654 protein-coding genes, 5 tRNA genes, 1 other RNA gene, 5 pseudogenes and 1 riboswitch are annotated in these 649465 nt (G+C 64.2%); of the genes and pseudogenes, 322 read left to right on the top strand and 343 right to left on the bottom strand.

The window, feature by feature from the left end; translation table 11 throughout:
- Positions 1–100: 100 nt before the first annotated feature.
- The 4 genes from K5R33_RS08155 to K5R33_RS08140 all read left to right on the top strand — a co-directional run bounded on the left by K5R33_RS08155 (position 101) and on the right by K5R33_RS08140 (position 5318).
- A protein-coding gene (locus K5R33_RS08155) for an IS3 family transposase (RefSeq protein ID WP_220748499.1) occupies positions 101–1215 on the top strand; the annotation gives its coding sequence in 2 pieces (ribosomal slippage) (positions 101–356 and positions 356–1215; 1116 coding nt in all).
- Between the two features lie 485 nt (positions 1216–1700).
- Positions 1701–2123, top strand: coding sequence for a DUF1489 family protein (locus K5R33_RS08150; RefSeq protein WP_220748498.1), 423 nt, complete (start codon positions 1701–1703; stop codon positions 2121–2123).
- Positions 2124–2332: 209 nt separating this feature from the next.
- On the top strand, positions 2333–4846 hold the full coding sequence (locus K5R33_RS08145) for a GcvT family protein (protein WP_220748497.1): 2514 nt from the start codon (positions 2333–2335) through the stop codon (positions 4844–4846).
- Positions 4839–5318 carry a hypothetical protein gene (locus tag K5R33_RS08140; protein WP_220748496.1) on the top strand — a complete coding sequence of 160 codons (480 nt, stop codon included), beginning with the start codon at positions 4839–4841 and terminating at the stop codon, positions 5316–5318. Before K5R33_RS08145 ends, K5R33_RS08140 begins: the two co-directional genes overlap by 8 nt.
- On the opposite strand, the gene K5R33_RS08135 is transcribed toward K5R33_RS08140, so the two are convergent.
- Positions 5306–6265: a DUF2125 domain-containing protein gene (locus K5R33_RS08135; RefSeq protein ID WP_220748495.1), complete on the bottom strand. Its 960-nt coding sequence runs from the start codon at positions 6263–6265 to the stop codon at positions 5306–5308. The genes K5R33_RS08140 and K5R33_RS08135 overlap by 13 nt on opposite strands.
- Positions 6266–6332: 67 nt before the next feature.
- Between K5R33_RS08135 and K5R33_RS08130 the strand changes: the two genes are divergently transcribed.
- The 3 genes from K5R33_RS08130 to K5R33_RS08120 all read left to right on the top strand — a co-directional run bounded on the left by K5R33_RS08130 (position 6333) and on the right by K5R33_RS08120 (position 10688).
- Positions 6333–6875, top strand: a complete 543-nt coding sequence (locus K5R33_RS08130; protein ID WP_220748494.1) for a gamma-glutamylcyclotransferase — start codon at positions 6333–6335, stop codon at positions 6873–6875.
- A 78-nt stretch (positions 6876–6953) separates the two neighbouring features.
- On the top strand, positions 6954–8147 hold the full coding sequence (locus K5R33_RS08125; protein ID WP_220748493.1) for a biopolymer transporter ExbB: 1194 nt from the start codon (positions 6954–6956) through the stop codon (positions 8145–8147).
- Entirely contained in the window at positions 8148–10688 is a 2541-nt protein-coding gene (locus tag K5R33_RS08120) for a peptidoglycan -binding protein (protein ID WP_220748492.1), read from the top strand. It begins immediately after the preceding gene.
- A 28-nt stretch (positions 10689–10716) separates the two neighbouring features.
- On the opposite strand, the gene K5R33_RS08115 is transcribed toward K5R33_RS08120, so the two are convergent.
- The 4 genes from K5R33_RS08115 to K5R33_RS08100 form a co-directional block, all read right to left on the bottom strand.
- On the bottom strand, positions 10717–11565 hold the full coding sequence (locus tag K5R33_RS08115; protein ID WP_255576232.1) for an extensin-like domain-containing protein: 849 nt from the start codon (positions 11563–11565) through the stop codon (positions 10717–10719).
- Positions 11562–12467 (bottom strand): prephenate/arogenate dehydrogenase family protein, encoded by a 906-nt coding sequence (locus tag K5R33_RS08110; protein WP_255576231.1) that lies wholly within the window; start codon positions 12465–12467, stop codon positions 11562–11564. Before K5R33_RS08110 ends, K5R33_RS08115 begins: the two co-directional genes overlap by 4 nt.
- Entirely contained in the window at positions 12464–13546 is a 1083-nt protein-coding gene (gene hisC / locus K5R33_RS08105) for a histidinol-phosphate transaminase (protein ID WP_220748490.1), read from the bottom strand. The genes K5R33_RS08110 and hisC overlap by 4 nt, the downstream gene beginning before the upstream one ends.
- Positions 13547–13617: 71 nt before the next feature.
- Entirely contained in the window at positions 13618–15807 is a 2190-nt protein-coding gene (locus tag K5R33_RS08100) for a primosomal protein N' (RefSeq protein ID WP_220748489.1), read from the bottom strand.
- 83 nt (positions 15808–15890) lie between these two features.
- On the opposite strand from K5R33_RS08100, the gene K5R33_RS08095 reads away from it, so the two are divergent.
- The gene (locus tag K5R33_RS08095; protein WP_255576230.1) at positions 15891–16250 is read left to right on the top strand and encodes a hypothetical protein; all 360 of its coding nucleotides are present in this window, start codon (positions 15891–15893) and stop codon (positions 16248–16250) included.
- Here the strand turns inward: K5R33_RS08095 and K5R33_RS08090 are convergent.
- Positions 16247–16879 carry a LysE family translocator gene (locus K5R33_RS08090; RefSeq protein ID WP_220748488.1) on the bottom strand — a complete coding sequence of 211 codons (633 nt, stop codon included), beginning with the start codon at positions 16877–16879 and terminating at the stop codon, positions 16247–16249. The two genes, K5R33_RS08095 and K5R33_RS08090, sit on opposite strands and share 4 nt — an antisense overlap.
- 108 nt (positions 16880–16987) lie before the next feature.
- Between K5R33_RS08090 and fsa the strand changes: the two genes are divergently transcribed.
- The 3 genes from fsa to K5R33_RS08075 all read left to right on the top strand — a co-directional run bounded on the left by fsa (position 16988) and on the right by K5R33_RS08075 (position 19419).
- Positions 16988–17641 (top strand): fructose-6-phosphate aldolase, encoded by a 654-nt coding sequence (gene fsa / locus K5R33_RS08085; RefSeq protein ID WP_220748487.1) that lies wholly within the window; start codon positions 16988–16990, stop codon positions 17639–17641.
- Between the two features lie 149 nt (positions 17642–17790).
- The gene (locus K5R33_RS08080; RefSeq protein ID WP_220748486.1) at positions 17791–18489 is read left to right on the top strand and encodes a DUF484 family protein; all 699 of its coding nucleotides are present in this window, start codon (positions 17791–17793) and stop codon (positions 18487–18489) included.
- Positions 18490–18492: 3 nt separating this feature from the next.
- The gene (locus K5R33_RS08075) at positions 18493–19419 is read left to right on the top strand and encodes a tyrosine recombinase XerC (protein ID WP_220748485.1); all 927 of its coding nucleotides are present in this window, start codon (positions 18493–18495) and stop codon (positions 19417–19419) included.
- Between the two features lie 119 nt (positions 19420–19538).
- Here the strand turns inward: K5R33_RS08075 and K5R33_RS08070 are convergent, their stop codons facing one another.
- The 3 genes from K5R33_RS08070 to gloB form a co-directional block, all read right to left on the bottom strand.
- On the bottom strand, positions 19539–20462 hold the full coding sequence (locus K5R33_RS08070) for a M23 family metallopeptidase (RefSeq protein WP_220748484.1): 924 nt from the start codon (positions 20460–20462) through the stop codon (positions 19539–19541).
- 106 nt (positions 20463–20568) lie between these two features.
- A complete protein-coding gene (gene clpA, locus K5R33_RS08065; protein ID WP_220748540.1) occupies positions 20569–22902 on the bottom strand; it encodes an ATP-dependent Clp protease ATP-binding subunit ClpA in 2334 nt (777 codons plus the stop codon).
- A gap of 150 nt (positions 22903–23052) precedes the next feature.
- Positions 23053–23808 carry a hydroxyacylglutathione hydrolase gene (gene gloB, locus K5R33_RS08060; RefSeq protein ID WP_373314150.1) on the bottom strand — a complete coding sequence of 252 codons (756 nt, stop codon included), beginning with the start codon at positions 23806–23808 and terminating at the stop codon, positions 23053–23055.
- Positions 23809–23915: 107 nt separating this feature from the next.
- Here gloB and K5R33_RS08055 point away from each other — a divergent pair, with 107 nt between their 5' ends.
- From K5R33_RS08055 to K5R33_RS08020, 8 genes are all read left to right on the top strand, one after another.
- A complete protein-coding gene (locus K5R33_RS08055; RefSeq protein ID WP_220748539.1) occupies positions 23916–24668 on the top strand; it encodes a class I SAM-dependent methyltransferase in 753 nt (250 codons plus the stop codon).
- A gap of 315 nt (positions 24669–24983) precedes the next feature.
- Complete coding sequence (locus tag K5R33_RS08050) at positions 24984–25544, top strand: F0F1 ATP synthase subunit delta (RefSeq protein ID WP_220748482.1); 561 nt, start codon at positions 24984–24986, stop codon at positions 25542–25544.
- Complete coding sequence (atpA, locus tag K5R33_RS08045) at positions 25544–27082, top strand: F0F1 ATP synthase subunit alpha (RefSeq protein ID WP_220748481.1); 1539 nt, start codon at positions 25544–25546, stop codon at positions 27080–27082. The genes K5R33_RS08050 and atpA overlap by 1 nt, the downstream gene beginning before the upstream one ends.
- A 9-nt stretch (positions 27083–27091) precedes the next feature.
- A complete protein-coding gene (locus tag K5R33_RS08040; protein WP_220748480.1) occupies positions 27092–27964 on the top strand; it encodes a F0F1 ATP synthase subunit gamma in 873 nt (290 codons plus the stop codon).
- 19 nt (positions 27965–27983) lie between these two features.
- Complete coding sequence (gene atpD / locus K5R33_RS08035; protein ID WP_220748479.1) at positions 27984–29408, top strand: F0F1 ATP synthase subunit beta; 1425 nt, start codon at positions 27984–27986, stop codon at positions 29406–29408.
- Positions 29408–29803: a F0F1 ATP synthase subunit epsilon gene (locus K5R33_RS08030; RefSeq protein ID WP_220748478.1), complete on the top strand. Its 396-nt coding sequence runs from the start codon at positions 29408–29410 to the stop codon at positions 29801–29803. The genes atpD and K5R33_RS08030 overlap by 1 nt, the downstream gene beginning before the upstream one ends.
- A gap of 147 nt (positions 29804–29950) precedes the next feature.
- Positions 29951–30301, top strand: coding sequence for an H-type lectin domain-containing protein (locus K5R33_RS08025; protein ID WP_220748477.1), 351 nt, complete (start codon positions 29951–29953; stop codon positions 30299–30301).
- 56 nt (positions 30302–30357) lie between these two features.
- Positions 30358–31341, top strand: a complete 984-nt coding sequence (locus K5R33_RS08020) for a type I glyceraldehyde-3-phosphate dehydrogenase (protein WP_220748476.1) — start codon at positions 30358–30360, stop codon at positions 31339–31341.
- On the opposite strand, the gene K5R33_RS08015 is transcribed toward K5R33_RS08020, so the two are convergent.
- From K5R33_RS08015 to K5R33_RS07960, 12 genes and pseudogenes are all read right to left on the bottom strand, one after another.
- Positions 31325–33220, bottom strand: a complete 1896-nt coding sequence (locus tag K5R33_RS08015) for a beta-galactosidase (protein ID WP_220748475.1) — start codon at positions 33218–33220, stop codon at positions 31325–31327. The genes K5R33_RS08020 and K5R33_RS08015 overlap by 17 nt on opposite strands.
- Positions 33217–34077: an SMP-30/gluconolactonase/LRE family protein gene (locus K5R33_RS08010; protein ID WP_220748474.1), complete on the bottom strand. Its 861-nt coding sequence runs from the start codon at positions 34075–34077 to the stop codon at positions 33217–33219. The genes K5R33_RS08015 and K5R33_RS08010 overlap by 4 nt, the downstream gene beginning before the upstream one ends.
- Positions 34074–34685, bottom strand: a complete 612-nt coding sequence (locus K5R33_RS08005) for a 2-dehydro-3-deoxy-6-phosphogalactonate aldolase (RefSeq protein WP_220748473.1) — start codon at positions 34683–34685, stop codon at positions 34074–34076. The genes K5R33_RS08010 and K5R33_RS08005 overlap by 4 nt, the downstream gene beginning before the upstream one ends.
- Positions 34682–35563 (bottom strand): 2-dehydro-3-deoxygalactonokinase, encoded by an 882-nt coding sequence (locus K5R33_RS08000; protein WP_220748472.1) that lies wholly within the window; start codon positions 35561–35563, stop codon positions 34682–34684. Before K5R33_RS08000 ends, K5R33_RS08005 begins: the two co-directional genes overlap by 4 nt.
- Before the next feature lies 1 nt (position 35564).
- Positions 35565–36332, bottom strand: coding sequence for an SDR family NAD(P)-dependent oxidoreductase (locus K5R33_RS07995; protein WP_220748471.1), 768 nt, complete (start codon positions 36330–36332; stop codon positions 35565–35567).
- A gap of 190 nt (positions 36333–36522) precedes the next feature.
- Positions 36523–38568: an alpha-galactosidase gene (locus tag K5R33_RS07990; RefSeq protein WP_255576246.1), complete on the bottom strand. Its 2046-nt coding sequence runs from the start codon at positions 38566–38568 to the stop codon at positions 36523–36525.
- Positions 38569–38731: 163 nt separating this feature from the next.
- Entirely contained in the window at positions 38732–39580 is an 849-nt protein-coding gene (locus K5R33_RS07985) for a carbohydrate ABC transporter permease (RefSeq protein WP_220748469.1), read from the bottom strand.
- Between the two features lie 3 nt (positions 39581–39583).
- The gene (locus K5R33_RS07980; protein ID WP_220748468.1) at positions 39584–39946 is read right to left on the bottom strand and encodes an MmcQ/YjbR family DNA-binding protein; all 363 of its coding nucleotides are present in this window, start codon (positions 39944–39946) and stop codon (positions 39584–39586) included.
- Positions 39943–40329: a hypothetical protein gene (locus K5R33_RS07975; protein ID WP_220748467.1), complete on the bottom strand. Its 387-nt coding sequence runs from the start codon at positions 40327–40329 to the stop codon at positions 39943–39945. Before K5R33_RS07975 ends, K5R33_RS07980 begins: the two co-directional genes overlap by 4 nt.
- Positions 40330–40337: 8 nt before the next feature.
- On the bottom strand, positions 40338–41276 hold the full coding sequence (locus K5R33_RS07970; protein WP_220748466.1) for a carbohydrate ABC transporter permease: 939 nt from the start codon (positions 41274–41276) through the stop codon (positions 40338–40340).
- Positions 41277–41331: 55 nt separating this feature from the next.
- The gene (locus tag K5R33_RS07965; RefSeq protein WP_220748465.1) at positions 41332–41790 is read right to left on the bottom strand and encodes a hypothetical protein; all 459 of its coding nucleotides are present in this window, start codon (positions 41788–41790) and stop codon (positions 41332–41334) included.
- A 156-nt stretch (positions 41791–41946) separates the two neighbouring features.
- Positions 41947–42120 (bottom strand): annotated as a pseudogene (locus K5R33_RS07960) (carbohydrate ABC transporter substrate-binding protein); the annotation flags it as partial.
- Between K5R33_RS07960 and K5R33_RS07955 the strand changes: the two are divergent.
- From K5R33_RS07955 to K5R33_RS07930, 6 genes are all read left to right on the top strand, one after another.
- Positions 42119–42838: an IclR family transcriptional regulator gene (locus K5R33_RS07955; RefSeq protein WP_255576229.1), complete on the top strand. Its 720-nt coding sequence runs from the start codon at positions 42119–42121 to the stop codon at positions 42836–42838. The pseudogene K5R33_RS07960 and the gene K5R33_RS07955 overlap by 2 nt on opposite strands.
- 2 nt (positions 42839–42840) lie before the next feature.
- Positions 42841–43896 carry an ABC transporter ATP-binding protein gene (locus tag K5R33_RS07950; RefSeq protein WP_220748463.1) on the top strand — a complete coding sequence of 352 codons (1056 nt, stop codon included), beginning with the start codon at positions 42841–42843 and terminating at the stop codon, positions 43894–43896.
- A gap of 98 nt (positions 43897–43994) precedes the next feature.
- Complete coding sequence (locus tag K5R33_RS07945) at positions 43995–44756, top strand: DeoR/GlpR family DNA-binding transcription regulator (protein ID WP_220748462.1); 762 nt, start codon at positions 43995–43997, stop codon at positions 44754–44756.
- 114 nt (positions 44757–44870) lie between these two features.
- Complete coding sequence (locus K5R33_RS07940; RefSeq protein WP_220748461.1) at positions 44871–45449, top strand: TRAP transporter small permease; 579 nt, start codon at positions 44871–44873, stop codon at positions 45447–45449.
- A gap of 139 nt (positions 45450–45588) precedes the next feature.
- Entirely contained in the window at positions 45589–46881 is a 1293-nt protein-coding gene (locus K5R33_RS07935) for a TRAP transporter large permease (RefSeq protein WP_220748460.1), read from the top strand.
- A 29-nt stretch (positions 46882–46910) separates the two neighbouring features.
- Entirely contained in the window at positions 46911–47978 is a 1068-nt protein-coding gene (locus K5R33_RS07930) for a TRAP transporter substrate-binding protein (protein WP_220748459.1), read from the top strand.
- 48 nt (positions 47979–48026) lie between these two features.
- On the opposite strand, the gene K5R33_RS07925 is transcribed toward K5R33_RS07930, so the two are convergent.
- Both K5R33_RS07925 and K5R33_RS07920 read right to left on the bottom strand, forming a co-directional pair.
- On the bottom strand, positions 48027–49592 hold the full coding sequence (locus K5R33_RS07925; RefSeq protein ID WP_220748458.1) for a methyl-accepting chemotaxis protein: 1566 nt from the start codon (positions 49590–49592) through the stop codon (positions 48027–48029).
- 108 nt (positions 49593–49700) lie between these two features.
- Complete coding sequence (locus K5R33_RS07920) at positions 49701–50168, bottom strand: tetratricopeptide repeat protein (RefSeq protein WP_220748457.1); 468 nt, start codon at positions 50166–50168, stop codon at positions 49701–49703.
- A 21-nt stretch (positions 50169–50189) separates the two neighbouring features.
- Between K5R33_RS07920 and K5R33_RS07915 the strand changes: the two genes are divergently transcribed.
- The 8 genes from K5R33_RS07915 (at position 50190) to K5R33_RS07880 (ending at position 59161) form a co-directional block, all read left to right on the top strand.
- A complete protein-coding gene (locus K5R33_RS07915; RefSeq protein WP_220748456.1) occupies positions 50190–51452 on the top strand; it encodes a cytochrome-c peroxidase in 1263 nt (420 codons plus the stop codon).
- Positions 51449–52291, top strand: a complete 843-nt coding sequence (locus tag K5R33_RS07910) for a PfkB family carbohydrate kinase (protein WP_220748455.1) — start codon at positions 51449–51451, stop codon at positions 52289–52291. The genes K5R33_RS07915 and K5R33_RS07910 overlap by 4 nt, the downstream gene beginning before the upstream one ends.
- On the top strand, positions 52288–53322 hold the full coding sequence (locus K5R33_RS07905) for a tagatose 1,6-diphosphate aldolase (protein WP_220748454.1): 1035 nt from the start codon (positions 52288–52290) through the stop codon (positions 53320–53322). Before K5R33_RS07910 ends, K5R33_RS07905 begins: the two co-directional genes overlap by 4 nt.
- Positions 53319–54644 carry an L-fucose/L-arabinose isomerase family protein gene (locus K5R33_RS07900; RefSeq protein ID WP_220748453.1) on the top strand — a complete coding sequence of 442 codons (1326 nt, stop codon included), beginning with the start codon at positions 53319–53321 and terminating at the stop codon, positions 54642–54644. The genes K5R33_RS07905 and K5R33_RS07900 overlap by 4 nt, the downstream gene beginning before the upstream one ends.
- Positions 54641–55735 carry a Gfo/Idh/MocA family protein gene (locus K5R33_RS07895; RefSeq protein ID WP_220748452.1) on the top strand — a complete coding sequence of 365 codons (1095 nt, stop codon included), beginning with the start codon at positions 54641–54643 and terminating at the stop codon, positions 55733–55735. Before K5R33_RS07900 ends, K5R33_RS07895 begins: the two co-directional genes overlap by 4 nt.
- Before the next feature lie 112 nt (positions 55736–55847).
- Positions 55848–56750, top strand: coding sequence for a hydroxyacid dehydrogenase (locus K5R33_RS07890; protein WP_220748451.1), 903 nt, complete (start codon positions 55848–55850; stop codon positions 56748–56750).
- A 2-nt stretch (positions 56751–56752) separates the two neighbouring features.
- Positions 56753–57712, top strand: a complete 960-nt coding sequence (locus K5R33_RS07885; protein WP_220748450.1) for an aldose epimerase family protein — start codon at positions 56753–56755, stop codon at positions 57710–57712.
- A 3-nt stretch (positions 57713–57715) separates the two neighbouring features.
- Positions 57716–59161 (top strand): NAD-dependent succinate-semialdehyde dehydrogenase, encoded by a 1446-nt coding sequence (locus K5R33_RS07880; protein ID WP_220748449.1) that lies wholly within the window; start codon positions 57716–57718, stop codon positions 59159–59161.
- Positions 59162–59223: 62 nt separating this feature from the next.
- Here the strand turns inward: K5R33_RS07880 and K5R33_RS07875 are convergent, their stop codons facing one another.
- Together K5R33_RS07875 and K5R33_RS07870 are read right to left on the bottom strand one after the other, a co-directional pair.
- The gene (locus tag K5R33_RS07875; protein WP_220748448.1) at positions 59224–59817 is read right to left on the bottom strand and encodes a rhomboid family intramembrane serine protease; all 594 of its coding nucleotides are present in this window, start codon (positions 59815–59817) and stop codon (positions 59224–59226) included.
- Between the two features lie 275 nt (positions 59818–60092).
- Complete coding sequence (locus K5R33_RS07870; RefSeq protein WP_220748447.1) at positions 60093–60548, bottom strand: hypothetical protein; 456 nt, start codon at positions 60546–60548, stop codon at positions 60093–60095.
- A 93-nt stretch (positions 60549–60641) separates the two neighbouring features.
- Between K5R33_RS07870 and K5R33_RS07865 the strand changes: the two genes are divergently transcribed.
- The 3 genes from K5R33_RS07865 to K5R33_RS07855 all read left to right on the top strand — a co-directional run bounded on the left by K5R33_RS07865 (position 60642) and on the right by K5R33_RS07855 (position 63130).
- Entirely contained in the window at positions 60642–61094 is a 453-nt protein-coding gene (locus K5R33_RS07865) for a MarR family winged helix-turn-helix transcriptional regulator (RefSeq protein ID WP_220748446.1), read from the top strand.
- Between the two features lie 86 nt (positions 61095–61180).
- Positions 61181–62167, top strand: a complete 987-nt coding sequence (locus K5R33_RS07860; protein WP_220748445.1) for a Gfo/Idh/MocA family protein — start codon at positions 61181–61183, stop codon at positions 62165–62167.
- A gap of 264 nt (positions 62168–62431) precedes the next feature.
- Positions 62432–63130 (top strand): NAD(P)-dependent oxidoreductase, encoded by a 699-nt coding sequence (locus tag K5R33_RS07855; protein WP_255576225.1) that lies wholly within the window; start codon positions 62432–62434, stop codon positions 63128–63130.
- A gap of 281 nt (positions 63131–63411) precedes the next feature.
- Here the strand turns inward: K5R33_RS07855 and K5R33_RS07850 are convergent, their stop codons facing one another.
- Positions 63412–63804: a VOC family protein gene (locus K5R33_RS07850; protein ID WP_220748444.1), complete on the bottom strand. Its 393-nt coding sequence runs from the start codon at positions 63802–63804 to the stop codon at positions 63412–63414.
- Between the two features lie 36 nt (positions 63805–63840).
- Here K5R33_RS07850 and K5R33_RS07845 point away from each other — a divergent pair, with 36 nt between their 5' ends.
- Positions 63841–64635 carry an HTD2 family dehydratase gene (locus tag K5R33_RS07845; RefSeq protein WP_220748443.1) on the top strand — a complete coding sequence of 265 codons (795 nt, stop codon included), beginning with the start codon at positions 63841–63843 and terminating at the stop codon, positions 64633–64635.
- Positions 64636–64971: 336 nt separating this feature from the next.
- Here K5R33_RS07845 and K5R33_RS07840 read toward each other — a convergent pair whose 3' ends face one another.
- Genes K5R33_RS07840 through K5R33_RS07830 form a run of 3 tightly spaced genes read right to left on the bottom strand, consistent with a single transcriptional unit; the run spans position 64972 to position 67687 of the window.
- The gene (locus K5R33_RS07840; RefSeq protein WP_220748442.1) at positions 64972–66156 is read right to left on the bottom strand and encodes an amino acid aminotransferase; all 1185 of its coding nucleotides are present in this window, start codon (positions 66154–66156) and stop codon (positions 64972–64974) included.
- Positions 66156–67028: a 3-mercaptopyruvate sulfurtransferase gene (sseA, locus tag K5R33_RS07835; protein ID WP_220748441.1), complete on the bottom strand. Its 873-nt coding sequence runs from the start codon at positions 67026–67028 to the stop codon at positions 66156–66158. The genes K5R33_RS07840 and sseA overlap by 1 nt, the downstream gene beginning before the upstream one ends.
- Positions 67025–67687, bottom strand: coding sequence for an MOSC domain-containing protein (locus K5R33_RS07830; protein ID WP_220748440.1), 663 nt, complete (start codon positions 67685–67687; stop codon positions 67025–67027). Before K5R33_RS07830 ends, sseA begins: the two co-directional genes overlap by 4 nt.
- Positions 67688–67908: 221 nt before the next feature.
- On the opposite strand from K5R33_RS07830, the gene K5R33_RS07825 reads away from it, so the two are divergent.
- The gene (locus K5R33_RS07825; RefSeq protein ID WP_220748439.1) at positions 67909–68541 is read left to right on the top strand and encodes a 50S ribosomal protein L25/general stress protein Ctc; all 633 of its coding nucleotides are present in this window, start codon (positions 67909–67911) and stop codon (positions 68539–68541) included.
- Between the two features lie 131 nt (positions 68542–68672).
- On the opposite strand, the gene K5R33_RS07820 is transcribed toward K5R33_RS07825, so the two are convergent.
- Positions 68673–68873, bottom strand: a complete 201-nt coding sequence (locus K5R33_RS07820; RefSeq protein ID WP_220748438.1) for a hypothetical protein — start codon at positions 68871–68873, stop codon at positions 68673–68675.
- Positions 68874–69049: 176 nt separating this feature from the next.
- Between K5R33_RS07820 and K5R33_RS07815 the strand changes: the two genes are divergently transcribed.
- A complete protein-coding gene (locus K5R33_RS07815; protein WP_220748437.1) occupies positions 69050–69982 on the top strand; it encodes a LysR family transcriptional regulator in 933 nt (310 codons plus the stop codon).
- A 283-nt stretch (positions 69983–70265) separates the two neighbouring features.
- On the opposite strand, the gene K5R33_RS07810 is transcribed toward K5R33_RS07815, so the two are convergent.
- From K5R33_RS07810 to lgt, 5 genes are all read right to left on the bottom strand, one after another.
- Positions 70266–70799 carry an NADPH-dependent FMN reductase gene (locus tag K5R33_RS07810; protein ID WP_220748436.1) on the bottom strand — a complete coding sequence of 178 codons (534 nt, stop codon included), beginning with the start codon at positions 70797–70799 and terminating at the stop codon, positions 70266–70268.
- Positions 70800–70878: 79 nt separating this feature from the next.
- Entirely contained in the window at positions 70879–71001 is a 123-nt protein-coding gene (locus tag K5R33_RS19030) for a hypothetical protein (protein ID WP_255576221.1), read from the bottom strand.
- A gap of 209 nt (positions 71002–71210) precedes the next feature.
- A complete protein-coding gene (pgeF, locus tag K5R33_RS07805) occupies positions 71211–71957 on the bottom strand; it encodes a peptidoglycan editing factor PgeF (RefSeq protein ID WP_220748435.1) in 747 nt (248 codons plus the stop codon).
- Positions 71954–73030 (bottom strand): class I SAM-dependent methyltransferase, encoded by a 1077-nt coding sequence (locus K5R33_RS07800; RefSeq protein ID WP_255576220.1) that lies wholly within the window; start codon positions 73028–73030, stop codon positions 71954–71956. Before K5R33_RS07800 ends, pgeF begins: the two co-directional genes overlap by 4 nt.
- Positions 73027–73929 carry a prolipoprotein diacylglyceryl transferase gene (gene lgt, locus K5R33_RS07795; protein ID WP_220748434.1) on the bottom strand — a complete coding sequence of 301 codons (903 nt, stop codon included), beginning with the start codon at positions 73927–73929 and terminating at the stop codon, positions 73027–73029. Before lgt ends, K5R33_RS07800 begins: the two co-directional genes overlap by 4 nt.
- Before the next feature lie 92 nt (positions 73930–74021).
- Between lgt and K5R33_RS07790 the strand changes: the two genes are divergently transcribed.
- A complete protein-coding gene (locus K5R33_RS07790; RefSeq protein ID WP_220748433.1) occupies positions 74022–74261 on the top strand; it encodes an accessory factor UbiK family protein in 240 nt (79 codons plus the stop codon).
- 114 nt (positions 74262–74375) lie between these two features.
- Here the strand turns inward: K5R33_RS07790 and K5R33_RS07785 are convergent, their stop codons facing one another.
- The 9 genes from K5R33_RS07785 to K5R33_RS07745 all read right to left on the bottom strand — a co-directional run bounded on the left by K5R33_RS07785 (position 74376) and on the right by K5R33_RS07745 (position 81885).
- Positions 74376–75410, bottom strand: coding sequence for a threonine aldolase family protein (locus K5R33_RS07785; protein ID WP_308442979.1), 1035 nt, complete (start codon positions 75408–75410; stop codon positions 74376–74378).
- 5 nt (positions 75411–75415) lie between these two features.
- Positions 75416–75895, bottom strand: coding sequence for a YcgN family cysteine cluster protein (locus K5R33_RS07780; protein WP_220748432.1), 480 nt, complete (start codon positions 75893–75895; stop codon positions 75416–75418).
- Positions 75888–76811 (bottom strand): bifunctional riboflavin kinase/FAD synthetase, encoded by a 924-nt coding sequence (locus K5R33_RS07775; RefSeq protein ID WP_220748431.1) that lies wholly within the window; start codon positions 76809–76811, stop codon positions 75888–75890. Before K5R33_RS07775 ends, K5R33_RS07780 begins: the two co-directional genes overlap by 8 nt.
- Positions 76812–76882: 71 nt before the next feature.
- Positions 76883–77326, bottom strand: coding sequence for a MaoC family dehydratase (locus K5R33_RS07770; protein ID WP_220748430.1), 444 nt, complete (start codon positions 77324–77326; stop codon positions 76883–76885).
- A 107-nt stretch (positions 77327–77433) separates the two neighbouring features.
- Entirely contained in the window at positions 77434–78312 is an 879-nt protein-coding gene (locus tag K5R33_RS07765) for an HAD family hydrolase (RefSeq protein ID WP_220748429.1), read from the bottom strand.
- Positions 78313–78505: 193 nt separating this feature from the next.
- Positions 78506–79282 (bottom strand): Hint domain-containing protein, encoded by a 777-nt coding sequence (locus K5R33_RS07760; RefSeq protein WP_220748428.1) that lies wholly within the window; start codon positions 79280–79282, stop codon positions 78506–78508.
- Positions 79283–79430: 148 nt separating this feature from the next.
- Positions 79431–80177: an esterase/lipase family protein gene (locus K5R33_RS07755; RefSeq protein WP_220748427.1), complete on the bottom strand. Its 747-nt coding sequence runs from the start codon at positions 80175–80177 to the stop codon at positions 79431–79433.
- 48 nt (positions 80178–80225) lie between these two features.
- Positions 80226–81083, bottom strand: a complete 858-nt coding sequence (locus K5R33_RS07750; RefSeq protein WP_220748426.1) for a DMT family transporter — start codon at positions 81081–81083, stop codon at positions 80226–80228.
- Between the two features lie 139 nt (positions 81084–81222).
- Positions 81223–81885, bottom strand: coding sequence for a DUF2161 domain-containing phosphodiesterase (locus K5R33_RS07745; RefSeq protein ID WP_220748425.1), 663 nt, complete (start codon positions 81883–81885; stop codon positions 81223–81225).
- Positions 81886–82033: 148 nt separating this feature from the next.
- Here K5R33_RS07745 and K5R33_RS07740 point away from each other — a divergent pair, with 148 nt between their 5' ends.
- Both K5R33_RS07740 and K5R33_RS07735 read left to right on the top strand, forming a co-directional pair.
- Positions 82034–82954, top strand: a complete 921-nt coding sequence (locus K5R33_RS07740) for a manganese-dependent inorganic pyrophosphatase (protein WP_220748424.1) — start codon at positions 82034–82036, stop codon at positions 82952–82954.
- A gap of 85 nt (positions 82955–83039) precedes the next feature.
- A complete protein-coding gene (locus K5R33_RS07735) occupies positions 83040–83807 on the top strand; it encodes a metallophosphoesterase family protein (protein ID WP_220748423.1) in 768 nt (255 codons plus the stop codon).
- Between the two features lie 11 nt (positions 83808–83818).
- Here the strand turns inward: K5R33_RS07735 and K5R33_RS07730 are convergent, their stop codons facing one another.
- The gene (locus K5R33_RS07730) at positions 83819–84319 is read right to left on the bottom strand and encodes an Lrp/AsnC family transcriptional regulator (RefSeq protein ID WP_220748422.1); all 501 of its coding nucleotides are present in this window, start codon (positions 84317–84319) and stop codon (positions 83819–83821) included.
- Between the two features lie 195 nt (positions 84320–84514).
- Between K5R33_RS07730 and trxB the strand changes: the two genes are divergently transcribed.
- The 4 genes from trxB (at position 84515) to K5R33_RS07710 (ending at position 88788) form a co-directional block, all read left to right on the top strand.
- Positions 84515–85528: a thioredoxin-disulfide reductase gene (trxB, locus tag K5R33_RS07725; RefSeq protein WP_220748421.1), complete on the top strand. Its 1014-nt coding sequence runs from the start codon at positions 84515–84517 to the stop codon at positions 85526–85528.
- A gap of 35 nt (positions 85529–85563) precedes the next feature.
- The gene (locus K5R33_RS07720; RefSeq protein WP_220748420.1) at positions 85564–85986 is read left to right on the top strand and encodes a hypothetical protein; all 423 of its coding nucleotides are present in this window, start codon (positions 85564–85566) and stop codon (positions 85984–85986) included.
- 146 nt (positions 85987–86132) lie between these two features.
- On the top strand, positions 86133–88208 hold the full coding sequence (locus tag K5R33_RS07715) for a bifunctional sulfate adenylyltransferase/adenylylsulfate kinase (RefSeq protein ID WP_220748419.1): 2076 nt from the start codon (positions 86133–86135) through the stop codon (positions 88206–88208).
- Between the two features lie 211 nt (positions 88209–88419).
- Positions 88420–88788, top strand: a complete 369-nt coding sequence (locus K5R33_RS07710) for a response regulator (RefSeq protein ID WP_220748418.1) — start codon at positions 88420–88422, stop codon at positions 88786–88788.
- 26 nt (positions 88789–88814) lie between these two features.
- Here K5R33_RS07710 and K5R33_RS07705 read toward each other — a convergent pair whose 3' ends face one another.
- Both K5R33_RS07705 and K5R33_RS07700 read right to left on the bottom strand, forming a co-directional pair.
- Complete coding sequence (locus K5R33_RS07705; protein ID WP_220748417.1) at positions 88815–89048, bottom strand: DUF1150 family protein; 234 nt, start codon at positions 89046–89048, stop codon at positions 88815–88817.
- Positions 89045–89488: an Hsp20 family protein gene (locus K5R33_RS07700; protein ID WP_220748416.1), complete on the bottom strand. Its 444-nt coding sequence runs from the start codon at positions 89486–89488 to the stop codon at positions 89045–89047. Before K5R33_RS07700 ends, K5R33_RS07705 begins: the two co-directional genes overlap by 4 nt.
- A 186-nt stretch (positions 89489–89674) precedes the next feature.
- Here K5R33_RS07700 and K5R33_RS07695 point away from each other — a divergent pair, with 186 nt between their 5' ends.
- The 4 genes from K5R33_RS07695 (at position 89675) to trmB (ending at position 92402) form a co-directional block, all read left to right on the top strand.
- On the top strand, positions 89675–89896 hold the full coding sequence (locus K5R33_RS07695) for a YdcH family protein (protein WP_220748415.1): 222 nt from the start codon (positions 89675–89677) through the stop codon (positions 89894–89896).
- Positions 89897–89909: 13 nt separating this feature from the next.
- A complete protein-coding gene (gene purE, locus K5R33_RS07690) occupies positions 89910–90395 on the top strand; it encodes a 5-(carboxyamino)imidazole ribonucleotide mutase (RefSeq protein ID WP_220748414.1) in 486 nt (161 codons plus the stop codon).
- A gap of 64 nt (positions 90396–90459) precedes the next feature.
- Positions 90460–91524 (top strand): 5-(carboxyamino)imidazole ribonucleotide synthase, encoded by a 1065-nt coding sequence (locus K5R33_RS07685; protein WP_220748413.1) that lies wholly within the window; start codon positions 90460–90462, stop codon positions 91522–91524.
- 188 nt (positions 91525–91712) lie between these two features.
- Positions 91713–92402: a tRNA (guanine(46)-N(7))-methyltransferase TrmB gene (gene trmB, locus K5R33_RS07680; RefSeq protein WP_220748412.1), complete on the top strand. Its 690-nt coding sequence runs from the start codon at positions 91713–91715 to the stop codon at positions 92400–92402.
- Between the two features lie 41 nt (positions 92403–92443).
- Here the strand turns inward: trmB and K5R33_RS07675 are convergent, their stop codons facing one another.
- Positions 92444–93496: an MBL fold metallo-hydrolase gene (locus K5R33_RS07675; RefSeq protein WP_220748411.1), complete on the bottom strand. Its 1053-nt coding sequence runs from the start codon at positions 93494–93496 to the stop codon at positions 92444–92446.
- A 115-nt stretch (positions 93497–93611) separates the two neighbouring features.
- Here K5R33_RS07675 and aroA point away from each other — a divergent pair, with 115 nt between their 5' ends.
- From aroA to trpB, 12 genes are all read left to right on the top strand, one after another.
- Positions 93612–94958 (top strand): 3-phosphoshikimate 1-carboxyvinyltransferase, encoded by a 1347-nt coding sequence (aroA, locus tag K5R33_RS07670; protein WP_220748410.1) that lies wholly within the window; start codon positions 93612–93614, stop codon positions 94956–94958.
- Between the two features lie 48 nt (positions 94959–95006).
- A complete protein-coding gene (locus tag K5R33_RS07665) occupies positions 95007–95624 on the top strand; it encodes a (d)CMP kinase (protein ID WP_220748409.1) in 618 nt (205 codons plus the stop codon).
- Positions 95625–95725: 101 nt separating this feature from the next.
- On the top strand, positions 95726–96325 hold the full coding sequence (locus K5R33_RS07660; protein WP_255576217.1) for a polysaccharide deacetylase family protein: 600 nt from the start codon (positions 95726–95728) through the stop codon (positions 96323–96325).
- Positions 96326–96364: 39 nt separating this feature from the next.
- A complete protein-coding gene (locus tag K5R33_RS07655) occupies positions 96365–97567 on the top strand; it encodes a DUF2130 domain-containing protein (protein WP_220748408.1) in 1203 nt (400 codons plus the stop codon).
- Complete coding sequence (locus K5R33_RS07650; protein WP_220748407.1) at positions 97564–98256, top strand: dienelactone hydrolase family protein; 693 nt, start codon at positions 97564–97566, stop codon at positions 98254–98256. The genes K5R33_RS07655 and K5R33_RS07650 overlap by 4 nt, the downstream gene beginning before the upstream one ends.
- Before the next feature lie 34 nt (positions 98257–98290).
- Positions 98291–98512, top strand: coding sequence for an N-(5'-phosphoribosyl)anthranilate isomerase (locus K5R33_RS07645; protein ID WP_220748406.1), 222 nt, complete (start codon positions 98291–98293; stop codon positions 98510–98512).
- 96 nt (positions 98513–98608) lie between these two features.
- Positions 98609–100423: a 30S ribosomal protein S1 gene (gene rpsA / locus K5R33_RS07640; RefSeq protein ID WP_255576245.1), complete on the top strand. Its 1815-nt coding sequence runs from the start codon at positions 98609–98611 to the stop codon at positions 100421–100423.
- Positions 100424–100469: 46 nt separating this feature from the next.
- Complete coding sequence (locus K5R33_RS07635; protein ID WP_220748404.1) at positions 100470–101513, top strand: hypothetical protein; 1044 nt, start codon at positions 100470–100472, stop codon at positions 101511–101513.
- A 220-nt stretch (positions 101514–101733) separates the two neighbouring features.
- The gene (gene ihfB, locus K5R33_RS07630) at positions 101734–102018 is read left to right on the top strand and encodes an integration host factor subunit beta (protein WP_220748403.1); all 285 of its coding nucleotides are present in this window, start codon (positions 101734–101736) and stop codon (positions 102016–102018) included.
- A gap of 65 nt (positions 102019–102083) precedes the next feature.
- Positions 102084–102428 carry a lipopolysaccharide assembly protein LapA domain-containing protein gene (locus tag K5R33_RS07625; protein WP_220748402.1) on the top strand — a complete coding sequence of 115 codons (345 nt, stop codon included), beginning with the start codon at positions 102084–102086 and terminating at the stop codon, positions 102426–102428.
- Position 102429: 1 nt separating this feature from the next.
- Positions 102430–103086, top strand: coding sequence for a phosphoribosylanthranilate isomerase (locus K5R33_RS07620; RefSeq protein ID WP_220748401.1), 657 nt, complete (start codon positions 102430–102432; stop codon positions 103084–103086).
- Between the two features lie 95 nt (positions 103087–103181).
- Positions 103182–104414 carry a tryptophan synthase subunit beta gene (gene trpB / locus K5R33_RS07615; protein WP_220748400.1) on the top strand — a complete coding sequence of 411 codons (1233 nt, stop codon included), beginning with the start codon at positions 103182–103184 and terminating at the stop codon, positions 104412–104414.
- 39 nt (positions 104415–104453) lie between these two features.
- Here the strand turns inward: trpB and K5R33_RS07610 are convergent, their stop codons facing one another.
- The 8 genes from K5R33_RS07610 to K5R33_RS07575 all read right to left on the bottom strand — a co-directional run bounded on the left by K5R33_RS07610 (position 104454) and on the right by K5R33_RS07575 (position 112262).
- Entirely contained in the window at positions 104454–105062 is a 609-nt protein-coding gene (locus K5R33_RS07610; protein ID WP_220748399.1) for a GNAT family N-acetyltransferase, read from the bottom strand.
- Between the two features lie 464 nt (positions 105063–105526).
- Positions 105527–105910 carry a DUF2237 family protein gene (locus K5R33_RS07605; protein ID WP_220748398.1) on the bottom strand — a complete coding sequence of 128 codons (384 nt, stop codon included), beginning with the start codon at positions 105908–105910 and terminating at the stop codon, positions 105527–105529.
- Between the two features lie 150 nt (positions 105911–106060).
- The gene (locus tag K5R33_RS07600) at positions 106061–107224 is read right to left on the bottom strand and encodes a serine hydrolase domain-containing protein (RefSeq protein WP_220748397.1); all 1164 of its coding nucleotides are present in this window, start codon (positions 107222–107224) and stop codon (positions 106061–106063) included.
- 134 nt (positions 107225–107358) lie between these two features.
- Positions 107359–108393 (bottom strand): DUF2332 domain-containing protein, encoded by a 1035-nt coding sequence (locus K5R33_RS07595; RefSeq protein WP_220748396.1) that lies wholly within the window; start codon positions 108391–108393, stop codon positions 107359–107361.
- Positions 108390–109106 (bottom strand): aminoacyl-tRNA hydrolase, encoded by a 717-nt coding sequence (gene pth, locus K5R33_RS07590; protein ID WP_220748395.1) that lies wholly within the window; start codon positions 109104–109106, stop codon positions 108390–108392. Before pth ends, K5R33_RS07595 begins: the two co-directional genes overlap by 4 nt.
- 61 nt (positions 109107–109167) lie before the next feature.
- Positions 109168–109758, bottom strand: a complete 591-nt coding sequence (locus tag K5R33_RS07585; protein ID WP_220748394.1) for an NUDIX hydrolase — start codon at positions 109756–109758, stop codon at positions 109168–109170.
- Positions 109759–109810: 52 nt separating this feature from the next.
- Positions 109811–110398: an NUDIX domain-containing protein gene (locus tag K5R33_RS07580; protein WP_255576213.1), complete on the bottom strand. Its 588-nt coding sequence runs from the start codon at positions 110396–110398 to the stop codon at positions 109811–109813.
- A 52-nt stretch (positions 110399–110450) separates the two neighbouring features.
- Positions 110451–112262 carry a M3 family oligoendopeptidase gene (locus K5R33_RS07575; RefSeq protein ID WP_220748392.1) on the bottom strand — a complete coding sequence of 604 codons (1812 nt, stop codon included), beginning with the start codon at positions 112260–112262 and terminating at the stop codon, positions 110451–110453.
- A 246-nt stretch (positions 112263–112508) separates the two neighbouring features.
- On the opposite strand from K5R33_RS07575, the gene K5R33_RS07570 reads away from it, so the two are divergent.
- The gene (locus tag K5R33_RS07570) at positions 112509–112943 is read left to right on the top strand and encodes a universal stress protein (protein WP_220748391.1); all 435 of its coding nucleotides are present in this window, start codon (positions 112509–112511) and stop codon (positions 112941–112943) included.
- 113 nt (positions 112944–113056) lie between these two features.
- Positions 113057–113332 carry a helix-turn-helix domain-containing protein gene (locus tag K5R33_RS07565; RefSeq protein WP_220748390.1) on the top strand — a complete coding sequence of 92 codons (276 nt, stop codon included), beginning with the start codon at positions 113057–113059 and terminating at the stop codon, positions 113330–113332.
- Positions 113333–113373: 41 nt separating this feature from the next.
- Here the strand turns inward: K5R33_RS07565 and K5R33_RS07560 are convergent, their stop codons facing one another.
- Complete coding sequence (locus K5R33_RS07560) at positions 113374–113730, bottom strand: DUF6525 family protein (protein WP_255588432.1); 357 nt, start codon at positions 113728–113730, stop codon at positions 113374–113376.
- A gap of 42 nt (positions 113731–113772) precedes the next feature.
- Positions 113773–114486 carry a CAF17-like 4Fe-4S cluster assembly/insertion protein YgfZ gene (gene ygfZ, locus K5R33_RS07555; protein WP_220748389.1) on the bottom strand — a complete coding sequence of 238 codons (714 nt, stop codon included), beginning with the start codon at positions 114484–114486 and terminating at the stop codon, positions 113773–113775.
- A gap of 101 nt (positions 114487–114587) precedes the next feature.
- On the opposite strand from ygfZ, the gene K5R33_RS07550 reads away from it, so the two are divergent.
- On the top strand, positions 114588–115811 hold the full coding sequence (locus K5R33_RS07550) for a pyridoxal-phosphate-dependent aminotransferase family protein (RefSeq protein WP_220748388.1): 1224 nt from the start codon (positions 114588–114590) through the stop codon (positions 115809–115811).
- Between the two features lie 578 nt (positions 115812–116389).
- Here the strand turns inward: K5R33_RS07550 and K5R33_RS07545 are convergent.
- From K5R33_RS07545 to K5R33_RS07505, 9 genes are all read right to left on the bottom strand, one after another.
- Positions 116390–116629 carry a hypothetical protein gene (locus K5R33_RS07545; protein ID WP_220748387.1) on the bottom strand — a complete coding sequence of 80 codons (240 nt, stop codon included), beginning with the start codon at positions 116627–116629 and terminating at the stop codon, positions 116390–116392.
- A 56-nt stretch (positions 116630–116685) separates the two neighbouring features.
- A complete protein-coding gene (locus tag K5R33_RS07540; RefSeq protein WP_220748386.1) occupies positions 116686–117789 on the bottom strand; it encodes a pyridoxal phosphate-dependent aminotransferase in 1104 nt (367 codons plus the stop codon).
- Positions 117790–118281: 492 nt separating this feature from the next.
- Entirely contained in the window at positions 118282–119217 is a 936-nt protein-coding gene (locus K5R33_RS07535) for a 2-hydroxyacid dehydrogenase (RefSeq protein WP_220748385.1), read from the bottom strand.
- Positions 119214–119624, bottom strand: coding sequence for a VOC family protein (locus K5R33_RS07530; protein ID WP_220748384.1), 411 nt, complete (start codon positions 119622–119624; stop codon positions 119214–119216). The genes K5R33_RS07535 and K5R33_RS07530 overlap by 4 nt, the downstream gene beginning before the upstream one ends.
- A gap of 842 nt (positions 119625–120466) precedes the next feature.
- Positions 120467–120973, bottom strand: a complete 507-nt coding sequence (locus K5R33_RS07525; RefSeq protein ID WP_255588431.1) for a methylated-DNA--[protein]-cysteine S-methyltransferase — start codon at positions 120971–120973, stop codon at positions 120467–120469.
- Complete coding sequence (locus K5R33_RS07520; protein WP_220748383.1) at positions 120970–121914, bottom strand: 2-hydroxyacid dehydrogenase; 945 nt, start codon at positions 121912–121914, stop codon at positions 120970–120972. Before K5R33_RS07520 ends, K5R33_RS07525 begins: the two co-directional genes overlap by 4 nt.
- Positions 121914–122252, bottom strand: coding sequence for a tRNA-binding protein (locus tag K5R33_RS07515; RefSeq protein ID WP_220748382.1), 339 nt, complete (start codon positions 122250–122252; stop codon positions 121914–121916). Before K5R33_RS07515 ends, K5R33_RS07520 begins: the two co-directional genes overlap by 1 nt.
- Entirely contained in the window at positions 122249–123040 is a 792-nt protein-coding gene (gene proC / locus K5R33_RS07510; protein WP_220748381.1) for a pyrroline-5-carboxylate reductase, read from the bottom strand. The genes K5R33_RS07515 and proC overlap by 4 nt, the downstream gene beginning before the upstream one ends.
- Before the next feature lie 82 nt (positions 123041–123122).
- Positions 123123–123629, bottom strand: coding sequence for a type III secretion system chaperone family protein (locus tag K5R33_RS07505; protein WP_220748380.1), 507 nt, complete (start codon positions 123627–123629; stop codon positions 123123–123125).
- 225 nt (positions 123630–123854) lie between these two features.
- Here K5R33_RS07505 and K5R33_RS07500 point away from each other — a divergent pair, with 225 nt between their 5' ends.
- The 3 genes from K5R33_RS07500 to K5R33_RS07490 all read left to right on the top strand — a co-directional run bounded on the left by K5R33_RS07500 (position 123855) and on the right by K5R33_RS07490 (position 126026).
- A complete protein-coding gene (locus tag K5R33_RS07500) occupies positions 123855–124499 on the top strand; it encodes a DUF3047 domain-containing protein (protein WP_220748379.1) in 645 nt (214 codons plus the stop codon).
- A 73-nt stretch (positions 124500–124572) separates the two neighbouring features.
- A complete protein-coding gene (locus K5R33_RS07495) occupies positions 124573–125334 on the top strand; it encodes an SDR family NAD(P)-dependent oxidoreductase (RefSeq protein WP_220748378.1) in 762 nt (253 codons plus the stop codon).
- Positions 125331–126026 carry a GNAT family N-acetyltransferase gene (locus K5R33_RS07490; RefSeq protein WP_255576209.1) on the top strand — a complete coding sequence of 232 codons (696 nt, stop codon included), beginning with the start codon at positions 125331–125333 and terminating at the stop codon, positions 126024–126026. Before K5R33_RS07495 ends, K5R33_RS07490 begins: the two co-directional genes overlap by 4 nt.
- Here K5R33_RS07490 and K5R33_RS07485 read toward each other — a convergent pair.
- Positions 126014–126715, bottom strand: coding sequence for a response regulator (locus tag K5R33_RS07485; protein ID WP_220748377.1), 702 nt, complete (start codon positions 126713–126715; stop codon positions 126014–126016). The genes K5R33_RS07490 and K5R33_RS07485 overlap by 13 nt on opposite strands.
- A gap of 130 nt (positions 126716–126845) precedes the next feature.
- On the opposite strand from K5R33_RS07485, the gene mce reads away from it, so the two are divergent.
- Both mce and K5R33_RS07475 read left to right on the top strand, forming a co-directional pair.
- Positions 126846–127250: a methylmalonyl-CoA epimerase gene (gene mce, locus K5R33_RS07480; protein WP_220748376.1), complete on the top strand. Its 405-nt coding sequence runs from the start codon at positions 126846–126848 to the stop codon at positions 127248–127250.
- Positions 127250–127531 carry a DUF1467 family protein gene (locus tag K5R33_RS07475; protein ID WP_220748375.1) on the top strand — a complete coding sequence of 94 codons (282 nt, stop codon included), beginning with the start codon at positions 127250–127252 and terminating at the stop codon, positions 127529–127531. Before mce ends, K5R33_RS07475 begins: the two co-directional genes overlap by 1 nt.
- 15 nt (positions 127532–127546) lie before the next feature.
- Here the strand turns inward: K5R33_RS07475 and K5R33_RS07470 are convergent, their stop codons facing one another.
- Both K5R33_RS07470 and K5R33_RS07465 read right to left on the bottom strand, forming a co-directional pair.
- Positions 127547–128239, bottom strand: a complete 693-nt coding sequence (locus K5R33_RS07470; RefSeq protein ID WP_220748374.1) for an EI24 domain-containing protein — start codon at positions 128237–128239, stop codon at positions 127547–127549.
- Positions 128236–128829: a nitroreductase family protein gene (locus K5R33_RS07465; RefSeq protein WP_220748373.1), complete on the bottom strand. Its 594-nt coding sequence runs from the start codon at positions 128827–128829 to the stop codon at positions 128236–128238. The genes K5R33_RS07470 and K5R33_RS07465 overlap by 4 nt, the downstream gene beginning before the upstream one ends.
- A 96-nt stretch (positions 128830–128925) precedes the next feature.
- Between K5R33_RS07465 and K5R33_RS07460 the strand changes: the two genes are divergently transcribed.
- The gene (locus K5R33_RS07460) at positions 128926–129330 is read left to right on the top strand and encodes a VOC family protein (protein ID WP_220748372.1); all 405 of its coding nucleotides are present in this window, start codon (positions 128926–128928) and stop codon (positions 129328–129330) included.
- A gap of 45 nt (positions 129331–129375) precedes the next feature.
- Here the strand turns inward: K5R33_RS07460 and K5R33_RS07455 are convergent, their stop codons facing one another.
- The 4 genes from K5R33_RS07455 to tldD all read right to left on the bottom strand — a co-directional run bounded on the left by K5R33_RS07455 (position 129376) and on the right by tldD (position 135787).
- Positions 129376–129966 (bottom strand): GNAT family N-acetyltransferase, encoded by a 591-nt coding sequence (locus tag K5R33_RS07455; RefSeq protein ID WP_220748371.1) that lies wholly within the window; start codon positions 129964–129966, stop codon positions 129376–129378.
- A complete protein-coding gene (topA, locus tag K5R33_RS07450; RefSeq protein WP_220748370.1) occupies positions 129963–132722 on the bottom strand; it encodes a type I DNA topoisomerase in 2760 nt (919 codons plus the stop codon). The genes K5R33_RS07455 and topA overlap by 4 nt, the downstream gene beginning before the upstream one ends.
- 400 nt (positions 132723–133122) lie before the next feature.
- Positions 133123–134319 carry a DNA-processing protein DprA gene (dprA, locus tag K5R33_RS07445; RefSeq protein ID WP_220748369.1) on the bottom strand — a complete coding sequence of 399 codons (1197 nt, stop codon included), beginning with the start codon at positions 134317–134319 and terminating at the stop codon, positions 133123–133125.
- A gap of 46 nt (positions 134320–134365) precedes the next feature.
- Complete coding sequence (gene tldD / locus K5R33_RS07440) at positions 134366–135787, bottom strand: metalloprotease TldD (RefSeq protein WP_220748368.1); 1422 nt, start codon at positions 135785–135787, stop codon at positions 134366–134368.
- Between the two features lie 351 nt (positions 135788–136138).
- On the opposite strand from tldD, the gene coxB reads away from it, so the two are divergent.
- The 11 genes from coxB to K5R33_RS07385 all read left to right on the top strand — a co-directional run bounded on the left by coxB (position 136139) and on the right by K5R33_RS07385 (position 146103).
- The gene (gene coxB, locus K5R33_RS07435; RefSeq protein ID WP_373314146.1) at positions 136139–137068 is read left to right on the top strand and encodes a cytochrome c oxidase subunit II; all 930 of its coding nucleotides are present in this window, start codon (positions 136139–136141) and stop codon (positions 137066–137068) included.
- Between the two features lie 6 nt (positions 137069–137074).
- Entirely contained in the window at positions 137075–138007 is a 933-nt protein-coding gene (gene cyoE / locus K5R33_RS07430; protein WP_220748367.1) for a heme o synthase, read from the top strand.
- Entirely contained in the window at positions 138007–138201 is a 195-nt protein-coding gene (locus K5R33_RS07425) for a cytochrome c oxidase system small membrane protein (protein WP_255576208.1), read from the top strand. The genes cyoE and K5R33_RS07425 overlap by 1 nt, the downstream gene beginning before the upstream one ends.
- A complete protein-coding gene (locus K5R33_RS07420) occupies positions 138198–138788 on the top strand; it encodes a cytochrome c oxidase assembly protein (protein ID WP_220748366.1) in 591 nt (196 codons plus the stop codon). The genes K5R33_RS07425 and K5R33_RS07420 overlap by 4 nt, the downstream gene beginning before the upstream one ends.
- 13 nt (positions 138789–138801) lie before the next feature.
- The gene (locus K5R33_RS07415; RefSeq protein WP_220748365.1) at positions 138802–139602 is read left to right on the top strand and encodes a cytochrome c oxidase subunit 3; all 801 of its coding nucleotides are present in this window, start codon (positions 138802–138804) and stop codon (positions 139600–139602) included.
- Between the two features lie 76 nt (positions 139603–139678).
- Positions 139679–140368, top strand: a complete 690-nt coding sequence (locus tag K5R33_RS07410; protein WP_220748364.1) for an SURF1 family protein — start codon at positions 139679–139681, stop codon at positions 140366–140368.
- Positions 140369–140394: 26 nt separating this feature from the next.
- The gene (thrC, locus tag K5R33_RS07405; RefSeq protein WP_220748363.1) at positions 140395–141780 is read left to right on the top strand and encodes a threonine synthase; all 1386 of its coding nucleotides are present in this window, start codon (positions 140395–140397) and stop codon (positions 141778–141780) included.
- Positions 141777–143036: a M16 family metallopeptidase gene (locus tag K5R33_RS07400; RefSeq protein WP_220748362.1), complete on the top strand. Its 1260-nt coding sequence runs from the start codon at positions 141777–141779 to the stop codon at positions 143034–143036. The genes thrC and K5R33_RS07400 overlap by 4 nt, the downstream gene beginning before the upstream one ends.
- A complete protein-coding gene (locus K5R33_RS07395) occupies positions 143036–143617 on the top strand; it encodes a GNAT family N-acetyltransferase (RefSeq protein ID WP_220748361.1) in 582 nt (193 codons plus the stop codon). The genes K5R33_RS07400 and K5R33_RS07395 overlap by 1 nt, the downstream gene beginning before the upstream one ends.
- Positions 143618–143860: 243 nt before the next feature.
- On the top strand, positions 143861–144688 hold the full coding sequence (locus K5R33_RS07390; protein ID WP_220748360.1) for an MBL fold metallo-hydrolase: 828 nt from the start codon (positions 143861–143863) through the stop codon (positions 144686–144688).
- The gene (locus K5R33_RS07385) at positions 144685–146103 is read left to right on the top strand and encodes an FAD-binding oxidoreductase (RefSeq protein WP_220748359.1); all 1419 of its coding nucleotides are present in this window, start codon (positions 144685–144687) and stop codon (positions 146101–146103) included. The genes K5R33_RS07390 and K5R33_RS07385 overlap by 4 nt, the downstream gene beginning before the upstream one ends.
- Before the next feature lie 448 nt (positions 146104–146551).
- On the opposite strand, the gene K5R33_RS07380 is transcribed toward K5R33_RS07385, so the two are convergent.
- From K5R33_RS07380 to K5R33_RS07370, 3 genes are read right to left on the bottom strand one after another with little or no spacing between them, the layout of a single operon-like run.
- Positions 146552–147088 carry an adenine phosphoribosyltransferase gene (locus K5R33_RS07380; protein WP_220748358.1) on the bottom strand — a complete coding sequence of 179 codons (537 nt, stop codon included), beginning with the start codon at positions 147086–147088 and terminating at the stop codon, positions 146552–146554.
- A 1-nt stretch (position 147089) separates the two neighbouring features.
- Positions 147090–147761: a DUF2927 domain-containing protein gene (locus tag K5R33_RS07375; protein WP_220748357.1), complete on the bottom strand. Its 672-nt coding sequence runs from the start codon at positions 147759–147761 to the stop codon at positions 147090–147092.
- The gene (locus K5R33_RS07370) at positions 147758–148615 is read right to left on the bottom strand and encodes an S-methyl-5'-thioadenosine phosphorylase (protein ID WP_220748356.1); all 858 of its coding nucleotides are present in this window, start codon (positions 148613–148615) and stop codon (positions 147758–147760) included. Before K5R33_RS07370 ends, K5R33_RS07375 begins: the two co-directional genes overlap by 4 nt.
- A 428-nt stretch (positions 148616–149043) precedes the next feature.
- Between K5R33_RS07370 and K5R33_RS07365 the strand changes: the two genes are divergently transcribed.
- Positions 149044–150642, top strand: a complete 1599-nt coding sequence (locus tag K5R33_RS07365; RefSeq protein ID WP_255576202.1) for a SulP family inorganic anion transporter — start codon at positions 149044–149046, stop codon at positions 150640–150642.
- Between the two features lie 142 nt (positions 150643–150784).
- Positions 150785–151081 carry a peptidase gene (locus K5R33_RS07360; RefSeq protein WP_255576201.1) on the top strand — a complete coding sequence of 99 codons (297 nt, stop codon included), beginning with the start codon at positions 150785–150787 and terminating at the stop codon, positions 151079–151081.
- 308 nt (positions 151082–151389) lie between these two features.
- Here K5R33_RS07360 and K5R33_RS07355 read toward each other — a convergent pair whose 3' ends face one another.
- Complete coding sequence (locus tag K5R33_RS07355; RefSeq protein WP_220748354.1) at positions 151390–151995, bottom strand: flavin reductase family protein; 606 nt, start codon at positions 151993–151995, stop codon at positions 151390–151392.
- A gap of 192 nt (positions 151996–152187) precedes the next feature.
- Between K5R33_RS07355 and K5R33_RS07350 the strand changes: the two genes are divergently transcribed.
- Both K5R33_RS07350 and K5R33_RS07345 read left to right on the top strand, forming a co-directional pair.
- On the top strand, positions 152188–152694 hold the full coding sequence (locus K5R33_RS07350; protein ID WP_220748353.1) for a GNAT family N-acetyltransferase: 507 nt from the start codon (positions 152188–152190) through the stop codon (positions 152692–152694).
- The gene (locus K5R33_RS07345) at positions 152691–153446 is read left to right on the top strand and encodes an EcsC family protein (protein ID WP_220748352.1); all 756 of its coding nucleotides are present in this window, start codon (positions 152691–152693) and stop codon (positions 153444–153446) included. The genes K5R33_RS07350 and K5R33_RS07345 overlap by 4 nt, the downstream gene beginning before the upstream one ends.
- A 3-nt stretch (positions 153447–153449) precedes the next feature.
- Here the strand turns inward: K5R33_RS07345 and K5R33_RS07340 are convergent.
- A pseudogene (locus K5R33_RS07340) lies at positions 153450–153776 on the bottom strand (DUF4440 domain-containing protein); the annotation flags it as partial.
- Between the two features lie 54 nt (positions 153777–153830).
- A pseudogene (locus K5R33_RS07335) lies at positions 153831–154136 on the bottom strand (ArsR/SmtB family transcription factor); the annotation flags it as partial.
- A 203-nt stretch (positions 154137–154339) separates the two neighbouring features.
- Between K5R33_RS07335 and K5R33_RS07330 the strand changes: the two are divergent.
- The 6 genes from K5R33_RS07330 (at position 154340) to K5R33_RS07305 (ending at position 157862) form a co-directional block, all read left to right on the top strand.
- Positions 154340–154699: an AtpZ/AtpI family protein gene (locus K5R33_RS07330; protein WP_220748351.1), complete on the top strand. Its 360-nt coding sequence runs from the start codon at positions 154340–154342 to the stop codon at positions 154697–154699.
- Entirely contained in the window at positions 154692–155447 is a 756-nt protein-coding gene (locus K5R33_RS07325) for a F0F1 ATP synthase subunit A (RefSeq protein WP_220748350.1), read from the top strand. The genes K5R33_RS07330 and K5R33_RS07325 overlap by 8 nt, the downstream gene beginning before the upstream one ends.
- Positions 155448–155534: 87 nt before the next feature.
- Entirely contained in the window at positions 155535–155771 is a 237-nt protein-coding gene (locus K5R33_RS07320) for a F0F1 ATP synthase subunit C (protein WP_220748349.1), read from the top strand.
- Between the two features lie 95 nt (positions 155772–155866).
- Positions 155867–156415, top strand: coding sequence for a F0F1 ATP synthase subunit B' (locus K5R33_RS07315; RefSeq protein ID WP_220748348.1), 549 nt, complete (start codon positions 155867–155869; stop codon positions 156413–156415).
- 3 nt (positions 156416–156418) lie between these two features.
- Positions 156419–156970 carry a F0F1 ATP synthase subunit B gene (locus K5R33_RS07310; RefSeq protein ID WP_220748347.1) on the top strand — a complete coding sequence of 184 codons (552 nt, stop codon included), beginning with the start codon at positions 156419–156421 and terminating at the stop codon, positions 156968–156970.
- 79 nt (positions 156971–157049) lie between these two features.
- The gene (locus K5R33_RS07305; RefSeq protein WP_220748346.1) at positions 157050–157862 is read left to right on the top strand and encodes a hormone-sensitive lipase; all 813 of its coding nucleotides are present in this window, start codon (positions 157050–157052) and stop codon (positions 157860–157862) included.
- 389 nt (positions 157863–158251) lie between these two features.
- Here the strand turns inward: K5R33_RS07305 and hrpB are convergent, their stop codons facing one another.
- Positions 158252–160591: an ATP-dependent helicase HrpB gene (gene hrpB, locus K5R33_RS07300; RefSeq protein WP_220748345.1), complete on the bottom strand. Its 2340-nt coding sequence runs from the start codon at positions 160589–160591 to the stop codon at positions 158252–158254.
- Positions 160588–161313, bottom strand: coding sequence for a DUF3108 domain-containing protein (locus tag K5R33_RS07295; protein ID WP_220748344.1), 726 nt, complete (start codon positions 161311–161313; stop codon positions 160588–160590). Before K5R33_RS07295 ends, hrpB begins: the two co-directional genes overlap by 4 nt.
- A 161-nt stretch (positions 161314–161474) precedes the next feature.
- Between K5R33_RS07295 and meaB the strand changes: the two genes are divergently transcribed.
- Positions 161475–162455: a methylmalonyl Co-A mutase-associated GTPase MeaB gene (meaB, locus tag K5R33_RS07290; protein WP_220748343.1), complete on the top strand. Its 981-nt coding sequence runs from the start codon at positions 161475–161477 to the stop codon at positions 162453–162455.
- Positions 162456–162547: 92 nt separating this feature from the next.
- A complete protein-coding gene (gene rpmB / locus K5R33_RS07285) occupies positions 162548–162850 on the top strand; it encodes a 50S ribosomal protein L28 (protein WP_220748342.1) in 303 nt (100 codons plus the stop codon).
- Between the two features lie 148 nt (positions 162851–162998).
- Here rpmB and K5R33_RS07280 read toward each other — a convergent pair whose 3' ends face one another.
- Positions 162999–163193, bottom strand: coding sequence for a hypothetical protein (locus K5R33_RS07280; RefSeq protein WP_220748341.1), 195 nt, complete (start codon positions 163191–163193; stop codon positions 162999–163001).
- Between the two features lie 55 nt (positions 163194–163248).
- Positions 163249–163950, bottom strand: coding sequence for an NAD-dependent deacylase (locus tag K5R33_RS07275; RefSeq protein WP_220748340.1), 702 nt, complete (start codon positions 163948–163950; stop codon positions 163249–163251).
- Between the two features lie 83 nt (positions 163951–164033).
- On the opposite strand from K5R33_RS07275, the gene K5R33_RS07270 reads away from it, so the two are divergent.
- Positions 164034–164444, top strand: coding sequence for a low molecular weight protein-tyrosine-phosphatase (locus K5R33_RS07270; protein ID WP_220748339.1), 411 nt, complete (start codon positions 164034–164036; stop codon positions 164442–164444).
- A gap of 75 nt (positions 164445–164519) precedes the next feature.
- Here the strand turns inward: K5R33_RS07270 and K5R33_RS07265 are convergent, their stop codons facing one another.
- From K5R33_RS07265 to K5R33_RS07250, 4 genes are all read right to left on the bottom strand, one after another.
- Entirely contained in the window at positions 164520–164870 is a 351-nt protein-coding gene (locus K5R33_RS07265) for a hypothetical protein (RefSeq protein ID WP_220748338.1), read from the bottom strand.
- Positions 164871–164958: 88 nt separating this feature from the next.
- Entirely contained in the window at positions 164959–166260 is a 1302-nt protein-coding gene (locus K5R33_RS07260; protein ID WP_220748337.1) for a DEAD/DEAH box helicase, read from the bottom strand.
- A gap of 210 nt (positions 166261–166470) precedes the next feature.
- Positions 166471–166824 carry a response regulator gene (locus K5R33_RS07255; protein ID WP_220748336.1) on the bottom strand — a complete coding sequence of 118 codons (354 nt, stop codon included), beginning with the start codon at positions 166822–166824 and terminating at the stop codon, positions 166471–166473.
- Positions 166821–168563 (bottom strand): CHASE domain-containing protein, encoded by a 1743-nt coding sequence (locus K5R33_RS07250; protein ID WP_220748335.1) that lies wholly within the window; start codon positions 168561–168563, stop codon positions 166821–166823. The genes K5R33_RS07255 and K5R33_RS07250 overlap by 4 nt, the downstream gene beginning before the upstream one ends.
- Positions 168564–168774: 211 nt before the next feature.
- Here K5R33_RS07250 and lepA point away from each other — a divergent pair, with 211 nt between their 5' ends.
- Both lepA and K5R33_RS07240 read left to right on the top strand, forming a co-directional pair.
- The gene (lepA, locus tag K5R33_RS07245; RefSeq protein ID WP_220748334.1) at positions 168775–170589 is read left to right on the top strand and encodes a translation elongation factor 4; all 1815 of its coding nucleotides are present in this window, start codon (positions 168775–168777) and stop codon (positions 170587–170589) included.
- Positions 170590–170795: 206 nt separating this feature from the next.
- Positions 170796–171272 (top strand): pyridoxamine 5'-phosphate oxidase family protein, encoded by a 477-nt coding sequence (locus K5R33_RS07240; protein ID WP_220748333.1) that lies wholly within the window; start codon positions 170796–170798, stop codon positions 171270–171272.
- Positions 171273–171519: 247 nt separating this feature from the next.
- Here K5R33_RS07240 and K5R33_RS07235 read toward each other — a convergent pair whose 3' ends face one another.
- Positions 171520–171945, bottom strand: coding sequence for a VOC family protein (locus tag K5R33_RS07235; RefSeq protein ID WP_220748332.1), 426 nt, complete (start codon positions 171943–171945; stop codon positions 171520–171522).
- A gap of 142 nt (positions 171946–172087) precedes the next feature.
- Between K5R33_RS07235 and K5R33_RS07230 the strand changes: the two genes are divergently transcribed.
- Entirely contained in the window at positions 172088–174106 is a 2019-nt protein-coding gene (locus tag K5R33_RS07230; protein WP_220748331.1) for a M3 family metallopeptidase, read from the top strand.
- A 30-nt stretch (positions 174107–174136) separates the two neighbouring features.
- Here K5R33_RS07230 and K5R33_RS07225 read toward each other — a convergent pair whose 3' ends face one another.
- Positions 174137–174289, bottom strand: a complete 153-nt coding sequence (locus K5R33_RS07225; protein WP_220748330.1) for a hypothetical protein — start codon at positions 174287–174289, stop codon at positions 174137–174139.
- Between the two features lie 90 nt (positions 174290–174379).
- Between K5R33_RS07225 and K5R33_RS07220 the strand changes: the two genes are divergently transcribed.
- Positions 174380–175228, top strand: a complete 849-nt coding sequence (locus tag K5R33_RS07220; RefSeq protein ID WP_220748329.1) for an inositol monophosphatase family protein — start codon at positions 174380–174382, stop codon at positions 175226–175228.
- Positions 175229–175285: 57 nt separating this feature from the next.
- On the opposite strand, the gene K5R33_RS07215 is transcribed toward K5R33_RS07220, so the two are convergent.
- The gene (locus K5R33_RS07215) at positions 175286–175789 is read right to left on the bottom strand and encodes an SH3 domain-containing protein (protein ID WP_220748328.1); all 504 of its coding nucleotides are present in this window, start codon (positions 175787–175789) and stop codon (positions 175286–175288) included.
- A 126-nt stretch (positions 175790–175915) separates the two neighbouring features.
- Between K5R33_RS07215 and K5R33_RS07210 the strand changes: the two genes are divergently transcribed.
- The 4 genes from K5R33_RS07210 (at position 175916) to K5R33_RS07195 (ending at position 177912) form a co-directional block, all read left to right on the top strand.
- Positions 175916–176902 carry a 2-hydroxyacid dehydrogenase gene (locus K5R33_RS07210; RefSeq protein WP_220748327.1) on the top strand — a complete coding sequence of 329 codons (987 nt, stop codon included), beginning with the start codon at positions 175916–175918 and terminating at the stop codon, positions 176900–176902.
- 173 nt (positions 176903–177075) lie between these two features.
- Positions 177076–177396, top strand: coding sequence for a hypothetical protein (locus K5R33_RS07205; protein ID WP_220748326.1), 321 nt, complete (start codon positions 177076–177078; stop codon positions 177394–177396).
- A 7-nt stretch (positions 177397–177403) separates the two neighbouring features.
- Positions 177404–177730, top strand: a complete 327-nt coding sequence (locus tag K5R33_RS19225) for an RES domain-containing protein (protein ID WP_373314149.1) — start codon at positions 177404–177406, stop codon at positions 177728–177730.
- Positions 177670–177912: an RES family NAD+ phosphorylase gene (locus tag K5R33_RS07195; protein ID WP_255576196.1), complete on the top strand. Its 243-nt coding sequence runs from the start codon at positions 177670–177672 to the stop codon at positions 177910–177912. Before K5R33_RS19225 ends, K5R33_RS07195 begins: the two co-directional genes overlap by 61 nt.
- A gap of 36 nt (positions 177913–177948) precedes the next feature.
- On the opposite strand, the gene K5R33_RS07190 is transcribed toward K5R33_RS07195, so the two are convergent.
- Positions 177949–178767, bottom strand: a complete 819-nt coding sequence (locus K5R33_RS07190; protein WP_220748323.1) for a sulfotransferase family protein — start codon at positions 178765–178767, stop codon at positions 177949–177951.
- A 117-nt stretch (positions 178768–178884) separates the two neighbouring features.
- On the opposite strand from K5R33_RS07190, the gene K5R33_RS07185 reads away from it, so the two are divergent.
- The 11 genes from K5R33_RS07185 to K5R33_RS07135 all read left to right on the top strand — a co-directional run bounded on the left by K5R33_RS07185 (position 178885) and on the right by K5R33_RS07135 (position 189996).
- The gene (locus K5R33_RS07185; protein WP_220748322.1) at positions 178885–180462 is read left to right on the top strand and encodes a DUF5928 domain-containing protein; all 1578 of its coding nucleotides are present in this window, start codon (positions 178885–178887) and stop codon (positions 180460–180462) included.
- A gap of 123 nt (positions 180463–180585) precedes the next feature.
- A complete protein-coding gene (locus K5R33_RS07180) occupies positions 180586–180963 on the top strand; it encodes a histidine triad nucleotide-binding protein (RefSeq protein WP_220748321.1) in 378 nt (125 codons plus the stop codon).
- A gap of 697 nt (positions 180964–181660) precedes the next feature.
- Positions 181661–182365: a DUF3750 domain-containing protein gene (locus tag K5R33_RS07175; protein ID WP_220748320.1), complete on the top strand. Its 705-nt coding sequence runs from the start codon at positions 181661–181663 to the stop codon at positions 182363–182365.
- 378 nt (positions 182366–182743) lie between these two features.
- Entirely contained in the window at positions 182744–182959 is a 216-nt protein-coding gene (locus K5R33_RS07170) for a DUF6732 family protein (protein ID WP_220748319.1), read from the top strand.
- Entirely contained in the window at positions 182956–184164 is a 1209-nt protein-coding gene (locus K5R33_RS07165; protein WP_220748318.1) for a sirohydrochlorin chelatase, read from the top strand. Before K5R33_RS07170 ends, K5R33_RS07165 begins: the two co-directional genes overlap by 4 nt.
- Positions 184165–184228: 64 nt before the next feature.
- Positions 184229–184861: a precorrin-8X methylmutase gene (locus K5R33_RS07160; protein WP_220748317.1), complete on the top strand. Its 633-nt coding sequence runs from the start codon at positions 184229–184231 to the stop codon at positions 184859–184861.
- Between the two features lie 108 nt (positions 184862–184969).
- On the top strand, positions 184970–186175 hold the full coding sequence (cbiE, locus tag K5R33_RS07155) for a precorrin-6y C5,15-methyltransferase (decarboxylating) subunit CbiE (RefSeq protein WP_220748316.1): 1206 nt from the start codon (positions 184970–184972) through the stop codon (positions 186173–186175).
- A complete protein-coding gene (cobI, locus tag K5R33_RS07150) occupies positions 186172–186873 on the top strand; it encodes a precorrin-2 C(20)-methyltransferase (RefSeq protein WP_220748315.1) in 702 nt (233 codons plus the stop codon). Before cbiE ends, cobI begins: the two co-directional genes overlap by 4 nt.
- Positions 186864–188666: a precorrin-3B C(17)-methyltransferase gene (gene cobJ, locus K5R33_RS07145; protein ID WP_220748314.1), complete on the top strand. Its 1803-nt coding sequence runs from the start codon at positions 186864–186866 to the stop codon at positions 188664–188666. The genes cobI and cobJ overlap by 10 nt, the downstream gene beginning before the upstream one ends.
- A gap of 91 nt (positions 188667–188757) precedes the next feature.
- Entirely contained in the window at positions 188758–189525 is a 768-nt protein-coding gene (gene cobM / locus K5R33_RS07140; RefSeq protein ID WP_220748313.1) for a precorrin-4 C(11)-methyltransferase, read from the top strand.
- A gap of 96 nt (positions 189526–189621) precedes the next feature.
- Entirely contained in the window at positions 189622–189996 is a 375-nt protein-coding gene (locus tag K5R33_RS07135; protein ID WP_220748312.1) for a hypothetical protein, read from the top strand.
- A gap of 138 nt (positions 189997–190134) precedes the next feature.
- Here the strand turns inward: K5R33_RS07135 and K5R33_RS07130 are convergent, their stop codons facing one another.
- Positions 190135–190941 carry a M15 family metallopeptidase gene (locus tag K5R33_RS07130; protein WP_220748311.1) on the bottom strand — a complete coding sequence of 269 codons (807 nt, stop codon included), beginning with the start codon at positions 190939–190941 and terminating at the stop codon, positions 190135–190137.
- A 67-nt stretch (positions 190942–191008) separates the two neighbouring features.
- On the opposite strand from K5R33_RS07130, the gene K5R33_RS07125 reads away from it, so the two are divergent.
- The gene (locus K5R33_RS07125; protein ID WP_220748310.1) at positions 191009–191863 is read left to right on the top strand and encodes a D-amino-acid transaminase; all 855 of its coding nucleotides are present in this window, start codon (positions 191009–191011) and stop codon (positions 191861–191863) included.
- A gap of 15 nt (positions 191864–191878) precedes the next feature.
- On the opposite strand, the gene K5R33_RS07120 is transcribed toward K5R33_RS07125, so the two are convergent.
- From K5R33_RS07120 to K5R33_RS07110, 3 genes are all read right to left on the bottom strand, one after another.
- Positions 191879–192145: a hypothetical protein gene (locus K5R33_RS07120; protein ID WP_220748309.1), complete on the bottom strand. Its 267-nt coding sequence runs from the start codon at positions 192143–192145 to the stop codon at positions 191879–191881.
- Positions 192142–192474: a hypothetical protein gene (locus K5R33_RS07115; protein ID WP_220748308.1), complete on the bottom strand. Its 333-nt coding sequence runs from the start codon at positions 192472–192474 to the stop codon at positions 192142–192144. The genes K5R33_RS07120 and K5R33_RS07115 overlap by 4 nt, the downstream gene beginning before the upstream one ends.
- 99 nt (positions 192475–192573) lie before the next feature.
- Entirely contained in the window at positions 192574–192894 is a 321-nt protein-coding gene (locus K5R33_RS07110) for a DUF1244 domain-containing protein (protein WP_220748527.1), read from the bottom strand.
- 358 nt (positions 192895–193252) lie between these two features.
- On the opposite strand from K5R33_RS07110, the gene pyk reads away from it, so the two are divergent.
- The 6 genes from pyk (at position 193253) to pheS (ending at position 197870) form a co-directional block, all read left to right on the top strand.
- On the top strand, positions 193253–194698 hold the full coding sequence (gene pyk, locus K5R33_RS07105) for a pyruvate kinase (protein WP_220748307.1): 1446 nt from the start codon (positions 193253–193255) through the stop codon (positions 194696–194698).
- Between the two features lies 1 nt (position 194699).
- Positions 194700–195011 (top strand): hypothetical protein, encoded by a 312-nt coding sequence (locus K5R33_RS07100; protein ID WP_220748306.1) that lies wholly within the window; start codon positions 194700–194702, stop codon positions 195009–195011.
- A 376-nt stretch (positions 195012–195387) separates the two neighbouring features.
- Entirely contained in the window at positions 195388–195588 is a 201-nt protein-coding gene (rpmI, locus tag K5R33_RS07095) for a 50S ribosomal protein L35 (protein ID WP_220748305.1), read from the top strand.
- A 15-nt stretch (positions 195589–195603) separates the two neighbouring features.
- Complete coding sequence (gene rplT, locus K5R33_RS07090) at positions 195604–195963, top strand: 50S ribosomal protein L20 (RefSeq protein ID WP_220748304.1); 360 nt, start codon at positions 195604–195606, stop codon at positions 195961–195963.
- A gap of 125 nt (positions 195964–196088) precedes the next feature.
- A complete protein-coding gene (locus K5R33_RS07085; RefSeq protein WP_220748303.1) occupies positions 196089–196760 on the top strand; it encodes an SGNH/GDSL hydrolase family protein in 672 nt (223 codons plus the stop codon).
- Between the two features lie 45 nt (positions 196761–196805).
- Positions 196806–197870, top strand: a complete 1065-nt coding sequence (pheS, locus tag K5R33_RS07080) for a phenylalanine--tRNA ligase subunit alpha (RefSeq protein WP_220748302.1) — start codon at positions 196806–196808, stop codon at positions 197868–197870.
- A gap of 688 nt (positions 197871–198558) precedes the next feature.
- Here the strand turns inward: pheS and K5R33_RS07075 are convergent.
- From K5R33_RS07075 to K5R33_RS07025, 11 genes are all read right to left on the bottom strand, one after another.
- Positions 198559–199794, bottom strand: a complete 1236-nt coding sequence (locus K5R33_RS07075; protein WP_220748301.1) for a lytic murein transglycosylase — start codon at positions 199792–199794, stop codon at positions 198559–198561.
- A gap of 2 nt (positions 199795–199796) precedes the next feature.
- Positions 199797–202025 carry a ribonuclease R gene (rnr, locus tag K5R33_RS07070; protein WP_220748300.1) on the bottom strand — a complete coding sequence of 743 codons (2229 nt, stop codon included), beginning with the start codon at positions 202023–202025 and terminating at the stop codon, positions 199797–199799.
- 48 nt (positions 202026–202073) lie between these two features.
- Positions 202074–203102: a DNA recombination protein RmuC gene (locus tag K5R33_RS07065; RefSeq protein WP_220748299.1), complete on the bottom strand. Its 1029-nt coding sequence runs from the start codon at positions 203100–203102 to the stop codon at positions 202074–202076.
- A complete protein-coding gene (gene mutL / locus K5R33_RS07060; protein ID WP_220748298.1) occupies positions 203099–204916 on the bottom strand; it encodes a DNA mismatch repair endonuclease MutL in 1818 nt (605 codons plus the stop codon). Before mutL ends, K5R33_RS07065 begins: the two co-directional genes overlap by 4 nt.
- 50 nt (positions 204917–204966) lie before the next feature.
- Entirely contained in the window at positions 204967–206289 is a 1323-nt protein-coding gene (locus K5R33_RS07055; RefSeq protein ID WP_220748297.1) for a M16 family metallopeptidase, read from the bottom strand.
- Entirely contained in the window at positions 206286–207605 is a 1320-nt protein-coding gene (locus K5R33_RS07050; protein WP_220748526.1) for a M16 family metallopeptidase, read from the bottom strand. The genes K5R33_RS07055 and K5R33_RS07050 overlap by 4 nt, the downstream gene beginning before the upstream one ends.
- Before the next feature lie 228 nt (positions 207606–207833).
- Positions 207834–208346 (bottom strand): DUF3035 domain-containing protein, encoded by a 513-nt coding sequence (locus K5R33_RS07045; protein ID WP_220748296.1) that lies wholly within the window; start codon positions 208344–208346, stop codon positions 207834–207836.
- A gap of 59 nt (positions 208347–208405) precedes the next feature.
- A complete protein-coding gene (lspA, locus tag K5R33_RS07040; protein ID WP_220748295.1) occupies positions 208406–208876 on the bottom strand; it encodes a signal peptidase II in 471 nt (156 codons plus the stop codon).
- Positions 208876–210450: a bifunctional phosphoribosylaminoimidazolecarboxamide formyltransferase/IMP cyclohydrolase gene (gene purH / locus K5R33_RS07035; RefSeq protein WP_220748294.1), complete on the bottom strand. Its 1575-nt coding sequence runs from the start codon at positions 210448–210450 to the stop codon at positions 208876–208878. Before purH ends, lspA begins: the two co-directional genes overlap by 1 nt.
- 26 nt (positions 210451–210476) lie before the next feature.
- A complete protein-coding gene (locus K5R33_RS07030; RefSeq protein WP_220748293.1) occupies positions 210477–212201 on the bottom strand; it encodes a heparinase II/III family protein in 1725 nt (574 codons plus the stop codon).
- Between the two features lie 97 nt (positions 212202–212298).
- Positions 212299–213564 (bottom strand): RsmB/NOP family class I SAM-dependent RNA methyltransferase, encoded by a 1266-nt coding sequence (locus K5R33_RS07025; RefSeq protein WP_220748292.1) that lies wholly within the window; start codon positions 213562–213564, stop codon positions 212299–212301.
- Between the two features lie 70 nt (positions 213565–213634).
- Here K5R33_RS07025 and K5R33_RS07020 point away from each other — a divergent pair, with 70 nt between their 5' ends.
- On the top strand, positions 213635–213925 hold the full coding sequence (locus tag K5R33_RS07020; protein WP_255576192.1) for a DUF1674 domain-containing protein: 291 nt from the start codon (positions 213635–213637) through the stop codon (positions 213923–213925).
- Between the two features lie 88 nt (positions 213926–214013).
- On the opposite strand, the gene K5R33_RS07015 is transcribed toward K5R33_RS07020, so the two are convergent.
- Together K5R33_RS07015 and dapB are read right to left on the bottom strand one after the other, a co-directional pair.
- Positions 214014–214358, bottom strand: coding sequence for a dihydrodipicolinate reductase (locus tag K5R33_RS07015; protein ID WP_220748291.1), 345 nt, complete (start codon positions 214356–214358; stop codon positions 214014–214016).
- A 39-nt stretch (positions 214359–214397) separates the two neighbouring features.
- Positions 214398–215219, bottom strand: coding sequence for a 4-hydroxy-tetrahydrodipicolinate reductase (gene dapB, locus K5R33_RS07010; RefSeq protein WP_220748290.1), 822 nt, complete (start codon positions 215217–215219; stop codon positions 214398–214400).
- Between the two features lie 116 nt (positions 215220–215335).
- On the opposite strand from dapB, the gene rbfA reads away from it, so the two are divergent.
- The 6 genes from rbfA to K5R33_RS06980 all read left to right on the top strand — a co-directional run bounded on the left by rbfA (position 215336) and on the right by K5R33_RS06980 (position 219511).
- The gene (gene rbfA / locus K5R33_RS07005; RefSeq protein WP_220748289.1) at positions 215336–215770 is read left to right on the top strand and encodes a 30S ribosome-binding factor RbfA; all 435 of its coding nucleotides are present in this window, start codon (positions 215336–215338) and stop codon (positions 215768–215770) included.
- Positions 215767–216498, top strand: a complete 732-nt coding sequence (locus tag K5R33_RS07000) for a phosphodiester glycosidase family protein (RefSeq protein WP_255576191.1) — start codon at positions 215767–215769, stop codon at positions 216496–216498. Before rbfA ends, K5R33_RS07000 begins: the two co-directional genes overlap by 4 nt.
- Complete coding sequence (truB, locus tag K5R33_RS06995) at positions 216491–217390, top strand: tRNA pseudouridine(55) synthase TruB (protein ID WP_220748288.1); 900 nt, start codon at positions 216491–216493, stop codon at positions 217388–217390. The genes K5R33_RS07000 and truB overlap by 8 nt, the downstream gene beginning before the upstream one ends.
- A gap of 178 nt (positions 217391–217568) precedes the next feature.
- Positions 217569–218060, top strand: a complete 492-nt coding sequence (locus K5R33_RS06990) for a hypothetical protein (protein ID WP_220748287.1) — start codon at positions 217569–217571, stop codon at positions 218058–218060.
- A 60-nt stretch (positions 218061–218120) separates the two neighbouring features.
- Positions 218121–218645, top strand: coding sequence for a DUF1643 domain-containing protein (locus K5R33_RS06985; protein WP_220748286.1), 525 nt, complete (start codon positions 218121–218123; stop codon positions 218643–218645).
- Complete coding sequence (locus K5R33_RS06980; RefSeq protein WP_220748285.1) at positions 218636–219511, top strand: alpha/beta fold hydrolase; 876 nt, start codon at positions 218636–218638, stop codon at positions 219509–219511. Before K5R33_RS06985 ends, K5R33_RS06980 begins: the two co-directional genes overlap by 10 nt.
- Positions 219512–219845: 334 nt before the next feature.
- On the opposite strand, the gene K5R33_RS06975 is transcribed toward K5R33_RS06980, so the two are convergent.
- The gene (locus K5R33_RS06975; RefSeq protein ID WP_220748284.1) at positions 219846–221003 is read right to left on the bottom strand and encodes a calcium-binding protein; all 1158 of its coding nucleotides are present in this window, start codon (positions 221001–221003) and stop codon (positions 219846–219848) included.
- Positions 221004–221261: 258 nt separating this feature from the next.
- On the opposite strand from K5R33_RS06975, the gene rpsO reads away from it, so the two are divergent.
- On the top strand, positions 221262–221531 hold the full coding sequence (rpsO, locus tag K5R33_RS06970) for a 30S ribosomal protein S15 (RefSeq protein ID WP_220748283.1): 270 nt from the start codon (positions 221262–221264) through the stop codon (positions 221529–221531).
- Between the two features lie 33 nt (positions 221532–221564).
- Here the strand turns inward: rpsO and K5R33_RS06965 are convergent, their stop codons facing one another.
- The gene (locus tag K5R33_RS06965) at positions 221565–222791 is read right to left on the bottom strand and encodes a Hint domain-containing protein (RefSeq protein ID WP_220748282.1); all 1227 of its coding nucleotides are present in this window, start codon (positions 222789–222791) and stop codon (positions 221565–221567) included.
- Between the two features lie 246 nt (positions 222792–223037).
- Here K5R33_RS06965 and pnp point away from each other — a divergent pair, with 246 nt between their 5' ends.
- Entirely contained in the window at positions 223038–225170 is a 2133-nt protein-coding gene (gene pnp / locus K5R33_RS06960) for a polyribonucleotide nucleotidyltransferase (RefSeq protein WP_220748281.1), read from the top strand.
- A 1207-nt stretch (positions 225171–226377) separates the two neighbouring features.
- Positions 226378–226824 carry a large conductance mechanosensitive channel protein MscL gene (gene mscL / locus K5R33_RS06955; protein WP_220748280.1) on the top strand — a complete coding sequence of 149 codons (447 nt, stop codon included), beginning with the start codon at positions 226378–226380 and terminating at the stop codon, positions 226822–226824.
- Between the two features lie 64 nt (positions 226825–226888).
- Here the strand turns inward: mscL and ald are convergent, their stop codons facing one another.
- Entirely contained in the window at positions 226889–228010 is a 1122-nt protein-coding gene (gene ald / locus K5R33_RS06950; protein WP_220748279.1) for an alanine dehydrogenase, read from the bottom strand.
- A 144-nt stretch (positions 228011–228154) separates the two neighbouring features.
- Between ald and K5R33_RS06945 the strand changes: the two genes are divergently transcribed.
- Positions 228155–228619: an Lrp/AsnC family transcriptional regulator gene (locus K5R33_RS06945; RefSeq protein ID WP_255576188.1), complete on the top strand. Its 465-nt coding sequence runs from the start codon at positions 228155–228157 to the stop codon at positions 228617–228619.
- Here K5R33_RS06945 and K5R33_RS06940 read toward each other — a convergent pair.
- Entirely contained in the window at positions 228616–228939 is a 324-nt protein-coding gene (locus tag K5R33_RS06940) for an AzlD domain-containing protein (protein WP_220748278.1), read from the bottom strand. The genes K5R33_RS06945 and K5R33_RS06940 overlap by 4 nt on opposite strands.
- Positions 228936–229637, bottom strand: a complete 702-nt coding sequence (locus K5R33_RS06935; RefSeq protein ID WP_220748277.1) for an AzlC family ABC transporter permease — start codon at positions 229635–229637, stop codon at positions 228936–228938. The genes K5R33_RS06940 and K5R33_RS06935 overlap by 4 nt, the downstream gene beginning before the upstream one ends.
- Before the next feature lie 64 nt (positions 229638–229701).
- Between K5R33_RS06935 and K5R33_RS06930 the strand changes: the two genes are divergently transcribed.
- The 4 genes from K5R33_RS06930 to K5R33_RS06915 are packed head-to-tail and all read left to right on the top strand — an operon-like array spanning position 229702 to position 233646.
- Positions 229702–230529, top strand: a complete 828-nt coding sequence (locus K5R33_RS06930; RefSeq protein ID WP_220748276.1) for a formate dehydrogenase accessory sulfurtransferase FdhD — start codon at positions 229702–229704, stop codon at positions 230527–230529.
- An 11-nt stretch (positions 230530–230540) separates the two neighbouring features.
- The gene (mobA, locus tag K5R33_RS06925) at positions 230541–231140 is read left to right on the top strand and encodes a molybdenum cofactor guanylyltransferase MobA (protein ID WP_220748522.1); all 600 of its coding nucleotides are present in this window, start codon (positions 230541–230543) and stop codon (positions 231138–231140) included.
- A complete protein-coding gene (mobB, locus tag K5R33_RS06920) occupies positions 231137–231613 on the top strand; it encodes a molybdopterin-guanine dinucleotide biosynthesis protein B (protein WP_220748275.1) in 477 nt (158 codons plus the stop codon). The genes mobA and mobB overlap by 4 nt, the downstream gene beginning before the upstream one ends.
- Positions 231601–233646: a molybdopterin-binding protein gene (locus tag K5R33_RS06915; RefSeq protein WP_220748274.1), complete on the top strand. Its 2046-nt coding sequence runs from the start codon at positions 231601–231603 to the stop codon at positions 233644–233646. Before mobB ends, K5R33_RS06915 begins: the two co-directional genes overlap by 13 nt.
- Positions 233647–233692: 46 nt before the next feature.
- Here K5R33_RS06915 and K5R33_RS06910 read toward each other — a convergent pair whose 3' ends face one another.
- From K5R33_RS06910 to irrA, 3 genes are all read right to left on the bottom strand, one after another.
- Entirely contained in the window at positions 233693–234580 is an 888-nt protein-coding gene (locus tag K5R33_RS06910; protein ID WP_220748273.1) for an NAD(P)-dependent oxidoreductase, read from the bottom strand.
- Positions 234581–234602: 22 nt separating this feature from the next.
- The gene (locus K5R33_RS06905; RefSeq protein ID WP_220748272.1) at positions 234603–235355 is read right to left on the bottom strand and encodes an SDR family NAD(P)-dependent oxidoreductase; all 753 of its coding nucleotides are present in this window, start codon (positions 235353–235355) and stop codon (positions 234603–234605) included.
- 75 nt (positions 235356–235430) lie between these two features.
- Positions 235431–235859: an iron response transcriptional regulator IrrA gene (gene irrA, locus K5R33_RS06900; RefSeq protein ID WP_220748271.1), complete on the bottom strand. Its 429-nt coding sequence runs from the start codon at positions 235857–235859 to the stop codon at positions 235431–235433.
- 150 nt (positions 235860–236009) lie between these two features.
- On the opposite strand from irrA, the gene fabA reads away from it, so the two are divergent.
- From fabA to K5R33_RS06860, 8 genes are all read left to right on the top strand, one after another.
- Positions 236010–236519, top strand: a complete 510-nt coding sequence (fabA, locus tag K5R33_RS06895) for a bifunctional 3-hydroxydecanoyl-ACP dehydratase/trans-2-decenoyl-ACP isomerase (protein WP_220748270.1) — start codon at positions 236010–236012, stop codon at positions 236517–236519.
- Between the two features lie 31 nt (positions 236520–236550).
- The gene (gene fabB / locus K5R33_RS06890; protein ID WP_220748521.1) at positions 236551–237780 is read left to right on the top strand and encodes a beta-ketoacyl-ACP synthase I; all 1230 of its coding nucleotides are present in this window, start codon (positions 236551–236553) and stop codon (positions 237778–237780) included.
- Between the two features lie 25 nt (positions 237781–237805).
- Positions 237806–238456 carry a pyridoxamine 5'-phosphate oxidase family protein gene (locus K5R33_RS06885; protein WP_220748269.1) on the top strand — a complete coding sequence of 217 codons (651 nt, stop codon included), beginning with the start codon at positions 237806–237808 and terminating at the stop codon, positions 238454–238456.
- A gap of 76 nt (positions 238457–238532) precedes the next feature.
- A complete protein-coding gene (locus K5R33_RS06880; protein ID WP_305067751.1) occupies positions 238533–239306 on the top strand; it encodes an enoyl-ACP reductase FabI in 774 nt (257 codons plus the stop codon).
- Between the two features lie 176 nt (positions 239307–239482).
- Positions 239483–239923: a hypothetical protein gene (locus tag K5R33_RS06875; protein ID WP_220748267.1), complete on the top strand. Its 441-nt coding sequence runs from the start codon at positions 239483–239485 to the stop codon at positions 239921–239923.
- Positions 239924–239974: 51 nt separating this feature from the next.
- Complete coding sequence (locus K5R33_RS06870; protein WP_220748266.1) at positions 239975–240661, top strand: haloacid dehalogenase type II; 687 nt, start codon at positions 239975–239977, stop codon at positions 240659–240661.
- Positions 240661–241485, top strand: coding sequence for an alpha/beta fold hydrolase (locus K5R33_RS06865; protein WP_220748265.1), 825 nt, complete (start codon positions 240661–240663; stop codon positions 241483–241485). The genes K5R33_RS06870 and K5R33_RS06865 overlap by 1 nt, the downstream gene beginning before the upstream one ends.
- A complete protein-coding gene (locus tag K5R33_RS06860) occupies positions 241467–242417 on the top strand; it encodes a threonine ammonia-lyase (RefSeq protein WP_220748264.1) in 951 nt (316 codons plus the stop codon). Before K5R33_RS06865 ends, K5R33_RS06860 begins: the two co-directional genes overlap by 19 nt.
- A gap of 629 nt (positions 242418–243046) precedes the next feature.
- Here the strand turns inward: K5R33_RS06860 and K5R33_RS06855 are convergent.
- The 4 genes from K5R33_RS06855 to pobA form a co-directional block, all read right to left on the bottom strand.
- Positions 243047–244255, bottom strand: coding sequence for a TCR/Tet family MFS transporter (locus K5R33_RS06855; RefSeq protein WP_220748263.1), 1209 nt, complete (start codon positions 244253–244255; stop codon positions 243047–243049).
- A gap of 48 nt (positions 244256–244303) precedes the next feature.
- Positions 244304–245620, bottom strand: a complete 1317-nt coding sequence (locus tag K5R33_RS06850) for a lyase family protein (protein WP_220748262.1) — start codon at positions 245618–245620, stop codon at positions 244304–244306.
- 100 nt (positions 245621–245720) lie between these two features.
- Positions 245721–246521: a 3-oxoadipate enol-lactonase gene (pcaD, locus tag K5R33_RS06845; protein WP_220748261.1), complete on the bottom strand. Its 801-nt coding sequence runs from the start codon at positions 246519–246521 to the stop codon at positions 245721–245723.
- Positions 246518–247687: a 4-hydroxybenzoate 3-monooxygenase gene (pobA, locus tag K5R33_RS06840; RefSeq protein WP_220748260.1), complete on the bottom strand. Its 1170-nt coding sequence runs from the start codon at positions 247685–247687 to the stop codon at positions 246518–246520. The genes pcaD and pobA overlap by 4 nt, the downstream gene beginning before the upstream one ends.
- A 160-nt stretch (positions 247688–247847) precedes the next feature.
- On the opposite strand from pobA, the gene K5R33_RS06835 reads away from it, so the two are divergent.
- The 4 genes from K5R33_RS06835 (at position 247848) to K5R33_RS06820 (ending at position 251325) form a co-directional block, all read left to right on the top strand.
- Positions 247848–248921 (top strand): alcohol dehydrogenase catalytic domain-containing protein, encoded by a 1074-nt coding sequence (locus K5R33_RS06835; protein ID WP_220748259.1) that lies wholly within the window; start codon positions 247848–247850, stop codon positions 248919–248921.
- A 52-nt stretch (positions 248922–248973) separates the two neighbouring features.
- On the top strand, positions 248974–250191 hold the full coding sequence (locus tag K5R33_RS06830; RefSeq protein WP_220748258.1) for a mandelate racemase/muconate lactonizing enzyme family protein: 1218 nt from the start codon (positions 248974–248976) through the stop codon (positions 250189–250191).
- 303 nt (positions 250192–250494) lie between these two features.
- Entirely contained in the window at positions 250495–250962 is a 468-nt protein-coding gene (gene queF / locus K5R33_RS06825; protein ID WP_220748257.1) for a preQ(1) synthase, read from the top strand.
- A 48-nt stretch (positions 250963–251010) separates the two neighbouring features.
- Positions 251011–251325: a pentapeptide repeat-containing protein gene (locus tag K5R33_RS06820; RefSeq protein ID WP_220748256.1), complete on the top strand. Its 315-nt coding sequence runs from the start codon at positions 251011–251013 to the stop codon at positions 251323–251325.
- 302 nt (positions 251326–251627) lie between these two features.
- Here the strand turns inward: K5R33_RS06820 and K5R33_RS06815 are convergent, their stop codons facing one another.
- The gene (locus K5R33_RS06815) at positions 251628–253052 is read right to left on the bottom strand and encodes a DEAD/DEAH box helicase (protein ID WP_220748255.1); all 1425 of its coding nucleotides are present in this window, start codon (positions 253050–253052) and stop codon (positions 251628–251630) included.
- A 360-nt stretch (positions 253053–253412) separates the two neighbouring features.
- Here K5R33_RS06815 and K5R33_RS06810 point away from each other — a divergent pair.
- Positions 253413–254729: pseudogene (locus K5R33_RS06810) on the top strand (esterase-like activity of phytase family protein).
- Between the two features lie 111 nt (positions 254730–254840).
- Here K5R33_RS06810 and K5R33_RS06805 read toward each other — a convergent pair.
- The 5 genes from K5R33_RS06805 to clpS all read right to left on the bottom strand — a co-directional run bounded on the left by K5R33_RS06805 (position 254841) and on the right by clpS (position 260481).
- Positions 254841–255218, bottom strand: a complete 378-nt coding sequence (locus tag K5R33_RS06805; RefSeq protein ID WP_220748254.1) for a hypothetical protein — start codon at positions 255216–255218, stop codon at positions 254841–254843.
- 46 nt (positions 255219–255264) lie between these two features.
- Positions 255265–256887 carry a peptide chain release factor 3 gene (locus tag K5R33_RS06800; protein ID WP_220748520.1) on the bottom strand — a complete coding sequence of 541 codons (1623 nt, stop codon included), beginning with the start codon at positions 256885–256887 and terminating at the stop codon, positions 255265–255267.
- Positions 256888–258343: 1456 nt separating this feature from the next.
- On the bottom strand, positions 258344–259156 hold the full coding sequence (locus tag K5R33_RS06795) for an SDR family NAD(P)-dependent oxidoreductase (RefSeq protein WP_220748253.1): 813 nt from the start codon (positions 259154–259156) through the stop codon (positions 258344–258346).
- Positions 259153–260136: a class I SAM-dependent methyltransferase gene (locus K5R33_RS06790; protein WP_220748252.1), complete on the bottom strand. Its 984-nt coding sequence runs from the start codon at positions 260134–260136 to the stop codon at positions 259153–259155. The genes K5R33_RS06795 and K5R33_RS06790 overlap by 4 nt, the downstream gene beginning before the upstream one ends.
- Before the next feature lie 21 nt (positions 260137–260157).
- Positions 260158–260481, bottom strand: coding sequence for an ATP-dependent Clp protease adapter ClpS (clpS, locus tag K5R33_RS06785; RefSeq protein ID WP_255576242.1), 324 nt, complete (start codon positions 260479–260481; stop codon positions 260158–260160).
- 126 nt (positions 260482–260607) lie between these two features.
- Here clpS and K5R33_RS06780 point away from each other — a divergent pair, with 126 nt between their 5' ends.
- Positions 260608–261306, top strand: coding sequence for an HAD family hydrolase (locus tag K5R33_RS06780; RefSeq protein WP_220748250.1), 699 nt, complete (start codon positions 260608–260610; stop codon positions 261304–261306).
- Positions 261307–261704: 398 nt separating this feature from the next.
- Here K5R33_RS06780 and serS read toward each other — a convergent pair whose 3' ends face one another.
- Positions 261705–262997, bottom strand: a complete 1293-nt coding sequence (serS, locus tag K5R33_RS06775; RefSeq protein WP_220748249.1) for a serine--tRNA ligase — start codon at positions 262995–262997, stop codon at positions 261705–261707.
- A 160-nt stretch (positions 262998–263157) separates the two neighbouring features.
- Between serS and yajC the strand changes: the two genes are divergently transcribed.
- The 3 genes from yajC to secF are packed head-to-tail and all read left to right on the top strand — an operon-like array spanning position 263158 to position 266115.
- Positions 263158–263478 carry a preprotein translocase subunit YajC gene (yajC, locus tag K5R33_RS06770; RefSeq protein ID WP_220748248.1) on the top strand — a complete coding sequence of 107 codons (321 nt, stop codon included), beginning with the start codon at positions 263158–263160 and terminating at the stop codon, positions 263476–263478.
- Positions 263479–263481: 3 nt separating this feature from the next.
- Complete coding sequence (gene secD, locus K5R33_RS06765) at positions 263482–265146, top strand: protein translocase subunit SecD (RefSeq protein ID WP_220748247.1); 1665 nt, start codon at positions 263482–263484, stop codon at positions 265144–265146.
- A 3-nt stretch (positions 265147–265149) separates the two neighbouring features.
- Positions 265150–266115 carry a protein translocase subunit SecF gene (gene secF / locus K5R33_RS06760; protein WP_220748246.1) on the top strand — a complete coding sequence of 322 codons (966 nt, stop codon included), beginning with the start codon at positions 265150–265152 and terminating at the stop codon, positions 266113–266115.
- Positions 266116–266125: 10 nt separating this feature from the next.
- On the opposite strand, the gene K5R33_RS06755 is transcribed toward secF, so the two are convergent.
- Positions 266126–266629 carry a hypothetical protein gene (locus tag K5R33_RS06755; RefSeq protein ID WP_220748245.1) on the bottom strand — a complete coding sequence of 168 codons (504 nt, stop codon included), beginning with the start codon at positions 266627–266629 and terminating at the stop codon, positions 266126–266128.
- 141 nt (positions 266630–266770) lie between these two features.
- Between K5R33_RS06755 and K5R33_RS06750 the strand changes: the two genes are divergently transcribed.
- A complete protein-coding gene (locus K5R33_RS06750) occupies positions 266771–267535 on the top strand; it encodes a sulfite exporter TauE/SafE family protein (RefSeq protein WP_220748244.1) in 765 nt (254 codons plus the stop codon).
- On the top strand, positions 267532–267891 hold the full coding sequence (locus K5R33_RS06745; RefSeq protein ID WP_220748243.1) for an Mth938-like domain-containing protein: 360 nt from the start codon (positions 267532–267534) through the stop codon (positions 267889–267891). The genes K5R33_RS06750 and K5R33_RS06745 overlap by 4 nt, the downstream gene beginning before the upstream one ends.
- Positions 267892–267918: 27 nt before the next feature.
- Here K5R33_RS06745 and K5R33_RS06740 read toward each other — a convergent pair whose 3' ends face one another.
- Positions 267919–268401, bottom strand: coding sequence for a hypothetical protein (locus K5R33_RS06740; protein ID WP_220748543.1), 483 nt, complete (start codon positions 268399–268401; stop codon positions 267919–267921).
- Positions 268402–268618: 217 nt separating this feature from the next.
- Complete coding sequence (locus K5R33_RS06735) at positions 268619–269053, bottom strand: VOC family protein (protein WP_220748242.1); 435 nt, start codon at positions 269051–269053, stop codon at positions 268619–268621.
- 744 nt (positions 269054–269797) lie between these two features.
- Here K5R33_RS06735 and thyX point away from each other — a divergent pair.
- A complete protein-coding gene (gene thyX, locus K5R33_RS06730; RefSeq protein ID WP_220748241.1) occupies positions 269798–270715 on the top strand; it encodes an FAD-dependent thymidylate synthase in 918 nt (305 codons plus the stop codon).
- 588 nt (positions 270716–271303) lie between these two features.
- On the opposite strand, the gene K5R33_RS06725 is transcribed toward thyX, so the two are convergent.
- The gene (locus tag K5R33_RS06725) at positions 271304–273688 is read right to left on the bottom strand and encodes a midas domain-containing protein (RefSeq protein ID WP_444542929.1); all 2385 of its coding nucleotides are present in this window, start codon (positions 273686–273688) and stop codon (positions 271304–271306) included.
- A gap of 138 nt (positions 273689–273826) precedes the next feature.
- Between K5R33_RS06725 and K5R33_RS06720 the strand changes: the two genes are divergently transcribed.
- The 6 genes from K5R33_RS06720 to K5R33_RS06695 all read left to right on the top strand — a co-directional run bounded on the left by K5R33_RS06720 (position 273827) and on the right by K5R33_RS06695 (position 280607).
- Positions 273827–274540, top strand: a complete 714-nt coding sequence (locus tag K5R33_RS06720) for a thiamine diphosphokinase (protein ID WP_220748239.1) — start codon at positions 273827–273829, stop codon at positions 274538–274540.
- A gap of 32 nt (positions 274541–274572) precedes the next feature.
- On the top strand, positions 274573–275361 hold the full coding sequence (rpiA, locus tag K5R33_RS06715; protein ID WP_220748238.1) for a ribose-5-phosphate isomerase RpiA: 789 nt from the start codon (positions 274573–274575) through the stop codon (positions 275359–275361).
- Positions 275362–275437: 76 nt separating this feature from the next.
- Positions 275438–276796 (top strand): glutathione-disulfide reductase, encoded by a 1359-nt coding sequence (gene gorA / locus K5R33_RS06710; RefSeq protein ID WP_220748237.1) that lies wholly within the window; start codon positions 275438–275440, stop codon positions 276794–276796.
- Positions 276797–276863: 67 nt separating this feature from the next.
- Positions 276864–278051, top strand: a complete 1188-nt coding sequence (gene hflK / locus K5R33_RS06705; protein WP_220748236.1) for an FtsH protease activity modulator HflK — start codon at positions 276864–276866, stop codon at positions 278049–278051.
- Positions 278051–278926, top strand: a complete 876-nt coding sequence (gene hflC / locus K5R33_RS06700) for a protease modulator HflC (protein WP_220748235.1) — start codon at positions 278051–278053, stop codon at positions 278924–278926. The genes hflK and hflC overlap by 1 nt, the downstream gene beginning before the upstream one ends.
- Positions 278927–279221: 295 nt before the next feature.
- Entirely contained in the window at positions 279222–280607 is a 1386-nt protein-coding gene (locus K5R33_RS06695) for a Do family serine endopeptidase (protein WP_255576240.1), read from the top strand.
- 55 nt (positions 280608–280662) lie between these two features.
- Here K5R33_RS06695 and K5R33_RS06690 read toward each other — a convergent pair whose 3' ends face one another.
- Both K5R33_RS06690 and K5R33_RS06685 read right to left on the bottom strand, forming a co-directional pair.
- Positions 280663–281397 (bottom strand): acetyltransferase domain-containing protein, encoded by a 735-nt coding sequence (locus K5R33_RS06690; protein WP_220748233.1) that lies wholly within the window; start codon positions 281395–281397, stop codon positions 280663–280665.
- The gene (locus K5R33_RS06685) at positions 281394–281906 is read right to left on the bottom strand and encodes a peptidoglycan-binding domain-containing protein (protein WP_220748232.1); all 513 of its coding nucleotides are present in this window, start codon (positions 281904–281906) and stop codon (positions 281394–281396) included. The genes K5R33_RS06690 and K5R33_RS06685 overlap by 4 nt, the downstream gene beginning before the upstream one ends.
- Positions 281907–282092: 186 nt before the next feature.
- Here K5R33_RS06685 and K5R33_RS06680 point away from each other — a divergent pair, with 186 nt between their 5' ends.
- The 3 genes from K5R33_RS06680 to K5R33_RS06670 all read left to right on the top strand — a co-directional run bounded on the left by K5R33_RS06680 (position 282093) and on the right by K5R33_RS06670 (position 283620).
- Entirely contained in the window at positions 282093–282416 is a 324-nt protein-coding gene (locus K5R33_RS06680; protein WP_220748231.1) for a 2Fe-2S iron-sulfur cluster-binding protein, read from the top strand.
- Between the two features lie 128 nt (positions 282417–282544).
- Entirely contained in the window at positions 282545–283228 is a 684-nt protein-coding gene (locus K5R33_RS06675) for an FG-GAP repeat domain-containing protein (protein WP_255576181.1), read from the top strand.
- Positions 283219–283620, top strand: coding sequence for a hypothetical protein (locus tag K5R33_RS06670; protein ID WP_220748230.1), 402 nt, complete (start codon positions 283219–283221; stop codon positions 283618–283620). Before K5R33_RS06675 ends, K5R33_RS06670 begins: the two co-directional genes overlap by 10 nt.
- Positions 283621–285377: 1757 nt before the next feature.
- Here the strand turns inward: K5R33_RS06670 and K5R33_RS06665 are convergent.
- The 3 genes from K5R33_RS06665 to K5R33_RS06655 all read right to left on the bottom strand — a co-directional run bounded on the left by K5R33_RS06665 (position 285378) and on the right by K5R33_RS06655 (position 287978).
- Positions 285378–285710, bottom strand: a complete 333-nt coding sequence (locus K5R33_RS06665; protein WP_220748229.1) for a hypothetical protein — start codon at positions 285708–285710, stop codon at positions 285378–285380.
- Between the two features lie 412 nt (positions 285711–286122).
- Positions 286123–287382: a phosphoribosylamine--glycine ligase gene (gene purD, locus K5R33_RS06660; RefSeq protein WP_220748228.1), complete on the bottom strand. Its 1260-nt coding sequence runs from the start codon at positions 287380–287382 to the stop codon at positions 286123–286125.
- Positions 287383–287411: 29 nt separating this feature from the next.
- Positions 287412–287978 carry a P-loop NTPase family protein gene (locus K5R33_RS06655; protein WP_220748227.1) on the bottom strand — a complete coding sequence of 189 codons (567 nt, stop codon included), beginning with the start codon at positions 287976–287978 and terminating at the stop codon, positions 287412–287414.
- A 159-nt stretch (positions 287979–288137) separates the two neighbouring features.
- Between K5R33_RS06655 and xseA the strand changes: the two genes are divergently transcribed.
- Positions 288138–289763 (top strand): exodeoxyribonuclease VII large subunit, encoded by a 1626-nt coding sequence (gene xseA / locus K5R33_RS06650; protein WP_220748226.1) that lies wholly within the window; start codon positions 288138–288140, stop codon positions 289761–289763.
- A 329-nt stretch (positions 289764–290092) separates the two neighbouring features.
- Here the strand turns inward: xseA and K5R33_RS06645 are convergent, their stop codons facing one another.
- The 3 genes from K5R33_RS06645 to K5R33_RS06635 all read right to left on the bottom strand — a co-directional run bounded on the left by K5R33_RS06645 (position 290093) and on the right by K5R33_RS06635 (position 292572).
- Positions 290093–290500 carry a hypothetical protein gene (locus K5R33_RS06645; RefSeq protein WP_220748225.1) on the bottom strand — a complete coding sequence of 136 codons (408 nt, stop codon included), beginning with the start codon at positions 290498–290500 and terminating at the stop codon, positions 290093–290095.
- Positions 290491–291561: an alkane 1-monooxygenase gene (locus K5R33_RS06640; protein ID WP_255588429.1), complete on the bottom strand. Its 1071-nt coding sequence runs from the start codon at positions 291559–291561 to the stop codon at positions 290491–290493. The genes K5R33_RS06645 and K5R33_RS06640 overlap by 10 nt, the downstream gene beginning before the upstream one ends.
- A 123-nt stretch (positions 291562–291684) precedes the next feature.
- The gene (locus K5R33_RS06635) at positions 291685–292572 is read right to left on the bottom strand and encodes a lytic transglycosylase domain-containing protein (RefSeq protein ID WP_220748223.1); all 888 of its coding nucleotides are present in this window, start codon (positions 292570–292572) and stop codon (positions 291685–291687) included.
- A 191-nt stretch (positions 292573–292763) separates the two neighbouring features.
- On the opposite strand from K5R33_RS06635, the gene ftsY reads away from it, so the two are divergent.
- The 4 genes from ftsY to K5R33_RS06615 all read left to right on the top strand — a co-directional run bounded on the left by ftsY (position 292764) and on the right by K5R33_RS06615 (position 296168).
- The gene (ftsY, locus tag K5R33_RS06630; RefSeq protein WP_220748222.1) at positions 292764–293996 is read left to right on the top strand and encodes a signal recognition particle-docking protein FtsY; all 1233 of its coding nucleotides are present in this window, start codon (positions 292764–292766) and stop codon (positions 293994–293996) included.
- A 120-nt stretch (positions 293997–294116) separates the two neighbouring features.
- On the top strand, positions 294117–294548 hold the full coding sequence (locus tag K5R33_RS06625) for a hypothetical protein (protein ID WP_220748221.1): 432 nt from the start codon (positions 294117–294119) through the stop codon (positions 294546–294548).
- Positions 294545–295435 (top strand): EamA family transporter, encoded by an 891-nt coding sequence (locus K5R33_RS06620; protein WP_373314145.1) that lies wholly within the window; start codon positions 294545–294547, stop codon positions 295433–295435. The genes K5R33_RS06625 and K5R33_RS06620 overlap by 4 nt, the downstream gene beginning before the upstream one ends.
- 34 nt (positions 295436–295469) lie before the next feature.
- A complete protein-coding gene (locus K5R33_RS06615; RefSeq protein ID WP_220748220.1) occupies positions 295470–296168 on the top strand; it encodes an inner membrane-spanning protein YciB in 699 nt (232 codons plus the stop codon).
- Positions 296169–296174: 6 nt separating this feature from the next.
- Here the strand turns inward: K5R33_RS06615 and K5R33_RS06610 are convergent, their stop codons facing one another.
- Together K5R33_RS06610 and K5R33_RS06605 are read right to left on the bottom strand one after the other, a co-directional pair.
- Positions 296175–297089 (bottom strand): glycosyltransferase, encoded by a 915-nt coding sequence (locus K5R33_RS06610; protein ID WP_220748219.1) that lies wholly within the window; start codon positions 297087–297089, stop codon positions 296175–296177.
- A gap of 17 nt (positions 297090–297106) precedes the next feature.
- Positions 297107–298408, bottom strand: coding sequence for a pseudouridine synthase (locus K5R33_RS06605; RefSeq protein WP_220748218.1), 1302 nt, complete (start codon positions 298406–298408; stop codon positions 297107–297109).
- Positions 298409–298482: 74 nt separating this feature from the next.
- On the opposite strand from K5R33_RS06605, the gene K5R33_RS06600 reads away from it, so the two are divergent.
- On the top strand, positions 298483–298929 hold the full coding sequence (locus tag K5R33_RS06600; RefSeq protein WP_220748217.1) for a nucleoside deaminase: 447 nt from the start codon (positions 298483–298485) through the stop codon (positions 298927–298929).
- A gap of 704 nt (positions 298930–299633) precedes the next feature.
- On the opposite strand, the gene K5R33_RS06595 is transcribed toward K5R33_RS06600, so the two are convergent.
- The 4 genes from K5R33_RS06595 to K5R33_RS06580 all read right to left on the bottom strand — a co-directional run bounded on the left by K5R33_RS06595 (position 299634) and on the right by K5R33_RS06580 (position 302385).
- Positions 299634–299843: a hypothetical protein gene (locus tag K5R33_RS06595; RefSeq protein ID WP_220748216.1), complete on the bottom strand. Its 210-nt coding sequence runs from the start codon at positions 299841–299843 to the stop codon at positions 299634–299636.
- Between the two features lie 428 nt (positions 299844–300271).
- Complete coding sequence (locus K5R33_RS06590) at positions 300272–301252, bottom strand: P1 family peptidase (RefSeq protein WP_220748215.1); 981 nt, start codon at positions 301250–301252, stop codon at positions 300272–300274.
- Between the two features lie 10 nt (positions 301253–301262).
- On the bottom strand, positions 301263–301577 hold the full coding sequence (locus K5R33_RS06585; RefSeq protein ID WP_220748214.1) for a hypothetical protein: 315 nt from the start codon (positions 301575–301577) through the stop codon (positions 301263–301265).
- Positions 301578–301644: 67 nt separating this feature from the next.
- Positions 301645–302385 (bottom strand): SDR family oxidoreductase, encoded by a 741-nt coding sequence (locus K5R33_RS06580; protein ID WP_220748213.1) that lies wholly within the window; start codon positions 302383–302385, stop codon positions 301645–301647.
- A gap of 122 nt (positions 302386–302507) precedes the next feature.
- On the opposite strand from K5R33_RS06580, the gene K5R33_RS06575 reads away from it, so the two are divergent.
- The gene (locus K5R33_RS06575) at positions 302508–302873 is read left to right on the top strand and encodes a nuclear transport factor 2 family protein (protein ID WP_220748212.1); all 366 of its coding nucleotides are present in this window, start codon (positions 302508–302510) and stop codon (positions 302871–302873) included.
- Positions 302874–303017: 144 nt separating this feature from the next.
- Here K5R33_RS06575 and K5R33_RS06570 read toward each other — a convergent pair whose 3' ends face one another.
- From K5R33_RS06570 to K5R33_RS06550, 5 genes are all read right to left on the bottom strand, one after another.
- The gene (locus K5R33_RS06570) at positions 303018–304448 is read right to left on the bottom strand and encodes an aldehyde dehydrogenase family protein (protein ID WP_255576176.1); all 1431 of its coding nucleotides are present in this window, start codon (positions 304446–304448) and stop codon (positions 303018–303020) included.
- A 69-nt stretch (positions 304449–304517) separates the two neighbouring features.
- The gene (locus K5R33_RS06565) at positions 304518–306134 is read right to left on the bottom strand and encodes an ABC transporter ATP-binding protein (RefSeq protein ID WP_220748210.1); all 1617 of its coding nucleotides are present in this window, start codon (positions 306132–306134) and stop codon (positions 304518–304520) included.
- Positions 306131–306934 carry an ABC transporter permease gene (locus K5R33_RS06560; protein ID WP_373314144.1) on the bottom strand — a complete coding sequence of 268 codons (804 nt, stop codon included), beginning with the start codon at positions 306932–306934 and terminating at the stop codon, positions 306131–306133. Before K5R33_RS06560 ends, K5R33_RS06565 begins: the two co-directional genes overlap by 4 nt.
- Before the next feature lie 8 nt (positions 306935–306942).
- On the bottom strand, positions 306943–307884 hold the full coding sequence (locus K5R33_RS06555) for an ABC transporter permease (RefSeq protein WP_220748208.1): 942 nt from the start codon (positions 307882–307884) through the stop codon (positions 306943–306945).
- A 46-nt stretch (positions 307885–307930) separates the two neighbouring features.
- Positions 307931–308452: a DUF1569 domain-containing protein gene (locus tag K5R33_RS06550; RefSeq protein WP_220748207.1), complete on the bottom strand. Its 522-nt coding sequence runs from the start codon at positions 308450–308452 to the stop codon at positions 307931–307933.
- Between the two features lie 118 nt (positions 308453–308570).
- Here K5R33_RS06550 and K5R33_RS06545 point away from each other — a divergent pair, with 118 nt between their 5' ends.
- Positions 308571–310718, top strand: a complete 2148-nt coding sequence (locus K5R33_RS06545) for an esterase-like activity of phytase family protein (protein WP_220748206.1) — start codon at positions 308571–308573, stop codon at positions 310716–310718.
- A gap of 649 nt (positions 310719–311367) precedes the next feature.
- On the opposite strand, the gene K5R33_RS06540 is transcribed toward K5R33_RS06545, so the two are convergent.
- Together K5R33_RS06540 and K5R33_RS06535 are read right to left on the bottom strand one after the other, a co-directional pair.
- On the bottom strand, positions 311368–313896 hold the full coding sequence (locus K5R33_RS06540; RefSeq protein ID WP_220748205.1) for an ABC transporter permease: 2529 nt from the start codon (positions 313894–313896) through the stop codon (positions 311368–311370).
- 142 nt (positions 313897–314038) lie between these two features.
- Positions 314039–314731, bottom strand: coding sequence for an ABC transporter ATP-binding protein (locus K5R33_RS06535; protein ID WP_373314143.1), 693 nt, complete (start codon positions 314729–314731; stop codon positions 314039–314041).
- Positions 314732–314741: 10 nt separating this feature from the next.
- Between K5R33_RS06535 and K5R33_RS06530 the strand changes: the two genes are divergently transcribed.
- The gene (locus K5R33_RS06530; RefSeq protein ID WP_220748203.1) at positions 314742–315428 is read left to right on the top strand and encodes an arylesterase; all 687 of its coding nucleotides are present in this window, start codon (positions 314742–314744) and stop codon (positions 315426–315428) included.
- Positions 315429–315603: 175 nt separating this feature from the next.
- Here the strand turns inward: K5R33_RS06530 and K5R33_RS06525 are convergent, their stop codons facing one another.
- Complete coding sequence (locus tag K5R33_RS06525) at positions 315604–315936, bottom strand: hypothetical protein (protein WP_220748202.1); 333 nt, start codon at positions 315934–315936, stop codon at positions 315604–315606.
- Between the two features lie 448 nt (positions 315937–316384).
- Here K5R33_RS06525 and glpK point away from each other — a divergent pair, with 448 nt between their 5' ends.
- Positions 316385–317863, top strand: coding sequence for a glycerol kinase GlpK (gene glpK, locus K5R33_RS06520; RefSeq protein ID WP_220748201.1), 1479 nt, complete (start codon positions 316385–316387; stop codon positions 317861–317863).
- Positions 317864–317959: 96 nt separating this feature from the next.
- Here the strand turns inward: glpK and K5R33_RS06515 are convergent, their stop codons facing one another.
- The 3 genes from K5R33_RS06515 to K5R33_RS06505 all read right to left on the bottom strand — a co-directional run bounded on the left by K5R33_RS06515 (position 317960) and on the right by K5R33_RS06505 (position 321278).
- Entirely contained in the window at positions 317960–319099 is a 1140-nt protein-coding gene (locus K5R33_RS06515; RefSeq protein WP_220748200.1) for an alpha-hydroxy acid oxidase, read from the bottom strand.
- 89 nt (positions 319100–319188) lie between these two features.
- Positions 319189–320178 carry an NAD(P)H-quinone oxidoreductase gene (locus K5R33_RS06510; protein WP_373314142.1) on the bottom strand — a complete coding sequence of 330 codons (990 nt, stop codon included), beginning with the start codon at positions 320176–320178 and terminating at the stop codon, positions 319189–319191.
- A gap of 413 nt (positions 320179–320591) precedes the next feature.
- Positions 320592–321278, bottom strand: a complete 687-nt coding sequence (locus K5R33_RS06505; protein ID WP_220748199.1) for a COQ9 family protein — start codon at positions 321276–321278, stop codon at positions 320592–320594.
- A gap of 113 nt (positions 321279–321391) precedes the next feature.
- On the opposite strand from K5R33_RS06505, the gene rpsU reads away from it, so the two are divergent.
- Positions 321392–321598 carry a 30S ribosomal protein S21 gene (rpsU, locus tag K5R33_RS06500; protein ID WP_220748198.1) on the top strand — a complete coding sequence of 69 codons (207 nt, stop codon included), beginning with the start codon at positions 321392–321394 and terminating at the stop codon, positions 321596–321598.
- A 152-nt stretch (positions 321599–321750) separates the two neighbouring features.
- Here rpsU and K5R33_RS06495 read toward each other — a convergent pair whose 3' ends face one another.
- The 6 genes from K5R33_RS06495 to K5R33_RS06470 all read right to left on the bottom strand — a co-directional run bounded on the left by K5R33_RS06495 (position 321751) and on the right by K5R33_RS06470 (position 327471).
- Positions 321751–323175, bottom strand: a complete 1425-nt coding sequence (locus K5R33_RS06495; RefSeq protein ID WP_220748197.1) for an MFS transporter — start codon at positions 323173–323175, stop codon at positions 321751–321753.
- 122 nt (positions 323176–323297) lie between these two features.
- Positions 323298–323924, bottom strand: a complete 627-nt coding sequence (locus tag K5R33_RS06490; protein ID WP_220748196.1) for a hypothetical protein — start codon at positions 323922–323924, stop codon at positions 323298–323300.
- Positions 323925–323928: 4 nt separating this feature from the next.
- Positions 323929–324066, bottom strand: a complete 138-nt coding sequence (locus tag K5R33_RS06485; protein WP_220748195.1) for an aa3-type cytochrome c oxidase subunit IV — start codon at positions 324064–324066, stop codon at positions 323929–323931.
- Between the two features lie 102 nt (positions 324067–324168).
- Positions 324169–324633: a hypothetical protein gene (locus tag K5R33_RS06480; RefSeq protein ID WP_220748194.1), complete on the bottom strand. Its 465-nt coding sequence runs from the start codon at positions 324631–324633 to the stop codon at positions 324169–324171.
- A gap of 46 nt (positions 324634–324679) precedes the next feature.
- Positions 324680–325732, bottom strand: coding sequence for an MBL fold metallo-hydrolase (locus K5R33_RS06475; protein ID WP_220748193.1), 1053 nt, complete (start codon positions 325730–325732; stop codon positions 324680–324682).
- A 68-nt stretch (positions 325733–325800) separates the two neighbouring features.
- Positions 325801–327471: an acyl-CoA dehydrogenase family protein gene (locus K5R33_RS06470; RefSeq protein ID WP_220748192.1), complete on the bottom strand. Its 1671-nt coding sequence runs from the start codon at positions 327469–327471 to the stop codon at positions 325801–325803.
- Positions 327472–327544: 73 nt separating this feature from the next.
- Between K5R33_RS06470 and K5R33_RS06465 the strand changes: the two genes are divergently transcribed.
- On the top strand, positions 327545–328510 hold the full coding sequence (locus tag K5R33_RS06465; protein WP_220748516.1) for an L-threonylcarbamoyladenylate synthase: 966 nt from the start codon (positions 327545–327547) through the stop codon (positions 328508–328510).
- A gap of 7 nt (positions 328511–328517) precedes the next feature.
- Here the strand turns inward: K5R33_RS06465 and K5R33_RS06460 are convergent, their stop codons facing one another.
- Positions 328518–329042 carry a YqgE/AlgH family protein gene (locus K5R33_RS06460; RefSeq protein WP_220748191.1) on the bottom strand — a complete coding sequence of 175 codons (525 nt, stop codon included), beginning with the start codon at positions 329040–329042 and terminating at the stop codon, positions 328518–328520.
- 195 nt (positions 329043–329237) lie between these two features.
- Here K5R33_RS06460 and K5R33_RS06455 point away from each other — a divergent pair, with 195 nt between their 5' ends.
- Positions 329238–330080 (top strand): protein-disulfide reductase DsbD domain-containing protein, encoded by an 843-nt coding sequence (locus K5R33_RS06455; RefSeq protein ID WP_220748190.1) that lies wholly within the window; start codon positions 329238–329240, stop codon positions 330078–330080.
- An 87-nt stretch (positions 330081–330167) separates the two neighbouring features.
- The gene (locus tag K5R33_RS06450; protein ID WP_220748189.1) at positions 330168–330308 is read left to right on the top strand and encodes a hypothetical protein; all 141 of its coding nucleotides are present in this window, start codon (positions 330168–330170) and stop codon (positions 330306–330308) included.
- Between the two features lie 8 nt (positions 330309–330316).
- Here the strand turns inward: K5R33_RS06450 and K5R33_RS06445 are convergent, their stop codons facing one another.
- The 4 genes from K5R33_RS06445 to K5R33_RS06430 all read right to left on the bottom strand — a co-directional run bounded on the left by K5R33_RS06445 (position 330317) and on the right by K5R33_RS06430 (position 334328).
- Positions 330317–330775, bottom strand: coding sequence for an NUDIX hydrolase (locus K5R33_RS06445; RefSeq protein WP_220748188.1), 459 nt, complete (start codon positions 330773–330775; stop codon positions 330317–330319).
- Positions 330776–330886: 111 nt separating this feature from the next.
- Positions 330887–331546, bottom strand: coding sequence for a phosphoglycolate phosphatase (gph, locus tag K5R33_RS06440; protein ID WP_220748187.1), 660 nt, complete (start codon positions 331544–331546; stop codon positions 330887–330889).
- 107 nt (positions 331547–331653) lie between these two features.
- Positions 331654–333870 (bottom strand): xanthine dehydrogenase family protein molybdopterin-binding subunit, encoded by a 2217-nt coding sequence (locus K5R33_RS06435; protein ID WP_220748186.1) that lies wholly within the window; start codon positions 333868–333870, stop codon positions 331654–331656.
- Entirely contained in the window at positions 333870–334328 is a 459-nt protein-coding gene (locus tag K5R33_RS06430; protein ID WP_220748185.1) for a (2Fe-2S)-binding protein, read from the bottom strand. Before K5R33_RS06430 ends, K5R33_RS06435 begins: the two co-directional genes overlap by 1 nt.
- 206 nt (positions 334329–334534) lie before the next feature.
- Here K5R33_RS06430 and K5R33_RS06425 point away from each other — a divergent pair, with 206 nt between their 5' ends.
- The 4 genes from K5R33_RS06425 (at position 334535) to glpD (ending at position 338812) form a co-directional block, all read left to right on the top strand.
- On the top strand, positions 334535–335302 hold the full coding sequence (locus tag K5R33_RS06425; RefSeq protein ID WP_373314141.1) for a bifunctional allantoicase/(S)-ureidoglycine aminohydrolase: 768 nt from the start codon (positions 334535–334537) through the stop codon (positions 335300–335302).
- Between the two features lie 46 nt (positions 335303–335348).
- Positions 335349–335702: a hydroxyisourate hydrolase gene (uraH, locus tag K5R33_RS06420; protein WP_220748183.1), complete on the top strand. Its 354-nt coding sequence runs from the start codon at positions 335349–335351 to the stop codon at positions 335700–335702.
- A gap of 108 nt (positions 335703–335810) precedes the next feature.
- On the top strand, positions 335811–337037 hold the full coding sequence (locus K5R33_RS06415; RefSeq protein ID WP_220748182.1) for a urate hydroxylase PuuD: 1227 nt from the start codon (positions 335811–335813) through the stop codon (positions 337035–337037).
- 206 nt (positions 337038–337243) lie between these two features.
- Positions 337244–338812 carry a glycerol-3-phosphate dehydrogenase gene (gene glpD, locus K5R33_RS06410; protein ID WP_220748181.1) on the top strand — a complete coding sequence of 523 codons (1569 nt, stop codon included), beginning with the start codon at positions 337244–337246 and terminating at the stop codon, positions 338810–338812.
- A 72-nt stretch (positions 338813–338884) separates the two neighbouring features.
- On the opposite strand, the gene K5R33_RS06405 is transcribed toward glpD, so the two are convergent.
- On the bottom strand, positions 338885–339766 hold the full coding sequence (locus tag K5R33_RS06405; RefSeq protein WP_220748180.1) for a sugar kinase: 882 nt from the start codon (positions 339764–339766) through the stop codon (positions 338885–338887).
- A 155-nt stretch (positions 339767–339921) separates the two neighbouring features.
- On the opposite strand from K5R33_RS06405, the gene K5R33_RS06400 reads away from it, so the two are divergent.
- The 6 genes from K5R33_RS06400 to pcaG are packed head-to-tail and all read left to right on the top strand — an operon-like array spanning position 339922 to position 343540.
- The gene (locus K5R33_RS06400; RefSeq protein ID WP_220748179.1) at positions 339922–340572 is read left to right on the top strand and encodes an SGNH/GDSL hydrolase family protein; all 651 of its coding nucleotides are present in this window, start codon (positions 339922–339924) and stop codon (positions 340570–340572) included.
- Positions 340566–341003, top strand: a complete 438-nt coding sequence (locus tag K5R33_RS06395; RefSeq protein ID WP_220748178.1) for an RbsD/FucU family protein — start codon at positions 340566–340568, stop codon at positions 341001–341003. The genes K5R33_RS06400 and K5R33_RS06395 overlap by 7 nt, the downstream gene beginning before the upstream one ends.
- Positions 341003–341926, top strand: coding sequence for a ribokinase (locus K5R33_RS06390; protein WP_220748177.1), 924 nt, complete (start codon positions 341003–341005; stop codon positions 341924–341926). The genes K5R33_RS06395 and K5R33_RS06390 overlap by 1 nt, the downstream gene beginning before the upstream one ends.
- The gene (gene pcaC, locus K5R33_RS06385) at positions 341923–342303 is read left to right on the top strand and encodes a 4-carboxymuconolactone decarboxylase (protein WP_220748176.1); all 381 of its coding nucleotides are present in this window, start codon (positions 341923–341925) and stop codon (positions 342301–342303) included. Before K5R33_RS06390 ends, pcaC begins: the two co-directional genes overlap by 4 nt.
- Positions 342300–343004 carry a protocatechuate 3,4-dioxygenase subunit beta gene (gene pcaH, locus K5R33_RS06380; protein ID WP_220748175.1) on the top strand — a complete coding sequence of 235 codons (705 nt, stop codon included), beginning with the start codon at positions 342300–342302 and terminating at the stop codon, positions 343002–343004. The genes pcaC and pcaH overlap by 4 nt, the downstream gene beginning before the upstream one ends.
- Complete coding sequence (gene pcaG, locus K5R33_RS06375; RefSeq protein WP_220748174.1) at positions 343001–343540, top strand: protocatechuate 3,4-dioxygenase subunit alpha; 540 nt, start codon at positions 343001–343003, stop codon at positions 343538–343540. The genes pcaH and pcaG overlap by 4 nt, the downstream gene beginning before the upstream one ends.
- 36 nt (positions 343541–343576) lie before the next feature.
- Here the strand turns inward: pcaG and ccoS are convergent, their stop codons facing one another.
- Genes ccoS through ccoG form a run of 4 tightly spaced genes read right to left on the bottom strand, consistent with a single transcriptional unit; the run spans position 343577 to position 347827 of the window.
- Positions 343577–343735 carry a cbb3-type cytochrome oxidase assembly protein CcoS gene (gene ccoS / locus K5R33_RS06370; protein WP_220748173.1) on the bottom strand — a complete coding sequence of 53 codons (159 nt, stop codon included), beginning with the start codon at positions 343733–343735 and terminating at the stop codon, positions 343577–343579.
- A complete protein-coding gene (locus K5R33_RS06365) occupies positions 343732–345840 on the bottom strand; it encodes a heavy metal translocating P-type ATPase (RefSeq protein WP_220748172.1) in 2109 nt (702 codons plus the stop codon). Before K5R33_RS06365 ends, ccoS begins: the two co-directional genes overlap by 4 nt.
- Positions 345837–346286 carry a FixH family protein gene (locus tag K5R33_RS06360; protein ID WP_220748171.1) on the bottom strand — a complete coding sequence of 150 codons (450 nt, stop codon included), beginning with the start codon at positions 346284–346286 and terminating at the stop codon, positions 345837–345839. Before K5R33_RS06360 ends, K5R33_RS06365 begins: the two co-directional genes overlap by 4 nt.
- Positions 346283–347827 carry a cytochrome c oxidase accessory protein CcoG gene (gene ccoG, locus K5R33_RS06355; protein WP_220748170.1) on the bottom strand — a complete coding sequence of 515 codons (1545 nt, stop codon included), beginning with the start codon at positions 347825–347827 and terminating at the stop codon, positions 346283–346285. The genes K5R33_RS06360 and ccoG overlap by 4 nt, the downstream gene beginning before the upstream one ends.
- Positions 347828–347987: 160 nt before the next feature.
- On the opposite strand from ccoG, the gene K5R33_RS06350 reads away from it, so the two are divergent.
- The gene (locus K5R33_RS06350; RefSeq protein ID WP_220748169.1) at positions 347988–348524 is read left to right on the top strand and encodes a CBS domain-containing protein; all 537 of its coding nucleotides are present in this window, start codon (positions 347988–347990) and stop codon (positions 348522–348524) included.
- A 301-nt stretch (positions 348525–348825) separates the two neighbouring features.
- Here K5R33_RS06350 and ccoP read toward each other — a convergent pair whose 3' ends face one another.
- Genes ccoP through ccoN form a run of 4 tightly spaced genes read right to left on the bottom strand, consistent with a single transcriptional unit; the run spans position 348826 to position 352307 of the window.
- Positions 348826–349713, bottom strand: a complete 888-nt coding sequence (gene ccoP / locus K5R33_RS06345; protein WP_220748168.1) for a cytochrome-c oxidase, cbb3-type subunit III — start codon at positions 349711–349713, stop codon at positions 348826–348828.
- Positions 349710–349931: a cbb3-type cytochrome c oxidase subunit 3 gene (locus tag K5R33_RS06340; RefSeq protein WP_220748167.1), complete on the bottom strand. Its 222-nt coding sequence runs from the start codon at positions 349929–349931 to the stop codon at positions 349710–349712. Before K5R33_RS06340 ends, ccoP begins: the two co-directional genes overlap by 4 nt.
- Before the next feature lie 15 nt (positions 349932–349946).
- On the bottom strand, positions 349947–350708 hold the full coding sequence (ccoO, locus tag K5R33_RS06335) for a cytochrome-c oxidase, cbb3-type subunit II (RefSeq protein WP_220748166.1): 762 nt from the start codon (positions 350706–350708) through the stop codon (positions 349947–349949).
- Between the two features lie 6 nt (positions 350709–350714).
- Positions 350715–352307, bottom strand: a complete 1593-nt coding sequence (gene ccoN / locus K5R33_RS06330; RefSeq protein ID WP_220748165.1) for a cytochrome-c oxidase, cbb3-type subunit I — start codon at positions 352305–352307, stop codon at positions 350715–350717.
- Positions 352308–352482: 175 nt separating this feature from the next.
- Here ccoN and K5R33_RS06325 point away from each other — a divergent pair, with 175 nt between their 5' ends.
- Positions 352483–352932, top strand: coding sequence for a hypothetical protein (locus tag K5R33_RS06325; protein ID WP_220748164.1), 450 nt, complete (start codon positions 352483–352485; stop codon positions 352930–352932).
- Here the strand turns inward: K5R33_RS06325 and fnrL are convergent.
- Positions 352929–353675, bottom strand: coding sequence for a transcriptional regulator FnrL (fnrL, locus tag K5R33_RS06320; protein ID WP_220748515.1), 747 nt, complete (start codon positions 353673–353675; stop codon positions 352929–352931). The genes K5R33_RS06325 and fnrL overlap by 4 nt on opposite strands.
- A gap of 69 nt (positions 353676–353744) precedes the next feature.
- Between fnrL and hemN the strand changes: the two genes are divergently transcribed.
- Positions 353745–355091: an oxygen-independent coproporphyrinogen III oxidase gene (hemN, locus tag K5R33_RS06315; protein ID WP_220748163.1), complete on the top strand. Its 1347-nt coding sequence runs from the start codon at positions 353745–353747 to the stop codon at positions 355089–355091.
- A 48-nt stretch (positions 355092–355139) separates the two neighbouring features.
- On the opposite strand, the gene K5R33_RS06310 is transcribed toward hemN, so the two are convergent.
- Together K5R33_RS06310 and K5R33_RS06305 are read right to left on the bottom strand one after the other, a co-directional pair.
- A complete protein-coding gene (locus tag K5R33_RS06310) occupies positions 355140–357626 on the bottom strand; it encodes a response regulator (protein ID WP_220748162.1) in 2487 nt (828 codons plus the stop codon).
- Between the two features lie 69 nt (positions 357627–357695).
- Positions 357696–358175, bottom strand: coding sequence for a putative pterin-binding protein (locus K5R33_RS06305; protein WP_220748161.1), 480 nt, complete (start codon positions 358173–358175; stop codon positions 357696–357698).
- A gap of 138 nt (positions 358176–358313) precedes the next feature.
- Between K5R33_RS06305 and K5R33_RS06300 the strand changes: the two genes are divergently transcribed.
- On the top strand, positions 358314–358925 hold the full coding sequence (locus K5R33_RS06300) for a response regulator transcription factor (protein WP_220748160.1): 612 nt from the start codon (positions 358314–358316) through the stop codon (positions 358923–358925).
- Positions 358926–358950: 25 nt separating this feature from the next.
- Here K5R33_RS06300 and K5R33_RS06295 read toward each other — a convergent pair whose 3' ends face one another.
- Positions 358951–360120 carry a BaiN/RdsA family NAD(P)/FAD-dependent oxidoreductase gene (locus tag K5R33_RS06295; RefSeq protein WP_220748159.1) on the bottom strand — a complete coding sequence of 390 codons (1170 nt, stop codon included), beginning with the start codon at positions 360118–360120 and terminating at the stop codon, positions 358951–358953.
- Positions 360121–360297: 177 nt separating this feature from the next.
- Here K5R33_RS06295 and K5R33_RS06290 point away from each other — a divergent pair, with 177 nt between their 5' ends.
- The 4 genes from K5R33_RS06290 (at position 360298) to K5R33_RS06275 (ending at position 363501) form a co-directional block, all read left to right on the top strand.
- Positions 360298–360759, top strand: a complete 462-nt coding sequence (locus K5R33_RS06290) for a YtoQ family protein (protein WP_220748158.1) — start codon at positions 360298–360300, stop codon at positions 360757–360759.
- 75 nt (positions 360760–360834) lie between these two features.
- Positions 360835–361653 carry a UDP-2,3-diacylglucosamine diphosphatase gene (locus K5R33_RS06285; protein WP_220748157.1) on the top strand — a complete coding sequence of 273 codons (819 nt, stop codon included), beginning with the start codon at positions 360835–360837 and terminating at the stop codon, positions 361651–361653.
- Positions 361650–362870 (top strand): BtaA family protein, encoded by a 1221-nt coding sequence (locus K5R33_RS06280; RefSeq protein ID WP_220748156.1) that lies wholly within the window; start codon positions 361650–361652, stop codon positions 362868–362870. The genes K5R33_RS06285 and K5R33_RS06280 overlap by 4 nt, the downstream gene beginning before the upstream one ends.
- Positions 362871–362874: 4 nt before the next feature.
- Positions 362875–363501, top strand: a complete 627-nt coding sequence (locus tag K5R33_RS06275; protein ID WP_220748155.1) for a class I SAM-dependent methyltransferase — start codon at positions 362875–362877, stop codon at positions 363499–363501.
- Here the strand turns inward: K5R33_RS06275 and hglS are convergent.
- Positions 363498–364886, bottom strand: a complete 1389-nt coding sequence (gene hglS / locus K5R33_RS06270; RefSeq protein WP_220748154.1) for a 2-oxoadipate dioxygenase/decarboxylase HglS — start codon at positions 364884–364886, stop codon at positions 363498–363500. The two genes, K5R33_RS06275 and hglS, sit on opposite strands and share 4 nt — an antisense overlap.
- A 136-nt stretch (positions 364887–365022) precedes the next feature.
- A riboswitch (TPP riboswitch) is annotated at positions 365023–365129 on the top strand.
- Positions 365130–365217: 88 nt separating this feature from the next.
- Between hglS and K5R33_RS06265 the strand changes: the two genes are divergently transcribed.
- From K5R33_RS06265 to K5R33_RS06225, 9 genes are read left to right on the top strand one after another with little or no spacing between them, the layout of a single operon-like run.
- Positions 365218–366213 (top strand): FAD-dependent oxidoreductase, encoded by a 996-nt coding sequence (locus K5R33_RS06265; protein ID WP_220748153.1) that lies wholly within the window; start codon positions 365218–365220, stop codon positions 366211–366213.
- Positions 366194–366394, top strand: a complete 201-nt coding sequence (thiS, locus tag K5R33_RS06260) for a sulfur carrier protein ThiS (RefSeq protein WP_220748152.1) — start codon at positions 366194–366196, stop codon at positions 366392–366394. The genes K5R33_RS06265 and thiS overlap by 20 nt, the downstream gene beginning before the upstream one ends.
- Before the next feature lie 4 nt (positions 366395–366398).
- On the top strand, positions 366399–367175 hold the full coding sequence (locus K5R33_RS06255) for a thiazole synthase (protein ID WP_220748151.1): 777 nt from the start codon (positions 366399–366401) through the stop codon (positions 367173–367175).
- Positions 367172–367774 carry a thiamine phosphate synthase gene (locus tag K5R33_RS06250; RefSeq protein WP_220748150.1) on the top strand — a complete coding sequence of 201 codons (603 nt, stop codon included), beginning with the start codon at positions 367172–367174 and terminating at the stop codon, positions 367772–367774. Before K5R33_RS06255 ends, K5R33_RS06250 begins: the two co-directional genes overlap by 4 nt.
- On the top strand, positions 367771–368775 hold the full coding sequence (locus K5R33_RS06245; protein WP_220748149.1) for a HesA/MoeB/ThiF family protein: 1005 nt from the start codon (positions 367771–367773) through the stop codon (positions 368773–368775). Before K5R33_RS06250 ends, K5R33_RS06245 begins: the two co-directional genes overlap by 4 nt.
- The gene (locus K5R33_RS06240) at positions 368772–369713 is read left to right on the top strand and encodes an ABC transporter substrate-binding protein (RefSeq protein ID WP_220748148.1); all 942 of its coding nucleotides are present in this window, start codon (positions 368772–368774) and stop codon (positions 369711–369713) included. The genes K5R33_RS06245 and K5R33_RS06240 overlap by 4 nt, the downstream gene beginning before the upstream one ends.
- The gene (locus K5R33_RS06235) at positions 369710–370393 is read left to right on the top strand and encodes a TenA family protein (protein ID WP_220748147.1); all 684 of its coding nucleotides are present in this window, start codon (positions 369710–369712) and stop codon (positions 370391–370393) included. Before K5R33_RS06240 ends, K5R33_RS06235 begins: the two co-directional genes overlap by 4 nt.
- A complete protein-coding gene (locus K5R33_RS06230; protein WP_220748146.1) occupies positions 370390–371118 on the top strand; it encodes an ABC transporter ATP-binding protein in 729 nt (242 codons plus the stop codon). Before K5R33_RS06235 ends, K5R33_RS06230 begins: the two co-directional genes overlap by 4 nt.
- On the top strand, positions 371115–371858 hold the full coding sequence (locus tag K5R33_RS06225) for an ABC transporter permease (RefSeq protein WP_220748145.1): 744 nt from the start codon (positions 371115–371117) through the stop codon (positions 371856–371858). Before K5R33_RS06230 ends, K5R33_RS06225 begins: the two co-directional genes overlap by 4 nt.
- 15 nt (positions 371859–371873) lie before the next feature.
- Here K5R33_RS06225 and K5R33_RS06220 read toward each other — a convergent pair whose 3' ends face one another.
- Positions 371874–372557, bottom strand: a complete 684-nt coding sequence (locus K5R33_RS06220) for a D-lyxose/D-mannose family sugar isomerase (protein ID WP_220748144.1) — start codon at positions 372555–372557, stop codon at positions 371874–371876.
- Positions 372558–373079: 522 nt separating this feature from the next.
- On the opposite strand from K5R33_RS06220, the gene K5R33_RS06215 reads away from it, so the two are divergent.
- The gene (locus K5R33_RS06215) at positions 373080–374066 is read left to right on the top strand and encodes a sterol desaturase family protein (RefSeq protein ID WP_220748143.1); all 987 of its coding nucleotides are present in this window, start codon (positions 373080–373082) and stop codon (positions 374064–374066) included.
- Between the two features lie 68 nt (positions 374067–374134).
- Here K5R33_RS06215 and K5R33_RS06210 read toward each other — a convergent pair whose 3' ends face one another.
- The 3 genes from K5R33_RS06210 to K5R33_RS06200 form a co-directional block, all read right to left on the bottom strand.
- Positions 374135–374731: a hypothetical protein gene (locus K5R33_RS06210; protein WP_220748142.1), complete on the bottom strand. Its 597-nt coding sequence runs from the start codon at positions 374729–374731 to the stop codon at positions 374135–374137.
- A 129-nt stretch (positions 374732–374860) separates the two neighbouring features.
- Entirely contained in the window at positions 374861–376390 is a 1530-nt protein-coding gene (locus tag K5R33_RS06205) for a cryptochrome/photolyase family protein (protein WP_220748141.1), read from the bottom strand.
- Positions 376384–377034: an SDR family NAD(P)-dependent oxidoreductase gene (locus K5R33_RS06200; RefSeq protein ID WP_220748140.1), complete on the bottom strand. Its 651-nt coding sequence runs from the start codon at positions 377032–377034 to the stop codon at positions 376384–376386. Before K5R33_RS06200 ends, K5R33_RS06205 begins: the two co-directional genes overlap by 7 nt.
- Before the next feature lie 87 nt (positions 377035–377121).
- Between K5R33_RS06200 and K5R33_RS06195 the strand changes: the two genes are divergently transcribed.
- From K5R33_RS06195 to K5R33_RS06150, 10 genes are all read left to right on the top strand, one after another.
- On the top strand, positions 377122–377919 hold the full coding sequence (locus K5R33_RS06195; RefSeq protein ID WP_220748139.1) for a helix-turn-helix transcriptional regulator: 798 nt from the start codon (positions 377122–377124) through the stop codon (positions 377917–377919).
- 343 nt (positions 377920–378262) lie between these two features.
- Positions 378263–379825: a 2-isopropylmalate synthase gene (locus tag K5R33_RS06190; RefSeq protein ID WP_220748138.1), complete on the top strand. Its 1563-nt coding sequence runs from the start codon at positions 378263–378265 to the stop codon at positions 379823–379825.
- An 894-nt stretch (positions 379826–380719) separates the two neighbouring features.
- Positions 380720–381379: an REP-associated tyrosine transposase gene (locus K5R33_RS06185; RefSeq protein ID WP_220748137.1), complete on the top strand. Its 660-nt coding sequence runs from the start codon at positions 380720–380722 to the stop codon at positions 381377–381379.
- A 122-nt stretch (positions 381380–381501) separates the two neighbouring features.
- Positions 381502–382539 (top strand): rod shape-determining protein, encoded by a 1038-nt coding sequence (locus K5R33_RS06180; RefSeq protein WP_220748136.1) that lies wholly within the window; start codon positions 381502–381504, stop codon positions 382537–382539.
- A gap of 36 nt (positions 382540–382575) precedes the next feature.
- A complete protein-coding gene (mreC, locus tag K5R33_RS06175) occupies positions 382576–383487 on the top strand; it encodes a rod shape-determining protein MreC (RefSeq protein ID WP_220748135.1) in 912 nt (303 codons plus the stop codon).
- 3 nt (positions 383488–383490) lie between these two features.
- Positions 383491–384018 (top strand): rod shape-determining protein MreD, encoded by a 528-nt coding sequence (locus tag K5R33_RS06170; RefSeq protein ID WP_220748134.1) that lies wholly within the window; start codon positions 383491–383493, stop codon positions 384016–384018.
- Positions 384019–384059: 41 nt separating this feature from the next.
- Entirely contained in the window at positions 384060–386000 is a 1941-nt protein-coding gene (mrdA, locus tag K5R33_RS06165) for a penicillin-binding protein 2 (RefSeq protein WP_220748133.1), read from the top strand.
- Between the two features lie 9 nt (positions 386001–386009).
- Complete coding sequence (gene rodA, locus K5R33_RS06160) at positions 386010–387176, top strand: rod shape-determining protein RodA (protein ID WP_220748132.1); 1167 nt, start codon at positions 386010–386012, stop codon at positions 387174–387176.
- Between the two features lie 117 nt (positions 387177–387293).
- Positions 387294–388211 carry a ring-cleaving dioxygenase gene (locus K5R33_RS06155; protein ID WP_220748131.1) on the top strand — a complete coding sequence of 306 codons (918 nt, stop codon included), beginning with the start codon at positions 387294–387296 and terminating at the stop codon, positions 388209–388211.
- On the top strand, positions 388208–388801 hold the full coding sequence (locus K5R33_RS06150; protein ID WP_255576166.1) for an alpha/beta hydrolase: 594 nt from the start codon (positions 388208–388210) through the stop codon (positions 388799–388801). Before K5R33_RS06155 ends, K5R33_RS06150 begins: the two co-directional genes overlap by 4 nt.
- A 66-nt stretch (positions 388802–388867) precedes the next feature.
- Here K5R33_RS06150 and K5R33_RS06145 read toward each other — a convergent pair whose 3' ends face one another.
- Entirely contained in the window at positions 388868–389650 is a 783-nt protein-coding gene (locus K5R33_RS06145; protein ID WP_220748130.1) for a Bax inhibitor-1/YccA family protein, read from the bottom strand.
- A 253-nt stretch (positions 389651–389903) separates the two neighbouring features.
- Between K5R33_RS06145 and K5R33_RS06140 the strand changes: the two genes are divergently transcribed.
- Positions 389904–390797: a LysR family transcriptional regulator gene (locus tag K5R33_RS06140; protein WP_220748129.1), complete on the top strand. Its 894-nt coding sequence runs from the start codon at positions 389904–389906 to the stop codon at positions 390795–390797.
- On the opposite strand, the gene K5R33_RS06135 is transcribed toward K5R33_RS06140, so the two are convergent.
- Positions 390754–391713 (bottom strand): NADPH:quinone oxidoreductase family protein, encoded by a 960-nt coding sequence (locus tag K5R33_RS06135; RefSeq protein ID WP_220748128.1) that lies wholly within the window; start codon positions 391711–391713, stop codon positions 390754–390756. The two genes, K5R33_RS06140 and K5R33_RS06135, sit on opposite strands and share 44 nt — an antisense overlap.
- Positions 391714–392005: 292 nt before the next feature.
- Between K5R33_RS06135 and K5R33_RS06130 the strand changes: the two genes are divergently transcribed.
- The 3 genes from K5R33_RS06130 (at position 392006) to K5R33_RS06120 (ending at position 394555) form a co-directional block, all read left to right on the top strand.
- A complete protein-coding gene (locus K5R33_RS06130) occupies positions 392006–392365 on the top strand; it encodes a helix-turn-helix domain-containing protein (RefSeq protein ID WP_220748127.1) in 360 nt (119 codons plus the stop codon).
- A gap of 86 nt (positions 392366–392451) precedes the next feature.
- A complete protein-coding gene (gene hisN, locus K5R33_RS06125; protein WP_220748126.1) occupies positions 392452–393240 on the top strand; it encodes a histidinol-phosphatase in 789 nt (262 codons plus the stop codon).
- Entirely contained in the window at positions 393233–394555 is a 1323-nt protein-coding gene (locus K5R33_RS06120) for an 8-oxoguanine deaminase (RefSeq protein WP_220748125.1), read from the top strand. Before hisN ends, K5R33_RS06120 begins: the two co-directional genes overlap by 8 nt.
- 65 nt (positions 394556–394620) lie before the next feature.
- Here the strand turns inward: K5R33_RS06120 and K5R33_RS06115 are convergent, their stop codons facing one another.
- A complete protein-coding gene (locus K5R33_RS06115) occupies positions 394621–395232 on the bottom strand; it encodes a thymidine kinase (RefSeq protein ID WP_220748124.1) in 612 nt (203 codons plus the stop codon).
- Between the two features lie 270 nt (positions 395233–395502).
- Between K5R33_RS06115 and K5R33_RS06110 the strand changes: the two genes are divergently transcribed.
- Positions 395503–395973, top strand: coding sequence for a hypothetical protein (locus K5R33_RS06110; protein WP_220748123.1), 471 nt, complete (start codon positions 395503–395505; stop codon positions 395971–395973).
- A 19-nt stretch (positions 395974–395992) separates the two neighbouring features.
- Here K5R33_RS06110 and K5R33_RS06105 read toward each other — a convergent pair whose 3' ends face one another.
- The 3 genes from K5R33_RS06105 to carB form a co-directional block, all read right to left on the bottom strand.
- Positions 395993–397114, bottom strand: a complete 1122-nt coding sequence (locus K5R33_RS06105; protein WP_220748122.1) for a beta-ketoacyl-ACP synthase III — start codon at positions 397112–397114, stop codon at positions 395993–395995.
- A 60-nt stretch (positions 397115–397174) separates the two neighbouring features.
- Positions 397175–397714 (bottom strand): DUF2726 domain-containing protein, encoded by a 540-nt coding sequence (locus K5R33_RS06100; RefSeq protein WP_220748121.1) that lies wholly within the window; start codon positions 397712–397714, stop codon positions 397175–397177.
- Positions 397715–397855: 141 nt separating this feature from the next.
- Positions 397856–401173: a carbamoyl-phosphate synthase large subunit gene (carB, locus tag K5R33_RS06095; RefSeq protein ID WP_220748120.1), complete on the bottom strand. Its 3318-nt coding sequence runs from the start codon at positions 401171–401173 to the stop codon at positions 397856–397858.
- A 284-nt stretch (positions 401174–401457) separates the two neighbouring features.
- On the opposite strand from carB, the gene K5R33_RS06090 reads away from it, so the two are divergent.
- From K5R33_RS06090 to K5R33_RS06075, 4 genes are all read left to right on the top strand, one after another.
- Complete coding sequence (locus tag K5R33_RS06090; protein ID WP_220748119.1) at positions 401458–402138, top strand: HAD family hydrolase; 681 nt, start codon at positions 401458–401460, stop codon at positions 402136–402138.
- A 79-nt stretch (positions 402139–402217) separates the two neighbouring features.
- Positions 402218–403990, top strand: a complete 1773-nt coding sequence (gene aspS, locus K5R33_RS06085) for an aspartate--tRNA ligase (protein ID WP_220748118.1) — start codon at positions 402218–402220, stop codon at positions 403988–403990.
- 175 nt (positions 403991–404165) lie between these two features.
- A complete protein-coding gene (locus K5R33_RS06080; RefSeq protein ID WP_220748117.1) occupies positions 404166–405521 on the top strand; it encodes a DUF1800 domain-containing protein in 1356 nt (451 codons plus the stop codon).
- Between the two features lie 4 nt (positions 405522–405525).
- Positions 405526–406695: a DUF1501 domain-containing protein gene (locus K5R33_RS06075; protein ID WP_220748116.1), complete on the top strand. Its 1170-nt coding sequence runs from the start codon at positions 405526–405528 to the stop codon at positions 406693–406695.
- A gap of 51 nt (positions 406696–406746) precedes the next feature.
- On the opposite strand, the gene K5R33_RS06070 is transcribed toward K5R33_RS06075, so the two are convergent.
- The 8 genes from K5R33_RS06070 to gatC all read right to left on the bottom strand — a co-directional run bounded on the left by K5R33_RS06070 (position 406747) and on the right by gatC (position 411867).
- Positions 406747–407244 (bottom strand): GNAT family N-acetyltransferase, encoded by a 498-nt coding sequence (locus tag K5R33_RS06070; RefSeq protein WP_220748115.1) that lies wholly within the window; start codon positions 407242–407244, stop codon positions 406747–406749.
- Between the two features lie 116 nt (positions 407245–407360).
- On the bottom strand, positions 407361–407528 hold the full coding sequence (gene rpmG, locus K5R33_RS06065) for a 50S ribosomal protein L33 (RefSeq protein WP_011454349.1): 168 nt from the start codon (positions 407526–407528) through the stop codon (positions 407361–407363).
- 113 nt (positions 407529–407641) lie between these two features.
- Positions 407642–408055 (bottom strand): hypothetical protein, encoded by a 414-nt coding sequence (locus K5R33_RS06060; RefSeq protein ID WP_220748114.1) that lies wholly within the window; start codon positions 408053–408055, stop codon positions 407642–407644.
- Between the two features lie 109 nt (positions 408056–408164).
- Positions 408165–408540: RNase P RNA component class A (gene rnpB / locus K5R33_RS06055), an RNA gene on the bottom strand.
- A gap of 31 nt (positions 408541–408571) precedes the next feature.
- Positions 408572–409180, bottom strand: coding sequence for an N-acetylmuramoyl-L-alanine amidase (locus K5R33_RS06050; RefSeq protein ID WP_255576164.1), 609 nt, complete (start codon positions 409178–409180; stop codon positions 408572–408574).
- A 61-nt stretch (positions 409181–409241) separates the two neighbouring features.
- Positions 409242–410063, bottom strand: coding sequence for a hypothetical protein (locus K5R33_RS06045; RefSeq protein WP_220748112.1), 822 nt, complete (start codon positions 410061–410063; stop codon positions 409242–409244).
- A 32-nt stretch (positions 410064–410095) separates the two neighbouring features.
- Positions 410096–411580, bottom strand: a complete 1485-nt coding sequence (gene gatA, locus K5R33_RS06040) for an Asp-tRNA(Asn)/Glu-tRNA(Gln) amidotransferase subunit GatA (RefSeq protein WP_220748111.1) — start codon at positions 411578–411580, stop codon at positions 410096–410098.
- Positions 411580–411867 carry an Asp-tRNA(Asn)/Glu-tRNA(Gln) amidotransferase subunit GatC gene (gene gatC / locus K5R33_RS06035; protein ID WP_220748110.1) on the bottom strand — a complete coding sequence of 96 codons (288 nt, stop codon included), beginning with the start codon at positions 411865–411867 and terminating at the stop codon, positions 411580–411582. The genes gatA and gatC overlap by 1 nt, the downstream gene beginning before the upstream one ends.
- Before the next feature lie 131 nt (positions 411868–411998).
- Here gatC and K5R33_RS06030 point away from each other — a divergent pair.
- Positions 411999–412072 (top strand) — tRNA-Gly (locus K5R33_RS06030).
- A gap of 6 nt (positions 412073–412078) precedes the next feature.
- Here K5R33_RS06030 and K5R33_RS06025 read toward each other — a convergent pair.
- Positions 412079–412243 (bottom strand): hypothetical protein, encoded by a 165-nt coding sequence (locus tag K5R33_RS06025; RefSeq protein ID WP_220748109.1) that lies wholly within the window; start codon positions 412241–412243, stop codon positions 412079–412081.
- Between the two features lie 120 nt (positions 412244–412363).
- Between K5R33_RS06025 and K5R33_RS06020 the strand changes: the two genes are divergently transcribed.
- On the top strand, positions 412364–414145 hold the full coding sequence (locus K5R33_RS06020) for an ABC transporter transmembrane domain-containing protein (RefSeq protein WP_220748108.1): 1782 nt from the start codon (positions 412364–412366) through the stop codon (positions 414143–414145).
- Positions 414146–414285: 140 nt separating this feature from the next.
- Positions 414286–416166: an acyl-CoA synthetase gene (locus tag K5R33_RS06015; protein WP_220748107.1), complete on the top strand. Its 1881-nt coding sequence runs from the start codon at positions 414286–414288 to the stop codon at positions 416164–416166.
- 228 nt (positions 416167–416394) lie between these two features.
- Here the strand turns inward: K5R33_RS06015 and K5R33_RS06010 are convergent, their stop codons facing one another.
- Entirely contained in the window at positions 416395–416604 is a 210-nt protein-coding gene (locus K5R33_RS06010) for a cold-shock protein (protein WP_220748106.1), read from the bottom strand.
- Between the two features lie 166 nt (positions 416605–416770).
- Between K5R33_RS06010 and K5R33_RS06005 the strand changes: the two genes are divergently transcribed.
- A complete protein-coding gene (locus K5R33_RS06005; protein WP_308442978.1) occupies positions 416771–417106 on the top strand; it encodes an arsenate reductase family protein in 336 nt (111 codons plus the stop codon).
- Between the two features lie 97 nt (positions 417107–417203).
- Here the strand turns inward: K5R33_RS06005 and K5R33_RS06000 are convergent, their stop codons facing one another.
- Positions 417204–420263 carry a hypothetical protein gene (locus K5R33_RS06000; RefSeq protein WP_220748105.1) on the bottom strand — a complete coding sequence of 1020 codons (3060 nt, stop codon included), beginning with the start codon at positions 420261–420263 and terminating at the stop codon, positions 417204–417206.
- A gap of 161 nt (positions 420264–420424) precedes the next feature.
- Between K5R33_RS06000 and K5R33_RS05995 the strand changes: the two genes are divergently transcribed.
- A complete protein-coding gene (locus tag K5R33_RS05995; protein ID WP_220748104.1) occupies positions 420425–421111 on the top strand; it encodes an SIMPL domain-containing protein in 687 nt (228 codons plus the stop codon).
- 144 nt (positions 421112–421255) lie between these two features.
- On the opposite strand, the gene K5R33_RS05990 is transcribed toward K5R33_RS05995, so the two are convergent.
- Entirely contained in the window at positions 421256–422563 is a 1308-nt protein-coding gene (locus K5R33_RS05990; protein WP_220748103.1) for an O-acetylhomoserine aminocarboxypropyltransferase/cysteine synthase family protein, read from the bottom strand.
- 151 nt (positions 422564–422714) lie between these two features.
- Between K5R33_RS05990 and K5R33_RS05985 the strand changes: the two genes are divergently transcribed.
- Together K5R33_RS05985 and K5R33_RS05980 are read left to right on the top strand one after the other, a co-directional pair.
- Positions 422715–423092: an NADH:ubiquinone oxidoreductase subunit NDUFA12 gene (locus tag K5R33_RS05985; protein WP_220748102.1), complete on the top strand. Its 378-nt coding sequence runs from the start codon at positions 422715–422717 to the stop codon at positions 423090–423092.
- Positions 423092–423463, top strand: coding sequence for a DUF2155 domain-containing protein (locus tag K5R33_RS05980; RefSeq protein ID WP_220748101.1), 372 nt, complete (start codon positions 423092–423094; stop codon positions 423461–423463). Before K5R33_RS05985 ends, K5R33_RS05980 begins: the two co-directional genes overlap by 1 nt.
- Here the strand turns inward: K5R33_RS05980 and aat are convergent.
- The 11 genes from aat to K5R33_RS05925 form a co-directional block, all read right to left on the bottom strand.
- Entirely contained in the window at positions 423456–424118 is a 663-nt protein-coding gene (aat, locus tag K5R33_RS05975; RefSeq protein ID WP_220748100.1) for a leucyl/phenylalanyl-tRNA--protein transferase, read from the bottom strand. The two genes, K5R33_RS05980 and aat, sit on opposite strands and share 8 nt — an antisense overlap.
- A gap of 48 nt (positions 424119–424166) precedes the next feature.
- The gene (locus tag K5R33_RS05970; protein ID WP_220748099.1) at positions 424167–424586 is read right to left on the bottom strand and encodes a hypothetical protein; all 420 of its coding nucleotides are present in this window, start codon (positions 424584–424586) and stop codon (positions 424167–424169) included.
- A gap of 84 nt (positions 424587–424670) precedes the next feature.
- On the bottom strand, positions 424671–426017 hold the full coding sequence (accC, locus tag K5R33_RS05965; protein WP_220748098.1) for an acetyl-CoA carboxylase biotin carboxylase subunit: 1347 nt from the start codon (positions 426015–426017) through the stop codon (positions 424671–424673).
- A gap of 5 nt (positions 426018–426022) precedes the next feature.
- A complete protein-coding gene (gene accB / locus K5R33_RS05960) occupies positions 426023–426517 on the bottom strand; it encodes an acetyl-CoA carboxylase biotin carboxyl carrier protein (RefSeq protein ID WP_220748097.1) in 495 nt (164 codons plus the stop codon).
- A 113-nt stretch (positions 426518–426630) separates the two neighbouring features.
- The gene (locus tag K5R33_RS05955) at positions 426631–427125 is read right to left on the bottom strand and encodes a hypothetical protein (protein ID WP_220748096.1); all 495 of its coding nucleotides are present in this window, start codon (positions 427123–427125) and stop codon (positions 426631–426633) included.
- A 106-nt stretch (positions 427126–427231) separates the two neighbouring features.
- On the bottom strand, positions 427232–429148 hold the full coding sequence (acs, locus tag K5R33_RS05950; protein WP_373314148.1) for an acetate--CoA ligase: 1917 nt from the start codon (positions 429146–429148) through the stop codon (positions 427232–427234).
- A gap of 123 nt (positions 429149–429271) precedes the next feature.
- The gene (locus K5R33_RS05945; protein ID WP_220748095.1) at positions 429272–430027 is read right to left on the bottom strand and encodes an ABC transporter ATP-binding protein; all 756 of its coding nucleotides are present in this window, start codon (positions 430025–430027) and stop codon (positions 429272–429274) included.
- A 157-nt stretch (positions 430028–430184) separates the two neighbouring features.
- The gene (locus K5R33_RS05940) at positions 430185–430946 is read right to left on the bottom strand and encodes an ABC transporter ATP-binding protein (RefSeq protein WP_220748094.1); all 762 of its coding nucleotides are present in this window, start codon (positions 430944–430946) and stop codon (positions 430185–430187) included.
- A 6-nt stretch (positions 430947–430952) separates the two neighbouring features.
- The gene (locus tag K5R33_RS05935) at positions 430953–432224 is read right to left on the bottom strand and encodes a branched-chain amino acid ABC transporter permease (protein ID WP_220748093.1); all 1272 of its coding nucleotides are present in this window, start codon (positions 432222–432224) and stop codon (positions 430953–430955) included.
- Between the two features lie 4 nt (positions 432225–432228).
- Positions 432229–433260, bottom strand: coding sequence for a branched-chain amino acid ABC transporter permease (locus K5R33_RS05930; protein ID WP_220748092.1), 1032 nt, complete (start codon positions 433258–433260; stop codon positions 432229–432231).
- Between the two features lie 142 nt (positions 433261–433402).
- Positions 433403–434779, bottom strand: a complete 1377-nt coding sequence (locus K5R33_RS05925) for a substrate-binding protein (RefSeq protein WP_220748091.1) — start codon at positions 434777–434779, stop codon at positions 433403–433405.
- 255 nt (positions 434780–435034) lie between these two features.
- Here K5R33_RS05925 and K5R33_RS05920 point away from each other — a divergent pair, with 255 nt between their 5' ends.
- The 8 genes from K5R33_RS05920 to K5R33_RS05890 all read left to right on the top strand — a co-directional run bounded on the left by K5R33_RS05920 (position 435035) and on the right by K5R33_RS05890 (position 443735).
- A complete protein-coding gene (locus tag K5R33_RS05920) occupies positions 435035–436336 on the top strand; it encodes a short-chain fatty acyl-CoA regulator family protein (protein ID WP_220748090.1) in 1302 nt (433 codons plus the stop codon).
- A gap of 79 nt (positions 436337–436415) precedes the next feature.
- Positions 436416–436841, top strand: coding sequence for a response regulator transcription factor (locus K5R33_RS05915; protein WP_220748089.1), 426 nt, complete (start codon positions 436416–436418; stop codon positions 436839–436841).
- The gene (locus K5R33_RS05910) at positions 436842–437117 is read left to right on the top strand and encodes a hypothetical protein (RefSeq protein WP_220748088.1); all 276 of its coding nucleotides are present in this window, start codon (positions 436842–436844) and stop codon (positions 437115–437117) included.
- 46 nt (positions 437118–437163) lie between these two features.
- Positions 437164–439842 carry an ATP-binding protein gene (locus tag K5R33_RS05905; RefSeq protein WP_220748511.1) on the top strand — a complete coding sequence of 893 codons (2679 nt, stop codon included), beginning with the start codon at positions 437164–437166 and terminating at the stop codon, positions 439840–439842.
- Positions 439843–439995: 153 nt separating this feature from the next.
- Positions 439996–441237: a FliM/FliN family flagellar motor switch protein gene (locus tag K5R33_RS05900; protein WP_220748087.1), complete on the top strand. Its 1242-nt coding sequence runs from the start codon at positions 439996–439998 to the stop codon at positions 441235–441237.
- 452 nt (positions 441238–441689) lie between these two features.
- Positions 441690–441824 carry an RSP_7527 family protein gene (locus K5R33_RS19025; RefSeq protein WP_255576160.1) on the top strand — a complete coding sequence of 45 codons (135 nt, stop codon included), beginning with the start codon at positions 441690–441692 and terminating at the stop codon, positions 441822–441824.
- A 169-nt stretch (positions 441825–441993) separates the two neighbouring features.
- Positions 441994–443196 (top strand): RSP_2647 family RNA methyltransferase, encoded by a 1203-nt coding sequence (locus K5R33_RS05895; RefSeq protein ID WP_220748086.1) that lies wholly within the window; start codon positions 441994–441996, stop codon positions 443194–443196.
- Entirely contained in the window at positions 443193–443735 is a 543-nt protein-coding gene (locus K5R33_RS05890; RefSeq protein WP_220748085.1) for an RSP_2648 family PIN domain-containing protein, read from the top strand. The genes K5R33_RS05895 and K5R33_RS05890 overlap by 4 nt, the downstream gene beginning before the upstream one ends.
- 33 nt (positions 443736–443768) lie before the next feature.
- Here the strand turns inward: K5R33_RS05890 and K5R33_RS05885 are convergent, their stop codons facing one another.
- A complete protein-coding gene (locus tag K5R33_RS05885; protein ID WP_373314138.1) occupies positions 443769–446252 on the bottom strand; it encodes a penicillin acylase family protein in 2484 nt (827 codons plus the stop codon).
- A gap of 72 nt (positions 446253–446324) precedes the next feature.
- Here K5R33_RS05885 and K5R33_RS05880 point away from each other — a divergent pair, with 72 nt between their 5' ends.
- Both K5R33_RS05880 and K5R33_RS05875 read left to right on the top strand, forming a co-directional pair.
- Positions 446325–447200 (top strand): NAD(P)-dependent oxidoreductase, encoded by an 876-nt coding sequence (locus K5R33_RS05880; RefSeq protein WP_220748084.1) that lies wholly within the window; start codon positions 446325–446327, stop codon positions 447198–447200.
- 117 nt (positions 447201–447317) lie between these two features.
- The gene (locus K5R33_RS05875) at positions 447318–447689 is read left to right on the top strand and encodes a BrnA antitoxin family protein (protein WP_220748083.1); all 372 of its coding nucleotides are present in this window, start codon (positions 447318–447320) and stop codon (positions 447687–447689) included.
- Positions 447690–447878: 189 nt separating this feature from the next.
- Here the strand turns inward: K5R33_RS05875 and K5R33_RS05870 are convergent, their stop codons facing one another.
- The 16 genes from K5R33_RS05870 to K5R33_RS05795 all read right to left on the bottom strand — a co-directional run bounded on the left by K5R33_RS05870 (position 447879) and on the right by K5R33_RS05795 (position 460441).
- Positions 447879–448565 (bottom strand): hypothetical protein, encoded by a 687-nt coding sequence (locus K5R33_RS05870; protein WP_220748082.1) that lies wholly within the window; start codon positions 448563–448565, stop codon positions 447879–447881.
- A gap of 469 nt (positions 448566–449034) precedes the next feature.
- A complete protein-coding gene (locus tag K5R33_RS05865) occupies positions 449035–450027 on the bottom strand; it encodes an ABC transporter substrate-binding protein (RefSeq protein WP_220748081.1) in 993 nt (330 codons plus the stop codon).
- Positions 450028–450063: 36 nt separating this feature from the next.
- Positions 450064–451026 (bottom strand): ABC transporter permease, encoded by a 963-nt coding sequence (locus K5R33_RS05860; RefSeq protein ID WP_220748080.1) that lies wholly within the window; start codon positions 451024–451026, stop codon positions 450064–450066.
- 115 nt (positions 451027–451141) lie between these two features.
- Positions 451142–452059, bottom strand: a complete 918-nt coding sequence (locus K5R33_RS05855; RefSeq protein WP_255576236.1) for an ABC transporter permease — start codon at positions 452057–452059, stop codon at positions 451142–451144.
- 358 nt (positions 452060–452417) lie between these two features.
- Positions 452418–452852 carry a GNAT family N-acetyltransferase gene (locus tag K5R33_RS05850; RefSeq protein ID WP_220748078.1) on the bottom strand — a complete coding sequence of 145 codons (435 nt, stop codon included), beginning with the start codon at positions 452850–452852 and terminating at the stop codon, positions 452418–452420.
- On the bottom strand, positions 452849–453010 hold the full coding sequence (locus tag K5R33_RS05845; RefSeq protein ID WP_220748077.1) for a hypothetical protein: 162 nt from the start codon (positions 453008–453010) through the stop codon (positions 452849–452851). Before K5R33_RS05845 ends, K5R33_RS05850 begins: the two co-directional genes overlap by 4 nt.
- Complete coding sequence (locus tag K5R33_RS05840; RefSeq protein ID WP_220748076.1) at positions 453007–453834, bottom strand: ABC transporter ATP-binding protein; 828 nt, start codon at positions 453832–453834, stop codon at positions 453007–453009. Before K5R33_RS05840 ends, K5R33_RS05845 begins: the two co-directional genes overlap by 4 nt.
- A gap of 130 nt (positions 453835–453964) precedes the next feature.
- Positions 453965–454354 carry a hypothetical protein gene (locus K5R33_RS05835; protein ID WP_220748075.1) on the bottom strand — a complete coding sequence of 130 codons (390 nt, stop codon included), beginning with the start codon at positions 454352–454354 and terminating at the stop codon, positions 453965–453967.
- Between the two features lie 320 nt (positions 454355–454674).
- Positions 454675–455301 (bottom strand): hypothetical protein, encoded by a 627-nt coding sequence (locus tag K5R33_RS05830; protein WP_220748074.1) that lies wholly within the window; start codon positions 455299–455301, stop codon positions 454675–454677.
- A gap of 130 nt (positions 455302–455431) precedes the next feature.
- Entirely contained in the window at positions 455432–456895 is a 1464-nt protein-coding gene (hydA, locus tag K5R33_RS05825; RefSeq protein WP_220748073.1) for a dihydropyrimidinase, read from the bottom strand.
- Positions 456895–457101 carry a hypothetical protein gene (locus K5R33_RS05820; protein ID WP_220748072.1) on the bottom strand — a complete coding sequence of 69 codons (207 nt, stop codon included), beginning with the start codon at positions 457099–457101 and terminating at the stop codon, positions 456895–456897. The genes hydA and K5R33_RS05820 overlap by 1 nt, the downstream gene beginning before the upstream one ends.
- Before the next feature lie 27 nt (positions 457102–457128).
- Entirely contained in the window at positions 457129–457761 is a 633-nt protein-coding gene (locus tag K5R33_RS05815) for a LysE family translocator (RefSeq protein WP_220748071.1), read from the bottom strand.
- Positions 457758–458003, bottom strand: a complete 246-nt coding sequence (locus tag K5R33_RS05810; protein WP_220748070.1) for a hypothetical protein — start codon at positions 458001–458003, stop codon at positions 457758–457760. Before K5R33_RS05810 ends, K5R33_RS05815 begins: the two co-directional genes overlap by 4 nt.
- Before the next feature lie 4 nt (positions 458004–458007).
- Positions 458008–458748 carry a class II aldolase/adducin family protein gene (locus K5R33_RS05805; RefSeq protein ID WP_220748069.1) on the bottom strand — a complete coding sequence of 247 codons (741 nt, stop codon included), beginning with the start codon at positions 458746–458748 and terminating at the stop codon, positions 458008–458010.
- A 60-nt stretch (positions 458749–458808) separates the two neighbouring features.
- Positions 458809–459090: a GIY-YIG nuclease family protein gene (locus K5R33_RS05800; protein ID WP_220748068.1), complete on the bottom strand. Its 282-nt coding sequence runs from the start codon at positions 459088–459090 to the stop codon at positions 458809–458811.
- A 97-nt stretch (positions 459091–459187) separates the two neighbouring features.
- Positions 459188–460441 carry a Zn-dependent hydrolase gene (locus tag K5R33_RS05795; protein WP_220748067.1) on the bottom strand — a complete coding sequence of 418 codons (1254 nt, stop codon included), beginning with the start codon at positions 460439–460441 and terminating at the stop codon, positions 459188–459190.
- Between the two features lie 147 nt (positions 460442–460588).
- Here K5R33_RS05795 and K5R33_RS05790 point away from each other — a divergent pair, with 147 nt between their 5' ends.
- On the top strand, positions 460589–461230 hold the full coding sequence (locus tag K5R33_RS05790) for a TetR family transcriptional regulator C-terminal domain-containing protein (protein ID WP_220748066.1): 642 nt from the start codon (positions 460589–460591) through the stop codon (positions 461228–461230).
- A gap of 119 nt (positions 461231–461349) precedes the next feature.
- Here K5R33_RS05790 and K5R33_RS05785 read toward each other — a convergent pair whose 3' ends face one another.
- Positions 461350–462699: a hypothetical protein gene (locus K5R33_RS05785; RefSeq protein WP_220748065.1), complete on the bottom strand. Its 1350-nt coding sequence runs from the start codon at positions 462697–462699 to the stop codon at positions 461350–461352.
- A 26-nt stretch (positions 462700–462725) separates the two neighbouring features.
- Between K5R33_RS05785 and K5R33_RS05780 the strand changes: the two genes are divergently transcribed.
- Entirely contained in the window at positions 462726–462977 is a 252-nt protein-coding gene (locus K5R33_RS05780) for a hypothetical protein (protein WP_220748064.1), read from the top strand.
- A gap of 63 nt (positions 462978–463040) precedes the next feature.
- On the opposite strand, the gene preA is transcribed toward K5R33_RS05780, so the two are convergent.
- The 11 genes from preA to K5R33_RS05725 form a co-directional block, all read right to left on the bottom strand.
- Positions 463041–464345 (bottom strand): NAD-dependent dihydropyrimidine dehydrogenase subunit PreA, encoded by a 1305-nt coding sequence (gene preA / locus K5R33_RS05775; RefSeq protein ID WP_220748063.1) that lies wholly within the window; start codon positions 464343–464345, stop codon positions 463041–463043.
- Positions 464333–464932 (bottom strand): hypothetical protein, encoded by a 600-nt coding sequence (locus tag K5R33_RS05770; protein WP_220748062.1) that lies wholly within the window; start codon positions 464930–464932, stop codon positions 464333–464335. The genes preA and K5R33_RS05770 overlap by 13 nt, the downstream gene beginning before the upstream one ends.
- A 123-nt stretch (positions 464933–465055) precedes the next feature.
- Positions 465056–466378, bottom strand: a complete 1323-nt coding sequence (locus K5R33_RS05765; RefSeq protein ID WP_220748061.1) for an NAD(P)-dependent oxidoreductase — start codon at positions 466376–466378, stop codon at positions 465056–465058.
- 247 nt (positions 466379–466625) lie between these two features.
- Positions 466626–469682, bottom strand: a complete 3057-nt coding sequence (locus K5R33_RS05760; RefSeq protein ID WP_220748060.1) for an alpha-mannosidase — start codon at positions 469680–469682, stop codon at positions 466626–466628.
- Positions 469683–469898: 216 nt separating this feature from the next.
- Entirely contained in the window at positions 469899–471623 is a 1725-nt protein-coding gene (locus tag K5R33_RS05755; RefSeq protein WP_220748059.1) for an ABC transporter ATP-binding protein, read from the bottom strand.
- Positions 471624–471821: 198 nt separating this feature from the next.
- Positions 471822–472772 (bottom strand): ABC transporter permease, encoded by a 951-nt coding sequence (locus K5R33_RS05750; RefSeq protein WP_220748058.1) that lies wholly within the window; start codon positions 472770–472772, stop codon positions 471822–471824.
- A gap of 594 nt (positions 472773–473366) precedes the next feature.
- Positions 473367–474377, bottom strand: a complete 1011-nt coding sequence (locus K5R33_RS05745) for an ABC transporter permease (RefSeq protein ID WP_220748057.1) — start codon at positions 474375–474377, stop codon at positions 473367–473369.
- Between the two features lie 16 nt (positions 474378–474393).
- Positions 474394–474876, bottom strand: a complete 483-nt coding sequence (locus K5R33_RS05740; RefSeq protein ID WP_220748056.1) for a hypothetical protein — start codon at positions 474874–474876, stop codon at positions 474394–474396.
- Between the two features lie 87 nt (positions 474877–474963).
- On the bottom strand, positions 474964–476691 hold the full coding sequence (locus tag K5R33_RS05735) for an ABC transporter substrate-binding protein (RefSeq protein WP_220748055.1): 1728 nt from the start codon (positions 476689–476691) through the stop codon (positions 474964–474966).
- Positions 476692–476712: 21 nt separating this feature from the next.
- On the bottom strand, positions 476713–477390 hold the full coding sequence (locus K5R33_RS05730; RefSeq protein WP_220748054.1) for an MBL fold metallo-hydrolase: 678 nt from the start codon (positions 477388–477390) through the stop codon (positions 476713–476715).
- A complete protein-coding gene (locus K5R33_RS05725) occupies positions 477390–478211 on the bottom strand; it encodes a phytanoyl-CoA dioxygenase family protein (RefSeq protein WP_220748053.1) in 822 nt (273 codons plus the stop codon). The genes K5R33_RS05730 and K5R33_RS05725 overlap by 1 nt, the downstream gene beginning before the upstream one ends.
- 132 nt (positions 478212–478343) lie before the next feature.
- Here K5R33_RS05725 and K5R33_RS05720 point away from each other — a divergent pair, with 132 nt between their 5' ends.
- From K5R33_RS05720 to K5R33_RS05710, 3 genes are read left to right on the top strand one after another with little or no spacing between them, the layout of a single operon-like run.
- Positions 478344–479195, top strand: coding sequence for an AraC family transcriptional regulator (locus tag K5R33_RS05720; RefSeq protein WP_220748052.1), 852 nt, complete (start codon positions 478344–478346; stop codon positions 479193–479195).
- A 47-nt stretch (positions 479196–479242) separates the two neighbouring features.
- Positions 479243–479533 (top strand): DUF1330 domain-containing protein, encoded by a 291-nt coding sequence (locus tag K5R33_RS05715; RefSeq protein ID WP_220748051.1) that lies wholly within the window; start codon positions 479243–479245, stop codon positions 479531–479533.
- A 45-nt stretch (positions 479534–479578) separates the two neighbouring features.
- Positions 479579–480202: a helix-turn-helix domain-containing protein gene (locus tag K5R33_RS05710; protein ID WP_220748050.1), complete on the top strand. Its 624-nt coding sequence runs from the start codon at positions 479579–479581 to the stop codon at positions 480200–480202.
- Positions 480203–480218: 16 nt separating this feature from the next.
- Here K5R33_RS05710 and K5R33_RS05705 read toward each other — a convergent pair whose 3' ends face one another.
- The 5 genes from K5R33_RS05705 to K5R33_RS05685 all read right to left on the bottom strand — a co-directional run bounded on the left by K5R33_RS05705 (position 480219) and on the right by K5R33_RS05685 (position 483546).
- On the bottom strand, positions 480219–480596 hold the full coding sequence (locus K5R33_RS05705) for a hypothetical protein (protein WP_220748049.1): 378 nt from the start codon (positions 480594–480596) through the stop codon (positions 480219–480221).
- Complete coding sequence (locus K5R33_RS05700; protein WP_220748048.1) at positions 480593–480940, bottom strand: hypothetical protein; 348 nt, start codon at positions 480938–480940, stop codon at positions 480593–480595. The genes K5R33_RS05705 and K5R33_RS05700 overlap by 4 nt, the downstream gene beginning before the upstream one ends.
- Before the next feature lie 76 nt (positions 480941–481016).
- On the bottom strand, positions 481017–482030 hold the full coding sequence (locus tag K5R33_RS05695) for a patatin-like phospholipase family protein (protein WP_220748047.1): 1014 nt from the start codon (positions 482028–482030) through the stop codon (positions 481017–481019).
- Positions 482027–482773: an arsenical resistance protein ArsH gene (gene arsH / locus K5R33_RS05690; protein WP_220748046.1), complete on the bottom strand. Its 747-nt coding sequence runs from the start codon at positions 482771–482773 to the stop codon at positions 482027–482029. The genes K5R33_RS05695 and arsH overlap by 4 nt, the downstream gene beginning before the upstream one ends.
- The gene (locus K5R33_RS05685; RefSeq protein WP_220748045.1) at positions 482758–483546 is read right to left on the bottom strand and encodes a 3-hydroxybutyrate dehydrogenase; all 789 of its coding nucleotides are present in this window, start codon (positions 483544–483546) and stop codon (positions 482758–482760) included. The genes arsH and K5R33_RS05685 overlap by 16 nt, the downstream gene beginning before the upstream one ends.
- Before the next feature lie 274 nt (positions 483547–483820).
- Between K5R33_RS05685 and K5R33_RS05680 the strand changes: the two genes are divergently transcribed.
- On the top strand, positions 483821–485659 hold the full coding sequence (locus K5R33_RS05680) for an extracellular solute-binding protein (protein WP_220748044.1): 1839 nt from the start codon (positions 483821–483823) through the stop codon (positions 485657–485659).
- 19 nt (positions 485660–485678) lie between these two features.
- Here K5R33_RS05680 and K5R33_RS05675 read toward each other — a convergent pair whose 3' ends face one another.
- A complete protein-coding gene (locus K5R33_RS05675; protein ID WP_220748043.1) occupies positions 485679–485960 on the bottom strand; it encodes a DUF3572 domain-containing protein in 282 nt (93 codons plus the stop codon).
- A gap of 104 nt (positions 485961–486064) precedes the next feature.
- On the opposite strand from K5R33_RS05675, the gene K5R33_RS05670 reads away from it, so the two are divergent.
- Complete coding sequence (locus K5R33_RS05670; protein WP_220748042.1) at positions 486065–487462, top strand: diguanylate cyclase; 1398 nt, start codon at positions 486065–486067, stop codon at positions 487460–487462.
- A gap of 80 nt (positions 487463–487542) precedes the next feature.
- Here the strand turns inward: K5R33_RS05670 and K5R33_RS05665 are convergent, their stop codons facing one another.
- Genes K5R33_RS05665 through K5R33_RS05650 form a run of 4 tightly spaced genes read right to left on the bottom strand, consistent with a single transcriptional unit; the run spans position 487543 to position 489471 of the window.
- On the bottom strand, positions 487543–488007 hold the full coding sequence (locus K5R33_RS05665) for a periplasmic heavy metal sensor (RefSeq protein ID WP_220748041.1): 465 nt from the start codon (positions 488005–488007) through the stop codon (positions 487543–487545).
- 16 nt (positions 488008–488023) lie between these two features.
- Complete coding sequence (locus K5R33_RS05660; protein WP_220748040.1) at positions 488024–488353, bottom strand: hypothetical protein; 330 nt, start codon at positions 488351–488353, stop codon at positions 488024–488026.
- A 17-nt stretch (positions 488354–488370) separates the two neighbouring features.
- Entirely contained in the window at positions 488371–488934 is a 564-nt protein-coding gene (locus tag K5R33_RS05655; protein ID WP_220748039.1) for a sigma-70 family RNA polymerase sigma factor, read from the bottom strand.
- 45 nt (positions 488935–488979) lie between these two features.
- Complete coding sequence (locus K5R33_RS05650) at positions 488980–489471, bottom strand: EF-hand domain-containing protein (RefSeq protein ID WP_220748038.1); 492 nt, start codon at positions 489469–489471, stop codon at positions 488980–488982.
- A gap of 211 nt (positions 489472–489682) precedes the next feature.
- Here K5R33_RS05650 and K5R33_RS05645 point away from each other — a divergent pair, with 211 nt between their 5' ends.
- Together K5R33_RS05645 and K5R33_RS05640 are read left to right on the top strand one after the other, a co-directional pair.
- On the top strand, positions 489683–490090 hold the full coding sequence (locus K5R33_RS05645; protein WP_220748037.1) for a DUF983 domain-containing protein: 408 nt from the start codon (positions 489683–489685) through the stop codon (positions 490088–490090).
- Positions 490087–490746 carry an NUDIX domain-containing protein gene (locus tag K5R33_RS05640; RefSeq protein WP_255576156.1) on the top strand — a complete coding sequence of 220 codons (660 nt, stop codon included), beginning with the start codon at positions 490087–490089 and terminating at the stop codon, positions 490744–490746. Before K5R33_RS05645 ends, K5R33_RS05640 begins: the two co-directional genes overlap by 4 nt.
- A 6-nt stretch (positions 490747–490752) precedes the next feature.
- Here the strand turns inward: K5R33_RS05640 and K5R33_RS05635 are convergent, their stop codons facing one another.
- Entirely contained in the window at positions 490753–491652 is a 900-nt protein-coding gene (locus K5R33_RS05635) for a DMT family transporter (protein ID WP_220748035.1), read from the bottom strand.
- A gap of 261 nt (positions 491653–491913) precedes the next feature.
- Here K5R33_RS05635 and K5R33_RS05630 point away from each other — a divergent pair, with 261 nt between their 5' ends.
- Positions 491914–492360: a hypothetical protein gene (locus K5R33_RS05630; protein WP_220748034.1), complete on the top strand. Its 447-nt coding sequence runs from the start codon at positions 491914–491916 to the stop codon at positions 492358–492360.
- Positions 492361–492455: 95 nt separating this feature from the next.
- The gene (locus K5R33_RS05625) at positions 492456–494744 is read left to right on the top strand and encodes an NADP-dependent malic enzyme (protein WP_220748033.1); all 2289 of its coding nucleotides are present in this window, start codon (positions 492456–492458) and stop codon (positions 494742–494744) included.
- A gap of 57 nt (positions 494745–494801) precedes the next feature.
- On the opposite strand, the gene K5R33_RS05620 is transcribed toward K5R33_RS05625, so the two are convergent.
- Positions 494802–495017: a hypervirulence associated TUDOR domain-containing protein gene (locus K5R33_RS05620; RefSeq protein ID WP_220748032.1), complete on the bottom strand. Its 216-nt coding sequence runs from the start codon at positions 495015–495017 to the stop codon at positions 494802–494804.
- 60 nt (positions 495018–495077) lie between these two features.
- Positions 495078–496073, bottom strand: a complete 996-nt coding sequence (locus tag K5R33_RS05615) for an ester cyclase (protein WP_220748031.1) — start codon at positions 496071–496073, stop codon at positions 495078–495080.
- 85 nt (positions 496074–496158) lie between these two features.
- Between K5R33_RS05615 and K5R33_RS05610 the strand changes: the two genes are divergently transcribed.
- Positions 496159–497208 carry an ABC transporter ATP-binding protein gene (locus K5R33_RS05610; RefSeq protein WP_220748030.1) on the top strand — a complete coding sequence of 350 codons (1050 nt, stop codon included), beginning with the start codon at positions 496159–496161 and terminating at the stop codon, positions 497206–497208.
- Between the two features lie 37 nt (positions 497209–497245).
- On the opposite strand, the gene K5R33_RS05605 is transcribed toward K5R33_RS05610, so the two are convergent.
- Positions 497246–497731 carry a fasciclin domain-containing protein gene (locus K5R33_RS05605; RefSeq protein WP_220748029.1) on the bottom strand — a complete coding sequence of 162 codons (486 nt, stop codon included), beginning with the start codon at positions 497729–497731 and terminating at the stop codon, positions 497246–497248.
- 229 nt (positions 497732–497960) lie between these two features.
- Here K5R33_RS05605 and K5R33_RS05600 point away from each other — a divergent pair, with 229 nt between their 5' ends.
- Entirely contained in the window at positions 497961–498485 is a 525-nt protein-coding gene (locus tag K5R33_RS05600) for an ester cyclase (RefSeq protein WP_220748028.1), read from the top strand.
- A 186-nt stretch (positions 498486–498671) separates the two neighbouring features.
- Positions 498672–499877 (top strand): aminotransferase-like domain-containing protein, encoded by a 1206-nt coding sequence (locus tag K5R33_RS05595; protein ID WP_255576155.1) that lies wholly within the window; start codon positions 498672–498674, stop codon positions 499875–499877.
- Here the strand turns inward: K5R33_RS05595 and K5R33_RS05590 are convergent.
- A complete protein-coding gene (locus K5R33_RS05590; RefSeq protein ID WP_220748027.1) occupies positions 499857–500072 on the bottom strand; it encodes a hypothetical protein in 216 nt (71 codons plus the stop codon). The two genes, K5R33_RS05595 and K5R33_RS05590, sit on opposite strands and share 21 nt — an antisense overlap.
- 78 nt (positions 500073–500150) lie before the next feature.
- Here K5R33_RS05590 and K5R33_RS05585 point away from each other — a divergent pair, with 78 nt between their 5' ends.
- Positions 500151–500426, top strand: a complete 276-nt coding sequence (locus K5R33_RS05585) for a DUF2312 domain-containing protein (RefSeq protein WP_220748026.1) — start codon at positions 500151–500153, stop codon at positions 500424–500426.
- A 41-nt stretch (positions 500427–500467) separates the two neighbouring features.
- On the opposite strand, the gene K5R33_RS05580 is transcribed toward K5R33_RS05585, so the two are convergent.
- Entirely contained in the window at positions 500468–501334 is an 867-nt protein-coding gene (locus K5R33_RS05580) for a hypothetical protein (RefSeq protein WP_220748025.1), read from the bottom strand.
- A 175-nt stretch (positions 501335–501509) separates the two neighbouring features.
- Here K5R33_RS05580 and K5R33_RS05575 point away from each other — a divergent pair.
- Positions 501510–501582: transfer RNA gene (locus tag K5R33_RS05575), tRNA-Thr, on the top strand.
- A 324-nt stretch (positions 501583–501906) separates the two neighbouring features.
- Positions 501907–504345, top strand: a complete 2439-nt coding sequence (locus tag K5R33_RS19155) for a calcium-binding protein (protein WP_220748024.1) — start codon at positions 501907–501909, stop codon at positions 504343–504345.
- 71 nt (positions 504346–504416) lie between these two features.
- On the opposite strand, the gene K5R33_RS05565 is transcribed toward K5R33_RS19155, so the two are convergent.
- Entirely contained in the window at positions 504417–505610 is a 1194-nt protein-coding gene (locus tag K5R33_RS05565) for an alpha-D-ribose 1-methylphosphonate 5-triphosphate diphosphatase (protein ID WP_373314136.1), read from the bottom strand.
- Here K5R33_RS05565 and K5R33_RS05560 point away from each other — a divergent pair.
- Positions 505609–506280 (top strand): DUF1045 domain-containing protein, encoded by a 672-nt coding sequence (locus K5R33_RS05560; protein ID WP_220748023.1) that lies wholly within the window; start codon positions 505609–505611, stop codon positions 506278–506280. The genes K5R33_RS05565 and K5R33_RS05560 overlap by 2 nt on opposite strands.
- Here the strand turns inward: K5R33_RS05560 and phnN are convergent.
- The 13 genes from phnN to phnC form a co-directional block, all read right to left on the bottom strand.
- A complete protein-coding gene (phnN, locus tag K5R33_RS05555) occupies positions 506262–506807 on the bottom strand; it encodes a phosphonate metabolism protein/1,5-bisphosphokinase (PRPP-forming) PhnN (RefSeq protein WP_220748022.1) in 546 nt (181 codons plus the stop codon). The genes K5R33_RS05560 and phnN overlap by 19 nt on opposite strands.
- Positions 506804–507487, bottom strand: a complete 684-nt coding sequence (phnL, locus tag K5R33_RS05550) for a phosphonate C-P lyase system protein PhnL (RefSeq protein ID WP_220748021.1) — start codon at positions 507485–507487, stop codon at positions 506804–506806. Before phnL ends, phnN begins: the two co-directional genes overlap by 4 nt.
- A gap of 3 nt (positions 507488–507490) precedes the next feature.
- Complete coding sequence (gene phnK / locus K5R33_RS05545) at positions 507491–508300, bottom strand: phosphonate C-P lyase system protein PhnK (protein ID WP_220748507.1); 810 nt, start codon at positions 508298–508300, stop codon at positions 507491–507493.
- A gap of 760 nt (positions 508301–509060) precedes the next feature.
- On the bottom strand, positions 509061–509918 hold the full coding sequence (locus K5R33_RS05540; RefSeq protein ID WP_220748020.1) for an alpha-D-ribose 1-methylphosphonate 5-phosphate C-P-lyase PhnJ: 858 nt from the start codon (positions 509916–509918) through the stop codon (positions 509061–509063).
- Positions 509915–510514 carry an HAD-IA family hydrolase gene (locus K5R33_RS05535; RefSeq protein WP_220748019.1) on the bottom strand — a complete coding sequence of 200 codons (600 nt, stop codon included), beginning with the start codon at positions 510512–510514 and terminating at the stop codon, positions 509915–509917. Before K5R33_RS05535 ends, K5R33_RS05540 begins: the two co-directional genes overlap by 4 nt.
- Entirely contained in the window at positions 510514–511602 is a 1089-nt protein-coding gene (locus K5R33_RS05530) for a carbon-phosphorus lyase complex subunit (RefSeq protein WP_220748018.1), read from the bottom strand. Before K5R33_RS05530 ends, K5R33_RS05535 begins: the two co-directional genes overlap by 1 nt.
- Positions 511602–512165: a phosphonate C-P lyase system protein PhnH gene (gene phnH / locus K5R33_RS05525; RefSeq protein ID WP_220748017.1), complete on the bottom strand. Its 564-nt coding sequence runs from the start codon at positions 512163–512165 to the stop codon at positions 511602–511604. Before phnH ends, K5R33_RS05530 begins: the two co-directional genes overlap by 1 nt.
- On the bottom strand, positions 512165–512620 hold the full coding sequence (phnG, locus tag K5R33_RS05520) for a phosphonate C-P lyase system protein PhnG (RefSeq protein WP_220748016.1): 456 nt from the start codon (positions 512618–512620) through the stop codon (positions 512165–512167). Before phnG ends, phnH begins: the two co-directional genes overlap by 1 nt.
- A 177-nt stretch (positions 512621–512797) precedes the next feature.
- Positions 512798–513415, bottom strand: a complete 618-nt coding sequence (locus tag K5R33_RS05515) for an LbetaH domain-containing protein (protein ID WP_220748015.1) — start codon at positions 513413–513415, stop codon at positions 512798–512800.
- Positions 513415–514728, bottom strand: coding sequence for a phosphonate ABC transporter, permease protein PhnE (phnE, locus tag K5R33_RS05510; RefSeq protein ID WP_220748014.1), 1314 nt, complete (start codon positions 514726–514728; stop codon positions 513415–513417). The genes K5R33_RS05515 and phnE (K5R33_RS05510) overlap by 1 nt, the downstream gene beginning before the upstream one ends.
- Positions 514725–515600 (bottom strand): phosphonate ABC transporter, permease protein PhnE, encoded by an 876-nt coding sequence (phnE, locus tag K5R33_RS05505; protein ID WP_220748013.1) that lies wholly within the window; start codon positions 515598–515600, stop codon positions 514725–514727. Before phnE (K5R33_RS05505) ends, phnE (K5R33_RS05510) begins: the two co-directional genes overlap by 4 nt.
- 120 nt (positions 515601–515720) lie before the next feature.
- Positions 515721–516638 (bottom strand): phosphonate ABC transporter substrate-binding protein, encoded by a 918-nt coding sequence (gene phnD, locus K5R33_RS05500; protein ID WP_220748012.1) that lies wholly within the window; start codon positions 516636–516638, stop codon positions 515721–515723.
- Positions 516639–516728: 90 nt separating this feature from the next.
- Positions 516729–517529: a phosphonate ABC transporter ATP-binding protein gene (phnC, locus tag K5R33_RS05495; protein WP_220748011.1), complete on the bottom strand. Its 801-nt coding sequence runs from the start codon at positions 517527–517529 to the stop codon at positions 516729–516731.
- Between the two features lie 272 nt (positions 517530–517801).
- On the opposite strand from phnC, the gene K5R33_RS05490 reads away from it, so the two are divergent.
- Entirely contained in the window at positions 517802–518053 is a 252-nt protein-coding gene (locus tag K5R33_RS05490) for a hypothetical protein (protein WP_220748010.1), read from the top strand.
- A gap of 12 nt (positions 518054–518065) precedes the next feature.
- On the opposite strand, the gene K5R33_RS19010 is transcribed toward K5R33_RS05490, so the two are convergent.
- The 3 genes from K5R33_RS19010 to K5R33_RS05480 are packed head-to-tail and all read right to left on the bottom strand — an operon-like array spanning position 518066 to position 519907.
- Entirely contained in the window at positions 518066–518152 is an 87-nt protein-coding gene (locus tag K5R33_RS19010; protein WP_255576234.1) for a DUF1826 domain-containing protein, read from the bottom strand.
- The gene (locus tag K5R33_RS05485; RefSeq protein ID WP_255576150.1) at positions 518130–518699 is read right to left on the bottom strand and encodes a DUF1826 domain-containing protein; all 570 of its coding nucleotides are present in this window, start codon (positions 518697–518699) and stop codon (positions 518130–518132) included. The genes K5R33_RS19010 and K5R33_RS05485 overlap by 23 nt, the downstream gene beginning before the upstream one ends.
- Positions 518696–519907, bottom strand: coding sequence for a GTP-binding protein (locus K5R33_RS05480; protein WP_220748009.1), 1212 nt, complete (start codon positions 519905–519907; stop codon positions 518696–518698). Before K5R33_RS05480 ends, K5R33_RS05485 begins: the two co-directional genes overlap by 4 nt.
- Before the next feature lie 104 nt (positions 519908–520011).
- Here K5R33_RS05480 and K5R33_RS05475 point away from each other — a divergent pair, with 104 nt between their 5' ends.
- A complete protein-coding gene (locus K5R33_RS05475; protein WP_220748008.1) occupies positions 520012–520446 on the top strand; it encodes an RrF2 family transcriptional regulator in 435 nt (144 codons plus the stop codon).
- A gap of 153 nt (positions 520447–520599) precedes the next feature.
- Here the strand turns inward: K5R33_RS05475 and K5R33_RS05470 are convergent.
- Positions 520600–520683, bottom strand: a tRNA-Tyr gene (locus tag K5R33_RS05470).
- 109 nt (positions 520684–520792) lie between these two features.
- Between K5R33_RS05470 and rlmB the strand changes: the two genes are divergently transcribed.
- From rlmB to K5R33_RS05455, 3 genes are all read left to right on the top strand, one after another.
- The gene (rlmB, locus tag K5R33_RS05465; protein ID WP_220748007.1) at positions 520793–521581 is read left to right on the top strand and encodes a 23S rRNA (guanosine(2251)-2'-O)-methyltransferase RlmB; all 789 of its coding nucleotides are present in this window, start codon (positions 520793–520795) and stop codon (positions 521579–521581) included.
- Positions 521574–521861, top strand: coding sequence for a hypothetical protein (locus K5R33_RS05460; RefSeq protein ID WP_220748006.1), 288 nt, complete (start codon positions 521574–521576; stop codon positions 521859–521861). Before rlmB ends, K5R33_RS05460 begins: the two co-directional genes overlap by 8 nt.
- 340 nt (positions 521862–522201) lie before the next feature.
- On the top strand, positions 522202–522675 hold the full coding sequence (locus K5R33_RS05455; RefSeq protein ID WP_220748005.1) for a CoA-binding protein: 474 nt from the start codon (positions 522202–522204) through the stop codon (positions 522673–522675).
- A 189-nt stretch (positions 522676–522864) separates the two neighbouring features.
- On the opposite strand, the gene K5R33_RS05450 is transcribed toward K5R33_RS05455, so the two are convergent.
- Together K5R33_RS05450 and hisF are read right to left on the bottom strand one after the other, a co-directional pair.
- Positions 522865–523182, bottom strand: coding sequence for a phosphoribosyl-ATP diphosphatase (locus K5R33_RS05450; protein WP_220748004.1), 318 nt, complete (start codon positions 523180–523182; stop codon positions 522865–522867).
- A gap of 2 nt (positions 523183–523184) precedes the next feature.
- Entirely contained in the window at positions 523185–523946 is a 762-nt protein-coding gene (gene hisF / locus K5R33_RS05445; RefSeq protein WP_220748003.1) for an imidazole glycerol phosphate synthase subunit HisF, read from the bottom strand.
- 896 nt (positions 523947–524842) lie between these two features.
- Between hisF and K5R33_RS05440 the strand changes: the two genes are divergently transcribed.
- Positions 524843–525283 (top strand): DUF302 domain-containing protein, encoded by a 441-nt coding sequence (locus K5R33_RS05440; RefSeq protein WP_220748002.1) that lies wholly within the window; start codon positions 524843–524845, stop codon positions 525281–525283.
- A 373-nt stretch (positions 525284–525656) separates the two neighbouring features.
- Here K5R33_RS05440 and K5R33_RS05435 read toward each other — a convergent pair whose 3' ends face one another.
- Both K5R33_RS05435 and hisA read right to left on the bottom strand, forming a co-directional pair.
- The gene (locus K5R33_RS05435; protein ID WP_220748001.1) at positions 525657–525899 is read right to left on the bottom strand and encodes a hypothetical protein; all 243 of its coding nucleotides are present in this window, start codon (positions 525897–525899) and stop codon (positions 525657–525659) included.
- A 17-nt stretch (positions 525900–525916) separates the two neighbouring features.
- On the bottom strand, positions 525917–526636 hold the full coding sequence (hisA, locus tag K5R33_RS05430; RefSeq protein ID WP_220748000.1) for a 1-(5-phosphoribosyl)-5-[(5-phosphoribosylamino)methylideneamino]imidazole-4-carboxamide isomerase: 720 nt from the start codon (positions 526634–526636) through the stop codon (positions 525917–525919).
- Between the two features lie 215 nt (positions 526637–526851).
- Between hisA and K5R33_RS05425 the strand changes: the two genes are divergently transcribed.
- Positions 526852–527238 (top strand): DUF2147 domain-containing protein, encoded by a 387-nt coding sequence (locus K5R33_RS05425; RefSeq protein ID WP_220747999.1) that lies wholly within the window; start codon positions 526852–526854, stop codon positions 527236–527238.
- A gap of 89 nt (positions 527239–527327) precedes the next feature.
- Here K5R33_RS05425 and hisH read toward each other — a convergent pair whose 3' ends face one another.
- The 3 genes from hisH to K5R33_RS05410 form a co-directional block, all read right to left on the bottom strand.
- Entirely contained in the window at positions 527328–527966 is a 639-nt protein-coding gene (gene hisH, locus K5R33_RS05420; RefSeq protein WP_220747998.1) for an imidazole glycerol phosphate synthase subunit HisH, read from the bottom strand.
- A gap of 1 nt (position 527967) precedes the next feature.
- Positions 527968–528555: an imidazoleglycerol-phosphate dehydratase HisB gene (gene hisB / locus K5R33_RS05415; protein ID WP_220747997.1), complete on the bottom strand. Its 588-nt coding sequence runs from the start codon at positions 528553–528555 to the stop codon at positions 527968–527970.
- 166 nt (positions 528556–528721) lie between these two features.
- Positions 528722–528796: transfer RNA gene (locus K5R33_RS05410), tRNA-Gly, on the bottom strand.
- Between the two features lie 195 nt (positions 528797–528991).
- Here K5R33_RS05410 and K5R33_RS05405 point away from each other — a divergent pair.
- Positions 528992–529447 carry a VOC family protein gene (locus K5R33_RS05405; RefSeq protein WP_220747996.1) on the top strand — a complete coding sequence of 152 codons (456 nt, stop codon included), beginning with the start codon at positions 528992–528994 and terminating at the stop codon, positions 529445–529447.
- A gap of 52 nt (positions 529448–529499) precedes the next feature.
- Here the strand turns inward: K5R33_RS05405 and K5R33_RS05400 are convergent, their stop codons facing one another.
- Together K5R33_RS05400 and K5R33_RS05395 are read right to left on the bottom strand one after the other, a co-directional pair.
- Positions 529500–530249, bottom strand: coding sequence for a hypothetical protein (locus K5R33_RS05400; RefSeq protein ID WP_220747995.1), 750 nt, complete (start codon positions 530247–530249; stop codon positions 529500–529502).
- A 163-nt stretch (positions 530250–530412) separates the two neighbouring features.
- The gene (locus K5R33_RS05395) at positions 530413–533853 is read right to left on the bottom strand and encodes a pyruvate carboxylase (protein ID WP_220747994.1); all 3441 of its coding nucleotides are present in this window, start codon (positions 533851–533853) and stop codon (positions 530413–530415) included.
- A 220-nt stretch (positions 533854–534073) separates the two neighbouring features.
- Between K5R33_RS05395 and K5R33_RS05390 the strand changes: the two genes are divergently transcribed.
- The gene (locus tag K5R33_RS05390) at positions 534074–534445 is read left to right on the top strand and encodes a hypothetical protein (protein ID WP_220747993.1); all 372 of its coding nucleotides are present in this window, start codon (positions 534074–534076) and stop codon (positions 534443–534445) included.
- A gap of 139 nt (positions 534446–534584) precedes the next feature.
- Positions 534585–537008 (top strand): ATP-dependent helicase, encoded by a 2424-nt coding sequence (locus tag K5R33_RS05385; protein WP_220747992.1) that lies wholly within the window; start codon positions 534585–534587, stop codon positions 537006–537008.
- A 90-nt stretch (positions 537009–537098) separates the two neighbouring features.
- Here K5R33_RS05385 and K5R33_RS05380 read toward each other — a convergent pair whose 3' ends face one another.
- Together K5R33_RS05380 and K5R33_RS05375 are read right to left on the bottom strand one after the other, a co-directional pair.
- Positions 537099–538346 (bottom strand): Hsp70 family protein, encoded by a 1248-nt coding sequence (locus tag K5R33_RS05380; protein ID WP_220747991.1) that lies wholly within the window; start codon positions 538344–538346, stop codon positions 537099–537101.
- 487 nt (positions 538347–538833) lie between these two features.
- Positions 538834–539052: a DUF1127 domain-containing protein gene (locus tag K5R33_RS05375; protein ID WP_220747990.1), complete on the bottom strand. Its 219-nt coding sequence runs from the start codon at positions 539050–539052 to the stop codon at positions 538834–538836.
- Between the two features lie 450 nt (positions 539053–539502).
- Here K5R33_RS05375 and K5R33_RS05370 point away from each other — a divergent pair, with 450 nt between their 5' ends.
- From K5R33_RS05370 to murD, 14 genes are all read left to right on the top strand, one after another.
- Positions 539503–540582 carry an Mrp/NBP35 family ATP-binding protein gene (locus tag K5R33_RS05370; RefSeq protein ID WP_220747989.1) on the top strand — a complete coding sequence of 360 codons (1080 nt, stop codon included), beginning with the start codon at positions 539503–539505 and terminating at the stop codon, positions 540580–540582.
- An 835-nt stretch (positions 540583–541417) separates the two neighbouring features.
- Positions 541418–541924, top strand: a complete 507-nt coding sequence (locus K5R33_RS05365) for a division/cell wall cluster transcriptional repressor MraZ (RefSeq protein WP_220747988.1) — start codon at positions 541418–541420, stop codon at positions 541922–541924.
- Positions 541924–542904, top strand: a complete 981-nt coding sequence (gene rsmH / locus K5R33_RS05360) for a 16S rRNA (cytosine(1402)-N(4))-methyltransferase RsmH (protein ID WP_220747987.1) — start codon at positions 541924–541926, stop codon at positions 542902–542904. The genes K5R33_RS05365 and rsmH overlap by 1 nt, the downstream gene beginning before the upstream one ends.
- Positions 542905–543339, top strand: a complete 435-nt coding sequence (ftsL, locus tag K5R33_RS05355; protein ID WP_220747986.1) for a cell division protein FtsL — start codon at positions 542905–542907, stop codon at positions 543337–543339.
- A complete protein-coding gene (locus K5R33_RS05350) occupies positions 543336–545132 on the top strand; it encodes a peptidoglycan D,D-transpeptidase FtsI family protein (protein WP_220747985.1) in 1797 nt (598 codons plus the stop codon). Before ftsL ends, K5R33_RS05350 begins: the two co-directional genes overlap by 4 nt.
- A 51-nt stretch (positions 545133–545183) precedes the next feature.
- Entirely contained in the window at positions 545184–546635 is a 1452-nt protein-coding gene (locus K5R33_RS05345) for a UDP-N-acetylmuramoyl-L-alanyl-D-glutamate--2,6-diaminopimelate ligase (protein ID WP_255576146.1), read from the top strand.
- A gap of 64 nt (positions 546636–546699) precedes the next feature.
- Complete coding sequence (locus K5R33_RS05340) at positions 546700–548079, top strand: UDP-N-acetylmuramoyl-tripeptide--D-alanyl-D-alanine ligase (RefSeq protein ID WP_220747984.1); 1380 nt, start codon at positions 546700–546702, stop codon at positions 548077–548079.
- Between the two features lie 8 nt (positions 548080–548087).
- Positions 548088–549173, top strand: coding sequence for a phospho-N-acetylmuramoyl-pentapeptide-transferase (mraY, locus tag K5R33_RS05335; protein WP_220747983.1), 1086 nt, complete (start codon positions 548088–548090; stop codon positions 549171–549173).
- A 58-nt stretch (positions 549174–549231) separates the two neighbouring features.
- On the top strand, positions 549232–549612 hold the full coding sequence (locus tag K5R33_RS05330) for an ACT domain-containing protein (protein ID WP_220747982.1): 381 nt from the start codon (positions 549232–549234) through the stop codon (positions 549610–549612).
- Positions 549613–549688: 76 nt separating this feature from the next.
- Positions 549689–550300 carry an AAA family ATPase gene (locus K5R33_RS05325; RefSeq protein WP_220747981.1) on the top strand — a complete coding sequence of 204 codons (612 nt, stop codon included), beginning with the start codon at positions 549689–549691 and terminating at the stop codon, positions 550298–550300.
- A gap of 40 nt (positions 550301–550340) precedes the next feature.
- Complete coding sequence (locus tag K5R33_RS05320; protein ID WP_220747980.1) at positions 550341–550994, top strand: SDR family NAD(P)-dependent oxidoreductase; 654 nt, start codon at positions 550341–550343, stop codon at positions 550992–550994.
- Positions 550988–551512, top strand: a complete 525-nt coding sequence (locus K5R33_RS05315) for a DUF1697 domain-containing protein (RefSeq protein ID WP_220747979.1) — start codon at positions 550988–550990, stop codon at positions 551510–551512. Before K5R33_RS05320 ends, K5R33_RS05315 begins: the two co-directional genes overlap by 7 nt.
- A 54-nt stretch (positions 551513–551566) precedes the next feature.
- Positions 551567–551779: a hypothetical protein gene (locus K5R33_RS05310; protein WP_220747978.1), complete on the top strand. Its 213-nt coding sequence runs from the start codon at positions 551567–551569 to the stop codon at positions 551777–551779.
- The gene (gene murD / locus K5R33_RS05305) at positions 551776–553164 is read left to right on the top strand and encodes a UDP-N-acetylmuramoyl-L-alanine--D-glutamate ligase (RefSeq protein WP_220747977.1); all 1389 of its coding nucleotides are present in this window, start codon (positions 551776–551778) and stop codon (positions 553162–553164) included. Before K5R33_RS05310 ends, murD begins: the two co-directional genes overlap by 4 nt.
- Before the next feature lie 126 nt (positions 553165–553290).
- Here murD and K5R33_RS05300 read toward each other — a convergent pair whose 3' ends face one another.
- The 4 genes from K5R33_RS05300 to K5R33_RS05285 form a co-directional block, all read right to left on the bottom strand.
- Complete coding sequence (locus K5R33_RS05300; RefSeq protein ID WP_220747976.1) at positions 553291–553785, bottom strand: hypothetical protein; 495 nt, start codon at positions 553783–553785, stop codon at positions 553291–553293.
- A 108-nt stretch (positions 553786–553893) separates the two neighbouring features.
- Entirely contained in the window at positions 553894–554604 is a 711-nt protein-coding gene (locus tag K5R33_RS05295; protein WP_220747975.1) for a DUF502 domain-containing protein, read from the bottom strand.
- A 321-nt stretch (positions 554605–554925) separates the two neighbouring features.
- Complete coding sequence (locus K5R33_RS05290) at positions 554926–555798, bottom strand: PfkB family carbohydrate kinase (RefSeq protein ID WP_220747974.1); 873 nt, start codon at positions 555796–555798, stop codon at positions 554926–554928.
- A gap of 347 nt (positions 555799–556145) precedes the next feature.
- Positions 556146–556841 (bottom strand): M48 family metallopeptidase, encoded by a 696-nt coding sequence (locus K5R33_RS05285; RefSeq protein WP_220747973.1) that lies wholly within the window; start codon positions 556839–556841, stop codon positions 556146–556148.
- A gap of 139 nt (positions 556842–556980) precedes the next feature.
- Here K5R33_RS05285 and K5R33_RS05280 point away from each other — a divergent pair, with 139 nt between their 5' ends.
- From K5R33_RS05280 to K5R33_RS05270, 3 genes are read left to right on the top strand one after another with little or no spacing between them, the layout of a single operon-like run.
- Positions 556981–557337, top strand: coding sequence for a hypothetical protein (locus K5R33_RS05280; protein ID WP_220747972.1), 357 nt, complete (start codon positions 556981–556983; stop codon positions 557335–557337).
- Positions 557334–557951 (top strand): TetR/AcrR family transcriptional regulator, encoded by a 618-nt coding sequence (locus K5R33_RS05275; protein ID WP_220747971.1) that lies wholly within the window; start codon positions 557334–557336, stop codon positions 557949–557951. The genes K5R33_RS05280 and K5R33_RS05275 overlap by 4 nt, the downstream gene beginning before the upstream one ends.
- Positions 557944–558375 (top strand): hypothetical protein, encoded by a 432-nt coding sequence (locus K5R33_RS05270; RefSeq protein WP_220747970.1) that lies wholly within the window; start codon positions 557944–557946, stop codon positions 558373–558375. Before K5R33_RS05275 ends, K5R33_RS05270 begins: the two co-directional genes overlap by 8 nt.
- Positions 558376–558432: 57 nt before the next feature.
- On the opposite strand, the gene K5R33_RS05265 is transcribed toward K5R33_RS05270, so the two are convergent.
- The 4 genes from K5R33_RS05265 to K5R33_RS05250 form a co-directional block, all read right to left on the bottom strand.
- Positions 558433–559617 carry a vWA domain-containing protein gene (locus K5R33_RS05265; protein WP_220747969.1) on the bottom strand — a complete coding sequence of 395 codons (1185 nt, stop codon included), beginning with the start codon at positions 559615–559617 and terminating at the stop codon, positions 558433–558435.
- A 2-nt stretch (positions 559618–559619) separates the two neighbouring features.
- Complete coding sequence (locus tag K5R33_RS05260) at positions 559620–559781, bottom strand: hypothetical protein (protein WP_220747968.1); 162 nt, start codon at positions 559779–559781, stop codon at positions 559620–559622.
- A gap of 170 nt (positions 559782–559951) precedes the next feature.
- Positions 559952–561322 carry a DUF2927 domain-containing protein gene (locus K5R33_RS05255; RefSeq protein WP_220747967.1) on the bottom strand — a complete coding sequence of 457 codons (1371 nt, stop codon included), beginning with the start codon at positions 561320–561322 and terminating at the stop codon, positions 559952–559954.
- On the bottom strand, positions 561322–561780 hold the full coding sequence (locus K5R33_RS05250; RefSeq protein WP_220747966.1) for a GNAT family N-acetyltransferase: 459 nt from the start codon (positions 561778–561780) through the stop codon (positions 561322–561324). Before K5R33_RS05250 ends, K5R33_RS05255 begins: the two co-directional genes overlap by 1 nt.
- A gap of 263 nt (positions 561781–562043) precedes the next feature.
- Here K5R33_RS05250 and panB point away from each other — a divergent pair, with 263 nt between their 5' ends.
- The gene (panB, locus tag K5R33_RS05245) at positions 562044–562868 is read left to right on the top strand and encodes a 3-methyl-2-oxobutanoate hydroxymethyltransferase (protein ID WP_220747965.1); all 825 of its coding nucleotides are present in this window, start codon (positions 562044–562046) and stop codon (positions 562866–562868) included.
- 180 nt (positions 562869–563048) lie between these two features.
- Here the strand turns inward: panB and K5R33_RS05240 are convergent, their stop codons facing one another.
- Together K5R33_RS05240 and K5R33_RS05235 are read right to left on the bottom strand one after the other, a co-directional pair.
- Positions 563049–563672, bottom strand: coding sequence for an FkbM family methyltransferase (locus tag K5R33_RS05240; protein ID WP_220747964.1), 624 nt, complete (start codon positions 563670–563672; stop codon positions 563049–563051).
- Positions 563673–563822: 150 nt separating this feature from the next.
- Complete coding sequence (locus K5R33_RS05235; RefSeq protein ID WP_220747963.1) at positions 563823–564662, bottom strand: AAA family ATPase; 840 nt, start codon at positions 564660–564662, stop codon at positions 563823–563825.
- A gap of 185 nt (positions 564663–564847) precedes the next feature.
- Between K5R33_RS05235 and dksA the strand changes: the two genes are divergently transcribed.
- Entirely contained in the window at positions 564848–565270 is a 423-nt protein-coding gene (dksA, locus tag K5R33_RS05230; protein WP_220747962.1) for an RNA polymerase-binding protein DksA, read from the top strand.
- A gap of 121 nt (positions 565271–565391) precedes the next feature.
- Positions 565392–566546, top strand: coding sequence for an FAD-dependent monooxygenase (locus tag K5R33_RS05225; RefSeq protein ID WP_255588422.1), 1155 nt, complete (start codon positions 565392–565394; stop codon positions 566544–566546).
- A 174-nt stretch (positions 566547–566720) separates the two neighbouring features.
- Here the strand turns inward: K5R33_RS05225 and K5R33_RS05220 are convergent, their stop codons facing one another.
- The 3 genes from K5R33_RS05220 to K5R33_RS05210 all read right to left on the bottom strand — a co-directional run bounded on the left by K5R33_RS05220 (position 566721) and on the right by K5R33_RS05210 (position 570490).
- Positions 566721–567689 carry a cupin domain-containing protein gene (locus tag K5R33_RS05220; RefSeq protein ID WP_220747961.1) on the bottom strand — a complete coding sequence of 323 codons (969 nt, stop codon included), beginning with the start codon at positions 567687–567689 and terminating at the stop codon, positions 566721–566723.
- Between the two features lie 106 nt (positions 567690–567795).
- Positions 567796–569124, bottom strand: a complete 1329-nt coding sequence (gene hisD, locus K5R33_RS05215; protein WP_220747960.1) for a histidinol dehydrogenase — start codon at positions 569122–569124, stop codon at positions 567796–567798.
- 337 nt (positions 569125–569461) lie between these two features.
- The gene (locus K5R33_RS05210) at positions 569462–570490 is read right to left on the bottom strand and encodes a LacI family DNA-binding transcriptional regulator (RefSeq protein WP_220747959.1); all 1029 of its coding nucleotides are present in this window, start codon (positions 570488–570490) and stop codon (positions 569462–569464) included.
- 102 nt (positions 570491–570592) lie between these two features.
- On the opposite strand from K5R33_RS05210, the gene hisD (K5R33_RS05205) reads away from it, so the two are divergent.
- From hisD (K5R33_RS05205) to comE, 4 genes are read left to right on the top strand one after another with little or no spacing between them, the layout of a single operon-like run.
- Positions 570593–571900 carry a histidinol dehydrogenase gene (gene hisD / locus K5R33_RS05205; RefSeq protein ID WP_220747958.1) on the top strand — a complete coding sequence of 436 codons (1308 nt, stop codon included), beginning with the start codon at positions 570593–570595 and terminating at the stop codon, positions 571898–571900.
- On the top strand, positions 571897–572856 hold the full coding sequence (locus tag K5R33_RS05200; RefSeq protein ID WP_220747957.1) for an alcohol dehydrogenase catalytic domain-containing protein: 960 nt from the start codon (positions 571897–571899) through the stop codon (positions 572854–572856). The genes hisD (K5R33_RS05205) and K5R33_RS05200 overlap by 4 nt, the downstream gene beginning before the upstream one ends.
- Positions 572857–572870: 14 nt before the next feature.
- Complete coding sequence (comD, locus tag K5R33_RS05195; protein ID WP_220747956.1) at positions 572871–573377, top strand: sulfopyruvate decarboxylase subunit alpha; 507 nt, start codon at positions 572871–572873, stop codon at positions 573375–573377.
- Positions 573374–573928 carry a sulfopyruvate decarboxylase subunit beta gene (gene comE, locus K5R33_RS05190; RefSeq protein ID WP_220747955.1) on the top strand — a complete coding sequence of 185 codons (555 nt, stop codon included), beginning with the start codon at positions 573374–573376 and terminating at the stop codon, positions 573926–573928. Before comD ends, comE begins: the two co-directional genes overlap by 4 nt.
- A 92-nt stretch (positions 573929–574020) precedes the next feature.
- Here comE and K5R33_RS05185 read toward each other — a convergent pair whose 3' ends face one another.
- From K5R33_RS05185 to K5R33_RS05165, 5 genes are all read right to left on the bottom strand, one after another.
- A complete protein-coding gene (locus tag K5R33_RS05185) occupies positions 574021–575217 on the bottom strand; it encodes a flavin monoamine oxidase family protein (RefSeq protein ID WP_255576233.1) in 1197 nt (398 codons plus the stop codon).
- Positions 575218–575391: 174 nt separating this feature from the next.
- Positions 575392–575967, bottom strand: a complete 576-nt coding sequence (locus K5R33_RS05180) for a nucleoside/nucleotide kinase family protein (protein WP_220747953.1) — start codon at positions 575965–575967, stop codon at positions 575392–575394.
- Positions 575964–576731, bottom strand: coding sequence for an ATP-binding cassette domain-containing protein (locus K5R33_RS05175; protein ID WP_220747952.1), 768 nt, complete (start codon positions 576729–576731; stop codon positions 575964–575966). Before K5R33_RS05175 ends, K5R33_RS05180 begins: the two co-directional genes overlap by 4 nt.
- Positions 576728–577807 carry an ABC transporter permease gene (locus tag K5R33_RS05170; RefSeq protein WP_220747951.1) on the bottom strand — a complete coding sequence of 360 codons (1080 nt, stop codon included), beginning with the start codon at positions 577805–577807 and terminating at the stop codon, positions 576728–576730. The genes K5R33_RS05175 and K5R33_RS05170 overlap by 4 nt, the downstream gene beginning before the upstream one ends.
- A gap of 209 nt (positions 577808–578016) precedes the next feature.
- Positions 578017–579036, bottom strand: coding sequence for a sugar ABC transporter substrate-binding protein (locus K5R33_RS05165; protein WP_220747950.1), 1020 nt, complete (start codon positions 579034–579036; stop codon positions 578017–578019).
- Between the two features lie 161 nt (positions 579037–579197).
- Between K5R33_RS05165 and K5R33_RS05160 the strand changes: the two genes are divergently transcribed.
- On the top strand, positions 579198–580379 hold the full coding sequence (locus tag K5R33_RS05160; protein WP_220747949.1) for an ROK family transcriptional regulator: 1182 nt from the start codon (positions 579198–579200) through the stop codon (positions 580377–580379).
- Between the two features lie 21 nt (positions 580380–580400).
- Here K5R33_RS05160 and K5R33_RS05155 read toward each other — a convergent pair whose 3' ends face one another.
- Positions 580401–581270, bottom strand: a complete 870-nt coding sequence (locus tag K5R33_RS05155) for an amidohydrolase family protein (protein WP_220747948.1) — start codon at positions 581268–581270, stop codon at positions 580401–580403.
- A gap of 119 nt (positions 581271–581389) precedes the next feature.
- Here K5R33_RS05155 and K5R33_RS05150 point away from each other — a divergent pair, with 119 nt between their 5' ends.
- Positions 581390–582148: an HpcH/HpaI aldolase family protein gene (locus K5R33_RS05150; RefSeq protein WP_220747947.1), complete on the top strand. Its 759-nt coding sequence runs from the start codon at positions 581390–581392 to the stop codon at positions 582146–582148.
- A gap of 103 nt (positions 582149–582251) precedes the next feature.
- Here K5R33_RS05150 and K5R33_RS05145 read toward each other — a convergent pair whose 3' ends face one another.
- A complete protein-coding gene (locus tag K5R33_RS05145; protein ID WP_220748504.1) occupies positions 582252–583838 on the bottom strand; it encodes a chloride channel protein in 1587 nt (528 codons plus the stop codon).
- Between the two features lie 147 nt (positions 583839–583985).
- On the opposite strand from K5R33_RS05145, the gene K5R33_RS05140 reads away from it, so the two are divergent.
- Entirely contained in the window at positions 583986–585359 is a 1374-nt protein-coding gene (locus K5R33_RS05140; RefSeq protein ID WP_220747946.1) for an FAD-binding oxidoreductase, read from the top strand.
- Positions 585360–585875: 516 nt separating this feature from the next.
- On the opposite strand, the gene K5R33_RS05135 is transcribed toward K5R33_RS05140, so the two are convergent.
- From K5R33_RS05135 to cobS, 5 genes are all read right to left on the bottom strand, one after another.
- Entirely contained in the window at positions 585876–586217 is a 342-nt protein-coding gene (locus tag K5R33_RS05135) for a DUF427 domain-containing protein (RefSeq protein ID WP_220747945.1), read from the bottom strand.
- Positions 586218–586274: 57 nt separating this feature from the next.
- The gene (locus K5R33_RS05130; protein ID WP_220747944.1) at positions 586275–588056 is read right to left on the bottom strand and encodes an aminopeptidase P family protein; all 1782 of its coding nucleotides are present in this window, start codon (positions 588054–588056) and stop codon (positions 586275–586277) included.
- A gap of 413 nt (positions 588057–588469) precedes the next feature.
- The gene (gene cobT, locus K5R33_RS05125; RefSeq protein ID WP_255576141.1) at positions 588470–590356 is read right to left on the bottom strand and encodes a cobaltochelatase subunit CobT; all 1887 of its coding nucleotides are present in this window, start codon (positions 590354–590356) and stop codon (positions 588470–588472) included.
- A 561-nt stretch (positions 590357–590917) separates the two neighbouring features.
- On the bottom strand, positions 590918–591274 hold the full coding sequence (locus K5R33_RS05120) for a hypothetical protein (RefSeq protein ID WP_220747943.1): 357 nt from the start codon (positions 591272–591274) through the stop codon (positions 590918–590920).
- Positions 591275–591452: 178 nt separating this feature from the next.
- Entirely contained in the window at positions 591453–592439 is a 987-nt protein-coding gene (gene cobS, locus K5R33_RS05115; protein WP_220747942.1) for a cobaltochelatase subunit CobS, read from the bottom strand.
- A 145-nt stretch (positions 592440–592584) separates the two neighbouring features.
- Between cobS and K5R33_RS05110 the strand changes: the two genes are divergently transcribed.
- Positions 592585–593712: a T6SS phospholipase effector Tle1-like catalytic domain-containing protein gene (locus tag K5R33_RS05110; RefSeq protein WP_220747941.1), complete on the top strand. Its 1128-nt coding sequence runs from the start codon at positions 592585–592587 to the stop codon at positions 593710–593712.
- Positions 593713–593733: 21 nt separating this feature from the next.
- Here K5R33_RS05110 and K5R33_RS05105 read toward each other — a convergent pair whose 3' ends face one another.
- The 3 genes from K5R33_RS05105 to K5R33_RS05095 form a co-directional block, all read right to left on the bottom strand.
- Complete coding sequence (locus K5R33_RS05105; RefSeq protein WP_220747940.1) at positions 593734–595044, bottom strand: PepSY-associated TM helix domain-containing protein; 1311 nt, start codon at positions 595042–595044, stop codon at positions 593734–593736.
- 149 nt (positions 595045–595193) lie between these two features.
- A complete protein-coding gene (locus tag K5R33_RS05100) occupies positions 595194–595553 on the bottom strand; it encodes a hypothetical protein (RefSeq protein WP_220747939.1) in 360 nt (119 codons plus the stop codon).
- Positions 595554–595603: 50 nt separating this feature from the next.
- Positions 595604–596215, bottom strand: coding sequence for a J domain-containing protein (locus K5R33_RS05095; protein WP_220747938.1), 612 nt, complete (start codon positions 596213–596215; stop codon positions 595604–595606).
- An 81-nt stretch (positions 596216–596296) separates the two neighbouring features.
- Between K5R33_RS05095 and K5R33_RS05090 the strand changes: the two genes are divergently transcribed.
- On the top strand, positions 596297–596557 hold the full coding sequence (locus K5R33_RS05090) for a BolA family protein (RefSeq protein WP_220747937.1): 261 nt from the start codon (positions 596297–596299) through the stop codon (positions 596555–596557).
- Positions 596558–596615: 58 nt separating this feature from the next.
- Here the strand turns inward: K5R33_RS05090 and K5R33_RS05085 are convergent, their stop codons facing one another.
- The 4 genes from K5R33_RS05085 to K5R33_RS05070 all read right to left on the bottom strand — a co-directional run bounded on the left by K5R33_RS05085 (position 596616) and on the right by K5R33_RS05070 (position 601264).
- Positions 596616–597041, bottom strand: a complete 426-nt coding sequence (locus K5R33_RS05085; RefSeq protein WP_220747936.1) for a DUF4177 domain-containing protein — start codon at positions 597039–597041, stop codon at positions 596616–596618.
- A gap of 339 nt (positions 597042–597380) precedes the next feature.
- Entirely contained in the window at positions 597381–599114 is a 1734-nt protein-coding gene (locus K5R33_RS05080) for an alpha/beta fold hydrolase (protein ID WP_220747935.1), read from the bottom strand.
- Between the two features lie 59 nt (positions 599115–599173).
- The gene (locus tag K5R33_RS05075) at positions 599174–599467 is read right to left on the bottom strand and encodes a hypothetical protein (RefSeq protein WP_220747934.1); all 294 of its coding nucleotides are present in this window, start codon (positions 599465–599467) and stop codon (positions 599174–599176) included.
- 189 nt (positions 599468–599656) lie between these two features.
- Complete coding sequence (locus tag K5R33_RS05070; RefSeq protein WP_220747933.1) at positions 599657–601264, bottom strand: helix-turn-helix domain-containing protein; 1608 nt, start codon at positions 601262–601264, stop codon at positions 599657–599659.
- 142 nt (positions 601265–601406) lie between these two features.
- On the opposite strand from K5R33_RS05070, the gene K5R33_RS05065 reads away from it, so the two are divergent.
- A complete protein-coding gene (locus tag K5R33_RS05065) occupies positions 601407–601577 on the top strand; it encodes a hypothetical protein (protein ID WP_220747932.1) in 171 nt (56 codons plus the stop codon).
- Between the two features lie 58 nt (positions 601578–601635).
- Here the strand turns inward: K5R33_RS05065 and gatB are convergent, their stop codons facing one another.
- A complete protein-coding gene (gatB, locus tag K5R33_RS05060) occupies positions 601636–603156 on the bottom strand; it encodes an Asp-tRNA(Asn)/Glu-tRNA(Gln) amidotransferase subunit GatB (RefSeq protein WP_220747931.1) in 1521 nt (506 codons plus the stop codon).
- A 249-nt stretch (positions 603157–603405) separates the two neighbouring features.
- Here gatB and K5R33_RS05055 point away from each other — a divergent pair, with 249 nt between their 5' ends.
- Positions 603406–604296 (top strand): transglycosylase SLT domain-containing protein, encoded by an 891-nt coding sequence (locus K5R33_RS05055; RefSeq protein WP_255576139.1) that lies wholly within the window; start codon positions 603406–603408, stop codon positions 604294–604296.
- Between the two features lie 850 nt (positions 604297–605146).
- Here the strand turns inward: K5R33_RS05055 and K5R33_RS05050 are convergent.
- The 5 genes from K5R33_RS05050 to K5R33_RS05030 all read right to left on the bottom strand — a co-directional run bounded on the left by K5R33_RS05050 (position 605147) and on the right by K5R33_RS05030 (position 611130).
- Positions 605147–606076, bottom strand: a complete 930-nt coding sequence (locus tag K5R33_RS05050) for an AEC family transporter (RefSeq protein WP_220747930.1) — start codon at positions 606074–606076, stop codon at positions 605147–605149.
- Between the two features lie 613 nt (positions 606077–606689).
- A complete protein-coding gene (locus K5R33_RS05045) occupies positions 606690–607490 on the bottom strand; it encodes an MBL fold metallo-hydrolase (RefSeq protein ID WP_220747929.1) in 801 nt (266 codons plus the stop codon).
- Between the two features lie 449 nt (positions 607491–607939).
- Complete coding sequence (locus tag K5R33_RS05040) at positions 607940–608599, bottom strand: DUF2268 domain-containing putative Zn-dependent protease (RefSeq protein ID WP_220747928.1); 660 nt, start codon at positions 608597–608599, stop codon at positions 607940–607942.
- Positions 608596–610374, bottom strand: coding sequence for an SLC13 family permease (locus tag K5R33_RS05035; RefSeq protein ID WP_220747927.1), 1779 nt, complete (start codon positions 610372–610374; stop codon positions 608596–608598). Before K5R33_RS05035 ends, K5R33_RS05040 begins: the two co-directional genes overlap by 4 nt.
- Positions 610375–610659: 285 nt before the next feature.
- Positions 610660–611130 (bottom strand): hypothetical protein, encoded by a 471-nt coding sequence (locus K5R33_RS05030; protein ID WP_220747926.1) that lies wholly within the window; start codon positions 611128–611130, stop codon positions 610660–610662.
- 244 nt (positions 611131–611374) lie between these two features.
- On the opposite strand from K5R33_RS05030, the gene K5R33_RS05025 reads away from it, so the two are divergent.
- Positions 611375–612118, top strand: coding sequence for a YebC/PmpR family DNA-binding transcriptional regulator (locus tag K5R33_RS05025; protein ID WP_220747925.1), 744 nt, complete (start codon positions 611375–611377; stop codon positions 612116–612118).
- 652 nt (positions 612119–612770) lie between these two features.
- On the opposite strand, the gene K5R33_RS05020 is transcribed toward K5R33_RS05025, so the two are convergent.
- Entirely contained in the window at positions 612771–613649 is an 879-nt protein-coding gene (locus K5R33_RS05020; protein ID WP_220747924.1) for an ArgP/LysG family DNA-binding transcriptional regulator, read from the bottom strand.
- A 68-nt stretch (positions 613650–613717) separates the two neighbouring features.
- Between K5R33_RS05020 and K5R33_RS05015 the strand changes: the two genes are divergently transcribed.
- From K5R33_RS05015 to K5R33_RS05005, 3 genes are all read left to right on the top strand, one after another.
- On the top strand, positions 613718–614311 hold the full coding sequence (locus tag K5R33_RS05015) for a LysE/ArgO family amino acid transporter (RefSeq protein WP_220747923.1): 594 nt from the start codon (positions 613718–613720) through the stop codon (positions 614309–614311).
- A gap of 69 nt (positions 614312–614380) precedes the next feature.
- Positions 614381–615277 (top strand): DMT family transporter, encoded by an 897-nt coding sequence (locus tag K5R33_RS05010; RefSeq protein WP_255576137.1) that lies wholly within the window; start codon positions 614381–614383, stop codon positions 615275–615277.
- Between the two features lie 78 nt (positions 615278–615355).
- Complete coding sequence (locus K5R33_RS05005; protein WP_220747922.1) at positions 615356–616003, top strand: thermonuclease family protein; 648 nt, start codon at positions 615356–615358, stop codon at positions 616001–616003.
- 52 nt (positions 616004–616055) lie between these two features.
- On the opposite strand, the gene K5R33_RS05000 is transcribed toward K5R33_RS05005, so the two are convergent.
- Positions 616056–617432, bottom strand: coding sequence for a helix-turn-helix transcriptional regulator (locus K5R33_RS05000; protein WP_220747921.1), 1377 nt, complete (start codon positions 617430–617432; stop codon positions 616056–616058).
- A 51-nt stretch (positions 617433–617483) separates the two neighbouring features.
- Entirely contained in the window at positions 617484–618698 is a 1215-nt protein-coding gene (locus K5R33_RS04995) for a multidrug effflux MFS transporter (protein WP_220747920.1), read from the bottom strand.
- Between the two features lie 217 nt (positions 618699–618915).
- Between K5R33_RS04995 and K5R33_RS04990 the strand changes: the two genes are divergently transcribed.
- From K5R33_RS04990 to K5R33_RS04955, 9 genes are all read left to right on the top strand, one after another.
- Positions 618916–620448, top strand: coding sequence for an acyl-CoA carboxylase subunit beta (locus K5R33_RS04990; protein ID WP_220747919.1), 1533 nt, complete (start codon positions 618916–618918; stop codon positions 620446–620448).
- Between the two features lie 5 nt (positions 620449–620453).
- Complete coding sequence (locus K5R33_RS04985; RefSeq protein ID WP_220747918.1) at positions 620454–620819, top strand: hypothetical protein; 366 nt, start codon at positions 620454–620456, stop codon at positions 620817–620819.
- Positions 620816–621247 carry a DUF6497 family protein gene (locus tag K5R33_RS04980; RefSeq protein ID WP_220747917.1) on the top strand — a complete coding sequence of 144 codons (432 nt, stop codon included), beginning with the start codon at positions 620816–620818 and terminating at the stop codon, positions 621245–621247. The genes K5R33_RS04985 and K5R33_RS04980 overlap by 4 nt, the downstream gene beginning before the upstream one ends.
- 118 nt (positions 621248–621365) lie before the next feature.
- Positions 621366–621494 (top strand): lipoprotein, encoded by a 129-nt coding sequence (locus K5R33_RS19005; protein ID WP_255576136.1) that lies wholly within the window; start codon positions 621366–621368, stop codon positions 621492–621494.
- A gap of 234 nt (positions 621495–621728) precedes the next feature.
- Positions 621729–621875, top strand: coding sequence for a hypothetical protein (locus K5R33_RS04975; RefSeq protein ID WP_220747916.1), 147 nt, complete (start codon positions 621729–621731; stop codon positions 621873–621875).
- A gap of 135 nt (positions 621876–622010) precedes the next feature.
- Complete coding sequence (locus tag K5R33_RS04970; protein ID WP_220747915.1) at positions 622011–622403, top strand: hypothetical protein; 393 nt, start codon at positions 622011–622013, stop codon at positions 622401–622403.
- 511 nt (positions 622404–622914) lie between these two features.
- Entirely contained in the window at positions 622915–623109 is a 195-nt protein-coding gene (locus tag K5R33_RS04965) for a hypothetical protein (RefSeq protein ID WP_220747914.1), read from the top strand.
- 116 nt (positions 623110–623225) lie between these two features.
- Positions 623226–625244, top strand: coding sequence for an acetyl-CoA carboxylase biotin carboxylase subunit (locus tag K5R33_RS04960; protein WP_220747913.1), 2019 nt, complete (start codon positions 623226–623228; stop codon positions 625242–625244).
- Positions 625245–625248: 4 nt separating this feature from the next.
- On the top strand, positions 625249–626034 hold the full coding sequence (locus K5R33_RS04955; protein ID WP_220747912.1) for a hypothetical protein: 786 nt from the start codon (positions 625249–625251) through the stop codon (positions 626032–626034).
- Positions 626035–626314: 280 nt separating this feature from the next.
- Here K5R33_RS04955 and K5R33_RS04950 read toward each other — a convergent pair whose 3' ends face one another.
- Positions 626315–626773, bottom strand: a complete 459-nt coding sequence (locus tag K5R33_RS04950) for a DUF4174 domain-containing protein (RefSeq protein ID WP_220747911.1) — start codon at positions 626771–626773, stop codon at positions 626315–626317.
- A gap of 168 nt (positions 626774–626941) precedes the next feature.
- Between K5R33_RS04950 and K5R33_RS04945 the strand changes: the two genes are divergently transcribed.
- From K5R33_RS04945 to K5R33_RS04935, 3 genes are all read left to right on the top strand, one after another.
- Positions 626942–627892: a hypothetical protein gene (locus tag K5R33_RS04945; RefSeq protein ID WP_220747910.1), complete on the top strand. Its 951-nt coding sequence runs from the start codon at positions 626942–626944 to the stop codon at positions 627890–627892.
- Complete coding sequence (scpA, locus tag K5R33_RS04940; RefSeq protein ID WP_220747909.1) at positions 627846–629984, top strand: methylmalonyl-CoA mutase; 2139 nt, start codon at positions 627846–627848, stop codon at positions 629982–629984. The genes K5R33_RS04945 and scpA overlap by 47 nt, the downstream gene beginning before the upstream one ends.
- A gap of 436 nt (positions 629985–630420) precedes the next feature.
- Positions 630421–630495: transfer RNA gene (locus K5R33_RS04935), tRNA-Gln, on the top strand.
- Between the two features lie 624 nt (positions 630496–631119).
- On the opposite strand, the gene K5R33_RS04930 is transcribed toward K5R33_RS04935, so the two are convergent.
- A complete protein-coding gene (locus K5R33_RS04930) occupies positions 631120–631881 on the bottom strand; it encodes an IclR family transcriptional regulator domain-containing protein (protein WP_220747908.1) in 762 nt (253 codons plus the stop codon).
- Between the two features lie 115 nt (positions 631882–631996).
- On the opposite strand from K5R33_RS04930, the gene K5R33_RS04925 reads away from it, so the two are divergent.
- Positions 631997–632830, top strand: a complete 834-nt coding sequence (locus K5R33_RS04925) for a 3-oxoadipate:acetyl-CoA acetyltransferase (protein ID WP_220747907.1) — start codon at positions 631997–631999, stop codon at positions 632828–632830.
- 551 nt (positions 632831–633381) lie between these two features.
- On the opposite strand, the gene K5R33_RS04920 is transcribed toward K5R33_RS04925, so the two are convergent.
- The 8 genes from K5R33_RS04920 to K5R33_RS04885 all read right to left on the bottom strand — a co-directional run bounded on the left by K5R33_RS04920 (position 633382) and on the right by K5R33_RS04885 (position 641834).
- A complete protein-coding gene (locus K5R33_RS04920) occupies positions 633382–634224 on the bottom strand; it encodes an intradiol ring-cleavage dioxygenase (RefSeq protein ID WP_220747906.1) in 843 nt (280 codons plus the stop codon).
- A gap of 13 nt (positions 634225–634237) precedes the next feature.
- Positions 634238–635995, bottom strand: coding sequence for an FAD-dependent oxidoreductase (locus K5R33_RS04915; protein WP_220747905.1), 1758 nt, complete (start codon positions 635993–635995; stop codon positions 634238–634240).
- Positions 635996–636025: 30 nt separating this feature from the next.
- A complete protein-coding gene (locus K5R33_RS04910) occupies positions 636026–637102 on the bottom strand; it encodes a branched-chain amino acid ABC transporter permease (RefSeq protein ID WP_220747904.1) in 1077 nt (358 codons plus the stop codon).
- Positions 637102–637965 carry a branched-chain amino acid ABC transporter permease gene (locus K5R33_RS04905; RefSeq protein ID WP_220747903.1) on the bottom strand — a complete coding sequence of 288 codons (864 nt, stop codon included), beginning with the start codon at positions 637963–637965 and terminating at the stop codon, positions 637102–637104. Before K5R33_RS04905 ends, K5R33_RS04910 begins: the two co-directional genes overlap by 1 nt.
- Positions 637962–638669, bottom strand: coding sequence for an ABC transporter ATP-binding protein (locus K5R33_RS04900; protein ID WP_220747902.1), 708 nt, complete (start codon positions 638667–638669; stop codon positions 637962–637964). The genes K5R33_RS04905 and K5R33_RS04900 overlap by 4 nt, the downstream gene beginning before the upstream one ends.
- Positions 638666–639385 (bottom strand): ABC transporter ATP-binding protein, encoded by a 720-nt coding sequence (locus tag K5R33_RS04895; RefSeq protein ID WP_220747901.1) that lies wholly within the window; start codon positions 639383–639385, stop codon positions 638666–638668. The genes K5R33_RS04900 and K5R33_RS04895 overlap by 4 nt, the downstream gene beginning before the upstream one ends.
- An 80-nt stretch (positions 639386–639465) precedes the next feature.
- On the bottom strand, positions 639466–640743 hold the full coding sequence (locus K5R33_RS04890) for an ABC transporter substrate-binding protein (protein WP_220747900.1): 1278 nt from the start codon (positions 640741–640743) through the stop codon (positions 639466–639468).
- Positions 640744–640772: 29 nt separating this feature from the next.
- A complete protein-coding gene (locus K5R33_RS04885; RefSeq protein WP_220747899.1) occupies positions 640773–641834 on the bottom strand; it encodes a maleylacetate reductase in 1062 nt (353 codons plus the stop codon).
- An 87-nt stretch (positions 641835–641921) separates the two neighbouring features.
- Here K5R33_RS04885 and K5R33_RS04880 point away from each other — a divergent pair, with 87 nt between their 5' ends.
- From K5R33_RS04880 to K5R33_RS04870, 3 genes are all read left to right on the top strand, one after another.
- Entirely contained in the window at positions 641922–642872 is a 951-nt protein-coding gene (locus K5R33_RS04880) for a LysR family transcriptional regulator (RefSeq protein ID WP_220747898.1), read from the top strand.
- Between the two features lie 257 nt (positions 642873–643129).
- Positions 643130–643570, top strand: coding sequence for a heme oxygenase-like domain-containing protein (locus K5R33_RS04875; protein ID WP_220747897.1), 441 nt, complete (start codon positions 643130–643132; stop codon positions 643568–643570).
- Positions 643563–646145 carry an HWE histidine kinase domain-containing protein gene (locus K5R33_RS04870; RefSeq protein WP_220747896.1) on the top strand — a complete coding sequence of 861 codons (2583 nt, stop codon included), beginning with the start codon at positions 643563–643565 and terminating at the stop codon, positions 646143–646145. Before K5R33_RS04875 ends, K5R33_RS04870 begins: the two co-directional genes overlap by 8 nt.
- A gap of 249 nt (positions 646146–646394) precedes the next feature.
- On the opposite strand, the gene K5R33_RS04865 is transcribed toward K5R33_RS04870, so the two are convergent.
- The 3 genes and pseudogenes from K5R33_RS04865 to K5R33_RS04855 form a co-directional block, all read right to left on the bottom strand.
- Complete coding sequence (locus tag K5R33_RS04865) at positions 646395–647774, bottom strand: DUF3179 domain-containing (seleno)protein (RefSeq protein WP_255576132.1); 1380 nt, start codon at positions 647772–647774, stop codon at positions 646395–646397.
- Positions 647775–648077: 303 nt separating this feature from the next.
- The gene (locus K5R33_RS04860) at positions 648078–648368 is read right to left on the bottom strand and encodes a hypothetical protein (RefSeq protein ID WP_220747895.1); all 291 of its coding nucleotides are present in this window, start codon (positions 648366–648368) and stop codon (positions 648078–648080) included.
- Between the two features lie 457 nt (positions 648369–648825).
- Positions 648826–649303, bottom strand: a pseudogene (locus K5R33_RS04855) (integrase core domain-containing protein); the annotation flags it as partial.
- Positions 649304–649465: the final 162 nt, after the last annotated feature.

The following is a 649465-nucleotide window of genomic DNA, read 5'->3' as shown; positions in this document are numbered from 1 at the left end:
AGAACGGGGCATAATGACCGTGCCGACAGGGACGGGGAACTCATCGCCTAACCTGTCAGGCACATTGAGGTTAGCCTGTTCTCCAACTGAAGAGCAGACGATGAAGGGAAGCCGTTTCAGCGAAGAACAGATAATTGGCATCTTGAAAGAGCATCAAGCTGGGCTTGGCGCGAAAGAGCTATGCCGCAAGCATGGGATCAGCGATGCGACTTTCTACGAGTGGCGGTCGAAGTATGGCGGCATGGAGATTTCAGATGCGCGTCGTTTTAAGACGCTGGAAAGCGAAAACGCCAAACTGAAGAAGATGCTGCCCGAGCAGATCATGGACGTGGCGACGCTGAAAGAGATGCTCGGAAAAAACTTCTGAGGCCCGGTTCGAGGAAGAATGCCGTGGACTGGGCGATGAAGACCAAGGGCTACAATCAGAAACGGGCATGTTCCTTGGCCGGGATCGATCCGCGTGTTTTTCGGCGAAGGTCGAAGCGCCCCGCCGACACGGAATTGCGGGCCAGGATGAAGGAACTGGCGTCCGAGCGGCGACGGTTCGGATATCGCCGTCTGCATATCCTACTGAAGCGCGAGGGATGGCACATGAACTGGAAGAAGCTGTACCGGCTCTACCGCGAAGAAGGGCTAGCCGTTCGTAAACGGGGCGGACGCAAACGCGCAGTCGGCACCAGGACGCCTATGGCGATCCCGCAGGGGTCGAACCAGCGATGGTCACTCGACTTCATGTCGGATGCATTGGAGGATGGTCGCCGGTTCCGGGTTTTGAACGTGATCGATGACTTCAGCCGGGAATGCCTGGCCGCTGTGGTGGACACATCCATCGGAGGCGCGCGTGTTGCCCGTGAGCTGGATCGCATCGCAGAACTCCGTGGCTATCCCTGCATGGTGGTCTCGGACAACGGCACAGAACTGACGAGCAACGCGATGCTGAAGTGGCAGCAAGACCGCAAGGTTGGTTGGCATTACATCGCACCAGGCAAGCCCATGCAAAACGGTCGGGTGGAAAGCTTCAACGGACGGATGCGAGAGGAATGCCTAAACGAACACCTGTTCCCGTCTCTGCACCATGCCTGCCGCATGATCGCGGCATGGCGCGCCGACTACAATCACAACCGGCCTCACTCCAGCCTCGCTGGCCTGACGCCATTCGAATATGCTAACCGGTCGAAGGAAGACCAAAACCTGAACAGAGCTAACCTAAATTAGCGGACGCCAAGGGGAGCAGGTCATAGAAGCTGCGCTCCAGATGCAAATACCCTGCCCGAACACTTGTTCCCGTCTCGTGGTCTGTTGGGCTCGGACCAATGACGCCTACAATATACGCCCATGATTGCGACATGCGCGCTGATGACACTCACCACCGCCCACCTTCCAGCAGCGACGGGCTCACCCCGTGAAATGATCAGCAACGGTCAAGCGAGAACCACCCTGAACAGAGCTAACGAAAAGAGGAGCAGGTCATTCGTGGACCTCAGGCGGACCTATTCATCATTCTGGAGAGCAATGCCCGACGGCGAAGACCATGACGTACAATTGCTCCTTGTTTGGCCAGACTGGTCCGTTCAGGTTCGCGCACCACGACCTTTGCGGTCCACTGACCTATCGGGAAAACCGTCGCAGGTGCGGCACACAAGCCGTGCTTGCGCATGACCGTGACCTCACTACATATAGTAGGCCGTAGGGGGACAGTCATGATTAACCTCATAAAGCTCAGTGTTGGATCTGAAACCGTGGAGGCAATGACGGCTTGGCAGGCGCGTCGCGTGGCGCAGGGTCCAGATGGCTTACCCCGCCATGTGACGCGTATGTGGCCCAAGCGAGCGTCAGAGATCCTTGCCGGGGGGTCCATGTATTGGGTGGTCAAAGGCGTTATTCAGGCCCGGCAACCCATTCTGCGCCTTGATGAGGTGGAGGGAGCCGATGGCATCATGCGCTGCGGTATCGTCCTTGCGCCTGGTCCTATTGCGGTGGTGCCAACGCCCAAGCGTCCCTTTCAAGGGTGGCGCTATCTGAAGCCCGAAGACGCGCCAGCGGATCGAGATGCCAACGCGGAGGCTGATACGCCTCTGCCCGCTGAGATTTCCTTGGCCCTTGCCGAGATCGGCGTCCTTTAGGGGCGGGCGCTGGCTGTCCAGTTAAAATGTACATCCCAGCTTAAACCTGTCCCGCGGCTTTTGCTGTGAGGATTAATGGCGACTTCGGCCAACGGGTTTGGTGCCCCGGCACAGCGCTGTCGCAATCCGTCTGAACTTGGTCGTGTGCGGGGGCCTTTCGGGCGCGTCTTGGGGCAGAAAGGATCCGCAACATATGCGGAGGCTTTCCCATGAAAACCCATGTCAAAGCCCTGATCGTCGGCGGTGGGGCCGTCGGAACCAGCATCGCGTACCACCTGGCCCGGGCCGGTTGGTCCGACGTGATGCTGCTGGAACGCGATGAATTGACGTCCGGCTCCACCTGGCATGCGGCGGGGCTGCTTCCGCTCTTTAACATGGGCTACGCCACGAGCCATATCCACGACTACTCTGTTAAGTTTTACAAGACGTTGGAGGAAGAAACCGGCCTCAACGCGGGCTTTAGCGTCGTGGGCAACCTCCGCATGGCCCAGACCCAGGCGCGGATGGACGAGTATATGCTCTATGCCTCCACCGCTGAGACGGTCGGCATCCCCTACGAATGGCTGTCGGCCAAGGACATCAAAGACCGCTATCCGCTGGTCCATACTGACGACCTAATCGGGGCAATCTATCACCCCACGGACGGCTATATTAATCCTGCCGACGTGACGATGGCGATGGCAAAGGGGGCTCGCCAGCGCGGTGTCACCATCGAGCGCAAATGGCAGGTCGACGGCTTTGAGTGGCGGGGCGATCATTGGGACGTTCATTGTACCAAAATGGTGGAGAAGGGTGGCAACCTGTTCGCCAGCGATGAGCGGATCGTCATCCACGCCGAACATGTTGTCACCGCCACGGGCAACCATGCGCCCCGTACCGCGCGGCTCTTGAACATCAAGACGCCTGCGATCGTCGTCGAACACCAATACATCGTGACCGAACCGGATCCGGCACTGGTCGCATGGCGCAAGGAGAACGGCGAACACCCCGTTCTGCGCGATGCTGACGCCCGATGGTATGTGCGCGAAGAACGCGGTGGTTGGATCCTGGGGCCATACGAGGATAACGCCCCCGCTCGGTTCCAATATGGCGTCCCCGACAGTTTCCGCGCCGACCTGTACCCGCTCGATTTGGAGCGGATCGAGACGGAGTACATGTCGTTCATCCATCGCCTTCCGTCGTCGGAAACCGTGGGGCTTAAGGACGACTACAACGGCCCAATCTGTTACACGCCAGATGGCAACCCCCTGGTGGGCCCCGCACCTGGCCTGCGCAATATGTGGCTGGCGGAGGGGTTCAGTTTCGGCATCACCGCGGCAGGAGGCACCGGCTATTACCTGGCTCAGATGATGGTCGAGGGCGAGGCCGAGATTGACATGGCCGCGCTCGACCCCAAGCGCTACGATGGCAACTGGATGACCACCGAATACGCGGCCCGCAAGAACGAGGAATGCTATTCCCACGTCTTCATCCTGCACCACCCCGACGAAGAACGCGAAGCCTGCCGCCCCCTGCGCACCGCGCCCGCCTATGACATGCAGAAAGCCGAGGGGGCACAATTCGGCCAGGTCAATGGCTGGGAACGTCCCAACTACTATGGCCCCAAGGATGCGCCGTCGAATTTCGACCATGACAGCCGGTCGTTCCGCCGGGGCAGCTGGTGGCAATACGCAGAGGACGAGGCCAAGGCCATCCGCGAAACAGCGGGCCTGATCGACGCCACCGCCTTCACCAAACACAAGTTATACGGCCCCGGCGCTGTGGACTTCCTCGACTGGTTTACCTGCAACAAGCTGCCCAAGGTCGGGCGTATCAACCTGACCTATGCGCTGACCGGCGCTGGCACCACGCGTACCGAATACACGATTGTTCGGGACACCCACTACGAGTTCTACCTCGTCTCCGCAGGGGCGTGGTCAGCCTATGACGCGGACTACCTGCGCAAAGCCATGGAGGATTGGACCGCCGCGAAGAATGATCCTACACAATGGATCATCGTCGAAGATGTGACGACGAAGTATGGCGTTTTCGCCCTCGCAGGTCCCAAGTCCCGTGACATCCTTGCAGAGTTGATCCGCGACCCACAGCCGGACACTGCCCTGTCGAACAAGCGGTTCCCGTGGCTCTCTGCCCGGGATATCGAGTTGAAGATGTGCCCGGTCAAAGCCATCCGCGTGGCCTACACCGGCGAGTTGGGATGGGAGCTGCACCACCCCATCGAGATGCAGCGTTACCTGTGGAACGAGCTGACCGCAGCAGGGGCCAAACACGGCATGAAGCTGGTCGGTGCCCGTGCCCAGAACTGGCTTCGACAAGAGAAATCCTACCGCGCCTTCGGCACCGAACTTGGCCGCGATGCGACGCCGCTGGAGGCAGGGTTGGATCGGTTCGTTGACCTATCCAAGGATTTCCACGGCAAGGCAGCGATGGAAGCCCTGGGCATTCGCTCCAAATGCGTGACCCTGTTGATCGACGGGCCGTCCGATGCCGACCCCTGGGGGCGCGAGGCGCTATATGATGGGGATGAAAAGGTCGGACGCCTTACCTCCGGTGGCTATTCCGTGGCCTTCGGGCGCAGCATCGGTATGGCCTACGTCCGCCCCGACTTGGCGGTGCCGGGCACAAAGCTAAGTGTTCGGATGCAATGCCAGCTTTGGGAGTGCGAAGTGACCGAGGACAGCCCCTACGATCCGACAAACGCCCGCATCCGACAGGATGGCTAAGACCAAAGCGGTCGCCGTGCTGGCGTTGCTGGGTGTGGTGTCTGCCTGGCTGCTGGTCCCCTGGAAAACGCCCAGCTTGCGCATCTCCGGCGATGGCGCGCCGGGTGTCGAGGCGGCGATGCCAGGTCAGATCGATGTATCTGTCGGAGACCTTGACGTTGTGCTGCTACGGCGCGCGGAGAACTTGCGTCATATGGAGGATGTTGCGCGCCTGTGCCGGGGGCGCTGTGACGCGGCGCTGACGTCCTTGTATGAGCTCCGCCCGGGTGGTGGGCGCAAAATCTTGGTGTTTGACTTGGCGCAGATCGGTGGTGCGCAGGCGCTTGATCGCGGGGCGCCCTTGCCCGACCCGATAGCCGCTTGCTTGGCAGATCGGATTGCGCAGGAGGCGACCGGGATTTACCGGCGTGTTTCCAATGCCTCCTGTGTGCCAACGCAGCGCTGGCTGCCGGTTTTGCCCTACGGGTTGTAGGGCGCCGGAAGGCGGGGCAGGGCGGCGAGCGGGATCGTCCCAAACAGCATCTGGCCACCCCGGAGCGTCAGGGGAACGCGCGCCACGCCATTGTCTTCCAAACCGGTCAAGCCCCCGGCCAACAGGGCTACCTGGCCCGCAGGCAGACCGGCCTGGGCCAAGACGGGCAAAAGCCCTTGCCAGCCGACAAGGTCGACGACCAGATCGCCTTCTGGAAAGCCGGAAGGTCCAATCCGGATATCCCCACCCGCATCGACGCGGATATCGTCCCACCGCACGTAGCTATGGCGGATCTTCAAGCTCACCAATCGTCCCCCCTCCGCTGGGGGCCTGTCCCAAGTCGCCGTCACATCCACCGCCGCATCGTCAATTCGGTCCGGTAGCCCGGCTGGGAAAGACGCCTGCTCCAGGGCCATTCCGGCAAGCGACACGGCAAGGTCGTAGCTGAACGGCTCTGCCGCTGTCCTCAGCGCAAGCTGTCCCCGGTCCAAGGCCAGGTCACCATCCGCGCTGGCCACGGATAGGCCCGTTCCGACAACGGTCAAGCGTTCCACGTCCGGCTGGGACGACAGGGACAAGCTCGCCGAGGCCCGAAGGTCGTCTGCGCTGATAGCCAGGGGCGCACCGGGGGTGGTGACTGTCGCGGTCGTGGCTGGCACCACGATGATGTCGTTGGGGCGATAGCTGAGCGCGAACACCTGCAGGAACGGCATCGCCACCCCCCACAGGCCATCCGGCGTGGTCACGTCCACCTCGGTAAACTGCGTGTCGAACCTGTTGGGAAAGCCAGACACCGACGTGTCGCCCACGGTGACCCGCCATCCCTGGTCGCGGGCTTGATCCAAGCCGGCCGCGATGCCGCGATCGAGAGAGTAGGCCCCCAAAAGCCACCAGCCCCCCCAGAGGATCGCCGCCACCAGCGACAGGATCGTCAGCAATCTCAGCATTCTCGCCCCTTTCCCCGCACGTTTGACCCGTTTATCCCGTGGCGACCGGGGCAGGGAAGGTGGCACCATGGGCAAAGACGACGCACTTTGGGTTTTCGGCTATGGTTCGCTTGTCTGGAACCCAGGCATCGAGGTCGCTGAAACGCGCCTTGCCCGCTTGTCCGGCTTCCGCCGCCGGTTCTGCATGTTGTCCATTCACCATCGCGGATCCGAGGATGACCCGGGCCTCGTCCTTGCGCTGGAGGCCCATGCGGGCGCGACCTGCACCGGCCTGGCCATCCGGGCGGCCAAACCGGATGAAGCGCTGGAGGAGTTGCGTGCGCGGGAGTTGATCTCTTCGGCCTACTACGAAGCGGAGGTGTCCTTGTCCGACGATGGCGGCGCGGCTCTGCCCGCTTTGGCCTATGTGATCGACACCAACCACCGTCAGTACGTGCCCGACATGACCTTGGAGCAGCAGGCCCAGGTGATTGCCCGTGCCCACGGCGGGCGCGGTCCAAACCACGAATATCTGTCGCGAACGGCCCATGGATTGAACGGATTGGGCATCGGTGATGCGGATCTCGACTGGCTGGTCGCGCGTGTGCAACAGATACGATCCGAGGATTGACAGATGCTTGTGACGCAAAGGGGGCCAAGCTACCGTCGGATCCGTTGAAACGAGGACCCGCTGGCGGGTCGGGGGCAGATGGCACAGGCACAGCTTGAACACGGGACGCAGTTTTCTCAGCCCATCCGACAAATTGTGTACATGCTTGCGGTCTTGGCCGCCGTCGGGGCTGGCGTCTGGTTCGCTTATCCCAGCGTCTCTCCGATCTTTTCGGCCAACCCTTGGTTAAACGGCACAATCGTTGGCGTGTTCATTCTGGGCATTCTGGCGTGCTTCGCCCAGGTGTTTCAGCTGTTCAGCTCCGTCAGCTGGATCGAGGGGTTTGCCGAACAACGTCCCGGCCATGACATCACACGCCCGCCCGGCTTGCTGGCGCCCCTGGCGTCGTTGCTGCGGTCGCGATCCAAGCGCAGCCAGATTTCGGCCTCTTCCTCGCGGTCGATCCTCGATTCCGTGGGCGCCCGGATGGAAGAGGCGCGGGACATCACCCGCTACATCGTCAATACGCTGATATTCCTGGGGCTTTTGGGCACCTTCTGGGGTTTGGCCACCACGGTCCCCGCCGTGGTCGACACCATCCGCAGCTTGAACCCTGGCGATGATGAGGGCGGCGTGGCGGTGTTTGCGCGCCTCATTGGTGGTCTCGAAAGCCAGCTTGCGGGCATGGGCACGGCCTTTGCGTCGTCCCTTTTGGGGCTCGCGGGCTCTCTCGTCGTGGGCCTGTTGGAGTTGTTCGCAGGGCATGGACAGAACCGCTTTTACCGGGAGATGGAGGACTGGCTGTCGTCGATCACGCGCGTGGGTCTTGTTGGCGATAGCGGCGAAGAGACGATCGACCAATACTCCCTCGCGGCGGTTCTGGATCACATGAACTACCAGATGGAGAGCCTTCAGGACATGTTCCAAAAGGCAGAGGCCGGGCGTCTTGCCGCCGACGCCAAGCTGTCCACCCTATCGGAGGCGGTCACCGCGATGGCCCACCGCCTCGACGATGGTGGAGGATCCGTGGCGGCTTTGAACCGCGTGGCCGAGGGGCAGGAGCATATCGTGAGCGTGCTGCGCGGCAGCGCCGGGGGCGGCGATGGCCTGGATGCCGAAAGCCGGATGCGCTTGCGGTCCATCGATGTTCAACTCCTGCGCGTGTTTGAGGAAATGCAGCAGGGTCGCCAGGCTGCGTCCGATGATTTGCGGGGCGACATCGGTGCTTTGACGCGGGCCATACGTCAGCTGAACCGACATGTGGCCGCTGCGGGTCCCGAGGGGGACGGCTAAGTGGCGCTCGCCCGCAGGTCTGGCCAGCGGTTCACGGCGAACGTGTGGCCCGGCTTTGTGGACGCCATGACGGCGCTGCTTCTCGTGCTGATGTTTGTCCTGTCGATCTTCATGATCGTGCAGTTCATCCTGTCGGAGCGGATCAGCTCCCAGGACGCAGAATTGCAGGACCTGGGATCGCAGTTAAACGACCTGGCCCGCTCCTTGGGGTTGGAGCAGCGGCGCGTCGAAGCGCTGGAACAAGACGTCGCGACCCTAGGCGCCGACCGCGACCGCCAGGCCGCTCTGGTGGCCAACCTTTCAGCGCAGCGGGACGATCTGACCGCCCGGGTGGCCAGTTTCGAAGAGCAGGTCGCGGGCCTCTTGGCCGAGCGGGATCGCTTGACCGGTGCCCTGTCGGAGACCGAAGACGCGCGCTCTGCCCTGGCCGCGCAACTTGAAACGACGCAAGGCGAGCTGACCCGCATCATCGATGAGCGAGAGGCCCTGCAACTGGCTTTGGCCAGCGCGCGGGACGAAATAGATGCCAGCTCCGAACAGGCCCGCTTGGCAGCCGCCCGCGCCGATGCCGTCGAAGCGCTGGTCGCCGATTTGCGCGCCGACGCGGAGGCGCAAGAGGCGACCCTTGCGGACACATTGGCCGCCCTCACGGCCCAACAAGCCGCTGCCGAAGACCTGTCTCGGGACGTGACCGCGTTGACGGCCTCACTGGACGAAACGGAGGCCGCACGGCTCGCGGAACTGGCCGCTGCCGAGGCCCTGCGCGCGCGGCTTGCAGAGACGGAAACGGCGCTCACCGACGAAGAAGCCGCGCGTCTGGCCGAGGCGGCGGCGGCCCAGGCGCTCCGCGAGCGTTTGGCCAATGCGGACGCCGAGCTTTCGGCCATGACCCTCGCGCTGGAAGAACAGCGCCGCGCGGCTGAGGAAACGCTCACCCTCCTGGCTGCGACACAGGCCGCTGAGGACGATCTGGAGGCGCGCTTGCTGCAAGCCCTTGCGGATCTGGACACGGCCCAGGGGCAGGCCGACGACCTCGACATGCAATTGGCCCAGACCCTTGCGGCGCTGGCCACGACCCGAGACGACGCCGATGTGACAGCGGCCGCCCTGCGGACCCGCGTGGCGGAGTTGGAGGCGGCGCTCTCGGCCAGCGGAATCGAGGCCGCGTCCGCCGCCGCCGTGCAAGCCGAACTGCAATCGCGTTTGAACGCGACGCTGGCCGACCTCGTGGCCACGGAAGGCGAAGTGCGGGATTTGGACGCGCAACTGGCCGCCACACTCGCTGCCTTGGAAGACCGGGACGGCGTAGCGCAAACAACCGAGGCGAGCCTGCGTGCCCGCGTCACGGAGTTGGAAGCGGCCTTGGCCGCACGTGGCGAAGACGTGGCCGACGCAGAGGTGCGCCGCGCGGAACTGCAAACGCGTTTGACCGCCGCACTCGCCGACCTGACCGGGGCGCAGGGCCGCATCGACGATCTTGATGCGCGGCTGTCCGAAACGCTCAGCGCTTTGGCAAATGCTCGGGAAGAGGCGGACACCGTGGCCGCCGACCTGCGCGCCCGTGTGGCCCAGTTGGAGGCGACCGTCTCGGCCCGTGGCACAAGCATCGCCGATGCGGAGGCGGTCCGGGCTGAGCTACAGGAACGCCTGAACGCCGCACTGGCCGCCCGCTCCGATGCCAGCCAGACGGAGCGGGACCTGCGTGACAGCTTGGCTCAGGCCCTGGCGGCGCGATTGGCCGCCGAGTCGGACGCGACCGATGCCCTTTCGGCTGCTGAAAGGTCCGATCTGTTGCTGCGACAGGCCCGTGCCGAGGCGGCCAATGTCTCCGAGGAGCGCGCAGAGGCCCTTCGGCAGGCGGCGCTGCTGAATGAACAGGTGGTTGAGCTGCGAACACAACTGGCCAGTTTGCAAGAGGTTTTGAATGCCTCCCGCGCCTCTGACGCCGCGCAAGATGTTCGGATTGAAACCCTCACCAGCGATCTGAACGCAGCCCTCGCCCGCGTGGCTCAGGAACAGAAAGCCCGCGCGGATTTGGAAGCGGCTGAGCGGGCAAGGCTCCAGGCAGAAGCTCAACAATTGGAGCGCTTCAAGTCGGAGTTTTTCGGCCAGTTGCGTGATGTGTTGGCCGGTCGCGACGGCGTTGAAGTCGTGGGCGACCGCTTCGTTTTCTCATCCGAAGTTCTCTTCGACACCGGCGAGGTGACGCTCAAGCCCGAAGGTCAACGGCAGATCCGGCAGGTGGCGGAGGTGATCCTAGACGTCGCTGATCAGATCCCGGATGGGCTCGATTGGATTCTGCGCGTGGATGGACACACGGACAATCAGCCGCTGCTCGGCTTTGGGAAGTATTCCAACAACTGGGAGCTGAGCCAGGGGCGGGCGCTCTCGGTCGTGCAATACATGATCGACACGCTGGGAGTGCCGCCGTTTCGTTTGGCGGCAACGGGCTTTGGCGAATATCGCCCCGTGGATGCCGCCAATACGCCCCAGGCCCGCCAGCGCAATCGCCGGATCGAGTTGAAGCTGACCGAACGCTAGACGGACTTTCGTCCGCCTGCGCCGTCGATCAGCGGCAGAAACTGCCACTGCGATACCGTGCGGTGTCGAAGTGGAAGTGATCTTGGTGAAAACGGTCACCATCCGGGCCCAGGACGGTGCCAAACGGCCCACAAGCCCGTCGGTGCAATTCGCGCAAGATGCGGCCTTCGGCCCCGCGTCCCCAATCGCGTAGAACCGAAATCTCTGTGCCATTGGCCAGTTGGATGCCGCTTATGTCGATCGCCCGGCCTTTGCCGTGTTCGCTGATCTTGGCGCCTGGCTGATTGTTGCGCGTGCGACAGGCATAGCCCGCCGCGACGCGGAGGGCGACGGCGCCGCCGCCCCGGTTGCCGACTACCGGCAGAACGCCGTTGCGGACCCAATCGTCCAGCGCTTGCGCGGTCCCGCAGTCCATGCGCGCCGCACGGCTGAGTGCGACGCCCGAGACGGCGGTGATGCGCACAGCTTCGGGAATGCCGCAGGCGCCAGCGCCGGGCACGGGATCAATGCGTGCCCCTTGGATCGAAGACCGCCCGCAGAGGCCGCCACCACCCGCGCTCTGCCGTGGACGAGAGGCGGCGGCCAGGACCACCTCTGCGTTGCGTGTGACGGGTCGGTCGGACCTTTGGACGAGGCCATCGCTGTCGATGATCGTCGTCTCCGCTCGCAGCGCGGACATCATCGCAAGCGTATCGCGCCGCGCGGGGCTCAGCCGCTCAAACGGACGGGTGGAGCGGGTCACCGCCGTGAGATCGGGGGTTTGGATGCGTCCCTCTGGCACCAGCTCTACGATGTCGGGCGCGGGTCGGGGCACGGGACGCATTTCGGCTTGGGCCGGCCCAACCATCAGCGTCAGGATCAATAACCACCGCATCATGTCCGACCTCGCCCAAAATCCGGGGCGTCCGTATCTTGCCCCGCTTCGATAATACCCCGGCGGATCGCGCGGGTGCGTGTGAAATAGTCTTCCAACATGGCTCCGTCCGCGGTTCGGATGGCCCGTTGCAGGGCAAATAATTCTTCGGTGAACCGTCCAAGGATCTCCAACGTTGCCTCCTTGTTGTTCAAGAAGACATCCCGCCACATGACCGGGTCGCTGGCGGCGATCCGCGTAAAGTCTCGGAAGCCCGCAGCGGAGTACTTGATGACTTCGCTATCGGTTACCCGTCGCAGGTCATCGGCCACGCCCACCATGGTATAGGCAATCAGGTGGGGCGCATGGCTGGTGACGCCGAGGACGAGGTCGTGGTGGTCTGGGGCCATGTGATCGACGTTGGACCCCATGGCTTGCCAGAGCCGGGTCAGCCGATCTGTCGCATCCTCTGAGGCGCCCACGGGCGTCAGCAAGCACCACCGATTGTCGAAGAGCGTCGGAAACCCCGCATCGGGGCCAGAATGTTCGGTGCCTGCAACGGGGTGGCCCGGAATGAAATGGACGCCGTCCGGCAAATGCGGTGCCACCGCGTCGATCACCGACTGCTTCACGGATCCGACGTCACTGATCGTGGCGCCGGGGGCCAAGTGCGGCCCGATCTCTGCGGCGACGGGGGCCATCGCGCCAACCGGCACACAGAGGATAACCAAGTCCGCGCCCTTGACCGCTTCGGCGGCGGTCTCCGTCACGCGGTCACAGAGGCCCCGGTCCAACGCCTTGGACCGTGTTTCGCGAGACCGGGCGTGGCCCACGACCTCGCCCGCCAAACCGTCGCGCTTCACGCGCAACCCGATGGAGCCCGCGATCAGACCCAACCCGATGAGGGCAATGCGCTCGTAGATCATGCCGCCCGCCATGTGCCCAATGCGTCCAGCAGGCGTGTCGTTCCGGCGTCGTCGCCAACGGTCATGCGCAGGCAATGGGGTAGGCCATAGGCCGCCACATGCCGCACGATGATGCCCTGGGACTTGAGGAAGGCGTCGCAGGCAAGCGCCTCGTCCTCATCGGCAAAGCGCGCCAGCACGAAGTTCGCCTCCGACCTGTCGCAGCCGAGACCCAGATCGCGCAGCCCGTCGATCAGCCGTGTCCGCTGGGTTGTGTTATCCGCCAGGCAGCGGTCCACGAAGGCGCGATCCGCCATGGCGGCCTCGGCCGCAGCCAGCGCCACGTTGGACAGGTTGAAGGGACCGCGCAGGCGGTTGAGCACGTCGATCACCTCTTGCGGGCCATAGCCCCAACCCACGCGCATACCGCCCAGGCCGTACATCTTAGAAAAGGTCCGCGTCACAAAGACGTTCTGTCGCGCGCCCGCCAGGCCCAAGCCACCGTCGAAATCCTCAACGTATTCGGCATAGGCACCGTCCATCACCAGCAGGCATCCGTCCGGCAGCCCATCGGCCAATCGCACGACGTCCTGGCCGCCCAGGAAGGTGCCGGTCGGGTTCGCGGGGTTGGCAATGAAGACCAGTTTGGTTCGTTCTGTCGCGGCGGCCAGCATGGCGTCCACATCCACGGTGCGGTTCCGCTCCCCCACGGCCACCGGTGCACCGCCCGCCGCGCGTGTGCTGATCGGATACATCAGGAAGCCATATTCCGGGTGCAGCACCTCGTCGCCTGGCCCCACATAGGCTTGGCACAGCCAGTGGATAATCTCATCGGAGCCGACGCCGCAGATGATGCGCTCTGCCTCCACACCGTGGACTTCGGCGATCTTGGCGCGCAGGCCTGCGTGGTCGGTGTTCGGGTAAAGGTGCATGGCTGCCGCTGCCTCAGCCGCCGCCGCCTGGGCCGAGGCAGGGGCGCCATGGGGGTTTTCGTTCGACGACAGTTTCAGCACGTCCGAATGGCCCGCCACTTTCGACGCCCCACCCTGGTATAGTGCGATGTCCAAGATCCCCGGTTGGGGCTGCGGTGCGGATTGCATGTCTGTGGTCCCCTTGTGGTCGGCGACGTTCTATCGGGGCCACGGAGGACGGGCAATCCCGCCCGCCTGCGTCACAGGAAGCTCTGCGGATCGATATCGATGCTGAGCCGAGTGCTTTTGGGGACGGGAACCTGTGCGACCCAGGCCGCCAACGCGGATTGCAGGGGCGACTGGCGCGGGGCCTTGACCAGCAGTCGGACGCGATGGCGCCCCCGGATGCGGCTGATCGGGGCCGGGGCGGGGCCATAGACCTCTGCGCCCGCATCCGCCAAGACGCTCGACGCCCGTGCCAGCGCATTGCCGAGGTCAAAGGCCACCTGTGCTTCGGGATCGGAAATCACGATCCCCGCCATGCGGCCATAGGGCGGCACGCCAGCGGCTCGGCGTTCGGCGGCCTCGGCTGACCAGAACCCCTCCTCGTCGCCCGACAGAATTGCGCGGATCACCGGATGATCCGGCTGATAGGTTTGGAGCAGGGCAAGCCCCGGCGCCTCGGCCCGGCCCGCGCGCCCCGAGACCTGGCGCATCAGTTGGAACGTCCGCTCCGCGGCGCGCAGGTCACTGCCTTGCAGGCCCAGGTCCGCGTCGATCACACCCACCAGGGTCAAGAGTGGGAAGTTGTGCCCCTTCGCCACCAGTTGCGTGCCCACGATGATATCCGCGCCCCCGGCGGCGATCTCCTCCACCTGGGCCTTGAGCGCGCGGGCCGAGCCGAACAGATCCGACGACAGGATCGCCAGTCGCGCTTCGGGGAAAAGCCCCGCGACTTCTTCGGCCATCCGCTCCACGCCGGGGCCGACCGGGGCCAGCTTACCCTCCACCCCGCAGGAGGGGCAGGCGTCGGGCATGGGCGCGGTCTCACCGCACTGGTGGCACATCAGCCGCTTGAGGAAGCGGTGCTCCACCGTCCGGGCGTCGCATTGATGGCAGGCGATCTGCTGGCCGCAGGCCCTACACAGCGTCACAGGTGCATAGCCCCGGCGATTCAGGAAGATCAGCGATTGTTCCCCGTCGATCAGCCGCTGCTCCATGGCCCGCTTCAACGTCGGAGAGATCCAGCGCCCGCCCGGCACGTCTTCGCTACGCATGTCGATGGTCGCCAGCTTCGGCAAGATCGACGCGCCAAAGCGGGACGTCAGGTCGACGCGGCTGTACTTTCCTGCCTCGACATTGGCCCAGGTCTCCAGCGAGGGCGTGGCCGAGGCCAGCACCACCTGTGCCCCCTCGCAAGAGGCCCGCAAGACGGACATGTCACGGGCCGAATACAGAACCCCGTCCTCTTGCTTGTAGGAGGTGTCGTGTTCCTCATCCACGACGATCAGGCCAAGGTCGCGGAAGGGTAGAAACAAAGACGACCTCGCACCTACGATCAGCCGCGCCTGCCCCTCGGCCGCCTTACGCCAGGTGCGGCGACGTTCGGCCTGGGTCACGCCGGAGTGCCATTCTGCGGGTCGCGCCCCGAAACGCGCCTCGACCCGCTTCAGGAACTCCGCCGTCAGCGCGATTTCTGGCAGCAGGACCAGCGCTTGCCGCCCGCGCGCCAGACATTCGGCCACAGCCTCCAGGTAGACCTCTGTCTTGCCCGAGCCGGTGACACCCTTGAGCAAGGTCGTGCCGTATTGCCCCGTTGCGACCGAGGTGCGGAGAGCGTCCGCAGCCACCTGTTGATCAGGTGCGAGGGGTTTGCCCGCGCGGGCCGGATCAAGCGGCGGGAAGTCGGCGTCGCGGGGCACGTCCTGTTCCAGGACTGCGCCCGAGGCGATCAGTCCTTTGACCACGCCGGTCGACACACCCGCGCGGTCCGCCAGTTCTGACTGAGCAAACACATCCGTTGGGCGGTCGCGCAGGACCTCCAGTACCTTATCGCGGGCCGCCGTTTTGCGGTCCGCTTGCCCCGTGCCCAGACCGTAGACCTTGCGCTTGCCGGGAGGGTCGCCCAGGCCCGGCGTGCGCATGGCAAGCCGCAGCATCGCCACCATGGGGGTCAAGGTATAGGCGCCCGCCCGTTCCAGAAAATCGCGAAACGGTTGCGCCATAGGGGGCACGTCGAGGATGCGCGCGATAGGGCGTAGTTTTTCGACCGGCCAATCGCCCGCTGCCTCGCCCCAAACCACGCCCAAGACCAAACGGGGGCCCAGGGGGACCTGAACGAAGTCGCCCTCACTCACGCCACCCTGAGGCGCGCGGTAGTCGAGCGCGCGGTCCAGCGGTTGGGTGGTCAGCACGGCGACCGGGCTGCCTGGGGGGAAGAAGCGGGTCATGCTCTCCATATCGCGTGCCCCGCCCGGTCTTGCCAGGGGGCAGGGGCCTGTTACCGTCAGGAGAGTCTTTGGAGGTTGCCCGTATGTTCAGATCGTTTTGCGCCGCCCTTGCCCTGGGCCTTGCCGTCTTGGTGATGCCCGACCCCGCAGCCGCCCAGGGATGTTCCGAAATCAAGTTCCAACGCGGGTCCTTCTCGGGTGAGGTCTCGGGCCGCGTGTCGGAACGTCAGCCGGTCTGTTTCACCTTCGGCTCCGGCGCCGGGCAGCAGGCGCGGCTCCAGGTCTTCGGATCGCAAAACGTCTGCTTCAACGTCCGTGGCGTAGCCGATTGCCGGGACGATTTTACCTTTCGCACCCGGCGGCAAACTTACGTCGTGGACGTGAACCAACTGTTCGTCGGGCCAGGGTTCGAGACCTTTACCCTGCGGCTGACGATCCGTTAGGCCGTCGTGCGCCGCGTCAAGGCGGTGGCCGCGCCCATGGCCATGAGCGCCGCGCCGCCAAGCCGCCCCATGGCGCGCAGAACCGAGGGGCGCCGCAGCCCGTCGCGTAGGCGCGCGGCCAATAGCGCGTAGGCCAGTGCATTCAGGGTGGCCAGGCCCACGAAGGTGGCGATCAGGATCGCGAACTGGGGACCGAGCGCCGCGTTGGGGTCGATGAACTGCGGGACAAAGGCGATGAAGAACACAATGCTCTTGGGGTTGAGGGCCGTGACGACGGCGGCATGGCCAAAGACCGCGCGGGGCGTCACCTCACCTTCGGTTGCAACCTCGCCCAAGGTCATGGCGCCCGCGCTGCGCCACAGCTTCCACCCCATCCAGACCAAGTAGGCCGCGCCGATCCACTTCAGCACAGTGAACAGAGTGGCCGAGGCCAGGACCAATGCACCCAACCCGGCCAGCGACGCCCCCATGGCAACCGCATCCCCGAGCGCCACGCCGCCCGCCGAGGCAACCGCCACGCGCCGCCCCTGGCTGAGCGCATAGCTCATCACCAAAAGGATGGTAGGGCCGGGGATCATCAGGAGTGCCACCGATGCGGCGACGAAGGTCAGCCAAACTGTCATATCCATGGGGTGGTCCTTACTCGGTGTTAGCGTTAACTACTGCTCGAACGTCAATTCAGGTTTCACGGAACCTGAGCTAGGGACCAGCAAAACCCCAAACCCACCGAGGACGCCATGAAATTCTTCGTAGATACCGCCGATGTCGATGCCATCCGGGAGCTGAACGACCTGGCCATGGTCGATGGGGTCACCACGAACCCGTCCCTCATCCTCAAGTCCGGTCGCGATATCATCGAGGCCACTAAGGAAATCTGCGACATGGTCGAGGGGCCGGTGTCGGCCGAGGTCGTGGCCACTGACTTCGATCAAATGCTGAAAGAGGGGGAGCACCTCGCCACCATCGCCCCAAATGTCTGCGTCAAGGTTCCCTTGACCTGGGCCGGGCTCAAGACCTGCAAGATCTTGTCCGATAACGGCACCAAGGTGAACGTCACCCTGTGTTTTTCCGCGAACCAGGCGTTGTTGGCGGCCAAGGCCGGCGCGACGTTCATTTCGCCCTTCATCGGTCGGCTGGATGACATCAACATCGACGGCATGGACCTGATCCAGGATATCCGCACCATCTACGACAACTACGATATGGACACGGAGATCCTCGCCGCGTCCATCCGGTCGCCCAATCACATGAAGGACGCTGCGCTGATCGGCGCCGATGTGGCCACCGCGCCCCCGGCGGTCATCAAGGCCATGGTGAACCACCCTCTGACGGCAAGCGGCCTCGCGCAATTCGTCAAAGATGCCGAGACGGCCGGTATTAAGATCGTCTGAAGAGGCGGCGGCGCCTCCCCCTTTCTGGGAGGCGCCCGTGCCACACCGGCTTTGAAATCTCGAGTCGGTTGGACTTTCTCTCCTGCTTTCCTCGCTTTGCATGGTATTGCGGCAAAAACCACGGCACAGACCGGAGCAGAGCAGGCCCTATGACCGATAAGACCGCGCAAGCGGTCGCGCAGGATTGGCGCGACCGTATTCTTACCGACCCAGACGTTGTGTTGGACGACCGTGACCTGATGCGCGCCCTCATTGCGGGCAACGAGCGGCAGATGGGCCAGAACATCGTCGACCTTCGTGGAATTGCGATGCAGCGCCTGGAAACGCGGCTGGATCGTTTGGAAGATACCCATCGCAGTGTCATCGCCGCAGCCTATGAGAACCTGGCTGGCACCAATCAAATCAATCGGTGCGTGCTGCGGTTGCTGGATTGCGATACCTTCGGGGAAGTTCTCGATCTGCTCGGGACCGATCTGGCCGATATCCTCCGCGTGGAGCGGGTCCGCCTGATTCTGGAAAGCGCCCAGCCGTCTGAGCCGCCCCATGCGGCGGTTTCGGTCGTGCCTGAAGGGTTTGTCGAAGGCTACGTGACCCATGGCCGGTCTGTGCCCGTACGCCAAGTGACCCTGCGCCAATGCGCTCCGGCCTCTGATCAGGTGTTTGGCGCCGATGCGGATTGGATTCGGTCCGAGGCCCTGCTGCGGTTGGACCTTGGCCAAGGCCGTATGCCAGCGCTGTTGGCCTTTGGCGCCGAAGATCCCCATCAGTTCCGTCCCAACCAGGGCACTGAACTTCTGGCGTTCTTCACCGGTGTGTTTGAGCGTCTGGCCCGCAAGCACCTGGGCTGACCCATGTCGCTAGAGATCAGCCCCGCGGCCAGGGACGTCCTTTCAGCGTGGTGCGATCATCTACGAGCCTTAGATGGCGCTGCGGAAAACACATTGGCCGCCTATGGGCGAGACGTGACCGGCTTTCTGGCATTCATGGCTGCCCACCGCGGTGGGCCCATGGGGCTGGCTGATATCGGTCGCTTGGCCACATCCGACATGCGGGCCTGGCTGGCATCGGAACGTCTGCGCGGGACAGCTGCGCGGTCGGTCGCGCGGCGCCTCTCAGCGGTCAAATCCTTCATTCGGTGGCTGTCCGAGCGGGAAGGGTTCGATCCCACGGCGGTCTTGTCCACACGGGCGCCCAAATTTCGCAAACCCTTGCCGCGCCCGCTTGCCAAGGACGCCGCGAAGGAGCTGATCGACGCGGTGTCGATCCAACACACGACACCTTGGATTGCGGCACGGGATGTGGCGGTTGTCACGGTTCTTTATGGCTGCGGCTTGCGGATTTCCGAAGGGTTGGGGCTGACAGGGGCAGATGCACCCCTTCCAGAGAGCCTGCGCATCAAGGGCAAGGGGGGAAAGGAACGGGTGGTTCCTGTCTTGCCCATCGCGCGGCAAGCCGTGGACCGCTACGTCAGGGCCTGCCCCTTTGATCTGGTCCCCGACGCGCCGTTGTTTCGAGGCGCGCGCGGCGGCGGCTTGAGCCCGACGCTCGTGTCCGGCGTGGTGGCGCGGGCGCGTATGCAGTTGGGTTTGCCGTCCACCACGACGCCCCATGCCCTTCGGCACAGCTTTGCGACCCATCTCTTAGAAGCCGGGGGTGACCTACGCGCCATTCAAGAACTGCTGGGTCACGCGTCGTTGTCGACAACCCAGGCCTATACGGCGGTGGATACAGCCCATCTCATGGCGACATACTCCAAGGCGCATCCACACGGCAGGTAACGGCGTTTGAGGTAGCAAGCGGCGGTGCTCGCTGGTTGGGATCTCACTGGGTGATACGGACTTGCCGAAGATACAGGCCAGACTGTGCCTCGGACGGGTTGGCGTTCGCCGCCTGCCAGTTAACCGCCAATCGGAATCTCTGTCTCGATCCGGTCGATGACAGCCCCGTCTCGCGTCAGAACCGCCGTCCCGCGATAGCTGCCGGCGGGCCATTCGGCCCCCCTCAGGCGTCGACCAGCTGCGCGGAAAAGCTCCGCCTGTGTCCGGTCCAACGTCGCATCGTGGCTAAACACGTCTTCCCCCTCCGGCCCGAAGATCCGCAGCGAAACGACGTCGCCTGTACGTCCGCCGAAAAGCGCGGCCCAAACCACGAGCGCGGGTGCATCGGGCGGCAACCGTTGGGCGTCGGCCGTTCCGGCTTTGACGGCGCCGAATGTGGGCACGTCATCTGCCAGCCCGACCGATAGGAATCCGCCCGGTTCGTAAGGCGGCGACTCGCGCCAGAGATTTTCGACGAATGGATCCACCACGACCCCGTCCTGCCGAACGGTCACATGGACATGGGGGAACTGGGTCGCACCCGATATGCCCATGAGGCCGATGGCCTGACCGGTGACGACCTGGTCTCCGACGGCCACGGAGACGGAACCCTTGGCCAGGTGGCACAGCTGTGTGGACCATCCGTTTCCGTGATCAATTGCAACGCCGTTGCCGCATTCGCGGTTTGCGACTTCGGAACGGTCGGCGATGATGCGGTCTGCCATGCCATCGCGAATGCCGCGTATCACGCCGTCTGCCGGGGCGAGCACGGCGACGCCTTCGGCCATCGCTTCAAGGTCGGCGACGCGGAAGTCGGTGCCCCTATGGCCATCGTATGAGAGGGGGCCGCCCGTGTAGTCGCGTGCGCCTGGCCCCGGGTCCGCATCGACGTATTGCTGGATGAAGCAGTCTTCGCCCAGCGTGCAGTTCAACGGCATCTCAAGCGCGATGGTCTGGGCCTGCGCGGGGACGGAGAGGAATGCCAGAGCAAGGAGGAACCGCATGTCAGAGAGACCCTCCTGGGAATACGTGCGAAGTTGATCGCGCCACAGTTGAGGCATGGCGACCAGCGACGTGCAAAAGGGGCCCCAGAGGGCCCCAATCGTTGTGTTACTCTGCAGTCAGAAGCGGCGGCTTCTTGTTGCTGATCTTAGGTGCCGCAGGCTCCTCAATCCGCAACTCTAGCTCGCCACCTTTGACGCCAACCTTGACCACACCACCCTTGGCCAGCTTCCCGAACAGCAGTTCTTCGGCCAACGGCTTTTTGACGTGTTCCTGGATGACCCGCCCCAGGGGGCGTGCCCCCATCTTGTCGTCGTAGCCCTTGTCCGCGACCCATTCCGCCGCCGCGCGCGTCAACTCGATGGTCACGCCACGGTCCAGAAGCTGGGCCTCAAGCTGCAGCACGAACTTTTCGACGACTTGCAGGATCGTTTCTTTGGGCAGCGGTCCGAAGCTGATGATCGCGTCCAGCCGGTTTCTGAATTCCGGCGTGAACGTGCGCTCGATTGCCGCCGTGTCCTCGCCTTCGCGCCGGTCACGGCCAAAGCCAATAGCGGCTTTCGCCATGTCGGACGCGCCTGCATTGGACGTCATGATTAAGACCACGTTGCGGAAGTCCACCGCACGCCCGTTGTGATCCGTCAGCTTGCCGTGATCCATCACCTGCAACAGAATGTTGAAGACATCCGGGTGGGCCTTTTCGATCTCATCGAGCAGCAACACGCAGTGCGGGTGCTGATCCACGCCATCGGTCAATAGACCACCCTGGTCAAAGCCGACGTAGCCCGGAGGCGCCCCGATCAGGCGGCTGACGGCGTGCTTCTCCATGTATTCAGACATGTCGAAGCGCAGCATTTCCACACCGAGCGTATCCGCCAATTGCTTTGCGACCTCGGTTTTACCAACGCCCGTGGGACCGGCGAACAGGTAGTTCCCAATCGGCTTTTCAGGTTCCCGCAGGCCAGCGCGCGCCAGCTTGATGGCCGACGACAGCGCCTCGATGGCCGCATCTTGGCCGAACACGACCCGCTTGAGCGACCCTTCCAGGTCGCGCAGAACCTCCGCGTCGTCTTTCGAGACGTTCTTCGGCGGGATCCGAGCGATCTTCGCCACCACGGCCTCGATTTCTTTGACGCCGATGGTTTTGCGCCGCTTGGATTCAGCGACGAGCGCCTGGGCCGCCCCCGCTTCGTCAATGACGTCGATGGCTTTGTCCGGCAGCTTCCGATCGTTCACGTAACGCGCGGACAGTTCAACAGCCGTCTTGATGGCGTCCGCGGTATACTTGATCGAGTGATGCTCTTCGAAGCGGTCTTTAAGACCTTTCAAGATCTTCACCGTGTCTTCGACCGACGGCTCATTCACGTCGATTTTCTGGAACCGGCGGCTGAGCGCGCGGTCCTTTTCGAAGTGCTGACGGAACTCTTTATAGGTCGTCGACCCCATAGTGCGCAGCTTGCCACCCTGCAGGGCAGGCTTCAGCAGGTTGGACGCATCCATCGCACCGCCAGAGGTGGCGCCAGCCCCGATCACAGTGTGGATCTCGTCGATGAACAAAACGGCGTCTGGGTGATCCTCCAACTCGGTCACAACCGCCTTGAGCCGTTCTTCGAAGTCACCGCGATAGCGTGTGCCGGCCAGCAATGCGCCCATGTCCAGCGAGTAGATCGTCGCGCCGGAGAGCACGTCTGGGACCTCTCCCTGAACGATCTTGAATGCCAGGCCTTCCGCGATGGCTGTTTTGCCCACACCCGGGTCCCCGACCAACAACGGGTTGTTCTTTCGGCGGCGGCAGAGGACCTGGATCGCGCGCTCCACCTCGTGCTCGCGACCGATCAGCGGGTCTACGTCACCCTTGGCCGACTTTTTGTTCAGATCGACACAATACTTCGCCAGGGCGCTTTCGCGGTTCTCGGATGGGTTCGGGCCTTCGGATCCGCCGGAGGCCTGCTCAGCCTCTTCGTCGGCGCCCTGCACCGGACGTGCCTCACCGAATTCCGGATCCTTAGCCACACCATGTGCGATGAAGTTCACGGCGTCGTACCGGGTCATGTCCTGCTCTTGCAGGAAGTAAGCCGCATTCGATTCACGTTCGGCGAAAATCGCCACCAGGACGTTGGCGCCGGTGACTTCGGTTCGCCCCGAAGACTGGACGTGGATGGCCGCACGCTGGATGACGCGCTGGAACGCGGCGGTTGGGACCGCCTCGGACCCTTCAACATCGGTCACGAGTGTCGACAAATCGTCTTCGATAAACTCCTCAACCGTTTGGCGGAGTTCGTCGAGGTTTACGCCGCAGGCTTGCATCACGCGCGCGGCGTCGGGCTCCTCAATCAACACGAGCAGCAAGTGTTCCAAGGTCGCCAACTCGTGACGGCGCGCATTGGCCTGCGCCAGCGCGGCATGGATGGCCTGTTCAAGGGTATTCGAGAACGAGGGCATGGTGTTCTCCTTCAGCCGTCGGCGGGTCATGGGAGTATGCCCCGCGTCCTCTTAAGTTTTGGTTGTCGTCGGGCGGGCTTCAAGCCTTTTCTTTTGCGAGGTCAGACCATGTGACGGGGAAGTGATGCGCATTTGTCGTCATTTGCGCGATCAAAAGGCGTCCTTTGCACGGCGCGCCGCAGCAAACGTCGCAACGTCATCCAGCCCAACCGTATTGGTCGCTGATTTGATCGCAGGCACATGGGCCCGCAGGAAGGGGTTGGTTTGTCTTTCGGTAGAGAGCGGGGCCGGTACCGATGGTGTGCCCGCGCCCACCAACCGTTTCGTCGCCTCAAGCCGAGAAATAAGGGCCTTATTGTCTGGTTCAAGGGTAGCCGCGAAAGCGAGATTGGTCACGGTATACTCATGACCGGAGGCAATCAGCGTCTCATCTGGTAGAGTCCCGAAGCGACCGAGGCTGCGGTGCATCTGCTCCGCCGTGCCCTCAAATAAGCGCCCGCATCCACCGACCATGAGGCTGTCGCCCGTGAACGCGATTCCGTCAAAGATGTAGGCAATATGACCAATCGTGTGGCCGGAGACGTCCCAGATTTGACCCGTCACGCCGCCCAGCGTCACAGTGTCGCCGTCGTGCAGCGCATGGTCCAAAGGCGGCAATCTGTGCGCATCTTGCGCGTGGCCCCAGACCTTTGCACCGGTCGCCGCGACGAGATCGGCCACACCATCCACATGGTCCGGGTGGTGATGGGTCAGTAGGACATCCGTGATCGTCCAACCGCGATCCGCCGCAGTTTCCAGATGTGGGGCAGCACGCGCGCAGTCGACGCAGGCGACGTGATCGCCTGACCGGAAAATGTATCCGTAATTGTCGAGCAAATCGGGAAAGCGATCCCGAAGCATCGGGATCACGATCAGGGACTCAATGATAGGGTTTGGGGTCAGGGGGGCCATGGCATTCCTTCGTTTCCGAGGTAAGCATGGCACGAACCTGTCCTGGAGCAATCGCGAAATCCATGCATCTTGATGTGCTCGACCTGCGCCACTTCTATTACCGGACTCGCCTGGGGCGTGCTGCACAGAAGGCGGTGCGCGACAAATTGGTGGAGTTATGGCCCGAGGCGCAGGGGCAGACGGTCGTTGGATTTGGCTTTGCCGTCCCGCTGCTACGCCCTTTCTTGCGGGATGCGCGGCGCGTCATCGGGTTGATGCCCGCGCCGCAAGGGGTGATGCATTGGCCGGCGGGCATGGCCAACGTCTCGGTATTGTCCGAGGAAACGCTGTGGCCTCTGGAAACAGGCGTGGCCGATAAACTTGTCGTTCTGCACGGGTTAGAGACGTCGGAGAATCCGACCGCTTTGTTGGACGAATGCGCGAGGGTCTTGGGCCCCGGCGGTCGGGCGATATTCATTGTGCCGAACCGGTCGGGTCTCTGGGCGCGTCGTGACGGCACGCCGTTTGGGTTCGGGCGGCCCTATTCCCTTCGCCAGCTAGAAGCCCAGGTGGCTGACGCCGGTCTGATCCCGGAGCGGCACGCTGCCGCGCTCTTTGCGCCGCCGAGCGCCTGGAAGTTTTGGTTGCGAGTTGGGGGATGGGTGGAACGCCTTGGACAGCGGCTGTCGCGGTCCGGTGGCGGAGGTGTCATTCTCTTGGAGGTCTCCAAACAGGTCCCCGCGCGGCCCAGGACCGGTCTTGCGGAGCGTGTCCGGCGACCTTTGCGTGTTCTTGAAGGCACACCGGAGCCCACTGCAGCGGGTCGCCATCCGTAGGACGCACCCTACGACCAAAGTCGCAAGGGCGTGCCGCGCCTGGAATCTATCTTAGCATTAGACGGTCATTCACGGCGCTTTCGGCAGGCGCTGTCCTGATTCTCTGAGCGCTCCGCGCGCCCCCGCACCATGTTAGCGCTGCGCTGCGGCGATGGCGCGCAGGCCGTCTGAAACCCCCAGTTGCGAGGTTGTTGCAGGGTGAAGGACCCTCTGCTAGAGGGAGCGCGATTTCGTGATCGGGTCCTCTCCGGGCCAGGTCGAAAGGGGGGGTGCTGGGTTCAAGTCTGCACCCGAACGACTGTCGAAAGGGTGGACGTGTCCGAACCAGCTTCGATTTCGATGGGGATCGCTGAGCGCTATGCGCAGGCGGTCTTCGACATCAGCCGCGAAGGTGGCGATCTCAAGACTCTGGCGACCGATGTCTCCGCGTTGGAGGAGGCGATCAAAGCCTCACCCGACCTGCGGGATGTTCTTACATCGCCGGTCCTAACGCGAGATGAACAAGGACGTGCCATTGCGGCCGTCGCCGATAAGATGGGGCTGAGCGGGACGGTCAAGAACGTCCTCTCGCTGATGGCCTCCAAGCGGCGCTTGTTCGTGACGCCGCAAATGGTCGCCGCCCTGCAAGACATGCTTGCAGAGGAGAAAGGCGAAGTCACCGCCGAGGTGCGCACCGCCAAAGCCCTGACCAAGGGCCAATCCGACAAGCTGGCCAAGGTCCTGAAGGCTTCGACCGGCAAAGACGTAAACTTAGATGTGACTGTTGATGAGGCGTTGATCGGTGGCCTCGTCGTGAAGGTCGGTTCGCAAATGATCGATACCTCGATCCGCGCGAAACTCAACGCACTCCAGACTACGATGAAAGAGGTCCGCTAATGGCGATCCAGGCTGCCGAGATTTCGGCGATCCTCAAAGATCAGATCAAGAACTTCGGCCAAGAGGCCGAGGTGGCCGAGGTCGGTCGCGTGCTGTCCGTCGGTGACGGTATTGCCCGCGTCTACGGCCTGGACAACGTCCAAGCCGGTGAGATGGTCGAATTCCCCGGCGGCATTCAGGGCATGGCCCTGAACCTGGAAAACGACAACGTCGGTGTCGTGATCTTCGGCTCTGACCGGGACATCAAAGAAGGCGACACCGTCAAGCGCACCAACTCCATCGTGGACGTGCCCGCCGGTGACGAACTGCTGGGCCGCGTTGTCGATGGTCTGGGCAACCCGCTGGACGGCAAGGGCCCGATCAACGCTTCCAAGCGTCTGGTCGCCGACGTCAAAGCGCCGGGCATCATCCCGCGGAAATCGGTGCACGAACCCATGGCCACCGGCCTCAAGGCCGTGGACGCCATGATCCCGATTGGCCGTGGTCAGCGCGAGCTCATCATCGGGGACCGCCAGACCGGTAAAACTGCCGTGGCCCTGGACGCGATCCTGAACCAGAAGTCCTACAACGACGCCGCCGGCGACGATGAGAGCAAGAAGCTCTACTGCATCTACGTGGCCGTGGGTCAGAAGCGCTCCACCGTGGCACAGCTGGTGAAGCGTCTCGAAGAGAGCGGCGCCATCGACTACTCCATCGTCGTGGCCGCCACCGCCTCCGAGCCTGCGCCCATGCAGTTCCTGGCCCCCTACGCCGCGACCGCCATGGCCGAGCACTTCCGTGATAACGGCCGCCACGCCCTGATCGTGTACGATGACCTGTCCAAGCAGGCCGTGTCCTACCGTCAGATGTCGCTGCTGCTGCGCCGTCCGCCCGGACGCGAAGCCTACCCCGGCGACGTTTTCTACCTCCACTCGCGCCTGCTGGAGCGGTCGGCCAAGCTGGGCGACGACTATGGCAACGGCTCGCTGACGGCGCTGCCGATCATCGAAACCCAGGGCGGCGACGTGTCGGCGTTTATCCCGACCAACGTGATCTCGATCACCGACGGTCAGATCTTCCTGGAAACCGAGCTGTTCTACCAGGGCATCCGCCCCGCCGTGAACACCGGTCTGTCGGTGTCGCGCGTTGGCTCCTCGGCCCAGACTAAGGCCATGTCCTCGGTTGCTGGCCCCGTTAAGCTGTCGCTGGCCCAGTACCGTGAGATGGCGGCCTTCGCGCAGTTCGGGTCCGACCTGGATGCCTCCACCCAGCAGTTGCTGAACCGGGGTGCCCGCCTGACCGAGCTGATGAAACAGCCCCAGTACTCGCCGCTGACCAACGCCGAGATCGTCTGCGTCATCTTCGCGGGCACCAACGGCTACTTGGACAAGGTCGACGTCAAGGACGTGGGTCGTTGGGAAACCGGTCTGCTGTCGCATCTGCGCTCCAAGAACGCGGACTTGCTGGCCGACATCTCGGACAACGACCGTAAGGTGAAAGGCGAGCTGGCCGACAAGATCAAAGCGGCCCTCGACGATTACGCCAAGACGTTCGCATAAGGCTGTCCGATGCCCAGTCTGAAGGACCTCAAAAATCGGATCGAGAGCGTCAAGTCGACGCGCAAGATCACAAAGGCCATGCAGATGGTGGCCGCCGCGAAACTGCGGCGGGCACAGGATGCGGCCGAGGCGTCGCGCCCCTACACGGAACGGTTCAACGCCGTTCTGGGTGGGCTCGCCGCATCGGTTGGCAACAGCGAAACCGCCCCCCGGCTTTTGTCGGGGACCGGGTCCGATCAAGTTCAGCTCTTGATCGTGATGACGTCCGAACGGGGCCTCTGCGGGGGCTTCAACGCCAATATCTCCAAGCTGGCCAAGCAGCGGGCGGAAGAGCTGATCGCGGCGGGTAAAACCGTCAAAATCCTCACCGTCGGCAAAAAGGGCCGCGAGGCGATGAAGCGGGAATACGGCGATTACTTCGTCGGTCACGTGGACCTGAGCGATGTGAAGCGGATCGGCTACGGCAATGCCGCAGCCATCGCCGCCGACGCGCTCAAGCAGTTCGACGCGGGTGATTTCGACGTGGCGACGATTTTCTTCGCCAAGTTCCAGTCGGTCATCAGTCAGATCCCCACGGCGCAACAGATCATCCCGGCCAGCTTCGAGACCGAAGACGACGCCGAGACCGCGCTCTACGACTACGAGCCCAGCGAAGAGGCGATCCTCGCCGACTTGCTGCCCCGTGGCGTGGCGACGCAGATCTTTTCGGCGCTGCTGGAAAACGCGGCCTCGGAGCAGGGCGCGCGGATGTCGGCGATGGACAACGCCACGCGTAATGCGGGCGAGATGATCGACAAGCTGACGATCGAGTACAACCGCTCGCGTCAGGCCGTCATCACCAACGAGCTGATCGAAATCATTTCGGGCGCCGAGGCGCTCTGAGAAACCGGAGACACACGACATGGCTAACGCAGTCGGAAAAATTACACAGGTGATCGGCGCCGTTGTCGACGTTCAGTTCGACGATGCCCTGCCCGAGATCCTCAACGCCCTGGAAACGGACAACAACGGCAACCGCCTGGTCCTGGAAGTGGCGCAGCACCTGGGCGAGAACACCGTCCGGGCCATCGCCATGGACTCGACCGAAGGTCTGGTCCGCGGCCAGTCGGTCAGCGACACCGGCGGTCCCATCACCATCCCGGTGGGCAACGCCACCCTGGGCCGCATCCTGAACGTCGTGGGTGAGCCCGTGGACGAAGGCGCGCCGGTCAACGCCGACGAAAAGCGCCCGATCCACGCCGATGCGCCCGAATTCCAGGCCCAGTCGACCGAGTCGGCGGTTCTGGAAACCGGCATCAAGGTCATCGACCTGCTGGCCCCTTACGCCAAGGGCGGTAAGATCGGCCTGTTTGGTGGTGCCGGCGTGGGCAAGACGGTTCTCATCATGGAACTGATCAACAACATCGCAAAGGTGCACTCGGGCTTCTCCGTGTTCGCCGGTGTTGGGGAGCGGACCCGCGAGGGCAACGACCTCTACCACGAGATGATCGAATCCGGCGTGATCGTGCCCGACAACCTGTCGGACTCGAAAGTGTCGCTGGTCTACGGTCAGATGAACGAGCCTCCCGGAGCGCGGATGCGCGTCGCCCTGACCGGCCTGACCCTGGCCGAGCAGTTCCGCGACCAGTCGGGCACGGACGTTCTGTTCTTCGTCGACAACATCTTCCGCTTCACGCAGGCGGGTTCCGAGGTGTCGGCGCTTCTGGGTCGTATTCCTTCGGCTGTGGGCTATCAGCCGACGCTGGCCACCGACATGGGCGCCATGCAAGAGCGGATCACCTCGACCAAGTCGGGTTCGATCACCTCGGTGCAGGCCGTCTACGTGCCTGCGGATGACTTGACCGACCCCGCGCCGGCCACGTCCTTCGCCCACCTCGACGCCACGACCGTTCTGTCGCGCGCCATCTCCGAGCTGGGCATCTACCCGGCTGTGGACCCGCTCGACTCGACGTCGCGCCTGCTGGACCCCGCCGTCATCGGCGAAGAGCACTATCAGGTGGCTCGCGACGTCCAGGGGATCCTCCAGCGCTACAAGTCGCTGCAGGACATCATCGCGATCCTGGGCATGGACGAACTGTCGGAAGAAGATAAGCTCACCGTGGCCCGCGCCCGCAAGATCCAGCGCTTCCTGTCGCAGCCGTTCGACGTGGCGAAGGTCTTCACCGGCTCCGACGGTGTTCAGGTGCCCCTGGCCGAGACCGTTGCCTCGTTCAAGGCCGTGGTTGCCGGTGAATACGATCACCTGCCCGAGGGTGCCTTCTACATGGTTGGCGGCATCGATGAGGTGAAGGCCAAGGCCGAGAAGATGGCGGCTGAGGCAGCCTGATGCAGGTCGAACTCGTCTCACCCGAGCGGCGGCTGGCGTCCTATGACGACGCCAAGGCCGTCCGCATCCCCGGCGCGGACGGGGATATGACCGCGATGGCCGACCACGCGCCGACCATCACCTCGTTGCGCCCTGGCGTGCTGACCATAGAAACCGCCTCGGGCGAGGAAAGCTATGCCGTGACCGGGGGCTTCGCCGAGATCGGTGCCGGTGTCAGCGTTCTGGCCGAGCGGGCGCTGCCCGTGTCCGAGGTCTCGCAAGAGACCTTCGACGGCTGGGTCGCCGAAGCGACGGAGGCCCAGACCAACGCACCTGACGATGCCATCGAATCTGCAGCTAAGCTGGTGGCCGACATGGTGGCCCTGGGCGGCGAAATCGGTTTGAACGCCAAGTAACAGACCCACTGACGGGCCAACGCCAGTCAGACACACACCGTTTCGAAGGCCCTGGGATTGTCCTGGGGCCTTTGCTTTTCTATGGTCTGACGAGGGGTTGACCCGCCTGGGGCCGGTCCCTCGCACCTGGGGGGAGACGGGGGCACCATGCGCAAGCTGACAAACCACGCTATCGGGATCCAGCAAGGCTCCAGGGTGATCTTTTCCGACTTTGAAGACGGCGGAGAGATGTGGACCGGTCGCGGCCCGCGTGAGGCCCGCGTCCGCATCGAGTTCCCAGAGGCCTTCAAGACGACGCCGGTCATCATGACAGCCCTGGCAATGTTCGACATGGATGATTCCAGCAATCAACGCGCCGATCTCAGCCATAGCCGTGTTTCGCCCGAAGGGTTCGATCTGGTCTTTCGCACCTGGGGGGACAGTCGGGTCGCCCGCGTTCGGGCCGATTGGACCGCCATCGGAGAGGCCGTGGGCGAAGACGAATGGGGTTTGTACTGATACGCATCCGCCTTTGACATCGCCCGGCGCGGCCCTCCCTATGGCCGCAGGAGGGCATGTCCATGAAGGTCTTTATCAATGGCTTTGGCCGCATTGGTCGGTCGATCCTTCGAGCCCACCTTGCGGGTGCTGGACCAGAGCTTGAGATCGTGGGCATCAACGATATCGCCCCGCTGGAGACCTGCGCTTACCTGTTCAAATACGACAGTGTCTTTGGGCCCTGGAATGACCCCGTCCATGCCGGGGACGAAGTGCTGCATATTGGCGACCGTGCGATCCCGTTTCGCCGGACACCTGATTTGCGGAGCCTGTCCCTAGGCGGTGTGGACCTGGTCATGGAATGCACCGGCCGCACCGAAAACCGCCCCGAGGCGGAGCGGGGGCTGCTGGCCGGGGCGGGCAAGGTCTTGATGTCCGGGCCGTCCGCTGTGGCGGATGCCACTATCGTACTGGGCGCCAATGAGGCCACGTTGTCCCCCGATCATCGCGTTGTCTCCAACGCGTCTTGTACGACGAACGCCGTGGCGCCTTTGCTCGCGGTGTTGGATGCGGCCTTTGGGATCGTCTCTGGCACGATGACGACGATCCACTGCTATACCGGTAGTCAACCGACGGTGGACATGCCCATGGGCAACGCACTGGCGCGCAGCCGGGCAGCAGCGCTGTCCATGGTGCCCACAACGACAAGCGCAGGGCGCCTCGCGGACCAGGTCTTGCCCCATCTGGCGGGCCGCGTGCCCTGTCAATCGGTGCGCGTGCCCGTGGCGAGCGTCTCTGCGGTGGATTTGGCGTTCCTACCGAAGAGGACGGCCACGTCCGATGAGGTCAACCGGGCCATCGCGCAGGCCGGTGGAGTAATCGGCGTGGAACCCGCGCCTGTCGTCTCGTCTGACCTGCGCGGTCGACCGGAAAGCCTGATCCAAATGCCCGCTGAGACCCGGGTGGCCGAGGGTGGCTTGATCCGAGTCTTTGGCTGGTATGACAACGAATGGGGCTTCGCCAACCGGATGATAGACTTGGGTCTTAGGATGGCCGGTTAAGCCTTAAGACCCCCGCAGGCGGCAGGCTGTGCCCGTCATAGTCTTGCGCCTGCGCCCCATAGTTGAAAACGAAGCGCTCGGTCGCGGTGTCCCGGACCCGCAGGCCTTCGGGCAGATCCATAGTCTCAAGACCAGCTTCCCGCGCCAGTTCCCCAAGCAGACGACGCGCTGCGATCTTATCGGGCCAGGCCGCCAGATGGAGCCGGTTGCCATCGCGCAACAGCAGCGGCGTGCCCTCGTCGGTGACGTCGACCACCTGGGCATCGGTCTCCAGATGCTCCAGCCATTTTACGATGCGCCCTCCGCCGGGCAGGGGGCGCGGCAGGTCGGCGGGAAAGCTTTCCTCCATGACCGAGGTTGCCGCCAGCCCCGGCAGGTCTGGCCCCAGCGGTAATTTGGTCGTCAACTCCGCCGTCTTGAGGTCCGTGCGTGGCCCGGTCAACACGCGTCCTTTGGCCGTGGCAATCGCCCTGCGCAACGGCTCCGCCAGGGTCAGCAGGCCAGGGACGAGGGTCAGGGCGTAGCCATCCAAAGTTGGGGTGTCGGGCGGCAAGATGTCCACCGACAGCCCAAGCGCCCGCAACGCCCGATACATATCGAGGCACAGCCCGAAGTAGTCGAAGTCAGCGCCCTGGGGCTGCACCTCCCAGGCCCATTGCGACGCATAGTCGAAGATCAGCGCCACGGGGGCTTGCACAGGGGCGGTGTCCGGTGCCTCCGCCACCTCCTGCGCAACCTGGGCGGCCTCGTGAAACCCTTGGGCCGGAGTGCTGTCGGGCCGCAGCAAGCCCGCGTGCTGCTGTTCCTGCGCAAAGGGGGCCTGTCGCCAGCGGAACCAAGCCACCGTTTCGGCGCCATGTGCGAAGGCCTCCCAGGACCACAGCCGCACCATGCCAGGCAGCGGCGCGGGGTTCCAAGGGGCCCAGTTCACCGGGCCGGGCTGTTGCTCCATGATCCACCAGCGCCCGCGCCCCACGGCGCGATAGAGATCATGGTGAAAGGCCTGAAAATCTGGGTCCCCCTGCCGCAGATAGGCCCCGCGGTCCCCATCGGGCACGCGGTCCAGCAGAAAGCCCATGGGATAGCTGTCCCATGTGGCGATCTCCATATCGGCGCCGACTGCGTAGTGGTCAAACTCCAGCACGCGGCCCATGTAATTGTGCGAGATGGGCGCGTCGGAATGGGCCCGAATCGCGTCGACTTGCGCCCGGTTCCAGGCAACGACCTCGTCACTGGCAAACCGGCGGAAGGCCAGGAGATGGCTCGGGTTCGGCTCGGTCACTGTCAGGTTCGGCAGGTCGATCTGGTCGAAATCCGAATAGGTCATGGACCAGAACACATTACCCCAGGCAGCGTTCAGGTCATCCGTGGTCTGATACCTTCGCCGCAGCCACGCGCGAAACGCCAGGCGCGCCGCCTCCGAATAGCTGAGCGTGGTGTCGTGGCAGCCGTATTCATTGTCGGTCTGCCATGCGCTGACGCGGGCGCCGTAGCGTTCGGACATAAGGCCGGCCATCCGCGCGGCGTCCTCGCGATAGCCCCGGTGACTAAAGCAATAGTGCCTGCGGGATCCAAAGCCCCGGGGCCGTCCCTCGGCATCCACGGCCAACATGTCCGGGTACCGGTCGAGCATCCAGCGTGGCGGTGTGGCGGAGGGGGTGCCCATGACGATGCGTAGCCCCGCATCTGTCAGCACATCGACCGCACGGTCCAGCCAGCCCCAGTCATAGGCGCCCGGTGCGGGCTCTAGCCGGGACCAAGCGAACTCCCCGATGCGCACCCAGGTCAGACCCAGATCGACCATGCGGGCGGCGTCTTCCGGCCATTGTGTTTCGGGCCAATGTTCTGGGTAGTAGCAGGTGCCCAGCGTCCGCTTCACAGCACGACCCTGTGTTCGCGCTGACCCGTCACGCCGGGCACGGCCACCCAGGTGAGGCCCGCGCCCGGTTGGTGGGCGCGCGTTGCATCGTCCAGGCCGTCATGGGCGGAGGTGACGAACATGCGGTCCAGATCGGGACCCCCAAACGCGGGGCAGGTGGTTCGCGTGGCGCCGCAGGTGACCTCGCCCAGGAAGGTCCCATCCGGGGCATGGCAGGCAACGCGCCCTGCGCCCCACTGCGCGACCCAGACATTGCCCTGGGCATCGCAAACGGCTCCATCCGGGTTGAGACCAACGCCGGAGAAGTCCACGAAAACCTCTGCCTTTCCCGAAGGCCAGCCCGCGCGGTCGATGTGCTGTTTCCAGAGAATGCCCGTCCCCGTGTCCGCGAAATAGGCCCACATGCCATCGGGCGAGAAACAGGTGGCGTTGGGGATCGTGACATCCTGATAGAGCTTCCGCACCTCGCCCCGGAAATAGCGATAGATGGCGCCCGCCGCCTCCTCGGCGTTCCAACCCATGGTGCCAATCCAAAACCCGCCCACCGGGTCGGCTCGCCCATCGTTGGAGCGCGTGATGGGTGACTCGGCCTCCAGGTCCAGGAGTTTTTCCCGCGCGCCGGTTGCGATCTCGAACCGCCAGAAGCCGCTCTCTCCGGCGACGAAGAGCGTGTCCCGGTCGATCCAACCCGCCGCGCTGACCGCTTCGTCCCAGGACCAGTCCTGTTGCCCGTCGTCCGTACGGGTCAGCAGCTTTCGATCCAGAATGTCGAACCAGAACAACTGATTGCGCTCAGGATGCCAGAGCGGGCCCTCGCCCAGGGCGCAGGCGCGTGCGTCAAAGACGAGGGCGCTCATCGTGTCCCGACCGCTGCGTCGTAGGCGGCAACGATGGTGCGCGCGCGGGTCGCGATCTCAGCGATGCTGATGCCGGGCGTGTAGCAGGCCGTGCCGAGGCCAAAGCCGTCGGCCCCTGCGGCCAGCCAATCGCCAAAATTGTCAGGCCCTGCGCCGCCGACGGCATAGACCTGACAGCCGGGCGGCAGGATGGCACGCATCGCTTTCAGCCCGCCGGGTCCGGCCATGGCGCCGGGAAACAGTTTCAGCCCGGTGGCCCCAGCCTTGAGCGCGGCGAAGGCCTCGGACGGGGTGAAAACGCCGGGCCAGCTTTCCAGACCCAATTCCCCTGTCTTGCCAATCACTTCGGGGTCCGTGTTGGGCGAGACGACGATGCGTCCGCCCGCCTCGGCGACCGCCTGGACCTCCGCCACAGTCAGGACGGTGCCCGCTCCGATGGTTGCTTGGTTTCCGTGCGCATCAACCATGGCGGCGATGGAGCGCAGGGGCTCGGGCGAGTTCAGGGGGACCTCAATCGTTGTAATCCCGGCCTCAATCAGGGCGGCGCAGGCGGGGGCGGCGTCATCGGGCGTAATGCCCCGCAGGATGGCGATCAGGGGACGGGTCATGGCAGGTCCTTTGCTGTGGCGAGGCCCTTGAGCGTCATCTCATCCGCAGGCAGCAAGCGGGGCGCGACCCCTTGGGATTTCAGTGCGGCATCATAGGCTTGCGTCGTGCGGGGCGAGCCGGTGATGACGACATCGCGGCCCAACCACCAGGGGCGGGTGGCGGCTAACTCAGCGCCGATCAACAGGCCCGACAGGACGCTGCGGCCCATGGTGGCGGTTTGGCCGTGCAGGAGGTCTGCGGCGCGCAGTTCGAACAGGCGCGCGGCCAGGGTTTCAGGGCGGGACAGGGCGTCGGAGACGGCGTCGATGAAAGGGCCTTCGTCCCACCCGTCGCCGTCCAGGGAATGACGCAAAACGGTCTGACCGGTGATCGTGGCGAACAATTCTCCGGTCATGACCGTGCGAAAACTGACGACCTCTCCAGCGCTGAGGTGGACCCATTTGGTATGGGTGCCCGGCAGGCAGGCGACCCCGTCGAAATCGGGTAGGGTGGCCAGGATACCCGCGATTTGCGTTTCCTCCCCGCGCATGACATCTGCGTGGGGTTTCAATTGCTTGAGACCCGGCACGATGCGGACATCGAGACGCGGATCGCTTGTCTTCACCTGGGTCAGCCCGGTCCCCATCGGAGCGCAGGGCACCGCAGCATAGCGCGCCTCGGCCCAGCCTTGCCGCGCCCCAACCATGCCGCAGGCTAAAACCGGTGTCGGCCCCGCAAGCCAATCGTCGATCAGGCCCAGAAGGGTCGGTTCGAACATCTCTTGGGTCAGGCTGTTCATGCCGGTCCCGGCTTCGCGCCTGTCTTGGACGACCTCGCCCTGCATCAGGGTGGCCCGCAGGGTCGAGGTGCCCCAATCGACTGCAATCCAACGGCTCATATCAGCCTGTTACCACGACACCGCCGTCCACCACCATGGCCTGCCCGGTCATCATGCGGGAAGCCTCGGAGGACAGGAAAAGCGTAGGGTTCACAATGTCTTCGGGTTGAAGCGTGTCCTTGAGGCATTGGCGGTCCAGGTGGGCGGCGAGGCTGTCGGGGTCGGCCCATTTGTCGAGCTGCTTTTGGGTCAGCACCCAACCGGGGGCGAGCGCGTTGACACGGATTTTGTCCGGTCCGAACTCACGGGCCAGGGAGCGGGTCATGCCGTTGATGCCGGAGTTGGCGGAGGTGTAGATCGCATAGCCCGCGTTCCCCATCATATAGCTGATGGAAGAGAAGTTCACGATATGGCCGTAACCGGCTGTTTTCATGCCATGAATGGCGTGTTGGCAGGCGAAGAAATAGGCCTTGAGGTTGATGGCGATGGACCACTCCCAAAAGGCTTCGTCCACGTCGAGTGTGGCGTGGCGCTGATCGTTGGCGGCATTGTTGATGAGGCGAGTGATGGGTCCGTGGGCCGCCGCCGCCTCGTCCATGGCTGCGCGCAGGGCGGCGATGTCGGTGATATCGCCTTGGATGAAAAGCGGTGTGTTTCCCGTGCGGTCCGAGACCTCTGTGACGAAGGCACTGGCGTCTGAGCGACCGATGAAGGCGACACGGGCCCCTTGGCGCAGGAAGCCTTCGGTCAGGTTCGCGCCGATGCCGGAGCCGCCCCCGGTGATGAAAACGGAGGCGTCGCGGAGGTCAGGATAGGTGGGATCTGTCATCGGAGACTCCGTGGGTGATGGCGGGGTGATCCTTGGGGGATATGGGTCATACGCGATGGGCGCACGATTTGGCGCTGACGCTGGATGTTCGGTGCGGAGCGAGGGGCCAGCCCCTCGCGCTCCCCGGAGGTACTTGAGGACCCGTGATGGGCAGGACGCGCGTTAACCTTAATATTGGGTAAAGGCAGGGTCACAGGCGGCGGCCCTCCACCACCCACATGGTGTCGGGATAGGTCCAGGGCAGGGTCAGTCCGTGGTGCATTAGGTAGGCGCCCGAGACCTCGATGGCCTGTTCCTTGAGGACCTGGTGGCCCCGGCTGAGGGCGGGGGCATTGGTGCGGTTGAGGAGTTCGATCCGGTACGTCGCCTCTGGGTCCAGGGCCGTCAGCCGCAAGGGGCGCGGCGCGATCTGGACCGAGGTGGCGGCCTTGCCAGCGAAGACGACGAAGCGGCTGCCGTCGCGGTCCTGCTGTTGTTCGGCCAGGACGGCGGGATCCGGGCTGTCGAGGCGCAGGATATCCGCCTCGGTCATCCAATCGCGGTTGCGTTTCCACCAGGCGGTGACCTCCGTGAGGACCGCCGTCTCCCGGTCGTCGAGTTCCCTCGGGTCCATTTCGAACCCCATGTGGCGTTGGGCGGCGACCCAAGCGCGGAAAGAGATGTCGAGGACACGGCCAGAGGTGTGGCAGCGTCGGGGGCCCACGTGGCTGCCGGTGACGGCGAGGGGCAGGAAGAGCGCCGCGTCGTGCTGAATGCGGAGGCGTTCGAGCGCGTCGTTGCTGTCGGAGAGCCAGACCCGTTGGGTGCGCTTGAGGATGCCCATGTCGATGCGCCCGCCGCCCGAGGCGCAGCTTTCGATTTCCACGTTCGGGAAGTCGGCGCGCAGCCGGTCGATCAGCGCATAGGAGCCACGGGTCTGGTCCGCATCCGGCATGGGCAGCACGCGGTTGTGGTCCCATTTGATGTAGTCGATCGGATGGGCGGAGAGGACCGCCGCCATGCGGTCGTAGATGAAATCGCGGACCTCGGGCAGGGCCATGTTCAGGGCCTTTTGCTGGCGGCCCAGGGTCTGATCCTCCCCGCCCAGGGCCCAATCGGGGTGGGCGCGGTGGATGTCGCTGTCGGGGTTGATCATCTCCGGCTCGAACCAAATGCCGAAGGTCATCCCCTCGCCGTGGACATGGTCGATCAGGGGGCCCAGGCCATCGGGGTATTTCCTCGGGTCGACCTCCCAATCGGACAGGCTGCGGGTGTCGTCGTCCCGCTGACCGAACCAGCCGTCATCCAGGACGAAGCGTTCGGCGCCAAGGGCGGCAGCGCGGCTGGCGATGTCCTTCAGAACCTCCAGCTTGTGATCGAAGTAGACCGCTTCCCAGCAGTTGTAGTGGACCGGGCGGGGGTGGGCCGCCCCGCGGGGCCAGGTGACGATGCGGTCGCGGGTGTGGCGCTGGAACGCCACGGCGCAGCCGTTGAGACCGGTCTGGGAGTAGGTGGCGTAGAGCGTGGCGCTTTCAAACCGCGTGGCCGGTTTCGTCTCCATCCGAGCGGAATGGCCCCATTGGATCTGACGGCGCCCGTCGGGCAATTCCTCGGCGATCATCTTGTGGCCGCCGGACCAACCGTAGTGGAAGCCGTAGCATTCGCCCTGGGTGTTGGTGGCGCCAAAGGAGGGGATCAGCAGGCCCGGGAAATGTTCGTGCCCGGTGCGGCCCGTGCGGTTCTCGCGGTAGCGAATGCCCGGCGACCAGGCGGTGCGGTTGAGCTGGAACTCCCCGCACCAGCGGCCCGAGACGTCAATCATCTCGGCCGATTGCTGGGGGGCTGGCAGGACGGGCGCGGCCAGCCAGTGCAGGTGGACGGGGCGCGTGGCCTGGAGGATGGTCTTGGCGGTGATGATCCGGGTGGATGGATCGGTCGTGAAGCGGAAGGTCAGGGTAATGCCCGCCTCCGCATCGGCATAGGTGAGCGCCAGGCCGTCGGTGGTATCCTCAGACTGGTAGCAGAATTTCGGCAGCAGAGGTGTGCTGTCGTGGTCCCGCAGGATCAGGCCGGGCTGGCCGGGGAATGTGCGGGCCGCCTCGGGGCAGAGGCTGAGGTCCGGGTTCTCGTCCAGCATCCCGCCGGTGACGTCGATGGCATGGGCCGCGTGCAGGGTGTCGAGGTTCGCGGTCTGGGGTAGGGGGGCGCCCCAATAGATAACCTGTGGCAGGCGATCCCCCATCGCGGCCAGCACCATGGTTTGGCGCCCGCCGGTCTCGGGGTGCCAATCGTCCAGTCGCCAGGTCCGGACGTCGGGGGGCGCCTTGGTTGCGCGGGCCGCCAAGGGGAGCGCCGACGCAGATGCCGCGTCGGTGTCGAGGGGTGAGGACATCGGTGGGGTCCCAGTCTGGAGGGTTGTCTTACTTGACGGCGCCCAGCGTGAGGCCCGCGATGAAGTGCTTTTGCATCAGAAAGAACATGGCCACCGGCGGCAGGGCGGCGACGATGCTGCCTGCGCTCATCAGGTGATAGGCGGCGCGATACTCCGAGTTGAAGGAGGTGATGCCTGCGGTCACCGGCTGGCTGTCGGGGCCCTGGGTCAGGACGATGGCCCAGAAGAAGTCGTTCCAGATGAAGGTGAATATCAGCACCGCTAGGGCGGCGATGGCGGGCTTCATCAGGGGCATGACGACGAACCAGAAGATGCGCCATTCGGCGACGCCCTCGACCCGCGCGGCCTCGATCAGGGGATAGGGTAGGGCGCGGATGAAGTTGCGCATGAAGAGCGTACAGAACCCGGTTTGGAACGCGATGTGGAAGAGGATCAGCCCGGTCTTCGTGTCGTAGAGGTTCAGGTCGATGGTGAAATCGCGCACGGGCACCATCAGGATTTGGAAGGGCACGAAGTTGCCTGCGATGAACATGAAGAAGATCAGCAGGTTGCCCTTGAATTTATACACGCCGAGGGCAAAGCCCGTCATACAGGACAGGGCGACGGTGCCGATCACGGTCGGAATGGTGATGACCAAGCTGTTGAGCAAATAGCGCGGCATGTCGCTCTCGAAGAAGACCTTGCCGTAGTTCTCGAACAGGTTGAAGGACGAGGGCATGCCCCAGTAGTTGCCGTTGGTGAAATCAGCATCGGGCTTGATCGAAAAGATCATCACCGCGATCAGGGGCAGCAACCAGAGGATGAGCGCCAAGGGCAGGATCGCCTGATAGGTGATTTGCCACTGTCGGGAGGATTTTTCGATGGGGGTGGGGAACATCGTCTAAGTCTCCTGTGGTGGCAGGGTGGCTTGGACCTTTTTGGTCAGGCCGGCGCGAATGGTATCGTAGGAGACGGCGATGCGGTGCGCGGCCTCCTCCGGGTCGAGGTCGGCCAAGTCCAACCGGACCCAAGCGCCCCGGAAATAGGCGGGTTTTCGGGCGGTCCCGGTCTCGATAAGCATCTTGGCCATTTCACCGTCCGCGCATCGAACGACAGCATGGTCGTCGTTGGTGGCACGCGTGTCGGTATGGCCGAAACAGGCGAACATCTTTCCGCCGATCTTCCAGGCGTCCAGTTCTCCGGGGCCTGACAGAACGGCGCCGGGGTGCCGGGCGCAGAGGATGTCGAATTCAGTGCGGGTCATGGAAGCTTGCCGATGCTCCGAGCCAATGCCCGACAATAGCGGGCATCATCCATCATGACCTCATAAGACTCCGGCTTACCGATCGGCTGTTTTGAATAGGCTACCGCGTAGTCCTTCATCTTCGCCATCACTTCGGCCTGGGTCCGGGTGGTTCGCCTCATGCCGCTTTCTATAAAGCCCATGAGCGCAAGGTTTATCTGCGGGTTATGACGGTCCGGTTCGTTTATCACTTCGCCCGCAAGGACGAGCATCATCAGGCCGCCGCATCTGTCCGTCCCGAAGGTGCCTTCGCGGACCGGCAGATCGCGCGTAATCGGCGCGGTCACGTCGAGCAGATCCCCGAATGCGGGCCCTGCGATAGCGAGCAGGGGTAGGAGGAGCATAGATCGCATCACCGTGCCACCTTTTCGTCGCGGTACATGGACCACAGGAAATAAGCGATAAACACCAGCATTATGAGGAACAGAACAACCGCGATGGCCGCGCCGTAGCCCATGCGGAAGCCGAACTCGGCCAGGGCCTTTTCGAACATGTAGAAGGACAGGACCCTGGTGGAGCCGAAGGGGCCTCCGTTCGTCATGATTGAGATGAGGTCGAACGACCGCAAAGCGCCGATGATCGTGACGACGAAGGCGATGAAGGTCGCGGGCTTCAACTGCGGGATGATGACGTACCAGAGCATCTTGTGCCCCTTAGCCCCATCGAGGCGGGCCGCTTCGACCTGTTCTGGGTCCACGGCGTTGAGGCCCGTGAGATAGAGGATCATGCAATAGGCCGTCTGGGGCCAGAGACCGGCGGCGATGATGCCATAGGTCGCCATCGTCGGGTCGCCCAGGATGTTGACGGGTCCCAGGCCAAAGACACCCAGGAAGGCGTTCAGCAGCCCTTCTTTCGGCAGGTAGAACCACGAGAACACTAGGCCCACGACCACCTGGCTGATGACGAAGGGGAAGAAGAACAGCGACTTATACAGCCGGATCCCCACCACCGTCTGGTTCAAGAACAGGGCGATGCCCAGCCCCATGGGGATCGCTAGCAGATAGAGCAGCAGCCATTTGGCGTTGTTCCAAAAGCTGATCTCAAAGGCGCGGTCGGTCATCAACTCTTGGTAGTTGGCGAGGCCGATGTAGGTCGCTTCGCCGAGGCCATCCCAGCGGTAGAGCGAGATGTTGAACGACTGAAAGATCGGAATGATGACGTAGAACGCAAAGAACAGCAGGCCCGGCGCCAAAAACAGCCAGGGGGTCACCGCGATCTCATTGCGGCGGTACCAACCACGCGTGTCGCCGGAGGACGATGTCGTCGGGACGGCCGGGGATACGTTGGTCATCGGGCGAACTCCTTCAGCGGGGACCGTCGGGTGGATTGGGGCACGTCACCACGCCTCAGCAGTCGGTCCGCATGGCGGTGAGGGCCGCCTGCGATCCGGTGAGATGGATGGGTCGGGTTTCAGTCGGCATGTAAAAGCTGGCCGTGGCCCCGGCGGCCAAGGCATCCAGGACGTCGCCGGGTATGTCGACTTGGTCGAGGATGCGCTGACCGGTGCGGGCGTCGTCCGCGCCGCGGCCTTCCAGCCGCCACCGGCGCCCGTCGACGGACACATCAACCGTGCCGCGCTGCCCTGCTGCTACGGGGTAGGGGCTGGTGACGCGGAGGCGGGTTTGCCCCTCGGCGCAGGTCAAAACGAAAAAACCCTCTTCGGGGGACTCGCACGGGCCGAGCCCGGCTGCCCCCGCCGTACCCCACCAAAGCGCGCCATCCCGGCAGGTGCCCTGCACGTCCTGGGCGGCCGCAAAGGTCGCGGCGGTCACAAGCGGAAGGGCAATCGCGGTGGCGCGGATCATGCGGGTGGTCCTTTCCAGGCACATGCGGCGATGGCCTATGGACGGCCCAGCGCGCGAATGGGTCAGTGGGTAGGGCGGAGAGGCCCCCGCCCTACAAAGGGTATCCCGGCCCCACCGGGACGGGGTTTCCCGCCGCCCCGATGGGACCAGGCAAGGTCAGTTGGCGTAGATACGCTGACGCGCCTGTTCCAAGCGGCCCAGGATGTCGTCCAGGTTGTCGGGGAACACCATGAATTCCTGGAGACCTTCCATCCCCAGCGCCGCCATTTCCGCCGGGAAGTCCCGGTCGAAGAACTGCGCGATGCCGCCCGGGGCATTCTCGGACAGCATGCGGCCCGTGCGCTTTTCCGAGTTGTTGGAGACCGCGCCGTTCCCGAAGGCCACGCTCTATCGCTTGCTCCAGACGCTGACGAATCAAGGCATGCTGATGGTGGACCCGGACCGGGGCACCTATGCCCCCGGTATGAGGCTGGTTCGCATGGCCCATGCGGCCTGGGCGCAATCTAGTCTGGCGCCCATCGCGCGGGGGCATTTGGACGACCTCAGCCGCATCGTTGGGGAAACGGTGCATCTTGCGCAGCTGGATGGCGCGTCGGTGCTTTATGTCGACAAGCGGAACGCAGCCTCGCCCGTGCCGATGTATTCGGACGCTGGAAAGATCGGTCCGGCCTATTGCACGGGGGTTGGCAAGGCCATGCTGGCTTGGCTACCGGAAGAGGACTTGGCGCCCGTTTTGGCCCAGCAAAGTTGGCACCGGTTCACCGATACGACGCTGACCTCACCCGAGGGGATGCGCGCGGAGCTTGCCGAGATCCGGGCCGCTGGCCATGCCTTCGACCGGGAAGAACACGAGCCCGGCATCCATTGCATTGCCATGCCGGTGTTGTCGTCCAGCGGTCGCGTCCAGGGGGCCGTGTCGGTGACCTCCTCGACTGTGCGGGGCAGCCTGGCGGACATGGAAAAACATCTGCCGCATCTGCGCGATGCGGTCATCAAAATCGCCGGCGACCTGAGGGACTGGCGCTTTCCGGACAAGAGAGAGGGATAGGAATGGCAGGCGTTGAGCTTTCGAGCGTCATCAAACGGTACGGTGACGTGCAGGTCGTGCATGGGGTCAATCTGGACATCAAAGAAGGCGAGTTCTGCGTGTTCGTGGGGCCATCGGGCTGCGGGAAGTCCACGCTGTTGCGGATGATCGCTGGCCTGGAAGAAACCACCGAGGGCCAGATCACCATCGGCGCCCGCGATGTTACGCGCGAAGACCCGTCCCAGCGGGGTGTGGCGATGGTGTTTCAGACCTATGCGCTCTACCCCCATATGACCGTGAAGGAGAACATGGGATTTGGCCTGAAGATGAACGGGCATCCCAAGACTGAGATCGACCAGAAGGTGGCCGAGGCCAGCCGCATCCTGAAGCTGGACACCTACCTGAAGCGCAAGCCTGCTGCGCTGTCGGGGGGGCAGCGCCAGCGTGTCGCCATCGGGCGGGCAATTGTACGGGGGCCAGAGGTGTTCCTGTTCGACGAACCGCTCTCGAACCTGGACGCCGAGTTGCGGGTCGAGATGCGAGTCGAAATCGCGCGTCTCCATAAGGAAATCGGCGCGACGATGATCTATGTGACCCACGATCAGGTCGAGGCCATGACCATGGCCGACAAGATCGTGGTGCTGCGCGACGGGCGCATCGAACAGGTGGGCGCGCCGCTGGAGTTGTACCGCAACCCAGACAATCGGTTTGTGGCGGGGTTCATCGGGTCCCCGTCTATGAACTTCCTGGCGGGCACCGTGCGAGATGGCGCGGTGCATGTGCCAGCCCTGGGGACGAGCGTCACGCCGACCGTTTCGCTGCCTTCAGACGGCAGCGATGTCATCGTCGGCATGCGGCCGGAGCATCTGACGCTGGTGCCCGGTGGCGCCCTGAGCGTGGATCTGACCGAAGCGCTGGGGGGCGTCAGTTATGCCTATCTGTCGGCGCCCTCGGGCGAAAAGATGATCGTGGAGGAGCGCGGGGACGAGCGGTCCTCCGAAGGGGATACCGTCGGCGTCGCGATTGAGCCGCAGCGCATCATGGTCTTCGATGCTGGGACGGAGTTGCGGATCCGCTAGGCCTGCGCTGACCCACTCATCCGAAAGGCCGCGCGCATTGGGGCCTTTCGTTTCTTTCGAAATGCTGTCAGATTGTTGCCCAACGGGGGAGTTGGGCGATGCTGACTCAGCGCCAGCAGAAAATTTTATCGCTGATCGAAGAGACATCGCGCGTGCGGGTCGAAGACCTCTCCGCGCGTTTCGCAACCTCGCCCCAGACCATTCGCAAGGATCTGCAGGTCTTGGCGGAACTGCACCACATCGTGCGGTTCCACGGTGGCGCCACCCTGGTCGGTGGGGCCGAATATGCGACGCCCGCCGAGCGGGAGACCGAGGCGCTACCAGCGAAGATCGCTATCGGTGCGGCAGTGGCCGCACGCCTGCCGCCGACGGGGGCCGTTTTCCTGAACGCGGGCACGACGACGGCCCAAGTCGCCCGCCATCTTACCCGTGCCCAGCACCTGCGCGTCGTCGTCGACAACGTCGATCTAGCATCGGAAATAAGGGTTTTTCAGGGGCTTGAGGTTGTCGTTCCCGGGGGTGCCGTGCGCCGCAGCGATGGTGCGATCCTCGGGGCGGAGGCCGTGGACTACGTGCGCCAGTTCCGCCCTGACCACGCGGTGATCGGCGCGGCGGCTGTGGCCGAAGACGGTGTTTTGTTGGACTACGACCTGGGCGAAGTGCAGGTCTGTCGCGCGATGATGGAGGGCGCGCGCCACATCATCCTGGCCGTGGATCCGGGCAAGTTCAGCCGCACGGCCCCGTGCCGCTTTGGACATCTGTCGAGCATCCACACCCTTGTGACGGCGGGACCGCTGCCGCCCTGGGTCGCGCCGCTTTGCGCATCCTGTGAGGTGGAGCTGGTCATCGCCACGTCATGAAGGATCTGTAGTTCATTCTTGACAGGTGGTTTCGGTTCCGCCCAAATCGAAAACAACGCGCGCCGTTTCGAAAGCATCGCTTTCCACTGCGGAGTCCGCGTGAGGGGAGGAATAATGGCCTGGCACGTCACAGCGGCGAACCTGCTGGCGAAGATCAATGCGCCCGTTCTGACGGCTGGGCGCGCGCTGGGCATCGTCTGCATGGCACTGATGGTCGTCTTCATCCTGATCCAAGTGTTTTGGCGCTATGTCCTGTCCAACCCGCTGCCCTGGCCCGAGGAGGCGGCGCGGTTTCTCATGCTTTGGCTGATGGTCGTGGCGCCGACCGCTTTGCGGCGTGGCGGGTTTGTCGCCATCGACATGATCCAACTGGCCTTGCCCCGATTTGTGGGTGGTGTGCTGACGCTATGTCTGTTGCTTCTGTCGCTGTTGGTGCTGATCGTGGCCGCGCAAATTGGGTGGTCCGAGGTGACGGGCTTCTCGGGCCGGTTCAAGACCTCGTCCTTGTATTACCCGACCCTCGACGGGTGGGAGAAGATGCCCCGCAGTTGGATGATGGCGTCGCTCCTGGTGGGCATTGTCATGATGGTCTCCGTCACCCTTGAGCTGATCCTCCGGCAGATCGCGACACTCGCCGGGCGCGGAGGGGATTTGGCGGAGATCCCCATGGCCTCGACGGTGGGGGCGGAGTGATGGGCGGCGCTGTTGTCTGCCACGGTACGCTGGGGGGCGAGCGGAGCGTCATGAGTATTTTGCGACCCGTGATGGGGGGAGGGGCGCGCGGCTGTTTGACGGTGCGAGTTAACCTTAATGCAGGGGTTCGGGGGCAGTTATGCTAGTTTGGTTTCTGCCCCTTTTTCTGATTTTCCTGATGGTTGGGCTGCCGGTCTTTTTTGCCCTGCTCGCTGCGCCCGGGATCTTGCTGTGGCTGAACGGGCAGGGGAAGGACCTCGTCCTGCTTTACCGCAATACCTACAACGGGATGGACAGTTTTCCGTTGATGGCGATCCCGTTCTTCATGTTGGCGGGGGAGATGATGAACCGGGGCGGGATTACCCTGCGTCTGGTGGAGTTTGCCCAGGCCTGCGTCGGGCATTTTCGCGCAGGGCTGGCGCAGGTGAATATTCTGTCGTCCATGCTGTTCGCGGGGCTGTCCGGGTCGGCGGTGGCCGATACCTCCGCGCTGGGGTCCATGTTGATCCCGGCGATGGAGAAAGAGGGGTATACCCGTCGGTTCGCGGCCGCGGTGACCGCAGCATCCTCGGTGATCGGGCCGATCATTCCGCCATCGGGGATCATGATCATCTACGCCTATGTCATGGAGCAATCGGTCGCCGCCCTGTTCCTGGCCGGGATTGTGCCGGGGGTTCTTGTGGGCCTTGGCCTGATGACAGTCACCAACCTTGTGGCGCGGCGAAATCCGGACGCAATGCCGGCCCTGAAGCGTCGGGCGACCTGGCCCGAGAAGGGGCAAGCCTCGCTCAAGGCGTTCTTCCCGTTGCTCACGCCGGTCATCATCCTTGGGGGTATTCTGGGCGGTATCTTCACGCCGACCGAAGCCTCCGCCGTGGCGGTGGCCTATGCGGCCGTGGTCTCGATCTTTATCCTGCGGGAGATGTCCGTGAAGGACCTGCCCGATGTCCTCGGCAAGGCGGCGCTGATTTCATCGGTCGTCTTGCTGCTGGTCGGGGCGGCGCTGGCCTTCAAAACGGTCGTGGCGCTGAGCCACGCGCCGGAGACCCTGGCGGCCTTTATCCTATCGCTGTCCGAGAACCCGCTGGTCTTGCTGCTGCTGATCAACTTGCTTCTGTTTATCGTCGGTATGTTCCTGGATGCGGGCCCCGCGATTATCATCCTGGGGCCGATCTTGGGGCCTATCTTCACCTCGCTGGGGGTCGATCCGGTTCATTTCGCGATCATCATGTCGGTGAACCTGACCGTGGGGCTAGCGACGCCGCCCATGGGGTTGGTGCTGTTTGTGGCCTCGTCTGTCAGTGGGGAGCGGGTCGAGACCATCGCTAAGGCGATCCTGCCATTCCTGGCCGTGGAGATCTTTGTGATTTTCCTGATCACCTACGTGCCCGCCATCTCACTGGCGGTGCCCAGGTTCTTCGGCTTCTTATAAATCACCGGTCCAATAGGGAGAGAGACCAAATGAAACTCAAGTCACTGCTGACGTCCGTCGCCTTGGCCGCGAGCCTGGCGCTGCCCAGCGTTGCCGCCGCCGATGGGCACACGATCAACATTCGGGCCACGGCCAACTCCAACGAAAACGACGAGGACTATGACGGTCTGGTTGTTTTCAAGAACTACGTCGAGAATGCCTCGAACGGGGCGATTTCGGTCGAGCTGTTCATCGGGACGCAGCTGTGCGGCAATGGGGCCGAGTGTTTGCAGGGCGTGGCCGATGGGTCTATCGATGTCTTCGTGACGACCTCGGGCGGGGCTGCTGGCATCTTTCCCTACGTGCAGATTTTTGACCTGCCTTACCTGATGGCCGATGACCGGATCGCCGAGGAAGTCCTGAGCGGGACCAACCTTGTGTCCGAATTGCGTGCGAAGGCGCTTGAGGACTCGGGCGACACGATCCGCATTATGACGGTGGGCAACACTGGTGGGTGGCGTAACTTTGCAAACACCCAGCGGCCCGTCGAGAACCCGGAGGACCTGGCTGGTCTGAAGATCCGTACCGTCGTCGCCGACCTGCCGCAGGAGTTGGTGCGCGCGCTTGGGGCCTCGCCCACGCCGATCCCCTGGCCGGAGCTGTTCACCTCGTTTCAGACGGGCGTGGTCGAAGGGTCCAAGAACGGGATCACCGACATCATGGGGATGAAGTTCCCGGATGCCGGGCTGCAGTATGTGACGCTGGATGGGCACGCATATATGGCGGCGATCTGGGTGATGAACAATCAGAAGTTCCAAGAGATGGACGACGACATGAAGCGCGTCATCGTGGACGGCTTCTCAGCTTTGCAGCAGGCGACCTTTGCCTCGCCCAAGCGCAAGTCGATCCAGGCCTATGAAGAGTTCGTCGCCGGTGGCGGTAATCTCTATGTGCCGACGCCGGATCAAAAGGCTGCGTTCCAAGAGGCCGCTGCGCCGGTTTACGATTGGTTTGCCGAGAACGTGGACGGGGGCGAAGAGATGCTGGCCACCTTCCGCGCGGCCATCGCCGAGGCCGAGGCAGAGATCAACGCCCGCCGGGATGCTGATCTGAACTGACGCTCTGGTGCGCACGGACCCAGTCTTAGGGTGCGCCATATGTTTCGCTCAGGCGGCCTGCGTGTCGTCTGAGCGGTTTGCCTCACAGGTTTGGTCCCCTTCGGCTGTGCCGTCCAACTCGAAGTCTTCGACGAGGTCGGTCAAGCCGTGCGTGGCCCGTGCCAGGCTTCGCGACAGGGTGACGCCCTGTTCGGCCGCATCGACGTTTTCCTGCATGGATCGAGACATCGCCCCCATGGTTTCCTCAATGGCCCCAAAGCGCGCCGCTTGGTCTTCGTTGCCGGAGATCATGGCCCCGAACACGGCGCGTATCTCCGACAGGCTGGTTTGGAGCTTGTCCAAGACCTGCCGGGTCTCGTCCGTGCGGCGGCGGCCTTCGGCGACTTCTAGGGCGTTTTCTGAAACCAGCGCGCGGATATCCTCGGCCCCCGTGGTTACGCGGGTGGCCAGGGACCGCACCTCCGTGGCGACAACGGCAAATCCGCGACCTGCCTCCCCGGCGCGGGCGGCTTCGACCGCCGCGTTCAGGGATAAAAGGTGCGTCTGGTGGGCAATCGTGTCGATTAGCTCGGTCAGCTTTTGCACCGACGCGCTGCCCCGTTCGATGCGCGCCATCGTGTCTGTGATGTGGGCCATGCCCTGGCCCGCGTCCACGGCCTCCGCCCCTATGGTGTCGAGGACGGTCTGCGCCTCCCCTGCGGCGGCGCGGTTGCCGTCGAGCCTGTCTCGCAACCCAACCACTTCGTCCATGAGCACCGTCAGATGGGCCTTTTCCTCAGCGGCGCGCCCTTGGAGAGCCTGGGCTTGGTCGTCCAGGGCGTTCGCCGCGCGCATCACCTGTGCCGCCGCGTCCCGGATGCGCGACAGGACCACGGCCATGGCATTGATCGAGGTCGAGATATTGTCTTGCAGCGCCTTGAAATCGCCTGTGAAGACTCCTTCCATGCGGGTCGTCAGGCGGCCATGCGCCAGACCATCCAGAGCCATCATCGCGGCCTGGAGCCCCCGCTCCAAGGTTTCCATCAGGGCGTTCAGATCCCCGCTGATGGCTGCCAGGGCGGGGTCGGAAAACTGGTCGTCCACCCGTTGGGACAGGTCACCGTTCTGGGCGCCGCGCAGCACGGCCCCCAGACCATCGCGCAGGCGTGCTTCGAGCGTGGCGCGGGCATCGTTGCGTTGCGATTGGTCCAGGTGGTTGAAGGCGTGCAGCATGGCCATCAACTCCTCGTTCATGGCCCGCAGGAAAGCATCGGCCCCTTCGAACCCAATGCCCAAGAACCGCGACGTCCGGTTCAGGAGGGATGCCAGCATGAGCGTTTGGAGTTGCTGATGCCGTTTCGAAAAATCGTGAAAGGTCAAACCTTCCCGGGTCAAATCCTCGGCAAGGGACTGTCGTTTGGTCGGCAGATGGGGATCGTCGGGATGCAGAAAGGCATGCTCCAGCCGTTGACGCGTGCGTTCCACGATCGGGGCCGCCACCTGATCCGGCGTCTCGCCGCTGGCCTGGGACAGCACCTGGCGAATGTTCGCGTCCAGATCCAAGCAGCACAGGCGCCAGACATCCTGCGCCGTGCGGGGTGGCCTTGGGCGTTCGAATGCAAGGGGCGGAGACATGGGCCAAACTCGGGTCAGGACAGGGCATCTGACCCATACCCCGCAGACCTGAACAGCCCGTTAAAACCAACCAATCCGTCCGCCCGGTCAGCGGCTGGCGTTTCGACGCTAGCGGAACGGATACATCCAGACCTTGTAGTCTCCGATCAAATCATGGGCCTTGGCGATTTCCTCGGGGGTCATTTTCTTGACCACCTCTTCTTGGCTGATCGCGGCGTCGGGATCGCCGCCAATGGCCGACAGGGCATACCACATATAGGCCCGCACCAAGTCCGGGGCGGGCATGCCCAGCCCGACCTCATAGTACCAGCCGACGCCCGATTGAGCGCCCGGATGCCCCTTCATCGCCGAGCGGAGGTACCATTCAAACGCGCGGATCTCGTCCTTTTCGACGCCGAGGCCCAGGGCGTACATGACGCCGATCAGCTCCTCCGCGTCGGCATTGCCGGACCTTGCGGCAGGCCAGAACGCCGCCAGGGCCTCTTCAAAGCGACCGGCTTCCATCAGGTCGCGTCCATCTTCGATGTCCGCCGCCGCAGGGCTGGCCAACGCGGCCACAAGCGCAAGGTATTTCATGGTATCCTCCTGGGCGCGACCATGGCCGGGGCCCCCCTGGCGGCGCAAGAGGTGCCGTTCCATCCCTTCGATGATGCGCGGGCGCGCATTGGCCAATTGCTGTTCTACGATCCCATCCTGTCGGGAAATCAGAACATCTCCTGCGCGACCTGCCATCACCATGAGACCTTTTCTGCCGACGGGCTGAGCCTTGGCATCGGAGAGGGCGGACGCGGGATCGGGCCAAAGCGCGTGGTGGGCGAGGGCTTGGATGTGATCCGAAAGCGTGTGCCGCGCAACGCGCCGGGCTTGTGGAACATCGGAGCAAAGGAGTTCACGACCTATTTCCATGACGGACGGGTCAGCCATGGCGAGAACTATGGCAACGGCTATGTCACGCCCGCCGAGGAATGGCTGCCCGAAGGGTTGCCCAACCTTTTGGCCGTGCAGGCGATCTTTCCACTGACCGCGCAGTTCGAGATGGCCGGGAACACGGGCGAGAACGAGGTGATTGGCGCAGTGCAGGACCGGATCGACCTGGGCTGGCCGATCCTGGCTAAGCGGGTGCGAACCATCCCGGCCTACGGCGAGGCATTGGCGGCTTCCTTCGATCTGCCCTCGACCGAGGATGTCACGATCACCCATATCGCCATCGCGCTGGCGGATTTCATGAACAGCGAGTGGCGCAGCTTCGACAGCCCCTATGATCTGTGGCTTGCGGGGGAGGGGGAACTGACGCCCGCCCAGGCCCGCGGGCATGACCTCTTCTTTGGTGCGGGGGGGTGCGCGACCTGTCACGGCGGGCCGTTGTTCACCGACCACGGGTTCCACGCCCTTGCCCTGCCGCCCTTTGGCCCTGGCCGCACGCGGCGGTTCGACCCAATCCCCCGCGATGTGGGCCGCATGGCGGAGACGGACGACCTGGAGGACGCCTACCGCTTCCGCACGCCCAGCTTGCGCAACGTGACCCTGACCGGGCCATGGGGGCACAACGGGGCCTATCCGACGTTGGAGGGGATCATCCGGCACCATGCCGATCCCTTGGCCGCCCTAGACGTATGGACGCCCGACCTGGCGCGCCTGCCTAAGGCGCCGGCTGTGGAGGCCATCGACTTCGTGATCCAGAGCGATGCGCGAGAGATGGCCCGGGTGCGCGCCACTGTCGACATCGCGCCTGTGGCCCTGACAGACGGTGATGTGGCTGATCTGGTGGCGTTTCTCGGCGCACTGGAAGGCGGCGACAGCAAATACGGGCGCCTCGGCGTGCCTGACGCCGTCCCAAGCGGATTGGAGGTCGAGCGGTGACACGGCTGGTTGTCGCGGGCATCGCGGTCATGGACTACGTCCAGCGGGTCGCGGCGCTGCCGGTGGGAGAGGGCAAGCATCGCTCGACCTCGTTTGAGCGGATCGGTGGGGGATGCGCCGCTAACGCCGCTGTGGGCGCCGCCAGATTGGGGGCAGAGGTGACGCTGATCACGCGGCTGGGTGTCGATGCCACGGGCGACGAATTGGCCGCCATGCTGATGGCGCGGGGCGTGCGGCCCGCCTTTGCGCGCGGGGGGCGGACCCCGCTGAGTTCGGTCATGGTGGACCCGGCGGGCGAGCGGATGATCGTGAACTTTCCGGGCGATGGCCTGCCGTCGGACCCGCCAGCTGTGCCGCCTTGTGACGCGGCTTTGGTGGATTGCCGATGGCCGGAGGCCGCCGAGGCCGTGCTCAGGGCCGCGCAGCACGCGGCGGTGCCCGGTGTTCTCGACGGAGAGAAATACACGCCCGACCCCCTGGCGGCCCTTGCCACCCATGTGGTGTTCAGCGCGCCCGGGTTGCGGGACTTCAGTGGGATCGACGCCTTGCCTAAAGCCCTGGCCGAGGCCGCCAAACGCTTGCCTGGATTAGTCGCCTATACCAATGGGCCAGATGGCGTTCACTGGGCCCATGGCCCGCAGATTGCCGCCGTTCCTGTCACAGCCGTCGATACCTTAGGGGCCGGGGATCTGTGGCACGGGGCCTTCGCGCTGGCCCTCGGGCGTGGCCGGGACCTCATCGCCGCATCCACATTTGCCAACCGGGCCGCCGCGCTGAAATGCACGCGGGCGGGCGGTTGGGACGCCTATCCTACAGATACCGAACTGGAGACCCCATGACCCTCTCGCTGACGCCCGGCAAACAGCTGGGCTTCCGCCGCATGTCCGACGCGGCTGGCCGCTTCAAGATGACCGCCGTGGATCAGCGCCCGCCGATCAAGGGACCCATCGCCGCCGCCCATGGGGGCGAGGCCCCGTGGGAGAAGGTGGCAGAGGTCAAGACCGCGCTGATGGAGGCTTTGCAGCCGTCCTCCACCGCAATGCTGCTGGACCCCCATTACGCGATCCCCCACGGGTGGCAGGCGTTCGACCCACGCAAGGGTCTGATCGTGACGTTGGAGGACTCGCTGTTTCGGGACACGGGTCAGGGGCGCTTCTCAGCCGAGATCGACGATTGGTCCGTGGGCAAGATCAAGCGGATGGGTGGCGATGCGGTGAAGGTGCTGGCCTGGTTCCGGCCCGATATCTCGGAAGAGGTGCGCGTGGCGCAGGAAGATTTCGTCAAGCGGACCGGGGATTTATGCGCAGCCCTCGACATCCCGTTCCTGTTCGAACTGCTGGTGCATCCCGTGGAGAACGATGCGGAGCAGACCTCCGAGTACACGGAGATGGCGACCAAGCATTCGGACCACGTGCTGCGGTCGGTCGAGCACTTTGCGGGTGCGGACTACGGCGTGGACGTCTTCAAGCTGGAAAGCCCCGTGCCCGCCAAAGGCATCACGGGCGGCGATAGGGCCGTGCAGGACCTGTTCGATGAGATGGGGAGGCTGGCCGCGCGGCCTTGGGTGATGCTGTCGGCGGGGGCTGGTAAGGGCGATTTCAAGACGGTTTTGGACTACGCCTATGCCGCTGGCGCGTCTGGGTATTTGGCGGGGCGGGCGATCTGGCTCGATGCGTTCAACGCCTGGCCGGATATGGAGGCGATGAAGGCCGGATTGGTTCAGGAGTCGATGCCCTACATGGCGGAATTGAACGCGCTGACGGACGCCAAGGCGACGCCTTGGCACGCCCATCCGGCTTATGGCGGTGCGGGTCTGGCCTTTGTCGATCCCTCTGCCGGGTTCCGCCATGGCTACGGGGACATCCTATGAAGGTGGGGATCCTGCCGCTGGCGCGGCCCACGTTCGACGTGCCCTTCGCCGAGGAAAAGCTGGCCGCGATGCTGTGGGCGTTGGACGCCTCGGGGCATGAGATCATTGGGCCGCGCGACCTGCTGATGGGGCCGGACGAGGGGGCATTGGAGGTTGTTGCGGGAGCGGATATCCTGTTGATATTACAGGTGACCTTCACCGATGCGGCCTTTGCCACCCGTGCTGCCATGGGTTTTGAGGGACCCGTCGCCATCTGGGCCGTGCCGGAGCCTCGGCTGGGCGGGCGGCTTCGCCTGAATGCCTTCTGCGGCCTCAATCTGTTGTCCCACGCTTTGGGCCTGAACGACCGGCGGTTCACCTGGGCCTATGGCGATAGCGTCGACTTAGACACGCTGTTGACCGGAGCGCCGGTGGAGCCTCGGGTTGGGGTGCCGTCTGAGGCGGCGCCCGTTGCGATCCGGCGGGACCTGCGGATCGGGCGGATTGGGGAGCGGCCCGAGGGGTTCCACACCTGCGACTATGATGGGCCTGCGTTGCAGGCGCTGACGGGGGCTCGGGTGACGGAGCTTGCGCTGCCTGATCTGTTTGCCCGTGCGCGGGCCTTGCCCGACGCGGAGGTCGCGCCCTACGCCGCCAAGGCCGCCGATCTGGGCGGGCTGGCCGATCTGGACGCCGGAGAATTGGACCGGTCGCTGCGCCTTGCGGGCGCGCTGGATGGGCTTAAGGCGGAGCGTGGGTTCGACGCAATGGCCATTCGCTGCTGGCCGGAGACCTTTACCGAATATGGGGGCGCGGTCTGTGGTCCGGTATCGATGCTGGGGGAGGCGCGCACCCCCTGCGCCTGTGAGGTAGACGTCTACGGCGCGGTGACCCAGGCGATCTTGCAGGATGTGGCGGACGCGCCGGTGTTCCTGGCGGATTTGGTGGATATGGATGCCGAGACGGGCGTTGTCTGGCACTGTGGTCAGGCGCCTGCGTCCATGGCCGCAAGCGCGCCGGGGGCGACGGTGCACACGAACCGTAAGCAGGCGCTTTTGTTGGAGTTTCCGCTGAAGGCGGGGCGCGTGACGCTCTTCCGTTTGAGCCAGGCCTACGGCCAGGCTCAGGCCGTCATCGCGACCGGTGAGGTGCTGGACCGACCCATGGCGTTTACCGGCACGAGCGGCGTGGTGCGGTTCGACCGAGGGGCCGAGGCCGTCTGCAAGGACGTCATGGCCAGCGGGTTGGAGCATCACATGGCGCTGGTCTACGGCGACCATGCCGAGGCGCTGCGCGGGGTCGCGGCGGGTCTGGGCATCCCGGTTCTGGAGCTAGGCGCATGATCCGATACGGTTTGATCGGGGCTGGCATGATGGGCCAGGAACATATTCGCAATATCAACCTGTTGGACGGCGCGGCGGTGACCGCCGTGGCCGACCCGGACGAGGGGATGCGGGCGCTCTCCTTGGCCACCGCCCAGGGCGGGACGGGCTATGCCACCACCTCCGAGATGCTGCGCGACGCCGACTGCGATGTCTATTTGGTGGCCGCGCCCAACGACCTCCATGCGGGGATCCTGCAGGACCTGATGGCGACCGAGAAGCCGATCCTGGTGGAGAAGCCGCTGGCCACCACGACCGCCGACTGCCGCGATCTGCTGTCCATGTCGCGGGGGCGCCTGGCGCCTATTTGGGTGGCTATGGAGTACCGGTATATGCCGCCGATTCAAAGGCTTATGCAGGCAATCGACCAGGGGGCGACGGGTGATCCGCGCATGATATCCATCCGGGAGCATCGCTTTCCCTTCCTGCCCAAGGTGGACGATTGGAATCGCTTCAACGCGCGGACGGGGGGGACGCTGGTCGAGAAGTGTTGCCATTTCTGGGACTTGATGCGGCTGATCCTGAAGTCCGATCCGGTGCGGGTCTATGCGAGTGCAGGTGTCGACGTCAATCATCGCGACGAACGCTATGCGGGCGGCATCCCGGACATCGTGGACAATGCCTATGTCGTCGTCGATTTCGCCAATGGTACCAGGGGGATGCTGGACCTGTGTATGTTCGCCGAAGGCTCCCACTGGCAAGAGTTCGTGGCCGTGACAGGGCCGCGGGCGCGGTGCGATGCTTTGATCCCTGGGCCTGCGCGCTTTGCGCCGGACGGGGCCCCGCGCGAGGCGGAGTTCGTGACGTCTGTGCGGGCGCTCAAGGAGGAAGTGCGGGAGGTGGTGCATACCCCGCCCGAGTTGTTGATCGCGGGGGATCACCACGGCTCGACCTTCTATCAACATGAGCGATTTCTGAGGCTTGTGCGCGATGGCAAGGGTGTGCCCGAGGTCACCTTGGAGGACGGATATTGGTCCGTGATGGTGGGCGAGGCGGCGGAGGAATCCGCGCGCTCGGGCCAGGCGATCTCGTTGGTTGGGCGGGGGCCATGAGCGTTTTGGACCTAGCCGTGGGATGGGGGCGTCGCTGCGTACACCTTCCGTGCACCCCCTGTGCAGACGCCGATGGCGCCGACCCATGCGCGCGAGACCGGAGACTGGTGCGATGATCCTGATCACAGAGTTCATGGATGAGGCTTGGGTCGATTGGCTTCGGGCGCGGGCCGAGGTGACCTATGCGCCGGACCTGCCGGATCGACCGGACGCGTTGATGACGATGGTTCAAACCGCCAGGGCGCTGATCGTGCGCAACCGGACGCAGGTGCGCGGGGACCTGCTGGGCGCCGGGTTCACCTGCGTCGGACGGTTGGGCGTGGGCCTCGACAACATCGACATGGAGGGCTGTGCCGCGCGGGGGATCGAGGTCTACCCAGCGGTGGGCGCCAATACGCTATCGGTTGCGGAATACGTCGTGACGACCGCCGCCGTGCTGTTACGCGGGGCCTATATGATGCGCGCCGAGATGGAAGCCGGGGCCTGGCCGCGCGGACCTGCGGGGCAGGGGCGAGAGATCGCGGGCAAGGTGCTGGGTCTGCTCGGCTATGGCGAGATCGCCCGCAAGACTGGCGCGCTGGGCCGGGCGCTGGGGATGGAGGTGATCGCCGCTGACCCCTATGCCAAGGACTTCGAGGGCGCGCGCGCGGTGTCTGTCGATGAGGTCATAGCGCAGGCCGATGTGGTCTCGCTGCACGTTCCCTTGACCGAAGAGACGCGCGACCTGATCGACGGCGCGGCACTGGCGCGGATGAAACCCGGTGCCATCCTGGTGAACGCGGCGCGGGGCGGCGTGGTGGACGAAGGGGCGGTCTGCGACGCGCTCCGCTCGGGCCACCTGGGCGGCGCGGCGCTGGATACCTTCGCGACGGAACCGCTGGGGGCCGCGCACCCCTTCGCGGGCGTGCCCAACCTGATCCTGACCCCCCACATCGGCGGCGTGACAGCTGAGGCCAACGCGCGGGTGTCAGAGATGACGGCCCGTCGGGTGGCGGCGCATCTGGGGCTAGAGTGACCATGGACCTGAACCGATATGTCATCTCGGGCCACGGGCTAACCGCGACGTTTACCGACTGGGGCGCCTCGCTGGTCGATCTGCGCCTGGAAGGTCATGCCCCGCCCCTGGTGCTGGGGTTGGAGCAGTTGGAGGGCTACGCTGCGGGTCACGCCAGCTATATGGGTGCGATGGTCGGGCGCTGTGCCAATCGGATGGCGCAGGGGCGGTTCACCTTGGACGGCCAGGTCCACCAGCTGGATCGGAACTTCCTGGACAAACACCACCTGCATGGGGGCAGCGCGGGGATCGGCAAACGCGTCTGGCGGGTGGTGGAGCAGGGTGACGACGAGATCGCGTTCCAGATCGACCTAGCCGACGGCGAGATGGGGTACCCCGGTGCGATGCACCTTGAGGCGCGGTTTCGCTGCGGTCCAGAGGCGACGCTGCGGATCGACTATCACGCGCGGGCCGACGCGGCGACGCTGTGCAATATCGCCCACCACTCCTATTGGTGTCTGGATGATAGCGGCAGCGTTGCGGACCACATTCTGACCGTGGCGGCGGATCGCTATACGCCCGTGGACGCGGAGTTGATCCCGGTCGGCGTGGCCCCCGTTGACGGCACGGCGTTCGATTTCCGCGGCGGGCAGGCGCTGCCTGGGGACGGGTTGCTGGACCACAACCTGTGTCTGTCGGACGGGCGGGAGGCCTTGCGGCAGGTGGGTGTTCTGCGCTCCCGCGTGAGCGGGGTGGCCATGGCCATCTGCACAACGGAGCCGGGCTTGCAGGTTTATGACGGGGCCAAGCTGTCCCCGCCCGTGCCGGGGTTGGACGGGCGGCGCTACGGCGCACATGCCGGGGTCGCGCTGGAACCCCAGGTCTGGCCCGATGCGCCCAATCACGACGATTTCCCGGAGGCGACGCTGCGACCGGGCGAGACCTATCATCAGATCACAACCTTCTCGTTTTCAAAGGACTAAACCATGGCATTCCAGACCTGGATGAAAGAGGCCAACCTGATCGGCGGCGCCTGGGTGGGGGCAGACAGTGGCAAGACCATCGATGTGACCAACCCCGTGGATGGCGCGGTGATCGGCACGGTTCCTGGCGGTGGCACCGCCGAGACGGAGCGGGCGATTGCCGCCGCCGCCGAGGCCTTCTCGGCGTTCCGGGATATGTCGCTGATGGAGCGCTGCGGCCTGCTGTGGAAGCTGCACGATGCGCTGATGGACAACCAGAAAGACCTGGCGGAGCTGCTGACTGTCGAGATGGGCAAGCCCCTAGCCGAGAGCATGGGTGAGATCGCCATCGGTGCGCAATATGTCCGTTGGTTCGCGGAGGAGGCGCGCCGTGCCAAGGGGGAGATCGTGCCCGCCGGGGTGAACGGGCGGCGCATTCTGGTGACCAAGCATGCCATTGGCGTGGTGGGGATGGTGACGCCCTGGAACTTTCCGTCGTCCATGTTGGCGCGCAAGGTGGCGCCAGCCCTGGCCGTGGGCTGTACAGTGGTGGCCAAGCCCGCAACGGCCACGCCCTATAGCGGGTTGGCCTGGGGCGCCTTGGCCGAGGAGGTCGGCTATCCGGCTGGTGTGGTCAATGTGGTCACGGGCTCCGCACGGGAAATCGCGGGCGCGATGATGGCCGCGCCAGAGGTGCGCAAGATCACGTTTACCGGGTCCACCGAAGTGGGCAAGGAGCTGATCCGGCAGTCGGCGGATACGGTCAAGAAGGTCTCCATGGAGTTGGGCGGCAATGCGCCCTTTGTGGTGTTCGACGATGCGGATTTGGACGCTGCGGTCGAGGGGGCCATGGTGTCCAAGTTCCGCAATGCGGGCCAGACATGTGTCTGCGCGAACCGGATCTATGTGCAGGCGGCGGTGCATGACGCGTTTGTCGCGAAGCTGGTGGAGAAGACCCGTGCGCTCAAGGTCGGCGACGGTTTGGAAAGCGGCGTCGAACAGGGGCCGATGATCGACATGGATGCGGTCGAGAAGGTGGAGGAGTTCGTGGCAGATGCCCGCGCCCAAGGCGGCGAGATCGTCACAGGCGGCGCGCGGCATAGCAATGGCGGGACCTTCTTTGAGCCGACGGTGGTCACCGGCGCGACCCAGGCGATGAAGTTCGCCACGGAGGAGATCTTCGGCCCGTTGGCGCCCGTGTTTAGGTTCGAGACCGAGGCGGAGGCCATCGCCATGGCCAATGACACGGTCTACGGGCTGGCCTGCTACGCCTACACCAAGGATTTGGGGCGGGCGTTCCGCCTGAACGAGGGGCTGCAATACGGGATGATCGGGATCAACTCCGGCCTGATCACCACGGTGGAGGCGCCTTTTGGCGGTGTGAAGGATAGCGGTCTCGGGAAAGAAGGCGGATCCCAAGGGCTAGAGGATTACCTAGAGACGAAATATGTCTGCATCGACGGCATTTGAGGGGGGCAAACTTTTCGTTGAAAAGTTTGGCAAAAGTCTTCGCTGAAGACTTTTGTCCCCGATCAAGGACGGCGTCTGGGGGTGAGGGTGTCCACCTGCGTGCGCAGGACGAAGGCTGCCACGACCCCGGCGACGGCCCCGAACAAATGCGCCTCCCAGGAGATGCCGGGCTGGCCTGGCACCACGCCCCAAACCATCGCCCCGTAGGTGAGCCCAACGCCAAGGGCTACGGCCAAGGGGACGGGCGCGCGGTCCACCGCGCCCCGGGCCACCAAAAAGCCGAACCATCCAAAGATAAGGCCCGATGCGCCGATGTGGATCGCGGCGCTGCCCAGAAGCCAAACCAGCGCGCCACCCAGCCCGACGATGATACCATTGACCGCGAGCAGGGCCCGCGTGCCCGTCACGGCTAGCAGGCCGCCCATCACGACAAGCGGGGGCGTGTTCGCCGCCAGATGGCCGAAACTCCCGTGGAGAAGCGGCATGCCAAGGATCCCGTCCAAGCCATAGCTCGATCTGGGGACGAGGCCGAAGGCGCGGTTGAGGCTGTAGCCGGTGATCCAATTGACGATCTGCAGCGCCCAAAGGACGCCTACGAAAAAGCCTAAGAGCAGGAGGCGTTTCAGGTATGGGCGGACAAACCGGCGAAGTTGCATGGTCGGAGCCTAATGCGCCGGTAACGGATGTCGAGAGGCACGGGCGGCATGGGCCAACGCGGGGCACTGGAGACTTGGGAGGCTATATGGTTTGCCAAGGGGGGCCGTCCCACACTTCGTCCCGACTGGGTTCATGGCACGTCTGTTCGCTGCGGACTGCGTCAATACCCGCCCGGACGGCGGACATTCACCCTGTCTTTGGCGGCATAATTGCCCGGCGGTCCCAATGCCTTTCCGATGCCTGGATGTTCGGAAACCTTTTCCAAGGCACAGCGCTACGAACTCCCATTGGCGGGCCCTCGACGACCGGTGGCATAGGCCCAAAGGCTGAGCACGACAGCCGCCGTCGATACGATGGTCATGACCGTTCCGGGAAAGACCTTCACGAACCCGCCGAGGTCCATGAACACGAAGTAGCCGACATCCGTGACCCAGCCGACAATGGCGGTCATGAAGATCCCGACCGCCGACCCGCGCCAAACGAAGACCGCGCCGAGCGTCGTAAACGTGCCGATCCAGAGCAGGTTGAACCCATGCTGGTTGAGGACGGCGCCGACGGCTGGGTGGTAGTCTAAGACCAGGAAAGCAGGGTCGACCCCGTCGGCGATGGCCGCCACGGCCGCGCTTGTCCCGTTGAGTATCGTCATGATGCCCGCAAACATATGCACAAGGCCCCAAACGACCCACAGCACCGCGGCGATCTTGAGGGCAAGCGACTGTTGGTTGGCCATGGGAGCCCCCTCTGCGATACGAGAGCGGGCAAGCGACCGCTTATTGTGGATGAAGTCCACTATTTACTATTGGTAGACAAAGTCAACAGAATTATGCAGGCACAAGACACCGAGTTGGCCCTTTTGATTGATCGCTTCATGCGGCGCATTCACTTTGGGCTCCAATCGAAGTCCCATGATTTCGACACGCAGAACGTGGGTCCTGGCGGGGGCATCGTGCTGTTGACGCTTGCGGACATGGGCCAGGTTGGTTTGCAGGACCTGACCCGCCGGGTAGCGCGGGACAAATCGCAGATGACCCGGACCATCCGGTCGTTAGAGGGCAAGGGCCTGGTCTGTCGCAGCCCCTCCGCGCAGGACGCCCGCGTCACGCTTGTGTCGCTGACGCCAGAGGGGAAAGACGTGGTTCGCGCCCTCCAGGCGGCTGTGGCCGAGACCATCAGTGAGATCCTGACCCCGATCACACCGTCGGAGGAGGCGACGCTGAAGGATCTTCTGACACGCGCTTTGGCAGAGGCCAGCGACGCGGTCCGTGGTCGCGACTGAAGGGCCACGCGCGCGCAGTCCAGGGTTGACGCCCGACCGCCCGCCGACAACCGTCCGGGGACGGGAGTTGAATGGAGGATGCCCCCATGAGTGATCCGATCCGCTGGGGCGTGCTGGGCGCGTCGAACTTTGCGCGCAAGGACATGGCTCCCGCGATCCACGCCGCCCGTGGGCATGTCCTTGCAGCGCTGGCCACGCGCTCCCCCCAGAAGGCGGAGCCCTTCGCGGCCATCGCGCCTGGTTTGCGCGTCCATGTCGACTATGACGCCCTTTTGGCGGACCCCGAGATCGACGCCGTCTATGTCCCCTTGCCCCACACGATGCATGTGGACTGGGGGATCAAGGCGCTGGAGGCCGGCAAACACGTGCTGGTGGAAAAGCCCGTCGCCATGTCCGAGGCCGAGATCGCGCCCCTGATCGCCGCACGGGATCGGACCGGGCTGCAGGCCGCTGAGGCCTATATGATCGTGCATCATCCCCAATGGGCCTTGGTCCGCGACCTGCTGTCGGACGGCGCCATCGGGCGGCTGCGCCATGTGGAGGGCGTGTTCACCTACGACAATTCGGCGGATCCGGGAAACATCCGCAACGCGGCGGCCATGGGGGGCGGTGCGCTGCCGGATATCGGGGTCTATACCTATGGTTGCACGCGCTGGGCCACTGGGGCGGAGCCTGATGCGATCACCCATGCGGACATCGAGTGGGAGAACGGCTGCGATGTCCTGGCCCGCGTTTCGGCCCGTTTTCCGGGGTTTACGGCCCATTGGGTCAATTCCATGCGGCTGTTGCCCGAGCAATTCATGCTGTTCCACGGCGAGGCTGGGCTGATCCGCTTGGCGACGCCCTTCAATGCGGCGCGCTTTGGGGAGGCCTCGGTCGACTGGCGCGGGCGCGACGGGATCACCCATCGGCGCAGCTGGCCGGGCCTGGATCAGTATGTTTTGCAGGTCGAGGCCTTTGGGGCGGCCATTCGTGGTGAGGCGCCGTTCCCGTGGACCCTCGAAAACGCGGCGGGCACCCAGAGGGTGATTGATATGGCCTATGCGGCCGCCGGAGGACGCCCGGCTGTGTGATCGGGTTGCTCTCTGTCATAGGGTGCGTGGTCGGTGGCGTCAGGGAGCAGGAGCATAGGCTGAGCCGCCGTGGTACGCCCCGTTGGTGGCCCGAAAGCCAGCGGTAAGCCATGGCGCTTCGTACGGTCGAGGATCCGTTTGCCCATCCGTCTGGGTTGATCTCCTGTTGGCACACGACCCGCGCATTGGCGGCGGGCGGCGGGCAGCGGGAACCCTTTGGCCTGCCCTCGGTTGGGTTTGTCCCATGTCCAAGCGGAGATCCCCATGTCGAAGTCGCTTTTGATTTATGGTGCAGAGGGTGCCACGGGCTCCAGGTTGGTCGATCTGGCGCTGGAGCGGGGGCATTGCGTCCGTGCGGCCCATACGCCCGGTCCCCCTCCCGACAGGTCCCATCCGAACCTGGAATGGGTGGCTGCCGATCTTATGGCGCCCGAGGGCTTGGCCCATCAGATGGATGGTCTTGATGCGGTGTTGAACGCGGTTGGCATTGATGCGGGCGTTAAGACGGCGGTTTGTCCGCCGAAACTGCACACGGAAGGCACGTTAAACCTGATCCTCGCCATGCGCGCGGCCTCGGTGGATCGCTTGGTGACCATTTCTGCCAGTTTCGTGGAAACCTTGGACCGGGGGCCGATCTGGTTTCGAGCCGCCGCTGCCACGGGGCTGCGCGCGATCTTCGATCAAATGGCGGAGATGGAGCGCCTGTTGCGGGCGACCGAGACGCTCCGGTGGACGGCGGTGCGACCGGGGTGGCTGCTGGATGAAGCGATGTCAGGGGATTATCAGACGTTCGAGCGGGTGATCCCACCCTCGCTGATCCGTACCCGTACCGGAGATTTGGCGGCCTTCATGCTGCGCTGCGTCGAGGAGGACCTTCACGTGCGCGAAACGCCTGCCATAGCGCGGGCGGAGGACCCCTCCAAGAGCGGCCCGGACGCGGTGTTGCGTGAAATGATCGGCTGACGGGGCGTCTGGACGCCGTTCGGTGTGACCCCGTTGAGGGGGCCGGGTCGGGCGATGGGAGCTAGGTGAAGCTCTGTGGCGCCCGAGCGCTTGTGTGCCTTGGCCGGGGCGGCCTGTTGCTGTGGCCCGATGGGGGCGTGTCGAGGCCTGGGCGTCCTGACCGTCTTTGGGTGCCTTTATTATCTATCGTCGCACGGACAGCCGATTGGGTCTGAGGCGGAATGACGGTGCGCCGCTGTGGCGTGGGGTTATTGGCCCGAGGGTGGGCCGGACCCTCGCTGTCAGACCCGGTTGGCGATCTCGATCAGATTTCCGTCGGGGTCCCGCAGATAGATCGACAGGATCGGCCCCGTGGCGCCGGTCCGGGGCACGGGACCTTCCTCGATGGGAACGCCTTCGTCGGCCAGGTGGGTTTGCCAGTCCGACAGGGGCGCGTCCGACAAGAAGCACATGTCGGCGGTGCCGGGACCGGGGTGCGCCGCATGGGGCCGAAACTCCGCCCCCGCAGCGTGCAGGTTGATCTTTTGCGACCCGAAGCTCAGCGCCAACCGGGTGGTGCCATCGGCGGGGCGGAACACTTCGCGCCGCGTGCCCAACACCCGATCGTACCAAGCGGCAGTGGCCTCCGGGTCGGCAACGGTCAGAACCAAGTGGTCGAGGGCGTCGATCTTCATCTTGCGCTTTCCTCTGGGCTGGGAAACGGTGATGCCATGTCTCCGCCCCCTATGCGCGTCGTCAAGGATGTCTTGGATCCGGCCCGGTCCGCTGCCTGCGCGGCTGTCCTTGGGCGGCCCGTCCCGAACGACGTTCTGCCGCCGTTCTGGCACCACCTTCACTTTTGGGATGTCAGCCCGCCAGATGCCCTGGGGCGCGATGGCCATCCGGCCCAGGGCAAGAGCTTGGTTCCCGACGTGGGCCTGCCCCGCCGCATGTGGGCGGGCGGGACCGTGTACTGGGTCGCGCCGCTGCATCTGGGGCGCCCTGCGGAGCGGCAAACGCGGTTGGGGCCAGTGCAACAGAAGAAGGGGCGAAGCGGTCCCTTGGCGTTGGTGTGTCTGCACCACGAGGTTTGGCAAGACGGGCGCCTGTGTCTGCGCGAACGGCAGGATCTGGTCTATCGCCCAGATCCGGCGCCGGACAGCCCGGCGCCCGCCCCACCCCGAGCGGCGCGCGCCCCGGTGGAGCGCGTGCAGGTCTTCGATGACATGACCTTGCTGCGGTATTCCGCGCTGACGATGAACGGACATCGCATCCATTGGGACAAAGGCTATGCCACCGGGGTCGAAGGCCACCGGGGCCTCGTGGTGCATGGGCCGTTGCTGGCAGAGGGGCTGATCGCGCTGGCGGAGGCGGAACTGGGCCCATTGGCCCATGTGAGCTACCGCGCGACGGCCCCCGCCGTGGTGGGGGAGACGGTGACGTTTTGCCTGGACGGGACCCGGGCTTGGGTGCGTGGGGCGGCGGGTGAAGCCTATATGACCGCGGAGGTGCGCGCCCGGGGGTAGGGGCGCGGGGTCGGCGTTTGTGCGCAGGTGTCCTGGACCGATTGCTGTGTTTTGGCGGCTTTCATCGACGGGCGATGTTGGGACCTTGGCCCTGTGCAGAAGCGGCCGTCTGCTCTGCGCTTGCCAAGGGCAGGCGACGCGCGATATGCCTTTTCACCCGAGCCGAGACGTCTGAGATCGGAGGCGGGCATGGGGCTTGTTCCGAACCCTGAGGCTAGGCGGCAGGTGTGTGCCCGTCAAGCTAGGGAGACGACCCCACCCGGCCTAGCGCAGAGGCACGTCAACGAAGCCCGTCCGGGGCAAGGCGCCCGGCCCACCGCGCGACAGTCCCGGCCCCTAGACCCCAGCCGCGACGATGGCATCCGCCAAAATCGGAACGGTCTGTGCGTTCAGCCCGGCGATGTTGAGGCGGGAGTCGCCCACCATATACACGCCGTGATCGCGGCGCATGGCCTCCACTTGCTCGGGCGTTGCGCCCAAGCGGGAGAACATGCCCCGATGCGCGGCCAGGAACCCGAAGCGATCCGAGCCGACCCGGTCTCGGAGTGCTGTGGCCAGTGCCTCGCGCAGGCCCAGCATGCCCAGGCGCACCTCCTCCAACTCGGCGGCCCAATCGGCGCGGAGGGTGTCATCGGTCAAGATCATGGTGACCACCCGCGCGCCGTGGTCGGGCGGAAAGCTGAAGTTTAACCGGTTGAGCGAGGCCATGGCCCCTTGGGTGACCTTCAGGTGGTCCGCGGACGGTGCCATGGCCATCAACAGACCAGTGCGTTCCCGGTAGATGCCGAAATTCTTGGAGCAGGAGGCCGCGATGATCGCCTCGGGCACGGATTGAAGGATCAGCCGGGTGGCTTCGGCGTCCGCCTCCAACCCGTCGCCAAAGCCCTGGTAGGCGATGTCGACGAAGGGCACCGCGCCCCGGTCGGCCAAGAGATCAGCGATGGTGCGCCATTGGTCCAAGGTCAGGTTGGCGCCCGTCGGGTTGTGGCAGCAGCCGTGCAGGATGACCGCATCGCCAGCGGCGACCCCGGCCAAATCCTCGACCATCCCGTCGAAATCCACGCCGCGGGTGTCATCGTCGAAATAGCGGTAGCTGGCGGTGGGCATCCCCAGGTAGCCCACGATGGCTGGGTGGTTCGGCCAGGTGGGGTTTGACATCCAAACGCGGGCCTCGGGCGTGGCCAGGCGGATCAACTCCAACCCTTGGCGGATGGCGCCGGTGCCGCCGGGCGTGGCGACGGCGGCCAGCCGTCCTTCAGGGCGCGCGTCGCCCAGCACAAGGTCCGACAGAGCATCCGCGTAGGCGGGATCCCCGGCCAGACCTGTATAGGCTTTGGTGTCCTGTTCCTCGACCAGCTGACGTTCGGCGGCCTTAACGGCACGCATGACCGGGGTCAGACCGCTCGCATCCTTATAGACGCCCACACCCAGGTCGATCTTGCCGGGGCGGGGATCTTCCCGGAAGGCGGCCATCAAGGCGAGGATCTTGTCAGGGGCTTGCGGGGTCAGGGCGGTCAGCATCAGGCCTCTCCGGTCTCGATCTTCAGGTCGGGGTACATGCCCCATTCAGCCCAGGAGCCATCGTAGAGCGCGTGGTCCTTATGCCCCAAACGCGCCAAAGCCAAGTTCAAGATCGCCGCTGTTACCCCCGACCCGCAGGAGGTGATCACGGGCTTATCCAGCTCAATTCCGGCGGCATCGAAGGCCGCGCGCAGCCCGGTGGCGTCTTTCATGGTGTGATCGGGGTTCAGCACCTCGGCGAAGGGCAGGTTGCGCGACTTGGGGATGTGCCCGGCCCGCAGACCTGGACGAGGCTCCTCCACCTCGCCCCGAAACCGGGTGGCCGCGCGGGCATCCAGCACTTGGGTATGGCCCAGCTTCGCGGTCTGCGCGACTTCGGTGACGTCCTTCATCAGGTGGGGCTGGGGGGCAGGGGTCATGTGCCGGTCACGGATCTGGGGCAGTTCGGACGTGACCTCGCGCCCTTCGGCCACCCATTTGGGCAAACCGCCGTCCAGCACCGCCGCCCGTTGTCCGAACAGCCGGAACAACCACCACAGGCGCGCAGCCGAAAACAGCCCCGCCGTGTCATAGATCACCACGGTATGCCCATCGCCCACACCCAGGCGACGCATCCGGGACATGAACTTTTCCAGGGGCGGCGCCATATGGGGCAGGGCCGAGCGTCCGTCGCTCACGTCATCGAGCGCGATGAACCGCGCGCCCGGAATATGGGCCTCGCCGTATTCAACCAGGGGGTCGCGGCCGGTATCGGGCATGTGCCAGGACGCATCAATCAGGCGCAAATCCGGGGAGGTCAGCCGCGTGGCCACCCAATCGGTCGAGACCAGCGTGGCTGGATCGTCCCCCACCACCGGTGTCAAATCACTCATACCTCTGCCTCCTTCCGGGCATGCCGTTCGGCGAAGACCCCGCGCCAACTGGGGTCGAGCGCCGCCAGATGGGCCAGCGCGGCCTCGTCATCGCCCGCCTGCTTGGGGTCGAACAGGGCACGGGCCACGCGGTTCACGGTCCATTCGGGATGGGGCCGCTCTAAAACGGTGACCGCGTCCCCAACCGCGACCGAGCCTCCCTCGATGACCCTGAGATACCAGCCCGTCCGCCGTGTCTTGCGTACGCGGTAGGCCATCGTGTCCTCGCCCACATGGGCCGAAAGCTTCCAACAGGGTTGCCGTCCCTGGCTGACAGCCACGGTCGCCGTGCCCAGGCGCCAGACGTCGCCGATGCTCACCTCTGTTTCGGTCCAATCGGGGAGGGAGATGTTTTCACCAAACCCACTGGGGGTGAACCGCGCGTTGGGACCCAAATCCTCGATCCAGCGCGGATAGTGGACCGCCGGATAGACGTGGATCGCCTTGCCCGTGCCGCCATGGACCCGCAGGTCTGCCTGGGCATCGCCCACAAGGCCGGTTGCGCCCACGGCCACACGACCCGGCGCCGCGACTTTGGCGATGGCCGATGGGGCCTTGCCCGGCCACAGGTTCTGGACCTGCCCCAAGTAGAGGCCTGCGATATGGGTTGTGTCGCTCACGCCATTGTCCCCCATTGCCCCGGACACACGGGGCCATCCGTTCCGATTAGACCCGCGACAGCGACGTTGCAACGCACCCGGTTCTGGAAAGCCGCGACACCGGGGCGCAACGGGGCGAAAACAGGGTTGCCACGGGGGCGACACCCTCCTATCAGGCGCCCTTCAACCGCAGGCGGACACCCTTGGAGGCCGCCTCAAACGATTCTGATTGGAGAACTGACATGGCTGGTGAGATTCCAGATCTCGTTGCTCATGCACGGACGGGGACGGGCAAGGGGGCCGCTCGTCAAGCACGCCGCGAAGGCATGGTGCCCGGCGTGGTCTATGGCGGTGGCGCCGACCCGATGCCCATCCAGGTGCCATTCAACGACCTGCTGAAAAAGCTGAAGGCCGGGCGGTTCCGCTCCACCCTTTGGAACCTGAAGATCGACGGCCAGGAAGACGTGCGCGTCATCTGCCGCGATGTTCAGCGTGACGTGGTCAAGGACCTGCCCACCCACCTGGACCTGATGCGCCTGCGCCGCACGTCCAAGGTGAACCTGTTCATCCCCGTGGTCTTCGAAGGCATCGAAGGTGCCCCCGGCGACAAAAAGGGCGGTGTTCTGACCGTCGTGCGCCCCGAAGTCGAACTGCGCGTGACAGCCGGTGAGATCCCCGAGCAGATCACTGTCGATTGCTCCAAGATCGAGATCGGCGACACGATCACCATCTCGGATGTGGATCTGCCGTCGGGCGCGAAGCCGACCATCGACCGCGATTTCGTTCTGGCCAACATGCAGGCCCCGTCGGGTCTGTCCGCCTCGTCCGATGACGAGGGCGAAGGCGAAGACGGCGAAGCCGCCGCCGAAGGCTGATCACGCAGCCCGGTTCGGGCAGGCGATGAGATGAAAATTGGGGCGCGAGGCCGAAAGGTCTCGCGCCCCTTTGCATTCGGGACCCGTGTGCACATGGTCGGTCCCGACTGTCAGGCAGATGTCTGGGTCGATCAGTCGTCGGAAGTGACCGAGCGGACGGCGGCGGATCCGCCTTTGACGACCAACTTACCCGCGCCGACCCCCGTTTTGACGACCGTCCGCGTGGCGAAGAGGCCCGCATCGACCGTGTTGTCGACCACTTGTTCGGTGGAGCAGGCCGAGAGCGTGGCGACGGCAACCACCAGGGCCACGGCAGTTTTCTTCGAGATCATGGCAGATCCTTTCGTGACGCGCTGCCCTGGCTGCGGTCCCTCCCTGGTGCGCAGCGCGGCACATTTGGGGGCCGGAGCGGTCCTGCCGCTCTGTTGGTGGAGCGATACGGCAGTCTCTTGCATTCGCATAACGAATAAGAATTGCATTTCAGGTGAGTATCTCTGATACATTTGCCATGGACATCACCCTGATCCGCACCTTTCTGGCCGTCTCGGACACGGGCAGTTTCGTCGCCGCATCCGCCCGCCTATTCGTAACGCAATCGGCGGTCAGCCTGCGCATCCAGCGGCTGGAGGACAGCCTGGGCCAAACGCTGTTCACACGCTCCAAGGCAGGGGTGGCGATGACGCCCGCTGGGACGGCCTTTGAACGCTATGCCATCAGCCTGTTGAAACTGTGGGAGGAAGCGCGCCAGCAAGTGGCCCTGCCCGAGGGCTATGCCCGGAGCCTGTCGATCGGCGCGCAGTATTCCCTTTGGCCGCGCCTTGGCTTTGGATGGTTTGACAGGCTGCGAGCAGCTGCGCCCGACCTTGCCCTGCGGGGCGAGATTGGCATGCCGGATCGGCTGACGCGGTTTCTGATCGAGGGCGTTATTCAGGCGTCCTTGACGTATATGCCCCAAACCCGTCCCGGTCTGACCGTGACGCCGGTGATGGAGGACGAGCTGATCCTCGTATCTTCGTTCGTGGCAGCTGATCCCGCAGCAGTTGCCGAGGCCTATGTGTTCATGGACTGGGGGCCGGAGTTCACCCAGGCCCATGCCACTGGCCTGCCCGAGTTGACCCGTGGTGGCATCACCCTGGGTCTGGGCGCCTTGGCGGTGGAGTATGTGTTGGGCCGTCGGGCCGCGGCCTACCTGCCAGCCCGGTCTGTTCAATCTTTCTTGGACCAGGGCAAGCTGTATCTGGTGCCAGACGCGCCCCGGTTTGCCTATCCCATCTGGCTTGTGATCCGAGATGATATGGACGCGGACCTGGCCAACCTTGCCCGGACCACCCTGTCGGATGTGGCGGGGCGGACAGAGGCGGCCCAAGGGGTCGTGATGGAGGCCCTGGCGGAGTTAAGCGCTTTTGAGGGTGTGCCGCTTTTGGGGGATTTGCCGGAGTGAACGCGGGCGTGGAGCGACCGGTCTCCTTGTGTTCAAGTGGTCCTTGGTGGTCCATCTGTTGGCGGAGAGCCGTCGTCTGTCGATGAGGATACTTCAGGCCTGCGCGTTCTGTGTGCGGGGCCTCACGAACGCCCAGCGCCGACGATGGCGTTGGCCGACCGACTGCACTCCGCTTCGGAGCGTGGTGCGGCCTTCGCTGCGCCAGTCCGCGCCTGTGCCAAGCGCGGTCCCGCGCCCCAAGGCCATTGCAACGGGTTTGTACCTGGGACGCAGGGGCGAGGCCTTAGCCCGTTGCGCGGGCTTTCAACGCCTCCATCAGCGCGGCGAGGGCTTTGGCGTTGATCTCATTGGTCAGGCGGCCCTCGTCATCGAACTGCTGCGCGGCGGCGCCCACCAGAACCTCTGGTCCGGCTAAGGCGTCGGCGCGGAACGGGGCCATGCACGCGCGGAGCATGGTTTGCGCTCGCTCTCCGCCCGAGCGACCGGCGGTGGCCGATACGATGGCGACAGGCTTGTCGGTCCAAACACCGCCTTTCACGCGGCTCACCCAGTCCAGGGCGTTCTTCAGCACGCCGGACGGGCCTTTGTTGTACTCAGGGGTTGCGATGATGATGGCAGGCGCGGCGGCAATTTGCTCGCCCAGGCGGGTCACGCCCCCCGGCAGACCGTCAGCCTCTTCGACATCGCCATCATAGAGAGGAAGGCGCAGATCGCCTTCGACGAGGGGGGCATCGTAGAGGCGCGCGGCCTCCCGCAGAAGTACGCGGTTGAGAGAGCCCGCCCGGAGAGAGCCGCAGAGGCCCAAAACATGTGTCATGTGACGTCCTTCCAAACTGTCTTGGGTCAAGACATAGGAAGGGCTGCATCAAGGAACAGGCCCAAGTTGGGCCATAGGGTCAGGCGCTGGCAGCGGTCTTGATCGGTGCCGGGGAGGCTTTGGCCGTCCGGGTCCAGCACATGACGTGGGTCTCGGTGCGGGTGGCTTCGATGGTGCGGTCGATCCAGGTCTTGCGGGCCATTGGGTGTCTCCGTGTCTCGGTTAACCCTGGTATCGACGGCCAGGCGGGCGAGGACACGGCAAGACGAGGGCCATTCAGCGAAGCCTTCGCGGCGCCCCTGCATCGGAAATGCGGCTGGTTTGGGGCGCGCTGACTGGTGCGACGCGGGGCGTGTTGGGGTTCTCAGTGTTGGATCAGGCGCCAAGCGGTCTGCCACCGGCGGTCGCGGATCAAAGGCGGATGGCCGCGATCAGCCGTCCGTAGTCCGCCTCGCCCGCGTGGGTCGTGCGGCGGTAGGAGTAGAAGCGCGCTGGGTCTGAATAGGTGCAATGCCCCGTCCATTCCGCCTGGACACCGGCCCCGCGCAACCGCCGCAGCCCGTAGCCGATCAGGTCGAACTGATACCGTCCGTTGGCGCCCTGGGCGAAATGGTCCCGCGCCTCGGGGTCCTTGGCCATGAAGGTATCCAGAAACTCAGGCCCCACTTCATAGGCGCGCTGGCTGATGGAGGGCCCGATGGCCGCGCGAATCTGGCTCCGGTCGGCGCCGCGGGCTTCCATTTCGTCCACCGTTGCCTCCAACACGCCACCCAGGGCGCCCTTCCAGCCTGCGTGGGCGGCACCGATCACACGGTTGACGGGGTCGTGGAACAGGACGGGCTGACAATCTGCGGTCAAGATCGTCAGGACCTCTCCGGGCTGAGCCGAGACCATGGCATCCGCTTGGGGACGTGGGTCGGGCAGGGGACCATCCACCGCGATTGCCGTGGCCGAATGCACCTGATGGACGGCGCGCAGCGGGCCGCCCATGGCCTCGGCCACGCGGGCCCGGTTGGTTGCCACGGCTTCCGCCTGGTCGGAGGACCCCACACCGCAATTCAGGCCTGCGAAAATCCCAGAGGAGGCCCCCCCTTTACGGGTAAAGAACCCATGGGCCACGTCACCCAGCATGTTGGAGCGGAGGATTTCCAGCGTCATCGGTCTTTGGCGTCCTGGGCTGTCTCGGGGGCATAGAGGCCGGGCGGCATGGCGGCCCCTGGGGGCATCAGAGCCATGACTTTGAACAGGTCACCCATCTCGGCAGGGTGGGTCAAGCGCCGATGGGCCGCCACGTGCGACTCAAGCGCTGCTCCGGTTAAGGAACGGGCCAGCGCCTGGGCGCGCGCCGTGATGCCGAGACGTTCCAGGAAGACGCCCTGTCGGGTCAGCTCCGAGGGGTTGGCCGCTGCCTGGGCCACGGCCTCGAAATCCACATGGGCGGTCAAATCTGCTTGTCCGGGATTGGCCAGGGGATCCTCCGGCTGGTGCGCGCGCAGGGCTTGCAGCGTGTCGCCCTGGGACCGCCAGTGGCCGTAGTCGATCAGCAATGCGGCCCCACCGCGCGCCACCCGCGCGCTCAACGTGGAGATCACCGGGGGCAGGCCGGGGCACCGTTCCACGAGGGTGCCATCGGCGACCGAATGGGTGTCCAGTTCCGGCACCGGCATCGCGGGCCCGAGGGCAAAGGCCAGTGCGTCGTCTTGCACCGTCACCAGACGCTCGCGCCAGCTTGCCACGTCGCGAACATGCTGCCGGATGGGCAGGGCGTCCAGAAACTCATTGGCGACGGCGAAGGTCGGGAGGTCAGGCAGGGTTCCCACCGTATCGTGCCATTGCGGAGCATAGTCCGCCAAGGTTTTGGCCTGGACTGCGCGCAGGGTTGGCGACGCCTCCACCAGATGGATCTGGGCGGCGGCGTGAAAGCCGGGGACGCCCCGCGTGGCGCGCAACATGTCGGCCATACAGGTGCCGCGCCCGGGTCCCAGTTCCACCAGGGCAAAGGGGGCGGGGCTACCTTGTGTCATCCAGGTTTGCGCCAAGCACAGGCCCAGCAGTTCACCAAACATCTGGCTGATCTCGGGTGCCGTGGTGAAGTCGCCCGAGGCCCCAAGGGGATCGCGTGTGGCGTAATACCCGAACGTGGGGTGCAACAGGCATTCGGCCATGTAGTCCGCCACCGTCAGGGGGCCTGTGGTGGCGATCCGCTGTTTGATCTGCGCGCGGAGAGTCACGCCCGGGCCTTGGGCCGGGGCCGGACCAGAACGGCCAGCACCACCAGGCCGCCCACGACCACCATTGGCAGGGACAGGATCTGTCCCATGGTCAGCCCCCAGTCACCGCCTAGGCGCACCACGTGTCCCCAGGGGTTATCTGGTGTGATGTACTGAGCATCCGCTTGGCGCACGCCCTCGACAAAGGTGCGCGCCAGGCCGTAGCCCGCGACAAACAGGCCAAAGATCAAACCGGGTCGCTTTAGCCCGCCGCGCAGCGCGACCACCCAGAGAAGCACCAGCAGAACAGCCCCCTCAAGCACCGCTTCATAGAGCTGACTGGGGTGGCGGGCGCAGAATTCACCCACATTGGTGCAAGCCTGGGCGGCGGCCCCAGGAAAGATGACGCCCCAGGGGAGGTCCGTCGGACGGCCCCAGAGTTCCGCGTTGATGAAGTTTGCCACACGCCCAAGGCCCAGCCCCAGGGGCGCCACCAGCCCGGCGATGTCCAGAATGGACGGCACCGAAATACCGTGGCGCTTGGCGTAGAGGCCGACGGCGATGGCTGTGCCCAGGGCGCCCCCGTGGAACGCCATGCCACCCTGCCAAACGGCGAGGATCTCGCCCGGGTTCTCCAGGTAGTACCCCGGCTGATAGAAGAGGACGTAGCCCAAGCGCCCGCCTAGGACGATACCCAGGACAACCCAGGTCATAACATCTTCTATCTGGGCGCGGGTCATGGGGCTTTTGTTGCCGGGCCAGAGCGTCACCCGGGAAATCGCCCAGCGTCCCATGAGCCAACCGCCGATGATCCCCGCGATATACGCGAGGGCGTACCAGCGCAGGGTAAAGACAAAGACACCCAAGTCGATGCTGAAGATATCGGGTGAGATATCGGGAAAGGGAATTGCGAACACCATGGCGTTGCTTTGCCCCGCCACCCGGGGTCGGTCAACCTTGTCGCTGCGCCCGGAACGGCCCATATGAGGACCAGCCACCCAGGAGACATCGCATGCAGACCCGAAACCGTATCATGGACGACCTCAGCCAGTTGATGACCAACGCCATGGGCGTGGCCCAGGGGGCTCGGACCGAGGCGGAGACGGCGATGAAATCCATGCTGGATCGCTGGATGGCAGACCGTGATTTCGTCACGCGCGAGGAGTTCGATGCCGTCCGTGCCATGGCTCAGAAAGCCCGGGAAGAGAATGAGACGCTCAAGGCCCGCATCGAGGCGCTGGAGGCGAAGTAAACGCCGCGCCCGCTCGATCGGGGCGCGACGACCTATGATTGGGGCGCTGGAAAACTTTTCCAGAAAAGTTTTCGCACCCGGCTGACCCCATAGGACGTTGACCGGCTGGCGGTGTCAGCCCGCCACCATCTCAAGCAGCCGGTCCACCTCTGCATCCGTCTTTGTGAAATCACAGACCAGACGGCACAGCGGACGCTCCGCGTCATCTAGGATATAATACTGGGCCTCCGCTTGCGCGCGCGCGTGGGCTGCGCGGTCCAAGCGGGCGAAGATCATGTTTGCTTGCGGCGTCCACACCAGATCGGCGCCAATGTTGCGTAACCCCGAGGCCAAACGTTGGCCAGCGCGGTTTGCCGCCGCGGCGTTTCGCAGCCAGAGATCGTCCTCCAAATAGGCGCGCATCTGGACCGACAGATACCGGTGTTTGGACCACAGCTGCGCAGCGCGTTTGCGGCGCAGCTCCAACTCCCAGCCCCGCGCCGGGTCGCGCAGCACGACGGCTTCGACCGCCATACACCCGTTTTTGGTGCCGCCGAAGCTGACCATGTTGAAGCCGCGGACCATGTCCGCCGCAGAGCACTCCAAAGCCGCGCAGGCATTGGCGAACCGGGCGCCGTCCAAGTGGCACGGGAGCCCCGCCTCGTGGGCGAGCGTGGTGAGCGCATCCAATTCGGCAAGGGAATAGAGCGTCCCCGCTTCGGTGACATTCGTCAGGCTCAGCGCACCCCGCTGCACCCCATGGACGCCCTTTTTGCCCACGGGGGCCATGGCGGCGGCCAGGGTGTCCGGCGTCATTTTACCGTCCTGTCCCTCGACAAGGGTCAGCTTTGCGCCGCCTGTGTAGAACTCGGGCGCGCCGCATTCGTCTTCCTCGATATGGGAAATGCGATGGGCGAAGATAGTCTGCCAAGGCTGCACCATGCCAGCGAGTGCCAGCGCATTGGCGCCTGTGCCGGTGGCCACCAGCAGGACCTCTGCTTCGGGCCAGTGAAACAGCGCGCGCAACCGGTCGCGCACGTCGTCCATCCAGGGGTCCGCACCGTAAGGCATGGCCGCGCCGGTGTTCGCCTCGACCATGGCTTGCATGATCGGCGCGGCGACCGGCCCGGTGTTGTCTGAGGCAAAGTTCAGGTTCAGGGGCTGGTCCATGGCTGTCACGCGCCTCCGGTGGGTTCCTCGATCAGGAAATCCTCCCAATCCTCCTCCCGCACGTCGGTTTCCGACACGGTTTCATCCATCAGGGACGCGCCCGCGGTGTGGGGCGACATGGGGTCGCCGGTCAGCAGCGGGTGCCAGTGGGGCAGCGGGCGCCCCTCGTAGAGGCGGCGATAGGCGCAGGTGTCGGGGAAGAAGTAGACTACCTCGGGCAGGGTTGTCGGTGTCAGGACGATGCACTCGGGGACGAACTCCAACCGGCGGGTGTAATTGGCGCAGCGGCAGGTGGAATCGTCGAAGAGGCGGCAGGCGATGCGGGTCAGGGCGACGGCGCCCGTCTCTTCGTCCTCCAGCTTGTTGAGGCAGCATTTGCCGCAGCCGTCGCACAGCGCCTCCCACTCCTTCCGGTTGAGCGTGTCCAGGGGGCGGTCCCAAAAGCGGTCGCGGAGTCCCGTGCGGTCGATGGGATCCTCAGCCATCGAGCGCGGCCAGGATCCGGCGCGCCTCGGCGCTGTCGGCATCCATTTGCAGAATCAGGGGGTCGAGGCCGTCGAAGGTCATCTCAGGCCGCAGGAAGTCCACCAAGGCCACGGAGAGCGTGGCGCCGTACAGATCCCCTGAGAAATCGAAGAGGAACGTCTCTAGGTTCGGGGTGTTTTCGCCAAACATGGGCCGCACACCCAGGGAGGCGACCCCGTGATAGGTGCCCGCGTGGGGGCCATCGGTCACGTCCACCAGCACCGCATAGACCCCAAGACGGGGCAGGTGCAGGCCGTCGAGCGCCATATTGGCGGTGGGGTAGCCGAGCGTCCGGCCCCGCTTTTCGCCGTGAATCACCGGCCCCTCGATCCGATGCCAATGCCCGAGCATCTTGGCGGCATCGCGGGGGCGCCCCTCGGTCAGGGCGCGCCGGATGGCGGTCGAGGAGACGGGCGTCGCCCCGCCCATCAGCGGCGCGACCGAGACGTCGAAGCCCAGCGCGGCCCCCCCTTCGCGGAGCGTATCGACCGTGCCCGCGCGCCCTTTGCCAAAGCAGAAGTCGGCGCCCACGACCACATGGCGGAGGCCCAGACCCTTGGCCAAGACCTCCTCCATGAAGGCATCGGGCGACAGGGGGGCGATGTCTGGGAACGGCAGGTCGAACAGCACCTCGACCCCCAGCTTGTCCAACCGGTTGGCCCGGGCAACTGGGGACATCAGGCGGAACGGCGGGGCGTTGGGCGCAAACACTTCGCGCGGGTGCGGGGTGAACGTAACGATGCCCAGGGGGCCACGGCCTCGGGCCATGTCCATCACGTGTTGGTGGCCCAGGTGGACCCCGTCGAAATTGCCAATGGCGGCCGACGCCTGGCGCGCATCGGCGGGTATCCTGTGGTGATCTCGGAAAATCCGCATGGCGCCGGGCTAACGCGCCCGGTTCAGCCACGCAAGCGTCCCGTCAGTGCAGCGGGACGCTGGCAAGTGTCTCAGTCGAACTTGCGCGACGGAGCTAGGACGACGGCTTCGCCCTTCAGGACCTTCTTGCCGTCGATTTCGCAGTGGGTTTCCATGGTCACGCGGCGCTTGGCAATGTCCATGTCCGTCACGGTCACCACGGCCTGCACCATGTCGCCCGGACGCACGGGCGCCAGGAACTTGAGCGTTTGACCCAGGTAAACGGTGCCATGGCCCGGCAGCTGCTCACCAATCACCGCCGAGATCAATCCGGCGGTCAGCATCCCATGGGCAATGCGGCCCTCAAAGATGGTGTCCTGGGCGTAATCGTCGTCCAGGTGCACCGGATTGTGGTCCGTCGAAACCTCGGCAAACATCTCAATGTCGCGGTCCGTCACGATTTTTCGCAGGGAGCGGCTCATGCCGATCTCGATATCTTCGATGCAGATCGTGCCGCGGGGCATGTTGTCGAGCATGGTCCTGACCTCCGACGCTGGGATGACTGGCAGATAGCCTAGTTGCTGCGTTGCGGCAAGTCTGCGCGTAACAAAAATACGCGGTACGCGACCAAAGTGCGATAATGTTACCGCAGAGAGCCGATCACATAGGTGGGGACGATCCCAGTTTCCGCCACATAGGCGTCTAATTTGGCTGGATCTGGGCTGCCTAGGGGCGGTGTTCCGGTTTCCCGTGCCCCCAGTCCGCCAGAGATGAACAACAAATCCAGGTCTTCGCCCATGGCACCAGCCGCATCCGTCGCGGGGCCGTCACCGATGGCGAGGATTCGCTCCCCCACGTTGGGGTCAATGGCGGCCAGGCGCCGACGGGCCAAGTCGTAGATGGGGGGGTGGGGCTTGCCGAAGTAGAGGCTCTCGCCCCCCATCTCGGTGTAGAGCTGCGCCAAGGCCCCGGCACACCATTCCCGGACACCGCCCCGATCCACGACGATGTCGGGGTTGGCGCAGAGCAGCTTCAGGCCCTTGGTTTTCGCGGCCAAGAACTCGGGTCGAAGAGCGGATGGGTCCGCCTGCGGGTCGAACGGGCCGGTGCAAACGATCCCCTCTGCTTCGTCTAGGGGAACGGTAGTGATGGCCAAAGGGTCGTCCAGGATGGCGGGCGGCGTGAAAAAGCCGCCATCGCCTTCGCCCCGGTAGCCGATATGCCAGACCTTTTGGCCGACGATTCCCCGATACATGGCCAGACGGGCCGAATCCCCCGAAGTGGCGATGTCATCATAGGCGTCGGGGGCGACGCCGAAGTCCTTCAGTTGGTCGGCAACGCCTGCACGTGGGCGCGGAGAGTTCGTGACCAGGATAACCCGTCCCCCCGCAGCACGATAGGCGGCGAGGGCTTCGTTGGCGCCAGGATAGACGCGCACGCCGTCGTGGACGCAGCCCCAGAGATCGACGAAAAGGGCGTCGTAGGCGGCGGAAATGTCCGCCAGGGCATCAATGATCTGCATCGGATGAAAACCTTTCGGGGCGCGGGATGGCTTAGGCGTTACCTACACACTGCTGGCCCCAGGTCCAGCCAGCGCCGCGCCCGTCGGACGGCATCGCGCCGCCTTCCACCATAAAACGGGGGCGGCCCATGGCAGACAGCCGCCCCCAGAGGCTGGGCGCCCTGACCCAGCCGACCAGTCGTCGCGCGACCGGTCAGAGCCCGTACATCGACAGCCCTTGGGCTTCGGACAGGCTCAGATAAGGAATGCGCGGGGCACCAAAGCCCGCCCCATGGGTCAAATGGGGAAACAGCCGCGCCATGTCCGAGAGGACTACGCGGGTCAGGCTGTTGGTGATGGTCCGGGCCGGATGATAGGTCTCGACCGCCATGCCCGAGACCAGGACCGCTTCCTGGCCGGAGCAGGCGATCCCGTAGACGGCGACTTCGCCCGGGGGCTGCACCGCGACCACGTTCATCCCGTCTTCGAAAGCGGCGAGCGGGGCGAAGGCCTGCCGCGCGCCCACGAGGGGTTTGCAGCGGTCGCTGTCGATCAGGATCTGGGCGTGCGCGCCCAGCAAGGTGTCCGCCTTCGGTCCCTGGCCCCCAAAGGCACGGGCCGCGACCCGGTAAAACAGCGGGCGCCTGTCCGAAATGCTTGGATAGCTGCGCGCTCCGATCCAATCGATTTGCGTCGACCCGCCCCCGGCGGTCATCACGCGGTCCCCTGGAATAAGGTCTTCAACGGCAATCGGGCCCCGTGGGCTCTGCAGCATGGCGCCGCGGGCCAAACAGGACACAACGCCCTCGATTTCGGGAGTGTCCGGCAGGCGCCGCGTATCCCAAATCGCTGAGCCACGGTCATTGATCCAAGCCAGGTCGTAGGCCGCTGTTTCCCGTTGGGGGGTGCCGAAACGGCCTTCGTGGGTTTCGACCATTGGGTCGAGAGCGGACCGGAAAGAGGCAGAGGGCAGACGCTGATACGCGGTCATGTCGCAGATGTCCTGGCAGTTGCGGCCCCCACCGCTAGCTCGAATATCGCGCGTCTGATGCAATCCGATCAACGTCTCTGAACGAAACAATCGGTTTCTGGGCAGTATTAGCGGGTTGCGGAAAACGCGCCGAACCGTCCGGGTCCGATCAATCGGCCAGATCTCCAAGCACGTCGATCATGTCCAGATCGGGGTCGAAACGCCCCTGGCGAAGGAATGTCAGCACCTGACCGACCACGAGGGGGCTGTTCATCAGAAAGGTATGGGTCAAGGGCAGTGTCAGGTGGGCGTCCATCCCGTCCACCCGGGTCGACGCGACGGAGACCTTGCCGTCGTCGGGACCCGGTAGCAGCCGCGAATAGACCGGATTGAGGCTGCGATCCCCGGCTATGATGCCAACGCCGGGCCAGACGGGTCCCAACCGGCTGGGCAACCCGTCCGTCCCAAGCTGCGCGCCCGCTGGGCCGTTGATCCAGTCGAACGGGGCGAGGCCAGCTAGGGTGTTCACCAGTTCAGACCCTTGGTTTGGCGGTGCCAGCATCACAGTCCGACCTAGGCGCGCCAGGAGGTCGGGCGGCGGCGCGTTGGCCATCCACTGCCGCATGAGGATGCCGCCCATGGAGTGCGTCACCACGTGGATCTTAGGTGCATCCACAGGGCACGCCGCGATGGCCTCTGGCACGGCGGTTGCGGCCAGCGTCTCGATCGGTGCAGCGGTGCTGTCGTAGTCGCTGTTGACAGTGGCATAGCCTTCGGCGGCCAGGGCCTCCTCCATCACAAGAAACGAAACCTCTGTCCGTGCCAAACCATGGAGCAGCACCACACAGTCAGCTGGGGGTGCAGCGGCTGCAAACGTCGCCTTGGCGATCAATACAATGGGAAGGATCCAACGCATATCGCACCCTATCGTGCCTGGCCGGTGAGGCCCATCCAGGACATCGCGTCAGGATCGTGGCGCGTCCAACGGCTTGCGCCTGGATGGCCAGGGAAGCGTCGCCAGCGCGATCCCCGCGAGGACGAGCACCGCTGCGGCCAGGCTCCGGGCGGAGGGGACCTCCGCCAAGATCGCGGCGCCCGCCGCGATGGCGATCACCGGCACCGACAGTTGGGCAAGGCCAGCGGTCGCGCTGCCCATGCTGGGCAGAACGCGGAACAGCATCGCATAGCCCAGGCCAGAGGCGATGGCGCCGGACACTATGGCCATGGCAAAGCCGAAGGGCGTGATGGCCGCCCCGATCCAGATGGGCAGGGCAAGGGTGAAGAGCCCGGCAGCCAACAGAAAGTTGCTGGCGGTCCCCGCAAGGGGGCGCGGCTCAAACCGCCCGGCGAGTGTATAGAAGGCCCAGCCGAGCCCGGCGACGATCATCAGAGCCGCATCAATGGGGTCGATTGTGACTGCCGCCCCAGGCCAAAGTAGCCATGCGAGACCGCCCAACGCCACGCCCATACCGGCGACCTGTTTGACGGACGTGCCCTCTCCCCGCGCCAGTCCGATTGCAAAGAGGCCCAGTTGCACCGTGGCAAACAGGATGAGCGCGCCGACCCCGGCGTCCAGCGTTCGATACGCCAGGCTGAACCCGATGAGGTAGGTCACGAGGGCCAGGGCGGCTCCCCAACGGCGGGGGCCCGTCCATGTCATGCCCCTCCGCGCGGCCAGGATGGCCAGGACCAAGGCGCCCGCGCCCACACGGATCGCGGCGAAGGCCAATGGGTCCATGCCGTCCAACACGCCTGCCCGGGTCAAAAGGGAATTGGCGGCGAGGAAACACATGGCGAGGGCGGAGAGGGCTATCAAACGCATGGCGACTGACTGACGGGGCCGCGCGCCCTTGTCGAGGTGCCATCCGCCCCGTCCGCGCAACTGTGATCGCAGTATCAGGGAGCAGGTGCCGCGCGTGTGCCGCGCCGGGCAGGGGGCGGTGCGCCCGGCCCGGTGGTTCCTAAGCCGGTGTCTTCGTCTGTTGCGCGGCCGCGTGGCCGAGGTGTGTGACTGCGTAGACCCCGGGTCTGACCCGCTCAAACCAGCCGTAGTGGTTGTCGCGCATGATTTGGGTGGCCCGTGTCACGCCCGTGGCATCGCGGGCGTGGGATCCTTTGCAGGCCCCATGTTCCGCCAGATGCTGCGCAAGGGCGAGGGCGTCTTGCCGGTAAGCCGTCATCAACCCATCCCGGGTCGCACCCCCCTGTGCCGGGTCGCCCCGTCGCGCCGCAAATTCACGCAGCAACCGCTCCTTCGGTTTGCGCAGCAGGCGGGGCTGAAACGGACCGGGGTCACAGTGAACGGTCACGGCGCCGGTGTCGGGGCGCACAGTGAGAACCCCCAGTCCCAAACGACGGGCCAGTTTCAGGTTAGCCTTCAGCGCCGCATAGGCCCGCCGTCCCTGTCCATCGGGGACCGCCAGATAGACATGGGGCGTGACAGCCTGCCGGTCGATACCCTGGTGGATGAGCGTGAGCGAGAAGCCCGTCTTCAACTCGACGATCACGGGCGGGTCGTCGCCCCGACAGGCAACCACATCGGCTGCCCCGATTTCGCCCTTCACCTCGTAGCCTTGGTTCACAAGAAAGGCCTTGATGGGCGGATAGAGATCGGTTTCGCGCATGGTCTGCAGACTACGGCGCCGCATGGCCCGCGCAAGGGGCGCCGTTGCTGCAATGCAGCATTGCCGGGGGTGCGCTCCTCGGGCAGGTGACATTCCCGGGTCGGCGCGCTATGGCCGCCGCGACCTTATTGCAGAATGGACGACCCCCATGACGACGCTTGTTTTTGGCCACAAATCCCCTGACACCGATTCCACCGGCAGCCCCATCGCCTGGGCGTGGTACCTGTCGGAGGTCGTGGGCACACCGGCCAAGCCGGTCCTGCTGGGCACGGCGAACACCGAAGCCGCTTTTATGGTGGAGCGCTGGGGGCTCGACATGCCCGAGATCGTGGCCGACGTCACCGACGGCCAGGCCTGCGTGGTCGTGGACACCAACAATCCTGCCGAACTGCCCGACAATATCGCCAACGCCGACGTCCAGCAGATCATCGACCACCACAAGCTGACCGGTGGTCTGGAAACCAAAGGCCCGATCGACATCACGATCCGTCCGCTGGCCTGCACCGCGACGATCATGGCCGATATGATGGGCCAGAGCCTGTCGGCGGCACCCGATGGCATCAAGGGCGCCATGCTGACCTGCATCCTGTCCGATACGTTGGAGTTCCGCTCCCCCACCACGACGGACCACGACCGGGCCGTGGCGGAGCGCCTCGCCGAGGACCTGGGCGTGTCCATCCCGGAGCTGGCCGAGGCCATGTTTGCCGCCAAATCCGACGTCTCGGCCTTCTCCGAAGCGGAGTTGCTGCGGATGGATTCCAAGGAATACGCCGTGGAGGGCACCGCCTTCCGCGTGTCGGTCCTGGAGACGACCTCGCCCGCGACCGTCCTCGACCGTAAGGCCGCGCTGATGGAGGCGATGCCGACTGTCGCGTCCGAAGATGGCGTGGCCCAGGTCCTGCTGTTCGTTGTCGACATCCTGAACGAAGAGGCCACGCTGTTGGTCCCCAACGATCTGGTGAAGACGGTCGCTGAGAAGAGCTTTGGCGCCGAGGTCTCCGGCGATGACGTTGTCCTGCCGGGTATCGTGAGCCGTAAGAAGCAGATCATCCCCGCGCTCAAACTGTGATGGTGGCGCGGGGCCATGTGCCCCGCCGTCCCCTTCCGGCCCGTCGTCCCTTGACCCAGGGGCGCGGCCCAGTCTTGACTGAGGTATGGATCTCGACCTGCCCAGCCGCATTGCCGTCCTCGCCGACATTCATGGAAACGCGGACGCGTTGCGGGCGGTTCTGTCTGATATCGACAGCCACGGGGCTGGCTTGATTGTGAACCTCGGGGACCAGTTCTCTGGTCCCTTGGCGGCGCGGGAGACGGCTGCAATCTTGCGGTCCACCGGTGGTGTCTGTCTGCGAGGCAACCATGACCGGTGGCTGGTGGAGCAAGCGCCCGAGGAGATGGGCGCATCGGATCGCGCGGCTTACGATCAACTGACCCCGGACGATTTGGAGTGGCTGCGCGCGCTGCCGAGCAATTGCGAGATGGGCGGCGAAATCTTCGCGTGCCATGCTACCCCCGGCGACGACCTGACGTATTGGATGCACCGTGTCGAAGGGGATGGCACCGTCGGGCCCCGGTCTTTGGCTGAGGTAGATGCCTTGGCCGGTGCCGAGCGCGCGCCACTGCTGCTGTGTGGTCACTCGCACCTGGCCGGAGAGGTGATCCTGTCCGACGGGCGCCGCATCCTTAACCCTGGTAGCGTCGGGCTGCCCGCCTACGACGATGACGTGCCGGTGTATCATGTGATGGAAGCGGGAGCTCCGGATGCGCGCTACATGATCCTAGATCGAACCGAGTTTGGGTGGGACGTGACCTGGCGGGTGGTCCCCTATGACGCCAGTCGGATGATCGCGATGGCCCAGGACCAGGGCCGCCTGGATTGGGCCCATGCCTTGGCGACGGGGTACATGCCTGACCGACCGTGATGACCCTTGGGTCAGGCCTCTTGGGCGAGGCGGGTTTCCAAGACGTCGAACGGCACGCCCGGAATGTCTTTGGCCCCCCGGATGACCAGGGATGTCTTGACGCTGGCCACATTGTCCGCGGCAGTGAGGTCGCCTGTCAGGAACGACTGGAACGTCGACAGATCGGGCGCCACGCACTTCAGGATAAAGTCGATCTCACCGTTCAACATGTGACACTCCCGGACGAGGGACCAGGCCCGGCAGCGGTCCTCAAAGGCCGAAAGATCGACCTCAGCCTGGCGGTGGAGCGAGACCATGGCGAAGACTTGCACTTCAAATCCCAAGGCCCGCGCATCCACGTCGGCGTGATAGCCTTGGATATATCCCGCCTCTTCCAGGGCACGCACGCGCCGCAGGCAGGGGGGCGCGCTGATGCCGACCCGGCGGGCCAATTCGACATTGGTCATACGCCCGTCCGCTTGCAATTCCGCAAGGATTTGTCGGTCGATGGGGTCGAGCTTGGTGGTGGGCATGGGCGTTCCGCAGCGCAATGAGACGTGCGGGTTGTTTCACACGGGCGCAGGGTAGGCGCAAGATTATTTCGCGCAATATCTTTTCAATTGCGCAAAAACTGTCAGGAAAACGTGACAGGCTGCTGAATCGAACGGGGGGTTTTCACGGGCGGGTCACAGGTCCTATATGCAGCGTCCAGGCAAGAGGTGGCCCCCATGTCAGATACACAGCATTCGAAGGTTCTTATCATCGGCTCCGGTCCGGCGGGCTATACGGCGGCGGTCTATGCCAGCCGTGCCATGCTGGAGCCGGTCTTGATTCAGGGCATCCAGCCGGGTGGGCAATTGACCATCACCACTGAGGTCGAGAATTGGCCCGGCGACACCGAAGTTCAGGGGCCCGACCTGATGGTGCGCATGGAAGAGCACGCCCGCGCCGTCGGAACGGAAATCATCGGCGATCATATCGCATCCCTGGACCTGTCGCAGCGCCCGTTCACGGCGACGTCGGACAGTGGCAAGACCTACACCGCCGATGCGCTGATCCTGGCGACGGGGGCGCAGGCCAAATGGCTTGGGCTTCCCTCAGAGGAACATTTCAAGGGGTTCGGGGTGTCGGCCTGTGCGACCTGTGACGGGTTCTTTTACCGGGGTAAGGACGTGGCGGTGGTCGGCGGCGGCAACACGGCCGTGGAAGAGGCGCTGTTCCTGACGAATTTCGCGAGCAAGGTCACCCTGATCCATCGTCGCGACAGCCTGCGCGCGGAAAAGATCCTCCAGGACCGGCTGTTTAAGAACCCCAAGGTCGAGGTGATCTGGGATCACGAGGTCGATGAGGTCCTGGGCGCGGACACGCCCCGGGGCGTCGAGGGTCTGCGGCTCAAGCATCGCGAAACGGGTGAGACGCGGGAAATTGCCGTCCACGGGTTCTTTGTGGCGATCGGCCATGCGCCCGCCTCGGGATTGGTTGCCGATTGGCTGGAGCTGCACAACGGCGGGTATGTGAAGACCGCCCCCGATTCGACGGCCACCTCCATCCCAGGTGTTTTCGCGGCCGGCGACCTGACCGACCACATCTATCGCCAGGCTGTCACCAGCGCGGGCATGGGCTGCATGGCGGCGCTGGAAGCGGAGCGGTTCTTGGCTGAGCACGGACAGGATGGTGGGCCGGAGCAGGACCAGACTGCACCGCTGGGCTATGGTGCGCCGGTGGACGAGCCCGCCGAATAGGGTCTTCCATCCGCCGTCTTGTCGGAGTCTTTCGGTTGGCGGCGTCCTTCCTTTGGTGTGCTGTCATCGCGCGGTCGCGGGACGTGGCCCTTCCGCTTGAGGTGCGCCGTGGGGCCGGGCAGGGTGGGGGCGATCTTGTCCTATTGGAGACCCCCATGCGCCTGCTGACGTTGCTTGCCGTTGTTCCCTTTGTGTTGGCTGCCTGCGGGGCGCCCGCTCCAACCGGGGGTGGGCGGGCACCGGCGGCCATTGCGGCTGGGTCCGGCGTTTGCCCCGATCCCGATCCGGTGCGCGACGGGCCTTTGGTAGATGCGATTAGAACGGGGTCGGTTGGCCCGATTGATGCCACGCTGGCCCGGAACCCTAGCGACGCTCGCGCAGTGGCGGCGAAGGCCGTTGTGGATGGGCGTACATCGGCGGACCCGAACCAACTGGCGTGTTTCGCGCCTTATTTCTGACAGGGCGACACTCTAGGCGACCCGCGAAAGGTCATTGGTTTCCCCAGCGGGAGTATGACCATTTCATGTCTCTCAAAGTTTGTTCTTCCGTGAACAGTTATCTTGCGATACGCGTTCACCCGTGAACAAACTTTGAGTCGACCGCAATGGCCCGTGCATCCGAAACAGACATGACCGAAGGGGATGAGACCCTCTTCCGCATGCTTCGGCAGCTCGATCTGGCACCTGCGGCGACCCAGCGCGCCATTGCCGCCGCCGTGGGCGTGTCCCTCGGACGGCTGAACACGCTCCTGCGTGCAGCGACGGAAGCGGGGCTCATCAAGGTCGATACGCGCCAGGGGCCAGACCGGCGCCAGCGCTTTTCGTATGTTCTCACCCCACGCGGCGCGTCGGAAAAGAACCGGCTCACCGACATCTTTCTTGCGCGGAAACTTGCGGAATATGACGCGCTCCACGAAGAGCTGACTGGAACGAACTCCGGTCTTGCTCCCCTAAAGTTCAGGGCAAAACTGATGAACACAAATCTTTCTCCCATCCCCGAATTGTATGTCAGCTATGAGAGTGCGCAGAAGCTGAAGACCGAAGCTGCCGATCTGGTCAGCTGGGATCTGACGCCGCGCCAGATTTGCGATCTGGAGCTTTTGATGAACGGGGGCTTTAACCCGCTCAAGGGCTTCCTCGGCAAAGAAGACTACGAGAGCGTCGTTGAGACCATGCGCTTGGCCGATGGTCAGCTATGGCCCATGCCCATCACCCTGGACGTGAACGAAGCCTTCGCCAAAGGCGTGGAAGAGGGGCAGGACATCGCCCTGCGCGACCAGGAAGGGGTGATCCTGGCCATTCTGTCGATCACATCGAAATACACGCCCAACAAGGCCCGCGAGGCCGAGATGGTCTTTGGCGCCGATGATCTGGCCCACCCCGCAGTCAACTACCTGCACAACACGGCAGGTGATATCTATCTGGGTGGCGCGATCACCGGCATTCAGCCGCCGATGCACTACGACTTCCGCGCGCGGCGCGATACGCCGAATGAGCTGCGCGCCTACTTCCGCAAGATGGGCTGGCGCCGGGTTGTGGCGTTCCAGACCCGCAACCCGCTGCACCGTGCCCACCAGGAACTGACCTTCCGCGCCGCGCGTGAGGCCCAGGCCAACCTGCTGATCCACCCCGTTGTGGGCATGACCAAGCCGGGCGATGTGGACCACTTCACGCGCGTGCGCTGCTATGAGGCGGTGCTGGACAAATACCAGCCATCGACCACGACCATGTCGCTTCTGAACTTGGCGATGCGCATGGCCGGTCCGCGCGAAGCGGTGTGGCACGGTATCATCCGTCGCAACCATGGCTGTACCCACATGATTGTTGGCCGCGACCACGCGGGTCCCGGCAAGAACTCCGCCGGGGAAGACTTCTACGGCCCCTATGACGCCCAGGAGCTCTTCCGCGCCCATCAGGACGACATTGGCATCGAGATGGTCGACTTCAAACACATGGTCTATGTGCAGGAGCGGGCCCAGTATGAGCCGAACGACGAAATCGCAGACCGCGACAGCGTCACGATCCTTAACATCTCGGGCACGGAACTGCGCCGCCGCTTGCGTGAAGGCCTAGAGATTCCCGAGTGGTTCTCCTTCCCGGAGGTCGTGACGGAGTTGCGCCGCACGTCGCCGCCCCGGTCCAAGCAAGGGTTCACCGTTTTCTTCACCGGTCTGTCCGGCTCCGGTAAGTCCACCATCGCGAACGCCATCATGGTCAAGCTGATGGAGATGGGCGGCCGTCCCGTCACGCTGCTGGATGGGGACATCGTGCGAAAGCACCTGTCGTCGGAGCTGACCTTCAGCAAAGAACACCGCGACATCAACATTCGCCGCATCGGCTATGTAGCCAGCGAGATCACCAAGAACGGCGGCATCGCCATCTGTGCGCCGATTGCGCCCTACACGGCCACGCGCCGCGCCGCTCGGGAGATGATCGAGGATTACGGCGCCTTCGTGGAGGTTCATGTGGCCACCTCGCTGGAGGAATGTGAGCGTCGGGACCGGAAAGGGCTCTATAAGCTGGCGCGCGAAGGGAAGATCAAGGAATTCACCGGGATCTCGGACCCCTACGAAGAGCCCGCATCCCCCGAATTGCGCGTGGATACCGAAGGCGCGGAAGTCGATAGCTGCGCGCAGCAGGTGCTTCTGAAGCTTGAGGCCATGGGTCTCATCTCCGGCTGACATCGACCGGAAAAGGTTGACGCTATTCGAGGGGGCAGTTCGCAGGGACTGCCCCCTTTTCCATTTTGCAAAGGCGCTTCCTCAGTCCCGTGGCGTTCCAAACGGATCCCTCTGGCCCTACCATGGGTTGAGTGAGAACGGGTCTCACTCGCCGCACGGGGTTCGCCCGAAATCGGCGTCAGACCGGAGCGAAAGGGAGACGAACAGCCCAATGTTATCGGACCTGAACATTTTGATCGTCGAGGATGAAGCGCTCGTCGCGATGGATCTGTCGATGATTGTCGAGGAAATGGGCGCCGCCGTCGCAGGCAAGTGCAGCACCGTCGAAGAGGCGATGACGCTTATCGACAAGGGTATCGATGCCGCGATCCTTGACGTGGAACTGGACGATGACTTGGTCTTTCCCGTCGCAGACCGTCTGATCAAGGCCGGGACGTCGGTCGTGTTTCACACCGGGCGGTGTGGTCCCGAGACCATCAAGGCCCGTTACGGCGATGACATTCCCGTTCTCGTCAAACCGACCTACGACCACATGATCGTGACGGCCCTGCAGGCGGTGAAGCGGCGCAAACTGCACTAAGGGCGCCGCATTGGGCGCCCTTGGGGTTAGTGAACGCTAACCGGTGTCAAAGAATTCTCCCGCGCGAGGGCGAAGGCCGTCCGGCGGTCGCTGGCCAAGGCAACCTGCTCTCCATCGGGCCGACAGACCGCATAAATCGCATCGAGATCATTTAGCTCTGCTTCTTCCTGCACCCGTTCCGGCAGGTCCTCGGTGGCGACCTTGCGGACATAGACGAGGGACGGAAACTTGGCGGTTGGGTCGGACGCGGCGCGGATCATTGGCTGTCTCCTTTAGGGTCGGGGCGACCGGGGCCGCTCGAAATACGGATCGTTTGAACAACGTTTTCCGGGGTGGATCGGTTCAAATCGACGTGCAGAAGGCCGTTTTCCATCGAAGCCCCAGCGACTTCGACGCCATCGGCCAAGACAAACGCACGCTGGAATTGCCGCGAGGCGATCCCGCGATGCAGGTAGACCCGATCACTGTCATCGTGGGATTTCCCGCGAATAACCAGTTGCCGATCCTCTAGGGTGATCGACAGGTCCTGTTCGGCGAAGCCTGCGACGGCGAGGGTGATCCGAAACCCGGACGCGCCGGTTTGTTCGATGTTATACGGAGGATACCCTTCGTTTCCGGTGCGCGCCGTGCGTTCGACCAGACGCTCCAACTCATCAAAGCCGAGCAGATAAGGGTGAGTGCCAAAGCCAAGTTTGCTCATGTGTCGGGTCCTTCTTGAAGCGATCCGAAAGGTCACGGCCCAAAAGCGGCACCGTTTCTCAGATACAAAAATGGGGAGCGCACGGGTCGGGCGCAAGGGCCCTGGCGGCGACGGTGTTCGCAAACCCTTTGAAACCGCGTTGGCGAGTGTTAGGGAAGCCACGCGTTCACGATCCAAGGCCGCCCCATGACCCAGCCCCCGCAGGAGATGACCCAGCAGGACATGCTGCGCGTCCGGCTGGAAGTCCTGCGGCAAGACCACCGCGACTTGGACACCGCCATCAGCGCAATCGAAGAAAGCCGCAACCCGGACATGCTGGCTGTGAAACGGTTGAAAAAGCAAAAACTCCTGCTCAAGGACCGGATCGCCCGGATTGAGGATGAGTTGACCCCAGATATCATCGCTTAGCAGGGGTTTCGAAATGACCCAGACACCACCCGTGGGCATCATCATGGGCTCCACGTCCGACTGGCCGACCATGCGCGAGGCGGCGGATATCCTGGAGGCCCTGGACGTCCCCTATGAGACGGCCATCGTCTCGGCCCACCGCACGCCCGACCGTCTCTGGGACTATGGGCGCAGCGCGGTTGATCGTGGCTTGAAGGCGATCATCGCGGGGGCCGGTGGCGCGGCGCATTTGCCTGGGATGATGGCCTCCAAAACCCGTGTGCCGGTGATCGGTGTGCCGGTCCAGACTAAGGCGTTGTCGGGCGTGGACAGCCTTTACTCCATTGTCCAAATGCCGCGCGGCTTTCCGGTGGCAACCATGGCCATCGGCGCGGCCGGGGCCGCCAACGCCGGGTTGATGGCGGCGGCGATCCTGGCCAACGGTGACGCGGCGCTTGCCAAACGGCTCGACGACTGGCGCGCGGCCCTCTCTGCCTCGATCCCAGACCGCCCAGACTGAACGCGTCGTCCCGATCGTCGTTCCCCGGTGTCCTTGGCGCCGCAATTATCCTCTGAGGTTTTCCATGATCGCACCGCTTCCCACAGGGTCCACCATCGGCATTCTCGGCGGAGGGCAGCTGGGGCGCATGCTCGCCATGGCTGCGGCGCGCCTGGGCTATCACACCCATATCTATGAGCCAGGTGACGCACCCGCGGCCCAGGTCGCGACCGCCTGGACCAAGGCCGACTATGGCGATGGCGCAGCTCTCGCCGCCTTCGCTGGCGCGGTCGATGTCATCACCTACGAGTTTGAGAACATCCCAGCGACGACCCTTGATCTGCTCGATGTCAGCCAGTCCATTCGACCCGGGCGCCAGGCACTCAGCGTCAGCCAAGACCGACTAACCGAAAAGACGTTCCTCGAATCCATTGGCTTGACCGTCGCTCCCTATCGCGATGTCCCCGACGCGGGGGCCTTGGTGGCCGCCCTCGTCGATCTGGGGACACCGGCAATCCTCAAGACCCGGCGGCTCGGCTACGATGGCAAGGGACAGGTCCGCATCGATGATAGCGCCAGCGCTGGGGCGGCGTTTGACGCCATGTCCGGTGCAGACGCGATCCTCGAAGGCGTCGTGCCGTTTTCGCGCGAAGTCTCGGTGATCGTGGCCCGTGGCCAGGACGGCGAAACAGTCTGTTTCGATCCGGGAGAAAACGTCCACAGCGGCGGCATCCTGCGAACAACCACCGTGCCCGCCGCCCTTTCGGCGGCCCAACGCACGGACGCCGCGCTGCTGGCTGGTCGCATTGCCAATGCCCTGGACTATGTGGGCGTGCTCGGCGTCGAGTTGTTCGTGACCGACGCGGGTTTGGTGGTCAATGAGATCGCCCCCCGCGTGCATAATTCCGGTCACTGGACACAGGCCGGATGCGCCGTTGATCAGTTCGAACAACATATTCGCGCGGTCGTAGGCCTCCCCCTGGGCGACGGGCGGCGCATCGCCGATGTCGTGATGGAGAACCTGATCGGCGACGACGTGGATCGCCTGCCCGACCTGCTGCGCGCGCCGGACACCCAGGTGCATCTCTACGGCAAGTCCGAGGTCCGCGCTGGCCGTAAGATGGGGCATGCGAACCGCATCGTGCGCTAGCGACGTCTCCCCGCGCGCGAACCGGTCGTATCACCTCGTGCGCCCATTTCGATGTTCCCCAAATATGCAGTCGCGCTCCAGCGGCCCCGAGCGCCTTCGTACCCGTATCTCGCCCCCAACACCCACGATCATCAAACGATGCCGGTTCTGACTTCACCCTGGCGGCGATTGTCGGTAACGCAGCCGCCATGACCGATAGACCCCATCGCAACTTCTATGGCCGCCGAAAGGGCAAGCAGCTCAAAGCGTCCCATGAGCGCTATATGAGCGAGGATCTGGCCGCTCTGTCCCCAGGTCCCGTGAGTTGGGAAGAAAACCCCGAGCGCCTGCCCCTGGACCTCGACCGGCTCTTTGGCGGACGCGATGTCTGGTTGGAGGTAGGCTTCGGCGGGGGCGAGCATCTGATCCACCAGGCCGTCTGCAACCCAGACGTGGGGATCATCGGGGCAGAACCCTACATCAACGGTGTGGCGATGTTGCTGGGTAAGCTTCGGCAATCGGGGGCCACGAACCTGCGCATTCATCCCGGCGATGCCAGGGATCTGTTCGACGTTCTACCGCCCAGCTCCCTGTCGCGGGCGTTTTTGCTCTACCCCGACCCCTGGCCAAAGGCACGCCACCACCGTCGCCGGTTTGTGACGCCAGAACATCTGGAGCCATTGGCTCGGTGCTTGAAGCCCGGCGCTATTTTCCGGGTGGCCACGGATATCGAGGATTACGTACGCCAGACCCTCGAAGAAGTGCCGCGGGCGGGCTTCACCCGCGTGGACCACGATATAGCGACGCCTTGGGCGGATTGGACGCGCACCCGGTATGAGGCCAAGGCGCTGCGCGAGCGGCGCGCGCCGAACTACGTCACGTTTACGCGAAACGGCTGAGCAGACTATTCAACGAATAGTCTTGCTGGACGGTCTTCCGATCACCGCGGCACGTTCCAGGTGGCACCGGGGGGCAGGGCGCGGAACACGTCGAGGGGTAGATCTTCGGCGGCCAGCGCGGCAGAGAGGCGCGCGGGCGGTTCGTCCCGCGCTTCGTTCGTCAATTGAAACGTCCCCCAATGGTGGGCCAGGCCCCATTTGGCGCCGCTGGCGATCAACCCGGCCACGGCCTCCTCTGGGTTCTGGTGCTGATCACGCATGAACCAGCGGGGGGCATAGGCGCCGATGGGCAAGATTGCCAAGCGGTAGGGACCGTGGGCAGCGGCGGCGGTGTAGGGGCGGCCCTGGTCGTAGCCCGTGTCACCGATGTGCAGGATCTTTCCGGCTGGCGTCTCCAAAACAAAAGATGCCCAAAGCGCCATGGACCGGTCCCGCGTGCCCCGCGCCGACCAGTGGTGGCAGGGCAACAGCCTCACCCGCAGGTCTGGTAGCTCCAGAACCTCGCCCCAATCGCCTGCGCGTGCGTCGATGCCAGGGATCTCATCGCGCAACAGGGCGTCGTTGCCCAAGGGCGTCAGGACGGGCATCGCAAAGCGGTCGTGCAGCCGGCGCAGGGTCGCCACGTCAAGATGGTCGTAGTGGTTGTGGCTGATCAGGACGGCATCGATGGGCGGCAAGGCGTCAAAGGCCACCCCTGGGGCGGTTACCCTGGCTGGACCCGCGAACGAAAAGGGGCTGGCACGCTGGGACCAGACGGGGTCCGTCAAGAGATTCAGACCAGCGACTTGGATCAGCACGCTGGCGTGCCCGATCATCGTCACTTGGAGGTCCGAGACCCGCTCGCTGGGGGCCGTTTGGGTGATGCCGACGCTATCGGGCCAATCGGCGCGGTCCCCGCCCAGTTGCCATTTCAGCAGATCGCCAAACCCCTTGGGGTCGGTGCCCCCTGGGTTGAAAAAGCGGGTTCCGTCGAAATGGTCGGACGGCGGGCCGGAGTAATAGGGGTTTGCGGATCCGGTGCGTTGAATGGCACAGGCAGCGGCGCCCAAAAGGCCCGTCAGACCGGCAATGGATAGGAAGCGTCTGCGTTTCATTCCACGCCACATAGGGTGGTTGCACTGCCGCGCCCAGGGGGAAGGCAGCGGTTGGGTCTGGACGCAGCGGCGGGCGGGGGCTAGGCCGTGGCCGCGATACGCCGAGGAGACCGCCATGAGCCATGGACCCAGCCGCCCCCTGACCGCCCGCGCCGCCGGGCCCCTCCGGGGTGAGGCCAACGTGCCGGGCGACAAGTCGATTTCCCACCGGGCCTTGATCTTGGGGGCGATGGCAGAGGGTGAGACGCGCGTCACCGGCTTGCTCGAAGGCCAGGACGTTTTGGACACCGGGCGGGCCATGCGCGCCTTCGGCGCCCAGGTCGACAAGCAGGGCGATACCTGGGTCGTGCAGGGTGTCGGCGTCGGTGGGCTGATGGAACCGGAAGATCTGATCGACTGCGGCAATTCTGGCACCGGCGTGCGCCTCTTGATGGGCGCGGCGGCAACCCATGGGTTTTCCGTGACTTACACCGGGGATGCCTCGCTGCGGAAGCGGCCCATGGCGCGGGTCACGGACCCTTTGGCGCTGTTCGGGGCGCAGGCCTATGGCCGCTCCGGCGGGCGCTTGCCCATGACGGTCGTCGGGGCCTCTGAGCCGGTGCCTGTGCGCTACGCGACGCCCGTTCCTTCCGCCCAGGTGAAATCGGCGGTCTTGCTGGCGGGCCTGAACGCCCCGGGCGAGACGGTCGTGATCGAGCGGGAGGCGACCCGGGACCATAGTGAGCGGATGCTCACGGGGTTCGGTGCCGAGGTCTCGGTCGAGCAAACGGCCGAGGGCCGGGTTATCACTCTGCAGGGGCAGCCGACCCTCCGACCACAGGCGATCGTCGTGCCCCGGGATCCATCCTCGGCGGCTTTTCCCGTCTGCGCGGCGCTGATCGTCCCAGGCTCCGACGTGCTTGTGCCCAACATTGGCCTGAACCCCACCCGCGCGGGTCTGTTTGAGACCCTGCGCGATATGGGCGCCGATCTGACCTATGAAAACCCGCGCGAAGAGGGCGGGGAGCCGGTGGCCGACCTGCGTGCGCGCTTCTCGCCCAACTTGCGGGGGATCGAGGTGCCGCCGGAGCGCGCCGCCTCCATGATCGACGAATATCCGATCCTCTCGGTGGTTGCCTCCCAAGCCGAAGGAACCACCGTCATGCGCGGTGTCGCCGAATTGCGCGTGAAGGAATGTGATCGCATCGATGCCATGGCCACGGGTCTGCGCGCTTGCGGGATCGACGTCCGCGACGGCGACGATTGGTGGGAGGTCGATGGCCGCGGCCCCGGTGGTCTGCGCGGTGGGGCGACGGTTGCGATTCATCTCGACCACCGCATCGCCATGTCCTTCCTGGTGGCGGGTATGGCGTCGGCCGAGGCCATTACCGTTGACGACGCCGGTCCGATTGCCACGTCCTTTCCGATCTTTGAGGATCTGATGGGATCGCTGGGCGCGCAGTTCGACAGCGTCGCCGACTGAGACCGGAGCGCCAGCCACCGGGTTGGCGAACAACAGAGAGGCACCGAGATGGGATTTGTCGTGGCAATCGACGGGCCGGCAGCGGCGGGCAAGGGCACGATCAGTCGGGCCGTTGCCGACCACTTCGGGTTTCAGCACCTCGATACGGGTTTGCTGTACCGGGCCGTTGGCGCACGCGTTCAGGCCGGTGAAGACCCCATCGCCGCCGCGCGGACATTGACCCCCAACGATTTGGAGCGACCGGACCTGCGCACACCCGAGATCGCCGCCGCCGCAAGCCGTGTGGCGACGGACCCTGCGTTGCGGGAGGCCCTGGTGGCGTTTCAGCGGAGCTTTTGCGCGCTGCCCCAGGGTGCAGTTCTGGATGGACGCGACATTTGCACCGTGATTTGCCCCGATGCCGAGGTGAAGTTCTATGTGACAGCGGCCCCAGAGGTTCGCGCGGAACGGCGCTTTGCGGAGCTGTCTGGCAAGGGGATGGCGGTGACCCAGGCCCAGGTGCTAGAGGATGTGCTGGCCCGCGATGCCCGTGACATGTGCCGCGCGGACGCGCCCCTTGTGGCCGCGCCGGATGCGACAATCCTCGACACTTCCGACATGTCCATCGCCGAGGCCGTCGCGTCCGCCATTGCCGTGGTCGACAAGGTGCGCGCACCGTCATCATAAGGCGGTTGCCGCCGGGTGGCGCCTGTCACCTCACCGTTTTGTGGTTTCCCTCAGTACAGGTTGGCTCCTAGCCTTTGGCGCAACAGCCAAGAGGTGCGCCCATGTTGTCCAAATCCCCGATCACCCGGAGTTTCCAAGGGGCATCTCTGGTCCGATCCCGGCGCTCCGTCTGGGCATGTGCGGCGGCGCTTCTTCTGGCGTGTCAGCTGCTCGCTGCGCCCGCTGGGGCGCAGGACGCACCGCCCGTGGTCGATATGACCCTGACCCGCATGGAGACCGTCCTGACGCGGCTGGATCCTGCGTTGGAACGTGCAGGCGGAGCCTTTCGGATGACGGTGGAGGATGTTCCCGTCCTGGTCATTACCGATCCGACCGCCGACCGGATGCGGGCCATGGTCCCTATCCGCTCCGCAGAAGGGCTGAAACCCGAGGACCTGACGCGAATGATGCAGGCCAATTTCGACAGCGCTCTGGACGCACGCTATGCCGTGGCAGAGGGGCGCGTTTGGGCCGTCTTCATCCATCCGCTCTCTCCCTTGCGAGACGATCAACTGGTGTCGGGCATCGGTCAGACGGTGAACACGGCGCTCAGCTATGGAACGCTGTTTTCGTCGGGCGCCGGGCAATTTGGGCGCGGCGACAGTCAAAAAGCCCAGCGGGAGTTGTTGGAGCGCCTGCAACGCCAGGGCCGCGACATCTGATTGGTTGAAGCGGGAAGGCCGTCGGGGCACGGTCGCGCCATGACCGATCCGAAAATCACCTGCCCCTCTTGTTCTGCTGAAATCGCGCTGACCGAATCGTTGGCGGGACCCCTACTTGCCCAGACCCGGCGGGAGGCTGCGGCCCGCCAGCAGGCCGCGCTTGCCGACCAGAAGGCGGCAATCGAAGCCGCAGCGACCCAGGCCGCCGAAGCCGCCCAGGCCGCGCGCTTGGCCGAAATCCAAGAGGCCGCGCAGGCCCGCGAGGCGGAGGTTGCGGCCCTCCAATCCCGCGCCAAGGCCCAGGAGGCCAAGCTGGCCGAAGCGCAAAAGGCCCAGGCCGCCGCTCTGGCACGGGAAGCGCTCCTCGCCGAGCGGGAACGGGAAATGGACCTGACGATTCAAAAGCAAGTCGCCGCACAGACGGAGGCTGCGCGCCAGAAACTGCGCGTCCAAGCTGAGGCGCTTGCCGCAGAACGATTGGCGGCGGAACAGGAAAAAGCGCAGTTGATCCTGGCAGAGAAGGACCAGAAATTGCTGGGCCTCACCCGTCAGATAGAGGTGCTCCAAAGAAAGCTTGAACAGGGCAGCCAACAACAACAGGGCGAGGCGGCGGAAGTCGTCCTGGAGCACCACTTGGCCCGCGCCTTTCCCATGGATTCCGTCGAAGAGGTGCCCAAGGGCATTCGCGGCGCCGATTGCCTTTTGCGAGTCGGCATGGCGGGCACCATCCTGTGGGAATCAAAGCGTACGGCCAATTGGTCGGCGGCATGGCTGCCGAAACTCCGCGATGACATGCGTGCGGCGGGGGCTGATCTCTGCGTCCTTGTGTCGGACGTGCGGCCCGACGGGGTCGAAACCTTTGCCCATCTCGATGGCGTTTGGGTCGCGGCGCCGCGCTATGCGGTTCCCCTGGCCCATGTGCTGCGCGATGGTCTGATGCGCGTGGCCGAGGCCCGCGGTGTGCGAGAGGGGCAGGCGACCAAGACCGAAATGCTCTATGATTACCTGACGGATGGTCGGTTCCGCGCGCGCTTAGAGGCAGCGGTCGAGCCATTCCGCGCCCTGGAGGAGGCCCTGGCCAAGGAAAAGCGGCACATGACCGCCCAATGGGCCGCGCGGGAGAAGCAGCTGGAAAAGGCACAGATTGCCATGGCCGGGATGTATGGCGACATCCGTGGGATCGCTGGCGGTGCGGTCGCTCAAATCGAGGCGTTTGAGCCGGACCTTTTGGACGGCGCATGATGGGGGCTGCCTATGCCTATCGGTCGGGCGCGGATACCCTGGTCGGCTATCGCGCCCGTCCGAAGATACCTAACGGTGCGGGTCTTCTGATCGCGCCCGCCTTTGCGGGCTTGCGGGATTTTGAGATGGCCCAGGCGGAGGCTTGGGCCGCCCGTGACTATGAGGTTTTGGCCGTGGATTACTACGGTGACGGATGGTGGACCGATCGGGCAGAGGCAGCTTGGGCACGGCTGCAAGAGGTTCAGGCGGACCGCGCGACGTTCTGCGCCCGGATGCAAGCGGTAGAGGCCGAGGTTCGGGGGGGTCCGCGTCGCGTCGGCGCGTTTGGGTTTTCTTTGGGCGGCAAGGCCGTGCTCGATTTGGCACGGTCGGGCGGTGCGGATGCGGTTGCGTCCCTCCATGGGCTCTACGACCCGCCGGGCACGCCCAATTACAGGATGCCGCCTGTCCTGCTGTGCCACGGGTGGGATGATCCGCTGGCCACGCCAGAGCAGTTCGCAGAGATGACGCGGGAGTTGGACGCCCATTGTGATGACTGGCATGCGCTCACCTCTGGCGGCACCGGTCATGCCTTTACCAATCCGGGATCGCAGGCAGACGGGCAACCGAACGCGGACTACGCTGCGCGATCCGCCCAAAGGGCCTGGGCTGCGACGGAGCGGTTCTTGGCGGAGCATTTGCGGGGTTAACCGGGCCTTTACCATCGGGTGGCAGGAACTGGGGATGCAAACGCATTTAGATCCGGAACGGGTGTTGGGCCGAATGTTTTCCACCGGCAAGGTCGCTAAGGGCGGTGTGTTCCATCGCGCCGTGCGGGACGTGGACCGCCTCGTGGGGCGGGACCGCTTTCTGATGGAGTTGGACCGGCGCGGGTTTCAGTGTTTGGAGAATGGCGGACAGTTTGTAGTGTTCTGCAACCGGGAGCCCGTCCGCCGGATTCGGTAGTGCCCGTGGGACGCTGGCGGAGCGCCGGTGGACCGGCGCTCGGTCGCGGGTGGACCCGCGACGCCGCCCGTTGCAAACCACGCGCAATTCCGTCATATGGCGCGCGTCACCCGACAGCGCGCTGCATTTCCGGATTCGACCGGATCGCTTTCGCTTTCACCCGACCAATCTAAGACCGGCGGAGACAACCGCACGGCCAGTCAAACCGAACCAAAGGAAACACACAGCCACATGGCTCAAAATGCATCCATGGAGGAGTTCGAGGCCCTCCTGAACGAAAGCCTCGAAATCGACACGCCCACCGAAGGGTCGGTCGTCAAGGGTAAGGTCATCGCCATCGAGGCGGGCCAAGCCATCATCGACGTCGGCTATAAGATGGAAGGCCGTGTCGAACTCAAAGAATTCGCGAATCCCGGCGAAGCCCCCGAGATCGAAGTTGGCGATGAGGTCGAAGTCTACCTCCGCAACGTCGAAAACGCCCGCGGCGAAGCTGTCATCTCGCGCGAAATGGCCCGCCGTGAGGCCGCATGGGACCGCCTGGAAGAAGCCTATGGCAAGGAAGAGCGCGTCGAGGGCGCCATCTTCGGCCGCGTCAAGGGTGGCTTCACGGTCGACCTCGGCGGTGCTGTGGCCTTCCTGCCCGGCTCTCAGGTTGACGTGCGCCCCGTGCGCGACGCGGGTCCCTTGATGGGCCTCAAGCAGCCGTTCCAGATCCTGAAGATGGACCGTCGCCGCGGCAACATCGTTGTCTCGCGCCGCGCCATCCTGGAGGAGAGCCGTGCCGAGCAGCGTGCCGAGGTCATCGGCAACCTGGCCGAAGGTCAGACCGTCGACGGCGTCGTCAAGAACATCACCGAGTACGGCGCCTTCGTCGACCTGGGTGGCGTTGACGGCTTGCTGCACGTCACCGACATGGCCTGGCGCCGCGTCAACGACCCGCGCGAGATCCTGTCGATCGGCGAGACCGTCAAGGTCCAGGTCATCAAGATCAACAAAGACACGCACCGCATCAGCCTGGGCATGAAGCAGCTCCAGGACGATCCGTGGGACACGGTCATCGCCAAGTATCCGCTGGATTCGGTGCACCAGGGCCGCGTCACGAATATCACCGACTACGGTGCCTTCGTGGAGCTGGAAGCTGGCGTCGAAGGCCTGGTCCACGTCTCCGAAATGTCCTGGACGAAGAAGAACGTCCATCCGGGCAAGATCGTGTCCACCTCGCAAGAGGTTGAGGTCATGGTCCTGGAGATCGACACCGCCAAGCGCCGCGTGTCGCTGGGTCTCAAGCAGACCATGCGCAACCCGTGGGAAGTCTTTGCCGAGACGCACCCCGAGGGCACGCAGGTCGAGGGCGAGGTCAAGAACATCACCGAATTCGGTCTGTTCGTGGGTCTGCCCGGCGACATCGACGGCATGGTCCACCTGTCGGATCTGACCTGGGAAGGCCGTGGCGAGGACGTCATCGGCGACTACCGCAAAGGCGACATCGTCAAGGCGGTCGTGTCCGAGGTCGACACCGACAAGGAGCGCATCAGCTTGTCCATCAAGGCGGCTGACGGCGACCCCTATGCTGAAGCCATCGGCGGCGTGAAGCGCGGCTCGATCATCACCGTTGAGGTCACCAAGATCGAAGATGGTGGCATCGAAGTCGAGTACGAGGGCATGAAGTCCTTCATTCGCCGCTCCGACCTGGCCCGCGACCGTCAAGACCAGCGCCCCGAGCGCTTTGGCGTTGGCGACAAGCTGGACGTGCGCGTCACCAACGTGGATGCTAAGTCGCGTCGCTTGGGTCTGTCGATTAAAGCACGTGAGATCGCCGAAGAGAAAGAGGCCGTGCAGCAGTATGGCTCCTCCGACTCCGGTGCGTCGCTCGGCGATATCTTGGGCGCCGCGCTCAAGGGCGACGAGTGATCCAAGATCTGATCGACTAAGAAGATGGGCCCTGCGGGGCCCATTTTTGTTCGTAGGAGAGAACCTTGGCGCGCCAGTTCATTCTTCATATCGGGACGACCAAGACTGGGACGACCAGTTTGCAGCGGGCCTCCGCGCTGCAAATACCGATGGTGCCGATTGGGTCTATCCGGATACGGGGCGCTTCGGGGGCGGCGCACACCACAATTTGGCCTACGCCCTATCGGACCATCTGAAGGCGCGGGGAGCTTTCAAACCGGAACATGGCGGCTGGGATGCGCTTTGGTCTGAGCTTGAAGAGACAGAAGGGTGCGTTGTTCTGTCCAGCGAAGCTTTCGCGAAGCTGTCCGCCGATGAGGTTGCGGACCTGGCCCGCATCTTGGAAGGGCATCACGTCCAAATACACCTATGCCTACGCCGGCATGATGGACGGCTGCACAGCTCATATCTGCAACGGGCTAAGTTCGGGCGGATCACGTTCGACCCAGACTTGGACATTCTCCTCGGTTGGTTGCAGGACGATTGGGAACGTCCGACTTTTGAGCATGCGACGATCTATCGAAGCTGGGTGGTCTGCTTTGGTGCATCGAGTATTGTGGTCACCGATTACGACCGCCTGACCGCTGGTCTCGTGCCACATTTCTGGGCGGCTCATGGTCTCGCTCCGGTTCAGGTGCCGGATTTGCCGCGGGCCAATACGGCACCAACGCTTCGGTCGCTCGTGGCGGTTTGGTACCTCAAAGAGTGCGCGCAGCAACAGCTGGGGCACGACGTGGTGATATCGGCTCACATCGCGGCAAAGATCTCTGGCCTGTACCGAGACCGACCCGACGTTGTTCCGGCCTACAAGCTGTTCGGCTATGGGACCGCCTGCGCGATCTGGGATGAGATGGCGCAAGACCGCGCCGCCCTGGTTGATCTCTTGGGGCCGGGGGTGGTCGTGCCCCGCGCCCCGCTCCGGAGCGACTACGCCCAGGCAATCACGGATCCTAAGGCCCTGTTGGCGCAGATGTCTGCAGATGATCGGCGGGAAATCGACTCGATTTGCCGCCACGTGGTGCGCGGTCACCGGCGCGCGAAGGCGGGTTGAGACACTCAAATCGGCCTCGCGACCGTCCGTAAGTGCCACGAGACCGCTCAGATGATGCTATTTCGGCCACGCGTCTCGTACTTTGATGGGGTTAGACCCACTTTCTAAGGGGCTGACCGGTCCTGGGCCATTTCCGAAGTGTAAGAAAGAGTCTATACGACAAAAAGACCTGCAAAGAGTGTCCGCCGAGAAGTCGCGCGAAAGGCAGGAGAGGGGAAAGATGATCCGTTCGGAATTGATACAGAAGGTCGCGGAGGAGAACCCGCACCTTTACCAACGGGATGTCGAGAAAATCGTGAATACGATCTTTGACGAGATCGTAGAAGCCCTGGCCGCCGGGAACCGTGTGGAACTGCGCGGCTTCGGAGCGTTTTCCGTCAAACACCGCGAGGCACGCGTGGGCCGCAACCCGCGCACCGGCGAATCCGTGAGCGTCGAAGAAAAACACGTGCCGTTCTTTAAGGCTGGCAAACTGCTGCGGGACCGGCTGAACGGCAAGGAGTGAGCGCGCGACCTTGGTGGTGCGCAAGCTCACTGGACAGCGGCGAACGGGGGCGGTAACTCGAGATCATGGCTTTCATACGATATATCTTCCTCGGCCTGGTGGCGATTGTTCTGCTTGTGCTGTCCCTTGCCAATCGGTCTGAGGTGACCCTGCGCCTGTTGCCGCAGGACCTTGGGCTTCAGTTTGACGCTGACTGGGTGATCACCCTGCCGCTGTTTGTTGTGATCTTCCTGTCGGTTGGCCTTGGTCTGATGGTCGGGTTTACTTGGGAATGGCTGCGGGAACACAAGCACCGCGCAGAGGCCAACGCCCAGCGGGCTGCAAAAGAAAAGCTTGAGAAGAAGCTCGCCAAATCCGAGGCTGCCGCGCCGCAGGATGACGTCCTCGCGATCTTGGAAACCGCCCGCTAACATGCTGCGTGTCAATCGGCCCGGCGGCGGGGTGCGGGTCAAGATCTGCGGTCTGCGGACCCTTGCTGATGTTGACGCCACGGCCAAGGCTGGTGCGGCCTATATGGGCCTTGTATTCTTCCCGAAATCGCCGCGGCACGTGGATATCGACTTGGCGCGGACGCTCGCCATGGCGGCGCCGGTGGGGTTGGCCAAGGTTGCTTTGCTCGTGAACCCTGACGACGAGACGCTCGATCACGTTTTGGACCAAGTGCCGCTGGATATGATCCAGCTTCACGGCAGCGAAACGCCCGAGCGTCTGGCCGAGGTGCGCGCTCGGTCCGGCTTGCCAGTCATGAAGGCGGTGGGCATCCGAACGGCCGAAGACCTTGCTCAATTGGACCAGTTCGATGGCGTTGCGGATCAAGTCCTGGTCGATGCCAAGCCGCCCGCAGGCAGCGACCGACCCGGTGGCAATGGCGTCGGCTTCGATTGGACCTTGATCGCGGATCGTGAATGGAAGGGGCCGTGGATGCTCTCTGGCGGTCTCACGCCCGAGAATCTCGCCCAAGCCATCGCCCAAACGGGTGCGCGCCAAGTGGATGCCTCCTCCAGCCTGGAGGTGGTCAAGGGCGTCAAGGACGCGGCCAAGATCGCCGCCTTCTGCGCGGCGGCCTGATCGTCGGTGCGACCAGGTTTCGCGGGCCTGGCCCGCTTGTCCGTCTCGCAACGACAAGCTAGGCAGGAGCACCGTCCACACCAAAGGTCAGACAGATGCCCGACGACTTGCTGAATAGCTTCACGACCGGTCCGGATGAAAACGGGCGCTTTGGCGATTTCGGAGGGCGCTTCGTCTCTGAAACGCTGATGCCGCTGATCCTGGAGTTGGAGCGGCAGTACGAGCATGCCAAGACCGACGACAGCTTTTGGGCCGAGATGCACGATCTCTGGACCCACTACGTCGGTCGTCCATCGCCTTTGTACTTTGCGGAGCGTCTGACCGAGCGTTTGGGCGGCGCAAAGATCTATCTCAAGCGGGATGAGCTCAACCACACTGGCGCCCATAAGATCAATAACGTGCTGGGTCAGATCATTCTGGCGCGACGGATGGGGAAGACCCGGATCATCGCCGAGACCGGGGCGGGGCAGCACGGCGTTGCAACGGCCACGGTCTGCGCCAAGTTCGGTTTGAAGTGCGTGGTCTACATGGGCGCCCACGACGTGGAACGTCAAAGCCCGAACGTGTTCCGCATGAAGCTGCTGGGCGCCGAGGTGGTTCCAGTGACCTCGGGCCGAGGAACCCTGAAAGACGCGATGAACGACGCGTTGCGCGATTGGGTCACCAACGTGGACGAGACGTTCTATTGCATCGGGACGGTGGCTGGCCCGCATCCCTATCCGGCCATGGTCCGCGATTTCCAAGCCATCATTGGCAAGGAAGCCAAGGAACAGATGCAAGCCGCCGAAGGGCGTTTGCCCGACACGATTATCGCCGCCATCGGTGGTGGTTCGAACGCCATGGGCCTGTTTTATCCGTTCCTGGACGACAACGACGTGGCCATCATTGGCGTCGAAGCGGGTGGTAAGGGCGTGAATGACCGGATGGAGCATTGCGCCTCGCTCACCGGCGGTCGTCCAGGCGTGCTTCACGGCAACCGGACGTACCTGCTGCAAGACGAGGACGGGCAGATCTTGGAAGGGCATTCCATCAGCGCCGGCCTCGACTATCCCGGCATTGGGCCGGAGCATTCGTGGCTGCATGATATCGGACGGGCGCAATATGTCTCGATCACTGACGTGGAAGCCTTGGAGGCGTTCCAACTCTGCTGCGAGATGGAGGGCATCATCCCAGCCCTAGAGCCTTCCCACGCCCTGGCCCATGTCATGAAGATCGCGCCAGACCTGCCCAAGGATCATATCATCTGCATGAACATGTGCGGACGGGGCGACAAAGACATCTTTACCGCAGCCCGTGCCCTTGGCTGGGAGATGGGCGACGTCCTATAAAGTGGGCAGACCTGCGGTCACCCGCAGGTCCATCGCCGGTCAACCGGCGATGCCCCCACGCTCTGGCATATATGGGACGTGTGGGGCGGCTGTCTGGGGTAGGGTGCCATCGGCCCTCGGGTCAGGCACGACCTCGATTTCCTGACGCGTCGCTACGAAGCCCGAGCGCATGTAAAACGGGAGGGCGATCGGGCTGTCGAAGGTGCAGGTGTGCACCGTGATCTCCGGGACATCGCGGGCAAATCCATGGTGAAGCGCAGCGCGCATCATGGCCCGCCCGAGCCCTCGGCCCTGGACCGCTTCCGTCAGGCCAAAGAAGGCCAATTCGCAAGTGCCGCCGGTGCGAAAATCCAGTTCAACCAGCCCTTCGGCCTGTCCGTCCCTTTCCAGGACACGGATTTCCACCCTTTCGTCCGTCAGGATCTCCCTCAAGGCGCTGTCATCCAATTTCAGGCGCGAGAACCAGAGCCAGTCCAACGCGCCGACGCGTGTGAACAGATCCCGGTACCAGTCCACATCCGGAGCGCGCATTTGCCGAAGCGGGACGTCAGGGGGCGGGGGCGCCAGGGTCGGGCGGGGCATGTGCAGATGGGTCACAACCGCCGCCACGTGGCCCGATGCGATGGGATGAAAACCAGATTTCAACACGTGGACATCCTCCTGCGCGGCACCTTGGGATTGCTTCGGCCAATTCTGAGGAACCTGCAAGGATGGTTAGACCTCTCCACATGAGCAGTCGGTAAGTGGGCACTCTTAGGATGCCGGCCCATGCAGGGTTTGCTTAGTGTCCTGTGCAGGGAGTTGGTCTCAGCTATGCTGCATATGACCTCGGTTTCGCGCCGATGGTTCACTTTGGGCCGCGAGCCGAGTCCCTCCAGCGGGTACCCTCAACTCTTTGGGTCCGCAGAGGGCATCGTCACCGTTCGCAGGTCGTTGGTGCTTCCCCCGGCCTCTGTCTGTCTCGCCACAGTTCGCCCTCAGTGTCAGATCGGCGCGCCCCTTTCGCAACGCCCGACCTCAGAGGTTTTCTTCCTTGGAAACAGGTCAGCCGTGCTTGCCTCAGCGCCAGTCTCTGACCCCGATACCAAAGCAAGAACCAAACAGGGGACGCCTCAGTCCACCCGGTACAGGTCGAGCACGTCTCGCGGGACAACATCCAGGGCACGCTGATGGGTCGCCGCGAAATGGACTTGCGGCGCGACGCCTTCCTCATGGGCTTGCAGGAACCGTGCCGCACAGAGGCACCAGCGGTCCCCTGGTTTCAGGCCCGGAAAGCGAAACTCTGGCCGAGGCGTGCTGAGATCGTTGCCCAAGTACTTTGAGTGCGCTAGGAATTCAGCCGTCATAACGGCGCAGACAGTATGTTGCCCTGTATCCATCGGGCCGGTGTTACAGCACCCATCGCGGAAAAAGCCGGTCATCGGCTCCGTGGAACAGCTTTCCAACGGCGCGCCGTCTACATTCAAGGCCTTAAAGCTTCCGGCGGGGGTGGTCATTGGCAGTCCTCCTATGTGCCAAAGGCTAGGCTGCGCGGCCTAAAATACCAGGGCCGACACCCCCTTGTTTTCGCGTTTCTGCTTGGCCCCTTGGGCGGCTGCCCAACCCCATCGGCCGAAACCCCTAGAGCATCCAAGCAGAAGGGAAGCCTAGCCCGCAGGTTGCTGCCGCGCCGCGATGGCGCGGAACATCGCCACCATGGACGCGGTTATGCCAGGCCCACTGAACGCCCGATCGGCGGCGTTGACGGCAATCACTGTCTGCCGTCCACGGTCGATATAAAGGTACTGACCATAGACACCGCGCCCCATGACTTCGCCTAGGGCGGCGTCGGCGGGCACCCACCACTGATAGCCATATTTGATCCGACCCGGCGCGGTTTTGGCCGAGGGCGTGATGCTGGCGTCGACCCAGGCTTCGGGGACGATCTGACGACCTTCCATGATGCCGCCTTGCTCCACCAAAAGCCCCAACCGCGCGTAGTCCCGTGTGCGCATGTTCAACCCACCCAGGACAAAGGCCACGCCCTCGCCATCGGTCAAATAGGTGACTGGCCCCATGCCCGCCGGGCCCATAAGGCGGTCGGCCATTAAGTCGGCGATGCGCTGACCGGTGACGCCGCGCAGCACCATGCCCAGAACGTGGGTATCCATGGACACGTATTTCCAGGCGGCCCCCGGCTCCCTGTCTCGCGCGGTCAGGGCTGCGGTGAAGTCATCCAACCCACCGCCCAAGGCGATCACGCGGCCCATGCGATTGATGTCGCTGTCGGGGTCCGCGTAGTTCTCATCAAACTCTACGCCGCTTTCCATTTGGAGAACGTCTTGCACCGTCACGCCGTCATAGGCCGATCCGGCCAAATCGGGCGCGTGCAAGACGACGAGGTCATCCAAGGACAGCTTGCCTTCGGCCACGATTTGCCCCGTCAGAAGGGACAGCGCCGATTTCGCCACCGACCAACTGATGCGCATATCGTTGGCATCCGTCCCTTGGTGGTAGCTTTCATGGGTGATTTTCCCATCGTGAAGCACGACCAATCCGGTGATGCGGCGGGCGTCGATCCAGTCGTCGGCCCCGTCGGGAAGCGGGATGGATGGACCTTCGGGCAGCGTTGCCCCCTCCTTGGCGATCACGGGCGCCGTCAGGAAGGCGTCGCCCATATTGCTGAAGTTCGAGACGATCTTGTCCTGGTCAAACAGCGTGTGGACCGTCCATAGGCGCTGCAGTTCCTGACGGTAGACGCCCACCACACCTGCGGCCAAGGCAAGCAAGGCCAATAAGCCGACCCCTAGTCGCTTGCCCCAAACCGCCATCTCTGCCTCTTGTGTGTTTTTCGCACCCAACCACGTCACAACGGGTCCGTCCAGACAGCCGTAGGGTTAAATGGGCATCCTGGGCTCAAGATGGCGGGACGATAGGGGCCTGAATGTCTGGCCGAGACGCAGGTCTACTCCAGGCGCCACTGCATCCAGCGCCCGTGGAAATCGACCCGTCCGGCATCCAGTGTCAGATCGCCGGGCCATAGCCGCAGGGTGAGCCGTGCCCCCGGTGGCGTATGGTCCGTCTCCATGGCGAACCATGCCAGGGGCGTCTCGTCCGTCGCTGCCGCGCCCGCGGCCTCGATGGCCATCCGCGCGGTCTTGTCCGTATCGGGGGGGAAATATTGCCAAGCCACAGTGTGATAGATCAACCGACATGTGCCTGGTACGGTGGGACGTTGCAGACGCGCCGTGATCCAATCCCCCGCGTCACCTGCGTCCACTGGGTTCGGGGCCAAGGCCAGGGCCGCGTCCATCCGGGCCAGGCGATCCGGTTGATCTGGCCAAAGGTACGCGCGCAGCCGCAGGCCATCGCGCGCCGGATGCAGGGGGCGCAGATCGACGCCGTGCCGAGCGGAGACCACCGGCGTGCCCTCTGGGGGCATCGGCCCGTCCCAATCTGGCGTCAGGTCAAAGGGCGCGTCATCGGGACCATACCGGTGCCCGGGCAGGGTCAAGCCGAACCGGTCCCAGTTCAGGTTCAGCCCTGCTGACGCGCCAAGCTCCATCATGTCCAACGGATAGCCGAACCGGTGGTGAAGCCATTGGCCAACGGCGCGCAGCGCGATGGACCGCCGTAGCTCATTCGTTTGCGGCGCGCTTGCCAGCCAGTCGTCCAGGAAGGTGTAATCCGTGTCCAGAGCCTCCCGGACCGCTTGCCACAACCTGTCATCCGAGACTTGGTTGGGCGGATAGACCGCGCGGAGCTCCGCGTGACCCTGTAAAACAAGCGCATGGAGACCGCCCGCCAACCGCAGGGGCAGACTGGCCCCAGCGGGCGAGACGTCGCCCTCCCAGGCAAACAGGCGGGCGGCGATTGCCCCGTCATCTGGCGTGAGCCGGTCGCCCAGCATCCCCATCAACTGTCCCATGAACGGGGAGCCCAGGTCCTCGCAGGCGCGCCCCTGGCGGTGGAACGCGGCGGTTAACGGCGCGGCAGTCATCGGAACTTGGCCGCCAAGCGTTGGAGGGGCGAGAGCGTCTCCTCGGGTGTCTGGGTCGTGTCCGTCTTTGTCGTGTCTGTCTTTGGGGCGCGGTCCGCCGCCGGTGGGGCAGGGTGGTCTGGCGCGGAGGCCTTCGATGATCGGGGCGGGGCCGTGCGTTGGGCCACCGCGTTCATGAACCGCCCACTGTCCCCCGCCGCCAGATGCGGTGCGCCGTCTGACAGCCCACGCAGCAGATCGTCCAGCATAGGCCCCTCGGCCTTGGCAAAATCCGACAGGACATACCCCGATACCCGGTCCTTATGGCCAGGGTGCCCAACACCCAACCGGACGCGCCCGTAGTCCGGCCCCAGGTGCTGATGGATGGACCGGAGGCCGTTGTGGCCCGCGTGGCCGCCACCGTGTTTGACCTTTAGGCGTCCAGGGGCCAGATCCAATTCATCATGGAACACGGTGACCGCACCCGGGGATAGTTTGTGAAAACGCATGGCCTCGCCCACGGATTGGCCGCTGAGGTTCATGAAGGTCGAGGGCTTCAGCAACCAGACCTTGGTGCTGCCGAAACGGACTTCGCTCAGCTGGCCCTGGAATTTGCTCCGCCAGGGGCCACCGCCGTGGTCGTCGGCAATGCGGTCCAAGGCCATGAAGCCGATGTTGTGACGGTTGCCCGCGTATTTTGTGCCGGGATTACCCAGGCCGACCCAAAGCTGCATCACGCGCCCTCCTGTCCGGGGACAGACTAACGCCGCGACGCGGCAATGGCGAGTGGCCGGCCTAATCCGCTGGCAGCAGACCTGCTTCGCGGAGGGCCGTGTGCTGGATCAGAAACACGGTCTTGCCGTCGCGGATGCGGCCATCGCTGATCATGCGCAGGGCTTCGGCCAGCGGGATATGGAGCACTTCGATGTCCTCGCCTTCCGCCTCCAGGCCACCGCCGCGGCCGATGGGCGCGTCTTTGCGGTACGTCCCGGTAAAGCACGCGTTATAGGCCAGCGCGGAGGCGGGCGCCGCGATCAGGTCCGTGACGTGGGTCAACGACTCCGCTGCGTAGCCCGTCTCTTCCAGAAGTTCCGCATGCATCCGCTCCGTCGCGCCCGCACCGTCAAGAACACCGGCCGGCACTTCGATAAACATCGGATCGGCGCCGATCAGATGGACCGGCAGGCGAAACTGACGGGTCAGCAGCACCGTTCCCGCGTCGGGATCATACAGCAGACAGCAGGCTCCGTTGCCGCGGTCGTAGACCTCGCGCGTCTGCTCGGACCATGTGCCGTCCCGGCGGCGCAGGGCGAACCGGTGGCGCGTTAGGATGCCATAGTCCTCAGACAGAACATCGGTCGATATGGGGCGGACGGTGTCAGACATGGGCTATCCTCGGTCGCTGCGCCCAACGCGTTGCCGGTGATGGGCCTGCCTGTCAATCCGCCGGGGCGATCAACCGCCGAAGGGCCAGCTCCTGTATCAGGACGACCGTTTTCGCGTCACGGATGCGGCCATCGCGGACCTGGGCCAGCGCGTCGTCGAATGGCATGTGGATGACCTCGATATCCTCCCCCTCGGTGGCATCGCCTCCGCCCGCGCCGACCTGGTTGTCCCGGCGATAGGTTCCGACAAAGCACGCTAGGTATTCCGTCACGGAGCCGGGCGATGTGATGAGGTCGGTCACATGTTCCAACGGGCCAACGGTATAGCCCGTTTCTTCCATCAATTCAGCGCGCATCCTGTCTGCCGGGGCGGCGCCATCCAACAGGCCCGCAGGGACTTCGATCAGATAGGGATCTTGACCGCTCACCTGCATCGGCAAACGGAACTGCCGGGTCAGCAAAAGCGTGTCGGCCTGCGTATCGTGCAACAAGCAGGCCGCGCCATGCCCCCGGTCATAGACCTCTCGCGTTTGGTCGTCCCAGGTGCCGTCCCGCCGCCGCAGGGAAAAGCGATGGCGGGTCAGGGTGCCCCAATTGTCCGATAGGACATCAGCGGCGATCGAACGAAACGTATCAGACACGAGCGGCACCCAGGTGTGGGGACAAGGGGTTTCCTACCAAGGACTTAGGGGCCTAGTCCTCCATGGCTTCAAGCTGATCGATGAACCCTTCGATCATGCTCAACCCCTTGTCCCAAAACGCGGGGTCCGAGGCATCCAGCCCGAAGGGCGCCAGCAGCTCTTTGTGGTGCTTGGAGCCACCCGCCCGCAGCATGTCGAAATACTTGTCTTGGAAGCCCTCCGGCTGATCCTCATAGGCCGCGTAGAGCGCGTTCACCAACCCGTCCCCGAAGGCATAGGCATAGACGTAGAACGGCGAATGGACGAAATGCGGGATATAGGCCCAGAAGTGCTCGTAGCCGTCCATGAACTCGAACACCGGGCCCAGGCTTTCCGCTTGCACCGACATCCACAGGGCGTCGATATCCTCGGGTGTGAGTTCTCCGTCGCGGCGTGCGGCATGCAGCTTGCACTCGAAATCGTAGAAGGCGATCTGGCGCACGACCGTGTTGATCATGTCCTCAACCTTGCCCGCCAGAAGGACTTTGCGCTGCGCGTCGTCGGTGGCAGCCTCCAGCATGGCGCGGAAGGTCAGCATCTCGCCGAAGACGGACGCGGTCTCCGCCAGGGTCAGGGGCGTCGAGGAGAGCATCTCCCCCTGTCCGGCAGCGAGAACTTGGTGCACGCCGTGGCCCAATTCATGGGCTAATGTCATGACATCGCGGGGTTTTCCCAAGTAGTTGAGCATCACGTAGGGATGCACCGTGGTCACGGTTGGGTGGGCAAAGGCGCCGGGGGCCTTGCCGGGTTTCACCTCCGCATCGATCCAACCCTTGTCAAAGAACGGCTCCGCGATCTTGGCCATCTCGGGCGAGAAACCGGCGTAGGCATCCATAACCGTGCTGCGCGCTTCGTCCCAGCCCACAAGGCGCGTGTCCTCCATGGGAAGGGGGGCGTTGCGGTCCCAGACCTGCAGGGTGTCGAGACCCAGCCACTTGGCTTTCAGCTTGTAATATCTGTGACTTAGGCGCGGGTAGGCGGCGACCACGGCGTTGCGCAGGGCCTCCACCACCTCCGGCTCCACATGGTTCGCCAGGTGGCGGCTGGCTTGCGGGGAGGGCAGTCCGCGCCAGCGGTCCCCGATTTCCTTCTCCTTGGCGAGGGTGTTGTGTACTCGCGAGAAGGTTCTGATATTCTTACCAAAAACATCCGCCAGCGCGCGGGCGCTCGCTTCGCGCTTGGCGCGATCCTGGTCGGTGAGCAGGTTGAGGGTCGCCTCGATTCCGAGGGTTTCGCCATCCACGTCAAAGGTCAGACCGGCGATGGTTTCGTCGAACAATTTGTTCCAGGCCGAGGCGCCGACGACCGAGGTGTCATGCAGGTATTTCTCAAGCTCGTCAGACAGTTGGTAGGGCTTCATCGCCCGCATCCGGTCAAGCGCGGGCCGGTAGCGCGCCAGATCCGCATTTGCGCCCATGGCGGCCTCATAGGTTTCGTCCGGTATCCTATTGAATTCCAGTCCGAAAAACACGAGTGGCGTGGTGATCGTCGTGATCTTGTCCTGCATGTCGGACATGAACTTCGCCCGCTCACCATTGGTCGTTTGCTGGTAATAGCGCAGGCCCGCAAAGGACATGATGCGGCCCGCGATCTCGTCGATCTTTTCGTTCCGCTCGATCGCGCGCAGCATCTCGCTTGCGCTCAGATCCGCCAGTTTTCCTTCGTAATCAGCCGCATAGGCGGCGCATTCGCCCTCCAGCCACTCCAGATCCCGCAGCAGCTCCGGCGCATCCTCGGCGGTGTAGAGATCGTCCAGGTTCCATTCGGGCAGGTTTCCCAGGGGCTCTCCCCCGGCGGTGGCATTGGCGTCGCGAAGAAGGGTCATCGGTGGGGCCTCGTGTCTGGTGTCGGACCATAGCTAGGCATCCCGGTGGCCGGGGGCAAATCGTTTGGTGCGGCGATCCGATGGGTGACGGGCGGGTGATCCCGGTCGGATCTGTGTCATCCCCAAAATTCGCACCAAACCTCGATACGGATGTCATCTTGGTGCATCGAAATCTCACTTTGATCCCGGTCAAGGCATCGCCCCAGACGGCATGGCAAGATCAGCGGACAGACAGGAGGACCCGATATGTTCAAGAATATCACCGTTGCCGTCGATGGGTCGGACCATGCCCGCCATGCTCTGTCGGTGGCCTGCGATTTGGCACAGCAATACCATGGGCAGTTACATCTGATCCACGCGCCCGAGGTTTCATCCACTGGTTTGGCCGTCGGCTCTGGCGCCATCGAGATCGCTCCGACGCAGGAGGCGATTCAGGCGGCTGGTGCCGACGTGATGGCAGCCGCGGCAACGCAGGTGCGGGCCGCCGGGTTGGAACCGGCCAGCGAGACGGTGCGCTACGGTCGCCCGTCGGCCGAGGTCTGCGGCTTGGCCGATGAGACGGGCTCCGACCTGATCGTGACGGGGCGGCGCGGGATGAGCTCCGTGCAGGGGCTGGTTCTCGGCAGCACGTCCCAACGCATTGCCCATGATGCGCCCTGTGCGGTCTTGACCGTAAAATAACCGCCGGGCTGGAGATCGTGACAGAACGGGTTTAGGGCACGACAGGGGCCTTTCGGTCCCATCGGCACGCCCCCCAAATGGTATGGCGTGCCGTCCAGAACAGGAGGCGTGCCATGACCGAGACAAATGTCCTTGCCGAGCGGGTCAAAACAATCCGCAAGGCGCGCAAGATCGGGCGCCCGAAGCTGTCGAAGCTGGTCGGCGTGACTGAGCGTCAAGTGACGCGCATCGAGACCGGTCAGATGCCTGTCTTGCCCGAGGCGCTGGCCCTGCGCCTCTCTGATGCCTTGCAGGTCCCGGTTCAGGCCCTGACCGGGGACGTGCCGTTGACGGATGCGGATCTGACCGAGGCCCCCGTCTCAACCTGCACGAGCGGTTGCTGCGGTTAGGGCGCCGCCTGCGCGGGGTCTTTGGTCGCTTTGGGTGGCCGTTACGGTGTGGCCGTATTGGCCTCTGGGTGGGTCTGTCCCCAGACTCGCGTGGCGTCTTTGGCGATCAGGCGCCGTTGCATGGCGTCCAATTCCGCCAGGGCCAGATCGCGGTCTCCGGTCCGGGTGAGCGCCCGGTCATAGGCGGTACAGACTGACTTGACGCCCCAAGGCAGCACAGCCGAGGCGACCCAGGTCCGCAAATGGGGCGGCAGCCGATCATAGTCGGACATGAGGTTCCCGCCGCGCTGTTTGCGCCGCAGGGACGTTGTACCAAGGTTGCGCGCCATGTCCCGACCTTTCGCCATGCCCGGCCCAATCACGTTGCCGGTGCGTGCGATGTTATAATATATCGGCATTCTGGGGCGCAACCGACATATGCCGCAACGGAAGCCGTTTTGTCAGGCGTCGCGGGTCAGGGGGCCTTGGGGTGTTTCCATACCCTCCGCCCGGTCAAAGCGGAGGTAGGCGAGCGCGCGGTCCCCGGCGCAGGTGTGGATCACACCGGCGGGTTTGCCCCCCGACGTGATCTCCGCCCCTTCGGTGACGGGGCCAGCAACCCGGGCAAGGCCCTTTCGCAGGGTGGTTTTATGGTGCATCCGCGCGACGATTTCTTGGCCGACGTAGCAGCCCTTCTTGAAATCCACGCCGCCAAGCCGCTCGAATCCCATTTCCAGGATGTAGCTTTCTCCGTGGATCAATTCGCGGCCCGTTTCGGGGATCAGGTTGTCCACGCGCACCGCATCCCAATCGACGCCGCCATCGCCGGATCCGCCGTAGTGGCGCCAGCCCATGCCGGGGCGTGGGTCGGCCAACGCTCCCGCGGGCGGCTCGCCCAAGCCCCGCCCGACCGTCAGCCTCGCGTCCGCGATGTCGACCTTGGCGCGGAGCCGATACATGGTCAGCCGTTGGGCGGTCGCCTGTGCCAAGTCGGTGGCCACATCCAGATATGTTGCCTCAGCGTCCTGCCAGGTCAGGAAGTCAGCCAAATACTTGCCCTGCGGCGTCAGCAGCGCCGCATAGCCCAGGCCATGGGCGGGAACATTGGCTGTCAGCAAGCCATCGAGGAACGTCGCGCGATCGGCGCCGGAGATGCGGAGGACGGTGCGTGTCATGTCCCCTCACATAAGGATGTGTGATGCCATGCCAAGCCCAGATTGACCGGCGTCTTTGGCAGGGCTACCTCCCAAAGGTCCCCAATCGACAGGAGCAGACCATGCGCGACGCGACCCCGGCCCCCGCCTGCTTGGCCAACGGCCCCCATGTTCTGTCGATCCCAGGGCCGTCGATCATGCCGGATCGGGTTCTGCGCGCCATGCATCGGCCCTCGCCGAACATTTATGAGGGTGAGTTGGTGGATCTAACCCACTCGCTGATCCCGGATCTGAAGGCGGTGGCGCGGACGGACCACAATGCCACGATCTACATTGGGAATGGCCATGCGGTGTGGGAGGCCTCCTTGGCCAACACCCACGCCCGGGGCGACCTGGTGTTGGTGCCGCGCACGGGCACCTTTGCCGATGGGTGGGCCGAGATGGCCCGGGGCCTGGGTCTGCGGGTCGAGACGTTGGATTTCGGCAACCGCGTCGCCATGGATCCCGCGGCCATCGGGCAGCGGTTGCGCGACGATACGGCCCACGAAATCACCTCGGTCCTCGTGGTGCAGGTGGATACCTCGTCGTCCGTGTTAACGGATATCGCGGCCATCCGGGCCGAGATGGACGCCGCCGGACACCCGGCGCTGCTGATGGCGGATTGCATGGCCTCCATGGGGTGCGATGTCTTCGAGATGGATGCCTGGGGTGTCGATGTGGCTATTGCCGGGTGCCAAAAGGGGCTGATGACGCCAGCGGGGGTGAGTTTCGTCTTCTATAACGACAAGGCCGACCGCGCGCGGGAGCGGGCCGACTGCGTTACCGGCTATTGGGATTGGCGACCTCGGACCAAGCCGGACATCTACTTCAAGTATTTCTACGGGACCGGGCCGACGCATCATCTCTATGGTCTGCGCGAGGCGTTGGACATGCTGGTCCACGAAGAGGGGGTGGAGGCCGCCTGGGCCCGGCATGGCCTTCTGGCTGAGGCGCTTTGGGCTGCGTGTGACCAGTGGGAAGCGCCCGGCGGGTTGGAGCTAAACGTTCGGGATCGGGCCCACCGCAGTCATGCCGTGACCGCCGTCCGCTTGCCAGAGCGGGGGACGGCCCTGCGGAATTGGTGCAGCGACTCCTTTGGTCTGACGCTGGGGATTGGCATCGGGATGGCCCCGCTGGGTACGCTCGAATGGGATGGCTTTTTCCGCGTGGGCCACATGGGTCACGTCAGCGGGCACACGATGATGGGCACCCTGGGCGGCATCGAAGCGGCTTTGGCGGCCTTGGATATTCCCCATGGTCGAGGTGGCTTGGCTGCGGCAGCTCAGGTCCTTGCGGGGAAGGTCTAAGGGGCGCAAGACACGGTTTGGTCAGGGGTGTGCGGCTATCGAAGGCCCGTTGTTTGGCCTGACGACGTGGCTTGATTTTGGATGGGGCGATGCTCCATTTGGCTAGGGTGCTTGAGCGAATGCTGTCTGACTGGCCTTTGCCTGTCACGCAAAGTGCGCGGAAGTCTTTTCTGTCGTTTTCTCAGAGGGTGAATGGCACGACTGACCTGCGGGTCGCTCGTCGGTGTCTGCTGGCGTTTGAACTGCGCGGGATCCGTGACTGGGGTCGGAGGGGGCTCTGCCCCCGCGCCTGCGGCGCCCCCCGGAGTATTTTTGCCGAGAAGAAAAGAATTTAAGTCAAAGTGTTCGTACTTTGATAGGCCTCTTGGGGGACGTAGCGCCTAGCTGCCGTGGGACCGGGCAGGTGTTCGATGGGGCCGGGGACGCCGTTTTAAGGGGTTGAGGCGAGACCAGGATGAAGGGCGGGACGTCAATGTCTCGCCTGGGGCGGTTCCTCCCGTGAGAGAAGCTCGGCTTAAGCGTGCTGGGTCTGGGGGACGGGGCGACTGGGCAGGGTGCGGCGCCAGTGTCAACTCGCTCTATTTGCGTCGAGCGCGGTCCAAAGCGGCTGCCACGCGGGCATCCCAATCGGCTTCGACGCGGGCGCGGTGCAAGCCCAAGCGTTTGATGCCGTAATGCAGGCAGGCGCACACAATCAGCGCCATGGGATAGCCCCAGAGACCCCAGATCATGACCAGCCCGGACACCAGGACCAGATAGGCCATCCAGAGGAAAGCTTCGGTGTAATCCTCGACTTGGCCGAACTTGTCATCGCGCATGGGCTGGCTCCGTTGTTGCTCCCCATCACCTTAGCGCGGGAATTGTCCCTGCAAAGTTAAGATAACGCCCGTGCGAGCGCCTGCGGCAAAGCCCCGCGCAAGCGGGCCATGTCAGCGTCCGTGCCGCAACCGATCCGAATGCACCGATCCAGGGGGGCGACGCCGGGCATCCGCACGAAAATGCCGTCGTCGATCAGGGCGGCCAGGACCTTGCGCGCAAAGGCCCCGTCTTGTCCGCAGTCCACTGTGACGAAGTTGGTCGCGGAGGGCAGGGGGCGGAGGCCGTTTGCCTCGGCGATATCGCGGATGGCTTTGCGCGATTCGTCAACCAGGTTGACGACCTGAGACAGCCAGTCGCGATCGGTCAGGGCGGCGCGGGCCCCTGCCTGGGCGATCCGCCCGACGCCAAAGTGATTGCGCACACGGTCGAAGGCCGCGATCAGGTCGGGGTGACCGATGGCATACCCCACGCGCAGGCCCGCCAAGCCATGGGCCTTGGAGAACGTGCGCATACGGATCACCCGGGGGTCATCCGGGGAGATGGGCGGGATGGCCGAGGGGGGCGCCAGGTCGGCATAGGCCTCGTCCAGACACAGCAGGCAGCCCGTGGGCAGGCGGTCGAGCATGTCCGTGATCGTCGCGCCGGTGTGGTGGCTGCCCATGGGGTTGTCGGGATTGGCGAGGTAGATCACCTTCGCGCCGGTCTGGCGTGCCTTGGCCAGAAGAGCATCTGGGTCTTCGGCATCGCCTGAGTAGGGGACGGTATGGAGTGTGCCGCCGTACCCGGTCACATGGTAGTTGAAAGTCGGATAGGCCCCAGCGGATGTGACGACCGCGTCGCCCGGCGCGACAAGCAATCGCACGAGAGAGCCAAGCAACCCGTCAATGCCTTCGCCCAGCACGATGTTCGCCATGGCGACGCCGTGGTGCTGGGCCAGGTCTGCGCGGAGGTCGAAGCCTTCGGGGTCGCCGTACATCCAAGCGTCGCGGGCAGCGGCCTCCATGGCGGCGATGGCCAGGGGAGAGGGGCCGAAGACGCTTTCGTTGGCGCCGAGGCGGGCGGCGAATGGGGCACCGCGCTGGCGTTCCTGCGCCTCCGGGCCAACGAAAGGGACGGTAGCGGGCAGGCTTTGGGCCAATGGCGTCAGGCGGTGGGACATGGAGGTGTCTCTGGGTCGGGAAGGGGGCCGGGGCGTGCTACACGCGCGGGGGTGCGGCTGTCGAGGGCGGAGGGGGCGCCGCCCCCGCGCCTTTGGCGCCCCCCCGGAGGTATTTGGGCCGAGAAGAAGGGCGAAGTTTTAGATAAATTGTTTGGATTGGTTTGGGGGGCTTGGGGTTTGGTTTCTTTCGAGGCAGGCGGGCTTGGCGGTGTTGCTTTCGCCAGGGGGGCAGAGGGTGGGGGTCTGGACTTAAGCGGGGTTGGGTTACGATGGGTCGGTTAGGGGGCGACCTAGGGCTACGTTGGGCACCTGTGGGGGAGGTGCTCGGTTCTGGCGGTCAGCAGTGTGGAGCGTGGGCGCTTTCCGTAGCGGTTTTGGAGACTACGCAGCGGTTGGTTCCTCGGCCCAGCGTGCAGGGTATATCGCTGCGCAAGTTTGGGCCTCACCTTCGCGATGACCACACATTCGGGTGGCGGGGCCGGTTGCCACGCCTCAGGTCAGGGCTTCCGTTCGGTCCACGAGATGGGGCAGGGGCGCGCCTGCTTCGGCGCAGCGGATGATCTCTGCCAGGGTATGGACCGCCGTCGGGGCGCGGGTGGCGGAGGCGATGTGCGGGGTGACTGTCACGTTCGGGTGGTGCCAGTAGGGGTGGTCCTCGGGCAGAGGTTCAACGCGGAAGGCGTCCAGCGTCGCGTGGCCCAGGTGACCGTCGAGCGCGGCCAGAAGAGCGTCATCGTCCACAAGCGCGCCGCGGCCAGGGTTCAGAAGGACCGCGCCCTTGGGCATGAGGGACAGGCGATCTGCGTTCAACAGGTTCTCGGTGGTGCGGGTGTGTGGTGTCAGTAGCACGGTGATCTGGCCCTCAGACAGGGCTTTGCGCAGGCCCTCCTCACCGGTGAGGGAGCGGACGCCGGGGATGTCCTTGGCACTGCGTGACCAGCCCGTGACAGGAAACCCAAGCGCCGTGAGCGCGCGTGCGGCTGCGCTGCCCAATGTGCCCAGGCCTAGAATGGTGACCGGACGGTCGCTGGCCAAGGGCGGCGGGGTGTTGTCCCAGGGGGCGCCATGAATATGGGCGTCCATGCCAAGATGGTGGCGGAGCACATGGCCCGTCACCCATTCGACCATGCCCTGGGTCAGGCTGGGGTCGACCATACGGGTTAGGGGCGCGGTTAGGGTGCGGTTGCCTTCGATCTCTTCGACGCCGGCCCAGAGGTTCAGCACCGCCTTCAGGCCCGTGTAGGGCGTGAAATCCTGGAGCGCGGCGTTCGGCGCGTAGATCACATAGTCGATCTGAGCCGGGTCATGGGGCGCCTCGAACAGGTCAATGGTGTGGGCGATCCCGGCGGCGTCGAGCGCGGCGGGCAGCAGGTCCCGGTAGTCGTCCCAGCGTTCGGGGCGAGCAGCGAAAAGAATGCGTGTGGTCATGTGGCAAAGGCCTGTGAGAGATCGCGCATCCCCTTGATCTCGATGGGATTGCCCGAGGGATCGAGGAAGAACATGGTGGCTTGCTCGCCCGGCTGCCCCTCGAACCGGAGGGACGGGGCGATGACGAACACCTGTCCCGAAGCCGAGAGCCTGTCGGCCAGGGCGCGCCACTCCTCCATGGGCAGCAGGGCGCCGAAATGGGGCATGGGCACCATGTGATCCCCAACCTTGCCGGTTGAACGGTGATCGAAGGCGGGGCCCAGGTGGAGGCTGATCTGGTGGCCGAAGAAGTTGAAATCGACCCAGGTGTCGGTGCTGCGCCCTTCGGTGCAGCCGAGCAGGTCGCCGTAGAAGGTGCGGGCCTCATCCAGATCGCGGATGTTGAAGGCGAGGTGAAAGATGCTCATGGGCCGGGTCTAGCCCGGGCGGGCGCGCTTGGGAAATGGGGATCGGTGATGGTTGGGATCACGGATCAATGCCTGTGCTGTGCTTTGGGGGGCACCGGTCAGCGGGTGTTTGTCACCGCGTTGGGTAGAGACTGGCTATCCGATGCCCAGGACGACGGGCTGTGCGTTTGGTGTTCAGGGTCAGGCTCTATGCGTCCTAGGGGCTCCGCTTGGGCTTAACGCGTGGTTCAGGCCGAGCAGGAGGATCTGCCCATATCTGTTCTGTTTCACCGTGGCCCAATGCAGCATCAATCCTTGTCCCGCCGTTTCCCCGCGTCGAGGGCCGTCGGGTCGTGAGGGTCATCATTCGTGTGGTCCCGAAACGGCCTGTGGCCGTGGGCGCGCTTCAAAGTGTGCCGGACAGCCGACAGTCGGCGCAAAGGAGGATGGTCCCTTTTGTAGTGGGCGCGCCATGACCTCCCCGCGCACAGGAGACCAGACGAGCGACCGTAAAGGTGTGGGGAAAGCCTATTCGGCGATACTCAAGGTCGGTAGTCTGATCGCAGACTTGAGCGTCCACAGCGGCGCTTTTCGCGTGGGACATCACGCCCGACCTTTCTGTTCAGATAAGGACTGGAGCATCCGGTCAAACTGCAAATCCCTGTATGAGCAGCGTCACAAGGTCGGGTCGATGTTCGCTGCACACCAGAACGGGCGACGCATCTCGGGCTGTGACCGTCGTGGCGCTGGCACCTTCGACTTGTCCAGTGAATGAGGCCTGCCCCAAGGCCCTGCTTCGATCGCGATGACTTCATGGGGCCGCACGCGGAGTAGCTTCGTTCGGCTCGTCTTTGCGATCTGCGTCACAGCAGTTTGGGCTGTTCGGCCCCAAGCGCATGTCCCTCGATCCGGAGGAGCGCGCGTTTGGTGGCAAGGCCGCCGCTGAAGCCGCCGATCCCACCATCCGCTGCGATGACGCGGTGGCAGGGGATGACGATGGGCAGCGGGTTCTGACCATTGGCCATGCCGACCGCGCGGGTGGCTTTGGGGGCTCCGATGGCCCGGGCGATGGCGCCGTAGCTTGTGGTCGTCCCGAAAGGGATCTGCGTGAGTGCCTGCCAGACGCGGCGTTGAAACGCGGACCCATCCGGCGCGAGCCTCAGATCGAAGGTGCGGCGCTCGCCCCGCAGATAGCCCGTCAGTTGGGCGCAGGCCGCCTGGAGGCGGTGGGGGTCTTTGATCCAGTCTGCATCGGGGGCTTGCGCTGTGCCTTCTGTTGGGAGGCGTATGTGCGTCAGCCCGGCCTCGGTCCCTGCGATCAGCAGTGGGCCGTACGGGCCGTCCATCCGGGCGAAGACCGTCGGCGTCACACCGGATTCGGAGGCTCGCGCCGCTCGGCGATGGCCACCACATTGGCAAGGGCCATGCGGCCCATATCCTCCCGCACCTCCAGGGCTGCCGTGCCCAGGTGCGGCAGCAGGGTGACGGTGTCGAGCGCGCGCAGGGCCTCGGGGACGTGGGGTTCCTGCTCGTAGACGTCGAGGCCCGCGCCGCCGATCTGACGGGCTTGCAGCGCCGCAATCAACGCCGTCTCATCCACCACGTCGCCGCGCGCGATGTTCACCAGGATGGCGTGGGGCTGCATGGCGGCCAGGGCCTGGGCGTCGATGATGTGGACCGTTTCCGGCGTGGCGGGCACGGCGACCACGACCATATCGGCGGCGGCACAGACCTCGGCCACGGAGGGCAGTTGCCGCGCGCCTGCAATGTCCTTGGTCGAGCGGTTGTGGAACACCACCTCCATCCCGAACCCGTGGTGGCAGCGGTGGGCGATGGCCTGTCCGATGCGGCCCATGCCGATCACGCCCAGCGTCTTGCCCGAGACATGCATCCCCAACATCTGGATGGGGTGCCAGCCCTGCCACTCGCCTGCGCGGACGAGGCGCTCGCCCTCTCCGGCGCGGCGGGCGGTCATCAAGATCAAGGTCAGTGCGATGTCAGCGGTCGCGTCCGTGACGGCGCCAGGGGTATTGGTGACTGCCAGTCCGGCAGCACGGGCCGCATCAACGGCGATGTGGTTGTAGCCCACCCCGAAATTCGCGAGGCCCTTGGCGCGGATCGGACCGGTGAAGGCTTCGGAGGTGAAGGCATCGCCCAGCGTGGGCAGAATAACGTCGTAGTCCGCCAGGGCGGCACGGCATTCGGCCAGGTCCATGGGCTGGGTCGTGTCGCGGCAGGTGACGTCGAACCGGTCGCGCGCGGCATCCATCACGCTGTCGGGCAGCGCGCGGGAGATCAGGAGCCGGTCCATCAGTGCATCCGCCCCCCATCGGGAACGTCTGAGTCCGGGGCCAGTAGAACCACCTCTCCGTCCTTGTCGGGCAGGCCGAGGACCAGGACTTCGGACATGAATTTGCCGATTTGGCGCGGGGGGAAGTTGACCACTGCGACCACCTGTTTGCCGATCAAGGTTTCGGGGGCGTAATGGGCGGTCACCTGGGCCGAGGTCTTGCGTTCCCCGATCTCACCGCCGAAGTCGATCCACATCTTGATCGCAGGCTTGCGGGCCTCGGGGTAGGGCTCGGCCCGGGTGACGCGCCCGACGCGGATGTCGACCTTCAGGAAGTCATCGAAGTCGATATTGCTCATGCCCGCAACTCCCTGGAGCGGTCGGTGGCGGCTTTGACTGTCCGGGCCAGGAGGTCAGGCAGGTCTGGCATCAAAACCTCCAGCCCCGCCTGGGTGGTGCCGTTGGGAGAGGTGACGTTGATGCGCAGTTGCGCCGGGTCCTCGCCGGTCATGGCCAATTCGCCTGCGCCCGCGACCGTGGCGCGGGCAAGGCGCAAGGCCAAGTCGGGGGCGAGGCCCTGGGCCTCACCGGCGGCGGCCATCGCCTCGATCAGGTGGAAGACATAGGCCGGGCCAGAGCCGGACAGGCCCGTGACCGCGTCCATCTGGTCTTCGTGGTCCAGGCGCACGACCTCGCCCACCGCCGAGAGGAGCGCCTGGGCCAAATCCAGGTCGGCGGCTGTGGCGGCGTCGTTCCCGACGATAGCGGTGATCCCACGCCCCACGGCGGCAGGCGTGTTGGGCATGGCCCGGACCAAACGGATGTCGCCCAGGGCCGTCTCATAGGCGGTGATCGGGGTGCCCGCCGCAACGGTTACGAAGAGCGTGTCGGACAGCGCGCGCAGACGGGGCAGGGCCTCGGTCATCATCTGGGGTTTCACGGCGATCAGGGTGACGGCGGGGGCCGGTGGCAGATCGGTGTTCAGCGCCACGCCGGTGCCGCGCAGCCAGTCTGACGGCGCCGGGTCTAGAACCGTGACCGCCGAGGCCGCAACGCCCCGATCCAGCCACCCGGCCAACATGGCAGACCCCATCTTGCCGCATCCCAACAGGACGAGGCCGTTTGCGTTGATCGTCTCTAGGTCCATGACTGCCTCCCTTGCGGGCGCACCGTAGTGGATGGGCGCGGCGCCGGAAAGCCGGTCCGGTGTGTCGCGGGCGGCAGCGCCATCAGGCGTGGCCGTAGGCCTCGGCGATTGCGACTTGCATGGCATCGGCGGGCGCGCGCCCACCCCAGCACACCAGCTGAAACGCGGGGTAGAAGCGTTCTCCGGCCAGGATCGCCTCGGCCACCATATGATTGATCTGATCGACCTGGGCGCAGGCCCCTCCGGCCAGAACCAACCCATAGCGGTAGACCATCATCTTTTGCTGTGGCCAGAAGGCAAAAGCCCCCGCCCAGCATTGATCATTTGCCAGGTTCAGAACCTCATAGAGGCCAGGCAGCGCCTCTGCGGGCGGCTCCATCTCAAAGCAGCAGACCATGCGTAGGGTCTCATCCACTTCGGACCAAGCGAGGGTGACCGAATAGCTGCGCCACTGGCCTTCGACGACCATGGCGATTTGATCCTCGCCCACACGGTCAAAGTCCCATTCGTGGCTTTGGGCGACGGTCTCGACCAAATCAATGGGGTGCAAATCGCCCGTGTCTGAGAATTGCTGCCTCTGGTGGAGCATGTCTTGCCCTTCCGCTCGTTCGCTAGGACTTGTTTGGCGGCCGATCCCTATGCGGACCAACCACACGTCCCTACCAGATATGGTGGCGGTCCTGCTGTAACCTGTAAAGGGGACAGTTTCGGTTACCCACAAGTTTCATGCGCCCTTTGAGCGGTGATCGTAGGGAGGGGTCGCCTCACACCCATGTGACGCCACCGTGACCGTGACAGCGGCTATAGCCGATCCATGACCAGATTTCTTTCGGCCGCCGTTGCCGCCTGCCTCACCCTGACCACTCCCGCCCTGGCCGCACCGCTGTCCTTCGATGGCAGTTGGCGCGAACAAGGCTTTTTGCGTCTGACATCCAACGACTACGTTCAGCAGGGCGGTCGCTTGCAAGTGACCTCCGATGGGACGGTGTCGCTGCTGTGGAAGGCGGTGCCCGATGCGCTCCGCCAGGCAACGCAAGCGTCCTGGTCGTGGTCCGTCAGCGAGAGCGTCCCCGCGACGGATTTGCGCCGGAAGGGCGGCGATGACAGGAACCTGGCCGTCTATTTCGCGTGGACCGATGCGGCCACGGCGGCCAGCGCAAATCCCAATCGGGCGGGGCGTCTGCTGCGCAACGCCAATACGCGGGTCTTGGTCTATGTCTGGGGGGACGATGATCGGCGGGGCACCGTCCAACAGAGCCCCTACCTGCCTGGGCTGCGCACCATCGTTTTGCGGTCAGCTGGCACAGGGCAGCACAGTGAACGTATCGATTTGGCCGCCGATTACGCCCGAGCCTTCGGGGGGGCGCCCCAGGTCCTCGTCGGCGTCGGCGTCTCGGCTGACAGTGACGACACCGACACCCGCATTCGGGCATCGATTACGGCGCCGGACCTGCGCTGAGCGCTGCGCCGGGCCTTGACGGACACCGGACAAGGGCACAACCCTCTGCCCCGTTCTAGGACGGGAGAAGCAGATGGACCTGAACGGATGTCATGCCGCGATCACGGGGGGGGCTGGGGGCCTGGGCGCCGCCGTCGCCCGCCATGTGGCTGCGGCTGGGGGGCATGTGGCGATCCTCGATCTGGATGAGGCGCGGGGGGCGGCCCTGGCCAATGAGCTTGGTGGGACCTTCCATGCGTTGGACGTGACGGACGCTGGTGCCTGCGCGGAGGTCTTGGGGACGGTGGCTCAGGGCGGACGTCTCGATTTGATGGTGAACTGTGCAGGCATCGCTCCGGGGGCTAAGACGGTTGGAAAATCGGGTGCCCATGATCCGGGATTGTTTGTCAAAACCGTTGCCATCAACCTGACCGGCACCTTTAACTGCGCCTCGGCCGCTGCGGCGCTGATGGCCGCGCAGGACGGGCGTGGGCCAGACGGGGAGCGTGGCGTGATCGTCAATACGGCCTCGGTCGCTGCCTATGAAGGCCAGGTCGGGCAGGTGGCCTACGCGGCCTCCAAAGGGGGGGTCGCGGGGATGACCCTGCCGATGGCGCGCGACCTTGCGGGGTTGGGCATCCGTGTCGTCGCGGTTGCGCCGGGGTTGTTCCTGACGCCCATGTTGGAGGGGCTTCCGCAGGAGGTGCAAGACAGCCTGGGCGCCCAGGTGCCCTATCCGTCGCGGTTGGGTCACCCTCAGGAATTCGCGTCCTTGGTGGGCCATATCGCGGCGAATCCCATGCTGAACGGTGAGGTCATCCGGTTGGACGGAGCGATCCGCATGGCCCCGCGGTGACCAAGCATCGCGACCTTCGGGATTGGTGCCCGGTGACGTTTCACATGCCGGTGTCGATGGAAGGGCGGTTTGCCCGGTTGGAGCGTTTGTCGCTCGACGCCCATGCCGAAGCGCTGCACGCCGCCAATGACGTCGACACGGGCATGTGGCGGTTTCTGCCCTACGGACCGTTCCTTTCCCTGGGGTCGTATCGTGGATGGGTGGCCGCCGCCGCCGTGTCCGAGGACCCGGTGTTCTATGCGATCCGGGGGCCGCAGGGGTGGTCCGGCGTGGCTTCCTATTTGCGCCTCGACGGCGACAACGGCGTGATCGAGATCGGCCATATCGCTTTTTCCGCCGGGTTGCAGCGGACGCCTGCCGCCACCGAGGCGATCCACCTGATGATCGACCATGCCTTTGCTTGTGGGGCCCGCCGGGTCGAGTGGAAGTGCAATGCTGCCAATGCCGCCAGTCGCCGCGCGGCAGAACGATATGGCTTTGGCTACGAGGGGACGTTTCGCCAGCACATGGTCGTCAAAGGGGCCAATCGGGACACGGCTTGGTTCTCGATCCTGGATGGGGACTGGCCAGGGCTGCGCGCGGCCCATCGGGCCTGGCTGTCGCCAGAGACCTTTGATGGGGCCGGTCAGCAGCGGCGCAGTCTGGCGCAGATGGTTGCCGAGGTGCGGGCGGGCGCAGGTCAAACGACCTGACGGGTTTCCCGCAAGCGATCCGCGATCAAGGCCTGTAGCTTGGGACGTGTCTCATCGGTTTCGGTCTGCGCCAAGCCACGGCTTTGGGCCAAAAGCTCTGGGTCGTGGCAGGTTCGCGCCAGACCTTGCAGGAAGTTGGCCACGTAATCCGTCCCGACATTCGGATCCTCCAACACCCGTTCCGCGTAGACCAGATCCTCGCAGAGGGCCAAGCGGTCCGGCGAGATCACATCGGAGCCGACCGGGCGCAGGCCATTGGGCCAGTGATCCCTTGGCAGATGGCGCAAGATGAGGGTCTGGAAGGCCGCTAGGCTTTCGATCGGTTTCGGCAGAAAGCCATCGGCCCCCGCCGCGAGGCAGGACTGCTCCGCCTCGGCACGGGGCTGGCCGGAGGTTCCAAGGATCACGAGGGGGCGGCGTTTGGCCGTCGCCAGATCTTCGATCAACGACAGGCCAGGGCCATCGGGCAGGCCGAGGTCGATGATTGCCACGCCGGGTTGATAGAGGCCCAGGTGGCGGCGCGCGCTGGCCAAGCAATCGGCCCGTCGGATGCGGGCGCCGGATCGCAGCGCCAAAAGGCGAACCGCCTCAGACGCGAAACGGCTGTCTTCGATTAACAAAACGGTGGTGCCCAAAAGGGGGCGTTGCGCAGTGGGCGCCGGACGGGCGGTCAGGTCGAGGTCATCCATCGAATCTCTCCTCTCATCTGCCTCCACACTGCGCGACCATCCCTAATCAATCGTAAACGCGGCGGCCTGACGCCTTGCGAGCGTGCGGCACTGCGGCGATAAGGCGCCAACTTTGCAGGAGGCCCGCCCAATGATCGGAAGATTGAACCACGTCGCCATCGCCGTCCCGGATCTGGAGGCCGCGGCCGCGCAATACCGCGACACCCTGGGTGCGAAGGTCAATGCGCCCCAGCACGAACCGGACCATGGCGTCACGGTGGTGTTCATCGAACTGCCCAACACCAAGGTCGAACTGCTCTACCCGCTGGGCGATAACAGCCCCATCGCCGGGTTCTTGGAAAAGAACCCCTCGGGCGGCATCCATCACATCTGCTACGAGGTGGACGACATCCTGGCCGCGCGGGATCAGTTGCAGGCGTCCGGGGCCCGCGTCTTGGGAACGGGGGAGCCAAAAATCGGCGCCCACGGCAAGCCGGTTCTGTTTCTGCACCCAAAAGACTTCACCGGGACCCTGGTCGAGTTGGAGCAAGTCTAGTGGGCGTCTTCTCGGCCATTGTCGTCTTTATGATGATCTGGGCGATGGTGTTTCTGATCGGTCTTCAGATCGGGCAGGACACCCAAGGCGACCGTGGGTCGGTGACCCACGGCACCCATGCCTCGACCCCGGCCAAGCCCATCGGTGTCTATCGCCGCATCGGTTGGGCCACGGCGATCACCTTCGTTCTGTGGGCGCCATTGGTCTGGTTCATCGTCTCGGGCCAGCTCACCATCGACGATCTGCGTCGTTTGACGGGGCGCGAGGTGGTCGGCGGGTGACGCCGAGCGCGCGGGTTAAGACCGCGCGCCGCTGAGCCTGTGGAACAAGTGGGTGAACGTCGCAGCCCCCAGGATCGGCACCAACAGGTTTACAACCGGAACCGAGAGCGGGATCGCCATAAGCACCCCCGTTGCCCAGATCGCCCCCCTGTGGCGGCGACGAAATGCCTTGGCCTCGGCCAGGGGCAGGCGGCGCGCCGCGCTCATCTGCGCGTATTCCCGCCCGAGCAGCAGCCCGTTCACGCCCCAGAAGATGAAGAGCGCGAGCGGCGCCAAAACCACATAGGCCAAGAGCGCCAGAAGGTTCACGCCTACCACCAGGCCCAGGAACGCGGCGGTATCGCGCAGCATTTCCCCAACAGGCTGGCGGCGCGCAGGGGGCAGGCCCGGATAGTGGCGATCCTCGACCGCTTCGGCGATCCGGTCCAGGAACAGCCCCGTGAAAGCCGAGGCGACGGGCACCATCAAAAAGACCGACAACAAGAGGCTCACGGGGATCAGGGCCAGGCCTGCGGCATCGTCCAGCCATCCGATCTCGCCCAGCCAAGGCAGCGTGACCGTCGGCCCGATCAGCCATTGCACCCCCCAGATCAGCAAAAGCGAGAACGCCAAAAGGATCCCTGCGGACAGCCCCACGCCGCGCAGCAGCACCCCGCGAAAACGCTGGTCGCTCATCTGGCCCACGGCCTTGAGGGCATCGTCTATCATGCGTCGATCCAAGTGGTTTTGGCGGCCATGTCAGGGCGGGGACGGTCGCTGGGGATGGGGCCTTCGGTCCCCAGGACCATGAAGCCCGCGACCCATTCGGTCGGGGCGAGCGACAGCCCCTCGGTCAGGAATGCGCGATCCGTGGCCATCCATCCAGACAGCCAGTTCGCGCCCCAGCCCGCGGCCATGGCGGCTGTCACCAATGTCATGCACACCGCGCCCGCCGACAGGGTTTGTTCCACGTCTGGGATCTTATCGGAGGCGACTGGGGCGGCAATGACCGCCACCATCACAGGCGCCGTTCGGAACATGGCCTGGGCCTTCTCCAGCTTGTCCTGGTCACGGCCTTGGGCGGTCCCCAGGCGCGTGGTGAGGTCGGCCAGCCGGGTGAGCGCCCCGCCTTCCAGGACCATCAGGCGCCAAGGTTCCAGCTTGCCATGGTCCGGCACACGGAGCGCCGTGGCCAGCAGTGGCTCTAACGCGGCACGGTCCGGTGCGGGATGCATCAGGGTCTTGGCCGGGCGGGACCGGCGTGCGGCCAGGAACGCCTGGACGTCGGGGCGGGGGGAAAGGGGCGCGATATCCGTCATGGGGACCATGTCGCAATGGCACGCGTCACAATCAAGCTTGGCAGAGGCCTCGGGGCCGATAAGGTGCCGTCACGCGTCCCCGTAGGAGTCCTCACAATGCAGATCGACAGTCTTCACCACGCAGGCCTCTCCGTGTCCGATTTCGACGCGGCGGTCGCCTGGTGGGGCACGCATTTCGGGTTCACGCTGCTGGCGGAATGGGGCGATGACGGCCTGCGCATGGGGTTGATCGGCAAGAACGGTATCCATGTGGAACTGTTCTGCGCCCAGGGCGCTGCACCTGGGCCCGATGAGGCCAAGGGTGTCGGGCAAAGTATGGGTCAGCGCGGCTGGAAACACTTGGCCTTCGCGGTTCCCGACCTAGCGGCGGCTACGGAAGACCTGCGCGCCGCAGGGGTCCCCGTTCTGGTGGAGCCTGTGCGCGATGCGCCTCCGGGCTATAGCTATGCGTTCTTCCGAGACCCCGATGGCAATCATGTGGAGCTTGTGGAATTGCCGTAAGCCCCGGGGGCAGGCGCCCCAATTTTCTAGAAAATTGGTCCCCGCTCAGCGGGTGACGCAGGCCTCCATGCGGGTGGCTGATCGAAAGCCGAAGATTGGCGCCAAAATCCCAAGGTCTGAGGTGCCGCAGGGCACGAAGCCCGACCGCTCATAAAGGGCGCGCGCCCTTGGGTTGCTGTCGATCACGTCAAGCCGGACGCGGGTGAGACCCTTGGCGGCGGCGAGGTCTTTAACCGCCGACAGAAGGCGCGTCCCCAGTCCACGGCCACGCTGTGTCGCGTCTACGCAAAGCCCGTCCATCAAGAGGGTGTCTGGCGCCACGGGCCGGTCCAACACTGACAGAAGCGGCGCGCGCCAGAGCGCCCCGAGCTGACCGTAATGGCGCGCCAGATCCCCCCAGCCCCCGCCGGTCAACGCCCCCTCGGCGGTTTTGAAACCGGCCAATCCCACCAAACGCCCGCCATCAGTTGCACCAAGGGCAAAGGCTGGATCCAAGCAGTCGGCGAAAAAGGCCTCGGCCCGATTGGTGGGTCCGAGGGTGCGCGCCAGCTTGGCACCAAACGCCTGCCAATAGAGCCGCGCCGCGGTTGACCGCTCCGCCTTTGGAAACCCGGGGGCGAGGCGCACCTGGGTCATTCTTCTGATTTGGCGACGGCGGCTTTGGCCGTCTTGCTCGCGGGCTTTTTGGCTGCTGGTTTCTTCGCCGGGGCCTTCTTGGCCGCTGGCTTCTTTGCCGGAGCCTTTTTGGCCGCTGGTTTGCGCGTGGTCTTCTTCCCGGATTTGGCGGCCCGTTCGGCAATCAACTCCACCGCCTGCTCCATGGTCAGCGCTTCGGGGGGCGTGTCCTTGGGGATCGTGGCGTTGATCTTGTCCCATTTGACATAGGGGCCATAGCGCCCCTCCATCACGTTGACGGGGCCGCCGTTCTCCGGATGTTCTCCCAGCTCCTTCAGGGGCTTAGCCGCGGTCCGACCGCGCCCACGGGGATTGGCGCGCTTGTCGGCCAAGACCTCAACCGCGCGGTTCATGCCGATGGTGAACACTTCCTCCTCATCGGGGAGATTGGCATAGACCGGCTTGGCGTCGTCTGGGCCCTTGTGCATCACGTAAGGCCCGTAGCGGCCCAGGTTTGTTTCGATGGGCTGGCCATCCTCGGGGTGAGTGCCCACGAGGCGGGGCAGCGACAGCAGTTGCATTGCGCGGTCGAAGTCGATGATGTCCGGGGTCCAGGACTTCGGCAGGCTGGAGCGTTTGGGTTTCTTGTTCTCTTCGGTCGCCTCGCCCAGTTGGACATATGGTCCGAAGCGGCCCGACTTGAGCCAGACCTCTAGCCCGGACTCGGGCTCTACCCCCAGCATCCGCTCATCGCCCGATTGCTCACCTTCCATGCCCGGTGGACCGAACGGACGGGTGTAGCGGCATTCGGGGTAGTTGGAACAGCCGATGAATGCCCCACCCGACCGGGCCGTCCGCATCGATAGCCGCCCAGCCTCGCACTTGGGGCAGAGCCTGCGGTCCTTGCCATCCTCCCGCTCTGGGAAGAGATGCGGCTCCAGCACTTCGTTGATCTTTTCGAGAACGTCCGTGATCCGAAGCTCGGCTGTCTCATCCACAGCGGCCTTGAAGTCGCGCCAGAAGCGGTCGAGCACATCCTTGTAGTTCGCATCGCCCGCCGAGACCTGGTCCAGCTCGTCCTCCAACCCGGCGGTGAAATCGTAGCCCACATAGCGGCGGAAGTAATTCGACAGGAACACAGTCACCAGACGGCCCTGGTCCTTCGGGATCAGGCGGTTGCCGTCCTTTTCCACGTACCCACGGTCGACAATCGTGCCCAGGATCGAGGCATAGGTTGAGGGTCGGCCGATCCCCAACTCCTCCATGCGCTTCACAAGGGTCGCCTCTGTGTAGCGGGGGGGCGGCTGGGTAAAACTCTGCTGCCCAAGGACGGCGCCATCCTCTGACAGGCGCGCGTTCTTGGCGGCGCCACCGTCGTCCACCAGCGCATCTCCGGCATCGGCGGTCAGCTTGTCGTAGTCGGGGCGCAGGCCGTTGGTATGGCGCTTGGCCGCATCCCCTTGATGGATTGCGGGCAGACGACGGTCGTCGCCGCTGCTGCTATCGTCATCGTCGCGGCCCTCGGTATAGACCTTCATGAAGCCGTCAAAGACAACGACCTGACCGTTGGCGCGCAACTCGACCTGGCCATCAGCGCTGCCCACGGTGACGACGGTCCGTTCCAGTTTGGCGGCGGACATCTGGCTGGCCAAGGTCCGCTTCCAGATCAGATCATAGAGCTTCTTCTGATCCCCATCGAGCCGCAGATCATCGGCCGCTTTGGCCATGTCCGTGGGGCGGATACACTCGTGTGCCTCTTGCGCGTTCTTGGCCTTATTCTTGTAGAGGCGCGGACTGTCGGGGACGTAGCTGTCGCCATATCGGTCCTTGATTGCGTCGCGCGCGGCGTGAACGGCCTCGGGCGCCATGTCGATGCCGTCGGTCCGCATGTAGGTGATGTGACCCGCTTCATAGAGCCGCTGAGCCGTGCCCATGGCGGCTTTGGCGCCCATGCCAAACTTGCGGCTGGCCTCCTGTTGCAAGGTCGAGGTCATGAAGGGGGGCGAGGGGTTGCGGCTGGCTGGCTTGGCTTCGACCCCGGTGACGGTCAGGTCGCGGCTGGCCACCGCTTGGACTGCCAGTTCCGCGGCCGTTGCGTCCTTGAAGGTGAACCGTTCCACCTTGTCGCCCGCCAGCCCCACAAGCCTGGCCTCGAACGTCTGGCCTCGGGGCGTTTCCAGCAGGGCGCGGACCGTCCAGTATTCTTGGGGATCGAAGGCTTCGATCTCCATCTCCCGTTCCACCACGAGGCGGAGAGACACGGATTGCACCCGCCCCGCCGACCGTGACCCGGGCAGCTTGCGCCAGAGGACGGGCGAGAGGGTGAAGCCCACCAGGTAGTCGAGCGCGCGGCGCGCGAGATAGGCCTCCACCAGAGGGGTGTCGATGTCGCGAGGGTTGGCGATGGCGTCCTGCACGGCCTTCTTGGTGATCGCGTTGAACGCCACGCGGCGGATCGGCATATCTTTCTTGATGCCGCGCCGTGCCCGGAGCGTTTCTTGCAGGTGCCAGCTGATCGCCTCGCCCTCGCGGTCGGGGTCGGTGGCGAGGATCAGATTGGGATCATCGGCGAGGGCGTCGGCAATGTCCTTGATGCGCTTCTTCGAGTCGCTGGGCACCTCCCAGGTCATCGCGAACCCCTCTTCCGGGTCGACGGAGCCGTCCTTGCCCACCAGGTCCCGGACGTGGCCGTAGCTGGCCAATACGGTGTAGTCCTTGCCCAAATAGCCGTTGATTGTCTTGGCCTTAGCCGGGGATTCGACGACGACGACGGGCATGTGCTGTGACCTCGGGGCGGTTTTTGTTTGGCGCGTGTCGGGGGCCGGTCTGGTGGCCCCCGCGGGCCGCAAAACATGTGGCGACGTCCGCGTCAATGTCAACGTCGGCGGTCACGATAGGCGTTATTTCACAGCCCATCGCGGCCTGTGCCCTTGGTTTGGGCGCCATTCGAATAGGCTGGCCGCATCACATTTCGGTCGCGCGGCGCGGCGTTTGAGGACGTGGGAGCGGTCCCGGTTCGCAGCCTCCGTCATGGGGAGGCGCGAGTACGCGTCCGGGACTTTGGGTGCGCTGAAGTGGTTCATGTCCGAGCGGTGTTCACTCGCTTTCCTGATACGCCACAAACGCCTTGTAGGCGGGCGATGTAAGCTCCTTGCACGGTCCAGCCTGATGGGTCTCTCACACCTTGACGAGGCCACCACCAGGTTTGCGGGCCACGCAGCCAGACAATTCCAATTCAGACAGGTGAGCAGCCACGCTTTGGGTGGGGGCGGGGCCATCCTGCAGCAGATCGCGCATCAACTGATCTTCGGGCACAGGCACTGGGGACAGCAGATCGAGGATCCTCTTTCGCAAATTGGGATCCGCGTCCGGGGAGGCCGAGGGCGCCCCATGTGCGGTTTGGGAGGTGTCGGGCAGGGCAGGCTCAGCGGTCGGCTCAGGGTCGAGCCCCTCCAACGCCTCCAGGATGTCGTCCGCGTCACGGACCAGGGTGGCCCCGTCCCGCAGCAAAAGGTTGCAACCTGAAGCGCGGCCATCGAGAGGATGGCCAGGCACGGCCAGCACCTCCCGCCCTTGGTCCAGGGCGTCCCGTGCGGTGATCATGGAGCCCGAGCGCGCCGCCGCCTCCACTACGACGACGGCCATGGATAGGCCGGAAACGATGCGGTTGCGGCGGGGGAAATCCCGCGCCTGTGGCGAAAGACCGAAAGGCCGTTCGGACAGCGCGCAGCCCTGCTCCGCGATCTTGGCTGCGAGTTCGGTATTTTCCGCCGGGTAGACCTGATCCAGGCCGCCCGCATGGACGGCCACCGTACCGCCCTCCAGGGCGGCGGAGTGGGCGACGGCATCGACCCCGCGCGCCAGACCGGACACGACAACGACGCCAGCATCGGCCAAATCGCGGCCCAGGGCGCGGGCCATGCGCAAGGCGAGCGAAGAGGCGTTGCGCGTCCCGACAATGGCGACGCTCCGCCGCCCTAGCATGGCCGTCTGGCCCTGCGCCCAAAGGACGGGCGGCGCGTCGGCCACATCGGCGAGCCGGGCGGGGTAGCCCGGTGCCCCCAGGGTCAGTAGTTTCGCATCGGTGCGTCTGGCCGCGGTGATCTCTCGACGGATATCGGCCTCTGATGCGGGTTGGTACTTGGTATCGCCTGCATTGGCTGCGACGGCGGGCAGGGCGGCCAACGCCGCCACAGCAGTGCCGTGTTCCGCGATCAGCCGACGGAAGGTCGCAGGACCAACACGCCTGGACCGAGACAGCCGCAGCCGGGCGAACAATTCGTCTTGCGTGGGGGGGGCGTCAAACAGCGGCAGTGGCGCCTCTGCCCAGCCGTCGCCTTCGCGCACCAATTCGTCGGGAATCGCATACTCCATATCCCGGAGGATGGCGCGCTGGGCGTTGAGAAAGGGTTAACGCCGATTACGCGGCAGAGCCGCCGACGGTGAGTCCCCCAATCAAAAGCGTAGGTTGGCCCACGCCGACCGGCACCCATTGTCCTTGCTTGCCGCAATTGCCCATGCCGGGGTCCAAGGACATGTCATTGCCAACTGCGCGGATGTTGGTCAGCGCCGTGGCACCATCACCGATGAGTGTGGCACCCTTGACTGGGGCGCCGATCTTACCGTCCTGGACACGGTAGGCTTCGGTGCAACTAAACACGAATTTGCCGTTAGTGATGTCCACTTGGCCGCCGCCAAACCCCACGGCATAGATGCCATCCTTGACGTCCGCGACGATGTCGCCCGGGGACACATCACCGCCCAACATGTAGGTGTTTGTCATGCGCGGCATGGGGATATGGGCATAGCTTTCGCGCCGCCCGTTCCCGGTGGGTGATACGCCCATGAGGCGCGCGTTCTGCCTGTCTTGCATGTATCCGACCAGGATGCCGTCTTCGATCAGCGTGTTTTTGGCCGAGGGGGTGCCTTCGTCATCCACGGTGATCGAGCCGCGCCGATCCGGTAGGGTGCCATCGTCCAAAACCGTGACCCCCGGGGCGGCAACACGCTGTCCCATGAGACCGGCAAAGGCCGATTGACCTTTGCGGTTGAAGTCCCCCTCCAGCCCGTGGCCCACGGCTTCGTGGAGCAGAATGCCTGGCCAGCCGTTTCCGAGGGCCACGTCCATGACGCCCGCAGGAGCCGGGACCGCCGCGAGGTTCACGACGGCCACGCGCAATGCCTCGCGGGCGACACCCTGCCAATGGTCTCGGGTCATGAGGGAAGTCAGCCCGATGCGCCCGCCGCCGCCCGCGCTGCCGGACTCGCGGCGGCCGTTTTCTTCTACGATGACAGAGACATTCAGGCGGACCATTGGCCGGGTGTCTGCCACGGATTGGCCATCCTCGCGCAGGATCTCAACCTCCTGGAGGGAGGCGGCCATGGACGCGGTGACCTGCACCACGCGGCTGTCCAAATCGCGGACAAAGGCGTCGATTTCCTTCAGCGTATCGAGCTTGACCGAAAACGCATGGCCCGCGATTGGATCGCTGTCGGTGTAGAGTTTGCGGTTCGTGCCAGCCGGGGCGTCGGCCATGGTGCCGCCGCCGTCGCCCACGGCCAGGCGTGCGGTTTCGGCGGCCCGGCGCAGGGCCTGCTCACTGATTTCGGTGGAATGGGCGTAGCCGGCGGTTTCCCCGCGAACGGCGCGCAATCCGAACCCTTCGGAGGCATCGTAGCTGGCCGTTTTCACGCGCCCGTCGTCGAACACGATCATTTCAGACCGGCGCCGTTCCAAGAACAACTCCCCGTCGTCGGCCCCTGCGAGTGTGTCGCGCAAGACGCTCAAGGCCCCATCGCGGTCCAGGGCGGTTTCGAACGGTCGGAAAGGGGCGTCTGTCATGGGACCTCCTGCTAGCGCTACCTGACTAGATAGGGCGCGCAGCGCGATTTGCCGAGGGGGGATGTTGGCGCGTTTTCTGGAGGAGGCTGCGGGGGCGTTTGGCCAAATTGCTTGCCTTTAGACCAAAGTCGAAAGGTCTGTGGCAAAAGGGGAAATTGACCTTTGACCTCCGTATGCTGCGGCATACAAATCCGCTGGTTGAGGTGCGACACGTGGCCCTGAAGCCGCCTCGCCCCCTTGCACAGAACCCTCAGAATATGGTGATAGGCGCCAAAGTTCGGACCCGCGGGGGATTCTGTCCATGATCTGGATCAAGTTCACCGCAACGATCGCAAGCCAGGAATGACCGCAATGACCATGCCAAAACCCTCCGCGCTTCTGCTCGCCGGTGTGACGGCGCTGGGGGCCATGCCCGCCGCCGCCCAAGACGTGACGCAAGCCTTGCGGGATCTGCCCGTGATCGGCACGCCCCAGGCCGGTGGCTTGGGGTTCCAGCCGGCAGCGACGTCGCTCGCGGCTGACCTGCAGTGGTTGGACGGGTTTCTGCTGGTCATCATCACGGTTATCGCGCTGTTCGTGACCGGTCTGCTGGCCTGGGTGATCCTGCGCTACAACAACAAAGCCAACAAAGAGCCTGCTCAGTTCACGCATAACTCTCCGTTGGAGGTGACGTGGACGGTTGTTCCGATCCTGATCCTGGTGGGTATTGGCGCGTTCTCGCTGCCGGTTCTGTTCGATCAGCAGCGTATCCCCGAGGGCGACGTCGTGGTCAAAGTCTCCGGCTTCCAGTGGGCCTGGGAATATGAGTACCCCGACGAGGACATCACCTTCAGCAGCTACATGATCGGTGCGCCCGGCTCTGCGACGGCTGAATTGCTGACGGATGAGGAGCAAGAGACCCTCGCCTTTGTCGACAACGCCATGTCGCCCAGCACCGCCCTGCAGTTGGAGCGTGCTGGCTACTCCGAGGACCTGTTCCGCCTGGCCACCGACACGTCGATCGTTGTCCCGGTTGGCAAGACGATCGTGATGCAGGTGACCGCGCTCGACGTGATCCATTCCTGGACGATCCCCGCCTTCGGCGTGAAGCAGGACGGCATCCCGGGTCGCCTGGCACAGTTGTGGTTCGAAGCCGATCAGGAAGGTGTCTACTTCGGCCAGTGCTCCGAGCTGTGCGGCATTGCCCACGCCTACATGCCGATCACGGTTAAAGTCGTCTCTGAGGAGGTCTATGCGGCCTGGCTCGAAGAGATGAAAACCGGCGACATGGTGACCTGGTAAGTCGCTTTGACTGACGCCAGCCTCCATATCGCGCGCCCTGAGGGTGCGACGGACGAAGCCAGCCTTCGCGACTATTGGCAGCTGCTGAAGCCACGGCTGATGTCGCTGTCGATCTTCACGGCGCTGGTCGGCCTGTTGGTCGCGCCGGGGCCGCAGCACCCTATCCTCGCCGCTACGTCGATCCTCTGGATTGCCATCGGTGCGGGGGCATCGGGCGCTCTGAACATGTGGTTCGACGCCGATATTGATCGCGTGATGAAGCGCACCCGGAAGCGCCCGATCCCGTCGGGCCGCGTCGCCCCCGGCGATGCCTTAGCACTGGGTTTGTTCCTGGCGGGACTGTCGGTGGTCATGCTCGGGCTGACCGCGAATTGGGTGGCGGCGTTCTGGCTGGCCTTCACGATCTTCTTTTATGCCGTCATCTATTCCATGTGGCTCAAGCGGACGACGTCGTGGAATACGGTCGTTGGTGGCTTGGCGGGCGCCTTCCCTCCGATGATTGGCTGGGCCGCTGCGACGGGGTCCACGCCTCTGGAGGCTTGGTTGCTCGTCGCGATCATCTTCATGTGGACGCCGCCCCATTTCTGGGCCTTGGCGCTGTTCGTGAAGCTGGACTACCATGATGCGCGCATCCCGATGCTGACGGTTACGCACGGCCGGGCAGAGACTCGCAAACAAGCGCTGATCTATGCAGTCGGACTCGCTATCGTGTCGATCTATGCCGCGACAACGGCCCTGGGTGGGCCGCTGACGCTGGCTGTGGTGATGGTGCTGAACGGCGTGTTCGTGAAAGGCGCCTATGACATGTGGCGCCGGACGGATGCGGACTCGGACAATCACGCCGTCGAAAAGGGGCTGTTCAAGTGGTCCTTGCTGTATCTCTTTGCGCATTTCTCGGTCTTTGTGATCGAGGCTGCGCTGCCGTTTGGGGGCTGGTGATGCATCGCGATCACGAAGTTCACTTGCGGCGGAAGGGACGCAACTTTGGTGTCCTGGGTGTGTTGTTGGCATTCATCGTCATCGTGTTCGGCGTGACGGTCGCCAAAATTCAGACAGGTGGGTTCTCGGAAGGCTTTGATCATGTTGCACGCCCGGCCCTCGTGCCGAGCGGCGCGGAGGAGGCGAACGAATGAAGACCTGGTGGCGCAATCTGACGGACAATGGGCGCGTGATCGCAATGACCGGCGCGACGGTCATCGGTATGGGGTCGCTCGGCTGGGCCTCGGTGCCCCTCTATGACCTTTTCTGCCGCGTGACGGGATATGGCGGCACCACTTCCCAGGCGGAGGCCGGGTCAGATGTGGTCCTGGATCAAACCGTCCTCGTCCGCTTCGATGCCTCCCGGGAGCGGGGGATGCCGTGGGAGTTTTCGCCCGTCCAAAACCAGATGCGCGTGCGGATCGGTGAGACGAACCTGGCGTTTTACGAAGCCCACAATCCGACGGATAAGCCCGTGGCGGGTACAGCCAGCTTTAATGTTGCGCCTTTCGCAGCCGGGGCGCATTTCGTGAAAATCGACTGTTTCTGCTTTGAAGAGCAGATCCTTCAACCGGGCGAGACCGTGTCAATGCCCGTCACGTTCTTCGTCGACCCGGAGATCGTGGAAGACCCCGAAGCCAAGGGCATCCCCGAGATTACTCTGTCCTACACGTTCCACGTGATGGACTTGCCCGAAGACTATGCCGCGCTGGACACCGGCGCCCTGACGACGACCAACTGAGAGGGACCACCCCATGGCCCATGCCAAGAACCACGACTATCATATACTTCCGCCCTCGATCTGGCCGTTTGTCGGGTCCGTTTGCGGGTTCTTCATGCTTATTGGGGCGGTCCTGTGGATGAAGGGGTCGGGCCCCTGGATGTTCGCCGCGGGCTTCGTGGGCGTTCTGGGCGTCATGTTCGCCTGGTGGGCCGACGTGGTGAAGGAATCCAACGCGGGTGATCACACGCCCGTCGTGCGCATCGGCCTGCGCTACGGTTTCATCTTTTTCATCATCTCCGAGGTGATGTTCTTTGCGGCGTGGTTCTGGTCGTTCTTCAAGCACGCCATCTACCCAATGGGCCCCGACAGCCCGACCATCGATGGTGTCTGGCCGCCCGTGGGGATCGAGACCTTTGACCCCTGGCACTTGCCCTTGATCAACACGCTGATCCTGCTGTGCTCCGGTGCCGCCGCGACCTGGGCTCACCATGCGCTGGTCCATGAAAACAACCGCCAAGACATGAAGTGGGGTCTGATCCTTGCCATTGGTCTCGGCGTGATCTTCACCGGGTTCCAGGCGTACGAATACAGCCACGCAGCCTTTGGCTTCTCCGGCAACATCTACGGCGCGAACTTCTTCATGGCGACTGGCTTCCACGGTCTTCACGTTCTGATCGGCACCGTCTTCTTGGCCGTTTGCCTGATCCGACTGCAGGCCGGACACTTCACGCCGGAGAAGCACATCGGGTTCGAAGCCGCCGCTTGGTACTGGCACTTCGTCGACGTTGTGTGGCTGTTCCTCTTCGCGGCTGTCTACGTCTGGGGCGGCTAACCCTCGGGTTCCGAGTCACTCGCAAGCATTGGGGCGGCACGATCCTTCGTGCCGTCTTTCCTTTTGGAGGTATGACATGCGCCTGATCCTACCCGCCGCTTTTGGTTTGTTGGGGTTTGCCGTTCTTGTCGCCTTGGGCCTCTGGCAGATGGATCGTCTCGCCTGGAAAGAGACGCTGCTCAACAACATCGAGGCCCGGGCAGGGGCCACGCCGGTGGCCGTGCCGGAGATGCCCGATCCGGAGGCTGATGCCTTCCGCGCCGTCCGCCTGGAGGGAACCGTGCTCGGACCGGCCTTTACCGTCTTTGGCACCTGGCGTGTGGCGGGGGCCGGTGTTCGATTGGTCGTGCCCGTAGAGACGGATGGTCGGGTGCTGTTGGTCGACCTGGGCGTGACCGCGTGGCAACCCGGCACGCCGGTCAGGGCCGCAGGCGCGCGCGCCCCGGATGTGGGGACGGCCCTTACGGTCGAAGGTCATCTTCTCTGGCCAACGGAGGAGGCCTGCGGGGCAGAGCCTGATCCGGAAACCGGAGACTGGTGTGGCCGCGATGTGGAGGCCTTCGCGCGTCTAGCCGAGACCGACCCGGTCTTAGTGGTGGCCGCACAGACCGATCCGCCCTTGCCACAGATCACGGCCGTGCCCGTGTCGACCGAGGGGATCCCCAACAACCATTTGGGCTATGCCATTCAATGGTTCGGCCTGGCGTTGGTGTGGCTGGGGATGACACTCTTCTTTCTGTGGCGTATCAGACGCCGCACGGCCTGAGACGGCCCACCTCTGAGAGGCAAAACATGCGCTATATCTCCACCCGCGGCACGGCGCCAACGCTCGGGTTCGAAGACACGATGCTGGCGGGTTTGGCCCGCGACGGCGGCCTCTATGTGCCAGAGGCCGTGCCGACACTGTCCCATAGTGACATCGCCGCGATGGCTGGATTGCCGTACGAAGAGGTCGCGCTGCGCGTGATGCGGCCTTTCGTGTCCGAAGCCTTTCACGAAGACGATTTCGCCGCGATGATCGCCCGCGCCTATGCGGGCTTTGGCCATGACGCGCGGGCACCTCTGGTGCAACTTGGGCCAAACCATCACCTGCTGGAGCTGTTCCACGGGCCGACATTGGCCTTCAAAGACTTCGCCATGCAGCTGATCGGGCAGATGTTCGAACACACCCTGACCAAGCGCGGTGACCGGGTGACCATCGTCGGTGCCACGTCCGGTGACACGGGTAGCGCGGCCATGGAGGCGTTTCGCGGGCTGGACGCCGTGGATGTGTTCATCCTCTACCCCCACGGGCGCGTATCCGAGGTCCAGCGTCGGCAGATGACGACCCCGACCGAGGCTAACGTCCACGCCATGGCGGTCACCGGCCATTTCGACGATTGTCAGGCCCGCGTGAAGGACATGTTCAACCACTTTGATTTCCGAGATCGCGTCGGCTTGGCGGGCGTGAACTCGATCAACTTCGCACGGGTGCTGGCGCAGGTTGTGTATTACTTCACCGCGGCAACGGCCCTGGGCGCGCCGCACCGCCCCATCAGCTTCACCGTGCCGACCGGCAACTTTGGCGACATCTTCGCGGGCCATATCGCCAAGCGTATGGGCTTGCCGATTGAGCGCCTGATCGTGGCGACGAACCAGAACGACATTCTGCATCGCTGCTTGACCACGGGGGCCTATCAACCTGATGCGGTCTCCCCCTCGATTTCTCCGTCCATGGATATTCAGGTCAGCAGCAACTTTGAGCGGGCGCTGCACCTGGCCTATGGCGGCGATGGTGCGGCTATTGCGCAGTTGATGGACGAACTGAAGGCCGGTGGTTTCACGGTCAGCCAGGGCGCCTTGCAGGCCTTGCGGGAGATCTATGCCTCGGGCCGCGTGTCGGAGGAGGAGACCTCCGCCACTATCCAGGACACGCTGGCGCGGACGGGTGAGTTGCTCTGCCCCCATACGGCGGTGGGTGTTCGCGTGGCCGAGGCGCAGGTTGGCCCCGAGCCTATGGTGACCCTGGCGACGGCCCACCCGGCCAAGTTCCCCGATGCGGTCGAAGCGGCCACGGGCATCCGCCCCGCGCTGCCGCCCCGCATGGCCGATCTGTTTGAACGCAACGAACGGGTCGCCCGCGTCGACAACGACCTGAGCGCGATCGAAGCACTGATTGACGAGAGGCGCGCTGCATGAGCGTTCAGATCACGCGCCTTGCCAATGGGTTTCGCATCGTCACCGAACACATGCCTGGCCTGCAGTCGGCAAGTGTGGGCATTTGGGTTGGTGCAGGCGGGCGTCACGAGGCGCCGGAGCAGAATGGCATTGCTCACTTCCTAGAGCATATGGCCTTCAAGGGGACCGAGCGGCGAAGCGCGCTGCAAATCGCCGAACAGATCGAGGACGTGGGCGGCTATATCAACGCCTATACCTCCCGCGAGGTGACGGCCTATTACGCGCGCGTCTTGCGCGATGACGTGCCGTTGGCCGTGGATCTGATCTCTGACATCGTGCTCAACCCGGTGTTTGACGCCCGGGAAATCGAGGTCGAGCGTGGCGTGATCTTGCAAGAGATCGGCCAGGCCATGGATACGCCCGACGACATCATCTTTGATTGGTTGCAGGAAGCCGCTTACCCGGAGCAGCCGATGGGTCGCACGATCCTAGGCCCATCAGAACGCGTTCAGGCCTTTGATCGCAACGACCTGACGCGGTTCGTACAGCAGAACTATGGCCCGGGGCAGATGATCTTATCGGCGGCGGGTGCCGTGGATCATGACCATATCGTGCGCTTGGCCGAGGCGATCTTTGCCGATCTGCCCGCCGTCAGCCAATCGTCGCCCGAACGGGGCGTCTATCGCGGGGGCGAAGCGCGCCACGTCAAAGACTTGGAGCAGGCCCATGTGGCCCTGGGCTTCGCTCAGCCTGGCTATCGCGACGATGATATCTACACGGCGCAGATTTATGCTGGTGTGATGGGCGGGGGCATGTCCTCGCGCTTGTTCCAAGAGGCGCGCGAGAAACGCGGCCTATGTTACACGATCTTTGCGAGTGTCGGCGCCTATGCCGATACAGGTCTTTTGACCGTTTACGCGGGCACCGCCGAGGCCGATGTGGCCGATCTCTCCTGCCTGACGATCGACGAGTTGAAGCGCTCTGCCGAGGATATGACCGAGGCGGAAGTGGCCCGCGCCCGGGCGCAAATGAAGTCGGGCATGCTCATGGGCCTTGAGTCGCCGTCATCACGGGCCGAACGTTTGGCACGCGTGGTGGCCATCTGGGACCGTGTGCCGCCGTTGGAAGAGGTCGTGGCGCGGATTGACGCCGTCGATGCCTCCGCCGTGCGCGCCCATGCGGAACACCTGACCGAGGCCGCGCCGGCACTTGCCCTCTACGGCCCCGTTTCCAGCGCCCCCGACGCGGACACCCTGCGTGCCAGGCTGGCTGCGTGATGCTGGCTGGCTTTCGTAGGCCGAAGATCCACACGGACCGGATGGAACTGAGGCTGCCCCAGCACGGAGATTATCGCGCTTGGGTCAGCCTGCGCGACGCCTCAGCCGAGTTTCTCCAACCCTGGGAGCCGGAGTGGGCTGCCGATCACCTGGGCCGCAAGTCGTTCACAAATCGCGTATATTGGGCGCAGCGCAGCCAAACCCAGGGCTCGGCCTTGGCGTTGTTTCTGATCCGAAAGGCCGACGGGGCGCTGTTGGGGGCCATCACGTTGGACAACATCCGCCGGGGTCCCGCGCAATCTGCTACCTTGGGCTATTGGATCGGCCTTCCCCATGCCCGTCAGGGCTACATGCGGGAGGCGATTGTCGCGCTGTCCCACCATGCGTTCAACCGGATGGACCTGAGCCGTCTTGAGGCCGCATGCCTGGAGGAAAACACGGCCTCGCGCGGGTTGTTGGAACGATCCGGTTTCAAATACGAAGGCGTGGCCCAGAGTTACCTGCAAATCGCGGGCCGTTGGCGGAACCACGTGCTCTACGCGATGTTGCGGTCTGACCGCCGAGGCCGGGTCGAAGGGTAGGCCCCGCTCGAGCGCCGCCCTGGGCCGCGACCCGGTCACGCTGACGTCCGGCGGATTCATGGCTCCGTTCCGGTGCCCCTCATGCCGATTTGCGCGCGCCCAGCACAGGGCGGAACACGCCGCGATGGCCCATAGGCCCGGGCCGCAAACATCGGGTCACCGCATCCCGGAACGCACTTTCTACGTCACATCCAAGACAAGCCACCCGCGCGCCCTACGTGCCTTACCAACGGAGGGAGTGCCATGAAGACAATTGTCGCCCTGATCGTCCTAACCCTGCTGCCCACGGTTGCCTGGGCGCAAGACCGTCGGCCCAGCCATTGCATCGCGGTCGCCGAGGCGCCTGGGATCGGCTACCTCCACCGTGCGAGTTATGGCGCGCCCCTGCCTGACGCGTTCACGGTCCGGCTCAGTTTCATCGACCATGCCATGTTCATGTTGGAAACCGCAGGTGGTCTGCGCGCGGTGACGGATTACGCGGGCTTCATTGGCGCCACCTCTGTGCCGGATGTGGTCACCATGAACCGCGCCCACATCACCCATTGGGATCCCACGCCCGACCCCGCTATCCCCCATGTCCTGCCCGGCTGGTCCGAGCGCGTGGGAGAGCCCGCAAATCACTACCTGGATCTGGGCGAGATGCTGGTGCGCTCCGTTTCGACCGATATCCGCACCTCCGTTGGCAACGGCGTGGAGCGGAACGGCAACTCCATTTTCGTGTTTGAGGTCGGCGGCCTGTGCATCGGTCATCTCGGGCACCTCCACCATGAACCGACCGAGGCGCAATATGCGGCCTTGGGCCGGTTGGATGTTGTCATGGCCCCTGTGGACGGCGGTTTGACCTTGGACTTAGACACGATGACCAAGGTGTTGACCCGGCTCCGCTCCTCGGTGGTCTTGCCGATGCATTGGTGGGGCGAGGGAACCTTGCAGCGGTTCTTGGCGGGCATGTCCGGGACCTTCGCTGTCGACCGGCGGCAGTCGTCGCACATCGAGGTCTCCTTGCGCACACTGCCGGATCGGCCCACTATTGTGGTGCTGCGACCCTCTTTCTTGACGGATCCCCAATGACATACCAGCCTGCGACCGGCGCCTTTGCCGATAGCCTGCGAGCCGACCTGCCGCAGGCGGTCTTTCGCCCCCTAGACCCGCGTTATACCGAAGAGCCGCGCGGTCGCTGGGCAGGCTCCGGCGGGCTTCTCCTGGCCCCCAGTACCACCGCCGAAGTCGCGCGGATCGTCCAGGCCGCAGGCGCCGCTGGGGTGCCGATCGTGCCCTATGGCGGGGGGACGGGTCTGGTCGGTGGGCAGGTGTCCGGTGACCTCTCAGACCCGATTATCCTGTCCCTTGAGCGGATGTCACAGATCCGTTCGGTCGATCCGGTCGAGAACGCCATGGTGGCCGAAGCGGGCGTTATCCTCCAGTGGGTGCAGGAGGCCGCCGAACAAGCCAACCGCTTGTTCCCCCTGTCGATTGCCGCCCAGGGCTCCGCGCGCATCGGCGGTGTGTTGTCGACCAATGCGGGCGGCGTCAACGTTTTGCGCTACGGAAACGCGCGTGATCTCTGCCTGGGGTTAGAGGCGGTCTTGCCGGATGGATCCATTCTCAACGGGCTCAGCCCCCTGCGCAAAAACAACACCGGATATGACCTGCGGCACTTGCTGATCGGGGCGGAAGGCACGTTGGGCATCATCACGGCGGCAACCCTGAAGCTGGTGCCGCGTCCCGCGCGAACGGGGGCGGCGATGATGGTCGTGCGCGACCCCGCGGCGGCGTTGGACCTGCTGAACCTGGCGCGGGACAGGATCGGAGAGGGCGTCTCGGCCTTTGAATTGATCGGTGGCATGGGGCTTGGTTTTCTGGCGGAAACCATGCCCGAGGTGCGCCTTCCCCTCGGACAGCCAGATTGGTCCGTTCTGATCGACCTTGGTCTTGGCGCGTCGGGCGACCCGCAGCAAGCGCTGGAGGGCCTGTTCGAAGCAGCTGCCGAACGTGATTTGGTACACGACGGCGCAATCGCACAATCGGAACAGCAACGTGCCGATTTCTGGCGCGTGCGGGAGTCCATTCCAGCGGCCAACCGCAAGATCGGCGCCGTCAGCAGCCACGATATCTCCGTCCCCATTGCGGCAATCCCGCGCTTTATCGCGGAAGGTCCGGCCGCGATTGCCGCCATTGGAAGCTTTCGGATCAATTGCTTTGGTCACGTGGGGGATGGGAATCTGCACTACAACGTCTTCCCGATCCCAGGTCGCAGTCGCGCCGACCACGAGGGGGATCGCGATGCCATCAAGCGTGCGGTCCATGATCTCGTGCATGCCCATGGTGGGTCCGTCAGTGCCGAGCACGGCGTTGGCCGTCTCAAGGTCGCCGATCTGGAGCGCTATGTCGACCCGACGAAGCTTACGGCCATGCGGGCCATTAAGGCGGCCTTAGACCCAAAGGGTGTGATGAACCCAGGCGCGGTTTTGCGCCACCACGGTTAGCTTAAGCGAAAGGGCGGCTTTGAAGACAGACCGTGCGGCTTTGAGCGATTGCTGCAAGGCCTCCAATATCTCATTCCGCATCGTGCCAACGTTCGGGGCACCACGCCCCTTACGCTAACAGATGATTAAGGTTAACGCGCCGCACCTTCATCTTTCGATGTTCCAAAAATATGCAAGATCGGACCGGCACTAACCGCAGGGGCGAGAAGGTAAGATCGCACCCGAACATACAAGATCGGCTGAGAAACGAACCCAACCGCCCAGACAAGCACCACAAGAGAGGGTGCGCCCTGCCGGGGGAAAGGCAGGGCGCTGGGGGAATGGGTGGCGGTCTGCAACGCCACATCTCACCGTAGCGACTCAAAGGTTACCAAAGCGTTTACGCACCACGGCCGTCCCGGCCTGCAGGCAAAAAAGTTCAGTGCCAGACTCGCCCAGCGGCAAGGACTCAGGCCCCGTCAAAGGCGCAAAGCGTATGGATCGGTACTCCCAGCTCCGACAGGGCCGCTTGGCCCCCAAGCTCTGGCAGGTCGACCACAAAGGCGCAGCCGATCACCTCGCATCCCAGCCGTTCCAACAGCGCGATACCGGCTTTGGCCGTCCCGCCCGTCGCCAAGAGATCATCGACCAGCAACACCCGCGCCCCTGGCGCCAGGGCATCTTGATGGATCTCGACGGTCGCTTGGCCGTATTCCAACACATAGTCCTGCGCGAAGGTCGGCCCGGGCAGCTTTCCCTTTTTGCGGATCGGCACGAAACCGGTCCCTAATTGGTGGGCAACCGCCCCGCCCAGGATAAAGCCCCGCGCCTCAAGCCCCGCGACGGCGTCGATGTGCAGGCCGGCGAAAGGCGCCAGCAATTGGTCAATGCACAACCGCATCCCCCGCGCGTCCGCGAACAGGGTCGTGACATCGCGGAACATGATTCCGGCATGGGGAAAATCGGGTATCGTGCGGATGTAGTCGCGCACGGTCTTGTGCTCCATCTTAGCTGTCCTCTTCGATTTGGGGCCCGTAATGGCGGCGAACGACCATGGCGTCTTGTCCCCGCAATCGCACCACGGAATTGCTTGTCTCAGAAAAGACCGACCGGTGATACGCAGGTCCGCTGATGTCCGTCATCAGTCCAAGCGCCTGGGTGATCTCCTCCAAGAGGATCGAGGCGATCTCACGCCGCCGCGCCTGGGCACTGACGGCAATGAGGGCTTCCTTGATTTCGCTGTCGCGGGCGCGCAGGGCGACGCGGCCGAGGGGCAGGACGTTCCCGTCCAGGGCAGGGACACCGGTGTCAGCCATGACTTGCCCCGGTGCGGTGGCGACCACATGGATGGCGATATCGGCGGCATCCGTTGCGACCCGTTGCAGGCGAACGCCCGCCTCCAGCGCGTTGATCTGATCCAGCGCCGCATCCAGGCCCGCCTCATAGAGCGCCCGGCGGTAGGGCACCAAGACGTCGGTCACGGACACCAGGGCGACGGTGACGCTGTCACGTTTATGGGCAGGCCAATAGAGCAGTGGTTTCCGACAATCGCCCCCAGGGGACGCCGCGCAGGCGATGGCGCGATAGAAGTCATCATCCGACAGCGGTCCCTCCGCCTCGATGAATTCTTGGGCCATGGCTGGGGCCGTTAGCAGAACCAGCGCTGCCGCAAGTTTCACAGCACACGGCCCGCGATGGTGCGCAAACGGTCCACCACCACGGGATCGCGCGCGTCTGTGGCCGTCATGATGGCGTAGTCCAGCGCGGTGGCGCAGCCGGTGGTGCACTCATGTGTCACCAGACCGGGCAGGGCGGCTACCAAGGCCGCTGCCTTGGCCACATTGCCATGGAGAGTCTCGATGATGTCAGTGATTTGCACGTTCCCATGGTCCGGGTGCCAACTGTCGTAGTCGGTCACCATGGCGACAGTGGCGTAGTGTAGCTCGGCCTCCCGGGCCAGCTTGGCCTCCGGCATATTGGTCATGCCGATCACATCGCAGCCCCACTGCCGATAGACATGGGATTCCGCCTTGGACGAGAACTGCGGTCCCTCCATGGCCAGATAGGTCCCGCCTTCATGGACCTTTGCCCCGGCTTGGCGCGCGGCCTCCGCGCAGGCCTTGGCGAGGACAGCGCAAACCGGGTCGGCGACGGAGACATGGGCCACAAGCCCGCTGTCGAAGAACGTTTTGTCCCGGGCAAAGGTCCGGTCGATGAATTGGTCCACCACCACGAAGTCGCCCGGAGCCATCTCTTCCCGGAATGAGCCGACCGCGGAGACGGAGACCAGGTGGGTGACGCCAAGCATCTTCATGGCGGCCACATTCGCGCGGTACGGAACCGTAGAGGGCGTGTGTTTATGGCCCCGGCCGTGGCGCGGCAGAAAGGCCACGCGCGTTCCCGATAGGGTGCCCACCAGCACGTCATCGGACGGCGCGCCCCAGGGTGTGTCGACCGAGGTCCAGGTCGCCTCTTCCAACCCGTCCACTTGATACAGGCCGGAGCCTCCGATGATGCCGATCACTGGATCCATGGGTGCCCCCCTCCGTAACTCCCGCGGACATTAGCATGGGGTCCATCGGGTGCTAGCAGCTTTCGCCGACAATTGCCTGACATGGGGTATGCGTTGCACCGGTGCCAAGGGCGGTGAACCCTTGTCGTCGGGGACAGGGATGGGGGCGTTCAAATGATGCGCGCGGTGTCTTCGCGCGAAGCTTGCGGTTTGGCGATGGGTGGCACCGTGTCGCCATCAATGGCGAAGACTGAGGTGCCCGACCCATGGCCTGAGGGATAAGCGTCCGAGACTTTGTCCGCCGGACAGCCAGACAGGGCTGATCTACGACAATGCCCTCGGTCGCTGCCTCCCTCCGAAGGCGCAACGCGGCCGTCTGCCCCTGTCCATGGGCGTGCGACAATGCTAGGGGCCACCCAACCCTCCTGTCCGATCCGAGAGTCGCTGCCGTGAACAGTTCCCCATTGGCGAGCTTCGCCACCCTATTTGACAAGCCCGATTTGCGCGTGGCCCCGACCGATCCGTTGACGCCCAGCCGCTTTCGGGTGGAGATCCTCGCCGGTCTGACCGTCGCTTTGGCCCTGGTGCCCGAAGCCGTTGCCTTTGCCTTCGTCGCGGGCGTGAACCCCTTGGTGGGCCTTTATGCGGCCTTCCTGGTGGGGCTCATCACCGCGCTGATCGGCGGTCGGCCTGGGATGATTTCGGGCGCGACGGGCGCTCTGGCCGTGGTGATGGTGGCGCTGGTGGCGCAGCACGGCGTCGAATACCTGTTTGCAACTGTAGTCCTCATGGGCCTCTTGCAGATTTTCGCGGGCATTATGCGCTGGGGCAAGTTCATCCGCCTCGTGCCGCACCCGGTGATGCTGGGCTTTGTGAACGGCCTCGCCATCGTGATCTTCCTGGCGCAGCTGACCCAATTCCGCACGCCCGACGGGGCATGGTTGCCGCTGGGCGATATCGCCCTGATGCTCGGGCTGGTGGCCGTGACCATGTCGGTCATCTGGGGGCTGCCCAAACTGACGAATGTGGTGCCCGCGCCCCTGGCGGGTATCGCGGTGACCGCGTTTATTGTGATCGCCTTCGGCCTGCCGACCCCCACTGTGGGCGACATGGCCTCCATCGCGGGCGGTCTGCCGACCTTCCATATTCCGATGGTCCCGCTCACCTATGAGACACTGACGATCATCCTGCCCTATGCCCTCATCCTGGCTGCCATCGGCCTGATCGAGAGCCTTCTGACCCTGAACCTCGTGGGCGAGATCACGGGTCAGCGCGGCGGCGCCAGCCAGGAATGCATCGCCCAGGGCGCGGCCAACACGGTGACCGGCTTCTTTGGCGGCATGGGCGGCTGCGCCATGATCGGGCAATCCATGATCAACGTGAAATCGGGCGGGCGCACACGGATCTCCGGCATCTCGGCGGCGCTCTTCCTGCTGGCCTTTATCGTGGTCGCCGCCCCCTTGATCGAACGGATCCCCCTGGCTGCGCTGGTTGGCGTGATGTTCATGGTCGTGATCGGGACCTTTGCCTGGAACTCGCTTAAGATCCTGTTCAAGGTCCCGCGGATCGACGCCGTGGTCATCATTCTGGTGACGGTCGTGACCGTGATGACCGACCTCGCCATTGCCGTGGTCGTAGGTGTCATTGTCTCGGCCCTGGCCTACGCTTGGCAGAACGCCACGCGGATCAGCGCCAAGACCTATGAAACGCCCGAGGGTGCGCGTGTGTACCAGGTCAACGGCCCGCTGTTCTTTGGCTCTGCCTCTGGGTTTATCGAGCTGTTTGATCCCAAGTCCGACCCCGCAGTGGTGATCGTGGATTTCGCCGAGAGCCGGGTTGCCGACCAATCGGCGCTCCAGGCGATTGAAGCCCTGGCCGCGAAGTACGAGGCGGCGGGCAAGACGATCCAACTGCGTCACCTGAGCCGGGATTGCCACAGCCTGCTGACCAAAGCGGGGCACCTGATGGTCGATAGCGACGATGATCCCGATTACGCGATCGCTGCCAACTACGGGGTGCGGACCGGTATTCTGGAAGGCGGTCACTGACCCCACGCGGCGGCGGGCTAGCCCGGCACTACGGCGCGCTGAGCTTGCGTGATAGTCCGGCGCGGTATAGCGATGGGGTGACGGGTGGCAGTGAGGACCCGTCCCCCCACATCGTTGTTCTACCGGAGAGGAGGTGCGCGCCGTGCTGCGTCGTCCCCGTCCTTCCGCCGACCGCCTGACCACCGCGCTTGTGTTCTGGTTGGCCGCGCGGGAGCAATCCTTCAAATGGCTCGCGCTGCTTTTGGGCATCGCGTCGACCGTGGCCATCGTTCAGAACTGGCATCCCTGGCCCATGGTGTTCGGCCTGCCGTTCTGTGTGATTTGGATCTTTTACGCGTGGCTGCATTCGGAGCGGCAGTTGAAGTACGTGAACGTCCTGTTCACGGCGCTTTACGTCTATGGGTTGCTGCGGTGGCTGCTGGTTGATGCAGCCGGGTAAAGAGCGGTTTGGGCTGATGGCATCCCGGTCTGTTTCGCTGCCAGCGCGGTGCCGCTGTCAGGGTCTTGCATCGGCTGATTTGCCCGTTGCCGAAGTCTTATGGACGCAGGCTTCACGCGTGCCTTGATCGCGCACGAAGATGCCCGGCTGGATGCGCATCTGCCCTGCAAGCGTTCGATTTCCACAGGCTGTCTTCATTTGCCCGGCAAAGGTCCCTAGCCAACGACGCGCGCTCCTGCCGTATCGGGATCGCCCCATTCAGGATACGCGCGCCGCTGAGCGTCTGCCCAGATCATGCAGCAGTTGCCCTAACTGTCGTCAGGGCGGGTCAACTGAAACACCTCTCGCACAACCGAGTAGTCGCGGTAGCCGCCCCGCGCCAAACTCTGGAACGTCGTCACGTCAAACCGCCCATCCACAATACAATCGTCCCGTATGTGAACCCCGGTGACCTCACCAAAGACCGCCACATTGGCCTGCCCTGGCAGGGCGACCAGCTGAGTCAGCTTGCACTCAAGGGTGGCTGGCGCATCGGCCACCCGGGGACAGTCGATGGTGTCGCAGGCCGCTTTCGCCACGCCCGCAACCGCGAATTCGTCGGTGCCCGCGGGATGGGCCGCTGAGGTCGCGTTCATTCTGTCCCGGGCGGCGTATTCGACCAGACTGATCGAAAAGACGCCGGTTTCGCGGATCTGGGCAACGCTGTCCTTTGTGCCGTCGCGATCCTCTTTGGCGGAGGTCGAGGCGAACATCACCTGGGGCGGAACGTAGGCCACGGCATTGAAGAAGCTATAGGGGGCCAGGTTGTCCCCAAGCGCGCCCCGCGTTCCCACCCAGGCAATGGGCCGGGGCGAGACGATGGCGTTGAAGGGGTTATGGGGCAGGCCGTGGCCGTCCTCGGGGCGGTAGAACATGGGGGACCTCGTGTTTCCTGCCCCATCCCTAGGCAATGCCGCGCGACACGAAAACCCCGCCCGACGGATCGCAGATGCGCAAGCAAGCGCGACCACCTACGCGCGCGCCTTGGCGGCTGGGGTGCCATGGCCCGCTCCCCGCATAGAAACCCGGGCTGGTGCCCCCGGCCCGCGTCGGCCAAAACCAGTGCCATGGAGTTGATGCGCGAAACCCCCGAGGATGGCTGGCTGGTCGAAGCTCTGTTCGACACCTGCTTTGCGCCCGGACGCACAGCGCTGTCGTCCTATCGGCTACGCGATGATGTGCCGCCCGCGCGGGACCTTTGTCTTTTGGCGCGGGGCGATATGGGCGAAGTCGCGGGTGCCATCCGGTTTTGGCCCGTGCGTGTGGGCGGACGTTGGGACGCTATGCTGCTTGGCCCCGTTGCCGTCCACCCCACCCACCAGGGGGAGGGGCTGGGCGCCTTCCTGATCCAATCTGGCTTGGACCGGGCCGCCGTGGCGGGGGTGGAACGTGTCCTGTTGGTGGGCGATGCCCCCTATTACGCACGATTTGGCTTTGACCGTTTGACCGATGTGGCAATGCCCCCGCCAACAAACCCGGACCGCATCCTGGGCACGTGGGATTGGACGGGGGTGACGGGCGCAGTGACCCGGGCCTTGCCAGAGCCATCGCCCGTCCCCACATCAATTTCATGAGAGATCACCGCACAGAACAAGTCTTTCCCCCCCTGGATCGGGAGGCTGAACTGGACCGCCTGGCCGAGCAAATGCGCACGGCCTCCGGGACTGGGATGCAGCTTTTGAACCTGGTGGGGACCCGCGCTGAGAGCCTGCTGGACATGTTGCCGGACCCTGTGCGCGCAGGCCTCGACAAGGCGACGGCGGCCGCGTTGGAGCAATCCTTCAACGCCGCAGCCTATTCCAGGGGCCGGGTCAAAGACACCTCCGATTGGCTGACGCGCGCGGTCACCATCGGAACAGGGGCGGCGGGTGGCGTTGGCGGATTCCCGTCCGCCCTGGCGGAATTGCCGGTGACAACGACCGTGATCCTGCGCGCCATCCAGGGCATCGCCGACGAACATGGGTTCGACCCAGCCAAGCCCGAGGTCCGCGCCGCCTGTCTGCGGGTGTTTGCCGCTGCCGGGCCGCTGGACGATGACGACGGGACGGATATCACCTTCATCACCATGCGCCTGACCCTGACGGGCGGAACGATCCAAGGGTTGATCGCCAAGATCGCGCCCCGCTTGGCGATCCCGCTTGGGCAGAAACTGGCAGCCCAGGCCGTGCCCATTGTCGGCGCGGCCGCAGGCGCGGCGACGAATTACATCTACACGAGCTATTACCAAGACATGGCACGGGTGCAGTTCGGCCTGATGCGCCTTGCCGAGCAGGAGGGCGAGGCGTTGGAGACGCTCAGCCACGACCTGCAAAGGCGTCTGCTGTAGGGATCAGCGGGCAGGGGTATCCTGGCTGAACAGATTGACCCAGCCATCCGCTTCGGCCCGCCAGAGAGAGGAGACCCACATCTCTTCAGCCGCATCACCGCCCATCCGGGTGAACCTCGCCCGATAAGTCAACAGGGCCAGGGCAGGGGCCAGGGGCATCGCCTGCGCCCGGTCGATTGCAAACTCTGCGATCGTCGGCCCGTTGGCCAACTGGCCTGTGTGGGCAGCGCGATCCGCCGGGCCATCGGTGTAGACCCCCAGAAAGCTTGGATGCAGCGCTGCTTCGTCAGCGGCGGCATCCCCCGTTTGCAGGGCGCGCCAGACATCGGTTTCCGCCGCGACCAACGCCGCCAATAGACCATCGCCCATGTTGGTCGCAAAGGCGTCGAGCAACCCCTCCAAGGCATCCAGGTCCGGGCCGTCGAATTGGCCAAAGGCCTGCATCCAGACCGAGGCATCACGCAGGGCGTCCGGCTCCAACTTGCACCAGACGACACGGCCCCGCTTTTCGCGGGTGATGAGGCCCGCCTTGTCTAGGGCGCCCAAGTGCTTCGAGATTGCGGCCAGCGAGATGTCGAAGGCGCTGGCCACATCCGTCACCGCCATGTCGTCTTCGAGCAGGAGGGCCAGGATCCGCCGCCGGGTTGGGTCCGCCAAGGCAGCGAAAACGATATCGAGCGTGTCAGCCATGGCGCGTCCGATGCCTCGCCTGGGCGGACGGGGTCAAGAACGTTCAACCGATGCGTTGAATCTCAGGACAGGGGCGCATCTGCGAAAATGATAGCGGAAACAGGCCGCAAGATATTGATATATAGTGCAGAATACAAATGCTGCACCTGCGTTGACACCTTCGCCCCCACTTCGTAGACCCTGCTCGACTTTCGGGGGGCTCCATGGCCGACGATCCTGACCGCGACCCAATCCGTGCCCTAGAGGCACGCATCGCCGCGGCCAAAGGACCGGAGCCAGAGGATAAATCTCCCGATGATCGGTATTCGCAGGCCTCCCTGGCTTGGCGCATGGTGATCGAGATGGTGGCGGGGGTCGGGATCGGCTTTCTCATCGGATACGGGGCCGACGCCGTTCTGGGGACAGCGCCTTGGCTGATGCTGGTCTTTACCCTGCTTGGCTTTGCTGCCGGGGTGAAAACGATGATCGCCTCCGCGAAGGAGGCACAGGGCAAGGTCGATGCTGCGGCCGCGCTGAACGAACCGGGCGCTGGCGCGCCGAGAGAGAGGAACAAAGATGGCTGAACCCTCCGAAACCGGCGGCCTCTCCTTCCACCCGATGGACCAGTTCATCGTCAAGCCGCTGTTCGGCGACGCCGGTGGCGCCGTTGGCATGTTGACGATCACGAACGCCACCTTCTGGATGGCCCTGGCGGCGGTCTGTGTGGTCCTGCTGTTCGTCATGGGCACGCGTAGCCGCGCCATGATCCCGTCGCGCAGCCAGTCGATTGCCGAACTGGCCTATGGCTTCGTCTACAAGATGGTCGAGGACGTGACCGGTAAGGATGGGGTCAAGTACTTCCCGTACATCTTCACGCTGTTCCTGTTCATCTTGTTCTCGAACATGCTGGCGCTGATCCCCATGTCGTTCTCGCCCACCAGCCACATCGCCGTCACGGCGGTCATGGGCTTCGGTGTGTTCTTCGCGGTCACCATCATCGGCTTCGTCAAGAACGGTGCGAGCTTCCTGTCGCTCTTCTGGGTATCATCCGCCCCCCTGATCCTGCGCCCCATCCTGGCCGTGATCGAAGTCATCTCGTACTTCGTCCGTCCCGTCAGCCACTCCGTGCGTTTGGCCGGTGCGATCACCGCGGGCCACGCCGTTATGAAGGTGTTCGCGGGCTTTGCCGCCGTGACGCTGGTCGCCCCCTTCACCATCGGCGCCATGGTCGCGATCTACGCGCTGGAGCTGCTGGTGGCGGGCATTCAGGCCTACGTCTTCGCGATCCTCACCTGTGTCTACCTCAAGGACGCGCTGCACCCCCATCACTGACGCAAGCCAGATCCGGCACGCGTCTTGTAGGGGCCACCTGACGGCCCCGCATCAAACGACCAACTTCCAATCGTAAGGAGATATCCCATGGAAGGTAACATCGGCGAATTGGGCCAGTTCATCGGCGCTGGCATCGCGGCTCTCGGTTCCGGCCTGGCGGCCGTCGGCGTGGGCAACGTGGCTGGCAACTTCCTGGCTGGCGCCCTGCGCAACCCCTCCGCCGCTGGCGGCCAGACGGCGACCCTGTTCATCGGCATCGCCTTCGCCGAAGCCCTGGGCATCTTCTCGTTCCTGGTGGCTCTGCTGCTGATGTTCGCCGTCTAAGGCGAACACGACGATCCTTACGCGCGGTGGAAGGCCCAGTGCCTTCCACCCTGTGAGACCGCGGCGCCTTTCGCCGCACAAGACCGAGGGACTCCATGGCAGATGTCGTGACCGAAACCGCTAGCGCCTGTGTCAACGAACTCGGGCATGCAGTTGGAATGCCGCAGCTTTGCGGTGACTGGTTTCTGAACCAGATCTTCTGGCTGCTGGTGACTCTGGCCGTGATCTACCTGGTCCTGACCAAGGTCGCCCTGCCGCGCATCGGGGCCGTTCTGGCCGAACGAAGCGGCACCATATCCAACGATCTCGCAGCCGCCGAGGACCTGAACCGTCAGGCCGCTGAGGCCGAGACGGCCTATAACCAGGCACTGGCAGAGGCCCGCGCCGAAGCGCAGCGCATCTCGGGCGAGACTCGCGCCGCGATCAAGGCGGACCTGGATGCCGCCATTGCCAAGGCCGACGAAGAGATCGCCGCCAAGACCGCCGAAAGCGAAGCCCAGATCGCAGAGATCCAGGCCAATGCCGCGACCAGCGTGGCCCAGGTGGCCCGCGACATCGCCGCCGATATCGTCACCGCCGTCGGCGGGACGCCGGACCAAGCCGCGATCGACGCCGCTGTTGACACCCGCGTGAAGGGGAACTGATCCATGCGTTACGCTCTGCCACTTATGCTGATCGGCACCCCCGCGTTGGCCGCCTCCGGTCCGTTCTTCAGCTTGGCGAACACCGACTTCATCGTCACCGTCGCCTTCCTGCTGTTCATCGGGATCCTGCTGTACCTCAAGGTGCCGGGGATGCTCAGCAAGATGTTGGACGACCGCGCCGAAGGCATCCGCAACGATCTGGACGAAGCCCGCGCCCTGCGGGAGGAGGCCCAGACCCTGCTCGCCTCCTATGAGCGGAAGACCCGCGAAGCCCGCGACCAGGCCGCCGAGATCGTCGCCGCCGCCAAGGCCGAGGCCGAAGCTGCGAACGTCCAAGCCCGTGCTGACCTAGAAGACAGCGTGGCCCGTCGTTTGGCCGCAGCAACGGACCAAATCGACAGCGCCCGCGCCGCCGCAGTCCGCGACGTCCGCGACCAGGCCATTGCGGTGGCATCTGCCGTAGCGGCCGAGGTTGTGGCCAAGCAGATGTCTGCAACCGACGCCAACAAGCTGATCGACGATGCCATTGGCACGGTCGAGACGAAGCTTCACTGACGAACACACCGCATGCGGTTGACAGGGCGCTCCTCCGGGGCGCCCTTTGTCGTTTCAGGCTGCACAAGCGGGGGACGGCATGGACGGGTGGCAGAACATGGATCGAGGCGCTCTGGACGACGCCTACGCCAATGCGGACTACATTCCGGACGCAGCCAGCTTTCCGCCCCGTTGGGCTTCGGATGCCGCAGCGTTCCGGGCGGCGGTGCCTGGGAAACTTGACGTCCCTTATGCGGAGGGGTCTGGCGCGGCATTTGATCTGTTCCACCCCGCCGTGCCCCCCCAAGGGCTGATGGTATTTGTTCATGGGGGCTACTGGCGTCGCTTTGGCAAGTCAGACTGGTCCCACTTCGCGGCAGGGGGCTTGGCGGCTGGTCTTGCTGTCGCCGTTGTCGGCTATCCCCTTGCTCCGACGGTCCGAATTGCAGAGATCACGCGCCATGTGCGTAGCGCCGTGGAGGCTGCGGCGACGCGGGTTGGGGGGTCAATCCATCTGACCGGGCACAGTGCCGGGGGCCATTTGGTCGCCCGCCTTCTGATGGCGGATGCCAAGCCGAACTGCACCGACCGGATCGCGACCTGTGTGCCGATCAGTCCGGTGGCCGATCTACGCCCGCTGGTGCGGCAAACGATGAACGAAGACCTCCGATTGGATGCGGCGAGTGCGGACAGCGAAAGCCCTGTGCTGGCTCAGCCCGTGCTGCGGGCACGTGCCGCCGTCTATGTGGGGGCGGAAGAACGCCCCAGCTTTCTGTGGCAGGCCCAGGCCCTTGGCGAGGCGTGGTCCATACCCGTGCATCAGGTGGCTGAGCGTCACCACTTCAACGTGATTGATGATTTGCGGTCACCGGACACATCCCTGATGGCTGCTGTTTTGGGATCGGCGGGGTAAGGTCCAAACGCGATGGCTCGGGCTGTCATTTCCTTTGCTCCGGGTTGGCCCTCCGAGAAGCCCGTGGTGCCGTCTTCCCACGAGTGACAGCGACGCGGCTCCTCCGTAGGCCGACCCCAACTTCGGCTTGCCGGTCGATCCAGAGGATGCATTGCGCGGTGGCGACCTCAGACTGGTGCCGGATCACATGCGCCGTGGTTCACCCCAGCAAGGTGCAGAGCCAGAGCACCGCCCCGATCCGCGTCCAGAGATGGGGCAACCGCAGCTCTCACCCTGAGCCCATGGTACCTCTCACCACATGGCCGCCAATCCCCGTTTCTTCCGAGGAGAGCGACATTCGACTCGGACCAAATACATCCCAAATCACCCGAACCCGAACACCGCGTAGGTCACGTCCCACGAGGTTTCGCCCGCACTGTCGGCGCTGCTGTCGTCGGGTCCTCCGGCCAAGGGTGCCGCGGATATTGCGCCCGCATATCGCGCCGCACCTCGCCGTAGGACCCCGCCCAAAAGCCGGGCAAGTCCTGCGTGATCGCAACGGGTCTCTGGGCGGGCGATAATAACTCGAGCCGTAGGGGTGTTTCGCCAACCATCGGGTGCTGTGTTTCGCCTAGGATCTCCTGCAAGCGTAGGGAAATGGTGGGCGTCTCATGGCCATAGTCGATGGGCACCTTCCGGCCAAGCGGCGTGACATAGTGGGGTGGTGCCAGCCGATCCAAACGTTGCCCATCTTCCCACCCGAGCCAAGCGAGCAACGCCTCGGTTGGGTCGAGGCGCCCGAGGCTTGCCGCATCCCGAACCCCAGGGAGAAAGGGCAGCAACCACGCCTGCGCCGTGCGCTCCAGGCCCGCGTCCGAGACATCGCGCAGCCCCGCTGCCGCGATCCGCATCCGAAGCAGTCGCGCGCGTTTCGTCCAGTCTAGGCAGCCAATTCCCAGGGCTCGAACCCCGTCCAGGGCCGCCAGCGCCACGGCATCGGCGGGGGCCTCGGGCCAGGCCCGGTCGTCCAAAGCGATGGCACCCAGACGCTCTTGCCGACGGGTCTCCACCCGCCTGTGTCGCTCCGACCAGGTGCAGACCTCGACCCAAGCGATCCGCGCGCCATGAACCGCGCGCACCTCCGCCTCGCTGATGGGCAGGGCCCGCCGCACCCGCGCCTCCGTCCGGTCCCCATCCAGGTCGCAGGCCACGATCAAGCGCGCCCCTGACAGCGGGTCGCCCTTGTCCATCCGTGCGCCCTTTCCCCCCGACAGCAGCCACCGAGGCGCGTCGCCCGGGCGGCGCAACCCGATGCGATCTGGGTAAGCGAGGGCCAACCGCTGGGCATTCGACAGGTCCGGCCCGCCTTCGTACCGCCTCAACCGCTTCGCTTCCGCCCGCGCTTCCGCCGAAGGGGTGCGCAGGGCGTCCGACAGGTCGACCGATCCAGGGGTGGGCCGCGCGGCGAGAAGACCCGCCAGGGTCGCCGAGCCGCGCCCCCCGCACAGAACCATATGCCCTAACCGCGGATGCAACGGCAGCCGTGCCAAGGCCCTCCCATGGTCCGTCAAGCGCCCCCCGTCCAGCGCACCCAGGGAGGTCAACAACGCCCGCGCCTCGGCCAATGTCGCGTCTGGCGGCGCGGTCAAGAACGGCAGGTCATCGGACCCCCAGGCCGCCAGTTCGAGGGCCAATCCCGATAGATCCGCGCTGGCGATCTCCGGGTCGGGGAAGGCGTGCATCCCGCCCTCCTGGCCGCGGGTCCAATTGGCATAGGCCACGCCGGCGGCCACCCGGCCCGCGCGCCCGGCCCGTTGCGTAGCCTCGGCCCGGGTCACCCGTTCGGTGACCAGGCGCGACATCCCAGAGGTTGGGTCGAAGCGCGCCCGCCGGGCGAGGCCACCGTCGACGACGGCCCGGATCCCTTCGATGGTGAGCGAGGTCTCGGCGATGGAGGTGGCCAGCACGACCCGGCGCCCGGACCCCGGTTCAATGGCGCGTCGCTGCTCAGCAAAGGGCATGGCGCCATAAAGCGGTCGGACCTCCGCCCCGCAGCCGTCCAGCAAGGGCAAGCACCTGTGGATTTCGCCCTCGCCGGGCAGGAAGGCCAATACATCGCCGCCCTGATCCTCCAACGCGGTCCGGACCAATCCGGCCACCTGCGCCTCGAACCGCTGACCCTCCGGAGGGGGGCGGTCGCGCCATTTCCGCTCCACCGGATAGGCCCGGCCCGCGCTTGTCACCACTGGCGCGTCCAACAGGTTGGCCACTGGCTCCGCGTCCAAGGTCGCCGACATGACCAGCACCCGCAAATCTGGGCGTAGGGCCTGCCGGGCCTCCCAGGTCAGGGCCAAGCCGAGGTCTGCGTTCAGGGATCGTTCATGGAATTCGTCAAAGATCACCGCCCCCACACCGGGCAGCTCCGGGTCGTCTTGCACCATGCGGGTCAAGATGCCTTCGGTCACAACCTCGATCCGCGTGGCACGGGACACCTCCGAGGCGCCGCGCATGCGAAACCCGACGGTTTGGCCGACCGGTTCACCCAGGGTTTCGGCCATGCGCATGGCGGCGGCGCGGGTGGCCAGGCGGCGCGGCTCCAACAGGATGATCTTGCCGTCAATGTCGGACAGCAGGGCCAAGGGCACCCGCGTGGTCTTCCCGGCGCCCGGCGGTGCCTGCAGAACGGCCACACCCTGGGAGGCCAGGGCCGCGCGCAACTCTGGCAGGACGTCTTCAATGGGCAGTGTCATTTTCGGCGCAGCACCGCGTTGCCCAATTTGGTGGAGGACCGGATCTCGCTGATTTGCACCTGGCCCGCACCGATGGGCGCATAGGTAAACGTCAGGACGACCGTGGGCCGCTCGGCCAGTTCTTCGGCGGAATAGCCGCGCAACCGACGGTATTCGCCCGTGCAGGTGATCGTCCCATCCGATGCGGCGCGGGCCGCGCCCAGCGACATGCGCGACACGTGGCGCCCGTCAAAAAGTTCGTACCGCTGGCCGCAGGCGTTGCCAGGGGCGACAGGCTGCAGGATCGCATAAAGCGCCGTCAGAGGGTCGATGACGCCTCTCTGGGCGGTCGGGTCGATATCGTAGGGCCGTGGCGGGCGCGGCGGGTCAAAGGTCACGCTGGACGGTGTTGTCCCCCGAAAGCGCGTGACCGAGCCTGTGCGTTCGCCGTCGTCATCCTCCCGCTCTCGATACACGGAAGAGGTATAGCGCCCGCCGGAGACGCGGCCCTCGGCGCTGCCTTCAAAGGCGTATTTGACCAGCGATCCCACCAACCCGGTCGCCTTTGCAGCGGCTGAGACGGAATAGGACCCGCCAGAGGTGCGCCCGCGGATGGCGATGGTCCCGCCGGTCACGCCCCGCAGTGACAGCGCATATTGCGCATCCAGGCTTTGCGCGGCAGCGGGTAAGGCCGTGGCTAGTGCAAGCGCAACGGCGGACATCAGCAGGGATAGGCGGGGCATGGGCGACCTCGGGCACGGGGGACACTGGCATCGGTCATAGGGCATTCCGGCCCCGTATGCATCGCCGACGTGATGGGCCTGCGAAGCGCCGCCGGTGGGGACGGCGTATTGGACCTTTCACACCTTGCATTGGCTGCGGTGGGGGGGCATCCCTCTGGCCCATGACGGACGACCCGCTCCATGCCCCGCTCCTTGCCGGTGACCGCCGGGCCCTGGCCCGCGCTATCACCTTGGTCGAAAGCACACGTGCCGATCACCGCTCGCGCGCGGCGGGCCTGTTGGACGGCTTGCGGGGGGCAGGGCGCTCGGCCTTGCGCATTGGGCTATCGGGAACGCCTGGGGTCGGCAAGTCGACCTTTATCGAGTCCTTTGGCACCTATTTGACGGGGCGGGGCCTGCGCGTGGCGGTCCTGGCCGTGGATCCATCATCGACGCGGACCGGGGGATCCATTCTGGGGGATAAAACCCGGATGGAGCGGTTGAGCCGCGACCCCAATGCCTTCATCCGGCCTTCGCCCTCGGCCAGCCACCTGGGCGGCGTGGCCCGCCGCTCCCGCGAGGCTGTGGCCATCTGCGAGGCGGCTGGGTTCGACGTCGTCCTGATAGAGACGGTGGGCGTTGGCCAGTCCGAGACCATGGTCGCTCAGATGTGTGACCTGTTTATTCTCCTGCTCGCTCCGGCAGGCGGGGATGAGTTGCAGGGCGTCAAACGCGGCATCATGGAGATCGCGGATCTGATCCTTGTGAACAAGGCCGATGGCGACTTGCGGCCCGCAGCCCTGCGGACGGTCGCCGACTACGCGGGCGCCCTGCGCCTGTTGCGCAAGCGGCCCCAGGACCCGGAGGGCTTTCCCAAGGCCATGCCGGTGTCTGCCCTGCACGAAGATGGTTTGGCCGCTGCCTGGTCCGAGATGCAGGACCTGGCTGCTTGGCGGCGGGACGCGGGCCATTGGGCTGCGAATCGTGCTGACCAGGCGGCCCATTGGTTCGAGGCACAGGTGCGTGAGGGCTTGCTTGCGCGCTTGGACCAAGATGCCAGGGCCCGGTCGCACATGGCGACACTGGCCCGAGCCGTCGCCGCGGGCACACGCGCCCCCGAAGCTGCCGCTGCTGAGATGCTGGAATCGCTGCGCAGCCCTTGACGCCCCCCGCGCCGTCCCTTATGCGAGCGCGACCGCGGGGCCGTTTTCGGCCCTGCACTTTATTTTGCAACCCTTCAACCCGAGGTCCCGCCATGTCGCGCGTCTGCGAACTCACCGGAAAAGGCCCGATGACGGGCAACAACGTCAGCCACGCGAATAACAAGACCCGCCGTCGCTTTCTGCCCAACCTGAACGACGTCACGTTGCAGTCCGAGGCCCTGGGCCGCAGCTTCAAACTGCGGATCTCCGCCGCGGCCCTGCGCACGGTCGACCATCGTGGCGGGCTTGACGCCTTCCTCGCCAAGGCCAAGGACGCAGAGCTGTCCGCCAAGGCACTGAAGATCAAGAAGGACATCGCCAAGACGTCTGACGCGCCGGCCGCATTGGAAGCATAAGGTGTCGAACGATCGGTAACCCGATGCGGGATGCCGACAGCTATTAAGGCCCTGCCATCCGGCGGGGCCTTTTGATTTGGTCACCAGCAGATGACGCAAGCAACGGGCGCGATGCGCCCGTCCGTCGGGGGTGACCCCCGACCCCGGCTTAGCCGTTGGAGGTGATCTCGTCGGCCTTCTCCTTGACGGCGTCCACATCAGCCTTCGCGGTCTCGGCTGCAATGCCTTCGCCCAACCCGCCGGTGGGTCTGTCCTGTTCCGCAGCCGTATGGGCCGCGCGCAGCATGTAGAGCGTCCCGCCCAGCAGAAGCAGCAAGAGAACAATTACGGGAATGGTGGCCATGGCGAAAATCCTTCCAAGTGCGGTCATACGAGTCTGTCGACACCTAGACGTTAGCTCATCTACGGCCTTTGCCCAGGCCATGTGATAAAACCTCTTCGACCCAGGCGGGAACGGTCTCACTGGCGGGTCCTGGGCGGACATCGTCAAAGATCGCGCCCGACGGCTCCAGCGTCAGTTCCACGGTCCTTGCCCCCACGTGCCGCGCCATATCCACGAAGCCTGCGGCTGGATACACAGTGCCCGACGTACCAATACTGACAAACAGATCCGCCGCCGCCAGCGCGTCTTCGATCCGGTCCATGTGATACGGAATTTCGCCGAACCAAACCACGTCAGGTCGTGTCGCGGGCTTGGCGCATGCGGGGCAGAGGTCCTCAGGCGACATCTCGTCAGGCGCCTGCCACCGGTGACCGCAGGCATGGCATAGGGCCTGGGACAACTCTCCGTGCATGTGGATCACGTTCCGCGCGCCCGCCCGCTCCAGCAGATCATCGACGTTCTGGGTCACCAGCGTCACGCCCCCATGGGTCGATAACCGCGCCAAGGCACGATGGGCGTCACCCGGCACAGCGCCCCGCATGTTTGCCCGTCGCGCGTTGTAGAACCCATGGACCAGCGCCGGGTTGCGGGCAAAGCCTTGGGGGGTCGCGACCTCTTCCAGGTCATAGCGCGTCCACAGACCGTCCTTGTCCCGAAAGGTTCCAAGACCCTGTTCCGCGCTCAGGCCAGCGCCCGATAGAATAACCACCCGCTCCATGGGCGGAGTGTGGCGGTCCCGGCTCCCTATGGCCAGCCCTCCGCTCTGCGGTTAGCGTCGCAGGACACACCTTCGGAGGTCCTGTGCGCATTCTTTTTGTCTGTCTTGGGAATATTTGCCGGTCTCCAGCGGCGGAGGGTATCTTGCGCGCCCACACGCCCGATCTGCAGATCGACAGCGCCGGGACAGGCGCCTGGCATGTCGGCGATCCGCCCTATGCCCCGATGCAGCGGGCCTTGAAGGCCAGGGGGTATGACGTATCCGCCCAACGGGCGCGCCAGATCCAGACGGATGATCTGCAGCGGTTTGACCGTGTCCTTGCCATGGACGCCTCCGTCCTGGCCGATCTACGGGCGCTTCGGAATGGATCCCGGGCCGAGCTGTTCGGTGTGGCCTGCGGTTTGGGCCAGGTGGATGTTCCCGACCCGTATTATACGGGCGATTATGAGACGTGTTTGGATCTGATCGAGCGCGGTTGCGCCCGGCTCGCCTGACCCAGTCCAGCCGTTTGGATCTCCGGCGTGCGCCCGAGATCGCGGGGTATGCGCGCAGTCAGGCCAGCGAGGCGCTTATCGACAGGCCCGCTCCGCCACGGCGACGAAGCGTTTGTAGCGGGGCCAAAACCGTTCATCCGCAGGGCGGTCCGATTGCCGCGTTACCTGCGCCAAGTGCGGGTCGCGGAAGAACTTGACGGCGCGCGCGCGCTCCCGCCGGGTCAGTGTTTGGTTGGCCGTCGCTTGGACACAACCGCATAGCGACCGACTGGCCGCCCGACGGTCCGCCTTGAGGCAGGCCGCCTGCACCGGTCCTGTGGCGTAGGGACGGGACTGGGTGACATCCCCACCGCGCCCGCCGCCGCCGCCACAGGCGGACAACGCCAGCACGGCTGCCAGCGCCAAGGATAGTTTGATCGGGGTCATCTGCTCTGCCTCCGGTCATTATGTTTTGCCGTAGGATGCCAGAGCGGCGCGACCGGATCAATGACCCGCGCGCCTTCCCCGAAAGGTGTCAGGCGGACTTGCGCGGTCTGCGCCGACGGTTGCCGCTCCCAGGCCGCTGTCCGCCAGGCTTTGGTCCTCCGGGTTTGTTGGCTTGGGGGCGTCCACCGCCGCCAGACCGCTGACCGCCGCCGCGACGACCACCGCCGCCGCCCCGCTTGGGCTTGGCTTCTTCCTGGCTGGGCGACCAACGACGGCCAGAGGCCACGGGGATCTCGCGTTTCAGGATGCGTTCGATGTCCTTCAACTCGCCCATTTCATCGGGTGCGCAGAGCGTGATGGCCGCGCCTTCGCGCCCCGCGCGGGCGGTGCGGCCGATGCGGTGCACATAAGTTTCCGGCACATTGGGCAATTCGTAGTTATAGACGTGTTTCACCACAGGAATATCCAGCCCCCGCGCCGCAACGTCCGTGGCCACCATCACGGGCGCCTGGCCGCTGGCAAAGGCCTCCAGCGCGCGCATCCGCTGGCCCTGGCTGCGGTTCCCGTGGACGGCCACGGCCTCCACCCCGGCCTTGGTCAACTGCTTGGCCAACCGGTCGGAGCCGTGCTTGGTCCGCGCGAACACCAGGGCCGCCTCTCCGGCATGGCCGCGCAGCAGGTCCAGCAGAAGGCCGGGTTTCTCCGCCTTTGCGATGAAGTGGATCGATTGTTCGATCTTGTCCGCCGTCGTGCCAGAGGTCGCGACCTGCACCCGCACCGGGCGATCCAGATAGGTGGCGGCCAACCCCTCCATATCCTTCGGCATCGTCGCCGAGAAGAGCATCGTCTGTCGCGCCTCGGGCAGCTTCGCCGCGATCTTCCGCAGGTCGTGGATAAAGCCCATGTCCAGCATCTGGTCCGCCTCATCCAGAACCAGGAACTGCGTCGCCGTCAGCGAAACGGCCCCCCGGTCCATGAGGTCGAGCAACCGGCCTGGCGTCGCCACCAACAGGTCGACACCGCGCTCCAGGCGCTTGATCTGCGGGTTGATGCCAACGCCACCGACGACCCGCGCGACCTTCAGGTGTGAGTTGCCGATGAAGCCGTCGAGGCTCTCGGCGATTTGGTTCACCAACTCTCGCGTGGGGGCCAGGATCAGGGCGCGCGCGGCACGCTTTTCTGGTCGCACGTCGCCCGTCAGCAAATGCTGAACCAGCGGCAGACCAAAGGCCGCCGTCTTGCCCGTGCCCGTTTGGGCCAGGCCCAGCACGTCGCGCCCTTCGAGCGCGGGGGGAATGGCCTGACGCTGGATGGGGGTCGGGTCTTTGATGCCCATGGTGTCCAGGGCTGTGATGAGGCGGGGCTTCAGCCCCAACATGTCGAAGTCCATGAAATATCCTAATGCGCCCCTAGGGCGCCCGAGGCGCGCGACAACGGCGCGCGCAGGTTGGGGTCACAGGGCGGTATGCCCTGCGCCTCCCCGGCGTGATCCTTGGGAAAGCACGCCCGCCCGACGATGTGGCACGTCCCTCGTGGACGACCGGCTCACGCGGCCCGTGGGGCAGGGTCTAGCCCCAAGTGGCGCCGCGGCGCAGCATTGTCAACGGTCCGTTTCAAGCTCCGCCAACCATTGGGCCAGTTTTTCTCTCTGGACGGGCTTGCCCACCGCGGGCGCCCCCCGAAAGGCCGCAGGCCATTGGGTCGCGTCATAACCGGACGTGACCGCGAAGGGCACTTGATCCGCAGTTAGTCGAACGGCAACGGCTTCGGAGGTGTGACTGCCAAGGTTGATGTCCAATATCGCCACGTCGCAGGCTTGATGCTCTAGGCTCTCTAACGCGTCAGACAGGGTCGTGAACGGGCCCAACACACTGTGCCCCAAGTCATCCAACTCCTCGGCCAAATCCATCGCGACCAGCACGTCGTCTTCGACAACAAGGATGCGCTTGGTCACTCTGCGTTCGCTTCTCGGCTGGCCGTCCCTTCTGACTGTAGCACGTTCTCGGCCGGGCAGGACAGGTGCCATTCAAAGCCGATAACGTCATAGCTTGTCCGAATATCCCCGAGCAGCATCGCCCGGACCATCATACTGGTGACCTTGGATCCGAACCCTTTGCGCGAGGGGGCTTTGACCGCCGGTCCGTCGCGTTCCAGCCAAGACATGGCAAAGGTGCCGCCTTGGGTTTCGGGGGCACTGAAGGTCCAGCTTATGGTGACCTTGCCCGTGTCGTTGGACAACGCGCCGTATTTGATCGCATTCGTCGCCAACTCATGGAGCGCCATGCCTAACGTCTGCGCCGTTTTCGGCCCTAGACCGAAGGACGGGCCAGAGACCGAGATCCGCTGTCCCAGCAGTTCTTCCAAGTGCGACAGTTGCGAATGCACCAGGTCATGGATCTCGATCCGTTTCCAGCCGCTGCGGACCAGAAGATCCTGGTTGGCCGACAGCGCCCCCAGCCTTTGCGAAAACGCCTTGGAGAAAGTCGCCGGGTCCCCTCGACTGGTTTGACGGGCAATGGCCTGAACCACGCTCAGCAGGTTCTTGGAGCGGTGGTTCACCTCTCCCATCAGCAGTTCGATCTGAGCATGGCTATCCTTGAGAACCGCCGCCGCCGCGCGACTTTCACGGGCGCGGGCCGCTTGCGCCCAGGCTAGCGATGTCAGCAACAGAGACACCAGCAAGCCGCCCAACAGAACGGCCAGGTCCGTGCGCCGCCGTGCCAATTCCTCAAACCTCGGCGTCGATGCGAGGTTTAGGACCCATGTCTGACCATACAGGCTGAGCCGTGTCTCCGATATATACGAAGAGCTCTGTGGGGCAAATTCGGCGGACTGGTACAATAGGCTGTCTTCGACCGGTTGGCTCGCATCAGAGAGCGAGACATCCACAAAGTTCGCCGCGCTATTTTCCGTCCCTTGTAGGACCGACCCCAGCAGATCCCCCATGCGAAAGGCGCCGACCACAACGCCCATCGCGGCGTCGGACCGGGCCCGTAGGGTCGAAAGAGCCTTGCCTGGCCGATAGACCGGGACGACCAACAAGACGCCGGGCTGAACGTCGCCGGTCCCCTCGCCAAAGGCGGCTTCTTGGACAAGTTTAATGCTTTGTGTGAGCGTCGGCAGGCCCGTCTGGACGGCGCGCTGCACGGCGGCGCTGCGATTGGCTTCGGACGAGATGTCAAAGCCGATGGCCCGCTCATTCCGATTTGTCATCGGATCCATATAGGCAATGGCGGTGTAGAGTTCGCGGTCTCCGGGGGGGACGATCGTATAATTTGGCCAATCGGTTGCGCGCACCTTCGCCTGAAACGCATCCCGTTCCGCCGGACCCCTTAGGATCCTGTTGAAGCTGACGCCCTGCGTTCCGGGGTAGTTTTCCTCTAACCCGACGGCGCGCACAAAGGTCGACCAATCCTGCCGAGATATATCTTCGCCGGTCCGGAAGAGGGCCGATCCCGCCCGCAGAAATTGCGCATAGGCCCGCAGGGTTGCGACGAGATCGCGGTGCACGACATCGCCCGCGCGCTCAAACATCACCTGGCCTTGTTCAAGGCTGCGAGCATGTTCGAAGCGATAGGCGGCCAGGGTCGCCGACATGGAAAGGACAAAAACCAGGACAACGATCCAGATGTCGCGCCGCAGAACAAGCCGCGGCATCAGCCCGTGCCCTCGACGTGTGTCATCAGAAGCCATGGCCCCCGGATCCTTCGCAAGTGATGTGCAACTTATACGTGTAAATTGAGGTCCGACAATACATTTTACGGTCGCCTTCCCCGGTTCTGGCGGAGGCACGAGCGGCGCTGACCGCCAGTTTGCGGGGTTCCGCGACATGAGCACCCCTTTCCGCGCCCCCGCCTGCGGTATATCTCCGGCCAAACGCTCGTATCCTAAGGCCGCGCAATCCATGACCGACCTGTCCCGCATTCGGAACTTTTCCATCGTCGCCCATATCGACCATGGCAAATCGACCCTCGCCGACCGTCTCATCCAGGAGACGAACACGGTGGCAAGCCGCGACATGAAGGAACAGCTGCTCGATAGCATGGATATCGAGCGGGAGCGCGGGATCACGATCAAAGCCAACACCGTTCGGATCGAGTTTACCGCCGAGGACGGTCAGGACTATGTGCTGAACTTGATCGACACCCCCGGTCACGTGGATTTCGCCTATGAAGTGTCCCGGTCCATGCGCGCGGTCGAGGGATCGCTCTTGGTCGTCGACAGCACCCAAGGCGTCGAGGCGCAGACCCTCGCCAACGTCTATCAGGCTATCGACGCCGACCACGAAATCGTCCCTGTTCTCAACAAGATCGACTTGCCCGCGTCCGAGCCGGAGCGCGTGGCCGAGCAGATCGAGGACGTCATCGGCATCGACGCGACCGATGCCCTGCTGGTCTCCGCCAAAACGGGCGAGGGGATCCGCGAGACGTTGCAAGCCATCGTCGACAAACTGCCCGCCCCCGCGGGCGACCCCGACGCGCCGCTCAAGGCCATGCTGGTGGACAGCTGGTACGACGCCTACCTCGGCGTGATCGTCTTGATCCGGGTCGTGGACGGCAAGCTGAAGAAAGGCGAGCGCGTCAAGTTCCTGTCCAACGGCACCGTCCATCACGTGGACCGCATCGGCGTGTTCCGCCCCGCCATGACCGCCGTGGACGAGTTGGGCCCGGGCGAAATCGGCTTCCTGACGGCCTCCATTAAACAGGTGCGCGACACCCGCGTGGGCGACACGATCACCCACGAAAAGGGCGGCACCACAGATGCGCTGCCCGGCTTCGCCCCGTCCCAGCCGGTGGTGTTCTGCGGCCTCTTCCCGGTGGATAGCGCCCAATTCGAGGACCTTCGGGATGCCATCGAAAAACTCGCCCTCAACGACGCGTCCTTCAGCCATGAGGTCGAAAGCTCCGCCGCGCTGGGGTTCGGCTTCCGCTGCGGTTTCCTCGGGCTTCTGCACCTGGAGGTCATCCGCGACCGGTTGGAGCGTGAGTATGATATCGACCTGATCACAACTGCCCCCTCCGTCGTCTATCACATCCACATGCGCACCAAGGAGGGGGAGGCGCCCGAGATCATCGAACTCCACAATCCCGCCGACATGCCCGACCTGACCCATGTCGACCACGTGGAGGAGCCGCGCATCAAAGCCACGATCCTCGTGCCCGATGAATACCTGGGCGACGTTCTCAAGCTGTGCCAGGATCGCCGGGGCATCCAACTGGACCTCACCTACGCCGGCCCCCGCGCCATGGTTGTGTACGATCTGCCCCTCAATGAAGTTGTTTTCGATTTCTACGATAGGTTGAAATCCGTAACGAAGGGTTACGCCTCCTTCGATTACCAGATGATCGGCTACCGCGAAGACTACTTGGTCAAAATGCAGGTCCTCGTGAACGAAGAGCCTGTGGACGCGCTCTCCATGATGGTCCACCGCGACCGCGCCGAAACCCGGGGCCGCGCCATGGTCGAAAAGCTCAAGGAGCTGATCCCCCGCCACATGTTCAAAATCCCGATCCAAGCGGCGATTGGTGGCCGCGTCGTGGCGCGAGAGACCTTGTCGGCCATGCGCAAAGACGTGACGGCCAAGTGCTACGGCGGTGACGCGACCCGGAAGAAGAAACTGCTGGAAAAGCAGAAGGCCGGTAAGAAGAAGATGCGCCAGTTTGGGAAGGTAGAGATCCCGCAGTCGGCGTTTATCAACGCACTCAAAATGGATGGCTGACGGTCCCACTGCGCGCTGACGAGGGTAGGGTCCGCAAGGCTTACCGGCAGACGCCTACGACCGTGGTGTGCGCGTGTGGACGGTGGCCTCACAGGCCGTCGCCTATCACCGGCTGCCTTCCCGCGCGATCACATAAACCAACAAGACCGGAACCACTTCGCGCCTGTCCACGTTGCCATCGTAACGCAACTGGACAGGAGGGCTGCATGACCCCGCAAGAACTCGAAGCCAAGTTCTGGAAACATCTCGCCAAAGACCATACCGTTTTTCTGGCGACTGAGGGCGCCTTGCCGCGCCCCATGCACGCGGCGTTCGAAGACAATGCATCGCCCATTTGGTTCTTCACGACCTATGATACCGACATCGGGCAGGTGCTGAAATCCGGCCCGCGTGCCGCGACGATGACCTTTGTTGCTAAGGGCCACGACTTTTGGGCGTCTGCCAGTGGGACACTCACGCTCGACAATGACCACGATGTCATTGAACGGTTGTGGAATGCTCAGGTGGCCGCTTGGTATGACGGCAAGCATGATCCCAATTTGGCGCTCGGACGCTACGATCTGCGCGAAGCCCAACTATGGGAAGACGGATCGTCAATCGTGACCGGCATCAAGGCGTTGCTCGGTCAGGATCCGGCGGAAGAGGTGGCTGACAAAACCGCTCACGTGCGCCTCGCCGGTTAGTGCGCATTGGGTCAGGGGCGTCGGCAACGTCAATGAGACGTCCCAACGGCGATGATCCAAAGCCGCTTATCGCACGGCAATGGCCTATGGAAAAACCCGATAGCGACTTCGGGCCCCGGCCATGCCACGCCATCGGCTCGCGATTGTCGGACGCCCCGTCTTAACACGGTATCCCGATGGGCGTGCGTAAGGCACATCCGCTTGTCCGCCCGGCCGCTTCTGTGGGCGGGCTACAACGACATAGCAATCAGCCGACGGCTCCATTCACCTCCACCAAATTCCCCGACGGGTCCTCCACGTAGACGTGTCGCAACCCGGGGATGGCGAACTCGCCTGTCACCGAATGCCGGATCCCCGCCGCACGCAGCCGGGCGATCACCGCGTCTAGGTCGTCCACCTGAATGGCCACATGCCCGCCAATCGACGGGTTGAAGGCCAGCCCGTTCTTTTCCGCGAACGTCTCATCCGGCGCGATCAGGTGCAGGCCGGAATGGCTGTCGCGCCCGTCCGCCATCAGAGCCAGCTTGTCCGGGGCGCCCGGTAAATACCCGCGCGACGCCGGGAACACCCAATCGGCCTGCTGCATCCCAAGGATCGTTCCATAGAAGGCGGCGGTGGCGCGGACGTCGCGGGCCTCCAGGTTGACGTGGTGAATGCTCCAGTTGGTGGACATGGCTGGCTCCTGACATGTGTTCGTGCTCGGCCATGAAATCAGACGATCCGCCCTCCGCATATACATCCGACGGGGATCCCCCCGAGATCACCCGTGGATCACCCCTCAACGACACCCTACATCTGGACGAAAGGAGACACCCATGACCAACCCGCTGCTCACTGATTGGACCGCCCCTTTCGCCCTGCCACCCTTCGCCGAGATCAGCGACGAGGACTTTGGCCCCGCGATGGAGCACGCGATGGAGGAGGGGCGCCGAGCCATTGCAGCGATTGCGGATAATCCCGACACGCCGACATTTGAGAACACCATCGACGCATTGGAACGGGCTGACGCGTTGCTCGACCGGGTGGCTGGCGTATTCTACAACCTAGCGGGCGCGGACAGCACCCCTGCGCGGGAGGCATTGCAGCGCGATCTCGCCCCCAAACTGTCGGCCTATAGCTCGGAAATTACGAACAATTCCAAATTGTTCGCCCGTGTCGAAGATCTCTGGGACCGGCGCGACACCCTCGACCTGACGGACGAACAAGCCCGTGTTCTGATGCTGACTCGCCGCAGTTTTGTGCGCGCGGGGGCCGCGTTGGAAGGCGCGGACGCCACGCGGCTGACCGAGGTCAAAGCCCGCCTCGCCACGCTCGGCACATCGTTTGCGCAGAACCTGCTCTCGGATGAACGCGATTGGTTCATGGATCTGAGCGAAGAGGACCTCGACGGCCTGCCCACGTTCGTCAAAGACGCCGCCCGCGCCGCCGGGGCGGAGCGGGACAGGCCCGGTCCTGTCGTGACGCTCAACCGCTCTCTGATCGTGCCGTTCCTGCAGTTTTCGCCCCGCCGTGACCTGCGGGAAAAAGCCTACGAGGCTTGGACGGCGCGGGGCGCAAACGGGGGCGAGACGGACAATCGCGACATCGCGGCGGAGGTGCTGCGCTTACGGGCGGAGCGGGCGACGTTGCTCGGCTACGACACCTTCGCGGCGTATAAGTTAGAGACCGAGATGGCCGGCACCCCTGAGGCCGTGCGCGACTTGCTGATGAAGGTCTGGCATCCCGCCCGTACAGCTGCCCTCGCCGACGCGGAACATTTGGCCCGCATGGCGCGGGAGGACGGAATCGTTGGTCCGTTGGAGCCATGGGATTGGCGCTACTACGCGGAAAAGCGGCGACTTGCCTTGCACGATTTGGACGAAGCGGAGCTGAAGCCGTACTTCCAATTGGATCGCATGATCGAGGCGCAGTTCGCCACGGCAAACCGGTTGTTTGGTTTGGAGTTTTCGCCCCTCGACGGGCCATTCTACCACCCGGACGTGCGCGGCTGGGAGGTGACGCGCAACGGCGAGCATGTGGCTGTCTTCCTGGGGGACTACTTCGCCCGGTCCTCCAAACGGTCTGGCGCCTGGTGCAGTGCGATGCGGTCCCAATCAAAGCTGGACGGGGACATCCGCCCGATCGTCGTGAACGTCTGCAACTTCGCAAAAGGGGACCCGGCGCTTCTGTCCTACGATGATGCGCGAACACTTTTTCATGAGTTCGGCCATGCGCTCCACCAGATGCTGTCCAACGTCACCTATCAGTCGGTGAGCGGGACCAGCGTTGCGCGGGATTTCGTGGAGCTACCCTCTCAGTTGTACGAACACTGGTTGGAGGTGCCGGAGGTCTTGGCCGAGTTCGCGACCCACGCGGACACCGGCGAGGCCATGCCCGATGCGTTGCGCGACCGACTGCTGCGGGCCTCGACCTACGACATGGGCTTTGCGACCGTGGAATACGTGGCCAGTGCTCTGGTCGATCTGGCGTTCCACGATGGACCGGCGCCCGCTGATCCCATGCAGAAACAGGCGGAAGTGTTGGAAACCATTGGGATGCCCCGCGCCATCCGTATGCGCCACGCCACGCCCCACTTTGCCCATGTGTTCACGGGCGACGGCTATTCCTCTGGCTACTACAGCTATATGTGGTCAGAGGTCATGGATGCCGATGCCTTCGCGGCCTTTGAGGAGGTCGGGGATGCCTTCGATCCTGCGCTGGCCCGTCGGTTGGAAGAAAACATCCTGTCGACCGGTGGGTCACGTGACGCGACAGCGCTTTATACGGCGTTCCGGGGGCGGTTGCCCGGTGTCGATGCGCTTCTGAAGGGGCGTGGCCTCGATACGGCGGCGTGACCGCCTTGCGCGACGGGGGGCGGGGCAGCCTTAGGCTGCGTCCGCCGTCCCGTCGTTGGCCGGGGTGCGCGCAGGATGCGCCACTTTGGTGGGAGCCTGCGGTTTCATGTCATCCAAACCGCCGCCGAGTAGGTCGATCAGCGTTGTGAAATCTATGTAACGGACCTCTGGAATCCTTGTCATGGCAATCTCCTTCGGGTGAATGATGCGCAATCTAAGGTCGGGCGCGCGCCCGCCAAAGACTGGAAAACCCTACTGCGCAAGGATCCGCCGATGCCCCTGACCCCAGACCAGACGCGCGCGTTGATCGACGCTGTACGCGATGTGGCCGCGACCGAAATCCTGCCGCGCTTTCGCAACCTAGGCGACGGTGACATCGACGCCAAAACCACCTTCGATGACTTGGTGACGGTTGCCGACCGCGCGGCCGAGGACGCCTTGACCGCGCGCATCCACGAGATCCTGCCGGGCGACACCGTCGTGGGGGAGGAGGCCGTGAGCGCCGACCCCAGCCTGCTGGCAACGGTTGGCACCGGGCGCGTGACCGTCATCGACCCCATCGACGGCACTTGGAACTTCGCCCATGGGCTGGCCAATTACGGTGTGATCCTGTCGGTGGTCGAGGATGGGGTGACCCAATGGGGCCTTCTCTATGATCCGAGCTTTGATGATTGGGTCGAAGCGCATCTCGGCCAAGGCGCGACCTACGTGCGAAACGGCAAAGCCCGACCCTTGGCGATCAGTCAGGCGGAGGCACCGCTTTCCGCCCTGCGCGGGAGCGTGGGGTTCTATCTCTACCCGGAGCGGCACCAGCCCGCCCTTGCTGCCACGACCCACCGTTTCCGGCGCGCGAGTTCCTTAGGCGCCAGTCTGCACGAATATCGGATGCAGGCCCTGGGGGGCGTGGATTTCTGCCTGAATGGCAAGTTGAACGTTTGGGACCACGGCGCGGGTGTCCTGATCCTGCAAGAGGCCGGGGCCGTGGCGCGTCTTCTGGATGGGTCGGCCTATGCGCCGACTTTGACCGAAGGCTACCTGCTGACCGCGCGGACGGAGGCCATGTGGCAGGCGCTGGCCGATGTCTTCAACGACGCGTTGGCGGCGTCGGCGCCCCCGGAGTGACGCCCGGACGCGCAGGAGGTGGCGGGACCGTCCGCCGCCTCGTGACCCCGCCCTTGGTCAGTCGCGCACCTCGCCCTGTGCCACGCCCCACAGGCCCGAGGTCTGGGCCCAGCCCTCAACCCCATCAACGGACAGCTTGCACCAGCCGTTGGCGCATTCATCCAGCCAGGCCACCACGCCACCTTGCAGGCGCGCCCGCATGGCGCCGCCCGTGGCGGGCTGGCGATAGAGGACGGTCTCTTCGCCCTCCACCAGAACCGTGCGGTTCCCCGACAGCAGCGAGTAATGCATCCAGCCGCCGGCGCCTTCACGGTCTTGCACGCGCCGCCAGTGGCCATATTCGGCGACGATCCGCAGGGGCATATGCCGCCGGGTAAAGACCCAGTCGATGCGATGGGTGCTGGAGGGGCCGCGCCGGGCATAGCCCTCGGCGGCCTTCATGGACACATACCGCGGCAGGGGCAGGTTTGTGACCGGCCCCCGGTCCTCTGCCATCGCCACCTTCGGCGCACTCAGCGCCAGTCCCGCGACCAACACCGCGCTCAAAATCCGTCCTATCATGGAAGCCTGCTCGCCCCTCTTGGTTTTGCCTGATGTGCCAACTACGATGCGGGGTCTGACGCCCCTTGCGCTTGGCGTTACCATGCCATCACTATCTGCCGAGGACCAAGGGGGAGGGGCCAACCCGTGCCAACGAGCCGTCTGAGTGTTGTCGTCACGCGACGCTTGCCCGAACCTGTGGAGACGCGGATGCGCGAGTTGTTCGACGTCCGCCTCTCCGACAGCGAACACCCCATGTCGCGGGCGGATCTGGCCGATGCCATGGCCGAGGCCGATATCCTGGTGCCCACGATCACCGATGTCATCGACGCGCCTTTGCTCGGGGGGGCCGGGCCGCGACTGAAGCTCATCGCGAATTACGGGGCAGGCATCGACCATATCGACGTCAGCACCGCGAGGCAGCGTGGGATCCTGGTGTCCAACACGCCTGGCGTCCTGACCGAGGACACGGCGGACATGACCATGGCGCTGATCCTGTCCACGGCCCGTCGCATGGGTGAGGGCATCGCGCAGATGCAGTCCGAGGGCTGGTCTGGTTGGGCGCCGGAGGCGTTGTTGGGGATGCGTCTGCGCGGCAAGCGCCTCGGGATCCTCGGCATGGGGCGTATCGGTCAGGCCCTGGCGTCCCGTGCGCGGGCCTTTGGCATGTCTGTGCACTACCACAACCGGCGCCGCCTTCATGAGGGGTTGGAGGCGCCGTTGGAGGCGACCTTTTGGGACAGCCTCGATCAGATGCTCGCCCGCGTCGATGTGTTGTCGGTCAACGCTCCCCACACGCCTGCAACGTTTCACCTGTTGAACGCGCGTCGGCTCAAGCTGCTGAAACGGACCGCCATTGTGGTGAACACCTCTCGGGGGGAGGTTATCGACGAAAACGCCCTCACGCGGATGCTGCGGGCGGGGGATCTGGCTGGCGCAGGCCTGGACGTCTACGAACGGGGGCGCGGGGTGAACCCGCGTCTGCGCGACCTGCCGAACGTGGTGCTGCTCCCCCATATGGGCAGTGCCACGCGCGAGGCCCGACTGGAGATGGGGGAGCGCGTCTTGGTCAATATGCGCACCTTCGCGGACGGGCATAGGCCACCGGACCAAGTGGTTCCGTCCATGCTCTGACCCAGAGAGGTGCCCAGCCACCTCCGTGAAATCGCACAGTTGTGCGCATTTCTGTCGCTTTCGTGCGGTGTTTCCCTTCTGCAACCGTATTGTGACAGCCTACGTCAAACACAAGAAGCGTAAGGCGTCATTTGACTTGACCCATTCCATTTCCTGAGGCTGGGCAGCCGCCGATGATCGAGGTTGGCCCCATCGGCCATGCTCCGTCGGCTCCGAACAGTGATCAACGGCTCGAGCTGCCGTTTGTCTACAACGGCGCGGGTCATGTCGTGACAGTACCGACAAAGTCCGCCGAGGCCTTTGCCCGCGCGTTCATCGCGGTTCTCATCGACCTCCAAGGCAGTTTTCCACGCATTGAAGACGCCATTAATTGGATCAATACGGTACCTCTGCCGGGGTATGGCGATGATACAGCGCGTGATTTGTTAGAGCAGGGCAGGGGGCGTAGCGTCCTGAATTATCTTGACGCATTCCGCCGAGGCGCCCACGCCTGACGATGCTGTGTGCCATCGCGACCCTGTGTATCGGGGGCTTGGCATTAAGTATCAAAACGAGCCTTATTCTGCTGAGGGCGCACGCAAGTACGGGGGACGTTTCAATCGCCCCGGGGTGCCTGCCCTTTATCCGTGTACCTCTGCCGAAGCGGTCATCGCCGAGGTCCGCCAAGCGGGGCCACTGGAGCCGACTGTGTTCGTTCAGTTTACCTCGCAGATCGAGGGCTTGTTGGACCTGACGGACGTCGAGGTCCGGGGCCGCTGTCCGTCTCCATGCAGGACTTGGCCGATCCAAACTGGCGGCGGCAGATGGACGACGGGTTGCCAGTCTTGACCCAGCGTTTGGCCGATTGGGCGATAAAGCAGGGCTATCATGGCCTGCGCGTGAACAGCTTTGCCCCGGACGCGGCGCCCGATGGGATGAACATCGTGCTCTATCGCTGGCAGGCGGGACGGACGATCACCCTCTGCGATACTCAGGGTCTGTTAGGGGCGAAGACCTTGCCAACGACCTAGATACCGCGCCGCTGACCCCCGTGGGCGGCCATGTCCTCAATCGCCCAGTTTCGCGTGTAACTCGTGCAAGTCGACCTCACCCAGCGGCATCTTGTTGTCAGGGTTGTCGAAGTCGTACCGGAACAGTTTGAAGTCCTTGTGATAGACCTCCCACATAAGATGCATGGAGAGGTCGTCGAAGTAGTCGGACACCGGGTGCGCCCGCTTCGGTCCGTGGCCCTCGCTTTCATTAAAGCGCGGCACTGCCGACAGATCCACGGGAACAGGCGTCTCAATCCGATCCAGGACGTCCTGCATCCCCTGGTTGAATTGCTCCGTGAACATCACGTGGTCGTAGCGCCCACCGTTCGCGATGAAGGTCCCCACGTGCCCCGACATGGCCGACCAATGGATGTCCGGGTCCATGGGCCGCCGCCAGCGGATCGTATCCCGCGCAAACAGAAGAAACCGGCGGAATGAGGCGATCTGATCGAAGTCGAACCCATCCTCGGGGGAGCCGACCTGGACCCCGTACTTCTGCATCAGCATCGGCACCATATTGCCGCGATATCGTTTGCCGTTGCGTTGGATGCCCGCAATCTTGTCAAAGAAGGACGACAGGATTCGCGTGTAGGGATTGCGCACGCAGGTAAAAGCATAGGACCGATGGGCCTTGGCATTCGCCGATATCAAGGGCTGGCTTTCTTCCTGCGCCCACTTGTGCAGCCCGGTGGTCGAGTCGTGGATATCACCGTCGAAGAACCGACCATGGTCGGAATAATACATGATCTGCCCAATGGATGAGCATGCGCACTTGGGGACCACGCGATAGACGACGCTCTCGCTTTCGGTCATCCATGTTCCTGGAAACCCCATCGTTCCTCTTTCATAACCAACCGGCCACAATCAAAGCCCGATTGCTTGGTTTCTTCAACGGGGCTAGGCCGCTATTGCGGTGCGGATGTGACTTAAAAAGGGATTTCCCCAGGGACCATGGCTAAAATCGCCTTCATCCTTCTATGTCACAAGGATCCCGCCGCGATCGTTCGTCAGGCCAATGGGCTGACGGCTGCGGGAGACTGCGTTGCGATCCACTTCGATGCGCGGGCCCCCCGCGAGGCCCTTGCCGCGATTGAGGCTGGCACACGGGACAATCCCAACGTCGTTTTGGTGACGCGCCGCGTGCGATGTGGCTGGGGCGAGTGGTCCCTGGTCCGCGCGACCTTAGCGGCAGTGCGTGCGGCCTTTGCCGCCTTCCCCGATGCCACGCATTTCTACATGGTCTCGGGCGATTGCCGCCCGATCAAATCGTCTGACCATGCCCATGCCTTTCTAGACGCCCGCGACGTCGACTACATCGAAAGCTTTGATTTCTTCACGTCCGATTGGATCAAGACGGGCATGAAGGAAGATCGGCTGATCTACCGCCACATCGTGAACGAGCGCGGCCGCAAATGGCTGTTCTATACGCTGTTGGACCTGCAAAAGCGCCTGGGCCTGTCCAGGGCGATCCCGGCAGATATCGACGTCCAGATCGGGTCCCAATGGTGGTGCCTGCGCCGGACGACCATCGAAAAGATCCTCGCGTTCTGCGCGAAGCGGCGCGATGTCTTGCGGTTCTTTTCGACCACCTGGATCCCGGACGAGACGTTTTTCCAAACGCTCGTCCGACACCTGGTGCCCCGCCCACAGATCGACCCGCGCACGCTGACGTTTCTGATGTTTACCGACTACGGGATGCCAGCGACCTTCTATAACGATCACTACGACCTCCTGGTGTCACAGGACTTTCTGTTCGCGCGGAAGATCTCGCCCGAGGCAGCGGATCTGAAGGATCGGCTGGAAAGCCTTTGGACGTCCGGGCAGACCGACTTTCCCGTGGCGGGGGATGGGCGCAAGCTCTTCTCGTTTCTGACCCAGCGTGGGCGCGAGGGGCGTCGGTTTGCGGCCCGCATATGGGATCAACAGGGCGCGCTGGGGCGAGACCTGGAGTTGGTCGTCTTGGTTTGCAAAAAGTACCACGTCGCCAAGCGGTTAACCGAGGCGCTGCGTCACCACGGCGTGATTCCGGCAATCGACTATGTCTTCGATGAGGAAGGGATCGACCTGCCAAACCTGGGTGGGATCGAAAACCGCCGCGCGAAACGCCACCGCCATCGGCGCGCTTTGCTGCGACTGCTGTTCCGCCAGTTGCAGACGGATCGGCTTGCGATCTGTCTGGACCCGGCAAACCTGGACCTGTTGCAGGACCTGTCCGGGGATCGGGTCCGCCTGAAGACGGTGATCATCGATTGCGACTACGACGCAGCCTATCTGGAGGGGCATGCCGCCCGGATCGGATTGATCGGCGCCGAGACGCCCCGCAACACCATCGACCGCTTGATCCCGACAGTCGCCCAGGACTTCGCGGGGGAGATTCAGCGGATCCGGGACGCCGATCTGCCCGTGCTCTTTCGCCTCCACCAGGCGGCCTCTGTGGACGTCAACGCGCAGACCCTGGCGGCTGCCTTGGAATGCCCGCCAGACGTCGCGCAGCACTTGGCCGAGACGCCCTACCTCTTTGCCGACTGACGACGTCGCCTTGGGCGCAGGAGGGTAACCCGTTGCCCGTGGCGCGTCGGTTCCAGCCGAAGGCGGGGTTCACCCCGTGGCCCCGTTCGAGATAGTCTCCGCCGGACGGCAGCAGGAGGTTCTATGCCCTACACCTACGACGACCAAAATGTCTTTGCGAAGATCCTGCGTGGCGAGATCCCCAATGACACCGTGCTGGAGACGGAGCACACTTTGGCCTTCCGAGACATCACGCCCCAAGCGCCGGTGCATGTGCTTGTGATCCCCAAGGGGTCCTATGTGACCTATGATCATTTTTGTGCCGAGGCCTCCGCCGAAGAGATTGTGGATTTCGCCCGCGCCTGCTCGAAAATCTGCTCAGACCAAGGGATCGCCGCCGACGCCTCACCCGGGTTCCGTGCCCTGACCAACGCCGGGGAGCACGCCGTCCAAGAGGTGCCCCACTTCCACATGCACATCCTTGGCGGTCGTCCCCTCGGTCGGATCCTGTCGCCGACCTAGGGCGCGTCGGTTGCAACCTTGGCTTAGGTGGCTGCGTCCGATCCATCCGTAGGGTGGTCGTTTGGGCCGAGGGTTTCCCGAACGTGTCGTTAGCCGATGCTTGGCGATCATAGGGCCGCGATGCTCAATGTCTCGGCACGGGTCTGACGGGGTCCGCGATCACGGTGCAGGTGCGTCCACACCTCAGCGACACGGTTGAGTATGCTGCCAGTGGACACCCGATGGGGGCTGCTCCCGACTTGATGCGCCGTGAGCGTTCCGTGGTCTTTACCAAAAGCGAAGCTAGCAATGGCGGTTCAAACTGACGCCGTCAATGAACCCACGCCGTGTGACGCTAAGATTTCGCAATTCGATGACGTCAGCTCGCCTTTGCCAATAGAACCCCGGCTTGTCGCCCTTTGGTGGAGGTTCGAAAGACGCTAATCCGGCCGATCTTGCCTACAACTTGCCGTGCCTTTCTGCGGCACGGTGCCCGACGCCCGTAAGGTAACTAGCGGATTGCGCTCATACTCCCTGATGGACCGACCTGCGCCCTACTGGCTATGGGCGAGCAGTCCTAAGCACATCTGTCATTCTGCAACTGGATGCAGGCCGCAGTGCTTGCAGCCCATCGCCCGCCCCTTATCTTGAGAACATGGTTTTGCGTCTGCTTCGTTGGGGTGGCGCCCTGTTTGGTCTCACATTCGCGCTCCCTTTAATGATCTCACTGGCGTGGTGGTCCCTCCAGGACCGGCCCGGCAGCTGGCGGTCGGCGGATTGGGGCTCCTCCGGACTTCTACCGCCCGCCGCCGACGTCCCCGAGGCGGCACTCTACGTCATGGCCGCGCGCACCGGCGGGACCAAGGGGGCCGTCTCCGTGCATTCCTGGGTTGTCTTTAAGGGCAGCGGAGACGCGAACTGGACCCGTGCCGAGGTCGTCGGCTGGGGGCAGCCCGTCCGGATCAACGCCTACGCTGCAGATGCCCGATGGTATTCCAATGATCCCTATGTCATCGGCAGGGTGTCCGGCCCGCTAGTGGATAGCCTCCTGCCAGACCTCCGGCGCGTCATCGACACCTACCCCTGGGGCGAGCGTGGCGATTACGTCATCTGGCCCGGTCCCAACTCCAACACCTTTGTTGCCCATATCCTGCGGCAACTGCCCGAGATCGGTCTGACCCTGCCGCCCCATGCCGTGGGTCGGGCTTGGACCGGTCCAGGTGCAACGGCTGTGGTCGATGGCGGTGGGGATGTTCACTTCGGCTATTCCGGTATGGTCGGCCTTTCCGTGGGCCCGCGCACTGGATTTGAAGTCCACCTCCTCGGACAAAGCTTCGGCGTCGACGTGCTGCGCCCGGCCTTGAAGCTGCCCGGTATCGGTCGGGTATCGGTGTGGTCAGAGAAAGGAGATGCGCAGAGCTAGGAACGCTCGCCCAGACCGGGATGAACGGTCCGCGTCGTCGGTATCGACGCAGGGAATTACTGCGGCGATCACCTAGAGTTGCGCGACGGCAATTTGGTCCCACAGGCCGCACACCAAACTGCGTCGATTGCGCGCGGATGGCCGCTGCGGTGCCGAGCGTCCCTTGTCTGCATCGCTGACCAAGCCTGGCACGGCACCAAAACGCCAATGGGAATCCCATTGCGCCCACCCGATCAGACGGATACCCACGGCAAGGACGACGCCCCCGTGGGGGCCGGACAGGTGGCCGTTGTGGCGCTGACCCAGATCGGGGGCGCGGGGCGGCATCGTCTCTGACCCGGCATCTCCGGGGGCGGCCCCTGCGACGAGGACCGCCCGATGCGTTTTATCCCTTTGCTGCTGCTCGCCGCCCCGGCGCATGCCCACCCGGGTCACCTCGGGACTGTTGGCGCGCATGACCACTGGGTCCTGGGGATCGGCCTCGGTGTGATCGTCGGGGCTGCGGTTGCGGGCTGGCTTAAGGGCGGCAAGACCGATGAGGAATCGGACGAACAGGTGGAAGAGGCGTCTGATACGCCGGAGCCTGCGGCATGAGTGCGCCCAAGACAGGCGTGATGATCTGCGGTCACGGGAGCCGGTCGCAATCCGCCGTCGATGAGTTCGCCCAACTGGCCGAAAAACTGCCCGCCCTGCTGCCCCAGGATTGGCTGGTCGACTACGGATATCTGGAGTTCGCGAACCCCGTGATCCGCGACGGTCTCGACCGCCTGCGCGAGGCGGGATGCGAGCGCATTCTGGCCGTGCCCGGCATGTTGTTCGCCGCGATGCACGCCAAAAACGACATTCCGACCGTGCTCAACACCTACGCCACGACCCACGGCCTGGCCGTCAGCTATGGGCGAGAGTTGGGCGTAGACCCCAAGATGATCGCCGCCGCCGCCGCCCGGATCGAAGCCGCCGTGGCCGAAGCCGACGCGCAGGACGTGGTGGCCCGGCATGACACCTGTCTGGTGGTGATCGGGCGCGGTGCCTCCGACCCGGACGCCAATGGGAACGTCGCCAAGATCGCGCGGATGCTGCACGAGGGGCTCGGCTTCGGGTGGTGCGAGGTCGGCTACTCTGGCGTGACCTTCCCGCTGGTGGAGCCCTGCCTGACCCATGCGGCCAAGCTGGGCTATAAGCGGATCGTTGTGTTCCCGTATTTCCTGTTTTCGGGGATCTTAATCGACCGGATCTATGGCTTCACCGATCGCGTCGCTGCGGCCAATCCAGACATTGCCTTCGTCAAGGCGGGTTATCTAGGCGACCACCCCAAGGTGTTGGAGACGTTTGCCGAACGCATCAAAGAACAGGCGAGCGGCGCGCCCATTCCAAATTGCGGCACCTGTGCCTATCGGGAGCAGGTGCTGGCCACGGCCGATGGGCGCCATGTGCATATCAAGCCCGAGGACCGCGCCGGGCATCCCGCCTTTGCCGATATCCCGCCGCCGACCTGCGTGCTGTGCAAATACCGGACCGCTGTCCTTGGGTTTGAATCCGAGGTCGGCGCCATCCAAGAAAGCCATCACCACCATGTGGAAGGGCAGGGCGCCAGCGCCCCTGGCTCTAACGTGGCCGATTGTACCCTGTGCGACACCTTCTGCACGGGCCTGTGTCGGTTGGAGGCGCAGCACGACCACCACCACCATCATCACCATCACGGCGATGACCATCACCACCACGAGCACCACCATCCCGTATATCCCCACGCGGACCACCCGCACGGGCCAGAATCCGCGCGTCCGAAGGCCAAGGCATGACCGTCCATTCCATGGCAATGCGTGAAAGCAGCGGCATAAAAGCTGTGAATGCGGTCGCCCACCCATGAGGCCTTACGAGAAAGACCCTGCGGCAATCTACGCCGCTTCTTTCGCGACGGTTCGCGCCGAAGCGGCGTTGGACCGGTTCCCCCAAGATGTGGCGGAACTGGCCGTCCGTGTCATTCACGCCTGCGGTATGGTGGAGATCGCGGATCGCTTGGCCTTCGCCACCGATGTGGCGCATTCGGCCATCGCCGCCCTGCAAACGGGGGCGCCTGTCTATGCGGATTGTGAGATGGTGGCCTCGGGCATCACCCGCCGCTTGTTGCCTGAGGCGACCGAGATCCGATGCACCCTGAACGACCCGCGCACCCCCGATCTGGCGCGTGACTTGGGCACGACCCGCTCTGCCGCAGCGGTCGATCTGTGGGACACGGACGGGGCCGTTATCGCCATCGGCAATGCCCCGACTGCGCTGTTCCGGCTGCTTGAACGGCTCGACGGTGGCGCAGCGCGACCAGCGGCGATCCTGGCGTTTCCGGTGGGGTTCGTGGGCGCCGCCGAAAGCAAAGCCGAACTGGCAGAGCGTCCGCGCCAGACCCCATTCCTGACCCTGCGCGGGCGTCGTGGTGGCAGCGCCATGGCCTCGGCGGCTGTGAACGCCTTGGGCATTCTGTCCGCCGGAGGGGTGCAATGAGCGTGCATCTTCGCGCTACTTGTTGCCCGGCGCCGTGTCAGTGCGCGTTTTTCGTGTATGACCCAGATCATCCCTGGATCACCCCGCTATCCGACAAAGGATGCGGCCATGGCTGATACGCCCTGGCTCCATATCGTCGGGATTGGGGAAGACGGCCTCGACGGGTTGACCCCCGCTGCCCGCACCGTTGTCGAGACAGCCGAGGTCATCGTCGGCGGCGACCGTCACCATACCCTGTCGGACAGTGTCACGGCGGACCGTCTGGCTTGGCCCAGTCCCTTCGACGCGCTGATCGACACGCTGCAGGACCTGCGCGGCCGCCGTGTCGTCGTCCTGGCCACGGGCGATCCGCTTTGGTTCAGCGTGGGCGCGCGGATCGGGCGCGCCATCGACCCCACAGGCATTGCTTACCACCCGCAGCTGTCGGCGTTTCAGCTGGCGGCGGCGCGGATGGGGTGGTCCATGGCCGACCTGGAAACGCTCACCGTCCATGGGCGACCGGTCGAGCAGATGATCGCGTTTATCCAGCCCGATGCGCGCCTGCTGATCCTGACGACGGGGGCGGAGACGCCCGCTCAGATCGCGCGCTTTTTGTCGGATCGGGGCTTTGGCGCCTCGCGCATGACGGTGCTGGCCAATATGGGCGGGTCGGAGGAGCTGCGCTTCGACGGCGTGGCAAGCACTTGGAATCATACGGTTCCGGCGTTTAACACCCTGGCGGTTGACTGTATCGCCGCCCCGGATGCGGCGCTGCTGCCACGGGTGCCGGGCCTGGCCGATGATCTGTTCCGTTCCGACGGAACCATGACCAAGCGAGAGGTCCGGGCCGCCACCCTGGCCAAGCTGATGCCCATGCGTGGGGCGCTTTTGTGGGACATCGGGACGGGCTCCGGCTCGGTGGCGATCGAGTGGATGCGGGCCGCCCGGTCTGCCCGTGCCATCGGGATTGAGCCGCGCCCGGACCGTCGCGCCATGGCCGCCGAGAATGCCCTTGCGCTGGGGGCGCCACGGCTCGACTTGCGCGAAGGCAGGGTGCCCGAAGCGCTAGAGGATCTACCCGCGCCCGATGCCGTCTTCATCGGTGGCGGATTGTCCGAGGCGACCTTCGTTGCCGCATGGGCCGCCCTGCGCCCGTTGGGGCGGCTGGTGGCCAATGCCGTGACGTTGGAGTCGGAGCTGATCCTGCTCGCGCTGCACGCCAAATACGGCGGCGACTTGGTGCGTCTGTCGGTAGAACGGGCCGAGCCGGTCGGGCGGTATCGCGGGTGGCGCCCGTCCATGGCCGTGACGCAGTGGAGCCTGGTCAAACGATGAGCGGAACCCTGTTTGGCGTCGGCCTCGGTCCCGGGGACCCTGGTCTGATCACGCGCCGTGCGGCCGCGTTGATTGAGAATGCGTCAGTTGTCGCTTACCCGTCGCTTGCTGGCGGAGACAGCTTTGCGCGTGCCATCGCCGCCGACCTGATCCCGCCCACCGCGCGGGAAATCCGTATGGATGTTCCAATGTCCCGCGACCGGGCGCCTGCCCAGGCAGCCTATGACGCGGGCGCGGAGGAAATCTCGGAAGCCCTTGAAAACGGACAGGATGTTGTCTGCCTCTGCGAGGGCGATCCGTTTTTCTATGGCTCCTTCATGTATCTCTTTGCCCGCCTGCGCAGCCGGTTTCCGGTGAAGGTCGTGCCGGGGGTTACCTCGCTGACGGCCTGTGCCGCCCGTGCTGCGCTGCCATTGACCGCCCGCAACGAGGTTCTGACCGTACTGCCCGGCCCGTTGCCGGACGCCGATTTGCGGGACCACATCGCGCGCGCCGATACACTCATCCTCATGAAGGTCGGGCGCCATCTGGCGCGCCTGCGGGCATTGCTGACCGATGCCGGACTTCTTCCCATGGCCACCTATGTCGAACGTGCTACGCTGGGCGCGGAACGGGTGCTGCCCCTGTCCGAAGCGCCTGATGACGCGCCCTATTTCTCCATGATTCTGATCGCGAAGGGGGCCGACCCGTGGCTCTGACACCTATCGTTCTGGCGCTGAATGCCGTCGGTGAACCCACCGCCCGCCGCGTGGCTGAGGCGCTTGGCTGCCCGCTCCACGGGAGGGTCGACCGGACCAATGCTGAGATCACGTTTGAGAACGCCCTGGATCGCGCGCGCGACCTGTTTGCTGCGGGTCACGCGGTGATTGGTGTCTGTGCTTCGGGGATCTTGATCCGTGCCGTGGCCCCCCTGCTGGCGGATAAGACGAGTGAGCCGCCGGTGCTCTCTGTCTCCGACGACGGCGCGGTGGTCGTGCCTCTGCTGGGCGGGCATCGCGGGGCAAACCGTCTGGCGCGTCAGGTGGCGGACGCGCTCGGCGGAACGACAGCCGTGACAACGGCGGGCGACGTGGCTTTGGGAGTGGCTCTGGATGAGCCGCCGCGGGGCTATGCGCTTGCCAACCCCGAAGACGCAAAGCCGGTGATGGCGGCGCTGTTGTCTGGCGGCGGGGCACGGCAAACGGGCGAGGCGCTATTCGACTTGCCCGATGGGGATGCGGTAGAGATTGCCGTGACCGAAGCGCCGGAGCAGGGTGGGTCGGCCAAGCTGGTCTATCACCCCCAACGCTATGCACTCGGGGTTGGTTGCGCTCGGAATGCGAGTCCCGAAGAACTCTGGGAGAATGTGTCCCAGGTCCTGGCGGACGCACGCGTTGCGCCCGGTGCCATCGCCTCGATCAACACGCTGGACCTGAAGCTGGATGAACCCGCGATGAACGCCCTGGCGGCGCGCCTCGGCCGCCCCTTGCGGGCGTTCTCGGCGGAGGACCTGGCCGGGATTGAGGTGCCCAACCCCTCGGATGTGGTGCGCGATGAGGTGGGGACGCCCTCCGTTTCCGAGGCGTCGGCCCTGGCGGCGTCTGGCGGTGTGATCGTCGAGGCAAAGCGCAAAACTCCGAACACGACCGCCGCCTTGGCACGGGCCGAGGCGCCGATCACAACGCTTAAGGGACGGGCCAGGGGCCGCGTGTCCATCGTCTCGCTGGGTCCTGGCCAAGCGACCTGGCGGTCGCCCGAAGCCAGCCGTTTGGTCCAGCAGGCCGATGAGTTGGTCGGCTACGGTCTCTATATCGATCTGCTGGGCCCACTGGCCGCGGGCAAGCCCCGCACGGACTTCCCCCTGGGGGGCGAGGAGGACCGCTGTCGCCATGCCCTGGAAAGCGCGGCCCAGGGCCGTAACGTCGCGCTGATCTGTTCGGGCGACGCGGGCATCTATGCCATGGGCGCCCTGGTCTATGAGTTGCTGTCCCGGGACCCCGCCGATCCCTCGGCTGTCAGCGATGGGGCGCGCCGGGTGGAGGTGATCTCGAACCCTGGGATCAGTGCCTTGCAGGCCGCTGCCGCCCGCGCCGGGGCCCCGCTGGGCCACGATTTTTGCGCCATATCCCTGTCGGACCTGCTGACGCCGCGAGAGGATATCATCCGGCGTCTCCATGCCGCCGCCCAGGGAGACTTTGTGATTGCCTTCTACAACCCGGTGTCCAAACGCCGCCGGACGCTCCTGGCGGAGGCCCGGGACATTCTGTTGCAACACCGTCCCGCTGACACCCCCGTCCTGTTGGCGAGTTCGCTGGGCCGTCCCGAGGAAAGCCTCCGCTACCGTCGGCTGGATGCCCTGCAGGTGGATGAGGTGGATATGCTCACGACTGTTCTCATCGGCTCCTCCCACACGCGACTGTTGGAGACAGGGGACGGCACGCGGATGTTCACGCCCCGTGGGTATGCCCGCAAGATGGCGGGTGGGGATCTGGCGTCGGAGGGTGCACTATGAGTATTTTTCGACCCGTGATGGGAGGGTGTGGTGTCCCCCCGTCGGCCTTGGTCGCTTGGGCTTGCGGTCGGCTGTTTAGGAGGATCGCGCCATGACCGTTCATTTCATCGGCGCGGGGCCGGGTGACCCGGAGCTTTTGACCCTGAAAGCACAGCGATTGATCCGGTCTTGTCCGGTCTGCCTTTATGCCGGGTCTTTGGTGCCCGAAGCCGTTGTGGCCGAAGCGCCAGAGGGCGCGCGGGTTCTGGACACCGCGCCGATGACCCTGGAAGACACCCACGGAGAGATCGTGGCCGCCCATGGCCGCGGTGAGGATGTGGCACGGGTCCATTCGGGCGACCCGTCGCTTTATGGCGCGATTGCGGAACAGATCCGGCTGTTGAAACGGGACGGCATTCCCTATGACATCACGCCGGGTGTCCCGGCCTATGCGGCGGCGGCCGCGGCCCTGGGGCAGGAGCTGACGATCCCGGAGGTGGCGCAATCCATCATCCTGACGCGAGTCAGTATGAAGTCCACCTCCATGCCCGCCAACGAGACACTAGAGAACTTCGCCCGGACGGGGGCCACGCTTGCTATCCACCTGGGCGTGCGGGCGCTGCGGGAGATTGAGCGCGTTTTGATCCCCCATTACGGCCCGGACTGTCCCGTTGTGGTCGCCTACCGAGTCGGGTGGCCGGACGAGGCGTTTCTGCGGGGGACGCTGACGGATATCCGCGCCAAGGTCCGTGACGAAAAGATCACGCGTACGGCGCTGATTATGGTCGGACCTGCCTTGGGCAATATCCAGGATTTCAAGGACAGCGCGCTCTATGATCCGGCCATGCCCCATGTTCTGCGCCCCCGCGTAAAGGTCTGATCAGCGGGGCTGCGACCTTGATATTCGTTGACTCTTAACCAGTCCCCTTCATCTTTGGAGCATCTCGCGATTCCCGTTACGGTTGCAGGGGGTTCCATGGCTGATACAGACCGACACTTTCTTCCCAAGGATGTGCGTGAGGGGCTCTTGGTCGCTCAGAAACGGGCCCGCCGGACGTCGGGCGGTAAGTTGCGGGTCCATGTGGGCGACACCTGGTATCCGATCCGATCCTACGACGAGACCGGGTTCGATGTTGGCCTGGACGTGGCGCCCAAGCTGCGGGGTTTGGTTGAGATCCATGAGGGGTCGCGCATTTTGCGGACCGTTCTGATCGTCGCAGCGGAGCCGTCTGGCGATGTGATGCATTATGACTTCAAACGGGCAACTGCCGCCCGTGACACGCCGCCTTTGGACTATCCGTCCGACACGACCGAGCCGGTCGGCTACCTGCCTGCGGGATCGGCGACGTGAGCTAGAGCATGTCTGGGAGGGCTCTCGGTTGGTGGGCTGCCATCGCCTCGGGGTCACGCTGGTCTGACCATGCTACCTACGTTGAACCGTGCTGGCGGGTTGGAGGGGTTGGCCTGTCCGAGGGCCCCCGAACCCCTGCTAAACGCCCGGCGCGACAGAGTAATAGGCCGCTTTCTCCCCGCTCAACCGGGCCCACATCTGGTCGCCTTTGGAAAAGTGCCACCATTCCGTGGGGTTGTTGACGAACCCTGCCTCCACCATCAGCCAGTAGAGCAGACGGCGATTGGCGCGGGCTTCGCGGGCGGAAAAGGCCAGGCCGGATGGCTCCTCCTCGAAGTAATCCGTGTTGGAGGCCTCTGACACGTCGTCGAAAATCGTGCCCATGAACAACTCCGCCCCGTGGCGGTAGCGGATCGTCAGATCGACCGCCGCGCCTGTGGCATGGGGGGGCGGCGACAACGGGTCGGGTGGCCCGGCACTGCCCCGCGCCCAGTACTTTTCGACCTCCGTGGCGATGCGCTCCGCCGTCCAGGTCGGGTGCAGATCCCTCAGGTGACGAGGCATCCAATGGTCGTGAAAGTGGTTCTGGACCGCGATGGGCCGCCAGGCATCAAACACCCAAAGTTCCAGGTCGTAGGGGGCCAATCGCCCATTCACAGTGCTGAGCGCCGCGATCAGCGGCTGCCGCAACAGCAGGTCAGGCACCGCCCCCTCCGCACGTCCATGGTAAGGCGCCGTCCGAGGTGAGAAATAGGCGTTCTCGCCGGCGATCCCGTGGCTTCGGACGTCCGCCATCGGGTCGGCGCCTCGGGAGTCATCCAGGTCAATGGGGTGGTCGCGGTAGCCGAGCCGCCGGGGCCCATCGCGCGCCACCTCGGCGGCCAAAGGACGGGCGCGCAAGGCCGCAAGGGGGCCTTCGGTCAGGGGCAGGGGGTCGCAGGTCATCCCGCGCAGCCTTGACCGACCCGCGCCCACCCCGCAAGAGGGGGCGAACGACCGACAGGAGGCCCCCATGCGCACAGTCTACGTGAACGGAGAATATCTGCCCGAAGATCAGGCCAAGATCTCCGTGTTCGACCGAGGGTTCCTGTTTGCCGATGGCGTCTATGAGGTAACCTCGGTTCTGGACGGAAAGCTCATAGATTTCGCGGGCCATGCGGCGCGGCTTCAAAGGTCCCTGTCGGAACTTGAGATGGCCTCACCGGTCACGTCCGAAGAGTTGCTGGCGATCCATAAGGAACTGGTCGCCCGCAACGAGCTGACCGAGGGTTTGGTCTATCTGCAGGTGACGCGCGGGGCCGCTGACCGGGATTTCCTGTATCCCGACGAGGATACCGCGCCTACCATCGTGCTGTTCACACAGGCCAAGCCGGGTCTGGCCGACGCACCGGCCGCGAAGCGCGGGATCAAGGTGATTTCCATCCCGGATCGCCGTTGGGGGCGGCGGGATATTAAAACGGTGCAGCTTCTGTACCCCTCCATGGGCAAGATGATGGCCAAGGCCGCCGGAGCCGATGACGCTTGGATGGTGGAAGACGGCGCTGTGACGGAGGGGACCTCCAACAACGCCTATATCGTCAAAGGCAACACGATCATCACGCGCCACTTGGGTGAAGAGATCCTCCACGGTATCACCCGCGCCGCCGTTCTGCGTATGGCGGCGGAGTCGCAAATGAAGGTCGAAGAACGCTCCTTCACCATGGAGGAGGCGATGGACGCGGACGAAGCCTTTGTCACCTCCGCCTCGACTTTCGTGATGCCGGTGGTTGAGATCGACGGCGCGCAGATCGGGACCGGCGCGCCTGGAAAAGTGGCCGCCCGTTTGCGCGAGATCTACCTGGACGAGAGCCTCAAAGCGGCGGTCTGATTGGGTCAGGTCCCATCAGCGGGTCGGGGGATCCCATCGTAGGATGGTCTTGACCCGCTGGCGGGTGGTCAGCCGCTGCGGGCCAAAGTCCAGGGCGCGTCCTTGCAGTTGGAGGTGCAGGGCCGCAATTTGCCGAGTCGACAGGCGATCCGCCTCCACGGCGCTAAACCCCAGCCGATCCAATCTGTTCTGGACCGATGCGACCAGTTGCGCGTTCGGGGCCGCGACCGAAGGTCCCGCGACCAAGGTGGCGACGATCGCAAGTGCCAGCGCCCGTCTCATTGCAACACCCGGGTCACAGCCCGCTGCAGGGGGCCCCGTCGTAACGTGCCTGCCACGAGCCGTCGGACATCGCCGACGGAGCGGTCGGAGTGCAGCAGGTGGTTGATTTGGGCCAGTTGCACCGTGGACAACTGCCGCACATCCACATTTCGGAAGCCGAGCGCCGGGAGTTGCCGCGCGACGTTTGCCTGCATCGGGCTCAGGCCGGGCGCGCCGACCTGGGCAAGGGTCAAAACGGCGGGTCCCCTTTCGGGCCCGGCGGTCACGGGGGTGGTGACCAACCCAAGGGTCAGTCCAAGGGCAAAGGTGTGGACGATAACAGAGTTCATAGCCAATCCTCCTTATTCGCCCATGCTACGGGTCCGGCGCCAGGGCGGCGACACACGTTTTCTCACGGCTCCGACACTGGCGGCCAACCGCTGCGCGCCTTAGCTATCGGACCCTTCGCCAACGTTTTCAGCGAAGGCGCGGGAGAATGCGGCGGCTTGCTCTGGTGTTGCTTCGGTCTGATACCGGGCTTTCCATTCGGACATGGGCATCCCGTAGAACGTCTCACGCGTTTCGTCCTTGGTCATGGCGATCCCATGCTCAGCGGCGGCTTCGCCGTACCAGCGGGACAGACAGTTCCGGCAGAAGCCTGCCAGGTTCATCAGGTCGATGTTCTGGGCATCGGGGCGGTCTTCGATCAGGTGCTGCCGCAGACGGCGAAACGCGGCGGCCTCGATCTCGATGCGGGTTTGGTCATCCATGTCAGCCATCCTGGGCCTCCTTCGTCGCGGCGTTGAAATGGGGTGGCCGCTTGGCCTGTGATCACAGATGCGCGTCTTGTGCGCGTTGATCAAGAGCAGGCTAGGGCCTGGTACAACGCCCGTACCAGGCCGACCCACCGGTGAGAGGCCGGTTTGGTCCGCCGCGACCTCTGCACATGACCGCAGAAGTACCAATCGCCTGAGATTCGCACTGTGCGACGGCACATCGAATCGTATATGCGCCAGGATAAGGACATTATGACGCTTTTCTTGCCCATGGGCTGTTGCCCCACTGGCCCCCAAAGGGCAGTACTGCGAGCGCTAACATTTCGCATCCTGCCAAAAGGACGAGCCCTCCATGAGACGCCACCGCAACGTCAAGATCGTCGCCACCTTAGGCCCGGCATCGAATGACTACGACATGATCCGGTCCCTTTTCGAGGCGGGGGCGGATGTCTTTCGGCTCAACATGTCCCACGGGGATCACGACGACATTCGCGCCCGTCACAACATCATTCGCGACATCGAACGGGACACGGGACGCCCGATCTGCATCTTGGCGGACCTTCAGGGGCCCAAGCTGCGCTGCGGCGTGTTCAAGGGTGATGAGGCAACCATCGAAGAGGGCGCGCCATTCCGTTTCGACCTGGACGCGGCACCGGGCGACGGCACCCGAGTTCAACTGCCCCATAAAGAGATTTTTGCCGCGTTGGAGCCTGGCAAGACGCTCTTGGTGAACGACGGCAAGCTGCGCCTTCGGGTCGACGCCTGCGGTCCCGATTTCGCCGATTGCACGGTTGTGACCGGGGGCACGATCTCCAACCGCAAAGGGGTCAACGTGCCGGATGTGGTGCTGCCGTTGGCGGCCCTGTCGGAAAAGGACCGCACAGACTTGGAGTTTGTCTGCGATTTGGGTGTCGATTGGCTGGCGCTGTCGTTCGTACAACGGGCCGCCGATGTGGAAGAGGCCCGGGACTTGGCGAGGGGCCGCGCGGCCATCCTGTCCAAGATCGAAAAGCCCGCGGCTGTGGATGCCTTTGACGACATCCTCGCGGTCTCGGACGGGATCATGGTGGCGCGGGGCGATTTGGGCGTCGAATGCCCTGTGCAATCGGTTCCCCCGATCCAAAAGCGTCTGACCCGCAAATGCCGGGCCGCCGCAAAGCCCGTGATCGTCGCAACCCAGATGCTGGAAAGCATGATCGACAGTCCGATGCCCACCCGCGCGGAGGTCTCGGACGTGGCCACCGCCATCTACGAGGGCACCGATGCCATCATGTTATCGGCGGAATCGGCAGCGGGATCGTTTCCGTTGCAAGCCGTTCAGACAATGAACAACGTGGCCGAGGCCGTCGAGAGCGACAAAACCTATCGCGAAATCATTGAGGCCTCGCGCGCCTCGCACCTGTCCACGACGGCCGACGGTATCGTCGCTGCCGCCCGCGAAATCGCGGAAACGACCGATGTTCAGGCCATTTGCGTGTTCTCCCATTCGGGGTCGACTGCCTTGAAGGTTGCGCGGGAACGCCCCCGCGTGCCAATTATCGCGCTGACGCCGATCACGGGGACGGCGCGGCGCATGGTGCTGTCTTGGGGAGTGCATATGGTGGAAACGCAATCGGTCGAACGGTTTAAGTTCGCGGTCGTCTCCGCCGTGCGTGCGGCCAAAGCCGCCGGGTTCGCCGAGGCGTCCGATCAGGTCGTGGTGACGGCGGGCATTCCGTTCAATGTCGCCGGGTCCACCAACATCTTGCGCGTGGCCCCCTGTGATGAGCGTTTGATCTTCGGATCAGAGGTCGACTGACATGGAGACGGTCGCCGGTTGGTGGGCTGCGGTGCAGGCATGGTGGGCGGCGGTCCCACCGGTGCCGCCCCTTGGCTTGCCTGCCCCCGGCGACCCCGACGTCCTGATCGTGATCGGCACGGTCGTCTTGGCAGTGGGCATGATGGGGTTCGTGTCTGGCTGGGTCGAGCGGCGGGTGAGTTGGGCCTCGGTGTTCGCGTTGCTTTTGGCAGCGGCGCTCTTTGTCTGGGTGTGGGAGCCGAACCGAGAGGAGTTTGGCTGGATTTCCATCCCTGAGGCTTTCGTGGAGATGGTCGCGCGCGTGATTCGCTAAGGCAGTGCGCGCGCGGGCTTCCCTGAGAAACCATTATCGGAAGACTCGACAGGTTGGGCGCAGCGTAACGCTTTGCATCAGGCGGCTCTCGTTGGCTTGGCTCTCCGTGGTTTCGCCGGTGGTTCCCAACCCGTCGCCCTTCGGGTCATTACACGCCAGGAGATAGCATTTCCGGCGGCTCGGCTGATACCATGGCCCACCGGCCGACTGGCCTGGCGCTTGTTCGGCCTCGGCCCCCGCACACTCGTGGCGCCCGGCAACCCGTGGTGTCCCGCCCCCTTGCCAATGGGCAGCCCTGGGTCTAAACGGCGCGCTCGATATGACCGCAGGTCCGGCGATTGGGATGCCGAGGCCCGCGCGTAGAAGGAGACATGAAATGCCCAAGATGAAGACGAAGTCGAGCGCCAAGAAGCGCTTCAAAGTGACCGCGAGTGGCAAAGTCCTCGCCGGTCAGGCCGGGAAGCGCCACGGCATGATCAAGCGCCACAAGAAGTTCATCCGTGATGCCCGTGGCACCACGACCCTGTCCGCCCCTGACGCCAAGATCGTCAAGGGCTTCATGCCCTACGACCGCTAATCAGGAGGATCAGACATGAGCCGCGTAACCTCCGGTAAGGTCACCCACGCCCGCCACAAGAAGGTCCTGAAGGCCGCCAAAGGCTACTACGGTCGCCGGTCCACGACCTTTAAGGTCGCCCGCCAGGCCGTCGACAAGGCCAACCAATACGCCACCCGCGACCGTAAGAACCGCAAGCGGAACTTCCGCGCCTTGTGGATCCAGCGGATCAACGCCGCTGTCCGTGCCCACGACGCCGAGATGACGTATTCGCGCTTCATCAACGCCCTGTCCAAGGCTGGCATCGAAGTGGACCGCAAGGTTCTGGCCGATCTCGCCGTGCATGAGCCCGAAGCCTTCGCTGCCATCGTCGAGCAGGCCAAGGCGGCCGCGTAATCGGCACAGCATTGTTACGGATTTGGGGAAGGGGCCTTTCGGGGCCCCTTTTTCGTATGTGTCCACATCTTCCCATGGAACGCGGTGGCTCCGGCCTACGTTAAAGGGGAAACCCGGAGACCTCCATGCGCTTAGCCCTTTGTGCCGTCCTCGCCCTAGCCGCCTGCGCCCCGTCTGCGGATGGTGAGAATGCCATCCTCGCCATCGGTGACAGCATCATGGCTTGGAACGGCGGGCAGGGGATCCCCGAAGTCGCGGGGGAGGTCCTTGGCCGCCCGGTGACAGATGCGTCGCAATCCTTGGCGCAAGTCACCAATCCGAGCGCGACGGCGGGGGCCCTGGGTTTCGACATCACCCGTCAATTCGGCGGGTCCGGCTGGGATTGGGTGATCCTGACCGGCGGAGGAAACGACATCCGCGACGATTGCGCGACACCGCGCGCGGCGGCCACCCGCGATGGTCTGATCGGACCGGATCTGCGAGGGGACATCCCCAGCTTGATTGCCCGCATCCGCCAAACCGGCGCGCGCGTTCTCTTCATTGGCTATTATGACGGGGCCGATGCCTCGCCGACGGGCTTCACGCCGTGCCAACCGGAGTTCACCATTATGAATGAACGCTTCACACGTCTCGCGGCGGCGGACCCGGGGGTCGAGTTTCTGGATGCAGGTGATGTGATCGACCCCAGTGACATTGGTCTGTACGCGGGCGATTTGGTCCACCCGTCGCCCCGTGGGTCCGCGCTGATCGGTCGAGCGGTTGCGGCTCGTATCCAGGCCGTGGAGGCCGCGCAGTAGCCAGGGGTGGTTGCGTGGGCGCGCCGGTCACGTTAACCCGCCGCCATGGATGATCTTCGCGACAAATACCTCCGCCAGATTGGGGACGCCGCCGATGAGGCCGCCCTGGAACAGGTGCGCCTCGCCGCCGTTGGCAAAAAGGGCGAGGTTGCCCTTAAGATGCGCGAGTTGGGCAAGATGACCCCGGAGGAGCGGCAGGTCGCGGGACCCGCGCTGAACGCTCTTAAGACCGAGATTAATTCAGCCCTTGCGGCGCGGAAGGTCGCTCTGGAAGACGCCGCGCTCGACGCGCGCTTGCGTGAGGAATGGCTGGACGTCACGCTGCCCACACGCGCGCGGCGCCCGGGCTCGATCCACCCCATCAGCCAGGTCACCGAGGAAGTCACCGCGATCTTTGCCGACATGGGCTTCTCGGTCGCCGAGGGACCGCAGATCGAAACCGACTGGTACAACTTCGACGCCCTAAACATCCCGGGTCACCACCCGGCGCGGGCAGAGATGGACACGTTCTACATGGCCCGGGCCGAGGGCGACAATCGCCCGCCCCACGTGCTGCGGACCCATACAAGCCCGGTGCAGATCAAAGCCATGGAGGCCCAGGGTGCGCCCCTGCGCGCAATTTGCCCGGGCCGGGTGTATCGCGCCGACTACGACCAGACCCACACGCCGATGTTCAATCAGGTGGAGGGGATCGCCATTGACCGCGACATCTCCATGGCGAACCTCAAATGGTGCCTGGAGGAATTCTGCCGCGCGTTCTTTGAGGTCGATGAGATTGAGCTGCGGTTCCGTGCGTCCCACTTCCCGTTCACCGAGCCCTCAGCCGAGGTCGATATCCGGTGTTCGTGGGAGGGTGGCACCCTCAAGCTCGGCGAGGGTGACGATTGGCTTGAGATTTTGGGATCGGGCATGATCCATCCCAAAGTTCTGGCCGCCGGTGGGATCGATGCGTCTGAATGGCAGGGCTTTGCCTTCGGCATGGGGATCGACCGGATCGCCATGTTGAAGTATGGCATTCCCGATCTGCGGGCGTTCTTTGACAGCGACTTACGGTGGTTGCGCCACTACGGGTTCAGCGCGTTGCAGGCACCCACGCGGCACGCGGGGTAAACCGCCAACACGGCAGGGTGGCTGCGTGCCGCATGCTGCGCGCAGCTTTGGATGACCCGGCATGGATTTCGTTTGAGTTCGGGCGCCGGAAGGAGGTTGGTTCTGGCCTCCTACAGTGCTTTCTTGCGCTTCTGTTACCGGGTCACCGACAGGCAGGACGGAGCCAGGGGCGCGGTGTGGCCCGCGCGAAGCCGTGGTGCCCGGCAGATGGTGGCTTTGGAAGGTCTTGTGCTGAGAAATTGAGGTTCAATCGAGCGCAGGCCCTAGAGAACAGGTGCGCGCTACGGCGGCGTCTTGTGATGCTCTGCTAGACCAGACAACGGAGCCTCTGTCCGTGGACAATGGCCGTATTCAAGACCACCCCGAGGTGGCGGCGACGCCGTACTGTCGTAGCTTGCGCCGTCTGAGGTGCGACGCGTTCAATTGCCTGCAAACCCCCTTACGACCCGCCTTGGCGAGAGCGCGGTTGTAACCGAAGGATCCAGCCGACATGTCCAGTGGACCCGGGGCCATGGGATTAGGCCGACACAGAGTGGTGGGCCAGCTACTTGCACTCGGTTTGTCTAACGACGTTTTCCCCGGGGACGTCGCTCACACCGCAAGCAAATACGCTGCGGGGCACGACGCCAAGAACGCTAGCCATCCACGGATCTGCTCGACCCCTTGGACAGGATCCTTGCGAAAAACCCTAGCGCAGCCCCCGCAGGAGCGCCGGGTTCGCATAGCCGTCGGGGATCTGGCCCGTCGCCTGCTGGTATTGCTGGATCGCCTCCAGGGTTAGGGGACCGACCAGGCCGTCGAACTTCTTTGGATCGAACCCTTTGGCGGCGAGCAAACGTTGCATCTCCACCCGCTCGGCGAATGTCAGGGCACGATCGCCCTCGGGCCACCCGCCTTGGATCGGCGGGCCGCCCGCCAAGCGATCCGCCAGATGCCCAACCCCGATCACATAGGCATCGGCGGTGTTGTAGCTCTCGAGGACGCGGAAATTCGGGTAGGTCGCAAAGGCCGCCCCGGTATGGCCCCCGGGCACGCGGATCGAGACCCCGTCGCCGGGCGGCAGAGACCCGCCGCCCACGGGCCGAACGCCAAGCGCCGCCCAAGCCTCGGCGGTTTTCGTCACCAACTCGCCCGTCAGGCGATAGTCGAAGCCATCAGGCAGGCGGACCTCAACCCCCCAGGGCTGGCCCGTCGTCCAACCGAAGTGCGCCAAGTAGGCCCCCGTTGAAGCAAGCGCATCGAGCGGGTCATCGCCCCAGATATCGCGCCGTCCGTTATCGTCCCAATCCTGGGCATGGGCCAGATAGGAGGTCGGCAGGAATTGCGTGTGCCCCATCGCCCCCGCCCAACTGCCGCGCAGGGTGGCTGGGGCCGCCTCGCGCGCCTCCACGATTTGGAGCACGGCCAGCAGCTCACCTTCCCAAAGGTCCGCACGCCGTCCATCAAAGGCGAGGGTGGCGATGGATTGGATCGTGGGCGTGTTGCCGCGTACTGCGCCATAGCTGCTCTCCAGGCCCCAAATCGCCACAATGATTTCTTTGGGCACGCCGTAGCGGGCTTCGATCCGGTCCAACTGCTGCCCATACCGCGCCAGGGCCGCCTGACCGTTGCGCACGCGCGCGGCGCTGACGGCGGTGTCTAGGTATTCCCAGATGGTCTTGGTGAACTCCGACTGATTGCGGTCCAGGCGGACGATGTCTGGTTGATAGCTTACGTTCGCCAGAGCGCGGTCATAGGTGTCGTCCGAAATGCCGGCGGCCAGGGCGCGGGGGCGGAAGGCGGTCAACCAAGCGGCCATGTCGCTGACCGGAGGCGTGGCCGTGCGGGCCACCGGGCGGTCCGAGCTTTGTGGAGCGTCTGCCCCGCTCGCCATAGGCCAGAGGGCCAGAGAGGCGCCCAAGATACCTGCGATGACCCGTCCCATGCCTATCTCCGCTTGCGAGGTGCCTTACGCAAGTTGCGTTTCTTGAACCCAACCTTGCCCGTCTTGGCTGGTCGCCGTGCGGTACGGCGCAAGGGCTCGCCCTCGATGCCCAGCAATTCCACCACGAGGCCGCCGGTGACCGGCGCGGCCTCTGCCAGACGCACTGTGACCCGCTGGCCAAGGCCAATTTCGATCCCGCTGTCTGTCCCGGTCAAGGTCTGTGCGTCGCGGTCGTGGCGAAAGAACTCAGCCCCCAAAGACCGCACGGGGATCAGGCCATCGGCGCCCGTGTCGTCCAGCCGCACGAAGGCGCCGAAGCTTTGAACGCCTGAGATCCGGCCTGTGACCTCGGCCCCGATGCGGTCTGCCAGAAACGCGGCGAGGTAGCGGTCATTGGTGTCCCGCTCCGCCACCATGGACCGCCGCTCCGCCTCCGAGATTGCCTTGGCCGTGGCCTCCAGATGCTCCAGATCCCATGGGCTCAGACCGTCGTCGCCCCAGCCGTGGGCCGTGATGAGCGCACGGTGGACAATGAGGTCGGCATACCGGCGGATCGGGGAGGTGAAATGCCCGTAGGCCCGCAAGGCCAGGCCAAAATGGCCCAGATTTTGCGGCGCGTAATAGGCTTGCGTCATGGCCCGGAGGGTAGACATGGAAATCAGTTCCGACAGGTCCGTCTCCGCTGCCGCGTGGAGCAACCCATTGAGCAGCGCGGGCCGCATCACCTGGCCTTTGGGCAGGGAGAAGCCGCTGGCTTTCGCCGTCTCCCGCAGGCTGTCCAGCTTGTCCTCGGGCGGTTCTTCGTGGACACGATAGAGCAGGGGGGTCCGTCGGCGCTCCAACTCCTCGGCGGCTGCGACATTGGCGAGGATCATGAACTCCTCGATCAGGCGGTGGGCGTCCAGGCGATCTTTGAACGCGACGGAGGTGACCTCGCCCGCGTCCGACAGGGCGATCTTGCGCTCCGGCAAGTCCAGGTCCAAGGGCGCGCGCCGGGTACGGGCTTCTTTCAGGGCGCCATAAGCGGCATAGAGCGCACGGAGTGTCCCCAGGTGCGGCGCTGTCCGCTCCGTTGGTGCGCCGTCTATGGCGGCCTGGACCTCCTCGTAGTGGAGCGCCGCTGGTGACCGCATCAGTCCCCGGTGAAACGCCTGGCTGCGCTTTTCCCCCTCGGCGTCGATCACGATGCGCACGGCGATGCAGGCCCGCTCCACCCCTTCGTGCAGGGAACACAGGTCACCAGACAGCGCATCGGGCAGCATCGGCACAACGCGGTCAGGGAAATAGGTTGAATTCCCCCGCTCCCGCGCCTCGCGGTCCAGGGCGGAGCTGGGGCGCACATAGGCCGCCACATCGGCAATGGCCACCCACAGGACATGGCCGCCGGGGTTCGACGGATCGTCGTCGGGCGCGGCGCAACAGGCGTCGTCGTGGTCACGTGCGTCGGAGGGATCGATAGTGATCAGCGGCAAGTCCCGCAGATCGGTGCGGTTGCCCAACGTCGGGGGCTGCGCCGCCTCCGCCTCGGCGACAGCCTCCTCGGGGAAGGCATCGCGCAACCCGTGCTGGTGGATCGCAATCAGGCTGACCGCCTTGGCCGCGCCGGGATCGCCCAGGCGCGTGACGATCTTGGCGCGGGGCAAGCCCATGCGGGTGCGGCCCCTGCCGACCTCTGCCTCGACCAATTCGCCGTCGCGGGCGCCGCCGGTATCGCCCGCGCCGATCACCCATTCCCGGTCAACGCCTTTGTCCACGGGCAGCAGGCGCCCGCCTTCGGTCCCCACCCGAAACACCCCGATGGTCCGACGCGGACCCGTGCCGATGCGGCGGATCAGGCGCCCCTCGTGGGTGTGGTCCTCACCCTCGACCTCGGTCAAGCGCACCAGCAGACGGTCAGCGGGGCCGATATCCGGGTCACCGTCCTTAGGGATATACAGGATCCGCGGCTCCGGCCCGTCACCCTTCCAATCGGCAGGTGCCAGGAAGAGGTCCCCGTCGGCATCAACCCCCGCAGGTTTCAGGATCGACACGGGCGGCAAGCGGTTCGGGTCTTCGTAAGACCGCTTGCGCTTGGTCAGGTGGCCTTCCTCCTCCAACTCCTTCAGCAGACGCTTGAGGTCGATCCGCGCGGCGCCCTTGATCCCGAAGGCCTTGGCAATGTCGCGTTTGGAGGTGAGGGCCGGGTTGTCGGCGATCCATTGCAGGACCGCACCCTTGGTGGGGATACTCATGGCAGGGGATCTAGCACGGGCTGGGGCGGTCGGACAGGGCTGCGCGGGTCAGCCGCGCCGGATCACGGGGGCGAGGCGGGGTTTTGGCGCCTCGGGCGTGGCGAAGTCGAAGGCGTCCAACCGGTCCGCCCGTTTGCCCGCCCGTTCCGCGGCTGTGGCGATGCCCTCCACGTCCCGGCGGGCCTGATCGAAGTGGGTCTCCAGCTTGCCCGCGCGCTGTACGATCAACTCCACATCGCGGTGCAGCGCCGCCAACGCTTGGCGGATCTCACCGGCCTGTTCGCGCATCCGGTGGTCCTTCAGGACCGCGCGCAGGGTGTTCAGCGTGGCCATGCAGGTGGTGGGCGAGACGATCCAGATGCGGGCCGCGAACCCCTCGCGCACCACATCGCCATGGTTGGCGTGCAGTTCCGCATAGATCGCCTCGGAGGGCAGGAACAGACAGGCGCCCTCGGCCGTCTCCCCCGGCAGGATGTAGCGGTCGGCGACGGCGCGGATATGGGTGCGGATGGAGGCGCGAAAGGCGGTGCGCGTGGCCTGGCAAGGATCGGCCAGCATCGCCTCATAGGATTCAAGCGGGAATTTCGCGTCGATCACAAGGGGTCCGGGCGGATCTGGCATGTGGATCAGGCAGTCGGCCCGGCGTCCGTTGGACAGCGTTGCCTGCCAAGTGAAGGCATCGGGCGGCAAGGCTTTGGACAGGATGTCCTGCAATTGGATCTCGCCAAAAGCGCCGCGCGTTTGCTTGTTGGACAGGATATCTTGCAAGCCCAGGACATCGCCAGACAGCGCCTCGATCTTGGCCTGTGCGGCGTCGATGGTGGCCAGGCGGTGGTGCAGCGCGCCCAGGGTCTGCGCCGTGCGCGTGGCGCTATCGGTGAGGGCGGCGCCCATGGTCCCTTCGCTGCGGGCCTGGGCGTCGGCCAACGCAGCCAGCCCGCCGGTCAACTGCGCCTGGGTCCGGGTCAGATCCCGGATGCGCGCCGAGACCAAGAGGAGGAGCACGACCAGGACCAGCACGACGGCGCCCCCAACGGCACCGGCCAGGACCATCGGATCAGACAGATCGAGGGTCATGTGCGCCCGAACAGCCGTTCGATATCCGCCAGTTTCAGCGTCACATAGGTGGGGCGCCCGTGGTTGCATTGGCCGGAGTGGGGCGTGGCCTCCATCTCGCGCAGCAGGGCGTTCATCTCGGGCGCGGACATGCGGCGGCCCGATCGGACGGACCCATGGCAGGACATGCGCGACAGGATGGCGTCGATCTTGGACTGTAACGATAGGGGATCGGCGTCTTCGTCGTCTTCCAACTCTTCGATGATATCGGCGATCAGGGCCTTTGCGCTGACCTGCCCCAGGATTGCCGGGGTTTCCCGCACGGCGAGTGTTCCAGGGCCAAACGGCTCCAACGCGAGGCCGAGGCGCGCCAGGTCCAGGGACAGCAGACGGTCGGCCATGGCACCCACCTCGACCACTTCGGGGATCAACAGGGCCTGCGCCGTGACGCCCCGGTCGCGCATCTGCGCCTTGAGACGTTCATAGACCAGCCGCTCGTGGGCCGCGTGTTGATCGACAAGGACAAGGCCGTCGGAGGTTTGGGCCAAGATGTAGTTCTCATGGAGCTGCGCGCGCGCGGCACCCAGGTACCCCTCTGGCGCCGTCTGCGGGGCATCCTGGACGGGCGGGGTCGCCTCGACCACGTCTTCGACCCGGGCAGAGGCTTCGGCAAGGCCGGGCATTTGCGCCGTATAGGCCGCCGTCCGCGCGCCCAGGCTGGGGCGGTCCATCTGATAGACTGGTGCCGCCGGACGCTCCGGTGTGAGCGCGCCCAAGGTGGCGGTGCCCACAGTTGTTGAGGACCGATGCCCGGCCTCGGCCAAGGCATGGCGCAGGCCCGACACGATCAGCCCCCGCACCACGCCCGCATCGCGAAACCGAACCTCTGTCTTGGCGGGGTGGACGTTGCAATCCACCTTGGTTGGATCGCAAGTCAGGAACAGCGCCGCGACGGCATGGCGGTCCTTGGCCAGAACGTCTGCGTAGGCCCCGCGTAAAGCCCCGGTCAACATCCGGTCTCGAACCGGGCGTCCATTGACGAACAGATATTGATGCACCGCGTTGCCACGGCTGTACGTCGGTAACGCGGCCAGACCAGTCAGGCGAATGCCTTCCCGCTCCGCATCGAGGGACATGGCGTTGTCGGTGAAATCCCGTCCCAGCACGCGGGCCAGCCGGTCGATCAAGTTGGCAGCCCCATCGGCGCGAAACAGCACCCGGTCCCCGCCGTCCGACACATCGCGCAGGGTGAACGCCACAGCCGGTTCCGCCATGGCCAACCGGCGGAGGGTGTCGGTGACGGCCATCGTCTCGGAGCGTTCCGATTTCAGGAACTTCAACCGGGCCGGGGTTGCGTGGAAGAGATCGCGCAACTCGACAACGGTGCCCTGGCGGAGGGCGGCGGGTCGCGGCGGGTCTTGTCGGCCACCGGAGACGCGCAGCTCCATGGCGCCGTCGCTGCCAAGCGCGCGGCTGGTCAGCGTCAGGCGCCCCACGGCCCCCAGGGAGGGCAGCGCCTCCCCCCGAAACCCGAAAGTGTGGATGTTGAGCAGATCCTCGCCAGAGGTTTTAGAGGTCGCGTGTCGGGACAGGGCCAGGGGCAGATCATCGGCCGCGATGCCATGGCCATCGTCTGTCACGCGGATCAACGTGCGGCCACCATCGGCGATGTCGACGACGATCCGTGTCGCTTGGGCGTCGATGGCGTTCTCGACCAGCTCCTTCACGGCACTGGCGGGCCGTTCGATCACCTCACCTGCGGCGATGCGATTGACGGCGCTCTCGTCCAACTGTCGGATGCGCGGAGGGGATATGTTGCGGTCGGCGGCGCCCATGCCGCAAGGGATAGCATGGGCGCCGCGATGGGGGAAGTCGGAAGCCGTGCCTAGAAGGCCCCCGTCTCCAGGCCGATGGGCTGTCCCACGACGACGAAATGGAGGTCTTCTGGCTGCAGCAAACGCTCCGCCACGCGACGGACATCGTCTGGCGTGACCGCCATCACTTTGTCGTTGCGCGTCGCGATATAGTCGATGGGTAACTCCTGCGCCTGCATCCCCACAAGGATCCCGGCAATCGTCCCATTGCCGTCGAATCGTAGCGGATAAGCCCCGGTCAGATAGGTCTTCGCGGCCTCCAACCGATCCTCCGCAACGCCATTGGCGGCCACGTCCGCCCAAATGTCGCGGACGATTTGCACCGCCTCGGCGGTTTTGTCGTTCGTCGACGAAAACTGGCCCATGTGTTGCGCGGCCAAATCGCGGGGGACCAGGAAGCTGCCGATGCCATAGGTCAGGCCCCGTTCCTCGCGCACTTCGGTCATCAGCTTGGATTGAAACCCGCCACCTCCCAGGATGTGGTTCATCACATAAGCTGCAAAGAAGTCATCGTCGTCGCGGGCGATCCCTTCGTGACCAAACAGAACGACCGATTGTGGCGAGGGGTAGTCAACCACGGTCACGCCGCCGTCGAGGGTATAGTCGGCCTCCGACGCGTTGGGCACGCCTGTGGCGGGGAGGTCACCAAGCAACTCATCCAGCAGCGGACCCAATTCAGCGGCGCTGATGTCGCCGGTGACACCAACGTACACCCGATCCCGCGTAAGCACTGTGCCATGGGCGGCCTGGATATCTTCTCGGGTCAGGGCGGTCACGCTCTCCAAGGTGCCCTCTAGGGCAGAACCATAGGGATGCTCCCCGAAGGCCAAGCGCGCCATGGTGGCCGAGGCGATTTCCTCCGGGTCACGGGCGTCCTGTTCGATCCCGGCCAAGACCTGGTCGCGAACCCGGTCGAGCGCGGTTTGATCAAAGGTGGGGGCCACCAGGGCGTCTCGCAATAGGGCCATGGAGGCATCGCGGTTATCGGTCAGGACCTCAGCGCTGATCGACACGCTATCGTTGAAGGCCTCAAAGCTGAACCGCGCGGCCAGCCCCTCGGCGGCCTCCGCAAAGGCGCGAGCGTCCATATCAGCCGCGCCCTCTTCCAACAGACCCATCATCAGATTGGTTGCGCCGCGCTTGCCGGGTGCATCCAGGTTCGCACCCCCCTCAAAACGGATATCGAGCGCCACGAAGGGGATGGAGCGTTCTTCGACCAGCCAAGCCGTGATGCCCCCGGGCGAGGTCACCTCTTGAATCTCAACGGCGGCGATCGCCCGAACGGGCAGAACGGCAAGGGCCGCGACCACGCAGGCACGCAATAGGATGGTCATTGGGTGGCCTCCTCAGCCTCAGGGCGCATCAGGTAGCCGGTGACGGACTGGCGCATATCGAACACCTGTCGGGCGGCGGCGATGATATCGTCTTCGGTCACGGCATCCAAAACGTCGGGCCAAGCCTGGACGTCCTCGACGGTAAGGCCGCTTGTCAGCGCAACGCCATATCCGCGCGCCCGGCCTTGTAGGCTGTCACGACCGTAGATCTCCGCGGCGCGGACCTGGGTCTTGATCCGTTCCAGCTGGGCATCGTCGATACCGTTGTCGAGGACCGATTGGATCATCCGGTCCATATCCGCCTCGGCCTGTTCTAGGCTGCGCCCCGGCACCGGCAGCACGACAACCCCGAACGTCGTGTCATCCAGCGAGGTGCCGGAATAGAACGCCGACGTATAGAGCGCGACACCTTCGTCCTGCTCCAACGTGCGGCCCATGATTGAGGTTTGCGAGGATCCCCCCAGGACCTGGGCTAAGATCGTCAAGGCGGCTGCGGTCTCCTGGGCGCCTGCGTCCCGTTCGGGGGCCAGATAGGTGCGGATCACATAGGGGTTCGACACCCGATCATCGGCCAGCGTCAGGCGGCGCGGCGCGATCTGCGGCGGCTCAGATGGGCGCACGCGGTCGGGCAGGCTGTCAGACGGGGCGATGGGGCCGTAATGCTCAAGCGCCAGGGCCTCGACCTCCGCCGGATCGACATCGCCCGCCACGATCAGCGTCGCGTTGTTGGGTGCATAGAAGACGTCATAGAAGTCGAGCGCATCTTGCAGCGTCAGTTGCTCAATCTCATGCTGCCAGCCAATGATCGGAATGCGGTACGGGTGGTTCAGATACTGAAGCGCGGCGCGCTGTTCCTGAAACTGGCCGCCCGGGCTGCTGTCAGTGCGCTGGGCGCGTTCCTCAAGAACCACGTCCCGCTCGGTCAGCATGTCCTCATTGTCGAGAACCAGGTCCCGCATCCGGTCCGCCTCAAGCTCCATCATCAGGCCCAGGCGATCCGAGGCGACGCGCTGGAAGTAGCCGGTGTAGTCGAACGAGGTGAAGGCATTGTTCGACCCGCCTTGGGCAGCAACGATGTCCCCCAGTTCACCGGGTTCCAGATCGTCCGTGCCTTTGAACATCAGGTGTTCGAGGAAGTGCGCGATACCGGACTTTCCAGGCGGCTCATCGGCGGCGCCGACGTTGTACCAAACCATATGGACGACGACGGGCGCCCGGTTGTCTTCGATGACGACGGCGTTCATCCCGTTGGGCAGGGTGAATGTTGTCACGGTATCGTCGCCAGACGCCGCCCAAAGGGGCGATGCGACGGCCATGATCGCGGCGGCAAGGGGGGCTAAGCGCAAAGAAACCTCCGGGGTGTTGGCGGTCAAGTTATCCCAGAAGATATGAGCGATCCGCGGAAATCAAACGGCAGCTGAGGTCGCAATCACGCCTTTGTCAGTCAAATGGGCTGCTTGAGGGCGCAAACCCAAGCACAAACACCAACGTGGGAGTCCTCGTTTGCGCGTGTCGCAGCCATCGACCGAAGACGCCCCGCGGTCTTAATTCAGCGTTTCGGGGTCCGGCGGGGCCGCGACGGTCCGAACGCCGGCCCGGCGCAACCGCTCCAACTCCGCGTGTTGGTCCAGCGATTGTTCGCGGTAGGCTTTGAAATAAACATTTACGTTGAACAGCCGTTCCAACAGGCGGCCATCGCGCTTGCGGCGGAACTCCAGGTCTTCGGCGGCCAATTGCTCCCGGATGGTGGGCGCGACGCCGTAGCGCGAGACCGTGGCGACCAGCGCGCCGTCCGCGCGGGCCCCCCGAGCTGCATCGCCGCCCAGGGCGGCGATTGCCTCCGCCTGGGGTTGGGGATCGGTCCGGTTCACGCCGCCCGGGGTGGGCGTCGGTAGGGCTGCCAGATTGGGCGGGGTTTCCAGCGGACGGGTCGGCAGAATAGCGAACTCATCGGGCGTGCGGTCCGCAGACCGAACATGCATCAACGTCGGGTTTTCCCGCTCACAGGCCACCAGCGTCAGCGCCGCGACCAAGCTCAGCCCAATCCGTCCGATCATCGTCTCTCGCCCCCTCGGCGTCATCCTTCCGTCCCGTCTACCGCAGCCTGTGGCCAGCGTCACGGGGTGTTCTTCGGGGCTTGCGGCTCCCCCCAGATGACGAGGCCGAAGGCCCCGGCAAAAATGAAAACGTCCGCGATATTGAAGGCAAATGGATTTTGGACGCCGCAGCAGGACATGTTCAAGAAATCCGCTACCGCGCCATAGACAACCCTATCGAGCGCATTGCCCAAGGCGCCACCGATCACAAGACCCGCCGCCACGAAGGAAATCGGTCGGTCGAACTTGCGCGCCCAGACGATCAACACCACCGAAATCGCGAGCGCCAGACCCACCAAGGCCCATCGCGCGCCCGCGCCCGAGAATAGGCCGAAGTTGATCCCTTCGTTCCAGCCCATGCGAAACGTCAGCAAGGGCGGCACAACCGGGATCACAAGGACTTCTTTTAGGTTCATCCAATGCACGACGATCAGCTTTGACAGCTGGTCGATGGCAAAGGCCAACAGCGCGGTGATCCCGAGCGCGCGCATCAGTGGCGGAAGTGCCGCATGCCGGTGAAGACCATCGCCAGGCCGGCCTCATCGGCGGCGGCGATGACCTCTTCGTCGCGCATGGAACCACCCGGCTGGATCACGCAGGTCGCGCCCGCCTCTGCTGCCGCCAGCAACCCGTCGGCGAAGGGGAAGAAGGCGTCGGAGGCCACGGCAGACCCGACCGCCGCGCTTTGGTCCAGGCCCAGGACCTCGGCCACATCCAGTGCTTTGCGCGCCGCAATTCGGCTGCTGTCCACGCGGCTCATCTGACCGGCCCCGATACCCACCGTGGCGCCATCCTTGGCGTAGATGATCGCGTTCGACTTGACGTGTTTGGCCACCGTCCAGGCCAGGCGCAGGTCGGCCATCTGGGCCTCGGTCGGTGCCAGCTTGGTGACCACGCGCAGGTCGCTGTCGGCCACGTGGCCCGTGTCGTGGTCTTGGGCCAGCCAGCCGCCAGCCACCTGTTTCATCATCCGCCGCGGGCTGCGCGGGTCGGGCAGGGTCCCCGTCGTCAGCAGGCGCAGGTTCTTTTTGGCGGCGAAGACGGCGCGGGCGGCGTCAGTGGCTTCGGGGGCGATGACCACCTCGGTAAAGATCCCGGTCATCAGCTTGGCCGTCTCTTCGTCCAGCGTGCCGTTCAGCGCGACGATTCCGCCGAAGGCTGAGGTGCGGTCGCAGTCAAAGGCACGTTGGTACGCCTCGGCCAGGGTCGCGCCCGTCGCCACGCCACAAGGGTTCGCATGTTTGATAATGGCGACGGCGGGCGTGTTCGAGAACTCCGCCACCAATTCCACGGCGGCGTCGGTGTCGTTGATGTTGTTGTAGCTTAGCGCTTTGCCCTGGTGCTGGGTCGCCGTTGCGACCCCCGCACGGTCGGAGCCATCGGCGTAGAAGGCCGCCGCTTGGTGCGGATTTTCGCCGTAGCGCATTTCTTGTACCAACCGCCCAGCGGCGGCGACGCGCCGGGGGGTATCTTCGAACCGCGCCATCCAAGTGGCCACTGCGGCGTCATAGGCGGCGGTGCGCCCATAGGCGATGGCGGACTGGCGCTGACGGAAGGCTAGGGTGGTGGCCCCGTCATTGGCGTCCAGTTCCGCAAACAGCGCGGCGTAATCCTCGGGGTCGGTGATGACGCAGGTGAAAGCCTGGTTTTTGGCCCCGGCGCGGATCATGGCCGGGCCACCGATATCTATGTTCTCGATGCAGGTCGCCTCATCGGCACCGGAGGCCACGGTCGCTTCGAATGGGTACAGGTTCACCACCAGCAGATCGATGCCGCCGATGCCATGATCTTCCATGGCCGCGGCGTGGTCAGGATTATCCCGTAGCGCCAGCAGGCCGCCATGGACTTTGGGGTGCAGCGTCTTGACCCGACCGTCCATCATCTCAGGGAAGCCCGTGACATCGGCCACGTCGATGACCTCCAGGCCAGCGTCCCGCAGGGCCTTGGCCGATCCGCCGGTGGACAGCAATTCGACCCCCCGTGCGGCCAGGGCCTGTCCCAAGTCGATCAGGCCCCCTTTGTCGGAAACGGAAATCAGGGCGCGCTTGAGGGGCACGTGGGTCATGGGCGGGGTCGTCCTTTGGCAGCCAGTCAGATCCGTTCCGCGGCCGAGGGAGGCAGGTCCGTCGCCTCCTGCGCGCGCGTCAGGGTCCAGTCGATGGTCGCGGCATATTTCACAATGCGGTCGGATAAAACCACCTGTTGTGCAGGACGCGGGTTCAAGCGCCCTGGTTCCAGATGCACGGAGCGGTCAAGTTGCAAGTCCACCTCACGTCCGGGACGGAACACCCAGACCTCGCCCGACGGCAAACTGATGGACACGGCCCGCCCGCCCAAGTCGATTTCGGCCTGGCTGTCGGCGTGCAAGTGAAAGCGCACCTGAAACGGCACGCCCTGTAGGTGCGCAGCGGTCATGGCATCCTCGAAGCGCTCTTTGTCGGCGGCACTCACCGCGCGGAGCGCGTCCTCCCCCTCCAGCAGCCGTCCATCGGTCGATAGGTTCAACCGGCGCAGATGGGTCAGGCCGAAACTGGGGGCATAGCCGTCATGGCTTAACAGTAAGGTCGAGGCCCGGCGCGAGGCGCTGCGCTGCCACTGGACCCGCCGTGGCGTCTGGATCATCGGCGCAATCCGGCGCCCACCGTCTGACAAGAGCGCCCCAATGCGGGCCGAGGAATGCCCCTCGATAGAGACCGTCGAATGGGACGCCGTGGCCCGTCCGGCCCGATGCCAATCCGGCCCAAAAGCACCGCCGGGCCCGCAATTGACGATCACGGGGCAATTCCCTGACGTGAGCTCAAACGCCAAGGTCGACGCATGGGCGGAACCGGAGACAGGCCCCGTCGGCGGCGCCTCTGCATCGACGATCAATGTCGTGCGCCCGTGCTGAACCGGGACATAGCCCATGGCGAGGCCGCTGTCGTTGCGATCCCGGATGCCGCTGTTGACCAGGGTGCGGTCCAGGCGGCCGATGCGGCCCCGCCCGCCACCATGAAACCGCGCCAGCCCACCGTCGGCGTGGCGCAGGGCGCGCAACGTCGGAATCGCGCGCCCTTGCGCTGCGGTCAGGTCCTCCGGGACCGCCCGGTCTCGACCGCGCAGGGCGGTGATGGCCCACCCCAGCAGGGTCGCGACCTCCAACAGGGCTTCGGGGTTGCGAGAGGCGATGCCACCGTCGGGGCCAATGTCGTCCGCCATGGCGCGGGTCAGGGCCGCCGTCGCGTCCGCTTCCAGGTCTCCCAATCCCTCTAACGTGAGACCCGCGTATAGCAGGCCCGTCAGAGCCTCCATCCGCGGCAATCCAGTGGGGGCATCTCTCCAATGGCGGCGCAGCAGGCCTGCTTGGTTGTAGATTGCATCAAAGACTTTGGATTGGTCGGAGGCTGGCATGCTGCGAAGCAACTCGGGCGCATGACTGATCCAGCGCAGCAAACGCCGCCCGGTCAAGGCAGGTGGCCAGCCTGGGCCCGTGCCACGCCCGTAGCGTCGTGCCCAATCCACCACCGCCGCGCGGCCCATGTCGGCGGCAGCGCGATCCCCGACGGCCATCACGTCATCCAGCCAGCCAAAGCCATGCAACTGCATCTCGAAGGGCACCGACGGCGCGGCGATGTCCCAAGGCGAGGTCTCGGGCGCCTCGACCAATTGACCCGCGAAATGCCACAGACCCCCTAAGATCTGCGTGCCGCGCCGGGGCGAGCCGCTGCCCCGTGGCTCCGGGTACCAAACGAGGGATCGGCGCCCGTGGCGGGGTCGCGCGCGCATCACGCGCAGGCGCGTTGCCCATTTCTCGCGGAACCCGCGATCGCTTGCCATCCTCTGCCCTCCAGGTCTGTCCCGACCTTTTCGCGGCAGACTACGCCCAAGGCGCGCGCCTGTCACCGTCCGGTTGCCGGGCGCGGGTGCTGACTGGTCAGGCCGCCTTGGTGAGCAACGCCATGTAGAACCCGTCGAGACCGCCACGATCCGGCCAAAGGTCCGGCAAGAGACGTAGGCCGTGGGGGCTTTGCGTCTCCGGTGGCAGGCCATATGCGGCGGGGTCCAACGCCGTTGCGCGCAAATCTGGATGGCGTTTCAGGGCTGCGGTGATCTGGTGCTCCCCCTCAACGGGCAGCAGCGAACAGGTGCAAAAGACCAGACGCCCACCGGGTGCCAGCATCGTGAGGGCGCGGTCCAGCAGGTGAAACTGCATTCTGGTCAGCGCTTCCACGTCCCGCGCCTCCCGCAGGTGAGGCAAATCTGGATGGCGCCGGATGGTACCGGTCGCCGTGCAGGGCGCGTCGAGCAGGATGGCATCAAAGGGGGCGGGCGGTGTCCAGTTCATGGCGTCGGCCGTCACGACGGTAGCTGAAAGGCCCGTGCGCGTCAGGTTTTCCGCCACGCGTTTCAGGCGCGCCTCTGAGACGTCGAGGGCTGTGACCTCCGCGCCTGCTGCGGCCAATTGCATGGTTTTGCCACCTGGCGCAGCGCAGAGGTCCAGAACGCGCTGCCCCGCAACATCGCCCAGCAACCGCACAGGAACGGCCGCCGCCGCGTCCTGAACCCACCAGGTCCCCTCCGCGTAGCCCGGCAGGGCGCTGACCTGTCCACCATCCAGGCGCAGGGTGCCCGTCGGCAAGGTCACACCATCTGGCGCCAGTCCGCCTGGTTTGACCGACAGATCCAAGGGCGCAGGCGTTAGGTGGGCGGCTTCGATCGCCTCCAACCGGTCGCGCCCCCAGGCTTTGGCCAGCGGTTTGCGCAACCAGGCTGGCAGGGCCGGTGGGGGCAGGGCGGTCCATTCGGCCTCCGCCCCACCCAAGCCACGCAGGACGGCATTGACAAGCCCCGCTTGTTTGACCGTGCGCGGCGTGGCGCGGGCCAGGGCAACGGCATCGTTGACCACGCCATGGGGGGCGGCCCCATCCACGAAGATCTCGACCACGGCCAATCGCAAGATGTCACGGATGCGCGCTGCGGGTTGTCGTTGCATCCGCGCCTTGAGCAGGGCGTCTGCGCGCCCCATGTGCCGCAACACCAGGCCCGCCAAGCGTAAGGCGCGCGCCGCAGGGGCGCCCGTCAGGCCCGAGGCGCCGTCGCCCAACATGCGGCCATCCCGCAGGACATGGGCCAACAGACGCAGGGCGCCCCGGCGCGCGGCGAGGCTTTCGGGCAGATCCCGGGCGGGACGGTCTTCCATGTCGCAGGTTCCTTGTCCGACAGGGGGATGGGCGTATATGGAAAGCCAAGACGCGGCAAGGAGGACCGACATGGCCGAACGCATGACCGTAGATCCCGAAGGCTTGCCCCAGGCGAACCCGGATGCGCCAGCGTGCCCCACGGGCAACCGCCGGGCCGAAGTGCCGGTGACGCCTTTGTCCGCCGAAGCAGAAGCCGCGCGCCGGGCCGCTCTGCCAGAGGTCGCGCGCCGAGCGCTGGAAGAGGCCGACGCCCGCAAGGCCGCCGATCTGAGCCTGCCGACGGAACTTGGTGGTCGCGATGGGCCGGAGCCGGTGCGCTATGGCGACTGGGAACTCAAAGGGATTGCCATCGACTTCTAGGGTGTCGTCGGGCGATCCCCGTGCCGTGCGCCATTGCATATTGGGGTATCGCAGCCATTCAAGCCGGGGTCGGACCCCGACCTAGCCATCAACGGATGCGTAGGTCCGCCGTATCGCCAGCCCCCTGGTCCGCGGTGAAGCGGACGGTGGCACCCTGTATCTCGACCGTCTGACAATTGCGCGGAAAGTCCCGCACAGCCGTGTCCAGGGTCCGGCAAAAGAACCGGCCCTGCCAATCCCAAGTGCCAGTGACGCGCAATCCGAAGCCGCGCCCAGCGATGCTGCCATCTGGTCCCACACGGAGGGAGACGCCATCCCCCGCAAGCGTCTTGCCCTGAACGAGGGACAGAAATCCGTCCCGTGTGGTCACGGGTTCGAACGCCAAGGCCGGTAGGGGGGCAACGAGCGCGACGAGGAGAGCAAGCTGTTTCATGATCCTGATACGCAGAAGGTGCCGCACCGGATCACTCGTTTAACGCAACCCGAGCACGTCCAGCATGTCGAAGGCGCCCGGGCCCTTGCCCTGACCCCAAAGCGCCGCCTTGAGCGCGCCGCGCGCGAACACGGACCTGTCGGAGGCTTGGTGGCGGAGGGTGATCCGCTCCCCGTCGGCGGCGAAGATCACGTCATGGTCGCCGACCACATCGCCGCCGCGCAGAGCATGGAAGCCGATAGACCCTCGGGTCCGGGCGCCGGTGATCCCGTCCCGGGCGCGGTCCGCCACCGTATCTAGATCGACACCACGACCTGCGGCAGCGGCTTCGCCCAGCATCAGCGCCGTGCCCGAGGGCGCGTCGACCTTGTGGCGGTGGTGGGTTTCGACCACCTCAATGTCGTAGTCATCGTCCAGGGCGGCGGCCACTTGCCGCACAATCTGGGTCAGCAAATTCACGCCCAGCGACATGTTCCCGGCCCGCACAATCGTCGTCTCTTGCGCGGCGCGGTCGAGGGCGGCGATGTCGTCTGCCGTCATGCCCGTCGTACCCACGACATGCACGGCGCCCGTCTGGGCGGTGACCTTGGACATGGCCAGCGTCGCAGTAGGCGTGGTGAAGTCGATCACGGCCTGGGCCTTCGCCACCACGTCCAGCGCCTGATCGGTCACGGGCACCCCCGACGCGGCGCCGCCCAAAGCCTCACCCAGGTCGCGTCCAGCCCAGGGGTGCCCGGGTGCTTCGGTCACGCCGATGATATGGGCGCTGTCCGATGCCGTGATGACATCGATCAACATGCGCCCCATGCGGCCAGAGCCTCCCATGATGACGATGCCGGTGCTGTCTGTCGTTTGGGTCATGGGGCCTCCGATCCGTTTGGTCCCGTCTTGGGCATTTCCACGCCCGCGCGCAACGGCTTCGCTTGCACTAAGCCGCCGTCGGCCTTATCTGCGGGGCCTTCGCACAGGAGGTCCCCATGGCACGATCCCAATCCGATGGCGGGCGCGGCCCCTCGCAGCGGCAATTGCGCGTGGGCGAATTGATCCGGCGCACCCTGTCCGACGTTCTCATCCGGGGCGAAATCCACGACCCGGATCTGCAGGCTATGTCGATCACGGTGGGTGAGGTGACTGTCACACGGGACCTCAAAATCGCGACCTGCTGGGTGCTGCCCTTGGGTGGAAAGGGCAAGGACGACACGATCGCCGCGCTGACCCGCAATAAGGGCGCGCTCCGCCGGGCCGTGACCAAGGATATGGCCCTCAAGGTGGCGCCGGACCTGCGGTTTCGCATCGACGAGACCTTCGACCGGATGGATGCCACCCGCGCGCTTTTTGCGGATGAGCGGGTCCGTCGCGATGTGGAGGCGCCCGACCGGGACGGTAAAGACGAGGGCGGAGGCCCTGCGTGATCCGCATCGTCCTGGCGGCTGCGGCGATCTTTCTGGCCATGGTCGGCGCAGGCCAGGCTTGCGAAACGGTGTCGCACCGGGATCGTAGCTTTACCGTCTGCATGGCTGATCTGGCGAGCCAGAGGGTCTCGGTTCGCCTGTCTGATGATCAAGGCGCGGTGCTGGGATCGTTTGTCGCCCTGGAGCGGGATGTGCAGGCGCCCATCGCGTTCGCCATGAACGGCGGCATGTACCACCCCGACCGCGCGCCCGTCGGTCTGTACGTCGAAGATGGCGCGACGGTATCACCCCTCGTCACGAAAGCGGGGCCTGGAAATTTTGGCATGCTGCCCAACGGCGTCTTTTGCGTGGCGCCATCGCGCGCCCGCGTGATTGAGAGCCGTGCCTTCGCCACCGATCCGCCCGTCTGCACCCATGCCACGCAATCCGGTCCCATGCTGGTGATCGCTGGCGCGCTGCATCCCCGCTTTATCGCCGATAGCCCCTACTTGAACATCCGCAACGGCGTCGGCGCTACGCCTGATGGCCAGACCGTCTTTTTCGTGATTTCGGATGAGCCGGTGAGCTTCCACGAGATGGCAACGCTGTTTCGGGACAATCTGGGCGTGCGTGACGCGCTCTATCTGGACGGGCGCGTCTCGCGTCTTTATGCGCCCGCGCTCGGACGCAATGACGGGGGGCGGCGCATGGGGCCGATCCTTCTGGTGACGGAGACAGTCGATGGGTAGACGCAAAAAGGGGCGCCCGGTCCACGGGTGGGTGATTGTGGATAAGCCCGCAGGCATCGGATCGACCCAAGTGGTGGGCAAGGTTCGGTGGGCCTTTGACGCGCAAAAGGCGGGCCATGCCGGGACTCTGGACCCCGACGCAACGGGCGTTTTGGCCGTGGCCCTGGGTGAGGCGACCAAGACGGTGCCCTATGTCACCGACGCGCTGAAGGAATACCGGTTTCGGGTGACCTGGGGGGCGGAAACCTCGACCGACGACGCCTCGGGTGAGGTGCTGCGGACCACCGATCTGCGCCCTGACCGGACCGCCCTGGAGGGCGCCTTGACCGCCTTTCGCGGTCAAATCGAACAGATCCCCCCCCAGGTCAGCGCGGTGAAGGTCGAGGGCGAGCGGGCCTACGACTTGGCCCGTGAGGGTGTTGAGATGGATTTGGTTGCCCGGCCACTCTGGGTTGAGCGGCTGGACATCATCGACTGCGATAGCGACGGCGCCGAGTTGGAGATGGTCTGCGGCAAGGGCGGATATGTGCGATCCATTGCCCGTGATTTGGGCCGCGCGCTCGGGTGTTTGGGCTATGTGGCGTGGCTGCGGCGGACCTGGTCCGGCCCCTTCGACGCCGCCGCCGGTCTGTCCCTGGACACCCTTGAAAGCCTCGCGCGGACGCCCGAACTGGACGCCCATCTTCACCCGTTGGAGCTTGGCCTGAACGACTTGCCCGCCTTGCCTGTCACGGAACTGGCTGCCGCCCGCCTCCGCAATGGAAATCCAGCCGATGTGCTTGCCGGTGCGGAGTTCGGAGAGACTTGCTGGGCCGCGCATCAAGGCCGTGCGGTGGCGATTGGGACCTATCGTGCCGGTCAGTTGCAGCCGTCCAAGGTGTTCCAGACCTGAAACATTGCCCGGGGCCTTTGAGGACCTTTGGCAGGTGATTGTTACAGTTTTTCACGGAAATGGGGCCCTCGGGATCGGGGCCTTAACCTGCGCGTGAGGGGGGCTGCCCCAAGCAGGTCTTTAGCGGCTATCACCGTGCCAAGCACATCGCACAACACGCCGCTAAGGACCTGATCCCATGACACATTCCACCAAACACACCGCCTGGACGCTGCTGATTGCGGGCGCGCTGGCCACCATAGCCTTCGACCTGTTCGGCCAAGGCCTGTCCCCTCTCTTTGGCTTCGCCAAGCTCGCGCCGGTCGGATTGGCCACAGGCACCGTCAAATCGGTGTTCGGCGTCGCGCCCAAGGGCATCGGGGACGTCGTCCACATCCTGACTGGGATGATCGCCTATCCGCTGGGTTACTTCCTGGTGGCGCGTCCCCTGGCCGCCAAGTTCACGCCTTGGTTGCACTGGTCCCTCGTGTCCGTGGCCTATGGCGTTGGTCTCTGGGTCTTTGCCCTGTATTTCGTCGCCCATCTGATCGCCGGGAACGCGCCGTTCCTCGGCTTCTCCGGGATCACCTGGGTCGCGCTCTGGGGGCATGTGCTCTTTGCTGTGGTCGCCGCCGCGGTGATCGAACGCAATCTGCCCCGTACCGTCCAGACTACCCCGGCCCTTGCCTGATCCGTGACCAAACAGATCCGCCCCGTTGCACAGCGGGGCGGGCTTCGGCATGTCTGGCCCATGCTGATGCGAACCCACACGAAGGGCGATGCGCCCTCAACGGCCACCTACAGCGACGATGAGATCTATCGCTACGACCTGACCCGCACCTGGGATGCGTCCGGGGGGCGGGTCGCTTTCGTGATGCTCAACCCGTCTACGGCGACGGAACTGTCCAATGACCCAACCGTTGAACGCTGCGAACGCCGCGCGCGCGCTCTGGGATTCGGTGCCTTTCGTGTCGTGAACATCTTTGCCTATCGCGCCACGGACCCGCGCGACATGCGCGCCCATCCGGAGCCTGTCGGGGGCGCGGCCAATGACCGTGCCATCCGGGATGCCGCGCTCTGGGCGCAACGTGTCGTCTGCGCCTGGGGCACCCATGGCGCCCATCTTGATCGGGGCCCGTCCGTCGAGCGCATGTTGCGCGCCACTGGCGTGCCGTTGCACCATTTGGGCCTATCGAAGGCCGGGCATCCCAAACACCCGCTCTACATTGGGTATGCCGTACAGCCGCAGCCATGGGAGGCGCATCCATGCAATTGACCCAGCAGGACATCATCGCGGACGACGGGACACGGTTGGCGGTGCGGACGGTTGGGTCAGGACCACCCTTGGTCCTGCTCCATGGCTTTCCAGAGAACCACCGGTGCTGGTTGCCCGTGCTGCCCCCGCTTGCGGAACGATTTACCTGTATCCTGCCCGACCTTCGAGGCTACGGGGAGAGCGATGCACCGCCCGACGACCTGGGCCATACGGTCTATTCCAAGCGGCGGATGGCGCGGGATCTGATCTGCATTCTGGATCAGCTTGGCCATCCGACGGCTGATGTGGTCGGCCATGATCGCGGTGCGCGTTTGGCCTATCGCTTTGCGCTGGACCACCCGTCGCGTCTGGGGAAGCTAGCCATTCTCGAAGTTGTTCCGACCCTGGCTTTTTGGGAGTCCTGGTCCGCCGATCTCGCACATAAGGCCTATCATTGGAACTTTCTCGCCCAACCGGCCCCGCTGCCGGAGCGCATGATCGGGGCTGATCCGAGGGCCTATGTGGATTGGACCTTGGAGGGGTGGACCTTGCGGAAGTCCTTGGACGTTTTCGCGGATGACGCGTTGGAGAGTTATCGCGCTCAGGCGGAGAACCCTGCGCAGCTCGCGGCGATGTGTGCCGATTATCGCGCGGGATACCATACGGACCGCGCAATCGATGCCGAGGATCGCGCGGCTGGGCGAAAGATCGCGGCCCCGCTTCTGTTCATTTGGGCGCGGAGTGGGTTTCCCGCCTCGACGGGGGATCCGGCTGCGGTTTGGCGGGACTGGGCCGTGAACGTGTCAGATTATGCTGTGGAGTGCGGTCATTTCGCAATGGAAGAGGCGCCTGAGCAGGTCTCCGCCGCCCTTGCGGAGTTCCTCTAAGCGCTGATTCGGTTGGCAGGGGCCTTGATGCAACGCCCCCATATTTCCCCGGTTGGTTCTTTACGGATTTGGGCGCGGCACTTGGCGACAGGCTTGCGATCGTGTGCTGGGCTGAATGGGTGCCCCGCCGTGCGTATACGGCGGTAAGACGTCGGATGGGCAGGTGGCAGTGTTATGGAACTGCTGATCATGGGGTCCATACGAGCACTGCGCTTGGTACGGGTTGTTTGATCAAACCTGTGACGGGCGTGTTTACGGGCGCCTTCATGCTGTCGAGTGACTGGACACCAGCCATTTTCCAGCAGCCCCGACGCGCGGATATGGCGCCGCCCGGTTAAGACGCACGTATGAGATGAACGTCGTTATCGGTAAGGGTGAGGCCAGCCTCCAGCCGCGCGACCACAGCACCATTAAGCAAGAGGTCGGTTCCATCATCGGACGCGATCACCTCTAGGGATGGGGGAACGCCGGGTTCCAGTTCATAGGCAGCATCGTAGATGATCTCGATGGCATCTTCGGACCGGTCGAAGTCTGTGATCGTCGGCGCGTCTTCGAACTGCGCCGGGTCCGTAATATCTGAGCCAAAGGCGCCCGCGCTCGGCGCGCGGAAGAGGAAGGTGTCTTGTCCCTCGCCCCCCGTGAGGCGGTCGCCAGTCCCCCCCGCTAAGGTGTCATCCCCGCGCCCACCGAGGAGCGTATCGCCCTGATCTGCATCGCCTGCTCCAGGCTGGTCGGACTGGGTGCCGTCCAACAGATCGTTGCCATCATTCCCTTGGAGTAGATCCGTCCCGTAGCCGCCAAACAGACGGTCATCGCCATCGCCACCGGCGAGGGTATCATCGCCATCGCCACCAACGAGGAGGTCTTGCCCCGTCCCACCATCGAGCGAGTCGTTCCCCCACCCACCGTGGAGGATGTCGTTGCCGCCATCCCCCTTGAGCGTATCATCCCCGAGGTCACCGTAGAGGCCATCTCTTCCGGAGCGACCCTCTAAGAGATCGTCGCCATCATTCCCGATCATGAGGTCCTGGGCAGCGCCCCCCACCAGCGTGTCGTCACCGCCGTTCCCGAACATGGCGTCCGAGGTATGGAGAATGGCCGCTCCTTCGGCGCCGTTGATCATATCCGTGAGGTGCGCCCCCGCGACTTGGTCCTTGATCAATGGTGCCGGACCCGGGTCGTCGGACCCGGCGCCAGTGGCCGGATTGGACATTTGAGGCTGCGTTTCGGACCGAACTTCGGCGGTTAAGGTGTCCGGTTCGGGGCGCGGATCGTCCGTGCCGGCTTGTTCTGATGCGACTTCGCTCTGTGTTGCCTCAGGATCCGAGGCATTCTCCAACGCCTCTGTGAGGGGGGAGGAGCGCTCCGCCTCATCTTGGTCCGTGTCCTCAGTCCCGGAGCGGTTCGCCTGTTCTTCGTCTTGGTCAGACGCAGGTTCAATGAGGAGGAGACCAGAGGCGGCCAAGCCAAGAAGACCGGCAATCAGCAGCATGGAGGCGCCCCTTCCCAGTAAGGCCCGCCGAACCATCAAAACTTGAACGGACCAAGAACATCGCCGCTTACGCTAGCATTTCCCGGCCTTCGAAGAAACGACCGTTCGGTAAACTGGTTAACGCGTGCAGAGCGCCAGTGGCGTGAGTTTATCCTTTTCAAATCCGCGGGAGCGGTGTACGCGATCCCTTCTCCGAGGGTTTGCTGGACGACATCCCGGCTTGCGCCTCATTGACTAGACTTTTGATAGGAGCCCCCGATGTCGATCACTGTCGAAGAAAAGAACCGCCTCATGAAGGAATTCGCCACGAAAGAAGGCGATACCGGATCCCCAGAGGTGCAAGTCGCGATCCTGACGTCGCGTATCAGCACGCTGACGGAGCACTTCAAGACGCACAAGAAAGACAACCACTCGCGCCGTGGTCTGCTCAAGCTGGTGGCGCAGCGCCGCAAGCTGTTGGACTACACGCGTGGTAAGGACGAGCAGCGCTATCAGGACCTGATCAAGCGTCTTGGCATCCGCCGCTAATCGCGCCTTAACCGATGTTTTGCCGAAGGCCGCCTAAACTGGGCGGCCTTTTGCCGTTTGATCGGTAGGCCCCCAGTCTGGCCCCGCGGGCCTCAGGGCGGACCGCGGTAATTGGCGCACCTGAGCAGGCGTTAGTAGGGGCCTTGCCGGGCAGGGATGGGTGAGCGCGCCCTCTGGCAAGATCCGCCGGAGACCCCGCCGCATGGCGCCGCTGCATCGGGCGGTGACATAGTTTCCTGGATGAAAGCTCTCGGTTGGGGCCCCTTCGGACAGCACGATTTCATGGCTGTCAAACACCAGTTGAATGTAGGTGACGTGTCGTCTGCCAGACATCACGCGCACACCTGGGCGATCCACCAAAGCCTTTGCCGGGGCCAAGTATTCCCGGCCCGACGGGTCCGACAAAAGCATGCGGTGCTGGGGTGACACAATGAGGCGGCGGTTGGGTCGGGCGGGCCCGAGGCTGCCGGGTTTAAATTCGATGGGCAGGTGTTTGAGGCGGTCGCCCGTTCGAAAATCAACATTGCGCCGCAGAATGGCGCGGAGCGGTTTTGCGCCCGCGTCCCGTGTGCAGACAAGGTCCCCGGGCCGCAGCGACTCGACCGGACGGTCACCGGACGGGGTGGAGATCAGGGTTCCTGGCGTAAAACAGGGCACGAAGACTTCCCTGTAGACATAGCTATCCGTCTCTTCATCGTATTGGTAGGAATAGCCCGCGCCCGCGTCGTCTTGCACGGCATCGCCGTCAACCTCTCCGACTTTCGTGGTGCCAGGAAATCCTGGCTGGCTGCTCACCTGTTCGGCCGAGGTGGACATGTTGAAGACGATGAAGTCACCCGTGTTCGGGTTCACCAGCGCGATTGACTCAGACGGGCTCCCCGAATTGCCTTCGGTTAAGAAATTGGAGCTTACGCCGCCCGCGCCCGTTTCTTGGCCGCCTTCCGACGACTCCTGTTGCCAGTCCTTTTCAGCGCCAGAGACTTCGTTGATGATGTAAAGGGTCTCGCCGGGTTGCAGGACCGTCCCTTGGGGGAACGTATGGTACAGGCCGTCTTGGGCGGCATCGGGGGCGCCCACGCCGGTGCTGTCTGACCAGACCTGCCAGCCTGAGACATCAATCGCGCTGGTGCCATCATTGGTGAAGGAGACGAATTCATCCTCCTGGGTGGCCTGGCCATCCCCGTCGGTGTCGAATTCGGGGCCACCGTCGTTATCCGGATAGATCTGATCGAACCGGACATTCTGGAGACGCGCTACCATGGTCAGACCCTTTCCGGTCATCCTCGTTTTTGCGGCCTGACTATGACGCAAGGGTATGAAGAACCGACTAATGCCACCCAGGTCCAAGCTGCTTCCCATCGGGCGGCTGTTCGGGTATGGCGACCGCATCTGAGACGTGGCGCCCTGACCCCGGCGCCGTGCAAGAGGATTGGGGTCGGCGGCAATGGGGCCGCCATATGCACGGGGATCCCGGAGGGCCGGGCCGCTCCCCAGACAGGATGACATATGTTCCAGACAGTTAAGAAAGAAATGGAGTGGGGGCACGATACCCTCACCCTGGAAACGGGTAAGATCGCCCGTCAGGCCGACGGCTGCGTCATCGCCACCTATGGCGAGACCTCCGTGATGGCCGCCGTGACCTATGCCAAGGCACCGAAGCCGGGCCAGGACTTCTTCCCCCTGACCGTTCACTACAATGAGAAGTATTATGCGGCCGGCAAGATCCCCGGTGGTTTCTTCAAGCGCGAGGCGCGTCCGACCGAGAAAGAGACGCTGACCAGCCGTCTGATCGACCGCCCGATCCGCCCGCTGTTCGTCGAGGGCTTCAAGAACGAAGTGCTGGTGATCTGCACGGTTCTGTCCCACGACCTGGAAAATGACCCCGATGTCGTCGCGATGATCGCGGCCTCTGCCGCGCTGACGATCTCCGGCGCACCCTTCATGGGGCCGATTGCCGGGGCGCGCGTGGGGTTTGTGGATGGCGAATACATCCTCAACCCCTCCGTCGACGACATGCAGGACCTGCGCAGCGACCCCGAGCAGCGGCTCGACCTGGTCGTCGCAGGCACCAAGGATGCCGTGATGATGGTCGAATCCGAGGCCTATGAGCTGTCCGAAGCGGAGATGCTGGGCGCGGTGAAGTTTGGCCACGACCAAATGCAGCCCGTGTTGGACCTGATCATCTCGCTGGCCGAAGAGGCCGCGAAAGAGCCCATGGACTTCCAGGCGCCCGACTACAGCGCCATCCTGGCCCGCGTGACGGATCTGGGCGAGCAGAAGATGCGCGACGCCTACGCCATCACCGACAAGCAGGAGCGGACCAGCGCCGTCGCCGCCGTCAAGGAGGCCATCAAGGCCGAACTGTCGGAAGAAGAGTTGGAAGACTCCAACCTGGGCACGGCCCTGAAAAAGCTGGAATCCAAGGTTCTGCGCGGCGATGTCGTCAAGAACGGCAAGCGGATCGACGGCCGTGCGCTGGACACCGTGCGCCCCATTGTGTCGGAAACCGGCCTGCTGCCCCGCACTCATGGCTCCGCGCTGTTCACCCGTGGCGAGACCCAAGGTCTGGTCGTGACCACCCTGGGCACAGGCGATGATGAGCAGTTCATCGACGCGCTGCATGGCAACTTCAAATCGAACTTCCTGCTGCACTACAACTTCCCGCCCTACTCGGTCGGTGAAGTGGGTCGCTTCGGACCTCCGGGTCGCCGCGAAATCGGTCACGGCAAGCTGGCCTGGCGCGCGTTGCAGGCGGTTCTGCCTTCGGCGACGGACTTCCCCTACACGGTGCGTCTGGTGTCCGAGATCACGGAATCCAACGGCTCCTCGTCCATGGCGACCGTCTGCGGCGGCTCTCTGTCGATGATGGATGCGGGCGTGCCTCTCAAGGCGCCGGTCGCTGGCGTGGCCATGGGCCTCGTGCTGGAAGACGATGGCGACTACGCGGTCCTGACCGACATCCTGGGCGACGAAGATCACCTGGGCGACATGGACTTCAAGGTGGCTGGCACCGAGGCGGGCATCACCTCGCTCCAGATGGACATCAAGGTCGCGGGTATCACGCCCGAGATCATGGAGAAGGCCCTGGATCAGGCGAAAGCCGGTCGCGTTCACATCCTGGGCGAGATGGCCAAGGCCCTGACCTCCGCTAATGAGTTCAGCCAGCACGCGCCGCGTATCGAGACGATGCAGATCCCGACCGACAAGATCCGTGAAGTGATCGGCTCGGGCGGGAAGGTCATCCGCGAGATCGTGGAAACCTCGGGCGCCAAGGTCGACATCAACGACGACGGTATCATCAAGATTGCCTCGGCCAATGGTGAAGCCATCCAGAAGGCCTATGACATGATCCACTCGATCGTGGCCGAGCCGGAAGAGGGCAAGATCTACAAGGGCAAGGTCGTGAAGATCGTCGATTTCGGCGCCTTCGTGAACTTCTTCGGCAAGCGTGACGGTCTGGTCCACGTGTCCCAGATCGAGAACCGCCGCCTCAATCACCCCTCGGACGTCCTGAAAGAGGGCCAAGAGGTTTGGGTCAAACTGCTGGGCTTCGATGACCGTGGCAAAGTGCGGCTCGCCATGAAGATGGTTGACCAGGAAACCGGTCAGGAAGCCGTCAAGGAAGCCTCCGAAGACTAAGTGCGTCGGCTCGCTACGGCGAGGCCTGCACAGAACCCCCGGTCACTTGGCCGGGGGTTTTTGCGTCTTGGGGCACGTGATGGAGAGATATCTTGTCTTTTCGGCGCTCGTTGAACTGGTGATGTGTAGGACGCCACTTGGTTGGTCAGAGCGACGTGTTAATGGCAATTCTTGCCGGTCAGATGTGCGCTGCTCGCGCGGACGTGGCTTTTGATCTTTGGCTTGCCCGGTCCGTCCTTTCTTTGCTGTGGGCGACAGGTGTTCGTCGAGCAAAGACGCTACCTCGCTCAGTCACTTGGGGTAGTCACTGAGTGTTGAGGTCACTCAGGTAGGTATACTTTCTCTAGCCTTTTGACGATCAGCGTATGCTTCTGTGGGTCTATACGGCCTTAGTTTCGAGTGTTGATTTCAACGAGGATCCTCCAAGCCAAGTAATGCCGGTGGTCTTCGTTTCCTCGTCCTACTTGAGCACAATTATACCGGTGCGCTCCGTCCCGTTGCCGCTGGCAATGGTCCGTGGCCGTCCACGGGCGCACATGATGACCCTGACATCCCGTGTGATGCTCTTGCGTTAGATTGACGTCTTAGCGACCCGCGCAAGGCACGTCCGATTAGCGCCACTGAGGATGGCCGGAACAGGAAACTCGCGGCCATCTGTGACGGCGTCCAACACGAAATCGAGGCCCGGGCGTTCTGCTGCATCACTATGGGCCTATTGGTTCTCAGAGCCCCTTTTCCGGCCGCCGGACGTTCTCTTGCAATTCCTTTTCGCAATAGTGACGCCTATTCGTCTGCTCCATCTGGCACGTTTGTGTTAAACGGCGCCGGTCTAATCATCATAAGGCAGGCTAGAAATACGATGGTCGTAATAACAGGCAACATACCGCCTGTTATACATGTAGTGTTCTTCGAGTTCCTTTATTTCCGTATTAACGTTCTAGAAAGACTTCATTGGTATTCTGCGACAATGGATGATCGCATGGCTGTACGATTAATGTTGTGGGCGCTGCTGTTTTTGGCGTCGGTTCTTGCTGTGTCAGCGGCCACCACTCTGGGGTATCTCCCGCTATGATGGGTCGGAGGGGGAGCGCATCGCCCGCCCAGGTGCGCTCATAAAGTTGGTGACAAATTGATGTTTTCTGGCACGCTTGATCCCGGGCGCCGCAAAAATGCGTGCTCAGGTGACTTGGGACGTCAGGAAAACAGTATGATAAATGAATTCAAGGACTTCATTGCCAAAGGCAATGTCATGGATATGGCCGTTGGTATCATCGTGGGGGCGGCCTTCACAGCGATCGTGACCTCGCTCGTGGGTGACATCATCAACCCGATCATTGCGCTATTTACGGGGGGAATTGACTTCTCTGGCTGGTTCTACGAACTCGATTTCGATCCGGACCAGAGCTACGCGTCGATTGATGCAGCCACCGAGGCGGGCGTCCCGATCTTTGCGATTGGGAACTTTCTGATGGCCGTCATAAACTTCCTCATCATCGCGTGGGTTGTGTTCCTGCTGGTCAAGATGGTGAACCGTGTCAAAGCCGCCGCCGAAAAGCCGGAGGAGGTTGCGCCTGAGGTGCCCTCAGGCCCTTCGGAGTTGGATGTCTTGCTCGAAATTCGCGACAGCTTAAGGGCAAACGGGTCCTCAAACTAACACGAACTGGCCCGCAAGGATCACCTGCGGGCCAGCGCGACGCCAACGTGGGGACCGAGGCTCGTTAGGCCGCGTTCAGCACCGCCATGGGGTCCACGGCGTCCAGGCCGAGGGCTTCGCCAACGGCTGCATACGTGAGTTTGCCGCTGTGGACGTTCAGTCCGGCACGCAGATGCGGATCGGCCAGGCACGCCTCGCGCCAGCCCTTGTCTGCGATGTCCAGCATGAACGGCAGGGTCGCATTGCCGAGCGCAATCGTCGACGTCCGCGCTACGGCGCCGGGCATGTTCGCAACGCAGTAGTGCATGATCCCGTCGACGTCGTAGATCGGATCCTGGTGGGTGGTGGCCCGAGAGGTCTCAAAGCACCCACCTTGGTCAATGGCCACGTCAACGATTGCGGCCCCGGGCTTCATGTACTGTAGCTGCTCGCGCTTGACGAGCTTGGGCGCTGCGGCACCGGGGATAAGAACGGCGCCGATCACCATGTCGGCCTGCACGACCATTTCGGCCGTGTTTCCCGCGCTCGCATAACGCGTGCGGAAGACCGATCCGAAGGCGTCGTCCAGATACCGAAGCCGCGTGAGGGATCTGTCCAGAACGGTCACATTGGCCCCCATACCGGCGGCAATGCGCGCCGCATGGGTGCCTACGACACCACCACCGATCACGACGACCTCGGCTGGGCCGACGCCCGGCACGCCGCCGAGCAGAACACCCCGCCCGCCGTTTGCTTTCTGGAGCGTATAGGCGCCGACTTGTGGGGCCAAGCGACCGGCGACCTCGGACATTGGGGCCAGCAAGGGCAGGCCGCCGCGCGGGTCTGTGACGGTTTCATAGGCAATGCAGGTTGCGCCGGAGGCCAGCAAATCATGGGTCTGGTCCGGGTCGGGCGCCAGGTGCAGGTAGGTGAACAGGATCTGCCCGTCGCGCAGCATCGCGCGTTCGACGGCCTGTGGCTCCTTAACCTTTACGATCATGTCGGCTGTGGCAAAGACCTCGGCAGCCGTATCCACGAGGCGTGCGCCGACGGCCTCGTATTCAGCGTCTTCAAACCCGGAACCCGCACCGGCGCCCCGCTCGATCACGACCTGATGGCCATGGCCAATGGCTTCCATGGCGGCGGATGGCGTCATCCCAACGCGGAATTCCTGTGGTTTGATTTCTTTCGGGCAGCCGATGAGCATGACGCGATCTCCCTGATGTGCGTGACTTGCGTTGATCCGATGTATAGGGGGAGCGCGGTGAAAAGGTTTCGTGATCTTTGTCGCTGTGATACGGTTATCCGCGAAAGTTTGGCGCTACTGATAAATTTGACGGGAAATTTTTGCGTGACTGACGGAATTGATGAGACTGACGCCCGGCTGCTCCGACTCGTCCAGCGGGATGCGACGCTATCGGCGGCACAGCTGTCTGAGGCGGTGAATCTGTCGCCGTCGGCTTGTCATCGACGGGTGCAACGGCTGCAGTCAATGGGCGTGATCTCGGGTCATGTGGCGCTGTTGGATCCCAGGCGCGTCGGGCGCCCGACAACCGTGTTTGTTGAGATCAGCCTCGCGACTCAGGCGGATGAGGTCCTGGACGCCTTTGAGGCCGCCGTGGCGCGCATCCCGGACGTGTTGGAATGCCATCTGATGACCGGAGCCTATGACTACCTGCTCAAGGTGGTTGCCCGGGACAGTGAGGATTTCGCGATGATCCATAGGCGCCATTTGGCCAGTTTGCCCGGCGTGGCAAAACTACAATCGTCGTTTGCGCTCAAGACCGTGTTCAAAACCACGGCCCTGCCGGTCTAGGCCACAAGCCAGGCGCCTAGTCCAAAGGTGATCCCGCCCGCGAGGACAGACTGGATCGTGTCTTTGCGCCAGACGCCCACCGCCAAGGCGACGACCGCCGCCGTCAGTCGGACGGGATCGATTTCCCCGTCTGTTGCGCTGGGCCAAACAACCAAAGGCGTAACAAGACCTGGCAGGACCGCGACACCGGTGTAGCGGAGGTGACGCAGGACCGCAGGCGGCAGGGCGCGGTTGCCGATAAGCCCCAGGAACGAAAAGCGGATCGCGTATGTCCCGATCCCGAGAAGGACAATGGTCGTCCAGATGGCACCATCGCTCATGCCCGTCGCTCCACTTCTGCGCCAACGGCCATGGCGAGGCCCGCCGCTATGATAAGGCCCAGGTTCCAGGGCACCCAGGCCAACAAAAGCGCGCCCAGCACCGACACGAACGCCGCCGCCACATGGGCCCTGGTCTTGAGCATTGGACCCACCAACGCCAGGAACGCCAGGGGAAGGGCGAAGTCCAGCGACCAGCTTTCGGGAAACTGCGCGCCCAAGGCAGCCCCGGCCCAGGTTCCCGCCACCCAACCAGGAAAGACCGGCACAGCGACGCCCCCCAGGTAGGCGACCTTGTCGCGCACGTCCCAGTGGGGTGCATCCTCATAGGCCGATTGCGCCAGCGCATAGACCTGATCGACCAGCAAATACGCGATCAAGCACCGTTGCCATACGGGCGCTGGACCCAGATGCGGGGCTAAGGGTGCCGAATACATCATCATCCGCAAGTTCACCGCGAGCGCTGACAGCACAACGATGGCCATGGGCGTGTGCTCGACGATTAGTTGCACGGCGGTAAACTGGGACGCCCCCGCGATCACCAGGGTCGAGAAGGCCATCACTTGCGCCAGCGACAGGCCGGCTTCGCTTCCCAGAACGCCGAACAGCGCGCCAAATGGGACGATCACAATCAGAAAGGGCAGTCCCTGGATCGTGCCGCGAACAAAGGGGGATTTGGTCCGTTGTGACGCTGTGACCATGCCTTGCATCCCCTTGCCGCTCCAGACACTCTGGGCCCTAACGTCCTGGCGCTGAGGTTCGCAAGTGTCTACCGAAATCCCTCCCACTTTGCAGGTGATCCCCGATCCGGGCGCGCCGCGCCTGACGCGCCCCGTGGTGGGCCACGATCAGACCGGTGCCGCCGTCGATCTGCGCGTGGTGGAGGAACGACCGCTGACCATTTACCTCAATGCGCGCGAGATCGTGACCGCCATGACGATTGGCGATCACCCCCGGTGGCTGGCCTTGGGGTTTCTCGTGAACCAGGGGATGGTGCGCGCCTCTGATCGCGTGACGGGCATCGATTACGACGAAGAGCTTGAGGTCGTTGTGGTCCGCACCGAAGTCGAAACGGACCACGAAGCAAAGCTGTCTCGGGCCACGCGCACCTCTGGCTGTGCCGTCGGCACGGTCTTTGGCGACATGATGGAAGGGTTGGAGGGGCTGACACTGCCTCCGACGCCCCTGCGCGTGTCCGACCTGCGCAGCCTGTCAGCGGCGATCAACCGCACGCCCAGCCTCTATCTGGAGGCCGGGGCCATCCACGGCACCTGCCTGTGTCAGGGCCCAGACCCCCTGGCGTATTTCGAGGACGTGGGTCGCCACAACGCCGTCGACAAATTGGCGGGTTGGATGCGCTCCAATGGGATCGCGGCGGACGACAAGACGCTTTACACGACGGGGCGCCTCACGTCCGAGATGGTGATTAAATGCGCGCTGATGGGCATCCCCTGCTTGGTCAGCCGCTCGGGCTTCACCGCCTGGGGGGTAGAGATCGCGCGCCAGGTTGGTCTTACGGTTATCGGGCGCATGAAGGGCAGCCGGTTCATCTGCCTGAGCGGCGAGGACCGTATCGTTTGGGATGAGGAATAGCACAAATGGCGATGATCCAACCCCATGGTGTGATCCTCGCGGGTGGCCTTGCGCGCCGCATGGGCGGGGGCGACAAGGGCCGGTTAATGATCGGGGGGCAGCCCTTGATCGCGCGGGTGATCGACCGGTTGGCGCCGCAGGTGGACGCCATGGCGCTGAACGCCAACGGCGATGCCGCCCGCTGGGATGACCTGGCTTTGCCCGTCCTGCCCGATACGGTGCGCGACCACCCCGGGCCCCTGGCGGGCGTTCTGGCCGGTCTCGATTGGGCCGCAGAAATGGGCTGCCCCCATATCGTGACGGCTGCGGCAGATACGCCGTTCCTGCCGCCTGATCTTGTGCCGTGCCTCTTGGCGGCGGCTGGCCCGTCCGGTCTGGCCCTTGCCGCGACACGGCAGGACGGTCAGACCTGGCCGCAGCCGACCTTTGGGCTCTGGCCGACTGCCCTGCGCGATGATTTGCGGGCGGCCTTGGGGCAGGGTGTGCGCAAAGTGCTCCACTGGACCGACCGCCATGGGGCCGGGTTGGCTATCTTCCCGACCGAGCCGCTGGACCCGTTCTTCAACGTCAACACGCCCGAAGACTTGGCCCGGGCGGAGGCGTTGGCATGAAGGTCATCGGCGTGATCGGGCGGAAGAACGCGGGCAAGACGACCCTGACGGAACGGCTGGTGCGCGAACTGGTGGACCGGGGCCTGACCGTCACGACGCTCAAACGATCCCACCACGGGCTCGACCTTGAGGTGCCGGGCACGGACAGCCATCGTCACCGCCTGGCCGGGGCGCGGCAAACCGTGCTGGCCTCCGATGCGCGGCTCGCGGTGATGGAGGAGACGCCCAGGCCTTTGACGCTAGACCAGATCCTGACGCGGATCGCGCCCTGTGACATGGTCGTCGCCGAGGGTTGGAAGGCCGGTACCCATCCCCGGATCGAAGCCTGGCGCAGCGCCTGCACGGAGCCGCCGCTCTGTCTGTCGGACCCGACGATTGCGGCCTTTGCCTCCGACACGCCTCACCAGGTGGTGCCGCCGTCGTTTGACCTGAACGATATCCAGGCCCTCGCGGATTTCGTATGTTCGATCTGATCCTCGTGGCCGATTGGTCCGCAGCCGCCAAACCGACCGGCCCGACCCCGCGAAAGGATGCCATCTGGGTGTGCGCGGACCTCAACGGCGCGCAGACCACCACCTATTTCCCGACACGGGCCAAAGCCCTGGCGCATATCGACGGCTGGCTAGGGCAGGGGCATCGCACGTTGTTGGGCTTTGACTTTGCCTTTGGGTATCCCGCTGGGTTTGCCCAGGCCTTGACGGGCGGCGACAGCGCGCTGGATGTCTGGGATTGGCTGTCGGCGCGGGTCGAGGACGGGCCTGACAACGGAAACAATCGCTACGATGTGGCCCAGGACATCAATAGTTTGTTCCCGGGGGTTGGTCCGTTTTGGGGTCGGCCCGCGACCCTAGATTTGCCAGACCTGCCGCCCACCGACCGTGCGCGGGCTGACCACGGGCTGCCCGGGCGGCGCGCGGTGGAGGACGTGGTGCCCGGGGCCAAACCGCTCTGGCAATTGGCCTATGCGGGGGCCGTCGGCTCGCAGTCCCTCGTGGGCTTGGCGGCCCTGTCCAAACTGCGGGCACGCTGGGGGGAGGATTTGCAGGTCTGGCCGCACCAATCGGGGTGGCAAGTGCCAGAGGCGCGGATCACGCTGGCAGAGATCTACCCCAGTCTTTGGCCCGTCGCGTCTGCTCCCATAAAGGATCAGGGCCAGGTTATCGCGACGGCCCGTGCCCTGCGCCGCGCCACGCCGGAGTGGTTTACAGGCCCCGGTGCACAACCCGACGCCCCCCGCATCGCGCGGGAGGAAGGCTGGATTCTCGGCGTCCAAGCGGCGGGGGATTGCTATGCGCTGCCGCCCGGCGTCCATTGGACAAGCGTGGAGGATGCTCTGGCCACCTTGCGCGAGGCCAGCCCCTGTCGGGTGGGGGTCGAAGAGGTCCCGTTGGACCAAGCCACCGGTCGGATCTTGGCCGCACCGGTAACGGCAGCACGGTCTCACCCGCCGGCGGCCAATGCTGCCGTGGACGGATGGGCCTTTGCCCACGGGACGCTTGCGCCCGGTCCAGTGCCGATTGCGCCTGGTCGCGCGGCTGCTGCAACGACGCGGGCCGCGCCTGTGCCCCCCGGTCATGCCCTCCGCATCTTCACGGGCGCGGCCTTGCCGCCGGGGGTGGATACCGTCGCCCTGCAAGAAGACGCCTCGGCCACAGCCGAAGGTCTGCACCTGCGCGCCCTGCCCAAGCCCGGGGCCAACACCCGCCCCGAAGCCGAGGATATCGCCACAGGTGATCCGATCCTGCCAGAAGGCCGTCGTCTGCGCCCCACAGATACGGCCTTGGCGATCGCAGCGGGGCTGGGACGCGTGTCGGTGCGTGAACGTCTGCGGGTCGGCGTGCTGTCGACCGGGGACGAGATCATCGCGCCCGGTGCCGCTGGCGGGGGCATTCACGACGTGAACCGGCCCATGCTGCTGGCGATGTTGGATGCCTGGGGCCTTGAGGCCGTGGATTTGGGCCACGTCCCCGACGACGCCTCCGTGCTGCGCGCCACGCTAGATGGCTCGGACGTGGCGGCCATCCTGACCTCGGGCGGCGCCAGCGCAGGGGATGAAGACCACCTGTCGAGGCTGCTGACCACCGAAGGCAGCGTCCAGCACTGGCGCATCGCGATCAAACCGGGGCGACCGCTGGCGCTCGGGCAGTGGAAGGGCCGTCAGATCTTTGGCCTGCCGGGGAACCCCGTTGCCGCCTTTACCTGCGCGGCCCTATTTGCGCGGCCCGCGTTGTTGCAAATGGCTGGGGCAGGGTGGCAGGTCCCACCGGGGCGTGATGTCCCCGCTGCCTTCTCAAAACGCAAGAAACCTGGCCGGACCGAAGTCTTGCGCGCCCGCCTGAGGGATGGCCACGCGGAGGTCTTCGCTTCTGAGGGGTCGGGCCGTGTGTCCGGTCTGAGCTGGGCCGAAGGCTTCGTCCTGTTACCCGATGGCGCCGCCGAGATCACGCCCGGCACGCCCGTGCGCTACATCCCGTTCCAGGACCTCGGGTTGGGGACGGTCGGATAGGATCGGGTGCCCGGATGAAAGATCACTCCCAAGACCCCGCCTGCCGTCAGCCGCGTTCGATCCCGTTGGACCGCGCCACATAGTCCACCAAATGCGGCACATAATCCTCCGGCCCATCTCCGCCGGTGTTCACAGCCAGGGCGTAGGAGTTGCGGATGGCGCCGCTGATCGGGTTCGCGACCCCAACACCGCCGGCCATGGCTGCCAAATAGGTCATGTCCTTCAGCGCATTGGTCAGCGTGAACTTATGGGCCTCGACATTGCCCTCAACCGCATAGCCCATGAACGTCTGGTAGAACCCGCAATCCATGCGGCTGCCCCGGATTACGCTGTCGAAGGTGTCAGTGCCCAGGCCCGTCTTCTCGGCCAGCGCCAGCGCCTCGGCATACAGGGCGCCGTAGCCCATGGCGAGGAAGTTGTTGAGAAGTTTCATTTTATGGCCCGCCGCAGGGCCGCCCACGTGGGCGATGGGGCCAGCCCAGGTTTTCAGGATCGGCTCCACACGGGCGAACACCTCCGGCGTCGCGCCAACCATGGCGGCCAATTCGCCCGCTTCGGCCTGCACAGGCGTGCCGCCCAGGGGCGCGTCGCACCATCCGATCCCCTTTTCCCCGAGGCGGTCCGCCAGGACGGACGAGGACATCGGGTTGGAGGTGGAGCAATCGATGACGACCCCACCCTCTGCCATGTGCTCTTCGAGGACGGCAACGATGCCTTCCACTTGGGGGGAGCCCGGGGCGCAGATGTGCACCACGTCTGAGGTTTGGGCGAGGGTTGCCAAGTCTGCGGCCTCGGTCGCACCCTTCTCAACGAGATCCTTGACCGGAGCCCGGTTGCGATGGGCGATCACGGTCAGCGGATACCCCGCCGCCAGGATGTTCGCCGCCATGCCGTGCCCCATCAGGCCCACGCCCACAAATCCGATCTTATCCATGTTTTTCCCTCCCCGAACCGGCTCAGATGGAGCCGGCCTCCACCATGTAGTTGTTGGCCGTGCACATCATCGCATCGTCTGACGCCAGGAACAGAACCATCCGGGCCACATGCACCGGATCGATGAGATCTGGCAGGCATTGTCGCGCGCGGTGTTTCTCGATGGATTCTTCGGTCACCCAAAGCTCCTTCTGGCGGTCGGTCATGATCCATCCCGGGACAACGGTGTTCACCCGAATGCGGTCGCCGCCCAAGTCGCGCGCCATGGTGCGGGTCAACCCGTGGACCGCTGCTTTGGCAGTGGCATAGGCCGGAAAGCCGCCACCCGCTTCCCACCAGGAGTTGGAGCCCATGTTGATGATCGACCCGCCGCCCTGACCGGCCATGCCGGGGGCCACGGCCTGGATTGCAAAGAACATATGCCGCAGGTTCGTGGCCTGCCGCTCATCCCAATAATCTGGCGTCACGTCGCGCCAATCGTGGCGGTCGTCGCGTGCTGCATTGTTGATCAGCACATCCGCCGGGCCGAGGGCCGTGCTCAAAGCGTCGAAGCCCGCGCGCAGGGCGTCAATGTCGCGCAAATCGCAGGTGTGATGGACGACACCCGGGAACCGCGCGGCCATGGCGGCCCCGCCAGCCGCGTCAATGTCCAGAAAACCCACGCGCGCGCCTTGGTCGGCAAAGGCGGCAACGATCTCAGCGCCGATTCCCGAGGCGCCGCCCGTCATGAAGACCGTCTTGCCCTTCAGGCTTGGATAGGTGGCAAAGTTAGGCATGGGACCTCCGACTGCTGCGTGTCAGGGCTTATCCCCAGAACACGGTCGGTCAAGGCCGCCGCAAACAAAATGACGTCAGCGCTTGGGGCGCAGGCGGATCACCACGTCAACCTTAGCGATTTCCATCCCCTCAGGGGCCTCGGGCAGGTTGGTGATTTCAAGGGGTGCCGTCCCCGCGTCGGTCAACCGGGCGTCGTCTTCCCAGTAGAAGTGCGGGTGATCATCCAGGCGCGTGTCAAAGTAGGAGCCGGTTCCATCAACCGTGATTTCCTGAACCAATCCCGCGTCGGAAAACGTCCGTAACGTATTGTAGACCGTCGCCAAAGACACCTTGTCGCCAGTCATGCGCGCGGCGTCGTGCAGCCATTCCGCCGTAACGTGGCGGTCATGGCCATCGCCCATCAACAAAGCGGCCAGGGCCACGCGCTGTCGCGTTGGGCGCACGGATGCGCCGAGCAACCAGGCTTCGCCGCGGGATCGGGCCGTATCTGAGATGGTCGTCATCACCTCCAATATAGGGTTGTCCCCCAAAGGGTTTCAATCGGATTCGCATATTTGTCGTTGCGGTGGCTTATCTGACGACAAAGGTCACGCAGGGTTGCAGGGCTGTAACCTGGGCATTAGACCACGCCAAATCTTTCGACCGGGGGACCCATGGGCCAATATCCAACCAGCTTTGATCGCGACGACCTGCTGAAATGCGCCCGTGGGGAGCTGTTCGGCCCGGGCAACGCTCAGCTGCCCGAACCCCCCATGCTGATGATGGATCGCATCACCGAGATCAGCGGTGACGGCGGCGCCCACGGCAAGGGTCATGTGCTGGCCGAATTCGGTATCACGCCGGACCTTTGGTTCTTCGACTGTCACTTCCCGGGTAACCCAATCATGCCTGGTTGCCTGGGCTTGGACGGCTTGTGGCAATTGACTGGCTTCAACCTGGGGTGGCGCGGCTGGACGGGGCGCGGCTATGCCCTGGGGGTCGGAGATGTCAAGCTGACCGGTATGGTGCGGCCGGATCGTAAGATGCTGACCTATAAGATCGACTTCACCAAGGCCATTCAGACCCGCCGCCTGACCATGGGGGTCGCCGACGGTATCGTGGAGGCCGACGGAGAGGTCATCTATCAAGTCAAAGACATGAAGGTCGCCCTCAGCGAAAGCTGAGCCGCCGCCAAGTAGGGAAGCTAAAGACATGTTGCGTCGCGTCGTCGTCACAGGGATCGGGATCGTCTCGCCCATCGGAAATACACCGGATGAGGTGGAGGCGAGCCTGCGCGCCGGTAAGTCGGGAATTACCTTTTCCGACAGCTACGCGGAACATGGCTTTCGCAGCCAAGTTCATGGCGTGCCCGACATCGACGTGGCCGAGCATATCGACAAGCGGCAACTGCGCTTCATGGGGCCGGGTGCGGCGTATAATTACATCGCCATGGAACGGGCCATCGCGGATTCCGGCCTGACCGACTCCGAAGTGTCGAACGAACGCACCGGCCTTGTCATGGGGTCGGGCGGCCCGTCGACCTCGAACTTCTTCACGGCCTTCGACACCGTCATCAACAAGGGCAGCCCGAAACGCATGGGCCCCTTCATGGTGACGCGCTGCATGTCGTCCACAAACTCCGCCTGCTTGGCCACGCCGTTTGGCATCAAGGGTGTGAACTATTCGATCACCTCGGCTTGTACGACCTCGCTGCACTGCATGGGCAACGGCGTGGAACAGATCCAGTTCGGCAAGCAGGACATCGTCTTCGCTGGCGGTGGGGAAGAGGTGGATTGGACCCTGTCCTGTCTGTTCGACGCCATGGGCGCCATGTCGTCCAAGTACAATGACGCGCCCGAGACGGCCTCGCGTCCCTACGACAAAACCCGTGATGGCTTTGTTATCGCGGGCGGTGCGGGTGTGGTCGTCCTGGAGGAGCGGGAGCGCGCCATCGCCCGGGGCGCCACGATCTATGGTGAGGTCACCGGCTACGGCGCAACATCCGATGGGGCCGACATGGTCGCCCCCTCGGGTGAGGGTGGCGAACGGGCGATGCGCCTGGCGCTCAGCCAACTGCCTGAGGACCGCAGCATTGGCTACGTCAACGCCCATGGCACGTCGACGCCCGTGGGCGACATCAAAGAGATCGTTGCTCTGCGCAACATCTTCGGCGAAGGCAACACGCCCCCCGTCGGGTCCACCAAGTCCATGACGGGCCACAGCCTCGGCGCCACCGGCGTGCAGGAGGCGATATATTCGATGATCATGATGAACAAAGGGTTCATCGCCCCGTCGATCAATGTGACCGAGTTGGACCCGGAATTGTCCCCGGCTGAAATCAACACCGAGCTGACCGAGGGCGCAGAGATCGACTCGATCCTGTCGAACTCTTTTGGCTTTGGGGGGACGAACGGGACGGTGATCATCTCCAAACATCGCGCGTAACGCGCAGGCAAAACCGGGGGCGCCGATGACCAAGCCCGAGATATCGCCCGATCATGTAATCGGTAATCTCACTTCGCTGCGGTCTCTCTACGGAGAGGTGCGCGGCGTTGCGGGCGAGAAGGTCATCGGCACCCTGGACCCCCATGCGCGCGATTTTATCCGTCGCGCGCCGTTCCTGTGCCTGGGAACGCGCGATGCCTCGGGCAAATCCGACGTCAGCCCCCGGGGCGACCCGCCTGGATTTGTGCGGGTGTTGGACGACACCACGTTGGCCATACCAGATCGCCCCGGCAACAATCGGTTGGACAGTCTGGAGAATATCCTCTCCGATCCCCATGTGGGTGTGCTGTTCATCGTTCCGGGCTTCGACGAGACGTTGCGCGTCAACGGAACGGCCCAATTGGTCACTGACCCCGAGGTTCTGGGGCCTATGGCGGTGAACGGCCGCGTCCCGACCTTGGCGATCCTGGTGACAGTGACTTCGGTGTTTTTCCACTGCGCCAAAGCCTTCCGCCGGTCGCGGCTGTGGGATGTCGACGCCCAGCAGGATCGATCAGAGATGCCGTCTCTTTTGGCCATGGTGCGGGAGCAGACGACGGGCGCCAAGGTCACCTCTGAGGAAGATCGCGACCTGCGCGCCGCCATAGAAGAAAGCTACCGCCGCTCGATGTATTGAGGGGTGTCGCCCCCGTGACAGCAGGGCGTCGCCGTGGCATGGACGGCGTGACGTAGAAGAAGGCAGTCCCATGGATATGAACGGAAAGCGCGGTCTCATCATGGGTGTGGCCAACAACCGGTCCATTGCCTGGGGAATTGCCCAGGCCTTGGCGGGTGCCGGGGCCGAACTCGCCTTTACGTACCAAGGCGAGGCGTTCGGTAAGCGGGTCGCGCCACTGGCCGAAAGCCTGGGGGTCAAGACCCTGTTGGACGTGGATGTCTCCGACGATGCCTCGCTCGACGCGGCCTTTGAGACACTGGCCGAGGGCGGCAAGCTGGACTTCGTGATCCACGCCATCGCCTTTTCCGACAAAGAGGAACTGACCGGTCGCTTCGTCGATACGACCCGCGCGAACTTTAAGAACTCGCTCGATATTTCCTGCTATTCCCTCGTCGAGGTCGCCAGGCGCGCCAAACCCCTGATGACTGAGGGAGGGTCGATCATTACGCTGACCTTCCAAGGCGCACGGCAGGTCACCCCGTTCTACAACGTGATGGGTGTGGCAAAGGCGGCCCTAGAGGCAGCGGTTCGGTATCTCGCGTCTGACCTGGGACCCGACGGTATTCGGGTTAACGCGATCTCACCCGGCCCGATGAAGACCCTGGCCGGGGCTGTTATTGGCGGCGCGCGTAAGACGCTGAAGCATGCCGAGCAGAACGCCCCGCTCCGCGCCAACGCAACCCTCGAGGCGGTGGGCGGCACGGCGTTGTACCTCTGCTCCGACGCCGGAGCGCGCACGACAGGTGAAGTGATTCACGTGGATGGCGGATATCACGTCATGGGCATGCCGCATCCCGATAACCTCTGACGGGGCGTCGGCAAAGATCTGCCCGCCAATGGCATCAATCGGCAGGGCTTTGCCCAATTGTGCGCGACCGGTGCCCAAAAGCAGGGATTTGACGGGTTTGCGGCCCTTGGTTTGTCTAAATCTCTCCGGGTCTTTTGGTCATACTTACGCATGGTTAACGTCTTGAGGATCCGGTCATGCTCCGTCCTATCCACATCTTTCTGAGCGATGAGGCTGGCGCCGTCTCGTTCGATTGGGTGGTGCTGACGGCTGTTCTCGTGGCGACGGGGCTGAGCGTGATGGGCACGATCCGGGATGGCATCGAGACAGCCAGCGCGTCGACGGCCAGCGTCTTGCAGGGCCACCTTGTGCGCACCGCGTTTGAGAGCGATCTCTGCTCCGGCGGGATTACCGCGCTCCAAGCCCGGGAAGATCGGCGCCGCGCCGCCGGGGGAACGGACCATATCTCTGTGCGACACTGGCTGGCCGTCCAAACCGGTGGGTTGGACGATAACTCGCTGATCCTAGAGTATCACAAGCTCGCCAAGAACCTGCCGCGCGGGGATGGCGGTTGGTCACGGGATCGGACCATCATGACGGCCCTGGAATGCGAGATGGTTCTACGCGGACTGGACTAACGCTCCGACCCCTGCGACGGTCCCGCCGAGACCCGCAAGAGGACCGGCGCCATGCCCATCGACACCTGCATTTTCGACGCCTACGGCACATTGTTCGATGTCACCGCCGCCGCGCGGGAGGCCGCGGCCGAGGACGGGTTCGAAGCGCTGGCGGACACCTGGCAAACCGTGGCCCGTGACTGGCGGGAAAAGCAGCTCCAGTACACCTGGCTCCGCGCGGTGACCGGTGAACACGTGGATTTCTGGCAGGTGACCGGCGATGGCCTGGATTGGGCGTTGGAGGCCGCTGACCTGAGCGATCCGAAACTGCGCGACCGGCTCATGCAGCTTTATTGGGACCTGACCGCCTACCCAGAGGTGCCCGATATGCTGGGCGCGTTGAAGGACGCCCATAAGGCCACGGGGATCTTGTCCAACGGCTCGCCCGAGATGCTGCAAGGCGCCGTGACCTCCGCCGGGATCGGACGGCTGCTGGACCATGTGCTGTCTGTCGAAAGCGTTGGCGTCTTCAAGCCGTCGTCTAAGGTCTATGACATGGTTTCGCGTGCATTCGCTTGTGAGGCAGGGAACGTCTTGTTCGTGTCCTCCAATGGCTGGGATGCCGCCGCGGCGAAGGGCTATGGCTTCACGACGGTCTGGGTCAATCGCCAGGGTCTGCCCATGGACCGGCTGGACCACCGCCCCGACCATGTCTTGCCCGATCTCAGCAGTCTTCCAGCCCTCGTAGGGAGCCTCTGATGCCCGAGTTCAAGACCTCCGACAACCTGCGCCTGTGGTACGCGGATGAGGGCGACGGCCCCGTGATCCTGTGTCTGGCCGGATTGACGCGGAACTCCACGGATTTTGACTATGTGTTGCCCTATCTTTTGGGCGAACACCGGGTGATCCGATTGGACTATCGGGGACGCGGTAAATCCCAGCGGGCGCCCGATTGGCGCAGCTACACCATCCCGACCGAGGCGCGGGATGTGCTGGAACTGCTGGCGCATCTGGGTCTGGATCAGGTGGCGATCCTGGGCACCTCGCGCGGCGGGCTGATCGCCATGTCCTTGGCGCTTATGGCCAAGGCCAAGCTGTCGGGTGTGGCGCTGGTCGATATCGGGCCGGAGATCGCCGAGGACGGGCTGGAGGCGATCAAGGACTACATCGGCAACCCCCCCGAGGCTGCCACATATGCGGAGGCTGCCCTAGAACGCGCAACCCTCATGGCTGGGTTCGAAGGCGTCCCACCCGAGCGTTGGGAGGAAGAGGTCCGCAAGCACTACCGCGACACCGGCGAGGGGTTGGCGCTGACCTACGATGCCAAGCTGCGGGACGCGGTGCTGGAGGCGGGGGCGCAGCCGGTGCCCGACCTCTGGCCGCTGTTCGACGCCATGGCCGGTCTGCCCCTGGCCTGTATCCGGGGCGCCAATTCTGATCTGCTGACAGAGGCGACGCTGGCCGAGATGTCGCGCCGCAGGCCCGATATGATCGTGGCCAATGTACCGGGTCGGGGGCACGTGCCCTTCCTGGACGAGCCGGACGCTCTGGAGGCTTTGAACGAATGGACGATGCTGATCTGACCGCCCCCACACGCGACGATATCGAGGCCGCGGCGGACCGTCTGCGCGGACATGCCGTGCGCACGCCCCTCTTGAACGCACCATCCCTGGATGCGGAGGTGGGGCGCCGCATTTGGGTCAAGGCGGAGTGCCTGCAAAAGACCGGCAGCTTCAAGTTTCGCGGGGCCTACAACGCCGTGAGCCAGGCGGGCAGCGAGATCCTGGCCTACTCTTCGGGGAACCATGCCCAGGGCGTGGCCCTCGCCGCGCGCCTGTTGGGACGGCGGGCGGTCATCGTGATGCCGTCGGACGCACCTTCGGTGAAGATCCAGAACACACGGTCTTACGGGGCGGAGGTGGTTCTGTATGACCGTGCGACCGAAGACCGCGAGGAGATCGGCGCACGACTCCTGTCGGAGCGCGGGGGGGCCCTGATCCGGCCCTACGATGATGCCCGGGTCATCGCTGGGCAAGGGACCTGCGGCCTAGAGATCGCGGAGGCGCTTCCAGAGGGCGTGACGGAGGTTCTCGTCTGCTGCGGTGGCGGCGGCTTGAGCGCTGGGATGGCGCTTGCCCTCGATGGGCACGCCCGCGTGCGCACCGTGGAGCCCTCCGGCTTCGACGATGTGGCCCGGTCCCTGGTGGCTGGGCACCCGGTCGAGAACGCGGCGCGGACAGGGTCTCTGTGCGATGCGATCCTGACGCCGATGCCGGGCAAGCTGACGTTTCCAATTCTCAGCCGTTTGGCTGGCCCGGGCATGGTTGTCACCGACGCCGAGGCCCTGCGCGCCATGGCGCTGGCCTGGCGGCATCTGCGGATCGTGTTGGAGCCTGGCGGGGCCGTCGCACTTGCCGCGGCGCTGTTCCATCACGATGGCGATGTGGTCGCCGTGGCCAGCGGCGGGAATGTGGATGGGGATCTATTCGTTCAGGCTTTAGACGCGGCGGCGTAGGTCCGAGGCGCCGATGTCAGTGCGTGTGATGCGGACCGAAAAGGGCCTTTGACGCAATGGTCGGTCGGCCTTCGCCAGACATCTTCGCACCATTGCGAAACTCGCGGACTTAGCCTGCGTCTCAACGCGTTTGCGTCACAGTCAAACCTCAAGAGCTCCGGCCCATGTCGGAGGGCCGGTTCGCTAGGCCTGTCCGCCGTCTGGCCTGCATTGCGCCCCGCGTGGATGCTCCGGTTTGCCGTGCGCGGGCACGATGCGCTCCCTTACTCGCCTTGAACGAAGGGGTCGCCCAGCCATGGCCGCAACCACGAAACTTGGTCGGGACACGTACGCGAAATGGCATGGGGCATTCCTGAATCTTCCGCACCTGTGATGGTTGTGGAGCGCATCTGAACAGAGTTGCCGCACGCCGCACGTACCGTGTCAGTGACGACGACACGTGCTCGCAAGACCTGTCTGTCAGCCAGGGGTGGTCGTATCACATCCCTGAGCCAAAACGGGGGCGACGCACGCGACGGGGCAGTCCCTAGCCTCCTCCGCGTTGTCACCGCAAAGGCCGGACCTTAGGTCCATGGCCTCGGACCAAAACCGCCTCGCGCGGGCCGCGACCTAGACCACCCGTGGGGGCCTCACGCCTTGGCGCGGCCGTACAACAGGAAGCTCACACTCATCAGCAGTGCCGCGACGAGGAATGGCGCTCCGGGCATATCCGCGCCACCCGTGGTCGCGCGATTGAAGACTTGGGTCATGATCAGAGGCGACACGATGGCCGCAACGGCGGTGATCGAGGCCAACAGGCCTTGCAACTCTCCCTGTTGGTCATCGGATGCGATGCGGCTGGTCACCCCTTGGATCGCCGGCGCGACGACCGCGCCTAGGGCCGAAAACGGTGTCAGCGCCAGCATAAGCCACCCGTGGGGTACAAAAGCGACGCACAGAAGGACGACAGCGTTATAGGGCAGGAACCAGGCCAACGTCCGCCGTTCCCCAAGACGGGGGATCACGAGGCGGATCAACCCCCCTTGGACCACGACCATCGACACCCCGTAGACGGCGAGAGAGATACCAACCATCCGCTCATCCCAGCCAAAGGCCGCCTGGGTGAAATAGGCCCAGATCGCCGGATAGACCCAGTTGGCGACTTGGTAAAAGAACCAGACGCCGAGCAGCAGGCCCACACCAGGCAGGGCTCGGACGGCCAGAAGACCGCCCAAAGGATTGGCGCGGCGCCAGTCGAAAGCACGTTTGCGGCGCAGGGTCTCGGGCAGAACGATCAATCCAAACAAGAGGTTGGCGCCGGACAAAACGGCTGCGGCCCAGAACGGGGCCCGCGCGCCCCATTCCGCCAGCAGACCGCCCATGGCTGGGCCAAGCACGAAGCCCAGCCCAAACCCCGCAGACACTAAACCGAAGTTCTGGGCCTTCTTTTCCGGCGGGGAGATATCGGCCATGAAAGCCGTGGCTGTGGACATCGTTGCAGCCGCGATCCCCGCAATGATCCGTCCGATGAGAAGCAGCCAGATCGTGTGGGCATAGGCCATGAGGATGTAGTCGAGAAAGATCACCGCCATGGACAACAGCAGCACCGGGCGGCGCCCGAACCGATCAGACAGGTTGCCGATGGTGGGCGAAAACAGGAACTGCATCAGCGCATAGATCGACCCGAGCACCCCACCCCAAAGCGCAGCCTCTGATAGGCTAACACCTTGAACTTCCTCCAGAAGAGCGGGCATCACCGGGAGGATGAGACCGATGCCCATAGCCTCGATCATCACGGTGATCAGAATGAAGAGGATGGGGCCGCGCGTGTCGGTCGGGGTCTGGGCGGTGGTGGTCATCGGCGGACCCTATGCCAAACAATGACCACTGGCGAGGGATGGAAACCCCTACTCGGTCCCGCGCACACGGGCGGCAAAGCGACGGGCCAGATCGGGGGCCTCGCCCCACTGACGGTTCGGGCGGAACGCGTCGGGATCAACCCCTGCCAAATCCAGCAGAGAGACCCCGGTGGCACGCACCTGTGCCGTCCAGGCTTTGACCTGGGCCTGGGCCTCGGGCCGCGGCATGGTCTGCGCCAAGGCGAAGGTGACGGCTTCGGCATGGATCAACCCCGAAGGGTCCTCGCCGCCCGGGAACGCTGCGGGTGATCCGAGGGTGATCCCGGTATGATCTGGGTCCGACGTCTCACGGAGCAGCGTCAGGGACCGCGCCGTGGCCGCCAAGAGCGGCGGGAGCGAGAGCCATTCCGTAAACCAAGCCGCGCCATCCCGGGCATCCGCCGCAGGGATCATCGACAGGGCTGCTGCGTGGCCCGCCCCATGGGCCGCCAGAGCCCGAACCACCGACGGGGCCACGGGGTTCGCTTTCTGGGGCATGGTGGACGAGGCCCCTCCGGCGTCGAGGCGCACCGTACCATCGCGCGTCAACAGTAGCAGATCGCCCGCCATCTTGGCCGCCGCTTGCAGCAGCCGGTTACACCAGGCCGAAAGCGCCTGGATATGCGCCCGGTCCGCATGGGGGCTGTGCCCCGGATTGCGCAGCCCCAAGGCCTTGGCCAGCTCCGCTCGGATCGCTGGACCCTCCGGGCCCATGGCGGACAGCGTGCCCGCCGCGCCGTTCAAGGTCACCATGAGGACCGCCTCGCGCAGGGGGGCAAGATCGTCCCGCACCGACAAGAGGCCTGTCCCCCAACTGGCCACCTGCGCGCCCAGGGTCGTGACCGTCGCCGGTTGCCCATAGGTGCGTGCGACCATGGGGGTCTCGGCCCAGGCCGTGGCCAAGTCGGCCAGGGCGATCAACAGCGCGTCCAGCCGCGTTTCGATGAGCGTCAGGACCTGGCGCAGGCGCAGGGCCAGACCGGTGTCGATGATGTCTTGGGACGTGGCGCCCCAATGGAGGTATTGGGTGAACTCCGGCGCCTGTGCCTCTTTGCGGAAAGCGGCGACCAGGGCGGGAACACAGACGCCGTTCTGCGCCGTCGCGGGTGCCAGACCAGCGGGGTCGATCTGCACCTCCATCGCGGCGCGATGCAGGTAGGCGGCGGCGTCCGCGGGGATCATCCCCGCGTCACCTTGGACCTTGGCCAAGGTGCCCTCGACAATCAGCATGGCGCGGACGGCTGCGGTGTCGGAAAACAGGCGCGCCACCTCTGCGTCGGCAAAGAGGTCACGGAGAAGAGGGCTATCTTGGGGCGCGATGGTCATGGGCGGCGTCCTAAGGCCCGGCGGTTGCAGCGCAGCGTCGTGCAGGGCGTCATGGTGGGAGCGAGGCCGGAGGTCGCGGGTTGGCGGCGGCGATGTGGGATCATGGCAGTTGGCCGGTTTCTGTCAGAAAGGTCGTCAGCGCCTGCGCATAGGCGTTCGGTGCTTCGACACATGGCAGGTGGCCTGTGCGCCGGAGGATTTGGAACCGGCTGCCCGGGATCAGATCGACGGTTTCGCGCACCAGATCCGCCGGAGTGGCGCCATCATCCGATCCGGCTAGGCCCAGGGTCGGCAGACGGAGGGCCGCCGTCGGCGTATAGAAATCCGTCCCCGCAATGGCGGCACAGCATCCCAGATAGCCCTCTTCCGGCGTCTCCAGGAACCGTGCCCGCCAGGCTGCCAGGTCTGGGCCTTTGCGGAAGCTGGGGCTGAACCATCGGGCCATGACGTCATCGGCAATCGAGGCCAAGCCGCCCGTGCGGATCGCGTCGATCCGGCGCTGCCACAGGGTGGGCGTACCGATTTTGGCGGCCGTGTTGGACAGGACCAGGGCGCGCACCAGATCAGGCCGTTTGACCGCCAGCCCCTGGGCGACCATGCCGCCGATGGACAGGCCAATAAAGGTGCTGTCGGTGATCTCTGCGTGGTCCAGAACAGTCGCGGCATCGCTGACCAGCGTGCCCATGGCATAGGGCGCAGGCGGCACCTCTGACCGACCATGCCCGCGCATATCATACCGAAGAACCCGCAGGCCCCTCGGCAGGTTGTCCAGCACGGCGTCCCAAAGGTGAAGGTCAGTGCCCAGTGAGTTCGCAAGGACCAGCGCAGGCCCGGTGGGTGGCCCCTCCAGACGCAGGTACAGGCGGGTCCCGTCGGCAGCGGTGGCGTGGTCCGTGGTCAAAACGGCAACCCAACGTAGTTTTCTGCCATTGCCGTCTGCGCGGCAGTGGAGTGTTCGAGGTAGTCGATCTCCGCCTCCTGCATGGCCAGATGGAACGCGGCGTTATCGTCCGGGAACCGATGCATGAGCGTCGTGAACCACCAGCTAAAGCGCGTCGCCTTCCAGACGCGAGCCAGGGCGCGGGCGGAATAGGCGTCGATGCCTTCGGGCGTGCCCGCGTAGTGTTGGATCAGACCTTCGGACAGGTAGTGCACGTCCGAGACGGCGAGGTTTAAGCCCTTAGCCCCCGTGGGCGGAACGATATGAGCCGCATCCCCCACGAGACACAGGCGTCCCCACCGCATGGGCTCCGCCACGAAAGACCGCAGGGGCGCGATGCTCTTCTCGATGGTGGGGCCAATCTCCATGGCCTCGGCCACGTCGGCAGGTAGGCGACGCCGCAACTCGTCCCAGAAGGCCGTGTCGCTCCACTTTTCCAGGGGGTCGTCCACCGGCGCCTGGATATAGTACCGGCTGAGCCGGTCATTGCGCATGGAGGCCAGGGCAAAGCCCCGCTCGTGATTGGCGTAAATTAGTTCGTCGGCCGCGGGCCGGGTCCGACTGAGCACACCCAACCACCCAAAGGGATAGACCCGTTCGACCGTGCGCAGGACCGACGGCGGGATTGTGCGGCGCGAGACCCCGTGGAACCCATCGCAGCCTGCGATCCAGTCGCAGTCGATGCGATGCGTCGCGCCGTTCAATTCATAGGTGACATGTGGTGTGTCACTGTCCACGTCCTGCAACGTAACGCCATCCACCCCATGGATCACGGTCCCCCCCATGGCATCGCGCGCGGCATAGAGATCGGCGGTCACTTCGGTCTGGCCATAGACCATCACGTCCTTGCCGGTCAGTGCGTTGAAATCCACGCGAAAGCCACGGTTGCGCGCAGCCACATAGGTGCCACTGTGGGGGAACCCGTCGCGCGCCATGCGTGACCCGACATCTGCGTCGCGCAGCATTTGTACGGTTCCCCCCTCCAGAACGCCGGCGCGGATCCGGCCCAGGACGTACTCTCGGCTGCGGCGTTCCAGAACCACCGTCTCAATGCCAGCCCGGTGTAGCACTTGGCTGAGCAAAAGCCCCGATGGCCCACCGCCGATGATGCAAACCTGTGTGCGCATGTGGCCTCCCCCCTGGCGCGACTGTGACCTGGGCGCACAGGGTCGGCAAGCGATCACACGGCTGCGGGTGGCGCAAATTTTCAAGAAAATTTGGGCCCTGTCGCAAACGGAGGGTTGCTTGACCCGCGCGCGCGCCAAGCTGACCCCAAGAGGAGACCCCATGAGACAGATCAGCGCCGCCGTGTGCCGCCGTTTTGGCGCGCCTTTGACCATCGAGACCCTCTCCCTATCGGCGCCGCGGGCGGGGGAAATCCACGTGGATATCGACGCCGTGGCGATCTGCCATTCGGACATTACGCTGGCCGATGGTGGCTGGGGCGGGGATCTTCCCGCTGTCTATGGGCATGAGGCCGTTGGGCGGGTCACAGCCTTGGGGGAGGGCGTGCGGGATCTGGCGTTGGGCGCGCGCGTTCTGGTGACCTTGATCCGCGCCTGTGGAAGCTGTCCGACATGTGCGGGGGGCGCGCCGACCCAATGCGCCGCGCCCTCGGCTGCGGCTCCGCTGCGGGATGCCCAGGGAGAGCCGGTCGTGGCGGCGCTCAACTGCGGCGCCTTTGCCGAAGCGGTTTGCGTGGATCGCAGCCAGGTGGCGCCAATCCCCGACACGATCGCACCCGAGGCAGCCTGCGTTCTGTCCTGCGGCGTGGTCACGGGGCTCGGCGCGGCGGTGAACACGGCGAAGGTGCGCCCCGGGGACTGGTGCGTCGTGATCGGCGCGGGGGGTGTCGGGTTGAACACGATCCAGGGCGCGCGCTTGGCGGGGGCCGCCCGTATCGTGGCGGTCGATGTGAGCGACGCTAAACTGGCGGGCGCGCTGGCCTTTGGCGCCACGGATGTCCTGCGCGCCTCCGAAGACGGGCGCGCGGCGATGTTGGCGCTTGGGCGCTTGGCGGACCATGTCTTTGTCACGGTGGGCGCGGGGCCTGTGATTGACGGGGCGCTCGACTGGCTGGCGCCCCACGGGACGGCCTATCTGGTCGGGATGCCCCATTCGGGCACCGTTGGTCATTTCGACCCGGTCTCAGCCAGTTATTACGGCCAGGGGATGCGCGGCACGCGGATGGGCGATGTCGTTCTTGCGCGGGATATTCCCTGGCTGCTCGACTTGCATTCCCAGGGGCGGCTGGAGCTGGAGACGCTCGTTTCCGGCACCTATCCGCTGGAGGCGATCAACGACGCCATTGCGGCCACGCGCGCGGGGCAGGGACGGCGGAACGTGGTGGTGATGGAATGAAGACACGGGCCCAACCCAGTCGCGATGCGTCCCGCCCGGAGAGGTGGCGTCCATGAAACTTGCGGATTTGGAGGTCTTTGTCGTGGCGCCCCCTGCGCCGGGGTGGGGCGGGCGCTATTGGATCATCCCAAAGCTGACCACCACCTGCGGGATCGTGGGCTACGGTGAGTGCTATGCCAGCGCCGTCGGGCCGGAGGCCATGCGCGCGGTCATCGGGGATGTCTTTGCGCGCCACATGTTGGGGGAGAGCGCGGAGAACATCGAGTTGATGGGACGGCGTGTCTGGGCCTCGGGCTTTACGGATCGACCGGATCCGACGGTCTGGGGTGCGTTCTCGGGGCTGGAAATCGCCTGTTGGGACATTTTGGGCAAGGCGCGGGAGAGGCCGGTCTGGGCCCTCCTGGGCGGGCGGATGAACGACCGGCTGCGGGCCTATACGTACCTCTACCCTGAGCCCGGGATGGGCGATGGGTTTTGGACGTCGCCCGAGATGGCCGCCGAGGTCGCGGCGCGGCGCGTGGCCGAGGGTTGGACGGCGCTCAAGTTCGACCCTGCGGGGCCCTATACGATCCGGGGCGGGCACCAGCCCGCGCGCTCCGATATTGCGTTGTCGGTCGCGTTTTGTGCGGCGCTGCGCCGGGCCGTCGGGGATGGGGCGGATCTGCTGTTTGGGACCCACGGGCAGCTCACCCCAGCAGGTGCCATCCGGTTGGGGCAGGCCATCGCGGCCTATGACCCGCTGTGGTTTGAGGAACCCGTCCCACCGGGCAACCCCCATGCCATGGCCGAGGTGGCGCGCGCGGTCCCGGTGCCCGTCGCCACGGGAGAGCGGCTCTGCGGTCTGTCGGAGTTTGCGACGCACTTACGTCTGGGGGCGGCGGCGATTTTGCAACCGGCCCTTGGCCGCGCCGGTGGTCTGTTGGAGGGGCGCAAGATCGCGGCCTTGGCCCAAGGGTTTGGGGCCCAGGTGGCGCCCCATCTCTATGCCGGGCCGGTGGAGTTTGCCGCCAACGTCGCGCTGGGGGCGACCCTTCCGAACCTCCTGATGGTCGAAGCCATCGAGACGCCGTTCCACCACGCCCTAGGCGGGGGACCACGTGTTGAGGGCGGCTTTGTCGTCCCACCCGAGGCGCCGGGCCTTGGGATCACATTCGACGAGGACCTGGCGCGTGCCAATCCCTATACGGGCAATCGGCTCCATCTGGAGAGCCAGGAGGCGCCCTGCGACTATGCCCGGGGCAATGCCTTTACCGGCGGTGCGTCGGATTAACGGCTGGCGTGGTCGCATCTGGTTTGTGTGGCCCACTTTGGAAATATACAACGCGATGCGGGGCTACGGGCGCGCCTGCCTCTGCCCGAACGGCATTTTGTGGCTGCGGTGTCGCGGCGGTCTTTGTAGACGGCAAAGGCGAAACTCTGACGTGCGAGGCCCGCGTCGGTCTGTCTTATAGCGGCATAACTGTTAGCGGGGCGCCCCAATCCGATCCGACATTTGGTTTAGGCCCGCCGCGACGACCTGTGCCCTTGGCCCTGGGCGGTGCTCCGGCTAGGCGCGATCGAAACGGAGGCTTCCATGACCGATCAGACGATTTATTCCAATCTCACCCAGCTTGGCGGTCAGACCGAATTACCGACCTCGCCCGAGACCGCCGAACTGGAGCGGGTGCAAAACCCCCAGGCTGACGTCGCCTATTGCGTGCGCTTCGTGGCGCCGGAGTTCACCTCGCTGTGCCCCATGACGGGTCAGCCCGATTTCGCCCATCTGGTCATCGACTATGTGCCCGGTGATTGGCTGGTGGAATCGAAGTCGCTGAAGCTGTTCTTAGGCTCCTTCCGCAACCATGGCTCTTTCCACGAGGATTGCACGCTCAAGGTTGCGCGGCGTCTGGTCGACCTGTTGTCGCCCGCATGGTTGCGCATCGGGGGCTATTGGTACCCGCGCGGAGGGATCCCCATTGACGTCTTCTATCAGACTGGTCCGGCGCCCGAGGGCGTCTGGATCCCTGAGCAAGGTGTCGCCCCTTACCGCGGACGGGGGTGAGCGGGCGGCGCATCCGTGCTAGGCTTCGGTAACTGCACGGAGGGGCCCATGGACCTGCATCACGTCACCGAATGTCTAGACGTCAATGACGCCGACCTGTCGCAATCGGTGTTCAACAACACGAACCTTGCCTCGGCGCGATTTAACCAGATGGAATTCTCCGGGGCGCGGTTCAACGACAGCAATATGACGGGGTGGCTGATCACCGATACGAACCTGTCGGGCGCCATCATTCGGGACGGGAACCTGTCGGGGGTTGAGATATCCGACTGTCGGTTGACCGGGGCCACCGTCGACGGCATCGCTATCGAGACGCTGTTGGAGGTCTATCGCCGCAGCTTGGGTCAGGGCGATCCGTCGTAAGGCTCCTGCTGATTTGCGGGGGGTGTTTTGGGTGGTGTGCGCCCGGATTGTTAGCCGAGCGCAGGGTATTCAGGGCCTAAGAGGATTGGTGCGATCCGTCGTGAATGCCGCGCGTTATGACTCCAAACCCGTTGGATCATTCGGCGCGGGCTCGGCACGTTGTTAGACGGCTCAGGGACTTCTCAAATTCCCAAAGGCATGCTGTCTCTCGAAACCGTCAAGACGTCACACCTGGGTTCAACCTAGTTGCGTGCACTCCACCCGTCCGCCAGCGCTCCGGCCTGCATAGCCCCGTAGCTGGGTCAAGCCGTCTCGGCGCGGCGTTCCTCAAAGCTCATCTCGATGAAGCTCGGCACGTGATCGCCCAGCCCCACGACGCGGGGACCCGGATCGCTCCGCCCACGGCCACCACGGGGGCGGGGTTCGGCGGGGGCGCGGTCGGTTCGCGTGTCGTCCTTAGCCTCTGGCGGGCGGGTGCGGCTGCGCGTGCGGGAGCGGCTGGACTTGCGCTCCTCCGCTTCTGGCGCGGCCTCCACGTCGGATTTGCGGGACGGCGGGGACCAAGGGTTTTCCCCCTTCGGGATCTCTGCCTTCACAAGACTTTGGATCGCGGAGAGATACTTCTCGTCGGCGGGCACCGCGATGGTGTAGGCCGTCCCAAGTTTGCCCGCACGCCCGGTGCGACCGATACGGTGGACATAGTCCTCCGCATGGCTGGGCACGTCGTAGTTGAACACATGGCTCACGTTTGGAATGTCGAGACCCCGCGCCGCCACGTCGGAGGCCACGAGGAACTGGAGCGAGCCGTCGCGAAACCCGTCAAGCGTCCGCATCCGGTGGCTTTGGTCGAGATCCCCATGGATAGGTTCGGCGTTATAGCCGTGCTTTTTGAGCGACTTGGCGACGATGTCCACGTCCACCTTGCGATTACAGAAGATAATGGCGTTCTTCAGCTTTGACGCTGCACCGTCCTCCAGCGCCATGTCCCGGTCAACGATGGCGCGCAGGATGTGGCGCTTGTCCTTGGCGGTCATGTCCCGACGCTTTGGCGCGTGTTCGACCAGGACCTGCGTGATCGTGTCGGAGGTGGAGTTCTGGCGCGCCACCTCGATCTTTTCGGGGGCCGACAGGAACTTGTTGGTGATCCGCTCGATCTCCGGCGCCATGGTCGCGCTGAAGAACAGAGTCTGACGGGTGAATGGCGTGAGTTCGAAAATGCGTTCGATATCGGGGATGAACCCCATGTCGAGCATCCGGTCGGCCTCATCCACGACCATGATTTCCACCCCGGTCAGCAGCAGCTTTCCGCGTTCGAAATGATCCAGCAGGCGGCCTGGTGTTGCGATCAGAACATCGACACCCCGGTCGATCAACTGGTCCTGTTCTTTGAAGGACACCCCGCCGATCAGCAGGGCCTTCTTCAGGCGGCTGCCCTTGGCGTAGTTGTCAAAGTTCTCGGCCACCTGGGCCGCCAATTCGCGCGTGGGGGCCAGAACGAGCGAGCGGGGCATCCTGGCGCGCGCACGGCCCTTGGCCAGGCGTGTAATCATCGGAAGCGTGAAGCTGGCCGTCTTGCCGGTTCCCGTCTGGGCGATTCCCAGCACGTCGCGGCCTTCTAGCGCTGGCGGAATGGCGCCCGCCTGGATTGGCGTTGGCGTTGTGTACCCTGTGGCCTCGATGGCCTTGAGAACCTTCGGATCAAGGTTCAGATCAGAAAAACTGGTCATATGCGTCCTGTTTGGCGCATTGGGCCCCATTGCCCGAAGCGCATGAAAGGTGGGACGCCCTGTCCATGCGCCCCGCGAAACGTCGATACTGCGACCTTTGCAGTTGCGGCGTAGGTAACAAAGTGACCGCGGCGGGTCAATCTGGGGCCATTTTGCACTTTGGTGCCGTCCTACGCGGGCGATTTGGGAGGGACTTTCGATCGTCGCGCCGCGTCCGGGGGCTGACGGTTTGATGACCCGCCCGAACGGGGTGTGTCCCCTGGAAGCCCCCGTCACGCAGCCGTTGTCGGACCGTCGCCGAGGCGTTGCATCTGGAGGGCAGGTTAATCCGGTCACACGCCCGTACCGGAAGGATACGCCATGCTCCGCTCAATGCTTTGCCTCTTGCTGTTCGGCTCCACCGCTTTGCACGCCCAAGACATGGTGCCAGCAACTCTGGCGGGTCACGCCTATGTGCCCGCCCATACCATGGCCGCGCCACCTGCGGATGCGCCCCGGGACCTTTGGGTTTCGGGCAAGTTCACTATGCCCAGCGGGCGGAACGACGTCCCCGGCTCCTGGCGGCGGCCGACCGGGGTGAACCTGCCGATGGTCGGGCAGCCGTTCCAGGGGATCTCTGCCTACGCGGCGGATCGAGCCAAGGATGGCGCGATTTACGGGCTGATCGACAATGGCTTTGGCTCCAAGGTCAACAGCCCCGACGCGATGTTGAGTTTTGTGCGCCTGGCGCCTGATTTCGAGACAGGCGTCGTCGACGTGCTAGACCGGATCTGGCTCCGTGATCCAGACCGGGTCGTGCCTTTCCGTCTGTCCTATGATGATAGCGCCGCGCGGTATCTGACCGGTGGCGATTTCGATTTAGAGAGCCTGCAGATCGTGGGCGACACCGTCTGGATCGGCGAAGAGTTCGGGCCGTACCTGTTGTCGGCCACGTTGGAGGGTCGGATCACCGGGTTGTACCCCACGATCTTCGAGGAAAAGGAGCTTCGCTCGCCCGACCATCCGCGGGTCCGGGCCGGGGCGGTTGCAGGCGTCGATTTCACCGTCCCCCGCTCCGGCGGCTATGAGGGAATGGCGCTGGCGCCTGCAGGCGACCGCCTTTGGGCGATGCTGGAAAAGCCGTTGATGGCCGAGGACGGCGCGCCTGAGGGGGCGTTTTTGCGCGTGCTGGCCTTTGACCCGGTGGCGCGGGATTAGACGGGCGAAAGCTTCAAGTTTGCCCTTACCGAAGGCGCGGTCGCGATTGGCGACTTCAACTTTATCGATGACACCCGTGCCTTGGTGATTGAACGGGACGGCGGGCAGGGCGACCCTAGCCTCGCCTGCGCGGAGGGCGAGACGGAGGGATGTTTCCGTCTCCCCGCTCGGGTCAAGCGCGTGACCGTGATCGACACCGCGCAGATCGACGCGGAGGGTTTCGTTGCGCGGTTGCGGCAAATTGATCTGATGGATATCGCGGATCCCGACGGGGTGGCGCGTTTGCCCACGGATGGCGAGGTGGCCGAAGACCGGTTCACGTTTCCTTTCGTCACCATCGAGAGCGTCATTCGCGACGGGGCAGACCACATTGTGGTGGGCAATGATAACAACCTGCCGTTTTCGGCGGGACGGCGTCTGAACATGGCGGACAACAATGAGATGATCCGTCTGTACGTGCCTGAATTGCTGGCCGACTAAAGCCTGCGGCGGGCAATTGGGGCAAACCGCTGCCTGCGCTGGTCGTCTCGGTGTGATGGGGACGATTGCGGCCCGCTCGTCGGACCAAGGGCGCGCGCTGGCTGGCGCGCGTCAGTCTGCGTCCGTGTCCTGGGCGCGGGCCACGAGCACCGCGAAGGCCTCGTCCATATCGGCGGCCTCGGCGATGGCTGCGGCCATGTTCGGCGCAGCTGAAAGGTCTAACAGGGGGTCGATCAAGACATCCGCGCCGTCCAACGCTGCGCCAGACCGAAGCGCCGACAGCGCGAGGTCCGGGTGGTGGGCGATCAGGCTGTCCATCAGGGCGCCGGTCCAAGCGTCTGGCGTCTCGGTCGACGCGTCAACGGTGCCCAGATACGCCATGTAGCGCGCCAGGAAACGGTCCATGGGCAGGTCCCCCGGGGGCAGCGCGTCGGTCCCCTCTGGCAGGCCAAGCGCCTCCGCCACAAGCGCGCGGGGGATCATGAGCATTGGGCCGACACGGAAGCCCGGTCGCGTCCGTCAGCCATCGTCGGGATCACACCATCATCTCCTTGGTCGCGCTGAGCGTGACGTCGGGGTGGTCGCGTTCAATCCGGTCGATGTCCCATTGCAGGCGCGTCAGGAAGACGGGATCGCCGTCGTTGTCATGGGCGATGTGCTGGCCGTTCTTGGCGATAACGGCATCCACCGCGTCCTTGGGGCCAGACACCCAGCGGGCAGAGGTGAACTGCGACGCGTCGAAGCGGACGGGCAGGCCGTATTCCAACTCAATCCGGCTGGCGAGCACTTCGAATTGGAGCGCGCCCACAACGCCCACGATAAAACCCGAGCCGATGGCGGGCTTGAACACTTTGGCCGCGCCTTCCTCGGCGAATTGCATCAGCGCCTTTTCCAGGTGCTTGGCCTTCATGGGGTCGCCCGCGCGCACGCCTTGCAGCAGTTCGGGCGCGAAGCTAGGGATGCCGGTGAAGCGCAGCGCCTCGCCCTCGGTCAGCGCATCCCCGATGCGCAACTGCCCGTGGTTTGGGATGCCAATGATGTCGCCCGCCCAGGCTTCCTCGGCCAATTCGCGGTCGGCGGCTAGGAAGAGGACGGGGTTTGAGATCGCCATGGGCTTTTTCGAGCGCACATGGGTCAGCTTCATGCCCCGTTCGAAATGGCCCGAGGCGAGGCGGACAAACGCCACGCGGTCGCGGTGCTTGGGGTCCATGTTGGCCTGAACCTTGAAGACAAAGCCCGCGACCTTCTTTTCGTCCGCCGATACCTGGCGGGGTTCGGCGCGTTGGGGCTGCGGCTCCGGCCCGAATTCCGCGATGCCGGACATGAGTTCCTGTACCCCGAAGGAGTTGATGGCGCTACCGAACCAGATGGGCGTCAGCGACCCTTCGAGGAAGGCGGCGGGGTCCATGGGGGGGAGCAACTCGCGCGCCATTTCCAGGTCTTCGCGCAGTTTTTCCAGCAGGTCGGCCGGCACATGTTCGGCCAGTTTCGGGTCGTCCAACCCGCTGATCGACACGGTTTCGGCGACTTTGTTCCGGTCGGCCCGGTCCATCAGTTCCAACCGGTCGTGGAGCACGTCGTAGCAGCCGATGAAATCGCGCCCCACGCCAATGGGCCAAGAGGCGGGGGTGACGTCGATGGCCAGGTTTTCCTGGATCTCGTCGATGATCTCGAAGGTGTCGCGGCTTTCGCGGTCCATCTTGTTACAGAAGGTCAGGATCGGCAGGTCGCGCATCCGGCAGACCTCGAACAGCTTCTGCGTCTGGCTCTCCACACCCTTGGCCCCATCGATCACCATCACGGCGGCATCCACCGCCGTCAGCGTGCGGTAGGTGTCTTCGGAGAAATCCGAATGGCCGGGCGTATCCACCAGGTTGAAGCGGTATTCCCGGTCCCCCTTATGAAAGTCGAAGGACATGGCCGAGGCAGAGACGGAGATCCCGCGATCCTGCTCCATCTTCATGAAGTCGGACCGGGTGCGCCGCGCCTCGCCCTTGGCGCGGACTTGGCCCGCCATTTGGATCGCGCCACCGTACAGCAGGAACTTCTCCGTCAGTGTGGTCTTGCCCGCGTCGGGGTGACTGATGATGGCAAAGGTCCGGCGACGCCCGATTTCAGGCGGCAGGTCGGGGCGGTTGGTTTGGGGCGCGTCCAGCATGGCGCGGATATAGGCGGGCTGTGGGCCGCCCGCAATCACGGGCTGTGGTCTTATGGCGGGACGATCCGGCTGGTCTTGGGCGTTAACGGGATGTTTGGGGACGGTGCCTAGGCTGGGGCGGTAGGGTTGTGTTGGAGGATGAGATGGGTCCATTTCGGTATCAGGCGCGCGCGATTGAATGGACCGTCGTTCAGGTGGCGACTGCGGTGTCGCGGGGTCGCGCGGCGCCGTCAGGCGGGCGGGTCACGCGGCGGCCCGGGCGGTTTTGACGATTGGGTTTTGGCTTGGTGTGACACCAGCTGCGTGAGCGATGGGCGGTCGAGAGCGATTTTCGGTCCGGTGCTGGGCCTCGAATGGGTTGGCCGGGGCCACGTATCGTTTGGCTCGTGTCCTGCGGGCGTGCGGTCCCTGCGGTCTTGGACTCGACTGAGAGATATAGCGCGGTCGGGGCGCGGAGAGCGCCGTACATGCATTGATTCTCGGCAGGTTTGTCCTGACGCGCGTAAGCGGTGAAAGGTGGTGCTGGATGCGATGCCTCTGATAGGTTTAATGTCAGAGGCCGACCGCAGGGCTTTGGCGGCAATGCTTGGCGCTCACTAAGATGCAACGTCATGTTGAGCAGGGCGGCAAAACGGAGACCGATTTGCACTCAAGGGCCGGGGTTTCGCAGTGTTTGGCGGATTTGGCATGCCAACCCTTGCGACCTGTCCCTTTGATCGTGGCTTTTGCCTGGGTCCAAGTGACTGAGGGACCGACAGGCGGAACTTGATGGTCTCGGTCAGAACGAACTGCTTCGTCAGAGTGTGCTGGATTGACCGGTCGGGATGGAAATCGCTAAACTACACGACCTGCGCGACTTCCGTCGAGGCTTTGGTTGTCCCATTCGGCGTAAGTGTGAATGCGCATCGATGAGTTTTTGGAAGGCTAGTCGGCAGCGGGCATGTGGCTTAGCCGAGCCGCAGGCAGCCCTCAGTCGAAGCCGCGACGGTGTGTTGACGCAGCGACGACTGGATCTGAACAGGCGCCTCCGCGTCTCGGTGACTGGTCTTGAGAGCCGCTACAGAGCATGGTACCGCGCTCGGTTCACGGTGCGTCGTCTCGTATCGGTTGTTCGGTAGGCTGTGCGGTAGCAGGTGCACTGGGCTGTTTTTACGCATTGTTGGTCTGCTTCGCCTGACTCGAGGTGTGCCGGTCGCAGGATGGCTGGACGCAAAGTCCCTTCAAAGCAGGTCACGCTGCGGAAATGGCGCGGGGAGCATCGGTCGACCCGCTATGCGCGACCCGAGTTTTGCGCGTGTCTATGTCATAGCGCGTGCGATGTCCTGTACCCGGCCAGGTCTGTCGTGGTCCGTTTCCGTGGTCATCGAAATCTCGCCAGCGACGCACGCATCACACGCATGGAGCGCCGTCCGTAAACCGAGACGCGAAAGGCGTCAAAAGAAGCGGCAGTCGCGCCCTAATGGGTCGGCTCGACGACGGGGTCGATCAAGGTGCGGCCTCCGTCGACGGTCACGATCTGCCCGATCATGAAGGCCGACGCCTCTGACGCCAAATACTGTACGGTCTCGGCCAACTCGTTGGGACCGGCGATGCGCCCCATGGGCGTGGCATCGACAATCTGCTGTCGCAAGCCGCCGTCCTCGCTCAGCCGCGACATGAGATTGGCGGACATCACCGACCCCACGGCGAGCCCGTTCACACGGATGCGCTGGGCGGCGAGGGACACTGCTAAGGACCGTGTGGCCTGGTCTAGGGCGGCGGCGCTGATGGAGTAGGCCAGCAACTCGGGCTGGGTCCGCCGCCCGGCGATGGACCCCACGTTGACGATAGACCCGATGATCCCCTCGGTGCGTTTGTCTTCCTCTGCCTGATGGATCATCCGCTTGGCCACGGCCTGGCTCAGGCGAAGGGGCGTCATCAGGTTTTGCTCCAACAGAGTGCTGACGCTGGTGTCTTCGGTGTCGAGCGGATCCGTCACCATGATCTGGCGCGAGGCATTGACCAGAATGTCCACCCGGTCAAAGGCATCAATGGTGGCCGACAACAGGTTGGCGACCGTCAGTCTTTCCCGGAGATCCCCGGCAAAGTAGCGGATCGCCCCTGCCTCGGCGTTCTTGGCCTCACCAATTTCCGCCTCAAGCCGATCCTCGTCGCGGTCCGCGAACATGACGTTGGCGCCCTGGTTGACGAAATGGCGGGCGATGGCCAGTCCCACGCCATTGGCCGCCCCGGTTACGATCGCAGTCTTACCAGCAATGCTCAAGGTCATGTGGGTCTCCGCTTGGGACGAGTGGCCTCGATGACTTTGTAGCCCCCTTGGTCGGCGCGGACCATGGTGTCTCCAAAGCTCTCTGCCAGAGTGGCTTCGTAGGGCAGGTGGCGGTTCGCTACCATGATCAACCGTCCCCGTGGCGTGAGCAGGCGCGAGGCGACCTGCACAAAGGACCGACCCAATGCCGGGTCGGCTTTGCGCCCCGTGTGGAAGGGTGGGTTCATGACCACGGCATCGTAAGGCCCGCCCTCCCACCGGGTGGCATCGGCCCAATGGAATCGGGCGCGGGGGTCGGCCACATTGACCCGCGCACAGTCCAGCGCCAGGGCCTCGGCCTCGACCAGGGTCACCTCCGTAACCGCGCTCTGCGCCAGGATGTGTGACGAGAGATAGCCCCAACCGGCCCCCAAGTCACAAACCCGACCCGAGAGTGCGTCCAGATGGGCGACCAGTAAGGCCGAGCCTGGATCCACGCCATCGGCAGAAAACACACCTGGCGCCGTGCGAAAGCCATCCACATCACGGGGCAGGGCACGCCAATCGTCTGGCAGCGTTTGGGGTGCCGTGATCTGGAAACACTTGCCATGGGCCTTGGAAAAGACCTCACCGACTTGGGTGATCCCCCGCAGCCGTTTCAGCAAGGAGTCGATGCCGTCGGCCTTGGCCCCATCCACGATGATCGGCCCGCCCGCACCAACAGCTGCCGCTGCTTGGGCCAAGAGGTCATGGGTGAGTGCCTTGGCCCGCGTGGCGAAGACAACGGCCGCCTCCGCTGGTCCATCGATTTCGGACGCCATGGGGAGTCCACGGCTGGCAAGGGCATCGTGGTCGGGTTTGAAGCCATGGACGGCGATCACCTCATCCGAGGGCAGACCGCTCAGATCGATGTCCGCCGGGGGACGCAGCAGCAGGACGCGACCACGCTCTGGCAGGGCAACGACCCCGCTCGCCAAGGCGAGGGATAGACGGGATGACATGGGGGCCGGGTCGGAGGAGGCCTACTCCTCCTTCTCCATCGTACACTGGAGGGGATGCTGGTTGCGCCGGGCGTAATCCATCACCTGGGCCACCTTGGTCTCCGCGATCTCGTGGCTGAAGACACCCACGACGGCCAAACCCTTTTTGTGGACCGTCAACATGATCTCGACCGCCTGGCTGTGGCCGATCCCGAAGAACCGTTCCAGGACCATGACGACAAACTCCATCGGGGTGTAGTCGTCGTTCAGCAGCATCACCTTATACAATGGGGGTTTAGCTGTCTTCGGCTTCACCTTCGTTGCGACCGAGGTGTCGCCATCCCCGCCGTCTGGGGTGTCGACCATGAGGGTGATGTCGAAAGCGTCTTGATCCGTGCGGCGCATGGGCGAGATCCGAGCGTTAGCGGTTGATGACTTGAGACCGCTTCATATAGGCCCATTACCGTGCCTAGGGAAGAGGGTCTGTCGCCGATGCCGGATGGGGTCACCACTATCGCCTTCGATGCCGATGACACGCTTTGGCACACCGAGACCTATTTTCGGCTGACACAGGACCGGTTCGCCGATTTGCTGCGTGACCATGCGGATCCCGATCACTTGATGGAGCGGCTATTGGCCGCGGAACGTCGCAACCTGGGTCACTACGGCTTTGGCGTGAAGGGCTTCGTGTTGTCCATGGTCGAAACGGCAATCGAGGTGACGGAGGGGCGCGTGCCCGCGTCCACGATTTCGCGCTTGCTCGATGAGGGGCGGGAGATGTTGCGCCACCCGATCGACTTGCTTCCCGGCGCCGAAGACACCGTGCGGAGTTTGGCACAAACCCATCGGCTCGTTCTCATCACCAAGGGTGATCTTTTGGATCAAGAGCGCAAGCTGGCCGAAAGCGGGCTCGGCGATCTCTTCGATGGTATTGAGATCGTGAGCGACAAGGTATCGCAAACCTATACCCGGGCCTTCGATGTTCACGGGGATGGCGCGGCGCGGGGCCTTATGGTCGGGAATTCCCTGAAGTCCGATGTCATTCCGGCCTTGGAGGCGGGGGCCTGGGGCGTTTTCTGTCCTTCGGAGATCGAATGGGCGCTAGAGGCCGCGCCCGCGCCCCTGTCTGCCTCCCGATACCGACGGATTGAGACCCTAGCCGATCTTCCGAGCCTTCTCACGTCTCTCTAGGTGGTCGGTGGGAAGGGGCGTCTTAGGGCACGCCCCACCGAACCAAAGCGCGCTCCACACTGGCCCTGCCAACGTCAGAAGAACGCCCGTCCCCGAGACAATGTCTAAGAATCCAAGGCTTTAAGCCAAGAACCCTCGTAACGCCGGACGACCTGGGGTTGACCCGCCCGCAAAAGCGCGTCCACTGACTCTATTGGCCCTCACCACTCCAGCACGGTCCCAAAGCACTACCCTCGCCCCCCATTCGATGTTCCCCAAATATGCGGGGGAGTCGCCGTTGGGCGACGGGGGCAAAGCCCCCAAACACCGGTATCTTCGGTCGATAAGCCCAAATCGTGGTCGAGCGGCCCCGTCGGGGGTCCGGGGGGCGTCCCCCGGCCTCCCCCCTGGGTGCGCCCTCAGGCGAGCACGCCACCTGCGGTAATGGTCAGTTTGCCCCCCAGCCAGGGGCCCAAAACCTCCGGCAGAACCACCGACCCATCCGCTTGCTGACCGTTCTCAAGGACGGCAATCAGGCACCGCCCAACGGCGAGGCCGGAGCCATTGAGCGTGTGGACGAACTCCGGCTTGCCGCCGCCCGCGGGTTTGAAGCGTGCGTTCATGCGACGGGCTTGGAAATCGCCGGTTGTCGAACAGGAGGAAATCTCGCGGTAGGTATTCTGCCCCGGCAGCCAGACCTCGATGTCGTGGGTGCGCCGTGCGCCAAAGCCCATGTCCCCGGTGCAGAGCACGACCGTGCGGTAAGGCAGGCCCAGCGCTTCCAGGATGCCCTCGGCGCAGCGCGTCATGCGATCCAGTTCGGCGCGGCTGTGGTCGGGGTGCGTGACCGAGACCATTTCCACCTTTTCAAACTGGTGTTGGCGCAGCATCCCCGCCGTGTCGCGGCCCGCCGACCCGGCCTCAGACCGGAAACAGAGCGTGTGGGCCGTCATCCGGCGGGGCAGGGTGGCCTCGTCCAGGACATCGCCCGCGACCGAATAGGTCAGCGTCACCTCGGACGTGGGGATCAGCCAATAGCCTTCCCGCGTCAAAAAGCTGTCGTCGCCGAACTTCGGCAGCTTATCGGTGCCCAGCATCGCATCATCGCGGACCAAAACGGGGGTCATATGTTCCACCAGCCCGTTCTCGCCCGTGTGCGTGTCCAGCATGAACTGCGCCAGCGCGCGATGGACCCGCGCGATGGCGCCGCGCAACAGCACGAAGCGGGACCCCGATAGCTTTGCTGCCGTCTCGAAATCCATGCCGGGCACGACGCCTGGGATCTCGAAATGCTCCACCGGTTTGAAGTCAAATGCGCGAGGCGTGCCCCAGCGGTCGATCTCGACGTTGTCAGCCTCATCCGCGCCATCGGGCACGTCTGCATCCGGCAGGTTCGGGATCCCCAGCAGCGCGTCGCGCAGGGCGGCGTCCTTGTCGCGGGCCTCGTCCTCTAGGCGCGCAATCTCGGCTTTTTTGTCAGCAACGAGGGCGCGCAAGCGTTCAAACTCGGCCTCGTCACCTTTGGCCTTTGCGGCGCCCACCTGTTTGGAGGCGGCATTACGCTCTGCCAGGGCGGCCTCGGCCGCGGTGATGCAGGCGCGGCGGGCGCTGTCCAGGGCCAACAGATCGGACGACATCGGCGACAGGCCCCGGCGCGCCAGGGCGGCGTCAAATGCCTCTGGGGTGTCACGGATCGTGCGAATATCGTGCATGGGACCTGTCCTTCGTCTGCGTCCAGCGCCCCCTTACCCCGTGTGCGGTCTTGGGGCCAGGGCTTGCCGCGCGCCCTTGCACCCCCCATTTGCCGACATTAGGGTCGCGCCCGACATTGGGCAGGCTGACCCGACCCAAGAAACACGACAGGGACTACATATGTTCGCAACCCCCGCTTACGCCCAATCCGCCGGTGACGCGATGGCTGGATTTGGCCAATTCATTCCGCTCATTCTGATATTTGCGATCATGTATTTCTTGCTGATCCGGCCCCAGCAGAAGAAGGTCAAAGAGCATAAAGCCATGGTCGAGGCCCTGCGCCGGGGCGATCAGGTCATCACCCAAGGCGGGCTGATCGGGAAGGTCTCCAAGGTCAAGGAAGACGGCGAGCTGGAGGTCGAGATTGCCGAAGGCGTCAAGGTCCGCGTCGTGCGGTCGACCATCGCCCAGGTCGTGTCCAAGACCGAACCGGCGGGCTGACCCATGCTTCAGATCGCGCTCTGGAAGCGTCTGTCGATCCTTCTGGTTTGCGTGATCGGCCTGTCGCTGGCCGCGCCGAACCTGTTTTATGGCCCGGTAGAGCGGCACAACGATGCGATCACCGCCATTGAGCGGGGCGCGATCGAGACCCCCGAATTAACCGAAGCATTGGCCGGTTGGCCGGAGTTTTTGCCGTCGGGCCTTGTGAACCTGGGGCTGGATCTGCGCGGTGGTGCGCACCTGTTGGCCGAGGTTCAGTTGCAGGATGTCTATGCCGGTCGCATCGACGGGTATTGGCCCGAGGTGCGCGACGCGCTGCGCGGCGTGCGCGATCAGGTGGGCACCATCCGCCGCCAGGACAGCGCGCCCGACGCCTTGCGCGTGCGCATTTCGAACCCCGAGGGGATGCAGGTTGCGGTCAATACCGTGCGCGCCATTGCCCAACCCATCGTGTCGCTGTCAGGCGTGGGCCAGACCGACATTGATGTCTCGGGCGCTGGCGACATTCTGACGGTCACCCTGTCAGAGGCCGAGCGCGCCGCCACCGACGACCGCACGATGCAGCAATCGCTGGAAATCATCCGCCGCCGCGTCGATGAGGCTGGCACCCGAGAGCCGACAATCCAGCGTCAGGGGACGGATCGGATCTTGATCCAGGTGCCGGGCATCGGCTCCGCTCAGGAGTTGAAGGAGCTGATCGGCACCACCGCGCGCCTGACCTTCCACCCCGTGATCCAGAGTTCCGTCGCAGCAGACACGCGCCCAGACGCCGATCAATTGGTGCACCCCACCATGGATGAGCCGCTGCGGTACGTCCTGCTGGAGCGCTCGCCCGTGGTGACGGGCGATGATCTGGTCGACAGCCAGCCGGGGTTTGACCAGAACGGGCTGCCCGCCGTCACATTCCGGTTCAACCCCTCGGGTGCCCGTAAATTCGGGGTCTACACGGCTGAAAACATCGGATCGCCCTTCGCAATTGTCTTGGACGAAGAGGTCGTCACCGACCCCGTCATCCGGGATGCCATCACCGGCGGTTCGGGCCAGATTACCGGCAACTTCGGCGTGGAGGAGGCCAATCGCTTGTCGATCCTGCTGCGCGCGGGGGCCTTGCCCGCCGAGATGGTGTTCCTGGAAGAACGCACCATCGGGCCTGAGTTGGGCCAAGACAGCATTGATGCGGGCCAGATTGCCTCGCTCGTGGCGATGGCCGCCGTCGTTGTCTTCATGGTGCTCAGCTACGGGTTGTTTGGCGCCTTCGCGACCGTCGCGCTGGGCATCAACGTTGCGCTGATCTTTGGGGTTCTGTCGTTGATTGGCGGTACGTTGACGTTGCCGGGCATCGCGGGGATTGTTTTGACCATCGGTATGGCCGTGGACGCCAACGTCCTGGTGTTCGAGCGGATCCGAGAAGAATTGAAAACCGCCCGTGGTCCAGCCCGCGCCATCGAGTTGGGGTACGAAAAGGCCCTGTCGGCCATTATTGACGCCAATATCACCACGTTCATCGTCGCTGTGATCCTGTTCACGCTCGGCTCTGGCCCGGTGCGCGGGTTTGCCGTCACCCTGGGTATCGGCATCCTGACGTCGGTGTTCACGGCGATTTTCGTCACCCGCCTGCTGATCGTGTTCTGGTTCGAACGCCGTCGCCCCAAAACGATCGAGGTCTGAGCCATGCGTCTGCGTCTCGTCCCCCAGGACACCGCCTGGGATTTCATGCGCTACCGGAAGTTCACGCTGGGCGCATCGGTGGTGGCCATCGTGCTGTCCCTGGTGGCTTGGCTGGTGTTGGGTCTGAACTTCGGGATCGATTTCCTGGGGGGGACAACGATCCGCACGGAGAGCGTGCAAGCGGTCGATGTGGGGGCGTATCGCGATGCGCTGTCGCCCCTGGGGCTTGGGGATGTGACCATCACCGAAGTCTTCGATCCCACCTTCGCCGCAGACCAAAACGTGGCACAGGTCCGGATTCAAGCGCAGGACGGCACCGGCTCCGTCTCGCCGGAGGTGATATCTTTGGTGCAGGGCGCGCTGACGGCCCTCGATCCCTCCCTGACCTTTGCGTCGGTGGAATCCGTCGGGCCCAAGGTCTCGGGTGAGTTGATCACGACGGCGATCATCGCCTTGGCGGCGGCTATCGGGGCCATGCTGGTCTATATCTGGTTGCGGTTCGAATGGCAGTTCGCCGTGGGCGCGGTCGCGGCCCTGGTCCATGACATTATCCTGACCATCGGCATCTTTAGCTTGCTTCAGATCCGGTTCGATCAGGCGACCATCGCGGCGTTGCTGACGGTGTTGGGCTATTCGATCAACGACACTGTGGTGATCTTCGACCGCCTGCGGGAGAACTTGATCAAGTTTAAGAAAACGCCGCTGATCGAGGTTATGAACCGGTCGGTCAACGAAACGCTCAGCCGGACGTTGATGACCTCCGGCACGACACTTTTGGCGCTGATCGCGCTGATCGTCCTGGGCGGGGATGTCATCCGTGGGTTCGTCTTCGCGATCCTCTGGGGCGTAATCGTCGGAACCTACTCGTCCGTCTATGTGGCGAAGAACGTCGTGCTGCTGTTGGGCGTGGACCGCGATCCCCAGTCGCCGTCAAAGGCGGGCACGCAATCGGGATCCTCCGAGGCGTGATGTTGTTCGGTCAGGGCCCGTTCACCGCGACGAGGCCCTGGTCCCAGCCGAGATCCGCCAGGATGGGGGCCACACTGGCCTCATCATATTCGGTCTGTCCCGGTCGTGCCCGGACGCGGTCCGCATAGACGCGCCCGATGGAAAACGTCATGTCGTTGAGCATCCCATATTCTTCGTCGGTGCTAGCTTCGGGCGTCATCTGCTCAACGAGGACATTTACCATGCCTTCAAGAACGTCCAGGTCCGGGTTTTCGAGGCTGCTGAAGCCGGCGTAAAGCTGACTATAGGTTGGCTCGTCGTAGGGGGTGTAATTGGCCATCGCAGTGGCCCAGGTTTCGCCAACCATGCCTTGGGTGCCCATTTGCGTTTCGACAGCGCGGTTCACGTCGCTGACGCCCTCGCTCAGCGCGCCTGCAGTTGCCGCCGCCGCCGCCGCTGCTACGGACAGCAGGACCACGTAGTCGACGGTCACGGCACCATCTTCGGAACGGAGGAAGGGTAAGAACTTGGGCATCGGCTCAGGTCTCGTGTACACGGGTCAGACCCGAGCGGTATGGCGCAAGACTGCGGCGGAGGATGGGCGCAAATGGGGAATGAGGATCACCGATGCGCGACAGATTAAATCAGATCACTGCATTTGTTTCTGAGCGTCGCGGTGCCCGCTGACATCCTAGAGCAGACAGGTTTGGATTTTGCAGGAGTCCTCCTCCTGTGTGGCGCGGCAGCCCTTGCGGGGTTTGTCCGTGGCTTTTCCGGCTTTGGATCGGCGCTGATTTACATCCCCCTAGCCGCGAGCGTTCTGCCCCCCATCTGGGTTCTGATCACCCTCACGGTCATGGACATGCTTGGGCCGCTACCGACGGTCCCCCGCGCCCTGCGTGATGGCACGCCGCGCCAGGTGTTGGCCCTGGGTGCCGTGGCCGCCCTGTTCCTGCTGCCTGGGCTTTGGCTGTTGGACATCGTGGGGCAAGACGGGTTCCGCTGGTTGGTGTCCGGCGTCTGTTTTGCGACCGTGGGCCTGCTGCTTGCGGGATGGCGCTGGCGGGGCGGGCTTGGGCCCGGTGTGATCGGGGTGAGCGGGGCACTGTCTGGCTTTCTCGGCGGAGTGACGGGCCTGTCGGGCCCGCCGGTCATCCTGACCTATATGGCGGCGCCGCTGCCAGTCGCGGTCATTCGGGCGAATATCCTGGTCTATCTGGTGCTTTGGGATGTCATCTTACTGACGGTCCTGGCGCTCCAAGGTCAGTTGCAGGTGGCGCCTCTGGCCCTTGGCGCTTTACTCATCTTGCCCTATCTGACCGCCAACTTGGTCGGCGCCCGCCTCTTCGATCCGAAACGGGAGGGGCCTTACAGGGCTGCCGCCTACGTCATCATCGCCACCGTCGCCCTGACGACCCTGCCGATCTGGAGCTTGCCATGAACCTGACCGAAGTGACCTTTGACGACGCCCGTCCGTTTGACGGCTACGGTCCAGGCTTCTTCCGTATCGGTGGGGAGGTGGTCCAAGGGGGGCTGATCCTCCACCCTGGCGGGATGATGCCTTGGCAGGGCTATGGCGACGCCGACGCATTGGTGGGTTTGGCCGGTGTGGTCGATGTGGTGTTTGTCGGAACGGGCCCAGATATCGCCCACGTCCCGGCGGATTTGCGCGCCGCCGTAGAAGGCGCGGGACTGGGCTTGGAGGTCATGAACACACCAGCCGCCTGCCGCACCTACAATGTGCTTGTGGGCGAAGGCCGCCGCGTCGCAGCCGCTGTTCTGCCGCTCCTGTCCTAGCGCGGGTCGCCCACCGCTCGTGCCCGGTTACCCGCCCGTAAGCGCGCTTGGATCGTATCCCATGTCGCTGCTGATGCGCGTCAGTTCGGTCTCGTCAAATGTTGTCCCCGTGTCCCTGACACCGCCAGCGTTCAGGTAAGCCACGTCGACTGCAGCGCTGAAATCCGCGACCTGACCAACGATTTCCGCGTCCGTGGTATCGGTGATTTGGTCGTTTAGGGCATTCGAGTAGGCCGCGATTTGCGCCAAGTCGGTCGAGGACAGCTGCGACATGGACGTCATCAAGCTGTCGTACTGCGCCCCGTCATGTGGAGTATAGCCAAAGCCGCCTTGGATCCGTGCGATGATCGACGGTGCGTTCAACCGGTCATCAATCCGGTTCACCTGGGTTTGCAGAGTCTCACCCATCAGGCCCATTGTCGCCAGAACCAAGCCGGTCACCGCCGCCGTCAACACGACCCAGTCCACGGTGACAGCGCCCGCTTCGTCACGCAGGAAAGCTCGGACCATAGGGAGACCCTTTCGATTAGCACGGATCCCTATGTCGGCGGAACATGTGGCGCAAATGGGGCAGGGACTGCGCCCCTGACACCCAATCCCGTGAACAATCGAACCAATTTGGAGGTAGTCTTGTCGCCTCGGGGTCAGATCTCCGGACCGCTCGCCTGAGGTCTAGCGAAGGACGCCGACACGTGCTTGGCAGCTTAGTCTGTTAACCTTTCGCCCGTCACCAATGGCCGGTGTTCTCCATGCTCGCCCAGGGCTCCTGCGCAGGCTTGGCATCCCCCTTCTGCAAAAGCTCTATCGAAATGTTATCAGGGGACCGGACGAACGCCATGTGCCCGTCGCGCGGCGGCCGGTTGATCGTGACGCCATTGTCCATGAGCATCTGGCAAGTCTCGTAGATGTCATCCACCGTATAGGCCAGATGCCCGAAATGACGACTGTCCGCCGGCAGCGCGTCGTCCCCATCCCAATTGTACGTCAGTTCAACATCTGCGTGCCCATCGGCCTGATCCGGTGGGCAGAGGAATACGAGTGTGAACCGACCCCGCTCGTTCTCGGACCGGCGCCGTTCCACCAAGCCCAACATTTTGTAGAAGGCGAGGGAGGCATCCAAGTCTTTCACGCGGACCATGGTGTGGAGGTAGGTGATGGGCATCTGTTTCTCCTTAGGTGCTATGCGGGACACTAGCGTCGCCTTGGGGCACCTCAACCCTGGCCCCGCCATCGCGATGGCTGCCCGCCAGAGGACCGCGACCCATGTGCGCCGCTCGGTCGACGTCACGTTTTCGCCCGGCTGGAGAGTGACTTGATCCTTCGATTTGGTGGGCCGGGGCTAAGTCAGATTTGCGTCACGCTAAGCGGTCCGTGCGCAATCCTGCAGCCCTTGGACCGATCGTAATCCATTTCTCCACCAGCGGACGCCAAGAACGCTATTTTGGTCCAAGAGTTCCATCCCGGCGGATTAACGCCCGCGACCCTGCGCTTAACGGCCATCGTCCCGTTGCGTGAATGTGTCATAGGTATTCGACTACTAGGCGTTGGTCATCTCCAAGCAGCGTTTTCCTAATAGCGGTGGGCGCTTTGGAACGGTGGAACTCAAGCGAACGGACTCGGGTCCAACACGAGATTGGATAAAGAACCTCGGTGTCTGGGTCTTCGCGCGTCAACGGGCATGCATCAACATGCTTGGATGCGGCAGGCGTTTAGCCAAGGACCTTCCCAACACCCGAATACCAAGTCTGTTCGACCTGACCTTCTGGTTTCTCGGAAGGTACGCACGTTTCGTTCGAAAGATCAGGGACTGCGTGATCTCCCACACCGCAGCCCGACCAGATGTTGCACCCACCCGCTTGAACGGTCCAACATGTGGCCAACCGCGAATCCCACACTCCGAGGCCCTATGCCCCTGACTCCTGCCCAACAGGCCGAGATCGATGCCCAACGCGCTCGGTCCAACGAAACCCGGCGCGCAACTGTTCCAGGGATAGAGTCACATCTCTACACCGCGCATCCTGTACTCGATCACGGGTTCATTCGCGTCATCGACTACATGGGCGACGACTCTGCCATCACGCAGGCGGCGCGGGTCAGCTACGGACGTGGCACCAAGGCGGTCTCCAATGATGAGGGGCTTATCCGGTATCTGATGCGGCACTGGCACTCGACCCCGTTCGAGATGTGCGAGATCAAGCTGCATGTGAAGCTGCCGGTATTTGTCGCACGCCAATGGATCCGCCATCGCACGGCAAACGTGAATGAATACTCCGCCCGCTACTCGATCTTGGATCGCGAATTCTACATCCCCGCGCCCGACGATCTGGCGGCACAGTCCGTTGTGAACAACCAAGGGCGGGGCGAAGCACTTACTGGTGACGAGGCCCAGCGCGTTCTCGACTGGTTGCGCGACGACAGCACCCGGGCCTACGACCATTACGAAGCGATGATCTCCCAGGATGGCCAGCAGGGTCTTGCGCGGGAACTGGCCCGGATGAACCTGCCTGCCAACATTTACACGCAGTGGTACTGGAAGGTGGACCTCCATAATCTGTTTCATTTCCTCCGCCTGCGCGCCGACGCCCACGCCCAGATGGAGATAAGGGTCTACGCTGAGACTCTTTGCCAAATCGTTAAGGATTGGGTTCCCTTTGCCTATTCGGCGTTCGAGGACTATCGCCTTGGCGGCGCGCAGCTCTCCGCGCGCGGGGTCGACTGCGTTCGCCGCATGCTCGCCGGGCAGGAGGTCACACAAGAGACCTCGGGTATGAGCAAGGGCGAATGGAGAGAGTTCATGGACGTCGTGCGCGCGGGTGAAGCCTGACATCCTGGCAGCCCTGGTCACGTGATCCGCGTTTCGGTTGCGAAACCAACGAATGCGCTCACGGGATACGCTTTGAACCGGGACCGCTGTCCCTGATGGGCCGTCTTTACGTGCTGTTCGGTCAGATAGAACTGCTTGAGTGGCTTCTGGGCGGTCGCAGTGTCACGCTCCGGAGCACCGCGCCGTTTGGTCAAAGGTAACCATCGTTAAAAGACGGAGCGGGCTGACCAGCACAAGACACGGTGCCGCGTTTGGTGCGGTTCGTCACTCTGGGGATAAAGGGTGAAACGTCGGTAACGCTAAGCCCTACGCCCGTTGTCCGCCGCACCGCTTTCCCGCAGTGTACTGCGCCAAGCGTGCACGCATCTGGTTAAGTACGTCGTGACGTTTGTTGCTTGCCGCAGCGAACGACGATGTAGCGTCTTCGACGCAAACCCCCGCGACACTTTCGTGCAATCGGACACCTATGTGCATCTTTGCCAGTGCGTTCGAATTGATCCGAGGTCTCTTGCTGACCGTCTCGGCTATGGAGTGCATACGGGCCTGCGAGTAGATCTCGCAGGCCCGTATGCATTCATTGGGGCGACACTATCCCACCCGTCGCTCCGCCTGGCGACGGAACCGTGAGTCCGTGCCCAACGTGAACGTCCCGCGGCTCACTTTCCGCAGAGTACCTTCCCGAAGGAGTTGGCCGAACCCGCGCAGACCGTCCTCTCGGCTCAGATCGTCCACGGCCTCAGCCGCCAGGTGCAACAGCCGGGGGCGGGAGAACTTGTCTTCTCCCATAACGGTCGCGGAGTAAACGGCAGCCGCTTCCAAGACATCCGCGAGGTCAGTCGCCCCCACGTCCTGTGCGAATTGCTCAAAGTCGTCGCCCATGTCTGGCGTCTGGCGCCGGGGGGGTGCTTTGGCTTCGATCTCGCGGTCCATGTCAGCGACGCGCGGGGCCCGACGGGGCGCCACCGGTGCGGGAGCTTCCTGTGGGGCCTGTGCCGCCTCCGCAATCCGTTGCTCCGACACGAGCACCAGTGGAGCGTTCCGTTCCGGTCGCGCGGTTTTGACAGGCTCTTCAGACTTCGTGGCGCGCCGCGGACGGACCGTGCTGGCCAAGTCGGCACGATAGGCGCCCGAGTCATCGACCTTGACCGTTTCCATCGTGTCATCGGCGCGACGTGCGGCGACGGCCGCCTTGAGGTGCGAGATGTTGGCGTGGCGGCGAGAGGTGTCTTCGCCGGACAAACGGCTGTCGGTGGCCGCGAACAACCTCTCAAGGTCCTCGGGGTCCGCATCGGTCGCCGCCGCTGGCGTTTCTTCACCGGCGTCCTCGACAGCGGTCTGCACCTCTTCGAAAGCCGCATCTGTGGGCTCGGCCTCCGCATCCGTTGCCGGTTCTGTCACCGCGTCCTTTTCGTCGACGTGGGCCGTCTCGTCGTCGTCGGGCGCATCGAATGACGGTGCTGGAGCAGGGGCCTCTGCGGGGGTGTCATCCAGTTCTTCCACGGCTCGGATCGCGGCCAGTTCGGCCATCAGGTCGTCATCGCCCATCGAGGCGCTGGCCGCGGCGGGCGCGAGAACCTCGTCGATGTCGTCTTCGACGTTGGCGCCCGTCGCATCCCGTCCGAGTTCCGCTTCAATCGCGGCCAATTCGGCCATCAGGTCGGCCTCTTCGTCATCGCCGAGGTTCAGGTCGGACGCGGTGGGGCCGTCGGAGGCAGCAGGAGCGGACGCGTCCACGGCCGCAGCTTCGGCAGTGTCTTGGCTTGGTACGTTTTGCGGCGGCTGATCTGCGCTCATCGCACCGTCCGGAGCCGAAGGTGCCGTCGGTGCAGGTCTGTCAGCGGCAAGAGATGCAGCGGCTTCGGCGGCGGCCTCTGCGGCAGCCGCGGCGCGACGAACTTTGCGAACGCGGATGCGGCGGCGAGGGCGTTCACTGCTTGCGTCTTTGGCTGGCACATCGTCCGAACCGACTGTGACATCCTCCGATCCATCGTTGGATTGTTCTTCGATCTTGGCGGATTCGGCGGGTATGCTGGCTTCGTCTTGGTCCGACCGGCGACGCGCCGTGTGAGCGACGGCCTGAGCCAGTGTTTCGACTGTGTTCTTCGGCGTAGGCTCAGCCGCAACCGCCGCAACCGCCGCATCCATGGAGACTTCAGCGGCACCGCTGTCCGCGACTGCATCGCCAACCCGAAGGAGTTCGTCCGCATCTTCGTCTGCGGAGCCGTCCGCCTGTAGCTCAGCGTCACCCTCGATATCGTCGCTCGCGTCAGTCAGGTTCACCGTCGCGATTGTCTCTTCGGCTGTCTCGAAGGATGCCTCCAACGTGTCCTGGAGCCGTTCGATCAGACCCTCGTCCTCGGCATGCTGATCTTCGGAGTAAGGCGAGGAAAACGCTTCCTCTTCGGCCACCGCATTGCGGATCCGTGCGAGTTTCGCCGCGGCGCTTTGATCAAGTGCGGTGTCTTCGGCAGGGGCATCGCCCTCGGCCGCAGCCTCTATTTCGGGCGAGACCTCCGCAACGCCCACATCCGGGACCGCCGGCAGTTCATCTGATGCCGCCTCGCCAACAGGGAGATCCGCTTCGTCCACCTGCGTGGCCACCTCCGCCGGAACGTCTTCGTCTGTTACTGCAACGGCTGCGTCGACAACCGGATCAGCAACGGGCTCGGCGTCGCTTTCGATGGGTTGCGCGATCACGTCTGGCGCGGCTGGGGTTGCCGCAGCGGGGCGCAGGCGGACGCCACTGTCGTCGCCCTCGGCCTCCACCGCGGACTGGGTCTTCGCCTCGGCAATCTGACGGAGCATCGCCATGTCGGGCGTTGGTGGCTCCGCCCCAAAATAGCGGTCTTGGGCTGCCAGATCGCGGAAGTACTCCGCGATGTCCGTCATTGTGGAGAACGGATCGTCGAACCCTTCGAGCGTGCACGAAAAGGTTCCGTAAGCGACCGTCAGTATCTTGTTTGCAGGCACCATGGTTGTCACCACTTCCTTCTCGGACCGAAAAACTGTTTCACTTCGCATCCGAAGAAACAAAACGATTCGAGTCAAATCGTGCCCAGTTCGGGACCATTTGACGAATTCCGAGACGGATTTTTGCCAGAATCGACGTCAATGCCAAGTTCCCTTCCTCATAATGGCCCAGGTTCAGCGGATCGCCAAACTCCGGAAACGCTGGTCGGTGGGGCGGGGGTTAGCACGGGTGTCCTTGCCAGAGCCTTAACGCTTGCTCCGCGCATAGTGGCCGTTGATGGAGGGGCGAATGACCTTCTGGCGCAGGATATCGTCCCTGATCGGTTGGTTGGGGACCTCGATAGCGCGTCTGCGGAGGCGCGCACGGCCTTCGCGGAGGTGACCCACCATATCGCGGAGCAAGACAGCACGGATTTTGCCAAAGCGCTGCGCACGAGCGAGGCGCCTTGGGTGATCGGCGTTGGGTTTCTTGGTCGGCGGGTGGACCATTTCCTCGCGTGCCTCAGCGAAATGGCCCGCCGTCCGGCGTGCCCACAGGTGATTTTGCTGGGTGAGGTGGATTGCCTCTGTCTGCTGCCGCGCCGCGTCACTTTGGACATCCCGATAGGCAGTCGCGTGTCGCTCTGGCCGCTCGGGCAGGCGCGTGGGCGAAGTCTGGGGCTACGCTGGCCCGTGGATGGCCTGGTGTTTGAGCCAGCGGGGCAGGTCGGTACCTCGAATCGCAGTGTTGCGCCAGAGGTGACCATAGACATGGAGGGGGGGCCGGTTGCGTTGATCTTGGCCTCCGACAACTTAGAGGCGATGCTGCACGGGCTTAAAATCGACCCTCGCCCGGTGTCGTCCGACGTCCTATAACGACGGGGCGGAGCGTCAGGAGGACCCAGCGGATGCCATCACGACTGAACCCTATCGACATGGCGAAATACGTCTCGGCGCGTCGGGCACTGGACTATGTCGAAGACGGGATGCGGATTGGCTTGGGAACGGGCTCGACCGCCGCATGGATGGTCCGCTGCCTTGGCGAGATGGTGCGCGAGGATGGCTTTCGCATCACGGGCGTGCCCACCTCGACGCGCACAGCCCACCTTGCCCGCGAGGTCGGCGTGCCCATCGCCTCGCTGGAAGACGTGAAATGGCTGGACCTGACCATTGACGGGGCGGATGAATTCGACCCCGATCTGAACCTGATCAAAGGCGGCGGCGGCGCTTTGTTGCAGGAAAAGATCGTCGCGACCGCGTCCGATATGATGGTCGTGATCACCGATGCGTCCAAGAATGTCGACACCCTTGGCGCCTTCCCGCTCCCGGTGGAGGTGATCCCCTTTGGCTGGCAGACGACCAAGGCCCTGATTGAGGAAAGCCTGATCGGTATGGATGTGGGAGGGCGGTCGGTGACGCTGCGGCTCAACCGCGACGCCCCCTATCGCACTGACGAGGGCAATTTGATCCTGGACCTGCACCTGCGGCGTATCGGGAACCCGCGACAGCTCAGCCTGGTCCTCAACCAGATGCCGGGCGTCGTGGAGAATGGGTTGTTCCTAGATATTTGCGATGTGGTGGTGGTCGGTGCCTCTGATGGATCGGTCGAGGTCCGGGACATCAACAACGGGACCGTGGTGACCGAACAGGTCGATATGCAGGACGACGATAACATCTTCGTCAGAGTGTCGGAGTAAACCACGGCCTGCGACATTGCGGCTGCGGCGGGCAACCACTAGGTCTGGCGTCAAGATCGACGCAGGAGCCTAGGCCATGGAATTCGACTACGACCTTTTCGTCATCGGCGGTGGCTCCGGCGGGGTGCGGGCGGCACGTTTGACGGCCTTGGGCGGCCAGAGGGTCGCCCTTGCCGAGGAAAGTCGGATGGGCGGCACCTGCGTGATCCGGGGCTGTGTGCCCAAGAAGCTCATGGTCTTTGCGTCAGAGTACCCGGGCGCGATCCAGCAAGCGACCCAATACGGATGGGATGCGCAGGTTGGCGCCTTCGACTGGACCGCGTTCAAGGACCACCTCAACAGTGAGTTGTCGCGCCTCGAAGGGGCCTATGAAGGCAATGCCGAGAAGGCTGGCGTCGAGATCTTTAAACAGCGGGCCAAGGTCGCGGATGCACATACGGTGGAATTGGCCGACGGCACGCGCAAGACGGCCAAACATATCCTGATCGCGGTGGGTGGGCGACCCAGCCGACCCGATATGCCGGGGGCTGACCTGGGCCTGGTATCGGATGATTTGTTTGATCTGCCGCAGTTGCCGAAGAAGATGTTGATCGTTGGCGCGGGCTATATCGGCTGCGAATTTGCCTGTGTGTTCAACGGCTTGGGGGTGGATGTCCAGATGTTCATCCGAAAAGCCCAGATCCTGCGCGGCTTTGATGATGAGGCGCGTGGGCACGTGGCAGATTGCATGCAGCAACGTGGTGTTACGCTTCACACGGGCTGCGCGCCGACGGCCATCGAAAAGCGTGGTGACCGGATTTGGGTCAAGGGCTCCAATGGGCACGAGGACGAATTTGACGCCTTGCTGTGGGCCACCGGTCGGACGCCGAACACGGCGGGGCTGGGCTTGGAGGACGTGGGGGTCAAGCTCAACCGTCGCGGCGCCATCGAGGTCGATGAGTATGGTCAAACGGCCGTTCCGTCGATCTATGCTTTGGGCGATGTCATCGGTCGCGTTGAGCTGACACCGGTCGCGATCCGGGAGGCCATCGCGTTCCACGAGACGGTGTTCAAGGGCAACCGGACCAAGATGGATTACGACCTGATCCCGTCCGCGACCTTTACGCAGCCAGAGATGGGCACCGTGGGCCTGACCGAAGAACAAGCCGAAGAACAGGAACCGACCCTGGTCTATGCGACAGCCTTCCGCCCCATGCAGAGCGCTTTTGCAGGTGGTGCGGAACGGGTTCTGTTCAAAATGCTCGTCTCGAAGGACACCGATAAGGTTCTCGGGGTCCATATCGTCGGCCCATCGGCTGCCGAGATGATTCAATTCGTCGCCGTCGCCCTCAAGATGGGCGCGACCAAGGCTGATTTCGACCGGACATGCGCCGTTCACCCCGCGATGGCCGAGGAAATGGTGACGATGAAGGACCCCGTGCGCGTCCTCGCTTGAAGTCCCCGGTTTCCGGGCCAATCTTACAAACAGCAAGACAAGACCTAATACGGAAGGGACTTTCCTGATGGCAGGAACAGGCGGCCCCTGGGGGGGCGGTGGCAACTCCGGTGGCGGACGAGGGTCGAATGACGGCCCCGATCGTGGCTCAGATCGACCGAATGGCGGGCGTAGACCCGGACAGCCGGGCGGACCGAATATTCCAGAAATCGACGATTTGGTGCGCAAGGGCCAGGATCAGTTGCGCGTGCTCATGGGTGGCCGCGGCGGGGGACCCCGTCGGCCAAACGGCGGCAACGGAGGCGGCGGTGGCGGGTTCGAACTGAACCGCACCACGCTTATCGTGGGTCTTTTGGCCGCGCTCGGTCTCTGGATCTATGCGTCGGTCTACACGGTGCGTCCGGAAGAACGGTCGGTGGAACTGTTCCTTGGCGACTTCCAGGGCTCCATCGGGCAGCCGGGTCTGAACTTCGCGCCGTGGCCTGTGGTCACTGCCGAGGTCATCCCGGTGTCTACGGAACGGACGGTGGACATTGGCGTGAACCGCGGAAACCGCCAGGAACAGGGTCTGATGCTGACCGGCGACGAGAACGTCGTCGACATCGACTTCCAGGTGGCGTGGAACATCTCGGACCCGTCCGAATTCCTCTTCAATCTGCGCGATCCGGAGCAATCCATCCGCGCCGTGTCCGAGTCGGCCATGCGGGAAATCGTTGCGCGGTCTCAGCTAGCACCGATCTTGAACCGGGACCGGGGCGTCATCGCCGATGAACTCCGCGAACTGATCCAGTCGACGCTCAACAGCTACAACGCCGGGGTGAACATCATCCGTGTCAACTTCGACCGCGCCGACCCGCCGGAGCAGGTGATCGACGCCTTCCGCGAAGTGCAAGCGGCGGAGCAGCAGCGAGACCGTCTCCAGTCGGAGGCCGATGCCTATGCCAACCGCGTCCTCGCAGGCGCGCGCGGTGAAGCCGCCCAGCTTCTGGAGGAAGCCGAAGGCTACCGCGCCCGTGTAGTCAACGAAGCCGAAGGTGAAGCCAGCCGCTTTACCGCCGTTCTTCAGGAATATGCCAATGCGCCCGACGTGACGCGTCGACGTTTGTACCTCGAAACCATGGAACAGGTGCTGGGCGACGTCGACAAGATCATCGTGGATGACGGCATCGGCGGGGCCGGTGGCCAGGGCATCGTTCCCTATCTGCCGCTCAATGAATTGCGCGGCGGGCGCACCACCCAAGGGGGGACGAACTGATGAAACGCTCTGCTTTTCTTCTACCCATCGCAGCCCTTGCAGTCCTGCTGCTGTTCTCGTCGATTTTCGTCGTGGACGAACGTCAAAAGGCGCTGGTGCTGCAATTCGGGCGCGTCGTCTCGGTTAAGGAAGATCCCGGTCTGGCCTTCAAACTGCCGCTGATCCAGGACGTCGTTTTCTACGATGACCGCATTCTCAGCCGCGATGTGGACCCGATCGAAGTCACGCCGTCCGATGACCGCCGTCTGGTCGTGGATGCCTTCGCACGGTACCGCATCATCGAGGTTGAGCGCTTTCGGGAAGCGGTCGGTGTTGGCGGGATCGCCCTTGCGGAATCGCGCCTGGACTCGATCTTGCGGTCCGAGTTGCGGGAGGTTCTGGGGTCGGTGTCCTCCAACGAGATCCTCTCCGAGGACCGTGCGGCGCTGATGATGCGCATCGCGACCGGTGCCCGGGCCGAGGCCCTCGCCCTCGGGTTGCAAGTCATTGACGTCCGCTTGAAGCGGACCGACCTGCCGCCGCAAAACCTGGACGCCACCTTCGCGCGGATGCGCGCCGAGCGGGAGCGGGAAGCCGCGGACGAAATCGCGCGCGGTGAAGAAGCGGCCCAACGGATCCGGGCGCAGGCCGACCGGACGGTGGTCGAACTTACCTCCGAGGCGGGTCGCGAAGCGGAGATCGTGCGTGGTGAGGCAGATGCCCGCCGGAACGCGATCTTTGCCGGTGCCTTTGGCGAGGACCCAGAGTTCTTTGAATTCTACCGGTCCATGACCGCCTATACCCGGGCGCTACAGGGACAGAATTCGACCCTGGTGCTGTCGCCGGATTCGGAGTTCTTCGACTACCTGCGCACCGACCAAGTCACCGCAGACTGATCTGCGAAAACACACTGAGGAAGGCCGGCCCATTGGGTCGGCCTTTCGCGTTCTGCGCGACGGGGGTTGGCGCCGTTCCCGCGCGGCCCTACCTTCTTGGTCAGAAATGCATCACGCCCATGTGATGCCTCGGCGCGTTGTCTCACTGAAGTCTGGTGCAGATATGCAACGCAGAGGCCGCGCTCGCATGCTGCGCGTTCACAGCACCAAGGAGGTATGTGTGTACACATCTTTACAGTCCAACCGGCCAGTCGCCGCCCTGCGCGCGCTGACGGCCTTTGCCCTCGGGCTCGTGATGCTCGTGGTGTCCAGCTTGGCCGCCGCGGCGCAGGGACGCCCTGATAGTTTTGCCGATCTCGTCGATCAAGTGTCTGGCTCCGTGGTGAATATCACCACGAACACCTCTGTCGCTGTCAGCGACCGGGGGCCAAACCGGGGCAACCCGCTGGAAGACTTCTTTGAGGAATTCCGCGACCGCAACAACCCCGGCCAGCGGGAGCGTCCGCGCCGTCGCGGCAGCGCGCTCGGTTCTGGCTTCGTGATTTCTGAAGACGGCTACATCGTGACGAACAATCACGTCATCGAAAACGCCGACGAGATCCTGATCGAATTCTTCTCGGGCAATGAACTGCCCGCAGAGATCGTCGGAACCGACCCCGACACCGACATCGCCTTGCTGAAGGTGGAGAGTGATAGCCCCCTGGAGTTCGTCCCCTTCGGCAACAGCAGCGCCATGCGCACGGGCGATTGGGTGATGGCCATGGGCAACCCCTTGGGTCAGGGCTTTTCGGTCAGCGCCGGTATCGTGTCGTCCACGGGGCGCAACCTGCAGGGCGTCTACGACGACTTCATCCAGACCGACGCCGCCATCAACCGGGGCAACTCGGGCGGTCCGTTGTTTAACCTCGACGGTGAGGTGATCGGCGTGAACACCGCGATCCTGTCGCCCAACGGTGGCTCCATCGGGATCGGGTTCGCCATGGCGTCCAACGTGGTTACGAATGTCGTCGATCAGTTGCAGGAGTTCGGCGAAACCCGCCGTGGCTGGCTGGGTGTTCGCATCCAAGACGTGGACCCGGAACTGGCCGAAGCCTTGGGTCTGGCAAACGCCAACGGCGCGCTGGTCACCGATGTGCCCGATGGGCCGGCCAAGGACGCTGGGATCCTGCCGCGCGATGTTATCCTGACGTTTGACGGCGTCGCCATCGAGGATACGGGCCAACTGATCCGCGTGGTCGGAAACGCACCAGTGAACAAGGCCGTTCGCGTGATCGTCTTCCGCGATGGTGGTGAGGAGACTGTCCTCGTCACCCTTGGCCGCCGCGAAGAGGCGAACACGCCCCGTCCGGCCTCGGCCCAGGTGCCCCAGGGTCCGGCGCAGTCGGATCTTATGGGGATGACCGTCTCGAACCTGACAGACGAGTTGCGGGCGCAACTTGGTCTGGATGGGGATGCTTCGGGTGTTGTGGTCTCTGACATCGATGCCGATAGCTCGGCTTACGATAAGGGCCTGCGCGCCGGTGATCTGATCGAGGAAGCGGGCCAGGTCCGGGTCCGGACCGTGGCCGAACTGGAAGACCGTTTGGACGAAGCCCGTGACGCTGGACAGAAGAGCTTTCTGTTGCTGATCCGTCGCGGCGGCGACCCTCGGTTCGTGGCGCTGTCCCTCGACGAGGAGTGATATCCGACCCATGTCGGACCGCGGGCGCCTTCGGGCGCCCGTTTTCGTTTGGCTGTTACAGTCGCGCGGTGATCCAGGCTCCGGCCAGGATCAGGCCCAGAAGAACCGGCTGATGGATCAGATAGATCGCCAGCGAATGCTGACCCGGCCAAGCAAGCCACCGCGCCCAGCGGCCCGGCCTGCGCGGCACGGTCGCGAGGCGGTCCCATAGCCCAAGGCGGCCCCCTAAGTTGCCAACCGCGACCCCCAGGAGGAGCGGCGCCACCCAGGGCACCAGCGGCTCATAGTCCATCATCGCAGGGATGCCCTGACCGAGACCCGTCCAAAGCCACCAGGAGCCATCCAGGGCGGGCAGGTGTAGGCCCGGTCCCCACCACAGGATGAGACCGCCTAGGGCGGCTAGCACCCACCAAGGCAGGCGGAGGCAGGCGAGACCGATCAACGAACTGGCCGCGATGGAATGCAGAATGCCGAACCGTACCCAAAAGGCGGGCACCGCCACATAGGTCGCCACCGAGACCGTCGCCGCCGCCGCCACGAGCCACGCGAAGCGACGCCAGAAAGCGCCCCAGCGAATGCCGGAGCCATGGGCGAGCCATAGGCTGAGCCCCGCGAGAAATAGAAACCCGCCCGCGATGCCACGGGCCGACAGATCCCAGAGCCCTCCAAAGGTCGTGCCCGGAGGGACAAGGCCCAAAACCTCGAAGTCGCGCCCGAAATGAAAGGCCGCCATCGCAGCAAGGGCAGCCGTTCGCGCCCAGTCGATCACCAAAAGACGCGGCCTGCTCATAGGTCGCGCCCCAATGCGATCAGGCCCAGCGATTTGGCCGCATCCGTCGATAAGGTCCCGCTTTCCAATCCGCTCGGCGCCTGGAACGCCTGGACGGCGGTGCGCGTCGGCACATCGTAAAAGCCGTTGATCTCCCCGCCATAGAGGCCGCGCACTTTGAGCGCCCGCTGGATCTGCGCCACGAAATCCGGGTCCCTGTCGCGCAGGGCGCAAGGCGTCTCGAACCAGGTTTCTTCGCGCGGTGTCACAATGCGTGTGGAGGTCACGGTGCGAAAGCGTGCGGGGCTCAGGACGGTGCCATCGGGGGCGACAACGGCGCCCGACTCCAGTTGCTGCTGCGTGACCGTCTCGATCACCGCTGGCGTGATGCCCCGCGCGTAGCAAGCCCCTGGTACGGGATCCAGCGGGCCGAAGGACTGTCGCACCTCGTCCACGGTCGCACCGGTACAGCCGGCCACCGAGACGGCGACCAGGGCAAGCGCCAGCCGGGGGACGGAGGGGTGGTTCATATGGCCCCTGTTCAATGCATTACGGGTGCGGTCCGTAACCGCTCCGACCCTACCGCAGCGGGCCAGGGTCTCAACCGCCGGGGCCGTGGGGAGGCCCCGCGGGCGCCCATCTGCATACGAACCGTTGCACGGAGGCCACCGCCAGACTAACTCACCCCAAAGACAGCCCATCGGAGACCTAAGCATATGGCCAAGATCACCTACATCGAGCATGGCGGAACCGAACACGTGGTCGAGGTCGCCACAGGGCTGACCGTGATGGAAGGGGCCCGTGACAATAACATTCCAGGGATCGAGGCCGATTGCGGTGGGGCCTGTGCCTGCTCGACCTGCCATGTCTACGTGGACCCGGCCTGGACGGACAAACTGCCCGCGAAAGACGCGATGGAAGAGGACATGCTCGACTTCGCGTACCAGCCGGACCCGGAGCGGTCGCGATTGACGTGCCAGTTGAAGGTGACGGACGCGCTGGATGGTTTGGTTGTCCAAATGCCCGAGAAACAGATTTGACGTCCCCGGGGGCGCCGCGCGGCCTGTTGCACGCCTGGAGGCGTCGCGTTCGCGGCGCGGTTGCTGGCGTCGCGCTGGTGGCCGCTGTCCCTGCTGCCGCATGTGTATCGCTCTCAGACAACGCGGCCTTGCCCGGATCCCTCACACGAGATGACAGCGGCACTCGGGGCGCTTGGTACGAAGATCCGACACGCGCCTATGGCCACGACATCATGGGCGAGGTTCAGGACGCGGAAACCCTGCGTGCGGTCGTCGACGGAGAGACCTGTACCGTGGTCGAGGCCGCTGCGGGCGAGGGCTTTGTGTTTGAGGACATTGCGCCACGGCTGTCAGACGTTGATGGCGACGGCATCCCCGAGGTGATCGCGGTCCGCTCCTCGTTTTCCTTGGGCGGGCAATTGATCATCTACCGAGCCGAGGGCGCCGAACTCGTGCCCCTTGCCGCGACGCCCCATATCGGACGCCGGAACCGCTGGCTGGCCCCCGCCGCCTGGGGCGACCTGGACGGAGATGGCGCCTGGGAGGTGGCCTATGTCGACCGCCCGCACCTGGCGAAAACCCTCCGGGTCTGGCGCTTTGGCCGCTCCGGCTTGATCGAAGTGGCAACGGCCGCAGGGGTGACGAACCATCGAATTGGCGAGCCGTTCATTTCGGGCGGTTTGCGCCAGTGCGAGGATGGGCCGGAGATCATTCTGGCGTCCGCCGATTGGACGCGCTTGTTGGCGGCACGTGTCACGGGCGGCGCCGTGCGGCTGTTTGACCTCGGCCCCTGGAGCCGCGCATCAGCCGGTCGCGCCTTGTCGTGCGGCTGATCCTCATCACCGCACTGGCGACGGTCTGGGCGGCAGACGCTCTGGCTCAGCAGCCGCTGAGCGCCGAGGTCTTGTTGGACAGGCTGGTGGGTGGCTCTGCCGTGTTCACGCGCGCCCCGGACGGCGGCTACATCGGACGAGAGTACTTCCCCTCCCGCAACCGCAGCTTTTGGGAAGGCGCGGACGGCACGTGTTCCGAGGGCCGCGTGACCATCGAAGGTCAGGCGCTCTGTTTTCGGTACGAGGGTGCGCCGGACGAAGCCCACTGCTGGGTGCCTTTCGTGGACGGGGACCGGATGGCGTACACCTCCACCACGACGGAGGAGGTCCAGTGGATTACCCCCGTTCCCGATTTGCCGTTCGATTGTGTTGACGGAAATCTGACGTCTTAACCTGTGTTCGCTGTGGTTTCGGTGCCAGGGGCGACCCGGGTCGGGGCAGGGGTCTGGACCTGGGGGCGTCCGGTCGTTTGCCAAAGGTCCTGTGCAGAAATGGTCGTCTTTCCGACGTACCGAACCAGACAAAACGGGCCATTTACCTTACGTCATTAGGTGCGCGACCATCGCCGCTTCCACGAGATAAACCGTTGGAATGTCTCGGAGGTGATTATCTCAAAGCCGTCAATGCGCCTCTGGGTTTTTCAACTGGTCATGTGTTTTGGAGTCGTTCCAAGAGGACACCGATACGGTCGTGCGGAGACTTGTGGTATCCCACCGATTTTAAAAGCGTCGCAGGGCAAGGCCCCAGTGTCGGCAGGCCGATTGGCTTAGGTGAGGTCGCTGCCCTTATGGCCAGAAATCGGATCCTGCTTAGTGCAGCCCTCACGTCTCGGGACCATGCTGTCGGTTCGGGCTGCAAATCTTGAGACCATACCGAAAGCGACGACAAACGATCTTGGCGCGCAAAGAGTCGACCTAATCGTGACGAAGGCAGTCACGCCAGCCACGCGATCCGTGGTCTCCCAGTGCAAACGGCTTGGTCTGGCATCAGCTACTGAGCGGCCCGTGGCGCGAGGGATGGGAGGCGCCTTGTGGTAAAGCAAGGCAATCGCGCTGTCTTGCTGTCAAGGAAGCCGTCCGGCCCGGGCGCAACCAGGAAGAAACGCTATGCCGCTATTGTTCCTGTAAGGGAGGTCTGAAGCCGAGACGCTAGTTTTAGTGCGGGGCAAATTGCAATCCCACCAAGAATACGCCGAACACATGTCAGGCCCAAAGCCGGGTTGGGCCGCCCAGGAAGGACTTGAAAGTAGCGGTCGTCGTCAAACAAGCCGTCCACAGTATGTCATCGACAGACAGAGAACTATGGCCTGGCCTTCGCAAAGAACGGTTCATTAAGGGACGGGCTCGGGCGATGGGTACTCCACGTGACCCATCAAGCTGCTCTCACCTTGTATCGCGCCGGCCCATGCGATGACGCGAACAGACGTCCATATCCCATTGTTCCTAAGAGATACCCGAACCCGCATGACGTGATCCGGGCCGGTTTGGTCGGTGGTGTTCGGAGATGCCCAGCACCTCAGCGGATCCGCCTAGAGGGAACGTACTTCTACCGCCAAGGCTATGGCTATCGACTTGCCTCTGCGTTCACTTTGTCTGACACCTCGCGTGCCGATCTACGCATCAACTTGCATCAATGCCGCCTGGCCAGAGCTCCTCTCGGGCGGCTGGGCTGTCCTCAAGGTCATAGAGCCACGAGCGCTTCGATATCGGCCCTCCCTAACGTTCCAGTATAGAGCGAGCTAATGCGTGAGGTTCAGGTCATAGTCCGAATCCTTTCCTAGGTCAGGCTTACAGGACCGATAACGACTACCGGCTGGTATGCCCGCCGCGCCTCGGCGTGTCGCTACGTGTAGGAGCTAGGCCATCTGAGCGCCGCGTAAAAGGATCGGCGGTAGGCTAGTGTGATGTGAGATCGCCCTCCCCATAGGTCTGACGAGTGGCAAAAGCCTAACCACCTTGTGAAACATGCGCGCGTCAGCGCCCTACCTACTCCCCCACAAAAGCACCCCCCGCCCGAGCGCTCAGGCTCGAAGGCGGGGGGTGCTCGTGCCGCAACGCACCTCGGAGAGAGGGGGGAGAGACCGGGGAGGGTGGCGCGGCATCACTCCGACCAGGCGGGGGGATACCCGGCCGGAGCAGTCGTTCAAGGATCAGTCGTCGTCGCGGCTCTCCTCGGCGAAGCGGGCAAAGATGTCCGTGGCGATGGTGTTCTTGCCGACCACCGTCGCGCCGTTCAGGCCGCGCCGGTCGTTGGCGTTGTCCTCGGTCGCGTTGAAGATCGCGAAGGCCTCACCAAGCGAGCCGGACCGGGTCGAGACGGTGACGGTCGCGTCGCCGCTGGGCAGCTTCGAGCGGTCGTTGGCGCGGTCGATGTCCTGGTTGAAGTGAGCGATGGCCCCGGCGGCGCCCGCGGGCACTTGGGCGGAGGCGGCTCCGGCGATGGAAGCGGCGGCGACGATGGCGGAGAGGATGAGCGTTTTCATAGTGTTAGTCCTTATGTGAGTGGCCCAGTTAGCGTTGCGGCGGGCCTGCGTGGGTTGCGGTGTGCTGGGCTGTTGCCCTGCTGATGGGATTGATATGCGGGAGGGCGGCCTGGCATTCAACAAACGGACGCGTGAGAACGACGCGATAAGCGTGCATCTGCGCGCATATCTCTCCCCCAACCGCACGGCCCTCACGGGCGCGCGACGGCAGCTCACCAAACCGCGACAATTCCCCTAAAATCCGACACGAAACCCGCACCCCAGCCGCCCCCCACCCCGAGCAACAGCCACCCGCCCCAGCTTCTTCTCGGCAAAAATACTCCCAGCCCCATAGCCCCACCAAAGCGCAGCAGGCGAGATCCGGGTGCCCGCAAGCGACCCCAGGTCCAAACCCAATATCGGGAGATTGGTCTTAGCTGAGCGCGCGCCAGCCGATGTCTCGGCGGCAGAACCCTTCGGGCCAGTCAATCTGATCGACCATGCCATAGGCGGCGCGATGGGCCTCTGATAAGCTGCTTCCACGGGCTGTCACGCCCAAGACGCGGCCACCGGAGGCGACCATTTGGCCGTTCTCGCGCGCCGTGCCTGCGTGGAACACCATATGGCGGCTGTCAGCGGGCAGCTCGGTCAAGCCACCAATGACCGATCCCTTGGCGTAGGGCCCTGGGTACCCGTCGGCGGCGAGTACCACGCAGAGCGCGTGGTCCTCGGCCCAATGGACCTGCGCCTCAGCCAGGCGGCCCTCGGCCGTGGCCAGTAGAAGATCCAACACCTGTCCCCCAAGGCGCATCATTAGGCACTGGCACTCTGGGTCGCCAAAGCGGACGTTGTATTCCACGAGGCTGGGTTGGCCGTTGTCGATCATCAGCCCCACAAATAGAACGCCGCGAAACGGCGTGCCCCGACGGACCATTTCGGCCATGGTGGGGCGCACGATGTCGTTAAGGGCGCGGGCCTCGACCTCGCGCGTCATCACCGGTGCGGGTGAGTAAGCGCCCATGCCGCCTGTGTTCGGGCCGGTGTCGCCGTCGCCCACACGTTTGTGGTCCTGCGCGGTTCCGATTGGCAGCACCGTCTCGCCGTCCACGAGGCAAAAGAACGAGGCCTCCTCGCCTGATAGGAAAGCCTCGATCACGACCTCGGCGCGTCCGTGCGCTCCGTCGAAAATATCTGACAGTGCGGCCTCGGCGGCGTCCCCTGTCTCGGCGACGGTGACGCCTTTACCTGCAGCGAGGCCATCCGCCTTGATAACGATTGGGAGCGGTTGATCGGCCAGGTATTCGCGCGCGGCGTACAGGGTATCGAACCGACCATAGGCCGCCGTCGGGGCGCCAACGGCGGCGCAGACTTCCTTGGTGAAGCCTTTGGAAGCCTCTAGCCGAGCCGCGGCCTCGGAGGGGCCGAAAACGGCGATGCCGGCCCCAGACAGCCTATCGGCCACCCCGGCGGCCAGGGGCGCTTCGGGCCCAACGATCACAAAGTCGATGCTTTCTGCGCAGGCCCATTCCGTGACTGCGGCCCCATCTAGGATGTCCAGATCGGCGCATTCCGCAATCTGGGCGATCCCGGCGTTTCCAGGGGCCACGATCAATCGGTCGCATTTGGGGTTTTGCAGAACCGCCCAGGCCAAGGCGTGCTCGCGTCCGCCCGATCCGAGGATGAGAATGTTCATGGCTGGCCCCCTGTCTGTCGCGGCGGGGTTTACGGAACCGCCGCGTCACAGACAAGTCGCGCCATATCCGCGCGCGACCGCAACACGGCCACTGGGACGGTTGGTCCATGGGCGTCGATCTCGGTCAGGAAGCGCGGCGCGTGGTCCCTGTCGAAATTCCAGACGTAGCTGAGGAAGGCTAGATCGGGCAGCGGCTCCGGGCAGCCATCCGCCATGGCAGGTCGCACACGCCCGTAATGGCGCAGGACGCGACCAGCCAATTGCCACAGGGCCCGGGCGCGGGGGATGCGGACCCAGAGGATCAAATCCGCCCGTGGCACGCGCAGGTCAAAGCTCGACGGGCTGCTGCCATCGATGATCCAACGGTCCCGCGCGGCCAAATCTTGGATGAGCACCCTCTGTTCGGCCTTGGGGCGCAGGTGCCAGCCGGGCAGCCAGATCACGTCCCTGTCCAAGGCATAGTGGGGCAGCTTGAACTGCTCGGACAGGCGCAAGGCCAGTGTCGTCTTGCCACCGCCGGAGCGGCCCACGATCATCACGCGGCGGGCGGTCCGCAGCCGCAAAGCCGCTTGGGATGGGGTCACATAGCAAGGCATGGCGCTGACTAGCGCGGTCGGCGTGCGTGGCCCAGGGCTGATGCGCAGGCGCAGGTCCGTCGGCGCGTTTTGACACGGTTCACCCCGAAGGGGGGTCAACCCTTCGGATGGGATCGCAGGGTGGTTTTCGCCACCGCCGTCCGTAGATAGGATCTCACCATGGATGATTTGATCGACGACGGTCCCGCCCCGCGCGGACGCAACGAGGCGGAATACACAGTGTCCGAGATTTCGGGCGCGGTGAAACGCACGTTGGAAGGCACCTTTGGCCGGATCCGCGTGCGTGGCGAGGTCGGGCGCATCTTTCGAGCCCGGTCAGGGCATCTGTATTACGACGTGAAGGATGACCGGAACGTTTTGGCCTGCACCACCTGGAAGGGTCAGATCAGCAGCCTCTCGGTGCAGCCCGAGGAAGGGATGGAGGTTATCGTCACGGGGCGCCTGTCCGGCTTTGGTGCGCAATCCAAGTACAATTTGAACGTGGACGCCATGGAGGTTGCTGGCGCCGGTGCCTTGATGGCGATGCTGGAGAAGCGCCGCACCCAACTGGCCGCTGAGGGTCTGTTTGAGGCCTCGCGCAAAGTGCCTCTTCCGTTCTTGCCGAACGTCATCGGCGTGGTCACCTCGCCCCAAGGGGCTGTCATCCGCGATATTCTACACCGCTTGTCCGACCGGTTCCCGCGAAATGTCCTGATCTGGCCCGTGGCCGTGCAGGGGCGGGCCTGTGCGCCCGAAGTTGCCAATGCGATCCGGGGGTTCAATGCCTTGCCGCCGAATGGGCCGATCCCCAGACCCGATCTGCTTATCGTTGCGCGCGGTGGTGGGTCCATCGAGGATCTTTGGGGCTTCAACGAGGAGGCCGTCGTACGGGCCACCGCAGATAGTCGCATCCCGTTGATCTCAGCCGTTGGGCACGAGACAGATACCACCTTGATCGATTTCGCGTCCGATCACCGGGCGCCGACGCCCACTGCCGCCGCCGAGCGCGCGGTGCCGGTCCGGTCTGAGTTGATCGCGACCGTTCGCGCCCTGGGACAGCGCCAAACCCGCGCCGCAGACGCCCTGGTCCGCGCGCGGCGGCAACGCTTGGCGGATCTCTCGCGGGGTCTGCCCCGGCCCGAGGTCCTGGTGCAGCGCCCCCGCACACGTGTCGAGGCCTTGGCCGGTCGTCTACCACTTGCTCTGACGGCGCGGGTTGCGCGGGCGCGGGCAGAGATCGCACAGCTTGATCGGGGTTTGACCTTGGGGGAGCGTCTGGGCGCGGCGCGGCAACGGCTGTCTCTGCTTTCGGGGCGGCTGGACTTGGCGCTGCAGGCCCAGAGGCGCCGAGACGCCGCGCGGGTTTCAGCGACAGCCGGGGCCTTCGACCGGCTTGCGGCGCGGGGCTTTCCCCAGCCCCGACGGGATTTGGACCGCCTGGTCAGACGCCTTACGCCCGAGGCCCTTTCCCGGCGCGCCCTCCGCGATGGGGACAGGTTGGAGGCGATCCTGCGACGGCTGTCGGTGGTCGCCACGACGCGCCAATCGGCTTTGACCGCGCGGCTGACCGCGCTGGATCGGTTGCGCGAGTCCCTGGGGTACGAACGCACCTTGGAGCGCGGCTTTGCCGTTGTCTGGGCCGGAGATCGCGTTGTGACCGATCCCGCAGCGGCGCGGGCGGCCCGCCAGGTTTCGCTGCAATTCGCGGGGGACGGTCGGGTCGATGCGGTGACCGCCGGTGGGACGGCTCCGAGCCGTAAGCGCGTGGCAGGGGCCAAGGACGATGATCAGGGGCAGCTGTTTTGAGGACAGCGATTGCGCGTGGTCACTCTGGGGAGAAGAGAGGCGCCTCCAAGGGTCAGCTGTTGGCTGGATGTCGTGGCATGAAAGGCGCGAGGTAGTTGGGGAACCCAATCTAGCCATCGGTGGCGCAGGGCATGTGGGGGATCACCTTATGTGCAAGATGGACGTTGGGCCGCTCATATGTGGATCAAGTCGAGACACAACGCGTGACCGTTCCAAGTGATCCGTCGTAGGTGAAAGGGCTTCAAACGATGCATCCGGTTGCGCTGTACCTGCCCGAGTGACCCCGCTTCACGCGGGATCCGCCCGCTCAGCAACGCATGCGGCGACCTTCAGACCCCGAGGTCCGGCAGGGGGCAATCGATCGGCTCCGCATCGACGTCGGAGGTCACCAGATCTTCGGACGGGGGATCCCCGACAACACGGGCGTGGAAGCCTCCGCCCGGCATTTCGATAAAGTGCCAGCACTGGGGCGCCGGGTCGCTATCGTAGACGAAGCAGATGTTTCCTTCGGCATTGGCAAACCAAATGCCGCGTTGGCACTGACCGCCTTCAAAGGCCCAAATGACGCGCTTGTCGGTAAAGTATTGTTCGGACCCAAAGGGTTCTCCGTAGCGGTCGAAGTAGAAGGTCTTGCCGTGGACCATCTGCTCGAACTCCTGGGGGGTGACCACCCGCTCGGCCGCGGCGGTCAGGGGCCAGGCCATGAGGGCTGCGGTGGCGAGGGCTGTCAGGCGCATGTCAGATCTCCTTCGCTTTCACCCTCGCCGGGGCGCGGCGTCCTGTCTACCCCTTGGCCCAGGGCATCCACCCGAGGGTTCATCATCCGCCGCCACCACCAGGGCCAAAGCGCAAAGGTGACCATAACCGGTAAGGAGTAGGGCAATTGCGGCTGCCCGTCCTCGATGCGCAAAGCCTCAAAGCCCCGGGACGGATGGGCGTGATGGTCGGAATGGCGGGGCGCGTGCAGGGTCAGCAGATTGGTGACGACGTGGGGAGCGTTCCAGGAATGCTGCGGTCCCACCGGCTCCCACCGGTCGCCCTGTCGCGCGCGGCGCATCCCGTAGTGGAGCACATAATCGGTCACCAGCAATTGGCTTTGGGCCAGCAGGCAGAGGGCGACATAAGCGCCCACACCGCTCCAATCGAGCAGGGCCCAGGCCAGGAACAGGCACCACAGCCCGCCGCCCACATAGGCCCAATAGGGGTTTCGCCGATCATAGGCCGAGCGCCCCCGCTGTCGTTGCCTGGACTTCTCCAGGGCGAGCCCTTTCCAAAAGGAGAAGTGCCACGCGCGAAAACAGAACCGCCACCAGCTTTCGTTGTAACGGGCGGTATTCGGGTCCTCTGGCGTGGCCACAAGGCGGTGATGCAGACCAGGATGCGCCGTGGTCTGATGACCGAACAGCAGGGTGATGTACGTCCACCGCCCCAGGGCTCTGCGCGTTTTGCCGGAGGCGTGGATCAACTCATGGGCGTTTGAGTTCATGATCTGGCCAAAGAACAGCCCCGACGCCGCGAAATACGCCAGCCAGTTCAGCCACGGCCCCCCTTGGGCCAGTGCCCAAACGGCGACCGCGAGCAGCGGAAAATGCACGACTGCCAGGCCAACGGTGAGGTGGCGGGCCTGACGCTCGGTTGGGGCGCGCTCGCCCGCGGGGAGGATATGATCGAGGCACGCCACCACGATGGCCATCCAGATGAAGCTGGCCAGGTCCCAGACACCGCCCCAGACGGCGCCCGCCAGCAGAAGCAGGATCGACAGGCCCAAGGCGGCCAGATAGGCGAAGATCGGCGGCATCGCAGGCTCCCGTGATGCGGTTGAGCGGACTTGGAGCATCTAACCACAGCATCAGGCAAAACCATGGCAGACAGGGTGCCGCAGGGGCCGAAGGCCCATTCGTCGCACCCCGTCACGACGGTTTCAGTTGCGATAGGCCCGGCAGCTACACCCCGCGTCCGAGATTGCCCCGCACAGCCGCATGGCCTCGCGCCGACTGTCCGCGCCGATCCGTACCGCGAGGATTGAGGTGCGCGTGCCCCGTCGGGCTTGGGGGACAAGCTCCAACCGTGTGGCAGGCGCGGCCCGGCGGCAGGCGCGGCTCAGCCGGTCGTAGGCTGCGCGCGCCGCGGTTGCATTCAATCCATAGGCAACCTGAACACCCCAGGGCGAAAACCGTGGCGGCGGTGGCTGCGATGGGCGCAGGGGCGTCACCCGCCGTTTCGCGGCCATGGCAACACATGCCGTCAGGAACGGTGTCTCGCCGTCCAGGGCGAAATCGGCATCCTCCGGGGGCGCGTCCCGCCAGGTCTCGGCGGTGTGGCCCGTAATGATGCGCACATAGTCGATCGTCTCTCGCGCAAGTCCCCCGGTTCTGGCTTGCCAGCCTTCAGCCCGCCGCTCACCGCCGTTATAGCCGATGGCGGCCATCCCGAGCGAGCCGTAGCGCCGCGTCATTTCCCCAAGGTATTCAGCAGACCGCGCGATGGCTTCGGCTGGGTTGAACGGGTCGCTCAGCTTGCGCAACCGCGCCGTGCTGTCGATGAATTGCGCGATGCCCTTCGCGTTCGCAGGACTGACCGCGTTGGGGTCAAACCGGCTTTCCTGCCAGAGCAGACGGGCAAAGAACGCCGGGGGCAAGCCGTGTTGGCGGGCCTCGGCGTCGATCTGGGTGCAGACGTCTTCGGCAAAATGCGCCGCCCGAATGCAATGGCGCGGCGCGTCCACGCCGTCGGAACACGAAATCTGCGGCGGGGGATCGGCGCGCAAAGGCAACGCGAACACACACAAAATAAGGAGAAGACGCACCATTCCAGGACGGTCGGCTTTGGGCTGCACCCTGTCAAGGCATGGGCGCGGCAACGGCTCGTTTCCACTGGGCTGTTTTCCATGGGGCAGTGACACTTGGGGGTTTGGGGCGCCACCGGGGCGTCTGGCGACAATCGCCAGCGGTCTTTCGCCCCGGCCCCTGCCGTATTAGGTGGAGGCAAAGGGGGTGCGCGATGTCGTTCTTCAAAAAGCTCAAGGATCGCCTGACGCGGTCATCCTCCAAGTTGGAACAGGGCCTCGATGCCATTGTCGAGGACGGCGCCGATGTGTCGCCGCAGGGCGAAGACGTCCCGGCGCCCGCGCCGCAGCCGTCCCCTGCGCCCACAGACACCGCGCGCCCCGCGCCCCAGGAACCGGCCGCCGTCCAGACAGAGGTGCCAGCGCCGCCGCCAGTCCCGGTGCCACCGCCCGCCGCCACGCCACCGCAGGCCCCTGCCCCCACCGCTCCGCCGGTCCCGCCGACGCCGTCGGACCCCACCCCGCCCGAGAAGACGACAAACCGGGAGGCCCCGGCAAAGCCAGGGCTGCTCGGGCGGTTGATGGGCCGTTCCGCGGCTGCCCCCGCCGCGCCGCGCCGGGTTCTGGACGATGAGATGCTGGAGCAGTTGGAGGAATTGCTCATTGCCTCCGACATGGGGGTGGAGACGGCGCTGCGCGTCACCGCCAACTTGGCCGAGGGGCGCATGGGCCGCCGTCTATCTGTGCCGGATATCAAGGAGCTTCTGGCGTCTGAGGTCGCCCGCATCATGGAGCCCGTGGCCCGGCCAATGCCTTTGATGCCCAAGCGGCCCCAGGTGGTTCTGGTCGTGGGTGTGAACGGGTCCGGGAAGACCACGACGATCGGTAAGCTGGCCAGTCAGTTCCGCGCTGCCGGTAAATCGGTGGTCATCGCCGCCGGGGATACGTTTCGTGCGGCGGCCGTGGAGCAATTGCAGGTCTGGGGGGAGCGGGCCGGCGTGCCGGTCATGACCGCGCCCGAAGGCACAGACCCGGCCAGCCTGGCCTTTGATGCGATCTCCAAGGCGGAGCAGGACGGCGCAGACCTTTTGTTGATCGACACGGCAGGGCGCCTCCAGAACCGCGCGGACCTCATGGAAGAACTGGCCAAGATCGTCCGCGTCATCCGCAAAAAGGACCCGAGCGCGCCCCACAACACGCTCTTGGTGCTCGACGCAACGACCGGGCAAAACGCCCTGAGCCAAGTTGAGACCTTTCAAAAGCTGGCCGATGTCTCTGGTCTGGTCATGACGAAACTCGACGGCACCGCCAAGGGCGGTGTTCTGGTCGCCCTGGCCGACCGGTTCGGCCTGCCGATCCATGCCATTGGGGTTGGCGAGCAAATCGACGATCTGGACGCGTTTGATCCCGAAGAATTTGCCGCCGCTCTGGTGGGGGCTGGGACGTGATCTGGTCGGTTCCGGACCTTGACCGTTCCTTGCGCGTCGGCGTGGCACCATGAGTATTTTGGGACCCGTGATGGGGCTTGGCGGGCGCAGCACCATCGGGGGCCAAAGGGTGGTCAGCGTATGAGCGGGAGCCGGGTTGTTTTGGGACCCGATTTGTTTCCCTTGGCCAACGCTGAGCGGGACGCGTTTCTCCAGGCTGCCGGTGTTTTGCCCCGCGACGATTGTCCGGCGGGGTTTTCCGGGCATTCGGCCCTTTGGGCGCGGGACCGGGATCTGCTTGTGGGACAGGCGGCCCTTGTTGTGCTGACCGACGATACCCTGCGGCCCCGCTTATTGCCGCGGGGCATGAAGGATGTGCCTGTAGCCGCGATTGATGCCTTGGCCGTGCGCGCCGAGTACCGCGAAACCGGCCTGGAGGAACGGATGGTCCGACAACTGGTTCGGGAGTTCGCGGCTGGGTCGGAGGCGCTGATCTTCGTGGGCGCGGCCCATGCGCCTGTGCTGGCCTCAACCCTTGCGGCGACGGATCCGGTGGACCGATTGCTCTCGTGACCTGGGTTTCCGCCATCGAGGGGACCGAAACGGGGCACACGGTTGCCCTGTTGCTCGCCCTGTCGGCGGCCTTTTTGCATGCTTTGTTCGGGGCGCTCCAGAAGGGGCGCTACGATCCCTGGACGTCGCGGACGATCATTGACTGCGGGTTGCTTGTCTTGTCGGCTCCCATAGCGTTGCTGATGGTGCCTTGGCCACCGCTTGACCTGTGGTGGGTCTTTGCCGGGATGGTCGTGATCCATTTCATCTACAAGGTGTTGATGGGGCTGACCTATGAGCGGGGAGCTTACACCGTCGTCTACCCGGTCGTGCGCGGCACAGGGCCCCTGTTCACGGTCATTGGCGCGGGCCTGATCTTTGGAGAGCGATTTACCGTAGTCCAATGGGCCGGGGTCGGTCTGTTACTGGCGGGTCTGTTTGGACTGTCGGCCTACAATATGGCTAAGATTACCGTCGCGCGCGATAGGCTCGCCTCGGCCCTTGGCTGGGCGGTGGTCGCGGGGCTGTCGGTTGCCGTCTACACCACTTGGGACGCTTGGGGCATCCGCGCGGTGGAGAACCCGTTCACCTTCCTGGCGTGGTTCTTTTTTCTGACGGCTTTCGATTTTCCCGTGATCGCACTGGCCCGGGGCAAACTGCGGGCGCCCGATGCCGATATGATCCGGCTGGGGCTGGTCGGTGCGATCATTGCGTTCGGGTCGTTTGGCTCGGTCATGTTGGCCACACGGCTCGACAGCGTCGGGGAGGCCGCGATCTTGCGGGAGACCTCGACGGTTTTTGCCGCGTTGATCGGTTGGGTCTGGCTCAAGGAAACGGTTGGTCCCCGTCGCATTGCCCTGATGTCGCTTATCGCTTTGGGCGCGGTGGTGGTGGAAATGGGCGGCTGAGGTTGTTACCTGCGACCGAGCGAGGAGACACGCCATGGCCGAAAAGACGATATCCCCTTGGGTCAAAACCGCCTTGGAGCTGGGGCCCGTCCTGGGGTTCTTTGCTGCCTACCTTTGGGTGAAGGATGACACCTTTGTGGTGGGCGGTGTGGAATACGACGGCTTCATCGCTGTCACAGCGCTTTTCGTGCCCGTTCTATTGCTATCCATCGGGATCCTGTGGCGCCTGACCGGGAAACTCAGCCCTATGCAGGTGCTGACGGCTGTGTTGGTGATCGTGTTCGGCGGGCTGACCGTGTGGTTGAACGACGAACGGTTCCTCAAGATCAAACCGACCATCATCAATCTGTTGCTGGGCGGTGTTCTGTTTGTAGGTCTGTGGCGCGGGCGCAGTCTCTTGTCGATGGTGCTGTCAGAGGCGATGCCCATGGACGACGCGGGCTGGACCATCCTGACACGCCGCACGGCTTGGTACTTCGTGGCCTCCGCCGTGGCGAACGAACTGGTTTGGCGCACACAATCGACCGAGGTCTGGGTGACGTTTGAGACGTTCTTTCTACCCGGGTCCATGTTTGCCTTCTTCATCAGCCAAGCGGGTCTGATCCAGCGCCATGCGTTGGAGGATGACGACGAAGATGACGACGATTGGGACGATGACGACGACGACGAGGATTGGGACGAAGACGATTTGATGGACGTTGATGGGTCCGGGGATCGGCTCAAAGGGCGCTAGGGCGTCCTACACACGTCCCAGACGCGCCGCGGTTTCCAGTGCCAGGCCGCCCAACCGGTCTTGGCGCCAAATGCCCAGGCGGGCGAGGGCGGGGCGGCGCCAAGCTGGTGTCTCGCGCCAGGTGGTGAAGGCTTCCAGTAGAGCGGCGCTGTCCGGCGTCAGATCAGTTTGTCCGCGCAAAGCCGCGATGTTTCGGTCCAGCCAGTCCGAGAGCCGACCATCCGCAATCATGGCGAGCCGCTCCAGCTTTGCCCGCAGACCGGCGCGTGTGCCCACTTGGTTCTCACTGTGCTGTCGGTAGAGCACGCTGGGTCGTTCTTCGAAGACAACCTGCGCACCCGCGCCGAGCATAATCTGCGCAGTCCACCAATCGTGGTGCGGGACCTGGGCCTCTAGCGCCGCCGGGACAGCGCGGCGCAGGATCGCCGTGGCCGCGTGATTGGCGACCATCGTGTGGCCGGGCAGGGGGTTCTGAACCAGCGTGTTGCCAAAGGTGACCGGTCTGGCCAACGCTGCGGAGGCCGCGCCACGGGTCCCATCGGCCAAAAGCAATTGATAGCGCGTGGCGTAGAACACCGGCGTCATCGCCTCGCAGGCCGCCGCCGCCCGGGCCAGCCGGTCGGGCAGCCAGACGTCGTCCTGATCGCACCAAGCCACAGCCGCGTTCTTGGGCAAATCGGCGTCTCGCAGCAGGGTCAGGAAGTTCATGGCTCCGCCGCGACAGGGGCCTGCGCGCAGGCTGACGCGGCTGGGATAGGCCTCGGCGAAGCGACGCAGGATCTCCGGGCTGTTGTCGTCGGATCCATCGTCGCTGACATGCAGGGACCAGGCGTCATGGTTTTGCCCCGTGATCGAGGCCAGTTGCGCGGGCAGGTGGGCGGCACCGTTGTGGACACCCATGAGGATGGCGATATGGCCCATGGCCTGCGGCAGCCGGGTCAGCGGTCGCCGCGTGGCGGCTTCGTGTAGGGTTTGCCCGCCTTAGGCTTGGCCTTGGCGATGCCGCGTCCGCGCTGCCCGCCTTTGCGCAGGGAGACAGACGTATCCGCGCGCTGGGCGGCTTTGCGCTCCGACTTGGTCATCTTGGTCTTGCGAGGCTCCTCGGCGCGCTCCTCCCGTCCCTTTGGTCGGTCGTCGCGTTGGACGCGCGATGGTCTACGGTCGGGGCGCGTGTCTGATGCGTCGACTTCTGCGCCACGGGGCGGGCGTCCACCCGCGCGCGGGCCCGCGCCGCGCTTTGGGCCACGGTCCGCGCGGTCGGGTCGGTCGCCGCCGGTGGCCATCGGCCCCCTCGGCTTTGGGCCACGGGCGCGCTGCGGTCCGTCGCCTTTCGGACCTGGTGCGCCCGGGCGGCCCCTTGGGCCGCGATCCTGCGCGGCACCGTCCCGCCGCGGTTTGCCTGGACCGCGCTGGCCTCGCGGGTCACTGCGCTGGGGCTTGCGCGGTTTCTTGTCCTCAGACCCTGGCTCCGCCTCTCGACGCGCATCGGCGAACGCGCCGTCATGGAGCGTGCCCAGTTGATCCCGAAGGATGCGGGGTTTCACCTCTTCGACCTCACCCACGGGCAAGGTGCCCAGTTGGAACGGCCCGTAGCTGACCCGGATCAGTCGGTTCACATAGAGACCAACGGCCTCGGCGGCGCGGCGGATCTCTCGGTTGCGGCCCTCGCGCAGGCCAACGGTCAGCCAGGCATTGGCGCCCTGCTGGCGGTCGAAGGTGACCTGCATACCCTGGAACTGTTCGCCGTCGATCTCGATCCCATCGCGCAAGCGTTGCAAGGCGGCCTCATCGGGCGTGCCATTCACGCGCACCCGGTAGCGGCGCAGCCAGCCTGTCTCGGGCAGTTCCAGCCGCCGTTTCAAGCCGCCGTCGTTCGTCAACAGCAGCAATCCTTCCGACGTGAGGTCAAGCCGCCCCACCGACAGCACGCGCCCCAGGCGCCCCCGCAAGGCGTCGAACACCGTTTCGCGGCCCTTTTCGTCCCGCTCCGTGGTCACCAGGCCTGCGGGCTTGTGGTACAGCCAAACGCGCGCGGCCTCGGCCTTGGGCAGGGGTTTGGCGTCGACAGTCACTTGATCCCCTGCACCAACCGTCGTTGCCGGGCTGGAAATCGTGCGACCGTTCACCATGACCCGCAGGTCGGCGATCATCTGTTCCGCGTCACGGCGCGAGGCGAGGCCCGCGCGCGCGATCACCTTGGCGAGCCGGTCGCCGCTCGGGGTGTCTGGGGTATCAGTCATGGCCGGGGTCTAGCGCGGGCAGCGCCATTGTGAAAGCGGCTTGCGCGTCGCGCCCCCCGGCGGGCAGATAGGCCATGTTTCGATCCTTTATGCCCCAGGCCCTCATCCAGGCCCGCGCCGCCGCTGCCCGGGGCGAAGTCCCCGTGGGGGCCGTGGTGTCCCGAGGCGCGACCATCTTGGCCGAGGCGGGGAACAGAACCCGAGAATTATCCGATCCCACGGCCCACGCGGAAATCCTGGCGATCCGCGCGGCCTGCGCCCGTTTGGGCTCAGAACGTCTGATCGGATGTGCCCTCTGGGTCACCCTGGAGCCGTGCGCCATGTGTGCCCAAGCCATTGCCCACGCGCGCCTGGCACGCCTTCATTTCGGTGCGTTGGACCCGAAGTCTGGCGGTGTGTTGCATGGGGCACGGGTTTTTGAGCATACGCAAACCCATCACCGACCAGAGGTCTATGATGGGTTAGAGGGGGACGCTTGCGCCGAGCTGTTACGGGAGTTTTTTGCCGAACGGCGGGGGTGAAGGCCCGGATGTGGCGCACGGGTATTGGTCTGAGGGACCTGTGTGTTGAGCTTGCGCGCGCGACCCCGAGATCAGGCTGTGGTCGTATTCCCATGGCCTCGCTATGTCGTCCGCCCCGTCTCATTCCACTCTGAAGATGCGCGGCGGTACGTACCGATGGTGGCGGATCGTCGATGTGGGCGCACTCTGTGACCGTCACCGTGACTACCGTCCGCACTGGCGTAAGGCTTACCGACTTAGCGTCGGGCCTGCTGTGCCAGCTGCCTCATCAATTGGCTGGGGGAGGGCGTTCTGCGATACCTCACAGGAGCCAACCGAGACGGGCAGAGGTGTGTGACCGCACGTATGGTTGCCGTTGCGACTTAGATCGGCGGTCGGTGCCAGGCTCTCCATCTTCTCTGAGGCGGCGGTGGTTGGATGCGCGGCGGACACCAAGGGCGCCGGTCCGTGCTCCGCTTTCCCAAATAGGAGGGCGTCGCGCGCCATCGTGGCGGTGAGGTTGGGCGAGGCCATCTGTGCGGCGGCTGGGCCGCCGAGACACCCCACGGTCAGGCAAAACAGATACAGGCACTTCATGGGGCGCGTCCTCCGATCCTAGCAATCGGAACCCAACGCGCCCACATGGTCTTTGGTTCACCGTCCTGCAGAATCGCAAACGGACCCAGATTGGGGCCCGTCCGTGAGTGCGCCAGATGTGGCTTGGCTCAGTTGTCGCTCTCGGCGGCGATACTCGCCAGGATGGCCTGAGCGCGGGGCGAGTGGACGGGTTTGCCCCGGTCGCCCTTGGTTGTCAGCAGGGTCTGTGCAGTGCCAGTGGCCGCAGACTCGGCTCCGAAGGCGGCGGGGGCGATCCCGCCAACCAGGGGTGCGGAGAGAGCGGCGACCAGCAGCGCGGATTTCAACATGGCAGTCATGGCATATCCTTTCAGCTTCGGTTGCCGTCTATGGTGTTCGAAAACACCGGTGGTGCCGACGCCACAGCGGCGCCGGTAGGGGGTGGACGCTTCCCGAGGGAGGCGCAAATCGTCAGATCGGGCCCGGATGACGCGCCTTATGGCGGGGGGATGCCGGGGGGCTAAGCAGGCCGGGCTGCTTGGCGTTGAGAGGGATATGCGCCTTTCCGTCGTCACACTCAATGCACTTGGTTGTGAGTGCGTGTCGATTTTCGTGCGCCATTGCACAATCGACCGACCCCGCCGCACCGCCTTCACGGACGCGCGAGGCGCGACGGTTTATATTTGCGCGCAGGCGCAGAGATAGCGGTGACGAATGCGCAACTTCGGGAGCCTGCTTAGACGCCACCTGAGCGTGTCGCCCTTGGTACAGGCCAGAGCCCTGTGCCCTATGACGCGAACCGTTCCTGCCAACTGGGCAATATACCCCCCGCAGAGGCCGCATGGACGCCACGCGCAATGGCACGTGCCAGACAACAGGCCGCCGCATGGCCCAATGGCACCGCACCCCAGGCGGGATCCGGTAGCGGTCGCGCGCCCGTGGCTGCGGCAAAGACCAAGTCTCCGTCCAAGGGCGTATGGCTTGGCTGAATGGCCCGCGCCATGCCGTCGTGGGCCGCTATGGCAAGGCGCGTCGCTTGGGCCTGGGTCAAGGCGGCATCGGTCGCGACGATGGCGATGGTAGTCGCCTCGCGCGGGCCTGCCGCGCCGCTGGGTTCCCAATCCGGCGCCAGGTAACCGGGCGCACGCCCGCCCGCTTCAGCCGCCAGTTCCCAGGGCGCGGCAAAAAACCTGCCCGCATCGTCGCAGACCCGTCCGATGGCGTTCACCGCGACCAGTGCGCCTACGGTGATGCCGTTGCTCAACACGCAACTGGCCGATCCCAGCCCCCCGCGTAGGTCCATAGTCGTGGCGCCCAGGCCGGCCCCGGTGCTGCCAAGGGCAAAGGACGGCTGTGCGGCCTCAAGCGCGCGCCGTCCGATCTGGGCATAGGGGTTGCTGTCCCAGGTCTTGTCACCGCCGTTCAGCAAGTCGAACAGGATCGCCGCTGGGACGATTGGCACCCGTTGGTCGCCCACGGGAAACCCTCGTCCGGCAGCGCGCAATCCATCGGCCACACCCGACGCGGCGTCCAAGCCAAAGGCCGACCCGCCCGAAAGCACCAGGGCATCAACCTCTTGCACGGTTTTGTCTGGGGCCAGCAAGTCCGTCTCGCGCGTACCTGGCGCCCCGCCCATGACGTGGACCCCCGCCACGAAGGGGGCGTCCCCGATCAAGACGGTGGCCCCCGACATCAGAGCCGTGTCGTCCGCATTACCGACGCGCAGGCCTGCCACATCGGTGATCAAGTTGCGCGGCCCTGGCTTCATGCCCGTGACCTCATGCGCGGGTGACCTGCCCGACGTAGCGACCGATGCTGCGCAACCGGGCGTCGCCTTCGAACCGGCCAGTGATCAACGCCCCCGGGAGCACCAGGATCACGGCGTCTAGGCGCGCCTCGGCGGCGATCTCGGCGGCCGTATCGGGGTCGAAATATCCCCGGAGGCGCTTGGCGTGCGGTGCAGCGATCACCTCCACATGGTCCAGATCGGGGGTCAGCCCCGTCCGCTCCGCCGCATCCAACAAATGGGCAAAGGCCAATTGCTGCGAGGCGAAGGGCCCCGCTAGGACGTCGATATCCGCTTCCAATCGCATGATTATCCCTCCGATTCGACGGCTGTCCTTTCGGTATGTCTGCCACAAACGGGCCGCGCCGTCCCAGTCAGATGCACCGCCCGCCGTCCACCTCCAGCCCCACGCCCGTGATCATGGAGGCCGCGTCCGAGCAGAGGAAACACGCCGCCTCGCCCATGTCTTGCGGTGTGGAGAAACGCCCTAGGGGGATCGTGGAGAGGAAAGCGGCGCGCCGCTCCGGTGTGTCTTCGCCCATGAAGCTCGACAACAGGGGCGTCTCTCCGGCGACGGGGTTGAGACAGTTCACGCGGACCCCAGCGGGCGCCAATTCCACGGCCATGGCTTTGGTCGCCGTGATCATCCAGCCCTTGGAGGCGTTGTACCAGTTCAGGTTCGGGCGGGGCGAGACACCGGCGGTGGACGCCACATTCAGAATTGCCCCCGATCCGGCGGATTTCATGACCGGAACAACGTGCCGCGCGGACAGGTAGACGGACTTGGCATTCACCGAGAGAACGCGGTCGAACTCATCCTCGCTGACTTCCTCCATGGGTTGCGGCAGATGTGTGATGCCCGCGTTGTTCACCAAGATGTCGATGCGGCCCCAGGCATCCAGAGCCTGAGCGGTCAGCGCTGCCCAATCGCTATCGCGGGCAACATCCATCTGTGCCGCATGGCCGCCGACCTGTGCGGCGACCTCAGCGGCGCCATCGCCGTTCAAATCTGCGACCAGGACCTGGGCGCCTTCGCGGGCAAAGACCTCCACGATCCCCTTGCCAAAGCCCGATGCGCCGCCCGTCACGATGGCGGTTTTCCCGGTCAACCCCATGGTCTCCCCCCTCAAGTGTCGGGGACAGGATGGCCAGGGGAGGCGGCGGGAACCAGCTTTATTTCCCGGTCGACGGTGCGAATCGTGGTAGCTTCGTCTCACAACCAGTGTGGGAGGATCCGATGACCCTGAAAGACGTTGCCGATACGCTCGTCGCCAGTTGCCGCGAAGGCCGCGAGGCCGAGACTCTAATGACCCTATACGCGCCCGATGCCGTGAGCGTTGAGGCCGTCGACTTTGGCAACGGGCGCGAGGCGAAGGGGATCGACGCCATCAAAGGCAAGCACGCTTGGTGGGAGTCCGCCTTTGAGGTGTTGGAGGCAGAGGTTTCGGACCCCATGCTGCACGGCGATGATCGGTTTGCGGTGACCTTTTCCGTGAAGTCACGCAACAAAGAGACCGATGCGATCGAGGACATGTTCGAGGTCGCCGTCTACCATGTGGCCGACGGAAAGATCGTGCGCGAGGAGTTCTTTTACGCGTCCTAGTCATGGCTGCAGGGTCACCGAGCGGTCGCTCGGATCAAGGGCGGCGTTCGGATATGGCGCCGGTTCTTATGGGTTGTGGGCGCAAAGTGGCAGGGGCTCGGTCATAGCCCCCATACAATCGGCATGGGTCCTTCGCCGGCCCGACTACCCGTGCCGCGCCGCGACGGTCTTCGTCTGGCTGAACCCATAGAGCGCCTCGAACCCCTTTTCGCGCCCGTGTCCTGATTTGCCGACGCCTCCGAAGGGAAGCTCAACGCCGCCCCCCGCGCCGTAATTGTTGATGAAGACCTGACCAGCCTTCAGGTCGCGGGCGAGGCGCATTTGCCGTGCGCCGTCGCGGGTCCAAACGCCCGCCACCAGGCCGTAATCCGTCCCGTTGGCGATTGCGATGGCCTCCGCCTCGTCCTCGAACGGAAGGATCACCTGGACGGGGCCGAAAACCTCCTGTTGGGCGAGGGGATGGTCCGGTCTCGCTCCGGTCAGGAGGGTTGGCGCGACGTAATGGCCACCGGTGCCGACAACCTGGCCCTGGGCGACGACCGTCAGGTCACCGGCTTGATCCAGAAATCCTTCGATGATGGCTTTTTGACGGGCTGAGATGACTGGCCCCACGTCCAAATCCTCCACCGCTGGCCCAACCCGGAGCGCGCGATACCGGTCGGCCATGCGGGCGGTCACCTCTTCCAGGACACCGCGCTGCACCAAAATGCGAGACGCCGCCGAGCAGGTCTGTCCGGCGTTTTGGATGCCCGCGTTGACAAGGAACGGCAGCGCATCGTCCAGGTCGCTGTCATCGAACACGATCTGGGGGGACTTGCCGCCCAACTCCAAGGTCACAGGAACCACGTTTTCAGCCGCCGCCGCCTGCACCCGCGCGCCCGTGGCCACGGACCCGGTAAAGCTGATGTGGTGCACATCGGGATGGCCCGCCAGGGCGGCGCCGGCCTCCGACCCCAAGCCCGGAACCACGTTCAGCGCGCCGGGGGGCACCCCCGCCTCCTCAGCGATCCGCGCAAAGGCGAGCGCGGTCAGGCAGGCTTCCTCGGCGGGTTTCAGCACGCAGGCGTTGCCCATGGCGAGCGCCGCGCCCACGGAGCGCCCGATGATCTGCATCGGATAGTTCCAGGGGACGATATGGCCGGTGACGCCGTGGGGTTGGCGCATCGTGTAAACGGTGTACCCGTCCAGATAGGGGATCGTCTGGCCATGCACTTTGTCGGCGGCCCCGCCGTAGAACTCCAGATACCGGGCAAGGGCGAGGGCATCGGCGCGGGCCTGCCGCAGGGGCTTGCCCACATCCATGGCCTCCATCCTGGCCAAATCCTCCACCTGCGCCTCGACCATGTGGCCCATGCGCGCCAGCAGACGGCCTCGCTCTGCGGCAGCCATCCGGCCCCAGGGACCCGCCAAAGCAGCCTGGGCTGCGGTGACGGCGGCGTCGATGTCAGCGGCGCGGCCCCGCGCGATGGCGCCAACGGTCTCCCCGGTCGATGGGTCTTCCATGGGAAGCGTGTCCGTGGGGCGGCACCAAGTGCCCCCGATTAGCATCTCCGATGTGTCGAATGTCACTGCCATGTCCCGTCCTCCTGCCTGGGTCTTTGGTGGCATGGCCAGGAGGGCGGGACCAGGGGCGTCTTGGGTGCGTTAGCCGGTCGCCGCGGGCGTATTCCGCGCGGCCAACCACTCTGCGGGGATCCGTGGGGCGGCGTCGATCAGGCGCCGGGTATAGGCTGCCGCCGGGGCCTCGAAGACCTTATCAATGGCGCCCTGTTCGACGATCCGTCCGCCTTGCATCACTAGAACCCGGTCACAGATGGCCCGGACAACCGTCAGGTCGTGGCTGATAAACAGATAGGACAGCCCCAAACGGTCTTGCAGCTCCGAGAGGAGGGCCAAGACCTGCGCCCGGACACGCACGTCCAGCGCGCTGACCGCTTCATCGAGCACCAGGACTTGGGGCTTCGTGATTAGCGCACGCGCAATGGCGATCCGTTGCCGTTGACCGCCGGAGAACTCGTGGGGGTATTTCTCCAGATCGGCGGTGGTCAGCCCGACCTCCGTCAAGGCGCGGGCGGCCTGGGCATCGGCGTCGCGCGGTTTGCCCGTCAGATGGAAGGGTTCCTGCACGATCCGGCGAACGGTCCAACGGGGATTGAAACTGCCGTAGGGATCCTGGAATACGACCGATATCCGGGCCCTCTGGCGTCTCGTCATGGACTGCCCGCCTGGCGTTCCGTCAAATGTGACGGAGCCGCCCTGCAAAGGTTCCAACCCTAGGAGTGCACGGGTTAGCGTAGACTTACCACAGCCCGATTCACCCACGAGGCCCAGGCTTTCCCCCCGGTGCAATGTGAAGGACACGCCGTCTACCGCCGTGACGGCCCCATAGGTGCGCCGCAGGTCCCGGGCCTCCAAGATCGCCGTGCCATCGGGGGGGCGCGGGGTATGGGGCGGGGGACGCGACGCCGCCAGCAGGGCCGCCGTATAGGGATGCCGGTGCCCCCGAAACAGCGCCTCCGTCCGGTCGCTTTCGACAATGCAGCCGCGTTCCATCACCGCGACATGGTCCGCCATGCCTGCAACCACGCCAAGATCATGGGTGATCAGCAACAGGGCCATGCCCTCATCATCCACAAGGCTGCGCAACAGGGATAGGATCTCGGCCTGCGTTGTCACATCCAGCGCGGTCGTCGGCTCATCGGCGATCAACAGGCGCGGTCGGCGCGCGATGGCCATGGCGATACACACGCGCTGCCGCTGTCCGCCGGACAGCTCGTGCGGATAGCGGTCCAATGGCACGTGGGACAGACCCACGCGGTCCAGGCGGTCGCGGGCGATCCGTGCAGCCTCCGCCCGGCGGATGCCACACAGGCGCAGGGGCTCCGCCACCTGTGCGCCGATGGTGTGCACGGGGTTGAGGGCGGTCATCGGCTCCTGAAAGATCATTGCGATGTCGTCCCCGCGCAGACCCAGCCAGGCGCGTTCGGACAGCGTGAGCAAATCGGACCCGTCAAACAGGGCCTGCCCTGTGGTCGTTGAACCCCCTGGCAACAATCCCATCAGCGCCAGCGCCGTCATGGATTTGCCCGACCCGCTCTCCCCCACGAGCGCGGTGACGGCGCCCGGTTGGATGGCCAGGTCGATCTCGTTCAGAATCGGCGCCCCATGGATGGCAAGCGATAGCTTGCGTACCGTGATGAGCGGTGGGGCAGCCAACTGTCGTGGCGGGCCGTCGTTGCCAATTGGATCAGTTTGGCTCATGGAGCCCGCCGTCTCAGGCGAGGGTCCAAGTGGTCTCGCAGGCCATCGCCCAGCAGGTTCAGCCCCAGCACCATACCGACGATGGTTAGGCCCGGTAGAACGGCCAGCTGCGGCTCCGTGTAGATCATGGTTTGCGCGTCCGCCAACATCCGGCCCCAGCTTGCCGTGGGCGGCTGCGCCCCAAGCCCCACGTAGGACAGCGCGGCCTCCGCCAGGATACCCAGGGAGAACTGGATCGTGGCCTGAACGATCAGCAGATTGGTGATATTGGGCAGAACGTGCTCCGTGCTGATGCGGGCTTTGCCTTTCCCGGCCACCCGGGCCGCCATCACATAGTCAAGCGTCCAGATCGGCAGCGCCGCGCCCCGGGCCACGCGCGCAAAGACTGGGATATTGAAAATGCCAATGGCCAGGATGGCGTTGACCGCGCTCGGGCCGAAGACGGCGGTGATGAGGATCGCGATGACGAGCGAGGGAAAAGCAAAGATCAGGTCGTTGCCGCGCATGATCACGTCGTCCAGCCACGTCCCCCGTGCCGCTGCCGCCCAGAGCCCGAGGGGCACGCCCAGACCAAGGCCGATCCCAACAGCCACCAGCGCCACCGCAATGGAGGTTCGCGCGCCCTCCATCAACATGGACAGCATGTCACGGCCAAAGTGGTCGGTGCCCAAGGGGTGAGCCGGGGACGGAGGCAACAGGCGCGCCGCAATGTCCAAGCGCGCCACGTCATGGGGCACCCAGACGAGCGACAGCAGCGCCGCCCCCGCGAAGAGGGCCGTCAAGACGGCCCCGATGAGCATCCCGCCCCTCACCTGCGGCGCAGCCTTGGATCAGCAAGCAGATAGGTGAGTTCCACCAAGAACGTCACGCAGATCACGGCAAACACCAGCAGCATAGTGACTGACTGGACGACGATCAGATCCCGTTGCGTGATCCCTTGGAAGATCAAGCGCCCCAACCCCGGCAGGAAGAACACGTTCTCGATGATGATCGCGCCCGCCAGCAGAAAGCTGAACTGCAGCCCCAGGATGGTCAGAACGGGAATGGCCGCGTTTCGCAACGCGTGCCTGACAACCGTCGCGCGCTGCGACAGCCCCTTGGCCCGCGCCGTGCGGATATAGTCCTGATCCAGGGTGTCCAAGACAGCGGACCGCAACACGCGCGCCAGGATCGAGGCTTGGGGCAGGGCCAGGGCAATGGCGGGCAGGGTTAAGGCCTTGATCGCAGCCAGTGGGTCGGACCACCCCGGAAACCCGCCCGCCGAGACCCAGCGAAGTTTGACGGCAAACACCAGCACCAGCAGCATGGCGAACCAAAAGTTGGGGATCGCGATGCCCAACTGCGTCGCCCCCATCATCCCCCAATCCGCCGCGCCCCCACGGCGGCTGGCTGCGATCAGGCCTATGGGCACCGCAAGAACAACGGATAGGATCAGAGCATAGACCGCCAGAGGCGCCGACACCCCGATCCGGTCGACCACAAGGTCGGCCACGGGCACGCGGTAGGTATAGGATTGGCCGAAATCTCCGGCGAGCATGCCCTTGACCCAGGTGAGGTATCTCTGGCCCAAACTGCCCTCCAGCCCAAGGTCCGCGCGGAGGGCTGCGATGGTGTCTGGCTGGGCGTTCAGTCCCAACATGAACGCCGCCGGATCACCGGGTACGGCCTGCAGCATCAGAAAAATGACCATGCTCGCCACCACAAGCGACACGGAAAGGGACAGGATCCTGGATAGGAGGGAGCGCACCATGCTCGTACGCTAGCGGGGCGGAGGAATGGGCGAAAGACCGGGGCCGTCAGGTGCTGCGCATCTCATCCAAATGATCGTGGATGTGCATCGCATGGGCTTTGGCATATTGCGCCTTGTCCAGGGCGCCAAAGGCAAAGTGCGGGGCAGGGGCTTCGTCATGGGCGTCAAAGGCCCGAAGGCTCCGGATCAGACGGTCACGGGCCATGTCTGCCGTATTGGCCTCCACAACCTCCCCGGGGATCACGTCTGCGGTGTCGTGGGACATGGCCCCGCGCGCCTGAAAGGCCGCAAACGCCAAGGGGCCCACCGTATGGCGAAACACCGCCGACCTCAGGTCTGGATAGCCCGTCATCGAGAACTCGACGCCTTGGGCGAGGTGGTCGAAGGTTCGCGCCAAGCTCCAACTGCTGCTGGGCGCGAAGGCGTCCAAAGGGGTGTCCTGCAACCTGTCTATGATCGCGGATAGGTCCAGGTGCGGATGGTCCCTTGGTCGAACGACGTAGGCTGCCGCTCCGGTCAGGGTGGCGCATCCAATGGCTGTAAAGATCAGGGCGTCGCGTCGTTTCATGCCACATCCTAGCAGCGCGGCGCTTTTGGGCAAAGCCTGTCATGGAACCGTTACAGGACCGTCATTGCCAAGTCATGGCGTGGGCAGATTGCCGCGGCAGACTTACGAGGGGTACAGCATGTTCCGCACTTTGATGGTGAGCGTCAGCGCCGTCGCCTTAGCCACCGTGGCCCAGGCCGAAGGCTTCAACCGGATCGCCAGCTTCGCAGTGACCGACAACCTGCCGGAGGGCACGGATATCGCGACCGAGACGGCGCCGGAAATCATCGCCGCATCGGGTGATACACTCGTGTATACCGATAGCCCGCTGGAAGCGCTGGGCTTTATCGACATCTCGGACCCCGCCAACCCGCAGCCCCTGGGCGTCATGCCGCTGGAAGGCGAGCCGACCTCCGTCGCCGTTGCTGGCGGCTTTGCCCTGGCGGGTGTGAATACTTCCGAAAGCTTCACCAACCCGTCGGGCTACTTGGTTGAGGTGAACATCGCCGATCAGACTGAGGTGGATCGCTGCGACCTGCCGGGCCAGCCCGATGCGGTGGCCGTCGCCCCCGATCAATCGTTCTTGGCCGTGGCAATTGAGAACGAGCGCGATGAGGACCTGAACGACGGGATCATCCCCCAGATGCCCGCCGGATCGGTTGTGATGGTCGATCTGACCTCCGAGGGCTTGCTGGAGTGCGACAGCCTGCGCGTGGCCGACATCACGGGTCTGGCCGAGGTCGCCCCTTCGGACCCGGAGCCTGAATTCGTCGCCATCAACGGCGAAGGCGAGGTCGTGGTGACTCTACAGGAAAACAATCACATGGTGGTGCTGTCCTCCGCCGGGGAGGTCCTGTCCCATTTCTCGGCTGGGTCCGTAGACCTGGAGGGGATCGACGCCACCGATGAACGCGGCGCGCTTCTGTTCACCGAAAGTCAGACGGCCCGTCTGCGGGAGCCGGATGCCGTCACATGGATCGACGACACCCATTTCGCCACCGCCAACGAAGGTGATTACGAAGGCGGCTCGCGCGGATGGACGATCTTCTCGCAGGAGGGCGACGTCATCTGGGACAGCGGCACCTCCTTCGAACATGCCATCGTTCAGATCGGCCACTACCCTGACAAACGCTCCGATGCGAAAGGCGTCGAGCCGGAGAGCGTGGCCTTCGCGACCGTCGGAGGCACGCCCATGGTTTTCGTGGGCTCCGAGCGTGGGTCGATCGTCGGCGTCTATGATGTGACCGATCCGACGGCTCCCGTTCTGACCCAGCTGTTGCCCTCGGGCGTTGGGCCCGAAGGCTACGCTGTGCTGGCAGACCGTGGTTTGCTGGTGACCGCGAACGAAGGCGACCTGATCGAAGACGGCGGTGCCCGCGCCCATGTCATGATCTACCAGATGCAGGACGGCCCCGTCGTCTATCCCCACCTGACGTCTGAGGGTGCGGAGGCGTTGATCGGTTGGGGCGCCTTGTCCGGAATGGTGGCCCAGGATGGCCTGCTCTATGCCGTCTCCGACAGTTTTTATGGCTACCAGCCGCGGATCTTCACCATCGACCCGAGCCAAACACCCGCGCGCATTGTCGCAGCCACGGATGTCACCCGTGCTGGGCGGCCTGCGCAGAAGCTGGACTTGGAAGGCATCGCCACCGATGGGGAGGGCGGATTCTGGTTGGCCTCTGAGGGGCGGACGGACCGGGTCATTCCCCATGCGCTTTATCACGTGACGGCTGAGGGGGAGATCGAGGCAGAGATCCCGCTGCCCGCAGAGCTGCTGTCGGTCGAACGCCGCTTTGGGATGGAAGGTGTGACCCGCGTCGGTGACACCCTTTGGATCGCGATCCAGCGGGAATGGCAGGACGATCCCAAGGGCATGGTGAAGCTGGTGAGCTATAACCTGGAGACCGAGGAATGGGGCGCCGTCCACTACCCGACCGAGGCCGCCGAGACCGGCTGGGTCGGCCTGTCGGAGATCGTGGCCCACGAAGGGTTCCTGTATCTGATCGAGCGGGACAACCAGATCGGCCAGGCCGCGAAGGTCAAGCAGATCACCCGCGTGGCCCTGGACGGGCTGACCCCCGCGCCGCTGGGCGGTGACTTGCCGGTCGTAGAGAAGGAGGTCGTGCGCGACTTGCTCGACGATCTGACCTCCACCGGTGGCTACGTCCTGGACAAGGTCGAGGGCCTGGCGATTACCGAGGATGGTACCGCCTATGTCGTGACCGACAATGACGGCGTCGACGACCATTCCGGCGAGACGATGTTGTTCACCGTCCCGCTGAACTGACTTTCATCACCAAGACTATTTAAGGTCTTCATTACACTCATCCCTCTCACGGCTCGGCGTCTTCCCCACGTCGGGCCGTTTTTTCGTGGGGCCTCGTCCAACGTGGCCGTTGTCCTCGGTCGACACCCCCGGCGTCGGTTTTGCGGGTGAAGCGGCGCGTGCTTTGATGGACGCGCAGGGGCATGGAACCGGGGCCGGGGCGGTCGGGACCAGCCAATAGCGCAGGTTTGGCGTGTCTGATCTGCTGCGAAAACCATCCGGCGTTTTGGATGCGTGGATCGGTCCAAGAACCTGGCGATATCATGTGCCGGGACAAAAAGACCTCGCGACGTGAGGAGCACCCTGCGGAGTGGCTTGCTGCGCCTGAGGTCAGATAAACGAAGTCCATGTCCGCTTGGCTGCGACCTTTCGGTTTGTGCACGCTTATGGTGAGTTTGGGTGTTTGCGGGTGGCCCGGCAGTAGGGCCTGGTTCCATGGAACTCTCGGACATCTCACCCAGAAACATCGGCTCCGGAGGGGCCGCCCGGACTCAAGCGGTCGGCACAATGCGTTGGCGCGACGGATCGCACAGACCGCAGAGGGTGCTTCTGGCCGTTCAGACACGCCGCCGGGCGACGTCACCCGCCCCTCCGAAGTCTGATCGAACCTCTAGTCTTGGGACCTGAGCACCCGCGCGGGGCGGGCGGCGAGGGGGCGCCAGGCGAAGGCCAAGCCGGCAAGCAAGGTCGCCAGCGCGCCGCCAACCACGATGACAAGGGCCGACAGAGGCTCGAAGGCATAGGGCGCGTCCATGACGAAGGTCAGAACGCCCCAACCCGCCAGAGCTCCGCCGATGATGGCAACGATGCCCGCCGCTGCGCCCAAAAGCGCGGATCGGATCGCAAAACTGGTCAAGATCGTGCGCCGTGTGGCCCCCAGGGTCTTGAGCACAGAGGCTTCGAACACACGCCCCCGCTCGCCCGCCGCTGCGGCCCCAATCAGGACCACAAAGCCGGTCAACAGGGTCGCCCCAGCCCCCCAGGATGTGGCGGCGGCGAGGGCCGATAGCGCCTCGGTCACCAAATCAATGGCATCGCGCACCCGTACTGCCGTGATGTTCGGCGCATCGCCCGCCACATCGCGCAGGATCTGGGCCTCGGCCTCTGGGGTGGCGTAGACCGTGGACAACCAGGTGTGGGGCGCGCCCCGCAGGGCGGCTTCGTTGAAGACCATCACGAAGCCAATCCCGCCGGTGGAAAAATCCACCTCTCGGAAGGAGGTAACGGTGGCGGTAAGGTCACGGCCTAGGATGTTCATGGTGACCTCATCACCGATCTCAACCCCAAGCTCGTCGGCTTCCTCCTGGGCGAAGCTCACCTGGGGCGGGCCGTCGTAGCCCTCCGGCCACCAAGTGCCGCCGGTGATGCGCGTGCCCTCCGGCAGGCTATCGGCAAAGCTGATGCGACGGTCGCCGCGCGTGACCCAATGGTCAAAGTCGGCGGCTGGACGTCCCGCCAAGGTCTGTACGACGCCGCCCAGCATGGGGGCCGCGTCTACGCGACTGACGGCGGGGTCGTTTTCAACCCGATCCAGGAAGCCCGGCAGTTGGTCCGGCTGAATGTCCACAAAGAAATAGGAGGGCGCCACTTGGGGCAGATCCCGATCAATGGCCGCGCGCATGTTTGCGTCGATCTGCCCAACCGCCGCGAGGACGGTCAAACCCAGCCCGAGGGAGAGGACGACCGCGGTCGCCTCGCCACCCGGCCCGCCGACGGCGCCCAAGGCCAGGCGCAGCGATGGGGTGCCACGGGCGGTTCCGGTGCGGGCCAATCGTCGGGAGAGCGCCCGCACGCCCCAAGCGGCCAGCACCAGGATACCGAGGGCCACCAGGATCGCCCCGGCGGCGTAAAGCGCCAGAAGCGGGATGCCCGACAAAAGCGCTGACGCCCCGATCAGAATCACTGCGGAAGCAGCAAGGGCCGCAACGTAGCGTTTCCGTGGCCACCCGCGCGCGGGACCGGAGGCGTCCCGGAACAGTGATGCGGCGCGCACCTGTTCCGTACGAGCCAGGGGCCAAAGCGTGAAGATCAGAGCGGTCAGGGCGCCATAGAGCGCGGCCTCTGCCAATGGGCCGCCGTGGATGCCGAATGCCACGGGCACAGGCAGCTGGGTGGAAATGAACGGGGCGGCCAGCAGGGGGATTATGGCGCCGAGGACCAATCCGATGGCCACGCCCACCGCCGCGAGGACCCCGATTTGCATCAAATAGGCCGCGAAGATCGTGCGGCCCTCGGCCCCGATAGTCTTAAGGGTGGCGATCACGGGGGTCTTGCGATCCAGATAGGCGCGCACCGCCGCAGAGACTCCGACGCCCCCCACGGCCAGTCCGGCCAATCCGACCAACACCAGGAAGCTGCCGATCCGGTCTACAAACCGCGCGACCTGCGGGGAGGCATTACGCCGATCCCGCCACCGGGCCCCTGCGTCGGCGAAGGCAGTCTCCACCTGAACCTCAAGCGCGTCGAGTTGGGCGTCGGTCGTCTCGGGAGGCAGGGTGAGGCGATAATCGGTCTCGAACAGGCTGCCGGAACTGAGCAAGCCGGATCCATCCAGAGCCTCGGTCCGCACCAGAGTGCGCGGTCCCAGGCCGAACCCTGCTGCCCCGGCGTCGGGTTCCCGTATCAGCCGAGCCGTGATGGTGAAGGCCTTGGTCCCGAGCCAGAGAGAGTCGCCCATCTCTAGTCCCAGGCGATCCGCCAGAACCGGGTGCACGACCACGCTGTCCCCTGCGAGCGCTTCGGCCAGGGGAATGTCCGGCTCCAACGCCACGGCGCCTGTGAGCGGATAAAGGGCGTCGACGGCCTTAACCTGGGTCAGGGCGCGGTCGGCGTCTGGCCCCTGTGCCGTTGCCGCCATGGAGCGGAAATCGACCGCTGCCGAAACCTCGGTGGCAAAGCTGCGCAACAGGTCGAGTTCCTGGTCCGTGGCGAAGCGGTAACTAAACTCAACCTCCGCATCGCCACCCAGGATCACACGGCCCTCGCGTTGCAAGCCTTCGGTGATGGAAACACGCACGGAGCCCACGGCGGCAATGGCGGCCACGCCAAGGGCTAGACAGGCGAGGAAGATGCGAAACCCGGCCAGGCCCCCACGCAACTCCCGCGTGGCAATTCGGGCCGCTTGGGACAGCCAGGTCATTGCAATGCCCCTTGGTTTCGAACGGCCTGCGCCGTCCGACCGGGGGCGCGGCCCTGCCGGGCCGCGCCGGCACCAGGGTCATAGATCGCTGGGCAAGCGGGAAGGTCCGTCTTGGCATATTTTTGGAACATCGAAGCAGGGATCATTCCGCTGCCTCTGCCGTCCGGCGCGTTTCGCTGTCGAGGCGACCGTCCACAAGGCGGATCGTGCGGTCGCAGCGCGCGGCAAGGTCTAGGGAGTGCGTCACCAGAACCAGCGTCGCGCCATGGCGGTCGCGCAGGCCGAACAGCAGGTCCATGATGGCTTCGCCCGTGGATTGGTCCAGGTTACCCGTCGGTTCGTCTGCCAAGAGAATATCTGGGCGCGGCGCGGCGGCTCGGGCCAGGGCCACGCGTTGCTGCTCGCCGCCGGACATCTGGGCGGGGTAGTGGCCGATGCGATGGCCCAATCCCACGGCCTCCAACTCTGCCGCAGCGCGGTCAAAAGCGTCGCTGTCCCCGGCCAGCTCCAGCGGTGTGGCGACATTTTCGAGGGCCGTCATCGTGGGGATCAGGTGGAAGGATTGAAAGACGACCCCCATATGTCCTCGGCGGAAGCGGGCGAGGGCATCCTCATCCATCTCAGTCAGATCGCGGCCCAAGGCCTCGACGGCCCCGGATGTTGCGCGCTCCAGCCCGCCCATGAGCATGAGGAGAGACGACTTGCCACTGCCCGACGGCCCCACCAACCCGACGGTTTCCCGTTCCGTCACCTCCAAAGAGATCCCGTGCAGGATGTCGACAATGCCCGCGTTGCCCTGGAGGGACAGCGATACATCGCGCAAGGATAGGACCATCGGAGACCTCATGTGTCGATTGCGTCCCCTTGGATATGGGGCGAGGTCGAAACTGAACAAGGCGGTTCAGGTCGTGGTTTTGACCCTGGTCACGATGGGGACAGCGCAAGCCGAGACCATCAAGGTCGTTGCACTGGGCGACTCTCTCACGGCAGGATATGGGCTCCCGCAGGGAGATGGGTTTGTGCCCCAATTGCAGGCCTGGTTGACCGAAGAGGGCGTAGATGCCGAGATCGTGAATGCCGGTGTTTCGGGCGACACAACCGCTGGCGGCCTTGCGCGTCTGGACTGGTCTTTGGATCCCGACGTGGACGCGATGATTGTTGCCCTGGGGGGCAACGATCTGTTGCGCGGCATTCCTCCGGAATCGAGCCGCGAAAACCTCGAGGCCATTCTCACGCAAGTGAGCGGCGCGCGTGGATTGCCCGTTCTTTTGATCGGGTTGGAGGCGCCGGGAAACTACGGGCCCGACTATAAGGCCGCGTTTGATGGGATGTACCCGGCGCTTGCCACGCAATTTGACGCGCTCCTTGAGCAGAACTTTTTGGCGCCGCTTGTGATTGACGGGGATCTCGCTGCTGCGCGGGCGCGGTTCATGCAAGCGGACGGCATCCATCCGAATAAGGAGGGCGTTGCTCAAATCGTGGCGGCCTTTGGTCCCCGGGTGGCAGAATTGGTTGCTCGGGCCGAGCCCTAACAACCTTTCTACCCCCCCCCCACCAAAACACCCCCCGCCCGAGCGCTCTGGCTCGAAGGCGGGGGGTGCCCGTGCCGCAACGCACCTCGGAGAGAGGGGGGAGAGACCGGGGAGGGTGGCGCGGCATCACTCCGACCAGGCGGGGGGATACCCGGCCGGAGCAGTTAGCGAAAAATCAGTCGTCGTCGCGGCTCTCCTCGGCGAAGCGGGCGAAGATGTCCGTCGCGATGGCGTTCTGGCCGACGACGGTCGCGCCGTTCAGCCCGCGCCGGTCGTTGGCGTTGTCCTCGGTCGCGTTGAAGATCGCGAAGGCCTCACCCAAGGACCCCGAGCGGGTCGAGACGGTGACGGTCGCATCGCCGCTGGGCAGCTTCGAGCGGTCGTTGGCGCGGTCGATGTCCTGGTTGAAGTGAGCGATGGCCCCGGCGGCGCCTGCGGGCACTTGGGCGGAGGCGGCTCCGGCGATGGAAGCGGCGGCGACGATGGCGGAGAGGATGAGCGTTTTCATAGTGTTAGTCCTTATGTGAGCGGCCCAGTTAGCGTTGCGGCGGGCCGGAGTGGGTTGCGGTGTGCTGGGCTGTTGCCCTGCTGATGGGATTGATATGCGGGAGCGTGGTCTGACATTCAACAAACGGACGCGTGAGGATGACGCGATAAGCGTGCGCCCACGCACATACCTCTCCCCCAACCGCACGGCCCTCACGGGCGCGCGACGGCAGCTCACCAAACCGCGACAATTCCCCTAAAATCCGACACGAAACCCGCGCCCCACCCCGAGCCACAACCACCCGGCCCCCAGCTTCTTCTCGGCAAAAATACTCCCAGCCCCATAGCCCCACCAAAGCGCAGCAGGCGAGATCCGGGGGATTCCATCAGAACCGCGCAATATCGAACGCGCGCACTTGCTCGTTTGTCTCAGTTCGGCCAAACCAAAGACCAAGGACGGGAGGCAAAAAATGACTCATATACTTGCGATCGACCAGGGAACGACATCGAGCCGCGCCATTCTTTTCGACAAGGCCATGCGGATCTCAGCGACGCGACAGAAGGAGTTTACCCAGCACTTCCCCGACAGTGGATGGGTGGAGCATGAAGTCGATGAGATCTGGGCTAGCGTCTTGGAGACCTGCCGGGGTGTCCTGGCCGATATGCAGCTTGCGACGTCATCGGTCGCCGCAATTGGGATCACGAACCAGCGGGAGACGACGATCATTTGGGATCGCCGGACGGGTGAGGCCCTGCATCGTGCGATCGTCTGGCAGGATCGGCGAACCGCCGCCTTTTGCGACGACCTTAAGGCGGCGGGACATGAGGAATTGGTTACGGCGCGAACGGGCTTGCTGCTTGATCCCTACTTTTCAGGCACAAAGCTGCGGTGGCTCCTGGATAATGTGGCCGGTGCGCGCGATTTGGCGCGGGAGGGTCATCTCCTTTTTGGAACGGTGGACAGCTATCTTATCTGGAAGCTGACGGACGGGCGGTCCCATGTGACCGACGCGACGAATGCCGCCCGAACCATGCTTTACAATATCCACGATGGTTGCTGGGACGCAGAGATTTGCGATCTTCTCGACATTCCCATGGGGATCCTTCCACAGGTCCTGGATTGTGCTGCTGACTTTGGGACCACGCAGGTGTTTGGCGGTGAGATCCCAATTCGCGGGGTTGCGGGGGATCAGCAAGCCGCAACGGTCGGGCAGGCCTGTTTCCAACGTGGGATGCTGAAATCGACCTACGGGACGGGCTGCTTTGCGCTGCTGAACACGGGCGACACTGCTGTGACGTCCCAGAATCGGTTGTTGGGTACGATTGCCTATCAGTTGAATGGCAAGCCTACCTATGCGCTCGAAGGATCGATCTTTATCGCCGGGGCGGTTGTGCAATGGCTGCGCGATGGGCTTGGGATCATTGATGCGGCGCCCGATACACAGGCCTTGGCCGATCAGGCGGATCCCACACAAAGGCTCTATTTGGTCCCAGCTTTCACAGGGCTTGGGGCGCCCTATTGGGACGCGACGGCGCGAGGAGCGATCTATGGCCTCACCCGCGGGTCTGGCCCGGCGGAGTTTGCACGCGCCGCGTTGGAGTCCGTCGGATATCAGACACGCGACCTTTTGGAGGCCATGGCTGCGGATATGGGTGGCTTGGGAGAGACGGTCCTCCGGGTGGACGGGGGTATGAGCGCCTCCGATTGGTCCATGCAATTCTTGGCAGATATCCTGGGCGCACCGGTGGATCGACCAGAGGTCTTGGAGACGACGGCTCTTGGGGCGGCGTGGTTGGCAGGGATGCAATCGGGGGTCTATCCAGACCAAGATGCCTTCTCTAAAGGTTGGGCCCTAGAGCGCCGGTTCGAAGCGCAGATGTCCGCTCAAGAGCGCGAGGCGCGCTACGAGGGCTGGTCAGATGCCATTCGGCGCACCCTGACGCGTTGAGCGGGGCCTCCGGCTGAGCCGGAGGCGGCGCGCGGGTTCACCCGCGCGGTCCCCGGTGCCTCCGCATACTACGCCAGGCTAAAGCCCGTCGACGCTTTAGCGGATCAGACGTCCAGGAAGGTCCGCAAGCGATGCGGCCCCAATCTGCGTCATGTTTGAGATCATATCTGCGCGCAACATGTGGACGAGATGATCGACCCCCCGCCGTCCAAAGGCCGCGAGCGCGAAATACCACGCTTTGCCAAGGAAGACGAAATCCGCGCCCAGGGCCAGAGCCCGAAGAATGTCGAGCCCGCCCTGAATACCAGAACAGTAATAGACCGGCACCCGCCCGGACACCGCCTGGACCACGGCGGGCAAGCAATCGATCGCGGCTGGGCCGCCCTCGAATTGGCGGCCAGAGTGGTTTGATACCCAAATCGCATCGACGCCCATGCCGATGAGACGGTCGGCGTCGTCGGGTTCCGCCACGCCTTTCACGATGAGCGGCCCGCCCCATTCCGCCCGCAGTGCCGCGATATAGGCGTCGTCCGGGAAGCCCCGGATCAATCGGCCCGCGTGGACGAAGGCATCTTTGCCCTTAGCCTGCGGTCCATAGCTGTTGGGGAACTTCATGGTGGGTTGGCCGTGTTTCAAGATGCCGAGTGCCCAGGTCGGCCGAGCCATGATCGACGCGATGATCTTTGGTGTCATGACCGGCGGCATCGAGACATGGGCCCGGCGCTGTCGCTCTCGGCGGCTTTCGCCCGGGACATCGACGGTCACGACGAGCGCTTTCCAGCCTGCCGCTTTGATCCGGGCCAACATGTCGCGGCGCACCTCTGGGTCGCGGACGGGGTAGTGTTGAAACCACCCCATATCCCCCGCGATGGGGCCGGTATCCTCGGGCGTGGCGGCGGCGACCGTGGATTGTCCGTAGGGCATCCGATGGGTGGCTGCGGCGGCAGCCAGGGTGCGCTCCGCGTCTGGCCACAACAGGCCCGCCATGCCCACGGGGGCCACACCAAACGGTTGCGGGTATGTGGTGCCCAGGGTCGTCCGGCTCAGATCCGGCGTGAACTCCCCGCGTAGGATGGCGGGCATGAACTGAACCGCATCCATCTGTGTGCGATTGAGCGAGACGCCCTTTTCGGTCCCGGTCCCGCTGTCGAGGTATTCGAAGGCAAAATGCGGCATCCGGCTTTTGGCCTTCCGCCGCAGGTCAGACAGCGCGGGGTGGGTGACGTCTAAATCCATGTCAGGGGCCTTCGCTGGGGATGCCGGGCGGGCGAGGGATCCTCCCTCGCGCTCCCTGGCGATATTTATGGAACATCGAAAAGGGGAGGTTAGCGCACCTTGAGGGTTATTTTGCCGATATGGTCCCCCGCTTCCATGCGTGCATGGGCCGCGGCGGCTTCCGTAAGGGGGAAGGTCTGATCCATCACCGGTGCAATTGTGCCTGCGTCATAGAGTGGCCATACCTTGGCGCGCAGCGCCTCGGCGATCCGGGCCTTGGCGAGGTCCGATTGGGGGCGCAGGGTGGAGCCGGTGATCGTCAGGCGGCGAACCATGAGGGGCGCGAAGTTCACGGCCACCTTTGGGCCTTGGAGGAACGCGATCTGGAGCAGGCGTCCATCCTCGGCCAGAGCCTTGAGGTTGCGCGGCAAGTAGTCACCGCCAACCATGTCGAGGATCACATCCGCGCCGCCTTCGGCCTTGAGACGGGCGACGAAGTCTTCGTCCCGGTAGTTGATGGCTTCGGCGCCGAGGTCTGCACAGGCTGCGACCTTTGCCGCGCTGCCCGCCGTGGCAAAGACGCGGGCCCCCATGGTGCGGGCCATTTGGATGGCGGTCGTGCCGATGCCGCTGCTGCCGCCGTGGACGAGGAAGCGCTCACCAGCCCGCAGGCCGCCGCGGTCGAAGACGTTGCTCCAAACCGTGAAGGCCGTCTCGCAGAGAGCTGCGGCCTGGGCCATGGTATAGCCACGGGGCACCGCCAGGGCGTGATCGGCGCAGGTCACGGCGTATTCTGCATAGCCGCCACCGGGGAGGAGCGCGCAGACGTGGTCGCCGACGGCCCAGCGACTGACGCCCGGGCCAACGGCAGCGACGGTGCCCGCGCACTCCAAGCCAGGCAGGTCAGAGGCGCCCTTGGGCGGGTCATAGGCGCCCGCCCGTTGTAACGCGTCGGGCCGGTTGACGCCCGCGTGGTCGATGGCGATTAGGATTTGGCCCGCGCCTGGTTGAGGTACGGGGCGGGTCGTTGGGGTCAGGACATCGGGTCCACCGGGCGCAGAGATTTCGATTGCGGTCATCGTGTCGGGCAGGTCGGCCATGGGTCCCCTCGGTGGTCACTGTTGCGGCACCCTAGTCGGGACCTTGGGCGAGGACTAGGCCTGGGGCGGGGATCACCTTGTACACATCGCGAAGGTCTCTGATCTGATCTTCGCGTTCTGGCGGCCGCGCGAGGCCTTTGTGAGGACCGATGCACCTATTCCTGTGGCGTCGCACGCGCACTAGTTCTTGGTGGCTAACGACTTTGATGGGTCGGCTGAGCCTTGCTGTCCTGGTCGCGCACGAAGGACGGCGGAGGGCCGTGGGCTTTAGAGAATGCCAATCGTGCAAGTGGTCTAGAAGCTTATACTTCTGCCACATCTGCGCGTGGTGCTGATAGCTGGGGTCACCGATCTGCTCGTGGCGCGGCACGCGTTCACTACGGTCACCACTCTGCGCGACGGTCGTTCGGTCACTATGAAGGATCTCGCCAAAGGCCGGGCAGATCACCGCGCGGCGCCTTGGCTGGGGCGCGGACCCGGTCGAGCAGCATGTTTGGGCCAGCCATCAAACGGCTAAGGACGGGGGACTTGCGGGCTTGGGCCTTTAGCTTTTCGATCTGCATCACATTGTCGATGCGCCGATCGAGAAAGTCCCAGGTCTCCCGGTAGTCTTCAGATTGATCGCCGAGCCAATAGAGCACCGTTGCCGAATACACCCCCGACAGGGTGAGGCGCTTCGTGTACCAGTTCACGTCCACGGAAGTATCCCCGAGGCTGTCCCAGATGGCATCGGCCGTCCCCCAAAGCGCGCGGGTGCCGTCGGCGGCGTGGATGGGCAGGGCGAATAGCGTCACGCCCCGGCGCACCGCCTCTTTGTCCTCTTCCGCGATTTCCAGCCGAACCCGGATGGCTCGGGCCACGCGGTCTCGGTAGCGCATCTCCGTCAGGTCTTCGGCTTGCAGGTGCTCCATCATCCGGTCGTCGCCTCGGCGGTGGAAGGCGAGGGCCAAATCGACCTCCCCTCGGGGGAAGGCGGCACGGGCTTGGGCGGGTGTGACCTCCGCGTCGGCCACAGCGGCACGGAAGGTGGCCGCAGACCAGCCGTCGAACGGAACATGGGTCAGTGCCGCGTCAATCAGGCAGTCTTTGAGGTCTGGCATGTCGCGCTCTCCTGTGGGTCGGTCGCTGGACAAGATAGGGGTGTGGGGATATACGGCCAACTCCTGCACGGATTTATCCGACAACTCCAACTTAGAAAGGTGGTGAAAACCACATGCAGGTCAGCGTTCGCGACAACAACGTCGATCAGGCCCTCCGGGCCCTGAAAAAGAAGCTGCAGCGCGAAGGTGTGTTTCGTGAGATAAAGCTCAAGCAGCATTTCGAGAAACCCTCCGAGAAGAAGGCGCGGCAGAAAGCCGAAGCGATTCGGCGCGCCCGCAAGCTCGCGCGGAAAAAGGCACAACGCGAAGGGATGATGTAAGACCCTTCGACGGCTTTGCGCCGTTTCAAGCCCCCGGTGCGGTGTCGCACCGGGGGCTTTCTTTTGGGGCGCGCCTGTGGATTGGACCCTGCAGAACCGGGCTTCAGCGGTCCATCCTGGCGCCCATACGCTAGGCGGGGGAGCGGTGACGTCTACGGTGCAGGGGCCGGGCGCACCGTTGCCAAGGCGATGACGGCTGACATCACGGCCAGGGCGACCCCCGCCCAAGCGGCGAGCGCGAAGGCCATCAGGAGGTCGGCTTGCAAGAGAACGATGCCCAATAGGGCCGTGGCAAGCAGCCCGCCGATCCGACTGATCGCGTTGTTGATCCCCGAGGCGACGCCCGCATACCGCTCCCCCGCAGAGTTGAGGACTGCCGCCGTGAGCGGCGCGACCGACAGGGACATCCCCAGGGCGAGGGCCAGAAGCCCGGGCAGAACATGCAGCGTATAACGGACGTTCTGGCTAGGCATTTGGGCAAATGCGAAGAACCCAAGGGCGACGAAGCTCGCGCCAACAACCAGCAAGGGCCGCGTGCCGAACCTGTCCGCCAAAGGCCCCCCGGTGAGCCGGGAGAGGACGGCTAGGACAGCCGGAAATGGCAGGATGGCCGCTCCTGCTGCGGTGGCAGAAAACCCAAGACCTTGGATCAAGACATAGGGCAGCAGCACCATGAGGCCGCCGAGGGCCGCGTACAGAAATAGGGTAAAGGCGGTCAGGCCGGAGAAGCTGACGTTCTGGAACAGTCTGAGCGGTGTCATGGCGCGGTCACCCAGCCGGGCTTCGACCGCCAGAAAGGCCGATAGCAGCGCCATGCCGACCGCCAGGGCCGCCGTCACCAGACCCGAAGGGCCCAGGTCGGGCAGGGCGATCAACCCCCAGATCAAGGCGAAGAGGCCCGCCGACACCAAGATCGCACCCCATAGATCCAGGGGCGCACATGTTTCCGGGGCGCTCAGGCTCTCGCGGACGGTGTCCCGTGCGATCCACCAGGCCACCAGGGCCAGTGGTGTCACGGCGACGAAGGCCCAGCGCCAGCCAACAGTGTCGACGATCACACCGCCGACCACCGGCGCCACGGCCCCAGCGGCGGCCCCGACACCCGCCCAAGTGCCGATGGCGCGTCCCCGGTCAGGTCCGTGAAACGCGTCGGCGATGATGGCCAGGGATGTGGGCGCGATCATTGCGGCAGCGACCCCCTCCAGGGCGCGGGCTGCCAGCAGGAAGGGAAAGCTCCAGGCGACAGCACAGAGCAGGCAAGAGGCGGCAAACAGCAGCAGACCGGCCTGAAAGACGCGCTTGCGCCCCCTGTGATCGCCAAGCGCCCCGCCCAGCAAAACCAGCGCGCCCAAAGGCAAAAGATAGGCATTTACGATCCATTGGGCGCCGGTCGCACCGACGTCGAAATCGGCCTGCATTTGCGGCAGGCCCACATTGATGATGGAGCCAAGCACAAACGCGAGGCTGGATCCCAGGATCGTCGCGGTCAGCGTGCCACGCGGATCATAGTGGTCGGATGTTTTGACGGGACCTGAGCCAGGGGCCTCTGGGCAGGGGGGCGGGAGAGTGGCGGACATGGTTCCTCCGCGGACGACACTCCCTTTGCCATAGCATGGGACGGCTCAAAAAGGAGCGTCCCATGGGCCAGGGTCACCGTTGCGGGCGAGACCTTTTCTACAGCGCAGTCACATGAGAACGGCTAGGTAGCTTCTCTCACGAACCCATCGTCGGTGATCGCCTTGACCCGTGGCCGTTCTGGCGAATGGGCGTCCACGGTGTCGTCAAATATCTTGCGCTCCGTCACGCCCGGGACGGCGGCAAAACTGCGCATGACGTTATCTGGAAACCACGATTGGCGCACTTGGGTGTACCCGAGCTCCCGCAGAATGCCGGAAACGGAAACCCCGCAAGTCGCCTTGGAGGCTGGCCCATGGGCCTGGACGAGGGACAGCGCGCGCTCGGCCTGCTCAGGCGTCACGGTCAGGTCTTGGATGACAACGTGGTAGGTCGGCCGCGCATGGTAGTCCGTGTAGAACTCCAGCATCGTCGGGGTGATGCCATAGAGCACATCGCCCCGCTCCGGCACGGTGGGGTGATGCCACGTGCCCGCCGGGTCAAACAGCACGCGCTGGCTGCCGGAGACCATCAGAGCCGAATGGCCCCCATCGCCGGAGCGATTGTTGATCGCTGTAATCAGCGTCAGCTTGGCGGGGCCGGGCGCCGCATAGGCCCGGCGCTCCACCTCTTCCAGCGGATCGTAGATGGCCTCCGCTCCGCAGGCCACCAAAAGCGGTACGAGAAGCATGACCGCCAAGGCGCGCAGCATGGGATCAGGTCCGGAAGATCGCCAACAGAACCAGGATCGCGATGATGACAATGGTCGTCCACTTGGCAAAGGCGACGAAGCCGTCGAATGTCTTCTCTTGCTCAGTGATGTCCATGCTGCCGATCTTGTGCTCTTCCGCCATGGGTCTGGTCCTTCGTCTCGGTGTCTGTTGGCGCCGTCCTTAGCCTGCGCGACCGTCCCTGTCACGGGGGTGCGGCGCATTGCGCAGACGTCCTTTGGTCGCCTAGTCCTCCGCCGCGTCTTCGTTCTCGGCCTCTGTCTCAAGCGCACGGGCCAGGCGAAAGCCGATGCGCAGCGGCTCTGGCTGGTCTGGAGGTTTCGAGACGGCGCGCAGCATCACGTTCAATTGGCTCACATGGAGCAATTGCAGACACTGCTGCCCCTGCATGTCCTGGCCCGTAAAGGTCACGATGTCCGGGGCGCTGAAGCCAATGCCCTGGATCCGCAGCACCCCTGCCGCGCCGCCCGTAAAGGCCATGGCGGCATCTTGGTCGTCGCTCAGGTTTTCCTCAAAGGCCTTCAGATACAGGACCACCCGTTGATAGGCCCATTCAGCGGCGCTTTTGGTTTGGGGTGGGCGTTTGGCGATGGCTTCGGGGACGTCGGGCGCGGGGGTGCAGCCTTCGGGCCTCAATTCGGTCGCGCGGGCCAAATCGGCAGGCGCGACGGGAGTGGGATCTGTTGTCATGGTCGAAGCGTAAGGCGCCGTTTCCATCCGGGCCAGTCCCCATGTGTCACGATCTTTGGAACACCCAAACGCCGTCGTCCCGGGTCTCGCGGCGAGCACGTCCGGTCAGATGAAGATGCTGAAGATGCGCGATGGCTTCGAAGAACGCCAAGCCATAGAGCCCGCCCTCGACCTTTCGCTTAAAGAGCGGAGCGAAACACTCACCGCCTGTCCGGGGCGTCTCCAAATGTGCCTCCAGGCGATTCAGTGCCGTCACATGGTTTCGCTTAAGGGACGCCAGCCGCGTCGGCAGCCCTCGGTACGGTAACTTGTGCCCTGGCAACACCAGGTGATCGCCGCGGGCAAGCGGTGCCAGACGATCACAGGCCGCCAGCCAATCGCCCACCGGATCTGCATTCGTTTCGGTCGGGTAGAGGCCCAGGTTTGGCGAAATGCCCGGCAAAAGTTGATCGCCTCCGATGACCAGGGGGCCGTCAGCCTCGAACAAAACCGCATGTTCTGCGGCGTGCCCGTCCCCCCGCGCCACATGCCACCGGCGGCCGCCCAGGGTGATGTCGTCACCCGCGCGCAGGCGCGTGAAGCCAACCGGCAGGGGCGCAACCATATCGGCGAAGTTGAAGGGCCGTTCTGTCGCGCGTTTGGCCAGAACCTCTGGGTCCATACCCCAGCGACGGCAGTAGTCGAGCGTTTCGGCGGTGGGCAACGGTTGCTCGTCCAGGCGGAGCATCCGCGCCATCAGCCAAGCCGTCCGCGTGGTTAAAAGCTCTGCGCCATCGGCCTGGAACCATCCGGCCAAACCGATGTGATCGGGGTGGTGGTGGGTGACCAGAACGCGGGTGATCGGGTCGCCCCCAAGGGGCCCGGCCTTCAACATCTCGAAAATGGCGCGGGTCCTGCGGGTGTCGAACCCGGTATCGACCAAAGCCCACCCGGCGCCGTCGCGCAGGAAATAGACGTTCACGTGGTCCAAGGCCATCGGCAGGGGCAGCCGCGCCCAGAGGACCCCATCGGCCACTTTGGTGACCTGCCCCTCGAGCGGGGCGGTGTCCCAGGGGAACTGCAACCCGGCGTAGCCGTCGGGAATTTCGGTGTCCGTCATCGGGGTCCCCTTCGTCTGTGCCCCGCAGATACGGTGTCCTGCGAGGCGGGGCCAGGGGAGGCGGGCGCTCAGGCCGCGATCACCTCGTCGGAGACCGCATAGAGCTCCTCCGCACCCGTCCGGGCCTTTGCCATCTCAGCCAGGGCTTCGGGCAACAGGCGCGCCACGGCAAAGCGGGCCAGGGGCGCGCGATCGGGGTCGGCGGCTGCGGCGCGTAGGTGGTGCGCCGCGCCCAGAACGCGGGCAAAGGCTGCCAGATAAGACACCGCGCCCGCGAAGCGGTCCTGCATGTCTTGCGCCAACATCCAGTCTGTGAGGTCCCGCAGATCGGCGACGGCGGCGCGCAGCCCTTCGTGGTCCGTCTGCCCCAGGTCGTCGAGCACAGCGAAAGCAGCCGCGCCACCGTCCATCAGTTTGCGACCGACCAGATCCATGGCCTGGATCCCATTGGTGCCCTCATAGATCGTCGTCACCCGCACGTCGCGCAAATATTGTGCGGCGCCCGTTTCTTCGACGAAGCCCATGCCGCCGTGCACCTGTATGCCCTCGGAGGCCACTTTGATGCCCGTGTCTGTTCCATAGGCCTTGGCGATGGGCGTCAGAAACGCACCGCGCGCCGCCCAATCGGCGTCACCCGTCGCCTTCGCCATGTCCAAAGCCACTGCGCAATCCATGGCAATGGTGCGGGCCACGAAGGTCTCGGCCTTCATCCCGAGCACCATGCGACGCACGTCCGCATGGTCCAGGATCGTGCCAGCCCCGCGCGGCGTTGCGCCCTGCTTGCGGCCTTGGGCATAGGCCACGGCGTGTTGCATCGCGGCTTCGGCGATGGCGAGGCCTTGGATGCCCACGCCCAGGCGGGCGTTGTTCATCATCGTAAACATAGCGGCCATACCGCGGTGCGGCTCCCCGACCAGCCACCCGGTGGCGCCATCATACTGCATCACAGCGGTGGGTGAGCCGTGCAGGCCCAGCTTATGCTCCAGCGACACGACTTTGAGGCTGTTGGCGACGCCTGCGCTGCCGTCGGCCTGTGGAAGGCGCTTGGGCACCATGAACAGGCTGATCCCTTTGGTGCCCGGTGCCGCGTCGGGCAGGCGGGCGAGGACAAGGTGACAGACGTTGTCGGTGAAATCGTTGTCGCCCCAGGAGATGTAGATCTTCTGACCCGTGACGGCATAGGTGCCATCGCCATTGGGTTCGGCCTTGGTCCGCAACGCGCCCACATCCGACCCTGCCTGGGGCTCCGTCAGGTTCATGGTGCCGCACCATTCGCCAGAGATGAGCTTGGGCAGGTAGAGCGCCTTAATCTCGTCCGAGGCATGGGCCTCCAGCGCTTCGATCTGGCCTTGGGTCATCAGGGGGTTCAGCTGGATCGCAAGGCAGGCCGATCCGATCATCTCGTTGACGGCCATGGTCAGTGTGATCGGCAGCCCCATGCCGCCGTTCTCGGCCTCGGCTGACATGCCGAGCCAGCCCCCCTCCGCGATGGCGCCGAAGCCCTCCGCGAAGCCGGGCGAGGTGCGCACAATCCCGTTTTCCAGCCTTGCCGGATTTAGGTCACCCACGCGATTGAGGGGGGCCAGGACCTCTTCGCACATGCGGCCCGCTTCGGTCAGGATGGCCTCCACCGTCTCTGGCGTGGCGTCGGCAAAGGTCTCGGTGGCGGCAACGCGGTCGAAGCCCACGACATGGTCGAGGACGAAGCGCACTTCGGAAACAGGGGCGCGATATGGCATGGAGGACCTCCCAATCTTGACGCAGGCCGCCTATACGTCCCGCACTCCGGCGGAAACTAAGGGCACGGCCCCGATGGCAGCAACAGGAACACAGCGTCACACCAGGCACCTGCGTCCGCCCGAGGGTGTGGCGGAGGCTGCGACGCTGCTGCGCGCGGGTGGTTTGGTCGCCTTTCCGACCGAGACTGTCTACGGGCTGGGCGCCGATGCGACGGACGGGCGCGCGGTGGCCGCGATCTACGAGGCCAAGGGGCGGCCGAGTTTCAACCCGCTGATCGTCCACGTGCCAAACCGTGAGGCTCTATCCGGTCTGGTGCGCTTTGGTCCCGAGGCCCATCTGTTGGCGGAGCGGTTTTGGCCAGGGCCTCTCACCCTCGTGTTGCCTTTGGCCGACAACAGCGCGTTGTCGCCCCTTGTCACGGCTGGGTTGCCCACGGTTGCGGTTCGCGTACCAGCCGCGCCCTTGGCCCAGGAACTGCTTCGGATGGTGGGGCGGCCCGTTGCGGCGCCCTCGGCGAACCCATCGGGTCGGATCAGCCCGTCCCGCGCGGACCATGTTTTGGAGGGTCTTGCGGGGCGCATTGACGCCGTTTTGAACGGTGGGCCCTGCGCGGTCGGCCTTGAGTCGACCATTGTACGCCCGGACCCGGCTGTTCTCTTGCGGGATGGCGGGCTTGCGCGGGAAGATCTGGAAGCCGTGCTTGGCCGCGCTGTCGCAGAGGACACCACGCCGGGACGTGTGCAGGCCCCGGGACAATTGGCATCCCACTACGCGCCATCGGTGTCGCTGCGCATGGGCGTTGCGGCCAGCCAAGCAAATGCGTCCGTTCACGTGGGCTTCGGCGCGGACAAAGGCGATGTGACCCTGTCAGTCAGCGGGGATCTTATCGAGGCTGCCGCAAACCTGTTCCAAGTCCTGCATCAAGCAGATGCCATGGCGACAGCGCGCGGGACCGGGATCACCGTGTCTGACATTCCGAATCTGGGGCTGGGGCGGGCCATAAATGATCGGCTGCGACGGGCGTCGGCGCCACGGTAAGGCGCCCTTAGGCGTGGCCTGCGAGGCCGGACAGGCCAGACGGGGCGATTCCCATCCCCTCCATCGCGCGGCTCCAACGCTCACCAGACGGCTGGTCGAAAATCATGTTGGCCCGCGCGTTCATCGTCAGCCAGCTGCCATCCTGGACCTCTTGCTCCAGCGCGCCCTCGCCCCAACCGCAGTATCCCATGGCGACAAAGGCGCGCTTTGGCCCTCTGCCGCAGCCAAGATCTTGGATCGCGGCCTCGTGGGGCGTCATGCGCACGTCGTCGGCGATCACCATTGTTTGATGCGCAAGGCGGTAGTCACTTGAATGTAGGACAAACGGGCGTTCGATATCCGATGGTCCGCCGGCATGGATCGGCACCCCAATCGCAACATTGGGCGTGGCCAGCCCGCTCTCACGAAGCAGGCGCCGCAAGGTCATGTTCGTTGCAGGCCGATTGATCAGCAAACCCATGGCACCAGTGGCCGAATGCGCGCAGACAAGGATCACCCCCTTACGGAAGGCGGCTTCCGTAACGGTTGGCATTGCGACAAGAAACTTGCCTGCCAAGGAGGAGGATGATCTGTCTACCCGCATAGTCATACCATATGTCAAACGGCGGGTTGGCACAACGGCAGCGCAGAAATCCTACCTGCGCGTGTGCGGGGTAGGGGCCGTGATCGCGTGGATTTGTCGCGAGCGTGATTTCCGTTGCTGCCTTCTTTGGCATACCTATTCCCCATGAACAATCCTTTCGCTCGTCCATCCGCGCGCTACCCAGCGTTGATCCGGTCCCTTGGCGCCCTTGTCGTCGCTTGCGCCCTTGGCGCGGCCGGTTCGGTCGAGGCGCAGTCAATCGGGTCCGTGGAGGAGGTCGTCTCCGTCGAGATCCGGCCCGGATGGCGGAGCGATGACGGCACCCACATCGCCGGGCTCCATTTCAGGCTGCGGCCTGGGTGGCGGACCTATTGGCGGACGGCTGGTGCGGGCGGAATCGCGCCGCAGTTCGATTGGTCCGGGTCTGCCGGTGTAGACTCCGTCCACACGCTTTGGCCAACACCGCGGGTCTTCTACAAGGATGGTTTGCAATCCATTGGATATGATGAGGATTTCGTCGTTCCGTTGGTGATTGACGGCAGTGGGGCCGACGCCTCCATGCGCCTGGAAGGTCGGCTTGCGATCGGCGTTTGTGCGGACATTTGCGTGCCGGCCCATGTGACCGTGGGGCGTGATCTTGGCGACGCGGAGACGCCTGATCCCGCCATAGCGATGGCCTTAGATGACCGTCCACGAAAGGTCGGACACGCGGCAAACTGCTATCTTCGACCCACACCAAACGGTACTGCCTTGACCGGGCATATCGACGTTCCAGCGCTGGGTGGGCGGGAAGCTGTTGTTTTCGAAACCGGGAATGACCACCACTGGGTCACTGATGCAACCGTGCAACGCCAGGGAGAGCGGCTCACGGCAACTTCCGAAGTGATGGTCGGTGGCGGAGAGCGGGTTTCGCTGGATTTGAACGCCGTGCGCATCACAATCATTGGCGCATCTCATGCGCTCGAACTCGCGGGATGCGAGCAATGAAATATCAGCAAAGTCTTGCCTGCGCCGCTTTGCCCCTTGCCGAATGCCATTTGGCGCGCCACCTTCCTCGCGACGAAGGAGAATTCTATGGCTGGAAAGCGTGGACCGTTGGAAAAGCTTGTCGACGTCGTGACGGATAAACTGTCTGAGGCGCTCGGCGCGTTGGCCCCTCGTCCGGATGCGATCCCTATTCCGGTTCGCAATGATCCACGGGATCGTCGCCGCTAGGGACCGTCCTAAGCGATCCGCTTGAGCATGGCACCCGCAACGGGTGCCTTTTTGGGTTTGCGGACAAGCTGTTTCAGCAGGCTTGCCAGTTCAGGTTCATCCACAAGATCGGCGGCCTGATCCACAAAGAACCACTTTCGTGTTCTCTCCGACTTTTCCTTCCAATCGGATTTCATCTGTTCGACGATCATGGGATAGACGTCCACTTCGCAGGGCACGGTCGATCCATCGCCGAGGCCTTTGTCATAGCGATACGTGCCAAACACGTCCTTCGCGATGTGACCTTTCACGCCCGCTTCTTCCAAGGCCTCAATGGCTGCAGCAGCCCAAGGCGCCACGCCTTTCATTGTCCATCCCTTGGGCACGATCCAGCGGCCCGTGTCGCGGGATGTGACCATAAGAACTTGGACGGAGTCGCCTTTCCAGCGCAGTGGCATGGCTGCGATCTGTTGTCTCACCGATGTCATTGTCTGTCTGCGTCCGATCAAAACCAGGTCAGATCGACCTGCTTGCTATGAAATATAATATTGCTCGGCGTTTGAGTATGCCTGAAACGCGGCGAATGTGCAAATTCACCCTTACAATTCAGTGACAATTTGGCTGAACTCCGCGAGCGTTGCGAACCGCGCAAGTGGCGCGTCCCCCTCGATGGATCCATTCGCATAGCCGCACTCCACATGGACATAAGCGACGTTCGCGGCACTGGCCGTCCGATGGTCGGTGACGGAGTCCCCCACGTAGAGCGCGGCGTCAGGGGGACAGGTCATCTGGTCCAGCGTCGCCAGGAGCGGGGCAGGATCAGGCTTGCGCACCGGAAGGCTATCGCCGCCGATGACGGCTTCGAATGGTCCAAGTTTGAGTGCGTTGAGCAGGGTCATCGTCGGTGCCATGGGTTTGTTCGTGCACAGCCCGAGGCGCAGTCCCTTGGACCTCAAGGCCGCCAAGAGGTCATGGGCGCCGTCGAACACAACCGTTCCGGTCATGGGATCCGCGTCGTAGATGGTCCGAAACGCGTGGACCGCGCCGTCATCCATCGGTTGCCCCGCCCACCGCAGGGCGCGTTCCACCAGCTTTGGAACCCCGTTCCCGACGAACCCGGTCACCGTTTCAAGATCGGGAGCGGGTAGGCCACGGTCGATCATCATGAGTGACACCGCCCGATGCAGACTCGGCGCGCTGTCGATCAGCGTCCCATCCAAATCGAAAACAACGGCGCGGCGACCGTGCAAAGGCGTCATGGCGTTCATCCTAATGGCGCAGCGCGATTGCGCTTAGGCTGGCCACTAGCGCCCATGGGGGTCGGGTTCAACGGCGGGGCGCCTCCGGGCACTCCGCCCATGGCGCCTCAGGCAAAGCGGAGGGTTTTCGCGAAGGGCATTTCCCGCAACCGCGTGCCGGTGGCCGCGAAAATCGCGTTGGCAAGGGCCGGGGCGGCTGGGGGCAAGCCCGGCTCCCCCGCGCCGCGGATCGGTCCGCCTGACTCCAACACGCGGACCTCTACTTTGGGCGTTTGCCAGATCCTGAGGCTTTCGTAGTCGTGGAAGTTCGTCTGATCCGTTGACCCGTCGGTCAGTGTGATCTCCGACGAGATCGCGTGACCAAGCCCAAACAGCGCCCCGCCCGAAAGCTGAGCCTCAATGTTCACCGGGTCGAGGACGCGTCCGACCTCTGCCGCGATCCAGAGCTTATCAATGACGATCCCGCCGTCCGTGTCCCGCACCTCACAAATCTGCGCCACCGGGACGCCGAAGGAGTAGACGAAGGCGACCCCACGGGCCCCGGCGGGCCCTGCCCAATTTGCCATATCGGCGACGGTTTCCAGGACCTTGCGCGACGGATCGTCATGCAGCAGGCGCAAGCGCTCCTCCACCGGGTCCGCGCCAGCGGCATGGATCAACTCATCGAGGAAGCACTCATGGAAGAAACCGTTGTGGGATGCACCGACCGACCGCCAACTGCTGACGGGGACCATTGCGCGAACCCGGTATCCGGTGACGCGACGGTCCGGGATCGCGTAGGGCGCATCCCAAGCGGCGGCCACGATGGCAACGTCTGGCCCGAAACTCGGCATGCCTGCGCGCCCCAATTGGCTTTCGGCGACGGATTGGGCCGCGATGGAGAGGTCCAGACTGCGGACACGTTTGTCTTGGACAGTGCCATGCCCACGGGCCAGGGCCATGGGGCGTAGGAACCCATGGGTCATGTCCTGTTCCCGGGACCAGGTCAGGCGGATGGGTCTGCCCGGCCGTTGGACCGCAATCTCAGCGGCCTGGCGCACCCATTCATCCTCTAGGCGGTGACCAAAACTGCCCCCGGCGGGCAGGGCGTGGACCGTCACAACCTCGGCGTCTTGCCCCGTGATCCGGGCCACGGCCTGGGCCACAAACCGGGGCGCCTGGGTTGCCGTCCAGACCTCGGTCCGTTCCGGTTGGTAAAGAACCGTGGCGTTTGCAGGCTCCAACGGCGCGTGGTGCAGGAAGGGGACACGATATTCGGCCGTCACCGGCGCACCGGGCGCGGTCTCCACGTTGCCGTCATCGGCAAAGCGGCTGTCGCGATTGTCGTCTGTCATCGCGTCGGCGTGGGTTTGCCAAAGCGCGTCGGTGTCCGGCCCTCCGCCGTCCCATTCGACTTCAATCGCGCGCGCCGCCTCCATCGCCCGCCAGTCGTTGTCCGCCAGGACAGCGGCCCCATCGGTGATGGCGACGACGGCCTCAACCCCGCGCATCGCCTCTGCCGCGCGGGTGTCCATGCGACGCAAGCCACCGCCCCGCACCGGGTTCGTGACCACGGTGGCATGGATCATGTTCGGTAGTGTCAAATCGACGCCATATCGGAACGTCCCCGTCGATTTGGGAACGATATCTGTACGTTGATGCTTGCGTCCCAGGCGGACCCACTGCTCAGGCGCCCGCAAGGGAACATCTTGGACCACAGGCGTATCGCGCAGCGCTTCGATTAGATCGGAGTAGGCCCGTGTGCTGCCGTCCGGGCCGATGACCTGGCCATCTTCGGTGCGGAGCTGATCCACCGCCACACCCATCTCGCCGGCGGCAGCGGCCTTGAGGGTCTCGCGGGCAGAGGCACCTGCCGCGCGCAACCGCTCATAGGTATCTGGCACCGTGGTCGAGCCGCCGGTGAGGTGCAGCCCGATCAGTTTGCCCGCAACATCCGACGCACTCCGCCCTGTTTGCGCAAGCCAACGGCTGTCCCAGGCCGCCAAGGGCATCCCTTCTGCGGCCACCTTTCCGTTGTAGTAGACCGGGCTGGCCGGGCCGGGATCCAACTGCACCTTGGCCGGATCGACGTCTAATTCTTCGGCGAGCAGGTGGGCTTGGATCGACGCCGCCCCCTGACCGACGTCGGCCCTGGGGGTGATCAACGTGATCCCCTCCGCCGAGATCATCACATACGGCGTCAGAACGGTGGACCCGCTCGGTAGCGTGGCGCGCAAAGGGTTCTCCGGCGTCCGTCGATAGAGATACGTCCCGAACGCTATGCCGCCGCCGAGCGCCGCCGCGCCGACCAGAAACCCCCGTCTTGCGATTTTGCCCGCGCCCATCACGAGTCCTCCGATTGGCTTGCCCGGCGAATGGCCGCCCGGATCCGCGGATAGGTCGCGCAGCGGCACAGGTTGCCTGACATGGCGTCATCGATTTCCGCATCCGTCGGATTGGGCACCTCGGCCAGAAGGCTGGCGGCCTGCATGATCTGGCCAGACTGGCAGTAGCCGCATTGCGCCACCTGTTCGACGATCCAGGCCGTCTGCACCGGGTGGGGCGCCTCGGGCGTTCCCAGGCCTTCGATTGTGGTGATTGCGGCGCCAACGGCATCGGCTGCGGCGATCTGACAGGATCGAACGGCCACGCCGTCCAGGTGAACGGTGCAAGCACCACACTGGCCAATGCCGCACCCATACTTCGGCCCGTGGATGCCCAGCACATCCCGGAGGACCCACAGGAGCGGCATCTCGTCTTCCACATCAAGGTCATGCTGTCGGCTATTCACGGTCAGTCGCATGTCACTCTCCGGTCGGGATGGTGTCTTTCACCAGCATTGACCTTAGGAGTTAAGGAACCGGGCGTAGAAAAGCAGTCCATCGCCGCCCTTGTGGCGCAACGTCACCTTGTGGTTCGGTGCCACTGACACGGCGCACCGCGCCCCGTTCGACGATTTGGAGGTCACCGATGACAGGCCCTGGCGGTCTTCCCCCCCAGAGTGCGCTGATGTCCCAACGCGCCGTCTTTACCGAAGCCTATGCCGTCATTCCTGGCGCGTGCATGACCGATATCGTCACTTCCGCTCTGCCCGGTTGGCGGGACATGCGCATGTGGATCCTCGCGCGTCCGATGACTGGGTTTGCGGAGACGTTCTCCCACTATTTGGTCGAGGTCGCGGCGGGTGGCGGCAGTTCCCAGCCAGAGGTGGACGGAGCAGCCCAAGGGATCCTCTATGTCGTGTCCGGAGAGGTTGCCCTGACCCTAGATGGGGCGGAGCATGTCCTGGAAGCCGGGGGATATGCGTATCTCGCGCCTGGGGCCGATTGGCACCTCGCCGCGCAATCCGATGCGCGCTTACATTGGATCCGGAAGCGGTGGACCCCAGCCGTAGGCGTCGCGCCACCGACGTCTTTCGTGACCCAGGAGGCCCTTGGCACAACCGTTGCCATGCCGGACACGGATGGGCGATGGGCCACCACCCGGTTTGTGGACCCGGCAGATATGGCCCACGACTGCCATGTGAACATCGTCACGTTTGAACCGGGTGGAACCATTCCCTTCGAAGAAACCCATGTGATGGAGCACGGCCTGTTCGTCCTGGAAGGGAAGGCTGTCTACCGTCTCAATCGGGATTGGGTTGAGGTCGAAGCGGGTGATTTCATGTGGCTGCGCGCCTTTTGCCCCCAGGCGTGCTATGCCGGTGGCCCGAGCCGGTTCCGGTACCTGCTCTATAAGGACGTGAACCGGCACGCGTGTTTGACGCTGGGGGGCTAGCCCCCCAGACCCCCCAGAGTATTTTCGCCGAGAAGAAGGAGCGACCATGGCCGGATACCTGACAACGCATGTGCTAGATACGGCGCGGGGCAAGCCCGCGGCGGGGCTGTCGATCTCTTTGTATCGGGTCTCTGGGAACAGCCATCGCAAGATCGCGGAGGCCGTGACGAACGGCGATGGGCGGACCGATGCTCCGATCTTGGGGCAGGACGGGTTCAAGCCGGGCACCTATGAGCTTGTGTTTTTTGCAGGCGATTGGCTGCGCCGGGAAGGGCTGGTGTCTGGGGACGTGCTCTTTTTGGACCAAGTCCCCATTCGGTTTGGGTTGGACGAGGATAACCACTACCACGTGCCCCTTTTGATCAGCCCGTTCGGGTATTCGACCTATCGCGGCAGCTAGACGTTTCGGGCAGATTGTCGCGGCAGGTGCGATCAGGGCGCGGGCCGGGGTTTACCTATCCACTGGCCCGTGGAACGGTCCAGCCGCCATCGTGTCAGGATATGAGCCATGTACGATTTCGCCATTTTCTGGGACTGGATCGAATTCGCCATCCGCTGGACCCATGTCATTACCGCCATCGCTTGGATCGGTTCGTCGTTCTATTTCATCGCATTGGACCTGGGCCTGAACCGGGAGATCCCCGGACCCGCTGATGGGGAAGAGTGGCAGGTCCACGGCGGCGGTTTTTACCACGTCCAAAAGTACCTCGTGGCGCCCGAGGCGATGCCGGATCATCTGACCTGGTTTAAATGGGAGAGTTACGCGACCTGGCTGTCGGGGGCCGCGCTGCTGGCTGTAGTCTATTGGGCTGGGGCGGAGATGTTCCTGCTGGATCCGCAAAAGGCGGATTTGGCAATTTGGCAGGGCATTGGCCTTTCGACTGCCTTTTTGGCGATCGGTTGGGTGGGCTATGACGCGCTGTGTAGGTCCCCCCTGAAGGAGCAACCAACCCTGGTAATGCTTGTCCTTTTCGCGGGAATTGTGATCGCGAGTTGGGCCCTCAACCAAGTCTTCACGGGGCGCGCGGCGCTTTTGCACCTGGGGGCGATGACCGCCACGATCATGTCGGCTAATGTCTTCTTCGTCATCATGCCGAACCAGAGGATCGTCGTGGCCGATCTGAAGGCCGGTCGCACGCCCGACGCGCGATACGGCAAGATCGCCAAACTGCGGTCCACGCATAACAACTATCTGACGCTACCGGTCATCTTCTTGATGCTGTCCAACCACTATCCGTTGGCCTTCGGAACGGATGCGGCTTGGATGATCGCGGCGCTGGTGTTTCTGATGGGTGTCACAATTCGGCATTTCTTCAACACTATGCACATGCGCAAACCGCGACCGTGGTGGACCCTAGGCGCGACGGCAGTGATCTTTGTGCTGCTCATGTGGCTGTCCACGGCACCGCTGTTCGATACCTACGAAGAGGCCGAGGCCCGCGATCTGACACCGACCGAGCAGCGATTTGCCCAAGCTGAAGGGTTCGACGGGGCGGCCAGCATCGTGCAGGGCAATTGCTCCATGTGCCATGCGCGGGAGCCGGTCTGGGGGACCCTGCGCTGGGCTCCGAAGGGGGTTCATCTGGAGACAGAAGCGGACATCGCCAAGAACGCCCGCCGGATATACACCCAGGCCGGGGTGAGCCATGCCATGCCCCCGGCGATCATCGGACGATTGGCCCCGGAGGATCAGGCAACCCTGGTGCGCTGGTACCGCGCGGCTCAAGGCGGCTGAAACGGTAGGGACCGGTTTAAACGGACAGTTTTAGTCGAATTGTCCCCGCTTCTCCTTGGCAAAAATACTCTGACGCAACGACCCCGCTGGCTGCGACGTCGCCCTTAGGCGCGCCGTTCCGTCACACGCTCACACCAAAGAGAACCGTTGAACGCGCAAAAAGGAAAGTGTAGATGTTCGCTTGCGTTCGTTTTGAGGAGGCGATCATGCGCGAGACCTACGATTTGTTCGTGATCGGCGGCGGCATCAATGGCTGCGGCATCGCGCGGGATGCGTCGGGGCGCGGCCTGACGGTCGGGCTGGCCGAAATGGGGGACCTTGCGGGGGCCACGTCTTCCTCCTCCACCAAGTTGTTCCACGGAGGCCTCAGGTATCTGGAATACTGGGAGGTTCGCCTGGTCCGCGAGGCGCTTCAGGAACGGGATGTCTTGCTGCAAAACATGCCGCATATCAGCTGGCCCATGCGATTTGTGCTGCCCCTGTCTCCCGACATGCGGTTCGAAGGGGGGACGCCCACGTCAAAGCTCCTCGGGGTGATGATGCCCTGGCTGCGGGGGCGTCGGCCCAACTGGCTGATCCGCCTGGGCCTGGCCATGTATGATGGGCTGGCCAAATCGAAATATCTTCCGGGGACGCGCACCATCAGCTTGCGCGGCACGCCGGAGGGCGCTCCGCTGGAGGATCGCTTCGCGAAGGCTTTCGAATACTCCGATGCCTGGGTCGAAGACAGCCGGTTGGTGGTCTTGAATGCCCGGGACGCCGCGCAGCGGGGGGCCGACGTCCATGTGCGCACGCGCGTCGTGAGCGCCGAACGGGATGGCGACACCTGGCTGATCACCCTGCAGGGGGAACGGACGGGACAGGTGCGTGCGAAGATGCTCGTGAATGCGGCGGGTCCTTGGGTGGGCGACGTTATTCGCGGAGTGGTCCGGTCCAATGCGCGCGAGGGGGTTCGTCTGGTACGCGGATCTCATATCGTGACGCGGAAGCTGTTTGACCATGACAAGTGCTATTTCTTCCAAGGGGCAGATGGGCGCATCATCTTCGCGATCCCCTATGAGACCGACTTCACGTTGATCGGGACAACGGATGCGGAGCACGACGATCCCCACAACGCCCCCGTCTGCACGCCTGAAGAACAGCAATACTTGCTCGACTTTGCCAACGGCTACTTCAAGCAGGATCTGACTGGTGAGGATGTGGTCTGGACCTATTCTGGCGTGCGGCCTTTGTACGATGACGGGGCCAGTTCAGCGACAGCCGCAACGCGGGACTATGTCCTCAAGGTCGAGGCGGCGGGCGCGCCAGTTCTCAATATCTTTGGCGGTAAGATCACGACCTACCGGCGGTTGGCGGAAAGCGCGTTGGAGAAGATCGCCGAACATTTGCCAACGCGAACGGGGCCCTGGACCCATGATGCGCCCTTGCCCGGCGGGGATTTTCCCGTCGACGGCGTGGCGGAGCAGGTCGAGGCCCTGCGCACAGCCTATCCCTTCCTGTCCGAGCGCTGGGCCCTGCGTCTCGTCCGGGCCTACGGGACCGACGCAACCACGTTTTTGGACGGGGCCCAAAGCGCCGAGGATCTGGGGCCAGCCTTTGGCGCGACCTTGACGGGCGCAGAAGTCGCCTGGTTGATGGACATGGAATGGGCACGGACGGCTGAGGATGTGCTCTGGCGCCGGTCCAAGTTGGGCCTCCGTCTCGATGCGGATCAGATCGCGGCATTGGACGCTTGGATGTCGGCGCGCTGGGACGGTGCCAAAGCTGCGGAGTGATGTGTGCCTATCCTGTGTGAATGGCGTACAGTTGCTGGCCTAGCCGCGTAGCGTTCCCGCCGGGCCAGGCCGTCAGACGCCTGCTGGGATAATCGCGCCCGGGTATTGCACCACTTTGGCGGCCATTCCATGGCCCGCGCGCAGCGCATCCTGCTCCGTCCCTCCCGACAACAGCGTCGCCAAGTACGCTCCGTTGAAGCTGTCCCCCGCACTGGTCGTATCGACAACCTTTGGGGCCGGAGGGCACCCGCCCGGCGCGGTGCCGTCCAGTGCCAGCGGCCCAGCTTCGCCCCGTTTCAGCGCGCCGGTTCGGCAGCCCGCTGCCGCGAGGCGGGCCAGGGCCGACCCTTCATCATCGCCGAACAGCACCTGCATATCCTCAAGCGAGGGCAGGGCGATGTCCGTGACGCGCCAAATCGCGGCCACGCAATCGGCAGCGGTCTCCACATCTTCCCAAAGCGCTGCGCGGTAATTGCTGTCAAAGGCCACGCGCCCCGGCGCGGCGGCGAGGGCCTCGATCAAGGTGGCGCGGTCTTCCGGCGACAGGATCGCCAGGGTGATCCCGGATAGGAACAGAATTGCATGGTCGCTTTGGGCAAGTGATGCGGCGACCTGTGGCACCATGGCGCGCGCGGCTGACGCGGCGCGCCAGTAATGGAACGACCGCTCGCCCTTGGGATCAGTCGTCACGGAATAGAGGCCGATCTGACGCTCGGGGGTCCGATGGATCAGACCCGTACCGATCCCCTCCGCCTTTGCCGCGAGAAGCAGACCGTCCGACAGGGGATCCTCACCAATCGCAGTGGCATAATCGACGCGCAGCTGCGGGGTGGTCCGCCGGGCATAGACCGCTGTATTATAGGTATCGCCAGCGAAGCCCAGGGCGAACCCCTCTGCGCTGCGCCGCAACTCCCCCATGACTTCGCCGATACACATCAGGCCGTTCAGCGTCATTCCCGTCCCCCTTGGTATCTCCGGCGCACAATGACAGGCCGCGCCACCACTGCAACCACACAACGCCAATCGACCCTTGCCCAAGGCGCCCATCCGTTAGAGGCTTCGGCCCAACACAGGCCCGACCCAGGGCCATATCTCGGCAGGGAGGCCGGATGTCTTCGATCCTCGTTTTTGGCGATAGCAATTCCCACGGCACCATGCCCCTGCCGCGGTTGGGCGCCCTGGACCGTTATGCGCCCGATGTGCGCTGGCCGACTGTCATGGCGCAAATCCTTGGCGCCGACGTCGTCACCGAAGGACACCCGGGTCGCACGACCGTCCATGATGATCCCATCGACGGCGCTCACAAGAATGGCCACGCCGCGCTGCCCGCGCTGTTGGAAAGCCACAGACCGCTGGATCTGGTCGTGGTGATGTTGGGGACGAACGACTGCAAGGCGCGCTTTGGCCTTCGCGGCTGGGACATTGCCGCAGGGGTTGGGCGCCTTGCCCAGACGATCCAGGCCTCCACCGCAGGTCCGGGCGGCGGCCCGCCGGATGTCTTTCTGGTTGCGCCGGTGCCGGTCGAAGAATCCGGTGTACTGGCCGAGATGTTCCAAGGTGGGCCTGCGCGGTCCCGCGCGATTGCACCCGCCTTGCGGGCCGAGGCGGAGCGTCTGCGCTGCGGCTTTTTCGATGCGGGACGCATCTGCGCCGTGGACCCGGTGGATGGTGTTCATTTGACCGCCGAGGGGCACGGCGCCTTAGGCCGCGCCATGGCCGAGGCGGTGCGCGCCCATTTGCAGGAGGGAACGGGATGCTAAAGGGACTGGACCCGCGCCTTGGGGCCGACGTGCTCCACGCATTGCGCGCCATGGGCCATGGCGACACGCTGGTGGTCGCCGATACCAACTTCCCGGCGCGGTCGGTCGCCGCCGAAACCGTGGTCGGCGTGCCCCTCACGATGGAGAACCTGACCACCGCCGAAGCCGTTGAGGCGATCCTGTCGGTCTTTCCCCTGGATACCTTCGAGGGGGCCCCGGTGGCTCGTATGGAAGTGGTCGATGCGCCCGACACCCTGGCAGAGGCCCAGCAGGAGGTCGCCGATCTGCTCGACGGGACGATGGAAGGGGTGGAACGGTTCGCCTTCTACGAGCGGGCCAAGGCCGCCTATGCCGTCATCCAAACCGGCGAGCGTCGGTTCTATGGCTGTGTCATCCTGCGCAAGGGTGTCATCGGACCAGAGGAATTGTGATGTCGGAGGTCGTCATTCTAGGGGTCTTCGTGGCCGACGCGGCCTTTCGGGCGGATCGGATGCCCGTCATGGGCGAGACGATCCTTGGTCGCGGGTTTGCTCTGGGTCCCGGTGGGAAGGGCTCGAACCAAGCCGTCGCGGCGGGTCGGGCAGGGGCCAAAGTGTCCTTCGTGTCCAAGATTGGTGAGGATACATTCGGCCAGATGGCGCTGGATCTCTGGGCCGAGGCGGGGGTCGCTCCGGCGGTGACCCAAGGCGGCGACACGGGCGCGGCCTTTATCTTTTTGGACGCGGCGACGGGTGACAACGCCATCATCGTCGCCCCAGGGGTCGCGGGCACTCTGTCGGCCCAGGACATTGAAGCGCGCGCCGATCTGATCTCGCAAGCGAAGGTCTTTGTGACCCAGTTGGAACAACCCATGGAGGCCGCCCTGCGCGCGTTGGAACTGGCGCGCGGGGGCGGTGCGGCGACGATCCTGAACCCCGCTCCGGCGGCGGAATTGCCGGAGGGTATGTTGGCGCTGTGTGACTACGTGACCCCAAACGAGACCGAGGCCGAGGCGCTGACCGGCGTGGCTGTGACTGATTTGGCCAGCGCACGGCGGGCGGGTGATGCGCTCTTGCAAGCCGGTGTCGCGCGGGCCGCCGTTCTGACCCTGGGGGCCGACGGCGTGTTGTTCCATGGGGCGGACCGCTCGGTCCATGTCCCGGCGATCACTGTCGGACCCGTGGCCGAAACCGTCGGGGCGGGCGATGCGTTTAACGGCGGTTTCGCCACTGCGCTCGCGGAAGGGCGCGACCCGGTCGAGGCGGCGCGGTTCGGCTGTGCCGTCGCGGGTCTCTCGGTCACGCGTCCTGGGGCCGCCGCTTCGATGCCCAACCGTGCTGAGGTCGAGGTCGCTCTGGCGGAGGCGTCCAAATGACGGATCGACAGACAACCGGTATGGCCGTGCGTCGCCGCGTCCTGGGCGACGCCCATGTGGACCAGGCCGAGGCGGCGCGGGACCCATTGGACGATGCATTCCAGACGCTCATCACCGAAGGGGCCTGGGGCACGGTCTGGGCCTCAGACGCGATCACCCTGCGGGAGCGGTCGATGCTGACCCTCGCACTGCTCGCCGCCACGGGCAATTTTGAGGAGATCCCCATGCATGTGCGGGCCACGGCGCGCACCGGCGCCTCGCCCCAGGATATCGCCGAGGCGTTCCAACATGTGGCGATTTACGCCGGTGTGCCCCGGGCCAACCGCGCGTTGAAGCTGGCGCGCCAAACCCTGGCCGAGATGGAAGATCAGCGATGACCCTACGACCGCGCGACATGAGTGGGCACCCGCCTGCCATCGCGCCTGCCTATCGGTCCAGCCGGTTACGTGGGCCGACCCAGGCGCCGATTGCCATTCCGGCAACCCCGACCGAGACGACGGGGCCGGTGTTTGGCCATGGCGTGCTGGGCCCATTGGACGGGGACCTGATCCGAAACTTCGCTGCGCCTGGGCAGATGGCCATTGGCCAGCGCACCATTGTCCATGGGCGCGTGACAGACGAGGCGGGGCGCGCCGTGCCCAACACCCTGGTCGAAGTGTGGCAGGCCAATGCCGGTGGACGCTATCGTCACGCGAAGGAGGGGTACTTGGCCCCGCTCGACCCGAACTTCGGCGGCTGTGGCCGTGTGATGACCGACGATCAGGGCCGCTATCGTTTTGAGACCGTCAAACCAGGGGCCTATCCCTGGCCCAACGGCGGCAATGACTGGCGACCGGCCCATATCCATTTTTCAGTCTTCGGCAGCGGCTTTGGCCAGCGGCTCATCACTCAGATGTATTTCGAAGGGGACCCGCTCGTCGCACGGTGCCCCATTGCCCAGTCCATCCCTGCGGGCGGTGCAGAGCGGCTGGTCGCGCCCCTCGACTGGGAGGAGACGGTTCCCATGGATGCCCGCGCCTACCGTTTCGATATCATCCTGCGCGGGCCGTTAGCGACCCCGTTCGAGGCCACGCCATGACCCAGCGTGAAAGCCCCTCACAAACGGCGGGCCCCTATGTCCACATTGGGTTGATGCCGAACCACGCCGGGTTGCCGGGCCTCTACGATGGCGATTTGGGCGCCGGGCCGATCATGGCCGAGGGACAACCCGTAACCCTTCGAGGGCGGATCCTGGACGGCGAGGGCGCCAGCGTGACCGATGCCGTGTTGGAGGTCTGGCAGGCCGATGGCACCGGCACCCCTGGCATCTGGGCACGGCGGTCCACCGATGGTCCCGATGGCGACTGGGTGCTGGACACGGTGCGCCCCGGCCCCATGCGGTTTGATGGCGGGTGGATGGCACCCCACATCGCCCTGTGGATCGTCGCGCGTGGGATTAACCTGGGTCTCCAAACCCGGATCTACTTCCCCGAGGACGATCACAGCGCGGACGCGGTCCTGGCGCAGGTGCCGCCTGGGCGCAGACGGACCCTCATGGCCGTCCCCGACGCCGACGGGTACCGGTTCGACATCCATCTCCAGGGACCGGATGAGACGGTTTTCCTGAACATATAGGCCCCGGACCGAGGCGGCGCAGGCCCCTATGGCACCCTAGGCCTCGTCCCCAGTGTCGAGATCCTCCAGCAGGATACGCGCGGCGTCACCCTCCAGGTCTTCGTATTGCCTGTCGCGCAACGTCCAAAGGCAGGCCAAAAGGCCCAAGCCCCCCAAGATGAGGGACACCGGGATCAGGATCACAAGGACGTTCATGGGCGGGCTCCTCTCAGACGAAGGGCGTTCAGGACCACCAGGATCGACGAGGTGGACATAGCGACCGCTGCCATCAGCGGGCTGGCAAATCCTGCCAGGGCGAGGGGCACACTGATCGCGTTATAGGTCGCCGCCAGCCCAAAGTTTTGCAGCATCCGGCGTCTGGCCTGCCGCGCGATGTGCAGCGCCTCACCGACCATGCGCAGATCTCCCCCCAGCAGCACCGCGTCGGAGGCCGCGCGTGCCGCATCAAGGGCCGAGGCGGGCGCCATGGACACATGGGCCGCCGCTAAGGCGCCCGCGTCGTTCAGACCATCGCCGACCATCAGAACCCGTTGCCCCTGGCGGGCGCGTTCCTCCAGCAGGGCCATTTTGTCGCTCGGGCTGGTCTCGGCCCGCCAGTCATCAATCTGCAGCGATGTCGCGACCGTATGAACCGCCGCAGGGCGGTCCCCTGACAGCAACGTCACGGGCAGGCCAGCCTGTCGCGCCTGGGCGATGAGGGCGGCGGCGCCGGGGCGCAGGGTCTCTTCGGGGGACAGCGGGATCGAAGGGCGCCCGGGTAGCAAGAGTTCGGTTCCCGATGGGCCTTTGCCCAGGCGCACCGATTTGCCCCGCCATGTGCCGCGCACACCCTCCCCAGCGACTTCGGAGAGATCGGACAGCCCTGCGGGCTCAGTGCCCCTCAGCGCCAGGGACACCGCCCGCGATACGGGGTGGTCGGAGGCTTGGGCCAGCGCCAATGCGACCGACGCGGCGTCCGGGTCAAGGTGTTCCAGGCGCAGGGCGCCGGTGGTCAGGGTCCCGGTCTTGTCCAAGACGATGGCATCGACCTCGGCCAGACGTTCCAGCGCGGTCGAAGATTTGAGCAGAACGCCCCCTTTGAACAGTTTTCCCGAGGCCGCGACCGAGACGGCGGGGACCGCCAGACCCAAGGCACAGGGGCAGGTGATGATGAGCGTGGCCACCGCCACCAGCAGCGCCTTGTGGGCATCGCCCGTGGCCAGCAGCCAGCCCAGGAACCCAGCGGCGGCCAGGCCATGGACCAGAGGCGCGTAGATCCGGGCCGCACGGTCGGCCAGGGCCACGTGACGGTTGCGAGCCCCTTCGGCGACGGAGACGGCGGCGGCCATGCGGCGCAGGCTGGTGTCCTCGCCCACCGCTGTCGCGCGTAGGATCAGGGGCGCGGTGAGGACCGTCTCACCGGCGGCCACCGTGGTTCCGGGCGCCGCGGCGACGGGGAGGCTTTCGCCGGTCAGCAAGCTGCGATCCAGGTCGGAGCGGCCCTCGATCACCTCGGCGTCGACGGGGACGCGCGTGCCCGGAAGCACGCGGATCAGGTCGCCGATGGTCAGTTGTGCCGTGGGGACGTCGATTGCTCCAGCTTCGGTCACCAGGGTGGCGCGCGGCACCTCCAGCGCGGTCAGCGACGCGGCGGCGGACCGAGCGGCGCGCCGCGTCCGGTGGTCCAGATAGCGCCCGATCAACAGGAACAGCGTCAGGGACAGGGCCGCGTCGAACCAAGCGTCGGGGCCATGGATCCACGTCTCATGCAGGGACATGCCCAGGGCCAGCAGGATCGCCAGGCTGATGGGGACGTCCATATTGACCCGCATGACCCGCAGCGCCGACAGGGCGGAGGCGAAGAAGGGGCGCGCGGCATAGACCACGGCGGGGATGGCAATGATCGCACTGATCCAATGGAACAAATCGCGGGTCGCTTCGCTTGCGCCCGACCAGATCGCGACCGAGAGGATCATGACGTTCATCATCGCAAAGGCCGCGACACCGATGCGTGTCAGCAGGGCGCGGCCCTCGGGGTCGGTCTTGGGGGCCAGGGCGTCGGCGTGCAGCTCCGCCGCCTCGAACCCGGCGGCCTTCAAGGCGTCGATCAAGGTCTGCGTCGGCGGCAGATGCCCCGTCACCCGCACTTGCTTGTCGCCTAGGTTCACCCGTGCGGCGGCCACTCCTGGCAGGTCCGCCAATGTCGCCTCGACGGACCCAATGCAGCGGGCGCACCGCATGCCGGGGACGGAGAGGATCAGGCTGGTGACCTCTGGCTGCGCGGCGGCTGCGGGGCCGGTCGGGTCGGCCAGGGCGGTCATCGGACGACCCTCACCTTGAGACGCTTACGGAACCGGTCCGTTCCGCGTGTGGCGACCAGGCGAAGGTCCCAGTTTCCGGGCTCCAGGTCTGCATGGGCGTGCCAAGTGTCGCCGTCGAACCACCACACGGGGTGCTGGTCATCGGCGACATTCGTGGCCCGCCCGAGGATGCCGCCAAGTTCCACATCCGTGATCGGCGCGCCTGAGCGGTCGCGCAGATCCAATTGTAGATCAGTGCCTTGCAAGGATACGGTCGCCGTCCAGCCCAGGGCCTCCTGCGCGGCGCGGTCGCGGTCGAAGGCTTGGCTGGCGACGTAGCTGTTCTTGGTCTCCAAGCCCGGGAAGGTATGCACGGCGTTGTAGGCGAGGGTCAGGTTGACGGTGATGATCGTGCCAAAGCCCAGGACGAACATGCCGAGGACTTTGCGTCCGGTGAGTACGGTCATTGGGCGGCCTCCTTGCCGAAGAATAGGGTGTCGGAATGGGCGCGTTCGGCTGAGACGATGTCTTCGACCCAGAAGCGCAGATCGGTGCGGTCGGTCCCGGCTGCCGCATCCTGGGGACGGGCTGAGACATAGACGCGTTGCAACAGCGTGCTGTCGGCGGGAACCGGCACCACGAGATTATCCCGCCCTTCCAGTGCGATACGCAGTGTCTCATCGGCGCGGAGGGACAGATGGAAGTCCCGCGGTTCGCCGTGCTTGTTGCGCAGCCGGATGTCATAGGCGTTGCGGATGGTGCCGTCCGACAGGGTCACGAACTGCGGGTTCCGCACGGGGGCGACGGTCATGTCGATCTCGGGGCGGATGAACAGAGCCACGACCAATCCCACGCCCACGAGGGCCCAGAGGGTCGTGTAGACCAGCGTGCGGCGGCGGAAGATATGGCGCCAAGCGGGCTGCGGCTGCCAGGTCGGCGGGGTCGCATTTGCGGGCGCGCCTGCGGTAAGCCCCCCGTACACCCCCTGTGCAGACGCCACATCCGATGCCGCCAGGGCCATGACGCCGCCATCGGCGACCAGGGGCTGCGCGGCAGCGGCGCCCGACGGCACCTCTGGCGGACGGTCTGACAGGGCCAGGTAGTCGATCAAGCCGCGCGGCTTGCCGATCTTGTCCATGACATCGTCACAGGCGTCGATACAGAGCGCGCAGGTGATACAGGCCATCTGTTGCCCGTCCCGAATGTCGATGCCCATGGGGCAGACGTTCACGCAGGCCATGCAATCGATGCAATCGCCGGTCTGGTTTTCGTGTTTCTTGCCGCGCGGCTCTCCGCGCCAATCGCGGTAGCCGACGGTCAACGTGCCATCGTCGACCATGGCGCCTTGGATGCGGGGCCAGGGGCACATGTAGATGCAGACCTGCTCGCGCGCGATGCCGCCCAGCAGGATGGTGGTGAAGGTCAGGATCGCGATGGTGGTATAGGCGACCGGATGGGCCGAGCCCGACAAGAGATCCCGTGCGAGGCTGGGGGCATCGGCAAAGTAAAAGACCCAGGCGCCGCCGGTGGCCAAGCCGATCACGGCCCAGGCAGCGTATTTGGTTATGCGCAGGCGGATCTTGCGCGCGTCCCATTTGGCTTTCCACAGGCGAACACGGGCGTTGCGGTCTCCCTCGATCCAGCGTTCCACCAGAATGAAGAGGTCTGTCCAGACGGTCTGGGGGCAGGTGTAGCCACACCAGACCCGGCCCAGGGCCGAGGTGAAGAGGAACAGACCCAGGCCCGCCATGATCAGCAAGCCCGCGACGAAGTAGAATTCGTGGGGCCAGATCTCGATCCAGAAGAAGTAGAAGCGGCGCCCGGCCAAGTCCACGAGGACGGCCTGATCTGGCAGGTTCGGCCCCCGATCCCAGCGGATCCAGGGGATGAGGTAATAGATGCCCAGGGTCAGGGCCATGATCCACCATTTCAAGCGGCGGAACGTGCCGGAGACGCGGCGGGGAAAGATGGGTTCCCGGGCGGCAAAGAGAGGGGGCGTATCGGTCATTGTGTCCTCTGGAGCGCATGCAGGCCGAGGGAGGGCCGCATGGCCCCCTGCCTAATCTCTGGGCGGCGAGTGGACTTTGATCTGCGTCAACGGCCGCGGCTTTTGACGCTGCGACAATTGCGCCTAGGTCAAATGGGGCAGCCGACGAAGGAGTATGCCCATGGCCGAGACCAAGCGCGCAGGCGGACGTCTGATGGACCGCCCGGAATATCGCAGCAAGCCCAGACCTTTGACGCGCCCGCCGGAGACCACCGTGACCGACGCGGTCGCGGCCATGTCGGATAAGAACTACGGCTGTGTCATCATCGTGGACGGGGCCGACAAGGTCACGGGCGTGGTGACGGAACGGGACATCATGAACAAGGTCGTGGGCCGGGGCCTGGACCCGAAGACGACCCCGCTGTCCGAGATCATGACCGCTGAGCCGCGCCTGGCGCGGGAGGACGACGATATGCTCGACTGGCTGCGGATCATGTCCAATGAGCGGTTCCGCCGCCTGCCGGTGGTGGATGGGGAGGGCCGCATCAAGGCCGTGTTCACCCAAGGCGATTTCGTCAGCTACACTTGGCCGGATCTGATGGGCCAGATGGGGTCGATCCTGAAGGCGCAGGCCATTGGGAACTTCCACTATCTGCTGATCGGTGGCGGCATCTTGATCTATGTGCTGGCCATGATCGTGGTCTTCATGGCGATCTGAGGCGGGGCCTCGTCCGGCGTGTCCGCCGTCCTCGGGGGGAGCGCGTGCCGTTTTGGTATCCTCCCAGGGGGCCGTGCGTGGGCCGTTTGGGGCTGTCATCCTCGGGCTTGACCCGAGGCTCTTTCCGTCGTTTGCCCCTGTGCCCGCATCGGAGTGTCCCTCGGTCTCGGCCCGGCGATAGGCCGCAAAGACAAACGGCGCCCCAAAATAGGGGCGCCGTTCGGGCCGGGGGTCCCTCAACACCCCAGCCTGGGGCCGGTCGTGCGGGCGTCTGTCACCCTAAGACCGGATCCCGTGAGAGTCATTCGCCGACGGGTCGTTCGCCGCCGCCGAGGCCGTGGACATATGCGGACACCGCGCGCACCTGCGCCTCACCCAGCCGCTCGCCCCAGGGGGGCATGACACCGAAACGGGCATTCGCGATGGTCTCGGTCAGGGCCTCATCGCTGCTGCCATAGAGCCAGATCGCATCGGTCAGGTTGGGTGCGCCGACCGTGCGGTCGCCCAGCCCGTTGTCCGCATGGCAGGACGCGCAATTGTCGAGGTACAGCTCCGATCCGGTCGCGGCGAGGGTGGTGTCATGCTCCAACCCGCCCAGGGCCTGCACATGGGCCACGAGGGCTGCGATCTCTTCCCGCTCCAGCATGTCACCAAAGGCGGGCATCTCGGACCAGCGGGCGTCTGGATCGTCTTCGTTGCGAATCCCGTGGCGGACGGTGTCGGCAATGTCGGTGATCTGACCGCCCCAGAGCCAATCGTCGTCCAGCAGGTTCGGGTAGCCCGCCGCCTGCACCCCCGCCGCGCCCGCGCCGTGGCACTGAGAGCAGTTGTTGGCAAAGACCGAGGCCCCGGCCGAGACGGCGAAACGGTGGAGCGGCTCATTCTCTTCGAGGACCGCGAGGTCGATGGAGACCAGGCTGTCACGCAACTCGGCGTTGGACAGGTTCACGGCCTCGATGTCGGCGGCCACGTCGCCCCGGGTCGACCAGCCGAGCACGCCAGAGGTCGCGCCCGAGACCAGCGGCCAGGCCGGGAACAGGATCGTGTAGATCACGCCCCAGACGATGGTCGCGTAGAAGGTCCACAGCCACCAGCGGGGCAGGGGGGTGTTGAGTTCTTCGATGCCGTCCCAGGTGTGGCCCGTCGTCTCGGTGCCGGTGGCGTCGTCGATACGCTTCTCGTCGCTCATTTGGTGTCCTCCGGCAGAGGGGCGCAGGTGCAAGCGGGGCAGGCACAGGGGGCGGTCATGGGCGTGGCCCGTTCGCGCAGGGGCACCTGGGCCGCATCCGCATGGAGCGGGCCGGAGCCTGGGCGGAACACGAAGATCGCCGCGCCGATGAAGAAGGAGAACAGCGCAAGCAGCGCCCAGCTGTCGGCGAATTCGCGGAGGATGGAATAGAGGTCCATGGGGTCTCTCCCGTGTCAGCGGCTGGCGTCAGGCTCGAAGGTGGAGAAATCCACCATCGTGCCGAGGATCTGGAGGTAGGCCACCAGCGCGTCCATTTCTGTCAGGGCGGGCAGGCCGTCGAAGTTGCGGACCTGCGCGCCGGGATAACGTTCCAGCAAGCCGTCGATGTCCCCGAAGGGGTCGACCTGGACGCGGATGTCACTGGCGGCGGCCTCGATCATCTCGTCGGTGTAGGGCACGCCGACGAAGGCATGGGTCGAGACGGTCGCTTCGATCATCGAGGTGTCGAGCGCTGTATCCGCCAGGAAAGCATATTTGGGCATGACGCTTTCGGGCACGACGCTTTGGGGGTCGATCAGGTGATCCACATGCCATTCGTCGCTGTAGCGCCCGCCCACGCGCGCCAGGTCTGGCCCCGTGCGTTTGGAGCCCCACTGGAACGGGTGGTCGTACATGCTCTCGGCTGCCAGGGAATAATGGCCGTAGCGCTCCACCTCATCACGCATGGGACGGATCATCTGACTGTGGCAGACGTAGCAGCCTTCGCGGATGTAGATGTCCCGTCCCGCCAGCTCTAGCGGGGAGTAGGGGCGCACGCCTTCCACTTCCTCGATGGTGTTTTCCAGCCAGAACAGCGGGGCGATTTCCACGATGCCCCCGATGGAGACCACCAAGAGGGAGGACACCATCAGGAGGGTCGCATTGCGTTCGAACCGCTGGTGAAAGGTGGGTTTGTCGTCCGCAGTCGGTGCGGGGGTCTGTGTTGTATCGGTCATATCAGATCACTCCGCAGGGGTGGCGATGGCCACGGTCTTAGGGGCGCGGATGGTCATCCACATGTTCCAGACCATCACGATGGCACCGGCGAGGTAGAGAACCCCGCCCAAACCGCGCACCACATACATGGGCAGCTTGGCCTCGACGGTGTCGGCGAAGGAGTTCACCAGGAAGCCATTGGCATCCACTTCGCGCCACATCAGGCCTTCCATGATGCCGGTGACCCACATGGAGGCGGCGTAGAAGACGATCCCGATTGTCGCGAGCCAGAAGTGCAGGTTGATCGCGGGCACCGAGTACATCTCCTTCCGGCCCCAAAGCTTGGGTGTCAGGAAGTAGAGCGCGCCGAATGTAATCAGCCCGTTCCAGCCGAGCGCACCGGAATGCACGTGGCCAATGGTCCAGTCGGTATAGTGCGACAGCGAGTTGACCGCGCGGATCGACATCATCGGGCCCTCGAAGGTCGACATGCCGTAGAAGGCCAGCGAGGCGACGAACATCCGGATGATTGGGTCGGTGCGGATCTTGTCCCAAGCGCCTTCCAGCGTCATCAGGCCGTTGATCATGCCGCCCCAGCTGGGCATCCAGAGCACGATCGAGAACACCATGCCCAGGGTCGAGGCCCAGTCAGGCAGCGCGGTGTAGTGCAGGTGGTGCGGACCGGCCCAGATGTACAGGAAGATCAGCGCCCAGAAGTGGATGATCGACAGTTTGTAGGAATAGACGGGGCGGTTCGCCTGCTTGGGGACGAAGTAGTACATCATCCCCAGGAAGCCCGCCGTCAGGAAGAAGCCCACGGCGTTGTGGCCGTACCACCATTGGGTCATGGCGTCTTGCACGCCGGCAAAGACCTGGACCGATTTGGAGCCGAGCAACGAGACCGGGATCGACAAGTTGTTGACGATATGCAGCATCGCGACGGTCACGATGAAGGCCAGGAAGAACCAGTTGGCCACATAGATGTGGCGCTCTTTGCGGTTCAGGATCGTGCCCATGAACACGGCCAAATAGGCGACCCAAACGATCGTCAGCCAGATGTCCACGTACCACTCGGGTTCAGCGTATTCCTTGGACTGGGTCGCGCCCAGCAGGTAGCCCGTGGCCGCCAGCACGATGAACAGGTTGTAGCCCCAGAAGACGAACCAAGCGAGGTTGCCGCCCCAGAGGCGTGCCGCCGAGGTGCGTTGCACGATGTAGAACGACGTCGCGATCAGGGCGTTGCCCCCGAAGGCAAAAATCACGGCAGATGTATGCAGCGGGCGGAGCCGACCGAAGTTCGTAAAGGGTTGTCCCCAATCGAAGTTCAGCGCGGGAAACGCCAGTTGGAACGCGATGAACGTCCCTGCCAGGAAGCCCACGACCCCCCACATGGCCGTGGCGATCACGCCGTAGCGAATGGGGCCGTCCATATATCCCGTGGGCGTGGCCAGAACGGGGGCGTCCTGTTCCATGCCCTTTAGGGTCCATAGGAACATGCCCCCGGCCACGACCATGATGATCGCGGCATGTACCTTATACGCAAGGTCGTGTCCCAAGCTGGCCAAGAGCGCCGCCGCGAAGGCGACCAGGCCGAGGGTCACGAGTTTTAGATAATCCATCGCGGTCGTCCTCCGTCCGTGGCGGACGGCGGAATCGTGCCGTCCTTCGAATGGCGGTCTAGGCGGCAGCGGGGGGCAGGGCCTTGATTTGGGTCAAATGGCGCGCTTGGCCTGGCCTGCGGGTGCCCTTATCACCGGTCTATCGCCCTTATGGGGGACCTGCGGAGGGATGCGGATGGACAAAGATTTGGCCGTGGCGCTCCGGCATCTGTCGGCGGTGATGGACCCGCTCGATGGGCCTTGGGCCATCTTTGGGGGCGCGGCGATGGTGCTGTGGGGGGGCGAGCCAGGGCCGCCCCGAGACGTCGACGTCCTCACCACCGTGGGTGTGGCCGAGCATTTGCAGCGGGCCCTCGACACTCCCAATGTCGCGGGGTCTGGGTCGGGGCGGTTTCGGTCGCAAAGGCTGCTGCGACCCGCGCTCGGGCCCGTGATGGTGGAAGTGATGGCCGGGCTGCAGGTCAAAACCGCCGAGGGGTGGCGCGACGTGCCCATTCCAGCGACCAGTGCCGTGGAGAGCGCGGGGACATCGGTCCATGTCGCGCGGCGCGCCGAGTTGGTCGCCATGTTCGAGGCTATGGGACGCCCGAAAGACCTGCGCCGGGTGCGCCTGTTGCGGGCTTAGCTGAGGAAGGTCCCATCCTCGTCATCGCCCGCTTCGGTCAAGAGCGCGGCCAAGTCGTGGCACGCGATGCCGCGCGTGCCGTCCAACTCGATCACACCGGCCTTGCGCAGGGCGGTCATCTGGCGGCTAACGGTTTCGATGGTCAGGCCCAGATAGCTGGCCATGGCATCGCGGGTCAGCGGCAGTTGGGCGCGCAGGGGGGCTGCGTCGTTGGACGCGCGGCGCAGGATGATCGCCAAAAGCGTTGCCACCTTTTCCCGCGCTGTCTTGCGGCCCAGCAGGACCATCCATTCCCGTGCGGCGTCCAATTCGTCCAGCGACATCTCCAGCAGCCGCCGCGAGACGTTGGGCGTATCGGCCAGCATCACCTCGAAAGCACCGCGCTTGAACATGCACAGCGTCACATCCGTGGCCGCCGTCACCTCATAGGCGGCCATGCGCCGCCCGGGGCGCCCTAAGAAATCGGAGGGCATCAACAGGCCCACCATCTGCGTGCGACCGTCCTCCAGGGTGCGCGTGAGGCTGGCGCAGCCGGTCACCAGAGAGGCGACAAAGGGCAATTCGTCCCCTTCCATCGCGATGACATCGCCCGCCTTCCAAGACCGGTAGGTCTTCATCTCGGCGAGACGATCTAGCTCCTCCCCCTCGCAGGACGCGCAAACGGCGCGGTGGCGGATCGGGCAGGAGTCACAGGCGTCAGTGGCCAGGGCGGCGGAGGCAATGGCGAGCGATGAAACGGTCATCGTCAAAACGTCGCACGTCGCTTGACCTGCATCAAGGCGCCTTTGACCCCGGTGCGGCAGGTTGCCGCCATGACAGATCATGCCTTCCTCCGCCGTCACGGCCTGTTTGAGGCCCGCGCGCCACGCTACACCAGCTATCCCCCCGCGCCGCATTTCAGCGACGGCGTGGGCGCGGAGACGCTCTCATCCTGGTTGTCCCAGATGGGGCCCGATCAAGCGCTTTCGCTCTATGTGCATATCCCATTTTGCCGACGCCTTTGCTGGTTCTGCGCGTGTCGCACCCAGGGCACAAAGTCCGACGCACCGCTGCAGCCCTATGTGGATGCCTTGCTGGCAGAGGCTGCCCTGATCGCCGAGCAGGTGTCGGGCGCTGGGCGGGTGACGACGCTCCATTTGGGTGGGGGGACGCCGACGATTCTGCCGCCCCACTTGATGAAAGCCGTGTTCGACGGGATTCGGTCCCTGTTTCGGTTGGCCCCGGATGCAGAGATTTCGGTTGAGGTTGATCCGACCGTCCTGGACGAGGATCGCCTGGACGCCATGGCCGAGGGCGGCGTGACCCGGGCCAGCATCGGCGTCCAGGACTTTGCCGAAGGCGTGCAGGAGGCCATTGGCCGCCCCCAGAGTATCGCCCAAACGGCCTTTGCCGTGGATGGCCTCCGCCAGCGGGGGATCGAGGCCATCAACTTCGATCTGCTCTATGGCTTGCCCCTGCAAACCAGTCGGAGCCTGGCCGAGACCCTGGAGCAGGCCATTGATCTGGCGCCCGACCGGATTGCCTTGTTCGGCTACGCCCATGTGCCCTGGGCGTCCAAACGCCAGGTTATGATTCGCGAAAGCGACCTGCCGGACGGGCCGATGCGGCTTGACCTGTTCAACCAAGCGGCGGCGCGGTTTGGCGCGGCGGGCTTCGCGCCCGTTGGGATCGACCATTTCGCCAAGCCGGAGGATCCCCTGGCGGTCGCCGCGCGCACCGGGCGGCTGCGGCGGTCGTTCCAGGGGTATACCACCGATGTGGCCCCGGCACTGATTGGCATGGGGGCCTCGGCCATCAGCTGCTTGCCCCAGGGCTATGCCCAGAATGCGGTGCGCACCGCCGATTGGCAGGATCGGGCGCGCCAGGGGCGTTTGGCCACGGTGCGCGGCCATACTTTGTCCCGCAGCGATCGTCTGGAGGCAGCCGTTATTGAGGCGCTGCTGTGCGATTTCACCATCGATCCCGCCCGCTTTGGGTTGGAGGTGCGGGGCGCCACGGCGGCGATCACGCGGTTGGTCCAGGCCTGGCCAGAGGCGGTCGAGGTCAGCGCCGATGGGGTTCTGTCCGTGTCGGACAAAGCGCGGCCGCTGGTTCGTATGATGGCCATGACCCTGGACGCCTATAGCCGTCCCGCAGGGCGCCACAGCGTCGCCATCTGACCGGGCGAGGGTTGCCTACGTCGTAGGTATAGCCCTTTGCCGAGGACCCTACGGCTGGACCGGATCGCTTGGTCCGACCGAAGCCGCCATGGCGGCGACGTCCACATCGCGCTGGGCCAAGAGGGCTGCGCTGGTGATGGCCGATCCGTCCTGTTCGGCCTCGGCCAAAAGATCGACGAGGCCCACGGCCCCCAGCATGGCAGCGGCGCCTTTCGCGCGGTGCGCGCGGTCCGTGATGGGCTCGCCCGCGTCCTTGGCGGCGATCAGTGCATCAATCTCGGACGAGAGCGTTGTAATGGTGCGATGGACTTGGGCGGGTCCGAGCACCTTTGCCAGATCGGCGATGACCTCGTGCATGTCTTCGGGCGGTCTGGAGAGCGGCATCGGTGCCTCCCCGATGTCCGCAAGAAGGGTCGCGAGCGTGGAGAGCCGGATCGGTTTTGTCTCAAACCCGTCGGCGCCTGCGGCTGTCGCCTTGGCGCTGAACTCTTCTTGGCCATGGGCCGTCAGGGCGACGATCCGGCTTTGGGCGTTTGGCCCATCGCCCTGTCGGACCTGTCGAATGACGCTCAGGCCGTTGGGTCCGGGCATGTTGATGTCCATCAAGATCAAGTCATAGGGCGCCGCGGCCAGCCGATCCAAGGCGTCCAGCCCATCGCAGGCCTCGGTGACGCGGTGGCCCAGATTGGTCAGCATCGCGCGCAGGATGGTCCGGTTGATCTCGTTATCCTCCACCAGGAGGACGTCGCGGGTCGGTGTGTCCATCTCGGGGGAGGTCCGCGACACCAACGGCGCGGTCTGCGCCCGGTCTAGCGCGAGGCTGAGCGTAAAGGAGGTGCCCAGATCGAGGGTGCTTGCCACGGTCAGATCACCGCCCATTTGGCGGGCCAACCGGCGGGCAATGGCCAGCCCGAGGCCGTCCCCCCGCGTCTGCCGCCCCTGTGCCTGGGCGAGAGAGACGAAGTCGTCGAAGATCCGCTCTTGATCGGCGGGGGCAATGCCAGATCCCGTGTCATGGACCGAAATCGCCAGGACGGTCGGGTCGTTTGGCGCGAGGGTCGCTTGCAAGATCACCGCGCCTTCGTCGGTGAATTTCACGGCATTCCCGCCCAGGTTCACCAGGATCTGCCGGATGCGCGCCGCATCCCCCATGAACCAGCCGTCGACGTCCGGGGCGATGTCCACGTCGATGGAGAGGCTCTTTTCCACGGCCAATGGGGCCAGAACCTCTGCCACGCCCGTCAGCAGACGCGTCACGTCGAATGGCGCCGTGTCGAGGTGCAGGCTCTCGGTTTCGATTCGGGTGATATCGAGGGCGTCGTTCACCCGTTCCAGCAACAACTCCCCCGATGCGTTGGCCACATCCACGAAACGCGATTGGGTCGCGCTCAGGTCCGTGGTGCGCAAGAGGTCCAAAACCCCAAGCACGCCGTTCAGGGGGGTCCGCATCTCGTGGCTCATGACGGCGAGAAACCGGGACTTGGCTGTATCCGTGCGCAGGGCGCGGTCCCGGGCATCTATCAGCCGTTGTTGCGCTTGTTGTTGCAGGGTCATATCGCGGATGTAGGCGATATATTCGGCGCCATCCCGCGCCTCGACTTGGGTCAGTTTCAGTTCCGCGGGAAAGGGCTCGCCCGTGGCGCGTCGGGCCTTGAGGGCTTCGGCCGTGGTGGGGCGCGACGCAAGTTCCGCCAGACCTGCCGCGCCGATCCCACAGGCGGGGATTTGGGCCACGAACAAGGTGGAGAGGACGGGCCGTCCGATCACGCCGGAGCGGTCGTGGCCGAACATGCGTTCCGCCGCCGAATTGAAGGCGACGATGCGCCCATCTGCATCCGTGGTGACGATAGCGTCCATCGATGCCTCGATGGTGGATTGCAGCCGGCGGGATGATCGGCTGACGGCGGCATCGCGGTCTTGTGCCACGCGCAGCAGGCGGCTGAGCAGGATGACCAGGATTGCCAGCCCCACCAAGAGAACCCCGGCAATCGCGCCGGTCAGGGTCAGGGACCGCAAGACCCGGTCGCGCGATTGCTCGGTCCGTTCAGAGGAAATGGCCACCCCTTGCAGCGCGACGTCCCGCGCAAGGGGGCGCGCCTCGGCGACCAATTCGGTGAGCTGACGAATGTTTGCCTCGGTCAGGGCCCCCGGGGCATCCGCAGCCTCGACGAGCCGATTGCCGATGGCGGCCAGGTCCGACATCGCTTGGTCATCGCCGTCGCCATCGAGGAGGCGCCCAAATGTTCCGGCCCGCACGATTTCCAGGCGACTGAGTGCGATGTCGATCCGCAACCGCAACGCCTCGTCGCTGGGGGCGCCCGTGGCTTGGCGCCGGGCGAGCGCCGCATCGAGCTTTGCAAATTCGGCATCCAGTTGGGAAATGCTCCAGGGGGTGACGTCCCCCTGGGCCACGGCTAGCTCGCTCAGGTGACTTGGCAGATAGGTCAGAATGGCGCCCATGAAGATCGCAAGGCAGCCAAGCGCCGTGGCGACGGCAAGACGATACCGTTCGATGGTGGTCGCGCGCCGTCCCATCTTGCCCCTTCTGCCATGGGTTCTGAGCCACCATTTACGGTAAGCCGGTCCGACCGCCGGGTCGAGGGCCTATGGCAAGTGGCGGATTTCGCTGACCTGCCAGATGCTGCGGGCGTAGATTGTCTCGGTCTGGTAGTCCTGTGACGCGTCAAAAGGATAGATCAACCAATAGGGACCCTTATCGCGCACCGGCATGGGGGCGCCGTCGCGCCGTGAGGCCAGGATCGGGACCTCTTCTTCCAGCTCGGCGATGGGAATGGTCACCGCGTAATCGTTAAGCGCTACGAGTTTGACCGCCCCCGCATCGATCCCCTGCGCCTTGAGCAACGCGAGGAGCGATACGCCCGAATAGGTTGCGACCCCGTCTGTCCAAATCGTCGACGTTGTCACGGCCTGCTGTGTCATATCGTCCAGCTCGGCGAGCGTTACCGATGTCCCTTTCCCGTTGCCGTCGATGACCCGAAGATCTTGTGCAACCCCAGCGCCAGCAAGGCAGCAACACAAGACAAAGGCGTGCACCATCGAGACAGTGATGCGGGAAAGGGACATGGTAGATCCTGTGAGTGATCTTGGGATGGAGGTAGAATATTCCCCATGTGCGATCCACGGGCATAGGGTTAGAACCATATCCGAAGGGATAGGTTTTCCCACCGCTTCCTTAACGTCATTTCCTGCCGGAGGGCCCCAATGCCCCATGTGCTGATAGCTGATGACCACGACCTGGTGCGCGACACGATTGCCGCCTACCTGTCGGCGATCGACGATTTTCGCGTCACGACAGCCGGGGACGTGCCCGGCGCGCTGGACGTGCTGGGGCGCTTGGATCCCGTGGATCTGGCGCTTCTCGACTACCACATGCCCGGCATGAACGGTCTGGAAGGGTTGGAGCGGATCAAACGCAAGCATCCCGCCGTGCCCGTTGCTCTGGTCTCGGGCGTTGCCAGCAGGGACGTGGCAACCAAAGCCTTGGAACTGGGCGCGGATGGTTTCATCCCAAAGTCCATGCCCGCCCCCTCCATGGTCAATGCGGTGCGCTTTGTCTTGGCCGGGGAAAAGTACCTGCCGGTGGACATGGCCTCGTCCGCGCCGGCGCAAGCGCCAGCCTTTCCAAGCCTGTCGCGGCGCGAACTACAGACGCTGACCCATTTGGCCAAGGGCCTGTCCAACAAGGAAATCGCCCGCGCGATGGACGTCCAGGAGGTGACCGTCAAGCTGCACGTGCGCAACGTCATGTCCAAGCTGGGGGTTACGAACCGAACGCAGGCGGCGCTGGCGGCGCGGGACCGACAGATCCTGTAGTGTTGGCCCATTCGGGCGCGTCGCGTTAGCCCCGTGCCGCCGCGATGGCCTGTCCCGCGGCCACGCCCGAGGCCCAGGCCCATTGGAAGTTGTAGCCGCCGAGCCAGCCGGTCACGTCAACCGCTTCGCCGATGGAATAGAGGCCGGGCACTTTCCGCGCCTCCATGGTTTTCGAGGACAGATCCGCCGTGTCGATCCCGCCTGCCGTCACTTCTGCCTTGGCATAGCCCTCGGTGCCCGTGGGGTGCAGCGTCAGATCGGTCAGGTTGGCGGCGGCGGCATCCAGCGCGGCGTCCGACAGATTGGCCAGCTCCGTGGTCAGACCGATGCGGGCGTCCATGGCGTCGGCCAGACGTTTCGGCAAGTGTTCCGAGAGGGCAGCCTTGATATGCGCCCGTGGCATCCGTCTCCGGGCGGCTCGCAGGGCCTGGGCCGCGTCCGGCCAAAGGTTAAGGGAAACCGGCTGTCCGGGATGCCAATAGGAGGATGCTTGCAACACGGCCGGGCCTGACAGCCCCCGGTGCGTAAAAAGCGCGGCCTCTTCAAAGGACACCCCCGCCGTCGTCGCCACGGCGGGGCAGGCCACGCCGGACATGGTCTGAAACGGCATCTCGGCTGGGTCCAGGGTCAGCGGCACCAGGGCCGGTCGCGGCGCGACGACCCCCAGGCCGAACCGCTCCGCGATATCATAGGCGATCCCTGTTGCGCCCATCTTCGGGATAGACGGCCCGCCCGTCGCAATGACAAGCGCCCGCGCCCGCGCGCCAGCGACGTGGAAGGCGCCGTCTGCGTGGCCGATCTCTCCGATCTGGGTCCCGAGCCGGATGTCCACACCGCCCGCCGCGCATTCAGCCAGCAGCATCGCGACGATCTGTTTGGCGGAGCCGTCGCAGAACAATTGCCCCAGGGTTTTTTCGTGCCACGCGATGCCATGCCGCTCCACCAGATCCAGGAAGTCCCATTGGGTGTAGCGGCTTAGCGCGGATTTCGCGAAGTGGGGGTTGTCGGACAGAAAGCAGCCCGCCTCGACGCCCATATTGGTGAAGTTGCACCGCCCGCCGCCGGAGATCAGGATCTTTTTTCCCGGCTTGTCCGCATGGTCGATCACCAGCACGCGGGCACCCGCCTGGCCCGCCGTTGCCGCAGCCATGAGGCCCGCGCCGCCCGCGCCGAGAATGATCGCATCATAGTCCATGGCCGTCGCTTAGACCGTTTCCCCGGTCGCGGGAAACGCGGAATCGCCGCACACCTGCGGCAAAGAGCACCGAGCGACCTACCGCCGCCTAGCGCCCGGCACGAGGCTGGCAAGACTTGCGCCGCAACGGTCCGCGCGGCACTCCGGTCGCCAAAGCTGCATGTGGAGGACCTCCCAATGACCCTATCCGTTTACCTGTCTGGCGAAATCCATACCAATTGGCGGGAAGAGATCATGGAGGGCTGCCGCGCCGCTGGCTTGGACGTGGCGTTTACGGGCCCCGTCACCGATCACGCGGCGTCCGATGACTGCGGCGTGGCGATCATGGGGGCCGAGGCGGACAAGTTTTGGCACGACCACAAGAGCGCCAAACTGAATGCGATCCGCACCCGTAAAGGGCTGGCCGATGCAGATATCGTCGTCGTCCGCTTTGGCGAGAAGTATAAGCAGTGGAACGCGGCGTTTGACGCGGGGCAGGCGGCGGCGTTGGGACGGTCTTTGATCGTGATGCACTGCCTCGAGCATCAACACGCCCTCAAGGAAGTGGACGCCGCAGCCTTGGCCGTGGTCGAGACGGCGCAGCAGGTCGTGCAATGCCTAACATATGTGCAGCGCGGGACCCTGCCGTCGACAGAGTAGCGCCCGGACCGCCCTTCGTCATCACGCTGATACAATGGCGGCCTAAGCGCCCCGTCTAAGGTAGGCTGCGGGGCGATGGCGGTGACGGATCGGACGATCTTTCTCTCTGATATCCACTTGGGAACCCGAGGATGTCAGGCCGCGCTTCTGGCGGATTTCCTGGAGCGCCATGAGTGTGACACGCTCTACCTCGTGGGCGATATCTTCGACGGGTGGCGGTTGCGCCGGGGCTGGCATTGGCCGCCGGACCACAACAAGGTCGTGGAGTTGCTGCTGGAAAAGTCGCGGAAGGGCACCCGCGTGGTCTTTATCCCCGGCAACCACGATGAGGTGATGCGCGGCTACTTCGGGATGCACTTTGGCGGCATCGAGGTGGTGCCCCACGCCGATTTCATCTCGGCCAAGGGGGAGCGATTTCTAGTCACCCATGGCGATGAGTTCGACGCCGTCGTGGCCAACGCTAAGTGGCTGGCACACCTGGGCGACCGCGCCTACGCCATGTTGATCTGGCTGAACCCTCGGATCAACGCCGTTCGTCGGCTGTGGTCTCCGCGCTACTGGTCGCTGTCCAAATGGGCCAAGCATCAGGTGAAACACGCCGTCAACTTCATCAGCAAATACGAAGACGTGCTGTCCGAAGACGCCCGCCAACGGGGCTACGATGGGGTCATCTGTGGCCATATCCACCACGCGGCCCTGCGGACCATTGGCGATATTCGCTATGTGAACACCGGCGACTGGGTCGAAAGCTGCACGGCGATTGTCGAATCCCAGGATGGGGATCTGCGCTTGGTCGATTGGGAAGCGCGTCGCAATCGACACCGCTTGGTTCAGCGCCGTGCGCGCCGCGCCAACGCCCCCCGCCGCCAAACCCCTCAGACGGAACAGATATGACCGCCCCAACAAAAGAGATGATCGCCGATGCGGTCTTCGAAAACCGCCCGCCGTCGCGCGAGACGATCCTGGATCGGCTGTTTGCCTCCATGTTCTCGGGCCTGGTCTATCCGCAGATTTGGGAGGATCCGGTGTGCGATATGCGCGCCCTGGATCTGGACGGCACGGATGACGTGGTCTGTATCGCGTCTGGGGGCTGCAACGTGATGTCCTATCTGACGCGCGGCCCGGCCTCGGTCACGGCGGTCGATCTGTCGCCCTGGCATGTGCAGCTCAATCGGCTCAAACTGGCAGCGGTGCAGCATGTGCCGGATCACCGGACGTTCTATGACCTGTTCGGGCATGCGGACCGGTCCGAGAATACGGATGTTCTTGACCGTTACATTCTGCCCCATCTGGATGCCGAGGCCCAAGCGTTTTGGAATGGGCGCGCGCCTTTGGGCCGCCGTAAGGGGCTATTTGCGCGCGGCTTCTACCGGTTTGGCGCCTTGGGCAGCTTTATCGGTGTGATCCACGGCATATGCCGCCTGGCCCGGGTGAACCTGCGAGAGGTCTTGGCGGCGCGCACCCTTGCCGAGCAAGCGGCCTTTTTCGACGCTCGGATCGCCCCTTTGATCGACAGCGCACCCGTGCGCTTGGTCGTGCGGCGGCGCGCGGCGCTGTTCGGGCTGGGCATCCCGCCTGCACAATATGACAAGCTGGCGGCGGATGCGGGGGGCGATGTCCTGCCCGTCCTGAAGGCGCGCGCCCGCAAGTTGTTTTGCGATTTCCCGATCGCGGAGAACTACTTTGTTTGGCAGGCGGTGAACCGGGCCTACAAGGCCGACGGAACCGGTCCCGTGCCGCCTTATCTGGAGGCGCAGCATTTCGCCGCCGTGCGGGCCGCCGCGCACCGGGTGGTCGTGCACAACCGCTCCGTCACCGATGTCTTGGCGGACGCCGATGCGCGGTCCAAGTCGATATTTATCCTGCTGGACGCCCAGGATTGGATGACGGACGCGCAGTTGAACGCGCTCTGGGATCAGATCACGCGCACGGCGCGGCCCGGGGCGCGGGTGCTGTTCCGCACGGGCGGGCGCGATGACATTTTGCCTGGGCGGGTCGCGTCGGCGGTTTTGGATCGCTGGGCCTATGATGCCACGGCCTCGGCGGAGGCCTTCGCGACGGACCGGTCCGCGATCTACGGCGGTGTCCATCTGTATCGGTTGAAGGGGTAGGGGCATGGCCGAGCGGGCGGACCACGGCGCGTTGATGGACGAGACCTATCGTTATCAGCGGCTGATCTATGATGTGACGCGGAAGTACTACCTGCTGGGGCGGGACCATTTGATTGAGGGGCTGGACCTCTCGCCGGGGCAGACGGTGTTGGAGGTTGGCTGCGGCACGGGGCGCAACCTGTTGGCCATGGGGCGGCGCTATCCCCAGGCGCGGCTGTTCGGTTTGGATATCTCTGAGCAAATGCTGACGACCGCGCGCGCAAAGCTGGGGCAGGGGGCGGTGTTGGCCCGTGGCGATGCCTGTGCCTTCGCCCCCGAGGTCCTGTTTGGCGTCGATGGCTTCGACCGGATCGTCCTCTCCTACAGTCTATCCATGATCCCGGATTGGCGCGGGGCTTTGGCCGAGGCGCGGCGTCACCTGGCGCCGGGCGGGCAGGTGCATATCGTGGATTTTGGCGATCAGGCGGACCTGCCCCTGTGGTTCAAACGGGGTCTGCGCCATTGGCTGGCGCGGTTCCATGTCGCGCCCCGGGATGGGTTGGGCGAAAGCGTCGCCGCGGTCGGGGCGGCCAGTGTCCACCGTACGTTGTATCGCGGCTACGCCAGCTATGCCGTTGTAGCGCGGGCCTAGGCGGCTGCACCTGCCTTGCGAAGTTGATCGAGGCACGCGCGGAGGGATCGCTCCTGGATCGCGGCGTAGAGGACGAATTCATCGGCCACTGGGCGTCCAAGCGCCGCCTCGAAGGTATCCTGGCTGGAGGCCGCCTGGGCCGTGTCCCGCGCTTCGTCGCCCAGGTTTGACTGAAAGATGCCCGCCGCGCTGACGGGCAAGAAATCTTCGTAGATCACGGGGCTGAGCCGGAGCGCACCGGCATCCAACAGAGCCGCCAGGTCCAGGCTGTCTGGCATATTGTCCGTCTCGCCAAGGGTATATTTGAAGTACGCCAAATCAGCGTCGTGCATCGCGTGCCAATCGTCTGGAAAGGCCCGGAAAGCGGACTTGAGGGCGTCTTCGTAGGCATCGGCGTTCGAGCCATCGGGCGCGGGCAGGATCGAAGCGCGCGCCTCTGCCAGAAGGCGGTCATAGAGCGCGCGGCCCTTGGGCGTCAGGGCCGCGCCGCGCTGCTCAATCTCACCAAAGCGCGCGGTGTGATGGCCGGCCACCCAAGTGCCATCGGCGGAGGGGAAACGAACCTCTTCGTCCAGGGCCTTGAACGCGGTCTGCCGCAGCAGGATGGGGCAAGCCCGCCTGGGGGGACCTTCGACCACGGCCTTGGCGGGCAAACCGGCTGAGACCATCGCCGATTGCGCCGCGTCAATGTCCAGCGTGCGGGGGGTCAGATGGTTGATGTGGGGGCCCTTGAACGACACGACGTCGGCAATCAGCCGGTGGGCGGCGATCAGTTCGGAAAAGGTATCGGCGTCCAGGCAGGCGTCGGCGTGCCACCGGAAGGTCTCTAGCACTTCTGACACGAAGGTTTCCGCCTCCCGGGGCGTCAGACCGCCTTGGGTTTCGGCCCGCTCCGTCAGGGCAAGGGCGCCGGGGGTGAAAATCTCGCGCGCGGCCAACGCCGCTTCGGCCCGGGCGCGCAAGTTCGGGTCTTCGATCAACTCCAGCCGCAGGAGCGAGGTGAACACCCGGAACGGATTGGCGGCCAAATCTTCGCGCGCGATGGGGCGAAAGGCGGTCGAATGCACGGGCACGGAGGCGACGGAAAGGTCGTAGTAGCCCACGGGCTCCATCCCCATCACGGCGAATACGCGTCCCATCATCGCCAGCTCCGCCGCCGTCCCTAGGCGGATCGCGCCATGGCGTTCCTGACTGATCCGGGCGGTATCTTCGCCCGGGGTCAGGGCTAGCCTCTGGGCCACGTCCGAGGCGAGGACATCGCCATTGATCGACGTGACAAGGTCAACGAGCGTGCCGTAGGCCGGGACCTCGGACCGATACATCTCCGACATGGCTGCTGAGAACGCGGCGCGGATGGCATTGGGCGATTGCATGGCGTCTGGCATGGGATCTCCGGGACGGGGACGGTGGGGCGGACAGCCTGATGCTTTGACGATAGGCCCGAAGGCAGCCCAGGGACAGTGGGTGTTTTTTGAGACTGGAAATCTCATCTTGCCGCAGGGGCAGTGGCTCGCTATGTCAGGGTCACCGTCGGGGTGCTCTGACCACAGGGCTGAGAGGTGTAAGCGCATCAACCCGTCAAACCTGATCCGGGCAATGCCGGCGTAGGGAACGGGAAGCCAGACTTGGCCCGTCTTCTGCCATCCGCTTGCCCCCAAGCCGGAGGCGCGTGGGCGTGGGACGAGAGTGCTATACTAACCGTGGCGATTGGGCCCAATGAAACCGGTGACGGTTATCGGGGCCGGTGTCGCGGGTCTCTGTGTTGCGACCGAGTTGACGGCGCGGGGGGTTCCCGTCCGCATCATAGACCGGGCCAAGCCGCCCTCACCCAAGGCATGTTCTTGGTGGGCGGGTGGCATGCTGGCCCCCTGGTGCGAACGGGAAAGCGCGGAGGAGGAGGTCATCCGCTTTGGGCAGGAGGCCTTTGGTTGGTGGCAACGGCACACCGATTGCGTGCGCCAAGAGGGGTCGCTGGTGGTCGCGCTGGGCCGCGACCGGCAGGAGTTGGCACGATTTGGCCGCCGCACCTCCGGCTATCAGGAGGTCGACCGCGCCACTCTGCGCGAGATGGAGCCTGATGCGGCGGCTGTCCATGGCGGCCTGTTCTTTCCTGACGAAGCCCATTTGTCCCCCCGCGATGCCCTGGCGTCGCTGGTGGACGGCCTAGAGGCTGCGGGCGTCGTCTTTGAGGAACGCGAGGTCGCGACGCCGGAGCCGGATGGTCCAGACCTGACAATTGATTGCCGGGGTCTCGCCGCCAAGGACCGTTTGGACGATCTGCGCGGCGTGCGCGGTGAAATGGTGGTCCTGCGCTGTCCCGATGTCTCGTTTCGCCGTCCCATCCGCATGTTGCATCCGCGCATTCCCATCTACCTCGTGCCCCGGGGGGAAGGGGTGTTCATGCTGGGCGCCACGATGATCGAAACCTCCAGCCGGGCGGGCGTGACGGCGCGGTCACTGTTGGAGCTGTTGTCGGCGGCCTATGCGCTCAACCCCGCCTTTGGCGAGGCGGAGATCTTAGAGATCGGCGTCGATGTGCGCCCCGCCTTTGCCGATAACCTGCCGCGCATTCGGCGGAAGGGGAATGTGATCCGGGCGAACGGGCTCTATCGCCATGGCTTCCTGCTGGCGCCGTCGTTGGCGCGAATGGTGGCCGATCTTGTGCAACACGACATCCAACCGGAGTTCAGCGATGACCAAGCTTACGCTTAACGGCGAGGCCACAACCAGCCGCAGTGCCACGCTGGCCCAGGCCATTGAGGAATTCGGCTTTGCGGGTGCGACCGTCGCGACGGCGGTCAACGGTGCCTTTGTGCCTGCGGCGGCCCGGGCCGAGACCATGTTAAGCGACGGTGATCAGGTGGAAATCCTGGCGCCGATGCAGGGGGGGTAGGCCGATGGAGCGGAGCTTTTACGGAACCACCCTGGCGTCGCCGCTGATGCTGGGCACGGCGGGGTACCCGTCGCCTGCGACGCTGACGGCGGCGTTCCAGGCTTCTGGCGCCAGTGTGGCGACGGTGTCCCTGCGCCGTGAAAGTGGCGCGGCCCGGGAGGGTCAGGATTTCTGGGCGATGATCCAGGCGCTGGACGTGAAAGTCCTGCCCAACACGGCGGGCTGCCACACGGTCAAGGAGGCCGTCACCACAGCCCATATGGCGCGCGAGGTTTTCGGCACGCCCTGGATCAAGCTGGAGGTGATCGGCGATGACGACACCTTGCAACCCAATGTCTTTGACCTGGTCGAGGCCGCCCGTGTCCTCAGCGCCGACGGCTTCCAGGTCTTTCCCTATACCACCGACGATCTGGTGGTGGCCGACCGCCTGCTAGAGGCGGGCTGCGAGGTTCTAATGCCCTGGGGCGCGCCCATTGGGTCGGGTCGTGGCTTGAACAATCCCTTTGCGCTGCGGGCAATGCGGGCGCATTTCCCAGACGTGCCCCTCGTGGTGGATGCGGGTATTGGCCTGCCGTCCCATGCGGCGGCGGCGATGGAGTTGGGCTATGACGCGGTGTTGCTCAACACCGCCGTGTCCAAGGCGGGCGACCCGGCGATGATGGCGCGGGCTTTTGCCGATGCGGTGCGCGCGGGCGCCGCCGCCCATGCCGCCGACCCGATGGAGCCGCGCGATATGGCGGCCCCCTCGACCCCCGTTCTGGGCAAGGCGTTCCTGTCATGACGCTGGACCGGTTCTATCCGATTTTCGACAACGCCGCCTGGTTGGAGCGGCTGGTGCCCTTGGGGATCAAGTTGGTTCAGTTGCGCGTCAAAGACCGTGGGTCCGACGAAATCCTGGCCGAGGTTCGTGCGGCTCAGGCGGTTTGCGCGCGCCACGGTTGCCAGTTGATTGTCAATGACCACTGGCAGGCGGCGTTGGAGGCTGGGTGCGATTTCGTTCACCTGGGCCAAGAGGACTTGGACACGGCCGACGTGCCCGCCCTGCGGGCCGCAGGCGTCCGGTTGGGGATTAGCACCCACGACTCCGCCGAGTTGCAGCGGGCACTGGATCTGTCACCCGACTATGTGGCCCTGGGGCCGGTCTACGCGACGATCCTCAAAAAGATGAAGTGGCGCCCCCAGGGGATTGATCGTTTGGCCACGTGGAAGGCGCGGATTGGTGAGATCCCCTTGGTGGCCATCGGTGGCATGACCGTGGATCGGTCGGCTGGGGCCTTTGAGAAGGGCGCCGACATCGTGTCGGTTGTCACCGATATCACCCTGTCCGACGACCCGGAGGCGCAGGTGCGCCGCTGGATCGCCGCCACGCGCGCGCCATGACCGATCGCTACGCCCGTCAAATCGTGCTGCCCGAGGTGGGCGCGGCGGGGCAGGCGGCCCTTGGCGCGGCCCATGTGGTGATTGTCGGCGCCGGGGGGCTGGGCTGTCCGGCGGCGCAGTACCTTGTTGGCGCGGGTGTGGGGACGGTGACGCTCGTGGATGGGGACACCGTGTCCGAGAGCAATCTGCACCGGCAAATCCTATTCAGCGAGGCCGATGTTGGGCAGCCGAAGGTCACGGCTGCTGCCAGGCGTCTGGGTGCGGCCAATGGAGCGTGCCGTTTGATGCCATTGGCCGCCCCGCTCACACCAGCGGTGGCCCCGGATTTGGTCGCCTCGGCGGATGTGGTCCTCGATTGTGCCGACAGTTTCGCGGTCAGCTATATCCTGTCCGATGCCTGTCGCGCGGCGGACACGCCTTTGATCAGCGCCTCGGCGCTGGGCACGTCGGGCTATGTCGGCGGGTTCTGCGCAGGGGCGCCGTCCTTGCGCGCGATCTTCCCGGATTTGCCCACATCCGGCGCGACCTGTGCCACGGCTGGCGTTCTGGGGCCCGTCGTCGGGATCTTGGGCGCGATGCAGGCGCAGATGGCGCTGGCGGTCTTGCTCGGGACGGACCCGAGCCCCTTGGGCCAGTTGACGCGGTTCGACGGGCTCACCCTGCGCAGCAGCGGCTTTTCCTTCCTTGGCGCGCCGGAGCCGTCCCAACCCCTCCGCTTCCTGGACCCCTCAGCCATCGCACCCGGCGATTTCGTGGCCGACCTGCGCAGCTTGGCCGAGAGCCCCGCACCTGTCGTCCCCAATGCCCATCGCACCACTGCCGAAGCCTTTGCCTCCGGCAGCGCACCGACGCCCGCCCCCGATCAGCGCGCCGTTCTCACCTGTCGCAGTGGCCTACGGGCTTGGCGCGCGGCCACGGCTCTGCGGTCGCATTGGGCTGGTGACATCGTTCTCGTCGCCATGGGCGACGCCCCCAATCCTCAGATCACGGAGACCCCATGAAACATCTTTCCCCCCTTGTCGGCGCCGCGCTGACCCTGGCCACACCCGCCTTTGCCCAAGATGAGATGACCGTCCTGTTGGATTGGTTCGTGAACCCCGACCACGGCCCGCTGATCGTTGCCGATGAGTTGGGCTACTTCGAAGAGGCTGGGTTGGACGTCACCTTGATCGCGCCCGCTGATCCCTCTGATCCGCCCAAACTGGCGGCGGCGGGGCAGGCGGATTTGGCGATCTCCTATCAGCCGCAGCTTCACCTTCAGGTCCACGAAGGCCTGCCGCTGACGCGTGTGGGCACCTTGGTCGCCACCCCGCTCAGCTGCCTGTTGGTTCTGGCCGACGGGCCGATTGAGACGCCCGCCGACCTGAGCGGCAAGAAGATCGGCTTTTCGGTCTCCGGCGTCGAAGAGGCGCTGCTGGGCACCGTTCTCAAGACCCACGGCGTCGCCCTAGACGAGGTGGAGCTTGTGAACGTGAACTGGTCCCTGTCGCCCTCGCTGATGTCGGGTCAGGTGGATGCGGTCATCGGCGCCTATCGGAATTTCGAGCTGAACCAGATGGATATCGAAGGTGTGGAAGGCAAATGCTTCTACATCGAAGAGGAGGGCGTGCCCGCCTATGACGAGCTGATCTATGTGGCGAACCCCGATCTGATGGATGCTGACAAGGTCGAGCGGTTTCTGGTCGCCACCGAGCGGGCCACCCAGTACATCGTCAACAACCCCGAAGCCTCGTGGGAGCTGTTCGCAGCCACCTCGGCGGAGCTGCAGGACGAGTTGAACGCCCGGGCCTGGGTCGACACGATCCCTCGGTTCGCCCTGCGTCCCATGGCGCTGGACGCGCGCCGCTATCACGCCTTTGAGACGTTCCTGTTTGAGGCGGGCCTCGTGCCCGAGGTGAAGCCGGTGAGCGACATGACCATGGTTCTGGGCGCCCAATGAGCGGCGCCTACGGCAGCACGTTCGCCACATGGCGTGCCGGGGCGGAGGCGCCCTGGCAGGCCTATACGCATCACGCGTTTGTCGAGGGGCTGCGCGACGGATCGCTGCCCCGGTCTGCGTTCCTGGCCTATCTGGTGCAGGACTATGTGTTCCTGCGCCATTTCTCGCGGGCCTGGGCGCTGGCGCTGATGAAGTCGGACACGCTGGAGGAAATGCGCACGGCGGCGACGACCGTGGATGCCTTGGTCAACCATGAGATGGGACTGCACGTCGAAACCTGCGCGCGGCACGGCATCTCAGAGGCGGAACTGTTCGCGGCGGAGGAACTGGCCCCGAACCTGGCCTACACTCGGTACGTGCTGGACGCGGGCGTCTCAGGCGACTTCCTGGATCTGATGGCGGCGCTGGCGCCCTGTGTGCTGGGCTATGGCGAGATCGGCGCGCGGTTGGCGGCGGAAAAGGCGCCGGACACGCCCTATGGCGAGTGGATCGCCACCTACGCCGATGCGGAGTACCAGGGTGTTTGCGAGGCCGTGGGTCAGATGATCGACGGCGCAATCGCCCACAGGTTGGGGGACGCACCAGAGGCATCCCCCCGCTGGTCCCGTTTGCAGGCCCATTTCACCCGCGCCACCCAGCTAGAGGTGGACTTCTGGCAGATGGGGCTGGACGCCGCGTGACGGCCCCTCCGGCCATTTCCTTTGACGGCAGCCTGCGTCTGGGCGAGGCGCAGGTGTTTTTCGGCGTGTCCTTCACGCTGCCTGCCGGGGCTTGGTCCTGTGTGTTGGGGGCGTCCGGCGTTGGCAAATCCTCGGTCCTGCGGTTGATCGCGGGGCTGCTGCCCGAGGGGCGCTTCGACGGGCGGATCACGACCTCCGATGGGGCACCCTTGGACGGTCGCGTGGCGTTGATGGCCCAGAGCGATTTGCTGATGCCTTGGCTGGATGTCCGCCAGAACGTGACCCTTGGCGCCCGCCTGCGCGGCACGCCCGTGGACGTGACCCGGCGGGATCGATTGATCGACCGCGTCGGGCTGACCGCCCATGCCCACAAGAAACCCGGCGCCCTGTCGGGCGGGATGCGTCAACGGGTGGCGCTGGCCCGCACGTTGATGGAGGATACGCCGGTCGTGTTGCTGGATGAGCCATTCTCGGCGCTGGACGCCCGCACGCGAAACGAGATGCAGGACCTGGCCGCGCAGCTGTTGCGCGGGCGCACCGTCCTGTTGGTGACCCATGATCCCGCCGAGGCCGCGCGGCTGGGCGAGCATATCCTTGTGATGGAGGCCTCGGGCGCGACGGCGGTCGCCCCGGCGCCTGGGCAGGGGCCCCATCCGGTTGACGCGCCAGCAACCATCGCCGTGCAGATGCAATTGTTCGACCGCCTTCGGGGGATCCCCGCATGAGCCGGGCGGTCGATATCTTTGTGGCGACGGTCGTTGGCCTTGGCCTGTGGCAGGGGGCGGTCTGGCTGCTGGCACCGCCGCCTTTCATCTTGCCCCCGCCGCTGAAGGTGTTTGAGACGCTGGTGTCCAGTCGCGTGTTGCTTGCCGAAAATGCCTGGGTGACGGTTCTGGAGGTGCTGATTGGGCTTGCCCTCGGCGTCGTGCTGGGATCGGCCACGGCCATTGGCCTCGCCATGTCCGATTGGGCGCGCAAGGTGACCATGCCGATGCTGGTCTTTTCCCAGGCGATCCCGGTCTTTGCCATCGCGCCGCTGCTGACGCTGTGGTTCGGCTACGGGCTGGGCTCCAAGATCGTGATGACCCTGCTGATCATCTACTTTCCTGTAACGTCGTCGTTCTACGACGGGCTGTCGCGCACGGATCGCGGGGCGCTGGATCTGGCGCGCAGTATGAACGCCACGCCCTGGCGCACCCTTTGGCACCTGCGCGTGCCCCTGGCGCTGCCGTCGCTGTCTTCCGGCCTGCGCATGGCCGCCGTTTATGCGCCCATCGGGGCGGTGATCGGCGAATGGGTGGGGGCCTCGCGGGGGCTTGGGTATCTGATGCTATTGGCCAATGGCCGGGCCAAGACGGACCTGATGTTCGCCAGTTTGCTTGTCCTGGCGGTCTTTACGATCCTGCTGCACGCGGCAGTAAACCGCCTGGCGGACCGGATTGATCGCTATGCCACGGGCGCTTGAGCCCTCCGCCGCCGATCAGAGCAAGGTTGCGTAATCGCTGACCAATAGATGGGTCGGGGCCTCGTCCTCTTCGATCTGGGCAAAGCGGCCAATGGGGTCGCGGAAGACGTTGTCTGTTTCATCGTCATTGACCGTCGAGACCTCTCCGATCAGCACGTCGCCGCCTTCGCCCCAAAAGGCGTGCCAATCGCCTGGACGCAAGGTGACGCTTTCACCGGGGGCGAAGGTCAGTTTTTCGCCGGGGGCGTAGTCGCGCAGGATGCCGTCGCACATCACTTGGCCACCGCGATCCTCGGCAAAGCCACCCGCGTCGTCGGAGCCGTAGAGTTCCACCACTAAGGTTGCCCCGCCCCGGTTGATGATATCCTCGGCTTTGATCACATGGGTATGCATCGGCGACAGCTGATCCTGCCGCGAAATCAGGAGCTTTTCGGCATAGCACATGCCGCCCCCTGCGGTCAGATCCCCCAGTAGGCCGTTGCGGAGGGTAAACAGGAACAGGCCCATCTTGTCGAAATCGCCCGCGCCGTAATCGGTGATGTCCCACCCACAGCGCGCGTCGATGACGTGGCGGGCCTGGGGGGCGCGGGTGCGGAAGTCGTCGGGCGACCAATGGGCAAAGGGCGGCAGGGCGAAGCCATGGGATTGGATCATTTCATCTGCCTGCGCCATGATGGCGTTGATCTCGGATCGTTTCATCCCTGTCTCCCCTGTGCGTGGACGGTCGCCTTTGAAGGCGTGCAACTGCGTGTCGTCAAAGGCAAGCCCCTCGCGCTGGCCGTCGGTCTTAGCTGTTGGACTTGGGTGGCCATTGACCGGAGTCCTATGCCCTCGGCCTCTCTGTCAGCGACGTCGCCAACGCGCTGAGTCTTGCGGGCTTGTTTGGCGTCGGTGACGACCAGAAAGGCAAGCAGGACCTCCGGCAGGGGAAGCGCAAAGGAAGTAGCGCGGTTGCGGCCAGCGTCAGAATGACAAGTGGTTGGGAGAAAGCGGGTGTATGGACTTTGTGCCCGCCTGGTCGTTAATCCAGGTTCCTTCAGCTCGGCCAGGACAGCCCGCTCGTAGAGGGCTTTATCCAGGCGTGATCGCCTGGATAAGGCCAAAACACCTGCGGCCTGACAAATCCAGGCGCTCTTCTGCCTGCGAGACCCTGATTAAGGTTTCCCCCGAGCAGACTGATCTGCCAGGCTTAGTCCATTGCCCAAGCGAGAGGACCGCGCCATGTCCGATGCCCCGCTCAAAGGTTGGAGCCACGTCCCCAACGTCCCATTGACCGTGTCGCCCATCTTCCAATGGCCGCCGCGGCCTGGTCATATCCTGTCATGGATCTGGTCGTCTTGGTTTCTGATCACCGAACGGTTGATTGTGGTCGTCATCGCCTTGATCTCGTTCCAGTGGTTCCAGCCGCCCCTGCAGGACACGCAAACCTGGGCCATTGGCTGGGTTGCCGAGATGTGGGTGCGGAACATGATCCTGATGATCGCAGTCGCCGGCGGTCTGCATCTGTATTTCTACACGTTCACGAAACAGGGCCAGCGGCTGAAGTATGACCCGCGGCCTTTGATGAAGACTGGCCGACAATTCACCTTAGGCGGGCAAATCCGAGATAACATGTTTTGGACATTGGCCAGCGGGGTGACGGTCTGGACGGCCTATGAGTGTCTCCTGTTCTGGGCGCTGGCCAATGGGTACGCGCCGATGCTGACGTGGGCGGCGAATCCCGTTTGGTTCGTGGCGCTGTTCCTGCTGATCCCCATTTGGGAAAGCTTCTACTTCTACTGGATCCACAGATTCCTGCACATCCCGTTCTTTTATAAGCACGTTCACGCGCTGCATCACCGAAACATCAACGTCGGTCCCTGGTCCGGTTTGTCGATGCACCCGGTGGAGCATCTGATCTTTCTGGGGTCCGTGCTGGTGCACTTTGTGGTGGCCGCCCACCCGGTCCATATCCTGTTCCACCTGCAGTATTACGCGTTAACGGCGGCCACGACCCACACCGGGTTCGAGGGGCTTTTGGTCAAGGATGAGACCCGGTTGCGGCTGGGCACGTTCCACCATCAGATGCACCACCGCTATTTTGAGTGTAACTATGGCTCGCTCGAACTGCCTTGGGACAAGTGGTTCGGCTCTTTCCACGACGGGACGCAGGCGGCGGACGACCGGATCCGTGAGCGGCGGAAGACGTTCACGAATGGGCGGACGTGAAAACGGCGCCTCCATGTGGGGCGCCGGGATCTTGGGGATGGATGTGGACCGACAGAGGAGGCCGCGCGTCAATCGTCGGGGAGGTTTGCCGAAATCTCCGCCCACATGGCCGACAGGACGGGCCGGGGCTGAATATCGATAATGGGCACATCCGCGTCGAGCAGTGCGTCCAGTGTCAGAAGTTGCTGACGGGGGTCAGCGCGGTTCTCCCGCAGCAGGGCCATCAACGGCTGCCCCTGTTCGTCGGTGATTACAAGATCGGCCACCAAGCCAGCCAAGGGATCGCCCTCTGGCGTTGCTTCGGCCGAGGTCAGAAAGGCGTTCAGCGCCACACCGCAGTGGAGCGAACAGGTCGGGGCCTCTGCCTCCAAACGATCCACGATCCAATTGTAGAGTTTGACGTCGCGGCTGGTCATCAAGGGTTTCACCCGGACGGTGCCTTCGGTGATATCCGCTTTGACGGCGCCGCCCTTGCGCGGGCGTCCGATGTTCGTGAGGGACTTCGCCCGCTCCACGGCGGATTTGGCACCGGCCCACTCGTTGGCCCAGGACCCCGACCCGCGCAGCCCGTCATTGGGGGGGACAAGCGGGTCGACAGGATCAGGGTTACCCGAGGCAGGCTGGAGCCGCGCGGCGGCCTTGGAAAGGAGACGGTCGAACTTCATGGCAGATCCCTCGGCTGGGCTGTTTCGAACAAATTGATCGAAGCCCGCGGCGGAAATGCGGCGCAGGGACGGAAATTACGCGTTTCTTTTTGAGAGAGACCAAGGAATTTGCGGCGCGCTTCAGGCGCCTCAGATCCGTTCTCCGGCCTCCATCCGGGCCAAAAGCTTGTCGCCATCTGCGATGACCGTCTCCCTTCGGTCGTCGTCCATCCTGTCCCAAGTTCGGTACATTTGAGCCATGCGCGGGTTTTTTTCGAACCGTCCTCGGTGGCGATCCAGGAAGTGCCAATAGAGCAAATTGAACGGGCAGGCGCCTTCGCCGGTTTTCGTTGAAACCGAATAGCTGCATGAATTGCAGTAGTTGGACATCTTGTTGATGTAATTGCCACCGGAGACATAAGGCTTGGAGCCGACGACGCCCCCGTCCGCCCATTGTGACATTCCGATGACGTTTGGCGCCTCGACCCATTCGTAGGCGTCGGCATAGACTGCCAGGTACCATTCATGGACCTGATGGGCGGCGACCCCCGCCAGGAGGGCAAAGTTTCCGGTAACCATCAGCCTTTGGATATGGTGGGCATAGGCGTGGTCCATGGTGCCCGTCACGGCCTCGGACACGCAGGTCATGTCGGTCTCGCCCGTCCAATAGAACTCTGGCAGGGTGCGGCTGTGCTCCAGCACATTTTGCTGCGTGTAGTCAGGCCCCTGTAGGAAGTAGATCCCACGAATGAACTCCCGCCATCCGATGATCTGCCGGATGAAGCCCTCGACGGCGTTCAGCGGTGCCTTACCGTCCTTCCAGGCCTGTTCGGCGGCGTCGCAGACCTCCCTCCAGCCCAAAAGCCCGGCATTGATGTAGAACGACAAATGCGCGTGGAACATGAAGGGTTCGCCCAGGACCATGGCATCCTGAAAGTCGCCAAAGGTCGGCAGGTTCTTGTTGATGAACTGCGCGAGCGCATGGCGTGCCTGCGTCACATCCGTGGCCCAGGTAAAGTCGTCCAGCGACCCGTAGCGATTGCCAAAGCGGGTCCGGACAAGTTCCAACACCTCTGTGACTGTCTCGTCAGGTGTGAACGCCCGGGGGGGCGTGACGTCTAATCCGCTCTTGGGCGGTTTGCGGTTGTCGTGGTCATAGTTCCACTTGCCCCCGGCGGGCTTGTCCCCCTCCATCAGCAGGCCCGTCTTGCGGCGCATCTCGCGATAGAACCACTCCATCCGCAGCTCTTTGCGGCCCTCGGCCCAGGCCTCGAACTCTCTGTGGCTGGCCAAGAAGCGGTCATCGGGAAACATATGAACGGGCAGGGGGGCCTCTTCGAGCGCGGCGATCAGGCGGAACTCCCCCGGTTCCGTGGCAAGGACTTCGGTGGCGCCCGTCGCCTCGGCAGCGCGTAGAAGCTCACCCACAATGGATTGGCTATTCTCCGGGTCGTCCAACTTGGTGTAGCGGACCGTCCAGCCCGCCTCTGCCAGTCGCGCCGCGTGTTTGCGCATGGCTGAAAACAGAAAGGCAATCTTCTTGGGATGATGGGGGACGTAATCGGCTTCGGCCTGGACCTCCGCCATGACAACCGTATCCGTGTTCGGATCCCCCTCGCGCAAAGCGCTCAGGCCGTCGGACAGTTGATCGCCCAGCACAAGGATCAGACGTCCTACCACGGGATTTCCTCTCCGGCGTAGTCAAAGAACCCCCCGGAGTGTTCCGGTGTCAGGCGCCCCAAGACATCGATCAGGTTCGCGGCCGCTTGGTCGGCGGAGACCTTCTTTGCCTTGTAGCCTTCGGTAAACGGGGTCTCGACCGTTCCAGGGTGCAGGGCGACCACGACGGCACCTTTGCGTTTGCGACCGATTTCAATGGCCGCCCCATGGGTGATTTGGTTGGCTGCCGCTTTCGCCGCCCGGTAGCTGTACCACCCCCCCATGCGGTTGTCGCCGATGCTGCCCACCCGCGCGGTCAGGACGCCAACACGCGCCGTCTCCGACAACTTCGGGGCAAGCGCGCGCAAGATCAGCGCGGGACCGATCGCGTTCACAGCAAAGGTCTGGGCCATGGCGTGCGCATCAATGGCATCCAGGGTTTTTTCCGGCGCCTGTCCCTCCGGCGCGAGGATCCCTGTCGCCACAAAGGCCAGGTCTACGGGCGCGACGACGGGGTCCAGTGCCGCAGCAACCGAGTCTGGGTCTGTCACGTCCAGCCCGGTCTGCGACCGACTGATTTCCGTGAGACAGTGGGTTTGGCTCAGGGTTCGCGCGATGGCCGCGCCGATCCCCCCTGACGCACCGATGATGAGCGCATGTTTCATTCGCAGGCAGTTAGACGCCACCTTCGGCCCTTCAAGTCAGGAATGCCTCTCTAGTCCTGGCCCACGTCTTTGCCTATGGTACCGGTCGTGCGTAACGAATGTGATAATATCCTGGCCGATTGGCCCGATCCTACCGCCCCCGAGGGGGCATTGACCCTGTTGTCCGATTTGCTTGCCTGCCGCAGTATCGATGCCGCGTGGGGGCGGTTCGTGACCGCGATGGGCGCCCGTGGCTTTGTTCGAATGTCTTACGGAAACTCGCGCCTGCGGGCCAAGGAAAGCGGCTGGGATCGCCGCAACTCCATCATCCTGCATCACGGTCCGCAGGCGTTCTTCGACGCCTACATTGATGGTGAGTTGTTCATTCACAACCCAATCTTCCACTGGGTCCGTGATCGCAGCGGCTTTGCCACATGGGAACAGGCGCGTGCTGCGTTTTCGGATAAGCTGACCCCAGAACTGGAAAAAATTCGCGCTCTGGAGGCCAAATACGGCGGCGAGGCTGGCTTTACCGGTAGCCTTAGTGGCCTCGTCCCCGGTCTGGAGGGCGGCATTGGCCTCAACCTCCGCCCTGGCGTTGATGAGGCCGGGGCCCAGGCCATTTGGGCCTCCCATGGGGCAGAGCTTGAAACTGCCGCGCGCGCGCTCCACCTTCGTATCTCGTCTCTCCCGCGCTCTGGGGCGACTCAACGGCTGACTACACGCCAACGGGAATGTCTGGAATGGGCCGCCCGGGGCAAACGGACTCGCGACATTGCCGCCATCATGGACCTGAGCGTGCCCACCGTGGAGAAGCACATGCGCTTGGCACGTGAGGCGCTCGATTCAGACTCAACCGCCCAAGCGGTGCATGAGGCGCAGACCCGCAACCTCTTGATGGTTTGACACCACCCTTTGGTGGTGGCGCCTCAGTCTGTCGTTTCGATGTTCCAAAAATATGCAGATGCATCCGACACGGACTGCGCGCCCGCTGATTGATGGCATGACGGTCATCTCGGGGGTCCGGGGGGCGTCCCCCGGCCGCCTCACACCGGGTCCGGGCGAAAACACATCGTCGTTCGACAGATTCCCACTTTCCCCGCCCCTGCGAAACCCGTATCGTCTCGGTCATGACGCTGATCCTAACCCTGGACCTTCTTCTTAGCCGCTCCTGAGCGTGCCATTCGGCGCGACCGCTCGGGAGAGGTGCAGCGCCGACAGAAGACACCCAGACATCCAGGATAGAGCCATGACTTCCGACAAAAACCGCGTCGTTATCTTCGACACCACCCTGCGCGATGGGGAGCAATCCCCCGGCGCCACCATGACCCATGACGAAAAGTTGGAGATCGCCTCCATGCTGGATGAGATGGGCGTGGACATCATCGAGGCGGGCTTTCCCATCGCCTCCGAAGGCGATTTCGCCGCCGTGTCCGAGATCGCTCGGGCCGCGCAATCGGCCACGATTTGTGGCCTGGCGCGCGCCAATTTGAAAGACATTGACCGCTGTTGGGAGGCGGTGAAACACGCCAAATCGCCCCGCATCCATACCTTCATCGGCACCTCGCCCCTGCATCGCGCCATCCCCAATCTGACTATGGATGAGATGGCCGACCGGATCCACGACACGGTCACCCATGCTCGGAACCTCTGCGACAATGTCCAATGGTCGCCCATGGATGCGACCCGGACGGAGTGGGAGTATTTGGCCCGCGTGGTCGAGATCGCGATCAAGGCAGGCGCCACCACGATCAACATCCCGGACACTGTCGGCTACACCGCGCCCAACGAAAGCGCCGAGCTGATCCGTCGTCTCATCGCCGAAGTGCCGGGCGCCGAGGACGTCATCTTTGCCACCCACTGCCACAATGATCTGGGCATGGCGACGGCCAACTCCCTTGCCGCGGTCGAGGGCGGTGCGCGGCAGATAGAATGCACAATCAATGGGTTGGGGGAACGCGCGGGCAACACGGCCCTGGAGGAGGTCGTGATGGCCCTCAAGGTCCGCCACGACATCATACCGTTCACAACCGGCATCGACGCCACCAAGCTGATGGCGATCTCGCGCCGGGTCAGCGCCGTGTCGGGCTTTGTGGTTCAGCCGAACAAGGCCATCGTCGGCAAGAACGCCTTCGCCCATGAGTCCGGGATCCACCAAGACGGGATGCTGAAGAACGCCGAAACCTTCGAGATCATGCGCCCCGAGGATGTGGGCCTCACCGAAACGTCGCTGGTCATGGGTAAGCACTCGGGTCGTGCGGCCCTGCGCTCCAAACTGGCGGAGTTGGGGTATGACGTGGACGGCAACCAACTGGCCGACGTCTTCGTGCGGTTCAAAGCCCTGGCCGACCGTAAGAAAGAGGTTTTCGACGACGATCTGATCGCCCTGATGCAGGACGAGGAACGCTCTGGCGAGGATCGGATCAAGGTCGGAACCCTGCGCGTGGTCTGCGGTACCGGTGGCCCGGCGGAGGCTGCGCTGACGCTGACGATTGACGGGGATGCCGTCTCGGCTGAGGCGACGGGCGATGGCCCGGTGGATGCAGCCTTCAATGCCGTGAAGACGCTGGTCGATCACCGGGCGCGTCTGCAACTCTACCAGGTGTCTGCCGTGACCGAAGGGACGGATGCCCAGGCCACCGTGACGGTTCGGATGGAGGAGGAGGGGCGCATCGTCTCGGGCCAATCCGCCGACACCGATACGGTCGTGGCCAGTGTGCGGGCTTATGTGAACGCGCTCAACCGTCTGATGGTGCGCCGAGAGAAGGCGGGGACCGACGCGCGCGAGATCAGCTATAAGGATGTGGGGTAGCCTGCCGAACCCATCGCGAGCCGTCGCTATGCGACGTCGTTGAGGGGCCGCCCTCCTCGTTTGATCGGCTTCCCATTGGGTCATCAGGCGGCGGTTTGAGGTTCTGAGCCTCGACAGGCCGGTAACGGCGTGTTCGGCATTTGGCATTCGGCTGCGGCTAGCTGGCGTCGCGCCTGAGCGTATCCCTTCGGATCTGCGGCAGTGTTCTGCTGAGCTTCGATCAAGTAAGAGAGGTCATTGAGACTTGTCAGGCGCTCCCGCGTGCTTCCGAAGATAAGGAGACGGGTGAATGGACCCCCGTGAGCCATGCCACGGCCTAGGACTCGTTGGACAAGCGTTTCTATGCTTTGCGGCCCTCTGAAGAGGAGGCAATGCAACTCGCAGAGTGCATCCCCGACCGCTATCGAGAGGAGGTGCGTGGGCTGTTGGCGCGGAATGATGCGGGTCGTCAGAACCCGGTTGGTCTTCGAGGTCTTGTTTGGGGGCCGAATTCTGAGCGGCTGCTTTGGCTCGGCCCAAGTCCTTTCCTATAGGAGCAGATCGTTAGAGAGTTCGCCCACCGCCTCGGCGTACATGGGATACGGCGATGCGCAGCCCCGCTGATGCGCGACGCGGCTCGCCCAAAGTGGACCCACTTCAGTGTATGCATTGTGGGGCTGGCTCTGGGTCTTCTCCGAGGTTTTCTGATCATTTGTGGGGTGCTTGCCGCTTTGATCACGCTTGGCGTCATCGGCGCCGTACTGGGAATTTGACGACATGCGTTGCCGTCACGGGGCCGCAGAGATCACTTTTGTCGGCGGGATGTATGGCTCCCAATGTATCGGTCGCCTTAGTGAGCCGGGGATGCTCTCGCCCTTCACGCTTCGTTAACTATCTTGGCGGCAGGATCAGGGCATGCCCGATTACTGCCGCCCCACGATTCCCGCTAGCACGATCTTTATCACGGCCCACCTCTTGGACCGTGCATCCGACCTGCTGGTCCGGCACGTTGACATCTTGCGCGAGGCCGTGCGCAGCGTCCGCGCCGATCGGCCCTTCGAGATTGAGGCCTGGGTCACGTTGCCCGATCACTTCCACGCGGTCTGGCGACTGCCAGGGCGGGATGCCGATTGCTCGGCCCATATGGCCTCGATTAAGGCACGGTTCCAGGAAGGCTTGCTTCGGGCAGGGATGCACCCTTCGCTCACGCCTACCCCGCCCCCAGGCGACGTTGCACTTTGGCAAGACGACTTCCGAGAATACCGTGTTCGCGACGAGCTCGATCTCGGGCGGTTGATCAGCTACTGTAACCTCAATCCCGTGAAACATGGGCTTGTGGCTGATCCATTCGATTGGCCCCATTCATCGATCCATCGCGATATGCGTGTGAGCCTTCGGGCCGGTCTCGCGGCGGCAAACCGGTTAGACCCAGCACGGCGGCGCATCCTCGGGCCTGCCGAAGCTCTGTCGCGCGACCATCCCTTAACCGATCCAATTCGCCCTGGGAGGGACCGCCGACCACAGACGCACATGCCCACCTCGGCCCGTGCAAACGCACCCGTTGGCCCCGCGTGATCAGCAAAATGCGGCCTACTAACCCAAAGGCCGCCCTTGTCCCCGACCGCCTCGGCCCGTTACACGCCTAGAAACCCCTGGCAGCGGGACTCGCCGGGGCGAGTACGGTTTGGGGAATGCGCATGTCTATCTTCGGAAGCCTGTTCAGTAAGGACATGGCCATCGACCTCGGCACGGCGAACACGCTGGTCTACGTCAAGGGCAAGGGTGTCGTTCTGAACGAGCCTTCGGTTGTGGCCTATCACATGAAGGCTGGCAGCAAGGAAGTGCTGGCCGTGGGCGAAGATGCGAAGTTGATGTTGGGCCGCACGCCGGGCAGCATCGAAGCCATCCGCCCCATGCGCGAAGGGGTTATTGCCGACTTCGACACAGCCGAAGAGATGATTAAGCATTTCATTCGTAAGGTGCATAAGCGCTCGACCTTTACCAAGCCCAAGATCATCGTCTGCGTGCCCCACGGCGCGACGCCTGTCGAAAAGCGCGCGATCCGTCAGTCGGTTCTGGGCGCGGGGGCGCGCAAGGCGGGCCTGATCGCCGAGCCTATTGCGGCGGCCATCGGTGCGGGGATGCCGATCACGGATCCCACGGGCTCCATGGTGGTCGACATCGGCGGTGGTACGACCGAGGTTGCGGTGATGTCCCTGGCGGATATCGTCTATGCGCGCTCGATCCGCGTGGGTGGCGACCGGATGGATGAGGCGCTGATCAGCTATCTGCGCCGTCACCAGAACCTGCTGGTGGGCGAGGCCACGGCGGAGCGCATCAAGAAAGAAATCGGAACCGCGCGGATGCCCGAGGACGGGCGTGGCGAAGTCATGCGGATCCGGGGGCGCGACCTGTTGAACGGCGTTCCGAAAGAAACCGAGATTAGCCAAGCCCAAGTGGCCGAGGCCCTGGCCGAGCCGGTCCAGCAGATTTGTGAGGGTGTCATGACCGCCCTTGAATCCACGCCGCCCGATCTGGCTGCCGACATTGTCGACCGGGGTGTCATGCTGACCGGGGGCGGGGCGCTTTTGGGTGAGTTGGACCTCGCGTTGCGGGAACAAACGGGACTTGCGATTTCGGTTGCCGACGAGAGCCTGAACTGTGTGGCCCTCGGAACGGGGAAGGCCTTGGAATTCGAGCGGCAGTTGAGCCACGTGATCGACTACGAAAGCTAGACCCGCAGCCCGCGACCGGCGGCAGGATAGGGAGCCATGGCGCGTAACCAGTCAACGGACGAGATCTATCAGCGCCCGCTGCGACGGCTCGTGCTGGTGATCCTGTGCGTTTTTCTGATCGGACTTGCCCTGTTGTGGCGGATCGATAACCCCCGTGCGGAACGTATTCGGGCCGCCCTGGTGGACCGGGTGGTGCCGTCATTCGAGTGGGCGCTGGCCCCCGTCACCTGGGCTGGGCGCTTGATCGAAGACTTCGAGGGCTACGCCAGGGTCTACGAGCAAAACCAGGACTTGCGGCGCGAGTTGCAGCAAATGACCGCCTGGAGAGAAGCCGCCATTCAGTTGGAGCAGGAGAACGCTCGCCTGCGCGATCTCAACAAGGTGCGTCTGTCACCGGATCTCACGTATATCTCGGGCGTCGTGTTGACCGATTCCGGGTCGCCGTTTCGTCGCTCGGTCCTGCTCAACATCGGGTCCGATGATGGCATCCAGGATGGCTGGGCGGCCATGGATGGTCTGGGTCTCGTCGGGCGGATCGCCGGCGTTGGCGCCCGCACCTCTCGCGTGATCCTGCTGACCGATGGCAACAGCCGCATTCCCGTCACCATCCAGCCGTCCGGAAAGCGCGCGATCTTGGCTGGCGATACGACGGCGACCCCGGCCTTGGAGTTCGTGGAAAACCCAGAGGATGTCCGCGCCGGGGACCGGATCGTGACCTCGGGTGACGGCGGTGTGTTTCCGGCTGATTTGTTGGTGGGGCAGGTGGTCCGCTCGGTGAATGGGCAGTTGCGGGTTCGCTTGGCCGCAGAGACCGGCCGGTTGGAGTACCTGCGCGTCCTCCGTACCCGCGAAGCCGCCCGGATCGACGACACCGGCGCCTTGATCGCTCCACCCGCCGGGCCGGTACAAGGGCCGCCGGCCCCGGGTGACCTGGCGCAGGACGGCTAGGCCATGGCGCTGCGCACGATCTGGACCTATCGGCTGCTGTTTGTGGTGATCTCTTTCGTCTTGCTGTTCTTCGCGCTTTTGCCGTTCAGCACGGGCGAGGGCCGTTTGCCTGCGCCTGATTTGATGATGTGCCTGGTCTTTGCGTGGATCTTGCGGCGTCCCGACTACGTGCCCCTGTGGCTCTTGGTGCCGCTTTTGTTGCTGGATGATGCCTTGCTGATGCGCCCCTTGGGGGTCTGGACGCTGGTGGTGATGTTGGCGTCGGAGTACCTGCGCCGCCGGGTGGACCATACGCAGGCCCAGACCTTCTGGTCTGAGATGGTCCTTGTCAGCGGCTTGATTGCGGGCACCTTCCTGGCCAATCACGTGGTGCTTTTGCTGCTTCTCGCCGAAACGGCGCCCATTTTGGGACAGGTCTTGCATGCCACCGCGACGATTGTGTTTTACCCGCTGACCGTCCTATTCTCACAACTGGTCGGCGTGCGGCGGCTTGCCCCAGGGGAGTTGGACTCACTGGGCACCCGCGCTTAACTGCGCCGCGATCCAGCACTGCCAAGCCTCTGGGGATCACCATGAAGCGCAATGCCGAAGAACAACGCCTGTCGACTCGACACATCACCCGCCGGGCCTTGATCCTGGGCGGGGCACAGGCGGCGTTTGGGGCCTTGCTGGTGGGCCGCATGAACCATCTACAGGTCGATCAGGCCGATGAGTTCCTTTTGTTGGCCGAGGAAAATCGCATCAAGGTACGCCTGTTGGCACCGGCCCGGGGTGTGATCTATGACCGCCACGGGCGTATTCTGGCGGGCAACGAACAGATCTACCGCGTGTCGATGATCCGCGAGGATGCCGATGACGTGGATGAGGTCGTGACCCATCTGCGTGGTCTTGTGCGCTTGGACGAAGACACGTTGCAGCGCGCCCTGCGGGAAATGGACCGGCGCCCCCATCAGGCGGTGACCATCGCGGACCGCCTGTCGTGGGAAGAGCTGTCCACGATCGCCGTGAATGTCCCCTCCCTGCCGGGCGTCACCCCCGAAGTGGGGCTGAGCCGGGTCTACCCCCTTGGCCGCGACTATGCCCATGTGATCGGCTACGTGGGCCGCGTGTCAGACCGTGACCTTGAGAACGAGGAAGACCGGGATCCGCTGCTCCAAACGCCCCAGTTTCAGATTGGAAAGATCGGGGCCGAGCGGTCTTTGGAGCATGTCCTGCGCGGCAAGGCTGGGTCGCGCCGCGTTGAACAGAACGCCGCTGGTCGCATCATGCGAGAGCTTGGGCGCACGCCCGGTCAGTCGGGTAAGGATGTGCAACTGACCATCGACGCGGGCCTGCAGAACTTCACCCAGGCGCGTTTGGGGTTGGAAAGCGCGTCGACCGTGGTGATGGATGTCCGCAATGGTGACGTCTTGGCCGCCGTCTCCTCGCCCAGCTACGATCCCAACCTTTTCGTCACAGGGATCAGCGTTCCGGACTACGCCGAACTGCGGGACAACGATCACCGACCACTACACAACAAGATCGTCCAGGGGCTGTATCCGCCGGGCTCGACGTTCAAGATGATCACGCTGCTCGCCGCGCTAGAGGCCGGAGAGGTCAGCCCGAGCGAGACCTTTTATTGCCCCGGACATCTGACGGTCTCGAACCGTCGGTTCCATTGCTGGAAGCGCGGTGGCCACGGGTGGGTCGATGCCGCCAAGAGCCTGCGGGAAAGCTGCGACGTCTATTACTACGAACTCGCCCAGAAGGCGGGGATCGACCGTATTTCAGAGATGGCCCGACGTCTTGGCTTGGGCGCGGCTCATCCCCTGGAGATGACCTCCGTCTCGGAAGGCTTGGTGCCGGACCGCGATTGGAAGCGCACGCGTCGGGGTGAGGAATGGGTCGTGGGGGACAGCCTGAACGCCTCCATCGGGCAGGGCTTCGTCCTGGCCTCGCCGTTGCAATTGGCGGTGATGACGGCGCGCCTGGCCTCGGGCCTCAGCATCTCTCCCCGCTTGGTTCGGTCGGTCGATGGACAGGCGCGTCCTTCGGGCGTGAACGGCCCGCTTGGGATCAACCGCAGCTTGCTCGATCTGGTGCGAGACGGCATGTACCAGGTGAACAATTCCCGGGGTGGAACCGCGCGGGGGTCTCGGTTCGACATGGCCGGGATGAAATGGGCCGGAAAGACCGGCACTAGCCAGGTTCGCAACATCACCGCGGCAGAGCGGGCGCGGGGCGTGTTCCGCAACGAAGACCTGCCGTGGAACCGGCGGGACCATGCGCTCTACGTTGGATACGCGCCCTATGATGACCCGCGGTACGCGATCTCCGTGGTGGTCGAACACGGCGGCGGCGGGTCCAAGGCGGCCGCGCCCATTGCGCGCGATGTGATGCTCTATGCACTGTCAGGGGGCATTCCGCCGCTTGACGCCTATCCTCGCGGTCAACGTGGTCAGGCAGAGGCGCTGCTGTCGTCGCTCAACCTGAACCCGGAACTGGGGCAGGGTCCCGGCTCGTCCGAGGCGTAGGGGCGCGGCATGAGTTATCTAGAGTATAACGTCGCCCGCGTCCCCCAAGGGCTTCAAAAGGTGCTGGCGATGAACTGGGCCTTGGTCCTGTTGATCGCTGCGACGGCTGGGATCGGGTTCATCGTTCTATACTCCGTCGCGGGCGGCGATTGGCGCTGGGCGGAGCCGCAGATGTACCGCTTCGGCCTGGGATTGGGCGTCATGTTCGTGGCCGCGATGATCCCCATCTGGTTTTGGCGAAACGTCTCGGCCATGGCTTACGGCCTGACACTGGTGCTGTTGCTGGCGGTGGAGTTCGTGGGCAGCACTGGCGGCGGGGCGCAGCGATGGATCGACCTGGGGTTCATGCGCTTGCAACCGTCGGAGCTCATGAAGGTCTCGCTGGTTCTGATGCTGGCGGCCTATTACGACTGGCTTCCGCCGTCGCGGGTCAGCCGTCCCCAGTGGGTTCTGGTGCCCGTCGTGATCATTCTGGTGCCGGTCTTCCTGGTGCTCAAACAGCCCGACCTGGGGACCTCTATCCTCTTGGTGACGGGGGGCGGGGCGGTGATGTTCCTGGCTGGCGTGCATTGGGCTTACTTCGCAACGGTGATTGCCGGTGCGGTGGGCCTTGTCACGGCTGTCTTGCAATCGCGAGGGACGGATTGGCAACTGATCAAGGACTACCAGTACCGCCGGATCGATACTTTCCTGAACCCGGAGACAGATCCCCTGGGCGCGGGCTATCACATCACCCAGTCGAAGATCGCCCTGGGCTCCGGTGGTTGGACGGGGAAGGGCTTCATGCAGGGCACGCAGGCGCGGCTGAACTTTTTGCCCGAAAAGCATACTGACTTCATCTTCACGACCCTGGCCGAGGAGTTCGGGTTCATCGGTGCGCTGTCCCTGCTGGTTCTCTATCTGCTGATCATCGCGTTCTGCGTCGTGTCCGCTTTGCGGATGAAGGATCGCTTTGCGGCGCTTGTCACCTTGGGCATCGCGGTCGCGTTCTTCCTGTTCTTTGCAGTGAACATGTCGATGGTCATGGGCTTGGCCCCGGTTGTCGGTGTGCCGCTGCCCTTGGTCAGCTACGGTGGGTCGGCGATGCTGGTCCTGATGCTGGCCTTCGGCATCGTGCAATCGGCCCATGTGCACCGGCCCCGCGCTGCGGGCGAAGGCCGCCTGCTCCGACGCTAACCAAGGCAGGGGAGGGGGCTTTGCGTCCCTGAACCAATGCTGTGCGCGGATCGGCCTATCACAGGGCACGCGCTCCCCTATCTGTGCGTTAGAGCAACGTAACAGGAGGGCATCGCAATGTCCGACAAGCATATCACCGGCCTGCACCACGTCACCGCGATCAGCGGTCCGCCCCAGGCCAACGTGGACTTTTTCACTAAGCTGTTGGATCAGCGCCTGGTCAAGAAGACCGTCAACTTTGACGATCCGGGAACCTATCACCTCTACTATGGAAACGAGACCGCAGACCCGGGGACGATTCTGACGTTCTTCCCCTTTGTCGGCGCGGCCCGTGGGCGGCCCGGCTATGGTCTCGCATCGGCCTATGGGTATTCGGTTGGCGCTTCGGTCTTCGATCACTGGGTGGGTGAGGTGCGCGCCAAGGGGGCGCAGGTCTCCGCCCCGGAGGAACGGTTTGGCCAGTCGGTGGTCACCGTGACGGACCCGGACGGCGCGTCTGTCGAACTGGTGGCGGAGCCTGGCGACCATTCTCCGGCGGAAGGCGGGTTCCATTCCACGACGCTGTGGCTTGATGACCTTGGGCCGACGCAGCGGCTCTTGGTGGATCACATGGGCTACGCCGAAGTGGGGCATGACACTGGAGCGGGCCAGGAGCGGTTGCGCCTGCAAGCGCCAGGTCAAGCGCGGGGCACCGTCGTCGACCTCTACCGTCGCGACGGGGCGCCCAGGGGCGTTCAAGGGGCTGGGTCCATTCACCATGTGGCGTTCCGCGCCCTCGATGATGCGGACCAGTTGGATTGGCGGGACCGGATGTTGGCGGCAGGTATGCAGGTGACGCCGGTGATTGATCGTCAGTACTTCAACGCGATCTACTTCCAAACGCCGGGCGGGATCCTGTTCGAGATTGCCACCGATCCACCGGGGTTCACCCGGGACGAACCGCTGGAAACCTTGGGGCAGGCGCTCAAACTGCCCGAGAAGTACGAGCCCATACGCGACCGGATCGAGCAGGTCTTGCCGGGACTCCAGGCGTGAAAGGGGTAGTTCTCATCCACGGTCGGGGCGGCAGTGGGCGCGATATGCGCTCCCTGCTGGCCCCGCTGGGCCTGTCAGACGCAGCTTTGGCCACGCCAGAGGCGCCCGGACACTCTTGGTGGCCCACAAGTTTTCTGGCGCCCACATCCGAGATGGAGCCACACGTCGAGGTGGGCCTTTCCGCCATTGAGGCGGCTGTGACCGGGTTGGATTTGCCCCGGTCCGACATCGCTCTCATCGGGTTCAGCCAGGGCGCGTGTCTCGCCCTGGAGTACACGGCCCGTCGGGGCAAAGGATTGGGCGCGGCGGTTGGGCTGTCCGGCGGGCTAGTGGGCACAGCCGACGGGTCGGGACAGATCTGGGGCTACCCGGACAAACTGTTTGACTATGACACGGATCTGACCGGTGTCCCGGTGCTGGTTACCTGCCATACGCAAGACCCGCATATTCCCCTGGTGCGGGCCGAGGCGAGCGCGCGGGTCCTGACGGCACTCGGCGCAGGGGCCGAGATGATGATCCATCCAGGGCCAGGGCATCAGCCCATGCCCGAGGGGATCGCGGCAGCGCGACGCATGCTTGGAACGGCGTGAAAGACCCCACCAAAACGCAAAAGGGCCGCCCATGTGGGCGGCCCTTCCGTCTGGAATGGGGCGCGATTACTCGCGGGTGCCGGACAGCGAGAGCAGCATCATGAACATGTTGATGAAGTTCAGATACAGGCTCAGCGCGCCCATAATGGCGGCTTTGCCCAGCCACTCGGTATCGCCGTGGGCGGCATGGGCGACGTATTCCGTCTTGATCCGCTGCGTGTCGTAGGCGGTCAGGCCAGCGAAGATCAGCACACCGATGGCGGAGATCGCGAAGGCCAAGCCCGACGACTGCAAGAAGATGTTGACGACCATCGCCACGATCAGACCGATCAGACCCATCATGAGGAAGGTCCCCATGGCGGACAGGTCTTTGTTGGTCGTGTAGCCGTACAGAGACAGCGACGCGAAGGCGATTGCCGTGATCAGGAAGATCTGCGCGATCGACGTGCCGGTGTAGACCAGGAAGATCGACGAGATCGACAGACCCATGACGCCGGCAAAGGCGTAGAAGGTCAGCTGCGCCGCGGCGGCGGACATCTTGTTGATCATCGCGGACAGGCCAAAGACGAAGGCCAGCGGGGCCAGCATCACAAGCCACTTCAACGGCGAGGCATAAAGCGCGTAGCCCAGTTGGGTCAGATAGGTATCGGCATTCAGCTGCGCGACGGCAGCCGATGGATCAGCCGTGACGGCCAGACCGGAAATGGCCCAGGCGGCAGCAAAGGTGATGAGCATGCCCACGGACATCGTGCCGTAGACCTTGTTCATGTGGGCGCGAAGGCCCTGATCGATCTCCTCCGCGCGGGCGCCGGAGATTGAACCGGTCCGCAGGGCGTCGAATTGTGCCATGGAACTCCTCCAAAGGTGACAAGGCGGGGGCCGACGGCATGCCGACCCTCTCGACGTCAAATATCGGCAGCCCGGGCCTGTAATTCAAGTTGGCATTATGGCCGAAACAGCGGGTTTCGATTGATTTTCCCTATTGATCGGCGGGGACATCCCTATGGCCCTCGTCATTTCAAACCGTGAGGTCAGCCATTAGACATTTCAATTTTCTGAATGCGGGGCCGACTGATACCCTTTGCGGCGAAAGGAGATGTCCATGGCCAGGAATCTAGACCTCACGGCGCTGCGGGCCTTTGCGACCGTAGCTTCGACGGGCGGCGTTACGCGGGCGGCGGCTTTGCTGAACTTGACGCAATCTGCGGTGTCCATGCAGGTGAAGCGCCTGGAGGAGGCCCTCGATGCCACGCTCCTCAACCGCACCAGCCGGGGGATGCAACTGACCCCCCAGGGGGAGCAGGTGCTGGGCTATGCGCGACGGCTCCTGACGCTCAACGATGAGCTGTTGGACCGGATGAAGGAAACCGCGCCCGAGGGAGAGATCCGCCTTGGGGTGCCCCACGACATCGTGCCGCGCTGTATCCCCGACGTGTTGCGCGCCTTTGCCGCAGATTATCCCCGTGTTCGGATCACCCTGATTTCCTCGGTCACGTCTGCCCTGCACGATATGTATGCGGCTGGCGAATGCGACGTCATGCTCGGCACCGAGGCAGCGTGCCGCGATGGCGGTGTGGAACTTGTCCGCCTGCCGCTCATCTGGGTCGGCGCCGCGGATGGGCGCGCCTGGCAGCAGCGCCCGCTGCGGCTGGCCTTTGAGGAGCATTGCGTCTTTCGAACCGCCGCGCAGGCGGCCCTGGACCGCGCCGACATCCCGTGGGAGTTGGCCATGTCCGCCAAATCGAGCCGCGCCGTCGACGCCACCGTGGCCGCTGATCTGGCCTGCCATGTTGTGATTGATGGCTTCGATACCTGGGAGCTGCGCCCCGTTGGCCACGGGTGCACCTTGCCCGAGATCGGCGACGTGGCGGTGACCCTATATGCCAACACCACGACGCGGGATCCGGCGCGCGATCACCTGCTAGAGCTTTTGCGGCAGTCCTACAGCAACGTCAGGGCGCAACGACGACCTTCCCTGTCGATCGTCGGGACCTGAGCAGCTCCAGCGCCTCATCGGCCTTGTCCAAGGCCAAGACATGACTGACGTGTGGGCGCAGGCCGCCCGCACCATACATCGCAAACAGCGCCGCCAAGCTGTCGGTGACAACCTTGGGATCGAATTTCAGGTATCCCCCCCAATAGACCCCCATGACGTCGATGTTCTTCACCATCAGGTGGTTGGCTTTGATCTGAGGCACAGTGCCGCTAGCAAAGCCGATCACGATGATGCGCCCGCCTGGGTTGGTGGCGCGAAAGGCCGCATCGAAGGCATCGCCCCCAACTGCGTCATAGACGACGTCTGCCCCGCCCAAGGCCTTCACTTGCTCTCGCAGGTCGGGCGCCCCGGCGTCGATCAGATGGGTGGCGCCGTGGTCCTTGGCGATTTGGAGTTTTTCCGGCCCACGGGCCACTGCGATGACCTCGGCCCCCATGTTCGCGCCCAATTCGACGGCTGTCAGCCCAACGCCGCCAGCCGCTCCCAGGACCAACAAGCGCTCTCCGGGTTGGAGACGGGCTTTGTGGGCCAAGGCGACGTGGCTGGTGCCGTAGGCCACAATGAAGCCTGCGGCGACGGTGGATGGCATGCTGTCGGGCACGGCAACGCACCGATCCGCTGGAAAACAGCCAATCTCGGCCAGACCACCCTGACCGCCAAACACGGCCACCCGCTGACCAATAGCGGGTGCGGACACCCCATCCCCTTGGGCGATGACCTTCCCGCAGACCTCTAAGCCCGGCGTAAACGGCGCCTCGGGCGTATCTTGATAGGTGCCCTTTACCATGAGCAAATCGGCAAAGTTTAAACCGCAGGCTTCAATCTGAATTTGAACTTGGCCCGGTCCGGGACTCGGCACTGTGAGGTCTTTGAAAACTGGGATGTCCCCGCGTGTTTCCACTTGCCAGCCCTTCATGGAGCCCTCCTGTGTATCGTGCGAAAGCGGTTTCACATTCCCTAGGTTGTTGTCAAACGGCGTCGTAACGGCGATAGCGTGTGTCCGAGTAAGTCCATGGAACGGAAGTATATTTTAGGTTGTATGGTGGGCAGGCTTTGCACCAAATAAGAGATTGATGGCTGGTAGGGTAGATTTGTGCAAAGGTGCCTCAACCACTGCGTGCAATGCGCCGAAGCCTCTTCTGATCTAATTATACCATCGAAGGGCCGAAATTATCGTTGGCCACCAGAACGAAGTGAAGGGAAACGCCGTGAAGCATCCGGTGGACGTGCACGTAGGGAAGCGGATCCGACACCGCCGATGGATGGTGGGGACAACGCAACAACAGCTTGCCGAAGCGGTGGGCATCAAGTTTCAGCAGATCCAGAAATATGAGACGGGGACCAATCGCGTGTCGGCCTCTCGCCTCTGGGATATTGCCCAGGCGCTTGAGGTGAATGTCGCCCATTTCTTCGAGGGGCTTGAAAACGGCGAGACGGACGCCTCCACCGAAGATTTCCTGACCGATAAGGAAGCGATGGAGCTCATCCGCAGCTACTACACCCTCCCGGAAAACCAACGCCGGCGGTTGTTTGACTTGGCACGTGTGTTGTCCGAGGGCGTGCGCTAACCAACGACGACGCTTGACGGCCCTCTGACCGGTGTGCAACCCGATGATGAGCCGCTGCCTCTTTGATTGTGCGCCTCGGAGGTTCCATGCTCGCCCGTCCTGATATCCTCGCCCTCCAGGCGCTAGCCCGCCGTCTTGCGGATGCCGCGCGGGTCGAGACGCTCAAACACTTCCGGGCACCGCTGGACGTCGTTAGCAAAACGACGGATTTCGACCCTGTCACCATCGCAGACCGCGACGCCGAAGCCGCCATGCGCGCGCTTTTGGCCGAGGTGCGGCCCGAGGACGGCATTCTGGGCGAAGAGATGGGCGCCACCGCCGGGACCAGCGGTTTGACCTGGGTCTTGGACCCGATTGATGGGACCCGCGCCTATATCAGCGGCACACCCACTTGGGGGGTCTTGATTGCCGTGCAGGATCAGACCGGACCCATTTTGGGCCTGATTGACCAGCCGTTTACCGGCGAACGGTTCGAGGGTGGCCCCGACGGTGCGATCTGGTCTCGGGGCGAGGATCGCCGCGACCTGGCCGTGCGCTCAACGACGGACCTAGCCAGCGCGACGCTGCTCACCACCTTTCCAGAAGTGGGCACCCCGGTCCAGGGGGCGGCGTTTCGACGTGTTTCCGCGGCCTGCCAGCTGACGCGCTACGGCTTGGACTGCTACGGCTATGCCCTGTTGGCAGCAGGTCAGGTGGATCTTGTCATCGAGGCGGGCCTGCAACCCTACGATGTGGCCGGACCAATCGCTGTCATCCAAGCCGCCGGCGGGCTGGCAACCACATGGGAGGGCGCCCCGGCCCATAACGGCGGCACGATGCTCGCGGCGGCGACGCCAGCCTTACACGCTGCGGCGATGAAGTTGCTCAATGCCTGACACGCTGCTGCGTGGGGGATTGGTCTGGGGACCAGAGGGCGCCACCGAAGCGGACGTGCTGATCCGTGGCGGTGAGATCGCGGAGGTTGGCGCCGATCTCAAGCCGCAGGGTGCTGCGACCGTGGAGGCGACGGGGTGTCTCATCACCCCCGGCCTCGTGAATACCCACCACCATCTGTATCAGACCCTGACACGCGCGGTGCCCGAGGGCCAGAATGCCCCGCTCTTCGGCTGGCTTAAGGCGCTCTACCCGATTTGGGCGCAGTTCACGCCGGACCACATGCATGTCGCTACGCAATTGGGTCTGGCGGAATTGGCCCTGTCGGGGTGCACCACGTCCTCCGACCATCTCTATCTGTTCCCCAACGGCGCGCGCTTGGAAGACACCATCCATGCGGCTGCCGAGGTGGGCCTGCGGTTTCACCCAACGCGTGGGGGGATGTCCGTCGGTCAGAGCAAGGGCGGCTTGCCCCCCGATTACCTGGTCGAGTCCGAGGCGGCTATCCTCGAAGACTGTGTGCGTGTCGTCGATAGCTTTCACGATCCAGCACCGGGCTCCATGTGCCGTGTCGGCCTGGCCCCATGCTCGCCGTTTTCGGTGAGCCAGGACCTGATGCGCGAAACGGCGGTCCTGGCGCGGGACAAAGGGGTGCGTCTCCATACGCATCTGGCCGAGGACGCCGACGACGTGACCTTCAGTCAGGAGGTCTTTGGCTGCCGTCCGGGTCAATATGCTGCTGACCTTGGTTGGGTGGGCGAGGACGTCTGGCATGCCCATTGCGTGAAACTGGACCCGTCCGAAATCGACCTCTTCGCCCGCACGGGGACCGGTGTCGCCCATTGCCCCTGTTCGAACTGTCGGCTGGGCTCGGGTATCGCACCGCTCCGCGCGATGTTGGACGAAGGCGTGCCGGTCGGTTTGGGCGTGGACGGCTCAGCCTCGAACGACCAAGCCAGCCTGATTGACGAAGCGCGCCAGGCCATGTTGCTGCAGCGCGTTGCCTTAGGAGGCGACGCCATGACCGGTGCCGAGGCGCTGCGCGTGGCGACCGAGGGGGGCGCGCGGGTTTTGGGCCGCGACGACATTGGCGTCATCGCCCCGGGATACCGGGCAGACTTGGCGGTCTGGGACATGTCCGGGATCGATGCGGCGGGCAGTTGGGACCGCACGGCGCTGCTGTTCGCGGGGCCGCGCCGGGTGCGGGATTTGTTCGTGGAGGGGCGGCGTGTCGTGGATGGTGGGCATCTGACGACCATCGACCTGCCGCGATTGATTGCCCGGGCCGAGGCTTTGGTGACCGCGCTGAAGGTCTAAGCGCCACATTGGGACACACGCCGTGAAAGGGCTGGCTGGCGGTCCAGCCCATGATGGGGGCGTCGCTAGGCTTTGGGCCCGAGCGAAGCCTCTGGCACCCGGTCTCCGATCGCTTCGCGAAAGTGCTTGCGACAGAGCGAGACATATCGGTCGTTGCCCCCAACCTCGACCTGGGCGCCGTCGGTCAACGCCCGTCCCTCGCCGTCCACACGAATCACCATTGTCGCCTTGCGCCCACAGTGACAGATCGTGCGGACCTCTCGCATTTCATCGGCCAGGGCCAAAAGCGCGGCGGATCCCGGAAACAACTCGCCGCGAAAATCCACCCGCAGCCCATAGGCCATGACGGGCACCCCCAGGTCGTCCACAGCCCGCGCCAGTTGCCAGACCTGGTCCCGCGACAACCATTGGGCCTCGTCCACCAACACGCAGTGGCACGGACCCGCCCGCAACCGGGCTGCGATCATCGCAAACAGGTCGCTCTCGGCGTCGTAGGTGTCGGCCTCCGCCTCGATCCCGATGCGACTGGCAATGCGCGCCCGGCCCGCGCGGTCGTCAAACGTCGCGGTCAGCAGGTAGGTCTGCATATCCCGTTCGATGTAGTTATAGGACGCCTGCAAGAGCAGCGTGCTCTTACCCGCGTTCATGGTCGAATAGTGAAAGTACAGCTTGGCCATGGCGCCGGTCCTGCCCGCAGATGACCGAAAAGAAAAGACCCCACGCCTGCGCCAAAGCATGGGGCCCCGTAGCGGTCGACGGGGCCATCTTTGGGTGTGGCGCCCCGGGGGTCCGGGTCCGTGACCGATCAAAAGGACGTCACCGATTGCGGCGCTGCCCCGTGATGCGCCCGTCTCTAAGGCATCCTGTCACCGAAGCGTCATGGGAAACCGCGCTCTGCTTTCCCCCAACCACGGGACAGTGCTAAAGTTGACGTAGGGGGACCCTAGATGACCCGCAACATTAATTCCTACTTGAAGCAACATACCGAAGCCTTGGTAAAGGACGTCGGAGTCCAGGCGGCTTGCACGGTGACGGGCAAGTCTAAGGCGACCTTAGGGCGCTATTATTCGGACCACGATGAACACCGGGAACGGTTCATGCCCGTTGACGCGGTGGCCCGGTTGGAAGGCGCGGCGAAGTATCCGCATGTGACCCATGCTCTGGCGGAACTGGCTGGACTGACGCTCGATGCTGGCCCCGGACGCGTCACCGAGGGCGGGCCAGGTGCCGTAAGTCACGACATTGCGCTTATATCTGAACGGTTTGCGATGCTGATGAACGCCTACGCCAGCGCCATTTCTAACAATGTGATCACACCTGCCGAGGCACGCGGCCTGCTGTCAGAGACCATGGAGCTTCAGAAAGTCCTGGTGGACATGAAGATGCATTTGCAGATCGAAGTCCGTCGGACAGAATAGTCGCTGCGTCGCTCGCCCGTCAGACCCGTCGCGTGACAAGGACCGACCCGACCGAGTAGCCCGCACCAAACGAACAGATCAGGCCACGATCCCCGTCCACAAGATCGGCGGAGTGCTTCGCGAAAGCGATGATCGACCCGGCGGACGAGGTGTTGGCATAATCCTGAAGGATGTTCGGCTGCTCCTCGGGGGACGGCACGCGCCCCAGCACCTTTTTGCCGATGAAATCGTTCATGGATTTGTTGGCTTGGTGGAGCCACAGGCGGCTCAGGTCATCGGCGCCGACCCCCTCGTCGGCCATGTGGCCCGCGATATGGGCAGAGACCATGGGCAGCACTTCTTTGAACACCTTGCGCCCGTTCTGCATGAATTGCATGTCGCGCCGGTCCTCCATGGCGTCCCGCGTGCGCCGTAGGAAGCCGTCTTTGTTGCGGATATTGTTCGAAAACCGCGTTGCGCACCGCGTGCTGTCAATGGTGAAGCGCGGACCCTCGGCCAAGTCCTCCGGCTCCAGGATGACGGCGGTGCAGACATCCCCAAAGATGAAGTGACAATCGCGGTCACGCCACTCCAGGTGGGCGGAGCAGATCTCCGGGTTGACGACCAACGCCCTACGGATCGAGCCGGAGCGGATCATATCCGCCGCCGCTTGAATCCCGAAGGTGGCCGACGAACAGGCCACGTTCATGTCGAAAGCGAATCCGCCCGCACCCAGTAAGGTCTGAACCTCGATTGCGATGGCTGGGTAGGCCCGTTCGTGGTTAGACGCCGCGCAGATCACTGCGTCGATGTCTTCGGGCGCGACACCCGCCATGGCCAGGGCCTCGGTCGCCGCGGCCACGGCCATCTCGGCCATCTGGCTCGGGGCGTCATCGGCGCGTTCGGGCAGGCGGGGAAACATCCGCGTGGGATCCAGAACGCCCGACTTGTTCAGCACATGGCGTTGCTCGATCCCGCTGGCTGATGTGATGAAATCGGCGCTGGAATGGGGGATCGGCTTTTGCTCACCGGCGGCGATGGCCGCAGCATTCCGCGTGTTCTCCAGATCGGCGAAGGCGTTGAAGGCCGCCACCAACTCATCGTTGGTGATAACCTCGCTGGGGGTGAAGACACCCGTTCCGGTAATGGCGACCTGCGTCATGGACATCTCTCTGGGCGTTGCGCGCGGTGGACACGGGTGTGCCGGGCGCCCTAGCGCAGGTCAACCACCCGACCGGCGTCCTTGCCGCCACGTTCTTGTTTCCGCCGGGCCAGAAGTTCCCTGAAGAAGCGCCAGCTTCGCCTCGATGGTGATCTTGTCATCGTCCCACTGTGCCAACCCGTGCAGGATCAGCAGTGGCAAGCCAGCGCGCTCAAACATTTGTGCCTTCAGCCGCAATTGTCCCCGTTCGGCGCGGGACATCGCCGCTTGGGGGGCATGGTCCAACGCCAGGACCGGCCGCGCGGCACGGTCGAGCAACAGAACATCGACCCGCGCGTGGGCCAGCGCGCTACGCGCCCCGGTGGCGCGGCCCGCGAGGCGCCCGTCAAGCACGCTGAACACAGCCCCCATCGCAACCGACGGCGCCACATGCAGACCGTGCCGATGCGCCAGGTCCGACACATGGGTAAAGACCCGCTCACGGATCTCGGCCCCTTTCATATGGGAGAACGCAGCGTCTTGGTCCGGCGCGCTCCGCCGGAGGGGCAAGAACGAGAGCAAGGAAGAGAGCGGCGTCTTCGCCGGGAAACCATCTGTCATCGGTGCCATCCTAACCGTGTGTGAACGCCCCAAACCTGGGGGGGCAACACGGCAGGGACGAAACCGCCACGGGGTTGCAGCATGGCCTCCCCGTGGCATTCGTCGACAATTTGACTCAAATGCTGCGGCGTCCTGCGCAGGTTACTGCAGTGATCTCACTTCCACGTCGCCCTCATCGCGGGCTTGCATGGCCAAGGCGGCGGCATGGGCCCCTGACAACGTGGTGAAGTAAGGGATGCGATCCATCAGCGCGACACTGCGCATGGAGCGGCTGTCCTCCACGGCCTGCGCGCCTTCGGTGGTGTTCATCACCAAGGACACCTCGCCATCCTTCATCACGTCCACGACCGTGCGCCCGCCCTCATAGGCTTTGTTCACATGCCGCGTCTCGATCCCGTAGCGCGCCAAGTATTCCGCCGTGCCAGAGGTCGCGAGGATCTTGAAGCCCATGGAGGTTAGCAGACCGGCCGTTTCGACCAGTTGTGGCCCCTTGTCCGCGTCTTTGATCGACAAAAAGACGGTTCCGCCATCCGGCAGCGTCACGCCCGCGCCAAGCTGCGCCTTGAGGAAGGCGCGGGCAAAGCTGCGGTCCCAGCCCATCACTTCGCCGGTGGAGCGCATCTCCGGCCCCAGCAGCGTGTCCACACCTGGGAACCGCGCGAAGGGCAACACGGCCTCTTTGACGCTGAACCAGGGCGTGTCCGGGTGCGACAGCATCATGGTGTCGCCCATGGGAACGTGGGCGATGGCGGCGTCGGCGGGGTAGGGGTCGCGCAGGGGGAAGTTCGACAGCGGCTCCCCAGCCATCAGCCGCGCGGCGATGGAGGCGATGGCCGAGTCGACGGCCTTGGCCACGAAGGGCACGGTCCGCGACGCGCGGGGGTTCACTTCGATCAGGTAGACCTTTTCGTCCTTCACCGCGAACTGCACATTCATCAGGCCAACGACGCGCAGCGCGCGGGCCAGGGCTTCGGTCTGGCGACGGATCTCTCCGATGACATCCACGGACAGGGAATGGGGCGGCAAGCAGCAGGCGCTATCGCCGGAGTGGACGCCGGCCTCTTCGATGTGCTGCATGATGCCCGCTACATGAACGGCTTCACCGTCGGACAGCGCGTCCACATCCACCTCGATGGCGCCAGACAGGTAGCTGTCGAGCAGGACGGGGCTGTCGCCGGACACGACCACGGCGTCGCGGATGTAACGCTCCAGCTGGGCCATATCGCGCACGATCTCCATCGCGCGCCCGCCTAAGACGTAGGACGGTCGGATCACGAGCGGGAACCCGATCTCGGCGGCGCGCAACCGGGCCTCTTCGTCGGAATGGGCGATGGCGTTGACCGGCTGTAGCAGGTCCAGACGCTCGACCAGTTGCTTAAACCGGTCACGGTCCTCCGCCAGGTCGATGGCGTCGGGCGTCGTGCCCAGGATCGGAATGCCCGCATCGTGCAGAGCGTTGGCCAGCTTCAGCGGCGTCTGTCCGCCGAACTGAACGATCACGCCATGGAGCGTTCCGTTGGCTTGTTCTGCGCGCAGGATCTCCAGCACATGCTCCAACGTGAGCGGCTCAAAGTAGAGGCGGTCCGAGGTGTCGTAATCCGTGCTGACCGTCTCGGGGTTACAATTGACCATGATGGTCTCGTACCCCTGATCGCTCAGCGCAAAGCAGGCATGGCAGCAGCAATAGTCGAACTCGATCCCTTGACCGATCCGGTTTGGTCCACCGCCTAGGATCACGACCTTCTTGGCGTCTGTCGGACGGCTCTCGCATTCCGCCTCGCCCATGACGGGCGCCTCGTAGGTGGAATACATGTAGGGCGTCTGGGCCTCGAACTCGGCGGCGCAGGTGTCGATCCGTTTGAATTGTGCAACCACGCCCAGGTTTTGACGTGCCCGGCGGACGTTGTCTTCGGTGCGGCCCGTCAACTTGGCGAGACGTGCATCGGTGAAGCCAAATTGTTTGAGGCGTCTAAGTCCAGCTTCCTCAATCGGCAGGCCATCTGCCTGAACCTCGGCTTCCAAGTCTATGATTTCACGGATCCGATCCAAGAACCACGAATCAAACATCGTGACCGCGTGAATATCGCTATTAGACAAGCCTTGACGCATGGCCTGGGCAACAACACGCAGCCGGTCAGGCGTCTGTCGACCGAGCGCCGCGCGGATGGCGGCAGGGTCATCAGGAAGTTCGATTTCGTCAAACCCGGTCAGACCCGTTTCCATGGAGGCGAGCGCCTTTTGCACGCTTTCGTGGAAGGTTCGTCCGATGGCCATAGCTTCGCCCACCGACTTCATCGCCGTGGTGAGCAGCGGCTCGGCACCCGGGAACTTCTCAAAGGCGAAGCGCGGGATCTTAGTCACGACATAGTCGATGGACGGCTCGAACGAGGCGGGGGTGACCCCGGTGATGTCGTTGTCCAACTCGTCCAGCGTAAAGCCCACGGCCAGCTTGGCGGCGATCTTTGCAATCGGGAAACCCGTCGCCTTGGAGGCCAAAGCCGAGGACCGTGAAACCCGCGGGTTCATCTCGATCACCACCATGCGGCCATCGGCTGGGTTCACGGCCCATTGGACGTTCGAACCGCCGGTCTCCACCCCGATCTCCCGTAGGACGTTGATCGAGTGGGTCCGCATGATTTGGTATTCTTTGTCCGTCAGCGTCAGCGCCGGGGCCACGGTGATGGAATCGCCCGTATGCACGCCCATGGGGTCCACGTTTTCGATGGAACAGACGATGATCGCATTGTCCGCTTTGTCGCGGACGACCTCCATCTCGTATTCCTTCCAGCCGAGCAGGCTTTCATCCACGAGGATCTGCGCAACCGGTGAAGCCTCCAACCCGGTGCGGCAGATCGCTTCGTAGTCGGCGCGATTATAGGCCACGCCACCGCCAGTGCCGCCCAGTGTAAAGGCGGGCCGGATGATCGCGGGCAGGCCCACATGCTCTAGCGCGTCCATGGCATTTTTCATGCCCGCCGCAATGTCATACTTCCCGTCAACCTTGGGCGCGTCCACGATCAGCGCCTTGGGGTTCTCGATGCCCAGGCGGTCCATGGCTTCGCGGAACAATTTGCGGTCCTCGGCCATTTCGATGGCATCCCGCTTGGCGCCGATCAGCTCCACGTCGAACTTTTCGAGGACGCCCATGTCGTCCAGCGCCAAAGAGGTGTTCAGGCCCGTTTGTCCGCCCATCGTCGGCAACAGAGCGTCAGGCCGTTCCTTCTCGATGATCTTGGCGACGACCTCGGGCGTGATCGGCTCGATGTAGGTCGCATCGGCGAGGCCCGGATCGGTCATGATCGTCGCGGGGTTCGAATTGACCAGGATAACGCGATAGCCTTCTTCGCGCAGGGCCTTACAGGCTTGCGCGCCAGAGTAGTCGAATTCGCAGGCCTGTCCGATGACGATTGGCCCCGCCCCGATGATCATGATCGACTTGATATCGTCCCGTTTGGGCATGGTCCGGACCCCCTGCAGCGCGCCAAATTGGCCGCCTTATAGGCGGGCGACAGGTGGGCACAACCCCACGGCGCATGCAAAGCGAGCCGCCCTGTGGAATCCGGGTCCGATTGGTTGGGGCGTTGGGATGGAACCCTATGGGCTTCAGCGCGTTGACCCACGGTCGGCACGCGATGTCGCGTCGCCCGACCGCGAAACTCGACCCGCTTACTTTACGGCGGCCCACGCCCGGCTATCTCCGGCGAGACGGCCAATCTCGATGCAAAGACAGAAAGCGACTCGCGATGACCTGCAAAGCCCTTTTGTTCGGTGCCATCGGCACCTTGGCCGAAACCTCTGAACTGCAACGCCGGGCCTTCAATCTGGCGTTCATCGCCCATGACCTGGATTGGGTGTGGGAGCCTCAAACGTATTACCGCATGTTGCACACGCCCGGAGGCGCGGCGCGGATCGCCCGTTACGCCGATGACGCGGGCCAAACCGTGGATGCGGCGGCGGTCCACCAGTCCAAGCAGGCGAACTTCGAGGCGTTGGTGCGGCGCCTGGGCGTAGAACCTCGGCCCGGTGTCGAGGAGGTTATCTCCCACTGCCGTGAAACGGGCATCGCCCTCGGGCTCTGCACGACGACGTCCCGTGCCCAAGTAGAACTGATCCTCGAAAATCTGTCGCCCAAGGTGTCTCGGCAGGCGTTCGACTGGGTTGGCGACCGCTCCATGGTGGCCCGTGGTAAGCCGTCGCCCGACATCTATGAAGCTGCGTTGTTGGCCTTGAGCGTCGAGGCGTCCGATGCGATTGCGATTGAGGACACGCCTGAAAGTGCCGAGGCCGCACTCGCGGCGGGTCTGCAGGTCATTGGGGTGCCCGGCGTGGCAGCCCGCGACCGCGCCTTCCCAGAGGGCGTCCGCGTGGTCGACCGTGCGGACGCGGCGCTGGACCTGCCCCGTGAGGCCTTCGCCGCCGAGTGACGCGGCCCCGGGGTTGACTTCGGGCACGGGTCACGCTCAACCGGCGCGACCCGTTTTTGGCCCCCCGGAGGACCCGCCCATGCACGCCTTTCGCACCCACACCTGCGCCGGTTTGACCAAAGACGATGTCGGTCAGACCATCCGCTTGTCAGGCTGGGTTCACCGGATCCGTGACCATGGTGGCGTGCTGTTTATCGACCTGCGCGACCACTACGGTATGACGCAGCTTTTGTGCGACCCGGACAGCCCCGTCTTCCAAGACGTCGAAAAAGTCCGGGCGGAGTGGTGCATCCGGATCGACGGCACCGTGAAGGCCCGCGACGCGGACCTTGTGAACCCAAAGATCCCAACGGGTGAAGTCGAAGTCTTTATCCGCGACATGGAAGTGCTCGGCAGCGCCTCCGAATTACCGCTGCAGGTCTTTGGCGATCAGGAGTACCCGGAAGAGACGCGGCTGCGATATCGGTTCCTGGATCTGCGGCGGGATGCGATGCAGCAGAACATGATCCTGCGGTCCAACGTGGTAAGATCGATCCGTAACCGTATGTGGGATCAGGGTTTCAACGAATTCCAGACGCCGATCATCACGGCCTCCAGCCCCGAAGGCGCGCGCGACTTCGTCGTGCCCTCGCGCCTGCATCCCGGCAAGGTCTACGCGCTGCCCCAAGCACCGCAGCAGTTCAAACAGCTTCTGATGGTGTCTGGGTTCGATAAGTACTTTCAGATCGCCCCCTGCTTCCGCGACGAAGATCCCCGTGCGGACCGGTCGCCGACGGACTTCTACCAGCTCGACATGGAGATGAGCTTCGTACGGCAAGAGGATGTATTCGCTGCGATTCAGCCCGTCGTTCAGGGTCTCTTCGAAGAGTTTGGCAAGGGCCGTAAGGTCGACACCGACTGGCCCTTGATCTCTTACCGCGATGCGGCGCTCAAGTACGGAACGGACAAGCCCGACCTGCGCAACCCAATCGAAATGCAGGTGGTCAGCGAGCATTTCCGCGGCTCTGGCTTTGCGATCTTTGCGAACCTCCTGGAACAAGACGGCACCGAGATCCGCGCCATCCCGGCGCCCACGGGGGGCAGCCGAAAGTTCTGCGACCGGATGAACAAGTTTGCCCAGGGCGAAGGGCTGCCTGGGATGGGTTACATCTTCTGGCGCGAAGGGTCAGAAGGCATGGAGGCCGCAGGGCCGCTAGCCAAGAACATCGGCCCAGAGCGGACCGAAGCCATCCGGCAGCAGCTGGACCTGGGCGTCGGCGATGCGGCGTTCTTCCTGGGCGGCAAACCCTCCACTTTCGAGGCGGTCGCGGGGCGCGCGCGGACGGTTATCGGCGAGGAACTGGGCCTGACGGACAAGGATCGCTTCGCCTTCGCTTGGATCGTGGACTTCCCCATGTATGAGCGCGACGACGAGGGGCAGCTGGACTTCAGCCACAATCCTTTCTCCATGCCCCAAGGCGGCATGGACGCGTTGGAAGGCGACCCGGAAGATGTCCTCGGCTACCAGTACGACCTGGCCTGTAATGGCTATGAGTTGATCTCTGGCGCCATTCGGAACCACCGGCCTGAGATCATGTTCAAGGCGTTTGAACTGGCGGGTTATGGTCGCGATGAGGTCGAGAAGCGGTTCGGCGGGATGGTCAAAGCGTTCCAATATGGCGCCCCGCCCCACGGTGGCTGTGCCGCTGGGATCGACCGGATCGTCATGCTCCTGGCCGATGAGGCGAACATCCGCGAGGTCATCCTCTTCCCCATGAACCAGCGGGCCGAGGATCTGATGATGGGCGCGCCATCGGAGCCGGTGTCCGGGCAGTTGTTGGAACTGGGCCTGCGCGTGGTGCCGAAGGACTGATCTCTTCGGCTGCGCGCCGCGCGGGCTTTGGTGCTGATCCGACGGGCAATGCCATGCGTGCGCTGGCATTGTGCGCCGATGCGCCACGCGGGACCTCGCCGACCACCGACTTGCCCCTACCGCTGCGCGGCCTTCGTGCCTAGGTTTTGCATGAAGGTTCGTAGCGGAGACGCCCATGACCCTAAGTCCCACCCTGGCTGCCGTGCGCTTTGGCACTGGATTGTCGCCCCAGGTGCCGGCCCCGCGCGGCGCATCCGACATGCTCGACCGCCTTGCTGGACCGGATCACATGGCCCAGCGGTTCCCCCAGCCGGGCTGGGATGTGCGGGTTGCGGGCGTCATGCAGTGGATCCGGCTGCGGCAGAACCGCAAGAATGGGGATGCTGCGGTCGACGCGTTTCGGGAGCATGCCCGCGTGTTCAACGCCGGATACCATGCGGATCTCGCGCGTATCGTTGCCCGGGCGGCGCGGACCGAGGACGGCTTCCGCGAGCGCTTGGCCTGGTTCTGGGCGGATCACTTTACGGTTTCTGAGGGGCAGGGACGTCTGCGTAAGACCATCTCTGGCTATACCGAGGACGCGGTTCGTCCGTATATTACGGGCCGGTTTGGTGACCTTCTTGTGTCCGCCGTGATGCATCCGGCCATGGTGTCTTACCTGGACCAAGACCGCTCCGTCGGTCCCGGCTCCCGCCGGGGGCAGCGCGGAGGAGGGCTCAATGAGAACCTCGCCCGCGAGGTGCTAGAACTGCACACGCTGGGGGTTGGCGGCAGCTATACCCAATCGGATGTGCGCCAATTGGCCGAGCTTCTGACCGGGCTGACGGTGACCAAAGAGGGGCTTCCCCACTTTCAGCCAAACTCTGCGGAACCGGGGGCAGAGATCGTGCTGGGCCGCTCCTATGGGCAGGAAAGGGCGGCGGACAGCGGGGCCATCGTGCGGGTCTTGCAGGATCTGGCGGTTCACCCCGACACGGCCCGGCACCTATCGGCGAAGCTGGCCCGGCACTTCCTGGCGGATACACCGCCCGATGGCTTGGTTCAGGCCATGGCCGTGCGCTGGATTGCCACGGATGGCGATCTGCTGTCCGTCTATGGGGTGCTGTTGGATCATCCGGTCTCGGCGGAGCCGACCCTGCGGAAGGTTCGCCGACCACTCGAATTTGTCGCCGCTGCGACGCGGGCGCTCGGCCCCGTTGATCGCTTGCCGGAGCAGGGGAACCGTCTGATCCGGACGATGCTCATCAACCCCATGCGCTTGATGGGGCAGCCCTTGCAGCGGGCGCCAGGGCCCGACGGCTGGCCCGAGGCGGCCGAGGCTTGGGTGACGCCCCAGACCCTCGCCGCGCGCATTCAGTGGGGCATGGATCTGGCCGGGCGGTGGCCGAACCTGCCGGACCCGCGCGCTTTCGTAGACACAGCCTTGGCGGATCTGGCCTCGCCCCGCACGCGGTTTGCCGCCCAGGCCGCCGAAGACCGGCGCTCCGGAATCGGTCTGATCCTGTCTTCGCCCGAGTTTCAACGGAGGTAGTGCCATGGCGCTGACCCTTGATCGACGCAGGTTTCTGTCCACGCTTGGCTGTTCGCTCGCGGCCTCTCCCTTCGTGACGCCCATGGCCTTTGCCGATATGCCGTCGGACAATCGCTTGGTGGTTGTGATCCTCCGGGGGGCGATGGACGGGCTGGATGCCCTCCAACCCTATGGGGATCCTGACTTGGTGCGTCTGCGACCTGGGTTCGATACGGGACCGGCGGGCGGGGCCTTGGACCTGACGGGGTTTCACGCTTTGGCGCCTGGGCTTGCGGATCTGATGCCGCTTTGGCGGGCGGGTCAGTTGGGCTTTGCCCAGGCGGTGAGCACCCCGTACCGGGGGCGCCGCAGCCATTTTGACGGACAAGACATTCTGGAGGCTGGAACCGCCGGAGAGGTGCCGCCCTTGAGCGGTCGCGACGGCTGGCTCAACCGGCTGCTGGCAGGGCTGCCCCAGGCGACGGGGCGCACGGCCTTTGCCATCGGTCGGGATGATATGCTGTTGCTGCGCGGGGAGGCGCCCGCATCCAGTTGGGCCCCGGACGCGGCCCTGGATCTGACGCAGGCGACGCGGGATCTGTTGCTGCATGTATACCACGATGACCCCCTGTTTCGCGAAACGGCGGAGGAGGCCCTGCTCCTCTCGGCGGATGGTCCTGACAAACGCAAGGAGGGGCAGGACAAGGTCGAGGCGCTGTTCACCTTCGCGGCCAAGCAATTGTCCGGCAGCGCCCGGATCGCCGCGCTGTCGATTCCCGGTTGGGATTCCCATCGCAATCAAGCCAATCAGTTGCGCCGCCCCTATGGACGCCTGGCGGCGGGCATTCTGCGCCTGCAGGCTGATCTCGGGCCGGTCTGGGACAGGACGACTGTCCTGGCCATGACCGAGTTTGGACGCACAGCGGCTGAGAACGGCACGCGCGGGACGGACCACGGGACCGGCGGAACGTTGGTGGTGGCTGGCGGCGCCGTGCGTGGCGGGCAGGTCTGGGGCCAATGGCCCGGGTTGGCTGAGGCCGACCTGCTGGACCGCCGGGATTTGATGCCCACGGGGGATGTGCGCAGCTATGCGGCCTGGGCAATGCGCGGCCTGTTCGGGCTGGACGCGGCGTTCCTCACGTCCACGGTCTTCCCCAGCGTTGAAATGGGACCTGACCCCGGCCTGTTGGCCTGAGGTCCGGGCCAGTCTGACATGACTCGCACGCGGGGAGGCCAGGCCTGCGCGTCACAGGTCCAAGGTCATCCGCACCGAAGGGAAGACGACGCCGTCGGCTAAGGGGACGTCAACGGCCTCTATGGTTTGAAACCCCAGCGCGCCGTAGAACGGAACCGCCGTGCGGGTCGATAGACACTCCAGCCGTCGCAGGCCCATTTGCCGCGCCGTCCCGATGGCGTGGTCCATCACGCGGCGCGCATATCCGCGCCGCAGGTGGTCGGGATGCGCCGCAACATGCCTTATGTGGCCCAAACCGGGCGTCGCGGTTGCCTGACCACCCGGCGCCCAAAGCGTAAACCCTCCGGCGGCGCGCGCTTCGGCCCCCTCCATGACCGCGTAATAGGTGCCGCTGGCCAAGAGGGCCGGTTGCGCGCGCACGATACGGGGCAAAGCGGTGACCAGGACCGAAGGCGGGTAATCCGCCGCCAGCAGTCGGGGGTAGGACGCGGCAAGCAGTGTTTCGACCGCGGGTAGGTCCGTGATCGTTGTGGGGCGTAGCTCTGGCATCTGGGACTCCTTAAAACCGGGCAGGGCCAGACGGACGGCGCGACCACGAAAAAGGGCCGCAGCGAATGTCTCGCGCGGCCCTGATCACTAGGCTGGTAAGGTGCGTAAGCCTGGGCTTACTTGATCTTACCTTCCTTGTATTCGACATGCTTCCGCGCAACGGGGTCGTATTTGCGTACGACCATCTTCTCGGTCATGGTCCGAGCGTTCTTTTTGGTTACGTAGAAGTGGCCTGTGCCAGCCGAGGAATTCAGCCGGATCTTAATCGTGGTGGGCTTCGCCATCGGGTGTCTCCTGCGCCGCAAGGCTGCGCCTGGCGCGCCGCCGTCACTAAATCGAAGTCGCCTTTTATGCGCTGAGCATCTGCTGTCAAGCCGCTGACGGCGCCTGAATGGCCCTAGGGATGCGGAGCCCTGTCGGCGTCGGCCCAAGACAGCTTCATTAGGACTCCATGGCCGCCTTGATCGGGGCGGAAACAGACACTCGCCGCGCCCAAACCGTCGGACAAGTAGTCCAAACCGACCTCTGCGCGTCCCGTCTGACCGCATTGCGCCTGGGCGAAAGCACAAGCCACCGCGGGTCGGTCCTTATGGCGCCAAAGGCTGTCGAGTTTTAGGCCGCTGAGTGTGGCCGGATCGTCGAACCCCAAGTCCGTGCTCAATCGCGCGCTGAACGTTGCGATTCGACCATCCGGTGTCACGAAGCCCAGACGATCCTCGCTCCGGGCGACACCACGGATGGCGCGTTCAGACGAAGACAGCGGTCTGGGCGCCTGATGGATGTCTGGTTCGTTTAGGTCTCGATCTTCCATGCAGCATCCCCCAACACCAAAGATGGTAGGCCGCCGTGAGTCGAAGCAAATTCTTTCTGGCGAAAGTGAATGATAACCTGCCTTTGCAGCGGGGTTTCGCCCATTTGGCGCGTGCGGGGGGCCTGTAAGCGGGATTCTGTTCCCCGGGGCATGCCCGGTTCGACGACCATTCCTCTCGGCCACGAATCGCTTCGGGGCCTCTAGCTGCCAACCCGGACCCCTGCGGCAAAGCACCGGAGCATTCCGAAGAATGCGGTGGGTCCCTATTCGGCATTGCTCCCGGTGGGGCTTGCCATGCGGGCGCTGTTGCCAGCCCCCCGGTGGGCTCTTACCCCACCGTTTCACCATCACCCTGCGTGCAGGGCTGTCTGTTCTCTGTGGCGCTATCCGTCGGGTTGCCCCGCCCGGGCGTTACCCGGCACCGTTGCTTTGTGGAGTCCCGACTTTCCTCGGATGCATGCACCCGCGGCCGTCCGGCCCCCCGCCGGTCGCGCCTAGTCGCTCGGCCGGGTGGCGTCAACGGGTGGGATAGGTCTCTGCTAGCCATCGCGCGATGCCAGCATCCTGCGCATCGCAGGGCCCGGTGGCCCAAGGTCGAAAGCGGAGCCGGAACGCGCTGAGCAGCGTTTGGTCATCAACTTCCGCCGTCCACCCAGCAGATCGGAGATGGGCAGCAAACGTACCCGCTGATCCTTCGGGGAGTGTCGATGGCGGCCAGATCGACAACCCGCGCAGCGCCAGCCGTCGCCAGTCAAATCTGGTCCCTGGGTCGATTTTGCGCCCCGGCGCGCAGTCGGAATGGCCGATCACGCCCTTTGGGTCGATGCCATGGCGGGCCATCAGATCCCGTAACAGGTCCTCCAGAGCGTCCATCTGCGGCTCCGGGAAAGGGGCCACGCCCGTATTCGACAGCTCGATCCCGATGGAGCGGGAGTTGACGTCGTCGCTCTCCCCCCACCGCCCGCGCCCTGCGTGCCAGGCGCGATCGCTGTCTTGGACCAACTGAGTGAGCTCTCCGCCCTCGTCGATCACATAGTGGCAGGACACTTGGGCTTCGGGCGAACACAGGGTCTGAATGGCGGGACCTGCGCCGCCCTCCATCGCCGTATAGTGCAGGACGATCAAGTCAGGGGCCGTGTATCCGCTCCGCCGTGGACCGCAGTTCGGACTTGGGATTTGGCGCACCCTATTGGTTGCGCACGAGGCTGCGGAAGGTCGCCGGATCCCAGCCGCAGGCATTGCCGTCCCCGTCGGGGTCCAGGTTCAAACGATCCCGTTCCGGCCCCCCGGCGGACAGGAACTCTTCCTGGGCAACATCGGCGGTGCGATAGCCTTGGCACCGTTGCTCCGACCGGCGGTTGGATGCCAGTGCCGGTCGCCGGTAGCTGCCGGAGGCGCCCACGGGTTTGGCCCGTTCCAACGCGTAGGCAATAATGTTGGGCCCGTTGTCGTTGGGACGCTGCAATTCCGTGGGGCGGACAAGCTGATATTGTTGTCGCGCGGCATTCACGCGGGCGGCGTCGTCTTCGATGGTCCGCTGGGCCGACACAACGCCAAAGTCTTGTTCTTGGCTTAGGCCAGGATTGTCGCGGCTCAGGTCAACGGCGGCGGTCGTCGTCGGTGCGGGCGCGGGCACAGGCGCGGCGCTGGGCAGCGGAGCAGGGGCTGGCAAGGTCGTGGTCGTAGTCGCAGCCGTAGGCAAGGGCGCCGGGGCCGGGGGCTGTGGAGCTTGGGTCGGGGCCCCCAGGACTTGCCGCGTCTCATTGGCCAATTGCTGCGCCTCCGAGACGGGCGCGGGCGCCGGGGCGCTCTCCGCTGCTGGGGTGGCTGGGGGCCGCACGGTCTGCGGCGCGCGCACACCGGTCCGCAACTCCGCTTCTCGGCGCTGGGCGTATTGATCGGGCGTGTCGAACCCCGCGCCCCGCGGGCCACTTTCGGGGATCGCGGGTTCACAGGCAGCCAGGGCCAGGAGGGCAATGGCAGGGACAAACGTGGATCGTGCTCGCATGGGGGGCCTCTTGTCGGACGCTCCCGTCGGGCTTACCACCATTTGGCGGGCTTCGCTACGAAGCCAGCGCGGTCCTCAAGGCATTGTGCAACATTCAGTAACGAACCCTCTTCCCAGGGTTTGCCGATCAGTTGCAGGCCCATGGGCAAACCGCGCTTGTCTTGGCCCGCTGGAACGGCGATCCCCGGCAAGCCCGCCAGGTTCACGGTCACGGTAAAGACGTCGTTCAGGTACATCTGAATCGGGTCCGCATCGGTCATCGCACCCAGTTCAAACGCAGATGACGGCGTCGCGGGCGTCAGGATCGCATCGACCCCTGCCGCGAAGACATCTTCGAAGTCTTTCTTGATCAGCGTCCGTACCTTGCGCGCCCGGTTGTAGTAGGCGTCGTAGAACCCAGCCGACAGAACATAGGTCCCGACCATAACGCGGCGCTGGACCTCGGGCCCAAACCCTTCGGCGCGGGTCTTTTCGTACATTTCGGTGATGCCGTCGCCCTGAGACAGCTTGGCCCGATGTCCGAACCGCACCCCGTCGTAGCGCGCCAGGTTCGACGACGCCTCGGCGGGCGCGATCACGTAATAGGCGGGCAGGGCGTATTTGGTGTGGGGCAGGGAAATGTCGCGGATTTCCGCCCCCGCGTCACGCAGCATTTCGGTGCCGTCGCGCCACAGCGCCTCGATCTCTTCGGGCATGCCATCCATGCGGTATTCGCGAGGGATGCCGATGACTTGGCCCTTGATGTCGCCGGTGAGCATGGCCTCGAAGTCGGGCACCGGTAGATCGGCAGAGGTGCTGTCCTTGAGATCATGCCCGGACATGGCGCCGAGGAAGATCGCCGCATCGCGCACGCTGCGGGTCATGGGACCGGCTTGGTCCAGCGAAGAGGCAAAGGCCACCACGCCCCAGCGGGAACACCGCCCGTAGGTCGGCTTGATCCCGGTGATCCCTGTGAAAGCCGCAGGTTGACGGATCGACCCGCCCGTATCCGTTCCCAAAGCCCCCAGACACAAGTTCGCCGCTACGGCCGAGGCCGACCCGCCGGAGGACCCGCCAGGCGTCAGCGCCGCGTCTGAATTGCCCGCGCGCCAGGGGTTCACGGCATTGCCGTAGACGCTTGTCTCGTTGGACGAGCCCATGGCGAACTCATCCATGTTGAGCTTGCCCAGCATGACAGCACCCGCCGTGAACAGCTTGTCCGTGATCGTGCTTTCGTATTCGGGCTTGAACCCGTCCAGGATGCCGGACGCCGCCTGGGAGGCGACCCCTTTGGTGCAGAACAGGTCCTTCACCCCGATGGGGATGCCGCACATATCCGGGGCATCGCCCTGCGCGATGCGGGCATCGGCGGCCTTGGCCTGCTCCAACGCGATCTCGGGCGTGTGGTGGACGAATGCGTTCAGGGCGCCAGCGCCTTGGATCGCCTCCAGATGTGCCTCGGTCAGGGCTGTGGCGGTGGTCTCGCCCGCGCGCAGTGCATCACGGGCCTCGGCGATGGTCAGATCGGTCAGGGACATTATTCAACCACCTTCGGGACGGCAAAGAACCCTTCGCGGGCTTCGGGGGCGTTGGCCAAGGCGGCCTGGGGCTGGTTGCCGTCGGTGACAACATCTTCGCGCCGCTTTAGCCGCTGGGGCGTGACGGACACCATTGGCTCTACACCGTTCACGTCGACCTCTTGCAACTGCTCGATGAACCCGAGGATGGCGTTGAACTCACCGGCCAGGGGCTCCAACCGGTCTTCGGGCACGGCGATCCGAGCCAGTTTCGCAACCTTGCGCGCAGTTTCGCGGTCGATGGACATGGGGCCTCCGGGGTGGGTGTCGCCGGGCGGTCTATCGGGCCGGGGGGCGGGGTTCAATATCTGCACGAGTGGATCCGCGCGAAAGGGGGCTTGCACCTCGCCCATGCGCCGCGATATTGGACAAGCAGAGCGCGGGCGTTGTGTAGTGGTAAGACCTTAGCCTTCCAAGCTAATGACGCGGGTTCGATTCCCGCCGCCCGCTCCAAACCTTTCAGATCCCGATGGTTCCCCGCAGGATCGGCAGTGCAAAGGCCGCGCCGATGCCGACGATGGCGCCAATGGCCGCCCGCACCCAAAGCTTCACGCCTTGGGGCACGACGGCGGCCAGAACCGTGCAGACGATGCCGTAAAAGATCAGTGGTATCAGATCGATCATGTGATGCCCCCCGCTGACACGCTGGCCGCTGACCCGGCCCTGCGTCAATACCTCAGACCTTGGTCACCTTGCGTCTGAGGCCCCGCGCGGATACGCCGTTTGGCGAACGACGGAGGGCCCATGGTCGAGATCGCCAAGGAAGCGGACCGCGAGGGGTCTAAGAAAATCGGCAGTCTGCGGGCGCTTGTCCCGTTCTTCCGCCCCCATGCGGCCATGGTGTTCGCTGCCCTGGGTGCGTTGATCCTGACGGCTGTCGTGTCTTTGGTGCTGCCTCTGGCGGTGCGCCGCGTCGTCGATGGCTTTCAAACCGGGGCGGAGGCCCTGCTGGACCAGTACTTTGTCGCCGCATTGGCGATTGCTGGTTTGCTCGCTGTGGGCACCGGTCTGCGTTATTATCTTGTGACGCGATTGGGGGAGCGGGTCGTGGCCGACATCCGCAAGGCCGTCTTCGACCGCATGATCCGCATGTCGCCCAACTTCTACGATGGTATTCTGACCGGTGAGGTGCTGAGCCGGATCACGACGGACACCACCCTGCTGCTGTCCGTGATCGGGTCTTCGGTCTCCGTGGCCTTGCGGAACATTCTAATCTTCGTGGGCGGCCTGGGTCTGATGCTCTGGACCACGCCCAAGCTGTCGGGGATGGTCCTGTTGATCGTCCCAGCCGTTATCATTCCAATCATCGTCCTGGGCCGACGCCTGCGCAAACTCAGCCGAGAAAACCAGGATTGGATCGCTGAATCCTCGGGCCGGGCGTCAGAATGGTTGCTCAGCGCCCAGACGGTGCAGGCTTACACCTTCGAGTCCGAGGCCGCCGGGCGGTTTGACGAGGTGACCGAAAAGAGCTTCCGCTCGGCCAAGACGCGCATTCGCGTGCGGGCGATCATGACGTTCATCGTTATTTCGCTGGTCTTCGCGGGGATCGTGGGCGTTCTGTGGATCGGTGCCCGGGATGTGCGCGCCGAGGTGATGACCATCGGTGAGCTGATCCAATTCCTGATCTACGCGATCATGGTGGCCGGGGCCGTCGCGGCCCTGTCGGAGATTTGGGGCGAATTGCAGCGCGCCGCCGGGGCGACCGAGCGCCTCGTCGAATTGCTCGACGTGCGCGACGACGTGACAGATCCGGACCAACCTTTGCCGCTCCCCCAGACCGAAGACATCGTCTTTGACGGGGTCACCTTCCGCTACCCCACGCGGCCCGAAATGGCCGCCCTGGATGATGTGACGCTGCACGTCAAACCGGGCGAAACGGTCGCGTTAGTCGGGCCGTCTGGTGCGGGGAAATCGACCATGATCCAGATGCTGCAGCGGTTCTATGATCCCGACGGCGGGCGGATCACCCTAGGCGGCACGGATCTGCGGGATCTGGAGCGGGAGGCCTTCCGCGCCCGTATGGCTCTGGTCCCCCAGGATCCAGTGATCTTTGCGGCTTCGGCTCGGGACAACATCCGCTTCGGCAACCCGGAGGCGACCGATGCCCAGGTTGAGGCGGCGGCGCGCGCGGCGGCGGCCCATGACTTCCTTTCGGCCTTGCCGCAAGGGTACGACACCTATGTGGGCGAACGGGGAGTGATGCTGTCTGGCGGCCAGAAACAGCGTATCGCCATCGCCCGGGCCATTTTGCGGGATGCGCCAATCCTCCTGCTGGATGAGGCGACGAGCGCCCTGGACGCCGAGAGTGAGCGCGCCGTGCAAGATGCGGTGGCCCGCTTGGCCGAGGGACGCACGACGATCATCGTTGCGCACCGCCTTGCGACCGTGAAGCAGGCGGACCGGATCATCGTCATGCAGGACGGGCGCATCGCCGCCGAGGGCACCCACGACCAATTGGTGGCCCAGGGTGGCCTCTACGCGCGCCTTGCGCGGCTGCAATTCACCGATGGTTTGGCCGCCGAGTAAGCCCTGCGCTAGAACTTTGACGCCACGTATCAAGGCCATTCCGCCGTAGCGTCCCGCTTGTGTTCCCCGCGCCCGGCGCCCATTTTGGACCGACTGAGCCGCGGAATGGGAGCCGTGGCCAATTCCCCGGGGAGGACTTCATGGCGTTCGCAAATAAGCAGGACATTCTCGACATTGAGGCGGCGGAGCCGTGGGAGGCTGTTCAGCCTGCCCGGACGGTTTATGAGCTTCTGTCGCGGACTGCGGAACGCCACGGCGACCGTCCCGCGATCTCGTATCAGTTGTTTTCTGGGCCGACCGATCCCGCTGAGACGCTCACCTGGCGGCAATTCAAGGACCAGGTCACCCAGGCCGCGAACCTCTTCCGCTCGCTGGGTGTGGGCGAGGGCGAGACTGTCGCCTACGTGCTGCCCAATTGCACGGAGACGGCGAGCGTCTTGCTCGGCGCGACCGTTGCGGGCATCGCGAACCCCATCAATCCGCTGTTGGAACCCGAACAGATCGGCGCGATCTTACGGGAGACGAACGCCAAGGTCGTGGTGACCCTGCGCCCGTTCCCCAAGACGGATGTGGCGCAGAAAGTCGCCGCCGCCGTTGCCTTGGCCCCAGACGTGGAAACGGTGTTGGAGGTGGATCTGCACCGGTACCTGACCGGTGTGAAGAAACTGATCGTACCGTTGATCCGACCCAAGAACCCGGTCAACCACAAGGCGCGTGTGCTGTCTTTTACCAAAGAGGCCGCGAAGCAGCCCACCACGCTTGCCTTCCCCGATGGACCCAGCAACCGAGTGGCCGCCTATTTCCACACGGGTGGCACGACCGGGATGCCGAAGGTCGCCCAGCATACCTATGAGGGCATGATCTATAACGGCTGGGTTGGCCACCGTCTGTTGTTCACGGAACAGGATGTGGTGATCTGCCCGCTGCCCCTGTTCCACGTCTTTGCGTGCCACGTGATCCTGATGGCAATGGTCGCGTCAGGTGCCCATGTGGTCTTCCCCACGCCGCAGGGGTACCGCGGGGACGGCGTGTTCGACAACTTCTGGAAACTGATTGAGCGGTGGAAGGTGACCTTTGTGATCACCGTGCCCACCGCCATGTCGGCCCTGATGCAGCGCCCTGTGGATGCGGATGTGTCGTCGGTTAAAACGGCGTTCTCGGGGTCTTCGCCGCTGCCGGTGGAGCTGTTCAAGCGCTTTGAGCGAGAGACGGGCGTGACGGTGGTCGAGGGCTACGGCCTGACCGAGGCAACCTGCTTGGTGTCGTGCAACCCGGTCGAGGGCGAGAAGAAGATCGGCTCCGTCGGCATTCCGTTTATGCACACGGAGGTGAAGATCCTGATGTCGAAGGGCAACGGGCCCGAGGAATGTGCCGTCGATGAGGTGGGGGAGATCTGTATATCGAACCCCGGTGTTTTCGCCGGATCGACCTATACCGAAGCCGATAAAAACCACGACCTGTTCCACTATGAGCGCTATCTGCGGACCGGCGATCTGGGTCGGATCGATGCCGATGGCTATCTGTGGATTACGGGCCGCGCCAAAGACCTGATCATTCGGGGCGGTCACAACATTGACCCCGCCGAGATCGAGGAGGCCCTGGCCGGACACCCGGCGGTGGCCATGGCGGGCGCGATTGGACAACCGGATGCCTTCGCTGGCGAATTGCCCTGTGCCTATGTGGAACTTGTCGCTGGGGCAGAGGTGACGACCGACGATCTGCTGGCCCATTGCACCACCCATGTGCACGAGCGTGCGGCCCGTCCCAAGCATATCGAAATCCTGGACGAACTGCCGAAGACTGCCGTTGGGAAGGTCTTCAAGCCGGATCTCCGCAAGCGTGCGATCACGCGGATTTACGACAAAGCTCTGGCGGACGCCGGCTTGGCGGTGCGCGTCGCGTCCGTCGAGGAAGACAAGAAGCGCGGTCTGGTGGCAAAGCTAGAAAAAACAGGCGACGTGGCCGACGGTGATGTCACCGCGACCATGGGCAACTACACGCGGCCCTGGGATTGGGCATAACGTAAATGTGGTGTGCTGTCCCTCACCGGACAGCCCGCCGTCTTGTGCCCAAAGTGCGTGAAGTGACGCGCACCGTTCGCCGCGACCGGTGGCTGGCCCAAATCGGGTTGGCTGCGGTCGGCGTTGGCTGAGGCCCAGGCGTTTTAGGTATCCGACGACAGGTAGGCGTGCTTGGCCGCCCGAGCGGCCAAACCAATGCATCCATATTGCAGGATTGCGCTGTGCGCCTTAGTCCAGAGCGACCAGATCCGACGCGGAGGAGCGACCGTCGCGGCCTTCGCGCAGTTCATACTCAACCTTTTGGTTGTCGCGCAGTCCGGTCAATCCGGCACGCTCAACCGCAGAAATATGGACGAAAATGTCCTTGCCGCCGTCGTCTGGGGCGATAAAGCCGTAGCCTTTGGTGGTGTTAAACCATTTCACGGTGCCAGTGGCCATAACCGTGTCTCCTTACGTGGGTCGTCCCGCCCGCAAGATCGCGGCGGAGTGGTGTACGTTCCCCCTAAGGCGGAGACCTGCATGACAACGAACACATCTACGCAGCTATAGTCAGCAATCGAAAGGTCAAGGGGAACCGATGCACGCGACAGAGGACGGCGAACAAATGATCATAGTGAATGGTTTGAAGGCATGTGACACCTGCCGAAAGGTTGTGCGAACCCTGTCGGAAGCGGGTCATTCCGTGCAATTGAGGGACTTTCGGGAGGCACCGCCGTCGCGAGCCGAGATCACGGCGTGGTCCGAAAAATTCGGGGCGGCTCTGCTGAACACGCGGTCCACGACCTGGCGCGGGCTGTCGGTCGAGGACCGTGGCAGTGATCCGGTGGACCTCATGGTGGCCCATCCCACGCTCATCAAACGTCCGGTGATCTCAGGGGAGGGCGTGCTGTTGCACGGCTGGACTGATGCGACGCGCTCCGCCCTTGGTCTGACGACGTGAGCGTTTCGCAGCACTTTATGGCGTCTGAGCATATCTTGAACTGATACGGCGTGGGCCCAACGGCCCGGCCTGTTGCCCTGTCTTCCCTGGCCTCGGGTTAGGCGCGCGGCAGGCGCAGCACCACGTTTCGTCCGCCACGTTGATAGCTGAGCTGGCCGTCGCCGATGGCGGTTACGCGCCCACGGTCCAAGCGGTCCCCCACCTCGACTTTAACATAACGGCCGTTTGCAAGGCGGACGAGCGCCCGGCGCGCATCGGGACGGCCATACACCCCAATCAGATTGATGCGATTGAGGCGCAGGACGTTTCGTTCGGTGGCCGCCCGGGCCACGCTGCCCCCGGCCGATCTCGTCGTCTGCTGCCCCCGGTCGACTGTCCGCGCGGGTGGGGTGGAGGTGGATGCGGCTGCCTCGGTCGCGGCGGCGGCGCGCTCTCGCCGGGCTGTGACGATCCGCGCCGCTTCGCGCTCAACGGAACGCGGCCGGGTGCGGGGCCGCTCCGAGGCGCCGAGCGCCAATTCGGAGACCGGACCTGTGTCGGCTTCCTCTGTTGGGGCTTCGGTTGTTGCCGCTGCTGCCGCCGCAGTGGCAGCTTCGACTTCGCTGTTGGCGAGCGAGGCAGCCGCGGCTTGCTGCGCCGCCGTGACGGCAGCCGAGGCTTCTTCAGCCGCAGCAATGGCCGCCGCCGCTGCCGTGGCCGCCGCGATGACGGACGCGGGTCGTTCTGTCGGGCGGGTTCTCCGCAGTTCCGCAATCAGAACCCCATTGTTCTGGGCGCGTTCGAAAAGTTCTGCCGCGTCATCCGGGCGTTGCACCGGGCGGGTGCGCCGCAGCACCTGCTGCGCAGCCTCCTCCTCGGGGGTCAATGCGGCTGGAGCGTCCGTTTCCGCACCGTCGGCCTGCGCGTCGAGGGCAACGTCGTCGGTCGCTTCCGTCTCGCCGCCAGGACGGGGCAGGGGCACCACGACAGGGCGGCCCAGAACTACAGTAAACCCGCCGGGGGCCAAGGTCCCCTCGGGTGTGGCCGTCACAAGACCCAAGGCGGCGTCGCGATTGCCTGCCTCGGCGGCGGGCGGAGGGTTGATCTGGGCTGCCGGCGCATCGGTGCTGGGCAAAGCTGCTGGCAGAAGGACCGGATCCCCGGCTGCCAGGTCAGGGTCGATGGCCGCCACGACAACATCGTCTGCCGACGCCTCGATTGCGGGCGGTGCGATGACCTCCGGCGCCGTAAAGAGCCCGTCTGCCTCAAAGGCTTCGGTAAAGACGGCGGGCGTCGTGTCCGCATTTGGCGCCGCGTCAAGGGCAGGCGCTTGGGCCAGGTCCGGTACGATCTCTGGCAGCAGTTGATCTTCGGATTGAGGCCCGGGCGCGAAACCTGGCGGGGCGGCCTCGGGGGCGCGACCCAGGATTGGCACCGGCGCGGAGCTTGGCGCTGGGCCGAGGATCTCGGGCCCAGCGGCTTCTGCGGCATCGCTCTGGGGCAGCAGGAGGGCCAAATCCACCTCGGCCGCCTCATCCGAGACCGGCGCTTGTGTGTCCACCGCAGCGGGAACCTCGATCGTGGCCGGTGCCTGGACCGTCTCTTCAGGGGCGATTGTCTCAGCCTCTGCCACGACTTGATCGGGGGCGGCGTCTTCCAGGTTCGCAGACGGCGCGTCCGACCGTCCTAGGCCCAACAAGAATGACCCAAGCCCAACCAAGACGAGGGTGGCCAAAAGGCCAAGCGTTAGGGTGAGACCCAGCTTGGCCGAAGACTTCGGCGGAGCGGCGGCCTGTTCCCGGGCCAATCCGGGCAAGGCGAGCGCCTGGGCCTCCGCCTGACGGGCAAGATCTTCCTCGGTGGGTTCAGACTTCGCTTTGGCCTGGGCCTGGGCGGCTTTCAAACGGGCTGCGATGACGCCCAAACGCCCGGCTGGTATGGTTTTGGCCAGCTTGGGCAGCACTCTCGGCTTGCCGGGCGAAACCTCCGGGTCCGCTGAGACCTCCGGCTGGGGGCTCGCGGGAGTTACGGCTGACGTCGCCTGCGCGAGCACCTCCGGGTCGGCGACCTCAGCGGGGGGAGATACCGGTGCGGCTGGTCCAACGGGGCGCCGGGGTGCGGGCGTTTCACCCGGGACGGGCGTTGCCGTGAACGGCGGCGGATCTTTGGGGGTCTTGGCCTTTGCGGGCTTGGCTTTGCGCGGCTTTGGCTTGGCTGGCGTCGGTGGCGCAGCCGGTGGTTTTGCCCGTTTGGTGTCCGCCGCGCCGGGCGGGGTCAAACGGGGGACGACGCGCGCAAGACGTTCCCCGCTTGGTGCGGGGGCCAAGGTGTCGTCCGGCTTCGACGTGCGGCGGCTTGTAAAGCCTGGGGATACGAGGGGCGGGTCGCCCACCGGCTTGGTGTCCTTCGCGGACGGAGATGCAGCGGGTTCCTTCGCCTCGACGGGTGTGGGCGCAGGGGCAGCCGTCTTTCGCGCGGGACCTTCGGGGGGCGCCGTTGTGATGGGCGCCCGCTTACGCGCCGTGAACACCGGCGTGTCGTCGGCTGGGGCCTCTGGCTGCTCTGGCGGCTGCTCCTCCGCAGGGGGTTCGGGCACAACGGTGAGGGGAGGCGCTGGTGCGGCGGTCTCCAACGGCGGTGCTTTGTTAATCTTGAACCCGTCCGTGAGGTCCAGATCGAGCGAGGCCGAGCCTAGAATCTCCGTGGCGAGACCTGTCCGTCCAAAGTTGGGAATGCCGGGATAGGCGGGGTCCGATGGGTTCGCCACAACGGCCACCGGACGGAAGCCATAATCCGCGGCGAAGGTCTCCGCTTCAAGCAGCGTTTCCAGTGCCACGACAGCCACTTGGAGCCGGTCGCCGCGTTGGATGTAGTCAAACGTGAGGTCTTCCACCGGATAGGGCGTGCGCCCCTTAAGCAGGCTGCGGATCGTCTCTTCGGGGCGGCGGTCGTCCCGTTCGAGGGAGGTATAGAGCAGTTGGCTGTCCGGCAGGATCAGGATCGATGTGAAATCCTCGCCCACCCGTGCAACGGCCACATCGCGCAAGGCTGACAGGCGTGCGACCATGTCGTCTCGGTCCAGACGCACGGTGCCCTCTCGCCACCAGGCGCCCTCAGGCGCGCGGCTCAGGACGGTGATCCCGTCCAAGGAAAGGTCCAGAGCGATCTGCGGTGTCATCCTCAAGGGCCCTAGCATGGGAGTATTCGCCCGGCGAGGCCAGCCCGCCCGGAGTCCCTAGCATAAGGCAAGACCCCGCTTATGCAAAGATTTACAAGATGACGCACCCGCCGGGTCCAATAGGATGGATGGGTCGTTTTCCACCCTATGCGGAGTTTGCAATGCGCGCCCTCTTCCTTTGCCTCGCCCTTCTCGGGGCAACCCCTGCCGTGTCTGAGCCCACCGCAGCCCGCCTCCAGGTTCAGGGCCAGGGCACGGTCGAGGTCGTCCCCGATATGGCAACCGTCACCTTGGCCGTCGTGCGAGAGGCCCAGGCTGCGGGGGATGCCATGGCCGCCTTGGCCGAGGCTACGGAGGCGGTTTTGGGTCAAGTCACGGCCCAGGGCATCGCGTCGCGAGATGTGCAGACGGGGCAGCTGTCGCTCCAACCGCGCTGGGATCACAGCGAAAATCGACAGGCGCCTCGGATCCTTGGCTATGTGGCGCGGTCTACGCTCCGGGTGCGCGTTCGGGGTCTCGACAAGGTTGGCCCACTGCTTGACGCAGCCGTGGCCGACGGGGCGAACGGGCTGGAACAGCTAAGTTTCAGTGTGTCAGACCCGCGCCCGGGCGAAGATGCGGCGCGCGCCGACGCCGTGGCCGATGCCCTAGCCAAGGCCGCGATCTACGCGGAGGCTGCGGGTCTGGACGTTGGTCGGATCGTCTCGCTCAGCGAGGGGCATGTGCCCGTGGCCCCCGGTCCCGTCATGATGGAGATGGCCGCGGCACGGTCAATGCCCATCGCGCCGGGAGAGGTGACTCAGTCGGTTACCGTGACCCTGATCGTCGAAATGGTGGCGCCCGATTGACTTGGGCACGCCGTTTGAGATCGGTTTGACCTTTGGCAGGGGGAGCGCCGGGGGCCAGCCCCCGGACCCCCGGCATATTTTTGGAACATCGAAGGGAGGGGCCACGACCGGGGCGATGATACTCCCCTGGTCGTGGTGCGGCCTTTATTCGGCGGCCATTTGGGGCGCAGCTTTTGCCAGGGCTTGGTCCAGATCGGCGATCAGGTCATCGGCATCCTCAATTCCGATGGAGACACGGACCACATCGGGGCCTGCGCCCGCCGCTTCCTGTTGTTCCGGTGACAGCTGGCGGTGCGTGGTGCTTGCCGAATGGATGCAGAGCGAGCGCGTGTCGCCGAGGTTGGCCACGTGGCTAAAGATTTCCACGTTGTCGATGAACTTGACGCAGGCGTCGTAGCCACCCTTCAAGCGGAACGTGAACAGCCCGCCCGCACCTTTGGGGCAGACCGTTTTCGCAAGCGTGTTGTAGGGCGACGACGGCAGGCCGGCATAGGTCACCTGGGCCACGGCGGGGTGTCCTTCGAGCCAGCTTGCCACCTTTTCGGCGTTGGCCACGTGCCGCTCCATCCGCAGGGACAGGGTTTCGCAGCCCATCAACGTGTAGTGCGCCGCTTGCGGGTTCATGGTCATCCCAAGGTCGCGCAGGCCGATGGCGATGCCGTGGAAGGTGAAGGCGAGGCCGCCGAATGTCTCGTGGAACTTGAGGCCGTGGTAGGCGGGCTCCGCCTGGCTGAGCGACGGAAACTTGTCGGAGGCGGACCAATCGAACTTGCCCGAATCGACCACACAGCCGCCGGTCACGGTGCCATTGCCTGTGAGATACTTGGTGGTCGAATGCACGACGAGCGTCGCGCCGTGTTCGATGGGCCGCACTAGGTAGGGGGTCGCGGTGGTGTTGTCGATGATCAGCGGCACGCCCGCCGCATCGGCAACATCGGCGATGGCGCGCACGTCCATGATCCAACCGCCGGGGTTGGCGATGGCCTCCCCAAAAACGGCGCGGGTGTTGTCGTCGATGGCCTCTGCCACGGCTTTGGGATCGTCGAAATCGACGAACTTCGCCGACCAGCCGAAACGTTTAATCGTCTGGCTGAATTGCGTGACCGTTCCCCCATAGAGGCGGGTCGAGGCCACCACGTTGCAGCCAGGCTGCATCAGCGGGAACAGCGCCATGATCTGGGCGGCGTGGCCTGAAGAGCAGCAGACGGCGCCGACGCCGCCTTCCAACGTCGCGATCCGTTCCTGCAAGACGGCGACCGTCGGGTTGGTCAGGCGCGAGTAGATGTAGCCGACCTCTTGCAGGTTGAAGAGGGCCGCGGCGTGTTCGGCGTCACGAAACACGAAGGCCGTCGATTGATAGATCGGTGTTTGCCGGGCGCCGGTGGCCGGATCGGGGCGCGCGCCCGCGTGGATTTGGAGGGTGTCAAAGCCGTATTGGCGTGTTTCGGTCATTTCGGTGTCTCCCATGCCTGTCGGGACGCAGGATACAGACCGCCGCCGGGAACGGCTAGGGGCCGCTTGTCCCAGAACGGACCGTAAGCCACCTTGACCGCCGGGTCCTGCGGTGTAGGGAAGGGGCAACGACCGCGCGGAGGATGAAGCCATGGCCAGCCTGCTGAAACGTCTCGTGACCTGGTGGGACGGCGACTCCGTCGGCACCCGGCTCTTCACGTCGCGCCATGGCACCAAGGTGGGCGAGGACGAGCAGGGCAATGTGTTTTACCGCAACGGCGACGACAGCCGTCGTTGGGTGATCTACAACGGTCAGAATGACAGCACGCGGGTTGGACCCGAATGGTACGGCTGGCTGCACCACACCTTTGCCAAGCCGCCGACCGAAGACCCCATTGCCCATAAGACCTGGGAAAAGCCCCATCAGCCGAACCTGACGGGGACCGCCGACGCGTTCATGCGCCAGGGGTCGCTGCGGCGGGCGGACGTCAAGCCCGCCACCGACTACGAGGCGTGGAGCCCCGAGTAATGCTCAGTCGGGCGGCCCTGCTGCTGTGCTTGGCCTTTGCGACCGGCGCGCAGGCCCAGGCCGTTCGGACCGGGGCGGGCCCCGGTGCGGTATTGCGGACGTTGGACAAGACCTCGGGCGAGGTTGTCGATGTCGAAATGGCCATTGGGCAGACGATGGCCTATGGCCCGTTGCAAGTGACACTGCATGATTGCCGATACCCGGCCAACAACCCGTCGGGCGATGCCTTTGCGCTGGTTCAGGTCGTGGATGCGCGCGCGATCCAGGAATTGTTCGCAGGCTGGATGGTGGCGTCTTCGCCCGCGTTGAACGCGCTTGAACATCGTCGGTATGACGTCTGGGTTCTGCGCTGCCTGACCTCGCTCAACTAGGCGCACTGGCCTCTGGCGGCTGCCGTAGAGTGTCGAGGACGTCCTGCGCTGACGGCAGGTCAAAAGGCATCCGCGCGCTTTTGCTGAGCGCCTTACGAAGTTTGCGGTGATAGGACGCGCGCGGGATCTCCACGGCCCCGAGGGAGGCCAAGTGATCGGTCAAAAACTGCGTGTCGAACAACTCATATCCAGCCTGCCGCAATGTCGCGATGAGGTATGCGAGGGCAACTTTGGAGGCATCCCGACGACGGGAAAACATGGATTCGCCAAAGAACGCGGAGCCCATGGCGACGCCGTAGACGCCGCCAACCAGCGCCTCACCATCCCAAAGCTCAACCGAATGGGCGAAGCCCAGACGGTGCAGCTGTCCATAGAGGCCCGCAATGGGGGCGCTGATCCAGGTTTCGTCCCGCTCGGCGCAGCCGGCGATGACCCGGTCGAAGGCTTGGTCCAGGGTCACCAAGTACCGGTCTTGCCGAATGGTTTTGGCCAAGCTGCGTGACAGGCGGAAGCCATCCAGCGGCAGCACGCCCCGCAGTTTTGGATCGACCCAAAAAATATCTGGGTCGTCGCGATCTTCGGCCATGGGGAACACGCCGCTGGCATAGGCCATAAGCAGGGTCTCGGCGGATATCTCTGACGTGTCGCGCGGCATGGGGCGAAGGTAAATCCCACCCCGGCCCGAGGAAAGGCTAGATTGGCGTCAGCAGCCCTTTGCCCGGGCAATCCGTGACATGGCGTCGATCTTCGCTTGGCCGTCCAGGGCATCATTGGCCACATTGGCGCCCGTTTGACCGATCAGACTGCCCGCCTGACCACCGACCACGCGACCGGCCAGCATCGCGCCTAATCCGGCGGCGCGCACGTTTCCGGCGTTCCCCGCATAGAGCCGTTGCAGGCGGGTTTGCTCCGCCGTGACACTAGCACAGTTGGCGCCGCCGAACCGAGCCACCGATTGGTCATAGGCGGCTGCGACGGTCGGGTCACGATAGAGGCTGCTGCCCGTCGGGATGCCCAGGGCCTGGGCTTGCGTGGCCGCGGCGGTGTTGGTCGCCGGGGTTGAGACGCAGGCAGAGGCGGCAACAGCCACCCCAGCCGCTGCCAAAATACGAAGTCCGAACATGGATCCCCCCAGAAGTCTTTGGTTCTGGGGGTTTAGCCCATGCGTGACGCCTTGGGACCCCCCTGAACAGAGGGGGCGCAGACCTTAGCCGAGGTTCGTTTCCAACCACTTTTCCAGCCAGTGGATCGTGTAATCTCCGGTCTGGATGTCCGGCTCCGCCAAAAGCGCGTCGAACAGCGGGATCGTGGTGTCCACGCCATCCACGATCAACTCCCCCAGGCTGCGGTGCAGGCGCGCCAAGGCTTCGGGCCGGTCCCGACCATGGACGATCAGCTTGCCGATGAGCGAGTCGTAATAGGGCGGAATGCGGTAGCCATCGTAGAGCGCGCTATCCATGCGTACCCCTAGGCCGCCCGGCGCATGGTACTGGGTGATCGTGCCAGGCGAGGGCGAGAAGCTTGGCAGCTTTTCCGCGTTGATCCGGACCTCGATGGCATGGCCGTTGATCTTGAGGTCGTCTTGGCCGAACGACATGGGCAGACCGGCGGCCACGCGGATCTGTTCGCGCACCAGATCGACGCCAAAGATCGCCTCCGTGACAGGGTGTTCCACCTGAAGGCGGGTGTTCATCTCGATGAAAAAGAACTCACCGTTTTCATAGAGGAACTCGATCGTCCCGGCGCCAGCATACCCGATGCGCGCGACAGCTTCGGCGCAGGTTTTGCCAATCTCGGCCCGCATCGCGGGCGTGATGCAGGGGCCTGGCGCCTCTTCAAAGACCTTCTGGTGCCGCCGTTGCAGCGAGCAATCGCGCTCGCCCAGGTGGACCGCGCCACCGCGTCCGTCGCCAAAGACCTGTACTTCGATGTGCCGGGGCGTGCCCAGGTACTTCTCGATGTAGACTTCGTCGTTGCCGAAGGCAGCCTTGGCCTCGGATCGCGCCGTGCGGAAGGCCGTCTCCAGGTCGTCCGCCGTCTTGGCTAGCTTCATGCCACGCCCGCCGCCGCCTGCGGTGGCCTTGACGATGACAGGATAGCCCGCCTCGTCCGAGACCGCGCGCGCCGTCTCCATGTCGGGGACACCACCGTCGGAGCCAGGGACGCAGGGCACGCCCAGTTCTTTCATGGTGTCCTTGGCGGTGATCTTGTCGCCCATAATGCGGATGTGTTCCGCCGACGGACCAATGAACTTGATGTCGTGGTCTTCGAGAACCTGCACGAAGGCCGCGTTCTCCGACAGGAAGCCATAGCCCGGGTGAACCGCCTCGGCGCCGGTGATCTCGCAGGCGGAGATGATGGCCGGGACGTTCAGGTAACTCTGGGTGCCGGGGGCCGGGCCGATACAAATGCTTTCATCGGCCATGCGCACGTGCATGGCGTCCGCGTCGGCTGTGGAATGCACGGCCACCGTGGCCACGCCCATCTCACGGGCGGCCCGCACCACGCGCAATGCGATTTCGCCGCGGTTGGCGATCAGGATTTTCTTGAACATGGCGCCTACCCCAGGATGACCAGGGGGGCCCCGAACTCGACGGGGGCACCGTCTTCCACAAGGATGCGCTTCACCGTGCCCGCGCGGGGGCTCGGGATCTGGTTCATGGTCTTCATGGCTTCGACGATCAGCAGCGTTTGCCCCTCGGACACCGTGTCACCGACCGAAATGAACGCGCCCGCACCCGGCTCTGGCGACAGATAGGCCGTGCCGACCATGGGGGATGTGACCGCGCCGGGATCTTGGGCGGGGTCCTCGGACACTGCCTGGGGTGCTGGCGTCGGGGCAGCTGGTGCCGCCGGGGCGCTTGCCGGGGCAGGGGCCACATGCTGAACGGCGGCCACCGGCGCGGGGGGCGGGGTCTGGCGGGACACGCGGACATTCAGACTGTCGTCATCGCCGTACTCGCGCTTGACCTCTAGCTCGGTCAGATCATTCTCGCGCAGCAATTCGGCCAGGGCCTTGATAAAGGCGACGTCGCTGTCGTGGGATTGTGTCATGCCGTCCTCGTTGCGATTTTGGCTCGGCTTATCCCAGGACCGACGCGAGGGAAAGCGTTTCGCGCCCGGTCACAGCCGGCACGGTCCGTCCCATGGACCGATAGGCGCCGACGTCAGACGGTCCGTTTATAGGCCTGGGGCGCCTGGCCGTCTTCCAGATCGCGGACTTTCCCGACTTCGTTGGTGAGCGCGGGGATCGCCTCCAGCGGGACGGGGATGCGGGACAAAAGCTCTTGGGTGATGAGCCGCTGCTGGGCGGCTTGGGCATACCGCCGGGCATCATCTTCGTTCAGATCAGGGCGAAAGGCGATGTCCAGATGGTCGGCAGTCTGGGGGCTGTCCACGCTGGTCTTGCCGTCCGAGCCTGGTCGCCCGCTCGAGGGTGCGTTGCTCGCCCGGCTGGCCGTGACCGGTGCGATTTGGCTGTTCGTTTGCGTGGTTTCCGCTGCGCTAGAGCCGCCGGACGCGTTGGCTGCGCCAGAAGGTTGCGCATCTGACGTGGTCTGATCCTCGGCACCTGTGCTGGCCTGAGACGTGTTTTGACCGCCTGGTCCTTGGTTTGAAAGCTGCGCCGCTTGCACCGGCCCGATGGCAGAAATCAACGACATGTCGTTCCTCCGTGCTACCACACCCCCGCATAAAAATACCGCGGCGAAAGAGTGTTCGCCACGGTTTTTGGTCTCTGGTCTTAACGACGCGTTAAGGAAGGTTACCTCAGGCGCGGTTCATTCGGTTTTCGATCAGATCGTCGACAACGCTTGGATCGGCCAGCGTAGAGGTATCGCCCAAGGCACCGAAATCGTCTTCGGCGATTTTGCGCAGGATGCGGCGCATGATCTTGCCCGACCGTGTCTTAGGCAGCCCCGGGGCCCATTGGATCAGGTCTGGCTTGGCGATGGGGCCAATTTCCGAGCGCACCCAGGTCTCTAGCTCTTTGCGCAACTCGGGCGTCGGCTCCACGCCGCCCATCAAGGTGACATAGGCATAGATCCCCTGGCCCTTGATATCGTGGGGGTAGCCCACGACGGCGGCCTCGGCGACGGTTGCATGGGCGACGAGCGCGGATTCCACTTCGGCCGTGCCCATACGGTGGCCCGAGACGTTAATCACGTCGTCGACCCGGCCCGTGATCCAATAGTAACCATCGGCATCCCGGCGGCAGCCGTCGCCTGTGAAGTAGTAGTTCTTATAGTCAGAGAAGTAGGTCTTTTCGAACCTCTCGTGATCTCCCCAGACCGTTCGCATCTGCGCCGGCCAGCTGTCTTTCATGCAGAGCACGCCTTCGGTTGCAGTCTCTGTGATCTCTTCGCCGCTGGTGGGTTCTAGCACCACGGGCTGCACACCGAAGAACGGCAATGTCGCGCTGCCGGGTTTGGTCGGGGTCGCGCCGGGCAGGGGGGTCAGCAGATGGCCGCCCGTCTCGGTTTGCCACCAGGTGTCGACGATGGGGCAGCGACCGCCGCCGACCACATCGTTGTACCAATTCCAGGCCTCTGGATTGATCGGCTCGCCCACGGTGCCAAGGATACGCACCGAGGACAGATCATATTTGGTGACCCATTCGTCCCCCTGGCCCATCAGGGCGCGAATGGCCGTGGGGGCTGTGTAGAACTGGGCCACTTTGTGCTTTTCGCAAACGGCCCAGAACCGGCCCGCATCGGGGTAGGTGGGTACGCCTTCGAACATCAGGGTCGTGGCCCCATTGGCCAGCGGCCCATAGACGATGTAGCTGTGGCCCGTGACCCAGCCGACATCGGCTGTGCACCAGAACACGTCTCCGTCCTTATAATCGAAGGTGTATTGGTGGGTCATGGAGGCATAGACGAGATACCCGCCGGTGGTATGCACCACGCCCTTCGGCATCCCTGTCGAGCCCGACGTATAGAGGATGAACAGCGGGTCTTCGGCGTTCATTTCCTCTGGTGGGCAATCGTTGGAAATGCCGTCCTCCGCCTCATGGAGCCAGACATCGCCTTGGGGCCGCATCGCCACCTCTTGGCCCGTCCGCTTCACGATCAGGCATTGCACGCTGTCGTCGCAATGCAGCAGCGCTTGGTTGACGTTGTCCTTGAGGTTCGTGACCCGCCCGCCGCGCGGGGCGCCATCGGCTGTGATCACAACCTTGGCCTCGGACCCGTTCACCCGGGCGGCCAGGGCATCGGCCGAGAACCCCGCGAAGACGATGGAATGGATTGCGCCGATCCGCGCGCAGGCCAGCATCGCGTAGGCCGCTTGGGGGATCATGGGCAAATACAGGACAACACGGTCGCCCTTGGTGACACCCATGCCCTTGAGGACGTTGGCCATCTTGCAGACATGGGCATGGAGTTGTTGGTAGCTGATATGCTGGGCCTCTTCGGAGGCGTCGTCCGGTTCCCAGATGATTGCGGTCTGGGTGCCCCGGTCCTTCAGGTGCCGGTCGATGCAATTGGCCGCGACATTCAGAGTGCCGTCCTCGAACCACTTGATGTCGACGTTGCCCGGCGCAAAGGACGTATTCTTGACCTTCGTAAAGGGTTTGATCCAATCGACGCGCTGGCCATGCTCGGCCCAGAACGCCTCCGGGTCTTCGATGGAGGCCTTGTACATCGCATCATAGGTGGCGCGGTCGGCATGGGCCCCGGCGGCCATTTCGTCTGACGGCGGATAGATCGGATCTTTGTCGTCCAGCATGGGCTCTCCCTCTCGGTCGCTCACGGGCGGCCCCTCCTCGGGCCGACCCGCTGTCACTGTGGCACGGTCGTGCGTAGCTTGTCAGATCGCCAGGTATTCCGCACGTAGACCTTCGTCGGCCAGAACCTCGGCAGCGGTCCCGTCGAAGACCACGCCGCCCGTGTCCAGGATCACGGCCCGGTCGGACAACTCAAGCGCGCGCACGGCGTTTTGTTCCACGATAATCGTGGTCATCCCAAGCTTTTTGATCTCGATCAGAGTCTTCTCGATTTCGTCGACGATGACCGGGGCCAGGCCCTCATAGGGTTCATCCAGCAGCAGAACCTTGACGTCGCGGGCAAGCGCACGGGCGATGGCCAGCATCTGCTGTTCGCCGCCAGATAGGGTCACGCCCTCCTGCTTGCGGCGTTCGCCCAAGCGGGGGAACAACTCATACAGCCGCTCGATGGACCAGCCGATGGGCGGGGCGATCTGGGCCAGCTTGAGGTTTTCCTCGACGGTCAGGCCGGGGATGATCCGCCGATCTTCTGGCACGAGGCCCAAACCCGCGCGGCTGGCGGCATGGGCTTCCATCGTGTGGAGCGGCTGGTGATCCAGCCAGATCTCGCCCTTTTTCAACTCCGGGTCGCCGACCCGCGCGCAGGTCCGCAGGGTCGAGGTCTTGCCCGCGCCGTTGCGGCCCAGGAGCGCGAGGATCTCGCCCTCGTGGACGTTAAAGCTGACGCCTTGGACGATGTAGCTTTCGCCATAGTAGGCGTGGATGTCGTGGACACTGAAATAGGCGGGGGCCGTGGTGGCCTGGTTCGCGTGGCGGGTGAAGTCTGGTTTGACGTTCATCTGTCGGGTCCTCCCCGGGGTTTGTCTGTCGCGCGCCCCGGGCTTGACCCGGGGCCTCTGCCCGAAGGCGCGGCGAATGTGTCTGGCGGGGCCCCGGCGCAGGGCCGGGGCGGGGTCTCTCCGGAGGGCGGGGGGCACCCCGCCGCTCCGGTGGGTGTCAGTGGCCGGAGCTTTCGCCCAGATAGGCTTCGCGGACCTTGGGGTGGCCCTTGATGTTGTCGGGCGTGTCCTCGACCAGGGGCGTGCCCTGGGCCAGCACCGTGATCCGTTCCGACAGGCTGAACACGACGTGCATGTCATGCTCGATGATTGCGATGGTGATCGGACGGCTTTCCTTGATCTGCTGGAGCAGTTCGATGGTGTTGTTGGTATCCGCCCGGGCCATGCCCGCCGTTGGCTCATCGAGCAGCAGCAGCCGAGGCTCCTGCGCCAAACACATGCCGATCTCCAACCGGCGCTTGTCACCCCGGGACATGGAAGCCGCGTGCATGTGACGCTTATCGGCCATGTTCATGTCTTCGAGCATGTGCTCGGCCCGGTCCACGATCTCCGCATCGCCCAGCAGCGATTTGTAGCCGTGCAAGGCGAACGCGCCGTCCCGCTTGGCCAGGCACGGGATCATCATGTTTTCCATCACCGTCAGATCGCCAAAGATCTCGGGTGTTTGGAACACACGGCTGATGCCCATCTGGTTGATCTCGTGGGGCTTGCGCCCCAGGACCGATTGCCCCTCGAAACTGACCGATCCGGTGTCGGGGATCAGCTTGCCCACCAGACAGTTCAGCAGCGTGGACTTGCCCGCCCCGTTGGGCCCGATGATTGCGTGGACGGTGCCTTCGGCGACGCTCAGGTTGACGTTGCCCAGGGCCTGCAAGCCGCCGAAGCGCTTGCCAACGTTTTTGACTTCAAGAATGCCCATGGTCGTTCACTCCCCGGGTTGCGATTGAGAGGCGGCGGCATCGTCGCCCTTTTTGCGGCGGAACATGGAGGCCAGCTTTTGACCGCCCTGCACCAGTCCACCGGGCAGGAAGATGACCACGGCCATGAACAGGATGCCCAGCGTCAGGTGCCAGCCCTTGCCCACGAAGGGGTAGACGATGGTCACCAGAACATCGGTCAGCCAGTCGGGGGCGAAGGCGAACCAACCCTCCAGCGTGGTCTTGTTGATGGTCGAGACGATGTTCTCCATGTACTTGATGAAGCCCGCGCCCAGCACTGGCCCGATCAGGGTGCCCGCGCCGCCGAGGATGGTCATCAGCACCACTTCACCGGAGGCTGTCCAGAACATCCGTTCTGCGCCGACCTGGGTGTCCATGGCCACCAGCAGACCACCGGCCAGACCCGCGTACATCCCCGAGATGACGAAGGCCGCCAGGGTGTAGGGCTTGGGCGAAATGCCGGTGTAGTTCAGGCGGTTCTGGTTCGACTTCACAGCCCGCAACATCATGCCGAAGGGCGAGCGGAAGATGCGGATCGACAGGTAGAAGGCGACCAACATGGCGATGGCGGCGATGTAGTAGCCTGCGTTGAAGGTGAAGAGCCATGCGCCGACCTGCATCTCATAGCTGGCGCCCATTTCGAGGCCGAAGAGGTTCGCGCGCGGCGTCTCTCCCTGGGCCAAGGCGCCGTCGAGAATGCGGGGGTCGAAGTACTTGAGCTGCAAGCCCGTCTCACCGCCCGTGATGGGGGTCAGGACCGAGTAGGCCAGGGCAAAGGACATCATCGCGAAGGCCAGCGTCAGGATCGAGAAGTAGATCCCCGAGCGCCGCAGCGAGATCCATCCCACCAGCAGCGAGAAGAGGCCAGCGACCGCGACGGACACGATGATCGACGGGATCACGTTCAGGGTCAGCAGCTTCATGGACCAGATGCCCGCGTAGGACCCGACACCCAGGAAGGCGGCGTGACCAAAGGACAGATATCCGGTCAGGCCAAACAGGATGTTAAAGCCGATGGCGAAGATCCCAAAGATCACGAAGCGCTGCATCAGGTCCGGGTAGCCAGCGTTGAACTGCGCCATGGCCGAGCCTTCGGGGAAGGGGTTCAGGATGAAGGGCGCCAGCAGGGTCAGCACGGCCACGAGGACAACCAGCGAGGCATCCTTGCCCGTCAGTCCCAGGAACCCAGCCGATTTCGCTTTTGGCGCGGCGGAGGTGGCGGGGCGCACGGCCCCTGTGTTGGATGTTTGGTCGGTCATTGGATTAGTCCTCCATCACGCCTTTGCGGCCCATCAGGCCACGGGGACGGGTCAGCAGCACGACGATGGCCACGAGGTAGATGACGATTTGGTTGATGCCGGGCAGGATCTCTAGGACCTGGGTCATGGAGGCGAAGGCCTCGACGATGCCGAGCAGGAAGCCAGCCAGAACGGCGCCGGGCAAGCTGCCCATGCCGCCCACAACGACCACCACGAAGCTGAGGACTAGGAAGTCCATCCCCATGTGGTAGTTGGGCGAGTTGATCGGCGTATACATCACGCCAGCCAGGCCCGCGACAGCGGCGGCGATGCCGAACATCATGGTGAAACGCTTGTCGATGTCGATCCCCAGCAGGGTCACCGTCTCGCGGTCAGCCATCCCGGCGCGCACGACCATCCCGAAGGTGGTGAACTGCAAGAAGGCGAAGACTGCGGCGATGATCACGGCGGCAAAGAAGAAGTACACCAGACGCCAGTAGGGATAGACGATGGAGCCCGCGTCAAAGCCGATCATTGCACCGAAGTCGAAGGATCCGATGAAGGCATCGGGTGCAGGCGTCGGGATCGGGTTGGCGCCATAGAAGTACTTGATGATCTCTTGCAGCACGATGGCCAGGCCAAAGGTCACCAGGATCTGGTCCGCATGGGGGCGCTTGTAGAAGTGCTTGATCAGCCCGCGCTCCATGATGACGCCAATGGCGATCATCACGGGGATGGCCATGAGCAGCGACAGCGGCACGGCCCAGTCGATCACTGCGGCGCCCGCGCTTTCGCCCAGGATTTCGTAGATATAGGGCACATCGACTTTCAGCGGGTTCCCCAGAAAGTCTTTCTGGGTTTCGTCGATGACCGTATGGCTCAGTTGCAGTAGGCGGCTGAAGGTGACCGCACAGAAGGCGCCCAGCATGAACAAGGCCCCGTGGGCGAAGTTCACGACACCCAGCGTGCCGAAGATCAGGGTCAGCCCCAGGGCGATCAGGGCATAGGCAGAGCCCTTGTCCAGCCCGTTTAGGATTTGAAGGATTATGGCGTCCATGACGTGCCCCCGGCGCGGCTAGTGGAACAGAAGGAGAGAAGCCACCGCCCAGGGGGGCGACGGTCGAACGGAAGTTGGTATGGCATTGGGACTTGGCGTGGACCGGCGCCATCTGGGCGCCGGTCCGAAGTCACTCAGGCGATTAGGCGCCTGGGTTGCACTCGCCCAGGGACCCACCGGCAAACTGCGGGTGGTCGGGGGCGTAGGTGACTTGGTCGGCTGGGGTGACCTCGACGATTTCGACCAGGTCGAACTCGTTCTCGGGGTTCTCCTTGCCGCGCACCACGACCACGTCCTTGAAGCACTGGTGGTCTGCCGCACGATAGAGGGTCGGGCCGTTGCCGAGACCGTCGAACTCGAAATCGGCCAGGGCTTCGTCCACGGCGCAGGGGTTGAACGACCCCGCACGCGTCACGGCGTCGGCATACAGCAGCGTCTGCACGTAGCAGGTGTGCGCCGCCTGGGACGGCGGGAAGCCGTACTTGGTGCCGAAGGACTGCACGAAGGCGTTGGTGCCCGAGTAGCGCGCGCCCAGCTGGTTCTCCAACTTCCAGTCCCAGTTCTGGGAGCCGAGGATCCCGGCAATGTTCTCACCGGCACCGCGGGCCATCAGCTCGGAGTAGAGCGGCACGACGATTTCGAACTGCTTGCCAGCCACTTCGCGGGCGCGCAGGCCGAACTGAACGGCGTTGGTCAGCGAGTTGACCATGTTGCCACCGTAGTGGTTCAGAACCAGAACGTCGGCTTCGGACTGCAGAACCGGCGCGATGTAGGACGAGAAGTCCGTCTGCGTCAGCGGCGTCTTGACCGAGTTGACGGTCGTCCAGCCCATGGCTTCCGTCGAGGAGCGGACGGCCTCTTCGGTGGTGTAGCCCCAGTTGTAGTCGGCGGTCAGGTGATACGCCTTCCGGTCGTTGCCGTACTGGGCCGCCAGGATGGGGGCCAGTGCCGCGCCGGACATGTAGGAGTTGAAGAAGTGGCGGAAGCCGTTGGCTTTACGGTCCTTACCGGTCGTGTCGTTGGAGTGGGTCAGACCGGCCATGAAGATGATGCCAGCCTCTTGGCAGAGCGCCTGCACAGCCACGGCCACACCCGAGGACGAGCCACCGGAGACCATGACGGCACCGTCTTTTTCGATCATCGAGCGGGCCGACGCGCGGGCGGCGTCCGACTTGGTCTGCGTGTCGCCGGTGACGAACTGGACCTTCTTGCCCAGGATCCCGGTGCCTTCCAGCGCCTTCGACGAGAAGGTGGACAGCATGCCGCCGTCGCCTTCGCCGTTCAGATGCTCAACGGCCAGTTCAAAGGCGCGCAGCTCGTCCGCGCCCTCGTCCGCATAGGGACCCGACTGCGGCACGTTGAAGCCAAGCGTGACCGTGTCGCCGGTGGGCGCATTGGTGAAACCGCTGTGGCCATCGGCCCAAACGCGGCTGGTGAAGATGGTCGGGGTTGCAAGGCCGGCCCCCGCGACGGCACCCGTCTTGAGCACACCACGACGGGTGAAGTTCGATTTGGTCATTCAGACCTCCCTTTTGAATGCTCCGCCCGGCCCCCTCCCTGGGGCGGCGGTCGTCCGCCGACGTGTTCCCGCACGTTGACAGACGCTGACACTATCGGCGGCGACCTGAAAATGACTCAATAACGCTTTGTGTCTGCGAGACCTTTTTTGTAAACAAAATGACATCTCGGGGTGTCTGCCTGTAAACTCGTTTGCGCGCGGATGCGGCAATTCGGATTTTGCGGGCGCAGCAAGTTAGTGCAAACAGGGGGTTGTATGGCCAAATCAGGATCCACCGGCTCCCGCATTCGGGAACGCCGTCTGGCGCTGGGCATCCGTCAGGCCCATCTGGCCGACCAAGTTGGCATATCTGCGTCGTACCTCAACCTGATCGAACACGACAAGCGACCCATCGGCGGTCGCTTGCTTGGGCGTTTGGCTGAGTCCCTGTCCGTCGATCAATCCGCCTTGTCATCGGAGGTGAGCGAGGGCCTGCTCGACGCGCTCCGGGGGGCCGGGGCGGCCCATGACCTGGATGCGGAGGCCCTGGGCACAGCCGCCGATCTGGCCCGCCGCAACCCGGGATGGGCGCGTGTGATCGTGCGACAGGGCGAGACCATCGAGGCCCAGGCCCGCACGATTGAGGCCCTGGCGGATCGCTTGACCCACGACCCGGCCCTGGCGGAGGCGATGCACGAATTGCTGTCGACGGTCTCGGTTGTGCGTTCCACGGCCTCCATCCTCGCCCAGACGCCCGAGATCGACGCCAATTGGATGGGTCGGTTCCACGCCAACTTGGATGCGGACAGTCGTCGGCTGGCCGATGGGGCCGAGGCGGTTGTCAGCTATCTCGACAGTGCGGTCGCGGGGGGCGGTGATCACCTGACACCCGCTGAGGTCGTCGCCCGTTTTCTCGATGCGAACCAACATTCCTTCGATGCGGTCGAGGAGCAGGGGGCAGCGGCTATTCCCGATCTGGTGGCGGATTTGACCGATCCGAGGGCGCGGCGGCTGGCGACGGCCATTCTGGAGGCCGACGCCCAAGACGCCAAGCGTTTGCCCCGCGACGTAGTGGAGGCGGCCACCGGGCCCGATGACCTTTTGGCTGTGGCAGGCGGCGATGCCGCGCTCGTGTTGCGCAGATTGGGCGTGATCGATCCGGCGCGCGGGTTGGTGGTGACAGATGCGGCGGGGGCCTTGCTGCGTCGAAAACCCGTGGAGGGGTTTCCTCTACCCATCGTCGGGGCCGGATGCCCCCTCTGGCCGTTGTACCAGGCCCTGTCCCAGCCGGGGCGGGCCATTGTGCAGACCATCGAAATGCCCGACGGGGCCCAATGGGTCGCCCATGCGGTCGCGGCGCCCAGCGCGGTCACCCGCTTTGATGGGGTGCAGACATTGCGCGCGACCATGCTTCTGGCTCGGGCGGCCCGGCCTGGGGTGGCCTTTCCCGTGGGGCCGGGGTGCCGGGTTTGCCCCCGCAAGGATTGCGTCGCCCGGCGGGAGCCATCGGTTCTGCCGGGGGCAGAGCAAATGGAGGGGGCGGGATCTATGACCAAGGTCCCGCAGCAAGCCCTGTGAATGTCCCTGCGAAGGTCTGGACAAGGGCCGTCCAGAGGCGGACTATAGGCCATCGCCGTGACCGGAGGGGAGGCCGGCCATGACACATGATGTAGCATCCAGCGCGGAACCGGCCGCCGACACACCGCGCCGCGTCCTATTGATTGAGGACGAGGCCAACATCGCAACCGCCATTGCGTTTATTTTGCAACGGGAAGGCTGGCGCGTCTCGACCCATTCCGACGGCGCCACCGCGTTGGAGGCCGTGGATCGCCACGCCCCAGATGTGGTTGTCCTGGATGTGATGCTGCCGGGTAAATCGGGGTTCGATATTCTGGGCGCCATACGGGATGGGCGGCGGCCAGACCTGCCGGTCCTGATGTTGACCGCCAAGGGACAGACCAAAGATCGCGAGCGGGCGGAGGCCCTGGGGGCGAGCCGCTTCATGACCAAGCCGTTCTCTAATCGCGATTTGGTCGATGCCATCGACGCGCTGGCCACGGCGCGCGCCTCCGCCGGAGAGTAGATGGACACGCGCCCGACCCTTGCCGCATCGGCGGCCCAGCGGCGGGCGTGGCGGCGGTCTCGGCTGCGGGATGCGGCCCTGTTGCTGCCGGTGTTTGGCGCAGCGCTTTTAATCCTACCCGACCTGGTTCTGTCTGGCTCGGACGCTGCCGAGGGGGCAAGCTGGTCGTGGTTGGTCTATTTGTTCGCCGCCTGGGCCGGTTTGGTCGTCCTCTCGGCGACGATCTCCGTCCTGTCACAGCGGTTGGAGGCGTCCGGCAACGATCCAGAGCCATGACCTGCGGCCCACAGTCGCGTCGCAAGGTCACGGGGCAGAGATGCCGCTGACGCTCAATCTTCTGGCGGCGGGATGCCTCGCCTATGTGGTGGTGCTGTTCATCGTGGCCTTCGTGTCCGAACGCTCCGCCGAGAAGGGGCGGCTTACGCTCATGCGTGGGCCGATGATCTACACTCTGTCGTTGTCGATCTACTGCACCGCTTGGACGTTCTATGGCGCCGTCGGGTACGCCGCCCGGTCCGGGTTGGAGTTCATGACGATTTACCTAGGCCCGACCCTGGTCTTCATCGGATGGTGGTGGCTGCTGCGCCGCCTCGTCCACATCGGACGGGCGGAGCGGATCACATCCATCGCGGACATGATTTCCAGCCGGTATGGCAAGTCAAACAGTCTCGCGATCCTTGTGACCATCCTCGCCGTCGTCGGAACGACGCCCTACATCGCGCTGCAATTGCAATCGGTCACGCTCAGCTTTGCGGTGTTCGCGGCGCCGGGCACCATGGCGGAAGATCTGACAAGCCTCGCCTTTTGGGTCGCGGCGGGCCTTGCCGTGTTTACCATCCTCTTTGGAACACGCCGTCTTGACGCTGGAGAGCGGCATCACGGGATTGTCGGTGCCATCGCGGTGGAGGCCGTGGTCAAGCTGATCGCGTTATGTGCGGTCGGCATCTTTGTGGTCTGGGGGCTCAACGACGGTCCCTTGGCCATGGGCCGCGCCATTGAGGCATCGCCCATCGCGGATTGGACGGGCGCACCGGGACGCTGGGCAGGTCTCATCATGGTCTCCGGCGCCGCGGTGATCTGCCTGCCCCGCATGTTCCAGGTTCTCGTCGTCGAAAACACCGATGAGCGTCACCTGCGCACGGCGTCTTGGGCGTTCCCCCTCTACTTGCTGGCCATGTGCGTCTTTGTGGTGCCCATCGCCGTCACCGGTCTGGAGCGTATGCCCGAAGGGTCGAACCCCGACCTTTTCGTTCTGACACTCCCCCTGGCCGAGGGCTGGGACGGTTTGGCGATGCTGGCCTTTCTGGGCGGGTTTTCCTCGGCCACGTCTATGGTGATCGTCGCAGCGGTGGCCCTGGCGACGATGCTCTCGAACCACATCGTGATGCCCCTGTGGCTCGCCACCCAAGACGAAGGCCGGGCGACGATTTCGGGCGACGTGCGCACGGTGATCCTGCGCGCGCGGAGAGCCTCGATCCTGGTGGTTCTGGCCCTTGGCTACCTCTACTACCTGACGACCGGCGGGACGGAGGCGCTGGCCTCCATCGGGTTGATTTCCTTTGTGGGGGTGGTCCAGGTTCTGCCGGCATTGGTCTTCGGCCTGTTTTGGAAAGGCGCCACCCGCACGGGCGCCGTGGCTGGCATTCTGACGGGCTTCGCGCTTTGGGCCTGGGCAATGCTTTTGCCGGTGTTTGCAGGGATCCCTTGGGTCGACGGTCTTTTGAGCGAGGGGCCGTTCGGGGCGTCATGGCTCAGACCGGAGGCAATGTTCGGGGTCTCTGGCGACCCGCTCCTTTCGGCCCTTCTGGTCTCGCTTGGGCTGAATTGCCTCGCCTTCTGCACCGCGTCGCTGCTCAGCTACCCCAGCCCGATGGAACAGCTTCAAGCCCCGCGCTTCATCCAAGTGTTTGACCGCGCCGCCGCACCGCGCAGCCGTCCGGGCGGGCAAGCTGGCGCGGAGGAGCTACTCGTCATGGCCCAGCGGATTTTGGGCGCGTCAGAGGCCCAACGCTTTTTCGCCATCGAGGCGCGCGAGCAGGGCAGGGCGGGGGATTTGCCCGATCCGACCCCCGACTTGATCGAACGGTTAGAACGGCGCCTAGCGGGATCCGTTGGTGCCGCCACGGCCAACGCTATGGTCGGGGGGATCACAGGTGCATCGGCCGTCTCGGTCGAGGATCTGATGGCCGTGGCCGACGAGACGGCCCAGATCATGGAGTATTCCGCCCGTTTGGAGAGCAACCAGGCAGAGTTGCGCCGCACCGCGCGGGAGTTGCGGGAGGCAAACGATAAGCTAACGGCGCTGGCCGTTCAAAAGGATGCGTTTCTCAGCCAGGTGAGCCACGAGCTGCGCACGCCCATGACGTCGATCCGCGCGTTTTCCGAGATTTTGCGCGGCGGCACCCTCGATCCAGAGGAGTCGGAGCGCTACGCCGACATCATCCTGGACGAGAGCAAGCGCCTCACCCGCCTGTTGGATGATTTGTTGGACCTGAGCGTTTTGGAAAACGGCCAGGTTATGCTGAACGCGGCCGAAGTCCGTCTGCAAGACCTGTTGGACCGGGCCGCGACCGCCTCCACGTCATCACCGGGCGTGACGTTGCAGATCCTCCGCGACGCGGGAAGTGAAGACATGTCGGTGATGACCGACCCCGACCGTCTCAGCCAGGTTTTCATCAACTTGATTACAAACGCCGCGAAGTATTGCGATGCGGCGGACCCGCAGTTGCGGGTGATCGTGACTCACACCGATGCGGAGGTTGTGGTCGACTTTATCGACAATGGCTCAGGTATCTCGCCCAGAGATCGCGCCGTGATCTTCGAGAAGTTCGCCCGGCTCAGCGACCAATCCAGCGCGGGCAGCGCAGGTCTCGGTCTCGCGATCTGTCGCGAGGTGATGGCGCGCCTCGGTGGCAGCATCGACTACCTTCCCGGTCAGGGTGGCGCGGCGTTTCGGGTCAAGCTGCCCGTTGCCCCAGATATGGTTGCTGCGGCGGAGTAGGCCGGATCCTGGACAATCAGTCTGCAGCTTCGCGTCCATGGCGAAACGCCCATGCTGCTTCTGGGCAATCCGCGTCGGGGAGGGCCCGCTGGGAAGGCTTTGTTAACCCGATTGCGCCACAACGTCACCGTCACTCCCAACGTGCTGAGCGTTATGCCCACCGATTCTTCCTCGTCCATCCTGCGGCAGTTGGCCGGTCTTCCGGCGCCAGAGACGCCTGCGGAAACGCCGGGATCTCCAGCGTTGGAGCGGGCGATGACCACTGCGGCGTTGCGTGTCGCCGATGCGGTTCCGGCCCTGGGTCTGTCTGTCCGTGCAAGGGCTTCGACGATAGCGTCCGCCGAGGCCGCGTTCGACGGTTTGCCCGACCAAGCCCTTTGCCTGATGGTCGACCCCCCGTTGATACAGAATCAGGCGAGCGCGTCATCGGATCATCGGGCGGCTACCACGGGCACGCTGGTCTTGGACAGCGGCCTGATAGACAGCTTGATTGAGGTTCAAACCATCGGTCGGATCGACGGCCCGGCGCGTCCCGGACGCCGTCCCACGCGCATCGATGCGGCCCTCGTTCAACCTTTCGCGCAGGAGTGGGTGGATCAGATCGGCGCGCTATTGCCCCGCGATCACTACGGCGCCCGACCGGGGCGATTGCGGACGGGTACGTTCTTGGCGGGTCCCGGCTCGCTGCCGATGGTTCTGACGGCCAGCAGTTACCTGCGGATCGAAGTGTCGCTCTCGCTCGCGAACGGAGACCGAGAGGCGAAGGGCATTCTGATCCTGCCAGATATCGGGCCGGAGGTGTCGGATGATAGTGGGGATGCTCTGCCTTCCGTTGATCCCGCCTGGACAGCCCAGATGACGGCCGTGGCCCAGGCCGCGCCCGTCCGTTTAGACGCGCTCCTCCCAAAGATCCGGGTCTCACTGGCCGATCTGGTGGCGTTGAAGCCGGGGGATGTCATAGACCTAGAGCCTTCAGCGCTGGACGATCTGTCGTTGGTCTCGGGCTCGTCTGGCTTGGGTCGTCCCGGTCGGCGGCGTATGCCCCATGGTGTGACTCTTCGCGGTAAGCTGGGTCAATTGAACGGGGAGCGGGCCATTCGCATCATCGAAGGGCCAAACGATCCGCCCCTGACAGATACAGCCGAGATGACTGCGCTCCCCAGCATGGGAGGGCAGGCAAGCGCGGCGGTGCCCATGGCTACGGGAACTCCGTCCGTTGGTACTCCAGAGGTGTTGGGCGCTGCCGCCATTCAGGACCCGTTGCAGGCGCTGACCCAAGAAGCAAAGGCCCTCGCCACCCACCCGCAACCTGCCCTTGGGGTCGAGGATGCAGCGGCGCCTCTGCCGTCTTTGGATGATCTGCCGCCACTGCCCGAGTTGCCCGAGTTGCCTTAGGCCCTTCGGCTAGCATCACGGGACGAGGTGAAAGCGGGGTGCCAAGGGGCGCCGCTCGCTGTCCTAAAGTGCTTCATGCCGGTTCGTCCGACCGTATGATCTAAGCGGTGACGACACGTCCCAAGCCGTCTGCAGGGCTTTACTAATCGCCAGGCAACACAGGGGCTTAGGGGCGGCGCCACTGCCTCCGGCCACCGCCGTCGAACTGGAGCTGGCGTATTTGGAACCCATGCCCCAGGCGTGCGGAGATCCTTGGCCAGTCACTGCCTTGCGACGTCCCTCGCGACAAGCCCACGACCCTGAGCCCCTCGGGGGCCGCCCTTGCACAGGCCGCAGGGCGGGGTTTCTGCGGCTGCATTGGTCATTCTGCGACTGCATCATTAAGTTGAAGCCAATCGAAAAGCGCAGTTTGAGCGCCCGAGTGGCGCCCATGACACAGACCGGAGATCGTCATGTTTCACCACGCAAACGTCGAAATGATGCAAATCGAGACCCAAGCCCGTGCGTTGCGCGCCGCCCACACCCGGCGTTTCCTCAAGGGCCTTTTCGCGCGCCTGCGCGGCACGGCGGTGCCTGCAAACGTCTGACGCCTCCTCCGTCAGACCGGCTGGCGTTGGCGCAGTTCGCGTCGACGCCCCAGCCCGTGCTTGGGCGCGTACCCGTCCAGGGCGCGGCGAGACCGCCACACCACCTTCCCTTCGGTGCCCCGGCGCTGCACGCATTGATCCCAGGGGCACGCGGGGGTAGGGGCGGTCCATGACCGAGACCCCATCGACCCGTCCCACCATCAGGTTGAAGCCCAAGGCCGACGCAAGGCGCCTGCGCCATGGAATGCCCTGGGTCTATACCGACGACATCGTTACCGACCGTCGCACCCGTGGGATCGCCCCCGGAACCATCGCCGTGCTGCAGGATGCGGAACGGGCCGACATTGGTCTGGCGGCGGTTAACCTGTCCTCACGGATTGGCGCGCGTCTCTTGGACCGAAACGCTGAGGTCGAAGTGGATGCCGATTGGATCCTTCAAAAGCTGCGGGTCGCCTTGGCGCACCGGGATCGGCTGTACGATGCGCCCTTTTACCGATTGATCCATGCGGAGGCGGACGGGCTGCCTGGCGTCGTCATTGACCGCTTTGGCGACGTGGCTGTCTTGCAGCCCAACGCCGCTTGGGCCGACCTCCGGGCTGAGGCGTTTGCCGATGGCCTTATTGCGCTCGGAATATGCCATGTGCTTCTGAACGCCAGCGGTCGGGCGCGGAGCGCGGAGGGCTTGAGCGCGGAGTCGCGGTGGTTGCGGGGCGGTGTGGACGCGCCCGTGCCAGTCACAATGAACGGCGCCATTTACTTGGCGGACCTGACGGGCGGACAAAAGACGGGCCTGTTCTATGACCAGCGGCCCAACCACGGCTTCGTTGGCGGTTTGTGCCGTGGCGCCCGTGTCCTCGATGTGTTCAGCCATGTGGGGGGCTTTGCCCTTGCCGCGCTGGCCGGAGGGGCCAGTGCCGCGACAGCCGTGGATGGATCGGCATCGGCGCTGGCCCTGGCCGAGGCGGGGGCCGCGCGCATGGGATGCGCTGATCGGTTCACCACGAGACAGGGGGACGCGTTCGATACGCTGACCGCCCTTGCGGCAGAGGGTGCGCGTTTTGATGTGGTCATCGCAGATCCGCCCGCCTTCGCGCCGGCCAAGCCCGCGCTGACGGCGGGGCTGCGCGCCTATGAGCGGGTGGCCCGCCTTGCCGCGGCTCTGGTGGAGCCGGGCGGTTACCTAACCCTGTGTTCTTGCAGCCACGCGGCGGAGGTGGGGAAGTTCCACGCCGCCTGTGCGCGCGGGATCGGGCGGGCCGGACGCAGCGGGCAACTGATCCGAACGGGCTTCGCGGGACCGGATCACCCGGTGCATCCCCAGTTGTCCGAGAGCGGATACCTCAAAGCTTTGACCTTCCGTTTGATGCCGTGAAGGTCTTTCTGGACGCCTGCGTTCTGTACCCCACGGTCCTGCGGGAAATTCTGATGGGCTGTGCGGGGGTCGGTCTGTATCAGCCGCTCTGGTCGCCTCGCGTGCTGGAGGAATGGGCGCGGGCGGCGCGCAAGATCCCCGACGGCGAAGCCATTGCCCGTGGAGAGATCGCGCTGCTACGCGCCGGGTGGCCTGCGGCAGAGGTGCGGCCCAGGTCCACGACAGAGGCGCGCCTATGGCTGCCCGACCCGAACGACATCCATGTTCTGGCCGCTGCGTCCGATGGCGGGGCGGACCGGCTGGTGACGCTCAACATCCGCGATTTCCCGCGCGCCGATGTGGCCGCCGAGGGGATTGTGCTGCAACCGCCAGACGGATTTTTGATGGATCTGTGGATCGCGCAGCCCGAGGCGGTGCGCCATGTGGTCGAAGGCGTGCGACGGACGGCCGAAGACCTGTCCCAGGTCGACACGCCCCTGCGTCCTCTGTTGAAGCGCACGAAGCTGCCGCGCCTGGGCAAGGCCCTCACATCAGACTGATATATTCTGCGGCGGACTGGCCGTCAGGCGGGGTCACCCCGGCGTCCCGGCCTCTGTCGCCGGCACAAGCGTCGTGACACCAACGGCGCCCGCTCGGGCCAGTGCGGGATCCAGGGTCATCGGAATGTATTCACCCCTCCGCCATAGCTCGCCCAGGTCGTCGTAGTGGCGTGACAGCGGGTGGCCGGACTGTCCAGTTGACGTGATGAAGACGCTGCTTTCAGGGTCCGCGAAGTCATAGACGCCGCGATAGGTCGCTGCATGGACATTGGCAAAGGGCGTGGGCATCTCGCCGGAGGTTTTGCCCCGTTGCAAGGTGTTGTCGCCGCCCGAAGTAGATTGACGGATGTTCACCACGGCCCCCAGGAACGGCACCTCGCCCAAGACGGGATGGTCGTGCTGCGCTTCGTGCGCGTCGCCCCAGCGCCAGGCTTCCACGCGATTCCCGTAGGTTTCGGATAAGTATTGCAGCGCGTCGTCCAGGGCGAGGCGGGCGATATCGGTGCAGGTTTCGATCACCGAAGATTGCACCACGTCGCACCACCCGGCGGCGCCGCCGATATTGCGGTACACACGTTCGATAAAGAGCGGCTCCAGGTGAGTGTATTCGTCGGCGAGGGGGCCGACGTCATCGCGGATCAGGCGATCCTGCAAGGCCCGCATCCACGCCGCATAGATCAGCGGCTCCGGCAGGTGTTCCGACATCTCCCCGTTCCACGCCGCCAGCAGTTGCAGCGCCGTTTGCCGTCTGCGCTCCGGTGTGCCCGGCGGGGCCGCCTCCCCGGTAAACCACAGATCGGCCCCAACCAGTGGCAACAAGGCCCGCGCAGCGTTTGAGACGGCGTCGAGTTGCGCCTCGATCAGGCTTTCGCGCGTGTGAACCCCCCGGTTCTTCATGAGGCGCTCCATCCGCTGGACCCGTTGGCTGTCGCCCCAATGAAAGCTGATATGGCCCGGAAAGGGTCTGTCGATGATCTTGTTGTTGGTATTGCCCAGCAGGCCGCTCGGCGGGTCCAGCCAAACGGGATTGTCGGCAAAGGGGCGCAGCCCCCGCCACCGGTTGTCCTCGACCCAGCCGGGGGCCGGGATGCGACCCTGGCTTTGGTGCGTTGCGGCGCGGCTCGGCTGTCGCCCCATGAGTTGCATCGCAATGCGCGTGCCATCGGCCACGGTCAGGTTCTGCGCCGGAGCGATGTAATGCCGCGCGGCGGCGATCGCCTCTTCCAGCGTCTGCGCCCGCATCAGCTCCAGCCCGGTCCGAAGGGATGTGTCGTCGGGCGACAGACCCGTCCAGGAAAGCGCCGCGACGTGGCCCGGTGGCGTCACTGCGCCGAGGTCGAACTGGCTGCCGGTCAGGACGGGCCCATTGACCGTTCGCCGCAGGGTCAGCGTGACCGGGGGCGCGTCCTTGATCGTGACGATGACCCGCTCCGTCTCAAACGGGGCAAAACCATCCGGCGTGCGATATTCCTCGGGGTTTTCTGGGTTGAGCTGTTCAATCAAAACGTCCTGGTCGTCCAGATAGCTGGACGTCAGCCCCCAGCCGAGGGTCTGGCTCCGCCCGGCGAGGATCACGGGGATGCCTGGAATCGTTCCCCCGATCACACCGCCCGTCGCCAATTCAAGGCGCGCCAGATACCACAGCGTCGGCGCCGACAGACCCAAATGCGGATCATTCGCCAACAAGGCACCGCCGCCCGCGGCGTGATCGGCGGCCACTGCGAAAGCGTTGGAAGCACCGGATAGGCCCCGAGCTGGCACAGGCCACAGATTGGGGCGCTCCGCCCGGGCGAAGTGTGTCGGTTGCAGCGTTGGAAACAGATCGCCTGCCGACGCGAGGTCGACCACACCGTCCCCTGGTACATCGGGGTGAAGGTCCGCCAGCCGATCAGCCTCAAGGAGCAGTGAGGCCCGCGCGCGCAACACGTCCTCGCCCACATGGCCGCTGAGTTGCAGGGCCATCAGTTTGACCAGGGCGATGCTGTCGGCGGGTTGCCAGGGCGCGATCTGCGGCGGGAAGAGAAAGAATTCCGGCGCGCCGCGCCCGCTGGCATCCCGGTTGACCACGTCGATCCGGGCATTCACCCCGGCGGCATAGGCATCTAACATGGCGCGCGTCTCTGGATCCTGTGCGGCAACGCTTGCGGTTGCAGCCCGGTACAGGCCCAACCGGCGCAACAACTCATCCGTGCGCAGCGTGCGCTGACCAAAGACCTCCGACAGCCGCCCCTGCGCCGTGCGCCGCAGCAGCGTCATTTGCCACAGCCGATCCTGCGCATGGGCGTAGCCCAGCCCGAAGAAAACGTCCGCGTCGCTCTCTCCGAAGACGTGGGGCACATTGAAGGTGTTGCGGACGATCTCCACCGGGCTTTCTAGGCCGCGCACCTCGGTCGTCTGATCGTAGTCCGGCAAGGAGCGGGAGGTCAGCCAAAGCACCCCAGCCATGGTCAAGGCCAGTAGCAGCAGCGTCATCGACACGACGCGAAATGACCACCGAAACACTTGCTGCACCCGCATGCCCCCTGTTGACCCCATGGCCTCGGGCAGCATCTAACCGTGGGCACGATTGGATGCAAAGGGAGGGGGCAGATGGCTTCTTTGGCATTTCTGGGTTTGGGCGTCATGGGCGGCCCAATGGCGGGTCATCTGGCGTCTGCCGGCCACGACGTGGCGGTTTACAACCGAACCAAGGCCAAAGCCGATCAATGGGTTGAAGCCCATGGAGGACGGGCGGGCGATACCCCACGCGCCGCCGCCGAAGGGGCTGACATGGTCATGGCCTGCGTCGGCAACGATGACGATCTCAGGTCGGTCTGTTTGGGCGAGGACGGCGCGTTTGCCGGAATGGGGGCGGGGAGCGTTTTCGTTGACCACACGACCGTGAGCGCCGAGGTGACGCGCGAGTTGGCGGCGGCTGCGGCAGAGCATGGGATCGCTTATGTGGACGCGCCGGTTTCGGGCGGACAGGCCGGGGCGGAGAATGGCCAGCTTGTCATCATGTGCGGTGGAACAGCGGCCGATTATCAACGGGTTGAGCCAGTTATGGCGGCCTATGCGAAGCTCTCTAAGCTGATGGGCGAAGTGGGCGCAGGCCAGTTGACGAAGATGGTCAACCAGATCTGTATTGCCGGCCTTTTACAGGGGCTTAGCGAGGGGATGGCCTTTGCGCAGAAGGCTGGTTTGGACGGAGAGGCCGTGGTCGATGTGATCCAGGGCGGGGCGGCTGGATCTTGGCAGATGGTGAACCGGCATAAGACGATGCTGGCCGGGAAGTACGAACATGGGTTCGCGGTGGACTGGATGCGCAAGGATCTGGGTATCTGTCTGAAAGAAGGCGAGAATATCGGAGCGCCGCTGCCGGGAACCGCTTTGATCGACCAGTTCTACAAGGACGTGCAGGCCATGGGGGGCGGGCGTTGGGACACATCGTCGCTTATGGCGCGGCTGGTGAAACTGGCCCAGTGATCCGCGTATGATCTGTGGGTGACGGCGGTATGATCCTGGTCGGACGTGCCGCCGTTAACCCTTTGGTCACTGCTCGCCCGGAGGGTGCCGCCCTCGGATAGGTTCGGAGGGGCGGGAATGGCCACCAAGAAACAAGCACAGGCGGAGCTGTTCGCCATCATGGACCGGTTCCAATGGGACCTGGCCCACCGCGCGACGCGCGAGGGGATGATCCCCGACGAATGGCGTAAGGTCTGGCAGGACCGGGGCAGTCGCAAACGCAAGGTCAGCCTCTGGGTCGACGAGGACGTCTACCGGCTGTTCAAGTCGATGGGCGCAGGCATGGGGCCCCGGATGAACCAAGTGCTCGGCGCCTTCGTCCGCGCGCGGCTGGCCGGGATGTTGGAGGGCGAGGACTTGTCCGAGCGCTACCGCGAGGAGTGGATGGGGAAGGCCAAGCCGTCGGTCGCGGAGGCCATTGCGATGTATGAGAAGACTTTGGGGAAGTGAGGGGGGGGGGAGCTTCAAAGGGCTAGGTTGTGTTGACGAAGATCGACTTTGCGGACCTTCCTGACTTTCGCCGCAGCGGCGCCTATAATGGCTTAGGTGAGAGTGCCCCGTCAAATACCATGGTTTGAGTCCTAACCTGCACATTCCAATTTAGGATAAGTGGAGTGTGTAGCACTGCGCATAATACGTTCAGAGACTCTCCGCATTGCGTTTTTTTGGTGCGGTGAAGCTTCTAATAAGTTCGCGATGTGCAATGCTCGTCGCTGACATTTGTAGTCCATCTGCAACCATTGCTTGAATGGTTTCTGATGCGCCATCACCTGCGTAGAGGAGGAAGGAAACAACCTGTCCATCGCCCGGAGCCGAAGTTTCGATACAGGCTACAACGTATTCGGCTGCTTCCCCATTAAGCTCCTGACGGCCACCTTCTTCGAAACAAAAGCCGAAGCGGTTGACATTGAAAATGCCACGGGGACGACATGCGAAGCGAGGACTCAGGTCGGACCCAACCTGCTCGCCGTCGGAATATGCCCTTATGGTCAGCTCAAAGCCTTTTGTCTCTGCAGGTACCGTAAACGGTCCCGGACCTTCGTATTGACGAAGACCGCAGAATACTTCGCCTTTTTCCAGGCTAGCCCAGTTGAGGAGCGCCATGATGGTTGTGCCGATACCAGGCAGAAAATCAGTTAGCGTTTCAAGTCGCTCTTGGCTTGCGCCGCCAGAAACGGTGCACATCGACGACACAGTGAAAGCATCAGCGACCTCAATCGTTACGAAACCAAAATGTGGTGTGTTACGTGCCGAATAGACATCTGCGACAGCTGCAAACGGCAGAATGGCAGCGAATAGAGACGACGAAACGATCCTCAATTTCATAAGCGCAAGCTCCATTTAAAATTAGTGTTATCTCTGGTTAAAACGTGGAACACAGAGTCGAGATGTCTTCCATTCTGGTCTTCAGCGACTTGGATTACTCCGAGCAGAGCTGGTCCCACGAATAATCGCCATTGCACTGGAGCAGGCGGACTACAGGATACACAGTATCAACCGATGCTTGTGTTGCAAGATATATCTTGCGCCAGAAACGGTCGTTTTTTATCACTTGAGACCCACGCAACGAAATCGTTGAAAGATTTTGTGGCACAAACCCTTGGCAGAATTACCATTGCTTTTGTTAGGTTTTTGACCAAACGCCGAATAACGTACGTTGGGGCGCAGCGCAGCATCCATCAATGTGGGCTCTCAGCGGACCTTCGCTGCAAGGCTCATGATTGACTGTCTTCGGGATGAACACGAAGAAGAAGGGCGCCGCTAAGGGCGCCCCGCTATCGTTCAAATGCGCGCGCTACTTCAAAGCCGCATCCGTAATCACCGACGTCCAGGCGCCTTCGGGCTGGGCCGTAATCACAGGGTCCGATCCGCCAGCCAGCAGCGTATCCACCGTGCGCTGGAAATCGGCCTCGTCCAAAGACCCGTCGGAGCCTGCCGTCAGTTTGGCGATTTCGCCCATCATGCGGACCTGGTGGGCCTCGGTCTGGGCGCCGGTCTCATCGTACTCCAACACGATCTCGGCGGCTTCCTGGGGGTTGGCCTCGGCGTATTTCCAGCCCTCCATGGAGGCGCGGACGAAGCGGGTCATTTTGTCGACGAAGACCGGATCTTCGAGGTTTTCTTCCAGCACGTAGATGCCGTCTTCCAGGGTGGCGACGCCCATGTCCTCATACTTGAAGGTCACGAGTTCATCCTCGGAGACGCCCGCGTCCAGCACTTGGCCGAACTCGTTGTAGGTCATGGTCGAGATGCAATCGGCCTGGCGTTGCAGCAGGGGATCGACGTTGAAGCCCTGTTTCAACACGGTCACGCCATCCTCTCCGCCGTCGGTCGAGATCCCTTCTTGGGACATCCAGGACAGGAAGGGGAACTCGTTGCCGAAGAACCAAACGCCGATGGTCTTGCCCTTGAAGTCCTGGGGGCCGGTGATGCCCGTGTCCTTCCAGCAGGTCAGCATCAGGCCCGAGGATTTGAACGGCTGGGCGATGTTGACGACCGGCAAGCCCTTTTCCCGCGCCGACAGGGCGGAGGGCATCCAGTTGAGCATGGCGTCCGCGCCACCCCCGGCCAGCACCTGGGGCGGTGCGATATCGGGGCCGCCCGGCAGGATGGTCATGTCCAGGTCCTCGCCTTCGTAGAACCCCTTTTCGAGCGCGACGTAGTAGCCCGCGAACTGGGCCTGGGTCACCCACTGGAGCTGAAGCGTCACGGTATTGGCGTGGCCATCGGCCAGCGCACCCCCCGTCATGGCGAGCGCGAGGGCGGCGGAGGTGATGTATGTCTTCATGTGGTCTCTCTCTGTTGGTCTTGGGGTGGCGTGGGTTTAGCCCCGCGCGCGTTGTGATGGATGCCAGAAGGTTAGGTGTTTCTCCAATGCGGCGATCAGCCCGTATGACAGGCTCCCGGCTAAGGCGGCTGTCACGATGGAGGCCCAGACCATGGGCAGGTTCAAGCGGCCCACCTCGGTCGAGATGCGGAAGCCGAGCCCAACTGTGGGGCTGCCGAAGAATTCCGCCACAATGGCGCCGATGAGGGCGAGTGTCGTGGCGATTTTGAGTCCGTTGAAGATGAAGGGCAGGGCGGCTTGCAGTTTGAGATAGCGGAGGTCCTGGCCTGGCGTGGCGCCATAGGTGCGCATCAGGTCGCGCTGCATGGCCGTGGTATCGGCCAGGCCCGCCACGGTGTTCACAAGCATGGGGAAAAAGACCATGACCACGACGACGGCGGCCTTGCTCTCCCACCCGAAGCCGAACCACATCACGAGGATGGGCGCCGTGCCCACGATGGGAAGGGCGGCGACGAAGTTGCCCACGGGCAGCAACCCTCTGCGCAGAACATCCGAGCGGGCGACCAGCAGCCCAGTGGCGATGCCTGCTCCGCAGCCGATCAACCATCCTGTGAGAGCGCCCTTTACCACGGTCTGCACAAAGTCAGCCCAGAGCGTCGGGAGGTTTGCCGCCAAGGTTACGGCGATCTGCGTTGGTGCCGGGAGGATGACCGTCGGGACCGCGTAAAGCCGGACCGTGATCTCCCACAGGATTAAGAGGGTCAGGCCAAAGATCACAGGCGCCAACCATCTGCCTGCGGTGGTGCGGGCAATCCAGGTGTTTCCGGCCCAACAGACCGCCCATGTGATCAGGATGGCGATTGCGGGAAGCCCGCCCAGGATCCCTGCGAAGAGCGCGGCCACGAGGCCCGCGCCCCAGAGCCAGAGCGGCGCAATCCGACGCAAACGAGCGAGAAGCTCGCCAAGTTGGGAGGGATGCGTCTGCCTTTGGTCTGTCATGGCCGTGCCCACGGTAACAGGGGGTTGGTCCGCGCGCTGGCCTGTGACGGGTCCGGTCCCGCGCCAATACCAAAGGGGGACCAACCCGAGGACTTGCGTGGCCCTAACCTTGATTTCATCGCGCCAACCCCATGCGTTTGAGCGTAACCCGTTCCAGCAAAGCAATCACCGCAACCAGCCCGGCGGCGACGATTGCAGCACCGAAAAGGGCGGACCAGATTTGAATTGTTTGGCCGTAGTAGCTGCCCGCGAGAAGTCGGGCGCCGAGACCACGGACGGCGCCCGTGGGCAGCTCTCCGATGATGGCTCCGACGAGGGCCGCGGCCACGGCAATCTTGAGGGACGCGAAGAGGTAGGGCAGCGATGACGGTAAGCGCAGGCTAACCAGTGTGCGCAGTGCGCTGGCATTCCATGTGCGCATGAGATCAAGATCGGCTGGCGTGGGCGCGCGCAACCCCTTCACCATGCCGACGGTCACGGGAAAGAACGACAGATAGGCCGAAATGATCGCCTTGGGGACAAGACCCTGAATGCCAACGGAGTTCAGGACCACGATAATCATCGGTGCAATCGCAAGGATTGGGATCGTTTGAGAGGCGATGGCCCAGGGCATGACGCTCAGGTCCATCACGCGGCTGTAGACGATGCCAACCGCCAAAAGAATGCCCGCCAAAGAGCCAATCGCAAACCCTAGCAGGGTCGGGCCGAGGGTGATGCCCGCGTGGAACACCAAGGAGCGTTTGGAGGTGATTTTCTTCTCGACCGTCGTATCCCAAAGCTCCGCTACCACCTGGTGGGGCGCGGGCAGCCGGGGTCGATCTTGTGTAAAGGCGCCAGAGAGCGCTGCGGCGGGATGGGCGATGACGACCGACAGCCCGGCCATATCGCGACGCTCGGCGGCCGTAGTCGACAGCGTGGCCCCCGCCCGTTCCGCATCGAGGGCTGATTGCGCGGCGTTCATCGGTATGCAGGCCGCATACCAAATCCCCGCGACTGCGGCGATCACCAGGAGCACCGGCCACAGCGCGTGTATGCCCCGCGAAACCGCGCGCCCCAATCGTGTGGATCGGATCGATGTCTTTGGTATTTCGAGCGCAGGCGTGTCCGTCATCCGACCCTCGCTGCGCCGCTGGGCTGGCCGGTGCGCCGGAGTATTTGGTGACCCGTGATGGGCAAAGCCCGCGTTAACCTTAACGCGCGCCTTTGGGCTTTGGCGGATCTGATCATCACGGGTCCTGAAATACTCAAACACGACCGCGATGGCAGCGCTGCGTTTACGATTTTTTTACCACTGTTGGGCCAGACTATCGCCACGGTACAGGCTGGAGAGCCGATGACCGTGACCCGTGATGCGGGGGGCCATGTACCCCCCGTATCCTTTCCCACGCCAGTCATCGATGCCACTCCATGCGCATTTCAGGAATACCATCGTCACCCGCGATGTCGCGCTGTGTGACCGTGAACCCTTCGCGCGCATAGAACCTATGGGCCGCTACGTTTGGGGCGTGGGTATTTAGGCTCAACTGGTCGCGACCCTGCTTTGCCCGGTCCATCAGCGCTTTGCCCGTTCCCAGACCCGGTCGGCCGGTATAAAGGCCGTGGATATGGGCGGTGGCGGCATCGAGGGACAGGTATCCCAGGAAGTCGTTCTCCATTTCCGCCACATAGGCTTCGCGCTGCGGCAGGCCCTGGCGCAAAATGGTCTCCAGGGTCTCCAGCGTCGGTCCCGCTGGCATCCAGTCAGAGGCATCGAGCCACTGGCGCACGATTGCCGCACAGGCGGGGGCATCGTCGGCGATGGCGCGTCGGATCCGGGGCATCGTCATTGGCGCACCCGCCGCACGATCCGGGCCACGGACAGGAGCAGCACAAACAGCGCGATGGCGCCAACGATAGGCCCGTCCAGGCCCGGAACCGCGCCTAGCACCACCGCGACCGCGCAGACGATACCCAGCAGGTCGCCCATATGTGGGGCCAGCTTCATGCCGCCTGCATCCCGTCGCGCAAGCCTTCGCGAACGCGGTGCGCTATGGCCAGGAATTCGGGTGTATCGCGAATGTCCAGGGGGCGGTGCCGGGGCAGGGGGCTGTCGATGACATCGGTGATCCGCCCTGGCCGCGGCGACATGACGACGATCTTGGTCGATAGGTAGACCGCTTCGGGGATCGAATGGGTCACGAAGAGCGTCGTTTTGGAGGTCCGCGCCCAGAGCGCCAGGAGTTCCTCGTTCAGGCGGTCGCGGACGATTTCATCCAGCGCGCCGAAGGGCTCATCCATCAGCAGGATGGGCGCATCGAAGGCCAGGGCCCGGGCGATGGAGGCCCGTTGCTGCATGCCGCCGGACAGCTGCCAGGGATACTTGTTCGCGAATTTGTCCAACTCGACCAGAGCCAGAACCTCGTCGCGGCGGTGCGCGCGCTCTGCCCGGGGGATGCCCATGATTTCAAGCGGGAGGGTGACGTTCTTGCCGATGGTGCGCCAGGGGTAGAGCCCGGCGGCTTGGAAAACATAGCCATACTTGCGCGCGCGTCGGGCCGCGTCGGGCGACATGCCGCTGACGGTCAGTGTGCCGCCCGTGGGCGTCTCAAGGGCCGCGACGCAGCGCAGAAACGTGGTCTTGCCGCAGCCTGAGGGGCCGATAAAGCTGACAAACTCGCCATCCGGGATATCGAGGGAGACGTCGCGCAGCGCATGGACTGGGCCGTCTCCGGTTTGGAAGGTCAGATCGAGGTTGTGGGCGGAGATGGCAGGTGCTGACAAGCGGCTTGCTCCTGGTGGGGTCTCTCGAATGACGCAAATTTTGACCATATGATCAAGAGGGCAGGCGGGTCTGAGGGCCGCAGGCGCCGCACATCTTCGGGGAGGGATGAATTCCTAGGCGGTGTTTGTGTGGGAGGCGGTCGCGGGTGCTTGCTCCTGTGCGCGCACGCGCGAGGCCCTACCGGAGGCGCAGGCGCCCCGTGCAGAGAGCCCAGAGGAGCGCGACCACGCTGCCGCCGCCGACTTGGATCAGGTAGCGGAGGACAGATAGGCCGTCGCGGTAGGCCAGGGCGGCTTCGACCAGCGCAGCGGCCGGGATCAAGAAGGCGAGCGTCGCCAAAGCGCCGGAGCGCAGCGGTCCGAGAGCGGCGGTTCGTGTCAGAACGCTGCGGACGAGGGGTGTGCCAACGAAAGCGAAGACCGCCGCGAAGGGGGTCGCGACGGGGAGCAACCACCAGAGGCTGACGGCGACCTTATGGGCGGCGGCTGCGAGGGAGCCTGTCTCCGGGTAGGTGACCGTCCCGTAGACGAGGAGGGCGTTGGTATAGGTTAGGAGAGCGAGGTGCATATGCAGCGTCATGAGTGAAGGTTAGGCTGAGTAGTAGGCCTGGCCAGAGCAAAGCACTATAGGGGCCTCTTTACGGTTTGGTCTGAAAGCTGAAAATGTTCACTCGTCGATATGCGAGTGCCCGACATATCCAAAGCGCATTTGATCGCACATTTTTGGGTCCAGTGCACCGAGATTTTCGAGGTATGGTAGAACATGTCGGAGACGGCGTTTGACGATCATGGCTGGCGCGCGCTGGTTGGCAACACGACGCTCGACCGCCAGATCGGTCATAGGTAAAACGGCGTGATGGGCGTAGTGAAGCCCGCGGACGGAACATGCTAAGCGCGTTGTCGTGTGCGCCGCCGTCTTTTTAAGCTGACTATTGCGGCTACTCCGGACAGAGCTAACAAGACTGAACCGGGAGTTGGTACTGGCGCAATGGTTCTGACGGTAATTGTATCATTGTTTACAAGAGTCACCTTCCGTGTAACGTTTGGAAATATACCGATATCAGAGAATGATTGGCCGGTGATCGAGAATGCCGAAGATATTTCGTCACCGGAAGTGTAGGCGGCCGGTAGGCGAATGACGCTGGATCCACGAGGGAAGGAGGATTGGTTGGTTTTCGAAATTGCGAACAATCCTCCAGTAGAAACAAATACTGCCCTGCCACCGTCCCCAAAAACTAGATCGTCAATATCAAAGATTTCATCCGAAAACGCTAGTCCGGAGGTCGCCCCGCCAACCGGAGATACCAGGATTCTGGCTTGATCTGGAAAGATCGCGTTACCCGAAAAAATGCCGCCGAAAACCATAAGACCGGTTGTGTCGAGTGATCCGGACACCGTTCCGTAGATGCCAGTTGGGAGCTCTTCAATTTCAACCAATACGGCCGAACTGGCGACACCTGGCAGACCAAGTGCACAAAGAACAGTCGTCGCTAAAATTACGCAATTCCGTATCATCGCAAGCTCTCCTTTGGCTTACTAAGAAGCTAGATGCAGTTACCTGTCGCTCAAGAGCACTTGTTTTTGCAACGCAAAGTGCAGTTTGTGGTTTTAGCACTAAAGCTCTGTAGTAGCTTCAGAAAACTTACTATATACCAGCCGGAATATTCAACGGATCGCGCTCGATCTTCCTCGGTGTATTCAACGCCTTCCACTTCGACAGCGCCTTCGCAGCACTCGCGTTGGGCGGGCGCTTGATGAATTTGCCGCGCCCGGGTTGGGGCTGGCTGTTCTGGCCGTGGGCCCAGATGACGTCGCCACGAGAAAGCGTGAAGCGGGGCGCTGCTTTCAACTCCATGCCTTCGAAGACGTTGTAGTCGATGATCGATTTCTGCGTCGCCACCGACACCGTGCGGTGGATAGACGGGTCCCAGACGACCACGTCCGCGTGTCCGCCCACGGCGATGCCGCCCTTCATCGGATAGATGTTGAGGATCTTGGCGATGTTGGTTGAGGTCACGGCCACGAACTCTTCCGGGGTGAGGCGGCCCGTTTCCACGCCCTTCGTCCAGAGCATGGCCATCCGTTCCTCTAGCCCGCCGGTGCCGTTGGGGATCATGGCGAAGTTGTCCACGCCCATGCGCTTCTGCTCGTCGGTGAAGGCGGCGTGGTCGGTCGCGACGACCTGCAGAGACCCTGCGGCGAGGCCGTTCCACAGCCCGTTCTGGTGGTCTTTGGACCGGAAGGGCGGGGACATGACGCGGCGGGCGGCGTACTGCCAGTCCTTGTTAAAGTACTCGGATTCATCGAGCGTCAGGTGCTGGATCAGGGGCTCTCCGTAGACGCGCATCCCCTTTTGGCGGGCCCGGCGGATGGCCTCGTGGGCTTGTTCGCAGGAGACGTGGACGATGTAGAGCGGACAGCCCGCCGCGTCCGCGATCATGATGGCCCGGTTGGCGGCCTCGCCCTCGACCTCGGGCGGGCGGCTGTAGGCGTGGCCCTCGGGGCCGGTGATGCCTTCGGCCAGGTATTTCTGCTGCAACTCCTGCACGATGTCGCCGTTCTCGGCATGGACGAGGGGCAGGGCGCCCAGTTCCGCGCAGCGCTTGAAGGAGGCGAACATCTCATCGTCCTCGATCATCAGCGCACCCTTATAGGCCATGAAGTGCTTGAAGGTGTTGATCCCCCGCTCCTGCACGACTTTTTGCATCTCGTCGAAGATGGACTCGGACCAGCCGGTAATCGCCATGTGGTAGGAGATATCGGTGCAGATCTGGTCTTTGGATTTGCGGTCCCAATCGTCGATGGCGTTCAGGAGCGAGCCGTCCTCGCCGGGCAGGCAGAAGTCCACCAGCATCGTGGTGCCACCGGCGGCGGCGGCGAAGGTACCGGACTCGAAGGTTTCGGCGGCGGTTGTGCCCATGAAGGGCATCTCCAGGTGCGTATGGGGGTCGATGCCGCCGGGGATGACGTAGGCGTCAGAGGCGTCGATGACCTCGTCCCCGGTCAGGTTCTCGCCAATCTCGGCGATATGTTCGCCCTCGATCAGGACATCGGCCTTCCACTGGCGGTCGGCGGTGACGATGGTGCCGTTTTTGATGACTTTGGACATTAGGCGTCTCCCGTGCCGAGTTTGATGGTGAGCGTTCGCGCGGATGTGTCGAAATCGGTGTCTTCGACCGTATACCCTTGACCCGCAAGACGGGCCTCCACGTCTTCGTCCATCCCGCCGTCGGCGAATTGAACGACGTAGGCGTCAGCGGCGGCGTCGCTGTCCGGTCCTTCGAAGATCACCTGAACGATTGTCTTTTCGGTCATGGAACGCTCCCGGATGGTGGTGCTGGGTTACAGGCGTGTGGTGGCGAGGCGCAGGCCGAAGCCCACGAAGATGACCCCGGTCAGCCCTCGGATCCAGCGTTGGACACGGGGCGCGCGGGCGGCTTGGGTCATTGTGCCAAGGGCCAGGACCATGGCGGCGAACCAGAGGGCGTTGATTGCGGCATGGAGCGTCACCAGGATCAGTGCGGGCAGGGCGTGGGTGGCGGCATCGGGTATGAATTGCGGAAAGGCCGCCAGGTAGAAGATCGCCACCTTGGGGTTCAGCGCATTGGTCAGGAAGCCCTCGGTAAAGGCCGTCAGCAGATCCCGGCGGCGCTTGGCTGGCGGGACGCTCGGTGTCGGACCGGTGTCAGCCCAAACGGACCAAAGGGCGCGCAGCCCGATCCAGGTCAGATAGGCCGCCCCCGCCAGTTTGAGCGCGGTGAAGGCCCAGGCCGATTGCGCCAGCAGGACCGACAGGCCCAGGATCGCCAGCGCCCCATGCAGATAGAAGGCCGCGATGAACCCCGCCACATTCGCGAACCCCGCCGCGCGCCCCGAGTTCGGGACGGTCTTTGCCACGAGGACCCCATTCGGTCCCGGAGAAATGACGAGCAAGCTGGCGATCAGCGCGAAGGAGAGCAGGGTTTCCAGGGTCATATGCAGTACTGAGTTCCGGCTGGATTGAGCACAGGGTAAACCGTGCCACCCGCGACGAAGCCGTAGCAGTTCTCCCAAACGCGCACGTCGGAGGGCAACACGCCACTTGGCAGCAGTTGGCGCACAGCGAAGGGGATCGGGGCGTCGGTGGTCACGTAGCGGTCGGGGTCCGCCACGGGGTTGCGCAGGGACTGGGCGCAGGCCGCGAGGGCGATCAGGGCTCCGACGAGGAGGAAGCGCATGGGGTTACTCCGCATAGCTGGGGTCTTCGGCGTCGAGGATACGGCACATCTCGGTGAAATGCGCCACCTCGGCCTCCTTGTAGACCTCCCATCCGGCGGCTGTCGCCTCGGCCAAAGCATCGTCCATGACGGCCAGCGGTTGACCGCTGGAATAGGCCAGGATCATCGTTCGCGCAGCCCGCTCCAGATGATAGAGCGCGTCCCAGGCCTCCGCCACGGTGTCGCCCAGGACGGTGACGCCATGGTTGCCCATCAGAACGGCCCTGTGGCGGCCGATGGTCTGGGCAATGCGCTCGCCTTCCTCCGCCCCGTGGGCGATGCCGCCGAAGCTGAGGTCATAGGCCAGGCGGTTGTAAAACCGCGCCGTGGTCTGATCGATGGGGCGAAGGGTCGGGTCCTTCAACGCGGCCAGCGCCGTGGCGTAGGGCGGATGCATGTGCAGCGCCACACGGGCCTGGGGTAGGTGGCGGTGCAGGGCGGAGTGGATCGCCCAGGCCGAGGGATCTGGCGCGTCTGGTCGGTCCATGGTGGCGGGGTCGTCGGCGTCGACCTCGATCAGATCCGAGGCGCGCACGCGGGAAAAGTGTACCCATCGCGGATTGACCAGGAATCTGCGCCCGTCGTCGGAGGTCGCGGCTGAGAAGTGATTGGCGACACCTTCGCACCACCCCTCCCGCGCGGCGAGGCGTAGGCAGGCGGCCAGGTCGATGCGGATCTGCATCTCCGCCGGCGGTTGGGTCAGCATGGTGCGACCATGGTGGCGACTGGGTGTCCCCGCCCCGGCCTTGCGCCGGGGCCCGTCCGGTCACGCTTGCCAAAGATGGGAGAGGTCCTCCCACTGGGGGTTCTTCGCCATGATGAGTTGGTTTTTCCAAGCACGCCGCCACCTCTTGAGGGCGCGTTCGCGGCGCAGGCCTGGCGCAAAGGCGCCATGTTCTTCCCACCAAACGAGTTGGTTGATGTTGTAACGTTGGGAGTGTTCGGACAGCCCGGCCCGATGCTGAGCAAGCCGCGCCCCGAGGTCGGTTGTCCGCCCGATGTAGAGCGCGCCATTCGGGCGAGAGGCCAGGATATAGACGTAGTACATCCCGAGAGACTGCGCCCGGCTTGGTTTCCAAACGGTAAATGCACGACTGCTTTGCAGGCGGGGCCCCGGCGCAAGGCCGGGGCGGGGTGGGCTTGGGTCACGCGACCACCTCGGCCGTTTCGACCACGGCATGGAGCAGAACGTCCGTTCCCGCCTGGGCCCATTCCTTGGTAATCTCCTCCGCTTCGTTGTGGGACAGGCCATCGACGCAGGGACACATGATCATCGCTGTGGGCGCAAGACGGTTGATCCAGCAGGCATCGTGCCCTGCGCCCGAGATGATGTCCATGTGGCTATAGCCCAGCCGTTCTGCGGCGGTGCGGACGGCGGTGACGCAACCGTCATCGAAAGTCACGGGGTCAAAACCGCCGACCTTCTCAAAGGCAATCTCCAGCCCCATGGCATCGACGATGGCCTGGCCTTCGGTCCGCAACCGGGCTTCCATGTCCTCGATCACCGACAGGTCCGGTGACCGGAAGTCGACGGTGAACACCGCCTTGCCCGGGATCACATTGCGGGAGTTTGGGAAGACGTCGATATGACCCGCCGCGCCCACGGCATGGGGGGCATGGCTGAGTGCAATCTCTTCGACCTTCTCCAGGATGCGCGCCATGGCGAGCCCCGCGTTCTTGCGCATGGGCATGGGGGTGGAGCCAGTGTGACTTTCCTTGCCGGTCACGGTCACCTGGGTCCAGGACAGACCCTGGCCGTGGGTGACGACACCGATATCGCGCCCCTCCGCCTCCAAGATCGGGCCTTGTTCGATGTGTAGCTCGAACATCGCATGCATCTTGCGGGCGCCGACCTCCTCGTCGCCGCGCCAACCGATGCGGTCCAACTCATCGCCGAAGCGTTTGCCCTCGGCGTCCACCTTGTCCTCGGCCCAGTCCTGGGTGTGGATGCCCGCAAACACGCCAGACGCCAGCATGGCGGGGGCGAAGCGGGTGCCTTCCTCGTTCGTCCAATTGGTGACGACGATGGGGTGCTTCGTGCGAATGCCCAAATCGTTGAGCGTGCGGATCAATTCGAGCCCGCCGAGCACGCCCAGAACGCCATCGTATTTGCCACCCGTGGGCTGCGTGTCGAGGTGGCTGCCCACGTAGACGGGCAGGGCGTCCGGGTCTTCGCCCGCCCGCGTCGCAAACATATTCCCAATCTTGTCGACGCCCATTGTCATCCCAGCCGCCTCGCACCAGGATTGAAACAGCGCCCGACCCTCGGCATCGGCATCGGTCAAGGTCTGACGATTGTTGCCGCCCGCCACGCCGGGTCCGATCTTGGCCATGTCCATCAGACTGTCCCACAGGCGGTCGGGATCGATGCGGAGGTTCTGACCTGCGGTGGCTGACATGGTGGCTCCCGTTATATTTGACCGTCTGGTAAAAGGGACGCTACCACGGGTCCAAGGCCAGTCAACCGGCGCTTGCGTCTGGCGGGTCGCTGGCACCAAATGCTTAAGGATGTGGCACCGTTTGTCCTGTCCGCCGGAGGAGTGCGCATGGCAAATGACGAGGGGCCAACCCGTATTCAGGTCAAAAACCGGGGGCTGATCTTGGAAGCTGGCTTGGATGTCTTTTCGACCGATGGGTTTCGCGGCGCCACGCTGGACGGGATCGCCAAGGCGGCTGGATTGTCCAAACCGAATGTCCTCTATTACTTCGGCTCGAAGGAGGCGATCTACCGCGCCTTGCTCGATACGTTGTTGGACACCTGGCTCGACCCGTTGCGCGCGCTCGACCCCGAGGGGGAGCCCTTGGAGGAATTCTTGGGCTACGTCCGCCGGAAGCTGGTTTTGGCGCGGGACTTCCCCCGTGAAAGCCGCCTATTCGCCGGGGAGATCCTGCGCGGTGCGCCGTTGATGGCCGACGCGCTCGCGGGGGATCTGAGGCAACTGGTTGATGCGCGCTGCGAGGTGATCCGTGCCTGGATGACATCGGGGCGATTGGCCCCCTCCGACCCGCACCATCTGGTTTTTTCGGTTTGGGCGCTGACCCAGCACTACGCCGATTTCGAAGTTCAGGTGGCGGCCGTTTTGGGACCCGAACGGGACCGCTGGGCCGAGGCGGAGGCGCATCTGGTCGAACACTTTCGGCGGGTGTTGGTGATGAGGCGCGTATCTCACAATGACCGCAGTCCTTAGCGCGACTTCTGGGGGGCGCTTCTCTATCACGCGATCTCGCGGTTGCGACAGGCGTTTCCTTCTCCAATGGCCGAGGTGTTTTCTCCCCGGCCACGCCAAGATGCATTGCGTTCGACGGCTTAGCCAAAGATCAAATCTGAAGCGTTAGGAGCGTTCGCGACGTCGAAATCTGTCCGTACGATTCCAAGAAAATGGTCGTCCACATCTCGGACCTTCGCAAATCTTATTTCGAAGAGACCATCGCTGCCCGGCGCGGCATTGGTAATGCGGCCGGTCATAACATAGTTCTCTTCGACCGTCAGATCGGCGGTTACGGCGTGGAAGCCGTACGACACTAGGGTGCCAGGACTATAGGCACCGGCCGCGACGGTGTATTCATCGCGAACCTCACGCCCCACGCTGAAGCTGTTTGTAGTCGTTGTTGCACCTCCAATACCGCCTTCGATTTTTATTTCTGAACCAAGCGAAAGGACGCCTTCAAGACCTGCGGTGGCAGAAATGCTCTTCGAGAGTGAGACGTTCCAGTTGAACTCCTTACTCGTGGTGGTGGTTTGATCTTCCCTCAAGACCCAGGTTGTCTTTGCGGAGCCGTTTCCGACTAAAACCCTAGCGGATTGGGATGTCGGAAGGATTTCTGAGGGACTGATGCCAATGACCCTTTCCGCCCGACCGGTGTTTGCGTCGAAATTCGGATGGTCCGTATCCCAAGTGTACGTTAACGTCGAATAGGTATCCTTTATACCGTCGCCGTTGAGGTCAAACCTACCATTAAACCTGCTTGTATTTAGGTCGTCTTTGATCTCGATGCCGGGTTGTGTAATGCTGAACGGTACGAACTTGGCCTCTCCTGCGTAATGTCGAAAATTGCTGGTCTGAAATTCCCTGGCAAATGGCAGGTACGCTTCGCTTGTGATCGGCGTGGAACCCCATGACGAGGCCTGGCCTTCTCCAAACTCGGTTTGCACCGTATCGCCGTCTTGAACACTGCTGAGCTTTTCTAAGTCTTCTTCAGATACCTTGCCTTCGATCCGGGCTTCGATCTCCGCGCCGAAGTCGCCAACGGAATCCCTATCAAAGGCTTCATAAAACGCTGCTTCGGCCAATTCTTCGATGACCGTGTCGCGCAGGGTGTCGCCGGTCAGGGCGCTGTCCAGTACGATCTTACCGTCCTTTGTGGCGACGCCGTTCAGCTTCATGCCATCGGTCGTCCGCAGATCGTCCACGAGGGAGATGTCCGCAGCCTCGCCGAGAAGGTCCACCGCCTCTGCCGCCGACTGAAGGTCGGTCTCCAGGACGCGGTTGATCAAATCGCCGGTCGTGGAGAAAGTTTGGATCTGCGCCTCGCTCAGGCGGGTCATGTCGATGCCACGTGCCGCCAGGGCCGAAGCGAAGGCCTGCGGAATGGACGCAGGGGCGGTGTTGAACTCGAACGCGTCTTCTTGTGCAAAGGCGAAACTGTCTAAAGCCAAGGTACTGTTCCTTTCGAGAGTGATACATGACCGACGCGCTGGCCGCGCCGGTGTTGCAAGGACCTAACGACTGCATGCATTGCCGCAACGGGCCGTGCCCGGTCCGGCAAGCCATTGCGAAGTTAAAGAAAAATTTGTGGCGAAAGCTTGCGAACCTGCGTTCGGGAGGCGCTAAGGCATTGAAAAACTGCAACCGATTGCAGCGGTATTCGTCCGACACCCATCGGAAACCTGGTCCCAGCACGCAAAACGCCGCCAGTCTTCGCTATGAAGACTGACGGCGCTTGACGGATTATGGGCGGATCGCCGCGATCTGCGCCGTTTGATCGGTTGTCTGTCGCCTATTCGGCAGCCACTTTTGTCGCCGGGTTGTTGGGATGCGTGGTCCAATCGGCAGGCTCGGCCTCGACCACTTTGCCGGTGCGGGGGTCGACCGTGCCGGGGGCGAGGCGTTCCATCGTGATGCAATTGTCCACCGGGCAGACATCCACACAGAGGTTGCAGGCCACGCATTCGGCGTCGATGACTTCGAACGTGCGGTCGGCGGACATGCTGATGGCTTGGTGGGAGGTGTCTTCGCAGGCGGCGTAGCAGCGGCCGCATTTGATGCAATCGTCCTGGCTGATGCGGGCCTTGGTGACATAGTTGAGGTTCAGGTACTGCCAGTCGGTCACGTTGGGCACGGCGCGCCCTACCAAGTCATCGATGGTCATGCCTTTTTCGTCCAAGTAGCGCGACAGGCCCGCCGTCATCTCTTTGATGATGCCAAAGCCGTAGGTCATAGCCGCCGTGCAGACCTGTACGTTGCCCGCGCCCAGGGTCATGAACTCCGCCGCGTCGCGCCAGGTGGTGACGCCGCCGATGCCGCTGATGGGCAGGCCATGGGTCTCGGGGTTGCGGGCGATTTCGGAGACCATGGACAGGGCGATGGGTTTGACGGCGGGGCCGCAATAGCCGCCGTGGCTGCCCTTGCCGTCGATTGTGGGCTCGGGGGCGAAGTCGTCCAGATCCACGCTGGTGATGGAGTTGATCGTGTTGATCAAGCTGACCGCATCGGCGCCGCCCCGTTTGGCGGCGGCGGCAGGTTTGCGGATGTCAGTGATGTTGGGCGTCAGCTTCACGATGACGGGCATCCGGCTGTATTGTTTGCACCAGCGGGTGACCATCTCGATGTACTCGGGCACCTGGCCCACCGCGCTGCCCATGCCCCGCTCGCTCATGCCATGGGGGCAGCCGAAGTTCAGTTCGATGCCGTCGGCGCCCGTCTCCTCGACCCGGGGCAGGATGGCGCGCCAGGCGTCTTCCTCGCAGGGCACCATGATCGAGGCGACTAGGGCGCGGTCGGGGTAGTCGCGCTTGACCGCTTTCATCTCATCGAGGTTAGTTTGCAACGGGCGGTCGGTGATCAATTCGATGTTGTTGAGCCCCAGCAGGCGGCGGTCGGCGCCATAGATCGCGCCGTAGCGGGGGCCGTTGACGTTGACCACGGGTGGGCCTTCGGCACCGAGCGTCTTCCAAACGACACCGCCCCAACCGGCCTCGAACGCGCGGCGGACGTTGTATTCCTTATCGGTCGGCGGCGCAGAGGCCAGCCAGAAGGGGTTGGGGCTCTTGATGCCTACGAAATCGGTCGTCAGATCGGCCATGGCTGTGCCTCCAGGGTTCGGTGTGATGGGCGTGGCGTGGAGTGTGTAAGCGGCGCTCGGGACAGCGCGGCGGCGAGTGTTGCGGCGTCCGGCGGTTCTGTGTCGAGGCGCAGGCGCGGGATGTTCTCGGGCAGGCAAATGCGCAGCAGATCCGCGAGGGTCTGGACCTCGGGCGGAAGACGGCGCGGCACCTTGACCAGTGTCACCCAGGGCGCCGCCAGGGCCAGTAGCAGCCCGCCCGGTTCGCCGGTCGTCCAGGTGGCGGCCACCGCGCCTGCCGTGATCAGCGCGGCCCCCGTACAGCGGGCGGGGGCGACCCAGGCGGCGGGTTCGAGCGGTGGGAGCAGCAGCAGGTCCGAGGCGCGGGACAGGTCCAAAAGCCAGTCTTCGGTGCGCCGCCCCTTAGCCAGTGTGTCGAGCCTCTGGGCCGGGTGGACCTGGCGCGGGACAAGACCGCTGGATTGGACCGCTGTCAGCATCTCGGCCAGCAGGCCCACATAGGCCAGGCGCCCGTCCCGGTCACCGCTGTGATCGGGGAGGCCAAAGGCGGCCTCGATCCGGGTCAGGGGGTCGGTCGGCGCCGCCAACTCAGGCCCACACGCGGGTTGGGGGGGGCGCGTCAGGTGCTTCGACCTCGGACAGGACCCGCCGCGCGTCGTAGGGTCGGGTCTGGGTGCCCAAGGAGCGCGCGCCGATATGTGGGGCGATGCTCACGCGGTCAGCGCGGAATGAATGTCCATGGCCGCATCGCGTCCTTCGGCTACGGCGGTCACCGTCAGGTCCTCGCCGCCCGAGGCACAATCCCCTCCGGCCCAGACCTTATCGAGCGAGGTACGACCCGCCCCGGTGACGGCAATCTTGCCGCCGTCCAGGTCCAACCCTTCGACCGCCTCCAGCTTTTGGCCGATGGCGCGGAATAGTTGATCGGCGCGCAGGGTCACGGTTTCCCCGGTCTGGGACATATCCGGGTTCAGATAGGCGAGCTCGACCTCCCGCAACTGGCCCTCACCGTGCAGGGCCACGGGCGCCACGTTGAACATCAGGCGGACGCCGTGGCTTGCGGCCAGGTCCTGCTCAAAGCGGCTGGCTGGCATCCGGTCGCGTCCTCGGCGATAGGCAATGGTGACCGTCTCGGCCCCGAGCAGTTTGGATTGGACGGCGGCATCCACGGCGGTCATACCGCCGCCCACAACGACAACGTGTCGGCCCACGGGCAGCTGGGTCAGGTCGGCCTGCTGGCGTAGAGAGGCGATGAAGTCCACGGCATTGGCCGCGCCGGTCATCTCTTCGCCTTCCAAGCCCAGGGCGCCCACGCCGCCAAGCCCAATGCCCAGGAAGACAGCATCATATTTCTCGCGCAGGTCGGGCAGGGTGAGACCGTTTCCCAGGCCCTGGCCGGTCACAAGCGTAATGCCCCCGATGGACAGCAGCCAATCGACTTCCGCCTGTGCAAAGCCTCCGGGCGTCTTGTAGGCCGCGATCCCGTATTCGTTCAGCCCGCCGGGCTTCGTCTTGCTGTCATAGAGCGTGACCGTATGGCCCAGCATCGCCAAGCGGTGCGCACAGGCCAGCCCCGCCGGACCCGCGCCAATGACGGCCACGGTCTTGTCCGTCGCGGGTGCACGGGTGTAGGGGTGCCCGCCTTCGGCCATCAGCGCGTCCGTGGCATAGCGTTGCAGGCGCCCGATCTGCACGGGTTTGCCCTCTGCCGCCTCGCGGACACAGGCCTCCTCGCAGAGGGTTTCGGTCGGGCAGACACGGGCGCACATGCCACCCAGGATGTTTTGATCGAAGATTGTTTTGCCCGCTGCCTCGGGCATGCCCGTTTGGATCTGTCGGATGAAAAGCGGGATGTCGATGTCGGTCGGACAGGCCGTGATGCAGGGCGCGTCGTGGCAGAAGTAGCACCGGTCAGCGGCCACCGTTGCCTCATGGGCGTCATAGGCCGGATGCAGGTCGGCGAAATTTTCGGCCAGGTCCTCGGGGCCCAGGCGTCCCGCACGGATTCCGTCCAGGCGCATCGCTTCGGTCATGGCTGTCTCCCTGCGGGTCAGATGGCTGTCTCAAGCCGCTAGCTTGCCACGATGGTATTTTTTATCAACTGGTAAAATTTGAGCGGTTTGAAAACGGGGGAATGGGGGTTCCTGGGGTCAAGATATGGCCACTCGCTGTCCGTGGCGACCGCGCAGTTTGGCGCGGTTCAGCGGGGATTGGCCCTGGCGTGAGTGGCGGCTATGCCGCCCGCCTAAAGGCGCGCACCACCCCGAAGACGTGGCCCTCTTATGGCCTGATGCGCAGGGTCACAATCTCCCACGGCGTCACATCCAGGTAGAGCACCCGCTCATCATGGGTCACGGACGCGACCGTGACCTCATGGAAGTCGCAGATCTCCGCCGACCCGATGCCACCGGGGATCGTCACGCGGACCGGCCCCCGCCCGCCTTGGGCCTCGTAGAGCCGCAGGATCATCCCATCGCCGTCTTCCGCGCGCTTCCACGTGCGCAGGGTGACATTGGGCACGTCGACCGAGGGTGGACTGGGCAGCGCCCGTCCATCACCGCGCCAGAGCCGCAATGGATGGTTGAGATCATAGGCTTCCGCCTCCACCCCATCGCTGCGGTCGCCGATGTGCGGCAGCAGAGCATAGGTGAACACATGGCGGCCCTGATCGGCAGTGGGGTCCGGCTCCGTCGAGGATTTGATCAACGACAACCGCATCACCCCGTCGCGCACGTCGTAGCCGTATTTGCAATCGTTCAGCAGCGCCACGCCGTAGCCGCGTTCCGCCATATCGGCCCATTTGTGGCCCGCGACCTCGAACCGGGCGGCATCAAAGGGGGTGTTGGCATGGGTGACGCGGGGGATCGTGCCCCATTGGATGTCATAGAGCGCATGGCTGGAGTGGACGGCCACGGGAAACGCCACCTTGAGGAGGATATGGGTCTCGCGCCAGTCGACCTCCGTCTCGAAGTCAATGCGTTTGGACCCGGCGCGCAGCACGATACGCTGGTGTATGCGGCTGTTGCGCAAAACCCGGGTGGTGTGGACGACGGCGCGCAGCGGCCCGGTTTCCACGAGCGAGACGGCGGCGGTTGTGCCTTCGGGCTCCAACCGATCCTCGAAGAAGGGGTCGATGTCCCATGCATCCCAACTGACGGGCCGGTCCTCATAGAGTTGCAGGGCATTGCCCTTGCATCCTTCGGTCAGGACCTCGCGCTGGGCTTCCTTGTCGAAGACGCGAGAGAGCGCGCCAAAGGCGTCGATCTCGACGCGGATGAGATCGTTTTCCAAGACCGCGGTGACGCCATCGCTTTGGCCGGTCACCTGTGGCGGCACCGGGCTGTTGCCGATTACGCGGGCCTCGTAAGGCGCCATGGCAGGCAAATGAACAAGGGTGCCACCTTCAACTGCTTGGCCCTCCAAGTCGACGGCCCAGGCATTTGGCACCACCACAAAGCGGTCGCAGGGCAGTGGCGCGGTGTTCAGGGCCACCGGCGTCTCGCCTTGGCCCGCGAGGACTTTGCAGGCGTCACGGGTGGCGGTCTCCGCGGCTTCGCGGACGGCGGCGAAATCGGTACGCGCCTGGGTGAAGACCTCCGTGATCGAGGTGCCCGTTAGGATGTCGTGGAACTGATTGAGGCAGAGCAGCTCCCACGCCGCGCCCAGATCGGGCGTCAGCCCCGCCATGGCCGACAGCGCCTCCGCCTCATGCAGAGCGGTTTCGGCCTGTCGGTTGGCGCGCTTGATCCAGCCTTGGCTGGTCAAGACACCGCGATGGCCCTCCATGTAGTGCTCCCCCCGCCAGATGGGCAGATCGGCGGCCTGGGTCTCCAGCGCTTCGAAGGTTTCGCGCACGGTCCCCATGCGCAGGCGTGGCATCCCCGGCATTTCGGCATAGGCCTGGGCGGCCCAGATCAGATCCTCCTTCGGCCCGCCGCCGCCATCGCCGTAGCCATAGCAGATGGGCAGCGTGTCGATCTTGTCCTTGGTCGTTGATTTCGTCCAGGTCCCCATGACCTCCGGCGCTGAGAGGTCGGATTTGTAGTTGGTGGGGAAGGGCAAATGCTTCACCACGCGGGGGGTGGTCAGCACATGGGCCAAAACGCGGGTGCCGTCCCGGCCTTCCCACCAATGGGTCGAGGCGGGCAGGCGGTTCGTTTGGTTCCAGTTCAGCTTATTGGTGCAGAACCATTGCAGGCCCGCGTGTTTCATCAACTGCGGGATTGTCCAGGGAAACCCGAAGGTGTCAGGCAGCCAGAGCACAGGCGTTTCCACCGGCCCAAACCGATCCCGGAAGTATTTGCGGCCCAGCATCAATTGCCGGACCAGCGCCTCCGGGCCGGGGATGTTGAGGTCCGGCTCCACCCACATGCCGCCCATGACTTCCCACCGGCCCTCGGCCACCCGCTGGCGGATGCGCTCAAAAATGTCGGGATAGTCCTGTTCGGTATAGGCATAGAGCTGCGGCTGCGAATGGCTGAAGCGGAAGTCGGGGTAGCTGTCCATCAGCCTCAGGGCATTGGCATAGGTGCGCCCGTTCTTGCGGCGGATTTGCTCAATCGGCCAGAGGTAGGCCACGTCCATATGGGCATGGCCTATGCCGATCAGGGTCACGTCCAGGGGGGCACCGGCACGGGCGATCCCGTCGCGCAAACTGTCCATGGCACGGGGCAGGCTGTCGTAGAAGGCATCGCCCATGGGGTCGCGGGTGTCGAGCGTGACAAAGGCCGCGTCCAGGGCGTTCAACAGGCGGTGCCGCTCCGGCCGGTCATCGGACAGGACACCCACCGATTGGCAGGCCGCCGTCGCCAACGCGATGAAGGCCTCGGTCTCTGGGTGACGCTCGACGATCTGACAGCGCCCGATGTAGGGCTTCGCCCCGCTATCCCGGCTCGGCGGCCAGCCCACAAGGCCCGTCCACCCGTGCAGCGCGATGTCCCAAGTATCGGCTCCGTCGGGTAGGGGGACCATGTGGTGATGTCGGTCGGCTGACCCGATGGCGGCGCCATTTACGTAGACCAGCGCCTCCGGGTGGCCAAAGATGTCGCCCATGTTGCCCAATGGCAGGTGCAGCGCTGTGTGCGCGGGGTCGAAGTCGGTTGGCCGCTCAGCCCGGCTGCGCATCAGGAAATTCAGCTCGCATCGGCCCCAATAGCTGTCTGGTGCCACCTCTGGCCAATGGTCGAAGGGGCCATCAAGTGGTGGCGGCGTCTCAGCATCGGCCAGTTCCGCCAGACGAAAGGGCACCAGTGGGACGCGGCGGCGAAAGGCCATGGGCGCGATCAGGCCCAAGCGCTGGGCGATCTTTTCCTGTGTCAGGCGGAAGCTGTGGTTCATGGTTGGTCGTTTCGTGGGTCTGGGGCGCGGTCCTGTTGCGACGTGACCCCCATGGTCGGCGGTCTGAAACCGAAACGGGGGGCACCGGCCACCTGAAGGAGGCACTGACCCTTCGGTCAGGGGCTCTTGCATGGGGGCAGAGGGCTGCGCAGGTCTGTGGGGGGTCTCTTCGGTGGCTCTCTATCTTCTGTCGCTAGGCGGCCGTGGGGCCGGTGGTCATTCGGTCTGCAAATCGAACCCAGGCACATTGCCCCGAAACTGGGCGGCGGCAGCCTGGGCCTCATGCTCAAGCGCCTCAGGGGTCCAATCGTCTGATCCCCAGGGACGGTTCAGGTCCGGCCAGGGGATCGAGTCGATCAACAGCCGGGTATAGGGATGGCGCGGGTCCCCGATGACCTGTCCGGGTGGTCCCGCCTCGACCACGCGGCCCTTGTAGAGGACCATCACGAAGTCGCTGACGTGATAGGCCGTGGCCAGGTCGTGGGTGATATACAAGATCGAGATGCCGTGTTTGTCCTTTAGGTCGTAGATGTTCGACAGGATCGTCGCGCGCAGGCTGGCATCGACCATGGACACCGGCTCATCCGCGATCAGCAACTTGGGGCTCAGCATCAGGGCGCGGGCCACGATCAACCGCTGCCGTTGGCCGCCAGACAATTGGTGCGGATAGCGTGGCAAGACCAGGTCCGGGTCCAGTCCCACGGCGGCGCAGGCGTCCTCCATGGCGCGCTGGGTATGGGCCTTGCCCTCGGACAGGCCGAAGCGTCTGAAGGGAAACGACAGGGCATGCGACACCCGGTAGAACGGGTTGAAGCAGCCATATGGGTCCTGGAATACGGCCTGCACATTCTTGCGGAAATCCAGGCTATCGGCGGCGCCCATGCCATAGACGTCCCGTCCTTCATAGAGGACCCGCCCAGTGGTGGGCGGGTTAAAGCCCAGCATTACCCCGCCCATGGTCGATTTTCCGGACCCCGACTGTCCGACAATCGAGATGATCTGCGGCGTGTCCCCCTGCAAAGCGAAAGACATGGGATGTAGCGCCGTGACGGTGCCATAGGTCTTTGAGACGCCATCGAACCGCAACAGCGGCTCCCGGCTGCTGCGCCGGGGCGCGGGGGCGCTGCGGTCCGGGTTGAGAAAGCTTTCTCCGCCGACCAAGGGGACTGAGCGGATCAGGTCTTGGGTATAGGGGTGCTTGGGTGCGTCGATGATCTGGGCGACGGTGCCGTGTTCGACCAATTCGCCGTCCTTCAAAACGGCCAGTTCATCGACCGATTGGGCCATCAACCCCATGTCATGGCCGATCAGAATAAGGCCCGATCCAATCTTACGCTGGATGTCGTTGAGCGTCTGCATGACCTGCCGCTGAGTGACCACGTCAAGCGCACTGGTCGGCTCGTCGGCGATGATAAGGTCGGGGTCGAGCAGGATGCCCAGGGCAATGCACACCCGTTGCTTCATTCCGCCCGACAGCTCATGGGGATACAGGTTGCCCGTATGGGCCGGCAAACCAACCGAGGCGAGCGCAGCCGCTGATCGGGCCTTGAGCGTGCCACGGGGCAGGGCACCTTCGTGGGCGATAACGGCATCCCACATCTGCGGCTCCACCCGCATCACGGGGTTCAGCGAATTCATTGCGCCCTGGGGGATATAGGCCACGCGGCTGAGGCGCGTGCGGCGCATCTCTTCCTCAGAGAGGGCCAGCACGTCCGTTCCGGCAAGGTCAATGGTGCCGTTGGACACCCGGCCCGGTTCCGCCAGCATTCGCATGATAGCGAGCGCCGTCGTCGTCTTGCCGGATCCGCTTTCTCCGATGAAACCGACACGGCGTCCGGCCTGGATCGTGAGAGAGAGCGCCTTGACTGCCTGCACGACGCCTTGGGGTGTCGGAAAATCGATCGAGAGGTCACGCAACGTGAGAACAGGGGTGTCAGGCATTGGGACCTCCGACGGCAAACTTTTCAGAGAAAAGTTTGGAAAAAGTCTTCGCTGAAGACTTTTGGCACCAGGCCTCGCGCCGGTGGCGTGTAGGACGGATGCCGGGACAGGTTTCGGGCGCGCGTCGTCGCGCGGTGGCCCGTGTCTGCTCTGCAGGGCTTACGACATGCGACTGGACACCTTCGGGACGGCCAGGCATCAGCTCAACTTCCTCAGCCGTGGGTTGGACACTTCATCCAACCCGAGATTGATCAGCAGCAGCCCGATAAACATCACACCCAGCAACAGCGTCGGCAGCCCCCACCACCACCACAGGTTTTGGATCAGCGCGCCTGCGTTGATGGCCTCATAGATTGTGCGCCCGAGCGTTGGGATGCGTTGCGGCCCCAAGCCTAGCACCTCCAGGCCGACGGCTGTCACAATGGCCGTTGTGACCGAGGCGATGAAGGACCCGAAAAGGTAGGGCACCAGATTGGGCATCATCTCTCGGAACATGATGTGGGGCACGGAGGCCCCGGACAGCTGCGCCATCTGCACGTAGCCGGATCGTTTCATCGACAACACCTGGGCGCGGATCAAACGCGTTGGCGATTGCCAGACAAAGCCCGCGATCAGCAGTGCCATCATCGTCAAGGAGACATCCCCAAACGCCGATTGAAACACCACGAGGATCAGGAGCGGGGGGATCGTGATCATTACGTCTGACAGCACGCGGATCGTGTCGTCCACGCGCCCGCCGACGAACCCGGCCGTGAACCCCAAGACGATCCCCGTCGTCATGCCAATCAAAGAGGCGAGTAATCCCACGAACAGGGAGTTTGGCGCCCCCATAATGATCAGCGCGAGCATATCGCGACCGGAGCCATCGGTGCCCAATGGGTTAATCCAGGTGCCCTCTTGCCGGCGCAGGTTCTCAAACCCCACCGGTGGCAGCTTCAGGGTGTTGGAGCCCGTAAAGACCAGATCCAGGTTCCAAAACAGGCGTCCTAGGAGGCCAATGGCCACGATCCCAAGAAGCAGGCCAAGGCCCCAGAACAGTTTTGGGTTCATCCATGGGCTGTCGAAGCGGCGAAGGCGGCGGGTCTGACGGCGGTCGGCGCGGCTCGGCGGAGTGCGTCCGCTTTGCGCCTCGGACGAGGTGCGCGTCATGGCATGCCTCCTGATTGTCTCGGGGCAGTCGGCGCGGTGTCCTGCGACGGGTGTTGGCCGTGCCTGGCCCGTTGCGTCTGATCTCTAGAGACAGCGTGCCTGGCGGAGAGTGTGGTTCCTGCTGTCAGGCACAGTCCGGGCGATTTCGTGAGGCACGTCGCACATCTGTCCTGTCGACCAATCCCCTGTCGGGATCGTCCGATGGGACGCCGCACAGACTTAAGGGAGGTCGGTCGAAACCCACTTACGCGAGGCCCGTCGAACCATGATCGGCGCGCGTTTGAGATGGCGATCCAGCCTGAGTTTCGCTGGTGGTCCGACGTTCTTGGTAATCCGCTCGGATGCTCGGCATATCCGCACTGGGGCCGCACTTTCCTTTTAGCGTTAAGCTGTATTGGCGGGGGGGAAGCCCACCCAGGGTTTAGTTGCAGCGGGGGTATCTTACGCGAAGTGCTGGGCGCAGGCGGGAGCGAGATTTTCGACGATTTCGATTGTGGGTCATGGTTGGGAGATAAACCACCACTTGGGCGCCGACTTGAGCCGCCACACCCATGGCTCCGGGCCCCACCGCCGTGGTGCGTTCTATGATCCCAGTCAGGCGCTGTCATGGCGGATCCTCGGGTCTATGAACGGATAGAGCAGGTCCACCAGAAAGACGCTGATCGCGGTCATCAGGATAATGACAAAGCTGACGCCCTGAATGACGGGGAAGTCCTGGTTCAGGATCGCGTCGTAGAGCAGCTTGCCCATCCCGTTGTACGCAAAGATCCGCTCCACCAGGACCTGTCCCGCCACCAACAGGCCGATCTTGAGCGCGAAGGCCGTGATCTGGGGCAGGATCGCGTTGCGGATCATGTAGCGGTACAGGACGTAGCGGGGACGTAGGCCCTTGGCCTCCGCCAGCTTGACGTAGTCTTCGCCCTGCACGGTGATCATCAGGCCCCGCATGCCCAGGGCCCAGAAGCCAAAGGTGACGATCACGATGCTGAGCGCGGGCAGAAACCCGTGGTGCAAGACTGACAGAATGAAATCCAAAGACCAGCCGGGCTCGACCGTCAGGCCATAGGCGCCGGTGAGGGGGAACCACCGCAGCTTCGCCGCGAAGACCCACATCAGCAGCAGGCCCGACAGGATCGGTGGGATGGACGTAAAGACCATGGCCGCTGGGATGGCCACGCGGACCAGCTTGGGCGACCGGTCCCAAACCATGAGCGCACCGAGAAGGTTGCCAATGAGGAAGGTTATCACCAACGACAGGATCATCAGGCCCAGCGTCCAGGGGAGTGCGGCCGCGATCAGGGAGGAGACGGGCGTCGGGAAAGAGGCTGTCGAGAGGCCGAAGTCGAAGCGTAGGACATTCCCGATGTAGCTGAGGTATTGCCAGATCAGCGGCCCGTCGATCCCCATTGAGGCGCGCAACTGAGCGAGGATTTCGTCCGAATTGGCGACCGTTCCCGCGCCAGAGGCCATGCGGCCCAGGGCGATCTCGGCGGGGTCCACGGGCGACAGGCGCGGGATGATCCAAATGAGGGTCGCGGCGATGAGCACCGTCAGGACCAAGGTGATGAGCCGGTTCTTGAGATAGGCCGCAGGGATCACGGGCATGGCGGGTCTCCTGTAGCTAGACCTGGGAAGCGGCCAGGACGGTCTTGAGATAGATCTCGGGGGACGGGCGAGGGGTCATCATCGTGTCCCGCCAGGCGCGGGTTTCGGCATCAATGACGGCCAGTTCCCAGACGCAGCCGATGGTGCCCCGGTCTTGAACGTCTGAGGGCCGACCATCGAACCGTTGCCTGTGTACGGCGTGGCAGAGGATTGAGCCCTCCTCCCACCAATGGACCGCCAGGGTGACGCCCTCGGTGCCCCGGTGGATGATGGCAAAGCCAAGGCTGGCGTCGGACCCCGTGGCCTTCAATTTGGCCAGGACATCATCCCGAATGAACGTCCGTGCCGTGCCGAAGTCCGCTTGTGTGATGCCCTGATCAGCCGTGGCGATGCCATAGAGTTTCACGCGCAACGCCCGGATGGACCACACTCCATGGCGCGACAGGTCCCGTGGGGCATAGGTCGCGTCGGAAGGGGCTGGCCTGGTCACTGCATCCATCTTGGTGATTTCCCGAGAACGAGCGCTGGTGGCGAGCCCCACCCTACGAAGCGTCTCGTAGGGCAGGGGGTGCCGCACCTGAGCCGATCACTCGACCTTGGTCAGGCCATGGACGATCTGATGACCCGTGTTCCACCAAAAGAAGGGGTGGTTGTAATAGTTGTCGTTGGTCGGCCAACCCTCCCAATAGGTGGTGTTGAAGGGGATCAGCTTCGCCGCCTGCACCAGGGGGATAAACGGCATCTCCTCGGCCAGATGGCCGTAGGCCTGACCGACCAAGTCGACGATCTGTGGATCGCCCAGGGGCAGCGAGGCCATCTCGTCCACGGCCGCCGAATAGGCCTCTGCTGCCGCACCATCCCAGCGGGCGGTGTTGTTGAAGCCGGGCGAGCGTTCGCCCACGGGCACCACGTCCTTGACCGTGTAGCGGCCCATGGAGGCCCAGGGTTCGTTCACCGATCCGCAGGACAGCCAGCTGTAGGACATCTCATAGGCGCCGAAGGGCAGCACTTCGCCCCAGAAGACGCCGTTCTCGACCGGAACCGACCGGGCATCGATGCCCGCGCGCTGCAATTGTTCGACCACCACGTCGATGGTGCGGGTGTATTCGGTCGAGGCGGAGTTGACGTGGATCTCCACAGACAGGGTTTCACCGTCCTTGGTGTAGTAATCGCCGTCCCGGGTCCAACCGGCCCCCTCGATCAGGGCTTGGGCCGCGTCCACATCCGCCGTCATGGGCAGTTCACCGCCCGCGGCGATGGCCGCTTGGATAAAAGGCTGCATGGCGCCGTACTGGGCGAACATCGTGCGCGATGGCTCGGTCGTGCCCTCATAGGCGACGTTCACGATCTGGCTGCGGTCGATGATATGGGCCACCGCGCGGCGCATGGCCGGGTCGTCCCATGGGGCGACAGTCGTGTTGATCTCGAGCTGCCGTGCGCAGGGGTCGGCGGCGGCATAGGGATAGTCCTCGTACCAAGCGATCACGGCGGCGTTTTGGGCACGCACGGCCTCAAATGTACCGACCGAGACGTTCTGTGCGGCGTCCAGGTCGTTGCCCGCGATCAACTGTGCGCGGCTTTCTTCGCCGCCCGTCTCCAGGAAGATGACGCGCTGTGGCTCCGGCAGGTCCATGAACCCCGTTTTGGCGCCCCACCAATCGTCATTGCGGTCCCAGATGGCGCGGTTGGTTGCGGCCGAGGTGAAGGTGTAGGGGCCGGTTCCGATGGGTTCGGGGAAGGTAAAGGTGGCGGCGTCCTGCCCGGCCCAGATGTGTTCCGGCATGATGAGGTAGCTGCCGAAGATCCGAATGCCGAAGTTCTCGACCATGAAGCGGGGGTTGGGCGCCTGGAGCGTGACCGAGACCGTTAGGTCATCGACCTTTTCGACCGAGGCCACCTGGGAGCGGATGGCCGAGGCCTCGCGGGCCGTGATTTCTTCGTTTTCCAGCGCGAGGTTGATTGAAAAGACGACGTCGTCGGCATTGAACGCCTCGCCATCGGACCACTCCACACCGTCGCGGAGGGAGATGGTGAAGGCGCTGCTGTCATCGTTGCCCTCGAACCCAATGGCCAGCCAAGGGTCCAACTCACCGGTGTTGTAGTCGAGGATGAACAACGGCTCCCACATGACTTGGTGGCCGCCATGCATCCGGCGCACGCCCGTCCCATCGGTCAACCAATTGAAGTTGGTCGGGTCCGTTATGGTGCGGTCCAGATCGAAGATCACCGTGTCCTCGCGCGCCACGTCTTGGGCCAGCGCGGTCCCGGTCATCAGCGCCAGCGTCGCCGTCCCGGTGATGAGGTGCTTGAACATGAGGTTTCTCCCTAGTCGGTCTTATCTTTTGTGATCGAGGACGAGGACGCGCGTGTGCCCCGTCAGATCATTGGCCGCGATCTCGGCGTGGGGCCCGAAGGCGAATTCCACATCCCTTGAATTGAAGTAGGGCAGGAAGTCCGTGATCCACTGAATATTAGCCGGTCTATAGGCCAAAGTCCTGAAATGTATGGGAATGACCAGCTTGGGGGCGGTCATATGGATCATCCGCATGAGATCGGGCAAAGCAATCGTTGGCGATCCGCCGGTCAGCGCGCAGAGGACATCCACGCCTTCGAAAAAGGCGATCTGTTCGTCGGTCAGCGCGTTGCCCACATCGCCCATGTGCGCGATTTTGATCCCGTCGAGCGTAAAACGATACATGGCGTTTTGATTTGCCACGCCGCGGGGGTGATGCTCCCATTCTTCGGCGGCGATGGCCTGGACGGTTAACCCGCCCACTTCGGCCGTGCCCTTGCCGTCGCCTGCGATGTCTAGCGTGTTGCAGGTCACCGGATGTCCCGCGATCAGGTCACTGCGGCAATGGGCGTCGTCATCGTCGGACGAGGTCAGGACAATATCGGCGGCCTCTGTGATGGCTGGATACCCCAATACATCTGGCGTGAAGGGGTCGGTCATCACGGACGTCTGCTTGCCTTCGAACAGCAGCGCTGCTTGCCCGAACCACGTCACCCGCATCAGTTGTTGCCCACCACATGGGGGGATCCGGTCGCCGTGATATCGTCATTCGCTGGCCGAGGGTGGGTGCGCCAGGCCCCGGCGGAGCCACGGCAGAGCAGGGCCTCGACACCTCTGGCCCAGGTTGGGTCCGTTGTCTGAACGCTCGGCGGGCAATAGCGCAGGGTCAGACCACAGCGCCGCCGGTTGCTCAGGTTTGGTCGCGACCCGTGGACAAGCATATCTGCGTGCAGCGACACCTGACCCGCGCGCAATGCATTCGTGACGGGGGCGCCTAAACGGGTCGTATCGGCGGTTTCTTTGTGAAAGACCGCCTCCTCCCCCGACGCTTTTACCGCGAGCGCGCCCTTATCGTGGCTGCCGGGAATGAACCGCATGGCGGCGTTTTCGGCGTCCGCATCGTCAATGGCCAACCAGACCGTCACGGTGCGCGCCGGGCTAAGGGCCCAGAACGACGCGTCTTGGTGCCAGGGCACGGCCTTTGGGTCACCGGGCTGTTTGCAGAGGATGGCCGAAGCCCAGCAGAGGATATCTGGCCCGATGATGTCCTGCACCAGATCCAGAATGCGCGGCTCGGTCGCCAGATCATAGAGCCCACGCAGGCGCGCCTGATAGCAGTTGATGCCATAGGCGCCGTCCCGTCCCATCGCAGCCATCAGACGGTCCGCATAGGTCCGGATTGTCTCGATCTCTGACCCATCAAAGACGTCGAACGGCGCGATAAATCCGTCCCGGTTATAGGCATCGATATGGTCTTGGGACAGGACCTCGGGGCGGTGGTCCACGGGCGAAAAGGTCAGATCTGTTGGTGTATCGAGCATGTTCCCCTCCCAAGGACACGCGTTGAAGCTAGCAGGTGGCTGGTGGTCGCGCGCTCGGCAGAATTGACATTTTCTTGTCCTAAATTGACATTCAGCTTGTTCCTTGGGCGCAGATGATAAGAAGGCAGCAGGATGGAATCTGAGACGTTTTTCATCGACGATTACATCGCGCCCAACGAAACCCACCATGTGGCCCGCAAAACGCTGCCCGCTCGGTTTCCGTCCTTGGCCCACCGTCACGATTACCACGAGGTGATGTTGATCGAGGCCGGGCGCACGGCCCATTGGGTGAACGGGGCATCGCAAGATCTTGAGGCGGGGGACCTGTTGTGCATTCGCCCGAACGATACCCATGCCTTGCGGGCCAGCCGGGCAGGGGGCTGCACGATCGTGAACGTGATGTTTCGCAGCGAGATCGCGGATCATGTGGCCGCCCGTTACGCACCCGATGTCTCTGGACGCTTCTTTTGGCGGGAAGCACGGCTGCCCGCCCAATACCACCTGTCGGGCACGCGGCGGCAAGATGCCTTGCGCTTGCTACAGGATCTGCGCGCTGGCCCACGCAGTCTGGTTCGGATCGAAGAGTTCCTCCTGGCGCTGGTAAACCGCGTCGTCTTCGCCCCCGACAGGCTGCAGGGCGGGGCGCCGCCTTGGTTGATTGCCGCCTGTGCGGCCGCCCAAACGGAAGCCGTCTACCGGATTGGCGCGGCTGGATTGGTGGCGGCGGCGGGGCGCAGCCATGAACATGTGTGCCGCGCCATGAGGCGCCACTTGGGCACGACACCCTCGGCTTATGTGAACGGCATCCGCATGGAGCAGGCCGCGCGGATGTTGGATGTGACCGATTTGGCCATTCCCGACGTTGCAGAGGCCCTGGGAATCGAGAACCTCAGTCACTTCTATCGGCTGTTTGGTCAGCAATATGGAACGACACCGCGGCTCTATCGCAAACGCCACCAGAAGGATCCGTTTCGACAGGATTGACCCCCTGCGGTGCGCGCCGCAGGATCTGAAGAGCGAGAGGAGAGCCCATGCCCAAAGCCTATTGGATCGCCCATGTGACCGTCACCGACCCGGATCCCTATGCGCTCTACGCAAAGGGTGCGACCGAGGTCTTTGCTGCCCATGGCGCCCGGGTTCTGGCCCGTGGCGGTCGGATCGAAGCCTTGGAGGGCGACAGCCGTCCCCGCAATGTGGTGATCGAATTCGACAGCATGGACGCGGCTTTAGCGTGTTATCATTCGCCGGAGTATCAGGCGGCGCGCGCCCATCGGATCGGGGCAGGGGACGCGCAGATCATGATCCTTGAGGGCAGTGATTGACTGCGACCCTTGAAGCCCCTGGGGACCCCTCCTAAGCTGCTTCCCATGTCTACTCCGCAAGAGCCGAACATCATTCGCCTGGCCCGCGAAACAGGCGAAACCATCCAGGCTGAGCCCCTGGACCTTGGTCCGCGCGTGCGGGACCTGCGCAAGGCGCGGGGCTGGACGTTGGAACAGGCGGCGCAACAGGCGGGATTGGCCCGATCCACCCTGTCCAAGATCGAGAATGGGCAGATGTCGCCCACCTTCGACGCCCTCAAGAAGCTGGCCACAGGTTTGGAGATCAGTGTTCCGCAATTGTTCACGCCGCCCAAGCGCGATCAGATCATGGGCCGCCGGACGATCACGCGGCGGGGCGAAGGGCAGGCCCACGCGACCACCACCTACGAGCATGAGCTTTTGGCGGGCGCCATGACCACCAAACGTATGCTCCCCTATCGCGCCCGCGTGCGGGCCCGCGCCTTCGAGGAATTCGACGGTTGGGTGCGCCACGACGGGGAGGAGTTTCTCTTGGTGCTGACCGGTACGATCCGGTTGTTCACTGAATTTTACGAACCCGTCGAGATGGTTCGAGGTGACAGCGCGTATTACGATGCCTCGATGGGACACAACGTTGTCAGCACATCACCCGAGGATGCAACCATCCTCTGGGTGACCAGCTTGGGGTGACGCGCACGACGTGCCTTTAACCGTCCGGGTAAAGCCGCCCACCATCTAGGGGGATCAAGGCAGCCGGTTGGATGGACCCGGCCCGTCCGAGCACCGCATGAATAGCATCGTGGTGGGCGCGCGCCTTCGCCCGCTCAACACCCAAGTGTCGGGACAAATGGGTCAGTCTTTGGCGATAGACATGCTGATACTGCCAGAGTTGGTTCACCGACAGGGCGACCTGCCCTTGGCCCGGGTGCTCCACGAGCCGGATGGGGCTGTCGCCAGGACCTTCAGCGCCGCTCTGCCCGTCTAACCAGAACGTCTTGGGGGCGTAGTCCGGCAGCCGGAGTGGGTCGTGGGCCAGAGCCGCGGTCGGCAGCGCCACCGCCAAAAGCAAAAGGTATTTCGTCATCCGGTCCTCCCCATGGGTCTGTCCGCTTGGTCATCGTCGCCGAAACGGGCGTCATCCGCTAGGGGGTCTTCGCCTTCGGGCACGTAGCGTTGCGATTGTTTGATGGCGGCATCGTCGTGTTGCGGGGCGGCATAGGCATCGGCTGGCATCGGGCCGGCCAAGAAAGCCCTGACCGCCGTTTGGGCATCGGCAAGGTCCATGCCTTCTGCCTGCGCAACGCGTGTGGCCAAAACATCGATCCGACCGTCCGCTTCGGCCAAGTGGGCGTCGGTGAGGCCTGGGAATTCCGTCATCAGCCCGTCGCGAAACGGGGTCCAGTCTTTGGCGAAGTCAGCTTGGCTCATGGCGTCTCTCCTGCGATTGGTTCACAGGCGAAACGCAGTCCTGCCTTCTGCGGTTCCGACACCGCGACCGCAGCGATCAGTCGAACATTTGCTGGAGGTCCACGCTGGACTGCACGCCGATCTGATCGAAGTCGCGATCCAGGAAGGCCTTCGCGGCATCGCGTCCTGCCGCCCGCAACTGATGGATCACGGCGGCATTTGGCACGGTTTTTGTGGCCACGCTCAACTGTCTCATCAGACGGTCGTCCGCGATCATATGGACAAGCACATCTTTCATGGCGCCGTCCGGCATGGTTCCACCACGGACCAGGCGTTGAACGAAGGCGATGGCCCGCAGCTCCCGCAGCAGGGATGTGTTGAAGCTGATCTCGTTGATTCGGTTCTGAATGTCGCGGGCCGTTACCGGCAGTTCTGGCCGCTCCAATGGATTGATGTTCACGATGACGATGTCGCGCGGCAGCGCCGGATCGAACAGCGGAAAGAGCGCCGGATTGCCCGTGTAGCCCCCGTCCCAATAATGTTCCCCGTCAATTTCAACCGCAGGGAAAAGCGTCGGGAGGCAGGCCGAGGCGAGGATCGCGTCAGGTGTGATGTCATCCCGTGTGAACAGCTTGATCTTGCCCGTCCGCACGTTGGTGGCGCCCACGTGGAAATCCGGCCCCGCATCTGAACAAATGGTTTCGAACGACATGTCCTCTACGATTTTGCGCAGGGACTTTTGCGCCGTGTCCGGCATGGCATAGGGGGAGACCGCGCGCGTCAGCATGTCGATGGTCTGATAGGCGGGCGACCACTCGATGGCTTGGCTGACGGCCAGGGGAGAAGCGGAGGCGAACCAGGGGGTCCACGTCGGGTCTGTCACCGCGCCGACCTTGGTCCAGACCTTCTCCAACGTTTCCCGAGCCAGATCCCGCGACCCGCGGGCCAAGCCGCACTTGAGTGCAGCCCCGTTCAGGGCCCCAGCAGAGGTTCCGCTGATGCCCGCGATTTCCAGCCGTTCATCGGACAGGATCTGATCGAGGACTCCCCAGGTAAACGCGCCATGGGCGCCGCCGCCTTGGAGGGCCAGGTTGATGCGTTTGACGCTCATGTTTTTGTCTCCGACCCGACGGCGTCCGATGTGTTGACGCGTTTGGACAGCGCGGCGTGGCTCTCCACGCGTTCTGCGTATCGGTCCAAAAGCTGCGGTTTCAGATCCCGCGTGAGCCATGTGAACCGGACCAGTTCCTCCATCACGTCGACGATCCGGTCATAATAGGGCGACGGTTTCATGCGGTCATCTTGGCCAAATTCCGCCCACGCCTTGGGGACGGAGGATTGGTTCGGGATCGTCAGCAGCCGCATCCACCGGCCCAGGATGCGTAATTGGTTGACCGTATTGAAACTTTGCGAACCGCCGCAGACCTGCATCACGGCCAACGTCTTGCCCTGGGTTGGTCGAACCCCTCCCAAGGACAGCGGCACCCAGTCGATCTGCGCCTTCATGATCCCGGTCATCGCTCCATGGCGTTCCGGGCTGCTCCAGACCATGCCTTCGCACCATGTCACCAGATCGCGCAACTCGGCGACCTTAGGATGGTCGGCGTCGGTCTCATCGGGCAGCGGCAGATCCCTTGGGTCGAACATGCGCGTGTCCGCTCCGAGATGCCTCAGGATACGCGCTGCTTCCTCGGCGGCGAGCCGCGAAAATGATCGCTTGCGCACAGATCCATAGAGCAACAGGATGCGTGGCGCGTGCTCGGATTGCACTGGATTTGCCAATGTCTGTGGATCGAACGATGGCAGACGGTCGCGGTCTAGCCCGGGCAGATCGTCGGTCACACCGCTGTCCATCCACCGTCCACGCTGAGCGTGGTGCCCGTGATCTGGGCCGCGTGGTCGGAACACAGGAACAGCGCCGTGCCACCCAGTTGATCGGTCGTGGCGAACTCCTTCGACGGCTGCCGTGTCAGCAAGACGTCCCGGATCGCGGTCTCGCGGTCCATGTCGTATTTCTCCATGGTTTCCGGGATTTGTGCTTCGACCAACGGGGTCAGCACGTAGCCAGGACAGATCGCGTTGGCGGTGATGGGTTCCTGCGCGGTTTCCAGTGCTACGACCTTAGTCATGCCGACGATCCCGTGTTTGGCCGCCACATAGGCCGACTTGTACGGAGAGGCGCGCAACCCGTGGGCCGAGGCGATGTTGATCACGCGACCCCAGCCTGACTCTCGCATCATGGGCAGCGCGGCGGCGGTCGTGTGAAAAGCTGAACTTAGGTTGATGGCAATGATGGCGTCCCATTTGCCGGCTGGGAACTCTTCGATGCCGGCCACGTGTTGAATGCCAGCGTTGTTCACGAGGATATCGCAGGTGCCCGCGTCCTCGATCAGGCGGCGGGCCTCGTCGCCTTTGGAGAGGTCTGCCCCGATGTAGCGGACCTCGACACCATGGGCCTTTGACATTTCCTCGGCGAGGGCGTGGTCCTCTTTGCGGTCTGTGTAGGAGTTCAGGACGACGTTCAGGCCCGCGCCCGCAAAGCTGCGCGCGATGCCCAACCCGATGCCCGAGTTTGAGCCGGTGATTACGGCGGTCTTACCAGCGGGCGGCGGGGCGAGTTGGGACATGTGTCGTCTCCTGAGGTGTCTTCGTCTTGGCAACTATAGGTGCTGCACCTGCAAAGAAAACCGCTTGCCCAGACGCCGCAGCGCCAAAAAAAACGCCCGCACAAGGCGGGCGTTAAGTCATTGAGGCAGGTTTCATACAGGCAAGAAACCTATCGAGCAGTGCCCTCGTTATAGACGTTTACGTCACGAAGGCCAAGAGAAAGTTTTGATTGGTGCGCGTGTGATCGATAGGGTTTGACGCAAATATACAGGCACTTCGAGGACAGTCAGCCCCATGAGACAGCATCGTTTCGACCCACGACCTGCGCGTCATTTTCTCTCCGGGATGGCCGTTGCTTTGGCTGCGGCTATGGTGCCCAGCCTTACCATCGCACAAAGCCATGGAATCGCACTCTACGGCGAGCCGGCACTGCCCGAGGACTTCACACATCTGCCCCACGTGAACCCCGACGCGCCCAAAGGTGGCACCTTTGCAGATGGCCAGGTTGGGAGCTTCGACAGCCTAAATCCCCATATTTTACAAGGACGTGTGCCCTGGCAGCTGCGGTTTTTGGTCTACGAGTCCTTGATGGGGCGCAGCTATGGAGAGCCGTTCACGCTCTATGGGTTGCTCGCCAACTCTGTCGAGGTGAACGACGCCCAAACCCAGGTCACTTACCAACTTAACCCAGCCGCGCGCTTCTCTGACGGGACTCCGGTTACGCCCGAGGACGTGATCTGGTCCTTCAATATTCTCGGCCAGCCGGGCGCCCACGGGCGGTATCGGACGGCCTTTTCTAAGGTAACGGAACTGGTTCAGGTGGGCGAATTCGGGGTGCGCTTCACAATTGACGCACCGGATCGTGAACTTCTGATGTCGCTCGGCCTGCGGCCAATCATGAAAAAAGCGCAGTGGGCCGCCGATGAATCGGCCTTTTTCCGCTCCGGTCTAGAGGTGATTCCCATCACGACCGCGCCTTACGTGATTACCGATGTGGACGCCGGTCGATTCGTGGAATTGTCGCGAGATCCTGACTATTGGGGCGCCGATATTCCGTTTCGGCGGGGCACGATGAACGTCGACACCATTCGGATGGAGTTCTTCGGCGACGCAACGGCCCATTTTGAAGCCTTCAAGGCCGGGTTGTTGTCCACCAAGCGGGAAACCAACGCCGCCCGCTGGGAACGGGACTACGACTTTCCGGCTGTTCGCGCGGGGGACGTCACGCTCTCAGCTATCCCCCACCAACGGCCCAGCGGCATGCGGGGCTTGGTGATGAACACGCGGCGGGCTTTGTTTGCGGACTGGCGCGTGCGTGAGGCGATGATCCAGGCGTTCAACTTCGAATATATCAATGGTGTTGTGAACGGCACGCCCCAGCCGCGCATCACGTCTTACTTCTCAAATTCCCCCCTTGGCATGCTGCCCGGAGCCGCCGAGGGGCGCGTGGCAGACGTCTTGGCGCCCTACGCCCCGGATCTTCTGCCGGGGGCTATTGATGGGTATGTCCTGCCCGAAACCAATGGTCGGGCGGCAAACCGCCGGGGTCTGCGGGCCGCAACGGCGTTGCTCGATGAGGCAGGGTACACCGTCGACAATGGCCAGTTGGTTGGTCCGGAGGGGCCGGTAGTGTTTGAGATCTTGTTGCCCAATGGGGCGTCCGAGATGGCAACCATCGCGGACATCTATGTGGAGGCCCTGAAGCGTCTGGGCATGACCGTCACCGTGGCCAGCGTCGATGACGCCCAGTTTAAGGAACGCCAGGCGGCCTATGATTTCGACATGATCTGGTACACCTGGGGCCTGTCGCTCAGCCCGGGGAACGAGCAGCGCGGCTATTGGGGGATCGACGGTGTCGAGACCCCTGGAACCCGCAACCTGATGGGGGCCGACAATCCGGCGATCGAGGGCATGATTTCGGCCATGTTGGGGGCAGGCAGCCAAGATGACTATATCGCCGCGGTCCGCGGTTTAGACCGCGTTCTCACCTCTGGCCGCTATGTCGTGCCGATCTGGCATACGCCGGTCAGCTGGCTCGCGCATGATGCTCGGTTAACCTTTCCGCAGGATCGGTTGCCGATCTACGGCGATTGGATCGGGTTTCAGCCCGACATTTGGTGGTTTGAGCAGTAAGTCGCCGGTGTCCCGCCGCTTACGTCCAATTGGGGATATCGCCCCCAGGCAGGGCCGCGCGGGCCGCCAGAAACATCTCATGGGACAGGCGCTGCTGGGCGCAGACGCCTTGGACCCAATCATCTGACATCATGATGAAATCCATGACGGCGGCCAGGAACACCGGGTCACCAGCCGCCGCGCGGATCTGATCTCGGTCGGCGCCGGTGGAGGATTGGAACGTATCCATAAGATCTTCGGCGATAAGCCATTCCAGCGCGCCCAGCGCCACGATTTCGGCGCGATCCTGCGTCATGCTCATTTTGCCCCCTCAGTCGAAACCATTTGTTAACCTTCATCCGACCATAACGTTTTTGACCGAGAGGTTAATTCTCCAGGTCTCTGACATCATGAGAAAGGCACTCCATGGCAGGCCGCATCCTGATCGTTGACGACGTCGCCACGAACCGGATCGTGATGAAGGTCAAATTGAACGCGGCCCGATACGATGTTGTCACGGCAGGATCAGGTCAGGAAGCGTTGGATGTGGCGCGCGCTGGCGGGATCGATATCATCATTATGGACATGATGATGCCAAACCTGACCGGGGCCGAGACCTGTGCGCGTCTGCGTGCAGACCCTGCCACGGCCACCGTCCCAGTGATTCTGGTGACGGCCAGCGATGATACGGATGCCCGGATGGAGGGGCTGTCGGCGGGCGCCGATGATTTCCTGTCGAAGCCAGTGGATGAGATTGCCCTCTTGGCTCGGGTGCGGAGCCTGCTGCGAACCCGTGAGGAGGAGCGGACGTACGAAGAACATGGCGGCGCCCTGCTAGGGATGGGGTTCGCGGAAGCGGGTGGGCAGACACCATTCGAAGGCCAATCCCCCGCGCCAGCCGATGGGCAAATTGCCTTGATCGCCGACAGCACGTCAAACTGGCTTTTGCGGCAAAGGGATCGGCTGCGGCCCTTGTTTCGCGAACGGGTCGCGGTCATGGGCCGAGATGCTGCGCTGGCTTTGGATCGGGAGTCCGCGCCGGACCTCTTCCTGATCGATGCGGATTTCGGAGCACCCAACGCAGGGTTGCGCCTGTTGTCGGAGTTGCGGTCCCGCAACGCGACCCGCCATGCCGCGCTGATCGTGATCCTGCCCGCAGGCGACAGCGAACGGGCGGCGACCGCATTGGACCTTGGCGCGTCCGATGTTGCCTATCAGCCGTTCCCGGTCGACGAAATCGCCATGCGGATCCGTACACAGCTGTCGCGCAAGAAACGTGCGGACAGGATGCGCGATACCTTGGAGACCGGGCTGCGTCTGGCGGTCATCGACCCCCTGACAGGTCTGCACAACCGCCGCTATGGGCTGCACCACTTGGATCGCGTCGCGACCCGCTGCCGCGCCCAAGGCATCCGCGCGGGGATCATTTTGATGGACCTCGATCATTTCAAAGCCGTGAATGATACGCACGGGCACTTGGTGGGTGACAAGGTCCTGTCCCTTGCGGCCAAGGCGCTTAAGGACAACCTGCGCAATGAGGATCTGGTCTGCCGCATCGGCGGAGAGGAGTTCCTGGCCGTCCTGCCCGACTCCGATATCGAGAAAGTGCGTGCGGTGGCGGAACGGTTGCGCGGCGCGGTGGAGGCTTTGGATGTCCGACTTGAAGATGGCGGACCGCTGACGGTGACCATGTCGCTTGGCGTCGCCATGTTGTCCGACCGAGAGGACGCCCCGGCCCATGCCCTCGCCGTCGTTGATCGTGCGCTCTATGCCGCGAAGGATGCTGGCCGCAATCGCGTGGAATTGGCCGAGTCCTTTGACTGAGGTTCCTTGGCTGCTGACGGGCGATGTTTCCAGGTGGCTCAAAGGGGCCGTCAATCATCTCCGCGAGACATGGATCGATTCTACGGTCGGCCTCTGCGTCCAATGGCGTCGCGCAGGGCATCGGCCAGGGCGGCACGTTCCGCTGGTGTCAGGTCCCCGATAATTGTCGCCAGCGCGACGGACCCGCGCGCGGTCAGGTCTGCTTGTGTCTCCCGCAGGCGCGCAAAGGCGGCGCTCAACTCCTCGGGATCGAAGGGGTCGGCTTCCAGGGCCGTGACAACCGCCTCCCGACTGAGACGCAGGCGCGTGCGGCCTTCTCTCAAGATTGGATCGTTTCGCAAACGCGTCCGTAACGCGTCCCGTCGCGGTTCATCCAAGGCGCGCGCAAAGGCCTGAATTTCCGGCGGACCACCGCGGCCGAACCCACCGCCCCGGCGGTCCTTGGGCGAGGACACGATTAGGGCGCCCACAATCGCCGCGATGACAACCGCGTTCAACGCCAGCGACAGGCCAAGCCCGATTTTCACACCGCGAGACATTTTCATGGCCAATCCTTGTGGTTCATAGCCACCCCTCCCAGGTGCTGCCGTACACATCATCAAACAGGTCTTCGGCACCTGACACCTGCTGGTCGACCGTAACCCCTGGCACCGTTCCGAGAACCCAATCCGGTTGTGCCACGCCCAGCCACAGCCCACAGGCCGCGGCCATCGGCACACCAAGGGCACCGCCCCAGCCAGCCGGGCCGACCCGCCGTGTGAGGCGACGGTACCAAGGCGTCGGCATCGGGCGCGGCGCGTCGGCCAAAAGGCGCGACCGCAGGTCTTGGCCCAGCGGTTCCGCGTCTTCGGCCAATTGGGCAAGCAAGGCGTCGATCTCTCGGTCGTCCATTGGGCGCATCCCCTTTGTCATATGTCCTGGCCCTCGGTCAGTGTGGCGGTCAGTTGACGTTTGCCCCGTGCGATCAGGCTTTCGACCGCCTCCACGCCCGTGCCCATCATCGCCGCGATATCCGGGTTGGAGTACCCTTCGATATGGCGCAGGACTACCGCTTGCCGCTGTCGTGGGGGCAGGCTGTCTAGGGCGCGGACCAGGGCAGCGCGGCGGTCGCCCTCGATCAAACGTGCTTCGATCCCGGGCGTTCCGTCGGGCACTTCGGTCGCATCGTCCATGGGGGCCGCGCGCTTGGCCCGTCGTTTGCGGTCAATGGCGAGGTTGGAGGCTACGCGTCCCATCCATGTGGACAGGCGCGCGGTCCCATTGGCATCCCATTCGTCCGCCTTTCGCCAGAGCCTTAGGAAGGTTTCTTGCACGATGTCCTCCGCCTCAGCCCGGTCGCCACCCGTCAAGCGCAGGCAAAAGGCCAACAGGCGCGGGCCTAGGCGATCCACCAGGGTGGCGGCAGCGGCGGCATCGCCAGCCGCCGCGCGGGACAGCAGGGCGCCCTCGTCTTGTGGTGTGTCACCCGTCACGGGGTCCCCGCTGGTTGGTATCGGCCTCGGCTCAAACACGCAGGCTTAGCGGCGCGCGCCCCGCGTTGGCATGGCGTCCCATTCGGCTTTGCTCAGGCTGCCATTGTTGTCCGCATCGGCCCGTTCAAACAACCTGTCCGGTCCGCCGCGACCGCCCCTGCGACCGCCACGGTCCTTGCGATGGGCCTCAAGCTCCTCTCGGCTGATTTCGCCGTCTGTATTGGTGTCCAAACGCGCCAACATGCGGTCTGCGCGGCTTTCGGCCCGGGCGGCGAGTTCGGCCCGGCTCAGCGCGCCGTTCCCGTCCGTGTCGATCTGAGCAAAACGCTCTGCGCCGCGTGTCCGCATGTGGATCCGGACTTCGTCTGGTGTGACCGCGCCGTCACCATTGGCGTCGATCTGTTCAAAGGTCGGGCGCGCGCTCTCGGGACCGCCACGGGCCTCAACCACCGTGGACAGGGACAGCACGGCCCCCGCACCAATCAAGCCAAGCAAAAGCGTCTGTCGCACCGATACGGGTATGGATGTTTTGGTCATCGTGATCTCCAAGGTCTGACGGGCCGCTTCCGTGCGAGCCGTTCCCCAGTTGCACGTCCGGTCGTCGGCAATCCGTCGCGGACTGCGAAAAAAACGTCATTGGCTGGATTTCGCTTGCCGCGCCAACCTGTCATCTGGCGGTGAAGAAACGGTCGGAATAGGCGTCGAAACTGTAACGACCTATAGACACCCCATTTCATAGGAGCTTGATATGGATCAGGTCGCCGAGATCGACGCCCCCGCCCATGCCTTAGATGAGCGGCAACTTAAAACATCTATGCTCCGGGGGTGGCGCCGGCGCTGCCCGAGTTGCGGATCCGGCCCGATGATGCAAGGATATCTGAAGGTTCGGACGTCTTGCCCGGTCTGCGGGGAGGAGCTGCACCACCATCGCGCCGATGACGGTCCCCCCTATCTGACCTTGCTGATCGTGGGGCATATCATTGGTCCCGCAATGCTCTGGTTTTTTGTGAAGTATGAGCCGGATCCTTACAGCTTCATGGCGATTTTCATGGTGGCAGCGACGGCGATGTCCCTGTGGTTTTTGCCGCGCCTCAAGGGACTGATCGTCGGGATCCAATGGGCCACGCGTATGCACGGCTTTGGACGGGACGAGTGAACGAAACCCCGAAGGACAAGACAGCCCTGCGCGACGCCGCATCGATCATTTTGCTGCGCGACGGGTCCGCAGGCCCCTGCGTTTTGATGGGACAGCGGGGCGCAGAGGCGGCTTTTATGCCCAACAAGTTCGTCTTTCCGGGCGGCGCGGTGGACCAAAGCGATGGCGATGTGTCGTTCGCGCGGCCCCTGCGCCCGGACGTGGGCCAAGCCCTGGCTGGTCAGAGCACGCGCACGCCCGAGGCTCTGGCTGCGGCCGCGCTCCGTGAGCTCGCGGAGGAGACGGGCCAGGTGATCGGAATCCCCTCTGAGGGGGCCGCCCCGTGGCCTGGCTTCGCGGGCTACGGTCCCGACGGCGATCCCTTAACCTTTGTCTTCCGGGCGATCACGCCGCCCGGACGCCCGAGGCGGTTCGACGCCCGGTTCTTTCTGGCACCGGCGAGCGCCGTGGTGACGGAATTGGACGATTTCTCTGCCGCCGAAGATGAACTCAGCCACCTTCAATGGGTCCCACTGGCAGAAGCGCGGGCCCTAGACATGCCCTTTATCACAGAGGTGGTGCTCGCCGAGGTTGCCGCCATTGCCGAAGGGCGTGACGTCCCGGGCGTGCCGTTCTTCGACAATTCCGGGGACACATCCGTCTTCCGGCGGCTCTAGCGCGGTCTAAGCCTCCAACAGGATTAGCCCAACCACGCTGAGGCCAACGAGGGTGATGCCCGTCAGTTCTCGCCGCGTCTGCCGTTCTTGCAAGAGCAGTCCGGAGATCAGCATGGACAGGAGCAGTTCGATTTGCCCGACGGCGTTCACCAGTGAGGCTGTCTGCAACGTGTAGGCCGTGAACCACCCCAGTGATCCAAGCAAAGACGTCACACCCACAAGGGACGTACTGCGCCATCTTTGAAAGACCGCGATCAGCCCCGCGCGATCCCGCCAAGCCAACCATGCGGCCAGCAGCACCGTCTGAAACAGGGTGACACAGCAGAGCGTCATGGCCGCGCGCACCAGTGGCAGATCCGTTTCGACCAGCAGCGACGCGCCCCGATAGCTGACGGCAGACACGGAAAACAGGGCACCGGCCGCAAGCCCCAAGAGAGACGCCACGTTGAACGGGTTGCCCCGCAAACCGCCCCCCTCGGGCAGCGACAGCAGGAGAACGCCCGCAAAGCCCACGGCCATGGCCCCAAGGGCCAGCCAGGTGACCGTTTCGCCCAACATCAAAAACCCGGTCACCACCGTCAACAGGACTGCCGTCTTGGAAAACGCGATGCCGACAGCGAAGTTGCGGCGCGCAAAAAGCGCTACCACGCAGACCGTCGCCAAGATCTGTGCCGTGCCCCCAACGATGGCGTAGCCCGCGAAGCCGTCACCGAGCGAGGGCAGTGCGGTGTCCCCGGTGAACGCCCAAGCGGCGAGGCCGACGGCGATGGGGACGGGCGCGTAGACAAACCGCGCAAAGGTTGCGGCTACGGGGCTCAACCCTCCGGTGGATAGCCGCTTTTGCAGGTAGAACCGGATGGCTTGGGCAGAGGCGGCGAAGAGCGTGGCGAAGATCCAAAGGGCCATCTGATCCCAGTGACACGCCCGTGCCGCGCTGACCAGTCCGTGTCGGTGGATTGGCCCCGTTCGCAGATCAGTCCAGCAGGTTCGTGAGGACTGTCTTCATCCGCTCAACCAAATGTGGCAAAACTGCCTTAATTTCGCCGCAAACCAGTGCGAATTGTGACGCAATTCTGCCGAGGTTCTGCCCGAATGCCCAACGTCCCGCGCTCGTTTCCATTGGATCGTCCGCTGTCTGTCCTGCGATACCTCCCGAAACTGAGGCCGATGCGCCATGTTTTTGAGACGTCTTCCCGGGTGGAGACGATCAGCATGGCCATGGGGCTATCCGCATTGACGCTGGCCCTTGGGGTCACCGTTGCTCAGGCGACGCTTTCGCCCGTCTTTATGACTGCCGATGCGCTGCGCCGGGCCGTCGTGGCCGCCGACTTTGATGGGTCGCTCTGCCCAGATGGCTGGGCGGCGGACCATGCGCAGGTGCTCGGCCTGTCGGAGGCGGAAGTCAGCGCCTGGTATCTGCGTGACAGCTTTACCCTGTCGGATCGAGAGGTGATCGCGGGCGTAGGGTTCTTCCTGTCCAACGCCTCAGACTTTCGGAACGTGGAAGGCACTGCGTTGACGCGCAACCAGATCCTGTTGTGCATCGCCGAAGGCCGCCGCCTGACACAGCCGCTGTCCGACCTGCTGCCACCCCACTTGCGGAGCGGCATCTAAGATCTCAGCCATGGCGCCTTAAGTGCGGTGTCGTGTCTGGTATCGGGTATTCGTTTAAGGTTAAACAATCCCCGTCAGAGCTTGCGGAGGATGCCATGGCCGACCGGTCCGACGACCCTAAGAATGCGGCGCGTCAGGCTGCGCTTGACTATCACCGATATCCCCAGCCCGGTAAGCTGGAGATCCGTGCCACAAAGCCCTTGGCGAACGGAAGGGACTTGGCGCGGGCCTATAGCCCCGGCGTGGCCGATGCCTATACGGTGATCCGGGATGATCCGACCGTTGCCGCTGACTACACAGCGCGGGGAAACCTCGTTGCCGTGGTATCGAACGGAACGGCGGTTTTGGGCCTTGGCAACATCGGGGCCTTGGCGTCCAAACCCGTGATGGAGGGTAAGGCCGTCCTCTTTAAGAAGTTCGCCAATATCGACTGCTTCGACATCGAATTGGACGAAACCGATCCCGAACGCCTGGCCGACATCGTCTGTGCCCTGGAGCCCACGTTCGGCGCCATCAACCTCGAAGATATCAAGGCGCCCGATTGTTTTGTGGTGGAGCGCCTGTGCCGCGAACGGATGAACATCCCGGTCTTCCATGACGACCAGCACGGCACCGCCATCGTCGTTGGGGCGGCCGCGCTGAACGCCTTGCGGTTGACGGGGCGAGATTGGGCCGACGTCAAGGTCGTCTCGACGGGTGGGGGCGCCGCTGGGATCGCCTGCCTCAACATGCTGGTGACCTTGGGGATCAAGCGCGAGAACGTGTTCCTCTGCGACCTTCACGGTCTGGTCCATGAGGGGCGAGAGGCCGACATGACCCCGCAGAAGGCCGCCTTCGCACAGCCAGGCGGTCCGCGGGGGCTGGGTCAGGTCATCGACGGTGCCGACCTGTTTCTTGGGCTGTCTGGACCGAACGTTCTGACACCGGAGATGGTGGCGAGAATGGCGGGGAAGCCCATCATTTTTGCGCTGGCCAATCCCAACCCAGAAATTGACTACGCACTGGCCCGGTCCACGGCCCCCGACGCGATCATTGCCACGGGCCGCAGCGATCATCCCAATCAGGTGAACAACGTCCTGTGCTTTCCGTTCATCTTTCGCGGGGCCTTGGACGTGGGCGCGACGGAAATCAACGAAGCGATGAAGGTCGGATGTGTCGAAGGCATCGCCGCCCTGGCCCGCGCCACAACCTCTGCCGAGGCCGCCGCAGCCTACCAGGAAGAGCAGCTCACTTTTGGGCCGGATTACCTGATCCCAAAGCCGTTTGATCCGCGTCTGATGGGGGTTGTGGCGACCGCCGTGGCCAAGGCCGCCATGGAGTCCGGCGTGGCCCGTCGCCCGATCCCTGATCTGGAGGTCTACAAGGCCAATCTCGACGCCTCTGTCTTTAAGTCGTCGATGATTATGCGACCGGTCTTCGCCGCCGCAGCACAGGCAGAGCGGCGCATTGTCTTTGCGGAAGGGGAGGATGAACGGGTCTTACGCGCGGCCCAGGCCATGATGGAGGAGACCACGGATCTGCCCATCCTGATCGGTCGGCCCGACGTGATCGCAACCCGTGCGGCGCGGGCGGGCCTGACATTGGAGCCGGGGCGAAGCGTCGAGATCGTGAACCCGGAAAACGACCCGCGCTACCGCGACTATTGGGAGACGTACCACGGTCTCATGGCGAGGCGCGGCATGGCGCCCGACCTGGCCCGCGCGGTCATGCGGACCAATTCCACGGCCATTGGGGCCGTGATGGTGCAGCGCGGCGAGGCGGACTCGCTGATTTGCGGGACCTTTGGTCAGTTTCTCTGGCACCTCAACTACATCACCCAGGTCCTAGGCCAGGACGGGCTGCACCCGGTTGGCGCGCTCAGCCTGATTATCCTCGAAGATGGTCCGCTGTTTGTCGCCGACACCCATGTCCACGCCCAGCCAACGCCCGATCAAGTCGCGGAAACGGTCATCGCTTGCGCCCGACATGTGCGCCGGTTTGGGATCGAACCGAAGATCGCGCTCTGTTCGGCGTCGCAGTTCGGGAACCTCGAGTCTGCGTCGGGTCAAACCATGCGGGCGGCGCTGGCGAAGTTGGACGCCATGGACCTGGATTTCCAATATGAAGGCGAGATGAATGTGGATGCCGCCTTGGACGCGGATCTCCGCGCGCGCTTTTTGCCGTGTTCGCGCATGGACGGGGCTGCGAATGTCCTCGTCTTCGCGTCTACCGATGCAGCAGGCGCCACGCGCAACATCCTTAAGGCGCGGGCAGGCGGGTTAGAGGTGGGGCCCTTGCTCATGGGAATGGGGAACAAGGCCCATATCGTCACGCCCTCGATCACGGCGCGCGGCTTGCTGAACATCTCGGCTTTGGCGGGAACGCCGGTCGCCCATTACGGCTAGCGGTGCCCTGTCGGGGCCAATTTGGCGCCCGGCCGGCTGACCTGCTGGATCGTCCCGTTACGCCTTCTCGACCTCTGAGGCGAGTTTCAACACGCCGTCGCCATCGTCTTGTTCGATGTACAGCGCGGGGTCGTCCTCGGACCCATCGCGTGTGACCTCGCTGCCTTGCAGCTTCCGGGTGATCTTTTGGGTATAGGTCTTTTCAACCTTACCTTCCCCGGTGCCGTTGCCCCAGTCCCACTTCACTTTGTCGCCGACGCTATAGCTGGCCATTGGGAGTCTCCTGTCAGATGAACTGTTAGGAGAACCGGACAGATGCTCAGGGGTTCCCGATCATAGGGTTCGGCGCGGGGTGCCCGTCAGGTGGGCGAGACGGGCGAATACGTCCACGCCCATCTGTGACAACAGCCCAATCGTGTCGTTTGGCAGCCAGTTCTCCGCGATCCGCATGGCGTCGTTGAAGCGGTAGAAATCCATCACCCGGAAGATCATGCTGCGCCCGGTGGCTGGCACGCCAAAGTAATCTGCGCCGGAATGGGTGATGGCCACGTCGCCTCCGGTCACGGCAAACGGACCATCCGACAGGCGAATGAAATGACCAGCGCCCAAGGCGCCTGGGAACGCCCGGCGATAGGGGATCTGGTGATGGGCGCGGAAGCCATCGACCCCACGGCACGCGCCAATGTTGCCACCCGCCCAATACATGAAGTCCGGGTCCCAATGGGACATGTCGATGGAGGCGATGTCCTTGCCGTCAAAGGTGTTTAACCCGCCGTGCATGACCAGCACACGATCCAGCGCGCCCAGTTCTGGGCTGGCGCGCAGGCGGACGCCTTGGCCGCCCTTCGGTGCGGGCCACAAGCCAGGCGTGCCGAGGGGCTGCGCCATGGGCCAGCACCCCGTCTGCTGCATCAGTCCAGCAATGTCCCACAGCATCCAAGAGGCTTGGATGCGCCCGTCGACAATGTGGTGTGCCTCTCCGTAGGCCAGTTGCACCACGCCACCGGTCGGGGGGATGCCGCAGAACGGTGCGCGGAAGGTGCCCACATAACTGCCGCAGCAGGCGACCATGCGGTCGGGGCGGCTCTCGGTCCAGCGGGTGTCCGGGAGATTGGGACCGGCCAGAAAGATATCGTCCCGACGCTCTATATCCGGCAAAGCCGCGTGCAGCGCGCGCCAGACGTCAGCGACTCCGGACCCGCTGCGGCGGCCGAATGGCGCTGCCACATCTGCCCAAGCCTTGGGCGAAAGGGCGTCTAAATCACCGTTGGTCAGTCGTTCCAGCGTCGACAGGGCGTCTTGACGCTCCTGATCCGTGTATCCGGTCATCTTTGCCTGCTTGCATAGGTATGCATAACGCTTGCCGCAGACGGCTTGGGCTGTCTAGGGTGAAGAAACGAACAGAGGGGTCCCCATGGCGGACATTCAGCTAAAGCAGGTGACCAAGCGCTGGGGCGATTTCGTCGGGGTGCAGGAGTTCGACCTGAACATCGCAGATCGGGAATTTCTCGTCCTGCTGGGGCCATCGGGCTGCGGCAAGACGACGACCATGCGGATGATCGCGGGGCTAGAGGATCCGACCTCGGGCGATATCGTGATTGGCGGCACGCGGGTCAACGATCTGGATCCGAAAGACCGCGATGTGGCCATGGTCTTCCAGAGCTACGGTCTCTACCCGAACATGAACGTGTGGGAAAACATTCGCTTTCCCCTCAAGGTTCGTGGCGTCCCCGAAGAAGAGCACGAGGAGCGGGTCCGCCGTGCCTCCGCCATGGTCGAATTGGACGATTTCCTGCACCGCAAGCCTGCGGCCCTGTCTGGTGGACAGCGTCAGAGGGTTGCCTTGGCCCGCGCCATCGTACGGACGCCTAAGGTGTTCCTCATGGACGAGCCGCTGTCCAACCTGGACGCCAAGCTGCGGGTCAGCACGCGCGCCCAGATCAAAAACCTGTCGCACGAACTGCAAGTGACCACGATCTACGTGACCCATGACCAGATCGAAGCCATGACGCTCGCGGATCGGGTGGTCGTCATGAAGAAAGGCATTGTGCAACAGGTTGGGACACCCACGGAAATCTATGATCGCCCCGCCAACACCTTCGTCGCGGGGTTCATCGGAAGCCCGGCCATGAACCTGATGGAAGGGGAAGTGATCGACGGCACGTTCGAGGCCGATGGCGTGTCTATCCCAGGGTTCAGCGGTGTGAAGGGGCCGGTGACCTGCGGCTTCCGCGCCGAGGACGCCACCGTCGCGCCTGAAGGCAGCGGAGAGGTGCGCGCGCCGGTCTATTCCATGGAACTGCTTGGGGATTCGACCATGGTGACCGTTCGGGCAGGCGGGGCCTTGGTCGCTGTAAAGGCCGCAAAGGATTTCCGGACCGAGATAAAGGCGCCATTCGCGGCATCCGTGCCGGCCTCGATCTGCCACCTGTTCGATACGTCCAGTGGTGACCGGATCGCCTGAGGGTGCGGAGGGGACCGAAGGCCCCCTCCGACGGGTCTTAGCTGGCGTCGGGCAGCAGAACCGAGTCGATCACGTGGATCACGCCGTTGGAGGCTTCGATGTCTGCGGTCACGACGTTTGCGCCGTTGACGGTCACGCCGCCCTCGGTGCCAATCGTCAGGGTCATGTCATTGGCGGTGGCCGCTTCCATGCCGTCGGTCAGGTCACCGGACATCACTGCGCCTGGCACGACGTGGTAGCTCAGGATCTGAACCAGTTGGTCCTGGTTGGCCGGCTCCAGCAGGCTCTCGACGGTGCCCTCGGGCAGGGCGGCGAAGGCCTCATCGGTCGGGGCAAAGACGGTCAGCGGGCCATCGCCCTTCAGCGTCTCGACCAGACCACCGGCTTCGGCGGCGGCCAGCAGGGTGCTGAAGCTGCCTGCTGCGGCGGCGGTGTCGACGATGTCCTTGCCGTAGGAGCCCGCGAAGGCGGGGAAGGCGAAGGTAGCCGTGGCGGCGACAGCGACGAAGGTTCTGCGTAGCATAGAAAGTCTCCTCTCTGGGTCATCCGGCTCATTGGCCGATGCGAGGCAGATAGGGGCGGGTTGGGCGATAAACAGACGCGGATTTTCGCCGTCGCGACAGGCTGCCGCGTTGATCCAATCATTGCTGGCGCTAAGCCACGCAGCTCGCAGAAGTCCAATGGAATTAATGTGTTGAGCAAAGGGGCGCGCACCGCTACCGCGCCCGGACCGTGACAGGAAAGGATAGAATATGAAAGGCTCTCGCCCCGAACAGGCCGTGTTGACGCGTGATACGGACATGTCTCAGACCGAGGCCACGCGCGCCGTCATCGAAGGCATGGTGGACGGCCTCAACGACCACCGCATTGCCGATATCGGAGAGTTCTTCTCCGAAGGGTTTGGCTGGTACGGCAACACTGGATGCGGCCGGAAGGATGGGCTGCGCGCGTTCCAAGAGAATTGGCAGAAGCCCTTCCAAGCGGCCTTCGGTGACAAGACCTGCGTGGATGAGGCGCGGCTCTATATGGGGGAATGGGCGGCGGCCTTCGGGCGCCAAGAGGCCACGCACCACGGCCCCTTCATGGGGATTCCAGCCACCGGAAAGCGAGTGGAAATCCGGTACATGGATTTCTGGAAGGTCGTGGACGGCAAGATCGTCGACAATTGGGTCATGGTCGACTTTCCCCATGTGCTGGCCCAGCTTGGTGTGGATGTCTTCAACGGTGAAGGATGGGAAGCCTTTGATCGTGGCGAGAAGGTCCCGCCCGCACCTTGAGTGGGCGCCCGGGTGGGCAGCGACCGGAGAAGGCATGGCTGAGTGCCCTTGGGGATGCGGCGCCGGACAGTGATCAACCGAGGCGATCGATCACGTCTAAGGTGTTTTCGATCACAACACGGGCGTCTCGTGAAATATTAGGTCCGTATTATTGACCTATAATGGGTCAATGATACGGACCTATTTATGACTCAGGACACCCGCTTCATGCCCCGTATCGCGCGCCGGATGGCCGGCGCCCAAGCCTCCGAGATTCGCGAGCTGCTCAAGCTTGCAGAGGCGCCGGGCGTCATCAGTTTTGGCGGCGGGATCCCGGACCCCGCGCTTTTTCCAGTACAAGAGATGTCGCAGGCCCTAACCGATGTGTTGGCCGATCCGGTTACCGGCCCTCAAGCGTTGCAGTATTCCGTCAGCGAAGGGGACCCAGCCTTGCGGGCCTGGATTGCCGCCTATCTGACGGACTCAGGCGCACCTTGCACGGCTGACAACATCTTGGTGACCACGGGCGCGCAACAGGCGCTCGACTTCCTCGGACGCCTGTTAATCGACCGTGGGGACACCGTCCTGACCCAATGGCCCACCTATCTCGGAGCGCTCCAGGCGTTTGCGCCCAATGGACCACGCTACGGCGATCTGGGTGGAGCGAACTGGATGGCACAGGGGGCAGGGGCAGACCCGACAGCCTTTGCTTACGTCGTGCCAGATTTTGCCAATCCGACGGGCGCAACAATGGACGCCGTTGCGCGGGAACGCCTGTTGGACCTGGCCCACGCCCGCGACCTTCCGGTGATCGAAGACAGCCCCTACGCCGCGCTGCGCTTCGAAGGGCAACCGGAACGGAGCCTGCTCGCCCGTGATATTGACCGTGTGGGCCGCATCGACGCCAGCCGTGTGATCCAGCTTGGCTCATTCTCCAAGATCCTGTCGCCCGGTCTGCGAGTCGGTTGGGTCGCGGCGTCGCAGGAGATCATTGGTCGGCTCGTACTGATGAAGCAGGCCGCCGACCTGAACGCGTCTCGGCTGACGCAGATGGCGGTGCTGCGCGTGGCGGAACGGGGCATGACTGCGCGGATTGATCGGGCCTGCCAAAGCTATCGCCAGAAGCGGGATGCCATGATGGATGCGCTGTCGCGCCATATGCCAGAAGGGGTCACATGGAACCGGCCCGACGGTGGTATGTTTCTTTGGCTGACGCTGCCGACCTGGGCCGATGCCGCCGCGATCTTGCCACGGGCGATCGAGGCGGGTGTGGCCTACGTCCCGGGCGCAGCCTTCTATCCAGACCGCAGCACGGCGAATTGCCTTCGGCTTAGCTATTCCTTGCCCTCGCCGGAGGCCATTGAGACGGGCATCGCCCGACTGGGCGCGGTGTTAGCCCAGGAAAAGCCCTAGTACGACGGCCATGAGGCCGATGGTCGACACGCCCAGGGCTGCGAGGTTCAGAGGCACGAGTTTGCGCAGTCGCGCCTCCATCGCCTCGCCGGTCAGGCCAGCGCGCTTGGCGCCCGCCGCCACAACGATGCAATAGACCAAGCCGCCGAGCCCCGTCAGCGTCAGCAGAACGCCAGCCCCCACCAATATCGTCATTCCGTCCCATCCGTCCGTTGCGCCAATCGCCCCTGGGCGCTACCCAAGTCGTTCAAGCGAGGCAAGAGGAGCAGGATCATGGCAGAGTTGAAAGTCGTCGAAGACGGGCCGGCCGACACCTATAAGGTGACCGCTGACGAGCTGCGGCAGTTCATCGAACGGGTTGAACGGCTGGAGCAGGAAAAGAAGGACATCGCCGAGCAGGTCAAAGAGGTCATGGCCGAGGCCAAGGGGCGCGGCTACGACACCAAAATCATGCGCAAGATCATCGCGTTGCGCAAACGCGAGGCGGACGACATCGCCGAAGAAGAGGCGATCCTCGACATGTACAAAGAAGCGCTCGGCATGTCCTAAGGCGCCGTCGGGCGGGGGGTGCCCCGCCCAGCCCCCAGGGGTCACGGCACGAGGAAGGTCACGTCCCCACGGGCGCGAATGATCGCCAGGTCCTGTTCATAAAGCGAGGTCAACATCGCGATCAGGTCCTGGGACCATCCCGGCAGTGCAATTTCTTCGTCCACCTTCGTCTCGTCGACGTATTTACCCAGGAAAGCGGTCACGACCTTGCGCCACATCGACAACGTGGGCGTCGGATTGTCCCGTAGATAGGTCTGCAGGCGTTTGAACCCGGCCTCGGTCATGATTTCCTTCAGGATCATCTCATCCCCGCTGTGTTCCAGGTCGATCCCGCTGATGGCGCGCAGGATGTCAGGCCAGATCAGGGGCAGGTCTTCGTTGCACCAGACCACCAAGGGCACCTCGGGGCAGGCGCCCCGGATCCGCTCGATCACGTCAGACCACCGCATCTGCGCCACGTCTTGCCCCGAAATGAACGGGGTGAAATCGTCGACCGACGAAGCCTCGAAGAGGGCCGGAATGAAGGTGGCTGGATTGCGTATGCCCAGGAAGAAGCGGCTCTCATGGCCGGGAAACAGATCGCGCAATGCCGCTGCCTTGGGCCCGGCGTCGTCGTACATGGTGTCGCCAGCCAGAACCCGCGCATAGGCGCCCAGAAACCCCTCATGGCTGAGGATCAAGCGCGCCGCTTCCGCACCATCGGTGATTTCACCGGCCAGATCCTTGGGCGCGCCCGGAAGCAGCGTTTTCTGGTTCGCTTGGAGGGCTTTGCGGAGCGCGGGGCGTGATTTGCCCGGCGGGGGGATCAACACGCCTTGCTCCCGCAAAAACTTGGTGTCCCCTTGCAGGGCGCCCAGGATGCGATCCTCGTCCGTGCAATGGGCGCCCAGATGAATAGCGATCTCCAATGGCCTGCCCTCGGTCTTTCTTGTCGTTGGGAAAACGATAGCCCTGGGTGCTGGCACAGGCAAACCCGAAAGCGGCGGGCCATAAGACGACCGGTCGCGCAACACTGGATGTGCCGTGCGGCGCATTTTGTCGTTGTCTTTCGCCGCCAAGGCTGGCAGCAGGCGTAGGCGGTCCGCCGGTATAGCTCAGCTGGTAGAGCACGTGATTTGTAATCTCGGGGTCGGGGGTTCGAGTCCCTCTGCCGGCACCGCGTTTCCCTGACAGTATCGTCCTTTTGCCGCTGCTGCCTTCATGTGTGGCGAACGGATTGGGTGTTCCAGGTCGTCTCATATGTCTGCCCGGCGGCGCATTTGTGGTGCCACAAGCGGGGGGCAGCTGCGACAATCTGTAGGGTGCATGTGTTTTGACATGGTGGGGTATATCCCGTGTGGTCTTTAATAATTGAACCTAAAAGACTTTAGGAAATTAGGTCCGGATCGGAACTGATATTTCCAAGTCCTTCGCTCCAGCGCCCTCTTGTTTTCGACCGGTACAATTTTAGGTGCCTTAGAGTGGTTATTGGAGTGCTGCGATGTCGACATCTCTCTTCTATGGCTTTCAGTTTCAGCGGCCTGCTCTTATTGGAGAGCTATCCTTTGGCCGAATTGTAGGCGTTCAAAATACGAATGGAACGTTTACGGTTGTCTATGAAACCACACGGGGTCCCACGAATATCGGATCGGGTGTCGCGCAAGACACGAGCGGAACGTCCTTGGCTGTTGCGATCTTGGACGCTTTCGGACAGCCCATACTCGTCAATGGCCTCGCAAATACGACGGAGCAATTCGGAAATCAGTGGGATCCATCGCTGATCGCAACGGCTGATGGCGGTGCGGCCTTGGCCTATGTGTCGCGCGATGCGACCGGTGACCTGGGCGTCATCGTCGAAAAGCGAGACGCCTCCGGGGTATTGGTCTTCAACTCAGTGCGGATTGATGGCGTTACAAACGAAAGTTCGCCAGATCTTTCGGAGTTCAATAACGGTAACCTGTTGGTCACCTATAAGATCGAGAATGCGTTCGGTCAGACAGAGCTCTACTCTCGATTTGTGTTCCCGAATGGCAGCCAGTCGAGCCGGATTATCGTTGACAATCACATCGACAGCGCGTCCGAGATTTCCACAGATACGCTCCTCAATGGGCGGATTGCCGTCGGGTATGTTGACGCGGGTGGCACCACTGGCCGGGTCACACTCATTAACGACAACGGGTTTGGGGCGGGTTCTTTCGTATTCGCGAACGGGCTGACGCCGATTACGGATGTTTCCGTGGCGGCCCTCTCAGACGGTGGCTATGTCGTTGCTTGGATTGAACAGCATGCGACGGGTCCGCAGGCGTTCTTCGGTCGTTATGATGCGTTCGGGAATGTCGCTCAGGGCCGCGTTGCCCTCAGCTCATCTGGTCATCTTCCCATCGACGTCGAAGTCATCGGAAAGGACGCCGGCGGGTTTTCCGTTCAGGTCACCGAGCTAGACCCGACGGATGGGGACCTTTCCTATCTGGTGACAGATTTTGACGCAGCGGGGCGCTTCTTTTCGGGTATGGGCGGGGGAATCCTGTCCAATTTTCCGCCCAGTCTTTTGTTGACGAACGACGACCGAGTGATTTCTCTCTTCAACCGTGACTCCGGTAGTGATGCGGAGTTCATCGGGGTGGTCAGTTCAAATCGCGAGGTCGTCTTCGGGACGAATGGATCTGACGTCCTGTTCGCGGACGAGTTCGGAACGAGTCGTCCCCTGCCTATCTTTGCCGATGGTGGAAATGACACGCTGTATACTCTGGGTGTGCGGGCCAGTGTCTTTGACGGTGGGACTGGCATCGACACCATCGACTATTCCTTTGCCAATGAATCCGTTCGATTGCTGTCCTCTGGCGCCATCCATTTGGATAACTTCTTCCAAACCGTGGACCAGTTGATCGGCAACGGGTTTACACCAACTGTAGAGAGGATCGTCGGAGATACCGTCGATGATTACGGAGGCGCTATTCGGGACAACACCGTCGATGGTGAGAATTCCGCGGCGTCGCGGTTTGATGTAAACCTCACCACCGGTGATTTGAACGTAACGCTCCTGGCGGCGCCGACGCAGCCGACGATTAGCTTTGAGATCGTGAACTTTAACGTGGTCCTTGGGACGGCGAATGACGATGTTATTCGAGGGTCGCTTGGCGCTGATACGCTCAGCGGGGATTATGGCAACGATAGGCTCGAAGGGGGCAGCGGAAATGACCTGCTCCTTGGGGGCGGTCTGGCCGACACGCTGCACGGCAACCTTGGCAACGATACGCTCGATGGTGGGACCAACTTCGACACCGTTCTCTACACCGGCGTTTCGGCAGGGGTCACGGTCAACCTGGAGAATGGGTTCGCAATCGGAGGCGCCGGGACAGACGTCATCACCAACGTCGAACACGTGTTTGGGTCGGGTGCGGCAGACGAGATCTTCGGCACGCGCGCCCATGGCAACCGGCTGGAAGGGTCGTTGGGCAATGACTCGGTCTATGGCCTTGAAGGGAAAGACACGCTGCTCGGCGGTGATGGAAACGACAAGCTCTATGGCGGGGCGGATGGCGATGTCCTGATTGGGGGGGCGAACAACGACACGCTCGACGGAGGGCTTGGTCGTGATCTTCTCACGGGCGGCGCCGGGGCCGATACGTTTGTCTTGCTCGAAGCCAGCCACACGGGGGTCGGACGGTTCCGGCGTGATGAAATCCGCGACTTCAATCGTGCTGAAGGTGACGTCATCGACATCTCGACCGTGGACGCGAATGTGTACCTGTCGGGAAATCAGACGTTTAGCTATGCTGGAACGTCATTCGGAGGGGTTGGCGGGCAGATGATCCTCAACGACTATGTCTTCAGCGGTCAGGATGTGACCATCGCGTCCTTCGACGTGCATGGTGATGGCGTCGCGGATGGTCAGATCTATGTTGTCGGCGGAGCCAACATTAGCGATTTCATCCTCTAGGGCGCTTACCCCGCTTTAGGCGGTAGACGTCATGCGGATCCGTTAGAAAGGCCGTGGCATGACGTCTGGGATTAGGCGACCTTAGCCCCTCGGCTCCAGACACCGCGTAGCAGGGGCGTGTCGCCGATCTGGCGCACGCGCAGCACGTCACCGCGCAGACCGGTCGATAAGGCGCCCCTGTCCGTCAGGCCCGCTGCCTTTGAGGGGGCGCTGGTCACCGTCGCGATGGCGCGGGGTAAGTCCGACCAGAGATCCGCCAGGCGGAAGGCCGACAACAGCAGGGCCGAGGGCACGTAATCAGACGAGACGATGTCCAGCAGGTCCGCCCGCGCCAGGTCTTCGGCGGCCACATTGCCGGAATGGGACCCGCCTCGGATCAGGTTCGGCGCCCCCATCATCACAGCGATCCCGTGGTCGCGGCAGGCCTGGGCGGCCTCGACGGTCGTCGGAAATTCAGCAAAGCCCACGCCGTTGCGATGCGACGTCGCCACATGCTCGGCCGTGGTATCATCGTGGCTTGCCAACACAGCCCCCAAACGTCCCGCCTCGGCGACAGCGCCGACCTCATGCTTGGCGCCATAGCGTTTTTGGAGGTCCAGAAGGTTGGCGACGTGTTCGGCAAAATCCGCGTCGCTCATCCCCCGCTTTTTCGACACATAGGTCTTAAGCGCGGTCAGGTCGCGAAATTGTCTTTGGCCGGGCGTGTGGTCCATCAGGCTGACGATCCCCACGCGATCATCGGGGCCGAAGGTGGCCAATTCGTCTAGCAGTGTTTCCGAGCAGATTTCTGCGCGTAGGTGCAGGAAGTGGCTGATCTTGAACATGCCAGCGGCGCGCGCGGCGAGCATTTCATCCGCCAGCTTGCGCCCATAATCGATGTAGCGGCCCTTGCCACTGTGGATGGAGCCGACGCGCATCGCGTCGAACACGGTCGTGATCCCGGTGGAGGCCAGTTCCGCGTCATGGGCGATCAGGGCGGGCAGGTGGGGCCAATCCACATCCGGTCTTGGCTCGATGTGGCGCTCGACGTTGTCCGTATGAAGCTCCACCAGGCCCGGCAAAACGTAGTCCCCGCCGCAATCGACGGCGCCATCGGGTCCGTCCGGGCCTTCGGTCAATTCCGTGATGACACCGGCTTCGATGGTCAGGCTGCCCGTCATCACACGGTCAGGCAGAACCAGTTGAGCATTGGTGAGGCAGAGATTGTCTGACATGTCATTGTCACAGGCGGCTGCCAAAGACGCGGCGGAAAAAGGGGAATTCATGTCATACGCTCGCTTTGCTGTCTATTTCGTGCCGCCCGATGGGCCTCTGGCGGAGTTCGGCGCCGCTTGGTTGGGGTGGGACGTTGTGCGGGGCCAAACGATCACCCAGCCAGACATCCCGGGTTTGAGCGATATCACAGCGACACCGCGAAAATATGGTCTGCATGGGACGTTGAAGCCACCTTTCCGCCTCGCCGAAGGGTGCGACCCAGCCGCGTTGGAACAAGCGGTCGCCGACCTGGCCCGGGGCCTGGCGCCGGCCACCTGCGATGGGCTTGCGTTGACCACCCTCGGGTCGTTCCTTGCCCTGACGCCCCATGGGGATGGCGCCGGTCTGGCCCGGGTCGCCGCGGCCTGCGTCACGGGGCTGGACGACTTTCGCGCCGCGCCGGACGAGGCCGAGCTGGCCCGCCGCCGCAGCGCGGGATTGAGCGATCGGCAAGAGGCGCTGTTGACCGCCTGGGGCTATCCCTACGTCTTGGAGGAATTCCGCTTTCACTTGACCCTGTCCGGGCGCTTGCCCGAGGCCGACCTGGCGCGATGGGCGCAGACGTTGCGCGGCCATATGCCCGAACTGCCGGAGCCCTTCCCCATAGATCAGATCGCGCTCTGCGGGGAACGGCCGGATGGTCGGTTCGAATTGATCCATCGCTACGCCCTCGCCGGTTGAAGCAGCGCCACGGCCCGCGCGACCGTTTCGTCCAACGGGCCATCATTGGACAGGTGCACCACATCCAACCCCAGCGGCAATGGAGTATTGGCCTGGGCCAAGCGCTTGGCGATATCGCTCGCCGTCTCGCGCCCCCGTGCGCTGAGCCTTTGCGCCAGCGTCTCGGGCGAGGCGGTGATGTTCAGCACCATGAACCTAGGAAACGTGCGCGCGCCTTGCCCTAGCGCCCTGCGCGAGAAGTTGATCAAGCAGTCCGTCCCTGCGGTGAGATGATCATGGACCGAGCGTGGGATACCATAGTGCAGGCCATGGGCCGCCCAATGCACGGCGAACGCGCCGTCGTTTGCCCGCGCCAGAAAGGTATCCGTCGGGACAGCGTCGTATGCCTCGCCGCCCAGGCCGCTGGCGCGCGTGATCACACGCCGAACAAGATGCAAGTCGGGGAGGGCGCGCGCCACCCCTGCCATCACGCTGTCCTTGCCCACGCCTGACGGGCCGACCACGGCGATGACGCGCGCCCCCGTCATGCGGCGAGGCCGGTGGTGAAACGGCTCACGTCGATTTCCCGGTCGCAGACCCGATTGCGCGCGGCCTCGTCATGGAAAATGCCGATGATCGCGGCGCCCCGGGCCTTGGCGGCTTCGATCAAGCCCAGGACGACCTCTCGGTTGGCGGCGTCCAGGCTGGCCGTTGGCTCATCCAGCAGAATCGCCGGATAGGGATGGGCAAACCCCCGCGCGATGTTCACCCGCTGCTGCTCGCCCCCGGAAAAGGTCGTGGGGGACAGGGGCCAGAGGCGCTCCGGGATGTTCAGGGTGTGCAAAAGCTCTTGCGCCCGCGCGCCCGCATCGGCGCCGGAGACCCCAACGGCGCGCAGGGGCTCGGCCACGACGTCCAGGGTCGACACCCGGGGCACGACGCGGAGGAATTGGCTGACATAGCCCAGAACATCGCGACGCAGGGCGATGATTTCACGGGGCTCGGCCTTGGTGAGGTCGAGATCCCCGATCCAAAGCTCTCCGGCTTGGCTGAGGTAATTGCCGTAGATCATGCGCATCAGCGTTGATTTTCCCGCGCCCGATGCGCCTGTCAGCGCCACGCATTCCCCCGGTGCGACCGACAGGGACACATCGGTCAGAACATCGATGACGGCGCTGCCTTGGTTGTGCAGGGTGAAGGTCTTGGAGACTTTCCGAAGCTCGATCATGGTCTATACCTGCAAAACGGAGCTGACGAGAAGTTGGCTATAGGCATGTTGCGGGTCGTCCAGCACCTGATCCGTCAGGCCCGCCTCGACCACGCGGCCCGATTTCATCACCATCAGGCGATCGGCCAGCAGGCGCACCACCGCCAGATCGTGGGTGACGATAATCGCCGACAGGCCCATGTCGCGAACCAAGCCCCGGACCAAGTCCAAGAGACGCGCCTGGACGGAGACGTCCAACCCGCCCGTGGGCTCATCCATGAAGACCAGACGTGGACCCGTCACCAGATTGCGCGCGATTTGCAGCCGTTGCTGCATCCCCCCGGAGAAGGTCGTGGGCCGGTCGTCGATGCGGGCCGGGTCGATTTCGACACGGTCCAACCAGTCGGTGGCCTGGGCGCGGATATCGCCGTAATGGCGGGCGCCCACGGCCATCAGACGTTCCCCCACATTTCCGCCCGCGCTGACACCCATCCGCAGCCCGTCCCTGGCATGTTGGTGGACGAAGGCCCAGTCGGTGCGTCCCAGCATACGCCGCTCCGGCTCGGACATGGTGACCGTATCGCGGGGACCGTCGGCGCGGGTCTCAAAGATGACCTGCCCAGTATCTGGCGCGATGTGACCAGCCATGCAGTTGAGGAGGGTTGATTTCCCGGATCCGCTTTCGCCGACAATGCCCATCACCTCTCCGGGGTAGAGGTCGAAGGAGATGTCGGTGCATCCGATATGGCTGCCGTACCGCTTGCTTAGCTCACGGACCGACAGAAGCGGCGTCGCCTGCGCTGGATTGGTGGCCGTGCTGGTGATCTGGTCCATGGCGGTCATTGGATCCCTCCGGCGAGCGGGGCGGCGTTGGGCGTCGGGGTGGAGCGCGCCTTCAGCGGGTAATGGCTTCGTGGCGCCTTTGGTGTCGGGCGTATCGGTTCCGTCACGGCTCCTACGACCACCCGCGAAACTGGTCTCGGGGACGGGCTGCGCCAGGCTGGGCCAAAGCCTGCTTTCAGGGGATGGGCGCTGTCCCAGGGCAAGACCCCGCCGTCCTGGCGCGTTATGCCTTTGCAATCGCCATCTGCGGTCACGCTATCCGGTTCCTGGGGCAGGACACGTGCGCAGCGCCTTGCCGCGACGTGAGTCCTGCTGACGACATACGACCCGGGTGTCAGCCAGCAGGGCAGATCTGATGCCCTGTCCTGTCCATTGTTCAAGCGCGCGTCTCGGTGACGGCTGTCAAACTGCTCCGGGGCCTCGCCCGCCAAGCCCTCAACCATTGCCCGTCCTCCGCCCGTGACCCGTGCGATGCGCTGGCGTTCCTCGGTGAAACCATCCTTCGCCCAGGTGTGGGGGGCTTCAAACCGCGTGGCGCCCTCACGCGATTGGTCTGGGTCATGGGGCGACGGCGCGATATCGGCTTTGGGGGCGATACCCATCGCCCCAAGACCGACCTTCGCCTGGGTGACGTTATATGGAGCGGACCCGTCGGCGACATGCCGCTCCGCAGTGCCATGAGAGGGGATCGACCTGCTTGGGCGTCGGCTCACAGACGCATCGTCAGCGGCGCCGACTGTCACGCTCAGAGTCATGCTGCATCCTGCCCGCGATGGCCTGCCGCTTGCCGTGCCGTACAGAAGTCGGTGTCGGAACAGACGAACATCCGCCCGCCCGCATCATCCACGATCACCTCATCCAGATAGCTGTCCGTCGCCCCGCATAGGCCACAGCACTGGTCCGCCTTGGAGGCTTCGAACGGGTGGTCCTCAAAATCCAGACTGACGACCTGGGTATAGGGGGGCAGGGCATAGATCCGTTGTTCCCGTCCGGCGCCGAACAGTTGGATTGCCGCCATCTCGCCCAGCTTGGGGTTGTCGAACTTCGGGATGGGCGACGGATCCATGACATAGCGGCCCTCAACCCGCACCGGATAGGCATAGGAGGTGGCGATATGGCCATGGCGGCTGATGTCTTCGTAGAGCTTCACATGCATCAACCCGTATTCCTCCAGGCTGTGCATTTTGCGCGTCTCGCTTTCGCGGGGCTCTAGGAAGCGCAGGGGTTCGGGGATGGGAACCTGATACACAAGGATCTGGCCCTCGCGCAGGGGGACTTCTGGGATCCGGTGGCGGGTTTGAATGACAGTGGCCTCATCGGTCGCCGTCGTGGTGGCGACGCCGGCCGTCCGCTCAAAGAAGGACCGGATCGAGACCGCGTTGGTCGTGTCATCCGCGCCCTGGTCGATCACCTTCAAGGTGTCTTCGGGGGTCAGCACCGCGGCAGAGACCTGTACCCCGCCGGTGCCCCAGCCATAGGGCATTGGCATTTCCCGCGAGGCAAAGGGCACCTGATACCCGGGGATTGCCAGACCTTTCAGGATCGCCCGGCGGATCATGCGTTTGGTCTGTTCGTCGAGATACGCGAAGTTATAGGCCTGGTCGGTCATAGCAGCCCCCGCTCAACGAGTGCCGTCTCCAGCGCCTCAGCGCCCGTGAAATGGATGGCATCCAGTCCCGCCGCCCGTGCGCCCAGGCAATTGTGCAGCCCGTCGTCGATGAAGACGCAGCTTTCGGGCCGCACGCCCGCCTCAGTGCAGAACCGGTGAAAGATCTGGACACTTGGTTTAATCATACCCTCCTGACCGGAGACGATTGTCGTGCCGAAGACCTGTCCCAACTCGGGGTGCGCTTTCACCCCCTCGGGCCAGGTTTCGGCGGACCAGTTGGTGATCGCGTGCAGCGCCACGCCTCGGTCGCGCAAACGGTACAGGAGGTCCCAGGTCCCCAGCAGCTTATGGGGGACCGTGCGGGTGAAACGGTCCACATAGCCAGTCAATCGGGCGGCATCTTCGGGGTCCGTGATCAAGGCGGCGGCCTCGGCGAAGGTCGCACCCGCATCACAGGCCAGGTTCAGCTTGTCGAAGCCGATCCGAGCGAGAAACGCCCGTGCCTCTGCCTCCGTCATGTCATCGGACCAGGCGAGATGGGGCTGCCAGTCGACGAGAACCGCACCAATGTCGAAAACAACTGTATCGAGCGCCATTATTCCGCGGCCTCCTGCATGTCACGCGCGCCCGCGTCGCGGCGCAGTTTTCGGACCAATTCAAGTTCCGCCTGAAAATCGACGTAGTGGGGCAGCTTGATGTGCTCCAGAAAGCCCGTCGCCTGAATGTTATCAGCGTGATAGAGCACAAACTCGGTGTCCTGGGCCGGGGCGCCGACGAAATCCTCGCCCAACTCCTCCCACCGTAAGGCACGGTCCACCAGCGCCATGGAAATCGCCTTGCGCTCGGTCTGGCCGAAGACCAGGCCATAGCCTCGGGTAAACTGCGGTGGCTCCGTCTTGGAGCCTTTGAATTGGTTCACCGTCTCGCATTCGGTAACGGTGATCTCCCCAATCTCGACTGCAAAGCCCAGTTCGGGGATGTCCAGCTCCACCGGAACGCTGCCGATCCGCAACTCACCCACGAAGGCGTGGTTGCGCGCATAGCCCCGCTGCGTGGAATAGGCGAGCCCAAGGGTAAACCCCTCGTCTGCGCGTGTGAGCGCCTGCAAGCGCAGGGCGTGGTCGGCGGGCATCTCCAGCGGCTCCCGCGTCAGATCCGGTGGCGGGGTGTCGTCCTGGGGCGCCTCTTCGATGAGCCCCTCGCGGTTCAGGAAGTCCGTGACATGGGGCACATCGTCTGCCTCGGCGGCACGCATGGGGGCCTCCGGCACCTCACCATCGGCGGCCAGCTTAAAATCCAACAGGCGATGGGTGTAGTCGAAGGTCGGACCCAGGATCTGCCCGCCCGGCAGGTCCTTGAACGTCGCAGAGATCCGGCGGTCGCAGGCCATGGCCCCCGTGTCGATGGGAGCGGAGGCGCCAAAGCGGGGCAGGGTGGTGCGATAGGCCCGGATCAGGAAAATCGCTTCGATCAGATCGCCGCGCGCCTGTTTGATCGCCAACGCCGCCAAGTCTGGATCATAGAGCGAGCCTTCGGCCATCACCCGATTGACGGCAAGGGCCAGTTGTTCGCGGATCTGATCCAGGCTCAACTCCTGGACGGAAGGATCACCACGGCGTTCTTCGGCAAGCCACGCATGGGCATTCTCAATCGCCCGCTCGCCCCCTTTGACGGCCACATACATCAGGACACCTCCGTCGAGCGGGGCAAGGCGGCCAGGCGGTCGCCGCTGGTGAAGATGAAGTCGAGCCCTAAGGGAAACAGAGCGTGGTTGGCCTGCAAAGCGCCGACATCTGGCACGGACAGGCTTGCCCGGTCCTTGATGCCCGGGCCCGTTAACGTGGCCCCTTGGGGCTGTAGGTCCGGTGTTTCGACGATCAGCGTCGTGGAGCGGTCGGGGTATTCAGATGACCCGACGGGAAAGGCCGTGAGCGGCCCCAGAGCCTCCCAAGTTCCCACCGCGAACATGCAGGACGACGGGTCGGTCACGGGTGCGCCCGTGTGAAAGGCCAACCAAGCGCGCACCTCGGCGCAATCGCGGGCTCCGGCCAGATGCACCGGCGTGTCCGCGTCGCATAGCGTCAGCAACACTGCGCCAGCCGCCGCCGATAGGGGGGCGGGCGGGGTGCTGCCGGTGACGGTGTGGATGGTTCCCGGCCGCGCCATCGCTTCCATGATGCCGCGAAACGCTTGAGCCGATTGGATGGCTGGGGCGGAGAAGCCGCCAGATAGAACCTGCGCCTGCATCAGTCTTCTCCTCGCACCATCGTAAAGAAATCGACCTTTGTGGCGGCCGCCTTTGCCGCACGCGCCGCTTTCGCGGCCTTCGTTTCCTCCGCCAGCGGCGCGAGAACGGCGCTCTCGACTGTCGCGGCCAGATCCGTCTGCATCAGCGCATCCACCAAGGCAGCGGCTTCGGCATCTGATTTGCGGCGCCCTTGGAGATAGGCGTGCCCGACCGTCCCATCGGCAAGCGTGAGGGCGCAGCGCGTGATGGTCATCTCGCCGAGGTTAAATGGGGCGCCTGTGCCGCCCGCGCGGCCGCGCACCATGGTGCTTCCGATTTCGGGGGCGCGCAGCCACGTGAACGCAGGCCGGTCCACCGCTTGGTCCAGCAGAGCCGCAACCCGGCCGTGGGGCGCCTTGGCCAATTGCCCCATCCAGGCCTTGCGCCGGGCGGTATCTGTGGACGTGTCGGACATCTCGACAACTCTTCCAATTACTATACAACTAGACTTATTATACCCAGATTGGCGCCCAGGAACAGAGGTCGTTTTGTAAACCTTCCATGACGCGGGCCGCTCGGGCGCGGTCGGGTCCTGCCCACCGCCGCTCGTGGATCGACAGAGGCACGGCAAACCGACGGGACGATGGGCGCGTTACCCGCCGTATTTCTCCAGAAACGCCTCGGCCCGCATTGCGCGAAAATCCCGCAAGGCGGCCCGCAGCGCATCATGGGACCAGTCCCACCACGCCAGGGCGATCAGGCGGTCGGCGACCTCCGTCGGTTGGCGCAGCCGCAGAACCTTGGCCGGCGTCCCAGCCACAATGGTGTAGGGGGCTACGTCCTTCGTCACGACGGCCCCCGCCGCCACAACAGCGCCATGTCCAAGGGTCACCTCTGGCTTGACCATTGCCCCCGCGCCGATCCAGGTGTCATGCCCGATTTCCGCAACCCGCGATTGCCGATGGGCAAAGAACGCGGCGTCCCGATCCGCATCGTCCCAGTAATCATCGGACCGATACAGGAAGTGATGACATGCCGCCGTGTCCAAGGGGTGATCGGTGGCGCCGATCCGGGCAAAGGCCGCGATGTTTGAGAACTTCCCGATCCGCGCGTTGGCGATGTCGGCGTAGCGATCGCAATAGCTGTAGTCGTCCAGGCTCGCGTGGGCGACCCGGCTGCCACGCCCGATCTCCACGTAGGCGCCAAAAGTGCTGTCGGTGATATGGCACTCTGGATGAATGAAAGGCGTCTCCGCCGATAGGCGCGCCATCAATCCTTGCGCCCGATCAAACGTCCGCGCAGCCAACCGGACACCCAGTCCATGAACATGACCATCACGATGATCAGCACGATGTAATAGGCGACTTCCTCCCAATCCTTCTGGGTCTGGATTGCTTGCGTCAACATCAGGCCAATACCGCCGCCCGTGATCGCGCCGATGATTGTGGCGGATCGGGTGTTCGATTCCAGAAAGTACAGGATCTGCGCCAGCAAGACCGGGACGAGTTGGGGAATGACACCAAAGCGGTACCGTTGCAGGGGTTTGGCCCCGGTGGAGGACACACCCTCGATCTGTTTTTGGTCTACGTTTTCCAGTGCTTCGGAAAAGATCTTCCCAAATGTGCCGGTGTCCGTGATGAGGATCGCCAGCGCCCCCGTCAGCGGCCCAGGCCCGAAGGCGCGGGCCAGGACGACCGTCCAGATCAGCGCATCGACCCCGCGCACGAAATCGAACACCCGCCGCGTGGCCGCCCGTAGGGCCATAATGGGCGAGAAGCGCCGCGCCGCCAGGAATGCCAGTGGCAGGGCCAGGATCGCCGCGCCCATGGTGCCGAGGAATGCCATCAGGATCGTCTCACCAATGGCCCAGGCCACATCCTTGTGGCGCCACATGCCGTTGTTCCACCAATCGGACACCGCACCGGCCAGGTTCGACCGGGTGGGGTCCAGCTGTGGGCCAAACAAGATCGTCCCGAGGCTCTGGCCGTGGTACGGGCTGTCGAGGGTGAACCAGAACAGCTCCCACCCAGGGAAGTAATTGAAGACCTCGGTCCGCGCGCCGGTCATGGTGATCCGCCCCTCGGGGGTGGTGATCCCGATCCGCCGGTCAGAGGCGGAGATCCAGTCCGGGAGGTCGTCCGGCAAGTTAGAGGTCACCTGACGCCCCTCGGCCTGGACCTCGATCAGAGGGAAGCCGGGGATGACGATTTCGGTGCGGTTGTCGGGCAGGTACCGCACGATGTGGCTGTCGCCGAGGTTAATGGTGATGATCTCGTCACCGCTCACCCAATCGGGTCGCGTGCCGTCCGGGTAGGTGCCCTTGCGTTCCCCCTCAACGGCGTAGGTCACGTCACCGGAGCGGTTGTTGCGTGTCACGTGCACCTTATGGGACCAACTGTCCGAGGCGAGGGTGACCGCATTTGCTAAATTCGCCCGTTGGGCCAGACCCGCCAAGTCGAAGGCGAAGAAAATATACACGAAGTAGACGGCAATCCCCGCCGGGATGGCGAAGCCGAACAGGCGCTTGCGACGGAACAGGCCCTCTACTTGGCGTTTGGCGAGGCTCAGGTCGGCGGCGGTCATTGGCCTTGTCCCTCTGTCAGACGGTTGCGGTAGTGGCTGGACACTTGGTCGAAAAAGACAATCGTCCCGAACAGCAGGATGAAGATCGCCGCCGCCTCATCGAAGCGCCCGGGCCCCCAGGCCATGGCATTGCGCAATTCGTACCCCAAGCCACCGGCGCCCACGAACCCCAGGATGGCCGAAGCGCGGATGTTGATCTCGAACCGCAGCAACCCGTAGCTGACGTAATTGGGCGCCACCTGGGGCAGCACGCCCAGCAGCATCCGTTGGGACCAAGTCGCCCCGGTGGAGGCGAGGCCTTCGACCGGCTTCAAATCTGCGTTTTCAGCCACTTCTGAGAACAGCTTGCCCAAGGCGCCTGCGGTGTGGATCGCGATGGCGATCATTGCTGGCACGGGGCCTCCACCCAAGACGAAGATCAAAACAAGCGCGATCACGATCTCTGGGATGGCGCGCATGATGTCGGACAGGCGACGAAAGACGGGAATGAGGCGCGGCCACTTGGCCAGGCCACGCGTCCCGAGGAGCGACAGGACCAGCCCACCCGCGACCCCGATCAAGGTGGAGACGGCGGCGATGTTGATCGTCTCGACCAAGGCCGGAAAGAACTTCGCGATCAGGCCGGGCAGGTCCGCGCGCTTTTCCCAGGCTTCGGACAGCACATCGGCAGGGTAGTCGCCGATCTGGTCCAGGCCGTCCCAGAAGCCACCCGCGTTCCGCTCATCCGCGATGGTGAAGCCCGACACCATCAAGACCACGAACAGAAGCAGTGTCAGCCCCCCATAGAGCCGCCGCCGCTGCACCTGGGCCATGTAGCTGGACTGGATGCTGGCAACAGAGGTGTTCGGTGCGGAGAGCGCGGTATCTGCCATGGGACCTCACGTGAAAATGGATGCCCCCAAAGGGGCACCCAGTTGGGTGTGGGTGCAGGGCTGCGTCGCTCTTTCATCGTGAAAGGACACGGCGCCCTGCACGGCGCACAATGGCCGGACTTAGCCGCCGATCTTGGCTTTGCGGGCCTCGACGATGGAGATGTAGGTGTCGTGGGTCACCGGCTGGAAGCCCAGCGTTTCCCCGGCCGCCACGCCATAGGCGCAGTCTTCATCACGCTCGTGCAGGCCGTCGACCAACTCGGTCATCGTAGCGCGGACGTCATCGGGCAGGGCCTTGCGCAGGACGATGGGACCTTCGGGGATGACATTGGATTTCCAGATCTGGACCAGGTTGTTCATGTCGATCAGACCCGCGTCCACGGCCTTGCGCAAAGCGCCGGAGTTGTAGCCGTCTTCCCAGTTGCCCTGACCGTCGGCCCAAGTCACACCGGCGTCGATATCGCCGTTGTTGACCGCGACGATTGTCTGCTCGTGACCACCGGTGAATTTGACCTCCCCGAAGTAGTCGCCGCTCTCCATGGTGACGCCGTCTTTGTACTGGGGAATCTCAATCGAGGGGATCAGATAGCCCGAGGTGGAGTTCGGATCACCAAAGCCGAAGTCTTTGCCCGCCATATCGTCGAGCGACGTGATGCCGCTGTCAGCGCGGGCAAACCCGATGGAATGGTAGCCGATGGAGCCGTCGACATTGACCTTGATCAGAACAGGATCGACCGCGTCGGGGTCCTGAAGGTAGGTCGCCGCGTAGGCAGAGGCGCCCAGCCAAGCCATGTCGATGGTCCCGCCCAGCAGGCCTTGGATCACACCGTTGTAATCGGCAGGGGCGAACAGCTTGGTTTCGACGCCCAGGGCCTCGGACGTGTAATCGGCCAAGCACTGGTAGGAGTTCATGCGGTCTTGGGCGTTTTCACCGCCCAGGATCCCGATGCGGAATTCGGTGATGGCATGGCCGTCGGCCAAGGCGCCGGTTGCCAGGACGGTCGAGGCGGCAAGCGCCAAAGCGAAGGTCTTTTTCATCAGTCTCTCCGTTGATGAAGGCCCGACCGCGAAGCGGCCATAACATGGGCTGGGTGGGAGGGGGGCTGCGCGCGGACGCGGCGCAACTGGTCAGGCGGTCAGGGGTTGCCGTTCCAGTGTCTCGATTTCCGTGGAGGTCGCGGCTTCGGAAAAGTCTGTCCCGGCGCCGTAGATGTCGCGGGCGACGCCGGTGGTCAGCTGGCCGGGTGTTCCGTCAAAGACGATGCGCCCGTCACGCATCCCGATCACGCGGTCGCAATAGCGGCGGGCCGTATCCAGGGTATGCAGGTTGGCCACCACCATGCGCCCGTCCTCTTCGTGGATGGTCCGCAGGGATTGCATCACCACCTGGGCGTTCATCGGGTCCAGCGAGGCAATGGGCTCATCCGCCAGGATGATCTTTGGGTCCTGCATCAGCGCCCGTGCGATCGCGACACGCTGCTGCTGACCGCCCGACAAGGCCTCGGCCCGTTTCGGGGCTTGCTCGGCAATGCCCAAGCGATCCAGGATCTCTATCGCCTTATGGATGTCGGACTGGGGGTAGAGGTTGAACAGGGTGGCGAGCGTTGACCGCCTATTCAGGGTGCCATGCAAAACGTTCGAGACCACGTCCATGCGGGGCACAAGGTTAAACTGTTGAAAGATCATCGCACAGCGCGACTGCCAATTGCGGCGCGCGGCGCCGCGGAGGGCAGTGACGTCTTCGCCTTCGAAGGTGATCGTGCCCTCGGTGGCATCGCTCAGCCGGTTGACCATGCGCAACAGCGTCGACTTCCCGGCGCCGGATCGCCCGATGATGCCGATCATGGTCGGACGGTCGACGGAGATATTGGCGGCGTCCACGGCCGTCTTGTCGCCGAACCGCTTTGTGAGCCCGTGGATTTTCAGCATATGACCCCCGTTGTCTGGCGGGGCAGATGCAGGGCCTAGGCGACGTCGGCGTGACAGTTTTGACTCATTTCGTCGACAGGGCAGTGACGGATTCATGACATCCGTTGGGTGCTTCAAGGCGGCTGCGCTCGGGTGAAGTGCGCCGAGGATCAACGTCGTCGCTCAGCCTGGGACCCGTGGCCTGTCATAAAACTGTTACGTTTTCGTCCGGCGCCCGCTACGGTCAGATGATGATGCTTCGACCGATCCTTGCTCTTTCGTTGTGCTCTCTGATGGCCGTCCCCGCAGCCGCCCAGATGTCCGATGTCACCTGCGAAGACAGCGCGCGCCTCGCCCAAAAGCTGACCACCGTTTTGGGGGCGGAGCGACAGGGCAGCGGGTTGCGTGACCCCGACACCATGGTCGAGGTCTGGGTGACCGAACACAATCGCGACTGGGTCATCGTGCAGAGCTTTGCCAATGGCACGTCCTGCATCGTGGCCATGGGCGCCCATTGGGCTGGACCGGGCAAAACACCCGCCTGACGCGCGGTCGTCTCAGCCCTCCGCCAGGTCAAAGACCGGATCCAAAACCAAAACGAGCCGCGTAGCTCCGGTCCCCTCAATCGGGGGAGAGCGGTGCAGCAGACCGGCGCTGGGCGTTTCTGGCCAAAGGGACCCCCCGCAGCAGGATCGGTGCGCCGGTCGGGGCGGAAAAGACGTGGTGCGGGTCTTCGTCTTGCGCCAAGCGTTTGCCGTATTGCGTGCCCTCGCCACGATAGGTGCAGACCAGTCGCGCCGGGATCGCATCCACGTGAAAGCGGCGGCAGGCATTGGTCCTCACCGCTTGGAGCCGAATGCGCAGATAGGGCGCCTGCATCAGATCCGCGAAGATGTGGGCCAGGGCAGCGATGTCATCCACCAGCCGATCCCGGTGAGGTCCGGCGGGCGTCTCGCAAACGTCGCAAAGGCCCGCCACGACCTCTCGGGCACGGTCGGGTGCAGACACGACCCGGCCTTGGGGCAGGTGCGATGGGTCCAAGCCGTCGATCCAGGTCTGAAATGCGGGATCCACGTCCCTGGTCCAGATCGCCGCCGCGCAACTCGGTTGCAAAAAGGCCGCAAGATCCTCGGGCCGTTCCGCCCGGGCCAGCCCCCCGGTCACGGGGGACAGCGTCTCTACGATGGTCATGCGGCGGCCTCGGCTTGTCGCCAGACGGGGAAGGGATCTGGGTAGTCGGGTAGGCTATCGGGCCCACTGGCCGCGAGGGCAGGGACCAAACACCCGTCCAGCCGTGCCTTCAACGCAGGCCAATCGATGCCCGCACCGATGAAGACAAGCTCTTGCCGGCGATCCCCCCAGGGGTCCTGCCAGTGGGCCTGAATGTAGCTGCGGGCGCCGTCGTGGTCGGGCCAACGCTCCCGCGGGACAGAGGCCCACCAGGTGCCCAGGGGCTTCACGCTGGACAAGGCGCCCGCCAGGGAGAACTCGGCCACCCATCCCGGACGGGACGCGATCCAGAAATGCCCCTTAGCGCGGATCACTCCGGGCAGGTCGCCGTTGAGCACCTCCAAAATTCGCTCGGGGATGAAGGGCAGGCGCGCGCGGTAGACGTAGGAGGCGACCCCGTATTCCTCGGTCTCGGGCGTGTGGTCGGCGAACCCATAGAGCTCCTTCGCCCACATCGGGTGTTCGTGGGCTTTCTCGAAGTCGAACAGCCCCGTATCCAGGATAGCCGCACTGTCGACGTCGGAATGATCGGTCTCGATGATCTTGGCGTCTGCGTTCAGGCTGCGAATGATCTTGCGGGCGGCGTCGGTCCGCTCGGGTCCGGCGTCGCTGACCTTGTTCAGGATCACCACATCCGCGAATTCGATCTGATCGGTGAGCAGATGAACCAAGGTCCGCTCGTCTTCCTCTCCCAAGGTCTCGCCCCGGTCGCTCAGGAAGTCGTGGCTGGAGTAATCTTGCAGCAGGTTCACCGCATCCACGACCGTCACCATGGTATCCAGGCGCGATACGTCCGACAGGCTCTGCCCATGCTCGTCCCGGAAATCGAACGTGGCCGCGACTGGCAAAGGCTCGGAAATACCAGTGGATTCAATCAAAAGGTAGTCGAACCGCCCTTGGCTGGCCAGATTGCGCACCTCATCCAGCAGGTCGTCGCGCAATGTGCAGCAGATGCAGCCGTTGGACATTTCGACCAAGGTTTCGTCGGTCCGGCTCAACTCCGTGTCCGCGCGGACGAGGTCGGCGTCGATGTTCACCTCTGACATGTCGTTCACGATGACCGCCACGCGGCGGCCCTCGCGGTTGTTCAGGACACGATTCAAGAGGATGGTCTTTCCTGCGCCCAGGAAACCGGACAGAACCGTAACTGAGAGGCGTGGGTTTGACATCTGCAGCTCCGTTAACCGATAGGACAGTCACGCAACTTACAAAGTTGCGGTTTGAACGCAACACAAAAGGTTACGAATGACCGTATCCAAGACAGGCCCCTGCCATGAAGCGTAATTCACGTCTGGCGCTGGCCCTGCATACTCTGGGCCACATGGCGGCGGACCCGGCACAGATGCAGACCTCGACTCAGATCGCAGAGCACGCGGGCACGAACCCGGTCGTGGTGCGCCGCGTTCTGGGAAAACTGCGGCAGGCGGGGCTTTTGGTGTCCGAGAAGGGGCACGCCGGTGGCTGGCGCTTGGCCCGTCCACCGGAAGAGATTACCTTGGCCGATATCTACTTGGCATTAGAAGAAAATTTGGTGTCGAGCGAACCCGAGGACGACACACCGAGATGCGCCGTGGAAGACGCTGTGCAACGCAAGGTGACCTCGGTTCTACAAGACATCGAGCAGAGCTTGGTGACCCAGCTTCGCGCAACATCCTTGGCCGATGTGCAGGAAACTTCGGAGCAGCATGTGGACTGCCACCACGGGTGATGCGGCCACCTCTGCAGTCTGGCGCGCCGATGCTGCGGCTCGGGACGGCAGGCGGTATTCTGCCCCTGGATTGACCTATACGCGCACGCGAAGACCCCCGTTTGGAGGGGGCGCCTCACGTGAGACACCGCGCGCGTTCACTCTGTCGAGAAATGGTGGGCGACCCTGGAATCGAACCAGGCGTGAGTCGCCTCGAGGGAGTTACAGTCCCCTGCCACACCTTGCGGCCTGTCGCCCACTGGCGGCGGTCCTATCGGCCCCGCAAGGCAGGGTCAAGCACTGTTGTGGCCAGAAATCGCGTGGGTGATAAGCGGATGATCCAAGGGTGATCTAGGGGTGACGTCGGATGGCGCAAAAGCCGAAATGGGTTGTCGAAAAAGAGCAGGCCCGCCGCAGCGCCGCGCGCGAAACGGTCTGGCTGTTCGGCTTGCACGCGGTGAGGGACGCGCTTCAAAACCCCATGCGGGAGCGTCTGCGTCTGGTGCTGACCCGAAACGCCGCCGACCGGCTGGGTGAGGTTGTCCCCGCCAGCGGCATGACGCCGGAGATTGCCGATCCGCGCAGATTTCCCGTGCCCCTGGATCCGGGCAGCGTTCATCAAGGCGCCGCGTTGGAGGTCAAACCCCTGGATTGGGGAAAGTTGGCCGATGTGGCGCAGCCGGGGCAGGGCGCGCCGGTTATTGTCCTGCTCGATCGTGTGACCGACCCCCACAATGTGGGCGCGATTCTGAGGTCGGCGGAGGTCTTTGGCGCACGCGCCGTGGTCGCGCCCTCCCGCCATTCGGCGCCCGAAACCGGTGCCCTGGCCAAGACGGCCAGCGGTGCTTTGGAGCGGCAGCCTTACCTTCGGATTGGCAATCTGGGCGACGGGTTAGAGCGGCTGAAGGACATGGGCTATACGGTCATCGGCTTTGATGGCGAGGCGCCGCAGACGTTGCACACGGCTGCCCTTGAACTGGCCCAGGTGCCCACGGCCATCGTTCTGGGCGCCGAAGGCCCTGGTCTGCGGGAGCGGACGCGGAGTCTGTGTGACCAGATGGTGCGGATCGATCCAGCGGGGGCGTTTGGGTCTCTGAATGTGTCCAACGCGGCGGCTGTGGGGCTCTATGCGTTGACGGAGCCACGGCGTGCCTGACGTCAAGGTGGCCACCTGCTGCTACTGCCAGAGGCGAACAGTGCTGCGGGCGACGGCGCGGGACGGACACGCGCTGGCCTGCGGGTCCTGCGGCGCGCCGCTCACCAAACTCAAGGCCCTGAAGCCAGCGGCGGCGCAAGCTGCAGCGTCCCATGAGCCCGTGCCGCACCCGGTCCCGATGCGCCCTAAGAAAAAGCGCAAGAAGCCGAAGAAGCGCAAAAACCCCTGGCAGAAACTGGTCAAAGACGTTTGGGACGAGATCGAAGATATCTTCGATTGAGGAAGGCGCCGGTGGCATCAGCGCAAAGGGCGGCTAGTCATACGGCGGCGCGTGGCGTGCTGTCGTGCGGGGGGAACCCTGCTATAGTTCTGACAAATTTATGAAAAACGGCCTCTCTGCCGCCGTTGTTTCACTTCCGAGGCCCCGTTGTCCCAGGACCGATCCAAGAAAATCAAAAATAACATCCCCGTGACGGAACCTTTTCCACAGGCATGTGGTTTCCCATGTACCTGTGGAGGGCGGCGGCTGGAACTCCCGCCCTCGGTTCACTGTCCCTCGTTCCATACCTGAGGCCCGCGCCAGTCTTGTCGCGGGCCTTTTTTTGATGTTCGCTCCGGGGATGACGACACAGCCAAGCGATGCTTTCCTGCGCGATGTTTTGACCCGCGCCAAGACCTTTGCCTGCGTCGGCGTCTCCCCCAATCCGATCCGGCCAAGCCATTACGTGGCGCGCTACCTCACCTTGCGTGGATACGGAGTCATACCGGTGAACCCGGGGCATGTGGGCCACGACTTGTTTGGGGCCGAGGTGGTGGCCAGTATCGCAGACGCGCCGCCGCCAGTGCATGTGCTGGATATCTTTCGCCGACCCGAGGCCGTGCCAGAGATCGTTGCCGAAGGGCTCCGAACCCAGCCAAACTTAATCTGTGTTTGGCTCCAGATTGGAATCGTCAGCCCCGAAGCCGAGGCCCTCTGTGCGTCGGCTGGCGTGCCGATTGTTCAGGATAGGTGCCCAAAAATCGAGTATCAGCGCCTTTTTGGCGAGTTGCGACACGGCGGCTTTGCAACGGGTATCATAAGTTCCCGCCTTTAACCGCCAGACCCCATAAATCCCTTTGGCATGTGGACTGCGCTTGGGATTCTCCCTAGGGTTGGTGTGCTGCTGGGGGGCCTGTTTGCAGGTTGGCTTCGCAGTGGCCCGCAAGACGGCGCAATGGTTCCGCACCCGGCGCGTCGTCTTGCACTTGGGTGTACGCCACGTCGACGCCAAAGGCAGCGCGACTTATGGACCTGGGCGGTTTGCCTTTTCGGTCAGGCCCGAGGTCCCGTCGCGCCGGGCCAATTCCGCCATAACCTCGTCCAAAGACACATCGCGCGCGGCCAGCATCACGCAGAAGTGGAACAGCACGTCGGCCCCTTCGGCGATCAAGCTGTCACGGTCGCCACGGACGGCTTCGATAATGGCCTCGATGGCTTCCTCGCCGAACTTCTCGGCGCATTTCTCGGGGCCCTTAGCCAGCAGCTTGGCGGTCCAGCTGCTGGCCGGATCCGCGCCCTTGCGGGCGTCGATAGTGGCGAAGAGGCGATCGATCTGATGCATGGTCATTCCATCCGCATGGGGATGCCGGCGGCGGCCATGTGGGATTTGGCCTCGCCGATGGTGTACGTCCCGAAGTGGAAGATGGAGGCGGCCAGCACGGCAGAGGCGCCGCCCTCGGTCACGCCCTCCACCAGGTGATCCAGCGTGCCGACGCCGCCCGAGGCGATGACGGGGATCGTCACGGCATCGCTGACAGCCCGGGTCAGGGGCAAGTTGAAGCCCGCCTTTGTCCCGTCCCGGTCCATGGAGGTCAGTAGGATTTCTCCGGCGCCTTTCTCCATCGCCCTCCGCGCAAATTCGACGGCGTCGATCCCAGTGGGTTTGCGCCCGCCGTGGGTAAAGATCTCCCACTTGCCGGGGGCGACGGTCTTGGCATCAATGGCGCAGACGATGCATTGGCTTCCGAATTTGTCTGCCGCTCGGGCCAGCACGTCTGGGTCGGCCACGGCTGCGGAGTTGAAGCTGACCTTGTCCGCTCCGGCGAGCAGCAGGTTGCGCACGTCCTCCACCGTCCGAACGCCACCACCGATGGTCAGCGGCATGAAGCAAGCCTCGGCGGTCCGGGTGGCCAAGTCATACATGGTGCCGCGATTTTCGTGGGTTGCGTGGATGTCCAGGAAACACAACTCATCCGCGCCCGCCGCGTCATAGGCGCGGGCACTTTCCACAGGGTCGCCCGCGTCGATCAGATCGACGAAGTTGACGCCCTTCACCACGCGGCCATCGGCCACGTCCAGACAGGGAATGATACGTGTCTTCAACATGGGCGCGGTGTGACCGGTTCCGCGCCGCCTGACAAGGGGCAGGTGTCTGCAAGCAGTCGGCCCGGCGCGGCCCAGTTATCTGCCTCCATGGGGCGCGTGGGTTTGCGCGGCGGTGTGCTACATTTAGGCTCGGCCCCCCGACGCCAAGGGGCGTCCTTGAGGGGGACACTTGTGCGGCGGCGCGACTATCCCAGGGGATCCATACGACTGATCGTCATTTGAGCAGTCGGCAAGTTGGCCGCGCGGTAACGACTGAGCCGTTCCTCTCGGGAAGCGGTGCTGCGTTCGTTCAGTGCACATTCGGCGCGGATCGGCGGCTTGATGCGCCGGACCGCATTCTGATTGGCAGTGGTGCGGATAATGCTTCGCCGATGGAGGGTACAAAATGGGATCGGACTTGGCCTGAGCGGGTGCGCACGCGTTTCTGAGGTCTCAAACGCCACACGCGGCAAGGACGTAACGCTTGCGGTGCGGAGGCTATTATTTGTTGGACGGCAAGGAGCCTAAGCTCGTTCCTACGGGGGCGGTGGGGACTAGCTGTGCGGTTCCAATGGCAAAGACGTCTGTCTGGGGAGGGCGCGGCAATGGCAGTGGAGTATCTAGATCAAAGGGTGATTTCAGGGCGCCGCGGAAAAGGAGGTGAAACCTTCGTCAGAGAATAGGGCCGCGACGCGAACCTCTTTGGCCAAGCGACTGCGGGCCATCTCCAACCAGGGACTAAGCTGTGGCTTTGGCATGGGCTTGGGGCGACCGGCTCCGCCGCCTCCGGAAAGGGCCGTGCCGCGCGCCCGCTGGCCCAATGGGCCAGTGGTTGCCGATGACACGCTCGTGATGTGCGATTGCTCTGGCGGGCGGCTAGCTGCCAAGGCACCATCAATTTCAACCGGAGATCACAGATGATCCGCAGTATTCTAGTCACGTGTTTTGTCGGGCTTACGGCCATGCCCGCCGCCGCCTTTGAGGCTGTGACCTCGCCGCATTCCGTGACCGAGACCATGGACCGTTTGGTGGCCGCGGTGGAGGGTGCTGGCGCTACGGTCTTTGCCCGTGTGGACCATGGGGTTGGTGCGGCCTCCGTCGAGATGGACCTGCCCGACGCGCAGCTTTTGGTGTTTGGAAACCCGCGTATTGGCTCGCCCATCATGCAGGATGATCTGCGGGCTGGTCTGGTCCTGCCGCTGCGCGTCCTGGTCCACGAGGGCGAGGCGGGCACCGTCGTGACTTGGCAGTCGCCGGACGAGATGTTCGCAGGGATGGACGTCGATTTGGACGCCAAAGCGGTTCAGATGATGCAGGGCGCCTTGGGTAAGCTGACCGGGGCTGCGACTTCGGAATAGGGCGGCTCGCGACGACTTGGGGCGGTGCGTCAGTGGGGTGCCGCCCTCCCACAGTGTGGCAGGGGCGGTCAGACCGGGTCGCTCCTTCGCGGTCGTATGAGAGAGAACGGTGTCCCGCCTGCGCTGAGCGCTGATGGATTGAGCGCGCCTTCATTCGGGGCGTCGGCATCAGCGTTATGTTGTCACGGACGCCGGCATTGCGCAGGGTCGCGCAACACCTGTCATGCGAGCCTCAATCGCGAACCGTTGTGGTTGTTTGGCCGCTCTGTTTGACGGCGATGAGCGGTAGTCCAAAGCATCGATTACGGTCCACGCCCATCGTCCCGGGCTATGCTCTGTCCGCAAGAAACGCACTGACCAAGCGCCCCGCCTTTTACCCACGTCTCCACGGCCAGGCGGCCAGCAGAAACGTCGCGCAGGCCCCCATGATCGGCAGGGCTTTGTGCCAGTCTGCCACCTGGACGGCACGGGCGGCAATCACCCCCGGATCACGGGCACACAAGGCCGCCCAGTCCGGCCACCAACGGGGCAGCCACGCAACGCCGCAGGGATGAGACTCAATCAGCCAGGCCAGGCCAAGGCGCAGGGCGCCATAGGTCAGCAAGGCCCCCGCCATGGCCAGCCCCATACGCCTCACGCCCGGCACAGCTCCAAGGCTGCGCCCAGGTCGATCGCCCCGTCATACAGCGCCCGGCCCGAAATAGCCCCCGCGATGGCCCTAGTGGCTTTAAGCCGCGACAGATCCTCCAGCGATGACACCCCGCCCGAGGCGATGACGGGGATCGAGACGGCACGGGCCAGGGCTTCGGTTGCCTCGACGTTGGGGCCGCCCATGGCCCCGTCGCGGTCGATGTCGGTGTAGATGATGGCAGCGACGCCCGCGTCCTCGAACTGTTTTGCCAGATCGGTGGCTGTGACATCCGTCTCTTCGGCCCAACCCTTGGTGGCGACCATCCCTTTGCGCGCATCGATACCCACGGCCACCTGTCCGGGGAAGGTGCGGGCGGCCTCGCGCACCAGATCGGGGGTCTCGACGGCAACCGTCCCGAGGATGACGCGGGACAGCCCTTTGCTAAGCCACCCCTCGATGGTGGCCATGTCGCGGATGCCGCCGCCCAATTGGGCGGGTACGGTCAATGCGCCCAGGATCGCCTCTACCGCTGCGCCATTCACAGGTTGACCCGCGAAGGCGCCATTCAGGTCCACAAGATGCACCCAGTCGCAGCCCGCGTCCTGAAAGGCCCGCGCCTGGGCCGCCGGATCGTCGTTGAAAACGGTGGCAGATGACATTTCACCATGCACAAGCCGCACGGCCTGTCCGTCTTTGAGGTCAATGGCGGGATACAGGATCATAGGTGGCTCCGGGCACGGCGTGGTCGTTTGCCGTGGCTTCTGCCGCATTCGACGGGCGGGGGAAAGGCCGGGGGGCCGCCGCTAGGGGCATCCGGCGATGCGGTGACCTAAGGGTTTACTTGTCGTTAGGGAACATGCGCTTTGCCGAAACGTCACACTTGCTTCAGTGCGTGGCCCGCCGCCACCCTTCGCCCACTCACGAGGGAGGAAAAACCATGAAGAACTTTGCGCTGGCCGTCGCGGCCGTCCTGGGCCTGGCCACCGCTGCCGCCGCTGACCCCATCGAAGGCGTTTGGCAGACCCAACCCGACGACGGGTCCTACGCGCTTGTGACCATCGCACCCTGTGGTGCCAACTTCTGTGGAACCATCACCCGGACGTTCAACGCGGGCGGGGAATACAACTCGCCCAACAAGGGTAAGCAGATCGTCCGCAATATGGCCGCGCAAGGCGGTGGCGCCTACGAAGGACGCGTGTGGCGGCCCTCGAACGACAAAGTCTACCTGGGCAAAATCCAACTCTCGGGAAATCAGATGTCCCTGCGCGGCTGCGTCGCCGGAGGCCTAATCTGCGCGCGTCAAAGCTGGGTCAAGGTGCAGTAGCCTGCGCTTCTTCTCGGCAAAAATACATCCGGGGGGTCCGGGGGGCTGGCCCCCCGGTTGGTCGGCCCGATCCCATCGGGCCGAAACAGCTAGGGCGCCCACCGTAGAAAATTCGCGATCAGGCGCAGACCTGTGGCCTGGCTCTTTTCCGGGTGGAATTGTGTGCCGACCACCGTGTCGCGGGCGACAATGGCCGTGACCTCGCCGCCGTAGTCCACATGGGCCAAGCGGTCGGTCCGGTCGGCCATGGTCATGGCATAGGAATGGACGAAATAGGCGTGGTCGCCGGTGCTCACCCCGTCCAAGACCGGATGCGCGCCCGTCACCACCAGATCGTTCCAGCCCATGTGCGGCACCTTCATCGCCGCATCCGAGGGCACGATCCGATCAATGGTGCCACCGATCAGATCAAAGCCCGCCACGTCCTCATACTCGCGGCCCGTGGTGGCGAGCATCTGCATGCCCACGCAAATCCCCAGGAAGGGGACGGCGCGGCGGGTCACGGCCTCCAACACGGCCTCTTCCAACCCGTCAAAGGCCTGCAAGCCCCGACGGCAGGCCGGGAAGGCTCCGTCACCGGGCAGCACGACGCGGTCTGCGCGGGCCACATCTTCGGGGCGTTGGGTGACCAAGATGTCGCCCGCATTGGTTTCGCGGGCCATCCGCTCGAATGCCTTTTGGGCGGAGTGCAGATTGCCGCTGTCGTAGTCGACCAGAACCGTCAGCACGTCACAATGTCCCCTTGGTGGAGGGCACGGCATCGGCCTTGCGCGGGTCGACCTCCAGCGCGTCGCGCAGGGCGCGGGCGACGGCCTTAAAGGCGGCCTCGGCGATGTGATGGCTGTTGACGCCGCGCAGGCCGTCCACATGCAGGGTGATCCCACCATGGGTGGACAGGGCTTGGAAGAACTCCCGCACCAGTTCCGTGTCGAAGGTTTTGATCTGGGGCGCGGTCATCTGCACCTCCCAAGCGAGCCAAGGCCGGCCCGACAGGTCGAGCGCCGCGCGCACCAGCGCGTCGTCCATGGGCAGCAGGCAGGACCCGTAGCGGCGGATGCCGCGCTTATCGCCCATAGCTTGAGTCAGGGCCTGACCGATGGCGATACCCACGTCTTCGACCGTGTGGTGGTCGTCGATGTGCAGATCCCCGTCGCAGCGCACTGTGATGTCGATCAGGGCATGGCGCGCCAATTGGTCCAGCATGTGGTCGAAAAAGCCGACGCCCGTCTGGTTGTCGTAGGTGCCGGTCCCATCCAGGTCGAGCGTGACGGTGATGTCGGTCTCGGCGGTCTTGCGGGTGATGGTGGCGCGGCGCATGGCGGGGCTCCAATGACGGGGAACAACGGGCGCCGTATACGCAGACGCCGGTCAGGACGGAAGGGTAGCGGGCGCGGCCCTGAAATGGCTGCGACCGATTTATCGCAGGGGTTGGGGCCAAAACGACGACGGGTCGCCCAGAGGGCGACCCGATCGAGAACCAAACTGGAGCGGGCGATGAGATTCGAACTCACGACCCTAACCTTGGCAAGGTTATGCTCTACCCCTGAGCTACGCCCGCATCCGGTTGGTAGCGGCGAGATAGATAACCGGCGCCGGGGGCGCAAGAGGAAAATGCGCTTGATCGGGTCGGTTTCGTCATTGTCTCGGTTTCGGCGTCGTCATTGCTCCGATCCATGGGATCTGTCACGCTTGAGCGGGCGGCGGGAATGGTCGTCTCGCCAATGGTCATCCGGGCGAAGGGATGTTGGTGCGCATGAAGAATCCAGCCAAGGTCCATGCCCTGGGCGAAATCGCCATCCGTTGTGACGATGTCATCGGGATGCGGGATTTCTACCGCGACATCGTGGGGTTGGAGATCCTAGAGGATTTTGCGGACAGGAGCGGCATCGTGTTTTTCAAGGTGGCACCCGGGTTTGGTGGCCATACCACTGTGCTGGCCCTGTTCGACAAAACGGCTGGGGCCGCGCGCGGGCACCCAACCGGTCAGGCGGCACCGCGGACGGGCGCGGGGTCGTCGCTCCACCACCTGGCGTTGACCGTTGATCGCGCGGCCCAACCGGCCCTGCGAGACTTTCTCGACGCCCGGGGCGTGCCCCATCACACCGAGGTCTTCGATTGGATCGGTTGGCGCGGCGTTTTCATCCAGGACCCAGAGGGCAACACCGTCGAATTTGTCGCAGGTCCCGAACAGCGGGCAGAGGGGCCGTGAGCCGTCAGCTACCCTCTGTCCAAGGGATCAGGGGGCGGCCCCGACGCGAACCTTACTGAGCGTCCGGGTCGTTCAACCCGTCGATGGAGAAGTTATCGATCAGGAAGCTCTCATCGCCGGTGTCTTGGTTGAGATTCGCCTGGAACTCAAAGGAGAGGACGTTGGAACTGCTCCCGGGAAAGCTGGTCGGGTCCGTCACCGTAATCGATAGAGCCATCTGACTGTCGCGCCACCAGCTTTGGTTGCCGACAAAGCCGCCTAGCTGCACGTCCGTTTGCACGAGCGTCGATTCGACTTCGACGTTGGCGACGTTGTTTGACACGAATGTCGTGGTGTCCCCGTTTTTGATCACGCGACCGATTTCCGTATCGCCGAGGAAGATCGCGCCGTGGTCGCCGTCGCTGACGTCGTGGCTGTCCATGGCATAGAGATCGAACGCAATGGTCGTGCTCTCAATCCCGTCTGTCAGTTCGAAATCACGCTTCACGCTGGCGTTGTCGCCCGAGCCGCCCAGAGGGCCGAGCACCAAGCCAATCTGATCGCCCATATCCGTGACGTGACCACCGATCCAATCGCCGGAGCCGTTGTCGAAGCCATCATTGTAGGACAGCCCAACCGTTTCCGTGGTCGAACCCGAAAGCTCTCCCGTCACGGTGACAGACAGCGCGCGGTACCCTTCCTTCAGGACACCACTGGCGGCAATCGCAACCCCGCTGGCGGCGGCGGTGAGGACGACGTAATCGACGGTGACCGCGCCCTGGCAAGACGACAAGAAAGACGTGAAGGTGCGGATCAGGCGCATGACGGAGCACTCGGAACGGGACTAGAGGGGTCCTGCGTACCCAGCGGATCTGACCAAATCGTGCAGATCGGGGCGCGAAATTGTGTCGAATGCCCCGGATTAACCACGACAATGGTGGCTAAGGCGGCGTATTGGTTCCGCCTCAGCCGGGGATTGGTGTCGGTTACCCCAGTTCGATCAGCAGATCCTTGGCGTCGATCTGGGCGCCCGGCGTGACATGCACCGCCGTGATGGTGGCATCGCGGTCCGCATGCAGGCCCGTTTCCATCTTCATGGCTTCGATCGTCAGCAGCAGGTCCCCCTGTTTCACCTTGGCCCCGGGTTGGGCCACCACGCTGGCCACGACGCCGGGCATGGGGGCGCCCACGTGGTTGGGGTTGCCGGCCTCGGCCTTCGGCATCTTGACCGCCGTGCCCGCCACGCGGCGGTCCGGCACACGGATAACGCGGGGCTGGCCGTTCAGTTCAAAGAAGATCCGGGCATCCCCGTCATCGGTCGTGTCACCGCGTGCGACGCAGCGGATGACGAGGGTCACGCCCGGGTCGATCTCTGCCTCGATCTCTTCGCCCGGCTCCATGCCGTAGAAGAAGACGGGCGTGGGCAGGGCGCGGACGGGGCCATAGGTGGCGTGGCGCGCGGCATAGTCGGTGAAGACCTTCGGATACATGAGGTAGCCGTTTAGATCCTCATCATCGACAGTTTCGCCGATCTTGGCCTCGACTTCTTTGCGCACCGCTTCCAGATCGACGGGGGGCAGGTTCTTGCCCGGACGTTCGGTCGAAGGCTTCTCGCCCTTGAGCGCCTTCTTCTGGATGCCCTTGGGCCAGCCGCCGGGGGGTTGACCCAGGTTGCCGCGCATCATGTCCACGACGCTGTCGGGGAAGGCCACGTCCGTCTTGGCGTCTTGGACTTGATCGGTGGTCAGCCCCTGGGCCACCATCATCAGGGCCATGTCACCCACGACCTTGGACGAGGGCGTGACCTTAACGATGTCCCCGAACATCTGGTTCACGTCGGCGTACATTTGCGCGACCTCGTGCCAGCGTTCCTCCAACCCCATGGAGCGGGCCTGGGCCTTGAGGTTGGTGAACTGGCCGCCGGGCATTTCGTGCAGATAGACCTCGGAGGAGGGGGCCTGCATCCCGCTCTCAAAGGCCAAGTATTGGGCGCGTACGGCATCCCAATAGGTGTCGATCCGGCGCACGGCGGTCATGTCGATGCCGGTGTCGCGCGCATCGCCTTTGAGCGACGACACGATGGTGCCGAAGGTCGCCTGGGAGGTGTTGCCCGACAGGCTGTCCATGGCGACGTCGGCGGCATCCACACCCGCATCCGCTGCGGCCAGGATCGTGGCCGAGGCGATGCCCGCCGTGTCATGGGTGTGGAAGTGGACGGGCAGGCCGACCTCCTCCTTCAGGGCTTTGATCAGCACCCGCGCGGCGGCGGGTTTCAGCAGACCGGCCATATCCTTGAGGCCCAGGACGTGGGCGCCTGCGGCCTCCAACTCCTTGGCCATGGAGACATAGTACTTCAGGTCATACTTGGCGCGGTTCGGGTCGAGCAGGTCGCCGGTGTAGCAGACGGTGCCCTCACAGACCTTGCCGCTCTCGATTACCGCGTCCATGGCGACGCGCATGTTTTCGACCCAGTTGAGGCTGTCGAAGACGCGGAAGACGTCGATCCCCGTCTCGGCCGCTTGTTTGACGAAGGCCTGGACGACGTTGTCGGGATAGTTGGTGTAGCCCACGCCGTTGGACGCGCGCAGCAGCATCTGGGTCAGCAGGTTCGGCATGGCCGTGCGCAGGTCGCGCAGACGCTGCCACGGGCATTCCTGCAAGAAGCGATAGGCCACGTCGAAGGTCGCGCCGCCCCAGCATTCCATCGAGAAGAGCTGCGGCAGGTTGGCCGCATAGGCGGGCGCGACCTTGAGCATGTCGATGGACCGCATCCGGGTCGCCAGCAGGGACTGGTGCCCGTCGCGCATGGTCGTATCGGTCAGCAGCAGCCGGTCCTGGGCCAGCATCCAATCGGCCAGGGCCTTGGCGCCCTCCCGCTCCAGGATCTGCTTGGTGCCATCGGGGGGCGTGTCGGTGCTCAGCTTGGGCACCACGGGCGCGCGCACGTCGGCGGCGGGGCGGGGGCGACCCTCGGTCTCCGGGTGACCGTTGACCGAGATGTCGGCGATATAGGTCAGGATCTTGGTCGCCCGGTCGCGGCGGGGCGGGAAGTCGAACAGATCCGTGGATTCGTCGATGAACTTGGTCGTGTATTCATTCGACAGGAAGGTCGGATGCTTCAGCAGGTTCTCGACGAAGGCGATGTTGGTGCTGACGCCCCGGATACGGAATTCGCGCAATGCCCGGTCCATGCGCTTGATCGCGGCCTCGGGCGTGGGCGCCCAGGCGGTGACCTTGGTCAGCAGGCTGTCGTAATACCGCGTGATGACGGCGCCGGAATAGGCCGTGCCTTCGTCCAAGCGCAGGCCCATGCCGGTGGCGGCGCGGTAGGTGGTGATGCGCCCATAATCGGGGATGAAGTTGTTGGTCGGGTCTTCGGTCGTGACGCGGGTTTGAAGCGCGTGCCCGTCCAGCTTGACGTCATACTGGCTGGCGACGCCCGTGGCCTCGGTCAGGCTCTTGCCCTCGGCGATCTTGATCTGGGCCTGGACGATGTCGATGCCGGTCACCTCCTCGGTGACGGTGTGTTCCACCTGCACGCGGGGGTTCACCTCGATGAAGTAGAACTCGCCCGAGTCCATATCCATCAGGAACTCGACCGTGCCCGCGCATTCATAGTTGACGTGTTCGCAGATCTTCTTGCCCAGGTTGCAGATTTGCTCGCGCTGGGTGCCGCTGAGGTAGGGGGCAGGGGCGCGTTCCACGACCTTTTGGTTGCGGCGCTGGACCGAGCAGTCCCGCTCATAGAGGTGGTAGGTATTGCCATGCTTGTCGCCCAGCACCTGCACCTCCACGTGGCGGGCGCGGGTGATCATCTTTTCCAGATAGCCTTCGCCGTTGCCGAAGGCGGCCTCGGCCTCCCGGCGGCCTTCCAGGACCTTTTCCTCCAACTCATCCTCGGAGAAGATCGGCCGCATCCCGCGCCCGCCCCCGCCCCAGGAGGCCTTGAGCATCAGAGGATAGCCGACCTGGGCGGCTTCGGCCTTGATAGCGGCCATGTCGTCCCCCAGCACCTCGGTGGCGGGGATGACGGGCACGCCCGCTTCGATGGCCACGCGTCGAGCGCTCGCCTTATCGCCGAGCTTCCTCATCGTTTCGGCCTTTGGACCGATGAAAGTAATACCCGCCTCGGTACAGGCGTCCACGAACTCCGGGTTCTCGGACAGCAGACCATAGCCCGGGTGGATCGCGTCGGCGCCCGAGGCTTTGGCGACGCGGATGATCTCTGGGATCGACAGATACGCGGCGACCGGCCCGAGGCCTTCCCCGATCTTGTACGCCTCATCCGCCTTGAAGCGATGCAGGCCTAGTTTGTCCTCCTCGGCGTAGACGGCGACCGTCTTCTTCCCCATCTCGTTTGCGGCGCGCATCACGCGGATGGCGATCTCTCCGCGGTTGGCGATGAGGATTTTCTGAAAGTCGGCCATGTGGTCCCCCGAGGTCGAATTTGGTGACGGTTTCGTAACGGCATCGTCAGAAAGCGGCAACTTGCGGTGATTGGGTATGGTGGCGCTAACGAAAAGAAAAGGCCTTGGACGGCGCGCGGGACGTCAAAAGCGCAAGACATTGTGGTCAGATTGGGTAACATCTTGTCGCGTGCGGTCTCACCAAAGACCTTGTCGCAGAACTTTTTTCACGGAGCACGTTATGGATCGCCGATACTTTTTAACTTTTGCAGCCGCCGCGACGCTCACACTGGCGGCGTGTAACGCGTCGAACGCCCCCTCAGGGGCATCGGCGGACCCCCGCTTTGCGGCGTTTCAAGGGGTTTGGACCGGGCAGCAGGTGAGGTTGAACGGCTCGACCCGCCCGATGACGATCACAATCGCGGCCGATGGGTCCTACAGCTGGGTCAGTGAAGGCACCAAGGTGACGGATGGTCGATTGGTCTATCGCGGGGATCAGTTGGGCTACGTGAACGACGCCGGATCCCAAGGGACCGTGACCGAGATTGGCGAGACGTTGGCGTTCAGCAATACCTTCACCGGCGACAATTATACCGTGACCGTAAGTCGCTGAGGACGCACTCCCCGTTTGCGGTGTCACGGGTGACCCGTGACAAGCCCCGGGTTTTCACCCGGGGCGCTCCCCTAAGTCACACGGAACACACCAAGAACACGGGCTTTCCTTGTGGGGCCGCCCGGGCTATCTGTTTGCCATGAGCTTTCACGACGACTCGGATGCCATGGAGGCGGCCAGCCTCTCCGCCCGTGCCATGTCTGCACGGCCTGCGCCCTATTTGGACGGGCTGAACCCAGCCCAGCGGTTGGCGGTGGAGACATTGGACGGCCCCGTCCTCATGCTGGCGGGGGCGGGCACGGGCAAGACCCGCGCCCTCACCGCGCGCATTGCGCATCTGATGTCCCAGGGACGGGCACGCCCGAACGAGATCTTGGCCGTGACCTTCACCAACAAGGCCGCCCGGGAGATGCGGGAGCGTGTGGGTAAGATGATGGGCCAGGTGGCGGAAGGGATGCCCTGGCTCGGCACCTTCCATTCGGTCTGCGTCAAGCTGCTGCGCCGCCATGCGGAACTGGTCGGTCGGCAGATCATGGTCAACGGCGACGCGCGGGATCTGCACCTGCGGTCAAATTTCACCATCCTCGACACGGATGATCAGAACCGGTTGCTCAAGCAACTCATCATCGCCGCCGAGATGGACGAAAAGAAATGGCCCCCCCGGATGCTGGGCGGGATCATCGACAATTGGAAGAACCGCGCCTGGACCCCCGACAAGGTCCCAGCCCATGAGGCGCAGGCTTTTGACGGGCGCGGGGTGGATCTCTACCGCCAGTATCAAGACCGGCTTCTGACCCTAAACGCGGTGGATTTCGGGGACCTGCTGCTGCACGTCATCCACATCTTCCAGACCCATGACGACGTGTTGGAGAAGTACCGGACTTGGTTCCGCTACATTCTGGTCGACGAGTATCAGGATACCAACGTGGCCCAATACCTGTGGCTGCGCCTGTTGGCCGGTGGGCATCGGAATATCTGCTGCGTCGGCGACGACGATCAGTCGATCTATGGCTGGCGCGGGGCCGAGGTGGGCAACATCCTGCGGTTCGAGAAGGACTTCGAAGGCGCCGAGGTCATTCGGTTGGAGCAGAACTATCGCTCCACCCCCCATATCCTGTCGGCGGCTTCCGGTGTCATTGCGGGCAATAAGGGGCGGCTGGGCAAGACGCTGTGGACCGAGGCTGAGGAGGGCGAAAAAGTTCGCCTGATCGGCCATTGGGACGGCGACGAAGAGGCCCGCTGGATCGGTGAAGAGGCCGAGGCCATGCAGGGCGGCACCCGTGGGATGGCGCCGTATTCGCTGGACGATATGGCTATTCTGGTCCGAGCGGCGCATCAGATGCGTGCCTTCGAGGATCGGTTCCTGACCATCGGGCTGCCTTACCGTGTGATTGGCGGTCCGCGGTTTTACGAACGGCTCGAAATCCGCGATGCCATGGCGTATTTCCGCGTTGTCGTCTCGCCCGACGACGACCTCGCGTTTGAGCGGATCGTGAACACGCCTAAGCGGGGCCTAGGTGATAAGGCGCAACAGACCATTCAGGTCATGGCGCGATCGAACGGCGTCTCCTTGCTGGAAGGCGCGCGGCTCTGCGTGCAGTCCAAGACCATCGGTGGCAAGGGCGGCAAGGCCCTGGGGGAACTGGTCAACGGCTTCGCCCGCTGGCGTGCCGAGCTGCTGGATGGGCGGGACCATATTCGCTTGGCCGAGGAAATCCTGGACGAAAGCGGCTACACCGGTTTCTGGCAGAACGAAAAGACGCCGGAGGCGCCCGGTCGGTTAGAAAACCTGAAGGAGTTGGTGAAGGCTCTGGAGGGGTTCGAGAACCTGCAAGGCTTCCTCGAACATGTCTCGCTGATCATGGACAATAACTCTGACGCCGAGGAAGAGCCAAAGATCACGCTGATGACTCTGCATGCGGCCAAGGGGTTGGAGTTTCCGGCGGTGTTCCTGCCGGGTTGGGAAGACGGGCTGTTCCCCTCCCAGCGGTCCATGGACGAAAGCGGCGTGAAAGGGTTGGAGGAGGAGCGGCGGCTGGCCTACGTGGGGATCACGCGGGCCGAGCAGGTCTGTACCATCAGTTTCGCAGCCAACCGCCGGGTCTATGGTCAATGGCAATCGGCGCTGCCATCGCGGTTTGTGGATGAACTGCCCGAGGCCCATGTAGAGGTTTTGACGCCCCCGGGCCTCTATGGCGGTGGATTCGGTGCGACTGGCATGGCGGCGGCGCAGCAGTCGGCCATGGGCGGTGGCGTGACCTCGAACTTGCAGGAGAAGGCCGCCAAGGCGGACGTCTACAACTCGCCCGGATGGCGGCGGCTGCAATCGAATGCGGCGCGACCCATTCGGCAGCCGTCTGAGGCGAAGAACCTGACCATCGATGCCAGCGCGGTCAGCGCGTTTGGCACGGGTGATCGGGTGTTCCACACCAAGTTCGGCTACGGTGAGGTGCAGGCGATCGAGGGCGACAAGCTTGAAGTGGCGTTTGACAAAGCCGGAACGAAGAAGGTCGTGGGGCGGTTCTTGATGCCCGCCGATCAGGCCGGAGATGTGCCTTTCTAGGGGCCGCTCGTCCGACGTGACCGTCGTCCTCGCGCGGGGTGCCGAGGTCAGGCGCCGGTGGCATTGGTTACACGGGGCTCTGTGGCTGCATCAGCGGTCCGCTGCCATGGCGAGACCTCGGGTCACGGCTGAAAAGACATCGTCCGTTACATGGGTGGCGGTCGGAAAGACCTCGGCCATGGTCGTCGGCACCAGGGACATGAGGCTAGACCCGCCCACATAAATCACGCGATCTACCTGGTCAGGGGAGACCCCCGCTTGGACGGCGGTGTCCAACGCACCGTCCCGTAGGGCCATTGCATGGGGGGCAAGCATCTCCTGCATGGCGGGCGCGGATAGGTCGGCCGTCAGCGCCCGCTCGACGACACCAAGGTCAATGCGCGCCCCATGCGCGCCCCGATTAGCGTCGATTTTTCCGACCTCCACGGCAAAGGCCAGATCATGGCCAAGCTCATCGGTGAGAACGTCCACCAAGCGTTGGAACGGCTTTGGTGTCTGGGCCAACTTGGCCATCTCTGCGACGGCCCGGCGGTTCTGCGCGGTGTAGAGGAACGGGATCTTTTCCCATGTGGCCAGGTCGTGGAAGATCGCTTTCGGCGCGCGCGTCGTTCCATCCCCAATCGCATTCCGCAACACGCCACCGCGCCCCAACAGTGGCATGACCGCCGCGATGCTGATCGCCCGATCAAAATCCGTGCCTCCGATGCGAATGCCGTGGGTTGCGAGGATCTCGATGCCCGACTCCGTGACGCGAAACAGCGAGAAGTCCGAGGTGCCGCCGCCGATATCCACGATCAGGCCCAATTCCCCCGCGTGGTCAGAGGCGCCGTTGGCCACCGCCGCCGCTTCGGGTTCGGGCAGGAACGCGATTTGGGTGAACCCGGCGGCCTCATAACACGCGCGGAGATCGGCCTCGGCTTGCGCTTCCCGAGGGTCATCCGCGCCGTGAAACACGACGGGACGCCCTGAGAGAACGCTGTCAAACGACCGGCCCATGTTCGCCTCGGCCCTGGCCTTAACCTCGGACAGAAACCGGCCGATAACCTCGACGAAGGTGACCCGTTCATTCAGGATTTGGCGCGGCTCATGCATCAGCGGCGTGCCGAGCACCCGTTTCAGCGCCCGCATAAAGCGCCCGTCCCGTCCTTCGAGAAGGGCGTCGTTTGCGGGGGTTCCGATTAGGGTTTCTCGGCTGTCGAAATCAAAGAAGAACGTCGTGGGCAGACCGGTTTCTCCGGGCGCCATTTCGATGAGGTGGGCGCGGCCATCGCACATGACGGCGGCGGCAGAGTTGGACGTGCCAAAATCGATGCCGAGGGTGTGACCGATGTTCGTCATTGGGTGTCCCTATGCCGCCCGTATTCAAGAAAACTGGCCTGTGGCGCAGCGGCGGGCCGTCGTCAACGGGGTGGGGGCAGAAACAAGAACGGCGGCGCCCAAGGGAGGAGGGGCACCGCCGTCTTTGTGTGATGGCTGCGCATATGGGAGGAAGCGCAGGCCATCTTCAGCGGAACCGACACGCAAATTGGGAGGACAGCGTATCGGGTCCAATCGACTGGGCGGAGGGAGGACCGCCAAGCGTCGAAGTCTATCTCTAACGCGGCACGCGCGTTGTTGTTCCCGACCGGATCCCGACGACGCCCAAATGGGAGGAGAAAGGCGCCGTCGGTCCGGTCTCGAAGACCCCAAGGGAGGTTGGGGCCAGGAACCTGCGATCCGATGGGAGGAAAGGATCGTCAGGCTGCAACATGGCCAAGGGAGGAAGGCCAGGTTGCGTCCCCGAGCCGCTCAAAGGGAGGAGGAAAGCGGCGCAGGGAAAGTCAGGTCACGCGCCGTAAGCGGCCTCGAACGCGACGGAGGCGATCATCGCCCGGCTCAGGCCCAGGTCGGCCAAGTCGCGGTTCGACAGTGCGGACAGTTCGTTGTACGTCTTGCGGTAGAGGCGCCACTTGGACCAATCCTGACGGATGGCGTCGAGGCGAGCCGCAACGCGGGCGCGCAGGGTGGAGGTGGCGGCCGAATTGCCGTAGGTGGTGTAAGCCATAACAGACCCTTTCGTTTGAAGGGGCGTTGTGCCCCCGGTTGGCGGTTGGACCGGATTGTCTCGACCCGCCGTGCTGTGTTGAGTGATATTTGGGGCCAATGCTGCGTTTGCACAACTCGGAGCCTCGTCATTGCCGCTATGCAGCATCTGCATAGGTGCGCCTGGTATCGGGTGACGTAGCAAGTGTTTGATCCAGCGGCCTTTTGCGATGCGCGGCAAAACTCGGCCTAAGACTTTTGGTGGACTTGACGGGTGGCTTGGTCATGCACGGGGTGGGTCATATTGCGTGCTGCGCGGCTGACAGGGGTAGGGCGCGGTGCGATCCGATTGCTATTGTCTGCCCCTGCCGGTCGGGTGGGTCCACCTCAGTGATGGGACACAGCCGCGCTTTGCCCTTGTCTTGGTGCGGGGGCAGCGCCACTTACTGCCTGCCATCTAAAGGAGATCCCGATGACCACCCGCGACGACGTTATGGCTGCGCTTGATCGGATCGCCTTGCCGGATGGGGGGTCATTGGTGTCGCGCGATATGATCCGGGCTGTCACGCTGGGCGGCGATGGTGTTTCTTTTGTGATTGAAGCCCCCTCCGCAGAGATTGCCCGCAAGATGGAGGCGATCCGCCAAGCGGCGGAGGGGTTGGTGGCTGACCTGCCTGGGGTGTCGCGCGTCCAAGCGGTGTTGTCCGCACCGACCGAGGCCAAGCAACCGCCATCCCTGAAATTGGGCGGTCACCCCAAACCCCAGGACGGGCCCATGCGCGTGCCGGGGGTTAAGCGCCTGTTGGCCATCGCATCGGGCAAAGGGGGCGTTGGCAAATCGACGGTCTCCTCCAACATTGCCGTGGCGCTTGCGAAACAGGGCCGTCGCGTCGGGCTGCTGGATGCCGATATTTATGGCCCGAGCCAGCCGCGGATGATGGGCGCCAGCAAGCGACCGGCGTCACCCGATGGGAAAACGATCCACCCGCTTCAGGCCCATGGGGTCACCTTGATGTCCATCGGCTTGATGCTGGGCGAGGACAAAGCGGTGGTCTGGCGGGGGCCGATGTTGATGGGCGCGCTCCAACAGATGCTGGGCCAAGTGGTTTGGACACATCACACCGGAGGGCAAGACCTGGATGTGCTGATCGTCGATCTGCCGCCTGGGACGGGTGATGTGCAACTGACGCTATGCACCAAGTCCGTGGTGGATGGCGCGATCGTTGTCTCTACGCCCCAGGATGTCGCCCTGCTGGACGCGCGCAAGGCGCTCGACATGTTCGCGACCCTCAAGACGCCGGTTGTGGGGCTGATCGAGAACATGTCTCTCTTCCATTGCCCCAAGTGTGGGTACGAGGCGGCGGTCTTCGGCACTGGTGGTGTCGTGGCGGAGGCCGAGCGCTTGGGCCTGCCGTTCCTTGGCGCTTTGCCTATCGACTTGGACACGCGGCTTGCCGGGGACAGTGGGCGACCCGTCGCGGCGGGAGAGGGGCCCATGGCCGAGGCCTTCGCCCGGATTGCGTCTGATTTGGTTGCGCGCGACCTGGCCTAGCCCCGAGCCCGCCTCGCCCGAGCAAGAGCGGCGCTCTGCGCGGAGGGTTTCGGTACCTAGGGTGGTCTTTCGCGCCCCTGGGGCGTCAGACCATGGGAACTTGTCCCACATTTGGGGTGTTTCGGATTTGTTGGGAAAGCGCCCCACCGATCTGGGGCGGCTTGCCCACGCGCGCCACCATTTGTCCAACCGCATCGACGTCGAATCGCGTTGATGCTGAGGCTCCGATTCGTGTCGCGCAGCGGCGTCCGCAGTAATCGCTTAATTTTAAGGTGTTTTGTCTTAAGTGAGCGGAAAAATCACGACGCAAGCATAAATCTGCGCATCCCGCGTGAGTCCCTGTATTGTTTTGTAACTGTGTAGATTTGGTCACGGCCTTCTTCTGGCGTAGCCAGATCTCCCACTTCTTACCATACAATATGTTGTTATATGTCAGCGTTAACACCACACATATTGGTTATCCACAGCGTATTCCACACCTGTGGATAATTTAGGCGGGAGGTTGTCCCAAATTCCGGGTAGCGCGATCCATCCTCCCATGGCATCAAATCCCCACGGAGCACGAGGGAAACACGGGTCACCAAACGAACCCATCCCGCACGAACGAGGCAGGACATACAGGCACTTTCCAACGTCTCCAGACGACGAAGATCCGAAACCGCGTAGCGAGCACATCATCCCCCCAGGTGACAGCGCGGATCGGAAGCCCGGACTACGGGGCAGGGCGGCGGCACGGGACTGGCAGACTCCCGCGCCGCCGCTTCCCGTTTAGGGGCACAAGCAGGCGCGACCCTTTGGGACGGGGTCGCAAACATAAGAGGGCGCAGAGGCCACGGTGGACGACCAGTTCAGGGGCAAACACACGGTTAAGGTTGACGGGAAGGGGCGCGTGTCCATCCCGGCGACCTTTCGCCGTGCCCTGGAAGCAAACCACCCAGGCCGCGCAGAAGGCGAGCCGGCCACCCTCTATATCTCGCAGTTGGAAACCGAGCCTTTCCTGACCTGCATGACCCATACCTTCATGGCGGACATGACCCAGAGCATCAAAAAGATGCACAAGGGCGATCCCCGTCGCGAAGCCCTCGAAGAATTCATCTATGAGAACGTCCACGAGCTGTCGTTAGACGCCAACGGCCGATGCAACATGCCGAAATCTCTCCGCGATCATGCTGGTTTGGGGGATGAGATCATCTTCGGCGGGCGCGGTGATACTTTTCGGATCTACTCGCCAGATGTGCCGCGCGCGGCCGTCTCCAAACTGTCGCAACAGATGTCGCAACTGCCGCCGGGCACCTCGATCTTTGCGCTGCTCCCCCAAGACGACGCGGGCGAGGGCACCTGATGACCGAGGCGGCCCCCCATGTGCCTGTCCTCCTGCAGCCGATCCTCGATGCCGTGGCGCCCTTGTCCGGGACCTGGATCGACGGAACCATGGGGGCAGGGGGTTATAGCCGGGCCCTGTTGGAGGCGGGTGCATCCCACCTAATCGGGTTGGATCGTGATCCGCTGGCCCATGATATGGCCGCGGCCTGGGGCGCACCCTACGGTGATCGCCTGCAGACCGTTAAGACAGTGTTTTCACGCATGGATGAGGTCGCGACGGGCGTCGATGGCGTGGTCCTGGATCTGGGCGTTAGTTCTATGCAGTTGGACCGGGCCGACCGGGGGTTCAGCTTTCTGCGGGACGGGCCGCTGGACATGCGCATGGGCGATGATGGGCTGACGGCCGCCGATATCGTTAATGATGCGCCCGAGGGCATGCTGGCCGATATTCTGCATCGCTACGGCGAAGAGCGCGCCGCACGCCGCATTGCGCGTGCGATCATTCGGACGCGGACCGAAACGCCGTTCGTGTCTACCTTGCAACTGGCCGAGACTGTCGCCGCCAACCTGCCGCGGCCCAAGCCGGGCCAAAGCCACCCCGCGACCCGCAGCTTTCAGGCGATCCGCATCGCCGTGAACGATGAATTTGGCGAGTTGGCCGAGGGCCTTCAGGCCGCTGAGCGTGCGCTCGCCCCTGGAGGTTGGCTGGCCGTTGTGACCTTCCATTCGGTTGAGGATCGGGCGGTGAAGCGGTTCTTGGCGGCGCGCTCCGACGCGGGCGGGGGCGGCAGCCGTCACTTACCCGAGCGGGCCGCCCGCGCGCCTGCCTTCGAGGTGGTCGGCAAGGCCATCGGCCCGACCGAGGCCGAGGTCGCGGCCAACCCCCGCGCTCGGTCCGCACGCCTGCGCGTGGCGCGGCGCACCGATGCGCCCGCTGGCACCGTCACCCGGCGGGAGTTGGGTCTGCCCGAGGCTGTGATATCCAAAGGAATGAGTTAGATGCGTGGTCTTCTATACACACTTTCGGTGATTGCCGTCGTGGCCCTGGGCTTTTGGGCGTACCGCGAAGGGTATGAGACGCGCGCCTCCGAAAAGGCCGTCGCCGCGTTGGAGCGTCAGATCGGCCAACGCCATCAGGAGCTGTCGATGCTGCGCGCGGAATGGGCCTATCTGAACCGGCCCGACCGCCTTCATGCGCTGGCCGAGATGAATTTTGAACGGCTGGGCCTCATGGCGCTCTCGCCCGACCATTTCGCGCTGACCGATCAAGTCGGATACCCGCCGCCGGAGCCGCCCGCGTCCGAGGCCCTGGCCGAAGCGCTGGCCGAAGACCTGAGCGACGTCATCATCATGAACCACCGCTACGGCGCCGACGTCGAGGCGACGCTGATCGCCCCGCCCACCCTGGCTGACGATGGGGAGCAATTGCCATGATCTTTCGCCGCCGAGGTCGTCCGCAACCGACCGACCCCTTTGTGCCGGTAACGCCGACCGTCCCCCGTGCGCCCGAACCTGCGCCGGTGGTCCCCCGCGAAAACCCAGAGATCGGGCGCCTGCGCGCCGAACGGCGGCTCAAGTTCACGGCCTCCTGCTTTGTCCTGGGCTTTGCGGTCGTCGCCATCAAGATGGGGGCCATCGCCGCCTCGGAGGCGCGGGAACCTGCCACCGGCTCTCTGCTAGGCGCCAGTATCGTTAGCCAGCGGGCCGATATCACCGACCGGGAAGGTCGGGTCCTGGCCACGAATGTGACCGCGACGGCCCTCTATGCGCAGCCCCATAAGATGGTCGATCCAGTGGCCGCCGCCCAAGGGCTGGCCGCGATCTTCCCGGATATGAACGCCGAGACCTGGACCCGTCGCTTCACCTCCGGCTCCAAGTTCTATTGGCTCAAGGGCAACATCTCGCCGGAGCAGCAGCAGGCCGTCCATGATCTGGGAGAGCCGGGGCTTCTGTTTGGAAGTCGCGAGATGCGGCTCTATCCCAACGGCCCCCTGGCCGCCCATTTGCTGGGGGGCGCCCGATACGGCGAACAAGATGTGCGCGCCGCCGAGATCAAGGGTGTCGCGGGCGTGGAAAAGACCTTCAACGGCTTCCTGTCCGACCCCGCGCAAGAAGGCGCGCCTTTGCGCCTGTCCATCGACATGCCCGTGCAGACGGCGGTGGAGCAGGTGCTCTACGGCGGGATGCGCCTGATGAACGCCAAGGGCGCGGCGGCCATTTTGATGGATATTCACACCGGCGAGGTGATTTCGCTGGCCTCGCTGCCCGATTTCGACCCCAACGACCGGCCCCGCCCCGCGACCGAAGGGGACCCGGGCGATAGCCCGCTGTTCAACCGCGCGGTGCAGGGGGTCTATGAACTCGGCTCCACCTTTAAGATCTTCACCGCCGCGCAATCCCTGGAACTGGGCCTGACAAATGCGGGCACGATGATCGACACCCGGGGGCCGTTGCGGCAGGGACGATTCAGCATTCGGGACTTCGACAACTACGGGCCCCGCCTGTCGGTGACCGATGTCATTCGCAAGTCGTCGAACATCGGCACGGCGCGCATGGCGCTGGACATCGGGGGCGCGCGTCAACGGGCCTTTCTGGAGTCGCTCGGCTTCATGGAGCCGACCCCGCTTGAGTTGATTGAGGCGCCCGGCATTCAGCCCCTGGTGCCCGAGCGTTGGCCGGACATCACCACAATGACCGTCAGCTATGGGCATGGTTTGTCGGCCTCTCCATTGCACCTTGCGGTGGGGTATGCTTCGCTTCTGAATGGGGGGACGCGGGTGACGCCAACCCTTTTGGCGCGGGATGATCCCCCGCCGCCTGGTCCCCGTATCATCAGCCCGCGCGTCTCGGCCGAAGCGCGTCACATGCTGCGCCGTGTGGTCATGGAAGGCACCGCCTCCATGGGGGAAGTCGCGGGCTATCAGGTTGGCGGCAAGACAGGTACAGCCGATAAGCCCAAGTACACCGGGGGATATTGGGACGATAAGGTCATCTCGACCTTTGCCAGTGTTTTCCCTGCCTATGACCCGAAATACGTCCTTGTGGTCAGCCTGGACGAGCCCGAAATCGAGGCGGCGGGCGAGGCGCGGCGGACGGCGGGTTGGACGGCTGTGCCCGTCTCCTCGGAAATCGTGCGCCGGGTCGCGCCGTTGATGGGGCTGCGCCCGAACTTCGACCCCGGGCGCGACGATTTCGGTGCATATCTGACACAGGCTGCCGCACGCTGATGGACGGGCGCGGCGTCGCAGGCTAGAGGGTCGCGCGAACGAGGGGGCGCCATGGGCATGAGGCTGTCGCAACTGGGGCTGACAGGACCGGACACGGTCGAGGTCGAAGGTTTGGCCGTCGACAACCGCCGCGTGCGGCCCGGTGATTTGTTCGCCGCCCTGCCGGGCAGTGCGACCCACGGCGCGCGCTTTGCGGGCGATGCCTTGGACCGGGGGGCCGTCGCCGTCCTGACCGACCCCGAAGGCGCGGCGATGCTGCCAGACGGCGCCACCGTCATCACGGTGGAAGACCCGCGCGCCGCCTTGGCCTTTGCCGCCGCGCTGCTGGCGGGGGCGCAGCCCGACTGCATGGTCGCTGTGACGGGGACCAACGGAAAGACCTCGGTCGCGGCCTTCACGCGTCAGCTGTGGGAGGCGCTGGGCCTGTCCGCCGCCAATATCGGGACGACAGGTGTGGAAGGGGCGTTCCATGCGCCGTCCGCCCATACCACGCCAGAGCCGATCACATTGCACCGCTTGCTGGCCGATATGGCCGCCGCAGGGGTGACCCATGCCGCCATGGAGGCCAGCAGCCATGGATTGGATCAACGCCGGTTGGAGGCCGTGCGCCTGGCCGCCGCGGGCTTCACGAATCTGACCCAGGACCATCTCGACTACCACGGGACCATGGAGGCCTATTTCGAGGCCAAGGCGGGATTGTTTTACCGTCTCTTGCCCGGCGACGGCGTGGCGGTGGTCAACATCGACGACGCCCATGGAGTCGCCCTGGCCGCCGCTTGTGAGGCCCGTGGACAAGAGGTCATCACCGTCGGAGAGGCCGAGGCCGCGCGCCTGCGCCTGACCGGTCAACGGTTCGACGCGACCGGCCAAGAGGTTCTGTTCCGCTGGCAAGGCCGTGCCTCTTCGGTCCGATTGGACCTCATCGGCGGGTTCCAGGCCGCGAACGCGCTTTTGGCCGCCGGTTTGGTCATTGCCGGTGGCGAAGACCCGGAGGCAACCTTCGCCGCGCTGCCCAAGCTGTCGGGTGTGCGGGGTCGGATGCAACTGGCCGCGACGCGGGCCAACGGAGCCACGGCCTTTGTGGACTATGCCCATACGCCTGACGCCGTTGAAACCGCGCTCCGCGCCTTGCGCCCCCATGTTATGGGGCGGATCGTCGCCATCGTTGGCGCCGGTGGGGATCGTGACCGGGGCAAGCGCCCGCTGATGGGCCAGGCGGCCCAGGCCCACGCCGAGGTGGTGATCGTAACCGACGACAACCCGCGCTCCGAAGACCCGGGCGTGATCCGCGCCGCCGTGATCGAGGGCGCCCCCGGCGCCACGGAGATCGGGGACCGGGCCGAGGCGATCCTCACGGGCGCCGATATGCTGGAGCCTGGCGACGCGCTTCTGATTATGGGGAAAGGGCACGAGACCGGGCAGACGGTCGGCGATATGGTGCTACCCTTCGATGATGTGGAACAGGCCTCGATTTCGGTCGCAGCTTTGGAGGGCCGGGCATGAGTACGCCTGTCCTCTCCGTGGGCGATCAAAGGCGGCAGGCCGCGATGATCGTCAGGAGCCTGCGATGACCCTTTGGACGGCAACGGACGCGGCAACGGCCACGGGCGGCACAGCCATCGGCGATTGGGCGGTTTCGGGGTTCAGCATCGACACCCGAACCCTCCGACCGGGCGATCTGTTCGTGGCGCTCAAGGCGGCCCGGGACGGCCATGATTTCGTGGGTCAGGCGCTTGAGAAGGGGGCAGGTGCTGCGCTGGTCAGCCATGTCCCTGAGGGATGCGAAGACGGCCCCTTGCTGCTGGTGGACGACGTCCAAGCCGCGTTGGAGGCCCTGGGACGGGCAGGTCGCGCACGCAGTCGCGCCAAGGTCGTGGCCATTACCGGCAGCGTGGGCAAGACCTCCACCAAGGAGATGCTCCGCCATGTCCTTGCGCCGCAAGGCAAGACCCATGCCGCAATCAAGAGTTTCAACAATCACTGGGGTGTTCCGCTGACCCTGGCGGCTTTGCCGGTCGATACCGATTACGCCGTCATCGAGATTGGTATGAACCATCCGGGAGAGATCGCGCCACTGGCAGCCCAGGCCGCCCCCCATGTGGCCATGGTGACAACGGTCGCGCCCGTCCACCTGGAGGCATTTGCCGACGGCGTCCCCGGCATTGCCCGCGAAAAGGCCGCGATCTTCTCGGGTCTTGTTCCAGGGGGCGCGGCCATTTGGAACGCGGATCTGGACGTCTCGGAGATCTTGGCCGAACAGGGCACCGTCAGTTTTGGGCGCGCTGACGCGGATTGGTCGCTGACCGAAGTTGTGGCCGGGGCCGATGGCACCGCCTGCGCCGCTGCGACCCCTGTGGGGGATCTGATGTTCCGGATCGGCGCGCCCGGGGCGCATTTCGCCCTGAATGCCCTGGCGGTGCTCGCCGCCGTCCATGCCGTTGGTGCCGATGTGCCCCAGGCGGCCCTGGCCCTGGCCGATTGGACTCCGCCAGAAGGGCGCGGCCAACGGCACGCGGTCGCATTACATCCCGATCATCCCCCTGTGGACGTGATCGACGATGCCTATAACGCCAACCCCGCCAGCGTTGGTGCGGCCCTCGCGCTCTTGGCCGGGACAGAGGTCCCGCGCCGCGCCCGCCGGATCGCAATTCTGGGTGACATGAAAGAACTCGGCCCAACGGGGCCCGCGCTCCATGCGGCCTTGGCGGACCATGGGGGCGTGGCTGGATTAGACCAGATCCACACAGTTGGCCCCCTGATGAAACATCTTCACGAGACCTTGCCCCCCGCGCAACGGGGGCACCACACCGACACCTCCGAGGCCATGGCCGCGCATCTGCGCGACATGGTGGCCCCAGGCGATGCGGTGATGGTCAAAGGATCGCTTTCCATGAATATGGCCGTCCTCGTGACTGGCCTGCGCGCCCTGGGTGACGGGCAAGGGTAAGGACCGACATGCTGTATTGGCTGACCACATTTTCCGACGGCGGGGACGTCTTCAACCTGTTCCGCTACATCACCGTCCGGGCCGGAGGCGCCTTTTTCGTGGCGCTTCTGTTTGGGTTCATTTTCGGGAAGCCGCTGATCAACCTGCTGCGCAAGCGCCAGGGCAAGGGACAGCCGATCCGCGATGACGGTCCCGAGACGCATTTTGCCAAGGCCGGGACACCCACCATGGGCGGAGTGCTCATTCTGGGCGCCGTGACGGTGTCCACCCTGCTCTTTGGACGGCTCGACAACCCGTATGTCTGGCTCGTCCTAGGGGTCACGATCAGCTTTGGGGCCATTGGCTTCGTTGATGATTACGCGAAGGTCAGTGCGGGCAATACCAAGGGCGTGCCCGGGCGTGTGCGCCTCGCCCTGGGGTTTGTAATCGCCCTGGTGGCGGGGCTCGTGGCAGTCTGGACCCACCCGCCAGAGCTGTCTGGCGCATTGGCCTTTCCGGTCTTCAAAGACGTCCTGTGGAACATGGGCCTGATCCTCTACCTGCCGTTTGTGATGATCGTGATCGTGGGCTCCGCTAATGCGGTGAACCTAACGGATGGGTTGGACGGCCTTGCGATTATGCCCGTCATGATCGCGGCAGGCACCTTAGGCGTCATCGCCTATGCGGTCGGTCGTGTCGACTTCACCGATTACCTGGATGTCCATTACGTCCCCGGAACCGGCGAGCTCCTGATCTTCGCCGCAGGGCTGATCGGCGGGGGCCTTGGCTTTCTATGGTACAACGCCCCGCCTGCGGCCGTGTTCATGGGCGATACGGGATCGCTGGCCCTGGGCGGCGGGCTGGGCACAGCCGCCGTACTTACCAAGCACGAGTTGGTTTGGGCCATCATCGGAGGGCTCTTCGTGGTCGAAGCGCTCTCGGTCATCATCCAGGTCGCCTACTTCAAGGCGACGGGCAAGCGTGTCTTCCTGATGGCACCGATCCATCACCACTTCGAAAAGAAGGGCTGGGCGGAACCTCAGGTGGTCATCCGTTTCTGGATCATCGCGCTGATCCTCGCGCTGATTGGCCTCGCCACCCTGAAGGTCCGCTAACGTCGGCGGTAGCAAGCCTCAACGATTCCATAGGCCTCTAAATCACGGGGAGTTCTCCATGGCAGATCCAGTCCGCGACACGCAGGCGATGATATCAGGCATGTCCCCGACGGCGCGCCCCGGAGAATGGGCCTTCGTGACCGATCCCGACGCTGATGTGCTGTCCCAGGCCATTGCTACCATGCGTGAAGCAGAGGGGCTGTCCGCCATCGTTCCGGCCTCCCTGGCGCCCGACGCGCTTCCCATGGGGCAGATCACCTTGGAAGTGACGTCGGCCCTGGACGGCGTTGGACTAACGGCAGCTGTGTCGATGGCCCTGGCCGACGCCGGCATCGCCTGTAACATGGTGGCCGGGCACCACCACGACCACGCCTTCGTGCCCATCGCCGATGTGGACCGCGCCGTCGCGATTCTCCGCGCGAGGGCTAGATCCGCCTGATCTCCGCCCAGGGTAACCGAACATTAAGGTTAACGCCCCGCTTCGATGTTCCCAAAATATGCCGACGCAACGGTCCATGCCGCCACGCCGATCGAAATCCTGGCGCGCTCCGGTGGGCATCCCCGTCCTTCGGAGGTCACCGATCCAACGCATCTCACATCGTATCCTTCTGACGGGCTGTTCGGGCGCTGGTAAATCGACGCTCGCCTCGGCCATGGTCGCGCAGGGTTGGACCTGCGTCGCGGAACCCGGGCGGCGGGTGATCGCCCAGGCACAGGCGACGGGCACGCAAGCTCTGCCCTGGCAGAACATGGAAGCCTTCTTGCGGGCCTGCATGGATCTGGCGCAGGGGGACCTTCGTCAACGCACCAGGGGGACCCGAACAATCCATGACCGAGGGGGTCTGGACGCGGCTCTCGGACTGGCGCGTCTGGGCCGGGGGCCAGAGCCGGACGTGGCGTGCCTCGCACTCTTTGCAAGACCGATCCTGCTGGCGCCCCCTTGGCCCGATCTCTTTGAGCACGATGCCGACCGCCGCCATGGCTTGGACGCGGCCTTAGCCGAGTACGACCACATCCAAAGCTGGTTGCACCGCCATGCCGTGCCCTATCTCAACGTCCCCCGTTTGCCGGTGATAGACCGCGTCGCCTGGATGACGCGGCAGGTCTGGACAGACGCCGCCGGCTAGGGTCCCCTAAAGGCCAAACCAACACATTTGAGGAGGTCCCATGCACGCACTCGTCACCGGCGGAAATCGTGGCATCGGGCGGGCGATTGCCAAGGGACTGCTTGCGCAGGGCCAGAGCGTCACCATCGCGTGCCGCGACAGCCAGACAGGGGACCCCACTGCAGCGGAATTGGGATGCGCGGCCCTCTCCATGGATCTGGCGGACCCGGCCTCCATTGACGCCGCCATGGGGGGCATTGCCCCCGTCGATATCCTTGTGAACAACGCGGGCGTCTTGTGGGAGGACGGGCTTTGGGACGATCCGGGTCACTTTGACACCAGTTTCGCGGTGATGGTGCGCGCGCCCTATCTGCTCATGCGGCATGTTCTGCCTGGGATGGGCGCGCGGGGACATGGCCGCATCGTAAACGTCTCGTCCCAATGGGGGAGCTTTGGTCAAGGGTTGGGCGGTGGTGGGGCCTATGCGCCTGCCAAGGCGGCGCTGAACGCCTTGACCGTCCGCGCGGCCCAGCAGGCGCCCGATGGCGTTAAGATCAATGCCATGTGTCCCGGTTGGGTGCATACCCGCATGGGCGGCGCGGCCGCACCGCGAACGCCGGAGCAGGGGGCCGACACCGCGCTTTGGCTGGCCACACTGCCGGAGGACGGCCCAACCGGTGGCTTCTTTCGCGACCGAAAGCCCGTGCCTTGGTAGGCGCCGACCTCCGCGTGATCCTCTTGGCCGGTATTGGTGCGGCGACCCACAAAAAGATGCGCCTAGCGGATCTCTGCGATGCCATAGCCCGGCATGGCGTAATGGCGCCGCGCAGTCTGTTGTCCACGGGCAATATCCTGTGCCGATCTGACATGGCCTCCGCCGACTTGGCCGCGATGGTTCAGCAAACCATGGCGGAGTTTGGTGTCGATCGCCGTGCCTTTGTTCTCGATCATGGGGACTTGGCGCGCATTGCTCGTGATAACCCGTTCCCCGATGCCTTGGATCGGGCCAACCATCTGTTGATCCATGTCACCGATGGCGCGCCCGAGCAGCCTGCCTGGCCTGGACCCGAACGGATTGCCGTGCGCGGTCGGGTGGCCTTTGTCGACTATATTGACGGGATTGGTCGGTCGCGGCTTACGGGTCCCAAACTGACGCGCCTGCTGGGGAGGCCCGGGACGGCGCGCAATTGGACAACGTGGCAAAAGCTGATCTCGGCGGGCCTGGGGCATTGAACCCCGGCGCGGATCGGGGTTCTGTCTGCGCGATGCAGGAGAGAGAGCCAACCGATGCTGACACGCGGTGAAAACCCCCTGAGCCTATCGACCAAGGCTGCGCGCTATGGGGCCGTTGGCCTGGTCTTCGGGCTTGCCGTTCTCGCCTGGCCCGTCGTCCAAGGCTACCGCATGGGGAGTGACGGTGGCCCCGCGCCAGAGGCCACAGATGGCTGGAACGAGATGCGTCTGTTCGGCTGGGAACTCGCCACGGGCGGCGCCCAATGATCCCGGTGCGCGGGTTCGATGGGGCTACGGTCGTGGTCCTAGGACTGGGCCGCAGCGGTCTGACGGCGGCGCGCGCCTTGCGTGCGGGCGGTGCCCATGTGCTGGCTTGGGACGACGGTGCCAAAGGGCGAGAGGCTGCCGAGGCCGAGGGCTTCGAGGTGCGCAATCCCACACAGCCTGGCGCATTGGACGGCGTGACGACCCTTGTGACCTCGCCAGGGATCCCCCACCTCTACCCCGCGCCGCACCCCGCCATCGCGGCGGCGCTGGCAGCGGGGGTCGCCGTCGATAATGACATTGGCCTGTTCTTCCGGTCATTGGGATGGGGGGACAGCGTTCCGCGTGTCGTGGCCATCACCGGCTCCAACGGGAAATCCACCACCTCCGCGCTGCTGCACCATGTGCTGACCCAAGCCGGGCGCCGCGCCCATCTTGCCGGCAACATCGGGCGAGGGGTCCTGGATCTGGACCCCCCCGGCACCGACGATGTGATCGTGCTAGAACTGAGCAGCTATCAGACGGAGTTGGCCCGGTCCCTGACGCCAGATGTGGCGGTGTTCACCAATCTCACCCCCGACCACCTGGATCGCCACGGCGGCTATGGCGGCTACTTCGCGGCCAAGCGGCGCCTGTTTGCCGAAGGCGGGCCGGATCGGGCGATTATCGGCGTGGATGAGCCCGAGGGCCTGTTTCTGGCCGGACAGATGCAGGAGGCCCTGGTGGATGACCGTGTGATCCGCGTGTCGCTGGGCAAGCTGTCCGGTCCCGGATGGCTTGTGACTGCGCGCAAGGGGTGGCTGGCGGAAACCCGCAAGGGCCGTCAGGTGGCCAGCGTTGACCTGCGGGATATCCCCGGTTTGCCCGGTCGCCATAACCACCAGAACGCTTGCTGCGCCTGGGCCGCCGCCCGTGCCTTGGGGCTGGCACCCCGCGAGATTGAGGCCGGTCTCCGCAGCTATCCCGGGTTGCCCCATCGGTCCCAGCGGATCGCGGAGCGTGGAGGCGTGACATACGTCAACGATTCCAAGGCAACCAACGTGGATGCCGCCGCGCAGGCCCTGCAGGCCTTTGACCGGATCCGCTGGATATGTGGTGGCCTGCAGAAGGACGGCGGCTTGGCGGCCCTGCATCCGCATCTGGCGCGTGTGGCCCGCGCCTATGTCATTGGCCGCGAGGCCCAGGCCTTTGCGCTCGCCCTGGGCCCGGATGTGGAGACGGATATCTGCACCGATATGGCCACCGCCGTCGCCCGCGCCGCCGCCGATTCCGGACCCGGCGAGACGGTCCTGCTGGCCCCCGCCGCCGCGAGTTTTGACCAATACGATAGCTTCGAGCGCCGCGGGGAAGACTTTGTCGCGTGCGTTGCGGCTTTGGGTGCTGACTGAGGGGCGCTGCGTCTCAGGCGGTCTGCCAGCGTGAAGGCTTTTCGGGCCCTAGTGGGCGACACGCGCCGCCTGTCGTGCCTAGACTGACGCCCCGACGCTGCCGCCGCGGCGTCGATCCCGTGGGCGCTAGGACAGGCAGCCGGTGAGCGGGAGCCGTGCCTCGGCTCTCTCGTCGAAGCGCGCCGAGACCCCGTCCAACCGAACCACCGCGCCCGCCATTTCTGACCCAGACACCGTGATCCCGCGCGACGAGAGCGTGTCGTCCACGTCGATTGTAAAGGCGACTTCGGCCCCAGGTGTCAAACGCTCCAACGCCAAAACGAGCGAGGTATCCCCGTCTCGAACCTCGGGCGAGCGCAGCAACAGATCTGCCCCAGACACGATCTCGAAGGGTTGAAATACCTCCACACCGGCACCCTGCGCGGTGATGTCAAAGATCAGACCGGCGGGTGCGGGGGACAGGTCAATGATCACCTCCACGCGCTCCAGCGCGCAACCGCCGTCATGGCGTAGGACAAAGCGGTCCTTTGGCGCGCCGTCTCGGAACGTCACCAAAAGATCGGCCTTAGCGGTCGTTGTCAGGACAAGCCCAGACAAAAGGAGGGAGAACAATCGGATCATCGCAGGCCCCAGCACGGTTTGACCCCACAAAGGGTGGTCCGCCGCCGGGGCAAATCAAACTTTGGTTTCCGCTGCGCCGCGAGACTACGTGCGCCCCGCCACCTGCGGTTAGGACAACGCCCGCGCCGAGGCGGGCGCATCATCGGGGACTTGCCCGGCGGGATAGACAAGGCCCGCCGAGATCACCAGCTTGGCCGCGTCTTCGACCGACATGTCCAGCACGACCACGTCCTCCTCCGGGACGAACAGCAGAAAGCCAGAGGTCGGGTTCGGCGTGGTCGGTAGAAAAACCGACATCATCGGCGCCGCCGCCCGGGCTTTGACCTCGCCCTTTGCGGAGGTGGAGATGAAGGCGATGGCCCAAAGCCCCTTGCGCGGGTACTCGACCAAACAGGCTTTCTCGAAACTGCTCTGATCCTGGGCCAGGATGGTTTCCGCAATCTGCTTGAGCCCGCCATAGACCGAGCGGACCACCGGCATGGTCTGCACAAGGTTCTCCGCATAGCGAATGATGGATCGACCGATCAGACCTTTGGCCATCCACCCGACCAAGAGGGTGAAGAGCAGGAAGAACCCGACGCCGATCCCGCGAATGTCCACGTCCAGCCCGAACTGCTGAAGCAGCCAAATGTCAGGTCGGTAGGCCAGGGGCACGAAGGGCAAGACCCAGCCGTCGATCCATCCGATCACGGACCAGATCAGCCAAAAGGTCAGGCCAATGGGCGCGATGACGATCAACCCCGTCAAGAAGTTGTTCCTAAGCCGCGTCAGAAGCCCCGGTCTTGGGGGCCGTTGAAGGCTGTCTTCGCCGAGTTGCATGCCGATGGTCGTCCGCAGAAAGAATCCTAGATCACATATGCGGCGTTGCTTGCGGGAACAAGCCGCCGGGGTTGATGGGCCCGGCCCGAGGTCAGAACGGGGTCGGACAGACAAGAATGTGCCCGCCGCTTAGGCACTGCGCGATACTGGGTGGGACGGTTGGAAGGGGCAGGCCTGGGCGAGCGTCCAAGTGCGCTGCTTGCGACGGATCAGGGGTTTGGCCTCCGGCGGGAGCCGGCGAGAACCTCGGGCGCGCTCGCACCCTTGGTCGACCTGCTGGAGTCCTGGCCCCAAACACCAGCCGACGTGCCGCTCAGATGGTCACGAATATGTGTCGCCCGACACATAGGTCGCGGCGGCTTCTACGGCGCGCAGGAGCGCCGCGCCAACATCGGCGCCGCCCCGTTCGGCAGCGATATGGGCGGCCATGAAGGTGTCGCCCGCTCCGGTCACGCGGGTCACCATGACTTCTGGCGGGCGGTGCGCTTCGACACCGCCGGGATAGGCACAGGCCGCAAGACGCGGTCCGTCCGTGACCAACGCCCGATAGACGCCCCGGTCGCGCAAGCGCAGCGCGGCTTGGGCGGCATCGGTTTGGACGTCATGCAAGAGCAGGCTGGCTTCCTCCAGATTGACGTAGAGCGTAGCCGATTTGTGGGTGAGAAACGGCAGCAGGCGCTCGGCCTTACCCGGCGAAGCGGGCGCCACGCGGAGGTCGGATTGCATAAACCGCCTGTCTTGAGCGATCTCCGCAAGCAGATTGGTCGTCAGGTTGCCGTCGACGGCGATGGGGCCTTGCCAGCCCGCCAGGGGACCGTCGAGGGGCCGGAGGATCTTGTTCCCGACCGCCTCAAGGGAGTGCGCATCCGCGATGGCCGCGATCAAGCCATTGGCGCCTTCCACCGCCATGTAGACATCCGTCGGCAGGTCCTCGGAACGATAGAGGGTTTCTGTGATCAGCCCGAGCCGATCCAGGGCGGCGACCAAGGTATCGCCTTCGTCATCCCGTCCGACCGTCGACAGCAATGCGGGCTTCATCCCATAGGCCTTCGCCGCCATAGCGATGTTCAGCGCGACGCCGCCAGGGACGCGTGTGATCCGTCCGGGTCGGTCGGACCCCTGGGTCATATGGGTGTTGGAGCGGCCAATGATGTCCCACAGGACGGAGCCAATGCAGAGGATATCCGGTGTCATGAACGGTTGATGCCGCAAACCCATCGCCCTGGCCAGTGGGTGCTTTGGGTGCAGTGCGCGGCAGGCGCCCGATGCAGGTGGCCGTTGAGGACGATGCTTGTGGTCCGGTCCCGGATCCCCGGTCTGTGGGGCGTATTGGGGATCGGGCGCCGCGACGGAGCGGTGTTTGGTCACCTTCGGAGCTACGTCACCGCCGTTCGAGTGAGTTCCGGATCACCGTAGGTACGACCCGATAGAGGTGGGTCTCGGCTGACCCCCTCGATCCAGACTGCATACCAAGAAGTCCAACCGCGAGGCGCGGGTGACTGTCCTCACAGAAACAGCTCATGCGCTTAGACGTCGTGCGCTCAGCGCTTTTCCAACAGGCCCCAGCGACTTTCCAGGGTTTCGATGGCCGCGATCCGATCCTCGGTCTTTGGGTGGCTCATCAACCACGCCGGGGCGCCGCGCCCGCCCATGCCGGTCAGGGCGGACAGCTTCCCGAACAGTGTCTTCTGGGGCCCTGTGCCAATTCCGGCCTTCACCAAAAGCGCGCTGGCATAGGCGTCGGCCTCATACTCATCTTGCCGTGACAGCCGCGCGGCCACCAGCGAGGCCAGCAGGTTCGCGATATAGGGGCCGACCCCGGGGATAACCCGGCCCAAGACCCCCGCAAGAACCACGCGGATGGCGTTCTGACCCGAGAAATCAATCAACCGTCGCCGCGCATGTCCCAGGGCGACGTGGCCCAACTCATGGGCCACCACGCTTGCCATTTCGGCCGCCGTAACCTCGCCTGCGTGGTATTTGCGCACGAACCCTCGGGTGAGGAAGATCCGACCGTCCGGTGCGGCCAACCCATTGACGGGCTCGACCTCATGGACATGCACACGAATCCGATCCACCTCCAGGACGCGGGCCATCTTGGCGAACTCCACCTCCAATTCGGGATCCGCGAGCGGGGTCGCGGTGGCATCCATCTCCCGCTTCAGACGCCAGGCGGAAAAGAACCACAGGACGACGCCATAGGCGACGGTCAGAAAGAGGGCGGGGAATTTCAACATGATCAAAATATGGGACGTACCGGGCGCCACGCCAAGGGAGGTGACGATCTGACGCCTTCAAAACGGATGCCGATTGCGTACCATACCATATGGTATATTTTGGGGAGTAGAGCCGCATCGTCGTAGGAAGGGCGTTGGGATGTTCATCGCCGCCAGTCTTTTGTCGGGACTTTGGGCGCTCGTGCATATTTTCGCGGGCGGCGCACAGGTGGCTGCCCCTCTGCGCGCCGCACCGATGGACACGGTCGTGCGCGAAACGGCCTTGCTGGTCTGGCATATGACGAGCTTCGTTCTGCTGTTCTTGACCGGTCTGTTCGCCTGGGCAGCGGTGTCAGGTGAGGTGATCCTCGCTTGGGCTGGGTTGGTCCTGTCTGGCGGCCTCACGGCAGTCGGAATCGGACTTCAGATCGGGCGCCGCCTTCCGTTTGCGGTTTTGCCCCAGGGTTGGTTGTTCGTTCCCGTAACCGCTCTGGCCGTCGTGGGTGTGATGCGATGACCCGGGCCACACCAGAGGCTGGGGACGTTACTCGCTCCGCCCCAGCCCGATTGTCCCGGACCGGTTGGCTGGACTTGGCGTTGGCCCGCCTCTGCGCCGATGGCCCCGAAGCGCTGCGCCTGGACGCCATTTGTGCGGCGGCGGGCAAGACGAAGGGGTCGTTCTACCACCACTTTGCCGACCACGACGCCTTTGTGTTGGCAGTCACTGAGCGGTGGATTGCCGTTCAGACCGATGCCCCTACATCTCGCTTTGCATTCAATGAGATGACGGAACAGGATATCACCGAACTGACGCGAACGATCCTAGCGTTGGACATGTCCCTCGAAGCAGGCATTCGCCATCTGGCGGAAACCCACGACGGAGTTGACCGGCTCCTGCGTGAAACAGACACCCGGCGCATGGACCTCATGGCAGGTCTCTACATGCGGCGGTTCGATCTGTCGGAACCCCTGGCCCGGGACCTGTCGCGGATTGATTACGCCGCGTTTGTGGGATTGCCCGTGATTTCGCCGGACCTGTCGGCGCAGGAGCGGGGCAGGTTGTACGATGTGTTTGATGAGATGGTGAAGGCCCGGTTTGGGCCGTCCAGATTGGAGACAAGAGATGACTGATGCACACCTTTGGGAGCGCCAGTTTCTGAACATTCTAGGGCAGGCAGCGCCCGAGGCCCCACCTGCGGAGGCGATCCTATTCCGGCGCGCCGCGATTGCGCGGTGCCATCCCGGCGGCGGGGGCGCCTGTCTTCTGCTGGCCGCCGCCGAGGTCTTGGCCGAAGAAGGGCTGACCCCGCCACGGGTCATGGGATGCCTGCGCGCCGCGTTGGTCGAGGCCCCGATTCACCTCTCTGAGGAGTGGTTCTGGAATGCCGGGCGCGGGGATCTGCGTCCCCTTGCGGATATGGCGCCACACGCTCGGCATGCCGGGGTCGCTGGACCCGAGGTGGTGATCGAACGGTGGGGGCGGTGCCGCTTGGCCAGGATCTCTTTGCCAGTGGTGGCTGCATTGACGGTTTCGGCGATCGCCTGCCGCCTGTGATTGGCGTCTGTCAGCGGTAGGGCGGGGGCCCGCCCGCCTGCGTCGCCCGATCTGGGATCAGCGCGTCAACAGTCGCATGCCACGGGACAATCCATCGAGGGTCATGGGGACCATGCGATCCTCAAAGATCTCTCGGATCATGCGAATGGAATGGGTGTGGGGCCAATGGGCTTCGGGCAGCGGGTTGATCCAGAGGTGAGCGGCCCACTGCTCCCGCGCCCGCTCCAGCCAGACTTGGCCCGCTTCTTCGTTCCAGTGTTCGTTCGCGCCGCCGGGGTAGGCGATTTCATAGGGCGACATGGAGGCGTCCCCAACGAAGATACAGCGGTAATCCGGCCCGTAGGTATTGAGCACCTCCCGCGTGGGCGTGACCGCGTTCCAACGGCGACGGTTGTCGCGCCACACGCCTTCGTAGAGGCAATTGTGGAAGTAGAAATACTCGCAGGTCCGAAACTCTGAACGCGCGGCGGAGAACAATTCCTCCACGACCTTCACGTGCGGGTCCATGGAGCCGCCCACGTCCAGGAACAGGAGAACCTTGGCCGCGTTGCGCCGTTCGGGTCGGGTTTTGACGTCCAGATAGCCTGCCTTCGCCGTGGAGCGGATCGTGTCGTCCAGGTCCAATTCGTCGACCGCGCCGTCCCGGGCCCAAGCGCGCAGGCGCTTCAGCGCGACCTTGATGTTGCGCGTCCCCAGTTCGACCTGGTCGTCGAGGTTGCGAAATTCGCGCTTGTCCCAGACCTTGACCGCCCTTTGGTGGCGTGAGCGGTCTTGGCCGATGCGAATGCCTTCGGGGTTGTAGCCATAGGCGCCAAACGGGCTCGTGCCCGCCGTGCCGATCCACTTGGAGCCGCCTTGGTGGCGCCCCTCCTGTTCTTTGAGACGCTCCTTTAGCGTCTCCATCAGCTTATCGAACCCGCCCAAGGCTTCGATTTCGGCGCGCTCTTCCGGCGAGAGGTGCTTTTCGGCCTGTTTTTCCAGCCAGTCGGCGGGCAGGTCCATGGCCTCTAGGATCTCCTGCGTTGAGATCTGCTCAAGCCCCTCAAACGTCGTCGCAAAGGCCCGGTCGAAGCGGTCGATGTGACGCTCGTCTTTCACGAGGCAGGTGCGCGCCAGATGGTAGAACCCCTCCACATCGTACGTGACCAAGTTCGCGGCCATCGCGTCCAGAAAGGCCAGATGTTCGCGCAGGGAGACCGGGACGCCCGCGCCGCGCAACGCTTCGAAGAAGCGCAGGAACATGCCTAAAGCCGCACGATCAAGATCGACGCGATGAGGCCGAGGAGCCCCCCCATCACCGCCCAGACGGCGGCATATTGCGCCATATCGAAGCCATTGCCGTTCTTGCGACGGACATGAAAGACACCGGCGATGGCCCCAAGGGCGGCTGTGATAAGCGGTAGCATGGTCGTGATTTAGGGGGATGTGCCAAGGGTCGCAAGCCGCCCCGTGCAGAACCGCTGCGCTGTGTCGTTTACTGCAGCGCTGCTTTTTGCGTCGCGCCGGGTGGGGGCCAGCCCCCGCTCGCGATGCGAGCCCCCCCGGCATATTTGTGGAACATCGAAGGGGGTGGGCGTCAGGCGCCTGGGGCGAGGCTGCGGATTTCAGCGTCGCGGCGCATGAGGGCGCTGTCCCCCCAAGCGGTGCGTCCCCACGCCAGCCCCTCGCGCCGGGTGCGGGCGGCGTCCGATGGGTTGCCTTGCAGATCCATCGCCTCCGCCCGCAGGAGCAGGAGGGTCGCCAGAACGCTCGGGTTTTGCGCATCATCGGCGGCCGGGATGGCGCGATCCACGATGCGCAGGGTGCCGTCCGGTTGGCCGGTGGTCAGGGCGAAGGCTGCCAATTGCTGCGCGGCATGGGCTGCGTGGATGCCGTCGCCATACAAGTCGCGAAACCCACTGCCCGCTGTCAAAAGGGCGTCAATCGCCAGATCCCCATCCAAGGGCAGCGCTGCGCGCCCCAGGGCCAAATGCGCGGACGGCAAGCGGTTGTCGCGCCAACCAGCGCTTTCGGCCAGGGTGACGGCGTTTTGCGCGGCGGCCAGTCGGGTGCGGTCGCTGCCCGCAGGGCTGAGCGCTGCGCGGATTGCCGAGGTCCAGGCCGTCCCGCTGGGGAGGATGGGAGCGCGATCTGCGGTGCGGCCCTTCGGGTTCACGCGCGCCAGGATCTGAGGAAGGATCTTGGCGACGCTCTGCTGTGTCATGCCCGACCGCAGTGCCGGGTCATAGGTCGCGCGCAGCAGCGTCATGTCATAGTCGGTCAGCACCACGTGGATATTGTCGTCGTTGAAGACCGAATGGGGGAGGCGGTAGAGGTCGTTGAGCGGCCCAAGCGCTTGGGCCAATTCCTCGTGCAGGCAATCCCGAATCTCCTGGGCGCTGACGTCGGACGGCAGGAAGATGCTCGCCCGGGTGCGTTGTCTGAGGGTGGTCCAGTCGATGGCGGGGCCCGTGCGCTTGCCCAGGTAGTCGCGCCAGCCGCTGACGCGGGGCACCACGAAACACGCCGCCCCGGGCACCTCGGCCTGGAGGGTGGCGCGGGGCAGCGCGGTAATGGTGATGGAGGCAGCCTCGCCCCGACCGGCCCGTGAGATATCGATCCCGGCTTCGCGGCGCAGGCGCGTCAGCAGATCGTCGAGATCGCGGGTCAGGGAGGTGGGTGCATTCCCTTCGACGGCCACGGTGACGGGACCTTCGAACCGCGTGAAAACGGGCAGGGCGCGCCCGGTTTCCAGTTGGAAGGTGAGCGCCATGAAGTCCCGCGCCAATTGGCCGTTCGGTTGCACCGGCGTGCGGAGCGCGGGGCGGCCGGAAAAGCGCCGGGGCGCGGGAAGGCTTTGCTGCGCCGTGACGACGGCGGCGCGGGTGGCTGCGGGCTCCGACGGTGGCGCAGACGGCGTGCAGGAGGCCAGGGCCGTGGCCGCCAAGAGGGTCAGCACCCGCAACATCAGGGCAGGGTCCGCATGTATTTGATGAACGGCGTCAGTGTCCCGACCCGATCATAGAGGCGCCGGGCGGTAGCGTTGTCCTGCTGGGTCATCCAATAGACGCTGGCCACGCCCTGGGTCTTCGCTGCGGCGGAGACCGCGTCGATCAAGCGGCGGGCGATGCCCTGTCCCCGCGCCTCGGGGGCTGTGTAGAGATCCTGCAGGTAGCAGGTCCCGGCGGGCTGCCACATGTGCGGGTGCATCACGTAATGGACGAGGCCGAGGGCGGTGTCGCCCCGCCAGGCTAGAAAGCCCCGGAATGCCGCCGGATCATCAGAGAGAAGCTGTGCAAAGGCCGCGTCATAGGCGTCTGTCGGCAGCACGGTGTCGTAGAACGCCAAGTAGGCGCGCCAAAGAGGTGTCCAGACGGCCCGGTCCGCGGGCCCTATGGCCCGGAGCGTGACTGTATCCGCACCCATGGTAATCCGCCTGATTTGTCTTCTTTACCGCGACACTAGGAAGGCAATGTGGCGGGAGTTGGGCAGACAGCGCGCGACCCGGTCGGGGCGTGCGGCAATTGTCTATGGTCGTCGGTTGTACGACACCCTGCGCTGTCCGGCCCTTTGTGGCCATCGCTGGCGAGGTCGGGCAGAGGCGCGCGAGCCGTATCCCGACCTTAGCCGAACTTGACGTGCGGCCCCAGCTGCCTAGACCGGCGTCCGACCACCCGCAGGAGGCCGTCATGAGCACAGATCCCAGAAAGCCCATCCGCCGTATCACGGTGCCCCAGATCATGGCGCGAAAGGGTGGGGCGCCGATTGTGTCGCTCACCTCTTACCACGCCCATACGGCGGCCATCGTGGATGCCCACGCGGATTTCATTCTTGTGGGTGACAGCCTTGGCATGGTCATGCACGGGATGGAGACAACGGTGGGCGTGAGCCTGGACCTGATGATGATGCATGGGCGCGCGGTGGTGCGGGGCACGCGTCGGGCCCTGGTCGTGGTGGATATGCCCTTTGGCACCTACGAGGAAAGCCCCCAAGTCGCCTTTCGCAATGCCGCCGAGATCATGAAAGAAACCGGCTGCGGGGCGGTCAAGCTGGAAGGGGGCGCCCGCATGGCCGAGACCATTCGCTTCTTGGTGGAGCGCGGCATTCCCGTGATGGCCCATATCGGTCTGACCCCGCAGTCGAGCCACGTCATGGGCGGCTTTAAGACCCAAGGGCATGATGCGGAGACCTGGGGCGCCCATAAGGCCGATGCTGCCGCCGTGGCCGAGGCCGGTGCTTTTGCTCTGGTGCTGGAAGGGATGGTCGAGCCCTTGGCCGCCGAGATCACCCAAGAGATCGCCATTCCGACAATTGGCATCGGGGCCAGCGTGCACTGCGACGGTCAGATCCTCGTGCTGGAGGACATGCTGGGGCTCAACCCGACACCGCCGAAATTCGTGAAGGTCTACGGGGATCTGTTGGGTCAGATCGAAGGCGCCGTGGGTCGATACGCCGAAGACGTGCGCAACCGGGCGTTTCCGACGGAGGATCAGGTGTATAAGCCGAGGGGGTAGGTCCCCAAGCCGCTGAGCGTTTTTCAGGGGTCGGTCCCAATGTCAGTGGAGTCCGTTCGGGTTTTCGGCAGTCTTCGAAAAGGCCAGGGACGGCCCTATCCGGCTGCGCGCTGTTCGCACCGGATAGAGCGGTGCCAAGGCACCACGGCTGGCGCCGCCCAGGCGGATGCCATCCGCCGGTCAGATTGGAATGAACGAATAGGTCGGGGTGCTGCCGAACTTGCGCCCGCGCTTGTAGCCGAAGGCTTCGATATAGGCGGCGGTCTCATCGAAGGTTTGATCGAAGATCTCCACATAGAGATGGGGCTTCTGATCCCGGATGGTCGCTTCCGCCCCCTCCAAGACTTGCCGTTCCATCCCCTCGACGTCGATCTTGAGAACAGCCGTGTCCGTGAGCGCCAGGTCATCGAGGCGCATGCGCGGCGAAGACGTGCGGCGGTTGCGGATATGGAGATCGACCGTCCCCGGCGCGGCGCCCAAGGCGCAGGACATCACCCGGATCTTGCGCATGGCATCGTTGATTTGGAACAGCTCATAGGCCCGGTCGATGTAGATCGGATAGGGCTCAAACCCCAGCACCTGGGTCGAGGGGCAACAGGCGGCGAAGAACAGGGTGTGATTGCCGTTGTTCATCCCCGCGTCCACATAGGTCCCCGCGCGGTTCACCTGACGCACATCTTCCAACAAGCCAGCTTCATAGAAGCGGCCATTGTTCCACGCTCCGCCGATCCGTCCTTCGATGCCTTGGGGCAGTTTGACTGTTGCGTCGCCGATGCGGATGTCGGCGGTCTCGGTGTAATACATCGGCTGGTGTTCCTTAGGGCACAGGGGCATGCGGACGGGACTTTGGTCGGACCGTAGCCGGGTGATCCCGCATGTCATAGGGGGGACAGGCGGGACCGGTTCGTCAGAACGCCCGCCGCCCATACCAATCCCGGTGACGGTATATTGGCCTCAGCGACCGCCCCGCGCCATGAAGGCCAACCGTTCGAACAGATGCACGTCCGCCTCGTTCTTCAAAAGGGCGCCGTGCAGCCGTGGGAGGGCGCTACCCGTCTCAGACTTAAGATCCTCTGCCGTCAGATCCTCCGCCAAAAGCAGCTTAAGCCAATCGAGCACTTCGGAGGTCGAGGGTTTTTTCTTCAGCCCCTGTTGCTCCCGCACTTGGTAGAATTGCGTCAACGCTGTGGTCAGCAAGGCCTGTTGGATTCCGGGATGATGGACCTCGACGATCTGCTTCAGCGTCTCCATCTCGGGGAAGCGGATGTAGTGAAAGAAGCACCGGCGCAGGAAGGCGTCGGGGAGCTCTTTTTCGTTGTTGGACGTGATGATGACGATCGGGCGATGACGGGCGCGGATGGTCTCACCGGTCTCGTAGACGTGGAACTCCATCTTATCGAGTTCCTGCAACAGGTCGTTGGGAAACTCGATGTCGGCCTTGTCGATCTCGTCGATCAACAGAACGACCCGTTCCTCCGCATCGAAGGCCTGCCACAGCTTGCCCCGGCGGATGTAATTGCCGATGTCGTGGACGCGGTCGTCGCCCAACTGGCTGTCGCGGAGTCGCGATACGGCGTCATATTCGTAGAGCCCCTGCTGCGCCCGGGTGGTTGATTTGACGGCCCATTCCAACATCGGAACACCCAGGCCCTTGGCCACCTGTCGGGCCAGTTCTGTTTTGCCCGTCCCAGGCTCCCCTTTCACCAGCAAAGGGCGTTGCAAGGTGATGGCGGCATTGACGGCAACGGCCAAGTCTTCGGTCGCCACATAGTCCTTGGTGCCGTCAAAACGCATGGTTGTCTCCGTACCGTAATCAATCCGTCGGCACCCTAGCAGTCGTTCACAGGTGTGCAACCAAACCGTCAAGGGGGCGTGACAAGTGGCCAGGGCTGATGTAATCGGCGGCTATGACACAACGGGACCGGACCAGATCCTTCTTGGATCATCTGGCCAGGCACCCCGCCGCGAGGGAGCGCAGTATGAAGGCTGAGACCTTTCTTCCGAACGATTACATCCCCGCCGAGGACGAACCGTTCATGAACGACCGCCAGGTCGAGTATTTCCGTCGTAAGCTGTTGGCTTGGAAGGCCGATCTGCTGGATGAGACGGCCACGACCATTGAGGGTCTGCAAGACGCGGCCCGCAACATTCCGGACATTGCCGACCGCGCCTCCGAGGAGACCGACCGCGCGCTGGAACTGCGAACGCGGGACCGTCAGCGCAAGTTGATTGCAAAGATCGACTCGGCCCTGCGCCGGATCGACGAGGGCGAATACGGCTATTGCGAAATGACCGGTGAGCCGATTTCGCTGAAGCGCTTGGACGCCCGTCCCATCGCGACCCTGTCGCTGGAGGCGCAGGAGCGTCATGAGCGGCGCGAGAAGGTCCATCGCGACGACTGACGTCACTTCCGTCTGAGGGGCGTGTTTCACCGATAGGTTTGTGGCCACGTCTTGTGACGGAACCGGCCTTTTGGAAAGACCGCCGCGCAGGCCTGCGTCGGCGGTTTTTTCGTGGCTTGCAGTGGCTGCGTCCACGCAAATCTCACTGGCCGTTCCATCCTGGTCGCGCCATATCTGCGCCATGGATGCCGATGTCACGATCTTAGGGGCGGGGATTGCCGGTCTTGCGGCGGCCGTGGCCTGTACCCGGGCCTCCCGGTCGGTTGAGGTGATTGAGCAGGCGCCCGCCCTCACAGAGGTGGGCGCTGGGTTGCAGATCGCGCCCAACGGTATGCGGGTCCTGCGCGCTCTGGGCATCGAGGTGCCGGGCATCGACAGCCAAGCCGTGCATTTGATTGATGGACCATCGGGCCGATCCCTCGTGCGGATGCCGCTCGGCCCCGGGTTTCGCTTGGTCCACCGTGCGGACCTTATCGAGGCTCTGGCGCGCAAGCTCGATGGTGTCACGCTGACTCTGCGGGCTCAGGTTACGCAGATCGAGGGTGACGCAGACCTGGTCTTTGACGACGGCACGCGCCGCTCGGCGCGACGCCTCATCGGGGCGGATGGGGTGCGTGGGGCAAGCCGCGGGTTCGTGGCGCCGGATCATCCCCAGCGGTTCACCGGGCAAGTTGCGTGGCGGGCGCTCGTCCCTGTGGATGGTTGGCCGCCCGAAGCGCAAGTTCACGTGGGGCCCGGTCGACACATGGTCCTGTACCCGTTGCGCGACGGGCGTCTGCTCAACATCGTCGCGGTGGAGGAGCGGTCGGCCTGGACCGCAGCGGGGTGGTCCCAGACCGATGATCCATCCAATCTACGGCGGGCCTTCGATGGCTATGCGGCGCCAATCCGTGAGCTGCTGAGCCGGGTCGAGACGGTCAACCTTTGGGGGCTGATGGATCACGGCGCCTTGCCGCGCTGGACCCGGGGGGCCTGCACGCTGATCGGGGACGCGGCGCATCCGACGCTGCCCTTTCTCGCCCAAGGGGCTAATCTGGCCCTGGAGGATGCCTGGGCTCTCGCGCGGATGGTCGAAGACCCCGCCGCCTATGAGCGCGCGCGCCGGGACAGGGTCACACGCGCCCTGGCGGCTGCAGCGGGAAATGCCCGTAGCTATCACCTGACCGGGGTGCCGAAGATGGCGGCCCATGCCGTCCTCCGCGCGGTCGGTCGCGTATCGCCTGGGGCGCTGCTGCGGCGCTATGATTGGCTCTATGGGTTCGATCCGACGGCGTGAGCGCGCCGTCGGGGTCGGGTGTCATGTCTGGGGCAGGCTTTGCGACCGACTTTGATGGACGCCTTCCGCTGTTGTGCGCCGCTCACCCAGCCGCCAGGGCCCTGGCCTTGGACGGCGTCGCGTTGATCCCGTAAAGCTGATGTCAGCCGTAGATTTCTACCCGACCGTTCCCCCTCAGACGACGGTCGGACCGGCCGGATCGTCCGTTTCCGTGATACGGTACAGGCTGGCCTCGCCGGTCATGGACGGGGTCAAGGCATAGCCCTCGCCCGGTTTGATCAAACAGGTGTCGCCCGGGTTCAGATGGCGGTCTGCGCCATCCAGGCTCAGGTGCCAATGGCCGCGCATGGGCATCAGAACCACGTGTTTTTCGGCGACGGCGCGCGTGTCCGGCAGGGAGCCACGGGTCAGGAACTCGACCTCGAACCCTGGCCGGTCGCGCAGGCAGCCATTCGGCCCGATCACAGCGGCGGGACCATCGGCGGCCAGGGCCATCAGATCTTGGTAGCGGGCGACATAGCCAGGGATGACGTCCGCCGCGCGCGGCTCGGGGAAGTTGGCCAGCTCCGCCTCGGACAAGAGCGGCATGGGCGCCACGTCGTCGGGCAAGGCCTCGCCCCGTTTGCTGTCATAGAGGCGCCCGTTCTCCCCGAGGATCAAGCCATGGGCCTGGGCATCTTCGATCACCTGGGGCGCCCAGATGACACCGCCGCCTGCATCGTCACCGCCCAGGATTGCCATGATCATTCCATAGTCGGTGCCCACGTTTTCGAACCCGCGAAAGATCCCGGTGGGGATGTTGAAGATGTCCCCTTCCTCCAGGATCACACTTCCCGCGGTGCCCCAGCGACCCCAAAAGAACCGCCAGCGCCCCTTGAGCACGAAGAACACCTCGGCGGTGCGATGGGAATGGAGGGAATTGCGACACTTGGGCGGCTGGCCCGCCGCGCCGATGTTGAAGCCCGGCGTGTCCGCGATATGCACATGCTGATCGGGGCTTTCGGATACGCCGCCCCCGATGATGGTGAAGTTTTCCTTTTGATCGGAGCCCGGGGTGTGGGCGTCGATGAAGGCCGTCTTGCATGGGCGCAGGGCGCCATATCGAACGATGCGGGCGTCGATGTCTGGGGTCGTTTGCAGCATGTCATTCTCCTGACGTGGACCTGGCGCCGGTGGCGGCGGCTGGGGCGCCAGGAGGGGACGCGTGTGATGGAGGGCCGGTCCCCCGCCATCACCCGCGCGGGGGATGTTATTCGGCAGCGGCCTTATGGGGGACGGCCTGTCCGTAGGGGACATTCCGTCGCCCGTACCTACGGACGCGGATGTTGCATTGCTCGGCGTGGCCCACGAACCCTTCCAACATGCACAGGCGAGAGCCATAGGCGCCCATCTCTGCCGCGGCCTCGTCGGTCAGGATCTTTTGATAGCTGTGGGTCTTCAAGAACTTGCCGACCCAGAGCCCGCCGGTGTACCGCCCCGCCTTTTTCGTTGGCAGGGTATGGTTGGTGCCGATCACCTTGTCGCCGTTGGCCACGTTGGTGCGCGGCCCCAGGAAGAGCGCGCCGTAGCAGGTCATATGCTCTAGGAACCAATCGTCGCGGTCGGTCATGACCTGGACATGCTCCGAGGCGATATCGTCGGCCACGCTCAGCATCTCTTCGTAGGTGTCGCAGAGGATGACCTCGCCGTAGTCGCGCCAGCTTGTGCGGGCTGTGTCGGCGGTCGGAAGGATCGTCAGCAGACGCTCGATCTCGATCTGGGTGTCTTCGGCCAGTTTGCGGGAGTTGGTCAGCAGGACGCAGGGGCTGTTGTAGCCATGCTCCGCCTGTCCCAGCAGGTCCGTCGCGCAGAGTTCGGCGTCCACGGTTTCGTCTGCGATGACCATGGTTTCAGTCGGTCCAGCGAAAAGGTCGATGCCCACACGACCGAACAACTGGCGCTTGGCCTCGGCGACAAATGCGTTGCCCGGCCCAACCAGGAGGTGCACTGGATCAATGGTTTCCGTTCCGATGGCCATGGCGCCCACCGCCTGGATACCACCTAGCACATAGATCTCATGGGCGCCGCCCAGATGCATGGCGGCAATCACGGCGGGGTTCGGTTCGCCATTGAACGGCGGGGTACAGGCCACGATGCGCGGCACGCCCGCCACGCTGGCCGTGGCCACGGACATATGGGCGGAGGCAACCATCGGAAACTTGCCGCCGGGGACGTAACAGCCCACCGATTGGACGGGGATGTTCTTGTGCCCCAGGATGACGCCGGGCTGGGTCTCAACCTCCACGTCCGTCATGCTGTCACGCTGAATCTGGGCAAAGGCGCGAACCTGATCTTGGGCGAACCGGATGTCGGCCATGTCCTGGTCCGAGACCTTGGCGATGATCGCCTCGATTTCCGCTTCGGTCAGGCGATAGGTCTCGCGGTCGTAGCCGTCGAACTTCACCGCTAATTCCCGCACGGCGGTATCGCCACGGGCCTCGATGTCCCGAAGCGTCCCGGCAACGATGTCGGACGTGCGGGCATCATCCTCCAAACGCTCGCCCGCGGACTTCCCGCGCTTCAGGTATTCGATCGGCATGGCAACGGCCCTTCTGTGGGTTTGAATACGTATTCGAGATGTGTTTACTCCGGCCTCGGATGCTTTGCAATAACCTCTGCGGTTGCGGGCGCATTGGTCCGGCGAAGCGCTTGGGGTTCAGGGTGAGGCGGGTCGGGAGGGTGCTGGGAGCCTTCGATCTACGGACAGGCTTAGTGCATCGGGCGCGACGGCATATTTGGGGAACATCGAAACGGGAGTTGTCCCATCCGGTTTCTCTGGGCGCCCGTTGCCTGATGTCGGTATGTCACGCGTGTCTGGTGCAACGATGGGAGATCGGCGGCGCGCCGTAGGCCTAAGGTGTCTTGTCTAGGCTGTTCTAAGAGCGCGGCGCGGGGCCGAGGGAGCCGCGTTCCATGATCTCGCAGGGGAGGGCAACCGTGTCGGGTGTCGTGCCGGAGCGGACCATTTCTGTCAGCATCGAGGCGGCTTGGCGGCCCATATCCCCGTGGGGGACGCGCACCGTCGTGAGGGGCGGGTCCGCGATCACGGCAATCTCCATATCGTCGAACCCTGTGATCGATATGTCCTGTGGGACGCGCAACCCCATGGTGCGGGCTTGCCGCATGGCGCCCAGGGCGAGGAGATCGTTGCCGCATATGACCGCTGTCGTCTCTGGGGTCTTCGCCAAGATCTGCGCAAAGGCGCGGGCGCCCGTCTCGATGCCATACCGGGTCTCTACCACGTTGAGCGGCGCGCAGTCTGGCACCTCCGCCATGGCGTCCCGGACCCCGGCGACACGGTCCCGGGTGCGGTCGTTGTCGCTGGTATAGCCAGAGATGGTCGCCAGCCGACGATGCCCCTGTGCGAGCACTCTGTGGGTCATCTCCGCCATCGCCTGCCTGTTGTCGAAGCCTACGGAGGGGCGGGGCTGCGTTGGGTCGAACACCCAGGACACCAGCACCGGAACGGTGTGGCGCGCAAGAAAATCATAGAGGGCTGGGTCCCGATCATGGCCGATCAATAAAAGGCCATCGGCACCGCGCGCCACCAGGGTGCGGATCTGCGTCTCTTCTAAGTCGCGACGGTAAGACGACGACGCCAGCAGCAGCGTCATGCCGTGGTCGACCAACGCTGTCTGAAAGGCTTGCAGACCGCGCGCGAAGATCGAATTGTCCATGGTCGGGATGATTGCGCCGATGGTGTCCGTACGCTTGGCCGCCAAGGCGCGGGCGCCAAAGTTCGGCGAATAGCCCAGGTGTTTCACCGCCTCTAAGATGCGGTCCCGCGTATCCTTTTGCACCCGGTCGGGCGCATTCAGGCAGCGGGAGACCGTCGCCGTTGACACACCCGCGCGGGCGGCGACATCGGCCAGGGTTGGAACACGTGGGGGAGGAGGGCCGTCCATGGGGTGTCCTTAGCAGGCTTTCGACCAATCGCAATGTAAGCGCTTGCATAGTGCGATGCAAGCGCTTACACGGGTGGCAAATGAGTCGAGGAGGGGAGCGTTATGGCCCGCGAATATCTTAAGAAGGCCACGCTGACGGCGCGCTCGGATGCCGCCGACGTCTCGGCCACGGTGCAGGGTATCCTCGACGACATCGAAGCGGGCGGCGACGCCAAGGCGCTGGAATACGCGGCCAAGTTCGACAAATACGACGGCCCCACGTTGATGTCCGACGCTGAAATCGAGGCCGCTTGCGCCCAAGTCCCCGAGAAATTGAAGGCGGACATCCGCTTCGCCCATGACAATGTGCGCCGCTTTGCCGAGGCGCAGAAGTCCACGATGACAGACGTGGAGGTGGAGGTCGTGCCGGGCCTGATCGCGGGTCAAAAGGTCATCCCCGTGGATGCGGCTGGCTGCTACGTGCCGGGCGGGCGTTACAGCCACATCGCGAGCGCGATCATGACGGTGACGACGGCGAAGGTGGCGGGCTGCAAGCACATCACGGCCTGTTCGCCGCCGCGTCCCGGCGTGGGGATCGCGCCTGCCATTGTTTACGCGGCCAAGGTCTGCGGCGCCGATGCGATCCTGGCCATGGGCGGGGTGCAGGCGGTTGCGTCCATGGCCTTTGGTCTTCACGGTCTGCCCAAAGCCAACATTCTGGTTGGGCCGGGCAACCAGTTCGTGGCGGAGGCGAAGCGCATCCTCTATGGGCGCGTTGGCATCGACATGATTGCTGGGCCGACGGACTCGCTGGTCCTGGCCGATGGCGCGGCAGACCCGGAGATCGTGGCCGCGGACCTCGTGGGGCAGGCGGAGCATGGGTATAACTCGCCCGTTTGGCTGGTCACCGATAGCCGCGATCTGGCCGAGACGGTTATGGCACGGGTGCCCGCCCTGATCGCTGACTTGCCTGAGTTGAATCGCCAGAACGCTGAAGCCGCCTGGCGCGACTATGCTGAGGTCATCCTGTGTGCGGACCGTGAAGAGATGGCCGCGACATCGGACGAATACGCGCCCGAACATTTGACCGTACAGGCCGAAGACTTGGATTGGTGGCTGGGCCGCCTGTCCTGCTACGGCTCGCTCTTTTTGGGTGAGGAGACGACGGTGGCCTTCGGCGACAAGGCCTCGGGGACGAACCATGTGCTGCCGACGTCGCGGGCGGCGACCTACACGGGCGGGCTGTCCGTGCACAAATACATGAAGATCGTCACCTGGCAGCGGGCCACCCGGACCGGCGCCCGGGATGTGGCCATCGCGACGGCGCGGATCAGTCGCCTGGAAGGGATGGAGGGCCATGCCCGCACCGCCGACATCCGGCTGGCCAAGTACTTCCCAGGCGAAAACTTCGATCTGAGCGCGGAGGGGTGAAAGCTCTCGTCTACACGGGACCGGAGGCCCTGGCCTACCGGGACGTGCCGGATGCGGAGACCGGACAAGGGGAAGTCCTGGTCCGCGTCCGGCGCGTCGGGATTTGCGGGTCGGATATGCACGCTTACCTGGGCCATGACGACCGGCGACCTGCGCCTCTGATCTTGGGGCATGAGGCGGCGGGTGTGACGGCGGACGGGCGGCGCGTGACCGTGAACCCGCTTGTCATCTGTGGCATCTGTGATGCGTGCGTGGCGGGTCGCGAAAACCTCTGCGCTGCGCGCCAGATCATATCCATGCCGCCACGCGAGGGGGCCTTTGCGGAGGCCGTGGCCATGCCCGAGGGCAATCTTGTCACCGTCCCCGATCATATCACCGACGCCCAGGCTGCTTTGGCGGAACCCATCGCCTGCGGCTGGAACGGCGCGCGTGTCGGTCTTGGCCATACGAGTGGGGCGACGCGTGCTCTGGTTCTGGGTGGCGGGGCCATTGGCCTGGGCGCGGCGCTGTGTCTGACCGCCCAAGGTGCGGAGGCGGTCACCCTGGTGGAGCCCAACGCGACGCGCCGGGCCTATTTGACCGACTATGTGCAGGCTGTCTCGGAGGCGCCCGATGGCGCCTTTGATGTAGTTGTCGACGCTGTCGGTATGGACGCAACGCGCGCTGCGGCCAGTGCCTCGGTTCGTCCTGGCGGGGCGATTGTGCACATCGGCCTAGGCGGCGGGCAGGGTGGTCTGGACCTGCGCCGTATCACCCTGCAGCAGATCGCGGTATTCGGGATCTATACCTACACCTCGCAGGACTTCCGCGACACGGCAGCGGCGATGTTCGCGGGGCGGTTGGGTCCGCTCGATTGGGTGGAAACCCGTCCCCTGTCCGAAGGCGCCCGCGCCTTCGCCGATATCCGCGCGGGCACCGTTGCCGCGCCCAAAATCATTCTGACACCCGAAGCCTGAGAGGACCCAAGCCCTTGGATATCGACAAGAAGATATGTGACGATTTGATCGCGAACGACGTCTCGTTCGTGACCACCGTCCCTTGCAAGCAGTTGGCTGGCGTCATCGAGCATATCGAGACCCGCGAAGAGATCTTCCACATTCCTTCGAACAAGGAAGACGAAGGGATGGGCCTCTGCGCTGGTGCCTGGATGGGCGGCAAGCGGCCCGCGATCATCATGCAGAACACGGCGCTGGGTGTGACGATCAACACGCTCGCCACCCTTACGCAGTTCTACCGCATGCCCCTGCCGATGATCATCTCCTACCGTGGCGAATTGCGGGAGCCGGTGGCCTGCCAGGTCGAGATGGCGGTGCACACCAAGGCGCTGCTGGCCCAGCTGCACATCCCCACCTACCACTTCCATTGGCAGAAGGACGTGGAGGAGTTCGACAACATCCTAAAGTACACCTTCATGTGCAATAAGCCGGTCGCCATCCTGACCGACGCCAATTTCTGGGGAGGCTACGGCGACCAATGATCCGTTCTGAAATCCTGAAAGAAATCGCGCCGATCCTGCGTGATCAATTGGTTGTCTGTAATATTGGTATTCCGTCCCAGGAACTCCATGCGATTGATGACCAACCGACGAATTTCTACATGTTGGGCACCATGGGGCTCGCGTCTTCCATCGGGTTGGGTCTGGCCCTGAGCCAGCCAAAGCCGGTGATTGTCATCGACGGCGATGGCTCCATCCTTACGAATATGGGAACCTTGCCGACCATCGCCAACAATGTGGCCGACAATTATATCCTGATGATCATCGACAATGGATCCTATGGCTCCACCGGGGATCAGCCGACCTATACCGGTAAGCGGACCTCGCTCGCCAAAGTGGCCGAGGCCTGTGGGTGCGAGAACGTCGTCGAATGCCAAGACGTGGACACGGGCGAGGTGCTGCAAAAGGCGCTCGACAGCGGCAAAATGCATATCATCGTTGTGAAATGCGACAGCGGCAACGCTAAGATGCCGGTGATCACCATGGACCCTGTGGTGATCCGTCATCGGTTTATGGAGGCCGTGAAGGCCTGAGTGGGCGCGGCGCCCGGTGACGGGCGCCGCGACCTCAGCTGAAATTTCCTGGCCGCACCCCACACCTGCACCGTGCGACGGCCAAATGGCGGCTAACGTGCCCCTGGATAGGCCGCGTCCAGGGTGTCTTGCGCCCGCTCCAAGATCTCCGCATCGGACAAGGCGGCCAGATCGCGCGCCGGTTGGGCGCCGTTAAACGCCATAATCACAGGGGCATCGATGTAGGGATAAAGGTTGAGCCATTGGTTAAATTGACCACGGGGCAATCCGTTTTCGGGCGTGGCGATCCAAGTGATGTCCTTATCCCAGAAGACGTCATCATACAGCAGGTACACCTTATCCAAGACGCCCATTCCGAGTTTCTCAATGGCCGTCAGTTTGTCGGCAGAGAGGGGTGGATCAAAAGAAATTGCGCCGCTCTTTAAAACGCCGAGTGGAACAGTGACGATCACAGCGTCGAATGTTTGAGTGAGCCCGTCTTGGCTTTCCAATTGAACATGCGTGTCCTGCCAGCGCACATGTCTTATGACGTGATTGAACTGAATATCGATGGCTTCTGAAAACGCATCAAACACCTGCGCAAAGCCATCGGGGAAAACAGCGTCTTCACCGGAATAGTCGCTGTCTCGACAATAGGCGAAGGTGTTGATATCGCTCTGGCTGGCCCCTGCCGTATGTTGAACCGATAGGACCTCTTCTAACCAACCGGGTGCCAGGCGATCCGGGATATGCCGTCCATCGCCACCCCGCATGATGAAACTATCGTCTGTTTCGCTTATCTGCGCCTTGACGTCGTCGGCAAGCGATACCAGCGGATTGCCGTCGGTGCCGTGTATCCAGCTTGCGCCGAGATCAAGTGGCACCCCGAGGCTTTCATCGGTCCAGACGCGGCCCCCAATACGGTCGCGGGCCTCTAGGATCGTAACACTATATCCCTGTTTTATCAGCGCATTTGTCGCTGCTAGGCCGCTGATACCGGCGCCGACAATCCCGATTGTTTTGGCATCCGTTTTAAGAACGGCGTCCGCCGCGAACAGCCCCGATTCATAGGCGGCGTGGACCGTGCTGGTGTACGTCGGATGGGTCGCCTCGCCCGCGAACAGTAACCGCTCGTTCAATGGCCGACCCAAGGCACGATGGTGGCTCTTCCGGGCACCTCTGGCGACAAACGAATAAGACCCGCGGCTATAGGGATCCTGGCTCCAATTCGTCCGTAGGAAGCCAGTCGGGGCGCGACGCCCTTTGGCCTTTGCTATTTTCGGTATCGCACCGGGGACGAGGCCAGCCAAGGCCGCGCTCAAGATGTGCCTGCGCCGCAAGACTGATCCCCCATCTGTGTCGCCTCGCGGAAGGTATGCGTACCCTCTCAACGCCGCAATCGGCCGTATTGCACGCGTTCGAATTCCGCAGCGTTTTGCCGAGCGGTCGTTTTGCCCTGTGCTGCGAATAGATCCTATGGCCAATTACAGGATAACATCTGCCGGTCGTGAGCCTGTCTGCACCAGTCGGGCGTTCGGGAGGTCGTTGCCCTCAATCTTCTCCGCGCGGGCCTCTGGCGTCATCCAGGACCACCGCTCCGTCAAACGTTGTCGCAGGACCTCCTCGGGCACATCCAATCGTACCGTGAGATCCCACTGCAGCGCGCGCCACGGATCGCGGTCCAGCAAAAGCCAGTTGCCCTCCACGATCACAACGCGGATCGCCGCAGGGATGACGCCAGCCCCGGCGATGGCGATCTCCCGGGATCTGTCAAAGACCGGATGGATGACCTCGCCCCCAGACCGGAGGGCGTCAAGCGTGCGGGCGAGGCCACCTGTATCAAAGGTCTCGGGGGCGCCCTTTCGGGCGAGCAATCCGCGCGCCTCTAAGATCCGATTGTCCAAGTGAAAGCCGTCCATGGGCAGGACAGCGCCGCCAATCTCCGCCGCCAGGGTTTCGGCCAGCGTGGATTTGCCGGACGCGGGCGGACCCGCCAAGGCGACGAGGACGCGCGCACCGGGCAGGGACCGGATACGCGCGGCCAGGGCCTGCCGGGTCATGCGGCCTCCGGCTCCTTCGCGCCGGTCATATAGGCGACCGCATCCGACATTGTGTGATCCTTGGGGTCTATAACTGTCAGACGTTTGCCCAGGCGGTGGACGTGGATGCGATCGGCCACTTCGAACACATGGGGCATGTTGTGGGAGATCAGGATGATCGGGATGCCCCGCGCTTTCACGTCCTGGATCAGTTCCAGCACCCGGCGGCTTTCCTTGACGCCGAGCGCGGCCGTCGGCTCATCCAAGATGATGACCTTCGACCCGAACGCCGCCGCACGGGCGACGGCCACGCCTTGGCGTTGACCACCTGACAACGTCTCAACAGCCTGGTTGATGTTCTGAATGGTCATCAATCCCAACTCCGACAGCTTGTCGCGGGCGAAGGTCTCCATCGCTTTGCGGTCCAATTGGCGGAACCATTTTCCCATGATACCGGGTTTGCGCAGCTCCCGCCCCATGAACATATTGTCCGTGATCGACAGGGCAGGGGACATGGCCAGGGTCTGATAGACGGTCTCAATACCCGCGTGCCGTGCCGCGATTGGCGAAGCAAAGTGCACGGGTTTGCCCTCCAGCCAGACCTCCCCCTCGTCGGGTTGAACTGCGCCGGATATCGCCTTGATCAGGCTCGACTTTCCCGCACCATTGTCCCCGATCACAGCCAGGATCTCGCCCGGCATCAGATCGAAATCGCAGTGATCGATGGCGGTTACCTTGCCGTATCGTTTGACTAGATTGCGGGCTTTGAGGATGGGCTCTGTCATGCCGCCACCTTTCTGATCCATTGGTCCACGGCGACGGCCGCGATGATCAGCACACCAATCAAAAGGTAGGTCCATTGGGCGTCCGCGCCCATCAGGCGCAGACCCAGGGTGAACACGCCGACGATCAGGGCCCCAAAGAACGTCCCCAAGATGGAGCCACGTCCCCCAAAGAGCGAGATGCCCCCAATCACCACGGCGGTGATGCTTTCGATGTTCAGAAGCTGCCCCGACGTGGGCGAGACGGAGCCGATCCGACCGATCAGCGCCCAGCCCGCGAAGGCACAGATCAGACCGGCAAGCGCGTAGACCGAAATCAGCGTGCGCTTGACGTTTACGCCGGACAGTTGCGCCGCCTCCGGATCATCACCCACGGCATAGACGTGGCGGCCCCAGGCCGTGTGGCGCAGGGCGTAGGCGAGCACCAGCACCAGCAGCACCATGAAGATGACGCCATAGGTGAAGGTTGCGCCGCCACGCCCGCTTTCGTCGGCACCGACCTTGAAGGTGGTGCCCAGGAATTGCAGCAGGGGCGCGTTGGCTTCGATCTCTTGGCTGCGGATGGTCTCGTTTGCGGAATAGAGGAAGTTCGCTGCCAGCACGATTTGCCACATCCCCAGCGTCACGATGAAAGGCGGCAGTTTCATCACCGCCACGAGCCAGCCGTTCAGATATCCGATGGCCGTGCCGAGGGCCAAACCGCAGGCAACGGCGACCTCAACAGGCAGGCCGTAGCGGAACGTGAACTGGCCCATCACCACGGAGGAGATGACGGCGATGGCGCCCACGCTAAGGTCGATGCCAGCCGTCAAGATCACCAGGGATTGGGCGGCGGCGACGATGCCCACGATCTGCACCTGTTGCAGGATGAGGGTCAGGGCGAAGGGGCTAAAGAACCGCGACCCTTGGAGGACCCCGAAGGTGAGGATCGACAGGACCAGCACGATCAAGGGGACCAGCGCCGGATTGGTATGGAGCACGTGTTGGACCGTGCCAACAAACCCGCGCCGCGTGTCTTCGAACTCCGCGACGCGATCGGTGCGGTTGATGGCGGTCTCGTAACTGTCGGTCTCGGCCATGTGGATCCCATGTTGTCGGGTGGGGGCGCGCCTCTGGACCGTACGCGCCCCTTTGGTGGTGTGATCCTTGGGCGTGGCCCGAGGATCTCAGACGGGGGAGGTCCTCGGGTGAGACCCGAGGACGACCGGCGCGGGGAGGGACGACTCGCTTGCAACGCGCGCAAAGCGCCGGTCCGTCCCACCCCCGGCGGTGCCGGGGGCGCCGCAGGTCAGCCCCAGCAAAGCTCCATGCCTTCGGCGACATCGATGCTGTCGACGCCATCGACGGGGGTCGCGGTGACCAGGGCCACACCGGTGTCGGTAAAGTCCTTCCCTTCCGTTGGCGCCGGTACGGTGCCGTCGGCGGCGAACTGGGCAATGGCCTCTACGCCCAAGGACGCCATCAACAGGGGGTACTGCTGCGAGGTGGCCCCGATCACGCCGTCGGCGACGTTCTGCACACCGGGACACCCGCCATCCACCGAGACGATCAGCACGTCGTTTTCACGCCCGATGGCGCGCAGAGCCTCATAGGCGCCAGCGGCGGCGGGTTCGTTGATCGTGTAGACCACGTTGATCTCTGGATCGACGGCCAGCAGGTTTTCCATGGCGCGGCGACCGCCTTCCTCGTTGCCCTGGGTCACGTCATTGCCGACGATCCGGGGATCGTCCTCGTCGCCCCAGCGGCTCGGGTCCTTCACATCAATGCCGAAGCCCGTCAGGAAACCCTGGTCGCGCAGCACGCCAACGGTGGGCTGGCTCACGGCGAGGTCCAGCATGGCGATCTTGGCATCGGCGGCGGCATCGCCCAGCGAGGCTGCGGCCCATTGTCCGATCAATTCGCCCGCCAGGAAGTTGTCCGTGGCAAAGGTCGCATCGGCTGCGTCGATGGGGTTCAGCGGCGTGTCCAACGCGATTACGAGCAGCCCCGCATCCCGCGCTTGCTGCACCGACGACACGATAGACGAGGTGTCGGAGGCGGTGATCAAAATGCCCGACGCCCCGTCCAGGATGCAGGTCTCGATGGCCGCCACTTGGGTTTCGTGGTCCCCATCCACTTGGCCTGCAAAGGTTTTGAGTGTGATCCCCAACTCCTCGGCTTTGGCCGTGGCGCCTTCTTTCATCTTAACGAAGAAGGGGTTGGTGTCAGTTTTTGTGATCAGGCAGGCGGTTGTGCCGTGGCCATCGGCCAGGGCCATACCAGAGGTTGCGGCGAGCGCGAGGGCGGTGCCGGTCAGCAGTTTTTTCATGTCTCTCTCCCTTGGTCGGCGCGATGCGCCGGTCGCGGGGCCGTCTCCTCGCCCCCGCATCCCAAGGCGTGACGGGTTTTGGCGGTTCCGTCAATTAATAAATCAAGTTGATTTATTAATTTCGACTTTGCATTTTTGAGGGGTTCAGGAGAAGGGACCCCATGGCCCAGGACATCGACATAGACCTCGGTCGGGCGGCCACGCAGAGCGGTGTGCGCGACCATAACGAACGGTTGCTGTTGTCGGCCATCAACCGGATGGGCACCATCCCTGGCTCACAACTAGCCCGTCGTCTTGGTTTGTCAGCCCAGACAGTGTCCGTCATCTTGCGGTCGCTCGAAGGAGAGGGGCTTCTGACACGCGGTCAGCCCCAGAAGGGCCGCGTAGGCAAGCCGTCGGTGCCCATTGGCCTCGCGCCTGACGGCGTGTTTTCCATTGGGCTGAAGATCGGGCGGCGCAGCGCGGACCTGGCGTTGATGGACTTTCACGGCGTCATCCGAGACCAAACGCAGATCCACTTTCGCTACCCCATGCCAGACGCCGTGTTTGCGTTCCTCGATTCTGGGCTCAAGCGCTTCCTGGCTCTGCTGACCCCAACCCAGCGGCAGCGCGTCTGCGGCATCGGGATCGCGGCGCCGTTCGAGGTTTGGAAATGGTCTGACGCCATCGGCGCCCCCGCGCAGGAGTTCGCGGCTTGGCGCGATGTGGATTTCGCCCAAGACGTGTCGCAGCGCACGGGCTTTCCGGTCACTGTCCTGAATGACGCAACCGCTGCCTGCATGGCCGAAAACGCCCTGGGCGAGGGTCCGGGCCTGCGTGATTATGCCTATATCTTCGTGGGCTCGTTCGTCGGCGGGGGCGTGGTCCTGGGGGGCAGCGTGTTCGACGGCCCCCACGGGAACGCAGGCGGGTTTGGCCCCATTGCCAGCCAGCGTCCTGATGGCACGCCTGCGCCCCTGCTCGACACGGCGTCGCTCTACTTGCTGGAGGACGCCATTTCGGCGGATGGCGGCGACCCTGCGGGCCTCTGGACGGAGCCGCGCGATTGGTCGCCCTTTGCGCAACAGATCGATCCTTGGGTGCGCAACACCGGGGCGGCCATCGGGAAAGCGCTGGTCTCGGTCTGCGCCGTGATCGACTTTCCGGCGGTCATCATCGACGGGGCCGTCCCGCCCGATATCAGGACCGGCCTTGTGGAGGTGGCGCGCGCCACCCTCCAAGGCGTCGATACGCGGGGCCTGGTCGTGCCCGACATCCGCGCCGGTCGGATCGGAGAGAACGCCCGCGCCATGGGGGCCGCCTATGCGCCCATCGCCGAGCGCTATTTTGTGAGCGGCAGCTAGGAGCCCCACCCAGCACGCGGGTCAAAACCCGTAAAGACGCTCCGGCACCTGCGTCAGGATTGTTCGCCGATCGGCATCGCGCGTCACAACATCCAGGAAGGCGTTTAACAGGATCCCTGCATCGGGCTGCTTGGCGTCCGCCAACATAATGTGGGGCCAGTCACTGCCCCAAAGGCATCCGTCCGGGTTTGCCGTCGCTAGGGACGCCACATGCTCCGCTGCGGCGTCGTAGGGCGCGTCGCATAACCGATACAGCCCCGACAGCTTCACCAGAGCCGCGCCATCCGCCACCAAACCGCGCAACTGGTCAAATCCGGGTTCGGACGGTCCGGCGCCCAGGTTCGGCCAGCCGATGTGATCAAAAACAACCGGAACTGGCATGCCACGGACGGCGTCTGCCAAGTCCGCCATATGCCTGTGGGCATTCATCAGCATCTGCACGTGCATCCCCCGCGCAGCCAGCCGCGGGGCCATGGCCTGGACGCCCGCCCAACTGAGGATGCCGCCATGGACGTAGTTGAGTCGAACCCCGCGCACACCGGCCTCGGCCAGGGCGTCCAACTCCGCCTCCGTGGCGCCATCGGTGACAAGCCCAATGCCCCGCGCGCGACCGCCCAGTCGCCGTACGGCCGCCAGAGTGACAGCATTGTCGCCCCCGTAAACGATAGAATGCACGATCACGACCCGCGCCAGCCCCAGTCGCGCCAGGTGACGTTCGAGCCGCTGGGCCCAGTCCTCCAACAGACCCGGGGCCGGGTCCTCGACGCGGCCGTCCCATAGGGGGAAATCGTCGCCCATCATGTGGACATGGGCATCACAGGCCCCCTCAGGCAGCGGGGCCTTGGGCGCGGTCGGTTCAACGATGGGGAGGGCTGCGCGGGGCAGGGACATGGCAGATGGCTCCGATCAAGATCACGCCAGCCTAGCCAAGGCTCCGAGCCCCGCGCAACGGCGCTTGACGCGCCGATCGGTCTTCGGTGGAGTGCGCCCGTCGCAGGCAGGAGAGAGACATGGCCGACGCTTCCTTCAAAACCCGTATGCTCGCCGGAGAGATCCTGGCCGGGACCTTCTTCAAGACGCCTGCCCATGAGTTGGTGGAGGTGCTGCACCTGTCGGGCTTGGACTTCCTGTGCTTCGACGCGGAGCATGCGCCGTTCGACCGTGGGCGCATGGATGCTTGCCTCGCCGTGGCGCGCGCCCTGGGGTTTCCAACGCTCATCCGCGTACCAACGGGCACACCGTCTGAGATCCTGAAGGCGCTCGACGCTGGCGCCACGGGTATCGTTGTGCCCCATGTCAATTCGGTCGAGAAGGCGCGGTCCATCGCCAAAGCCGCCCATTTCGGACACGGCGGGCGCGGTTATGCTGGGTCCACCCGCTGGGCCGGCTACGCCACTCGCACCATGCCCGACGTGCTGGCCCAAGATGCCGAAACCATCGTGATTGCCCAGATCGAAGAGCCGGAGGGCGTCGAGGCGGCCGAGGAGATTGCCGCGCTCCCCGGCATTGATGGCCTCTTCGTTGGCCCTGCCGACCTTGCCGTCTGTTATGGGGTCACCGACCAATCAACGGGACCCGTCCGCGATGCCATGGTCCATGTGGGCCAGGCGGCCGCCAAACACGGCAAAGCCTTCATGACCTTCGCCCCCTCCGCCGCAGCCGGACCGGACCTTCGCAGCCTGGGCGTCACCATGTTCTTCGTAGCCTCTGAACATGCTTTCATGCTGCAAGGCGCCCGAGTTACGGCCAAGGCGCTCCATGAACTGTAAGCGCCCCTCGCCTGTTTTCTTCTCGGTAAAAATACCTCCGGGGGGCGGCCGCAGGCCGGGGGGCAGAGCCCCCCTGGTCGGACCGCCAAGGGCGGTTCGACACTCAGGAATGCTCTTCCGCAGCCGTCGCCGCCAAGGCCCTGTTATAGACGCGCAAGGCATCCACTTGCAGCAAAACGCCAAGGATCTCAGGCGGTCCCGCCTGTTCTGACAGGCGGACCACAGCTAAGAAATCACTGTTCGAGCGCTCGAAGAGGGGCATCGCGGTCTCCAGGGTATCGGAGGGGGCCACGAACAGCGCCTCGTTCACGGCCCGCCGTACGCGGTCTTCGTTTGGTGCGCGCGGGTGTTCTGGGGCCTTCATGACTGACGACACTTTGAACATGGCCAACAGATACGCCTGGGGGCCCGCCGCCAGATGGATGCCCCGCCGCTCCAGCTGGGTCAAAAAGAAGGACCGGTCGACCAGGCGCGACGACAAGGCCGTGGACATGCTGACCGCAACCAGCACGGCCAGACCCGTTTGCCAGTCGCCCGTCAGCTCGAACACGATCAAGGTGGTCGAGATCGGCGCGCCCAACACCGCCGCCGCCACCGCTCCCATACCCGCCAACGCATAGAGTGTTTCGGAGCCGCTGACGTCAGGCAGGATTGCGGTGGCCACGATGCCAAAGGCCAGACCGACCAGCGCACCGACCATCAAAGACGGCGAAAAGATACCGCCGCCCATGCGCCCGCCCATGGTGATGGAGACGGCTGCCACTTTGAGCATGGCGAAAATCACCGCCTCATGGAACAGCAAGCTTCCCGAGAGCGCCGCTGACGTCGTCTCGTACCCGACGCCGATGATATGGGGAAACCAAATCGCCATGGCGCCCAGCAGCAGACCAGAGAGGGCCGGGCGCAACATCGGCGGCAGACGCAGACGTCCTTGGACCCGCGTGACCAGATCTTCGACCCAAAAGATGGATCGCATGAGCACAAATGCGATCAGGCCACAGGTCAGCCCCAAAAGAAGAAAGGCTGGGAGTTCCACATAAAAGGCTAGGATTCCCGCCTGGGGCAGGGTGAATTCGGTCACATCGCCGAAATGCACACGGCTGATAACGCTGCCCGATACGGCCGCAATTGTGATCGGGGCAAAGGCATGGACCGCGAAGTGCCGCAACACGACCTCCAGCGCGAATAAAGCGCCTGCGATAGGTGCGTTAAAACTGGCCGCGACACCGGCTGCTACGGCACAGCCCAAGAGGTCTCGCCCCGTGATGCCGTCTGCGTTCATTCGGTTCGACACCCAGCCCGCGATCAGCCCGACCATGTGGACGACGGGTCCCTCTCGCCCGCTCGAGCCGCCGGAGGACAGGGTAATCAGCGAGGCCGCGACCGAGGCCATCCCCGCGCGCCGCTCCACCCGGCCTTCCTTCATGGCCGCGCCCTCGATCACTTCGGCCACCCCGCGCACCCGTCCGTCGGGCGTGAACCGTGTCAGGATGAAGCCGACCACCAAGCCGCCCAGGGCAGGAAGCAGCAGGACCCACCACCACGGCAGTGTCGCAGCGAAGCTGTGCAACGTCCGGGGGTCTTCGGTGCCGTAGAGAAACGTTTGCAAGGTCCGAATGGAGGTCATGAACCCCACGGCGGCGTAGCCGGAGGCGATCCCCACCGCCAGGGCAATGAACCAGAACTGCATCTGGGAGGGCCCGCGCGTCCGAACCACCTGCCAGGCGCGCCGCAGGCGGGCGGATGGCAGCTTGGAGGGGGCGCTATCGCTCACGTCTGGGGTGTCCTTTGGGCCCGGGGTCGTTCATCCTTTTGGCAGGACGAAGGAGGGGGGCGGATGATCCCAGACGACGCGCTGCGCGAATTGTCGATGATGCTAGGCGAACGGCTTAGCACGGGAAAGAGCGATCTGGCGCTCCATGGCCGTTCAGAGACCTGGCATCCCGAGATGCCGCCCGATGCCGTCGCCTATCCGACATCCGCCGCCGAAGTGGCCGAGATCGTGCGGCTCTGTGCCCGCCACGGGGTACCCGTGATCGGCTGGGGGACGGGCACGGCCTTGGAGGGGCATGGCTCCGCCCCCTTGGGTGGGCTGACAGTGGATTTTCGCAACATGGCTGCGGTGCTGGAGGTGCGGTCCGAGGATATGCTCGTGCGGGTCCAGCCGGGCTGCACCCGAGAGGCGCTGAACACTGAGCTCCGGGCCACGGGCCTGATGTTCCCCGTCGATCCCGGGGCGAATGCCTCGCTCGGCGGGATGGCCGCCACCCGGGCCTCGGGCACCACGGCTGTCCGGTATGGGACCATGCGCGACCAGGTGCGCGGCTTGGAGGTGGTGGTGCCCGATGGGCGCATCATCCGCACGGGCACGATGGCCGCGAAATCCAGTGCGGGATACGATCTGACGGGTCTTTTCGTCGGCTCCGAGGGGACCTTGGGCCTGATCACAGAGCTGACGCTGCGGCTCCATGGTCAGCCAGAGGCCATATCGGCGGCCATTTGCGGTTTCCCGTCGACCGAGGCGGCGATCCAGACCGTGATCCTGGCGATGCAAATGGGCCTACGTCCCGCGCGCATCGAATTCGTCGATGCGACGACCGCCGCCATCTTGAACGCCCATGATGGGGCCAGTTTCGCCGAGACGCCCCATCTTTTGTTGGAGTTCCACGGCTCGGAGGCTGCTGTCACCGAAGAGGCCGCACGATTTGGGGACCTGGCGGCGGAGTCAGGCGGCACCAGCTACCAATGGGCCACACAGGCCGAAGATCGGACCCGCCTCTGGCGGATGCGACATCGCGCGTACCATACCATCCTGGCCTCGCGTCCCGGCGCGACGGCGGTGGTCACCGATGTTTGCGTGCCGATCAGTCGCATGGGTGAGGCCATCGACCGCGCGGCCCGTGACATCGCCGCAAGCCGGGTGTCAGGGCCCATCCTGGGGCATGTGGGCGACGGCAATTACCATGCTATTCTCTTGGTCGACCCGACCTCGGCGGCGGAGCGTGCGGAGGCCAAGCGTCTGTCCGATGCGATGGTGGCCCATGCCCTAGAGTTGGGCGGGACGGCCACGGGCGAGCATGGTGTTGGCCTGGGCAAGCTGCACGTGATGGAGCAAGAACACGGTGCAGCTTGGGACATCATGGGCGCCATCAAGACCGCCCTGGACCCAGATCGCATCATGAACCCGGGCAAACTGGTTCGCCAAAACTGACCGGTGGAAGACCTTTCGGAGAAAAGTCTTTCCCGGGTCTTCGTTGAAGACCCGACGGGGCGCACAAGGGAGATTTCAGCGAAATCTCCGGAAAGGCTCTTTCACAAAGAGCCTTGGTGGTGCGAGTCGCCAGGGATGGTTCCCGTGACGACGGCTCGATGGCGTTCGATCGACACCGGACACGTGGCAGCCAAAGTGCGTGCCCGGGCCTATGGCGCAAAGGAGGGTCGGGATTGCTCTTCTAGTCGCGCCAAGAAACGGCACGTCAATCCGTCCTCCGTCCTCCGTCATTCGAACTTGGGTCCTGTCGGGCGTCCGAGATCCGCCTTCCAAGTGTTTAGGCCATGGCGCGGCGTTTCAACGCGTGCGGGCTCTGGTTCCCAACCACGCCGCTCTTGCAGTCCCGGGACGCCCGATCAGATGGGATGAAATATAGCATTTCCCGCCCGTTCCGACTGAACGCCGCGCTGGCGCACGCCACCCCTCAGTGGGAGCAGCGCACCCAAAGACGGTATGTCAAATCTGTTCGACGGTCAGCTTGCTTCCATAGAAGGCAAGATACCCTTCGATCCCCTTGGCGTCAGGGTTCACCACCTCTTCGTAGGTCCAGGCAACGTCGGGGATCGACTGGGATTGGCCCGCATAGGAATAATAGTTCGCGGTCCCTTTGTGGGGGCAACGCGTCGTACTGTCCGACCGCTCCAGGAGGGCCATGGCCACATCCGAACGGGGGAAGTAAATCACAGGCTCCATGCTCCCTTCCGTCAGGGCGAGGGCATTCCGTGATTCCACCAGAACGCCATCGTCGCTGCGCACCGTCCAAACACCCTTGGCGGGTGCGATTTTGATCTGGGCCATGGTCCCTCCTGTTCCCTGTGCGCGGACCCTAGCGGGCATTCCCGGGCCGGGAAAGCCTTACAGCGGCGCTGTCATACGCATCAGCCAGGTTCGATCCGTGCCGGTGACCAATGGGCCGATACGGTCCGCGACGCCCGCGTGATAGCTGTCGATCCAGGCGCGCTCATCCGGTGACAGCAAGTCCGTCTGGATAAGCCGCCGGTCGATGGGCACCCAGGTCAGCGTTTCAAAGGCCAGCATCTCGCGGTCGTCGCCCTCCTCGGGACGTGTCGCCTCAACCACGTGGATCAGGTTCTCAATCCGAATGCCGAAGGCCCCCTCCCGGTAGTAGCCGGGTTCATTGGACAGGATCATCCCGGTCTCGAGAGGGACACGGCTGAGGCGGCTGATCCGCTGCGGCCCCTCGTGGACGCCCAGGTAGACGCCCACACCATGGCCCGTCCCGTGGTCATAGTCCTTATGTTCTGCCCAAAGCGGCGCCCTTGCCAGGGCATCAAGGTGACAGCCCGCGACCCCCTTGGGAAAGCGGACGCGAGAGACGGCGATCATCCCTTGCAGAACCCGGGTAAAGGCATGGACGATCTCAGACGGCACTGGATCGACCAGGGGCACTGTGCGCGTGATGTCAGTTGTCCCGTCCAGATACTGTCCGCCTGAATCCACCAAGATGACCGGGTCCCCGGCAAGCGGCCTGTCGGTTTCTTCGTTGACCCGGTAGTGCACGATGGCCCCATTTGGACCGGAGCCCGAAATGGTCTCAAAACTGATATCGCGTAGCTGGTTGGTGTCCCGCCGGAACCCCTCCAGAGCTTTGGCCACTGTGATTTCAGTGGCGTCGGACGGCCGGTCTTCGTCCAACCACCGCAGGAACCGGACCATGGCGGCGCCATCGCGAAGATGCGCTTCGGTCGTGGCGGCGATTTCCGCTGGGGACTTGCGAGCCTTCGGGATGGCCAGCGGGTCCGTGACCGCGCGGCGATCTCTGAGGCTTTCGCCGATGGCGACAGGGCAGGTTGCCGCGTCATAGCCAACGGGTCCGTCCAATCCGGCAAGCAGGGCCGGCAAATCCGCTGGATCTACGATGCGCACCTCCGGTCCGAGATGGTCGCGCACGTGGGTGGCCTTCGCCTCTGAACAGATCAGATCGACCGAAGCATCGTCGTGGATGACGGCAAAGGCCTGGGCGATGGGCGTTCGTTCGATGTCCGACCCCCGAATGTTAAGCAGCCAAGCAATGGCATCGGGCTGCGTCGTGACAAAGGCTCGAAGGCCTTCGTCGCGAAGCGAGCTCGCGATCCCTTGGCGCTTTATCATGTGTGTCTGACCGGCCAGGGCGTCTGGATAGACAGACATGGGGCCCGCTGGTGGCGCCGGACGGTCCGCCCAGACGGCGTCGATCCCGTTCTCCGTGGTCTCGACCTCGAAGCTATCCACGGCCCTGAGGGCCTCTACCTCCGACATGGTGTGCAACCATGGGTCCAGGCCGACCCGCGCCCCACGAGGCAGCGCGTCTGCAAGCCAATCGGGCAATTTGACATCTGGCCAGCTGACGGTCTCAAAGGTGTCGGCATCCGTCTGGGCGCGCACTTGCACGCGATAGCGCCCATCCGTGAAGACCGCCGCACGCTGGGCGAGTACGACGGCAAAGCCCGCCGATCCGGTAAATCCGCTGATCCACGCCAGCCGTGCATCGCAAGGCGCGACGTACTCGCCTTGGAAGGCGTCCGCGCGGGGGATGACAAAAGCATCCAGATTTCGGTCTGCCATCCAAGCGCGCAGCCTTGCGACCCGCGGGATGGCATCCTGCGGACGGGCAGTTACATCAAAGGTTTGAAACATGCGGCGGCCTCCGATCTCTCTGATCTACGATGTTCCACGGAAATGCTCCGGTCACTAGACGGTGCGTTCGATGAATGTGATTGCGAGCCCAAAGGATGCGCGAGCATATTTATAGAACATCAAAAGGGGGGCGCCTTTAACCTTTCTTAACCATGTGAAGGGCAGGAAGGCTGGGCGGAACAGGCTGGCAAGCCGATGGCCGTGAACGTCGAAAGACCTGTCCCCTGCGGCTGCTGGCGAACCCTCAGGCATGCATGGGCGGAGCTCACTCTCCGCAGGGGGCATTCCCCTTCGATGTTCTTTAAGTATGCATGTCCGGTGTTTGGCGTTTCTGGCACCCGCTTGTAATGCTGCCAGCCTGCGACGCCGGGGGTCCGGGGGGCGTCCCCCGGCCCTCTGGGGCGGCGCAACGCTTAGGATGCGCGCCGCATGCCCATCACGCGGGCGCGCGCCCGGGGATCGGCGTCGAACAAGGCCGCAAGCTGTTCGGTCATGGCCCCAGCCAATTGCTCCACGTCAGTGATCGTCACCGCCCGGTCGTAGTAGCGGGTCACGTCGTGACCAATCCCGATCGCCAGCAGTTCCACGGCGCGGCGCTTTTCGACCATTGCGATGACATCGCGCAGGTGTTTCTCCAAGTAATTCGCAGGGTTCACCGACAATGTGGAATCGTCGACTGGAGCCCCATCGGAAATGACCATCAGGATCTTGCGTGCTTCGGGCCGCCCGATCATCCGACGGTGGGCCCATTCCAGCGCTTCCCCGTCGATGTTCTCCTTCAGGAGCCCTTCTTTCATCATCAACCCGAGGTTTGGACGCACCCGACGCCAGGGCGCGTCAGCCGACTTGTAGATGATATGTCGCAAGTCGTTCAGACGGCCCGGAGCCTGGGGACGACCATCCTTCAACCAGGCCTCTCGGCTCAGCCCGCCTTTCCAGGCGCGGGTAGTGAAGCCCAGAATCTCGACCTTCACGCCGCAACGTTCCAGGGTTCGCGCCAGGACATCCGCACAAATCGCAGCGATGGAGATAGGCCGTCCGCGCATGGAGCCTGAGTTGTCGAGGAGGAGCGTCACGCAGGTGTCTCGAAACTCCGTGTCCTGCTCCATCTTGAAGCTGAGCGGCGTCGTCGGGTTGGCCACGACCCGGGCGAGGCGACCGGCGTCCAGTATCCCTTCTTCCAGGTCGAATTCCCAGGATCGGTTTTGTTGGGCCTGGAGGCGGCGTTGCAACTTGTTCGCCAGGCGCGAGACCGCGCCTTTCAAAGGCTCCAACTGCTGGTCGAGGTAAGCGCGCAGGCGTTCCAACTCCGCCGGTTCCGCCAGTTCTTCGGCGCCCACGACCTCATCGTGGTCCGTGATGTAGACCGAATAGTTGGGGTCCGCGTCCGATATGGGTTGCGGTGGCGGAGGCTCCATCGACTCATCGGCCTCGGGCATTTCCGCCTCTTCGCCAGCTTCCTGGTCGGCCATGTCATCCATGGAGACCTGGGCTTGGGAGGGATCGTCCTGCTGCTCCTGGCTTTGTTCCGGGGCGGCCTCGGCGTCTTCTTCCTCGTCATCGTCGGAGCCTGTTGATTCTGGCTCCTCCTGCTCTTCTTCTGCCTGGCCGTCCTCGTCCTGGTCCTCGTCGTCCAAATCGGGATCATCGCCCAATTGGTCGCCGTAGCCCAGATCTTCGATCAGTTTTCGGGCTAAGCGGGCAAAGGCGGCTTGATCGGCCAGCACATCGTTGACGTTCCCGGCCCTGTCGCCGCAGGCCCCTTCGATGAAGTCGCGCCACAGGCCTAGGACGTTCTCTGCCCCCTTGGGCAGGTCGCGACCCGTGGCCATCTGCCGGATGTAGTATCCGGCGGCGGCGGCAAGCGGCGCCTGGGCCTTATCCGTGATATCGCCATATCCCTTGCGGGCCGTTTCAACGGCGATTTTGGCGTCGATGTTTCCTGCCGTGCCGGGCATCTCCCGAGCGCCGACGGCCTCGCAGCGGGCGGTCTCCATGGCTTCGTAGAGTTCCCGCGCCATGTTGCCTTGGGGCAAGTATTTGGCATTCACGCTGGTGTCGTGATGGCGGTGGCGGAGCGCATAGGCGTCGGCGGTCCCGCGGGCCAGCAAGACCTCGTCCCGGGTCATCCGGCGTGTCACCTGCGGCAGGCGCACGGCCTCGTTCGTTTGGCCTGGGGGGTCCACCGAAAAGGTCACGGCCAGATCGCTGTCGTCGGCCATGGTCTTGGTGGCCTCTGCGAGGGCCTTTTTGAACGGATCGGCCGGGTTGTCGCCGGGCTTGGAAGGCATCTTGCTCATGGAGCGCAACCTAACCCAATACCGGCCACGCGCAATGGAGGTCGATGCGGTTCCTGGACCTATTGCTTGGGTTTCGATCAGTCCTGCCGCTGGGTGGGAGGACCCGCCGAGTAGGGAACGGGAGGCTGTGTTCATGTGCCAGGCCGGTGGGGCGATGCCTTTGCGATCTGCGCGTCATGTCGTAGAACACTCTGGGTAGATTGACGCCACAGCTATCATCGGCGCCTCTCCGTCGTCCCCCATATCTGCTTGGCGCGTCCGCCGAGACAAAACATGGGGTACGGCGCGCATGCCAATCTTCTGAATAGTCTTAGTTGAATGTGCAGCCTTCGCGTTGGGTCGACCGAAACTGTTGACCAAAGGCGGGGTCGCGAGGGCTAGCCGTGTGACCGCCGTGAGGTGCGTCCGAGAGCGTGCGACTTCAAGAGGCGACGATGATCAATCCGGATTCGCTGTTTGAGGCCAACAGCAGTGGGTTCGCCTGGCATTGGATGGAATGCCTCAATCGGATGGGTCCCTTACAAATGGTGCTGTCGCTGCACCCAGTGTCCAGGCTTCGGCCTAGCTCAGCAAAACCGCCGTGCAGCCCTGGAGCAGCTTGGTTGCGCGGCGTTCGGCGGCAACCGACCGTTCGGGCTCCGTGTCGAATTGGGCGACGGTTAGCAGCGACCATTGCGCCCGCTTGGCCGAAATCCGGACGTGCAGCATCGCACGCCGTTGGTCCGGTGGCGTTATGGCCTGCAAGATGTCCAGTGTTGCGGCGCGCTGCGCCTCTGTGCGGTCCGCGTCGGGCAGGCCCATCAACCACTGGAACTCCATCTGCGCGGAGAGGCGTCCGACACATTCCGCGAAGAAGGGCAGACGCTCTCCGAAGAAACCGTCTGCCCGAAGAGGGCCGCCCACCGAGGTGAGGCACATACAGACACATAGCAGAGTTTTCAAATTGCCCATAATTAAAGCATGTAGGGCGAATTAGTGCATGCCAAGTAAACATTATGGAATCTATGTGCCGGTTGGCCGGAGCGATCACAGCACGAAAAACGCGCCCGACCAGTCTCTGGTGGGCGCGCTAAGGTCCGAAATGTCGGCGCTTATGTTAGCCGAGCGACATGCTGGCCGCACTTTCAGGCAGTTCTTCGTCGAAGCAGCGCTGGTAGAACTCAGCGACCGTCTGACGCTCCAACTCATCGCATTTGTTGAGGAACGACAGGCGGAAGGCATAGCCCACGTCGCGGAAGATCTCGGCATTCTGCGCCCAGGCCAGCACCGTCCGGGGCGACATGACCGTGGAGAGGTCGCCATTCATGAATGCCGTCCGGGTCAGGTCAGCGACGGTCACCATCTGGCTGATGGTCTTGCGCCCGGCCTCAGTGTTGTAGTGCGGATTCTTGGCCAGGACGATCATCGTCTCGGCGTCATGGCTGAGGTAGTTCAACGTCGCGACCAGGGACCAGCGGTCCATCTGCGCTTGGTTGATCTGCTGCGTGCCGTGATACAGGCCTGTGGTGTCGCCCAAACCCACCGTATTGGCGGTGGCAAACAGGCGGAACGACGGGTGCGGCGTGATGATCTCGTTCTGATCCATCAGCGTCAGCTTGCCGTCGTGTTCCAGCACACGTTGGATCACGAACATCACGTCGGCCCGACCGGCGTCGTATTCGTCGAACACGATGGCAACCGGGTTCCGCAGGGCCCAGGGCAGGATCCCCTCGTGGAATTCCGTGACCTGAACGCCGTCCTTCAGCTTGATCGCATCCTTGCCGATCAAGTCGATCCGGCTGATATGGCTATCAAGGTTAACGCGGACGGCGGGCCAGTTGAGGCGTGCCGCCACCTGTTCGATGTGGGTCGATTTCCCGGTGCCGTGGTAGCCCTGGATCATCACGCGGCGGTTCCAGCCGAAGCCCGCCAGGATGGCCAGCGTCGTATCGGGGTCGAACTTATAGGTGCTGTCGATCTCCGGTACGCGCTCCGATGGCTCGGCAAAGCCCTTGACGACCATGTCGCTGTCGATGCCAAAGACCTCGCGCACGGACAGGTCGGTATTTGGTTTCGCCAAGGTATCCATGTTGCCGTCCGCCATGAGGGTCTCTCCTTCGTCTCCGCTCGCCCGTGTGGAACATATCGCGAGGGGTCGCAAGGGGAAGGGACCAGTGGGCCGGAACCTTTGGGTCCAGTTGTCGCGTGCCGCCCTTGTCACCTGTCATCTGTGACGCGAGGGTGAGGGTATGAAGCGTATCGTAATTCTCTGCGATGGCACGTGGAACCGCGTGGATGCCGTCCATCCCACCAATGTCGTCCGCTTGGGGCAGGCTCTGGCGCCCGAGGGGGCGGATGGCGTGAAACAGGTGCCCATCTACATCGAAGGCGTCGGCACGGGGCGGCGTGGGGTCACCGGTTTCGCCCGCTTTCTCGACCGGAGCCTCGGGGGCGCATTGGGCCTCGGGTTGATGGAAAACATGGTCGAGGCCTACCGCCACCTCGTCTTCCTCTATGAGCCTGGGGACGAGGTCTCGGTCTTTGGCTTTTCGCGCGGCGCGTTCACGGCCCGGACGCTTGTGGGCTTTATCAGGTTTTCGGGCCTCTTGGCGCGGGGTGACCTGGGGCATTTGCCCGAGGCGGTGGCCCGCTACTCTGAACGGCGGCTCGAAAGCCCCGCCCGGCGGCAGGCGCGCAACGCAGAATGGCGGGCATTGCACTCCCCTTGGGTCATGACCGATCCCCAAGATGCGTCGATCTACGCGGAGTTTGGGAAGACCGAGGCGGTGCCCTTTGACGTCGCCTACATGGGCGTCTGGGACACGGTCGGCGCCTTGGGGATTCCTGGGATCTTCAGCGATGCGCCGCTTCTGGCCCGCAAATATGCGTTCCATGACACCGAACTGTCGCCCATGGTGCGCGCCGCCCGCCATGCCCTGGCCATCGACGAACGGCGCAAGGCGTTCCGGCCCACGCGGTGGAATAACTTGCCAGACCTCAACGGCCATGATCCCGCGCGTCCCTACCGGCAGGAGTACTTCCCCGGCGACCACAAAGCTGTCGGCGGTGGTGGAGACATTCGCGCGTTGAGTTCGCTAGCACTCGCCTGGATCATCGAAGGGGCCGAGGCGGCGGGTTTGGCCTTCGATGATCTGGTCAAAGAGAGGCTGCGTTTAGAGGGCGATCCTTTTGGGCCTTTGTCGGCGGACACCGTGCCTGCCGGCGGTTTTGTGGCGGCAGCCATGCGCCGCCTTGGTGGGCCGCGCGCGGACGTGGAGCGGATCGAAGAGGTCAGCGCCGTTGCACGCACACGGTGGGCTGGGGGCGACTACCGCCCCGAGCCGTTGTTGGGGTTGGCGCCGGACCTGGACCCGTAAGGCCCCGTCCGGTGGCAGGATCTATTCGGCGGGCACCGACCGCTGTCCCTGGAACCAACCCAGGCGTTTGAACAGCAACCAATCGAGCGCCAAGGCAAGCAGAAGGCTGGCCCCCATCAGCGGGAAAAGGACCATCAGGCCAAGGGTCAGGGCCGCCATGGGCCACCCCAGGCGCGCTTCGGGCGCGGCGGGAACACCCAAGGAGCCCGCTGGACGCCGCATCCACCAGGCGACAAAGCCCGAGACCGCCAGCATCACCGACAGGGCCGCCGCCAAGGTTTTCTGCGCCAGGTTCAGCCAGCCATAGGCCTCGCCCCGGTGAAAGCTGATGCCCCAACTGACGGCCTTTGCAACGGGTGGATTGTCGGCAAAGTCCACGCGCGCCAACACGGCGCCCGAATACTGATCGATGACCAGTTCCGATTGATCCCTGCGGTCGGTACTCGCCGAACCGACCCAGACCGATCCGTCCTCGCCCCGCGCGGGGCGCAGCAACCAAGGCGCGGCAATCCCTTCGCTCCGGGCGGTTGCGATGGCTTGATCCAGACCGACCGGCCCGTCGGCATCCGGCGTCGACTTCGGCACGGCGCCGCCCCACTTGAGCGATACGCTGGATTGGCCGGTGGCTGTCTGCACCCTGTCAAGCGCGCCGCCCCAGACATCGGTCCAGGGCAGGCCCGTGATTAGGATCGGCACGACCAAAACCGTGGCCAGCATCCCTGTGAACAGATGGGTGGACCGCCACCAGGTGCGGCCCGACCCATGGGGCGTCACGATGGTTTTCGACCGCCCGCGCGGCCACCACAGAATTGCGCCGGTGACAAACATGACCACCGCCCAATGGGCCGACAGTTCCACGAACTTCGTTCCGATATCGCCCAGGAGCAGCTCGCCGTGGAACGTCTGGACCTGGCGCATAATCATGTCATCGCGGGCCTGAAGCCCCAGGACCTCACCGGTGTACGGGTTCACGTAGCCGTAGGAGCGTGTGCCCGCGGCATCGTCGAACTCCACCCGGGTCGAGGCGGTCGGGTCTTCGCCAATCTGAACCTCGCGAAGGCGTTTCGGCGCGACCATGGCCTCAAAACCGGCAAGCTGCGCGTCGATGGACAGGGGCTGGCCTGTGGCCTCCACGACCAGGAGGTCATGGTAAAGGGCTGCCTCGATCTGCGGCTTATAGAGGTAAACACCGCCCGTGACGCCCAGCATCACCATGAAGGGCAGGACATAGAGGCTCGCGAGGAAGTGCCACTTCCACACCAGTCGGTAGAGGACGCCGCCGGTTGCAGCCGTCCCGTCGCGGGCCGTGCCCGCATTTGTAAGATCGTTCATTTTTTGAGTCCTAACGCGCACCACAGCCCCACCTAGACCCCGACAGGACCCAATGGTGAGTGCAGCGCAATCAATGGTTTGTCGGGTCTCGCCCATCGATCCCACGCATGGGACGGACGGGACGCACGAAGCCCGACTGAGCGATGTCGTTAGGTGGTCACAGGCGGCGCGCGACCGGGCGGTCGGAGCAGGTTAGGCGCGGGCTGTGCCGCGCGGTGGGGGCGCGTCAGGTCCGGCTGCCACGCCAGCTGCAAGCGCTGCCAGAAGGGCACCGGCTGCACCGGTCCCGCCAGATCTGCAACCAAGGGGCAGGGCGAGGCGTCGTCGCTGACCTCCACCGGTTTGCCCTCCGCGTCGATGACGATGGTCTGCATGGTATTGCCCACACAGATCACAATCACCCGCAGCGCGTTTGGCATGACCTCCGCTGCGACAGCGGTCATGCGCGGCGCCAAGAGGAAGATGACGATGGCAAGGATCGTCAAGGAGGTCAGCAGGGTCCGTCCCATGGCGCGGCCTTAGCCCGACACCGGCGTGGCAGGCAATGCGGCTTAGGCCCCTACTTAAAGTTCCGGCTGTCCTTCAGTTGGTCCCAGGCCCAAACGACTTCGGCCAATTGCTCTTCCTGGCTACGGTCGCCCCCGTTCATGTCTGGGTGCAGCACCTTGATGAGCGACTTATAGGCCTTGCGGATCTGGGATTTGTCCCAATCATCCTTGGCTTCCAGGATTTCGATCGCCTTCCGCTCGGTCGGCGGCAGTTTGCGGCCCACGACGCCGCGGCCCGGGTTGCGGGTGGCATTGCCGCCCAGGACGGAATGGGGATCCTCGATGCCAAGCCGCGCCCAGGCCCGCTCTTCCACGGTTTTGCGGAACGGTTTGGTCTTGCTGTCCTTGGCCTCCTGCGCGGCGATCTCGGCCTCGGTTGCGCCCTCAAAGAACGACCATTTGGCGTTGTATTCGCGCACGTGTTCTTTGCAGAACCAATAGTAATCGTCTGTCGTATCACGGCTTTTCGGGGCCCGATATTGCCCCGCTTCGGTGCAGCCTTCGTGGTCACATTGCCGGGTAGACGTCTCAACGGCGCCGGACATGCCGCGTTTGCCCCTTGGGTTCCGCTTCTTGGCGCTGGAGACCCGCATGTCGAAATTGAATGGATCATTCTTGGTCATGGCGCGCGCCCCCTTTCGGTCAGAGGTCGCAGAGTTTAGTCATTGCACGGCCAGAGGGAAGAGGTCGGACGGAGATTTTCGATGACAATGGAAGCGACAATTCGCGCACGCCTGGAGGAGGCCCTGTCGCCGACGCGGCTCGATGTGCTCAACGAAAGCGGAAAACACGCCGGTCACGCAGGCGATGACGGATCGGGCGAGAGCCATTGGCACGTGGTGATCGTGTCCCAGGCGTTCACAGGCCAGTCCCGGATCGCACAACACCGAGCGGTCCATACGGCCCTGGGCGATGTGATGTCCAAGATCCACGCCTTGTCCCTGGACCTGTCCGACGGGTCTTGACGCCGTCCCGCGCAGCGAGCGCCATTTTTCTAGAAAAATGGTCGCACCTCGGCGGGGGTCACTCCGCCGCCAAGGGCCGGGCGCGTGCCGCCAGAAGGTCGATGACTTCTGCCTCTTGCACCTCTTGTTCTTCGAAGCCTTGCCATTCGTCCACCGGCGCGGTCAGCAAGAGCGCAGGTTTGCGCTCCTCAACGGCCGGGGGCGCGGCGGGTGCGGGGAGGGCGGAAGCCGGTGCAACGGACCGACGAAACACCAAAAGCGCGTGATACATGACCTGACTGCCCGTCAGGCCGACACGTTCTTCAGCAGGCAGGGTGTCGGCGCGCACGAACTCCCATCCTTGTTCTCCCATCCGGTTGAACAGGCGTGACATGGCCAGGGCAAATCGCGCCTCGGGCGACCGAACGCCTTTGGCCTTCTCGCCCTTCCGGGGGGCGGGAACCACGCGATACTCGAACGTCTGGTGGGGACAATCTTCGTTCATAATGTTGCCACATTAACGTTTCTGGCGGGACGAGTCGCTAACCCCTGTTGGGAACATGGTGTTTCCGCTCAGGCGACGGTCTGGCCGCCTGGCCCCGACGCATAACTGGTCAAAGGAAAAGGGGGCGCCCTGACATGCAAGGCGCCCCAAGTCGGCAAAGCCGGACAGCGGGCAGTGTGCCAAGCGCCCGTGAAGCCACAACGCTCGGCGGTTGGGTTTGAAAGTGTCCGGTGGCCATCACTCACACAGTCAAAGGTGACGTCATCGAAATTTGGTAGAAATCCCCGCCCGCGCTCCCTCGCTATGGAAGCCGCCGTCCCGCGTCATACCCCAAATGGGCTATGGACGGGCCAAAGCCGTCAAAATGTCGTCCAGGTGCCGGAACAAGACGAGCTGGCCCGCGTCCCGCCTGATCTGCCAATCTATCCAGGGCGCGTCGGCCTGCCATTCTTCCTGGGTGGCCCGTGGCATCTGGGGATCTTCGGTCCCAAAGAAACAGGTGATGGGGACCTTCCCCTCCAACGCCATCAACGCTGGGCGCCAATCCGTGCCTTCCTGCGCGATGACCTGGCGGGCAAAGGCCTCATGGGCCGAATGGGTGGCGGACATGGCGACGTCCGTGCCCACCTCAAACGCCGTGAAGACTTCGGGCGTCTCGAAGGTGTCCACATCGGCCTGGCAGGCGCCATGCGCGGCATGGATGAACCCGCGCTTGCCCACACGCCGTGCCAGCAAGAACCCGGCCTTGACCATGAACGGCAGGACTCGGGGCGTGTAGCGCGCGCCCGCGTTGATGAAGCGGTGCCACTTTTCCATGCGTTCGTATTGCTCAGCCCGCGTCAAAGGCAGGGGCGGCGCCGCCCCAAACAGCCGGGTCACCCGAGACCCATGGAGATGGGCAAGCCAGGTGCCAAAGTAGAAGTCCGATCCCATGGTCAGCACGGCTGTCTGTTCCACGCCCTCGGCATCGAGCACGGCAATCAGGTCTGCGGCCTGGGCTACCGGATAGTCCGCGTCCGATGGGTGTAGATCGCTTGCACCATAGCCCGCGCGGATCGGCACGATCACCCTCAGACCCAGGGTCTGTGCCAGGGCCTCCGCCGCTGGTGGCCACCGGGTCAGGCCATAGGCGCCATGGAGATAGAGCAGCGGTCTACCCGTCTCGGCTCCATAGGTGAGATAGTCCAACCGCCGTCCTTCCGCCGTCCACAGCGTCTGCGTTGGGCGGGGCAACAGCACGGCGGGCGCCCGCTTAATGTGGCTATACCCTTCGATGGGTGAGACATTGGCCAGGTCCATCATCGACAGGGCGAGGCGCACCAACTCCGCCTGGGATCGGGCCTCGGTCTTGGACAGGATGGATTTGACCTGCACGCGGACGGTGTCGACCGAGCGTCCCCGGACTTCGGCGATATCCTTGATCGACTGACATTCCACGATCTGGCGCACCACGTCGACCTCGGCGGAGGTCAGGCCAAACGCTTGCCGCAGCAGATCGGCGAAGCCATCGGGCCAGGCGGTTTCCGTCGTCGCAGCCAGGACCCGCGCCCCCGCGGAGGGCAGGAAACACCGCCGCATATGGAACAGGATGAACCGCCCGTCTTCGGCCGACCGAACACGGATCAACTGCTCCCGCTTGCTGCGTCCGGCGCAGATGTTGCGGGCGGTGCGGATCAAGACCTCGATGTCATCCGCCTCAATGTCCAACGTTGTCAGACGGTTGCCCGGGGTTGCGCCCAACACCTGCTCGGCCGCCGGGTTGAGGTGTGTGATCGTGCCGGTCTCGTCCAGCAAGACGGCGGCCACCTTGTCGAAGGGCGCGAGGATCGCGGCGCCGTCGTCCGGCTCCGGCGAGGGGCCGACCCGCTCCATGACCTGGGCGGCGCGGTTGAAATGGGCTTCGATCCCCGTCCAGACTTGGGTGTCGGCCCCCTTGGCCTGGCGGAGAGGGGCGACCAACTCCTCCCACCCGTCGAGCAGGGCCTCAAGCCGTGTCGGGTCAAGGGCCACGTCATAGATGCGGTCGATGACCTCATCGCGAGAAGGCGGAGTTGTATCGGATGGCTTGGACATCGGGCGACCTTACGATGGCCCCGAGGGCGGAGAAAGGGGGGAAACCCTGACCGGCGCGCTCATGAGAACCGCGCGTCCCGATCAGGATCGAGCACCACAAGAAGGCGCCGAAAGACAAGCAAGGTCATGGTCTTAGGCGCCGTGCCCGTCAAATCGGCGGAGTTGTCGTTGGGGATGGTATCGGCGCGCACGTAGTCCCAGCCGTCGAGCGCCATGTCGTTGAGCAACTCGGTCCAGGTATAGGCCATGCGGGCGTCATCGGTGCGCAACCCCTGGACCCGCTCTCCCTTGCGGGGGGCGGGGACGACCTGGAACTCGTAAATCGGCTCCAATTGCCTGGGGTCGTGTCGCATTGACGCTGATTGCGCGACAAAGGTGGCGGAAGCGGGGCGGCTGGACGGTGATTTCGGGCGGATTCGCGCGATATGGCCCTGTGTGGTCGAGTCCGTTGTCGGGCAGGGGATCTCTGTTCGGGGTCAGGGGCTTAGGAAGCTCACCCTCGGTACACCCGGCGTACACCCTCTGTGCAGACAAACGGCTGGTCAGAGCGCATCGAGCGCGGCTTGGATATCGTCGCGCAGGCGGGTGGCCGTGCCGTGGTCATAGGACATGTGGACGGGGTCGTAGACCTCCAATGCGCCATCCACCGCGTCCAGCGCCGCGCGCAGGTCGTTTGCTGGATGTCCAGCGTCGGGTCGGGATGAGCGTGCGAGCAATGCGAAGGCGATGTTCGTCTGCGTCATAGCCCATTGCACCGGTCGGTCGGCGCGGGTGCGGACCTCCAGGGCGGCGCGACAGGCGGTGATGGCCTGGGCGAGGAGATCTGCGCCTGCCGCGCCCTCGGTGCGGATACCTTGTTCTTGGAGCGCGATGCCGAGGTTGTTCTGGGTGATGGCCCATTGCACAGGATGGTCAGCGCGGGTGTTGACCTCCAGCGCGGCGCGATAGGCGGTCACGGCCTGTGCCAGGAGGGCCGCGCCCGCCGCGCCCTCGGTGCGGGTGCCTTGTTCTTTGAGCGCGTTGCCGAGGTTGTTCTGGGTCATAGCCCATTGCACCGGTCGGTCGGCGCGGGTGCGGACCTCCAAAGCGGCACGATAGGCAGTGACGGCTTGAGCCAGCAGGTCGGCGCCCGCCGCGCCCTCGCTTCGGGTGCCTTGGTTGCGGAGCGCGATGCCGAGGTTGTTCTGTGTAGTGGCCCATTGCACCGGATGGTCGGCGCGGGTGCAGACTTCCAACGCGGCGCGATAGGCGGTCACGGCTTGTGCCAGGAGGTCGGCGCCAGTCGCCCCCTCGGTGCGGTTGCCTTGGTTTCGGAGACCTATCGCTTCGGCGTTCTTCGCAGCAGCCCAGAGCCAAGCATCTTCGGATCGTAGCGTGTCGTCGGCGACGTCTCGCATAAGGTCTACTGACGCCATCAAAGCGTTGCCGCCATAGCGAATACCATGGCGCCCAAGCTTTTCTGCGTATCGCAGTACTTTCCGCCGCGCAGGCTCCAGCGGATTGATGATCCGAAAGCTACCTGCCGCGTCTTCCAGTAGGGTCGCCGCTCGCTCGACGTTGCCGCGCAGCAGCGCGCCTTGTGCTTCCAGCTCCATTAAGCGGGCGTTGCGTTCGAGCGGTTCTTTTAGAGCATCTTTGGCAATCTCACGCGCATTCCGGAGGAGCGCCTCTGCCTCTTCAATCCTGAAAGCGTCTAACTCGGCGAGTGCTTCGGCTGCGATGTTGTCGAGACGTTCCCCGCGCTCTCGAAGGCCTTCAAGTTCAATCCGCCATTCCCGATATTCCTTTGCCTTGAGTGTCAGCAATTGGCGGAGATCGGTGTCGGTGCGATCGGCGACGTCTGCGATGCCGAACCGCGCCGACAGGAGTTCCAGGTCGTCGCGGGACAGGGTCGGGATGTCGCCAAGTTTCTGCGCGGTGCTCCGAGACTGCCGGATCGGCTCCATCTCGGCGTCGGAGATGTCGAGCGCATCGCAGAGCAGACGAACGGTCTTTTCCTGTGGACTTGCGACGCGGGCGTTCTCCAGCCGGGAAATGTCGCCCTTGCGCGCCTCGTCGTTGTAGATGGCCAGGGCCAGCCTCTGCTGCGAGAGGCCCTTGTCCCCGCGCTTCCGTTTGATGAGCGCCGCGAAGGCGATGACGTCCAACAACTTTCCACACCCCTCGCAAACCTTCACCAACTGGCACGCGAAACCTTCCGGCAACGCGATCCCTGGCGATATTCGGCACCTTGGCCCTGCGCAGAACAGTAATCGAGCCCGGGCCCGGCTCAAGCATTCAGGAGCATTTCAGATGCAAGAGCCTAAGACTGAACGGAAAACGTGGAAAGAGATCTGCCTGTGCCATGCCGCGACCTATGGTGCGCTGAGCGCGTGCCATGGGTGGGCGGCTTGGGCGACGGGCAAACCGGAGGTCTATGTGCCAATGATGGTGATCTATGCCTTACAGGCCTGGCGGGGGTAGGCGGCAGGGCCAGGCCCCGCTCGGCGGGTTGGGCGGGCGGAGGCGCCCGCCGCGCGGCTTACAGCCCCAGCTTCGCCGCCACGATTTGGTTGACGGCCTTGGGGTTGGCCTTGCCGCCCATGGCCTTCATCGTCTGGCCCACGAACCAGCCCGCCAGTTTGGGGTTGGCCTGGGCCTTTTCGACCTGGGCCGGGTTGTCGGCGATGATTTTGGCCACGGCCTCCTCGATGGCGCCGGTGTCGGTGACCTGCTTCATGCCCCGCTCTTCGACGATCTGGGCGGGGTCGCCGCCTTCGGTATAGATGATCTCGAAGAGGTCCTTGGCGATCTTGCCGGAGATGGCGTCGGAGCGGATGAGCTGGATGATGCCGCCCAATTGCTCCGGCGAGATGGGCGAGGTCTCGATGTCCTTCTCGTCAACCTTGAGCCGCCCAAACAGGTCGTTGATGACCCAGTTCGCGGCCAGCTTGCCGTCCCCTGCCGCAGCCGCAACGGCCTCGAAGAAGGCCGCATCCGAGGTGTCGGCGGTCAGCACGCTGGCGTCGTAGTCCGACAGTCCGAAGTCGCCCATGAAGCGCGCCTTCTTGGCATCGGGCAATTCGGGCAGGGCGCTGGCGATGTCGTCGACCCAGCCCTGCTCGATCTCCAGCGGCAGGAGGTCGGGGTCGGGGAAGTAGCGGTAGTCGTGCGCCTCTTCCTTCGAGCGCATGGACCGCGTCTCGTTCTTGTCGGGGTCGTAGAGGCGAGTTTCTTGCACAACCGCGCCGCCCGCCTCAATGATGGCGATCTGGCGGCGGGCTTCCACGTCGATGGCGGCCTGGATGAACCGCATGGAGTTCATGTTCTTGATCTCGCAGCGGGTGCCGAGATGGGAGAAATCCTGCGTCTCTTGGTATTTCTCGTACTGGCCGGGTTTGCAGACCGAGACGTTGACGTCGGCGCGCAGGTTGCCGTTCTGCATGTTGCCGTCACAGGTGCCCAGGTAGCGCATGATCTGGCGCAGCTTGACGATATAGGCGGCGGCTTCCTCCGGTCCGCGGATGTCAGGACGGCTGACGATCTCCATCAAGGCGACGCCTGTGCGGTTGAGGTCCACGAAGGACATGGTCGGATCCATGTCGTGGATCGATTTGCCCGCGTCCTGTTCCAGGTGGATACGTTCGATGCGGACGGTGCGCGCGGTGCCGTCGCCGAGCTCCACGAGCACCTCGCCCTCGCCCACGATGGGCTCATAGAGCTGGCTGATCTGATAGCCCTGGGGCAGATCGGGGTAGAAGTAGTTCTTGCGGTCGAAGGCCGATTTTAGGTGGATCTCGGCCTTCAGCCCCAGACCCGTGCGCACGGCCTGGGCCACGCAGTACTCGTTGATGACCGGCAGCATCCCCGGCATGCCCGCATCGACGAAGGCTACGTTTGAGTTTGGCTCGGCCCCGAAGGTCGTCGAGGCGCCGGAAAACAGCTTGGCGTTGGAGGCGACTTGGGCGTGGACCTCCATCCCGATGACGAGTTCCCAATCGGATGTCTCGCCTGCGATTACGCGGGGCTTGGGGGTCGGGGCGGGGGCGGTCTCGTCAAGCATCTGGGTCTCCGCAAAGCTGTCCAAGGGGCGGTTTACGGTGCGCCGCCGGGCGGGGCAAGCGGTGCCGCATCGGGCGCGACTTTTGGGGGACTTTGCCGAATCTGTGGAATGCTGTTAGGCACCAACGGTCAGGGAGCGGTTGGTGGCAAGCGCGCCGTGACGAATGCCGATGGGGTTTGCGCGCCAGCGCGAGGGCCAATCGGCGGAGGAAGACCGGCGAGATGCCGCCACCTTGGGGGGTGAAGACGAATGATACGCAGACCTGCGGGCGCCCTCCGCATGGCCCTCATGGCTGGTGTCTTGGCGATGGCCAGCGCCGGCGTTGGCGTCGCCGACGGGAAACTCGTACCCCGACCCGGCGCCCTCGCGGCATCTGTGACGCAACTGCAGACCGTCGGTAGCAGCATGACCCTGCGGCCCAAGGAGACGGTGGTCTCGACCCTGGCGCCGGTCTCATCGACGCGGCCCAGCTTGCGCCCCCGCGTCCAAGAAATGCCGGATCTTCGGTGGGACCATATTCGCGGATCTGACCGGTGGACGCGCGCCGCCATGCGTGCCCTGGACAGCCACGGGCAACGGTTGTTGGAGACTGTGCCCCGCGACATCGCGCAGTGGTGCCCAGCTTACCCCGAGGCGGACTCCTGGGGGCGCAAAGCTTTTTGGGCTGGTCTGTTGAGCACCCTGTCCAAGCACGAAAGCACCTATCGCCCCACGGCGGTTGGGGGCGGCGGCTTGTGGTATGGTCTGGTCCAGATCCTGCCTGCGACGGCGCGCGGCTATGGCTGTCAGGCGCGCACGGGTGAGGCGTTGAAGGATGGCGCGTTGAACATGTCCTGCGCCGTGCGGATCATGAACGTGACCGTGCCCCGCGACAACGTGGTCAGCCGAGGGATGCGCGGGGTGGCCGCCGATTGGGGGCCGTTCCATTCGACGCGTAAGCGCGAGGACATGCGCCGGTGGTTGGTGCGCCAGCCCTATTGCAATGGTCTGCACGCCTCCATGCGCCCCGTCCTGCGGCCCGACTGGATCGGGACACCGGCGGGCCAAGCCCTGGAAGTGCCTTTGTTCGTCAGCTGGGAGCTGGACAAAGAGTACCACGAAGCGGCCTTTGCCGCAGCCGAGCAGCCCGCTGACGGGTAGTGCTTTGGGGCGCTGAGTGGTGGGCCTCTGCGTAGCGGGACGGAGCGGCGGTTCGATTGCAACGCTTTCCTACCGTGTTGAACGGGGTGGCTTGTCGGGGCGGTATCGGTCCGGTTCGAAGTCCCCTCGGCGATTTCGTCATGGCCCCTTCATAAGGGCGGCTTGGGCGTCCACGGGGTAGGCAGACTCAGTGGGGCGGTCAAGCGTTGGGCGTCCGCCCCGTGGACGCCGCGACCCAGGCAAGCGCGTATACGGCTAAAATGCAGGTCCTACGTCTCTGGCCCCGACCCTTTGTCGCTATCTCGGTGTCCGCCTAAGTTAGTGGCGGGCTAAAGGCTCCATGTTGTTAAAGCCCGCGTCGGTTGTCGTCTAATCGCACTCGGGCGTCTGGCCAACCTTCGGTGCGGGCCGCAAGAGCATCATTGTTATTCCTCCGGCCAAATCAGACAGCGCCTGCGGAGACGGCTTGCAGTCCATAGGCTCCCTTGCGGCGAGTGGTCCGGTTGATCCGGCTGCGTCAGTCGAGCGAACCGTCTCCCTCACCCTGTGCCGATCGTATCGATCCACGGGGGTCTTTAACGATGTCCGTACCTAGGAGGCCGATTGATAGCGCAGCCGGCCGGGAGAGGCGCTGCAAAGCAAGCGTACGCTGGCCCTTGGCCTGCACCGCTCAGAGGCGTCTTGGCCCGAAACCAGTGCTCTCTGCCTCCGGTTAGTCGTCCATCAACGATCGGGCGGGGTCAGGCGATTGCCGATCACGACTGGGGATAACGTATCGAGGCGGTCTAGATCGCTCCGTGGGGACAAGCCCGCCCAGACCAGTCGCGGATCGATTTCGCTTCGTTTTGGATCACCGTAACACCAGCAGCCACCCAGAGACGGTCAGAACTGAGATAGCCGTGCCGATCAGCACAGAGGAGGCGCTGATGCGGACCGCGCGCCCGTGCATCGCCGCGAAGAGGTAGGCGTTCACACCAGGCGCCATGGCGGCGGTCAGGACGGCTGCGCGGATCTGGCCTTGGTCGAGCGCCAGCGCGTGGCCCATGCCCCAAGCCCAGGCCGGGTGCAGGATCAGGGCGATGGCGCAGACCAGAGCAATGCCACGGGCGTCGCCCTCGGGCCGGTACTGGACGAGGACTCCTCCCAAACCGAAGAGCGCGGCAGGCAAGGCCGCACGCGCGATGAGGGACACGGCCTCTTGCGCCGCGCCGGGCAGGGGCAGGCCCGACAGGTTGACGGCGAGCCCGGCGGCGACCCCCAGCATCAGCGAATTGCGGGACATGGAGCGGGCCACGGCCACCACGCCACCGGTCAAACCACTGCCGCCCGCGCGCACGGCTTCCATGGTTGCGGTTCCGATGAGGTAGCAACTGGCGGCATGGAGCGCGATGATGGCGTAGTTCGGCTGAAGCGAAGCGGCCCCAAAGGCGCGCTCCGCGATGGGCAGGCCCAGAAGGACCGTGTTTGCGAACATGGCCGCGAAGCCGACGGCCACGGCATCTTCGGCCCCGCGCCGCAACCACCAGAGTGCGCCCAGGATCCCCGCCAGGAAACAAACCAAAGACCCGGAGTAGTAAGCCGTCAAAAGCCGCCAGTCGAAGCCCGCCGCCAGATCCAATGTGGAAACCGCTAAGAACAGCAGGCATGGGATCGCGAAGCGCTGGGTGAAGACCATTAAGCCATCCACCTGGGATTGGCTGAAGAGCCCGCGCCAAACGGCCAAATAACCCGCACCAATGATGAGGAAGACGGGGACGGTGACATCGAGAACGTCTAGCATGGCCTCCCTGCCCAGCGGAGGGAGGACGTCTGGGCCGCTTGGCCTAGAGCATCTGGGAGGATGGGCCTAGCGGATCGGGCAGGGGGTCGCCAATCACAGCATGTTGGAGCGCTAGGGGTGGCAGGCGAGAATTCGCTGGTTACCCTGGCGGACAAAGCTCGGGGCGCTCCGGCGTTTGTGGGCCTGGCGGGTGGAACACTGCGGTGGTCCTGGGGTTCGTGGTGGGCTGCCCATTTGACACAGAGATAGCGTAGAGGTCTCCGATCAAAGCGGTATGTCCTACAGAGATGTCGTAGCGGGGTCCTTGAATCCAGCGCGGGCCCCATCAAGGGCTGGAATAGGGACAAGCGCATCCTAGACGGAGGGAGCCAAGCCATTGGCTTGCGGTTCGTCTGCCGGGAAAGGCTGGTCTGCGTAGTGTAGGTCCGCACGTCATAGGGTGCGCCGATACCATCCAGCCGCGCCCACAACTCTCTGATGAGCCATAAACAGCCCATTTGCGGCGTCCTGTAGTCAAGAACAATGGCCTTCGCACCGCTTGCGCCGACGGGCGCCCAAATAACACACCGTGCGACCCCTCTTGCCGGGGCACCCCGGCGCTCAGCCATGGCGGTCAGTCATCGGGCAGCTCGATCACCATGCCGTCCCAAGCGGGCGTGATCGTCTCCGGCGTCTCTGCCTCGACCGTGGCCCAATCCAAATCCACATGCATGTTGGTGAGGATGCCACGCTCGGGCGCCATGTGCTCCATCCAAGCCAGCGCCTCCGACAGGGACAGGTGCGAGGGATGACCCGTCCGGCGCAGCGCATCGAGAACCCAGACTTTCAGCCCCGACAACAGCCATTCCGCACGCTCGGGGATGGTGTTGACGTCCGGCATATAGACCAGATCTCCGATCCGAAAGCCGAGCGCGTCGATGTCTCCATGCCCTACGGAAATGGGCGAGAGTGTCAGCGGCCCGCCCGCGCCCTCGATCGTGGTTGGCCCGTCCAAGGCGTGGCGGGTCAAGATCGGCGGATAGGAGGACCCGGCCGGGGTCTCGAACACATAGGCGAACCGCGCGCGCAGGGCGTCATAGGTTGCCGCATCCGCCCAGACATCCAGGAGCCGCCGCTGGTTGAAGACGATCATGCGCAGGTCGTCTATCCCGTGGACGTGGTCGGCATGGGCATGGGTCCAGACGACCCCGTCCAGGGCGCCGACGCCTGCATCCAGCAATTGCTGGCGCATATCCGGCGAGGTGTCGATCAGGACCCGGGTGATGCCCTCTGCCGTCACCCGCTCCACCAACATCGAACAGCGCCGGCGCCGGTTCTTGGGGTTGTTGGGGTCGCAATCGCCCCATTGGCCGCCCAAGCGCGGAACACCGCCAGAGGAGCCGCAGCCGAGAATGGTGAAACGCAGAGTTGCCATGGTGGCTTCATGGGCCTTGGCGCGGCTGGGGGCAAGGCGGAGGGTGGCGATGGGGAGTTCGCTGGGAGGGATCAGGTGGTGCCTCGGTCTCCGGTGGCTGGTTTTTTGGCGGTTGGGGATCTTTGGGCTGCCACGGGCGCTGGGCATAGGTTGGTTCGGATGACGGGGGGGCGCCTTGGCCGCGCGACGGGTGACGGGCCTCCGATTGGCCGGTGTGCGCCCGCGTTGCTGTGGGGAACGGTGTGGTTGTTCTCATGGGCTTGGTTTTGCGGTTTGCTGCACCGGAAGGGCAGGGGGCGTCAGGTTCGACATCATTTATCGGGCGCGGATGCCCTCCGTAATTCCTGTGTGTAGTTTCGCCCGTGTCGGTGCAGGGTTTCCGGACACGGTCGCGGCGAGACCAGTCGACGAGCCGTCCCGCCTTCGGTGGTCGAGCGGGTCGGCCCTGCTCACCCTTTGGGCATCGGCCTCAGGTCTGCCAGGGCGGAGCGGAACGGCTCCGACGGGGCGTGCGCCAGAGTGACTGCCGTGTGCCCCGGATGCCGCAGCAGGTGCGCGCGCACCAGGTGATAGCCGAGACTGTAGCCCAGGGATCTCGGGCGATCACCCGCGCCGAAGAACCACGCCCCGTGGTCATAGGTGTCATCGTCCCAGGCGGCTTCTGCGTCGCTGAGGTGCTCGGCAATCACCGCCAAGGGAACCTGCTCCCAAGGCTCTAGTGGCGGGCCAAATACCTCCTGCGCGAAGCAACACGCCAGCCCCTCGGACACCAGCGCGGCGCCCAGGGTGTGCCCGTAGCCCGGGCCGTCCCAGCGGGCGGCGTGGTGCAATTCATGGGCAATCATGCGCGCCAGGGATGCGTCTGCATCGGCCCGCAACGCGGCGCTGGCTGGGTCTACGGTCACATAAATGATCCCAGGGGCAATGGCGTGACCCACGTGGCCTTTCTCGGGAATGACCCGCTGACCGGCCTGCACGACCATATCAATCGGCCCGAGTTCGAGGACCGCAGTGACCCTCCGATGGGTGTCAGAGACGGTGCGGCGCAGCCAAGGCGCCAAGGCGCTGAGGTCCCCCCGCGCATCCAAAAGGTGGAGGGTGACGCTCATAGGGGCCAGACCAGGAGGATCGTGGGCACGGAGACCGCGATCACCAGCACCTCCAACGGTAGGCCCATGCGCCAGTAGTCGCCGAAGCGATAGCCGCCGGGTCCCAGGATCAGCGTGTTGTTCTTATGGCCGATAGGCGTCAGGAAGGCACAGGATGCCGCGACGGCCACCGCCATCAAGAACGGATCCGGGCTGACGCCAAGGGTTGTGGCCATCTGAATGCCCACGGGCGCCGCGACAATGGCCGTCGCTGTGTTATTGAGCACATCGGAGAGGGTCATGGTCACCACCATGAGGATCAAAAGGGCGACCCAGGCGGGTTGGCCCGCCGTCACGTCGGTCAGGAGACCGGCGATCAACTGCGTTCCGCCCGAGGTTTCCAGCGCGGCGCCCAGCGGGATCATCGACCCGAGCAAGACAACCACGGGCCACTCGATGTGATCGTAGAGTTCCTGCAAGGGAACGATCCGCCCCAACACATAGGCCATCACCACTGCGCCAAGCGCCACGGTCAGGTCGATCACACCAAAGCTGACCGCGAGGACGGCGGCGGCGAAGATGCCGATGGCGGGCCAGACTTTGCGGTTGTCGGTCACCGTCAGACCACGGTCCGCCAGGGGCAGGGCGCCCAGCCACGCGGTCACGTCCTCGGTCATGTCGGTGGGCACCAAAAGCAGAAGCAGGTCCCCCGGCTGCACGACCGTGCGGCGCAGCTTATCGGTGATCCGGCGCCCCCGGCGGGAGATCCCCATCAGGACCGTGCGCTGGCGCCAGGCCAACCCGATGGATTGGGCTGATTTGCCGACGATGCGGCTGTGGTCGGGCACGACGACCTCGATCAGGCTGAGGCCCTGGCCCTCGGCTTCGATCAGGGTCATGCGGCGGTCGTCGGCATGGGCCAACCCTTCACCGGCGCGAAATTCATCGAGCGCTTCGGGCGGGGCCTCTAGCACGATGGCATCGCCCGCACGGAGGCTGACATCGCGCGCGGAGCCGAACATGCGACGCCCATCCCGCACCAGGCCGATGATCTGCACGCCGGTCTCGTCCGCCGTCTCAGTGAGGGCGCGCAGGGGGGCGTCGATGTGTTTGCTGCCCTCGGGGACCACGAGTTCGGCGACATAGCGCGCCTGATCCCCGGCGTCGGAGCCCTGGGCGCCCTCGGAGGTGCGCGGGATCAGCCGCCAGCCGATCAGCGCCACAAAGGCCATGCCCGCCGCCGCCGTCACGACACCCACGGGGGCGTAGTCAAACATGGAGAAGCTTTCGCCCAACTGATCCTGTCGGATGCCCGCGATGATGATATTGGGCGGCGTCCCGATCAGCGTGATCATGCCCCCGAGGATGGTCGCAAAGCTGAGCGGCATGAGCGAGGCGGCAGGCGCGCGCCCTGCCTTGCGCGCGGTGGCAATGTCCACCGGCATCAGCAAGGCCAGGGCCGCCACGTTGTTTATGAAGGCCGAGAGCAGGCCGCCAACGCCGCCCATGATGGCGATATGCGCGCCCAGCCGCCGCCCGCTGTCCACGACGGTGCGGGTGATCAACAGAACCGCACCAGAGCGGACGAGGCCCGCCGAGACCACCAGCACCAACGCGACGACGATGGTCGCCGGATGGCCAAACCCCGAGAAGGCCTCGGCCTTGGGGACAACGCCAGAGATCACTCCGATCAGCAGGGCGGAAAACGCCACGATATCATAGCGGAACCGGCCCCACAGCAGCATGGCGAACACGCCAGCGAACAGCGAGAAGAGGATGATCTGCTCGGTGGTCATGGCCTCGTGTGGCATAGGCACGGGGGGATGGGAAGCGCGGGGGCGGCGGTGGTCCAAGCCTTGGGGTGCGATTGAGACGGCAACAGGGCATCGGAGTACGTGCTTGGGTCGCCCCGATCGCAACACCTTCCCTTTTGGGAGCAACCGACGCCAATTGTGTCGTGTGCGCCATTCTATCGGAGGGTGGAGGGATATTGGCCAAGAAGATCTGACGGTGCGCTTATGCCCGATAACGGGTCAAACCGAACGGACGCGGCAAGCGCGCCTTTGGTATGTTCTGTCTCGTCAGTCGTCAGTTGAGCTGGGAATAGGGGGGCGAAAAGCTGCCAACAAAAGACCAATGACAAGCAAGGCCAAGTGCGGCAGCAAGACATGCAGATCGAATGCTCCTTCCAGCCAGTATTTCCAGCTTGAAGCGGCGAAACTGTCATTCCAGACAGTCGAAATTTGGGCAACTACACACGCGCCCTCCCGAATGGAAGCCCCGGTTTGGCACGCTTCGATTTCCAGCAGGCGGTCTAGGGATGTCCTTTGGAACAGCTTCCAGAATGTTTCCGTTAACCAAAATGGGATTGCGGAAAGCGCCGCAAGCAACACGCCTATTCTGCCAGACGATGAAATCGGCTTGGTATAGGCACCGATGAGTGCCGCAATTCCGATGGTAACCGACCAGCTTTTCAAGGTGAGAAGCTGACCATTATACCCTTCGTAGATTTGATAGGCTAATTCATACTCTTTCCAAAGAAGCTGATCCATCGTGCCTGTCTCATTTTATGAGCTAACAATATTTGTCGATCAATTGTACCTAGACGGTCAAAAATTGGAAGATAGGAACTATTTTAAGCCGACGCCCCATTGCAGTGCGTACCAAAACGCAGGCAGGCCGGTGCCTGATGGGACCTGCGCTGTGGCCCCCGCATCATCCCGCGCTCGGGATTGCGGTCGCCCCCATCGCAACGGTATAGACGCGCGACCAGCGTTTGAACCGGAGACGAGACCCATGGCGGGACACAGCAAGTGGGCGAATATTCAACACCGCAAGGGGCGGCAGGACAAGCTGCGGGCCAAGCTGTTCTCCAAACTGTCCAAGGAAATCACCGTGGCCGCCAAGATGGGCGACCCCGACCCGGACAAGAACCCGCGCCTGCGCCTTGCCGTTAAGGAAGCGAAGTCTCAGTCCGTGCCAAAGGATGTGATCGCGCGCGCGATCTCCAAAGCCTCGGGCGGGGATGGCGAGAACTACGATGAGATCCGGTATGAGGGGTATGGCCCTGGTGGCGTGGCCGTGATCGTCGAGGCGATGACCGACAACCGTAACCGCACGGCGTCTTCCGTCCGCTCGACGTTTTCCAAGAATGGCGGCAATCTGGGCGAGACCGGATCGGTGGGCTTCATGTTCGACCGCAAGGGCCAGGTCGTCTATCCCGCCTCGGTTGGTGATGGGGACGACGTCATGATGGCGGCCATCGAAGCGGGTGCCGAGGACGTGGAAAGCGACGAGGGCGGACATGTCATCTGGTGCGCCGACACGGATCTGAACGCGGTCTCGACGGCGCTGGAAGAGGCGCTGGGCGAAAGTGAATCGACCAAGCTCGTCTGGCGCCCAACGACCACGACGGAGTTGGATCTGGAGGGGATGCAGTCACTGATGAAACTGCTCGACGCCCTGGAAGATGACGACGACGTCCAGACGGTGACCGCGAACTTCGAGGCGAGCGACGAGGTCATGGCTCAGCTGGACTGAATTGCGCGACGGCTGGGGGTGGCCATGTTTGGCCGGACCGGTCTTCGGCGAAGGTGTAGGGTGTTGGGTCGCCGTTCTGCGCTGGGCTGCCAGTGGTCGGTTCGGAGGGACTCGCTTGCCGGGTCGGACGTTCGACAAAGCGGTTCCTAATAGAGTTCTATCCAACGGCAAATGGCGCTGTGGTCCGTCGTAGGTGGCGAGATCATGGCGCGTGCCCTCGATGATCTCTGCCTTCTGGGTCGCGATGTGCGGCGTCTTTCTCAGCCGTCGTATTAGGTTCAATGCTTCGCTGGGAATGGATCATTCAGTAGCGTGGCCGGGCCCGCTTCACGAGTTGCTAGCACCACGGCAGACAAGTGGCTCACGGTGTCGCGGGTCCGATCTTTACTGTCCCGGTTGAAATGCGGGTCAGCGGCAAAGTGCGCGGACAGGGCGTTATTGTTACTTTTCATGTTCTGTGGGGTTTTGCCTTGCTCATTGGCGACGCGCGTCGTGCCTAGACTAGATAATCTGTAAATCGGGTAGCGCCCCCGCTGCTCGGCTCTTTCCAGCCGTCTCTGTTTGACGCCATTGTGCCGTCTTGCTTCGTCTGGCCTGCGCTTACCCAGGGCATCCAAACTGGATCTGGCCCTCGACCACAGCAAGGGTTCCATCAGGCTGCCTGTCGCAGAGCCCGGCGGGCGTGGCGGCGCATTGCTTCGGTCAACGGCGCTAAGACAGGCGCCATGATCCGACTGACTTGCCAATACAGCGGCGTGTCCAGGGGGCGCTCGGGCACGAGCGGCACAAGGGTCCCACGGGCGAGGTCGACCTCGATCAGGCCTTCGGGGTTCGTTCCCCAGCCCATCCCCAAGCGCGTGGCCTGGAGAAAGGGACCCGGCGCGGGGACCCGATGGACGGGGCCATGGGGATGGTGTCCGGTCAGGCTGCGCGCCCAACGGGCCTGCAAGCCGTCCATCTCCGAGAACTGGAGCATGGGCGCCCGGTCCAGGGCCTGGGCCGTGACCCCCTCCGCAAAGTAACGGGCGTGAAACGCGGGCGTGCAACAGGCCAGATAGCGCAGGGCGCCCAGCCGATGGACATCGCATCCCGGCAGGGCCTCCGCCTCTGAGGTGAGGGCCGCGCTGACCTCTCCCCGGCGGAGCACGGCGGCGGAATGGTCCTGATCGAGCACCTGCACATCCAGGCGAAAGCCAGGAGCCTCGGCCAAGGCGGGTACGGCCCAGGCCTCTAGGCTGTCAGCATTGATCGCCACCGAGACCGGACGCGGCCCGCTATCTTGTCCGAGGTCTGCGGCCAGGTCGGCCTGAAGGGCGGCCACGTCCCGCGCGTGGCGCAGCAGGCGCAGGCCAAGGGCCGTAGGCTCTGCCGGTTGGAGGCGCGCAAAGATCGACCCACCCGCAGCCTCGGCCAGCGCGCGCATCCGCTGACTGACGGCGGGCGGCGTCACGCCAAGCTGGGCGGCGGCCAAATCAAAGCTGCCGGTCTCGCACACGGCGACCAGGGTGCGGAGCAGGGCGGGCGCGAACATTAGTAATCCTTATGTTAGGCAAACCTTCCTAAGTTGCGCTTTCACCTGGTTCTAGCCCAGATGCGCCCATGACATCTCTCTTTTCTGGTTTTGCCCTGGGCCTCTCCCTCATCCTCGCCATTGGCGCGCAGAATGCCTTTGTGCTGCGCCAGGGGCTGCGCGGGCAGCATGTGCTGCCGGTGGTTCTGACCTGCGCGCTCTCCGATGCGGTTCTCATCGTCGCCGGTGTCGCGGGATTTGGCGCGCTGGTTGAGGCGATGCCGGGTATCGTTGACCTGTTCCGCTGGGGAGGCGCCGCGTTCCTGACGGCCTATGGCGCGCGCGCCCTGTGGTCGGCCTGGTGCGGCGGGAATAGCTTAGAGGCCGGGGCCGAGGCCGGGGGGCTGCGGCGCGCGGTTCTGACCTGTTTGGCGCTGACCTGGTTGAACCCCCATGTCTACCTGGACACGGTCATGCTGCTCGGCTCCATTTCCACCCAGGCGCAGTCCCCCGGCGCCTTCGGCGTGGGGGCGGTCCTGTCGTCGTTCACCTTCTTCTTCTCTTTGGGATATGGCGCGGCTTTGCTGCGACCGGTCTTTGCGCGGCCCATGTCCTGGCGCATCCTGGACGTCGGGATCGCGCTGATCATGTGGGCCATCGCCGCGCGTCTGATCTGGGGCTAGGGCTGGTGCGCTTTACCCAAGGCGGAACGCCCCCTTGCGTCCCAGCCGCCGAAGGCTCATGCCACACCCATGGACACCGCCAATCGCCCTTTGCACGGCATCATGTGGATGGTCGCGACGGGGCTGTGCTTCATCGCGGTGACAGCCACCGTGAAGCATGGGGCGCAGGATCTGCCCGCCGCCCAGGCGGCGTTCCTGCGGTATCTGCTTGGCCTCGTGTTCATTCTGCCCGTGGCGCGCAGTTTGCTGGCCGCGCGGATGCCATGGCGCGATGTGGGGCTGTTCGGCCTACGGGGTCTGGTCCACGCCCTGGCCGTCATCCTGTGGTTTTATGCCATGACGCAGATCCCCATCGCTGAGGTGACGGCGATGAATTACCTCAATCCGGTCTACGTCACGATTGGCGCGGCGCTGTTGCTGGGGGAGCGTTTGGCCCTGCGCCGGATCTTGGCGGTGGTTGCGGCCTTGGTAGGCGTGATTATCATCCTCAGACCCGGCTTTCGGGAGATCGAGACCGGCCACCTGGCCATGCTGTTCACCGCCATGCTGTTCGGAGCGTCCTACCTGACGGCCAAGCCCCTGGCGGGACGCCATTCGGCGGCCATGGTGGTGGCGATGCTCTCGGTGACGGTCACCATCGGGTTGGCGCCCTTTGCCTGGGCCGTCTGGGTGCCGCCGACCTGGGGTGATGTGGGCTGGATGTTCGTTGTTGCCCTGTTTGCCACGGGCGGCCATTACGCCATGACGCGCGCCTTCGCCGCGGCGCCCGTGTCGGTGACCCAACCGGTGGCCTTTCTCCAAATGGTCTGGGCCGTCCTGCTGGGTTGGGCGGTCTTTGATGAGCCGCCGGACATCTATGTGATCCTTGGCGCGGCAATTATCATTGCGGCCGTAAGCTTTATTGCATGGCGCGAGGCGCGGTTGCGGCGCCAGGTCACGCCACATGCGGTCGCGACGAAAACCTGACGGCCTGCCCCTTTGCGCATTAACGCTTTCTTAACTTTTAGCGTTGCCAGCGGCGGAGATGCCCATCATTGACGGCCCATGTTCAAGCTTTGTTCGCTGCTGCTTTGCCTCTTGGCGCTGCCCGTTGGGGCGCAGACCGTCACGGGTATGGTGCGCGTCATTGATGGCGATACGATAGACATCGGGGCCGATCGGACGATCCGCTTGCTTGGCATTGATGCGGCAGAAGGGGCGCAGACCTGTCGCGGCCCGAGCGGTCAGAGCCTCCCCTGTGGACGCATGGCGACCAACGCGGCGCGGGACCTCTACCAGGGGCGCTTGGCCCAGTGCGAGGTGCGCACGCTCGATCGCTATGGGCGGGCGCTGGGCGTTTGCACGGTCGACGGCGTGACCATCAACGCCGATCTGGTGGCGCGGGGTTGGGCGCGAACCTACCGGGAGGATCGCAGCTATGCGCCAGAACAGGCAAAGGCGAAGGCGGCGCGCCGTGGGCTCTGGGCCTATGACATGCAGGACCCGGCTCTGTGGCGAGCAGGTCAGCGGCGGTCGGGGGCCGCGCCCCGTGGCTGCGCGATCAAGGGCAATATCTCCGCCAATGGCCGTATCTTCCACGTTCCGGGCAGCCGGTACTACGGCGACACGCGGATCAACACCGCCCGGGGAGAGCGCTGGTTCTGCTCCGACGCCGAGGCTTTGGCCGCAGGATGGCGCCGTCCTCGACGGTGAAGACCCCAGCGAAGACGACGGATCCGTCGGATGAGCGTGCCACAAGCGGTCCCTATAAGTCGTAGGGCAGCACGCCGCGATTGTCCGGGTCGATGGTCAGCGGTCGCTCCAACGGCGGCACCGCCCTTTGGGGGCAGGCGGTCCGCGCACAAATCCGGCAGGAGATCCCGATGGGGTCGAACCCGCCCGTCAGATCCAGCCCGTCGGCATAGACGATCCGGTCCGCGTGCCTCAACTCGCACCCCAGGGCGATGGCGTGACGTCTGGCCGGGGCGCGCCAGGCCCCGCCCGGCCGGGTCACGTCCCGCGCCAGACAGAAATAGCGCACGCCGTCGGGCGTCTCGGCCAATTGTCGCAGGAACCGCCCCGGCGTCTCAAAGGCAGCATGGACATTCCACAGCGGGCAAGCGCCGCCAAAGCGCGCGAATTGCAGCCGCGTAGCAGAGTGGCGCTTGGTAATTTGCCCCGCCGGATCCACACGCACGAAAAAGAAGGGCACGCCCTTGGCGCCGGGGCGCTGCAAGGTGGACAGCCGGTGGCCGACCTGTTCCAGCGAGGCGCCAAAGTGGCGGGCCAGCGCCTCCAGGTCGTGACGGGTGGCATCGGCTTCGGCGCGAAAGGCGCCATAGGGCATCAGGGCCGCACCCGCGAAGTAATTGGCCAGCCCGGTGCGCGCGATGGCACGGGCGTCGTCGCTGGCAAAACGCGCCAAGTCCAGCGTCGCATCCAGCAGCTTGGCTTGGGACAGTAGTGCCACCTGGTGTAACTGCTGAAATCGGAGGGTCGCAGGATCGGCGCGCGACGACAGGGTCAGAACACCCGTCTCCGGGTCGAAGCGGCGCAGCCGCCCGTCGTCGCTTGTGACCACGCGGATGTTCAGCCCCGCCCAGAAGGCCGCGAGGCCCGTGTCCACGTCCTCCCATCGGGCGGCCAAGCCTTCGGCGGCGCGGTCCACGGCATCGATGTAATTGTCGCAATAGTGGAAGAAGTCGCGCACCTCTTCCCACGGGCTCGGCGCCGCCATGCCAGACGACCCGAGCGCCGCGTCGAGCGAGGCCAGCCGTTCATGCCCATCGCGGTAGGCGCGGTGCAGGGTCAGGAACGCGCGTGCCAGGGCAGGGGCATTGCCCGCCGCCAAGCGTAGGTCAGCCAGGGGAACCGCATCGGCAAACACCGGGTCAGCCAGGGCTTCGCGCATGTCCGAGACCAGCCGCGCCTCGTCGCCGCCGCCCAATTCTGTGACGTCGAACCCGAACTCCCGCGCCAGGGCCAGCACGACGGTCGTGCTGACGGGGCGGTTGTTGTTCTCCATTTGGTTGGCATAGGGCAGGGATACGCCCAACTTGGCCGCGAACTCCGTCTGGGTTAGGCCCACGCGGGTGCGGATTTCCCGCAGCTTCGCCCCGGCATAGAGTTTTTGGGTGGCCATGGTCGCTCCTTTGCAAACCCCCTTAGCAGGGTTCGCAAGGAGGGTGCCAGATCAGGCTGCGGCCAGGCGCCGATTGCGCCGGATGGTCAGCGTGATGGCCACGACGCTGGCGACACCCGATGACACCATGAGCACCTCTAAGGGTAGGGGTGTGGCCGCCCCTTGCAGGACCCAGCCCGCCACGGCGGAGAGGGCCGCGCCGCCGCCGATCATCATTGCCCCGCCGAGCCCGCTGGCCGTGCCCGCAAGGTGGGGGCGCACCGACAACATGCCCGCGGTCGCATTGGGAATGACCATGCCGTTGCCCAGACCCACGAAGGTCATGAAGGCGAAGAAGGTGATGTCATTGGTCCAACCGCTGAGCGTCAACAGGACCAGGGTCGAGAGGCCGACAACTTGTCCCAGGGTGCCGACCAGGATCATGCGGTCGATGCCAACCCGCTGGGAGAAGCGTCCTGAAATGAAGTTCCCCGCAAAGTACCCCACAGCCGGGGCGCCGAAATACAAACCAAGGGTCGCGGGGTCGAGGCCGTAGATCTCTGTCCCCACGTAGGGCGCGCCGCCCAGGTAGGCGAAAAAGGCGCCCGAGGCGAAGGCCGAGGCGGCGCAGTAGCCCCAGAAGCGCGGGGAGGTCAGCAGTTCTGGGTAATCCCGCACCTGATCGCGGAAGGACCCGCCTGCCTTGGGGGCCGTCTCGCCCAAGTCGATCCACGTCAGGGTCACCAGAAAGACACCAGCCCCCAGCAGGAGCCAGAAGTTTGACTGCCACCCGTACTGGCTTTCGAGCCAGCCGCCGATGGCCGGACCGATCATGGGAACAACAGACATGCCCATGGTCACATAGCCGAGCATCGAGGCCGCCTTGTCCTGGGGGTAGAGGTCGCGCACCACCGCGCGGCTTAGCACCATGGCGACCACCACGGCCGCCTGGATCATGCGAAAGACCAGGAAAACCTCGACCGTGGGGGCGAAGATGCAGCCGACGGTCGCGGCCATGAAGATCACAAGCCCCCACAAGATGACCGGGCGACGCCCGTAGCGGTCCGAGAGGGGGCCCACGATCAATTGCAGCACGGCATTGACGCCCAGGTACAGCCCGACCGACAGTTGGATCAGGCCGTAGTCCGCGGCGAAGAACTCCGCCATCGCGGGCAGCGACGGCAGAAAGACGTTCATCGACAGGGTGGACACGCCCACCAAGGCCACGAGGGTCAAGATATGGGGTGGCGTGCGGCCAGGCCTGGCTTGGGCGATGGAATTGGACATATGAGGGCGGTATAGCGTGACAGGCCCCCCTGTCTATTTTCCGGGCCGCACAGGCGCCTGTGCGCGGACCGCTAGCGGGGTCGATTAGAGGGGTTTGGAATTAGCAGTTTTGCGAAATGAACTGCTGCAATATGCGCGTCTTTGCAAATATGCCATTCTTCGCTTCCCCATTGCGCCTCAGCGCCTTAGTGCAGGGCCATCAATCCGGGAGGACGCCATGACCGATATTCTTGCTGAACTGGCGGAGCGCCGCGCCGAGGCCCGCGCGGGCGGGGGTGAGCGCCGGGTCGCTTCGCAACACGCCAAGGGCAAGCTGACGGCGCGCGAACGCATCGACCTGCTGCTGGATGCAGGCAGCTTTGAAGAATTCGACATGTTCGTCGCCCACCGCTGCGTCGATTTCGGAATGCAAGAAGATCGCCCCGCGGGCGACGGTGTCGTCACCGGTTGGGGCACGATCAACGGGCGCCTGGTCTATGTCTTTTCCCAGGACTTCACGGTCATGGGCGGGTCGGTGTCGGAAACCCACGCCCAGAAGATCTGCAAGATCATGGACATGGCCCTGCAAAACGGCGCGCCGGTCATTGGCCTGAACGACTCGGGGGGTGCCCGTATCCAGGAGGGTGTGGCGTCCCTGGCGGCCTATGGCGAAGTCTTCATGCGCAACATTGATGCCTCTGGCGTGATCCCGCAGATCAGCGTCATCATGGGCCCCTGTGCGGGTGGCGCGGTCTATTCGCCCGCCATGACCGACTTCATCTTCATGGTGAAGGATTCGTCCTACATGTTCGTCACCGGCCCCGACGTGGTGAAGACGGTCACCAACGAGGTCGTCACCGCCGAGGAGTTGGGCGGTGCCAGCGCGCACACCAAGAAATCGGGCGTGGCCGACGGCGCCTTTGAGAACGACGTGGAGGCCCTGGCCGAGGTGCGGCGCCTGGTGGACTTCCTACCGACCTCCAACCGCGAAGCCCCGCCCGTGCGGCCTTTCTTCGATGACCCCGCGCGGATCGAGACCAGCCTGGACACGCTGATCCCCGATAACATCAACACGCCCTACGACATGAAGGAACTGATCGAGAAATTGGCCGACGAAGGCGATTTCTTCGAGGTTCAGGCCGATTACGCCAAGAACATCCTGACGGGCTTCGTGCGGATCGAGGGACGGACCGTGGGCGTTGTTGCCAACCAGCCCATGGTGCTGGCCGGGTGCTTGGACATCGACTCGAGCCGGAAGGGCGCCAAGTTCGTCCGCTTCTGCGATGCCTTCGACATTCCGATCCTGACCCTGGTGGACGTGCCTGGCTTCCTGCCCGGCACCAGCCAGGAATACGGCGGTGTCATCAAGCACGGCGCGAAGCTGCTGTTCGCCTATGGCGAGGCGACGGTGCCCAAGGTGACCGTGATCACACGGAAAGCCTACGGCGGCGCCTATGACGTTATGGCGTCCAAGCACCTGCGGGCCGACTTCAACTACGCCTGGCCCACCGCCGAGATCGCGGTGATGGGCGCCAAGGGCGCGGTGGAGATCCTCTATCGCTCTGAACTGGGGGAGCCGGACAAGATCGCGGCCCGCACCAAGGACTACGAGGATCGCTTCGCGAACCCCTTCGTGGCCGCCGAGAAGGGCTTCATCGACGAAGTCATTCAGCCCCAATCGACCCGCCGTCGTGTGGCCCGCGCCTTTGCCAGCCTGCGCCACAAACGGCAGGAGAAGCCCTGGCGTAAGCACAACACCATTCCTTTGTGATCGCCATGGCCGCTGGCTGGCACAGCGACGGTCGTGGGTGGCACGAGCGGCGGGACGGCGCGACTTTCGTCCTGACGCGCCGGTTGCCGCTGCGCTGGGATGTCTGGGCACAGACGGTCTTGCCCGATCTGGGGCGGCGCCGTTTGGCCCATGCCATCCGGCAGGATCTGTGGCGCGCGCTTCGGTCGCTCCGGGGGTTTGCGCCGGCGGTTGAAGTGACGCGCGATGGCCGCCTCTGTCGCGTCCGCGCGGGCGGGTCTGTGGCCGGGCGTATTCCCGGGGGCGTGTCTGAGCGGATCGCCGCGTTTCTAGAAGACCCTGGTCGCCGCCGCGCTTGGCAGCGGTCTGCAACCCATCGGAGATCCCAGTGACCACGTCCGTGATCGCAAACTGGAGCAGAGGGTCGGCGCGCCGTGTGGCTGCCTTGGCTCTGGCCGCAGGGCTGACCGCCGCGCCTGCCGCCGCCGACGGTGTTCCGTCCGGGCAGCCCATCGTTCTGTGGCAAGTTCTGTGGGAGCGCGTGGAGGGGCAGGGCACCCAGGCCATTTTGCGGTTCATCGCGCCGGGCGTGGCCCGCGACGGTGGGGCGATCGACTATGACACGGCGCGCACCGATATGGACTGGCTTTGCGACACCCACGGGCTGCCTGTGGCGGGTTTGGACTATGCCAGGTCTGATTCGATTGTGATCACACTCATGGACCGCGCTGTTGCCAGAGGGACAACAGATCCGGCAGCAACCCAGTATTTTGCCGTGTACGAGGTCGAAAACGGGTCTTGTGTGGCGGAAGATTTCTGATGACGGGACAGATTTTCAGGAAACGGTTGCTGTGCCCCGTCGGTTTGTCGCAGAGTCACGACGTTTGGGGGGGGCGCGTTACGCGTGTCTTCCGCTCGTGCATTACTAGGAGAGAGACATGCGCAACACCATCAAGCTGGTCGCCGTTCTGGGCGTCGCTTTCACCCTCGTCGCTTGTGGCCAGCAGGAAGAAGAAGTTGTCTTCGTGCCGGAAGTCCAGCCTGAGCCGGTGTCCGGCAAGTTCTGAGACCGCATCGCGGTCGGGGGCACCGTCCCCGGTCGCGAAACAGACGGCCCAGAATGACCGGTTTGATGCCAGCGCGACACAAGCATTTGGATCAACTGGGGCAATTCTGGGGCAGCCGTATCGCGATGGTTTTTCCTGCGTTAGGGTTCTGACAGGTCGCAACAAGGCGACCCAAATCACGGGCGGCGTGTGGGGTAAATCCTACGCGCCGCCCGCATACGTCAGGAGACCTAAATGTCGAACGCAGTCAAAGCCGTCGTCGCTCTTGCCGCTCTGTCGGTTCTGGGCGGCTGCTTCCTCTCGAACCCTGAGCCGGAAGAAATCGTTATCGTCGAGCCCGCACCCGTCGTGGTCGAGCCCGTGCGCGGCAAATTCCACTGATACCGGCCCCGGGCGGGGTGCTTTTCACCTCGCCCGGACCCTCCGGTCCCTGACCCAAGACAGGCCGACCGCCCCCTGGGCTGCGGCCGCCACCCGCGTCACTCCGGGTTACGCCTCCCTCGTCGGAGGTGCGCCGTGCTGAAGCATCGTGGGTTTCCGGGGCGTTTGCCCGGATCAGACTTTCAGTTCACCATCCGTCGCGCCAATCCAAAGGGCGCCACGCCGATCACCCGTCGCGAACGTTTCCGCGACCGCCGTGGCCCCGATCGGGAGGCGGACACCGCCTTCCTGAAGGCCCTGTGGGAGCATTTTGGCGGCGCCCCGTTTGAGCGGGGCAATCTGGATGCCGGGCGCCTCTCGTGGCTGTTTGGACGCGAAGTTCTGGCTGTCGATGATCCCTTTGACCCGTCGGATTACGAGGCCCTGTTGCGCGTCGATGAGGCCCAGGCCCGCGCGTCGTTTCCGGCCGCGTTCGAGGACGGGACGGACGACACCTGGGACGATGATGACTGGGACGGGTCGGCATGATTTTGCTTGCAGGCACCCAATTTAGGCCGAGGCTCGCCGATTTCGCGGGCGGCTGTTCGCGGTCCTATGCCCCCGCGCGTTCCCCCGTCAAAACAAGACTGCGCCAGGACGGTGTGTCCGAGAGATCGGCCTCAGCGGACTGGTACAAGTGGAACCGTACCCCTTCCCCCTCCAGGCAGTGGAGAGGCCCCCCAGCCTCTCTGCTGTCTGGATCCCTTCTCGCCCTTGATCGCTTGGTCACCGCACGGAGGGTCCGGTCGGATCGGCTGCGGCGCCACGCCATAACAAAGCAAGAGCAGTCACGGGCAGGAACACATCCATGGGCACTTGATTTTCACGCTGGGCAGCGCCCGGCGGGCGTTGTCGTGCGCGGTCGCGGTGCCGGTTTGGGCGCGCTGCCGCCGGTCGGCCGTCCTGTGGGAGGCCGCTATTCAATAACACCGGCCGTTCCTGCAACCGAACGGCACCTCGGGGCGTTACGTCCCGGACAACCGACATTCGGAGATACGACATGCACCGCACTCTCGCTCTTCCCGCGCTGGCCCTCGTCACCCTGCTGGCCGCTTGCAACACTGGCTCTGACCTGGAGCGCGCGGCCATCGGCGGCGTCATCGGCTGCGCCGTCGGGGAAATCATCGACGACGGCAAATGTGTTGCGGGCGGCGCCATCGGCGCGGCTGGCGGCGCCTTGGCCAACGACTTCTAACACCGCGCGGGCCATGGGCTCGCGTTCAACGATCACATCTTGGGCTGTCCGGTCGTGCGACCGGGCGGCCCTTTCTTTTGCCGAACCGGCCCAAGTGCCGGCACTGAGGGGGACCCATGTTCGATAAGATCCTGATCGCCAACCGGGGCGAAATCGCCTGCCGCGTCATCAAGACGGCCCGCAAGATGGGCATCAAGACGGTGGCGGTCTATTCCGACGCCGACCGCAATGCGCTGCACGTCAAGATGGCCGATGAAGCGGTCCACATCGGTCCGCCGCCCGCGAACCAATCCTACATCGTGATCGACAAGATCATGGATGCGATCAAGCAGACCGGCGCCCAGGCTGTTCACCCCGGCTATGGCTTCCTGTCGGAGAACGCCAAGTTCGCCGAAGCATTGGAGGCCGCTGGCGTGGCCTTCATCGGGCCGCCCAAGGGCGCCATCGAGAGCATGGGGGACAAGATCACCTCCAAGAAGATCGCCCAGGATGCTGGCGTGTCGACGGTGCCCGGTCACATGGGCTTGATCGAAGACGCCGACGAGGCGCTGCGCATCTCCGAAGAGATCGGCTTCCCGGTGATGCTCAAGGCCTCCGCCGGGGGTGGCGGTAAGGGCATGCGGATCGCTTGGAACGCCGAGGAAGTGCGCGAGGGCTTCCAAGCCTCCAAGAACGAAGCCGCCAGCAGCTTTGGCGATGACCGGATGTTCATCGAGAAGTTCGTCACCCAGCCGCGCCACATCGAAATCCAGGTGCTCTGTGACAGCCACGGCAACGGCGTCTACCTGGGGGAGCGGGAATGCTCCATCCAGCGCCGCAACCAGAAGGTCGTGGAAGAGGCGCCCTCGCCGTTCTTGGATGAAGCCACGCGGAAGGCCATGGGCGAGCAATCCCTGGCCCTGGCCCATGCCGTTGGCTACTCCAGCGCGGGCACGGTGGAATTTATCGTGGACGGTGACCGGAACTTCTACTTCCTGGAGATGAACACCCGCCTCCAGGTGGAACACCCTGTGACGGAGCTGATCACCGGCGTCGACCTGGTCGAGCATATGATCCGCGTGGCCTATGGTGAGACGCTCTGCCTCAGCCAAGACGACGTCAAGCTGAACGGCTGGGCCATGGAGAGCCGTCTCTATGCCGAAGACCCCTACCGGGGCTTCCTGCCCTCCATTGGGCGTCTGACCCGCTACCGCCCGCCTGCGGAGACCGAGGGCTATCTGCCCGGTGTCACCCCCGATGCGCCTGTCGTGCGGAACGACACCGGCGTCTATGAGGGCGGCGAGATCAGCATGTATTACGACCCGATGATCGCGAAGCTCTGCACCTGGGGTCCCACGCGTGCCGAGGCGATTGAGGGCATGCGCGACGCGCTGGACGGGTTCGAGGTCGAGGGGATCGGTCATAACCTGCCGTTCCTGTCTGCGGTCATGGATCACCCGAAATTCGTCTCGGGCGATATGACCACGGCCTTCATCGCCGAGGAGTATCCCGATGGCTTCGAAGGGGTGGCCCTGCCGGAGGGGGACCTCCGGCGGATCGCGGCTGCCACAGCCGCGATGCACCGGGTCGCGGAAATTCGCCGGACTCGCGTATCGGGGCGCATGGACAACCATGAGCGCGTCGTCGGTTCCGATTGGGTGGTCACGCTGGGCGGTGCGCGGTTCGACTGCGTGATCGCCGCCGACCGGGAGGGCGCCGATGTCACCATCGACGGCGAAACCCTGCGCGTGGTCGGTGACTGGACCCCCGGTGACCAGCTGGCCCGCATGACCGTGGGCGGCGAAAGCTTGGTTCTCAAGGTTGGCAAGATCACCAGCGGGTTCCGCATCCGGTCGCGGGGCGCCGATCTCAAGGTGCATGTGCGCAGCCCACGGCAGGCGGAACTGGCTGCACTGATGCCCGAGAAGCTGCCGCCCGATACCTCCAAGCTGCTGCTCTGCCCGATGCCTGGCTTGATCGTGCGCATCGACGTCGAAGTCGGCGATGAGGTGCAGGAGGGGCAGGCCCTGGCCGTGGTCGAGGCTATGAAGATGGAAAACATCCTGCGGGCCGAGAAGAAGGGCACCGTTTCCAAGATCAACGCGGGCGCGGGCGACAGCCTTGCGGTCGACGATGTGATCCTGGAATTCGAGTGAACCAGTGACGACGGAGCTGAAACTCCTGATGGGCAGCGTCGCGGTCGCGGCGCTGATCCTGCCACATCTGGCGGGCCCGTTGGGGGGTGTCGGCGTCGTCGGACAAGGGGCCGCCGTTGCCGCGACGGTGGGCGGCGCCTATTGCCTGCTGCTCGGGTTTTCCACGGCTGCGATCTTTGCCAGGGCCGCGCTGGCCCTGGTGCCCATCGGTGGCTTGGCCGTGGCGCTGATCCTGTCGCTGGACCAGATCGACGGGCTTGGGGGCGTTGATCGCCGCGCCCTGATCGCCGCCATCGTGGTGGCCGCCGGTTGGGTCGTGGGCTTTGTCACCGCTGAGATGCGCCGCGTCGGCCAAGAGCAGGAGCGCCGCCGTGATTTGATCCGCGCCGTGATTTCCGAAGTGGAGTTGATCGCCAGCCATGGTCGGAAGAACGACTGGCAAGCCTCCATCGGTGCGGTCGAGGCGGAGTTTCAAAAGGACCGCCGCTACCAGGCGTTCATTTTCTACGGCCACAACTTTGCGACGCTGCGGCGGTTGGTGGATCAGATCGAGGTGCTGCGCTGGCGTCAGATCCGGTCCGTGATGGACCTCTATCAGCTTTTGGACCGGTTGGACCGGATGGAGGACCGGATCGCCTCGGACGCCTTCCGTGCTCTGCCCTGGGATCGGCGTCAGGCGGGTCTTGTGCGGTTCTTGACCCTACAGAGCCAGGTGCCCTCAATCGCGGACGACGCGCTGATGTCGCTGCGGGACGGGCCGTTCAACGGATTAATGGGGAAAATCGTGTGATGGTGTTTGCGGACACCAGACGTGGTCGCGCCAAAGGGGCGCGTTCAATGCCAAAAGGGCGAGATCAGCGGGTTTTCTTCGCCGCCGACGGGGGGGCGCGGGCCGCCCTTGCGAATGCTGCTCATTGGATCGCCTCCGACGATTGCTGCATGACTGATACGTACCACCCAACCCTGAATGCTTCAACAATGGAGCGCAGGGGCGGGGAATTGGGGGCAGTTTGCCTTTCGTCACCACACGATGTGGGTGTTCTGCACCCTATGTTCAAGATTGAACGGGGTCAGCCATCCCGCAACTCCCGCTGTCGCATGGGCATTTTGTCGATGGAACGGCTCAGTTCGCGGACGGTCCAGGGCAGGGGTTTCCGCAGTTTCACCTGCCCGTCCTTGCCGATCAGCACCAGCATGAAGCCGCGGGGTCGCAGTTGTCTGCGCAGGTCGGAGTCGCTGTCGCGGTCGGTGTCCACGATGATAATCACGTCGCGGTCCACGAGCCGGTCGAGGCCCGCCTCCAGCTCCTCCATCTGTTCGATGAAAGCGGGATCGCGTGGCGAATTTGCAAAGACCACGACAGGTCGCGCCAGCCATTGTAGATCGTCCAGGTCCACATCAGCGGCCGCGAACACCTGTGTGGGATCCTCTTGCCAGGCCTCGGCCACCGGAAGGCCATCGGCCGCCGCAAGGGGCAGGGCAAAAGTCGTCAGACCGGTCAACAGGGCAAGCGTGTGGCGCAGGGGCATGTCAGTCCATTCATTGTGTCGCCCCTGGGATATAGGCCCCGTCATCGGCACGGCGAAGGGTCGCGTTGCGATTTCCAGTCAATTTGAGATGTATCCTTGGGTTAACTCCATAGGAACAGGCCAAGGGGCACGGTCCGTCGTCCGTGATCCATTGCCGGAGGGCCCCCTATGCATCTGACTGACCTGCCGCCCGTCACGCTCCACCTTGGGGCCCATCGCACCGCCACCTCTAGCCTCCAGCGCCAGTTGGCGCGCCGGATTGACCTGAGCCGACAGAATAGCGTCGCGGTCTGGACGCCAAATATCACGCGCGGCGGGCTTCTGGCCGGGCTCATGGGCGATCCCGGTCGTCAAGATGCGCGGCGCGATGCCATGGCCAACCGTGCCGCCGGAGGGGTCTCCATGCGGCGGCAGGGCCTGTCGGATGCGGGCGTGACCCGGCTGGTCATCTCGGATGAGAACATGTTGGGCGGCTTGCGAGAGAACGTGCTTCTGGGACGGCTTTACCCCACGGCGGGGGCCCGACTGCGGCGCCTGGCGAGCGCCGTGCCGGGGATCGATCACATCGCCCTGGCCCTGCGGAGCCCGGACACCTGGTGGGCCAGCACCTTTGCCTTTCTGATGACACGCGGCTTTGCCCCGCCAGACCGCACCACCTTGGATGCGATCCTGCGGAGTCGGCGTGGCTGGCGCGCGGTGATCGAGGATCTGAATGCGGCTTTGCCCCGCGCGCGGATCAGCGTCTGGCTCCATGAGGAGATGGCGCCTCAACCGGATGCCGTGTGCGACCTGCTCACGGGCGTGACGGCGACGTCCGCTGGACAGGCCCCGAAACTGAACGCCTCCCCCGGGGTCGTGGCGCTGCGGCAGCGTCTGCGGGAAGAGGGATGCATGACAGAGATCGACGGGGTGGGCGACAGCTATGCGCCCTTTACCCCCGATGAGCGGGCGGCGCTGCGCGACGCCTATGGCGAAGATTTGGCTTGGCTGCGCGGTGGCGCCGACGGGCTGGCAACACTCGTGACGAGACGGTCGCAAGACACCGTCCCACGGGACAGGAAAGGATCAGGATATGGACGACCAAAACGACCCCAAGGGGCGCTGGGCTGGGCTGGCTGAAAAGGAACTGCGCGGCCGTCCGCTGGACGATCTGACGTGGAACACGCTGGAGGGGATCCCCGTCCAGCCGATCTATACCGATGCCGACTTGGCCGATGTCAGCCACTTGGGCACCATCCCCGGCGAGGCGCCCTATACGCGCGGCGTGAAGGCCACGATGTATGCGGGCCGTCCCTGGACGATCCGCCAATACGCAGGCTTTTCGACGGCTGAGGAATCCAACGCCTTTTACCGCAAGGCCCTGGCTGCGGGGCAGCAGGGGGTCTCGGTCGCCTTCGACCTGGCCACCCACCGCGGCTACGACAGTGACCATCCTCGGGTCGTGGGCGACGTCGGTAAGGCAGGTGTGGCCATCGATTCGGTCGAGGATATGAAGATCCTCTTCGACGGTATCCCGCTGGAAAAGATTTCCGTTTCGATGACGATGAACGGCGCGGTGATCCCGATCCTCGCGAACTTCATCGTTGCCGGTGAGGAGCAGGGTGTGGATCGCGCGGCCCTGTCGGGGACCATTCAGAACGACATCCTGAAGGAGTTCATGGTCCGCAACACCTATATCTATCCGCCTGAACCCAGCATGAAGATCATCGCGGATATCATTGAATTCACGTCCAATGAGATGCCGAAGTTCAACTCGATCAGCATCTCCGGCTACCATATGCAGGAGGCCGGCGCGAACCTTGTGCAGGAGCTGGCCTTTACCCTGGCGGACGGGCGCGAATACGTGCGCGCAGCCCTGGCCGCTGGCATGGACGTGGACAAATTCGCGGGCCGTTTGTCGTTCTTCTTCGCCATCGGCATGAACTTCTTTGCCGAGGCCGCCAAGCTGCGCGCCGCGCGCCTGCTCTGGCACCGCATCATGGCGGAGTTCGAGCCGAAGAACCCCAAGTCCTCGATGCTGCGCACCCACTGCCAGACCTCTGGCGTCTCCTTGCAGGAGCAGGATCCCTACAACAACGTCGTCCGCACCGCCTACGAGGCGATGGCCGCCGTGTTGGGCGGGACGCAGTCGTTGCACACGAACTCCTTCGACGAAGCCATTGCTCTGCCAACGGAAAACTCCGCGCGGATCGCCCGGAACACTCAGCTTATCCTTCAGGAAGAGACGGGCGTGACCAACGTGGTCGATCCGCTGGCCGGGTCCTACTACGTCGAAAAGCTGACCCATGACTTGGCCGAGGCGGCCTGGAAGCTGATCGAAGAGGTCGAGGAGATGGGCGGCATGACCAAGGCCGTCGCCTCTGGCATGCCCAAGCTGCGGATCGAGGAATCGGCCGCCACCCGTCAGGCCCTGATCGACAAGGGCGATGAGGTGATCGTCGGCGTCAACAAGTACCGCCGCGAGACCGAGGATGAGATCGACATCCTGGACATCGACAACGACGCCGTGCGGGAGGCCCAGGTCGCCCGCCTTGCCAAGATCCGCGCCGAGCGAGACGAGGACGCCTGCCAGGCCGCTTTGTCCGAATTGGAACGTCGCGCCACCGAAGGCGGCAACCTGCTGGCCGCCGCCGTCGAGGCCGCCCGCGCCCGCGCATCCGTAGGAGAGATCAGCATGGCCATGGAAAAGGTTTTCGGCCGCCACCGGGCCGAGGTGAAAACACTCGCAGGCGTCTATGGCGCTGCCTACGAGGGGGACGCAGGCTTCGCTCAGATCCAAAAGGACGTGGAGGCCTTTGCCGAAGAAGAGGGCCGTCGTCCCCGGATGCTGGTCGTCAAAATGGGTCAAGACGGCCACGACCGAGGCGCCAAGGTCATCGCGACGGCCTTTGCCGACATCGGCTTTGACGTCGACGTGGGCCCGCTGTTCCAAACGCCCGAAGAGGCGGCCCAGGACGCGGTCGACAACGACGTCCACGTGGTTGGCATTTCGTCCCAGGCAGCGGGGCACAAGACCCTGGCGCCGAAGTTGATCGAGGCGCTGCGGGCCGCTGGTGCCGGAGAGATCATCGTGATCTGCGGTGGGGTCATCCCCCAGCAGGACTACGACACGCTGAAAGCCGCAGGCGTCGCTGCGATCTTTGGGCCGGGAACGAATATCCCGGAGGCGGCCAAGGATATCCTGTCGCTGATCCGCGCGGCGCGCAGCTAAACGCTGGTGGGGTAGGCGGGGCCTTGGGGTCCCGCCTGTCGAAGTGTCGTCTCAGGCAATAGCTTTCCCCTCGTCCGGCGTACCGCCGGGTAGGGGCGTCGCTGCTGGGTGAGTCAACACGGCGGCGTCGAGACCGTTCCTGCCAGATGCTTTGGCCGTCATCGGTTTCATTCGGTGGATGTCCCGCAGGCGGAGCAACGCGTCTCGGCCCATGGCATGGGATGTCTTGGCAGCGCTGGTTTTCTAGCGATACGCCTCTCTCGTGCAGCCATTTTCTGCTCTTCTGCCGTGGTCACGGCTCTGCATTTTGCAACGACGTCTGGCCACGTTTTGCGCCAAGTGTCGGGCGGAGATTGCCCGTGACAATTGCCTTGGATCACGTCTCACTTTTGGTCTTGCGAGCGCAGGACACCTGGCCTAAGACGTGCCGCACGGTTGGGGTGTGGCGCAGTGGTAGCGCAACGGTTTTTGGTACCGCAGGTCGTAGGTTCGAATCCTACCACCCCAGCCAATTCATTCGATTACCGTAGACTCGGCTAGAGGTTTGCGTATCATCGTTTCGGATGACAGTTTTGCTGTAGTCATGTGTGATACGGTCCCGGGCCTGTGTGGCATGACGAAAGTTTCACGGCTCCGTCCGGATCCTGCCAATATGCAACGAACGCCTCACTTACCGTGCCATAGCGTGGTTTGTTTTGGCGCGGTCAGGCAGAATTTAAGGTGGCCGAGAAAAGCTCGCGTTTTCTACAGGTAAGCTACCAGATCTGGATCTGCCTATATGCCGCTTGCCCGCGGTTCTTTAGGCGTCGACATCCATCGCATATCTCTGAGACAGGACAGTCGGCTGGCCCTTTCACAATCGCGCGCAGCGCCACCTCGCGATGATCGTGGGGATCAAGGTTCCCCGCCCTGAAGAGGACCGAAATGTCCCAGCCCTGTGTCTGCCAACAGACCACCCTGACAGTGGCACCTCCTGACCAGACCGACCCGTTTGCCAAACCGGAAGCTGCTTGTCTTCGAGAGAGCAGGGAAGCTGACTCTCCATCCCGAAGGGCCCTGACTACGCTTCTCGATAGCCATTTCCACACGCGGTACTGGCCTGCTCCCTGATACAGGCGCGCCAGCCCTGCGTCCGCTACCTGAGGAGACCGCGTACGTTTTTCTGGATCGACCTGAGCTCTGGCAGAACCTCCGCAATCAGGTTCTCGACGCTGCGCTGCGCGGCCGATACGCCGACATTGATTGCGGCGATCACAACGTTATGGGAGGAGTAGATTGGCACGGCAATGGACCGCAGTCCGATCTCAATTTCTTGATCCACGCATTCGTATTTGTTTTCTCGGACCTGCCGAATACGGTCCAGGATAGCATCCTTGTCTGAGATGCTGTGAACGGTCTTGGGGGACAGATCGCTTCGCTCCAGAACCGCCCTAACGTCGTCCTCCGGCAGAGCGGCAAGCAGGACGCGCCCCATGGATGTTGAATGCGCGGGTAAGCGGGCACCGGGCATGACGCCGATGGACATCACCCGATGCTGTGCGGCGCGCGCCACATAGACGATCTCCGTTTCATCAAGAATGGAAGCCGAGACGGACTCTCCGATCTTACTCGACAATTGGTCCAACCACGGTTGGATGATCTGGGGCAGTGGCATGGCCGCCAAAGCACCGATGCCTAGCCTGAGAACCTTTGGTGTGAGCGAGAAGTATTTCCCGTCATACTTCGCGTACCCCAACTCGGTCAGCGTCAGAAGGCACCGACGGGCAGCTGAGCGGTCCAGGGACGTTAGTCGCGCGACATCCGACACAGTCAGCCGCGTCGTGTCGCCTGAGAACGCCTCGATCACGGCAAGGCCCTTCGCGAAGGACCCCAGGAAGTCAGTGCTTTTGATCGCCATGTGAACGCAGGTATTCGCTATATGAACAAGCTTCAATATATGAACACATGGCTCGCGTCTACCCAGGCGACTGGGTTAGACCGGTTGCCACATGCAGCCAGGAATGGAACGTCACATGTCAAAACCTTGCATTATCTGCGTTGCGATCACGGGATCCCTGCCGCGCAAATCGGACAACCCGGCTGTACCTGTGACCGTGGCCGAACAAGTTGAGTCCACGCACGAAGCGTTCGAGGCGGGTGCAACCATCGCCCATTGTCATGTTCGCAATGACGATGAATCGCCCAGCAGCGACCCGGAGACATTCGGATTGCTACTAGAGGGGCTTCGCAAGCATTGCCCTGGAATGATCGTGCAGTTTTCGACCGGGGGACGGTCGGGCGCCGGGAAGACCCGTGGCGCGATGTTGTCGCTTCGACCAGACATGGCGTCCTTGTCTGTCGGCTCAAACAACTTCCCCACGCGCGTTTATGAGAACCCGCCGGATTTGGTCGATTGGCTCGCCTCCGAGATGCGAGCGCACCAGGTGACGCCTGAGATCGAGGCCTTTGACCTGTCGCATATTCACCAGGCGGTCGCACTGTCGCAGGCCGGAAAACTCCACGGCAAGCTGTATATTCAGTTCGTTATGGGCGTCAAAAACGCCATGCCAGCGGATCTGGATACGTTCCAGTATTACATCAAAACCGTCGAGCGTCTGGCCCCTGGGGCGGAATGGTGCGCCGCGGGTATTGGGCGCCACCAGATCACGCTGAACGAATGGTCGATCCAGGCAGGTGGCCACGCTCGCACTGGGCTGGAAGACAATATACGCCTCGACAAGACAACCTTGGCGCCCTCAAACGCGGCCTTGGTTCAGCGCACGGTTGAGCTTTGCCGCAAATACGACCGGCCGGTCGCGACGTGGCAAGAGGCGCGTAGGACCCTTGGCCTGCAGGACGCAGCTTAACGGGGACTGGTTGGCGGTGAGGCGGGTAGTTCTGCGCGCCGCCAGTCTGAGTGCAGCGGCCGGTTTCACGCCGCGTTTGTTGTTTTGAATGGGAGCCGCTCGACTGCTCTTGCCCAACGCCGAGTTCCTGTTGGCAGCGGCAGAGGATCCGGCCCAGACACTGTCTGCACCAAGGCCTCTGTCGTTTTCACGACCAACCACGCAATTGCAACCACCTCCGATGTCGACCCGGCGAGACCGCGTGCAAAGGCAGGTTTTGGAGCGTCCTTCACTCACTGAGAAAGCCAAAAGTCTTTACTGGCTGGGGGCTCAACAACGGCCGATCCACGTGCGGCGTTCGGGCGACGATGCTCGCAGTCCGGTCGAGCGCGCATGATCGGTTCTTAGGCTGTCTCACGTCTTGACCGATGCGATAGACGTGGCATTGGATACGGAATGGGACGAGGCAGCACAGGGCCACTAGCCCTGTGCTGACCGCGATGGGACAAGCGTCATGACTTGCCATGGGCAAGACGGACGCGCCCATCGCGATCGAGGCGACGCGAACAGGCTCAGGCCTTGACCATCACGAAGTCAAACGGGGCGCGCCAGTTGGTGTCACCGCTTGCAGGCTCAAAGGGCGCTATCAGCGACTCCTTCACGCCAAAGACGGAATCTGAGCTGAGCCATTCGTCTTCCCCATCGAAGATATGCGTCACGATCTTTTCATAGCCGGGCGCTGTGACGAGAAAGTGCAGATGCGCTGGACGGTTCGGATGCCGATCCAGCGCCGCCAGCATTTGGCCCACCGGCCCGTCATCGGGGATTGGGTAGGACACCGGCTTGATACCCACAAAGCTATAGGCGCCATCCGCGCCCGTGATGAACCGACCGCGGTTGTTGAACTTGGGCTGCACATCGGGTTGCTGGACGTCGTAATACCCATCCGCGTTGTCGGACCACACATCGACGGTGGCCCCTTCGATCGGGCTCCCGTCCTTGTCCACCACGCGGCCCTCGTAGAGGCAGGGCTCGCCTTTCCCGTCGAGGCAGATGGTGTCTCCCATCTGCCGGATTGGGGCATCGGCCACGTGGAACGGGCCAAAGACGGTGTTCTCGGTCGCGCCGGACGGGCGGCGATTGTTGATCGCGTCGACCAACATGGAAAAGCCCAGCGTGTCCGAGAGCAGGATGAACTCCTGCCGTTCGGGTGAACAAATCTGGCCCGTGCGGGTGAGGAAGTCGATGGCGAGGTCCCATTCCTCGGGCTTCAACTCGATGTCCTTTGCGAAGGCATGCAGGTGACGGACCAATGATCCCATCACCTCCGCCAGGCGTGGGTCGATGTTGTCGCCCATGCGCGCATTCACGGCCTCGGCCGACCCGTCTTCGGTAAAGTAGCTTTCCTTGGTCATCTTGGCCCCCTTTCTAGCGCGCCAAGATGGCGGTGAGCGCGCGTTTCAGGTCTGCTTGCGGATCATCGGCCATGTCCTCGACGCGCCAGGCCACATGCTGGTCCGGGCGGACCAGCAGGCACCCGGTATCGCCGATCTCGCTCGCGCGGGCCCAATCGCCGGCATGATCGACGTAGGTCTGGCGTGGGCCGATCACATGCACGCGCAGGGGTACGCCCATCTCGGCGCTGATGGCGTCTGCAGCCTTGCCCCAAGCTTCGCCCCCGATACCGGTCAGCACAGTGAACTGACCCCGTCCGCAGAGGTCGAGGGTCGACACCTGGGCGCCCGTGTCATGGTCAAAGACCCAAACATGCGGCAGGCGTGCTCCGGGCCAGGTGGTGGGTTGGTAGTGCAGTTCCGCGTCCAACTCGAAGGCCGGTTCCATCTGACCATCGGTCACGACTGCTGCGGATTTGTACCGTTGATTCATTTCAACGCCGTGGGCGTCGAACTCATACTTCTTGAAGGCGATGGCCTCTCGGATGGCTTCGCGCTGTTTCTCGGCGCTTGGACCAGTGTCGCAGCGGGCGTCCATGTTGCTTTTGATGACTGCGTGGTCTGAGCCGCCGGTCATGCCCAGGCTTTCGAAGATCGGGCCAAACTCTCCGATGGATTGGTTGGCGCGGGTCACGATCTGTTTCGCCACCGGTGCGCGCTCCACGCTGTAGCTATCGAGCAGGGCGCCCCCGGCTTCGCCCTTGATCACAGCGGCCAGCTTCCAAGCGAGGTTGAAGCCGTCCTGGATGGAGGTGTTCGACCCAAGCCCGTTCGACGGCGGATGGCGATGGGCCGCGTCGCCCATGATGAACACACGGTCCTTCTGCATGTGCGTGGCGTACATGTTGTTCACGGTCCAGGTGTTCGCGCTGAGCAACTCGATCTCAAGCTCCGGATCGCCAACCAACTGCTGCGCGACCTGCGTCGCCAAGGCCTCGTCCACGACAGGCGGTTTTTCGTTGATGTCGTAGCCCCAGACGATCAGCCATTCGTTCCAGGGGCGGACCATGCGCACAAGGCCCATGCCGATGCCGCCGACGTTCGATCCGGGCTGCATCACCCAGTAGAGAACCGAGGGCCGGTGCGCGACGTATTTGGACAGGTCCGCACGGAACACGATGTTCATGGACCCGCCCACGCCCATCTGCCCTTCGAACGGCAGACCGCAGTGTTCGGCAACCTTGGAGCTGCCGCCGTCCGCGCCAATCAGGTACTTTGACCGGATTTGGAATTCCCGCCCGGACAGGCGGTCGCGACAGGTGGTGGTCACGCCTGCCTCGTCCTGTTCGTGGCTGATGTATTCCGTGCTCATCCGCGCCTGGGTGCCCCGCTTACAGGCGGTGTTAAATAGGATCGGCTCCATGAAGGTCTGGGGCAGGTCGTTCATCATTGTCGGGCTCGACAGCAGATGTTCGGCCTTGGACAGGGGATGGTTGCCCCAGCTTTTCATGCGGCCAATTTCTTCGCCCGCGAGGCTTTCGCAGAAGACGTTCTCGCCCATCAGGTCTTGGTGCGCGGCATTTAGATAGGCCTGCTCCTCGACGTCGTGACCCAGGTCGCGCAGCACCTCCATCGTGCGCTGGTTGGTGATATGGGCACGCGGCGTGTTGGCCAGCCAACGATAGCGATTGATCGCCATGTTCTCGATCCCATAGGACGACAGGAGCGCGGCGGTCGCTGACCCCGCAGGCCCCGTTCCGATGATCAGAACGTCTGTCTCAATCTCAGCCATGGATGTCTCCTCCGGACGTCTTGGAATGTCTCATGTGTCGGATGTGTCTTGGGTGCCGCCGCTCAGCCGTCTGCGGACGGGGAAGAGCTGAATGCCGGTCTTGTCGGTGATCAGGCCCCAAAGGCCGCGTGGGGCGATCAGCATCACCAGGATACCGATGATCCCGAGGGTGAAGAGGTACCAGCTGCCGAAATCGGCCAGCAGGGATTGCAGCAGGAAGAAGATGATCACCCCGATGATCGGCCCTTCGATGGTGCCAATGCCGCCGATGATCACGATGAAGAGGACATAGGCCGTCCAGTCGGTGACGCTGAAGGCAGCATCCGGGCTGATCCGGGCCTTCTGCACATAGATCAGGGCGCCTGCGAGGCCGGTGCCGAAAGCCGAGGACAGGAACACGACCCATTTCATGCGCCCCGCGTCCACGCCCACGGATTTAGCGGCCTCGGGGTTGTCGCGTACCGCCGACAGGGCAAGGCCGGGCTTCGACCGCAGCAGGGCATAGATCGCGGCGATGGAGGCGGCGGCGAGCGCGAGCGCCAGCCAATAGGTCAGGATGTCCCGGGCGGCCGAGTTGCGGACGTCGAACAGCTCCGCAATCCACTCCGTCGCCCACATCTCGCGCGTGGCAGCCCTGGGGAGGGAGGTGCCGGTGCCACCGCCCAAGGACTGCGTCTGCGCCATGATCAGGCGCATCACCTCGGCGATGACCCAGGTGCCGATGGCAAAGTAGGGTCCCTGCAAGCGGAAGGCGAAGAAGGCCGTCGGGATGGCTACGATCAGGGCCGCAACGCCCCCCAGCAGGATCGCTGGGATCGGATCAATCCCGGCCAGGATCACGCCGCCGAACATGGCATAGGCGCCCATCCCGACGAAGGCCTGCTGACCAATCGACACCATGCCGCCGTAGCCCGCCAGCAGGTTCCAGAACTGCGCCAGAACCAGCATGGTTAGGACGAAGAACAAATCCTGGATCAGGCCACGACCCGCCACGAAGGGAAGCAAGACAAGAGCGGCGAGCAAGGCACAGGCGGCGACGGCGGTTATCTGTGACGCCTTGGTTTGCGTCGTGACGACATAGGCGGGGGTTTGCGTCTGCGTGGTCATCAGTCAAAAGCCCTTGGAAAGAGGCCGCGGGGGCGGAGCAAAAGGACGATCAGGAAGGCGACGTGGCCTGCCAGGATCTGCCATTCGGGGTTGATCGCGGCGCCGATAGTCTGGGCGAGGCCAATGATGATCCCCCCGGCAAGCGTGCCCCATAGGCTGCCCAGCCCGCCGATGATCACCGCTTGAAACGCATAGATCAGGCGCGCCGGACCGATGTTGGGATCAAAGTTGGAGCGCATCCCGAGGTAGAGCGCGGCCAAGGTCACCACGAGCATCGCGATGGCGGTGGCCTTGGCAAAGATGTCGCTCGGGCGGATGCCCATAAGGCTCGCCGTGGTCGGATCGTCGGATGTGGCGCGGAAGGCGCGGCCAAGCTCGGTCCGATAGAAGAGCTGGTTCAGCCCCACGATCACGGCCACAGCAGATCCAAACGTCAGCAGCGGCAGGACACCAACCGTCATGACCCCAAGATCAACCGACGCCGTCGAAATTTCGCCCGTGGGCAGGCGTTGGCTGTCGGCGCTGAACCCCTCCAGCAGGGCGTTTTGTAGTGCAATGGACAGGCCGAAAGTGACCAAAAGCGGCGGCAAGATATCCGTGCCGAGGGTCCGGTTCAGCAGGTGCTTCTGCAGTCCCCAGCCGATCAGATACATCAGCGGCGCGGCGATTGCGGCGGCCACAAAGGGCGACAGGCCCAGGAGCGTGACAAGCAGGAGGATCAGATAGGCGGCCATCACGATCAGATCGCCATGGGCCAGGTTGACCAGACGCATGATCCCGAAAACGAGGCTCAGCCCCGCAGCAAAAAGGGCATAGAGCCCCCCGAGCAGGATGCCCTGAACAAGTGTATCGAGCCAGATCATGCGCTCACTCCGAAATAGGCGGCGTGGATGTCATTGCGACTGAAGCTGTCGGGCGTGCCTTCCAGCGTCACCCGCCCCTCCATCATGCAGTAGACGCGGTCGGCCACTTTCATGGCTTGGCCAATGTCTTGCTCGACCACGATCAAACTGGCACCGCTGGCCTGGATCTTGGGGACGGCGGCGTAGATGTCCTTGATCACCACTGGGGCGAGGCCGAGGCTGATCTCATCGCAGAGCAGAACCTTGGGGTTCGACATCAGGGCCCGGCCAATGGCCACCATCTGTTGCTGCCCGCCCGACAGTGCGGTGCCCGGGTTGTTGCGGCGTTCGGCCAGGATAGGGAACAGATCGTAGATCGCCTCCAACGACCAATAGCCGTCGACTTTCCGGCCGTAGGTGCCAATCAGAAGGTTCTCCTCGACGCTGAGGGATGGGAAGAGCCGTCGCCCTTCCGGCACCATGGCGAGGCCCAGGGGCAGGATCTGGTCCGCGCTCAGGCCGCCAATCGGCTGACCGCTCAGCGTGATCATCTCGGGCCCGTTCTGCAAAACGCCCGAGATGGAGCGCATCAGCGTGGTCTTGCCCGCGCCGTTCGCGCCGATGATGGCAATCGTCTCACCCTCGTTCAGGGCGATATCGACCCCGAACAGGGCTTGGAAATCGCCGTAGTGGGCCGTCAGCCCTGTGGTTGTCAGAAGGCTCATACGTCGATCCCCAAATAGATCTCGCGCACATCCTGGCGGTTCAGGATTTCGTCCGGTGCGCCGATGCCGATGACCTTGCCGAAGTCGAGCACCAGAAGGCGTTCCACCACACTGGTCAGGGCGTGCAGGACATGTTCGATCCAGATGATGGTCACACCGCGCGCGTGGATCGATTTGATCGTGTCGATCAGGGCCACGCATTCTGCGTCGGTCAGCCCTCCGGCGATTTCATCCAGGAGCAACAGCTTCGGATCCGTGGCGAGCGCGCGCGCCATCTCCAACCGTTTGCGTTGCAACAGCGAAAGACCGGAGGCGGGCGCATTTGCGACGGGCATCAGTTCCGTCTGGAGCAGGATGTCAGCACAGGCCTGTTCCACCGCCGCCTGATTGGTGTTGCGGCCGTGCATGGCGGCGACCAACAGGTTTTCGAAGACCGTCAGGTTGTCGAAGGGCTGCGGGATTTGGAACGACCGACCGACCCCAGCAAAGCACCGCTGCATCGCCGGGACCTTTGTCACGTCCGTGCCCTCAAAGGCGATCGTCCCGGTGTCAGCCGTCAGGTTTCCGGTGATCAGGTTGAACAGGGTCGATTTGCCCGCCCCGTTCGGCCCGATGATGCCCAGCGCCTGTCCTTCGGGCACCGCAAAGCTGACGTCATCGGTCACCTTGAGTTGGCCGAACGCTTTGGACACGTTTTTCAGTTCAAGAATGGACATAGCGGTTCCTTGACCGATGCCGTCTGGGCATCCGGGCCATGAGGGGGATGGGCCGTGCCGCGTGGCAACGGCCCCGTGGATCAGGCGGTGATTTCTTCCATGACGCCGCCGGTCGGGATGTCCGGCTGGTCGGAATTATCCACGATCACAAGGTCGTAGCCTCCGCCGTCGCGCAGCCGCCATTGGCCACCCACAAGCGGCGTCTTGGCGACATTGGCCGCGGCAAAGGGCGGCAGACCCGCGCCGTCGAAAGCGATCCGACCGACCAAACTGTCTAACTGGGTGGCGGCAATCGCCTCGGCTACGGCATCGGGGTCGCCACTGTCAGACACACGACCCATGACGTTCGCGGCCATCTCGAAGAGCGCATGGACAAAGCCAATCGGCTGCGTCCACTGCCGCCCCGTCGCGGCCGTGAAACCGGCGGCCACATCGGCGGCGCTTTGACCCGTCACGGAGGAGGTGAAGGGGTGCGACGGCGACCACCAGACCTCGGAGCTGAGGTTATGGCCGGTGTCGCCGAGCGCCTCGACGGCCTGCGGGAACAGGATCGCTTTGCCGATGGAGGCCGCCTTGGGCGTGAAGCCCTGCTGTTTGGCCTGGGTCCAGAAGGTGGTGAAATCGGGCGGGATCGGCACGCCAGTGACGATCTCGACGTTGTTCGACCGGAAGGCGTTGATCTGGGCGGAGTAGTCATCGGTGAGGTTCTGGTACGGACCAGGATCGGTCAGCCCGAACCCTTGGTCGGCAAGGACAGGGGGGAAGCCCACGTTCGGATCCCCCCAGGCATTGCCGTCGCCGTCGTTCGGGAACAGCCCGCCAACCTGTTTGTTCGTCGACAATTGGTTCCACATGGAGGTGAAGACCGAAATCACATCCTCCAGGCCCCAGAAGAAGTGGTAGCTGTAATAGAACCGCTCCCACGAGCCGGGGTCACCGGGGTTGCCTTGTTGACCGATGAAATAGGGCTGCCAGGGCGCCACGGTCGAGATGCAGGGCACCTCTTCGGCCTCGCAGGTCGTGGCGACCGGGTTCGTCGTCTCTGGGGTGGAGGCGACGAGCATAAGGTCCACGCCGTCGTCGATGATCAACTCGCTCGCCACGTCGGCGGCCCGGTTTGAATTGGACTGGCTGTCCTTGACGATGACCTCAAAGTTCGCCCCAGCGTCGGATCCGGCAAAGGCGTCCAGGATGAATTGGTCCGCCTCCGAGAAGGCCGCCAGCGGGCCCGACTGCGGGCTGACATAGCCAACCTTGATCCGCGCGCCTTGGGCAATTGCGGGGGCGGCGAGGCCGCCTGCGGCCAGCGTAAGGCCCGCGGCACCTGAGGTTTTCAGTAGGTTGCGACGTGTGATCATGGTTCGTCCTCCCAAACGAATACAATAGGTTAGGCCTGTGGCGCGGCGCCTTCCCAGGCACGGCCAAGCAGCGCTCGGATCCCGTCTTTGGTGATCTCGCGCGGGTTCCGGTAGGGGTTTTGCGTGGCCAGGTCCGCGACACGGTCCAGGTCGGCCTCCTCGACGCCCAGGTCTTTGAGGGCCGTGGGCGCATCCAGGGATTTCGCGAAGTCCCACAACGCACGCGCCAGATCTGAGGCCCCAAAGAGGTCAGCCAGAGGCGCCAGTTCTTCGGCAGCCGCCGGTTGGTTGAACGCGGTGGCATGGGGCAAGACGATGGCGTGCGTTTCTGCGTGCGGCAGGTTCAGCGACCCGCCGAGCGTGTGGCAAAGCTTGTGGTGCAGCGCCATACCCACTTGGCCTAGCACGGTTCCGCAAGCCCAGGCGCCTTCCTGCGTGGCCTGGCGCGCCGCTAGATCCCCGGGGTTTTCCATCACGGCAGGCAGTGAGGTTTGGAACGCCGCAATCCCTTCGAGCGCGAGCTGCGTTGCCGTCTCCGTCCGGTCTTTGGCGTAGAGGGCCTCGACCGCGTGGGCCATGGCGTTCAGCGCGCTGGTGATGGTCATGGCCGCAGGCAGGGTCGCCACAAGCTCCGCATCGTACAAAACAATGCCCGGCCGCAGCTTTGGGTCGGTCATCGTTGTCTTCACGCCGTTCTCGGTCTGCCCCAGGATCGGTGTGCATTCGCTGCCTGCATAGGTCGTCGGCAGCGCGATATGTCCGATGTCCGTGTGCAAGACCAACGCTTTGCCCAGGCCGATGGTGGAGCCGCCGCCGATGGACAGAACGCTGTCGGCCTTGACGTCCCGCAAATGGACAAGCGCCTCGTCGGTCACATCGGTGGGCGTGTGCATCGTCGCCTTGGAGAACACGCCTGCGGCGGAGGCGCCCAGGATCTCGGCCAGCTCTAACCCCAGCTCGCACTGCTGCGGCGTGGTCAGGATCAGGGGCCGCTCATACCCGGAGGTGCGGAGATGTTCGGCGAAGTTTCGACGAAGACCCGCGCCAAAGGCCACCGTCTGATCGTTCGAGAACTGAGTTGTATCGAGCACGAGACCGCCTCCCTTCGTTGAGTGACAACATGACGCACCAAATAGACACCTTGATCGAATTTTGGGCGAACAATATAACACAATGTTATGAAACTTGATCCGCGCCACCTCGAAATGCTCTTTGCGATTGTTGAAAAGGGCGGTCTGAGCGAGGGCGCCGAGATGCTGGGCAAGTCGCAACCAAGCCTAAGCCGATCGCTTGCCGCGCTCGAACAACGGATCGATGCGCCCTTGTTCAAGAAGGACAGGCGCCCCTTACGACCGACGGAACTGGGCCTCGCGCTCGCAGCAGAAGGGCGCAAGATCTACGAGGCGGGTCGCGCAAGCTCGACGGTGTTGGCGCAGTATCGCGACGGCAAATCCGGCGCGGTCCATGTGGGCGGGACGCCGTTCTTTTTTGACGGGGTGATTTCGGGGATGCTGGCCGGGTTTCAGTTCGAACGCCCCGACGTGCGGATTGATCAGGTGTACGGGTATATGTGCGACCTCATCCCGAAACTGCGCGATGGATCGTTGGATCTGGCTGTCTTGCCGATGCGTGTGTCGTCGATCCCGGATGATATCGACTTCCACGAGATCTTGCCCGGGCGCAACGTCATCGCCTGTCGGGCCGCCCACCCGCTTGTGCGACGTGGGTCCGTCAAATTGTCCGACATTGGCAAGTATCCCTGGATCGCTCCACCAGCGGGAAGTCCCCTGTATCAAGACCTCCGCACCGTTCTGCAGGAGATCGGGATCAAGGACTTCAAGGTCAGTTTCACGGGCGGGTCGCTGAGCGCCACGGTGAACATCCTGACTGGGTCGGACGCCCTGACCGTTCTGCCGTTTTCCGTGGTGTTCATGATGCGCAACCAGCATTCGGTTGGCGCGTTGTCTATCAAGATTGGCGATCCTGACCGGCATCTGGGCGTGTTAAGCCTGCGCGGGCAAAAGCTGAAGCCAGCGGCGCAAAAAGTCTATAACCACATTCGCCACGAATTTGATGTTCTGGCGTCAAGCATCACGCGCGTCAGCCAGGACACGGTTTGGCGGCCTTAACTGGTTACGTATGATACGGTCGCTCTGCGCCCCACGGCGCACAAGAGTGGCGATCCCTCAATGGGTCCGATTGCGATGAAACCCAGTCGCCAGTAGGTTGAACTTCGTGGGATGTGAGACACATACCGACCATGGGCAGGACAGAACAATCGACAGTACGGGGGCGGCTCCGGAATGAAACCCAGAGCTCTCACGAGGGTCTGGACGCACTTGTTTCGGATTTTGATCTGACAGAACGGGGTGGTTTTTGCCGCTTCTTGCTGCTCCAGATCCACGGGTTTGCATCGCTGTTGCCCCATGCTGACGGCGCTTCGTCTCGCCCGGTGATCGCGGATCTGCTGGACCGAGCATCCGAGGACCTCCGCAGCCTAGGGGTCCAACCGGGTCGTTCACCGCAACCGCTTTCGGTGCGCCCCCATCCCGTCGCGATTGACTACATCGTTTTGGGATCTCGTTTGGGCACCAAAGTCCTCAAGCGAAGATGGCTTGCCGCAACCGATGCGCAGGTTCGTGGGGCCGGGACCTACTTTGCCGCGCCCGACGCCGCTACCCAATGGCGCGCGTTCTGCGAGCGGACCGCAGGGATGGCGGCGCATGACCCGGATGCGGATCAAATTGTAAACGACGCCAACGCGATCTTTCGCCACTATCAGGCATGCGCGCGACACGTAAACAGCACTTGGGGGGCCTATGCTTGAGAGTAGATCTCTAGGGACAGAGCAACGCTACGATATCACCAATTGCGACCGGGAGCCGATCCACATTCTCGGACGGGTGCAGAGCTACGGCTGTTTGATCGCGGTGTCTTCCGATTGGATGGTGACCTACGCCTCCGAGAATTGCAAAGACCTGCTTGGGTTTGACGCGGAATCGATTATTGGGTCGCGCTTTTCTGAAATCATCTCGCACGAAACGGTGCATCATCTACGCACGAAGATGCAGGTCCTTGGCTATCAGTCCGGGGCGGCGCGGTTGTTTTCATACGCCGTCTTTGGCGATGACCGCCTGTTCGATATCTCAATCAGTCAAAGCGACCAGAACATCATTTTTGAGTTTGAACCGCGGAAAGCCGAGGCACCGGCGACCAACGATTCCTCGGTCGTCCGCGCCCTGGTGGGCCGTGTGAGGCGCCATGACACCGTCGAGAAGATGGCGCGAGAGGCGGTGCGGGCGGTAAAGGTATTGTCCGGCTTTGATCGCGTCATGGTCTATAAGTTCAACGAAGACGACAGCGGAACCGTCATCGCGGAAACGACCGAACCTGGACAGGACAGTTTCCTGGGCCTCCGGTATCCTGCAAGCGATATTCCGAAGCAGGCCCGAGGCTTATATCTTCGCAGCCCCCTCAGAATAATTGCTGACATCACAGGGGACACCTATGCCATCCGCCCCGAGAAAGATCCGAATGGGCGGCCCCTGGATCTATCATTGGCTGTCACACGCGCGGTATCGCCGGTGCATTTGGAATACCTCCGCAACATGGGCGTGCGGGCGTCGCTATCCGTGTCCATCATCCGAAACGGAAAACTCTGGGGGTTGTTCGCCTGCCATCACCGCACACCACGGCACATTAGCTATGAGGTGCGGAGCGAGATCGAGTTGTTTGCGGAGTTGTTCAATTATCAACTGTCGCAAGTTGAATTGACCATCGAATTGGAGGAGGTCGACCGAGCCCGTTCCTTACACGACCGCCTCATGACGCAGCTGTCCGGTGGCAAGAGCATGGCGGAGGCCTTCGACGTTCTGTCAGAAAGCGTCAAAGAGGTGATCCCCTTTGATGGCGCGGCCGTTTACGCCGATGGTGATTACCAATCTGTGGGGGTCGCGCCCACGGCGGAGGAATTCATGGGGCTCGCGCGGTTCTTGAACACCACGCCTGCTGGCCAAGTGTATCAGACCGACGCCCTCGCCACGCGCTATCCAGGCGCAGAAGATTTTGCTGACCGGGTTGCAGGCGTGTTGGCCCTGCCAGTGTCGCGCACGCCGCGCGACTACCTGGTGCTATTCCGTCGGGAAATCGCCTCCTCGGTCAAATGGGCGGGGAACCCTGACAAACCCGTCGAGGTCGGCCCAAACGGCATCCGGTTGACGCCCCGCAAAAGCTTTGCCGCCTGGCAGCAAGTCGTTCGTGGCAAATCTGCGCCCTGGCGTGGGGCCGAATTGCGCGCGGCCGATGCGCTCCGCGTGACGCTGCTGGAGGTCGTTCTCAAGATCGCAGATGAGCGCAATGCCATGCGCAAACGCGCCCAAGACCAGCAAGAGCTTCTGGTGGCGGAATTGAACCACCGGGTCCGCAACATTCTCAATCTTATCAGGGGCCTCGTCTCCCAGGGGAAGGAGGACGCGCGATCCATCGATGATTACAGGTTGGTCCTGGAGGATCGGATTTTTGCGCTTGCACGGGCCCACGATCAGTTGACGCAAACCGAATGGACGTGGTCCGTGTTTCGCTCCCTGGTCGAAACGGAAGTGAAGGCCTTTCTGACCGCGAAGGCCAATCGCGTGATCGTCACCGGGGATGACATCGAATTGTCGCCGACGGCGTTTTCGACCTTGGCGTTGGTGATCCATGAACTGGTGACCAATTCGGCCAAATACGGGGCGCTGAATGACTCGTCTGGCTCCGTTCGCCTGGACGTCCGATTGCAACCTGACGGGGCTGCGAAGATTTCATGGCGCGACGAAAACGGCCCGCCCGTTCAGGCGCCGACCCGCCGCGGCTTTGGCACGACGATTATCGAGCGATCAATTCCCTTTGAGTTACAGGGACAGGCAGAGGTGCGATATCGCATGACGGGCTTTGAAGCCGACTTTGTTTTGCCCTCCGCCCATGTGCGGCCGACGGCTACGCCTATAAGCAGCACGCCGCAGCAACAGGCAACGCCACATCCATCCGAGGTCCGCTTGAACGGTCACTTCTTTGTTTTGGAGGACAATCTGGTCATTGCCTTGGACGCGGTCGACATGCTCACGGATCTCGGCGCTGATGCCGTACATACAGCAAGCTCGGTTGTGGATGGATTGGCTGTCCTCGACAAACAGGACATCACGCTGGCGCTGTTGGATGTTAATCTGGGGAATGAGACGTCGCTCCCCGTCATCCAGCGCTGCCAGGAACGCGGGATCCCCGTTGTGTTGGCGACTGGCTATGGTGCGAACGTCGATATCTTGGACAAATTCCCGAGCGTCCCAATCCTGAACAAGCCTTACAATTCCGACGGCTTGCGGGACACGATCTCCGCGGCTTTGGCGCGCTTTCAAGCGACATCGTGAGGGGCTGTGTCGCACGGTCGGTTTGTGGAAGCTAAGGTCAGAAACCAACGAGGGTAGGGTGGCGATCGCATCATCTGCGCGGATAATGGTGTTTTGGGTAGCGGTCTTCACGTGTGCCGAACGCTCGCCTCATCGGCCTTTGACCGTGGCATAAACCCGTGAAGACTAAGCTGTGATCTGCGCGGCCACTGGGCCTCGTCCCGGTTGTGGCCATTGACCGTAGCTCGCAACATCGTCCGTATGGGTCATCTATTGCGGCCAGAGCGCCGTGTTCGGGTGGAACTGGGACCAAGCGAACCAGAACGCCTCGTGGCTGCCCAGGTCGGACCCATCCGTCCCTTCTGCTCGGACGCCCGTGCCGTCCAGCCGCAGTCGGATGTCGTCGACTGTGACCTCCTGTCCGGCGATCAACGCCGCCACGGCGGCGCTCCGCTGGAACGCGTACTTCTGACCCGATGGCGCGGTCACGCCGATGACGTCCTCATGCACCGGCAACCGGGGATCGACATCGCCCACCGGGAAGATGGGCCCACGCGCATCCCGCCCATTGCGAAAGTCGAAGTCGCGGCCCAGCGCCAAGTCTTCGATCAGCACAGTCGTCTCTGGATGCGCGGCGCGCCAGGCGCCCCATTCCGTTGTCACGACGGTCGCTTGCTCCAACTCCAGGCCGATTTCGGCCAGTGGTCCGGTCACCGCTTTGCCCAGGAAGGTGTCGAAGACAGACCAGGTTTCCAGATCGTACATCACTTTGTTGGACCGGATCAGCAGGCCAGAGGTGCGTAAGATCGGCCTTTCGACCCCCGCCGGCAAATTATCCGTGAAATAGGCCTGCATCGCCCCGCAGAGCGTGCAGTATGGAATGCCCAGGTCGCGCCCGCCCAGCGTGTCATTAACCATCTCCCGCACTTCCATGATCCGGCGCGGATAGGCGCGGGCTTCGCCGTTGATCACGATCCCGAAGATGATGTCACTTTCGCCGAGCCAAGTAGCCTCTTCCGCCGTTTCGACCTCCGGATTGTCGGCGGCCGGGATGCAATCACAGACCTCATCGGTGCGACCGAAGGGGCGCGTGTCAATGTTCACGCCGCCCCAGGTGACTTGGTGCCAGTCGATCTCGCCCTCAACGAAAATTCGTTCCCATCCCGGGACATAGTTGTTGAAGACGGCACGCTTGTCGCCAAGGTAATCGGGGTAGGCGGGGATGTCCCAGGCCAGCAGATGATCGACGATCTCGATGAACTGGTTAAAGGTCGTCACCTCCACCCCCAGTAGGTCGATGGCCGTACCGGCCAGTTCCGCTCGAAACTCAGTCCGCCAGCTGAAGCGCATCATGTCGGTCAGGAGCCATGCCACGCGCGGATCGTCTGCTTCGGCGATGACGTCAAAGACCGCGCGGTCGTCGGTGGACCAATCCGCCTGCGCGATGCTGTGCGCGACCAACCCCGTGACAGCGTCGCGCAACTCTGCCGACAGCTCCCCTTGTGGAATTACCGGGGCGGGCCCGTACTCCGCAAGGACCCAATCGGCGAGCGGCGGTGTCGACTTCTGGGCAGACGCCCCGCTGGCAAGCGCCGTCAGAAAGGTGGCGATCATTGCGACGCGGATATGAGACCAGACGGTGACTATCATGACTGTACCTTTCCCTTTTGGTCTGGCCCTTCCGCAGAGCGAAACGAAAACCATAGGGATATGTGTACGCCTGTTCCGCGCGCACGGCTGTCACGTTTGGACACAGATGTGTCAGGCGTTGGGGTGAATAGGCCAGTAAGGTTGCCCGTGTCTTATCGCCCAGGTGTTGAAAACTGTTCATTAGAAAGAAGTCTTATAGAGGCCCTAACGTCCCCGTTATCGAAAGCCTTCTCGGGAATGATGCGATGAACATGAAAGTCTAAAGCACCCGAGTTTTTCCCCATTGCGTTGGGAAGCGTAAGCTTAATGAACGGCCTTGACGACGCAGCGCTTTAGGCTCCAGCCGCGTGTCAGCTTCGCCGCTTTGAGCGCCGTTGCCACACGGTCGGACATGAACAGTGCGCCCATCAGCCGGTCGTCGAGCCACATCTCGGCGCCGCCCCGTTCGGGCGGGGCCACCACGAGTGCATCGTGGCGGTCGATAGAATGGATCATGAAGACGTCAGTCCCATCTGGCGTGATGTCGAGCCGTTTCTTACCGATCCCGTATGACTCCTCGATCAGGACCTCACGTCGACAGGTCAGGACCTGCATAATGTGGAGATCCGCGCCCTCCCAAAGCGGCGCGGTCCGGGCGGCATTCAGAACTTCTACCGGATCAAAACGTAGTCGTCCGGGCTTTAGGTCCTTGAGAAGCCTCCGAGTTTCAGCAGTGACGATCGTCCATGATCCGCCAAAGTTCATGAGGGGCTGCGGGCCAGAGGGCTTCTTTCGCTCAGGGATCAAGGAAAAGGAGGTGTCTAGCTCCTCTCTATTCACTTCCTCTCCAGATCTGTACCGGATCGTCTTTCTTTTGTAAGCGTTGCGATATTCATCTCGCTCAGCACGCGTCAGCTTTTCCTGATCAATATCATGAAATCCAACGGGCCAAATGGGTTTCACGGCGCTTGGATTTGTGCTGCCTGCCGCATACCACACGCGCACCGTTCCCGAATTCTTGTTAGCTTGCCTGGCCATTGATCAGCCCCAAGTGAGTGATCCAATTTGTGTGTTAGTGGATGATCGGCTTTTGGTCCATCTGGACGATGGTTTCCGGGGCTGGGGGTCGGTCGCCCAGAGGACTGTGGGGTCGTTTCGTGGTGTCTTGTCTCTTCCATGCTTCGAGCAGGATTTGCGCATCGCGCAGGCCGTAGACGATTTCCCCATTCAGGAATTCATCGCGGAACCGGGCATTGAAGCTTTCGCAGTATCCGGTCTCCCAAGGTGAGCCTGGTTCGATGTAAGCCGTCTTGGCTCCAACAGCTTTAATCCAGTCCTGTACGGCCAGGGAAACGAACTCTGGGCCGTAACCGCACGCACGATCCATCATTAAGCCAGAGCCGCCTTTTCTTTGGTTGTTTCATTGGCACTTTCGGCCCCTCTCGCATCCAAAGACTTTCGACGCGCGTGTTCGATGTGCGTGTCAGTCACGTGCAGCCAACATCTCTCAGCATCGCTGCGATCCTATGGTAGCTATACCGGACGTATTGCCGGGTGTTGGCATGTCGCCCCGATTGGAGCGAAAAGGCATGGCTCAAAGCGACGTTGATATCCTCTTGGCGCGTATCGAGGCCCGTAAGCTTTGTGACGATCTTCCTGACCTGCTCCCCTTAGAGTCCGCGCTTATAGGTTAGCGCTGTTCAGGGTTTGGT

The organism is Jannaschia pagri (assembly GCF_019655435.1).
Taxonomy (GTDB): Bacteria; Pseudomonadota; Alphaproteobacteria; order Rhodobacterales; family Rhodobacteraceae; genus Jannaschia; species Jannaschia pagri.
The sequence above is the reverse complement of the archived record's forward strand: the minus strand, read 5'-3'. Positions and strand labels throughout refer to the sequence as shown.

What these genes read in the sequence shown, in the direction of transcription:
- K5R33_RS05665 (WP_220748041.1), bottom strand. Translation starts at nt 488,007, where the DNA reads ATGAAAATGTCTCGCGGTGTGAAAATCGGGCTTGGCCTGTCGCTGGCG.
- K5R33_RS06365 (WP_220748172.1), bottom strand. Translation starts at nt 345,840, where the DNA reads ATGACCGCCCTGGCCGACCCGACCGGCCCCGCAGCCGCCGCGCAGCCA.
- K5R33_RS06135 (WP_220748128.1), bottom strand. Translation starts at nt 391,713, where the DNA reads ATGAAGGGCTGGCAAGTGGAAACACGCGGGGACATCCCAGTTTTCAAA.
- K5R33_RS05645 (WP_220748037.1), top strand. Translation starts at nt 489,683, where the DNA reads ATGGATCAGGTCGCCGAGATCGACGCCCCCGCCCATGCCTTAGATGAG.
- K5R33_RS06235 (WP_220748147.1), top strand. Translation starts at nt 369,710, where the DNA reads ATGAGCGGCGCCTACGGCAGCACGTTCGCCACATGGCGTGCCGGGGCG.
- K5R33_RS05440 (WP_220748002.1), top strand. Translation starts at nt 524,843, where the DNA reads ATGATCCGCAGTATTCTAGTCACGTGTTTTGTCGGGCTTACGGCCATG.
- K5R33_RS05265 (WP_220747969.1), bottom strand. Translation starts at nt 559,617, where the DNA reads ATGTTCCTGCGCTTCTTCGAAGCGTTGCGCGGCGCGGGCGTCCCGGTC.
- K5R33_RS05765 (WP_220748061.1), bottom strand. Translation starts at nt 466,378, where the DNA reads ATGACCGAAGCGATGCGCCTGGACGGAATCCGTGCGGGACGCCTGGGC.
- K5R33_RS05725 (WP_220748053.1), bottom strand. Translation starts at nt 478,211, where the DNA reads ATGCTCGATACACCAACAGATCTGACCTTTTCGCCCGTGGACCACCGC.
- K5R33_RS05560 (WP_220748023.1), top strand. Translation starts at nt 505,609, where the DNA reads ATGTCATACGCTCGCTTTGCTGTCTATTTCGTGCCGCCCGATGGGCCT.
- K5R33_RS07740 (WP_220748424.1), top strand. Translation starts at nt 82,034, where the DNA reads ATGACGACGCTTGTTTTTGGCCACAAATCCCCTGACACCGATTCCACC.
- hrpB (WP_220748345.1), bottom strand. Translation starts at nt 160,591, where the DNA reads ATGACACTGCCCATTGAAGACGTCCTGCCAGAGTTGCGCGCGGCCCTG.
- K5R33_RS06975 (WP_220748284.1), bottom strand. Translation starts at nt 221,003, where the DNA reads ATGCTGCTGATTGCCGGTCTTCTTGGCTTGGCCGCCTCTGGTCTCCTC.
- K5R33_RS07605 (WP_220748398.1), bottom strand. Translation starts at nt 105,910, where the DNA reads ATGACCACCCCCGCCGGAAGCTTTAAGGCCTTGAATGTAGACGGCGCG.
- K5R33_RS06545 (WP_220748206.1), top strand. Translation starts at nt 308,571, where the DNA reads ATGTTCCGCACTTTGATGGTGAGCGTCAGCGCCGTCGCCTTAGCCACC.
- K5R33_RS06215 (WP_220748143.1), top strand. Translation starts at nt 373,080, where the DNA reads ATGTCCGATGCCCCGCTCAAAGGTTGGAGCCACGTCCCCAACGTCCCA.
- gorA (WP_220748237.1), top strand. Translation starts at nt 275,438, where the DNA reads ATGGAATTCGACTACGACCTTTTCGTCATCGGCGGTGGCTCCGGCGGG.
- K5R33_RS04985 (WP_220747918.1), top strand. Translation starts at nt 620,454, where the DNA reads ATGGCCGCTGGCTGGCACAGCGACGGTCGTGGGTGGCACGAGCGGCGG.
- K5R33_RS05310 (WP_220747978.1), top strand. Translation starts at nt 551,567, where the DNA reads ATGCTGACACGCGGTGAAAACCCCCTGAGCCTATCGACCAAGGCTGCG.
- K5R33_RS05110 (WP_220747941.1), top strand. Translation starts at nt 592,585, where the DNA reads ATGAAGCGTATCGTAATTCTCTGCGATGGCACGTGGAACCGCGTGGAT.
- cobS (WP_220747942.1), bottom strand. Translation starts at nt 592,439, where the DNA reads ATGGCGGACGGCAACATGGATACCTTGGCGAAACCAAATACCGACCTG.
- lgt (WP_220748434.1), bottom strand. Translation starts at nt 73,929, where the DNA reads ATGGTGTTCGCAATTCCCTTTCCCGATATCTCACCCGATATCTTCAGC.
- K5R33_RS08130 (WP_220748494.1), top strand. Translation starts at nt 6,333, where the DNA reads ATGGGCAAAGACGACGCACTTTGGGTTTTCGGCTATGGTTCGCTTGTC.
- K5R33_RS07990 (WP_255576246.1), bottom strand. Translation starts at nt 38,568, where the DNA reads ATGGTGCTGGCCGCGATGGGGGATCGCCTGCCACAGGTTATCTATTGG.
- K5R33_RS05485 (WP_255576150.1), bottom strand. Translation starts at nt 518,699, where the DNA reads ATGACCATCGTAGAGACGCTGTCCCCCGTGACCGGGGGGCTGGCCCGG.
- K5R33_RS06390 (WP_220748177.1), top strand. Translation starts at nt 341,003, where the DNA reads ATGTCGGAGGTCGTCATTCTAGGGGTCTTCGTGGCCGACGCGGCCTTT.
- lepA (WP_220748334.1), top strand. Translation starts at nt 168,775, where the DNA reads ATGACCGACCTGTCCCGCATTCGGAACTTTTCCATCGTCGCCCATATC.
- K5R33_RS06935 (WP_220748277.1), bottom strand. Translation starts at nt 229,637, where the DNA reads ATGGTCACAGCGTCACAACGGACCAAATCCCCCTTTGTTCGCGGCACG.
- K5R33_RS05625 (WP_220748033.1), top strand. Translation starts at nt 492,456, where the DNA reads ATGGCCGACCGGTCCGACGACCCTAAGAATGCGGCGCGTCAGGCTGCG.
- K5R33_RS06965 (WP_220748282.1), bottom strand. Translation starts at nt 222,791, where the DNA reads ATGGTAGCGCGTCTCCAGAATGTCCGGTTCGATCAGATCTATCCGGAT.
- K5R33_RS05210 (WP_220747959.1), bottom strand. Translation starts at nt 570,490, where the DNA reads ATGGACGGCCCTCCTCCCCCACGTGTTCCAACCCTGGCCGATGTCGCC.
- K5R33_RS07315 (WP_220748348.1), top strand. Translation starts at nt 155,867, where the DNA reads ATGGCAGATGTCGTGACCGAAACCGCTAGCGCCTGTGTCAACGAACTC.
- K5R33_RS05895 (WP_220748086.1), top strand. Translation starts at nt 441,994, where the DNA reads ATGACCGAGACCCCATCGACCCGTCCCACCATCAGGTTGAAGCCCAAG.
- comE (WP_220747955.1), top strand. Translation starts at nt 573,374, where the DNA reads ATGATCCGTTCTGAAATCCTGAAAGAAATCGCGCCGATCCTGCGTGAT.
- K5R33_RS06850 (WP_220748262.1), bottom strand. Translation starts at nt 245,620, where the DNA reads ATGACCATCGCGCCCCAAGATAGCCCTCTTCTCCGTGACCTCTTTGCC.
- gatB (WP_220747931.1), bottom strand. Translation starts at nt 603,156, where the DNA reads ATGCTTGACGAGACCGCCCCCGCCCCGACCCCCAAGCCCCGCGTAATC.
- K5R33_RS07955 (WP_255576229.1), top strand. Translation starts at nt 42,119, where the DNA reads ATGCGGCCCGTGCGCTTTTCCGAGTTGTTGGAGACCGCGCCGTTCCCG.
- pcaG (WP_220748174.1), top strand. Translation starts at nt 343,001, where the DNA reads ATGACCCAGCGTGAAAGCCCCTCACAAACGGCGGGCCCCTATGTCCAC.
- K5R33_RS05075 (WP_220747934.1), bottom strand. Translation starts at nt 599,467, where the DNA reads ATGCGACACGACCCCAGGCAATTGGAGCCGATTTACGAGTTCCAGGTC.
- K5R33_RS06120 (WP_220748125.1), top strand. Translation starts at nt 393,233, where the DNA reads ATGCCTGACACGCTGCTGCGTGGGGGATTGGTCTGGGGACCAGAGGGC.
- K5R33_RS05250 (WP_220747966.1), bottom strand. Translation starts at nt 561,780, where the DNA reads ATGGGTGCGGATACAGTCACGCTCCGGGCCATAGGGCCCGCGGACCGG.
- K5R33_RS05340 (WP_220747984.1), top strand. Translation starts at nt 546,700, where the DNA reads ATGACCCTTTGGACGGCAACGGACGCGGCAACGGCCACGGGCGGCACA.
- K5R33_RS07110 (WP_220748527.1), bottom strand. Translation starts at nt 192,894, where the DNA reads ATGGATGACCAAACCCGCATCGAGATCGAGGCCGCCGCGTTTCGCCGT.
- K5R33_RS05755 (WP_220748059.1), bottom strand. Translation starts at nt 471,623, where the DNA reads ATGCCTGACACCCCTGTTCTCACGTTGCGTGACCTCTCGATCGATTTT.
- K5R33_RS07125 (WP_220748310.1), top strand. Translation starts at nt 191,009, where the DNA reads ATGCGCACAGTCTACGTGAACGGAGAATATCTGCCCGAAGATCAGGCC.
- K5R33_RS05145 (WP_220748504.1), bottom strand. Translation starts at nt 583,838, where the DNA reads ATGCAGTTCTGGTTCATTGCCCTGGCGGTGGGGATCGCCTCCGGCTAC.
- K5R33_RS07840 (WP_220748442.1), bottom strand. Translation starts at nt 66,156, where the DNA reads ATGCTGACCGCCCTGACCCCGCAAGCCCCTGACAAGATCCTCGCCTTG.
- K5R33_RS04890 (WP_220747900.1), bottom strand. Translation starts at nt 640,743, where the DNA reads ATGATCACACGTCGCAACCTACTGAAAACCTCAGGTGCCGCGGGCCTT.
- phnH (WP_220748017.1), bottom strand. Translation starts at nt 512,165, where the DNA reads ATGCAGGCGCAGGTTCTATCTGGCGGCTTCTCCGCCCCAGCCATCCAA.
- K5R33_RS06735 (WP_220748242.1), bottom strand. Translation starts at nt 269,053, where the DNA reads ATGCCCATCACCTACCTCCACACCATGGTCCGCGTGAAAGACTTGGAT.
- clpA (WP_220748540.1), bottom strand. Translation starts at nt 22,902, where the DNA reads ATGCCCTCGTTCTCGAATACCCTTGAACAGGCCATCCATGCCGCGCTG.
- K5R33_RS05025 (WP_220747925.1), top strand. Translation starts at nt 611,375, where the DNA reads ATGGCGGGACACAGCAAGTGGGCGAATATTCAACACCGCAAGGGGCGG.
- K5R33_RS05760 (WP_220748060.1), bottom strand. Translation starts at nt 469,682, where the DNA reads ATGAACCACAGCTTCCGCCTGACACAGGAAAAGATCGCCCAGCGCTTG.
- K5R33_RS06905 (WP_220748272.1), bottom strand. Translation starts at nt 235,355, where the DNA reads ATGCCTAACTTTGCCACCTATCCAAGCCTGAAGGGCAAGACGGTCTTC.
- pyk (WP_220748307.1), top strand. Translation starts at nt 193,253, where the DNA reads ATGAGACGCCACCGCAACGTCAAGATCGTCGCCACCTTAGGCCCGGCA.
- K5R33_RS07565 (WP_220748390.1), top strand. Translation starts at nt 113,057, where the DNA reads ATGACCGAGACAAATGTCCTTGCCGAGCGGGTCAAAACAATCCGCAAG.
- K5R33_RS06470 (WP_220748192.1), bottom strand. Translation starts at nt 327,471, where the DNA reads ATGCCATATCGCGCCCCTGTTTCCGAAGTGCGCTTCGTCCTCGACCAT.
- K5R33_RS06180 (WP_220748136.1), top strand. Translation starts at nt 381,502, where the DNA reads ATGTCTATCTTCGGAAGCCTGTTCAGTAAGGACATGGCCATCGACCTC.
- K5R33_RS05530 (WP_220748018.1), bottom strand. Translation starts at nt 511,602, where the DNA reads ATGTATGTGGCCGTCAAAGGGGGCGAGCGGGCGATTGAGAATGCCCAT.
- K5R33_RS05710 (WP_220748050.1), top strand. Translation starts at nt 479,579, where the DNA reads ATGTCTACTCCGCAAGAGCCGAACATCATTCGCCTGGCCCGCGAAACA.
- K5R33_RS05930 (WP_220748092.1), bottom strand. Translation starts at nt 433,260, where the DNA reads ATGGACGCCATAATCCTTCAAATCCTAAACGGGCTGGACAAGGGCTCT.
- K5R33_RS05680 (WP_220748044.1), top strand. Translation starts at nt 483,821, where the DNA reads ATGAGACAGCATCGTTTCGACCCACGACCTGCGCGTCATTTTCTCTCC.
- K5R33_RS19030 (WP_255576221.1), bottom strand. Translation starts at nt 71,001, where the DNA reads ATGGCCCGCAAGACCTGGATCGACCGCACCATCGAAGCCACCCGCACC.
- K5R33_RS06185 (WP_220748137.1), top strand. Translation starts at nt 380,720, where the DNA reads ATGCCCGATTACTGCCGCCCCACGATTCCCGCTAGCACGATCTTTATC.
- K5R33_RS05435 (WP_220748001.1), bottom strand. Translation starts at nt 525,899, where the DNA reads ATGGCGGGGGCCTTGCTGACCTATGGCGCCCTGCGCCTTGGCCTGGCC.
- K5R33_RS06690 (WP_220748233.1), bottom strand. Translation starts at nt 281,397, where the DNA reads ATGAGCAGGCCGCGTCTTTTGGTGATCGACTGGGCGCGAACGGCTGCC.
- K5R33_RS05140 (WP_220747946.1), top strand. Translation starts at nt 583,986, where the DNA reads ATGATCCCAGACGACGCGCTGCGCGAATTGTCGATGATGCTAGGCGAA.
- K5R33_RS07750 (WP_220748426.1), bottom strand. Translation starts at nt 81,083, where the DNA reads ATGCGTTTGATAGCCCTCTCCGCCCTCGCCATGTGTTTCCTCGCCGCC.
- cobI (WP_220748315.1), top strand. Translation starts at nt 186,172, where the DNA reads ATGAGCGGAACCCTGTTTGGCGTCGGCCTCGGTCCCGGGGACCCTGGT.
- K5R33_RS07540 (WP_220748386.1), bottom strand. Translation starts at nt 117,789, where the DNA reads ATGTCCCACCGCCTGACGCCATTGGCCCAAAGCCTGCCCGCTACCGTC.
- K5R33_RS07765 (WP_220748429.1), bottom strand. Translation starts at nt 78,312, where the DNA reads ATGCAGATCATTGATGCCCTGGCGGACATTTCCGCCGCCTACGACGCC.
- K5R33_RS06480 (WP_220748194.1), bottom strand. Translation starts at nt 324,633, where the DNA reads ATGACAACAGATCCCACTCCCGTCGCGCCTGCCGATTTGGCCCGCGCG.
- K5R33_RS07265 (WP_220748338.1), bottom strand. Translation starts at nt 164,870, where the DNA reads ATGACCCCGATCAAACTATCCTTGGCGCTGGCAGCCGTGCTGGCGTTG.
- K5R33_RS07460 (WP_220748372.1), top strand. Translation starts at nt 128,926, where the DNA reads ATGCAGATCGACAGTCTTCACCACGCAGGCCTCTCCGTGTCCGATTTC.
- K5R33_RS05275 (WP_220747971.1), top strand. Translation starts at nt 557,334, where the DNA reads ATGACCCGGGCCACACCAGAGGCTGGGGACGTTACTCGCTCCGCCCCA.
- K5R33_RS07575 (WP_220748392.1), bottom strand. Translation starts at nt 112,262, where the DNA reads ATGACCCTTCTTCGCGACGCCAATGCCACCGCCGGGGGAGAGCCCCTG.
- gatC (WP_220748110.1), bottom strand. Translation starts at nt 411,867, where the DNA reads ATGTCCATCGACCGCGAAACTGCGCGCAAGGTTGCGAAACTGGCTCGG.
- rpsO (WP_220748283.1), top strand. Translation starts at nt 221,262, where the DNA reads ATGTCGATCACTGTCGAAGAAAAGAACCGCCTCATGAAGGAATTCGCC.
- K5R33_RS04870 (WP_220747896.1), top strand. Translation starts at nt 643,563, where the DNA reads ATGCTTGAGAGTAGATCTCTAGGGACAGAGCAACGCTACGATATCACC.
- purD (WP_220748228.1), bottom strand. Translation starts at nt 287,382, where the DNA reads ATGAACATTCTCATCCTCGGATCGGGCGGACGCGAGCACGCCTTGGCC.
- K5R33_RS05990 (WP_220748103.1), bottom strand. Translation starts at nt 422,563, where the DNA reads ATGACCGAAACACGCCAATACGGCTTTGACACCCTCCAAATCCACGCG.
- K5R33_RS07645 (WP_220748406.1), top strand. Translation starts at nt 98,291, where the DNA reads ATGCAAACGCATTTAGATCCGGAACGGGTGTTGGGCCGAATGTTTTCC.
- K5R33_RS07995 (WP_220748471.1), bottom strand. Translation starts at nt 36,332, where the DNA reads ATGACAGATCCCACCTATCCTGACCTCCGCGACGCCTCCGTTTTCATC.
- K5R33_RS07305 (WP_220748346.1), top strand. Translation starts at nt 157,050, where the DNA reads ATGGACGGGTGGCAGAACATGGATCGAGGCGCTCTGGACGACGCCTAC.
- mutL (WP_220748298.1), bottom strand. Translation starts at nt 204,916, where the DNA reads ATGGGCGCCGCCGACCGCAACATATCCCCTCCGCGCATCCGACAGTTG.
- K5R33_RS05615 (WP_220748031.1), bottom strand. Translation starts at nt 496,073, where the DNA reads ATGACCGGATACACGGATCAGGAGCGTCAAGACGCCCTGTCGACGCTG.
- K5R33_RS07930 (WP_220748459.1), top strand. Translation starts at nt 46,911, where the DNA reads ATGAAACTCAAGTCACTGCTGACGTCCGTCGCCTTGGCCGCGAGCCTG.
- hisD (WP_220747958.1), top strand. Translation starts at nt 570,593, where the DNA reads ATGGCCCGCGAATATCTTAAGAAGGCCACGCTGACGGCGCGCTCGGAT.
- K5R33_RS07280 (WP_220748341.1), bottom strand. Translation starts at nt 163,193, where the DNA reads ATGGCCACCATTCCCGTAATTGTTCTCTTGCTGCTTCTGCTGGGCGGG.
- pth (WP_220748395.1), bottom strand. Translation starts at nt 109,106, where the DNA reads ATGCAGCTTTGGGTCGGCCTGGGTAATCCCGGCACAAAATACGCGGGC.
- purH (WP_220748294.1), bottom strand. Translation starts at nt 210,450, where the DNA reads ATGACCCACGTGCCCCTCAAGCGCGCCCTGATTTCCGTTTCCGACAAA.
- K5R33_RS07860 (WP_220748445.1), top strand. Translation starts at nt 61,181, where the DNA reads ATGAGTGATCCGATCCGCTGGGGCGTGCTGGGCGCGTCGAACTTTGCG.
- rpiA (WP_220748238.1), top strand. Translation starts at nt 274,573, where the DNA reads ATGCCATCACGACTGAACCCTATCGACATGGCGAAATACGTCTCGGCG.
- K5R33_RS07825 (WP_220748439.1), top strand. Translation starts at nt 67,909, where the DNA reads ATGGCTGGTGAGATTCCAGATCTCGTTGCTCATGCACGGACGGGGACG.
- K5R33_RS07355 (WP_220748354.1), bottom strand. Translation starts at nt 151,995, where the DNA reads ATGTTCTACCGCCCCGAGGACGGCCACGGCCTGCCCCATAACCCCTTC.
- K5R33_RS07820 (WP_220748438.1), bottom strand. Translation starts at nt 68,873, where the DNA reads ATGATCTCGAAGAAAACTGCCGTGGCCCTGGTGGTTGCCGTCGCCACG.
- K5R33_RS05155 (WP_220747948.1), bottom strand. Translation starts at nt 581,270, where the DNA reads ATGTCCCTGCCCCGCGCAGCCCTCCCCATCGTTGAACCGACCGCGCCC.
- K5R33_RS07065 (WP_220748299.1), bottom strand. Translation starts at nt 203,102, where the DNA reads ATGACCCTCGATCTGTCTGATCCGATGGTCCTGGCCGGTGCCGTTGGG.
- K5R33_RS07160 (WP_220748317.1), top strand. Translation starts at nt 184,229, where the DNA reads ATGAGGCCTTACGAGAAAGACCCTGCGGCAATCTACGCCGCTTCTTTC.
- K5R33_RS04965 (WP_220747914.1), top strand. Translation starts at nt 622,915, where the DNA reads ATGCACCGCACTCTCGCTCTTCCCGCGCTGGCCCTCGTCACCCTGCTG.
- K5R33_RS06010 (WP_220748106.1), bottom strand. Translation starts at nt 416,604, where the DNA reads ATGGCCACTGGCACCGTGAAATGGTTTAACACCACCAAAGGCTACGGC.
- K5R33_RS07400 (WP_220748362.1), top strand. Translation starts at nt 141,777, where the DNA reads ATGAGCGTTCAGATCACGCGCCTTGCCAATGGGTTTCGCATCGTCACC.
- K5R33_RS06590 (WP_220748215.1), bottom strand. Translation starts at nt 301,252, where the DNA reads ATGAAGCCAGGGCCGCGCAACTTGATCACCGATGTGGCAGGCCTGCGC.
- K5R33_RS05455 (WP_220748005.1), top strand. Translation starts at nt 522,202, where the DNA reads ATGACGACACAGCCAAGCGATGCTTTCCTGCGCGATGTTTTGACCCGC.
- K5R33_RS07600 (WP_220748397.1), bottom strand. Translation starts at nt 107,224, where the DNA reads ATGGCGGTTTGGGGCAAGCGACTAGGGGTCGGCTTATTGGCCTTGCTT.
- K5R33_RS07705 (WP_220748417.1), bottom strand. Translation starts at nt 89,048, where the DNA reads ATGATCCGCGCCGCGTCCGACCCAACCGCCAAGTTTCCGTCCCTCGTC.
- K5R33_RS08090 (WP_220748488.1), bottom strand. Translation starts at nt 16,879, where the DNA reads ATGGATATGACAGTTTGGCTGACCTTCGTCGCCGCATCGGTGGCACTC.
- K5R33_RS07695 (WP_220748415.1), top strand. Translation starts at nt 89,675, where the DNA reads ATGACCCAGCCCCCGCAGGAGATGACCCAGCAGGACATGCTGCGCGTC.
- K5R33_RS07780 (WP_220748432.1), bottom strand. Translation starts at nt 75,895, where the DNA reads ATGGCTGAGGATCCCATCGACCGCACGGGACTCCGCGACCGCTTTTGG.
- K5R33_RS07050 (WP_220748526.1), bottom strand. Translation starts at nt 207,605, where the DNA reads ATGGCCGTCGCATCGCCCCTTTGGGCGGCGTCTGGCGACGATACCGTG.
- K5R33_RS08005 (WP_220748473.1), bottom strand. Translation starts at nt 34,685, where the DNA reads ATGACCCGTCCCCTGATCGCCATCCTGCGGGGCATTACGCCCGATGAC.
- ftsY (WP_220748222.1), top strand. Translation starts at nt 292,764, where the DNA reads ATGTCGTTCTTCAAAAAGCTCAAGGATCGCCTGACGCGGTCATCCTCC.
- ccoP (WP_220748168.1), bottom strand. Translation starts at nt 349,713, where the DNA reads ATGAGCGACGAGAAGCGTATCGACGACGCCACCGGCACCGAGACGACG.
- K5R33_RS05865 (WP_220748081.1), bottom strand. Translation starts at nt 450,027, where the DNA reads ATGAAGACATACATCACCTCCGCCGCCCTCGCGCTCGCCATGACGGGG.
- K5R33_RS05610 (WP_220748030.1), top strand. Translation starts at nt 496,159, where the DNA reads ATGGCGGACATTCAGCTAAAGCAGGTGACCAAGCGCTGGGGCGATTTC.
- K5R33_RS06655 (WP_220748227.1), bottom strand. Translation starts at nt 287,978, where the DNA reads ATGCCTTGCTATGTGACCCCATCCCAAGCGGCTTTGCGGCTGCGGACC.
- K5R33_RS06580 (WP_220748213.1), bottom strand. Translation starts at nt 302,385, where the DNA reads ATGGGGTTGACCGGGAAAACCGCCATCGTGACGGGCGGCGCATCGGGC.
- phnG (WP_220748016.1), bottom strand. Translation starts at nt 512,620, where the DNA reads ATGTCCGACACGTCCACAGATACCGCCCGGCGCAAGGCCTGGATGGGG.
- K5R33_RS06865 (WP_220748265.1), top strand. Translation starts at nt 240,661, where the DNA reads ATGCCCGAGTTCAAGACCTCCGACAACCTGCGCCTGTGGTACGCGGAT.
- K5R33_RS05475 (WP_220748008.1), top strand. Translation starts at nt 520,012, where the DNA reads ATGAAGCGTAATTCACGTCTGGCGCTGGCCCTGCATACTCTGGGCCAC.
- K5R33_RS05385 (WP_220747992.1), top strand. Translation starts at nt 534,585, where the DNA reads ATGAGCTTTCACGACGACTCGGATGCCATGGAGGCGGCCAGCCTCTCC.
- K5R33_RS06015 (WP_220748107.1), top strand. Translation starts at nt 414,286, where the DNA reads ATGGCGTTCGCAAATAAGCAGGACATTCTCGACATTGAGGCGGCGGAG.
- K5R33_RS06610 (WP_220748219.1), bottom strand. Translation starts at nt 297,089, where the DNA reads ATGGGCCATATCGCCATCCTCATGGGTGTCCACAACGGTGCCGCCCAC.
- K5R33_RS06360 (WP_220748171.1), bottom strand. Translation starts at nt 346,286, where the DNA reads ATGACCGTACTCACCGGACGCAAAGTCCTCGGCATGTTCGTCCTGGGC.
- K5R33_RS05040 (WP_220747928.1), bottom strand. Translation starts at nt 608,599, where the DNA reads ATGAGCGTCACCCTCCACCTTTTGGATGCGCGGGGGGACCTCAGCGCC.
- K5R33_RS06695 (WP_255576240.1), top strand. Translation starts at nt 279,222, where the DNA reads ATGCTCGTGGTGTCCAGCTTGGCCGCCGCGGCGCAGGGACGCCCTGAT.
- K5R33_RS06395 (WP_220748178.1), top strand. Translation starts at nt 340,566, where the DNA reads ATGCTAAAGGGACTGGACCCGCGCCTTGGGGCCGACGTGCTCCACGCA.
- K5R33_RS05290 (WP_220747974.1), bottom strand. Translation starts at nt 555,798, where the DNA reads ATGACACCGGATATCCTCTGCATTGGCTCCGTCCTGTGGGACATCATT.
- K5R33_RS06745 (WP_220748243.1), top strand. Translation starts at nt 267,532, where the DNA reads ATGAACCTGACCGAAGTGACCTTTGACGACGCCCGTCCGTTTGACGGC.
- truB (WP_220748288.1), top strand. Translation starts at nt 216,491, where the DNA reads ATGGGTAGACGCAAAAAGGGGCGCCCGGTCCACGGGTGGGTGATTGTG.
- K5R33_RS05840 (WP_220748076.1), bottom strand. Translation starts at nt 453,834, where the DNA reads ATGGTCAAAATTTGCGTCATTCGAGAGACCCCACCAGGAGCAAGCCGC.
- K5R33_RS06110 (WP_220748123.1), top strand. Translation starts at nt 395,503, where the DNA reads ATGACCCGCAACATTAATTCCTACTTGAAGCAACATACCGAAGCCTTG.
- K5R33_RS05595 (WP_255576155.1), top strand. Translation starts at nt 498,672, where the DNA reads ATGACTCAGGACACCCGCTTCATGCCCCGTATCGCGCGCCGGATGGCC.
- K5R33_RS06450 (WP_220748189.1), top strand. Translation starts at nt 330,168, where the DNA reads ATGGCTGGAAAGCGTGGACCGTTGGAAAAGCTTGTCGACGTCGTGACG.
- pobA (WP_220748260.1), bottom strand. Translation starts at nt 247,687, where the DNA reads ATGCGCACACAGGTTTGCATCATCGGCGGTGGGCCATCGGGGCTTTTG.
- tldD (WP_220748368.1), bottom strand. Translation starts at nt 135,787, where the DNA reads ATGACAGACGCCCCTTTCCGACCGTTCGAAACCGCCCTGGACCGCGAT.
- K5R33_RS06305 (WP_220748161.1), bottom strand. Translation starts at nt 358,175, where the DNA reads ATGTCCCTTTCCCGCATCACTGTCTCGATGGTGCACGCCTTTGTCTTG.
- K5R33_RS07240 (WP_220748333.1), top strand. Translation starts at nt 170,796, where the DNA reads ATGACCCCGCAAGAACTCGAAGCCAAGTTCTGGAAACATCTCGCCAAA.
- K5R33_RS19025 (WP_255576160.1), top strand. Translation starts at nt 441,690, where the DNA reads ATGTTTCACCACGCAAACGTCGAAATGATGCAAATCGAGACCCAAGCC.
- hemN (WP_220748163.1), top strand. Translation starts at nt 353,745, where the DNA reads ATGACAGATCATGCCTTCCTCCGCCGTCACGGCCTGTTTGAGGCCCGC.
- K5R33_RS19005 (WP_255576136.1), top strand. Translation starts at nt 621,366, where the DNA reads ATGCGCAACACCATCAAGCTGGTCGCCGTTCTGGGCGTCGCTTTCACC.
- phnK (WP_220748507.1), bottom strand. Translation starts at nt 508,300, where the DNA reads ATGGACCAGATCACCAGCACGGCCACCAATCCAGCGCAGGCGACGCCG.
- K5R33_RS07785 (WP_308442979.1), bottom strand. Translation starts at nt 75,410, where the DNA reads ATGGACCAGCCCCTGAACCTGAACTTTGCCTCAGACAACACCGGGCCG.
- K5R33_RS07085 (WP_220748303.1), top strand. Translation starts at nt 196,089, where the DNA reads ATGCGCTTAGCCCTTTGTGCCGTCCTCGCCCTAGCCGCCTGCGCCCCG.
- K5R33_RS05005 (WP_220747922.1), top strand. Translation starts at nt 615,356, where the DNA reads ATGTTCAAGCTTTGTTCGCTGCTGCTTTGCCTCTTGGCGCTGCCCGTT.
- K5R33_RS05120 (WP_220747943.1), bottom strand. Translation starts at nt 591,274, where the DNA reads ATGTGCCTCACCTCGGTGGGCGGCCCTCTTCGGGCAGACGGTTTCTTC.
- K5R33_RS06115 (WP_220748124.1), bottom strand. Translation starts at nt 395,232, where the DNA reads ATGGCCAAGCTGTACTTTCACTATTCGACCATGAACGCGGGTAAGAGC.
- K5R33_RS19155 (WP_220748024.1), top strand. Translation starts at nt 501,907, where the DNA reads ATGTCGACATCTCTCTTCTATGGCTTTCAGTTTCAGCGGCCTGCTCTT.
- K5R33_RS08135 (WP_220748495.1), bottom strand. Translation starts at nt 6,265, where the DNA reads ATGCTGAGATTGCTGACGATCCTGTCGCTGGTGGCGGCGATCCTCTGG.
- trxB (WP_220748421.1), top strand. Translation starts at nt 84,515, where the DNA reads ATGTCAGATACACAGCATTCGAAGGTTCTTATCATCGGCTCCGGTCCG.
- K5R33_RS05745 (WP_220748057.1), bottom strand. Translation starts at nt 474,377, where the DNA reads ATGCCCGTGATCCCTGCGGCCTATCTCAAGAACCGGCTCATCACCTTG.
- gatA (WP_220748111.1), bottom strand. Translation starts at nt 411,580, where the DNA reads ATGTCCCTGACCGATCTGACCATCGCCGAGGCCCGTGATGCACTGCGC.
- K5R33_RS05030 (WP_220747926.1), bottom strand. Translation starts at nt 611,130, where the DNA reads ATGGATCAGCTTCTTTGGAAAGAGTATGAATTAGCCTATCAAATCTAC.
- K5R33_RS05295 (WP_220747975.1), bottom strand. Translation starts at nt 554,604, where the DNA reads ATGCAACTCGGCGAAGACAGCCTTCAACGGCCCCCAAGACCGGGGCTT.
- K5R33_RS05270 (WP_220747970.1), top strand. Translation starts at nt 557,944, where the DNA reads ATGACTGATGCACACCTTTGGGAGCGCCAGTTTCTGAACATTCTAGGG.
- K5R33_RS06200 (WP_220748140.1), bottom strand. Translation starts at nt 377,034, where the DNA reads ATGAAACATGCGCTCATCATCGGTGCGTCAGGGGGGATCGGCGCGGCC.
- pcaC (WP_220748176.1), top strand. Translation starts at nt 341,923, where the DNA reads ATGACGGATCGACAGACAACCGGTATGGCCGTGCGTCGCCGCGTCCTG.
- K5R33_RS07330 (WP_220748351.1), top strand. Translation starts at nt 154,340, where the DNA reads ATGGCCGACGATCCTGACCGCGACCCAATCCGTGCCCTAGAGGCACGC.
- hisD (WP_220747960.1), bottom strand. Translation starts at nt 569,124, where the DNA reads ATGCCGATCGAATACCTGAAGCGCGGGAAGTCCGCGGGCGAGCGTTTG.
- K5R33_RS05820 (WP_220748072.1), bottom strand. Translation starts at nt 457,101, where the DNA reads ATGACCGAAAAGACAATCGTTCAGGTGATCTTCGAAGGACCGGACAGC.
- K5R33_RS06720 (WP_220748239.1), top strand. Translation starts at nt 273,827, where the DNA reads ATGCCAAGTTCCCTTCCTCATAATGGCCCAGGTTCAGCGGATCGCCAA.
- hisC (WP_220748490.1), bottom strand. Translation starts at nt 13,546, where the DNA reads ATGCAATCCGCACCGCAGCCCCAACCGGGGATCTTGGACATCGCACTA.
- K5R33_RS05080 (WP_220747935.1), bottom strand. Translation starts at nt 599,114, where the DNA reads ATGTCCAAGCCATCCGATACAACTCCGCCTTCTCGCGATGAGGTCATC.
- K5R33_RS07015 (WP_220748291.1), bottom strand. Translation starts at nt 214,358, where the DNA reads ATGAAACAGCTTGCTCTCCTCGTCGCGCTCGTTGCCCCCCTACCGGCC.
- panB (WP_220747965.1), top strand. Translation starts at nt 562,044, where the DNA reads ATGAGCACAGATCCCAGAAAGCCCATCCGCCGTATCACGGTGCCCCAG.
- rnr (WP_220748300.1), bottom strand. Translation starts at nt 202,025, where the DNA reads ATGAGTATCCCCACCAAGGGTGCGGTCCTGCAATGGATCGCCGACAAC.
- preA (WP_220748063.1), bottom strand. Translation starts at nt 464,345, where the DNA reads ATGGCCGATCTGACGACCGATTTCGTAGGCATCAAGAGCCCCAACCCC.
- K5R33_RS06090 (WP_220748119.1), top strand. Translation starts at nt 401,458, where the DNA reads ATGACCTGCAAAGCCCTTTTGTTCGGTGCCATCGGCACCTTGGCCGAA.
- K5R33_RS06020 (WP_220748108.1), top strand. Translation starts at nt 412,364, where the DNA reads ATGGTCGAGATCGCCAAGGAAGCGGACCGCGAGGGGTCTAAGAAAATC.
- K5R33_RS07655 (WP_220748408.1), top strand. Translation starts at nt 96,365, where the DNA reads ATGACCGATCCGAAAATCACCTGCCCCTCTTGTTCTGCTGAAATCGCG.
- K5R33_RS06530 (WP_220748203.1), top strand. Translation starts at nt 314,742, where the DNA reads ATGTGTCGATTGCGTCCCCTTGGATATGGGGCGAGGTCGAAACTGAAC.
- K5R33_RS07030 (WP_220748293.1), bottom strand. Translation starts at nt 212,201, where the DNA reads ATGGCAAGCGATCGCGGGTTCCGCGAGAAATGGGCAACGCGCCTGCGC.
- lspA (WP_220748295.1), bottom strand. Translation starts at nt 208,876, where the DNA reads ATGCGCGCGCTCGGGATCACCGCGCTGTTGGCCTTTGCCATCGACCAG.
- K5R33_RS07535 (WP_220748385.1), bottom strand. Translation starts at nt 119,217, where the DNA reads ATGACCACACGCATTCTTTTCGCTGCTCGCCCCGAACGCTGGGACGAC.
- mobA (WP_220748522.1), top strand. Translation starts at nt 230,541, where the DNA reads ATGATCCAACCCCATGGTGTGATCCTCGCGGGTGGCCTTGCGCGCCGC.
- K5R33_RS05835 (WP_220748075.1), bottom strand. Translation starts at nt 454,354, where the DNA reads ATGCACCTCGCTCTCCTAACCTATACCAACGCCCTCCTCGTCTACGGG.
- pnp (WP_220748281.1), top strand. Translation starts at nt 223,038, where the DNA reads ATGTTCCAGACAGTTAAGAAAGAAATGGAGTGGGGGCACGATACCCTC.
- hisA (WP_220748000.1), bottom strand. Translation starts at nt 526,636, where the DNA reads ATGATCCTGTATCCCGCCATTGACCTCAAAGACGGACAGGCCGTGCGG.
- K5R33_RS05985 (WP_220748102.1), top strand. Translation starts at nt 422,715, where the DNA reads ATGGCCAGCCTGCTGAAACGTCTCGTGACCTGGTGGGACGGCGACTCC.
- K5R33_RS04925 (WP_220747907.1), top strand. Translation starts at nt 631,997, where the DNA reads ATGTCAAAACCTTGCATTATCTGCGTTGCGATCACGGGATCCCTGCCG.
- K5R33_RS04930 (WP_220747908.1), bottom strand. Translation starts at nt 631,881, where the DNA reads ATGGCGATCAAAAGCACTGACTTCCTGGGGTCCTTCGCGAAGGGCCTT.
- K5R33_RS07685 (WP_220748413.1), top strand. Translation starts at nt 90,460, where the DNA reads ATGATCGCACCGCTTCCCACAGGGTCCACCATCGGCATTCTCGGCGGA.
- rpmI (WP_220748305.1), top strand. Translation starts at nt 195,388, where the DNA reads ATGCCCAAGATGAAGACGAAGTCGAGCGCCAAGAAGCGCTTCAAAGTG.
- K5R33_RS06805 (WP_220748254.1), bottom strand. Translation starts at nt 255,218, where the DNA reads ATGCTCATGATCCCCCGCGCGCTTGTGGCGGAGGCGCTTGGCCTGCCA.
- K5R33_RS05130 (WP_220747944.1), bottom strand. Translation starts at nt 588,056, where the DNA reads ATGTTTCAAACCTTTGATGTAACTGCCCGTCCGCAGGATGCCATCCCG.
- mscL (WP_220748280.1), top strand. Translation starts at nt 226,378, where the DNA reads ATGATAAATGAATTCAAGGACTTCATTGCCAAAGGCAATGTCATGGAT.
- K5R33_RS05650 (WP_220748038.1), bottom strand. Translation starts at nt 489,471, where the DNA reads ATGACCAAAACATCCATACCCGTATCGGTGCGACAGACGCTTTTGCTT.
- K5R33_RS07815 (WP_220748437.1), top strand. Translation starts at nt 69,050, where the DNA reads ATGGACATCACCCTGATCCGCACCTTTCTGGCCGTCTCGGACACGGGC.
- K5R33_RS06495 (WP_220748197.1), bottom strand. Translation starts at nt 323,175, where the DNA reads ATGTCCGCCACTCTCCCGCCCCCCTGCCCAGAGGCCCCTGGCTCAGGT.
- K5R33_RS05285 (WP_220747973.1), bottom strand. Translation starts at nt 556,841, where the DNA reads ATGTTGAAATTCCCCGCCCTCTTTCTGACCGTCGCCTATGGCGTCGTC.
- K5R33_RS05300 (WP_220747976.1), bottom strand. Translation starts at nt 553,785, where the DNA reads ATGATCCGATTGTTCTCCCTCCTTTTGTCTGGGCTTGTCCTGACAACG.
- K5R33_RS07075 (WP_220748301.1), bottom strand. Translation starts at nt 199,794, where the DNA reads ATGGGACGGGTCATCGCAGGTATCTTGGGCGCCTCTCTGGCCCTCTGG.
- K5R33_RS07165 (WP_220748318.1), top strand. Translation starts at nt 182,956, where the DNA reads ATGAGTGCGCCCAAGACAGGCGTGATGATCTGCGGTCACGGGAGCCGG.
- K5R33_RS04995 (WP_220747920.1), bottom strand. Translation starts at nt 618,698, where the DNA reads ATGTCCAATTCCATCGCCCAAGCCAGGCCTGGCCGCACGCCACCCCAT.
- K5R33_RS07935 (WP_220748460.1), top strand. Translation starts at nt 45,589, where the DNA reads ATGCTAGTTTGGTTTCTGCCCCTTTTTCTGATTTTCCTGATGGTTGGG.
- K5R33_RS05740 (WP_220748056.1), bottom strand. Translation starts at nt 474,876, where the DNA reads ATGGATGCAGTGACCAGGCCAGCCCCTTCCGACGCGACCTATGCCCCA.
- K5R33_RS05800 (WP_220748068.1), bottom strand. Translation starts at nt 459,090, where the DNA reads ATGTACTACGTCTATATCCTGGCCTCTCGCCCGAATGGCGCGCTCTAC.
- K5R33_RS07520 (WP_220748383.1), bottom strand. Translation starts at nt 121,914, where the DNA reads ATGGACCGGCTCCTGATCTCCCGCGCGCTGCCCGACAGCGTGATGGAT.
- K5R33_RS05045 (WP_220747929.1), bottom strand. Translation starts at nt 607,490, where the DNA reads ATGGCAACTCTGCGTTTCACCATTCTCGGCTGCGGCTCCTCTGGCGGT.
- K5R33_RS05685 (WP_220748045.1), bottom strand. Translation starts at nt 483,546, where the DNA reads ATGTCCCAACTCGCCCCGCCGCCCGCTGGTAAGACCGCCGTAATCACC.
- mraY (WP_220747983.1), top strand. Translation starts at nt 548,088, where the DNA reads ATGCTGTATTGGCTGACCACATTTTCCGACGGCGGGGACGTCTTCAAC.
- secD (WP_220748247.1), top strand. Translation starts at nt 263,482, where the DNA reads ATGCTTCAGATCGCGCTCTGGAAGCGTCTGTCGATCCTTCTGGTTTGC.
- K5R33_RS07920 (WP_220748457.1), bottom strand. Translation starts at nt 50,168, where the DNA reads ATGAAATACCTTGCGCTTGTGGCCGCGTTGGCCAGCCCTGCGGCGGCG.
- fsa (WP_220748487.1), top strand. Translation starts at nt 16,988, where the DNA reads ATGAAATTCTTCGTAGATACCGCCGATGTCGATGCCATCCGGGAGCTG.
- rpmG (WP_011454349.1), bottom strand. Translation starts at nt 407,528, where the DNA reads ATGGCGAAGCCCACCACGATTAAGATCCGGCTGAATTCCTCGGCTGGC.
- mreC (WP_220748135.1), top strand. Translation starts at nt 382,576, where the DNA reads ATGGCGCGTAACCAGTCAACGGACGAGATCTATCAGCGCCCGCTGCGA.
- K5R33_RS06645 (WP_220748225.1), bottom strand. Translation starts at nt 290,500, where the DNA reads ATGCGCCTGACAGCCCTCGCCACCGCAGCCCTCATGGCCTGGCCCCTG.
- K5R33_RS07985 (WP_220748469.1), bottom strand. Translation starts at nt 39,580, where the DNA reads ATGTTCCCCACCCCCATCGAAAAATCCTCCCGACAGTGGCAAATCACC.
- hflK (WP_220748236.1), top strand. Translation starts at nt 276,864, where the DNA reads ATGGCAGGAACAGGCGGCCCCTGGGGGGGCGGTGGCAACTCCGGTGGC.
- K5R33_RS06515 (WP_220748200.1), bottom strand. Translation starts at nt 319,099, where the DNA reads ATGGATTTAGACGTCACCCACCCCGCGCTGTCTGACCTGCGGCGGAAG.
- K5R33_RS05035 (WP_220747927.1), bottom strand. Translation starts at nt 610,374, where the DNA reads ATGACCACCGAGCAGATCATCCTCTTCTCGCTGTTCGCTGGCGTGTTC.
- cbiE (WP_220748316.1), top strand. Translation starts at nt 184,970, where the DNA reads ATGGCTGATACGCCCTGGCTCCATATCGTCGGGATTGGGGAAGACGGC.
- hydA (WP_220748073.1), bottom strand. Translation starts at nt 456,895, where the DNA reads ATGTCCAAAGTCATCAAAAACGGCACCATCGTCACCGCCGACCGCCAG.
- K5R33_RS06225 (WP_220748145.1), top strand. Translation starts at nt 371,115, where the DNA reads ATGAGCCGGGCGGTCGATATCTTTGTGGCGACGGTCGTTGGCCTTGGC.
- K5R33_RS05980 (WP_220748101.1), top strand. Translation starts at nt 423,092, where the DNA reads ATGCTCAGTCGGGCGGCCCTGCTGCTGTGCTTGGCCTTTGCGACCGGC.
- atpA (WP_220748481.1), top strand. Translation starts at nt 25,544, where the DNA reads ATGGCGATCCAGGCTGCCGAGATTTCGGCGATCCTCAAAGATCAGATC.
- K5R33_RS06300 (WP_220748160.1), top strand. Translation starts at nt 358,314, where the DNA reads ATGCCCCATGTGCTGATAGCTGATGACCACGACCTGGTGCGCGACACG.
- K5R33_RS06465 (WP_220748516.1), top strand. Translation starts at nt 327,545, where the DNA reads ATGGCAGCAACAGGAACACAGCGTCACACCAGGCACCTGCGTCCGCCC.
- K5R33_RS07965 (WP_220748465.1), bottom strand. Translation starts at nt 41,790, where the DNA reads ATGATCCGCGCCACCGCGATTGCCCTTCCGCTTGTGACCGCCGCGACC.
- K5R33_RS07220 (WP_220748329.1), top strand. Translation starts at nt 174,380, where the DNA reads ATGCCCCTGACCCCAGACCAGACGCGCGCGTTGATCGACGCTGTACGC.
- K5R33_RS08010 (WP_220748474.1), bottom strand. Translation starts at nt 34,077, where the DNA reads ATGAGCGCCCTCGTCTTTGACGCACGCGCCTGCGCCCTGGGCGAGGGC.
- K5R33_RS04950 (WP_220747911.1), bottom strand. Translation starts at nt 626,773, where the DNA reads ATGCCCCTGCGCCACACGCTTGCCCTGTTGACCGGTCTGACGACTTTT.
- K5R33_RS07395 (WP_220748361.1), top strand. Translation starts at nt 143,036, where the DNA reads ATGCTGGCTGGCTTTCGTAGGCCGAAGATCCACACGGACCGGATGGAA.
- K5R33_RS05490 (WP_220748010.1), top strand. Translation starts at nt 517,802, where the DNA reads ATGGCCGTCCCCGCAGCCGCCCAGATGTCCGATGTCACCTGCGAAGAC.
- K5R33_RS05390 (WP_220747993.1), top strand. Translation starts at nt 534,074, where the DNA reads ATGGATCGCCGATACTTTTTAACTTTTGCAGCCGCCGCGACGCTCACA.
- K5R33_RS07710 (WP_220748418.1), top strand. Translation starts at nt 88,420, where the DNA reads ATGTTATCGGACCTGAACATTTTGATCGTCGAGGATGAAGCGCTCGTC.
- K5R33_RS07025 (WP_220748292.1), bottom strand. Translation starts at nt 213,564, where the DNA reads ATGGAAGACCGTCCCGCCCGGGATCTGCCCGAAAGCCTCGCCGCGCGC.
- K5R33_RS07420 (WP_220748366.1), top strand. Translation starts at nt 138,198, where the DNA reads ATGAAGACCTGGTGGCGCAATCTGACGGACAATGGGCGCGTGATCGCA.
- K5R33_RS07295 (WP_220748344.1), bottom strand. Translation starts at nt 161,313, where the DNA reads ATGCCCCGCCTATCCCTGCTGATGTCCGCCGTTGCGCTTGCACTAGCC.
- K5R33_RS05735 (WP_220748055.1), bottom strand. Translation starts at nt 476,691, where the DNA reads ATGTTCAAGCACCTCATCACCGGGACGGCGACGCTGGCGCTGATGACC.
- K5R33_RS05100 (WP_220747939.1), bottom strand. Translation starts at nt 595,553, where the DNA reads ATGGGACGGACCCTGCTGACCTCCTTGACGATCCTTGCCATCGTCATC.
- K5R33_RS07500 (WP_220748379.1), top strand. Translation starts at nt 123,855, where the DNA reads ATGACCAGATTTCTTTCGGCCGCCGTTGCCGCCTGCCTCACCCTGACC.
- K5R33_RS05815 (WP_220748071.1), bottom strand. Translation starts at nt 457,761, where the DNA reads ATGACCCTGGAAACCCTGCTCTCCTTCGCGCTGATCGCCAGCTTGCTC.
- K5R33_RS07585 (WP_220748394.1), bottom strand. Translation starts at nt 109,758, where the DNA reads ATGTCTGACACCGTCCGCCCCATATCGACCGATGTTCTGTCTGAGGAC.
- K5R33_RS06170 (WP_220748134.1), top strand. Translation starts at nt 383,491, where the DNA reads ATGGCGCTGCGCACGATCTGGACCTATCGGCTGCTGTTTGTGGTGATC.
- K5R33_RS04975 (WP_220747916.1), top strand. Translation starts at nt 621,729, where the DNA reads ATGTCGAACGCAGTCAAAGCCGTCGTCGCTCTTGCCGCTCTGTCGGTT.
- phnE (WP_220748013.1), bottom strand. Translation starts at nt 515,600, where the DNA reads ATGGCAGATACCGCGCTCTCCGCACCGAACACCTCTGTTGCCAGCATC.
- K5R33_RS08150 (WP_220748498.1), top strand. Translation starts at nt 1,701, where the DNA reads ATGATTAACCTCATAAAGCTCAGTGTTGGATCTGAAACCGTGGAGGCA.
- K5R33_RS05515 (WP_220748015.1), bottom strand. Translation starts at nt 513,415, where the DNA reads ATGGCGCGCCTATCGGCGGAGACGCCTTTCATTCATCCAGAGTGCCAT.
- K5R33_RS08140 (WP_220748496.1), top strand. Translation starts at nt 4,839, where the DNA reads ATGGCTAAGACCAAAGCGGTCGCCGTGCTGGCGTTGCTGGGTGTGGTG.
- hisF (WP_220748003.1), bottom strand. Translation starts at nt 523,946, where the DNA reads ATGTTGAAGACACGTATCATTCCCTGTCTGGACGTGGCCGATGGCCGC.
- uraH (WP_220748183.1), top strand. Translation starts at nt 335,349, where the DNA reads ATGGCCGGATACCTGACAACGCATGTGCTAGATACGGCGCGGGGCAAG.
- K5R33_RS08020 (WP_220748476.1), top strand. Translation starts at nt 30,358, where the DNA reads ATGTCCATGAAGGTCTTTATCAATGGCTTTGGCCGCATTGGTCGGTCG.
- K5R33_RS05850 (WP_220748078.1), bottom strand. Translation starts at nt 452,852, where the DNA reads ATGACGATGCCCCGGATCCGACGCGCCATCGCCGACGATGCCCCCGCC.
- K5R33_RS06025 (WP_220748109.1), bottom strand. Translation starts at nt 412,243, where the DNA reads ATGATCGATCTGATACCACTGATCTTTTACGGCATCGTCTGCACGGTT.
- K5R33_RS05925 (WP_220748091.1), bottom strand. Translation starts at nt 434,779, where the DNA reads ATGACCAAATCGAACTTCACCCGTCGTGGTGTGCTCAAGACGGGTGCC.
- K5R33_RS08075 (WP_220748485.1), top strand. Translation starts at nt 18,493, where the DNA reads ATGTCGCTAGAGATCAGCCCCGCGGCCAGGGACGTCCTTTCAGCGTGG.
- K5R33_RS07760 (WP_220748428.1), bottom strand. Translation starts at nt 79,282, where the DNA reads ATGACCGCGTATCAGCGTCTGCCCTCTGCCTCTTTCCGGTCCGCTCTC.
- K5R33_RS07045 (WP_220748296.1), bottom strand. Translation starts at nt 208,346, where the DNA reads ATGATCGGACGGATTGGGCTGAGCTTGGTCGCGGCGCTGACGCTGGTG.
- acs (WP_373314148.1), bottom strand. Translation starts at nt 429,148, where the DNA reads ATGGCCGCCGGGGCCCATGCCGACCGCGCCACCTATGATGCGATGTAC.
- K5R33_RS05620 (WP_220748032.1), bottom strand. Translation starts at nt 495,017, where the DNA reads ATGGCCAGCTATAGCGTCGGCGACAAAGTGAAGTGGGACTGGGGCAAC.
- K5R33_RS06780 (WP_220748250.1), top strand. Translation starts at nt 260,608, where the DNA reads ATGCCGGATGGGGTCACCACTATCGCCTTCGATGCCGATGACACGCTT.
- K5R33_RS07250 (WP_220748335.1), bottom strand. Translation starts at nt 168,563, where the DNA reads ATGGCTTCTGATGACACACGTCGAGGGCACGGGCTGATGCCGCGGCTT.
- K5R33_RS07325 (WP_220748350.1), top strand. Translation starts at nt 154,692, where the DNA reads ATGGCTGAACCCTCCGAAACCGGCGGCCTCTCCTTCCACCCGATGGAC.
- accB (WP_220748097.1), bottom strand. Translation starts at nt 426,517, where the DNA reads ATGACACAATCCCACGACAGCGACGTCGCCTTTATCAAGGCCCTGGCC.
- K5R33_RS05955 (WP_220748096.1), bottom strand. Translation starts at nt 427,125, where the DNA reads ATGTCGTTGATTTCTGCCATCGGGCCGGTGCAAGCGGCGCAGCTTTCA.
- K5R33_RS07770 (WP_220748430.1), bottom strand. Translation starts at nt 77,326, where the DNA reads ATGCTCGACAACATGCCCCGCGGCACGATCTGCATCGAAGATATCGAG.
- meaB (WP_220748343.1), top strand. Translation starts at nt 161,475, where the DNA reads ATGACGGACGACCCGCTCCATGCCCCGCTCCTTGCCGGTGACCGCCGG.
- hisB (WP_220747997.1), bottom strand. Translation starts at nt 528,555, where the DNA reads ATGCGCCGCGCCACCATCACCCGCAAGACCGCCGAGACCGACATCACC.
- K5R33_RS07595 (WP_220748396.1), bottom strand. Translation starts at nt 108,393, where the DNA reads ATGACTGCCGCGCCGTTAACCGCCGCGTTCCACCGCCAGGGGCGCGCC.
- K5R33_RS05920 (WP_220748090.1), top strand. Translation starts at nt 435,035, where the DNA reads ATGGCCAAATCAGGATCCACCGGCTCCCGCATTCGGGAACGCCGTCTG.
- thrC (WP_220748363.1), top strand. Translation starts at nt 140,395, where the DNA reads ATGCGCTATATCTCCACCCGCGGCACGGCGCCAACGCTCGGGTTCGAA.
- K5R33_RS07890 (WP_220748451.1), top strand. Translation starts at nt 55,848, where the DNA reads ATGATCCTGATCACAGAGTTCATGGATGAGGCTTGGGTCGATTGGCTT.
- phnC (WP_220748011.1), bottom strand. Translation starts at nt 517,529, where the DNA reads ATGCTGAAAATCCACGGGCTCACAAAGCGGTTCGGCGACAAGACGGCC.
- K5R33_RS07700 (WP_220748416.1), bottom strand. Translation starts at nt 89,488, where the DNA reads ATGAGCAAACTTGGCTTTGGCACTCACCCTTATCTGCTCGGCTTTGAT.
- K5R33_RS07620 (WP_220748401.1), top strand. Translation starts at nt 102,430, where the DNA reads ATGCTGCGTGTCAATCGGCCCGGCGGCGGGGTGCGGGTCAAGATCTGC.
- K5R33_RS07135 (WP_220748312.1), top strand. Translation starts at nt 189,622, where the DNA reads ATGGCTGATACAGACCGACACTTTCTTCCCAAGGATGTGCGTGAGGGG.
- K5R33_RS05325 (WP_220747981.1), top strand. Translation starts at nt 549,689, where the DNA reads ATGCCGCCACGCCGATCGAAATCCTGGCGCGCTCCGGTGGGCATCCCC.
- rplT (WP_220748304.1), top strand. Translation starts at nt 195,604, where the DNA reads ATGAGCCGCGTAACCTCCGGTAAGGTCACCCACGCCCGCCACAAGAAG.
- queF (WP_220748257.1), top strand. Translation starts at nt 250,495, where the DNA reads ATGACCGATCAGACGATTTATTCCAATCTCACCCAGCTTGGCGGTCAG.
- K5R33_RS06265 (WP_220748153.1), top strand. Translation starts at nt 365,218, where the DNA reads ATGAAACCGGTGACGGTTATCGGGGCCGGTGTCGCGGGTCTCTGTGTT.
- K5R33_RS07260 (WP_220748337.1), bottom strand. Translation starts at nt 166,260, where the DNA reads ATGGACTTCGACATGTTGGGGCTGAAGCCCCGCCTCATCACAGCCCTG.
- K5R33_RS07115 (WP_220748308.1), bottom strand. Translation starts at nt 192,474, where the DNA reads ATGAACTCTGTTATCGTCCACACCTTTGCCCTTGGACTGACCCTTGGG.
- K5R33_RS07560 (WP_255588432.1), bottom strand. Translation starts at nt 113,730, where the DNA reads ATGCCGATATATTATAACATCGCACGCACCGGCAACGTGATTGGGCCG.
- K5R33_RS07775 (WP_220748431.1), bottom strand. Translation starts at nt 76,811, where the DNA reads ATGCGGATTTTCCGAGATCACCACAGGATACCCGCCGATGCGCGCCAG.
- K5R33_RS06275 (WP_220748155.1), top strand. Translation starts at nt 362,875, where the DNA reads ATGGCCGAGCGGGCGGACCACGGCGCGTTGATGGACGAGACCTATCGT.
- K5R33_RS06940 (WP_220748278.1), bottom strand. Translation starts at nt 228,939, where the DNA reads ATGAGCGATGGTGCCATCTGGACGACCATTGTCCTTCTCGGGATCGGG.
- arsH (WP_220748046.1), bottom strand. Translation starts at nt 482,773, where the DNA reads ATGGACAGCGGTGTGACCGACGATCTGCCCGGGCTAGACCGCGACCGT.
- K5R33_RS07170 (WP_220748319.1), top strand. Translation starts at nt 182,744, where the DNA reads ATGCGTTTTATCCCTTTGCTGCTGCTCGCCGCCCCGGCGCATGCCCAC.
- ald (WP_220748279.1), bottom strand. Translation starts at nt 228,010, where the DNA reads ATGCTCATCGGCTGCCCGAAAGAAATCAAACCACAGGAATTCCGCGTT.
- rodA (WP_220748132.1), top strand. Translation starts at nt 386,010, where the DNA reads ATGAGTTATCTAGAGTATAACGTCGCCCGCGTCCCCCAAGGGCTTCAA.
- rbfA (WP_220748289.1), top strand. Translation starts at nt 215,336, where the DNA reads ATGGCACGATCCCAATCCGATGGCGGGCGCGGCCCCTCGCAGCGGCAA.
- K5R33_RS05970 (WP_220748099.1), bottom strand. Translation starts at nt 424,586, where the DNA reads ATGTTCGGACTTCGTATTTTGGCAGCGGCTGGGGTGGCTGTTGCCGCC.
- ccoO (WP_220748166.1), bottom strand. Translation starts at nt 350,708, where the DNA reads ATGACCGATACAACACAGACCCCCGCACCGACTGCGGACGACAAACCC.
- K5R33_RS06915 (WP_220748274.1), top strand. Translation starts at nt 231,601, where the DNA reads ATGTTCGATCTGATCCTCGTGGCCGATTGGTCCGCAGCCGCCAAACCG.
- hglS (WP_220748154.1), bottom strand. Translation starts at nt 364,886, where the DNA reads ATGCCAGACGCCATGCAATCGCCCAATGCCATCCGCGCCGCGTTCTCA.
- yajC (WP_220748248.1), top strand. Translation starts at nt 263,158, where the DNA reads ATGTTCGCAACCCCCGCTTACGCCCAATCCGCCGGTGACGCGATGGCT.
- rlmB (WP_220748007.1), top strand. Translation starts at nt 520,793, where the DNA reads ATGGCGCAAAAGCCGAAATGGGTTGTCGAAAAAGAGCAGGCCCGCCGC.
- ccoN (WP_220748165.1), bottom strand. Translation starts at nt 352,307, where the DNA reads ATGGATTATCTAAAACTCGTGACCCTCGGCCTGGTCGCCTTCGCGGCG.
- K5R33_RS06875 (WP_220748267.1), top strand. Translation starts at nt 239,483, where the DNA reads ATGCTCCGTCCTATCCACATCTTTCTGAGCGATGAGGCTGGCGCCGTC.
- K5R33_RS05565 (WP_373314136.1), bottom strand. Translation starts at nt 505,610, where the DNA reads ATGAATTCCCCTTTTTCCGCCGCGTCTTTGGCAGCCGCCTGTGACAAT.
- K5R33_RS04860 (WP_220747895.1), bottom strand. Translation starts at nt 648,368, where the DNA reads ATGCAGGTCCTGACCTGTCGACGTGAGGTCCTGATCGAGGAGTCATAC.
- clpS (WP_255576242.1), bottom strand. Translation starts at nt 260,481, where the DNA reads ATGGTCGACACCCCAGACGGCGGGGATGGCGACACCTCGGTCGCAACG.
- K5R33_RS05105 (WP_220747940.1), bottom strand. Translation starts at nt 595,044, where the DNA reads ATGAACGATCTTACAAATGCGGGCACGGCCCGCGACGGGACGGCTGCA.
- K5R33_RS05400 (WP_220747995.1), bottom strand. Translation starts at nt 530,249, where the DNA reads ATGCGCCTGATCCGCACCTTCACGTCTTTCTTGTCGTCTTGCCAGGGC.
- fabA (WP_220748270.1), top strand. Translation starts at nt 236,010, where the DNA reads ATGGGCCAATATCCAACCAGCTTTGATCGCGACGACCTGCTGAAATGC.
- K5R33_RS07275 (WP_220748340.1), bottom strand. Translation starts at nt 163,950, where the DNA reads ATGGAGCGGGTGGTTATTCTATCGGGCGCTGGCCTGAGCGCGGAACAG.
- K5R33_RS06885 (WP_220748269.1), top strand. Translation starts at nt 237,806, where the DNA reads ATGACCAAGCCCGAGATATCGCCCGATCATGTAATCGGTAATCTCACT.
- K5R33_RS05935 (WP_220748093.1), bottom strand. Translation starts at nt 432,224, where the DNA reads ATGACCGACCAAACATCCAACACAGGGGCCGTGCGCCCCGCCACCTCC.
- K5R33_RS06575 (WP_220748212.1), top strand. Translation starts at nt 302,508, where the DNA reads ATGACCCTGAAAGACGTTGCCGATACGCTCGTCGCCAGTTGCCGCGAA.
- K5R33_RS06855 (WP_220748263.1), bottom strand. Translation starts at nt 244,255, where the DNA reads ATGACCACCACCGCCCAGACCCCGACCGACACGCGCGGCCCCATCCTC.
- K5R33_RS07845 (WP_220748443.1), top strand. Translation starts at nt 63,841, where the DNA reads ATGTCTCCGCCCCCTATGCGCGTCGTCAAGGATGTCTTGGATCCGGCC.
- K5R33_RS07650 (WP_220748407.1), top strand. Translation starts at nt 97,564, where the DNA reads ATGATGGGGGCTGCCTATGCCTATCGGTCGGGCGCGGATACCCTGGTC.
- K5R33_RS07415 (WP_220748365.1), top strand. Translation starts at nt 138,802, where the DNA reads ATGGCCCATGCCAAGAACCACGACTATCATATACTTCCGCCCTCGATC.
- K5R33_RS05375 (WP_220747990.1), bottom strand. Translation starts at nt 539,052, where the DNA reads ATGGCTTACACCACCTACGGCAATTCGGCCGCCACCTCCACCCTGCGC.
- K5R33_RS08055 (WP_220748539.1), top strand. Translation starts at nt 23,916, where the DNA reads ATGCATCTTGATGTGCTCGACCTGCGCCACTTCTATTACCGGACTCGC.
- K5R33_RS06080 (WP_220748117.1), top strand. Translation starts at nt 404,166, where the DNA reads ATGACCCTAAGTCCCACCCTGGCTGCCGTGCGCTTTGGCACTGGATTG.
- K5R33_RS05630 (WP_220748034.1), top strand. Translation starts at nt 491,914, where the DNA reads ATGCGCCATGTTTTTGAGACGTCTTCCCGGGTGGAGACGATCAGCATG.
- K5R33_RS05165 (WP_220747950.1), bottom strand. Translation starts at nt 579,036, where the DNA reads ATGAAAAAACTGCTGACCGGCACCGCCCTCGCGCTCGCCGCAACCTCT.
- K5R33_RS06460 (WP_220748191.1), bottom strand. Translation starts at nt 329,042, where the DNA reads ATGCCAACCGTTACGGAAGCCGCCTTCCGTAAGGGGGTGATCCTTGTC.
- carB (WP_220748120.1), bottom strand. Translation starts at nt 401,173, where the DNA reads ATGCCCAAACGGGACGATATCAAGTCGATCATGATCATCGGGGCGGGG.
- K5R33_RS05915 (WP_220748089.1), top strand. Translation starts at nt 436,416, where the DNA reads ATGACACATGATGTAGCATCCAGCGCGGAACCGGCCGCCGACACACCG.
- K5R33_RS06490 (WP_220748196.1), bottom strand. Translation starts at nt 323,924, where the DNA reads ATGCTGCGCGCCTTGGCGGTCATGCTTCTCGTACCGCTTTTGGTGGCC.
- K5R33_RS06105 (WP_220748122.1), bottom strand. Translation starts at nt 397,114, where the DNA reads ATGACGCAGGTCGCCATTACCGGAACGGGTGTCTTCACCCCCAGCGAG.
- K5R33_RS04960 (WP_220747913.1), top strand. Translation starts at nt 623,226, where the DNA reads ATGTTCGATAAGATCCTGATCGCCAACCGGGGCGAAATCGCCTGCCGC.
- K5R33_RS06310 (WP_220748162.1), bottom strand. Translation starts at nt 357,626, where the DNA reads ATGGGACGGCGCGCGACCACCATCGAACGGTATCGTCTTGCCGTCGCC.
- K5R33_RS05605 (WP_220748029.1), bottom strand. Translation starts at nt 497,731, where the DNA reads ATGCTACGCAGAACCTTCGTCGCTGTCGCCGCCACGGCTACCTTCGCC.
- pheS (WP_220748302.1), top strand. Translation starts at nt 196,806, where the DNA reads ATGGATGATCTTCGCGACAAATACCTCCGCCAGATTGGGGACGCCGCC.
- K5R33_RS06290 (WP_220748158.1), top strand. Translation starts at nt 360,298, where the DNA reads ATGACCCTATCCGTTTACCTGTCTGGCGAAATCCATACCAATTGGCGG.
- K5R33_RS05945 (WP_220748095.1), bottom strand. Translation starts at nt 430,027, where the DNA reads ATGAACGTCAAACCAGACTTCACCCGCCACGCGAACCAGGCCACCACG.
- K5R33_RS08115 (WP_255576232.1), bottom strand. Translation starts at nt 11,565, where the DNA reads ATGATGCGGTGGTTATTGATCCTGACGCTGATGGTTGGGCCGGCCCAA.
- K5R33_RS05540 (WP_220748020.1), bottom strand. Translation starts at nt 509,918, where the DNA reads ATGACCGACCAGGCCTATAACTTCGCGTATCTCGACGAACAGACCAAA.
- scpA (WP_220747909.1), top strand. Translation starts at nt 627,846, where the DNA reads ATGGACGACCAAAACGACCCCAAGGGGCGCTGGGCTGGGCTGGCTGAA.
- K5R33_RS07850 (WP_220748444.1), bottom strand. Translation starts at nt 63,804, where the DNA reads ATGAAGATCGACGCCCTCGACCACTTGGTTCTGACCGTTGCCGACCCG.
- K5R33_RS06505 (WP_220748199.1), bottom strand. Translation starts at nt 321,278, where the DNA reads ATGCCAGACCTCAAAGACTGCCTGATTGACGCGGCACTGACCCATGTT.
- K5R33_RS06400 (WP_220748179.1), top strand. Translation starts at nt 339,922, where the DNA reads ATGTCTTCGATCCTCGTTTTTGGCGATAGCAATTCCCACGGCACCATG.
- rpsA (WP_255576245.1), top strand. Translation starts at nt 98,609, where the DNA reads ATGGCGCGCGTCACCCGACAGCGCGCTGCATTTCCGGATTCGACCGGA.
- K5R33_RS06325 (WP_220748164.1), top strand. Translation starts at nt 352,483, where the DNA reads ATGGACAAAGATTTGGCCGTGGCGCTCCGGCATCTGTCGGCGGTGATG.
- K5R33_RS05330 (WP_220747982.1), top strand. Translation starts at nt 549,232, where the DNA reads ATGGCAGATCCAGTCCGCGACACGCAGGCGATGATATCAGGCATGTCC.
- K5R33_RS07570 (WP_220748391.1), top strand. Translation starts at nt 112,509, where the DNA reads ATGTTCAAGAATATCACCGTTGCCGTCGATGGGTCGGACCATGCCCGC.
- K5R33_RS07945 (WP_220748462.1), top strand. Translation starts at nt 43,995, where the DNA reads ATGCTGACTCAGCGCCAGCAGAAAATTTTATCGCTGATCGAAGAGACA.
- K5R33_RS06280 (WP_220748156.1), top strand. Translation starts at nt 361,650, where the DNA reads ATGACCGCCCCAACAAAAGAGATGATCGCCGATGCGGTCTTCGAAAAC.
- K5R33_RS05600 (WP_220748028.1), top strand. Translation starts at nt 497,961, where the DNA reads ATGAAAGGCTCTCGCCCCGAACAGGCCGTGTTGACGCGTGATACGGAC.
- K5R33_RS05660 (WP_220748040.1), bottom strand. Translation starts at nt 488,353, where the DNA reads ATGGACGACCGAGAGATCGACGCCTTGCTTGCCCAATTGGCCGAAGAC.
- K5R33_RS05085 (WP_220747936.1), bottom strand. Translation starts at nt 597,041, where the DNA reads ATGAACGAAGATTGTCCCCACCAGACGTTCGAGTATCGCGTGGTTCCC.
- K5R33_RS04895 (WP_220747901.1), bottom strand. Translation starts at nt 639,385, where the DNA reads ATGTCCATTCTTGAACTGAAAAACGTGTCCAAAGCGTTCGGCCAACTC.
- K5R33_RS05880 (WP_220748084.1), top strand. Translation starts at nt 446,325, where the DNA reads ATGGCTTCTTTGGCATTTCTGGGTTTGGGCGTCATGGGCGGCCCAATG.
- K5R33_RS07215 (WP_220748328.1), bottom strand. Translation starts at nt 175,789, where the DNA reads ATGATAGGACGGATTTTGAGCGCGGTGTTGGTCGCGGGACTGGCGCTG.
- K5R33_RS07020 (WP_255576192.1), top strand. Translation starts at nt 213,635, where the DNA reads ATGGCCGAACGCATGACCGTAGATCCCGAAGGCTTGCCCCAGGCGAAC.
- K5R33_RS04910 (WP_220747904.1), bottom strand. Translation starts at nt 637,102, where the DNA reads ATGACCACGCAGACGCAAACCCCCGCCTATGTCGTCACGACGCAAACC.
- secF (WP_220748246.1), top strand. Translation starts at nt 265,150, where the DNA reads ATGCGTCTGCGTCTCGTCCCCCAGGACACCGCCTGGGATTTCATGCGC.
- K5R33_RS06685 (WP_220748232.1), bottom strand. Translation starts at nt 281,906, where the DNA reads ATGAACCACCCCTCCGTCCCCCGGCTGGCGCTTGCCCTGGTCGCCGTC.
- K5R33_RS08095 (WP_255576230.1), top strand. Translation starts at nt 15,891, where the DNA reads ATGTTCAGATCGTTTTGCGCCGCCCTTGCCCTGGGCCTTGCCGTCTTG.
- K5R33_RS06800 (WP_220748520.1), bottom strand. Translation starts at nt 256,887, where the DNA reads ATGCTGGACGCGCCCCAAACCAACCGCCCCGACCTGCCGCCTGAAATC.
- K5R33_RS07425 (WP_255576208.1), top strand. Translation starts at nt 138,007, where the DNA reads ATGCATCGCGATCACGAAGTTCACTTGCGGCGGAAGGGACGCAACTTT.
- K5R33_RS07055 (WP_220748297.1), bottom strand. Translation starts at nt 206,289, where the DNA reads ATGACCATCCTATTGCGTGCCTGCGTGGTCGCGGCCCTTGCCGTTCTG.
- ccoS (WP_220748173.1), bottom strand. Translation starts at nt 343,735, where the DNA reads ATGAACGTCCTTGTGATCCTGATCCCGGTGTCCCTCATCTTGGGGGGC.
- K5R33_RS07715 (WP_220748419.1), top strand. Translation starts at nt 86,133, where the DNA reads ATGGCCCGTGCATCCGAAACAGACATGACCGAAGGGGATGAGACCCTC.
- K5R33_RS05350 (WP_220747985.1), top strand. Translation starts at nt 543,336, where the DNA reads ATGATCTTTCGCCGCCGAGGTCGTCCGCAACCGACCGACCCCTTTGTG.
- K5R33_RS07745 (WP_220748425.1), bottom strand. Translation starts at nt 81,885, where the DNA reads ATGCGCGAAACCGATCTCTATCCGCCCATCAAGGCCTTTCTTGTGAAC.
- K5R33_RS05160 (WP_220747949.1), top strand. Translation starts at nt 579,198, where the DNA reads ATGGCCCAGGACATCGACATAGACCTCGGTCGGGCGGCCACGCAGAGC.
- purE (WP_220748414.1), top strand. Translation starts at nt 89,910, where the DNA reads ATGACCCAGACACCACCCGTGGGCATCATCATGGGCTCCACGTCCGAC.
- K5R33_RS07350 (WP_220748353.1), top strand. Translation starts at nt 152,188, where the DNA reads ATGGAGTTGATGCGCGAAACCCCCGAGGATGGCTGGCTGGTCGAAGCT.
- K5R33_RS06285 (WP_220748157.1), top strand. Translation starts at nt 360,835, where the DNA reads ATGGCGGTGACGGATCGGACGATCTTTCTCTCTGATATCCACTTGGGA.
- hisN (WP_220748126.1), top strand. Translation starts at nt 392,452, where the DNA reads ATGCTCGCCCGTCCTGATATCCTCGCCCTCCAGGCGCTAGCCCGCCGT.
- phnE (WP_220748014.1), bottom strand. Translation starts at nt 514,728, where the DNA reads ATGACCGCCGCCGACCTGAGCCTCGCCAAACGCCAAGTAGAGGGCCTG.
- glpK (WP_220748201.1), top strand. Translation starts at nt 316,385, where the DNA reads ATGACTCATATACTTGCGATCGACCAGGGAACGACATCGAGCCGCGCC.
- aspS (WP_220748118.1), top strand. Translation starts at nt 402,218, where the DNA reads ATGCACGCCTTTCGCACCCACACCTGCGCCGGTTTGACCAAAGACGAT.
- K5R33_RS05720 (WP_220748052.1), top strand. Translation starts at nt 478,344, where the DNA reads ATGGAATCTGAGACGTTTTTCATCGACGATTACATCGCGCCCAACGAA.
- murD (WP_220747977.1), top strand. Translation starts at nt 551,776, where the DNA reads ATGATCCCGGTGCGCGGGTTCGATGGGGCTACGGTCGTGGTCCTAGGA.
- K5R33_RS07485 (WP_220748377.1), bottom strand. Translation starts at nt 126,715, where the DNA reads ATGGATGACCTCGACCTGACCGCCCGTCCGGCGCCCACTGCGCAACGC.
- K5R33_RS07905 (WP_220748454.1), top strand. Translation starts at nt 52,288, where the DNA reads ATGACCCTCTCGCTGACGCCCGGCAAACAGCTGGGCTTCCGCCGCATG.
- K5R33_RS06820 (WP_220748256.1), top strand. Translation starts at nt 251,011, where the DNA reads ATGGACCTGCATCACGTCACCGAATGTCTAGACGTCAATGACGCCGAC.
- K5R33_RS08145 (WP_220748497.1), top strand. Translation starts at nt 2,333, where the DNA reads ATGAAAACCCATGTCAAAGCCCTGATCGTCGGCGGTGGGGCCGTCGGA.
- K5R33_RS07870 (WP_220748447.1), bottom strand. Translation starts at nt 60,548, where the DNA reads ATGGCCAACCAACAGTCGCTTGCCCTCAAGATCGCCGCGGTGCTGTGG.
- K5R33_RS06600 (WP_220748217.1), top strand. Translation starts at nt 298,483, where the DNA reads ATGTTTCGATCCTTTATGCCCCAGGCCCTCATCCAGGCCCGCGCCGCC.
- K5R33_RS05480 (WP_220748009.1), bottom strand. Translation starts at nt 519,907, where the DNA reads ATGTCAAACCCACGCCTCTCAGTTACGGTTCTGTCCGGTTTCCTGGGC.
- atpD (WP_220748479.1), top strand. Translation starts at nt 27,984, where the DNA reads ATGGCTAACGCAGTCGGAAAAATTACACAGGTGATCGGCGCCGTTGTC.
- K5R33_RS07625 (WP_220748402.1), top strand. Translation starts at nt 102,084, where the DNA reads ATGGCTTTCATACGATATATCTTCCTCGGCCTGGTGGCGATTGTTCTG.
- K5R33_RS06880 (WP_305067751.1), top strand. Translation starts at nt 238,533, where the DNA reads ATGAACGGAAAGCGCGGTCTCATCATGGGTGTGGCCAACAACCGGTCC.
- rpmB (WP_220748342.1), top strand. Translation starts at nt 162,548, where the DNA reads ATGTCGCGCGTCTGCGAACTCACCGGAAAAGGCCCGATGACGGGCAAC.
- K5R33_RS06565 (WP_220748210.1), bottom strand. Translation starts at nt 306,134, where the DNA reads ATGAGCCAAACTGATCCAATTGGCAACGACGGCCCGCCACGACAGTTG.
- K5R33_RS05150 (WP_220747947.1), top strand. Translation starts at nt 581,390, where the DNA reads ATGGCCGACGCTTCCTTCAAAACCCGTATGCTCGCCGGAGAGATCCTG.
- K5R33_RS06910 (WP_220748273.1), bottom strand. Translation starts at nt 234,580, where the DNA reads ATGGATAAGATCGGATTTGTGGGCGTGGGCCTGATGGGGCACGGCATG.
- K5R33_RS07665 (WP_220748409.1), top strand. Translation starts at nt 95,007, where the DNA reads ATGGGATTTGTCGTGGCAATCGACGGGCCGGCAGCGGCGGGCAAGGGC.
- hflC (WP_220748235.1), top strand. Translation starts at nt 278,051, where the DNA reads ATGAAACGCTCTGCTTTTCTTCTACCCATCGCAGCCCTTGCAGTCCTG.
- K5R33_RS07885 (WP_220748450.1), top strand. Translation starts at nt 56,753, where the DNA reads ATGGACCTGAACCGATATGTCATCTCGGGCCACGGGCTAACCGCGACG.
- K5R33_RS07390 (WP_220748360.1), top strand. Translation starts at nt 143,861, where the DNA reads ATGAAGACAATTGTCGCCCTGATCGTCCTAACCCTGCTGCCCACGGTT.
- K5R33_RS05830 (WP_220748074.1), bottom strand. Translation starts at nt 455,301, where the DNA reads ATGATACGGAATTGCGTAATTTTAGCGACGACTGTTCTTTGTGCACTT.
- dapB (WP_220748290.1), bottom strand. Translation starts at nt 215,219, where the DNA reads ATGACCCAAACGACAGACAGCACCGGCATCGTCATCATGGGAGGCTCT.
- proC (WP_220748381.1), bottom strand. Translation starts at nt 123,040, where the DNA reads ATGGACCTAGAGACGATCAACGCAAACGGCCTCGTCCTGTTGGGATGC.
- K5R33_RS05750 (WP_220748058.1), bottom strand. Translation starts at nt 472,772, where the DNA reads ATGACGCGCACCTCGTCCGAGGCGCAAAGCGGACGCACTCCGCCGAGC.
- phnN (WP_220748022.1), bottom strand. Translation starts at nt 506,807, where the DNA reads ATGACGGGGGCGCGCGTCATCGCCGTGGTCGGCCCGTCAGGCGTGGGC.
- K5R33_RS06605 (WP_220748218.1), bottom strand. Translation starts at nt 298,408, where the DNA reads ATGACTGATACCCCAGACACCCCGAGCGGCGACCGGCTCGCCAAGGTG.
- K5R33_RS06680 (WP_220748231.1), top strand. Translation starts at nt 282,093, where the DNA reads ATGGCCAAGATCACCTACATCGAGCATGGCGGAACCGAACACGTGGTC.
- K5R33_RS06740 (WP_220748543.1), bottom strand. Translation starts at nt 268,401, where the DNA reads ATGGTCCGAGCTTTCCTGCGTGACGAAGCGGGCGCTGTCACCGTGGAC.
- K5R33_RS06455 (WP_220748190.1), top strand. Translation starts at nt 329,238, where the DNA reads ATGAACAATCCTTTCGCTCGTCCATCCGCGCGCTACCCAGCGTTGATC.
- K5R33_RS07515 (WP_220748382.1), bottom strand. Translation starts at nt 122,252, where the DNA reads ATGAGCAATATCGACTTCGATGACTTCCTGAAGGTCGACATCCGCGTC.
- sseA (WP_220748441.1), bottom strand. Translation starts at nt 67,028, where the DNA reads ATGAGTGATTTGACACCGGTGGTGGGGGACGATCCAGCCACGCTGGTC.
- K5R33_RS05780 (WP_220748064.1), top strand. Translation starts at nt 462,726, where the DNA reads ATGACCGACGCGCTGGCCGCGCCGGTGTTGCAAGGACCTAACGACTGC.
- K5R33_RS07100 (WP_220748306.1), top strand. Translation starts at nt 194,700, where the DNA reads ATGGAGACGGTCGCCGGTTGGTGGGCTGCGGTGCAGGCATGGTGGGCG.
- K5R33_RS06255 (WP_220748151.1), top strand. Translation starts at nt 366,399, where the DNA reads ATGGAGCGGAGCTTTTACGGAACCACCCTGGCGTCGCCGCTGATGCTG.
- K5R33_RS07855 (WP_255576225.1), top strand. Translation starts at nt 62,432, where the DNA reads ATGTCGAAGTCGCTTTTGATTTATGGTGCAGAGGGTGCCACGGGCTCC.
- K5R33_RS07185 (WP_220748322.1), top strand. Translation starts at nt 178,885, where the DNA reads ATGGCTAAAATCGCCTTCATCCTTCTATGTCACAAGGATCCCGCCGCG.
- K5R33_RS05020 (WP_220747924.1), bottom strand. Translation starts at nt 613,649, where the DNA reads ATGTTCGCGCCCGCCCTGCTCCGCACCCTGGTCGCCGTGTGCGAGACC.
- K5R33_RS06585 (WP_220748214.1), bottom strand. Translation starts at nt 301,577, where the DNA reads ATGCGATTGGAAGCGGATATCGACGTCCTAGCGGGGCCCTTCGCCTCG.
- K5R33_RS05345 (WP_255576146.1), top strand. Translation starts at nt 545,184, where the DNA reads ATGGGCATGAGGCTGTCGCAACTGGGGCTGACAGGACCGGACACGGTC.
- K5R33_RS05055 (WP_255576139.1), top strand. Translation starts at nt 603,406, where the DNA reads ATGATACGCAGACCTGCGGGCGCCCTCCGCATGGCCCTCATGGCTGGT.
- phnL (WP_220748021.1), bottom strand. Translation starts at nt 507,487, where the DNA reads ATGATCGAGCTTCGGAAAGTCTCCAAGACCTTCACCCTGCACAACCAA.
- K5R33_RS06510 (WP_373314142.1), bottom strand. Translation starts at nt 320,178, where the DNA reads ATGGCCGACCTGCCCGACACGATGACCGCAATCGAAATCTCTGCGCCC.
- K5R33_RS07875 (WP_220748448.1), bottom strand. Translation starts at nt 59,817, where the DNA reads ATGCAACTTCGCCGGTTTGTCCGCCCATACCTGAAACGCCTCCTGCTC.
- K5R33_RS04865 (WP_255576132.1), bottom strand. Translation starts at nt 647,774, where the DNA reads ATGATAGTCACCGTCTGGTCTCATATCCGCGTCGCAATGATCGCCACC.
- K5R33_RS05425 (WP_220747999.1), top strand. Translation starts at nt 526,852, where the DNA reads ATGAAGAACTTTGCGCTGGCCGTCGCGGCCGTCCTGGGCCTGGCCACC.
- K5R33_RS07465 (WP_220748373.1), bottom strand. Translation starts at nt 128,829, where the DNA reads ATGACGGATATCGCGCCCCTTTCCCCCCGCCCCGACGTCCAGGCGTTC.
- aroA (WP_220748410.1), top strand. Translation starts at nt 93,612, where the DNA reads ATGAGCCATGGACCCAGCCGCCCCCTGACCGCCCGCGCCGCCGGGCCC.
- K5R33_RS06485 (WP_220748195.1), bottom strand. Translation starts at nt 324,066, where the DNA reads ATGGCGGAAGAGCACAAGATCGGCAGCATGGACATCACTGAGCAAGAG.
- K5R33_RS05450 (WP_220748004.1), bottom strand. Translation starts at nt 523,182, where the DNA reads ATGCATCAGATCGATCGCCTCTTCGCCACTATCGACGCCCGCAAGGGC.
- K5R33_RS08030 (WP_220748478.1), top strand. Translation starts at nt 29,408, where the DNA reads ATGCAGGTCGAACTCGTCTCACCCGAGCGGCGGCTGGCGTCCTATGAC.
- K5R33_RS07735 (WP_220748423.1), top strand. Translation starts at nt 83,040, where the DNA reads ATGGATCTCGACCTGCCCAGCCGCATTGCCGTCCTCGCCGACATTCAT.
- K5R33_RS06425 (WP_373314141.1), top strand. Translation starts at nt 334,535, where the DNA reads ATGTCCCAACGCGCCGTCTTTACCGAAGCCTATGCCGTCATTCCTGGC.
- K5R33_RS06555 (WP_220748208.1), bottom strand. Translation starts at nt 307,884, where the DNA reads ATGGTGCGCTCCCTCCTATCCAGGATCCTGTCCCTTTCCGTGTCGCTT.
- K5R33_RS07380 (WP_220748358.1), bottom strand. Translation starts at nt 147,088, where the DNA reads ATGGAGCACAAGACCGTGCGCGACTACATCCGCACGATACCCGATTTT.
- K5R33_RS05015 (WP_220747923.1), top strand. Translation starts at nt 613,718, where the DNA reads ATGACATCTCTCTTTTCTGGTTTTGCCCTGGGCCTCTCCCTCATCCTC.
- K5R33_RS08080 (WP_220748486.1), top strand. Translation starts at nt 17,791, where the DNA reads ATGACCGATAAGACCGCGCAAGCGGTCGCGCAGGATTGGCGCGACCGT.
- K5R33_RS06415 (WP_220748182.1), top strand. Translation starts at nt 335,811, where the DNA reads ATGTACGATTTCGCCATTTTCTGGGACTGGATCGAATTCGCCATCCGC.
- K5R33_RS08100 (WP_220748489.1), bottom strand. Translation starts at nt 15,807, where the DNA reads ATGACCCGCTTCTTCCCCCCAGGCAGCCCGGTCGCCGTGCTGACCACC.
- K5R33_RS06140 (WP_220748129.1), top strand. Translation starts at nt 389,904, where the DNA reads ATGGCCAGGAATCTAGACCTCACGGCGCTGCGGGCCTTTGCGACCGTA.
- K5R33_RS06870 (WP_220748266.1), top strand. Translation starts at nt 239,975, where the DNA reads ATGCCCATCGACACCTGCATTTTCGACGCCTACGGCACATTGTTCGAT.
- K5R33_RS07225 (WP_220748330.1), bottom strand. Translation starts at nt 174,289, where the DNA reads ATGACAAGGATTCCAGAGGTCCGTTACATAGATTTCACAACGCTGATC.
- K5R33_RS08025 (WP_220748477.1), top strand. Translation starts at nt 29,951, where the DNA reads ATGCGCAAGCTGACAAACCACGCTATCGGGATCCAGCAAGGCTCCAGG.
- K5R33_RS06525 (WP_220748202.1), bottom strand. Translation starts at nt 315,936, where the DNA reads ATGAAAACGCTCATCCTCTCCGCCATCGTCGCCGCCGCTTCCATCGCC.
- K5R33_RS06445 (WP_220748188.1), bottom strand. Translation starts at nt 330,775, where the DNA reads ATGACATCGGTGAGACAACAGATCGCAGCCATGCCACTGCGCTGGAAA.
- K5R33_RS04945 (WP_220747910.1), top strand. Translation starts at nt 626,942, where the DNA reads ATGCATCTGACTGACCTGCCGCCCGTCACGCTCCACCTTGGGGCCCAT.
- K5R33_RS06075 (WP_220748116.1), top strand. Translation starts at nt 405,526, where the DNA reads ATGGCGCTGACCCTTGATCGACGCAGGTTTCTGTCCACGCTTGGCTGT.
- K5R33_RS04915 (WP_220747905.1), bottom strand. Translation starts at nt 635,995, where the DNA reads ATGGCTGAGATTGAGACAGACGTTCTGATCATCGGAACGGGGCCTGCG.
- cobT (WP_255576141.1), bottom strand. Translation starts at nt 590,356, where the DNA reads ATGAGCAAGATGCCTTCCAAGCCCGGCGACAACCCGGCCGATCCGTTC.
- coxB (WP_373314146.1), top strand. Translation starts at nt 136,139, where the DNA reads ATGACCATGCCAAAACCCTCCGCGCTTCTGCTCGCCGGTGTGACGGCG.
- aat (WP_220748100.1), bottom strand. Translation starts at nt 424,118, where the DNA reads ATGCCGCGCGACACGTCAGAGATATCCGCCGAGACCCTGCTTATGGCC.
- glpD (WP_220748181.1), top strand. Translation starts at nt 337,244, where the DNA reads ATGCGCGAGACCTACGATTTGTTCGTGATCGGCGGCGGCATCAATGGC.
- K5R33_RS06815 (WP_220748255.1), bottom strand. Translation starts at nt 253,052, where the DNA reads ATGACCAGTTTTTCTGATCTGAACCTTGATCCGAAGGTTCTCAAGGCC.
- K5R33_RS06155 (WP_220748131.1), top strand. Translation starts at nt 387,294, where the DNA reads ATGTCCGACAAGCATATCACCGGCCTGCACCACGTCACCGCGATCAGC.
- K5R33_RS07205 (WP_220748326.1), top strand. Translation starts at nt 177,076, where the DNA reads ATGATCGAGGTTGGCCCCATCGGCCATGCTCCGTCGGCTCCGAACAGT.
- K5R33_RS06635 (WP_220748223.1), bottom strand. Translation starts at nt 292,572, where the DNA reads ATGGTGCGTCTTCTCCTTATTTTGTGTGTGTTCGCGTTGCCTTTGCGC.
- K5R33_RS07495 (WP_220748378.1), top strand. Translation starts at nt 124,573, where the DNA reads ATGGACCTGAACGGATGTCATGCCGCGATCACGGGGGGGGCTGGGGGC.
- K5R33_RS05700 (WP_220748048.1), bottom strand. Translation starts at nt 480,940, where the DNA reads ATGAGCCAAGCTGACTTCGCCAAAGACTGGACCCCGTTTCGCGACGGG.
- K5R33_RS05670 (WP_220748042.1), top strand. Translation starts at nt 486,065, where the DNA reads ATGGCAGGCCGCATCCTGATCGTTGACGACGTCGCCACGAACCGGATC.
- K5R33_RS07120 (WP_220748309.1), bottom strand. Translation starts at nt 192,145, where the DNA reads ATGAGACGGGCGCTGGCACTTGCGATCGTCGCCACCTTGGTCGCGGGA.
- K5R33_RS06350 (WP_220748169.1), top strand. Translation starts at nt 347,988, where the DNA reads ATGGCCGAGACCAAGCGCGCAGGCGGACGTCTGATGGACCGCCCGGAA.
- K5R33_RS05695 (WP_220748047.1), bottom strand. Translation starts at nt 482,030, where the DNA reads ATGAGCGTCAAACGCATCAACCTGGCCCTCCAAGGCGGCGGCGCCCAT.
- K5R33_RS06795 (WP_220748253.1), bottom strand. Translation starts at nt 259,156, where the DNA reads ATGACCTTGAGCATTGCTGGTAAGACTGCGATCGTAACCGGGGCGGCC.
- K5R33_RS07925 (WP_220748458.1), bottom strand. Translation starts at nt 49,592, where the DNA reads ATGTCTCCGCCCCTTGCATTCGAACGCCCAAGGCCACCCCGCACGGCG.
- trmB (WP_220748412.1), top strand. Translation starts at nt 91,713, where the DNA reads ATGACCGATAGACCCCATCGCAACTTCTATGGCCGCCGAAAGGGCAAG.
- K5R33_RS05000 (WP_220747921.1), bottom strand. Translation starts at nt 617,432, where the DNA reads ATGGCCACCCAAAAACTCTATGCCGGGGCGAAGCTGCGGGAAATCCGC.
- irrA (WP_220748271.1), bottom strand. Translation starts at nt 235,859, where the DNA reads ATGACGACCATCTCAGATACGGCCCGATCCCGCGGCGAAGCCTGGTTG.
- K5R33_RS05280 (WP_220747972.1), top strand. Translation starts at nt 556,981, where the DNA reads ATGTTCATCGCCGCCAGTCTTTTGTCGGGACTTTGGGCGCTCGTGCAT.
- K5R33_RS07975 (WP_220748467.1), bottom strand. Translation starts at nt 40,329, where the DNA reads ATGCTCCTCCTACCCCTGCTCGCTATCGCAGGGCCCGCATTCGGGGAT.
- K5R33_RS06535 (WP_373314143.1), bottom strand. Translation starts at nt 314,731, where the DNA reads ATGGTCCTATCCTTGCGCGATGTATCGCTGTCCCTCCAGGGCAACGCG.
- K5R33_RS05065 (WP_220747932.1), top strand. Translation starts at nt 601,407, where the DNA reads ATGCAAGAGCCTAAGACTGAACGGAAAACGTGGAAAGAGATCTGCCTG.
- K5R33_RS07880 (WP_220748449.1), top strand. Translation starts at nt 57,716, where the DNA reads ATGGCATTCCAGACCTGGATGAAAGAGGCCAACCTGATCGGCGGCGCC.
- K5R33_RS06190 (WP_220748138.1), top strand. Translation starts at nt 378,263, where the DNA reads ATGACTTCCGACAAAAACCGCGTCGTTATCTTCGACACCACCCTGCGC.
- K5R33_RS05585 (WP_220748026.1), top strand. Translation starts at nt 500,151, where the DNA reads ATGGCAGAGTTGAAAGTCGTCGAAGACGGGCCGGCCGACACCTATAAG.
- serS (WP_220748249.1), bottom strand. Translation starts at nt 262,997, where the DNA reads ATGCACGATATTCGCACGATCCGTGACACCCCAGAGGCATTTGACGCC.
- K5R33_RS06830 (WP_220748258.1), top strand. Translation starts at nt 248,974, where the DNA reads ATGAAACTTGCGGATTTGGAGGTCTTTGTCGTGGCGCCCCCTGCGCCG.
- K5R33_RS06435 (WP_220748186.1), bottom strand. Translation starts at nt 333,870, where the DNA reads ATGGGCGCGGGCAAAATCGCAAGACGGGGGTTTCTGGTCGGCGCGGCG.
- K5R33_RS06985 (WP_220748286.1), top strand. Translation starts at nt 218,121, where the DNA reads ATGCTGATGCGAACCCACACGAAGGGCGATGCGCCCTCAACGGCCACC.
- K5R33_RS05805 (WP_220748069.1), bottom strand. Translation starts at nt 458,748, where the DNA reads ATGCTGACCCAACCGCCGGCGGAGATGCAGATCCGCATCGACCTGGCC.
- K5R33_RS05910 (WP_220748088.1), top strand. Translation starts at nt 436,842, where the DNA reads ATGGACACGCGCCCGACCCTTGCCGCATCGGCGGCCCAGCGGCGGGCG.
- K5R33_RS04920 (WP_220747906.1), bottom strand. Translation starts at nt 634,224, where the DNA reads ATGACCAAGGAAAGCTACTTTACCGAAGACGGGTCGGCCGAGGCCGTG.
- fnrL (WP_220748515.1), bottom strand. Translation starts at nt 353,675, where the DNA reads ATGACCGTTTCATCGCTCGCCATTGCCTCCGCCGCCCTGGCCACTGAC.
- K5R33_RS06000 (WP_220748105.1), bottom strand. Translation starts at nt 420,263, where the DNA reads ATGACACCGCAGATCGCTCTGGACCTTTCCTTGGACGGGATCACCGTC.
- K5R33_RS07130 (WP_220748311.1), bottom strand. Translation starts at nt 190,941, where the DNA reads ATGACCTGCGACCCCCTGCCCCTGACCGAAGGCCCCCTTGCGGCCTTG.
- K5R33_RS07455 (WP_220748371.1), bottom strand. Translation starts at nt 129,966, where the DNA reads ATGACCCAGGTGCGCCTCGCCCCCGGGTTTCCAAAGGCGGAGCGGTCA.
- K5R33_RS07370 (WP_220748356.1), bottom strand. Translation starts at nt 148,615, where the DNA reads ATGGATCCAGTGATCGGCATCATCGGAGGCTCCGGCCTGTATCAAGTG.
- mrdA (WP_220748133.1), top strand. Translation starts at nt 384,060, where the DNA reads ATGAAGCGCAATGCCGAAGAACAACGCCTGTCGACTCGACACATCACC.
- K5R33_RS05050 (WP_220747930.1), bottom strand. Translation starts at nt 606,076, where the DNA reads ATGCTAGACGTTCTCGATGTCACCGTCCCCGTCTTCCTCATCATTGGT.
- K5R33_RS05790 (WP_220748066.1), top strand. Translation starts at nt 460,589, where the DNA reads ATGGCAAATGACGAGGGGCCAACCCGTATTCAGGTCAAAAACCGGGGG.
- K5R33_RS07550 (WP_220748388.1), top strand. Translation starts at nt 114,588, where the DNA reads ATGCGCGACGCGACCCCGGCCCCCGCCTGCTTGGCCAACGGCCCCCAT.
- K5R33_RS05235 (WP_220747963.1), bottom strand. Translation starts at nt 564,662, where the DNA reads ATGCGTTTTGACGGCACCAAGGACTATGTGGCGACCGAAGACTTGGCC.
- K5R33_RS07320 (WP_220748349.1), top strand. Translation starts at nt 155,535, where the DNA reads ATGGAAGGTAACATCGGCGAATTGGGCCAGTTCATCGGCGCTGGCATC.
- K5R33_RS05635 (WP_220748035.1), bottom strand. Translation starts at nt 491,652, where the DNA reads ATGGCCCTTTGGATCTTCGCCACGCTCTTCGCCGCCTCTGCCCAAGCC.
- K5R33_RS04900 (WP_220747902.1), bottom strand. Translation starts at nt 638,669, where the DNA reads ATGAGCCTTCTGACAACCACAGGGCTGACGGCCCACTACGGCGATTTC.
- dksA (WP_220747962.1), top strand. Translation starts at nt 564,848, where the DNA reads ATGAAGGCTGAGACCTTTCTTCCGAACGATTACATCCCCGCCGAGGAC.
- K5R33_RS05940 (WP_220748094.1), bottom strand. Translation starts at nt 430,946, where the DNA reads ATGGGCATTCTTGAAGTCAAAAACGTTGGCAAGCGCTTCGGCGGCTTG.
- K5R33_RS05870 (WP_220748082.1), bottom strand. Translation starts at nt 448,565, where the DNA reads ATGAAATTGAGGATCGTTTCGTCGTCTCTATTCGCTGCCATTCTGCCG.
- K5R33_RS06250 (WP_220748150.1), top strand. Translation starts at nt 367,172, where the DNA reads ATGACGCTGGACCGGTTCTATCCGATTTTCGACAACGCCGCCTGGTTG.
- K5R33_RS05900 (WP_220748087.1), top strand. Translation starts at nt 439,996, where the DNA reads ATGCCCACCGATTCTTCCTCGTCCATCCTGCGGCAGTTGGCCGGTCTT.
- K5R33_RS07195 (WP_255576196.1), top strand. Translation starts at nt 177,670, where the DNA reads ATGCAGGACTTGGCCGATCCAAACTGGCGGCGGCAGATGGACGACGGG.
- K5R33_RS05135 (WP_220747945.1), bottom strand. Translation starts at nt 586,217, where the DNA reads ATGGCCCAGATCAAAATCGCACCCGCCAAGGGTGTTTGGACGGTGCGC.
- pgeF (WP_220748435.1), bottom strand. Translation starts at nt 71,957, where the DNA reads ATGACGCTGGAAATCCTCCGCTCCAACATGCTGGGTGACGTGGCCCAT.
- K5R33_RS05860 (WP_220748080.1), bottom strand. Translation starts at nt 451,026, where the DNA reads ATGACAGACCAAAGGCAGACGCATCCCTCCCAACTTGGCGAGCTTCTC.
- K5R33_RS06005 (WP_308442978.1), top strand. Translation starts at nt 416,771, where the DNA reads ATGATCATAGTGAATGGTTTGAAGGCATGTGACACCTGCCGAAAGGTT.
- K5R33_RS06595 (WP_220748216.1), bottom strand. Translation starts at nt 299,843, where the DNA reads ATGACTGCCATGTTGAAATCCGCGCTGCTGGTCGCCGCTCTCTCCGCA.
- gph (WP_220748187.1), bottom strand. Translation starts at nt 331,546, where the DNA reads ATGACGCCTTTGCACGGTCGCCGCGCCGTTGTTTTCGATTTGGATGGG.
- mce (WP_220748376.1), top strand. Translation starts at nt 126,846, where the DNA reads ATGATCGGAAGATTGAACCACGTCGCCATCGCCGTCCCGGATCTGGAG.
- K5R33_RS06220 (WP_220748144.1), bottom strand. Translation starts at nt 372,557, where the DNA reads ATGAAACGATCCGAGATCAACGCCATCATGGCGCAGGCAGATGAAATG.
- K5R33_RS06240 (WP_220748148.1), top strand. Translation starts at nt 368,772, where the DNA reads ATGAAACATCTTTCCCCCCTTGTCGGCGCCGCGCTGACCCTGGCCACA.
- mobB (WP_220748275.1), top strand. Translation starts at nt 231,137, where the DNA reads ATGAAGGTCATCGGCGTGATCGGGCGGAAGAACGCGGGCAAGACGACC.
- K5R33_RS05715 (WP_220748051.1), top strand. Translation starts at nt 479,243, where the DNA reads ATGCCCAAAGCCTATTGGATCGCCCATGTGACCGTCACCGACCCGGAT.
- K5R33_RS04990 (WP_220747919.1), top strand. Translation starts at nt 618,916, where the DNA reads ATGACCGATATTCTTGCTGAACTGGCGGAGCGCCGCGCCGAGGCCCGC.
- K5R33_RS07235 (WP_220748332.1), bottom strand. Translation starts at nt 171,945, where the DNA reads ATGTCCACCAACTGGAGCATTCACCACGTCAACCTGGAGGCCCGCGAC.
- K5R33_RS05260 (WP_220747968.1), bottom strand. Translation starts at nt 559,781, where the DNA reads ATGCTACCGCTTATCACAGCCGCCCTTGGGGCCATCGCCGGTGTCTTT.
- K5R33_RS07345 (WP_220748352.1), top strand. Translation starts at nt 152,691, where the DNA reads ATGAGAGATCACCGCACAGAACAAGTCTTTCCCCCCCTGGATCGGGAG.
- K5R33_RS07675 (WP_220748411.1), bottom strand. Translation starts at nt 93,496, where the DNA reads ATGAAACGCAGACGCTTCCTATCCATTGCCGGTCTGACGGGCCTTTTG.
- K5R33_RS06405 (WP_220748180.1), bottom strand. Translation starts at nt 339,766, where the DNA reads ATGACGCTGAACGGCCTGATGTGTATCGGCGAAGTCATGGGGGAGTTG.
- K5R33_RS05705 (WP_220748049.1), bottom strand. Translation starts at nt 480,596, where the DNA reads ATGACGAAATACCTTTTGCTTTTGGCGGTGGCGCTGCCGACCGCGGCT.
- xseA (WP_220748226.1), top strand. Translation starts at nt 288,138, where the DNA reads ATGGATGATTTGATCGACGACGGTCCCGCCCCGCGCGGACGCAACGAG.
- K5R33_RS06860 (WP_220748264.1), top strand. Translation starts at nt 241,467, where the DNA reads ATGGACGATGCTGATCTGACCGCCCCCACACGCGACGATATCGAGGCC.
- K5R33_RS07310 (WP_220748347.1), top strand. Translation starts at nt 156,419, where the DNA reads ATGCGTTACGCTCTGCCACTTATGCTGATCGGCACCCCCGCGTTGGCC.
- K5R33_RS07175 (WP_220748320.1), top strand. Translation starts at nt 181,661, where the DNA reads ATGATCTCACTGGCGTGGTGGTCCCTCCAGGACCGGCCCGGCAGCTGG.
- K5R33_RS07865 (WP_220748446.1), top strand. Translation starts at nt 60,642, where the DNA reads ATGCAGGCACAAGACACCGAGTTGGCCCTTTTGATTGATCGCTTCATG.
- K5R33_RS07940 (WP_220748461.1), top strand. Translation starts at nt 44,871, where the DNA reads ATGGCCTGGCACGTCACAGCGGCGAACCTGCTGGCGAAGATCAATGCG.
- K5R33_RS05170 (WP_220747951.1), bottom strand. Translation starts at nt 577,807, where the DNA reads ATGGCCGAGACCGACAGTTACGAGACCGCCATCAACCGCACCGATCGC.
- ihfB (WP_220748403.1), top strand. Translation starts at nt 101,734, where the DNA reads ATGATCCGTTCGGAATTGATACAGAAGGTCGCGGAGGAGAACCCGCAC.
- K5R33_RS06100 (WP_220748121.1), bottom strand. Translation starts at nt 397,714, where the DNA reads ATGACAGATGGTTTCCCGGCGAAGACGCCGCTCTCTTCCTTGCTCTCG.
- K5R33_RS06060 (WP_220748114.1), bottom strand. Translation starts at nt 408,055, where the DNA reads ATGGAAGATCGAGACCTAAACGAACCAGACATCCATCAGGCGCCCAGA.
- cobM (WP_220748313.1), top strand. Translation starts at nt 188,758, where the DNA reads ATGACCGTTCATTTCATCGGCGCGGGGCCGGGTGACCCGGAGCTTTTG.
- phnD (WP_220748012.1), bottom strand. Translation starts at nt 516,638, where the DNA reads ATGAAAAAGACCTTCGCTTTGGCGCTTGCCGCCTCGACCGTCCTGGCA.
- K5R33_RS06045 (WP_220748112.1), bottom strand. Translation starts at nt 410,063, where the DNA reads ATGCGAGCACGATCCACGTTTGTCCCTGCCATTGCCCTCCTGGCCCTG.
- K5R33_RS05010 (WP_255576137.1), top strand. Translation starts at nt 614,381, where the DNA reads ATGGACACCGCCAATCGCCCTTTGCACGGCATCATGTGGATGGTCGCG.
- K5R33_RS07530 (WP_220748384.1), bottom strand. Translation starts at nt 119,624, where the DNA reads ATGAGCATCTTTCACCTCGCCTTCAACATCCGCGATCTGGATGAGGCC.
- ccoG (WP_220748170.1), bottom strand. Translation starts at nt 347,827, where the DNA reads ATGACCGATACGCCCCCTCTCTTTGCCGCCCGGGAACCCATCTTTCCC.
- K5R33_RS04880 (WP_220747898.1), top strand. Translation starts at nt 641,922, where the DNA reads ATGAAACTTGATCCGCGCCACCTCGAAATGCTCTTTGCGATTGTTGAA.
- K5R33_RS06430 (WP_220748185.1), bottom strand. Translation starts at nt 334,328, where the DNA reads ATGCGACTGACCGTGAATAGCCGACAGCATGACCTTGATGTGGAAGAC.
- K5R33_RS06665 (WP_220748229.1), bottom strand. Translation starts at nt 285,710, where the DNA reads ATGAAAACGCTCATCCTCTCCGCCATCGTCGCCGCCGCTTCCATCGCC.
- thiS (WP_220748152.1), top strand. Translation starts at nt 366,194, where the DNA reads ATGACCAAGCTTACGCTTAACGGCGAGGCCACAACCAGCCGCAGTGCC.
- K5R33_RS05590 (WP_220748027.1), bottom strand. Translation starts at nt 500,072, where the DNA reads ATGACGATATTGGTGGGGGCTGGCGTTCTGCTGACGCTGACGGGGCTC.
- K5R33_RS06475 (WP_220748193.1), bottom strand. Translation starts at nt 325,732, where the DNA reads ATGACGGACACCGAAATTCCCGACGGCTACGCCGGGTTGCAGTTCCCC.
- K5R33_RS05675 (WP_220748043.1), bottom strand. Translation starts at nt 485,960, where the DNA reads ATGAGCATGACGCAGGATCGCGCCGAAATCGTGGCGCTGGGCGCGCTG.
- K5R33_RS06625 (WP_220748221.1), top strand. Translation starts at nt 294,117, where the DNA reads ATGAGCGGGAGCCGGGTTGTTTTGGGACCCGATTTGTTTCCCTTGGCC.
- K5R33_RS08070 (WP_220748484.1), bottom strand. Translation starts at nt 20,462, where the DNA reads ATGCGGTTCCTCCTTGCTCTGGCATTCCTCTCCGTCCCCGCGCAGGCC.
- ygfZ (WP_220748389.1), bottom strand. Translation starts at nt 114,486, where the DNA reads ATGACACGCACCGTCCTCCGCATCTCCGGCGCCGATCGCGCGACGTTC.
- K5R33_RS07970 (WP_220748466.1), bottom strand. Translation starts at nt 41,276, where the DNA reads ATGACCAACGTATCCCCGGCCGTCCCGACGACATCGTCCTCCGGCGAC.
- K5R33_RS06790 (WP_220748252.1), bottom strand. Translation starts at nt 260,136, where the DNA reads ATGTCATCCCGTCTATCCCTCGCCTTGGCGAGCGGGGTCGTTGCCCTG.
- K5R33_RS05175 (WP_220747952.1), bottom strand. Translation starts at nt 576,731, where the DNA reads ATGACAGAGCCCATCCTCAAAGCCCGCAATCTAGTCAAACGATACGGC.
- K5R33_RS05320 (WP_220747980.1), top strand. Translation starts at nt 550,341, where the DNA reads ATGCACGCACTCGTCACCGGCGGAAATCGTGGCATCGGGCGGGCGATT.
- K5R33_RS07385 (WP_220748359.1), top strand. Translation starts at nt 144,685, where the DNA reads ATGACATACCAGCCTGCGACCGGCGCCTTTGCCGATAGCCTGCGAGCC.
- K5R33_RS06755 (WP_220748245.1), bottom strand. Translation starts at nt 266,629, where the DNA reads ATGCCCAAGTTCTTACCCTTCCTCCGTTCCGAAGATGGTGCCGTGACC.
- pcaH (WP_220748175.1), top strand. Translation starts at nt 342,300, where the DNA reads ATGACCCTACGACCGCGCGACATGAGTGGGCACCCGCCTGCCATCGCG.
- K5R33_RS05795 (WP_220748067.1), bottom strand. Translation starts at nt 460,441, where the DNA reads ATGTCAGCCACCGCAGGTCAGAACCTCCGCATCGATCCCGACCGCCTG.
- K5R33_RS07895 (WP_220748452.1), top strand. Translation starts at nt 54,641, where the DNA reads ATGATCCGATACGGTTTGATCGGGGCTGGCATGATGGGCCAGGAACAT.
- K5R33_RS06340 (WP_220748167.1), bottom strand. Translation starts at nt 349,931, where the DNA reads ATGGACCTCTATTCCATCCTCCGCGAATTCGCCGACAGCTGGGCGCTG.
- dprA (WP_220748369.1), bottom strand. Translation starts at nt 134,319, where the DNA reads ATGGAGTATGCGATTCCCGACGAATTGGTGCGCGAAGGCGACGGCTGG.
- ftsL (WP_220747986.1), top strand. Translation starts at nt 542,905, where the DNA reads ATGCGTGGTCTTCTATACACACTTTCGGTGATTGCCGTCGTGGCCCTG.
- K5R33_RS07505 (WP_220748380.1), bottom strand. Translation starts at nt 123,629, where the DNA reads ATGCTCCACCAGAGGCAGCAATTCTCAGACACGGGCGATTTGCACCCC.
- K5R33_RS06615 (WP_220748220.1), top strand. Translation starts at nt 295,470, where the DNA reads ATGGCCGAAAAGACGATATCCCCTTGGGTCAAAACCGCCTTGGAGCTG.
- K5R33_RS07190 (WP_220748323.1), bottom strand. Translation starts at nt 178,767, where the DNA reads ATGGGGTTTCCAGGAACATGGATGACCGAAAGCGAGAGCGTCGTCTAT.
- K5R33_RS06560 (WP_373314144.1), bottom strand. Translation starts at nt 306,934, where the DNA reads ATGCTCATCGGGGCCGTCTTGACGGCCCTCTTCGCGGGGGCGGCGCTG.
- K5R33_RS05405 (WP_220747996.1), top strand. Translation starts at nt 528,992, where the DNA reads ATGAAGAATCCAGCCAAGGTCCATGCCCTGGGCGAAATCGCCATCCGT.
- K5R33_RS07980 (WP_220748468.1), bottom strand. Translation starts at nt 39,946, where the DNA reads ATGACCCGCACTGAATTCGACATCCTCTGCGCCCGGCACCCCGGCGCC.
- K5R33_RS06980 (WP_220748285.1), top strand. Translation starts at nt 218,636, where the DNA reads ATGCAATTGACCCAGCAGGACATCATCGCGGACGACGGGACACGGTTG.
- K5R33_RS06540 (WP_220748205.1), bottom strand. Translation starts at nt 313,896, where the DNA reads ATGACCTGGCTGTCCCAAGCGGCCCGAATTGCCACGCGGGAGTTGCGT.
- K5R33_RS06550 (WP_220748207.1), bottom strand. Translation starts at nt 308,452, where the DNA reads ATGAAACGACGCGACGCCCTGATCTTTACAGCCATTGGATGCGCCACC.
- K5R33_RS07660 (WP_255576217.1), top strand. Translation starts at nt 95,726, where the DNA reads ATGTTGTCCAAATCCCCGATCACCCGGAGTTTCCAAGGGGCATCTCTG.
- K5R33_RS05535 (WP_220748019.1), bottom strand. Translation starts at nt 510,514, where the DNA reads ATGGCGCTCGATACAGTTGTTTTCGACATTGGTGCGGTTCTCGTCGAC.
- K5R33_RS05240 (WP_220747964.1), bottom strand. Translation starts at nt 563,672, where the DNA reads ATGTATTACACCGAGACCGCCGACATCCGCATCGGCGACGCAACAGTC.
- K5R33_RS08000 (WP_220748472.1), bottom strand. Translation starts at nt 35,563, where the DNA reads ATGAGCCGTTGGATTGCAGTCGATTGGGGCACCTCGACCCTGCGGGCC.
- K5R33_RS06245 (WP_220748149.1), top strand. Translation starts at nt 367,771, where the DNA reads ATGACCGATCGCTACGCCCGTCAAATCGTGCTGCCCGAGGTGGGCGCG.
- K5R33_RS05370 (WP_220747989.1), top strand. Translation starts at nt 539,503, where the DNA reads ATGACCACCCGCGACGACGTTATGGCTGCGCTTGATCGGATCGCCTTG.
- K5R33_RS07915 (WP_220748456.1), top strand. Translation starts at nt 50,190, where the DNA reads ATGGCCGGGGCCCCCCTGGCGGCGCAAGAGGTGCCGTTCCATCCCTTC.
- K5R33_RS07545 (WP_220748387.1), bottom strand. Translation starts at nt 116,629, where the DNA reads ATGCGCGATGACAAGTTCGGCCAAGTCGAGGATTACACCGAAGCTTTC.
- K5R33_RS05730 (WP_220748054.1), bottom strand. Translation starts at nt 477,390, where the DNA reads ATGCGGGTGACGTGGTTCGGGCAAGCAGCGCTGCTGTTCGAAGGCAAG.
- topA (WP_220748370.1), bottom strand. Translation starts at nt 132,722, where the DNA reads ATGCCCGTCGTCGTCGTCGAATCCCCGGCTAAGGCCAAGACAATCAAC.
- K5R33_RS06570 (WP_255576176.1), bottom strand. Translation starts at nt 304,448, where the DNA reads ATGGCAGTGACATTCGACACATCGGAGATGCTAATCGGGGGCACTTGG.
- K5R33_RS05885 (WP_373314138.1), bottom strand. Translation starts at nt 446,252, where the DNA reads ATGCGGGTGCAGCAAGTGTTTCGGTGGTCATTTCGCGTCGTGTCGATG.
- K5R33_RS05395 (WP_220747994.1), bottom strand. Translation starts at nt 533,853, where the DNA reads ATGGCCGACTTTCAGAAAATCCTCATCGCCAACCGCGGAGAGATCGCC.
- thyX (WP_220748241.1), top strand. Translation starts at nt 269,798, where the DNA reads ATGCCCCTGACTCCTGCCCAACAGGCCGAGATCGATGCCCAACGCGCT.
- K5R33_RS06640 (WP_255588429.1), bottom strand. Translation starts at nt 291,561, where the DNA reads ATGCCGCCGATCTTCGCCTATCTGGCCGCCTTGGGCCTGTCGATCCTG.
- K5R33_RS06295 (WP_220748159.1), bottom strand. Translation starts at nt 360,120, where the DNA reads ATGGACTATGATGCGATCATTCTCGGCGCGGGCGGCGCGGGCCTCATG.
- K5R33_RS06835 (WP_220748259.1), top strand. Translation starts at nt 247,848, where the DNA reads ATGAGACAGATCAGCGCCGCCGTGTGCCGCCGTTTTGGCGCGCCTTTG.
- K5R33_RS05220 (WP_220747961.1), bottom strand. Translation starts at nt 567,689, where the DNA reads ATGCTGCAAACGACCCCAGACATCGACGCCCGCATCGTTCGATATGGC.
- K5R33_RS06210 (WP_220748142.1), bottom strand. Translation starts at nt 374,731, where the DNA reads ATGAAGTTCGACCGTCTCCTTTCCAAGGCCGCCGCGCGGCTCCAGCCT.
- K5R33_RS08125 (WP_220748493.1), top strand. Translation starts at nt 6,954, where the DNA reads ATGGCACAGGCACAGCTTGAACACGGGACGCAGTTTTCTCAGCCCATC.
- K5R33_RS05095 (WP_220747938.1), bottom strand. Translation starts at nt 596,215, where the DNA reads ATGACCAAGAATGATCCATTCAATTTCGACATGCGGGTCTCCAGCGCC.
- rsmH (WP_220747987.1), top strand. Translation starts at nt 541,924, where the DNA reads ATGACCGAGGCGGCCCCCCATGTGCCTGTCCTCCTGCAGCCGATCCTC.
- K5R33_RS06145 (WP_220748130.1), bottom strand. Translation starts at nt 389,650, where the DNA reads ATGGCACAATTCGACGCCCTGCGGACCGGTTCAATCTCCGGCGCCCGC.
- K5R33_RS07755 (WP_220748427.1), bottom strand. Translation starts at nt 80,177, where the DNA reads ATGCGTTGGATCCTTCCCATTGTATTGATCGCCAAGGCGACGTTTGCA.
- K5R33_RS07410 (WP_220748364.1), top strand. Translation starts at nt 139,679, where the DNA reads ATGCGCCTGATCCTACCCGCCGCTTTTGGTTTGTTGGGGTTTGCCGTT.
- K5R33_RS07470 (WP_220748374.1), bottom strand. Translation starts at nt 128,239, where the DNA reads ATGATAGACGATGCCCTCAAGGCCGTGGGCCAGATGAGCGACCAGCGT.
- K5R33_RS07730 (WP_220748422.1), bottom strand. Translation starts at nt 84,319, where the DNA reads ATGCCCACCACCAAGCTCGACCCCATCGACCGACAAATCCTTGCGGAA.
- accC (WP_220748098.1), bottom strand. Translation starts at nt 426,017, where the DNA reads ATGTTCAAGAAAATCCTGATCGCCAACCGCGGCGAAATCGCATTGCGC.
- K5R33_RS07810 (WP_220748436.1), bottom strand. Translation starts at nt 70,799, where the DNA reads ATGACACATGTTTTGGGCCTCTGCGGCTCTCTCCGGGCGGGCTCTCTC.
- K5R33_RS07180 (WP_220748321.1), top strand. Translation starts at nt 180,586, where the DNA reads ATGCCCTACACCTACGACGACCAAAATGTCTTTGCGAAGATCCTGCGT.
- K5R33_RS05090 (WP_220747937.1), top strand. Translation starts at nt 596,297, where the DNA reads ATGACAATGGAAGCGACAATTCGCGCACGCCTGGAGGAGGCCCTGTCG.
- K5R33_RS05845 (WP_220748077.1), bottom strand. Translation starts at nt 453,010, where the DNA reads ATGAAGCTGGCCCCACATATGGGCGACCTGCTGGGTATCGTCTGCGCG.
- K5R33_RS05380 (WP_220747991.1), bottom strand. Translation starts at nt 538,346, where the DNA reads ATGACGAACATCGGTCACACCCTCGGCATCGATTTTGGCACGTCCAAC.
- K5R33_RS04905 (WP_220747903.1), bottom strand. Translation starts at nt 637,965, where the DNA reads ATGATCTGGCTCGATACACTTGTTCAGGGCATCCTGCTCGGGGGGCTC.
- trpB (WP_220748400.1), top strand. Translation starts at nt 103,182, where the DNA reads ATGCCCGACGACTTGCTGAATAGCTTCACGACCGGTCCGGATGAAAAC.
- K5R33_RS07230 (WP_220748331.1), top strand. Translation starts at nt 172,088, where the DNA reads ATGACCAACCCGCTGCTCACTGATTGGACCGCCCCTTTCGCCCTGCCA.
- K5R33_RS06990 (WP_220748287.1), top strand. Translation starts at nt 217,569, where the DNA reads ATGACACATTCCACCAAACACACCGCCTGGACGCTGCTGATTGCGGGC.
- K5R33_RS05995 (WP_220748104.1), top strand. Translation starts at nt 420,425, where the DNA reads ATGCGCGCCCTCTTCCTTTGCCTCGCCCTTCTCGGGGCAACCCCTGCC.
- K5R33_RS06070 (WP_220748115.1), bottom strand. Translation starts at nt 407,244, where the DNA reads ATGCCAGAGCTACGCCCCACAACGATCACGGACCTACCCGCGGTCGAA.
- K5R33_RS08040 (WP_220748480.1), top strand. Translation starts at nt 27,092, where the DNA reads ATGCCCAGTCTGAAGGACCTCAAAAATCGGATCGAGAGCGTCAAGTCG.
- K5R33_RS08110 (WP_255576231.1), bottom strand. Translation starts at nt 12,467, where the DNA reads ATGATCTACGAGCGCATTGCCCTCATCGGGTTGGGTCTGATCGCGGGC.
- K5R33_RS05875 (WP_220748083.1), top strand. Translation starts at nt 447,318, where the DNA reads ATGGCCACCAAGAAACAAGCACAGGCGGAGCTGTTCGCCATCATGGAC.
- K5R33_RS05810 (WP_220748070.1), bottom strand. Translation starts at nt 458,003, where the DNA reads ATGCGCTTCCTCCTCGTCGGAGCCCTGATCGCCCTCGCGGCCTGCGCC.
- K5R33_RS07790 (WP_220748433.1), top strand. Translation starts at nt 74,022, where the DNA reads ATGCAGACCCGAAACCGTATCATGGACGACCTCAGCCAGTTGATGACC.
- K5R33_RS07900 (WP_220748453.1), top strand. Translation starts at nt 53,319, where the DNA reads ATGAAGGTGGGGATCCTGCCGCTGGCGCGGCCCACGTTCGACGTGCCC.
- K5R33_RS07950 (WP_220748463.1), top strand. Translation starts at nt 42,841, where the DNA reads ATGGCAGGCGTTGAGCTTTCGAGCGTCATCAAACGGTACGGTGACGTG.
- K5R33_RS05180 (WP_220747953.1), bottom strand. Translation starts at nt 575,967, where the DNA reads ATGACCCGGCAGGCCCTGGCCGCGCGTATCCGGTCCCTGCCCGGTGCG.
- rpsU (WP_220748198.1), top strand. Translation starts at nt 321,392, where the DNA reads ATGCAGGTCAGCGTTCGCGACAACAACGTCGATCAGGCCCTCCGGGCC.
- K5R33_RS05255 (WP_220747967.1), bottom strand. Translation starts at nt 561,322, where the DNA reads ATGTTGCGGGTGCTGACCCTCTTGGCGGCCACGGCCCTGGCCTCCTGC.
- K5R33_RS06725 (WP_444542929.1), bottom strand. Translation starts at nt 273,688, where the DNA reads ATGGTGCCTGCAAACAAGATACTGACGGTCGCTTACGGAACCTTTTCG.